This window comes from Larkinella bovis (assembly GCF_042655385.1).
GTDB classification, from domain to species: Bacteria; Bacteroidota; Bacteroidia; order Cytophagales; family Spirosomataceae; genus Larkinella; species Larkinella bovis.
This window is the reverse complement of record NZ_JBHSMA010000001.1, coordinates 346,029-1,268,774: the sequence shown is the minus strand read 5'-3', so window position 1 is coordinate 1,268,774 and position 922,746 is coordinate 346,029. Positions and strand designations below refer to the sequence as shown.

Genomic DNA, 922,746 nt, shown 5'->3' with positions numbered 1-922,746 from the left:
TGATTTTTCAAACGCCGATTGAAATTCTGGACGGTTTTTCGCCGGAATATGGTTTTTCGGTGGGCGATATGGTCGCTAATATTGCGGGCCCGGCGCTTTATACCGGTCAGTATTTGACCTGGGGTGAGTTGCGGATTCAGCCGAAATTCTCGTTTCATTACACGCATCTGGCCAAAGAACGCCCGGAATTGCTGGGCAAAAAGCGAACAGACCGCTGGCTGAAGGATTATAACGGCCAGGCCTACTGGCTGTCGGTCAACCCGGCGGCCTTTGCCGGTAGGGATTCTAAATTCCCGAAATGGTTGAATATTGCGGCCGGGTACGGCATTCAGGACATGGTAGCGGCTGAATTCGATAAAAGCGTCGAACGGGGATTTCGGCCTTACCGGCAGTACTATCTTTCCCTGGATGTTGATTTTACCCGGATAAAAACCCGGAACAAGATGCTGAAAACCGTGTTCTTTTTGTTAAATACGCTGAAAGTTCCCGCACCGACCCTCGAATACAACGGTCGGAACGGGCTTCGGTTTCATGCCTTGTATTTTTAAATTTTAGTGGGGCTGGGAAAACCGCTCTCGTAATTCAGAAAATAAAAGCTCTCACGGACGCTGGTCCGGGCTACTACTACTTACGTATGAACATTGGTGATAAAGTACGGATGCTTCGGGCAAAGGAGCAGGGGATTGTGACCCGGTTTCTGCCCGGCAATCAGGTTGAAATTGAAATTGAGGATGGGTTTCGGATTCCGGTGCTGCGTTCGGAAATTGTGGTCGTTTCGCCGATGGAAGCGCAACGCTTTCAAAGCGAACCCGGTCTGGAACCCCAGAAATCGACCCGGTCCGACATTCTTTCGAATACCGGCATTTATCTCGCCTTCGTGCCACAAAGCGAGGTCGGCGGTTCGAAAATACTGGCGATTTATCTGGCCAACAACACGGACTGGGATATGCCGTTTACCATCGGCGAAGAGCGGGAAAACCGCTATTCCGGCCTCCACGCCGACGTTTTAAAAGCCCGGTCGTTTACCCGGCTGGTGCAGCAATACTCCCTTTCCGGGTTCGAAAACTGGCCCACGTTTCTCGTTCAGGGCGTGTGGTTTCGGCGCGGTGCGGCCACCTTGCGGGAACCGCTGATCAAACGGATCAAGTGCCGGGCGCAGAGTTTTCAGGCCAGCAATAATACCGTTCCGGTGCTGAATCAAGCCGGGTATGTGTATCAGCTGGACCTGGACGAACCGGCGAAAGAAGCGGCTCCGAAGAAAAACGAGAAGGGGGTAAACGCTGCGGCTTTGCGCAACAGCCTGCTGGGCCAGTCGAACAAAAAAGAACCGTCCGTGGTGGAGCGCCCGTCGTCGCTGATCGACCTGCATATCGAGAAACTGCTGCCGGGCGGTTTTGGGGCGCGGACGAATGCGGAATTGCTGCAGGTCCAGTTAAAGGAATTTGAAAAAAAACTGGAGAATGCGATTGCAAGCGGGATGGACGACATAACGTTTATTCATGGCGTGGGCAATGGCGTTTTACGGGACGAATTGCACCGGCGACTGGGCAAAAATCCCGCAGTGGCCTATTTTGAAGATGCGCAGAAGGAAAAATTTGGATATGGGGCGACCCGGGTTAAGATTAAATAAAAATATTTTCGCTACCTTGACCCCATCCCGATATCTGGTGCTATTTTTTCTGGTTGTACAGGCGTGTCAACCAGGTACAACGACCAGCCCGAAAGCGCCAAAAGCTGCTTATTCGGTTACAAAAATGGAGGTACAGAACGACAAATTTCTATCCACTGTCAACATTCCCGTATCCATTGCGCTGGCCGATGTCGAGCGGCAAATCAATAGTCAGGTTACCGGCCTGATTTACGAAGATAATAGTCTGACTGATAACGATAACGATCAGTTCATGACGAAAGTCTGGAAACGGGCACCGATTCACGTGACGGCGCAGGATAGCCTGTTTTTCTTCCAGGTTCCGCTGAGAATCTGGGCCAAAGCCGGGTTGAAGGTGCTGGGATTTACGCAGTACCAGGAAACCGAATTTGAAATCAACCTGAAGTTTGCTACCCGGTTTTCCATCGATAAAGACTGGACGGCCCACACCCAGACCTCGGCGCAGGGCTACGAATGGGTGAAAAAACCGGCCCTGAAAATCGCCGGTTTTGAAATCCCGGTAACGAGTATCGTCGGGCGGATGATTGACAAAAACCTGGACAAGGTTACGAAAACACTGGATGATCAGGTACGCAAGGAAATCGATCTGCGGACACCGGTCCTGAAAGCCTGGAACACGGTTCGCCAGCCCTATCTGTTATCCGAAAAATACCGGACCTGGTTGCTGATCGTTCCCAAGCGCATTATAATGGTACCTTTCCGGTTCGAGAAAGGTGCTATTCGCTCCACCATTGGCATTGAAGGCTACACACTGACCCAGACCGGGGCCAAACCGGATGTTCACCCGGCCGTTACTATTCCCGAATTGAGCGTCTCAAAAGAAATTTCCAATCAGTTTCGGATTGGTTTACTGAGCGAAGCGACGTATGCGGAAGCGGCCCGGCTGGTTTCCGACGAATTTATCGGAAAAACGTACGAGTTTCGGGATGGGCGTTACAAGATAACGATCAGGCACCTTGACTTGTACGGACAGAACACGAATCTGATTATCAAAGCAACGCTGGAAGGGAGTATCAACGGCGCGATTTACCTGCGGGGGCAGCCCTTTTACGATGCCCAGACCCGAACCATTTCCCTGCGGGATCTGCAGTATGACCTGGATACAAAAAATATTCTGTATAAAACCGCCAGTTGGTTATTACAGGGTAGTTTTGCGCGGACGCTGGAGAAACAACTGACGATTCCGGTGGGAAACCAGATCGACGAAGTAAAAAAAACGCTTCAGGAACGACTTACGAACAATCAGGTAACAAAAGGAGTTGTTATCAACGGAAAACTTGAACAAGTAACGCCGGATCAAGTTTATTTGACACAGGAATCGATGCTGGCGGTCGTATATGCCTCCGGAAAGATCGATCTGAAGGTCGAAGGATTGTAGTTAAGCCCGGATGAACGCATTTTTTTAGACAATAGGCTCGAAAAATTTGCAGTTTTTTGATGCCAGGTTTTTAAAGAACTTAAGTATTTATAGATTTGCGGTATTCACGGAATGGCAACTGACGCGAAGTGAATTGTCTTATCGCTCCGGTCGTATCAACAAAACCGGGGAGGAAAGTCCGGACAGCGCAGAGTACCATACTTCCTAACGGGAAGGCAGGCCGTTGGGAACGGCGGCCTGACAGAAAGTGCCACAGAAAAAATACCGCCGTTGTCTGTTAATCAGGCTTCGGTAAGGGTGAAAAGGTAGGGTAAGAGCCTACCGCCCGGCTGGTGACAGGCGGGGCATGGTAAACCTTATGGGCTGAAAGATCAAATAGGCATCGGAATCGGGGCGACTCGTTCCAGTAGTTTCGGATTCGTCCGGAATGACGCCGATGCGGGTAGATCGATAGAGTTTCGGAGTGATCCGGAATCGAGATAAATGATAAGAGTCTAAAACCGCCGGTCGTGACTGGCGGTTCTGGAAACAGAATCCGGCTTATAGATTTACTTCGCGGAAAGTTGCCGATAAAATTAAATTTGTACCCAGTTAGTAACGGTCCGCCGTAGTGCCGGCTTGCCGGGCATTGTTCTACGTAAAAGGCTTATGAATTAAACCTGAGTTCTCATGAAGAAAATTTCCATTTTCGCTTCTCTGACGCTTCTGATTCTGACCCAGACCGTCGGGTATGCCCAAACTGACACCACTAACCGTTCCTCCGCCAGCCCATCCACACGAAGCCGGTCGTACGAAGGCGACTACAAGATGAATACCTGGTCAGTGACCGTCACACCCGCGTTCTCCCGTTTCTTTGGCGATCTGGATAATTACGGTTTCTTTAAGGCTTTTCCCGAAAAAGGACCCCGGCAGAAAATAACGGGCGCCGTCGGAGTGTCTATCAACAAACAATTGTCGCACCTCTTCGGCACGTCGGCGGAGTTTAACATCGGGTCCCTGCGGGGCTCAAAGGTTGCGCTCTACAACGCCTGGTTCCGCTCCAACTTCCTGCAGGGAACGCTGAACGCCAACATGAACCTGAAATCGTTGCTGTTTGGGACAAAGAAACTGAAGCGCTGGAAATGGGACATTCAGGCCGGTGCCGGTTTGATGTGGTTTGATACCCGGGTTTATGACCTGACGACCGATCAGATGATTCGTTACAGCAATGACCGGCGCGATTATAGCTCCGTTACCCAGGGCAAATGGGAGTCCGATGGATCGGTTTACACCCGCGAATTCGTCTTTCCGGTCGGAACGGCGCTGCATTACGAACTGACACCGCGTCTCGATATTGGCCTCGATGCTACGTTATACAATGTGAACACGGAAAAGCTTGACATGACCGTTGGGGGCGTCGATAACTCGAAAGCCAATAACGTGTATGGCTGGCGCCGGGGTGATTCCGGTCTGGATAAATGGGCACGTCTGGGGCTGTCGATTACGTACAAAATCGGTAAGGATGCCGTGAAAGTCGGAAAAGACGGGGTTTACGATCCGGCCAAAGGACGGTATCACCTGCGGTGGGCAGATCCGAAAGACCTCTTGAAGGATCCGTATAATCCGACTATGAACGATGCGGATTCGATTGCGAAAGCGAACATGCCCAAACCGGTTGACCCGCGTCTGTATACCGATTCGGATAATGACGGCGTAGCCGATTTATTTGACAAGGAACCCGCCACACCCGCCGGAAGCATCGTTTCGGGCGCTGGGGTAGCGATGAACCTCGATAGTATCATCAGCTCGATCCTGCGCGGCAAGTTTGCCCCGGAATGCGAAGCCCTGTTTAGCAACATCGAATTCGATACGGATAAAGCGACCATCCGACCAGCTTCACAGGATATCCTGAAAAAAGTAATCGAACTGCTGAACGTGAAAACGAACTGCGGTATCATTCTCGTCGGGCATGCCGATTACCGGGCGTCTTACGGGTATAACATTCAGTTGTCGAAACGCCGGGTAGATGCTACCAAGCGGTATCTGACCCGCGCCGGCCTGACGGATCCGAGTCGTGTAACCGTTGAATACTACGGGGAATACCGGCCGATCGCTCCCAATACAACGGGCGACAATCTCCAGCGAAACCGTCGGGTAGAAATCAAAATCGTACCGATGAACATGCTTCGGTCGAACTACCAGTCTGGGCAGCGGTTCGATTCGAGAGAACCTCGTTAACACCACCACAGTCTGACGCAAAATCCCGGCATCGGCCGGGATTTTGCGTTTTAGAAGGTGCGGGACCCGGATGGGGCGGTTTTTGCTAAAAAAACGGGTGGTCCATTCGGGATCGCTCGTACAAATTTCAACAAAAATACGTACCTTTGCCCCCTAATTCTATTGGCGGAGCATTGACTGCCTAACGGTCCGTTGCTCCGCTAAGTCATAAAAACCAATAAAATGGCAGTTAAAATCCGTTTATCGCGTCGGGGACGCAAAAAACTGGCTATTTACGATATCGTAATAGCCGATGCCAGAGCACCACGGGATGGTCGCTTTATTGAAAAAATCGGTTCGTACAATCCGAATACGGATCCGTCGACGGTCGTGCTGAAAAACGATCGGGCAATCGACTGGCTCCTGAAAGGGGCACAACCGACCGATACCGCTCGTTCGATTTTATCGCACGAAGGAATTATGTTAAAAAAACACCTCCAGGTGGGTGTAATCAAAGGTGCGATCTCGCAGGAGCAGGCTGATGCCAAATTCGAGGACTGGAAACAGGGTAAGGATAACCGCAAGCAGGGAGCCGCAGACACCAAGTCGCAGCAGAAAGCCGAAGCTAAACAGGCTCGTCTGGATGCGGAGAAGAAAGTGAACGAAACCCGCGCTCAGGCCATCGCGAAGAAAAACGTCGTGGAAGAACCGGTAGCCGAAGCCCCCGCTGAAGAAGCGGCATCCGAAGAAGCGCCGGCTACGGAAGAAGGCGAAGCGCAGGCTTAGTATGCCTACCCACGGATCGAACCTCCGTGTCAGCATGATGCACAATACGGATTTCAGTCCGTAGGTACGTTTTCCGACAACTGATGGAAGTCTGTTTCTTGAAATGGGTTTCTGTCAGTTGTTGTTTTATACAGACCTGTCCCGATTTTCGGGATGTAAAATGAATGATTTGTGACAAAGGAGGAATGTTTTCAATTAGGGAAAATTACCAAAACCCACGGCGTCCGGGGGGAGCTGGTGTTTTTTCTGGATGTTGATATGCCGGAAATCTATTCCGAAATGGATTCGGTACTGATTGAGATAAAAGGCGACCTGGTACCGTATTTCATTGAATCGATTTCGGTAAACCGAAACCGGGGTATCGTGGCGCTGGAAGGCGTGGAGACGATCGAAGAGGCTCAGAAGCTGGTCAATTGTGACTTGTTTTTACCACTCGATAACCTGGAGGAGCTGGAAGAAGGCCAGTTTTATTTCCACGAAATTGTCGGGTTCCGGGTTCGGGACGAGAAACTGGGCGATCTGGGAACGGTGCGGACGGTATACAACGTACCACCGCAGGACCTGATTGCGATGGATTATGAAGGGAAAGAGGTGCTGATTCCGGTGAACGATGCCCTGACGCCCTCGGCGGATAAGGAGCAGAAAATCCTGCACGTTCGGCTACCAGAGGGGTTGATTGATGTGTACCTGAACGAACCGTCGGCCAAAACCGGTAGCCGTTCGGGCGAAGCCGACGAAGAAGATTCACTCGATGAGGATTGATATTGTAACCTGTCTGCCTCGTTTGCTGGACAGTTTTTTTGCCCATTCCATTTTGCAACGCGCCCAGCAGGGCGGTTTTGTGGAAGTGGTGATCCACGACCTGCGGGATTATTCGCTGGATAAACACCGTCGGGTAGATGATTATGCGTTCGGCGGGGGTGCCGGTATGGTGATGGCAATCGAGCCGATTGCCCGCTGTATTCGTTCCCTGCAGGCCGAACGAACGTATGACGAAGTAATTTACGTGACGCCCGATGGCGAACGGTTTGACCAGCGAACGGCAAACCGGCTTTCGCTGGCCCAGAACCTGATCATTCTGTGTGGGCATTACAAAGGCGTCGATGAACGGGTTCGGGAACTGTTTGTGACGAAAGAAATCAGCGTGGGCGACTATGTGTTATCGGGTGGCGAATTGCCCGCTGCGGTTATTTCCGACGCCATTATCCGCCTGCTCCCCGGTGTTCTGAACGACGAAACCTCAGCCCTGACGGATTCCTTTCAGGATGATTTGCTGGCTCCGCCCGTCTATACCCGGCCGGCTGAATTTGAAGGCCACGCGGTTCCGGATATTCTCCTGTCGGGGCACGAAGCGAACATCAACGAATGGCGGTTTGAAAAGGCCCTCGAGCGCACCCGCCAGCGTCGCCCAGACCTCCTTCGCTGATTGACCAGGTGTGATTAGGATGAAGGCAATGAATCGCCTGATACCGAGTCAGCCGTAAAAATCACAGTCCTCATCCTGGTCAGTCACCAGCATCCTGGCCGCTCAGGGCGTACTATTCTGATCCTGCTGTTCTTTTTCCCGGCGTCGTTGCTCGCGTCGTTCCCGGCGCAATTGCCGGCGGGTTTTGGGGATCGAATCCGCCTGAACGGCGGTTCCATTCGCGGGCTCCTGTTGCGGGGTGATCACTTCGGGTTCCTCGCGATCGCGTCCGAAAACCCGCCGGAAGAAGTCATTAATGCCGTTGTTGCCCTCTTCGGTGTCTTCGTCCGGTAACATGAGCGAATCAATCTCGATGGAATCAGCCGGTGCAATTTCCTGCCGTAATCCTTCCCGTAAGCGGACCCCATAAAAACCGTACGCCGTTGTGTCGTAGGGTGTCAGTCCGCGGGAAGCCATAATCCGGCCAATAAGCCTGAAATAGCCACGAACGTAGGTTTTAACCGAACCGTCCGGATAAAACCGGCTCAGCGTTGCTTTGGGCGACGGGATGACGTAGGAGAGAAGAATGCTTTCGCCAATGTCGAGGTTTGCCGGACGTTTTGCGAAATAGTAGCGGGACGCTTCCCCAATTCCGTAAATGTTTTTGCCCCACTCAATGAAATTGAGGTAAATTTCAAACATCCGCTCTTTGCTGATAATCCGCTGATTCTCAATAAGCCAGACAATCAGAATTTCTTCCGCTTTTCGGGAAAGGGTCTTGTTCCGGTTCAGAAAAGCATTTTTGACAAACTGCATCGAAATGGTGCTGGCTCCCCGCTTGAATTTCTTGGTTTTGAAATTGGTGGCCAGCGAGACGCGAAACGCTTTTTCGTTAAAACCTTTGTGGGTGAAGAAGTTGTAGTCTTCCGCCGTCAAAACTGCATTCCGGAGGTTGGGCGAAATCTCGTTCAGGGGCGTAAAATCCGGGTTTGCCGGGCCGACGATGAATTTTCGGACCAGCTTGTCCTTTTCGTACACTTCGTGTTCGAAGGGCTGGTTGACCCGACTGAAATCAACTTTTCCGAATTGCAGGATTTTAAACTGATCCGGCGTCAAACCCGAATAAAATTGAACGGAATCGGGAAGCGAACTGTCCAGGTGCAGGATGGCATCGTACTTTAGTTTGCCGGACACTTTCATCCCTTCCAGCGATTCAAAAAGGCCCTGCGGAAAGGAATCGAAGACGTCCTGGGCTTCAAGCGCATCGGTATGAATCTGGGCGTCGTAAATTTTGACGGGCGAAATCGTATATTTAATGAACGGCCGGGCTTTGGCTTTTCCCAGGTAAATCGTCGAGGAACTGTCAATGCCGATGTAGTTCTCCCCGACAAACAGATGGGCATCCATGGCGGCATTTTCAATCACCACATCGCCGGGGGCCACCGCCGGGTGATGAATGCGCAGGTTGCGGACGGCACCCGCCCCTTGGATTTTAAATTCTCCGCCCGAACTGGCTACATCCCGAAGTTCGGCCCGGAGCGTGTCGATCTGTAATTTTAGTTTAAAGCGTTGTTCGAGGTACGGCAATTCGAGCGGTTTTCCGTCGGCGTATAGCGACACATTGGCTTCCTGGTCGTCGGCATTTACCATGCCCATCAGGTGCCAGACGGACTCATCGCCATTGACCCGAATCGTTGAGGTAAGTTCTTCGTCGTCGATGGTGGCGGTTTGGGTCAGAAACCGGAGTTTCCGGTCGTTGTCCGTCAGGCGAAGTTCCAGGTTCCTGATATCCATGTTGTCCGGAATTTTGGCCAGCAGGTTATCGACCAGGTTTTCGGCCACGATGGCCAGATCGATCCGGCGGTTCGTGTTTTCCGAACGATCCGTCAGCGAATCCTTTTTCTGGGATTTGGAAAGAAAATCGATATTGGTCGTGCTGTCACGCCGGACCACATGGGCCAGCCCGTTTTGCAAGGTCAGCGACGAAACCGCCACCCGCCCGAAAATCAGCGGCCAGATGCTGACGCCGACCTCGGTTTTTTCGACCCGCAACAAACTGTCGCGATCCTGCGGCACAACGGCAACGTTGGAGAAAGCAACCGTCGAGAAACCCGTAAACCGGGCATTGCCAATGGTAACATTCAGGTCGTAATCGCGTTTGGCTTTCCGGATGGCCCGTTCCAGCCCTTCTTTCAAGAGCGCTTCCCGTTTTGTGTAAGCGATACCGGCACCAAGGATGCCGAGTAGGAATAATCCCAGGAATACCCAGCCTGATAGGATCAGGATTCGTTTCTTGTTGACTTGCATTGTCTACTAATACAGTGAACCGTTGGCATACCGGCACTTTGATTGTATGGTGTGAATGTACGGCTATTTAGTAAAATCCAGGTGGCAATTCCACCATCCGGTGTCGAAACGGGTGCCGAACTGTTTGTAAAAATTGATGGCGGGTTCGTTCCAGTCCAGCACCTGCCACATCATTCCGGTACAACGGGTCTGGTGGGCTTCTGCGATCGTGGCTTCAAACAACGCTTTCCCAAGACCCTGCCCCCGAAAGGCCTCCTTGACGATGATATCTTCCAGATACAACCGTTTGCCTTTCCAGGTCGAATACCGGTAGTAATATAACGACATCGCCACAATCTTGTTTTCAATTTCGGCCACGAGCACGCCAAAAAGCGGGTTTTCGCCAAAACCGTCGATCAGCATTTGCTCCGGGGTGTTGGTCACTTCGTGGGGGGCTTTTTCGTACAACGCCAGTTCCTGGACCAGTTCAAACAACTGGGGAACATCGGTGGGAATGCCTTTGCGAATGGTCATTCGTAAGTAGTTTAGAGGTTGATGGTATACGGTTTTCAGTTTTCGGTTTTCGGGAGGCTACTGCCGGTGAACCAGCGGCTTTCGGAAGCCGAAAACCGGATCCGACGGTCTATTGCCGGTTTTCCAGGTAGTGTTCCCATTTATGCAAAACCGCCCGGAAATCGTCCGGCAGGTCGGAATCGAACTGAAGCCACTGGTGCGTGCGGGGATGTTCGAACCCGAGCGATTTGGCATGGAGGGCCTGGCGGGGGATCAGGGCAAAGCAATTCTGGACAAAGGCTTTGTACGAGCCGTTGATACTGCCCCGCAAAATACGGTCACCGCCATACGTAGGGTCATTGAAAAGGGGGTACCCCAGAAATTGCATATGCGCCCGGATCTGGTGCGTGCGGCCCGTTTCCAGTTTACATTCCACCAGCGAAACGTAATGCATCGGTTTTAATACCTTATAGTGCGTGACGGCGTGTTTGCCCTGGCTGCCGTCCGGAAAAACCGCCTGTACTTTCCGGTCTTTAAGGCTCCGGCCAATATTCCCGCGAATGGTTCCTTCGGCCTCCTTGGGTTCGCCCCAGACCAGCGCATTGTATGTCCGTTCGATGGTGTGTTCGAAAAACTGGCGGGCCAGGTGGGTCATGGCGTACTCGGTTTTTGCGATCACCATCAACCCCGAGGTGTCCTTATCAATACGGTGGACCAGGCCCGGCCGGATACTGCCGTTGCGGGCCGTTGGCAGATTCTGAAAGTGATACACCAGCGCATTGACCAGAGTACCGGTCCAGTTGCTGTAGGCCGGATGCACCACCATGCCGGCGGGTTTATTCAGCACCAGCACGTCCTCGTCTTCGTAAACGATGGAAAGCGGAATGTTTTCCGGTAAAATGTCGGTTTCGCGGGGGGGATGCGGCAGCGAAACCGTCACAAGGTCCCGCGGTTTTATTTTGTAACTCGCTTTGATCGCGTTTCCGTTCACTTTAACGGATGCGGTATCGATGGCGTTCTGGATTTTGGTCCGGGTTGCATTCGGCAGCCGTTCGGTCAAAAACCGGTCGAGACGCATCACATTCTGGCCGGGATCGACCACAATGCGGAAATGTTCATACAATTCTTCTTCGTCCGGATCGGCCAAAACCGGGTCTTCGTAAGGCCGATCGTTGGTGTCAGATGGTAACATCCTGCAAAAATACCAAGAAAGACACGTTTTAGCGAATGGTCAATGGTTTTTGTTATAACCGTACTATTTTTGTAAAGCCGTAACTAACAGCTGGCTAACAACCTGATATAATGAAACGTTTTATCTCGTCCGAACGGTGGTCATGGAGCGCCACGCAATTGAAGTTTATCCCCGTATTATCCGCTCTGTTCCTCACGCTGGCGAGTTGCGGAACGGAAGAAGTGCCGGCCAAAGAGAAGAATTTTGATGGGGTTTATACCGTTCAGGAAGTAAAAACCGCCGATAACTACCTGCTAACTGTTGCCAAAAAGGCGGATAAAGCCAATACGGTGACCATCGCGAACCTGGCTAATCTGATTAAAACTCCGCTGGAAGCCACGATTTCGGGCCATGATCTGATCATCCGGGAGCAGGGCTTTACCAATTACCTTGGCGATCAGTATACGGTCAGTGGCCAGGGCGAAATGGTCGAAAATACGCTGATTCTGCGCTACACGCTCAAAGGGCATAACGGCTATACGGGTTCGGTGTTTGCCCGGAAACAGGGGGGCGGCAACTAACCGGCCAAGAACTTGCTTTCAATTACGGCTCCCTCGCGATTACAATTTTTGCCGGACCCCTTTCCCGAACCGGTTCCGATTCGATTGTACCTGAAACGGGATGATGAACTGCATCCGTTTGTCTCAGGAAACAAATGGCGGAAGCTCAAGTATAACTTGGTCGAAGCCCGCCGACTGAATTACCAAACCCTGCTGACGTATGGCGGGGCGTACTCCAATCATATTTATGCCGTTGCGGCCGCCGGGCGTGAATTCGGTTTTTCGACCATCGGCATTATCCGGGGGGAAGATCACCGTGAGCGCGACACCCCAACCCTGGCCTTTGCCCGTGAACAGGGCATGCATCTCCACTTTATCACCCGGCACCAGTTCCGGAATGTAGCGGACCCGGTTTTTCGGGATCAAGTGCGGCAGCAATTCGGCTCCTTTTATGAATTACCGGAAGGCGGCACCAACGAACTGGCGATTCGGGGAACGGCCGAAATCATCCCCGAAATTCTGCAGCAAAGCCCCCATTTGCCAGACTATGTTTGTTGTCCGGTGGGTACGGGGGGAACCCTGGCCGGGTTGGAACGGTCGGCCCCCGACGGTCTACAGGTACTTGGCTTCTCCGCCTTGAAAGGGTTGGCTTTGGAAAAACAAAAAAAAATACAGGTATTTTCTAATTTTCACTTTGGTGGATATGCGAAAACCACGAGAAACTTGTTAATTTACATTCGAGCATTCGAAGAAAAGACCGGCGTACGGCTGGAGCAGGTCTATACCGGGAAAATGTTATACGGGATTTATGAGCTGGCACGGCAGGGATTTTTCCCACATGAGGCCGTGGTTGTCGCCATTCATACGGGTGGTTTGCAGGGCCGGAGCCCGGAGCTGGATGGGTAGAAATGATAAAATTGTTGTGATAATCAGACAACGATCTGCCTATGAGAATAATTTTTATTACCCAGGATGACCCCTTCTATTTAGCCAAAAATCTACAGTATTTACTGAGAAAACTACCCCCGTACGCACAGGTAGTCGGAACGATTGTGGCCGATGTGTCACCCTTCGGGAAACGGGAAACATTTACGGAAAAGGCCAAAAAAACGTACGATATTTTTGGCCTGCCCTTTTTCCTGCGGTACGGCCTGAAATACGTCTCGTCCAAACTCCGGAAAGAAAATAGGGTCAAATACGTCCTGGAACAGCATCGGATCCCGCTGATTCACCTGGAGGGCAACATTAACAAAAAGGAGAATCTCGCTAAAATTGCCGCCTATCAACCGGATTTGCTCATCTCGATTGCCGGAAACCAGCTTTTTAAACGTCCGTTGATCGATCTGGCACCGAAGGGGTGTTTGAACCTGCACACGGCCCTGTTGCCAAAATACCGGGGACTGATGCCTTCCTTCTGGGTCCTGAAAAACGGCGAGAAATACACCGGCGTCTCGGTTTTTTTTGTGGACGAAGGGATCGATAGCGGCCCGATTCTGGTGCAGAAGACGGTCGAAATCGGCAACCGCTCACAGGCCGAACTGATTGAATACACCAAGCAGCTTGGCATGGATTGCATTGTCGAATGCATCGAGAAAATCCAGGCCGGTAACTACCAGCTCATCGCGAATGACCCTGCCCGGATGACCTACTTTTCGTTTCCAACCCGCGCGGATGTGAAAGCATTTCGGGCGGCCGGAAAACGATTCTATTAAAGACAATACAGCCGCCTGTTACACCACATCCTAACCTTGCCTTCCGATGAACATCCTTACCTTTGACATTGAAGAGTGGTTTCACCTGCTCGACAATCCCTCCACCCGAACCGAACAGGACTGGGGCCGGTTTGAATGCCGGATTCACCAGAACATGGATCGCATTTTTCGCTTGCTGGACGAAACAAATTCGCGGGCCACTTTCTTTTGCCTGGGTTGGGTAGCGCGTAAATACCCCGATGTGGTCCGCCGGATCGACGAAGCGGGGTATGAAATTGGAACGCACTCGGACCTTCACCAACTGGTTTATGAACAATCGCCGGTCCAGTATCGCAACGATCTGGAGCGATCAATCAAGGCGTTGCAGGATGTTACCGGAAAAAACGTGCGGGCGTACCGAGCCCCCGGTTTTTCGGTGAAGGCCCAAAACCGCTGGGTGTTTCCGTTATTGACCGAACTGGGCATCGAAATTGATTGCTCAATGTTTCCGGCCCGACGCGCCCACGGGGGGGATGCCACCTTCGGCATCGCAGAACCGTGTTACATCGATGTCAACGGGACGTTACTGAAAGAGTTTCCGATTAATACGGTGGGGATGATGGGCAGTGATCTCATTTTTTCGGGGGGCGGTTATTTTCGGTTGTTCCCGTATTTGATGCTGCAGTATTTCATGCGGCAGTCGCCCTATGTCATGACGTATTTTCATCCCCGTGATTTCGATCCCGGGCAGCCGATGGTGCCGGGCCTGAGCCGGATGCGCCAGTTTAAGTCGTATTATGGCCTGAACGGCTGCTGGAGCAAATTAAAACAGTTGTTGCTGGAGTATGATTTTGTCGATCTGGCCGAAGCCGACCGGCGTATCAATTGGTCGAACGGCCCGATTCAACGTTTTAAAGTAAATGCCTAACTTTGCCGCCTAAATCTGTACATATGGAATATCGGAAATTAGGCGAGTCAGCTGTAACGGTTTCGGCAATTACTTTCGGGGCCTGGGCGGCCGGTGGCTGGATGTGGGGCGGAACGGAACGCAAAGACGCCGTGGAGGCCATCCGCGCGTCCTACGATCTGGGTGTTACCTCCATCGATACGGCACCGGTTTACGGGCAGGGAACCAGTGAAGGAATTGTCGGAGAAGCCCTCCGGGGCATTCCGCGCGATAAAGTTCAAATTCTGACCAAATATGGCATGCGCTGGGATCTGGTGAAAGGAACCCTGGCGTTTCATACGAAAGACAATGCCGGAACGCCCATTGACGTCTACAAATACGCGGGAAAGGAAAGTGTCATCAAGGAATGTGAAGATAGCCTGAAACGGTTGGGAACCGATTACATCGATCTGTTTCAAATTCACTGGCCCGACGTTACCACGCCGATTTCCGAAACCATGGAAGCCGTAAGCCGCCTGATCGAACAGGGGAAAATTCGGGCCGCCGGGGTTTCCAATTATAGCGTGGAGCAAATGAAGGAGGCTGAAAAAACCGTCAAACTGGCTTCCAATCAGGTTTCGTACAGCCTCGTAAAGCGCGACATCGAAGCCGAACTGGTGCCGTACTGTCTCGAAAATCACAAATCAATTCTGGCCTACAGTCCCTTGGAACGCGGCCTGCTGACGGGTAAAATCCGACCGGGCCATCAGTTTGCCGAGGGCGATCACCGGGCAAATTACAAATCGTTCAAGGATGGCAATATCGACCGGGTGTGGGCTTTTCTGGAAAAAATCAGACCGCTTGCCGAACAAAAGCAAGTCTCACTGAGTCAGCTGGTCATTCGATGGACCCTCGAACGCCCGGCCATTACGGCTGCCCTGGTGGGGGCCCGAAACGCCGAGCAGGCGGTGCAGAACGCCAGGGCGATCGCTATTTCATTAACGGCGGAAGAAACCGCCCTGATCAATCAACAACTCGATTCCGTTCAGTTGGTCTAACGGTCGGTCGGTGGCCGGGGTCTTTCCGTTCTGACCACCGGCCAACGCAACGGTTAGTCGATGTATTCCCGGTAATAGGGTTTGTAACCCAGCAGCCGTGCAACCGGCGTCAACAGCGCAAACACCACTTTCTGAACGAGAAAAGGCGGTTTGGCCAGCCGGAAGACGTGGTTATAATGTTGCATCATTAACGCAATCTGGAGGATGCCGGGAATGCCTTCTTCGTTGGTTTTTCCGGCATTGGCCAGCCCGGCGTTCAGTTCCAGCAAATATTCGGTATCCAGCGCCGGAACGGTTTTCCAGGTGACAACGGTTGGGTCATCCGTCGAATTCCACATCGAATGGGGCGTATTTCTGGCAATATGAATTCGCTCACCCGGCCGAAAAGTCCGCAGGGCTCCGTTTAATCGAACCGATAATTGCCCCTGGAGTACTTCAAAATATTCGTCCTGATGCGGATGGTAGTGCGGAACGGGTTCTTTCGAATGCGCTTCGTACGTTGAAATGAGCTCCAGAAACTGCCCGTTTGTGTCGGTCCGGGTCTGGACAAACTGAATCAGCTGCCCGGTTTTCGGGTTTCTGATCTCCTTTCCTTTGTGTGCCATTAAAGTAATCTGTTGTCGGCGGGAAGATAAAATCGACCGGAAACAGATTCCAAGACATTGTGAGGAAGCGGGCTATCCTTTTCGTAAAAGGCTACTTTTTGGTAGTTCCGAGCCACAATAAACCATCCAGAATGAGTTTGTTCTGCGTTTCGTTGGCAAACGTAAACGAAAGTTCGTTATGGGTTTTATGCTCGTAATCGATATCGTTATGCCCCATGTTTAGGTACAGCATCCGGTATTTTTTATGGGTCCAGACAACCGGATAATAACCGCTATGCCAGATCTCGTGCGGCTTGGGGCCGGTTCCGAGCGGAAAGCTGGACGGGTCGATGGATAACAGAATTTTCAGGTTCGGATTGGCCGTCAAATCGTTGCTCCACCGGTACCATTCGTTCGGGGCCGAAGTAAACGTTTCCGGCAGGTGTTTCGTCGCCGGGTGGCTGCGGTCTTCCACGCGCAAAACCGCCGGAGTAGGCCGCCAGGTATTGCTTTTATACGAACCGGCGCCCACAAATTCGTTATGATACCAGTCCCAGTTCTGGGGATAGGCTGAGGGCGTCAGCGCAAAAGCCGCAAAGTGAAACCCCATCCAGGCACCACCGGATTCCATGTAGTGCTGAAAGGCTTCTCGTTGTTCCGGGGTTTCGGGTCGCGTATCCAGGAAGATAACGACCTGATACTTAGCCAGAAATTCGGCATTCAGGTTGGACCAGTTCGCGGTTGAATCGTAGGAGAAACCGTGCTGAGCTGCCATTCTGGGAAACCAGCGGTTGGCTTCATGGACAAAACTAATGTGCGCTCTGTCATTCCTGGCCGTATAAAACGCAATGACGTTGAACCGGGGCACCCGGTTTTGGGCGTGACCGGAATCCACGAGAAGGAGCAGAAAAAAGACCGTAACAAGAGAATAGAGTTTCATGACGAAAAGCAGACTTCGTGGGCGGAATTGCCAGCCAAGGTACGGTTTTAAATCAATTTTGCGGCCCCGGCCTGAAAACCGTAAAGGCGCTCAGGTCGGCAAATAAACGGAGAAAGTGGCTCCCTGGTCCGGGGTACTTTCGGCCGCAATAAAACCCTGGTGGTTTTCAACAATCTTTTTGCACAAGGCCAGGCCAATACCAGTTCCACTGTACGATTTACGGCCATTCAGCCGGTGGAAAATGATGAAAATCTGCTCGGCGTAATTTTGATCAAAACCGATGCCGTTGTCTTTAAAAGTCAGCTTGATATAAGTTTTGTCCGGATTTAGCGGAGGAATGCTTTTTATTTCTTCCGAAGAAGGTCGGCTGGAGGAAATGTGAATGACGGGATTCTTTTCGGAGAATTTCAGGGAATTGCCGATCAGATTGGTAAACAGCTGCGTCAACTGCAGGGGAATTGCCGGGATGGTGGGCAGGGTATCCTGCGAAAGAATGGCCCCCTTCTGTTCAAGCAATAGTTCAAAATCGGTTTTGACGCTGGCCAGAATCTGGTTCAGATCCGTCGGAACAAACTGTTCATCGGTTTTGGATAGTCGGGAAAAATTCAGGACACCCCGGATCAGGGCCGACATCCGCTGGGCCGACGAACTGATTTTTTCCAAAAGCACCTGGGAAGAGGCTTCATCGTGCAGCGACTCTCGGAGCAATTCACTGAAAGTCTGAATTTTCCGGAGCGGCTCCTGCAGGTCGTGGCTGGCGATATAGGCAAACTGTTCCAGTTCGTGGTTGGTGCGCAGCAGTTCATGGTTGGAGTTTTGCAGCTCAAGCGTCCGTTGTTCCACCCGTTTTTCCAACACTTCGGCGGCCTCTTCCAGGCTCTTTCGGGCTTCCACCTGCTGGGTAATGTCGATGGCGGCCCCCAGTAACCGGACGGGTTGTTTTTGCTCGTTAAAGATAATACTTCCCACTACGCGCACCCAGGGGATTTGCCCCCCTGATTCCTTCAGTCGCACTTCGTATAATAACCGACCGGTTTTGAGGGCCTGCTCGTAGGCCCTGGCCCGCACGGGCAGATCGTCCGGATGAATCCGTTCTTCGAATGCAATTCGGGGAAAAGGCTGATGCCGCGCGAGGCCAAAAATGGCCGCCAGTCTTTCCGAATACAGAAAACCGCCGGTTTCGAGGTCCAGGTCATACGTTCCCATTTCAGCGGCCTCGATCGCCAGCCGGGACCGCTGCTCGGCTTCATTAATGGAAATCCGGGCCAGTACTTTTTCCGAAACGTCGTTGACGGTCACCATGATTCCCGCTACCCGGTTGTCGGTTCCGAATAAGGGCGCGTATTCGTAATCCAGGTAATATTTGCCCACGCCTGCTTTGGTCTTGATGTAGGTAAGGGCTTCCTTGTCGGTATGCGAAATGCCGGTTTGCAGGACGTTCGTCAGCAACTGCGGGTAGGGCTGATCCCGTAGTTCCGGGAAAATATCCAGTAACTTTTTCCCCTGTACTTCCCGCAAGGTTCGTTTCCAGAGGGTTTTCAGCATGGTTTCGTTCGCGATCTCAATGATGAATTCCGGCCCCCGGAAGATGGCCATCGCGATGGGGGACTGGATGACGAGATTCCGGAACTGTCGCTCGCTTTCCTGGAGCTTGTATTTGGAGGTAACCAGTTCTGTGACGTCATTGGCGACCACGATGATTCCGCTGACCGATTGATCGGCCCTGCGCAACGGCTGGTAAATGAAATTGAAATACACCAGTTCCGGTCGCCCGGCGCGGTTGAGGGTCACGGGAAACTCATTGCCGAAGTAGGGCTGGCCGGTTTTGACGACGTTCGCTAGCAATTCCGTAATGCCCTGACCGCGCAATTCGGGCAACGCGTCCAGCATGGGCTTACCCAGTATTTCGTCCGGATGTTTATCCACCAGGCTGCCGTAGGTTTCATTGGCGGCTTCAAAAACAAACTGGTCACCCATTAAAACCGCAATGCCCACCGGGGCCTGATGAATGATACTGCGAACGTGTTCATCGGCTTTTTGCCGGTTTTGGGCGATGGTTTCCTGCGCCACCCGATCGATCTCGGCAAGCTGTCGGGATCGTTGTAGTTCCATTTCGTGCGCTTCCAGCGTATCGATAACGGTAGCAATCTGGGCCCCAATCATTTCCAGAAAAATCCGGTATTCGGTATCGAATGCGCGGTGGGGGCTTAAGCCGAAAACCAGGACCCCAAACCGGTTTTCCGGGTTGCCTGGCTGGATCGGGAGCACGTACGCACGGTCGGGAAGCCGATCCGTTATGGCGTGTTGCAAGGCCGTGATTTTTTCAGAAACATTTTCGATCAGGGCTGGCTCCCCGGTTTGAGCAACGGCTTGCACGTTCCAGAAATCGCCGGCCAGGCCGGTTTGCAGGGGAACAGTTTGGGCAAAGACGGCGTCGTTGGCTAACACGCCCGAAGTGCCGGAGAGCCGGGCTTCCGTTTGCTGGGCATCCAGCAGGTAGAAGGCCGAAAAGGGAAGGTCTTTGTAATTTTTGGTCAGCACCTCGATGGCCGCCCGGCCGACGGAATCACGATCGGGCGCGGGCGTAATTCGGCTGCTCAGTTCGTTGAGGGTTTGCAACCGGCGCTGGCGCAACACCTTGTCGGTTTCTTCGTGGCAGGCGCAGAATAAACCGCCCACCTGACCGGTTTCGTCAATAATCGGACTATAGGAGAAATTGAAATACCCTTCTTCCGGAAATTCCTTTCGTTCCAGTAACAGCATCAACTCCTGACCGTAAACCGATTCCTGTTGGTCAAAAACCCGGTTTTTCATGGGAAGTAAACTTTCCTCCCAGATTTCGTACCAGATTTCGGGGGCCGGTTTTCCCAGAAACGCCGGATGCTTGTGGCCCATCAGCGGAATGTAGGCGTCGTTGTGAATATTGATCAGGTGCGGTCCCCACCAGATGAACATGGGATAGCCGGAGCGCAGCACAATACTGACGGCGGTTTTTAAACTTTGGGGCCATTGGTCCGGTTCGCCAAGTGGATTGCCCGACCAGTCGAAGCTACGCAATAAGTGGCCGACCTCACCACCACCGGTCAGAAATTGGGGCGGTGTTCGATCCGCTGTGTTCATAAAGAGGGGTTCGCGCTGAGGTTTTGTCCTGAATTGATAATAGAATTACAAACTGATCCGAATACGAATAGTTTATCGACTAGTTTATCGACGGACTTCCCGGAAGTCCAGTTGCTGAATCAGGGCCGGATTTTCGGGGGTCAGGGTGAAGAAAACGTCGATGCTGCCTTTCTCGCCTTCGATGATAAACCGTCCGCGCAACTGATTCTCGGGGATCAGATCGCCAACACGCACCATTTTTCCCGCTTTCGCAAAGAGTTCCTGCACGTTTTTTCGCCGGTTTTCGAGCGATTGATCCGGAAAGAAATTTTCGGCGAAAATGGGACTGTGTTCGGCGTTGGTCCAGTCCGGCAGCAGTTGAACCAGTTCGGTTTTGCGCTGCGCCAGGATGTTGGAAACCGGGATTGCCCGTGGCTTCAGGCCCGCCCCGGTAATCAGGGTATCGAGCACCGTCCAGTTGATGGGGGTCATTCCCGCATAGGTCAGGTTGCCGTAGGCCACCACGCCAATGCCGTAGTCGGGCATGATCCACCACTGGCTGCCAAAACCGGGTAAACCGCCCGTGTGTCCGACGTAGATGCGCCCTTCACAATCGCGGCTCCAGCGCAGGCCGTACCCGTAGCTGCTGACCATCGGGCAGGCCCGCCCGTTCGGGTACTTGAACGTGCTCGCCAGGTTGTTGAACGTCCAGGGCTGTTGCATTTCCCGGACCGAACTGCGTTTGACCGGCCCGCTTTCGGCCACACTGCGGGGTGGCCAGGCCGACTCGTGGAAGGCCATGTATTTGCTGAAATCGTCAATCGACGTAATCAAACCGCCCATCGCTCCGTATGAGCCATCGTGCAACAGCGGTTCTTCCACCCATTCGTTGTTCAGCCAGCGGTACCCGTGCGCCAATTGGTTGGCCGGCACTTTGGTGTATTCCCAGACGGTGTGGGTCATGCCGAGCGGCTTGAAAATCGCTTCGTCGATGTACTGCTGATACGGTTTCCCGGAAACTTTGGTAACAATGGCGCCCAGCATGGCAAAGCCCAGGTTGCTGTATTCGTAGGCGACACCCGGCGCGTTCGACAGCGACAGACCGCCGGCAATGAGTTTGGTCAGGTCCGCCGGGCTGTCGTCCAGTTGCCGGTCGCCCCAGGGGTTGTCTTCCGGAAAACCGGCGGAGTGCGTCATCAGATGACGGACGGTAATTAAGGGAGAATCCGCCGTGAGGTACGGGAGTTTTTTCAGTTCCGGGATATACAGGTAGGCCGGATCATCGAGCCGAAGCTTGCCTTCGTCGCGCAGTTTCAGAATAGCCATGACGGTTACGCTCTTGCTCATCGACGCAATCCGAAACAGCGATTGGGACGATACGGCCGTTTTTTTGGCCACATCCGTGTACCCAAAACCGCCGGAATGAATCAGTTGGCCATCGACAACCACGCCAAACGCCAGACCCGGAAAATGGTTTTTGGCGGCATAGTCGCGGTAAAGATTTTCCACGGCGGGCAAAACCGCCCGAATCTTTTCGAGCCGTTGCGGATCGTCAAAAACCGGGGCTTGGTAGCTGGTCGAGTAGGAGGCCGGTAAGCGATCGCCCGCAGCTGGTTTGGGTTGGCCACACACGGTTGACGACAGAAAGAGCGCAGCGAAAAGTAACGGGATTTTCATAAGTTGGATTCAGTACCGCTAAAATAGGATGCAATTGTCAAAAGAGCTATTCTGACGAACAAGAACTACCTTTGTCGGAAACGAAGCCCCGTCATCGCTTGGAACCGTCGATTCTTTTCATCACCCCGCCGTTCACGCAGCTCAATACGCCTTATCCGGCCACGGCCTACCTGAAGGGCTTCCTCAATACGAAGGGCTTCTCCTCATACCAGGCGGATTTGGGAATTGAGGTGATTCTGGAACTGTTTTCGGGGAAAGGGCTGCGGGCGTTGTTTGCCGAACTGGAAGCGTCTGACCGGGAATTATCGGAAAATAGTTTCCGGATTTTTTCCCTGCGCGACGATTACATCACGACCATCGACCCGGTTATCCGGTTTTTGCAGAACAAGAATCCTACCCTGGCGCACAGCATCTGTGACCGGTCGTATTTGCCCGAAGCGGCCCGGTTTTCGGACCTGGACGATCTGGAATGGGCCTTTGGTACGATGGGAATTCACGACAAAGCCCGGCATCTGGCGACCCTCTACCTCGAAGACCTGGGCGATCTGATTACCGAAGCGGTGGACCCGCATTTTGGGTTCAGCCGGTATGCCGAACGGTTAGGCCGCTCGGCGACCCATTTCGATGCCTTGCACGAAGCCTTGCAGGCACCCGAAACCCGGATTTCGGTAACGTTAACGAAGCGGCTGGAAGAACGACTCCAGGCCTGGAAACCTACCGTGGTCTGTCTGACGGTGCCATTCCCGGGAAATTTGTACGGGGCGCTGAAATGTGGTCAGTACCTCAAAAAACACCATCCGGACCTTTCCGTCATCATGGGGGGCGGGTATGCCAACACCGAGCTTCGGTCGCTGAAGGAACCCCGGATTTTTGACTATGTCGATTTCATCTGCCTCGACGACGGCGAAGCGCCCCTGCTTGCGCTGCTGGATTTTCTGGAGGGAAAACGCGGTCTGGACGGACTGAAACGGGTGTATAGCCGAATAAACGGTGCGGTGATGTACCACAACCAGAACCGGGAACGCGATGTGCCGCAGCGCGAAACCGGTACGCCCGACTACCGGGATTTGCGGCTGAACGACTATTTATCCGTCATTGAACTGGTGAATCCCATGCACCGGCTCTGGAGCGACGGCCGCTGGAACAAGCTGACTCTGGCGCACGGCTGTTACTGGGGGAAGTGTTCGTTTTGCGATGTGACGCTCGATTACATCAAACGCTACGAGCCGCTGACGGCGAGCCTGCTGTGCGACCGCATCGAGGAAATTATCGAACAGACCGGCCAGAACGGTTTTCACTTTGTGGACGAAGCAGCTCCGCCCGCCCTGATGCGCGATCTGGCGCTGGAAATCATCCGCCGGAAGCTGACGGTGGTGTGGTGGACAAACATTCGATTCGAAAAAAACTTTACGGCGGATCTTTGTCTGTTGCTGAAAGCCTCCGGCTGTATTGCGGTTTCGGGCGGCCTGGAGGTGGCATCGGATCGGCTGCTCGAACGGATGAAAAAGGGCGTTACGGTCGCGCAGGTGGCCAAAGTGGGCCATAGTTTTACGCAGGCCGGGATCATGGTGCATGCCTACCTGATGTATGGTTTTCCGACGCAGACGGCGCAGGAAACCATTGATTCGCTGGAAATGGTGCGGCAACTGTTCGAAATGGGCGTGGTGCAGTCCGGTTTCTGGCACCGGTTTGCCATGACGGCCCACAGTCCGGTGGGACTGCATCCGGCGGGTTTCGACGTCATGCGAACGGGGCCGGATGACGGGCTTTTTGCCGACAACGACCTCGACCATGCCGATCCGCTCGGGGGCGACCACGGGCGGTTTTCGGAGGGCCTTCGGAAGTCGCTCTTCAACTACATGCACGGGGTGGGGTTCGAGTTTCCGCTCCGAAGCTGGTTTGACTTCAAAACACCGGCTACCACCATTCCGCCGAATTATATCGCCCGCCAGATCGATCAGTTAGCAGACAGCGAGTTTCGTCCCAATGCCGTGGTCGTCTGGCTGGGAAGTCTGCCCGTGGTTTCGGTGCTGGAAGTAAAAAAAGGGAAGAAAACGACCGAATTGGCAGAGCTCGTTTTTTATGCGAGGAAAAACGAATGGGCGTTGGAAACCGCTCTGCCGGTGGGCGAATGGCTGGAAACCATCATGCCCAGATTACAAATTGGAAAGCAGGACCCGTACTCCCTCGGCGACCTGAAAGCGGACTTTGAAGCCGCCGGATTGGGGAGTTTCGGATCCTTTGTCCATTCGGTCACCTGGCGGAGCCTGCGGCAAAATGGACTGCTGATTATTTAAATCAATAATCTTTCTTGCTGTCACGTTTGGCCTGTTTGTCGGCCCGTTTCTCTTTCAGCGTCTTCGCTGCCTCTTTTTTAGCGCTTCCTTTTGTGGGGGCTTTCTGCTGGGCCATGGTATTTAGGGATCTGGTTAAGAAGAAAGGTAGCGTTAATTCGGCAGAAAAGGAACCGATTGAAAAATTAAAAGAAGCCGACCGCCCCAAAAGCTATTTACGAACTTCACGTATCTTTGCGTTTGACCCCAACCGACTCCTGACGATGACCCAGCCCAATAATCCGCTTCACGGCAAAACGCTCGAAACCATTCTGGTGGAACTGGTTGATCGCTACGGCTGGGAAAACCTCGGAAGTCGTATTCCGATCCGCTGTTTCACCCACGATCCGAGCATCAAATCCAGCCTGACGTTTCTGCGAAAAACGCCCTGGGCGCGGCAGAAAGTGGAGGAATTATACCTGAAAAGGCTGGGAAACCGCTGATCGTTGCGCAGGATTTGCCATCTTGCGACTTCCGTGGCCGGGTTGAAAACCGGACGGAGTTACCCGAACCCAACCCCATGAAAAAAACATCGTTCCTTCTTCTGCTCACGGCAGTTCTGGTGAGCGGAATCGCCCTGCGAAAACCGGCTTCCAATCCTGAGTTTCCGTCCGAACTGGTCCACTTTAAACCGTACGCCCATAACCCGGTTTTTGCCGGAACCGGGGCCGCTACCTGGGACCAGCAGATCCGGGAGCGGGGCTATATTCTGCGGGAAGGCCGCAATTGGTATCTCTGGTATACGGGGTATCAGAAGGGAGGAGACAAAACGAAGTACCTCGGTCTGGCGACGTCGACGGACGGTTTTACCTGGAAACGTTCTGAAAACAACCCGATTCACCAAACCGACTGGGTGGAGGATATGTCGGTCTGGAAAGATGGCAATACGTATTATATGTTTGCGGAAGGCCGGGATGACATTGCCCACCTGCTGACCTCGACCGACCGGATTCACTGGACGGAAAAAGGACCGATCGATATCCGGCTTAAAAATGGGACCCCGCTGAGCAAAGGCCCGTACGGAACGCCCGCCATCTGGAAAGAAAAGGGGGTCTGGTATTTGTTTTACGAACGGAACGATGCCGCCGTCTGGCTGGCGACCTCGAAGGATCTGAAAACCTGGACGAATGTGCAGGACGAACCGGTTTTGAACTGCGGGCCGGAAGCCTACGATCAGTTTGCCGTGGCGGCTAACCAGATTATCCACTACAAAGGTTTTTACTATATGTATTACCACGCGTCGGCGTTTAAAGACTGGCGGGAATGGTCGACCAACCTGGCGGTTTCCAGCGACCTGATTCACTGGAAGAAATACGATAAGAACCCGATTGTCAAAGACAACACCTCCAGCGGCATTCTGGTCAACGATGGCTCGCACTTCCGGTTGTATACCATGCACCCGGAAGTGAAGGTTTTTCTGCCAGCCGCTCAGACCACTAACTGATTAAAACCATCCGAAGAAAAAACTTAATGAAACAATGGCTTCTGCTGGCCGCGTTGCTGAGTGCAGCGCTAACGGCTTTTTCGCAAACGACCCCGACCTCGTCCAAAAAACCGGGGAAGAAAACGATGTCTGGCAACCCGGTTTTCCCGGGCTGGTACGCTGATCCGGAAGGCGTCATTTTTGGCAAGAACTACTGGATTTATCCCACCTATTCGGCCCCGTATAATCAGCAGGTTTTCATGGACGCGTTTTCGTCGCCTGACCTGGTCAACTGGACCAAGCACCCCCGGATCGTCGATACCACGGCCATCAAATGGGCCCGGCGCGCGATGTGGGCACCAGCCATTGTCGAAAAGGGGGGGAAGTATTACCTGTTTTTCGGGGCCAACGACATTCAGAAGGACAGCGAGTTGGGTGGCATTGGTGTCGCCGTGGCCGACAATCCGGCGGGGCCGTTCAGGGATCATCTGGGAAAACCGCTGGTCGATCGGTTTATCAACGGAGCGCAACCCATCGACCAGTTTGTGTTCAAGGACAAAGACGGTCAGTATTACCTGATTTACGGTGGCTGGCGGCACTGTAATATGGCCAGACTCAAAGACGATTTTACCGGTTTTGTGCCCTTCCCGGACGGAACCACGTTCAAGGAAATCACTCCGCAAGGGTATGTTGAAGGCCCGGTGATGTTCATGCGGAACGGAAAGTATTACTTCATGTGGTCGGAAGGCGGCTGGACCGGCCCCAATTATTCCGTGGCGTATGCGGTGGCTGACACGCCCTTTGGCCCCTTTCAGCGGGTCGATAAAATCCTGAAACAGGATCCTAACGTAGCGACGGGCGCGGGCCATCACTCCGTGATTCAGGTGCCGGGTAAGGATGAGTGGTACATCGTGTACCACCGGCGACCCTTGACGGAAACCGACGGAAACCACCGCGAAACCTGCATCGACAAGATGGAATTTGACGAAAAGGGACTGATCAAGCCCGTACAGATCACGTTTGAAGGCGTAAAACCGCGTCCGTTGCGGTAGCCCACCGGTTCAGGACGGATCGGGGACCCGGCTCACCAGCCAGATCATCATCACGCCCAGCAGCGACACCAGGGCGAACGACCAGCGCAGGTTGAACGACTCGGCCATAAAACCGACAATCGGAGGCACAATCAGGAAACCGAAGTAGGCAATGGTCGAGACGGCGGCAATGACGGAACCCGTTCCGGCCAGTTTGGACTGGCTGGCGAGACTCAGCACCAGCGGCACGACGCAGGATGAGCCCAATCCGACCATGATAAAACCGAGACTGGCGACTACCACGTTGGGGAAAAGGCAGGCCAGCAACAGTCCGGATGTCATCAGGGTTCCGCTGAAGAGCAGGACGGTTTTTTTACTGAATCGGTTGACCAGCCAGTCGCCGGAAAACCGCCCGATGGTCATGGCAACCATGAAAACCACAAAACCGGCCGCAATCAACGGCTGGGGCGCGTGGACAATTTTCTGGAAGTAAATTCCGCTCCAGTCGTACATGATGCCTTCGAACGCCATTGAGGTAAACGACATCATTCCGAACGTAAACAGCGATCGGTCCGGAAAAACAAAACCGGAGCGCACCGTTGGTGAGGTGGCCGGTTCGGGTAACGAATTGGGGAATAAGACAAGGGCCAGCAGCGTCAGGGCAATGCCAACGATGACAAAATGCCAGGCCGGCAGGATATTCGCCGAAATCATCAACGCACCCAGCGCGGCTCCCGCAAAACCCGCAACGCTCCAGATGCCGTGGAAGGAGGTCAGGATGGAGTGTTCGTAGAGCGCCTGAACCCCAATGGATTGCGCATTGACCGAGATGCTCAGTTGATTGCGGGCCGCCCCGAAGCAGAAGAGCACGGCGGCCAGTTGCCAGGACTGATGAACCTGCCCCAGTACCACCAGGATCACATTCAGCAAAACCGCCCCGACCAGCATCATGATCCGGCTGCTAAACCGGCCGATCAGTGCGCCGGTGAGGGGGAGCGTCAGGATTAACCCCATCGGCAGGGCAAACAAAACCGCCCCCAATTCGGCATCATTGAGCTTTAACTGGTGCTGGATGGATGGGATGCGGGACGCCCAGCTTGCAAAACCAAACCCGGAAATGAAGAAAAAGCCGGCAATGGACAGCCGGATTTTTCGGGGAGATGCCAATGGAGTCGGGCTGTTTGGGTTCACCATGACGGGAGAAGAAGGTAGGCCAGCGAGTTAGACCAGCGCCGAAAGACCAAAACCGGCGCGGCCCCTTTCCTCTACCATCGTAGCTCGCTGGTCTACCTTCATTTATCGGATTACCTGCTTGACGCGCGTTTCAGAATACCGCCCACAAAACTGCCTAAAAACGTCAGGAAAATGGAACCGTAGAGGCAAAAAAGCTCCAGTTCGCGGTCTCCTCCACTGGTGGGGGCAGGGGTAAAAAAGGTATAGCCGACCCAGAGAAAAGCCGCCTGAAGCAGGGCCAGTACCCAGCCTTTGCGCGGTTCCAGAAAGCCGATGACAGCCGCCGATGCCGCGGCCAGAAAATACGGCCAGTGAACCACGTCCGCCCATTTGATTACCACCAGTAACAAGGCGCTATTGGCCAGCGTGAGCAACGTATTGAGGGCCAGCCGACCGTTAAAAAACGACTCCGACGGGGAATGCGATGAATCGATCATACGGGACAAGGGTGACTATTTTTGCAAAATTAATCACAATTTCCGTCCGGTGTACAGGCCGGTCCATCCAGGGCAACGGCTTCATTGCCAGTGTTTACCTCGTTCCACTCGCCAAAGGCTTTGGTCAACGCGCCGAGGAAGGTTTCGGGTGCCTGCGCCCCGGAAACCGCGTATTTCTGGTTGAAAACAAAAAATGGAACCCCCGTAACCCCAACCTGCCGGGCCTCGAAAATATCCCGTTTTACCTGATCGGCGTATTGATTGCTCGCCAGCACCTGCTTCACTTCCGCGGCATCCAGGCCAATATCCGTGGCCAGTTGCTGTAAGGTAGCATGGTCGGCGGTGTTGAGTCCTTCCGTAAAATAGGCTTTGAACAGACGTTCCTCCATCGCATCGCCTTTCCCGTGCTGTTTGGCGAGTTGCACCAGACGGTGGGCGTCGAACGAGTTGGCTACCACCGCTTTATCAAAATCGTAGTGGAGCCCCACTTCCCGGGCCATATTCGTGACGTAATCGTTCATCTGCTTGGCGTACCCGAGCGTCCAGCCCTTTGCTTCGGCCAGATACTGGGTAATGTTCACATCCGGGTCGGTTTGCAGGGCCGGATTCAGCTGAAAGCTTTTCCAGACCACCTCGATCGACGCTTGATGCTCAAATTTTTCCAGGGCCGCTTCAAACTTTCGTTTCCCGATGTAGCAGAAGGGGCACATCACATCGGACCAGATTTCTACTTTCATTATTGTAAATGGTTTGAGATCAATGGATTGCTTTGGGTATTTATCAAACGGACGAAAGAGGCTCCGTTCAATAAATGTCGTTACATCAATAAGGATCTGGGATAAAAATTGGTTCAGTCTGCGTTACGGTTTTAGGGGCCGGACCAATGCCGGTACAATCAGTCGCCAGGGGAGTTGAAACCGGCTTCGAGACGGTTTTCGCCGAACCAGATGCGGCCCGGTTTGGCCGTTTTTTGTACATTTACCCGTAATTTTCCTTACGACCTGTAGACGACACCGCCTGATTTGCAATGACGTACGAAGCCTTGTCTCCGCTTTTCTGGGGGATGGTGGTGGCCATGTTTCTGGCTAACTCTATCCAGTGGCTGATGTACCGCGAACGGATTTATGGTTTGTATACCGTCTACACCCTGATCTGGGCGTTTTATTTTGTAATCAACCACTTCGGATTTCCATACCAGCTGGGGAATTTTTATAAGCTTTCGTCGTATCTGGGCTATATTGTCTACCTGGAGCTGGCGAAGCTGTTCCTGAACCTCCGCGAGCGCCCCCGGTTTTTGCGTTGGGTGGTCGTGGTGCAGTGGTTGCTGGTTTTCTACTGTGTGGTCAAAACCTACGTCTACCTGTTCACGGACTGGTGGCAGTCGCCGGTGCATCAGATTCTGTTGCAGCCAATCCGGATTTCCATGCTGGCCGTTGGGACTTACATCGTTTATTCCTTTTTCCGCTCGAAGGACGTCGTGGCCCGGTTTTTTGTGGCCGGTACGGCTTCGTTGCTGGTCAACCACGCCATTACGGCGGCCTTGCTGCTGCATTCGCCGGACCTGAGCCTGTCGCTGCCCTTCTGGCGCCATCCCGATATGTTTTTGCAGGCCGGGGTGGTGCTGGATCTGATTTTCTTCTCGCTCGGTATTTCGTACCGCCACCGGCGGGAAGCGGTGCGAAAAGCGGTGGTGGAAAAAGACCTGGAGCGGGAGCGGGAACAGCGTCACCGCGAAAATCTGGAAGCCGATCTGGCCCTGCAACGGATGCAGCAGGAAAAAACCGAGGTACAGATGCGGGCCCTGCAAAGCCAGGTCAATCCGCACTTTCTGTTCAACGGCCTGAATACCCTCTCGTCGCTCATCGACGAAAGTCCCCGGCAGGCGAGTGTATTTGTCGACGAGCTTTCCAATGTCTACCGGTATTTGCTGCGAAGCAACGAGAACGACCTTGTAACCCTTTTCGACGAACTCCGCTTTCTCCGCTCGTATTTTCACCTGTTGCAAACACGGTTTGGGAGCAGCATTGCCCTACAAGTTACGGTGGCCCCGGAAAGTCGGGAGGCCTTATTGCCCCCGCTGACGTTGCAACTGCTGGTCGAGAATGCGGTAAAACACAACATTATTCTGCCCGATCAGCCGCTCACGATCCGCATCCGAACCACCAGCCCGGATACATTGATTGTTGAAAATAACCTGCAGCGCAAGAACTTACGCATCGAATCGAACGGTGTTGGGCTGTCAAATATCGATCATAAATACCGTTTGCTGAACCAGCCCGCCCCGCTCGTGGGCGAAGCCGATGGCTGGTTTCAGGTGATTCTGACGCTGTTGCAACAGCCGCAAACGCAATTTATTAATCCGGTGGGGCCACGATGAGCAGACAGACGGATGCGTTGGCGGAGTTGAAGAAGGTGGTTTTTCAGGGATCTGAATGGCCGGAAGAGGTGTGGGAAGCCTTTTCGGTTTGCTGGCATCCGGTCGAATACAAGCGCAAAACCATCCTGACCTCCGCCGGCGAAGTCGAACGGTATTTGTATTTTGTCGTGGAGGGGGTCCAGCGGGCGTATTACCTGGGGGCTACAAAACGGGATGCCACGCTGATTTTTTCGTATGCCGGGTCGATGTCGGGCATTATCGACTCCTTTCAGCTTCAGCAGCCTTCCCGGTATTACCTGGAAACCTTGACTGCCAGCCGGTTACTCCGGCTTTCCTTTCCCGATTTCAACCGCTTGCTGGCCACCTACCCGGTGCTGGAACGCTGGGGACGGCTCGGAACGGCGGCTGCCATGTCGGGGTTGATGGAGCGTTACATTGAATTAATGACGTTCAGCGCCGAAGAAAAATTCCGGATTTTGCTCACCAGGAGTCCGCACGTGTTGCAGTTGATTCCGCACAAGTACCTCGCATCCTACCTGGGCCTGGATCCGACCACGTTCAGCAAATTGCTGGCTTCGGTGAAGTTATAGGCCGGTTTTGGCGCGGTACGAATCGGTTTTTAGGGCTGATCCATCGCGGGAATCGGGTATCTTGCCAGGTGGTCATTTGATGATGGTGAAAATCTTGGCCTGCACCAAGATTTTTTGGTGAAAACCGTCTTAGGTTTGTGAAACAAAACCGCCCTATCATGCCTGAGTTTCAGACCGAAAAGTTACTCGATCAATTAGCGGAAGACACCCGAAAGCTGGTGGAAGTGGTCCAGCAGGAGTTTCGCCCGTTGACTAACGATGCCTTGAACCAACAACCGGGGCCCGCTCGCTGGAGTGTTGCGCAGTGCCTGGCGCACCTGAACAGCTACGGACAGTATTACCTTCCCGCTCTGGAAATGGCGTTTGCGGATGAAAACCGCCGACAGATCCCGGCATCTCCCCGGTTTCGGAGCAGTTGGTTTGGCAATTATTTCGCCAATTCGATGCGTCCGAAAACCGATGGATCGATCGGTCTGAAAATGAAAGCCGTTCAGGCGCACCGTCCGGCGGACGTTTTGCCGTCCGAAACGGTTTTGCGGATGTTTCTGGAACAGCAGCAGGCCTTGCTTGACCTGCTGGAGCAGGCCCGGCAGGTCAATATTCAGCAACTGACCGTGCCCATCTCGATCGCACGCTGGCTTCGGCTATCGGTGGGCGATACGTTCCGGTTCCTGATTGCCCACCAGCAACGGCACGTGTTGCAGGCCCAGCGGGTGGTTGCGGCATTAAATCTTCAGCCGGTTATTGCGGTCCAATCGTAATATTTCCTATGTTTGGTGATGCTCCTGACCGTCACCTTCCTTGCCATTCTGGCCCTGATTGGCCTGATTTCCGTTGTTCGTCTCCACACTTTTCTGGCCTTCCTGGCTGTTTCACTCGGGGCTGGTCTGGCCCTTGGCATGAAACCATTGGTGATTCTGGATTCGATTCAGAAGGGCATCGGTGGTACGCTGGGTTCCATTACCGCAATTATTGCGCTCGGTGCCATGCTGGGCAAACTGGTGGCCCAGAGCGGGGCCGCCCAGCGGATTGCGGTGCAGTTGATGGCTCTGGTCGGTACCCGGCACGCGCGCTGGGCGTTTCTGGTCACCGGTTTTATCGTCGGACTGCCCCTGTTTTATTCCGTCGGTTTTCTGCTGCTGGCTCCACTAGTCATTACGGTTTCGTACCGGTATAAACTTCCGGCGCTGTACATCGGACTGCCCATGCTGGCATCGCTCTCCGTGACGCAGGGTTACCTGCCTCCGCACCCGGCTCCGCTGGCGATTCTGAAACAGTTCAACGCCGATATGGGGCTGACGCTTTTTTACGGGATCATCGTGTCCATTCCGGCCATTCTCATTTCCGGGGCCCTGTTTGGCTCGACTGTAAAACGCTACACGACCCCCGCGAATCCGGCCTTTGTGGCCCCCGACCTGTCCGAAGAGCAGATGCCGTCGTCGCTCACCAGTTTCCTGACGGTTTTGCTGCCGATTCTACTCATTGGCTTCAGCACGTTTCTGAGTCCCTTTTTACCCGAAAACTCCGTGGTTCAGCAGGTGGTTGTCTTCGCAGGTGAACCCGTGGTGAGCATGTTTCTGTCGGTGCTGGTCGCGTCGTATACGCTCGGGGTGGCCCGGGGAAAAACCATTCCCGACGTGACGGGGCTGTTCGGCGATGCGATCAAGGATGTGGCGATGCTGTTCCTGATTTTTGGCGGGGCCGGGGCCCTGAAGCAGGTGCTGACCGACGGGGGGGTAAGTCAGTCCATTGCCGGAATGATGGAAAATTCGACGCTGCATCCTTACGTCCTGGCCTGGGGCATGGCCGCGCTCATCCGGGTTTGTACGGGTTCCTCGACGGTGTCGGGCATTACGACCGCCGGTTTTGTCGCGCCGATGCTGGCGTCGACCGGCGTCGAACCGAATCTGATGGTGTTGAGCATCGGGGCCGGCAGCATGATGTTTTCCCACGTCAACGATACCGGTTTCTGGCTTTTCCGCGAATACTTCCAGCTCTCAATGGCCGATACCCTCAAAACCTGGTCGATCATGGAAACGCTGGTGTCGATTACGGGTTTGCTGGGCGTGATGGCGCTGAGTTGGGTGCTCGGTTGAGGTTCGGTATTCCCACACCGAAACGGTGTTGTTTCCTGCATTCCTGACCTGGTTCCGGAACCGGCACGGAGAACTCGTAGGCTCCCTGGCCAACGGGGCTCTTTCGGCCCGATAAACGGTTTTAAACGAAACGGAATTTGTGGTTTATTCTTGAACCAGTGTCGGCACATTTGCGTATATTCAGACAGAAATGTGCTTTTAATCGCAGACTCAAAAACCGGTAAACCTATGCATTCCAATCGACGCGACTTTATCAAGGGACTGACAGCGGCTTCGGCGCTGGTGGCCACCCAGAGTGTCGCCAAACCCTTTCATATCATCAGGGATCTGAAAAAGATCAGTCCCAACGACAAAATCCGCATTGCCACCATCGGGATGGGGATTCAGGGAAATTACGATACCCAGGCGGCTTTGCGAAACCCGGATGTGGAACTGGTGGCCGTGGCGGATCTGTATTCAGGGCGACTCGAACACGCCCGCACCGCTTTTGGGCAACAACTGTTTACCACCCGCGATTACCGCGAAATTCTGGCCCGGCCCGACGTCGATGCGGTTTTGGTGGTAACGCCCGACCACTGGCACGACCATATTACGATTGCCGCCCTGAAAGCCGGGAAGCACGTTTATTGCGAAAAACCGATGGTGCAGCACCTGAACGAAGGCAAAGCCGTAATCGATGCCTGGAAAAAATCCGGGAAAACCATGCAGGTAGGTAGCCAGCGCATCAGCAGTGCGTCTTTCAAGGAAGCCAAGCGCCTGATCGAAGCCGGAGAAATCGGGCAGATCAACTACATCGAGTCCAACAACGACCGGTTTAACGCCATTGGGGCCTGGAACTACTCCGTACCGCCGGATGCCAACCCGCAGACCGTCGACTGGGACCGTTTCCTGGGCGATGCCCCGAAACGACCGTTTGATCCGATCCGGTTTTTCCGCTGGCGGAATTTCAAGGATTACGGCACGGGCGTGGCCGGTGACCTGTTCATTCACCTGATCACGGGGGTTCACTACGTGACCAATACTCTGGGGCCCACCCGTATTTATTCGTCGGGCAACCTGGCCTATTGGAAAGAACACCGCGATGTGCCGGATGTAATGACGAGCATCATGGATTATCCGAAAACCGATCAGCACGAAGCCTTCCAGATGGTGTTGCGGGTAAACTTCGCCAATGCCGGGAAAATCAGCAACGTGACGCGGATCATCGGCAACGAAGGCACCGTCGAGTTTTCGGAAAATAACCTGATTCTGACCAAGAAAAAACTCCCGATTGCGCCCGGTTACGGCAATTACGACAGTTTCTTTACGTTCACGGAAGATGTGCAGAAGAAGTTTGTGGAGCAGTACGACGCCAAGTATCCGCCCGAAACCCGCACCGCCGAACCCGTGAAGGAAATCAAATTCGAAGCGCCGAAGGATGACGACGCCCACGCCAAGCACTTCGGGGATTTCTTCACCAATGTGCGGGCGGGGAGTCAGGGTACCGTCGAGGACCCGGTTTTTGGCTTCCGGGCAGCCGCCCCGGTGCTGGCCTGCAACGAAAGCTATTTTGAGAAAAAGGTCGTGCACTGGGACCCTGTGACCATGACGCAGAAGAACCCGGCAGCCACCACCGCCAAGAAACCCGCCACCGGCAAAAAAAGCCCGGCTCCGGGTAAAAAAGGGAACACGGTAGCGACAAAATCCTGAAATTCCTTTTTATTTGCTCTGGATCGATGGCCCGTATGTGAATGCGGGCCATCGAAGTTTATACCGGCTGGCCATCGGTTTATAGTTTTCCGTTTTCGGATACGGCGACCCAGAATGCGGCTGATTCCTATCCTCTAACGAACAGAAATTGTATTCTATAGTAGGCAGTTAGACAAAAGAGAAAAGATGAAAGAGTACTTTGTTGATTTTTACCTAATTAGTCGCTTGTCTATTCTCTTTCTTCTTTAATCTGCATATAGAAACCGTATACCGTAAACTGTAAACAGAAAACACGTGGAAAACTACAGTATCGTATTGATCATCATGGCGATCATGATCGTGTTATCGGCGGTCGCCAGTCGAATCCGGTTGCCGTATCCGATTCTGCTGGTGCTGGCGGGCATCACGATCGGTTATTTGCCGGGCATTCCGGCCATTACCCTGAATCCGGAGGTTATTTTTTTGATTTTTCTGCCGCCGTTGCTGTACGATGCGGCCTTTAATATCTCGTTTAAGGAACTGCGGAGCAATTGGGCGACCGTCAGCTCCCTGGCGATTTCGCTGGTTTTTCTAACCACTACAGCCATTGCCGTCACGGCGTACTACCTGATTCCGGGCCTGAACTGGCCGATGGCGTTTGCGTTGGGAGCCATTCTTTCGCCCCCCGATGCGGTGGCGGCCACCAACGTAACGAAGGGGCTGGGACTTTCACACCGTACCCTGACCATTCTGGAGGGGGAAAGCCTGGTGAACGATGCGTCCGGGTTGATTGCTTACCGGTTTGCCGTTGGGGCTATTGCCGGGGCCGGTTTTCAATTCTGGAATGCCTATCTGCAATTCATCATTGTCGTGGTGGGTGGTATTGGCATCGGCTTTCTGTACGGGAAGCTGCTGACCTATTTTCTGCGCCGGGTGTACGGAAATAGCCTGATTGCCATCAGTGCCATGGCGGTTTCTCCCTTTATCGTGTATTTGCTGGCCGAGGAAGTACACGTTTCGGGCGTTTTGGCCGTTGTGGTGCAGGGAATCACGATGTCGCAATACACCAATCGCCTGTTTCCGACTTCGGTCAAGAATCAAAACAAATCGTTTTGGGATGTCATCATTTTTCTGCTCAACGGTTTTGTTTTTATTCTGATCGGGCTTCAGTTTCCGCAGGTGGTCGAAAACATCGATTCCAATTCGATTTTGCCGCTCATCGGGATTGGCTTCCTGATCAGCTTGATCATGCTGATCATTCGCATGGGCTGGGTGTTCGGACATAACAACAACCTGGAAAAGTCCATTAACCGGCGTAATCAGATGCCGGAGCGCAAACGTCACTTCCAGTTTTATTCCGACGAAAAGATTGACTGGCGGGATGCCCTGATCATCGGCTGGGCCGGTATGCGGGGGATTATTTCGCTGGCCACGGCCCTGGCGCTGCCCCTGACGCTGGCAGGTGGACAGCCGTTCCCGGAACGGAATACACTGATCTTTTTATCCGTCGTGGTCGTGCTGATCACCCTCGTGTTGCAGGGCTTGAGTCTGCCGTTCTTAGTCCGACGGCTGAAAGTCGGGCAGCAACTGGAAAAAGCAACGTAGAAATGCGCATTTCAAGAACGCAAAACAGCCCACGACCTCAATCGTGGGCTGTTTTGCGTTCGGAGTTTCTTAATCCCGGGCGTGTTTGATGGGGATATTTTCGCCTTTCCAGAGTCGTTTGGTAGTCCAGTCTTTGTCGGCGCCGGTCCAGAAGGCATCGGTGGCCGGTAAACCCAGCATCAGAAACGCTTCCGAGCACAGGTACAGGCTCCCGGTAGAAATATAGGTTTCGCCGACCAGCGGCTGATGCCCGACCAAGCCGATTTGCAGCCAGCCATTTTTATCGAACGTGCCGGGGGCTTCGACCTGCCGTTTGATCACGGTGTACAGGGCGGCCCGCACCTGCTGCGGTTCCAGCCCTTCGGGCAGCGCTTTCAGCAAGGCAATCTGCGACAGGAGCTGAAACGCGCCAAACCGATATGCCAGTGACCGACCCAGGGGCGGATACGTACCTTCCGGCGAAATCAGACTTTCCTGCACCTCGGCGTAACGCTGCGCCCGGGCCAGGACGGTTTCGTATTCCTTTTTCAGGGACTGACTCGTTGGGGTTGCTTCCACCAGGGTTTTCAGCACGTCCAGCAACATCGGCTGGATGACAAAACTGTTGTAATAATCCCAGTGGAAATTCGGCCCGTCGCCGTACGCCCCATCGCCTTTATACCACAACTGGTGGGATTTCAGCGCGTAATCGATCCGCATCCGGTCGCAGGAGCCGTCGAATTTCAGCAGGGCGGCTTCCACTTCGGCGCTGAACAGCAGCCAGTTGTTGTAGCCGGGCGTAATCACGCGGGTGGCCTTCAGGGCGGCAATCACATTGGCTTTGGTCTTGGCATCCAGCCGGTTCCAGAGCTGGGTGGGGGCTCGCAACAACCCCTGCGCCAGAAAAGCCGCATCGACCACGGGCTGACCTCCTTTCGAAAAATTCATAAAATCCGGTGCGTTCGGGTCGGTGGCATTCCGCAAACCGGCCAGGGCAAGGTCGATGTATTTTTTACGCAGCTGACCTTCGGGGCTGGCATCCGGGCCGAGTTCGAGCCAGGGTGCCATGCCGGCCAGCAACCGCCCGAAAGCCTCCAGGTACGTATAGTCCTCCCGGTTTTTTCCGGATGATTCGATGGGCATTTTGGCCCGCAACTGGTTCTGGCTCAGTGATACCAAAACCGGGTCGGCGATGCGAACCAGGGTCTGCACCAGATAGGCGCGTTCGGCTTCCGGGGTTTCTTTCGGGGCGCGGGCGGAAAGTGGATTTGCCAGAACCACTAAAAAAAAGAACAGGACCGGCCAGCCGGACGGTCCTGCTCCTGCAATTGTCACGAAAAATAACCGGGTAAGGGCGGAAAGTGGTTTCGGATGGATCATGGGGCATAGGATAAAACGAACGGTTTAATAAGTCACAAACCCGGTTTTTCCTACTCTCAGACGAATCCTTTCTCTATTTTCAACCACAGCCACCCGGCAAGGGCCAACCCGAAAAGCCCGGCTTACTTACGTTTGTTCAGGTAGTTATCCCGATCCTTCGCGTAACTATCGACCTGTTCTTTTTTATACCGCGTTTCAAATTTATCGGGTGGCAGTAACGACTCCGGCCCGAGCGACGGACTGGCGGTAAATTTCAGGCGGCCTTTTTTGTCTTTCTCAATCGAAAAGGCATCGTATACATCACCCCGAACGGTTTTGGACGTGTACTGAATTCGGGTTGGCGTGATGTCAATGAGCTGGTAGAGTTGCAGCGACGAGCCTGCCCGCTCGATCCAGTCGGGAAAACGAATGGCATTCTGATACGGCCCCGAAACGCTCACCACGTACACGGGTAGCGTTCCATTCATCCGGCCGCGGGCGTACACGTGTTCATGACCGGTTAAAACCAGCGGCACCTGATACCGCTCGTAGAGGGCTTTGAATTCCGGGAAACGCACCCCGGCTTCCCGGTTGCGGGCCAGTTGCTCCATCGAATAGTGGTGCGTAATAATCACCCAGTCGCCTTTGAATTCTTTCAGGCGCTCTTCCAGCCAGACCAGCATTTTCTGGGTGCCGGGTTTGTCAATCGGATACCGGATAAGGTTCAGGGAAATAAGCCGGATGTTGTTGTAATCGACAAAGTAGGTTTCTTCTTCCTGACCCGCGGGACCGTTCTGGGGGAAGGTGAAATTCAGCCGCCAGTGTTTCGTCAGGTAGTCGGGCGATGCGGCATTGGCATACTCGTGATTGCCCGGCGTTGCCAGCATCGGATAACTTTGGTAGACCCAGCCGCCCGTCGGGAAAAATTCGTTCCAGTTGCCCAGGTTTTCGGCGCCCCGGTGAACCAGGTCGCCCCCGAAAAGCAGGAATTTGGCATCCGGTTTATCCATAATCGCTTTGCGGATCGTCCGGCTGCCCAGCGAGTAAATGTCGCGCTGGACATCGCCCAAATAGATAAAGGAAAAGGGCTCCCGGGTACCGGAAGCGGTGGTGAACTCCGCCCATTCCGACCAGTAGGTATGATTACCGACCCGGTAGCTATACGTCGTATTGGGCTTCAGTCCCTGAAGGTTCGCACTGTGGTGATTCCAGGTGCCATCGTCGGCCGTATGCCGCTCCGTCTTCGCCGGTAAGCGTTTCACCTGATCCTTGAAAAAGGGCGTTGCGGTCGTTTCGGTATATTCCACGTAACTGACCCGAACGGTATCATGCGTGCGCCAGGAAACACTCTGGCTCGAAACCGGCGCGGTTTCCCAGGAGATGGAAATGTGGTGCGGATACCGAAAGGAGAGTGAGGAAGGATCTTCCTCCTCAAAACGGCCCCGGGCCGACAAGGCCAAATACCCGGCTACGCCCAAGACTAACAACAACGCCTTATAGTTCATACTTCCTGATAATAAGTGAATAGAATCGTTCACCTAACCTTACGGTTAAACCGCCGGAAAAGACTAGTGGGAAGGGGCGTTGGATTGGCAAGTACACAAAAAATGCAGCAGCCCGGATCGTAACGACCCAGGCTGCTGCCTAAATATAAGTGAGTCTTACACGATTTCACCGCCCATCAGGGGGTCCGTGAAACTCGGTTTGCCGGTTTCCACCCGTCCGGCGTAGCGTTTTTCAAAAACCGTCTGGCCCGAAACTTTCACGCTGAAATCGTACCAGCCGAAGCTCTTGCTCAGGTCGAGTACCAGACTGCCCTGCGCTCCTTTGGCCACCACTTTCGACTTCGTGCCGGTTTTGTAGGCGTGGTCTTTTACCTCCACCGTTACGGCCTTGGCTTTATCCAGGTTCGTGATTTTAAGCTCAATATTGCCCGTCAGGGTTTTCGATTGGGGCGTTTTTCGCTGGTATTCACACTGAATGTCGAGCAGAGGGTCCTGACCATTACCGATGAGTTCGCGGAAAAAACCGTTCGGGCCGTACACCCGGAAATGATAGGTTTCCTGTTCAAAATTGCTCAGGGGCCAGCTATCCGCCAGACGGTCGCCGGCCGAAACCGCATAGTCGCGGACCTTGATATCCCGCTCCGGTTTATGGGCTGCGGAGGCATAATTGTCCAGTGCATACACCGTAAACGGCGAGCCAGCCGATTTGGCCCCGAAGATTTCATTTTTTGCCTGAAGCGTAATGCCGAACGATTTTTTGTCGGCACTCAGTTTGCCGTCGGCGTACAACTGATACGGCAGGGGGCAGGCCGCCCGAATCCCTTTTTCCTGGCGGGGAAGGAGGGAGGCCCCGGCCGCATTCCGACCGATCTGCTCAATTTCGGCCGGGCTTAATTTTTTGAAACCCGAGGGCAGTTCCTTGAATTTGGCTTTATGAATGCTTTCCACAAATTCGTTGCGGGCCACGAAGGTCGGCAGCGGAATCTTCTCCCCGTTGTACGGACGGAACACCGACGTCAAATCTCCGCAAACCGTCCGGCGCCAGGCGCTGATGTTGGATTCCTCAATTTTTTTGCCGGTTTTTTTGCTCAGGAACACTTCCAGGAATTGCAGAATGGAGGTGTGGTCAAACACTTCCGACGACACCATGCCGCCCCGGCTCCAGGGGGAAGCAATGACCAGCGGAACCCGGTAGCCGAGGCCGATGGAACTGGCGCGGGCTTCTTTCTGCGCATTGCTGCTCTTGCGTTGCAGTTCGTGCTCCAGGTACTGATGCTCCACGCTCGTGTCGATGCCTTTCGATACCCGTCCGGTTTCGGGTTTGTCGGGATGCGGGGCCACAAACGGCGGCACGTGGTCGAAATAACCGTCGTTCTCGTCGTAGCACAGGATGAAAACCGTCTTTTTCCAGACTTCCGGATTCTGCGTCAGAATGTCGAGCATTTCCGAGATGTACCAGGCGCCGTACCAGGCTGCTCCCGGGTGATCGGAGAAGTTTTCGGGAGCAACGACCCACGAAACCGTTGGTAAGGTGCGGTTTTTAACGTCGGTTCGGAATTGGTGCAGAACGTCGCCTTTCGGAATTTCCACCTCCCGTTCGGTGCTGCCATCGTGGTATTTCAGTTTGGTCAGCGAATGGTAATCGGGATCGTTTTTGTTGGTTGTGAAAGCTTTCTCGTGGAGGTTTCTGGACCGTTGCGACAATTGCGCGAATTTTTCCCGACTGTATTTCTCCCGGTGTTCCTTTCCGGTTTTCAGGTCGGCTTCTTTCCGGGCCAGTTCTTTTTTGAGTTTTTCGGTTTCCGCCCCGGTTTCGGGCAGTGCCTTGATTTTGGCGGTCAACGCCTGAATCTCGGCCGGAAGGGCAGCCAGCCGTTGGGCGAGGTGTTTCTGGTAGGCTTCGGAAAAGTAAACGTTGTATTGTTCGAACCATTCGATGGGATTGTCCGTAAAATTGGCCAGCCAGTCGGCCTGTTCCCCTTCGAAACCCACGGGAAGGCTCAGTTCGTTCTGGTAAATTTTCCAGGAAATACCGTGTTCTTCCAGCCGTTCGGGGAAGGTTGTCCAGCGGGCCGTATCGTCGTAATCGACATCTTCGTTGCGGACGTTGGCTTTCACGGAGCGGTCCGGTTTTTCGCGAATGGTGCCCGTCCAGAGGTAGAGCCGGTTGGGCGTGGTGCCGGTCAGGGACGAACAGAAATTCTGGTCGCAAACCGTAAAGGCATCGGCGAAAGCGTAATAAAACGGAATGTCCTCCCGATTATAGTAGCCCAGTGTCAGCGGCATTTTGGCGTATTCCTTGTTGCCGGATTGTTTGGATTGCAGCCATTTGTCGTACTTTCCGTCGTTGCGGGCATCCACCTGATTCGTCCACGAGTGGGGCAGTGAACTCATCCAGGTGGCTTTGGTGTCTTTCAGGTTCAGGCGGAACGGCGCGTAGGTCTCACCCGCGCCGTTGGTCTGGAGCCAGACCGGGTTTTTATTGGGCAGGGTAATCGCCCGGGGGTCATTGAAACCCCGGACGCCCTGCAACGTCCCGAAGCTGTGGTCGAACGAGCGGTTTTCCTGCATCAGAATAACGACGTGTTCGGCATCCAGAAAGGTGCTGCCCGGTTGCGGGTCGATGGCGAGGGCTTTTTGAATTGAGTCGGGCAAAGCCTCGAAAAGACTGGTTCCGCTGGCTAAGAGGGCGGCTTTTTTGAGAAATTCTCTACGGGTATCTGTCATATTGGGCCGGATAGTGAGTACCCGGTAAAGGTACTCGTTTTTCAACCCACTGCTAAAAAAAGCCGCCCAATTTAATAGAATGGTAACTTTTTGAAGCCTTTGGCAACGAGTATCCCCGAAAGGAAAGGCGGTTTTAGAGTTCCACCACCAGTTTCCCCTTGACATGACCTGCTTCCATATGGGCGTGGGCCTGGGCGAGTTCGTCCAGCCGGTACGTTCGTTCGATAACCGGAAGCAGCCTGCCGTCGGCAACCTGTTTGAGCAGCCAGTTCATGTCCTCGGGTTTAAACGAAAAAACCAGCGATTCGGCTTTTTGCCGGGTAAAAATGGTCAGGACCTGCTCCACAAGCTGTTTCGCGGAAGGAATAGTGGTCACGTAACTGCCGTCATCGGTCAGAATTTCCCGGCACTCGTCGAACGAGCTTTTACCAATGGCGTCGAAAACCAGGTTGTATTCCTCCAGCCCTTTGGTAAAGTCGGCGCGGTTGTAATCAACGATGACGTCGGCCCCGAGTTGCCGGGCCAGGGGAGCCCCTTCCGCGCTGCAAACCGCCGTGACATGGGCCCCCAGTATTTTGGCAAGCTGGATGGCAAACGTACCCACACCGCCCGTTGCTCCATTGATCAGCACCCGGTCGCCCGCCTTCAGATGGCCTTTGCCGAGCAGGGCTTGCAGGGCGGTTCCGGCCGCGATGGGCATGGCGGCTCCCGATACAAAAATCACCGGATCGGGCAGCCGGGCAATGTGGGTGTCTTTGGCCACCGCATATTCGGCATAACCGCCCCCTTCCGGCCCGAGCGAGGCCACCACCCGGTCGCCGGGTTGAAAATCCTTGACCATCAGCCCCACGGCTTCGATAATACCGGCGCATTCGCCCCCCAGAATCTTGGGAAAATGGCCCGACAGCAGGAGCTTCATGTCGCCTTTCCGCACTTTTGTATCCATCGGATTGATGCCAGCCGCCTGAACCCGAATCAGCACCTTGTGCGGATCGTTGATGCGATCGACGGTGGGCGTCGGGACTTCCCGAACGTGCAGTTCGTAACTTTCTCCGTATTGGTCAATAATGGCCGCTTTCATAGCATTGGATTGATTGTTCGTATGGCTGTAGGATTGCTGCGGGAATCTAACGGCTTTCCCTATCCCTAAACCGGTTTGCCGGACGGTGGTTTACTCGTTTTAGGCTACGGGACGATTTGCTCCTCAGCAAACCACCGGAAAGCGGTTTTGCCCCTGCGAAAGGGAGAGTGCCAGACCGTTTGCCGGGAAGTCCTGGAGTGGTAGGGGGGTGATGAAAACGCACGAATGCCCTTTTTCTGTAAGTTTGTCATGAATCTATTCCAACCCCGTATGCAACGTCGCACATTTCTTCAACATTCCGGTGTATTGGCTGCGGCTGTCAGCACGTCCGGACCGGCGGTTTTAGCATCGTCCGCTGGGTCCGTGACGAAAAACAAACTGCCAAAGTGGAAGGGCTTTAACCTGCTGGATTTCTTTTCGCCCAATCCGGCCCAGAGCCGTCCGGCGACTTCGGAAGAGTACCTGAAATGGATGCGCGACTGGGGGTTCGATTTTGTCCGGCTTCCGATGGCCTATCCGGCCTATCTCAAGTTTGACCGCAGCCGAAATATAACGCCCGAGGAGGTGTATCAGATTGATGAACAGGCCGTGGAAAGGATCGATACGCTGGTGGCGTCGGCCCATAAATACGGTTTGCACGTGAGCCTGAATCTGCACCGGGCACCCGGTTACTGCGTCAATGCGGGGTTTAATGAACCGTATAACCTCTGGCGCGACCAGCAGGCGCAGGATGCCTTCAATTTTCACTGGAACTACTGGGCCAAAAAATACAAAACCGTCGCCCCGCAGAAAATCAGCTTCGATCTGGTAAACGAACCCAGTATGCGGGAGGACATGAACGATCAGCATTCCAAACGCAGCTCGGTGCCGGGGCAGGTGTACCGGAAAGTGGCCCAAGCGGCTTCGGAAGCCATCCGGAAGGAAAATCCGAACCACCTGGTGATTGCCGACGGCAACGATGTAGGTTCGTCCGTCATTCCCGAAATTACCGATCTGGACATTGCCCAAAGCTGCCGGGGGTATTTTCCGGGTCTCATTTCGCATTACAAAGCCCCCTGGGCGAACAAAGATCCAGACAACCTGCCGGTGCCGAAATGGCCGGGGCAGGTGGGCGACAAATACTACGGCCGTGCTATGCTCGAAACCTTTTACAAACCGTGGATTGGTCTGGTAAATCAGGGCGTTGGCGTGCATTGTGGCGAATGTGGCTGCTGGAACAAAACCCCGCACGATGTTTTTCTGGCCTGGTTCGGCGATGTACTCGATATCCTGACCAGCCACGGCATTGGGTTTGCGCTCTGGGAATTCAGCGGGGATTTTGGGGTACTCAACTCCCGGCGAGCCGACGTAGCCTATGAGGACTTCCACGGCCAGAAACTGGACCGGAAGCTCCTGAATCTGTTAAGCAAGTATTGATGGGAGAGGAGTCAATCGAACGAGCCGACATTCCGGCCGAACGTGAACTTCCGGTTCTGTACCGGGACGAGGAGCTGGTAGCGATTAATAAACCGCACGGGTTGCTGGTGCACCGGTCGATGATTGCCAGTGATGCCAGCGAATTTGCCGTTCAGTTGCTGCGCGACCAGTTGGGCCAGCGGGTTTATCCGGTTCACCGGCTGGACCGAAAAACCGGCGGGGTGCTGCTGTTTGCGCTGAACGAACGAATGAATTCGCTGATGCAGCAACAGTTTGCCGAAGGAAAGGTGCAGAAAACCTACCGGGCGATCGTCCGCGGCTACACGCCGGATGACCTGGAAATCGATTATCCGCTCCGGCGCGAAGATGGCGTTGTCCAGGAAGCCTTTACCCGGTTGAAAACCCTCCGGCGCACGGAAGTGAACCTGCCGTTTGGCAAACACCCCACCTCCCGGTATTCGCTGGTGGAATTGCAGCCGACCACCGGGCGGCTGCACCAGTTGCGCAAACACATGGCCCATGTTTTTCACCCGATCATTGGTGATCGACCGCACGGCTGCAACAAACAGAATAAGCTGTTCAAGGAGCAGTTCGGGATGGATACCATGCTGCTGCATGCACAACGGATCCAGTTTCAGCATCCGGTAACGGGCCACGAAATCCGCGTTTCGGCGCCCTGTCAGGCTGAATTTGAGCGGATGCTGGCGGTTTTGTTTGCCGATTAGCCGTATCTTGCCGGGGAGTTGAAGCTGGGGCCTGGTAAGGAGCTGCAACCCGGGTGAGGTGAGCGCCATCTTTAGAACCGTACCGATTGTAAAACAACAAAATGAATCTTGCAGTAGTGGGCGCAACGGGCCTGATCGGTCGGCCGGTTACCGAACAATTGATTGCGGCCGGTTATGTGGTCACCATTCTGGCGCGCGATACCGAAAAAGCCCGGGCGATGTTTCCGGGCGTCCGGGTGGTGGCCGCCGATTTGCGGAATCCGGATAGCCTGCGGGCCGGGCTGGCCAACCAGCAGGCGGTTTATCTCAATTTGTCCATCAAACCGGACGAAAAACCGGACGATTTTCATACCGAAACCGATGGGTTGAAAACCCTGCTGGCGGAAGCCAGGCAAGCCGGTATTCAGCGAATTGGCTACCTGTCGTCGCTGGTAATGCGCTACCAGGGCATGAACGGTTTTCGCTGGTGGGCTTTCGAGGTCAAGCAGGAAGCGGTGCGGTTACTGAAAGAGTCCGGTATTCCCGCATCCATCTTTTATGCCTCCACCTTTATGGAAACCTTATCCATGCAGGTGCAGGGTTCGTGGTTGCCGCTGGCGGGTCATTCCGAGGTTGCCATGTGGTTTATTGCGGGTCGGGATTACGGGCGGCAGGTGGCCCGGGCGTTTAGCTTACCGGGCCACGAAAACCGGGAGTACGTCATTCAGGGGCCGGAACCACTGACGTATGCGGCCGCTGCGAAGGTATTTGCGAAACACTATCCCAGACAAAAACTGAAGATCGTCACCGCCCCGCTGGGTGTTCTCAAATTACTGGGCCGGTTTAACCGTTCCATCGACTACGGGGCTCATATCCTCGAAGCCCTGAACGGTTATCCTGAACAGTTTGAAGCCGCCCAGGACTGGATCGAGTTGGGACAGCCGACCCTGACCTTGGCGGATTACGCCCGGCAGGCACCCTGACGTTGATCGGACTGCGTGAATGCAGGGAAGGCGTTACGCAAAGATCTTAAACCGTTCGTGGGCCTGGCGCTCCAGCGATTCGCGGTGGTCGGGGTGGGCGATGTTGATCAGGGCCTTGGCGCGTTGGCGAAGGTTTTTGCCGTACAGATAAGCTACCCCGTATTCCGTCACGATATAGTGCACGTGCGCCCGCGTCGTGGTGACGCCCGCTCCTTCCTTCAGAAACGAAACGATTTTGCTGCTGCCGGTTTTCGTCACGGACGGGAGCGCAATGATCGGTTTGCCGCCTTCCGAGAGTGAAGCGCCCCGCACAAAATCAAGCTGGCCACCGACGCCCGAGTACTGGTAGGTCCCGATGGTGTCGGCACAGACCTGGCCCGTAATATCGACTTCGATGGCGCTGTTGATGGCGGTTACTTTCGGATTTCGCCGGATAACGGTGGTATCGTTGGTATACGTGACTTCCTTCATGACAATGCCCGGATTGTCGTGGATGAAATCGTAGAGCCGCCGGGTACCCATGGCAAAGCAGGAAACCAGTTTATACGGAATCACCTTTTTTAGTTCATTGGTAATGACGCCCCGTTCCACCAGATCGATGACGCCGTCGGAAAACATCTCGGTATGAATGCCCAGTTTCTGATGGTGGGTCAGTTCGGCCAGCACCGCATTGGGAATACCCCCAATGCCCATTTGCAGCGTGGCCCCGTCTTCCACCAGTTCGGCGACGTAGCGGCCAATTTTTTGCTCGGTTTCGGACGCGGTTTTCAGCGGCATTTCGTACAGCGGATCGTCGCACTCGATGGCGGCATGCAGGTTCCGGACGTGGATAATCCCGTCGCCGTGGGTGCGCGGCACGTTCGGATTGATTTGCGCAATCACGTATTTGGCGGTTTTGACGGCACTTAGCGAAATATCCACGGAAGGGCCCAACGAACAAAAACCGTGTACGTCGGGGGGCGAAACCTGGATCAGCGCTACGTCGAGCGGCAGAATATTCCGCTGGAACAGCAATGGAATTTCACTCAGAAAAATCGGTACATAATCCGCCAGTCCCTCGTTCAGTTGTTTGCGCATATTGGCCCCGATGAAAAACGCATTCGGTTTGAAAAGGCCCGCATACTGTTCTTCGCAGTAGGGCAGGTAGCCTTCGGTATGCATGTGGCAGACCTCAATGTCGCGCAAGGGGGCGGTTTTGGCCCGTTCGACCATGGCCGCAATTAAGCGGTGTGGAGTCTGGGCGACACTATGGACAAAAACGCGGTTGCCGGACTGAATGACCTGTACAGCCTGCTCGGGACTTACGATTGGAACCAGATTGCTCATGAGGAGAGAACCATTCGACACACGGTCGGTTTGAAGTTTGGACAAAAATAAGGGGCGGAATGGTTGGCAAAACTGAGAAAAATCAGGCAGAATTCGAACGGTACTCAAGCGAAAACCGGAAGAAAACCGTACAGAATCACTCCCTGAAACAATCTTCCGGGAATGCGGTTTGAAAAGAACAGCATTCGCCGCTTGATTAGGCCGGAAAAATCATACGGTATGCCACCGGCCCTTTTTCACGTCGCTATTTTATTCGCCAACCCGGGGCGGTTTCGGTTATACGACCCGGTTTTGTAACCTGACAGGGTGTGGACACGAAAAACAGACGACCTGTATTCTGACGAAGAAAAAACGAACACAGACGTTCAGCCAATTCTGGTCCCGGGCCCAGGAGCCTGATGGTTAGAAGGAAGCCGTTTCCGCGGCCAATTGGCATATTAATAAAGCCTGCATCGTACGGCATTCATCATATAACATGTAACTTGCTCCGGTAAATGCGGGATATGGGGGAAAATCTACTTTTGGTTAGTGGCGAAATGACGGATCTGGTGGTGATTGGATCACTTGGCGTTCTCGTTCTGGTCTTGCTGGTGGTGCTGCTGAGGACCAGGGTCCGAAAAAACCGGGTTCTGTACGATCACCAGATGCGTTTATCCGAACAACACGAACAAATCGCCCGGCAATCCCGTCAGCTGGACGAACAGGCCGAAAAGCTGGCAGCACTGTCAGCCATGCATACCCGGTTTTGGGCGACAACTTCCCATGAACTCCGGACTCCGCTAACGGTGATCCTTGGTGTTTTGACCGAGAAACTGCGGACCATGACTGATGATTCGGATGCGGTTTTTCGCTGGGACGAAGTCGCCATCATGCACCGGAATGCACAGCGACTGTTGCAGGTAACCAATCAACTGCTTGGTATGACGGGTTCCGAATCAAAACCGTTGGGGCCGACGGTTTTAACGCCCGCCAGGAAGGCCCTGCCGAGGGATGGGGTTTGGGGAGGGAACGGACCCGACAACCGTCCGACGGTCTTGCTGGTGGAGGATAATGACGATTTACGGATGTTTATCCGGAGCCATCTGCAACGGATATACCGGGTGCTGGAAAGCACCAACGGAATGCAGGGCCTGCAAACCGCCCTCGAAAAAGCACCCGATCTCATCATCAGCGACCGAATGATGCCGGAAATGGACGGCGATGAGCTTTGCCGGCGCATCAAATCCGACGAACGGATCCGGCATATTCCGGTGATGATCCTCAGCGCCTTAGCCACACCGGAGCAAAAAGAAGCGAGTCTGAAATCCGGGGCCGACGACTACCTGGCCAAACCCTTTGACTCCCGCGAATTACTGGCACGGATTCAGACTCTGTTGGAGACCCGCCGGAATGCGGACGGGGCCAGCGCGCCGGTATTTCGGGTCGGCACCGACCCGGCGGTTCCGTTCAGCGAATAAGTTTCGTATCTTACGTTTCTTAGCGCTGAAGCAATGAAAACCGCCTGGTGTTTTTTGTTTTTTATCTCTGTAACCGTAGCGCATGCCCAGACCCAGGAAGCGCGTCGTTTTGTGCGGTACAACCTCCGAAATTTTGACCGGTTCTTCGTTGCGCCAATGGCGGAAGATCGTATTCGTGATGTCAAAACCGCTTTGAATCGCGATACGATTCGATCGGAAGAAAAACATTATCAGGAGCCCATTCGAACGCTGGTGTTATCCGGGGAGGAGCGCGCCTATATCCTGAGCGAACTGGATAAATCCTCCCAATTGGACGAGTATCGCCAGTTGTTCGAACCCGGAACGGTCATCCCGGTGGCCGATCAGAAGGTTCTTTTCTACGATAAAAGCCAAAAAGGGTTGAATGCAACCGAAAAAGGCGATTCGAACTGGGTGGATTTTTCACTGCCCCTTTTTATTCGGGACCACTCGCTGTGCATTTTCTATTACTGGGCGGGAAGCCAGGGAAGGCTGGCCGTATATCGCCGAACCACTGACGACGCCTGGCTTCCCTGGCTCACGGTATTCTCCGGGATTCGATAGGGATCAAAACTCCCAGCGGTAACTCGCAATCGGAATCAGGCCCAACTGGTATTTCTGCACCACCTTTCCCTGAAAAGCGTCGAAGTAACTATAAGCCGCATTCTGGGCACCGGTCAGGTTTTGCAGATCGAGGGCCAGGGTTCGGCTGTAGCGGGTTTTGCTTTTTTTCCAGTAAATCCGCAGGTCGGTTCGGAAATAGGCCGGAAGCTGCACGTTGAAGTCGTCGCTGCTATAAACCGTGGTGCCTTGTTGTCGGGAAGCCGCCAGGTCGATCGTCCGATCCCGGAAACCGCCCGCGTAGGTCAGCCGCCCGTTGACGCCCCAGATGCGGCTACGGTTGTCCCGGTTTTTCGTCCACTCCTTGCCGCCGGTCAGGTTGCTGGTAAACTTGCCGTTAAACCGCGTACTGCGCCAGATGCCATCGGCCACCTGGTATTGGGAATCGTAGAGGGACCCGGAAGCCAGCAGGTAATAGGTTTTCGAGAGGTACTTCTGGAGGGTCAGCTCAAGGCCCCGGTTGCGGCCTTTTCCGGCATTCACCAGGCGCTCGGTTACGTAGGATTCAATCAGGTTCAGGACCGAAAACGGGCTGCCCGGTACCTGGCTGATGGGTACATCGAACTGCATCTGGGAGTAGGCTTCAATTTTTCCGTAACTGTCGGGGCCAAACTGATGCGTGTAACTGGCAGCTACGTGATGCGCTTTGGTAAAGCCCAGATTTTTATTCGTAAAGGTCGGATCGTTCGGCAGACGGAACGGCATATAGGCCTGGGGTAATTGTAACTGGCTGTGTAAACCGTAGGCAACGGTGAACGCTTTTCCCGGCTGGAATTCGTAGCGAACCGAGGCCCTTGGCTCCAGCGAATGGCTTTGGTTATAGGTGAAGCTATTGTAGAACAAGCCGGCGTTAACCGTCAGTTTGTCAGTCGGTAACCATTGGTAGTTGATATACGGCTGAATCAGCCAGCCACCCAGTGAACCCGTAAACAACGGAGCGATGGACGAACTGCTAATCGCGGGAACTTTAGCCCGCCAGAGGCCAATGGAATGGTCGGCCCGGGTGAGGTAGACACCGGCTTTAAAACTGTTCCGGTCGTTGAAGCGGTAATTCAGGGAGGAGGTCAGCGTATAGCGTGAGCCGTCCTGACTGTCATCTTCGTAATTCGACGGGAAGCGGTCATCGCCCGGAAAGCTCTGATTCCGGCGGCTGTTGTTGGCCGATAGCACCAGGGCGGTTTTCCACAACAGCCGGTTGCCGAGGGGCTGTGTTAAGGTGACGCCACCGGCGGCCATCGCCGTGGTGAACGAAATGGTGTTCCGGTCTTTGTCCTCGGTTTGTTCCTCGGCGGCTTTGGCCACAAAATCATTCGAACTGTTTCCGGCAACACCAAAAACCGTAAACCGCCCACCCTTGCGATTCGGGAACGTGAGATTGAACGAAAGGTCTTGAAAACGAATATCTTCCCCGCCAAAGGTAACGCCCATCGCTCCCAGCAAACCGGTAAATGAATACCGGTAATTGACCAGGTAAGACGAGCCTTTTTGCTTGGAGAGGGGGCCTTCGGCGGCCAGATCCAGACCGATCAAACCGGCCTGCGCGATAAATTCATGCCGTTCATTGTTGCCCGGGCGCAGGCTCATGTCCATAATGCCCCCGACGGTATTGCCGTATTCGGGCGTGAAGGCACCGGTCAGAAACCGGGTGGTACCGAGGAGTTGCGCACTCAGCATGTTGACCCCACCGCCCCCCGCCGTCGGGCGGTCGCCAATGGTTCCGGCGTTGCTCTGGTGGTTCGGATTCACAATTTCGACGCCTTCCAGCCGCCAGATCAGGCTGTTGGGCGAGTTGCCCCGGACGGAAATGTTATTGGTGCCGTCGTAGGCATTGACCACGCCGGCGTAGGCCGTGGCCAGCCGGGCCGGATCGAGGTAGGTCGCCGGAAACCGCAGTACCTGCTCGGTGGTGATGTATTCGGCGCTGATTGTCCGGTCGGTCCGGGTGCCGAGGGCCGTCGCTTCGCCCAATTCCTGCACCCCGGGTTGCAACTGAATTTCAAGCACCTGTTCCTTGCCGGATTCCACAAGCACTTCGTTGATAATCTTCGGTTCGTAACCCACAAATGAAACCGACAACTGCTGCCGACCCACCGGCACGTTGGTCAGTCGAAACCGGCCCTGTTCGTCCGTAATTCCCCCAATCGCGGGGGATATATTTTGGAGCTGAACCGAGGCTCCGACGAGCGGGCGGCCCTGGCTGGCGTCCATCACCGTTCCGCGAATGGTCTGGGTAATGGGTTGGCTCTTAGCGGCTACCGTGAAAAATATCAGCAGGAAGAGGGCAGGGAAGGTCTTGTTAAATAAAAGTGTTTTCATGTGATCGGTCAGGAATGAAACCATAAAAGTACAACGCCAACTAACCAAGTGTATCAGAAATCAGTTGTTCTGACAAAAATCATGATGGGATGATAATACCGGATGCGGAGCAAAAGACACGAGTGGTTCATGAGATCCTCAACCAGCAGTACGGCGTTCAGGAAATTTACGCCCGCCAGGACCCCATGCACGAATTGATTGCAACGGTTTTGTCGCACCGGACCACACACGCCAATGAGGTGCTTGCCTATCGGACCCTGTGGGAACGATTTGGTTCGTGGGAAAACATTCGGGAGGCTCCGCTGGAGGAGCTGATCCAGGCTATTCAGTCGGCGAATTATCCCGAGGTGAAAGCGCCGTGGATCAAGGCGATTTTAAGCCGGATTATGGCCGAACGCGGGGAAGCCGCTATCGATTTCCTGCGGGAAATGACCACCGACGAAGCGATGGCGTGGCTGACGGCCCTGCCCGGTGTCGGACTGAAAACCGCCACCTTGTTGCTGCTTTTCAATTTTCAGAAACCGGTTTTGCCGGTGGATACCCACGTTCACCGCGTCACCCAGCGCTTGGGCATCCTGGGGCCCAAGGTCAGTGCAGAAAAAGCCCACGCCCTGCTACTGGCCTATTTGCCGCCAGACCCGGCGGTTTTGTTTAATTTTCATAAACACTTTTATTGGCACGGGCAGCGAATCTGTACGTGGAGTTTTCCAAAATGTTCCCAATGTGTCTTGAAAAACCACTGTGATTACTATGCGAAGGCGAGGCCGCTTCCTATGAATGCGAAATGAAATTTAACCCTAACTTGCCACTGATCTAATTTTGCCCCTGCTACCCAAACCCCGCAATGAGCCACGTTGAGAATTTTCTGATTGGATACGCCGTTCTGATTACATTTATTTCGTTCATACACCTGCTTCGGGTCGATGCCTGGTGGATTCGGATCTGGGATTTTCCGCATTTGCAACTGACCGTACTGGCGGCTGCCGGGCTGCTGCTCTGGGCGGTTCTGAGCCGGAGTACGGACTGGCCGGTTTTGCTGGCTTTGCTGGGATTGCTGGCCGCACTGGGGTATGAAGCCTGGCTGATCTTTCCGTTCACGCCCCTCCACCGGAAACAGGTCCCGTATTACCGAAAACGACAGGACGGCGCCAAAGAGCCCAATCTTATTCGAATTCTGAATGCCAACGTCTTTATGGACAATACGAACTGTCCGGATGTGCTGCACCTGGTGGCGAAATATGAACCGGATGTGGTGCTGATTCTGGAGGCAAATGAACGCTGGCAGACGGAATTAAAACCGCTGGAAGCTTCTTTCCCTTACCGGATTCTGCATCCGCTGGAAAATACGTACGGGATGTTGTTCTATTCGCGTCTTCCGATTCTTCGGCACGAAGTGCGGTTTCTGATCGAGCCAGATATTCCGTCAATTTATGCCCAACTGAAACTGGACTCGGGACAGCTTCTGCATTTTTACGGCATTCACCCGATGCCTCCCAGTCCGACAGAGCATTACCGTTCGACGGAGCGCGATGCCGAACTGGTGGTGGTGGGCAAGGAAGTTCGGAATCAAACCGAGCCGGTGATTGTGTCGGGCGATCTGAACGACGTGGCCTGGTCGCATACCACGCGCTTGTTTCAGCGCATCAGTGGCTTGCTGGACCCGCGCATTGGCCGGGGGCTCTACAATACATTTCATGCCCGGTATTTCTTTCTGCGCTGGCCGCTGGATCACGTTTTTGTTTCCCATCATTTCAAATTGCGGAACATACGCCGGTTGCCCAATTGCGGTTCCGATCATTTTCCTATCCTGATTTCGCTGGCATATGCCCCCGATGCTGTACCGGATGAGATTCCGCAGCCGGAGAAAGGTGACCTGAAGGAAGCCCAAGAAACCGTTGAACGCGCCACGGAATGAGGCCGGTTGAAGGGTTGCTCTCCGGAGCGATGAAAACAAAAGACCTCCCGAAGCCAGATGCGTTCGGGAGGAAACGGCTGAACAGCCCGGTTTTACCGGCGGTTTGTGTAGCCGATGCCCATCGTGTTGGCACGATACGCTGATTCGGTTCCCAGAAAATCGAGCGTCACCGATTCTTTATAGAGGAGATCGTCGCCCCACGCATCGGTCACCCGCAGTTTTTCGCCCGTCGGTTTATAAACCGCCGTAACCGTGTAGCGGCCCAGGGGAATGTCTTTCAAAGACGTATTGTAGCGCTTTTTGGCCCGCAGCTTCAGGGTTTTTCCGGTTGATCCGTCGATCAGGGGGCCAACGGGGGTGAAGGTGAATTCCACATTTTCGTTGTCCACGAGTCCGTCGGCATTCGGGTCGAGGAACATTTCGGCGGTTCCGCCATAATACTGGTCAAGGCTTACATCCGGAATATGACCGGTCAGTTTCCACTGAAAATGGCGGACCGGTTTTTCATTTTCCGAAAAGCTATCGGGGTTTTCGGGATCGAGCAGGATCTTGTACACCCGGTCGTTGTATTCCTTCAAAATATACCCCCGGACAACCCACTGGCCCATATCTTTCATCAGCTGGATTTTGTACGATCCATCCGTTGCCGATTTTACTTCGGCTCCCCGGCCCTTGATAACCGTATTTTCGGTATAAATCGTGGCGCGGGCGAGCGGTTTTCCCTGTGGATCCGTCACTTTGCCCACCAGATAACCGGATTGCCCTTTCGTACTATTACCGGGATTTTCGGGCTCGGGTTCGGTTCCGTTCGATTTGCAGGCGGTGATGGTGGTAAGGCTCCCAACCAGCAGGAGGGTTGCCCAGGTGAAGCGGTTTAATGTGTTCATCGTCGTTGTTGTTTGTGTTGGTAACAAAGCTAGGTATTCCTCCCGCCCGCTTTCAACGAGGACCGGTATGGTTCGCTGGAACCGCTGCCCCAATTGCGAAAATGCAGCACTGATCTGCGGGGTGGAAAAAAATGAGGACGAAGGCAGACCGGTATCAAATCCGCCGTTTTTCTCCGTACTTTAGAGATCTCTTAAACGGATGAGCGATATGGTACAGAAAGGACTATTGATTCTGGCTATCCTGGGCCTGGGGTTGGGCATGAATTCGTGCAGCAAGGATAAGAATGAAACCCCCGATCCGATTGATCCGGTGGATCTGGGACGTTATGTCGTGGTGGTGCGCGAGGATGCGGGCGGTGGCCAGACGACGGATTACCTGGTGCAAACCACCAGCCTGACGAGCGGAACCCTAGCATCGGCCAATCAGGGCGTAAAGCAAACTGGAAAACGGATGTACGCGCAGGCTGGCAAAACGATCTTCAGCGTGGGGGGGAGCGACGCCGGCCAGGGGTCGCCAACGGCGGTCGGTTATGGCCTGGATGCGGCCAATAAACTGAGTCAGAAGGGTAGTTTTACGTTTGAAAAGTACTTCGACGTTCTGACGGTAATCGACGACAATACGCTGGCCGGGATTCAGATTCCCCGGGCCACGGCAGATAACCGAACGGCTACGTTCTACACGGCCAACGTCAACAATGTTACCCTGACCGGGCAGGTAAAAAGCTCATTGGCACCCCTGTTCAAAGAAGATCAGGTCTGGCCGTCGGGGTTACGGATTCGCGATAATAAAGCGTATGTTTCGTATTACCTTCAGAGCCGAACCGACCTTTCCACTTCGTTTACCGACACGGCCTATGTGGCTATTTATAGCTATCCGGCTTTTACGCTGGAAAAAGTGATCAAAGACACCCGGACGGGACCGGCCGGTTCGTCCAACAGCAGCAGCGGCCTGATTAAAACCGAGAACGGGGATATCTATACGGTTTCTTCACTGGGATATACCTTTTCCCAACGGACGAAACCGGCTGGTTTTCTGCGGATTAAAAACGGCGAGACGGTTTTTGATCCCACGTATTTTTTCGGACTGGATGATATTTCAAACAACCGCCGGATTTACTTCAGCCAATATTTGGGCAACGGTCTTGTGCTGGCCGAAATGGGGCGGTTTCCGTTTTCGGGGGGACAGTGGGCCTACGAGGATGTTAACCTGAGTCCGGTGATCATTGACCTGAATGCGAAAACGATCAAGGAGATAACCGGTGACATTCCGGCTCATGCCGGGCAGGGGGGCCTTACCTTGTCGCTGCTGGTGGAAAATGGCAAGGTGTATCTTCCGGTTACCAGTTATACCGAAGGAACCTACATCTGGGAAATCGATATAGCCACCGCCGTTGCCAAAAAAGGGGCCAGGGTGGAAGGCAAATACGTGGCTGGCATCTTTAAACTGTAAACCACCGGTTGGGGGGCGGTTTTCGGATTTTACCCTGCTGAGGCCGAATTATTTTCGGGGTAACGAGGCACTACGGACCGGATGCCGGTTTCCACTATACGCTTTTACCCCAGGGTTTTATAGATGCGGTCAATGGCCCGTTCGATGTGTTCCCACCCCTCGTCGGACTGGAGGTCAACGCCCATGAAGTGCCGTTGATTCGGGCTCAGTAAGTGGAGCATGGCAAGGCCCGCAATCACCAGGGCCGAGGTGGATTTCAGGTCACCGGTTTCGTCCGTGAAAAGCTGATCGATCACTTTTTGCAGAGATTCGTTCCGGGAGGCCGCCAGTTGTTGACTGATCTGCGAACCCGGATTGCTAATTTCCCATTTCAGCATATCCTGGGCTGCTTTTCGATTTTTCAGCTCCCGTAGGAGGCCCACCAGGTAGAGGACCCGATTGTGGTGATTCCCTTCGGGTGAGGTCGCCAGAAACGCCTGGTTATAATCACTGAGAAAACTGCCCTGGTGCAGAAACTCCTTCATGAGTCCATCCCAACCGCCAAAATACCGGTAAATGAGGACTTTGTTAACGCCGGCTTTTTCGGCAACTGCGTTGATGCCAATCCGATTGGCTCCACGTTCCGTAATGACATCGCCAACCGCCTGAAGAATACGGGCCTTGGTTTGGGTACGGCTTCGTTTTCGAATTTCTCGCATCCGTAGTCTAACTATTTATCAGACAAAAAAATAATACTTTTTTGTCGGTATTAAAAAATACACGCTTCTGCTTATCGCTATAAAACTAGACAGTTCCTGGCAAAAAAGAGTTGCTTTTCCCAAAATTCGGGAATAGAAGGCCCGAACGCGTACGGCTATCTTTCCGGGAAAAGCGCCAATTGACTGACAAGGTCACGGATGGCTTCGCGCAACTGATAACGGGTCAGGGTAATGTCCAGCAAGACCGGAAATTCCGGATACGGATGCCAGTCTGGCATCAGAGTGTGGTCGAGCTGGATTTGCAGCAAGTAAAGTTCATTGGGCAATGACGAGGCTTCGACGTTCAGCCCCGGTTCGGAAAACGATACGGTCAGGTGCGGGATCGCCCGGTTCCAGAGGAGCTTCAGGCCATTGATCAGTCGCTTGATTTCCCAGGTCTGTAGAGGAGCCGATTGAGTATAGATTTCTTTCTGCCACTCGGTCGACAATTCACAAAGCAAACTGTTCCGATCGCGCCAGCTGGTCCCTTTTACGCCGTATCCTTTGATCGATAATTCGAACGAGCCGGTAGAGCTTTTGAGTTTCATACACATACGAGTGATTAGGCCTGAAAATTATCTCTCCTACTAATTAAATATAGTAGGTAGACCGTTCGGTACAAATGTAAACCTGGAATCTTTTTTAATGTTTTGGTAACAATCTTTTTGTTTTTTTCTGTCCAGAACGTGGTTGGTCTGGCTATCTTTGCGCGAATTTGTTCAACCGTTCGGTCCGTTCCGGTGTCCTGGCCGGCAGATCGTAAACTCTAAACAATCCGAGATAGAATGGCTAAAGTGCTGATTATTGGTGCCGGGGGAGTTGGCAGTGTTGTCGCCCACAAGTGCGCGATGAACGCAGGTGTTTTCACCGATATTATGCTGGCCAGCCGAACCAAGGCCAAATGCGATAAAATTGCCGCCGAAATCCGGGAGATGCACGGCGTTGAAATCAAAACCGCCCAGGTCGATGCCGACATTGTGGCCGAAATGGTTATGCTGATCAAGCAGTTCCAGCCGGTTTTGGTCATCAATGTGGCGCTGCCCTACCAGGATCTGCCGATTATGGATGCCTGTCTGGAAACGAAGGTACACTACCTGGACACGGCCAATTACGAACCGAAAGACGTTGCCAAGTTTGAATACAGCTGGCAGTGGGCCTACCAGGAGCGGTTTAAGGAAGCCGGTATCATGGCCCTGCTCGGCTGCGGCTTCGACCCCGGTGCCACGCAGGTTTTTACGGCCTACGCGGCCAAGCACCAGTTCGATGAAATGCACTACCTGGACATCATCGACTGCAACGCGGGGAACCACGGCAAGGCGTTTGCCACCAATTTTAACCCGGAAATCAACATTCGGGAAATTACGCAGCCGGGTCGCTACTGGGAAAACGGCGAGTGGATCGAAATCGAACCGATGTCGGTTCATAAACCGATCGAATACCCGGGCATTGGGCCGAAAGAATCGTACGTGCTGTACCACGAAGAACTCGAGTCACTGGTGAAAAACTTCCCGACGCTGAAGCGGGCACGGTTCTGGATGACGTTCGGGCAGCAGTATATCACCCACTTGCAGGTGCTCGAAAACGTGGGGATGACCAGCATCAAGCCCATCAAGTTTCAGGGTCTGGACATCGTTCCGCTCGAATTCCTGAAGGCGGTTTTGCCTGCACCCGACACGCTCGGCGAGAATTACACCGGCCAGACCTCCATCGGTTGCCAGATCCGGGGCGTGAAAGACGGTCAGGAGAAAACCTACTTTATCTGGAACAACTGCGACCATGCCGAAACCTATAAAGAGGTTCGGGGTCAGGCGGTTAGCTATACCACCGGCGTTCCGGCCATGATCGGCGCCATGTTGATGCTGAAAGGTGTCTGGATGAAACCCGGTGTCTGGAACTGCGAAGAAATGGACCCCGATCCGTTCATTGAACAAATGAACCGCCAGGGCCTTCCCGTCCAGGATCAGGTCAACCAAACGCTCAGCGTAGAACAATAAGTAATTAAAAATTAAAAGTGAAAAATTAAAAATAGGCTCTGCGCTACTTTTAATTTTTCACTTTTAATTTTTAATTCTTACTTCCTCAGCCAGCCTCCGCGGAAACCGGCGCGCAACAGGCCGCGCCGAATGGTCGGGTTGTGCATCATGAGGTTCCAGATCAGGTTGGTGCGGTAATTTTCGGCCATCAACAGAATCGGGCCGCTGTCGATTCCGAGGTAATCCGGGTCGAACCAGGCGCCCGGATACGTCAGATTGAACGCATCCTTAAAACCGTAGGGACCGTAAATTTTCGGGCCGTAGCGGTATTTCATCAATTGCAGCGCCCGAAGGCTTTCTTCCGGCGTAAATGGCATCGAACCACCGGCTGCGGTGGGGGCAATGGTACCATCATCCACGATTTGGGTGGCGGCTGCTCCCCGGGCCCGGTAGGAGAAAAAGACTTTCCCGTGAACCGTCGTATCTTTCGGGCCGTCGCAGGCGGTTAAGCCCCAGAGATCGGCTTCGTAGCCCTTGAAACCCTTTGGGTTAGCGATGCAATAGGCGCGGTTGGCCAGTGTGGCCCGGCGGCTGTTCTCGAAATAATCAATGCCCCGTTGCCGCATATAAGCGTCTTTAATGCTGCGAAAATCGATCCAGATATGCGAATACTGGTGGCCAAACAGCGGGTCAAAATTGACGTGGGCGTATCCCTGAAACTCCTTCCAGTCGTAGGTTGAGGTCCAGGCCGTCCAGGCTTCAGGCCCGACCGAATGGGTGGCCGACGCCAGCGCCAGCACGTACAGTAACATCGCTTCGTTATAGCCCTTCCAGTCGGACCCGATGAAACCGGTTTCCGGGTGCCAGCCCATCGACACCAGCGGTTTTCGGACCTGCATCCATTCCCAATCCACGCGCCGGTAGATCCGATCAACCAGCATCCGGATTTCTTTTTCCGCAGCGGTATTCCGGGTGAAATACGACTGACTGCTCAGCATACCCGCCAGCAGCAACGCCGTGTCGATGGTCGAAAGCTCTACCTGTTTATACCGCTTTCCGGTTTTCATATCCAGAAAATGATAGAAAAAACCGCGGTAGCCCGTGGCGTTTTTTTCGTCGGCCGATTGCGGAGCCTGGTGGAAAAACCGCAGTGTTTTCAGGGTTCGCTCGGCGGCTTGCTGACGGCTGACGTAGCCGCGTTCTGCGCCCAGCACATAAGCAGTTAGCCCAAAACCGGTGGCGGCAATACTGGCAAACGATGGAGTCGGATACCGGTCCGGAATCAGGCCGTGCGGGTTATCGCCCAATTCCCAGAAATAATGAAACGTATCACGCTGGAGCGAATCCAGAAACCGCTTCGAGTTGGCAATGCCCCGTGGCTGGGCGTTGAGCGGCTGATCAACCGAAGGAAGGATGAGGAGTCCTGCAAAAAGGCAAAAGAGATAGAAACGGGCCTGCGCGTGATAAAGCCGGTATGAAAGACCTGCGACTGACATCATCGGGTGAACGGACGGATGGTGAGGAAAGATAAGCGAAAGAAAACAAAATAGATAGTTGTATACTTGTATATATAGTTTTCTTATATATATTTGTTGTGTTCATAAACTTCTACGTTGCCATGACACCCGAACAACTTCAGATCGCATCCCTGGATGACATCGTCTTTGAAAACCGCAATAAATTGTACGGGGCCTACGATTTACGCCGGTTTTATAACCGCAGTGCCAACCGCGCACTCTGGCTGGGTATTGCCCTTTTTGGGGCCGCGCTTGCTACGCCCACGTTATACAACCGGTTGAAACCGGCGGCCGAACCGGAGCGGTATATGACGGATGTGACCCTGGAAAACATCAAAATGCTGCCGCCGGAGGAGCCCCCCGTGGTGGTGCCGCCCCCGAAGGTGGAATTGCCCAAAGTGCCGACCATCCGGAACCTGCCGGTGGAAGTGGTGACCGAAGCCCCGGAGGATGTGACGGTGCCGACCGTTGAGGACCTGGAAGATAGGGTCTCGAGTGACAAAACGCAGGACGGGGACCCGAATGCCCTGGATGTGATCGAAGCACCGACCGAAACCGCCGGGCCGCCGGCGGTGGAGAAAGCCCTGGATGTCGAACGAAAACCGGATGATATTTTTGTGGGCGTTGAACAGAATCCGCAGTTTCCCGGTGGGCCGAAGCAAATGGCGGAATTTTTAGAAAAAAACCTACGGTACCCCCCTGCGGCTTCCCGCGCCAACATTTCCGGTCGGGTGTACCTCCAGTTTGTGGTCAATACCGACGGCAGTATTGTGGATGTGACCGTGGTGAAAGGCATCGGTTTTGGCTGCGACGAAGAGGCCATGCGGGTGGCCAAGAAAATGCCCCTCTGGCAACCCGGTAAGCAGTCGGGCCGGCCGGTTCGGGTCCGGTTTACGCTGCCCGTCGTTTTTGCACTTGAGTAGCGCCCGTTGCTCACGGCCCACGCCCTGCCTGCCCCGCTGTTTCGGAACTGGCGGGGCTTTTTTGTGGTTCCCCAATTGCGGTTTTCGCTATTTTTGTGCCTTGAAAAACCATTTCCCGACGTTACACTGCCCACATGATCGATTTCACCCAAGTGCCCTCGCCCTGTTTTGTGCTGGAAGAAGCCAAACTCCGCGCCAATTTAACGCTGATTGATTCGGTGCAGCAACAGGCTGGCATCCAGATTATTCTTGCGCTCAAAGGGTTTTCGATGTACAGTGCCTTCCCGTTGGTAAAGCAGTATTTGTCCGGTGCGACGGCCAGTTCGCTGAATGAAATCAAGCTGGTCAACGAATACATGGGCGTGAAGGCGCACACCTACATTCCGGCCATTCGCGACGATGAGTTTGCGGAAATTCTGGAGCGTAGCAGCCACCTTACGTTCAATTCGCTGAGTCAGTGGGAGCGGTTTAAAAACCGGGTGGCCGGATCGGGCGTTTCCTGCGGCATTCGGGTCAATCCGCAGTATTCGGAAGTGGCTACGGATATGTACAACCCCTGCGTACCGGGTTCACGACTGGGCGTCACGCGGGATTTGATCGGAGACCGGCTGCCGGATGGCATCGAAGGCATTCATTTTCATACGCTTTGTGAAAATGACTCGTATACACTCGAACGGACCCTGGAAGCGCTCGAAAGCCGGTTCTCGGATTTGTTGCACCAGGCGAAATGGGTGAACATGGGAGGGGGACACCTGATGACCCGCGAAGGGTATAATACCGACCACCTGATTCAGTTGTTGATTGCTTTTCGGAAAAAATACGATGTGCAGGTGATTCTGGAACCGGGCTCGGCCATCGGCTGGCAAACCGGCGTCCTGGTTTCAACGGTACTGGATATGGTTGATAGCCAGGGGATTGAGGTGGCTATCCTCGACACTTCCTTTGCCGCCCACATGCCGGATACGCTGGAAATGCCCTACAAACCGCGTATTCTCGATGCCTACCACGAGCCCGTCGCCGGAAAACCGACCTACCGGTTCGGGGGCATGACGTGTCTGGCGGGCGATTTCATGGGCGATTACAGCTTTGATACACCTCTGCAGGTGGGCGATCCGATTATTTTCGACGATATGATCCATTACACCATGGTGAAGACAACCACGTTTAACGGTGTTAACCTGCCTTCCATCGGTATCTGGAAGGAAAACGGTTCGTTTCAATTGGTGAAAACCTTCGGCTACGAGAGTTTCAAAGACCGGTTAAGCTAATCGATTATCAGACGGATGCGCTTAGGTTTCCGATCGAAATGTGCTTCTATAGCAGGTAATTAGGCGGTAAAAGGCCGGTTTAGAAAGGAATTAGGAGTTGTCGGATAAATACTTCCGGCTTTTTGGGAAGGTCCGTATAATCAGTTGTATATTTCCGTAAAAAAGCAAATGAACACTCCTAAATTCCTGAATCTTACCGTTTTCCTTTTTATCCTTTCCTTTTTTCTGGGTTGTACGCTGAAGGATCACGTACAACCGGTGTCCATTCCAATTGGCGGTCTGGCTTCCTTGACCGGCAACTGGTCATCCCTGGGCTTGACTACCAAAGCCGCAATGGAGATTGCGGAGGAGGATATCAACGCGTATTTCAGCGGGAAACACAGCCCGTACCGGGTGAGTGTCCAGGCCTTTGACACCCGGTTGGAGGCTGATAAAGCCGTCGATTCGTTTACCTCCGCGGCTGGCACCGGAACCCGGTTTTTCATTGGTCCGCAGTCCAGCGCTGAACTGGCGACTATTTTGCCCTTAACGGCAGGCCGAACGGCGTTGGTGATTAGCCAGGGCAGCACGGCGGGGAGTCTGGCCATTGCCGACGACCCGGTTTTCCGGTTTTGTCCGGCTGATAAAATCGAAGGGGCCGCCATCGCCAAAACCATTTACGGGCTGGGCATTCGGGGCCTGGTGACCCTGGCGCGCAACGATGCCGGTAACGTCGGCCTGCAAAATGCGACGGGGAATTCCTTTGCGTCAGCGGGTGGTGAAACCCAGGCTTTGACGCCGTATGGAACGGCCGTATCCGATTTTTCGACCCAGCTTGCCGATTTGAAAGCCCGAATTTTGGCCCTGACGACCACCCACGGTGCCGGCAAAGTCGGCGTTTATCTGGCATCGTTCGACGAATGTGTCAGCCTGTTTACCCAAGCCGCTTCGGACCCCGTCTTGCGCTCTGTACGCTGGTTTGGTGGAGATGGTGTGGCGTTGAGTGCGGCTTTGCTGGCGGACGCGGATGCGGCCGATTTTGCCATTGCGACCCAGTTTATGGCCCCAACCTTTGGGTTGCCGGACGCCTACAAAACCAGTTGGGAGCCGTTAATGGTCCGCATCAAAGCCAAAACCGGCATTGATGCCGATGCGTTCGGAATCGCGGTTTACGACGCCATGTGGGTGATTGCCAAAACGATCGAAGCGGGCCATGGGGTTCCGGCCGATCTCACTACGCTGGCCTCCCTGTTTACGACCCAGGCCAATGCGTACACGGGGGCGACGGGTTCCACGCAACTCGACAGTTTTGGCGACCGTGCCAGCGGATCGTTTGATTATTTTGGTCTTGAAAAAGTGGGCAGTGTTTACCAGTGGAAACTAGCCGGTAAATCCGAGTGATTTTTGTCGAGGACTTTCCGTTTCCGGTCGTCCAGGCGGCTTTTGCCACCAAACGAAGGAGTAACCAATCGCCCGGATTTCATCGCATCCCGCGTTAACGGTCAATTCGGAGTAAAGGCCAGCAACGGAAGCGTGAACAAACCGATTGGCGCGTCGTCCGGCAAAATTTCGGCGGTAAAACCGGAATCCTCCAAAATGGCAATCACCAGTTCGGCATCGACCAGACCGGTTTTGGATTGAACGCGCAGGATTTTATCGCAGTCCTCCAGATCGAAACTGACCGTATAGTCACTGAAAAGCCGGTTAATCTGACCGATAAGCCGGTTGGCCTGTCGCCGTTCCTGTACATCGGTTTTGAATACTTCAACCATAGGGCCTGCTGATTTTTAGTTCGACGGGGTGCGTATTGTATAAGTCGAAGCAAAGGGATTTTTATTTTATTCAGATTGGTAACAAAGGATCGTGATGCCGACGCTGCTGGTGGTGGTTTTCACCAGTTTCAGGGCGGTGGGATTCGTGATCTCCTGCCAGATTGGCATACCCTTTCCCAGAATAACCGGGTTGACAAATAGGTGAAATTCATCGATCAGACCGTGACGGATGAAGGAGGAGACCAGGCGGGTGCCGCCGTAGATCACCAGGTTTTTACCGGGTTGTTGCTTCAGTGCTGCGACCTCTTCTTCAACGGGCCGGTTTGCCAGCCGGGAATTTTGCCAGTTGACCGGGAGGAGCGTCCGGGAAAAAACAATTTTCTCCAGGGCATTCATTTTCTGTGCGAAGGCGATTTCGTCCGGGCTGGCTTCCGGGTTTGTAGCCGCTGAGGGCCAGTAGTTTGCCATGCCTTCGTAGGTAATCCGGCCGATGAACATTGTGTCGGCGGACGCGGCAATATCGTCTGCGTATTGTTTCAGCACCTTATCCCAGTTCCACACCATCCAGTCCTGCTCTCCCCGAAGTCCGGCGGCAAAACCGTCGAGCGATAGCTGCATTTGCAGGATCACTTTTCTCATACCATTTTATTGGTTGTTTAAGGCGGCCAAACCCTCACGGCGAAGGTTTGGCCGGTTATAATGGGGTGTTCTTCATTCCGTGATTTGTTGTTACTGCCAAGAAAGCCGTCGATTGTTAGTTGGGATTCACGTAGTTCTCATCGTAGCTGATCATCCACTGAATGCCGAACTTGTCCGTCACCATCCCGAAATACGCGCCCCAGAACGTTTTGCTCATGGGCATGGTCGGAAGGCCGCCTTCCGATAAACCGCCGAAAAGGTGATCGGCTTCTTCGGGGCTGTCGGTGCTGATGGACAGAGAGAAATTATTGCCAACGACCAGCGTATGCCCCCTCGATTCCAGGGCGTCCGTGGCCATTAAAACCGTATCCGGGCCAATCGGCAAGGCAATGTGCATGATTTTGTGGCCGTCTTCGGGAGGAACATTCGCGGCTTCCGGGGTATCGTTAAACCGTTGCAGCCCAACGAGCTCTCCGCCGAATACGGACTGGTAAAAGGTAAACGCTTCTTCCGTGTTGCCCGGGAAATTCAGATAGGGGTTAAATCGTGCCATTATCGGGGGTTGTTTTAAGAGTTCTGTCACTGGTTTCAAAAACTTTGGAAGGACGACAATGCCCGGGAAAGGAAACCAAAATTCAACCTTACCGGTATCGGTGTTCTCTTTTACGCGGTCTGTTCCCGTAACAATTGGCGCTCTATACGTTTTCGAGCTGGCTGATTCGCGTCAGTTTCATGATCTGAACCACCAGGTCGGGGCAGCCTTCGGTGAAAAGATGGCCCAGGTCGTCCAGTTCGCACAGGCGGGCATTGGGAATAGCTTCGGCGTAATAGGTTAAATGGGAAAAGGGGACGACTTCATCATCCCGGCTATGAAAAAGGATCAGGTGCGGAAGGCGGTGTAAGCGTGAAAGGTTCTTCCGCAGCGCAAAATCACGACTTTTCCACCCCCGTTCCCCCCAGAAAGGTGCGGCAATAATACAAACCCCGACCAGAAGCTGACAAGGCGGTTCTTCCGACAGGTATTTCAACAAAACGGAGCCGCCCAGCGAATGGCCCACCAGAATAATCTCGCCTTCTATTTTTGATAGCTCACTGATTATCTGGGTTTTCCAGTGTTCATAACGCGGGTTTTCCGGGTCGGGCATGGTTGGCTGAATGAGCGGATATCGCGGCCCCAGCCGGTCCTGCAAGTAAGCGACCAGGTCGCCACTGCCGGCATGGGGCCCCTGCGGCCCGGCGCTGTGTATGAACAGGACGTGTTTTTTCATGGCATACAATCATCGGTTTGCTGCGATTTTTCGGCGGCTACTACCCGGCAGTAAACCGCTTTTGTCGCAGCCGGAACCGATACAAACTTACCGGAATAAATGGATAGAAAGAGGGGGCAAACGCGGCAATCAAAGGGGTTGATTACGACAATCTATTCCTTTATTTTTGGGCTATGAAGCATATATCGATCTTAGTGCCCAATGGTGCTATTTTAGGTAGTCTGGAAGGGACCCGCCAGCTGTTTACACAGGTGAATCAGTTTTTTGCGGCAAAGGGCGCTCCTCCGATGTTTCAGGTCCAGTTGGTAGGGCTTTCCAAAGCGACTCCGCTGTGTGGCGGACGGTTTACGGCGAATACGGATGCGTTGATTGACGAAATTCAGAAAACCGATCTGATTGTAATTCCCGCCCTCGACGGCGATTTGCGGGTGGCCGTGGAGAAAAACCGGGACTTTCTGCCCTGGATTACCCGGCATTATCAGAATGGTGCCGAAGTAGCCAGCCTGTGCGTGGGGGCGTTTCTGCTGGCTTCGACCGGTTTACTCAACGGCCGGAGCTGTGCAACGCACTGGATGGCCGCCAACGAGTTCCGGCAACTATTTCCCGAGGTGAATCTGGTGACGGAAAAAATCATCACCGACGAACTGGGCATCTACTCCAGCGGGGGTGCTTTTTCGTACCTGAATCTGATTCTGTATTTAATTGAAAAATACGCCGGCCGGGAAATAGCGGTTTTATCGGCCAAGGTGTTTGCCATTGAAATCGATCGCGAAAGCCAGTCGCCGTTCACCATTTTTCAGGGGCAGAAAGAACACGAGGACGAGCCGGTGAAGAAAGCACAGGAGTTTATCGAGAATAATTTTCAGGACCGGATCACGATTGATCAACTGGCCGAAATGAACGCGCTGGGTCGGCGGAACCTGGAACGGCGGTTTAAGAAAGCCACGTCGAATACCGTGGCCGAATACATCCAGCGCGTGAAGATCGAAGCGGCCAAGAAAAACCTGGAAATCACCCAGAAAAACATCAACGAAATTATGTACGACGTGGGCTACTCGGACACCAAAGCCTTCCGGACCATATTTAAAAAAATTACCGGCTTGTCGCCGATCGAATACCGGAACAAATACAACAAAGTCGGAGCAATTGCCTGATTTTTCGGAGGCTGACCCTCAACTGTTTACCTTCTATTTGCAACTTTTTCGAGTGAGCAGCCCCGCTTTTCTCCAAAAGTTTTCGTACTTTTATATCCCGTAACAACCACATTCTGTTTTCAGACATGGCTTCATCCGGTCAGAAAACCGCTAAGTACATTTTCGTTACGGGCGGTGTAACTTCTTCGTTGGGCAAAGGCATTATTGCTTCTTCGCTCGCAAAATTGCTTCAGTCTCGCGGCCTTTCGGTCACGATTCAAAAGTTTGATCCCTATATTAATATTGATCCCGGTACGCTCAATCCTTACGAGCATGGCGAATGCTATGTGACCGACGACGGCGCAGAAACCGATCTTGATCTGGGCCATTACGAACGGTTTTTAAATATTCGTACTTCCCAGGCGAACAACGTTACCACCGGCCGGATTTATAACAACGTAATTACCCGCGAACGCAAGGGTGATTTTCTCGGACGTACCGTTCAGGTGGTTCCGCACATTACCGACGAAATCAAACGCAATATTCGTCTGCTGTGTGAAACCGGTGAATACGATATTGTGATAACCGAGATTGGGGGTTGTGTGGGGGACATCGAATCGCTGCCGTTTGTGGAGGCTGTCCGTCAGTTGAAATTCGAACTGGGCGAGAAGGATACGCTGGTGGTTCACCTGACACTGGTACCCTACCTTGCGTCGGCGGGCGAACTGAAAACCAAGCCTACGCAACACTCCGTCCGGATGTTGCTCGAAAACGGCGTGCAGCCCGATATCATTGTCTGCCGGACCGAACATCCGCTTCCCCCCGATATCCGTCGGAAAATTGCGCTTTTCTGTAATGTACAGGTCAATTCCGTGATCGAAGCCATCGATGCGGAAACCATCTACGATGTTCCGCTGCTGATGAGGAAAGAAAAACTGGATCAGCGGGCACTTTACATGCTGGATTTGTACAATGATCAGGATGCCGACCTGGATAGCTGGAAGGAATTTCTGGGGCATCTGAAAAATCCGACGGATAGTGTAACCATTGGCCTGATTGGGAAATACGTTGAACTCCGGGATGCCTACAAATCGATTGCCGAAGCCTTCATTCATGCCGGGGCCAAGAACGAGTGTAAAGTCAATATCGAGTGGATCCAGTCCGAAACCCTGGGCGACTATGAGCAGGTGGCCGAGCGGTTGCGCGACCTCGACGGCATTCTGGTGGCACCCGGTTTTGGCGAACGGGGTATCGAAGGAAAAATCAACGCCATCCGCTATGCCCGCGAAAATAGCGTGCCGTTTTTCGGGATCTGTCTCGGTATGCAGTGCGCCTGTATCGAATTCGCCCGCAACGTGTTAGGCTGGGGAGAAGCCCATTCGTCGGAAATGAACCCAAATGCATCCCACCGAGTTATCGACATGATGGAGAGCCAGAAGAAGGTGACCAACATGGGCGGTACGATGCGGCTGGGGGCGTATCCCTGCAAAATCAAGAAAGATTCGCTGGCGGCTGAGGTATACGGCAAAACGCAAATCAGTGAGCGTCACCGGCATCGGTACGAGTTTAACAACGAGTTTCTGAAAGAGTTTGAGAAAGCCGGAATGGCCGCTACGGGGATTAACCCCGAAACCGGGCTGGTCGAAATTGTGGAGCTGAAAAATCACCCCTGGTTCGTTGGCGTTCAGTTTCACCCCGAACTTCGCAGCACTGTTATGGACCCGCACCCCTTGTTTGTTCAGTTTGTACGGGCCTCGCAGGTGCATTCGCAGGATAAGCGGCTGGTGGACACTACGGCCAATGTTGGTTAAGCCTTCGCTTCTCCGTACCTTTGCGGACTAAATGATTGGTTTAAGGAGTAAGGTTTACGCGGGATACGTCGTCGTCGATGGTAAACCTTATTCCTTAGACATTAAACAAAAAAAATGGATCGTAATCAAATTATTGGTATTGTCTTAATCCTGGGAATGTTACTGGGGTATCAACTGCTGATGCCGAAACCAGCGCCGGAAAAGCAACCTGAACAGGAAAAAGTGACTTCGGCGGCTTCTCCTGCTGCTGTCAAACAACCCGAACAAGCACTCGATTCGGCGGCTACCCGAAAACTTTACGGCGATTTTGCGGCCGCTGCGACGGGCCAAAGCCAGGATATCGTTGTTGAAAATCCCGATCTTCGCATCACGTTTAGTACGCAGGGGGGACGCGTCAAGGAAGTTCTGCTGAAAAATTACAAAACGTTTGACCAGAAACCGCTGGTGCTTATCAACGAGCAAAGCAGCGAAATGGTCCTGGAATTACCCACCAATCGCGGGAAGGTCAATATAGAGAAGCTGTTTTTTGAAACCACGGCTTCGCCCCAGTCGTCGGTGCAGGGAAATGCACAGACCGTAACGTTCAAACTGGCCTTATCCCCAACCGAATCCATTGAACAAACCTACACGATTCCGGCGAAAGGCTACATTGTCGATTATGACCTGAAGCTGAATGGTCTGGATAATCAGCTGACCAACAATGATATCCGGTTTTTGTGGCAGGATAAAATGCGGCAGTTTGAAAATGACATGGATGAAAACCGCAAGTCGGCTACCATCAACTACCTGTCGGCGGATGAGAATTTCGACGGTCTGACGGAAGGGGCCAGCGATCAGGAAGCGACTCTGGAAGAACCGGTGAAGTGGTTTACCATCAAGCATAAATATTTTCTGGCCGGTTTTATTTCCGAAAGCGGTCCGTTTAAGAAGGCGGTTTTCAAAACCGTGGTGAATCCGAACGACACGCAGACGGTGAAAACGGCCATTGCTGATGTGTTGATTCCGATGGCGGATGTGAAAAGTGGCAAAGGCAATTACCGGTTTTATTTCGGACCGAACGATTACCAGTTGCTCGACGAAGTGGCTCCGGAATTCGACCGGAACGTTTACCTCGGATATGCCTTCCTCAAACCCGTCAATAAGTACTTCTTTGTGCCGGTTTTCAACCTGCTGGAGAAATTTATCTCCAACTACGGTTTGCTGATTATCGCGCTGGTGGTGTTTGTAAAACTGCTGCTGACGCCCCTGACGTACCGCTCCTACGTGAGCATGGCGAAAATGCGGGTGTTGGGCCCCGAAGTCAATGCCATTCGCGAGAAAGTGGGCGACGACATGGCCAAGCAACAGCAGGAAACGATGAAGCTCTACCAGCAGGTAGGTGTCAGTCCGTTGAGCGGCTGTATTCCGGTCCTGGCGACGATGCCGGTTCTGATGGCGTTGTTTTTCCTCTTTCCGAATCTGATCGAGCTGCGGCAGAAAGAATTCCTGTGGTCAACCGACCTTTCGACCTACGATTCCATCATCCGGTTTCCGTTCGCAATTCCGTTCCTGGGGTCACACCTGAGTCTGTTTACGGTGATCATGACGCTTTCGAGTTTGGGCTACGCGTATTACAACAACCAGATGACCCCCGCCCAACCGAACAGCCCGATCAACATGAAGGCCATGAGCTACGTGTTTCCGGTTATGTTCATGTTTGTGATGAACTCTTTCCCGGCGGGTCTGGCGTTTTACTACTTCGTGTCCAACGTGGTGACCATCGCCCAGCAATTGCTGATTCGAAAGTTTGTGGATGAAGACAAGATCAAGGCGGTGCTGGAAGAAAACCGGAAGAAATTCGCGAAAGGTGACGTGAAAAAATCGAAGTTTCAGGACCTGCTTCAGCGCTCGCTCCAGCAGGCTGAGGAGGCCAAGAAACAGGCCGAAGAAGCGAAAAAACGGGCCAAAAAACAGTAATAAGGCCGTTTTGCGAAAAAATATAGCGGGTAACTCCGATCCGTCCGGAACAAAACCAACGCAGATGCGTTGGTTTTGTTAGTTTTGTGCCAGGCTTCTTAATCCGAACAAATGAATATCCATCCTGTCCCTTTTGCTGGTTTACGATCATTCGGTCTGACGGTATTCCTCTGGGCAACCGTTCAGGCAGTGCTGGCCCAGACCGACAATGCCGAACGGCGGCTGAAGATGGCGATGCAGTATATCCAGCAGCAGGATTACCCAAAAGCCAAAGCCGAATTACGCCCGCTGACCGACAGCCGGACCGGCGGAATTGCCCCTTACGCCCATTATTACCACGCGCTGGCCGATTTTAACCAGAAGCGGTTTTCCGAGTCGCGAGCCATGCTCCGGCAGTTGCTCGAGCGGTATCCGGATTGGAAAAAGCGGGATGATGCCTATTACCTGCTGGGGGCGGCTCATTTTGAAAATGGGCAGTACGAAGAAGGAATCGAGGAGTTGAGCCGGATTGGCGATCAGACGCTTCGGGCGGATATCAACTCATTGGAATCGTATTATTTTAGTCAGATCACCGACTTGAATCGGTTGAAAGTGATGCAGAAGGAGTTTCCGAACAACCGGAATCTGGCGCTGGCCCTGATTGACATGATTCAGCGGACGTCGACCTCCACGGCAGATCTGGAGTTATCGGACCGGCTGACCAACCGGTTTGGGGTGCCCAACACCCCCCGCCCGGCTTCGACGGCAACCCCTTCGACGGCGACCACGGTTATCAAACCGGAGAAAAACCGGAACAAAGGGTACTATAATGTGGCCGTGATGTTCCCGTTTCGAATCGGCGAAATCAATCCGAACGAACCGGCCCGGTCAAACCAGTACGCGCTCGATTTGTACAACGGCATGAAACTCGCCAAAGCGAAGTTGCAGTCGGAAGGCATCACGGTAAATTTATTTGCCTATGATGTCGACAACGATCTTTCAAAGATGACGGCTCTGATGGAAAATCCGGGTTTCCTGCAGAATGACCTGCTGATTGGCCCGCTGTATGCCGAACCCAACCGGCTGGCCACCGAATTTGCCCATCAGAACAATATTGTGTTGGTGAATCCGATCTCAACCAGCAGCGAGCTGGTGGCGAATCAACCCCTGGCCTTTCTGGCGGCTCCCTCGCTGAATCAGCAGGCGGTGAAAACCGTGGCGTTTGCCCGGACGCTCTCGACGCTTAAAAAAGCGGCCATCTATTACGGCAATTCCCGGAAAGATTCCACGCTGGCGACGTTGTACCAGAATGAATTGAAACGCATTGGGTTTACGATGGTGGAATTCCGCAAAGTTGGCAACGATCTGGAATCCATCCGGATGACGGAAATGAACAAACCCGGTCATATTTTCCTGGTGACCAGTGACGAAAACACGGGGCCGAAATTGCTGCGGCTGCTGGCGCAGCGGAAAGTAGATTCGCCCGTGATTACCACCGCCACGGCTTTCAATTTCGATAAAAACCCCTTATCGGTTTTTACCCGGAATGACCTGTATCTGGTCTATCCCGAATATGTGGATACGCAACGCCCCGAAACCCGGGCGTTTGAGGAGCAGTATCTGGAACAACGCAATATAATTCCGTCGACATACGCCTATCAGGGGTATGATATGCTGTTGTTTTTTGGCCGGGCGCTGGCCCGCAGCCGGGGCCAGTTGACCAACCGATCACAGCTTAAAACCAGTCCGGAAAACGGCTACCTGCTGTCGGGCTATGACTATTCGGCCGGTAACGAAAACCAGGTTGTCCCCATCGTTAAATTCGACGGAAACCGATTTGTATTAGCTAATAATTAATTGGGAATGATTGAATGAGAGAATGAGTGAATAGCGCTGCGAAAAGCAGGTAACTGGCGGAGCTATTCACTCATTCTCTCATTCAATCATTCACTCATTACCTATGACTACGAGCGAACAACTTTTTGAGAAAGCAAAGACATTGATTCCCGGCGGGGTCAACTCGCCGGTGCGGGCGTTTCGGGCGGTTGGCGGCCATCCGCTGTTCATCAAATCGGCCAAAGGTCCTTTTCTGTTTGATGAAGACGGAAACCGATATATCGAACTGATCAATTCCTGGGGGCCGATGATTCTGGGCCACGCCTTCGAGCCGGTGGAAGAAGCCGTTCGGGACGCGATTCAGCACTCGTTTTCCTTCGGAGCACCCACCCGCAAGGAAGTCGAAATGGCCGAATTGATTGTCGAAATGGTTCCTTCCGTTGAAAAAGTCCGGATGGTCAATTCCGGCACCGAAGCAACCATGGCGGCCATTCGGGTGGCCCGCGGGTTTACCGGGCGGGATAAATTGATCAAGTTTGAAGGATGTTACCACGGGCACGGCGACTCCTTCCTGATTGCTGCGGGCAGCGGAGCCATTACGATGGGGACGCCCGATAGTCCCGGTGTTACCAAAGCAACGGCGCTGGATACGCTGACGGCCCCCTTCAACGATTTGTTCGCCGTTGAACGCCTGATTGATGCCAACGCCAATCAGATTGCCGCCGTGATTCTGGAGCCGGTTGTCGGCAACATGGGCTGCGTACTGCCCGAACCCGGTTTTCTGCAGGGATTGCGTGATTTATGCGATCGGCACGATATTCTGCTGATTTTCGACGAGGTGATGACCGGTTTCCGGCTGGCGAAAGGGGGCGCTCAGGAGCATTTCGGCATCCGGCCTGACCTGACGACGATGGGGAAAATCATTGGCGGGGGGATGCCGGTCGGTGCCTACGGCGGTCGCCGGGAAATTATGGATATGGTTTCACCCGCCGGCCCGGTTTATCAGGCTGGCACCTTGTCCGGGAATCCAATTGCGATGTCGGCTGGGCTGGCGATGCTGCGGCATCTGAACGAACACCCGGAAGTCTATACGCGTCTGACTGAAATTGGCGACAAACTGGTAGCCGGTTTCCGAAGCAGCTTGGCCAGCCTGGGGCTCAACTTCACGATCAATCACCTCGGTTCGATGTACACGCTGTTCATGACCGAGCGCCCGGTTTCGAATTTTGTCGATGCAAAGTCTTCGGATCTGGCCCTTTTTGGCCGGTATTTTCAGGCGATGCTGAAGCGTGGCGTTTACCTGGCGCCCTCGCAGTTCGAGAGTCTGTTCCTGTCGGTTGCGCTGACCGATGAACTGGTCGACGAGATTATCTGGGCCAATGAGGAGTCGTTGAAAGAGGTCATTTGATTCGGATGCGTTTTTCCGTCATTATCCCCGTCTATAACCGGCCCGACGAACTCCGCGAACTGCTCGAAAGCCTGTGCCAGCAAACCCGGATTCCCGACGAAGTTGTGGTCGTGGAAGACGGGTCGGTCAACCCGGCCAATCAGGTGGTGGAAGAGTTTCACCAACGGCTGAACCTGCGGTACTTTTCCAAACCGAACAGCGGGCAGGGATTTACGCGTAACTACGGTTTTGAACGGGCGACCGGTGATTATTTTGTGATTTTCGACTCCGACGCGCTGGTGCCACCCTCTTATTTCGAAACCGTTGAACGGCGGCTGAATACCGACTGGCTTGATGCGTATGGTGGGCCGGATGCGGCTCATCCGAATTTTACGCCCACTCAAAAAGCCATCAGTTATTCGATGACCTCGCCGTTTACGACGGGGGGCATTCGCGGCAGCAAGAAAAATCTGGGCGGAAAATACCATCCGCGCAGTTTCAATATGGGTTTTTCGCGAAAGGTGTATGAGGCCATCGGCGGCTACAAAATCAGTCGGATGGGGGAGGATATCGAGTTTGCGATTCGGATTATTACCCACAACTTCAAAACCGGCCTGATCCCCGAAGCCTTCATTTACCACAAGCGCCGGACCAACCTGAAACAGTTTTACCGGCAGACCCGGTTTTTTGGCCGGGCCCGGATTAACATCGCCCGGTTTTTTCCGTCGGAACTGCGATTGGTGCACACCTTTCCGGCGGTTTTTACACTTTTCGTCTTTTCGGTTCCGCTCTGGTATTTCGTTCACCCGGTTTTGTTTGGGCTGGCAGTTTCGGCGCTGGTGCTGTTTTCGGTGCTGATTTTTGTTGATGCGGTTCGGAAGGAGAAAAGCCTGGAGGTCGGTTTTCTGAGCGTGGGAGCCGCCTTTGTTCAGCTTCTGGGGTATGGAATTGGTTTTCTGAGTGAAGGCTGGAAACGCCTTCGCGAACCGAAAGGTCACCAGGAAACCGGTGCCAATCTGGAGTATCCGTCGTAACCTGCTGTCGAATTTTTGTATTTTACGGCATGAAAATTTTGGTAACGGGTAGTGCCGGGCATCTGGGCGAAGCGCTCGCCCTCACGCTAACATTGCGTAACGAGGAGGTGGTCGGCCTGGATATTCTTCCCTCACCGTATACGACCCAACTCGGGTCCATCACGGATCGGGACGTTGTAAAATCGTGCCTGGTGGGGGTCGATACGGTTTTTCATACCGCCACGCTCCACAAACCGCACGTGGGAACGCACAGCATGCAGGCGTTTATTGACACGAACGTGACTGGAACGCTCAATCTGTTGCAGGAATCGGTTGCTGCGGGGGTGAAGCGGTTTATTTTTACCAGCACAACCAGTGTTTTTGGTGATGCGCTCGTACCGCCTGCGGGCCAGCCCGCTGCCTGGATTACCGAGGACGTCACGCCGGTTCCGAAAAATATTTACGGCGTCACCAAGGCAGCCGCGGAAAATCTGTGCCGGTTGTTTTACCGCAAACAGGGTTTGCCCTGTATTATCCTGCGAACCTCCCGGTTTTTCCCGGAAGACGACGACAGCAAAACCGCCCGGTCCGGTTACGCCAATGATAACCTGAAGGCAAACGAATACCTGTTCCGCCGGGTGGACATTGAAGACGCGGTGAGTGCACACTGGGCCGCAGCGGAACGGGCGGAGGAGATCGGGTACGGAATGTATATCATCAGTGCCACCACGCCCTTCCGGTTTGACGACCGGGCTGCCTTGCGCCAGGATGCTCCGCAGGTGGTGGCGAGACGGGTGCCGGCGTTTGGGGCCGAATACGAGCGTCGCGGGTGGCAGATGTTTCCGGAAATTGACCGGGTTTACGTCAACGAACGGGCCCGGATGGAGCTGGGCTGGCAACCCCGGCACGATTTCAAAACCGTTCTTGAACGGCTGAAGGCGGGCGATACGGTGCAAAGCCCGCTGGCCAGACAAATCGGGGTGAAAGGCTACCACACCCGTTCATTTTCGGAGGGGCCGTATCCCGTCGACGGCGCGTAGGCTATTTCCTGCAGAGGTAAATGATTTCACCGGCGGGCAGCGAAAACCGCTTTACTTCCTCGCGGGGCAATTCAAAAACGAACCGATCTTCGATTACCGTAAAACCGCCTTTGGCCAGTCGCTGGGCGTAATCCTGACCGAAAAGCCGGACGTGATCGCTCTGCCAGAAAAGCCGCTCACGTTCTTTCGGGTCCGTAATGGTGGGATCTTCAAAGGTCGTCGGGCGGTTATAGTCGATGGGCGACTGAATGATGGCCCAGCCACCCGGTTTCAGGACGCGGTGGAGTTCGCTGCTGGCTTTGGCATCGTCCTCGACATGTTCCATCACGTGGTTGCAAAACGCAACGTCGAACGTATTGTCGGGAAATGGAATCTGGTGGATATCCATTTTAATTTTCGCTAGGGGCGACTCAATGTCGGCGGTGATGTAATCGAGGTTCGGCAGTTTTTCGAAGCGATCGATGAAGCAGTGCTCCGGGGCAACGTGCAGAACTTTCAGGTTGTCGCGGTAAAAGTTGGTTTTCCGTTTCAGGTACAGATTCATCAGCCGGTGCCGTTCGAGGGCTAAACAGTTCGGACACAGGGCGTTCGGGCGCGGAATGTTCCGGCCGTACGGCATAAACTCCCGAAAATGCTTGCCACAAACGGTGCATTCGACGTTGTTACCCCGGTAGAAAACCATCATCGCTTTCATGGCGTAATGGCTGATGCGCTGCAAAACCGGACGCGGTACGGTTCGTAAAATAAAGCTAATGAGGTGTTTCATACCACAGTTAAAGGCCTGCGAAACCCGGCTGATGGCGGTTTTTAGCCATGACCGCCGGGGCCCAATGCGCATAAAGTAACAGATTTAAAGACAAAATGTAATTTAGTCTGTTAAATTAGAGCTTTGATTACTAGTAGTTATTACGGAATCGATGGCAGTTGCTCCTTCCAAACCGCCCGGTCGGCGACTCATCAAACGGATGAGTACCCGTACCAAATGGCTTTTACTGGCTCCGTTCAGCCTGGCGCTGATCGGCTATGGCCTCTGTGTTTTCAGCGAAGCGGCACACCTGAAACATACCGGGGAGCCCTTCAACCGCTGGTTTCTGCTCGGCACGTATAGCCTGATCGTCATCAATGCCGGGATTTCGTTGTTTGGCCAAGCCGTCATTTTCCGGATGCAGGTTGAAAACCGCCGGATCATTCGCCGATACCTGAAAAAAATGCTGCGGAACCGCCTGAAAAAAGAAAACCCCGTCCGTCGAGCGTAACGAGGCAATCACTGGTTAGGATCATTCGTTGGGAAGCCATCGGGTAACCACCCAGCCGGAAAGGACTGCCCTTGCTTAGGCAGCCGCTTCGCTTTTCTTTTCGGCGAATGAGGCTTTGATCGCATCCACGTCTACATTTTTGATGTCCGGACGACGCAGCAATTGCTTGATGCGGGCAATTTTATTATTGGCTCTTGCTTTATTTTTCTGGTCTTTGCGTTTCAGTGCAGTTACTCCCATGATCGTATAAATGAATAAGTTGATTCCAAATTGTCCGCAAAATTAACGGAAATCCTGCACAAAACCAATAATCAATCCGTCGGGCTTACTATTTTTGCGGCATGCAAAAACCGAGTGTACCCCGCGGAACCCGCGACTTTGGGCCGGAACAAATGAGCAAACGCCTTTTTCTGCTGGACACCATCCGGCAGACGTTCCGGCGATACGGCTTTCAACCGCTTGAAACCCCCGCTCTCGAAAACCTGTCGGTGCTGATGGGGAAATACGGCGAGGAAGGCGACCAGTTGCTGTTTAAAATCCTCAATTCCGGTGATTTTTCCCAGGGCTTAACCGAAGCCGACTGGCAGGAGAATGCCCGGAAATTAACCCCGAAAATAGCAGAAAAGGGCTTGCGGTATGATCTGACGGTCCCGTTTGCCCGCTACGTGGTGATGAACCGCCACGCGTTGGCGATGCCCTTCAAGCGGTACCAGATCCAGCCGGTCTGGCGCGCCGATCGTCCGCAGAAAGGCCGTTACCGGGAGTTTGTGCAGTGCGATGCGGATGTGGTCGGGACGGATTCGCTGCTGTGTGAAGCCGAAATTGTGCTGATGCTGCACGAGAGCCTGCGGAATCTGGGCATTCAGGATTTTACGGTGAAAATCAATAACCGCAAGATTCTGACCGGGCTGGCCGAAGTGGTGGGGGCGGCAGGGCAGGAAGCCGCCCTGGCGGTTGCGATTGATAAACTCGATAAAATCGGGAAAGAAAAGGTGGTCGAAGAGTTGAAGCAACGCGGTTTTTCGGATGAATCGATCGAAAAACTGGACCCCATGTTTCAGTTCCCGGACGAGGCCCAGGCGGCTTTTGCCCAGTTGAAAAACTGGCTGGCCGCGTCCGAAGTAGGCTTGAAAGGCGTGACGGAACTGGAGGAAGTTTGGGCGTTGGTAGCCCAGTACGGCCTGACGGACGCCCGGATTCAGCTGGATGTGACGTTGGCACGCGGTTTATCGTATTATACGGGAGCGATTTTCGAAGTCAAGGCCAATGGGGTGCAAATTGGCAGCATCAGCGGGGGAGGGCGTTACGACAACCTGACGGGGGCGTTCGGAATGCCGGGTTTGTCGGGGGTCGGCATATCGCTGGGCGTCGATCGGATTTACGATGTCATGGAAGAACTGAAGCTGTTTCCGGAAACCGGTTTGCAATCGACCCGGGTGCTGGTGGTGCATCTCGATGCCGAAGCCCGGTCTGTTGGTTTACCGTTGTTGAGCCAGTTGCGGGCTCGTAACATTGCCGCCGAAGCCTATCCGGATACGGCCAAAGTGAAAAAGCAACTGGATTATGCCAACGCCAAGCAGATTCCCTACGTCGTTTTAATTGGTTCCGAAGAATTGCAAACCGGATTACTGGCGCTTAAAAACATGGTGACGGGTGAGCAGGAAAAATTGACGGCCAGCCAGCTTGTGGAAAAGGTATCGATCTAACGGAATGGGTATAAAAAAACGGTGCCGCGAACTTGAGCCACGGCACCGTTGCACTTGAAAACAGCACGCTACTCTAAAATTTAAAGCCTACATTAACACCCAGCGCCCGGCGTTGCGAGTTGTTGAAGCCTTCGATGGCGTCGGAGAAACCGTGGTGATACACGAGATCAATCAGGACCGGACCAATGTCGAAGCCCAGATTAACCAGCCCCAGGAAGGTACCGCTCTTGATTTCATTGTTGTCGATGTTGATGGTGTTGCTGCTGCTCAGCCGGTTGGCGTACTCAGCACCCACTGCCAGTCGGACGGCCGAAATACCGCGTTCCGACTGCGCCAGTTTTACCCCGATATAGGCCGGAATCTGCAACCATTTGGTGTTAATCCGCCCGGAAATATCCTGGAGACTTGAGCCGTCGCCGGGGCTGAAATAATTGGAACTGGACGCAAAGTATTCAACGCCCAACTGGCCGTACAGGCGGCCACCGCCCCGCACAAACGCCCCAATCTGGTAGCCTAAACGGCCGGAGGGATTGTCTCCATCAATATCCTCTCCCCGGTAGCGGGTCGAGTTGGCTCCGACGTAAAAACCACCAGTGAAGGCTTTATAAGGACGTTCGGTTCTTGGTCGGCTTTCCCGGCTGGCGTATTCCGTGCTGGTGCTGGTGCTACTCGATGAGTACGTGCTGGATGCTGGGGCTGTTGAATACGATGAGTTGCTGTTTCCCGAGGTGCTTGTATTGGTCGTCGGGGTATCCATCGTTGTGCGGTTCGTGTTGGAACGGTATGTGGTATCGGTTCCGGTCTCCGTAACGGTCGTTGTCGTCGTCGTTGATTGTACTCTGGTCGTATCCGACGAAATCTGAGCATAGGCGCTCCACGTTCCCAAAAGGCAAAGCGCAAGCATTGTACTGTTGCGTTTCATGATTTTAGTGTTGTTGAAGTTGTATAAAAAAAGGTGCATGCTCTGCATACACCTCAAATAACTTGGTACGTCTTGGATTGTTTAAGCTTTCCTCAACTCTTTATAGTAATTGATCAGCCCGTTGGTCGAACTATCGTGCGACGACACCGGCTTGTTGTCGGCCAGTTCGGGAAGGATGCGGTTGGCGAGTTGTTTCCCCAGTTCAACGCCCCACTGGTCAAAACTGAAAATATTCCAGATGACGCCCTGGGTGAAGATTTTATGTTCGTACATCGCAATCAGGCTGCCGAGTGTGCGGGGAGTAATCTGCCTGACCAGGATGGAGTTGGTCGGGCGGTTTCCTGAGAAAACCTTGAACGGCATCAGTAGCGCCACTTCCTCTTCGGTCTTGCCGGCTTTTTTCAGTTCGGCTACCACTTCCTCACCGGATTTGCCGTTCATTAAGGCTTCCGTTTGCGCGAAGAAGTTGGAAAGCAGCATCGTATGGTGATCGCCCAGGGGCCGGTGGCTAATGGCCGGGGCAATGAAATCGCAGGGGATCAGCTTGGTGCCCTGGTGAATTAGCTGGTAAAACGCGTGCTGGCCGTTGGTGCCCGGTTCTCCCCAGATCACCGGCCCGGTTTGGTAGGCTGCCGGCTGACCGTTGCGGTCGACCGATTTGCCGTTGCTCTCCATATCACCCTGCTGGAAGTAGGCCGCAAACCGGTGCATGTACTGGTCATAGGGTAAAATGGCGTGCGATTCAGCGCCGAAAAAATTGTTATACCAGATGCCAATCAGGGCCAGCGTAGCCGGAATGTTCGCTTCAAGAGGGGTATTCCGGAAGTGCAGATCCATGGCGTGGCCGCCTTCCAGCAGTTCGGCAAAATTATCGAAACCGATGTAGCAGGCAATCGAGAGCCCGATGGCCGACCAGAGCGAATACCGGCCACCGACCCAATCCCAGAAACCGAACATGTTTTCCGGGTCGATCCCGAACTTTTCAACTTCTGTTTTATTGGTGGAAATGGCCACAAAATGTTTCGCAACGGCCGATTCATCCTGCGCATGGTCGAGAAACCAGTCGCGGGCGGAATGCGCGTTGGCCATCGTTTCCTGCGTCGTGAAGGTTTTCGACGCAATCATGAACAAAGTTGTTTCCGGATCGAGTTTTTGCAGCGTTTCGTAAATGTGAACGCCATCGACATTCGATACAAAGTAAACCTGCAACTGCGGTTTTCCGTCCTTCTGGACCGCATACGGTTTGAGGGCTTCCGTCACCATCACCGGGCCGAGGTCCGAACCGCCGATGCCAATGTTGACCAGTTGCGTAATCGGCTTGCCGGTATAGCCTTTCCAGTCGCCGGAGGCAATGCGCTCCGAAAAGCCTTTCATTTTATTCAAAACCGCATTGATCTCGGGCATGACATCCTGGCCATCCACGATCACTGGTTCGTTGGACCGGTTCCGCAGGGCCACGTGCAAAACCGCCCGGTCTTCGGTAACATTGATAGGGTCGCCGGTAAACATTCGTTCGATGGCGTCGTATAAGCCCGCTTCTCCGGCCAGCTGGCGCAGCAGTTGCAGGGTTTCGGCATCGATCCGGTTTTTGGAAAAATCGACCAGCATATCGTCAAACCGCAGGGAGAACTCGTCAAACCGCTGGGGGTTTTCGGCAAATAAATCGCGCAGGTGCCGTTCTTTAAGTTGCTCGAAATGCGTTTTTAGCTTTTGATAAGCAGGGAGTTGCAGAAAAGAATGAGTCGGTAGCATCGGGATATTGGGTCAAAGACAAATTTCGTTCATTCGCTCGGGTTCGCAGACAAAGACATTGAAATCGACGTTGCCACGAATGCCGTCGACCGAGCCTTTTTCATTGTGCTGCCAAATGTACAACCGTTCGGCGTTAAATTCCTTCGGATGATTGGACGAATAATCAGCAATCCAGAGGGGATAATCATCAAAATTTCCGTCAATGTACAGTTTGTAGAAGTGCCGGTTGACGTAGATGATCGGTTTCCTGCCGTAATGGTCTTCTACCCGTTGCAGCCAGGTGCGGACATCGGCGATTAATTTTTCGGCCGGAACCCGTCCCCGGTCGTTGCGTTCCAGGTCGAGTACGGGCGCAAAATCACCCGGTTTCAACGGGACGGCTTGGATGAAATTCTGAGCCTGTTTGACCGGATCACGTTTGGGGTGATAAAAATGATAGGCTCCCCGTTTCAAACCGGCTTTTCGGGCTTCAGCCCAGTTGTGTTTAAACCGCCGGTCCACGAGCGTTGCACCTTCGGTGGCTTTCACAAAGACAAACTGGAGCGTTACCCCGTCGGCCTGGGCCTGGCGGACGCGCTTCCAGTTGATGTGGCTGTTATGGTGAGAGACGTCGATGCCGTGAATCGTGTATTTCAGGGGCATCCGTATCCCGTAACCATTGACGAATTGCCACTGTAATTCATTGATTTCCTTCTGCGAGCGTTTCCACCAGAGACCCACCAGCACGAGGCAAAAAGCCAGAAAAGGCCAGAACAGGTAGTGACGCTTCCGGTATATAAACAGCACGAGATCGCTCATACCGGACAAAAGTAAGGAGAAAAAAACAAGAGCGGACGACCGGAGAAAGGAAATTAACCCTGCTTCTTCGGTCGTCCGCTCTTGTTTTCCTTGAGGAAGGACTTAGTCGTGGCCTTCCAGCTTCACAATTTTATTATAAAGCCCCAGCAGCAAAAACGGCGCTGCCCATTGTCCCACAAATAACGCTTTGTCATTTTCGTTCTGGAACTTGTAAAACAGGGAAACGCCCATCGATGCCAGCGCAGCCCACAGGAATACGTCCGAAGGTACTTTGGCGGTTTGTTCCTCGATGGCTTCCGCAACGGGTCCTTCTTTGTGCATTGGATTCGGGTTTTTTACCGATCCTTTTACCGGATTTTGCTCAAGTACGTTCATGCCTTGTTTAATTATGGTTACACAGAACGAACTGATCGCGGAACGAATTGTTCCCAAATAATGAGGTAAAGGGGCGTATCCAAACCGTGTCATGCCTACACGCATACCCAGTTGCCCAACCGTCTTGCGGCCTTAAAAAACAAAAGCGGGCGCTGTGTAGCACGGCCCGCCTTTGCTTTTTTGGGGTATCAACTTTTATTTATTCGGTTGCGGGGTGGTCCGCAGGTACGGTTTTACGATGTTGACGCCTTTCGGGAATTTCTTGATGGCATCTTCCGTGCTGACGGCCGGAACGACGATGACATCCTGGCCTTCCTGCCAATCGGCAGGGGTGGCTACCTGGTAGTTGGCCGTCAGTTGGAGCGAATCGATGACCCGTAGAATTTCGAAGAAATTCCGCCCTGTAGAGGCCGGATAGGTTAGGGTCAGCTTGATTTTTTTGTCCGGGCCAATGATGAATACCGAGCGGACCGTTGCTTTTTCGGACGCATTCGGGTGAATCATGTCGTAGAGTTCGGCTACTTTCCGGTCGTTGTCGGCAATAAGGGGGAAATTAACCGTCGTGTTCTGGGTTTCGTTAATATCCTTTACCCAGGCCGTATGCGAGTCAAGCGGATCGACGCTCACGGCAATGACTTTCACCCCGCGTTTTTCAAATTCATCCTTTAATTGCGCGGTCCGGCCGAGTTCGGTCGTGCAAACGGGTGTAAAATCAGCCGGGTGAGAAAAAATCATTCCCCAGGAGTTACCCAGCCATTCGTGGAAATGAATCGTGCCCTCGGTGGTTTCAGCCGTGAAATCCGGAGCAATGTCGCCTAATCGGAGTGCCATAAATCGGGAGTGTTTACGTAACCTATAGTATTTCTATAGGATTTCTTCCTTAAAAAATTTACAATTAAGTAAAGTTGTCGCCATTCGTTCGAATAGGAACAACTTTACTATATGCTGTAAGCGGTTTTAGATTAATTTTTCTTCGACGGCCATCTTCACCAATTCGGCGGCATTCTTCACCTGAAGGCGACGCATCATATTGGCGCGGTGGTTATCGACGGTCCGGACCGAAAGCTGTAGTTTTTCGGCGATTTCGCGGCTACTCATGCCATCGACCAAAAACTGCAGAATTTCCTTTTCCTTCTTTGAAAGTTTAGAACGCCGAACTTTGCTGGTTCGTTCCGTTTTTTTCATTTGCTGCATGTAGCCATTCAGGATGATGGTGGCTACCGGCGAGCTGAAGTACTTTTCACCGCTGGCGATGGTCCGCAAGGCTTTCATCATCTCGTCGCTGGACGAATCTTTCAGAATGTACCCAAAGGCCCCGGCTTCGACCGAACGAAGAATATAATCTTCGTTATTGTGCATCGACAACATCAGGGTTTTGATGTTTTTGTAGAGACGGGAGATAATCTGGGTCGTCTGGATACCCGACATACCGGGCAACGAAATGTCCATCAGGACGACATCCGGTTGGTGCGTCTTTAATTTTTCGAGGGCTTCTTCACCGTCCCCGGCTTCATCGACGATGACAAATTCATCGTTTTGTTCCAGCAGTGAACGTATTCCGTTACGGACAATCGAGTGGTCATCAACCAGCATCAACTTGAGTGTACTCATATTCCTGGTGTGCGAGTTTAAAGGGTATACTAACCTGAACTTTGGTGCCTTTATCGGGGGCGGACGAAATCTTGAACTTTCCGTTGATCAGCGCAGCCCGCTCGTGCATGTTGTGAATACCCTGTGAAGGGCGCTTCGTGTCTTCTTTCCGACTGCGGTGAATCCGGAAACCTTTTCCGTCATCGTTGACAATCAGATGCAAGTAATTATCTTTTTCGAACAAGTCAATGGTAATCTGGTGCGGTTTTGCGTGCCGGAGGGCATTGCTAACCGCTTCCTGCGCAATCCGGTAAACCCCGATTTCTACGCTTTTATCCAGCCGCGTGTTCGACAGATTGGTGTGAAAAATAATATCAATATCGCTTTCCTTGTCGTGCGTGTCCGCCAGCATTTTAACGGCGGGGACCAGGCCAAAGTCACTTAAAACCGTCGGCATCAGGTTGTTCGACACGTTCCGGGTTTCCTGAATGGTCTGGGCAATCAGGTTTTTCAGGACAACGAAACTTTTGATTTCTTTCTCGCGGCCGCTCAGACTTTTCTCAAAGCTTTCGACCTGCAATTTAATCGCCGTCAGCATCTGACCAATTCCGTCGTGCAGTTCGCGGGACAGGCGTTTGCGTTCTTCTTCCTGTCCGGCCACCAGGTACGAGGTCCGAAGCTTCTGCTCGTCCATCTTCTGTTCATACTGTTGACGGGTGGCATCGAACAGTTGCTGACGGGTTTCCTTCAGCGCCCGGTTTAGTGACAACAATTTGCGATTGGTCGTGGCGGTTCGCGTTTCCGCTTCCACCAACTGAACGATGATCCCTTCAAATTTATTGACCGCCGGCCGAAGAATAAACCAACCGGCAAAGACCAGCGCCAGCAAAGTAAACAGATAAATTACAAATTCAAGCCAGCGCGTATTTTCCACATTGGATACCGTTTCGCGCATGTATTGCTTGACCACCTCATCCATTTTGTCCAGAAAGGGGCCTTCGTTAGCCAGCAGGGAGGTCAGATCAAGTTCTGCGTTAAATTCCGCCGGTGTTTTGGCTTGTTCGGCCAGTTCAATAATGCGTTGCATGCTCGTCCGAAATCCGAAATAAGAGGGCCGCAGATCCCGGTAGTACATTTTAACACTATCGCTGTTCTGGAGCATAACCGGATAACCGGGGATCGTGCCTTGCTCAATGTGCAGCTGGTTCTTCTCAAACTGAGCAAACAGCTTTTTGATTTCGGTCAGATGGGTTTGAAACCGGGCCTCTTCGCTGGGGCGGCTGAGCAGAAGGACCTTGCTAACCAGGCGTTGACTCTGGTGACGCTGGGCGGAGGCCATCCGGATTACCATCACCCGTTCGGCTTCGCGTCGGATTTGAAATTGGGTGAAAATCTCCGCTACCGTCAGCAGCACGGCAATAAAGACCAGCGTTGTTAGAAACAGCCGGTTAAAGTGACTCGCCGAAGGCTGATTGTTCTGGGGTGTAACGTTTAGTACTTCCGACACGGATTTATTGGCAGCCATGTTGATTAGGGTAAAGGTAGCAAAATTTATGATAATAGCAGGGAAGGACCGGGAACTTAGTAAGTAAGGGCATTAAAATGCCGAACCAAACCCCCAATAGACTTGTTTTTAATGCTTAAAACGATGAGATTTGTAATTATCTGAACGCGACCTGTTATGAAAAGAAATAGCTTCTTCATCGCCCTGCTGGGACTGCTGGGTTTGGCTGCCTTTACGCCCGCAAACCGGGTCCATCCGGCGACCGGTTTTTCAGTGGCTGAACCGGTCAAGCTGTCGTGGGAAACCCTGCGCGATGTGACTTTTAAGAAGAAATGGTACCCCGAGGAATCGGTCTACATGCTTTATCCGACCTTCGGACCCGGTATTCAGAAGCTGAGCGGCAAGCCCGTCGAACTGACCGGTTACGTGCTACCGGTTGATATTGAGTCCAATACGTATGTTCTTTCGGCGTTCCCCTACAGCGCCTGTTTCTTCTGTGGGGGAGCCGGTCCCGAATCGGTCGTATCGCTGAAGTTCAAGAAAAGCGGGTTGAAGTTTAAAACCGACGAGCGCCGGACCTTCCGGGGCACGCTCAAATTAAACGCTGACAATATCTACGAACTGAACTACATCATCGCGGATGCTGAAATGGTGGAGCAATAATTACTGAATTATTTTTTAAAGCCACATTGCTTTTCCTCCAGAAATTCGCATCTTTGCACCACAAAAAAACGGGGGTATAGCTCAGTTGGCTAGAGCGCTACAATGGCATTGTAGAGGCCGTCGGTTCGAATCCGACTATCTCCACTCAACGCTGTTTCTGATATCAGGAACAGCGTTTTTCGTTTCGGGACAGTGGACTTCTTATCTATGGCTTGGCGCGGTTAGCAAAGTGGCATAATCGGATCGCCGATGCCGACGAAGCTAAACCTATTTTAACGACCGTAGCACCAACGCATCGGCGGCATCCTTTGCCAGGATCAAAGCCTTTCGGCTCACTTCAGAGGGATACGAAATAGCAAATTCATTCTTTATCGATTAACGAAGGGATCTGCCTCGTCCAAGGGGTGGAACAACGTGTGGGACTGATCCTGCTAAACCGGCCCATACCTGTCCCGGATAAATGAAAAAGGTGTTTCCTAGTACTAGGCAATTCTACTCTTCTCACGCATCGGATTATTTTGGAAAATAATATTTATTTTCTTTCGGAAAGCCTTGCCTGTTAAGTTATTATAAGTACATTTGTCGTCATATTTGCCTGTTTTAGTCGCCCTCCCCAGTTTTGATTAATACCCTGTAAGCGTAAGCAATACTACTTTATTCATTGATAGTACATTCAGTTTATATAGATAGTGCATTAGCCAATTAAGAATAGAAACGTATACTCAGCGTAACTTGCCGCTTTTAGGCGGAAACTTAACCATGAATGGAACTCTTCGAATCCTCGTCGCAGATGATGACGTCTTGTGCCGAAAATTACTAACCTCCCAACTTACCAAAGCCGGATATCAGGTGCTGATTGCAAGTGATGGTCAGGAAGCACTCAACTGGATTTTTTCACCCCACCACCGTCCCGATCTTGTTCTGCTGGATTTGTTAATGCCTCGTTTCAGTGGACTGGAAGTGCTGGAACGGTTGAAGACGGTTTCCTGGAAGTTACCGGTTATTCTGATGTCGGGGGCCGAACGTCCGATTGCCCGCGAGGGTGTATCGCAGTCATCTCCCGATGCTTTTATCAAAAAACCGTTTCTGATGAACGATTTGCTGCTGAAAATAGACAACCTGCTGTAGGTCAATCGCGCCCTGCACGCAAGACTCGGACGGTTACCAAAAGCTGTCCAAGGTGTCGTTGCGTGTGTTCGGCCGCATGAAACAGCAAACCAAGAACCGTGGAAGGTAGCTGAGCGCGGCCTACCCCCCGAAAGTCCGTCAGACTGGCTTCATCGGTCGTCCTTAACTGGTGGATGGCCCGGTCAATCTGCGTGTTAAATCGTTCCACCAGATCCCGAACGGGATCGTCGGCGGCAGACGGGTTTCCCTCGGCCGCCAGCCATTCCCGCTGTTCGGAGGAAAGCGCTTCCCCTCGGGCGTACGTAAAAAGGCGGTCTAAAACCCCACTGAGATGCTGTAAATGAAAACCGGGGGATGCTACCCGGGCCGGTTTCTGCCAGAGCAATTCTTTGGGAAAATCCTGCATCAAATCGGTAATTTCCTCCTGCGCCTGCAAAAGGGCGTGGGCGACTGGCTGCAGCAAAGGAGGGAGGCCGGGAAAGGGACCGCGTTGCCAGACCTCAGGTTTGGATGGTGTCATAAGAAAGGATCAGATTGGATACCCGGCAACTCGCCGACTTGGGCGCGAAAACTCTGGTCGGTTTCCTGCTGGATGTAAAGTTCTTCGGTCGAAACTTCCGAAGAAACGTCGTCAAACCGAGCCTTCAGATTAACCCGGCTTGGCGTTGTTTTCAGGGCGCGAAACAGCTGATTACGAAACGCTTTGAGCAGGTAAAAATGCACCGACGGCGTATTGTTCAGGTTGCCCTGATGCAGCCAGAGGTGAACCAGCATATCCTGCAACGCATCTTCGACCAGCTGAACATCGGGCGTAAATTTTTGTCCGTAATGGATCAGTTTCCGGTAGTACCGCCGGGCCAGGTGTGTATAGCCGTCTTCACCGCCCGCCCGAAAGTGGTGCCACAGGACGGAATCGTCTGTATGTGAGGAGAAATGCGCCAAAAATGTGCCGCTTTTAGTGCGCTCAAAGATGCAAAAAAAATCATGGAATGGGATAAATAAAACGATCCCTTCTGCTGGATTGTGTCCCTGGAGGAACTAACATTTAATCGTAATAAATGTTTTTTTTACATTTTAAATAAAATTGAAACCATTTTTACGAGCTCACCGTCGCTAAGGCACGCTCTGTTCGGAAATCGACTATTCGGAAGACCGGGCAGGCTGTTCGCTAATACAATTTGCTTTAATGATCGGAATAGTGTTATATTGACCAAAATCTTAACATAACCTACAGTTATAACGCTTGAAATTTGCAGACTTTGGTTTCGATGACCGCCTGATGGAAGGCATCGATGCCATGAATTACGATACACCCACACTTGTACAGGAACAAGTTATTCCGCTTATTTTAGCTGGTAGAGATTTGATTGTCTCCGCCCAAACCGGAACCGGGAAAACAGCCTCCTATTTATTGCCGATTCTCCATAAGATTACGTCAGCAGGCCCCGACGATCATATCAAGGCGCTGGTCATCGTCCCCACCCGGGAACTGGCCATCCAGATCGCCCAAAATCTGGAAGGCTTTTCGTATTTCACCTCGGTGAGTTCGATTGCGGTATACGGCGGAGGAGATGGCGCTTCTTACAGCACGGAGCGTCAGGCGCTTTCGGTGGGGGCGGATATTGTTATTTGTACCCCGGGTCGCATGATCAGCCACCTCAACATGGGGTATGCCAAAATCGACCAGCTGCAGTACCTGGTACTCGACGAAGCCGACCGGATGCTCGACATGGGTTTTTATGGGGATATCGTCAAGATTATTTCCTTCCTGCCGACGAAGCGTCAAAGCCTGTTGTTGTCGGCCACAATGCCGCCCAAGATTCGGGAACTGGCCCGGAAAATCCTGACTAATCCCGAGGAGATAACCCTTTCGTTGTCAAAACCGCCCGCCAAGATTGTTCAGGAAGCCTTTGTTCTGTACCAGAAGCAGAAAATTGCGCTGGTCAAGTACTTGTTGAAAGAACATAATTTCCCGTCCGTTTTAATTTTCTGTTCGCGGAAAGAGAATGTCAAACAGCTAACCCGCGAACTGAAGCAGGCCGGTTTTTCCGCCGAAGCAATTCACTCCGACCTCGAACAGGCAGAACGGGAGCAGGTGCTGCTGGATTACCGGAGCCGGAAATTGAAAATTCTGGTAGCCACCGATATTCTTTCCCGCGGCATCGATATCGACAACATCGATCTGGTGATCAATTACGATGTGCCGCACGACGGAGAAGATTATGTCCACCGGATTGGCCGGACGGCCCGCGCCGAAACCACCGGCATTGCCTACACCTTTATCAGCGAAACCGAGCAGCGGAAGTTTGCCGCTATCGAACGGCTGTTGGGTACCACGGTTACTAAAGTTTCGTTGCCCGCTCATCTGGGCGAAACCCTCGAATACAATCCCGGCAAAGGCGGACCTCATCCGCAGAACAAACGGCGGATCAATTCCAAACGGCGATCGAAAAGCCGCCCGAAAGGGAGCGGAAAAGCGGATCGTCCGGCGTAATCATACGCCGGTTTTGCCTGTCTGTGCTGGTCGTTGTTCCCTAATCCCGTTGCCATAGCTCCGGGATTAGGGGTCGTAAAATTTTTGTGTTTTTATAAACGTATAAAATACATTTATTTTATATTTGCTTCCTAACGCCCAACCACACCGGAAGGCGAATCCAACGCAAACCCTGAAATGATTTCGATTGACCACCTTGAAGCCTGGTTTGTAACGGGCAGCCAGCATTTATACGGAGATGAAACCCTGAAGCAGGTAGCGGAGCATTCCCGCCTACTGGTTAATGCCCTGAACCAGGGCGGCCGGATTCCCGTCAAGGTTGTCTTCAAAACCGTCCTGACTGGCCCCGACGAAGTTTACAAGTTGTGTCTGGAGGCCAATAATGCGCCCAATTGCATCGGGCTGATTACGTGGATGCACACGTTTTCGCCCGCCAAAATGTGGATTAACGGATTGAAAATTCTGCATAAACCGCTGCTGCACCTGCATACGCAGTTTAATCAGGATATTCCGTGGGAAACCATTGACATGGATTTTATGAACCTCAACCAGTCGGCCCACGGCGACCGTGAATTTGGGTTCATCAATTCCCGCTTGCGGCTGGATCGCAAAGTAGTTGTCGGACACTGGAAAGATCCGGAAGTCCACGAACGGCTGAGTGTCTGGGCGCGGGTGGCAGCCGCCTGGCATGACCTGCAGGGAGCACGGTTTGCGCGGTTTGGCGACAACATGCGGGAAGTGGCCGTTACGGAAGGCGATAAGGTAGAAGCCCAGATTAAGTTCGGTTATGCCGTACACGGCTATGGCATTGGCGATCTGGTCGCGTATGTCAATCAGGTAACCGATCAGGAAATCAATCAATTGGTGAAGGAATATGAACAGCGATACCAACTCGTTGCCGAATTGCAGCAAACCGGTTTACGACACGCAGCCTTGCGCGATGCCGCCAAAATTGAAATTGGCTTACGCGGTTTTCTGGACGATCACCAGATCAAAGGATTCACGGATACCTTCGAAGATCTGCACGGCCTGAACCAATTGCCGGGAATTGCCGTACAACGACTCATGGCCGACGGCTACGGTTTCGGGGGCGAAGGCGATTGGAAAACCGCAGCGTTGGGCCGGGCGGTTAAGGTAATGGGAACAGGGTTGCCGGGGGGGAGTTCGTTCATGGAGGATTATACGTATCACCTGTCACCCGGCGGTCAGCGGGTGCTGGGCGCGCACATGCTCGAAATCGACGAGTCGATTGCCGACGGCAAACCGTCCTGCGAAATTCATCCCTTGTCGATTGGTGGCAAGGCCGATCCGGTGCGTCTGGTGTTCAACGTGGCTCCGGGCGCGGCTCTCAACGCGTCGGTGGTCGATATGGGAAACCGGTTTCGGCTGTTGGTCAATGAGGTAGAGGTGGTTCCGACGGAACAGCCGTTGCCGAAGTTGCCGGTTGCGCGGGTGCTCTGGGATGCCAAACCAAACCTGAAAGTCGCAGCCACGGCCTGGATTCTGGCCGGAGGAGCGCACCATACGGTTTTCAGCAAGGCGATCACGGCGGAATACATGGAGGATTTTGCCGAAATCGCGGGCATCGAATACGTCCTGATCAACGAAGAAACCAGAATTCATAGCTTCAAACAGGCATTGCGCTGGAACGAAGTATACTATAGGAGTTAAGAGTGATGAGTGAAGAGTTAATGCGTCCGCCAACCACCGCCGGGCGGCCCCGTCTTCACTCATCACTCATTACTCATCACTCAAAATTCCTAACCCATGGCTTTTGTAATAGGTGTAGACTTTGGCACGGATTCGGTGCGGGCGGTTTTGGTCGATACGGAAACGGGGCATGAACTGGCTTCCGGCGTGCACGAATACACCCGCTGGAAAACCGGGGCGTTTTGCAATCCGGCGCAGTCGCAATTCCGACAGCACCCGCTCGATTACCTGGAAGGGCTGGAGCAGTCGATCCGGAATGCCCTGCAGCGGGTTTCACCGGATGTCATTGCCGGGATCAAAGGGATTTCGGTCGACACCACCGGCTCTACCCCCGGGCCGGTCGATGCCAACGGGACGCCACTGGCGCTCCTGCCCGAATTTGCGGAAAATCCGAACGGGATGTTTATTCTCTGGAAAGACCATACCGCCAATCGGGAAGCGGAAGAGATCAATCAATTGGCCCACCGCTGGGATACGGATTTTACCAAATACGTGGGCGGTATTTATTCGTCCGAATGGTTTTGGGCGAAATTACTATACACCCTGCGGGTGGATCCGGCGGTTCGAAAAGCCGCTTTTTCGTGGGTCGAACACTGCGACTGGATTTCGGCCGAATTGACCGGGAACACCAACCCCCTGACACTCCGGCGAAGCCGCACGGCCGCTGGCCACAAAGCCCTCTGGCACGAGGAATTTCAGGGCCTCCCGTCCGACGAATTTCTGACTACCCTCGATCCGCTCCTGGCGGGCCTGCGCGATCGGTTATTCAGCCAGACTTACACCTCCGACCAACCCATGGGAACTATTTCGGCGGAATGGGCCGGGAAACTGGGCGTTCCGACGGATGTGATCATTGGCGTGGGAAGTTTCGATGCGCATATGGGGGCTGTGGGAGCCAACATCGAACCGTATGCCCTGGTCAAAGTGATTGGAACCTCCACCTGCGATATGTTGATGGCTCCGTCCGACGATGTGGGCCATCTGCTGATTCGTGGAATTTGCGGCCAGGTCGATGGCTCGATCGTCCCCGGAATGCTGGGCATGGAAGCGGGGCAGTCAGCCTTTGGGGACCTCTATGCCTGGTTTAGCCGCCTGATTCTGGAACCGGTAGCTGGTTTGTTGACGCAACAGGGGAGGGCGGATGAAGCGGCTTCGCTGCAAACCGCCCTGATTCCGTATCTGGCCGAACAGGCCAGCCAATTGCCGGTTCTTGAAACCGACATCGTCGCCATCGACTGGCTGAATGGCCGCCGGACGCCCGATGCAAACCATACGCTGAAAGGTGCCATTTCCGGTTTGAATCTCGGCAGCAGTGCCGCCCATGTTTTTAAAGCCCTGGTGGAAGCCACCGCCTACGGAGCCCGGCGAATTGCCGAACGATTCGTGGAAGAGGGCATACCGATTCGGCAGGTAATTGCGATCGGCGGAGTGGCCCGCAAATCGGCGTTTGTGATGCAGACGCTGGCCGATGTGATGAATGTGCCAATCAACGTTGCTGAGTCCGACCAGTGCTGCGCCCGGGGAGCCGCCGTTTGTGCCGCCGTGGCGGCCGGGATTTACCCAACGTTCGCCGAGGCCCAGCGAGCCATGGCGTCGGCCTTCGATGCCGTTTATGAACCGCGTCCCCAGCAGGCGCGCGTTTATGATGCCCTTTATCAGCGGTATGTAAGCCTGGGCGGTTTTATCGAACACAATCACTGATTTACCCCTTTATGATGAGCCAATACCAAGCACTGAAAGAAGAAGTTTACGAAGCCAATATGGAAATCCCGCGCCAGAAACTGGCGATTTATACCTTTGGCAACGTGAGCGGCATCGACCGGAGGGCCGGCGTGGTGGCGATAAAGCCCAGCGGAATTCCGTACGACGAGCTGACGGCGCAGGACATCGTGCTGGTCGATCTGGACAACCGGCTGGTTGAGGGGAAAATGCGTCCGTCGTCGGACACCAAAACGCATACGCTGCTGTATCGCCATTTCGGGCATATCGGCGGTATTTGCCACACGCATTCTACCTACGCCGTGGCCTGGGCCCAGGCCATGCGCGAAATTCCGAACCTGGGCACCACCCATGCCGATCACCTGGTGGTGTCGATTCCGGTGACGGAAGTTATGTCCGACGACATGATTCGGGGGGATTATGAACACGAAACCGGTAATCAGATTCTGAATGTGTTCAGGGAGCAGAACCTATCCGCCGAAGACGTTGAAATGGTGCTGGTGGCTTGCCACGGCCCGTTTGCCTGGGGGAAAAATCCGGCCAAAGCCGTTTATAACGCAACGGTGCTGGAAGAGCTTGCCAAAATGGCGTACCTGACGCTGACCATCAACCCCGATACGCCCCGGATCAAACAAAGCCTGATCGATAAACACTACTTCCGGAAACACGGCAAAGACGCCTATTACGGACAAGGGTGTTGACCCTCCCGCACGACCGACCTTTCCTAAACCTTCCTGACTTCTTATGACCCTCGGACTTGAAACGGCTGACTATGTCATCTTTCTGATCTACTTCGTTATTGTGGCCGTTTACGGTTATTGGGTGTATACGCACAAGGGCAAACAAACCGCCGATTCCAAAGACTTTTTTCTGGCCGAAGGCTCGCTGACGTGGTGGGCCATTGGGGCTTCCATTATTGCGTCGAACATTTCGGCGGAACAGTTTATCGGCATGAGCGGGCAGGCGTTTCAACTGGGCCTGGCGATCTCCGTGTATGAACTGGTGGGCGGTTTTTCGCTGATTATCATTGCGGTTTATTTCTTGCCGATGTACATCCGCAATAAAATCTACACCATGCCGCAGTTTCTACAAACCCGTTACGACGGACGGCTGGCGACCATCATGGCGGTTTTCTGGCTGTTTCTGTACATCCTCGTCAACCTGACTTCGATCATCTACCTGGGCGCGCTGAGTCTGGAAAAAATGACCGGTTTCGGTTTCATGTCCTGTGCGGTTTTTCTGACGGTTTTTGCGGTTTTTATCACGCTGGGCGGGATGAAAGTCATCGGCTACACGGATGTGATTCAGGTGATTTGCCTGGTGGTTGGCGGACTGGCCACGACCTATCTGGCGCTCGATTTGCTATCGGATCGGGTGGGCACGGGCGCGGGCGTTCTGGAAGGACTGGGCTTGATCCGCGACAGGGCCGACAGCCATCTGCACATGATTTTCAGCGAAGGACAATACCAGGTTCACGACGGAAAAGGCGGTTTTACGGATGCTTACAACCAGCTGCCGGGGCTGATGATGTTTGTAATCGGTGGCCAGTGGATCGTTAATTTTAACTATTTTGGCTGTAACCAATACATCACCCAACGGGCGTTGGGCGCTGATCTGAATACGGCCCGCAACGGCTTGCTGTTCGCGTCGTTTCTGAAAATTCTGATGCCTTTTATTGTGGTGTTACCCGGTTTGGCGGCTTACGTCCTATTTCAGGAAAACGCTGATCCGGCGATTGTTGCGGGCATTACCGAAGGGGGAATCGTCAAACCGGATAACTCGTACCCGGTTTTGCTCAATCTGCTGCCCGTGGGCCTGAAAGGGCTGGCGTTTGCGGCCCTGACGGCGGCTATCGTTGCCTCCCTGGCCGGGAAAGCCAACAGTATTTCAACGATTTACATGCTCGACATTCACCGGAAATTTTTCAATACCTCACTGACCGAAAAGCAGACCGTCTGGCGGGGGCGCGTGGCGATTGTGGTTTCGTTTCTGATTGCGCTGGCCATCAGTCCGTTTCTGAAGAATTTCGGCCAGGGATTTGAATATATTCAGGAATATACCGGTTTTATTTCGCCGGGGATTCTGGCTATTTTCCTGCTCGGTTTTTTCTGGAAAAAAGCCACGGCCAACGGGGCGCTGGCGGCTGCCCTGTTGAGCATTCCACTGTCGGCCTACCTGAAATTCAATGCGCCGGGAATTCCGTTTCTGAATCGAATGGGGCTGGTATTCTGGGCCTGCGTCATGTTGCAGGTTGTCATTAGCCTGCTCGAATCCAGGGGCCGGGATTCGCCCAAAGCGTTTGCCGTGGATTCCAGCTGGTTTCGGGTACAAAGGCCTTTCCTGCTGGGGGCCGTTGTCGTTTCCGGACTTGTTTTATTGGTATTTTTGGTGTTTTATTGACGTACCCCGGACGTTAGGCCGTGTTTTATCCAGTAGCTTACACGAACAGAACGGGATCGCCCGGCGCTCCGTGGGTACGTAAAACCGCCGATTACCCTTGACAACCGACATCGTATACGACCAGCACGAGAAACACTTCGTTGCGTTAGACTGCATCATTTTTGGATTCGATCAGCAGGAACTTCAGCTGCTACTGATCAAACGCGGCTTTGAACCCGAAAAAGGGAACTGGTCACTGATGGGCGGTTTTTTGAAATCCGATGAAAGCGTGGACGAAGGGGCCGAACGGATTCTGGAAACGTTAACGGGCCTGACGGGCGTGTATATGGAACAACTGTATGCCTACGGTGAAGTCCGGCGTGACCCGGTGGCCCGGACGATCTCGATTGCGTATTATGCCCTGATTCGCACCGACCAATACAACAAGGAACTGGCCGATTCGCACAATGCCCAGTGGTTTCCGGTTTCCCGAAAACCGGCGTTGATTTTCGACCATAACGTCATGGTGGAAAAAGCACTGGCCCGGCTTCGTCGCCGGGCCCGGATTCAACCGATTGGTTTTGAGCTGCTTCCTGAAAAATTTACCATCCCGCAGTTGCGCAGCTTATACGAAGCGATCAACAACCAGCCCCTCGACCACCGCAATTTCAGCAAACGACTCAATTCGATGGAATGGCTGGTGAAACTAAACGAAAAAGATAAAACCTCGTCCCGCAAAGGTGCTTTTTACTACCAGTTCGATGAGGATCTCTACCAGAAACTGGTGCAGGAGGGGAGCAGCTTTGCTTTGAAGTAGGATACGGTTTGCCAGTACGGAATGCGGTTTTTGTTGCCCTATTGTAAATAAAAACCGGAACATGTCAGCCACCGGAAACCGTAAATCGAAGAACCGCAAACAATTTCGTACCTTTCCATCTAAACCTTTGACTCATGGATCAGCGCATCATCAACCTTTTCGACGAGTACACTCACAAACCGCTGAAGCGGGAGGATTTTCTGCAACGGCTGGCCAAACTCACCGGCGGCATGACGGCGGCCCTGACCGTCTTGTCAACCCTGGAAGTCAATTACGCACACGCGCAAACCGTTTCGGGGCAGGACGACCGGATTCTGACCGAACGCGTTACGTACCCGGGGAGCGATACCACCATGAAAGGCTATCTGGCGCGCCCGAAAGCGAACGGAAAGTACGGTTCGGTGGTGGTTATTCACGAAAACCGGGGGCTGAATCCGCACATTGAGGACGTAACACGCCGGCTGGCCCTGGCCGGTTTTCTGGCGATGGCTCCTGATGCCCTGTCCGCAGCCGGTGGAACCCCGACGGACGAAACCCAGATGCGGGAATTGTTCGGCAAACTGGATGCCGACAAAACCCGGCAGAATTTCCTGAAAGGACTTGATTACCTGAAAAACCGCCCCGACAGCAACGGCAAGCTGGGCTGCGTCGGTTTTTGCTGGGGTGGGGCCATGGCCAATCAACTGGCGGTGCATTACCCGGATCTCAAAGCGGCCGTGCCGTTTTACGGTCGCCAGCCCGATGCGGCCGATGTGCCCAAAATCAAGGCAACGGTGCAACTGCACTATGGCGGGTTGGATGAACGGATCAATGCGGGTATTCCGGCCTACGAGGAAGCGTTGAAAAAAGCCAACGTGCCGTACCAACTGTATGTGTACGAAGGGACGCAGCACGCGTTCCATAACGATACCGCCGGCCCACGGTACAACGAGGCCGCTGCCAAACTGGCCTGGGAGCGGACGATTTCCCTCTTCAGGGAAAAACTCGCTTAGCTCTTTTAGGTTACAAAAAGTTTCCGATATGCCCCTGATGGTTTCAAAACCGTCAGGGGCGTTTGTTATGGAGGCATTTCCTTTAAAAAAAGCTGGCTACGTGAGTATCTGACAGGTGCTAAAAGGAAGAGCCCGGCTGCTGTTACGGCGTGAATCTTTTTGGGAACCTTGTTTTGTGGCCGGTTGAAGTAGGCCGAATCACTGCCAGTGGGCGTGACTACAGTGAATTCATCCAGGCCTTAAACTGATTGACTTTGCTCTTGCTGATCAGTATTTTTTCCAAAGGAGCCGGTTCAACGTGCAGGTATAAACGGCCATTGAAATAGTATCGAATCTCCCGAACGGCTTCCCGGTTAATTAAGAACTGCCGGTTGGCCCGGAAAAATTGAGCCGGATGTAAGACCTTACTCAGTTCGTCCAGGCTTTTTTCTTCCATTATCAGCGGCACCCGGTCAAATTTCATACCCCGCACCACTTCACTATTGACGTCAAACCAGGCAAATTCGTCGGCCGTTACCGGAATCAGGCGGTCTTTATACGGGAGCAGAAAGGTGCGTTTGTAGCTTTTTTCACCCTGAATGAGCTGGCGTAAATCGGCCAGTAACTGGCTGTTCGGAGCCATTTGCTGCCGATCGGTTAGGCGGGCATACTTTTCGAGAGCGTGCTGCAATTGTTCCAACCGAATGGGTTTGAGCAGGTAGTCAATACTGTTAACTTCGAAAGCCTGAATGGCATATTGATCGTAAGCGGTCGTAAAGATGACAGGAACGTCGGTCTGCACCTGTTTGAAAATATTGAAAGAGATGCCATCGGCCAGATAGATGTCCAGAAAGATGAGATCTAAGGCGGGTTTGCTGACCAAAAAATCAACCGCTTCTTCCGTATTATCAATCACACCCACAAACTCAAAGGAGTAGGGCAAGCTTTGCAGCATTGTCATGAGTTGGGCGGCTGCGTGCGCTTCATCTTCAATAATTAACACGTTCATCAGTTAGGGCAGTAAAGGAATGGTCACCGAAAAGGTTTCGGCGGTTTTCTGAATATGGATTTCCCGACCCGACAGGTACAGACACCGCTGGTTCAGATTAGCCAGTCCCAACCCGGTAGCTAGTTCCGGGTCTTTTTTGACCTGAAGGCCATTGCTTACCGTCAAGGTGTGGTTGGCGTTGGTCGTAATCGCCACCCAAAGCGGCTGCCGGGCAGAGGCAACGTTGTGCTTGATGGCGTTCTCCACCAGCACCTGCAGGGCCATGGGTGGTAGCCGACTGCGATGAAAAGCTGAACTTACCTCGACCTGAAAACGGACTTTCTCGCCGTAACGGCCAGTCAGCATGGCCAGGTAGGCTTCCATAAACCGCATCTCCTCTTCCAGCGTAACCAGGTCTACCGTGCGGCTGGTCAGCGTATACCGGAACACATCCGAAAGATTGCTGACGAATTCAGCCGCGGCCACCGGATCGTGCCGGATCAGCGCGTTAACGGTATTCAGCGAATTAAACAAAAAATGCGGGTTTAATTGATTTTTCAACAGTTCGTACTGCGTTTCCGCATTGGCTTTCAGAAGCTGCTCGTTGGCAATCCGAACCTGCTGATTACCGAAGATCAGTCGAAAAATAGCCGCAGTCAACACCACCAGAAGGACTTCCAGTACCATGGAAATCCGGAAAAGGAAGCGGAAGAGACGCTCGTTGAAGGGCGGTTCAAACCAGTAAAGGTGTAGCTGAATCAGTATAAAGTCCAGCCCAGCCAGTAAGCCTATGTTCAATAACCCCAGCACCAGATGTCGGTTGATGCCTTTGGGTAACCAGGATGAATCGGACCAGACGGCACTCAAATTGACCAGCAGAAACAGAACGGCGATCAGAAATGAGTAGAGCGACCGGATGCCAAATTCCAGCCAGGGAAAATCAGCGGGTGTTCCCCGGCCGGAAAAATAAAGCACCGCCAGCCGGGGCAGGGCAAACAGAATGGTCACTGCCAGCGAACTAAGCAGGATTAACCAGCCTCGGGAAGGAATCGAATAACGGTATGCAGCCTGCATAACTTAACGAAATAAATCGACCGGATCGGCACGCATGCCAGCCTCCGGAAGAACCTGTTTGTTCACTCAGGGTAACTGATAACGGCTGAAAAAATCCCAGATGATATCCGTTGCTTTAATCGCCTTCGAGGGGACGTCGGCCTGTTGACGAGCCAGCAGCCCGCCCGGCCAGGCGTGTCCGCCATCGCTGGTAAGATAAGCCTGAACGGCGGTTTTAGGAACACAACCACTCCACTCCTGCAAGGTATACCCGGTTCGGTCCACCGTCGTGGGCGCTTGCTGGCAGCCGTTGAGGGACGCCCATACGTTTAAAACCGAATCGACCGGCGGAAAATAATAACCGCCCAGCCCTGTCCCTCCCCGGTAAGGCACCTTAGAATCCGGCAACGAATGTATATGCAGAATAGGAACCGCCCGACCGGGCTGACACGGTTTGGCAACAATCATGGTGCTGCTTACGGCGGCAATGGCCGCTACTTTGTCCGACAATTCGCACGCTAACCGGTACGCCATCATCCCGCCGTTTGACATTCCGGTAACGAACACGCGTTTAGGATCAATCCGGTAATTAGCAATCAATCGGTCAATTAGGCTGCGGATGAATTGAACATCATCGACCTGCGTTTCCTGTGCGTACCCGCAGCAACCGCCGGCGTTCCAGGAACGTAACCCCAAGGGGCCGCCACTCGCTACCCCTTCCGGATACACGACCAGAAAGGAGGCTTGATTGGCTTTCTGCGTGAACTGGTAATCCTCTTCAAATTGGGAAGCACTACCGCCAAACCCGTGCAATCCGATGACCAGCGGGTAGGAAGCGCTTTTTTCATAGTAGTCTGGTGGTAGATTCAGCACAAAGGATCGATTCCGGCCATTGACCGACAGGGTTTCGGTAAAGCGATACGTGTGTTCTCCGGACGGTTCGTTAGGCTCCTGGCAGGCCCCCATCCCGCATAACGCAACGAAGAGGCCCCATTTTATGATATGGATCATTGAATAAAAGTCGAAGAAATAAGTGAAAGAAGTGAATTGAAGAAGGTTACGGCCCCAGTGGTGGGTGCTCAAGGCCGGGAGGAACGTCGGTTTTTCAACGTCTGCGCGCGTTCTTCCTGCTGTTGCTGGTAAATCGTGTATTGCTCCCGGGTTAGCACCTCTTTCAACTGCCGGTCGTGGCGGTCTTTTAAGTCTTTGTAGGTACGGTACCGGCTGAGCCGGGAACTGTTCGACGATTTCAGTTCGGCCAGACCCGCCCAGTAGGTCTGGTCGATAGCCTCGACCTTGGGTTTTTGCTCCTGGCTGAGATGAAGAGCAGCCCAGTTGGCTTCCTGTCGGGCTTTTAGCTGCGTTTTTTGTTCGTCGGAAAGGACGCTTTGGGCACGCAAACCGGCCGAAAGCATAAACAGGATGGTTGCGGAAAACAAAATGCGAAACATACGAATCTCGTTGGAATGGTTAACAGTCCAAAACAAGTTGCTGTCCCGTCAATTTGCCAGCAAAAGAAGGCTGAGGGTGCTTATTTTCCGGTTGAAACAGTTGGTTCGAGGGGGGAATTATTTGTCCTACGTTGGGCTGAAATACCTGCCTAAGCCTGAAATGGTTCAATGGTGACTGCCCAATCGGGCCAATACACGGAGTATCAGCCGGTTTTCCTGATCGGGAAACGTCTAGCGTTCCCTTAGTATGGTACCGTTCGGTGAACCTGCGGGCCGTGGCCGAGGGTCTTTTTTATAGCGATTTCGGATAGTTTAAGGCATCAAAATGGCCCGAATTGACTACCTGTTCACTGTCCAGTTTTTATGGCTAAGGGCAAATCACTTGACTACAACGCAACCGGCATAGGTCTTCAATTGAGAGGCAGCCATTGGGTGCTTTTGCGGGGCCAAACCCCGTATTCGCCGGTAGTGGGATTCCGTGCCGGCAAGGAGCAAAGTTCCAGGTAGGCCTGCACTTGCCGCAATACCTCTTCGTCGTCCAGACGATGGCCCCTCTGGCTTACGGTCGCTATTAGGATGGGGTCGGCTTTGAGTTGAATACAAACTTCGGACAGCGCGTTTATCAATTGATTTTTCACCGTTTTCCGGTGGCACTGATAACTGTCCAGGATCATGAAAATCGTGATGGTTGGTAGGGCAAGCAAGAAAAGGACGGTGTAAAGCATGACGAACGGCTGTTTAGGTGCAGGGTTCTCATTAGACGAAGGACCAGCCTGAAAGTCACCAAACCGGTTCAATACGCCGACAAATCCGGCAAGAAAACTGATTTCACGAAGGGGTGGGCGGTAGGAGGGGAAGTGCAACGGTAAAATAAGTACGGTCGGAGGTAACAATCGGATCGGTCTGGGCAAGCAGGCGATATTTGGCTACAATGTTGGTGAGGCCAACCTGATTGGATGCCATGCGGTTGTTTTTTTGCTGCAAATTGTTCCGGACGACCAGGCGGCCCACCTGCGTTGTTTTTATCTCGATAAGGAGCGGTTTACTGGCATGGATAACATTGTGTTTGACGGCATTTTCAACCAGGATCTGTAACGTTAAGGGCGGGAGAAGGTAAGCGGGAAAAGGCTCATCAATTTTCACATCCAGTTGAATGCCGGTGCCGTATCGGGTTTTGAGTAAATGGAAGTACGATTGAATAAAGGCCATTTCTGTGCCCAGGGTGGTGAGTTCGCCTTCGTTGGTCTGGAGCAAATACCGGTAGACTTTCGACATTTCATCGACGAACAGTTCGGCCCGATCGGGTTCGTCGGCAATCAGCGAGGAGAGAGAATTGAGGCTGTTAAACAAAAAGTGGGGATTCACCTGGCTTTTCAAACTTTCGTACTGGCTTTGCAGGCTGACTTTTTTTAATTGCTCTTTTTCAAGGGTGTTTTCGCGCCAGCGGTTTAACGAATAAACGCTCTCATCGATTCCGACCGACACCAGATTGGCCGCCAGATTAAGCAGCAAAACCTGACCGGTCGACTCCGGATTGTGCTGATAGCCAAACAAATGGAAGGTGTCATAGAGCAGGATGCCGCCGAGAATAAAAAAGGGGGTGACCAGCACAAAGACCAGCAATAACCGCCAGACCCGTTGCCAGGTTTGGCCGAGGTTTGGATACCGACGCACAACCAGTTGGGTCAACTGGTCGAGCGTGAGCAGACAGACGCTGGCGATGGCTAGGTTCAGGAAGGTAACCGAAAAGAAGGTGCCGGGATCCGCAAGATACCGGTCCTCGACTATCCAGTAGGAAATGAGCGGAATGAACCACGGAAATAGCAGCAGAAAATGCCACTGACTCTGTTTCCGAAGCCGGGGTAAACGGTAATATAAGGTTAGTAAAAACGATTTCATGAACGGTTTGTATCTCCTGAATCTACCGGACAGGAAGTGAAAGTACACGGACTTCGGGTTTAAATTGCAACAAACTCTTGCTGAAGTGCCAAAAGCTGATGTTGAAACGAGCTACTTTTGCGACGGGGTGACGTTCTGCACCCAACCGGCCGTTTAGCTCACCCGGAAAAGCGGCAGGGAAACCTCAAAATGGGTTTCGGTTTCAAGAACGTGAACTTCATCCTGCTTCAGTTGCCGGTATTTATCGAGTAGATTGGCAAGTCTTGACTGTGAAAGATCCATTCTGACCTGCTTGCGCTGGAGGGTATTCCGAACCACAAGCCGGCCTTCCGGGGTGGTCTGAATCTCAATCGTCAAGGGTCGGGAGGCACTCATCGAATTGTGTTTAAGGGCATTGTCAAGTAAGGTTTGAATGGTCAGGGGGGGCAACCGGCAGTCCAGAAAAACCGCATCGGCTGCCTGAACGATCCGGAGGTTAGTACCATAGCGGGTTTGCAGCAGATCGGCGTAATTGGCGATAAATTCCAGTTCGGTTTGCAGGCTTACAACCTCGCGGGTATTGGCTTGCAGCAAATACCGATAAACCTTGGAAAGCTGATCGACAAACGTCTCGGCCCGTTTCTGGTCTTCACCGATCAGGGACGACAGCGAAGTCAGGCTATTGAACAGAAAATGCGGATTGATCTTCATCTTGAGCGTATCGAGCTGGTGCTGGAACGCGGCCTGCCGAAGCTGTTCGTTTTCCTTTTGATCGATATGCCACTGATTATACGTATAAAAAACGTTGAGCGCCACGCAGAAGCAGAGGTCGAAAATAAGCCCGAGCGTCAGAATGGGGCGGACCGCGCCCAGGCTGAATTCGACGCCGGTTGCCGGGAAAATACTATACGTAAACACGTCTAAAAACGCCAGCCCAACGGTAAATAATCCGACCACGGTCAGCATCACCAGCGTTCGCACGGTGGCCTGTTCGGCATCCGGAAACCGGCGGATAACCCAGCGAACGGCTAGGGTGAGGGTGATGACCGAGAACCAGTACAGGAAAAAAATAACCGATGTGCCAAGTGCAAACAGCGCCCAGTCGCGAAAGTAGGGTTCCCCAATGAAGTAATAATTCCCGATCGGGAATAAAACCGGCATCATCAGCAAATGATACGCAAGCTCCCAGCGGGAAAAAAAAGTCGCAATTCGTCGGTAAAAGGGTTGAATCATGCACAAAAGCCGCCGGAGGCTCCCGAAAGTTCAAATTTTTCTACGAAGGTACTCTTTTTAGAGGATGCTTCAATCCTGAATGGAAACTCGTGGGCGGTTGAATAAGACCGGGAGGTGCAAGGATCGCAAGGGGCGTAAACGGAAAGTCTTTCCAGTGTGATTCCTGACCATCGCTTACTCCTGCTGTTCGATTCGGCTTTTCGCCCTCCTGGCCCTTGAATCACCGAAATCGTTCCGGATTTGGCCAATCCGTTGTCATTTGTATGAATTTTGGGCCATCTTTGCATCGACCTTTTGCCCCAGCAATCTTGTCATGAATTTTCAAACCCAGACCGCAATTGTTACTGGCGCAGGCATTGGTATCGGTTTTGCCATTGCCCGTGATCTGGCCCGCCAGGGCGCTTCTGTTTTACTGAATGATCTCGATCCAACCGTTGCCCAGCAAGCTGCTGCTGCCATTCAGCAGGAGGGTGGGCGCTGTCTGGCTTACCCGGGCGATGCGTCGGACGTGTCGTTTATTCAGCAGATGGTCGATACGGCCGTCGCTGCATTCGGCAACCTCTCCATCGTGGTTGCAAACGCGGGTATTACCATTTTCGGGGACTTTCTGGAGTACCAGCCAGCGGCTTTTCAGAAGGTGGTTGATTTGAATCTCCGGGGGAGCTTTTTTCTGACCCAGCTCGCAGCCCGCCAGATGAAAGCCCAAAACCAGGGCGGCAGCATCCTGCTGATGTCGTCGGTCGTGGGGCATCAGGCCCATCCCGGGTTGGCCGCCTATAGCATGACCAAAGCCGCGCTCGAGATGTTGGCCCGGAACCTCGTGCTGGAACTTTCACCCTACGGAATCAACATCAACGCGGTGGCCCCGGGGGCAACGCAGACCGAACGGACGCTGGATGATCCGACGTATGTGCCCATCTGGTCGCGGATTACGCCCATGGGCCGCCCGGCTACGGTCGATGATATCGCCAACGCAGCCCTGTTTCTGGTGGCGCCCCAGTCCCGCCATATTACGGGCCAAAGCCTGGTGGTGGATGGTGGCTGGACCTCCGTGAGCCCTCCGCCGGTCGGCGAAAATTAGTCGGATTATTTCTTGCCCAGCGAAATCAGGACGACTCCCGATAGAATGACGAGGGCGGCCAGAATGGAGGAAACCGTCAGGGCTTCATCCGCAAAGGCCCAGCCCAGGAGCATCGCAACGACGGGGTTCACATACGCGTAGGTGGACACCAGTTGCGGAGGAGCGTTGCGGGCCAGCCAAGCGAAGGACGAAAAACCGATAATTGAGCCAAAAACAATGAGATAGGCCAGCGCACCGAGGGCTTTAACGGGCGCTTCGCCAATGCTGGTCAGGGTGACGTTTTCCGTGACCATGCTGAACAGCAGTAGCACCAAACCGCCTACCAGCATCTGGATGGCACTGGAAATCAACTGGGAAGGCAGCGATAATTTGCCGGAAAGCAGGGTGCCGATTGCCCAGGAAACGTTTGCCACCATGATGAGTGTGATCCCCACCCAGACATTACCCTTCGCCGGAAAAACCGTTCCCGTTGGTTGCATGAGGAGCGAAACCCCGACCAGTCCGATGGCCAGCCCTGTCAGGGCCAGTTTAGAAGGACGGATCCGCCCAAAGCTGACCCAGTTGAACAGGATGATAAACAGGGGAACCGTCGCGGCCAGCAAAGCCGCAATGCTGGTAGGAACATACTGGAGCGCAACGGACATCGATCCATTGGCAATGGTGAGCAGGAGTATTCCGATAAGACCCGCCGAGGCCCATTGCTTCCGGCGGGGTATGGGCGTCCCCGTAAAGCGGGCGTACAGGTACAAAATCAGGCCGGCGGTACTAAGTCGTAAAGAGGCCATGTAAAGGGGCGGCATCTTTTCGGTCATAAAATGAATAAAGAGGTACGTAGACCCCCACAAAATATACACTGACGTCAACGCTAGCCAGAGCGTCAAACGGGGCGACTGCACTTTTTTACTAATGACCGGATTCATCACGCTTACGCTTCTCTGTTTCCTCTTTCAACAGCAAAGAAATAGAAATATTTCCAGCGGTGAGCCTTAAATTTTTTTAATGGTCGTGATGAATTTTAATAATAGATAGATTGCGGTTCCCGGAAGACGGTTTGTCAGTTGGGATGAACAGGGCCCGAAAGCGTGGGCGGGACTTTTTCGATCAGGGTGAAGGTGAGCGTGTTTTCGAATACCTGCCGGTACCGGTAAATGTACATGGTAAACAGCGTGTCGAAAAGGGAAGGATCGTTTGTGGCGGCTAACCGCCGGATCAGTTCTTTGACGTAAATCGTGTCGTTCATGGTGAGATTCCAGAGGTAAATGGACAGAGAAAAACGGTAGACCCCTTAATCAAAATCGACGGATTCGACCCAGGCTTTCAGCGTTGGATACATTTGGAACAAGGTCGCCAGGGTTTCTTCGGTTTGCCGATTGATGATTTTCAAGGTATCGGTATGGGCATTAAAACGGTTGATCGATTCCCCATTTTCGTTGGAGATGCGATGCGAGGCCGGGGGTAAATTCTGGATTAACTCAACAATGGTGCGAACCAAGGTGGTTCGCAGCTGAAGGAGTTCCTGCAGAGCCGCGTCGGAAACGACTCGGCGATTGGCCTGGCTTATGACCTGGTGGATGAAATGATAATTCTGATAAAGTTGGTCAGCAGCTTGACCCCATTCCGGCAACAGTTGGCTAAAAAGGGAAATAGGATCAGGACTTTGGTGATTACACATTCACAGGGATGAGTTTAGACACATAAGTTGAGTTGCTGAACAGAAGATCGCGTTGATGACGGGCTTCCTGTTTCATTTAGATGAAACAGGCTGGAAAAAGTAACAGCCCAATTTAGCTTCCGGGCAAAATAGTTTGCCAAAATTACCAGGGCTGGGAAATGTATTTGATCAACTGGCGGAGTGTCAGCGCGTTACTTTGCCAGACAAATAGTTCGGGGAGTTTAGTAAAGAAGTTTTTCTGGGCGGAGTGGAGCGGATCGTGTTGAAGAAAAATGTTGTCAAACTGAAAACCGCCCGATGCGAGGCTGAAAATACGACTGTCGTTGTCTGAAAAAGGCTTCATGCGTCCTTAAAACCGGGGGGCATAAAAAAACCGCCCGAAGCGCAAAGCTTCGGGCGGTACTACTGAGCGTTCGATCAATTGACGTATAATTTACAAATCGGCAATGGCCTTATTGATTTCATCTTTGGTCTTGCCGGTTTTTTGCTGGATGCGTCCCCACATTTCATCTTCCTGGCCTTCGGCGTACGTTAGATCATCGTCGGTCAGGTCGCCGTAGGCTTGTTTGATTTTACCTTTCAATTCGTTCCAGTTACCTTTCAGGGTTGTCTCATTCATGACTGAAAATCGTTTAGTGTGAATACTTAGTCTATTGCGAAGAATCGCACTACTAAAACCCACTACCTCCCAAATTGTTTGAAAACGAAGCCGGACGAAACGCCCATTTGCTGAAAAACCTCGTCAATTGATGCGGGTCCAGATCTGTGATTTACCGATAAGCGAAATGCCAATATAGCCCCGCACATCGAGGGTATTCGGGTCTTTCAGCGTCAGTTTGCAGCTGTATTCCTTGCCGTCTTCGGGGTTGTAAATATTGCCGTCGGCCCAGACTTTGCCCCCATCGTAGATAAAGCCCTGCATGACATCCAGCCCGACCAGGGGCCTTGTGCGGAGACTGCTCTGGCTATTCTTAACATCAGTGCGCGGTTTTCCGGTAACCGGGTCATTGGGTTCTTTCAGCCAGACCAGTTTTCCGAAATACTGATCTCCCTTTTTGTAGATTTGGATGTGACCGCGTTTGGTTCCGTTCAGCCAGGTGCCCAGCACGGCGTCGGGATTTGTGGCAGGAGTAAAAGCAGGTAGTGTGCTGGCAATGAACAAAAAGACAATGAGCAGTGGAAACGATTTCATTAGTTTTTACGATGTTGATGGAACTCACAAATAGCCTACGGTATTAAACGTAAAAATACGAACCATATGATAAAACTTGATCCGGCAAAAACCTATCCACACGAAACGGAATCGCGCACGATTGTTCGTTTTCAGGACTGCGACCCCCTTCAGCACCTTAACAATGCCAAATACCTGGATTACTACTTCAATGCGCGCGAAGATCAGGTTGCCACGCAATATAACTTCAGCCCGCTTCAGTTGTTTCGCGAATACAAGACGAGTTGGGTCGTTTATCAGCACCAGATTGCCTACATCCGGCCCGCCATGGTTAGTGAATGGGTTCGGATTGTTTCCCGGATTATTTACTACAACGAGGACACGATGGTGACGGAGTATTTTATGACCGACGATTCGGGCAAACAGCTGAAAAATGTCTTGTGGATGACGTCAAAATACGTCAGTGTGCTGACCGGAAAACGGAGCACGCACGGGCCGGACGTGATGGCCTTTCTCGAAGCCATCAGCATGAAAGATATTGATTTTCACAACCTGAACTTCAACGAACGAATCAAGCAAATCAAAGATGAGCTGTTGCAGGCAGACAGCGAAGGCGTCAATGATTGAAGCAGGAGAGGAAGCGGTACCGGTCTTCCTCCGTCAATAAAATACCTCCGTTTTGTTTTCTTCCAGTTGGTTGATCAGAACCGAGGAGACGGTTTTGGATTCGCTGACCGGATTGCCCCGAACGTACAGTTTTTTGAGGGTCTTGAGGTGCGTCAGCGTGGCGGGCAAGTCGGTCAGGCGGTTATGGCTCAGTTCCAGTTCTTCCAGGTACGGAAGAGTCAGAATAGGGTCGGGGACGGCAAAAAAACCGTTATGACTGATATCCAGAATCCGCAGATAGTACAATTTTGATAGACTGGCGGGTAAACTTGTCAGCAGGTTATGATGGGTATATAACACCTGAAGTTTCCGCAGGCGGCCCAGATTTTTCGGCAGGGTATTCAGTTTGTTATTCGAAACGGCCAGTTGCTGCAAGCGGGGCAGGCGGCAAAGTGGCTCGGGCAATTCGGTCAGGTTATTGTAATACAGATCCAGTATTTCCAGCCGTTTCAGACGACGAATACCGACCGGAAGGGTATTCAGCCTGGCGCGGTAGAGATTCAGGTCTTTCAGGCGACGCAACCGACGCAGCGGGCGGGTGCTGAGTCCGTCCGAAAAATTGTTGAGGCCCAGCCAAAGGCTTTCCAGTCGCCGGTTTTTCGAAACCCCTTTCGGAAGGTCCGTGATTTTGGTCGACTGAAGATTCAGCAGTTTCAAATGCCGGTTGCGCGCGACGTGCAGCCCCTCGTTGCCCAGGGGGTTAAACGATACGTTCAACTGTTTCAGGGTCGGGATCGTAAACACTTTTTCGGGAATGGCCGTGAGCGCGTTCGCACTCAAATCCAGAATTTCCAGGTTGGGAAACCGGTAAATGACCTCCGGCACTTCCGTTAGCTCCAGGGTATTGAAAACCAGGTTTTTCACGGTATCAGGCCGAGTGGTTTTTTCGGCGTCTTCCAGCGTGACCAGAATGCCCGGGCCTTTCCGAAGCTTCCGCCGGGAAGGGAGTTTGCCAATGGGCAGGGAAGTCGAAAACCGGTACGGTTTATCACCCGTTACCGGAAAATGATACGTGGAAAACCACGCACACAAAACCGGACGCAGCTTTTCGGTTAACCGCATGACGGCCAGGCTGTCATTTTTTTGCATGAAATTGCGGCCGAATTCGAAAAACACCCGCTGGACCGACCCGTCCGGGCGGGCGTACAGACTTACCATCAGCAAGCAGGTCGTATCCTGCAGCAGATTGGCCTTGCGGAGCATTTGATTGAGATCCGTCCCAAACTGCGCGTTCAGCTCAAAAAACTTCTTTTCACCCGGAGTCATTTCATTTTCTTCCCGGTAGCCGGGCGGGCGGTTTTGGAAACCGGGATCAAGAACCGACCGCACCGGAATGTACTCCTGATCCAGTTTCCGGCTTAGGGCTTTATGTTCAGCCGGTGTCAGGCAAACCGGTTGGGCCAGCCCTATACCAGACAACAGAAGGCAAAAACTGGTGAAAAGAGCTCGGGTCATATCAGGATGCGCTTGAACGCAGAATTCAGGGGTATAACGGTAAATATAGTTGAATAATTGAAGAAGCCGAAATGCTATCCGGAAAAGCGCGAAAATCAGCTTTTAACTTTTATTACGAAACTTTTCGTATCAAATCCTTGACTTCTACGAAACGATTCGTATATCTTTGTTACGAAATTTTTCGTAAGTGATTGAAAAGCGCCTGAACGGCATCCAACGCGTAAACGCACTACCAATGAAACCAACCGAATCGGAACTCGAAATTTTGCAGGTCTTGTGGGCGAAGGGCCCCAGTACGGTGCGCCAGGTGAATGAACACCTGAGCCAGACGAAGGACGTTGGCTATACGACCACGCTGAAACTCATGCAAATCATGCACGACAAGGGGCTGCTCAGCCGCACGGAGGAAGGGCGCTACCACGTGTACCAGGCCCGGGTCGATGAGAAAGAAACGCAACAACATCTGCTCGACCGGTTTGTGGATACGGCCTTCCGGGGTTCAGCCATGAAACTGGTCATGCAGGCGTTGGGGAACAGCAAGGCCACTCCGCAGGAACTGGCCGACTTGCAACGGCTTATTGATGAAATGAATCCGAACAGCAACCATTAATCTGATGAACACCTTTCAACTGTTTTCTGAACCCCTGACAACCGCTTTGGGCTGGGCACTTGTGCATACTCTCTGGCAGGGAGTCTTACTTACTGCCCTGGCCGCGCTGGCCCTGCGCTGGACCGCCAGGATGTCGTCCGACGTGCGGTACGGCCTTGGAATCGGTGCCCTGGCTTTGCAAGTGCTGGTTTTTCTGGGAACCGTGTGGATCTGTTATGAACCGGTGATCCCGTCGGTTTCCTTCGGAAGTGAGCAACCATCCACCATGGCGCAACCTGTGTTGATTACCAGGGATGCTTCCGGTCACGGCTGGTCCGGTAGCCTGACGGAATGGCTCCACCAGCATTTGTCGTTGCTGGTCATGATCTGGCAACTTGGTTCGGCCCTGCTGCTGATCCGACTGGCGGGGGGCTGGCTGCTGGTGCAGCGGTTGACGCTCCGCAATGTTCGTTCGGCTCCCGAAGCCTGGCAAGCCTATACGCACCAGCTGGCCTGCCGGCTTGGCATGGTGCAGGCGGTTCGGCTGGTCGAATCGGCCGACATTTCCGTACCCATGACGATCGGCTGGCTGAAACCGGTGATCCTGCTGCCCATCGGGTTACTGACAGGATTGTCTCCGAAACAGGTGGAAGCCGTGCTGGTGCATGAACTGGCGCACATCCGCCGGTATGATTATCTGGTGAATCTGATTCAGTCGGTCGTTGAGATCGTTCTGTTTTTTCACCCGGCCATCTGGTGGTTGTCCGCCCGGATTCGGCAGGAACGTGAACATTGCTGCGATGATAGGGCCATTCGGGTCTGCGGAGAGCGAACAAGCCTGGCGCAAGCACTGGTTCACATCGAAGGACGCCGGCAAACCGCCTGGCCTGCTCCCGAGTTGGCCATGGCATTTGGTGCCCGGAAACAGTCGCTTTTGCAACGGGTCAAGCGGGTTATTGGCGTCAGTGAACCCCAATCGTCCGTAACGCCGAACGGACTGGTCGTGGCCGGATGTCTGTTGTTGCTGACCGGACTGGTAACTGCCCAACACCTATATCAACCCGTCCATCCGGGCCGTCGGGAAGGCGATTCGGTTTCTAGTACTGCCGGGAAGGCAGGCCCGGCCGGGCCGGAAGGCAAGGAAGCGGGTAAGCCCGGGTTGGAAGCAGTCGTCCGCGATACCATCGATCCGGTGAAACGGGCAACGCTGGAAAACACGTTGAACGAGCACGAGCGGGAGCTCGAACGGTTGAATGAGGAGATAGAGCAATGGCATAAGCCGATGGAACAAGTTGACCGACAGATGGAAAGGGAAAGTCAATCGCTGGCGTTGTTTGACAGCGAAATGGAGCTGCTGGACCGGAAGCTGGAGGGAGTTCAGAAGGAGCTGGAACAGAATCTGGAAAAATCGCTTGACCTGGAATTGAAAAAGAACCGGTTAAACGGAAAACTGAGCCAGGCCGAAAGTCGGTTGCTCGCCAAAATGAAGCAGGACGAAGTGCAGATCAGGAAGAAAATGGAGGCCCTTCACCACGATAATATGGCGAAAATCCAGGCTAACCGGCAGGCATTGGAGGAAGGCCAACAGAAACTGCTGAATGATTCGATGGAAATTTTTGTAGCCAAAATGGCCCAAATTGCCGAAAAATCAAGTTTCCATGCCACCGAAATGATGCGGCTCCAGGCCATACTGGGCCGGTTGGATACGCTTCCCGATCCGGTACCGGCCGTTGCGCCCAAAGCCCCGATCGGGCCCGCCAGGGCTGGAAAACCGGCTGGTGCGAAAGGGGGGTACTGGTATAACGGGAAGCGCTATGAGCGCCCGGAAGATATGCCTGCTGCACCGACAGCGCCCACACCACCCCCGGCGGTTATGCCTGCTGCGCCGACGCCCCCCACACCGCCCGTTGTGGCTCCCGCTGCCCCGGCACCGCCCGATGCACCAGCGGCTCCCCAGGCCCCAAAAAGTGGTAAAAAAGGGAAGTCCGTGCAAAACTAGGAGGGGAGGAAGTACGGAAGTGACTGCACTTTCGTGCTTCCTTCTGTTTTTTCCTTTCGATCATTTGAACGCTGCCCGGCGCAAACGGTCGTTGATGGCCCGGCCCAGTCCCGTTTCTGGCACCAGCTCGGTGATGATTACATCGATATCGAGGGTATCGAGCGCCCGCAGGGCCGCAAACAGGTTTTTGGCAGCTTCGGAAATGTCGCCGGTTACCGATAGAATCTGCTGGTTTTCAGCGGGAATTAAATGGGTTAGTTCTTCAAACGAAAGGACGCCAATTCGCTCCGGTTTATACGTTGCCAGGATTTCCGCCGGTTTCTTCAGCAACAGCGGTTTTCGGGGGGCATAATGACTGCTCAGCATTCCCGGTGCCTTCGGATTCGAGGTTGAATGACTCCGCACGGCCACCTTGCCCACCACGGCTTCCAGTTTTTCGAGCGCCATACCACCCAGCCGGTACACAATCGGCCCCCCGTCCGTAAAACCGATGATGGTCGATTCGATGCCCACCTGCGCCGAACCGCCATCCAGTACGTACGGAATCTGATGGCCCAGCTGGTCGGCAACGTGCCGGGCGGTGGTAGGGCTGATATAACCGAACGGATTGGCACTCGGAGCAGCCAGCGGGAAATCCAGCACCGACAGCAGTTGCAACGCCAGCGGATGATTTGGAATCCGGATGGCGACGGTTTCCAGCCCCGACGAAACCAGGTCGGGAATGATCGTTTTTTTGGGTAACAAAATGGTCAGCGGGCCGGGCCAGAACCGTTCGCCTAACTGCCGGGCTTTCTCCGGAATGTGCTTAACAAAAGTTTCCGCTTTCGCGATCGAGTCGGTATGAACAATGAGCGGATCGAACGACGGGCGGTTTTTTACCCGGAAAATTTTCAAAACGGCCTCCGGATTCAAGGCATTCCCAGCCAGACCATAGACGGTTTCGGTTGGCAAACCAATCACCTCACCCTGTTCCAGAAATTCTTTTGCTTTATGAACGTCGGTTCCTACGTGTGCCATACCGCAAAGGTACGGTTTTCTGCTTTATGGTTTTTGGGTGCCTGAAATGGGAAGGGTGATAGAAGCTACTATTTGGTAAAAAACTGGATCACCACCCGCCGGTTTTTAGCTTTGTTAACTTCTGTATCATTGGGAGCGACCGGAGAATCAGGGCCGTTCCAGGAGGACGAAAGCTGGTTGGCTGGAACACCTTTCCGGTGTAGATAGGTTGATACCACCCGTGTCCGGTATTCTGACAACAGCCTGTTTAGATTCCGTTGGCCCACATTGTCGGTATGGCCCGTCAGTTGGGCCTTTACATGCCGGAGTTTGATGAGTTGCCACGAAATGGAATCGAGTTTATCCCGGGCTTCTTTCCGTAACGAATAGTCGCTTTGATCGAAGTACAAAACCGTACTGTCGAAGAAAGCTGGCGTTTCAGAGCCGTTCGGGGCCATTTCGGCTGATTTCGGCAGGATTCGATGAAATGCTTTTAACGTAAGACCGGGATTCATCCGGAAGGTTTCATCGGCCACGACATTACCCTCCGTCGATTTCGCTACAAATCGGTAGACCTCACCCGGTTTAAAGCTGTTCTCCCTAAAGTGGGTAGGAATTTTTTTCGGGCCCCAATACAGCTTTGTTTTATTGGTTGTCCCTCGAAATTCATATTCACTCAGTACCAGGTTAGGCGGTAAGGCGAAAGATACGGACAGTATATTGTTGAGCATCAATAATTTGATTTGGTAAAATGTATCAGCCGTATCCGGTAGATTAGCGGGGATTTCTCCATGGTATGTCTGATAACCTTCGGCCCGAACGTCGAACGTAATCTTCTGACGGGCGTCCAGTTGAATGAATGATGGGACTTTTGTTGAATCAATCGCTACACATTGGGTGCGGCCTGATGAGGCATACGTGAAGCAGATGGTTGCCGGTATTCTTTTGAGCGTTTGGGCATTCTGTACTTGAAAATACCTATTTCGATTCCTTCTATCCGATCTGGCAGGGGAGTCTGATGGCCGACGAGCTGCCTGGTAAGCCTTGATGACTTGTTGCGAATCTTTCGAAATCATGGGCAGGTCAAACCAGAACCGGGCACTCGTATCCATTGCCCCAGTCTTATTGATCGGTAAGGAGGTAACGGGATATCCATCAACCTCAAAGGATAGTATTTGCGTTGAATCGGCAATCCAGAGCTTGAATAGTCCATCTGCGTCACTTTGCCCGACCTTAATTTTTCGACCATCAACCAGCGCCGAAATAGTGGCTTTTAAATTCCTTCCGGTGGTAACATCCCAGCATAATCCGTGGACGGTAATGGTGTCCGATGCCGCAATGGAGCTGGCTGGATAGACACTTGCCGACGATAAGCAAAGGAGCCAGGAAAATACCACCGAAAGCATGTTAATGCCGATTTAAGGGTTTAACGATAGAGCAAATACTTCTTCCGCATCTTCTTGTAGGCGGTTAGGCCGGGTTCCCAGCTTGCCCGGATTTCCTGCTCCGAGCGCCCTTCCATGATTTGTTTCCGGAACTGGGCATGCCCCACCAGTCGTTCAATAACGCCCATTTCTTTGCTTAGCTTTGAATCGAAAAACTTCTCCTTGTGGGGATGTGCCTTGTACAGTTCCATGAGCCACTGGAGGTTGATTTGCCGGCTTTTGCGAAGCTGGTTGACATCATACGTGCGCAGGTCCAGCCCGTAGCAGACCTGATCCATAAAAAGGGGCGTTTCCGCCATGCCCTTGATGCTCGTAGGCGTGTAGGAAAACGCATAGCGGCCCTTCAGTTCCGGACTGCCGATCACCGTAAATGGAAATTGGGTTCCGCGCCCATGGTTCAGGTAAACACCCTCAAACAGGCAGGTAGATGGGTACAGCAAAATGCTCTGTTGCGTGTTCAGGTTGGGAGAGGGTGGTACCGGCAGCGTGTACGGCATATCGTGCTCATAGTTGGCTACCTTGACAATCTTGAGCTTGCATTTCACCTTATTCGTGAGCCAGCCTTCACCATTGGCCATCTGCGCGAATTCCGCAACCGTCAAACCGTGAGCCATCGGGATCGGAAACATACCGATGCCTGACTTAAACTGCATGTCCAGCACCGGGCCGTCGATGAGATATCCATTGGGGTTCGGCCGGTCGAGGATCATCAGCTCCTTATCGTTTTCCTGACAGGCTTCCATGACCCGAACCAGGGCGTTGATGTTGGTGTAAAAGCGGCAGCCCACATCCTGAAGGTCGTACAGCAGAATGTCTACATTGGCGAGATCCCCGCGGGAAGGTTTGTTTTTCTTGCCGTAGAGCGAAATAACGGGTATGCCGGTGGCGCTATCGGTTTCATCGGCCACATGAATACCGGCACTGGCTTTTCCGCGAAAACCGTGCTCCGGGCCGAATATTTTTACAATATTGACACCAAGGCTCTTCAGGCTATCGACCAGGTGCTTTTTGCCGATAATTGAGGTTGGATTGGCCAGCATGGCAACCCGCTTGCCTTTTAAATACGGTATATATTGGTCCGGCTGATCAGCACCGGTCACGATCGATTTTTTAGCAGTACGAACATTTTCAGCGCTTTGTTGGCGAATGCTTATAGTACTTATCAAAACGAAAGCAGTAATGATTAACGCACTAACGGTAGAAAACCTGTTATTCATAATGTCATTCAAAGGATGGGGTGCCGTAAGTTAGCATCTTATTGGATTTGTTCCCTGTGGAGGTTTGGATTAAAACAGAATAAGGGTTTTCATTACGGACTCGGCACCAGGCCAACTGGCGCGAATGCGTAGGCAACCCGTGGCGCCTGAACTGGAAAATAGCCCCGAAATCTCGCCTTTCGGTATGAGTAAGTTGGTACCATAGATTTGTATTCAGCGGAGATGATTCGTAACTTTAGCCCAGGTCACAAATTTGACGATTCCAAGCTAAAAATGGACTGGCCGCCCCGCAATGCCTGAAAACTGGTTACGCCTGATTCTGAGGTTAAAACCGTTGGCTGCTTAAACTTTTGGATTAGCTGTTTAACGGAACCCCGAAAAGGCCCGGTTTCAACGATAAAGGCTTTTTTTTTAAAACGTTGAATCTTTATCGCATTCAGTATTACTTTTAACAGTTAAATTCTATATTTTTTTATCGGTGACCTACTCACTAAACCAAAATTCAATGGATGTTCCACAAATAAAAAAGGCAGCGAAGGTATACGACGTTGTCATTGTTGGCTCGGGAGCCGGGGGCGGTATGGCGGCTTACCAACTTTCCAAAGCTGGTGCCACCGTTGCATTGCTCGAAGCCGGAGGATATTTTGACCCGGCTGATCCTAAGTACATTAACCAGTTAAAGTGGTCATACGAATCACCCCGTCGGGGAGCCGGAACGACCCGGGCGTTTGGCGATTTCGATGCGGCCTGGGGCGGATGGGATATTGAAGGAGAACCGTATTCGGCGGTAAAAGGAACGGAGTTTTACTGGTTTCGTTCGCGGATGCTCGGTGGCCGGACGAACCACTGGGGCCGGATTTCCCTGCGGATGGGACCGGATGATTTCAAACGGAAAAGTTTGACCGGGATTGGCGAAGACTGGCCCCTCAGCTATGAAGACTTCGCTCCCTATTACGACAAAGTAGATGATTTGATCGGGGTGTTTGGGTCGAAAGAAGGCTTGCGGGATGCCCCCGATGGCCGGTTTCTGCCCCCGCCGAAACCGCGTCTGCACGAACTGATGATCAAGAAAGGGGCGAAAAGTGTCGGGGTGCCAGTTATTCCGTCCCGGCTGTCGATCCTGACCAAGCCCATTCACGACCGTGGGGGATGTTTCTACTGTGCCCAGTGTGGCCGGGCCTGTCAGGCCTATGCCGACTTCTCCTCGTCGTCGGTTTTGTGTATTCCGGCCGTTAAAACCGGGAAAGTGACGCTGATCAACAATGCCATGGCCCGCGAAGTGCTGACCGACGCCAAAACCGGTCTGGCCAATGGCGTGTCCTACGTCGATACATTAACCCTGACCGAACAGTCGGTGATGGGAAAAGTGGTGGTTCTGGCGGCCAGTACCTGCGAAACCGCCCGGTTGTTGCTGAATTCGAAATCACCCCGTTTCCAAACCGGTCTGGCCAACTCCAGCGGTGTCGTGGGAAAATACCTCAATGACTCGACCGGAGCTTCGCGCGGTGCTTTCATTCCCGCGTTGATGGACCGCAAGCGCTACAACGAAGACGGTGTGGGCGGTGCACACATCTATTCGCCCTGGTGGCTGGATAACAAGAAGTTAGACTTTCCGCGTGGATACCATATCGAGTACGGCGGTGGAATGGGGATGCCCATGTACGGTTTCGGTTTCGGGATGGAAGGACGTAATAGCATGGTGCCCGGTCGGGACGGCAAACCCAAGGAAGCGGGCGGCTACGGCGCCAGCCTGAAAGACGATTTCCGCCGGTTCTACGGTGCGAACATCGGCATGGCGGGTCGGGGCGAACCGGTTCCGCTGGAAAGCAATTACTGCGAAATCGATCCCAATACGGTAGATAAGTACGGAATTCCGACCCTGCGGTTCAATTACAAATGGTCGGATGCCGAGATCAAGCAGGCCAAGCACATGCAGGATACATTCGAAGAGATTATCCACGCCATGGGCGGAATTCCCCTCGGTAAAAAACCGGGTCCGGAAAACAATTACGGTCTGGAAGCTCCCGGAAAAATCATCCACGAAATCGGTACTGCCCGGATGGGGAACGACCCGAAAAACTCGGTGTTGAACAAATATTCGCAGGCCCACGACGTCAAGAACCTGTTCATCGTTGATGCTGCGGCTTTTCCGTCGCAGGGGGACAAAAACGTGACCTGGACGATCCTGGCCAATTCGTGGCGGACTTCCGACTACATCATCGATCAAGTTAAACAGAAGAACATCTAAATCTTTGCTTCGCTCCGAGGTTCTCGGATTGCCTCTACTAACCGTTTGGTACACGGGGTTGATCAGAGAACATCGGAGCGTAGCAGGGAAAAATCTCACACTATGAAACGTAGAGATTCTCTCAAAGCCATTACCCTGAGCAGTCTGGGATTTGCCGGGATGAACCCGCAGATTGCCGCTGCGGAGTCGATCCTGCCGCCCGATGTCAAACCGGTGAAAGTGCCGGGTGGTCGGCAGAAATTCGAAGCCGAACGTGACGCCAAACTGAACGCGGAAAAATTCTTCACCCCCCACGAACTGAAAACGGTAACCGTGCTGGGTGATATCATTATTCCCGCCGATGCCAAGTCCGGCAGTGCTTCCCAGGCCGGAACACCGGCGTTCATTGAGTTCATGATGAAGGATCAGCCCCAATGGCAAACGCCGATGCGGGGGGGAATCCGCTGGCTCGATAACGTCTGCGTGAAACGGTTCGGTAAGAAATTTGCCGATTGCCTGAAGGCGCAGCAAATTGAAATCGTTGACGAAATTGCTTATCCGGCCAAAGCCAAACCGGAAATGTCGCAGGGCGTTTCGTTCTTCAACATGATGCGCGGCCTGGTGGCCACCGGTTTTTTTACCAGCCAGATGGGAATCAAAGACCTCGGCTACGTCGGTAACACGCCCAACCAGTGGGAAGGCGTCCCGGCTGATGTCTTGAAACAGTACGGCTTAAGTTACGACGATTAATTTAGTTAAGAGTTAAGAGTGATGAGTTAAGAGTTTTCGGATGTATTCATCACTCTTAACTCATCACTCTTAACTCTTAATTCATAACTGATCACTCTGCATGGCTTCCCGACGAACCTTTCTTCAGCAAACCGGACTGCTGGCATCTTCGCTGGCTTTTTCGCCCCTCAGCATTGCATCTGCGCAGAAAAAAGACAGGCTTGGCGTGGCCCTGGTGGGGTTGGGCTATTATAGCACCGATCTGATTGCTCCGGCCTTGCAGTTGACCAAACATTGTTACCTGGCCGGGATCGTGACGGGAACACCCGCGAAAGCCGAAACCTGGGTGAAGAAGTACAACATTCCCGAAAAGAATGTGTACAACTACGACAACTTTGACAAGATCGCCAACAATCCGGATATCGATGTTGTGTACGTAATTCTTCCCCCCTCGATGCACCGCGACTACGTAATCCGGGCGGCTAAGGCCGGGAAGCACGTCTGGGTGGAAAAGCCGATGGCGATTACGGAGAAAGAATGCCAGGACATGATCGATGCCTGTAAGCAGAACAAGCGGCTGCTGGCCGTTGGGTACCGATTGCAGCACGAACCCAACACGCAGGAATACATCAAGTTTCTGCGCGACGGAAAAATCGGCAAGATCAAGATGGTGAGTTGCTCGGCGGGGTATTTCGACGGGCGGACCAATCACTGGAAGCAGAAGAAGGAAATGGGCGGGGGCGTCATGTACGACATGGGCGTTTACGTGCTACAGGGCGCGCGGCTGGCCACGGGTGAGGAACCCATTTCGGTGACGGCCCAGCAGTATACTACCCGGCCTGAAATCTACAGGAACGGTTTGGACGAAACCACCATGGCCCAGCTCGTTTTTCCGAGCGGTGCCCGGGCCGCCGTGCAGACCAGCTTTGGCATAAACATGAACTTCCTGCACGTGACGGGCGAAAAAGGATTCCTGAAAATGGAACCGTATTCGGCTTATAACGGCCAGAAAGGCGAGGCCACCGGCGGGGTGCGCATCCAGCATCCCTACGAGGTTCCGCGGCAGCAGGCTATGCAGATGGACGACGATAGTCTGGCCATCATGAACAATAAACCATTGATTGCGCCGGGCGAAGAGGGAATGCGGGATATCCGGATTGTGGAAGCGATTTACCGGGCCGCCCAATCCGGTCAGTCGGTGAAGTTGACTTAACCAAACAGATCATGACAAACGGTGTACGGGGTGCTGCGTTTTTCTGGAGCACACTCTGCACCGTTTTTTCAGTTATTTGCTCACCCAAATGTCAGGCCCAGTCCGACCAGTGCATTTCTGGCCCCGGACAGTTTACCGGCTCCCTCCAGATTCGGCCCGGTATTGGCTGTTTACCGTTGACCGTTACGGCTTCCAGCGGCCTGAAAGATGTTACCAATATTCGATACGTTTTTGATTATCAGGGCGGGACTCCCAGGGCCTCGGATTTGACAGCCGATTCGGTTTTTACCTACCATAAGGCGGGTTTATACCGGGTCCTTCAATATTCGGAACAGAACGGCCGGCCGCTTCGCGTCTGTGCCATTGTGCAGGTGTACGACACACTGGCCCCCGAACTGCTCGTATCGGGTTGCCTGAACCGGGTGATGATTTCCATTCCTAAATCGGCTGAATACCAGTATGACTGGTACGTTGTGAATTGGGGCGATGGCACGAACGAACAGCTTGACGGGGTTGGGCCGGTGGGCGTTCATACGTATGCCGATGGGAGTCCGCGATCGATTTCGGTCCGGGGTGTTCACCTCTACGGCAATTGTGGCGGCACAACACGGGTGACGTTTCGACCTTCTACTCCTTCCGCTGGTCCGGTCATCGATCGGGTTCGGGCCGTGAGTGCCGATAGGCTGGAAATAACGGTCCGTAATCCGGGCGGCAACCCGTTCCGGGTCGAGCAACGATCACCGGGCGGAATTTTTGAACAAACCGCAACTGCTTCCGAAGCTGAACATCCGGTAATTCAGATGGAAGCTGATACGACCCAACCGGTTTGTTTTCGGCTGGTGCTGGCTGATACCTGCTTACGGGCCGGACCATCACCGGAAGTCTGCTATGTGCCACCAAAACCCCCGGAACCGCCCAAAATGGCTGACTCAACGGTTTTTATGCCCGACGCGTTCAGCCCTAACCAGGACGGCATTAACGACCGGTTTTTGCCGCAGGGCTTGCTGGGTGGATCGTTGCAATTGACGGTTTACAATCGCTGGGGAGAGGTGGTTTTTCGGACCGGGGACGCCCGGGAGGGCTGGGATGGTTATCTGGACAATCAACCGGTACCGACGGGCACCTATTCGTATCGTCTGGACATTGAAAAACCGGATGGAAAACGATGGCAGCAACGGGGAACGGTGGTCTTAACCAAATGAAGGCCACTACTTTCTTAACCCCAGATCCGTTGGTAGACCGTCAAGACTGACTAAATTTTTTTCCTGAACATACTCCTGAAGACCTTCCTCTCCCTTTTTCTCGGCCCAATCAAAGTGAATGTCGCGTTCGCCAACGTATTCGTATAGCGGAACGCCAAAACCGCAGGAAGTCTGCACCAGACTGATATCGGCCACAATAAGTTGTCGGGTGCTGGGGTAAAGGGTAAAATGCGGAGCATAAACCGCCCAGTCTTCCGAACCTGGTAAAACCGCGCGGCCTTTGCCGTACAGCCTCAAAATTAAGGGAGCGCCCGCGAACGAACAGAACATCAGCGTAATACGACCGTTTTCCCGAGTATGCGCCGAGGTTTCGTTGCCACTGCTGATGAGATCCATATAGCCGACCGTGTTGTCTGATAAAAACCGGAAGCAGTCGAGCCCTTTGGGCGACAGATTGACGTGTCCTTCGGCGCTGAGCGGGGCCGTGCTTACGAAAAAAATATGCTGTTTTTCGATGAATGCCCGGTGCGCGGGTTGGATGGAATCGTAAAACTTGCCCATGATCTGGAATGAAAACCAATGAACAGACCCCAAAATGCTGTTCATGGCTAGTGCTGACCGGTAAATATACGAAAATACGGGTTTGGTGCGGGTCATGGCCCGGCCTGCTCCAGTTGCTTCAGGTTATTTCGGGCTTCTTCATAATCCGGTTTTAGGGCCACAGCCCGTCGGATGTCGGCCAGGGCGCCGGCCCGATCGCCCAGGTAAAACCGGCTGACGCCCCGGTTGTGCAGCGCCGTTGGATCGTTGGGTTTGTACCGGAGAAACTGGTTGTAGTCGGTCAGGGAGGCCCGGTACTGCTTCAGCTGGAGATACGAAAAACCACGGGCTGTCAACACAATGGTGTCTTTTTCCGGAACCAGGGCCAGGGCCTTGTTAAAGTCGCGCAGGGCGTCCTGAAACCGGTTTAGTTTGTTGAACGTCAGACCCCGGTTGTAGTACACATCACTCTTTGCCGAGTCCATCCGAATCGCCTGATCGTACATCTCAAGGGCCTTGAGTGGTTCATTTTTTAGCCCGTAGGCGTTTCCCAAGCCTTCGTAGCAATGATACCGGCTGCTTCCGTTCTGAACGGCGGCCTGGAACTGCTGCATGGCTTCGTCAATGCGGTTGTTTTTGCCGTAATGATCGCCCAGCCCCTCACGAATCTGATCGTTTTCGGGATAAAACCGCAGGGCATTGAGCCACAGCGTCTCCGTATTTTTCCAGACCTGAACCTGCCGGATGGTGAGGTAAAAACACCAGGCTGAAAACGCCACCAGACCGGCCGTTACGATTTGAAACCGGGACGATGAGCTGCTGAATTTGGCCTGTAAGCCGTAGACAATCAGGAAAATAAGGCCAAAGTAGGAAAGGTAGCTGTAGCGATCGGCCATAATAGCCGCCCCAACCGTCATGAATTGCAACACCAGCAGAATCGTGATCAGGAAAAAACCGATGCCAAAAACAACCAGCCGCTGGCGTTCATGTCGGGCGGTGAACAGCAGCCAGATGGCATAGCCCACGACCAGCAGAAAAACCGGCGGTCCCAGCCAGTGCTGCGGTTCGATGTTTCTGACGTTTTCGGGGTAGGGGTAAAAAGCCGATAATCGGATGGGAACAACCAGTTTCAGCAGGTATTGCAAAAAACCGTAACTGCCGTAAACAAACCACCGGGCCGCAAACGGTTCCTGCCCGACGGCGTCTTTTTTCTCCGCAATCCGGATCAGCCAGCCGTGAAAGTCACCACCAGCCTGCACGTTGGTGGCCATCAGGCCCACCAAAACCGCCACCAGGAAAAACGGCGCTTTTTCCAGCCAGAGGGCTGAAATTCCCCGTTTCTTTACCCCGTCATCACCCGCTTGCCAGTAGTCAATCAGCCATAAAACGAGGGGAAGAACAACCGCCATCGCCTTCGATAAACAGGATAAAACGAACAGGCCGAACGTAAGCACCAGCCAGACCATTGCGCCGGAACGCCGGAAGCGAAGATAGGTCAGGCAGGCCGAGAGAAAGAAAAATGTATAGAGAACATCTTTGCGTTCGGATACCCAGATTACCGATTCAACGTGCATCGGGTGGAGCCCCCAGAGGACGGCCACAAAGAGTCCGACCCAACGGTTTTTGTGACTTAACGCAAACGCCAGTGCAAAAACCAGGAGGGTGTTCAGCAGGTGAAAAACCGTATTGGCAATGATAAAAGAAGTGGGCGACGGACCGAACAGGGCCGAATTGGCCGCCAGCGACAGCATCGTTAGGGGGTGAAAATTCAGGGCAACCACCGCTTTCAGCAAGGTACGAACGTGTTCACCGGTTGGCTCCAGCACATACGGATTGCCGAAGACATACTCCGAATCGTCCCAGTCTACAAACCCGTTTCGGAAGCCAACGGAATAGGCAATAAAAATCGCGAGCAAGACCAGCGGAAGCCACAACCAGAGATTCGGGCCGGAATTGGCACGCACCTTTGTCGAGGGGGGTGGAAGCGGAGTTTCGGAAACGGGTGCGGGCCGGAACGCGCTGTTGGTACGACTCGGATGCGGTTTAAGGTGGTTGCCGGGCGGTTTTTGTTTAGCCATAATCAAGGACAGAGTATAGCGAAATGCCCGCAAAAGCTGTACCATCCGGGGGCTTTCGAACAAAAAAAGCCCCGCTCTGAACGGGGCTTCTTGGCTGAAAGGTGACGGTTTATTCGTTGGCCGGGTTGGCCGGTTTTCTATGTTGATTCGTCAGCTTGGGGCGTTTGACACCGTATGAACCCCGCCAGATTTTGCCACGTTTGGTTTTGACATCTCCTTTTCCCATGTTCAAAAAGTTTAAAATGACCGATTGAAAGGACTTGATTAACGGATCTACCTCAATAAGAAATCATAGTTAATCATTTAATCACAATAATCAAAAGGTCCATACCGGAATCGATCGACGGAACGAACCAATTCTCGGCACCGCTTCACCCGTTTCGTCGGGAGCTATTGATTTCTAAACAACTAACCCGGGTTTCGGTTAAGGTGTATGAAATCAACTTTAAAGCGTAAGCAGCATGACAAATACAGAAAAACCGCTACTGGCAAAACTGGAAGCCAGTGGTTCTAGTCTGGTAAATGTGGGTGAGGAAGAGCGCGTTTGGTCAACGGTTGGCGGTGGCCTGTTGTTAACGTATGGCCTGAAGCGCGGTACGTTTGGCGGGTTGTTACTGGCTGCGGTCGGCGGTTATTTGACCTACCGGGGCATGTCGGGCCATTGTCCGATGCGCGAAGCCATGGGCGGGTCCATGGCGGACGCGGACGTGACCCCCCTGAAACCAATCCAGATTTCGGTGAGTCAGACGATTTATAAACCGCGCAAGGACGTCTACCAATTCTGGCGCAAACTCGAAAACCTGCCCCGGTTTATGTCGCACCTGAAAGAAGTCCGGCAACTGGATTCGACGCACTCGCACTGGGTGGCGCAGTTGGGCGAGGGGAAAGTGGCCGAAACCGTCGGATCAGTGGAATGGGATGCCCAGCTGATTCACGAAAAACCGAATGAACGGCTGGTCTGGAAATCGGTGGAAGGCGCTACGATCGATAACGCGGGGGAAGTCCGGTTTACGGATTCGGCCGACGGTTTTGGCACCGAAATTCAGGCGACGATCCAATACCGCCCGCCCGTCGGACACCTCGGCAATGCGGTGATGAAGCTTTTCAATTCAACCTTTGCGCAATTGATTGAAAAGGATTTGCATCGTTTCAAGGAAGTTATGGAAAAGGACCAACTCCCGTCGGCACCGGAGTCTACCCCCGAACTGGCTACCGGGACGGCCCAGCTTTGATTGAATGAATAGTGAATTCTGAAGGATAAACTGAGAATTTGAAAAGGTATACCCTGTTGATAGTCAACAGGGTATGCTCATGTTTTATTGTTCAGTCTTATTTTTTTGCCTTTCCGGATAGGGGGGAGCATTTCGTGGGCTGTCATTAGGGCGAACAGTAAACAACGCACTAATGGATTTGCAGCAACTGGAGCGCGAATTGCTCCCCCTGACGGCCTATGCCGCGCCGGTTATTTTCGGCTCGGTGCTTCTCGAGTTCTGGCTGACCCGGCACGACGAGGACCATCGGTACCAGCGCCATGATTTCTGGTCATCGGTTGGGATTGGGGCCGGGAGCCTGCTCATCAACGGCCTGCTGAAAACCAGTGTTTTCGGCATGGCGATTTTCTTCAGCGACCTCATTCCCTGGCGTATCGAAACGCACTGGTGGACCTGGGTGCTGGCGTACGCGGTCATCGATATCTGCAATTATTTCGCGCATTTTACGGCGCACAAACAGCGCGTCTGGTGGGCCACGCACGTCACGCACCATTCCTCCGAACACCTCAATTTTTCGACGGCTTTCCGGAATTCGTGGACGCAGCACCTGAAACTGATTTTCTTCATTCCGGCCTGGTTATCCGGCCTCAATCTCGTTGTCCTGCTGACCTGTTACCAGATTAATCTGCTGTACCAATTCTGGATTCATACCGAGATGATCGGCAAATTGCCGCGCTGGTTTGAATTTTTCTTCGTAACGCCTTCGCACCACCGGGTTCACCACGGGAGCAACGAACGGTATATCGACAAGAATTTTGGCTCTTCGCTGATTATCTGGGACCGTCTGTTCGGAACCTTTCAGGAGGAGGACGAAAAACCGGTATACGGCCTGACCAAACCGGTAGAATCGTTCAACCCGGTTTACCTGAACTTTCACGTCTGGGCTGATATCTGGCGGGATTTGCGGCAGGCCCGGTCGCTGCGGTCGGCCTGGACGGTGCTGTTTGGTCCGCCCTGAATCGTTATGATGCTGAACCATTCCTCGCCTACTCATTCGATTCCACCAACCAGAACGTCATGAATAAGTTTGTGCTCATAACCGGTGCCAGTGCCGGTCTTGGAAAGGCCTTTGCCCTGCAACTCGCCCGGCAGGGCCACAACCTGATTTTGGTTTCATTACCCCACGAACAGTTGCCGGAACTGGCGGCCCAGATCCGCCGGACCTGCAACGTCAGGGTGGCGTATTTCGAAACCGACTTGTGCGCCCGGCCGAATATCGAGAGCCTGATTACCTGGCTGCAAACGTCTCGCTTCGAGATATTTTACCTGATCAACAACGCTGGCATGGGTGGTTCGCAGGCTTTCGACCAGGCCGACACGGAACGAATCGAGCGGATTCTGCAACTGAACATCATTGGGACCTCGCTTCTGACCCGCCTGGTGTTGCCGTTTCTCCTGAAATTTCCGCAATCGTACATCCTGAACGTGTCGAGCATGGCGGCTTTTTCACCCATTCCCTACAAAACCGTCTATCCGGCGTCGAAGGCGTTTATCTACTCGTTTTCACTCGGACTTCGGGCGGAGTTGGAGCGAAAGGGCGTCCAGGTCAGTGTGCTGCATCCTGGCCCCATGCCGCATTCACCCGAAAATCAGGCCCGCTTGCGGAAACACGGTCGTTTGGGGCGGATGGCGACGGTTCCACTTGAGCTGATTGTGCAAACCGCCCTGCAGCAGGTGGCGCAGGGGCAATCGGTGATCATTCCGGGCTGGACCAACAAAGTCGGCTATTGGATGACGCGCTGGATTCCGTGGTCGTGGCGCCAGCCGCTCCTGGTATCGATGCTTCGCAAGGAACTGACACCGGCGGCATGAAGGTATTGCTAACGGGCGCAACGGGTTTACTCGGGGTCCATCTTGCCGGAGAATTAGTACAGCAGGGGTACGAAGTAAAGGCCCTTTACCGCTCTCTCCCCGAGCGGATTCACACCTTGCCGTGGTTTGGGGAGGTTGAATGGGTGAAGGTGGCCATCACAAGCCCGGTGGATATCGAAAAAGCGGTTCGGGGTTGTCAGGCGGTTATTCACGCAGCCGCACGCACCGATCCGTATCCGACTCCGCTGGCGGCTTATTATGACGCCAACGTGGCCAGTACGGAGCATATTCTGGCGGCCGTCAAAAAAGGGAGTGGAGCCCGGTTGGTGCTGGTCAGCACGGCCTCGGTGTTTCGGCCGGGTAGTCTGGAAAATCCGGCCACGGAAGAGAGTCCGTATGCCTTCCATCAGATGGCGTCGGGCTACATTGCCAGCAAATACGAAGCGCAACAGCGGGTGCTGATGGCCGTTCAGCAGGGCGTCGATGCCGTCATTGTCAATCCGACGTTTATGCTGGGACCGTATGATTTCAAGCCGAGTTCGGGGGCGGTGATTCGGTATGTTTTGCAAAACCGGGCGGTTTTTTACCCGAAGGAGGGCGGCAAAAGTTTCGTCGATGTGCGGGATGCCGCCCGGGCCACGGTGAACGCCCTGCGCTGGGGAACGACTGGGGAAAGCTATCTGCTGGCCAATGAAAACCTGCCCTACGAGCAGTTTTTTCCGCTGGTGGCGCAGCTGTCTGGGAGGAAAAAGAAGCTGTTGCCGATACCGGTTTCGCTGATTCGGGCGGCTGGTCGGTTAGGCGCCGTGGGCGAGCGGCTTGTCCGGAACGGTTTGCCGATCAATCGCATCAATGCACAGCTCATAACCCAGCCAAATTACTATTCGGGCGCAAAAGCCCGGTGGGTATTAAACCTGCCGCAGACGCCGGTTCGCCAGTCGATTGAAGATGCCATCCGGTGGTTTGAAACGGGCGAATAGGCCCAGCGCTTTCAAAAAAGCGTCGCGGTAATGGGTACCCATCGGGATTTCGATTGTATCGCTAACGATCCGGTTTCCTTCAAGCGGGGTAATTCTTGCTTTATTGACAAGGAAAGAGCGGTGAACCCGAACCGTCCTGACGGGGGAGGTCATGCTGATTAACGGGTTTCGGTATACGGTTTTCCGTTATCGGTGGCTGGCGATTTTATCAGGAACCACCGAACCGAAAACCGTATACCGACGCCCTATTTATACAGGGTAGCCCGTTGTTCTTTGACACGGTCGTCCGTCAGGTACTCGTCGTAGGTCATCAGTTTGTCGAGGTGACCATTCGGAGCGATTTCGATGATGCGGTTGGCAATGGTTTCGCCGAACTGGTGGTCATGCGAAGTGAACAGAACCGGGCCTTTGAAATCGATCAGCCCGTTGTTGAGTGCCGTGATGGATTCGAGGTCGAGGTGGTTGGTCGGTTCGTCCAGCACCAGCAGGTTGGCACCCGAAAGCATGACTTTGGACAACATACAACGCACTTTCTCCCCCCCGGACAAAACCGTGGATTTCTTCAGGGATTCTTCGCCTGAAAACAGCATCCGGCCCAGAAAACCGCGAATAAAGCTTTCATCTTTTTCGGCGGAAAACTGCCGCAGCCAGTCCACCAGGTTCAGGTCGTTCTGAAAAAACTTGTCGCGACCCGTATCATTGGGGAAATAGGAGGGTGTGATGGTGACGCCCCATTTGTAGTCGCCCGAATCGGCTTTGCGTTCGCCCGCCAGAATGTCGAACAGGGCCGTGACCGCCAGGCCGTCGCGGCTGAAGAAGAAAATCTTGTCGCCCTTGCGCATCGAAAACGACAGATTGGTAAACAGCCGCGTTCCGTCTTCGGCGGTATAGGTCAGATTTTCAACGTTCAAAATCTGATCGCCCGGTTCGCGCTCCGGCTTGAAATTGATGTACGGGTATTTGCGGGACGAAGGCGCAATGTCGTCGAGCGTCAGTTTTTCCAGCAATTTGGCCCGGCTGGTGGCCTGCTTGGATTTGGACGCGTTGGCCGAAAACCGCCGGATGAATTCTTCGAGTTCCTTGCGTTTGTCTTCCGTCCGTTTATTCTGATCCTGCCGTTGTTTCAACGCCAGCTGGCTCGATTCGTACCAAAACGAATAGTTGCCGGTGAACAGACGCACCTTGGAAAAGTCGATATCCACGATTTGCGTACAAACCTGATCGAGGAAGTGCCGGTCGTGCGACACTACGATCACGGTGTTCTTGAAATTGGCCAGAAAGTTTTCCAGCCAGAGGCTCGATTCTACGTCGAGGTTGTTGGTCGGTTCGTCGAGCAGCAGAATATCCGGGTTGCCAAACAACGCCTGGGCGAGCAACACCCGCACCTTTTCCGAACCGTTCAGGTCGGCCATCTGGCTGTAGTGCAGGTCCTCCTTGATGCCCAGGCCGCTCAGCAGCGAAGCCGCGTCCGACTCGGCATCCCAGCCGTTCATCTCCGCAAATTCGGCTTCTAGGTTAGCCGCCCGTTCGCCATCGGCATCCGTAAAATCGGCCTTGGCGTAGAGCGCGTCTTTCTCCTGCATGATCTCGTACAACCGCTGGTTTCCCATAATGACGGTTTGCAAAACCGGGAATTCATCGTACGCGAACTGGTTCTGTTTCAGGACCGAAAGCCGTTCGCCGGGCGTAATGACCACCGAGCCGGTTTGCGGTTCGATTTCGCCCGAGAGGATTTTCAAAAACGTTGACTTCCCCGCCCCGTTCGCACCGATGACGCCGTAGCAGTTGCCGGCCGTAAATTTTATATTGACGTCGTCAAACAAAACCCGCTTCCCGTAGCGGAGTGAGACGTTCTGAACTGAAATCATTGATGGTTCCTTTGTGAAATGAAGGGGCAAAGGTACGGAAATCCGGCTTCTTTTACCAGTAAAAAACAAAAACCCTGACGGCGGAAATGCAATCCGGTCAGGGTTTTGTCGGTTCTGGTGTGGATGGGTAAATGGGTTCGCAGTAAGCGGTTTTAGTCGATGGGTAGAATCAATCGCGTTCGATTTTGCTGCCCCCGCTGGCATTCTGGTTAACATTCGCGGGGTTGCCCCGGTACCGGATTTTGCTGGCTCCGCTAGCTTCGGCGGTCAGCGAGCGCGAAACCGTGATTTCGGCCTGGCTGGCACCGGTAGCTTTCACCGTGATTTCGTTGGCTGGATAGGCAAACGCGTAGAGGTGCGAACCGCCGGACGCGTCGATCGTAAACTGGTTGGCCGCGCCGGTAACGGTATCGTCGCCCGTAGTAACTTCCGGTTTTTTCAGTTCCAGTTTTGAACCACCCGACACGACGACGTTGGTACGACCCGCCAGTACGTCCATCGTACCGTGGGAACCGCCGGAGAGTTCAATGTCCAGGGTAGCTGCGTTGGCAAATCCCTTGATGGTCGAATGCACTCCGCCGGAGAAATTGACAGCCCGCAGCGTGGGCATCGTAATCGTGAACTCGGTGGTATATTTCCGGTTTTTGTGGGTCCGGTATTCCGCCGTCAGGGCCCCGTTCCGGATTTTTACATCCAGGTCATCCAGGTTCCGCTGATCGCCTTTGGCTACGATCTGGAAGGACGAACCGGGCTGTACATTCACGTCAAAACCACCTCCCATTTCTACTTTGTCGAAACCGCTCAGCGAAAATGTCTTTTCACCCTCCTGCAGCGGTCCGACATCTTCCTGGTTACAGCTCGTCAGGAAGGCGAGGAAAACCGTGAAGACACTCGAAAAAATCAAAACTCGTTTCATTAGTTGTGTTGTTTAGTCGGGTACAAAGGTGGGTTCTTTTGGGTTTGTATTCAAAAGAGTTTTGTCCGAACTGGCAATTTTCGGCGCTGAAGTGTCCGGATTTGCCATTTTTAGCATAATTTCTGTTAAGTTGGGGTGGAAAACCGCGTTACGTATTTCTGTCAGTTCCCTAAACTCCGCTCCATGCTTCGTCGTATTTTTTCTTCCCTGGTTGTTTTATTTTTCTGGACTACCCTCCACGCCCAATCGCCGTACAAACCGTGGATGCTTGGCGAGTTTGTCAAACAGAACAAAGCCAACCCGGTGCTCGATGCCCGAAAGACCACCACCTTTGCGTGCCCCGTCCGGGGCGAAACCGTGCGCTGGGAAGAGAAGGACGTATTCAATCCGGCCGTGGTAGTGCGCAACGGGAAAATCTGCCTGATCTACCGGGCCGAAGATACGGTCGGTAAACATGCCGGAACCTCCCGGCTGGGCCTGGCGGTCAGTACGGACGGGATTCATTTCAAACGGCGGCCTCAACCGGTTTTTTACCCGAACAACGATGCCATGAAGTCGTATGAATGGGAGGGCGGCTGCGAAGATCCGCGGATTGTGGAAAGCCCGAACCGGGTGTATGTGATGACCTACACCGCCTACGACGGCGATAAAGCCCGGCTTTGCGTGGCGACCTCCAGGGATCTGGTGAACTGGACCAAACAGGGTCTGGCGTTCGATGACCTGAAATACCGCAACGAATGGTCGAAGTCGGGGTCGATTGTGTGCAAGCGCATCGGAAGCCGGATGGTGGCGCAGAAAATCGGGGGCAAATACTGGATGTACTGGGGCGATCAGCCGCAACTGTATTGCGCGTCGTCGCCGGATTTGATTCACTGGACGCCCGTTGAAACACCGAATGGCAAGCTGTTCGCCGTAGCCGAGCGACGGGAAGGCAAGCACGATTACCGGTTATTGGAACCGGGGCCGCCCGCGTTGCTGACCAAAGATGGCATTGTTCTGCTGTATAACGGGATGAACAACAGTAAGGACGGCGACCGCAATTTACCCGATGGAACCTATGCCGCCGGCCAATTGCTGTTCGACGCCAACGAACCTACCCAGTTGCTCGATCGCTCGGAAACGTATTTTATGAAACCGGATCAGCCGTATGAGATTGAAGGGCAGGTAAATCACGTCTGTTTTATTGAAGGCCTGGTGCCCTACAAAGGGCGCTGGTTTCTGTACTACGGAACCGCCGACTCGAAAATTGCAGTCGCCACCGCCCCGGCTCCCTGACGTCTTATTGCTGAACGAAAATTACAAAACCACTGGCGGGGAGCGTGACCGTTACCTGGCCATTCGAAGCCGGGACAACCGCCCCGCCATTGCCAACGTTCGAGCCGCCGTACTGGTCCGCATCGCTGTTGAAAATCTCTTTCCAGCCGCCCGATGGGAGCCGGTACGCATCGCTGTAAATCGTGTAGCGGTGGAACGGCTGGTTGTTCAAACTGGCGATGATCAGGACCTGTTCGTTGCCGAGCCACCGTTTGAATGCCAGAACGCGGGTGTCGTCCTGAACGTGCAGAATGTCGATATTCTTGCTCCGAATCGCGTTGAGTCGCTTGCTGACAGCGATCAAATCCTGGTAGAACCGGTACATAGGGGCACCCGCGCCCGCGCGTTCACCCCACAAATCTTCGCGCTGCTGAATGAAGGTGTCGTACTTATAGCGTCGTTGGGCTCCAATTTCTTCGCCCATAAAAAACATGGATGTGCCGGCCGACAGCAGCGAGAGTCCAAAAACCGTTCGCGACCGCCGTTCGGCCCAAAACCGGGTGAGGCCGGTTATGGGGGCGTCGTTAACGGCCACCACCATCGTGCGCGCCGTGCTGAAAGAGAGCGGGCCGTCGTGGTTCCCGGCTTCGTCGTGCGACTCGTGGAAAACCACCCGGTTATACTGGCTTTGGTAAAGCGCTCCGGCAAACTGACGCATCGGCAGGGGATCGTTGAAACCCAAACCGGCCTGTTTCAGGAGTCGGGCTTTGCCGTCCTGACCTTTAGCGTCACCGATCAGGTTATGGTAAAAGTCGACGTACCAGGCTGCGTCAAAACCGAGTCCGCCGGCGGCTGCCGGTTTGGTCACGGCCTCCCAGCCCGTATGGTCTTCGGCGATCAGCATGACGTTAGGCCGGATCATTTTCAGCGTTCGACTCCATTCCCGCAAAAGTTTCTGGCCGAACTGGTTGGCCCGGCCGACCGTATGACCAGTGGCATGCAGACAGTTGTCGCGGTGAATGGCCTGGGTCAGATCGACCCGCAACCCATCGATATGCATTTCGTCGATCAGAAAAGCGGCACTGCTGATGAACTGCTGCCGGACCACTTCTTCGGAAAACCGGGGTGACCAGCCGCTCGAACCGTTGTCGAGGTAACCACCATCGGGGAATTCATAGTCGGCGGACCGGCCCTCGTACCAGTAATAGCTATTGTCCTCGGGAGCTGTGGAGTCATACTGCCACTGCGACCGGCTGGCGGCATAATTGTAGTGATTGTAGACCACATCCTGGATGACCGCAATACCGCGCTGGTGGCATTCGCGCACAAAATGCCGGTATTGATCGCGCCCACCGGCGCTGGATTCGATGACAAAGTGGTGGGTACCCCCGTAGCCCCAGGCAATGCTGCCCGTAAACTCCGCCATCGGCAAGAGTTCAATGGTATTGATGCCGAGCGTCGTCAGGTAATCCAGTAAGGCAATGGCATCGGTTAAATCACCCGGGCGATCTTTGCCGAAGCCGAGCGCTCCGATGTGTAATTCATAGATTACCAGATCGTCTACCTGGGTGGGAACGGGTAAGGTGGGGGTAAACTCATTGGCCCAGAATTCATTCGCAGGAATGAGGACCGTGTCGTGGTCGGTAGGCGGCTCGAAATCCCGGCTGATGGTGTCGGGGTCGATGATCATACTGCAACTAATGGCCCCGTCGAGCGTCTCGATGGTGCCCGGCCAGTTCGGACTGTTTTCGGGATTGATGCTGCCGCAACCGATCTGGCTGCGGGAAAAAATATCCGTCCGGTACACCGTATCGCCCTGCGCATTGAGCAGTTTGTACATATAAGGCAACCGTTCGAAGGCCCGGAAGTCGGGCAAAACCGGACTTTGCCAGAGGGTCGGGTCACTGGATCGTTTCAGCGGAACAGGAGCGCGGTGGGGATCAATGCCGATGCCATCGTTCGTAATGTACCCGTTGTCTGGCAGGCCGAAAACGACCTCGATGGCCTGCGCATTGGGGGCCCAGACCGAAAATTGCAAGCCCGGTTTTTCGTCCGGCTGATGAAATACTTTATTGGCACCCAGTCGGCGGCTGAACGTCAGGTAAAACGTCTCGATTTGGTGAGCATCGCCGGGTTGCAAGCGAAACGACCGAAACCGCTCCACGGAAGCCGGGTCGGGCACCTCCGTCGGAATTCCCCAGAGGTTTGGCCGCTCCGGCCCATCGAGAATAACCCCCCAGTGAAACACGGTTTTTTCCGGATCATCCCGGAGCTGAAGCCGGGTTTCAAACGCCGGACAACCATCCGGTCCGACGATTTCTCGCATCGGATGTTCGGTCCAGTCGTCGGAATAGTCTCCATCAACAGTCCAGCTGCCCCGCAATCGGGCGTTCGAAAACAACGGATGTGGGATACCGGTCAGGTACCGAAAGGTAATGGTTTGGCTTGCCATGATCGTCAGCGGGTACAGAAGTAGAAAAATACGTGCCGAAGGCCAGGAAAGACAGACTTATTGAGTATTCGGTGCGGGAATTTACCACGACTCTATTTCCCCTTTTCCGGCATCCAGGTGCAGCACCCGCGTAACGCAGGCCGGAATTTCTTCGGCGTAATGCGACACGTACAGCAGAGTCCGGTCGGCCGACTGGCACAGTTCATCCACCAGATCCCGAAACCGGGTAATGTGGGCCGGATCAAGATTCTGACAGGGTTCGTCCAGCACGAGCAGGGGCGGATTTTTGGCCAGCGCGCGGGCCAGCAAGACCCAGCGTTGTTCGCCCGTCGAAAGCTGCGAAAGGCGTTTGTCGCGCAGATGCTGAATGCGGAGCAAATCCAGCATAAAACCGACCTGCCCGGTTTGGTCCTCGGTCAGCCTGCGAAACAGGCCCGCCGTATCGAAAAGGCCCGAAGCGACCACTTTCCAGACCGGTTGTTCGCGGGGAAAATAGAGGTGAAGTTCGGGCGATACAAAACCGATGTTGCGTTTGATGTCCCAGATGCTTTCTCCCGTGCCACGTTTCCGGTCAAATAGTTCATAATCATTGCGGTAGCTCTGCGGGTTGTCGGCGGTAATCAGGCTGAGCAGCGTGGATTTTCCCGAGCCATTCGGACCCAGAACCGCCCATTTTTCACCCCGTCGCACTTCCCAGTTGATGGCATGCAATACTGTTTTTTCACCGTAACTCACGGTCACATTCCGCATTCGGATGGCCCTTTCAAACGGTTTGGCCGTCGTGTTGAGCCAGCGGGGCAACAGGGTCGGGTCGGTCAGGGTTTCGGGCGCCGATTCGGGCAGGGCGGGCATCCCGGCTTTAGGTCCCTGCCAGCGGATTTGGCCGTCGGCCAGTTCGGCCACGTGCGTAATGGCGGCCGGTATTTCGCGGGGAGTGGTTGCCAGAACGAGGGTAGTTCCTTCCGCGGCAATCCGGTTCAGAATCCCGTGCAGACGTTCCCGGCTGGCTACATCCAGCCCCCCAAACGGATTGTCCAGCAGCAGAATTCTCGGGCGACGGAGCAGCGACCGGGCCAGCAACGTCCGGCGGGTTTCACCGTTGGAAAGCGAGGTGAGCCGACGGTCCAGCAGATGGGTGATGTGCACCCAGCCCGCTACCTCGGCCAGCCATTCGTCGGAATAGGCCGGGGGCGGCAGCGAAATGGACTGGTCGTCGACCGTTCCGACGGGTTTCACACGGTTTTGCAGCACTTCCCAGACGGTTGGCGCTTCTTCCGCAGCATCCGCGTTGAAACGTTGCTGGTAAAACTGCGCGGCTGCGGCCACCTGCCGGTCAAACTGGTAGTCGTTGGCGACCTGTTCCACCACTTCCCGCAGCGGTCCGACCGGGTGGTGATACGTTCCTGCCGAAACCGGCAAACGTCCGCTCAGGGCATCCAGCAGCGAACTTTTTCCAGAACCGGTCAATCCCAGAATGGCCCAGTGTTCGCCGGCTTGGAGGGTCCAGTTCAGGTGTTCAAGGACCAGGCCGGTGGGTCGGCGGACCGTAGTATTCTGGAGCGAAAGGAGCGGTGTTTCGGGCATCTCGGGTTATTTGAAGCCCCAAACTTAACAAGACCGGGTTAAAATGCCGTGGAAAAGGCTGGGAAGTTTAACGGTTTTCGGTATACGGTTTTCGGTTTATGGAGTCGTTGTGCAAAAACTGGAATGAAGCGAATAAATCGCCGTCTGTGCCCACGGAGAACTGTAGACCGTAAACCGAAAACCGTAAGAGGCTATCTGAAAATAGTTATTTGAGTCTTTTAAGCATCATTGGCAGCAAGACAATTCAAATACCGATGCCTTCTTCCTTTGTTACCTATTTTCAGACAGTTTCTTAGCGGAATTGTTTCATAACCTTTATCGTACATATGATATACGAGGATGCTCCGGCTTCAACAAAGCGCGTGATCTGAATGATGCCTTTACGGCCATCCTGAGTTTGAAATAGAATTAGACGCGGTACTTTCTTGTTGGAAAAACCAACGGTTTCCTCCTGCTCCGGGATCGTCAGTGTTTTCAGCCAGGAGTCGTCGGCGACCTGGGCAAACTGATCGTCTGTAACAGGGGAACAGGTCTCACAGTTTTCTATTACGTTCACAAACCGCACGGGTTGCGCACCGGGAATATCGTCAAAAATTAAGCTTCCGGCCTCGGCTGGTGAAACGAATCGGTTATAGGTAAATGACGGATTCAGACCGAAAAAAACAACATCGATCGCAGCACCTTCTTTGGCGGTTAATACATCGCTGGATTTGAAAACCCGATTTTGTGAGGTTGACAGGAAACAACCTACATCTTTTTGGGCTGAGTTGATACCCAGTTTCACGTCGGTAAGAACGTACAGGTTGCGGTTGGGCTTGACCACAATCGTGCGGGTTACCGACCGGTTCGTTTTGGAGTTGCTGGCGTCAAGTTTAATGGTGTACGTCCCTTCTTTCTGGAATGTAATGGCGGTTTCCTTGCTGGTGGGAGTTGTTAAGCTGCCGCCCTCGGCCGACCATGTGTACGAAACACCGCCTACCGTCTGGTTTTGAGTGGTCAGGGTCAGAGGGGCTTCTTCATCATAATCCTCTGGCGACAGTTGGTAGTCAAATGCAGGAGCCAGTGCTTTATCAACCACGATAGTCGTGTCTTTCTGCTGAGCGAAGGTACCGTAGAACAGCTTGAGCGATATTTTATGGGTGCCAGGCGTCGCAAATACTACGCTTGGATTGGCATCGGTCGAGGTGGCAGGTGATCCACCTTCAAACGTCCACTCCAGCCGGTCGCCCCCAGCCGACAGGTTTTTCATTTTTACCGTAACGGGAGGGTAAAGATTGTCAATAACCTCGAACTGAAACGCAGGTGCCAGTTTTTCGCCAATCTTGACGGTAACCTCCTTGGTGTCCTGTTCGCCATCAACATTAGACGCAACCAGTTTAATAGTGTATGAACCGCTGGTAGCGTATTTGATAGCAACTGGCGTCTTATCTGTAGACGAGGCTGGCGCTGCTCCCTGAAAGGTCCACTGATACGTATCGGCACCCGTCGATAGATTGGTAATCTCCAGGGTTGCTGGAGGGGTAAAATTACCGTTCACCGCTTTTACCGAAAAATCAGTTTTAACGGGAATACTTACCTCCCGGTAGCAGGCACTACCGGCGAAACTGGCCAGGCCCAGGAGCCAAAAACCTATAAGTGATTTCATAATGTCTAGAATCTAGCGGGTAACGATAATGCGTTTTGTAAGTTGCTGGGTGTTCGTGGCGATCTGCACGATATAGATTCCAGGCTCTACGTCGGGTAAGTCGACCAGATGCTCATAACTTGACTGGCCGTTGAGCTGAGTCGTATACATGAACTGCCCCGATCGGATATTTATGATTGATAACCTGGATTTTGTAGGAATGCCAAAATCGACCTGGACTTTAAATTGCCCGGATGTAGGGTTGGGATACACCACGATAGCGGTAGCCGTTGGTTCCACAACGGTCGCCCGACGTCCCGATGAAGCCTTTATCGTGATGGTCTTGGAGATTTCGGCTTCACAGGTCCCATTAGAGCCTCGAAGCCCAACTGTATAGGTACCAGCCTGTGGGCAGACAAACGTCAGCCGTGAAGACGTTTTGCTAAGCACACGGGCTGAGGCAGGTACTAACCACTCAAATTGAGTATCACCTGAGCTGACGTTAACCACGACAATTGTATCGTTGACAATCCCCTGACTAGCGATTAGAAAGAGTAGTTGGGAATTCAATGGGGCAGTTCGGATGGTAAAGGTATTCTGGGCAGAACAACCTAAACTATCGGTAACCGTAACGGCATACTGACCGGCCTGGGCAATAGTTTGCTGAGGCTTGTCGGACGTGGTACCAGCGGGCAATGTCCAGTTATAGGTATTCTTACCGGGCTGCGTAGCATCGAGTTGTAGCGTTTGCCCTTCGCAGATTGTGCGATCGGACGACACCGTCAACGTTTTAGAAGCAGGTTTGATAAGTTCAACGGCCGGAGCAGTTACCTGACAACCGTTGGCATCCCGAACACTCAGCGTGTATGATCCTCCACAAAGGTTTGCCAGCGACGTACCAGTCTGGCCGTTATTCCAGCTAAACGAATACGGAGATAGGCCCCCTTTTGTCGCTGTCTGAATACTGCCATCGCATTGGGTATCGCAAGTCGGATTCTGTTTTTTTAGGACCGATACTTCTACCGCCGTTGGCTCCTGAATCCGGACCGACACTTCGGCCGAACAACCATTCTGATCGCTAACAATAGCCAGGTATCGACCCGCTTTCAGGTTGTTGAGTGATGCCCCTGATGCGCCATTGCTCCAGTCGACACGATAGGGCAATGTTCCTCCCTGCATCTGAACAACGGCTGTTCCTTTCTGGTCGTTATAGCACAAGTTATTGGTAACCCCCGACGCATTGGCAACTAGTTTGGTCGGTTCCGTAATCCGTAGTTCGGTTTGCTGGGTGATGTCGTTCTTGTCCGTTACGATACAGAGGTAATTACCGGCGGGTAAATTCTGAATGGTCGGTCCAACATGGGTAAGTGTCGAATACGTACCGCCAATTTGTTGCTGCCATGTAAAACTATATTTATCCGTTGTGCTCATTGGTACGCCACCATCGGCTGTTGCCTGAATTTGGGCATCTTTACGCCCGAAGCAGGAAACAGGCTGGGTAGTTTTCAGCACAAGCGTAAGCTTAGGTGGTTGTGTGAGTTTTTGCGTAAGCGTTGCCATACAACCTTCTTTCTGCGTCGCCAGACTATAATTGGCATCCTGAATGGTGATCGTATAGGTTTCGTCGCCAAGCTGAGTCAGTTCATTCGCGGCTCCGCCGTTTGTCGATTGTCCTGCACCGATGATTGTTCCTACGCCGTTTTTCCAACTGGTTTGGTATTGAGGAGTACCTCCTGCAATCTCTACACTAATCGATCCATCGGTCAGACCAAAACCACGTGGATCAGAAGCTTTGGCAAGAGTTACAGCAACTGCTTGTTTAGGCTGTTCGATCAGGGCCGTCTGCGCTGTTGCCTGACAGGCATTGGCATCAGCAACAATCAGTTGGTAAGAGGCTGGTGGCAGACCCGTTACTACATGTTGCCCACCACCTGTAAACGCGGTTGTAGTACCATTGGAAATAACCTGATAGCCGCCAACACCACCGGTTGCCGAGAGGATAATTTTACCATCACTACCTCCAAAGCACTTTACGTTCTCTTTTTCCAGACTAAACACTAGTTGGGTAGGTTGCTTTACCTCAACACTGGCCAGCTGTTGACAATTGTTCCTATCGGTCACACTTACCTGGTAATTACCAACCGTCAGACTGGTAATGGCAGACGTCGTGGCGCCTGTATTCCAACGATATGTATAATCGCCTACACTTCCACTGGCCAAAACAGTGGCCGTGCCGGTATTGCCACCAAAGCATTTAACAGTGGTGCTGCTCATGGCAAGCATTAGTTGCGTAGGCTGGTTAATGTCGACACTGGCGGTTCTGACACAGCTATTTGCGTCGGTAACCGCAACCTGATACGTTCCCGCATTGATGCCGGAAATATCAGGTGTTGTTGCTCCTGTACTCCAGCGATACGTATAAGTGCCTACACCGCCGGTAGCTGCTACAGATGCGCTGCCGTCGCTACTCTGGAAACATGTAGCGGCTGTATTTTTGGTGGTGAGCACAATCGCCACCGGTTGGGTAACTTCAACACTGGTAGTTTTGGTACATCCATTGGCATCCGCAACATCGACGGAATATGTACCGGCGGTAATATTGTTCGCAATGGCGTTAGTAGCTCCGTTACTCCAGCGATACGTATAGTTGCCTACCCCACCGGCAACTGTAACCGATGCCGCCCCGTCGGCACTCTGGAAACATTTGGCGGCTGTGCTGCTGATGCTAAGTACGACCATAGTTGGCTGATCGATCTGAATACTAGCCGTTTGCTGACAACTGTTGCCATCGGCGACAGTCAGTTGATACGTTCCCGTTACCAACCCAGTCAATGTGGGCATGGTAGCACCCGTACTCCAACGATACGTGTAATCGCCCACTCCGCCCGTTGGGGTGGATATCACTTTACCATCGTTACCACCAAAACATTTCACATCATCTTTCTGCAACGTCAGCAGCACTCGGGTAGGCTGGGTAACCTCAACCACACTGCTTTGTCGACAGCCATTGGCATCGGTTACCTGTACCGAATAACTTCCCGCCGTCAGGCTTGAGATGGAAGTAGTTGTTCCTCCGGTGTTCCAGACATAGGTGTAATTGCCCACACTGCCGCTGGCCGACACAGCAGCACTACCGTCGTTATTACCAAAACATTTGACCGCCGTACTGGAAGTAGTCAGCGATAACAGAGTAGGTTGCGAAATATCAACACTGGTCGATTTTACACACCCCTTGTTGTCAGTTACCTGGACGGAGTATATCCCTGCTGCCAATCCAGAAATGGATGGTGTGTTGGCACCGGTACTCCATTGGTAATGGTAGGCTGTTCCACCGCCAGATGCCGTAACCGAAGCTAAGCCATCACGGTTGTTGAAACAACGGGCTGGTGTAGTAGATGTGGTGAGCGTCAACAGGGTAGCTGGCTGGTCAACCTGAACGCTGGCCGTCTGCTGACAACTGTTAGCGTCGGTAATGGTCAATTGATAAGTCCCCGTTACCAGTCCTGTTATTGTGGATGTAGTGGCACCTGTATTCCATTGGTAGACGTAATTGCCAACCCCACCGGTAACTGAGGAAGTTACCTGACCATCGTTTCCACTAAAGCATTTGATATCACTTTTCTGAAGCGATAGCAACAGGCGAGTTGGCTGGGTAACCTCAACAGACCCGGTTTGCTGACAGCCGTTTGCATCACTCACCTGCACGGAATAACTACCCGCCGTTAGGCTGTTGATCGTGGACGTAGTAGCTCCGGTATTCCAGGTGTAGGTGTAGTTGCCCACACTACCACTGGCGATGACGTTGGCACTACCGTCGTTATTACCAAAACATTTGACCGCCGTACTAGAAGTCGTCAGCGATAACAGAGTAGGTTGCGAAATATCGACACTGGCCGATCGGATACAGCCGTTGTTGTCGGTTACCTGTACAGAGTAAGCCCCAGGTGCCAAGCCAGAAATAGATGGCGTGTTGGCACCGGTACTCCATTGATAATTGTAGGCTGTTCCACCACCAGATGCGAGCGCAGAAGCAACCCCATCGCGGGTATTAAAACATTTGACTGCCGTGACAGATGTAGTGAGGGTTAGTAACGTAGTAGGCTGATTCACTTGTGCGGTGGCCGTTTGTTGACAACCATTGGCATCGGTAACGGTTACCTGATAGGTTCCGGCCGTAATGCCAGTCAAGACAGACGATGTCGCTCCGGTATTCCAGCTAAAACGATAAGAGCCAGTACCACCTGATACGTTCGTAATTACCTGACCGTCATTACCGCCAAAACACTTAACCGCTGTAGAAGTAGTCGTCACGACCAACTGCGTGGGCTGGTTAATGGTTACTGTTTTGCTCTGTTGACAACCATTGGCGTCGGTAACCGTCACCGAATATGTCCCGGCAGTAATTCCTGTCAAGGTAGACGTAGTAGCACCGGTATTCCAGCGATAGTTGTAAGGACTCGTTCCTCCTGTAGCCGATGCCGTAGCACTACCATCGTTACCACCAAAACAGTTAACGGCCGTAGGCGTAGCGGTTAATACCAGTTCCGTAGGCTGATTGACCGTTACGTTAGCACTGTTCGAACAGCCTGCTCCGTCGGTTACCACTACCGAATACGTACCAGCGGCAAGATTGTTTATGGTCGCCGTGGTTGCTCCGGTATTCCAGCGATATGTATAATTGCCTGTGCCTCCGCTGACGGCTACACTTGCCTGTCCGGTGTTTCCCTGAAAACAGGAAACAGGCGTCGCCGACACGGATAATTGAAGCGGTGTGGCAACGATTAAGACAGTTTTGTTACTGGTCGTAACGCCACAGACATTACTTACCAATATCTCATATTCGCCAGCGTCGTTGCTGGTAACATTGGACAGAGGGAAGGAGGGATTGGTAGCACCGGGTATTGCTATACCGTTTTTGCGCCACTGATAACCCGTTAGGTCGCTCCCCGCCACGGCCACCCCAAATGTTGCAGCTCCCCCTGTACAGACTGTCTGTGACGAAGGGGTTGCGAGCACCATGAGTCGTGACACAAACACCAACGTAGCGGGGTTACTGGTGATGAGGCCACAGGAAGTGTTAACCTGTACGTCATACTCCCCTCTGTCGGCTGTGGAAGCGCTGGAAACCGTATAAGTTGCATTGGTGGCTCCCGGAATATCGCTCCCGTCTTTTCGCCATTGATAGCCAGTCACACTACCCGAAACAGCTACTGAAAAAGTAGCCGAATTGCCTGCGCAAACAGTTTGCCCGGCAGGATGGCTGGTAATTGTTGCCGACGACCGAACCGTTAACGTAGCTTTATTGCTGGTTACTGAGCCGCTGGCATTAGTTAACACGGCATCATATTCGCCCTCATCGGCACTGCTGAGCGGGGCTATCGTATACGCTGCTCCACTGGCCAGACCTGGTATTATCGTTCCGTTCTTACGCCACCGAATGCTGGTTATATTATCGCCCGTTGCCATAACCCGAAACGTAGCCGAACCACCAGCACAGGCAGTTTGTGACGTAGGATGTTCGGTAATCGTAATTGGCGAGGAAGACGTTCCGTTGACAACCAGATTGACCGGCATGGCGGTTTGAGCACCACAAGGTGCGAATACACGTATTGTGTATAATCCTGCGTCGGCAGTTGTGACGCTGGGAATCGTAAAGATGGTACTGGTAGCACTGGGAATAGCTACATCGTTTTTGAGCCATTGGTAGCCGGTAATATCGCCCGTTGCTACCGCTGAAAAGGTAACGGGGCTGCCCACATTGGCGGTTTGTGCGACAGGTGGCGTTGGAATCAGTGTATAGGGGCGAACAGTCAGCACGGCCGGATTACTGGTTGCCGGGCCGGTAGAACTGCCTACGACTACGTCGTAACTGCCAGCATCTTCCGGCAGTACGTTGGCAATTGTGTAGGTGGCAGCCGTGGCCCCCACCAGGTTCGTGTTGTTTTTACGCCACTGATACGTCAGGGCGGTACCCGTTGCCGTTACGCTCAGTGTAGTGGGCTGGCCTGGGCAAACGGTCGCACTTAAAGGATGGCCAGTAATCGTAGCAGCCGCTTTCAGCGGGGAAGAGGTAGCAGCATCCGTTTTTCCGGTTGCCACTATTTCCCGACCATACGTTGCCGACGCCAGTTGCATCAGACCGACGATCATCAGTAAGCAGCGAAAAAGAGTGTGTATAGTTTTCATCAAAGTGGTAAAATCAGTCGATAGAACTTATTCCCGGACAATTGCCAGCGATTTAACCCGTTTGCTCTCGCGGTTGGCCGCTTCGATAGACGTAACAGAATAAACGTATTTGGTGCCGGACTCCACCTGAGGGTCCAGAAACTGGGTTTCCTGGCTACTGGCTTCACCGATTTTGGTGAACGTATCGGAGGTAGCTTCCCGGCGGTAAATTCCGTACTTCTCCCGCTTACCATCGTTAATACGGGGCCAGCTTACTTCAATACCCTGCGAAATGTTACGGACATAGAACGTGAAAACCGGATCAGGGTCGGGTCTGGGCAAGCTGAGTTCGGCATCGTTCGAAAAAGCGGTCGTATCGCCAAAAGCCGTAACAGCCGCCACACGATACCAGACGGTTTGCCCTTCCCGAAGGGTTGTGTCGGTAAAGGAAGGCTGGTCTAGTACGGTCTGGCTCAAAGGCCGGAACATTCCATTCGGTTCGCTTTTTCGCTGAATAATGAAACCCGTCAGAATGTTGTCTTCGGTACGTACATCGTTCCAGCTAAGCCAAACTTCCTTGTTGATCAAGGCGGCCTCTACGGTTTTGGGATACGTTGTTTCGATGGAGCGGAGCGGGCGGATGGCGACGGGCGGAGCCAGTTCACTGGTATCCTGCGTCAGATTCATCGTTAGTATGCTGTAGAAATATTCCGACCGCCCACTTAATACGTCTGAACTGTCTAGAAACGTCGTCGTTTTTCGTAGCGTGCCACTTACCCGCGACAGATTATCTTTTGACGTTCCCCTGTATACGTAATAACTAAACACACTCGGGCTGTCGGTTCCGGTCCAGTTCAGACGGATGTTACGTCCTTCATGCTGGACCTGTAAATCCGAAACGGGTAGTGGCCGGGAAAACTTTGTCCCGGTACCAATGGCTTCAGCCGCAATCGATTGAACCAGTCCTTGTAATGGAATAAACAAAGGCCGCACCCGATAGGTGTATGAAACGCCGGGACGGATATAGTAGTCGTAAAAACTACTGTCTGAAGGTGTCAATTGTGCTATTACGGAGAACGTACTGTCGGCCCCATTATCGCGGGCAATCTCAATGCCCGTATAATACGGCTTCGCTGGTAATTGGGCCCAGCTCACCCGAATGGCATCGGTAGTGTCCTGCGCTTTGGCCCCGTAAATCAGCTTTATTTTGTTGTTGCCGATAGCGACTGCTGTAGCCGTATCCGAAGGTGTACCCGGATTCTCGACCAAATCCTGAGGAAGCAGAAATACGCGGACCACTTCTTCAGGAACGCAGGGTTTCGACCAGTAAAAGGTCAGCGTATCGCCCGCATCATTCATGGTCGGAATCAGTGTGGACTCTTTCTTCCAGCTGTTGTCATTGAATAGCCAGACGGAGGCCCGTATCGTTCGGGGTTCTGTGGGGTAGAACGAAACGTTCCGCCGAGATGCCTGGTCCTGAGGGTCAACCTGATAGAGAATCGGGAATTTTGGGGTCGAATTAAGTGGGTTGATGGGTATGTGCCACTTCACCGTTACCAAACTGTCATCCCCTGCTACTCCACTTAACTGGGTGTTAAGCTGACCCAGGGTTTCGTTTTCCGCACCCGCTACGGTAATTCCCTGCGCCCAAAATGTCTTTTTATTCGATTTATCCACCCGTATTACCTGATACAGATACATCATGCCCGGTTTGACATCGGTATCGAGATACACGTTGCCTAGTACTAACTGGAGCGCTACTTCACTGCCCAGGACACCATAATCGGCAGGGTTGGAATGTGTGTTTAAAAAGGACAGGAACTGCTCATCGGTCGACTGCTCTGTTGCTTTCTTTAGATAACCAATAAACTCTTCCGGTACGACTTTCCGCACATCCGCCATCGTTTTGGGCCGTCGGAGCTGACCGACCTCCGCCAGCTTGAGATCCTCAGGAGGTTTCCCGTTTTCGAGCTGCTCCAGATAGCGCAGACTGGTTTTTTTGACCAACGCCAGCCGCTTAATCTGATAATAAGCGGTATTCAGCTGTTGGATGAAGTCACTGGTCTCAGGCGCTACTGGCTGAACAAACAGATAGTTGCCTTTGGGCGAAGGCATGATCAATAAATTTGGATCAACCTGACTTTGGGCTACACCCGTTGTCAGACCAGCCGACAGAAAAACGAACGGGATCAAAAGTTTATGAATGACTTTCACGTGAATGAGTACGTTTGACTATTTTGACGTAAACCGAAATGATTTTTTGAAGTCTAAACAGAATTTATATTCGAGCCCAAGGCTTTTACTTGTACCCGTTACATAACAGTGGGGGCGCGTTTTGAACGTTTTAGTACCTACCACGGTAAAATTGGGATAATCGCCTTCAAGTATAGCATTAACCATGTTCGGTACCTCATCTCTTTTTTTCAGTAACCCCTCAAACGACGGAGGCATTGCCCTGATTTTATTATCTAAGTCTCTGATCGCTTTCTCTTCATATACATCGACTTCAAATTCAGATTTCCCTTCGTCCATAGCGTTTTGTTCTGAAATCAATGCCAGGCTAGAAATAATTGACGCTACCTGAGGCATATTTCCAATGTACCCACCCAAATTGCCAGGTTCCCATCGTCTGTTTAAATCCTGCCCATATATTTCCGGTAGGACAGGATAATAAGTTTGTTTTCTCTGGTACACCAAATCCTCATTGCACGAATAGTGAAATTGATTCCAATATCTATACGACTTACGTATGTAACCCAAACCAACCGTATTACACTTGCGTGTGCCATCATTTTGAATGTATGCGCTTACGGAAGCATCCCCTTTCAAATTCCATCCCTCTGATTCATTATAACCTCCCTCAAGACTCACGTCTGCCCGAATACCGCCCTCAATTCGTAAACCCAGTCCTTTAAGGTTCGCACTCCCCCCCACAGATCCCTCGGCTCGAATCAGGAAATCAGGTTTAGCGAAATGGGTGTAGGCAGTAAGGTTTGCCTTGGCGTAATACGAATACTTGAAGGAAAATACTTTTATATCGAAACCACCATTACCAGATGCCAGCGTAGCTTCCTGATTCAGATTGATACCATGGAGCCGCTGTCCACCCTCATCGAGCGCTGCGGGTGTAATATTCTGCCAGATTGCTTCGCTCTCTGGCATTTCCGACCGTTTTGCGTTAATTCCTAATGCAAAAAAGGCGTTAGCTTTTACGAGCTTCAATACGCTTGCTTCCACATTGCAGCCGACAAATAGCATGTCAGGTTTGACGTAGAGAAGGCCATTAACTTTTATGGTTGCTAACCCTTTCAGTGGATCAATATTGGAATTGACACCGACCACCAACCGGGCTCCGCAAAAGTCAACCGTAGCCTCCACCGTACCCAGGTCTAATTTAAGCATTTTCAACCCGGCTGAGCCTTTGATAACGGGCAGAACACCGCATTCATCAATATCGAAAAGCACGCTCAATTTTACTCGATCAAATACAACGAGGTGATTTTCTTCTGCTTTACTACTCTGTTCCTTAATATCGCTAATATCGCTGATTTTCGCCCTGGTCTTGTCAGCTATTTGGGCCACCTTCCCTGAGATAAATCTTGGGGCCAGTTTTTCGAGGTTATTAGTAAGTGATAATGCAGCATCTAAAGTTTTATTCTTGATAGTTGATATAGGAGCTGATTCGATGATCTTATCTTTATGAGCAGACACCACATTATTCAGGTTCGAGTTGAGGCCAGTCGGTACTAGTTCTCCCATTAATGCGACATAATATTTCCTTTCTTTTATGTTGAAGTCGACTTCTCCTCCTAACCGGATCCAGCTAACCGGCCCCATTGGAATCGGAGCCCCGGTGCCAACTACCAGTTTTAATCCTAGTTCGATGTCAGATTTGGCTGGCCCTAGCTTGTAGAATTTAAAACTGCAATCAATTTGTGTCTCAATTACTTTGGGTATTTTAAATACGCCTGAACCTTCGAATCCCTGCCGATCATCAGAGAATTCGCCCCTGGCGCTGAGCGCGGCAATAAAGCCTGGACCATCAATGAGGAAATCAAGAGAATCGACCTTCATTTGTACCTTGCCCTGGTTATTGACAACTAGCAAGGACGCCTGCGCTTTGGCATCAATAAACGGGATGTCGACTTCCACTTTCCCAGCTATGCCAATCCCCCAGGACATACTCGACTCCGTATAGGGTACTTCGTTCGGGTTTTCCTGTTCGTCGATTGTAGCCTCACCCGTAGTTGAATTAGCGTCTATAAGGCTGAACCCTTCGTTGGTGTTACTAGCCATATAGTCTCTCATGCTCTCAAACGTAATGTCGAAGCCCCGGTAGAAAACAAATTTCTGAAGAATGACATTTATCGGGCCCACCTCTGCCGTGGAGTTTGCCTTCGTCGTGACAAACATATCGTGGTTACTGCGATAGATGAACCGTTGTACTTCTATCGGGAAAAGACGTTGTATTACCTTATTATCGGAGGTGCCGTTGTAGGCCATCGACGATGCGCCATCTATTTCATACGCTCTCTTCTGAGCTATGTAGGCTAATTCAAAGCCATCAGGCTTTTTTAGGCTTAAAGAATGGAATTTATAGCCATCCTCCGGAAGCAGAATCTTACCCGCAATCCTGAGACCATCGGCCTGTTTCACGTAAGCCAGCTTGTCGATGGAAAAGTCATTGCTGGCGTTATCGGTCGAACTAATCCGTCCAGCAAAACCCACACTGCTGAAATTACTGGAGATGATCAGACCGGTAAGTGATGCCCGCCAGCTACCCATTCTGGCTTTAAGCGGTGTTGTTTCGCTAATTTTAAAGGTTGGTGTTGCCAGCTCCAGATTTCGGTCAATCGTGAAATTGTCAAGCTCTACGTCGTCGGTGCTCAGGATGAATCTGGGGGCATTGGGCAGGTGAACTTTCCCGGCAAACTTGATACCCTGTTCGTTCAGAACACAGTTATTTTTGTCGAACAGAAAGGTAAGAAACGAGACCTGAAATGGAACGTAGCGATCGGCCTGCCCCTTGATTCGATTAATTTCGGAGAGCGTCAGGTCTTTTAATGGCATCGTGCTCTCGCCAAATTCAAGCTGATACTGGGCCGTGTTTTGCGTTGCGGGATACGTATTGAGACTCGAGAATGCTACTTTAAACGCATCTTTCGTACCCAATGGATCGATGAAACTGAGCGTGGTACGGGGCAGATCACTCAGATTAAGACGCGCTGTCTGCGGAGCACGGTCGGAATTCAGTCGAAGCCGTTCCCCACCGATTAGTCCGGTCGTCTGGCTCGTTGCTAGCTTTTTCAACACCAGCCCCACCTTACTTTCGAGCATAACCGGTGCAAACTTGTAGCCCTTCAAATCGAGTTCAACCTCCTTAAAAACAACGTCTCGGGTCGGAATACCATTACCGTCTTCGTCTACCTCCATCTCCACGTTGGTGAAATCCAGCGACTTGGCCGATGTTGCTTCGAAAATGCCAGTAGCCGGCAGTATTACTCGGCCCGACACCTTAACGGTTTTATCGCTGACCATGTCAACTTTGTCGGCGTCGACGCTGTAACCCAGCAGCGTTTTAAGTTCGGGCATGTCAGCCGGGAGTTCCTTCAGTGAAAAATTTTCGGTGCGGCTCTTGCTTACCGTCATCGCAACCGAAGCTGTACTGAATTTTCGGGCACTGGCCTTTACTTTAATTTCTTTTCCTACGGGTACATAAAGCGTATACTTTCCCTTGTCGTCGGTCTGCGCGGTATAAGGCAAATCCTGAACCTGAAGCGTTGCCTGTTTAATGGCCCCCTTTGTGCCTTTGTTTGATACCTTACCCGTCAGGGCAATACCTGGTTCCAGCGTCAGCGAAACCGATTTTGCCTCTCCCGCCTTCAGCGTTAGCTCACCCGCAACGGGTAGCAGCCCAAGCCCACCATCCAGCGGTGTTGCTTTATACGTAACGACTTCGGCCGTACCTTTATAATACCAGCCTGTAGTGCCCGTAGTCCCTGATTTTCCGTTACCCAGTTCAATTTTAACCGAAACCGGACTGTCGTTGGCGCTGGCAATGAAGCGGATGCTACCCTCCAGATTTTGAATGACCACGGTTCCCGCACTGGCGACACTCTTTACTTTGTCGCCGGGAAGAACGCGTTTGGTAAACGCAGCAATATTCGACTTCGACAATACCGACTGGCCTAACCCTTTCAATAAGCTATAGAGGCCCGTGATATTGCCTACTAAATTATTCCACTTATTTCCCTGGCTATTAACGGGATAACTCAGTAACTTCTGTTCAAAGCCAGGGGCCACATACTGAAGCGATACCGAATTAGAACCATACGCTTTAGCCACAAAAAAGCCAGATTCATTGGCACGTATGATCTGACCTGTCGACAGCACTTTAACAAAAGCACCACTTACCGGCTTGCCAAACTGATCCTTCACAACACCCGCTATCAACGAAACAGAGTTGTCGATGGTGAGGTCTTTAGCGATCTGACCATTACCCGTATACGTTACGGATTCGTTGAGCGGAATGGGCGACAGTCGGTTATCGACCGCCGTCAGTTTTAACTGCGCATTTTTCTTGAGCAAGGGCAGTTCGGCCAGCGTATACTGACCCGAGATGTCGGACGTAACGGTTTTGGTGAAATCGGCTCCATTGGCTGGGGGCGACACCAGATCATTTTTGGCGATTGTTACTGTAACCTGTACACCTTCACGGGGTGTGAAAGTCGGGTTACTTATCCCGACTTTACCCGCCACGGTCACTGTGCTTTTGTAGGCGAGAAGCTTTTGAAAAAGCTGTACGGCTTTGTTGCCCAGTTGATCCGCCTTTTCATTGATTTTACTGAGCGGATAATACATGGGCGATTTCCCCTGTATAGTGACCTCTGCCACAAAATGGTCGCCTGCGGTTGTATTGTAGAAAATACGCCGGGCTGCCTGAATCGATTTAATGGTAGCAATGCTCACATACGACTTGCCGTTGTAGGTGATCTCTTCGCGTTTACCGTTTCCTTCTTTGAGCAGATAGGGTAATCGGTTGATAATATCCTTGCTGCGGAGGATGCGGAGAACGAGTCCTTCTTTGGGTAAATTAGGAGCGACAAGCTGGGAGGAGAATCGGAAGGTTTGCGCAACCAATGTCGTCTGACCAAGGTCATATTCAGGCTGTCCCCGTTTAATGGGTACCGTATACGTCATGGTTGTGAAGTCCTCGGTCGATGTAGCTTTTACCGTCAGGTCTGTCACTCCCTTTAGTACGTCGGGATTGAAACCTTTTATTTCATACTTACCTTCGTTATCCGTTTTGGCCGTACCGATCAACTTGCCGTCGGCCAGTATGCTCACCTGTGCATTTTCGAGCGGATTGGCTACATGGCTCTTCTCGACAGAATTCGTTGCCTGTGGAGTCGCTTTAACGGCTGCCTGATCCGGAGTATCTACAACCCAATCACCCTGTTCGGTATCGGTTTCAAGTTCTGATTTCTTGAACGACCAGATCACCTGCCCTTTGATCGTTTTGAGGATGTTGTCGGGTGGCGTGGGGGGAGCCAGTTTTTTCTGGAGACTCCGTACGAGTGCCAATGCATCCTGACTCGCGCCATAGCCATACGAAAAGAAGCCAACCGGCGAGTAGCCATCATTCGCAAATGAAGTCCGACCTTCCTGCCCCGGTTTAGGAACGGCCTGTACGCGGTAACCATAAAGCCGGCCGGGCGTTAGCGGAGGCTGAGAAGGGCCATAAAGAAAGCTGCTTCCCGAAGTGCGGGTAACAAAATAAGGCGGCTGGGAAAAAAACAGGTTTTGAGGGTTCCCGTTGAACCCTTGTGGAACAATAATTTCGGTGAGGGTTATCTCATACTCAACTGCGCTCACCTGGCTGTGGCGAGGTATCCACTGGAACACGATCTGCTGAGCTGACTGAACCGGAACGGGTTGGGTACTACTTGGCAGCACAACCAGAGGGGGCTCGCTACGTTGCAGCCAGGCATAATTGGAACATACCGTTGGCGATAACTGCTGGTTGGTCTGGTAATCGAACACCGTAAAGCAGAACCGGTACATTCCTTCTGGTAACGGACGGCCGTACTGGGCGGGTGGAACCTGAAGGTTTTCGGGCCGGAAGTAAACGGCCAGATCGCTGCCCTTTAGTTGAATCATCGAACCCGGCAGCAGATTAACCGGTGGGGCCGGTACGTTGTCCATGCCCATGATCCGTGTTCCCGGACCTTCAATGGATGTCTTTAGCCGAACCTGCCGATTGGATAGTTGCATATCCTTCAGGAGCAACGTAACGTAAAGCTGCTCACTGGCTGGGCTGGACAAATCGGCCAGATAAGTCGTGTACGGTGGTTTGGCTATTGCCTGTACCTGAACCGGGTAGTTGTTTTGCCCCCAGCTAGTCAGCCAGGAAAGCAGAAACAGGACAAGAAATAGATAAGGGGGTAGTATACGTCTCATAAAATGGGATCGTGGAGACACATCCGGTCTGGCCGGTTGAGTGGAAAAACCGTTAAAAGCGAGTAGTATAGCCGAGAGTTGCTGTGGTGAAATTACCGGTAGAGGCCGACGAACCGAGATCAGGTGATGTACTGCTGCCCGACTGTAATACGTTGGCTAGCATGAACGTAAAATTGTGTCGTTCCTGAGCGATATAACTCACTGTCAGTCGGGTATTGGTTATATGATTTTTCGAAAGCTGGGCGGTAGCAAACAGGTACGAGGCCGTCAATGCACCGGTTAGGGTATTTTTAAAGAATCCCTTGTTGAGTCCCACCGTTGGCCCGATCGACCTGAATGTGTTACGGCTTATGTAGCTATCCATTACGTTCAGCCCCGTTGACATGGTCAGAAATTGGCGGGGAAGTCCGTAAGAATAGGTTACTGTGCCATTGTACACTTGTGACAACTGCCCCCGACGTATCAGATCGCCCTGCTTGTTTACCGCCCCCATTACCGAACCGTTTACCATAATATTCTGCATGACGGTTTCTGTATTTTTTAGTTGATAAATGGCATTGAGTCCTACGTTCTGCGTAATTTGGGTGAAATTCAATGTATCGAGCTGCTCGAGTGGCGATAGGCGGGTTATATTCTGAATGGAGTTTCGAATAAAGGTATAGGCTTGAAAGCTGGAATAGTTGAAGCTCAGATTCAGACGTGGTATAGGCGTAGCTATTACGTTCAGGTTGCCTACCAGTCGGCGCTGTGCACTAGATTTGACGTTTTTGAGGTCGTCCCACTGAACACCGATCGACCCGCTCGTACTTATTTTTCCGGCCCAGAAAGGCTGGGTAAAATTCAGCGTTACGTTCTCAAAGTCATTGGTAAAGAAATAGCCCCCCAATGTCAGGTAGTTTGGATCAACACGCTCGTAGCCCACACCAATAATTGTATTCGTACGTTTCAAATTCGCGTTCAGCGTGCTTTTGACAGCGTGGTACGACTCGGCGGTGGCATTCGGACGCCACAGAAAAGCCGCTGGTGAATTAGCTGTACCTTTCTCGGAAATTGTTCGGTTACGTTCCAGAACACTATTCGTGTACTCCACATCGAACTGTAAAAAGTTGAACAGATTTGTCCCGAAATTGGCACCAATAACCATGTTCGATAGCGGAGTTGGCTGTTCAAAAGGCGCGGTGGAATCTGGGCGCACTGGTATCGAAACGGAGTTTGGATTGTCGCTGGCGTAGAACGTAGTAACTCCAGCCCGAAATTTTTCATTCTGCCAGCTTGCCTGTAAACCCATTCCAGTACGTTGAAAGGCTGCGGGCGTGGCATTGGCGGCTTTCTGCGCTTTGATGAGTCGCCCATACATCGTACTAATTTTCCATTTGCCAGGAACCAGATCGAAGCCTACTCCACTGAACTGATGGCCGTTTAGCGAATAAGGCGAAAATGTCATGTTCGACATGCCCAAATGCGCCGTTGCCCACTTATAAGTGGGATGGATACCGATCTGATTGTACGAAAATGGCTGACTGTAGGTGAACTTTCGGCTGGAATACGTGAGGGTAACGGGTATGACAGTACCCAGCGCCTGAAGGCTCAGATTGCCGGATACGAAATAGCTTAACGGAGCGGCTCCTGTCGGATTGTAGGAGTTATAAAGCGTATTGACAGAAAGGCCGCCGGATAGCTTTACTTTTTTTAGATCGGCAAGATCGACACTTTGGCTCCAACCTGCTCCGCTCAGGAGCAGGCACAGCATCAGCCGCACGCACCTTGATAAGTACCTGTACATCATATGGTTAAAGAAGGGGAAGGTGAATCGAATTGGGAGTGCCGACCGAATCTTTACTATGTGAAAGTTCCGGTCGTTGCTCTGGTAAATCGGATTACATCGGTGATTACTTTAAGAATTACTGGTAAATGATGCCGGGAAATTCGGATTGACTGGCCTTGCTTCGGGTAGCGTGTTCCAGGCAGTAACTCAACTCCCGATAGAGTAAAGGCGTGAATAAACGCACAGATGGTATTCTTACTGGTAAAAAAGAGAGCATAGGCATTCTTGAGTTTGTAAAAAACGGAAACAAAATGTCAGCTGTGAGCAGCCCAAAATCCTTTTGCCTTTATTGGTCTGTCTTAGCTTGCGCTGTGATCTCCAGCACAGATAGGCCAAACAATATGATTCGGACGACCCACTCATTGACTGGTCCAAAACTCCGGTTTTATTTACCATTCGACTCTACCGAATCGGACAAAAACTCTACTCAAATGACCATTTCTCTTTTTTTTGTGTAGCAAACGGACTTTTTTGGCTGTTTTAGCAAAAAAGTCCGTGCTTTACCATCACCTTTCCAGCCCACTTGTATTGTGATCTATACGCCTGCATTAAACAGAAAACACAGGCCAAACGCTGACATCCTGTAGCAAAAGTTCCGATATAACCCCCGCTCCACTCACTAGTGCCGTCACAGTCGACCTGACCAGCACGTCAATGTCATGCTAAAAACGGTCGGGGGTTACATTGTCACCAGGAACGTTGGGGTCGCCAACACCACCAACGGGTAGGTTGCCGTCACGGTCTGTGCAGCCACGAAGGGCAAAAGAAAGTGCCGCTCCGCAGTGGTGAATTCGATTGCCCGGGACACAGTGCCCGCCATTAACGCTACCTACGCCCGAGCGGCCTGCGCTGATGATGGTGCCAACTGACGAGTCGTTTCTCGTTAAATTTTCATTGGCCTACCAAAAATCCTTCCCGGTAAATCAATAAGCTGAACTAGTTAAACAGGTTGCTTATCAGCTTTATTTGTAGCTGGTATTAGATTACTTCCAAATTGCAGCAAATGGCTTCACGGAAGAAACTTTTGTCCGTCAGCTTTGTTGTTCGGGCATCAGGAGATCGATCATGAAACCATTTGTTGCCTTTGTGCTGGCGTGCTGGATGTTAGTAGGAAGTCTACTCCCCGGCTTCAGCCTCGACCAGTCGTCTCACTGGGGCGACCTGATGCAACACTACCAGCAACACCGGAAAGCGGAAACCGGTCTGAGTTTCATCGACTTCATCAAGATGCATTATGGGGCCGATTCTGAACACCAGAAACACCCCAACCACAGTCACCAGAATTTGCCATCCGTCGGCCATTCTGTCCCGGTTTTTACTCCCAACACCATCTGGCTGTCGGCTCCTGCGTTCTGTCAGGTGCTGATTAAGGCCACGGCGGTTTTCTTCCGCAAGGCCGATTTGTATTCTTTTCTGGCGGTTTTCGCCCTGATCAACCCGCCCCGAGCTTAATTGCCTTCGCCCCCGGGCGGAGTGTGCCCTTATAAAACGCGCTGGTCCACCAGTCCTTCCGTTCATGCGCTTCATGCTCATTCGTCATCGCCAGGAAGCACGAGCGAGGGCGTATAGCTCCTGTGCATCTCCGGGTTACGTTCGACCCAATCGGTTTCGTGATTTTTCCAATCAACCACCTATCTCTGAAGGCACTATGCTCAATGCCATCATTCATTTTTCCATTCACAACAAGCTCGTTATCGGCCTGTTCACCCTGGCCCTGGTGGGGTGGGGAGCCTGGTCGGTAACCCAACTGCCGATCGATGCGGTACCGGACATTACCAACAATCAGGTGCAGGTCATCACCAGTAGCCCGTCACTGGCCGCCGAAGACATTGAGCGGCTGGTGACGTTTCCGATCGAGGTCAGTTTGTCCAATATTCCGGGAATCACCGAATTGCGGTCTTTCTCGCGTTTCGGTTTATCGATTGTTACCGTCGTTTTTACCGACGCCACCGACGTCTACTGGGCCCGCCAGCAGATTGCCGAACGCTTGCAAAATGTAACCGGTGAAATACCGCCCGGTGTGGGCATGCCCGTCATGGCTCCGGTCACCACGGGCCTGGGCGAAATTTTCCAGTACACGGTTTTAGCCAGAAAAGGGTACGAAAACCGCTACTCACTCACCGACCTGCGTACGATTCAGGATTGGACCATCCGGCGTGGACTGCTGGGAACTCCCGGCGTGGCCGACATCAGCGGTTTTGGGGGCTTGCTGAAGCAGTACGAAATCGAAATCGATCCGGATCGACTTCGCAGCATGGGCATCACCATCACCGATGTTTTCACGGCGCTGGAAAAGAATAACCAGAATACGGGCGGAGCTTACATCGACAAAAAACCGAATGCGTATTTCATCCGTTCCGACGGCCTGATTCGCTCGACCAACGACATTGCGGAAATCATTGTCCGGCAGAATGCGGAGAACTTACCCGTCCGGATTCGGGATGTAGCGCAGGTGAACATCGGGTCGGCGGTGCGGTATGGCGCGGTGACCCGCAACGGCGAAGGCGAAACCGTGGGGGCGGTCGTGATGATGATTAAAGGCGAAAACTCGTCGGCGGTAATTAAACGGGTGAAAGAAAAGATCGCCGACATTCAGAAAACCCTGCCCGAAGGGGTGCAGATCGTGCCGTTTCTGGATCGCACCAAAATGGTCAACAGTGCCATTGGAACGGTCGAACGCAACCTGCTCGAAGGAGCTACCATCGTTATTTTTGTGCTGGTATTGATGCTGGGCAACTTCCGGGCGGGTTTCGTCGTGGCATCGGTCATTCCGCTCGCGCTGCTGTTTGCCATTGCCATGATGAACCTCTTTGGTGTTTCGGGCAACCTGATGAGCCTGGGGGCCATCGATTTCGGGCTGATTGTGGACGGTGCCGTTATTATTGTGGAAGCAACGTTGCACCACATTACGCTTCGAAACAAAGACAAAACGCTGACCCAGACCGAAATGGACGAGGAAGTTTTCCAGTCAGCGGGGCGCATCCGTTCGTCGGCAGCTTTTGGCGAAATCATTATTCTGATCGTCTACCTGCCGATTCTGGCCCTGTCGGGCATCGAAGGCAAGATGTTCCGACCAATGGCCCTGACGGTGGCCTTTGCCATTCTGGGGGCTTTCATTCTGTCGCTGACGTATGTTCCGATGATTTCGGCGCTGGTACTGGACAAGAAAATTGTTCACCGGAAAACGTTTTCGGACAAGATCATGAACCGGATTCAGCGGTTTTATGAACCGATTCTGCTGACGGCCCTGAAACACCGGCTGGTGATTCTGGTTGGAGCCGTTTCCGTGCTGGGCGTGGCGCTTTTTCTTTTTAGCCGGATGGGGGGTGAATTTATTCCGCAACTCGACGAAGGTGATTTTGCCGTCGATACCAGGACCTTGACGGGAAGTTCGCTGTCCGAAACCGTCGAGGCCACGCTGAAAGCCGAACGGATTCTGCTCAGGCAGTTCCCTGAAGTCGAGCAGGTGGTGGCCAAGATTGGTTCCGGCGAAATTCCGACCGACCCGATGGCGATCGAAGCCGCCGATCAGATGGTGATTCTCAAACCGCGTGACCAGTGGACGTCGGCCACCACCCGCGACGAACTGGCCGAAAAAATGGCCAAAGCCCTGTCGGTCATTCCGGGCGTCACCTTCGGCTTTCAGCAACCGGTTCAGATGCGGTTTAACGAACTGATGACCGGGGCGCGCCAGGATGTGGCCCTGAAAATTTACGGAGAAGATCTGGGGCAGTTGACCAGACTCGCCCATGAGGTCATTGGGTTGATTGGCACCATCGATGGCGCAAAAGACCTGTACGTGGAGCAGGTGGGTGGTTTGTCCCAGATTCTGATCCAGCTTGACCGGGCGCAGATCGCCAAATTCGGTCTGAGCGTAAGTGATGTCAACCGGGTGATCAACACCGCTTTTGCCGGACAGTCGGCTGGTTTGGTTTTTGAAGGTGAACAACGGTTCGATCTGGTGGTCCGGCTGGCGGCCGATAAGCGGCAAAGTGTGGATGATGTGCGGAATGTATATGTAACTACGCCCACCGGGCAGCAAATACCGCTTAGCCAGATTGCGCAGGTGAGCATAGAACAGGCACCCAATCAGATCCAGCGCGACAACACCCGCCGGCGGATCACGCTGGGTTTCAACGTTCGGGGGCGCGATGTGGAAAGTATCGTCACGGAATTGCAGCAAAAAATCGGGCAACGGATCAAATTTCCACCCGGTTATTCCATCACGTATGGCGGGCAGTTTCAGAACCTGGTCGATGCCAAACAGCGCCTGCTCATTGCCGTTCCGATTGCGCTCGGGCTGATTTTCGCCCTGCTGTTTTTTACGTTCGGCTCCGTTCGGCAAAGTTTACTGATATTTATGGCGATTCCAATGGCGGCTATCGGGGGCGTGTTTGCCTTGTTGCTGCGCGGCATGCCATTCAGTATTTCGGCGGGTGTGGGTTTCATTGCGCTGTTCGGGGTGGCCGTGCTCAACGGGATTGTCCTGATTGCGGAATTCAACCGGCTGCGTCACGAAGACGGGCTGACCGATCTAACCGAAATTATCCGGAAGGGCGCGGAAGTCCGGCTGCGTCCGGTAATCATGACGGCGCTGGTGGCTTCGTTCGGTTTCATTCCAATGGCGATTTCCAACTCCGCCGGAGCCGAGGTCCAGAAACCGCTGGCCACCGTCGTCATCGGCGGCTTGTTGACGGCCACCCTGCTGACGCTGATTATTTTACCCATTCTCTATTCCCTGTCGGAAAAGAAAGCCGTAGCGAAAGAAGCGGCTCAGAAACCGGGTAATCCTAAAACCGCTGTCGCCACTATCACCAGTATTCTGTTTCTGTTGGCATCGACCGGCTGGGCGCAACCGAAACCGGCGATCAGAATGACTCTGGAGCAGGCGTTGCAACTGGCCAACAGCAGCAACGCCCAGGTGCAGATTGCCGGATTAAATGTCACTCAGCAACAGGCGCTGCGACGAACAGCTTACGATGCCGGACGGTTTTCGGCGACGGCGCTGTTGGGCCAGTACAACAGCCGCCGGTTCGATAACAACCTGACCGTGACGCAGTCTATTCCAAATCCGGTGCTGATGAGCCGCCTGGCCGAACTCAATGACCAAACTGTCCGGATGCGGGAAGCAGGGGTAACGGTGACTCGCCACGAAGTGACCTATCAGGTTAAATCGACTTATTATGAGGTTAATTACCTGTATCAGAAAAGCCGGTTATTTCAACAGCAGGACACGGTTCTGGCGGAATTTGTGAAAGCCGTCAGTCTTCGGTTCAAAACCGGCGAGACGGGCAGCCTGGAAAAAGCGACCGCCGAAAGCCAGCGGGCCGACCAGCAGGTTCGGCTGGCCCAGAACGAAGCCAGCCTGATGGCCAGCCGAACCCGGCTGCAAATCTTGCTGTATCGCTCACAACCGTTCGACGTTAGCCCGGAGCCGTTGCCGAAACTCATGCTGACGGTGGTGTCGGATAGCCTGGCGTTGGCGCGAAATCCGCTTTTGAGGCAGCTTCAGCAACAGATTCGGGTGGCCGAACAAATGCGTCGCGTCGAACAAGCGCGGCTCAAACCGGAGTTTCAGGTGGGGCTGTTTAGCCAGACGCTCGTCGGAAATCAGTTGATCAACGGACAGGAGTTGTATTTTGGGGCTGGTCACCGGTTTTACGGCGGACAAATTGGCGTATCACTTCCCTTGCTGGGTCAGGCACAAAAAGCCCGGATCAATGCCGCCCGGATCGGAGAACAACTCGCTCAGGCCGACCTGCAAAATCAGCGGTTTTCCCTCGATCAGCAAATCCGGCAGGCAGTGCAGTTATACGAACAATACCGGGCTACATTGTCCTATTACGAAGAAAACGGACTGCCACAGGCCGAACGGATTCAGGCCAACGCCCGGCGGGCCTTCAGTGGCGGTGACATTGGCTACCTGGAGTTTTCGCTGGCACTCCAGCAGGCACTCACTATCCGCTCCAACTACCTCGATCTGCTCCATCTGTACAATCAATCGGTTTTATCCATCAACTACCTGCTCGGTAATCCCTGATCATGCAAACAATATTTAAATCAAACAAAACACAATCAACTACTAATCATTGTGTTCCATTTTTTCTTCTGGCTATCCTGGTCGCTTTCTCGGGTTGCGGGTCGGGCGGGAGCCAAGACGAAACTGCCCCTGTTGAGCAGCGCTTAACGTCTTCGTTAACCGAAACGGTGGGAGATTCGGGCCAGACCGGGCCAGTCCGGGTGTCGCTGACGCAGGATCAATATGAGGTGGCAGGCATCAAACTCGGACAACCCGTTCTCCGAACGCTCAGTGCCACGCTGAAAGTAAACGGGACAATCGACGTTCCGGCCCAGAACGTGGTGTCCGTGTCGATACCATTTGGCGGGTACATCCGGCAGATCAACCTGGAACCGGGTATGCGCGTTCGGAAAGGCCAGACATTGGTGGTGCTGGAAAATCCCGACTATATTCAGCTTCAGCAGGACTTTCTGGATACCAGAGCCAAACTGGAGTACGCCGATCTGGAATATACCCGGCAGCAGGAACTGAGCCGCGATAACGTCAATGCGCTGAAGGTTTTCCAGCAAATCCGGTCGAACCGTCAAAGCCTGCAGGCTCAACTGGCGGGAATGGGCCAGCGGCTGGCGATGCTGCGGATCGATCCGGCGAAAATCAATCCTGAACACCTTACCCGGACGGTGGCTATTCCCTCACCGATTTCTGGTTTTGTTACCAATATTCCGGTCAACAACGGACGCTTTATTAACCCGGCTGACGAAGTGGTTGAAATTACAAATGTCGATCACCTGCACATTCAATTGCATATTTTTGAGAAAGACCTTAACCGGATTCATACTGGTCAAACCGTCCGTTTCGGGGTTGGGGGGAATGCTTCACTGGTCCACCGGGGTTCCATTTTCTTAATTGGTAAATCCCTTTCGGCAGATCGTACGGTTTCCGTGCTGGCTCATCCGGATAAGTACTCATCCGATTTTATTCCCGGAGGCTATATATCGGCCCTTATAGATATCCAAACCCAGCCCTTACCGGCGCTACCCGAATCGGCGGTAGTCAGTTTAGGCGGGCATTCTTACGTATACGTGCTTGAAAAAAACCGGAGGGATTCGGTGACTTATCAGTTTCGCCAGGTTGAAGTAAAAACGGGTGTGCGGGAAAAGGGGTTTGTAGCCATTACTATGCCTTCGGATGTCCATCCAACGCAAACCCCGGTGGTTTTGGCGGGTGCCTATAGTTTACTCGCAAAACTAAATAACAACGAAGATGATTGACCAGATTGATTCGGATCATGCAACCACCCGGAAGAACACCTGCACAGTTCAGATTTCATTTCCGACATCGTCATTGGGATGGCTGATGGGCTCACCGTTCGTTTGCTCTGGCCGCTGGTTTAAGTGGGATGGTAATTAGTTCGTCACGCATCATTACCGCCGGTATTGCCGAAATTATTAACCGAAGCCGATCATTACGAATCCGAGCTACGTCGCGAGCTCCGTGAAGTGGAAACTGTGCCAGAACGGGACATAAAGGCTATCTAATCGTCTTTTTATCGATGCCCTCTTATAGATTAAAAAAGGCAAGGCAAATGAAAACCACAGCTAATAAGGTAGTTAAGTCTTCCATTATGTAGTAATTTATTTATAAAAATGGTTTGTAATGCTAGGCCGTGTTGACAATTAGATAACGTTAGGTTGTTTTCGCAATTTTGTTGGATGCGACACTATGAAATTACCGATCAGGAGTGGGATCGCATTGTCCCCCTATTACCTGGAAAGTTGGGCGAGGTTGGCCGTATTGCTACGGATAACCACCTGTTTGTAAACGCCGTTCTTTGGAGATAGCCCGGAGCGGTGCTCCCTGACGAGATTTGCCGATGCGTTTTGGCCCTTGGAAACGCACCGGCAGCCCGGTTCGTAGTTGAAAGCCTGCCTAGGTGTAAGATTGTGAGGTCACATACCACAAAATCGCGCCATTTGTCAGGCTTTCCCTATTTTTGCGGTATCCTAAACCTTCCTGGAATCTGATGCACCTACGACTTCCCCTTTTTATTACGGCTTTAGCCGAAATCGTCACCCTAAGCGCCCCGGCCCAGATTCCGGTCCGGCGGTTTGAACCCGTCAGTTTTGCGCAGGTCGATATCACCGATCATTTCTGGCGACCGAAACTCGATAAAGTAGCCACGGCGACGTTACAGGCCTGCATCCGGCAAACGGAAGAAAAAACCGGCCGGATCCGCAATTTTGAGAAAGTGGGCCGCGGTCGGAACGAGAAACACGAGGGAATTTATTACGACGATAGCGATGTCTATAAAGCCCTCGAAGCCATTGCGTATTCGCTGAAAAACCGCCCCGATGCGGAGCTGGAAAAGAAAGCCGACGAATGGATCGACAAGATTGCGGCCGCCCAGCAACCGGATGGGTACCTGAACACGTATTACACGCTCGTCGGCCTGGACAAACGCTGGACCGACATGGAAAAGCACGAAGACTATTGCGCCGGTCACCTGATCGAAGCGGCCGTGGCCTATTACAACACGACGGGTAAGCGGAAACTGCTGGAGGTGGCCATCCGGTTTGCCGACCACATCGACGCGACCTTCCGGCAGGCTAACCGCCACTGGGTCAGCGGACACCAGGAGATCGAACTGGCGTTGATGAAACTTTATCATCTAACCCGGAACGACCGGTATCTGAAGCTCGCCGACTGGTTTCTGGACCAGCGCGGACGCGGTTTTGGCAAAGGCGTAATCTGGGATCAATGGAAAAACCCGGCCTATTGTCAGGACAGTGAACCGGTCAAAGAGCAGAAAGAAATTACCGGACACGCCGTGCGGGCGATGTACCTCTATACCGGAGCCGCCGATGTGGCCGCGACCACCAACGATGCGGGTTATATGAACGCGATGAAAACCGTCTGGGAGGATGTGGTCTACCGGAATATGTACATCACCGGCGGTATCGGGTCGTCGGGTAGGAACGAAGGCTTTTCGGTGGATTACGATTTGCCGAACGAAACCGCCTATTGCGAAACCTGCGCGTCGGTCGGAATGGTTTTCTGGAACCAGCGGATGAACCTGCTCACCGGCGAAGCCAAATACATGGATGTGCTGGAACGCAGCCTGTACAACGGCGCGCTGGACGGTCTGAGTTTGAGCGGAGACCGGTTTTTTTACGGAAACCCGCTGGCGTCGAGCGGTAATAACGCGCGGAGCGAATGGTTTGGAACGGCCTGTTGTCCTTCGAATATCGCCCGTCTGGTGGCTTCGCTGGGGGATTACATTTACGGCAAAAACGATTCGGGCCTGTGGGTGAATCTGTACATTGGCAGTAACACGAAGGTGAAAATCGGTAAAACCGAAGTGCCGGTTTCGATGGAAACCAATTATCCCTGGGAGGGCCGCGTTCGATTGACGGTGAGTCCGGCGAAAAAAACACCCTACGCCCTGCATCTGCGGATCCCAGGCTGGGTGAGCAATGTTCCCGTTCCGGGGGATTTGTACCGGTTTGCCGAAGAAAGTAAAACCGCCATTTCGGTGCTGTTGAATGGAAAACCGGTGGATTATCAACAGGAAAATGGCTATGTCGTGATTAACCGGACCTGGCAGAAAGGTGATATGGTAGAACTGAATCTGCCGATGGAGGTGAAGCGCGTGGTGGCGAAAAAAGAACTTGTTGCTGCCAACGATCGGGTGGCTATTCAGCGTGGACCGCTGGTGTACTGCGTCGAAGGAGCGGATAACAACGGTCAGGCCTGGAATCTGCTGGTGCCGGACCAAACCCGGTTTACCACCCAATCCTATCAGGTACTGACCGAACCGGTGGTGGCGATTCAGGCCAGTGTGCCGGTGGTGGGGCCGTCGGCGGATGGTTCCAGCGTCGTGACCGAGAACAAAACCGTCACGGCCATTCCGTATTATGTCTGGGCTAACCGGGGAAAAAGCCCGATGCAGGTCTGGCTGCCGACCAAAGCGAAACAGGTGAAACTGCTGGACTGAGCCGCCCTGAATCGAGTTGCCAGACAAAAGCAGCCCCCGGAAACTGCTTTTGTCTGGTAAGAACACGCCTAAAAATCGTCATCGATCAGCTCTTTCTGGATGCTGGCTGCGGCCCGGAGTCCGCTGGCGGCTGCAACCGCCACCTGCCGCATCATCGAGTGGGTATCTCCGGCCGCATAAACGCCCTCGACGGTGGTTTTTCCCATTTCTTTTACGATAACCAGGCCGTTTTCGTCCAGCCGACAGCCTAATTGTTCGGCCAGGTTGGACGCCTGCCGGAGCGCCGGGCGGGCGTACAGCGCATCGAGTGGAACCGTTGAGCCATCGGCCAGCCGGAGCGCCTGTAACCTGCCGTTTTGGTGCTGGAGGGCAATAACCGGCGTTTCCTGGATCGAAAGGCCATGGCGTTGCAGTTCTGCGGTTTGGAATGCCGAGAGGGTCGAAGGCCCGTTGGTATACAGGCAAAGGCCGGGGTTCCAGTGGCGGATCAGTTTCGCCATTTCAAAACCGGTATCCCCGTTGGCCAGCACCCCAACGGTTTTGTCCTTCACCTCGAAGCCGTGGCAGAACGGACAGTGGAGCACCGAAATGCCCCAGCAGTCGGCAAAACCGGGTAGGGGAGGCAGGAGATCTTTTAAACCGGTGGCCAGCACCAGTCGGCGGGCGTTGAAAATTTCGCCGGTTTCAATGGTAACCGAAAAACCGCCTTCGGTGCGTTGGGCGGTAGTGGCCGTTGCCTCCCGAAGCTGAACGCTGGGGTAGGCAAGGGCCTGCTGGCGGGCTATGGCCGATAGCGTTGCGGGGGTTTCGCCGTCGCGGGTCAGAAAACTATGGGAATGGGGTGTTTGCTGGTTGGCCGGCTGGCCGTTGTCGAGAACCAAAACCGTGCGGAGCGAGCGGCCCAGCACCAGGGCGGCACTGAGTCCGGCGTAACTCCCGCCAATGACAATGACATCGAAGGAGGTAGGTGAAGCCATAGGATCTATGATTTGTAAAAGGGAAGGCCGAACAGCGACGTTGGAAAAACTTCCGGTTGCCAAAGGCCATCGCAAAACTAATCAAAAAACCATAAATGCAACAATGTTGCAAAAATCTTGCTGGCTTAAAAGAAGTGGTTTAAGGAGGATCGTTCGGGCAATGGCGAGAGTACCGGAAGGTTAAATCGATATTTTTTAAGTTATTGGGGCTTATTTGAACGAACAACTGCGAATTGATTCATACCCATGATTAACACTATCATTTTTGATCTGGGGGCCGTCCTGATCGACTGGAACCCGAATTATTTGTATTCAACGATTTTTACGGAAGACGAAAGGCATCATTTTCTGACGACGGTTTGCACCCCGGCCTGGAATGAGGAACAGGATGGCGGGCGATCGCTGGCGGAAGGCACCCAACTCCTGATCGAGCAATTTCCGGAACACGAAGAAAACATCCGGCATTTTTACGGGCGCTGGGCGGAAATGCTCGGCGGTGAGATTTCGGGCACCGTCGCATTGCTGACCCAGCTCAAGGAAAGCGGAAACTATAAATTGTACGCCCTGACCAACTGGTCGGCCGAAACGTTTCCGATTGCCGAGGAGCGGTATGCGTTTCTGTCGTGGTTCGACGGCATTGTGGTTTCGGGGGCCGAAAAAGACCGCAAACCATTTCCTTCGTTTTACAAAACCCTGCTGAACCGGTACGCGGTAAAACCGGAGGAAGCCCTGTTCATCGACGATAACCTTCGAAACATCAAAGCCGCCGAAGAATTGGGGATCCGTGGGATTCATTTTCAAAATCCCGACCAGTTGAAGGCGGAATTAATTGCGTACGGACTGATTTCCTAAAACCGCCCTGTGCCAGCCATGAAAAAATATTACTTCCTGACCCTTAGTCTTTTCTTGACGTTCGTTGCCACCAGCCGGGCGCAACTGCCGCCGATTTTTGAAAGCAGCCGCGCCCGCGAAGCCCAGTCGGAAGCCACGGTTCGGCGGTTTTTGTCGCCCGTCAAAATTCTCTGGCAAACCGGCACCATCCGCAACGCCGACCGGCTGTTGAAAGTTGGCAACGGCCAGGCCGATCTGTCCGGTAAAGATATGTGTTCGCTGAAAAGCGACGCGAACGGAAAACCGGCTTTGTTGCTCGATTTCGGGCGCGAACTTCACGGCGGTTTACAAATCGTGACGGGCCAGTGGAAGGAGAGCAAACCGATTACGGTGCGGATTCGGTTCGGCGAGTCGGCCAGCGAAGCGATGGCGGATATTGAACCCAAACAGAATGCGACCAACGACCACGCGATCCGCGACCTGACCGTGCAGGTACCCTGGCTGGGTAAACTCGAAATCGGCAACACCGGTTTTCGCTTCGTCCGCATCGATCTGGTCGATGGCGATACGGAACTGCTGCTGAAGGAGTTGAGGGCTATCTTTGTTTTTCGGGATATTCCGTACGTCGGTTCGTTCCGGAGTAGCGATGAACGGCTGAACAAAATCTGGGCGACCGGCGCGTATACGGTCCACCTCAACATGCAGGATTACCTCTGGGACGGTATCAAGCGCGACCGGCTGGTGTGGGTGGGTGACATGCACCCCGAAGTGGCGACCATCAATGCGGTTTTTGGGTATAATGAAGTCGTGCCGAAAAGCCTCGATCTGGCCCGCGACATTACTCCGCTGCCCGGCTGGATGAATGGCATCAGCACCTACTCGATGTGGTGGATTCTGATTCAGAAAGACTGGTACCGGAACCACGGTCAGCTGGATTATCTGAAACAGCAACAACCGTATCTGGTCAAACTGGTGGATTTACTGATTCAGAAAATTGACGATAAAAACAGCGAAAAGCTGGACGGTACCCGGTTTCTGGACTGGCCTTCGAGTGAGAATCCGAAGGGCATTCACGCCGGGTTGCAGTCGATGCTGGTGTGGTCGCTGGAGGCTGCGGGAGAACTGAGCGGGATTTTGAAAGACCCGGCTACGGCCCGGAAATGCGACGAAGCCGTGGCCCGGCTAAAAAAGTATGTGCCCGATCCGAATCACTCCAAACAGGGGGCGGCTTTGCTGGCGCTCAGCGGTTTGATGCCCGCCGAAAAAGCCAACCGGGATGTGCTGGCCGTGAACGGGGCCGCAAATTTCTCCACGTTTTACGGCTATTACATGCTCCAGGCGCAGGCCAAAGCGGGCGATTACAAGGGGGCGCTGGCTAATATCCGGCAATTCTGGGGCGGGATGCTCGACCTGGGGGCTACCACCTTCTGGGAAGACTTCAACCTCGACTGGGTTAAAAACGCCGGACGAATCGATGAACTGGTGCCGGATGGCAAAAAAGACATTCACGGCGATTGCGGAGCGTATTGCTATGTCGGTTTCCGGCACAGCCTGGCGCACGGCTGGGCATCCGGCCCGACCCCCTGGCTGACCGAGCATGTTTTAGGAATCAAAGTGGTGGAACCGGGCTGTCGGGCGATCAAAATTGAACCCCACCTCGAGGATCTGAGCTTTGCCGAAGGAACCTTCCCGACTCCCTACGGTGTCGTGAAAGTCAAACACACCAGACTTGCGAACGGCACCATTCAGTCGGCGGTATCGGGGCCGAAAGAGGTGCGTATTATTCGGTAAAGCGCAGGAATTTAGTATTTTGCGCGGGCGGATGGAAAACCGGGGGATGGGGTAAAGCAGGTTTCTATGTGGGAGAAAATCAGTGGTATCAAATACATTGTGCTGGCAGGGGGCTTGCTGCTGGCCGGTTTTGTCTGGGCCTCCATGACCGGCACCCGACTGCTGGGCGACGATCTGGAAAGTGTCGATAAACTCGAAACGTACAAGCAAGGTTCGGGCGGGCGGCATTACGGCCGTTCCAGCCGGTTTTTCCACAAATAAATTCAATTTACATGGACCTGTCTACCCTGAAGTACCTTGTGCCTTCCGTCGTGTATTCGCTGGTGGGAATACTGATTCTGGTGATCAGCTTTGTCATTATTGAGAAGGTTGCCCCCGAAAACCTCTGGAAAAAGATCGTCGATGAAGAAAATGTGGCGCTGGCCATTCTGGCGGCCGCGTTCATGATTGCGGTCGCGATCATCATCAGTTCGGCAATTCATGAGTGACCGGCCCAACCGACACCATCATTTGCTTTTGCTGCTGTCGGTGTTTGTAATTGCGACCTGCGGACTGATTTACGAACTCGTGGCGGGAACCCTGGCCAGTTACCTCCTGGGCGATTCCGTAACCCAGTTTTCAACCATCATCGGGGTTTACCTTTTCTCGATGGGCATTGGGTCGTGGTTGTCCAAATACCTGGACGGCGACCTGTTGCGGTGGTTTATTCGCATCGAGATTCTGGTGGGTATGGTCGGTGGTGCCAGTGCCCCGGTACTGTTTGTACTCTTCGAATACGCGGCCTCCTTCCGGTTGATGCTGTACACCTTCGTGAGCCTGACCGGCCTGCTGGTCGGCCTTGAAATTCCGCTGCTGATGCGGATTCTGGAAAACCAGCTCAGCTTCAAAGACCTGGTTTCCCGTGTTTTTACGTTTGATTACATCGGTGCGCTGCTGGCGTCGCTGATTTTTCCGCTGGTGCTGGTACCGTACCTCGGACTGATCCGGACGTCGTTGTTTTTTGGGTTACTCAATACCGGAGTCGCCGGTTTTCTGCTGCATCAGTTTGCCGAAACCAGACCGTACCGGCGGTCGCTCCTGACGGCCATTTTACTTTCTTCCCTGCTGCTGCTGGGCGGGTTTGTGTATGCCGAACAGATTATGAGCTACACCGAAAATCTGGCGTTTCAGGACAAGGTTATTTACAGCAAAAGCACTGCCTACCAGCGCATCGTGCTGACGGCCAACAACCGGGAGTTGCGGCTCTACCTGAACGGTAACCTTCAGTTTAGCTCGGCGGATGAATACCGGTACCACGAAGCGCTGGTGCATCCGGCTTTGCAGGCACTCCCGCGGGCATACCGGGTGCTCGTGCTAGGTGGGGGCGACGGCATGGCGGTTCGGGAGATTTTGAAATATCCACAGATTCAGACCATTACGCTGGTCGATCTGGATCCGGGAATGACGGACCTGTTTCGTCAGGATGAAAGGCTGATTACCTTGAACGATCGGGCGCTGTTGTCGCCCAAAGTCCGGATTATCAATACCGATGCCTACCAGTTTGTTCGGCAGGATACAACGCGTTACGATCTGGTTGTGGTCGATTTTCCGGACCCGTCGAATTATTCCATCGGCAAATTGTACAGTACGGCTTTTTACCAGCAACTGCATCACCTGCTCCAGCCGGGCGGTATGGCGGTGATTCAATCCACCTCGCCCTATATCGCCCGCCAATCATTCTGGTGCGTTCGCCATACGCTGCAGGCGAGCGGTTTTCAGACCATTCCGTACCACGCCTATGTGCCGTCGTTTGGGGAATGGGGCTTCGTGCTCGCCCTGAAAAACAGCCATTGGCGGGGCGATGGGGCCTTACCGGCCGGTTTGCGGTTTACCAGCGCCCGGACCATTCGCGACATGCTGCATTTTCCGCCCGACATGGCCGAAGTGCCGACCGGCATCAACAAGTTGAACAATCAGGTTTTGGTCCAATATTTTGAAGATGACTGGACACCCTACACTCACTGACGAACCCGACTCACCGGGTCGGCGGCAGTTTCTCGAACAGGCTGCCGGATTGGGCATGGCGGTTTTACTGACGGGGACGGCCGGTTTGCTGGGCTGCCAGCCCAAACCGGCCGTTTCGCACATCAAGGGCGGGATGCTGGGAGCCAGTCACCAGATCGGTCATTTGCTGCGGCATCCGGAGCAGTTGCCACCGCCGACCCAAACGCTCGAAACCGGGGTACTGATCGTCGGGGGAGGAGTGGCCGGTTTATCGGCCCGGCGGTGGCTCTGGCAAAACGGCCTGCGGGATGTGCTGCTGGTCGAAATGGAGGATCAGCTGGGCGGGAACGCGGTCAGTGGCCAGAATGCCGTATCGGCTTTTCCCTGGGGTGCCCATTACCTGCCTATTCCCGATCGGCGGAACTGGGAACTGCTTGATTTTCTGCAGGAATGCCAGGCCATTACCGGTTTTGACGAAGCCGGTTTACCCATCTACAACGAGTATTACCTGTGCCATGACCCCGAAGAACGTCTGTTTATTCACGGCCATTGGCAGGAAGGGCTGGTGCCGCGCGTTGGGGTGCCGGAAGCCGACGAAGCACAGATTACCCGGTTTTTTAAATGGATCGAGGAACTGAAAGCAGCCAGGGGGGCGGATGGCCGGGATGCGTTTGCGATTCCGCTCGATGGGTCATCGAACGACGAAACGTTCCGGCGGTGGGATGCGGTTTCGTTTGATGCGTTCCTGACCGAGCACCAGTTTACGTCGCCCTATCTGCGCTGGTACCTCGAATACGCCTGTAAAGATGATTACGGCACGACCCTTGCGAACACCTCGGCCTGGGCGGGCCTGCACTATTTTGCCGCCCGGAAAGGCGTGGCGTCCAATGCCGAACCGAATTCGGTGCTGACCTGGCCGGAAGGGAACGGGTTTCTCATCAATCAGTTGAAACAACAGGCGGAATCGCCGGTTCGGTCGAATGGGCTGATTTTCAGGTGTGAAGAAACTGAAGCCGGGGTACGGGTTTTGGCCTATGATTCCCGGAAAAAGGAAACCATTGCGATTCAGGCCCGGCAGGTATTGCTGGCAACCCCGCAGTTTGTGACGCGTCGGCTGCTCAAAACCGTACCCGACCGAAACGGTGCGGAGTTTCAGTATGCGCCCTGGCTCGTGGCGAACCTGACGGTGAGCGGACTGCCCCAAAACCGGGGGCTGCCCCTTTGCTGGGATAATGTCATGTACGGGGCGAGGTCGGTCGGTTATGTGACGGCAACGCACCAGCGCCTGGAAGCGACTGATCCGAAGGTCATTACCCTGTATTGGCCGCTGGTGCAGGACCCGCCCGACCTCGCCCGTCGGAAAGCCTACCAGACATCCTACGATGAATGGCTGGCGCAAATTCTGGCGGAACTGGAGCCGGTTCATCCGGGTATTGCGGCCTATATTTCAGACGTGAGCTGCTGGGTCTGGGGACACGGAATGATTGCCCCGACCCCCGGTTTTATCGGGAGTGAATCGCGCCGGAAAGCGGCCCTTCCCTTCCACAATAAACTATTTTTTGCGCATTCCGACCTGAGCGGCATTTCGATTTTTGAGGAAGCTTTTTACCAGGGCATTCGGGCGGCCAAAGAAATTCTGGTCAAAAACCGGCCGACTGACAATGAAGCTTCATCCTGAGCGTTCCACCAGATAAAACCCACCGCGTTCCGTGAAAAAATTTGTACTGACAACCCTCTTTCTTGTTGGCGTTTTAATTCGTTCATCGGCGCAGTCGGCAAACCATAAACCGATCGGTCGGGCGGAGTTTATGCGGTTGATGCAAACCGTAGCCGCCGGTTTGAACGAAAACAACGGCCGAAAAGCCGCCGATTGTTTTGCCCTGGATGCCATTTATTCCGAACCGCCCAACAAACAGATTTACCGGGGGCGCGACCGGATTTTTGAATTTTTCGGTGGCTGGAAAGGCCGACCCAACGTCATGCAGATGGTCTGGCATCACCTGACGTTCGACGAACAGACCCAGATTGGCTCCGGTGAGTTTTCGCTCACCAACGGCACGACGGTGCACGGCATGGTGAGCGTTCGCATCCGCGACGGTCTCATCGGCAACTGGCGTGAATATTTTTACCAATCCACCCTCGACTGGAACGGTTTTGTGCTGCAAAATCCGTTTTGATGATTTCCAGACCGGTTTTTACGAATCGCGCCTTGTTCGACAACGGGCGGGAGAAGGCTTCGGTTTACAACCGGCTTATTTCGAGGCTACCCGTCCGGCCGGTCGGACATGCTGGCCTTTCCGCTTCTGGAGGTCATCCCCCAGGTCGTTGCGGGCTTCCTCGGCCAGTTTTTCCAGGGCTGCCACGATGTCCGGATTCTGTTCCCGCACATCATACCGCTCCCCCGGATCACGACGGAGGTTGTACAGCGCCGTTGGAAATTCGTGGGTTTCGGTATTCGGACCCGGTTGGCCGCCTTTTCCGGGCAGAAACCCTTCGTAGGTCCGACCCGGGTGCGCAAAAACCAGCTTCCAGTCACCTTTCCGAACCGCTTCCAGGCTGTTCTGCCGGTAATAATAATAGAAATGGTCGCGGGGGTTGGCGGTTTCGTCCCCTTTCAGCAGGGACATCATATCGACACCGTCGATGGTATTTTTTGGCAACCGGGCACCGCACAGGGTGGCCACCGTCGGCAAAATTTCCATCGTAGTCAGCAGTTTGTTGCAAACCCGTCCGGCCGGAATCACGCCCGGCCAGCGCATGATGCAGGGAACGCGGTGTCCGCCCTCAAAGGAAGTTCCTTTACCTTCCCGAAAACCGCCCGCCGATCCGGCATGATCGCCGTAATTCAGCCAGGGGCCGTTATCGCTCGTGAAAATGACCAGGGTGTTTTTGTCGAGTCTCTGCTGTTTCAGTTCCTGGAGAATCTGACCCACCGACCAGTCAAGTTCCAGCATCACATCGCCGAGCAAACCGGCCCCGCTTTTCCCCCGAAACCGGCCGGAAGCGGCCAGTGGAACGTGGGGCAGGGGATGGGGAACATACAGGAAGAACGGTTGCTTTTTGTGCTTGCGAATAAAACCGACGGCCTTTTCCGTAATACTCGTCGTCAGGTCACTGGCGTCTTCCAGGGTTTTCACTTCCTTTCCTGGAGTATTCCCTTCCATCAGGTGCAGCGGAGGGTAATTGGCCCGGGCCTGATTGGGATGCAGCGGCCACATGTCGTGCGAATAAGGGACTCCGTAGTATTCGTCAAACCCCTGTTGCAGGGGCAGAAACTCCTTCTGGCTTCCCAAATGCCATTTCCCGAAAATGCCCGTGGCATATCCTTTTTCCTTCAGTAATTCCGCAATCGTTTCTTCTTCGGGATTCAAACCAACCGGCGAGCCAGGCCCCAGTGCACCGGAAATCCCGATTCGGTTGGGATAACAGCCCGTCAGCAAAGCCGCCCGCGAGGCACTGCAAACCGCCTGAGCGGCCAGGAAACTCGTAAACCGCGTGCCCTCGGCCGCCATCCGGTCGAGGTTGGGGGTGGTGTAGCCCGACGCGCCGTAGCACGATAAATCGCCATAGCCCAGATCGTCGATAAAGAACACCACCACGTTGGGCGAACCGGCTTTCGGCGGATTGACCCAGCTACTGAGTGGTAGCCAGAGACCGGCGATGAGGAAAAAGAAAAGGGAAAGATGGATTAGGTTGGGTTTGAGACGGATCATTGACTTCGAAAAGGTTAGGAGTCAGGCGGTAGCCCCTGATCGATTTCGTTTTGCATTTCAACTGCGAATGTATACAATCCTGGAGTTTTTACAGGGATTTCTGTCCGGACCATCCAAATCAACCCTTCGGGTCGAAAACCGGTCAAAATGGGCGCAATCGTCTTACTGCAACTGGTGAAGCTCGACGGTTTTGGCGTTTCGGGTCAGCAGGTGAATGATGACCCAGACGGTCAGGTACGTAAACCCGCAAATGGTGAACAGCAGGTTGTAGCCACCCGCTAAATTCCCGGCGGCTTTGTAGGAATCCAGTAAATACCCGACGAGCATCGGGAAAAAAATACCCCCAACGGCTCCGGCCATGCCCGCAATACCCACCACCGAACTGACCACCTGTTTCGGAAACAAGTCCGACGCAATCGTAAAAACGTTCGTTGCCCACGCCTGGTGGACGGCCACGGCCAGACTGATGAGCGCCACCACCATCCAGACATTCGTGGCAAACTGCGCCAGAATGATCGAAATTTCCAGCACGGCGAAGACGATCAACACGGTTTTTCGGGCTTTCAGGGTCGGCCAGCCGCGTTTGATCAGCAGCGAGGAGAGGTAGCCGCCCCCGATGCTGCCGACGGTCGTGGCCGTGTAAATAATCATCAGTTCCGGGCTGAATCGTTTTAAATCGAGCGCGTAGGTCGTTGAAAAATAAGAGGGGAGCCAGAATAGAAAAAACCAGAAAATCGGGTCGATAAACGCTTTGCCGGTGATGCAGGCCCAGGTTTGGGGCAGGGTAAAGAGCTTGAACCAGTTGACGGAAATTCGTTCGGATTCGTGCTCGGTCGTATCCTGCCCGCTCGTAATCAGCGCAAATTCTTTGGCCGAAAGCCGCTTTTGTTTGGCCGGAATGTCGTAAAAAATCAACCAGAAAATCAGCCAGACAAATCCCAGCGCCCCGGTAATCCAGAAGACTTCCTGCCAGCCGTAGTGCGACAGAATCCAGGGCACCAGGATCAGCGCCACCACCACGCCCACGCTGGTGCCGGCATTGAAGATGCCGGTGGCCAGGGCCCGTTCTTTTTTCGGGAACCATTCGGCCACGGTTTTGACGGCTGCCGGGAAGTTACCGGCTTCGCCCAGCCCCAATCCCAGGCGGGCCAGTGCGAAACCGAAGGCCGAGCGGGCCACGGCGTGCAACATCCCGGCCACGCTCCAGAACACGATGGTGAGGGCATAGCCCACTTTGGTGCCGGTTTTGTCGATCACCCAACCGGCGAGTCCCAGTCCGATGGCGTAGGCGGCCGTAAAGGCCATGACAATCCGGGCGTAATCGGTTTCCGACCAGTTGAACTCCTTTTCCAGGATGGGTTTCAGCAGGCCAATGATCTGACGATCCAGGTAATTAATGGTCGTGGCAATGAAGACCAGCGCGACAATAATCCAGCGGTAATACGGAAATTTAACGGTTGACACAAGGCTAAGGTTAAGGTACAGGTCAAATGAAACGGATCACACCCTTTCGGAGCGGGCCGCGCGATACTGGTCCGCAAAGGCCCGAAAATGCTGCTGTAAACCGCTCCAGTTCTGGGTTTGAATCAGGGTTTTATCGAATAACTGGCCGCCAATGCCCAAACCGTCGGCCCCCGCTTTCAGGAAGTCCGGCAGGTTGGCCAGGGTGATGCCGCCCGTTGGCACCAGTTTGATCTCATTCAGCGGCCCTTTCACTTCTTTCAGGTAGTGAGGGCCGAGCGATGCCGCCGGGAATACCTTGACCATCGAAGCCCCCAGCGTCCAGGCTTTGTAAATTTCGGAGGGCGTAAACGCGCCGGGAAAAACCGGAATGCCGCGTTCGACGCAGGTGCGAATGACGGTTTCGTCGAGGATCGGAGTGACGATGAACTGCGCCCCGGCCGCCAGCGCCCGTTCCAGCTCAGCGAGCGTGCAAACCGTACCGGCCCCGATGTTCAGGCCCGCCGGTTCGCGGGTGACGGCATGCTGGATCAGTTCTTCGGCGCCCGGCGTGTTCATCGTGATTTCAACCGTCGTCAGGCCGCTTTGCCGGTAAACCGGCAGAAGGGTAACGACACTGGCAACGGGCAACCCCCGGATGATGCCAATGATGGGAACCGTATTGAAGAGATCCCAGGAAAACGTAAATGAACTCATGCGCTATGCCGTTACACGTTTAAATTCTGATTCTGAAACAGGATAACCTGCCCCACAATCGTCGCCTTGTCAATCAGTTCGGCCGGAATCGTGGTCGTGCGTCCGGCCAGGTTTAACGCTTCAAGGGCCTGCTGATAAAAGGGGAATAAATTGCTGCCGCTGCACAAAACGAGTTGCCAGTTTTCTTTTTTGAGCAACGGTTTTAATTCGGCACCAATCAATAATCCGCTTAGATAAAACGCATTTTCCGTTTTAGAAAATTTATCGAATAACTGATTGGTCCGAACGGTAAATAAACGGTTCAATAAGGACGAATTGGACGCCATAACGCCAGCCTGGAAGGCGTCGAGATTGCTTCCCGAAAAATCGCTGAAGTGGCCCGGATCGATGGAGTCTTTTAAAATACTGTGGGACGCCATAAGGTTAAAAACCTCACCGGTCATGTACGTTTCGAAATTCAGCAATTGGCCGCTGTGAACGTACATGTGTTTGGAATGCGTCCCTGGAAAGATGAAAATGGCGTCGTCAGGGCGGTTTTCTTCCTGGTCGAGCAAAGCGGCCAGACCGATTAATTGCGTTTCCTCCCCCCGCATGACATCCTCCGCGCTTTTGACGCCGGCGATTAAAATAAGCTCATGCGGAAACGGTTCCGTGGCCTCAATGTGCCGAATGCTGGCCTGGCTTCCGTCCATTGAGAACGGCAAAACCGCGTACGGAACTTCCTCCATCCCGATCGAGGAAGAAGCCATACCAGAAACCGCAACCGGAATAGTTTCCAGCGGAACAGAAACGTTCCTGCCGATTAATTCGATCTGTTTTTTTAAGTGTTCCCGAAAAAAATCAGCACGGGCGATTCCGTTCGATTCTCCGGTTTTTTTCCAGGCGTTGAATACGCTGGCAATTCCTTCCTGGGAAATACGTTCTTCGAGTATCTCGTAATGAACTGCATTAACCAATCGCAATCGAAAAGAAGACGTGCCCCAGTCACAACACAATAAATACTGAATCATTAAAATATAGGTTTTAGTTGGCGGTTATGCCGTATTCGGTTTACGGTTTTCAGGAGTAAGTTTACGGTCTGAAGCATTCATTCTAAGCTTGGGTCAATTCCGGCGGGGAACCGCACCGAAAACCGTAACCTGAAAACCGTATACCATAAACTGAATTCACCAGTCCACCACGGAACCATCCAGGGCGTTGTACGATTCCGGATTTTTCCAATCGTGGCCGATTTTGTCTTTTAGTTGAGCCTCATCCAGTTCGATGCCAAGCCCTGGCCCGGTCGGGATTAAAACCGTGCCATCCTTTTCGAGTTTGAACGGTTTCTTGAGGTAGCCTTCGCCGAGCGAAACCTGTTCCTGTACCAGAAAATTGGGAACACTGGCGGCCAGATGAAGCCCGACCGCGAGCGAAATCGGTCCCATCGGGTTGTGCGGGGCAATCGGCACGTAATAGGCTTCGGCCATACCGGCAATGATCCGGCCTTCCGTGATCCCGCCGGCATGGCACAAATCCGGCTGAATGATGCTGGCGGCCCGTTTTTCCAGAATTTCGCGGAAGCCCCATTTCGTAAAAATCCGTTCGCCGGTGGCGATGGGCAGGTGAGTGCCCCGGGCAATGTCGGCCAGCACATCCACGTTCTGGGCCTGCACCGGTTCTTCCACAAACATCGGTTTGTAGGGTTCCAGCTCCTTGATCAGCAATTTAGACGTTTGCGGAGAAATGGCCCCGTGAAAATCGATGGCAATGTCCATCTCCGGACCACCGGCTTCGCGCAGCGAGGCAAAGTTATCAATCGCGTACTGAATGAACTTCGGATTCTCGACAATATTGGCCGGATTCTTTTTGGCAACCCCGGTTTTAATCACGGTATACCCTTCCGCCTTGCGTTTCTTCATATCGTCGGCGTTGCTGGCCCGTCCGTAAATCCGCACCCGGTCGCGGGTGGGACCGCCGAGCAGCTCATAAACCGGTACGTTCAGCAATTTGCCTTTGATATCCCACAAGGCGTGGTCGATGCCGCTCAGGGCGCTGGTCAGAATGGGGCCACCGCGGTAAAACGCGTGCCGGTAAATGGCCTGCCAGTGGTGCACCACGGCGCGCGGGTCTTTGCCAATCAGATACGGTTCCACTTCCTTGATGGCGGTCTGGATGGTCAGCGCCCGGCCTTCCAGCAGCGGTTCGCCCAGCCCAACAATGCCCACATCCGTGTGAATCTTCAGGAAAATCCAGCGCGGTTTGACCAGAAAGGTTTCCAGTTTGGTAATTTTTACTTTGCCATAATCACGGAATCGACCGGGATTCTGGGCGTACGACGATTCCGGCAGCGCCATGAGGCTGGCTCCGGCGACGCCCAAAACCGACTGAAGGGCTGAACGGCGGGAAAGTCTTGAGGAGGTCATTGTACTTGATAAGGGTTTAGGAGTACGTGAATTATTACACAGAGTTTATCAGAGGATACCAGAGTTTATCCGAGTAACCCTGATTACCTCTGATAAACTCTGTGTAACAACATAAACTTAAATTATTTCTTATCCCACCAGACGCGGGTACTCAAGGTATTAGGCCCCTGGCGGGCAATGGCTTCGTTCACATTCTGCAGGTTTACCACTTTTTCACTGTCCGGATACGGCATTCGGCGAATGAAATCCTCGGTGATTTCGGAGGCTGGATAGGGGTTTTTGGATAGAGTCGGAAAGCCGCTTCGGCGGAAATTGGCAAACAGTTCGGGGCCATTCAGGAACGAAGCAACCCAGTACTGGGTATTAATCTGCTCCAGCGCCTTGGCGGTTTCGAAGGGGTGAGCCGTCAGGTAGGCCTGAATGGCGGTTTCGGGGATGGCGGCAGACGGGTCGTAGGCGGCCATTTGCTCCATATTGGCCCGTACGCCTTTGGTGAAATAATCCGCCGGATTGCCCGTCACCCAGCCGCGTACGGCCGCTTCGGCCAGCAGCAACTGCGTTTGGGCGTGCGTGACATGGTATTCGGGCGCATCGAGCTTCAGGACGGTTTTCAGGTTAACCTGCGAGAAATCCCACAAACTGGCGACCCCGTTTTGGGCCAAAACCGCCGGGGTTGAAATCGTCACGTTGTCGTACCCCATCGGCATCCCCACCTGCACTTTCGGATCGCTCGACACCCGGGAATCAACCTGCTCCGGACCGCCTTTGGCACCCACATACCGGACCGCAATTGACCCCAGGCGCGGGTCGTTGTTGGTTTTCAGGTAATTGACGAAGGGGGCCGCCAAGTAGAAATTGGTTTTTTCGCGGGCCTGCAGGTGGTTGGCAATCCAGTTGTTATACAGGGCGGTATGCCGCATGACCGCGTTGTCGTCGTTGGATTGCATGAGGCCGCCCGCTACGGCTTTGGTGACGTAGTTTTTCGCCGTCGTGGGGTCTACTTTTGTCAGGCGCATGGCGGCCCGTAACATGAGAGAATAGCCAAAGCGTTTCCACTTGACGACACTGCCGCCGTACAGAATGTCGGTTGTTTCAACCGCTTTGGTGGCATCCAGAGCCGCGGAGGCTTCGTCGAGTTCCTTCAGAATGTCTTTGTAAATGGTCTCCTGGCTATCGTACTTGGGCGAGGTGATTTCGCTGATGTATCCTTTGGCCGCTTCCGTATACGGAATATCGCCGTAGGTATCCGTCAAAATCATGAACGAATACGCCTTCCAGATGCGGGCCGAATGGTAGAGATTCGTTCGGGTCGCATCATCTTTGGTCTTTTCCGTCACATCGACAATCTGTTTCAGCACGTTGCGGTAAAAGTTTTGCCAGACCAGCGGGGTATTGCTCACGTTGTTCTGGTTGTAATTGGCGCCGGCCAGCGAACTGCCGTAGGGCGTGATGATTTGCTGGACAATACCGAATTCGTAACACAGCATCTGGAGGGTGCCGAAACCGTCGAGGTACGTCGCATCGATGATCGCTTTGTTCATCACAAAGGACGGCGCCAGGGTCGTTGGGTCAACTTTGTTGGTATTGATTTCGTCAAACTTATCGTCGCAGCCGGAGACCAGACAGAGCGTGGTCAACAGCCCGAACAGGAAGTGGAATTTCGTTTTCATGACGGATATCTTTTCGGAAGGATTCGATCGCTTAAAACTTGATATTCAGGTTGAAGCCCATGCTGCGGGTGGGCGGCAGACTGGGCCAGAAATCCAGACCGGTGGCGTTGTCCGACGCGTTGTTGACCATTTCGGGGTCCATGTTTTCGGTCCACTTTTTCAAAACCGCCACGTTGTTGGCGACCGCGTTCAGCCGCAATCCCTTGATGAAAAATTTCTGGGGCAGCAGTTTGGTGAAATCGTAGCCCAGCGTAATCTGCCGCAGTTTCCAGAAACCGGCATTGTAAATGAAATCCTCGTAAATCCCGAGTACGTTCGGGGTTTCGTAGAACGGCTGAATCGGGGAGCGGGTCGTGTTGAGTTCCCCGTCGGGGTTGACGCCTTCGCCAATGACATACCCCTGTTCCCGACCTACCAGCGTCTTTTTGTGCAAACCGTGCCGCAGGTAGTTCATATTCTGTCCGCCAATCATCTTGTGACCCAGTTTGAAGTCAATCAGCGTCGACAAGGTGATGCCTTTGAATGTGAACGTATTGGTAATTCCACCAAAGTATTTCGGCAAGGCATTCCCTACATTGACCGGCGTATCGTTGCGCAGGGGGCGACCGCTGCCTTTATCGAACACCTGCCGGCCCTGGGCATCGCGGAGGTAGTTGAAGGTGAACAACTGGCCGATCGGTTTACCGACAACCTGCCGGAGGGTGCTTCCGCCCGAACCGCCTACGGTAATCATCGTGTCGGCTACGCCCAGCCCCAGCGTCAGCACTTCCGAGGTGTTATAGGCCAGGTTGGCGCTGACATCCCATTGGAAAGCCCCGGTCTGAACCGGAGTGCCGGTCAGCAAAATCTCCACGCCTTTGTTCATGCTCTTGCCGACGTTGATCAGCTTGTTGGTATACGAGGATGCGTCCGAAATCTGGGTCGCCAGAATCTGGTCTTTCGTGATTTTCCGGTAATACGTAAAATCCAGCCCCAGGCGGTTGTTGAAGAATTTCAGTTCCACTCCGGCTTCGGCTTCCGACACCCGCAAAGGGCGCAGATTCCGGTTGGGGACCGACGAGGCATTGATTCCGCCAACCGGCACCAGTTGACCGGAGGGCGTCGGGAAGTTGTTGTTATTGACCGCGTAAAACAGCGCGTTTGAATACGGACTGACGTTGTCGTCACCCACTTCCGCGTAAGCTGCCCGGATTTTGCCGAAAGTCAGCCAGGTGGGCAGGTCGTTGAAAGCCTGCGAGAAGACGAAACTTCCGGTAACGGAGGGGTACAGAATGCTGCGGTTCTCGGGCGAAAGCGTGGAGAACCAGTCGTTGCGGGCCGTGGCATTCAGGTACAGAAATTCTTTGTACGAGAGAGTCGCAGCCGCGTACAGCGAGTTGATTTTTCGTTCCGATAAACTGTAGAGCGGGTTTTTTACGCGGCCATTCATGACGGTGTATAAACCGGGTTGAACGAAATCCTGCACGGTCACGCTGTTATAATCCATCCGAACAAACCGCTGGTTTCCACCGAGGGTTACATCAACGCCGAAGTCGCCGAATGAATGATTGCCGCCCAGAATGAAATCATAATTTCGCTCCACGAACTTCCGGACATCCTGCGTATACGATCCGTTGACGTAACCGGCGGGTGCCTTGGCGATCGGTGCGTAGCCGTTCGGAATGTTGTAATCCTGATTCCGGGTGTAAAGATCCTGCGCGAGCCGGGCCTGCAGATAGAGCCATTTTGTAAACTGGTAGCGCAGCGCCACGTTGCCAAAAAGCCGGTCGCGCTTGATGTTTTCGAAGTGGTAGTTAACGGAATAATACGGATTGTTCCGCACCAGAAACCGAGAGAACACGAACTCGTCGCCGTTGGGCATCACCTGGTGTTCTTTCAGCGCTTCGAACGGCATGGAGTTGGCCAGGGTCATGATTACCGTCGGCGTGGCAAAATCCTGGGTGTTGAGCTGGGTCGGATTGCGGTTGTACTCGTTGGAGTAGTTGATGTTTCCGCTGGCCACCAGGTTCTTGTTGATATTCTGCGAAAAACCGAGGTTGATCGTTTTGCGGTTAAAGTCCGAATTGGGCGTGATGGCTTTGTTGTCCGTGTTGGCAAAGGACAGGCTAAAACCGCCGTTTTCGCCGGAGTTCGAAACCGTCAGTGTGTTGGTAAAATTCTTGCCAATGTTGTAGAACTTCCGAACACGGTTGTAAACCGGCTCGTACGGATAGGTATCTCCGTCGAACAATACCTGCGTCATGCCCGGCTGAAACTTCTCGCCGAAACTCCAGACCCCGGAGGTGGGGTAGGGCGTGGTGGGCCGGATACCGCCTTCGCCCTGCCCGTATTCGTACTGAAAATCGGTGAAATCCAGGGGTGTTTCGGTCGTGAAGTTTGAATTGAATTCCACCCCAAACCCCTTTCCGGCGCCCCGGTTTTTGGTCGTGATCATGACCACCCCGTCTTTGGCCCGCGAGCCGTAGAGCGCGGCCGCCGTGGCGCCTTTCAGCACCGTCATCGTTTCGATATCGTCCGGGTTGATGCTCGACAGGCCGTCGCCCCCGTCGGAGTTGTTGGCCGACCGGTTTCCGAAGTTGCCGCCGATGGCGTAGTTCGAGTTATCGACCGGCACACCGTTGATCACGATCAGCGGATTGTTCTGCCCGCTGAACGACGACTGCCCCCGAATCCGGATTTTGGAGCTGCCCCCCGGCCCGGTCGACATGGTCGAGATGTTGACCCCGGCCATTTTTCCCTGCAAACTCGTCATCAGGTTCGGGCTCCGGTTGGTGGAAATCTGGTCGGCGTTCACCGTGGCGGTGGCGTAACCGAGCGTTTTGGCTTCCCGTTTGATGCCGAGAGCTGTCACCACCACTTCGTTCAGGTTCTTGGTATCTTCCACCAGTTGGACGTTAATGACCGCCCGCCCGTTCACCGGAATGGTCTGGCTGATGTAACTGATGTACGAGAAAACCAGGGAGGCATTGGCAGGCGCATTCATCGCATAATTTCCATCGGCATCGGCCACCGTTCCGGTGCTGGTGCCGCTCAGCAACACGTTAACACCGGGCAGCGGTTTGCCGTCGGATCCGGTTACTTTGCCGGAAACGCGGTTATTCTGGGCAAAACCGGCGCTCTGGCCCAGCAGCCAGAGCAGAATGATCACTTTTAGCGGTTTTTTCATGGCAACGAACAGGAGAAAGAGTTAAGGGAGGAATGGTCGGAAAAATCGTGGGTCTTACCAGTTGTGGATCGAACCGTCGGGTGCTTTTAGAATGGGGTGCGGAAACTTCGTGTTGGAAGTAACTTCCATGACAAACGTGGCCTTTTTCGGGTCGAATCTGACTCCCAGACCCGGCTCCGGATTGAGGTAGAGCTTGCCGTTCTGAAACCGTACAAAGTCGTCGTTGAAATAGGGCGGTCGTTCGGGTTCGCCCCCGCCCAGTTCCATCATGGCGCGCATCGGGCTGCTGGAACCCAGCAGGTGCACCAGCGTGGCCGTGGCCAGCGGGCCGGTGAAGTGCGGAATCATTCCCACGTAATGCGTTTCGCACATGGACGCCAGTTTCCGGAATTCGGAAATACCGCCCGTGTTCGGCACCGTAAACCGGGTGTAGTCGATCAGGTGTTGCTCGATGAACGTGTTGCTGTCCCAGCGGTCGCCGAATTGTTCACCCACCGCAATCGGCACGTTGGTCATTTGCCGGACGGTTTTGTAAACATCAGGGTTTTCGGAGCGAATAATGTCTTCCACAAAATACGGTTCCAGCGCTTCCAGCGCCTTGCAGATTTTGACGCCCTCGGTCAGGTCGAAGCGGGTGTGCAGGTCGATGGCCCAGTTGCCACTGCCCCCCACGGCGGCATCGATCCGCTTGCAGAATTCGATGGTTTTCTTCGCGTTTTGGTAAAAGTCAAAGGGCTGGTCGCCGTTGCCCCCGGTGGGGCCGATCCGGTAACAGCGCAAACCGGCTTTGAGGCAGTCCTGGGCGCGCTCTTCTTCGGTTTTGGCTTTGGATGCGCGAAAACCGGTGGCGTAGCATTCGATATAATCACGGGTGGCGCCACCGAGCAGTTCGTACACCGGCACGCCGAGGGCCTTGCCCTTGATGTCCCAGAGCGCCATGTCGAGCGCCCCCTGCGCGTGCAGCTTTTCGCGGCCCGGCGGGTAAAACATGCCCCGGTACAGGTTCTGCCAGATGTGCTCGATGCGGAACGGGTTTTCACCGATCATCATCTGGGCCAGCTGTTCGATCATGTCTTTGGAACCGCCTTCCCCAATCCCGACGATACCGCCGTCGGTTTCGATTTCGACAATCTCCCGGGCCTGGTTAAACAGCGGCTTGTTGTAACCCGGGGCGGCATAATACCGGATTTTAGTGATCTTCAGTTTGGGTACGGCGGCTTCGCTGAGGAGCGGCAAACCGGTCAGAACGGCTCCCGTACCCAGCATCGCAGACTTTAGAAACTTTCGTCGTAACATAAAAAATAATCAGATTAAGGAGAATTAAGGAATAGTTTAAACGATTAAGCAACCGGGCAAAAAGACGAGTATTAGGATATTTTCAGTTTTAAACGGGATGAATCCCGCTCCATCAGTTGGGCTTGCATCAAAATATGCTTGCGGTCCGGGTCTGGTTTTTTCAGTTTCTGAACCAGGATTTCTATGGCGGTTTTGCCCAGCGCTTCCATCGGCTGGAGGACGTAGGTAATCGGACAGTAATACAGATCAAAGGCTTCGGCCTGGCCAAAACTGACGATCGCCAGGTCATCGGGAACCTTTAATCCCAGTGAATTGATGTATTTCAGACCGGCGATTGCAAGCCGGTAGGTGGCAAAAATCAGGGCGTCGATGGCAGAATCGGATGCCAGCATCTCGTCGATTCCGACCTTGATTTCCCGTTCCACAGCGTCGAACTCGACTTCTTTCAACCATTCCGGGTGAAACGAAATACTGTGTTGTTCCAGCGATTCCCGGTAGCCGCGAATGCGTTCGTGCATGTGAAACAACCGGGACTTGTAGGCGATCAACCCGATGTTTCGGTAACCCTGACGAATCAGGTGTGAACCCGCGTCGAACGAAGCCTTGTAACTATCCAGTGAGACAAAATCCGTTGGCAGATTCGGAAAATGCCGGTCCAGTAACACGAACGGCACGTTTTTGTCCAGCAGGTACTGGATCTGTTCCTCGGAGTCCTCCGATGAAACGATGATAAAACCGTCTACCTGCCGGTTCAGAAACACATTGATCAGATCCCAGGACTTGTCGGCCTTTTCGTCGGAACTGCCGATAATGACCGTATACCCGTATTTTTTTGCTTCGTCCTCCACAATCCGGGCGATGTTGGCAAAAAACGGATTCGAAATATCCGCGATGATCAGCCCGATCGTCTGGGTTTTGCCGCTGCGTAAACTTTTCGCCAGGTAATTGGGCTCATAGTTTAGTTCCTTGGCGATCTGTTTGATTTTGACCGCAATCTCGTGCCCGACCCGGCTTTCCTTTTCTTTCCCGTTCAGCACGTAGGAAACGAGCGCGGTGGAAACCTGCGCTTTTTCAGCAATATCCTTCAGGGAAACTTTCTTCTTGTTCATGCGTAACGGTCGGGTCAGCCAAAAGTATGTTTAATCGTTTAAACAACCAATAAAATTGAATATTTTTTTTAATTAATTAGGTTATTTGAATTTGCAAAAAGAAGTGGGAACACGGAGTGAACGGATGAAGGCCGGTGGGAATCCGTTTTCGTCCCTGTTCCTGTCAAAAACCTTTTTCCAACGTACTTTTCTACTTGTCCGGTTAAGCCTAACTTTGACGGGCTTACCTATTCCTAAACCTGAGCTTTCATGAAGGACGAACTGCCATCGGACGTGCCCCCCCCGGGCGGGGACCATCAGGAAAACCGCCGGTTTTTTTTGAAACAGTCGCTGGCACTGGCCGGTCTGACGTTCACGCCCGTTTCCCTGCTCCAGGCTGCCGAATCGGAGGAAGTAGAACCGCCCGTCGGCAAGACCGCAAAACTAAAACTATCGCTTTCCATTAACGGCAAGAAACAGCGGCTGGCGGTCGATCCGCGCACTACCTTGCTGGATTTGCTGCGGGAGAACCTCGGGCTGACCGGGACCAAAAAGGGCTGCGATTTCGGCCAGTGTGGGGCCTGTACCGTACTGGTGGATGGCCAGCGGGTTCTTGCCTGCCTGAGTTTTGCCATCATGCAGCAGGGCAAAAAAATAACCACCGTGGAAGGGTTAGCTACCGGCGACCGCCTGCACCCAATGCAGGAAGCATTCATTCGACACGACGGTTTTCAGTGCGGTTATTGTACGCCCGGCCAGCTCCTGTCGGCAGTGGCCTGTATTCGCGAAGGGCAGGCCCATTCGGAAGCGGAAATTCGGGAATACATGAGTGGAAACCTCTGCCGATGCGGGGCCTATCCCAACATTGTGAAAGCGATTCAGGACGTGAAAAACAGCGGAGTGGCGGTATGAAAACCTTCCAGTACGTTCGCCCTACACGCCTGAAAGACGCGATCGCTGCCGTTTCGGCGGACCCCGATGCCCGGTTTATTGCCGGGGGAACCAATCTGATCGATTTGATGAAACGCGGGCTGGCTGCGCCCGAAAAACTGGTCGATATCACCGGATTGCCGCTGAAAAAGATTGAACAAAAAGACGGTTTTATCCGCATCGGTGCCCTGGCGCTGAACAGTGAGGTGGCGAAACACCGGCTCATTCTGGAAAAAATACCCCTGCTCGCGCAGGCCCTGAATGCCGGGGCATCCGGGCAGTTGCGCAACATGGCCACGGTGGGCGGAAACCTTCTGCAGCGAACCCGCTGTCCCTACTTCTACGACCCGGTTTTTCCCTGCAACAAACGCCAGCCATCCAGCGGCTGCGCGGCCCGGGAAGGGATTAACCGCACCCACGCCATTTTGGGGCAGAACGACGCGAACCCGAGTTGCCTTGCCGTCCATCCGAGCGATATGTGCGTGGCGCTGGCGGCTCTCGACGCCACGATTCTGGTCATGGGGCCAACGGGGGAGCGCCGGATTCCGATGGGAGATTTTCACCGCCTGCCGGGCGATCGACCCGATCGGGATACGATCCTGGAACACGGTGAACTGATTCTGGCCGTGGAGATTCCGGATTTGCCGTTCACCCAAACCGTTCATTATCTGAAAATCCGGGACCGGGCTTCGTATGCCTTCGCCCTGGTTTCGGTCGCGGTGGCGCTGGAGGTGGCGGATCATCGAATCAAAACCGCCCGGCTGGCGATGGGGGGCGTGGCGCACAAACCCTGGCGATTTCCGGAAGCCGAAAAAGCCCTGGAGAATCAGCCGGTTTCCGAAGACGTATTTCGGCAGGTAGCCGGGGGCGCGATGCGGGATGCTAAGGCCTTGGAACATAATGCGTTTAAATTGACAATGGCTCCGAATGCAATTCTGCAAGCGTTAAAAACGGCGGCCGGTATTTTGTGACATCCGATGGAAAAACCCTTTTTTGAATCGCCAACACCGGATCTTTCGCTGGACCGCGTGGATGGCCGGGTCAAAGTGACCGGAGCAGCTACCTATTCCGCCGAATACCGGTTTGATAATCTGGTCCATGCGGTTCTGATCACCAGCGAAATCGCCAAAGGACGGATCTCTTCCATCGACGCGAAAACCGCCGGGGCCGCCCCCGGTGTCCGGGCTGTACTCAGCCATTTGAACAGCCCCGGTGTACCCGGTTACGGCCCGGCAAAACAACCGGCCGAACGAGCCCCCCTTGGGACGGCGTTTCGCGTGTTTTACGACAACCTGATTTATTTCAGTGGACAACCGGTGGCCGTGGTGGTGGCGGACACCCTGGAACAGGCCCGGTACGCGGCTGCGCTGGTTCGGGTGCAGTATGAGCAGGAACCGCACCGGACGGACTTTGAAGCCAATCAGGCGAAGGCGGTTTTACCGCTGGGCGTTCAACGGAACAAAACGTCTCCTTTTCAGGACTATCAACGGGGAAACCCGGATGCTGTTCAAACCGCCGAGGTCCGGCTGGAAGCTACCTATACCATCCCCACGCAGCACCACCAGCCACTCGAGCCCCACGCCGTCATTGCGGTTTGGGAGGCCCCGGATAAATTGACGGTGTACGATAAAAACCAGGGCGTGAAGTCGGCGCAGGGAAATCTGGCGCAGGCGTTTCAACTGCCGCGTGAAAAGGTCAGCGTAAAGTCGCCGTTTATCGGAGGGGCTTTTGGTTCAGGCATCCGGGTCTGGCCGCATACGGTGGCGGCTGTGCTGGCGGCCAAACACGTAAACCGACCCGTCAAACTGGTTTTAAGCCGTGAGCAGATGTTTACCTCGGTCGGCTATCGGCCGTATACCGGCCAGAAAATTGCCATCGGGGCGAGCAAGAACGGCCAATTGACCGCGATCACACACGAAGGCATTGGGCAGACGTCTGCCTATGAGGATCATCTCGAACGAACCATTCTGGCCACGCGGGCGCTCTATGCGTGTCCGAACGTGTCGACCGGGTACCGATTGTTGAACCTGGACGTTAATACGCCGACCTGGATGCGCGGACCCGGCGACGCAACGGGTATGTTTGCGCTGGAGTCGGCGCTGGACGAACTGGCGTTTGCCCTGAATAGGGACCCGCTGGAAATCCGGCTGAAGAACCACGCGGATTCGGACCCGGAGCGAAACCTGCCGTGGTCGGCCAAAGCACTGAAGGAATGTTACCGGCTGGGAGCCGATCAGTTTGGCTGGAAAAACCGGGGGCTGGAACCGCGTTCGATGCAGCAGAATGGGATGCTGGTTGGCTACGGCATGGCGTCGAGTTTATACGGTTTTCACCGCCATCCTTCCAAAGCAAAGGCGATTCTGCGGGCGGATGGGTCCGTGATCGTGCAGAGTGCGACGATGGATATCGGTCCGGGAACCGGAACCGCCATGACCCGGATTGCGGCCAATGTGCTGGGTGTCAGTCCGAAGAAAATCCGGTTTGACTGGGGCGATTCGGCCCTGCCCGATGCACCCGGTCAGAATGGCTCGGCGACGATTACCAGCGTAGGGTCGGCGGTTCACGTGGCTTGTGAGTCCTTGAAAAAGAAATTGTCAGAACTGGCGGCCGCGATGCCGGGTTCGGGCTTCACCCCGGCCGGAGCGGATGGGGTGACGGCCAAAAATGGGAAGCTATTTTCCAATGGCGACCTGGGGGGTGGTATTGCGTACACCGATATTTTGGCGTTTCACCGCTTGCCGCAGGTGGAAGTGACGGAGGAAGCCCGATCGGGACCGGAGCGGGATCAGTATTCCATGTATTCGTTCGGCTGTCATTTTGTGGAAGTTCAGGTGCATCCACTGACCGGCGAAGTGCGTGTTTCCCGGGTGACAACCTGCGCCGATGTAGGGCGAATCATCAATTACAAAACCGCCCGCAGCCAGTCCATCGGCGGCATTGTCGGCGGTATCGGAATGGCCTTGATGGAAGAGTCGGTGATGGACCACCGCTATGGGCGCTACGTGACGCAGGATTTTGCCACGTACCATATCCCCACCCAGGCCGATGTGCCGCAGATGGAGGTGTTATACGTCGATCAGCCGGATGAGCGGGTGAACCCGATCGGAGCCAAGGGCCTGGGCGAAATTGCGATCGTGGGGGTGGCGGCTGCCATCGCCAATGCGGTTTTTCACGCTACCGGAAAACGGATTCGGAAGCTGCCCATTACCCCGGATAAACTGGTGTAGCCTCTTTAACGGAGCCGATTTCCTGGAAATACGGGCCGACGATTCCGGTGATGGATTGGCACTACGTTACGGGCCAAAATCGCTCTCGGCCCAGCGTTTATGCTCGAAAGATTTGTCCTGAATGTATAAAATGATCGGGTAAATGGCGATCAGCAGCAGCAGAACAAAAAAGTTGGAATACAGAATCGGATTCTGAATCACCTTCACCTGAAAGCTGACCCGGTTTTTTCCTTCCGACGACGGATAAAAATTGAGGTGGTAATTCCCGGCCGGAATCCGGGAAAGGATGGCTTTGTCGTCCTGCGCACCTTCCGACCAGTTTTCTCCACCTTCGTAACCGTGGTAATATTCGACGATCCGGGTGAAGTCAAACGTCTGCCCGGACTGCTCATTGACCAGGCTGACGGGGAGTTCGAACCAGTTATTGTCGACCGAAACCTTCAGCTCAATGGCCACGGCGCCCGGGTTGTCAAGGGTGAATGAAGCCGAAACGATGGGTTCCGACCGGGTTTGCCGGGTGGAGTCGGGGTCCCAGAAATACGGGTTGGCGAATACGGTTTTGGGCGGTTTTAGAATAAAAAACAGCACCTGGACCACTACCACCGCCAGGGCCAGCCGGGTGGCAAACCAGCCAACGGTTTTTCGTTTCAGGCCCGCGGGTGAGGGCTGAAGGGCACCTACGCCCAAGGGTTGCGGCAGGGCGGTTTCCGGCAAGCCAAAGGCCGCCGTAATTTCTTTCGGTGTTTTATAGGTGGCTTTATACCATTCGGTTTGGGATTCGCCGGTTTCACGGCTTACCAGGTGGGGTGGAGCGATAAATTCCGAGATGGTCAGTTTGGCGTCGTCCAGAATATTCCAGGAAAACTCGCCGACGGCGTTTAAAATCAGGCAGTTGTACTGGTTGTAAAGGGCATATTCCCGGTCGCCTTCCCGCACGGTCTGGGACTTTTCTTCCTTGTACACAGCCTCGGCGGGCCGAATGATCATCCAGTGGCCTCTGAATTCCGACAGCATCAACGGCTCGCTTTGCTTTGTCATCAGGACGTATTCCAGCCAACTGTCTTCGTACTGGATTTCCCGCTTGCGTAGGATTCCGATGATTCGAATCCATTCTCCGTCCAGGTAGCCCTCCTGACCCAGTGTAAGGGCCGGTGGGGTGGGCAGGGGCGGAAAAGCCGTAATAATTTCCATTGGCCCGGTATCGCCATAGTGGAAATACGTCTGGCAGCGGGCGCAGGCAAAATAGCTGCTCTCCGCCAGGTTGTATCCCGGAATGGGTGCCTGGCAGTGCGGACAATCAAACGACGGATCGGGAGTGGGTTGATCGGTGGGCATGGCGGCAAAATCAGCGGATAATTTCCTGGTGGTTTAAAACCGTAGTAGCCGCCAAAAGACGCAGCGAGTCTTCATAAAACCGCCGAACTTTGGCCGTATTATCGTTTTGAAAGTTAGACAGGAAGACATCGAAGGTGGCCAGCCCGCTTTCCGGCCAGGTATGGATGGAGACGTGCGATTCGGTCAGGCACAAAACCGCGGTAAAACCGCCATTGGGAAAGCCATGATAGACTTCCCCCACCTTGACAAGCTCCAATTCCTGAACCAACCGCTCAAAAACCGTACGGCAGCCATCCGCATCCGTCAGCGTTGAAAACGGAGCCTCAAAGGTTGCCAGAATGTGCAGGCCAGGGCGGTAGGGTGTCATCGCCTGCAAGATAGGATTTTGCTACTTGTTTTTGGGAAAGTTCTGGGCCAAAAATACCGCATCCGCTTTCGACCAGCCTTGCCGGGCCAGTTGGCGTTCGCGTTCGGCGGTGGGTTTGTCGCCTTTCAGTTCGGCGATCCGGGCGAGGGCGAAATGCGTACCGGGATAATACGGATCGTGGGCCGCCAGCACTTTGGTTGCTTCTTCGGCAAAGTCGTTCAGCTTCAGTTGATAGGCCACCTGTGCAATCATTTCCAGCTGGAACAGGGCTTCGATCCAGGGGTCGGGGCCGGTTTGGTCGCGGGCGCTGGCCTGAAACTTGCGAATGTCGGCCAGTCCTTTTTCGCGGGAGGCCGGATCGTGCAGCCCAATCAGGGCGGCCAGAAACTTGGGATGGGGGTCGAGCCAGGCATTGAGCCAGTCGGTCTGGGCAATCTTCTTGGCTTCCACCAGTTCCGTCTGGGCAGCTTTGAGCGATGCTTTGGCGGATTCGAGCTGATTCTTTTTCAGGGCGATCATCCCGAGCAGATAATGTCCGATGACGCGTTCACCGGGCGTTTTGCCCCGGGTCATTTCATCGGCAATCGGCAGGGCTTCGGCATCCCGGTTTTGCTGAATGAGCAGGGTCGGATAGCCCATTTTGTTGTAAAAGGTACGTTCCAGGTTGATCGGGCGCTGGATCGCAAACCGTTCTTTCACCAGTTGCTCCGCTTCCTGAATCCGGCCCTGGTACTGGTAACTGAGCGCCAGCAGGGAAATATTGTGGATGTGGTGCCAGTCGTACATGGCGTCGTAGTTCTCACTCGCGTACAGATTTCGTTCGATGGCGTCCGTCCGCTTCATTTCCGCAATGGCCTGATCCACATTACCGGTTTTCATCAGATCATGGGCGTACATGTGGAGGGCGTGGGCCAGATTGGGTGCCAGCCGGGCGTAGGCTTTGCCGTGTTCCAGGGCTTTTACGTAATCCGTCATGCCTTCATACGCATGAATCAGGTAGTGGTGAGCCGCCGGATGGTTGGGCGCAAACTGGAGAATTTTCTCATAAATGGCGATGCTGCCGGTTGTCGAACCCTGTCCGCGGCCGGTGGCAAATTTTTCGTAGGAGTTGCCCGACAACAGCCAGAGTTCGGGATCGGTCGGAAACTTACGAACGGCGGTGTAGACCTTGTTGCGGTAATCGTTCAGCAGCTTCTGGTTGCTGAGTGAATCGACCGCTTTCAGTTGGGCAAACCGGAGTTCAACGTGCGCTTTTTCGCGTTCGGAGGCATAGTCCGATAACGCTTTGGCCTTTTCCGCTGCCTTCAGGGCCGCCGGATGATCTTCCAGTTGCAGATACACGCGGCTCAGGCCGACGTGGGCCATCACCAGCGTTGAATCGTGTTTGAGAGCTTCGTGAAACGAGCGGGCGGCTTCCACCAGGGAGTACCCGTGTAAATACGCCATTCCCTGCTCGAAATACGCCTGTGCCTTCGGGTTTTTGGTGGACGTAGGCGTCGGGAATTGTCCGACATTCGCCCGCAGGGCAACGGGCTGGGCCAGCAACTGGCTGGGAACGCCCCCCACATGCGTAAATCCGCAGATGGGAGCTGCGGGCAATTCCGGCCCCACCAGCACCGCTTCGGTAGCAGGCTGCTTGTCCGACGACGAATATTCACCAACTAGCAGGGCGATCAGCAGGGCTGGGAGGAGGGAGTGAACGTGAAGTCGTTTCATGCAGGTCATGCCCACGGTATGGATTCCGTGCGTTTTAGTTTGAAGATGGCGATCCGGCGGTCGGTTCAATCGGCGAGTGCGTCAACTGCTCCGGCTGCTTTGTGAGTACGTAAAGATAACACTTTGTTTCAAAACCGGTCTACCGTTCACGAAGTGTCCACCGGGATTAAGAATTGATTAACCAGCAACTTTTGTGGTCCGGCCTGGTTAATAAGAAAAAACCACTACTTGTATGGAACGGATGTTTGTAGTACGCGCCGTTGGTGTCGATGACCTGGGGATTGAAACACCCACCACAATCCCAATGAAACTTACGGGTGAACCGGAGATTGAACGTATTGAACAGGAACTGAATACCCAATATCCACACCTGAAACACCGGGTGGTGGAGGTTGAAGAGCTGAAAAAGCCCAGTCAGGTGGAAGACTGGCAGCATTCCTATTTAGGCGCGGTTTTCGGCTCCGAGCATTCCGAAAAGGAATACACCGAGAAAAATTCAGATATCACGCCGTAATACGAGACGATTTCCGTACGGTTTTCAGGAGACGGTTTACCGGTTTCAGTAGACGTTTAAACGGGCGGACGCCACCGTACACTGAAACCGGTAAACCGTCTCCTTGCTCTTATTTTTCCAGCAACTCCCGGCCTTTGGCCAGGGCGCGGTCGAGGCCACTGGCATCGGAACCGCCTGCGGTGGCAAAGAACGGTTGACCACCGCCACCACCCCGGATTTCCTTGGCCAGTTCTTTGACCAGGGTTCCCGCGTGCAGGTTTCTGTCTTTAATCAGCGCTTCCGGCAGCATCACGGCCAGTTGCGGTTTTCCGCCAATGTCGGAGCCGAGGACCAGGGCGAGGTTATCGACCCTGGCTTTCAGGTCGTAGGCGAGTTGTTTCAACGCATCGGCCGAGGGAACAACCACGCGCTCCACAATGACGAAATGGCCGTTGCTGGCGTGAACCTTCGTCAGGAGGTCCGATTTGACCTTCTGCAATTTCTCCGCTTCGAGCACTTCGATTTTCTTCTGCAGCTGATTGCGTTCGTCGATCAGCCCCTGAACCGCTTTCAGGACATCTTTCGGGGCCTTCAGCAATTCTTTTAATTGGTCGATGGTGGCCTGCTGTTCGTTCAGGAGGGCCAGCGCCTTTTCGGCGGTGACGGCCTCAATCCGGCGAACCCCGGTCGAAACCGAGCCTTCCGAGGTGAATTTGAACAGCCCGATCTGCCCGGTGGCCGGTACGTGTGTTCCCCCGCAGAGTTCGACCGAATAGTTCGGATCGAAGGTAATGACGCGGACAAAATCACCGTACTTTTCGCCGAATAAGGCCATCGCGCCGAGTCCTTTGGCTTCCTCGATCGGAACGTTCCGGCGTTCGAGCAGCGGAATATTCTCCCGGATTTTTTCGTTGACGATGCGCTCCACTTCCGCCAGTTCCTCATCGGTCACTTTGCTAAAATGCGAAAAGTCGAACCGCAGGGCATCCGGCCCGACGTACGATCCTTTCTGCGCCACGTGTTTGCCCAGCACATCCCGTAAAGCCGCATGCAGCAGGTGCGTGGCCGAGTGGTTATCGCAAATAGCCGTGCGCCGGTCGGCGTCGATTTTGGCCAGCACGGACGTGTGATTATCCAGCACCGTTTCCAGGTCCCTGTCGTTGGAAATATGGATGATCAGGTCGTTTTCTTTCCGGGTATCCGCAATCCGAACCAGCACTTTATCGTCGCCAACCCGTACTTCCAGGCTACCAGTATCCCCGATCTGCCCACCGGATTCGGCGTAGAACGGTGTCCGGTCGAGCACAATCTGGTATTGCGTGCCCTGTTTGTTCTGGACCTTGCGGTATCTGGCAATGCGGGCTTCGGCTTCGGTCTGGTCGTAGCCGAGAAACTCGACGCTGTCGATATCGTTCAGTTCGGTCCAGTCGCCGGTGGAAGACGAGGCATCTTTCCGCGACCGTTCTTTCTGTTGTTGCAGGGCTTTCTGAAAACCGGCTTCGTCGATCGAAAACCCATTTTCCCGCGCGATCAACGCCGTTAGATCGACCGGGAAACCGAAGGTGTCGTTCAGTTCAAAAACCGTCTCGCCGTCGATTACTTTCTGCCCGTTGGCCGTGAGTTCGGCAGTAATTTTATCGAGCAGTTTCAGGCCGTTTTCCAGCGTCCGCAGAAAAGCCGCTTCTTCTTCCCGAATCACGGTAGCCACAAAATCCCGCTGGGCATTCAGTTCGGGGAACACATCGGCAAACTGCAAGGCCAGCGTCGGCACGAGCTTGGTTAGGAACGGTTCGGTAAATCCGAGGTACGAATACCCGTAGCGAACGGCCCGGCGCAGAATCCGGCGGATCACGTAGCCCGCCCGCGCGTTCGACGGAATCAGGCCGTCGGCAATGGCGAACGAAACCGCCCGGATATGGTCGGCAATCACGCGCATGGCTACGTCCGGATAGTCGCGCTGCGAACCGGTATAGGTTTTGCCCGAAATCTCTTCAATCACCCGGATCGTGTTGGTGAATACGTCGGTATCGTAGTTCGACAGTTTGCCCTGAATCGCCATGCAAAGCCGCTCGAAGCCCATGCCGGTATCGACGTGCCGGGCGGGCAGCGGTTCCAGCGACCCGTCGGCCTTGCGGTTAAACTGCATGAAAACCAGGTTCCAGATTTCGACCACCTGCGGGTGATCGGCGTTCACGAGTTCCTTACCCGGTTTCTGATCGACCTCCGACTGGGGCCGCAGATCCACGTGAATTTCGGAGCAGGGGCCGCATGGGCCCGTATCGCCCATTTCCCAGAAGTTATCTTTTTTATTCCCGAGGATGATGCGGTCTTCCCCGACGATCGGTTTCCATAAATCCCAGGCTTCCTGGTCGAAAGGCACGCCATCTTTTTCATCCCCCTGGAAAACCGAGACGTAGAGCCGGTCTTTTGGCAGCTTGTAAACCTCCGTCAGTAACTCCCATGCCCAGCTAATGGCTTCTTTTTTGAAATAATCGCCGAACGACCAGTTGCCGAGCATTTCGAACATCGTGTGGTGGTAGGTGTCGAAACCGACATCCTCAAGGTCGTTGTGTTTGCCCGAAACCCGCAGGCATTTCTGGGTATCCGCGACGCGTTTGGCGGGCGGTGTTCCGTTGCCCAGAAAAAAATCTTTAAATTGAGCCATTCCTGAATTGTTGAACATCAGCGTCGGGTCGTTTTTGGCAACCAGAGGAGCGGAGGGCACAATCAGGTGGTCTTTGCTGCGAAAGAAGTCTAAAAAATGCTGGCGTATTTCGGACGAAGTCATGCTACGGGTTGGTGTGTCACCGGCAATTGAAGGATGACAGATTAAAAAGTTTCGCAAATTTACGGAAAACTTGTGTTTCTTCCGGGCAGAATGGAAGTTTGTTGTATGGAGGAGTTAACCAAACGGTATTACGGCATTCGGGAAGTGGCCGACATGCTCGGCGTGAATATTTCGAAACTGCGGTTTTACGAAAAGGAATTCCCGTCGCTCAAACCCCGGAAAAACCGGGCGGGCGACCGAATTTATACGAAAGATGATATTGAACACCTGCGCGAGATTCTGGAGCTGGTCGAAGAACGCAAACTAACCCTGGAAGGAGCCCGCCAACACCTGAAAGCCCGCTCCTCGCGGCAGTCCGAAATCAAACAGATGGTCACCCGCCTGCAGGAAATCCGCCAATTTCTGGTCGATACCCGAAACCAGCTGGGGGAGAATTAGAAATTAAAAGTTAAGAGTTAAAAGTTAAAAGTTAGCTCCGCCGGTTTATTGGCTGTTGGGCGGAGCCAACTCATACCTCTTAATTCATAACTCCTCTCCCGGCAAGCCGGTATTTGTAGTAATCCCAGGTTTTGCGGATGCCGGCGTAAAGACCGTTGCTGTTGGGTAACAGCCCGCCCTGGTCGGAAGCCGCCGAGACGGTGACGAGTAAGCCGTTCTGATTCAGGGGAATCCCGAGCTGCAGGTACGAGGAAAGTTGCTCGGTAGTCGTTGGGAACGGCATGTCGTAGGTGCCGTAATTCTGGCTGTAGGAAACCTTGAGGGCAAAAACCGCACTTCGGGCAAAAGCGCCCTGCACCCCCGCGTGATAGACCCGAACCCGGTTGTTATTCGAAAAACCGTAGCGCGGTAAATTCGGCCGGGTTTCGATCATGGGGGTGATAAAGGGCGTACCGATGGTTTGGCCGAAGTAGGACCAGCCATTGCGGTACTGACTGTGATTAAAGTAGTTATCCCTTCCGCGCAGTTTGTCGAGGTCCTCAAAAACCCCACCTCCCTGGCTTTTGGTGTACAACAGTTCCGCCACGGCACCCGTGATGCGGAAATGGCGCGGTCTCGTATTCAGGTTCCGAAACCGGATGCCGTGCAGACCATCTTCCAGATTCGTGCCGTAAAACAGCGATCCGTCCTCGTAAATGCTTTGCCGGTACAGCAGAATGGAAAAGGCTCTGGTACTCACCTCCAACCCAAGATCGATCGAACCCAGGTGGTTGCCAATCCGGTGCTCCCGGTCGAACTGGCTGTAATAGGAGGTATCGACGCTGGTTTTGGCGCCGAGACTTTTCCCGATGGTCATGTAGTAATACGATTCAACGTTGGCGGGCAATCGGCCGTTTTTCGCCAGGCCCTCGGAAAGTTCGCTGGTGGTACCGCCCCATTGCACCTGATGATTGAACCCGGCATACAGTTTGACCGGCCAGGTCGGTTTTCCTAACCGGCCATACAACGCTTTTTGATGCAGGTAGGAGTTTCTGACAAATCCGTTATCGAACCAGCCGTGGGCAAAAAGGCCGCGAATGGCGATCACGTCGCGGGTAAACGGTATCGAGGTGTACTGCGCCAGCGAAATCTGAATTTTAGGCAATGGCAGGGTATTGCCCGACCAGCTGTACGATCCTGAACTGAGCGTCGAATCGACTAAGCCCACAACTTCACGCCGGCGTCCAGCCACCAGATCAAAGGCTCCGATATGCATTTTGGCGTACAGCTCCGGAATCAGCAAGGCGGTTTTGGCACCTGCCGCCGTATTGCCGACCAGTTCGACGCCGTAGCCAAACCCGATGAAATTGCATTTTTTAGGAGTTTTACTGTCGTTCACCGGGTGGTAACGATCATCCTGCCAAACCCCGGCGCGCAGGGTTGCGTAGGGGAGCTGGAGCGGAACAATGCCGTATTGGTTGGCGCGCAGCCAGAACGGGGTTTGGGCAGAAGTGGCGTAAAAACCGCCGGTTTCGACAAATTGCCGAATGGGTTTCACCTCAATCGCGGTTTGGGCCAGACTGGTTAGGGGGCTCAGCAAGAGCAGTAAACTTTTTTTCATAGTCAACTAGGCTTGAAAACGACAATCCCCGTCCGGGCATACGGGGATACCGGAAGACGGTCTTCCGGAGAATTATTCTGCAGGGAATCCAGTCCGGTTTGCCGGTCAGGATTGGGGGGCGTTACGGGGTACTAAAAAGGGCGGCAGCACCAGGATGTGGGCCGATCGTTGCTTAACGGGCCCGCCGGATTCCGGACTGCCATTCAGCGAATGGTGGTACGGGAGTTACGGTTTTACCGCCCGTATTTAACATGAAGGATCGAAATTTGTTTGGGAATCAAGTCCCGCTCTTAAGTAATTTAGAATCAGTATACGTGTAAAAGTTACTGACGAATTCAGATGGATGTCTTATAAACCAGGAGGTTGCTAATCGTATCTTGTTAGCTGTTAATAGTATATTTACTCAAAACCGCCCAATGGGCGATTTCTTTCAGTCGATTATTACGCTGAAGAAGTAAACCGGGGGGTGTCCAATTTGTTAGTAAACGGTTTTGGACGGAGAGGTTGAAAATTACGGTTCCGGTTGGTCTGTCAGGGACTTCATGAAAGCGATCAGGGCGGCTTTTTCTTTTGCTGTCAGGTTCAGCTTTTCGGCGGGTAACGTTTGGTGATCGAGCGGAATGCCCAGCCCTTTGCCACCCCCCTGGTCGTAAAAATCAACGACTTCCTCCAGCGTTTTGAAGGCTCCGTTATGCATGTACGGGCCGGTCAGGGCGATGTTTCGGATGGTGGGCGTTTTGAACGCGTAGCGGAGTGGTGCGAGCGGAACGCGGGCGTAACGACCCGGATCGGGATCGATTTGCCGGGTGTTGGGCCGGACCGGCACGCCGATCACTTCCGATTCGGTTTGCGTAAACCGGGGCGGTACCGTCCCGTTGAAAAGGGGAAGAAAATGGCAGGTGCCACACTTTGCTTTGCCCATGAAGAGGTTAAAACCGGCCCGCTCCTCCGCCGACAAAACCGGCTTTCCGTTTCGCTCCCGAACCCCGCGCATGTAGTGGTCGAACCGGGAATTTAGACTAATCAACGATCGTTCGTAGGCAGCCAGGGCATTCTGAATGTGAATCGGTTGAATCGAATCAGTCATCGCCGGAAAGGCGCGTTTAAAATCATTCCGATACGGCTGGTCCTGCTGAAAAAGGCGGGCAGCCACTTCCAGAGAACCGTGCATTTCGTCCGGACTATGAATGACATCGAACGTCTGATTTTCGAGTGTGGTGGAACGCAGGTCGTAAAACTGGCCGTTTTGCAGGGCGGCATTGAGCAAGGTTGGCGTGTTGCGCCGGATACTACCGGTTACCGACACGCTGCCATTTTTGGGCAAGCCGTCGGTAAAAGCGCGGTCGGGTTGGTGGCAGCTGGCGCAGGACCGTTTTCCGGGAAGGGACTCGCTGCTGGTGGAAAGAATCGGGTCCGAAAAGAGTTTTTTTCCGAGCAGCACTTTTTGCGGATTGCTTCGAAGCATTACGCCGGGGGCATAAAAATCCGGATCGAAAGCGTGGGCATCGAACAGCGTTGCGGCATCAGGCCGGAGCGCCCGGAGCTCTTTAAACGGGTAGATGGCAAGCTCTTTTTGCCAGGCCAGGATTTGCGTTGATAGGGGATTGGCGAACGCCGTAATGAACGTGGCCCGGTCGAACGTGTCGAAATTCGGGTGTTGTCGGCAGTACTGTTCCGCGGTGAGCAGCAGGGTACGCAGGTCGGAGAATTCGGCGGTTCGGTGGTTTGCGTAGAACCCCAGATAGGTTCGCAGGCTTCCAAGTGAAATGGCGGCTTCCGAAATACCCGTCTGATAGCCGGGCGTGTCAAAACCGCTGATTCCGAGGGTGATGATGCGGAAAATTTCCAGTCGGATTCCGTCAAAAACGTGGGCGTCAGTCAGTTCGGTATCGTTCCAGAGGTTTCGGAAACGCCCTAGTTCGCGGTATAGTTTTCGGATTTCACGAACCAGTGGCCGTCGTTGGGTGGGGTTGACCGGGGGGGTAAGCAACTCCTCGATGACCTGAAAACCGCCGGCTTCGAAAAGCTTCTGGTCTTCGGCTTCAATCTCGGCCAAAGCGGGGCCGTTAACGAGTCGGGCCGTAGCCGGGAAGTAGTATTCGGTAAAAAGCGCCAGTTTTTTATACACCCGGCGGCACTGGAGAAAGGCGGTTTTCAGGGAATCGGACGGATTTTCCTTTTCGGCTAACGGCAAAAACCGGTCGTGCACCAGACGGTCGAGTTCGGCTAAATCCCGCAGAAACTGCTGTTTGACTAACTGGACGGGCCGGGCGGGGTGGGACGTTTTACGATCCAGGACCCCATAAACAGACACCGCCAGAAAGCCGGTTCCGAAGAGTAGGAGGATGAGCGGGCCGGTTTTGGACTTATTTCGGAACACCGCGCACAATGACTATTTGCCCCCCTTCGCCCATGTTCCCGATGGCATTGTCATAAATGTTGACGTCTTTCGTGATGGCGCTTCCGTCGGCATTGACGAACCGGGTATCGCGCCAGGTGTGCGGTTGCAGATTGACCAGAAAGGTGTTGGGCACACCGATGAGGTCCGAAATGTCGTGCATGGCCCCGTATTCCCAGGTGCTGATGCCCTGATGGCCAATCGGATTGTATTTTTTCTGGAAGTCCCCTTCGCTCCGGCGGTGGTTCATTTCCAGCATCGGCTTCAACTGTTTGGTGCTGATGGAATACTGCCAGATCCGGCCGTCATGGTCGGGCGTCGAGATTGGCGCGTCGCCATCTTCCTGGATGTAAACGTAGTTCTCCGTCACGCAAATGTTATCCGGGTTGACCAGGCTTTTCCCCGGGTTCGAATACCCTTCGGCCACAAACGACAGACTGCCTTTCAAGGGACTGGCAGGGTCGAGCACCAGCCGGTAAATGCGGCCCCACTGGACCCGCTGCGGATCAAACGAGCCCGTGACGGCGAAGTAGAGTTCCCGCCCGTTGGCGGCATTTCCCTTCCGGTAATCGATATCTTCCACCCGGGCAAACTGGATGGCGTTTTTTTCCAGTTGCTGGGCTGCAATCTGGGCGCCCGTAGCGGTTTTGGCGTTGACGATTTCCACAAATTCCACTTCATACTGCTGGCCGGCCTGCATATTCTTCTCCGCCGGATCCTGGTTGGTTCGGCGGAGGGTGTACAGTTTTCCGTTTTGCAGATCCCCGACCGAATTGGAAACATACATCGTAACCTGTCCGTTGCCTTCGTCCTCCGTCAGCAGGATAACGGTTTGGTTGGGATAAGAATCTTTCGGCAGGGGCAGGGCATTTTCAAACGACGCTTTGCCCAGTGCCGGAAGCGTCCGATTGCCGTTTTTCTTGTCGGCCACCCCCAACGGATCGATGGCGTGTACGCGACCTTCGGAATCGCTCTCACCGGCCGTCAGGAAAAGAGGGCCAAAACCGTGTTCGGCCGGGGTTGCCAGCGTCCCGGAACAGAGACGCCAGAGGCCTCCCTCGGCATCCACGACGTACTCGCCTTTGACCGGTTTGAAGGTTTTATCGAGGTAGATCCGGGAAACCGACCGGATGATTTCGTGATTGGTCAGCAGGACGTACCCATCGCCGGAGGGATTTTTTAAAATGGCGGCCCCGTCGGGCTGCGGTCCGAAAACAAAGCTGGGCGATTGGTCCAGTTTGTCATCGCTGCTGACGAGGGGCAGGATTTCCAGGTTCTCGAAACCCGGCAACGCCTTTACCAACGGAGGGGTAACGGAATGAGCCTTCAGGACAACTGCCGGATTGGGTGGCGTGGAAGGATCTTCTTTTTTTTCTTTCCCGCAACCGGCCAGAATCAGTGCGGAAAAGAGGACGAATGGCGAACAGGAGCGGAATGGGAGGGTCACGCGCAGGATTGGGTAGTTTTTACCAAAAGTAACGATTTTTATTTTTATACCGACCGTTACTCGGGCGTCGGTGCACCGTCTTGATAAAAACCGTTTCCCAATGCTGCAAAAACCGGAATTGTTTTATCAGTCGGCCCTGACCGCGGTCCCCGGGGTGGGCGATATTCTCATTCGTCAGCTAATAAGTTATTGCGGGTCGGCTTCGGAGGTCTTTCGCTCCCCGCTGTCGAAATTAATGAAGACGCCGGGCATCGGCGAAGTGACCGCCCGCGCCATTTTGCACCCTGAAGTCTTGCCGCAAGCCGAACAAACCCAGCAACGGTGCGAGAAGTTGGGCGTTCACCAGTTGTTCTATACCGATAACCGCTATCCGGCTCGTCTGAAATCGTTATACGACTCACCCGCCATGCTGTATTTACAGGGGCGGGCCGATCTGAACGCAGCCCGGACCGTGGGCATTGTCGGAACGCGGCAGGCCACCGATTACGGCCGCCGGGTGACGGAGGAAATTATTGACGCCCTGCGACCGTATCAGCCGTTAATTATCAGCGGATTAGCCTACGGGATTGATATTGCCGCCCACCGCGCCAGTCTGGCCCACGGGTTGCCCACGGTGGCGGTGATGGCGAGCGGAATTGATATTGTGTATCCGTATGTCCATCAGAAAACGGCGCAGGAAATGCAGGTGGCAGGCGGTTTGCTGACGGAAAACCGGCCCGGCGTCAAGCCCGATGCGCGCTTGTTTCCGGCCCGAAACCGGATTATTGCGGGCCTCAGCGACGTGGTGGTCGTGGTGGAAGCGGCCGCCAAAGGGGGCGCGTTGATTACGGCGGAATATGCCAATAACTACCACCGCGATGTGTTTGCCGTACCCGGCCACCTGAACCAAACGTTTTCGCAGGGCTGCAACAAGCTCATTCGGGAGAACAAAGCCCAGATTTATACCCGTCCGGAGGACTTGATCGAAGCGTTGAACTGGGACCAGACGACGGTATCAAAAAAAATGGTGGAAAAACCGGCCTTGGAATTTACGGAAGAAGAAAGCCAGATTCTGGCGCTGTTTCGGCAGCAGCCCGTCTGGCAAATTGATGAACTTGGCTGGCGAACCCAGATGCCCCTTGGCAAGCTGGCCTCGCTGCTCCTGAACCTGGAATTCAAAGGAATTGTCCGGCCGTTGCCGGGGAAGAAATTTCAGGTCAGTTAACGGGTTCTGTTTTCGCAGCCGGGCAACGAAACGGAAGGGTTCCGACTTCACCAGTTTTTTTTAACCGACAGAAAGGCACCGGTTTGCCGGGACAATAGGCCGCCCCGGTCGAGGGCCACGGAAACCCCGATCTGGGTGTTGGCAAGCCGGGGAAGTGAGTGATGAGCAGTCAATAGGGCAGAAAATTGCTCAAACGGGAGGGCGTAGGGCCTGGTGAAATTACCAAAATTCCGGCTGTACGATGCCCGCGCCTGCACCTGAAAACCGTATACGGAACCGTCCAGGCCCAGATACCAGGCATTGACCCGGTTATTGGGAAAAAAACCGCCCCCGGTAGACTGCCGAACGGTTTCTGATAAATCGGCCCTGGGCATAATGAACGGTGTCCCGATCGTTCGGCCAAAGTAGGACCAGCCTTCGCGGTACTGCCCGTGGTTGTAATAATTGTCGGCACCCTGATACTGAGCGGTTTGGTCGAAAATCGGCCCGCTTTGGTTCTTGGTCGGAAGCCATTCCACCAGGGCGGTATGGAGCCGCAAACGCGGGTTGCTCTGACGGGGCCGATTCCGGTACCGGAGTCCCCACAAACCGTCGGGAAAATTGAGCAGGACAACCCCGCTGGCGTCTTCGTACAGATGCTGATAATAGAGCAGAAAACGGGCTCGGTTACCGGTCCATTCCAGGGCGTAGTCGATGGAACCAATGTGGTTGCCGATCCGGTTTTCCCCGTCGAATGAACTTTGCTGGTTGTTGACCCGATCCTTCGGGTAACGGGCCAGAATCAGCGTCAGATAATCCTGAAACGACGAGGGCAACCGGCCGTTCACTGCGTAGATGGTTCCAATCAGGTAGTCGGCATGGCCACCCCACTGAACCTGGTGATTCAGCCCGGTATACAATTTGAATTTCCAGTGCGGTTTTCCGAACCGGCCGTAAATGTACTTCTGATGCAGGTAAGCACCCTGAATGTAGGGGGCGTTGAACCAGCCGTGGGCGTAACCGATCCGAAACGCTACGAGTTTTTTGACAAAACCGCCAATCGGAATATAGTCGGGCGTGTGAAGCTGAACTTTCGGAACGGGGAGCGAATTGCCCGACCAGACGACAAAACCGGAGGAAAAGGTCGTATCGCCAATCCCAACCACCTCGCGCCGACGGCCCGCATAAACCTCAAACTTGCCGTAGCGCACTTTCGCGAATGCTTCAGGCAGGACGAACGAATTCGTTTTTCCCGTATTTACGGCCCCGTAAACGCCCGCGCCCCACTGAAGGCGGTTTTTACGGGTAGCCGTCGTATCGGTCCGGTACTCACGCTGGAGGCTTCCCCGCAGTGTAGCAAATGGCCCTTCCAGCGGAACCATACCGAATTGATTGGTCCGGAGCCAGAACGGGATTTGCCGCGTGGAGGAAACCATACCGCCTAGTTCCAGTTCGGCCCGAACCGGGTGCGAAACCGGTTTCGAAACCAACGATTGCGCCAGGGCAGGGGATGCCAGTAGCCAACCGGTTGCGAACAGGAAAAGACATCTCATGGCCCATCAGGCTAAGGGTTCCATTCGGAAGGGTTTTGCCGCCAGGCCGCCAGCGAATCCAGGGCATCGGCGGCAATGTAATCCAGTTTGCGGGCTTCTTCAACCAGGGTTTCGTAATTGCTCAGGCAAATCAGCTTTACATCCTTATCGGCGAAATTCCGGGCAGCTACCGGAAAACCGTACGTAAAAATCGCAGCCATGCCGAGCACCTCGGCCCCGGACTGACGCAGCACATCGACCACTTTCAGCGAACTGCCACCGGTCGAAATCAGGTCTTCGATCACCACAATGCGTTGCCCCGCTTCCAGTCGCCCTTCGATCTGATTGCCCATCCCGTGTTTTTTCGGTTCCGGGCGGACGTACAGGTACGGCAGGTTCAAGGCATCGGCCACCAGTGCACCCTGCGGAATTCCGGCAGTGGCGACGCCGGCAATTGCCTGAACCGCCGGGAATTCCTGCCGGATGGCATTGGCTAATTCATTCCGGATATAGGAACGGGCTTCGGGGTAGGAGAGCGTAATCCGGTTATCGCAGTAAATGGGTGATTTCCAGCCCGAACTCCAGGTAAACGGTTCATCGGGGCGTAAACGCACCGCTTTTACTTCCAGTAATACTCGCGCAATCTGTTCTGCAACCATGTAATTTTGAACAATGTAAATAATGAATGCGGGGTGATGACGGACTGGCGGATTACCCCGTCCATCGTTCATTCGCCCCCATTTCGCTAAAAGTTATTCTTCTACGCGCTTGGTAACCAGGATTTTGTCGATACGGCTTTTGTCCATATCGACAATTTCAAACTGGTAATCCTGCCAGGTAAAGGTCTCGCCGGTTTTCGGAATGTCCTGGATAATCTGCAAAGCAAAACCGCCCAGCGTATCGAAACCGGTCAGGTCCCGCCGGTTTTGAATTATGATGTCGAAATAATCCAGAAAGTCGTCGAATGGAATCTGGGCGTCGACCAGGTAGCTGCCGTCGCCCCGGTCCGTGATCTCGAACTCAAATTCGTTCGTATCGGAAATGTCGCCGACCAGCGCGTCCACAATGTCGTTGAGCGTTACCATGCCGAGCACCCCGCCGTATTCGTCAACGATAATGCCCACGTACTGCCGACGTTCCCGAAACCGCTCCAGCACCTGGTAGGCCATGTTGCTTTCCGGAATATAGAGAATGTCGCGTTTCAGCTCCTCCAGGCGGGTCAATTGGTCGTTCAGGTCTTTCCCCAGAAAATCCTTGCTGTGAATGAGACCGATCATTTCATCGACGCCCCCTTTGCAAAGCGGGTAGTGGGCGTGACGGTGTTCGATGATGTGCTGGCGGTTTTCTTCGACCGTCGCTTCCAGGTCCAGAAAAACCATTTCCTGCCGGTTGGTCATCAGGGATGTAATCCGGCGGTCGCCAAGCTGGAACACGTTCTGGACAATTTCCTGCTCGATTTCCTCAATGACCCCGCCCGAGGTGCCTTCCTGAATCAGGCTTTTAATTTCTTCTTCCGTTACGGCGCTGGCATTTGGTTTGATGTTCAATATCTTGATAATCAAATCACTGGAAAAGGCCAGCAGACTGATAAACGGGGAGGTTAACCGGGAAAGCATGTTCATGGGCCCGGCAATGAACTTGGCGATACCTTCCGGGTTCGACAGGCCGATCCGTTTGGGGACAAGTTCTCCCAATACCAGAGAAAGATACGTAATCAGAATAACGGTTAACGTAACGGCGACGCTGTTGGCGTAGGGTTGCAAAAACGAAAACCGCGAGACAAAGGTCGAAATCTGGGCGGTCAGGGTGTCACCGCTGAAAATACCAGTCAAAATCCCGATGAGCGTAATGCCGATTTGAACGGTAGCCAGAAAGCGGTTGGGTGATTCGGCCAGTTTGAGGGCTTCTTCGGCCCGGCGGTCGCCGTTGCGGGCATCGGTTTCGAGTCGGGCTTTGCGGGAGGATACGAGTGCAATCTCCGAAAGCGAGAAAACACCGTTTAAAATGACTAGGAAAAGGATTATTGCAAGTTCCACACGGGGAAAAGTTGGCGTTTTGCAAAAATAGTAGTTTTAGTTTCTCTTCAAAGATGAATGGTTTATCTAAATTTGTTTAGTAATTCAAACGTTCCGGTCCGTCGACGAAGCGACGGGTTTATTTCCCATCCGTTTTTTACCTCATGACCATTTTTATTGACGACCGACCGATTCATATCAAAGGGTCTAAAAAGGCAGCGCAATTGCAGGACGTAACCCAGGCAAGCCATGTCGATTATGATCGGATAATCGACGCCCGACTGGACGGGTTGAAGCTGATCACGTTGAAGGGTCATTTGCTGGTGCTGAACGTAACACCGGTTACCGTGGAGAAACTGGTCAATTTGCTGAACAATTACAACGTGAGCGAACTGAATTCCGTGACGCTGGTGGCTGTCGATAAGAAAGCCGTGGAGGAGAAGTTCAAGAGTTTATACCGGATTGTCAAAGCGGCCGGGGGCGTGGTGTTCAAGCAGGATAAAATGCTGCTGATGTTTCGGCGGGGAAAATGGGATCTGCCTAAAGGAAAACTGGATGATGGCGAGTCGTCACGGGTGGCGGCCCTGCGCGAAGTGGAGGAAGAAACCGGGGTGGTGGCTACGCTCGAAAACCGCATTTGTACGACCTGGCACACCTATACGTTAAACGGAAGTCGCATCCTGAAAAAAACGAAATGGTACCGGATGATTTGCCAGAATGATACCAATATGAAACCGCAGTTCGACGAAGACATCCAGCAACTCGAATGGATGGACCAAAAGAAAACCGCGCTGGCACTCACCAATTCCTTCAGTTCCATCCGGTACGTCATTGAAGCCGTCAACGAGACCGCTTTAAAAAACGATGAGTGAGCAGGATGGACTGGATGCTAGATGCTTGATACTGGATGCTTGATACTGGATATCGGATACTAGATATTGGTTACTAAACGAGGGTTGAAATGATAAATTCACTGCCCCATAACACCTCCTGTATCCAGTATCAAGCATCCAGTATCAAGCATCTAGTAGCCAGTCCAGCTTCTACTCCGAAAGGCGGTACGGAAGGAACTCATCCACGTTTTTGTGGTAGCGGTGCAAGTCCCGGATGATGCTTGAACTGATGGGGGCCAGATGCGGTGAGGTAATCAGAAAGACGGTTTCCACGTCGGGGTAAATCGAGCGGTTGACCTGCGAAATCCCATTTTCATACTCGAAATCGGTGGTGTTGCGTAACCCACGCAGTAAAAACCGGGCACCCCGGTCCCGGGCGACGATGGCCGTCAGTCCGTCGTAGGTTTCAACCCGAACCGCCGGGTAGGCCAGAAACGTTTTTTCGATCAGGGTTTTCATGACCTCCAGTGGGAAATACCGCTGTTTATTGGCATTGTGGCCGATGCCGATGATAATTTCATCGAATAGTTTCAACCCACGCAGGACAATATCTTCATGCCCCTTCGTGAATGGGTCGAAGGAGCCGGGGAAAAGCGCAATTCGTTTCATAGATTTCGGGAAGGAAGAAGGATGGCGTAACAAGGAAGCGAAAGAAGGCTGGCTCACCGTCCGTCTCCCTGCCTTCTGGTCGGCGTCGGTCTTTAGTCAATCAGGGTATTGCCGAATAAACTGAAATACCGGTGTTCGGGAACCTCATCGAAAGCCGCTGTCAGTTTCAGGTTCGGTGGCGTCGAGCCAAAGCGAATGTTGGGAAGAAACTGTTCCAGCGAGGTGAAAATATCGGCAAATGGGGTAATCTCCCCCGATAATATGACCTTTAATTCTTTCGGCTCGGTCTTCAGTTCGTTGATGACGTACAGAATGTAGTATACCAGGTCGGTGGCATTCTTATAGGCAAACCGGTTGCAATACATAAACCGCCCGGCCTTCCGAAACACCAGGGTTACGGATTCATCCTCAAAATTCAGGGACAGTTTCTGGGACGAATCCAGCACCAGATCCGATGCCGCCGTTGCCTGAATCAGGGCGCTGGACTGGTGAACAATCGTGAGTTGCTGCAGCGGATAGGTCGCGGCCAGCCAGTCGGTCAGGGCGTTGTCGATGCTGAAAACCGCCTGAAAATCTTCCTTCTGGTGGGTATACGTCAGCGCGTGTTCGGAAAGGGAAAGCGGATTTCCCCGCATTAATTGCAGGTATTGTGCGCGGTATTCTTTCCGGTATAAGCTGGTCGGAATGAGCGTAAACGAGGGCGAATTAACCGACACCTGAATCTTTTTCCAGTAGGAGGATTGCAGGAGCGGATGATTCTGGTAAATGCTGCGTAAGGACGGTAATAACGGATTTTCGGTCAATAAAGTCGGAAACGTATAGTCTTCCAGCCAGAAACATTGACGCTGCTCGGGTTCAACGACACAAAACCGGAAACGCTCGTGACTCATTTCCAGACAAAGCTGATACGAGTCAGTCATTGAAACATCAAAGGAATCTTCCTGAATAGCGACGGTTGGGGACACAGCAGCAAGGGTCTCGATACGCACAGTAAACAAATTAATAGGGTGTACAGTGGGAATGGGTCCGGGTGGAAACCGAATCTTCCAGCTAAAAGTACAAAAATACGCGAATGACTGCTGTTATTGCCTCAAATATCCTTTTAAGCGGAAAACATCATCCATGGACCGACAGAGCCGAAACAGGCGATGAACCTCGTTTTCGGGATAACTTTTAATTTCGTCGAACGACATCAGCCGCACTTCGGTGATAATCTGCTGGTCGGCGCTCATTTCCGGATCAAAACCGTGCCGGAGCTCTCCCCCCACGATCCGGACGTCGAAAAACAGTTCCATCGCGTGCAGGGGCGTTTGCATGAATTCGTTAACGAACTGCAATTCACCGACTTCGATGGCCAGGCCGGTTTCTTCGTGGAATTCCCGGATCAGGGCCTGGTAGGCGGTTTCGCCAAACTGCGGGCCACCGCCCGGCGGGCACCAGAACGTATCGGTTGGTCCGATGCCCCGATGCCGGACCATCAGGAGTTTATTTTCCCAAAGGCATAAGCCACACACCCGCAATCGCAACCGATTGCCGTACAGCCGCTTTACTTCTTCGCGTGCAAGATCCAATTTCAGTTGTTGGTAATTTTAGCAGCGCAAATATACGGAAGAGTGAAGAGTTATGACGTACGCGTGATGAGTTATGAGTTGGCTGAGGCACACTATTTCGTTTAACTCATCACGCGTAACGCTCCAACTCATTTCTCAATACGGGCTTCCTGAGATGTAACTTTCGAGCGAGTTGATGCGGGCTTTCTGGTCGTGGATAATGGCGGATACAACGTCGTTGATGGAAATGATACCGATCAATTCTTCCTCATCGACCACCGGCAGGTGCCGAATGTGTTTGTCGGACATGATCACCATGGCGTCTTCCAGCGGTTGTTCCGGGCTGACGGTGATGAGGTTGGCCGTCATCACTTCCCGAATGAGGGTGTCTTTGGAGGCCCGGCCTTTCAGAATCCCCTTCCGTGCATAATCACGTTCAGAGAAGATTCCGGAGAGCTTTCCATCATCGATAACCAGCACGGCACCGATGTTTCTGTTCGCCATCGCTTCCAGCGCTTCGTAAACCGTTGAGTCGGAGGTGACGGAATAGATGGTGTTGATGGTTTTGCCTTGCAAAATCTGACGGATATTCATGGGCGAGGGGTTTGATTGAACGGATCCGTTCAAAATAGATAATCTATATGACAAAAGCAACTCGTCATTGTGTTTATTGGTAATGTTGTACTTTATTTCTTTGAAAAGTTAAAAATAATATCTCATATCACGGCCAGCCATGTACATTATTGCGGCTGAACACAGGGGATCTACCGGCTCTGTTCATCGGGCGTTAGGGAGCGAATGACCCGACAGGGATTGCCGGCAGCAAAAACGTCCGGCGGAATATCCCGCGTCACAACACTGCCGGCTCCGATGATGGTGCGGTCGCCAATGCTGACCCCGGGGCAAATAATCGCGCTGCCGCCAACCCAAACGTCTTCGCCGATTACGATGGGTTTGGCGGATTCGAGTCCGGATGCGCGGACTTTCCAGTCCGTTGGGTGGGTGGCGGTATAAAGCTGTACATTCGGACCAAAGAGAGTCCGGCGGCCAATGGTCACGGTTGTAACATCGAGAACCACGCAGTTGAAATTAAAAAAAACGTTCTCGCCCGTCACAATATGACTGCCGTAATCGCAATAAAACGGCGGTTGCAGCCACAGACCGGCCCCGGCCCGGGGCATCAACGCCTGCAGAATACGCATCCGGTTTTCCGGCTGATCTTCGCGCGAATCATTCAACTCCTTGATGAGCAAACGGGTGCGGATTCGTTCCTGGGTCAACTGGGGATCCAGAGCGTCGTACAGCTCACCCGCGAGCATTTTCTCCTTTTCGGTTTTCATACACAGAAAATTGGTTTACGAATCAACGCCGAAGGGACAACCCTTGTTGCGGAAAGAAGGGGACTATTTCCGGATCTCTTTCGTACCAGCGTTCCCCAGCCGCGAATTTTGATGAGGGAATGTTTCCGAAATCCGGAAACATTTTGCGGTTTTTACCCGTAGTTTGTAACACCAATTCAACTCATTCCCAACATCTGTATGAAGCCAGGCTTTTGCGCTGTCCTTGTGAACCGATTGACCGGACTGGTTTTCGCCAGCATCCTGCTGGTGGCTTGCCACCGGCCGCCGGTTCGCACCGAACAAAACGAGACGAATGCGTTGGTCGGGGCCTGGCAGAAAGTCAGTCCGATGGAGTGCAGCCGCAGTTACCCGGATGTGATCGAATTCAGTTCCAGCGGTATTTACCAGACCCAGTCGGAAGCCAGCGCGGTGCCGTTGGTATGGGATTCGGGTCCCTATACTGTGGACCGGCAGATTGTAAAAATTTCCAATGCCCGAGACGTTGCGAAGGAATACCGGTTTGTAATCAAAAACGGAATCGTTACGTTTGAGGACGATCAGGGCTGCCGGTTTCCGTATCGTCGGATGTAAGGAAATTCGTTGAAAAACCGGCCATTTTTCCGTATTTTCGTCCAATGAATGAAACTCTCACGCCCGCCCAGTTGCTGGCGAAACGCTTCCCTTTCAAGCCCACATCCGGACAGCAGCAATTCTTTGAACAGATGAATCAGTTCATGAGCCGGCCGGAACATGCCAATTACCGGGACTGCTTTTTGTTGAAAGGGTATGCCGGTACGGGAAAAACAACCCTCATCAGCACGCTGATCAAGGTATTGCCTAAATTTGGGTACAAAGCCGTTTTGCTCGCGCCGACGGGTCGGGCGGCCAAGGTCATGGCGAATTATTCGAAGCGCATGGCCCAGACGATTCACCGGAAAATTTACCGGCAGATTGCCGACGCCAATTCGGGCAACCTGGTTTTTCAGCGGCAGAAAAATTACCACGAGGATACGGTTTTTATCATCGACGAAGCCTCGATGATCAGCGACGATGCGGAAATCGGCATGAACGGTTTGCTGTCGGATCTGGTCGATTTCGTGTTCGAGAATTCCGGAAACCGCCTGATGCTGGTGGGCGACGAAGCCCAGCTGCCGCCGGTAGGGAAGGAGATTAGCCCGGCCCTCGACAAAGGCTACCTGGAACGCCATTTCGACATGGTGGTGACCGAGCAGGAACTGCTTGAAGTCATGCGTCAGGATGAACATTCGGGGATTCTCCTGAATGCGACGGCCTTACGAGACGTTTTGGGAGAGCGCGAACCCCGGATCACTCTGGACGTGCGGAAGTATCGCGATATTTATAAAATGACCGCCGACCGGCTGGAAGACGGTATTCGGTATTGCTACGATAAGTTCGGGCGCGAAAACACGATCATCATCACCCGGTCGAACAAAATGGCGGTTCAGTATAACCAGTACATTCGCCGGGTTATTAACCAGTGCGAGGAAGAACTCGATGCTGGGGATATGCTGATGATTGTCAAAAACAATTATTCGGTGCTGGACGACGATTCACCGGCCGGTTTTCTGGCGAACGGTGATTTTGTGGAGGTGATGAAAATCCGAAAACGGGAAGAGGTCCACGGGCTGAAATTTGCGACCGTAACCCTGCGGTTAGTCGATCTGGACGAACAGCCGGAGTTCGAAAGCAAGATTATTCTCGATACGCTGTATTCCCCGCAGCCCAACCTGGGGCGGGACGAAAACCGTAATTTGTACGAGAGCGTTCAGAAGGACTATTTTTATATTCGAACGAAAAAAGAACGAAACGAAGCCATCCGCCGGGATCCTTACCTGAACGCTCTGCAGGTGAAATTTGCCTATGCGCTGACCTGCCACAAAGCCCAGGGCGGGCAGTGGCCGGCGGTTTTTATCGACCAGGGTTATCTGCCGGATGGGCAGGTGAATCAGGACTTTGTCCGCTGGCTCTATACGGCCATTACGCGAACAACCGACGAGGCTTTTCTGATGAATTTTATGCCGCAATTTTTTCAGTAATATCCTCATGCAACTGAATGAATTTACTGCCAGTCTGGCCAACGCCAAACCGCCCTTTGGCTTACATCCGATAGCCGAAGCCCTCTGGTACGATGCCAAAGGCAATTGGGAACAGGCCCACAACATCGCCCAAAACCGGGAGGGAACCCGCGATTACGACCGGCTGCATGCGTACCTGCACCGCAAGGAAGGCGACGAATGGAACGCCGGTTACTGGTACCGCCGGGCGGGAGCTTCGGTTTACACCGGGCCCCTGGAAGACGAATGGCAGACGCTGGTCGAAACGTTTTTGCAGCGGTAAACCCGTTTTGGGGGCCACTCGCGGAGATCCTGCCGGATACGGCATACGTTGCGAAATACAATCAGAACCGTCCGTTTCCGGGGAGGATTGACGTTTTCCAGCGCCTTCCTGGGCGGGGTGATTTTGGGCGGAATGCTCCGCCAACGGCATGAGAAGGCCATAAAAAAGACACGGCTCAAACTGGCCGTGTCTTAGTCGTTTTTATTCCTAAACCCTTAAAGAAAATTGTTGATGAAGCTCTTAAATTTACTGGTTGATGAAGTGTACTCTTAACTATAAAGGCAAAACAGTCGATAACAGTTATAAATTCATTTCTTCTTCCTGCTGCAATAATTCATTGACATTGCCGAGCGGTAAGCCAAACGCTTCAGCAACGCCATTGTAAACCACCTGGCCGTTTACCACGTTCAAACCGCGTTTCAACTCCTCACTTTCCTGACACGCTTTCTGCCAGCCCTTGTTTGCTAACTGCAACGCATACGTTAAGGTTGCATTCGTCAGCGCCACGGTCGAGGTATAGGGCACGGCCCCCGGCATGTTGGCTACGCAGTAATGAACCACATTATCAATGATATACGTCGGATGCTCGTGCGTGGTGGGCGTACAGGTTTCGATACAACCGCCCTGATCCACCGCAACATCGACCAAAACCGTACCCGGGCGCATCAGCTTCAACATGTCACGGGTGATGAGGTGGGGGGCTTTGGCACCCGGAATCAGTACCGCGCCGATGATCAGATCCGATTGTTTTACGGCTTCCCGAATGTTGTACTCGTTCGACATCATCGTATCGACATTTTCGGGCATGATATCCGACAGGTAGCGCAACCGCGGCAGGCTGATATCCATAATGGTGACGTGGGCGCCCAGACCGGCCGCCATTTTAGCCGCCTGCGTTCCGACAATGCCACCGCCCAGAATCAGAACGTGCGCTGGTTTTACACCCGGAACCCCGCCCAGCAGAATCCCACGACCCTTTTGCGGTTTTTCCAGGTATTTGGCTCCTTCCTGCACCGCCATCCGCCCCGCTACTTCCGACATCGGAATCAGGAGCGGCAGGCTCCGATCGGCTTTTTCAACCGTTTCGTACGCCAGACAAACCGCTTTCCGCTCGATCATGGCGTGGGTCAGTTCCTCCGACGAAGCAAAGTGGAAATAGGTGAACAATAACTGGTTCTCCTTGATCAACTCGTATTCCGAAGCAATTGGCTCCTTCACTTTGATAATCATCTCCGCAATGCCGTATATTTCCTCAATAGTCGGCAACATGACAGCACCCGCATCGATGTATTCTTCATCTTCAAAGCCACTTTCAACACCCGCATTCACCTGAACATACACCGTGTGTCCATGCTTACGGAACTCGGCAACTCCGGCCGGCGTCAGTGCCACCCGGTTTTCGTTGTTTTTGATTTCTTTCGGAACACCGATTACCATAAGAACCTGCGTTTTGTAGAGAGAATAAGAAGGCTACAAAGGTATTATGCCCCAAACTTATTTCTAATATCCTAACTCATTTCAGGAAATACTGTTTAAATTAGCCGGTGCAGAAGGGAAAAAATTTGGTATTCGGGTTTTGTTACTACCTTGTAAAGAAAAAATTCCGTCCGACCTATGGTAGACAAAATTGACCGTCAGATTTTGTCACTCCTCCAGGAGAACGCACAACTGACGATTCAGGAAATTGGGCAACGCATCAATCTCTCGAAATCACCCATTCACGAACGCATCAAACGGCTGGAACGCGACGGAATTATAGAGCGGTATGTGACCTTGCTGAATAAGAAAAAACTGGGCAATCAACTGATGGTTTTCTGCCATGTCACGCTGGATAAACAAACCCGCGAAACCTTCAAAGTGTTTGATCAAACGATTGCCCAGCTAGCCGAGGTGATGGAATGTAACCTGGTGTCGGGCACCTTCGATTACCTGCTGAAGATTGTCGTTCACGATATGGAATCCTACAACCGGTTTTACCAGGAACGGCTTTCGGTCATCCCCGGTATTCTGAACATCAGTAGTTTTTTCGTCATGGCGGAAGTTAAAAATACGACCGTTATTCCCGTGTAGTTTTGAGGAGTTGCCGAAGGGCTGCTCCCCAACCGGATTTTCACCGGCAGGCAAAAAAGAAACCCGGATGCACGCATCCGGGTTCGCAGAGGGATAGTGAGTAGGGAAATGATTCGGAAATAGGACGGTTTTGCCTTATTCCGGACTGCCGCCATCGTACGTAATCTTGGGAATGGCTTTGTCAATCATGTACCGACCAACCCCTTCTTCGCCAATTACGTCGAATAATTCAAGCGCCCGGCGGGCCACATATTCCTCTTCTACCTGCTCTTTGACAAACCATTGCATGAACTGGTCGGTGGCGAAATCATTCAGTTGACGCGCGGTTCCGACAATGCGGTTGATGGAATTTGAGACGGCAATTTCCTGTTGCAGGGCCAGTTCAAACACATCCCGGAAACTGTCGAACTCCTGCGGAACGTTGGTGATTTCGGGCGAGATGGCGTGGCCACCCATATCGGAAACGTATTTGAAAATCTTCAGCATGTGGTTGCGCTCTTCGCCCGACTGCTTGTAAAAGTGTTCGGAGCTAAAGTCAAAACCGTTGCGGTCGCACCAGGCTGCCATGGCCAGGTAAATGGCCGAAGAGTGCGCTTCCATTTTTATCTGTTCGTTGAGAATCCGCTCGATTTCTTCTTTCAGCGAGGTTCTCATTCTAACTAAATCTTTCATCGGTATGTCAGTTTGTTCGTTCTTGTTCGTGTGGGCAGGTTGTGCCGTTTTCTCTTACAAGAATACTGAATTGAACCGGAAAAAGTTTTGAAGTCAGGAAATTTGGAAACAGTCTAATTGCAGTGTTTGAACCGGTTACGGGCGGTTTATCGGAAGATTCGCCCCAAACGATCAGTAGACCAGCGCGCTGTAAATTCGCTCGTTCAGGAGGGTGTTGAGGTCGAGCATAAACCGGGTTCCGGCCAGTAGTTCGCGCAAGGCAATCAAATCGCAGAGATTCAAAACGAAAAGGTGATTCGTGCGTGGAGCGTCGATCACTTCCACGTCGTAGGCATCGTCGGTATTGAAGATCATCGTGTGAATGTCTACCGAATCGACCCGCTTTTTGAAGGTCAGAAAATCAGAAATACGCAACGAAACGCGGGTTTCACCGAACTGAATGATGATACGATTGGTTGTATCGCATTGAAAGGTGGCTCCCTTGGCGTTGGCAAACAATTCGGTTACTTGGTGGGTATTCGACACGGAATTACAAAATAGAAACGGGGTGAAATCGACTTAACTGCTTTTGACTCCGTAAAATTACAATTGGAATTCTGATGTGTCAAGAGTAATTTGAAACTATTCTAAATTAATTTAGATTCCAGCCGAAAAATGAACGGAAAACTGTCCGGACGGTTTTTTGAAAAGACAACCGGCCTTGTTTCCGGTAATTTTCGCGGCTGAAAGGGCCCGATTCGATCACGATTCCTTTACTTTTGTTCGTATTCTGACTGATCCACATGAACCGTAATATTACCGACGGACTGAATTTTTTCTCGAAAGTAACCCCGAAACGCGCCTGGAATGCGTTAAAAGTTTTGTCGAGTTATTACGAATCGAAATGGACCGGAAAAGCCGTTCACCGGGGTTCACCGATTGCCATTTCCTTTGAACCCACCACTTCCTGCAATTTACGCTGTCCCGAATGCCCGAGTGGTTTGCGGTCTTTTACCCGGCCAACCGGCATGTTACCTGCCGACCTGTTCAAGCGGACCATCGACGAAATTGCGGATACGCTCCTGTATCTTACCTTTTATTTTCAGGGTGAACCGTATTTACACCCCGATTTTCTGACGCTGGTGGGGTACGCGTCTAAAAAAGGAATTTATACCGGTACGTCAACCAACGCCCATTACCTGACCGACGCCAACGCCCGGAAAACCGTGGAGTCGGGGCTGGATCGGCTGATTATTTCCATTGATGGCACCACGCAGGAGGTGTACCAGCAATACCGCGTGGGCGGGAAGCTGCATAAGGTGCTGGAAGGCACGAAGAACATCATCAAGTGGAAAAAAGAGCTGAAATCAAAAACGCCCCACGTTATTTTTCAGTTTCTGGTGGTCAAGCCGAATCAGCACCAGATCGACGAGGTGTATAAAATTGCTAGGGAGTTGGGCGTGGACGAGGTGGCGCTGAAAACCGCCCAGATTTACGACTTTGAGCACGGTTCGGACCTGATGCCGACCATCGATAAATACTCGCGCTACGAGAAAACCGCCCACGGGACCTACGCCATCAAGAACGCGCTGGACGGCCATTGCTGGAAAATGTGGCACTCCTGCGTCATCACCTGGGATGGCCTGGTGGTGCCCTGCTGCTTCGACAAAGACGCTCATTACCGGCTGGGCGACCTCAAAGAACAAACCTTCGGACAATTGTGGGCGAGCGAACCCTACCGGCAGTTTCGCCAGACCCTGATCCATTCCCGCTCCGGAATTGAAATGTGTAAAAACTGCACCGAAGGCACCCAGGTCTGGGCCTGAGACAGTTAAAAGTTAAAAGTTAAAAGTTAAAAGTTAAGTGCTCCTCCTATTTTTAATTTTTAACTTTTAACTTTTAACTCCCCGCTGTGGAACATTGAAAAAAAACCGTGAAACGTTCCTTGCATTAGACGAACCATCTGCTGATATTTGGGGCTGCAACGAACAAACCCATGGGTAAAGTTATCGCTATTGCCAACCAAAAGGGGGGCGTCGGAAAGACTACGACAACGATCAATCTGGCAGCCAGCCTGGCGGCCCTCGAATTTCGAACATTGATTGTCGATGCCGACCCGCAAGCCAATTCCACCTCGGGCCTTGGTTATAATCCGAAAGAGATTGAAAACAGCATTTACGAGTGCATGATCGAAGACATCCGGACCCGGGATGCCATTATTCAGACCGATTTTCCGAATCTGGACCTGCTGCCGTCGCATATCGATCTGGTGGGGGCCGAGATTGAAATGATCAATCTCAAAAACCGGGAGGAAAAGATGAAGGAAGCCCTGTACGATGTGAAAGAAGATTATGATTTTGTCATTATCGACTGCTCGCCATCGTTGGGCCTGATTACCATCAACAGCCTGACAGCGGCCGATTCGGTGATCATCCCGGTACAGTGTGAATACTTCGCCCTCGAAGGACTCGGTAAATTACTGAACACGGTCAAGATTATTCAGTCGCGGCTGAACACCTCCCTGGCTATTGAAGGCATTCTGCTCACGATGTATGACCTGCGCGTTCGCTTGTCGAACCAGGTTGTCGGCGAAGTGACAGCGCATTTTCAGCAAATGGTGTTTAACACGATTATTCCCCGCAACATACGGCTGAGCGAGTCGCCAAGTTTTGGGTTGCCGGTTTTGGCACAGGATGCCGACAGCAAAGGGGCGATCAGCTACCTGAATCTCGCCCGGGAAATTCTGGCCAAAAATGGCCGGTTACCCCAGGATCAGACCGTATAAAGACACCAAGAATTTAGTCAGTCATGGATAATACGAACGCAAAAAGTAATCCAAAAAAAATGATAGGGCTGGGCCGAGGATTAGGAGCCTTATTGCACGACAGCGACCAGGTGAACCGGACGTCCAAGCCGTCGCCGTATGAGTCGATTTCGACGATGACTGAAATCAGCGTGAACCATATCGAAACCAATCCGTTCCAGCCTCGGACCCGGTTCGATGAAGATGCTTTGATGGAACTGGCCGAGTCGATTCGGGTGCAGGGAATTATCCAGCCCATCACGGTGCGGCAGCTGGGGCGTGACCAATACCAGTTGATCGCCGGTGAACGTCGTTTGCAGGCTTCGAAACTGATTGGTTTGGTGAACGTGCCGGCCTATGTCCGCCAGGCCAACGACCAGCAGATGCTGGAAATGGCCCTGATCGAAAACATTCAGCGCGAAAATCTCAACTCCATAGAAATTGCCCTGAGTTACCAGCGGCTTATTTCGGAATGCAGTTTGAAGCAGGAAGAACTGGGCGCCCGCGTGGGGAAAAACCGCACGACGGTGAACAACTACATCCGGTTGCTGAAACTTCCGCCCGTGATTCAGGCCGCTTTGCGGGATACCAAAATTTCGATGGGCCACGCCCGGGCCATTATCAACGTCGATAATCCGGAGATCCAGATCAAGCTTTTCAACAAAATTATTGAGGAAGACTGGTCGGTCCGGCGCGTGGAAGAAGCCGTCCGAAACCTCTCCACCGTACCGGAGGCTGAACCGGAACGCCGTTCGACGCCGTTTAAGCAGGAAATCCGGGGGTTGCAGTTTAAGCTCTCGTCCATGTTCGGAACGAAGGTTTCCATTAAAGCCGACGACAAGAACAAGGGGGAGATAAAAATTCCGTTTGGGTCACAGGATGAAATGAACCGCATTCTGGATGTCCTGAATTATAAGGCTTAAAAAATGTTAATTTTTCGGAATGCGGTTTTTTCGGAGGCCTTTGTTCGTTGATAAAGAATGAAGAACCGATGACGCTATGAAAACCGGAGACCGGAAAGGAAAACAAATGGAGTGGCAGCACTACGTATGGATGGGCCTTCTGATGCTGTTGGGCACCGGGGCCTTCGGTCAAAATCCGGCCGCTTCTGTACGGGATACCCTGCCGTATGCAACGTCGACACGGCTTGTTGCCGATTCATTGGGGAAACCGGTTGCCGACACGGTGCTGCTAACGGCCAAACAAAATGCGAAGATCCGCAAAATTGTCCCCAAAAAAGCAACCCGGCTTTCGGCGATTTTGCCCGGTCTGGGCCAGATTCACAACGGTCACTGGTGGAAAGTCCCGATTATCTACGCCGGTTTCGGCACGTTGATTTACTTTTCGAGCTATTACCGGGATCAATACAAAATGTACCGGGAATATGGCATCAAGGCGAATTATAGCCCAAATCAGACGGCCGAGGTCCCGGGGTTTAAAGAACCCATTACGGTGTCCCAACTGGAACGGGCCGCCCGGTTTTCGGCCCGGTACCGGGATTACAATTACCTGGGAATGGCGCTGTTATGGGGGGTGAATGTCATTGAAGCCAACGTGACGGCGCACCTTAAAACCTTTGATGTTTCGGAGGACCTGACGATGCAGGTAAAACCCGATTTGCTGCTGCCGGCTACCGGTGGGCTGCCGGTGCCGGGCGTGCGGGTGGCGTTTCAATTTAAATAAACCGCTCCATAAAGGAGAGGGCAGACCGGGATCAAACGACCAATCGGTGCCGGACCATGCCCCAGAAACGATAAACAAAAAAAGAATGAAAGTACTCTTACTCGGTTACGGGAAGATGGGGAAAACCATCGAGAAAATTGCGCAGGAACGGGGGCACGAAATTGTGGGCCGGATCGATGTGCATAACCGGGCCGATTTGGAAACGCTTGGCCAAACCGATGTCGATGCCGCCATCGAATTTAGCTCGCCGGAATCGGCCGAAGAAAACCTGCGGTATTGCCTGAAACGGGGGTGGCCGGTCGTGTGCGGAACAACGGGCTGGCTCGATCATCGGGCGGAAATCGAAACGATGTGCCGCGAAACGGCCGGCGCGTTTTTCTACGCGTCGAATTACAGCATTGGTGTCAACCTGTTCTTTCGGCTGAATAAAATTCTGGCCCGGTTTATGAAAAGTTATCCGTCATACCATGTTTCCATGACGGAAATTCACCATACGGAAAAGAAGGACGCCCCGAGCGGAACCGCCATTACCCTGGCCGAAGGAATCATTGACCAGCTGCCCGCGAAAAAACGCTGGATTAACGAGGTTGAACCACAGGAGGATGCGGTGCCCATCGAGTCGCTGCGGGAAGGGACGGTTCCCGGAACGCACGTTGTCCGGTACGAATCCGACGTAGACGATATTGAAATTAAACATACCGCTCACAGTCGCCAGGGTTTTGCCCTGGGGGCCGTTGTGGCGGCAGAGTGGCTGGTCGGCAAACAGGGGGTTTTCGGCATGGAAGATTTACTGGGAGAAACCGCAACGGTATAAGTCAAAAACGATCAAAAACCGAATTTTGAAGCGAGAATAGCGACGCTAATGATTATTCCTTGTTCATGATTCATTATTTCTCAAAGTATGTCAATTGTTAAAAATCAGGAATCGACTGCCCCGAAAACCGTAAAGAAAAAATCGCCGTTTCGCGAGTGGGTTGATTCGATTGTGTTTGCGGTGGTGGCGGCAACGCTGATCCGCTGGCTGTTCATGGAAGCCTTTACCATTCCGACACCTTCCATGGAAAAAAGCCTGTTAGTGGGTGATTTTCTGTTTGTTAGCAAACTTCATTACGGCACCCGGACTCCCAAGACTCCGCTCCAGGTACCGCTGACCCACCAGAAAATCTGGGGCACCGACATTCCGTCGTACCTCGATTGGATTCAGCTGCCCCAGTACCGTTTACCCGGTTTTTCGTCGGTCAAGCAGGGGGACGTGGTGGTCTTCAATTACCCGCCCGAAGAGTATCCGACGGACTTGAAAACCAACTACATCAAACGGTGCATCGGTACGCCCGGCGATGTGGTAGAGGTGCGGGATCGCCAGGTGTTCGTGAATGGCAGCGCCTTCCCGGACCCGGTTAAATCAGAAACGGAATACTTCCTCAAAACCAATTCCGTGGTCAGCGCCAAGGTATTTAAACGCTACGATATCACGGATTATGAGCAAAGTACGGAAACCTATAATGACACGATTGCGGCCAATGATGTGTCCGGATACCGTATTCATACCACTCCGGAAACCGCGGCCCTGCTGAAGCAACAGGATTTTGTGCAGGGCATTGAAGCGCTGAATACCCCCAAAGGCTCGGTGAATCCGTTCCAGCCGGTTTATCCGCAATCCTCGCTGTTTCCCTGGAACGTGGACAATTACGGCCCGATCACCATTCCGAAAGAAGGCGTTACGATTCAGCTGGATGAGAAAAATATCGCGCTCTACGGGCCGGTTATTCAGAAATACGAAGACAATGAAAAGGTGGAACTGGCCGAAAAAACCGTTAAAATTGACGGGAAAGCCATTACCTCGTATACGTTTAAACAGGATTATTACTTCATGATGGGGGACAACCGCCATAATTCCGCCGATTCGCGGTACTGGGGTTTTGTACCGGCAGACCATATTGTCGGCAAGGCGGTGTTCATCTGGATGTCCATTGATCCGAATCCGGAAAGTGTCCTCAACAAAATTCGTTGGAACCGCCTGTTCCGGATTATCGAATAAGCGAGCAAACCAGGATTGAACAAAAAGGGAGGCCGGAAAAGCGTACATGATTTTTCCGGCCTCCCTTTTCCGTTCCCCGCCTTACCACTCGATCTCTTTCAGCCCCTTGCTTTTCAGATAAGCGTTGGTCTGGCTGAAATGCCGCGTGCCAAACCAGCCTCCCCACTGGGCGGCCATGGGTGAGGGGTGCTTGGCTTTCAATACCAGGTGTTTTTGCGCATCGATAACCGCTCCTTTCTTTTGGGCGTAAGCGCCCCAAAGGAGAAAAACCAGATTTTCTTTTTCATCCGACAGCCGTCGAATAACCGCATCGGTAAAGGTTTCCCAGCCCTTGTTCTGGTGCGAACCGGCCTGATTGGCCCGAACGGTCAGCGTTGCGTTGAGGAGCAGGACGCCCTGCACCGCCCAGCGTTCCAGATTGCCGGACTTGGGGATTGGCGTTCCCAGGTCTGCTTCAATTTCTTTGAAAATGTTTACCAGCGAAGGCGGTTTGGTCACCCCGTCATTGACCGAAAATGACAGGCCATTGGCCTGCCCTTCGCCATGATAGGGGTCCTGGCCCAGAATAACGACTTTTGTCTGATCGAACGGACATTTGTCAAAGGCATTGAAAATCAATTTGCCCGGCGGGTAACAACGGTAGGCCGCATACTCGGACCGGACAAACTCGGTTAGTTGGGTAAAATACGGTTTTTCAAATTCATCGTGCAGCCGTTGCTGCCAGGAGGGTTCAATAGCAACCTTCATAGGATTGGATGATCAGGTCAAAGCAACCGGTCGATTTCGGGCGACGGCTGCTTATGATTTCGGAACAAAAGTAGAGCATTCGCAAAATAATTGATGGCGGTTTTTGGATTTATAAACTCTTGAATTTAATTTTCGTTTTAAGGTAGTTAAATAATGGCTTTTTAACATGATATCGGCAGTTACCGACGGCGTCAAGGTCAGCGTTATGGCCGAATACCAACCCGAATACTCCAGTCCGATGCAGGCGCATTTTGTATTTACCTATCGGATTGCCATCACGAATGAGGGAAATTCAACGGTTCAGCTTTTGCGTCGCCACTGGATCATTTATGATGCCAATGGGTCGGCCCGTGAAGTGGAAGGCGAGGGCGTGGTGGGCCAGCAACCCATCCTGGAACCGGGCGAAACCCACGAATACGTGTCGGGCTGCAACCTGCGCTCGAGTCTGGGCAAAATGGGCGGAACCTATCTGATGGAACGGATTATTGACGGGAAGCAATTCCGGGTCAATATCCCGGAATTCACGATGGTCGTTCCCTACCGATTGAATTAGTTTTGACCTGTTAACGATCCGCCGTAGCGGTTTTGATTACTTGATTCGTGCTTATTTGAATTTCCTCCTGAAGGCCCGCGGAGCCCATTCCCTGCATTCGCCCTTCATTTTCGATCTCTATTCCCACATCATTCGCGCTGATAATCCGGATGAACCCGCTTTTGGCCCCATCCGTGCCTTGCAGCGGGAGTTGCTGAAAGATACCCGCACCATCCAGATTACGGACTTCGGCGCCGGGTCGCGGATCAACGCATCGCGCGAACGGTCAATCCGGGATATCGCTAAAAATTCGCAGAAACCGGCCCGGTTTGGCCGGTTAATGTATCGGTTGATCCGGCGATTCGGTTCGCATACCATTATCGATCTGGGAACGTCGCTCGGCATCACCACCCTGTATGAATCCGTTGCAGCCCCAACGGCCCGGATTCTGACGTTTGAAGGCTGTCCGCAAACCGCCGAGGTAGCCGCCCGCAACTTTCGAAAACTGAATCGTTCGAATATCGAAATCATTCCGGGCAATCTGGACGAAACGCTGAAGGAGCGGCTGCGAACCGTCGACGCGATCGATTTTGCTTTTTTTGATGCCAATCATCGCTACGAGCCTACCCTGCGATATTTTGAAACCAGTCTGGCGAAAGCCCATAACGATTCCTGTTTTATTTTTGACGATATTCACTGGTCGAAAGAAATGGAACAGGCCTGGAACGCGATCAAGGCTTATCCGGCCGTAACCGTTTCGATCGATCTGTTTTTCATTGGCATGGTCTTTTTTCGAAAGCAGCAACCCCGGCAGGATTTTATCCTGAAATTTTAAATTCGGCGCAGAATAAGCCGGAACCGGGTCGTTAGCCCTGGATTGACAAGCCTATTTTAGTCACCCACTACTGCCTTTCTACTGCATGAAGTATACGTTTTCGATCTTTCAATGGAGCCTTCTGGCCGCCCTGGGTCTTGGCATCGGGGTTTCTTCCTGCCAGAAATCCGATGACGGCCCCGATGCTGAACCGACGCCCGTGGTCAGTACACTCGATCAGTTACAACGCCGGATTCTGACCCCCACCTGTGCGGTTTCGGGCTGTCATTCGTCCGAGAGCGATGGCACGTTCAACCAGCATCGATTGGTGCTGGCTGCTGGTTTGGCGTATAAAAACCTGGTTGGGGTGGCACCCACCAACACCACCGCCAAAGCCAATGGCCTGCTGCGGGTCAAACCGTTTGCGGCCCTGGAAAGTCTGCTGTACCACAAATTGAACGCAGCGGCCAGCCACCATAGCGGGGCTAATTACGGCAATCCGATGCCGCTCGGAAAAGAGCTGCTGACGGTTGGGCAAATCGAATTCGTCCGGCGGTGGATTGAAGCCGGTGCGCCGGAAACGGGCAACGTGGCTGATTCGACCTTGCTGGATGATCAAACACCGAGCACCCTTCCCGACAGTTTTGAAGCGTTGCAACCGCCAGCGGCCAGCCAGGGCCTTCAGATGCGGCTGGAACCGTTTTCGATTAATGGTAATTTTGAACGGGAACTGTTTATCCGCAAATCGGTTGGCAATTCGCAGGATATGTATATCAACCGGTTTGAGGTTAAAATGCGGCCCAACAGTCACCATTTTGTGATCTATAATTTCCGGAACAACCAGAACCTACCGGCCGTGAATCAGATTCGGGATTTACGTAATCCGGATAATTCGTACAATATCCAGACGGCGCTGTCGATGCAGAATCACGTCTATTTTATCGGCGTACAGGCCCCCTATATCGACTACGTTTTTCCGGAAGGAACGGCGCTGATGCTTCCGGCTAACGCAACCGTCGACATGAATTCGCACTATGTCAATAAAACCGCCAGTCCTATTACGGGCGAAGTGTATATAAATCTGTATACGACGGATAAATCCAAGGTGAAAACGGTTGTCAAAACGATGGATTTCAACAATACGGATTTGGACATTCCGGCGAATAAGCGAGTGACACTGACGAAAACGTTTACCATGTCTAAGCCGGTGAAAGTGCTGGTTTTAACGTCGCACACGCACAAGCTGGGGGAAAAGTTTGTGATCCGAATCAAAGGGGGAGCGCGTGACGGGGAGATAATTTATACGTCAACGGATTGGGAACATCCCGAAATTAAAACCTTCACAACACCAATTCAATTAGCCAAAGGAGACGCGTTGGTTTCGGAGATAACCTACAATAATACAACCAATAAAAACGTGAATTTCGGGCTCTCCAGCGAGGACGAAATGGGAATTATCTTCGGTTATTATATCGAAGAATAAGGGTGATAAAACCGGTCATAAAACAATTGCCGGAACCCGGTCAGTGCCTGATAAACAGGAGTTGTCCCAAAGTTTGATGCCTCTATTTTAACGGCGAAAACCTTCCGAAAGTAGGAGTGCGAACAACTAACCGGAAGGTTTTCTTATGGCCAGGGACTCCGTAAATTCGGCGTCTGTGCCGACGCAATCAAGTCACAAACTCATTATTTTACCGACCAACTGGATGATGAGTTTGTTCACCCCCTCGCTCAGCAGCTTGATGGCCTGTTAGCTCGGCGAGAAGTCTCCACCTTTTACGGCCGCACGCACCTTGCACTAACAGCGGCAGGTTGGCGTCCTGTTGTGGGAGGAGAGTGTGGTCGAAAAGCCCGAGAGTATCCGCAGCCCGGGCCTACGCATCCCGATTCTCCTCAACAAGCTTTATGGGTAGTCGTATCTGGTCTGGGTCGAGGGAAGGAACCTTGGTATTTGCTCACCAATCAAACCTGTCAACCCGCCGATCAACGTTGGGCCGTCGTTTAGGGCAAATTGAGTCTTGTTGGCGGTTGAACACCTGGATCGGCGACAGGCTCTGCTGGGCCGATGGTGCCATTGAACCGGAAAGCGGTGCCAACTTAACGGGCGGTTTTAAACCAATCGTGAAGAAGCGGTTTCGGAAAAATCGACGAGCGGAGACGGTTTTCACGTTGAAACTGGCTGAAAAAACGGGATGAAAACCCTGGGGTTGTTTTACTTTATTCCCCGGGAGTACCTGACGGAGAAGCCCCCAATTGAGTTATTCGGTGAAGCAGCGGTGGCCCGACCGGATTTGAAAAAGCGGTTTTTTGTGCAGGATGGCCTGATCGGGTACGATCATTTTCCGCTGGAACTCCCGGTTTCGTTTGCCGAAGACCGCATCCGGTTCCGGGCAACGGTTCCCGGCACGTTCCTCGTCTTTTTGAATTGAGGGCTGAATGGCTACCCTGAGAAAGACGATGCCGGCCTCTCTGACAACTCCGCTGCTGCGGTTGACACTAATTCTGCCGGCGGAACGCGTACGTACTTTCATGCCGGGCGTGCTTGGTAGAATAGAAAATTACCGGTAACAGATAGATGGCCGCTCCACGGGGATGCAATAAAATCTGCATCCCCGTGGAACGGGTCCGAACGCCATCATTATACGACCAGTGCTTTGCGCAATACCGCCATCGTTTCCCGTTGCCGCTGGTTGACGAACTTTTTGCCTTTCTGGGCCCTGGCTTTAGCGGCTTTGGGATCTTTGGCCATCGCCAAAACGGCGGGGACAATACCGGCCAGATCCTGTTCCTTATCCACATCGAACAGCCAGTCCCCGAGACCAATATCGCGCCACATAAAGCCCTTACTGGTTTGTTCGGCAAACCGGCAGACGATGGCCGGAATGCCGTTGCCAATGCACATGATGGGCGAGTGCATTTCGAGTCCAAACAAACCCGCCGAACGGAGGTAGGTGCTGACGGCTTCGTCGGTGAGCCAGTAGCGATCCCGCCAGACGACTTTTTTCTTTACATCGTCGGGTAACTTGTTGTAGAGAATTTCCTTGCCGGTTTTTACCTGCGTTTCGTCTTCGGGAACGATCAGAATTTTCATCGATGTCTGCCGGACCACGGCGATGATTGCTTCCCGGAGCGGAGCATTGTCATGCTCGATCATGGCTTGATTCCGGGCCTGGCGCTTCCCGTCGAAGGGTGTTTTTTTGCTCGGGATTTCCCAGTAGGGCGTAAACCGTTGCCGGGGAATGACGCATAGAAACTGGCCTTCTTCCAGGTCGTTCTCCTTCAAAAAAGTGGTGGCCGCTGCGTCGTTTCGCAAATCCACTGCAAAGGCCCCATCGGGTGCAAACTCCATCACCGGGCAGGAAACGCCGTTGGCTTTGGCCAGCTCCAGCGAAACCGAGTCTCTGAAAAAGACAAACCGGGCGTTGGTAAGCAGTTCCACGTCCAGCGGAGACGCTTTGGCCGCAGCTTTCGGATCATCGCTGTAGACGCCCGGAAACGTGATGCCGTAAATGCCGTACGGTTTGCCGGTTTCATTCCGCCAGCGTTCTACATCCTTGCGCGCCACCAGCGACGGCCCGGAGCCATGCAGCAAAAAGCTGCATTCCTTGAAAGCGGTGGCGATTTCGTCCGGCGATGTAATGATGGGAACTTTGGGGAACCGGCGTTTTAGCAAGGCTTCGACGCCATTATCGACGCTGGACGGCCATAACCGAACGCTCACGTCGGGCAGGTATTTTTCCAGTAACGTCAGCACACCGGGGGTGTGGCCAATGTCACCGATGTTAACGGTTTGCCACGAGGAGCGGAGAATGATGGATTTTGGAGCGACGCTGTTGCTTTGCGCCAGGGATGGGATGCTCATCAATAAGCCAACCAGCGAGGGCGCCTGTTTCAGAAAATCTCTTCGGTTTTGCATGGAAGTAGGAAAGGTCAATAAGGTGCTGCGTCAAAGTTGGATTTGCCTCCCGACCGGTTGGCGAAACCTGCATAACAAATCCACCCCAGCCGAAACGGATCTACCGGGGTTCATACGAAAGAAGTCCGGATGGAAAACCGCCGGACTTCTTCTAAATATCAGGAATCTCAATTCCTACTCTACCAACTTGGACGTTCAGGCATATTTGTTGCTGAGCGTACCTCAGCGGAGGTAATCCGGCAGTGGCAACGAAACGCTCGATTCGTCGGGAATGGCCGCCCGACGGACGGTTTCGAGGGGGATGACGCCCGACCAGATCGGCAAAGTCTGATCTTCGGGTTCGTCGAGGGGGCCGCCAGTTCGGATTTTGGCGGAGGCTTCTTCCAGCGAAAACGATAAAACCGTCGTTTTGCGAACCTCGCTGGCGGTTTCCGGACGCAGGTCCGCCCAGCGATTCGGAATCAACTGATTCGTAATCAAGGCCAGCGCGTGAACTTTCTGATCATAATCCTCCACTTTTTCGCCCCTGGCAAAAACAATAACGGAACGGTAGTTGACGGAATGGCTGAAACCGGATTTGGCCAGCACCAGGCCGTCGAGCAACGTCACGGAAATGCAAACCGGAATGCCTTTTTCCATTTCCCTGATAAAATGGCTACCGACGGAGCCATGAATCAGCAACCGATTGCCATCGCGGGCGAAAGCCGTGGGCAATGACCAGGGCTGACCGTCGACGGCGTAACTGATCGTGCAAAACAGGGCTGCATCCAGAATGGAATAGATGGTTGCGGGATCGTACTGCATGCGCTTTGATTTGCGGCTGGGGGTAGTTCTGGGGGTCTGCATGTTCGTGCGGTGGTTCGGTTTACGGTATTCGGTTTTTAGTTTACGGTTTTCAGTTTGCGGTTTGCGATCATTTTAACTTGTGAATGAGTTCATCAGGTGTTGTTTCTGTTGACAGGATTCCAAAACTTTTATGGTTGCCGGCCAAACGGAATACCGAATACCGTAAACCGAATCACCGCAAACCCGTCGCTGGTTGCTTTTTCCATTACAAAAGTGCTCCTTTGCCGGACTCTATAAATCATCCGGTTTTTGAAAAAATAGTAGTCCGGTATGCCGCCATTCAAATCGTTAATTACCCTCGATAAAACCGCCGACGTTTCGGTTTTTCTGCAACTGGCCGAACAGATTCGGGGATTGATCGGCGAGAATGCGCTGAAGCCCGGCCAGAAATTGCCCGGCACCCGGCAGTTGGCCGCCTTGCTCGGGGTTCATCGGAAAACCGTCATTGCGGCTTTTGACGAGTTGCTGGCCGAAGGCTGGCTGGAGTCGCGGGCGGGCAGTGGCACCTTTGTCGCCAATCCGTTGCCGCTGGTCCGGCCGGAAGCCTTCGCACAACCGGCCGACTCGCAGTGGTTAAGGAAGGAGCCGGGTTTTGTGTTTGTCTCCAAACCGCACCGGCAGCGCCCATTGCTGCTCATGAACGACGGTTTACGGCTGGACGATGGTTTCCCGGATATTCGTCTGGCACCGATGGACGAACTGGCGCGGGCCTACCGGTCGTATTTCCGATGGGGCAACCCGCAGCAGCATTTTGGCTACGGTGATCCGAGAGGAAACCGCCTGCTGCGGGAAGAACTGTCGGCTCACCTCAACGAAACCCGGGCGCTGCGGACGACGGCCGACAACATCCTGATTGTGCGGGGCAGCATTATGGGGATACATCTGGTGAGTCAGTTGCTGCTGGAGCGGGGCCAGCTGGCGGTGGTGGGCGAAACCAACTGGTCGGGGGCCAACATGAATTTTCTGGAAACCGGCGCGGACTTACAAACCGTCCCGGTCGATCCGTACGGAATCGATGTGGACGCCCTGGCGGATCTGTGTGCGCGTCGCCCGGTTCGGCTGGTGTATGTAACCCCGCATCATCATTACCCCACGACCGTGACAATGCCGTCCGACCGTCGGTTGCGGTTGCTGGAATTGAGTCAGCAGTACGGTTTTGCCATCCTGGAAGATGATTACGACTATGAGTTCCACTACTTTCGCCGACCCATTGTGCCGCTGGCCAGCGCCGACCAGCATGGCATGGTGATCTATATCGGCTCGTTGTCGAAATCGGTAGCGCCGGCGTTTCGGATTGGCTACCTGGTGGCGCCCGAAACCGTGATCGACGAACTCGGCCGTTTACGGCGGATTATCGACCGGCAGGGGGATCCCATGCTGGAGTTTGCGGTGGGGCAGCTTTTCCGAAACGGCGCCATGCGACGGCACCTCAAAAAAGCCCATCAGGTGTATGCCGCCCGGTGTAAATACTTCTGTTCGCTGGTAGACAGTGCGTTAGAGGGCGCGGTTCGCTTTAAGCAGCCGGAGGGTGGTCTGGCCGTCTGGGCTACCTTTGCGGACGGAATCGATCCGAAGACCCTGGCACAGAAAGCGGCCAATCACGGTTTGCTGCTGTCCGACGGACTGGCGCACAATCCGCCCGGTAAACAACTGAACAGCACCCGGTTGGGGTTTGCGTCCAGCACCGAAACCGAACTGGAACAAAGCGTCGGGATTTTGCGGAAACTGATTTTTAACCGCTAACCCTATTCGAACTGGAAGGCGAAGTAGGTACAGGACCCTTTGCCCGAATTAAGAATCCCGTGGGGAACGTTGGATTCCAGAAAAATAATGTCACCGACCTCGGCCGCCAGCATTCGGCCGTCGATGCTCTCCTGGGCGCGGTTTTCGATCAGCAGCAGGATTTCGGCCGCCCGGTGCGTGTGGGGCGGGTGGCTCCAGATGCCTTCGTTCAGCGTGGTTACGTGCATTTCGAAGCGTTTACACATCACCGTCGCCTGGTCGAACAGTTTCCGAATACCGCCTTTGTCGTGCGCTTTAAACGGAACGTCTTTCCAGTCGATCCAGAACGAATGACCGGCCATGCGGGTCAGGTCCAGATCCGGCACTTCCTTGGAGGCATATCGCATGAGATAATACGTTACCGGTTGGGCACTTTTGTTTTCAAACCGGTGCGCATCACCCGGCATCACCAGCACCACGCTGCCCGGCCCCAGGGTTTTCGTCTTTTCGCCCAGCGTGACGGTGAGCTCGCCTTCCTTCACGATGAGCATGATCTCGTCGTCCAGTTTTTGGGATGGGCCGACCGGGTAATTAACGGGCAACGTTATGCCGCGTACACTGAAATCATTAAAATCCCGGGTTGTGCCTTCCAGCAACGTCCGTTCTTCGTACCCGTCTTTGCTGACCACTGCGGCTTTTTGCCAGGAATAAACGCCGGATGGAATCGTTTGGGCGACAGCCGTTTGAAGGATAAAGCCGATCAGAAAAAGCAGGAGAAGCGGTTTCATGGACATAAAGCGTTGAAAAACGATGGGTATTCAGGCTATCCTTAAAAGTCGAAATGTAAACTTTCATACTAATTGCGGGGTTATTCCAGCAACTTTCCCACGTGTCGAAAGGGGTATTTTTTCAGAATTATGGCAGAAACAATCAAAACCGCCCTCATAACCGGCGGATCGAAAGGAATTGGGTACGGCATCGCCGAAGTATTGATCAAGGACGGAATCCGGGTGGCCATCACCAGCCGTTCGCAGGAAAACGCCGAAGAAGCCGCAGCCGCGCTCAATCAAATCAAGAGCGGTTTTGCACTGGGCATTGCCGCCGACGTCCGCGATCTGGTGTCGCAGCAGCGGGCCGTCGATGCCATTTTGCAACAATGGGGTCGGCTGGATTATGTCATCGCCAACGCCGGCGTCGGCCATTTTGCGCCCATTCAGGAACTGACGCCCGAGCAGTGGTCGGAAACCATCGACATCAACCTGACCGGCGTGTTTTATTCCATCAAAGCAACCCTGGATGCGCTGAAGGAAACCGAAGGCTATTTCATTACCATTGCGAGTCTGGCCGGAACGAATTTCTTCGAGAATGGAACCGCCTACAACGCCAGCAAGTTTGGGCTGGTCGGTTTTACCCAGGCCTTGATGCTCGACCTGCGGAGTCTGGGGATTAAAGTATCGACGATCATGCCCGGTTCGGTGGCCTCGTATTTCAACAACCACGAACCCAGCGAAAAAGACGCCTGGAAAATCCAGCCGGAGGACATCGGTCAGCTCGTTGCCGACCTCATCCACATGCCCGCCCGGACGTTGCCCAGTAAAATCGAGGTGCGGCCCACCCGCCCCGGTGGCAAGTAAGGCATATAGTAACAGGGACTAAAAGCAGGGAGCCGGTTTTAAGGAGTATAAAGCCATCAAAACCGCTCCCTGTTCAAGACGGTGGGGATGGTTAGTTCACGGCGACGAAACGTTCCCGTTCAACGGTTGGCGTAGTCGTTTGTATTTTCACGTCTTTGCTCTGTTTGGTGGTGCCGTCGGACACTTCGACCGTGTAGACGCCATCCTTCAACCCGCTTAGGTCAAACCGGATCGCCGACGAGGCATGGCCTTTCCCGACTTGTTCGGAAGCCAGCGTTTCGCCCGCTTCGTTTTTCAGGCTGACGTGTACCCTGGCGGTTTTTTCTTTGGCAATATTCACCCGGATTTTGGTGCTGTTGATCACCGGGTAAACCACGGATTGGTAGGTTGGCCTGGTTTCGGCAATGTCGTTTTGATCAGCTGCCGGACAGATTGTAGCGGTTCCTAGCGTCAAGCCGAGGAAAGCGGAAGCAATGAGAGTTTTCATCGTATTTGTTGTTTGTGTGTGAATAGAATCGGTCAAAGCAGGCAACGAGGGCCGTTTTTGTCCCATTGGCCGTTTGGTGGGTTCAAAGGAAAAACAGAAACGGAAGCCGTGCTATGGATCCTGCGTCGGCGGTTTTTTTGCTCGATGAATGGTTCGTTGGCGGGATGGATAAAAATTGCCGCTGAGTTTTTATCTTTAGACGGTAATCAACCCGTCGGCCATGCAATCACCCCTACGCTTCATCGTTTTTCTGCTCATTCAAACGCTTCTTTTCCGACCGGTTTTTGCCCAGGTCATCACTTCTCCGCAAATCGATCAGTTGGTCGAGCAGACCCTGAAAACCTTTCAGGTGCCGGGGATTGCCGTGGCCGTGGTAAAAGATGGAAAGGTCATTCACGCGAAGGGCTACGGAGTTCGGTCGTTGAATGCACCGCAGAAAGTAGACGGCAATACCTTATTCGGCATTGCCTCCAACACCAAGGCGTTCACGGCGGCCACCCTGGGAATACTGATCGACGAGGGCAAACTGAGCTGGGATTCAAAAGTTATCGATTTCATTCCCGAATTCCGGCTGTACAATCCGTACGTCACCGAGGAGTTTACCGTCCGCGATTTGCTGACGCACCGCAGCGGGCTGGGCCTGGGGGCGGGTGATCTGATGTTTTTCCCCGATTCGAGCGATTTTACGCTGAAGGATGTCATCCACAACCTGCGTTACCTGAAACAGGTTTCCGGTTTCCGGACCAAATACGATTACGACAATTTGCTGTACATGGTGGCCGGGGAGGTGGTCAAACGGGTGTCGGGCCAAAGCTGGGAGGAGTTTGTGGAAACCCGCATCATGCAGCCGCTCCAGATGACCGACAGCCGGGCATCGTTTACGCGATTGCCGAAAAATCAGACCAACCTCATCGACGCCCATGCCGTGCTGGATGGCAAACTGCAACGCATCAAACGGGGGCGGCTCGACGTGGGAAATTCGGCCGGAGGGATTTACAGCAGCCTCAACGACCTGAGTAAGTGGGTGATCATGCAACTCAACGGGGGTACCTACGGCGCGGGCCAAACGCTCTTTAGCCGAACCGTTCAGGATGAGATGTGGACCCCGCAGACGATCATTCCGGTGCGGAATCCGGGGCCGTATAACACCCACTTCAGCGCCTACGGTCTGGGCTGGGGGCTGAGCGACGTGAAGGGTTACAAACAGGTGACGCATACGGGCGGTTTGCCGGGCATGGTGACGCAGGTGACCCTGTTGCCGGAACTGAAACTGGGAATCATCGTGCTGACCAATCAGCAGGCCGGGGCGGCTTTTACGGCGATTACGAACCAGATCAAGGACAGTTATTTCGGCCTGACCGGCACCGATCGGGTCAGGGAATACGCCGACCGGATGCGGGCCAATACCGCAAATGCCGACAAGGTGACCGCCGAGGTCTGGAAAACCGTCGAAGCCGAAAAGCAGAATACCGCCCCCAAACCACCGATCTATTTCTACGCGGGTACTTACCGCGACAACTGGCTGGGCGACGTGTCCATTGTGGCCGACGACCTGAAACTCCGCTTCGTCTCGAAACGCTCCCCGCGTCTGACGGGCGAATTGTTCCACTACAAAGGCAATACGTTCGTCGTTAAATGGAAGGACCGCAGTCTGGAAGCCGACGCCTTCGTAATGTTCGGGCTGGATTACGAAGGAAAACCGGTTTCGATGAAAATGAAGGCCATTTCACCCCTGACCGATTTCAGCTACGATTTCCATGACCTGGATTTTACGAAACAGCCATGAGACCGGGGCGACGATTGATCGTAGTAATGGATGAAAGTCAATCAGCCCTGCCTTCTCCTACCGTGCCAGCTCGATTTTGTACTTTTTCCCTTTCATTTTCTGGTCTTTAACCGATGCCAGCAAAGCGTTGACTTTGGCGGTTCGCACGGCGGCAAAGGAACTGAAATCCCGGACTTCAATTAATCCCAGATCCCCTTTTTCGAGACCACCTTTTTGCGAGAAAAAACCGACAATATCCATCTTACTGAGTTTGTTTTTCTTGCCGCCACTGATATAAATCGTCTGAAATTCAGGCGGTTCTGGTAGGGAATGCGTATCCGGTAAGGTGAGTTCTTCCAGCGCATCCGGGAGGTAGGCCGGTAGGGCTTCTTCCCGGGAAATCAGGATGTATGCCGTCCCGGAAGCGTGCATCCGGGCGGTGCGACCGTTGCGGTGGAGGAATTCGTGTTCGTGCAGCGGTAACTGAAAATGAATGACGTGTTTCATTTCGGGAATATCGAGTCCACGTGCGGCCAGATCCGTCGTAATCAGGTAGCGGACGCTGCCGTTGCGAAACCGGATCAGGGCGCGTTCGCGCTCGTCCTGCTCCAGCCTGCCGTGGTAGAACGCCGTCAGAATCCCGCGTCGGTTCAGGGATTCGCTGAGTTGTTCGGCGGTGTCACGCAGGTTGCAGAAGATCAGTGCGGCTTCGGAATCCAGCGCACCGATCAGCCGGACTAGGGAATCCGTTTTGTCGGGCTTGTCGGAGGGAACCAGTCGGGTGGTTAGGCGGTTCGCCTGATCAGTCTCCGGGATGAAATTGAGCCGGACAGGAGCCTTGACTCCCGTAAATTCCGGAATGGCAATTCCGGCCGTGGCCGACACCAGTACCCGTTTGTCGAGCCCGCGAAGGTGTCCGATAATAAACGCCATCTGCTCGTGAAAACCGAGTTCCAGCGATTTGTCGAATTCATCCAGCACCAGGGTCCGAATCCCGGCCGGATCAACCGTTCCGCGGTCGAGGTGGTCGGCAATGCGGCCCGGGGTACCGATCAGCAGGGCGGGCGGGTTGCTCAGATTCTGGATTTCGGTTTGCATCGGATGCCCGCCGTAACAGACGTTGACTTTATAACCGGTTCCCATTTTTTTCCAGACCTGCTCGATCTGCAGGGCCAGTTCGCGGGTCGGGGCCAGAATCAGGCACTGAACGGTTTTGAGGGCGGGCTGGAGCTGTTGCAAAACCGGGAGCAGGAAGCCGAGGGTTTTGCCGGAACCGGTCGGAGCCAGCAACAAAACCGCCTTTTCGCGTCCGATGGTCGTCAGGGCGGCCTCCTGCATGGGGTTTAAGGATGAAATTCCCAGGTTCGAGAGAAAGGGAGCGAGGTGTTGAGCGGTTTCCATTCACAAAAGTAACGTAATTTCGTCGCCGACTGCCCAAACCGCCAACTCCTAACGAAAGGACTGTGAAGACAAGCTCCCTGCGCTACTACCTCCAGAACTGTTTTCTGCTGACCATCCCGATCCTGATCTGGAATCTGGCGCTGACCGATGACCTGCCGGAACCGTTTCAGCCGGAACGTTTCGGGGCCCGCATTCCGCCGGTTCTGGCGTATGGCGAAACTATTTTCCGAATGGGGGTTTTTGTTCTCGCGTTCCTGATGCCGTTACGCCTGACCACGAATACCCAGAAGAACGGTTTTTACCTGTACCTGTTTGGATTGGCGGTTTATTTTGCCTCCTGGCTGGCCCTGCTCGTCTGGCCTGACTGTCGCTGGAGCAGGAGTTTGGCCGGTTTTGCGGCACCGGCCTACACGCCCGTGTTGTGGCTAGCGGGGATTGCTCTTATGGGCCATTCATTTTATTTCGGTCTGCCATTCCGGCGCTGGGTTTTCGGGCTGGTGTCCCTGCTTTTTCTGGGTTTTCACGTTTCGCACGCGGTTCTGGTGTACAGCCGGTTACCGGAATAAAACCGGAGTTTTCGGTTTTTACCGGACAATCCGGTTACTTCGCGAATCATTCTCCGTAACGAATCCCTTTATGAAAGACCAATCACGCCGGAAATTTGTCAAAAGCAGCCTTGGAGCGAGCCTGGGACTTGGTTTATCGGCCCCTGCTGCGAAAGAATTATTCGTCCATCACGTTTATTTCTACCTGAAAAATCCGGACAGCGCGGCCGACAAGGCAAAACTGATCGAAGGGCTCAATAAACTGGCCAAAGTGCCCACCATCAAATTTGTACACATCGGCGAACCGGCCGCCACCACGCGTTCGGTCATCGAGCGTTCGTACGCGGTTTCGTGGTTGTGCTTCTTCAATAATTTGATGGAAGAAGAGATTTACCAGACACACCCGATTCACCTGAAATTTGTGGAAGACTACTCCGCCTTGTGGGAGAAAGTGGTCGTTTACGATTCGACCGGCCCGAAGCGGTGAAGTTGGGTCATCCGCTGAACCAAACTTAATTCCTAAACCAGATCCGTTTAATTAAGATGAAATGTTACGCAAAGGCCCTACGGGCCAATTGGTTGCTTTATGCACTGACAGTCAGTAGCTTATTCGTGCAGGCTTGTACCTCGCGGCAAACCGGAGCCGCCGACGGGGTGCCATCCGCCAAGTCGGATTTTATGTACCAGTATTCGATCATCGACGCCCTGCTGGGCGGGGTTTTCGACGGCAATCTGACACTCGGGCAACTAAAAACCAAGGGCGATTTCGGGATCGGGACCTTCAATCGGGTCGATGGCGAACTGATTGTAGATCAGGGAAAAGTGTATAAAGTCCGTTACGACGGCAGCATTCAGGAAGTGCCCGACCACGACAGCACGTCGATTGCCTTTGTGAAGTTTTTCAAAGCCGACAGCAGTTTCACCCTTCGGGATTCGACGATTACGCTCGACCAACTGGAGCAGCAACTGATGGCAACCCTGCCCGCCAATGAACTCTACGCGATTCGGATGAAAGGGCGGTTTTCGAAACTGACCGCCCGCGCCCCGGGTGCGGCCCGAAAACCGTATCCGAGTTTGAAAGACCACCTGGCCAAGCATCAATACCTGTTCAATCTCAGCAACACGAGCGGAGTAGTGATCGGGTTTCTGCTGCCGGGCTATCTGGCGAAGGTCAACGTACCCGGTTTTCACTTTCATTACCTGGCGGATGACCATAAATCCGGGGGGCATATTTTCGATTTTACGACGAATGAACTGACGGTCGAGATTGATAAAATCCAGGGGTACACGGTTGAACTAAACACCGTCGCGGATTTCGACAAAGTCGGACTGGACAAAGACCGGCAGGAAGAACTCCGGAAGATCGAATAGCCGTTTTCTGTCAACTTCTTTACAATTTGGGTTTTAAATCTACAATTCGCCATAAAATATATGGCTTTGGTTATAAATTGTAAAATTATATTTTGTGAGGGGTTCGGAGTAATCAGAAAAATAGTTTATTTCGTCTTATTCAACGAACTAAGCCTCTTTCTATGAGAAAACATTTTTTACCTGGGGTACTCTTCTTGTTGTTGATCAGCCTGACCACCGTTCGGGCACAGTCGATTCCGTCGCCAAAGGAGCATTTTGGTTTCAATATCGGCGATGATTACCAGCTCGCTACCTACACCCAAACCGAAGCGTATTTCAAAAAACTGGCGGCTTCGGACCGGACCAAATTGGTCGATATCGGAATGACCGAGGAAGGTCGGCACCAGTACATGATCATCGTTTCCTCGCCCGAGAACCTCAAAAAACTCGATCGCTACAAGGAAATTTCGACCAAAATGGCCCGCGCCGAAGGACTGACGGACGAGCAGGCCCGGGCGTTGGCCGCCGAGGGGAAAGCCGTGGTCTGGATCGACGGCGGTTTGCACGCGACCGAAACCGTCGGGACCATGCAGCTCATCGAAACGGCCTGGCAACTCGTCAGCCGCAAAGACCCCGAAACGCTGCGTATTCTGGATAAGGTCGTCATTCTGCTGACGCACGCCAACCCCGACGGGCAGGAACTGGTTAGTAGCTGGTATATGCGCGAGCCAAAACCGGAGAAGCGCCTGCTCGAAAACCTGCCCCGGCTGTACCAGAAATACGCCGGTCACGACAACAACCGCGACTTTTTTATTATGAATATGAAAGAGTCGCAAAATATTGGACGTCAGTTGTTTGTTGAGTGGATTCCGCAGATTATGTACAACCACCATCAGCGCGGACCGGCGGGTTCGGTGCTGGCAGGGCCGCCCTACCGCGATCCGTTCAACTACGTGTTCGAGCCGCTGATGATTACCGGAATCGACGCCCTGGGGGCGGCCATGGTCAACCGGCTGAATTCGGAAAACAAACCCGGTTTTACACGCCTGGGCGGGTCGGTGTTCTCGACCTGGTACAACGGCGGGTTGCGGACCACGACGCACTTCCACAACATGATCGGTCTGTTGACCGAAATTATCGGAAACCCGACGCCGGAAGACGTGCCGCTGGTACCGAACCGGCTGATTCCGAACGGCAATACACCCTTCCCGGTGACGCCCCAGAAGTGGTATTTCAAGCAGTCGATCGACTATTCGATATCGCTGAACTACGCAACGCTCGACTACGCGGCCCGGCACAGCGACCAGTTGCTGTACAACATTTACCGGATGGGCAAAAACGCCATCGAACACGGCAGCAGCGATTACTGGACTTTATCCCCGAAACGGGTCGATGCGATCAACCAGTTGCACCAGGACGATTTGAAGAAAAATACGCCGGGAACGGCCCGGGCCGCTACGCCGGATCAGTACGGATTGCTGACGCGCGGGGGTGGTATTCCGGTGAAGTATTTCGATGCGGTCTTGAAAGATCCGGCCCTGCGCGATCCGCGCGGCTACATCGTTTCGGCCCATCAGCCGGATTTTGCGACGGCCGTGAAATTTTTGAATGCGCTGATTAAAACCGGTATTCAGGTGCAGGAAGCAACGGCGGATTTTACGGTGGCGGGAAAAAAATACCCGGCGGGTTCGTACATCGTGAAAACCGACCAGGCCTTCCGGCCGCACGTGCTGGACATGTTTGAGCCGCAGGATCATCCCAATGATTTTCAGTATCCCGGTGGTCCGCCGGTGCGGCCCTACGATGCGGCTGGCTGGACGCTGGCCTACCAGATGGGGGTGAAAGTGGATCGGGTGCTCGACGGGTTTGACGGGCCGTTCAGGAAGTTGCCGTACGGCGAATTGCTAACGCCGAAAGGCCGGCTGGAAACCGGCACGGTAGCGGGCTACACGCTGAGTTCGCGGGCGAACAATACGTTCATTGCGGTCAATGATTTGCTGAAAGCCGGCGTGGAGGTGTATCGTATACCGACAGGCGTTAGCGGAAAACCGGAGCTGGCCGCGGGTTCGTTTTTCGTGCCGGCCTCGGCCAAAGCCAAGACCTTGCTGGAAAAATCGGCCCGGGAGCTAAGTCTGGACGTGACCGGTTTGGCCAAACGGCCGACGGGTGCGCTGGTCAAAGTGTCGCCGATGCGGATTGCCCTCTGGGATACCTACGGCGGTTCGATGCCGTCGGGCTGGGTGCGCTGGCTGATGGAGCAGTACCATTTTCCGATGCAGGTGATTTACGCCCAGGACATCGACGCCGGTGATCTGCGGAAAAAATACGATGTCATTGTGTTCGTGACGCGGGCCATTCCGGCGGCAGGAGCCAGTGGTACGGGTGGGGGCGAAGGCGGTTTTGCCAGCCGGGAGCCCAAAACCGAAGAAATTCCATCCGAATTCCGCCCGTGGCTCGGCAAGATCACGGCCGACAAGTCGATCCCGCAACTGAAGAAATTCCTGGAAGCGGGTGGCAACATCGTGACGATCGGCAGCAGCACGAACCTGGCCTATCATTTGGGTCTGCCGGTGAAAAATGCGCTGGTGGAAATGACCAGTGCGGGGAGCGAGCGCCCGTTGCCGAACGAAAAGTACTACATTCCGGGCAGCATTTTGCAGGTCAGCCTGGATTCGACGCAGCAGGCCACCTGGGGGATGCCGCAGCAAACCGATGTGTATTTCGACGCCAGCCCGGTGTTCAAAATTGCACCGGATGCCGTGGCGAAGGGCCTGGTGAAACCGCTGGCCTGGTTCCCCAACCCCAAACCGCTGCGTAGCGGCTGGGCCTGGGGACAGGCGTATTTGCAGGATGGCGTGGCGGCTTTTATGGCCCCGGTTGGTGCTGGTAAACTCTACGCGTTCGGACCCGAAATTACCTTCCGGGCCCAGGCGCATGGTACCTTTAAATTGCTGTTCAATCAGTTGTATTCGACTTCGATGCCGTAAGGGATTTCTGAGATATGCTTCCGCTGGCCGGGGTGAACACGGAGACGTGTTGGTTCCGGCCAGTTTTGTTAAGATGGATACCGGTTACGTTGATGAAGTGAGTTAGCCCCAACTGGCGAAGAGTATTTTGTATCTCGTCGAATGTCCTTTGCATCGTGAATTGGGATAAACCGAACCCTTCGTGCTGACCAAATACGCCTGTTAATCGGCAATATCAGAAGGGTTACTTTCCAACGGTTTTTGCTGAAAAATCTCCTCCAGCCTGGCAAACAGCTCCGGGTGTTTCTCCTGCAATAAATCCGGGCGTTTGAAGAAGTACTCGGAAACTACGGCGAAGAACTCGGCTTCGTTGGTCATGGCGTAGGGGTCGATGTCCGAGCGGTTGGCCTGGATGTCGCGGATGCTGGCGTGGATCAGTTGCAGCCAGGGTTTGAGGTGGCTGTTGTTCAGCAGGTATTCCGGTGCGCCATCGGTGGCGCCGTCGGCTTTGTCGAGCAGGTGGACAAACTCATGAATGCCGGTGTTTTCTTTGCTGCTCTCGTTGGCAAACCCTTCGTGCAGCGCCGGTTTTGACAGCGCCATCGTGCTTTGCAGCGCCCCGCCTTCGCCCACCATGCCCAGAATGTTCCGGTTTTTGCCCGTGGTTTCGAAGTTGGCATTGAAATGGTTGTCGTACAGCAAAACCGTCGTCAGCCGAAAGAACGACCAGGCTTTAAACCCAAAAAGGGTAATCACCGCGCTGCTGGCGACCAGCACCCGGTCGAGGTCGTCAACGGTGGTCCCCACGCCTTCGATGCGGGTGTGGCTTAAAAACTGATGGACCCGGGCTTCAAAAACCGCTTTGTTTTCTGGACTGAGCGACCGGTAATACGCCACGTGCTGTTCCAGTAAGGGACGGTAATCGGCGGTGGAGGGTGGGGTAGCCAGCGGGCGGCTTTGTTTCCGGTACTGCCAGATTAAACCGCCCAGCAGCAAAACCGCCAGACTGAAAACAAGGTAAATCATGTGTCGTGGGTTATTGGCAGAAAACCGCTGCCGGACCAGATTGGTTTCCAGCTTTTTTATCAGGCTTCAACAGCATTCTGTATCGCGTGCAGCACCGGCCCGAAAGCCCGAAGGAAACCAGACGGTTATTATCAGCCACTGTTTTCAGTGAAATTTATAATCGTTCCACCTTGACGGCCACCTTCGACTGGACCCGGATCAGAGCCTGAATGCCGTCCGGCCGGATGGCAATTTTCTGGGGTGTAAACCGGAAATCGTTGATGCCGAGGTCCGTCTTTTTACCCGATTTTCCCTTTTCGAACGATTCGGTAATTTTCTGCGGAATCTGTTCAATTTCCTCCCCCAGCGAAATTGTCAGGAAACTTTCGAGGGCTTTGGATAATCCCTTTTGCACCACCGAATTGGAGATTTTGGATAATTCCCTGACCGTTCCCGGATCAAAGGCTAGATTCCTGACATGCAGGGTGTTGGTGGTGGTATCGAAAGTGGGTCGCCCGCGCAGGTAAACCGTTCCGTTCAATAAGCCGCTCACTTCGGTTTTGACCAGGAGCGCCCGCTGCCCGCCGTATACCGACGCTTTTTCGATGGTTAGCGAACCCAGCAACACCTTCTTTTTTTTCTGACTCAACACCCGGGTGAGCATCCGGTTAATGTCGGCGTACGGAATGAAACTGAGAAGCGAAAGGTCCGAGGTGTGCTGGACGGAATCCCTTTTCTGTAAAAGTGGCAGCGGAACGTTCGACGGCAACGGTTTTTGCGGTTGTAGTTTAGTTTGCGTTGCGAAGGCAATGCGCAGGTGCGTGGTAATCTGTTCCGCGTTTCCACGGATGGGACTGGCTTCCACCGCAATGGGTTGGGGAATGAGCCACAGCCCGTAATTCCGGTCGATGAGCAGCGGTTTTTGAATGTCCCGCCAGATCGGCATCACCAGCTGGTCGAGCCGCAGTTCCTTGTAGACCGCCGAATCGATGGCGGTTTCAATGGCGGCCTGGTGTTTGTCGAGCAGATTCTGCGCAAAGTTGGTCAGCGAAATCTCCCGGCCGAGCAGCCGGATTTCGGGCTCTTCGATCCATTGGTAGTCCATAAACTGCACGTTGCTGCCCAGCCGCCAGTTTGAAGTGACCGTCAGGGGGCTTTGAAAATTGACGTGCAGGGAGCAGAACGGTTTGTTGTCGGGGATTTTCCGGGACCCGAACGGCATTGTCACAAACAGTTGCAAGGGGGCCGAGACCCGAACCTGCTGGTTGGCATATTGGACCTGCACCGGCCCCGACCGAATCACCCGAAACGGAAACAGGCTTCCTTTCTGGCGATTGGAAGCTCCTTTTCCGACCAGAACCGGGTCTAGTTCCTGATTGATTTTCTTCTGTAATTCTTTTAGTCTGAACGAGATCGGGCCCGCCAGATAGGACGTGTCGCGGGGGATTTCCGGATCGAAGTCCGCGGCTTCGGGCGGCTGCGGATTGGTTTTCTGGCATTGAATGAAAAGAAAAACCAGGGCCAGACTAAGGCTAATTCGGAATAAATGCGTTTTGATCATTCAAGGAGGAAGCTGGCTGGAAATGGCCTTCCCTTTAATAACCATTGTGCTATTTCGGTTGTTTGGCCCGGGTTTCAATTTGACAGAACGACTGATCCGACAGAGCCGTCGCAGTGGCTAATTACGCGCCACTGCGATGCCTGAAATTGCCGTTTTATAACGTCACTTTCCCAATATCGGCATTGGTGTTCATTTCGACGTAATAACCCGGAGCGCGATCAATTTCCACCGTAAGTTGCGTGGCCGTGAAATCGTAAACGTGTCCTCCCGATTTGAGATCGTCCGAAACATAATGGAAATGAAAACCGGGGGCGTTCACTTTGTCCATATACGTTGGCACCAGAAAACCGACGGCAACCCCGGTGGTCTGGGTCAGGTTGAAGACCACCTGCGTCCGGGTGAGCTGGTCGTTCAGGGTCGGATACGGTTTTTGGGCCGCTCCGGGCGCGCGGCTCGTCAGTTTCGAAAACTGCCCTTTAAGCCGGATGGCGTAGAGATCGTTGGCCGGCAGGAGGGAAGTCAGTTGGCGCTGCAGCTGGTCCATGCTCAGACCCGCCGACTGGATGGTAAAACTCGTGTCAGCCTTGAAAAATTTCACCATAGCGTATGACGTGCTGTCACGGTCGGCCACTTCGGTAACACTGCCGTTGGCACGGATTCGGTACCGTTTTCCCTGATTGATCACCAGTTCGCCATCCACGCGGTTGAAGGTGCCAACGCCAAAATCGCCCTTTGCTTTCAGTTGCCCAAACGGGAGGTTGCCGTCGAATACCCCGGCCTGTAAAGCGCTGAGAATGGAATACTGGTAGACAAAGTCCGAGTGGACGCTTTCGTCGGACGGTGGATTTTCTTTAAGGGAACACCCTTGCCAGGCCAAGGGCAATACCGTTATAAGGAGATAAAAACGCAGCCATTTCACCCCGCCGTTGGTTCGGCTGGGAGTCGAATAAATAGACATAATCGGGTTAAGAGAGGAAGGATAAACTATGAAACCGTTACGGGCCGACCGGGGTGCCAATCAGGGCAACTTCCGATCCGCCCGTAACGGTTTTAAAACTACGAAACGCCTTTGAAGACTTCCGTTTGAACGAATGGCTGGTTGTATAACCGCTTGCCGGTCGCTTTGAAAATGGCGTTGGCAACGGCAGCCCCGGCGGGTGGGAGCGACGGTTCCCCCAAACCGGTCGGTTCGATTTCGTTCTGGACGAAGTAAACGTCAATTTCCGGAACTTCATTCATGCGAATCAGGTGGTAGTTGTTGAAGTTTTTCTGATCAGGAATGCCGTCTTTGAACGTCAGATTGCCGTACATGGCGTGGCCGATGCCATCGACGATGCAGCCCCGTACCTGTTGCTGCGCCCCGCTCTGGTTGATAACGATCCCACAGTCGGCGGCTGAATACACTTTCTTGAGCACCGGTTTTCCTTTTTCCATCACCACTTCGCCGACCTGCGCGACGTACGATCGGTGCGAGAAATAGACACTGAAACCCAGGGCGACGTTTTTCTTCTTGCCCCAGCCCGATTTTTCGGCCGCCAGCTGGATCACGCCCTTCATCCGGTCGATGTCGTAGGTGATTTTGCCGACCGGTTTTTGCTTGGCTTTATCGAGCAGTTCGAGCCGGAACTGCACGGGGTCTTTCCCCGCAGCCATCGCTACCTCGTCCAGAAACGCTTGCTCGGCAAACGCCAGAAAGTTGGTAATCGGGGCCCGCCAGGGCCCGGTTGTGATCGGCGATTTGTGATCGATGCTGTCGATCAGTAGGTTATCCACGGCGCCGGACGGAAAATTGTCTTCACGGGTGGCATTTCCGGCGTTGATGCTGGCGCCCCGAAGTTTGTATCCGATCAGATTGCCCTGTGCATCCAGCGCGGCTTCAAACCGGTAGCGAACCGCCGGGCGGTAAATGCCGCCGGTCATGTCGTCCTCGCGGGTCCACATGACTTTGACGGGGGCCTTGACGGCCCTGGAAACCTGCGCGGCTTCAATGGCGAAATCGGTATTCAATCGCCGACCAAAACCGCCCCCCATCCGGGTCAATTGGACCGTCACTTTTTCGGGGGGCAAATTCAGTAGTTTGGCGACCTGGTTCCGGGCCGCTTCGGGCGTCTGGCTGGGGCCGACCAGTTCCGCGCTATCTTCCTTGACGTGGGCAAAGAAGTTCATCGGCTCCAGCGGGTTGTGGGGCAGGAACGGGCACTGGTATTCGGCCTTCACCACCTTGGCGGCATTCTTGAAGGCTGTTTCTACATCGCCATCTTTCCGGCGAACGGTGGTGCTGGTGCTGTCGAGCATTTCCCTGAACAAGCGGTTGTGATCTTCCGTACTTTCCAGGTTGTCCGCTTTTTCCCACTCAATCTTGAGTGCATCCTTGGCTTTTTTTACCTGCCAGGTCGATTTGCCAACCACCGCCACGCTGTTGTTGATTGTCACTACATTGACAATGCCCGGAATCGCTTTGGCGGCTGAGGCATCCACCGACTTGAGTTTATAACCAAATGCCGGGCGTTGCAGCATCCCGATCAGCATGCCTTCGCGCTGAAAATCAAGACCAAACAACGGTTTTCCGGTAAGGATACCCGGGTTGTCCACGTTCCGGATCGTCTGGCCGATTAGTTTAAAGTCCTTGATTTCCTTGAGTTTAACGTCGGACGGAACCGGGATTTTGGCGGCATCATTGGCCAGTTCACCATAACTGAGCTTGCGGTTACTCCCCGCGTGCAAGACAAACCCTTTGCTGGTTGAACAGTCGGAAACCGGGACGCTCCAGCGTTTGGCAGCGGCCTCCATCAACATGTTTCGGGCGGTTGCTCCGGCCACGCGCAGCCGTTTCCAGGAGTGCGGAATGGAACCGCTTCCGCCCGCGACTTGGCGCTCAAATTTTACGGTATCGAGTGGAGCCTGTTCGACCACCACGTTTTTCCAGTCGGCATCGAGTTCTTCGGCTACGATGATCGGGAAGGCGGTTTTGATGCCCTGACCCACTTCCGGGTTGGGCGACAAAATCGTGATGATGCCCTGGGGATTGATGGATAAATAACTGTTGAAATCCACGCCGGGGGCGGCTACCCCCTTCAAGGGTATTCCGGCAACGGCGGCTTCGGATTCAGACCAGTTGAAGCCCAGCATCAGGCCCCCGCCGGTTGCTGCGGCAATTTTCAGGAAATTCCGACGGCTATGATTGGGAAGAGAAGTCATAGTAGGGTTGGTTTAACGTTAAAGGTTTAAAGGTCAGCGTGTAAGACCCGTTATCGACTGGTAACGTGAGCCCTTTAAACGTTAGACCTTAGACTTTAAACGACTATTTTTTGGTGGCGGCTACTTTTACGGCTTCACGGATGCGGTGGTACGTGCCGCAGCGGCAAAGGTTGCCCGACATGGTAGCTTCAATTTCTTCGTCCGTCGGTTTGGGTTTCTTCTTCAACAGGGCGGCTGCGGTCATGATCTGACCCGCCTGGCAATAGCCGCACTGGGCGACATCGACTTCATCCCAGGCTTTCTGCACCGGATGGTCGCCGTTTTTCGACAAGCCTTCGATGGTAGTAACTTTGGAGGTGCCGACCGCCGAAACCGGCAGGACGCAGGAACGGGTCGCTTCGCCGTTCAGGTGAACGGTGCAGGCACCACATTGGGCAATACCGCAACCGTATTTGGTGCCGACCAGTCCGAGATTATCGCGAAGTACCCATAACAGCGGGGTATCCGCTTCGGCCTCGGTCTGGTAGCTTTTGCCATTGATTTGCAGTTTGTACAAGGCCATAGTGAAGAAGTGAGTTTGGAATAGGAGCTAAATTATAAAAAAATAACCATTAATAGCGGGAGAGTTCGATACGTTTTCGGCCAACCAGGCCCTGTTTATCTATTGGGTTGAGTATCAGTACCAACCCGGCGAAGGCCGCTTGCGTATTCGGCCAGGCTTTTTAACCCGTAAACCGGCTCGTTTTGCCCGAAATGGACTACTACGAGCCGGTTTTGAGGATGGCGAAACGGGGAGTCCCCTTCAAGACAAGGGGCTACTTACTTTTCAAACGCCTTGTTCTTCTTTTTCAATGTGATTAACGATCCAGGTCACGCTTTCCTCGAACGTTTTAAAATTCTGTTCTTCCGGGATGAGCAACGGAATAATTTCAATTTTTCGGAGGAGGTATTCCGGTTGTTGCTGCAATCCAGTAATTACAATTTCGATGTCATTGTTCTTTAAATCACCAAAGATGTCCTCCAGCGCGTAAAGACCACTTTGATCAATGTAGGGCACTTTTTCCATGCGGATAATAATAAACTTTGAACTACGCGGAACCTCAGAGGCCATGAGTTGCAGTTCATTCGTGTAGCCGAAGAAGATAGGGCCGACCAGGTGTTTGATGAATACATCCTGCTTAAATTCGGCGGGTAAACGTTCCTCGTCCAGCCAGGGCAGATCCTGGGTCGGATCAATCCGGTTGACTGCCGATCGATCCGCGGAGATTTCGCCCATTTTCTTCATGAAGATGAGGGAGGAAATCACCAGGCCAATGCCCACCGCAATCACCAAATCCCAGAAGATGGTAATCAGCATGACGATGAGCATCACCGCAACGTCTCCAATTGGCATTTTGCCGATGGCTTTCAGGCCCCGGTAATCCAAAATGCCAATTCCCACGGTAATCAATACGCCCGCCAGGACGGCAGACGGAATCAGGGAGGCAACGGGAGCTAATGCCAACAGGATGAGCAGCAGTAAACCGGCGGCAAAAATGCCGGATAGCCGGGTCGTACCGCCCGATCGCATATTCACCATGGTCCGGATCGTTGCGCTGGCCCCCGGAATGCCCCCGAATAATGCCGACATACTGTTTCCGACACCCTGCGAAATGAGCTCCTGGCTGCTGTTGTGCCTGGTCTTGGTCATATTGTCAACGATGACCGAAGTCAGCAGGGAGTCGATCGAACCCAGCAAGGCCAGGGAAAAGATAGCCATCAGAAAAGGCCGTATCGCACTAAAGCTAAATTCAGTAAAAATTGACAGGTGAAATGAGGGAAACCCTTGGGGGATCTGTTCAATCGACCGCAGCTTAAGACCCAAAGCCACGGCAACCGCCGACACCAGGATCAGGGCGACCAGGGTACTGGGAATGGAAGAGGTAATTTTCTTTAACCCGCCGATAATGGAATTTCGTGTGGGGATGATGGCAATTAGTTTTTGAAACCCATAGATGACCACGATGGTGGATACGACAATCAGGAATTCCAGAACGTTGAATTGTTTGATGGCGCGGCCAATATTCTGAAGGGCTCCCAGTGGACTTTTTACCTGACTTTTACTGATGGCAACCGCTTCCTGCAATACGTCCTCTTGGGTTATTTCTTTGGCCAGCAGTAAGCGGGTTTCCAGGCTGTCGAGGGTACTCAACGAGATGGCCCGGTTTTCGTCTTTCTGGAAAATTTTACTGATTAAATTAGCCTCGGCTTTCGGAATATTTTTCTCGATCAGAGCCGTGTCATTGGCTGGGTCATAGCCCAAGAGCGGAAGAAGCTGACCAATGATGATAATGATTCCGATGCCCGACATGAATCCCGAAATAACGGGATAAGGAACGTACTTGATGTATTTGCCAATGCCGATCAGCCCGAGCGCAACCTGTGTCAAACCGGCCAGAAAAAAAACCATCAGAATCGAGGGCAGTGCTTTTTCAAGCTGTCCGTCAAACGCCTGGACGATGTTGGAGATGACGACCATACTAACGGCTGTCATGGGAGCGGTAGGGCCGCTAATCTGCGGCTGGGTAGAACATAGCAGGGATGCGAAAAAACCAATTGCAATCGCCCCGAATAAACCGGCCGCAGCCCCCATGCCGGATTGTTCACCAAAAGCCATTGCCAGTGGCAACGCAACGATGCCCGAGGTTATGCCACCAAATAAATCCCCTTTTATGTTGTTAAATGTGAAATAATCGCCAAATTTTCTTTGCATGATAAATGATTTACTGTTCAAATCTGGCTATAATACAAATTTTTGTCGTCTATTCCAAAAAAAATGCATCGGAATGATAGAAAAGTAGGATCTTTCAAAGATTTACTGCCCGCCAGTTGCGTAAGACGTGGGACCAGCGCGTTAGCTTAACGTACGGTAAAAATGGGCGGTATTGCGGAGAAACGATTAGGGGTGTTCGGTATGGCTACGTAGCTTTGGGGCGGTTCGAAACGGTAACTACAAAAACAAAAGAGGGTAGGTGAGCTCAAAAAAGTAGCTAAATGATACTTCATTTACTTGTAAGAATTGGAGGGTATTCTCATTTGGACAAGTCTATTAATGACCGATATGACGCCGAAGGTTTATTCCAAAATAGCGGGTCTGTTTCGCAACCCGGCGGTTCGGGGCGAGTTGCAACAGCTTGATCCCGAGCGTGATTATCAGCGCATGGTGCAGCTGCTGGTGGGCTACGAATTTCCGTTCGACGTCACCCGGGCGCTCGAACTGGCGCTGTTTCATACCTATGCTAACCCCCGCACTTCGGCCCTGCTGGTCCGCACCGGCGAGTTTGAACGGCACGGGCAGAAACGCTACGACGATACGGCCATTCTGATTGCCTGGTTCATGCAGTACGGTTTGAATACCGAAACCGGGTTGCGGGCCATCACGCAGATGAACCGGATTCACGGTTTTTACCAGATTCGAAACGATGACTTTCTGATTGTACTGTCTACGTTTATTTTTTATCCGATCAACTGGATTAACCGCTACGGCTGGCGAAAACTCAGTCCGGCGGAAGAACGGGCTTTTTTTCTGTTTTTCCGGGAAGTGGGCCAGCGCATGAACCTGACCGACATTCCGCAGAGTCTGGCCGAATTGCGCAGCTTTACGGACGCCTATGAAGCCGCGCATTTTCGGTACGACGAGGTGAACCGCCGACTGGCCGACGCCACCGTTCGGATTGTGGAAGGCTGGCTGCCGAAACCGCTGCGGTTTGCCGTAAAGCCGGTTTTTGCCGCGCTGATCAACGACAAACTGCGGGAAGCGTTCGGTTACCAGCGGCCACCGGGCTGGTTCTGCGGTTTGCTGGAGGGGGCGTTCTGGCTGCGGAAATGGCCGTTGCGCTGGATCACCTTCAAACCGTATCCGACGCTGGTGGAGAATACATACCACCGTTCGTACCAAACCGGAGTTCCAGCTGTGGAAGAACTGGGGCCTGCCAAACTCCTTCATCGGACGCGTGAGTAGACGCGGGGCGGTTTATTCTTATGCCGGCAGTCAACGTACCACGTCTAGATCTATCAACTATGTTACACAGGGTTTATCAGAGGATATCAGAGGGTATCAGAGAAACTTCGCTTCGCTCTTGTTTTCTCTGCTTAACCGCCGGGCGGAACCGTCCGCGAAACAACCTGTTTCTTCTGCTTTCTTTTCTACTCTTCCACCCGGTTTTCGCCCAGAAGAACAATCCGAAAAAAGAAGAATGGATCAACTTGTTTAATGGCAGGGACCTGAGCGGGTGGGATATCAAGATTGCTGGTAACGACCTGAACGACAACTATAAAAACACGTTCCGGGCGGAAAACGGCATGCTGCGGATCATGTACGACCAGTACCAGACGTTCGACAATAAATACGGTCATATTTACTACAAGGAACCGTTTTCGTATTACATCCTGAAGTTCGACTACCGGTTTCAGGGCGATCAGGTGCCGGGCGGGGCGTCGTGGAATGTGCGGAATAGCGGGGTGATGATTCATTCGCAGTCGGCACAGAGCCTGACCAAGGACCAGGATTTTCCGATCTCGCTGGAAATTCAGACGCTGGGTGGTTTGGGCAAGGGCGTCCGGCACACCGCCAACCTCTGCACACCCGGCACCATCGTGGAGATGAACGGCAAGGTGGTGGACGCCCACTGCATCGACTCGCAATCCAAAACCTACGACGGCGATCAGTGGGTGAGCGTAACGGCGGTCGTACTGGGCGACTCGATCATTCACCACATCATTGAAGGGGATACGGTATTGACCTATGAAAAACCGAAAATTGGTGGCGGTTATATCAGCAAACAAAATGATTTCGCGTCCGGCCACGTCGGCAACCCGGATTACTGGCTGAAGCTGGACAACACGCCCTTGAAAGAAGGGTACATTGCTCTGCAAAGCGAGAGTCACGCGATTGATTTCCGCAACATCGAACTGCTCAACCTGAAAGGCTGCATGGTGAAGAGCGCCCTGAATTACAAATCCTATTACCGCGTGCCGGACAATTCGAAGTGTACGTATAAGAAATAAGGGTTATTACACAGAGTTTATCAGAGCTTACCGGGGACTCCTCTGATAAACCCTGATAACCTCTGATCAACTCTGTGTAACAACTTCACTCACTTTTCAACACCTTCGCCGGGTTGCTCCTCGCGGCTTTCAGCGTCTGCGAACCGATCAGCAGGAACGCCAGCGTCATGACCACCAGCACACTCATCACCAGTTCACTCACCCCGATCGGCTGGTGGTATTCAAATTTGGTCAGAATCACCCGGTCGAAGAATAGATACGTAATCGGCAGGGCAATCAACGTAGCGATGAGAAGGAGCAGCAAAAAGCCTTTGCTTAACTGGAAGATCAGCCCGCTTTCGGAAGCGCCCATCACTTTGCGGATGCTGATTTCCTTGAGCCGGGTTTCGGTCGTAAAAACTACCATGCCGAACAAACCCATCGACGCAATGCAGATGGCGAGGAAGGTAATGAAACCGATCACTTTCACCATGACCTCAAATTGCCTGTAAGCCGCTTCTAGCTGGTCGTCGTAGAATACGGCGTTCAGCGGATGCACTTTGTCGATTTTCCGCCAGGCACTTTCAATGCTGGCCAAAGCCGCCGGATAATCATCCGATTTGATTCCTACGTTCAGATAACCGCCCGGTTCGTCGGCCGAATAACGGAAAACCGTCGGCTCAATTTTTTGCTCCATCGTTCCGTAGTGAAAATCTTTTAAAACGCCCACAATGGTCAGCGGCTTGTTGTCCATAATCACCTGTTTACCGATCGCTTCGATCGGGTGACGGTCAGCCATTCGGAAGCGTTTCAACACCTGTTGGTTCACGATCACCTCCGTTTCATTCCCGTCGGTCGGGCGGTTTTTGAAATTGCTGCCGGCCAGTAATTGATAGTGGTGGAGGGGTAAATAGTGCTCATCGACAAAATTGAGCCATACCATCGCCGAATCCGGCGTATTCTTATCCGTGTATTTCAGCGAATTGCCGTACAGGCTGCCCAGGCTGGGAACCATCCGGGAGGTCGCAAGCTGGCTGACCGCCGGAATTTCGGACAGCTCCTTTTTCAACAGCGTACTTTTGTTTCCCTGCATCCGGATGTTCAGGATGTTTTCGGTGCTAAAACCCAGGTCATACGAGAGAAATCCCCGGTATTGTTTGTGACCAATCAGGGTCGCCGTGATAAACATCAACGAAAATGTGTACTGGATGACAATCAGGGTTTTACGCAGGCTGACGTGCCGGAATACCTTCAGGGTAGAAGCATTTTTCAGTACCTGAATGGCCTGAATCCGGGAGAAAAACAAGGCGGGTAGAAAACCGGCCACAAAGCCGACCACAACGGCCAGCAGCAGGAAATAAAGAATCAGCAGGGGCGACAATTCAAGGGAGGCCATGTCGGCCACCTGGGGGGCCAGGGCCAGAAACTGGCTGCGGAGAAGCAGAAACAGCAGAAACGAAAAGACCAGGGCCATAATCGAAATAATGACCGATTCGGCTAGAAACTGACCCAGGACGTGGTTCTTCAGGGCGCCAACAATTTTCCGGATTCCGACCTCGCGCGACCGGCGCATGGAACGGGCAATCGAAAGGTTGGTATAATTGAAACAGGCCGACACCATGACAACGGTCGCCAGGCCAATCAGAATCCAGACCACCAGTTGGGGAATATGGATACCAATTTCGTTCGACAGCCTTCTTCCTAAAACAATGTCGTCCATTGGCTGGAGCGAGAGGGTGATTTTCTGGCGGTCGAGTTGCCGGTTTTCGGCAATACTCAACTTATCAAGGCCCGTCTGGATGGTTTGGAGGTTGGCGTTTTCGGGAAGCGTGAAATACACATAGTTTTGATAAATATTGTTCCAGTCCATGATCCCCCCGTCGGAATCGGCCTTTTGCCCGAGCATCGACGACAGAGAAACGAGGGCCTCAAACCGGATGTGCGATAACTTGGGAATGTCCTTGAGAACGCCGGTGACGGTGTAGTTCAGCGTATCGAACCGGACGGTTTGACCCATTGCTTCCGCTTCGCCGAATAACTTACGGGCGGTTTTTTCGGTGAGAACCAGCGAATACGGTTCTTTCAGCGCGGTCGCCGGATTGCCTTTGAGCAACGGAAACGTAAACACCTTCAAAAAGGACGGATCCGCCCAGGTAGCTTCGAGCGGGAGGATGGTTTCGTCGCTCACTTTCGCATCGCTGTAAAATCCCCGGCGGAGCAGGGTCACGTCTTCAACGCCCGGAATCGTTTCCCGGAGCTTAAAACCGGCTTTCAGCGAGGTAGACGCAAAATCCATAACGCGTTTGTCGGCCGACTCATGGTGGGTTAGCAGGCGGTAGATGCGCGGCTTTTTTTCATGAAATTGATCGTAGGAAAACAGATCGGTCAGGAACGCGATCACGAGCAGACCGACGGACATGCTGACGGCCAGCCCAATAATATTGATGGACGAGAACAGTTTGTTGCGTACCAGACTGCGCCGGGACGTTTTGACGTAGCTGCCGATCATAAGCCAATGGATGAGAAGGTTGAGGAATTTGGGTTTGCGGACGGTATAGGGCCTGAAAAATTTGAGCGCGTCGAGGATGTAAATCCAACGGGCTCGCCCAAGGCCTTTGGTTTTCAGGTTGCGTTCGAAATACTCATGCAGGTCGCCTTCCAGGTCTTCGAGCAGATCGGGGCGGCAATACCAGCGGAGTAGATTCCGGGCCCAGCGAGGTGGCTGGGGCGGTTTTTGGGGAGCGGTTTTCATACGGACCCTTCCAGATTAAAACCGGGAATGGTGCGCCAGAGCGCTTCCCGGACCTCACGGGCGCGGGTCAGGGCCACTTTCCCGGCCTGCGTGACTTCATAATACCGTTTCCGTTTGCCACCCCGGGCGTTGGTGGCTTCGCCCATCCGGCTTTTTACCAACCCTTTCTCTTCCAGCCGGTTCAAAACCGCATGAACCACGCCGAGCTTGGCGGCCCGTCCGGTATAGTTGGTTAGTTCGTCGCAAATCGCTACACTGTAGGCGTCGCTCACGAGGGCTGCAATGGTCAGTAGCACTAGTTCTTCAAATTCGCCCAGATTGGTTCCTTTCATCCGGTTATTTGCAATGGTTTTTTAATTTACTCATTAAATGTATGTAAAATGATTTTATTAATTCTGTATATGTATGTAAAATATATGATGATCGGAAGCCGAATTCGATGAACGGTTTAGTTCCGTCTGTTCCGCTGTGGTGGATAGGCCGGATGGTTGCGTATGTTCAGCAGCAAAAAACTCCCGATTCTGTCGGGAGTTTTCGGGAAAAGCCGTCAAACCCGTACGAAGTGGCTTAGTTGCTTTCCGTAATTTCCAACACCACGCTGGTCCGGCGGGCATCGACCTGTGGATTAAAACCGACCGTCATCAGGTAGTCTCCTGAATACACCGTCTGGTTTCGGTTGATGGGCGAGTTATTGCCCGGATAAATATTCAGTTCCTGGATGCGGTATTTTTTCGCCGGATTCAGGCCCTTCAGTTGGATTGGAGCCTGGCTGCCTTCGCGGTAGCGGTTTCCGACCAGATAGTTGAACCAGATTGCCTTATCCTGCTTTTCGCTGACATAGACCAGCGACGCCAGATCGTTGGTTTGGGGTGAAACGAGCCGAAACAGATCGCCCTGCCAGATTACATCTTTCACCCGGCTGTACGTTTTAAGGGCTTCCTGACTGAATTGTAGTTCTTCTTCGTCCAGTTTACTCACCACAATATCGTACCCCATCTTGCCCATCATGGCCACGTCCGTCCGGAATTTGATCGGTTGCTTGCCCCAGTCGGTAATGTGGTTGCAGGTAGCAATAGCCGGGAAGAAGTACGAGTAATTCCATTGGATGAAAATCCGTTCCAGGCCATCGGTATTGTCGCTGGGCCAGAACTCGGTAAAGTATTTCAGTGCACCGTAGTCGACCCGGCCACCCCCGCCCGAACAGAGCATCAGCGGCAAGGTCGGGTATTTAGCCCGCAACCGGTCCAGCACTTTATACAGTCCCTGCACATACTCGACAAACAGGTGCGACGGGTTTGGATTGGTGGCCGAAAATGCGTTGTAAATAACGGCGTTGCAATCCCACTTGATGTAACCGAGCGTCGGGTTCTTGGTTAGAATACCGTCGACGACCCCGTAGACAAAATCCTGAACGTTCGGATTGGACAAATCCAGGACGAGTTGATTCCGGAAATAATACTCGGAACGGTTGGGTAATTTGATAACCCAGTCGGGGTGTTTCTCGTACAGCTCGCTTTTCGGGCTAACCATTTCCGGTTCCAGCCAGATACCGAACTTGATGCCTGCGCTTTCGGCCTCCTTCACCAGATAGCCTAAACCGTGCGGCAATTTCTGTTTGTTTTCCTGCCAGTCGCCGAGGCCCGTATGATCGTTGTTGCGGGGGTATTTGTTCGCAAACCAGCCGTCGTCGAGCAGAAACAGATCGACCCCCAGCTTTTTACCGTCTTTGAACAACGTCGTCAATTTCTCCTCATTAAAGTCAAAGTACGTGGCCTCCCAGTTGTTTAACAGTGTTAACCGGTTTCCTTCGCCCTGCGGAATGCGGTGTTTACGGGCCCAGCGGTGGAGGTTCCGGCTGGCCTGGCCTTTGCCGTTAGAGGAATAGGTATACAGAAAAGCGGGCGTGACAAACTCCTTGCCGGGGGCCAGCGTGTATTCCGAAGCATACGGATTAATCCCGGCAATCAGCCGCAGATTTCGCAGCGGATCGACCTCAAACTCGATCTTATAATTTCCCGACCAGGCCAGTGTTCCGGCCAGCACCTCACCGGTTTCTTCCTGGGCGGGTTGGTTGAGCGACAGAAGGAAGGAGGGAGGCTGGAACAGGTCGGCTCGGGTTCCGAGCTTGGTGTCGAGCACCTTCAAACCGGCGGATAATTGGATTTCTTCCGGATTCATTTCCTTCGCCCAGTCGCCATGAAAATGAGTCAGATAATACCGCTGCGCCGGAATGTAGAGGTTGGCCGATGCGTATTTCTGCAACCGGACATTTTTTTTCTCGGTATGCCGAATGCTCGACCATTGTTCAATGACATCCTCTTGCTGGTACGCTTTGTAAAAAAGGCTGACCTCAAACGGGTATTGTGGGTCCTTCAGAAAAACCGTCGTCAGCACGACCCCATCGGCGCCGTTCTGGGTTTGGTGCCGAACATACTTCAAATCGGACGACGGATTGCCATCGGCATGGGCGATCTGAAGGGCGGGTTCCAGCAGATTGCGGCCACCGGCGGGCGTATAGGCAGAATTGTAAAGTTTGGTATAATCTTCCCCGCGCTTGCTATTATCGGGCAACAGTTCGTAGTCGGCCGGACTTTGCAGCCGCCTTCCGAGGTAAACGATGGTCGGATCACCCTCCTGACTGATCCGAATCACCAGCGCCGTCCGCTGGGTTTCAACGGCAATATGTTTGTCGCCGGGGGCAGCGCTGGCCCCGCTCAAAATCGGAAACCAGAAAGCGAACAGGTAGAATAAGCGTTTCATAGACGGGCTCGATTAACCGGACAAAGCTACTAAAAGAAGCCATACCCCGGTTGACCCGAACCTTGTCGAAACCGGATCAGGAGACCGGCGTAACTGCTGTTTCCTCAAAGTGAACCGTTTCAAGTGAGGTGAATACGGTTTTTCCGAACTGCCGGGCCTGGGTAACCATTTCATCGGCACCCGGCGAAGGACCGCCAATGCGCAGAACCGCATCACAATGGGCCAGCAAATCGATAGCAATCGGGTGGAAAAGCTGATTGAAAACCGCATCGCCAATCTCCCGGGAACCGGCGGCTTCAAGGAGCGGTAAAGCAACCCATTCGCCCAGCATGGGCAGGTAGCCTTTTTTCAGCAAGGCAAGCGCTGTATCGGTCATATCCTGTACATTTTGCGCAATTTTGACCGGATCGTCGTTGGTGCCGGATCGGTAAGGACCGGCCACCAGAATCATTTTTTTCATACGCGTTGCCCGGAAAGGCTGTTTGATTCGGGCACAAAAATAAGGAAGAAAATGATCAAATATGATCAATAGTGATCTATTTTGATTGAGTGGTATATTCTTGTCGCATTATGAAACAAAAACCGGTTGGAGTGACCATTCCAACCGGTTTTGAGCTTTACGAGAAAGACCGACCTACTCGATTTCCACAATCATCTCCACTTCGACGGCATAATCGGAGGGTAAGGCGGCAACCCCCACCGCCGACCGGGCGTGTTTTCCTTTATCCCCGAAAATCTTTACCAGCAGGTCGGAACAGCCGTTGACCACTTTGGGATGGTCGATAAAATCGGGCGCGGAATTGACCATGCCCAGCACCTTGACGACGCGTTTCACCTTGTTCAGATTGCCAATCTCGGCCTTCAGCGACGAGAGAAGACCGATGGCGCACAATTTTGCGGCTTCGTATCCCTGTTCCGGCGACAGATCCTTGCCAACCTTCCCTTTAATCCCGGTTCCGTCGGCGCGGTTCGAGACATGGCCGGATAAAAAGATCAGATTCCCAGTGCGGACGGCTTTCACGTAATTGGCTAAGGAAGGCGTGGGCGGAGCGAGTTCAATTCCCTGTTCTTTTAACCTGGCGTCGATGGATTGCCCGAACGCAAAACCGGAAAATACTGAAAAACCAAGGAGTAGCAGGGTGCAGATTTTCTTCACAAAAGTAGAGTTTTAATGTAGTAAATAGATTGTAATTGATTAGTAATTAACGTCTTGCTGTCTCGTTAACCCGATGAATCAGCCGGTGGAGCAGGTGCTACGCCTATGGTTGACGGATCTACTTCAGCAACGCCATGACGGCATCGTCGCCCACGACCGCATTGGTGGGTCGCGGATGGGCTTCCGTAAAAACCTGCAGGTCGGCGGGGGGCAGAACCACGTTGGAACTTTCGTCGATCTGGCCGTTTTTCAGGACCCGATTGAGGTTCAGTTTCAGGTGTTTGGCCAGAAACCGGTAAGCCGCATCCCGTTTGGAAGGGCCATAATCATGTTTTTCGTTAGCCAGGTGAACGGCTTCCAGTTTGTCCTGAGCACCATAAAAACCGTAAATCCGCTGAACATGCGGGTATTCCACATTCGGGGTGTTTTTGGTCCAGTCGCCCCCGTCCGAAATCATGATCATCGGGCGCGGAGCCGCCAGGGCCGCAATCTCGACATTATTCGTTTCGTGGGCCGGCCGTTTGTGGATGGGCATACCGCTTTCACAGACACATCCGCCGAAAAAGTGCGCCGACACCATCACGACCGGTACCGAAACTTTCACGCGTGAATCCAGCGCCGTCAGCAAAAAGGTTTGCGTTCCTCCCCCGGACTCGCCCGTAACCGCCACCCGCTGCGGATCGACCTGGGGCAGGCCGGTCAGGAAATCAAGCGCGCGGATGCTGTTGAGCGTCTGGAGTTTAGCGGCTTCGGGGAGTTTGTGGTCGCACTGTTTCGAGTCGCCGTAACCAAGCATGTCGTAGACAAAAACAACCGCGCCCATTTTGGCCAGCGTGATGCAGCGTTGCTGGGTGTACTCCTTCAGCCGGGCATCCATCGAAGCCATATGGCCGTGCGGACACAAAACCGCAGCGGTTTTCCCGGAAAGACCGGTGGGGGTATACAAGTTGCCAGTGACGTAAAAACCGGGTAAGCTTTCGAAAGCCACGTTTTCAACCGTATAGCCGTCCAGTTTTCGCAGGCTGTGCCGAATTGGTTTCAGGGGGGCAAAAGCGGGTTTGGCGGGCAGTTTCAGTCCGTCGCGAATGCCCTGCCGAATCAGGGCCGCCCGTTTTTCCCACGAAGCCTTATCGGTATACAACGCTCCGCACTGTAGCAGGGCTTTTGCGCCATCGGGTTCACTGAAATACGCCCCCTGGCGCAGATCCGGCCGGTCGGGTTTGGGTTGAGCAAGCCCGGCAAACGGCAGGAGGGACCATAGGCAGGCGGAAAGAAACAAAAGGCGCATTGGAAGAGCGGTTTAGGGATGCGCTAAAGTAACAAAAAAACAGGCTTATTCGCCGGGATCCCGTTTATTTGGAAGGGACAACCCAAATTTCGGAGGCAGAAATCGCAACGGAATTCCGTTGCCTCCGCTCATTTCTGCCGGGCTGCTGTTGCGGGATTCGCCGGTTGAAACCAGCCTGGATTTCCGGTTTTTGGCTTTCCTGACTCATCCAAAACCCATCAAAAAATCGTCTTCACCTATTTCGCATTTCGCAAGGTAAAGCAGTAGGTAATCACCGGAAGACCATTTAAACAAAACCGCTTCGTTCCGGCTTTTACCCATAGTCCTTAAAACCGCATACCCCATGCACTACGGCGATACAGTAAAACACAAGGACGAAACCGTCAACCACGGTCACCCGATGACGGTTTCGAGCATGAGCGAAGACGAAACCCAGGCCCTTTGCCGACTGGACAACGATGCTGAAGCGTGGTTCGAGGTTGCGGATCTAACCGTGATCGAGGATTTCGACCAGAGTTTCATCTAAGCGGTAAAACCGCCTTTACAGGTACGTAAATGGGTTTTTGGAGTCGATGTACGTGATTTTCAGGCCGGGTACTTTGGGTTGCAGCCAGGGAACCAGCCACTGCATACCCGGCGCTTCGCTCATGATGTGCCCCAGAATCCCGAGCGAAAGGGGTTGTCCTTGCTGACGGGCGTCGCGGACGTATTCGGCCGTTTCCCACTCGCTGATTTCCCCGCAGAGAATCAGGTCCGGTTTTTCCTCCTGGATGCCCTGAATGTGGCTGCGGCCGCCCGACGCGCCCGGCATGAGCAGGATTCGCCGGCACGGTTGGGCCGGATCGCCCACAATCCGCATCGTGGCAATTCCCAGCTTTTCCTTCGCGTGGGAAACGATTTGTTTCAGGGAGCTTGGTGCGGGGAGCGTAAGGATCCGCGGGTTTTTCTCATCCATGAATTTCTCCCAGCCGAGCGCCGTCACCACGCCCATTCGAATGCCGTCGGGTCGGTGGGAATGCCAGTAGTCGTGAAACCGCCAGACTGCAATCCCGTGTTTTTCGAGCAGGGCAAATTTCTTCCGAAACACCTCGTCGTTTTTCAGCCAGTCGGTTTCGTCGGCGTGGTTGTAAAAAGTTGGCTCGTGGACGATGATGAAATTGGCCCCCAGTTGGGCTGCTTTTTCAATCACCTCCATCGTGGCAAACATGGTCGACACAATACCGGTCACCTTTTGATCGGCGGTCCCGGATTTGAGCGTATCGACGGTTTTGGGAAAAGGTGCATTCGGAATGGTTTTGAGAATCAGGTCCATCACCTGGCCGACCGTCACCGGCTGAGCGACGGGCGGGCGGTTTTTCTGCGGCTGGAGACCGGGAACCGTTACCAAAAGGGACGCCTTCGTGAGCGTACCGACAAATTCTCTTCTTCCGGTTTTTTCGGGCGTTATCATGGCTTCTGTCGTTTGCTACGGGGACCCGGCAGCCCGCGCCACTCTCCTGGTCATTCTCTGTTCGAGGGTACCTTGTTGCGCCCACCCGAACGGGCTGAGCAGGAAGGCGATGCCAGGAGGAGCAGGGGTTTCATACGGGTTGGGATTCGAAAGAACAAGCTTAACCAATTTTAGGGACATTTGCAGCCAAAACGCCCCAGAGCGCAAAGCCATAAAAAAAGCCCCGCTAAGGAAGCGAGGCATTTCCGATTTTACATGTTAATAAACGTTACTTTACGATGGGCACGAGGGTCATTTGCCAGTCCTGTTCGTCGGCGTTCCTTTTGCAACGGCTTTCATGACCCGAAAGAAATTTTTACTCCCGATTTTTTATAGCTCTTTTGAATGGTCCCGTCGGATGCATTCGATGGTAAAATTGTGTCCTGACTGAAAACAAAACCGCCCTGCCGCGCCCAACCGTTATCGAAATCCGCGACCTTTCCAATGTCGGTTTTGCCCGCCCTGAGCCAACCGGGCAAGCCGCAACGCGCATCAGTTCAATGCGCTTCATGACGGAATAGAAATTGATGAAGTTAACTAAGGTTGTATTATTCTACTATTTTGGCTGCTATATAGCTAAAAAGTTGATCGGATAGACCTATAGTTTAATTGATAAAAAGGGGTAAATGCAAAATTATTATTTTTAGTATTGAAAAATTGCCAAATGATGTATTTAGCAGGTGTGAAAATCGAATTTAAAATATTCAAAGAAGACTTTCAAAATAAAATACCGTGTTATTGAAAAAGTTACAATTATTGTTCTTAAAATTTTAAATTTACTGAAGTAAGGTCGTGCGAAGGGAAAAACCGCCCGCTGGCTAAGCGCTCTGGTAAGCAAGATCCGGTTTGGAAAAGGCTTAATATAATTTTTCGTGGTTTCTGCTTCGAAAAGGGTAAGGCCGCTGGCTGATCCGTCTATTTAGTCGCTTGGCTTGATCGCTGGAGGTACATACGGGTAGATCGGCGCTCTGACGACCTTTCGTTCCTGTTCGGGTACCGGAGATCAGAACGATCGATATGGAAAGAAAAAAGATGCCCGTGGTTGTTTGCAGCCTGATGCTGGCCGTTCGCGGCCTTGCCCAACCGCCCCGGCTGATCGTGCGGGGAGACTGGGGTATGCGCATTCGGGCAATGAAGCCCTCGTCAACGTTTATAGCGGTGGTATCCTATAATAATATTTAGGAACACACGCAACGGGCCGCAGCGTTTTCACGTAACCGGAGTGGAAGATAGATTAACTTATTGGATACACTATTGATGCTCAGTGTATTTTTTGATTTGCAGTATTGAAAAAATAGTAACTTTAAAATGATTTGATTACGCATTAACCCGACTGTTTCTATAGCCAAATTCTACTGTCTGACCCATGCAACCGTTTGTTAACCGAGCACTGCTTTGGCTGATTATGCTGGGCTTTGCCTTTCCGGCTCTGGCCACACACCAAGTCGGCGGACAAATTGAAATGCGCGCTATAGGCGACCTTCCGGGCCATTTTGAAATCCTCGTCACGAACTACCTCGAAGACAACTACCGCGCGGCCCAGACCTTTGGGGGCCCGGTCGGAATTTTCCGCAAACGCGACAACGTCCGGATGCTGGTGTTTACGGTTTCCGAAACCGGCCAGCGGCAGCGCGTCGTTTTTACCAACGAAGCCTGTGCTACCTCGAAAAACCAGCGGATGATCGTGGCCACCTTCAGCGCCGACATCCAGCTTGATCCGTATCTCTACAACGATGTCGGAGGCTACTACATGGCGTACCAGACCCAAAACCGCAACGACGGCATCAACAACATCAACAACCCGGTGCAAACCGGTTTTACGTTTTACCTGGAGTTTCCGGCCCTGCAGAAAAACGGCCAGAACTTTACCAATTCGTCGCCCCGGTTTACGTCGGTCAATGGAGAGTATCTCTGTATCAATGAGGCTTTTACGTTTCCCTATGGCGGAGCCGATCCCGACGGCGACGAACTGCGGTATTCGATGGTGACGCCCCTCAACCGGAGCGGTACCGGACGGAACATGGAAACCACCCCGGGACCGTATCCGGACGTGCAATGGCTGAGCGGGTTCGGAGCGAACAACGCCATTCCCGGCAGCCCGTCGCTGTCGATTGATCCCCAAAGTGGTCAGCTTTCGGTGACGCCGAACCAACTGGGTTTGTACGTTTTTGCGGTGAAAGTAGAAGAGTTTCGGGCGGGCGTCAAAATCGGGGAGGTTCGGCGGGATTTTCAATTTCTGGTGATCGATTGTCCTCCGCTGGCAACGCCAGATCCGCCCATCTGGGCCACCAGCCTGCCCGTGGGCACAGAGTTTACCATTTGTAAGGGTAAATCGCTGGAATTGCAAACGACCTTGAACAAGGACTGGAATTACCAGTGGCGAAAAGACGGCATTAACCTGCCCGACGCCACCGGTACGAAACTGACCGTGCATGAACCCGGTCAGTATTCTGTCTTTGTCTCGCTGAAGACGCTCTGCGGCAAAGCCAGCGGATCGCAGAATGTGCAGGTCAATGTGGTGGATCTCACCTCCGACATTACGTCTGCTGGTCAGTTATGCGCCACCGATGGGTCGGTTACCTTAACGGTTCTGGCCGGCAACGGGATCAGTTACCAGTGGTACCATAACGAAAAAGCCCTGACCGGCAACGCCAACCTCTACCAGGCTACTCAACCGGGGCAATACCGCGCCGTTCTGACCCAGCCGCAGTACGGGTGTTCATACCAGACAGCGGACGTGGCGCTCACTCGCGCGGCTCCGGTAATGGCCGCCATTCAGTCGGCGCAGAACAAATTATGCCCCGGTGGTTCGCTTTCGCTGGAGGGGGCTGGTGGGGTTAGTTTTGCGTGGAGCCGCGATGGGCAAGCCGTCGCCACGGTTTCGGAACCTGCCTTTTCGGTTCAGACCGCCGGAAGTTACGTAGTGGAGGTGACGGCTGCGAACGGTTGCAAGGCGGTTTCGGCCCCTTTTGTCGTGGTCCAGATTCCCGGCGTCGATGTTAAACTGGATGCAGTTCCGTCCGTGTGCGGACCCGATGGGCCGGTTTTTCAGTTAACCGGCTCACCCGCGGGCGGGACATTTGCCGGGCCGGGCGTGAACGGTGCGCAGTACGATGCCAAAGCCGCCGGGATCGGCAATCATGTGTTGACGTATACCGTCAATTTTGCGCCGGAATGTCCGGGGGCGGTGGCCCAGCAAACGGCGGTGGTGGCACCGATTCCGACCCTGCTGTTTCCCGAAGAAATTATTACTTCGCCCGGGAAGTCGTTGACGCTGAACGCAGAAATGACGGGTGATCCGGTGAAATTTGCCTGGAGTCCGCCCACTTACCTGGCCGACCCGACCGAAGCCGGGGCCCGCGTGGAAGGCATTGAAGACGATATGGTGTATACCCTGAGCGTCGAAAACGCGACCGGCTGCCAGGCTGATGCGTCGGTGGTGGTGACGGTTTACGAGCGAATCTGGATCCCTACCGCCTTTTCACCCAATGGCGACGGGCAGAATGACGTCTGGGAACTACGCAGTATTGAAGCGTTTCCGGAAGCGGAGGTGACGGTTTTCAATCGCTGGGGCGAAGTGATTTACCATTCCAAAGACGGTTATGCTCATCCGTTCGACGGGACGCTGAAAGGCGAGCCCGTACCACCGGGTATGTATACGTACCTGATTCGGTACGAGCCCAAAAAACCGGTTTTGCGCGGAACGCTGATGGTGTTGCGGTAAAAAACTCAGTGTCCGATCAGGGCCTTCAGGCCGTCCAGATCGATGTTCTGGCGGAATTGCTCCATCAGGTCCCGTTTGGCCACCAGGTTGGCGGAGGTTTCGTATTTCATCAGCAACTGAATCGACTGAATGGCGTGCCGGGGCAAGGTCGGGTCGTGGTACTGAAGATCGTGCGTCACCAGCGGCCGACCCTTCACGGCCTGGGCTTCAAAGGTTCCTTTGCCGCGATATTGGGTCATCAGGTCGTACGGATTTTCGATGATGGCCTGCGAGGCCCGTTCCTGCGGGCTCATGGCCGCGAGCAGAGCTTCCAGCCGGTCGTAATTTTGCCGGAACTCCTGGGCGGTTTTATCGCGCTTGATCCGGCCGTTCCCGATGCTTCGGCGGTTGTCTTCCTTGTATTTTTCGCGTTCGGCTTCGGTTTTGAATGAACCGGGTTGGTCGGCATAGGCCAGCGTTTCCTTCAACCCGGCTTCGAGCACACGCGTCGTTTCATCGTTTTCTTTGAGGAAGTGCCGGATATGCCGCTGAAGCGACCGCACCAACTCCTCCCGGCTGACGGGCCGCACGGGCAGGCGGTTTCCCGGCACCAGCAGAATCGACTCCTGCCGGTTCTCCCGCCGGGTCGGATGCGGGCTGTAAACGGCATAGCCTTTTAGGTCGCCCACCCGTTCGGGCATGTAAAAAATCGACTGGCCGTTCGGTAACAGATATTCCCGTTCACTGATCGATTCCATGAATTGCCAGAGCGAATTCACGTAGCACTCGATCCAGGTGCCGGTTTCGGCCGACCGTTCCGGTTTTCCCCGGAAACACCAGTAATGCAGATAATAGGTGGTGACGGAATACCGCAAGGGCGCATTCGGCGGCAGGTGTTTATAGTCGTTGGCGGGATCGCTCTTGATGATTCGGTAGGCCCGGGCTTCCAGTCCGCGCGGATTCGGGTAGGCTTTTTGCAGGAGGTTGAGGATTTTTTCCTGCCGTTCGAACACCAGTGGCAGGCTCTTTCGCGGGAAATCCGGCCCGATGGCCCCCAGGGCGTCCGGCTTACGGACCCAGGATGTCTGAATAGCCTGAGCATCTTCGGGTCGGCACCCGGTCGATTGCGCCAGCCCGTTTACCCCCAAAAGAATAGCCAACAGACCCGGCAGAAGGGGCCGGATGTTGATCAATGCGTCCATGCGGATTGGTTGTTCGTTCACCGCAAAGATGGCAGAACGTCCTCTTTTCCGGGACCTGCTTCCTGCTCAATTGAGGATTCGGATTCCTGAACCTCAGAAAAACGCGGGTCAAACGGCAGGGGCCAAACTAAAACCGCACCGGAGCCAGCGGCTCCGGTGCGGTTTGAAAAAAAATCAGCGTTGGCTATTTTACGGGAATTGTCTTGATTACGATTTTTACCCCGTTGGCGGAAGAAAGGTTCAGGGCTTTGCCGTACGTATCGATCAGGTTTTTCCAGTAAACATCGCCGGGAGCGGTCGAATTGCCCGCAATATCCCGACTAATATCCAGATTTTGCTCGGTGATGTTGTCCGCTTTCCACACGTCCGGGGCCGGGAGCGCGGCTGTTGTCAACGTTAGTTTTGTGTCATTATCGGTCAGTGTCCACTTGCCGGTAACTTGTGTCCCATCAATACCGGTTTGCACAAAATCACCGTTGCTTTTGAATTCAAACCGGAACTTACTCATGTCGAGCACCGGGCCGGGATTACCTTTGATATAACCGGTTACAGGAGGTAAGGTGCCGAGGGTAACAATGGCAGTTTGTACCTCCCAGGTACGGACAAGGATTTCAGATTTTGTTTTTACCGCTGGTTGATCGTCATCATCTTTACCACAGCTTACGAACAGAGTAACGCCCACTAAAAGGAGCAGCAATGCTTTTTTCATGAGATAAGGTTTTTCAGGCTAATAAATGTAAGGCCGCAAGTTATTGAATTATTTTCAGATCGCGGGTGAGAAACGCTGTTTTACTCAACGGACGGCCATCCTAATATATTATACGGTTTTCAGTTTATGGTTTACCGTTGGCTGACGCTGCCTGCGTTTTGAGGCCATCAGCCAACGGTAAACCATCCCCTTCGCGCCATCCCCGGAAACAACACCGGATAGCGTGTTTAGCGTAACCAATTGTTGATCACGGAAAAATAGTGTTCCGGTTTTACGTTCTGCTGGAGGTTCAGCGACGCACGTGCCGCTGGCGTTCGCAGGGCATCCGAATAGGCGGTTTTGGCCCTTTCGGTCGTCATTTCCCGGTTGGTGGCATCCACAGGGTTAATAATCAGAAGCTTTTGCGCCGTCAGTGATGCGGCCAAAACCGGGAGGTCATAGAACGGTAAGGCTCCGGCCACGGCGGACAGGATAAAGGCCGGGTTGTAATGCATTTCATCGATGATGGCCTGGTAAGACACCAGCGAATTCAGCAGGATGCAGTGGCTGAAGGCATTGCTCAGGACCGCAGCGTGGAGCAGATCCGGCCCCATCGTTCCCCGTGCGGCCACCGCCAGGGGCTGTGGGGTGCCCAGACTTTTCCGGATAAAACCGGCCAGGATTTCAATTTCCTCCGCCCGAACCGCCACCAGATTTTTGTGCGTCAGCAGGCCCGTAAACCACAAATTCAGGGGCACCCCCCCGATGATGGAATCCCCGTCTTTGGGGTAGCCGGTCCCTAATTCGCCCGTGCCGCTCAGGTCGGGAATGATTATGTCGTGACCTTCCCTGGCGAGTTGATCGGCCCATTCGCCTTTTTGAGCAGCAACGGCTTTTCCCCGGTCATCCAGTAACAGGACGGTTTTTCCGGTTTTTCGGGTCGGTTTTAACCACAAAACCGGTATCGCATACTTGCCCGGCCCCGTGACAAGGTATTTCTCAATCGCGTAGGTATCGCGCTGGAAGCGGCCCGAAAAAACGACCTCGCCACCGGAAGCCGGTTTTTCGTAGCCCGTTATCGATCGGACCGTTTCGCGCAGCCTGGCCGCATCCCCCGGCGGTTCCGACCGGTTTTTCCGGAGGTGCGTTTGCGTCAGCGAAAACAGGGTTTCCCCCTTCAGCGTGGCATACACCTGGCCCCTTGGCGTTACATACAACTCCTCATCTTTGAAAAGCGTCACCTCCAGATCGGCGGAGCTACCGGGATTGGTGAGGTATTGCTGAAAAAACGCGTAGGAGGCTTCCCGGTTTTTGCGCGTAGACATATGCTCGGCGTCGTCTTCCACCATCAGCAACTGGTCCGGTTTTCCCAGGGCCGCATAGGCTTTTTTCGTTTCCTGAAAAAGATCCCGGGTCCCCTGAATGCTGAAAATATCCCGCGTGGTACTGACGATCAGGGCGGGTTTGGGAGCCCGGACTTCGAGATAATCGGCCAGATCAAGGCCATTTTCCAGTCCGTAGAGCAGGTTTTGCTCGGCGTCCTGCGGCCCTCTGGAACGCAGTTGCTTGTCGAACGTGGTGAGATAACATTCCGGGGCAGCGGCCAGAATCCGGTCGTCCATGGCGGCAATGTAGGCACTTTGCGTTCCGCCCCCCGACCGGCCGGCAATTCCGATCCGACCGGCATCAATCTCGGTTCGGCTGAGTAAGTAGTCGACTGCGCGGATACCATCCCAGACAAAATAATTCGCCGGTGAAAGCCCCGCCATGAACGACTGGGCACCGGGGTAGGAATGCTCGTTGACGGCGGATTTTCTGACAACGGATTCGTCGGCATATTGCCGTCGCTCCCCCTGGCCGATCGGGTCAAAAGCCAGCACCGCAAAGCCTTTTTTGACGTAATTCAGGATGATTCGCTGGTAGGCCTCCGACCGAAAACCGTTGATACTGTGGCCGCTGCAGTACAGAATGGCGGGTAGTTTTCCGGGCCGGTTTTTGGGCAGAAACAGAGCCGCCGTTACAAAATAACCCGGCCGTGATTCGAAATAGAGTTTTTCGACCGTAAAATCGTCCCGTTGAATGGTCCCCGTTATAACCGGATTCAGGGGCGTTTTTTCCGGGAAGGGTCCCATCACTTTGCGGAGTTTCGCCCGAACGTCTGCCTGCCGTTTCTGCCAGTCGGCCGGTGTTTTCAGCTTTTCGATGGCCCGCTGCCGTTGCTCCAGCTGATGGAACGCCCGCTGGCACAAATGCCGGTACAGACTGGTTGACGGAGAGCCTTCGTCGTAATGCCAGTAATTAAAAACGTCCAGATTTTCCTGGCCAACAGCAATACGGGCCAGCAACAGGAAGACAAGAATTGCCGAAACCGGTTTGGTCACGGAGGAGATCAATGCGCACATGAATTCTTCGAACGGTGAATATTTTGGGATTTTGCACCCGGGCGGGTGTCGGTCAACTTGGAACCGGAGAAGCGGAAAGAACCTGCTTCTACCTCACGTAAAAGCAGAAAACGCAAAAAAATCTACTTGATAGGCGGGGAACGGACCCGATGCACCGACGGGAGAAGACACGAAAAACCAGGCCATGCCGCAGCGGTAGGGCCATCTTGTTGACCGATCAGGAGAGCGCAGGACCGACGCTTTTGATTACGGTTGAACGGAGCGACTCGCCTGCAGGGTGTCGCGCCCGGGCATTGCGGGCCGACTGGCAGTAGTCGGGCGGATTTTTGTGGTTCCGGCGACCGGTGTTTTGCTGACTGTGAGGTCGTGGCTGGCACCGCCGTTGACAATGATCCAGCAAAGGCCCAGGGCCAGCCCGAGGGCCGAGGGAATGATTTTCAAGTCCTTGTTCATCAGTGTAGTAGTGTTGTCGGATTCGGGCGCGAAAGTAGGGCCGTAGACGGTTTGGAACGAATTAAAATCGGTTAAATGGAAAAAACCGGCCGTCGAGCGGTTGATGGTCCCCTCCAACCCGTAAAATCGCTTCACCGGGCGACGCTGGCACCGGAGTTTCTAAAAAAGGAGTAGTAAAAATGGTCCGGTTTCTTCTTATAGATACCGACAGAAGTGTTTTCATCGAAAAACTTCGTAAACCCCAACCAATCTTATGGAACCGGAAAAAAAATCAGTTCTTTCCCGGAAAAGCGTTACCCGGCGAAAATTTCTTGACCTGACCACGAAAGGAACGCTGGCCACGACGGCGCTGATAAGCGGTTTTCCTGCCATTGTACCAGCTTCGGTATTTGGGAAAAATGCGCCCAGTAACCGCATCAATATCGGCGCGCTGGGGGTTGGACGCATTTCTCGCACCCACGATATGCCGAGTGTGTTGCAGTACGATAATGCCCTGATTATGGCGGTTTGCGATGTGGATAGCAAACGGGCGGAGGATGGAAAACAACTCGTGAACCGTTATTACACGAAAAAAAACGGCAAGGACTACGACGGGGTAAAGGTCTATACCGATTACCGCGAATTGCTGACGAATAAAGATATTGACGCGGTCATTATCAGTACGCCCGACCACTGGCACGCACCGATGGTGGTGCATTCGGTCGAAGCAGGCAAGGATGTTTACATGCAGAAACCGGCTTCGCTGACGATTTCGGAAGGCCGCCTGATGGCTGATGCCGTCAAACGGACGGGCCGGATCATGCAGGTGGGCAGCCAGCAGCGGTCGTCGCACCAGTTCCGGTATGCGGCCGAGCTGGTACGCAACGGGCGCATTGGCCAGCTAAAAACCGTCTATGTCGGGTTGCCGGGCGACCCGTCGGGCGACGAAGAACCGCAGATGCCCGTTCCGAAAAACCTGAATTACGACATGTGGCTCGGCACAACGCCCGAGGTGTATTATACCGAAAAACGCGTCCATCCGCAGGTGGGCTACGATCGGCCGGGCTGGTTGCGCTGCGAACAGTTCGGTGCCGGAATGATCACCGGCTGGGGGTCGCACCATATCGACTGCGCGCACTGGGCCATGAATACCGAATACACCGGACCTGTTGAAATCTGGGGCAAGGCCGATTTCCCGAAAAGCGGGTTGTGGGATGTGCACGGCATTTTCCGGACCGAAGCCCGGTACGAAAACGGCGTCCACATGATCGTAAGCAACGAGCTGCCCAACGGCATCAGATTCGAAGGTACCGAAGGCTGGATTTTTGTGTCGCGGGGGGACGCGTCGGTGACGGCGAGCGATCCGGTCGACAAACAACGGGCGGCAAAGGCCCTCGACGCCAGCGATCCGAAAATTCTTTCGTCTGTCATTGGCCCGAACGAGATCCATTTGACCGTCAGCAAGGAACACCACGGCAACTGGCTTGAGAGCATCGTGAGCCGCAAGGAGCCGATTGCGCCCGCCGAGGTCGGACACCGGTCGTGCTCGGCCTGTCTGCTGCACCATGCCGCCATGAAACTGAACCGGAAGCTGTACTGGGATCCCCAAAAAGAACAATTCAAGAACGACGCCGACGCCAACAAACTGCTGTCGCGTACCCAACGGTCGCCCTACGCCATCAAGGCCGTGGCTTCGACCAAATCCCGTTAATTTGCGCTGTAACTAACCTCATTCGAATGAACGTATCCACCGTTGCCGGCGGCTTGTTGCTGGCGGCTCTATTTATCTCGTGTCAGTCTTCTGATCAAACAAAGGATGAAATGATTCATCTGATTACGCTCGATCCCGGCCACTTTCATGCGGCTCTGGTGCAGAAAAGCATGCTGGAGGGCGTCGATTCTACCGTTCATGTGTATGCACCCGATGGACCGGACGTGCAATTGCACCTGGATAAAATCAAAGGCTACAATACCCGGGCCGATGAGCCAACCCACTGGTACGAGGATGTATACCTCAACGCCGATTTTTTTGACAAAATGCTGGCCGACCGGGCGGCTACCAAATCGAGCAATGTGGTGGTGATGGCCGGCAATAACCGCCTGAAAACCGATTACATCCAGAAAACCGTAGCCGCTGGCTTTAATGTGCTGGCCGACAAACCAATGGCGATCAGTGCGGCCAATTTCGACCAGTTGAAAGAGGCTTTTTCGACCGCCGAAAAAAACAAGGTCTTGCTGTATGATATCATGACCGAGCGGTACGAAATCACGACGATGCTGCAACGGGCGTTTTCGCAACAGGCCGAGGTATTCGGAACGCTCGAAAAAGGAACCCCGGACAACCCGGCGGTGACGAAGGAAAGCGTTCACCATTTTTACAAGAATGTGTCGGGCAGTATTCTGACGCGTCCGGCCTGGTTCATGGATGTCGCGCAGCAGGGCGAAGGCATTGTCGACGTGACGACGCACCTGGTCGATCTGGTTCAGTGGGAGTGTTTTCCCGAACAAACGCTGGATTATCAGAAAGACGTCCGGCTGACGTCGGCCCGGCGGTGGACGACCGATATGACCCTGAGCCAGTTTACCGCCATCACGAAACAGACCGCTTTTCCGGACTACCTGAAGAAAGATGTGGTGAAAGACAGCGTTTTGCGGGTATACAGCAACGGTGAGATCAATTACGAACTGAAGGGCGTTCACGCCAAAGTATCGGTGATCTGGGCGTATAAGGCGCCGGAGGGAACCGGTGACACGCACTATTCGATCATGCGGGGCACGAAGGCGAACCTGATCATCCGGCAGGGGGCCGAGCAACAGTACAAACCGACGCTGTACATCGAATCGGCAGACGGCAAAACGGATTTGACGGCCGCTCTGCAGACGGTTTTACCGGCCATTCAGCAGGAGTTTCCCGGGCTTGAGGTGAAGAAAATCGCCAAAGGCTGGGAGGTGGTCATTCCCGAAAAATTCAAGGAAGGGCACGAAGCGCATTTTGGACGGGTTGCCCGGAAGTATCTGGAGTATCTGAAAACCGGTACGCTACCGGCCTGGGAGGTGCCGAACATGATTACTAAATATTACACAACTACGCAGGCCCTTGAACTGGCGAAAAAATCCGGCGTGAAATAGCGAACGAGTGAACGAGCGGTGGCATCCGCTTATCCTCCTGCTTTTCGCTGGTACGCCGGCCTGGTCTTTCACGCATTTACTCTTTATAGTATGAACGATTCTCAAGCCAATCGACGGCGGTTTCTGAAAGAATCCGTTGTCACGGCCGCCGGTTTAGCCGGTTTGTCAGCGATGCCCGGCGATCTGCTGGCCGCTGCGGACGCGCGGCCTACTGTCCATATTCTGGGAAGCAAAGCGGCCAAAGCAGCCCCGCGCATCCGGTTTTCGGCCATCGGCCTGAACCACGGCCATATTTACGGGCAGGTGGAAGCCGTGATCCGGGGGGGCGGTCAACTGGTGTCCTTTTTCGCCAGGGAGCCTGATCTGGCGGCTGCGTTTGCCAAACGTTATCCCGAAGCGAAACTCGCCAAAAGCGAAAAGGAAATTCTCGACGATCGTTCGATTCAACTGGTCGTCAGCGCCGGAATTCCCGACGAGCGGGCTCCGCTCGGTATCCGTGTGATGAAAGCCGGGAAGGACTACATGGCCGACAAACCGGGAATTACCACGCTGGAGCAACTGGCCGACGTTCGCAAGGTGCAGAAAGAAACGAAGCGGATTTACTCGATCATGTACAGTGAACGCTTTGAAAACAAGGCGACGGTAAAAGCCGGGGAACTGGTCAAGGCCGGTGCCATTGGCAAGGTGATTCAGACGATCGGGCTGGGGCCGCACCGCGTCAATCCCAAAACCAGACCCGAGTGGTTCTGGGACAAACAACGGTTTGGCGGCATTATCTGCGACATTGCGTCCCACCAGTTCGACCAGTTCCTGTTTTTTACGAATTCCACCTCGGCAGAAGTAGTGGCCTCGCAGGTGGGCAACACCAATCACCCGCAGTATCCCAAATTCGAGGATTTTGGCGATGCCATGGTGCGCGGCAACGGCGGCACTGGCTACATCCGGGTGGACTGGTTTACACCCGATGGCCTGAAATCCTGGGGCGATGGCCGACTGACGGTTCTGGGTACGGAAGGCTTTATCGAACTGCGGAAAAACGTGGACATTGGGGGCCGCAACGGTGGCAATCACCTGTTTCTGGTCGATAACAAGGAAACGAAATACATCGATTGCAGCCAGGAAGTGACTCCCTACGGCACCCAGCTCGTCGATGACATTCTGAACCGGACCGAAACCGCCATGACCCAGGCTCACTGTTTTCTGGCCACTGAACTGGCCCTGAAAGCCCAGAAAAATGCCCAGAATGTTAAGTTGCGGGCTTGAGTTGAGAAATTCCAGTGGGTCAAAAACCGCTCACCCGAGCGGTTTTTGACCGTTTTAGTAGATTGTTTTCGTTCGTTACCTCAAAACTATGAATCGCATTACTACTGTTTTTCTGGCCGGGTTATTGAGTTGGTTGCTGAGCGCCGTTACCGTCTCGGGTCAAAATGGCCCTTCCGTCAACTGGAAGAAAGTCAAGGTGCTGGTGTATACCAAAAATGGCAAAGGGTATGTTCATGAAAACATTCCGTATGCGGCCAAAAGTATTCAGAAACTGGGAGAAGAACACGGTTTTAAGGTGGATGTGACGGACCAGCCCGCGGTTTTTACGGAAGACAATCTCAAGCAGTACACCCTGCTCGTTTTTCCCAGTACGAACAACGACGTGTTCGATACGGATGACCAGCGGCTGGCGTTCCGGCGTTACATCGAAGCCGGGGGCGGTTTTGTGGGCGTTCATTCGGTGACCGGAACCGAGCGGAACTGGACGTGGTTCAAACGGATGATCGGTGGCACCTTTGCCTGGCACCCCAAGTTTCAGAAGTTCAAAACCGTCGTGATCGACACCAAACACCCGTCGATGCAGGGCATTCCGAAGGTGTGGGAGAAGGAGGATGAGTTTTATTTCACCAAGGAAATGTCGCCCGGCCCGACGGTGATCATGGCCCACGACCTGACCTCGCTTACGAGCGACGAGCCGGAAAAAGTGAAGATGTTCGGCGGCACGTTCACGCACTTGTACCCGGCTACCTGGTACTACAACTTCGACGGCGGTTATACGTGGTGTACGACGCTCGGACACGACAAGAAGGATTATTCCGAGCCGCTGTTCATGAAACACATCTTCCAGGGCATCCGACACGTGGCCAGTCAGGTGAAAAAAATCGACTTCTCGAAAGCCTATGCCGATTCGCGGGATACCCCCCTGCGGGATAATTAAAACCGCTCAGTCGTCCAGCAGCTTGAGGATATCCTGATAAATCGCATCGGCGGAACTGGGCCGTTTGGCGTTGAGATCCGCCATGTTGCCTTTCTTGTCGATCAGGATATACCGCGGAATGCTGTTGAGGCCAAAATACTGAACAATGCGCGAACGCCAGCCGCCCGGCGACCAACCCTGGTCGCCGGGTAGCTGGTGTTTTTGCAGGGCATTCTTCCAGTTCGTTTCCGAATCGTCGATCGACACGTAGAGGAAAACGACTTTTTCCCGTTGTTTCTTCGAAAACCGCTCGTGAAGTTGTTTCGAATGCGGGATTTCGCCGATGCAGGGGCCGCACCAGCTGGCCCAGATGTCGAGGTAAACCACTTTACCTTTATACTCCTCCAGCGTAACCGCTTCTCCATTTGGGTTGACAAAAGAGAAGATATTCGGATCAATTGGTTTCTTTTTTGCCGAAGCTTCCGGTTTGGGGTCGTCCTTTCGGGCCATCACGGCTCCGCACCGTTCGTTGACCCGCTCCGCATAAGCCGCCGAACCGGGCGTGGCCGTCAGGGTGGCAAACACCTCCCGAACCGAAGAGGGGGCGGATTTGTCGCATTGATCCAGTAAAAGCCGGGCGAGCGCATACTGGTACGGTTTTCCGCTCAGGTGCTGCCGGGTAAAACCGGCCTTTTCCGGCAGAATTTTGTGCGCTTCAGTAGCCGTGTACTTAGCAAAATTCCGGGCTTTGGAATTGAAATAGGTGACGTAGTAAAACAGGAAATTCCGGTAGGGTTCGGCGAGCATCGCGTTCTCGTCGTTGACGTTCAAGGCGTCAAACCCTTCCAGCATGACGGTCGGGAGCGCCGGGACGGTTTGCTGCGTGGCCTGCGCGTTAGTTCGGACGATGGGCCACGCCAGCAGCAGATGCCAGTAATTCCAGCGGATACAGTTTTCAATGTATTGGCGGAAGTTTCCGGAAAACCGGGTGGTTTGCGGGTGATCCCTGTAAAACGCCAGTTGCGCTTGCCGGGCCGTGAACAGACTCATTTCCCACCCATCGACCCCAAGGTTTTTTGCTTTTTCGTATTGCGTCGGTACGTCAAAATCTGCCTGGAACTTGTTGGTGAATTCGGTCAGAAAACCGTGTTCGGTCGTCGTCGTAAACACGGTTTCGGGACGGGGGCCCGGATAAATATCCTGCGCCCGGACAATAGCGCACTGGATTATAAAAAGGAGCAGCGGTACAATCGGTTTCATAGTTCTTTATTGGATTGCCAAGCAAATAGCAGTCCAAAGTAAACCTGAAAGGGGTTGCCTCTCCGGTTTATTTTGTGACAAAATCGTAAATCAGACGCGAAACCGTCGCCATGGCGGAGGTGGCGGTTTTGTCATCTTTCAGGTCTTTTCCCAGCAGCACCAGCACGTATCGGCGACCGTCGGGCAGCATCACAATACCCGAATCGTGGTGTACGCCCACAATTGAGCCGGTTTTGTGGGCGACTTTCACCGTTTGGGGGAGTTGGGCGGGAATGACCGAGTTGAATTGCTGATCGAGCAGAATCCCGATCATGGCCTCGGACGCTTCGGGGCTAACAGCTTTTCCGGTGGCAATCCGGTCAAAAATCAGCATCAGGTCGTAGGCCGTTGTGGTGTTGTTCAGACCCTGCTGAAAGGCCTTTGTATCTTCGACACCTCGCTGGATCTGGATGTTTTTGGCGCCGTAGCCGCGCATGGTCTGCGTCACGTTTCGGGCGTCTACCCGGTCGATGACGAGGTTGGTGGCCAGGTTGCTGCTGACGATAATCATATCGTAAACCAGTGCCGCCAGGGTTCGTTTGGTGCCGATTTTTGTGTAAATCAGTGTATCACTGTCATCGGTTGCTTTCAGGCTGAACGGGCTGCCATCGACGATACTCTTGAACTCGTTTTTGATGAGAATGGAGTCGGAGAGGGAAAGCCGCTTTTCGGCCGCCTGCTTGTACACCTCGATCATGACCGGCGTTTTCATGGTGCTGGCCGCGTGAAAATCTTCGTGTTCGTGAATCAAAAGCTCCCGTCCGGTGGTTAAATCCCGGAAGGCGACCGCAAACCGCCCCGGCTGTTGGCCCAATTCATGCTCAATCTGGTGCCGAAGCTGATCCAGGGAGGGCTTCGTTTGCGCAAAAACGGAAGACGCCAGAATCAATAGAAGAAAGTAGGGAGCGGTGATTTTAGAGTGAAGAAAAACCATAGTGTGATGAAGTATCAATTGTATCCGTGTTGAATCATCCGTTGACAAAATACGCATTTTCCGAAAACCGTTGACCTCTTTTCGATGACCAATCTTGAAATTGTCTTGTTGCTGATGGCCGTGCTGGCCGCTCTGGCTTCGATAACCCAAAAACTGAAAATTCCGTATCCAATTTTGCTGGTGTGTGCGGGGCTGGTGCTGGGCTTCATTCCGAGCCTTCCGGACATTCGCCTGGAATCTGATGTGGTCTTCCTGATCTTTCTCCCGCCCTTACTTTACGAAGCGGCCGGTAACATTTCGTGGCACGAATTCAAGGCCTACCGGCGGCCCATCGGTTTGCTGGCGGTGTGGCTGGTTTTTTTTACGACGGTGGCCGTTGCGGTGGTGGCTCATTACGCCATTCCCGGTTTTACGTGGCCCCTGGCGTTCGTGCTCGGGGCCATCATTTCGCCCCCGGATGCCGTGGCGGCCACCAGCGCCACGCGGGGGCTGGGATTGCCTAACCGGCTGATTACCATTCTGGAAGGCGAGAGTCTCGTTAACGATGCTTCGGCCCTGATTGCCTACCGCTATGCCGTTGCGGCCGTGACCAGTGGTGGTTTTGTCCTCTGGCAGGCCGGTTTGCAGTTTCTGGTCGTGGCCGGAGGGGGCATTGCGCTGGGCATCGCGCTCGGCTACATTTTCAGCCGCATTCACCACCGGCTCGAAAACCCCACCGTGGCTACCACGATAACCTTGTTGTTACCGTTTGTGACCTTCCTGCTGGCCGAACACCTCGCCCTGTCGGGCGTCCTGTCGGTCGTCTCCATGGGGTTATACCTGGCCTGGCATTCCTACGAAATCTACTCGTCGCAAACCCGGATCCAGATCAACGGATTCTGGAATATTCTGATTTTTCTGCTGAATGGGTTTGTCTTTATCCTGATCGGTTCGCAGTTGCCCATTATTCTGAAAACCCTCGGTCGTGAGTCGGTTCCGGTTTTGGTCGGCTACGGTTTTCTGATCAGTTTTGTGGCGATTGCGGCCCGGATCGTCTGGATTTTTCCGCTGGCGTATTTATACACGCTTTGGGGCCGGAAACGCAGCCGAGCCCCCCGGTTTAAACCCAATGAATTGTTTATCACATCGTGGGCGGGTATGCGGGGCGTGGTTTCGCTGGCCACGGCCCTGGCGCTGCCGTTGACGCTGCGCAGCGGAGAAGCGTTCCCACTCCGCAATGAAATTCTGTTTCTGTCGTTCATGGTGATCTTCGTCACGCTGGTGTTGCAGGGCTTGACGCTGCCCTTTTTTGTTCGCTGGCTGAACGTACAGGAACCAATGGAAAAAGCCGTGGCCGAAGAACAGAAAATCCGGCTTGCCATTACGGTCAGTTCAATTACGTACATCGAAGGGGAATTATCGCTGAACCTGCGCGACGAAGTGCTGAGCGAATTAAAAAGCCGGTTTGAACAGCAGACGAACTACCTCAACGGCATGATCCGGATGGACGAAAAAACCAAAAAAGGCGACCCGCTCACGGCGCCGATTTACTTCAAGGAATACGTGGAAAGTGAACTGGCGGTGATCAACCACCAGCGCGAGCTGATCATTCAATGGCATAAGCACGGCACCTACAGCGAAGAAGCCATTCGCCGGATTGAGCAGGAACTGGACATTCGCAGCCTGAGTCTGCAAACTCAATTGCGCCGTCTGAAGCCGGTTGAATACAACGAGCAGCAGGAGCGTGGCTGAAATGCTGGACTGAACCGCAGCAATCAGACGTTGGTCTGTAGCTTCCTGAACGTGCGGGTGCTGGAGTAAACGGCGATCCCCCGAAAAGCACGATCCCCGGCATTCGTCAGAAAACCGGGGATCGTGCATCTAAAAACCGGGAGCTTACGACAGGTATTTCCGGAGCATCCAGGCCATTTTCTCGTGGGCTTCCATGAGCGCGGTCAGGAAGTCGGCCGTTCCCGCGTCGCCCAGTTCTTCACACTTTTCGACGTCCTCGCGCAACTCCCGAATCGACTGCTCATGGTCGTCCAGTAACCGCTTGAACATGTCATCGGTCTTCACTTCGGCGCTTTTGTCTTCCTTCAGGCTGGTCAGTTTAATAAAATCTTCCATGGTCGAAACCGGCCGGCCACCCAGCGTCCGGATTCGCTCGGCTACTTCGTCAATGGCCGCTTCGAGTTGCTTGTACTGTTTTTCAAAGAATTCGTGGTATTCCAGAAAATTCGGCCCGGCTACGTTCCAGTGGTATTTACGGGTTTTGATGTATAACACGTGCTGATCGGCCAGCAGGGCGTTTAGGAGTTCATTCACTTGTTTGAGGGTGTCCTGATCCAGACCAATGTTAACTTTCATGTTGTGTGCTGTCTTAGTGTTTAGACTTTTTTTAGACTTTTTTCAATGCCATATCTCCCATAAAACCAACCAGCCGCAGGTTTGTTTACCTCAAAAAGCCAAACAACGGCCTGTCATTGTAGTTTAGGTCTTATCTAATTCCAAATAAGCGAGGAGGGTTTTCATCAACAAGAATATGGCACAATCCAAACTAAAACGATTCTTTGCCGATGGCTGGACGATGCTAGTGGGGGCTTATAACGGGTTTTCCAACGATCGCGGGCTCAAACTCAGTGCTGCACTGGCTTATTATACGGTTTTTTCACTGGCTCCGTTGCTGGTTTTGCTCATTTCCATTTCCAGCATCTTCTTCGGCGAGGAGGCCATTCGCGGACAGGTGTTTTCGCAGATTAACGGACTGGTGGGCAATCAGGCCGCCAAGCAGGTGCAGGATATGATCAAAAGCGTCGAACTTTCGGGGAAAACGAACATTGCACTCATTTCCGGAATTGTAACCCTGATCATCGGGGCTACCAGTATATTCATTGAAATTCAGGATTCAATCAACCTGATCTGGCGCGTGAAAGCCAAGCCGAAACGCGGCTGGGTTAAGCTGTTGAAAGACCGCCTGTTATCGTCTTCGCTGATTGTCAGTCTGGGTTTTCTCCTGGTGGTGTCGCTGGTCGTCAATGGCTTGGTACTGGCGTTGAGTGATACGCTGAAGCGGTATTTTCCCGATATCGCTGTCATTTTTGCCGAAATTTTCAATTTCATCGTCAGCTTCGGCGTCATCACGGTGTTATTCGGCGTCATTTTCAAGGTGTTGCCCGACGCCAAAATTGCCTGGAAGGATATTCGCTGGGGAGCCATTTTTACGGCCCTGCTGTTTATGCTCGGTCGTTATCTGATCGGACTGTACATCGAAACCACCAGCACGGGATCCACCTACGGAGCCGCCGGGTCGCTGATTGTCATTCTGGTCTGGATTTATTATACGGCCGCCATTCTCTACTTCGGCGCGGAATTTACGCAGGTATACGCCGAACATTACGGGATCAAGATTGAGCCGGCCGATTATGCGGTTTATGTGGAGCAGCAGGAAAAGGAGAAAAATGTGAAGAATTTACCTCCCCAGAAAAATCTCGAAACCGCAAAATAGGGGAGCTATTCCGGCCAGAATTCGGGGGGGGCGGCCTTATTTCAACCCGTGGTACCCATATTCTTTCCGAAGAATCTCCTTGACGACTTCCTGTTCTTCGTCGTTAAGGCCATCGATGGTCAGGCTCTGATGGTCCGGGCTTACCGATACCGTCAGCCGTTCCTTATGCGAAATCGGAAGGCGTTTGTCGATCACTTCGGCAGCGTCTTTCAGTAAAGAATCCGGTTGAAAGGCCATGGCAGGGAGGGGTAGAAGGTATTCGGTTTACGGTAGTCGGTTTTCGGGGCAGCCGCCGACATGCTACGTCCGGCAAGGTACTGAAAACCGACTACCGTAAACCGGTTTTATGATTTTTTTTGCTCTTTTGCCCAGGTATCTTTCAGCGTGACCGTACGATTGAACACCAGCTGGCTGTCCGTCGAATCCGGGTCGATGCAGAAATACCCTTTGCGAATGAACTGAAAACGCTCTCCGGCCCGGGCGGATTTTAAACCGGGTTCGACGTACGCGCGGACGATTTCCAGCGAGTTCGGATTGATAAACTCCTTGAAGTCACGGTCTTCGGCAGCCGGGTCTTCGCTGGTCAGCAAACGGTCGTATAACCGAACTTCGGCTTCGAGGGCATGGGCCACCGACACCCAGTGGATGGTTCCTTTTACATTGATTCCTGACGTATCCGAACCGCTCCGGCTTTCGGGAATGTACGTACACCGGAGTTCGACCACCTCACCCGCATCGTTTTTAACCACTTCTTCGCAGCGGATAATGTACGCACCTTTCAGCCGAACCAGGCCGCCGGGTGATAAGCGGAAGTATTTTTTCGGCGGATTTTCCAGGAAATCATCCCGCTCGATATACAGTTCCCGCGAAAACGGTACCTCACGGTGGCCGCTGCCCGGATCTTCCGGGTTATTTTCGATCGAAACCGTATCGACCTGGTCTTCCGGGTAATTCGTCAGCACCACTTTGATCGGTTTTTCATCGACTACGGCCATCACCCGGGTGGTGGTTTTATTCAGTTCCTCGCGGATGCAGAATTCCAGCAGACCCACATCGATCAGGTTGTCGCGCTTGGCAATTCCGATCCGGTCGGCAAACTCGCGGATGCTCGCCGGAGTGTAACCGCGCCGACGAATGCCGGCGATGGTCGGCATCCGGGGGTCATCCCAACCGCGCACGTGGCCTTCATTGACCAGTTGCAGTAGTTTCCGTTTGCTCATGACGGTATACGTCAGGTTCAGCCGGGCGAATTCAATTTGACGCGACGGGAAAATGTCCAGTTGTTCGATATACCAGTCGTATACGGGCCGGTGTACCTCAAACTCCAGCGTACAGAGCGAGTGCGTAATCTGCTCGATGGAATCCGATTGGCCATGCGCAAAGTCGTACATCGGATAGATGCACCATTTATCACCCGTGCGGTGGTGGTGCGCGTGTTTGATCCGGTACATGATCGGGTCGCGGAAGTGCATGTTCGGCGACGCCATATCAATTTTGGCCCGCAGCACCTTCGCGCCATCCGGAAATTCGCCCGCTTTCATGCGCCGGAAGAGGTCGAGGTTTTCTTCCACCGACCGCGCGCGGTACGGACTTTCTTTGCCGGGTTCGGTAGGCGTCCCTTTCTGAGCGGCAATCTCTTCCGCCGTCGAATCATCGACATAGGCCAGGCCTTTCCGGATCAGCTTTTCGGCAAATTCGTACAGTTGATCGAAGTAGTCCGACGCATAAAATTCATTCTCCCACTCAAAACCCAGCCAGCGGACGTCGGCCTTGATCGAATCCACGTACTCAGTATCTTCCGTCACCGGGTTGGTATCGTCGAAGCGCAGGTTGGTTTTTCCGCCGTATTTGTCGGCCAGGCCGAAATTCAGGCAGATCGACTTGGCATGACCGATGTGCAGGTATCCGTTGGGTTCGGGCGGAAAGCGCGTGTGGACGCGTCCGCCGTTTTTACCGTTGGCCAGATCTTCCTCAACAATTTGCTCAATAAAATTCAGCGAACGTTCCGCCGGGGCATCGTTCCGGCGTTCCGAACTGTCAGGAATATGCATATCAGTGTCTTTAGGTACTCCGGTCATACCGCAGTAACGAATGGTGAAACTACTAACTTACGGCCTTTGACCGGCCTTGGCAAAAGGGGAGCCTAGTTACGACGACTCATTTCGTCCCGGATTTTGGCGGCTTTTTCGTATTCCTCCTTTTTCAGGGCTTCATCCAGCGATTGCTGGAGTTCGTCGTACGTCATGTCTTTCAACTGCTCACTCAACGAACGCGTCGAACGGGAGGTGGTCTGGGGCACGAGTTCTTCCTGCTCCTCGGGTTCGTCGGTGATGCTGGTGGTAATACCGGCTTCGGAAAGAATGGTTTCGTACGTGTAAATCTGCACGTTAAACCGGATACCGATGGCAATGGCATCGGACGGGCGGGCATCGATCACGGTTTCGCGGGTGCCGTCGGTACACACGATCCGGGCAAAGAAAATACCTTCACGCAGGTCCGAAATCACAATTTCACGAACGGTAAAGCCGAATTTATCGGCAAAGGATTTGAAGAGGTCGTGGGTCATCGGGCGGTTGGGCACAATCTTCTCGATCTCGATGGCGATGGCCTGTGCTTCGAACATACCAATGATGATTGGCAACCGGCGGTTACCATATTCTTCCCCCAGTACCAAGGCAAAGGAACCTGACTGCGATTGGCTGGGCGATAATCCTAAGATTTCAAGTCTAATCTTCTCCACGGCGCAAAGTTAATAGAGTTTGGGAGTTTACCGGATTGGGGATTGGTGAGTTTTTTCGCCAGAAACTAAAAAACTCACCAATTTCCGATTCGCAAACGTTTTATTGGCCCAAATTACAACTCCTGCACCGCCTTCGTAAGCCGGGGGAGCACGTCGAACACGTCGCCGACGATGCCGTAATCCGCCGATTTGAAAAACGGTGCTTCGGGGTCTTTGTTGATAACTACAATGACCTTCGATGAGTTCACGCCCGCCAGATGTTGAATAGCGCCCGAGATGCCGCACGCAATGTATAGATTCGGGCTGATCTTGATGCCGGTTTGTCCGACGTGCTCGTGGTGGGGACGCCAGTCGAGGTCCGACACCGGTTTGGAACAGGCCGTGGCCGCGTGGAGCGCTTTGGCCAGGTCTTCCACGATCCCCCAGTTTTCGGGACCTTTCAGGCCGCGACCCGCCGATACCACCCGATCGGCTTCGGGCAACAGGATATCGCCGGAGGCTTTTTCGGTGTTTGTGACTTTCACCGCAAAATCGCTCGCGTTCAACGCCGGGTTGAAGGTTTCCACCGTCGCCGATGCGTCGGTTTCTTCGGGGGTAATCGTGTTTTTCTTGATGGTCAGGATTTTTTGGTCGGCGGTCAATTCCGTGACGGCAAACGCCTTGCCGGTAAAAATGCTCCGCTTGACCCGAAAACCGCTGCTCAGATCCGGTAGTTCGATGACATTGGCCGCCAGACCAGCTTTCAGTTTTCCGGCCAGCCGGGCCGCCAGCGAATCGGCCAGCGACGATTTGGCCAGGACAATGACATCGGCCTTTTCCTGGCTGGCGGCTTCGGCCACCACACTGGCGTAGGCCAGGGCGTTGCCCTCGTTCAGTTGGGCATCGCTGGCGTGCAGCACCCTGGTGGCCCCGAACCGGCCCGCTTTGGCGAGTTCGTCGGCGTTGGCTTCGCCCAGCACCAGAGCGGTGGCCGTGGTACCGGTTTGTTCGGCTACTTTTGAGCCGTAATATATGGCTTCGAGCGACGATTTCTTGATCGCGCCTTCTTCGAGTTCAGCAAAAATTAAAACGGACATTTTATGTTGGGTTTAATGGCACATAAAAGGGTTGTTACTCAGAGATAGAGGGTATCAGAGCGCTCTGATCAACCCTGATATTCTCTGATCATCTCTGTGGGATAATTTTATATCACTTTGGCTTCAGTCCGCAATAACGTAATGAGCGTTTCAGCCTGATCGGCGGGGATCATTTTGCAGGCACCGCGGGCGGGCGGCAGTTCGTAGCTTGCAACCTGCGTGAGTGTGTTGTTGCCCGTCGGTTCCACGACCTTGAGCGGCTTGGTCCGGGCGGTCATGATGCCGCGCATATTCGGGATTTTCCACTCGGCAATCGGTTCCTGACAGCCCAGGACGAGTGGCAGACTGGCTTCCAGATCCTCGTGGCCGCCCTCGATTTCCCGGGTAATTTTGGCGGTAGTGCCTTCGATGGCGAGTTTCATGACCGGCGAAATGGACGGCAGACCGAGCATTTCCCCGACGATGCCGTGGACTTGGCCGCCGTTGTAATCGATGGATTCGCGGCCCATCAGAATCAGGTCATAGGTATTTTCTTTGGCGATGGCGGCAATCTGTTCCGCTACGAAATAAGCGTCGGTGGGTTCGGCATTGACCCGGATGGCATCGTCGGCCCCGATGGCCAGGCATTTGCGGATGACCGGCTCGGCGTCGGCTTCGCCCACATTAAGTACCGTTACCGTACCGCCCAGTTGTTCCTTCAGCTCGACCGCCCGAGACAGCGCGTAGTCGTCGTAGGGGCCGGTGATGAACTGAACCCCCGCTTTATTGAGTTTGGTATTGTTGTCCGTGAGCGTAATTTTGGTGATCGTGTCCGGTACACTCGTGACACACACTAAAATCTTCATGTTGTCTGTGGTTTAGATGTGATACTGGCAAAAATACACATTTGTTTTCAATAACGTATGCGTGCATACTACTATTTGGTAATGTCCCATTTCCGGTTGGTATACGGTTTTTGGTATGCGGTTTTCAGTTTTCGGAAAGGAAACCGGATTTGGACCGGGAAAGATACCGATTATGATGAATCAACTGCCAAAAACCGTACTTTCATGAATCAAAACCGTATCCAGTTGCTGAAGCAATATATAGAGGAACAACCGGACGATCCGTTTAATGTTTACGCCCTGGCGATGGAATACCGGGAGGAACAGCCCGCGTTGGCATTGCAATACCTGGAAACGCTGCTCGATCAGCATCCCGGCTACCTGGCGAGTTATTACCACGCAGCTGCGCTCTACGCCGAGCAGGGAAACCGGGAAGCAGCCGAGCGGATCTACGAGCGGGGCATTGCCCTGGCCAACGCCCAGAAGAACGAAAAGACGCTGCAGGAATTGAAGCGGGCGTACCGCACGTTTCAGGATGACGACGACTGGTGAAATCGCTCCCCGAACAGTAGGCCGCGCCCCTTCCATCCTTATGGAGTAAAACTTTCCCTTTCTATTATGAAACGATTTTTTCTGCTGACTACGGTGGCATTCCTTCTCGCCGAAATGAGCTTTGGTCAACGGTTTAGTAAGAGCCTGAAAGATACGCCGGGCATGGTGTCGTATACCATGCGCAATGAATTTGCGAAAGACATGCCCGGTACCCTCGACAAAATCAAATCAATGGACATTACGAATATCGAATTTTCGAGTCTGTTCGGGAAAACTGCCGCCGAAATCCGGGCTGAACTCGACAAACGCGGTATGCGCTGCACCAGTCACGGGGTGGGATATGATGACCTGATGAAGAAAATGGATAAAGTGGTGGAAAATGCCAAAACGCTGGGGGCCAAATACGTCCGGCTGGCCTGGATTCCGCACGAAGGAACGTTTACGCTCGATGCTGCGAAAAAAACCGTCAGTGAATTCAATCAGATTGGGAAGCAGTTGAAAGACAAAGGGCTGGAGTTTGTGTATCACAACCACGGTTTTGAGTTCGAACCCTACGAAAACGGTACGCTGTTCGACTACATCGTTCAAAACACGGACCCCGAAGCGGTTAGCTTTGAAATGGATGTTTTGTGGGTTTATTTTCCTGGCCAGGACCCGGCGAAGCTGCTCGCCAAATACCCGAAACGGTTCAAACTGATGCACATGAAAGATTTGAAAAAAGGCGTGCAGGGAAACATGTCCGGGGGCACTCCACCGGAGAACGACGTGGCTTTGGGAACGGGACAGATCAACTTGCCGGCGGTTTTGAAAGCCGCCCGGAAATCGTCGATCGAATATTTTTACATCGAGGACGAAAGTCCGGCGGCTCAGCAACAGGTGCCGCAGAGTCTGGCGTATCTGAAAACCATTTAAGAGCTTTACCTATTTCGATTAGCCCCCGTCAGTGCTTACATCGCCTGGCTGGGGCTTTCTTTTTTTCAAGGTAGTTCCGGGTATTGGCCAGGGAAACGGAGGGTTGAATCATCCCTTTTTCGAACGGAACCAGCGCGTCCCCCCGCCTGACTTTAGCCGGAAAATCCGGATTGGCAATGGCGTACCGGCCAATGGCGAACAGGTCGCCCTGGCCTTCCCGTAGCAGGGATTGTGTCAGGGTCAGATTGTGCAGGCCACCGTTGGCAATGATCGGACAATCCAGTAGCTGGCGGGCCATGCCGGTCGAGGATTGACCATCAGGGTATTGGCATTCACGTTGCCAGCCACCCCATTCGGCCGCGATGTGCAGGTAGTCCGGCGCGGCTTTTTTAACTTCCCGAAAAACCGCCCGGGCCATGTCCGGCCCTTCTTCCCAGCGGTAGGCCAGGTTATTGACTTTTCCTTCCGATAACCGCAACCCCACGATAAAACCGGCGGGCACCGCTTCCCGAACCGCCTTGATCAGTTCGGCGATGAACCGGAAGCGGTTTTCGACGGAACCGCCGTAGGCATCGGTTCGCTGGTTGGTATACGCCGTCAAAAACTGATCGGGCAAATACCCGTTGGCACCGTGGATTTCAACGCCGTCGAACCCGGCAGCCACGGCGTTGCGGGCAGCCTGAATGTAACCGGCAATGGTGAGTTGAATATCCGCCAGGGTCATGGCGGCAGGAATTGAAAATTCGGGTTGGCCGCCCGAGGATGTCTACGGTTTGCCAAGCGGCTGAAGGGCGGAAGGAGCCAGGGTGTTGGCAAGGACTTGCGACAACGCCCCGGCGTGCATGAGCTGACAGAGAAAAACCGACGGGTATTTTTTCACCCGTCGCGTGATCGTTTGCCACCCGGCGACCTGTTGCGCGGTCACAATGCCGGGCTGGTTGGGGTTGCAGATCGAAGCGATGGCATCGGTATAAACCCCTTCGGAAATGATGGCGGCAAAACCGCCTTTGGCGAAGGCTTCGTAATAATCGCCCATGGCCGCCGTGGGAATCCCGTCGGCGGTGGCGCTGACGCGGGTCATGGGAGCCACAATAAACCGGTTGGAAAGCCGGTGACCGGCAAGGGGAAGGGAGTCGAAAAACGAAAGCATAGCGTTGGGAGTTTGTGAGCACAAAGCTCCGGTGCCCGGCGCGTTTTTCGCTTAAACCAGGATAAGAAATTGGCTAAAACCAGCTTTAGGGCCGGGCCATTTCCCGGCGTAATTTGCTCAGAAAAACCGGGGTGATGCCCAGGTACGAAGCGATGTCTTTCAGCGGAATGCGGTGAACCAGGTGGGGGTAAGACGCCAGAAACCGCTCGTACCGCTCCCGGGCCGGAATGCTGAGGGTGTTGATGACCCGCTGCGAGGTGGCAATCAGCGCGTTTTCGTTCAGGATGCGGAAGAACGTCTCCATTTTGGGTACGTGCTCGTAGAGTTGCTGGAGCGTCGGTTTGTCGATGACCAGAACCGTAACCGGTTCGATGGCTTCGATGCTGAAGGTGGAAGGGGTAAGGTGCAGAAAACTGGCCAGATCGCCCGCCCACCAGCCTTCAACCGAAAACCGCAGCACATGATCGAAGCCTTTCTCGTCCGTATGGTAGGACTTCAGGCAACCCTTCAGGACGAAACTTTCGTACCGGCAGACATCGCCCTGCTGGTGCAGAAACTGCCGTTTTTTAAGCTGCCGAACCGCGAAAAAGCCGACGGTCTGCGCAAACTCCTCGTCGGTCAGCGGGACTATCCGGGCAATGTGATCGCGCAGGGGTTCAAACATGATGGGAAGAAAGGGAGTTACCCTGAGGGCTGAACGACCAATGGGCGCGGAATGGTTCCGGCGGTTTTTCAACTTTATTTTTCGCCATGAAGGCAAGGCGGCTATGGTTATCTTGCGGCCGTTTCACCCATTCGTTACCTGTACTGACAGTATGACAAAATCGACCTTACCCCAGGCGTATCGCCATCCGTACGAGTTGAATCCCCGCTTTAAAAAATCCGTCGCCTATTTTTCGATGGAATTCGCCATCGACCAGGCCCTGAAAATTTATTCCGGCGGACTGGGTTTTCTGGCCGGCTCCCACATGCGGAGTGCCTACGAACTCAAGCAGAATGTAATCGGCATCGGCATTCTCTGGAAATACGGGTATTATGACCAGACGCGCAAAACCGATAATGCGATGGACGTGCAGTTTCGGGAGAAAATCTACAGTTTTCTGGAAGATACCGGTATTCAATTTAGCATTGACGTGCACCACAAGCCGGTTGGGGTCAAGGCCTATTATCTCAATCCCCGCCACTTTAATACGGTCCCGATGTTTTTTCTGACCACCGACATCGACGGCAACGACTGGCTGGCCCGGTCCATTTCGTTTCGGCTGTACGACAGCATTACATCGGCCAAAATCGCCCAATGCATGCTGCTCGGGCTGGGCGGAGCGCGGCTGCTCGACGAACTGGGTTACGAGCCCGAGGTGTATCACCTCAACGAAGCGCATGCGGTGTCGGCGGCTTTTCATCTCTTTCAGAAGTCTGGAACCGCGGAGGATGTTCGGAAACGACTGGTTTTTACCACCCACACGCCCGAAGAAGCCGGGAACGAGAAACACGATATCAACCAGTTGCAGGTCATGAGTTTCTTTGGGAAAGTGCCGCTGGAAACCGTGCGGGCAATAACTGGAATCGAAGACAATGTGTTCAACCATTCGCTGGCGGCCCTGCGGTTGAGCCACCAGGCCAATGCGGTTTCGAAATTGCACGGCGAAGTGTCGCGGCACATGTGGGGTTCATACCGGGGCATTCCAGAAATTACCCATGTTACCAATGCCCAGAACCACCGTTACTGGGCCGATGCCGAACTGGACGATGCTCGTCAAAAAAGCGATGGAAAAGCGGTTGCCGCCCGCAAAAAAGAACTGAAGCAGGCCTTATTTAAGGTAGTCGCCGATCAGTGCGGCAAACTGTTCGATCCGAATGTACTGACGATTGTCTGGGCGCGCCGGTTTGCCGCCTACAAACGACCGGATTTGCTGGTGCAGGATGCCGAGCGGTTTGACCGGCTCATGAACCAGACCGACTACCCGATTCAGTTTATCTGGGCCGGAAAACCGTATCCGTCCGACGAAGGGGCCACGCACATTTTCAATTCGTTGGTGTACCGGAGTCATCTTTACAAAAACATGGCGGTTTTGACGGGGTACGAACTGGCCTTGTCGAAACGGCTGAAAGACGGCACGGATCTGTGGCTGAACACGCCGATTGTCACCCGCGAGGCTTCCGGGACCAGCGGCATGACGGCGGCTATGAACGCCGGAATTAATTTCTCGACCTTCGACGGCTGGGTTTGTGAGTTCGCCGAACACGGAAAAAATGCGTTCATCGTGCCGATGGCGCCCCCCGGTCTGGCGTCCGCCGAGCGCGACGACCAGGATCGGCATCACTTCTTTACCCAACTGGAAAATGACATTTTGCCCCTGTATTACGACCGGCCGGACGACTGGAATCGATTGACCCTGCAAAGCATGAACGACGTCAACGGTTTTTTCAACTCGAACCGGATGGCGACCGAATACTACGAAAAAGTCTATTGAGCGCTACGCCAGCAGGCTGGGCGGGGTGTAGGCGTGGTATACGTTGGTCAGCCCGCCCAGCCGGGCGCGGCCGTGTCGGTCGTACGCCAGTTGGTCGAGTCCCAGCATGGCAACGTCATCCAGCGTAACCGCCCGTTTATCCGGTTTGAGGGTGCCGCCGAATTCGCCGGGCCGGGCCGATGGATTCCACTGGTACGGGGGATCGACCAGCGTACCCCGCGGATACATAATACCCGGTTGTCCTTTGCCGATCAGGTTGAGGTCCAGCGGGTGGCCGTCGGGCGTGCCGGGAACCAGCCCCCAGCCGTGACCAACTTCGTGGGCTTCGGTGGTCGAACCGTCAAAACCGACGTTGTCGAGCCGGAAAAAACCGGTATTGCTGTTCAGGCCATCCATGTAGGAAATACCGCCGAGAGCATTATCGGTCTGGGTTTCGATGCGGAAAAACATCTTTTTATAATCCCGGTTTTGGCTCAACAGCGGGCGCGGGTCTTCCGCGAGGAAGCCGGTAATGCGAAACCGAATCAGAAACTCGATCTCGTCCAGCGTCAGAATAATTTCGGGGCCGTTCCAGACCCGTTCGATGTTGGCGGCAATCCGGGTTGCCAAATCATCGGTGGCCACCGAACCGTATAGGTAAATCTCCTGAAAAACCGTAATGATTTGCCCGGCTTCGCTTTTGAAAACATTGTGGTTTTCCAGAAAATCCGGAAGGGGTGGCGTTGGCATGATGTTCGAATTTTACAGTCGCGCCACCAGTTCCTTCATCAGTGCGGTCAGCTTCGGTTCGGCCTGAGCGGCCGCGGCCAGAATCTTCGGCAGGCTGGCTTTTTCGAGCGTTTCCGGAATACATAAATCGGTAACTACCGAGCAGGCGAATACCCGAAGCCCCATCTGGTGAGCAACGATCACCTCCGGAACCGTAGACATACCGACCACATCGGCTCCCCATTGCCGCAGCATCCGGTACTCGGCTTTGGTTTCCAGTTGCGGACCGGTCACGCCTACATAAACCCCTTTTTGAAGCGGAAACCCCAGTTCCCGCGCAATCGACTCTGCCTGCCGGATGAGTTCGGGGTGGTAGGGTTCGCTCATGTCGGGAAAACGATCCCCGAAAGCGGTTACGTGCGGGCCGGTCAGCGGATTCTGGGGCAGAAGCAGACTAATGTGGTCCTCGATAATCATCAGGTCGCTAACCCGAAAAGTGGGATTCAGGCCACCGGCGGCATTCGAAATCAGCAGTGTTTCGACGCCCAGCGACTGCATGACCCGCACCGGAAACGTGACCTGCTGCATCGAGTAGCCTTCGTAAAAATGAAACCGCCCCTGCATGACCACCACCGGTTTGCCCGCCAGGGTTCCCAATAACAGCTTGCCCGAATGCGATTCGACCGTGGAAAGCGGGAAATCCGGGATGGTTTGGTACGGAATTTCGACCTCGATGGCCACTTCACTGGCCAGGGCACCCAGTCCGGTGCCGAGAATAATGCCGACGGTGGGCCGGGCGGTATGGAAAGCGCGGATAAAATCGGCGGCTTTTTGGATGGTTTCGAGCATAAAGTAGCCACGGACGCCAGTCTGTGATCCGTAGAATGGTTTCAAAAATAAAAAATACGGACTCAAGTCTGTGGGGAAACACCAATGTTTTTTCCGGCGATAAAACCGGTGGTCCAGGCGTTCTGGAAATTAAAACCACCCGTGATGCCATCGACGTCCAGCACCTCACCGGCGAAAAACAGGCCCGGGTAGGAGCGGCTTTCGAGCGTTTCGGGATGAACGGCCTCCGTCGAAATCCCCCCGCAGGTCACAAATTCTTCCTTGAAGGTACTTTTTCCGGAAACCGCAAAGGTGCTGTTCGACAGCAGGTTGATCAGGCGGTTTTGGGCTTTCGCCGGCAGTTCGGCCCAGCGCTCCGTCGGCGAAATACCGGCTTCGGTGGCTAAGGCGGCCCATAAACGAGTCGGCAAACCGAAAAGCGATTGCGTCACGACCTGCTTTTTGGGATGCTGCTGACGAAACGCCTGAAATTGCTCCCGAATCTGATTTTCGTTGAGAGCGGCCAGCCAGTTGATGCGGATTTCGTGGCGGTAGTCTGCTTCGGCCAGTTCGCGGGCGGCCCAGGCCGAAAGCCGCAAAACCGCCGGACCGCTGAATCCCCAGTGCGTGATCAACACCGGCCCGCGTTGCTCCTGTTTGCTGCCTACAACGCGGATAAGGGCATCGGGCACCGAAACGCCCGCCAGCGACAAGAGCGGGTTGGCGGGCGTATTGAAGGTAAATAAGGAGGGAACCGGTTCCACCAGAACGGTTTGCGAGGAGCCCGATGGGGCAAGCCCCGGAATCCAGCCGTAGGAGGGTGCCTGCGGATAACCGCCTACGGCCAGCAAAACCCGATCGGCCGTGTGTACTTCCCCGGAAAGTGATTCGAGTTGCCAGCGACCGTCGGGTTGGGTCAGGGATTTGACGCCCCAGCTGGTTTTGATGTCAATATTCAACCGGCGGGCTTCCTGGAGTAAACACGTAATAATGGTTTCGGACGAATCCGTAACCGGAAACATACGACCATCCGCTTCGGTTTTCAGGCGAACCCCCCGGTTTTCGAACCAGCGAACCGTTGAAGCGGCATCAAAATGTTTCAGGAGCGGACGCAGAAACGAAGCGCCACGGGGGTAGTTTTTGACCAGAAGCCGGTTGTCGAAACAGGAATGTGTGACATTGCAGCGGCCACCGCCCGAAATCCGGACTTTACTCAGAACGGTTTTGCTTTTTTCAAGCAGGGTAATTTCGGCATCCGGAAAGGTTTCGGCGGCTGTGATGGCCCCAAAAAAACCGGCAGCTCCGCCACCGACAACAACAATTTTCAAGAATGGCATGCGTACCCGGCGATTTGTGGCCTCAAAAAAATAAAATAAATACCAAAATTGGGTATCTGGTAACAAACTTCATCGTTCAACTTTCGATTGTATTCGTAACTTCGCTGCATGTTTTTTCGTTCGCCTTTTCGTGCCAGACGCTATTTCCGGAGTGGTTTTCGGTTGCGTAACAATACGCTGATTCTGCTGTTGATTTTTTTTCTGATCGGTCTTTTTCTGCATTACGGGGGCCGGACCGAGCCCGTTGTGGCCTTCTGGAACGACCTGAAAAGCCTCGTCGGACTCAAATCCGACCGGCGGGCCAGCGAGTCCGCCAATCCGTACCGGGCACCCGAACCCAAACAGGAAGTCGAAGTGGATCATACGGACACGGAAGCGTCGGACGATCGTTCGATGCTGGAAAAAGCCAAATCGAACGGGAAAGCCAACCGGGCGGAACTGCGCGTGGGCGAGGAGAAAAAATTGTTCGATTTTGAAAAACTGGTCGATTTTACGCTCCCGGCTTTCGGGCCAACGGATGCCATTATCCGGCACGATGGCTATACGCTGCGGTACCGGGAGGAATACGAGCAGGCCGACTGGGTATCGTATCCGCTGTTGGAAAACGAGATTTTGGGGGATGCCGAGCGGAAAAACGAACAATTCCAGCCCGACCCGATGATCGAAACCGGTTCTGCCATCTCGTCGGACTATTCCCGCTCGGGCTACGACCGGGGGCACCTGGCGCCGGCGGGTGATTTCAAATTCTCGCAGCAGATGATGCGGCAGACCTTTTACATGAGCAATATCAGTCCGCAAAAACCGGAGTTTAACCGGGGCGTCTGGAAGTCGCTCGAAGAGCAGGTGCGGACCTGGGCCCTGCGCGATAAAGGGCTGTATGTTGTAACCGGCCCGGTTTTGCGTCCCGGTTTGCCGACCATTGGCAAAAAGAACCGGATTGCGGTGCCCGAATACTACTACAAGGTGATTCTGTACTGTAATAACCCGGATATTCGGATGATTGCATTTTTGCTGAAAAATGAAGAATCGACCCGTTCGCTGAAGCAGTTTGTGGTGACGGTCGACGAGGTGGAAAAACGAACCGGAATCGACTTCTTTCCGAAACTTCCGGATCAGTTGGAGCAGCAACTGGAAAGTACCCGACCGTCGATCATGATCGAGAACTGGTTCCGTTTGTAATGACGGTTGAGGAAGTCAAAATAACATTTCAACACGCCATTCCTGCATTCTATAACCCCGACTGTTTCCATCGGCGGCAAAGTTGAATTACTTGTCAGCGATTTCAGTAATTCACTTGTTTTCGCTAATGAACATGTACGCCAAACCGACTCCTTTTTTCTCGTTAAAGAACATTCTGAACGTTGCCCTCAACGGTAACAAAGAGCATGTCGATGCCATTTGCCAGCGGATGGGAATTAATCCCAACGATCTGTACGACTATATGTGTCAGGCGATGGAATACGGAACGGTTTATGAGCAAACGCAACCGCTGGCCGAACAGGCACGAACGATCCTGCTGCGTCGGCTCGACAGCCAGCAGACGGCCCAGATTGAGGAGGTTGCCGACGAGATGGGGTTGTCGGTTCGGTCGCTCCAGCGCCGGTTACAGGCCGAAAATGTGACCTTCCGGGAGATTGTTGACGAGGCTCGCCGGGACATTGCCCTGCGTCTGATTCGCACCAATCAGCATAATATCAACGAAATTGCCTGCGTGATGGGCTACGACGAACCGAGTTCGTTCCGCCGAGCTTTCAAAAAGTGGACCGGCCACAATCCCAAAGCGTATCAACTGGCGACCTGTTAAGGCGGGTGCGGGATTGGTTTTCAGGATACAATTTGAAGCGCACTGAAAAAGGACACCAACCGGAACAAAACACGCTATACGGCGTTTGTACGGCATAACCGAAAACCGTTCTCACCGGAACGGTTTTTACGTTTTAGGTAATTTCCAAAAGAGAAAATTCTGCCTGATAACCGGCAGAATTTTCTGGTTCATAACCTAACGTAATCAATGAAAGCACAAGTCTTTATCGTTTCTTTTCCAGGTCATTCACCCAGTTCTGGGCGAACGCACGAGCCGCCTGCACCGGTTCTTTCCCCATCCGAAACAACAGTTTCCAGTTGCTGGGTTTGTTGCGGTATTCCGGGTTGGCAAACTCCAGTTTAGACCCCCGTTGCATCAGCTGGGCGTTGAAATCCACACTTCCGGCCAGGGCAATAAAAGCGTTGAGACGTTGTTTCAAAACTGTGTTCAGATCCGATGCGGCTTTGTAGTCGGCGAGCCGTTTCTGGTAATCAGCGGCTTCCTGTTTGGAGCGTTCGAGGTCTTCTTCCATCTTACCCATGCTTTGCGCTTTCTGCTGATTGAGCATGCGGTCGAGGCTGGCGATGTACTGTTTTTTGAATTCCTCCGGTTTCGTTTTGGAGAGCGCCTGCAATCGTTTCAACTCCCCCAGTTCTTTGGCTTTGGCCGCTTTTTCGTTGCCTTCGGCTTCGGGAATCTCCTGCTGCAGGGTCTGCATCTGGGTTTGGAGCATCATCACCAGTGTGGCGGGCGGCATCTGACTGTACATATTCTGCATCATGGCCGCCTGTTGATCGTAGGCCGCCTTCAGGTCGTCCATGGTCGTAGCCTGCGTTTGGGTGGTTCCCTGGCTTTGCTCGTCAATGACGCCGTATTTGCTTTTCAGCCACATCTGGTAGCGGTTTTTAAAATCGTCCGAACTGACAAAGGAGCGAATGACGCCACCCATTGACTGAACAGCTGCGGCCCGCGAACCCTCCGGAATGTTTTTGGCCAGTTGCCGGACTCGCGACGAATACGGGGCGACGAGCTCACCGGACGTGAGGTTGTTGAGGGCGGTTTGTTTCACCTGCTCAGGGGTCAGGCCGAGGTCGGTCACAATGTCGCCGGATCGGGCGGCAATCCACCCGCCGGCGACCACTATGAACGCTACTACAAAAAAGTTCTTTTTCATCAGACCCATCGTCTTAGTTGAATCGAGCCGTCAAACCGACGCGGAGCACCGCTACGCCGTAGCCGATTTCACCAAAACCGCCGAATTTTTCCGAAAACATATACCGCGAACCCAGATGGAGTCCCAGAAACAAAGAGTTACCATAAGGACTGTAATAGTCACGCGAAGAACCGTATGAATCGCTGTACGAGGACGTCCGCAGGCCGAGGGAAATCCCCGCGTACGGATCAAATTTGCTGTCACTGACATTCAGGAGCTCACCGAAATGGTAGGTACCCCGGGCCGTGAAAAACAGGAACGTATAGTTCCACCGGTAGCCGCCACTGTTGTAGCCATACCGGGCAAAATCGAACGAACCGCCGACGGATATGTTGTCTTTTACCGTGTATTCGAAGGAGGCTCCAATGGGCAGACCCCGGTAGGTGTAGGTTCCCAGCCCCACTCCGGCATTCAGAAATTTTTCGCCTTTTTCGATGGTTTGTGCCTTGGCAGAAGGCATGAGGGCAATGGCAACCAGCCACGCCAGCAGCGTCAGGAGTGTTAACTTTTTCATGTTTTTGTAGTAGTTGTTGTTTAAACGGATCGGTTTGAAGGCCGATCACGGATACAAAGGTACCGGCAAAAACCGGTCGGGCGTCTGTCATTTTACGCAGAAAACCGGCATTTAACGACAGTTCCCAACCGGTTACTCAGTAAAAAATCCGGAGGGCCGGATCCGGTTACCAGCTCGTGGTTTTAAAGGAGCTTCCTCCGATCATCAGCCACCTGCCGTCTTCCGTGAATTGGTAGGAATAGGTTTTCTGCTGCTGCTTCAGTTCCTCCTGGGTGGCTTTCCGGTTGAAGTTGCGATTGGAAGCGCAGGAGTAAAAACCGCGGTAGGTCCCTTCGGCGGGCGTGATGGTGAAGGTGCTGGCGGCTTCGTCGAAATCCACTTTTCCCTTCAAATACGTCAACGATTCGGTCCGGCAGCCGTAGTCATTGGCAACCCCGATGTAAAACATCTCGAAGTGGCCGCTGGTCATGAAGTTAAAGGCAACGGACTGTTCGAAGGGATTGCCCTGGTAGCTGCCGTCGTAACCCCAGAAGTTGGCCATCGCAAAATTTCCGTGGAGCCATTTACCCGCCAAATCGCCCGGGACAAAACCGCCGGGGCCGGGTTCGGACTCTTTCTTGCAACTGATGGAGCAGATACTCAGGACGAAAAGGGCCAGCAACGGCCAGATCATTTTTTTCATGATGTGTTGGTTGGTCAAAAAGAAACTTAACAGGTAAGAAGGGTCCGTCGCTGACTGGCAATTCGTTGCCCGGCAGCGTGTTGCCCGGTCTGGCGAACCGGTGGCCGCAGGGGTTCGCCCAGCACGTCGGCAATGTATTTTTCGCAGAGTTCGTTCGGGTTATACGTCATGAATTCGTTCCGGAGTTTTACCACGTTCCGGCGGTAGACGGGGTTGTTCAGCAGGTTTTCGACCTGTTTCCGGATTTGGGCGGGCGAGGGGTTTTCCGTTTTCAGATTGACCCCCAACTTAAAGTAACCGATCCGGGCGGTAATCTCGTTTTTGCCCTCGTTAACGCCCGCTGCTACCATTGGCAACCCATGCTGAATGCCCAGCATCACCCCGCCATAGCCCCCATTGGTGACATAGACGTCGCAGTGCGGCATGATTTCGTTAAAGTCGACGAAATCCTCGATAATCAGATTTTCCTGCGGAAAACGGGCGCGTAACGCATCGGTCTGCGAACCGCCCGTAGTCGCAATGACGAGATAAGGAGACTCCTTGAACGCTTCGAGCGTGGGGACAATGATTTTTTCGGTATCACGTTCTACAGTGCCCTGCGTAACCAGAATGACTTTGCGGTATTGTTTTAGGTGAGGATACCGCGTGAATGATCGCCGGATGCCCTGGCTGTAGGGCAGGAGCGGGCCAACAAACCGCACATTGGGGCTCATGTCTTTGCGCGCGTATTCAAAACCGGGTGCCCCACTTTGAAGATACAGATCGGCACTCCGGATGAACGCATCGAAAACAAAATCGGATGTGGGCACCAAACCATGCTGTCGCAGATACCGGTTGTACAGATCGGTGCAGGGTTTAAAAAAAAGATGCTTCGTGAGGTAACGCAGGGCAGCCTGCACGTGTTTCCCCCAAAAACCGCTGGCCGGTTCAAGACCCAGACCAGCCGGTGGCAGGTCGCACGAGCTTTCGGAAAGCGGGACAATGCCAATGGTGACGACCGGTATTTCCAGGACCTGTTTGACGATGGGAGCCGCAGAAAACAGCGTGTCACAAAGGAGCAGTTCAAACGGAAACTCCTGGTAAATAGCAATCAGATCGGCCACAAATTCGGGGGCGCGGTTCAGAAAAACTTCCTCAAAATCAAACCGCAGCCGGGCCAGTTTCCCCTTAATGTACTTCCGTTGCGGATACAAATCCTCAAACGTATCCTGATTAACTACTTTTGCCCTCCGGAAGGGGTAAGTCGGAAAACCGAGTTTTTCAGCCTTGGTCCGGTAGCGCCCGCCCGTATACCAGCGGACATCGTGCCCCAGTTCCTGAAGGTGTTTGGCAATTCCGGTCAGCGGATTGAAATGGCCGTCGGCGGGAATGCAGGCAACTAAAATTTTCTTAGCGTTCATGTGTTGTTGTTTGAAAAGGTAAGGCAATAGGGGATCGCCACCCGGTAAAACCGGGGGTAGGAGAAGGAGGAAGCCGGCCGGTTCAGAAGCCTGCCGGGCCGGTAAAACCGTTAAATCACCGTGGAATAGGTGGGCGTAATGCAGTAGTAATACAGACAGGAGTGCCCCGACTGGTTGCGCAGGGTATGGCGCGTTCCGGCCGGCACCGTCAGGGACTGGCCGGTCGTCAGCCGGATCCAGCGGTCGCCGACAAAAATTTCGAGTTCACCGTATTCAACCGAGAAATATTCCTCTTCTTCGGAATGCGTGTGCAGGGCTGTTCCGGCGGCTCCGGCGGCCAGCCAGACCACGCCGGAATCGATCGTGGAATGTGGAAGCGTGGGAAGAAACCAGTACTTGACCCCGCAGGTGGCTTCCAGATCGATGTCTGCTTCCCGAATGGCGACGTGCGACAGGTTGAGGGTGGCTTGTTGCGTGGCGAAATTGTTCATGGGTGTCTTTAGCGTATGTTGTTTACAAATAGGTCGAAGGTGTTTACCTCACGCTACAAAGGTGACAACGTATCGCTTATTCCTCAAGACCGTCTTCGGTGAACAAGTAACTTTCGGCGGTGAACTGTAAACTTTGTGGGGTGAAATAGGGGAAGGGAGCCTATACGGTTTACGGGGAATGGTTTACGGGATTCGGTTTTTCGCAGGAGCGAAAAAAGCGGTGTTGCGTAACCCAAAACTATACACGGCATACTGAAAACCGTATCCCGAATCCCGTACACCCGTCTTACGTTTTCTGCTTTTTCTTTTTCGCGGCCGGGAAGAGGATGTTGTTGAGAATCAGGCGGTAGCCGGCAGAGTTGGGGTGGAGGTTCAGGTCGGTGGGTTCTTCGTTGATTTCGTGCCGGTAGTCCTCCGGATCGTGTCCCCCGTAGAAGGTAAAGAAGCCTTTGCCGTACGGAGCGTGGATGTAGCGTGCTTCGTTGGCGGCCCGGTTTTCGGCCAGCACCACCACTTCCGGTTTGATCAAGCCTTTCTTAAAAGCCGTGGTCTGCCCCATGAACCCTTTGATGATATTCAGGTGGTTCTGAGTCAGCATGGTCGGAATAGGATCCCATTTGGCCGAAAACTGAAAGAGCGTGAAGTAATCATTCTGTTCGATCAGGCCGCGCTCTTCGGGCTGGTTGTCGATGTTGGAAAACTCGATCTGGTACGGATTGATGTAGACCTGAAAATTGCGGAAAGCCATCGTCTGGCTGTAGTCCAGTTTGCTATTGGCCGCCGGATCAGCCGCGTCGCCGTCGTAGATCGACTCGGCGATGTCGGTATTGTGGGTGGCCAGCGCAATGTCGTAGGTGTCCGTGGCGTTGCACATGGCGAACATATAACCGCCCCCCAGGCAGTAATCCCGGATTTTTTGGGCAACATGGCGTTTCAGGTCGGACACTTTGTTCATGCCGTACTTTTTGGCGATCAGTTCGGCTTCGCGCTTCTGCGCCTGGTACCAGGGCTGGTCGCGAAACTGAAAAAATTTACCATATTGTCCCGTAAAATCTTCGTGGTGAAGGTGCAGCCAGTCGTACTGGGCCAGTTTACCATCCATCACTTCTTCGTCGAAAACCGTTTCGTAAGGAATTTCGGCGTAGGTCATCACCAGCGTAACGGCATCGTCCCAGGGCTGCTTGGTTTTGGGCGAATAGACGGCTACTTTGGGGGCTTTCTGCAATTTAACCGCGTCCATATTGGCATCCGGTGACGATACTTCGGCCAGAATCTGGTTGCTCTGTGCGTCGGAAATCACCTCGTAGCTGACCCCGCGAATCACCATTTCATTGACAAATTTCTGGGTGTGGGGCATCATAAAACTGCCGCCCCGGTAGTTCAGAAGCCAATCGATCTCGGTATCATACTGCCGCAAAACCCAGTAGGCAATGCCGTACGCTTTCAAATGATTCTTTTGACTTTCATCCATTGGAATCAGGATTTTCGACGCCCAGGCCGGGGTCGTTAATGCCAAAATCAGGATGAGCGGTAATAGCAGCCTTTTCATCGGTAATCGTTTATTTGCCGTTTTCAGTAGCTTTGTAACTATACGTATTCAACGAAGATAAGCAATATTTATGCTAATTGTTACAAGAAGTGCGGGATTGAAACCGGCCCATGGACACAATCTGACCGATAGCGATCTATGAATTTAATCGAAAATATCCGTGAAGGGCTGCGGTCGATCATTTCCAATCGGCTGCGCACCATTCTAACGTCGCTGATCATTGCCATTGGCATTACCTCGCTGGTCGGTATTCTGACGGCCATCGACGGCTTGCAAAGCTCGGTGGATAACAGTTTTGCCGGTTTGGGCGCCAACACCTTCGACATACGCGGGCCGCAGATGTTCCGCCGGTTTGGGGGGCGGACGGAAAAGCGCGTGCCGCCGATCGATTATCACCAGGCCATGACGTTCAAACGCCGGTTTCAGAAAGGAGAGAACATTGCCGTATACGCTTCGGTGACGGGGGCGGCCCAGGTAAAATATGCTTCCAAGAAAACCAATCCGAATATTCAGCTTATTGGTGTAGATGATAATTATTTGGGTATCAAGGCCATGAAGCTGCAATCGGGTCGAAACTTTTCCGCTACCGACCTGGATAACTCCCTGAATGTAACCCTGATTGGCAGTGAGGTAGCCAAAACGCTGTTCGAGCAAAACCAGAATCCGCTCAACAAGGAAATCAATATTCTGGGCGGAAAATACAAGGTGATTGGGGTTCTGGATAAAAAAGGCGGTTTTTCGGGTGGGGGTGAAGACCGGGTCGTGCTGGTTCCGCTGGAGAATGCCCGGGCGATGGCCGCCAACCGAACGCTGACATTCGACATCACGGGTTCGGTGCCGAATATGGCCGATGCCGAAACGGCGGTGGGCGAAGCCCGCGGCCTCATGCGCCTGATTCGTCGGGACAAACTGGGGCGGCCGGATTCGTTCGAAATCCAGCGCGCCGATGAGCTGGCGAAAGACTTTGAGAATATTTCCGGTTACCTTCGAATCGGTGGGTTTGGGATCGGTTTTATCACCTTGCTGGGGGCTTCCATTGCGCTGATGAACATTATGCTGGTGTCGGTTACCGAACGGACGCGGGAGATTGGCATTCGGAAGTCGTTGGGCGCGACCCCGAAACGCATCCGGGAGCAATTTCTGATTGAAGCGATTGTGATCTGTATTCTGGGCGGGTTGGGCGGTATTGTTCTGGGAATCGGGATCGGAAACATCATTTCGTCCATTGTGAGTCAGGGAAACGGCAGCTTTGTTGTTCCGTGGCTTTGGATGGGCGTTGGAATTCTGGTGTGTGTGTCAGTTGGTTTATTTTCAGGGATTTATCCGGCCTTCAAGGCGTCCCGGCTTGACCCGATTGAAGCTCTGCGGTATGAGTAATACCGTCCGGCAGGGCGCTAAAACCGCTGTTGTTGAATGGAATCCGGCCTTACCGGGTCTTATGGTCCAAAAAAATATTCCGGATTCATTGTTCAATATTCCGTAAAAAAACTACTTTTGCACCCACGTTCGCTGAGCGGCGCGCCGTGAGTATGCCGGGATGGCGGAATCGGTAGACGCGTTGGTCTCAAACACCAATGTCTGCAAGGGCATGCCGGTTCGAGTCCGGCTCCCGGTACAAGTAACATCTTACAAAGATCTGATTTTCAGTGATTTGTAAGGTGTTTTTGGTTTGTGCCCTCCCGATTTTCCGACTTGATCCGGATCAAGTCGGAAAATCGGGAGGGCGTTGTATTTTTTGGATCAAATCCAAAAATTGTGGAGTGCATTAACAGTCGTTCCAGTATCCGCTTGGCGTAGGCCAAACACAATTTGGGCCTCCGTGAATTTGGTTTTCTTCATGACGATTTGTTTGATTTAAGTTAATCCAAATCGCCCGATTTCTCTACTTTTAAACGGCTCAGTTTTCTGGGAGGACCTCACTATCAAGAAGGATTCCCTTTTTGATAGAACAAATAACCCCTCCTAGCTTCCTGTTTAGTAACCTATTGAGTACAGATGTCTGGTGAAGGACAGTAGATATAAAAAAGAATTTAACGGAAGCGTACCAACAAGCCAATGGAGACGCAGCCCAGCGCAATGCCGACCCATTCGCGCAGGGTAATCTTTTCCTGGAAAACAAACAGACTTAGCACTAAAGTCAGAGCAATGACCCCGAACGAATGAAGCAGTCCAATGGTAAACAACTTGAATGAGCGCATCATGTAAAACCAGCCAATGGCCGTCGTACCATACATCAGACCGCCTGTTAGCAGCCAGGGCCACCCATCCATACCGGCCTGCAAGGAGGCTTTTTTAATTAGGTAATCGGCCAGCAGGGAAAACACTTCCAGACTCACCAGGATCAGCACCCATTTCGTTAGTTCGTTCATAAAGCAGGGGCATACTGGTGGAGCAACTGAAAAAAGGCGTCATTCTCTGCTGATTTAATGCCAAGCAGGTGCTGAGGCTGATTGAGCAGAATAGGTCGAATGTCGGCTAGCCGTAGCCGTAAATCGGCCTGATAGGAGTTTACTTGTGAGATAACCCCCCGACACTTGGGGGCGCCACAACGGCAATCGAACGACTCAAAATGGCCAAAGTAACCGTAGTAATCCTCCACAATCTCTTCGTCGGCTTCAATCGTTCGGTAGGCGATGCTGATGTTGTCGAACTCCAGAATGCCCGTTGAGTTAGGCGCGCAGGAGTGGTTGACATACTTTCCTTCGTCCCAGGGAATGATGACCCGGTTTTGGTAATCGAGATAACTGTAGACGTTTAGCTTCTGCTGCTGAATGGCATCAAGGGCGAGGTAGTCGGAAAGCGGAATCTTGGCGTCGATATCGTCGGCGATCCACAGGATGGCCCCCCGCTCAAAGCGTCGTTTAGCAAATAAGCCCAGTCCTTTGGGTGTAACATTGATGTAGGTATCGGGGTGAATCATGTGAATGATAACTGGTTGGTGATCGATAAAACGTTACTTAAAATCCTTTATAAGCTTAACGTAGTCTACTGAGTAAGCAAGTCCGTTGCCTACTTACCAGACTATGAGTCGGCGTAATTACGTTGTTTTAGGGGAGCACGATTTTGACAACGGTCGCCTGCGGGTCAGCAGTGGGCAACAAACCGCTACGCTGAAGGTGCTCAAGCCCTGAGATGATCAAACGACTTCTGACTGAACTTGTGTAAACGTTCGTGAACCGATAGTCCAGCAAAGTCTTACCGGGCTGTCGGTTTTCTTTTGTCGAAAAGGGAGACAAACGTATAAGGCCCGATTTGCAACCTGTACCTTTCCGAACCTCTCCTTAGTCCATCCCACCATCGCTACCCAGTTGCCAAAAATAGGGTTTAGAAAGTAAGTTCTAAAATAAATAGGTATTTATCTTAGTGATAATGACTTCCTGAACCCATGAACAAAATTTTTGGCTATGCCCGCGTCTTAACGCTCGATCAGAATCTGGATACCCAACTCGATGCCTTACAGAAAGCAGGCTGTGACGAAATTTTCCAGGACAAGATCACAGGCATCAGCACGAGCCGACCGGCTCTGGACACGATGCTGGCCCAACTGCGTTCGGGTGATACGGTAATGGTCGCCCGCTTTTTTCGTTTAGGTCGTAGTCGGGATCACCTAATCAGCATACTGGGAGAGTTCGCCAAAAAGGACATTCACTTCAAGGCACTGGACTTGGGGGTGACAGTAGCACGCCGGCTGGCAAGTTGGGCTTGCAAATCTTTACCGCTCTAGCTGAGTATGATCGGGAGAGAATTCTGGAGAAGACGCGAGCAGGGCAACTACTAACCTAAGTTGTATGATACAAGTTTATTTCGTAACGAAGACTTCACCTACCGCGAATTAATCGAGCAGGGCAAAACATTGCAGAAAAAAGAGCAGCCTAAAAAAACGGACTTCCACGGCATGGTTGAAAACAAAAATGCCCGGTAGCAGCGCTTCCGGACATTCCCACCATCGTAAAGTAAAGATTTTTCCTATAGCCTATTAGAATTTATTCCCCCAAAGATGGCTCCTGAACGGGGTTCCCCCAGCCCTTGGTTTCCTGAACCAATCGGTTTCAGTCTGATAGACCAGAATTGCAGGCAAAGGGTTGCAAACCAGCGGGTGGCATTTAGCTATTGAGAAGACGGCGCCGGTTTGGGCGGTTGCGAAGCGAAAAGCCCCGGTTTGGCCGGGGCTCTCATTTTTAGGACAGAGAAAAAAAAGTACGGTAGGTACGGTAAAAAAAGCGAAAATGGAAAATCAGACGTAAAGCCACCCCATCAGGATAAACGTAGATCAATCAACTCCTGGTCAATCTGCTGTTTCAACTGAACCAGAACCTGACTGTGGTGATGTTTTTTTTGCAATCGCTCCCAGAACTTGGATGGGGCCACGGGCTCGCCATCCACATTCGATTCTGCCAGCAGAAATGTTAATGTATCCAGTACGTGTTGTTGCAAACGGGTGAGTTTATATACCGTTTGCGGATTTGATGAAGGAATTTGTTCCAACTTTTCAATAAGATCAAGCAAATCGTCATGCTGGTGCTGGATCTGGTTTACCATCGTCAACCAGCGGGTTTCAATCACTGTCTGACTGGGTAGGTTGGTATTCATATTTTTAAACATAAAAACAGCGCCGTATTATCAAGTCAAAATAAATTTCGCTGAAATACTGCGTAAAAATACTCATGTATTTTTGTAAACCAAATTTCCCGTGGAGATTTTTTGGATTTTATTTTGAGGGTATCCAATTTGTAATGAGTCGATTGGAAATGGCTAGACGTAGATCATTTTTCGGGAAATTCCACCGTCGACAACGAAGTTCTGACCGGTAATAAATGAGTTGGAATCGTTGATTAGAAAGAGAATCATCCGGGCGATGTCGTCGGCCTGCCCAACGCGTCCGGCGGGATGCTGGCTGTGATCTTCGGGCCGCAGGGTTTCGTTGCGTGCCTTGCCTTTTTTCTTCAACGCCGATACATCGATCCAGCCCGGACTGATGCAGTTGACCCGGACGGCGGGGCCCAGGCTAACCGCCAGGGAGTGCGTCAGCGCAAGAATACCGCCTTTCGATGCGGAATAGGCGAATGTATCCGGTTCGGACTGGAACGCCCGGGTGGAACACAGGTTCACGATGCTGCCCAGTTGCTCGGTCAGGTGAGGGGCGGTATATTTGGAACAGAGAAAGGTGCCGGTCAAATTGGTTCCGATGACGCGATTCCATTCTTCCAGGGTGAAACGATCCAGGGGTTTATCAACCATGATCGCAGCATTATTGATGAGATGGTTAATCTGGCCGAACCGATCCAGGGTGGCCCGAACGGCATTTTTTACCGCCGTTTCGGAGGAAATGTCGCAGTTGATGACGAGCGCTTTGGAATTGGCCGCTTTCATGGCTTCACTAAATTCTTCGAGCGCTTCGGCATCATTCTCCCAGACCGCCACCCGGTAGCCATGGGTCAACAGATACTGTGTCGTTACGCGTCCGATTCCCTGCGCTCCTCCAGTCACAATTACAGTTTGCATAAGCGGATAATAACAGTTTGTTGTCCGCTAACTTACCGACGGATGTTGAAAATTGCTTATAATCCTATCTACCGACACCCGCTGCCCGAAGGCCACCGGTTTCCGATGGCGAAATACGAACTGATTCACGATCAACTCGTATACGAGGGTACCTGCCGACCGGAGAACTTCTTTTCCCCCGCTGAGGTGGACGATCGATGGGTGCTGATGGCGCATACCGCAGCCTATGTTCGTCAGTTAAAAACGCTGACGGTTCCGGCGGTTATGCAGCGCCGAATCGGTTTTCCGGTAACGTCGGGTCTGGTCCGTCGGGAATGGACCATTACGCAGGGCACCATCGATTGCTGTCACTTTGCCCTGACCGATGGGGTCGCTCTGAACATTGCGGGGGGAACGCATCACGCCTTTCCGGATCGGGGAGAAGGTTTTTGCCTGCTAAACGATGTGGCCGTTGCGGCCTTTTATTTACTCGACCGCAAACTCGCCCGAAAAATCCTCATTATTGATCTCGATGTTCACCAGGGAAACGGAACGGCGGTTATTTTCCGGCATGAGCCCCGCGTCTTTACATTCAGCATGCACGGGAAAGAAAATTACCCGTTGCAAAAAGAGTTGTCTGATCGGGATGTTGAAGTACCGACCGGAATCGATGATGGGGCGTATCTAAATCTGCTGTCTTCGACCTTGCCGCAGCTATTAAAAGAACAAAAGCCCGATTTTCTGTTTTATATTTCCGGTGTCGATATACTGAAATCAGACCGGCTTGGCAAACTGAATGTTTCGCGAGAAGGGTGCAGGCTTCGGGATGAATTCGTTTTCAGTCAGGCACTTAACGCCGGTTTGCCCATGGCGGTCTCGATGGGAGGAGGCTATTCGCCCCGCCTGGCCGATATTGTGGAAGCGCATTGTAATACGTTCAGGGTGGCAGAAAAACTTTACTTTTAAGGCCAGAATCTCATTTTTAGTGGTGTACTGGAAAGAATAACCTACAGATCCATGAAAAAACCGTATTTAATGCTCCTAGTCGGAGGGGCGCTGTCCACGTCGGTTTTTGCCCAGCAAACCGCCCCTCCGTCGGAAGAAACGCAACGACGTCTGCGCAAAACGGAAACCCGGACGACCACGACGGCACTCTACCCCGACCGGGATTCGATCCTGGTCCTGCTCAAACGCCGAATGGGTGGTTTGCACCCCGGTGCCGGGGCAGCAGAGAGCCTGAATGCCTGGTTTGTTGACGATGCGAAAATAACCGCTGCCGATGGAAGTACGCAGGCACCGGCCGCCTACCAGGCATCCGCTGGAAAAATCAGGTACCAGAATTACCGGGTTCGGAAGCTGGAGATCAATGAAAAGACCGCGCAAGCCGTTGAAGTATACACGTTTTCTCCTGTTGAGGCTACAACGACAGCTCCCCAAACCGCATCTGTTACCAGCCAACTGCGAAAAGACCCAGACGGCCGGTGGCGGATTACGGCAATGAAAATCACGACGAAGTAAATTAGTACCTGCCTATTCACGGACCATGATGAGTCGTTATCGTTTTAGCATTGATTTGGGGGAAACCTTTACGGATTTTGTAATACTTGACGAAGCCGGACGACTTTCTATTAAAAAGATTCCAACGACCCTTTACGATTCAGTCGGAAATCTCGTCCAGGAGATTGGTCATTTTCTGGCGGAAAAGCAAATTGGGGTAGCGGAAGTGGAAGCGCTGGTGGTGGGAATGAGCGTCCATATGCAGCCGGCAATGGCTATCAACTGCCTGCGTGAGCTGGAATCCTTGCTGCAGGCTGCGGGCTGGCGGACGCCGATGAAACTCGTTACTGGTCACGGAAAAGTGGTAACTATTGATGAGGCCGCTGATGACCCGGAATCCATTCTGTCGCCCCGAATTGGTGGCTTGATGACCGGGCGGTATTTTGGAGAACAACTGGAGCAAAAAAATCTGATTGTGCTGCGAATCGGGGGTTCATCGGCTTTTGTCTCGCTGCAAACCGATTTTTCGCCCCGCTCGCCGAGTTCGCTGGATCAATCGCTTGATTACCAGGTTAAAAGCTTCGATATTGGCGGGAATAGTTACCTTGGGATCGGTGAAAATGGCAACCTGGAATTGTTGCCTGAACACGCCACCCCCGGCCCGGGTCCGGCCTGTTTCGATCGCGGGGGGGAATACCCGACCCTGACGGATGCGGATTTGGTTTTGGGATTTCTGAACAAGAATTATTTTCTCTACGGGGCAATTCCATTAAAGCTGGAGCTGGCTAAAAATGCCATTTTTAAACACCTGGCAGAACCGCTTGGCATTTCGGTCGAAGAAGCAGCCATGCGGGCATCCAACGAAATCGAGGCCACGATTGCAACCCGGATTCGTGCCTTAACCCATAGTACACCGGCCAGGCTGGAAACGTACAGTCTGCTGGCATTTGGGGGCGCGGGGCCGGTGCATGCGTGCGAAATTGCCCGTTTGCTGGGGATAACGCAGGTGGTGGTGCCGGTGGGAGCCGGGGTTTCGTCGGCGCTGGGTTATCTGCTCGTTCTGGCCGAAAACGACCCGGACTGGGCAATTCCGGCTACCTTGCAACGAGCCGGTTATTATAACCCGTCAAACCGGTCCGGTGATTTCCACGCTTTGAAAGGCTACCGCTCAGTCTACTACGAGAAAGACCTGACTCCGTGTGGTTGTCCGATTTATGATCGGGCCGGTATTCGGGCTGATGACACCCTTTCAGGCCCGGCCATTATCGAAGGCCCGGAATCGACCGTCGTGATGCGGGAAAAAAGTTACGCCCGTATGGATCAGTTCCGGAATCTGCGAATTTACCTTCGGTAGAAGGCCGCGAAACGAATAAAGCGCAACCACAGGGCGTTCCTCCCGGGCTGGGCGGGCTTTTTTCTTAGGAATTATAAATCGAAAACGAGGCAATACAATCGAATTTACGGACCCGGGCATTCGTGCGGGAGCGGGCAAAGACATGCAGCGTCGACCAGCCTTTTACCGGGACTTTAAACAGAAGATGATCCTGGTTGCCAAAGCGGGAAACCGCCACGGGCATCTCCACGCCTTTGGATTGCCCAAACCGGCTGACCGTGCAGAGGTATTCCACGGGTTGTTCATTTAGGAGCCGTAGTTCCGCCAGGCCCGACGTTCTAATCTGGCCATTTCGCGGGAAGTCCGGCCCAAAACCCAGTTGAAAATACGGATCGTATAGTTTCGGAAACCGGTCGAATTCCGATTTGCTGAGGGGTTGATTGAGAAGTTGCCAGGCGGTTTCGGCCGGAAAGTGTTGCGATACAAAGAGTTCGGGGGGCGTCAGGAAATAAAAGTCGTTACTGATTTCGCCATCGGCCGCCGTCGTGACCGCCCACGCCAGATCGAGCAAGTACCAGTCATCATCAATTTTGACGGCATTCCATTCGTGATCCACCACGCGCACGGGATGACCGGCTTCCTTATCGTCGGTTCGGGCATATCCCCGGATGGAAACCGACGGTACATTCGCTCGCTTTAGTAAATACTTGAAAAGCAGGGCATAACCAGTACATAAGCCTTTACGCTGCCGGAGAACCCGGTTGGCATACTCCAGTTCTGAATAATATTTCTGGGAACTTCGATTGGCTACGGCCGCCAGATCATACCGGATATGGGACACCATCCAGGCATAAATCACCCGAACTTTGTCCATATCGGTCCGGGCCGGTGCTGTCAGGTAATCCGACAGGCTGGCAATACTCCGGGTATACGACTCGGGGGTATTCCGGGCATAGTAATCAATCCGACTATAATTTTCGGCAGCCGGTGCGACGGACGCGGGGCGGAGTCCGAGGCAAAAAACCAGTACGAGTACGATGGGCAGGAATCGACGACACATATTCTTTCACACTTCGTCGATAAAACAGAAATGCGGGCCGGTTTATTGTTGTCCGTTTCATGATTCATGCCGTGCGTAACAGACCATCGACGGGTGCCGGGTTTCAGTAGCCTCAGTTGCAGGCAAGTAGCCCATAAAACCGCATAAAAAAACCTGAGGACGATGAAACGTCCTCAGGTTTTTTTAGGGTATTGAACGACAATAAGTTAGGAGCGTGCCAGCTTCAGAACCGGGAATTGGCGTTGCAGTAAATAATAGCCACCGAACAAAATCGTGCTGAATGTCAGGTCGCCCAGCACGCCGTTCAGGAAAAAGGATTGACCGTTGTAAAAAGCCAGACCGGCCAGGTAACTGGCCATCAATCCCTGGGGAGTTTGCGGGTAGAACGTGTTGTCGAACCAGTACACGAAGTTCGTCGTCAGGAAAAATAAAACGGAAGCCAGGAAGGAGGCTGTTGCCACCCGACCGACGGTAATTTTCCGGAGCAGCACCAGGCCGAGGCCCCAGATGAGTGTAAAGGACCCGTAGACAACCCACATGCCATCATGGAAACCCAGAAACGGATCGCTCAGGAGCATGGCTGCCAGTGGAACCACCAGGCCCAGCCATTTGCGATCGAACGTTGCCGCTCCAAAAAGGGCCAGAGCCGCAACCGGTGCGAAATTTGGCGGATGAGGAAACAGCCGACTCAGGACGGTCAGTAAGACAATGGTGGCCAAAGACACCGTACGAATGTGAATATGCTTCATGGCGTGAAGTTACACGGAAAATTAAAAACTGTCAAAGCATGAATGCATCGGGATATTCAAACCCCGGTTTTTACCTTATATTTTCCGGGCGTTCCTCCCCTTTGAGGATCCGTAAGCGAAGTGATCACCATGGAAAAAGTTTTTAGTGTAAACTGGCATTCTGTTTTTATTCCGGACACGTCGGTGCTGGAAATGATCGTTCGGGGAACCCTGACGTACTGGTTCGTTTTCCTGTATCTCCGGTTTTTCCGCCGGGGCACCGGTCAGCTCAACCTCAGCGATTTACTGCTGATCACCATGATCTCGGATGCCGCCCAGAATTCAATGGCCGGGCCGTACGAATCGGTTACCGAGGGCCTGGTGCTGGTCGGTACGCTGGTGTTCTGGGATTATCTGCTCGACTGGCTGGGGTACCGTTCGCTATTCTTCAAAAAAATCGCGGAACCCGATCCCATTCTGCTGGTGAAGAACGGGCAGCTGATGCGCCAGAATATGAAACGCGAAATGATTTCCGAGGACGAACTGATGGGTATTTTACGCGAAAACGGAGTGGAGGATTACCGAACCGTCCGGATGTGTTACCTGGAGGGGAGTGGTAACATCAGCGTTATCGGAAAAAAGCATGGGAAATGAGGCCGCAATGCAGTCCTGCTTTGCGGCCCTACCCGGAACTCCATCAGTTGTCAGTAGAACAGCGTAAAGGTTTCGGCCATCAGCGGAGTTGATAAACGATGAGAATATCTTTCACTTTGTCCCGAACGCGTTTTAAACGCATCTTGACCGCACTGTCTTTTACCTGGAGCGTTAAGGCCATTTCGCGGATGTTCATGTTGTCCTGGTACTTCATTCGGAGGTACATCGACTCGCAGGGGGCAATTTTCTCCAGAATCAGATCGATTAGTTGGTACCGTTCCTCCAGATGGATATAATCATTGGTTTCAGCCAGCGTTCGGGCGATTTCATGATCCAGCTCCACCCAGTCGCTGCGCCGGCGATTGAGTTTCATCCGGTCCATGCAGTAGTTGGTTGAAACGGTATAGAGCCAGGTAGAAAAAGTTGATTTTTCCTTAAAGTTGTGCAAGCCAGATAAAACCCTCACGAAGATGTCCTGCATGAAATCCTCCGCATCGACCGGATCTTTCGTGATGGTCAAACAACGGCGGTAGACCTTGTTTGAATAGCGTTTGTAAAGTTGACCAAAATAGTCACTTTTTTGGGTAGCAAGGTAATACCGTACCAGCTCCTCGTCGGTATGACGGCAAGTGTTCATAAGTTGATAGCTACAGAGGATTAATTACTTTGTAGAATTGGTAACTTTTTACTGAACACAAAGAGGAGGCTGACCCTTTGAGTAGTTAAGTCGATCGAATACTCGATGAATCAAAACTATTGATTGTCTATACAAATGTCAAGACTTTTGTCATATTTGTAGAATAATCAATAAAACCATTTTGTCGTCAAAAAAAGCGGAGAGTTGGATTGTTTGGGGTAGGAAGGCGGTTTTTTACCCAAAGGGTAGGATTTTGGCCATTCGTCTGCCGGTTTTAATAAAATGAAAGTTCTTTAATAATTTATAACGTCGCCACAGGTAACCGTCCGTGAAGTAACATGATGAAAAATGATCAAACCCTTTTACCTTTGCCGAACTAATAGAAAGCAGGTATATTCCCTCTCGAAAATTGACAATACGTTAAAATGGTACAAAACGACGAGCTAATTCGAATTATTGATTTACTCAATACAACCTACGAAGGAGAGGAAGCATGGCATGGACCGTCGCTGGTGGAGGTATTGAGCGGAGTCTCGCCCGAAATGGCCGGCCATCGGTTGACGCCCAATACGCATTCGATTGCGGAACTGGTTTTTCACATGACCAGCTGGCGGATTTTCTGCGTAAAAAAAATGCAGGGCGATAAGGATTTCGATATCAAAACACCCGAAAAAAACTTCGGTTCCCTGCAGGTAATCGACGATTTCGAGTGGGAAGCCCTGCAAATGGAGCTGAGTCTGAGTCAGGAGGAACTGATCAATGAACTCGATAAACGGGATGATGACGAGTTTCTGGAAGACATCGTGCCCGGTCGCGACTATACCTATTACGACCTTCTGCACGGCGTGATCAATCATGATACCTACCACTCGGGCCAAATTTCACTCATCAAAAAAGGGCTGAAATTCAAAGGACTGGATGAGGATCATTCCCGTGATGAGTACGGTTCCGGCTATGGGGATGATTTTGATGACTATTGACACCCGGTTTTCGTCCATGGATTCATTTCGCCACCTTTAGCTTTCCATCCCTTGAATTACTGGCTTGTCAAATCCGAACCGGATGCCTATTCGTGGAACGACTTTGTGAAGCAGGGTAAAGCCGTCTGGGACGGTGTCCGGAATTACCAGGCACGCAACAACCTGGCTTCCATGCGCCTGGGCGACCAGGTGCTGTTTTACCACAGTGTAACCGGCAAAGAAATTGTCGGTCTGGCGAAGGTCAGCCGGGAGTCGTATCCCGATCCGACGATTCCTGAAGATCCCCGGTGGGTAGCGGTCGAGCTTGAGCCGGTTTCCGAATTTCCGAAAACCGTTACCTTGCAGCAAATGAAAGCTGACCCATCCTTGCAGAACCTGCCGCTGTTCCGACTTTCGCGGCTTTCGGTGGTGCCAATTACCCCCGTTGATTTTGCGTATATTTTAAAACTTTCGAATGCATCCGAATAATCTGGACCTGCTTTCTCCCGAAAACTGGCCTTCCTACGAACTGATCGATTCCGGCGGTTTTGAGAAACTGGAGCGGTTTGGTCCCTTTACCCTCAGTCGCCCGGAGCCCCAGGCCATCTGGCCCAAATCACTGCCCGAATCGGAATGGCAACAGCTGGCCACGGCGGTTTTCAAACGGGATAAAGGTTCGCAGGAAAAAGGAGAATGGTTGCTGCGTCCTAAAATGGTGGAAAAATGGTTCATTCCCTACCAGCAATCGTCGCTGAACCTGACCTTTAAATTGTCGTTATCGTCGTTTAAGCACGTCGGTATCTTTCCCGAACAGGCCGTCAACTGGACGTATATTCAGCAGAAAGTTTCGGCTTTGCCGGTTGAAAAACCGCGGGTTCTGAATCTGTTCGCCTATACCGGAGCCGCTTCGCTGGCGGCCCGGCAGGCCGGGGCCGACGTGACGCATGTGGATGCCGTCCGGCAGGTGATTTCGTGGTCGCGGGAGAACATGGAAGCGAGCGGTCTGGATAACATCCGCTGGGTCGTGGAAGATGTCCTGAAATTTGTCCGGCGGGAAGTGCGTCGGGGAAATACCTATCATGGGTTGATCCTGGATCCACCCGCCTACGGTCGGGGACCGGAAGGCGAGAAGTGGCTCCTGGAAGAGCACCTGCCGGAATTGCTACACGCCTGTTCGGACCTGCTGGATCGCGAAAACTACTTTTTGATTAGTAATCTGTACTCCCTCGGTTTTTCAGCCCTCATTCTTGATAATCTGATGACGGCCTATTTCAAAAACCGCCCGAACGCCGAACTCGGGGAACTTTATTTGACCGACCGCTTTGCCAAGCGTTTGCCACTCGGCGTTTTTTATCGGTTTTCCTCTCATTAATCGGCTATATTTGCAACAGAAAATACGGTATTGATCTTGATTGGCGGTTTCTGATCGGAAAGAATGGGCAAGTTCTGGAGCCTTTGTTGGTTGATTGGGTTGAGTTTGTTGGTGGCTTGTACGGAGGATGACCAGCAGCAGACCCGCATTCCGGCAGTGCCCGAAAATTCGGCGGATACCCGGAATCAGGCCGCCCTGGAAGCACTGACCCGGGCGATCAACCAGAGCAGTCCGGCTTCCGCCTACGCCAAGCGGGCTGCGGTTTACCGCGATCTGGGAAAAAGCGAAGAAGCCCTGGCCGACATCAATGAAGCGCTGGAAAAGGAAAATAATGAAGGCCGGTACCACCTGATTAAGGCCCAGATTTTACGCCAGCGGGACCAATATGCCGATGGCCTGGAAAGTGCCCTGCGAGCGGAAGGGCTGGGCGTAAACACCCCCGAATTATACATCGTTATCGGGGATTTGCTGCAGCAGGAAAAGCAACTTGATCGCGCCCGGTTTTACCTGCTGAAAGCCCTGCAAATGGCGCCGTTCGAAGGAGAAGCCTTTTATTTCAACGGCCTGGTTGCGGCCAAATCCGGCGACACGGCCCGGGCCATTACCTATTATAACCGGGCCCTGAGTCTGAAACCCCGGTTTTTAAAACCGTATGTGCAGCTCTCCATTATTTATTCGGTGCGGGGCGATTTTGCATCGGCTATTGCCTTTAACAAACGCGGAACGGCCTATTTCCCGAATGATCCGGGGTTGCTGTATGCGCTGGGCCATATTTTCCAGCAAACGTCGGTGGAAGACAGCGCCTATTTTTTTTACCAGAAAGCCCTGCGGCTGGACCCGTCAATGATTCAGGCCCAGGTGCAATCCGGTCTGGTGATGATGAAACGGCGTAACCTGGAACGCGCCCTCTGGCATTTCGACCAGGTGCTGAAACTGGACCCGAAATACCCCCGAATTACCTATTTTCGGGCCCTATGTTACGAACAAATGCGGCAGTGGGAACAAGCGGTTAGTCTTTACGCGTTAGCCATGCAGGACAATCCGGCCGACCAGCAGGCTTACTATGGCTACTGGCGGGTTCAAAAGCGAAAAACCGGTGGTGAAGAAACGGATCTGTCGTACGACGACCACGCAAACGTATCTCCCCGTTCGGGTCCGGTACTGGACACGACGCGGGTTCGCATCATGATGATCCAGCCCCGAACGCGGTTTCCGCGCGATTCATCGAGAAATTAAATCCAATCTGTTGCTTTCCCTGTTCTTTTGTGGAAACTTGCCACTTGAAAAATACGGCTTAAACTTGATAATATATGAGTGACCAAATTCGCATTACGCTGCCCGACGGCAGTGTCCGGGAGTATCCCAATGGAGTAACCAGTCTGGAAATTGCAGCGAGCATCAGCGAAGGACTGGCTCGCAATGTTTTGGCGGCCAAAGTTAACGGTACGGTTCAGGATGCCACCCGCCCCATCACGACAGATGCCACGGTTACACTGTTGACATGGAACGATACCGAAGGCAAGGCGACATTCTGGCACTCATCCGCTCACTTGCTGGCGGAAGCGCTTGAGGAATTATATCCGGGCATTCAGTTTGGCATCGGACCGCCCATTGAGAAAGGCTTCTATTACGATGTCGATTTAAACGGGCACCACTTTTCGCAGGAAGACTTTAAAAAAGTAGAGGACAAAATGCTCGAACTGGCGCGCCAGAAACAGGCGTTTGTCCGCCAGCCGATCAGCAAAGCGGAAGCCATTGCCTACTTCGAGAAAAAAGGCGACCCGTATAAGCTCGATTTGCTTGAAAAACTCGACGATGGTACCATTACCTTTTATACGCAGGGCCATTTTACGGACCTGTGCCGCGGGCCACACATTCCGAATACCGGTTTTATCAAAGCCGCCAAAATCATGAGTGTGGCCGGTGCCTACTGGCGCGGTGACGAAAAAAACAAGATGCTGACCCGCGTGTATGCCGTTACGTTCCCCAAACAGAAAGAACTGGACGATTACCTGCACGTGCTGGAGGAAGCCAAAAAACGCGATCACCGCAAATTGGGCAAGGAACTGGAACTGTTTGCGTTCTCGGAAAAAGTCGGTGCCGGCCTGCCGCTCTGGTTGCCGAAAGGAACCATGCTGCGGGAGCGGCTGGAAAACTTCCTGCGCAAAGCCCAGGTCCGGGCGGGGTATTCACCGGTCGTGACTCCGCACATTGGAGCCAAACAACTGTACGTAACGTCGGGCCATTGGGATAAGTACGGTGAGGATTCGTTCAAGCCGATTCTGACACCGGAAGCGGGCGAGGAGTTTTTGCTCAAACCCATGAACTGCCCGCACCACTGCGAAATTTACAAAACCAAGCCCCGTTCGTACCGGGATTTGCCGTTGCGACTCGCCGAATTCGGTACGGTTTACCGGTATGAGCAGAGTGGCGAATTACACGGTTTAACCCGCGTTCGCGGTTTTACGCAGGACGATGCGCATATTTTCTGCCGGCCGGATCAGGTAAAAGACGAGTTCATGAAAGTGATTGATCTGGTGCTGTATGTTTTCCGGTCGCTCGGATTCGATGACTATATGGCGCAGGTTTCGCTCCGTGATCCGGAGAATAAACAAAAGTACATCGGTTCGGATGAAAACTGGGAAAAAGCCGAAGCCGCCATTGTGGAAGCGGCCGCCGAAAAAGGGCTTCGCACGGTAACCGAACTGGGTGAAGCGGCCTTCTACGGTCCGAAACTCGATTTTATGGTGAAAGATGCGCTGGGCCGGAAATGGCAGCTTGGTACGGTGCAGGTTGATTATAATTTGCCGGAACGCTTTGAACTGGAATATACCGGTTCTGACAATCAGAAATACCGGCCGGTGATGATTCACCGGGCACCGTTCGGGTCGATGGAGCGGTTTATTGCCATCCTGATCGAGAATACGGCGGGGCATTTCCCGCTCTGGCTTTCACCCGACCAGATTGCGGTTTTGCCGATTTCGGAGAAATACGAAGACTACGCCAATGACGTTTTTCTGGCGTTGCAGGAACACGATATTCGGGGCTATGTCGATCACCGCGACGAAAAAATTGGCCGTAAAATCCGTGATTCCGAACTTAATAAAGTACCTTTCATGCTAATTCTGGGCGAAAAGGAACAAGCCGAGGGCCGCGTTTCGGTTCGTCGGAAAGGCGAAGGCGACATCGGATCAATGGCAATTTCCGAATTCGTGGCGTTTTTCCAGAACGAAATCAAACCAGTCAGTGTACCGGCGGTTTCCTGATCAACCAGGAATCAGTAACCCTGATTTGGGGACGCAGAAACGGGTTTCTGGTGGTGTATCCCGTCATTGCGGGGCGCCGGAACCGTTCCTTTGGCAGGGTTACTGATTCATTCTTGTCAAAAATTTGTTCCGAATAAGCAAAATCCTTATTTTACCGGAAACTTTATAAATCACATTACGTTATAGGCACGTAAAGACTGCACCAGCAGCTTATTTTTCAACTCTAAACACACTCTATGGCATTACAGCGCAGACCCATGCGCCCCCCGCGTGTGGTCGAAGAACCTTATCGGATCAACGGCCGTATTTTAGCCCGCCAGGTTCGGGTAGTTGGTGAAAATGTCGAACAGGGCGTTTATGACATTCAGCAGGCGCTGGCTTTGGCCCAGGCGCAAAATTTAGACCTTGTCGAGATTTCTCCGAATGCTGTACCGCCCGTTTGCCGCATTGTCGACTATTCGAAGTTCAAATACGAACAGAAGAAGAAACAAAAGGAAATCAAGGCGAAGGCACAGAAAGTCGTAATTAAGGAGATCCGGTTCGGCCCTAATACCGACGACCACGATTTCGAATTTAAACTAAAACACGCCATTAACTTTCTGAAAGAAGGCTCCAAAGTGAAAGCCTACGTTCAGTTTGTCGGGCGTTCCATTGTCTTCAAAGAACGCGGAGTGGAATTGCTTCAGCGGTTTGCCAAAGGGCTGGAGGAATTCGGGAAAGTTGAAGCCGAACCCAAGCTCGAAGGTAAGCGTATGAGTATGTTCCTGGCTCCAAAAGTCGTTCAGGTGAAAAAATAAGCCGGTTAGCCGGGTCTCCGGTGCGGTATAAAGGTAAGGGTTTAACGAGCTGATTCGGGTAACGTTAAACCTTTAACTTTATACCTTAAACTTTTTTCACTATCTTTGCGGCCTGTTTCACAATCAGCAACATTTTCTGTTTACAACAATGCCAAAAGTTAAAACCAATTCGGGCGCCAAGAAGCGGTTCAAGCTGACGGGTACCGGTAAAATCAAACGGAAGCACGCCTTCCACAGCCACATCCTGACTAAAAAGTCGACCAAACGCAAGCGTAATCTCGTTCATGATGCGCTGGTGTTCAAAGGCGACGAGCGTCGGATTCAGGTTATGCTCGGTCTGGCGTAAGCCACACCAGCCCCCTTGCGGATTTTCCGCCCGGTTTCATGTTCCACCCGATTACAGGCCCCTTTAAAGAATAGTTAAAAGTTAAAAGTTGAAAATTAAAAGCAAAGACGGTGTTGGCGTAAGCCAGAAATCATTTTTAACTTTTAATTCTTAATTTTTAATTGATTTCTGTCGCCTGTCGTCAAAAACAAACAATTAAAAAATGCCACGTTCAGTGAACCACGTTGCCTCAAGGGCACGTCGCAAAAAAGTTTTAAAGCTGGCTAAAGGATACTTTGGCCGTCGTAAGAATGTTTGGACGGTAGCGAAAAATGCGGTCGAAAAAGGCCTCGTTTATTCGTTCCGCGACCGTCGCCAGAAGAAGCGGGATTTCCGCGCCCTCTGGATTCAGCGGATTAATGCCGGAGCCCGGCTTAACGGCCTTTCCTACTCGGTGTTGATGGGTAAAATCAATGCCGCCGGTATTGAATTAAACAGAAAGGTACTGGCTGATCTGGCCATGAACCACCCAGAGGCTTTCAAAGCCGTTGTTGAAACTGTGAAATAAAGTCCGCAGGCAGTTCGAAAGAGCTGCCTGCTTTTTTTACGTCTCCACCACCCGCGTTTTCAGGCCCGCCCAGTGGCCGTCTTTTTTCCGCCCGAGCAGATAGACATCCACTTCGGTTTCGCCCACCCGAAAGACCTGGCGGTTTTTCACTAGTTTCCGGAGCAGGTGGCGGACTTGCCTAAAGCGCTTCGTTCGCTGTTTTTCTTCATCTTCGTACCAGTCCTGGTCGACGACGACCGGTTTCCAGAATTCGGCTTCCGGAATCTCTTCAACGTAAACGTCCGGTTTGATCCCTAATAAATCCCGAAGCTGGCTGGGGGTTAACGGCGAATCCAGGGCGATGGGATACGCCACACTTTCAAGGGGTTCGTCGGACTCGCTGGGATACAACAAATCCCGCAGCAATTCGGTGAGCGCGGCTTCCGGTTGCGATTCTTCGGTAGGCATGGGTTACAAACCGTAAATTATTGCGTCTTAATGTAAACTCATTCGGTTGTGGTGAGTTATTCACAAAGAAACAGTATGTTGGGTTGTAAAGCCTAAAATTTGTCGTTTTTCTCAGGCCTTTTTTCAAATCAAACTACGTTCAATCATGATGGAAACCCTTATGACGCTCATTCGCCAACAGTCTGGCGAAGCGATCAATAACAACCCCGCAATCCCTAATCACCAAAACGATGAAGCCCTTCAGGCGATTTCAAGCGGTATTCTGGGCGGTTTACAACAGCAGGCCCAGGGCGGGAATTTAATGGATCTGCTCAGTATGGTAACCGGTCAGGGCAGCGGTACTTCTATTCAGACCAGCCCGGTTACACAGGGTGTGCAGCAAAATGTGCAGCAAAGCCTGATGGAACGTCTGGGGATTTCGCCCCAAATCGCCATGTCGATTGCCACGGTGGTGGTACCGATGGTGCTGAGCAAACTCATGAATAAAGCCCGGGACACGAACGATCCGAGCGTGGATGGCAATGAAATTCTGTCATCGGTAACCGGAAAACAGGGTGTTGACTGGATGGGAATGGCCAACTCGGCGATGGCCGACGGCAAGCTCGATATGAGTGACCTGATGCGGGTAGCGGGCGGTTTTATGGGAGGAGGCAATGCCTCGAAAGAGAAACCGTCGGATAGTGGCGGGCTGGGCGGTATGCTCGGCGGACTGTTCGGCAATTGATGAAAAGGCGGATTGAAAAATCCGCCTTCTTTTTTCAAACCTGACGAAAAGGATTTCAGCGTTACCCACAGCTGCTTTGGCAACGTGCCGGTTTACATAGTGGCAGAAATCGCCGGTTCGAGCGGACCGGGAGAGGCCATTCAGTCAGCTTAAACTGTCAATCTGTCACATTCTGGCGCGTTTTCAGGCGCTGGCACCGAACTTGTTCACTAGGCATTTGAAGTTTGTCAAACGACTAAAAGCAAGACATTCGTAATTAGTATCATGGGAAAGATTATAGGAATTGACTTAGGAACAACCAACTCGTGTGTGGCCGTTATGGAAGGCAATGAACCGGTGGTCATTGCCAACAGCGAAGGCCGTCGGACCACACCCTCCGTTGTGGCCTTCATGGACAACGGCAACGGCGAACGTAAGGTCGGTGATCCGGCCAAGCGCCAGGCCATCACGAATCCCAAGAACACGATCTCTTCGATCAAGCGGTTCATGGGAAAACGGTTTAACGAAGTTCAGAATGAAATTAAAACGGTTGCCTACTCCGTAGAACGGGGGCCAAATGATACCCCTCGTGTGCGGATTGGTGATCGGCAATATACTCCCCAGGAGATTTCGGCGCTGATTTTGCAAAAGATGAAGCAAACCGCCGAAGATTATCTGGGACAAACCATTACGGAAGCCGTGATCACCGTTCCGGCTTATTTTAACGATGCCGAGCGGCAGGCGACGAAAGAAGCCGGACAAATTGCCGGGCTGGACGTGAAGCGGATTATCAACGAGCCAACGGCAGCGGCCCTGGCCTACGGTCTGGATAAGAAGCACCATGACATGAAAATCGCCGTATTTGACCTTGGTGGCGGTACGTTCGATATTTCTATTCTGGAATTGGGTGATGGCGTGTTCGAAGTAAAATCAACCGATGGAGATACGCACCTGGGGGGAGATGACTTCGATCAGGTGATCATCGACTGGCTGGCGCAGGAATTCAAGAACGATGAAAACATTGACCTGCGGCAGGACCCGATGGCTCTGCAACGGTTGAAAGAAGCCGCTGAAAAAGCCAAAGTGGAACTCTCCAGCTCCAGTTCAACGGAAATCAACCTGCCGTATATCATGCCGGTAAACGGGATTCCGAAGCACCTGGTTCGGTCGCTGAGCCGGGCAAAATTTGAACAACTGGCCGACTCGCTGATTCAACGGAGTCTGGAACCCTGCCGCCGGGCGTTGAAAAATGCCGGTCTGTCGGCGAGCCAGATCGACGAAGTGATTCTGGTCGGGGGCTCAACCCGGATTCCGAAAGTGCAGGAAGAAGTGGAGAAGCTGTTTGGCAAAAAACCGTCCAAGAGCGTGAACCCCGACGAAGCGGTTGCGGTTGGGGCGGCCATTCAGGGTGGGGTCTTGACGGGTGAAGTGAAAGACGTCTTGCTGCTCGATGTGATCCCGCTTTCGCTGGGTATCGAAACGATGGGGGGCGTATTGACCCGCCTGATCGACGCCAACACGACGATTCCGACCAAGAAATCCGAAACCTTCTCGACGGCATCGGACAACCAGCCGAGTGTGGAAATCCACATTTTGCAGGGCGAACGGCCGATGGCGGCCCAAAACCGGTCACTCGGACGTTTCCACCTCGATGGGATTCCGCCCGCACCGCGTGGGATTCCGCAAATTGAAGTGACCTTCGATATCGATGCCAACGGTATTCTGCACGTTACGGCCCGCGATAAGGGAACCGGTAAAGAGCAAAAAATCCGGATTGAAGCCTCCAGCGGTCTGAGCGACGAAGAAATCAACCGGATGCGCGAAGAAGCGAAAGCCAACGAAGCGGCCGACAAAGCCGAACGGGAAACGATTGAGAAGGTCAATCAGGCCGATTCGCTGATTTTCCAAACCGAAAAACAGTTGAAAGAATACGGCGAAAAACTTTCTGAAGGCAACAAGTCTTCTATCGAAGGGGCGCTGAGTGAACTCCGGTCGGCTCATGCCAGCCGCGATATCACCGCCATCGACGCGGGTGTTGAAAAACTGAATGCCGCCTGGGCTGCCGCTTCGCAGGAATTATACAATGCAACGGGTGGTCAGCAAGGCCCGAATCCGGCCGACGGTTTTGCCGGTGGTCCGACCAATGGCCAAAATGGCGGCCAAACGAGCGGTCAGCAGGATAACGTTTCGGATGTGCCGTTTGAAGAAGTGAAGTAATTGAATGATAGAAAGTTTGAAAGCCAGCGCCATCATCCGCGCTGGCTTTTTTGTTTTATGACGGACTCGTTGGAATCTCTTCAGCGCCCTTCTTCTGCCAGTAACCACTGCCGATCATTCCCCCGTAAAAACGGGCCAATGGCCCCGGCTGAAGGGAAGAGAAGCCGGTAAGGAGCGAAACCCAATCGGGCAAGCGGGTCGCTTCAATGCCGCTCAGGAACCCGAAAAACCGGTACTGACTCCAGAGCAGGGCGTGTTGCCACCACTGAACCGGTTCCAGAAAATCGCTGCCAAACCAGATCCCATCCGGTCGGAGACAGCGGACCAAAACCGGCAGGAGGTGCTTTTCAAGCCGTTCGTTCGAAAACAAGTCCAGAATGAAGGGCGTAAAAACCGCATCAACCCGCTCGTTGGGCCGGATGGATTGCTCGGTTCCAATCCGGAAATCGACCCGCTCATCGCGGTTTACTTTCTGTTGCGCAAGTGCAATCATTTTCGGTGATGCGTCGATATAAATCACGTTGCGGGGTTGACAAACTGTCAGAATCCGGGACAACAGCCAGCCGGAACCACCCCCCAGGACCAACACATCGGCATTGGGAGGAACCATAGGAAGCCAGTGAACCTGTGCCTTCCGCAAGGAGTTCCCAAACACCAGTCGGGAAAGAAAATCGTAAACCGGGGCTATGAAATCAAAGCCGTTGTCCGTAGCTGGTTTTTCCGGTTTTTGCATCAGGGGATAAGGGTCAAAAGTGGGGCGGAGTGACTTTTTACCGGGCGCTTCGTCTAAGGGTAAATCGCCCCCACCGCTCATGAAAAGAACGTTACGCCTGGCCATTGCATTCCTTTTCATCACTCTTCTTCCTGTACGGGTGTTGGCTCAACAGCCTAAAACAATGGCGGGCCGCGCGGATTCACACCCTGCGAGTTTTGCCATCCGCTTAGGCTTTACGCAACTGTATGGCGATCTGAAAGAACAATCCTTTTCGCCCTTTGGAGGAGTAACCCTGATGGTGCCAGTCACGAACACCATTTCGGTCGAAATACCGGCTGATTTTGGATTGCTCCGCGCTCAGCAGGAAGAGTTTTATCATTCATCGGCCAAAACCCGGTTTAAACAGGTGGCGGCCGCGGCTTCGGTCAATGTCCTTGAATGGTTTAAACAGGATCAAAAAAGGTATGAGCTGCGGCCGTATGCAGGGGCCGGTTTACTCTTTTTCCAGGCCGAAGCCTTTGATCTGATCACCGGCAAGTTGCAGCGTCAGACCAACAACCAAAACAGCCACCGCTCGCGCGACGGCATCGAAGCGCGCGGCAAACCGGGCATTAAAAATACCCACGAACTGGTCTGGGTCACCGGTCTGCGTGGCTCAACGGCCCTGTCGCGCCGGATGAGCGTTTTTGCGGATGTCCGGTTTAACCTGGTCCGAACGGATAAACTGGACGCCACACTCGATAACAACAACCAGGTCATGCAGGCCAGCGGCCCGGCTTTTACCGAAGGAAATCATTACCGAACCAATAATCACGATAAATGGGGCTATGTGGCCGGCGGCATCAATTTTTACTTTGGCGAACGCTTTAAAAAATGAGAACCCCCAAACCGTTCTATTTTCCGGCCACGAAATCCGCATAGGTGGCACATTCCCGAACGGCCTCCGCGTGGAAGCGCGTTTGAGCATATTGATTCGATAGTCTGGTCATATTTTCGCTAAACGCCCTGCGCCGGAGGGTATTCATTTCCGCCGTAAACCGGTTCAAGTCGGTGGTGTAGTTTCGCTGGAACCATTCCATCTCCTGTCGGGTACGGAACGCGTTCTGCTCACAGCGGGCGGCCATAAATGTAGATCTGGCGGCCAGTTCCGGATTTTTGGCTGCGTCCCGGGCTTTCTCAAAATAGCTTTTAGCCACCGAAGTGGTGTAATAATCGAGCTTGCCGACCTGTTCGATATCCCGGTTTTTGTCCGGGTTCTGGACGTGGCGGTACGTAAACGGATTAAAAACCGGTTCGGCTCCGCTCCACCGCGCTCTTGCCAGAATCCAGGCGTTGCCAAACCACGTCAGGTTATAGGTGCCGCAACCCAGTTGATAATACAGTTCCGCAGCCTGGTCCCCCGATGCGGTTTTGGCCTGCATTTCCAGGTCAACCAGCTTTTTCAGATAAGTGACGGGTGTATACGGATTGGTTGTTTTGGTTCCCCGCTGTTTCCCCATTAGGTTGACGGCAAAGGGATCTTCGGTGAGAAATTGGTTAAATGGCTCTGTCTGCCAGGTTTTTGCCGAAACGTTGGCATAGGCGTCGGCGGCTTCGGCGTAGCGGTTTTCGGCCAGAAGCCGCCGGCCCAGGAGAATATGAAGATCGTCGTTCGTAAAACCGGTCAGCTTGATCAGTCGTTTATCGAACTCGGTGGCCGCCGGATTGGTGGCAAACGCCACCACTTGCTGGATGGTAGCCGCTGAGGTCGTATCCTCAATGGCGTACAAGTCCGAGTGGCTGTTAAAATAGGCTTCACCGTTCAGTTCCCCCGAGGTTAAGGCCGCAAACAGAAAGGCTTTTGCCGTATTCGGATCGGTTTGATTTTTTGTCGAGCGAAAACAGCCGCCAAGCCAGCTTCCGGTTTTTTTTTCGGCGGATTCGCCATACCCATATTTGGCCGCCCACAGTTTACACGTTTCCACCAAGGCGTTGGTCATGTAAAAATTGAGCGAATGCCCGAATTGTTCAAGGTAGCCGATCAACTGATTTTCGGCTTCCGGGGTAACGGTTTCGGTCTGGGCGGTTAACAAAAGCATGTGTTGCAGTGCAATCTGTTTTTTCAGAACCGGATTCGAGGTTGTCTGCTGACCGGCCAATTCTAAATGGGATTTAGCCTCGGGATAGTCTTTGGCCAAATAATCGAGGTAAGCCGTTGCCGCATACCAGAAGGCCGGATTGCCCAGTGCCTTGTTTTCCGCCGATTGCCGGGCGAAGGTCCGGAGTTGCTGAAAATAATCGGGGGCTTCGGCCTGGCGAGCCACAAACCGGGTTGAATCGGCCCGGCTTTTCGCGTCGTAGGCGTAGATCGGTGAGCGGTCCTGAAAGAAAAAATATTCGTTCCGGTTGATTTCCCGCGCCATCACCAGTTCGATCAGCGGATTTTTAGGACTGAGCTTAACCATTTCTTGCAGGAATGGCAGGGCATCCTGTTTCGGCTGAATGGCACACAGAGCGTATACAGCGGCTTTTTCGTGGTCGTTTACACAGTAATCCAGCGCTTTTTTCCGAAAGCGGATGCCATAAATCCGCAGACTCGTTTCGGCCTCCCGCCGTCGCGACTGACACCGGTCGAACACCTGTGCAAACTCATACATCGCGCGGGCCGTGTCGCCCAGGGCCATGGTTGCGCCGGCATGACGGCAAAGGGCCCAGTCGCTCATAAACGTCTTGCGCGCCAAAGGACGAATGAGGTCCTCATACAGCTTCCGGCTCTGTTCGTACCGTTTTGCCATTGCAGCCAGCTTCACGGCCTGAAAACCGTATCGTTCTTTCAAAAAAGGATCGGAGGTGTTGGCATAACCGGACCGGGCTTCGTCCAGGAGCATGACCACGGCGGTGGTGGAGGTGTCCAGCCGGGCGGAATCGACTTCCCAGGTATTGACCGGACGAGGGGCGACTGCTTCGGCGCGCCAGGCCAGTTGCAGGTAGGACAAGGCCGCCGGATTGGACGCCGATGCCCAGCGCACCAGACCGTTGCTGGCCGAACTCTCCCGATTATACAGGGCCCCACCGATATCCTCCCGCTTCACGTTTCGTTTGGTGTAGGCGAGCCAGGCCAGGACATTCTCATCGGTTTCTACCGTGTCTTCGTCGGTATCGTAATACTCGTCGTAACGGTACAACTGGGGCGTAAAATGATAAATCTGATCCCGTAGCGACGCATTACTGCTCTCCGGCATGAAGAAACTCATAAACTCGTTGATGTCGTACGAACTGGGGCCGCAGGCAAAACCGATGAAAATGGCCAGCGAAAGCAACAGGCTACGGAGCCGTCTGGAAAAGGGAGTGGAGAAACGCATCGGAATAAAACGATGTTACGGTAGAGTCGAGATGATAGAGCGCAAATGTAAGTTTTTGATTTTGAATTTTTAACAATAGCTCCTCTTTGCCAGCCATCAACTCCTCAGGCCGACATTCCTCCGCCCGAAACACATCGCCCCGGCGGATGGAGAAGCCCAGGGCCGTCGTGTCCAGCTGGGCCACGAACCGGTTTTCGCCCTGCGGTTTTAGAAAGGCCAAAGCCCGAAGCTGACTCCGATCGACGGCGTTAAGGAGGGTTAAAAACCGCTTATTCCGGTAAACCACTGTCCACCGAAACAACGGAAGAACCACGTCCAGCGGCAGTGAATAGCGCTCCAGATAATGGGTGTATTGGCGGGCCACCCCCAGGTCATAAATCGAGTTGTGGGTGTCCGGGCGTTTCCAGTCGGCCATGTTGTAAAACATCAGCATCCCGCGATCGACGGGCGGGACGCCGGTTTGTTCGGGATATTTGATCTGGTGCAGACGGATGGTGGCCGATAGGGGGACCTGACTCCGGTTTTTCACTTCCTGCAACAACTGGAAGTAGGTGGCCCGGCTTGAAGCACTCCAGTCGCAATCCAGTTGAATTTCCCGAAAAGCAATCCCGTGTTGTTGGCTAATCTGCCGGATTTTCCCCACCAGCTTTTCGGCTAAACCCGGAATTGCTGAAACCGGGCAGCGGATGAGCGTCTGATTCGTGATGAAAACCACCGGAATGATGGCGAGCCCGCTGGGTTTCTTCGCAAACCGGATCACGGCTTTGGGCTGGGGCGATTGCGTGGCGGGGTCCCAGTCGATGTCGAAATACCGGACGTAAAGTTTTTGAACGTGGAGCTGCTCCAGCAACTGCCGGTCAGCAGCCGTCGGCTCAAACGTCGTTTGCCAGTAATAAAACGCCGGGAGGAGCTGTTTTTCATCCGGTTTTTCACAGGCAAAAAGCAGGAGCATGACGAGCGGCCCGTAGTGGATAAAAAACTTACAACTTTTTGGCGCCGAAAGGGTCATTATCAATAAATGATACAAGCCATGAAGACCTTTGTGAGTTGCGTCAGTCTGGCGGTCATTCTCGGCTGCCAGGAAAAGGAGCCGGCGCCGGTTGCCATTCCGGACTGCATTCAGAACGTGATGGCCGCGATCCGGAAGGAACCGCCGTTTAACCCACCGGCCAAAGTCTATCGCTACGAATTCAGGGGGGAGCCGGTCTATTATATTCCGGCCCGGTGCTGCGACATTCCCAGTGTTGTCATTGCCCGGTGCGACACCGTATGCGCGCCCGATGGCGGGTTCAGTGGGAAGGGCGATGGCCGTTGTCCGGAATTCGCCAAAGAAGCGAAGAACCCGGTTCTCGTTTGGGAAGATACCCGCTCGAAGTAAGACCCCCGCATCCGGCAAAGTCGGTCCCGTTTTAGGCCGGATCGGGGGCCACGGAATCGGTTTTTCGATTCACGGTTTTTCGCGACTTTCCGGCCAGTGTCAACGGTTGGCCAAACAGCACAATGGGGGCGCTTTGGTCCGAGAAATTCTGAAGGGTGACTTCCGATTGCGTCACTTTTACTTCCAGCAGGGCGTTCCGGAATCGAATCTTGAAGGCCAGCGACGCCCAGTTTTTGGGGCAGCTCGGGTTCAAAATCACCTGGTCGTCCCTGATCCGAAAACCGCCAAAGCCCTTGACTACCGCCAGCCAGGTGCCGGCCATCGATGTAATATGGCACCCGTCTTCCGTATCGTTGTTGTAATCATCAAGGTCTAGTCGGGCCGTCCGCAGATACATTTCGTAGGCCTTTTCCTCCAGGCCCAGTTTCGACGCCAGCACGGCGTGAACGCAGGGCGAGAGGGACGATTCGTGGACGGTCATGGGTTCGTAGAAATCGAAATTCCGGCGGATGGTGTCCTGATCGAAATCGTCCTCAAAAAAGTAAATGCCCTGCAAGACATCGGCCTGCTTGATGAAACACGACCGCAGAATCCGGTCCCACGACCAGTGCTGATTCAGCGGACGCTGCCCTTTCGGAATCTCGCTTGCGGGCATCAGTTCCTTGTCGAGGAACGATTCCTGCTGCAGAAACACCCGCCGGTTTTCGTCGTAGGGGAGGTAAATGTGTTCCACAATGTGCCGGGCCGTGGCGATTTCTTTTTCCTCCCGGAAATGAATCCGGTCACATAATTCATTGAATTTGTCCGGGTTAAGCTGTTTGACCCTGCCTACGGCTTCGACCGTATAGCGCAAGGTCCAGGCGGCCAGGTAGCTCGTATACCAGTTGTTGTTGACGTTGTTTTCGTACTCATTGGGTCCGGTCACACCCAGCATCACGTATTGTTGCCGGGCTTCCGACCAGTTGACGCGCTGGCTCCAGAACCGGCTGATGGCAATCAGGACCTCCAAACCGTAATCGACCAGGTAGCTTTCGTCGCCCGTGTACCGCACGTAGTCGTAAATGGCGTAGGCGATAGCGCCGTTCCGGTGAATTTCCTCAAAGGTGATTTCCCACTCGTTATGACATTCCTCGCCGTTCATGGTCACCATCGGGTAGAGCGCAGCTCCGGCTTTAAAGCCGAGTTTCCGGGCGTTTTCGATGGCTTTTTCGAGGTGTCGGTAGCGATACAGCAACAAATTCCGGCTGACTTTCGGATCGGCGGTAGCCAGGTAAAAGGGGAGGCAATAGGCTTCGGTATCCCAATACGTAGAGCCGCCGTACTTCTCGCCGGTAAAACCTTTCGGGCCGATGTTCAGTCGTTCGTCCTCGCCGGAGTAGGTCTGGTTTAGCTGAAAAATACAAAACCGGATGCCCTGTTGGGCGGCTGCATCCCCTTCAATCGTAATATCGTTTGTTTTCCACTGATCCGCCCAGGCCTGCCGTTGCTCCATCAGCATCCGGTCAAAACCTTTTCCGGTAATTCGCTGGATGTATTTACGCGCTTCCGCCATGAGATGATCCCGGTCGTAATTGAGCGACGACAGGTTGACCGCGTATTTATACAGCACCGTTTCCTGTCCTTCCCGGCAATCGAGCGTCATGCGGTTGGCGACGTATTTTTCTTGCCGGATGGGTTGCGACTGAAAATCGATCCGAATGCCATCCTGTTCGATCTCGACGCCCATGCCGGTGCAAACATGAAAGCCGGTTTTGCGGGTGCGAAGTTCGATGTAGGCTTCGCCGTAGGCGGTTTCTTTCCGCACCTCGTCCCAGAAGGTTTCGTCGTAATTGGAGTCGCGGTTGCGGATCGTTCCGTCGATGTACGGTTCCAGCGTGATTTTAGCGTCGAAATTAAGCGGAGTAAGGCTATACCGAATGGCCCCGGCTTCGTCGTCGACAAGAGAGCAAAACCGTTTGGCATTGACCCGGAGCTGCTTGCCGCTTTTCAGGATGGCCACAAACGAGCGTTCGAGATACCCTTCCTGCATGTTGAGCACGCGCCGAAAATCCCGCACTTCGCAGGTTTGAAGGTCGAGCGTTTCGTACTCGATGAAGACCTGGATGCCGATCCAGTTGGCCGCATTCAGCACCTTGGCAAAGTATTCGGGATAACCATTTTTCCACCAGCCAACGCGGGTTTTGTCGGGGTAATAGACCCCGGCAACGTAGTTCCCCTGCAGGGTTTTGCCCGAAAAGTTTTCTTCAAAATTGCCGCGCTGGCCCATGCGTCCGTTGCCCAGACTCATGACGCTTTCGGTAATTTCGTTGTAATTCCGGTGGAAATCTTCTTCAATAATCAGCCAGGGGTCGTGCTTCAAATACTGTTTCATCGGGGTTGCGGTTACGCCGATTCCGGAATCGGATCCAGAATTCCGGGGGTGATTATGGGATAATTTTTCTTATTTCGCAAGAAAACCGTTCGCTTCCTGTTTAACGCGCAGTGCCTGCTGGATATGCCGTTCGGTATGCGCCACCAGCATCAGGAACGCGTCGCCTACGTTGATTTTCATCCAGTTGCCAAACAAAGTCATGAGTTGGGTCTGGTTCCAGTCGAGGTAGGGAGCTTTGTTGAGAATTTCGTCCAGGAGTTGCTGTAATTCAACGAACTGCTGCAGGACGTCCCGGGCGTTCAGGTCGTTGCGGGGCTTCATGAAGGAAACCGTCGGCATTTTTAGCGTTGTATTCGGATCGATGAGGTACCGCAGCGTACGGCCCACCAAACCGGATTTTAGCGTTTGGTCGGTCGGGTGGGTCTGCATCAGGCCCAGGTCGTCCACTTTCTTTTGCAGGTTCCGGATGTAAAACCGTTCGGCCAGATTGAGGTGTTGCAAACACTGCGTAATGCTCCACCGACGGGTGTCTGGTTTCCAGGTCAATTGTTCGTCGGATAACGGCCGAAATTCCCGTTCCACCGTTTCCAGAACCGTCCGGATTCGTTGTTGTAACTGCTGAGCCGTTTCGAGTTTCTGCATACATTGTAAACGTTAGTAAAGTCAAAGTAACGCCGGCTGGCAGCGGTCAAAAGATTAGCACTTCGTCCAGGGAAAGTTCGGCCAGCGACGCGACCACCCGGTCGGCTTTGGTCAACACTGCGGGATCGCCGATGCCCACCACCCGCATACCGCCCCGTTTCGCAGCTTCGATACCAGCTACCGCGTCTTCAAAAACCACGCTTTCGGCGGGTTGTACACCGAGTTCGGCGGCTCCTTTCAGAAAGACTTCCGGGTCGGGTTTGCCGCGTGCGATTTTTGTGCCGTCGATAATGGCATCAAAATCGTCGAGCATGCCGATCCGTTCCAGAATCAGCCGGGCATTTTTGCTGACCGATCCGAGGGCGGTTTTTAGCCTGGCAGCTTTCACCTGCCCGAAAAAATCGGTGACGCCGGGCAGGATGTCGGCGGGCGTCATTTGCGACACCAGTTCCAGGTACCAGCCATTTTTCCGGGCCGCCAGGTCGGCTTTTTGCTCGTCGGACAGTGTAAGGCCGCCCTGGGCCAGAATAAGATCCAGCGATTCGGTGCGGCTGATGCCTTTCAATTGTTCGTTGAATTCTTCCGAAATGTCAAATCCGAGCGAGTTGGCCATGCGTCGCCAGGCCTGGTAGTGAAAAATCGCCGTATCGACAATGACGCCATCGAGGTCAAACAGCAAGGCTTTTATGGGCATTTCTCAGTCAATTACGCAGGTTGTAAGCTGCAAGAACGTGATAAATAAACACTTTTAGGAGCGTTTCGTTTGTTTTATCGCAATCGGATCAGCGGACTAATTCGAGGACAACCGCCGTTTTGGCTGGCAGTTTGACAGCCTGGAGGCCGGAGATCGCTTCGTCCGTCAGCACATTGCGGGCTTTGCTGAAACCGTGGGTTCGTTCCGAAAACCGGCTCATATCCAGTTCAATTTCGTTCTCCGTTGAATTGGTGGCGACCATGACGGTTTTGGAGGCATCATACCGAAAATAGACATAGGTCCCCAGTTCAGGAACGTATTGCATCAATTTGCCGGATTGCAGAACCGGGTTGTTTTTGCGGTAATTGGCCAGTTTCTTCACAAAATTAAAGGCGTCATTTTCTCGGCTACTGCGGCCTTGGGCGGTAAATTTATTCTCCCGGTCACCGGGGAAACCGCCCGGAAAATCCCGGCGGACTTCCGCATCCGACGGATTCTTGGTGTTTTTCATGAGCACCTCCGTGCCGTAATACCAGGACGGAATGCCCCGCGTCGTCAGCAGCCAGGTTACGCCCATTTTAAACTTCGCCAGATCCTCCCCAATGACCGACAAAAAGCGGTCGGTGTCGTGATTATCCAGAAACGTCACCAGCTTTTGCGGATCGGTATACAAACCGTCGGCGGTAAGGGATTGGTACAGCCGGTTGACGCCCGTATCCCAGCCGAAATCCTCCCGCAGGGAAGCATTCATGGCGTCGTATAACACAAAATCCAGTCCCCCCGGCTGGTTGGATTTGAACGGTTGATCGATTTTGTTTTTAACGAAAAAGGCCTGCGCCACCGGATTTCCGACCCAGGACTCGCCGAAAATATGGATGTTCGGAAATTCCGTTAGCAAAGCCTGGTTGCAGCGATTCAGAAAGCTCAGGTCGTTGTATTTGTAGGTATCGACCCGCCAGGCATCCAGGGCAAACAGTTCGGTGCACCAGATTGCGTGCTGAATCAGGTAGGTGGCCAGAAACGGATTGAGGAGGTTCAAATCGGGCAGAAACGGCGTGAACCAGCCGTCGAGCAGCCGTTTCCGATCCGCGGCCGACGCGTACGGATCATACAGCGGCTGCTCCTTATGCGAACTGCCCGTGTAGGTCGGCCATTGGTTGAACCAATCCTTAAACGGCTGATTTTTATACAGCCAGTGATCGTCACTAACGTGATTGTACACCGCATCCTGCACCAGTTTCAGCCCTCTTTGGTGAAGAAGCCGGGCGAAGGTCCGGTACCCGTCGTTGCCGCCAAACCGCCGGTCGACCTGGTAATGATCCGTAAAATGATAGCCGTGGTACCCCGCCTGCAGCCGGTCCGGGGCTTCCTGCTTCCGGGTTTCGTCGTTGACCAGAACCGGGGTCATCCAGAGGGCCGTTACGCCGAGTTCCTGCAGGTAGTCGAGGTGGTTGGCAATGCCCTGTAAATCGCCCCCGTGTCGTAAAAATGGAACCGAACGGTCGGCTTTCGGATCGAGCAGGTCGGGAAAGGCGTCATTGCCCGGATCGCCGTTGGCAAACCGGTCGGGCATCAGCAGGTAGATGAAGTCGGCGGACGAAACGCCCTGCGCTTTCGGCCCACGGGTTCGGGCTTTCAGTTCGTACGGATGGCTGACAGTTTGGCGGCCAGTCCGGCCCGTGATGGTAAACCGGCCGGGTTTGGTCGTTGCCGAAATCGTCAGGTCCAGAAAGACAAAATCGGGGTTCTCGGCTTTTTGTGTTCTGACTAGTTTAACCCCGGGGTAATGGATCGAATAGGTCATCGAACCGGCCTGAGGACCATACACCAGCAATTGTAGGTTCGGGTTTTTCATCCCAACCCACCAGTTCGTCGGATCGACGCGCTGGATGGATGCGGTTTGGGCCCAAACACTGGAAACGGCAAAAAGAGAAAGCAGGAGAGCGTAGAAAACCGGCCGGTTTTTCATGGTCAGCGTCGATTTGAAAGCAAGGGTTATTGTTTCAAAATAAAGAAAATGTTTTCATTTTGCCAGTAGTTTCGGAATTTGCACCCGAAACCGGACGGATGGGGCGGACGGACGCAGGCAAATTTGTATCTTGGACATGACGATCAACCGGATGACGTCCGAATCGGCTGCGATGAACCGCCGAACTTTTACCGGCGGGCTGGTGGCGGCCGGTTTGCTGAAAACCGTTGCGGCCCGGGCTCACGAACCCTTTTCATTATTCATGAATACAGCAGTACCCCACGAAGAAAAATCGGACAAATTAGTCGTTTATCAAATCTTTACCCGGCTCTTTGGCAACCAGCGGACGACCAACAAGCCTTGGGGAAGCCGGGACGAAAACGGCGTCGGAAAATTCAACGACATTACGGCCAAAGCATTACAGGAGTTGAAGAAGTTCGGTGTTTCGCATGTCTGGTATACGGGCATTGTCGAGCACGCGCTGATGACGGATTATTCGGCGTTTGGGATTCGGAAAGATCACCCGGCCGTGGTGAAAGGGCGGGCGGGTTCGCCGTATGCCATCAAGGATTATTACGACGTCAACCCCGATCTGGCCGTGGATGTCCAAAACCGGATGCAGGAATTTGAAGACCTGCTGAAACGAACCCACGCCAACCAGTTGAAAGTCCTGATCGATTTCATTCCCAACCACGTAGCCCGGCAGTATTTTTCCGATGCCAAACCGGCCGGAGTTCGGGATTTGGGCGAGGATGATGATCAGACCAGAGCCTTCGATCCGCAGAACAATTTTTATTACCTGCCAGGCCAGGCGTTTCAGGTGCCGCCGGGCGTCTTTGTACCCGAAAAAACCGACGCGCCGTATACCGAATTCCCGGCCAAAGCGACGGGCAACGACGTGTTTAAAGCCCAGCCGGATGGCAACGACTGGTTCGAAACGATCAAACTGAATTACGGCGTCGATTACCAGCATAACCGGCAATCGCATTTCGATCCCATCCCCTCCACCTGGACCAAAATGCGGGATATCCTGCTGTTCTGGGCGGCCAAAGGCGTCGACGGTTTTCGCTGCGATATGGCCGAAATGGTGCCAGTCGAGTTCTGGGGGTGGGCCATTCCGCAGGTTAAGGCGGCTCATCCGGGCACTATTTTTATCGCCGAGATCTACAATCCGCAGCAATACCACAATTACATTTTTACCGGCCAATTCGATTATTTGTACGATAAAGTCGGTCTGTACGACGCGCTTCGGCGGCTGATGGAAGGCCAAGGCTCCACGGAAGATATTACACGCGTCTGGCAACAGGAGTCGGGCGATTTTGCCAACCACATGCTCCGGTTTCTGGAAAACCACGACGAGCAGCGCATTGCTTCCCGGTTTTTTGCGCAGAATCCGTGGACGGCGGTGCCGGCCATGACGGTTTCGGCCACGCTGCATACGGGACCGCTGATGATTTACTTCGGGCAGGAAGTGGGCGTAAACCCGACGCAGGCCGAAGGCTTTCAGGGGGAGGACGGTCGAACCACTATTTTCGATTACTGGGGCGTCCCCGAATTTCAGGCCTGGACCAACGGGGCCGTTGGGGAGCCGGGAGCATTCGATGGCGGGAAACTAACGGCGGACCAAAAGAACCTCCGGCAATTTTACCAGCAGTTGAATCACTTGGTGAATTCGAGCAGCGCCATCCGAACGGGCGGTTTTTACGATTTGCAGTACGTCAATAACAACGGCCAGAGTGCGGGGTACGATCAGCACCGGTTGTATAGTTATCTGCGTCATTCGGATCGTCAGAAGTTATTGATTATCTGCAATTTCGACCGGGAGAAAACCGCCCGTACGACCGTCCGGATTCCGGCCGAAGCCTGGAAGGCGATGAATCTGGACCCGACTCAAACCTATTCGTTGGCGGATATTTTCCGGACCAAAACCCGGCTGAAAGCGGCCGGGCAGGCGGGTGTTCCGGTCGAAGTACCGCCCCTTGGGGTGTTGGTCCTGGAAATTAAATAATCGCGGTTTTTACTGGCGCTATGGCCGGATTTTTGCTATTTTCACGCTAAACCGTACCGTGTTTTCTTAGCCATCGTAATTGAATGAAGAAATTGTTTACCGTTTTGGTAGCTTTTCTACCTCATGTTTATTCATTTGCTCAGGAAATAACTTCTCCGGCAGCCCTTCGGGAAGTTGCCGTAACGCCTGGGCCAACGCCAGCAGAAACGGTCGTTGCCATTAGTAAGTCGTTTCAGGGGCGGCCATACGTGGCCCACACCCTGGATGGTAACGAAACCGAAAAGCTGGTGGTCAATTTCCGGGCGTTCGACTGCACCACTTTTTTAGAAACCACCCTGGCCCTGTCGCTGGCTCGCCATCAACTGCTGAACCTTCGGGATTCGGTACAATTCGAGCGGCTTTTCCGCACCACGCTGACCAGAATCCGGTACCGGCACGGAGCGATCAACGGGTATGCCAGCCGGCTGCATTACTTCTCGGAATGGCTGTTTGATAACGAGCAGAAAGGGATTCTGCAGGATGTTACGCGGCAAATCGGGGGTATGCAGGTTTCCAAACCGGTTTCGTACATGACGAAAGCAACCTGGAAATACCCGCAGCTCGCCGACCCCAAAAACCGGCAGCAAATTGCGCAGATTGAATCAGCGATTAGCCAGCAGAGTTTCTGGTTCATACCCAAAAAGCAGATCAGAGACATCGAAGGCAGTCTGAAAGAGGGCGATATCATCATGCTGACGGCCTCGCGGCCCGGGCTGGACATGAAACACGTCGGTTATGTTGTCTGGCAAAACGATGCCGATGGCAAACCGCGCCCGCATCTGCTGCATGCGTCCTCACAATACGGCCAGGTGGTTATTTCGGAGGAACCGCTGGCCGAGTACGTGCAATGGAACCGGCAGTTTTCGGGCATTCGGGTGGCTCGCCTGAACGAAACCGCTCCGCAGAGCCTCTCTTACAAAGAAGCCCGGCGGATCAACTGAAACGGATTTTTTACCTTTTCCTGCCGTTTTTCCAAAATTAAACGGGCTGCGGTTTCGCCCATTTTTTCGTGATCGGTCGAAATGACCGCAATGCCGTCGGCCAGCACTTCTTTCAGGGGTGTTTCGTTAAACGCCAGCACCCCAATGTCCTGACCCAATCGCAACCCGCGTTGTTTGGCCTGCCGTACCAATTCCACCAGATCGCCGTCTTCCAGCACGATGTAGGCGGTTCCCGGCTGGAGTTCACGACCCGTAAGCGTGTCGAGCAATTCAAATTCCTTGTGATAATGCACGCAGAAATTCCGGAATCCCCGGACAATTTCACGGGGGTAGTACACTTCCCTGGGAAACACCAGTGTCAGTTGGCGGTATTTCGCCAGAACATCCAGGCCCGATTCCAGTGCTTCGTAAATATCCCGATCGAACAGTTGGTAAATCGCTGAGTGCGAGCTGTGTAGTTCCGGAATGTCCCGGTCTAGAATGATCAGTTCGTTGGCCGGAATCTGTTCCAGCAATTTCACCACGTTGACCTGTTCCGTTTCCTCGTAAAAGTGGGGCATGACCACGTAGTAATGGTATTGCCCGAGATTCTCTTCCAGCAGTTTCTTGAATCGCTGGGCGCTGTGGTGATGAATGCGTAAATCGACCACGGCATTGTGGCCCAGCGCGTTCACAAGCGAATAATAAATGATTTTTTTATAAGCGCTGAACTTGTTGATCAACAGCAATACCCGCAGTTGGCCCGGTCCTTCCCGCCGAATGAAAAACCCTTTGCCCTGGACGGCCTGGATAATGCCCTCTTTCTTCAAATAGTTGTAGGCTTTCTCGACGGTATCGCGCGCCAGATAATATTCTTCACTCAACTCGTTGATCGATGGCAACTGCTGGTCCTTTTTGAGGGTGCCAATCTCGATGCCATTGATCACCGCGTTGACGATCTGACGGTATTTGGGTACGCTCGACTGCGTTTCAATATGCAGGTCAATCATGGGAAAAGGTTAGGGAAATTTAGGAAACTTGCTGAAATCGGGCGTGCGTTTTTCCATAAACGCATTTTTGCCTTCTTTCGCTTCATCCGATAAATAATAAAGCAGGGTAGCATCCCCGGCCAGTTGCTGAATACCAGCCTGACCATCCAGCTCCGCGTTGAAAGCCGCCTTCAGCATCCGCAGGGCAATCGGGCTTTTCTCCAGCATTTTACGACACCATTCCAGCGTCGTTTCTTCCAGTTGTTCCAGCGGAACAACCTTGTTGACCAACCCCATTTGCAGGGCTTCCTGCGCATCGTACTGGTCGCACAAATACCAGATTTCACGGGCCTTTTTCTGTCCGACAATCCGGGCCAGATACGACGCCCCGAAACCGCCGTCAAAACTGCCGACTTTCGGACCGGTTTGCCCGAAGCGGGCGTTTTCGGCCGCAATCGTCAGATCACAAATGACATGCAGCACGTGCCCTCCGCCAATGGCCCAGCCGGCCACCATGGCAACCACCGGTTTCGGAATGCGCCTGATCTGCATCTGCAAATCGAGTACATTCAGGCGCGGAACCTGATCCTCACCCACGTAACCACCGTGTCCCCGGATGGATTGATCGCCCCCGCTGCAGAAGGCCTTGCCGCCTTCGCCGGTCAGAATAACGACCCCAACCCGTTCATCCTGGCGGGCCAGTTCCATCGCTTCGCTCATTTCCCGGACGGTCAGGGGCGTAAATGCATTGTGTTTCTCCGGTCGATTGATGCTGATTTTGGCAACCCCGTTATAGAACTGAAATAAAATCTCGCGGTATTCTTTGATGGTTTCCCAGGGATATTGGCTCTGCATTGCTAAACGGTTAATGGTTAAAGTAGGCAGCCAAACCGGTCGGATCGTAAAACCGGCCGGTTTTATTCTGCTGAAAATTCGCTATCATGGTAAAAAACGTCCCAGGTGTGGTCGGCCATCATTTTGACGGTGGCTACGCACCGCCGGAACGGAAAAACCCGGCCCCATTCCGTGGGAGCGATCATCGACAGAACATCCGTCCCGTCCTTTCGCTCATAAAAGAAATATGTGTGTCCGACAATCGGCTCAAAGCCCATCTGGGCACGGTAAATTCGTTCCGATACTTCGACCCGGTTTCGAATCGCCGTCGCCTGCTCGGCCAGCAACTGCATCTGGCGGTACAACTGCGCCAACTGGAGGTCGGTTTGTTCGCGCATGGCCGACACCGCCCGGCCTTTTATTTTGCCCTTGTCCTCGGGCTTGATCAGGGCGCCACCAACCGAATGGGCGTATTCGAGTAAACCGGGCCGGTCGGTTGTTTTGTCAACGGAAATCGGATTTTCAAAGGGTTCATTTGTCATGGGTATGGTGTGTTTCGGTCCAGCCTAAGACCACTTCCGGGCGAACTCGGGTACTCCCTGTTGCTTAAATCTTACTCCGGACGTATTGTTCGGTTTTCTCGGCCCTCCCATTTGATGGGAAGAACAAAATTTGGGGCAAAAGTAGCGTATTTTTGCGATTCATTCCGTACAAGCCATGCGAATCACCCCCGGTTATTTACCCGACCCCCAAACCGATTATGAGGCAAAAGCCGTTGCGTTTTGTAAAGCGTGGCTTTTGGGTCAGGAATTCTTTACCTTACAGACGTCCGGTTCGACCGGAACGCCCAAGCCCATTGTGCTGAGTCGTCGTCAGATGGCCGCCAGCGCCCATCTAACGGGGCAAACGTTTCATTTACGGCCGGGTGACCGGGCCCTGGCCTGCCTGTCTGTGGATTACATTGCCGGTGTCATGATGCTGGTTCGCGGGCTGGAACTGGGACTGGACCTGACAGTAGTGGAGCCGGTTTCCAATCCGTTGCGGTCGTTTGATTCGCAAACCGACTCGTTCGCCTTGGCGGCTTTTGTGCCCTTGCAGGTACACACACTACTCGATCATCCGGAGCATTCCCTTCCGCTTCTGAATACGATGCGAACCATTCTGGTGGGCGGGGCGGCCGTTGATCCGCTGCTGGCAAGCCGGTTACAAATCCTTCAAGCGCCGGTTTTCAGTACGTACGGCATGACCGAAACCGTTTCTCATGTTGCCATTCGGCGCATCAATGGACCGGAGCAAACGGAGGTTTTTCGGACGCTGGCTGGTGTCGAGATAGGCGTCGATGACCGGAGTTGTCTGCACATCCGGGCGGCCGCCACCGATTTTGCCAGAGTCCAGACCAATGACGTGGTCGATTTAGTTGATGCGTCCCACTTCCGGCTGCTCGGTCGGGCCGATTCGATGATCAACACGGGCGGTGTGAAAATTCAGCCCGAACGGGTGGAAACCATCATCGCGGAACTGGTGGCCCGCGAAATGCCGCCCGCTCGGTTTTTTATTGCTGGCCTGCCCGACGAGCGGCTCGGTCAGCAAGTAGTTCTGTTCGTTGAACAAGCGACGTGGCCGACCTCATTCATCGAAATCATAAAGCAAACGATTCCCGAAAAACTGGGTACGTATGCGTCCCCGAAAAAAATAATTACGGTTCCGGTTTTCCGGGAAACGCCCACCGGAAAAATCGACCGGAAGGCCACGGTGCACGAATTTCTGGTCCAACCCATCTAGCATTACATTTGTGTGTTTTTCGGCAATTATTTATTGAAAAATAATAAATAATAATTGTTTATTAGAGCTTCGGTCTTTATGTTTGCTCCCGAATTTTAGAGCCAGTCGTATGAAACCGAACGTCATTTTTTCATTTCTCAGAATTGCAACCAGCATTCTGTACTACCTCATGATTGTGCTGACCGTCATGTTGATTGGCAAAGGGATTATGAGCATTTCCGGCAACCTGAAAGGACGGACTGATGCGCAATTCAGCCACGAAGTGATGGCGTTCAGCAGGGATCAGAAGAAGCCCGATTCCTTCACATTTGACGGAAATGGACCGCTGGATTTTGAAATTGGCCCCAATGGCCGCCCGGCTGGTACCAAGGCCTCAACAGATAGTCTGATTCGGTATATCCCCATTGTAAACCGGTACCGGCTGGAGGTGAGGGCGGATTCGGTTCTGGGCTATTATTCCTTTTCGGTTGCGGTATTAAATTTCCTGCTGGTGATTGCCATTATGGGGCTTTTCAGACGTATTTTTAGTGAAGTCAGCGTAGCTGAGCCCTTTAAACCCAGCATTTTTAAGCACCTGATCCGGCTGGCCATTCTGTTTGTGGTATCGGATGTGCTGAAAATTGGACACTATCTGATCTTCAATCAATTGATTAACCGGAACATTCCACAGGCTGATTTCGATCTGGTCATTCAGATTGGCAACGGTTTCATCACCGGTCTGATCATTTACGCCATTGCCGTCATTTACCAGCGTGGACTTTCCATTCAGGAGGAGAACACTTTAACCGTTTAGGTATGCCCTTCTTATGAATCGGATGTGATGCTGGCGCGTTGTAAATGGCATTATCCGAACTGCCGAGTTCTGGCTTGCCAACCCGTCTACCGGCTGGAATAGCGTAACGAGTGATGGGGGGCGGTTTTACGACCCGCTCTGAGAACTGTCGGCGGGTGAAGAACGGGTCCGGTCGCCCGGCTTGTTTCGCCTGATTCTGAAAAACGTTTTCGGTTGCGTTACGCATTCGCCCTTATCTTTGTCGGATTGTTCGTTTTCCTGACAACTCGATATTCGATGGCTGAGTATAGCTTTAAAAACCTGGAAATCCGGTACCAGACGGCCTTGGTCGTTCCTCCTCCGTTTGCGCATTTTTTTACAATAGAACTGCGAATCGACCCCGAAAACCGGCTTGGCATCCGGGTGGCGATCACCTATGCCGAGCGGGATGAACTGGAGGAGGATGAAATCATTGCCGAGGGGTTTACGATTCACGACGACTACCAGTGGTCCGGGGTGTTGCCGGCGGTCTGGCTGCAAACCGTGGATTCGCTGGTTCGAAAAACGCAGCTGAAACCTTTTGATGAGGAAAAATTAACCGACAATCAGGAGTATTTTCAGGTACGGATTGAAAAGGACAGTTTACGAACGGGCATGCCATCGCAACGTGTCGAGTGGCAATTTATCAGTCAGGAACTGATTCAGGCCGTTTATGAGGTCTCGGGAAAGGAAAAGCCGTTCGAAATTACGTACCTGGAAATCGAAGGCGGAAACCGGATCGAAGCCCAGCTAACCGCATCGTTCGGTCGGCGGGAGGCAAAGCTGGAAAACCGACGGAACACTCAGAATCGGACTACGGTTCTTCCGTGGAAAGAAGTCAAAGCCATGATGGAAATCGTGTACGGCGTTGATTACGACCCGGAAACCGCCCTTTCGGCCCTGCCCCGGAAGCCCGGACGCTACCTCAACCTGGGTACTTCGGAGTGGTTTGACCTGACCACCGCCGTGGTTGGTGAAAACGACGCGATCAGTAAACTGAATCGGTTGCTGGCGCGCCTGGTTCAAGCCTGAGTTAAGGGGTGGCGATCGAAACGGTCTGGTCGGTCATGACCAGCTCCATCGACTGATCCGCGCGGGTAAGCAGACTGCCTAGCCGATACGTCCCGGCTTTAACGGCCTGTAACGGAACGGTCGTTGAAAAGCCGTTGCCAAAATACGTGGCCGTTTTCAGGAACTGACGCCAGCCCGCTACTTTCGGTAGGGTGCCTGCCAGATAGGTAACCTTCTGATCTTCGTCATGAAGGACGATAAAAAGATTATCCCGGAGTTTTTGCCGCCGAAGCTCACCGTCTTCCATTTCCACAACGAGCTGCGGTAAATTACCGGAGTCCTGCAAAAAGCGATGGGAGAGGGACGGAGCCGGCCGGAAGGCCTTTTGTTGCACCAGGGTAGTCAGCCGATGCTCAAAGCCCCCGAAGGTACGCGGTACCTGCCAGTATCCTTCCCGGTAAGCAGGTAGCAGAAAATCGAGACTACTGGCAATGGAACTTGTGTTGCACAATTCGGTTTGCTGATTCGGCCAGTTATAGGTGTCCGCCGTCAGACGGCTGTGTTTGTTGGCAACTTCCGGGGTATAGATATAATAAGAATTGATATAAACCAATCCGGCAAAAATTGTAAAGCCGGTTAAAAACAGATTCCGCCATCTGGGAAACAAAGAGATCAGAGCCAGATAGAAAAAAACCGCGCTAAATGCAGCGTAAATTTTAAAGCGGTTTTCAAGGACGATTTCGGAAGCCGAACGAAAAATCGTAATCAGACCGACGGTTAAAAAAATAAAGCAAAAATAAGCCAGTAATGCATGACTTATTCGGGCGGGGGTGGCAGCTGGTTTGAAGGAGTTAAAGACCGAAAGAACTAAAAAAGGAAAGACGGTTAAACAGATAATAGCCCCCCAAAGGATGGAGCCAGGGATCGAAATGGACGGCCAGACCGAGATAAGGGCACCAATTTTACCCGCATAGGTAGCGGGTAAATATAGCCAGTTGATCTGGCTTTTAACCCCACTGCCGGGGGTATAGCCTGACAGGTAAAAGCCCAGCCCCAGGAGCATAAACAAAATCCAGATGGCCAGAAGTTTATATTCCTTTTCCAGGAGGAGCAGAAAGCCTCCGGTGGCGAAAACCAGAATGCCGTTTCCGTGGGTGAACGTAGCCAGAAGGGCTAAAACAACACCTACGGCTAGTTTTGCCGGGGACGGTTTTTGGAGTAACACGATACAGATACTCAGCATAAGCATCAAACTGATATGCTGTAGGCCGGTTAATGCCCAGAGACTTACTTCGTGGTATTGTGGTTGAAAAATAAAGAGCGGAATCGGCAGAAAATAAACAAAGGGGAGTCGGCTGTGTCGAAATAAACGGTAGATAAATCCGAGCACAAGTACCAGATTAAAAAAACTAATCAGAATATAACTTTTAAAATTCAAGGAACCCGACAGGAGATAATTGATATAGCCAACGAGTCGTGGAAAAAAAATACGGTGGTCGTTTTCGGCCCGAAACAAGGTATGTAAATTGTGCTGCCAGCCCAGATCTTTGTTTAACTGATAAATAGTAAGGAGAAAACTATTGTCGTCCTGGAAGGGGAAGTTTACCGAAAAGATGGTGATATAATATCCAAAAAACAGGATAACCAAACCGCATACAAAAGCGGAAATCCAGTTTAAAATAGGCTTCAGTGACGGTATTTTCCTAAGAGATGGGTTAATAACCAACGTATTCACAACGGGGAAAGGATTGTGGTATGGACGTGTATTTGTTGTTCTAAAAAGCCAAAAGCCGGTCTTGTTCGATTACTTTTTCTGAATCCGGTCCAGTTCATACCGTAGATCTTCGACCAGCGTTCGGATGCCATCGAGCGATGGCGTGGCTTCGGGCATTTGCTGACTGATAAAGGCGGCCACTTCCCAAACCTCCAGCACGTCACGGATCGGTACCTCCCGGGTGCTGATTGATGCGATGTCCGACGATAGGAGTAGCGTACCTTTCAGTTTAACCTGATTGAAAACACGCCGGCAAATAATGCCCTGTCCATGCACCAGCAGGACGAACAGTTTTCCATCGGCGATTTCGTACCAGTTCCGAATGAATTTTCCAATGAGCAATGCCCCCGGAAACGTGAACTCATCGCCCGAGTCAAATGCCCGATAATGGTCGGGTGGTAACAAAGGTAATTGTAAAACCGCTAACCGGTTGAGAAAATCGGGTTGCTGGTACCGCTGCTGGTATTCAGGGAATTGCCGCTTGCGAACCCAGGGAATCTGATGGGTTGATTCCTGAACGGTCGCGGAGCGGTTTTCGGGCGTTGCGGTCGTCCGGACATTTTCGTGCACATTATTGAACGACAACGGCTGCGGTTTTGGCGGGGCGGTCGGTACCGGAAAGGGCGAAAAACCGTCCCGTTGGGAAACTGGGCGAGGAACAATACGCTGCGCCACCAGCTTGATGGATGGCGGGGCCGGAATCGGTTTGGGAAAAACCGCTGGCTGCGTTACAACCGGTTGCTGGTAATATTTTTCGAGAACCGTTGCCAGGGGTTTCGGGGCAACCGTATGATCCGGTTCCGACAAGTCTTTCGGAAGGGGAGAAGGCGGAAAGCTTGCGGAGGAATGGGTGTGGGCCAGCGGCAGCGAAAGGTCGGGTGTTTCCCGGATTTTTCGCAAATCACTCTTTAACAGATTGTCGACGGTCGTATTAAAAGCCCGGGCGATGGACATCAGGTTGTCCAGATTGGGGTTGGCACGGGCTTCTTCGTATGCACCCAATAGCGATCGTTTGATGCCAATCCGGCGGGCAAATTGCTCCTGGGTCAACCCATTCAGTCGGCGGAGGTACTTAATATTGTTGCTGACGATACTCATGGGGTCATGTTTTGACAAAAATATTAGTATTTCTGTATTATTACTTGTTTTTTCATGAAAATGTAATCATTCAAAGACGATGGCCGCTTCAGAACTCGAAAATACGGTACGAATTCGGGATGTATTCGATGCACAACGGGCGTTTGCTTCGATTACCGCGCTGACATCTGCCGGGGAGCGCATTGAAAAACTAAAAAAAATCCAGCACTATCTGCTGAAAAACCGGGATCGACTGGCTGCGGCCTTACAGACTGATTTTCGAAAACCGGTTGCTGAAACGGCATTAACCGAAATTTTTTCCACCCATAACGAACTAAAGACCGCCCTTTCGAACCTGAAGCACTGGATGAAACCCCATCCGGTAGCGACACCCTTGCCGTTGCTGGGCACCAGCAGTTATGTTCGGTATGAACCCAAAGGGGTTACCTTGATTATTTCGCCCTGGAATTATCCTTTTTATCTGACCATCAAGCCCCTAATTTCCGCCCTTGCGGCCGGAAATACCGCTATTCTGAAACCCTCGGAGCTTTCACCTGCTTCCTCGGCTTTTCTTCGGGAAATGGTGAAAACGTTGTTTGCCGAAGAAGAAGTAGCCCTTTTTGAAGGGAATGCAACGGTTGCTCAAAAGCTCTTGGAACTCCCGTTCGACCATATTTTCTTTACCGGCAGTTCGGTGGTGGGCAAAGAAGTGATGATGGCGGCTGCCCGAAATTTAAGCTCCGTTACGCTGGAGCTAGGAGGGAAATCGCCCTGTCTGGTCGACGAAACGGCCGACATCGACGCTGCGGCCCGCCGGATTGCCTGGGGGAAATGGGTGAACAATGGCCAGACCTGCGTCGCCCCGGACTTTGTGATGGTCCAGCGATCGGTGAAAGACCGCCTGAAAAAGGCCATTCAGGAAGCCGTTCGGGGTATGTACGATCCGGAAGGGAAGGGCATTGCGGTTTCGGAAAGTTACGCCCGGATCATCAATGATCATCACTTCGGTCGCGTCAAAGCGTTGTTGGACGATGCCCTCGAAAAAGGCGCAACCGTCACCATGGGTGGCCAGACCGTGGCTGGCGATCGGTTCATCGAACCGACGCTGCTGGAAAATGTGACGAGTAAAATGAAGCTGATGCAGGACGAAATCTTTGGACCGTTGCTGCCCCTGATTCCCTACGATACCCGTGAGGAAGTAATCCGGTTTCTGGCTTCCCGGTCCAAACCGCTGGCGCTCTATATTTTCAGCCGCAACGACTCGGCTACGCAATACTGGCTGGACCGGACGACGGCGGGTAATACGGTGATCAACGACACGATGATTCATTTCGCCCATACCGAATTACCGGTTGGTGGCGTCAATCAGAGTGGGATCGGGAAATCCAATGGGTTTTACGGTTTTCAGGAGTTTTCCAATGCGCGCGGGGTGGTCAAGCGGCAGTTTGGCATTACGGAATATCTTTATCCGCCTTATTCAGACAAGGTAAAGCGAATAATTCAATTCCTTTTAAAGTACGTTTAAACCTTTTAGGAAATTATTGGATCAAGTAATTACAATAGTTATCTTAGGGCCTTCTCATACCACACTACTCAACAATTGATATGGTTACAATGTCGCCAAAAGCCTCAGAATCTGTAAGGACTGTTTCCGCCACTATTGACAGCCAACAGATAGACGCCGGGAATCATTCTGGTATTCCCATCGTTTTTATTCATAAAAATTACAGTCCATACCTGGAATTTACCCTTCGTCAGGCGGCTTTTTCCAATCCAAACAGTCCGATTTATCTCCTTGGAGACGACCAGAATAACCGCTTCCCGTTCTTGATTCATCGCCAAATCGATGCGTATGAAAATCCGGATTCCGACTATTTTAAAAAGGTGTATGAGCACTATTCGCCAAATCATTATGACTATGAATTATTCTGCTTTATTCGGTGGTATCTGGTCAGGGAATTGATGAAACGGGAAGGTTTTTCCGAAGTTTTCGTGGCCGATTCCGACGTTATGATTTATGCGAATATAACGGAATATATCAGTCAGACCGGTTTGAGGAATACCATCGCGGCCTTTAACATAGGTTCTGATTATCAGTGGGTTAGGTCAGCGTCTGGACACTCTTCCTACTGGACGTGGGAAGGGATTGAGTTGTTCTGCAAGCTGGCTGCTGATTTGTATACCGAACCACGCTTACGGACCTTCATGGAACAGATCCGTTCGGAAAAAATCATTAAGAATGACCGCGCCGGGATTTCAGATATGACGGCACTTTACGTGTTTTACGAACAGGAAAAGGCACGGATTCGTAATTTATCGGAGTGTCGGGATGATACGGCTTTTGACCATAACATTTGTATGGCTACCAATTTTAACCTCGATGAGTATGAATTTGGTTTAGGCCAGAAAAAGGTTGTTATAAAAAAGGGATATCCGGTTGCCTATAACCGCCTGTTAAAGAAAGAAATCCGCCTGCATACCCTGCATTTTCAGGGCAATAGCAAGAAGCTTATTCATCGCTATTTCACGGCGAATGGCCTGTTGGCCCGTAAATTATTCCGGGAATTTCGATTTCTGGCTTCCGTACTGTATCACATGGTTCGATCGTGATCAATACTCATTATAAGGAAGATTGACGGTATCCCGCCAGTAGGTTGTAACGTCACCGACCATCTGAATCAATTTCGTAAATTGAATGGGCTTTACCAGATAGGAATTGGCTCCCATTCGGTAGGCTTTTTCCACTTCCTGCCGCGACGAAGTCATGATCAGCACCGGAATGTTTTTCAACTGGTTGTCGGACCGAATGGCGTGCAGCGTTTCCAGGCCGTTGCGTAACGGCATATTAATGTCCATGATAATCAGGGAGGGCAATGGATTGGCGGGATTGGAGCCGAGGCAGTTTTGCAGGTATTCAATCACTTGGTCACCGTCTTCGACAAATCGGCCGCAATCGAACAATCCATTCTGCGTAAGCGCTTCGTCGAGCAATAAGCGGTCTTCTTCGTCGTCTTCGGCAACTAATATCGTAAAGGGGCGGCTAGGCAACATAAAGGAATCAAGGGTGCTGGACAGATGACCCAGTATTGATGATTGAAGGTAGGAGTTTTCCGGTTTATTGACAACTTGTTCCGGTATTTTTTGGACAAAACCGATTGTTTCCCGCGTTTACGGTCCTTACCTTACCGCGATTTTGCCCGTTTTTTCTGACTTATGCGTTACTGGTTGCCGTTTTTCTGGTTGGCCTCCCTGTCTGCTTTCGGGCAGACCTTGCCCATCCTCGATCAAAATCCGCCTTCATTACGCTGGTATCAACTCCAAACCCCTCACTTTCGGGTGCTGTTCCCGGAAGGGCTTGACCAAACCGCCCAGCAAACCGCCCGGCGCCTGGAACAGGTCTATGAACCCGTGAGTGCCACGCTTCAAAAACCGCCCCGCCGGTTATCGGTTGTTATGCAGAACCAGACGATGGTTAGCAACGGATTTGTGACGATGGTGCCGCGTCGATCCGAATTTTTTGCCGTGCCCCCGCAGGACCCGTTCCTGGCCGGAACGCTGGGCTGGCTGGATTTGCTGGCGGTGCACGAGTTCCGGCATGTCGTTCAATATGATAAAGCCCTGCAGGGATTTACGCGGGCGGCCTATACGCTTTTTGGCAATAATGCATTGTCTGCTCTGACCCTGGGTGTTCCGGACTGGTTTTTTGAGGGTGATGCCGTCGGGACCGAATCAGCCTTGACAGCGTTCGGGCGGGGCCGAATTCCGAATTTCGATCTGGGGCTGCGGGCTAATTTGCTGGCGGGTCGTCGGTTCAATTATCCGAAGGCCGTTGGCGGATCGTACCGTGACAATGTTCCCAATCATTACGTTCTGGGCTACTTTATGTCTACTTACCTAAAACGGACGTACGATGCCGACGCCTGGAGCGATGTATTGAATCGGTATTATCGGTTTCCCCTGTATCCGTTTTCCTTCTCCCATGGTGTCAGGAAAACGACAAACTTCCGCATCGAGGAATTGTATCGGAAGACAATGGCTGATATCGAAGATACCTGGCGAGCTGAGCAGAGCAAACTGCGGCTGACGAATGCCAGCGTCTTTCCGGTAAAAGCACCGAAAACCGTGTTTACCAATTACCAGTATCCGCAATATCTCTCTGACAATGAAGTTATTGCTCTGAAATCCGGCTTGGGCGATATCGCCCGGTTTGTGCGTCTGAATCGGACGGGGCAGGAGACAAACGTGGTTGTGCCGGGGCTATTTAATAATCCGGAGATGCTGTCGGTTGCCGCCGGGAAAATTTGCTGGACTGAATACCGGTACGATATCCGGTATGGTCAGCGAATTTATTCGGAAATCAAGGTGTTTGACCTGAAAACCAGGCAACTGCGTCGCCTGAGTACGAAAAGCCGCTATGCCGTAGCCGCCCTGTCGCCGGATGGAGCAAAGCTGGTGGCGGTTCGGAACGATGAAACCTACCAGACCCGTCTGGTCGTCCTGGATGCCGAAACCGGGCGTGAACTGCGGGTGCTGGATAATCCGGATGCGGATTTTTATGTTCAACCGCGCTGGCAGGATGATAACCGAACGCTAATCAGTGTGGTTCGCAGGCGAAACGGAACGAAGACGATCCAGTCGATTGATTCGGAAACGGAGAAGCGGGTGGATTTGTTGCCGGTTTCGGACCAGAACCTCAGCCACGCCCAGCCCTGGAGAAAGTATATTCTCTACAATTCGCCCCAGTCGGGAATCGATAATATTTACGCACTTCAGATCGAAACCGGTCAGCGTTATCAGGTGACCTCGCGGCCGCTGGGGGCTTATCACGCCACGATTTCTCCCGATGGTACCCGGATGAGTTTTCATGATTTTCAGGCAAACGGGTATCGCGTGGCCGAAATGCCGCTCAATCCGGAAAGCTGGACGCCGGTGGATGAGGTTCGGGATGGTTCGGTCCGGTATTTTGGTCCGCTGGTCAGTCAGGAGCCAGGCAGTCGGACCGTATTGGCAGCACTGGCCGACACGGTGCCCCCCCAGGCCGGTTTTCCCAAAACCCGGTTCAACCGGTTAACCCACGCGCTCAATATTTATAGCTGGGGACCGGTGGTTAGTTCAGACGGGCAGGGCGGAACCGTTGGCCTGCAATCGCAGGATTTACTCAGCACGACCCAACTCGAAGCCGGAATTGGCTACGACCAGACCGAACGAACGGTTCATTATTACGGAAACCTCAGTTATCAGGGCTGGTTTCCGATTCTTGATGTCGGTTTTGAGCGGGGAAAACGGTCAACGTCGCTGTACGTCGATCAGCGCGCGCCCCTGGATTCGCTCCGGAAAGACAGCTGGAATTACAATCAGCTAACGGCCGGTTTGCGGATTCCGCTCCAGCTTACCACCTCGAAATATCTGCAAAGTGCCTTTTTGTCAGCGTATTATGGCCTCCTGCAGGTGAGCGGATATGATCTGCCGGTACGCCCCGTTACGGAAGTCGGGTTTAGTAAACTATTGCAAACGGTTTCGTATTCGGCTTCCTATTCCCGCACGTTAAAGCAGAGCAAACGCGATGTGGCCCCCCGCTGGGGGCAGAGCGTTTCGGCGGTTTGGCGCACGACTCCCTTTGGCGGGCGGTTGAGCGCCGAAATCTGGGGGGTAACGGGAAATCTCTATGTTCCCGGTTTGGGAAAACACCACTCGATTCGGCTGCGGGCGGGGTATCAACAGCAAATGCAGGGTTCATACCGGTTTGCCGCAGCGGTTTTCTACCCCCGCGGGCAATCCTATGTGAGCTATAATCAGCTAAAAGTGGGGAGTGCCGAGTACCGGTTTCCGCTCTTAAACCCGCACTGGACCATCGGCCGCTGGCTCTACATTCAGCGGGTGAAAGCCAGCGGTTTTTACGATGTCGCCCAGGGAGAAAGCCAGATTCGGATCAATGGCCAGCCGCGAACGATCTCCGATTCATACGCGACCACGGGCCTTGACGTATCGTTCGTTTTTAATTTCATGCGGCTTCGAACCCCCTTTGAAGCGGGTGTCCGCACGATTTATAACGTCAAATCCGGGCAGTACCTCGTCCAGCCGCTGGTGATCGGACTGGGGTTTTAGGAAGGCATAAGGGCATCGGATAGATACCCTTACGCAACGTCATTTATGGATAAATCTCTTTTCGGGCGGCTTTCAGCGTGTTCTGCATCAGCGAACAAATGGTCATCAGTCCGACCCCCCCCGGTACGGGTGTTATAAAGCTGGTTTTGGGAGCAACCTCGTCGAATTTTACGTCGCCTTTGAGCGAAAAACCGCTTTTCTTGGTGGCATCGGGAACGCGTTCGAGTCCAACGTCAATCACCACCGCGCCTTCTTTTACCATGTCGGCGGTGATGAATTCCGGACGGCCGAGGGCGGCAATCAGGATATCGGCGGACCGGCAGATTTCGGGTAGATTTTGGGTCCGGCTGTGCGTTAGGGTTACGGTGCAATTCCCCGGATCGGTATTGCGCTGCATCAGGATACTCATCGGCAAACCGACGATCTGACTACGGCCAACCACCACACAATGTTTCCCCGCCGTTTCGATGTCATAGCGTTTCAGCATTTCCAGAATGCCCTGCGGTGTGGCCGAAATATACGCCGGTAAGCCTTTCGCCATGCGACCAATGTTGATCGGGTGAAAACCGTCGACGTCCTTGGCGGGGTCGATGGTCTCCATCACTTTGTCGGCGGAGATATGCGCCGGTAGGGGCAGTTGAACAATCAGGCCGTCCATATCCGGATTGTGGTTCACCCGCCGAACGGCGTCGATCAGTTCGTCCTCCGAAACCGACTCATCAAATCGAATCAGCGTGGAAACCATGCCGATTTCTTCGCAGCTTTTCATTTTACTGGCCACATAGGTTTCGCTCCGGCCGGCCGTACCGACCAGAATGGCGACCAGGTGCGGAATTTTGCCACCCGTTGATTTGATGGCAGCGACTTCGGCCGCCAGTTCCTGTTTAATTTGCTGGGAGAGGAGTTTCCCGTCGAGGAGTTGCATGCGTCAATGTTGATAAAATGCAAAGGTAGTGGTTTTGATTGGACGAAAAATTGGTTTTCACGGGCTTTATTTGAAACGACGCTGGTTTTTGCGCCCAAAAATTACTAAACTTGTAAAAACCGGATTGTTGCCTGTCTGCCCAGGTGCGTCAAACCGTCTCGTTGATGAAGTTTTATCGATTGATCCTGCAACTGATTTGTCTCCTCCTGCTGGGTGGGGCGATCGGGCTTTGGGCCCGGTCGTTCGACACCCCGACGACGGGACAGCAGTTGAAAGTGGTAACGATCAAAGCTTCGTCGGAGCGGGAAATGACCGATCATTTGACCGACGGCCTGGTCCGTATTACCGTTCATGAGGCCACGGTAGCGCCGACGCTTTCCCACCAGACTCCGCTGCCGTTTTTCGCCATCATTCCGATCGGCTGGGTGTTAATCAACGCGAAGCGGCTGGTGCTTCAACCCGGTATTCCGTACTACTATTTTGCCTATTTTCGGCGGCTTTTCGGAAATCTGATCGCGATTAACGCTCCTTAATCAGCGCGCCAATAAAACCTTTCCTTTGTTTACCGGTCCAGTCCGGTACGGATCCGAATGGACCTTTTCCACCATTTTGTGAGTTACTGAAAAGAACCGCTAGCGGTGAATAGCCCGTTTTGACGGGTAAAGACATTTTTTAATAAATTGATAACCAACTATTTATCCACAAACCAGCCTAATCATATGGTCAAGAAACGTCTGCAACGAGCCACCAGCACGGCCCTATTTCGTGAAATAAAAGAAGCTGCCTTTATCGTCCTCGGTGTTCTGAGCGCCGGCATGGGCTTAAAAGGGTTTTTGCTCCCCAATGATTTTCTCGACGGGGGTGTTATCGGTATTTCCCTGCTTCTGCAAATCAAAACCGGCATCGATTTAGCCATTTTGGTCGTAGTGGTTAATATTCCATTCATCTGGATGGGCTTCCGGCAAGTCTCCTGGACGTTTGCGCTCAAAACGGCCGTTGGTATTAGCCTGCTGGCCTTGTGTCTGGCCTTTATCCCGTATCCGATTGTCACGACGGATAAATTGCTGATTGCCGTCTTTGGCGGGTTTTTCCTTGGTGCGGGCATTGGTCTGGCCATGCGGGGTGGGGGCGTTCTGGACGGTACGGAAGTGCTCGCGATTTATATCAGCCGCCGATCGTTTATGTCGGTCGGGGATGTGATCATGGTGATCAACGTCCTGATTTTCGGGTCCGCTGCGGTTTTTATTAATGTAGAAACCGCCCTGTACGCCATGTTAACGTACCTGTCAGCGTCTAAAACCGTGGATTTCATCATTCACGGTATTGAAGAATACATCGCCGTCATGATTGTCTCGGACCGGCACGAGGAGGTTCGTCAATTGATTACCGAAGAACTGGAACGGGGGGTTACGATTTTGAAGGGCGAAAAGGGATTCGGAAAACGCGGTTTTCGGGAAAATGATATCAATATTCTTTACGCGGTTGTTACCCGTCTGGAAATCACCCGCTTAAAGGATAAAATTAGTGAGGTCGATGAAAAAGCTTTCCTGATTGAACACAGTATTGCCGACGTTAAAGGCGGCATGATCAAACCTCGTCCGCTGCATTAGCCACTAATTGTTCCGCCAGCCGCGCCAACCCGGTCGTGGCTGGTTCCGGAATAAACGTCGTGTTTTTACGCCGACGGATAGCAGGCAGATTCGGATCAACGACGTAAACGGGGACGCCCGGTCGGACAGAATCAATCAAACCGGCAGCCGGATACACCACCATCGAGGTGCCGACGATGATCAGAATATCGGCGGCATTGACCCGTTCAACGGCCACGTCCATCAGCGGAACGGGTTCGCCAAACCAGACAATATGGGGTCGCAGTTGCGACCCTTTTTCGCAGCAGTCTCCCCGCTTCAACTCCCAGCCCGGAACATCATAAACAAGGGTTTCGTCCCGGGTACTCCGGGATTTAAAGAGTTCCCCGTGCAAATGAATGACGGTGGACGAACCGGCTTTTTCGTGAAGATTATCGACATTTTGGGTGATGATCATTACCTCAAAATGTTGTTCCAGTCTTTTCAGGGCCAGGTGGCCGGCGTTGGGCCGGGCATCGAGCGCCTGTTTGCGTCGCTGGTTGTAGAATTCAAGCACCAGATCCGGATCCCGGTCCCAGGCCTGGGGCGTTGCAACGTCTTCCACCCGGTGATTTTCCCACAGTCCGTTGGCGTCACGAAACGTCCGTAAACCGCTTTCGGCGCTGATTCCGGCACCGGAAAGCACCACAATTTTTTTCCGTTCAGGCATGATGGTAAGCTGTCAATAGCGGGATATTGCTGAAACGAAAAAGCGACGACTCCCGGGAGTCATCGCTTTTTCGGACTGTTGAATCCACCCGGTTCAGGGGCAGACCCGGTCAGGAAGCGTTACTTTTTCCGGGCAACGGTTTTCTTCGCTGTTGTCGTCGCGGCCGCAGCCGGTTTGGCCGGTGCTTTGGCCGCTTTTTTAGCCTTTGGCTTTTCCTCCGTGCCGGTATCTCCGGCCAGTTTCAGACAGTCTTCCAGGGTCAGCGAAGCCGGTTCGACATCCTTTGGAATTTTAACATTCCGCTTTCCGATGGAAATATAAGGGCCGTACATACCATTGACGACTTTAACCGCCGGATTTTCCGGAAATTCCTTAATGTATTTATTGCTTTCGGTTTGCCGCTTTTGCAGGATGAGTTCAATCGCCCGTTCCAGCGTTAAACCGGCGGGGGACTCGCCCCGGGGCAGCGATATGTATTTATCGTCATGCTTGACGTAGGGTCCGAAGCGCCCTTTGCCGGTAGTGATCAGCTTACCCTCGAATTCGCCGATTGATTCACTGATGTTTTCGGCCCGTTTCTGCTGAATAAGTTCGATGGCGCGATCGGCGGTTATGGTGTACGGATCATCATCCTTCGCCAGCGAAACGTATTTGTCGTCGTGCTTGACATACGGTCCAAACTTTCCAATGCCGATAATCATCGGTTTATCCTCGAAGAAACCCACTTCGCGGGGCAGGGAAAACAGCCCCAGTGCATCCTCCAGCGAAATGGTTTCGATCAACTGGTCTTTTTTCAGGTTGGCAAACACGGGTTTGTCGTCGTCCGTCGCTTCACCAATCTGAACGTACGCTCCGTATTTGCCGAGCCGGGCCGAAACTTTTTTGCCGGTTTGCGGGTCGATGCCCAGTTCGCGGCTTCCCGGTTTGGCGCCGGTCGGGGCGGCTCCCTGTACCGTTTCGACCGTTTGGTGAAAACCACCGTAGAAATTCTGAATCATCTGCTGCCAGCTCATTTTGCCACTGGCAATTTCATCGAATTCCTTTTCAACGTTGGCCGTAAACTTGAAATCGACAATTTCCTCGAAATACTCGACCAGAAAATCATTAACGACCAGGCCCATGTTGGTGGGAAACAGCTTGGCTTTCTCCGTGCCGTAATTTTCCTTGCCGGTTTTTTCCTGGATCTGTTGCTGGCGCAGAATCAACTCCTTGAACTCGCGTTCCTTGCCGGGCCGGTCTTCCTTGACCACATATTGCCGCTTGATGATGGTCGATATGGTGGGTGCGTACGTCGATGGGCGGCCGATGCCCATTTCTTCCAGTTTCTTAACCAGACTGGCTTCCGTATAGCGCGGGGCCGGGCGGCTGAATTTCTGGGTGGCTTTCATCTGGTCCAGGTTCAGCGTCTGACCGATCGATAAAGGAGGCAGCATTCCCTTGCTTTCCTCATCTTCGTCGTCCGACGATTCCATGTATACTTTCAGAAAACCGTCGAATTTGATGACTTCCCCCTGGGCAATCAGTTCTTCCGGGGTGGTCGAAATTCCAATGGTCGCGGTGGTCCGTTCCAGCTGAGCGTCGGCCATTTGCGAGGCAATCGACCGTTTCCAGATCAGATCGTAGAGCCGTTGCTCGTTGCGGTCCGACCCGGCGGTTTTCACCGAGAAGTCGGTCGGGCGGATGGCTTCGTGAGCTTCCTGCGCCGATTCGGACTTGGTTTTATACTGACGCGTATGCACGTATTTTTCGCCAAACTCGGTTGTGATGGCCTGTTTCGCCTTGTCAATGGCTTCCTGGGACAAATTGGTCGAGTCGGTCCGCATGTACGAAATCTTACCACTTTCGTACAGCTTTTGCGCCAGCGTCATGGTTTGCAAGACCGAAAACGACAATTTCCGCGAGGCTTCCTGTTGAAGCGTTGACGTCGTAAACGGGGGGGCGGGGGATTTCTTGGCCGGTTTGGTTTCCAGATTTTTAATCGTGAAAATGGCCTCCCGGCATTTTTCCAGAAACGCCCGGGCTTCTTCCAGCGTGGCAAAGTTCCTGGGTAGTTCGGCGTTCAATACTTTGCCGCCGTCGACGATAAACTGCGCCGTAACCTTGTAATTGGATTTGGTATTGTGGCTGTCGATTTCGCGTTCCCGCTCCACAATCAGCCGAACCGCCACCGACTGCACGCGCCCGGCCGAAAGCGCCATTGAACTTCCGGATTTGATTTTTTTCCATAAAACCGGTGACAGCTCAAAACCGACCAGCCGATCGAGCACGCGCCGGGCCTGCTGGGCATTCACCAGATCAATATCGATCCGCCGGGGCGACGAAATGGCGTTTTGAATCGCCTTTTTCGTGATTTCGTGGAATACAATTCGTTTGGTATCGTCCCGTAACCCCAGGGCTTCTTTCAGGTGCCAGGAAATGGCTTCGCCCTCGCGGTCGTCGTCCGTTGCCAGCCAAACTTCATCCGCTTCCTTGGCCAGTTTTTTTAATTCGCTGATAACCTGCCTTTTATCTGGAGAAACTTCGTAGATTGGTCGAAAGCCATTCGGGATGTCAATAGCCATATCATCCTTGGGCAAATCGCGAACGTGACCAAAACTGGATTTCACTACGAAATCTTTACCCAGATACCCTTCAATGGTCCTCGCCTTCGCGGGTGATTCCACGATAACCAGGTTTTTTGACATATGAATTCAGGTTGAAAGTTTATGTTGTGCCGACAATCAATTCCCACGTCTCGTGCCAAATATAGAAGCAAAAGACGTAATACTTACAAATCGCGGGATGGGAAAGACGGCCGGGCGGGTAATAATGGTGTTTTGATAACGATTTTTCAGGGCTAATCGTTCAGAAAAAATAGGTAATAATGATCAGACCATAATCTCTTGATTCCGAGTTTCCAACCGGTTTCCTGGCCCGCCCAACTCCGGGCCAGGAAACCGGTTGCTGGGGGCCGAAATTAAAATCAACTATTTTTATTCGTAAACCACCGTGACAAAATCATAATATTGAAGGCCGAAAACCGGAAACCTTGGGGGCGACGGTTTCTGCCGCACGATTGATTACTATTAATGGTCACATGATTCTTCTGGTACTGTGGGCGGTTTTAGCGTCCGGTTGTGTAGGATATGGGTTCGTTTTCTACTCCTTTTTCCGCCGATGGGGATTGATTGATCCCGCCGACCCGGTCCGGGGCACGGATCTGATGTTACTGGGGCTGTGCAGCCTGGTCGTATGGGTTCAGCTAGCCTCCATTTTTTGGCCCGCCAATCAGTACCTGGCATTGCTCTGGGTGGGCGGGGCGGCCCTGATCGCCATCCGGTTTTCGGAATCGATTCGGCCGTATATCCGGCGGTTTGTCCGGCAGCAAAAGCAGATTTCGGTTTTCTGGCTGATCGTTGCGGTTGTGCTGCTTTATTCGACGCTGGAACCCACTAATGCCGACAGCGGGATGTATCACCTGCCGTCCATTCGCTGGTACGAGCGGTTTCGGGTGATTCCCGGACTGGGCAACCTGCACGGACGGCTGGCGTTCAATTCGAGCTTTTTCGTAACGTCGGCCGCTTTTGGGTTCACCGACTGGGCCGGGCAAACGCTGTTTCCGCTCAACGGTTTTTTGTTTCTGCTGGTCTGCTGGCGGTTGTTGGGCCTGATCCGGTCCGCGCATTCGATCCGGTTTCTGGCGCTGATCATTCTGGTATTGCTGTTGTTTTACCTGATCCGGCAGGTTTTTTCTCCCACCCCGGATGTGTGGGCGACGCTGCTGCCCATCACCATTTTCCTGATCTGGCTGGAACTGCGGCCCGGGCTCACGGTCTCGCACCTGCTGGTAGGGGTGCTGGTTTGCCTTTGCGTTACGGTCAAACTGGCTACGCTTCCGGTGGCCTTCTGCCTGCTGCCGATCGGCTGGTCGGTTCGGCGGCAGCTATCGGTCCGGCACATAGGCGTATTCCTTGCCCTGGGCTTGTTTATGGTGGTGCCCTGGCTGATTCGAACGACCATTCTGTCGGGCTATCTGTTTTATCCCTATCCGGATCTGGACCTGTTTTCGTTCGACTGGAAGATTCCGGCCAAACGGGTTCGTTTCGAGAAAGAGTTCGTGACCTTCTGGGCCCGGTTCCGGATTCTGGAGCCGTATTTTGATCGAAGTCTGTTAAAAGTTCCGGCCGACCAGTGGATTCCGGGTTGGTGGAATCACCGGGAATATTATTTCCTGAACAAGCCGACCTGGGTCCTGGCCGTCGTTTCGCCGTTGATTGCCATCAGCCACTTTTTTTTCCGCGATCGCTGGCTGCGGTTTCGTCCGTTGGTCTTGCCGTACGGGGTGGCCTTCGGCGGATTTCTGTTCTGGTTTATATCGGCCCCGGAATTTCGGTTCGGTTATCCGTATATCTGGCTGACCGCCTTGCTGCCGTGGCTGCCCTTTATCCCGAAGTCCCTCCGTTTCTGGAACCTGGTTCCGTGGAGCAACGCCATCCTGGCGACCGTATTGATTGCGTTAGGAGGGTATTTCATTTTCCACTATCTTGTGAAAGCACAGTTTCCGGTTCATCGCTATGCGATTTTGCCACAACCGCTTACCTACCGGAACCGGGGGGCGGAAGCTGCGTATTTCCTGCCACACCAAACCGATAGCGGCCTGGAAGTGCTGACGCCAAGGCACGGCCCCTTGCAACAAAGTTGCTACGATCAGGAAAAGCCGTGCTCGCCGTACTTCTATCCGGACCTTGAATTACGGGGACAGTCCGTGGTTGAGGGTTTCCGCAGTCGGCTGAACGATGAAAAAAATATCTACGGCACCCCTTTTTAAATCGTATGAATACCGGTTTATTTCGAAAAAAAAGTTTAGACGGTTTGTCTATATGACATTATCAATCCTTATTCCTGCATACAATGAATCAAAGACCATTGGAATTGTCCTGGAGCGCGTTAATGAAGTAGCCCTTCCAATGCCGTTGAGCCGCGAAATTGTGGTCATCGATGATGGTTCTACGGACTCGACGGAAGAGATCGTACGCCAGTTTATGGCCGAAAACCCGACCGCCCGTATTCAATATATCAGACATGAGGTCAATCAGGGGAAAGGGGCTGCGCTGCATACCGGAATCCGCCAGGCGCACGGGCAGTTTATCCTCATTCAGGACGCAGATCTGGAATATGATCCGGAAGAATACAGCCGGCTGCTGCAACCGTTGCTCGCCGGTCGGGCGGATGTCGTGTACGGTTCCCGGTTTATGAGTGGAGGACCGCGCCAGGTCCTGTATTTTTGGCATACAGTCGGGAATCGGTTTTTGACCCTATTCTCCAACATGATGACCAATCTGAACCTGACCGATATGGAAACCTGCTTTAAGGTGTTTCGGACGGAGGTCATCAAAAATGTAACGCTGAAAGAAAGGCGGTTTGGGTTTGAACCCGAGGTGACGGCTCAAATTGCCCGGATTCCGGGAATCCGGATTTTTGAGGTAGGTATTTCGTATGCCGGTCGAACCTACCGGGAGGGAAAGAAAATCGGTTGGAAAGACGGTTTTCGCGCTATATTTTGCATTCTCAAATACAATCTCTGGGTTTCGAAAGAGAATATCGTTTCACGCCCGACGCAGGAAATGCCTTCAGCCTGGCCCAGCAGGAGCCGGGTGTGATTTGGGGATTCGGGTCAAACCCGTACAAAATCTTTTCCAATGTGTTGATAACGTTTCCAAATTATCGGGAAAATACCGGTTGGTTTTATTTTAGCATGAAAATCATCTAATTTTGGCACGCTCAATCGGAAACTCATTTTCCGCTCGTTGGTGTTGTCTAATTAGATACATTTCTGTTAACTGCTTAAATTCCTCCTTCTATGGCTTTTGATTTTGACATGATTCAGCGCGTGTACGACGGTTTCGGCGAACGGGTCGAAGCTGCCCGGCAAGTGGTGGGTCATCCCCTCACGTTGTCGGAAAAAATACTATACGCCCACCTCAGCAATGGAATTGCCCAGAAGGCATTCAATCGGGGCAAGGACTACGTTGATTTTGCGCCCGACCGCGTGGCCATGCAGGATGCAACGGCTCAGATGGCCCTGTTGCAGTTCATGCAGGCGGGTCGGCCCAAAGTGGCTGTTCCGTCGACCGTTCATTGCGATCACCTGATTCAGGCCGAGGTTGGTGCTACGCAGGATCTGGAAAATGCCAACAATAAAAACCGGGAAGTCTACGCTTTCCTGGCGTCTATCTCCGATAAATACGGCATTGGTTTCTGGAAACCGGGTGCCGGGATCATTCACCAGGTCGTGCTCGAAAACTACGCGTTTCCGGGTGGCTTGATGATCGGTACGGACTCGCACACTCCGAACGCGGGTGGGTTGGGCATGATCGCCATCGGGGTCGGTGGAGCCGATGCCTGCGACGTGATGGCCGGACTGCCCTGGGAGCTGAAAATGCCCAAACTGATCGGTATCAAACTGACCGGCAAACTGTCGGGCTGGGCTTCCGCCAAAGACATTATTCTGCGGGTGGCCGGTATCCTGACCGTAAAAGGGGGAACGGGTTGTATTGTCGAATACTTCGGTGAAGGAGCCGATAGCCTATCGGCAACGGGTAAGGCGACCATCTGTAACATGGGGGCCGAAATCGGAGCCACGACTTCGATTTTTGCCTACGACGAAAAAATGGCAGACTATCTGCGTTCTACCGAGCGGGCGGATGTAGCCGATGCGGCTAATGCCGTTCGTCAGCATCTGCGCTCGGACGACGAAGTATACGCTGATCCGGCTACGTATTACGATCAGGTGATCGAAATCAACCTGTCGGAGCTGGAACCGCACATCAACGGTCCTTACACGCCGGATCTGGCGTGGCCGCTGTCGAAGTTTGCGCAGGCCGTCAAAGAAAACGGCTGGCCCGAAAAACTGGATGTGGGTCTGATCGGTTCCTGTACGAACTCCTCGTATGAAGACCTGACCCGGGCCGCTTCCGTAGCGCAACAGGCAATTTCTAAGAATCTGAAAACCCATTCGGAATATACCGTAACGCCCGGTTCGGAACTGGTGCGGTTTACGACCGAACGCGACGGGTTGCTGGATACGTTCGAAAAAATCGGTGGAGTCGTGCTGGCGAATGCCTGCGGGCCCTGTATCGGTCAGTGGGCGCGGCATATCGACGATCCGAACCGCAAAAACTCCATCATTACCTCGTTCAACCGGAACTTTGCGAAACGCAACGACGGTCTGGCCACCACGCACGCTTTTGTGGCTTCACCGGAACTGGTGACCGCCATGGCCATTGCGGGAAGTCTGACGTTTAACCCGATGACGGATAAACTGACCAGCGAAACAGGCGAAGAAGTGATGCTGGACGAACCGGCCGGAATCGAGCTGCCCATCAACGGGTTTGCCGTGGAAGACGCCGGGTATCAGGCACCCGCCGAAGACGGCAGCGGTGTTCAGGTGGTGGTTAGCCCCACCTCGGATCGTTTGCAACTGCTCGAGTCGTTCCCGGCCTGGGAAGGTACGGATTTGACGGGGCTGAAGCTGCTGATCAAGGCGAAAGGCAAGTGTACGACCGACCACATCTCGATGGCCGGACCGTGGTTGAAATACCGGGGCCACCTGGATAATATTTCCAACAACATGCTGATCGGGGCGGTCAACTACTTCAATGAGAAGACCAATACCGTGAAAAACCAGCTGACGGGTGAGTTTGGCGAAGTGCCAGCCACGCAACGGGCCTACAAAGCCGCCGGCATCGGTTCGGTTGTGGTGGGTGACGAAAACTACGGTGAAGGCTCCTCCCGCGAACACGCGGCCATGGAACCCCGCTTCCTGGGTGTTCGGGCTATCCTGGTGAAATCGTTCGCCCGGATTCACGAAACGAACCTGAAAAAGCAGGGGATGCTGGCGCTGACGTTTGCGGACCCGGACGATTACGAAGACATCCGCGAGGACGATACCATCGACATTCTGGGCCTGACGGAATTCAGCCCGAACGGCCAACTGACCGTTCGTCTGAACCACAGCGACGGAACAAGCGAGGAATTCCAGGTGAATCATACCTACAACGAAACGCAGATCGAGTGGTTCAAAGCCGGTTCGGCCCTGAACCTGATCAAGCAGCGGCAAAACGCGTAACGAAGATTTTTCGTTGCCAGCCCCCGGAACTTCGAGTTTCGGGGGCTTTTTTGTTTCCTCAACCTGGGCGTTATCGCGGCCCTATTCCGGTGAAAACCGGATGGATAACCTACTGTCCAATTCTGCCTTTTCATGGATCATTTCTTCCGGTTCATCCGAATCGGGATTGCCGGATCTGTGGATTGCTTCAATCTTTAAAGGCCTGCGGAGCGCCGGTTTTTCATTTGGATTCGGCTCCGTACCTTTAGGGCATCAATCCCGGCCTATCCAATCCTATGACTTTTGCAGTCTGGCAACCAATGTTCACCGGAATGGTGATTTCCATTCTGCTGCTGAATGTCGTCCAGTGGGTGATCTACCGGGAGCGGATTTATGGATTATACACGCTGTATATGCTGGCCTGGCTCGTCTATTTCGGGATTCGGGTGCGGGAAGTGCGGGAGTTGATTTCAATTTCGGGAAGTACCTGGTATTTTATAAAGGCCGGGATGCCCCTGATCGCCTACTACATTTACACCAGTTTCGCCGACGCGTTTATCGGCCTGCCCAAACGGCTTCCGGACCTGTCCCGGTTATTTCAGTATGCGAAAGCCTGTATTCTTCTGTATCTGGCGTTTCAGTTCACTCTTTGTTATCTGATAAACGACTGGTATCCTGCTGTTTACAATAGCGTGCATACTGCCATACGGCTCGCCATGGTGGTTTTTGCCTCCTATAGCGTGTATCGGATTCTGAAGCTGAAGGATGTGGTGGCCCGGTATTTTATCGTGGGTTCCGCACTCCTGATGATCGGAGCGGTAACCTCGATGATTTTATCCTTTACCCAGGAAAAAACCGTCCCATCGACGTATTTCTGGCAGGCACCCCTCACGGCCATCCAGGTTGGTATTATTCTCGAATTAATCTGTTTTTCGCTGGGTCTGGGCTATCGCCAGCGCCAGGCCGCCATTCGGTCGGCGGTATTGGAACAGCGTTTTGAACGGCAGCAGGAAAAACACCAGCGAAAACAACTCGAAGCCGAGCTTTCGATGCAACAGCTTCGGCAGGAAATGTCGGAAGTGCAGATGCGGGCCTTGCAGTCGCAGCTCAATCCGCATTTTCTCTTCAATTCGCTCAATTCACTCTCCTCCCTGATTACCGACGAACCGGTCAAAGCCGAGCAGTTTGTCGACGAAATGGCCAGTGTGTACCGGTATATTTTGCAAAACAACGATTATGAATTAACCACCCTTAGCCGCGAATTGCAGTTTATTCATTCGTATTTCCATTTGCTGGAAACCCGCTACGGTCGCGGGATTCACCTGGAAATTGCGGTCGAGGAGGCATATCTGTCCTGGCAACTGCCACCGTTAACGCTGCAATTGTTGATTGAAAATGCCGTAAAACACAACATTGTTTCCGCCGATCAACCGCTGGCAATTCGGCTTTCGACGGGGAACGGTCACTGGCTCTCGATTTGCAACAACCTCCAGCGGAAACCGGTCGATCGGGTGAAATCAACCAAGAAAGGCTTGCTGAATATCCTGACCAAATACCAGATGCTGGGACAGGCAACACCGACCGTTGAAGAAACCGACACGGAGTTCGTCGTCCGGCTTCCCTTGATCCCCTAAGAAAATCGGTTCAAAGGGGGCTTTTTCCGTTTCAATGAACATCCCATAGTGTAGAAAAGCGGGTCGGCCCACCTTTGGGGAAAAAACAACATCTACTATGCTATCACGAACCTGTTCAATGGCCAGTGCGCTTATGCTCGGTCTGCTCCTGACCGACTGCCCATTACTTCGCCGGACCCACAAAGGACAAAAATGAAAAATCGACACCGTTTTACCATCATTGGCGGAGGCATTGCCGGACTCACGACGGCCATCGCCCTGCGGAAAGCCGGCATCCGGGCCACCCTGTTTGAAGGAGCCCCCGCCCTTAAAACCGCGGGGGCCGGTTTGGCCCTGGCGGCCAATGCCGTCAAGGCCTTTCAGAAACTCGGAATCGCTGATCAAATTCTGTCCGCTGGCCGCGTCCTCGACGCATTTGTAATTCGGGATGAGAAAGGGCGCGAAATTACCCGCACCGATAGCCGAGCGGTCAGCCGGAAATATGGCCTGGATAATTTCACGATTCACCGGGCGGCTTTGCACCAGGCGCTGCTCGACCAGCTCATTGGCACCCCGATTTTGCTGGGCAAACGCGCCATCTCCATCGATCAGGGGGCTGATGGCACCGTTGTGCGGTTTGATGATGGCAGCCTCCACCAGACCGATTACCTGATCGTGGCGGATGGCATTCACTCGGCCATTCGCCGGCAATTGCTTCCCGATTCGAAACCGCGATACGCCGGTTACACGGCCTGGCGTTCCGTGGTGGATAGTAACGGACTGGATGGGCAGGAAGCCACCGAAACCTGGGGAAGGCGGGGGCGGTTTGGCATTGTACCGCTGGCAGACCGTAAAATTTATTGGTTTGCCACCGTTAATGCTCCCGCCAACGACCCGAAGTTTCGGTCGATGACGGTTCAGGATTTGATGGACCACTTTGGCAATTATCACCAGCCCATTCCGGAAATTCTGGCCCGAACCCGGAACGAACAGCTCCTCTGGAACGATATTATTGACCTGAAACCGTTGCCCCGGTTTGCCTTTGAAAAGGTCGTTCTGCTGGGCGATGCGGCCCATGCAACCACCCCGAACCTGGGGCAGGGGGCCTGTCAGGCCATTGAAGATGCCGTTGTGCTGGCCGATGAACTGGTGGCGACCGACGATGTTTCTCTGGCGTTCCGCCGGTTTGAACAACGCCGACTCAAACGAACCCGGTACATTGTGGATACCTCCCGTCGGATCGGCGAATTGGCGCAAACGCAAAATACGCTGCTGGCCTGGCTGCGAAACGGGCTCTTCCGGATGCTGCCCTCGAGCCTAAACGAGCGGCAGCTGGAAACCTTGTATAACGTGGATTTTTAGGTATATTACTGCCCAATTCCCTTTCAATATGCAGCGAGTCCTCTTCAACATTGAACGCATTGTTCGACCTACCAGCGAAGAAAAAACCGCTTTTGAGCACATCATTCACCCCCGGGTTCTGGCCGCCAACGAACGGTACGTGCAGGCTGGGGATCGTTGCACCACCATTGCTTTTATTGAAAAGGGCTGTGGCCGGTTGTTTTACGAAATCGATGGCTGGGAAGTTTCGAAGGAGTTTGTGTTTGAAAACTCGCTGCTGGGTTCGTTTGTGGGATTTTTTACGCAAAAACCGTCGAATGTGAACGTGGCGACGCTGGAAGAAACCCACATTCTGGAGCTGAATTACGAGGACGTGATGCAGTTGTGCCGAACCTATCCGACCTGGCAGCGGTTTGCCACGCTGCTGTTGCAGGACCAGCTGATGCGGGTGGAACGACGGGAAGCGTCATTACTCAAAGACTCGCCGGAAGACCGGTATCGCCGGTTGCTGGAAGAACATCCGAAAGTGCTCAACCGGATTCCGGCGGATTTTGTCGCCAGTTATTTGGGAATTACCCCCGAAACCCTGAGCCGATACCGGTCGGGAATCGGGGTTTGAAGTATATTTGCATGGAAAAATGGTCACATGGATGGGTAAAGCGTTTATTTGTCCTGGTGAATTTCCGATACCTAAGGAAGATCTGCCGTGAATGAAATAACCAGCATCAAGAACGAGAGCGGGGACGTATACGCCATTTTGAGTTACGAACCCCTGCTGAATTACCTGTTAATGAAATGGATTGGCTTTTGTTCGGATGATGAACTGATGCGCGCTACCCTGTCTATGCTGGAATGGCAGCGGGCCACAGGACAGGAAAACAACTGCCGGTTTCATGTCCATGACACTAAGGAACTGAACGTAGCCTGGGTCGGCGCGGTCGACTGGATTGTGAACGACTACTTTCCCAAAGCGTACGCCATGGGCGTCCGGTACAATATCAGTATTTTGTCACCGGATTTGTTTTCCAAACTGTCGTCGGAAGCGCTGTTTGAAAAAAGCAACCCGGTTTTGCCGACGTTTCTGTTCGAAACGTTGCCGGAGGCCGAGCGATTTATCGCCGGGGAAAGCACCGTCGCCGAAAAGGTCTAAAGGCGAACGTGCTGATCGTTTATCCTGCTTCCCGGCCCCCATCTTCCTGTTCTCCTTTAACTGAATCCGATTCATGATCACCGTTCGACATTCCGAACTCATTCGATTGCCGGTAACGGATGTCTACGGATTATTGGGATGTTACGAATACGATCTGCTCTGGCGCAGCAACCTCTTTCGGCTGAAACAGAATGCACCCGGTTTGGCCCGGACGGGCATGAAACTCGAGCAGGTTGTTCGGCTATTTGATCAGGAAATGACCATTTTTGCGGAAGTTACTGCGGCCGCGCCCAACCGCCGGCTGGCCCACGAAACCGTTGACAGCCCGGTTGAACTCTGGGAGCAGCGGTTATTTGAACGGGTCGAGAAGGAAACCCGGGTCACCTACGAAATGAGCCTGGAATTGAAAGGCTGGCAGCGGTTGATGGCGCCCCTGCTGATTCACCAGCTACAACGGCAGTTTCGAACCGACTTGCAGCGGGCAAAGCAACTCCTGGAGGAAACCCCCAACCCGCTGATGGAACTGCCCAGACGGTTAGGGTGAAGCGCGGGCCTATTTTCCCATCCACTTTTTAAATTCCGTGGCCCGTTCGCGGCTCACCAGTACTTCTTCCTCAGGCGACGGTTTTAGCGTTAGTTTCAGCTTGTTATTGAAATAGGGGTGAATCTGCTGAACACTGTTGATGTCCACAATAAACTGCCGGTTGGCCCGGAAAAACTGCACCGGATCGAGCATGGCTTCGAGTTCGTCCAGCGTATAATCGACTGAAAACTTCTGGTTACTGCGCGTCCGGAACAGACTGACCCCTTCTTCGGAATAGAAATAAGCGATATCGGCCACTTCGATGGGCATCCATTGCGAGAGGTGTTTCACTAAAAACCGCTTCCGGTATTCGGTCGGTTGAATCTGCTGCCGAAGTTGCTGAACGAGGGCATCGATGGCCATTTTGCCGCCCGTTTCGTTTTCGGCCGGGTTGCGGAGCTTCCGGTGTTTTTCCAGACTGGCTTCCAGTTCGTGGCGTTTGATGGGCTTCAGCAGATAATCAATGCTATTGACCTTGAACGCCCGCAGGGCATATTCGTCGTAGGACGTCGTGAAGATCACCGGCGATTCCACCGGCGTTTGTTCAAAGATTTCAAAACTCTGGCCATCGGCCAGCTCAATGTCCATCAAAATCAGATCCGGCGTCGCGTTGGATTTTAACCACTGGACCGACGCGCGAACGCTGGCTGCCGTTCCCACAATGCGTATGGTATTGTCGACGTCCTGTAACAACTTGGTTAATTTTCGGACAGCCAGTTCTTCATCTTCTATGACCAGTACATCCATACGATGAGTGTCGGTTGCGGGGTGATTGGGTTTTCGTTTGCTGATTTTAATCGCTTTACAAGTAGCAGCGAAGCGGGGTTTTTTCCAAATTTTGTGTCCTTGAAACCGCAAATAAAACCGCCGAACCGGAATAGCGTGGGGGTGAACCGTGCAAGGGCGTCCGGATGCCGACCGGGGTCTGAAGGAGCAGTCCTTGAACCCCGAAAAACCGCCTTTTTATCCTGAATGGGGAATGGTTAAACGCGTTCATCCGTTCCGGTCTACTCCGTGGGTTAACCGGCATGACCCATCAAAGGCAGTGTGACCCGGAAACTGGTTTCGGTGTTCTGGATTTCTAGGCCATCGCGTCCTAATAACTGGTATTTTGTGGCAATATTTGCCAGCCCGACCCCGTTTGAAGCGGCCCGGACATTCTTCAACTGAACGTTATTCGACACCACCAACTGGCCAGCCGGTGTGGTTTCAATCCGAATCTGAAGGGGTTGGTCGGCCATGATAATGTTGTGCTTCACGGCATTTTCGACCAGCATCTGGAGCGTTAGGGGAGGGAGCTGCGCTTCCCGGTGCTGGTCGGCCACCTGGACTTGCAGGGTAATGCCGGTGCCGTACCGGGTTTTCAACAGATGAAAGTAGGAATCGATAAACCGTAACTCGTCCCGCAGGCTTGTTAACGCGTTTTCGTTGGTCTGGAGCAAATACCGGTAAACGCTGGACAATTCATCAATAAAGGTTTCCGCCTTTTCGGTATCCTCGTCAATCAGCGAGGAGAGGGTGTTGAGGCTATTAAACAGAAAGTGCGGATTGACCTGCTGTTTCAGGCTATCCAGCTGACTTTGCAGGTTCGCTTTCTTGAGTTTCTCGGTTTCCCGAATGGTTTGTGACCATTTCTCAAATGTGTAGACACTTTCATGAACGATATTGGCGACCACATTTCCCATATAGCCGAGAAGAAGGGCCATGCCAAGCCGGCTGGATTCGAAGGTATAGGACGGAAAATCGATCCAGTGGTAGAAATAAAACAAAAAGGTGATCACCACCGTTGACATGGCCATGTGGGTCACCAAAGCGAGCGTCATTCGCGTCCAGGTTTGACGGATGTGGGGAAAGCGCTTGCGGAAATAGACGGCCGGCAAAGCGTGGAGAAAAAAAGCAGGGGTCCAGATCAGGAAAATAATCAGCGAGCCCAGCAAAAAGACATCCCACCGCTGCACGTAGGCTTTTCCGAGCATGAGGTAATTCAGCAGGAAATAGTAAAAGGGCAAGAGGCCCAGGGCAATCCAGGTGTCTCGTTGGGTATAGCGGTTTAGATTCAGGCCCACATCGGTACGGATAATCAGGGTAAATTTACCAAAAAATCGGCACCTTTGACGACCAGCGGCACCCGAACACTAAAATGCTGGCCGTCGTCGGTGATGATGGGACGCGGTAGCCGTAGCAGGAGAAAGCGTTCCGTCAGGCTTCGTAAACCGCCCGGTAACTTATTGATTTGCAGACTTTTTCGCTGGATATTATTGGTGACGTACAGGCATACGGCTTCTTCACCGGGTTCCAGAGCCGCCCGGATCGAAATGATCAGGGGGCGGTCGGCAAGAATGACATTGTGCCGAATGGCATTTTCAATCAGGATTTGCAGGCTAAACGGGGGCAGGTAGCAATCCTGCAGGCAGGCATCGATCTGGGAATGCAATTCGATGGCCCGGCCGTAGCGGGCTTTTAGTAAATAAAAAAAGGAACGGATAAACTCAATTTCGGTCTGCAAGGTCACCAGTTTTCGCTCGTTGGACTGGAGCAGGTAGCGGTAGACACTTGATAATTCTTCCAGGAATTTGTTGGCCTGCTGCCGGTCCTCCGAAATCAGGGCCGACAGGGAGTTGAGGCTATTGAACAGAAAATGCGGATTTACCTGGCTTTTCAGGCTATCGAACTGCCCCTGAATCCGGGCTTTTTGAACGGCTTCCGCTTCCGCAACGGCCTGCCGGTATTGCTGGAGGTAATAGATGATTTCATAGGTTGTGCCCAGCACCAGCGAATTGAAAATGCCAATTCCGATATACGCCTGATAAACCTGGCGGTTAATGGGAATAATTGCCATTTCGCTGAGGTCGGTCAGGAAAACGAAGAGCGACTGGCAAACAATCGCTAGTAAAAAATAACCGGTAAAAGTCGTGACAATTCGCCGGAACGTGTGGCGGGCATCGGGGAAATGGCGACGAACATACTGGACCCAGATAACGGAACCTTCCCAGGCCAGGGTCACGTAGGCCATACTGATAAAGACCCATCCGAAATACAAAACCGGGTGATACGGATAATCCCGCAAATAAATCAGATTGGCCAACAGCACAATCAGCGGAATTCCCAGCCAGCGGAGCCATCGGTCGTTCGGTCTTTCCAACGTAGTAACTAACTTTAGGAGTCGTATTGAATTTTTTGTAAAAATAAGGCGTCAAAAACCGGGAGCTCAATACCGATATGCTTGAAACGCCCACTTTCCGGGTTGAATTGATGTTAGTCGGTGCTAAAGAGGATAATATCCTTTTGTCCGATTAGCTTTACGAAAAATTGCAGAAACAGCCTGATAAATCATGATGAAATACGGTTACGTCCTTTCCCTGCTTTCGGTTTCGGTATTCGCCCAACAACCCGAATCCGGCCGTCTGGAAAAAGATACCATCCAGCTGAACGAGGTGACAGTGCGCGGTTACGAAACGAATCGGCCGCTGGTCGAAACGGCGGCCTCGGTCAATGTGTTGTCTGGTAAAGAATTAACCCAACGGTTCGGTACGCCGGCGCTGGTGCCCGCGCTCAACACCCTGCCGGGCGTCCGGATGGATGAGCGTTCGCCGGGGAGTTACCGGCTTTCGATTCGCGGAAGCCTGATTCGCTCGCCGTTTGGGGTCCGCAATGTCAAAATATACTGGAACGAACTGCCCCTCACCGATGCCGGGGGAACGACCTACCTGAACGCCCTGGATGTCCGGGCGATTGGCCGGGTCGAAGTAATCAAGGGACCGGCCGGCAGTTTGTACGGGGCCGGAACCGGCGGAACGGTTTTGCTGAGCGGGCCGGGTTCGGGAACAACGGCAAGAGAGTACTCCAATCAGGCCGAAATCAGCGCGCTGGTTGGTTCGTACGGTTTGCAGGGTCAGAACTATTCGATCCAAACCGGGAAAAATAATGCCGCCCTGTCGCTGAATTACGGCCATTTGCAGTCCGATGGCTACCGCCAGCAAAGCCGGATGTACCGGGATAACCTGAGCCTGAACGGTACGTTTGCGGTCAATTCGAAACAAACGATTTCGGTGATGGGGCTGTATTCCGACCTGGCCTACCAAACGCCCGGAGGCTTGAACGCGACGCAGTTTCGGGCGAATCCCCGGCAGGCCCGCCCGTCAACGCCCGCCGTTCCGGGAAGTGTAGCCCAGGGAGCCGCCATTTACCAGCGAACCGGTTATCTGGGATTCTCCCACCAATACCGCTGGAACGACCGGATTCAGAATACGACGGTAGTTTATACTTCCCTGACCGATTTTGCGAATCCGTTTATCACCAATTACGAAAAACGAACCGATCAGGGCGTAGGAGGGCGGACGGTTACGCGCTGGCAGGTGGTGGAAGAAGGCGTTCCGACGCAACTGGTTTTCGGGGGCGAATGGCAACAGAATTTTACGGTGGACCGCAATTATGGAAACCGGGCCGGTCAGCCCGATACGTTGCAGGCCGATGACGAACTGCGGGCGTCGCAATCGGTACTGTTTGCGCAACTGGAAGCTACGCTGCCACTGGGCATCATTGCCACGGCTGGCCTGAGCCGCAATGAAGTCGCCTATCGGTTTACCCGGTTTTCGGTACAGCCTGTCATTGGGCAACTGCGTGGTTTCGAGCCGGTTTGGTTGCCCCGTGTGGCGTTGTTGAAAAAGCTGGGGGAATTCATTTCGGTGTTTGCCAGCGTGAGCACCGGATATTCGGCCCCGACCATTCAGGAAGTTCGACCGTCAGAAGGTACGTTTAATCCGGCGCTGGAGCCGGAGCGGGGTACCAACCTGGAAGCCGCCGTGCGTGGCCAGTTGAGCCGGTTTCAGTTTGATGTAGCCGTCTACCAGTTCAAATTGCGGCAAACGATTGTCCGCCGGTCGGTGGAAAGCGGGGCCGAATACTTTATTAACGCCGGTGCCACGGACCAAAAAGGGGTGGAAACCCAACTGGCTTATCGGCTGGTGGTACCGAAAGCGTCCAATTTCTGGCAGACCGTCCGTCTGTGGAACAGCACCACCGTGACGAATTACCGGTTTCGGAATTACCAGCAGGGAACCGCTGATGTGTCGGGCAACCGGGTGACCGGTGTGCCCCCCCTGGTGACGGTGAGCGGGCTGGATGCTGAAACCCGGGTGGGTTTGTACGCGCACCTGACGCATCAATTTATTGACAAGTTTCCACTCGATGACGCCAATACCGTCAAGTCCGACATAATCCGCTTGCTGAACGCGACCGTCGGATACCGGAAAACCTTTGCAAAACGCTGGGTGGTTGAGGCCTATGTGAGCGGAGATAATTTGTTGGATCAAACTTATAGCCTCGGGTACGACCTGAATGCCTTTGGGGGGCGTTATTACAATGCCGCCCCTCGCCGGAACTTCACCGGGGGGCTGAAATTGGGCGTGAGATGGTGAGTCCGCCGGTGGGAGTCTGACGGCCGGAAACCGTAAACAGAATACCGTAAACGTGATGAATATGGCGCGAGGAAGTTTTAACCGCAGTACGAATTCACTGGCTTTGCTGGTTTTGCGGGTGGGATTAGGAGTCGATCTGGGAATGCACGGTTTGGTACGGATTCCGAAACTGGTCAAGTTTGCCGACAAAATGGTCAGCGATTTTTCGGCAACCTTTCTCCCGGATTTTCTGGTACGGGGTTTTGCGTTTGCGCTTCCGTTTGTTGAACTGGTCATCGGGGTGATGCTTTTACTGGGTGGGCGGTTTTTGGTATGGGGTGGGTTGGTGGGGGGCTTCACCATGGCGGTGCTGATCTTTGGCACCGGTTTGCGTGAGGAATGGAGTACCGTGAGCATCCAGCTCATCCATTTGCTGGCCTTCTACTTTCTGCTCCGCGAAACGGAAAAAAGGGCCTGATTTTATTTTTTCGACGTTACCTTTTGGGAAGAAATCGTCTCAATACTAAACAGTCTGCTCCTACCCAAACGGGTTGGAAAGGCTTTTGTCAACGAGTTTACTATTCCTAAAAACGAACGGAAAAATGAGCTTACCCATTCAGGAATTAAAAGGAATTACGAGTACGGTGGTCGAAGCCTTAAAAGCACAAGGGGTTACCAACAGTGAAGCCCTGCTGTATGCCGCAAAAACCGCATCGGCCCGTAAACAACTGGCGGCACAAGCGGGCGTTGAAACCAGCGTCATTCTGGATCTGGCCAATCGGGCGGATCTGAACCGTATTTCGGGCATTGGGGGTGTTTACAGCGATCTGCTGGAAGAAGCCGGCGTCGATACGGTCCGGGAACTGGCACACCGCAACCCGGAAAACCTGCACGTCAAAATCATCGAAATCAATCAGGTTCGCAACCTGACACAACGCCCACCGACCCTTGAGCAACTTACGGATTTTATCAACCAGGCGAAAAGCCTTCCGGCGGGTCTGGAATATTAAGAAGCGAAGCCCCGCCATCGGCCGATGGCGGGGCGCTCATTGCAGGCCTTATAAGGCGACCGTTTCGTCCTGTTCTTCGTAGAAGAGGTAATTCAGGTAATCACAGTACGGTTTTATCAACTGACAGCCTTTCACCAGTTCGTCCGCAAAATCCGGTTTCACTACTTCCTGATCCGAATACCGGTGAATGAAAAATAACTCTTTCCGGCGGAGCAGCGCGATTTCAGGATGGTCGGCCGAATAGCCTTTCGGCGAGGTCTTCATACTTTCCCCCGAAATTTCCGGAAAATACGCCTTGAATTCCGGCGCTTCAATGATTCCTCTTAGTTCATCGACATTGTAATCGATTTCCTGCCGGAATTTAGCCAGGTGCGCCGGCGTCGGCTGCCACATGCCGGCACCGAGGAACGTTTCGCCATCGGGCTGTACATGAAAATAATAATCGACGCGCCCCGAATGCCGCCCGCCCGGTCCCACCGCTGCGGCAAAATGTTTCTTGTAGGGGGCTTTATCCTTTGAAAACCGGATATCCCGGTTGATCCGGAAAATACAGTCTTTTACGTTGGTGTTTGGTAAGGGCTGAAACCGCTCAATTCCGTTGAGGAGCCGACCCACCAATCCTTCGAATTCGGATTTGGCGGCCTCGTAGCGGCTCCGGTTCGCGTGAAACCACTCCCGGTTGTTGTTTTGGCCCAAATCCCGCAGAAAGTCGAGTGTTTGAACGGTTAGTTGCGAATTTGCCGTGTTTTTCGTCTTCATACAGTTCCAAAGCTAATCAGAAATAGCGAAGTTTGCACGAAGATTAATTGCGAAAGAATGAAAGCGTGAAAGCGTGGATACCTTCGCCAATTCGCTAACTTCCGCGGAGCGATTCGCTTTTCACCCGTTCATACGTTCACTCATTTACCACAATCGATGTCACGCATTCTTACCGGTATTCAAAGCAGCGGACGGCCACATTTGGGAAATATTCTCGGGGCCATCAAGCCCGCCATCCACCTTTCCGAGCAACCTGATAATGAGTCCTTTCTGTTTATTGCCGATCTGCACTCGCTCACCACCATCAAGGATGGGGAGCGACGCCGGGAATACATCCGGGCGGTGGCCTCGGCCTGGCTGGCATTCGGACTCGACACGAACAAGAATACCTTCTGGCGCCAGTCGCACGTGCCCGAACATACCGAACTGGCGTGGTACCTCAACTGCTTCACGCCCTATCCGATGCTGGCCAATGCGCACTCGTTCAAGGATAAGGCCGAACGGCTATCGGATGTCAATGCCGGGTTGTTTACCTATCCGTGTCTGATGGCAGCCGACATCTTGCTGTACGATGCCGATATTGTGCCGGTGGGAAAAGACCAGAAACAGCACGTGGAAATGACGCGCGATATGGCCAGTGCGGTGAATACGCAGGTGGGGGAGGCCGTTTTTGTCCTGCCGGAATCACGGATTGACGAACGAATCATGACGATTCCGGGAATCGACGGGCAGAAAATGAGTAAGTCCTACAACAATTACATCGATATTTTTCTCCCGGCCAACGAGCTCTATAAGGTAATCAAGAAAATTGTATCGGATTCAACGCCCTTGGAGGAACCCAAAAATCCGGACAGTGACATTACCTTCAGGCTTTATTCGCTGCTGGCGGACGACAACCAGGTAGCGACCATGCGTCAGAATTACGAGAAGGGCGGTTATGGGTATGGTCATGCAAAAAAGGAATTGTATGAACTGATTATTGACCAGTTTGCCGACGCCCGCGAACGGTTTACGTATTACATGGAAAATAATGATGCGCTTGAAAAAGAGCTGCGGGCGGGCGAAGAAAAAGCCCGCGCCGTGGCATCGAAAACCCTGGAGCGCGTTCGGAGAAAATTAGGCTATACTTAAATGCGAAAGCGTGAAGAGCTTTGCCAATCCGTTCGATACGCGGTTAGGCAAGCCTTCACGTTTTCACGCTTTCAAAATTGGAGACCCTTAAGCAACTCGATACGGACTTATTTCTCTGGCTCAACGGCATGTATGCCTCGTGGCTTGACCCGGTGATGGTGGCGGTGACGCTGCGTAATACGTGGTTCCCGTTCTACATCGTGTTATTGGGCTGGCTGGGCTTTCAGTACCAGAAACGGGCGGTCGGCATGGTGTTGACCTTGATTCTGACCGTGGTCTTGAGCGACCAACTGGCTTCTTCGGTGCTGAAACCGCTCACCTTACGGTTGCGCCCCTGCCACGAACCCAGCTTGCAGCCGCTGATCCACCCGGTTTTGGAATGCGGAGGGGCCTACGGCTTTGCCTCTTCCCACGCGGCAAACACGTTTGCGCTGGCGATGGTCTTGTGGCTGCTGATTGGGAAACAGTTTCCCGTGGTTAAATGGCTGTTTGTGTGGGCGGGGGTGATCTCCTACAGCCGGATTTACGTCGGTGCCCATTATCCACTGGATGTGCTGACGGGGGCCGGCATTGGGGTGCTGATGGCGTTCCTTTGCACGTCCCTTTACCGGCGCATCACGGAACGGTATTTTCCGGTTAGCGAGTAGGTTTGTTTGGGGGCAGTGTTCAATAAAATATGGCAATAGTCTTATTGCCAGTTCGATAGAAGAAATCTTTTAGGTTCTTCTCCGAAGCATCCAACATTATTCGTATTTTTGCGGAAATTTTCGGCACTGAATGGCATCCCTTAATACGGTTAAAATTTTTTCAGGTAGTCAATCGAACTACTTAGCGGAGAAGATTGCCCGTCAATACGGCAAAGATTTGGGCGGTTATACCCTGCGTCGATTCAGTGATGGCGAATTGTCGCCCAGTTACGAGGAATCGATTCGGGGATGTGACGTTTTTTTGATTCATTCGACGAATCCGCCCGCCGATAACCTGATGGAGCTGTTGCTGATGGTCGATGCAGCCCGTCGTGCTTCGGCGCACTACGTAACGGTGGTAATTCCGTATTTTGGCTACGCTCGCCAGGACCGGAAGGATAAACCGCGTGTGGCGATTGCGGCTAAACTGGTGGCCAACATGCTGGCTGCGGCTGGTGCGGATCGTCTGATGACGATTGACCTGCACGCCGGCCAGATTCAGGGGTTCTTCGATTTTCCGGTCGACCATCTGGAAGGGGCATCGGTTTTTGTGCCGTATATCCGGAGTCTGAATCTGGACAATCTGCTGATTGCCTCGCCCGATGTAGGCGGAGCCGCCCGGGCGCGGGCGTTTGCGAAACATTTCAATGCCGATATCGTCCTGTGTGATAAACACCGCAAGCGGGCCAACGAAATTGCTTCCATGCAGGTCATTGGGGATGTGGAAGGGGCCAATGTCGTGTTGATCGATGACCTGGTCGATACGGGCGGAACCTTGTGCAAGGCGGCCGAAATCATTCTGGAGAAAGGCGCGAAATCGGTTCGGGCAATTTGTACGCACCCGGTCATGTCGGGCAACGCCTTCGAGAATATCTCGAATTCCGTCCTGGAAGAACTGGTGGTATCCGATACGCTGCCGTTGAAAGGACATAGCCCGAAAGTACGGATCCTGACGGTGGCGGATTTATTCGCCAAAGCCATCGGCCGCATCCGTGATCATGAATCTATTAGTTCACTGTTTATAAATTATTGAGCAAGAGCCACGAGAAGCGACAATCGAACACCGATCGGTGGGTCCCTTGTTCCCTTCTGGTCTCTCTTGTCTAACTTCTAAAATCTAAAAAAATGAAAAAACACGAGATTGTAGGGTATAACAGAGCGAATCTCGGTAAGACAGAGTCGAAGGCTCTTCGTGCCGAAGGCTATGTACCCGGAGTCATTTACGGCGGTAAAAAACAAGTTCATTTTTACGCCCCGGCGATTTTGTTCCGTCAACTGCTGACCTCCCCCGAAGCGTACGAAGTGACGCTGAACATCGAAGGGGATGAGTATGTTGCCATTTTGCAGGATACGCAATTTCACCCGGTTAATGACCAGTTGATCCACGCGGATTTCCTGGAAATTATCGAAGGAAAAGATATCAAAGTGGAAGTGCCCATCCGGTTTGTTGGTACGGCTCCCGGTGTACAAAAAGGGGGGAAACTGATTCAGAAACTCCGTAAACTGAAACTGCGGGGTGCGGCTGATCGCATTCCGGATTACGTGGATGTGGACGTAAAAGAACTGGATCTGGGCAAAACCATCAAAGTAGGTGCCGTTCAGCTGGAAGGCGTCGAGATTCTGGATGGTCCGCTGCTGCCGATCGCGAGCATCGAAATCCCGCGCGCTATGCGGGGTAAAACCGCTGCCTAACCCCAGCGAACGACTAATAGATATTACAAAGCCAACCCGAATTCGGGTTGGCTTTGTGTTTTTACTACGAATATTTTCAAGCAGACCATCAGTGAGCGACCCGTGAAACGCCCGAATTTGGCGTGAAGGCCATCGTCGCGTCAGCAGTGGCTTTTTCCGATTTAACCGGTTCGGCCACCGTGGTAGACCGGACGTTGCCCGCTGTTCCGTGGGAGTTTACGGCAATGTATGGAGCAATTACCAGCGAAACGATGGACATGAGTTTGATCAGAATGTTCATCGATGGCCCGGACGTATCTTTGAACGGATCCCCGACGGTATCACCCGTAACCGACGCCTTGTGGGGTTCGGATTTTTTGTAATAAATCTGCCCGTTGATTTCGACGCCTTTCTCGAACGATTTTTTCGCGTTGTCCCAGGCTCCTCCGGCATTGCTCTGGAAAATTCCCATCAAAACCCCGGAAACGGTCACACCCGCCAGAAAACCGCCCAATACCTCCGGGCCAAAGCCAAAACCAACGAGAACCGGAGAAATCAACGCAATGGCACCCGGCAAAAGCATTTCCCGAATGGAAGCCTGCGTCGAAATGGCGACGCATTTTTCGTATTCCGGTTTGCCGGTGCCTTCCAGAATTCCCGGAATTTCCCGGAACTGACGCCGAACTTCTTCCACCATTTTCATGGCCGCCCGCCCGACGGCCGCAATGGCGAGTGAGGAGAAAATGAACGGAATCATTCCCCCAACGAATAAACCGGACAGGACATCCGCTTTGTAAATGTCGATGCCCGTAATGCCCGAAACACCGACGAAAGCCGCCAGCAGCGCCAGCGAGGTCAGGGCGGCTGAAGCAATGGCGAAGCCTTTCCCGGTAGCCGCCGTAGTGTTCCCAACGGCATCCAGAATGTCCGTCCGACCGCGTACTTCTTCGGGCAAATCGCTCATTTCGGCAATTCCACCGGCATTATCGGCAATCGGACCGAAAGCATCGATCGCCAGCTGCATGGCCGTCGTCGCCATCATCCCGGCGGCAGAGATGGCCACCCCGTAGAGTCCGGCAAACTTGTAGGAAATGAAAATCCCGGCGGCCAGCGTCAGAATCGGTAAAACCGTTGACTCCATTCCGACCGACAAACCGCCAATGATGTTGGTGGCATGACCGGTTGACGACTGCCGGACAATGGTCATCACCGGCCGGCGACCCATAGCCGTGTAGTATTCGGTAATGATCGACATCAGGGCACCGACGATTAAACCGGTGAATATGGCGTAGAAGACATCCAGTCGTGTGAATTCAACCCCCCGGATTTCCAGGGTTCCGCTGGGAAGAACGGCATTGACGAGGAAGTACGAAGCAATAACCGTCAGAATAATGGAAGCCCAGTTACCAAGGTTCAGTGCGTTCTGCACGTTTCCATTGTCATTTTTCACGCGCACGAAAAAGGTGGAAATTATCGAAAAGATCAGGCCCAGGCCGGCAATCAGCATCGGTAAAACGATGGGCGCGTGTCCCAGGATGTTGCTGGCCTCCGGGATGCGGATTTCGCGGCCCAGAACCATGGTGGCCAGAATCGTCGCCACGTACGAACCAAAGAGGTCGGCGCCCATCCCGGCGACGTCACCGACGTTATCACCGACGTTATCGGCAATTGTGGCCGGGTTGCGCGGGTCATCTTCCGGAATACCGGCTTCCACTTTCCCCACCAGGTCGGCCCCCACGTCGGCCGCTTTGGTGTAAATACCGCCCCCAACGCGGGCGAATAAGGCAATCGATTCGGCACCCAATGAAAAACCGGCCAGGACCTCCAGGGTTTTTTCCATCGGAATGCCGTTCACATCACCGGTTGCCCCCACATAAATGGTATGAAACAGAATAAAAAGTAAACTCAGGCCAATAACGGCGAGACTGGCTACCCCGATGCCCATGACCGACCCCCCCGTAAACGAAACATCCAGGGCGCGGGTGAGGCTGGTCCGGGCAGCCTGGGCGGTCCGGACGTTGGCTTTCGTGGCGATTTTCATGCCAATGTAACCCGCCAGGGCCGACGTGAAGGCACCAATGGCAAACGCAATACCGATGGGCCAGTCGGAATTTTCAACCAGCGTTCCCGCAAAACTGAGCAGGATCGCAACCACAATACCAAAAACAATCAGAATTTTCCACTCAGCTTTGAGAAAAGCGATGGCCCCGTCGGCGATGTAGGATGCAATCTCCTGCATCCGGTCGTTGCCAGCGTCCTGGCGCGAAACCCACATAAATTTGGTGTACATCACCACCAGGCCGATGAGGCCTAATATGGGAACTAGGTAAATACTTGAATTCATGAAGATTAATAAGGGTTAAATATGGAAAGGCGCAAATATAATTGGATTGCCAGCATTCCAAAATCTGCGCACTAGTTTTACTAGATTTTTAAAGGAAAAACTGTGGCTTTTTCGATGGGGGAGAAAAACTTGGGATTTAATTCAAAATGCAGTTGTTTACGTAGCAATTGGTTAGTCTGACCTGACTATTTTTGTGTTACCCTCGAACTCTTCCCGTTGATGAATAACCGATTTCTGTTCCGAATCCTTTTGAGTATGATTGTAGGAGCCAGCCTGTTGCCTGCCTTCGGGCAAGGTAAACCCGCGGCTTCCGGTACGATTCTACAAGGCCTGAAAAAGCTGAATGTTGTCGGAACCGTGCTGTATATCGCGGCTCACCCCGACGACGAAAATACCCAGTTGCTAACCTACCTCGCCAATGAGCGATTGCTGCGGACGGGCTACCTGGCGCTGACCCGGGGCGACGGTGGGCAGAATCTGATCGGGTCGGAGCAGGGCGAATACATTGGCATCATTCGCACGCAGGAACTGCTGGCGGCCCGGCGCATCGATGGTCCGGAACAGTTTTTCAGCCGCGCGTACGACTTTGGCTTTTCCAAAACGACGGATGAGGCCGTGAAAACCTGGGGCAAGGAACAGGTGTTGGGCGATGTGGTCTGGATGATTCGGAAATACCGGCCCGACGTGATCATCACCCGGTTTCCGCCGGATAGCCGGGCGGGGCATGGCCATCACAGTGCGTCGGCTTATCTGGCGGAAGAAGCCTTCCGGATTGCCAATGATCCGGCTCACTATCCCGAACAGCTCAAGTGGGTAAAACCGTGGCGACCCAAACGAATTTTCTGGAATGTGTTCATTCCCGGGGCCTTTCTGAGCAACAAAAAACCGGATGAACCGGGTGTCATTACCGTAGAAACCGGTCTGTATAATCCACTGCTGGGGAAATCGTACGGCGAAATTGCCGCCGAAAGCCGTAGCCAGCACAAAAGCCAGGGTTTTGGTGTTCCGGCCAGCCGGGGTGTCAAGCTGGATTACCTGGCGTTGACAGGCGGAGAGGCCGCGCCGAATGACCCGTTTGATGGAATCGACCTGAGCTGGAAGCGAATCGCCGGGAGTGGTAAAGTGCAACAGTTGATCAATCAGTTACTGATAAATTTCAAACCGGAAAACCCCTCGGCGTCGGTACCGGTTTTAGTGCAGACCTATCAGGCACTGGCGCAGCTCGATACGTCCAATGTTTACGTCAAAGCGAAACGGCAGGAAGTCGAGACGCTCATTCAGCAATGCCTCGGCCTGTGGTTTGAAACCAACCCCGATGCGTATGCGGCCGCGCCCGGCGAGCCGATTCGGGTGACGAGCAATGTCGTCAATCGTACGGGTTTGTCGGTTAGGCTGGTCAGGGTCCAGATGCCTGCCGTTGGGAAAGATTCGACCCTTAATCTGCCGTTGAAATCCAACGATGTAGCCGCTTTTCCAACAACGGTAACGATTCCGGCTAGCCAACCAATTTCGCAACCATACTGGCTGGAAAAACCGGTCAACAAAGGTCTTTTTCAGGTCACGGATCAGCGCCTGATCGGGTTGCCCGAAAATCCGCCCGCTTTCGTGACGCGCTTTACCTTTGATGTGGAGGGGCAGTCGTTTACGTTTAGCAGTCCGTGGAGTTATAAATTTACGGATCCCGTGGAGGGAGAAATCTACCGTCCGTTTGTTATCCAGCCGGCAGTAACGGCCAATCTGGCCGAACGCGTTTATGTGTTTGCCGACAATACGCCCAAGACCGTGGAGGTGGTGCTCAGATCCGGGCGCACCGGAGTCGCCGGTTCGCTGCAACTGGAGGTGCCTGCCGGCTGGCGTGTAGAACCGGCGCAATTGCCGTTTGACCTGAAGGAGAAAGCGCAGGAAGTCCGGGTTTCCTTTCGGGTGTTTCCGACCGCTGCGAACAGCGAAGCCCGGCTGCGGGCGGTGGTGACTACTCAATCGTCGGTGAAACCTGCCTTTGCCAGCAGCCTGCGGATCGTAGCCTACAAACACATTCCTACCCAAACCGTATTTCCGGCGGCAGAGGCCAAACTGGTGAAACTGGACATCAAGGTTAAGAGCAAAAACATTGGCTATATTGCCGGGGCGGGTGATGAAGTTCCGGCAGCCTTGCGGCAGATCGGTTGTCTGGTAATACCGCTGACGGCCCGTGAGTTAAATGGAGACTTAAGCGGATTCGATGCCGTTGTCGTGGGGGTTCGGGCTTATAATACGGAGGAGTGGTTGAGGTATTTCCAGCCGAAATTGATGGATTACGTTAAAACCGGCGGCACCCTGGTTGTGCAGTACGTTACGCCGGGTGGTTCGTTTATCCAGAATGGGTTGAAAGTGAACCAGATTGGACCCTATCCGTTTACCGTTGGTCGGGACCGGGTGACGGAAGAAGATGCCAAAATGACGTTTTTAAAGCCGCAGCACCCGTTGCTGAATACGCCCAATAAAATTACCGACCAGGATTTCACGGGCTGGATTCAGGAACGGGGGCTCTATTTTGCGCAGGATTGGGATAAGGCGTATTACCCTATTTTCTCGGCCCACGACACCAACGAAGCGGCCAAAGACGGAAGCCTGATTTATTGCCAGCACGGAAAAGGTCACTTTATGTATACCGGACTGGCGTTTTTCCGGGAATTGCCCGCGGGCGTACCGGGGGCGTACCGGTTATTTGCCAACCTGATTTCTGTCGGTAAGTAAGCCGTGTTCGGTTTTTGGCCTGCGCACGTTCAGGCCCAGATTTTCAGGAATACGATGCCATAAAATGAAATTTAAAATCATATTGGACGACTAACGACTTTTGGGAGTTAATGTGGCAAATCTGGATTGATACGGGTGGAACGTTTACGGACGGTATGGCGATTGATCCGGACGGTAAGCTGCATCGAACCAAAGTGCTCAGCAGCAGTTGTCTTCGGGGTATAATTCGGTCTGGTAATGGGCTTTATCTGGAAGCCAAATGGCTCACGGCTCCTATTTTTAACGGCTATCGGTTAAAGGTTCTCGAAACTGGAGAGTATGCAACGGTTTTAGAGCTGGGCGTTGACGGTAAATTGCTTACCGACAGTCCGATAAACGTCGAAACTCAAGCAACGGTCGAGCTGTCAGCGGGCGAAGAAGCGCCGGTTTTGGCGGCCCGCTTGCTTACCCTAACACCGTTAGATGGCTCCTTTCCGACCCTGGAAATGCGACTGGGCACGACGCGGGGTACCAATGCGCTGCTGGAGCGGAAAGGGGGCCGGGTTGCGCTGGTTGTTACCAAAGGATTTAAGGATTTACTCCGGATTGGAACCCAGCAGCGACCCCATCTCTTTCAGGTAGCGATTCCCCCCGCCGAGGTTGTTTACGATTCGGTGTGGGAACTAGACGAGCGGCTCGCTGCCGATGGAAAAACCGTACTCCCCCTAACGCCGGACTCCGTCGGGCAACTCATCGACCACCTGACAAAGACGCAGCCGCAGACGGTGGCGGTTTCGCTGCTCAATGCCTATCGGAATCCGGCGCATGAACAGCAACTCGGCAAAGCGATTCGGGAAGCCGGTTTTGCCGTCACGTTATCAACCGATATTTCTTCCGGCATTCACTACCTGCCCCGGACGCAGACAACCCTGGTGGATGCCTACCTGAAGCCGGTTTTACAATCCTATCTGGCTAATCTCACGCGGCAACTGGGCGGAAATCCCATTCGGGTGATGACCAGTGGCGGAGGCCTGGTGCAATCCCATTTATTCCAGCCGAAAGACAGCCTGTTGAGCGGCCCGGCCGGTGGCGTAATCGGGGCAGGCAAAATTACGCAGGGCGTGGGCGTTCCTCGCACGTTGACACTGGATATGGGCGGGACCAGCACCGACGTGGCCCGGTTTGAGGACCGGGTTGATTACCAGTTTATGACCAAAGTGGGTACCTTCGAATTGCAATCGCCTTCCCTGGCGGTCGAAACCGTTGCCGCCGGTGGCGGGTCGGTTTGCTGGTTCGACGGCCACCAGTTGCGGGTTGGACCGCAAAGCGCCGGGGCCTCACCCGGCCCGGCTTGTTACGGAGCGGGCGGCCCATTGACCATTACGGACGTAAATTTTCTGTTAGGCAGGCTGCATCCGGCTTTGTTTGGCCTTCCGGTCGATGCTGAAAAAGCGAAACAGGCATTGCAGGTTGTGGGGGCGCAAATTGAAAAACAAACCGGACAACCGGTTGAAGCCGAAGAACTGCTGCTCGGTTTTGAGCGAATCGCCAACGAAACAATGTCGGGTGCCATTCGCAAAATTTCGGTGGCGCGGGGCTTCGATCCCAGGGATTACGCCCTGCTGGTGTTTGGTGGGGCCGGCGGTTTGCACGGTTGCGCCGTGGCCGGACTCTTGGGAATCCGGACGCTGTTGCTGCCGTTTGATGGCGGATTACTTAGCGCGTACGGCATCGGCAGGGCCCGCATCGAGCGAATGTCCACCCGACAGGTGCTGCAATCCTTATCCGATTTTGCGCCGTTTCTGCGGGAAACGATGGCGTCCGCCGTTGTCAGCGCCCTGGAAAGTTTGCAGCTCGAGATCGGAAAAACCGCTGCGATCGAAGTGCGAAACCGACTGATTTTCATGCGCCTGAATGGGCAGGAAAGTACGCTGGAAATTCCCGTTTCGCTGCCGGACGCTCCAACGGGTCCGGCAGCGACGGATTCGAAAGCCGTTGAAACCCGGCTGGAAACCCTGTTCCGCGAACGGTATGGGCAGCTTTATGGCCATTTTCCGAGCAACCGGCGCATCGAGGTGGAAAGCATTCGGGTTTTTGTGAGCCAGAAAGAACCGGAGCGTCCGGTCCATTCGGAAACGCCTTCTCCCCAACGGGCGCGTCCCGCTTTTTATAGCGACTCGATTCCGGTATACGAATGGATGAATTTGCAGGAAGGGGATTTTTTCGCCGGCCCGGCCTTGCTCCTGAACACGACTTCTTCCGCCTATCTGGAAGCCGGTTGGGCGGTTTCGATCGCATCCAACCACGATGCGATTGCTCGTTTCGTGGGAAAAACCGAAACGGAGGAGGCCCCTTTGCTGGAAGCGGCCCAAACGGAGTTGTTTGCCCGGCGGTTTGTGGCCATTGCGGAAGAAATGGGGGCTCAATTACAGCGGACGGCTTTCTCCGTCAACGTGAAAGAACGGCTGGATTTTTCCTGTGCGCTCCTCAATGAAAAGGCCGAACTGCTGGTCAATGCTCCGCACATCCCGGTGCACCTCGGGAGTTTGGGCATTTGTGCCCGCCTGATCCTCGAAAAACTGCCGCTGAAGCCGGGGGATGTCATCATTACGAATCATCCCAAATATGGTGGGTCGCATTTGCCCGACGTCACCCTGTTAGCCGGAGTTTTCAGCGATGACAACGCATTGATCGGTTACGTCATCAACCGGGCGCACCATGCTGAAATCGGGGGCAGTGTGCCCGGTTCGATGCCACCGGACGCTACCCGTCTGATCGAGGAAGGCGTGGTGCTGGAACCGCAGTATATCGTCAAAGAGGGGCAGTTTTTGTGGGAAACGGTGCAGCAGCGGTTTACCAGGGCGCCGTACCCTACGCGGGCTTTGGCCGAAAACCGGGCCGATATTGAAGCTGCTCTGGCGTCTCTGCGGGCGGGCGAAACCGCTTTGCAGGCCTTGGTCCGGCAACACGGTTTGCCGACCGTCCGGGGCTATATGCAGCGCCTTCAGCAATCGGCCAGCGAAGCGTTGCAGGCGGTTTTAACGGCGCACGACGGACAGACTTTTTCGGCGCAGGAGTCCCTCGATGATGGCTTCCAGATCTGTGTGGCTATTTTTATTGAAAACCAGGGTATTACTTTTGATTTAAGCGGTACGTCACCCGTTCATCCGAATAACCTGAACGCTAACATCTCGATTCTGTACAGTGCGGTTTTATACGTTTTGCGGCTCTGGTGCCAGCAGGATATTCCGCTGAACGAAGGGCTGATGAAACCGGTTGCTCTCCGGTTGCCCGAATGCTTCCTGAATCCGGTTTTTTCCGATGATCCGGCAGAATGCCCGGCGGTGGTTGGCGGCAATACGGAGGTGAGCCAGCGGCTGGTCGATACGCTCTTGAAAGCGTTGGGGTTAGCGGCCTGCAGCCAGGGAACCATGAACAATTTTTTGTTTGGAAAACCGGCGGAATCTGACAAACCTTTTGGCTATTACGAAACGATCGGCGGAGGAGCGGGTGCTGGCCCCGGTTTCGATGGCCGTTCGGCGGTTCATCAGCACATGACCAACACCAAATTGACGGACCCGGAAGAACTAGAACGGCGGTATCCGGTTCGGTTGCACCGGTTTGCGATTCGGGAGGGTTCGGGGGGAGCGGGTCAATGGCGGGGTGGCGATGGCATCATTCGGGAAATGGAGTTCCTGGAACCGGTTCAGGCGACCCTGCTCAGTCAGCACCGGGTGGCAGCACCGTATGGGCTTGCGGGTGGCGAACCCGGAAAAACCGGCACCCAATTCCTGATTCTCCCGGATGGTTCCGAAATGATTTTACCCGGAATCTTCACGCGTCAAATGCGGGCGGGTGAGCGCATTCGGCTGGAAACGCCGGGCGGGGGCGGTTTTGGAAAACCGGTCCCAGAACCGGATGTCTGAGTGTTTTTGGGTTGATTGTGAGGAAGTTGTCGTCAGTTTGGGATTAAAATTCGTTGGTACGGTTTTATGAAACTAATCGATCTCAGTCATCCGATCGAGAACGGCATGATTACCTATAAGGGCTTGCCGGTACCCATCATCTGTGATTTTTTGAGTCGTGAAGACTCCCGGTGCACTCGGTTTTATTGAAAAATGACATCCTGATCGTCGAACATCTGTGCAATCTGGCCCAACTGCCGGCCGACGGTTTTTTATTTACAGCGGCTCCGCCCAAGTTCAAAGGCGTGGGGACGTTTCCGGTTCGGGCCTACGCAAAACTCCCGGTTCAGGACTGACTTTATGCAATTTTTGACAGAAACAGGACCGGGCGGACAGGCTACCTCATCACTCTTAACTCTTAACTCATCACTCAAAACTCCCTTCCCTGTGCCCAAATCGCTCTCGCTTCGTTCCGGTCTCGGCAGTATTCTGTTCTGGTCGGTTATTTCAGCGGCTTTCATCGGCCCCGGTTCCGTAACGGCCTGCACAATGGCCGGGGCTCAATACGGTTTACATCTGCTCTGGGTGTTGACATTCGCCACCTTCGGCACGGTCTGGTTGCAGGAAGCGGCTTCGCGGATCACCATTGCCACCGGGCGGGATCTGGGGCAGACGATTGCGCTGGCAAACCGGCAACGCGGAAAAACCGTCCCGGTGCTCTTGTTTCTGGCGGTTTGGCTGGGCTGCGCAGCGTATCAGGCGGGTAACATCCTGGGGGCGGTTTCGGGACTGGTTCTGTTAACCGGCTGGTCGGCCAAGTGGTTAACGCTGCTTGTTGGGCTGATTTGTTTGATACTGCTGGCCATAGGCTCAACCCAGTGGATTGCGAACTTTCTCGGCATCATCGTGTTTGCGATGGGTGGCGCTTTCGCTTACGTGGCTTTTGGCGCTTCGCCCCCGGCCGGTGAGGTGCTAAAAGCCCTGGTCGTTCCCGCCGTTCCGGCTGGTTCGTTGTTGCTCATCAACAGCCTGATCGGGACCACCATTGTGCCCTACAATCTGTTTTTTGGCTCCGGCATCACGCAGGGGCAAACCCTGTCCGAAATGCGGTTGGGCATCTGGATCGCGGTGTTGCTGGGCGGTTTTATTTCGGTGGTTCTGCTGATCGCGGGCTTGCTGGTGACGGGCGGTTTTTCGTTTGTCAACATGGCCACTGTGCTGAACGACCGGCTTGGGGAGTGGGGCGGTTTTCTTTTCGCGTTCGGCCTGTTTGCGGCTGGTTTTGCGTCCTCGCTGACCGCTCCGCTGGCGGCTGCCGTAACGGCCCGGAGCTTGCTGGGCTGGTCGGCCCATTCCTGGCAATACCGGCTGGTGCTGGTGGGGGTGATTGCCGTGGGCCTGGCTTTCGGGCTGTCGGAGTATAACCCGGTGACCATCATTGTGGTCGTTCAGGCCATTAACGGCATTCTGCTGCCGGCGGTGACCCTCTTTCTGTTTCTGGCCGTCAATGATCGAAACCTGATTCCGGCAGAATACCGCAACTCCTGGGCGCAAAATGTGGCGATGGTATCGGTGGTCGTCATTTCGCTGCTTTTGGGCGGGTGGAACGTCTGGCTGGCCATTCAAAAACTGCTGATTTAAACGGTTCGTACCGGCTTGGGGTCGTTGATCACAAACCCATTGACTTTGGGGGTGAAGTAGCGTATCTTTCCTTCAACAAGCAAATACGGTATGAAAACGAGCGGAATTCTACGGATCGGGTGGCTTTGTCTGGTGGTGCTGACGGGCTTGAGCAGTTGTGCCCCTAAAATATACCAGTTAAACCCGGTTTCGGGCGATATGGCCCGGATTGAGGGCCGACCCACCACCAAGGCAGAAAAAGACGGCATCACGGTTGTCGCTTCCTTCGAGCGGCTGGACTTGCAATATGTGGCCCTCGATATCGAGGTGAAAAATAAAACGGAGCATCCGTTCGAGGTAAATCCGGCCCGGTTTGAATACACGGCGCTGGACGAAGAACAACGAACGGTTTTCCTGAACAATCAGGCTTCGCAGAAACCGCTGATGTTTTCGGCCGCCGACCCGATTCGGGAAGCCGACGAAACGGAGTACAAACAGGATCGCGAAGTAAAACGGTTAAAAACCGCGAAAGTCATCAATACGGTTTTGCTGGCGGCTGCTATCGTCGGCGATGTAGCCAGCACCTCCAGCCGCAACAACCAGCGCCCCGAACGCTGGGTGCAAAACCGCATGACGTACAACAATATTTATACGGCGATTCAGGCCAAACGCATGATTGATCACGGTCTGTTTGCCGACCGGATGCAGCGCTATGAGTACGAAGTCTACCGCTGGAAAGAACTTTCGATGAAACCAACGACCCTGCAACCCGGCGAATCGGTGCGGGGGCTGGTCTACCTGCCGATGAGTCGTGACGCCAAACACATGCTCGTCAATTTCCCGGTTTCGGAGTATGAATCGGTGATGATTACGTTTCGGCAGGAGTGGGAAAAAGCGAAGAAGCGTAAATAGTGCGCACGGACTTTTCCGGCCAGCGGATGATATGGCACCCGGTACGGTGGGTGAGGTTTTTTGCTTGGAATGAGCAGGCGCGTAAGCCCCTGACGCTCAATTTTTGGGTGTTTTTTTGCTGCAACTTCCTGTTTTGCTCGTCGGAAAGCCGTATTTTTAGCTTGGTAATTCTTTCCGAAAATAAAGACTAATGCAATTTTCCCACCTCCATTGCCATACCCAGTACTCCCTGCTCGACGGGCAGGCTGAGATCAAGAAGCTGATTAAGAAGGCCAAAGCCGATAATATGCCCGCCGTGGCCATTACCGACCACGGTAATATGTTCGGCGTGTTTGAGTTTGTGGCCGAAGCCGCCAAGCAGGGCATCAAACCGGTCGTCGGCTGCGAGTTTTACGTGGTGGAAGATCACACCAAAAAGCAGTTTACCAAGGAACAAAAGGATATCCGCTACCACCAGTTGCTGCTGGCGAAGAACCCGCAGGGCTACAAGAACCTGATCAAGCTCTGCTCGCTGGGCTACATGGAGGGGTTGTACGGGAAATACCCCCGCATTACGAAAGCACTGATTGATCAGTACAAGGAAGGCTTGATTGCTTCGACCTGCTGCATCGGGGCGTCGGTACCGAAAACCATTCTGAAGAAAGGGGAGGAAGCCGGGGAGAAAGAGTTTCAGTGGTGGCTGGAGCGGTTTGGCGAAGACTATTACGTTGAGTTACAGCGTCACGACATCCCCGACCAGATCAAGGTCAACGAGGTGCTGGTGCGGCTGGCCCGGAAATACAATGTGAAGATTATTGCGTCCAACGATTCGCATTACGTGGATCGGGAAGACTGGGTGGCCCACGATATTCTGCTGTGTGTCAACACGAACGAAAAACTCAGTACGCCTTCCGAAAAGGAATTTAACGATGAGGAAGGGTTTAAGAAAGGCACCCGGTTTGCGTTTTTTAACGACCAGTTTTATTTCAAGAACACCCAGGAAATGTCGACGCTTTTCAGCGATTTGCCGGAAGCGATCGACAATACCAATGAGATTGTCGATAAGGTCGAGACACTGAAGCTCAAGCGCGATATTCTGCTGCCGAACTTCGTGATTCCCGACGGTTTTGCCTCGCAGGACGATTACCTTGAATTTCTGACCTTTGAAGGTGCCAAACAGCGTTACAAGATTCTGACGCCGGAAGCCGATGAACGCTTGCGGTTTGAACTGGGGGTCATTCGGCAAATGGGTTTTGCGGGGTACTTCCTGATCGTTTCGGATTTCATCAAAGCCGGGCGCGATCTGGGCGTGATGGTGGGCCCGGGCCGGGGCTCGGCGGCTGGCTCGGCGGTGGCCTACTGCATCGGGATCACCAACATCGATCCCATCAAATACAACCTGCTGTTCGAGCGGTTTCTGAACCCCGACCGGAAGTCGATGCCCGATATTGATACGGACTTTGACGACGAAGGCCGTCAGAAGGTGATCGATTACGTGGTGAAAAAATACGGCAAGCAGCAGGTGGCCCAGATTGTGACCTACGGTACGATGGCGGCCAAATCGGCCATCAAGGACGTCGCCCGGGTGATGGAATTGCCGCTGCCCGACTCGAACGCGCTGGCGAAACTCGTGCCCGATAAGCCGACCTACAACATGACCCTCAAAAAGATTTTTGAGGAGCCGATTGATTCGCTGGGCCAGCTGATTCAGCCCGAAGAGGTCGAAAACGTGAAGCGGATGCGGGCCATCGAATCGGGGAACGATCTACAGGCCAAGGTGCTGAAGCAGGCCCGAAAACTCGAAGGAAACATTCGGAATACCGGGATTCACGCAGCCGGGATCATTATTGCGCCGGAAGACCTCTCGAACATCGTGCCGGTTTCGACCTCGAAAGAATCGGATCTGATTATCACCCAGTACGAAGGGCGGGTCATTGAGGACGCGGGTGTAATCAAGATGGACTTTCTGGGGTTGCGAAACCTGACCATCATCAAAGAATGTCTGCGGCTGATTCGGCAGAATTACGGCGGTTTTTACATCAATGGCGTTGAAACCGATATCGACGACATTCCGCTGGACGACAAAGCGACGTACGAACTCTTTCAGCGCGGGGAAACGAACGCGATTTTCCAGTTCGAATCCGACGGGATGAAGAAGTACATGAAGGACCTCAAACCCGACCGCTTTGAGGACCTGATTGCCATGAATGCTCTCTACCGCCCCGGCCCAATTGCTTATATTCCGACGTTTATCAACCGGAAACACGGCCGCGAGGAGGTGAAGTATGACCTGCCCGAAATGGAGGAGTACCTGGCCGACACCTACGGGATTAACGTCTACCAGGAGCAGATCATGCTCTTGTCGCAGAAGCTGGCCGGTTTTACCAAAGGGGATGCCGACGTTTTGCGGAAGGCGATGGGGAAAAAAGACCGCGCCACGCTCGACAAGATGAAGGGCAAGTTTATGGACGGATGCGCGGCCAATAACCTGAACCTGAAAACCTGCGAGAAAGTCTGGACCGACTGGGAAGCCTTTGCGTCCTACGCCTTCAACAAATCGCACTCGACCTGTTACGCGTTTGTGGCCTACCAGACGGCTTTCCTCAAAACGCATTACAAAGCCGAATACATGGCGGCCGTTTTGACGAGCTGTTTGGGGAACATTGAAAAGATTACCTTCTTTCTGGAAGAATGTAAGGCCATCGGCATTCCGGTTTTGGGGCCGGATGTGAATGAATCGGAGCGGTTTTTTGGGGTGAACAAGAAAGGTGAAATCCGGTTTGGACTGGGCGCCATCAAGGGAACCGGTGATGCCGCCGTGGAATCCATCATCGAGGAGCGCAAAAAAGGGGGGCCGTTCAAGGATATTTTTGATTTTGTGATCCGGGTTAACCTGCGGACGGTGAACAAGAAAACGCTCGAATCGCTGGCCTACGCCGGGTCATTCGACAACCTGGGGGACATGCACCGGGCACAATATTTCGACATTCCGGCGGGCGAAACGGCGACATTCATCGAGAAACTGACCCGGTACGCCAACAACTACCACGCCGAGAAATCGGCGGCGCAGCAGTCGCTGTTCGGCGGAATTGGGGGCGAACCCGACATTCCGCTGCCGAAAGCGCCCAATGTGCAACCCTGGGGTGAAATCGAGCGCCTGAAATTTGAAAAAGAGGTAGTCGGTTTCTACATTTCCGGTCACCCGCTGGATGAATTTCGGGTGGAGCTGGAAAGCTTCTGTACCTGTACGCTGGATCATCTGTTCGACGAAGAAAACCAGGGCCGGGAGATTACGGTCGGTGGAATTGTGACGAGCAAGCAACTCCGGCAATCGAAAAACGGCAACCCGTTCGTAATCTTTAAACTGGAAGATTACAATGGTTCGGTCGAAATGAGTCTGTTTGGGGAGGACTTTGTGCGGATGGGCAACTACATTGAAGAAGGCTTGTTTCTGCACGTTAAGGGCAAAATGCAGAACCGCTGGAACTCCGATACGTTCGAGTTTCGCCCGAATTTTATTCAGCTCTTAACCGAAGTCCGGGCCAAGTACAGCAAGGAATTGTGCGTTCAATTGAATTTGCGGCAGATCAACAACGAATTCGTGGCGAAAATTACCGATCTGGTGAAGGCCTATCCGGGTTCCTGTAACCTGGTTTTGCAGGTGACCGACGAGGAAGATCGTGTGAATGTCAGTATGTTATCCCGACCCTTCAAAATTTCGCCCGTGAATGAATTGCTGAAAGCACTCAAAGCCATGGAGGGGGTCGATTGCCGATTGAATTAAGGTGAACTTTTTTTTGCTGCAAAACATTGTACGTACAGACGAGTTAAAACGTACAAAAATCGAGATATAATATCATGGCAAAAGCAATCGAAATAACCGACGCCAACTTCGCAGAAGTTATTAATTCAGATAAACCGGTTTTAGTGGATTTCTGGGCCGAATGGTGTGGCCCCTGTAAAATGATCGGCCCGGTTGTTGAACAACTGGCCGGCGAATACGAAGGCAAAGCAGTGGTCGCTAAAATGGATGTGGATATGAACGCGCAGGTTCCGGCCCAGTTTGGTATCCGCAGCATCCCAACCCTGATGGTCTTCAAGAACGGGAAAATGGTTGATAAAGTGATTGGCGCTGTTCCGAAAGCTATTCTGGAGCAAAAGTTAGTGGCGCAATTGTAAGATAAGTGGCGGATTTGATGGGGTATGGTTTACCGTTTCGGTCCTTTCGACGAAACGGGCTTTAAGCCGTGACATGAACCGCACAAGAAGTGAAAACCGGGCGATTACGTCCGGTTTTTTGTTTTTGAAACCGTGGCATGCGCCGGTTTTCAGTTGCCCCGTATTGCCTTTTCGGTTATCTTTCCGAATCCGGATACGGCCTCGCCAATGAAACATCTTTCCTTCCTGCTTGCTTTTTTTTGTGCCCTTTCGGCCGTGGGCCAGACGTTTTCGCCGGATGAAAGGGCCCGGTGGCAGAAACGCGCCCAAAACATTACGATTACGCGAGACACCTGGGACATTCCGCATATTTACGGAAAAACCGATGCCGATGTGGTTTTTGGCCTGTTGTATACCCAGTGTGAAGACGATTTTGCGCGTGTCGAAGCGAATTACCTGGACGCCATTGGTCGGCTGGCGGAAGTGGAAGGTGAATCGGCTCTGTACCACGATCTGCGCGCCCGGCTTTTTATGGACAGTACGCAGGCCATCGCACTGTATAAAAAATGCCCGGCCTGGATGAAGGATTTACTGAACGCCTTTGCCGACGGAGCCAACTATTTCCTGCATACGCACCCCACCGTCAAACCCCGGTTGCTGACCCGGTTTCAGCCCTGGATGCCGCTGATGTTCAGCGAAGGAAGCATCGGAGGCAATATTAGCGTGGTAAATACCGAGCGGATTAAAGCGTTTTACACCCATACGAAATGGTCGTCGCTTCAACTCGAAATCGATAAACTTGAGCGGGAACCTACCGGGTCAAACGGTTTTGCTATTGCCCCGTCGAAAAGCGCCACCCAAAATGCCCTGTTACTGATCAATCCGCATACCTCCTTTTATTTTCGCTCGGAAGTGCACCTGGTCAGTCAGAAAGGATTGAACGCCTACGGGGCCGTAACCTGGGGTCAATTCTTTGTTTACCAGGGTTTTAATGAGAATTGTGGCTGGATGCACACCTCCGGTGATGCCGACTCGGTGGACGAATATCTGGAAACCGTCGAGAAACGAAACGGCACGTATTACTACCAATACGGGAACGAATGGAAACCGGTGCAGACGCAGCGGGTTTCGTTGCCTTACAAAACCGCCAGCGGGATTCAGTACCGGGAATTTACGATTTACCGGACGCACCACGGCCCCGTAGCCGGTCAGCAGGGCGATCAATGGATAACGATCCGGATGATGAATGATCCCATAAACGCCCTGGCTCAGTCATATCTGCGAACGAAGGCGACGGACTACCAGAGTTACAAAAAGGTCATGAAGCTGAACGGGAACGCGACCAACAATACGGTTTATGCCGATCGGAAGGGGACCATTGCCTACTGGCACGGAAATTTTATTCCCAAACGAAATCCAAAATTTGACTGGAATCGTCCGGTGGACGGCAGCAATCCGGAAACCGATTGGCAGGGATTACACGGCATCGACGAAATTGTCCACATCAAGAATCCGACGACCGGCTGGATTCAGAATTGCAATTCGACGCCGTTTACGGTTTCCGGTGATGACAGTCCCCGGCAGGACCAGTTTCCGGCTTACATGGCTCCCGATGGCGAAAATTACCGGGGGATCAATGCGGTTCGTACCCTTACCCGGAAGACCCTGTTTACACTGGATACCCTGATTGCCGCGGCCAATGACCCGCATTTACCCGGTTTTGATGACCTTATCCCCGCTTTGGTGAAGGCCTACGAAACCGTCGGTCCGCAAAAAGGCAACCAACCCCTGGCGGAAGCGATTGGCGTTTTGCGGACCTGGGATAAAACCTACGGCATTCATTCCGTCGCCACCACGCTGGCCGTTCATTGGGGGGAGAAAATTCAGCGCCTGGCGCGTAGCCGGTTTCCCGATGACCAGCGATTCGATTATTTAACTTTCACCACGTTTGTCATTGAGAAGACCAGTCCGAAAGAAAAAGTTACGGCTCTGGCGGAAGTCCTGGAGGAACTGACCCAAAATTTCGGCACCTGGAAAACCGCCTGGGGCGACATCAACCGGTTTCAGCGCCTGACCGGCAAAATCCAGGAAACATACGACGATGGCAAGCCGAGCTTTCCGGTCGGATTCACCCCGTCGGCCTGGGGCTCACTGGCCGCGTTCGGGGCGCGGACGTATCCCAATAGGAAAAAACGGTATGGTTATGTGGGAAATAGTTTCGTGGCGGTGGTGGAATTTGGCGACCGGGTAAAAGCCCGAACGGTGGTCAATGGGGGGCATAGCAGCAACCCGGCTTCTCCGCATTTCAACGACCAGTCGGCGCTGTTCACAACCGGACAATTCAAGGAGATCTGGTTTTATCCCGAAGACGTGAAGCAGCATGCCGCGAAATCGTACCATCCGGGTGAAAAGTAGAGTTAATCATCCGTATTTCCGGATCAGTCCAAGAATTTCTTCCCCAACCTGCCGGACTTTGGTTTTGTTGAACCCTTTGATTTTCAGGAGTTCTTCCGGACTTGACGGCTTGACCGCGATTAATTCAGCCAGTGTTTTGCGGGATAAAACGGCCGGTGCTACCGTGTCGTGCGTGGTAGCCATTTCGTGCCGCCATTTGACCAGCGCATCGTAAAGCGTTTGCGGTTTTCCGATTTCCGGCCCTGACCGGTTTTCCTGGTGATCTTTTGCCACCCGCGAACTGGGCTGATAGGCCAGTTCGGCCTGATGGCGGTTTTTCAAATAGGAGAGGGCTTCAAAACCGCCCTGGCTGCTTTCAAAGCAACGGAGTTTAATAAATAATTCCAGCCCTAATTCATCGATGGTTTCCCGCAGGAGTGCCTGGACTTGCTGGTTCCGGCTTTTTCGGGGCGTGTTCTCCAGCAGGGGGATCAACTCCTGGCTGATTACCTCCTTGAAATAGGAGCTCGCTTTCTGAATCCGGTCCTGCAACAAGGGGTTTTCTTCGGGTAACTGGATCTCCGAAAAATAGGATTGCAACTGGCGCTGAAACCGGACGGCAACGCCCCGGACTTTGTCTGAAAACAAGCTTGCGAACGAATTGAAGCCTGATTCAAAGGCGTCTTCCAGAGCCCCTTTATGCTCACCAATAACCTTTTGGCACTTGGTGGTCAGGAAGTCGGAGCGGTCAAACGAAAACAGATCGAGCAGCAACTGCTCCTGATGCATTCTTCTGGATTGCCATAATTCATGCTCGTCCGGCGTTTGTGTCTGAACCTGTTCGTGAAACTCATCCAGCAGCAGTTCGCTTTTAATGCTGTGCGACGGAATGGGTTCCCGCAACACCAGACCATCCAGTGTTTTGCACCGACTCAGCGCCACGTAAACCTGTCCGTGGGCAAATGCCGAAGCCGCGTCGATAATCGCCTTATCAAAGGTCAGGCCCTGGCTTTTATGAATCGTAATCGCCCAGGCGAGTTTCAGGGGGTGCTGCACGAAACGGCCAATGGGTTCTTCGCGGATTTCGTGCGTTTCGGGATCCATCGAATACCGGATATTGAGCCATTCCAGGGGGCTGACTGCCAGCGGTGCGGGGTCGGTCGGACATTTTACATAAACGATCTCCGCGTCCATGTCGGTGATCTGTCCGATCTTGCCATTATAGAATTGTTTTTCTCGCGACAAATCATTTTTGACAAACATGACCTGAGCGCCCACTTTCAGTTCCAGATTGGCGTCGGTCGGAAAGGCATTTTCCGGAAATTCGCCTTCGATTGTTGCCGAAAGGATGTGGGAGGGAGTGGGCAACGACAGAAGTTTGGCGGAGTTGATTTGATGCGCACTCCTGGTGTGGGTCGTCAGCGTAATGAATCCTTCGTGATCGGGTGGCGAAAAAGTAGCCACGTAACGTTGATTCAGTTCGGCGAGTTGCGATGCGGTAATTCGTTTTTCACGGATGCTATTCAGAATGTCAATAAACCGCTGGTCGGCTTGCCGGTAAATATGCTCCAGTTCAATCGAAACATAGGGTGTTTTCTGCAAGGCCAGGCTCCCAAAAAAGTAGGCGGTTTCGTAATACGGTTTTAACAGGGTCCAATCGGCCTCTCTGACAACCGGAGGCAATTGCTGCATATCGCCAATTAACAGAAGCTGAACCCCACCGAAAGGCTCCGACCGGTGCCGGAATCGCCGGAGAATCGCATCGATTCCATCGAGTACATCCGCCCGGACCATGCTGATTTCGTCGATGACCAGCAAATCGAGCGTGCGAAACAGCCGGATTTTCTCCCGGGTGAATTTCCGGGTTTCCGGCCTGAGCGCCCCGGGCGGCAGGGCGCCGAAGGGCAGCTGGAACAGGGAGTGAATGGTGACGCCACCCGCATTGATGGCCGCCACGCCCGTCGGGGCCACAACCACCAGGCGCTTGGATGTCAGCTGTCGAAGCTGCCGCAGGAACGTCGTTTTACCCGTTCCGGCCTTGCCCGTCAGAAAAACATTCCGGTGGGTATGAAGGACAAAATTACGGGCAAGCTCAAGCTTTTCATTCAACAGGGTGGACATAGTGGCATAACAATTTCTGGCAAACCGGTGGGGAGGGCAGGAGTGACTCCGGAACTCACCCCTCAAATTTAATAGTTAGAGTTGAACTCTTCGCAGGGAAGGGATACTAGTTCTTTCAGGCACTGGTTTTAGGCAACAGAACGGGGACGTTCGTTTGCTAGTTTTAGCATCGTAGCCTGATAAAATACAACTTTTTCCTCCGCAAATTCCCAGTGAATCGAATTGAAGTTAAAAAAAGTTTAAAATTTTCGGCTGCTTTCCAAATGCCGGGAATGTGTTGTACTTTTACTCATCAGATGATATGATGACTACAGAACCGATTCCCATAAAACGTGAAAGTCTGGCGGAAGCAGTGGTCAATAAACTGCAGCAGCAGATCACATCGGGCCAGTACAAAATTGGCGAAAAACTTCCCTCTGAACCCGAATTCATGCAGCAATTTGGAGTCGGCCGGTCGACAATTCGGGAAGCAATTCGCATTCTGGCGAACAAAGGGCTGATCCGCGTTCAACAGGGGCTTGGTACCTTCGTAGAATTGCGGCAAAACAACGTCGATCCCTTTCAGCAAAGTTTGCAACGGGCCGAAGGCGCGGAGGTCAACGAAGTCCGTCAGTTGCTCGAATTGAAAATTGCCGAAAAAGCCGCCCTGAACCGGACCCAGGAAGACATCGAACTCATGGCAATTTGTTTGCAGAAACGCCATGAAGCCGCCTTGCAAAATTTGCCCGAGGTATGTATCGAGGCCGATATCCAGTTTCATATCCGGCTGGCCATTGCTTCCAAAAATGAAGTGCTGTCGGATTTGTACAAGATTATTGCCGAGAAAATGAAGAAATCCTTCATGGAGGTTTTCATCACCACGGAGGTGCTGTTGAGCAAACAGGCGATGCATACGTCGCTGCTGCAAAGTGTCGCCGATCGAGATCCTAAAAAAGCCTGGTATTGGGCGGCAAAAATTACAGGGCAGATCCAGTAAATTACTGAAAAACAGCCTTTTACTAACCCACTTAAACCGGAATGACGTTATGGATTTAATCCGCTCAGCCCTACGAAAACCGATTACCGTACTGGTTCTGGTGGCCGGGCTTTTTTATTTTGGTGTCGGTGCCGTTCGCACGATCAAAATCGATATTTTTCCGAACCTGGACTTGCCGGTTATTTACATCTCGCACCCCTATGGCGGTTTTACCCCGAACCAGATGGAGTCGTTTTTTGGCAAGCAGTACGTCAACCTGTTGCTGTATGTATCCGGGGTGAAGAGTATTGAAACGCGTAACATTCAGGGGCTTACGTTGATTAAATTGTCCTTTTACGAAGGGACTAACATGGCCCAGGCGGCCGCCGAGGTGTCGTCCTATACCAACCGGGCGCAGGCCATCTTCCCGCCCGGTTCCCAACCTCCCTTCATTCTGCGCTTCGATGCGTCCACCCTGCCGGTCGGGCAACTGGTGTTGAGCAGCCCGATTCGGACCAACAATGAGTTGCAGGACATGGCGAACGTTTACGTTCGGGCCGGTTTTAGCTCGATCCCGGGGTTGGTCGCGCCCGCGCCGTTTGGCGGGAACTCCCGGACCATTGTGATCAAGGCCGATCCCGAATTGCTGCGTTCGCACAATCTGACGCCCGATCAGTTGGTGGCTGCTCTTCGCATCAATAACCAGGCGACGCCGGCCGGAAACGTGCGGGTGGGCGATCTGAATTATTTTACACCGGCCAATACCACGATTCGGAATGTCAAGGATTTTGAAAACATTCCGATTTTCACCGGATCGGTGCAGAATATCTACCTGAAAGATGTCGCGAAAGTGGAAGATGGGGCCGATATTACGTCCGGTTATGTGCTGGTCAATGGCCGTCGTTCCGTTTATCTGCCGATCACCAAATCCGCGGATGCCTCCACCTGGGAAGTGGTCCAAAATTTGAAAAAAGAACTGCCCCGGTTTCAGTCGTTACTGCCCGAAGATGTCAAATTATCCTACGAGTTTGACCAGTCCGTTTACGTCATCAATTCGGTCGAAAGTTTGATCGAAGAAGGGATTATCGGCGCAATCCTGACCGGTTTAATGGTTCTGCTCTTTTTAGGGGATCCGCGTGGCGCCTTAATTGTCATCATTACGATTCCGATCTGTATCATTTCGGGGGTTTTATTCCTGTCGTTATTCGGGCAAACGATCAACATTATGACGTTGAGCGGTTTGTCGCTGGCTATCGGGATTCTGGTCGATGAGTCGACGGTGACCATCGAAAATATTCACCAGCATTTTGATATGGGGAAGCCCAAGGCCCTGGCGATCTGGGATGCCTGTAAAGAAATTGCCTTCTCCAAACTGCTCATTCTCTTCTGTATTCTGGCGGTTTTTGCGCCGGCTTTTACGATGAAAGGGATCCCCGGGGCCTTGTTTCTGCCGCTTTCACTGGCCATTGCGTTTTCCATGGTAACGTCGTACGTGATGGCCCAGACGCTGGTGCCGGTTCTGGCCAACTGGTTGATGAAAGGGCATGAACATAAAACTAACGGAAAAGCCCAAAAACCGGATGTTTCTGTTGCCAGGGAGTTGATTCCCAGTGAAAATGGGGTGCTGGTGGAGGGGCAGCCGCTGAACGGGAAGCAGCAGCTTGCGCACCGGGCCGACCTGAACAGGGACGGCAAAATCTCGCTGTTTGAACGGCTGCGTCTCTATTTTATCCGGTTTATTGAGTGGACCATTCCGTATAAACGGGCAATTACGCTGGGCTATTTTGTCGTAGCGCTGGGATGTACGGCCCTGTTTTTGTCGATGATCGGGCGGGATGTGTTACCCCGGGTCAATGCGGGCCAGTTCCAGGTTCGATTGCGGGCACCGGACGGAACCCGGCTGGAAAAAACCGAGACCACCATGCTAAAAGCCGTCGACGTTTTACACGGCATGGTGGGAAAAGAAAACGTAGAAATTACGTCGGCCATGGTGGGGATGCACGGTTCTCAATTCTCGACCAGCCCGATTTATCTCTTCATGGCCGGACCGCAGGAAGGGGTCTTGCAGGTGAGTTTAAAACACGGTTTTGATGCCGATCTCGATCAGTTAAAAGATGAGTTTCGGGCTAAAATGAAAGCGGCCTTGCCGGATATTAGGCTCTCGTTCGAACCGATTGAATTAACGGATAAAATCTTGAGCCAGGGGTCACCGACACCGATTGAAGTCAAGGTGATGGGGAAAAATAAACCGCAGAACGAAGAGTACGCCAACAAGGTGATTGCCGAGTTGAAAAAGATTCCGTATCTCCGGGATGTGCAGATTGGCCAGGCCATCAAATACCCGGCTATTTCGATCGATATCGACCGGACACGGGCCGCGCAGCTGGGAACGGATATTTCTTCCATCTCCCGTTCGCTGATTGCTTCCACCTCGTCCTCGCGGATGACGGAAAAAAGCGTCTGGATCGATCCGAAAAGCAGCCAGATGTACAGTGTACAGGTTCAGGTGCCGGAAAATCAGATGACCAGTATCGATGATATCGGCGAAATTCCGGTGCTGCCGAACGCCAACCGGCCGGTTTTGAGCGATGTGGCAACGATCAAAAAAGAGGTGACCTACGGCGAGAACGACAACATCGGGGCCATTCCGGTGTTGTCTGTGACGGCGAATTTGAACGATATGGACCTGGGAACAGCCACCACTGACGTCAAAAAGGCGATTGCGAACCTGGGGGAATTGCCCCGCGGCCTGTCCATTGAATTGCGGGGTCTTTCGCAGGTGCTGACCGAGACGCTGGATAGCCTGGAAACCGGTTTGTTAACCGCCATTATTGTCATTTTTCTGATGCTGGCGGCTAATTTTCAATCGTTCAAGGTATCGCTGGTTGTTCTGTGTACGGTTCCGGCCGTGTTGGCGGGTTCGCTGGCCCTGCTGCTGCTGACCGGTTCGACGCTGAATCTGCAATCGTATATGGGCATGATCATGTCGGTCGGCGTATCCATCTCCAATGCGGTTTTACTCGTAACGAACGCCGAGCAACTGCGGCTGAAAAATAACAATGCGTTGCTGGCGGCCAAAGAAGCGGCTGCTTTGCGGATGCGGCCCATCATCATGACCAGTGTGGCGATGGTGGTCGGAATGCTGCCGATGGCCACCGGTTTGGGCGAAGGAGGCTCGCAGACGGCGCCCCTGGGCCGCGCGGTCATTGGCGGTCTGATTGCGTCCACGTTTGCGGCTCTGCATATCCTGCCGATGGTGTTTGCATGGGTACAGGGCAAGTCGTCCATTCAGTCGGTATCCCTCGATCCTGAAGATAAAGAAAGTAAACATTATATTCCCGGCGTTTATGAATCGACTCATTAGTAGTGTAGCGTACCCATTGGTAACGGTTTTCGGTGGTTTGCTGGTGGTTAGTTTCCTGAATAGCTGTCACTCCTCGGAGAGCAAGGCCGATAAGGTGGCGGTGGCAGAGGAACCCGAGCCTACCGAAGTGTTTGCCCTCCAGAAGGGTAAACTGTCGTCGAATCTGCGAATTCCGGGCGAATTGATGGCTTTTCGGGATGTAGACTTATACGCCCGCGTTACCGGTTTTATCAAATCCATCCATGCGGATGTGGGCACTGAAGTGAAGGAAGGGCAATTGCTCGCGCTGGTGGAAGCACCGGAACTGAATGCCCAACTGGCCGCGGCTGAATCGCGGCTGAAGTCCCAGGAAGCCTTGTACATCGCCAGCAAGTCGAATTATGACCGGTATGTGGATGCCGCGAAAACCCCGGGAACCGTGGCGCAATCGATGCTTGAACAGACGCTGGCAAAAAAAGAATCGGATTACGCCCAGCTGGAAGCGGCCAAAGCGGCCTACCGCGAAGTGGCCGACATGCGGAAATACCTGGAAATCCGGGCCCCGTTTAGCGGCATTATCAGCCTGCGGAATACGAATACCGGCGCGTATGTGGGGCCGGCGGGGAAAGGCTCCGATCTGCCCCTGTTTGTGCTGACAGAGCAAAAGCGACTGCGTCTGGTGGTCTCGGTTCCGGAAGCCTATACCGGTTATATCGATCAGGAAGATGAGGTGAGTTTCACGGTGAAAGCGTTCCCGGATAAGAAGTTTAACGGTAAGGTAAAACGCCTGGCGGGTGCGCTGGACAAGAAGTTGCGTTCCGAACGAACCGAGGTGGACGTGATCAATAACGACCGGAAACTGCTTCCGGGGATGATTGCCGAAGTAACCATTCCGCTCCCGACCAAAAACACCACGTTTATCGTACCGAAATCGGCGATTATCAATTCGTCAACGGGGGTATTTATCGTTAAAGTAACCAATCAGAAAGCGGAATGGGTACCGGTTCAGAAAGGGCTGGACGATGGCGACCAGGTTGAGATTTTCGGGGAAGTCCGGGAAGGCGATCAGATTATGACCACCGCAACCGAGGAAATCAGGAACGGTTCGACAGTTCGCTCGGTGAAACAAAAGTCGTAACCACCGGCCGGTCCGCTAACGTTAGCGGACCGGCCGGTGCGGAACTTTATATCAGATGGCCGCCAAAATCGATGTGCAGGCTTCCCGAATCTGATCGTCCGTAATGATCAATGGCGGAGCAATGCGCATGGCGTTATCGCAGAACAGAAACCAGTCGGTGATGACGCCATGACCGTCTGGTGTTAAAATGGCCCTGTCGATCACCGGTTTTAAAGCATCGAAGGATTCGAATTCAGCCGCCAGCATCAGGCCTTTTCCGCGGATTTCCCGGATGGCCGGATGCTTCAGCAATTGCCGGAAAAGCTGCCCTTTTGCTTCGGCCTGCTCAACTAGGCGTTCCTCCCGGATCGTGTGGAGGGTGGCCAGAGACGCTGCGGCACAAACCGGGTGTCCGCCAAACGTGGTGATATGGCCCAAAATGGGATTGGTTTTAAAGACGCCCATGATTTCAGCCGAGCTGATGAAAGCCCCGATGGGCATCCCGCCCCCCATGCCTTTTGCGCATACCACCACATCCGGTACGACCCCAAAATCTTCGAAAGCCCAGAACGTGCCGGTTCGGCCAAAACCGGTCTGGATCTCGTCGAACACCAGCAGAGCGCCCACCTGCGAACAGCGCTCCCGCACGGCTTTCAGGTACGCCTTTTCCGCCACCCGCACCCCGGCTTCTCCCTGAACTACCTCGATAATCACCGCGGCCGTCCGTTGGCTAATCTTTTCCAGATCGTTCCAGTTACCGTGCTGAATGTGCCGGATGCCCGGTAGCAGAGGGCGGAAACTGCGTTTGAACGATTCACTGCCGGCCAGGGAGAGCGCCCCCTGGGTAGCGCCGTGGTAGGCGTTGAAACACGAAATAATTTCGCGCCGTCCGGTATACCGTTTGGCGAGTTTCATGCTTCCTTCGATCGCTTCGGTGCCCGAATTGGTAAAGTAGACATTGTCCAGCGGTTCCGGTACCGTCTGAACAAGCGCGTGCGCCAGTTCCACCTGAGGAGATTGCACGTATTCGCCGTACACCATCAAATGAAGGTATTTGTCCAGTTGTTCCTGAATGGCGGTCAGCACGCGCGGGTGCCGGTGTCCGACATTGCTCACGCCAATTCCCGAAATCAGGTCGATATACCGGTTTTGGGCGTCATAGAGATAAATGCCTTCCGCGCGCTCGATTTCGAGTGCCAGCGGGAAGTCGGAAGTCTGGGCAACGTGCTGGAAAAAGAGTTGCCGTTGCGTAAGTGAGTTGGTCGTCAAGTAAATAGTTATTAGCCGGCACAAAAATACACGGTTTAAACGCTTGGGCGAAACACTTCTGTTTATTAACTTTCGTAGCTACTCAACTCCGGGGCCTATGAAGCTATTCTACCTGTCTGTCATTCTGGGAATTCTGATAGTTTCAAGAGCAAGGGCGCAGGAGGTATACTACGAACCGGGCCAGACGCACATTCCCGGAACCTACGATTTTGTGCTGAAAGATGGCACCCTCATCCGTGGGCAATTTGTCCGCCGGGATAGTCTGTCCTACCTGATCCGGACCCAAAAAGAAGGCGACCGGTTATTAAAAGCCAGTGAGATCGTCCGGGCGGATCTGGTGGGCGGAACCCTCCGAAGTGGGCCCGACTACCCGAACGGTTTTCCATTTCGGCTGTTTTTCATGCCAACGGCCTATATGCCGGAAAAACGGAGTCTTTATTTTCAGAACAGCTACGTGTTGTTCAGTCGCCTGGAGGTGGGGATTACGAAAAACTGGAGTGTAGGAACCACCTTTCAAACCTTGAATCCCGGTAATTTTCACACGGTTTCGACTAAATACGGCACCCGGCTCTCGTCGCGGATGCAGGTTGCCCTGCACGTTCAGTATATCGGCATCCAGCTGAACGAACATTTGCTGACCAGAATCGGTCTGGCACAGGGGATTGTAACGGTTGGGGATGCTGAACGCAACATTACGGTGGGGGCCGGAACGACCTTTTCGCGGCAGGGACTGGCGTCTTCGGGAGTCGTTACCATCGGTTTTGTTCGAAAAATGACACCGGACCTAACCTTTATCAGTCAGAATAATATTCTGGTCGGGGAAGCCATCGAACCGGCGTATACCTACCTGACGGGCCTGTCTTCCTTTGGTTTTCGTTTCAACCGCCGTCGCCATGCGTTCGATACGGCGCTGTTACTGCCTGTTTTTAGCCATAACGGACTGGTCCGGACCAGCCCGCTACCGTATTTAAGCTACCAGATTCGGATCGGGAAATAGGGGAGAGTGGCCGATTGACACGCTGCCGATCGGCCTTTACCCTTCCTCAAAAAAACATATCGTTCCGCCGACCCAGTCGAAATCCTTGTTGAAGCGGACGCCGATCATTTCGCCCCGGCTTAGCCGCGCCAGGTTGGTCAGGAGCGTTGGGCGCGGGTCTTTGTCGTGCCAGATATACAGCATCCGGATTTCGCACTTGACCAGACCATCGGGCGACTGAATAACCGGCACATAGTGTACCTTCCGTTGCAGCAGATAATTCTCCTTATCCGGGATCGCATCGAGGGCGGCTTTCGAGACCGAGAGCTTTACGCCACTGCCCGCGAAGGAAAAAAGGGGTTTCAGGACGTAATTTTCGAGGTCGTCGGGGTACGTCTCCAGCGTGTTCAGGTAATGACTTTCCGGCACATACGGACTCTTCAGCAACGGGAGCGTGTGTTTGCTAATCCGGAAAAACCAGTTGGGGTGGCCGATCCATTCCACCTCCACGTCATCCGTCAGCGAAAAGGCGGTTTTTAAGTCCGGCAAATTCTCCAGTTCGTCGAAAATCAGCCGGTTATAGATCCGCTTGATGTGATACCGCTGCCCTGCTTTCTCGTAAAACAGCGTACGGCCTTCCTTCTGAATTTTCGTCAGGCAAACGGCCTCGATGCCCAGCATCTTCTCCGTAATGGCAAAGTCGATGCGGGTTTTTTGCTTTTCGGGATAAATCTCCAGCAGGATCACCTGCTCGGGCGGCTCCAGTCCGACAATCAGCCGGTGTAAATGCTGGCGGTAGGTTTCGTCCGAATCCACATCGAATAAATGACTGAAGCCCTCGGGGATCGGAAAGTGCTTGCGGAAATTGGCCGACAGGTAGGACTGGAATCCATAGAGGGAAGGAAAGCCCTGTAACTCAATCAGCTGGGGCGACAGTTCGTCCTTTTCGTCTTGACAGATCGCAAAATCAATGGCCAGAAAGGACGTATGCTCATTTTCGTTCGGAACGCGCTGGCCGGGCGGGATAGCGGCTTCGGAAAGCCGCTTGAAATCTTCGCGCGTCAGGGTATCAATGATCGAATCGCAGGCTTCCAGCAGGCGGTTTTTCAAGGCTTTCGGCACAAAAACCGGCGTTTCGGCCACCCGGAAATCCAGCTGCCCGGGGTAGTCGCGGTGAATCTGATCCAGAAATGCCTGGTATCGTTCCGGGCTAAAAGCCTGGTTGTAAGCCTGACGAATGGAATGAATCATAGGCGGTTGGTAACGAGCCAGTCTGCGAAAAACCGGCCGGTTAGGGTTAATAGTTTACCAAACTGCTCTGGTGCAGAAATTCGGGAATCACCACCGATTCGGTCAGCGTGATTTTTTGCGGGTCCTGCAACGAGGCTACCATTTCGGAGTATTTGGCCTCGCCGTAATTGTCGAGAATCTGCTGTTTCTTTTCCTCCTTCATGAAATACCGCAGCATACCTTCACCATCGGCTTCGGGATGAAACTGGGTTCCGAACACCTCGTCCGTAAATCGCACGGCCATCATGGCCCGCTCGAGGGGCACGTGCGGCCGTTCTTTTTCCAGGCATACTACTTTGGCATTCAATTCATTGATCCGTTCCCAGTTGGGTTCGGTGAGCTGATAATCCCGGGAATCGACCGCGTAAAACGGATCCGGCAGGTGCTGAAACAGGGGTTCCTGCCGGCCGTCCTCGGTTTTGTGCATTGGAAAAATGCCAAATGAGGTCGATTTCCGTTTGCTGATTGTGCCAATACCGAGGTGCCGCGAAACCAGCTGAAAGGAGTGACAAATCAGAAACAGGTATTTTTTCTGTTCGCTGGTTCGATTGTGCGCAAAAATCGCGTCGATCAGCTGAAAATAAGCCGCTTCCCAGGGCTCCTCGCTGGGCATCGGACTCCCGGGCCCCCCGCTCGAAATGTACATGTCAAACTCCAGGCCCGGCAGTTCGTTTTTACCCCGCACATTAAAAACCGCGTGGGTAAATTCTACCTGGTCCTGATTACTTGAATTGCGAATCAGTTGCAAAATACACCGCATTCCTTCGTTCGGAACATTGTTATTCATGTCCAGAACGGCCACTTTCATTGAATCCATTCGGTTAATTTCAAAGCTACAGTTCGGGTCAGCCGGGCTGCGAAGAACCTTTCAACGCCTGCGTATTCTTACGACAAGCCGGGCTGCCTATTTAATGTAACTACAACAATCCGTGAGAAGTTTCCTCCACAATGTAATCCACAACCCGCTTTAAGTCATTGGTTTGTCGAAAAACCGCCAGTTGCCGATCCGCACCGGTACCCATTTCCAGGATGGTTTTGACGTATTCGATTTCTTTCCGGCTACCGAGTTCGTCCACCACATCGTCAATAAAATCAAGCAATTCCTGGGCCAGGGTGTGGTACGGAACTTCCTGTTGTTTGCCAAAATCGATGAGCTTGCCCTCGATGCCGTAGCGGGCCGCCCGCCATTTGTTTTCGTTGATCAAAATCCGCCGGTAGGGTCGGAAATTCAGGTTCTGGCTGTGCAGCTTGTGAATTTTGGCTACCAGCGCCTGCATCACCGCGGCCAGGCAAATGGTTTCATCGACGCGCATCGGAACGTCACAAATCCGGAACTCAATGGTATTGAAAAACGGATGCAGCCGAATGTCCCACCAGATCTTCTTGCCGTTGTCGATGCAGTTGGTCTTGACGAGCAGGTTAATGTAATCGTCGTATTCGGCCGCCGACGAAAAGTAGTCGGGAATGCCGGTGCGCGGAAACTTGTCGAATACCTTGGAGCGGTACGACTTAAAACCGGTATTGCGGCCACACCAGAACGGCGAATTGGTCGAAAGCGCGTAAATATGGGGCAGGAAATACCGCACCGCATTCATGATTTGCAGGCCGTCGTTCCGGTTTTCGATGCCCACGTGGACATGAAGCCCAAAGATCAGGTTCGAGCGGGCCACGTCGCGCATCTCGTCGATCAGCTTGTCGTAGCGTTCGTTGTCGGTTATGAGCTGATCCTGCCAGTCGGAAATCGGGTGGGTTCCGGCAGCCGCAATTTTCAGATTCTGTTTGTCGGCCAGATCCAGCACCATCTTTCGCAGGTAGGTCACCTCCTCGCGGGCTTCGTGAATGTTGGTACAGATGTTGGTACCCACTTCCACAACCGCCTGGTGCATCTCGGCTTTCACCCGTTCCTGCAGTGTAATCTGGCCGCCCTCCACAATTTTCGACATGTGCGACCGCAATTCCCGGGTCACGGGGTCGATCGTCTGAAACTCTTCTTCGATTCCTAACGTGAATACTGGCATGAAACAGAGGAACTTTAAGGCTCGAATTACTTGCTTTTTTTGTCTTTTTTGGCGCTTTTCTTGTCATCCTCCGCCTTTTTCTTGGGCTTGTCGGCCGCTTTGGCTGCGGTTTTCTTCGCCTTTTTCGTTTCGACGGGTGCTTCAACGCGTTCGTCCGGCGTCGTTTCCGGAACAAAAAGCCGGCCGCGCGACGAGCTTTGGATGTAGGAACCCCAGGTCAGGTTGTCGCCACCCGGTTTTTGGGCTTTGGCGCGGGCGATGGCCATGTTGGCGGCCGCTTCGACAACCCATTCAAAATTGTCCTGGCCGACCGAATAAATATCGGCATCGGGAGCCGGGTTGCAGAAGTCGATGGCGTAGGGAATCCCGTCGCGGACGGCAAATTCCACGGTATTGAAATCGTAGCCCAGTGCCCGGTTGAGGGCAATGACGTAATTTTTTACCGTCGTCATCAGTTTTTGGTAAGCCTCACCGGTGGTTTTGGGTTCGGCGGCATAGCGCAGGTGGTGCGGATTGCGCGGCTCGTACGGCATGATCCGGACATCGGTGCCCCCGATGCAGTAGCAGCGGAAATAATCGTCGAAAACGATTTCTTCCTGCAACATCATCACCAGCTGGCCGGTTTCGCCAAATTTCTCCCACAGATCATCCGGGTTATACACTTTGTAAACGCTTTTCCAGCCGCCACCCGAATGCGGTTTCATGTAGGCCGGAAAACCGATGTACTGGAAAATATACTCCCAGTCCATCATTTTCAGGTTGCGAAAGGAGTTTTCGTTGGTATCGTCCGGCCGTTCTTTGGACGGTAGCAGGACGGTTTTCGGAACCGGAACATTCAGCTGGGTAGCCAGGCAGTTGTTGAAAAACTTCTCGTCGGCGCTCCACCAGAACGGGTTGTTGATGACGGCCGTACCGGTCAGCGCGGCATTTTTCAGGTAGGCGCGGTAGAACGGCACATCCTGGGAAATCCGGTCAATAATGACGGCGTATTCGGTGGGTTCGCCCTGCACCACCTTGTCGATCGTGACAAACTCGGCCATGATGCCGGTTTCTTTTTTGCTGTTGACCCGGTCGACAAAAGCCTGGGGAAATGAATTTTCCTGTCCGAAAAGAATGCCAATTTTCTTCATATAAGTCACAAAAGATTACCGCCAGTAGGGTCGTTTGATGGATGAAATTACTCGATTATTTAAACTCAAATTGGTTGAAATGATGGGCCATATGGGCCACATAGTCAATAATTAACCACGATAAGGGCACTGTTTCGGCAGCGTCCGGCGGCAAAACCGGCATTTGTAAAACCGCCTTTGGGATATTCTCGGTAACATAAACGATCTGCCGGTTTAACACCTGCCAGTAACTTACCAAGTGATCGATGGGTAACTCCTGATACCGGTTGTACACGACGGATTGATTCTGGCTGTAGCGCTGCACCAGGTAGGGCGACGGCATAAACTGGGCGTCCGTAAACCGCTTGAGGTTATTCAGGCCCGAATCGATCAGGTGCCCCAGAATTTCCTTGCGCGACCAGCCACCCGGGTTTCGGGCGGTCAATTCTTCTTCCGAAAACAACCGCAACCGCTCCGGCAATTCGTCAAGATACGCCCGAAGCTGTTGAATGGATGCCTCGTAGGGCTGATGCAAATCCTCGTAGCCGTATTTCAAAGCGGTTCGTTGGTTAGGGGTTTACGGTATACGGTTTTCAGTATTCGGTATACGGTTTTCACGAGTTGGTATCTGGTTTACGGTATTCCGGTTAGGGTTTATCCTGAAGGTTTGAGCCTATCATACGACCTTCAGTGAAAACCGCATACTGAAAACCGAAAACCGTATACCGTCACACCATGGAAAGGTAATGCGGAAACATCTCGCGCCAGACGGGCCAGTCGTGGGAACCCCAGGGCCGCACGTCGAGCCAGTGGTGGATGCCCTTTTGGTTGAGAATCTCCGACATCCGGTAGTTGTCCGGTTTGCAGAAATCGTGTTCCGACGTGCCCAGGACGATTTTCATCTGGTAAAAATGGTCGTTATGCGCGTTCGGCAGGTAATCCGGCGGGTTGTTGAAATACACGTTGTCGTCGTAATACCCGTCCAGAAAAGACCGGATATCAAATTTGGCGCCCATCGACCAGAGGTACGCAACGCGTTCCGGGTGACGAAAGGCGAAGTTGAGAGCCTGAAAACCGCCAAAACTACAGCCACCGACCGCAATCTTATCGACGCTGCACTCCCGCTGAATCGAAGGAACAAGTTCTTCGTTGATCATCCGGTCGTACCAGTTGTGATTCTGAACCCGGACCGACGGATGAAGGTGTTTGGCATACCAGCTATCGCGGTCGATGCTATCGATGCAGTAGATCTTGATTTTCCGGTTTTCGATGAACCAGCGCACCGATTCGATCAGCTGGAAGTCTTTCGCTTCGTAATACCGCCCCATCGTGGTCGGAAACAGCAAAACCGGGTATCCCCAATCCCCAAACACAAGCATTTCGATGTCGCGGCCCAGGTGGTGCGAATACCATTTTCTGTACTCTTCGTGCAAAATTATGTTTGTTTTTTTGTTGATGATTCGGCAGGAAAGATAACCATATTTACGAATTTACCAGAAAACTGTGCGTAATTTTGGGCCCGCCATTCAGTAAAATTCTGGCATTATTTTTTCTCTATTAACCGCTGAGTGTTTTGTAACGATTAAGTCCTGCGTATTTTGAGTGTAACTTCTTCCTCCCATGCCGGTGTTTTGCGCCGGACCGATACGGGCCTGTTCTCGGTTTACCTGAACCGCACGGTTCGGCTGGAACTACTTTTTCCGAGCGAGTATGCCGTTTCCAGCGAGCGGTTTCCGGTTTTATACCTCAACGATGGCCAGGATCTGGAAAAACTCCGGATGTCGGCTGTTTTGGATGCAGTTTTTGCCCGGGAGGCTGTTCCGCCGTTTGTGCTGGTTGCCATCCACGCGGGGGATCGGATTCAGGAATACGGCGTGGCGGCCCAGGCCGATTACCTGCATCGCGGAGCCAAAGCCGGCGCCTACGCCGATTTTGTAATTCACGAATTGCTGCCCTATGTGCACAAACACTATAAAGTTGCGAACGATCCGTCGCAGGCGGTTTTTGCCGGTTTTTCGCTCGGTGGTCTGTCGGCGTTCGATCTGGTCTGGAACCATCCGGCGCATTTCCGGAAAGCGGGTGTTTTCTCCGGGTCGTTCTGGTGGCGGCAACGGGGGTTGAACGACGGCTATTCCGATGCCGACCGGATCATGCACGCCCAGGTTCGCAAAACCGAGGCTCCCGGGCGGACCCAATTCTGGCTGCAAACCGGAACGCTGGACGAAACTGACGACCGCGACCACGATGGCGTTATTGATGCCATCGACGATACGCTCGACCTGATTGCCGAACTGGAGCGCAAAGGATTTCGCTGGGGAAAAGACGTCCGGTACGTGGAAGTGGCCGGCGGGCGACACGATCAGGAAACCTGGAGCCAGGTGATGCCGCAGTTTTTACACTGGGCGTTTCGTCAATAAAACGCCCGCCGTTTAGTCCGGGACCCTGATGCGATTAAAAGACTTACTTCGGATTCTGCTGATTAACAGCCTGTTTGCCAATGGTGTCAATTTGCTTTTTCTGACAGACTGGACCCAGCGAATCTGGCAAACCTGGCAGTACGGCATTGGGTTGGGACTCGTTGTGTATGGCCTCCAGGCCGTGATGCTCTATTTCCTTTGCAAACCGTATCAAAAAAATCTTCCGTTTCGCAAAGGCCTTTCGCTCCCATCGTTCGCCATGGGGTTTTCGGTGGCGGTGGCCATTTGGGTGGTTGCCCAGGCGGCTGCGGTTATCCTGAACGGGGCTCCCGTCGTGTATCCCACCTCCGAAAAACTGCTGCGTTTTCTGGCGGTTTTTGGCCTCAATACGATCATTGGTGCTTTTCTGGAAGAACTGGTTTTTCGCTTTCTGCCGGTTGAGTACGGAAGACAGGCCGGTTTACGGAAGGTTCAGCTGGGGGTACTGGATCTGGGCACGACCGGTTTGTTTGCGATCACGCACCTCTCGGCGTATCTGTTTCGGCTCCAGGTTCAGTGGGATCATCTTTTGGGCTCCTTGCTGAATCCCTTTGTTACGGGTCTGGTGATGGTGTTGATGTACCGGGCGACCCGAAATCTGTATTTCATCGCTTTTTTGCACGCTTTTACCAATAACGATCTGTACCTTGTAGAAACGCCGTATTCATTCTTGACATGTCTTACGGTGGTTGCGCTCTGGTTCGCCGTCCGATACATGAAAAACCGTACTACTCGTCGTCTCACCACATGACCCGTTACCGAAGATGAACTTCATTCTAATCCTTTCCGGCCTGGCCCTGGCGCTCTCGGGCCGGTTTGCAGCCCCCGAAAAACCGTCGGCCGACCGAAAACTGGTTTGGGCCGACGAATTTGACAAAACCGGTTTGCCCGATCCCGCCAAATGGAAATACGATGTGGGCGGACACGGTTTTGGGAATAACGAGCTGCAGTATTACCTCGGACCCCGTCGGGAAAATGCCCGCGTGGAAAATGGGTTGCTGATCATCGAAGCCCGGAAAGAAAAACACGAAAACCGGGACTATACCTCGGCCAAACTCATTACCAAAGGGTTGGGGGAATGGAAATATGGCCGGATCGACGTGCGGGCGAAGTTGCCGAAAGGGCGCGGAACCTGGCCGGCAATCTGGATGCTGAGTGCAAAAACACCCCTGAAATGGCCGCTCGACGGCGAAATCGACATCATGGAGCATGTCGGTTTTAACGAAGACCAGATTCACGGGACCATTCATACCCAGGCGTATAACCATACGAAGCATACCGAAAAAACCGGGATCAGAAAAGTGCCGGGTGCGACGCAGGGTTTTCACGTCTATTCCATCGACTGGAACGCCGAAAAGATTGATTTCCTGATCGATAACGAAACATATTTTACCATTACGAAGCAGGAAACCGGCAGCCGCTACGAACAGTGGCCGCTCGACCAGCCCTTTTACCTGATCCTGAACGTGGCCGTGGGCGGGAACTGGGGCGGTCAGAAAGGCATCGATGACGCCATCTGGCCGCAGCGCCTGGAGGTGGATTACGTCCGGGTTTTTGAATAAATCCGGTTCTGGCCCGCTTTCCGGCGCAGGAGCCACCAACCCAGAAAACCGCCCAGCAAGAGTGCTAAACCACCCGCCCAAAGGGGCGTGTTCGAACGGAAAGCCGGGAGCGGATCCGGATTGCCCACCAGAATCAGGCCCGCCCAGCGGTACGGAAGCTGGGCGGTGCGGGAAGCGGAATGCAGCCCGTCCAGCTTCGCTTTTTGAAGCGCGATGTCTTTCGGCAGGCCGGTACTCAGGTGGTGATAGAAACGCCCGGTTAATTGGTACGTCGCCTGATCTTCCACGCTCCAGAGCGTCGTCAGGACGCTGGGAATGCCGAGGGACGCAAAGCCCCGCGCCAGGCTTAAAATGCCTTCTCCCTGCTGATTGACCCCGATCCCCGTTTTACAGGCCGATAGCACAATCATTTGCGTTTGATACGACAACTCGTCGTTTAGCTCCGACAAGTGCAGGGTGGAATCCGCAAAATAGAGGAGCGGTTCGCGGCCCAGGCTATCGGCGTCGGCATGGGTGAACAACTGAACAATCTGATAGTCATACGCCTTAGATTGGAAAGCCTGCCGGGTAGCGGCCTGTTCCGTTAACAGCGTCGGTTGGGAAAATAGGTTTCCAATGTCCGACAAAACCTGATCGGAACCCGGTAAGACGGCCTGCCGGAGCCGGGGGTTGAATCGGACCGGTGCCATTCCCAGAAAATCGGACGTGCCCGCGGCTGAAGGGGCCTTTTCTTTTAGTAAAACCGTGGCCGAATAGCCGTAACTAAAGGCGTGGTAATGAATCAGGAAATCCGGTTTTGTAGCCGACCGACTCAGCGTTTCAACGGGAATAAAATGCAAATCCGGGGAAACGATCACGCTTTCCGTGGAAAGGTTAAGCGGCTGAATGAGTTGCCGATACAGCGCATGACTCAGGGTAAGAAAACGTCCAAACTGCCGGTTTTGCTGATGACTGGCACAGAGGGGCAGAAAGGCCTGCACGGTTTCGCGGTAGGGTTCGACCGCCCGTTGCAGCAGGTGGGAGCGGGTTCCGTCGGCCGAAAAAATGTACAGCGCCCGGTCGCCGACAAAAAATGAAACCAGCGAAGCCCTCCGCCGGTTGAGCCATTGGTGCAACGTGGCCAGCGACGGAATGGAAGTATCGTACTTGTACCGAAAATACGAAGGGTTTTCCTGTTCGGTTTTCGTCAGAAAAGCATCCAGTTTTTCCTGCTCCATCAGCAACCGGGTGTTGGTCGAATCGTAGGCACGACTGCCCGGTTTGTGATCGGCCAGCATAAGTTGCAGGCTCTGGATGGCCTGCCGAATGACCTGCTCCTGCCGGGCTTTCCGGGGAGGAAGCTGCTGGCGGGCACCCAGTTCGTTGAGTTTGTCACTGAGCAAAACCGCCCGGCTTTTTTCAAAAAAGTGAAAGCCCGCATCGTGGTCTTTCAATAAATAGGCGGTTTCGATGGCGTGTTCATACAGGCTATGGGTTTTTTCCCGCCAGTAGAGCTTGGATTGCAGGCCCGTTTGCTCAAACCGCATAATATCGACGGTCTGGTCGGCCAGCTGGTAGGCGTTCAGGGCCTCCTGAAGCGGTTTCTGATTCTGTTTTGCCAGACTTTTGGCATAATCGAGCCAGGTGTCCGCCAGGTTTTGAACCACACTCAGGAGATACTCTTTGTACGGGGTTTGCCGGATCGTCCGGGTGAGCGAAGCCGGTTTTTGCCCGGCATCGATTCGAAGGCTGTCGAGCGCCCGCCGAAAATAGCGCAGGGCCGTTGGGAAGTCCTGTTTTTGCCAGAAGATTTCGCCAATATTGCTGATGATTCGGATTTGACCGTACCGGTCATCCGTCTTGATGGCCAGGGCTTTCTGGTACTGTCCCAGCGCCCGGTCGGCCTGATGCAGGAAATTGTCGTACAAAAAACCGATGTTGGAGATCACTTCTGCCTGCCCCGGCGGATTCCCGATCTGGGTATGCACCAGGTAGGCCCGGTCGTAGGTGTTGCGTGCTTCCGAAAACCGGTGTAAACGCAGCAGCACACTCGCCCGGGAGGAATACGCATTGGCCAGCTCAATCGACGGTTCCGGCGTCTTTCCAAACAAACGAATGAGTTGATTGACCAGGGATAGCGCCCGTTCGTAGTCGCCAAGTTCTTTCAAACTGTTCGCTTTCTCCGTCAGGTTGGCGGCCAGCAGGTTGGTGTGATTGATCCGTTCGGCAAAGGCGATTCCCAGGTCGGCCTGACGAATCGCTTTCTGGTAGTCGGATTCCTTGAAAAACAGATTGGCCAGATGCCAGTAGGCCATCGCCACCTGCTCGTAGCGTTCCGGAAACTGGCTGCCGAAGTCGACAAACTGCTGAAAGACCTGCCGAGCCCGTCGTTCGTCCTGGAGGTCCAGGTATATTTTTGCCAGATTGAAATAACTTTTCGCCAGGAAGGAGGGACTGCTGGCCGGTTGTTGCCGGGCGTTGATGGCAATGGCTTTTTCCGTGTAGTGCAACGCCCTGGAAAAGTCTTTTTGAAAATAGGACAGAGCGCCCAGGCGGTGCCAGATTTTGGCGTAGGACGAATCCCGGTTTTGGCCGCAGCGGTCGCAGAGCCGCAGGAGCTGCCAGAAACCGGTTGCCTGCTGCTCGTTCGGGAGCCGCATTAAGCTATCGTACCGAAACGGAATAACCGCTGCCGGAGGGCATTGGGCCGACACGAAAACCGTCGGCCCAATGACGCTTATCAACAGCGCCATCCATACCGTTATTCGCCCGCCCGCCGATCGGGTGCGCAGGTGAGCCAGGGAGCCGGTTTGAGGTGGGATTCCCATGCGTTAGGGTTCAACGCGTTTGATGTAACGGCCCGCATTAATTTGACTGGTCAGGGTCGGGTGACTTCGCAGCGTTGGAAGTTGGGGCGTTCCGGCCGGTATTGTGGCCGACTGGTTTTCCAGCCTCGCAAACAACACGTCCCGTTTCCCCGTAGTCCAGGTCTCGCCCAGCCGGGCTGCCAGCCTGCCGGTGACGACCGGCGCGGCAAATGAACTGCCGGACGCCATCGCTCCCTGGTTCGGGGCCGTGATATTCAGGACGCTACAGTAGGGGTTCGGGCGGTTTCGGTTATTGTACACCCCGACGTTGACGAATGGGTCGGAATAATTCTGGTCGGCGCATACCGAATAGGCCAGGAAGTCATCGCTGGTGTGTTTGCTAGCCAGGGCCTTGGTGGTTGGATGGATCGTGGTAGCGGTAATGACATGTTGGTAGGCACCGCTGTAGCGGGCCGGCCAGAACGGGTTGGTTTCCAAATTGCGGTAATAGGAGGATGGGACCAGGCCGAACGGGGACCTTTCGAGATCCCCGTTCGCATTGCCAGCCGCTACAACCAATACCCTGTTTGTTGCACTCAGTTCCTTAATAAAATAACCCAGCAGCAGGCTTTCCTTCGGACTGTAAAAGCCCCAACTGGCGTTGATGAGTTGGGCTCCCTTCTGCCGGGCGTACGATAACGCACAAAGGTTGTTGAACAAGGTGCCTTTTCCGTTCAGACTGTAGGTTTTGAGGTACATAAACCGAACGTTTTTGGAAGCCCATTCATTGGTTCTCAATTGCTCATGAATCAACGAGGTGACCAGCGTGCCGTGCCCGTTGCTGTCGTAGGGCAGGTTGGTATTGGTTACAAAATCCCAGCCGGTCATGTCGCCCACCAGACCGTTTTGGTCCCGATCGGAAGTGGTTGATTCGCCGGGATTTACCCAGAATTGGCCGTTTGCGGCCGGATACAAACCGGGTTGGAAACCGGTATCGGTGATGGCGATAATAAACGGTTTTGTGGTCGAATCGGTGGGGAGGATAAACGGTCGGAGCGGGACTTTGACGATGGCATCCTTGGGCTGGTGATAAAAAGGCAGGGAGAGTATATAATTTAATGAACCCTCTCCGACGAGTTCCGGCCATTTCAATTCGTTCGCGGTGGGGTTGTAGGTAATATCGGCAAACGGCGGATTTCCGCTCACGCCCCCGCTGGGCCGGGTACTGGAGGCCATTTCTCGTCCGTTGATCAGCAAATCGTCGAGTTGGTGGCCTTCCAGCAACACGAGCGAGCTATCGCAGGGGCACCAGCGGCTAATGCGCAACGTGTCTTTTCCGGCATTTTTAAGCGATTCATTGGCCGCCTGCACCATGGCGTGTTGCATCGCGATCGGCATGGGTTGCGAACCGGTGGCCGTCAGTTGCGGCCGGAACAGGATGATGTTCTGATCCGGAAGATGTGGGGCCTGCGGATGGCTTCTGAGGAGAGGAATGAGCCAGTCGCAGGATTGGAGTCCTAAAGCCAGCAGGCCGAGCAGAAAAACGGTCGTAACGATACGCATAATGGATGGCGTTAATGAGGTATATCGATTTGTTTTACCAATTGCTCTGCCGCGTACTTCCCTTCCAAATTGTCCTGAATAACAGTGCGTAACAACTTTTTAGCCCGGATTTTATCCATCGGTTGTCCCCGCTTCAAATAGCTGAGAGCTTCCAGGAAAAAACCGGGGTTGCCGTAGAGGGCAGTCTGCCGGCCGAGCCGGTGAAAATGCGTAATGGCTTGGTCGTATTTCTTTGCGTGCAGGGCAACAACCCCGGCATATTCCAGAAGTTGGAGCTGGGTCGGTTCCCGCTGAAGAAGTGTTTCAAAAACCGCCCCGGCCTCGGCCCAGCGTCCCTGGTTATAAGCGTCTATGCCGATTGTCAGGCTATCGGCGGGGCCTCCCATCTGGACGGGGAGCCGGTCGTAGTGTTCCGTCAGATAAAGGTCCGCGAGTTCGCTTCCCGACGGATGGCCAGGCCAGAACCGGAAAGCCAGACTGATGCCCAGCACAAGCAGGCAGACCGCTGCCGCGCGGAACACCCAGACGCGCCAACTTTGCCCCGTCGGTAACGGCTGAATCCGGCTTTGCGCTTCCCGGTGAGCCGCTTCCCGCACCAGCAGGTAGAACGCCACCGTTTCGGCAAACCGGCGATTGTTTTGAAGTTCGATTTCAAAACGCACGCGATCACGGGCCGAAAGTAAGCCGCTAAAATAGTTGTCGATGAATTTCAGCTCCTGCATAACCATTCCCTTTCCTACGAAATGAGGGATGCTCCGAATCAATGGAGCCATCCGTTTTTCTCTTAGTCGTCGGATTGGGGACGGGCACCAACATCAGTCTGAAAATTGTGAGTGAACGGGGGCAACTCCTTTGTTTCCGCCGGGCGTTTTTTTTCGACTAACCACCGACCACCCCAGGCAATGGCAAAATGGATGTTCGTATTCTGGTTTATGAAAAGGAGGCCCGGTTTCGGCAGGCGCTCACGACTCAGCTGGCGTCAACGGCCGGGTATGCGGTTTTGGGAGCCTATGAGTCTACCAAGGAACTGGAGGCCCAGGTACAAGGGCTTCAGCCCCATCTGGTTCTACTGGATATCGAATTGCTGACCGAACGGGCGGCAGCCCGACCCCGTCCATTTTTATGGAAGGACCTGCCGCTCGAACGATTCATAGTGCTAAGCGACGATCTGGATGAACGGGTGATAGACGCTATCGGCGCGGGTATGTCCGGGTATCTACTGAAGAAAATGCCACCCCCGCGGATTCTGGGGGCGATTCGGGAAATTTATGGCGGAGCGGATGAGTGGTGAGAAACGGTCGGTTACCAAAGACGGTTAGAAAGCCTCGATGAGTTTTTCCGCTTCGGCCTTGCCCTGGAGGTTCTGAGCAACGACGGTTTTGAGCAACGTCTTGGCCTGCTCCCGGTCGCCGGTCTGATTTCGTTTCAAGCGCGCGAGGGCTTCCAGGAAAAGACCGGGATTTGCATACAGGTCGGTGCGTTTGCCCAGTTCTTGAAACCGTTCGATCGCCCGGTCGTAATTCCCCGTCCGAAGCGCCGAGAGGCCGGCGTATTCCTGGATGCGATCGTTATGCGGTTGGGCCATCAGAAGTTCGTCAAAAACCGCCCCCGCTTCGGCAAATTTCCCCTGATTGTAATAGCCAATTCCGGTTTGCAGACGATCCCCCGGCCCCCCCATTGTACTGGATAACTGCCGGTAATGGGCCTGAACATACTGATCGGCCAGTTCCACCGGCGATGCGGTTTTTTGCTGAAACAGCCAATAGCCCCCTAAGCCCAGCAGCAAGACCACCGAGGCCGCCATGGCCAGGGCAAAGCCGGTCGGGAAAGCACGAACCGGCACCGCTGATTGTCGCAAGGCGTCAAATTCCGCCTTGCGCCGGTCGTGGGCCGCCCGTTTGGCCGCTTCCCGGGTCGACAAATAAAACGCAACCGATTCGGCCAGGCGGTTGTCGGCTTCCAGTGACGTTTCGAACCGCATCCGTTCCGCCGGCGATAGACGGCCGGAAAAATAATCGTCGATGAATTCCAGTTCGTTCATTTGTAAAGATTCTTCAAGCGTTCCATGCACCGTAACCGGCTGGTTTTGGCGACAGCCGCCGAATTATACTGCATTTGCCGGGCGATTTCCTCATCCGAATAGCCTTCGCCCATCGCCAGCAGTATATCGCGGCATTTGTCACCCAGCGTGTTGAGCAGACTGCGCAATCGAACAATTTCACTTTCATCGGTCAGCTGTTGAATAATCGACCGGGCCGAATCCGGTAATTGTAATAACAAATCATCGAGCGAAAGGGCTTGGTGCACCTGCCCCCGCTGGCTTGATTTTTTCCGGATCAGGTCAATACACTTGTTCGAAAAAATCTGATAAATATACGTGGACAGCCCGGACTTCCCTTCAAACCGTCCACCCCGGATATTCTCGATGACCGAAATGACTGTGTCAGAATAGGCACTGGCGCAATCGTCTTCATCCAGCCGGTGCTTTCGCTGCCCATCGGCAATCAGATACTGGTACTTCAGATACAGTTCATCCTCGGCTTTCCGGCGTTGCAAACCGTCGGCCTTTAGTCCGGCAATGAGGTCGGAATCGGCAGGGGAACGAGAAAAAAAACGCATTGGGGCAGAGTTACGCTTCCATCAAATATGCCGAAAAATCATTGGTTTTCAATTTTTTAGAAACAATCTGTTACCAATATTTTCGATTCATGCGACTAAAAGTTCATACTAAACTTTCTGTCACACCATGAAAACTTGCATTCGTATTTCGGCACTTTGCCTGCTTTGGGCATCATCCGTTCAGGCACAAACCACTGCGTATTTGGACCGTACAAAAACCAGTAGCCAGCCTTACTGGCAGATGAACACGGATTACAAAACGAACGGTACGACGATTCGGTATTATAATGCCGACCAGCACCTGATGCATCAGGAAGTTTTACCCAATCGCCTGGTAAAACTGACCAGAGGCAACGTCCGCCGGTTGAACGAAACCCTGCTTAGAATTGCTCAGAATCAACCAAAAGGGTCGTCCGTACAATCGGTAACGCTGCCACCCAATGCCGAAAACGCCCGAATGGTTCGCGCCCGAAACCGGAATCTGAGGAACGAACGGTTAGCCTCCCAGGTTGATGTGTTTGCTCGTATTGTTCCCTCTGCCAACGAGAACGGAGCGGGGGTGAAGGTGTACTTCTACAATCCGCACGAAGAAAATTTGCGGATTGACATTCTGAATCAGCAGGGCCGCGTGGTTTGTACCCAGTATGAATCACGCTTTCAGGGGGGCTACCGCTTCAACATGGCGATGATGCCGGAAGGGGATTACCGGGTTCAGATCGTTAAAATCCGGCAACAGACCCCCTGCGCCAGTAGCCTGTTCACCCTGAGCCGGAAACCATCCCAAACGCTGATCACCAGCAAATCGGAGGCTACGCCGGATTCCAGTGCGCTGGTTGCGAAATGAGACGGATTATCCACACCATCGTGCTTCATACAATAGGTGAAGTTGTTGAGCTTCCGGGAGGTCTTCTTGGCCTCCCGGAACTTTTTGTGGGCATTAAAGCCCCTGCAGGAAGGCCATGGTATCAATCCCATCGGCGTAGTCGGTCAAACCGGGGCGCTGGGTATGGCCGAAACGAACACTGTTCGGATAAAAACCGTCTTTGGACGCAAGGCACTGAATCGTTTCAGAAAGGGCCCCGATTTTACGTTCCAACTCGTTCAGGTCGGTGTAGTATTGGAGATAAAGCACGGAAATCGGGGAAACCAGCCCTTCGTTTTCGGTCAGCAATAAAAAACCGTTGTCGTAGTGCGGCACGCCGTTGACGAGGTAAATCGATTTGTTGTAGTCGTAGTTGTTGTTGTACTTGTGGTGACTGGTAAATTCAAACGCCCGGGGTTCAAGCGTGTGCAGCAACGGAACCACGTCATAATACGCCGGAACAAAAACGGTGGACACGTTCCGGCACCCCAGCCCGAAGTAATCCAGGACATCATTGCCCAGGGCCTGAAGCTCGCCTGCGGTTTCGCGACCGGTCAGAATGGCAGCCGACGAGCGGTTTCGGCGGATGATGTTTGGTTTTTTCGAAAAGTAGTACTCAAAATACCGGGCGGAGTTTGAACTGCCGGTGGCAATAAAGGCATCGGCCTGGTTCAGGCGCTCACTAATTTGAATGAAATCCGAAAAACCGGGGTTAAATTCAATGATTTTTTGTATTAAATATTTAATTAATACAAAATCTGGGGTGCTGAGCTTGGCCAGTAAGCGGTGACCGCTGATCAGGACACATAATAAATCGTGAAAACCGACGGCCGGAATATTGCCCGCCATAACAACGCCCACATTTTTAGCCGCTTTGCCGGTGACGTTATAACCTTTTATCCATGCCGATAACTTTTCTTCATCAAGGTACTCATGGGCAATGGCCGCCAGGGATTTTGCGACGTTTTCGGGCGTAAACCAAGGGTTGGAGGAATAGGCTTTCTGGGCAATTTCCTCCAATTCTGCTGCGTTTTCGGGGTTTTTGAGATAATTTCCCAGTTCGACAAAAGCCGCAGCTCGTTCCGTTATAGACATAAAAATAAGGAAGACATTTATTACTATTGAACCGGCAAAAATAAATTATAGTTTGCTGTCAACCTTTAAATAATTATATTTGTTGTTCAATTAGCGTTTAAAACTAACAAGCAACTGTTTCGTGGGTGGACGATGCTCACGAACCATTAAAATTCTACCTGCAAATGGCAATCATAATCACAGACGAGTGCATCAATTGCGGTGCCTGCGAACCAGAATGCCCGAACACGGCCATTTATGAAGGCGGTGTGGAATGGACCTGGGGGGGAGGAACCGAGTTGGATGTTGTCGATTTTGGTGATGGTACGGTAGTCAACGGTAAAGATCCGCAAACCCCGGTATCCGACGAGTTTTATTACATTGTTTCTGATAAATGTACGGAATGCGTTGGTTTTCATGAAGAACCGCAATGTGCCGCCGTTTGTCCGGTCGACTGTTGTGTGCCTGATCCGGATGTCGTGGAAGATGAAGAAACACTGCTGGCTAAAAAAGCCTGGCTCCACGCTGAGGCTGTCTAATTGACGTTCCAACATACATCAAAAAAAATCCCGGACCGACCGTCCGGGATTTTTTTTGCCCTGTGAAAATTCAGTCACCCATGAAAATGGTATTATTCCAGTAAATAATTGACAATAGTTAGAAGGCTGGACTTGTATAATATTTTAAAAAAAATCAATATAGCAGAATTTGATTGTGATAGTCAAAAAGTGTAAAAACATGAAAAATTGGTTTTGTTTATAGGTAAATGCTGAGACAAAGGCACAATTTTGGTGTAAACTGCATTAAATTTTGTCAAATACTTGCAAATATTATATACACTACTCATATTTGTGTCGAAGTTATATTCTTTCCTTATTCCTCGAGCAAACCAAAGAAAATTATGAAGAAAACATTTTTACTTGTATGTTGTTCGTTTTCGTTTTTATTGTCTAAAGCACAGGATAGTACTGAGACAATACCAGAAAACAAAGGCAAATTCAGTTTCTCCGGGTATATCGACACATACTATAGCGGTAACTTCAACAATCCCCTGTCAAGAAAGAATTTAGGAGCCGCCGGCACGGCCCGCGTATTCGACCAGCGTTCGGGTCAGATTTCGTTAGGGCTTGTCCAAACGAAAATTGGATACAGTACGGATAAGGTTGATGCCGTTTTCGATCTGACGTTTGGTCCCAATGCCGATCTTGGTAACTACGCCAACGCCATTGGTCCGCTGGGAACCGCGTCTTCGGCTTTAGCCATCAAACAAGCATACATCAACTGGCGAACCTCGGATAAATTCTCCATCATGGCGGGGCAGTTTGGTACCCACATCGGTTATGAAGTTATCGATGCGCCGGTTAACTATAACTACTCCCTCTCGAATCTCTTCAACAACGGGCCGTTCTACCATACGGGGGTTAAAGGAACCTACGCATTCAGTGACAAGGCTTCGTTGATGCTCGGGATTGTCAACAACGTCGATGGCTGGCAGGATAATAACAAAGCAAAAGGGATTATCGGGCAACTCTTCTTCGCTCCGGCTTCCGGCTGGAACGTCTACCTGAATGGGATTGTGAGCAACGAAGCGAATCCGGATTCGACCGGAAAAGCCGTGAAGGGGATGTATTCCGTGTTCGATCTGGCGACAACCTACCAGATTACCGAGAAGTTTTTCATGGGTCTGAACGCGGCCATCGGTTCGCAGAAAGAAGATTTCCAGGGCTATGCCCCGGTGAAAGCCGGAACTTCGAAATGGAGTGGTGTGGCGCTGTATACGAACTATGCGTTCACCGGCAAGTTTGGTCTGGGTGCCCGCTATGAGTATTTCGAAAACAAAGATGGCGCCCGCGCCCTGCGCAACTTCAATCAGATTGGCACGAGTGTAAACTCAATTACCGTTACGGCTAATATTACAGCGGCTGATGGCAATCTGCTGATCAAACCGGAATTCCGGCTCGATAGCTACGCGAAACCGGGCGGTGCCAATACGGCTGAACAACAGCAGTTTGAAGATAGCGATGGCAAGTTCACCAAATCATCGCAGGCCACGCTTGGACTCGCCCTTATTTACAAATTTTAATACGCAACCCCACACTGGTCGTCTGTGACCTTTCTCACCCTAATGTACAACTAAACCGTTTTTCGTATCATGCAAAAACCGTCTTACTTGCCGATTGCAATCCTGCTAATTCTCAGCGTACTAGGCGTCGTTATGCCGGCTGTTCCAACCACGATTGTGACAGAAGGGCTCGACACGGGCGACACCGCCTGGATGCTTGTATCGGCTGCCCTCGTTCTGTTGATGACGCCCGGCCTGGCTTATTTTTACGGCGGGATGGTCAACAACAAAAACGTCATCTCCACGATGTTGCAGAGCTTCATCGCCATGGGAGTGATCAGTATTCTTTGGGTTGTTATGGGCTTCAGCCTGGCGTTCGGAGAGAGCATCGGCGGTTTTATCGGAAACCCCTCGACGTTCTTCATGTTCAATGGGGTGTTGGATGGCAAACCCTGGGCGGCTGCGGCTACGGTTCCGCTGGTTGTTTTTGCCTTCTTCCAGTTGAAATTCGCCATGATTACGCCGGCGCTCGTTACGGGTTCCATGGCCGAGCGGATCAATTTCAAGTCCTACGTGCTGTTCATGATCCTGTTTAGCCTGTTCGTATACAGCCCGCTGGCGCATATGACCTGGCACCCGGATGGTTTCCTGGCCAAGTTAGGCGTACTCGATTTTGCGGGTGGAACGGTTGTTCACATGTCGGCGGGCTGGGCTGCCCTGGCCGGTGCCCTTTATCTGAAACGTCGGAAATCACAAGTCGAATCGAATTATTTCCCACCGGCCAACATTCCGTTCGTTCTTCTGGGAACCGGTTTGCTGTGGTTTGGCTGGTTCGGTTTCAACGCCGGTTCGGCGGTTGGAGCTTCTCCGCTGGCGGCTTCCGCTTTTGCAACGACCAACACGGCGGCTGCAGCGGCCGGTTTGAGCTGGGTGCTGTTTGATGCCGCTAAAGGCAAGAAAGTCTCGGCACTGGGTTTTGCGATTGGTGCAGTAGTAGGTCTGGTTGCCATTACCCCGGCTGCCGGTTTCGTAACGGTTCCGTCGTCCATCTTCATCGGTACGGTTTCGGCCATGATCTCCAACATAGTAGCGCACCTGCGTACCAAATCAACCTTGGATGATACGCTGGACGTGTTCCCCTGCCACGGCGTAGGTGGGATGGTCGGTATGGTGATGACCGGTATTTTCGCTTCAAAAGGCATTAACTCTGCGGTGGGTTCTGAAGGACTGGCCTTCGGTGAGACCAAACTGTTCTTTACCCATATAATGGCCCTGGTGGTTGTATCGGTTTTCGCCTTCGGTATGTCATACCTGATGCTGATCGTAACCAATGCCATTCTGCCGCTGCGCGTTAGCGAGGAAGACGAAAAAGTGGGTCTGGACGTAAGCCAGCACGACGAATTCCTGGTAGACGCTTAGTCAAGATATTATGACAGAGCCACAGGGGTTGCCTGTGGTTTTGTTGTACTCGATGAAGGTATCTGTCTTTGACGGATACCTTCTTTTTTTTCGGAAAAAACAACACCCCGACAAGGGTTTGCCGGGGTGTTTCAGGGTCAGTCAAAACCGTCTTCATGCGGTCGAACCGGCGCTGGTTCGAACGATAGCATTAATGGAAATGGACGGGTTGTAAGTCGCTTTCGGTCACTTCCATCAGACCCGCAGCATTGAGGCCGGTCATTGCAACCCGCTTGGTTTCGTTGATCAGCAGGGGGTCGTAAACCGCCGTTACCCGCACGTAATTCTCCGTAAAACCGAGCATCTGGCCATTTTCCACATCTTCTTCGAACAAAACCGTGGCCTCCCGGCCAACCTGCTGTTCGTAGAAAAACCGCTTTTTCTTGTCCGAGAGGATGTGCAGCATTTTTGATCGTTCGGCCCGTTTGGACGACGCGACCACCGGTTTGATGGCGAGGGCGTGGGTGTTGGGCCGTTCCGAGTACGTAAAAACGTGCAGGTACGAAACCGGCAGTTCGTTCAGAAACTGGTAGGTTTCCAGAAAAGCATCATCCGTTTCGCCGGGATGCCCCACAATGACATCGACGCCAATGCAGGCATGCGGCATCAATTCCTTGATTTTGGCAACACGCTCGGCGTAGAGTTCGCGCTTGTACCGCCGGCGCATCAAGCCTAAAACCGTATTGGAACCAGACTGCAACGGAACGTGAAAATGGGGCGCAAAGCGTTTCGACCGTGCGACAAAGGCAATGATCTCATCGGTCAGTAAATTCGGTTCGATGGATGAAATCCGGAACCGCTCAATGCCATCCTCCTCATCCAGAGCCTGGATCAGTTGATAGAACGTTTCCTGCCGCGACCCCGCCGGTCCGGTATGGGGATGCAGACCAAAATCGCCGATATTGACCCCCGTCAACACGATTTCTTTCACGCCCCGTTCGGCAATTTCGCGGGCCGCCCGGACCACGTTGGCGATGGTATCACTCCGGCTGCTGCCCCGTGCGAGCGGAATGGTACAGTAGGCACAGGGGTAATCGCAGCCATCCTGAACTTTCAGAAACGTCCGGGTGCGGTCATTGAGCGAGTAGGATGCGTGGTAATCAACGGCTTCCTGAATCGGGGAGTTATAAACGACCGCTTTTCCGTGGGGCGCTTTTACAAAACCGTCCAGTAATTCGGCCAGCCGGAATTTCTCGGCCGCTCCCAAAACCGCATCGACCCCCGGAATGGTGGCAATCTCCTCGGGTTTGAGCTGGGCGTAGCAGCCCAGAATGGCCACGTAGCCATCGGCGTTGATGTGCTGCGCTTCCCGGACAATCTTCCGGCATTTCTTGTCGGCATTGTCCGTCACGGAACAGGTATTGATAATAAAAACGTCCGGTTTCTGATTAAATTCCACCCGTTCATACCCCTTTTGCTCCAGCATTCGGGCCAGCGTGGAAGTTTCGGAGAAGTTCAGTTTACAACCGAGTGTATAAAAGGCAATTTTTTTCATTGCTGCAAAAATACAACGTACCAGCGGACTTTAGTCCGTAATTTTCAGGAATGTAGCGTCAAGGTATTTAAAGGTACGATTTCGGGGCCGGGAAAGTTCAGAAACGCAGCCCAACCTCCCGGCATTCCTTATTTATCCAGAAAATCCTGGTACGATTCTTCTTCATAGGCTTCACCGAGTTCAAGGTCCTTTTGGTCGATCGTTCCGCTCGAAGAAATTAGCTGGCGGCTGATGTTATCGAAAATCAGGTGGCGATTGGGCTGGACAACGCCAAAACCGTTGTTGAAGGCGAAGTAGGCAAACGGGCGGTTGTGGGGATGGAGCAAATCGCGACTCCATCGGAATTCGGAAGCGTTCAGTTTCAACTGGTTCAGAAGCGTTGCGGCCAGGTCGGTCTGCGAGCCGATCCGGTCGATCAATTGCGGTTTGGCTTTCAGGGCACCCCCGGTCCAGAGCATCGGAATGTGAAAATCCTGCTTTCGATCCGCGGACAATTTGGGGAGCCGGTGCCCGTGATCGGCCGTGATGATAATCAGGGTGTTCGACCACCAGGGCTGTTTTTTGGCCTGCGCCACGAATTCTCCCAGGCTCCGGTCGGCATAATATAAGGAATTCAGAAACAGTGATTCTTCGTCATCGCCGGGAAAGACCGCTGGCATGGGCACCTCAAACGGTTCGTGGCTGCTCAGGGTAAAGAAGGTCACGAAGAAGGGTTGCGACGACGATCCCAGATCCGACAGGATCCGGTTGTAGACCACATGGTCGTGAGCCCCCCATTTCGAATTCCACTGATTCCGCGGAAAGTCGGTTTTGGAAATAATCCGGTCGAACCGATTGTGATACAAATACGATTTGATATTGGCGAATTCGGTTTCTCCGCCGTAATAGAACGAGGTCTGGTAACCCGCAGTTTTTAGTTTCTGGCCCAGCGTAGGCAGTTTTGCGGCTTTCGTTGGCAAGGTCATGATCGACGCGGTGGCCTGCGCCGGAAAACCGCTCAGCAGGGCAATCAGCCCTTTTTCACTCCGGTCGCCACTCGCATAGAGCTGGCTGAAAAACAAGCCTTCCTGCGACAGCTTTTCAAAGTGAGGAGTAATGCCTGACCGTCCCCCCAGTGCGGCTACGGATTTGGCGGTAAAACTTTCCCAAACGATGAAAAGGATGTTGGGCGTATCGGTGGTAAGCAGGGATGCCGAGTTGCCGGCCGGTTGGTAAAGGGCCTGCAACGTACGGTTGGCTTCGCCCTTCGGAAAGAAAATGTACGGATTGGTGCCGTATTTATTCTGCTCCAGACAGGAGTGAATAAAATTCCACTGGGGCGTGACGGCTGCGTAATTCGCAAAGGCAACCGGCGAAAAGTATACTGTGCTGACATTCATGGGGGCCAGCTGACTGCCCCCTCGGATGGGGATAATAAGGGCTGCGGTGGCTACCAGCAGAACCGGACTTGCAATCCACCACCGGACCGGTTTGAACTGCTTGAGAAAGCCAACCAGCAGTTGATTGAACACGGAATACCCCCCCACCATCAGACTAATAAAAACCGTACCTAACAAAAGCAGGGGCGAGGACGCCACGGATGCGGCTGCTTCGCGCGGGGATTTCAAAAAATGCAGGGGGGTACTATCCAGGTGAAACCCCCAGGTTCGGAAAACCTCCAGATCGGCCACCGCAATAAACGAAACGAGAAATAGCTCCGCACTGAGCAGGGACCGCAGAAGAAGGGCCAGCTTCGTTGGTAACAGGTTCGGCATAACCGTCAGCACCAGGGCAGGCAGGAGAGTCAGGTAGCCGGCTGTGGAAAGATCCATGCGAAATCCGTGGACAAAAACGCCCAGTAACGTAGAAGAGTCCAACAGTTCGGTCTGTGGCTGATAGCTCAGAAATAGCACGCGATTGATTGATAGCCAGCAGGTCCAGGCGGCCAGTAACGTGAGTATAAGAAGTAATCGACCCTTCATTTAATCCAGTTAATTTCGATCTTTGGACAACAAAGATATTCCGCTTTTTATCCCAAAAGGGTAGAAATTATATGAACGGTTTTACGTGCAGCCAGGTCTTCATCTTGGGCAGGTGCAATTTGATCTAGTGTAGGTGCAATAATGTTCGAAAATAGTTATTTTTCTAGAAAGTGTTACCGAAAGAGGGTGAAGCCAGTTTTTGTGATTTCTGATAAAATTTCATGAAAAATGGGTTAAATAGGAGGTTATTTTTTGGAAATAATAATAAAATGTCAGTATTTTTGAGCGTTTTTAATCCAAAAACCACCTCGAACCTAATATGTCTAACTTTCGGTTTAAAGCCCTCGAAATTGCACAAAGTCGGCAAGCACTGTCTGTAGCTCCTCCCGCCGAGAAGGTGTCGGAATTCTATGGTTCCTACACTTTTAATAATGAAGTGATGCGTTCCCTGCTGTCGCCGGAAGCGTATCTCAAAATTACCCAGGCGATTGAAACCGGCGGTAAAATCGACCGCGATATTGCCGACGAAGTGGCCAATGCCATGAAGTCGTGGGCGCTGGCCAAAGGAGCTACCCACTACACGCACTGGTTTCAGCCGCTGACGGGTGATACGGCCGAAAAACACGATGCATTCTTTGACGTAACGATGGAAGGCAAAGCCATCGAGAAGTTTAAAGGAAGCGCCCTGGTTCAACAGGAGCCCGATGCGTCCTCATTCCCCAACGGAGGGCTGCGGAATACATTTGAAGCCCGCGGCTATACGGGCTGGGACCCCAGTTCGCCGGCGTTTTTGATGGACAACGGTGCGGGTGGTAAAACGCTTTGTATTCCTTCGGTATTCATTTCCTATACCGGTGAAGCCCTTGACTACAAGACCCCGTTGCTGAAAGCCCTGTCGGCAGTTGATAAGGCTGCTACGGCGGTTTGCCAATATTTTGACCGGAATGTCACGAAAGTAACCCCGACGCTCGGGCCCGAGCAGGAGTACTTCGTGGTCGACAAAGCCCTGTTCTACGCCCGCCCGGATCTGGTTATGGCCGGACGCACGGTATTCGGTCACTCACCGGCCCGTGGGCAGCAATTGGAAGATCACTACTTTGGCTCGATTCCCCCGCGCGTCAATGCATTCATGGTGGATTTCGAATTCGAAGCCATGAAACTGGGTATGCCGGTTCGGACCCGTCACAATGAGGTGGCTCCGGGCCAGTTTGAAGTGGCCCCGACGTTTGAAGAAGTGAACCTGGCCATTGACCACAACGCCCTGTTGATGGACTTGATGGAAAAAGTGGCCGAGCGTCATAACTTCAAAGTATTGTTCCACGAAAAACCGTTCGCCGGCATTAACGGTAGCGGGAAACACAACAACTGGTCGCTGGGTACGAATACCGGCGTTAACCTGCTGGCTCCCAGCTCAAAACCGAAAGAAAGCCTGCGCTTCCTGACGTTCCTGGTAAACGTAATCAAGGCCGTTCACGATCATGCTGATCTGCTGCGCGCCAGCATTGCCTCCGCCGGTAACGAATACCGTCTGGGTGCTAATGAAGCGCCCCCGGCGATCGTGTCTGTCTTCCTGGGTGAGTCGCTGACGAAAGCACTGGAAGACCTCGAAACGAAGTCGGAAGTGATTGTCAACAAAGGCGATAACGTTTATTACAAACTGGGCATCAACCGGATTCCGTCGCTGTTGCGTGACAATACCGACCGGAACCGTACTTCACCGTTTGCATTTACGGGTAACAAATTCGAATTCCGGGCCGTTGGGGGTGGCGCGAACTCCGCGTCGACCATGACGGTTCTGAATGCGATCGTGGCGGATCAGCTGACTAAATTCAAAGCGGATCTGGATGCCCGTCTGGCCGCCGGCGAAAAGAAAGAACTCGCGATTGTCGATATTCTGAAAGCCTACTATGCCGACTCCAAACGTATTCTGTTCGAAGGCAACGGTTATTCCGACGAGTGGGTGGAAGAAGCTGCTCAACGCGGTTTGTCGAACATCAAATCGTCGCCGGAAGCCCTGGGTGTCTACCTGAGACCTGAATCGCTGGAACTGTTCGAGCGGACGGGTGTTCTGAATCACTCCGAAGTCGAATCCCGGTACGAAATCGAACTGGAAAAATACATCAAGAAAGTACAGATCGAGTCGCGCGTGATCGGAGATCTGGCCATGAACCACGTGGTGTCAACGGCCTTGAAATACCTGAACAAGCTGGCTGAAACCGCCAAGGCGCTGGTGGATCTGGGCATGACTTCGGAAGCTGAACCCATCAAAGGCATTATTGCCGAGGTATCAGCCCGCGTACTGGCCATTAAGAAAGGCGTGGAGGCAATGACCGAAACCCGGAAGAAAGCCAATGCGCTGTCGGATACCGCCGAAATGGCAAAACTCTACGCAACGGAAGTGAAGGATTTCTTCGATGTGATCCGGTACGAAGTCGATAAGCTCGAATTGATTATCGATGATGAAGATTGGCCGCTGGTTAAATACCGGGAACTGCTGTTCGTAAAATAAGTTATTTTTTTCCAACCATATCGTTACATAAAGCTTGCGCCGGCTGGTGCAGGCTTTTGTTTTTGGGCTTGATTTCTTAAGTTTCCGACCGCTGTTGTATCTTTACTTACCGATTAGAAAGATACGCTAGTTGGTACACGGCATCATCAATTCGTCCCTAACTCAAAGAAAGAATGCCCTTTTCCATTGAATCGTTGATGCGCGATTTGTGCCGTTTTCCGCACCGCGGAGCGGCAACCGACCAGGAAGCGGCCGTCATCCAGTTACTCACCGGCACCTTACGCGAGCTTCAGGCGATGGTGACCGTGGAGCCTTTTCGCACCCCGCGCACGTATGTGTCGATTATTTACTGGCTCGTCGGAGGAATTTGCGTTGGGTTGTTAACGTGGCCCTGGCTGGGTTGGCTGGCCATTTTCTGGACCTGGGGATGGATCGTTCTTTCCTGGTTGTTCTTTAACTGGCGGTTTTCGCCCGTAATCCGCCTGCCCCCCTTAGTCACCTCCCATAACGTCATCGGTCGGTGGCGCGAAGAGACCTTTGCCTATGCTGGCGATCAGGAGTCGCCGGTTATGAAGGTTATTCTCATGGCGCATTACGATTCGGCACCCATTTCATTGCTGTACCGGACCACCCGGGTCCGAACGTTTCATGCCTCTCTGGTTGTAACCCTGATCCTGACGCTGGTGGCGGGCCTGTTGGTCGTGATTGAGCAGCTCGGGTTCGGCAATCCGTGGTTTCCCTGGATTCGCTACGGACTCATTGCGTACCTGGTTCTGCAGGCCCTGCTGAGTACCCTGGGCTATTGGCTTTATGGCTATTCAAACGGTGCCAGCGACAATGCAACGGGCGTGGTCACGGCGGTTGCGACCGCCGATCGGTTGCGTCAGCTGTATTTGCCCGGTCTGGAAATCGAACTGGTGCTGACTGGGGCGAAAGAAACCGGCCTGGTGGGCTCGCGGGCCTACCTTGAAAAACATTACCCGGAATGGCCGAAAGGGCGAACCATAGCGGTCAATTTTGATACCCTGGGGAATGGTTCGCCCCGGTTGATCAAACATACGGGAACGGTTGAAGTTATAGAATATACGAATGCCTTGATGAAGGCCGCGGAATACCTGCTGAATGAAAAACCGTTCCGGGGCGTGGTTCGACCGGCGCGGTGGCATACGGCCGATTTTGATAGTGTCTGGTTCGTGCGCCGGAACGTGCCGGTGATGGCCTTGACGGCAATGGATAAGCAGGGGCAGATGCCGAATATTCACCGGCCGGAAGACCAGTTGCTGGTGACGGGTTTATCGGCGATTCCGACGACGGTTGATTTTGCGATTCAAACCATTGTTCGGTATTACCAGACCTTTGAACTGTCGGCCGAACGGTTTTGATAAAAAATGCCGTCGGGTCGGAGGTGTTAAAAATCGCCGGGTATTCATAGCTTTGCTGGAAAATATCGCACAACTTAACGAATATTGAAATGGCAGCGTACAAAAACGAGGGCTACGATCCGGCAGTAATTCAGGCCTTGAAAGAAGAGTGCCAAAAGGAGGGTAGCTCGTTCGTCTATGTGGAGGATGATGACGATGATCTGGAAGTCCTGAACTCCGGAGAATGTGTTCACATTCAGTTTGTTGGTAAACATAATGAAAAGGAGGTCATCTACGACGCCATTATTTACACCCTGCGTTTACACCACAGTAGCCTGGTGTATGAGATGGCGATTGAAAAAGTAAAAAAATCGTTTCCGGAGTACGTGCCGGTGGAAGATCGCAAACCCAATTACCGCATCGAACCGGAACTGGAGGAAGAGATTGAACTGTTTCTGACGGAACTGATTGAGGAAATTGAAGAAACCGAAGCGGTTAAAGTAAAGGAGCACCTGGATGTCGACGCTGATTTTGAGTATGGCATCAGCCTGGATGTTTGCCTGAATGTCGAGGAAATCACCGAAGACGTCATCGAGGATTTTATTCGGAAGTTCAACGGCAATTCCCTGAAACTGGATACGACGTTGTATTCCTTCACGAATGACGAGCCCGAAGCGTAAGGTCCTGTAAGATAGGTTATTGAAGTTTACAGGTTCATGCATTTATTTTATCAGCCCGACGCAGAAATTCATCCATTTCTGAGTGAAGACGAGTCCCGGCACTGTGTTAAAACCCTGCGGTTGGCAAAAGGAGCCGGCATCGATGTGACCGATGGGCGTGGCAAGCGTCATCATTGCCTCATCGAAACCGCTGATGCGCGCCGGTGCACGTTTCGAATTGTGGAGACGGATGCGGAGCCGGCCCGCCCGTTTCGGATTCACCTGGCCGTTGCCCCTACCAAAAATACGGACCGGATAGAGTGGCTGGTCGAAAAGGCGGTTGAACTGGGAGTTGATCGGTTTTCTTTTTTTGTTAGCAACCATTCGGAGCGACGATCCCTGAAAACCGACCGGCTGGAGAAAATTGCCGTTGCTGCCATGAAGCAGTCGCTGCAGTTGTTTCTGCCGGAAATCGAGGCCCTAACAGATTTTAAACGCCTGCTCACCACGGCCGCCGATCAGCGGTATATTGCTCATTTGCCAGACAACCAACCAGTTCTTGATCTGTTCCATACCGCCCGTCCGGGGGGTACCGTTCTGGTCCTGGTTGGCCCGGAGGGCGACTTTTCGGCAGCCGAACTCGATCAGGCGCTGGAAAATGGCTTTAAAATGGTTACCTTAGGCAAAACGCGACTCCGGACCGAAACAGCCGCCCTGATGGCCTGTCATACCATTCATCTGGTAAATGCGGCAAGGTAGTTGCTCTTTTTTCGTTAGTCTTATATATTGTTGGTAAATAAACGCATTGCACCCAACCTGAATGAGAAGCGGTTTCAGATTCTTACTGGCGATAGTTGTTTTCACGGTTTGCGGCAGTTCGGCGGTTTGGGCCCAATATTCCTACAAAGTAGCCAAGCTGAAGTACAATGGCGGGGGCGACTGGTATGCCAATAAAACATCGCTCCCGAACCTGATCAAGTTTTGCAATTCGAATCTTCGGATGAATATTTTCCCGGAGGAGGATATTGTGGAGGTGGGAAGCCCAGAATTGTTTTCGTACCCGTTCGTGCACATGACCGGCCACGGTAATGTGGTTTTTTCGGACGCGGAGGCCCAGAACTTGCGCCGGTATCTGATGTCGGGCGGTTTTCTGCACGTGGACGATAATTACGGCCTGGATAAGTTCATTCGCCGGGAGATGAAAAAAGTGTTTCCCGAACTATCGTTCATCGAATTGCCCTATAATCACCCGGTTTATCACCAGAAATTTAATTTTACAAATGGCCTGCCGAAAGTGCATGAACACGATGGGAAGGCACCGCAGGGATTTGGATTAATCTGGGAAGGCCGGTTGGTGTGTTTTTACAGTTACGAGTGCGATTTGGGGAACGGTTGGGAGGACCAATCTGTTTATAATGACCCGGAAGAGTCGCGTCAGCAGGCTTTACGCATGGGTGCCAACCTGCTGCAATATGCCACAACGGCATTTTAGATTTAAATAAATAATTTGACTTATTCGGTTAACTATTGGCTTTATTGTTGTAGATTTGTAGAATCCAATTGTACTGAAGTTGGTTGTTAGCCATTCACCTTTAACAAAATTACGCCTGTGGTTATAGTCCTTGTTGCCTTTGTAGCGCACTGGTATGTATCTCTCTTCTGCCAGACCTTCTTTCTGCACCGGTATTCGGCTCACAAGATGTTCACAATGAGCAAAGTTTGGGAACGCTTTTTCTATTTACTGACCTACGTCTCTCAAGGATCGTCTTACCTGAGCCCGCGGGCCTATGCGATCCTGCACCGGATGCACCACGCGTTCAGTGATACGCCCAAAGATCCGCACTCTCCACATAACTCCAAGAACGTCTTCACGATGATGTGGAAAACGAAAGACATATACAACGCGGTTCTGAACCGCGTTCGTCCGATTGAAGCCAAATTTGACCGGAATTACCCGGTTTGGGAAACCATCGAAAAAATCGGCGATTCCTGGATTTCGCGGGTTGGCTGGGGAACGGCTTATTCGCTGTTCTACATTTTCGCCTACGTTTACCTGGATATGCACTGGGCGTTCTTCTTCCTGCTGCCGATCCACTTCCTGATGGGGCCGATTCACGGTGCCATCGTAAACTGGAGTGGCCACAAATACGGGTACGCCAACTTCGATAACCACGATAAGTCAAAGAATTCGCTGTTTTTTGATTGGTTGATGATGGGCGAGCTGTTCCAGAACAATCACCACAAACGCCCGAATGCGGCCAATTTTGGTGCTAAATGGTGGGAAATCGATCCGACCTATCCGGTGATTAAACTGTTGTCGGTACTTGGCATTATCAAGATGCGCCCCGCGAAAGCAACGGCGGAATTCGAGGTAGGCCACGATCGCCTGGTTGAGAAAAACGATAAAATCTCGGTTTAACAAACCGTTAGCCGTCCGTTTAACAGAAAAGTCCCAGCCGCCAACGGCTGGGACTTTTCTGTTAAACGGACTTGATTTCGCGGTCGCTGGTTAAATCGCCGGTTTTTTGCTTACAGCAAAATCGTTGCAATCTGCTCCCACGAATGAACCCGTTGAAACAAGGTGTTATCGCGGTTGTGCGGGGCATCGAACAGCAGCCCTTTCCCCTGAAAACTGACCAGGTTGTACGGCATGTCGTCGATCATGATGTCGGCCCGAATGATGCTTTTGTCACCGCAGAAAACCCGGTTTTGCCAGGGAATGTGCGGGAAATACCGGTCGAGCCAGTCGTATTTCTCCGCCAGTGAATTCCGGAACTCCATGGCGGCAGAGGTAACAAAAAGATCGTATTTTTTGGATAATTCGCGGGTGATTTCGGGAGCACCGGGCATGACAGCAATGTCGGCGAAAAAACCGGGTTCATGAACGTAGTCCGACAGGCGTTGCGAGATGTCTTTTTCCAGCAATTCGTGAAAGGAATTTTCCCGAAAAACGTCGGGGAGGGCCGTCGTGTCGAAGTCACGCCGGTAAATGTCGATGAACGTGCCGACGGTGTCCGCCAGCACATCATCCATGTCAATGGCAATACGAGGTTTCATCCTTTAAATTTTACGCCAATCGCCCGTTTTCCGCTGGAGTATACCACCGCATCAATGGACTTTTTGGCTTCCTGTGCTTCTTTTTTTACGCGTCGAACGAATTGTTCGATATCTTCTTCAATGGAATTGTTGACGATTCCGCCCGTAAAGTACGATTTGGCTTTAACGCCCCCCGACGCATCGACTACCGTTTCGTAGTCTTTTACGGGTTCGTTCATGACATATACCGCCAGGCCGTCAATTTTCCGGACTTTCGCCAGCCCTTTCTCCGACCCGCCGTTTCCCGTAAACTTAATGGCAACGGCGGTTTTCGAGCCTGAGATCAAGACCGCATCGAATGCTTTATTCTCTTTTTTGCCGTCTTTCACCGCCCGACGCACAAACTGCGACGCTTTGTCGGACACGCCTTCGTTGACCACCCCACCGGTCAGCAGCGAAGCCGCTTTGGCTCCCGTTTCAATTTCGAAAACGGTTTCGTACGGTCGCAATGGCTCGCACATGATGTACGTTTCAACGCCCTGAATTTTGTCTACCCGGGCATTCGATTGGGCCAATGCACCGGAGAGCGACAGAATACCGGCCAAAATACTGGAAAGAATTAAGCTGAATTTCATGGTTTTCGAGGTTGTTTACGTAAAACGAACCCAAACTACGCGACAAAAAACGCACTCTACAGCGTATTTCGTGCCGACTGATTTTTTGAATCGTTGAAGTGGCGAAAAACCGGACTGAATTGTCCGCCCGTTCGGCTAAACCAGGTTTCGTTCCGGATCAAATTGTTCCAGGTAATCGGAGACCCGTTTGACAAACTGTCCCCCCAGCGAACCATCGACCACCCGGTGATCGTAGCTGTGCGAAATGAACATTTTCTGCCGGATTCCAATCAGATCGCCCTGGGGCGTTTCGATGACCGCCGGTTTTTTCTCAATCACCCCAAACGCCATGATAGCCACCTGCGGTTGCACAATGATGGGCGTTCCCATGACATTGCCGAACATTCCGATGTTCGAAACCGTGTAGGTGCCGTTGGCCAGGTCATCGGCCGTGAGTTTGTTTTCGCGGGCCCGCCGGCTCAGATCGTTCACTTTCTTGGTCAAACCGACCAGGTTATACTGATCGGCCTGGTGAATCACCGGCACAATGAGGTTGCCGTTGGGCAATGCCACCGCCATGCCGACATTAATGGCTTTCTTGACAATGATGGTATCGCCCTCGACGGAGACGTTAATCATCGGAAAATCCCGAATCGCCTTGACAACGGCTTCGATCAAAATCGGGGTATAGGTGATGTTTTCGCCGTATTGCTGCTGAAAGGCTTTTTTGTTCCGCTCCCGCCATTGAGCCACCACGGTCATATCGGTTTCGACAAAGGAGGAAACGTGGGGCGCAATCCGTTTCGATTCCACCATTCGTTCGGCAATCAGTTTCCGCATCCGGTCCATCTGAACGATGTCGTTCTGGCCATTGATCGATGTGGCTTTCGGGAAGGCCGGCGCTGGCGTGGTGACGGCCGCCGGTTTTGCCCGGCGTTTTTCCAGATAGGCCAGAATGTCGTTTTTGGTAACCCGATGCTCCGCCCCGGTACCCGGAATGGCGGCCAATTCCGCTTCCGAGATGTTTTCGGCTTTCACCATGCTCAGAACCAGGGGCGAGTAAAACCGGTTGGAGGGGGCGGCAACCGGGGGCGAGGGGGCCGGAAAGTCCGGATTCCGGTTTGATAGTTTGGACATGTCGGCTTCCAGTTGGGCCGCAACGCTGGCCACATCCTGCTCCGGCGTTTCGGCCAGCGGCTGCGGATCGGTATCCGGGACGGTTTCCGGGACCTCCTGCTCGGTTTCAATGCGGGCCACGGGACTGCCAATGGCCACCACATCGCCGTCGCTGACCAGCAATTCTTTCAAAATCCCGCCATGCGACGCGGGCACTTCCGTATCCACTTTATCCGTGGCGACTTCCAGAATCGAGTCGTCGGCTTCAATGCGGTCGCCGGGTTTTTTGAGCCAGGTGATAACCGTACATTCGATAATACTTTCGCCCATTTTGGGCATGACCATGTCAACGAGTGCCATTGAGAGGTGATTTTATTGTTCGTCCAGCAATACTTGCCGGAGTAAGTTTAAGACATGAACGGCAGTATGCTGAATGTTCTGTTCGCGATAGGGGCCCAGTTTCAGCAAACGCGCCACCGTTTGTTTTTCCGTCGAACAGGCAATCCAGATGGTCCCGACCGGTTTTTCGGGTGTTCCGCCATCCGGGCCGGCAATACCGCTGGTGGCAATGCCGACATTTGCGCCCAGTTTTAGGCGAACGCCTTCCGCCATTTGCCGCACGGTTTCTTCACTGACAGCGCCAACCTGGCCCAGGGTTTCCGGTTTTACACCCAATTGATTGACCTTCACAGTATTGCTGTAGCTAACCACGCCACCGACAAAATACTGCGACGAGCCCGCATACTTCGTAATCTGACTGGCTACAAAACCGCCCGTACAACTTTCGGCCGTGGCCAGCATCCAGCTTTTTTCGGAAAGCAGTCGAGCGACCACCATTTCAATTTCATCCTCGTCAAAACCGTATACGTACGGTTGAATCAGGGGGAGAACGGCGGCTACCTGTTCATCAATTTCCGCGCGGAGTTGTAAAAGGTCGGTGCCGGTGCCGGTCAGTCGCAACCGAACCTGGCTAAATTGGGGCAGATACGCCAGTTTAAGGTGTTCCGGCAGATTGTCTTCCCAATTCGCAATGGTTTCGGCCAGAAAGGACTCGCCGATGCCCACCGTCCGAATGATTTTATGAACGATAACAGGCGTTTCAAAATGTTGCTGCAATTTCGGGATGATCCGGTATTGCATGAGGTTCTTCATTTCAAAAGGCACCCCCGGAAGCGAAATGTACACCGTCTCGTTTTCGTGAAACCACATGCCCGGTGCGGTGCCCCAATCGTTCGGAATGTAGGTGCAATTCTGCGGCAGATCGGCCTGTCGGGCATTGATTTCGGTGAGCTGGCGCCCCCGGCTTTCAAAGAACTTCGTCACGAACCCCAGCGCTTCGGGGTTCCGTTCGAGTTGCGTGTTGAAAAATTCGCAAAGCGTAACTTTGGTAATATCGTCTTTCGTGGGACCCAGACCCCCGGTAAGGATCACGACATCAGCCCGTTGGGTGGCTTCGTTCAATACGTCAAGAATGGATTGCCGCTGGTCGCCGACCGACGATTTGCGGATGGTACGGATGCCGAGTTTGGTTAATTCGGCCCCAATCCACTGCGTATTGGTGTCGGTAATTTGTCCGAACAGAATTTCGTCGCCAATCGTGATAACTTCGGTCAGAATGGGTTTCATGAAAAAGAATCTACAATTTTTAAGGCCAGGTCTAATACTTTTGACCAGATTTTTTGTCTTAATGGTACGAACGCAGTCCAGTCTACCAACAAACAACCCATCGCATTTGCGCCAAAAGTACGTAAAAAAACGCGTTTTCGTTTGTTCATAGTGGGCTTGCCAACGTTTCACCATTGATATCAACCTGAAATTATCATGAAAAAAACTGTAATGCTGGGTTTAGTGATGACGGTAACCGCCGGCGCGGCAATGGCCCAGGCCGACTCGACCCAGCCTAAAAAGAAAACCGTTTTCGGTCAGATTCTGGAAAAGGTCGGCGGAGTAGCCACGGGCGGTTCGTTATCGAACGATGAAATTGCCAGTGGCCTAAAAGAAGCGTTGCGCATTGGGATCAGCAAGGGGTCGGACCAGGCGTCGGCCACCGACGGTTATTTCAAGAACGCCCTCATCAAGATTCTGATGCCGCCGGAAGCGCAGAAAGTAGAATCCGCCCTGCGGAAAGTCGGGCTGGGCAAGCAGGTTGATCAGTTTATTCTGTCGCTCAATCGCTCGGCGGAAGACGCGGCCAAAAAGGCCAAGCCGATTTTTTTAAACGCCCTGACCTCCATGACCATTCAGGACGCGGTTGGCATTCTGAAAGGAGAGAAGAATGCGGCAACCCAATACCTGAAACGGACGACATCGGACCAGCTCATGACTGCGTTTACCCCGGTGATTGACAGTACCCTGAAGAAAAACAACGCCACGCGGTATTACGGCGATCTGGTTAAAACCTACAACAAGCTCCCCATTGCGACGCAGAAAGTGGACCCGGATCTCACGCGCTATGCCGCAACCAAAGCCGTTGACGGGATTTTTGTGCTGGTCGAACAGGAAGAAAAACGGATTCGGGAAAACCCGGCGGCCCGGGTGAATGATTTGTTGAAAAAAGTTTTTAGTCAGCAATAAGTAAAAAAGACACCCGGTTTTTGCCGGCGATCGAAGGGCGAAAATTGCAATTCGGTTGCCCTTAATTACCTTTGGGGACGTAAAACTCCGCGCCTGTTGAGCCGTCTTTCCGGCGGTTTCGATTTTCATGGGCGGAGTTTTGAATGAGCAGGTAGAAAAACGATGAAAAAATCAGAGATCAATTTTACGGTTGAGTTAGATAACCAGAATATCCCGGAAAAAATTTTCTGGAACGCAACCGACAATCCCAACGAAGGGTTAAGTGACACGAAAGCCGTCGTTGTTTCCGTTTGGGATCATTATAATCAGGGTACGCTTCGGTTAAATTTATGGACCAAAGATATGGCCGTAACCGATATGAAGCGGTTTTGCATTGAAGTTCTGGGGAGTCTGGCCGATACAATTGTTACGGCGACGGGCGACCAACCCATGGCTGATCAAATCGATAACCTTTGCCGCGCACTCAGTAAAAAAGTCGAGGAAGAATATCGCGAACAGCAGCAGTCCTAATGGTTGATTCAGCACGGTTCCGGGTTTACCATTTACGGTAGCTTACGCGGTAAACCCGGAACCGTATACCTCAAGCCTTCCTTTTGATCATGAGAGTTTTCAGCACGCTAGCTATTGTTGTTTGGCTGACGATCGGTTCGGCGTTGGGCCAGGGAGTTCAATTCCGACCGGGGGCTCTATCGACCCTTTTCGCCACGGCGAAGAAGGCCAAAAAGCCGGTTTTTATCGAAGTGTATTCGGCCACCTGCCATGTGTGCCAGAGTTTTATCCCAACCCTGGCTCAACCCAAAGTCGGCAAGTTCTATAACAGCAAGTTCGTCAGCGCGAAAGTGGACATCGGTTCGAAGGAAACCGTCGCCTTTCTGGATAAAAACCACCTGTTTGTGCCTTCTTTGCCGCTGTTTCTGTATTTTAATGCGCAGGGGGAGTTGATCCACATGGCTATGAGCAACAATTCCGCCGACGAAGTAATCCGGCACGGGGCCACGGCGCTGAACCCGGGCACTCGCACTTCGGCCATGCGGGAGCGGTACGAAGCGGGCGAGCGGTCAGCGAACTTCCTGATCGATTACGGTATGTACGCCCGGGTGACGCGGGATACCGTCACGAATATCCGCGTCATGAACGAGTATGCCGCGCTCCAGGCCGCCGGAACCTACGCTAATCAGACCAACTGGCTCGTGCTGCAGAAGCTGATTCTGGATGTCGATAACCCGCTGTTTCAGTACATGATCAGTCATCTGGACCAGTACATCAAACCGTATACGGCGGAGCAGGTCAAGACCGTGGCCGAAAACATTCTGATGTCATCGCTGTACAGTAGTCGGGGTAATCAATATCCCGCTCCGAAAATCATTAGCATCCGAAACCAGCTCCAACAGATCGGGATCGAGGGGCGGGTGGCGAATAACCGGACACTTCTACCCGAAGTCAATGCCTATTTCCGCGCCGGGCAGGCAACCCGGGCCGCATCCCGGATGGATGATCACATCAATCAGAACCAGTTTTCAACGCCGGAATACCTCTACGTAATTCGGTTGTTCAACCGGAAAAGTCCCGATGCCAGTGATGCGCCAACGGTTGCCCGGTGGGCCAACAAAGCCCTTTCTCACGCGAAAAATACGACCGAGCAGGCGGATTTATATTACGAACTGGCGGAGGTGTACCGGCGGGGTGGCAAAACCGCCGAGGGCTTAAAAGCCGCTCAGAAATCGCTGGAACTGGCTAAAGCCGCTAAATTGGATACCAAACGAAATACGGACCAGTTGGGAAAAATGAAATAGAATCCCGGTTTCAGGAATAAATGACATTCGAGAAGGGCGGTTGCTTCAGCAAATACGCCGAATTTTCGTCGCCCAGTTCAAGGGCCCGGATCAAATCCTGCTCGGCCATTTTGAATTGCTCCAGTTGCATGCGGCTCAAGGCTCGCCAGCGGATGGCGTCGGCTTGCTGTCCCCGAAAATACCAGACGGCTTTATCGAATTCCTTGAACGCTTCGGCGTAGTCCTTTAATTGATACAGCGCAATTCCCCGGTCGAGATACGAGTCCGGAATCGTATTGTCCAGACTCAGGGCCTGCGTTAAATCGTACAGGGCGGAGTGAATATTCTGGTTGCGAAGATGGCATTTTCCCCGGTACGCAAACGCCAGGGACGATTTGGGAAACTGAGCGACGGCCTGATCGAAAAAGCGGAATGCCTCGTCGTAGCGATGGAACTGAATAAGCCGAATTCCTTCCGAAAACCGCAGACGATCTTTGTCGGCCGCCGTGTCGTGGTCAATCAGGAAATACCGGATGAACAGGTATAAAATAAAGAAGAGTCCGATCAGCGCAACTTCCATAACCTGAAACGTTCACAAAACAGTGTAAAATAGCGCAAAAAACCGGGTTGTGCAATCGAAATCTTATTTTTCGAGTGCTGGCCGGGCGGCTTTCGGTAACCTGTTTACAATCAATTCATACGAATGATCGATCCAGCTTTTGAGGTCACTTTCCCGGATCGAGCCATTGATCAGAACCGTGTTCCAATGGGTTTTATTCATGTGGTAGCCCGGGCGCACGGCATCGTACTGTTCCCGCAGGTCAACGGCTTTTTCCGGATCGCACTTTAAATTGATGCTCAGCGGATTAGAGTCCAGGGAGGTAAGTGCAAAGATTTTTCCGCCGACTTTAAAAACCAGCGTTTCCTCCCCAAACGGAAACGATTCCGTCGCGCCGGGTTTGCCCAGGCAATACGTCCGGAGGGATTCGATATTCATCGGGTTAACGCTCGGACAATCATGACAATAAGACAGATCACGAACATGATGATCGAAATCCGGTTGATGCCGTGCATCATGCGGATGTTGGCGTTGGTGGGCCGGCTGGGATCGGGTTTCTGAAAGACCCGGTAAAAATACCGGAATACTTCCCCCAACTTGAAATAATCGCTAATTCGGGACATGACGGAGGTAAGAGTTATGAGTTATGAATGAAGGGTTAAGAGTGATGAGTTAAGTGAATCGATTCACCTTTTAACTCTAATTCTTAACTCTTCACTCATAACTCTGATTCGGGTTCATTCCAGCGGCCATCTTCTTTGATGAGTTCGATGAGTTCATCGACGGCCTGGTCGGCATGAACGGATTTTTTAATGACTTGCTGACCCCGGTACAACGAAATTTTGTCCTTCCCGATGCCAACGTAACCGTAATCGGCATCGGCCATTTCGCCGGGGCCGTTGACGATACAACCCATGATCCCAATCTTGACGCCTTTCAAATGATCGGTTCGTTTGCGAATCATGGCGGTTGTCTCCTGTAAATCGAAGAGTGTCCGACCGCATGACGGGCAGGAAATATATTCCGTTTTGGACATGCGGGTGCGGGCCGCCTGCAGAATTCCGAAGGCAATGGAATTATACCGGTTGGCAGTTTGCAGCCGGTCTGCCAACGGCAATTCCGGCAACTGATCGGTGGCCAGCCAAACGCCGTCGCCCAGGCCATCTACCAGCAAACCGCCTATATCGGTAGCCGCATACAATTGCAGAGAATCGCCTTCCTGGTCGGGAAAACTTCGCAGGGTAATCACCGGGCAGGTGAGGTGCCGGTTAATCAATTCCACGTACAGGCGACGCAGGTCGGCCATCGCGTGCTCATTGGTCGTCCGAGCCACCAGAACCACCGTCCGGTCATCGGCTAAAGCGCTGGCTAATTCCGCCGACCAGTCGTTCAGCGTTACCGCCACGAAATTTAAAACCGCATGCACCCCATCCGGTTTTTGCCGGTTTTGTAAATAATGGGCCACGGACAGAAGCGGAAATTTATGCAGCGGGTCGCCGGCCGAAAGCCAGGCCGAATAATCCAGAATTTCCTTCAATCCGTTCGGCAGCATAAACGAAGCGGGTTGCGAACCGGTATAGAGATAGTCCGCGCCGAGATCGTTCATCCGCCATTTATCCGGAACCGGCAGGTAGAAATGGCCAATCGGGCGCAGTTGTTCGTGCTCCGTAACCGGGATCTGCGAATAATCGGCAATCACGCGGGGGACATTAATCCCGCCCAGATTGGCAACCTCGTGCGTTTGCCGGCGGCTGTATTGAAAAGGATCGAGGGGGTAGTGTTTTACCGGAGGAATGGGCGCATGGCCCGGACGTTTTGTGTACCGGTCGATTAACGCCCGCGCCACCGGCGCTTCCCGTTCGGGATCTTCCGTCAACGAAACGCGAACCGTATCGCCCAGGCCATCTTCCAGCAAGGTGCCAATTCCGACCGCCGATTTGATCCGGCCATCTTCGGCTTCCCCGGCTTCGGTCACGCCCAGGTGCAGCGGATACGGTTTTAAGCCTTCCGCATCCAGCCGGTGGACGAGCAGCCGATAGGCTTCGACCATGACCTGCGGGTTGCTGGACTTCATCGACAGGACGATGCGGTAGTACTTTTCGTCTTCGCAAATGCGGAGAAATTCCAGGGCCGACTCCACCATGCCGAGGGGCGTATCCCCGTACCGGCTCAAAATCCGGTCGGACAGCGAACCGTGGTTGGTGCCGATCCGCATGGCCGTACCGTATTCCTTACAGATTTTCACCAGCGGCAGAAACTTGGCCCGAATCCGCTCCAGTTCGGCGGCATAGGAGGCCTCCGTATAATCGATGACCTCGAACCGTTTCCGATCGGCGTAATTTCCGGGATTGATCCGGACCTTTTCGACAATCCGGGCCGCTAACTCAGCCGCATTGGGCGTGAAGTGAATATCGGCAACCAGGGGGGTATGATAGCCCCGCGCCCGTAATTCCTTGCGGATATTTTCGAGGTTCTGGGCTTCCTTGACGCTGGGTGCGGTAATCCGAACGTATTCGCAACCGGCTTCAATCATGCGGATCGATTGCTCGACCGAACCCAGGGTGTCGAGGGTATCAATCGTGGTCATTGATTGAACCCGAATCGGGAAATCCGATCCGAGCGGAACCTCGCCGATGGGAACCGTGATGGTTTTACGACGGGCGTATTCGGTCAGCGAATTACAGTAGAGCGCCGGTTCTGCGGCTGTGGGTGCGGGTAACGGGGTTGCGAAATCAAGCATAGCTAAACAGCGAGTGCGGAAGAGTTTACAAAGGTACAAAACCGCCTTGTTTTCCCCGCAAAAGCTATTCATAGAACCCGCAATTCAGCAAAATTGTTCATTTTGCTGAATGCGGAATCTTGTATTTATATAACTGAAAATCAGTGAATTAGTATTATTCCTCTACCTTGGTTCCCTCATCGACCCGAATGATATATGCCGTTCCGCCTTCGCGCTCGATGGCTTCGGCCACGGCGCCTGCGTGGCCCGGGGCATAGGCAAACATGCAGCCCCCCCCGCCGGAGCCGTTGATTTTGCCGCCCAGCGCCCCGGCGTTCAAAGCCGCTTCGAGCATGCGATCGATTTTGGGCGTGGAAATTCGTTGGGCGTCGCGCAGATTCGTGTGGTGCCGGTTCAGCAGATTACCGAGGTGAATATGGTCCAGATCGGCGGCTTCCAGAACCTGCCGGGCTTCCCGCAGAATATCCCGGTTGGAAAGGGTGCCTTCCAGGAGCGTGTTTTCGCCACCGGACAAATAGGAACGATAATCGGCCAGTTCGAGCCGGTCGGCGGTATGCAGCGAAAATTCCGGGTTGTATTCCTGGATTTTTTTTACAATACCGTTGACCCCGCTGCGTAAGCGTCCCAAAATCGTAAGGGTGTCTTTGGCTTCGAGCGAGTCGCCAAGTACAAACGCCCCGAGTTTGGGCCGAAGTTCTTCAATTTCAATTTCCGGTTCCGACTCCAGGTAAATAACGTCACCAATGGCCGTGGAGTAATGATCCATCATGCCACCCGGTTCGCCGAACTCCCGGGTTTCGGCTTCGTTGGCCAGATTCCCGATTTCCTGCCGGCTCAGCAAACGTGGTCGGTCGCTCATGCGCATCAGAAAATGGAGCCAGGAAGCTACCAGCGCCGACGAACTCGAAGTGCCGGAGTTGATCGGAATCGTACCGTGAACCTCGCATTCGACGCCCCGTGAAAACCGGTAACCGTGCCGCACCAATACATTGTAGCTGCTGCGGAAATAATCGCGCTCTTTGGTATAGGGCAAATGCGATCCTGAAAGCTCGAACTCTTCCCGTTCGTTGATGTCGGGGAGGTTGATCATCACCTTGCGGTCAGGCCGGTGCGTACCGGTAATTCGGATGCGCCGGTTGATGGCGGCAGCAATAACCGGCAGTCCCAGATAATCGAGGTGTTCGCCAAACAGACAGATTCGGCCGGGGGTGGAAACGCTTAGTGGAATCATTACCAGTTCGTTTTATTGCTTCCGATGGCTGCGTAATACAGGATATAACTCAACAACGGCAGAATTAATGCATACGCCATTTTGGGACTCACCATGTCGGTCAGGTAGCCGTGCAGCAGCGGCAGCAGCGCCCCCCCCGAAATTCCCATAATCAGCAGGGCGGAACCCAGTTTGGTGAACCGGCCCAGGCGGTTGAGCGCCAGCGGCCACATGGCAGGCCAGATGGGGGCAATGGCAAAACCCAGCAGGGCAATGCAGAGCACCGACGTAAAACCGTCTGTCACCAGGGAACCAACCGTTAACACGAGGCCCAGGATGGTACCATACAGCAGAGACTTTTGCTGCGACAGAAAACGGGGGATCAGGACGATGCCCAGAATGTAACCGGCCAGCATGCCGTAGAGTGTGTAGGCCGTAAAATACTTGGCTTCATCGTTGGAGAAACCCAGGGCCGTTCCGTAGTTGATGATCGTATCGCCCGAAATAACTTCGACGCCCACGTAGCAGAAAATGGCAATGACGCCCAGAACCAGGTTGGCGTGCTGCCAGATGCTATCGGTATGGCCGGTTTTCGGGGCTGCGGTTTGGTCCTCTTCCTGTTCTTCTGAAACCTCCGGCAGCGTCGAAAACCGCACCAGCATAGCCAGCACGACGAGGACGCCGGTAAGAATTAAATAGGGCGTTACCACTTTCTCCAGTGAAGCGGCCCCGGAAATGGCGTTGCCACCAGTCAGCAGCAGGCCGCCAAAAATAAACTGGCTGATGATCCCGGCCAGTTTGTTGGCCACACCCATGAAGCTAATCCGCTGGGCGGCACTTTCGCGGGGGCCCAGGATGGTCACATACGGGTTCGACGCGGTTTGGAGCACCGTCAGACCGATCCCGATCAGGAACAACCCCACGAGAAATAACGGATACGAAACGGCATTGGCCGCCGGCACGAAGATGACCGTACCAATGGCCATGACGATCAGGCCGACGGACATCCCGTTCTTAAACCCGGTTTTTTTCAGGAGCCACGACGACGGGATGGCCATCACTGTATAGGAAATAAAGAAGGCAAAAGCGACCAGGTTGGACCCGACCGTACTGAGTTGAAACGCTTGTTTGAAGAACGCAATTAGCACCCCGTTGACCCAGGTCACAAAGCCAAAGATGAAAAATAACATGCCGACAATCAGGAGCGGCCCGAGGTAACTTCTAGTTGAATTCTGCGTTGCAGTTGGGGTCATTGTTTTGGGTGTTGAAAGCGTGAAAGGAGGTAGCCGACTTGCTAACCAATGTCCAATATATTTTAAATTTTTTTATTAAGTGGGTATTTTATTTCGGCTTCTGAAAACTTTTCCCGCTAATAATCGTCATTCAGGGCAAAAATCGGTTGGTTGGTTTTCCATTTGCCGCGCGTAAAATCCGGGATTTCAACCGGTTTGCTGCCTTTGGCAATGGATTCTTCCGACAGCGGGCTAATGGCGCTCCAGACGGCGGCATCGTACACATCGATCGGCGGGGCCACCTTTCGTTTCACCGATTCAATGAAGGCGCGGAGGACGAAAAAGTCAATGCCACCGTGGCCCGCATTTTCGGCGGTCTGGGCGTGGCGTTTCCAGATCGGATGGTCGTATTTTTCCTGGTATTCCTTAAAGGGTTCCCACTGGTGGGGTTTGGCGCTTACGCCTTCCAGGTAAATCATTTTTCCGTCGTCCATCCAGATGCCTCTGGTTCCCTGGGCCCGGAAACCCAGTGAATAGGGGCGGGGCAAATTCGTATCGTGCATAATGACGATGTTTTCGCCGTTGGCACACTGAATCACCGTCGTCACCACATCGCCCAGCTTGAAATTGACCTTGGCATTCGGATGGTTGGCCCCCCCTTTATCAACCACGTAATTGTGTAAGCCGCGGGATTTGGTGGCCGTGGAGGTCAGGTGCAGAAACCGGTTGCCGCGATTGATGTTGAGCCAGTGGGCCACCGGGCCTAAACCGTGCGTCGGGTACAGATCGCCGTTGCGGTCCACGGAATGCTGCGTTCGCCAGCGGGCTTCGGAATAGCCTTTCGCCCCAAATTCGGCCCCAACACCCTGTTTGACCGTTCCGTCGTTGAACTTAACGTTTCGCAGATCGTGCTGATACCCACAGTGCGCATACAGCATTTCGCCGAACATACCCTGGCGGATCATGTTCAGAACCGCCATCACGTCCCGCCGGTAGCACACGTTTTCCAGAATCATGCAGGGCATGCCACTCTTTTCCGAGGCTTCAATCAAATCCCAGGATTCTTTCAGGGTTACGGTGGCCGAAACCTCCACGCCTGCGTATTTGCCGGATTTCATGGTAGCGACCGCCATCGGCACGTGCCATTCCCAGGGCGTGGCAATCACGACGCCGTCGATGTCGTCGCGTTTGAGCATGTTCAGAAAATCCTCGTCGTTTTTGCCAAAAACCGCCGGCTCCCCCCGCCCGGCTTTGCGAATCATCGCTTTGGTTAGGTTAATCGCTTCGGGATCGATATCGCAAAGGGCCGTGATGGTCACGTCGGGCCGGTAAAGTGCCTGCTCTACGTGGCTGCGTCCCCGGCCGCCGACGCCGATAAAAGCCAGGCGAACGATGGGGGTCTGCTCCGGAGCGCCGGTTAACAGAGTCGGAAACAGGTGGGCGGAAGAAACCGTTGCAGCTGCCGAACGCAGAAAATAGCGTCGATTCGTTTTCAAAGGCGTTGGTGTCTGGGTTTATAAACGACTATCCTGTAAAAAAAAAAGAAAATATCGGCAGGGCCAAAAAAAGGCCGGATTATTAGCGGTTTATCCGCGTACCTTGCGTTAATCATATACTGATTTTAGCCAATTCAGGCTATTGGAACGCGGGGGTTGAACCAAAACCGGGAACGCCCTGTTATGCAATCGATACTCACTGAAATTTCTCCTGAAGGCGGATCATCCCACCGCTTGACGGCTTAAATGTGTTGCAGACAACCTTTCTGACGACATTTTGGTCGAGATTTTTTTCAATCGTAATAACCGGGTTGACCGGTTTTGACAGATGGATAAAAAACGGGTAGCGGTGTTCCGCAAAGAACACTTCAACGCGGCTCATCGTCTCCATAATCCAGCATGGTCCGATGAAGAGAACCAGCGGGTTTTTGGCAAGTGTAATAATCCATCCTTTCACGGCCACAACTACGAGTTGTTTGTTCAGGTAACCGGAGAAGTCGATCCGGTTACGGGTTATGTGATGGATATGAAAGTGCTCAGCGACCTGATTAAAAACCGGGTGACGGATCGATTTGATCATAAAAATCTGAATCTGGACACCGAAGAGTTCCGGACGCTGAACCCCACGGCCGAACACATTGCCATTGTTATTTACGATTCGCTGCGCAGCCAGCTGGATGCTTCTTTGGATTTGAAAATCAGACTCTATGAAACCGAACGGAACTTCGTTGAATACCCCGTCTAATGGCCAATCGCTTGATTTTGACCTGCTGAATGATTTGACAGTTGATGAAATGGGCGATGAGCACGTAGCCACTTCAATGGAAACGCCGTTGCGGGACGATGCTTTTGAGCTGAATGATGACACGAAAACCGCCCTTATTGAGGAGCATTTTCGGGAAATCATGAACATCCTCGGGCTGGATCTGACCGACGATAGCCTGAAAGGAACACCACGTCGTGTCGCCAAAATGTACGTGAAGGAAATTTTCAGCGGCTTAAATCCGGCTAAAAAACCGAAGGTGGCGCTTTTTGAGAATAAATACCACTACAACGAGATGTTGGTGGAAAAGAATATCACCGTCCAGTCCCACTGCGAACACCATTTTGTGCCCATCCTTGGGCGGGCTCACGTGGCCTATATTTCCAGCGGGAAAGTGATTGGCTTATCGAAATTGAACCGGATTGTCCAGTATTTCGCCAAACGCCCGCAAGTGCAGGAACGATTGACGGTGCAGATCGCCAGCGAGTTAAAGAAGGTCCTGCAGACCGACGATGTCGCCGTGGTGATCGACGCCCGCCACCTGTGTGTGTCGATGCGCGGGGTGCAGGATGTGAACAGTTCGACCGTTACCGTTCATTATAGTGGCAAATTCAAGGAGGATGATGCCACCCGCCAGGAATTCCTGCGCCACGTCAGCGAACCCACCGCAGCACTTTGAGTGAAGAGTAAAGAGTTATGAATTAAGAGTGAAGAGTTATGAGTTAATGCGTTAGCCAACTCATAACTCTTCACTCTTAATTCATAACTCTTCCTTCTAAACCAGTGTTCCTACGCGGTCGAGGAGGGCTTTGGTTTTTTTGATGCCTTCGAATTCGCTCAGCGTAGCGCCTTCGTATTCGATACCGACAATACCTTTGAAGCCGCTATCTTTCACGATTTTCATCATTCGCATGTAGTCCGTATCGGTGCAATTGCCGTTGGCATCGAAGTCGTGTGATTTGGCGCTAACCCCTTTGGCAAACGGCATCATTTCGGCAACGCCCTTGTAGCGGTCGTACTCTTCGACGCATTGGCCGCCCCATTCCGTACCGTCGCTTCGCTTGATACAGAAATTGCCGAAATCAGGCAGAATACCGACATTTTTCATGTTGACCTGCTTCATCACCCCCGTGAGCCACTGACCATTGGACGAATAACTGCCGTGGTTTTCCACGATGACGTTGATGTTCATGGTTTTGGCAAACTCGCCGAGTTTGCCCAGCCCGTCGACGGCGGCTTTGGCAACTTCCTCCGCGGTGCCTTTCCCGAACGCATTGACCCGGATGGTCTTACAACCCAGCGTTTTGGCGCACTCCACCCATTTTTTGTGTTTCTCAACGGCTTCGTTCCGTTTGGCGGCATCGGTTTCACCCAGAAAACCCTCGCCATCGATCATGATCAGGTGGTTCCGGACACCATTATCCTTGCACCGCATCATCAATTCTTTCAGATACGTGGCATCCTGCGCTTTGTCTTTGAAAAACTGGTTGACGTATTCGACAATGTCGATGCCAAATTCCTTTTTAGCCAGGGCGGGAAAATCGAGGTTCGTAATTTTTTTCTCGTTAAAGAGTGCTTTGTGCAACGACCATTCGGCCAGCGAAATTTCGAAGAACGGTTTTTTTGCTGCGGTTTCGGCCAAAACCGGCAGGGAGGCCGAAACGGCCGTTAGGGCACCCAATTGTTTTAAAAATGTCCGACGTGAAGTCATAGTGATACGGATTCAGTTCATGAGTTGTAGAAACGGGATCTGGAGGCAAGATAATGAAAAAGGTTGGCTTGACGAGTTTACGCTCTACCCAAGAGCGCCCCACCCGTCCGCCAACGATCAGAAGCGACAACCGCGAAAGAAAAATGGAAGCCTTGAAGGGTGCAGGAAGAAACTCCAGCGTGAGCGGCCGCCCGGTTTTGGCCGCCGGTCCGTGTTGGGGTGCGGAAATACGGTTTTGTTAGACCCGAAAAGCAATAGCCGGAATCAACTGTTTCCGGCTATTGCACAAACCACTCGTGCCATTCTATTGCACACCCTAATCAACGGCCAGCCGTTGTGCCGGTTGAAAGAAGTGAGGTTTCGGACCGGGCGGCCGGTCCCGCACAAAAGCGACCGGCAAGGCCGCCATTCGTTCGTAAATCTGAATGGCGGGACCAAAATTTTCGGTTCTGATGAATTGATAAGGGGTATGCGTCGAAATGCGACTCCTGCCCGAATCTTCTTTTGGGGAAGTGTGGTAGCCCAATACCGCATTCGCCGGGCGGCAACCGGAGCCGAGGGGGTAAAACTGGCCCGGAAAAAATGCCCAAACGGCTCACTTTCGACGTGCTGATGCCGGTGATGGAAGGTTAGGCAAAAAACAAACCCGGCCGGAAACCAGCCGGGTTGTGACTTTTCTCTGTCCTTTTGCTAAACATCTCTGCTTAGAAAAAGCGAATTTCCGCAAATCGCAGCAGGCGGCTTTTTATTTGCAATTAGAAATTTATTAGATTTCGTTCACCCACGTCTTTAAAAACAAAACCCGGCAGATTCTGCCGGGAATGTCCCTTATTCGTTTTGTTTTAAGCCGCAAAAGAACATTCCTTTTTTCCTGAAAGGAAATCAAAGTGGCTGATTAGGGGTATTTACGGGTTGAATGGACAAATTTTGACCCTAAATACCATTTTGGGATCACCCAGCCTGGTCCTAAAACGGCTGCTATCATGCCAAACCCACGGTCGGCATCCGTTCCGGCTGAGTATTTTTCGGCTATTTACCCCGCATTGCAACGAGCTCCCTCCGGCACGTAACGGGTCTGCCTGGCAACCGTTGCCTGATAGACCGAATCCTCACTATTTCATTAAATCCCGGGCCATTTGGTGTGAAGACCTGTTAAATGGTACGTTTAAACCAGCTCGTATTATGATTTTAAAGATGGATCGGCTGCCGATTGAGCTGCCAACCCCCAAAAACCCCTCACCCAATAGTGCCGCTGCCGTGCAGGAACTGCTCGGGGGCAAGTTCGGGGAAATGTCAACCCTGATGAATTACACCTACCAGTCGTTTAACTTCCGGGGGCGTAAAAAACTCCGGCCGTTCTATGACCTGATTTGCAGCATCGCCGGGGAGGAGTATGGGCATATTGAAGTGGTTTCCTATACCGTCAACCTGCTGCTGACCGGGGTGAGCAAACGCGGTTTCGATCCTACTACCACGCCGTTGGCGAATGGCGTCGATGCCCGCAATACGCACCATTTTATCGCCAGCGGTCAGTCGGCATTGGCGATGGATTCGATGGGCCATTTCTGGTCGGGCGACAACGTGTTCAGCAGCGGAAACCTGAAACTGGATTTGCTGCACAATTTCTTCCTGGAATGCGGAGCACGGGCCAACAAAATGCGGGTCTATGAAATGGTTGACGATCCCACAGCCCGCGAAATGGTGGGGTACCTGCTGGTGCGCGGGGGATTGCACGTGGTGGCCTATGCCAAGGCGCTGGAAAAACTGACAGGGGTAGCGGTGACCAAACTCCTGCCAATTCCGGACCTGAGCAATGACGCGTTTCCGGAAACGAAGAAATTTATGGCGAATAAGGAGCACCTGAAATTATACACCTTCAGCCAGGAAGACTACCGGCAGGCCGGACTGATCTGGAACGGTCCGCATCCCGAAGACGGGCAGGAAGTGGAAGTCGTCTTTGGTCATCCGGAAGGTTTCCCGGCGCCCGATCTGGACGAAGAACCGCAACTGAATGCGCCGGGTGCCGACGATATCGACCCCGAAATGTTCGCCGATATCGCCAAAAAGTTGGGTATCAAGTTATAAATCAGTGTCTTTACTGAAAGATCAGGCCCGGTTTTTCGCTAAAACCGGGCCTGATCGCTTGGTAGGGAATCCAATCCCCGGATTCGGCGGCAACGGGGCGTTGGTGTTGATTCCAGTTTTCGGAAACGGATTCGCAGGTAGGCTACGGCACCGAAAACCGGGTTGTCTGGAGAGAATTCTGAACGGCGGACACGTGTTGCTGGGCGATGCGTAATGCGTCGGCATAGGGTTGGTACAATATCCGGCGGGGCGGAAAGCCGGTGGGAGCCCCGTTGGCTCCCAGCTCGACATCCCATAAGCCGGCCCGGTGCCAGGGTGTCAGGTGATCCCAGTCGGGTCGGTCGATGATGGGGTAGAGGCAAATTCCGAAAAGGGAAATGCCCTGTTGCAGCGCTTCCGCAGCTTCGTCGGCTATAAATCGAATCCAGTGGGGGCGGTCCTCACCGGGATGGCTGGTTTCAGACAGAACGATGGGGCGCTGGTAACGCCGGTAAACCTGCCCCAGTAAGGTTCGAAGGGGCTTCCAGCGCTGATCGTTCTCCTCATTCAGCCAGGGGAGAAACGCGCCGGAGCCGCAGATCCACTGGTTATTATAATAAAAATTAAGGCCAACCAGATCGAGGAAGTCAGGCTGACCGCCCAGTTCCGGGCACAGGCGACCACAGAGTATGTCCGTCGCCTGAAACTGATGCTCGTGGGCCAGTGCAGCCCCGGCCAATTGTTCGTCGGTGGCATGCAGGGGAGGAACCATATTGACCAGCGGTTCGGTCGTAAGAATGCGAATGCTCGGGTCGACTTCGCGCAGGGCGGCAATGCCTTCAATATAGGCCCGCATCAGACTGTACTTGACCTCCCAGCCCTGCCCGGTGCAATACGGCGAGGTTCCCCGGACCTCACCCCCGAGCCACGACAGGAAACTGACTTCATTGATTGGGGTAACAATTAGCAGACTGTCGGGATCGATCGACCGGTAAAAGGTGGCAAAATGGCGGCATAAGGCCGCAAAACGGCGGGCAAACATCGGATGCAGTGGTGTCAGGTCGTCCGGAAAACCGAAATGACACAGATCCCAACACTGTTGCACCCCGGCCGCCCGGCCCCGTTCGATGCAATACGCCAGCGTCTGAAAGTCGTAGTGGTAAGGACGGGTTTCGACCTGGCTCCACCGAATTCCTTCCCGGACCGTGCGGATACCGAACGGTTCCAGGGCGTGGTAGTCTTCGTCAAGGCGTTCCAGATGCCCCGTGAGCCGGAGAAAATCGACCCGGTTGCCCCAGGCGTTGAGCTTATCGGTGCATTCGTAGCCGGCCATCCAGAACGACCGAAAGGGATTGGAAACCGGGTGTGCCGGCGATGGTTTGTCCGGCAGCGGCAATGGATTCATCGGATGAGTGCTAGGTTTCGGGGCGGAAAACGTTCAGCGTTGCGTATCGTTGCCATCATCCCGATTGTCGTCCTCGTTTTCACCCTTCCCAATGTTATCCTGGGCGTTATTTTCGTGGGTATTTTTCTCCATGCGGTGCTGTTGCTCCCGACAGAATTCGAGGGTTAAGGCGATAACAATGACCAGCAGGACACCGGCCGCGATGGTTGCCCAGCGCCGGGTGGTTGCCCGGGGACCCTTAAAATCGTCGGCCTGGAGCCGACGCCGACCCTTGAAGGCCACCCGGTAGATCAGGTACGCTCCGACCACCAGCAGTCCCAGAAAAAATATCATTTCAAGACCTACTCCCATAACGTTCTCCGTTTGCTTACCTCTTCAACTGATTCGGTCAAAAGAGGGGCTGAACAACCGGCCCCTAATGAGCATTCGGCCCTGCGGGGTCAACTGGCAATTGGTAAACAGGTGCCAATCTACGAGCACTAAGGAGGCTGATCTGGTGCCGATCTACTCGCGGTGCGTCTTATGATTGGTTTGGAGAAATCGCTAATGAGGTTTCAGCTTTCCGTTTTTAGTTCGACTTCTTTCATATCGTTCAGGGCGGGGCCATTGATTACCTGCCCCGTTCCGGTAAACCGGGATCCGTGGCACGGGCAATCGAACGATTTTTCATCGGCGTTCCAGTGGACGACGCAGCCCAGGTGCGGGCAAATGGCCGAATGCGCGTGGAGGTGGCCCTGCTCATCCCGGTAAGCCGCTATTTTCCGCAATCCAACGGCCAAAATCGCCCCCTGCCCGTTGCTCAGTTGACGCGCTTCGGTGCCATCGCTCCCGGTAAAATAGTCGGCCAGCTGGGCCGCAAAGTTGCCGGTTTCCTTCAAATAGTCGCCCGCGACCCGCAGGGTGATGCGGGCCGGATCGTATAACCCTGCCCAGTTGTTTTCCCGGCCCAGGATCAAATCCGTGAGCAGTGGGCCGGCAATCGTGCCGTGTGTCATGCCGTTGCCCGAATCGCCGGTGACGATGTACACGTGCTCATTGCCCGGATTTTTGCCGATATAGGCCATCGCGTCGAGCGGTTCCATCACCTGACCAGACCAGCGGTAGACTACCTCCGTGGCCACCGGGAAATGCCGCTTCACCCAATCAATCAGGGCCTGGTACCGGTTTTCCTCGTCGATGCCTTCCTCCGCGGCCTGTCCGGTTTTGTGGTCATGTCCGCCAGCCAGCACCAGATCATGCTGCTCATCCAGGGATTGTAAACGGACGTAGGTATAGGGCTGGCTCACCCACCTGGACTTTAGGTCGCCCGTGTCCCACCACAAAGCAGCCCGCACGCTGCCTTTCGGAATTTTCAGGCCCACCACGTAGCTCCGGTAGGGCCACTGTTTGGTATGTATGGTAAATAGATCATTGATGGGGGTATTGGTCGCCACGACCACATCCGTCGCCCTGACGGTATAGGCGGCAGTTTTTACGGACCCTTCCTGAACGGTAGTAACCCGGGTTTCCGTGTAGATTTCACCCCCAAGCCGCAGGACCGCTTCCGCCAGCCCTTTCAGGTATTTCAGGGGATGGAACTGCGCCTGGTTGGGAAACTGGAGGCACTGGCCCACATTGACGGCCAGGCCGGGGACCTGCGCCAGCCGATGGAGGGTCAAACCGGCTTTTCGACAGGCGGCAAACTCCTGGTTCAGGGTTTCCGGCTGATCGGTCGGATGCAGAAACAAATAGCCATCCAGCCGCTCAAAATCGCAGGCAATGCCTTCTTTCCGAATCGTTCGTTCGATAAAGTCAATGGCGGCCGTGTGGCTTTCGGCGGCTATTCGGGCCCCCTCGGCGCCGTGATAGCGTTCAATCTCGGAATAGCGGTCGTCCAGCGCGTTGGACAAATGGGCCGTTGTCCGCCCGGTTTCTCCGCTTCCCACCCAGCCGTCTTCCAGCACTACCACCTTCTTGCCGGCTTTGAGGAGGGTATAGGCGACGGTCAAACCGGCAATACCGGCTCCCACAATGACGACATCCGTTTGCCGATCCCCATCCAGCGGAGTATAGACAATGGGTGCTACGGAATCGCTCCAAAAACTGAGGTGATATCCGGATGTCTGGTTACCCGGATGATGCGTTGTGTTCATAATTGCTTGTCGGGATCGATTGAAATGTTTTCTGGAACAGCCGGAGTGCGTTGAATCAGGCGATGGGTCGGCCACCCGTTGCTCCGTAAATCATCCCCGTAATGTAGCTGGCCTCCTGCGAAGCCAGTAGCACATAAATGGGCGCGAGTTCAACCGGTTGAGCCGCTCTCCCCAGCAGTGAATCCGCCCCGAATTCCTGCGTTTTTTCGGGAGGCAGGGTCGAGGGGATCAGGGGTGTCCAGACGGGACCGGGGGCGACGGCATTGACCCGGATCCCCTTTTCGATGGCTTCTTTCGCCAGGGCTTTGGTGAAGTTGGCAATGGCGGCCTTGGTGGCAGCATACGCCAGCAGGGAGGGGTCGGGCATGTAGGCCTGAATCGACGTCGTATTGATAATTGATCCGCCCGGTTTCATCACCGGCAAAGCAGCTTTACAGAGGTAAAAAAGCGCGTAAACATTGGTGCGAAACGTCTGGTCGAACTCGGCCGAAGAAAGCTCCTGAATGGACGAATGGTTCATTTGAAAAGCCGCGTTATTCACGAGAATATCCAGCTGGCCCCATTCGTCGACGGCGCGCCGGACCAGGGCCTGGCAGTGCGCTTCCTCCTGGACATCGCCCCGCACGGCAATGGCCTGGCGACCCGCGTCCTCCACCAGGCGAACGGTTTCGCGGGCGTCCTGATCTTCACTCAGGTAGGCAATCAGAACGTCGGCTCCTTCGCGGGCAAACGCCAGCGCGACGGCCCGCCCAATGCCGCTGTCGGCTCCGGTAATCAGGGCCTTTCGGCCGGTCAGACGACCGCTTCCCCGGTACGACTGTTCTCCGTGGTCGGCCGTCGGGTTCATGCGTTGTTCCTGACCGGGATGATCCTGGGGTTGCTGTGGATAGGGGGGAGCTGGGTATTGTTGGCGAGGGTCCTGTAACGTCTGCATGGGAACGGATCTGTTGGTTACCAGGGCAACTACCCGGTTTTGTGTTTGTTTGCAACCCGGCCCGCCCAGTGAGGCAATGGCACGGGGCCAGTGGCTTCGAGGGCCGTTCGCTTATTTAAACCGGCTAATCGAAACCATCGTCCGTCTTCCCTTTTATCCAGACAGCGTTGGGGCGTCATTGAAAAATCGACAAGCCTGCCCGGTGGAATGTCCGGCGTCGGTCGCCCTCGACCACTTTTACACCTGAATTGGGAATCGTTAGGGGCTAAACTCACTCCGAAAAATGTTTAAACGACCAAAAATTTCCGTTCTTGGGGGCATCGCCCTGTTGCTGGTTTCGAGCTGCGGGGGCAAAAATACCTCGTCGAATGTTGAATCGCCGGGTGGGGATAAAACCGCCAAGACCAAGGTACTTGAAACTGGGGCGGAGGTGTTGCAAAGCAAGGCTCCGCTGCGCGCCATGAGCATGTATCTGGACGGTTTTCATTTTTACAACGGGAACCTGAACGGCCAGATGGAAGCGCATCATTACTGTACCCAGTTGAACGAAGACCTGGTGCAGTGCATGATTTTCGACGGCAATGGCCCGGATGCCAAAATAATGGGAGTGGAATACATTGTTTCGGAACGCCTGTTCAAGACCCTGCCCGACGAAGAGAGAAAGCTCTGGCACAGTCACCACCACGAGGTTAAAGCCGGTAGCCTGATTGCGCCGGGTCTGCCGCTGGTAGCCGAGCACGAACTGATGGAAAAACTGGTGTCAACCTACGGCAAGACGTTTCATACCTGGCATACCGACCGGGATCTGAAGCTGCCACTGGGGCACCCGATGATCATGATGGGCTTCACCAAAGACGGCCAGCTGGCCGATAGTCTGGTGGCCCGGCGGGACCAGCGGTTTCGGACTTCCACGGCCGAGAAACGCAAAAACCGGGCCGACATTCCGGTGCCGGCCATCCAACCCGGTGCCAATGCCTGGGAGCAGGGCGAGATTCGCCAGCTAACCATCACGGACGACAAACAGCCCATTCCGGGCCATAGCCACTGAGCCTACGACAGGCCGAAGGCGGTTTTGGGAATATGCGTGATCCGGCACGCCAGGTCATCCTCGCCCGAGGCCACAATGTAGTGATCGCCAGCATCGACAATCCCGGTGGTGAAAACTACTTCCGACAGGTAGAGTTGATCCTTGATCGGTTCAACCAGGGTAGGCGACGCTTCCAGCAGGGGTCTCGTGTCCTCCAGTTTCAGGATTTTTGCGGGATCGTTTGCGTCCAGCAGCGCCCAGAAGGTGCGGTAAATGCCGACCAGCCCGCGTAATTCGACGCCGTGGTAGAGCAGCAGCCACCCCTGATCAGTCAGGATGGGCTGGGTTCCACCGCCAATTTTCATGGTTGACGCCGATCCTTTGCGGGCGCGGATCAACGGGGTGTCCGCCGGTTTCCAGTGCCGGGCATCGGGCGAGGAGGCCAGGTTAATGGACGGGCCGGGAAAATGGTCACTACCGGGTCGGGCGGCAAAATACAGATCACCGAGTGGGCGGGTCAGGGCGTAAAACTGACCGTCGATTTTGCCTTCAAACAACACCATGTCCTTGTTCTGGTGATCCAGAATGATGCCCTGCAAGGTGTAATTCAGCCCATCGGTGGACGTATACAGGGTGGTCGAATGGCGCTCCGAACTGACCGAGCAGGTGGTCATGTAATACGTATCCTCAATTTTCGTAATCCGGGCATCTTCCACCCCGTATTCCTGGTAACTCCGCTGGGGCGCAATGAGTTTATCGTAGTGAATCGTGACGACCTGGGTGCCATCCGGCGTCAGTTCGACCGGCAGCAACCAGGAGAGCGACGTCAGCGCCATTACCTTATACGGATACCCCAACACCTGAAACTTGCGCGGATCGGCCGCGTTGACACCCGATAACGGGTAGGCATCCAGCACATACCCCTGGTTTTCATCCCAGCGGATGGTGTGGATCTGTTCGCCGATAATGGGTTGGTTAAGCGCTTCCGCTACCCGGATCATGAGCAGCAGGTTGCCGTTGGGTAAACGCGTCAGACCGGGATTGAAAGCCCCCAGGACGTACGTTTCAGCCTGAATCGAGGTCCGGAGGGGGGAATGCGAAAGATCGAGGTCGTTGGGTGAAAAAATGAGCAAATCCGTTGGAAAGGCCATACGTCCGGTTAGATGAGTTGCAAATGGGGACGAATCTGAACCGATACCACGTCGCAGCGCAGCGGCTGGGTCAGAATATAATGAACGCAGACGGCGATGTCCTCCGCCCGCAGCATTTCACCCGTTTCCTGTTTCTGGCGTTCCTCCTCCGGGGTGGTTGGCTGCATGTCCGAGCCCACGGCTCCGGGTTCGACCAGGCTCACTTTGATCCCCTGCGGATTGACTTCCTTGCGCAGGCTTTCGGCCAGTCCCTGAATGGCGGCTTTGGTGGCTACGTATACCGAACTGCCTTCCTCCCGGACGTCGGCGCTCATGGACCCTATCAGGACAATGTGGCCCCTTTTCTGCGACTGCATCCGGCTAAGGGCCTCTTTGGTAGCCGCCAGGTACCCGTTCAGGTTGGTTTCGATGACATACCGCCAATCAGCATCGTCCATTTCGCCGAGCGAACCCGCCCCCAATGCTGCGCAGTTGATGAGGATGTCGAGGCCCCCCAGTTTGTCGTCCGCTGCCTGAAAAACCCGCCGGATGTCGTCCGCTTTGGAACTGTCGGCCCTGATGCCGTCGGCCTGCCCTCCGGCGGCCCGAATAACGGCCAGGGTGTCGGCCAGGGGTTCCTGTTCCCGCCCGAAGAGGAAAATCCGGGCGCCATACGACGCCAGCAGGCGGGCGATGGCCCGGCCAATACCGGTGGTGCCGCCGGTTACGACGATCCGTTTGCCATCAAGTGACTCGAAAGGGGTGTGCAGGTTGTTTGTTTCCATAACGTTGCGATTCGGTTTAAATGGGAAAAAGTTCAGGTTTTCGAAGCGGAGTTCCATTCGGCCCGCAGCCGCTGGTTGCCCCGCACCCGGAATTCGAGAAAGCTTTTCGTTTGCTCGACCGGTTTTAGGGGAGGACTGCCGGGTTCATCTTCATCGTACAGCTGAACCGCCGGGAGCGTGCGGTTTTTGGCCATTAACCGCACCCGGCAAACGGAATCGGACGTGCCGGCCAGTCGGATAACCAGGTATCCCTGTCGCTGGTTGATCAACTCGTATTCGGAATGATAGATTGGGTATTCGCTAAACAGCATGACCGGAATCTTCTCGAATCGTTTGTAGGCGTAGGTCGTCAGGATGGCCGCCAGAGCCCCCCCGTATACTTCCTGACCCACTTCCCCGGCCTGCGTCCAGCCCGTCGGAATGTCTTCCAGCGGGATTGGCAACTCGCGGATGATCCGGCCTTCCCGGGGCTGCTCACAGATCGTATCGGTCGGCAGTTCCTCCGGGAAATAGTATTTAGCCCGGTGCAATAGGTATTTCATGTATTCGGCAAACAGCAACCGAATCGGGGCCGGCACATCGGGCCCGACTTCTTTCAGGTAATTCAGCTGGGTGGCAACAATTTCGGCTTCTTCGTAGGCCGCCAGATACGGGGCGTTTTTCAGTGGAGCCATTCCCAGAAATGTACTTCGGGTCGCTCCCGCGCCGAAACGGCATTCCCATATCCACATTTTCGCCAGCACATTGGCAATGCTGAGCCGGCTCTGGTCGAAATACAGCCGGTTTCCGGTTATTTTCCAGAGTTTGGCCAGCGTCAGGGCGCTCATGATGGTAATATTGCTCTGGTAGAGCAGTTCGAAGCCCTTCCCCCGCAGCCGTTCGGCCGACGCAACGGCTTCTTTCAGATAACGCGGTTCTTTGGTCAGGTCATAGGCCTGCACCATGACGTGGGTGTACAGACCGGCTACGTCCAGTTCACCACCTTTTCCCTGTTCGGTTTCGGCTTTCACCACCGCCAGTGTTCGCACATCGTAGAAGACCGGCCAGTCGTAGTTGAATTCGTGGGCCGCTTTGATGACAAATTCCAGCGAACGGAACAGCAGCTCTTTGGCTTCCGTATCGCCCTTATCGGCCAGCCGCCCCAGGTTCATGAGCGTATGCAACAGGTACCAGGAGTCGATTTTGTTCGGGTCCTGTTCTTCGTTGCGGTCTTCCTTTTTCTCTTTAAATGTACCCCCTGGTAACCACCGCATGATGGTTTCGTAGGTGTCGTCGTAAAAGGAGGAGAGGTTTTTATGCATCTGACCCACCAGGTCCAGCGGTTTTGCGAGCCATTCCTGATACTCCCAGAGCGGTACCAGAATGGCCAGCTGCACCATGCTTTCGGGCGGTTTCTGGGACGCATCGACATACGCATTCAGGTAATATTTCCGGTTCAGGGTCCGGCCACAGTGCGTCGAGGTGCTTAAGGCTTCAACCGTGCGTTCGGCCATTTTCGGCCAATCGAAATAGGCGGTTTGGGGTTTTGGCAGGTTTTGGTACACGCAGGCCAGTGCTTCCAGGAACTGATCGGCCGCTTCAAACTCAGTCCGGGGGACCTGATCGCTTAGGTACAGATAGGCGTCCGACAACACAATGGCCTTGCCCGCCGGCAGGGCCTGCTCCGAGGGCGGGAGCGCAAAACCGGCTTCCGGCCACTGGACGCCAACCGTATCGGCCAGATCGGTCTGGGTAGCCTCGCAATAGTCATTGAGGGCCGTAAGATTCTGAAAATAAAACAGCGTTCCCGGCTGCGGCTGGTTGACGGAAAGGTACAGCAACCCGGCGGTGGGCCCACTTTGGGTAACGTAAACCATGCCTTTAGGCGTTTCCGGATTGTGATGTTTATCCAGCAGATACACATCCCTCGGAAACGCCTGGACGCTGAACGGTTTTTCCGGTTTCAGCGAGGTGGTATAATGCAGCAGAGAATCCGTTCCCTGGGGGCGTTCAATCCGGACCTGGTACAAGCCCAGCGCTCCCTGGATCTCGTATTCGACGGCGTTTTTTTGTTTCCGGACCAGCCAGACTTTTTCGATAAACTGGGGGTCAAAACAGGTGCGTATCGCCAGTTTACAACCGGTATCGAATTGGTAAATAAGCCAGAAAGAGTTTGCGGTCCGGTTGCTTTGCAACGTGCCGTGCGAAAGTTGCAGGGGAGCTTCAGCACGCTCAGTGGTCTGTTTAAGTTGCTCATCGAGGCCCGTCACCCATTGTGAAATTTCTTTAAGCTGGGTGGAATCCTGCCAGTACGTAGGGCTATTATAGGAGGTGTCTGACATAATCAACTATTTTTCGAACTGACAATACAACCTCGGGTGCCGGTCTGCGGACCGGTTTTGGGCGCAAAAGTAAGGCAACGGCACCGACGCGTTCACACCGTCCTCAGTCCGGCGAATAGGTCAGTTGCAACACCAGAGCCTGCTCACCGTCCTGGTTGGACCGGCGCCAGCCCAAGGCAAGCGGCAGGTGTTTGCCCAGGTAGACTTCTGCCCCCACCATCAACTGACCGTAATCGTGCGTGCCGGATGCCCAGTCGGCCAGGACGTGCACCTTCTCATACCAGATACCCGCATCGATGCCCAGGTGAATGCCTACCGTAGGACCATCGGCGAGGTACCGGTGATTCCCGCCATACACACCCGCGACGGTTTTATAGTGTTTGTCTGCAACGTCATACGCCAGGTTACCGTAGGCCCAGCCTACCCAGGCGGTTTTGTGCTGAGCCGGCACGTTGATCCCGGTTTGGCCGCCCAGCCCCAGATGCAGGTTTTCGGTCAGGTCAAAGGCTTTCTGGGCGTTCAGGAGCAGTTGGGGGGCATAGGGAATTTGGGTGGTCGTATCATTGCGCAGCCAGTGGTGTTCCGCGGGCTGGTAACCGAAGTGGTAGAGATTCAGACCGATTTCCCACTGGTGGTTTAATCCGTAATCCAGCGTAGACATGGACCGCACCTGCTCCCGGTTGAAATCGACCTGGACCTGGGCCATGATGCGGTTCGCGGGTGTGATGTCCGATGACGGAACGTTGAAAATCGTCTGCTGGGCCTCAACCGTGAGGCTAATGGCCAGACAAGCTGCCAGAATTGAAAAGTTCTTCATCGGAGAAACAGGATAGAGCGGGGGCGCTATTCCCCGGTTTGCGAGTCGGGCGCATCGACCGGTTTGGACTCGGGCGAACCTTTTTGACGCAGAAAAATGGACAACACCACAATGGACAAAACCGACAGAAATTCGCTTTGCCAGTTTTGCAGCGACTGAAACCAGAACTCACTGGTTCCCATAAACTCCCCCAGGGTCAATGGGTTGCGTTCTCCTTTGAGCAGTTGTTCGGTATTATATTGCTTTACGCCACCGATGGCGTGCAGCAAAAATGAAATGCCAAACAGAAGAAAAAAGCCGAGGCTGAGCGAGTTCTGGTAGATCCGGAGCCACCAGCCACCCCGTCGGACCGGCCAGGGAGCACCGGGGCGGCTGGGCGATGGTTCCCGGTCCACCTCTTCTTCCTGCTCGGGATCTTTGGATTCGGACGAACCTTTCTGGTAGAGAAAAACCGTAAAAAGTACGTACAGAGCCATTTGCAGAAACTCGCTTTCCCAGTTTTCGAAAACCGACTCGATGCAATGACCGCTCGTCAGGTACGGACCGAAACCGATAGCCGCATGGTGGTATTCTTCCAATTCCTTGTTGAAATCGTGCCAGCCTGTCCATAAGTTGCCCGCCAGGGTCAGGAGGGTAATCAGGAGCAGCGTGATCGATAAACCGTTGTTTCGCCAAATTTTTTTCATGACAGACGTCCTCCCGATCGATTGCGTGGGATAAAAGTTAAGACTCTACCACCACGCGGCACAGATCCTGGAGGTTCAGCTGTTCCGAAGGGGTGGTGTCGGCACTTAAAACGCGCCGGACGTAGGCCAGGGCCGTTTGGGTGTGTGTCGGCGTATCCGTAGCGACACAGTCGGCCGGCACGTGAAGATCGTATTCGCGCATGTAGGCGTCGCTGGCCGATAACAGCACACAGACATCGGCACTGATGCCGGTCAGGATGAGTCGCCGGGCTTTCAGGTGTTCCAGCAGCGTATCGAGCGTTGTCATGTAAAACGCGGAATGCTTGGGTTTGAGCACGAAATAATCGTCCGGATCGGGGCGCAGCAACTCGGCCAGCGGTTGGCCCCGGACGCCATCGTGAAGGCAGTGGTCAACCACTTCGTTGAAGTCCGATCGCCAGCGGCCAAAGTTATCGTTGACGTAAACCACCGGGATGTTGAGTTGGCGGGCCTGTTGTTTGAGGGTGGCAATGTTTTGGGCCGCCGTCAGGGCCGCCGGCAGCAGCTTATCCCCATCGGGGAACTCCAGGTCATTAATCATGTCGATGATTAACAGGGCCACCGGAAACGTGTCGGGGACGTTTCCATGCAGATTTTCACTCATTGTTGTATCGTTTCGGTCAGTGTCAGGATGTTATTCACCCGGTTCAGATAAACCCCGGCGGATACCACGCGCCAGACGGCTGGCTTCCGGCGATGGCTTGTAGGAGGCCGCCGGGAACGAACCTGACAGGAGAGTAAACTAAAAAAAAGGAAAGTGGTTGGATTTTCGATCGGGGAATTAGCACCAGGCAGCATTCTCAGGTGCCCCTGTTCTCCAGCTGGTTTTCAATCAGAAATGAGGAGACGGTTTTGCGGTTGCTGAATCCGAAATGGATCGCTTCGCAGGATGTTCACCTGTGAAGGATTGAGATAGTTTACCATATTGAGAGTCAGATTCTTACATCGGGTTACATTCTTCGCTACTGCTTCCGTAACCCACTCGATTTATGGGGCTCCTGCCAGAATTCAAGTTCTGTCAGGGATAAATATTTATTGAAAAGCAATAAATATTTATTTATATTTGCTACATGGTTTTAACTTTTAGGAATTATGTCAAAAACAAACAACTTCATTTTTAACGGCTTACATATTGTGGCTTGGGTCATCTTCGTTGGCTTGTGTATTGAAGCCGGAGGTTTTATTTTAAGTCTATACAAACCTGAATTTATTCAAAATCTTTACAATAAACTGGACTTAAACGAGATGTATAACCGTAATAAATGGGCTTTTTTCAGTATGTACAGTTTTATGCTTGTCATAGCGGTTTTGAAAGCTGTCCTGTTTTATGTAGTCATCAGACTCGTGAGCAATATTGATTTGGGAAAACCGTTCAACCGCTTTGTTTCGCGGCAATTTTTACAAATCAGTTACTATACTTTTGCCATTGTACTTTTAAGTTACATCGCTAGACAGTCAGCTAAATTTTTAGTGCATCGTGGCTTTGTGGCCGACAGCTTAAATCAGTTTTGGGCAGACAGTCAAGCCTTTATTTTGATGGCAGCGGTACTCTATGTTATTGCCGTTATCTTCAAAAAAGGAATCGAAATTCAGAACGAAAACGATTTAACGGTTTAAGCTATGCCAATCATTGTAAACCTGGACGTGATGATGGCAAAGCGGAAAATTTCCCTGAATGAACTTTCTGAACGAGTTGATTTGACCTTATCGAATCTGTCCATCTTAAAGACGGGAAAGGCCAAAGCAATCCGCTTTAGCACGTTAGAGGCAATTTGTAAGGCCCTGGATTGTCAGCCGGGGGATCTTCTGGAATACGTAGGGGATGAAAAAAGAACAACGAATCGCTAAGATCCGATGTGGAAAAGCGACGTGAAGACCTATTTGTATATCTGTGTCAGGAATCTGAAAAGTACAACTCAAATTGGTAGGATGAGCCAGAAGTTTCCGTTCCATCTCAAACCCTACGAAACCAGCCTGTTGGAATGGTATTCAGCCAGCCAGCAGGACCCTGAGTTCGGACGATTGGAAGGTATTCAGTCCTACATTCAGGAGCGATGCCTGGAGCTGGCTGCCTAGTGACAAACAACCCCGGGTCGTTCACCCGGCCCGGGGAGTCTAGCAATCCCGGTACAACAACACCCGATTGTTAGCCTTTGATTGTTGTACCGGGTTTCTTTCCGACTATGCTTCGGATCCTGGGTTTTCAAGTTGTTGATCTTTTAAACCCTCGATTTAAGGACACTTTGCGAATATTCTGCAAAAATGAAAAAGCCCAATGTAAGCTTCCCGATAATTAGGACAGTGTAGGATTAGACTCGAAAAGGTCTAATTTTAACTGTCACATGAAAAAGAAAAACTTCACCGAGACCCAGCGGGGTGGCCCGTGCCATTGTAGCCATCCTCAAGCAGTACGAAGGAGGCCGAGAAGCCATGGATGTTTGCCGTGAGTACAGCATTTCCAAAGCCACATTGTATAATTGGCGCAAGAAGTACAGTGGAATGGAATCAACTCACTTAAAGGAGCTTAAAGCCGTTCAGGATGAAAATCGACGCTTAAAGAAAATGTATGCTGAGTTAAGTCTGGATTCCAAATTGGCGAAGGAGATCATTGAAAAAAAGCTATAGAGCCCTGTCAACAGAAAGAGTTAGTGGAGTGGGCGGTGGAAAAAAATATATCTGTAGATAGGGCTTTTCGTGTGGTAGGCATGCTCGTTCAAAGTGGTACTACCAAAGTAAAAAAGATGATCAGTCAGTCATTGATAAACTGCGTGCGTATGCTGAGGCTTATCCCACTCTCGGGTTCGACGATTACTACGGTAAGATTCGCAATGAAGGGCTGAAGTGGAATCATAAGCGGGTCTTATGGGTGTATCGGTTGCTAAATTTAAAGCATCGAAGACGGCATAAACGAAGACTGCCTGCTCGCGTGAAACAGCCTTTACAGGTTCCTGTGCAAGTTAATCACTGCTGGAACGGTCCGCCGTAGCGGTATGGACTTTGTCTCGGATGCACTGGTGAGTAAACGCAAGATTCGAGTTTTGACAATCATAGACGACTGTAGTCGAGAAGTTTTGGCTGCTCACGCTGATTTCTCGTTATCGGCCCTGAAAGTGTTTGATATTTTAAAGACGATTTCCTTGGAGCGTCCTTTACCCAAGCAGATCCGGCCGGGCCGCCGGTGAGGTAGACAATGGATCCGAATTTATTGCGGGTAAATTCCAGGAATGGTGTCAAGATAACCACATTACAATTCAATACATTCAACCGGGCAAACCAATGCAAAAAGGCTATATTGAACGCCTTAACCGCACGTATCGGGAGGACGTATTGGATGCTAATCTATTCGAGTCGTTGGAACAAGTTTGGATTCTATCAGATGAGTGGGTTGAACAATACAATCGTTTTCATCCACATCAGTCACTGGGTGGCCTGGCTCCAGTAACCTATGCTAAGCAAGTGAAAAGCACAGAGCTCTAAAAATGCAATGTCCTAATTTGGGTAAGGCTACAAACAGACCTCTGTTTTCCATATGAGGGCTAGCAACGTCCATACGGAAAAGTATAAAGCCTGTTACCCGCCAAATTAGACCCGCATGCGTATTAGAATAAAGCGTTTGCAAAAAAGGTTTTAGTTTAATGTCTGATAAATGATACATTAGGCGCATAGTTTTTAATCTAACTACTCAACGTTTATGCATTATCCAACTACTTTGGGAGTGCTCGCTGAACTGTGTCAGCAGGATTTTACTCGAAGCGGTGGAATTGAATACGCTCCTCAAAGATAATGCTGAACTGATTAATGATCTCTTTCCAGTTATAAGTCGTCGTCTCCCACTTAATCTGCAAATTCTGGATAACCAGATAAACCAACTTTTGTAAAGCGATATCCGACGAAAAAGCTCCTTTTGTTTTTGTCACTTTGCGCAGCTGGCGGTGATAGCCTTCGACTGTATTGGTCGTATACATTACCTTGCGGATGGCAGGTGGATAGTCGAAGAAGGGAGATAGCAGCTCCCATTTTTCCATCCAGGGTTGGATTGCTTTGGGATAGGCTGAACCCCATTTTTCTTGCACTGTCAACAAATTTTCTAAGCCTTGCTCGCGGTTAGAAGCCTGATAAACCGTCTTCAGATCGTTAGCCAAGCCTTTCAAGTACTTCTCAGGAACGAACCGAAAACTGTTGCGGAGTTGGTGCACAATACAAAGCTGAACAGTGGTGGCCGGAAAAACACTGGCAATAGCCGTATCAAACCCTTTCAAGCCATCCACACAGGTAATCAGCAAGTCTTCGACTCCGCGTTGTTTTAGATCGGTGAGTACGCTCAACCAGAACTTAGCCGATTCACTCTCAGCCGTGTAAATGCCAAGTACCTGCTTTTTACCGGATAGGCTCAATCCGATCACACTATAAAGCACACGAGTCAGTACTTTACCATCCTGACGCACTTTGTAGTAGATACCATCCAGCCAAACCAAGGTGTATAGACTTTCCAATGGCCGGTTCTGCCATTCTCTCATAGCCGGAATAACTTTGTCCGTAATAGCCGTTAACTCGCTGTCTGATAGGCTATAGCCATACATCTCAGACAGATGCTGGCTAATGTCAGCGTAACTATTGCCCATGCTGTAGAGTGACAACACTTTCTGTTCGAGTTGGGGCGTAAGGACAACCTGTCTCTTGGGGACAATCTGGGGCTGGTAGCTGCCGGTACGATCACGCGGAGTCTGTAGCTCCAGCGGACCAGCGCTGCTCTTAACCTGCTTGGTGGTTTTGCCGTTTCGACGGTTCTGCTCAATGAGCCGGGTCTGGTTAAGGTGGTCATCCATCTCCCCTTCCAAAGCGGACTCTAAAAAGTGTTTAAGTAAAGGGGCGAACAGGCCGTTTTCGCCCGTTAGGGGTTTGCCTTCGTAAAGGCCTTTAATAGCCGCTTGTTTGAAGGCTTCAAAGTCGAACTCGTTCTCGTTGGTCATAATGGTGAAAGTTAGAGGTTTTATTCCCTTTATTCACCTGTGACACAGTTTAGCGAGCAGTCTCACTACTTTCCGGAAGGCTATAATTGCCATGTTTACTTTCGTAAATATTTGCCTGCTTATTCATGGTACAGGTATTACAAATGTAGCTCAAGCCCAATTTCTGTATGTAGTCAATGTGGCTCCTAATGTCTCTGTAGTCGATGTTGCTACCAATCAAATAGTTGCTACCCTTCCTGTTGGCATCACCCCTCTCGATGTGGCAATTTCTCCAGACGGAAAAAAAATTTATGTAGGTAATCTCAGGCCAAATGTCATTTCGGTTATCAATGCCCAAACCAATCAGATTGAAGCCCTTCTTCCAACCTATGAAAGTCCCCGAAAGGTCTTGGTTAACCCCAATGGAAAATACTTATACACAGTCAATGCTCTTTCGAATAATGTTCTTGTATTTAATACCGCTACGAATCTTCCAGTTGCGACAATTACGATAGGTGAGAATGCGCGAAGTTTATCAAGTGCTCATGATGGTAGCTATATTTACATAGGTGTAGGAGAAGGATCACCACGGGTCCACATTATTAATACGATAAATAATACCATTGAAACAACAATCCCAATGGGAGGGAAAATTTCTGACTTAGTTTTAAGTCCAGATGGTAGGAGCCTCTATGTTACTCACGATGACTCACGCTTTACTAATGTTTCAGTAATAAATTTAGCTACCAACAAGCCTGAAAAAATTATCCCGATTAACGATTTATCAACCAGTGCAACTCCTAGTTTGGACGGTAGTCGTTTGTACTTACTAATGTCAAATTCCAAACAAGTTGGAATTATGAACACAAATACTTTCCAAATAGAGAAGACAATACCTGTAGGAAACGATCCAGTAGCTATTTCTCTTACTTCAGATGGTAGCCGTTTATATGTTGCTAACAAACTTTCTGATAACATTTCTGTAATTAACACTTTGACTGAGGCAGTTGAAACAACCATAACAACAGGACGACCTGTTGCTATGGATCTGCTTAAAGGTTCTAGTCCTAGCCAACCCAGCTATGAAGGCTTTTTAGATAAAGTTGAATGTGGTTCAATCCGAGGCTGGGTCTGGGATAAGAAACGGCCAAACACGCCCTTGACAGTAGAATTTACGGCTGATGGCAAGGTGATCGGAACTGCTTTGGCCAATATTTATCGTCAGGATATTAAAGAAGCCGGTAAAGGCAATGGGGAACACGTTTATAACTTTACAACCCCTGATGTTATTAAGGATGGCAAGCCACATTCGATTAGTGCCCGGGTGCAAGGAACAAATTATACGCTAAAATGGACGCCCAAGCCATTAACTTGTCCTGCCCCTAACCGGTTAGCAACCTATAACTCTCCATCAAGCGCAGCCTGGAGTGCAGTGCTGCTCGGTAACCCGGTAGAAACTGGCGTAGTAGAGGTAGAGGTAAAAGGGGCACAGGGTCAACCCATAACACTTTCGTTAGTTGACTCAAAGGGGCAAATACTGAAACAAGTTCAGGTTAAAATCACCGACAGGGTCGAGCGCCACCATTTATCGATCGGATCAAAGGCGTCAGATCTTTTATTGCTACAGGTGAGTTCCCCTACTTATTCTAGAACCTTAAAGGTAGTAAGTGAAAATTGAAACTCATTTGGATGTCAAACAGACCTCCATTTGCCGGAAGAAGGATACCCGAATTCCTGGTGGGCTCCGGTGCTGGCCGTCGGCCTGGATCAACTCCAGCTCCCGGTCGAGGAAGGAGAAGGCACCCGCTTTCTGCAGCAATTGGTCAAGGCCGGTGGACACTGCTTGGCCGAAGCTTTCTTCGACGAGGAGCTGGGGATATCCGAGGGTCTGTTCATCGATGCCTCTAAACCGGTTGTTATCTCACTCAACCCCCATCCTGATTCCCCATGTCTACTCTACAAGTCAACCTCCCCCAGGAGCTGATCGATGCCCTGCTGCGGGTCCCCGAAGAAATTGCCGGACTCAAAAAACATCTCAACGAGGTCCTGGAGGAAAACCAAAATCTGAAGTTAGGCCTGCAGCATTATACCGTTGAGGAAACCGGAAAGTTATCGAAGGTTTCTAAAACCACCCTGGAAAACTGGGAGCAACGGGAGATGTTTGTACCTATCCGAATTGGAGGTAAAAAACTTTATTCAGACAGAGCAATTTTAGATCTCAGTCGCTACCAGAGTTTACAAATTTCAACCCCAGAGGAAGATTGGAGACCAAGTTTGGTAAGAAAATTACATCGGGAGAATCAAGATCAAATTGCCGCTTGATAACATTCCTTTTTTTATAGCAATTTTCCCCATAAAGGAAAAAGGCCCTCTCCGTTGGTAGGAAGGGCCTTTTTAACCGGGATATGAATACAACCTGAATTAAGTATCTCATTTGAGCACTAAATTCTCTCCGAAAATTACAAAAAAGTTAATAAATGCCAACTTTCCCAATGGAATTTTATATTTTTTTTTGCGAATTCGGAAGGGATTTGGCTAGGAATCGATGCTGACAAAATGTTTCTGGTTGGTCGAAATGTTGGCGATGGTCCATTCAACATCACCCGTGAACGGATGGGCCCGAACCGGGCAATCATCGATCCGGCAATAATGACAGCATTCGGGCAGGCAGGGATCGGCATGGATAAAAATTTCAACTTCATTGCTGATTTCCCGTTTCAGAGCTTCCTCAAACTCGTGTACTTCCTGATGAACCTGCGCCAGTTTCCAGTAATACGGCAACGTCAGGTGGCAGTCAATGTGGAGATCGGCGCCATAGCGCTGCACCCGCAGGTTGTGAATGTCGATCCAGTTGTTGCTTTTATGCTGATTCAGGATGTTCAGAATCCGCTGGAGCAATACCAGATCCGTTTCATCCATCAGGCCGGCAATCGACTGGCGAACCAGCCCCATGCCGTTCCAGATGATGACCCCCGACAGGATGAGCGAGAGGACACCATCAAACCAGGTTAAACCGGTTACCATGATGACAAAAATACCGGCAACGACCAGGAGACTGCTTAAACTATCGGTCAATAAATGGCGACCGTCGGCCATAAGGGTGATTGAATTGGTCAATCGCCCGTTCCGAATTAATAACCAGCCAACCAGCGTGTTAGCGACGGTCGTCAGGGCGATCAGCAAAACACCCCAGCCCAGGTGCGTGTACGGTTGGGGGTCGATAAACGACTGGATGGCCTGGAAAATGACAAAAATTCCGGCAGACAGGATCAACGCCCCTTCAAAACCGGACGAGAAAAACTCGATTTTACCGTGGCCGTACGGGTGGTTTCGGTCGCGGGGCAGACCGGAAAGATAAATACTGTACAGGGCAAAACCACTGGCAATCACATTGATGATGGATTCCAACGCGTCTGTCAGAATAGCCGTGGAAGACGTTAACCACCAGGCCGTAAACTTCAGAAACATCAGAACCACACTCAATCCCAGTGAGATCGACATCCATTTGTATTTAATTCGCTGACTCGATTGCATGAAGCCATGGGTGGGTTGTGGCCCCCAAAGGTAGCAAACTGTTAAGGATTTCTCTTTACCTTTGCGGGTATGGAGTTTACCGAAAATCCCTGGAAGACGCTTACTTCGACCATTGCTTATGAAAATAATTGGTTGAAAATCAGGCATGAGGAGGTGATAACCCCCTCGAGTACGCCCGGCATCTACGGTGTCGTGAGTTTCAAGAACAAAGCCGTTGTTGTGGTTCCCATCGACGAGGAAGGATACACGTATCTCGTGGGGCAATACCGCTATCCGCTCGACGAATATTCCTGGGAAGTGCCGGAGGGCGGGGCTCCGTTGGGGACCGACCTGCTGGTGTCCGCGCAGCGGGAACTGAAGGAAGAAACCGGTCTTGAAGCCGCGAAATGGACCAAGATCGGGCGGATTCATACCTCCAATTCGGCGACCGACGAAGAAGGATTTCTCTATATAGCGGAAGACCTGTCGCAGGGGGAACACGCCCCGGAAGAAACTGAACAATTGCAGGTCCGGCGGGTTTTACTGAGTGATGCTGTTCAAATGGTGATGGAGAGCCAGATTACCGATGCTCTCAGTGTCTGCGCCCTGTTAAAAGTGGCGCGGTTGAAACAGATATAATTGCGCATGATTGAAGCTATTCTCTACGGTTTAATTGCCGGTATTCTGCTTTGCCTGACTTTTGGAACTGTTTTCTTTTCGCTGTTGCAAAACAGTGTCGACAATGGGTATCGTTCCGGCATCAAAATCGCCTTCGGCGTGGTAGTTTGCGATGCCATATTTGTGGTTTGCGCCCTGTTTGGTACCGCGTTTCTGCCCGAAATCAATCACTTTGAATTTTACCTGACCCTGTTCGGCGTTTTGCTTTTGCTGACGATGGGGGTGGCCAATCTCTTCAAAGGAACCCCCCGGCTGGCCTATCCCAAAACCCGGTTTGGTAATTTCCTCTACTATTTTTCGACCGGTTTTGTCCTCAACGCGATTAACCCGATCAATTTCATCACCTGGGTTACCCTGGCAGCCTATTTAACCAATTCGCTGCATTACAGCAATCAGGAGCGTATTGTGTTCATGATCATGAGTTTAATCGGCATTTTCGGGACGGAATCGGCGCTGGCAATTTTTGCCCACAAACTGAAGCGGTTTTTTACGCCGAAAGTTGTCCTGGCTTTCAACCGGACCACGGGCGTCGTTTTCATATTCATTGCCCTCCAACTGGCGTGGACCCGGCTTTACGACCCCCTGTTAGCCATGCTGAAATAAAAAATAACCCGCACCGGGCAGGAGCCCGGGCGGGTTATCTGACAGGTTTTCTTGATGCGAACCCCCGAGGGATCAGCTGCGAAGGCCGCTGACCGGATCGCGAATCGTCGCTACGTCAAATCCCTGCGTCTTGAGAAACCCGTCCCAGTCGGCGATCAGATTTTTCTTCAGAACCCGGGGGAATTTATGCTGCCCGCCGAGTTTTCCTTTGGCCTCCATCCACCGGTAGAACGTCGCTGTGGGTAAAACCGTAACGAAAATCTCCTTGAGGGCATGCCGGCGTTCGACGGCATAGTCATCATTCAGTTCATTGAGCCTGCTGTCGATCAGATTTTTTAAAACCGTCTCGTCCACTTTATCGTCCGTACCAATGAACCAGTGGTGGGCGAAAAGCGTATCGTGTGAAATCCCGGCAACGGTAAATTCGCGGATATTGATTTTTAGTTCGTTGGAGGCCAGCTCGACGGCTTTGTTCATGTTATCGACCGAGAGGTGCTCACCGCAAAGACTCAGGAAGTGTTTCGTCCGGCCGGTAATTACAATTTCCGCCCGTTTTTTGGAAACAAACCGGATCGTATCCCCGATCAAATACCGCCAGGCACCCGCACAGGTGGAAATCAGCAAGGCATATTCCTTGCCTTCTTCCACGTCGTCGATCATCAGGGTGTGCGGTTTTTCCACCACGTCCCCGTCGGCGTTGAAATTTTCGTCGTTGAACGGGATGAATTCGAAGAAAATCCCGTTGTCGAGCACCAGTTGCATACCCACCGCATCGGGATGGGTCTGGTAGGCAATGAACCCTTCGGAGGCCAGGTAGGTTTCAATGTAGGTGATGGGATGCGCCAGCAGGTGCTCAAAGCCCTGGCGGTAGGGTTCAAACGAAACGCCACCGTGGCAAAAAACCATCAGGTTCGGCCAGATGTCGTGAATGGTTTTGACCTTGTAGTGGGCGATGATTTTTTCCATCAACAACTGGATCCAGGCCGGAACGCCCACCACAAAACCGATATCCCACTGGTCGGCCTGTTCGGTAATTTCGTCCAGTTTCAGCGCCCAATCCTGTTCCTGGGCAATCTCTTTTCCCGGTTTATAAAACTTCTGAAACCAGTACGGAATCTGTTTGGCCTGAATACCGCTCAGATCCCCTTCAAAATGATTGCCCCGGTAATTGAGCCGGGTGCTGCCCCCCAGCATGAGCATACCTTTTTCGTAGAGTTGCGAGGGAAGGTGCTGGTATCGACTCAGGCTCAGAATTTGCCGGATGCTGGTTTTCTGAATGGCCTTCGTCATGGTTTTAGTCACCGGAATGTATTTGGTGGAGGCATCGGAGGTGCCCGAACTCAGGGCGAAATATTTGACCCGGCCCGGCCAGCAAACGTTTTTTTCACCATTGACCGAACGGTGCCACCATTCCTTATACAATTTATTGTAGTCGTAAATCGGGACTAACTCTTTAAACTTCTGGTAAAACTCTTTCTCATCTTCGAAGAAAGCCGCATTTTCGATTTCTTCAAACTGGTAAGCCTGTCCGAACTGCGTATAGCGGGCCTTGCCGATTAACTTGACAAAGGTTTTCTTCTGCAATTTGAGCGCATTCAACTTCTTCCGCCGGACCACACTGGTCAGCGAAATGCCACGTTTCAATAGACTTCCCAATAAAGCCATGGTGCAATGGTTTTGAGTTAGTGTCTAACTGTTTTCAATCGGAGGACGAGCGGGAACCGGCGCTGAAACCGCGGGAATCGTACCGGTTCGTTCATTGATCTTCCAGGTTTTCATGTCGGCCAGAATGGCGTAATCCGTCAGATCGAGCTGACACGGAACCACCGACGTACAATTTTGCTGCAAAGCGTACTCATCCGTGTCCTCGCCCGTGTCGTCGTTGACAAATTTTCCCGACATCCAGAAATACCGGCGGCCGTAGGGATCTTTGCGTTCGTCAAATTCTTCCTGCCAGCGGGCATCCGCCTGCCGGCAAATCCGGATTTCCCGCAGGGGCTGGTCCGATTTGGCCGGAAAGTTCACATTCAGGGTAACGCCTTTCGGAATGCCGTGTTCCAGCACGTGTCCGGCAATTTTTAAAAGATGATCGTAGGTGTGGGAAAAATCGGCCTCGTGTGCGAAATCGCAGAGGGAAAAACCGATCGCCGGAATGCCCTCGATGGCCGCTTCAATGGCGGCCGACATGGTCCCCGAATACAACACACTGATCGAGGTATTGCTGCCGTGGTTAATGCCGCTGACGACCAGATCCGGGTTCCGGTCTTTTAAAACGTAATGTTTCGCCAGTTTGACACAGTCGGCGGGGGTTCCGGAGCATTCGTAGGCGGGAATTCCCGGAAAAATATCGACTTCATGCAACCGAAGGGGCGATGCAATCGTGATCGCGTGGCCCATGCCCGACTGCGGACTGCTGGGCGCAACCACCACAACCTCACCCAATTGTTTCATTAATACTACCAAATTCCGAATGCCGGGCGCATTAATGCCATCGTCATTCGTGACCAAAATCAACGGTTTTTGTTCCGACATCGTAATTCCGTTTACGTTATTACTGCTTGTCAAAGGTAAAAAATTATGCTAAGGGAAGGAGACCTCCTCCAAAGATTACGGTTTTAGAAGGGCGGAAAAACGGTATCTTAGCCCCTGATTTTGGATTTTTAACCCGGTGCCCTATGCCCATAGAATTTAAAACCGCCCACCCGTCGGATATCGATTCCATTATTACGTTGCAGGAGAAAATTTGGGAACCTACCTACCGGGCCATCCTGGACCAGGACCAGATCAACTACATGTTTCAGACCATCTATTCCAAAGAAGCCCTGGCCGACCAGATGATTCGGGAGCAGCACGTGTTTGTTCTGGCATATGTGAATCAGACCTTATGCGGTTTTGCGTCCTATTCCCGGAATGAATCGGAACCCGATCGGTTCAAATTGCATAAAATTTATGTGCTACCCGATGAACAGGGGAAAGGAACCGGCCGACAACTGCTGGACGAAGTCATCCGGCGGTGCGTAGCCGAAGGCGGTAACCGGCTCTATCTCAATGTCAACCGATACAACAAAGCCCGGCAATTCTACGAACGGCTGGGCTTTGCGCTGGTGCGGGAAGAAGATATTCCGATCGGACCGTACTGGATGAATGATTTTGTGCTGGAAAAATCGCTAGTGAGTCACTGAACTCCGCTGACTCCGGTAGCCGAGTAACGGCGAATACCCCCGGGTTTCCTTGGCGTAATACCCCGTTCCGTCGTACGGACGCAGGGCCGGGTCCTGCTTGCACTCGTTGCGGCAGGTGCCCTGGTGCTCGTTGCCGCAATTTTCGCATAAGGTTACGTGGTTGTTGCAGGCCGGACTGGCGCAGTTGATCATCCGGTCGGTCGGCGAGCCGCAGCGGTAGCAGCTGGAAATCACGACCGGGTTCACCTGATTGACATCGACGGCCACCCGGTTATCGAAAACGTAGCATTTGCCCTCAAAGTCTTCCCCGCCGGCTTCGATTCCGTATTTGATGATCCCGCCATGAAGCTGGTAAACATTCTCGAATCCCTGATCCAGCAGGTAGGCGCTGGCTTTTTCGCACTTGATTCCACCCGTACAATAGGTGATGACTTTCTTGTTTTTCAAATGCCTGATTTCGTCCAGATGCTGCGGCAGTTCCCGCAAATTCTCCATATCGAACGTAATCGCCCCTTTGAATTTTCCGACGGAATGCTCGTAATTGGACCGCATGTCGATCAGCACCACATCCTCGTCGTTCTTCATCCTTTTAAATTCTTCCGGTTCGAGGTAAATGCCCGTGCGTTCGAGCGGATTGACGGGCAGGTCGGAATGGACGATTTCGGATTTCAGCCGCACGTTCAGTTTCTGAAAAGCATGCTCGTCGGACTGGTCAACCTTGAACTCCAGGCTGGCGAAGCGGGGATCCGCTTTGACCGTTCGCATGTAGGTTTCGCAGTCGGCGGGCGAACCCGAAACCGTACCGTTCAGCCCTTCGGCCGATACGATAATACGCCCCAGCAAATTTAACCGAAGACACAGTTGGTGGTGTTCATCGCGAAACTGCTCCGGATTTTCAAGGGTTGTATAACAATAGTATAATAAAACGTGATAGGGCTTCATAACAAAACAATACCTTTCAACGGTTAACACACAAAGATACAAAATGTATCCCTGTTGATCACGTCGGGCTTAAAACGGACTATTATGCATCTGGCAATAACCGGAAATATTGGCGCTGGTAAAACCACGCTGGCCACGCTGCTGGCGGCTCATTATGGCTGGGAGATTCTGAAAGAAGCCGTTGATAACAATCCGTACCTGGCTGATTTTTACGCCGATATGCCGCGCTGGTCGTTTAATCTGCAAATCTTTTTTCTGAACAGCCGCTTCGAGCAGATGCTCCGGATCAATCTGGGGAGGGACTCGGTGGTGCAGGATCGGACGATCTACGAAGATGCCTATATTTTCGCCCGAAACCTGCACGAAAGTGGTTTGATGAGCCAGCGGGATTACCAGACCTACCGCCGGGTTTTTGAAAATATGCTCACGCTGGTGCGGCCACCGGACCTGATGATCTACCTCCGGGCCGGGCTTCCGAAGCTGCAGGAACGCATCCGGTTGCGCGGGCGCGATTACGAAAAATCAATCAGTGCCCAGTACCTGGAAAACCTCAACCAGTATTACGAAGCCTTCGTGGGCGAGTATACCGCCAGCAAGCTGTTGGTCATCGATGTCAACGACCTGGATTATGTGCACAATCCGGCGGATCTGAAGGCCGTGATGGCGGAGGTGGACCGGGTCTTGATGTGAGACTCAGGCCACCACGTCGGCTTTCATTTCGCTTTCGTCCAGCGGCTGCATCAACTGCCTGATGGCGGGTTTTGTCAGTTCGGGGTCGATCCAGCGCCGTTCTTCCTCCCGGGTGAGAATCAGGGGCATCCGTTTTTTGGTGTTGTGAATGAAGGCCATCAGGGGATTGGCTTCCGTGGTGACAATCGAAAAAGTAGGTTGTCCCTTCCAGACGGCGTAAATGGCGCCCAGCGAAAACGGCTGTTCGGTTTTCAGCCGGATGAAATACGGGATTTTCTGTTTGCCCTCGTGGCGCCATTCATAAAAACCGTCAACCAGCAAAAGACACCGCTGCGACAGAATGCTGTCCCGGAAGGATGGTTTTTCAAAAATGGTATCTTCCCGGGCGTTCAGGGTCATTTTGGCCAGCTCGGCCGCCTTGTCTTCTTTCACCCAGGCCGGAACCAACCCCCATTTAAAGAGCTGGATGTCAGCCGGATTTTCCTGGGTCACCACCGGGAGCCAGGGATGCGAATACCCCGAGATTTTCGGGCCCGGTTGATACGCTTCCGGTTCCACGGGTACGTTTGCTTTTATTTTTTCGGCCAGCTCTTTTAATTCAGAGATTGCCTTAACGGAATAACACATGAAAGGAGTTGGGTTGTTGAACGTCTAATATACAAAATTATTCGGACATTTCCCTGCGGGATTCGGGCGCGGTCCTTGCCATTATTTTGAGGAATTATTACTACCTGACGCATCAATAATCCAAAAAAATGGTTTAAAATTAGGTTCAGTTTTTGTGAGTTATACTCAATTACCGGACATTTACCTAAATTATTCTGTTCTATTAATAATAGCTATACCGTAGGCCATTCATGAAACCAACTATTGCCGCGTTACTGGCCTTTTTATTCTCGATCCATCTAGCCGAAGCGCAACCGGTTTCCGTCCGGTTTAAGCATATAACTACTCAGGAAGGTCTTTCGCAAAGTAATGTTACCAGTATCCTCCAGGACAAACAGGGCTTTATGTGGTTCGGAACCCAGGACGGGCTGAATTTATACGATGGCTATTCCTTTACGGTGTTTCGGAATGACCCCCATGTGCCGGCGAGTCTGAGTGATAATTACGTCCGGGTGTTGTACGAAGACCGGCAGGGAAAACTCTGGGTCGGCACCGACGACGGGGGGCTCTGTTCGATGGATCGGAAAACCGGTGTTTTTAAAAATTATCAGTATTCGAAAACCAAAGCTAAGAGCCTCAGTAATAACCGGGTGACGTCCATTGCGGAAGATCAGCGGGGTAACCTCTGGATTGGTACCGAAGGCGGACTGAACCGATTTGATCCCGTTAAACAAACCTTTTTTCGCTATACCCATAAACCCGGTATAGCGTCCAGCCTGAGCAGCGATTTGGTTCGGGATGTGCTGATCGACCGCAGCGGAACGATCTGGGTCGCCACTTTCGGGGGCGGTTTGAATCGGCTGGATCCGGCCACCGACACGTTTCACCATTTTGCCCATAATCCGGCGGATAAAACCTCGTTGAGCCACAACGCCCTCAAACGGCTCCTGCAGGATGCGCAGGGACGCATCTGGGTGGCCACCGAAGGGGGAGGGTTAAATTTGCTGAATACGGACCAGAAAACGTTCACCCGGTTTTTGCACCATCCCGCCGTTCCAACCTCCATCGGGCATAATGACCTGAATTCACTGGAGGAAGATGGGGAAGGCAATCTGTGGGTCGGGACCGAAAACGGCGGAGTCAGTATTCTGAATAAAAACCGGACCGCTTTCACCCGGTATCTGTACGACGAAAACAACACCAGCGGCCTCAACAGCGCATCCGTCGATGCGATTTACCGGGACCGTAGCGGAAATATGTGGCTGGGGACCTATAGCGGGGGTATTAACTTTTATGACCATCAGCCCGTCAAGTTTCGGCTTTACCGGAAAGAACCGTATGTCGCCAATACCCTGAATAACAATAATGTATCCTCGATTTTACAGGATCATCTCGGAAATCTCTGGATCGGGACCGACGGCGGGGGCCTGAATGTGCTGAAGAAGGCAACCGGGCAATTCACGCACTTTAAAAACAAACCGGGGGATCCCGCCAGCGTGGGGAGTAACTACATCATGAGCCTTTTCCAGGACAGCGATCAGGATATCTGGGTGGGGAGTTACAAGGGCGGCCTGAGTTTGTGGAAAAAGGGGGCCGGCGGTTTTGTCAATTTTAAACCAGGCAGGAGCACAACCGAACTGAGTCACGAAACCGTCTGTGCGATTACGGAAGGGAAAAAAGGCGAAATCTGGCTTGGTACGCTCGGCGCAGGCATCAGTCGATACGATAAAAAAACGGGAACCTTTACGCACTTCCGGCCCGATCCCGCCAAACCGGGAACCATTACCCAGGGGTACATCAGCGCGCTGGTTTTCGATCATAACGGTATTCTCTGGGTTGGAACCGAAGGTGGTGGCCTGAACCGCTTCAATGAGCAAACCGGCACCTTTACGGCCTACCAGCATAACCGGGCGGTTTCGGGCAGCCTAAGCCATAATTTCATCAACAGCCTGTACGAAACCCCGAAGGGCGACTTATGGATCGGGACCAAAGGGGGGCTGAATTACTTTAATCCGAAAAACCAGTCCTTTCTGGCCTTTCGACAGAAACAGGGGTTGCCCAATGAGGTCATCCAGGCCATCAACAGCGATCGGTCGGGCAATCTCTGGGTCAGTACGAACAAAGGGCTGTCGAAAGTGAATCCGCGCACCCGGGTCATTCAGAATTTCAATACGGTGGATGGCTTGCAGAAAAGCTCGTTCAACCGGATGGCGGTTTTTAAAAGCCCGGAAGGAGAATTATTCTTCGGCGGTATTTCGGGCATGAACTCGTTTTTCCCGGACAGTCTTCGGAATAATCCGTTTGTTCCGCCGGTGTTCATTACCAATTTTCTGGTGTATGACAAACCCGTGCAGACGGAGGAAAACCGGGTGACCTTATCCTACGAAGAGTCGTCGATTACCTTTGAGTTTGCCGCCTTGAATTATTCGCTGCCCGAAAAAAATCAGTATGCGTACATGCTGGAGGGCTTTGATAAGGATTGGAAAATCAGCAACACCAAACGCGTAGTCAGCTACACCAACCTGGACCCCGGTTTGTATACGTTCCGGGTGATGGCCTCTAACAACGATGGCGTCTGGAACCGGCACGGTGATTCGTTTCGGGTGATTATAAAACCGCCTTTCTGGCAAACCTGGTGGTTTGGGGCGTTGCTGGCCATTGCCTTTCTTGCCAGTCCGAACGTGATCTACCGCTGGCGAACGCGTGCCCTGAAAGCCCAGAACGAAAAACTGGAGAAACTGGTCAACGAACGGACGGCGCAGGTGAAATACCAGAAGGAGGAGTTGCAAACGCAGTCGGAACATTTGCAGACCCTCGTCGATGAAATTCACGCGCAACGGTTGCAGGAACAGCAGGCCCGGGAAGAAGCCGAAAAAGCCAATCAGGCCAAAAGCGTGTTTCTGGCCACGATGAGCCACGAAATCCGGACGCCGATGAATGGGGTCCTGGGCATGACGTATCTGTTGCAGGAAACCGAACTGTCGGAAGAGCAGCAGGAATACGTCGATACCATCTACCAGTGCGGCACCAATCTACTCGGCGTCATCAACGACATTCTGGACTTCTCAAAGATCGAGTCGGGGAGTCTGGAACTGGAAATGGGCGACATCGATTTGCTCCATTGTGTGGAGGACGTCCTGGATCTGTTTGCCGGTAAAGCCGCCGAAAGTGGCCTTGATCTGGTGTATCAGTTTGAACATCAGGTTCCGTTGCACATTATTAGCGACGGGTTGCGGTTGCGGCAGATTCTGATCAACCTCGTGGGAAACGCCGTTAAGTTTACCCATAAAGGGGAAGTGTTTGTGCAGGTGGACGTCCATCGGCTGGAAAACGATCCGGAGCTGGAACTCGAGTTTCAGGTACGGGACACGGGAATTGGCATTTCAGAAGATAAATTACAGCGGCTTTTCAGAGCTTTTTCGCAGGGCGATTCGTCGATGACCCGGCGGTATGGCGGAACGGGGCTGGGATTGGCGATCAGTGAGCGGCTGGTCAAACTGCTGGGCGGCACGATTTGGGTCGAAAGTGTGGAAGGGCAGGGCACTACGTTTACGTTTACGATTCGCTGTCGGGTGAGCCAACAGGCCAAACGGCACTATGTTTTATTCAATACGAGCGAAAACGCCGGGAAACGGATTCTGGTGGTCGATGACAACCAGACCAATCTGACCATTTTGCGGACGCAGTTCGAACAATGGAAACTGGTTCCGTTTACGGCCTTATCGGGGAGTCAGGCCCTGGCAACCCTGAGCGAAAATATGCCCATCCATCTGGTGGTTACCGACATGCAGATGCCCGGAATGAATGGCGTGGAACTGGCCCGGCAGATCCGGCTGCAATACCCCCGGCTGCCCATTATCCTGTTGAGTTCAGTTGGTGAAGAAACCCGGAAAACCTACCCGGAGCTTTTTTCGGCCATCCTGACCAAACCCATCCGGCAGCAACAGTTGTTTGATCTGGTTCAGCGGCAACTGAAACAGATCGACGAAATGCCCATTCCGGTGACCCGCCCCACGCAGCAGGCTCTGTCGGACGCGTTTGCCAAAGAACACCCGCTCGAGATTTTAATTGCGGAGGACTACATTGCCAATCAGAAACTGATTTTAAATATTCTCCAGAAACTGGGGTATCAGCCCGAACTGGCCCAGAACGGGATCGAGGTGTTAGCGATGATGCACAATCGGGCGTTTGATGCGATTCTGATGGATGTGCAGATGCCCGAAATGAATGGCCTGGAAGCGACCCGCCTGATTCGGCGGCAGCCGGGCCCGCAGCCGATCATCATTGCGATGACGGCCAATGCGATGAAAGAAGACCAGGAAGAGTGTCTGGCCGCGGGCATGGATGATTACATTTCCAAGCCCATTCTGCTGGATGTGTTGAAAAATGCCCTCGTGCGGGCCTCGACGCAACGCCAGCGGCAGGTTTCCGGAGGATCCCTGAATGGATAGCCAAGGGGCTCCCAAACCGTTGACCTCCATTCGTTTTTTTTCGCTGCATCCGGCAACCGAAAGGATTTTCTCAAAATTTCAGGAAAACCCGGGCGCCTTAAACGGAAAATGGGCAAGAAATTTTCTACAGTATCCCGGTGTATGCTTTTTAGCCAACCCGGACGATGCGTCTTCGATCCCTAAATTTTGCAAATATGCCTGGAGCGGATCGGGAATGAACGCCAATAAAAAAGTGCTGTAAGGTTTTAATTTACAGCACTTTGCAGGTATTTTGAAGTGTCCACGGAGGGATTCGAACCCTCACACCATAACGGCACCACCCCCTCAAGATGGCGTGTCTACCAATTCCACCACATGGACAGACACCTCGATTTTGTGGATGCAAAAGTAGAGATTGGGCCTTTAAAAACCAAGAGCCGTTTCAATATCCCTAAAAAATCATCCGTCGGTGAGTATGTCCCGAAACCGCTTCCCTTTAGTAGAATAGAACGTATATAGGGAATCGGCCCGGCAACGCAGTCCGGCAGGACTTCATGGGCGGACTATTTCGTTCATCATAGGTTAGCACTGAACCTGGCTCTTCTCCCGACAGAGGAGCCAGTGTTTTTTGGAACCCCAGGCCCGCCCGGTTTACGCGTTTTCCTCCCGTAACAGGTCCACCAGCGCATCGATCGCGGCCCGAATGTTTTCCCGCACGTCCAGAATGGAGGCCTCCATCATGTAACAGGGAGCGGTAATGATCCGGTTTTCCCGATCGACGGCGATTTCCCGGACCGTTTTCATTTCGACCTGCTGCCCCAGGGACTGGATTCCGGCGGCAATGCCACTGATTTCGTACGGGCTGTCTTCCTGGTCGCTGCCCACCGTCAGGTGAGCCGAAACGCCACTGCCTTCCAACGCCTTGGCGATGGTCGTTGGACTCATGCACAAACCGACGATCGGTTTTTTCTGGGACACCAGATCGACAATGAGTTTCCTGACGGGTTCCAGAATGGCCCCCTGCGGGCCCTCGAAGGCCCATTTGGTAATGTTCTTAGCCGTCCCAAAACCGCCCGGCATAACGAGTGCATCCAGCTCATCGGCGGTCAGCGACGCCAGATTCCGGATGTTGCCGCGCGCAATCCGTGCCGACTCGACCAGCACATTGCGGTTTTCGGGCATTTCTTCGCCAGTCAGGTGATTGACAACGTGGTACTGCGGTACATCCGGTGCCAGGCAAATGGTTTCAGCTCCCACCTCGGCCAGGGCCAGCAACGTCAGTACGGCTTCGTGAATTTCAGTGCCATCATAAACACCGTTTCCGTGCAACAAAACGCCAATTTTCATGGATCAGAAGATCGTAGTAATGGATTTTTTTCGGGGAAATTAACCCAAAAAGTTGTAACTTCAACGTTTCATTTCAACCTTCACCGGGCGAAACACGATTCTTTATTTTACGTAAACTAACAGACATTAATCAAGCAAGTATGGCACTGGAATTAACGGGCAAGCTGGTCAAAGTGTTACCCGAGCAGTCGGGACAGGGACGCAACGGAACCTGGACGAAACAACAATTTGTGATTGAAACGATCGACCAGTTTCCCAAACAAGTCTGCCTGATGGCCTGGGGAGACAAAACCGGGGATCTGGCCCAGTTTGCCCCGGGGGATACGATGCGGGTCGCCATCAGCATCGAATCCCGGGAGTACAACGATCGCTGGTATACGGACGTACGGGCCTGGCGGATCGAACCGGCCGATGGGGCTGAACAACAACCCGTGGCGGCAGCCGCTCCGCGCCGGCAGGAGTCGCGCCCGGCTGCGGATCGCCCGCTGACGACCTTTGAAGACGAAGATAACGCACTGCCCTTTTAAGGCCTGACAACCGGTAATCGGGTGAGTGATCCGGCCTGGGCCAATCATCCGATTACAGGGTTGCAAATAGTTTCTCCATACTTTCGTCAATCTGCTTCTGAAGCCGGGCCGGTTTTTTCGGCACAATTCCTTCCACCATTCCCCGCCAGACCATCTCATTTTTCTTCGGATCGATCAGGTGAATATCGATGGTGCCCTGCCGGTAGGTCCCCACCGGAATTTCCTGACTACGCCAGGTGTAGCGCCGTTGGCCGATATAATACGGCGGATCGGTGCGAAAGTTGGTTTGCCGGGTTTGCGTTTTTTCATCCACGGCGATGCCGATATTCATCAGCAGATCGGGGGAAGCCGGCACCCGGCTTAGTCCCCTGGCCAGTAATTGCCTTTCGATGGCGTTTTTGAGCGCTTCAACCTGAGAACGATAAAAACCGCTCTGCGGAATATCCCCCGTCGATTCAATGTCTGAGAAGGCAAAGGTGCGGTAATGGGATAAAGCAAAGTTGTCGGCGGGTTCGGTTTTTACCACCCGGATTGAGCTACAGGCAACAAAAACCGTTGGCAGAAGAACCAGGATGACAAATGGTTTGATTTTCATGGGTGGATAGAGTATTTCGGGGCAAAGCCGCCTGAGGGGTCTGTTTTTCTAGAAACGAGCAGGAGGGCAGATTGTTAACCGAAAACGGGATAAAATGAGAATCCCGCTTCGGACTGCAAAGCGGGATTTCAGGAGGATCGTTGAACGATCGAAGGGAAGTGATCCGGCTGGGATTCGAACCCAGGACCCATACATTAAAAGTGTATTGCTCTACCAGCTGAGCTACCAGATCGGGATATGAAATGAACCACGCGGGTGACCCCAATCAACAGCGATGTACTAATTTTCTGTTACTATTCATGATTCACTGAGGCTTTTGGTGATCCGGCTGGGATTCGAACCCAGGACCCATACATTAAAAGTGTATTGCTCTACCAGCTGAGCTACCAGATCGAAAAAGGAGAAGAGGAAAAGAAATGATATGAACCGTAACCTTTCTACTTTTACCTTTTGTAATTTTGAGTGGCTTCCCAAAATTGCGATGCAAAAGTACCTTTTTTGAGATGAAAATGCAAGGTCCCCGTTTGAAATTGGTTTATTTTTTTTCGCTGCTATGGGCCGTATGGCCCGGAAATGCCCCCGCCAGCAAGGTCTCGGCGTCCCTCTATCAGGCTGATTCTCTGTTTGCTGCCGGTGCCTATCCGGCGGCAAATGAAGCCTATGAACACCACTTAAATTTAGGCTTCCGTCCCACGGATCCGATGCTCTTAAAACTCGCTTTTGGCTGGGAAAAACAGGGTGACGTGGCTAAAATGCTCTACTACCTGCAAGTTTATTTTGACCGCCGGCCCGACGAAGCGGTGTTGAAAAAGATGAACGATGTCGCCAATCAGTATAACCTGCGGGGCTACGAGACCGACGACCTGAACTACTTTTATCTGTTCTATAAGCAGTACGGTTTGTACATCATCCTGGCGCTCGTTCTACTCGGCACGTATGCCTTCGGAATTTTCTGGATGAAATACCGCCAGCGGGAACCGTCGCGCCGTCGGCATAAACTGATTGTGCTGGCGTATCTGACCGGTTTGCTGTTGCTGGTCAACCTGCCGGAACGCTACCAGTCCGGGATCATCAACCGGGACCAGGTTTTGCTCCGGCGGGATCCGTCGGCTGCTTCGCCGGTTGAGGACGTTATCAACCGGGGCCACAAAGTCAATATTCTGGGCAGCCAGGATGTCTGGCTCCACGTCTTCTGGAACGATGGCCTGTATTACGTCCGAAAAGATAATGTCTGGCTGATTTAAGGAGTTGGGGGCGGGGTTACGAGGGCTGACGCCTTCACAACCCGCCCGAATCCTGACCTGCGAACGGAAAACCGGCAACGCCTACCCCTTTTTCAGGGGCGAATCTTTCTCCCTGGCGAGCGTGTTGTAAACCATGCGGTCCATTAGTCCGGGGATAAATTTGTTGAGAAAGATCGTCAGCTTGCCCTGCGTCGTCAGAATCAGGTCGCGTTTTCGACGTTTCACGGCCTTCAGAATGTGGTTGGCGACCTCTTCGGAACTCATCATTTTGCTTTCGTCCCGCACGGTTTCTCCCGCCACCTCGCCCGCCTGATTCAGGGCGGAGTAGCGAATATTGGAGGACGTAAAACCGGGGCAGGCGACCAGCACATGGACCCCCGTGTCCAGCAATTCCGTTCGGAGGGCTTCCAGAAAACCGTTCATCGCAAACTTGGAGGCCGAATACCCGCTGCGAACCGGCAGGCCACGGTAGCCGGCGATGGACGAAATACCGACAATTGACCCTTTGCTTTCCAGCAGATAGGGCAGGGCATAGCGGGTGGCATACACCGTTCCCATGAAGTTAATGTCCATGACTTTACGGATCACGTTCGGATCCATGCCCAGCAGCATCGACCGCATCGTAATGCCGGCGTTGTTGATCAGAATATCGATCCGGCCGAATTCCTGGACGGTTTTTTCGATCAGGTTCCGGACGTCCGCTTCGCGGCTGACATCGGCCTGAATCCAGCGGTTTTGAATAGCCTGCTGATCTAGTTCGGCACTGACAGTTTCGAGAGCCTCCGCCTTTCGGCCACAAATGACGATGATGGCCTGTTCACGGCCAAAGGCAAACGCCAAGGCTTTTCCGATTCCGGAAGAAGCCCCTGTAATGACAACCACTTTGTCTTTCATGAAAGTCTGGAAATTCGGGAACGTATGGGGTGAACAAACGATTATTTTCAACTTTTTAATAAGAAACTTCCCTAAATAAAAAGTTATATGGGTATTGCCCGCCCCTGTTTGTAGAGAATTACGGCAAAGTTAGTATTATTGCGGTGCAATCTGGACCATTCAATATTCACGATCTATGAAAAGAACATTTGCGTATTTGATGACTGCCTTTGTGGCAACTGCCCTTACGGTATCATCCTGCTCACCGATTAAAGACGCTCCTGACAAGAAAGATACGGTTGATTTTGAGGGAACATTGAACGGAAGCCAGGAAGTGCCGGGAAACTCGTCAGCCGCCACCGGCACCATGACCGCCACGTACAATAAAACAACCAAGGAGCTGAGTTATACGGTTAATTATACCGGTATTACCCCGAATGCGGGTCACATTCACCTGGCACCGGGTGGCCCGGGTACGAACGGGGGCGTTATCATTCCCTTCGCTTCCCTGACCTCGCCCATTAGCGGAAAAAGTACGCTGAAGCAGGATCAGGAAAATGCGTTGATGGAAGGTCGCCTTTACGTGAATCTTCATACGACCCAGTATCCCGGGGGCGAAATTCGCGCCAATATTATGCGGGTGAAATTCGATAACTAACCCGTTTCAACCTGCTCGGGCCGTTATAGCCGATGGCTCTGCAAGAAAAAAGCTACCGCGTCGCGGTAGCTTTTTTCTTGCTTATCGAAGTAAGGTGACATTTCCCTTGTACGACCGGTTCGTGTACTGAATGAGGTAGTAATACAAACCGGGGGGCAGATCGTCGCCGGTCCACTGGAAATGGCGATTGGTGGATGAGAAAACCGCCTTTCCCCAGCGATTCGTAATATCGACCCGGCGGAACTGGTCGGAGCAATTGTCCTGCGGCAAATCCGGAACGCTGAACACATCATTTTTCCCGTCGGCATTGGGCGTAATGACGTTCGTGATCGTGATGTTGTAATCGACCGGCACATCTTTGACCCGGAACGTTACGCGGGTCGTGTCGTAATTATTCGGGCAACTGTTATCCTGTGAAATAAAATCCAGCTCGTACGTGGCTTCGCTCTTTCCCTGCAAAACCGGGCAACCGGGCTGCCAGACGAACGGAGAAACCAGGGGACTCGGGCCGGTCTTGCTTTCGAATTGCATCCCCAGGCTTTTATAATCGAAATTGTGGCCAACGGCCGTTAATTTCAACGGATCGGGGTCCGGGTCTTCGGCAATGACGTCGAACCGAATGGCGGCCGGTATCGAATCGCTATGGGTGACGGTTAAGTCTACCACCGGATTCGCGAGCGTCGTCCGGACCGTGGGCGGGCGACTGGTTTCGGGCGTGGCTTTCAGCCGAACCGTCACCGTATCGCGCTGGTTTCGGTTGCAGCGGGTATCGGTCACAATGAAATCAATGACATACTCCGCCGTTCGAACCTGGGCGCATTGGGGCGTCCAGTTGAATTGCTGGCTGACCGTTCCCGGCCCCGAAACGGCGGCAAAACTCATCCCCACCTGCGCCAGATTGAAGCCCCGGCCTACGGCGGTGAGGGTGATCATGTCCTGATCGGCATCCGTTCCGGTTACTTTGAACGTTAGCGTTTTCCCGGCCTGTACGGTGGTCGTGTTGCCGGGCAATGTTGTTTCGACCACCGGTTTTCGGTTCAGTTCCGGGGCCAGTTCCAGCGTCACCACGAGCGTGTCTTTCAGGCCCTGTGGACAGCCTTCATCCGTCGCCAGCAGGGCCAGCCGAAGCGGTTTTCCCTCGGCCAGACAGCGATCGAAACAGACCTGCGTTTTAACCGTATCGCCCGGAAACCGGATCAGCACTTCATTCGGCGAAAAGGAAATTCCCTGTGCCGGGCCATCCAGAACCGACATCTGGACGCGCTGATTGGGGTCGAGGTCGGTAATGAACAAGTCGAGGCAGTTGGATTCTTTGTCCGTAATTTTCAGCACCGTTCCTTCTTTGTAAAAGGCCGATTGGCCCGCCGGGCGCATCGCCACCGAAGGGGGATTATTTTTCTGACAATCAATCACTTTCAACTGAAAATCGCGCCGGACCAGCCCGATTTGCTGCCAGGCGCCGGAAGCATTTTTGCGGTATTCCGTCACCTGCACACAAAAGACAAACAAACCGACCTGGCCCGCTGTCACGGTTAGCAGACCGGTTTGGGCATTGACCCGGAGCGGAGCCGGTCCCGGAATGGCCCGATCCTGGTTGAGACCGCTGCTCCAGCGGACTTCGGGATAGGCCGAACTGGGCTGGGCGACCTGTGGGCGGGGGTTGGCGGCCGTACTAAACCCATTGTAGGGCGTTACCAGTTTGTAGGCCAGACTGTCGCCGTCGGAATCGGTTGCACCAAAATCAAACGAAAAGGGCTGATTGATACAGATATAATCGCCCCGAACCGGCCGGAACGTGGGGGAGGAGTTGATAACGCTGGTGCCATTACTGGTCCGCTGCGCCGGAAATTCCAGGTAAAACGTCGATCCGGCTGCGCCCGGGTTCTGGATGTTGTTGATCGAATTATTGCGGCAACACCGTTCCCAGATCATGTAATAGCCGCGCGGATCATTGAATGCATTTAAATTAAAAACCACATTGCCGCTGTAGCGCAACAACCGGGTGCGAAGGCTCGGCAGGGCGCACTGCGGTTTGGTATAATCGACGAGTTGCGAGCTGACCTGTGGCAGGTCAACGGCACCGATAAAAGCATTATCGCCTTTGCGGTAAATAAAAATGCTGACGGTGGGGTCTTCGGCCTGCGGGTTACCGTTCAGCTCATCGAAGTACAGGTTCAGGTTAATTTGGTGGGTATACTGACTTTGATTCGTCACGCGTTTTAACTCCAGTTCGCCCCCGACGATATGCGTCGCCGAGGCCGTTAACGTCAGCCCCAGCCAACTCCCGATCAACCAATACCACCAGGCAGTAATCCGATAAAACTGTTTCATTCCAATACAGAAGGGTTGTCGAAACCAAAATACGGTGCTTAATTTACAGAATTTATCACAGTAAATGATGTCAGGAAAGACCCAAAAGATGGCGAATCGGTTGCAAGCCGTTCGGATAGATGATGTGGCCGCGGAAGGAAAATGCCTGATCCGGACCGAAGAAGGGGTGATCTTTGTGGAAAGCCGGTCGGGCGGCCCCGTTGCTGCGCCCGGCGATGTGGTGGATATCCGGATTGTGAACCGGAAAAAGCAATACCGGGAAGCCGTTGTCGAAAAGATTCATTCCTTCGGCCCCAGCCGGGCCGAACCGTTCTGTCCGCATTTTGGTACCTGTGGAGGCTGCAAATGGCAGCACATTCGGTATGACGAACAGCTCCGCTTCAAAGGCCAGCAGGCCGTCGATCACCTCACCCGGATCGGTAAAGTCCAGCTGCCGACGGTCTTGCCAACGCTGCCCTCACAGCAAACCACCTATTACCGGAATAAACTCGAATTTACGACGGCGGAAGGTCGCTGGATGACGGATGAAGAGGTCCGTTCGGGCATTAAAATGGACAAACGGGCCGTAGGGTTTCATATTCCGAAGCGGTTTGATAAAATTCTGCCGATTGCCCATTGTTACCTGCAACCCGATCCTTCCAACGCCATTCGGCTGGCCGTGGGCGAGTATGCGTTCCGGAACGGCTTGACGATGTACAACCTGAATACGCACGTCGGTTTTTTGCGAACCATCATCATCCGCACGGCTTCGACTGGGCAGGTCATGGTGACGGTTCAGGTCGCTGAAGACCGTCCGGCGGAACTCGCAGGGCTGCTGGACATGCTGAAAGCTTCGTTTCCGCAGATCACCTCGCTGAATTACATTCTGAATAGAAAACTAAACGATTCGTATCAGGATCAGGACGTCATTTCGTATTGGGGAAAACCGTATATCGAGGAGCAGATGGATGACGAAAGTGGTCAGCCGCTGACGTTTCGGGTGGGTCCCAAATCGTTTTACCAGACCAATGCCGGGCAGGCCTTCGAGTTGTACAAGATCACCCGGGACTGGGCCGGGCTGACCGGTTCCGAGCGCGTGTATGATCTATACACCGGAACCGGAACCATTGCCCTCTTTGTGGCGCGCCGGGCCAAGCAGGTAATCGGCATTGAATACGTGGTATCGGCGGTCGAGGACGCAAAGATGAACGCGGCTGTCAACGGGATTCAGAACACGGAATTTCTGGCGGGTGATATGGCGGCCCTCCTGACCCCGGACCTGTTCCAGAAATACGGAAAACCGGATGTGGTCATTACGGACCCACCGCGCGCCGGCATGGACGAAGCCGTTACCCGAAACCTGTTGCTGGCGGCTCCCCGGCGAATAGTATACGTTAGTTGCAATACCGCCACCCAGGCCCGCGATCTGGCGATTCTGGATGAACTGTACGAGGTAAAAGCCGTCCAGCCGGTCGATATGTTTCCGCACACCCACCACGTGGAGAACGTCGTGAAGCTGGAAAAAAGGAGTTAGGAGGGAAGAGTTAAGAGGTAAGAATGAAGAGTTAGGAGTTAGCTCCGCAGGAATAGCATGCGTCAGCCAACTCATAACTCATACCTCTTCATTCTTACCTCAAAACGGTGTTTCCTGTTGATTGGGGTCGACGTGGCCGAAGTTGGAGAAGCCGGTATTCGGCGAATTCAGATTGTTGGCTTTGCTTTTGACAATACCGCCCTGGCTTTCAAAGGAAGATGCGCCCGACAGCTTGGGGTCGAAGCCCGCCGATGGGCCGCTAAACGGCGCCGGGGTCTGCGGCATGAAGAACGCATCCAGGTCGGAGAATTTGGTGTACTTGCCGACGAACCGCAGTTGGACGGTATCCAGGGAACCACTCCGGTTTTTGGCAATGATGACTTCTCCGACTCCCGAAACCGAATTGCCGTTTTCGTCGGTGGTAATGCCGTAGTATTCAGGCCGGTAGAGGAAGATGACCATATCGGCATCCTGCTCAATGGAACCGGATTCACGAAGGTCGGAGAGTTGCGGTTTTTTGTCGCCCCCCCGGGTTTCCACGGCCCGGCTCAACTGCGACAGGGCAATGACCGGCACGTTGAGTTCTTTGGCGAGGTTTTTCAGGGCGCGGGAAATCGAGGCAATTTCCTGCTCCCGGTTGCCGCCCGCTTTGCCCGACGTATCGCCCGACATCAACTGCAAATAGTCAATGACGACCATCTGAATATCGTGCTGGGCCTTTAACCGGCGACATTTCGCCCGCAGTTCGAGAATGGAAAGGGCGGGGGTATCGTCGATGAAAATGGGCGCTTCGGTCAGGCGCTGAATTTTATGGTGAAGCTGTGCCCATTCGTGCGGGGCCAGATTTCCTTTCTTGATTTTTTCGCTGTCAATTTCGGCTTCCGCCGAAATCAGCCGGTTGACCAGCTGAACGGACGACATTTCCAGGGAGAAAATGGCCACCGCCTGCCCAAAATCAACCGCGGCATTGCGGAGCGAACTGACGACGAAGGCGGTTTTTCCCATACCGGGCCGGGCCGCCAGAATGATCAGTTCAGAGCGTTGCCAGCCGGACGTTAGCCGGTCGAGGGCACTGAACCCCGACGGAACACCCGTCAGGCCGTCTTTCATATTTTTCTTCTGCTCGAGTTCGTCCAGCGCCTGCCGCATGATGGTGCTCATATCGGCGTAATTTTTCCGGATATTCGATTCCGAAATCCGGAACATCGACTGTTCGATGCGGTCGAGGAGGTTGAAAACGTCGGTGGTATCTTCGTAGGCATCCCGCTGGATTTCGTTGGAAACCGTAATCAGGGCGCGCTTGATGGCGGCCTCGGCAATGACGCGGGAGTGGTATTCGATATTGGCTGCGGACGTAACGCGGGTGGTTAATTCGGTAATATAACCGCCCCCGCCAACGACTTCAATTTCGCCGGTTTTCCGCAATTGCTGCGTGACGGTCAGCATGTCCACCGGTTCGGCATTTCCGAACAGGGTAACGATGGCGTTGTAAATCCGCTGGTTGGCTTCTTTATAAAAGCTTTCCGGTTTCAGGATATCGACCACCGCCGACAGGGCGTCCTTTTCGATCATCAAAGCACCCAGTACGGCTTCTTCCAGGTCGATGGCCTGCGGAGGTAATTTGCCCAGCCCGGTCGGTGTCAACATGTGATTAACCCCGTCGGACATACTGCGCCGACCACCCATATAGGGAGTCTTCCGAAAGTTTGAGTTGGTGGTTCGATCGTTTTCCATTGCTATGCAAGTATAGCCAATCGTTGGAAGATTGAAAAGCTTTCGGATGGCTGCCGGGCCAGGCGGCCAACCGGAACGGCGGCACTAAGTTCTTGTCTCTAAAGTACATATTCTACGGTACCCGGCTGAAAAAAAAAGTAAAAAAAATAACCAATTTACCTTACGGTAGAGGAGCCGGATGGACGCGGAATGATCCCTTGTTTGCGCATAAACAGCCGCCGGTCGGTTCAAAACCGCAACTGATTAATCGTGAAGGAATTGCGTAAAATCCGTACGGTAGTGGGATAATAATTGCCTATTTTTGTTGTTTAGTACGTACGAACTTCTATATTTAGAAGGGAAATTGAATGGTCACACTGAAACTATGAATCCAGATTTGGTAGAAAAAGTAATCACCCTTGACAATGTATCGCTCATCGACTTTCTGGGTGTTGAAAACAACAACATCAAAGAGGTCGCAGCGGCCTTCCCGATGAGCAAAATTATTTCGCGTGGCAACGAAATCCGGATTAAAGGAACCACGCCGGAAATTTCCCGCATTACCGACATTCTGGATTCGCTCCTTGAGCATTATCAGCGGTACGGTAAACTCACCCACGAAAATGTTCGGAGTTTCCTGCAAAATAATGAAAGAGACACCTTGACAGCTTTGCAGCCGGATGATAACGTGCTGGTTTACGGGACCAAAGGCGTGATCGTGCGGGCCCGGACGGCCAATCAGCAACGGCTGGTCGATGTGTCGGAAAAGTTTGATCTGGTGTTTGCGGTCGGTCCGGCCGGTACCGGAAAAACCTATACGGCGGTCGCCATTGCGGTGCGGGCGCTGAAAAACAAGGAAGTAAAAAAAATCATCATCACGCGCCCGGCCGTGGAAGCTGGCGAAAACCTCGGTTTTCTGCCCGGGGATCTGAAAGAAAAAATTGATCCTTATCTCCGGCCGATTTACGATGCGCTGGACGATATGATTCCGGCCGAAAAGCTAAAGACCTACATCGAAAACCGGACGATTGAAATCGCCCCGCTGGCGTATATGCGGGGCCGGACGCTCAATAACGCGTTTATTCTGCTCGATGAAGCCCAGAATACGACGCCCATGCAGATGAAAATGTTCCTGACCCGGATGGGACCCAATTCCAAAGCGATTATTACGGGCGACCGGTCTCAGATCGATTTACCGAAAAATCAGCGTTCCGGCCTGATCGAAGCGGTTGATCTGCTGAAAAACATCAAGGGCATTGCGTTCGTTGAACTGGATGGGAGTGACGTGGTACGGCACCGGCTGGTTAAGGAAATTATTACCGCATATGAACGGGCTGAAAAATAGACGGATACTGGCCGTTTGGTTGGGTTTACTCTGCCCTGGGCTTGCGCAAGCCCAGGGCGTTTCGGTCCCCCAGCGGTGCGGCATCGAATTCCGGGAGCAGGTTTTGCAAAAACGCGATCCCGGGCGACTGGCGAAGCGGTTGCAGTTGAACGATAAAATTGAACAACTCGTCCGCCAACATGCGACGGAACGGAGCCCGTCGCGGATCGGGGAAGTCGTTTATCGCATTCCGGTGGTGGTGCATGTGGTCCACAACAACGCGTCGGGTTTTGTCGGGGGAGCCAACAACTCCAATATATCCGACGAGCAGATTGCATCCCAGCTTCAGGTGCTGAACGAGGATTACCGGCGTTTGCCCAACACGCGCGGTTTTAATACAAACCCGATCGGGGCCGATACGGGCATCGAATTTTTTCTGGCCCGTACCGATCCCGACGGCAAGGCGACCAGCGGTATTACCCGTCACTATTCCTCGAAAACAAGTTTTGATGTGTACGATGGGTCCAGTGGCGATGACGTTCAATTGTCGCAACTGGCCTACTGGCCCAGCGACCAATACCTGAATATCTGGGTAACGACCTTACGAAATGATTACCTGGGGTATGCCCAATTCCCGGAAGCGGAGGGCATCCCCGGTTTGTCTTCGCTGGAAAATGAAAAAACAGATGGGGTGATCATCGATTACCGTTATTTTGGCAGTGATATAGGGGCCGTGACCAGTTCGACCTACCGGTACGGTCGGACCACGACCCACGAAGTTGGCCACTGGCTGGGCTTGATTCATACCTGGGGGGATGCGGTTTGCGGGGACGATTTCTGCAACGATACCCCGCCGACCGAAAGCGCCAACCAGACAACGGCCTGCGCGGATCGGTTTTCAACCTGCAGCGGGGTTCGGACGCGCAACCAGATTGAGAACTACCTGGATTATACGCCGGATGCCTGTATGAACCTCTTTACGCAGGACCAGCGGGCGCGGATGAGGGCCGTTATCGAAGCCAGTCCCCGGCGGAAGCGGGTGGTGCGGTCTGCCGATCCACTACCACAGACGGAGACGCTAACGGTGAATGTCTATCCGAATCCGACCCAGAAACAATCCACCCTGGAAGTCCTGTTTACCGGTTTTCAATCGTTTCAGGTTGATTTGATTGATCTGACGGGCCGCGTCATCCGGTCGCAGCAATTTAAGGATTACCCCAGTTCATCGATTACGTTACCGCTGGATGCGCTGAGACCCGGCCCGTATTTTGTGAAGGTACATACTGATAAAGAATCGGCTTCCCAGCGTCTGCTGATTCATTGAATGGTAATGGACAGTTTTTGGTAAACAGAGCGCGGTCGTTGGCTGCCTGTAAACTATGGGTATACCAGTAGCGCATTGGCAACCGTATATTGTAACCCGAAAACTGTAACCCGAAAACGCCCCGTCGTATGATAGAAGTGGTTCAGGTAAACCGTCCGGACGAAATGAAAAAAGTCTTTGCGATTCGCGAAGAAGTTTTCGTGAAAGAACAACACGTTCCAAAGGAGGATGAATATGATGAATTTGAAACGCTCAGCCGCCATTTTCTGGCCAAGTGGGATGGCATTCCGTGCGGAACCGCTCGCTGGCGCCGGACCTCGAACGGGATCAAACTGGAGCGGTTTGCGGTTTTGGCTCGTTATCGGGGAAAAGGCGTTGGGCAGGCCCTGGTCCGGACCGTTCTGGAGGATGTGTTTAGTCAGCAACCGGAGCCAATCGAATCCGTTTACCTGAATGCGCAGCTCTCCGCCATGCCGTTGTATGCCAAATTCGGTTTTGTGGCAGTAGGCCCCCAGTTCGAGGAATGCGGGATTCAGCACTATAAGATGGTTTTACCGGCCTCTTCGTTTCCGGCCTGATGGTACGCTGGAATGCTTTTCCGTTTGTGCGGTATACGCTCGCGCTGATGGGTGGAATTGTGGCGTATCTGTTTTTGCCAAACCATCCCTTTTTTGTAGTTTTATTATTGCTTGTCAGTGCAATTGTTGGACTCCTGACGTTGGGAGTAGCCCGCAAAGCGTATCCCATCCGGCAGGGAATTTGTGGTTTACTGACGTTGGGTTGCCTAGGCTGGGGGATTAGCTGGCTTAACACTTCGTCAAACGATCCGTTTCATGTTGTGCACCTTCCGCAACCCATTCGCGCTTATCGGGCCGTGGTCAGTTCACAGGCAGAAAACCGGACCAAAACCTACCGAGTTGAGCTGGACATCAACCGGGTTTTAACGCAGGATCGCTGGCAGGCCGCTACGGGGCGTCTGATTGTCTACCTCGATAAAGCCGATGCCGAAAAACCACGCTACGGCGATGTCTGGCTCGTCGCGGGCGGACCCCGACCGATTGACCCGCCCTTGAATCCAGGAGAGTTTAATTATAAGCGGTTTTTAGCCAACCGGGGCATTTATCACCAGCAGTATGTAAAACCGGCGAACCGACACATCCTGGGCCATGCGCCCCCAAACGGGTTTCGGGCCGTGGCCTATTCCCTGAATGAGTGGGCCGATAGCGTTTATACGGATCACCTTGGTCAGACTCAGGAGTTTGCCATCGTGAAAGCCATGATTCTGGGCATCCGGGACGAGATAGATCCCGATTTGCAGCAGGCCTATTCGGCCGCCGGGGCCGTTCATATCCTGTCGGTTTCGGGCCTTCATGTCGGGGTTTTGTTTGGCGCAGTCAGTTTGTTACTGGGCTTTTTGAAACGGCTGAAAGGCGGCCGCTACCTATTTGCCGTCCTTATGCTGGCGCTTCTCTGGTTCTATGCCCTGATGACCGGTTTTTCGGCCCCGGTTTTACGATCGGCTTTCATGTTTTCCCTCATGCTGATCGGCCAGACCATCAACCGCGCCCATAATCCCCTCAATACCTTGGCCGCTTCGGCTTTCCTGATCCTCCTCATTGATCCATACGCGCTGACCTCCGCCGGTTTTCAGTTATCCTATCTGGCTGTCGGCGGGTTGATTCTCTTGTATCAGCCTTTGTACCAGTCTATTACGTTTCGGACCTGGATGGGGGATCAGGTCTGGAAACTGACGGTTCTGGCGCTGGTGGCCCAACTGGCCACGTTTCCACTGGCGGTTTTCTATTTTCACCAGTTCCCGACGTATTTCTGGCTGGCCAATCCGCTGGTGGTTCCCTTATCGTCTTTGGTGCTGGTTCTGGCCATGGGGTTGCTGGTGGTGGGCTGGATTCCGTTTCTTGGCTTTTGGGCCGGCAAAATCCTCTTTGGGGTGATGTGGCTGGTAAACCAATGCATCCTATGGACGGAACAGCTTCCGGCCTCCATTTTAAAACCACTTGTTTTAACCCCCTGGGAACTGGTATGGACGTATGGCATTATCGTTTCGGCGCTGGCAATGTGGATGAACCGCAACCGGCACCTGGTCTGGGTGCTGACTGGCTGTGCGTTTTGGGTATCGGTTTCGGTCGGATGGACAACGTTGCACCGAAAAAAACAACGGTTATTGATCGTCCATTTTGTGCCGCACCAGTCGGCCATCAGTTTGGTGGCCGGGACTGCCTCGACTTTTCTGACCCGGACGGCCATGACGGAGCGGAGCCGGGAGGTGACGTTCTACGTTCGAAATACCTGGGATAGCCTGGGCGTGAAGCGGGTAACATTTGGGCAAACCGATCGGGCCCAGCAAGCCATATCCCAGTACCAGGATCGTTTTGTAACGCTGTTGTGCTGGCAGGGAAAACGGATTTTGCTGGTCGATCGACTGCCCCGGCAACCCGGCTGGCAGTTTCCGATTCCGGTCGACTATGCCATCTTTCGTCGCAATTCGGTACCGTCGTGGACGGCGCTGAAAGGTCGGGTGGCCGCGCGTTTCCTGATTTTCGATGATTCCAATCGTACCCCATTGACCGACCGGTTACTGACAGAGGCCCGTCAGCAGGGAATCCGGTGCCATTCGGTTCGGCAGCAGGGGGCTTATGTGGCGCGATGGTGAGACGGTCGGCTGCTGCGCGCGATCTTTATCCCGTATGAGCGTCTACTTTTGGGGTCAGTTATTCTTTTTAATCGAAGTAATCCGAATGGGCCCTCCCGGTGCGGGCAAGACCAATTCAGGATGAGGACCCAGGCACCGCTTTTTTACATCACCCGAAAGGGTGTAATTCCAGTTTTTTTCATCGTAACTTACTTCCCAGGCAGGATCCACCGCACAAGCCGATACGCTAAAAAAGCCGCCATTGGTATCGGCAATCATAAAAGCCCCGTCGCCCGCATACCGGGCTGGCAGGTTTTCAATAGTACGGTTGGTCGAACCGTCACACCCACAGTCTTCCTCCCGCCTGGTGCAGGACGTTGACAAAAGGAGCAGAATACCAACGTAAAACGGAGTCCTGATGAAGAAACGCATGGGGAAAATGGTCTGGCGGTTTTCACTAAAGACTCCGTACGATGGAAAAGGTTGGAAACCGGGAATAGATAAACAAAAAAAGTTACCGGCTTGTCCGCCTTCATTAAGGTGAATCAGTTGTGTTTTGCGATTTTGCGGATATAGTACTGATTGCCCAGTCGAATGGTAAGCAGGTATTCACCGGTTGGCAGTTGCCGCATCGAGAGCGTCCGGGCAAAGCTTTTTTCGATTTTTAAATCGCTCTGACTCAACCAATGTTTTCCATTCATATCCAGGAGTTCGAGATCGATAATGCCGGTTTCGGCGGTTTCCAGACTTATCCCCAAATGGTCGATCACCGGATTTGGATACAGCTTCAAAACCAGATCCGCGTTGTTCAGGTGGATCCCAATTACCTTTGAATACGTAACCTGTCCATCGGTGTCGATCTGTTTCAGCCGGTAGTAGTAGACGTCCGCCGGTACAGTTCGATCCAGGAACTGGTACGTTTTATTCCCGTTTTTCACCCTGAACGGATCGATCACGGGGCCGCTGATGGGAAGAAATGCCGTAACGTCTTCGGAGCGTTCTACGACGAAATGGCTGTGCCTAAGGTCGTTGCTGGTTTGCCATTCCAGAGCCACTCCTTTTTCGTGTGGCTGCGCCCGAAAATAGGTGTAAGTCACCGGCAGGGCGCTTGAACAGCCGACACAGTTTGTGGAAACGGTGGCTGATCCCAGATTCGATGGCGTGAACGTTCCGGGCAGGCAAACCAGAACGTTGGCGGAGGAGGTCAGGGAATTGTTCAGAAAGGTTTGTCCATTCTGGGGCTGGGCAACCGAGATACAACCCTTTGTCGATTGGGCGGTTGTACCATTGGAGGCATTGTTTTGCAAGGATTGCGTATGGATCATCCCCATGTTCGCCATACAGACGCTGCCACCCCCGTTTATGCTGAACAGATTGGTGACGTTAATCGTGCCGCCATCCACGACCAGGCTTCCGTTAACCGTCAGATTGGTCATGTTCAGAATTCCACCATTTTCTACGATGAGCCGGGCACCATTGAAGCTGGTATTCACTGGATTGGAGAGAGCGCCGTGAACCCGGAAATCACCGGAGTTCGCGTTAAAATTGGTCACCGTGCCGCCGTTGTAAATCAGGGTGCCGCCGTTCAGGTTGGCGTTGGCCAGCGAACCCGGTGCACTGATGCAAACAACGGCACCGGGCTGAATAGTAAGGTTACTGATTGCCGTGGTGATACACCAGGTACCGGCTGAGAGATTCTGGTTGCTGCTGGTCAGGGCGGAGCAACCGGAACAGGAGGGAGAGGCTGGTACACACTGGCTCCAGGCCGGTTGGGAAACTAGTGTCAGCAGGAAAAATAACAGGTAGATCGTTTGTTTCATAAATCGGAAGACAGAGTACAGAACAAAACTATTTGAATGTATGCACAAATTACAATTATTCTTGAAATTTGTTTTAGGATCGATAAAACCGGTGATTTGCGGCAATGCGTCCGGGAATCCTTGTGGTCTGCATGCTTCCGTTTACTTTTGCAGCTGCATCTTGACGCACTACACTAAATCGCTAGACTCGCATGGCCTCATTCGATATTGTCAGTAAGGTAGACCTCCAGACGCTGGACAATGCCATCAATGTGGCAATCAAGGAGATTGCCAACCGCTACGATTTGCGCAACAGCAAAACGAAGGTGGAACTGAACAAAAAAGCCCTGACGGTTCAGATCGATACCGATAACGACATGAGCCTGAAGTCGGTGGAAGATATTCTCCTGAGCCGCCTGGTGAAGCAGGGAGTGGATGGCCGGAGTCTGGACTTTTCGGCCGAACCGCAGCAATCGGGAAACCGGTTGAAACACGAACTGAAAGTCCGGCAGGGGCTGGACAAGGACCAGCAGCGCAAAATGCTGAAATTGATTAAAGACCATCATCCCAAAGTAACCGCCCAGGCCATGGATGATCAGGTTCGGGTGACCAGTAAAAAAATTGACGAATTGCAGGCCGTTATTGCCCTGTTGCGCCGGGCGGAGCTGGAGGTTTCGCTGCAATTTGTAAACATGAAAAGCTAAACTTTTTTGTCGACGGCTTCGTTTGCGAGGTATGGAAAAACAGGAAAAAATCCGGAAAGCCTACACCGACTATGTGCTGGAAAACGGAACCCCACCCCCGAGCGTTTTTCAATTCGCTAAAAAACTGAAACTGACCGAAGCGGATTTTTATCAGGAATATACAGCCTTCGAGTCGATCGAAGCTGATATCTGGCTCGCATTTTTTACCCAAACGGTCCTGTCGATCGAGGCCGACCCGGTTTACCAGACCTATTCCGTCCGGGAAAAACTGCTGGCATTTTATTATACCTGGATCGAAGCCCTGAAAGCCCAGCGTAGTTTTGTGATCTACAGTTACCGCCGGATAAGCGACGCTCCCGTGGCGGCAATGCCCATCGCAAAGGTTCGCCCATCGCAAACGTCCTCCCGGATTTTGCAACCTTTCAAAGAGGCCTTTCTCGATTACGTCCGGGAGTTGCTGGCCGAAGGGCGCGAAAGCAAAGAGGTGGAGCCACGGCCCTTCCTGTCCGATCGCTACGCCAGCGGTTTATGGACGCAGACCCTTTTTATTCTCCATTTCTGGGTGCATGACATCAGCCGGAATTTTGAAAAAACCGATACGGCCATCGAAAAATCCGTCAACACGGCCTTCGACCTCCTGGGGCGTTCTCCGCTGGATTCGCTGTTCGACCTGGCTAAATTCCTCTACCAAAATAAATAACGACTGATACCGGAGAAACGACGAAGACCCCCGCCAGTCCCTTCATCGTTTCTCCGGTATCGGGCTTTAGGCCGCGTTTCATGAAGACACAAAACCATATTCCAACGTCGAAAGTCGCCCGGGCGAGTCAATTTGTGAAAGCCGGGGTGAAGGTGGGCGGGAATTATTTAAAGCATTACGGAAAAAAACTCCTGGACCCGGAGCTGACGAAAGAAGAACTTCATCAGGATAATGCCACCGATATTTACAAGGCCCTCAGTGAGTTGAAGGGCAGCGCGCTGAAAATGGCCCAGATGCTGAGCATGGACCGAACGATATTGCCCCGGGCGTATGTCGATCAGTTTGCCATGTCCCAGTATTCGGCGCCCCCCTTGTCGGGGCCACTGGTCGTCAAGCTATTCCGGACGTATTTCGGGAAAACACCGCAGCAGATTTACGACCGGTTTGACATGAATGCGGTCAATGCCGCGTCGATTGGTCAGGTGCATCTGGCCTGGAAGGACGACAAAAAACTGGCCGTTAAGGTGCAGTATCCGGGCGTGGCTGATAGCGTCAGTTCCGACTTGAAGATTGCTAAACCGCTGGCGATCCGGTTGTTGAACCTGAACGAAAAGGAAATAAACCGGTATATGGGCGAAGTAGAGTCGAAGCTGCTCGAAGAAACCGACTACGAACTGGAACTGAAACGGTCCATCTATATATCCGAACAGTGCGCCCACATTCCGAATCTGGTTTTTCCGACGTATTACCCGGAATTTTCGAGCCAGCGGATTCTGACGATGGACTGGCTCGACGGGCTTCACCTGAAAGATTTTCTGAAAACGAATCCGTCGCAGGCCATCCGGAACCAGATCGGGCAGGCCTTATGGGATTTTTATAATTTCCAGATTCACGACCTCAAGCAGGTGCATGCCGATCCGCATCCCGGTAACTTCCTGATGCGCACCGATGGTACGATGGGGGTCATCGATTTTGGCTGTGTGAAAGTCATACCGGAATTTTTTTACGAAAACTATTTCCGCCTGATCAACTTCGATACGCTGGATGACGACCGGACAACTATGGAAATTTTCCGGAATCTGGAGTTCATCGTTCCCGAAGATGCGCCGAAAGAACAACGCTTTTTTGCCGATCTGTTCAAGAAAATGATTGTGCTGCTCGGAAAACCGTTTGCCACCCGGACGTTTGATTTTGGCGATAACGACTATTTCGATACGGTTTACGCCTTTGCCGAAGAACTGGGCAAGGTGCAGGAATTGAAAGACTCCAAAGTGGCGCGCGGATCGCAGCACGGGTTGTATATCAACCGGACGTATTTCGGCCTGTATTCCATGCTGAACGAACTGAAAGCCAGCGTGATCACCCATAAACCGGACTGGCTGATCTCGAAACGATTGCGCCGGGAAATGCAGGATGCCGCTTGAGAAGCCATTAAATAGTTTTAAGTTTACGGCACATGGCATACGGTTTTTGGTGTTCGGTATACGGTTTTTCACGGCCCGGAAACCAGGCACGGTATGCCGGAAACCATACACTGAAATCCGATTTTAATGAGCAAGCCGCGTTTTGACGATATCTTTATGGAACTGGCCGTTAACCTTTCGAAGCGGTCGCACTGCATTAAGGCGCAGGTTGGGGCGGTTTTGGCGAAAGAGACCCGGATTATTTCAATCGGGTATAACGGCCCCCCTTCGGGCACGCACAATTGCGACGAAGAGTTTCCGGCGGTGGGTTGTCCCCGGGATTCGAAAGGGAGCTGTTCGCTGGCCTTGCACGCTGAGCAGAACGCCATTTTGTACGCAGCGAAAAACGGAGCCAGCATCGAAGGCGCCACCATTTATGTGACCCTTTCGCCCTGTATCGCCTGCGCCCGGATTATTTTTAGTATGAAAGTAGCCAAGGTGGTCTTTCTGCATTCCTACGCGAAATACAAAGGCATTCCGAGTGACGAAGGCGTCGAATTTTTGCGTAAATTCGGTGTAGAAACCGTCCAGTACCAGCCGACGGAAGGTTTCGAATCGACTTTCGTGCAGGGGGATCCGCATCTGTAGGCGGTTTTTTTTGAATGAATATATTAGCGCACGCTTTCCTGTCGGGCAATGACGAGGGGTTGATCATCGGAAATTTTATCGCGGATTTCATCAAAGGAAACCCCGGACACCCCCGGCATGGCCTGTCGGCCCGCGTGCAGCGCGGGATCTGGCTGCATCGGCAAATTGATTCCTTTACCGATCAGCATCCGCTGGTTGAGGCCATGCGCGTGATGGTTCGACCGCGCTGCCACAAGTATGCGGGGGCGGCTATCGATATTTTCCTGGATCATTTTCTGGCCCGGCATTTTACCGAGATTGCCCACCAGCCGCTGGCTGATTTCGTTACCCGGTTTTACCGTTTTTTGCAACACCACCGTTCCGAGCTCCCGGAAGAAGCCCGCCGAATGAGTGGGTACATGATCCAGCACGACTGGCTGACGAATTATCAGTTTCTGGACGGCATCGACCGGAGCCTGAAGGGGGTGGCGCGTCGCACGGCTTTTCCGTCGCATCTGGACACGGTAATCGAGGATTTAAAAAGCGATTACCGTAGTTTTGAGGAGTACTTCCGGCGGTTCTTCCCCGACTTACAGGCCCACGTTCGCTCCTTCCTGGACGCCAATCCGTTGACCCAATGATTGTTACTTAATCCCATCTACGTATATTCTTAAGCGTTATGTCTCCTGCGATCGATCAGTTGTTAAAAGATATTCGGAAGAAAAACGTTGCTCCGGTTTATTTTTTACACGGGGAAGAAACTTATTTCGTTGACCTGATTGCGGATGAAATTGAAAAAACCGTGGTTCCGGAGCACGAGAAGGGCTTTAATCAATTCGTCGTTTTCGGAAAGGATGCCCAGGTCGGGACCATTTTGAATATGGCCCGGCGGTATCCGTTTATGGCCGACCGGCAGCTGGTGCTGGTTCGGGAAGCCCAGCAACTAAACGGTCTGGGCGAAAAAGCCAATCAGGCGTTACTCGAAGACTATGCCAAAGCGCCGTTATCGTCCACGGTGCTGGTCTTGTGTCATACCGGCGCATTTGACGAACGAAAGGCACTGGCCAAAGCCTTCGCTCAAAAAGGCGTTTTGCTCAATTCCAAAAAGCTGTACGACAACAAAGTGCCCGACTGGATCGGTGATTATTGCCGGCAACAGGGGGTGAAAATCAGCCTGAAGGCGATTCAGATGCTGTTTGACTACATCGGAAATGATTTAAAGCGACTGGCTGGGGAAATTGATAAAATTACGATCAACCTGAAAGCCGGGGAGGAGATCAGCGCCGAAACCGTGGAGCGCCTGGTGGGCATTAGCAAAGAATACAATGTGTTCGAATTGCAGAAAGCGCTCACGTTGCGGGATGTGGTGAAAGCCAACCGCATCGTCGATTATTTCAGCCGGAATCCAAAGGATAATCCTTTGCCCCCCATGTTAATCATTCTGTATCAGTTCTTTACCAAAGTTCTGATGGTGCAGGCCTCCCGCGATCAGTCGGAAAAGAGTCTGGCTACGCTGCTGGGAGTTCACACCTTTTTTGTCAAGGATTACCTCCAGACCGCCCGGGCGTATCCGGTCTGGAAAGTGGCCGGCATTCTTCACGCCATTCGGCAGGCCGACGCGCATTCGAAAGGCGTCGATGCGCCTTCGCTCACCGAAGGCGACATTCTCAAGCAACTGGTTTTCGCCATTCTCCACTAGGTTAGGCGGTCAAAAACCGCCCCCGCCCGGTGCCGGGGAAGGGGGCGGTTTTAAATGCAAAAAACCGTCGGGAGAGACGGTTTCGCGGTTGGCCTGCCTGTTGCAGCCTTTAAAGTAGCGGGGACGAGAGTTGAACTCGTGACCTCAGGGTTATGAATCCTGTGCTCTAACCAACTGAGCTACCCCGCCAGATTTCGTGCCACAAAAGTAATAAAAAAAACTAAGACTCCAAATCACCTTTTTGATCACCGTGTTAAAATTCTGCTAACTTTGCCACGTTACCCATTAAAATTCACTGATATGGAAAAATATAAATTTATTGCAGAATACGAGCTACGGGCCTCTCCCAAGGTCCTTTTTCCCTATATCAGCACCGCTTCCGGTCTTTCACAGTGGTTCGCCAATAAGGTAAATATTCGCCCCGACCATCAGTTCGATTTTTACTGGGATAACGAAAGTCACCTGGCGCGGCAGGTGTCCATCCGGCAGAATAAAAGCGTGCGGTTCGAGTTTCTGAACGGAAATGGTACCGTGTCCGACGAACATAACTACATTGATTTCCGCGTCGACGTCAGTGAGTTAACCCAGTCCACGTTTTTGCGCATTACCGATTACTCGTCCAACTCGGATGTCGACGAACTTAAATCGCTCTGGAACAGTTTAATCGATAAGTTGAAAGAAATTGTGGGTAGTTGATTGCCAATGAAAAGAATTGACAAGCTCGTACTGAAGTCGTTTTGGGGACCATTCGTATTGACGCTTTGTGTAGTCGTGTTTATCTTTCTGATGCGGCTGATGATGTTTTACATCGATCAGTTTGTCTCGAAAGATATTGAGTTAGCGGTTTTTGGTAAAATCCTCATTTATTTTAGCCTGATTACCATTCCGATTGCCCTGCCGCTGGCGGTTTTGCTGTCTTCCCTGATGACCTACGGCAACCTTGGCGAATTCTTCGAACTGACCGCGATGAAAAGCGCCGGGATTTCGCTGACCCGTGCCATGCGTCCGTTGCTGATCGTGGCGACGGGGATTGCTATTTTCTCATTCTGGTTTAATAATAAGGTAGCGCCCTGGGCCAACCTGAAGGGCTACAGCCTGTTGTGGGATATAAAATCCTCGAAAGCCACCCTGAGTATAAAAGAAGGTATTTTTTACAACGACTTGCCCGGTTACAGCATCAAAGCCGACCGCAAGGAAGGTGATTTGCTGCGGGGCATGGTGATCTACAAGCACCAGGAAAACGGCGTTGAAACCGGAAACCGCGAAATCATTCTGGCGGATTCGGGCCGGATGTTTACGACCCCCGACAAGCAATACCTGATTTTTGAGCTGTACAACGGCAACGACTATACCGAATACTCCGATAATTCCAGTATGTCGTATGCGAGTAGTGGCCCACAAAACCAGTTGGCCAAATTCCTGCGCAACGGGTTTCAGCATTACAAATTGCGGATCAGCCTGGATTCGTACGGCCTGAAACGGACCGATGAGCAGCAGTTCGAGTACCACGAGTACATGAAAAACCTGAAGGAACTGGCCACGTTGACCGATTCGCTGAAAAAGGACCTGAAGTCGACCCTGGCGAGCACCTCCACGACCTCCCGGCAGTATTACAGTTACCAGTTTAAGCAGCCCCAGCCGCCGATTCTGACGAATCCGACGGTGAGTACGACGGCCGTTGCCGGGCCACCCGCCATTCGGGAAGGGAAGTGGATCGATTCGCTGCTGCGGAAGCCGGTCGACAGCCGCCTGCGGGGCGAAACCACCGAATTGGCCCTGTCGCAGGCCCGTAACATGCTGTCCTACGCGGAATCCAACCAGACCTATCTGAAAGAAAAGGCCAAAACGGTGAACCGGTATGAGCTGGAGAGTCACCACAAATTCACGCAGGCGATTTCGTGTTTCATCATGTTTTTGATCGGGGCACCCCTGGGAGCGATTATTAAAAAAGGCGGTTTTGGAATTCCGGTGCTGGTTTCGATTATATTCTTTATTCTGTTGTATGTGCTGACACTGACCGGCGACAAATACGCGAAAGACGGTTTGGTCTGGGTTCCGGCGGGGGCCTGGATGGCCAACGTGGTGCTGCTGCCGGTTGGGCTTTACCTGATGAAACAGGCCCGGAATGATTCGCGCCTGTTCGATAAGGACGTATACACGATCTGGTGGGAACGGTTGAAAAAACGCTATACGGCCTGGCGGGCGGGGCGGTTGCAAACCAAGGTTGCCTGAAATATTCTGGGGCGGTTCGTCATTTTTTATTCAAAAAAACCGTACCTTCGCGTTTCATTCACTTTATTCATTAGTATTAGCTGTCTGACGATGTATTTAAACACCGAAAAAAAGCAAGAAATTTTTGCTGCCCAGGGGTTCAAAAGAACCACGGAAGATTCTGGGTCGGCTGAATCTCAGATCGCTCTGTTTACGTTCCGGATTAACCACCTGACAGAGCATCTGAAAAAACACAAGCATGATTACGGTACCCGGCTGGGCCTGTTAAAGCTGGTCGGAAAGCGCCGTCGGTTGCTCGATTATCTGTATAAGAAAGACATTAGCCGTTACCGGGCCATTATTGCCGAGTTAGGGCTTCGGAAGTAAAAACTTCAAACCGGATCAGGGAATCTTTCAAACAGGTTCCCTGATTTCATGTTTACGATATAAGTAGATTTTATTTTAAGAATTCTTTCCGTTCGGATGGTCCGAACGAGCGGTCGGTAAGTAGTATTATACATTGCGGTCTTTCAAGAGGAAGCAATCGGTTCAAAAAGCGGCTGTCGCGGGTATTACTCTCTAGTTTATGTCACAAATCATCACACAATCCATTAACCTTCCTGACGGACGTACGATCACCATCGAGACGGGCAAGCTGGCCCGCCAGGCCGATGGGGCTGTTGTCGTGCGCCTGGGCGATACGATGCTGCTGGCTACGGTCGTATCGAACAAAGAAGGAAAAGAAGGAGCGGACTTTTTGCCGCTGTCTGTCGATTATCAGGAAAAATTTGCCTCCGCCGGTCGGATCCCGGGTAGCTTCCAGCGCCGGGAAGGTCGATTGAGCGATCACGAAGTATTGATCAGCCGGTTGGTTGACCGCGCGCTGCGGCCCATTTTTCCGGAGGACTACCATGCCGATACGCAGGTCATGATTACCCTGATTTCGGCGGATACGGAAGTCTTGCCCGACGCGCTGGCGGCCCTGGCGGCCTCGTCGGCGCTGGCGGTTTCCGATATTCCGTTCAATGGCCCTATCTCCGAAGTTCGGGTGGCGAAAATTGACGGTGAATACCAGATTAACCCCAAAACCTCGGATCTGGAACGGGCAACGCTCGATCTGATTGTGGCGGCAACGGCCAAGGACATCTGTATGGTGGAAGGCCATATGAATGAATGCTCGGAAGAGGAAGTGGTCGAAGCGCTGAAAGCCGCGCACGAAGTGATCAAACTGCAGTGTGCAGCCCAGAAAGAACTGGAAGCTGCCGTTGGGAAGCAGGAAAAGCGGATCTACAGCCACGAAACGCACGACGAAGAGTTGCGGCAACTGGTCAAACAGCAGTGCTACGATAAAGTATATGCCGTTGCCTTGCAGGCCAATAAAAACAAGAAAGTTCGCAGCGAATCGTTCAAGGCGGTTTTTGAGGAATTCAAAACGCAACTGTTCCCGGACGGGGAGGTTGATCCGCTGAAACTGACGCTGGCTAAACAATATTTCCACGATGTGCAGTGGGAAGCCTCCCGGCGGCTGGTTCTCGACGAACGCTACCGGCTGGACGGCCGGAAACTGGACGAGATCCGTCAGATCACCACGGACGTCGACTATTTGCCGTCGGCGCATGGTTCGGCGGTTTTCACCCGGGGCGAAACCCAGTCGCTGACGACGGTGACGCTCGGTACGAAAATGGACGAGCAGATTGTCGACCAGGCGATGTACCAGGGCTATGCCAAATTCCTGCTGCACTACAACTTCCCCGGTTTTTCAACGGGTGAAGTAAAGCCCAACCGCGGGGCGGGTCGCCGGGAAATCGGCCACGGAAACCTCGCTCACCGGGCGCTGAAGAAAGTGATGCCGCCGGATGCCGACAACCCGTATACAATCCGGGTCGTTTCCGACATTCTGGAATCGAACGGCTCGTCGTCGATGGCTACCGTTTGCGCCGGAACCCTGGCGCTGATGGATGCCGGCGTGAAAATCAAAGCGCCGGTGGCCGGGATTGCCATGGGATTGATTACGGACGAAAACGGTAAATATGCCGTTCTGTCCGATATCCTGGGGGATGAAGATCACCTGGGCGACATGGACTTTAAAGTAACCGGAACCGAAGCGGGCATCACGGCCTGCCAGATGGACATTAAAGTCGATGGCCTGTCGTACGATGTGTTGACGGAAGCCCTGCAACAAGCCCGGGCGGGCCGGCTGCACATTCTGGGCGAAATGAACAAGTCGCTGTCGGCACCGCGGCCGGACCTGAAACCCCACGCTCCGCGCGCCGTGACGATCAAAATCGACCGCGAATTCATCGGGGCCGTTATTGGACCAGGTGGAAAAGTGGTTCAGGAAATCCAGAAAGAATCGGGTACGACGATTGTCATTGAAGAAAAAGACAATGCCGGATTCGTCAATATTTTTGCCACGAACCAGATCAGCATGGATAAAGCGGTTTCGCGGATCAAAGGCATCGCAACGGTACCGGAAGTGGGCGAAATCTACGACGGAAAAGTGAAGACGATCATGCCGTTCGGAGCCTTTGTCGAGTTCCTGCCGGGCAAAGATGGTTTATTGCACATTTCCGAGATCAAGTGGGACCGCCTGGAAACTATGGATGGGGTTCTGGAAGTCGGGGAGGAAGTCCGCGTGAAGCTGATCGATATCGACAAGAAAACCGGGAAATACCGTCTTTCACGGAAAGTTTTACTGCCCAAGCCCGTGAACAAAAATCCGGCCTGATTTGTTACTTTTTAGTGTATCGAATCAGTCAACGATTTCGTTAATAATTGGACTTGCATTGGCATACAGCCTGATGAAGTAGTAATAAAACCGGACTGCCGGAAGGCAGTATTCCGTACATGAGACAGCTAAAGATTTCCAAACAGATTACCAACCGCGAGAGCCAGTCTCTTGACAAGTACTTGCAGGAGATTGGTAAAGTGGACCTGCTTACCCCCGACGAAGAAGTTCAGTTGGCCCAGAAAATCCGGGAAGGCGACCAGTTGTCGCTGGAACGTCTTACCAAGGCAAACTTGCGGTTTGTCGTTTCCGTAGCAAAACAGTACCAGAACCAGGGGTTATCGCTGGGAGACCTGATCAACGAGGGAAACCTCGGTCTGATCAAGGCCGCCCAACGGTTTGACGAAACCCGGGGGTTTAAATTTATTTCCTATGCCGTTTGGTGGATTCGCCAATCGATTCTGCAGGCACTGGCCGAACAGTCACGGATTGTTCGTCTGCCGCTCAACCGGGTGGGTTCTCTGAACAAGATTTCCAAAACGTTCTCCGACCTGGAGCAAAAGTTCGAACGCGAGCCATCGCCGGAAGAACTGGCGGCCGTGCTGGAGATTTCGGCCGCCGAGGTGGTCGATACCCTGAAAATTTCGGGTCGGCACGTTTCAATGGACGCTCCGTTTGTGCAGGGTGAAGAAAACAGCCTGCTCGACGTTCTCGAAAACGATGGGGAAGATAAACCGGATTCGGGCCTGATTAACGATTCGCTCCGGAAGGAAGTACAACGTGCTTTGTCGACGCTCACCCAGCGGGAAGCCGATGTGATCACGTTATACTTCGGACTGAACGGCGAACACGCAATGACACTGGAAGAAATCGGGGAGAAATTCAACCTTACCCGTGAACGCGTTCGGCAGATCAAAGAAAAAGCGATCCGCCGGTTGCGCCATACCTCCCGGTCCAAAGCGTTAAAGACGTATTTGGGTTAGTGGTTTATGGGGATACGTTGTTTCAACGGTACCGCGTGAACAAAAAACCATAAACGGTATCCCTACCGATAGCGTAACGAAAAAGCCGGGCATGCAAACCTATTTTGCAGACTCGGCTTTTTTATTGCAGTCCGATCACTCTACTACCGAATTTTTGTGGCGATTCATCAGCAGGTTCTCAATTTAGTGGAAGTATGTGTCCGGAAAGGAATTCGGGAGGCCGTGATTTCTCCTGGCTCACGAAGCGCTCCCATTACCCTGGCCCTTGCCCGGCATCCGGGCCTCACCACCCGGGTCGTGGCCGACGAGCGATCCGCCGGTTTCATAGCGATGGGTCTTGCGCAGCAGATCGGCCAGCCCGTCATCGTCGTCTGTACATCGGGTAGTGCGGTATACAACCTGGCACCCGCCGTGGCCGAAGCGTATTTTCAGGAAATTCCGTTGCTGATTCTGACCGCCGACCGCCCCAAGGACTGGACCCACCAGCAGGACGGGCAGACCATTTACCAGACCGAAATTTTTGGGAAACACGTGAAGCGGTCGTTCGAGTTTCCCGCCGACGTTGTCCATCCCGACGCGCGCTGGTTTGCCGACCGCGTGGCGAACGAAGCCGTTGAGCTGACCCGCGCCGAACCGTGCGGACCCGTTCACATCAACCTTCCGCTCCGGGAACCGCTGTATCCCACCGCCGACGAAACGTTTCAGTATGGACCGGTGAAACTAATCGAGCCATTGAAACCGGTTCTGGGGCTGTCGGCGGAAACCTGGCATCGATTGCAGGAGGAGTGGGATTCGGCGGAGCGGAAACTCATTGCCGTGGGACAAGGCCCGCACGATCCGGCCCTGCTGGCGATTCTGAAAAAACTCAGCGAAGAATGGCACATTCCGATCGTCGGCGATGTGATCGCCAACATCGGCCGGAATGACGAGTTCATTTCGCGGCAGGATGTCTTTCTGCAAACCCCCGACACGGAATTTAAAAACCGCCTTCGGCCGGATTTGTTGATTACGTGTGGTCAATCGTTTCTTTCGAAGCCATTCAAACTGTTTTTGCGGTCGAACCCACCCGCCCGGCACTGGCAGATTCAACCGCACGACCGGCTGGCCGATCCCTTTCAGTCGCTGACACGGCTGATTCCGTACGAACCGGCGGCCTTTTTTGAGAAACTCTTCTCGGATATTGATTATCAACGGTTTGTAAGCAACGATGAGGATGACGAAGCCGATGACCAATTTCAGGCCACCTGGCAAACCGTCGATCGGAAGGCGGCCCGGATGGTGAACCAGTTTCTGAAAGACGAAGCGGTTTTTCACGAATGGGCGGTCGTTCAGCGAGTTCTGGAGGCCTTACCGGTTGATAGTCAGTTGCATGTGGCCAACAGCATGCCCGTTCGCTACGTAAACCTGTGCGGCCTGGACGAAAAACAGCAGGTGGCGGTTTTTGCGAATCGCGGTACCAGCGGCATCGACGGTTGCCTGAGTACGGCGGTGGGGGCAGCCTTGACAACTCCCAAAACCGTAACGGCCCTGATTGGCGACGTGGCGTTTTTTTACGACCGCAATGCGCTCTGGAACAACCTCGTGCCCCCGAATCTGCGGATTATTGTGCTCAACAACCACGGGGGAAATATTTTCCGCATCATCGACGGCCCCGCGAAACAGCCGGAACTGGAACCCTATTTTGAAACCAGTCAACCGCTTACGGCGGCCAATACAGCCAGGGATGCCGGATTGCAGTATACTCAGGTCAGCTCGTATGCCGCGCTGAAAACCGCCCTGGCTGATTTTTTCGCGCCAGGTGATGGCGGGAAACTGCTCGAGATCGAAACCAGCCGCCCAACAAACGCGGACCAGTTCCAGCGGTACAGGCAGTTGGTGCAGGAAACCTTTGGCGGGCGTTAACGGCAAAAGCGAATCCGGTTTTCCTTCGCCAGTTCGTCGCCGATCTGTTCGCCTTTTTTCCAGACCTGACACGCCTGCGCGGGGTCACCGCTTTGCTGGTACGCCTGACCCAGATACGCGTAGACGTTTTCGATCGACGGATCGAGCCGTTCCGCTTCCTGCAACGAGGCAATGGCCTGATCGGGTTGCTGTTTGGTTAGAAAGTACAGGCCCAGGTTGCGGTGCGCCCAGCCATTCTGCTCGTCGAGTTTGAGCGATTGCTGAATCAAAGGCAGGGCTTCGTCGGGGCGGTTGGACTGGAGCAGCAGGTAGCCTTTGTTGTTGAGGTAATACGGTTGGGCCGGTTGCAGCGCCAGCGCTTTGTCGGTCAGTTGCAGCGCTTCGGCGTATTTTTTCTCCCGACCCAGAATCAGGCCGAGGTTATTGAAGGCAAAATGCTGTTTGGGGTTGAATTCGGTCGCCCGCTGAAAATCCGTTTTCGCCCGATCGAACTGCTTCTGATTGAAATAGAGGACACCCCGATTCGTCAGCGCTTCGGCATTTTTCGAATCAAGCGCCAGCGCCTTTTCGTATGACGCCTGGGCGGCCGAAACCGCATCCTGCCGAACCTGAAGGTTGCCAAGTCGGACGTAATAATACGAGGAATCTTTGTAAACCGGCTGGATTTTGGAGAGATCGTCGGCACTGCCTTTCAAATCGTTCAGTTCCGCCCGCACGTCGGCCCGGTTGAAATAAGCTTCCCAGAATTCCCCGTCTTTTTCGATGGCCCGGTTGTAATCCTCCAGCGCTTCGGGTAAATCCCCAATCCGGTATTTCGCCAGGCCCCGGTTGTTATAGGCATCGGCGAAGTCCGGTTTTTTTTCAATCGCTTCGTTGTAAAACTTGATGGCCTGCCGGTATTCCCCGGTTTTGAACGCTACATTTGCCCGTTGAAAAAACACGATCGCTTCGCTGTTGTTCGAGTCGGAACAGGCCGACAGGAACAGACCGATTACTATGAACAGGGAAAAAAAAGGACACGTTCGCGGGGGAAAGAAGTTCATTGTATTGCTGAATTAGTAAAATAATTGTAACCTAACACTGTTAAATGGTAACAAAATGCGCTATCTAAAAGAAATTTCGCATCCGGCTTTCCGCATTGGCTTGTATGTCTGGAACAACAAATACCTGATCAAGATTGAAGCGGGCTCCTATGAGCAGACCTATAAAATCAGTGAAATGGATGTTAGCTCGGAGGAAGACGTCATCGGGCTGGTCGACGAACTGTTCCTGCAACGGGTGAACGAACGCTTCGGACAGATGCACGAAGATTTCATGAACGCCCTCGAACGGCACGGGCTGTAATCAGCTCTTTTCGATGCCGAGCCATTTCCTGTACAGGGCCCGTTGCTCCGTGGTCGGACTAGCGAGGGGCTGGATTCGAAAAGCCGCCAGCGGATTTCCGGTGAGCGAAACCGCCAGCGTTTTCAACTGGCCCGTCCGATTCACCAGGACCGAAATCGTGGCGCCCGGCTGGTACGCTTCCAGCACCCTTTCCAGATCATTGCCGACGCGCACGTTATCGATGGCCAGAATTTCATCGTTGACATTCAGGCCGTTGATCCAGGCGGGTGAGTCGCGCCGGACCGACGAAACCGTCAATTTGCCGTCGGCGAATTTGGTCAGGGTCCCGAGGTACGCATCCTGCTTGCTGGCGCTGGCATCCACCAGTTGCAGACCGACCGGATTCAGGAAGGAGTTATAATCGATTTTTTCAGTTCCAAAAACGTATTTCTGAAAGAAGTCATCGAGTTTCCGGCCGGCGATTTTTTCCACCGCTTCCTGAAACTCGGTATCCGTAAAACCGCGTTTCTCTTTCTTATAATACGTCGTATATAACAGCCGCAGCACATCGTCGAGGTTTTTCTGGCCGTTGGTGCTGTTGACAATCGCCAGATTCAGCAAACCGCCGAGTACGCTTCCCTTGCTGTAATACGAAACCGTGCTGTTCACCGAGTTTTCGTTCGGGCGGTAGTACTTGATCCAGGCATCCAGGCTCGATTCGGCGACGGATTGCACCGCGTTGCCGGGCAAATTCTCGATCCCCGAAATTTCGCCGGCGAAGGAGCGCAGGTAGGCTTCCGACGATAGGATGCCGCAGCGTTGCAGAATGGCGGTTTGGTAAAAACTGGTAATTCCTTCGGCCACCCAGAGCAGGTGCGTGTAGTTTTCGTTTTCGTAGTCGAACGGCCCGAGAGCTTTCGGCCGGATCCGTTTCACGTTCCAGAGGTGAAAATATTCGTGGGCCACCAGACTCAGAAAATCCTGGTACAACTTGCTGTTAACGAACGCGTTGCGGGTGACTTGCAGCGTCGTGGAGTTGGCGTGTTCCAGGCCGCCCCCGCCCGTGGGGGTCTGGTGAATAATGAAGGTGTAGTCCTGGCAGGGGTGTTCGCCGATGACGCGGAACGTTTCCTCGCAAACCCGCTGCATATCGTTGGCCAGTTTGGCATCGTCGTAGTGTTTCTCGCCGTACATCGCCACCGTATGCGGAACGCCGGCGGCCGTAAACGTAAACGTATGATGGTTGCCGATTTCGACGGGACTGTCCACCAGCACGTCATAGTCGGCGGCCTGGTAGGTATTGACTTGTCCGGGAACCGCCGGCAAGCCGGTCGAGATTTTTTTCCAGTCGGCATAGGGCTGAATGATCAGGCGATGGGGCTGGCTGCGGAGGTGATCAACGTAGAGAAACAGGCTGGCTCCGTTGAAATACCCGTGCGAAGCATCGATAAAACTGGTCCGTACGCTAAGTTCGTAGGCGTATACTTTATACCGGATGGTCAGTGGTGTGGCTGTGGAATAAACCCGCCAGGTATTTTTTCGGATTTTCTCCGACCGGACGGGCTGATTTCCCGCCGACGCCCGGAATCCTTCCACGTTACGGGCATACTCCCGAATCAGGTACGAACCGGGTGTCCAGACCGGCATTTTGACGTCCAGATAGCCATTAGTGGCGGTTTTGGAACCGGCAGCCGCGCCCGCTATTCGCATTTCCACTTCGAAATAATGGGTTTGCGGTTCGGGCATCGAAACCGTATAGGTAATGGGAGGAAGCGCGCCCTCGGTCCCGGAAAGCGCGGGAATTGTTCCGGCGATCCAGAGGGGGAGACTGAGTAAAAAGAAAAGCCAATGATTTTTTTTCATACGGAAAATGCGTGTACTTTCGTTTTCAGATGGTGAAAACCCCGTTCTTACGACTCACAAAAGTAATAACGTAACTCCGTTAAAGAAAAATCTGTTTAACCCCAACGTATGCGTCCGACCCTGTTTGGAAAGGCATTTACCTTATCGGTTTTCGTAAGTTGTTCGGTGCTGTCGACCACGGTATCCGCCCAGCGAACCCTCAGTTACACCGAGCCCGACGTACTGTTCCGCAATGGCCTGGAATGGTTCGAGAAAAATAACTACGCGGCTGCGCGCCAGGAGTTTCTGCAATACCTCGATCGCAAAAAGCCGATCACCAACATCAGTGATCAGAATGCGGTTTCGGCGGAATACTACATCGCGCTGACCGGTTTGTACCTCGATATTCCGGAAGCGGAAGTGCAGGTGGATCGGTTCGTGAAAACCCACCGCGAACACCCGAAAGCCGGTTTATTATACGGCGATCTCGGGAAATACTATTTCGACAAAGGCGATTACGACCGGGCCATCACGTTTCTGGAGAAAGCCATCCGGCAAAACCAGAACGCCTACGGGCAGGCCGAAAGCAAATATTTGCTGGCAATGGCCTATTATTCGAAGCAGGATTTGCGTAACGCCCTGCCGCTGCTGAACCAGATCAAGTCCGATCCGGGTCTGGCGCAGGCACCGTCGGCCTCGTACTATGCCGGGGTGATCAATTTCCGGCAGGGCAATTACCGGGAAGCCGTCGCCGATTTCAAACGAATCGAGCAGAATCCGACTTACCAGAATGAGGTACCCAACTGGATTGTGCAATCGATGTATAAAGCCGGCCAGTATGACCAGTTGCTGGCGTACGCGCAGCCGCTGTTGCAGCGAAACCGGGGAAATGCCGCCCAGCTCGCCGACGTAGCCCTCTTTACCGCCGAGGTTTTGTATAAAAAAGGCGATTACGGCAAGGCAATTCCTTTCTATAAACAATATAGTAATGTCAAAGGACGCGGAGTGGCGCCGGCGGTGCAGTTCCGGTACGGCGATGCCCTGTTCAAAACCGGTGATTACCAGGGGGCCATTGCTGCCTTGAAGAACGTATCCGCCGGTAAAGACACCATTGCGCAGTATTCGGCCTATCGCCTTGGCATCAGCTACCTGCAGACGGCGAACCCCAGCTTTGCCCTGAATGCGTTTGATCAGTCGGCGAGGCTGAATTTTAACCGGGAAATCCAGGAAGAGTCGGTGTTTAATCACGCCAAGCTGCAACTGGATCTGAATAATGGTGGCGAGGCCGTGAAGGAGTTTACGGATTTTCTGAAACGCTACCCGAACAGTAAATTCGAAAACGAATCGAACGAACTGCTCAGCGAAGCATATTTTTCGTCCAACAATTACACGACGGCGATCGCGTACATTGAAGGCCTGAAACGCCGGACGCCCCGTATCAATGCCTCCTACCAGCGGATTACGTACAACCAGGCGGTTAACGATTTCAATGCGGAGCGGTATGATCAGGCCATTGCGAATTTTGACAAATCCCTGAAAAATCCGGTGGATACCGAGTTGCGGAACAGCGCGCTGTTCTGGAAAGCCGAAACCTATTCCGCCCAGCGCAAATACGACGAGGCCATTCCGCTGTACCAGCAGGCGCTCCGTGGGAGCAATGTCAGTGCCGAGTTGCAGGGCAAAAGCTTGTATGCCCTCGGTTACGCAGCGTATAACAAGAAAAATTATTCGCAGGCCGTTACCTACTTCCGGGATTTCATCGCCAAGTCCGGGTCGTCGGATAAGCAGGCGCTGGAAGATGCAACGGTTCGCGTGGCCGATAGCTACTTTGCCACCAAGAATTACAACGAAGCCATGCGGTATTACGACAATGCCATTGCGCAGGGTCGGATCGACCGGGATTATGCGGCTTACCAGAAAGGGGTCATTCTGGCGTTCATGGAGCGCGATACGGAAGCGAAGGCGCAGTTTGAAGCCGTGCTGAAGCAGTTTCCGAATTCTCGATACAGCGATGATGCCCTGTTTCAGATGGCGAACGTCGATTTTGAAAAAGGGGCCTACCAGGCTTCAATTCGTGGTTTTAGCCGGTTAATCAACGATAAACCGAAAAGTTACCTGATTCCGGCGGCTTTGCTGAAGCGGGCCACGGCCAGCACAAACCTCCAGTTGTACGAACCGGCTATTCAGGATTACCGGCGGATTCTGGATCAGTACGGGGGCAGCCCATCGGCTTCGGGGGCGTTGCTGGGCCTGCAGAATGCCCTGAGTGATGCCGGTCGTTCCGAGGAGTTCAGCAGTACGTTATCGACATACAAGAGAAATAATCCGGGAAATACGGATCTACAAAAGGTTGAGTTTGAGAACGCTAAAGGCTTATATTTCAATGAGAAGTACACGCAGGCTGTTCCAACTTTACAGGCCTTTATTGATGATAATCCCAACAGCCCGCTGGCGTACGAAGCCCGGTATTACCTGGCTGATTCGTACTACCGTTCGGGGGATTTACCGAATGCCCTGAAAAATTATTACGCCGTTATGGCCGAGAATAAGTCCGATTTTGTGACCCGCGCAGCGGCCCGGGCCGCCGATGTCGAACGGCAGCAGAAGAATTATCCGCGCGCCATCCGCAATTACCGGACGGTGCTGGCGCAGTCGAAAAGCAAGAACGAGCAGTCGCAGGCGGTGCTGGGGCTGATGGAGACCTATTACGCAACGGGAAACAATGATTCGACGCAGGTGCTGGCGCGGGAAGTGTTGTTGATGGGCAATGTGGTGCCAGGGGCGCAAAACCGGGCGCAGCTGATGCTGGGCAAAGTGGCCTATGCCAAAGGCGATTACAAACAGGCCACCACCGAGTTCGAGAAAACGATTGCGCTGGCCAAAGACGAGCAGGGGGCCGAGGCCAATTTCTGGCTGGCGGATATGCTCTACCGAACCAAAAAATACAAGGAGTCGATTGATGTGCTGCTGCGGTTTAACTCCGATTTTGCGCAGTACGACTATTGGAAAGGCAAAGGCTTTATTCTGGTCGCCGAAAATAACGTTGCGCAGAACGAAATCGCCCAGGCCAAGGCCGTGCTGAATTCGATTATCGAAAATGCGGAGAACCAGGAGATTATTGCCGAGGCAAAACAGAAACTGGTCGCCATCGAATCGAAAAACTGATCCCGAACCGGCTTCAGAAGCCGATTTTGCCATCCCATTCTAACCATTTAGCCGAACCAGCTGGTTCAAACCGTATCAATTCATGTCGTCACCCAAATCTTCCTTCGATCACCTGGCCCTGCTTTTGATTGTTTCGGGCAGCTTGCTGCTCACGACGGTTGATGCCTGGGCGCAACAGCCCCAGCGACCAACCCCCCCGCCCGTGCGGGAGGGTGAGGTGGATGATCAGGAAATTACCATCGAGAAAAACCGGAAAATAGAAATGCCGCCCGCCAACCGGCTTTTCAACAAAATACCGTCCATCAAACCGTCGACCGAGCAGCGCAAACTGACCTACGAGTTCAACGACCGTGCGTTGTCGGTGGGTGATCCCAGGCTGTCGCCCAATGCACTGCCGATTCCGGCGGCCCAGGCCGAGCAGCAGGACCTGTTTAATAATTACGTCAAAGCGGGGGCCGGGAATTATGGTTCGTTTTACGGGGAAGCGTTCGGCAGCGGACAGGTGATGGAAAACATCAGTGTCGACGGATCATTCAAACATCTGTCATCGTCGATGGGGCCGGTGGATGGCAAGAATTCCGCGACGAGCGAAAACCGGATCAAACTGAATGGTTATTACCAGACCGATGCGATCAAACTGACGGCCAACCTGGGGTACGACCGGGAAGCGTTTTATTTTTACGGCTATCGTCGTCCGCAGGAAATCGACCGGCAAACGATCCGACAGGTCCTGAAAACGTCACAGTTCAGTATCGGCATTGAGAATGTAGATCCGGACAAAAATATTGACTACTCGCTGAAAACCGGTATTACCAACCTTTCGGATCACTACGAAGCCACCGAACTGGACTGGGGAACCAACCTGAAGGGCTCGGTAGGCATCTCCGATAACTTTGTGGCGCTCTTTGCCGCCGATGCTTTCATCACGCAGCGGACGGATGGCCCGGTCGATAACCGGAATTTGTTCCGGGTGAAGCCCACCTTTAAATATTCTAATTCCCTGCTGACGGCAACCTTCGGGGTTAACGCTGTTAACGAATCCGATAAGCGGCTGTCCATCAACCGGACGCGGGCTTTTCCGGTTATTGACATTGATGTGGTTCCGGCTGGGAATATTCACTTTTTTACGGGCGTAGATGGCGACATTAACCGGAATACCCTGCGGAGTTTACTGAGCGAAAACCGCTGGCTGGCGCCGAAAGTGGTGTTGGCCAATACCGAAAAAACCTGGGATATCTACGGCGGAAGCAAGGGCGAACTCGGTGGGGGTATTTCCTACGAAGGCAAGGTGTCGTACGCCCGTTACCGGAACTTCTACGGCTTTAACAATACCTGGCCGGATACGGCGCAGTTCTTCGCCGTCTACGACGGAAACCGGACGCACGTGCTAACGGTTTCGGGGCAGGTGGGCTATACGTACAAAGAAATTTTCCGCTCGACCCTGCGGGCCGACTTTTACGACTACACCCTGAGCCGGATGGAAGAAGCCTGGCACCGGCCAACCGTGTCGGGTTCGTGGTCCAACTCGTTTATCGTTGATAAAAAATTATTTATCACGATGGATTTGTACCATTATCAGGGCATGAAGGGCAAAAACTTTGTTACCAATCAGATTGTCACCCTGAAACCGATCTGGGATTTGAACCTGAAAATTGACTATTTCTTAGGAAAACAGGTTTCAGCTTTTGTTTCGTTAAATAACATTATAGGCGGTAATTATCAGCGGTATTTGTATTATCCGCAACAAGGGCTTAACTTTCTCGGAGGATTGTCGTACAGCTTCTGATACGCCTAAACCACAAAGCCCATGGTTCTTGTCCCGGATTACCTGAAAAAACTGCTGTTCCAGTACGATTGCATCGTTGTTCCCGAGTTGGGAGGGTTCATTTTACATTACATTCCGGCCACGTTTGTGGAAAGTACCGGGCTGTATATGCCGCCCCGCAAGAAAATTGCGTTCAACGAGGCCCTCAAACTGGACGACGGTTTGCTGATCAATTACCTGATGCTGCACGAAAGCTGTACGCGGGACGAAGCGTACCAGGCCATCCGGCAGTTTGTGGAAGGATTGAAGCAGGACATGCGGCAACAGCGAATCGTTACGATAGAAGGCCTGGGGTTATTCTCGGAAAATGAGGAAGGTAAGCTTCAGTTCGATCCCGAAATCCGGCACAACTTTCAGGGCGAATCGTACGGTTTTCAGCCCGTCGAAGCCCGGTTGCTCCAGGCAGTATCGGAAGAAGACGTAAAACCGGCACCGGTTGTCAAACTCCCGAACGAATCGCCGATTGCGGTGGAAGCGGAGGAAATTCCGGCCAAAATCCTGCCCATTCCGACGGAAACTTCGTACGGCCGGCGGCAGTATCTGGCCTGGGCCGCGGCCGTTCTGCTGATTTGCTCCCTCGGTTTTCTGACCGTGGGCCAATCGCCTTCGCTATCCCTGAGCAGCCTGAATCCGTTCCAGTCGTTTATGCCGGAAAAATCGGATCGGCTACCGGAAGCGGTAAAAACGGAAACAGTAACATCCGTCGAGCCGGTGGCTATTCCGGAATCGAAACCCGAGGTGGTAACGGAGCCTATGCCGGTGATTGATCCGGTCGTTACAACGGAAGCCGAAACGGTAAAACCGCCCGTAGTTGAAGCGGTAGCGGTTGATGCCAAAAAAGCCGAGGTTTATTACGTGGCGATTGCGGGGAGTTTTTCGAATAAAACCAATGCCCGCCGGCTGATGCGGAAGTTGCGGAAAAACGGTTTTGAAACCGCTTATGTGCTCCCGCAGTCGAAAACGAACGAACTGGTTAAAGTGGCGGCCGTTGGGTCGCCGGATAAACACGAAATTCTGGCGTCACTCGAAGTCGTTAGTAAATTGTCGGGTGCCCGGGCCTGGGTTCATAAAATCGGACAATGAGGGTGGTGATGTGAGTGATTTGCGGATAGAACTGTTGAAAAGGCAGCCTTTGGGTTGCCTTTTTGCGTTGATGAACCGAAGTATTCCGGAAATCGTTTTATTTTTGCCCGTGTTGGACAATACCGTCCACCGGTTATTCCGTTAATGGGCTAAACACTGTTTCCATGAATCGCCTTACGCTGGACAATGAGAATGAATACCGGGTAACGGCTTTTGCCGGGTCGTTCGCTATTTGTGCCCTCTTGTTTTTTCTGCTGCTGTACATTCGGCTCTGGCAGTCGGTGCCTGATCCTCCGCCGATTCAGCTGGTGGAAGTGAACTTTGGAACGGATTTGATCGGCAGCGGTTCGATACAGACGTATAACAAAGCCAGTGATTCGAAGAATACGGAGGACGTGAAAAAGGAGGAGGAGAAGCCGAATCCGAAAATCACGACCACGCCCCGGGTGGAAAAAACGCCCACGGCACCCGTTCCGAAAATTGAAAATGCCAAGCCGAGTAAGGTGATTACCGAAAAACCGGATATCGCCAGCAAGATTGAAAGCCCGGTGACGGTGCCGGAAAAGGCAGAACCCAAAAAAGTGGAAGCCACCACGCCAAAACCGACGCCCGCTCCGCCCAAAGCCGAGCCGGTTGCTGAGCCCAAAAAGGTGGATGCCAATGCATTATACAAGAAATCGAACTCAGGTGGATCGAACGGAACCGTCGGCAAAGCTTCGGGCGTAGGAGGGAACAACAACGGAGATGATGCGTCGGGCGTTGGCGATAAAGGAAATCCCGATGGCAATATCAATGCGAAACAATTCTACGGGACTCCCGGCGGCACCGGTTCGGGCGTTTCCCTGAACATGGCGGGCTGGCGACTGTCGAGTACCCGCATTGCGCAGGATAATTCGGGGGAAAGCGGCAAAATCGTTTTCGAAATCAAGGTGGATGACAAGGGGGATGTTACCTTCGTGCGGGTCAAAGAAACGCGCCTGAGCCCGACGGTTACGGAATTCTACAAACAACAGGTGTATAAATTGCAACTGGTTCCCAAAGGCTCGTCGGCTCCGCCGATTTCAACCGGTACGTACACCATCAATATTCGATCAAATTAGTACCGAATGACGTATTCGGAAGCGATTGCTTATTTATACGCGCAATTACCGGTTTTTCACCGCGTAGGAGCGAAGGCCCTCAAACCGGGTCTGGATAATATTCTTCAACTCTGTGCGTATCTCGGAAATCCGCACGAAAAATTCCGGAGCATTCACGTTGGCGGCACCAACGGTAAAGGCAGCTCGTCGCATCTGCTGGCGGCTGTCCTGCAGTCGGCCGGTTTTAAAACCGGGTTGTATACATCACCCCATCTGAAAAACTTTACCGAGCGAATCCGGATCGACGGCCTGCCGATGCCCGAAGCGGAGGTGGCCGCGTTCGTGTTCCAGCACCGGGCGTTTATCGAGGATTTAAAGCCTTCTTTCTTTGAAGTGACCGTTGGGATGGCTTTTGACTATTTCGCGCGTCAGAACGTCGATATGGCCGTTATCGAGGTTGGTTTGGGGGGGCGTCTGGATTCGACGAACATCATTACCCCGCTGGTCTCCCTAATTACGAACATTGGCTGGGATCATAGCGATATTCTGGGCGACAGTCTTCAAAAAATTGCAGCCGAAAAAGCCGGCATTATCAAACCCGGTGTGCCGGTGGTGATCAGCGAATACGATCCGGAAACGTATCCTGTTTTTGAAAACCGCGCCCGGGCATGCGGAAGTGCCCTGCTGGTGGGCGCGGAGCGGTATGCCATTACCGACCTTGGCATCGATGCCGAGGGGCGTCATTTCGTTCTGGAGCCCCGGCTTGGCGGTGAGGGTCCCCTGTCGTTGGAATTGCTGGGAACCTATCAATTGAAAAATGTAGCCGGTGTGGCCACTGTTCTGGAGGTACTGGCTACCCCGAATTTTGGTCTGGACCCGGTTTTTGCGGCAGAGGTTAAGGAAAAACTCGCCGATTCGGTGGTTCGGACCGGTTTTGCCCAGGTGGTTAAATTGACGGGGTTGAAAGGCCGCTGGCAGATTCTGCAGCGAAATCCGACGGTTATCTGCGATACGGGGCATAATGAACCCGGTATTCGGAGCGTATTTGAATCGCTGCAAACGGTTTCGTACCGGACGCTGCACCTGGTGATCGGGTTTGTGAAAGACAAGGACCTGTCGCACGTCCTCGGGTTGTTTCCTAAGGATGCGCAGTATTATTTTTGTGAGCCGGATATTCCGAGGGCACTCGATGCCCAATCGCTGGCGGAGGAATGTAAAGCCTACGGTTTGGTGGGAGAGGTCTTCCGGGATGTCAATCAGGCGTTGAAAACAGCCCTGGATCGGGCCGATCCGGGGGATTGTATTTTAGTGACCGGCAGTACCTACGTGGTTGCCGAATTAAATCAGTTGTAAAAGTGAGCAGAAATAAATTGGCTCGTTTTGAGCACAATCGACTCAGTTCAAATGTGTTAGAGCCGGGTAAAGAAATTTTCGATACCATTAAAGGCAATTGGCGCGGGCACTATTTCCAGAATGAAAACCCGATTGTGATTGAGGTCGGATGCGGGCGGGGTGAATATACCGTTGGGTTGGCCGAGCACTATCCCCATCTGAACTTTATCGGAATTGACCGGAAAGGCGACCGGATCGCGCAGGGGAGTCAGCGGGCGCTGGCGGCTGGTCTCACGAATGTGGCCTTTTTGCGGACGGATGTGTTTCGGCTGCTGGATTTCTTCGGGAAGAAGGAAGTCAATGAACTCTGGATCACCTTCCCGGACCCCCAACCGCGGATTAGCCAGAGCAAAAACCGCCTGACGGATCCGCGCTTTCTGGAATTGTACCGGGAAATTCTGGTTGAGGACGGGGTGCTACACCTCAAAACCGACCATGACGATTTCTTCGATTTTAGTTTGAAGACGTTACCCGCTAACGGTTTTCAGGATTTAGTGGCTACGCGGGATTTATACGCGTCGGCCATGAACAACCTTCACCTGGGTATAAAGACAAAATACGAAGAAATCTTCTACAGGAAAGGCTTTTCCATAAAATACTTAAAATGCAAAAAGGCGGGATGATTTCCCGCCTTTTTTTGCGCCTTATCCTGTAATATTACAATTTTGCAATCAGGTCAGCGATGCGGCTGGAGTAGCCAAACTCATTATCGTACCAGCCGACGATTTTCGCCAGGGTGCCATTGGCGGAAGTCAGCTTCGAGTCAAAAATGCAGGAGCTGGTGTTCCCGACGATATCGGTTGAAACGATTTCATCCTCGCAGTATTCCAGAATGCCTTTCAGCGGACCTTCGGCCGCGGCTTTCATGGCTGCGTTGATTTCATCCTTCGTGGCTTCGCGCTTGAGAATGACCGTCAAATCCGTTACCGACCCATCCGGAATGGGGACGCGAAGCGCATAACCGTCGAGCTTGCCTTTTAGTTGTGGCAACACCAAACCAACAGCTTTAGCAGCACCCGTCGACGTCGGAACGATTGACAAAGCCGCAGCCCGGGCCCGACGCAGGTCGGAGTGGGGGGCATCCTGCAGGTTTTGGTCGGCGGTATAAGCGTGTACGGTTGTCATATACCCTTTTTCAATCCCAAATACATCGTCGAGAACCTTTGCCATCGGAGCAAGGCAGTTCGTCGTACAGGAGGCATTGGAGAGAATGGTTTCGGTGCCCGTCAGGGTATCTTCGTTTACGCCCAGCACAACCGTCGGAATGTTGCCTTTAGCAGGAGCCGAGATAACCACTTTTTTCGCTCCGGCGGTCAGGTGCTGGCCAGCGCCCGCTTCGTCAACGAACCGGCCCGTCGATTCCAGGACAATATCAACGCCCAGGGCAGCCCAGGGCAACGCTTTGGGATCGCGTTCGGCGTATGCGTGGATACGAACACCGTTGATGGTTAAACTTTCGCTGTCAGAGGTGATATCGCCCTGGAATTTACCATGAACGGAGTCATATTTCAATAAATGCGCGAGCGTTGCATTATCTGTTAAGTCATTAATGGCAACGATTTCAACATTTTCTTTTTCAAGGAGTCTTCGGAAAGACAGGCGGCCAATCCGGCCAAACCCATTGATAGCGACTTTAATTTTGCTCATTTTATGTTTTTATTAGTTAGCATGAACGCTGCAAAGATAGTATTCCAAATCGAAACGTATTCGGGAATGGGGAAATTGTTGACAAGCCAGGGTAGGAGAAGGCAATAAAGCCGGTGAATACGGGAGTGCTCAGTAAGCCTGGCGAACCGCTATCACTACCATTAGTATTTAGCTAACATGATGGGGGGGGTACTAAAATACATAGATAGATTTAGTTAATTTAATTAGTAAAATACTAAATTATGGGTAGTAAATTACTAATTTCAATAGTATATCATTTACGTTTTATTAGCTGCTTTTAGTATTTGTTCATTAAGTCGCTCCCTACCATTTCGTATTCTTCCAGGAAATCAGTATTTTTATCAGTGTATTCTATTACCAACCCAGCGGCTCACAAAAGCTCTTCCAAACACTTGAAATTTATCCATCATCGCAATCTTTGTAAACTCACTCATATCTTATCCGTTAAAGCTGACAGCGATGGGCCGAATACGCGACGATATGCGTTTTATAATCGTTTCCTGATGGTTTGTACCGTAGCCATTTTTCCAAGCATCCGATCGGCATCAGGGTTAAAGTTTGTCCCTTCCGGAACGACCCCCAACCCCAGTTACCAAATTTTCTTTTCAGCAACAATGTCCTATACCAAATCATTTTTTTTCGACACTACCTGTATGCACTGGCGGAAAGCGCTGATGCACCTGGTTTCTGGAATAATTATTTCTACCAGACGTAATTTATGAACACCCTCAGGATCCGAAACGATATATTTTATTTATATTATATTTATGAGATTATATACCGCTCTTTGTCCCTACAGCCACTGCTGATTAGCGGCATCGACGTCAAAAAGGCCAGCTATTTTTTGGGCAGTTCCATTAGAGAGAATTAGGTCAATTAATAGTGATAATCAAATAAGAATTTTTTTTATAAAACTATATAAATTCCTATCAATGAGATATTTATATAAAGTAAAATAAATAAATAGTACCGTTAATTTCTTGTATTATGGAGTGTCAAACAATTATTGAGAATTGCTGGTCAGATCGAAGCTTGCTAAGTGATCCGACCGTTATCCAGGCCATCAAATCAATCATCGATGACTTGGATGGCGGCCGGATCCGGGTCGCCGAGCCAGCCGCTGCAGGGGAGAAGTGGACAGTCAATGAATGGGTCAAAAAAGCCATTCTGCTGTACTTTGTTTCGCAGTCGATGCAAACCGAGGAAGTCGGGATTTTTGAATACCACGACAAAATTCCGCTGAAGAAAAATTACAAAAGCAGGGGAGTGCGGGTAGTACCACCGGCAGTTGCACGCTACGGCTCTTTCATTGCACCGGGTGTTATCCTGATGCCTTCCTATGTCAACGTGGGTGCGTATGTAGATGAGCGTACCATGGTCGATACCTGGGCCACGGTTGGCAGCTGCGCACAGATCGGAAAGGACGTTCACCTGAGTGGGGGAGTAGGCATTGGCGGGGTGCTGGAACCGCCCCAGGCTTCCCCGGTTATTGTCGAAGATGGTGCGTTTATTGGTTCACGGTGTATCGTGGTGGAAGGGGCTCATATCGGAAAACGAGCAGTGCTGGGTGCTGGTGTTACCATTACCGGAAGTTCAAAAGTAATCGATGTAACGGGTTCTTCGCCCGTCGAGCACCGGGGGTTTGTCCCTGCTAATTCCGTGGTAATTCCCGGCAGCATTGCTAAAGAGTTTGCGGCCGGTACGTTTCAGGTTCCCTGCGCCCTCATCATTGGCCAGCGAAAAGAATCAACGGATTTGAAGACGTCTCTTAATGATGCATTACGCGAGAATAATGTAACCGTTTAACGTTTCCGTCTAATCCACAATTTACAAAGGCCAATTTTACATCTGTAATCTTGGCCTTTTCTTTTGTTCACATAAGTTAATTTATACAATTTACAAATCGCAATTAATTAGTTTGTTTATTCTTGTAAACTATTTAATTTTGTAAAAAATTATTGATTATGAATGTAAATGACAAAATTAAACAGTTTCTGAAGGACCGTAATTTAACCCCTTCATACTTCGCGGACGAAATTGGCGTTCAGCGCTCTAGCATTTCCCACATTCTCTCGGGGCGTAACCGGCCCAGCTTCGACATTATTCAGAAAATCATTCGGCGTTTCCCCGAGTTGGGGTATGACTGGATTCTGGAGGATGAATCTCAACCGTTTACAACGGTGAATCCCCGTACACCAGAAACCGCCCAGCCAATCACCCGGAAACCGGCCCAGCAACCCGAAATCCTGGCCGAAAAACCACTCCAGGGTTCGGCCGTACAATCGGCTGTAGCAAAAAATAAAGAAGAAAAAACCATAGAGCGAATTCTCATCTTCTATACCGATGGTACGTTCCGGGAGTATTCTCCGGCCTGAAAGCCGGTATCTTTCTACGCCACCGACCTTCTTACGGTTTCTGAAACGGAACGCATCCGCGTACCAAATTGATCGCTCACAGCTTATTTCCTTTCCGGGCAGCCACTACCGCTGGCGGTTGTCCGGAAAAGACGGCTCGCCCGAAAAAGGTTCTATAAAATAGAAATACGAGTTTTCGATATACCAATTCTACGTCACACGCCCCAAAATCGTCGGCCGGAAATCCAATGTGTCTCTTCCCGTTGGACAATCCGGGAGAACCTATTACCTTTACACCCGGAAGGTGCCGCCTGAGTCTCTGACTCGGTGATGGCTTAATAGGGAAACCGGTGCAAAACCGGTGCTGTCCCCGCAACTGTAAATCCGTAGCAACCAATTTCCTCTTCATGCCACTGTCCTCAAATACCAGGACGGGAAGGCCGAAATCGGTGGATGAGCCAGGAGACCTGCCTTACCAATTTCCTGATCGCTGCATTTCTTTCGGGTGAAAAGAAACCGGTGAATAGTCTCACTACGAAATACGAGTGGGCCAACCTTTTTTCTGATCTGATCGATGATACGGTGTAAAGACGGGATTTTCCTGTCCTTCCTGATTGGTTCGTTTTCAATGGGGTATGGACAAACCAGCGGTCCTGACCAGACGTTGCCAGCGGTAACGGTCCGGGGCACTACGCCCGAACGGTTTTCGGCCGGCCTGAAAATCCAGCCGGTCGATTCACTGACCCTGCAACAATTCCGGTTTCAGACCCTAACTGACGTTCTGACGTACACCACACCCATTGCATTTAAAGTCTACGGGGCCGGTCAGGCGACCAGCGCATCGTTTCGGGGCACCTCGGCGAATCATACTGCGGTCCTCTGGAACGGCATCAACATCAACCAGCCCTCCCTCGGCCAGACTGATTTCTCCACCTTGCCCGTCGCCGGTTTTGACCGTTTGGCCGTTCAGTACGGCTCCTCCGCAAGTGCCGTTGGCTCCGACGCCGTCGGAGGCAGTATCCTCCTGGTGGGAAATCCCCAGTGGCAACAACCCGGACTGACGGTTTCGGTTGGGCAACAGCTCGGCAGTTTCCGGAATTTTGGCACCCAGACCGGACTCCGGTATGTAACGCCCCTCCGAAACAACTGGCAACTCGCTGGCAAAACCTTTTTGTATGTCACCCCGCTCAACAACGACTATCCCTACCGCGAACGGGGTCATTATTTTGTCGAGCAGTCGACTACCAGGCAGAAAGGATTCATTCAGGATCTGTATTTCAAAAACCGGAAAAACCAGCAAATTTCGGCCAATATCTGGCTATCAGACAACGATCTGATCATTACACCACTTGATACGGTGGTTCGGGAGCAAACCCGAACCCAGGCGTACCGGTTTTTGAGCACTTACGAATCCGACCAACTAACGATTCGGCTCGGGTTCTTCCGGGATAAACTGGATTATGCCCGGGGCAATTTCAGGAATCCCAGTCGTTCTGAAACCGATCGACTAATCAGTCGAATTGAGAAAGAATGGGATTTTGGGGTGCGCACCGGCACGCTGAGTTTTCGGGTGGGGGCAGAGTGGTCGCACTACTGGATGCGGGTCGATGGGTATACCCGGCCGCTCATGGAGGAAAACCGGGCGGACTTTTACGCCCTGCTGCGCCTTCAACTCGCCCGCTGGTTACTCTCCGCCAACCTTCGGCAGGCGTTTGTCAGTCGCTTCGATCCGCCCATAACGCCCTCGGTGGGTGCCGAGTATACGGTCACTCAAACGACAAAAAGCAAACTAACGGCCAAAGGATCCGTTGGGCGCAGCTACCGCGTCCCGACACTGAACGAGCGGTACTGGAAAGACCTGGGAAATCCGAACCTGCGACCCGAAGACGGTTTTAATCTGGAAGCGGGTGTTTCGGGGCGCTGGGAACCCGACCCCGCCATTCGGCTAACCTCCGAAGCAACGGTTTTCCGAAACCGGATCGACAACTGGTCTTACTGGAATCCGGAGTATGGATACCGCGTTGAAAACCTTCAGCTCGTGATTGCCCGCGGACTCGAATGGGCCGGAACCCTGCAGTATACAACCTCCGGCTGGCAAACGGGCCTCACCCTTGGTTACGCCCTCACGCGCTCGAGCCAGCAAAAAGCCTATAATGTATACGCCCAGGATATAATCGGTAAGCAACTTGTTTACGTTCCCGTACATACGGGGCGCCTTTCGGCTTACCTCGCCCGGGGCAAAAGCCGGTTGACGGTTCTGTCGCAGATCAACTCCCGGCGCTATATAACATTTGATAATAGTCAGTATCTGCGGGGATTCGTCGTCACGACTATACTGCTCGAAACCCAGGTCAAATTCGGTCCGGTCGAATCCCGTTTGCAGGGGCAGGTTAACAACCTGTTTGATACGGTCTACTTAAACGTCAAGCGAAACGCCATGCCGGGACGCCATTTTGCTCTTCAATTAATCTGTAATCTGAATACCCCAAAACAATGAAAAAAACAAAAACCGCATCAGGGGTTCGCCTGAAACTGGCCCTGGGACTTCTGGTAGCGCTGAACTGGTCCTGTGATTCCGAAAAAAATGAGCCTTCGCCCGTTGTTCCTTTCGGCACATCGGGGGTTCTTGTTCTCAATTCCGGGAATTTCTCCGATAATAACGGGACAATCACGTATTATCCCTCAACGGGTTCGCCATTTTCCTACGATTTCTTCAACCGGGTCAACCAGCGTTCGCTGACCGGTAGCGTGCAGGGCTACACCGAATCCGACGGCAAGGGCATCATCCTGGTCGATAATACGACGGGCGGACAGGATAAGGTTGAAATTGTAGATGCGAACACGTTTAAGTCACTGGCGACCCTTAAATCACCGGACATCGAAAATCCACGCTCGGCAGTGCGGGTCGGAGCCAACAAAGTCTACGTAAGCTGCTGGGATGTATCCGGTGACTTTTCCAATGGAACGTTTTACAAAGATCCGGGCTACGTGGCGGTTGTCGATTTAACCACAAATAAAGTCACCAAAAAAATCCCGGCGGTGAAAGGAGTGGAGACCCTGCTGCTGGTTGGCACCGAGGTATTCGCCGGTTCGAGCGGAGACGCAACCCGGCTGACCGTCATCGACACGGCTACGGATCAGGTAAAAACCGGCATCGAAGTAGGGGCCAACCCGAATCCGGTAGCTTTCGATGCGAACGGGAAGCTCTGGGTACTTTCGGGCCATGAGCTGGTGCGCATCAATCCCCAAAGTAAAACGGTTGAAAACCGCCTGACGATTGGCACGGACAAATCCCGATCTCTTTCTCACTTTGTGCTCAGCGCCGACAAACAGTCCATTTATTTTATCAGCAGTTTCTACGATGCCGCCGATAATTACCGGGAGAAAGGCGAATTACATCGTTTCGCCCTGACCGATACCAGCATTCCGGCTACCACACCCTTTATTAGTAAACTCTTCAGCGGTTTAGCCGTCGACCCCCAATCTGGCATTTTATACGGTGGTTTCACGCCCTCGTACAAACAGGCCGGTTATGTGTTCCGCTACCAGCCCAACGGCACCCTGATCGATTCCGTCAAGGCAGAAATCGCCCCGACCGGTTTTTTCTTTAAGTAGGCTTCTGACGATCGACCATGGTCCACTGGCGATGGTCGATCGTCAATGGTCAGCCAACCTTTAATCCATCTCATGAAAAAAGCCATTATCAGCTGGAGCGGGGGCAAGGATTCGGCTCTCGCTCTCTTTTTTTGTCGCCAGGCCGGCGAATACGATGTCGTGGGCTTACTCACGAATGTCAACACCGAATGGAATCGGGTCAGTATGCATGGCGTCCGGGCGGAACTCATCGAAGCCCAGGCCTGGGCCATCGGGCTTCCATTGTTCAGGCTGAACCTGCCGGGTGACGTTTCCATGGATGCATACAATTCCTTAACCAAAAACCGGTTGTCCGAACTGAAAGCCCACGGAATCACGCACGTTATTTACGGCGACATTTTTCTGGAAGACTTACGGCGCTACCGGGAGCAGCAGCTCCGCGAAATCGGCCTGGAGGCTGTCTTTCCGTTATGGCACCAACCTACAAACGACGTACTGCAAACGTTTACGGCTGCCGGTTTCAAGGCCGTGATCGTATGTGTGAACGAAAACCGCCTGCCAGCTGCCTGGGCGGGGCGTGAACTGGACGCAACAATTGTATTGGAACTGCCGCCGACGGTCGATGCCTGCGGAGAAAACGGCGAGTATCATTCGTTTGTTTACGACGGGCCGATTTTCAAAAAACCGGTTGCCTTCCGGAAAGGCGACCATGTTTCGCGTTCGTATGATTCATCGGAACACTGGGACACCCGGTTTATCTTTCAGGATTTATGGTCTCCGGCATAACGACTAATCGCCGGAACAAGCCCCCAGAGCGCTAATACACCCTGGATTGTTCCACGTGAATCCATAAATCATTGATCTACCCACTCTTACATAATCCATTAGCTATCAAACCCTTATATATGGTTTTTCAGTCCATTTCTCCTACAATAAATTTGTTGTATAATTTATATTATGTTAACTAGAGTTTCACAAAAAGAGAGCGATCGTTACCAACCGCTCTCTTTTTGTTATTTACTTTCGATACAAGGCACTTTCTTCTCTTCGAACTGCTTCAGGATATTCTGCAGGTTCGTCAGGTTGTCGTTCAGATCCTGATCGGAATCTTTCACTGATTTTGCTTTCTCGAAATACGGCAACGCCTGTTTGAACTTCCCACAAACCTGGCCTTCGATTTCTTTCCCGCGAGCCTGGTATTCCTTCATGTCCATGGTCTCGAGCCGCTCCCGAATCTGGATGGCTTCGTTGAAGTAAACCGCACCCAGGTTAAAGTTGGCATCGAAGTTATTCGGATCCACCTGCAGGGCTTTGCTGTAATATTCTTTCACGCTGGCCCGATCGGTCTCCACGGTCTTGGTCAGGTCGGCCAGTTTCTGCTCCTGATTGCCGGCGGCCTGGCTAGCCTGCGCCTGTTCCGCCACCTCTTTCTCCAGGGTCGTGATCTTTGTTTTCGACTCCGTAATCATCTGGTTAACCCGCGTGATCTGATTTTTGATGTCGGCGGTTTTGGGCCGGGCCGACAGTCGCTTCAATTCCGCCTGGGATTCTTTCAGAATGGCTTTTTCGTCTTCCAGTTGCTTGCTCGCATTCGGCCCTTTTTTGGCACTCGACTTCAGTTTTTTCAGTTCTTCCGAGCTATCCCGCAATTTGCCGTCATAAATGTTGGCCAGCGTCAGCAGGTTGTTGACATTATTGGGGTCTTTCGCCAGTTGCTCCTTAATGTTGGCAATCGCGTCATCCATTTTCCCGGACGTTACCAGAATACTGACTTTCTGGGTCGCCAGGTCCTTGCTGTTCGGCAGGTTCGCAATCCCCTTGTCGATCGTGGCCAGCGCCTTCTCAATTTCCTTGTCCTGGTAGTACAGACTCACCAGCGTGGTATACACCGACTGATCTTTTCCGCCATTCGCAATATACCGCTCAAAATGCGCTTTGGCATCGCTCGGCTTTGCCGTATTCTGGGTAAAGATTCCGGCATACAGCGCGGCTGTCGTGTCTTTCGGATTGATTTCACCCGCTTTTGACATCAGTGAGGCCGCATCCGTAAAGTTTTTGGCCTGGTACTTGTAGATGCCCGAGTTCATGAACGCCTGGAACAGCGTCTGCCCTTTCAGGGCTTCTTCCGCTTCCTTGGCCATTTTACCCGGACCACCGGTTTTCTTATCCTTGTCTAATTCGATTACTTTCTTGTAAGCATCGTAAGCAACATTGGCCGCATTTGAATCCAGTTTAATCGCCTGGGTTGCAATGTTTTCGTACGTCTTGGCACGATCAAGCCAGGTTTTAGGCTTTACGGATGATTTTTCGTCGGTAATGGCCTTGTCGCTTTTTTCTTTCTCGCTCTGGAAAGCTTTTTCGGTAAGAGCATCAAGGCCTTGTTGGGCGTAGGCTCCTACGGATAAAAATCCCGCCAGCAGAAGAAACGAGAATCGTTTCATATGAAAAAAATTTGGGGTTGAACGTTGGTTTCTGAATTAATGATGGAAAGTACTGAATAAAATATGGGAATATCAAGCCATTGGCTCAGAGGATGCCTCTTCCGGCCCGTTTGACGGCCCTTCCAGGTCACCGCTGTTCCCCTCCTCTACCTCTTCATCTTCCTCGCGCGGAATGCGGGTCACCGATGAGATTTCGTCGCCGTCGCGCAGGTTAATCAACCGGACCCCCTGCGTGTTCCGACCAATCACCCGCACCTGATCCACGTGCATCCGAATCGCCGTTCCCGACCGGGTAATGATCATCAGATCCTCCGAATCGGTCACTTCCAGAATGCCCACCAGGTAGCCGACCTTATCCGTTACTTTCAAGGTACCGACCCCTTTGGCTCCCCGGTTCGTAACCCGGTATTCGTCCAGCGGAGACCGCTTCCCGAACCCTTTTTCCGACACCACCAGCAACTGGGCATCGTCGCGACCAATACACACCATCCCGACCGCTTTTACGCCCGGTTCCAGGTCAATCCCGCGTACTCCGGCAGCCGTCCGGCCCATAGGACGCACGCGGCTTTCGTTAAAACGGACCGCTTTCCCTTCACTCGACGCAATCACAATGTCGTTCTGACCATTGGTCATACACACATTCAACAACCGGTCTCCCTCCTCTTCATTGATCGTGATCGCAATGATCCCGTTCTGACGCGGCCGCGAGTACGCTTCCAGCAGGGTTTTCTTGATCGTCCCCTGCTCGGTACACATCACTATATAGTTATTATTGATATAGTCGGTATTTTTCAGATCCTTCACATTGATCACCGCCCGCACCTTATCGTCCGTCTCGATGTTGATGAAGTTGGCCAGCGGACGTCCTTTCGAATCGCGTCCCCCTTCGGGCAGTTCATAAACCGGCAGCCAGTACAACCTTCCTTTCTGGGTAAAGATCAGCAGCGTATTGTGCATGGTGGCCATGAACAGGTGTTCCGTGAAATCGTCCTCCTTGGTCTTGGCCGCCCGCGAGCCCACTCCGCCCCGACTCTGCGCCCGGTATTCGGTCAGCGGAGTCCGTTTGATGTAGCTTTCGTGCGAAATCGTGATCAGCATTTCCTCGTCGGCAATCAACGACAGATCGCTGATATTACCGTCACCCAGCCGGTTGATTTCCGTCCGGCGCACATCGCCAAAACGGGCTTTCAGTTCCAGCAGTTCTTCCTTAATAATCTCGAGTTTCCGTTCTTCGCTGGCCAGAATGGCTTTCAGGTCCGCAATCAAGCGGGAAAGTTCCTCGTATTCGGCGATGATCTTGTCGCGCTCGAGGCCGGTCAGTCGTTGCAACCGCAGTTCCAGAATCGCCTTGGCCTGCACTTCCGACAACTGGAAGCGTTCGATCAAGCCGGTTTTGGCAATTTCGGGATCGCGCGAACTCCGGATCAGTTCGATCACCGCATCCAGGTTGTCCAGGGCAATCAGCAACCCTTCCAGGATATGCGCCCGTTTTTCGGCTTCCCGCAGTTCGTACTGCGTCCGGCGGGTGATCACCTCCTGGCGGTGTTCTACGTAATACCGGATCATGTCTTTCAGATTCAGCAACACCGGCCGGCCTTTCACCAGGGCGACGTTATTGATATTGAAAGCCGACTGCAATTGCGTATGCTTGTACAGGTTATTCAGGACGACATTCGGCACCGCGTCGCGTTTCAGATCAAACACCACCCGCAAACCGTCCCGGTCCGATTCATCCCGGAAAGCCGAAATACCTTCTATCTTCTTGTCATTGATGAGCTCGGCGGTTTTTTCAAGCATCACCGCCTTATTAACCATATAAGGAACATCGGTCACAATGATCTGGGTCTTGCCGCGGTTCTCTTCAATGGTCGCATGGGCGCGCAGCACCACCCGGCCCTGGCCGGTCCGGAACGCATTGCGAACCCCTTCCATGCCGTAGATGGTGGCGCCGGTCGGAAAATCCGGTGCCGTAATATGCTCCATCAACTCATCGATGGTGATATCGTGGTTGTCAATGTAAGCGACAATCCCGTTGACCACTTCCGTCAGGTTGTGGGGCGCCATGTTGGTGGCCATACCAACCGCAATGCCCGACGAACCGTTCAGCAACAGGTTCGGCAGTTTGGCCGGCATGACGCTTGGTTCTTCCAGCGAATCGTCGAAGTTGGGCTGGAAATCAACGGTTTCCTTGTAAATATCCGTTAACAATTCTTCGGCAATCCGCTTCAACCGGGCTTCGGTATACCGCATAGCCGCCGGGGCATCGCCGTCGATGGAACCAAAATTCCCCTGTCCGTCGACCAGAGGATACCGCAGCGACCAGTCCTGAGCCATCCGCACCATCGTGCTGTAGACCGACGAGTCACCGTGTGGGTGATATTTCCCCAACACCTCCCCGACAATCCGGGCCGATTTCTTAAACGGTTTATTGTAATTCACACCCAGTTCAGCCATTCCGAACAGCACCCGGCGGTGGACGGGCTTCAGACCGTCGCGAACATCGGGCAGCGCGCGCGAGATAATAACCGACATCGAATAATCGATGTACGCTCCGCGCATTTCGTCTTCAATGTTGATGGGGATAATGTTGGTGGAATTGTTTTTTTCTTCCGTTTCTTCTGCCATAAGAAGTCAATTCTCTGTCCGATAATCCGAACAAAGTGATGGTTAAAAAGTGGAACCGCCCTCAGGAAATCTCTCCGGCGGCTGATGGCCCCATTTGCCAGGTGCCAATCATACAAATATGCAAAAAAACCGCCACAAATAAAAGTATTTACCGCATGAAGTGCAATTTCCGGCCACCCCCCAAATCAAATCCCGCCGATTCTTCCAAACCGGCCTTTTTCGAGAAAAACCGGAACTCGCTGATTGGCACCGCTGGCGAATGATAAAACCACCTTTCAAAAGCAAGGTGGCCTCAAAACACGGTGCCCGGCCAACCCTCCAAATCTTACCAAAACGTAGGTTATTACCCCCCTAAAAGGCCCGTTGCGAGGTTAAACCGCATGATGATGACCGGCAGAATGGCCACGATTTACCCGCCCCGATTTTTTATGCCCCGGATGGCCGGTTTTACGCCCCTCTCTGCACTGCGCGCCCGACCCGCCTTTCGTGCCCTTCCGATCATTATTTTCACGACCTCCCCCTACCCGACCCCATCAAGCGCTGCTACGAACCCGGCACAAACTCCTGCCTGGCCAAACCGGCAGAGTATCAAAAATTTACCCAGCCCATTGATCTAGTCCGGTCGTTCGGACTGAACATCGCCCACATCCTGACGAATCCCTAACCCGTCGGCCAGGTTTGCTCGTCTCCCCTTTCGGCCGGTAGGGAGTACCTATACCATTCGTCACTATATTTGCACATATTTACACCACTATTTTTCAAAACTCTCGGTAAACCTTCCTACGTTTGGAGTAAAATTTGTTAAGTATTAATTACCGGAAAAAAAGCCGTGCGCTTGTCTGGTAATTTTAGATTCTTTTACTCAACGCAGGGAGACGTTTATTTTTCATGAAAAGTCATTTTCCTTCGGGCAGCACCAATCGACAACTTTTCCGCGGCTTCCTCGGTCTGATGGCATTTCTTTTGGTAGTCTGTTCGAACAGCCAGGGCCAATCGCTCCCTGCATCGCCGTTGGCGGTGCAGGGAGTCATCGACCTCCGTACGATTGATTTCGAACACCAGACCATTAACCTGGACGGAACCTGGAAATGGTACTGGCAATCCTTGCGAAAACCCGGTGATCCGGAAAGCCGCTTCGAATACACGCCATTACCCGGCCTCTGGAGCAAACAGACCTGGAACGGAAAACCGCTTCCGACCCATGGCTACGCAACCTACGCCCTGACGGTTTTACTGCCGCCGAATGCCCCCCCGCTCGCGCTGAAAATACGTGATGCCTATACGTCCTACCGCGTCTACCTGAACGGGCAGGAACTGGCCCATAGCGGTATTCCCGGCACGTCGGCGGAAACCACGACTCCCTTCTGGCTGACCCAGGTGAAGCAGATTCCTAAAACCGACACGCTGCAACTGCTCATTCAGGTGGCTAATTTTCACCATTCCAAAGGCGGGATTTATAAACAGCTTACCCTGGGCAAAGCCGATCATCTGCGGTTCCAGTTCAATCGGATCAACGCGCTCGATTTTTTTCTGACCGGTTGCCTGTTCATGGGCGGACTGTTTTTTCTCGGACTGTTTCTGTTTGGGCGACACGATGTTTCTATTCTGTATTTTTCCCTGTTTTGCCTGCTGTATAGTTACCGAATCGTGGGAAGCGATCATTACTCGCTGCATTCGGCGCTGCCAACCAGCACCAGCTGGTCGTTGCTGATTCACCTCGAATACCTGACGCTGTTCCTGGGCGTAACGGTTTTCGTCCTTTATACCTATTCGCTGTATCCACAAGACGTTAGCAAGTGGTTTGTCACCGGGCTCGGCTCCATCAGCCTGGCTTTTGCCTTGACGACGGTTTTCTTTCCGCCCACCATTTTTTCGCAGCTCATTACCCCGTTTCTCGGGCTGATGTTCGTCTACATCGGCTATGCTTTTTACATCTACTGGCTGGCAGCCCGGCGCGGTCGGCCCGGTGCTCCCTATTCGCTGATGAGCACGGCCGTGCTCCTGCTGGTCTTTTTGATCATTATTCTCAAATATTTCCAGATTGCCTTCCCCGAGGATTTGATTTTGTTCTTCGGCTATATCGGTTTCTTCTTTCTGCAATCGCTCGTTCTCTCCTTCCGGTTTGCGTTCATGCTCCGGCAGGCCAAGGAGCAGGCCGAAGAAGGACTGCGGGCCAAGAGCGAATTCCTCAGCACGATGAGCCACGAGATCCGGACTCCACTGAATGCGGTCATCGGTATGACGCATCTGTTGTTGCAGGACAATCCCCGCTCCGACCAGAAAGAGCACCTCGACGTCATGCTTTTCTCGGCCCGCAACCTGCTGCATATCGTCAACGATATCCTGGATTTCAACCGGATCGAAGCCGGAAAAATTACCTTCGAAAACCTTCCCATGGACCCGGTGGATATCCTGCAAAACGTTGTTTCGGCCTTCCAGACTTCCGCCCGGGAGAAAACGCTCGATTTACGCCTGTCGATCGACCCCACTTTTCGGACGCGGGTTTCCGGCGATCCCACCCGGCTGGCGCAGGTCATTTCCAATCTGGTGCATAACGCCATCAAGTTTACGGAAAAAGGCCGCGTACTGGTCAGCCTGAAGGTCGTGAGCCAGACCGAACAGGAGATTACGGTTACGATCGCCATTGACGATACCGGGATTGGCATTGCGCCCGACAAACAGGAGCTTATCTTTAACCGCTTCACGCAGGCCGACTCGTCGCTGACGCGCAGTTACGGTGGCACCGGTTTGGGGCTGAGTATCTGTCGGCGCATTCTGGAGTTGCAAAATGTGGAATTATGCATGGAAAGTCAACCCGGAACAGGTTCCCGGTTTTTCTTTACGCAGACCTTCCCGAAGGCCGCTCCGCTGCCCGAAAAACCGCCGGTTGACGAGCTTGTCGTTGAAAACCGGCCGGTTTCCAACGACAAGCCCCTGCAGGGCATTTCGATCCTGCTGGTGGACGACAACGTCATGAACGTGCTGCTGGCCCGGAGTGTTCTCGACCGGCTGGGGGCAACCGTCGATGTGGCCACCAACGGCCAGGAAGCGGTGGACATGCTCGATTCGTCGAAACACCGGATCGTGCTGATGGACCTGCAAATGCCCGTCATGGACGGGTACGAAGCTACCCGCATCATGCGCGAACGCCACGAAACCCTGCCCATTATCGCCATTACGGCCAGCCTGGCGCAGGAAGTCGGGGATCGGGCGCAACTCGCAGGCCTGGACGAAATCCTGGTCAAGCCGTATAACCCCGGCCGCCTGACGCAGATCATACTCAAACACCTGAACCTTCCGACCTAGGGCACCGGCATTTTGCCGGTGCCATGCTGCGCGCTTGCCGTTTAATAAGTCGCCCTCCGTTGCTTCTGAGCAATTCTTTATCTTACTTTCCAGTCTACCGTTTGCTCAGCAAGGTACCATGGAAAAGCCGGTTGTTTTTATTGCCAGTGCCAATCCGTCATCGGTGATCGATGCGCCTTATCTGAGCGAGGTAAAGGACGAAATCAGGTACATCGATGAGTTGTTCTCGGAACTGGAGTTCGCCAACAAGATCATGTATCCCAGCCCGTCGCTGGAGACCGACGCCGATACCATCCACAAGGCGTTTGTCAAGTTCAGCCAGGAACTGGCCATTTTTCACTACAGCGGGCACGCCAGTCAGTCCAATTTTACGCTGACCGACGGCCAGTACAACCGGGACCAACTCCTGAAACTTCTCAGCGGGAAAAAGCCAAAGCTGGTTTTTCTGAACGGTTGCTCCACCTATGGGTACGTCAACGCCCTGCTCGAACACGGGGTCGAAGCGGTAATTGCCACCTCGACGGCCGTGAACGACGGTCGGGCGAGTGAATTTGCCAAAAAGTTTTACTTCTCCTTCACCCGGTCGCGGAAAACCCTGCGGCAGGCGTTCGACGAAGCGGTTTCGTCCTCCAGTACCTTATCGGCCAAACAATCGCTTTTTCTGCGGGGCGGTTTTTCGACCCAGATTCCCGACCAGCCCTGCGCCTGGGGTCTCTACTACGCCAACCCCGACATTCTCAACTGGGATTTGCTCAACGAGTTGGCAACAGCTGTCCGACCGTCGGCCATCGACCGGCAAAAGGCCTATTTATGCGACCGCGACGGTTACCTCAGCCGGTTTTACCCGAGTTTTGATCTGGATTACCGCCCCGACAACCTGCGTCGGTCCGTACAGCACTTTCTGCTGGTGGGCGAAGACAGCCAGTCGCCCCTGGGGCTGGCCCGGAAACTGGTGTACGAGAAAATCACGAAAGCGCCGGAACGTCGATATACCTACCCGTTCAACCCCAACAACCGCCAGCGGGTGACCGACGACATGATTGCCAAGCTGAACCGGGTGCATTGCGAACCCCTCCGCATCGCCCGCGAGGTTTACAAAGTGGTGAAAGGCGAAAATGCCGACACGGATCTTTCGTTCGATAGTTTTCTGGCTCTGCCGGACGTTCGGCGGAGCGACTACACGATTGTCGCCCTGCAAATCCATTCCGACGATCTGGACGAAAAAGTCGTTCGGTCGATCAAGCAGTTTATCAGCACGTTTCGCCCGGCCCAAACCGCCCCCCCCGCCGAGCCGCCGTACCTGCTCTTTTTCTGGAACATTATTTATGCGCCGAAGAAAGCGCGGCTCTGGGATTTCTTCGGCGGCAACCCCGTTCGGAAACTGCTGGAACCGTTCAAAGCCCCCGGTTTTTTCGATCCCGACGACCTCGAAAACAGCCCGCTTGTGATTCTCAACCGGGGCGATGAGTTGCTAACCGTTCCGGATGGCGAAAAAGATATCCGCAACTGGTTTCAGAACTACCTGAGTGTCAACAGCTACTCGGACAACGATTTCCAGGACGTAAAACAGGTGGTTCCGGTCGACAAAAACGAAAAACTGGATGTCCCGACGCTGGAAACCCGCCTGCTGCGCCTGATTGAACGCATTAATAATCAACCCGACTGACGCTATGTCGATGATCGAAAAGTTTACGTTTGATAAGCCGACCGAACTGGATGCCCCCCGGCTGGAAAAGAATCCGTCCGACTACATCCTCGACTCGGCGCTTTACAATGCCGTCCGGGTGGCGATTCTGCTGAAACAACCCCTGCTGTTAACGGGCGAACCCGGAACCGGCAAAACGCGGCTGGCCGAAAAGCTGGCGGCTGATCTCTACCAGGAGTTTCCCGACGAGTACCTCAGCAAACCGCTGGTCTTTAACACCAAGACCGTTTCAACATCGACGGACCTTTTCTACTTATACGATGCGCTGGGACACTTTCACGCGACCCATTTTGACGCGGCCAAACCGGCGGAAGAAAAATCCGGAACCGCCCCCGCGACCGTGCTGGCGGTTCCGGAAAAACCGCCGGTTCCGGAAGTTGCCAGACACATCCGGCTCCAGGCGCTGGGGCAGGCCATCGTTCTGAGCAACCCGGAGATGCTCGAAAAATGCCCGTATCTCCCCATGCTCGACACCGACGTGTCCCAACCGCGCAGTTCGGTGGTGCTGATCGACGAAGTGGACAAGGCACCCCGCGATTTCACGAACGACCTCCTCAACGAACTCGACCGGTTCCGGTTTCAGGTTCGGGAAGACGGAAACGCCGAATACCGCATCGGCTCCCGGAATATCTTCGTCATCCTGACCAGTAATTCGGAGAAAAACCTGCCGGATGCGTTTCTGCGTCGCTGCATCTTTTACCATATCGAGTTTCCCGGGGAAGAACAACTGAAGAAAATCGTGCTCAGCCAGCTCTTCGGCAAGCTCCCCGACAACGGCTTAAAACCGGCCGAACTCGAAAACCTGATTGAGAAATACATTACCTTTTTCGTCAATTTCAAGAACGAGAACCTGAAGAAAAAACCGGCCACCGCCGAGCTGATCAGCTGGATGTATTTTCTGCGAAACGATATTCTGCGCGGCAAATCCCTGGCCGACGTGGAAGAAACGAAGCGACTGGCCAGCTACAGCATTCTGGCCAAACATGCCGAAGACCTGGCGTTTGCCAGTTCCCGAAACGTCTGATTTGTCCGCCTGACGGCCTATGACACCCGCCCCGGTTTACCGCCCCTTGCCCCTGGGCGAACTGCTCGAGCAGCTTCGGCTGGAGGGTTTTGCCGTAACGCCGGAGGTCTACGCCCGCTGTTTTACCATCGCCAGTGTCTATTTTCTCAACGGTTTAGCCCGGCCGTCGGAGTCCGGTCGATCGCTTCAGGCCCTGAAGGAAATGCTGGGGCCGGTGGTGTCGCGTTCCGATCTGGAACAGGAAAAATTCGGGGCGGTTTTCGACCGGGTGATGCTCGATTCGGCGGTAAACGCCCCGTCCGCTGGCGATCCTGCTGCTCCCCCCAAAAAACCGATACATCCGGCGTTTCTCCGCTGGGGCATCGTGGCCGCAGCCATCCTCCTGCTGGGTATCGTACTTCTTTATTATTCGAAACCAGACTCTCTCCCACCCCCACCACCCGATCGTACCATAACCCAACCGGCCCGGCTGGCCGACCCACGATGCGTCCTGACGATTAAAGTCCAGTCGATAGAAGGCAGCACGATTACCTTCCTGAACGCGAGTCCGGGCCGCAACCAATCCATCCGGTACCGGTGGCAGTTCAGCGACGGTCGGACGTTGACTACGCAGACGGATTCGAGCGTCGTCCATACGTTTCAATCCCTGGATTCTCCGTCCAGCGTGACCATTACGGCTTCCGGCGGAACGTGCAATCAATCCGTTCGCCTGAGTAATTTCTACCGGAATGATAGCCCAAAGACCCCCGATTTTCCGCTGATCGAAGCACCAGCGGTTTTTCAGGCGGTGAACAGCCTGAACCCCTGGGCGCTGGCCCTGGTAGTTTTCCTAAGTATCGGGCTGATCGGCCTGGTAGTGTTCCGGTATTTTTTTACCCGGCGAACCCTTCCGCCCGCCGACGGCCCGCCGTATTTTCTGACCTTCCCCGACCAGGAAAAAGGCATCAAAGTCGCGGATTCGATGGATGTCTGGGCCCGGCAACTGAACCAGCGCGACGAAAGCCAGCGCCTGATGATTCACCTGAGCCGGAGCATCCGGGCCACGGTCCGGGCGGGCGGTTACCCGGTTCTTTTTTACCACGCCATCAAAAGCCGCCCCCGCTACCTGGTCCTGATTGACAACCGTTCGACCTTTCACCAGCAGGCCCGGCTGTATGCCTACCTCAGCAATATCCTGACAGACAGTGATGTGGAACTGGAAACCCTGTTTTTTAACGCTGATCCGCGCACCTGCTGGGGCGAAAAATACCCCCGGGGAATTGCCATCGAAGAGTTGTACCGGCGGCACCGCAGTTCGTACCTCGTTCTGATCACGGAAGGAATCCGGCTGATCGATCACGACCGGAACACGGTTGCCGCCTGGGCAATCAAGCTGTTCGAGGATTGGGAAAAGCGCGCGCTGCTGACGCCGGTTTATCCCGAAAACTGGACCTACGTCGAGAAACTGCTCAGCCGGTTTTTCATTGTCCTGCCCGCCACACCCGACGGGCAGTTGCTGCTGCGCGCGTATTTTCAGGCCGACGAGCGGCCCACCTTTCAGGAACTGCGCCGACGGTTTTCGGTCCCGCCCGGTCAAAAACCGGATCGCGGTTTCTTCGACATTCCGCCCGATGCCCTGACGATCCGCGACATCGATGCCTTTCTGGAGACTGCTTTTGAAAACGAAAACCCGGAGGAATCAACCAAAACGCTCCTGAAACAATGGGCCTACGCAACGGCGGTGTATCCCACCCCTACCTGGGAAATGACGCTGGCCATCGGCAAGGCGATTGAGTCGTCTTACAAAACCGCAACGCTCGTCACGACAACGAACCTGCTGAAACTAACCGCCTTGCCCTGGCTCCAGCAACGCACCCTGCCGGGCCGGTTGCGCCAGGATTTACTGGAACAGTTTGCGCAGTTTCCGCCCCAGCTAAAGTCCCGGATTCAGACCGCTGTGCTGAGCCTGCTGGATGCCACCCGAACCCGCCCCGGCAGTCTGGCCGACGAAGAACGGGAAATGCACACCTACGAAGTCTGGCTGACCGACGAAAACCGAAAACCGGAAGCGCTGCGAAAACTGGCTCCCTATCAGCAGGCGGGTTTGCTAACCGACCCGGCCCTGACGCAGGAAATTCGGCGGACCCGGGTTCAGAAGCAACGGATTACGGTTTTGACTCTGGCCGTCCTGGCGATTTTGCTGTTTTTGGCCGGTTCCTGGGGATTGCCGCAGCAAACCGGGCGTGCCCTGCCCAGGCCGGTTTCGCTGCTGTATACAACCCGCCCGACCCTCGACAGTGCCGCGCGGTTTAATAATGTGGCGGCTACCGCCACCCTTAAAAATCTGGACGATTCTTCGTTTAGGGCGGAAACCGAACGGCTGGCCCGGGCGATTGGCTATTTTCCCGGCACGATTCCGTATCTGGACTATAAAGAAACCGCCAGTTCGACTGGGAAAACGGATTTGGCCAACCGGGAAAAAGAGCGGTACGTTCTCCGGCTAGCGTTTCTAATGGCCTCGCTTCGGCACCGGGTCACGTTCGAAGCCCTGTATAACCTGCACGCCCTGCGGTATGAGTACGGAAAACACCTTCAATTCATAGCCTCGCGCGATCCACTCGATCTGCACGTGTTAAGTCCACGCGGGGAAGTACCCCGGATGGTCACCCCTGTCTCCTGGTTTAACTTCCTGGACGACATCCCTGATGATTCGGTACTGGTTCGTTACATCAAACTACTTAACCAGCCCATACCGGCGGATTCGTCCATCCGGCAAGTGCGTCTGCTGGATAAAAAAACTAATGCGACGGGGGTACGCCTAACACGGCAGACGATTCAAGCCGCCCAACTGGCTGGACAATTCAACCGCGTGAATTTGTATTTGCCCCACGTGCCAGGTCCGAAAAACATCCTCCGGGTCCGGGTTCCCAGCGTCACGCTTTCGCCAGACCGCCAGGACGCTCTGGCCCGAATCGAGGCTGCCCGCATCAAAATGTACTATAGCTTTCTTCCGACGGCCCAAGCCACGCCCGACCCAGCCGTTACTACGCCGAAAAAGCAACCACCAACCGCGGTCAAACCACCAGCGGGTAAACAGCCCATTCGCCGGACACCGCCCAAAAACCGGCCCAGTTCCGCGCCCACTCAGACGCCGGTGCAATCAAAACCGGATTATCCGGATACGGCAGCAAAATCAGCGCAACCGTCACAGAGTTTGCCTTCCACCACCTACCCGGCTACCAGGGAGCAAGCCGCCCAAACGCAGCCGCAAACCCAGGCTCCCGTCGAAAAACGCGGCATTCCGGGTGAATACGGGGTTTTGGTCGGGACACTGGCCCAATCGCGGGTGGTCAATGGTGACCTTTACCTGCTGATCCGGGCCAACAAGGAGGAATACCGGGTCCGTATTGATCATCAGCCGACGAATGCCCCCTCCGATCAGGCGGTCATTGCCATTGCAGAAGGGAGTCTGGTGCAGAAAATTCCCGGTTTTCAACAGTTCCGAACGGCGAACGAAGGCTTTTACCCGCTCGCGAAAAACCGGGCCGCCGGCGCCCTCGATTACCTGCGGACGGACGACTCGTACAAAGACTTTAAGGTTGTCAACAAAATGACGGTTTCGGAACTGACGAAACTGATGCTGTTGGTCGGGCCGCTCAACCTGACCGAAACCCGGCTCGTTGCGGCAATCAAAGAGCTCATTGCCGGCATCTGGAACTCGGCCCGCAGTTATTTCGCGGTTCCGGCTCCGCACGAAACCCGTCCGATCTCCCCCGAAAATTTAATGCAGCAGCTTCGGATACCCGAAAAATCGCAGCCCCGGGTCTATGTCTGGGGATCCCGCTGGCAACCCGGAACCGACGATACGGTTTTTAGACTCCGAAACGGTTTCAACGAAATTCGCTACGTTCACATGAACCAGGGCTCGTCTCCACCCAACCAATCGTACAATGCCCCCTGGCAGGACGGCGGTTTTATTGTTGACGGCAGTACGCCTAAAGCCGTGGCCATCCGGTTTTCTTCCCAATCGACCACCGTGGACGAGAACGGCGATCCGGTCCGGCCCGCCACCGCCAAGTAGGAATTTACGGCCATCGGATCTTACCTTTGTGACCAATTTTCCGGTTTTACCCAACATTTCTCTATGCGAAAGCTTTTCCGCCTGCTTCTTTTCGGGCTGCTCCTTGCCGAACCCCTCCGCGCCCAGACCGTCGGCCAGATTACCGATCCGGTCGAGTATGTGAACGTGCTGATGGGAACGGATTCGAAACCGAGTCTGTCGAACGGCAACACGTATCCGGCCATTGCGCTCCCCTGGGGCATGAATTTCTGGATGCCACAAACCGGAAAAATGGGCGACGGCTGGGCCTATACCTACGCAGCCGACAAAATCCGGGGCTTCAAACAGACGCATCAGCCCTCCCCCTGGATGAACGACTACGGCCAGTTTGCCATCATGCCCGTGACCGGAAAAACCCGTTTCGACGAGAACGAACGGGCGAGCTGGTTTTCGCACAAAGCCGAAATTGCCAAACCGTATTACTACAAGGTGTATCTGGCCGATCATAACGTCACCACCGAAATTGCACCCACCGAGCGGGCCGCCCGCTTCCGGTTTACCTTCCCGCAGACCGACAGTGCCTCGGTGGTGATCGACGCACTGGACAAGGGTTCCTTCATCAAAATCGTTCCCGGCGAAAACAAGATCGTCGGATACACGACCAAAAACAGCGGGGGCGTTCCCAAAAATTTCAAAAACTACTTCGTCCTGATTTTCGACAAGCCGTTTGCGCACCGCACAGTTTTTCGCGGCAAACGACCGGAAAACCAGCTTCTTGAATTGCAGGCCGATCATGTCGGCGCGGTAGTGGGTTTTAAAACCCGCAAAGGCGAGGTGGTCAACGTCCGGGTGGCGTCCTCGTTCATCAGCCCCGAACAGGCCGAATTAAACCTGAACGAAATCGGTTCGGACTCGTTCGAAACGGTGGCCCAGAAAGCCAAAGCCACCTGGAACAAGGAACTGGGTCGGATCAGGGTCGAGGGCGGCACGGTCGACCAGACCCGAACGTTTTATTCCTGTCTGTACCGCTCGCTGCTGTTTCCGCGTAAATTCTACGAAATCGACGCCAGCAAAAAAGTGGTCCATTACAGCCCGTACAACGGCCAGGTGTTACCCGGTTATCTGTTTACGGATACCGGTTTCTGGGATACTTTCCGCTCGCTCTTTCCGTTTCTGAACCTGATGTACCCCACGCTCAACGCCCAGATGCAGGAAGGGCTGGTCAACGCCTACAAGGAAGGTGGCTGGCTACCCGAGTGGGCGAGTCCGGGGCTGCGGAACACGATGATCGGTTCCAACTCGGCTTCGATTGTGGCCGATGCATACCTGAAAGGGCTGCGCGGCTACGACATCAACACGCTGTACGAAGCGGTTTTGAAAAATTCCGAAAATGAAGGACCGCTGGATGCCGTAGGCCGGCGCGGGGTGAAGTACTACAACGAACTGGGTTACGTGCCGTACGACGTGAAGATCAACGAAAATGCCGCCCGGACGCTCGAATATGCCTACGCCGACTTCACAATTTATCAACTGGCCAAAGCCCTGAAACGTCCGCAGGCCGAAATTGACCGGTTTGCCAAACGGAGCCAGAATTACCGCAACCTGTTCGACCCGGCCACGGGTCTGATGCGCGGGAAAAACCGGGACGGTTCGTTTCAGAAACCGTTCAACCCGTTCAAATGGGGCGATGCGTTTACGGAAGGCAACAGCTGGCATTACACCTGGTCGGTTTTTCACGACGTGGAAGGCCTGATCGGGCTGATGGGCGGACGGCAGAAGTTTATCGCCAAGCTCGACTCGGTGTTTACCCTGCCGCCGGTTTTCGACGAAAGTTATTACGGCAGCGTGATCCACGAAATCCGGGAAATGCAGATTGCCGACATGGGCAATTACGCCCACGGCAACCAGCCGATCCAGCACATGATTTACCTGTATAATTACGCTGGAGCGCCCTGGAAAACCCAGTACTGGGTCCGCGAAACCATGAACCGGCTGTACCTGCCCACGCCCGACGGCTACTGTGGCGACGAAGACAACGGCCAGACCTCGGCCTGGTACGTCTTCTCGGCGCTCGGTTTTTACCCGGTTTGCCCCGGAACGGATCAATATGTGCTGGGTGCTCCCCTGTTTAAAAAAGCCACGCTGCAACTCGAAAACGGCAAACAACTGGTGATCAATTCGCCAACCAACAGTGAGAAAAATCGCTACGTCGATGCCGTCAAGGTGAACGGAAAACCGTACGCCAACAACTGGCTGAGTCACCAGGCATTGCTACAGGGCGGAACCATTGATTTCACGATGCGCCCCACGCCCAACCCGCAGCGCGGCACCCAGCCCTCGGCGTTTCCGTATTCCTTCTCGAACGAGAAACGTTGACCGATCACCTTTTTAAACCGCCTGTAGTTCCTGCGCTAGACGCCTGGTCCGCAGGCGGTTTACGATTTGATCTATCAATCGAATTTCATATATTGGTCCGCAGTTTCCTGCGCTTTCACCCACCGATTCGATTGTTTCGTTCTGTCAACCGCTAATGCCCTTTCGCCGGTTTTTCCACCATCCCCTGCTACGCTTTTCCAGGCGACGCGTCTGGATTTTTGTGGCCCTGGTCTCCTGGTCGGTTCCCCTTGGCCTGTACAACTGGTTCGGTTCGCGTTTCTGGTCCGACTGGCGGATCTGGCTTCCGACCATGCTTTTTGTGTACGGGCTTTGCATCCTCCTGCTGATCATCCAGGACACGGTAATTTTTCGTATTCTGAAACGGTTTCCGGACATCCGGCAGACGTTCATTCGCATCGGGCTGGAATTTCTGGTTTTCCTGAGCACAATTGCCGCGTCGTTGCTGGTTCCGTATTACACGTTCCAGCTGATTCCCTACCTGAATTTTCAGCCAGCGGGTCTTGACGTCACCAACCTCTGGCTGGCTACCTGCACCGTCATTCTGTATATCGGATTATACGAGGGATTGTATTCGCTGACCAAGTGGAAGGAAAATAGTCTGCAGGCCGAAGCTTACAAGCGGGAGGTACTGCTCAACCAGCTGGATGTCCTGAAGAATCAGATTAATCCGCATTTTTTATTCAATAGCCTGAATGCACTTTCGTCGCTGATCAGTGAAGCGCCCGAGCAGGCCGAACAGTATGTGGATGAGATGGCCCGGGTCTACCGGTATCTGCTTCAGACCAACGAAAACACGCTGACGACCCTCGACAAAGAACTGGATTTTATTCGATCGTATTACCACCTGCTGAAAATGCGGTATCAGGCCGGGGTTTCCCTCTCGATTGCCGTCTCCGAGACCTACCAGACGCATCAGTTACCACCCCTCACCCTGCAACTGCTGGTTGAAAATACGGTGAAGCACAACCGGGTGCAGAGCGGAAAACCGCTACGGATTCAGATTGAAACGACCCCGGACGGCTGGCTGCGGGTTCGCAACAACCTCCAGCGCAAAACCATCCGGGTGGCGTCCAATCGGGTAGGCTTAACCAACATCACGGCGAAATACCGCCTGCTGGGTGCCGCCGAACCGGTTATTGAGGAAACTGACGGTTATTTTACCGTCACGCTTCCGCTGTTGACCCAACTGCCGGTTCAATCGGTTTCGACGTAATTCAAATCTTTTTTGAAGGTTTCTTCCATGAAATACAGCGCAATAAACGCCAGGGCCGCCGTCAGCAGGCCCACACCGAGGGCGCTGTTCAGGGTACCGAACTGGGCTTTGCCGTAAACGAACAGGGACGTCAGCGGAATGACCGCGCCCCGCACAAAATTCGGCACCGTCGTGGCCACGGTGGCCCGCAGGTTGGTACCGAACAATTCGGCCGCGATTGTGACGAACAGCGCCCAGTAACCGTTGGCGACGCCCAGAAGAATACAAACCAGGTAGAAGGCATTCAGGTCTTTCAGCCCGGCGAGCAGGTAGATCAGCACAAAAACCAGCGAGATGGCAATGAAACTGCCGATGACTTTCTTCCGGCTTTTGAAATACTGACTCAGCAAACCGCTGGCAATGTCGCCAAACACCTGCCCCGTGAACGCCAGCATGACGGCTTTTCCGGCCACCACCGGTTCCGACAACCCCATGGCCTGGCCAAATTCCGGCGAAAACGTAATCAGAATTCCGACCACAAACCAGATGGGCAGCCCCACCAGAATACACTGCATGTACTTCCAGAACCGCCGGCGATTGGTAAAGAGCATAATCAGATCGCCCCGTTTCACCTGCCGCTCCTTCACGGCTTCAAACACCTTCGACTCGAAAATATTGACCCGCAGCACCAGCAGCAGCAAGCCCAAACCGCCCCCGACGAAATACGATACCCGCCATTCGAACAGGTCGGCGACAAAATACGCCATGATAGCTCCGAGTACACCCATCGTGGCGACGATGGTGGTGCCGTACCCGCGAATCTGCTTCGGCAATACCTCGGTCACCAGCGTCACCCCGGCGCCCAGCTCACCGGCCAAACCGACGCCCGCCACAAACCGCAGGGCTGCATACATGGGCAAGCTCGTCACCAGGCCGTTGGCCAGGTTAGCCAGCGAATAAATCAGAATGGAACCGAACAAAACCGACAACCGTCCCCGTTTGTCACCCATGATGCCCCAGAAAATGCCCCCAAGCAGCATCCCGGCCATTTGCCAGTTCAGCAGCATGATGCCGTCGGGCAGCAGCCGGTCCGACCCCACCCCAATGGCTTTCAGGCTCGGAACGCGCACGACACTGAACAGAAATAAATCGTACATATCCACCAAATAGCCCAGCGCGGCCACAATGACCGGCAACTGAAGCAATTGGCTACTCACGCTCTTCTCGGTTTTCGGTTGCTCAATCATTTTATCGTTTAAGGTTTATAGATTTACGGTTTACTGGATTCGGTTTACGGTTATCGCCGGGCCATCGCTATGGTGGCTAAGGCATTTTTATTAGCATCAAACAACTGTCGTTAAATTTAACATCTTATGCGTCAGCACCTGAAAACCGAAAACTGTAAACCGCAAATCCAATACAGGTTCTATACTTGCTTGGGCAGCGCGTAGGGCGCGCGGTATTGGCGCGTCAGCTGGGCGTTGGCTTCGGAGTCGCTGATGAACTCTTCTTTCTTCGGATCAAATTTCAACTGGCGACCCAATCGGTAGGCGATATTCCCCAGGTGGGCCAGCCCCGACGCCAAATGGGCGGTTTCCACCGGTCCGTTCTGTTTCGATTTGTCGCGCGACCGCACCGCTTCGATAAAGTTCAGGTAGTGATCACCGCCCGCGTGCCCGGCTGGTCCCGGGGTGCGTTCCTTACCCAGAAATGTCTTGTAATCGTTGTAGCCGTTGATGACCATATACCCTTTGTCGCCGTAAAACAGGTTGCCGACTTCCACCCCATCTTCCTTGTTGGTCATCCAGGGTCGCACCTCAAACTGAATCACCTTGCCTTCCCTGGGGTAATTGTAGGTAGAGGTCAGCACTTCCGGCGTTTCCTTGCAGTCTTTCCAGAGGTATTTGCCCCCCGCCGAACTGATTTCTTCCGGGAAGCCAACATCCAGCCCCCACATCGCCAGGTCGGTTTCGTGAATGCCCTGGTTGCCGATGTCACCGTTGCCGTAATCCCAGAACCAGTGCCAGTTGTAGTGAACGTAGTTTTTGCTGAACGCCCGCGCTTTGGCCGGTCCCTGCCAGAGATCCCAGTTCAGGCCCTCCGGAACGGCGCTATTTCCCTGATTGCCGATATCGGGCCGCCATTTATAAACCAGCCCCCGGGCCATATAGACCTTCCCGATCAGCCCGTCGCGCAGGTGCTTGATGGCTTCCTGAATGGCCGTCGAACTCCGCAATTGCACCCCGTGCTGCACGATCCGGTTGTATTTCGAAGCCGCTTCGATCAGCTTCCGGCCTTCTTTCAGGTTGTGCGTACCCGGTTTTTCGACGTACACATCCTTCCCGGCCTGACACGCCCAGATGGCCGCTAGCGCGTGCCAGTGGTTGGGCGTCGCAATGCTCACGGCGTCAATATTTTTATCGTCGTAGACCTTGCGCAGGTCCTGCTCGGTTTTCACCTTGCGGCTGTACTTCTGCTCAAATTCGGCAGCCCGCTGGGCCGAAACAACGTTATCGACATCGCAGAGAGTGGCCACCTCGACGTTTGGCAGTTTGGCGAAATTGGCGATGTGATCTTTCCCCCGCCCGTTAACGCCGATGACGGCCACGCGGATACGGTCGTTGGCGCCAAAAGCATGCGCCGGAATGATGGTGGGCAACCCCAGCACCGCCAGGGAACCGGTAGCTGCGGTTTTCAGGAAGGTTCTTCGGGAATCGTTTTGCATAAGTTATAAGAGGTTTAGGAAGTTTAAAGGGGTTGTTTCGCGGAGGTAAGCGGAGCCTCTGATAAACTCTGCTCTCCTCCGCTTAACTCTGCGAAACAACTATCTCATAATCTTGGAATCGTCATCCCGCCGTCGACCATAATGACTTGCCCCGTCGAGTACGGGAAGTCGCCCCGCGCCAGGGCGGCCACCGCCCGGCCTACATCGTCGGGAAAGCCCCAGCGTTTCTGGACGGTCAGCCCCTCCCCGATCAGTTTATCGTATTTCCCGACCACCCCCGCCGTCATGTCGGTGCGGATGATACCGGGACGCACTTCAAAAACCGGGATATCAAACTCCCCCAGCCGAGCCGCAAACAACTGCGTTGCCATGCTCAATCCGGCTTTGGCGATACAGTATTCCCCACGGTTTACCGACGCTACCGTCGCCGAAATGGAGGAAACGTTGATGATACTACCCGTAAAACCGGCATTTTCAGCCTGTTGCTGAATCATCCAGTTGGCCACGGTCTGCGTCAGAAAGTACGCTCCCTGCAAGTTCGTCGAGACAACATACTCAAAGCTCTCTTCGGTTGCCTCCAGAATATCCCGACGCTCTTTTGGCGCAACGCCTGCGTTGTTTACCAACACGTGCAACCGGCCAAAATGATTTTTCAGCTGGTCGATCATTCTCGCTCGATCTTCCCGGGAGGCAATATTGCCCTGGCAATAGATCACGTCAGCGCCCAATTCCCGCAAACCGGCCAGAGCCTCCCCGACCGATTCTTCGGCGCGAACACCATTGATGGCCAGATCAAAACCCGCTTTCGCGAGGTGTTCCGCAATTCCGTATCCAATTCCCCGGCTTCCGCCCGTAACAAATGCTACTCTTTTCATCGAGATGGATTAATCTACTTCCGGAATATCGACCCAACAGCGTTTTTCCCAGCTTTCAATGCCCTTTTCGGCCAGCTGCACCCCTTTGGCCCCTTCGCGCAAATCCCAGGGAAACGGCTCGTCCTTCACAACGTGTTTCAGGAACAATTCCCACTGCACCTTGAAGGCGTTGTCGTACGGTTCCTGCTCGGGCACCTTCGACCAGCCTTCAAAAAACTTGATCGGCTGCTCGATGTCGGGGTTCCAGACCGGTTTCGGGGTGTTGCCGTAGTGCTGGATATAACACTCCCGCAAGCCAGCCACCGCCGATCCTTTGGTGCCGTCCACGTGCAGCGTCAGCAGATCGTCGCGCCGGACGCGCGTGGTCCAGGAGGAGTTGAACTGCGCAATAACGCCCCCTTCCAGTTCAAACGTCGCATAGGCCGCATCGTCGGCCGTGGCCACATACGGTTTTCCCTGCTCGTCGATCCGTTCGGGAATGTGCGTGGCCCCCAGACAAGACACTGATTTTACTTTACCAAACACATTATCAAGCACATACCGCCAGTGACACAGCATATCCACGATAATCCCGCCATCGTCTTCCTTGCGGTAATTCCACGAAGGACGCTGGGCCGGAATGGAGTGTCCTTCAAATACCCAGTAGCCAAATTCACCCCGAACGGACAGGATTTCTCCAAAGAAACCGTTCTGAATCAGGCGCTTGAGCTTCAGCAAACCGGGCAGCCAGAGTTTATCCTGAACCACCCCATTTTTAAGTCCGGCTTCTTTGCAAAGATTATACAACTCCAGGGCCACCTCCGTGCTTACGGCCGTCGGTTTTTCGCAGTACACGTGCTTGCCCGCTTCAACGGCTTTCCGAACGCCTTCGGCCCGGCGGCCCGTGGTCTGGGCGTCGAAATAGATGATATTGTTCGGATCGGCGAGGGCTTCGTCAAGGTTGGTGGTCATTTTCTGCACCCCCGACTGCTGGCACAATTTTTCGAGTTTATTCACATTGCGGCCTACCAGAATCGGGTCGGGCATAATGACCTCGTCCGCGCCGACTTTTACACCACCTTGTTGCATAATAGCGGCAATGGAACGCAGCAGGTGTTGATTGGTACCCATGCGGCCCGTGACGCCGTTCATGATAATTCCGACTTTGTGTTCTTTCACGTTTACTAAATAGTTAGATGGTTTTAGTGTAAAAAAGGCTGGCTGTTTTTATGAATGGTAGCGATAACCGTGTTTGATCTTCTCCAGGAATTCGGTTTGGTCTTCTGCCCAATAGCGATTTGAGAAAATCTCGACTTCGTTGAAGCCCTTAAAACCGGCGGCTTCGACCCAGGAGCGAATCTGGCGAATGTTGATGCAGCCTTCGCCCATCAGCCCGCGGTCGTTGAGCAAATCCAGTGTCGGGGTTTTCCAGTCACAAATGTGAAAAGCGAACAGATGGCCGTTTTGACCACACCGGGCGATTTCCTGCTCCAGCGTCGGGTCCCACCAGAGGTGATACACATCGACGGCCACGCCGACATAGGGCGAGTTCAACTCCTCGGCCATATCGTTGGCCTGCCCTAACGTATTGATAGCCGAGCGGTTATCGGCGTACATCGGGTGCAATGGTTCGATGGCCAGTTTAACCCCACACGCTTCGGCATGGGGCAACAGGGCGGCAATACCGTCCCGAATCTGTTGGCGGGATTCGGTCAGCGGCTGCCCCGGTACGGCCCCGCAGACAAGCACCACGTGGGGGGCGCCCAGTTCGGCGGCTTCGTCGATGGCCCGGCGGTTGTCGTCGATGGCAGCTTGCCGACTACTGGCTTCGGTATGCGGAAAAAAACCGCCCCGGCAGAGCGAAACGATGGTCAGGTTATGATCGCGCAGCAACTGACCGGTTTGCTGAATCGAGCGATTGGCGAGCGCATCGCGCCAAACGGTTATACCGCCGATGCCGTTCCGGGCAAACTGCTCGGCGGCTTCTTCCACCGACCACGGTTTGGTCGTAATGGTGTGAACACACAATTTTGAAAAGTCCCGGAATGGAGATTCCGTGAACGATGGTTCCCGGCTTTCAGCTTGCGGATTTTCGTTCATGACAGAGCCCCGTAGAACGTGTAATATTTTTCGTTGTTCAGCATACGCTGCAGGTACAGCGCCACCTCGCGGGCGTGGTAATCGCCCCACATGCTCGACTCGCCGTACGGAATTTTGCTGCCTTCCGGTACATAATCCCAGCCGTTGGGCCGGTGATAAATCGAATGCAGAATCAGGCCCTGGTGGTTCGGGTCGGTGCTCAGGTACGGTTCAGAAAACAGCGAATCTAACACCGTTAAACCCGCCTGCCAGTAACGTACGCCATTTTCCACGTCTCCTTTTTCGGACAGATACTTACCCAACCGAAGTAGCCCCTGCGCCCCGATAGCGGCCGCCGAACTGTCAACCGGCTCGTAATCGTTGTACGGATCGGCCTCCCGGCTGAGGTAATCGCCCATTCTGGCCAGACCCGGTGCGCCCGTATCCCAGTACGGAATGCCGTTGACGGGCGTATGTTCAATGTAAAAATCGCAGGTAGCCCGGGCGGCTTTCAGCAGATACGGTTCAATGACATCCCAGCCGCCGAACGGTTCCAGGTCGGCTTTATCGAAGGTATCCAGGTATTCAAGTTGTTCGGCAAAACCGCACATGGCCCACGCCAGGCCGCGCGTCCAGGTGGTAAAACCGGTATACCCCTGCTGCGAGTTGGGGCAGCGAAAATTACCGTCTTTGGTGTTGAACACGCTTTCGTGCGCCGTGCGACCCCACAAATCATACGTATCGCGGCCTTCGCCGTAAAATACCGAATACTCGGCGGTAGCTTTCATGTGTTGCAGCGCCCGGTCGAGCAGATTGATCACCACATCCCCTTCGCCCTGAAAAACGTGGCCGAGACTATGGCTCAACACCACGGCCCGGCACGACCGGATCGTATCGACAAACAGCGAGTGCGGACCGTTGAAGGAGTGAATAAACCCTCCGGTTTTCATGGTCGTCCAGCGGCTAGCCTGCACCGCACCCGAAATTTTGAGCGCCAGTTCGTAGAAGTTCTTTTCCCACTCGTTGAATTCAATCCGGCCTTCCCGCATGAGCCGCAGGAGATTACCGTAGGTACTCACGTTGTTAAACCCGTGGTCGTGAACGCCAATGTGGCTGATGTGCGGAGCCATGACCGTGAGCGTCTTCTGCCGACCGGCTTCCAGGAAATGCGAATCGCCCGTGGCATCGAATTGCAGAATGGACGACCCGAACTGAAAACCCTGGGTCCACTCGGTCCAGCCGCGAGTCGTATACTGGCCCTGCACCGTAAAGACCGGGGAACCTTTGGCGGCATCGTACTGAGTATCAATTAGATTAATTTTTTGGGCGGATAAATCCCAGAACTGCTGGAGACGGGTAGCAAAGTCAGCTGGTTGAAGGCCGTTGTTGATTTGAATCATTGGTCAGGAAATCGGGAAACGAAAGAAAATCCAGTTAATTTCCAGCAAAAGACAAAACCGGCCCTGACTTACCGGTTTTGCGGAAAAATAAGTTGAAGCCCGTGGAATGAGGTCCTCCGCCCGCTTCTACTCGCTTCCCCCCGGGGTGGATGCCCCCCGGGGGTCGGGCTTTACGGGCAGCTTTTCCAGGCACCGGGCTTCGAGGCTGGGAAAACCGAACTCTACCACCACTTTCCCTTCGATCCGGTACATCCCCGGTCCCCGGAAAGGATATTGTTCAAACACGGCGGGAAAATGCGTCGTATCGAAATAGTGCCCTTCCACATCCATGAAATACCCAAACGCCATCGGTTTGCCATTCCGGGCGGTAATGCGTTTGTACGTAATCAGATAGCCCGTGAGGCAAACGGTGCGGCCCTCGTACTGAAACAGCTCACGGGCCCGGATGCCCCGCACTTCACCGGCTAGTAATTCGAAGGGGGAACGCAGCGGAAAACCGAGCAGTTCGATTTCATCGTACGCATCTTCCAGTTCGTCCTGCCAGAGCGCAGGCAGCGTCCAGCGCACGTCGGGCCATTCGAAGAGATCCATCACCGCTTCGTGCTGCCCGTACCGATTGACCAGCGCGTGCGCCATCCATAATAACTCCTTCTTCGTCGCCCCAAACGACCGGAACGCCCCCACCCGAATCAGGATAATCAGTTGCTCCAGCCCAGCCGGAACCCGGCGCGTAAAATCCTCCAGATCGGTAAACGGCTGCTGGCTGCGCTGCCGGAGTAACTCCTGCGCTACGTTTTTTTCCAGCCCTTTCACGTGCACCAGTCCGAGCCAGATGGTTGTTCCCTCGATCCGCGTCCGATACCGGCTGTGGTGAATATCGGGGGCTTCGATGCGGGCACCCCACCGGCGGGCTTCGTGGACGTAAAACTCCGTCCGGTAAAAACCGCCGAAATTGTTGATGACCGCCACGGCAAACTCCAGGGGGAAATACGTTTTGAGAAACAGACTCTGGTAACTTTCCACGGCGTACGAAGCCGAATGGGCTTTGGAAAACGAATAACCGGCGAAACTCACCATCTGCCGCCAGACCTCATCCGTTACGTTCTGGGCGTATCCCAACGCTTTGCAATTCCGAAAAAAAGACTCGACAATCCGTGCAAACTCATCCTTCGAACGGGATTTCCCGGACATGGCCCGGCGGAGCAAATCCGCATCGGCCATGGGCAGGCCCGCAAACTGGTGGGCTACTTTCAGCACATCTTCCTGATAAATCATCAACCCATAAGTATCCTGCATCAATTCCTGCATCTTCGGGTGAACCGGCACGTAGTTGTCCGGATTGTGATGCCGCCGGATGTATTCCGACATCATGCCCGAGGACGCCACGCCCGGCCGGATGATCGACGAAGCGGCCACCAGCGTCGGGTAATCCGCACAACCCAGTTTCCAGATCAGTTGCCGCATGGCCGGTGATTCGATGTAAAAACAGCCCATCGTTTCGTGCGACTGCAATTGCCGCCGGATCTTTTCGTCCTGCTTGAACGCCTGAATGCAGTGAATATCGATGGTCATCTGCCGGTTTTCGCGCACCAGTTCAACGGCCTCCTTGATATGGCCCAGCCCCCGCTGCGACAGAATATCCCATTTGGCAAATCCAATATCCTCGGCCACGTACATGTCGAACTGGCCTAACGGAAAGCCTTTGGGCGGCATTTGCAGCGCGGTATAGTAGTAAAGGGGTTGTTCCGAAATCAAAATACCGCCCGCGTGAATCGACAGGTAATTAGGAAACTCCTCCAGTTCGGGTGCGTACCGGACAATGTACTGGGTATACGTCCCCTCCGCAAAGGCCGCCGGATTGGCCACCAGCGCGTCGATCTCCGGCTTGGGCAGACCAAACACCTTCCCCAATTCCCGGTAAGCGGCTTTCTCCTGAAACGTTACGTAATTGGCCATCAGGCACACGTGGTGACGACCCCATTTTTTGAAAATATAATCGATGATTTCGCTGCGTTCATCCCAACTGAAATCGATGTCGAAGTCGGGCGGAGACTTCCGGCTCGGGTTGATAAACCGCTCAAAATACAGATCCAGCTCCACCGGATCGACATCACTGATGCCCAGACAGTAAGCCACCACGGAATTGGCACCGGAACCCCGCCCGACGTGATGGTACCCGCGCGAATGGGCGTGAATAATGATATCCCTCGTAATCAGGAAATAGGCACTAAAATCCAACTGCGCGATAATCGTCAGTTCGGTTTCGACCCGCTGACGGGCCCGGACGAGATCACCTTTCGCATAGCGGTCGCGCAGCCCATCGTCGGCCAGCTTCCGCAGCAACGCCATGTCATCTTCCTTGCTGGGGGTGTACAGTTTCCGGTTTTTAAACGTGGTAAAATCAAACTCAAATGAGCAGGTAGCCAGCAGATTCCGGGTGTTGCGGATCAGGTCCGGCCAGTCTCGAAAAACGGTTTCAAGCTGGTCGGGCGTCAGCCAGTACGCCTTTTCCCGCACGGTTTCGTGTTCGCCCAGCTTCGAGAGCAGGCAGTTATGAGCAATGGCCCGGAGTAATTTGTGGTAGTTAAATTCCCTTTTGGTCGCATACGTCATGGGCTGGAGAATCACCACCTGCTGCGGTTTCAGTTTCCGGCGGTATCGCCACAACTGGCTGATTTCGCTGCTACTGACGCCCACCCGTTCGTGCTCGGCCAGTTCGCCCAGCTGGTTCAGCCGGTGGAGCGGGTAAATCACGTAGGCATGCTGAAAAACCGGTGCCCGCCACGGAAACGCCCGGCCCGTCAGCAAGCCACCGGAAAGGTGCTGATTGATCTCGGCAAAACCGTCCGGATTCCGCGCCAGGCAGACGTAAACTACCTCAAGGTGATTCCGAAACTCCACCCCTACCACGGGACGAATCTCCGCCTTTCGACACGCCTTCACGAATTCGAAGACGCCCGAAACCGTATTGATATCGGTCAGTGCCAGGGCCGTTACGCCCGAAGCAACCGCCAGTTCCGCCAGCCGCTTCGGGGGCAACGCGCCGTACCGCATGCTGTAATAACTGTGGACGTTGAGGTACATCGTCGACCCGGTTTAGGCAGCCTGGCAAAACGTTTCCAGCAGCAAATCCGGGTTTTCCAGGCAGTTCCCGATCACCGTCAGCGAACGGGCCAGCGACCGATCCAGAAAAACCGACGGTGCCAGCCCGATGGCGTAGGTCAGAAAAAGGCTGTAGCCGCAGCGTTCGGCATCCAGCCGCACCACCCACCGCCGGCCTTCGCATTCGACAATATCCCGGTCATACATGGTGGTCCCGTGCCGGTCGGTCTGACCAACGGCGTGCATCAGTTGCCAGGGAGATGTCGGCTCAAACCGGCGCCGGTTCCGCCGGGAATCAAACCGGCTGATCAGCACCGCAGCATCGTCTAACCAGACGCCCACATACTCGTCCAGTTCAAATTGTACGTCATTCAGGTAATGCATCCGGAAACCGTCCCAGATGCGGCAGGGTGTCTTCATAGCCATTTACAGATGAATTGATAGCTGCTGCAGGTTGGCCCGAACGGGGCCGATTTTCTTGTCTTTCCGGAGCAGATAAGGGTTATTGCCCCGGGCGATCTTGTCTTCTCCGTGTTTGTTCCGAATCCGGTCCGTCTGCTGATAAAGCCCTGTCAATCGGTCCGAAACGACGTCACCAACCGCATCGAAAAGGGAAAGCTGCTCGGTTCCCCGCACCAGACCGGCGAAGGAAACGCCCACCAGCCGGATCAAGAGCCGTCGGTTGTACAGCCGGTCGAAAAGGGTTAATGCCGCCAGGGTCAAGGCGTGATCGGAACTGGTAAACGGCAGCGTGATCTGGCGGGTCAGTGTCTGAAAATCGCTGTATCGTATTTTCACCGTTACCTTGCCCGTACAGAAACCGCCCTGTCGCAGGTCGTAGGCGAGTGTTTCCACCATCCGGCCCAGGATCCCGTGTAGAAAGTGCACATCCGTCGTATCTTCCTGAAACGTTATTTCCTTCGACATTGACTTTTGTCGGTCGTGCGGCCAGACCGGTGTCGGATCGATGCCGTTGGCCCGGTCCCAGAGCATCAACCCGGTTTTTCCGAAGGTGCGCTCCAGCAGTCGCCGGGGAATCTGGGCCAATGTACCGAGTCTTGTCACCCCCATGCACCGCAGCGTGTGCGCCAGCGAAGGGCCAATACCGGGCAGTTTCGCCACGTCGAGTTCAGCCAGAAACGGCTGCACCCGCGACGGGCCAACCTGCAACTGGCCATTGGGTTTCGCTTCGTTGGCGGCTACTTTGGAAACCGTCTTGTTCGTCGACAATCCCCAGCTCACCGACAGACCCGTTTCCTGTACAATGGTTTTTTTCAACTCCGCCGACCACTTTAAGCAACCGACAAATTTTTCCATCCCGGTCATATCGACGTAGAACTCGTCGATGCTGCTTTTTTCGACCACCGGCGCCCGCTCAGTAATGATGTCGGTCACCATTTTAGAGTAGTAACTATACGACTGATGATCCCCTTTAATAACGAGGGCGTCGGGACAGAGTCGCCGGGCCAGACGCATCGGCATCGCCGACCGAACACCGAACACCCGGGCTTCGTAGGAACAGGCCGCGACCACCCCCCGATCGCTCAATCCGCCTACGATGACGGGCTTGTTAACCAACTGGGGCTGACGCAACCGCTCGACCGAGACAAAAAAGGCGTCCAGATCCAGGTGCAGCACCTGCCGATGGTCCATAAACTGGGTCGTATTCATAACGAAAACAGGATTTTCTGCAACGTAACGAATTTTAACATCTTCATGCAACTATTTTTAACCCAAAGAAGTAACTTTTTTTAACATTTGAGTTACGACCTTGCCTATCTGCCCCAATCCAACCCCTTTTCGTCCGTGGAGCATGTAAAATATTGTAGCATAGTACCCACAAACTAATAGGCGATTTTGCTATCTTTGTTTAAATCATCCCCGGCGAATGCATTTACCCGAAAACCTCTCTGCGCTCCGTAGCTATTACCGGTTGAATCTGGAAGATGTGGCGGGTTTGGTGGATATTTCCCGCCAGACACTGGCTAAGTACGAGAAAGGACAGGCTACGCCCCCGGTCGATGTGGCGGCCCGGCTGGCGGTGATTTACAAGGTGTCGCTCGATACGCTGACGTACCAGAACCTGTCCAAATTATCCGACCGGCAACTCCTGCAACTGATGGCTGCCCCCGATCCGGGCCTGCGTGGCCAAACCCTGCGCATCCGGGATCTGGTCCGGACAGTGGGCGAAGACAACGAAGAGAACATCGAACTGGTGTCGGCCAAGGCGATGATGGGGTATTGCCAGGGCGGTTACAGCGACGAGACGTTTATTTCGGAACTGCCGTGGTTCCGGCTTCCGCTACCGTTCATTTCCAAAAACCGCAAATACCGCCTTTTCCCGGCCGGGGGCGAATCCATGCTGCCGATCCCGTCCAATTCGTTCGTGCTGGGCGAATACGTAGAAGACTGGTACAGCGTCAAAGATGGCACGGGCTGTATCGTGGTCAGTCACGAAGGCATCGTGGTCAAGAAAGTCTACAACGAACTGGTCAGCCACCGCCAGTTGATGCTACACTCCCTGAATCCGACCTATGAATCGTATGCTCTGGCGGTCGATCAGGTGCGGGAGCTCTGGAAATACGTGCTGTACCTCACCACCGATTTCCCGGACCCCGAACCAACCCTGGGCATGATTCTGGGAGAAATCCGTCGGCTCCGCCAGGATGTAACCCACTAGCTCATCCTTCCACCGCTCCTATTCTTGAGCAACTGACTTGTAATCAGTTGATTGTTCAGCTACCGGTTTTTCGTAAACGGTATGCGGATCTTGCGGTAAAGGTGGCAATTTGCACGCTAATCCAGCGGAACCCGGCTTTTGGGGACATTCCTTCTCAACCAAACCGTGTCTTCCATCAGCCTGATGCCCTTTATTTATGTATACCTCTTTTGCCCTGTCCCTGCTGCTGGTGGTCGCGTACAGTTCGGCGTATTCCCAGCGAAACCCGCCCCCGCAGGCACTCAACCAGTACGTTGCTTTTCTGAACCAGTCGGCGGATGTGGTCTTCGACCGGATGCAGATGCTGCAATCGTATCAGCAAAGTACCCGCCCGTTCCGGGCGAATCCGAATACCCTGCTGCGGCTTCCGTCGTCGGGGCCCCTTGAAGAATACGATTACCGCAAGGCGCTCGCCCAGTCCGGGCTGACGGCCCGGGAAAGCCAGCAACTGAACGACGAAACCGAAGCGCTCTGGACGTTGCTGACCACCTTCGACCAGTCGGCCAAAGCGCTGGAAGTGTACGTCCGGCTGAAGGACTACCAGCGTGATAACCTACAAAAATCCGATGCGCTGCTCGCCGATCTCCAGAAACAGGCCGAGCAGATCAGCCGCAAACAAGACGCGTTTTACCGCCAGATTCAGCGCATTTACCGGCTGCACCAGCCCTTTCAGGCCAGCGATCCCTACCTGGCCATCGAACGCGAAATGGTGCAGATTCTGACGCGGGAGAAACAGACGCTGGCGTCCTGGCCCTATTACCTGAATGACGAAAAACCGGCCGACTGGCCAGTGGACACCCTGCGGGAAAGCATGCTAAAGGATGTCGATCTGCTGGCCGGTTTGGGCAAGAGCGAAGCCCAGATTGCCTACCCGGCTTCCAGCATGATCGGCTCGTTCAAAACCGCCTTACAATCCATTCAGGACCTGAAACAGGACGCCATCAACAACTACACGTTTACCGCCCGCCAATCGGCCCGGCACGCCAATGCCGTATACCTCAGCCTGATCAACCATTACAACAACGACCTGCTGGCGTTTTATCACTCTTTCGTACAGTATAGCGCATCGGCCCGGCACCTGCTCGATTTCCCCAAATTCTCGCCGGTTTTTGCGCTGGAACCCAGCGGTTCGGGACCAGAAAAAATCGGCCGCACGGCCCCCTTCCAGGATCTGCCGCTGATTCCGTTCAGGACCACCCCGTCGGCGACGCCAGCCAGCGCGGCTACCTTCCACGCCCTGAATGCCTATATCGATTTTATCAATGAGTCGTTGCGGCAGATGAATCGCCTGCAGGTGCTGGTGCGCAACTACCAGCAATCGGCCGAGTCCCACCGCTTCCCGGACCCCAGCCGTCGGCGCGGCTCCCTGTTTTTCAACCATGACGACTATAAGGTTCCGGCCGCCGATTATCAACTGCTCATTACCAACAGCAAACCAATTCCATCGGACTACCGCAACGCGATCAATACCCAGGCCCAGATGTTGCTCAATATCCTGAACGAAATGGACGGGTTGAGCCTCGAACTGATTGCGTATACGCAGGGCAAAGAATACGAACAGGACCGACTGAAACGCTCCGATTTCATTCTGGATCGCTACGCGGTTTTGTTTGATACCTTCGACCGGAAAAAGGAACAACTGTATGCCGACGTCCGGCGGATTCACGAGAGCTATAAACCCGCCAATCCGGCCAGTTCGTGGCACATAGCCGGTCAGGCGCTGTTGAAAATAATGGATCAGGACCACGCGGCCCTCTTCGGCGTCCGGGATTTCTGGAAGGGCGAAAACCGCCAATTGCCCGCCACCGAGGAAATTCAGGCCGAAATGCGCCGTTTGCTAACGGACGAATACAAAAACCTGAAAGGACTGACGCGCTACGGTCGCAGCAATGGCCTGTGCCCGTATTCGCCGTACGAAGATCTGGCCGAAAACTCCGGGCGGTTTGCCGAAAAGGTGACTGCCGTCAAACCGGTTTCGCCGACCGCGCCATCGTTTGCCACGCATCCGTATGAGTCGTTCTATTATTTTTACAACAACGAACTGGTTTATCAGTACAACAAATTCAGCGAACTGGCCAAAACCGGGGTATTGAAAATGATTAACCAGCCGAACGGGTTTCTCGTCCGGCGACCCGCCCAATCCCGGCCGGTCAGCGAACCGACGGCCCCGACCACCCAGACACCCCCGCCCGCTGTGGCCCCTGCCCCGCCCGTTTCCGCCAGTCCAGCCCCCATTCCGGCTGAGGTTGCCCCTTCGTTAGACGGTTTTGCGCCCAACAACATGGTGTTGTTGCTGGACGTATCGGCGTCGATGGAATCGCCGTACAAAATGCCGCTGCTGAAAAAATCCATCAAGTCGCTGCTGCCGCTGCTGCGCCCTGAGGATCAGGTATCGGTGGTAGTGTATTCAGGAAAAGCCCGGGTGGTGTTGCCGCCCACGTCCGGTGCCCGGTCGGCGGAAATTGCCCGGGCGATTGACGACCTGCAATCCACCGGCGAAACCGACGGCAACGACGGCATCCGAACCGCTTACAAAGTGGCCGACAAGCACTTCATTCCTTTGGGCAACAACCGTATCATTCTGGCCACCGACGGTGAGTTTCCCATCAGCGAATCGGTGTACGAATCTGCCTGGAAATTTGCCCGCAAAAACATCAACCTTACTGTGTTAACTTTTGGCAAAACCGTCCTGAACTCGGCCAATTTAAAGAAGCTAGCCACCTTAGGACAAGGCCGTTATGAACACGTAACGGAAGAAAAGGCTCAGTTGCAGCTCATTCTGGAGGCTCAGGCTCAAAAAAAACCGTAAACCGGTACCCTCACCGGGCCACAACCCACCTTTTTCGACGTCTTCATTCCTTATTCCTAACCTCTTCTTTTTATGGCAAAAGCCCCCAAAACGCCCAAACGCGTCTACAACGTGCGGCCCGACTCGCTCGATTTCCGCGATAAGATTTATGTGCCCAACCTGTACGAGGTTCCGGTTTCCATCCATCTTGATGAATATACCGTCTGGGAAGTGCCCATTCTCGACCAGGGTCAGGAAGGGGCCTGTACCGGTTTTGGCCTGGCGACGGTAGCCAATTATCTGTTACGAAAACGGAAAGTCATACCCGACAAAAACCCCGTCAGCCCGCGGATGCTGTACGAAATGGCCCGGCGGTACGACGAGTGGCCCGGAGAAGATTACGATGGTTCGAGTGCGCGCGGGGCCATGAAAGGCTGGCACAAACACGGTATTTGCGGGGACGAATGCTGGCCGTATCAGGTGGACGTAAGAAATGAGCGATTAACCGATGACCGCACCAAAGATGCCCTGAAACGACCGCTGGGCGCGTATTACCGCGTCAACCACAAGGATCTGGTGGCCATGCACACGGCGATGGCCGAAGTCGGAATTCTGTATGCAACGGCGACGGTCCACGAGGGCTGGCAACAGGTGCAGGCCGACGGTCTGATTCACTACTCGGAACAGGTGCTGGGCGGACACGCATTCGCCATTGTGGCCTACGATCAGAACGGTTTCTGGATTCAGAACTCCTGGGGCGAAAGCTGGGGAAAAGGCGGTTTTGCCCAGATTTCGTACGACGACTGGCTCGCCAACGGCACCGATGTCTGGGTGGCCCGGCTGGGCGCGCCGGTTTTGCTGTATACCCCCCAATCGACCGCCATCAGCAACGCGGCCGCGTCCGGCAAATCGAATGCCTACGCTTTTTCGGACCTGCGCCCCCACATCATCAGCATCGGCAACGACGGTAAACTGAACGGGGGCGGCAGCTTCGGCACCTCCGCCGATGAAGTCAAAACAATTTTCCAGCATGATTTTATGCGGGAAACCCAAACCTGGGCCAAAAAACGGTTGCTGCTCTACGCCCACGGCGGTCTGGTCGGCGAAGATGCCGCCGTACAGCGGCTGGCCGATGTCCGCCCGGCCCTGCTGAAAGCCGAAGTATACCCCGTATCGTTCATCTGGCATACCGACTTCTGGACCACGACCACCAATATTCTCCAGGACGCCCTGAAACGGCGCCGGCCCGAGGGCTTTCTGGACGCCAGCAAAGACTTCATGCTCGACCGGCTCGACGATGCTCTGGAGCCCGTGGCCCGAACCCTGATGGGAAAAAGTCAATGGGATGAAATGAAGGAAAACGCCCTGATGGCAACCTCCCACAAGAACGGTGGTGCCCGCCTTGCCCTTCAGGAAATCGCCGAACTCGCCCAAAAAACGGACCTGGAAATTCACGTGGTGAGCCATAGCGCCGGGAGCATTTTTCACGGCCCGATCGTCGAAAGGCTGACCAAAGACCTGAACCTGCCGATCGAATCCTGCACGCTCTGGGCACCGGCCTGCACCGTCAGGTTTTTTAAGGAGAACTATCTTCCCGCGATTCAGTCCGGCAAGATCGGCCGGTTTGCGCTCTATACGCTGACCGACGAAGCCGAACAGGACGACCATTGCGCCCGTATTTATAACAAATCGCTGCTGTATCTGGTGTCGAACGCGTTCGAAGCCTACCCCCGGATTCCGCTCTTCCGGCCCAATGGTGAACCCCTGCTGGGCATGGCCAAATTCATCCAGGAAGCGCTCACCAAACCGACGAAAAACCGCGAAAACAAAAACTTTGACCCGGTCTTGTTCAAGCTGTTTCAATCGGAAAATGTCGAATGGGTGCAATCGCCGAACAACGAACCGCCCCACTCGCGCAACCGGTCGACCTCCCGCCACCACGGCGATTTTGACGACGACGCCCCAACGGTAGAATCCACCCTCGCCCGGATGCTCGATTCGGCCAAACCCCGCATCGAAACGGAATTGGTTTTCACCCGCTCGGCCTCCTCCAATCTGGAGAAACGGAAGCAGCTGATGGATTAACGGGGCTCCAAAACCGCCGGCAGCCGGCGGTTTGTTTCGACTTAGCACCGGTTTTTGTACCTTCATCTCCTGCGGCTTCTCAGGTCGGAGAAACCGGCTTGCCGCCCATCGATGAAATACCTGCTTCCGTTTCTTTTTCTTTGCTGGAGTCGGCTGCCCGCCCAACCAACCGGCACCGGCCTGGGTCCGTTTGTGCTGGGGCTGACCACGCCCGATTCGCTCCGGCGTTTCCCCGGTTTTCAGGAACAGGAACTGGTCGTAGTGAAAGGCACCCTGGCGCTGCCGTGTACGGCTATCCGCGTTTTCAAAGCCGACACCGTCCAGATAACGGGGCTTTTGCTGAGCAACCTCTTTCTGGTTTTTTACGAAAACCGGCTCTTTCGCATCACCGTCGACTACTCCGAATCCCTGCAACAGAATTTCGTTCGACAACGGGGCAACGGGAAGGCCAAACCGCCTGAACGGTTTTCTGCTTGCGATGACGCAGGAAACAAACCCCTGATGCTGAGCAGCGAACGCTGGCAGGACGGTGACACGATAGCGCTGGCCGTTTATGCAGCCGGTTTCAATGCGCATTGCCGGCCGGAGAAAACCGCCCGCTTCACGCTGGCCAGGCAGCCGGTTTTGGCCATTACGTCGGAATGTGATCTGGATCACCTGGACCCGTATTTCGACGCCCTCCGCTAAACCGGGGATCGGACGAACAAGCAGCGGAATCGGATGTGGAAGTGGCGTATTCGTTTACGGGAAAACCGCTTAGGCTGCAATCTGCGACAAAAACCGCTGTTCCAGCAGATGCGGCTGTTCGTACCGGTTGCCCAAGACCCGCAACTGCCGCGCGTGCAGCGCACTGAGCGAAAAAGCCGGGAATTCGCCGGTGCCCAGCGGTTGAAACAAGGCGTAGCCACAACGCTGACTGGACCACCCAATCTCAAAAATCCGCCCGTCCCACTCCACCAGATCACATTCGTACAGCAGAATTCCCTGCCGGTCGGCCTGCCCGATGGTGCGCATCAACCGCCACGAAAAACTTGTCTGGTGCTCCTCCTGTTCGGTGGCGGGAACCTGGCTGATGAGGGCAATGGCTTCCTGCAGCCAGATCGTCAGGTAAGGTTCCGGGGTCATGGGTAGCCCCACCAGGTAATGCATTTTCTGGCCGTCCCAGATTCGAGATTGAATGGGTTGCATTGTCCTATCTATAATTGAGTTATTATATACTTGCGAACAAATATATAATACAAAAGTGAGATTTGGAAAACCAAAAAGCCTTTATTTATATCAATATGGACACTTTTAGTTAACGGCATGCCCCGATCAGAGTACAGAAACGGAAAAGTAGAACCTGCTTTTCTAAAACCAATAGGTTTCATTTTCCAACGGTACATCAAGAAGAGGATGGGGCAGGAAACCCGCTGGAGAGTACCTAAAACCGGATCCGTTGCCGGGGATGGGGAAGACGGCGCAACCGTTTTAAGGGTATACCGGGCGCCCGGTATACCCTTTTGCCATCAGATCTGCGAAAAAGCGGTCGGAATCAGGAAGGTCCGGGTGATGTTGGAGACGATACGGGCATTCGCGTAGTCGGGAATGGCGCTGATTTTTTTCCATTCCGGATCACTCCCAAACACCTTCCAGTTCTGATCGTGTTCGGCCATATCGTCGAACGTAAGCATATAGGTCAGATTCGGGCGCTGGGCACCGATCAGGGTTTCACCGAAGAAAACCGGGGTTAAACCAACCCGCTTGAAAATCGCAATTTCACCGCCCTCATTGAACATTTCGATTTTCTTTTTACCGGCCACCTCGCTATGGCTCTCGTAGCGACGCAGTTCAAAAAGCCGGGGCTTTTTTGCGGGCGCTTCCAGTTTCGGCATGTACGCAAAGGCCTTCAGCAACGAATTTTCGATGCGTTCGTAAGCCGGTTCGGTAGCTGGAGCATTCAGATAGTCGGCCCCTGCCTGCTGATAAGCCGCATCGTTGGCCAGCTTTCCGGGCGCATTCAGATAGTCTTCCAGGGAAGTAAACGGAATAACGACCACCAGTTTGGTCGTTGCCTGCGGAAGGTATTCGGTAAACACGCCGATCGTTTTACTCCCCAACCGGTTCAGCGCCGGAATAGCGGCCTGCTGGAAATAGTTTTCGACGACTTTCTGCTGCCGTCCATTTTTTAAGGTGTATATCCGCAGTTCATAAAACTCCGGACTTGGGCTCGATTGCTGCGTTTCGGAAAATACCGGCGGAAAAACGCCGGCGGCTACCCCTGTCAATAGTGATTTTTGAACGAACTTCCGTCTTTTCATGCGGCTCTAAAAGGTTACTGTAAGGCAATAAAAGAAAACGAACGGTAGAACTACTACTTTTTGCGGAGATTTCGAGCAACGGCCGTCAAGCGGTATGGTTTTCGTAACGGGGTCCGGTAGCCTGACCGGTTTCACCCGCGAACGGTTATAGCGATCTTACCAGTCGCGGCTTCAATCAAATGCCACTATAATCCGGTACCTGTCAGGTCCTAAAAACCGGCTCAGGCGGTCATTTGTTCGAGCTTGCTAAACTGTTTGATGGCATCATTGGCGTTCTCGAAGGCTTTCCGGTTTTTGTATTCAAACCACGGTTTGGTAAAGTATTTTTTCATGAAGTTGTCGATCCGCATTTCACCAAACAGGTTCCAGGCGCCTTCGATCCGCTTCAGCCACGACTCGTTCAAAACGCGCAAAGCCAGGGCGTAACCGCCGTCGATGTATTCAATATAGTGCCAGTAACCCGCTGGTATGTAGAGCGTTTCGCCGTAATCCAGGACACATTCGTAGCCTTTGACGTGCTGTAAGGCCGGGTATTTTTCGTAATCCGGATTGTTCACATTGGTATAGGTAATCACCGAATAGGGCAGCCGGTAGAGCAACGGCGTGTATTCCGGGGCAAACAGAACCACCCGCTTCCGGCCCACAAACTGGGTCAGAAAAACGTGCGACAGGTCTATATCGTAGTGCATGTGAACCACGGAGCCGGCCCCACCGTAGAACATAAACGGCAGACTCATGGCAAATCCATCGACCAGATCCGGTTTCAGAATATCCTTCCTGAGCGAGGGAATGTGTTTGAAAATATTGAAGAGAAAAATCCGGAGTTCCACCGGCTCGTTAGACGCAATCTTGTCCAGATACGCCCCGAAATTCATCCGCTCATCGACAAACATGGTGCTTTTATCGGGAGCCGCCGGCTTGTTATTGTACAAATCGACGGTCAGATGACCGGCTCGTTCTTTCAGTTTTTCAAACGACCAGTTGGTATACGCCGGCCAGTCGTGGCAAAAATCCTGAATGATGGCGGGTTGGTGGTTCTTAAAGTAGGTTTCTTGAAAAAGAGTCTTATCCGCCTTCCTAAGGCGGTTGATTGGTACTAATTCAATAGCCATACGGAGATGAAGTTTGTCGTTCACAACCAAAACTCATTGGTGTAAACACGATATAATCATCCCTGGGTTCAAAAACAGGCGGAAAATAAGCCCGGTGGAAATTAAAATCGGATTAATATTATCCAAAAAAACGGTATTCGGTTTAGAATTTACGGTCTGCCGCCACCATTAGCGAACTCCCCTCTCCCTGAACCGAAAACTGTACACCGAATACCGTATACCGTAAATTAAAACACAAACTTCGTGGACAGGAATTCCGACTGGTGCTGCTCGACGATGCCGTTCAGAATAGTCTTGTTCGACTCGGTATCTTTGGTGGCCACCACGGTCCGGATTGAAAACGAGCGCAGGGCATCCTCGACCGAGAGCGTACCTTCCGCCGAATCCTTGCGGCCCGTGAACGGAAACGTATCCGGTCCCCGCTGGCACTGGGCGTTGATATTCACCCGGCTCACCTGATTCACGAGTTGATCGACCAGTTCGGCAATCTGCCCGGTTTCGGTCCCAAAAATGCTGACCTGCTGCCCGTGGTCGGAGTTGATGACGTAGTGGATCGGTTCTTCCAGATCATCGAACGGCACCACCGGCACCACCGGCCCGAATTGCTCCTCCCGGTAGAGTTTCATGCCGTTTTTAACCGGATAAACCAGTGCCGGAAACACAAACGATTCGACCGTGGTACCGCCCCCTTCGTTCAGAATGCGGGCTCCCTGCGCTTCGGCATCCCGCAGGCATTCGTCCAGGTAGGCCGGTTTTCCCGGTTCCGGCAAGGGCGTCACCTGCGCCCCCGCGCTCCAGGGCATCCCCGGTTTCAGTTTGTTCAGTTCTTCGCCCATCCGTTGCAGGAAGGCGTCGGCAATGGAGCGGTGAACCCACAAAATCTTCAGGGCCGTACACCGCTGGCCGTTGAACGACATCGTTCCCAGCATACACTCCCTGACGGTCAGTTCGATATCGGCATCGGGCAGAATTACGGCGGCATTCTTGGCATCCAGGCTCAAAACCGCCCGCAGCCGGTTGCTTTTGGGGTGCATTTTTTTCAGGCTATCGGCCACCCGGCTCGATCCGATCAACGCCAGCACGTTGATCCTGCCGGATTTCATCAGCGTCGGCACCACCGTGGCCCCCCGCCCGTAAACCGTATTGACCACGCCCTTCGGAAACGAAGTCCGGAAGGCTTCCAGCAACGGATGGTGCAGCAGCGTGCCGTGTTTCGGCGGTTTAAACAAAACCGTATTGCCCATCAGAATGGCCGGAATCAGCGTGGTGTAGGTTTCGTTGAGCGGGTAGTTGAACGGTCCCATGCACAGCACTACCCCCAGCGGAGAACGCCGGATCTGTCCGATAATCCCTTCCTCGATCCGAAACCGCGACCCCGCCCGGTCAATGTCCTTGAAGGCATCGATCGTATCGTAGATGTATTGCACCGTCCGGTCAAACTCCTTGGTGGAATCGGCCAGGGTTTTGCCAATTTCCCACATCAGCAGGTTGACAACCTCTTTTTTCCGCTCCATCATTTTCCCGACAAACCGCTCCATGCACGCAATCCGGTTGGAAACCGACATCGTCGGCCATTCGCCCCGCCCGTTGTTGAAGGCGCGGACGGCGGCATCCAGCGCATCCAGCGCTTCATTGTCGTCCATCGGAAGCGGGTAACTACCGATCACCTGACGAACCAGACCTTCGTCGGTGCGAACATACACCGGTGACCATACTTCCTGGGTTGGTCCCTCCCACGACCGGATTTCACCATCGACAAGGTACTCCCGCTGGTGCAACGGTTCGATCCGGTATTCGTCCGGAATCTGGTTTTCTGCCGGAAACAGGCTTTCCAGCTGCTGCGATAAATGATTCATACTGCGCGTTAGAAATGGTAATTGCGGCTGATTGATACAAAAAAACCGTCCCCAAAACTGGTGGCCGGTCAACAAAGGAAGAAGTCGATGAAGAGGAATGTGTCCTGATGTTTCATGCAGGCCTGCAAAAGTAGAGAAAGTGGCCGGAATACCGGCCGGTTCTCGGTAAGAAAAAATTTCGACCCACCCGGCTCCTCAACTCTATTTTACCTCTTTTGTGATCAACACAGGCAGAACAGGGCAAAAAAAGAACCCAAATGCACCATTTGGGTTCTTTTTTTGCCCTGTTCTTTAGCGCTTCAGCACTTTCACCGTCGTGAACTGGATGCCGCTGGCCACCCGCAACAGGAACATACCGGGTTGTTCCTGGCTGACGTTGAACTGCTGCGCTTCGGTTCCCCGGGCGGACTCGATCCGCTGTTCGGCCACGATCCGGCCCCGGATGTCGACGAGTTGAAAAAGAACCGGTTTTCCGGCAGCTCCCCGAACTTCTACCGCGATCTGATCACTCACCGGGTTCCCCAACACGGTCACCTCCAGCCCCCGTTCAGTCGGCTCCGCCGACAAGCGGGCGGGCGACGGGCAGTTCAGGTTTTGCGGTGCCCATTTCAGGGTGTAGCTCGAATGAAGCACTTTCGCACTGATGACGTGGGTTTTGCCATCTTTCAGGCTCGAGGGCGTCGTGAAACTGTAAGCGTGGGCTCCGTTGCCTTTGCCCGCCTTTTGCAGATCGTCCCGGTAAATCGACGCTTCGGTCGTCCCAACCGCTTTGCCATCGGCGTAGAATTCAACGATAACCGGTGCATTGGGTGCCTTGCGATCCCAGACCCAACCCCGGATCGACCCGCACTCCACCTTGTCCAGATACCCCTCGTAACTGCCCGTGGCCGGGTTCGACGGCTGCGGAACAGGCTCGGGCTCCGGGGCCGGTTTTTCCGGCGTGGAAGCCGCCTTCACCAGGAGTTGGAAGCTGGTGGTGACACTGGCCCCTTCGTTGTCCGTCGCTTTGACCGTAACGGTGGCCGTGGTGACCGTCGTGGGCGTTCCCGAAATCAGGCTGGCGCTGGCGTTGTAGCTCAGACCGGCGGGCAACCCCGAAACCTCCACCCTGGCGATAGTCCCATCCGGGTCCATAAAGTTACTTTTACCAACCGACAGGCTCAGGGCGGTCCCCACCGTCGCTTCGAAATTGGCCAGGGCCTTGCTCACTTGCGGAGACTGGTTCGTCACGGGTTGGCCCGACGGCTCGCAGGTCAGGTTTTTGGGTGCCCAACTCAGGGTGTAGCTCGAATGAAGCACTTTCGCACTGATGACGTGGGTTTTGCCATCTTTCAGGTTCGAAGGTGTCGTGAAACTGTAAGCGTGGGCTCCGTTGCCTTTGCCCGCCTTTTGCAGATCGTCCCGGTAAATCGACGCTTCGGTCGTCCCAACCGCTTTGCCATCGGCGTAGAATTCAACGATAACCGGTGCATTGGGTGCCTTGCGATCCCAGACCCAACCCCGGATCGACTCACATTCCACCTTGTCCAGATACCCCTCGTAACTGCCCGTGGCCGGGTTCGACGGCTGCGGAACAGGCTCGGGCTCCGGGGCCGGTTTTTCCGGCGTGGAAGCCGCCTTCACCAGGAGTTGGAAGCTGGTGGTGACACTGGCCCCTTCGTTGTCCGTCGCTTTGACCGTAACGGTGGCCGTGGTGACCGTCGTGGGCGTTCCCGAAATCAGGCTGGCGCTGGCGTTGTAGCTCAGACCGGCGGGCAACCCCGAAACCTCCACCCTGGCGATAGTCCCATCCGGGTCCATAAAGTTACTTTTACCAACCGACAGGCTCAGGGCGGTCCCCACCGTCGCTTCGGAATTGGCCAGGGCCTTGCTCACTTGCGGAGACTGGTTCCTGACGGGTTCAGCCGGTGTTTCGTTATCGTCCATCAGGTCTTCGATCAAATTCACCTGCACCGCTTTTTTCCCGGAATTGTTGTACTGCGTCGTCCAGCGGGCAGCAATCGGCCCATACGAATCCTTAAGAATTTCTGACAGTTTGTAACTGATCGATCCAGCGGTTTGCACCTGCGTAACAGGTTGGTCAAGCAGACCCGCCTTGATCACGCGGGCAATGAGCGTCCGGAGCGTGGGCTGCGCATCCCTCCCGCTAAAATTGGCCAGCGTCAGCATCGAGGCCCCGTGCTCAAAACACTCGGTCACCTGTCTGAAATAGGTGTCAATCGACACGGTTTGCCAGAACATCCCGTCGACCGCATTGATCATGAACGCACCGGGCTGGAGATTGCTGCGCACCAGGTCCATCGAAAACCGGTGATTGTACGTCGGGCCGTCGTTGAATTTCATCCCGTCGGCATTCTGATTCAGGCTTTTAAACGCGTACGTTGCGCGCAAACCACTCAACCGGTCCCAAACGGCTCCGTGCTGGTTGACCACCCGGATGGAGCTATTGACGGATTTGATGGTATTAATCATATCGCCCATAAACCGCTGGAGCAGGCGGTGCCGGAACACGTACCAGTCCTTACCGGTCTGGTTGTTGAATAACGAATACGGATCGCTCAACCGGCCGATCGGCGGATTAACGGCGCTCCAGTCGGTATAATTCGCCCCCCAGCGGCTGTTCAGGGTCGACAGTGAAAACCGGCTCTGTAACCACTGCCGGAAAGCCTGTTTCATCTGGTCACCGTAATCGAAGGCTACCACGTATTTGGTACCGTCGGCCTTGTGGTGCACGGGTGAATATTCCGATTCCAGGGCCGGAGACGCCACCACCGAAACAAACAGCAACTTGTTCTGGTCCTGCAGATAACGGTAGCGCGATACGGTTTCGCGGACGAAATTCCTGGCCATGTCGACGGTCGGCTGGTGGGCAAAACTGAACTGGGTGATACTTCCTCCGTCCATACGGGAGCCATCGGCCGATTTCATGGTTTCATCCGTCCCCCAAAAGCCGCCGAGTTTGGAGATACTCCGTCCGACAAAAACGCGCAGGGCAATTTTGAGCCCCAGCCGCTCGGCGGTTTTTACGTGAGAATCCACCACGGACCAGTTGGCCGTGCTTAGGGTAGTGGGGTATATTTTATCCCAGTTGATCGTAATTTCAACGGCATTGCAACCGGCAGCGGCCGAATTCTCAATATGCGCATCATCCACACGGGGATCAGATTCAAAGTTAAAAATGGTTAGGCCAATGTACCGCTGCTGGTTAATGGGAACCGGTGCGGAGCGCAAAGCGCCGGTGCGGAGTGAAACAGGTTCGGCGGATGCGTCGTCGGGTAAAGCGGCTGCTTTACCCCAGAACGACAGTAAGTTTAGTCCACAAAAAACGGTGAGGTAAACGACTGGTAAAAAACGGTTTTTCATTCAGTTGAGTTGATTAGTAAAATTGGGAATTATCATAAACTTGCTTGGCAAAGCACAAAACTTCCCCAAACCCATCGAAATGAATGGGGCCGGTTACTATTCGATAAAGCCGCATTAATCAGACAACATCCTGCTGCCTGTCATGCACTTGCTAAGAAGATGAACACATTGGAATCCTTCCAGAACGCCACTTCCTTACACGCACGAATAGAATTTTACTTGAAGATGAGGGACAGAACTCGTTATAATAACAATGTTATCAGACAGGTCTATATCCAAATACCGTGCAAAACTACCCGCCCCGGCAGTTCATTGAAAAGACAAATCTGATTTTTTGTGGTACAAATCAGCGTTTCACTCTGAGGTGTTGCCGAAACGTAACCGGTGTCTGGCCGGTGTTTTTTCGGAAAAACCGTACAAAGTAGGACGGGTCCTGAAAGCCTAACTGGAAGCTGATTTCCTTCACCGACTGGAAGGTATGTTTCAGTAAGAACCTGGCTTCCAGGATCAAACGCTCCTGAATAAGCTGGCTGGCGGTTTTGCCAATGACCTTCTTGCAGATCTGATTGAGGTAATGGGGTGTCAGGCTCATCTGGGCCGCGTAGTCGCTGACCTCCCGCACCGTCATAAACTGGTGTTCGATCAACTCTTCGTACTGGCGAATCCGTTCGTACAGGTACGAACTGTCGCCGTGCCAGCTCTGGTGGTACAGCCGGTCGGCCAGTTCGAGAATGATGTGCAGCGCCGACAGAATGACCTGATAGCGATTGGGGTGTTCGCTGCGGTATTCCTGGTAAATAAAATCGAGGATGTCGTCAAATAAGGCGTCCGGATCCGTCACCTCTACCAGCGGGGTGGATTTCTGGTCATGAAAAAACGGGTAGCGGTACAGCAAATGCCCCGAACGGTCCCGGCAAAAATCGGAATCAAAAAACAGGTTGTACCCCCGGGTGTCGGCCGAAAACTCCCAGCTGTGAATCTTACCGGGTGGAAGAAAATACAATTGATTGGGGGCTACTGAATACGGTTTTGAATCAATCGTGTGGATACCACTCCCCGCTTCGAACCACATGATCAGGTAATAATTGTGCGCGTGCGGTTGTTTTACGCCTTCCATTTCCTTCACCACATCCTCGAGCCGCGTCATGTGAAAGAGCGTATCGGGATCGGATCGCGAAAACGTTTGTAGCTGATAAACAGGCACCGTCGATGACATGGCAGAGAACCGGGATTGTAGAGCGTCGAACGAGGACTCCCGGTTGCGTTCATGCCGGTTTTTTCGGCAGGCTTCACTAAAACCGCATTTCCAGGAAACTACCCACCAGGTCTAACCTGCTGATCTGACGCCCTATACAAACAAATATATAGCTATAACGTTGGTTTTCCTATCAGATTGTCATTGACGGAAAAGGCCCCAATTATCCACGGCAATGGCGGCCCCAAAGCGCCGTTATTGCGCAAAACCGACCTGATTCCGCCGGAACCGGCAAAACGCAATACCTATACGTTACTATGTTCATACCTGACAGAACTCCGCTTTGACAGCGGTTTGTCCCCGGAACCAGGCCCCGGAACCCTGCGGAGAACGGGCGGTTTTTGCCGGGGCTGACCGGATGGCCTCCCCATTTACTTAACCGCCGGAATCCCGGCCTGCTCCGCCAGCTTGCTGACTTCCTGCTGAATCCGGTCAAAAATGCCGGGTGCCCAGACACTGGGCAAACCGTATACCATCTGGGAGGTTGCGCCTTCATAACCGCCTTCCTGCAAAATGACCGGCGACGGAATGTATCCCATGACATCGTTGGAATATCCCAGTACGAAGACATCGGGTCCAAACTGCTTTTTGCAGGCAATGGCGTAGTCGATTACCAATTCACCCCCGAAACTGAAAACCGCCTGATTGCCCAGTTGCCAGACCTGCAAGGGGTACGGATACGAGCTGCGCACCGGCTGGCCCTGCTCTTTTTCGGCCAGCATCCGGCTCGCCCACCGTTTCGGATATCCCTCCGCACCCTGGCTCATTTTGATCAGTTCGGACTGGGCGGGCGGAGGAGCCAGCGGCAGCTCGATCTCGGAATAGGCCGTGCGCAGTTGCGCGGGCAGGGGCCGCATCGGTTCATCCAGGACCCGATCCACCGCTGCGGCCAGTTCGCGGCCGTATTGCCGGGCCAGGGGAATGGTCCGGCGCGGGATGGGGTTCTGATCTCCGGCGGCTCCCTGGAAAAACAGGGCCGTGACCCCCGGATGAGCCTTTTCCAGTTCCAGTTGGGCAAAACCGACATAATCGCCCGACCACTGGTACTGGTCGAGCACCGTCGGGTGGCAGGCATATCCGAACGCCAGGGCTTTCAGTTTCCCGGCGGCATTCACCACTTTGATCACCGGAACGGCATAATCGTTAGGGCCGTTCAGATCGGTTTGCTCCCGCAGGTTGCCTTCGCTATTGTTCCGACGATTCACCTGAAACCGGGTGACGCCGTTCTGGGCAAAGAGCTGAACGGGCTCCATTTTCTGCAACGCCTGACTGACCAGCGCCACAATCTGGTCTTCCAGTTGCCGGGTATACCGGTCAATTTTGGCCCGTTCGTCCACATCCAGCGGATAAATATCGTATAAGGCCGACGCCAGAACGGGGCCGGAATGCGTGTGCGAACTATTGAGCAGAATCTGCGCTTTCGTCAGCCCGGCCTGCTGGTTGAGCCGGGTCCGGATGCGGTCGGAAAGGGCTTTCGGAAAACCGAGCAGATCGGTCGTAACCAGAACGGCTTTCTGGCCGCGTTCATCCTCCAGCGCCAGTGCCTTGGCCCACAAGTCGTGGAGGGTGCCCTCGGATGCGTGCGTCCGGGCCGCATACCCCGCCATCCACTGCGGTTCTTTCGGGGTGATCACCATGCGGGCCACGCCCGCTTTCCAGCTTTGGGAAAAACCGGAACTCGCTACCAGAACCGTCAGCAGCAGCCAAATCGCCCGACACCGTGTTTTCATCTAGAAATCAAATTGTAAGGGTTGTAACCATCGTCGCCCAGTTTTTTACGGACCAAGGAGTCAGGATCGCCAAAGCGCTCCGTAGCAGGGTAAGGCCGCAGTTCGGCACTTTTACCGTTTCTCAAACCAGATATTTTTCACCCGTCCGCCCGACAGCCGAAAACCGGTCACTTTCTTCTGCTCGTTTTTCACGAATCGAAGGCTGCCAGGTCGGCCCGTGAACTGATCGACGCCAGTGGGATCGGCATCCAGTTCGGTTTCACCAAGGCGCATATGCTGCATTTTCAGTTTTCCGTTCACGAGTTCAATCTTGTATTCGGTGGCGAGTTCCGGGCAGTAATAGGTTCCGGCAAACAACGGCAGCTCGGTCGGATCCGGCGCCCAGGGCGTGATCCGCTTCGCCAGAATAGCCTTGTATTTCAAGCGATTGACCTCACCGTTCGGATCCGGCACAAACGTCATGGCAGCCCCGTAGGCATCGATCCAGATCACCGAGTCCGACTTGGCTTCGGTCGGAAATTTGGCCTCGCCATTGGCCTGCGTCATGAGTCGCCCGTTCTCCACCGTCAGCGTCACCGCCCAACCCGTCCCCAACTGATACACGCCCGCGTATTTCTTCGCCAAAGCCGGTTTGAGCGGAATGGTCGGACGGTCTTTCAGCCCGGCGTTCGGATTGGCGACAGCGGCCGATTTGAATTTCGGTTTCAGAAAAACGTCGGCCACCGCGGCCGCGAAACCGCCCACATTAAAATCGCCCGAATTGCTAAGCAGGATGATCGACAGTTTTTCGTCCGGGTAGTTCGTCAGGATGGTCCGGTAGCCCGCCCAGCTGTCGCTATGGTTGACAACCTTGAGTCCCCGGTCGTTGCCGGTGGCCAGGCCGTAGCCGTAAGCGACGGTTTCGCCGTTGTTCAGCTGCCCCAGGGTTAGCATGCGCGTATAGACCGGATTGTTCGCGGCCACTTCCCGGTCGAAATGCTGCACCCATCTGGCCAGATCATCCACCGTCGTAAACAGCGAACTGGACCCGTAGGCGGTCAGAGCACCGGGCGTTTTGACAAATTCGCCCGGGCGGGGCTCGTATGAATACGCCAGATTTTTAATCAGTTTGGTGTAATCGTTCTGAAACCGGGAGGAGTTCATGTGCAACGGTTTGAAAATACGCGCGTCCATCCATTGATGGAACGGCTGCCCACTTACTTTTTCCACCAGTGCCGCCAGCAGGTTATAGCCGGTATTTGAGTACGAATACCGCTCCCCCGAATCAAAATCGAGGTCTTTCTGGTTGCGCACCATCCGCATGATGTCGTCAAACGAAAACACTTCGTCCCAGCGCCAGCCCGCGAGATGCAGCGTCTGCGGCCAGTCCCGCAACCCGCTGGTGTGGTGAACAAGGTGGCGAATCGTGATGGTTTTGGCGAATATGGGCAGATCGGGCAGGTATTTCCGGATATCGTCGTCCAGGTTCACTTTGCCTTCCTGAATCAGCGTCGAAACCGCCAGTCCGGCAAACTGCTTGGATACCGAGGCAATGTCAAAAACCGTCGCGGTAGTAATGGGAATGTCATATTCCAGATTGGCCATGCCGTAGCCTTTGCCGAAAATGAGAGCGCCGTTCTGAAGGACGCCTACCGCGCAGCCGGGGCCGTTCGGGCGGTTGTACGCGGCAAAGATGGCGTCCATTTTCGTGCGAACCGAATCGGCCGGAAGCTGCGCCCAGGCGTTTCCGGTCAGCAGAAGGAAGGACAGAACGAGCCGTAAAAAACCGGGAGCAGAGACGTTTTTCATGAGCATTTACGAGTTATAGGATCGGATACTGGCTGCGTAAACCGTTCAGAACAAGCCGGTTTTGAGCGAACTAACAAACTTATTGCAAAGACGTTACAAAAACGTTAAATTTTCAAAAATTGACTAGCCTGATCCGGAAACAAACCCGTAAGATCCCTACCCTTTCAGCCCGTAACAACCATGAAACTCCCCGGCGGTGATTTGTTTACTCTCCTGTTCTTTTTCATCGGCGTAACCCTGGTGGGTATCGGATACGGCCTTTACCACAGCCGCCAGCAACTGATCCGGAAGGGCATTGCAACCCAGGGCCTTGTCATTGACCTCCACCGCGTCAAACCGCACGAATACCCGCTGGCCCCGTCGATCCGCTACCGAACCGCCGACGGCCAGGAACGGGTATTTCACAGCTCGTTGGGACGCAACCCGCCCGCCTACCAGATTGGCGAAGAAGTAACGCTGTACTACGATCCCAAACAGCCCGACCGGGTACAACTCCAGGGCGATTACCTCCTGGTGTACGTGCTGGGCGGCATCGGTTCCATTTTTCTGCTGCTGTCGGTCTGGAGTGTTCCCGAAGCCCTCCGGGCCGTCTGGCAATGGGCGCTGGGCTGACCCTGAAACCATCTTACCACTACAATTTCCCCACTCCATGAAAGAAAACTACTCCTCCCCCAACGGGACGTACACGGTTCTGTTTGACGTTTTTGAAGTCCGGATGAGCCATTGGCTCGAAGTCCCGCGCGTTGTACGGGTGGCCGATCAACAGCCCCTGTTCGATTTGCAGGGCGACGTCTGGAGCACCAGCCAGGTGACCTGGCTGACGGATTCACAGCTGGAATTGCAACTTCGCAAATACCCGGGCCTGGTTTCCTGCGCACTATTGCTCGATTTCCACAACGGAACCGGGCAAGCCAGCTGCGGCCCGGCCCGGTTCGAAGGCACCCTGAATGCCGTTCAAAGCTGGGTGCTCTCGCACTGACCACCGCTTCGAACCGGTAAAAATGAACGCGGGGCCCTTACTCGAGGCCCCGCGTCGTTCGAATCCCTCCGGTTTCTTTCCGGCTGGTTATCCAAAAAATCAGCCTTTAGGGATTCGCCTTAATAAAGGTATACGTTCCCAAAATGTAGTAGGGCAGACTGGTCTGGTGATTGCCGGTCGGGATCGGAACCAGTTGAACGGTCGATCCGGCCCCTCTGGCTTGCATGGCCATATACGCATTCTGCGAATTGAGGAAAAACACCTGCGGGTCATCCGTGCCGTGGTACAGTTGCAGGGGCTTCAGCGGTTTCCAGTCAAACACATCATTGTCCGCCAGCGCATTCAGAAAGTTGGTATCCGTTCCATTGGCAACGCCGGCTTTGAAGGAGGTGGTAAAGATCTGATCGAAACTGACGGTCAGATTGACGGCCAGACTCTGGCTCACAATCTGCCCCAGATAGGGATCGACAAAGTAACTACCCGGCGAACGGTTCAGTCCATACAGTTTGTCGTAGGTCATTAGCACCCACAGGTAAGTCCGGTTATAATTGGCGATCCCGTGCGAGGGAGTGCTCAGGAGGCTTTTGGTAAAGGCGGTTTTATCATACGCTCCGGCTCCGGCGGTGACCGCTTTCAAATTGAATTCGGCCGGGACTTCATCCTGCATTTTCTTATAGAGGGCCATCGTGGCGTACCCCCCTTCCGAATACCCCGTCAGGTACAGGCGGGTATCCCAATTGATGCTGTTGTTTTGAATAAATTCCTTCGCAGCCCGAAGCATGTCCAGACTGGCCTGCGCGAGTCCTTCCCGGTGTTCGTACGTATGCAGCAGCAGATTCAACGGATTGGATGGATCCCCGGATTCGCCGAACCCAATGTAATCGGGACAGGCCATGATATACCCATTGGAGGCAAATACCGAAGCCGCCACGTACGCTTCACTGGTCATGGCGTAGTTGGACGGCGCGTCATTATTGGTAAAAATAGTACCGTGTTGCTGGCTGATCATCGGCAGGCCAACCGACGGAGGGGCCTGGGGCACAATCAAGGCACCGGACGCCCGAATGGGCTGCCCGTTGGGTGCTTTGGTGTTGTACACCAGTTTATACACCTTAATGTTGTAGAGTAAGAATGTCTGGGCCGGAATTTGAGCCGGTAAATTTAACGCGGCCAGCCGGGGCGCCAACTGATCGACAGGCACCTCGGCCACCAGCGAGCTACTCACCAGGTACGAGGGGGCTGGCTGGTGATCGACCAGGGTACAACTGGCTAAATAAACGGTGAGAAAAAGGGCAACCAGGGCGGTTTTGAGGGGTACGAACGACGATCGAAAGCGGGATCGAGACGGAATAGGCTGCATTATATAGAACGTTTAAGTGAAAATAAATTCGGCCACTATCGTACTAAACTACCCAGGGTCCCCTCCTACTATTCCGTCCTCACGCCGGTGTCTTGCGCATCCAAATCCCCCTTATCTGCCGGCAAATTACCGCCCCTTTGCACCCAATGACTATCAATTTTGTACCAATCTCTATCAATTCTGAAACAGGAGAGAAAAAACCGCCCGAATGGGGCGGTTTTACAGGAAGTCTACCCGCCCGGAAAGTATCCGGGCCTTTTCCCCATCACCCGGTTTTGGCAGGACGCCTACGGGCGGGATTTACTGGCCCGGTTTTTGAAAGATGGCGTCGTCAACCGGCGCGTTAATGGTGACTTTGTTGGTTGTAAAAATCAGCGTTCCGGCCTGGTCGTTGGCCATTTCCATCTTATTCGCAAATTTGATGCCTTCCACGTCCCTGTAATCCGCAAAAAACATTTCACCGGGTTGCCCGTTAAACGTCATTCTGACTTTGCGGATCAAGTTCGAACCGGCATCGATAAATTCGTCCACCACCTGCCCTTCTTTTGTCGTGATCCGGAGGTGGTAAACATCCTTTCCGTCTATTTTTTCCTGGCCCACCAGGTCAACCTTGTGGCCTTTTTCCCTGTAATTCACCAGGGGGCCAAACGGATCGAGCTGGCTGATCTGTTGCTTGACCATGTCCGCGGGCATGTCTTCCGGTTTACCCGAACCACCCATCATCGACGGCCGAATCATCCAGCCCGTTGCTCCCGTCAGTACCTGAACCATCGGACTTTCCATGATCACTGATTCGCTCCGGATCGCTTTTCCCACAACGACCGTGGTTTTATTCGGAATTTCCATTCCCTGCACCGAGAGGGTGCGTTCCGTGTAGAGGGATTTTACGCCGTTTAATTTATCCAGACCGCCCAGAGCGGTAACGTGTTTGTCGATGATCTCATCCACGGTTTGGGCAGACGCGCAGAACGAGAGAAAAAAGGCGATGGCCAAAGCCCCGAATGGAGTAGTTTTCATGGCAGCTGGTTTATGGATTGACTGGACAACGGAAAAAGCGGCTTTCGGTAAACGTAAGCCCAAACCGCCAGTAAAGCAAGCGACTCCGCAATAACTTACTAAGCAGCGGTTCAGGGCTTTCCTTTTTGATTTTGTGTCCGTCAACCGAGGTTCCGCGGTCCATTCATTACCTTAACAAATACAGCTTCAACGGTTACTTCAGGCCGGTAACCGGTTTTATGCCTAACCGGTCGCACCAGCCCAGAAACGTTTGGTAGGTATCGTCCAGTACGCTCAGCTGCTCCGCGGGAATTGTTTTGACGTTCGACCGGCACACCAGCTCGATGGGCAAACCGCGCTTTTTCAGAAAGTATTTGGAACTCAGTGGGTAGAACTTCGAGATAACCGGTTCGGTCCGGGTAATTTCGGCCTGGATCCATTGCACATCGGCAGCTTTCGACGGGTCATTGGCGTACTGACACAACCAGCTGTGAATTTCGGGGTAAAAATTCCCGGAGATGGGTGACATGCCGGCGGCCCCCTTTTGCAGGGATTCGGCGGCTGTGGCGGTATGAGCGTTGTAGAATTCCAGTTGCGTACCGCGGGCAATCGCCAGCTTCGTTTCGATGTTTTTAATATCCTCCGAGGTATCCTTGTGGTAAATCAACCGCTTGTCGGAAACGAGGGATTTAAAAACATCCGGCGAGAGCAGGCGCTTGTAGGGGTTCGGGCATTCGTAGGTGCCCAGCTTGATGCTACCGGTTTGCGCCAGAAACGCTTCGAAATTCTTCATCAACACGGCATCGCTCTCGCTGGCCTGCGCAAAGTGGCTGGAGATGAGAATAACGCCATTGACGCCCGTGTCGTATATTTTTTTGGCAAACGCGACCTTGTCGTCCAGCGAATCGCCGAAGGAACCCGTTGAAACTACCCCGGTTTTACGACCGGCCCGCTTCACCACATGCCGGGTCAGCTCAAGGCGCTCCTGGTCGTTCAAAAAATACATTTCACTGCTGAGGCAATTGGCAAAAAAGCCTTTGGCACCCGCCTGCCCGTAAAAATCGATGAGCCGCGAAAGCGTATCGTAGTCAATCTTCAGGCTGGCGTCGAACGGCGTGATCATGACCGGGACAAACTTTTTTACACCCGGTTTTACGGACTCTCCGGATTTCGGAAGCCAAGGAGACGGTTTGATATTGGCCAAAACAGGCTGAGTATGAATGACTTCTACACCGGCCATAAGGCCGAGGGCCGCCCGGGCCAGGCGTTCAAAGGAAGCCCGGCGGGATAAAAGTGGCTTTGGTTCCATTATCAGATCAGGAGCGTAGGAATGGTTTCTTTTCCGTAAGTACTCCGAATACGCCCGTTCATACGCTTCCATCCATGAAATTTTATAAAAACAGGTGGTGATCGGTTTCTTTTACTCCGGCTTTTGTTCAACGCAGACCAACCCGAAAGCCGGACAACGGGCGGTTTGGTAAAATTTGTTTAAATAATAGAAATTATCATAGTACACTCTTCCCCTTTTGCTGTATGCTACTTGGCAAGTTGCCATGCATGATCACCAGCGAGTACCTGTACTCTCATTCCAACCCTTTTACTTTCATGAACAAAAAGACTCTACCCGAGGATGCCCATCTTCATCGGTGCAAATGGCCTGCCCTCCTGACTGCCCTTGCCGTTCTGGCGGTTGCTTCTCATCCGGCAGTAGCCCGAACGCCGGAAACCGCAGGATACCAGACCGTAAAACCGGGCATCCGGCAGCCACCGGTTGCTGACATCATTCGCGGAAAAATAACCGATGAAAAAGGCGATGCGCTCCCGGGCGTCAGCATCGTCATCAAAGGCACCCAGCAGGGAACCACCTCCGACGCAGCCGGTAATTTCTCCATCAATGTCCCGTCTCCCAATTCGGTACTCGTTTTTTCATTCGTGGGCTATACCGCCCAGGAAGTAACCGTGGGCAGCAACACGTCCCTGACCATCAGACTACTGGCCGAAAGCAAAGCCCTGGATGAGGTCGTCGTCACCGCCCTGGGTATCCGGCGGGAAACCAAGTCGCTGGGGTATTCGGTAACGAAGATCGACGGTGACAATTTTACCAAAACCCGGGAAACCAACTTTGCCAACTCCCTGAACGGGAAAGTGGCCGGGGTCAACATCAGTCCGGCCGCCACCGGTCCGGCGGGTTCCAGCCGCGTGACCATCCGCGGCAACACCTCTATTTCGGGCAATAACCAGCCACTGTACATCATCAACGGTCTTCCGATGGACAACACCCAGTTTGGCGGCCCCAAAAACGACAATCCGGACTATGGCGACAATATTTCCAGCCTCAACCCGGATGATATCGAGGACATTACCGTTCTGAAGGGTGCCACGGCGGCCGCGTTGTACGGTTCCCGGGCTAAAAACGGGGCTATCGTCATCACCACCAAATCCGGCAAAGGCAATAAAGGGCTGGGCGTTGAATTCAATACCAACAACACCTTCGAAGTCCCTTTTTTCCTCTGGGAACTGCAAAAAGAGTACGGGCAGGGCTACGGCGGAGTCAAACCGGCCAGCCAGCAGGACGCGGCCAACCACGGCCAGAACCACTGGGGATCGTTGTATGACGGTTCGGAGACGGTGCAGCTGGACGGAGTTAAACGACCGTATTCGTACGTGAAAGACCAGGTTCTGGACGATTTTTACGGCGTCGGACACACCAGCACCAACAGCCTGTCCTTCTCGGGCGGGGGCGACAAGGGCAGTTTCCGGCTGGGTATTACGGATATGCGCAACAAAGGCATCATCCCGAATGCCACCATGCGCCGGAACAACATCAGCCTGGGTCTGAACCAGAACATCACCAAAAACCTGACGCTCTCGGCCAACGTGGATTACATCAACGAGCGTGTCGATAACCGGTATGTGTTTACGGGCAATTCCGGGAACAGCGCGGGAACCATCCTGTACGTCAACAGCAACATGCCAACCAGCGCGCTCTCGCCGGGTTACGACGAAAACTTCAAGGAGAAGGTGCTGGGAACGGACTTAAACGCGACAAACCCTTACTACACCCTCAACCGGATCAAAAACCGGACGGACAAGGACCGGTTTATTACCACCCTGAACCTGCGGTATAATATTTTCGACTGGCTTTTTGTGCAGGGGAAAGTCGGCCAGGATTACTACGGTTTCATGGCCAACAAGATTGTTCCCGAAGGAACCGGTTACCGGCCCGCGGGCCAGATCGATCAGGCACAGCAGACTTTCTGGGAACGGAATTTTGAAGGAATGATCGGGTTGAACAAAAACCTGACCAACGATTTTGACCTGGCGGTCAACCTGGGGGGCAACCTCATGTCGCAGCACCGGTATACGACCACCATTCTGGGCTCCGGTTTTGTGGTTCCTCAGTTGCACGTGATCAACAACACGGCCAACCGCAACACCACCACCGCCACGTACGACAAGAAAATCAATTCGGTTTTTGCAACCGCCGAACTCAGCTTCCGGAACTATCTGTACCTGAACCTGACCGGGCGAAACGACTGGTTTTCAACGCTAAACCCCAAGTCCAACAATTTCTTCTATCCGTCGGCCGGGGTGAGTTTTGTGTTCTCGCAGGCGATGGACCTGCCGAAAGCCATCAGCTTTGGCAAACTTCGGGTGGCCTATGCCGCCGTGGGGGGCGATACCGACCCGTACCTGCTGAACCTGACCTACGGGTTGCTGCCGTACAATTACGGCGGAATTTCGCTCGGAACGATCAATCAGTTTACCGTGCCCAACAGCAGCCTGCGACCGCTCAGTGTGAACGAGTTTGAAGCCGGTCTGGATCTGCGGTTATTCAACAACCGGCTCGGTTTCGACATTGCAGCCTATAATAAACTGACCACCAATGACATTGCCGTCGAGAGCATTTCGTCTACGACCGGTTATTCGGGGGTTTCGGTGAACGTGGGCGAAATCCGAAACCGGGGAATTGAATTCCTGGCGACGGTTAAACCGGTCACGAATTCGAACTTCACCTGGGATCTGTCGCTAAACCTGGCCTACAACAAAAGTAAAGTTCTGAAAATATCGAACACCTCCAAGGAACTGATCCTGGCGACGTCCACCAAGGCGTTCATCAAACACGTCGAAGGCGAAGAATACTCGCAGATTGTCGGTCGAACCATTCTGCGGAACGAGCAGGGACAGGATATCATCGATGCGACCGGGCTGCCGATCGTGCCGACCAATGTGGTTTCGTTCGGTTCCGGGATTCATAAATACACCACCGGTCTGATCAACAATTTCTCGTACAAAGGGCTGACCCTGTCAGCGCAGGTGGACGGAAAATTCGGGGGCAAGATTTACTCGGAAACCAACTACAGCCTCGACCACCGGGGTATGTCCCCTAGCTCGTTACTGGGCCGGGCGGCTGGGGCCATTCTTCCCGGGGTGACCGAAAAGGGCGAAGTCAACAACGTGCTGGTATCGGCCGACCGGGTCAACAACCGGGCCATTGTGGTCCGTAGACGGGATGCGCTGGACGACTACATCTACAATGCCAGTTTTATCAAACTCCGGTATGTGTCGCTGACGTACAATTTACCAAAACCGGTTTTTGAAAAGCTGGGCTTTGTGAAGGGAGCCAGTGTTTCGGCCGTGGGCCGGAACCTGCTGATTCTGATGAAACACACGCCCGGTCTGGACCCCGAAACCAACCTGTCGGCGGGCAACGACCAGGGGATCGAATCAACCCCGCTCCCACCCACCCGCAGCTACGGATTCAACGTAAACTTGAAATTCTAATCAGGCCAATTCCAATGGAGATGAAAACCTTATTTTCGATAATCGTGACCGGCAGCGTTTTACTGCTTTCTGCCTGTGACAGTGGTTTTGAAGAACTCAATAAAGACCCCAACGCCGTCACCGCCGACCGGTTTAACCCGGTTTACCTGTTTACGACCGGGCAGTATAACACGGCCAAGGGCGACGAAAGCAACACCCTGAATTATGCCGAACCGTTCGTGCAGCACATGGCTTCCCTGAGCAATGTCGGAATCTTTGATTTTCAGGGTGATAAGTACGTTTATCATAAGGGAAACAACGAGAATTTGTGGAAAGCGACGTACAATGCCGTGGCCGGTTCGTCCAAATTGATCGAGGACGTGATCGCCCTGTCCAAGGATAAACCGCAGTACCACAACCTGTACCACATGGCCCGAATCTGGAAAACCGTGATTTATCACCGGCTTACGGATATGTACGGCGACGTTCCGTATTCGGAAGCCAACCAGGGCTATTACAAGCAGATTTACAAGCCCAAATACGACGCCCAGAAGGATATTTATGCTCACATGCTGGCCGAACTGGAAGATGCTACCGCCAAACTGGATGCCAAGCAAACGCTCGTCGGCACGGCGGACATTATCTACCAGGGCGACATTCTCAAATGGAAACGCTTCGGCTATTCGATGATGCTCCGGCTCGGGATGCGGCTGTCTAAAGTGGATCCGGCAGCGGCCGAGTCCTGGGTCAAAAAAGCGGTGGCGGGGGGCGTGTTTACCTCCATCAGCGATAACGTGTTTATCAAGGGAACCGACAAAGCCGGAACCCAGGAGATTCTGACCAACGGGCAGAGCTGGATTCTGAGCGTGTCGGGACGAAGCCCCGGCAAGATCTCCAAAACGTTTTTCGACTACATGAAGAGCCATAACGATCCCCGGCTGAAACATACCGTTGCGGTTTATACGGACCCCACCAACGTAGCGACCAAAAACACCGATCCGGCCGTTCAGAAAGGAATGCCCAACGGCCTGGACCGGATTACCCTCCCCGGCAACCCCAGCTACGATCCGAAGGCCCCGGGCCAGGAGCACCAGTTTTCGGGCGTAAACCGGGATGTTTTTGCCAAACTGGATGGACCGAGGATGTTCATTACCTACGCCGAGGTGCAACTGATGCTGGCGGAAGCCGCCGTTCGCGGCTGGGTGACGGGAGATGCCGCTCAGTTCTACCAGAATGGCGTAACGGGCGCCATGAAGATGCTTCAGCAGTACGACGCATCGGCGACGATCTCCGATGCTGAAATTGCGGCCTATCTGGCAGCCAATCCGTTTGCGGGGGCGGCCAACCGGGAAAAAGCCCTGGAACAGATCAATTCCGAGTATTGGGTTGCGACGTTCCTGAATGGGTATGAGGCCTACGCCAATGTACGCCGGTCCGGTTACCCCAAATTAGTTCCGGTCAATTATCCGGATAATGAAACCGGCGGCACGTATCCCCGCCGTCTGCGCTATCCGGACGACGAACCGGTCTTAAACGCGGATAATTACAACGCATCGGTCGCCCGGCAGGGACCCGACAATTACAAAACCCGCGTCTGGTGGGATAAACCGTAAGCAAATCCGTCTGTACCGTATTGAAGAAGTCTCCCCATCCGGGGAGACTTCTTCTGTTTATGGCAGTTTCGTTCAATTCCGGGCCGGTTTGGCCCCTTTATCCCACCGTAAAACCACTTTCGGCGTTACAAGCGTTGCCAGCTTTTGGCTACAAATTCCCTCATTTCGGCTACAAGCGCCACCGGCCAAGGGCTGACCTTTGTCCTCTCATTCAATGTAACGTTAGAAAGTATGGTACCTCACATTCAATCATCCGGGGCTGGCACCGCTCCCAAAGTCTGGTTTATTACGGGCACCTCCCGTGGATTTGGCCGCATTTGGGCCGAGGCCGCGCTGAAGCGTGGCGACAAAGTGGCCGCAACCGCCCGCCGGCTGGCAAGCATCGCCGATCTGAACGAAAAATACGGTGAAAACGTCCTAACCCTGGAACTCGACGTGACCCATTCCGACCAGGTAAAGGCGGTTGTCGAACAGGCTCACGCTCATTTCGGACGACTCGATATCGTGCTCAACAATGCCGGGTATTCGCTGGTGGGCACCATCGAGGAAGGCAGGGCGGCTGATGTCCGTGCGCTCTATGAAACCAATATTTTCGGCCCGCTGGCGGTCATTCAGGCCGCCTTACCGCTGCTGCGCAAACAGGGGGGCGGCCACATCCTGGGCGTATCCAGCAACCTGGGGCAGGTGACGTTGCCGGTAATTGGCTATTACTGCTCGTCGAAATGGGCGTTTGAAGCCATTCACGAAAGCCTGGCTGCGGAGGTTAAACAATTTGGCATCGACGTAACCATCATCGAACCGGGTGCCTACGCCACCGAGTTCGGAAGTCCGGAGTCGTTGAAATTTGCCGCGGGGCTCGACATCTACACCGATTTTAAAACCCAGTTTATGGGCGGTTTAAAAAACCTGGAACGGGGAGATCCCACCGCAACGCCGGAAGCCCTTTTCAAGGTAGTGGACGCCGAAAAACCGCCGTTACGGTTTTTTCTGGGGAGTCATAACCTGCCGGACGTTCGGGCCACTTACGAGGAGCGGCTGGCCACCTGGGAAGCGTGGGCGTCCGTCTCCAACGCAGCGCAGGGGCCATCGAAGTAAGCTACCAGGAAACTTTTTGGTAACGATAACCGCTATGGTAAAGCATGGCGGTTATCGTTGTAATCCGGTCAGAAAGATGAAAAAAGAAGAAAACAGCCCTCAGAAATTTAATTCCATATCGGATGCCCACCGGGCGTTTGGCCTCCCGAAGCCCCTGCATCCGTTGATCAGTCTGGTCGGGAGTGTGGCGGTCCAGGGCGAAATCCATATGCCGCCGGGCTCGCATGTCCTGAACTTTTATAAAATATCGTATACGCCCAGCCTCAACGGAAAGCTCCGGTACGGCCAGCATTATTACGATTTTGATGAAGGCGGCTTGTTATTTGCCGCGCCCAATCAAATCATTGGCGACCGGGAGACTGACAGTAGCCGCAAGAAAGAATGTTCGCTGTATACGTTACTGATCCACCCGGACTTCTTTCTGGGGTATCCGTTAGCCCGAAAAATAAAGCAGTACGGTTTCTTTTCGTATGCTGCAAATGAAACGCTGCACCTTTCGGACGAGGAAAAAACAACGATCCTGTCCATTTTCGGAATGATTCAACAAGAACTCACCAGCCGAATTGATGATTTCAGTCAGGATGTCGTTATCGCTCAGATTGAACTGCTGCTGAATTATGCCAACCGGTTTTATAAACGCCAGTTCCTGACCCGCAAAGCCGTCAACAATGACCTGCTGCAAAAGGTGGACGACCTCCTGGACGATTATTTTAACAACGAAACGTCCCTCAACCAGGGAGTACCGACCGTTCACTACCTGGCGGAACAGGTCAACCTTTCCCCCAGTTATTTAAGTGACATGCTGCGGTCGCTGATCGGGCAGAATGCGCAGCAATATGTCCACGGCAAACTGATAGAAAAAGCAAAAGAGAAACTATCCACCACGAATTTATCGGTCAGTGAAGTAGCTTACACCCTGGGATTTGAGCACTCACAATCGTTTAGCAAATTATTCAAAACAAAAACCAACCTCTCTCCCCTGGAATTCAGACGGTCGTTTAACTAACTAGGTCACAATTTCGTGAATCCTTGCAGAAAGCAGACGCAGGGCGGCACGTGTAGTTTCTGATCGACTATGGTTTTGCCAGGAGTGCGGCCCTGGGGCCGCACTCCTGGCAAAACGCACGGTATGGAGACCAGGGGACTAGGATCACCCTGGGTTAAGTCATTTCTGAACCGCTTTGGAGTTTACCTGACTCGTGGCAATGGTAGTCAGTTTCTCATCCGTGGCTTTCTCTTCCTTCAGCGTCTGCTGGAGCAGATCGGCGACCTGTTCCTGGCCGGCCTGCTGGGCCAGCGTACGGGCCGTGCCATAAGCCGCAATTTCGTAATGTTCCATTTTTTGGGCGGCTCCTATAATGGCCGCATCCGCCAGTTGGTCATCCTCCAATTGCGACAGCAAATCCTGGGCTTCTTCCACCAGTCCCTGCATGGCCATACAGGTTTCGCCGTCGGGGTCGATCCCCATTTGTTGAGCAATCTGCTCCAGGCGTTGTACCTGCCGCTCGGTTTCCCGCATGTGGACCTGAAACGCCTGCCGCAATGGGTCGCTGGTAGCGCGCTCGGCCAATTCGGTCATGGCGTCCAGCGCCTGGGTTTCGGCGGAATACAGATCCTGAATCGTGTGCTCCATTAATTCCTGCATTGTTTTCATAGAAACTGATTTTTAGTTGAATTGGATACTGGGTTAAGCTGGCTTTGAGAATCGGCATACCGGCCGGTTGGTTCAATAGATGGTTCGTTCGCCCTGGTCGGCTTCTTCGTCAACCTGCCGGATCAGCAGGGAGGCCAGTTTTGTGGCCCGCATGCTGTCGGTTTCGGCCGACGAACTCTGGTTGACCATAATGTGAAAAACGTGTTGCAGGTTCAGCACGTGCAGGGTCCGGGTTCGGGCATCCCAGACGGCTTTTTCACCAACGCCCCGAATCGACGGGCTCGTGGTCTTTCTTTCCTCGTTATCCTTTAGCTGAGCGATTACCCCGCCCGGTTCGGCATGCGCCTGAAGAGAGTCTGTCGGCGCACCGGCCACGGCGTCATTCGATGCCGGCGATCCGTCGCCTACACCTTCCGTGGGTCCTTCGGCCCCCACCCCTTCGGGCTCCGGTCCGGTATACGGCAGCCGTTTCCCGCGTGATTCCAGCGCTTCCGGCTGATAGAGCCGGTTAAAATAATAGTCGGCATGAAAAACGGACTCGAACGGCCGGCGATTGGTTAACGAAAGGCTCACTATTTTTTTGTTATCGAGGAATACCTCACAGGCATGGTCCGATTCGTTCCAGGTCAATGCCGTGCCTTCCTGCAGGCCAACCATAGACGCTAATGACCCTTCGGGAATATAGGCACACGGAGAGGCATACAGGTACTGTTCACTCATCAGCCGGGTGCCGCTTACCTGCCGGCCTAAGCCTTCAACCCGGCGTTCCCCCTCGACTCCGCCGGTATTGCCGGAACACGAGAAGAGCGCAAAAAGAGACAGGATAATCCAGTAGGTTTTCATTTTGATTTCAACTTGATTCAGGAAACAGATGTAAGGGATAGAGGCCCAAAACCGGCCGGATTTGAGGACCGGCCGGTTGGCACCCTGACGTTAGCTGCTATGGCCCCCTTTGGTACCCCCGCTGTGGCTACCTTTGCTACTGTTCGTTTTGGAGGTTCCTCGCCGTCCTCCGGTTGCACCATGCTGCGGGCCATTGTTTTGTTTCGCTCCTTTCTGGCCGCCGTTCAGCAGGTCTTCATACTCTTTCAAATCTTTGTCTGCCATTGCCGTTGAATGGGTAAAGCATCCGGCAGGAACCAGTTCCTGCTTCACCAGCCGAATGCAGGATGAGATAACTACTTTTCTTCTGATGTTGGATGTCCGCCCGTTCTTCGGTGGATCTACCCTTGATCATACCCTTTTAACCAATGGCTCCCCAAAGCGGATTTGAGAAGTAAGGAAACGGTCCGTAAGGCCCCAAGGCTATTCTACCGTATTCCGGGCTACTTCAGCCATTGCCATCCTTCCCTCCAGCGCCACCGACGCCCACAAAAAAAGCCCCGCAACCGAACAGTGCGGGGCTATGATCCACGGAAAAATGGACGTTTATTTATGTTTTCGCTTTAGCAGCAGGTAGAGCGTCGCACCGGCTGCGATCCCCACCAGAATTTTTCGGGACAGGCCCTTCGGAGCATGTTTCCATTCGGCCTTCCAGCCCTTTTCGGCAAAGATGTTGGGAATATGGCCCCGCTTGAGGTCGTCCAGAATTCCTTCCACCACATTCACCCGGTCGGCCAGGATGAGTGGTAGCCAGTGGCCGTATTCCGACTCACTGAATTTAAACGCATACCGCCGGATGGCTCCGCTGAGGCCGGAAGGCGGGGTCGAGGTGCCAAAAACCGCACTCACGCTGGGCCTTTCGATCGACCGCAATACTTCCACATTGACCGGCTGTTGGGTCGGTCGCGGCCAAGAATACCCCCGTTGTTCGTTCGGCCCGTCGGTGTCTTCCGATCGGTGCCGGATGGGATAAGTCGGATCGTTTTTAGGGTCCGCGTCGATTCCCCAGCCCTTGATCTGGGACAGGGCTTTGGTATTCTTCGTTTCCTTTTCAACTGTATTTTCCATAAGAACTGTTATTTATGATCTGGCAGACGGGGGAATGAGCACGGTTTTAATGCAGTTATCCAGCTTACTGGAAAAAATCCGATAGGCATCGGACACCTCTTCCAGAGGCACGCGGTGCGTAATTATCGCCTTGGGATCCAGAACTCCATTCTGGATGTGTTCGATCAGCCGGGGCAGCAGTCGTTTAACCGACGCCTGATTGGCCCGCAGGGTTATGCCTTTATTGACCACATTTCCGATCGGAACAAGGTTATCGGTTGGGCCATAGACGCCCACGACAGATACAATCCCGCCTTTTTTCACCGAGTTAATGGCCCAGTGCAGCGCCGTGGCCGAACCCGCCTGCAACAGGGTTTTTCTTCCCGTAATGGTTTGCAGGGCACTGCCAGCCGCTTCGGCCCCCACCGCATCAATACAGACGTCGGCTCCTAACCAGTCGGTGGCTTTCTTGAGAAACACTACGGGATCGCTCATTTCTTTAAAATTATAGGCTTCGCACCGGGCGTAGTTGCGCACGAATTCGAGCCGATAATCGACGTGATCGATGACAATGACGCGGCCAGCCCCAAACAGCCAGGCACAGCGCGCGGCCATAATCCCGATTGGACCGGCCCCAAAAACGACCACCGTATCGCCGGGCTGAATTCCGCCCATTTCTGCGGCCTGGTAGCCAGTAGGGACCACATCCGTCAGCAGCACGGCATCGTCCGGATCCATGCCTGGCGGAATGACGGTCGGCCCCACATTGGCATAGGGCACCCGGACAAATTCAGCCTGTCCGCCCTCGTAGCCCCCGGCGGTATGCGAGTAGCCGAAAATACCGCCTACGGCCGTGGCCTGGGGGTTCGACTCGTGGCAGTTTCCGAATAATCCCTGCTTGCAAAAGTGGCACCTCCCACAGGCAATATTGAAGGGAACGATTACCGAATCACCGACTTTTACTTTTTGTACGTCCGGACCGATTTCTTCTACCACCCCAATAAATTCATGTCCGAAGGTCATTCCCACCCGGGTGTCGGGCACATTTCCATTGTATAAATGGAGATCCGATCCACAAATACAGGAGCGTGTCACCCGAACGATGGCATCCTCGGGATGCTGGATCTCAGGCATGGGTTTGTGGTCAATACGAACCCGCTGGGGTCCCCGATAATTCATGGCTAGCATACAATGTTGCTTTCGTTTAAAGGATCAAAAACTTCAATGAAGGATCAACGTTAAAAACCGGGACTTGTTTGCATTTAGTAAGGCTCCGGCCCTCCGCTTTCTTCATCGGGCCGGTCGGGTTCGCGCCGAATTCCGGCCCGAAAAACCGGGTTACACTTTTCCTTTATGATCCCAGTGGTCTTTGATGATGGCACCGGTTGCATCCCGGAGCAGGCGTCGCGTGAATTGATCGCCCCGGATCAGGCCCCGGTCGTTGGCCTTGCCGATGTACATTACAATCGGATTGCCGTCCTCATCGGTTTTCAGGGCTACATCGTAGCGGCTGAATTTAAAGGTAATCAGCTGCGAGGGCGCATATTTCTTGTTGAGCTGCTTCATCAGGCTCTCACCAATTTTCATAAGTCGCATCGATTTATTACGCGTTGACTACGGGAGTTTCGGGAAAGAAACTTTCACTCCATAAGAATAAATGGGGGGGCATGGTTTGGCAACGGCCGCCAAAATGAGCCAGCGGCCGCAGACCGAATCCTCCTTCCTGCCGCCGGATCGATGAGGGGCAAAGGGCGGATCCGGTTTTTCAACCCGGACGTTGTCCGGCACCTTTTTGTCGTGATAAAACGTACCTGTTTTTAATTTAACTGGAAAATCCGATTTTCCTCAGGCCGATTTCAACAGCGAGGGCAGCACTTTTTCGCCGAAATCGTCGATAAACCGCGGTTGTTCCCGGTTTACGTTGTGCAGAAAAAGCCGCTCGAAACCTAGTTCGATATCCTCCGCCAGCCAGGCAATCTGCTGATTGACGTCGGCTGAAATACGAACCATTTTATCGATTTCCGACCGGTCAACCAGCGCGCCCGCCATTTCAAATTGCGCGGGGGTTCGAAGTTCGGTCAGCATCGCATTCGGAAAGATATTGGCCCGCCATTGCTCATACGCGCCCTGCCGGGCGGCTTCCCGGTTTTGGGCGTACGAAAGCTGCACTTTCAGGGACATGGGTTTGCCTTCTCCGCCCCCGCGCCGAAACGCGTCGACCACGTCCCGCAGCTGCTCTTTGGGCTGGGAAATCGTCAGCAGGCCATCGGCCCAGCTACCAACCCATTCGGCGGTTTGGCTCGTTACGGCGGCTCCAAAAAGCAACGGTTTGACGGCAGGTCGGGTATATAGCGTAGCTTCTTCCACGGTCACCAGGCCCTTGTGCGAAACGGTTTCGCCGTTCCATAACGCCCGGATAATATCGACACATTCTTTCAGCCGGGTATTTCGATCGGCTTTGGCGGGCCACCTGTCGCCGGTAATGTGTTCATTGAGCGCCTGACCGGTGCCGACGGCGATCCAGAACCGTTCGGGAAACAGTTCGGCCAGCGTGGCTGCCGCCTGGGCGATAATGGCCGGATGATACCGTTGTCCGGGGGCATTGACCACGCCAAAAGGCAGGTTGGTAGCTTGCAGGGCAGCCCCCAGCCAAGACCAGGCAAAACCGCTTTCGCCCTGCTGGCTGCTCCAGGGATGAAAATGATCCGAGCAGGAAACCGCCGTAAAACCGGCCTGCTCGGCGCGTTGGGCATACGCAAGGAGCGTACTGGGTTTAAACTGTTCATGCGAGGCATGATAACCGATTCGGAGCATAGGGGTAAGGTTAGCGGTCGGTGAGCGGAGTTCCATAGATGACCAGTGATTCGGGCTGAATGACCAGAATTTCGGTTGGGGATGAAGCCGTTGCCTTATCGCCGGATGCATCTGATGTGGCTTGCAGTTGCCATTGCGGGTCAGCCGAGTCGAACAGCTTTTCACCGTGCTCCCCGGCCAGCAGCGGCAGGCTTTGCGGTTCTTTCGCGAAATTCAGGACACACAGGACGTGGTGTTCTCCGTGCCAGCGGTATAGCTGGATGGTTTGCCGCTTCTCGTCGGCCACCACCTGAAGCTGCTGACGATTTAGATGGTGCAACGCCGGATGCGCTTTTCGCAGGGCAATGAGCGCCTGGTAGTAACGCAACAGAGTTTGGTGGAGCTGGCCGGCGATCAGGTCCCATTGCAATTTCGATTGCTGAAACGTCTCTTCGGCTACCGGGTCCGGCACGTCGCCCTGAGCATGAAAGTCCCCAAACTCCTGCCGGCGTCCCTGGCGGACGGCTTCAGCCAGCGCGGGATCGGTATGACTGACAAAGTACAGGAAGGGATGCGGGGCGCTCCACTCTTCGCCCATAAACAACAGCGGCAGGTACGGACTTACCAAAACCGCCCCCGCCAGGAGTTTCTGCATCTCAACGCTTACCAACTGGCTGGTTCGTTCGCCGAGCATCCGGTTACCAACCTGATCGTGGTTTTGGGAAAAGACGATAAACTGACGACCGGGCTGGGTCGAAGCTTTGCGGCCAAAAAACCGGTTGCGATGCGCCGAAAACTGGCCATCAAAGACGTAGGCGTCCTGGTAGGATTTGGTCAGGTGATCAATCCCGTTAAAATCCGAATAATAGCCTTTGCGTTTTTCGCCCGCCGACACCCGCAGGGCATGGTGGAACTCATCGGTCCATTGGGCATCCATGCCGTAGCCCCGCTGGGTCAGTGGGTCAAGAAACCGGGGATCGTTGAGGTCATTTTCAATAATCAGGTAGTGCCGCCGTCCGGTGGTCGCCATCAGCTGGTCGAGTTGCTCCCGGATATCCTGCAAAATATGCGTCGGGCTAAAATCCTTAATGGCGTGAACCGCATCCAGGCGCAGGGCGTCGATGTGAAAATCCCGGAACCACATGAGCGCATTTTCCAGAAAATACCGCCGGACCCCATCACACCAGGCATCATCGAAATTGACGGCATCGCCCCAGGGTGTGCAGTACTTGCTGGTCAGGTAAGGTCCGAAATCGGGGAAGTAGTTTCCCTCGGGGCCAAAGTGATTATAAACCACATCGAGCACCACCGCCAGCCCTTTCTGGTGGCAGGCATCCACCAGTTGCTGGAGGCCCCGAGGACCGCCGTAGGAGTTTTGGACGGCAAAGGGATAAACGCCATCGTACCCCCAGTTGCGGGAACCGGGAAACTGCGCGACCGGCATGATTTCGATGACACTGATACCCAGCCCTTTGAGGTAATCCAGTTTCTGGATAATGCCCGCAAAGGTGCCTTCGGGCGTAAAGGTGCCGGTATGCAGTTCGTAGAGGATATACTGCTCCAGATTGTGGTTGGTCCAGTGCTGATCCGTCCATTGAAAGTGGGTGGTATCGACGGCTTCCGATGGCCCGTGTACGCCTTCGGGCTGGGAGAGCGAAGCCGGATCAGGCCGCATCATCGTACCGTTCAGTCTGAACCGGTACCGATCGCCCGGTTTTAGTTGGGGGGTTGTGGTCTCCCAATAGCCAAAAGGTTGCTTTTCCAGGCGAATACCGCCGGACTGGTCACACAAAACCAGGTCTACCGTATCGGCTAACGGCGCCCAGACGACGACCCGGGCCGTTCCGTTTTCCTGAAAAGTAAGTCCCAGGGAGCGTTGACTTACAGGTGATTCATGCATACTAAGAAAATATATATAAACATGTTAATATCATAATTTATAACGTCTGATTTTTCCCTGCCACCAGCGGTTCAGGATGGTTCTTGACGTAAGCCACAAGAAAACCGGGCGAAAAACTTCGAGTACGGGTTCCATCCCGCCCTCGGGATCGGTAGCCAGTTGGTAGTGGTGATCGGAAGCGTTATCGTGGAAAAAACCCGTTCCGGCCGCTTTTGTCCGCGCCCGGCCGGAACAAGTGAGGATGTGGCCCACCCGGACGGAGCGGACCAATAGCCGCCTTCGGTAGGCGGTGACTGTGAAGGATAGAGGGCCAGCAAACCAAGCTGGGGAGGCTTCATCCGATGCAAAAGCGCCGTTCAGGGGGCGGATAAGCCATAAAATAGGCTGGCTCGAAAGAACAAACCTGAAAAACGTACCCGCAGGCGCTGTTTTTGGATCAAGTTCAAAGGTTGTGGAGCCGCCTGGGTTAAAGAGCTAACCACGTTACTCGGTAAAGAAAGAATTCAACGCTTCCTGCCCCCCGGAATTAGGCTCGGAAAGCTTTGATCCTGGCCATTGACCAAAACCGTTTTGGAGCGTACATTCTTCTTTTTAGGGTCCGAATCTTCTGCATTCTTTTCTTGAGGTGAACGTGGAAAGCTTCGCCCAGCTTGGCGATGGCAGTAAGCAAGAGACTTTCTACAATGAACTTCGGTAGCCACAACGAAAGGATCGGTAAGAAATTTTTCCCCAACCGGCAGGTTTGATGAAACGCACAGCCCTAAAAAAGTCCTCCCTTCCCAACTTTTCGACTTGATCGCAAATTTCCCGACTGATTCTCCACTTTTTGAATTGATCCCTGATCCCTTCGATCCCGATTCAGCAGCAATAAAAAAAGCGCTGTAAGAAGCTATCTTACAGCGCTTTATGCGAATTTGGCCGTGACCGATACGGGAATCGAACCCGTGTTTCAGCCGTGAAAGGGCCGCGTCCTAACCGCTAGACGAATCGGCCAAATTCAGTTCAATTTCGGGAGCCATTTGTTTTGGCCTACCCTCTCTCTGAAATTGTGGTGCAAAGATACGGACAATATTGATTGATGCAAATCTGAACTTAAAAAAAAATTGAAATTTCTTCAATTGAGCGGGTTTTCACCCTTTCCGGTTACTTTTGTGGATTGCCCGATTTATTCATTATTTTCCTTCATGAAAAGACTTTTTTTGCTCGGTCTTTGTCTGACTTCAGCACTGACTCTCCTCGCACAGAACACCTTACAACATCCTGACCAGTTTCTGGGCTATGCCGTCGGCAAGCGGTTTACCCCCCAACACCGGGTACTGGCCTACGCTGAACACATTGCCCGGCAAAATTCCTCCCGCGTTAAATTATTGCCCTACGGCACCACCCACGAAGGTCGCCAGTTGATGGCAGTGGTGGTAGCGTCGGAAAAAAATCTTGCCCGGCTCGAAGAAATCCGGATCAACCACCTTAAACAGATTGGCCTCGCGCCCGCCGGAGCCGCCCTCACCAAAACCGCCGATTCGTCCCAACCGCCGATTGCCTGGCTGAGCTACAATGTTCACGGCAACGAAGCCATCAGTTCGGAGGCCTTCATGCTCGTGCTGCACGACCTGCTCGATACGGCTAACCCGGTTTCGCAAAAAATCCTGTCCACCACAATCGTTATTCTTGACCCTTGTCTAAACCCCGATGGGCACGATCGATACGTCAACTGGTTCAACCAGATGGCCGGGGTCCATCCCGACCCTACGCCCTTCGCCCGCGAGCATTCCGAGCCCTGGCCCGGTGGTCGTTACACCCACTATCTGTTCGACCCAAATCGCGACTGGGCCTGGCAAACCCAGGAAATTACGCAGCAACGCATGGCACTCTATCAACGATGGATGCCGCAGCTTCACGGTGATTTCCATGAAATGGGGCCCGAAAGTCCCTACTATTTTGCGCCATCGGCCCGACCCTATCACGAGGATATTACCCCCTGGCAACGGAATTTTCAACAAATTATCGGACAATACAACACCCGGTATTTCGATAAAAATGGCTGGCTATATTTCACCCGGGAAAACTTTGATCTTTTTTATCCCAGTTATGGCGATACCTGGCCGACCTACAACGGTGCCATTGGTATGACCTTCGAACAGGGGGGCGGTGGCCGGGCCGGATTGGCCTATCGCAAGAATGATGGCGATACATTGATCCTCCGGGAACGCATCGATCACCACTATGCAGCCAGCTTTGCCACCCTAGAGTCGGTTGCCGACCGCCCTGAGGAAGTGGTCAAGAACTTTACTGCTTTTTTTGAAAAATCGCAGACTAACCCGGTTGGCGAGTTCAAGAGCTATCTTATCAAAACCGGTAACGACGAAGGCCGGGTGAAAGCCCTGCGAAAACTACTCGACGGAAATCAGATCCGCTACGGTGTGGCCGGAAAGACCCAAAAACTTTCAGGATTCAGTTACCAGACACAGAAAACCGAAACGGTCACGACAGAAAGCCAGGATTTGGTCATCAGCGCCTACCAGCCCAAATCGACACTCTTGAAAATTCTTTTTGAGCCTAAATCAACGCTGGAAGACTCGGTCACCTACGACATTACGTCCTGGTGTATTCCGTATGCGTACGGGTTAAAAGCCTACGGTTTGAAGGAAAAACTCAGCCCGGCGCCGATGCCGGTTCTACCCGCGAATTCCGCACAGCCAGCGAATCAGACTGGCCCCCAACCGTATGCCTATCTGGTTCGCTGGCAATCCGCACAAGATGTGCAATTTCTGGCGGGCCTGCTGAAAAACAAAGTTCGGGTTCGGGTCGCCGAGCGGGTCTTTAAACAGGATAACGAACGCTTCGAGCCCGGAACGCTCATCATAACCCGGGCAGGAAATGAACGGCTGGGCGATCGGTTTCACCAGCTTATTAACCAGGAAGCGGCTAAACGCGGAATTTCCCTGATTCCGGCCAAAACCGGTTTTGTTACCGAAGGAGCCGACTTTGGCTCCGGCAGCGTTTTTTCCCTGAAAAATCCACGGGTCGCCGTCATTGCGGGAGATGTAACCACCCCAACTTCAATGGGCGAAGTCTGGCATTATTTTGACCAGGACCTTGACTATCCCCTCACGCTGATTGACGCCAATGCCTTTCCGAACACATCACTCAGTGGGATCGACGTGCTGATTCTGCCGCAGGGCTATGGCTACGGAAAAATCCTAACTGATCGAACGCTCACCAAATTGAAAGACTGGGTGCAGGCGGGCGGCAAACTCATTGTGATGGAACGGGCAACCACGTTTTTTGCCGACAAACCGGAATTTGGCCTTAAACGCAAAGAAGAAAAGGCCGATGCCAAAAAGGAGAAAAATGATAAAAAACCGGACCTTGATGAACTCCTTCGCCAATACGGTGAGCGGGAACGTGAAGCAGTTTCGGAGGAAACCCCAGGCAGTGTTTACCGCGTCGATCTGGACCTGACTCACCCGCTGGCGTTTGGTTACCCCAATGGGTACAATGCCCTGGTTCAGAACGTTTATGACTACGACTTCCTGAAAGATGGCTGGAATGTCGGTTACCTCAAGAAAGACAATTACGTGGCCGGTTTTGTCGGCAAGAACGCCAAGTCAAAACTCCATAACACGCTGCTCTACGGGGTCCAGGAACTGGGGCGGGGAAGCATCGTGTACATGATGGATAATCCGCTGTTCCGTGGTTTCTGGTACAACGGCAAATTGTTGTTTGGCAATGCGGTTTTTATGGTCGGCCATTGAGTCGGTACTGTAGAAAAAAGGGTAGACCCGAGAAAAAAGAACTCCTCTTTTCGCTCGGGTCTAACCGCTTCCTTCACTCGTCTATCCTTACAGCTTCAGCAGTTTCAGCGTACGGTTTTGTACGGCTGTACTCACTTTCAGGAACAGCAGACCGGCGGGTTGGCCAGCGATAGTAAAACTCTGTTTTTGAACGGATTCTGCTTTTTCAATCCGGTGCTGTCCAAGGATTCGGCCCTGGGCGTCCGTCAGCGCAAACTGCAACGACTGCCCTTCGGCACCCCGAACCTCCACATGGACTAGCTCTTTCACCGGGTTACCCAACACGTTCACCTGCAAGTCCTGAACACCTTCGGCCGAAAGGCGACCCGCACCGTAGCAGGTCAAGGCTTTTCCGGACCATTTCAGGTCATAGGTAGATCCCTGAACCCGCGCATAGATCAATCGCTCCGTGCCGTCCTTCAACCCATCAGGGACTGTAAAACTATAGGCGTGGGCTCCATTCCCTTTCCCGGCATCTTTCAGATCCTGCCGGAAAATATTGGCCGAGGTGCTGCCCCAGACAGTCCCACCGGTATAAAACTCCACCGTTACCGGCGTATTAGGCTTGTTCCGGTCCCACACCCAGCCCCGAATGGTGCCGCACTCGACCTTGTCAAGATACCCCTCGAAACTGCCCGTAACAACCGGCGGAGTAACCGGAAGAACCGTCAGATTGAAACTAACGCTGTTGCTGGCGCCCCCTTCGTCAGTGGCCGTGTAGGTGAGGATAAATGTCCCGTCTACGGTTGGCGTTCCGCTGATAACCCGCGTCCCCGAATTAATCGTCAAGCCATCGGGCAAACCGGTCAACCCGTACGTTAATGACGTCCCTTCCGGGTCCGTAAACGCTACCAGTGTGGCCGAAAAAGGAACATGGATCTGAGCGGCAATCGGCGCAATCATCACCGTCGGTGAGGGCGGTTTTGGCAGCTTGTTTCCCGGATTAGCATCACTTCCCTGGCAAATCAACGCCTTCGGTGAGTCTTTCAGAATAAAACTGCTGCTGGCAACCCGGGCCGACAACAGATGTTGTTTATTGTCTTTCAGCGACTCCGGAATCGGGAAAATGAAGGCATGATTTCCGTTGCCTTTGCCGGCGTTTTTCAAATCCTGGCGAAATACGTCCGCCTGCAGGGTTGCGACCACCTCCGAGCCGTCCAGAATCTCGACGGAAACCGCCGTATTGATTTTGTTGCGATCCCAGGCCCAGCCCCGGAACGTGCTGCAATCGGCTCCGTAAATGTAGCCATCAAAGCTACCCACCGCCGTTCCGGGCGCAACGACCACCGTCGCACTGCCAGCCGGACTGACACAACTGCCCACTGTGCAGGTAGCAGAATAGACCAGCGTTGCGGTTGCCGAAGTGGGCACCGAAATACTGGTATTGGTTCCACTACTGCCCCCCGGACCGGACCAGGCTACCGATCCCCCACTACAGCCCGTAATCGTTAGGGAAACATACGGCGTATTCTGGAAAACCGTAATATTACTTTGTCCCGAGGAGGTGATGGATGGGGCATCAGGCAGCGGATTAACGCTCAGGGTAAATACTTCCGACCAGGCTACGCCACCCAGGCCGCTTACCTGGCAATAGTACGAACCCACATCGCTGGTCTGAACGCCCGTCAGGGACAAGGTAGCCGACGTTTGTCCGTCCAGTTTCGTGCCCGACGTACTGGCCTCTCCTTTGTACCACTGATACGTTAATTCATCCCCCAGGGCCGTTATCGTGGTACTGACATTTTCTCCCTGACAAACCGTCGAAGACGAAGGAGTTGGTTGCTGATTAACGGCCGTTGCGGTGTAAATGTCAACCCAAAGGCTAGAGCCACCACCCGAGATAACGCCGACCAAACCACCAGCGAATAACGCTTTGTTGCCGACAGCCGCCGATGCGAGGTCTTTCCGGGGCTTTTCCAGGCTTGCCACCGACCACTCTCCGGTTGTCAGGTCGTAGATATCGACTTTCTTCGAGTTATCATCAAGCCCGGTATCACCACCCGCAAAAAAAACTTTGTCACCCACGGTGGTAGCGGTCAGGTCGGAACGCTTCTCGGATAAAGTGGCTGTTGACCAGTCTCCCGTGGCCGTATCATAAATATCAACCTTGTCCGAAAAGACGCCTACCCCTTTACGACCACCGGCAAAAAATACCTTCCCCCCCGCAGCCACAGCCGCCAGTCCACTCCGGGCTTCAGATAACTCGGCCGTTGGCAACCACGTTCCCGTGGCCGTATCATAAATGTCAACCTTTTTGGAATAACCAAACACGGCGCCTTTGTATCCCCCCGCAAAGAAAATTTTCCCGGCGGCCCCAACCCCGGCCAATGCGGAACGAGCTTCCGACAAGCTGATGGTTGATTTCCAGCTATTATCGGTCAGATCATACACATCAACGGTAGTAACGATAGCTGGAATGCCCAGACGGGCACCACCCGCAAAGAGAACCTTCGTACCGGCGGAAGCCGATGCCAGTGAAGACCGGGCCTGCGAAAGTTCGGTCGAGGTCCACGAATTCGTTGAGGCCGTATAAATATCGACCTTCTTGGAATAGCCGGAAACCGCCCCGATAAAACCACCGGCAAAAAACACGCGATCATCGGTAGAAACTGCGGTCATATCCCCCCGCGCCTGGCTTAGTGAAGCCGTTGTCCAGTTATTGGTCGCCAGGGTATAAATATCGACCCGGTCGGATGGCAACAAGCCCTCATAACCACCCGCAAAAAGAGCTTTTCCGCCGGCGCTGCCACCGGCCAGTTTATTTCGGCTTTGGGAGAGCCCGGCACTGGACCATTGACCAAAGGCATGGGGAGCCCAAAGCACCCAGGCCAATAGCAAACACACTGTTGAGGGAAAAAGGAAAGTTTTTTTCATAGTAAGACATGAATTTGAAAAGGGTTTGAAAAAAGTGAAACTACAATCACCGACTGGGTATAACCCAATCAGTAATTATCGGAACATAGGCCTATTGAGGTCACAGGCTCTGTTGCACAAAAAATAGTGTAATGATACTGAGTAGAAGGATTTAACCGGTTCCAGAGATATGCAGGGGCCATTTGGGGGATAATTAACAGACAGAGACTTTGAGACTTCGCAAAATAGTATCAAATACTTGAATAATACTAACTTCTTGTTTATTCATATGAAAAAAAAGTTAAATGATACTTTTTTTGGGAAGAAAACCGGGCAGAACGCTGCCGGGAGACGCCTTCACCTTCTCAAATTACAAAGCGTGTTTTACCCAATCCGTCGCGACATCCCCTATCTTTGTTTTTCCAGTGTCGCTACCCACTAAACGTTTGGCTAGTTGTGAAACTTTTCCGACTCCTTTTCGGCTTTCTGTTCCTTTGCTCTTCACTCTTCGCCCAAAAGAAAAACGAAGGCTATCAGTACCATATCCGTCAGACCATTCCCACTGATCGGACTCCTCACATTAAAATCGATGGCGTTATGGATGAACAAGCCTGGCTGGAAGCCGAAACTGCCACCGATTTTTTCATGGTGTTACCGATGGATACCAGCTTTGCCCAGCTGCGGACGGACGTTAAAATGACGTACGACCAGCAGAATCTGTACATCATCGCGGTTTGCTACTACGCCCAGAAACCGGATGGCTCCTGGGCCAGTCGTCCGTTCGTCCAATCGCTCCGCCGGGATTGGGAATTCGGCAAAAACGATAATTTTATTTTTTTCATGGACCCCTTCGACGACCAGACCAACGGTTTTACCTTCGGAGCCAATGCCGTTGGGGCGCAGTGGGATGGGTTGCTGTACGAAGGTGGAAAAGCGAATCTGAGCTGGGATAATAAGTGGTATTCGGTCGTCAAAACGTATGAGGATCGGTACGTGTTCGAAGCAGCCATTCCGTTCAAAACCATTCGCTACAAGAAAGGCATTACGCGCTGGGGCATCAATTTTAGTCGGCAGGATCTGCAAACCACCGAAAAATCAAGTTGGGCGCCCGTTCCGCGGCAATTTCCGACCGCATCACTGGCCTACACCGGTTCCATCATCTGGGACCAGCCGCCCCCGCAGGTTGGTTCGAACATTTCGGTGATTCCGTACGTGCTGGGTGGTCTCAACCGGGATTACCAGAACAAAAAACCGACCGATTTCCGGGGCGATGCCGGGCTCGATGCCAAAGTAGCCGTAACCTCCTCGCTCAATCTTGACCTGACGGTCAATCCGGATTTTTCGCAGGTCGATGTCGATCAGCAGGTGACCAACCTCGACCGTTTTGAACTGTTTTTTCCGGAACGACGCCAGTTTTTTCTCGAAAACGGCGATCAGCTTTCGAACTTCGGTTACGCCAACATTCGCCCGTTTTTCTCCCGACGGATCGGCCTGGGTGTTCCCATCCGGTTTGGAGCCCGGCTCAGTGGCAAGCTCAACAAAGACTGGCGCATCGGGTTAATGGACATGCAAACCGGCAAGGTAGACGAAACCGGGCTTCCCGCCCAGAACTTTGCGGTTCTGGCCCTGCAACGCCGGGTTTTCTCCCGTTCCAACATTGGCGCCATTTTCATCAACAAGGAATCGCTGAACTACGAACCGAATACCACGGAAACCGGAAAACCGACATATACCAAATTCAACCGGAATTTCGGTTTTGAATACAACCTGGCATCGTCCAACAACGTCTGGACCGGCAAGGCCATTGTCCTAAAATCGTTCGATCCCCAGAATTCCAGCCGGAGTATGGTCCACGCGGCTAACCTCCTTTACAGCACCCGGAAGTGGATCGTCGGCTGGCAACACGAGTACGTCGGCCAAAACTATTCGGCGGAAGTGGGCTACGTGCCGCGCCGGGGGTATATCAAGGTCAATCCGATGGCCAGTTACCTGATGTTTCCGAAAAGTGGTTCGGTGTTAAGTCACGGCCCGCAAGTGACCTCGTTTTACATTTTCGACGAGTCGTTTCGGCAAACCGATAACGAAACTGTGGCGATGTATACGACGACCTTCCGGACCAAAAGCGTTTTTTCGGTCTGGGCGGGTCATGATTACATTCGGCTTTTGCAGCCGTTCGACCCCACCAACACCGGCCGCGATACGTTGGCCCGCGGCACCGAGCACCGCTGGAACGCCGTGGGAATGGATTACATTTCTAAGCCACAAAGCCTGTTTACCTATTCATTCTCCGGGCGCTACGGCGGCTATTATGCCAACGGAACCCGATTGAACCTGATTACGGCACTGGGCTACCGGTTTCAGCCCTATGTAAGCCTGGCCGTTAGTGCCAATTACAATGACATTCGAATTCCGGAAACCAACGCTGTGGCAAAATTCTGGCTCGTTGGTCCGCGCGTCGATCTGACGATGACGAATAAACTGTTTTTTACCACCTTCGTACAGTACAACGAACAAGCCCGGAATGTCAACCTGAATACCCGGTTTCAGTGGCGTTATGCGCCCGCTTCCGATTTATTCATCGTTTACACGGACAATTACCTGCCCGGATCGCTGACGGTTAAAAACCGGGCCCTGGTCCTGAAATTAACGTATTGGTGGAATGTGTAACTAAACCGTTAAAAAACAAAGTGGCGCGGCTGGTAGTTTGAAAGGGAAACATCAACAACCACTACCATGCGTAATTTCACTCAATACCTCTATTCCCTGGCAATCGCGCTTTTTTTGCTGGTCGGTATGACCAGTTGCGAATTGATTGGAGGCATCTTTAAAGCGGGTGCCTGGACGGGTGCCCTTCTGGTCATTGGCGTCATCGTTCTGGTCATATGGGGCTTTGCCCGGTTATTTGGCGGAGGAAAAAGCAGCTAACGTCTGTATGAAATCATAAAATAAAGAGCCGAATCCTGTGGGACACGGCTCTTTCATTGCTGGGCTTTCTCCTCTCAGGCGACCAGTTCCACCAGTTTATCGCGTTGCAGAACCGCTTTCATGCGCTCGCCCAACTCATCGGCGGCCGGGTAAAGCGGCAACCGGACGTTGGATGAAATCAGCCCCAGAATTTCCAGAATCTTTTTGATACCCACCGGGTTCCCTTCTTCGTACAGCAGCGGATCGATGCGCAGAAAATGGCCTAATTCTTTCTGAGCAAAGGCAAAATCTCCGCGCAAAGCCGCGTGAATCATGCCCGAAAACTTCGCCGGAAAGGCGTTGGCAATAACCGACATCACACCGACGCCCCCAATGCTGATGATCGGCACGCCCTGCACGTCGTCACCCGAAATCAGCAGAAAGTCCTCCGGTTTATCGCGGGCGATTTCCATGCATTGTTCGATGATGCAGGATGCTTCTTTCACCCCAATGATATTGGGGTGTTCCGCCAGCGTACAGATCGTTTCTGCACTCATATTGATTCCCGTCCGCGGGGGAATGTTGTAGAGAATAACCGGCACCGGACTAGCATCCGCAATCTGCCTAAAATGCTCAATTACACCCCGTTTGCCCGGTTTGTTATAATACGGACAAACCGACAGAATGGCATCAATGCCCTCAAAATCCGTATCGTTGATCGTGGCCAGAACCTCCGGCGTAACGTTTCCGCCAATGCCGTAGACAATCGGTAATTTCTTCGGGTTATTTTCCTTCAAATACTGTAGCAGCTGTTTCTTTTCCGATTTGGTCACCGTGGGCGATTCGCCCGTTGTACCCTGAAGCACAATGTAATCGACACCACCGTCGCTAATGTGCTGAATGACACGACCAAACCCATCAAAATCAACGGTCAGGTCGTCGTTGAACGGGGTTACAATGGCGACCCCAACGCCGTGGAAACGAGCATTCATCTACTTATTTTCTGGATTAGAAGGAATATGCAAATCGAAAAGTGGACCAAAGGTACGGTTTTTCTACCGATCTAAACACTAACCATCGCCAGAAACTCGTCTTCACTGATCCTGTTAACGCCCATCTTCTGCGCTTTTTCCACCTTCGACGGGCCGGGGTTTTCGCCCACGATCAGATAATTCAGTTTTTTGGAAACGCCACTCAATAGTTTTCCACCGTGGGCCTCGATCTCGCTTTCGAGTTCTTCGCGCGAAAAATGGGAAAACGTTCCCGTATACAGAAACGTTTTCCCGACCAGCGATTCGCCTTTTTTCTCCACCGTCACCCGGTCGCTTTCCATCTGCAAACCGGCCAGCCGTAAGCGTTCGACAAACACCTGATTTTCGGAATCGGCAAACCAGGCCGCCACACTGTGGGCGATCCGCTCCCCCACCTCCGGAACGCTGAGCAGGGCCTCGGGCGTTGCCGTTTGAAGGGCCGTCATGCTGCCGAAATAATCCGCCAGTTTTTCGGCGGTCGTGTTGCCCACATACCGGATTCCGATCGCAAACAGCACACTCGCAAACGGTTGCGCTTTCGACCGTTCGATGGCGTTCAGAATATTTTCGACGGATTTTTCCCGCAAACTGACCACCCGTGTTTTGCCGGTTTCGGGGTCCGTATACGTTTTCTCGAGGCCCAGCAACATCTCATACGTCAGGTCGTACAAATCCGCCGGACTGCGCACCAGTCCCCGCTCAATCAGCAGTTCGATTTTCCCCTCCCCCAGGCTTTCGATGTTCATCGCCCGCCGTTGGATGAAATGCTCAAACCGGGCCTGTTGCTGGGGCGGGCACTCCTTTTCGTTCGGGCAGTAAAAATGGGCTTCTCCCTCCTTCCGCACCAACGGCGTCTGGCAGGCCGGGCAAACCGTCGGATACACGATCGGCTGGCTGGCTTCCGTCCGCTGCGCCAAATCGACGCCGGTTATTTTCGGGATAATTTCCCCGCCCTTTTCCACAAAAACCGTATCGTTCAGCATTACACCGAGCCGCTGAATCTCGTTGGAATTGTGCAGCGAAGCCCGACGAACCACGGTTCCGGCGAGCAAAACCGGTTTCAGGTTGGCAACCGGCGTCACGGCGCCCGTCCGTCCGACCTGGTAGGAAACACTGTTCAGAATCGTGCTGGCGGCCAACGCCTTGTATTTAAAGGCAATCGCCCAGCGGGGGCTTTTGGCCGTAAACCCAAGTTCGCGCTGCTGATCATACCGATTCACTTTAATAACGATGCCGTCGGTCGCCAGCGGCAAACCATACCGCCTGGATTCCCATTCGTTGATGAAATCAAAGACCTCCTGCATGGTGCTGCATTTCCGCCAGGTGGGTGACACGTTCAGCCCCCATTTTTTCATGGCCAGCAAACTCTCTTCGTGGGTCTGAAACGGTTCCGGTTCGGAAAGAAACGAGTAAACGTAACAGTCCAGCCGGCGTTTGGCCACCGCAGCCGAGTCCTGCTGTTTGAACGTACCGGACGCGGCATTGCGCGGATTCGCCAACAACGTTTCGCCGATATCCTCCCGCTCCCGGTTGATTCGTTCAAATTCGGCCAGCGGCAGAAATCCCTCGCCCCGCACTTCAAACAAAGAGGGCAGACCGGAGGCCTGAATTTTCAGGGGTAATGTCCGGATTGTCCGGACGTTGGGCGTAATATCATCCCCCCGTACTCCGTCACCCCGGGTTACCCCGCGCGTCAGAATGCCGTTTTCGTAGGTCAGGCTGAGGGCCACTCCATCAAATTTCAGTTCGCAGATATACTCGTAGGTGGCCCCGTTCAATCCTTTCTGAACCCGGTTATCAAACTCGGTCAACTCGGCTTCGGAGTAGGTATTGCCCAGCGACAACATCGGAAACCGGTGGTAAACCGTCGCAAACTCCTTGCTGATGGTCCCGCCCACCCGGTGAGTCGGGGAGTCCGGGCGGCTGAATTCGGGGTATTGCTGTTCGAGCAAACTGAGCTCTTCCAGAAGTTTATCGAACGTAAAATCATCAACCTCCGAAACACTATTCTGATAGTATTGAAAGTTATAATAATGGAGCCGGTCAGTCAGCTCGGCAATTCGTTCCTGCGGATTCATTCTATTTTAAACGGACCTTGGACCGGGATTAGCGATTAGAAAAAAAAACAAATTCGATTGCAATCATAAATAAATTCCTGCACTGAGTTGGTCACGAGTTCAAAAATGTTCCGACAAAAGAATTAATTTTGGTGTCACCTTAATCGATTTGGATACATAATTTCAATTGAACATACGTTCGCATGACCCCACCTTTGATTGCTCCTTCCATCTTAGCTGCCGATTTTGCCAACCTTCAGCGTGACATCGAACTGATCAACCGCAGCGAGGCTGACTGGATTCACGTGGACGTCATGGACGGTGTTTTTGTGCCCAATATTTCCTTCGGAATCCCGGTCTGCGAAGCCGTTAATAAACACGCCCTCAAGCCGTTGGATGTGCATTTGATGATTGTTCAACCGGAACGTTACATCGATGCCTTTGCCAGGGCCGGAGCCGCCCACCCCGATCGCCCGGGCACCATCCTGGTTCACTACGAAGCCTGTACGCACCTGCACCGGACGCTGACACAGATCCGGGAAACCGGCTGCCGGACGGGGGTGGCGCTAAATCCGCATACGCCGGTCGAGCTTCTGGCCGACAGTCTGGACGAAATTGATCAGGTTTTATTGATGTCGGTTAACCCCGGCTTTGGTGGACAATCCTTTATTCCGCATACCTTGCAGAAAATTCGGAAGCTGCGCCATCTCCTGGCCAGTGCGGGAAAAACCGCCCTGATCGAAATCGATGGTGGGGTTGGAACCGAGAATATTGCCGAATTAGTAGAAGCCGGAGCCGATGTGCTGGTGGCCGGCAGCTCGGTTTTTCGGGCCAGTGATCCGACGGAAGCCATTCATACGTTGAAATTTTTCAACCAGACAGCTCCGCAGAATGTTCGGCTGGCCTAAACTGAAGATTATCCATTATTTCGAGTTGACCAATTTGGCATGCATACGAAGTTAACGTGTAACCTCCTGGCAGGAAGTCTGTTGTTTTTTTCGGTCCTTTCCTGCAAGCAATCGCCTTCAACAGGTAATGATCCAAGCTATTCCAACGATTCAACCGTTGCTCAGGCCCGGCTTCCGACGGTCGATTGGGCCAAAAATGCCACGATTTACGAGATCAATGTGCGTCAATTCTCGGCGGAAGGAACCTTCAAAGCCGTTGAACAACAATTACCCCGGCTAAAAGAACTGGGGGCCGACATCCTCTGGTTCATGCCGATTCATCCGATCAGTAAAGAAAATCAGCAGGGATCAGCCGGGAACCCGTATGCCGTGGAAGATTACAAAGCGGTCAATCCGGAATACGGCACGCTGGCCGACTTCAAGGCGCTCGTGAAACAGGCCCACGACCTGGGGTTACACGTGATCATCGACTGGGTGCCGAATCATACGGGCCGGAATCACACCTGGGCGCAGCTCCACCCCGACTGGTACACCAAAATCAACGGAAAATTTACGGCTCCGATCGATCACGAAGGCAAAGTAACCGATCGTCCGGATGTGGTAGACCTGAATTACCAGAATCCGGAATTGCGCGCGGCCATGATCGACGCCATGCAGTTCTGGGTGCGCGAGTGTGACATTGACGGCTACCGGTGTGAAGTAGCCGGTTTTGTGCCGGATGATTTCTGGGCCGAGGTCCGACCGAAGCTCGACAGCATCAAAACCGTGTTCATGCTGGCCGAGTGGGAAGACAAAGCCGAGCATTTCAAAGATTGCTTCAACATGAATTACGGCTGGAGCATGCACCAGCTTATGAAACTGATTGCCAAAGGCAAACGCCCGGCCAACGCCATTGATTCGCTGCTGGCGCACAATCAGCAGCGGTTTCCGCCCTGGTATTATCAAATGCAGTTTGTGCAGAACCACGACGAAAATGCCTGGAACGGAACCGGTACGGAACTGTTTGGAAACGGGGCCGATGCGTTCACCGTTTTAGCCTTTACGTTCGACGGCATGCCGCTGGTTTATAACGGCATGGAATCCAACCTCAACAAACGGCTGAAATTCTACGAGAAAGATCCGATTTACTGGGGAAACTACGCGAAAACCGACTTTTATAAAACACTGCTCACCCTCAAACACCGCAACCGCGCCCTCTGGAATGGCAAGGCGGGTGGGCCGCTCATTAAAATACCGACGGAAAAAGACGACAAAGTGTATGCCTTTTACCGTCAGCAGGAAAATGACCGGGTGGTGGTGATCATCAACCTGAGTCCAACCCCGCAGACGATCCGGTTGAATGGCGACGGTTTTGAAGGCGTCTACATGGAAGTGTTCAGCCGGGAGTCCAGTGAGTTGCGCAACTCGCTCACCTTTGCCCTAAAACCCTGGGAATATAAGGTGTATACGAATTAAAATGATGCATCCGAACGGGTAAACGATCCCTTCGTTTTCGTTTTCTTTGTAACTTATCCCCACGCGGGCCGAACCGCCAGCGATCATCGTTGATCATCCATCATTCAAATAAAGCCTTGTTGGCATGAACCGGAGGTTATTCGTTGCGTTTGGATTTCTTCTGTTGAGTAATCAGTCGGTTTGGGGACAGTCTGTCCTGTGGGCCAGCGCGGTGGTCGGTTTTTCGTCGGAAGGACGCGGGGAAGCTTATTCCCAGCAATATCGCGCCAATCAGATTCTGGGAAAACCCAACCGGATGCCCCAGGTTGGTGACAATCCCTGCGCCTGGTCACCACTTTATCCCGATGGCCCCAACGAGGAATGGATTACGGTCCGGTTTTCCGAAACGATCCCGATTCGCCAGATTGCAATTTTTCAGAGTGGAAACCCCGGTGCAATTACCCAGGTGTTAATCGTCGACGGGTCGGGTCGGGAAATTCCGGTTTTTTCGACAGCCAAAACCGCAGCATCGGTTTCTACGTCCGAAACATCGCCCCCGTTGCTGCATATTTTCCCGACCGAAACCGCCCTGTCCACCAATACCGTCAAAGTCATTTTAAGTCCGGGGAAAGTGAAAGGCCCCAACCAGATCGATGCCATCGGCATTTCGGGCGATAGCCAGCCGATCACGACTTCTATCAATGTTTATAAAGACATTCCCAAAGACCTCGTCAAGGAGAACATTGGCGCAAGGGTCAACTCAAGGGGGCAGGAAGTGGCGCCCGTGATCTCGCCCGATGGCAAAACCCTTTATTTTACCCGCGGGCAACACGAACGAAACATGGGCGATCCGCGCAATCAGGATGTCTGGTATTCCACGCTGCAACCCAATGGCGAATGGGGCAATGCCGTCAACATCGGTCCGCCCATCAACACCCCCGCCGACAATGCCATCAGCGGCATGTCGCCGGATGGTCGAACCCTTTACCTGATTAACGTTTACAAACCGGACGGAAGCGTAACCTACGGTTTATCCAAATCGACCCTCGGTAAAAATGGCTGGTCATTCCCGACGGAAGTGGTCATCAACAACAACCACAACCTGCACAAAAACGCCTATACCGAATACGCCATCGTACCGGACGGAAAAACGATCATTCTGTCGGTTCAGCGCCGAAACTCCATTGGCGACAAAGATCTGTACGTATCCTTCCTGCAACCCAACCAGACCTGGAGCGAGCCCGTCAGCCTGGGTCCGGTGATCAACACGGCGGAATACGAAGGCGCTCCCTTCATCGCTTCCGACTCCCGGACGCTTTACTTCACCTCGGCGGGTCATCCCGAATACGGCAATGGGGATATTTTCGTGAGTCGTCGGCTCGATGATACCTGGACCAACTGGTCGGAACCGGAGAATCTCGGCCCTACCATCAACACCCCGGAATGGGACGGTTATTTTACGATTCCGGCGACGGGGGATTACGCCTACTTCAGTTCGATTCAGAACTCGATGGGGGGCGAAGACATTTTCCGGCTTAAATTGTATCCGGCCATCAAACCCGATCCCGTAGCCATCGTCTCCGGGCAGGTTATCGACGCAACGACCCGAAAACCGGTGGCCGCCGAAGTCATATCGGCACTCGCTCCGGACAACAAAGAACACAGCCACATCAACTACGATCCCGACACGGGTGATTTCAAGCTGTTGCTCCCCACCGAAAAAAGTTACAACCTGACGGCCAAACGGGAAGGTTATTTCCCCACCACCGAATTGCTGGACCTCAGCAAAGACAAGCGTTTTCGGGAAATTCGTAAAAATCTGGTCCTGAATCCGATCAAAACCGGGCAGCGGGTGGTCCTGCACGACGTCCTGTTTGAACAGAGCAAAGCCGTGTTGCTGGCGGGCTCCAGCGCCGAGCTGGACCGGGTGGCGTCCATGCTGAACGCCTACCCCACAATGGTGATTCAGGTAGATGGACATACTGATAACCAGGGCGTTTGGGATCTTAACATGAAACTCTCGCAGGACCGGGTGCGGGTTGTAAAGGAATACCTGCTGGAAAAAGGCATCGCGGATAACCGGATTCAAACCAAAGCCTGGGGGCCCAGCAAACCCATTGCCAGCAACGAGACGGAAGAAAAGCGACGGCTTAACCGAAGAGTAGAATTTACCATCCTGAAAATGTAAAGTTCCTTTTTCGGTTTAGTTTTGTGCGCAGAAAACGCAATTCCACCAGTTAATGTCCTTATCGTCCCACCGTCGAACGTACCTTTTTATCCTTGCCGGAATCATGCTTCTGGCTTTTTTCCTGCGCGTTTACCGCCTGGACGCGTACGGTATCTGGTTCGATGAAAAATCCACCCTGCTGGTCAGTCAGGGAGTTGTGCTGGAAGGCGCCAACCAGAAAGATGTTTTCGATAAAGCCACTACCTCCTATTTCACCCCCCAGGAATTCTGGAAACCCAAAACGATCAACGATTTTATTGAAGCCAATATCCGGGGGGATATCGGAAACAGCCCGTCCTATTACGGTTTATTATGGATCTGGCTCAAGGTTTTTGGGCTGAGTGATTTTTCGATGCGTTTTTTTTCCGTCATTTTCGGCATCCTCACCCTGCCACTCCTCTACCGTTTCGTCACCCGGCACTTCAAACTGGAAGCCGATCAGGCTTCCCGCCTGGCCCTGATAACCTGTTTTCTGGCGGCCGTTGAACCGTATTTTGTAGCGCAAAGCCACATTGCCCGGAACTACACGATGACGTTCTTTTTGACGTTACTGGCAACGCATGTTTTTCTGCTCCTGCTGGAAAAGGAAGCTCCGAACAACCGGAAAGCCCCCTACCGCTCCTTCGCGCTCTACGGCCTGCTGGTTGCCCTATCCCTTCTTTCTCACTACCTGGCGGTGACGGTTTTTCTGGGACACGGCCTATTCGCCTTAATCTATGTCCGCAAGTTTGGAACCTGGTACCGGCTGGCCCTGACGGCCGTTCTGGCCCTTGGCCTGGTGTCCCTATGGTTTATTTACGGGGGAGGAGCCTACACGTTTTTCAGCCTCGACAACCAGGCCAAACTGTACCGCAGCATTGCGTTGACCAATCCGGTCAACAACGGCTTTGGCCTGATTTTGCCCGCGACGGTTGCCAACGTTTTCTGGCGCTCCTTACCGGTTTTCAGCGATCTGGTTATTTTTACCAACGGATTGGCTGCTGCGGTAGTCGGTTATCGAAACTTCACCCTCGCCCTGTTGCTGGGGTTGGTGGCAGCGGGGCTGCTGATGCGATACCGCAGGCAACGCCAGACACCGGCCTGGGTTAAATTCGCTTTCCCGGCGGTCTTAGCCATCGGTTTACCCTTCTACAGTATTAATCCCGCGCAGCATCTGGTGCTCTCAGCGGCCGTCCCGTTCTTCTGCCTGATGATCGCGGCCATGCGGGAAGATGTTTCTGCGAAAAACCGCCCGCTGCTGGTTTTTCTGGTGATTCTTGCCCTTGTTCCTACCCTCTTTTTATTGGTGATGGCGTTCCGCTCGGGCCATACCTACGGCATTACGCAACGCTATTCGGGTTTTTCGTTTCCCTACGTATTTATTCTGGTTGCCCTGATGCTGATGAAAATCACATCGCTGCGGTTTTGGTTTAGTCTGCCCCTGGCGCTGGTGCTGGGTGTGCAGGCGGTTTTACTGACCCTGTTACTGCAACGTATTTTCAACGATTCGGAACCCAAGTATTCCTCGTCGCCGTTAGCCCGTAAACCCAATCCGTTCTGGGAGTCGGCCCAGAAAATCAAGGCGATGTACGCCGAAGGCGATACGGTTCTGTATCCCTCCCTGCGCCGGCATGAATACACGGAAATCGATAAAATTGGCCGAAACTTTTCCGTCATCGACGCGCAACTGGTGAATGTTTATTTACCCAAAGACGCCACGTATTACCAGCGCATCGATCCCAACGAACCGGATAAGATTGTACTGATCAAAGGCAGGACAGGCCAGAAAATCACTATCTTTGACCTCGAAGGTATGAAATACCGGTATTAAAATGACATCAACAGTATCAAACACCGATAGTAAGACCCTCAGCGGCCAGTTGCGGCTGAAGCTCCTGGAATTGTACAATATGGCCCATGCCGGTCATATTGGCTGTTCGCTGAGTTGCCTCGACCTGATGATTGCCACCCTTATTCTGCGCAAACAACCGGCCGATACGTTCCTCCTGTCGAAAGGCCACGCGGCCGCTGCGTTGTATGTCAGTCTCAATCACCTAGGTGAGATTTCGGACGAGCAATTGCAGACATTCTACAAAAACGGAACGACCCTACCCGCCCACCCGGCCCCTAACAAACATGCAGGCATTCCCTTTGCCACCGGATCGTTGGGCCACGGTTTTCCCATTGCCGCCGGAATTGCCCACGCCAATAAATTGCAGGGCAATCAGCATGCCGTGTATGTGCTGATGTCCGACGGAGAGACCAACGAAGGAACAACCTGGGAAGCCGCCCATTATGCGCTGCAGCACGGGCTCGACAACCTGACGGTGCTGATCGACAAAAACGGGTTGCAGGGTTTCGGCCCGACCGCCGACGTTTTTGGCGATACCGCCGATGTTGCCAAGTGGAAAGCCATTGGTTTTGATGTCTTTGAAGCCGACGGGCACGACGTGGACGCGCTCCTGGCCACCCTGGACCTGACCCGTTTACGCGCCAACGGCAAACCCAATGTGATCATTGCGCATACCGTCAAAGGCAAAGGCGTTTCGTACATGGAAAACCGGCTCGAATGGCATTACCTGCCGATGACCGCCGACCTGTACGATCAGGCCCGAACCGACATTCACGACCGGTATTTTAGCTCGTAGCCCTTCCGATCGCCCCGCAGGCCGATGCGGTTTTCGACAACCGGATGGGTGTAGCCAAACCGTACCGGTCTGAATCCGATTCATACTATTCAACCACGAATGTCCAGCCAGATCCTACCCTATCGGGATAAAATCCTACAACTTAAAGGCCCCATTTTCGTTTTCGGAGCCAGCGGCTTCATCGGCGCCAATTTATTCGATCAGATTTTTCAGCTCCGGAAAGATTGCTACGCGTTAACGCACGATGCCACCAAAGCCTGGCGGTTAAAGCTGCTGAACGTGCCCGCCGAAAATATCGTCCACTGCGATATTCTGTCGCATAAGTCCGTTCAGGAAATTTTTGAGCGGTATAAGCCCCAAACCATTTTCAACCTGGCGGCTTACGGGGCCTATAGCAAACAGAAAAATGTCAACCTGACCTACGAAACAAACGTCAACGGTACGGTAAACATCCTCGAAAACTGTACGCCGGAAACCGTTTATATTCACGCGGGCAGTAGTTCGGAATACGGTTTTAACTGCGCGGCCCCGAAAGAGACCGACCGCGTCGAACCCAACAGCCATTATGCGGTTTCGAAGGTTTCGGCGGCCTACATGCTGGAATATTACGCCCGGGTCAACGGCCTCAAAACCCTGAACCTGAGGCTTTATTCGATTTATGGCGGCTGGGAAGAACCCGATCGGCTGATTCCGCGCCTGGTGGAAGAAGCCCGGCAGAAAAACCTGCCCCCGCTGGTTTCGCCCGACATCAGCCGCGACTTCGTCTACATCGACGACTGCGTGGAGGCCTTCGTGCAGGCCGCTTTGCAAGTCGATAAATCCATCAGTGGCCGTTCGTATAACATTGCCACCGGACAAAAAACCACCATGCGGGAGCTGGTGGAAGCGACCCGTACCGTGTTTGGCATTTCGGCCGAACCGGTCTGGGGCAGCATGGGGAACCGGAAATGGGACCTCAGCGACTGGTACGGCGATCCGGCAGCGGCCCATACGGACCTCCACTGGAAAGCCCGCACCCCCCTGGCCGAGGGCCTGCGGAAAACCGCCGACTGGCAGCAGCAGCAGGCGTATGCCGATCGTGTCCTCCCGGCCTTTGCCAATCCGACCCTCAATCCGGTCATTACGGCGATTGTCGCGTGTTATAAAGACGCGCAGGCCATTCCGTTCATGTACGAACGACTGGTCAAGACCTTCAATGAAATGAAGGTTCGGTACGAAATCATTTTCGTAAACGACAACTCACCCGATAATCAGGAGGAGGTCATCGACGGAATCTGCGCCAAAGACCCCAACGTGATTGGCATCACCCACTCCCGGAATTTCGGCTCGCAATCGGCCTTTCTGAGCGGCATGGAAATTTCGTCGGGCGATGCGGTGGTGCTGATGGATGGCGATTTGCAGGATCCGCCCGAAATCATTCCGAAGTTTTACGAGAAATGGCAACAGGGCTTTGACGTGACGTACGGGGTGCGGGTTCAGCGCGAGATGCCGGCACACGTTCATTTCTTTTACAAGACCTTCTACCGGTTGTTCAAGAAAATGTCGTACATCAACATTCCGGTGGATGCGGGTGATTTTTCGATGATCGACCAAAAAGTGGTGCGCGAACTCGTCGCCCTGCCCGAAACCGAGCAGTTCTTGCGCGGCCTGCGGGCCTGGGTCGGTTTCAAACAGACCGGCGTGGATTACGTACGACCGGAACGCATGTTCGGCGTTTCGACCAACAACTGGACCAAGAATATCTGGTGGGCCAAAAAGGCGATCTTTTCCTTCAGTTTTGCGCCCCTCGAACTGATGTCGTATGCCGGTTTCCTCTTAACGGGCTTATCGCTCCTGGGGATTCTCTGGCAGATATTAGCCAAATTTGTATTTTTCCCGAATACACCGGCGGGTTTATCGACGGTCATCATTCTGGTCATGCTGTTCGGTGGTATCAATCTGCTGGGCGTTTCGTTCCTGGGAGAATACATCAGCAAGATTTTCGAAGAAACCAAGAAGCGACCGAAGTTCATCCGGACGAAAGTCCGCAAAGGAGAACAATTGTACAAAACCGCGTCCGAAATCCGGGCGCTGGTGGAAGCACGAAAGACAAAATAAGGTTCGAAGTTATTTCGCAGAGTTTAACGGAGTTCTTTGGAGGTAAGCGGAGCCTCTGCTAAACTCCATAAATTTCGCTTAACTCCGCGAAACAGCTCCTTAACATACCAAAATTCATGCGGAAAGAATTTTCAGCGGCCATTGAGCGGATTGTCACGCACGATGAGCAAATCATCTTCATCACCGGCGATCTGGGCTATAACGCCCTCGAAGGCGTCGCAGCAGCCATGGGGCCGCGTTTTATCAATGCCGGGGTAGCCGAGCAGAACATGGTCGGGGTGGCCGCCGGGATGGCTTACAAAGGGTATAAGGTGTTCTGTTACAGCATTGCTCCCTTTGCGGTTTATCGTTGTCTGGAACAATTCCGCAACGATGTATGCCTGCATAATCTGCCGGTTTTTATGGTCGGCAACGGCGGTGGTTACGGATACGGCATTATGGGATCAACGCACCACGCCATCGAAGACCTGGCCTGCCTGAGCGGTTTACAGAACGTGAAAACCTGGATTCCGGCCTTCGCCGACGAAATTGACCCGATCGTCGATGCCATTGTGGCTGAAGGTCGTCCGGCTTACCTGCGCCTGGGCGCGGGGCCGAAAACCCCGGAGGGCAGCGAAGTAACCGGCTCGTTCAAGAAAATTGTCAGCAGCGAAAACCCCAAAGGAACCGTTGTTGCGCTCGGTCCGGTGGCCGCGAACGTCTTGAAAGCCCTGCAAACCGCCGACACGCCCGGCAATCCGTTTGACGTATACACCGCGTTGAACCTGCCCCTGGATTTACCGGCCGAATTAGGAAAACAATGGTCAGAAAATCAAAACCTGCTCATTGTGGAAGAACACGTTAGTATTGGAGGGCTGGCGCAGCAACTTTCCGTTAAATTGCTCGAAAATGGCCTCCATTTTCGCCAGTTTGTCAGCCTGTCGGCCCAGGGATACCCCGATGGGTTGTACGGTGATCAGAGCTACCATCAGCAGCAGTCCGGCCTGGATGCCCTGAGCATTCAGGCTAAACTAGCGGCCTTTTTATAAAAACCGGGTGGTCGAGCGCGGTATGGAGCGGAGCATACCGACTTACACCCCGGCCATTGATCCAGCGTCGTATGGACTCGAACATGCAAACCATCGTACAGAAAGAGAGCCCGGAGCCGCCATCCTTCCCCCTGGCGCGGTTTTGGGGAGGGCTGCTGTGGCTGTTGCCCATGCTGGTGTATGGCTGGTTTTTCGACCAGTACGCCATCAACATTCCCAAATACGATGATCATGCGCTCCGGGTCTTTTTGGTCAATCTGGAAAAAGCCGGTTCGCTCCACGATAAAATTTACGAATTATTCCGGCAGCATAACGAACACCGCATCGTTCTCGATCGCTTTTTCAGCTGGCTCGATTTCCGCCTGACGGGTAAACTCAACTACGTCCACCTGATGGTGCTCGGCAATCTGAGTCTGGTGCTGTTATTCCTGGTTTTTCTCCGGGCGTTGCGCAAAGCCGGTGCCGCCGTCTGGATGGCCCTCCCGGTTTCCCTGTTGCTGTTTAATCTTTCGCAGTGGGAAAATATGCTGTGGGGCATGGCGGCCCTCCAAAACTTTACGGTAATGGCGCTCGCCATTGCCACCTTCTACGAGCTGGCGTTCAAAAACCGGGTTGGCTGGCTGGCGATTTTACTGCCTGTCCTGGCCACCATCACCAGCGGCAATGGGTTGTTAATCTGGCCGGTGGGGCTTTTGATGCTGTTTTTCCGGCAGGATTATGCCGGGGTGCTTCGGTGGCTGGCGGCTTTGGCCATTACATTTCGCCTGTATTTTCTGGGGTATGAAAAACCGGCGGGTAACCCGGTCGATCAGGGCTCCGTTCTGGATCAGCTGCACGGCTGGATCTTATTTAACGGCGCGGCCGGCGAGGCCCTTCCCCTTGCCAACGGCCTGATTTCCAGCCTGCTCATTGGCCTGGTCGTCATCGGACTGACGGCCACCATCGCCCTGCCCGCGCTTTGGCGTTTTTTTCGGGGCCACAAGCTGACCGACTGGCAGCTGTTTTTTTGGGGTGGGGCGGTTTTCATTGCCGGAACCGGGCTGGTCGTTGCGATAAACCGGGTCGGCTTCGGGTTGGAAACACTCATTACCAGTCGGTATAAAATTTACTCGCTGACCCTGCTGGCGTTCGTGATTAGCTACTGGATTGCCACTAGCCCGCCCCACAGGCGGTGGCGGGCGGCACTGGCGGGGACGGTTTTCAGTTTTTTCATCTGCTTTTTTTCGTACGGAACCTACCTGGATCGGGTGTATTACCTGCGCCAGTTCCTGACAACGTACCAATTTAACTATACCTACACCCAGCCCCGACCGGTTTCCACGATCGATCCCGAAACCCGGCGAATGATCGATACGGCCCCGGCTTTTTACGATTCCCATTTACCGGCGCTGTTCGAACGTTCCAAAACCGCATCGGCCCTGCGCCTTGATACGTTATACAAAAGCAACGATGTATACACCATCCGGGTCGATTCATTTCCCGTTTTGGGTCTTCGGGAGGAAGGGGCCTATGTGATTGCGCGTTCTCCGCACCGCGTTTACCTGTTTTCAACCCAGCAATCGCTGTCGGGAAGTCGGCGCCGGTGGCTGCAACTCCGCCAGACGTTCCGCCCCGGATTTACGGCTCACATTCCGGAAACCGACCTGGACCGCGGCACCTACGACCTACAGATTCTAGCCGTTGGGCCGAACAGCCAATGGCGCTTTTTCAATACGGATCGGCAAATCACCTCATCCGGCAAGCCATCCGTTCAGATCCAAAAAAACTGGTAGCATGCCGATCTTTCGAAGAACAATCACCCTTGTTTTACTGCTCATACCCGTTGTTTTCGTTGGCCTGGTCGTCTTAAAATATGCCATTGATTTGCCGTATTGGGATGATTATATCGTACAGAATCATTTAATTTCGTTGAAGAGTGATACCGGTATTTTTCGAAAAGTCGGCCGGCTTTTCGATCAGCACTGGGAGCACCGGATTGTCTGGACCCGCATCGTTTTTTTTCTGTTTTACAAACTGAACGGTGAACTCAACTATTACGGCCTGACCTTAATCGGAGTGAGTGGCTTGTTTTTGCTGCTGGGGCTCCTCTTCGCGGTTTTTAGGAAAAGTGCCCTTCCCCTGCATTATTTTTTGCCGGTTCCGTTCTGGTTAATCACGCTGCAATCGCACGAAAACCTGATCTGGGCGATGGCTTCCATCCAGAATTTTTACATCCTGCTGTTTGCCCTGGGGGCGTTTTACCTGCTGGCCTACCCGTCGCGACAGGCCTATGCGTTGGCGCTGGTGCTGGCGGCAATGGCCTGTTTCACCAGCGGAAACGGCTTTCTGGTCTTTTTAATCGGAACGTTCCTGCTGGTTTGGCAAAAGTTGTTCCGCCGGGCTCTGGGCTGGCTCGTCGTTGGGCTGGGCTGTTTGCTGGCCTTCTTCCTGACCTATAACCGGGTCACGTTCTTTCCCTCGCCCTACTTATACGGTTTCGGGGAATGGTTCAAGGCGTTTTTTGTTTTCGTGGGGGCTTTTGTCGATACGTATCCCTATACAAAACCCCTGTCCATCGGGTACGAAAACCCGGTCTGGTTAACGATTCTGGTCGGCGCGGGGGTCGTTGGCTTTGCCGTCTGGCACCTGGTGGTTTTGTTGCTGCAAAATTTTCCTTTCTCCCGGCGGCCCCAGTTTTCCCCCATCTGGTTCTGGCCGGTTTTTTTTGCGGGCAGTCTGCTTTTTTTGCTGGCAACCGATGCCATGACGGTGTATTCCCGGGTCGGTTTTGGGGGAGCGGGTTATTTGCTTCAGGGCCGTTACAAGGTGTATTCCGGCTTATTCTTCAGTATTACTTACCTGTATGCACTCCGGCTCTATTCGGGAAAAAAGGCGTTGCGGTATAGCTGGCTGGTACTTTTTCTGACGGCCGCCCCCCTTAGTCTGTATGCCGATTATCAATGCCTGGAAGGAATTATTAACCAACGTCGGAAAACCGTTGCCGCCTATTTAACCTGGCGACTGCAAACCCCGGAAAAAGACCGAAACCATTTCGAATCGGTCTACCATCCGACGCCGTTTCTGGACAGTTACATCCGGGTTCTGACCACGCCCCCCGGCGATACGGCGGTTCGCTTCGATTCCCTGACCGAAGAACCGTTTTTCCTGAACGTCATCAAAACCGACGCCATTAACCCCTCCCTACAACGTCCGGAAGAGGGTTCTTATATTGTGCTGGTGGGGGCCGATAGTAATTACGTTTACGCAGCCCGCCCCCTGCGGCCCTATTCGCTGCCGGATTCAGGAGCAAAATCCGGCAAAAACGACTATTTTAGTTCTGCGTTTCAGGCGCAGGTTTCCAAAGAATTGACCCGGTCGGGTACCTACCGGCTGGGCGTATTGGTCAATCGAAACGATTCACTCCGGTTTCAAATGAGTCCGGTGGTATTTCAGCATACAACACCCTATTAACAACGATGCACAAGGCGCCATGAGAAACTAAAGACAACCCACTACTAACCAACCATTTGTAACTCATTCTTATTTCGATACTGACCCATGTCCGTCCTGACTTCTACGACCGAAACCGTTCACAAAGACAAACAATACCTCGTTCAGCTGGATGGGCTGCGGTTTATTGCGGTAACGCTGGTCATGATTGATCACTGGCTGGGGGAACAGAACCAGCTTCCGCTGGGCTATTTTGGGGTCAATCTCTTTTTTGTCTTAAGCGGTTTTCTGATCACTCGGATTCTGATCCAGAGTAAACAGGCCGATGATCGGCTCCAGCGCTCACACGGGCATTCACTGCGGCAGTTTTACATCCGGCGGAGTATCCGGATTTTTCCCATTTATTACCTCACCCTGGTCGTACTGGCGATTGTCGGGTTTCAGGCGGCCCGGGAAAATCTGGTCTGGTTTCTGACCTATACGCAAAATTTCTGGATCATCATTCACCAGACCTGGTTCGGCGCTCTCGATCACCTCTGGTCGCTGGCGGTGGAAGAGCAGTACTATATCTTTTTCCCTTTTCTGGTCCTTTTCATCCCCCTGCGTCACCTGCCCCGGCTCCTGATCGGCCTTATTGGGATTGCCTTCCTGCTTCGGATCTACCTTTTCGCCACCCAGGCCCCCTGGATGGTGCAGTTTGTCTTCATGCCAACGTGTCTGGATGCGTTTGGGTTCGGCGGGGTGCTGGCCTATCTGCTGGTTTTTCGGCGGGATCAATTCGCCAGGATCGTTGGCAACACCGGTTTTCTGCTGGCCGGACTGGCGCTGTACGCGCTGAATATTTACCTGATGTCAACCACAACGCCCGCGCGCAATGTCTTCACGGATGTGTTCGACCGGTTTTTTACGTCCCTGTTCTGCTTTTTTATCATTGGAAAAAGCGTCATCGGCTTTGGTGGTCCCCTGAAGTTTATCCTTGAAAATCCGATCAGCAATTACCTCGGCCGGGTCAGTTACGGATTGTACTTATTTCATAACATCGTTTTCAACTATTACCACACCCCACCGGATTTCATCACGGTGCGTGCGTGGAACCGAATCCTGCGCGAGCTGCCTTTTCTGGTTACCAGCGGAGCCGAGACAACGGTAAAATTCCTGTTTTTTTACGTATTGACGGTAGTTGTTGCCACCGTTTCGTGGTTCGTCATCGAAAAACCGATCAATCAGTTGAAGGACCGGTTTGCCTATTGATGCGCGGCCATCCTTCCCGTAGGATAAATGTAATTCCCGGATTGTATAAAACATAGTTTCTATTTATCTATCTTTGTCACAAAATGTTTTTATAAAACCGGCAATTCGACGCATCCACAGCATTCTGATCACGTTGCCATTTATCCATCTGCTACCAGCTAATGAGTCTACTCTTATCCATTGTAATGCCGGCCTACAACGAGGAGGAATGTATCCATGAGGTTGTAGAAAATTGGGTTGATCTGTTAACCCGCCAGTTCCCCACCGAAAATACCCGACTGATTGTGATCAACGACGGTTCAAAAGACCGCACGGGAGCCATTCTGGATTCGCTTAAACCCAACTATCCCAACAAGCTGGAAGTGGTTCATACCCCAAACGGTGGACACGGCAATGCCGTCGTCCGCGGATACCGCCATGCCGTGGAACTGGGGTCGGAATACGTTTTCCAGACCGATAGCGATGATCAGTTTATTACCGATGATTTTGCCAAATTATGGGCCAAACGCCACGAGTCGCACTTTATCCTGGGATACCGCCAGATCCGGTTCGACGCGCCCGCCCGGCTGGTCATCACCCGGATTTTGAAATACAGCCTTTTTTTGATTTACGGTACTTATATCAAGGATAGTAATATTCCGTTCCGGCTGATCAATGGGGCCTACCTGAAAAAGCTGCTGGAGCAATTACCGAATCCCGCGCCGTTTGCTCCCAATATCTTTCTGGCCGTGATGGCCCGCAAAGCCGGTCAGAAAACGTTTGACATCCCGATTGTTCATAAAGAGCGGCAAACCGGCACCGTCTCCATTCTGAAATGGAAACTGCTGAAAGTCTGCCTCCAGAGTTTCCAGGAACTGGCCGCGTTCCGGATGGAACTGGGCTCAAAAGTGAAGGCCCTCAGGGCCTTCGATGTGAAACAGCCCGTGAAAATGTAAGAAACCGGCCGTTAACCAAGCGTACGATGACGCAGATTGGACCGATCTTTCCAGATTTTATCTGCGAAAATCCGTCCGGTTTGCGTCATCGGCATTTTATTTTTACGGATATTACGGCTTCGATTTCAAGTACATGACCAAAAAGCAACTCTGGATTGGCATCGGTATTTTAGCGTTGGTTCTCGGCGGTTTTTTTGCGTACCGCTGGTGGAAAGCGCCCGCCCGCTCGGCCTGGATGTTGATTCCCTCGGATGCGTTGCTGGTCCTGGAAAGTTCGTCGCTGCAGGATACGGTGTCGAAACAGGCGCAGCTGAACGAAATGACCCTGCGAACGACGCCCATCTTTCAGGAAGCCGTCCGGAGTCTTGAAAAATTGGTCTGGGCACCCCTCGATACGGCCAGTGCGCTCCAGTTTCTGAACGAGAAACCGGTTTGGTACTCACTGCACCCCACTTCCAAGGAGCGGATTGACTTTATTTTTTACATTCCCATTAGCTCGCTTCAGGATCAGCCCTTCATCAACCGGATTCTGAACCCGAATGCCGACCGCTTTCGCGTCCTGAGTCATCCGTACGAAGACACCCGGATTCACGAATTGCTTACGGTGCGCAACGAATCGCTGGGATCTTTTCTGGTGCTGGACGATTATCTGGTGGGCAGTTCGTCGACCATCCTGATGGAAAGCGTGGTTCGGCGCATGAACCAGCCTTTTTCGGAAACACCCCTGCAACGCGCCGACGTTTCGCTCGTCCGTCCGGGAACGCTGGCCGGTATCTACGTTCGCAGCTCGGTCCTTTCGGCCATTTTATCGCCGAATGAAGCCACTACAGACTATCAGTCCAAATACATTAAAGCTCTGTTGCCGACCGAGTTACTGACCCGGTTTCGGCAATCCCCCACGCGTTCCCACCTGATCGGCCTATCGACCGACGACATCGGGTCCAAAGGCGCCCTTGCGAATCTGTTTGACCGGCAAACGCCCTTTCGGATCAATTGTGGCAACCTGATTCCCGACCAGACAACGACGCTTTTTCATTTCAGCCTCAGCGACGGCCCCCGGTTCGGGAAGGCACTCACCGCGTTCATCAACTCCGAGGAGGAGGAGGATACGCGCGAAGGTCGTCGAAAACTGCGGCCCTTGCTTCAGAACCACGAAAACGGCATTTACAAATACCTCGGAAACGAGCTGGCGCTGCTCCGGCTGGATGCGCCCTCGGCCGACCGCCGGCTGGTGCTGCTTATTCACTCGCCGAACATCGAGCGGTTGTGGGACCGGTATCAACTGGCGGCTTTGCTGGCGTCGGGTACCGATCGTTTGTCCACTTCCAAGCCGTTTCTGAAATACCGCATTTCGGCCCTTCAGGCCCCCAATCTACCCGCTTTTTTGTTTGGTGGTTTGTTTCGCGGTTTTGAACAGAACTGGATTACCCAGGTCGGGGATTATCTGGTGGTTGCCAATGGACAGGGCGTCTTACAGGAATACCTGCAAGCCATTGACCAACGGACGGTCTGGTCTGAATCGTTCCGGCAGCGCGACTTGTTGAATCAGACCTTACGGCCGGCCAATTTTACGGCCTATACCCGGTTTTCACGCGCGGGCGAATCCCTCACGGCCAACTGGCCCCAGGCGTGGCAATACCTGCTCAACCACGGCGAAACCGCCCTCGATAATGTCGAAAACCTGATCTACCAGAGCACCTACGGTCGCGAACGGATTTATTCGTCCCTGATCCTGGGCCATACGACCCGTCGCGCCAGCGAAGCCGTCCTGAATCGGACCTTTCTCCAGCGAAAAATTGCGCTCAATGCGCCCCTGGTCAGCCAGCCGATGGTACTCGGGGACTTTGTGGGTAGTTCCGGCGTTATCTGGGCCGTCGACAATACCCGCCAATTTCTCCTGATTACCCCGGAAGGTGAAAAACATTCGTTAGGCACCGTCAGTGGCCCGGTCCTGAGCCCGCTGGTGCCGGTAGATTTCCTCAGTAATGGCCGGTTGCAGTATGCCTTCACGACCAGCCAGACCCTTTACATTGCCGATCCGGTGAACGGCCTGGCCAAACTGCAGTCGATTCCGCTCCCGGAAGGGGTTGACCCCGGAACCCTGGTGGCTCCCCGCCGGGACCAAAACCGGAACCCCGTTCTGTTGGTTCTGCACCGCAATGGCAGTGTCTTCGGTTATGACCGGGCTCAGAAGAAATTTGTGCGCCAGTTTGCGGTCAATTTTCCGGAGGGGTCGGGCGTTTCCGCCTTTCACGCGCCGGTTCGTAACCAGTCCCTAAGCGTTTTATCGGTACAAAAAGAGGGAAAGGTGTTTCTCTGGAACGAAAACGGCGGTTTTTCACCCGGTTTTCCGCTTGATCTGAAAACCGAACTGACGGGTCCGGCCTGGCTGGAAGCCACCAACCCTGCCACCCTTACGACCCTTACGAAGCAAGGCGAGCTGTTGCACATTGGGGCAGACGGCCAGCTTGTTGACCGGAACCAATTGTATCGCCCCATCCGTCGCGGGTCGTTCCGCTTATTACCCGAAGCCAATCAGAATGGGTATTTACTGTTGCGAACAACTGATACGGAAGCCGCCATTCTGGATCGGAAGGGCAATCCGTTATTCGAAGTGCGGGGGTTACGACCCGGACAGACCCTGATTCGTTACCATGTTTTAGGGGCTGGCGTGAATCTGATTAGTGTCAAATCCGGTAATTTTACCACCCTGTACAATCTGGCCGGCAAACCGGTGGGTGACCGACCGATTCCCGGCAGTTATCCGGTTGGCTTACAATTTTCGCCCACCCGGAATAAATTGTTTATCTACAGTTCCGACAACAAAGCCGTCCAGATCTGGTCGGTCAAGCTGCGTTAATTGAATCCGTATGAGAATTGGTATTTTAGTCCGGTATGTGGTTTTACTTTTTTCAATTCTGGTGTATATCGGCAGCTGTTCGTCGGAGGTCCGGAATACGGCCGTTCGGGAAGGCCTTATTGACGACGAATACCGGTTTGGGGATTTGTACCGACTAGCCACCCTATCGCAGTTTAAATCCCGGCAAACGCCTTGCCCCCCCGCTTATCCGGCGGATGGCCCCCGGAAACCGGTTCATCTGTATTTTATTGGGGATAGTTTTACGGAGCCGCAGCGACTCGGGCTGCAGGACCTGCCGGTCGAATATTTTCACCGGACCAAATGGGATACGTACGACCGCATCCAACTGGACACGTCCAAAACCAATGTGCTGGTGATCGAAACCGTTGAACGGCATTTTCGCGATCAATTCGGAAAATACATCCATGAACTGACGGTGGTTTCGGATACCACCCAGCCCGTTCCGAAACCGAAAAAAACCTGGACCTGGCAAAGTGCGACCCACGAACTGGAAAGCCTGTTTTCGCGGGATGCCGTGGAAGGACGACTGGAGAGCATTCTTTTTTTCTCCGATTGGGCGCTCTGGTTCAAAGAGATGAAGGCACGGCTGACCCTGGACTGGTTCGATCGGGTGAACCCCAAAACCTCGTTATCACCCGATAAACAGCATTTACTGTATTACTTCGATACGGACACCTCCCTGCACAACTCCTCCTTCAAACCGCTTCCCGATTCGCTGTTAAACCGTTATATTGACACGATCAACGTCGTCGCGAACCGGTATCGTAACCTCGGGTTCGATCAGGTGTATGTATCGATCATTCCCAACAAAACAAGCATTTACGCCCCGGATATGGGTCCGTTACCCTATAATCACCTCATCGAACGCGTACAGCAGAGTCCGCGGCTGGCAGTTCCCACGATTGACATTTACACGCCATACAAGGCCAGTAAAATCCCGCTGTACGAAAGCAGCGATGCACACTGGAACTGCGACGGGCGACTGATCTGGATGCGGGAGGTGGCGAAAAAGCTGGAAACCCTTCCCGACCCGCCGAAACCGGCGGCCAGCCAGCCGGTTTCGGCGGAGTAAAACCCGTCCCAACAAAAAAGCTTATCACGGATTGTGATAAGCTTCGGTTTGTAGGATGTAGCGGGCTCGAACCGCTGACCTCCGCCCTGTCAAGACGGCGCTCTGAACCAACTGAGCTAACATCCTGCGTCGTTTCAGGGTCACAAAATTAGGAGATTTCTTCGGTTTCCAAACGCACCCGGTAAACTTTTTGTGAAGGAATGCGCCATAAAAGCAGCAAGCCAATGATAAACAGCACCAAAAGCGCGAGAACGCTGTTCCGCATACTGCCGGTAACCTGTTCAATCAAACCGTACATCAGGGTTCCAATCACGATGGAAAGTTTCTCGGTCACGTCGTAAAAGCTGAAAAAGGAAGCCGTATCGTGTGTGCCATCCGGAATCAGTTTGGAGTACGTTGCCCGTGAAAGCGCCTGAATACCACCCATGACCAGCCCGACCAGAACGGCCAGCCCGTAAAACTGATTCTCGGTCTGCACGTAATACGCCCCGATGCAAATGCCAACCCAAACCGTTACGGCCATCATTAAAGCGTAAATGTTTCCAAACCGCCCCGACAGCCTTGCAAACAGAATTGCGCCCGGAATCGCAATCAACTGAATGAGCAAAATGGTAATGATCAGACTCTGGGCGGGCAATTTCAGTTCGTCGCTCCCAAAAATGGTAGCGATATACATGACGGTTTGCACCGCCATGTTGTAGACGAAAAACGCCAGCAGAAATTTCTTCAGCAGTTGCTGGTGCTGCACCTGCGCAAAGACTTTCTGCAATTCCCGAAAACCGTTAAAAATCCAGCTATCCGAATTTTCGGCCCGGGCCGGCCGTTTGGCCGGGGGCAAAAACCGGAAGGACAATAAGGCAAACCCAATCCACCAGATGCCGACCGTCAGAAACGAAATGCGGGAAGCCATAGCGCTGGACAGGCCACCATACCATTGCGGAAACAAAATCATTGTCAGGTTGAACACCATCAGGAGGACACTGCCGATGTAACCCATCGTAAAACCGCGCGCACTGACCCGGTCGATCTGGTCTTCGGTCACAATTTCGGGCAGGTAGGAGTTGTAGAAAACAATGCTGCCTCCCCACCCCACCAGGCTCAGGATGAAGCAGAAAACCGCAAAGGTGGTGGTTTCCTGCGTAAAGAAATACAAGAGTGAACAACTGATGGCGCCCAGAAAACAGAAGAACTTCATGAAATTCTTTTTCTGACCGCTGTAGTCGGCCAGGGCCGACGAAAATGGGCTCAGGAGGGCAATCAGCAGGAAGGAAGCCGAAACGGCATACGAAAAAAGAACGGAGTTCTTGACCGAAAAGCCCAGAAAATCGATGACGTTACCGCCCGCATCATTCAGGGCCGTAGCGCTGAAGTAAACCGGAAAAATACTGGACACAATGACCAGCGAATGCACGGAATTGGCCCAGTCGTAGAGGCACCAGGCGTTAATGACACGGCGGTTATTTTTCATGGGAGGAAGGATTCCGGAAATTTCAGGGTGAATATAAGGATGTTCCGGCAAGCCTTCAATCCTTCATTCTTTTTTATAATACCGCACATAATCGATCGTATACACAAACGGAAATTTGGATTCGTCGATGGTGCCCCCACTCGTTCCGCCCATTGCCAGATTGAGCAGCAGATAATGCGGTTTTTTGAACTGTTCCCATTCAGCGGGCGTCATATCGCTGGCCTTGTAAATGGCGTAATTATACTCATCAATGAACATCCGGATCTGGGTTTCGTCCCATTCGAGGGTATACGTATGGAAGGTATCCGACAGATCGGCCATGGCGGGCGAAATACTGATTAAGGCCGCATCCTTTCCGCTGGCATCCGCTTTGTGTAAACTTCCAAAAACGTACTCGGGCAACAACCCCAACCATTCCATGATGTCGATTTCTCCGCAGGCCGGCCAGCCAACCTGATCAAAATTGGTTCCTTTGGTCCAGATAGCCGGCCAGGCCCCTTTGCCCACCGGCATTTTGGCCCGAACCTCAATTTTTCCGTACAAAAAATCCGCCAGCCCCTTGGTAACCACACTGGCCGAACTGATCGGCTTCACCTGAAAACTGTCTTTCAGCGCCGTAATAATCAGATGTCCGTTTTCGACGCGGCTGTTGGCGAGTCGTTTCGCCACGTAATGCTGGGCTTCCTGATTCCGGGGGGTTCCGGTTTCGTAGGTCCAGCGGGTCGAATCGGGCAAACCGGTATAGTCAAATTCGTCCGACCAGACCAATTTATAGGCCGGTTCGGGATCGGGCGTATGCTTACAGGCACAGAACAGGGCACCGAGAATACCAATTAGTGGCAACAACTTGATTCGTACTATCATTACTTCAGCAGGTTCAACAACAATTCGGGCTCATCGGTTGTAATGAAATCAACCCGTTGATCCAGAAACCATCTCATACTCAGTTCGTTATTCACCGTCCAGACGCCGACGGTCAGCTTTTTCTGTCGGGCTTCTGCGATCCAGGCGGGTTTTAGGGTTAAAACGCCATAATAATAATCCAGTCCCGTGAGTTTATCCAGCGCCAGCTGATCCGGTGACTCATCACCATTCAGGTAGACAACCCGGGCGGCCGGGGCGAGCGCCCGAATTTTTTTGCAAACATCGTAATCAAAACTGCAATAATCGACAAGCGGACCGATATGAAGCGATTCTACCAGCTCGACCGTTTTGGCGGCCGCTGCCAGCGAGCGGGTTTTGCTAATCCGTGAACCTTTGATTTCCAGCACGATCCGGGTTTGGGCCTGTTTGATGACCTCGGCCAAATAAGCCTGCAGCGTGGGCAGCGGTTCTCCGTTGCTTAATTTTAAGGCTGACAACTGGTCACTGGAAGCCAACTCGACATTAACGCCCTGAAAAACAGAATCGTGAGAAATAAACAACACCGAGTCTGCTGCCATTTGTACGTCCGTTTCACTGGCGTAACAGCCGAGCCGGATAGCCTGCTGCAAGGCTGCGATCGAATTTTCAGGAACACCAGCGGTTTTCCAGGCACCCCGGTGAGCCACCACTTTCGTCAGATAGGCCGGCGAAGAACCCGGATCTTTTTTGCAACTGCCAATAACCACTAACCCCAAGACGGAGAAATAACCGATCCAGTGCTTCATTTAATGAATATACCTTCATAAGAAAGGCTTTATGTATTTCTAATTACTCATAATCCCGGTCAGAACCTGAAAGAACGATCAAAAATACGCAGAAGGCCAAACTTCTGAACATTATTCCCGGTTAGACAGTAAGTTTGCTTTGCTTTGACCCCAAAACGATGAACCGACTCGCCCAGGAAACCAGCCCCTACTTATTGCAGCACGCACACAATCCGGTCGACTGGTTTCCGTGGGGGGCCGAAGCGCTGCAAAAGGCGGCTCAGGAAAATAAACCCATTTTGGTCAGCATTGGTTATTCGGCCTGCCACTGGTGCCACGTCATGGAGCGCGAATCATTTGAAAATGAGCAGGTTGCTCAGGTAATGAATGCGCATTTTGTGTGTATCAAAGTGGACCGGGAAGAACGCCCCGATGTCGATGCCATTTACATGGATGCCGTCCAGGCAATGGGTGTCCAGGGCGGCTGGCCGCTGAACGTTTTTCTGATGCCCGACGCCAAACCCTTTTACGGACTAACCTATCTTCCGGCCCGTCAGTGGATCAACCTGCTTTCCAGCGTTCGATCGGCTTTTGATGAACACCGGGATCAACTGGCCGACTCGGCAGAAGGATTTGCCAAACAGCTCAGTATGAGCGTTTCGGAACAGTATTATCTCACGGACACCGAGCCGGTTTTTACGCGGGACTTGCTGAAAGCCATGTATCAGAAACTGGCCCAGTCTTTCGATCCGGTAAAAGGTGGCCCCCGCCGGGCTCCTAAATTTCCGATGCCTAGCATTTATAGTTTTTTGCTGCGGTATTACCACGTGACGCAAACTGAAGAAGCCCTGAATCACCTTCGCCGAACGCTGGACTTTATGGCGCTCGGGGGAATTTACGACCAGATCGGGGGCGGTTTTGCCCGGTATTCAGTCGATGATCAATGGTTTGCTCCGCATTTTGAAAAAATGCTGTACGACAATGGCCAGTTGCTCACGCTGTATTCGGAAGCCTACAGTCTGACCCAAAGTCCGCTGTACCGGAAGACGGTTTTTCAAACAATTGCCTTTATTGAACGCGAATTAACCAGCCCGGAAGGCGGTTTTTATTCGGCCCTGGACGCAGACAGTGAAGGCGTGGAGGGCAAGTTTTACACCTGGACAACGGCTGAATTAAAGACAATTTTGGGGAATGACTTCGACTGGTTCAGTACCTTGTACCACATTTCGCCGGATGGCAACTGGGAGGAACACGAGGGAGAAGGCCGCAATATTCTGCACCGGGTGGTCACCGATGAGGATTTTGCCACCCGGTTAGGCATCCCCGATCCGGAGTTTACCGATAAACTCCGGTCCGCGCATCGCAAACTGATGGCGGTTCGGGACCAACGGATTCGTCCCGGTTTGGATGACAAAATCCTGTGTTCCTGGAACGGGCTCATGCTGAAAGGACTGGTAACCGCCTACCGGGTTTTCGGCGAAGCGTCATTTCTGGAACTGGCCGAACGGAACGCCCGTTTTCTTCGGGAGAAACTAACCCATCCCGAAACCGGCCAGCTCTGGCATAGTTACAAAACCGGCGCTTCTGGTTCGGCGGGAAAAGCAACCCTCACGGCTTATCTGGAAGACTATGCTGCGGTAATTGATGGCTACCTGGCTCTTTATCAGGCCACTTTTCAGGAATCGTATCTACGCGAAGCCGATCGGCTGACGCGGTATGCGCTCGATCATTTCTGGGATGAAGAAGATCATCTGTTCTACTTTACCGATCTGGCCGGTGAGTCACTGATTGCGCGCAAGAAAGAAGTGTTCGACAACGTCATACCGGCTTCCAACTCGATGATGGCGCATAACCTGTATACCTTAAGTCTGTTGCTGGAACGTCAGATCGACGGAGAACCCGCCTATACGGATCTGCTCAATGCCATGATGGGGCGGGCGCAACCGCTTCTTGAGCAAAATGCCGAATACCTGACGAATTGGGCGGCCTTATACGCGCTGCGGGTCCAGCCCACGGCGGAAATCGCTCTTATCGGCCCCCAGGCACTCACTTTTCGCAGCAGGATTGACGAGCGGTTTTACCCCAATAAAGTGCTGTCTGGTACGGAAACCAGGAGTGATTTACCCCTGCTGGAAAACCGGACCACCATCGGCGGACAGACGGCGATCTACGTCTGTTACAACCGGGCCTGCCAATTACCGGTCACGACCGTGGAGGAAGCGTTTACCAGTTTACAGCCCTAGCGTTGTACTGCTTGGTCACCACAACCGGTGGCAACCCCCATACGGACGGCGGGTTATGCCCTTTTAGTTTGAAAACACCAGTCTGCTGACATCCTGTGCCATCAGATTCCGGAATGCCGATATAATTTCCTGTTTCAGGGTAGTCTTTCCGGGTTTATTCATCGCCTTCGTGCCTTCCTGTGAACGGCCTACCGCTGACAATAGAATGCCGATAAACAGATAAACGCCCACTAATAACAACCGGTGACCTAAAACCTTTTTCATAGCCTCTCATTTTATTCATATGCGGACCAAAACCGCACCGATAAATTGACGCTCAAAAGTAGACGATAATTCTGGATTCCTTATGCGTAGTTTCCCCTGTTTTTGGTTACGTACTTAGCCGTTTTATTCGCCGGTCGTACCATCAGATTTTAGTCCGTAATAGGGCAATAATCCAAAAACCGCCGGGTAATCCATTACCAGTTCCGAAGGCATCAGGAAAGCCGGGTGGGGTTCTCTTCAACGAAGGCCGACCAGGCGCCCTTTTTTGTTTTTTTACCGGATGATTTGGTCCCGGGTATAGCCCCTTTATGAAAATGATGGCAGATGGCAATAGCGAGGGCATCGGTCGCATCGAAAAATTCAGGGTCGAGGTCGGCCTGCAACAAGTGCCCCACCATCTGGGCAACCTGTTCTTTGGCGGCATTTCCATTTCCCGTTACGGACTGCTTCACGCGTCGGGGAGCATACTCCACAATGGGAATGCTCCGCGACAGGGCCGCTGCCATTACGACCCCCTGCGCCCGGCCTAATTTCAACATAGCCTGTACGTTTTTTCCGAAAAACGGGTCCTCAATGGCCATTTCATCGGGCAGGTGTTCCTCGATGAGCTGGAGCATCCGCTCAAAGAGTTTCTTCAATTTCAATTCGTGGGTACTATATTTGCTCAGGTGAATGACGCCATATTGCAACATCCGCATCTGATCTTTCCGGACACCGATCACCCCATACCCGGCAATCTGGGTACCGGGATCGACTCCGAGAATAATTTTGTCGTACGTTACAGGTTCAGAAGCAGAGTTGGAAATGGGCATGGAATCGTTCGTGATTTAGCTGTGAACTTATGCAAAGTAACGGGTTCGTCCCTCAAAGAACGTATTCCAGGACCAAAAAAATCGTTTTCTGGTTAAAGGCTGGGCTGCTGGCCCTCATTATCAGCTATATCATTTATACCTTAAACCGCCAGCAACACGACTTTCGTTCGGTCTGGACCTATTGGCAAACGGCAAACTGGTTCAGCGTTCCCGCTTTTTTACTACTCCTGCTGACTCCGGTCAACTGGCTCCTGGAAGCATTAAAATGGCAGATTCTGGTCCGACGCGTTGAGCCCATTTCGCTGAAAGAATCCACGCAGGGGGTTTTAGCCGGTTTGGCCATGGGGTTTGCCCTACCCGCCCAGCTCGGTGATACGGCTGGCCGGTTGCTCTCCCTCCGCTCCGACCAGCGTTGGCAGGGCATCGGAGCGGCCCTCGTTTCAGGAGGGATGCAGTTTTTTGCGGCCATCTTTTTCGGCACCATTGCCCTGTTTTTGCAAATTCAGCGGGAAACCAATGGGGTACCCCTGGCCCAGTGGGTGTTGTTTCTTGCGCTCGTTCTGACCCTGCTGGCTGGTTTGGTAGCCGGCTGGCAACGCCATTGGTTTGCGAATTCCCGGTTTCGCTGGATGCGTCGGTGGGAAAAATACTGGTCGGTCGCGTCGTATTACACCCCCACCGAATTATGGTGGGCCTTTGGGGTAGCATCCCTTCGTTACCTGACCTTTTCCCTGCAATTTTATATTGCCCTGGCGCTTTTCGGAATTCGGTTACCATTCCGGGAAAGCCTGACCGGCATCGGTCTCGTCTACCTTGGCAAAACCATTATTCCGGCTTTTAATTTGCTGAGTGACCTGGGCGTTCGGGAAGCCACCTCGCTTTGGGTGTTTGGGCAATGGCAGGTTCCTGCTCCGCAAATTCTGTCCGCAACACTCTCGCTCTGGCTGTTCAATATCCTGACTCCGGTTTTGGCCGGCCTGTTCTGGGTCTGGAAACTAAAACTATCAAACAACTGATAATTAATGTTTTATAGTATTGTAAGTATAGCAATAGTTTATGCCGCCTTCACCCTTCTGCTCACCCTAGTCTGGTGGAGAATGAAACGGTTTTCCGTCCCAGCCTCCTTCACGGACGCTAAAAAACCACGGATCAGTGTCATTATCCCGGTGCGAAATGAGGAACGAACGTTGCCGCATTTGCTAAATGACCTCCGGCAGCAGACCTATCCTTTCGACTGTTTTGAAGTGATCGTTGCCGACGACGCTTCGACCGATAATACCCTGACAGTCATACAGGAACTGGTTTCGCAACTCCCTTACTCCCTCTATCCGCTGGCCCTGCGCAACGAACCCACTTTCTCCCCCAAAAAACGGGCGATCCGCCAGAGTATTTCCCTCGCCACGGGAACCCTGATTGTGACCACCGACGGCGACTGCCGCGTTGGTCCCCGGTGGCTGGAAACAATTGCGGCCTTTTACCACCAGACCGGTGCCCGGTTGATCAGTGGTCCCATCAGCTTTGACCCGGTCGATTCGGTATTTGGAAGGCTGCAAACCGTTGAAAGCAGCAGTTTGATTGGCGCGGGGGCCAGCACGATGAAAATGGGATTTCCAACGATGTGTAACGGCGCGAATCTCACCTATGAAAAGGCGGTTTTTGAGGAAGTGGGCGGTTTTGACGGCATTGATCATGTCGCTTCCGGGGATGACGAATTACTGATGCATAAAATTGCCAACCGTTATCCTAACGGTGTTAGATTCCTAAAAAGTCCGGATGCCATTGTGCAGACGCCCCCTCAGGCCAGTCTGAAAGCCTTCTTTCATCAGCGGAAGCGATGGGCCAGCAAATGGCGGGCTTATCAAAGTATCGGTCCTTCGGTGCTGGCGGTTTTTATCTTCGCCAGCAATCTGGCCCTGCCGCTGGCGGTCATCGGTTTTTGGGGGTTCACCTGGTCGGCTCCCCAACTTATCCTGGTGTTGGCCTTGAAAGCTGTGCCGGAGTGGTTATTTTTGGGCTCGATACTCGCATTTCTGAAAAAGAAACACCTGATAGGCTGGATTCCGGCCACCCAACTGGTTTATCCGCTGTACGTCGTATTTTTTGGCCTGGTGGCGCAGCAAAAGGGCTTTCAATGGAAAGGTCGAAGCCTGCGTTAATCGATTGAAAACCGCTCAAGCAACGCGTTTCTATGTTTTTGCATAAGACCAATTTTCTGCTGCGCACGTTATTTCCCCGATACCAATGGCGGGTTTCAACGCCGGAAAAAGTGATTTACCTCACATTCGACGACGGCCCGATCCCGGAGGTAACGGAGTTTGTCATCGATACGCTAAAGCAATTTCAGGCCCGCGCTACCTTTTTCTGCATTGGCGATAATGTCAGAAAACATCCCGGCATTTTTCAACGCGTCCAACAGGAAGGGCATTCCATCGGTAATCACACCTTTAATCATCTGAATGGCTGGAAAACCGACGACGCATCCTACCTGGCTAATTTCCGCCAGTGTCAACAGCAATTAGGCATTCCGACCCGCCTTTTCCGCCCCCCCTATGGACGAATGAAACGCAGCCAGGGTACCGAAATTCTGAAATCGCATGACGTCATTATGTGGGATGTGCTGACGGGTGATTTTTCGCAGTCGCTCAAACCGGACGTTATCCTGCAAAAAACGCTCAATTACACAGAACCGGGTTCTATCGTACTTTTTCACGATAGCATCAAAGCCTGGCCACGAATGAGTTATACCCTCCCCAGAACATTGGCGCATTTTTCGGAAAAGGGCTACCGGTTCGAAAGCCTGCCGCAAACACCCTTGCATTCGTGAGTCTCGACGCCAGCATTCTGATAGCCGCCAGGAACGAAGAAGCCAACATTCTACGCTGTCTTCGGGCCATCGAACAACTGGTTTACCCGCCAAACCGCTACGAAGTCCTGATTGGAAACGATCAGTCGGAGGACCAGACCGGCACGATCGTCGCCGAATTTATCCGAAACAAACCCCATTACCACCTGATTCCGATCACGGAACGGGTTGGCAAACAGGCCGGCAAATCGAATGTCCTGGCCCAGCTAGCCCGAAAAGCCCAGGGGCGAATTCTTTTATTTACCGATGCCGACTGTGAGGTTCCGGCCACCTGGCTGGCGGGTATGGTAAAACCCTTCGAGTCGGCAACCCTGGGGATCCTGACGGGCTGTACCCAGATCGTGGGGCAAACCGGTTTTGAGAAACTTCAGGCCATTGACTGGTTCTACGGACAGTTCCTGATCAAACAGTGCGCCGATTTAAAAATTCCGGTTACGGCCATGGGCAACAACATGGCCGTCCGTAAAACCGCCTACGATGCCGTTGGGGGGTATGAACAGCTCCCCTTTTCAATTGTTGAAGATTATCAACTATTTACGGAAATTATCGGTCGTAACTTTGACTTCAGCCACCGCTTCGATGCAGAGGTTCTGGCGACGACCCAACCAATTCCAAATTGGAAAATTTGGTTACAGCAACGGAAACGCTGGCTGGTCGGTGCGCTGCAATTACCGGTTTACTTTGTCTTTCTGTTTAGCTGTCAATTACTTTTTTACCCGTTCCTGCTTACCCTTGCCCACTGGTATCCGTTCGCAGCGGTCAGCATCTGGGCCCTGAAATTTGGTCTCCAGTCCGGGCAACTCCTTTGGATATTTTATCGTTTCCGGCGGTGGGATCTATTACCGTATTTAATCGGTTATGAATTGTATCTCCACATCGGTTATTTGATTTCATTGCTTTACTATCTGTTACCCACTCAAGTGGTCTGGAAAGGCCGAACGTATAAATGATTGACACCCACGCCCATATTTACGATTCGCAGTTTGACGACAAACCGGCGATGCTGGCGACCGCTGAAGAACACGGCATTTCGCAAATCTGGATGCCCAACTGTGCCGCTGAAACCATCGACGCCATGATGGCACTGGCCGACCGGTACCCAGCCTCTTGCCTGCCCATGATGGGACTTCATCCGTGCTACGTCGGCGAAACCGTTGAAACCGAACTGGCAACCGTTGAAAGCTGGCTAAACCGCTACCCATTTCCGTTCATCGGCGAGATCGGGCTGGACTTTTACTGGGATCTGACCCATATCGACCGCCAGTTCGAAGCCTTTACGGTTCAGCTGCAATGGGCTTCGCAGCGAAATTTACCAATTTCCATTCATAGCCGGTCCGCCAAAGACGGCAGCCGGAATGCCTTCGCCGAAGCCGCCGACCTGATTGAAAAACTGGCTTTGCCGAATCTAACCGGTATTTTTCATTGCTTTGTCGGTACGCTTGATGAAGCCCACCGGGCAATCCAGCTCGGTTTCAAACTGGGAATTGGTGGCGTTTCGACGTTTAAAAACGGCGGTTTGGATAGCGTCATTCCCCAGATTGGTCTGGAACACCTGGTGCTCGAAACCGACGCGCCGTACCTGGCTCCTGTCCCCTTCCGGGGAAAACGCAACGAGCCCGCTTATCTCAAGCTCATTGCGCAACGGGTTGCTGACTTAAAACAAATCCCGTTGGAGCAGATCACCGGGCAAACCACCCAAAACGCCCGGCAGCTTCTCGCCCGTTGACTATGTATCGCACCATTCCGATCAACCCGGTTTTGCCCGGAAAAGCCCGCTCATCGGTTCTGGTCATCTACACCGGGGGAACGCTCGGCATGGTATATGACCGGCAGCATGACCAGCTTGTTCCGTTTGATTTTGAGCAGGTTCTGGATCGGGTTCCCGAAATCCACCGACTGGATTTTGAAATCACCGTGGCGGTTTTAAACGAGATCCTGGATTCATCGAACATGAAACCGGCTACCTGGATCAACCTGGCCCGGATCATTCGTGACAACTACCGTTCGTACGATAGCTTCGTGATTTTGCACGGAACCGATACGATGGCCTACACGGCTTCCGCCCTCAGCTTTCTGCTGGAAGGGTTGAACAAGCCGGTTATTTTGACGGGGGCCCAGTTGCCCATTGGCGTGGCCCGCTCCGACGCCCGGGAGAATTTCATTACGGCCCTGGAAATTGCCGCGGCCCAGGAACAGGGGCACCCAATTGTTCCCGAAGTATGTATTTATTTTAACTCATTGTTACTACGCGGAAACCGAGCCAAGAAAAAGGAAAGCGTGCATTTTAATGCTTTTCATTCCGAAAATTACCCGCATCTGGCGATGGCGGGGGTCAATATTGAATACAATACGCCTTTTATTCGGGCGTATGTTCCGGAATCCCCGCTGATCGTACACGAGGACATGGCGACGCAGGTGATCGTTATGCCGTTGTTTCCGGGCATCAGCCCGCCGATTGTCCGCGCCATTCTGGGTATTCCGGGGCTGCGGGGGTTGGTTCTCGAAAGTTACGGCGCGGGCAATGCGCCCACGGAAACCTGGTTTCTGAACGCCCTGGAAAGCGCCATTGGCCGCGGACTGGTGATTCTCAACGTCTCCCAGTGTGATGGCGGGCGGGTAACGCAGGGCCGGTACCAAACCAGCAAACAACTGGATGCGATTGGCGTACTGAGCGGCAGCGACATGACCGTCGAAGCCGCCATCACCAAACTCATGTTTCTGCTCGCCAACGAATCCGATCCGGAACGATTAAAAAAACGGCTGACGGAGCCTATTTGTGGTGAAATGAGTGCGTGAAATCCGAAAACCGATTGTATATGTCACGAATAACCGTCATCTTTGCATCCCGTTTCCACCCAGAGAGGTGTCCGAGTGGTTGAAGGAGCACGCCTGGAAAGTGTGTATACGTCTCAAGCGTATCGAGGGTTCGAATCCCTTCCTCTCTGCGATATTTTCCAATAACCCACTCAAAATGAGTGGGTTATTTTACTTTTGGGTGATTAGGTCTCAACTAAATTACCCTGACCCGCCCGGGCGGGTTTCTCTTTTTAGCCCACAAAAATGCCCGACGGTACCAGCGTCGGGCATTTCAATTTTGAACCATCACAGGAAAGTCCGGCCATAGGGTTTTAAAACGGTCCAAAGCCAGCCAGGTGCAGAAATTCGCCTACTCGTGCTCCACCGCTCACCGGCTCATGTTCCAGATTGAATCGTTTGAACGCTTCTTTCGTAATCATCCTGCAATTTTCGGCCAGTTCATCCAGCGTACAATTGATCCGGCCGAGATACGGCCCGCGCTGGTTTCGGGCTTCCCGTAATTCCATTCGAATCCAGCCGTTGTTCCCGGGTTGCCCCTTCAAACGCCTGAAGGTAGCATTCGCCTGCTCCGGATCCTCCCCCAGGTAAAACCGGCCCAATTCCCGCCACTCGCCGTGTACCCGCATGGTGAGCAGCACTTCATACGTTCGTTCCATTGCTGTGAACATTCCCCGATTTATCCAAAATACGTTAACCTAACTTAAAAAGCCTGTCCTCCTTGGGGAGAACAGGCTGGGTTATGCGGTTTGGGTTTTACCCTATTTCGATACGACGGGGCGCTTTTTGTTTGGCTTCTTCCCGTTTAGGAATCGTCAGGAGCAGGAGGCCATTTTCGTATTTAGCCTCAATCCGGTCTTCATCGACCACATCCTTGGGCAGCGTAAAGCTACGCTGGAAAGATTGATAGCTGAATTCCCGGTGCGTATAGCCCCCTTCCTGTTTTTCCTCCTGATTTTCCTTGCTGGAGGAAATCGTGAGCTGATTCCCATTCAGTTCCACCCGGAAATCCTGTTTCTCCATTCCGGGAGCGGCCATTTCAACCTCAAACGCATCGGCCGTCTCTTTGATGTTGACCGACGGAAGACTCGTTTGCGTGGTGGAAAAATTACGGTTGTTCCAGTTAAAAAGGTCCCGGCTAAAGAAGTCATCGAACAACGCCGGAAAAGCAGAGGACATCGCCCCGTTTCTTTTGATGAGTGACATGATTAACCTAGCTTTTTAAAGTTAAACAAATAGTAACAAAAGGATAAACCTGCAGGTTTTAGCCTTTAAAAACCGCATTTACAAATGATATGCCAAACGAAATCCGGGTAGTAAATCGTCCGAATTCTGTCAGTTTTTCGGCCTGCCCAGAGCCCAACAAACTGACAAATTTTCAGTTTCTGTTGCAGAAATGGCATAATCTCCTTTTTCAAGTGGGCGATACTCGTGGAAAGACGGACTGAATGATGCGTTTTCTTTGCCAACCGAACGGCCTTTTTTCTGTATTTTAAGCCCAAAGCCCGCTAAACAACAATTCCGATGGAATACCCGGAAAGCCAATCCTCCGGAATTGCCCCACCTGGCCTGCGCCACCCATACGGAAGCCTGGTCATCACAAAATCTAACCATTTAATTCCGAAACCCTTATGCAGTCCCATTTGACCAACGCCCTCCTGAAAACCATTCTTCCACTGGTTTGTCAAACCGCAGCGTCTCAACAGGTTATACTGTCTAATCAGGTGCGTCTGCTTTCGCTGCTGACAAACACTGATTACAACGCGATCATGCAGGAACAACAGGAACTTATTGAAAAACACGGCCAGAACCTGATGGAAATGGCCCTGAGGGAAGTTCACAAATTAACGGAGGAAATTTAACAAAGACGCGGGCCATTAGCATCTATCTATTTGTGGCTTAATTGCTGATTTATACTGGCAACCGATTGCTTTTGGAAAAGCTTTGCCAACCACTCTTTTCCCTTAATCTCTACATGATGGTACGTAAAATCGGATAGCGCCAAAATGAAAACGATATAAGGAATCAGCATGAGGTCGTAAACCAGACCGTTCTGCACTTTTAGAATATTGATTAAGCCAATCTTGAACACAAACATGAGCAAATAATGCGTCATATAAATGGAGTAAGAAAGTGTTCCCAATGTTCGAAACACTTCACTATTTAAAAGGGAAGATACGTAGCCGCTCTCAAACGAAAACACACTAATCGTAGCAAGAAATACAATCGGTATTAAATACGTCATACTGGCCGGAACATACATAATCGCCAGCACGGATGTTGCCAAAAACAGACCCTCAAGTACTGAGAAAACAACCCGGTTTGGCGTTTGCCTGATACGGTCGTGCAGAACACAGGCCATACACCCCAGAAAGAAACTATAGGCACATCGTAGAAACCCGAACTGCTCGGTTTTAATATTCAGATTTCCCTGTATCGAAAATAAGGCCCAAAGTGCCAGGCCGGAGAAAATAAGATAAAAGCTTATTTTGGAATAATAAGCCAGTTTCCGGACAAAAATAATCGTGAAGCAAAAAACGAAATAACTAAAAAACTCAGCACTGATGGACCAGCTCGGTGCATTCCAGCACCCCCAGTAAGTTGGCATTCCGTACGACTGAACTAAAAACAGATGGCTTATAAATGCCATTAAATCATTCCGGTCAAAAGGCGGATTTTCAAACGGAATCAGGTCATACAGGACCATCTTACCGAGTTCGACGAGCAGAAAGACGAGCAACATAAAAATATGAAGCGGGTATAAGCGTAAAAACCGCTTTACTAAAAACACTTTGATGCCCGTAAACTTTAATTCATTGTAATTATAGTAAATAACAAATCCACTTAATACAAAAAAAAAGTCGGTAAAATAAGAGGCATGAGAAATAAATAGGGTGTGACCAATATAGCCAGGTCCGGGAGCAAAATGATAAATCGCGACAAGCAAGGCAAATAAACCCCGAAACCCATCCAGTATATGAAACCTTTTCTTCATAATTCGGCAATACAACAACAATCCTAAACCATCAAGGCCATTACCCGCTATCGACACGACAGCAACAGCCGTATACTCCGTTTTAAAAACCTCCAGCTAGCAATTCATTAGGCCCTATTCCACTAATCCAGCGTGAAGGATTAATATTGGATTAAAATGCTTAGGATTTTCGACCTCTCCGCTTGCGTTTGACTCCGCTTTCTTTCCTATTTTCCGACGATCTACTAACCTACGCAGGGGATGTTACATTTAATAGGCCAAACCGCATTGATTTTACCAAAAGTTAGAGTATGGTATGGTCCCTTTCCCAGCTTCCCAAGGCTTGCTAACTACCGCCAGAGCTACTTTTGAGGGCGACTTAGAAAGAAAGTGGAACCGAAAAAAACAGTCTGGCGGTTCACCGGTTAAAAAAGAAGTCTATTCATTTTTCCACCTGAAAAATCTGACCCCTATGGCTGAGAAGAGCAAAGAGGAAATAGAAGCCAAACTGGCAATCGGTCCGGCTGGCCTGGCAAATCAGTCGGCTGGCGGAACCAGCGGCCCCGGCAGCCAGCTCCCCGACGAAGAGATCCAGGACATTGCGCCGACGGAGATTGAAGACAAATACCTGGACGGCGACGAAGATGCACCCGGTGCAAACGTTCGCGAAACCCATCCCAATCGAAACCGGGATGGCAAACCGCAACTCGATAAGCCTTCCTATGGTGGAGGTCACTAACCCAGGAAAAAAAGGAGCGCTTGCAGCGCTCCTTTTTTTCATTTGAATCCCTTCATTCCATTTTAATCGTGCTGCCTCACCTGTTTATTTCAGGGATTCAATCCGTTTAACGCCAGAATGCCTTTCCCCATACCGTTACCTAAAAAAATTGCTCCTCCAGTCCAAAAGTTTTGTAGGTTGTTTTCCAGTACCAGTCTCCACTCCTTCGTTTTAACCCGCTCTTATTGAATCCATTGCGGATCCGATTCAAGGCTATCCGTTCGGCAGGTGCCGATGGAATAAAGTAGCTTAAAACCGGGTTAACTTTTATCGGTCACACATCTTTCTTCGTCCTAAACCTTCTCTTTATCATCATGGAAACATTCGTGGATATTCATTGCCATCCGCATTCAAAACCGTTCGGACGCAGCCTTCCGGCCATCAAACAAAGTGCCAGTCGGAACGATAAAACCAGCCTTTGGCACCATGATCCCCCAACCTTAATCGACAAATTGGTCAATTTCGCGTTGACGCTTACCCGGTTTCGCCAAACTGATTTGACGGCGTCAAGCCGTGGCAACGTTCGGGTGCTGGTTAACGCTCTGTATCCACTCGAACGCGGTTTTTGCCGGAATCGGCTTGGGAAAAGCATCGTTGCCGACTTGCCGATCGATTTTGTAACCGGTTTTGGCAAAAAATACATCGACAGGGTACAGGCCATTACCTCTTCCGAGGCCTATTGTGTAGAACTGAATGAACAGTACGAGTTTCTGAAGCAGATAAACGGTACGGTCATTAAGTTGTCCGGCGGGCAACCGGTTCGGTATGTACTGACGAAGAATTACGCGGATATTGAATCACTTGTTCTGAAGTCGAAAGAGAGCGACCCGCTGACGATTGCCCTCATGCTTTCCATCGAAGGTGCCCACGTTCTGGGGTGCGGGATCGAACAGGGAGCCGTTGAGGAAACCGTCCTCAGGAATATAGCCGCCCTGAAAAGCTGGGAACACCGTCCGCTCTTCATGACGTTTGCGCACCATTTTTACAATGAGCTCTGCGGGCATGCCGAAAGCCTTACGGGCATTCTGCAACAGTTGCTGGATCAGCAGGAAGGCCTGGATGCGGGTTTCACGCCATTGGGTGAGAAGGCCGTCCGGGCGTTGCTGGAGACAACCACCGGCCCCCGGATTCTGATTGACATCAAGCACATGAGCGTGGCCTCCCGGAAACGCTATTTTGACATTCTGGATACCGAATTCAGCACGCAAGACATACCGATTATCGTCAGCCACGGTTGTGTGCGCGGGAATGACCTCGACCGAAACCGATTTCACGACCATCCCATCAACTTTTCGGACGACGAAATCCTGCGGGTAGCCCGTTCCGGCGGCCTGTTCGGGATTCAGCTCGACGAGCGACGGATTGGCAGCGAAAGCGTTTTACGGCACGCGCGTGGTCATCTCAATCGCCGGGAAATTCTGTTTTCCTGGGCGGAACTGGTTTGGCAGCAGATTAAACACATTGCCGAACTGCTCGATCAGCAAAATCTGTTTGCGTGGGGAAACGTATGTTTAGGGACCGATTACGACGGCCTTGTGAATCCAATCAATGGCTACTGGACCCACCGGGAAATGACGGATCTGGATGCTTATTTACTCATGCACGCCCACAATTACATGCGCAATAATCCTCCCCTCCGGAACAGCGAAAACCGCATTCATGAAGAAGAAATCGTGACCCGTTTTATGGGCTCCAATGCCATCGATTTTTTCAAGAAATACTACCGATAACACCAGGTAATCGCCATAAATTATAAAAAGTAATCACCGTATTTCTTTTGTACTGCATGACGCATACTGATACGAAACAAACCATTAAGAAATCCCTTCGGCTTCCTGAAATTCTGGAAGAAGAGTATGCCTATTTATACCACGTTAAACCCGACCGAAAGGCCAACGAGCAATTTATCGCCACGATTCAACTCCGAAATACGGATGAATTAATGGCCGGTATTAAGCCCTGGCTGCGCCCCGAAAATGCAACGACAATTCCAACCCCCAACGAGCTTCGCTACAAAGAACTGGCCCGGTGGCTGGTAGCCGAGCACCCCACCGCCGGAACGCTCGAAGCGTCCGAATTGACGAAACTGATTGAGCGGGTTCTTCAGCAAAAATTAGGGGGAAACCTGGTCAAAGAGGAAGCCTGGATGCACCACGAGGAAATGCCCTTGCGCCCCTACACGCGGGGAATGCTTCAATATTACCGGCAAAAACGTCCTTTTGAACAGAAAAAAGCCGAAGACGTGCAAACCACCAGCGTGTTGAGGTCCTTCCTCAAAATGGCCAAGGCCCCGGAGGCAACCCGGCCCGAGGAGCAGTTCCTGAACCGCTTGCTTTTAGAAGATACCTTCGTTGGCTACCTGGTTCGGGTAGATGACCAGCGTCTGGAAGCTATTTTCAATCAAATGTATAGCCGGAACCAGACGGCTCTCTGTCTTTCTGGCGGTGGCATCCGGAGTGCCACGTTTGCCCTGGGCATCATCCAGGGTTTAGTCAAAATCGACCTGCTGGACAAATTCACGTACCTCTCAACGGTTTCCGGAGGAGGGTATCTGGGGGGCTGGTTAAGTGCCTGGATTCACCACGAAGGATTTCCGGAAGTGATCCGAAAACTCAAGGATCCGTTCAACACGCCCCTCGAACCGGAGGCTGTTCCGGTTCGTCACTTACGCCAGTACAGTAATTACCTGAGTCCGGTTTTGGGTCTGTTTTCGGCTGACTCCTGGACCCTGGCCGCTATCTACCTTCGAAACCTGCTGCTGGTCTGGCTGGTTATTGTTCCCCTCCTGGCCGCCTTTGCCGGACTCCCCTGGTTTTTTCTGAACCTGATTGAGCTGGATATGGATGTATATCCGCATAGCGTTACGTTTGCGCTCGCGCTTTCGGCCATTTTTACAACAATTGGAGCGTTTTTTATTCACTCAAACCGGCCTCAGGCCCGGAATCGGCCCGCAAGGGAGCGAGCCCCCGCTTCAAAACGGAACCAGGGTGCTTTCTTAGTCAAATGTCTCTTGCCGGTTATTTTGGCCGGTTTTTGCATGGCGCTGGCCTGGCACTGGTTTGAGCGATCGAATCAGTTACCCGCCTTTTATCAGAAAATCCGGGATTCGCTGCAACTCAACCAGGATTCCGGATTGCGGATCAAATCATACGGGACCGTCTGGATTATTCTGGGCACCACGGCCGTGCACCTCGCGGGCTGGCTTTTGTCGCTGTGGTTTCGGCCGGCCAACGTAAGCCCGGACAGTAGAGGTCTGAAAAAAAAGCCCCCGACTCCATTCTCCCTGCCGGTTTTTATGATTAGTGTTTTCAAAAATCCCCAAATAATCATTGGATTGCTTCCGCTTGTGGTCTGGGAATTTCTGGCGGTTATTCTGACGGGGATGGTCGCAGGCTTTCTCCTGGAACTTACGGCCCTGTTTTTGCAACTGATCGATTACGACTGGTCGACCTACCGCATTGCACTTTATACCTGCCTGGCGGTTCCCGGTTTTCTCCTATCCATCTTACTCGCGGGCTATTTTTTCGAAGGGTTGGTCAGCGTTTTCACGGATGATGCCGAGCGTGAATGGAGCGCCCGCTACAGCGCCTGGTTGTTGATCACCTCCGTTGGCTGGCTGGCCGTTTGCAGTTTGATCCTGTTTAGTCCGATCCTCACCGGAGTTGTCGTCGAATCCCTGGGTGCCTCCCTAACCGCGGGCCTGGGGATTGGTTCCTGGGTTTTAACGGCCCTGCTCGGTCAAAGTTCAAAAACGGCAAGCGACGGAGCGGGTACTGCTGCCCGCAAAGGAAGTAACGAAAACCGGAGTCTCAGCCGCCTGTTGCCTTTTCTGACCCTGCCGGTAGTCGCCATCATGGCGGTCATTGCCCTCTTTGTGGCCTTGTCCATGCTCGATCTGGTTTTGATTCGGACCCTGTATTCCTGGTTCGATCTGGATCATCTGCATCTGTCAAAACTCACTACCGCCCGATTCGCAGCGGTTAATCCCTGGCTTACTCTGCTGGTGATAACCGGCTTGTTTGTTCTGGGCTTACTCGTTGGCGGCCTGGTCAATACCAATGATTTTTCCCTCCACGCCTTGTACCGCATGCGCCTGATCCGGGCCTATCTGGGAGCCTCCCGCCCACCCGGCGAACGGCAGTCCGACCCCTTTACCGGGTTCGATCCGACGGATAACATTCATATGGGGCGCTTGCTCTTTAAAAATAAACCCATCCAGGGGCCAAGGAAACAGGTCAAACAAAAACCGCCTTTTCACATCATCAATATTGCACTGAATCTGGTTGCCGGACGCAATCTGGCCTGGCAGGAGCGGAAAGCCGAGTCCTTTACCGTTTCGCCCCTGCACGCGGGTGCCCTGTTTTTGGGATACCGGCGAACTTATCTTAACGATACCGGGGGCTTTCCCTATCCGGACGACGATCCCCGGTATTATGGCGGCAAGCGGGGCATCACGCTGGGAACTGCCCTGACAATTTCCGGGGCGGCCGCCAGTCCCAACCAGGGTTATCATTCCTCACCCGTAATCGGTTTTCTGATGACGCTATTCAATGTCCGACTGGGCTGGTGGCTCGGAAATCCGGGACCCGCCGGCGACAAAACGTTCAATAAATCGTCTCCGGGTCTGGCCATCCGGCCCATTCTACTGGAAATGATCGGAAAAACCGATGACATAAGCGAGTACGTTTATTTATCGGACGGTGGCCATTTTGAAAATCTGGGCCTATACGAAATGGTCCTCCGCCGAAACCGGGTCATCCTCGTCAGTGATGCCAGCTGTGACGAAACCTGCACCCTGGAAGACCTGGGAAATGCCATCCGCAAAGTTCGGATCGACCACGGAATTACGATCGATTTCCCGCTTGGGTTCAACATCCGGTCCCGCCTATCCGAATCCACCTCGCCCGGCAAATACCTGGCCATTGGCCGCATCCGTTATTCCGAAGTTACGACCCACCGGTCGGATGCGGCTCAGCCCTGCCAGAACCCCGCTCCTATTGCGGAAAATGCCCCGTTTAATGAACGGGCCAACTATTTCTCGGCCTGCGACGGCATATTATTATACATCAAACCGGCTTTTTACGGCAATGAACCCCGGGATATTTTCAACTATGCTTCGGCGAAAAAGGCTTTTCCGCACGAATCAACCAGCGATCAGTTTTTCAGTGAAAGCCAGTTTGAAAGTTACCGTGCATTGGGTGCGCACAGTATAGAAAACATCAATGCGGATCTGAAATCGGACCTGAACCTATCCTTACAAGACTTTTTCGTCCGGAATACCGAGGGATGGACCAAATGCATTACGGCCCTGAACAAAAAAATCTTTGCCCTTCACCAGAAAGAAACGAACTACCAGCCGGCTAAACGTTAAAAACCGGCCTGTAAAACGGATTGCGCCTAGTCCGGGACGGTTTCTAGCCGTCCCTCCGCATACTGCCACCTCGGGTCCCAACGGAGAAGTCGGCCTCCATTTGGTCCCTATCGCCATTGCATCAGGGCCGAATTGAGGGCATCTTCGACCCGTCGGCGGGGCTTGTAAAAATAAATCATCCCGTGCCCGGGCAACATGAGGTCCGTATCTACCGTGGCAAATCGGCGGAGCGAGCGGGTGTAGATTTTCTTGTCGAAATCGATCGAGCCGCTCCAGCCAAAATCACCGCTCAGCAACGTGCCGATGACATCGCCACTCACGACGACCCGCTTCCGGTCCCAGGTAAAGAAATAGGCTGTGCAGCCCATGCTATGGCCTGGCAGGTGCATCACCTCCAGCTCAAGGCCCAGAACGGTCACTCGTTCGCCGTCCGAAACTGTCCGGTCGACCGTCACCGGCTGAAACGTTTTGTGGTACAAATAGCCGCAACAGCGCTCGTCACCTTTCGCCACCGCATCGGCGGTTTCGCCAATGGCAATGAGTTCAACGCCCCGCTCTTTCAGCCGGTGGGCGGCTCCGGCATGGTCGAAATGGGCATGCGTCAGGAAACAATACCGAATGTCGTCGGGCGACAGGTCCCAGTACCGCATATTGGCAAAAATCTGTTCCAACGTATCGCCACAGCCACAGTCGAAGAGAATCAGGCCATCGGCGGTTTTGAGCACGTACGAATTGGCGTCATTCCATAAAGCCCCGGGCTGATCGAAGGTGATGCCGTTCAAATCCCCGCCCACCTGAAATAAATTTTTAAGAATCTGCATGTTCGAATGTTCTTTCAATAAAGATCTGTACGTAATACGATCATCCGGCCGCGACCGGCCATCTACAAGGCCAAAACTCTTGCCGGCGGATCAACACCCCACCGCCGGCGCGGAACCATTCTATTATTTTTGTGCCAAACCGGAAGAAAATTAACAAGGCTCTGGTCAACATTTCTTACTTTGCCACTTTTCAACATCACATCACTCCGAATCTTTATGGAAATCAAACGCAATGCCTCCGCACACTGGGTAGGATCAGGAAAAGACGGAAAAGGGACCCTGAGCACGGCCAGCACCGTGCTGAAAGATACCCAGTATTCGTTCAATACGCGCTTTGCCGATGGCGTCGGCACGAATCCCGAAGAACTGGTGGCAGCCGCCCATGCCGGGTGCTTTTCGATGAAACTGGCCTTTAACCTTCAGGAAGCCGGTTTTACGGCCACTTCGCTCGACACCAAAGCGGTTATTACGTTTAACACCGACTCCGGCAGCATCAGCAGTTCAAAACTGATCTTGACGGCCAGCGTGCCGGATATCACCCAGGAAAAGTTTGATGAACTGGTGGCCGATGCGGAAAAAAACTGCCCGATTTCTAAATTATTGAATACAGCCATCAGCGTCGAAGCTTCGCTGTCCTAGTGTCAATAAGGTCCTCAATTCCCGGCCGGGATGCGGTTTCTGTCCCGAAACCCGTAAAAAAACCTCCGGAAATTGAGGACCTCTGTCCCCGAATATTCCCATTTCTGGCCTTACATTTGCGGTTGATATATAATATAAGGTACCGATTTCGTTGTAATGCGAAAGTCCTGTATGTTAACTCAACTTTTGATAACCCCCTAATGGCCCAATGAGAATCATCGTCACCCTTTTTATCCTCTTGTTAAGCGTATCGGCGTGTAAAAAAGGCGGTAGCGCTGCGGAAGATGTTGACCCCCGGGAACAATACCTGGGAACGTATGACATTGACTACACCTCCAAAACCAGTGTGACGCCCGGATGGCCTACGTACAGCGAAGACAGTGGCAAAGGAAGCCTGACGTTTGCGAAAGGCGATGCCGCCAACGAGTTACGCATGACCGTCGAATTTCCCGGTTTTAGTACCGAAACGGATATTGTCAAATTAAGCGGCTCACAATTTACAATGAGCAAAAATCGGGGTTCGATTTTATTCGGCAATAAAAAATACGATGGTGAATTTGTGGGAACGGGCCTCTTTGAAGGCAAAAACGTGACGTTGACCACCGTAACCAAAGTATCACAGGATGGCTCGCTGCTCCAGTGGACCCAGTCCTATAAAGGTCTCAAACGATAACTTTACGTTTGAGCATTCAACGTCCACCCGGTTCGCACTGAAACCGGGTGGACGTTTTGTTTACCATCGTTTTAGCGGTATTTTTACCTTCATCACTTCATAATCCTTCTTAACCAGTGGCTGTTTACACCGATCACATTCGACTGCTTTTTGGCCTGAAATTAAAACAGATCCGGTTGGATAAAGGATTGTCGATCAGTGAACTGGCCCAGCGTTCGGGACTCTCCGTTTCGTATCTGACCGAGATCGAAAAAGGGCGTAAATACCCAAAAACCGATAAAATTGCGGCCCTGGCGAAAGCCATGGAGGTGGATTACGACACGCTGGTTTCGCTGAAATTAAGCAAGAAATTAGAGCCGATCTCCGATTTGTTGCGGTCCCGGTTTTTAACCGAAATCCCGCTCGAATTACTGGGCATCGACCCCGCCGACCTGCTCGAACTGCTGGCCGAAGCCCCCGCCAAAGTCAGCGCCATGATTTCGACCGTCATGAACATCGGCCGGAGTTACCACGTCAGCGTCGAGCGCCTGTACATGGCGGTTTTGCGGTCGTACCAGGAAATGCACGACAACTATTTCGACGATATCGAACAGGATGGCGACCGGTTTTTGACCGAGTTTGCGTCGGGTGGCGCGGAGGTCGACGAAGTGCTCTTAAGCAACGTGCTTCGAACCCGGTTTGGCTATTCGATTCACCCCTTCGAACAGGAAGCGAATCCGGAACTGGCCGGCTTGCGTTCGGTTTTTCGACCCGAATCCGGGACACTATACCTGAACAGCCAGCTGTCGGCCGAACAGCGGACGTTTATTCTGGCCCGGGAGGTTGGATTTCAATACCTTACCCTGAAGATTCGTCCGTATACGTATTCGTACGTGGAAGTCGAATCGTTTGAGCAAATCCTTAATAATTACAAAGCGTCGTACTTCGCGGGGGCCATTCTGATTCGTCGGACGGAGTTGATTCCGCGGCTACAGGCCCTTTTCGATCAACCGACCTGGAGCAACGATTCTTTTCTGGCGTTGATTCATTCCTTCAAGGCCACGCCAGAACGTTTTTTTTACCGACTTAGTAACCTGCTTCCCAAGCATTTCGGCATCGATCAGCTGTTTTTCTACCGGTTTAACAATACCGCCGGGCAGACCAATTTCCGGTTGACGAAAGAAATGCACCTGACTCGCCAGCACGGGCCTAAAAGCATGATGGACGAGCACTATTGCCGACGCTGGGTAGCCCTGACCATTTTGCAGGAACTGGCCTCCCTCCAGAAAAACCACCAGTTTGCCGGGGCCTTGTGCCAGTCACAGTTATCCACCTACGCCGACTCGGGCAATACCTTCTTTATCGTCTCGGTAGCCCAGTCCTACCAGCCGCATCTCCAGCAGAACATGAGCGTGTCGATGTGTTTTAAATTGACCGACACCCTTCGGAGCAAGATGCGGTTTTTAAATCCCTTCACCCCCGGTATTCCGCAACGCATTGTCAATGAAGCCTGCGAACGCTGTGGCATTTTTGATTGCCGCGAGCGCGTGGCCGCCCCCACCAGTTTGCAGAAAAAACGCCAGATCGACGCGATGAAGAAAGCCCTGGAAGAACTGAAATGAGTTAAGAGTGATGAGTTAAAAGTTAAGAGTTTTTCAGCTTGCGTCAGCCAACTCATCACTCTTAACTCATCACTCATCACTCATTAATTATCCTTTTTTCACTTAAAAGCCGGTATGCCTGTGATTTCGTTGCCCAGAATCAGGAGGTGAATGTCGTGGGTGCCTTCGTAGGTGACGACCGATTCCAGGTTCATCAGGTGGCGCATGATGGGAAACTCGCCGGTAATTCCCATTGCTCCGTGCATCTGCCGGGCTTCCCGGGCGACAGTCAGCGCCATCTCGACATTATTCCGTTTCGCCAGCGAAATCTGGGCCGTAGTTGCTTTCCCTTCGTTTTTCAGGACGCCCAACCGCCAGCAGAGAAGCTGCGCTTTCGTGATTTCGGTGAGCATTTCGGCCAGTTTTTTCTGAACCAGTTGAAAGGATGCCAGCGGTTTTCCGAATTGCTGCCGTTCCAGGACGTACTGCCGGGCAGAATGGTAACAGTCCATAGCCGCTCCGACAACGCCCCAGGCAATCCCGTACCGCGCCTGATCCAGGCAACTCAGCGGAGCTTTCAGGCCATCCGCTTCGGGCAGCAGGTTTTCCCGGGGCACTTTCACATCCCGAAAAACCAACTCACCCGTGGCACTGGCCCGCAGCGACCACTTCCGGTGAATCTCCGGTGTCGAAAAACCGGCCATGCCACGCTCCACCAGCAGGCCGCGAATCCGGCCCTGCTCGTTTTTGGCCCAAACCACCGCCAGATCGGCCAGGGGTGAATTCGTAATCCAGAGCTTGCTGCCGTTCAACACATAATGGTCGTCACGTTCAACGAACGAGGTCTGCATCCCCGCCGGATTGGAGCCATGATCCGGTTCGGTCAGGCCGAAACAGCCCAAAAGCGCACCGCTGGCTAATCGGGGCAGGTATTTCCGTTTTTGCGCTTCGGAGCCGTAGGTATAAATCGGCCACATGACCAGCGAGCTTTGCACGGAGACGCACGACCGCAGGGCCGAATCCCCCCGCTCGATTTCCTGCATCATCAGGCCGTACGAAATATAATCCAGCCCCCCGCCACCAAACGCGGTGGGGAGGGTTGGACCAAAGGCCCCCATGTCGCCAAACTTTCGGACGAGCGAAACCGGAAACTCGGCTTTCTGGGCACATTCTTCAATAATGGGACTGATCTCCCGAGCCACAAAATCGCGCAGGGCCGACCGGACCAGCCGCTGCTCGTCGCTCAACAAATCGTCGATTCCGTAAAAATCCGGGGCGTCGAAATCCGGGGCCGTATGCTTCATGGGCATAAGAAGTTAATGGACCATCACCCCAACTTCCGCAGCCGAGGCCCAGTGTTCCTTTTCGTTCACCGACGAAAGCGCCACCAGTTTGATAAACCGGGCTTGCTGGGGGCTGGCAAAAGCCACCTCCTGTTTCACCGGATTGTTCCTGATGTTCGCAAACGCCTGATTTTCAAGAACCGGCTTCCAGTCGATTCCGTTTTCGCTTACGTAAAAACTGTACTGGTAAATCGTTCCGCCGGTTTGTCCGTCCTGCCGGGGCGTGTACGTAAACCCTTTCAGAGACAGGCTTTCGCCGAGGTTGATCACCAGTTCGTGCGGGTGTTTGCTACTTCCCTCCTGCCGGGCAGTCTGCCAGAGCGTCCGGGGATTCGAGTCAATGGCCCGATTGGCCGCGCTGCGGCTTGCGTTGTCCGTTGTCACCACCGACCAGTTGGCGGGCGCCACATCGAAAGACGCTGGAATGGTTTCCGACGATTCGGCTCCATTCTTAATGAAAGCTTTGGCTTTGATAACGCCCCCCTTCGCATAGTCGAACGGTGCCGTATACCGGGTCGATGCCATCGTCGGCTCGGTGCCGTCGGTGGTGTAGCGAATGACCGGATCGGCCACATCGGACGAAATGGTTACCACGCCTTGCCGGGTCCGGGAAATTTCGGGGTTCGAGAGCAATTCAGGTGCTTTATAAATCCCCACTTCCGACAAAACCGGACAGGCATTGGCGTCGAGAATCGTTACGCGCACTTTGGCGGTTTTCAGGGTCGGAAAAACCAGAATCCGCTTGTAACCGATGGTGGTCTGCTGATCAATCTGGACATACTTGCTACCATCCCAGGCTTCCACCCGGAACGACTTCACGCGCTGTCCGAGCGGGATGTATTCCTGCAGGACCACCCGGTTTATTGCCGTTGGCCTGCCCAGATCGACGACCAGCGAAGCCTGCCGAACCGCGTCATCGGTTGTCCAGTACGACTCGTAGTTACCGTCCACTAAGTTGCTGGCAGCGAAACGTTTGTCTTTGCCCCGAACCGCCGAAGCGGTGGCGGCTTTTCCCCTGGCCAGATTGGTTTTGAAGGACGCATCGAGGGTTTTGCGGAATTCCATCAACCGGGTCGAATCATTGGGATGAATCAGCCCTTCGCGCGAAACCGGCACATTCAGCAACAGGTTACTGTTCCGGCCAACGGATGAATAATAGATTTTCATCAGGTGCGTCAGGGTTTTCACCCGATCGTCGGTATCCGGACTATAGAACCAGCCCGGCCGGATCGACACATCGACTTCCGCCGGAATCCAGTACTTTCCGTTTTCGTTCCCGGTATTGAGCACGCTGGTCGACGGAGCCGCGGCCCCCATGCCAAAACCGTCGGTGTTCAGGGTAGACCAGTTGGTTTCGCCGGCAATACCGGCTTCGTTGCCCATCCAGCGACAGCCGGGACCAATGTCACTGAAAATGATCGTCTTCGGCTGGTGTTTGAACACTACGCTATGAAACAGTTTCCAGTCGTATTCCTGCCGCTTGCCGTTCGGGCCTTCGCCGTTCGCGCCGTCGAACCATTGTTCGAATACCTCGCCGTAACTGCTTAACACTTCGTCGAGCGTATTGGCAAATATCTGGTTATATTCGGGCGTACCATAGGCCGGGTGGTTGCGGTCCCAGGGCGAAAGATAAACGCCAAATTTCAAACCGTATTCCTTGCAGGCGTTGGACAATTCGCGCAGGACGTCGCCCTGGCCGTTCTTCCAGGCACTTTCCCGCACGGTATGGTTACTGAACTTGCTCGGCCACAGGCAAAAACCGTCGTGGTGTTTTGCCGTAATGATAATGGCTTTCATGCCGGCGGCTTTGGCCGTTCGGGCCCACTGGCGGGCGTCCAGCCGCGTGGGATTGAACACCTTCGGATCTTCGTCACCGTGGCCCCACTCCTGGTTGGTAAAGGTGTTCGGACCAAAGTGAATAAACATGTAATATTCCATTTGCTGCCATTGCACCTGCTGCGGACTCGGCAGGGCACCGTAGGGCGCGGGGGGATTCACCTTCTGAGCCGCTAGTGGAAAAGAACTGAGTACTAAATAGAAAAGTAATTTTTTCATTGAAATTTGGGTTAAATCGCCGGCCCTTCGGACCACCCGGACCGCATTTTCTGGCAAACCGGGTTTCGGGGTCAAATATATTGTTCCGGCATCGGGAATACGAACACATGAATTCTTTCTCCCAAGTTATCGGCCAGAATGACTAATTTTACCAAAAAAATAACCAAATATTATAAAAAATAAACGGCGAACCTGAAGCCGACTCCGGTTGTTGCATGGAAAGGAAATTTCGTCTATGATTCATACGCTTTCATTAACCCTCGAGCCCGATACCGCGTTTGATGACGCAGCTTTTGAGCGGGAAGTTTACAACCGATTGCAACTGCCGACCGACCTGCTGACGGATGCGGAGTCGGATCGGCCGATTATCCGGAAACTTCGCCAATCGATCGATGCACGTTCCCGGCAAGTCAAAGTACATATCGATGCGGAAGTTTACGAAGGAGAAGAACCCCGTCCGTTACTTTCCTATCAGCGAACGTACCCGAACGTCAGTCAGGCCCGGCCGGTGGTGGTCGTTGGGGCCGGACCAGCCGGTTTGTTCGCAGCCTTGCGGTTGGTCGAGCTGGGGTTAAAACCGATCGTGCTGGAGCGGGGCAGCGATGTGCGCGCCCGGCGTCGTGATCTGGCGGCTATCAACAAAGAGCACCTTGTCAATCCGGAATCGAACTACTGCTTCGGCGAAGGCGGAGCGGGTACGTATTCGGACGGTAAACTCTATACGCGGTCCAAAAAGCGGGGCGATGTCCGCCGGGTTCTCGAAATTTTTGTCGCGCACGGAGCCACTGAACAAATTCTGGTGGATGCGCATCCCCACATCGGAACCAACAAGTTACCCGACGTGGTCATGGCCCTTCGGCAAAGCATCGTCGAAGCGGGGGGCGACGTTCGTTTCAATACCCGGATGGTCGATTTGATCCTCGAACAAAACGAAATCAAAGGGGTCATTACCGACAAAGGGGACGAAATTACCGGACTGGGTGTCATTCTGGCGACCGGGCATTCAGCCCGCGACGTCTTTGCGTTGCTGCACGAAAAAGGCATCACGATTGAAAACAAGCCGTTTGCGATGGGCGTCCGGATCGAGCACCAGCAGTCGTTCATCGATCAGGTGCAATACCACCGCCCTAATCGCGGGAATTACCTGCCCGCAGCCTCGTATAGCCTGGTCACCCAAACCCGGCACAAGGGGATTGAACGGGGCGTATTTTCCTTTTGTATGTGTCCGGGCGGTTTTATCGTCCCGGCGGCTACGGCCCCCGGCGAACTGGTTGTGAACGGCATGTCCCCGTCGCGCCGGGATTCGAAATTTGCTAATTCGGGCCTGGTAGTAGCTATTCACGAAAATGATTTAAAAAATTACCGGGCCTACGGTCCACTGGCCGGTTTGCAATTCCAGAAAGAACTGGAGCAACGCGCCTGCCAACTGGCGGGGGGCGATCAAACCGCGCCGGCCCAGCGGATTTCTGACTACGTAAATGGCCGGGTTTCCAACCGGTTACTCGAAACCTCCTACCAGCCGGGTCTGAAACCGGTCGATATGCAGGCGGTTTTGCCGGAAACGATTGCCGCACCGCTGAAAGCCGGTTTGCAGCAGTTTGGCCGGTCGATGCGCGGCTACGTGACCAACGAAGCCCAGATGATCGGGGTTGAAAGCCGCACCTCGTCGCCCGTCCGGATTCCGCGCCAGCCGGATACGCTCGAACACGTGCAGATCCAGCGTCTGTTTCCGTGCAGCGAAGGTGCCGGTTATGCCGGTGGAATCGTTTCGGCGGCCATGGACGGAGAAAAATGTGCTGAACAACTCGTTAAACGCTATGCCTAATTCGTCGTTTCATAGCTTTGCCAACACCCTCCGGGAACGATTGGCCGAACCGCTGCCCGGTCCGGAAGCCCACCTGAAAATGGCCTCCCGATCGCGGTTACGCATGGCTATGCAACCGAACGAACGGACCCGGCGTAGCGCCGTCCTGATTGTGTTTTATCCGTACCAGGGATCCATTTTTCTGCCGCTGATTTTACGCCCGCAGTACGATGGCGTTCACGCAGGCCAGATGGCGTTTCCTGGTGGGCGCATGGAACGAACCGACGAAAGCCTCATCCGGACGGCCTTGCGGGAAGCCCAGGAAGAAGTCGGAATTCGGGTGACGGATGTGAAAGTGCTGGGCAAATTGACCGAAATCTACATTCCCCCGAGTAATTTCTACGTCCAGCCGGTGGTCGGCATTCTCCCCTACCGACCGGATTTTTACCCCGATCCGCGCGAAGTTGAGCACGTGGTGGAAGTTGGTCTGGATGAGTTGCTGGACGAAACCATCATCGGCGAAAATGGCATCGAGGTTCGCGGGACTCTCATCGACGCGCCGTTTTACCAGATTCAGGGCTTTAAAGTTTGGGGCGCAACGGCCATGATGATCAGCGAATTGCTCACGGTGATCCAGTCGGTTCCGAAGTGAAATGGACAAAAAATGCGGATTTCTGTTTATATATTATTATATTTGTAATACAAGTATAATATATTGTAACCTGAAGTCAAACCGGGCAACCCTCTAGGGATGCTTCGTACGTACCGGACAGGCGTTCCTGAAAACCGGCACCGGTTTTGCGGGTTGTACTCTGGCAACATAAAGTACTCCATTAAACGGCCCAAATCCTGCTTTTTAACCCTTTCTGGGCCGTTTTCTTAAAAAATTCGTATCTTTATGTAGCTATCGACGGATCAATTGTGCCCGCCGACCCATTCAAGACGATAGCATTTATCATCGATTTTTATCCGTAACCATCCGAATGAGCGAAATTCTGGACCCAACTGATTTACCGGAAGATCAAAATGAAGATACCCTCCACCAACAAACCGTGGTGTCGGGATTATATGAAAACTGGTTTTTAGAGTATGCCTCGTACGTTATTCTGGAACGGGCGGTTCCGGCCGTGGAAGACGGCCTGAAGCCGGTGCAACGCCGGATTCTCCACGCCCTGAAAGAAATGGACGATGGACGTTTCAATAAAGTGGCCAACGTCATCGGCCAAACCATGCAGTACCACCCCCACGGTGATGCGTCTATCGGCGACGCCCTGACCACCATTGGGCAGAAAAACCTGGTCTTTGATACGCAGGGAAATTGGGGCGATATCCGCACCGGCGATGGCGCGGCTGCCCCGCGCTACATTGAAGTTCGGCTGTCGAAATTCGGAAACGACGTCATCTTCAATCCGCAAACCACCGAATGGCAGCTGTCGTACGATGGGCGGAAAAAAGAACCGATTACGCTGCCGGTTAAATTTCCGCTGCTGCTGGCGATGGGGGTTGAAGGCATTGCGGTGGGCTTATCGACTAAAATTCTTCCCCATAACTTTCTCGAACTGATCGAGGCCTCGATCAGCATTCTGAAGGATAAACCGTTTACCCTCTACCCGGATTTTCTGACCGGCGGGTACATCGACGTCAGCAATTATAACGATGGCAGCCGGGGTGGTAAGGCCCGGATTCGGGCCAAAATTGAGGAGTTTGACAAGAAAACCCTGATTATCCGCGAAATACCGTTTGGCACCACCACCACCTCGATCAAGGATTCGATCATCAAGGCCAACGACGACGGAAAAATTAAGATCAAGAAGGTAGAAGACCTGACCTCGAAAGATGTCGAAATCCACGTCCACCTGGCCCCCGGCGTTTCTCCCGATATTACCATTGACGCCCTGTATGCCTTCACGGAATGCGAGGTGTCGGTGTCGCCCAATGCCTGCGTGATTATTGGGGATAAACCGCATTTTGTTTCCGTCTCGGATATTCTCAAAATCAATACGCACCAGACGGTTCGGCTGCTCGAACGGGAGCTGGAGATTCGGCGGGCCGAATTGATGGAGAAATTGCTTTACAGCTCACTCGAAAAGATTTTTATCGAAAACCGGATTTACCGGAAAATTGAGGAATGCGAAACCTTCCAGGCCGTGCTGGAAACGATCGACAAAGGGCTGAAACCGTACAAAAAGCAGTTTTACCGCGAAATTACGGAGGATGATCTGATTCGGCTGACCGAAATCCGGATCAAGCGAATCTCGAAATATGACGGTTTTAAAGCCGAGGAACTGATGCGCCGGCTGGAGCAGGAACTGGCCGAAACCGAGGACAACCTGGCCAATCTGACGCGTTTTGCCATCAATTATTTCAAGGAACTGGCGAAAAAATACGGCAAAGGCCGGGAACGGAAAACCGAAATCCGCGCCTTCAACACCATCGCGGCCAACGTGGTGGCGGCTGCCAATGCCAAACTGTACGTCGATCGCGAAGGCGGTTTTGTCGGTACCGGGTTGAAAAAGGACGAATTTGTGTCGGACTGCTCCGACATCGACGACATCATTGTTTTCCGACGCGATGGCAAGTGCCTGGTCACCAAAATTCAGGATAAAACCTTCGTCGGCAAGGATATTATCTACTGTTCCGTCTTTAAGAAAAACGACGAACGGCGGGTCTACAACATGCTGTACCTGGACGGAAAATCCGGGATTACAATGGCCAAGCGCTTTTCGGTGACGGCCGTCACCCGCGACCGGGAATACGACCTGACGATGGGCAATCCGAAATCGAAGGTGCTGTGGTTTACCGCCAATGATAATGGTGAAGCCGAGGTCGTTACGATTAACCTGACGGCGCAGAGTACGGCCAAAATCAAACAGTTTGACTATAACTTTGCGGAAGTACTGATTAAAAACCGGTCGGCGCAGGGCAATATTCTCACGAAATACCCGATTCGGAAAGTTAGCCTCAAATCGGGTGGCGTTTCGACGCTGGGTGGGGTTGATATCTGGTACGACGAACACCTGGGTCGGCTGAACCGCGACGAGCGCGGAAAATATTTAGGCAATTTTGACAACGGCGCGAGCATTTTGGTCGTCTATAAAGATGGCGAGTATGAACTGACCAACTATAACCTAACCAATCGTTACGAACCCGCCGACATTGCGGTTTTGGAGAAGTTTGATCCCGAGCGCATCGTTTCGTCGATTTACTACGAGGCCAATCAAAAGTCGCACTATGTCAAGCGCTTTAAAGTCGAGACCAGCACGCAGGACAAGAAGTTCAGTTTTATCGGGGATGCGAAAAACTCGAAGCTACTGGCGGTAACGACCGATCGCTTTCCGCGTTTTGAAATTACCCACCAGATGAAAGAGAAAGGTCCTCTGGAGAAAATGGTGCTCGAGCCCGAGGGCTTTATTGATATTCGCGGCTGGAAAGCTTTAGGGGCAAAATTGCCCTTTGCCAAAGTGAAGGAAGTAAAATTATTGACCCCTCGCCGGAATAATGACCGGGATATGGCGGAAAATCGAACGATAACGCCTACCTTAATCGTCGTTGAACCGGAACCTGACGAACAAACGGACGAAACGCCGGATACGGATGATACCAGTTCGGAACAAACGGTAAAACAATTAGGCCTGTTCTCATGACATGAATCTAATGTCGTACCCGACGCGCCGGCAAAGCGGCCATTACAAAGGAGTAAAACCTCACCTGAGGGTGATACGGATGAAACGGCTCATCAAATTAGGCGTTTTTCTGGCTTTCGTGGGAATAACCACGATACTCCTTTGTAATTTCTGGGTCGTGTACAGTACCCGGAGCCAGGTCTATTTTGATCTGGAATCCTTGCCAACCAACGAAGTGGGGTTGGTGCTCGGAACCAGCAAATCCGTCAAAAGCGGCAATGAAAATCTGTTTTTTCGCTACCGGATGGAAGCGACGGCCCGGCTTTGGAAAGTGGGCAAGATCAAGCACATTATCCTCAGCGGCAACAATGATTCCGAATATTACAACGAGCCGTCCGACATGAAGAAGGCTCTGCTTCGGTTGGGCGTCCCGGAGGCTGACATGACGCTGGATTATGCCGGTTACCGAACCTTTGACTCCGTTGTCCGGTGTAAACAGGTGTTCAATCAGGAAAAAATCACGATCATCTCCCAGAATTTCCACAATGCCCGCGCGCTCTACATTGGCAATCATCAGGGCATGTCGGCCGTGGCCTTTGCCGCTCAGGACATTCCGGGCGGCTATTCTTTCCGTACGCTGATCCGCGAATACCTGGCCCGTCCGCTGGCGGTGCTGGATGTGTATGTTGTGCATCCGAAACCGGTGATGGAAAACAAGGAGATTAAGTAACCCTCGAAGCCCTCCCATCGAATCCACTTTCTTTATTCCGGAAGAAAGCCCCTTGCCGGTTTTCGGGTCATTTTCTTCGATTCAATCGACCAGCTATTCAGTCAACTCAACCAGCTGTTGATTCGATCTGGTGCCCGGTCCGACGTTCTGTTAGTTTTGAAAAACCACCGTTTCGGAATCTTCGGAGCGAGCATTCAAACAACTCATACTACGGAACAACACCATGAAACTTACGCGTTTGCTCCTGTCCATTCTGGGGCTCAGCAGTCTCTTTTCCTGTAAAAAACCGGCCTACGAAACGAAAGATGGTGCGGTATTTTTCAAAGGACAACGGGTTCAGGTCCAGGACATTGACTCCTTCGAACTCCTAAACAATGTGTTTGCCAGGGATGCCCTAACGGCCTACTACCGGGGAGCGGCCATCGACATTGCGGAAGCTGCGAGTTTTGTGGCTCTCGACGAGCACTACGCCAAGGACCGCACTTCCGTATTCTATTGTGATAATTTTCGGGAAGGGCAGACGTATTTCACGACCCGAAAAAATAGTGTCCGGCGGATTTACAAAGCCGATGCCGCTTCGTTCGAAGTCATGACGAACGGGTATGCGAAAGATAAATTCCACTGCTACTTCGACGGTGTTTTGTTCCCGGTGAACGATGTGGTTTCGTTTCAGCCACTTGATTACGGTTTTGGAAAAGACAAACTGGCTGGCTATTACGAATTTACGATCATTCCGGATAGCGATGGCTGCTCGTTCACGCCCATCAGTGCTCACTTTTCGAAAGATAAAAATCACGTCTATTATTGCCGGATCAAGGATACGGACGCCAAAAATCCGCATACTCCGGAAACGCTCCGAATCGAAGGGGCCGATCCATTGACCTTTGCGGTTTTAGATCCGGATTACGCCAAAGATAAAAACCGGGTTTATTTCCGGAACCGCCCGGTTAACGGAGCGAATCCGGCTACGATAAAAATGGTAAAACCCAACCAGGCCTTTTATGTATCGGATTCATCCCGCGTCTATTTCGGCGATCAACCCATCGTTTCGGCCGATCTCGACTCCTTTGAGCTGCTGAGTGATTTCTACGCCTGGGATCAATCGGTGGTTTATTACCAGGAAAAACCGCTTATCGGTTGTGATGCAGCTTCCTTTACCGTGTTAAGCGCCGGTTACGCCAAAGATTACAAGCAGGTTTACTTCAACGGGAAACGCATTAATGGAGCCGATCCCTTTACCTTTAAAATCGTTGAAAACACTCACCAGGTGGATGCTGCCGACGCCCACCACCGTTACTTGAACGGCCAGCCCATGGTCGGAGAACTCAGCTCGTTGTAAGACTTTTCCTCAGCTTCAACGTTGTCGTTTCGTCCGGTTAACGGCCCTGTTTGGGCCTCGAAACACCCAATTGAGCAACCGCTGGCGTTTCTTCCTACCGGAACCACGAGATCGTATTTCAGACCTCTCGGGTTGCGGTAAGACTGGCCATGAAAGGGATCTCACGGTGCTACTTTGACGGTTCACTCCCACAAATTGCTGGTTGGGCTTCAGCCGTTAGGCGGATTCGTGCAAATAGAATTTATTTGTCGGGAAAATTGTCTAGTAAGCAATACGTTTCATCGTGACACTATGACATTTATTTACCACCGGCGTGATAAAGAGGAAATTAGCCCCTATTTCAACCTGACATTTTCGCAGGAGAACCTACGGCGTGAGCAGCAGCGGGCCGGTCTACTGGCGGGTGTTTTCATCGCTGGCCTTATTCTGACTTCTTTTTTCTACCTCTATCTACCCGTTACGATTTATCCAAAGCAGGCCAAGGATGAACTGATGCGGACCGTCCTGACCTTTCTGGGCTTCATGTCCGTATACGAGCTGAACATGTGGAATATGCTGCGTATCTGGTCAAAAAAGGGCTTGGTGATGCCGCAACTTGCCAAATACCTGAACGCTACGTTCGAAATAACCGCCCTGACGCTGCTGATGTATCTGCTTTCGGATAAATTCGACCATCCGATTCTGGTCATGCTCTCGCCCTTTGCGACTATTTATTACTTTTTTATCATCCTCTCCACCCTTCGGCTTAACTTCTGGATTTCGTTTTATACCGGCCTGATTGCGGGCATCGAGTTTTTACTGCTCAGTCTGTACCTGCTCGAAGAACCCTCGACGGTGATGGGGTCGTTTAGCTTATTCCTGACCACTTCGTTTGCTTACGCCGTCAAATCGATCATTTTCCTCTTATGCGGAATTTGCGCGGGTTACGTTTCCCGCCAGATCCAGAAAAGCGTCCAGAGTTCCATTGAGCGGAGTGAGATTCAAAACCAGCTCATTACGTTCTTTGGCCAACAGGTTTCGCCCGAAATTGCGGAGCTGATAATCAAGGAAAAAGGCATGTTGAAAAGCCAGCACATGAAGGTCAGTGTGCTGTTTCTGGACATTCGGAACTTTACGAAATACGCCGACAAACACACCGCCGACGAGGTGGTCGCCTACCAGAATTCCTTTTTCAAGATCATCGTGGAGGTGGTCAACCGGCACGGTGGTATCATCAACCAGTTTCTGGGCGATGGCTGCATGATCACGTTCGGCGCCCCGATTCCGCTCGCCAATCCCGCCGAAAATGCCGTCAAAGCCGGTCTGGAAATCATCGACGAAATCGACCAGGCCGTCCGGGAAGAACGCATCATCCCCACCAGTGTCGGCATCGGCGTTCACGTCGGCGATGCGGTGATCGGCAACATCGGTACCGAAACCCGGCAGCAGTTTTCGATCACGGGCAATGTCGTGATTCTGGCCGCCCGGATCGAACAACTCAACAAACAGTATGGCACCAACATGCTGGTTTCGCAGGAAGTAATCCACGAACTTTCTGAACACCCGGCCCTGACCGAACTTCTGGGGGTGGTCGACGTCAAAGGAATGGAAATGGGCGTCGAATTGTATAAGCTCTCCTGAGTTAAAACAGAAAACCGACCCGTACCATCGGAAGCTTTTCCTCTTCCGACATGGCATACAAAAATGAAATCACTGCCTGTTTATAGGGAGCAAACCAGACCCCGCCCCCGTAGCCGTGGTGCCAGTTCCGGGCGTTTTCGCCTTTCAGCCAAACCCGGCCAACGTCGTTAAATGCCAGTAAGCCGAGGTAGGCCGGAAACAGGTAGGTCCGGATCGTGGCGACGTTGAGCCGCAGTTCGGTATTGTTATACAGCATACTACGCCCCGCAAACCGGGTCCGCCGGTAGCCGCGCAGGTTGGAAAGGCCGCCGAGCGTGTTGGCCTGAAAAAATTCAAAATCGGTAAAATTGACACCGCCACCAAAGCGCGTGGCAATCGTCAGGGTGGTTGGCAGCCGCAGACTCGCGTAGAATGCCAGGTCAGACTGCAAGCGGGCCAGGTTTTTCGCGTAGGTCGTTATCCCGTCATAAAGCAGCAATTCCGTGCGCCAGACCGTTCCGCGCGACGGCAGTACCTTATCATCCCGGTTATCGATGAGGAAACCGGCTTTCAGCCCGGCATACCAGCGCCGTTTGGAAATCGCCTGTCCATCCGGCAAACTTTTGATGTACTCGCCGATAAACCGCTGCTGATTTTCTTCCACCTCAATGCTTTCCACCGCCGGACCAATCGAAAGCAGGGCACTCCCGAATTGCCGCTGAAACAGGGCGCTCAGGGCGATATTTTCAAAGCGCGTCCGGTAATACCGAATGCCTTTCGACTTATCAAAAACCGTGTTGTTGCCCAGGCCAAAAAAGTTGGAGACATAGTTGGGTGCCTGCACCTCGGCATCCAGCCGCAGGTCGGTTTTTCCGATGACATCCGTAAAAATGCCATCGTAACTGAAATTATAAGCGCGGGTGGCAAACGCATGATTGACCACAAACCGGTGCTGCTGCGCAAAGGGTTCTTTCCGAAAACCGTGTTTGGTAAACCGAAAACCGCCCCCCAGAAACAGGCCGTCGTCCGGGTTGTACTGGACCGAAACCTGCGGAAACAGTACGTCATAATTGAACGCCTTGCGATCGTAGGCATTGATCGACGAGTTGTCGGAGAGATGCAACCGCGTTTCGGGCCCAGCCTGCGTTACGGTTTTGCGGGAATCGTATACCATAGTTTTCCGGCGCCATCCCGAAACGGCCGAACTGTCAACTACCCGATCCTGGCCGGTTCCCCCGATGATACGCAGCAGCATGCCTGCATGGGTCTTTCCGCGAACAATGAATTCATCGTCATCGCCAAAACCGTATAACCGCACTTCTTTCGTTTCGGCCGGGTCAAAAACCCGGTGGTAAAGCTGGGCACCATTTTCACCGTCTTTCTTTAGTTTATAAACCGAAACCGTCATCCGGCCGTCGGCTTCCCGATCGACCTCGAACCGCTCTTTTTTATCGCTGCCCGTGACCGAGACCGAACGGGCCAGAAACCCGTACAATTCGCTCGCATACCGCGACAAATCGGCCCGCCGGTTTTGTAGTTTGGCTTTGATCGTACCCGCTGTTTCCTGATAAGCTGCTTCCGGCAGATCCTTCAAGGCTTCATCGATCACCGAATCCGTCAGCTGGCGGGCCAGCGTATCGGCGGTTTTGAGCCAAGCGTCCAGCGAGGGTTCGGTCAGGAAACTGCGGTCGAAATAGCGGGCGTTGAAGGCCAGGCCGGGCACATCGCGGATCGTGTTGCTGAAGCCCTGAAACTTTGGCATCGCCCATTTCCGACTGGCAATTTTGGGAATAATTCCGCCATTTACGAAAAAAACCTGATCCCGGTCTCGCGGAATGGGTTTAAAAACCAAGCCTTTACCCTCTTTAAAACTAGCCCAGCGCCATTGGTCATCGTGTCGATCCCAGTCCCCAAGCCAGAGGTCGAACAGCCGGGCTTTCAAAACCGCCTGCTGATCGACCCGGTTGTCGTTGTCCTGGTTCAGTTTTTCAAGCAACTTATCGGTGCTGTAAATTTTCTTCGTACCGCCGAATTGCGGGCTGCCCTCGTAATTGCCATCGACACGCTCTTCAAACAGCGCCAGGGTGTGCGCAAACGTCCGGCGATACGGCCCGAGCAGTGAATCGTCCGGCACCACCACAATTTTAGGATTGGTATGAAAAACCCCGGCTGCGTCGGCCAGCCGGGGCACCGCCAGCGCAGCGTACGGATGCGATGCCGAAATCTGGTCCTGCACCAGATCGGTGACAAAACCGCTCCGCAGCGTTGCCGGAATAGCATTTTCGGCATACTTTTCAACCGACCGGAGCACGTATTCCCGGCCGTCATTTCCGGCCATCCGCAACGATAAGGTCTGCATACCCCCCCCGCGTTGCAACGGTTTCAGGCCGCCCGCTTCCTGCCGCAAATTCAGAACCGGCACCGTCACGGGAGCCTCCCAGACGTTCCGGTAATTATCGCCAAGCAGCATTCGATGCAGGGGCGTTGCGCGGTACTGCCCGCTGGCCATGGTCGTTTGCGTGACCGGTTCCACGGGCCGCCCCGTATCGGCAACCCGTTGTATGGGCAGCGTGAAGACGGTTTCGAACAATACTTTTCCGGTCTCACTCGCGGCCTCCGGGGCAAAAAACCGGATGCGCGTGCCCCCTTTTTCGTCGAAATCCACCCGGGCAAAGCCCTTCTCAGGTGACGCGAATAAACTATGGCGGCCTTTCTTGACGGCAACCGACTTGGAACCGCTGCCACTGGTGAGGTAGTACGTCGAATCGCGGAGAATCAGTTGTTCGTTATGATCATGACCATTGACATACAACACGTTTCGGTATTTTTTCAGCAACGACACGATCCCGTTGCGCATCATCTTGTATTTCGGATGCTGAATGTCCTGAATGTTTCCGATCAGCGACCGGTAAAGCGGATAAATCGAGCCAATACCCGGTAACGGCAGGTAGAGATTGGGCTTCAGGTTGGTGAGCGGAAACAGGTGATCCTTTACGGTAAAATAGCCGCCATGTTCGCCGTGGCTGTACATCGGATGGTGCCCCGCCAGGACCACTTTCCGGTGCTGGTTACGCGCCAGCACGTCATCGAGCAACAACAGAAAAGACGGCAAATCCTTGGCGTCACAGTCCGAGTCCTCCCCCGGTTTTTCCCAGGGATGCAGCCACCATTGCGTATCGATCAAAACCAGCGCTATATCCTCATTCAGCGCGATTTCTACCGGACCCGGACAACCGTCTTTCGGAAAAAAAACATCCTCACGGCCCAATTCGGCGGTTACAAATGCGGCCTGATTCCGAATCCGGTCCCAGCCGTCGCGCCGTCCCTGCTGCCAGTCGTGATTGCCCGGAATGGCGAATGCCCGGCCCTTAAAACCGGTCAGAATAGCCAGCTGGTCGCGCATCCGGCGTTCCGCGTCGGCCCGGTCGGCCTGACTGGAATCGGGCATGCCGCGCGGGTAAATATTATCGCCGAGGTAGATGATACTGCTGTTCGCGCCGGTGGCCTGCATCTGGTGCCGGACGGTTTTCAAAACCGCATCTTTACTGTCCGGTTGCGGTTCTCCGGCATCGCCCAGGAGAAAAATCGTATACGGTTTTGATTGAGCCCAAAGCCCTTCAGAAACAAGAAAAAGAAGGAAAAAGGCCGTGTAAAGATGTTTCATACGCCTATTACAAATCCGGCTTAGGGCTGGTTCGCAAACTCCAGAATATAACCCGGTTTTCCGGCCTCTTCGCTCGCGATGTAGAGCGTGCCGTCCGGCGCAAAACAGATGCCTTCGGGCTGGCGGAACAGCTTGGGGTCCAGCGCCTGGCTGGCAATCACCCGGCCCTTCCGGTTCAGGACCACCACCGCTTTTCCGATCGAGGTCAGGAAATAAAGATCGCCGGTTTTCGGGTGAACCGCCAGGCCCGAGGGTTTAAATTTTTTGGCATCGACACCGGCTTCTTCCAGCACCTCCTCCCGGATAGTCAACCCTTTGAAAACCACCTTCGTTTTTAGGTCATACATGTAAACCACTTTCTCGCCCTTTTTGCCCCCGTCCTTTACCGCCAGCATCAGCCGGTCGCTTTCGGGATCGTAGGCCAGTCCTTCGACTTCGGTCTTGCCCGGCAGGTCCGTCGGAATGCGACGAATCTCCTTCGAAAAGGGTTTAAAACGGTACAAATCCCCGTTGCTTTTCAGCGTATAAATTTCGTCTTTCACCCACTCAATCCCTTCAAAATCGCCGTAATTACCAAAAACCGAGGAGTCGGTGATCTGCTTTTTTTTCAAATCAAAGAAATAGGCCACCGCTACCTCGTCCTGTACGCAAAGAAGCTGGTTATTGGGGTAATACGATAAACCCGAGATTTCTTCCAATTCGGCGGGCAGGTCAAACCGCCGGGTCGGAGCATTCAACGTATAGGCAAACGGCTGAAGGGTGGTGGATTCGGACTCCGCTTTCGCGTCCTGATTTTTTTTGGAGGAACAGGCACTGATCAGGCCCAATAACGCAAGGATGTGGATAAACGTACCTTTCATGCTACCTGTTGATGAAACAAAAACCGGGTCTAAACCGGGGTTCGATTTGGGAAATGATTAACGGGTCGGGAAATAATAAGCCGCAATTCCGAACGCCAGCACGGAGGCCGCAAAACCAAACATGAAGATGGTGTAGGCAAACCGCAGCAGCTTGTATTTTTTTCCGAGGACTTTGCCGAGGAAATAAATGTCGCGAGTCATGCTGCTGTACAGAAAATCGCTATCGTTCATCATTTCGCGCATACCCCACTCGTAATCAGCCAAATCCATTTTGTGAAAATTGCCAAAGAACAGCAGATTCGCCTGTTTCTGGTGAATATCTTCTTTCGAAAACCGCCCGCTGGTGATGTTGGGCCGGGTAGCCAGAATGGCGAAAATGGTCGCTACCAGGCAACTGACGGTCAGCATGATCGTCGGAATGATCAGTTGCGGCCATTCTTCCAGTTTTCGGATCAGGATACTGACAATGAGGGATACGATAATGGTATTGACCGAGATCATGATGTTCGCCTTGTTATCGGCCATCGCACTCAGCTGGAAGTGGTTCTGGGAAGTGACCCGGAACATGGTTTCGATGCCCCGGTCGGGGCGTTTCGTTTTTTTAGGCTCTCCTTCCGCCGTTGGCGGCCCCGGCTTGTCCGCTTTTTCGGCTTCTTCCGCTTCCAGTTCCGCCAATTTCTGGTGGGCGATTCGCAGGTTATTCTCTTTCAGGGGCGTCAGCACCTCCCGGCCATAATCCGTAAAATAGTGGTGGCTTTCCATCAGTTTCACCGTGCCCTGCATCCACTTTTTCTTGCTGATTTTTCCGCTGACGTTTTTCACTTCCTGCCGCATCAATTCGCTCCGTTCGAAAAACTGCTCCGAACTCAGGTGAAACAAATCGGCATCGCACACCACTTCGGCCACGTTCGTGTGCGGGGTCTGGGGAAGTTGAGTCGCTAATACACAGTCCGATATCGTTTTAATTCGTTCGGCGCTCAACCCGGCTTCCTCCAGAAAAGGCAGGGCCATCCCCACCCCGGCTTCTTCGTGCTGCTGGCATTTCCGGGCGTACCCGATGTCGTGGATCCAGGCGGCAATTATGGCGTCCTCCAGCTCTTCCGGCGGCAGTCCGGCCTTTTTACCCAGGAATTCAGCGGCCTCAACCACCATTTGGGTGTGTTTCAGATTATGGTAAACCAGATTTTCGGGCAGGGCGCGCAGTAACGTTTCGGCGAATTCCCGCGTACGGTCAACAAGCGAATGATCGGTGGGCATTACAGAGGTCATATCAAAACGGAAAAAAGCCCTGAACTGGAACAAAAATAGAATATTCAGTCTACTCAATACGCCATAGAAAGGCTACCTGGACAATTTATAGGATTATTTCGGCAACTCGTCTATACATTTCGGCGATTCGTCTTTTAATCGTCCCAAACCGTTTACTTGGTAAACCCTGTTGACTACATTTGTGTTAACCCACTATAAATATTCTCTCAGCGACTTACGAATGAAGTTTACTTTACGGGGACGTTTCGGGTTACTTTTCTTTTTTCTGAACGTTTTATTTTTCCCGGCCATTGCACAACCCGCTTACAAAATAAGTGGACGCATTACTGACGCCGTTACGGGTGACGCAATTCCGTTCGCCAATGTCGCCATCAAAGGAAAAACCGCCGGAACCACTTCCGACGAAAACGGCAACTATTCGTTCGCAACGACTCAGTTTGGCGATTCCCTGCTGGTTTCCAGTTTAGGTTATCAGACCCGCTCCTATCCGCTACGCCGGACGCCCCAACAGACCATTGATGCTGCACTGACGGGCACCGCCACAAAGTTACAGGAAGTTAAAGTCTATGCGAAAGGTGGTGATCCGGCCTACCGCATCATCCGGGAGGCCATTCGACGGCGCGATCAATTTGACCCCGACCAGTTAACCGCTTTTCAGTACGAAAGTTATTCCAAAGTAGAAGCCTACGTCAACAATTTTGCCAATCCACGCAGGAAAGGACGCGGTATGGGGCCCGTTGGCCGCCTTCTTTCCAGACTCCCGGCTATTTATGATCGGGAAGGCAAACCGGCCGTTCCGGTTTACGTCTCGGAAACGCTTTCTGACTATTATCAACGTGCCGATCCCCACAAAACCAAGGAGCGGATTCGGAAAAGCCGCGCGTCGGGCGTAGGAATCAGCGATGGCGGGGTGGCCGCGCAGCTTACCGGTTCTTCGTTTCAGCAGTATAATTTTTACCGGAACTACATCAATCTTCTGCGCAAGGACCTTCCCTCTCCGCTGGGTCAGTCCTGGCAAACCGTTTATAAATTTCATCTCATCGACACGGTGACGGTGGGTGGAACAGTCTGTTTTCAGATTGATTTCGAGCCCAAACGACCAACCGATCTGGCGTTTGTCGGTACGGCCTGGATCGATACCACCCGCCTGGGGCTTTCGCAGATCGACGCCCGGATCGACCAGCGCGCCAACATCAATTTTGTGGACGAAATCCGGATTGAACAGGAATGGGAAGATGTCGAGGACAGCCTGACGAACGGCGTGCGTCTGCCGGTTTTAACGCAACTGCTGATCGATACCGACGAACCAACGCCCAACGCACCGGGTGCGCTGGTCCGGATTTACGTGGCGGCCCGTAAGGTGGTTGTGAACAAACCGCAGGCGTTGAAATTCTATGAACCACCCCTGGAGTTATCGGAAAATTACAGCGAAAAATCCCCCTCGTTCTGGCAAAGCCACCGACCGGAAGGCTTGTCGCCCGACGAACTCCGCGCGTTTGAAGTGGTCGATTCGGTGCGGAATGTGCCCTTTATGAAAGTGCTCGGGGAAATTGCCAACCTGACGATGGTCGGCTATTATCCGCTCGGGCCGGTTCACCTCGACGTTGGTCCGCTGCTGAACAGCTATGCGTTCAATAGTGTGGAAGGGCACCGCTTCCGGCTGGGGCTGCGGACGAATGCCGGTTTTAGCCGTCGCTGGATTTTGGGCGGTTATCTGGCCTACGGAACCCGTGACCAGCAGTTTAAGTACGGCATGAACCTCGATTACGTGATTCGGAAAAAACCGTATACCATTGCCGGCCTTTCAAAAAGCTACGACCTCGAGCAGTTAGGCACCTCCGCCGAAAACCTGAACGGCAACACGATTTTTGCGGCTTACACCCGATTCGGTACGCTTCGCCGGCCCTATCTGCAGGAGTCACACACCACGTATATCAAAAGCGAATTGGGAAAAGGATTCACCCAGACGGTCAGTCTGCGAAACCGGCTGTTCGAACCGCTCTTTCCGTTTGCCTATTCCGTGAACAAAGCCGACCGGACTACCGCCAGCCAGTTTCGGGCCACGGAAGTAACCTTCGAAACCCGGTTTTCGCCCGGCACCTTGATGATTCAAAGTGATAACGACCGGTTTAGTGTCGAGGGCAGTAACAACCCCGTGGTCACTTTCCGGTACCAGTTAGGCCTGAAGAACGTCCTGCACGGTGATTTTACGTACCACCGCTTTAGCCTGAACCTGCGGCATTCGTTCCGGATGGGCGTTCTGGGCCGGACCCGTTACCAGATCAATGCCGGTTATACCCCTTCGACTATTCCGTACCCGTTGCTGTACATTCCTTTGGGCAACGAAACCTTCTTCCGGGTCGAAAACGCCTATAACCTGATGAATTTCTTTGAGTTTGTGACCGATCGCTACGTCGGCTTCTTCGGTGAGCACAATTTTGAAGGCTTATTTTTCAACCGCATCCCCGCAATTCGGCGGCTGAAATGGCGGTTTCTGGCGACCGGAGCGGTTTTGGCCGGTGGGGTCAGCACGGCGAATACGGCCTTGATTCCTCCGACCAACGAAACGGGGCAAACCGTTCTGGGTTTTCAATCTCTGAATCGGACTCCGTACGTTGAGGTGGGCTACGGCATCGACAATATTTTCAAAGTGCTGCGTATCGATGCCGTTCACCGGCTGACGTACCGCAACAACCCCAATGTTTCAACCTTTGGGCTCAAGTTTTCGGCCTGGGTAAACCTCTAATACGAAACGGTCTAAAGTCCGTGACCCACCCCTTGGTTGGGAGCGAAAATCGCACAGACTTCAGACCGTTGGTACGTCTTGCCGTTTTATTTTCCTGGATTTATTCCGACCAGTTCAATATCAAAAATGAGGTCTTCGCCCGCCAGCGGGTGATTGGCATCCAGCGTCACGGAAGTGGCCGTCACGTTCCGAACCACAACCGGCAAATCCTGCGGATTACCATCCTGGTGCATGTGAAGGGTAAGCCCAACCTCCAGTTCAATATCGTCGGGAATCATCGACCGGTCGAACTCAAAAATCATGTCCTGATTCGAGGGGCCGTAGGCGTCTTCGACCGGAATGTGGACCGTCCGGGCTTCTCCAATCGCCATGCCTTTTACGCCTTCATCAAACCCCCGGATCACCATTCCGCTGCCTACCTTAAATTGCAGGGGTGAGCGGCCACTCGACGAATCGAACACCGTTCCATCGGTTTTTCTGCCGGTGTAGTGCACCTGCACCGTATCCCCAGCTTTTGCTTGTGCCATAATTAAAGTTGAATTGTGTGCTCAAAACTACCCAAGCCTTTCGAATATCAAGCACAATCCGCTAATTATTTGAGCCAATGCGCTCCCTTGCGGGAGTGAAGAGTTAAGAGTGATGAGTGATGAGTTGTTCATCATTCCTAACTCTTAACTCTTCACTCTTAACTCTTCACCCCTTTAGTACGCTCTGGCGAACACTACGCGTTGTTTCGAGGGTTTTCCGCTATAGATACATATTCCTTCTTCGGCATCCGAATCAAAGGGGATGCAGCGGATCGTTGCTTTAGTTTCCTCCTTGATGGCCTCTTCGGTTTCGGACGTACCGTCCCAGTGGGCCATCAAAAAACCGCCTTTCTCAATCTGCTCTTTGAATTGCTCGTACGTATCAACCCGGAATGTATTGTCCTGCCGGAACTGGGAGGCTTTCCGGTAAATATTCTGTTGAATTTCGTCCAGCAACTGCTGAATATGTGCTACCAGTCCGTCGGCGGAAATGGTTTCTTTCGTTTTCAGATCCCGGCGGGCAATTTCAACGGTATTGTTTTCCAAATCCCGCATGCCCATGGCCAGCCGGACCGGCACCCCACGGAGTTCGTATTCGGCAAATTTCCAGCCCGGTTTGTTGGCATCGCTGGTATCGTATTTCACCGAAATGCCCGCTTTCCGCAATTCCTTGATCAGCGGATTGATCTTTTCCGACAATTGCGCCAACTGTTCATCGTTGCGGAAAATAGGCACAATCACCACCTGAATCGGGGCCAGTTTCGGGGGCAGCACCAAGCCGTCGTCGTCCGAATGGGCCATGATCAGCGCTCCCATCAGTCGGGTGCTGACGCCCCAGGACGTTCCCCAGACAAAATCCTGCTGGTTGTCTTTGGTCAAAAACTTCACGTCAAAGGCTTTCGCAAAATTCTGACCCAGGAAATGGGACGTTCCGGCCTGTAAGGCCTTGCCGTCCTGCATCATGGCCTCAATGCAAAGCGTATCCTCGGCTCCCGCAAACCGTTCGTTGGCGGTTTTGGCACCACGGATAACCGGCATAGCCATCCATTCCTCGGCGAAGGTTGCATACACATCCAGCATCTGACGCGTTTCCTCCTGGGCTTCCTGCGCGGAGGCATGGGCCGTATGGCCTTCCTGCCAGAGGAATTCGGCGGTTCGCAGAAAAATCCGCGTCCGCATTTCCCATCGCACCACGTTCGCCCATTGATTGATCAGCAAGGGCAGATCGCGATACGATTGAATCCAGTTTTTATACGTACTCCAGATAACCGTTTCGGAGGTCGGCCGGACAATCAGTTCTTCCTCCAGCCTGGCTTCCGGATCCACGATCACGCCGGAACCATCTTCCGCATTTTTCAGCCGGTAGTGCGTCACCACGGCACATTCTTTGGCAAAACCTTCGACGTGCGACGCTTCTTTGCTGAGGAACGATTTGGGGATGAACAACGGAAAGTAGGCATTCGTATGGCCGGTTTCCTTGAACATATCGTCCAGGGCTCGCTGCATTTTTTCCCAAATCGAAAAACCGTACGGTTTGATCACCATACAGCCCCGAACCGCCGAATTCTCAGCCAGATCGGCTCTTTTAATCAACTCGTTATACCACTCGGAATAATTCTCGGAACGCGAAGGAATTGCTTTTGCCATGACGGACTAAAAATATATTTTGGTTACGCTTAAACCCTCACCTATAAATGTGGGTCTAATGTTATGAGAAGCTTGCAAAGATAGGTTTTTCTCCTATATTTGTAATCAAACGCCCTATTTGTAATCTTTTTGACGATTTCTGTGTTTTTGAATAGGACGCTCCCAACAACCTTTTATACCACAACACCATGAAAGGGATACATACCTGGAAATACCTCACGCTACTGGCGGCTACCGGCTTTTGGGGCTGTAGTTCCAGTCTGCAAACGGCCAAGAACGGCGGTGAGTTCGATGACCTATACGGGTCGTCGTCCGATGCGCCGGTCTATGCGTCGGCCAAATCCGAGCGATTGCCCGAACGCACCGCATCGCAACGGTACGAAGACAGTAAACTGAACGCCAATCCGGATTACTATAACGAGCAAACGGCTTCCCAATACAAGGACGATGACTATTACAGCGAAGTAACGGCCCGCAAGGTTACCCGTGGTATTTCGCCTGATCCGGGCTGGGATTCCAACAATGCCTATACGACCGGTTTTGCCAATGGCTACAATTCGGCCCTATTCAACTCATCCTGGAACCGCTGGGGCTGGAACAGTCCTTTTTACGGCGGTCTGAGCGTGGGCATTGGCCTGGGTATGTCGTCCTGGGGGTATAATAACTGGGGCTGGAACAGCTGGCGATATAGTCCGTTCTACGATCCGTTCTGGGGTGGCGGTTATGCCTATAGTCCGTTCGGATACGGTTACGGCGGTGGCTTTTACGACTCGTTCTACTCACCCTTCGGCTACGGTTATAACAGCTTCTATAACCCCTACTATTACGGTGGCCGGTCGGTGGTGGTTGTCAACAATTACAACAACATCGGTGCAAACCGGAATGCCATTTACGGCGCGCGCCGGGGTGCTACCCGTGACCGCTACAATGGTGATTTCGTAAACACGCCCCGCAGTTACAATAACAACAGCGGAGGACGTCGGTCAGGCGAGTTGAACTCATCGAATAATTCGTCCAATAACACGTATTACAGCCGCCCGAACAATTCGGGAAGCAACAATGGTACGTACGGAACCGGCCGTCAGAATAGCCGGGGCGCTGATTATTACTACGGTGGTTCCGGCAGCGGTGGCCGCGCCAGCGCCAATAATCCGTCGACCCCGACCTACAGTGCGCCGAGCAACGCCGATTATTACGCAGCACCGCGCCAGAATAGCCGGGGTAGTTACACCCCGCCTTCATCGAACAGCGGTTCGCGGTACAGTGCTCCCCAGCCGTCGTATCAGGCCCCAACACGGACCTATGAAGCGCCGGCTCAGCGGACGTACAGCCCTCCCTCTCAACCGAGCTACAGTTCGCCATCCTACGGTGGAAGCCGGGGTGGTGGTTCATCGGGCGGAAGCAGCGGGGGTGGTGGATACTCCGGCGGTGGCGGTTCACGTGGCCCGCGTTAATGTGAAATACTAGTGCTGAAAATAAAAAAGCCCTTCGGTCATATAATCGAAGGGCTTTTTCGTTTTATATCGGAGGGCGATTTCCCTAAATTTGCTAACGAAATGATGTTTTTAGGCGTTATCTTAAACCAAACGCACCTGAATTGCATCTATAGTTCACACACTGGACGATAGGCCTTTTGATCCTATGGTTTTCACTTTTAGCACACAATCTGTATGAAAAATAGCATCTTCCTTGTGGGGCTGCTCCTGTACGCAGGCAATGCCCTTGGCCAGGCCGACATTTACGCCGGTGATGCCTTTCGGTATTCGGAAATTACGCAAACCGGTACGGCCCGAATGCGGGCGTTGGGCGGGAATCACGCCAGCCTTGGGGGCGATGCCAGTTCGGTGTTTGGCAACCCGGCCGGTTTGGGATTTTATAACCGCTCCGAAATTAGCCTGAGTCCCTCCATTAACATCACCAGTGCCCAGGCTACCTACATTGGAAACCAGCGTTCCAACAGCATCACCAAACCGGGTATCAGCCAATTTGGGCTGATTCTGGCGGGTAACAAGCAGAACGAAAACCGGCGCTGGCGGAGAACTGCCCTCGGCATTACGTATAGCCGGCAGGTCAATCTGGCGAATAACTTCCAGTTTCAGGCCCGCAACAACCGCAGTTCGATTGTCGATACCTACATCGTCGATGCCAATGACCGTAACCTGACGGGTGCCCAGATCGATGCGGATTACAATACCTCTACGAACGAAGCCAGATACCTGGCCGCAGCCGCCTACCAGCTCTTTCTGATTAACGGCACTGCTTCTTCCACCAATCCCAATCAAACCGGGCCACCGTATTTCCGATATGATGCTTCCGCACCGACGGATCAGCTCAACACCTTTGAATCATCAGGTGGCCATTCGCAATGGACCATTGCCTATGCCGGAAATCTGGACGACAAATTGTACCTCGGGGCGTCGCTGGGCATCAGTCGACTCCGGTATGATTTTGAAAATGTCTTTCGTGAAACCGTCGTGGGGGGTGCGGTTTTTAACAATTATAGCCAGATTGATAACCTGACGGTGACGGGTAACGGAATCAACTTTTCTTTCGGGTTGATTTATAAACCGGATCGCAACCTGCAAATCGGTGCCTCCCTGGCAACACCAAACTTCACCAGCATTAAAGAATCGTTTGAGCAGTCGATCCGGGTCGATGCCAAAGATCCCAGCTTGCCCATCAATCGGAATGAAGTTTTTGTCGAGCCAATTAACTTTGAATACAACCTGACAACTCCTTTCCGGGCTTCCGGTGGGTTGACGTATTTTCTGGGTTCCGGAAAAATCGGATTCATTACGGCCACGGCGGATTACGTGGGTTACGGCGGTATGCGGGCAACCACCAAGGTTTACGACACGCAGGATAATACGGCTTTCAAGAACGACGTAAAAACCGAGGTCATGAACACGTATAAAAATGTGGTAAACCTCCGGGCCGGGGCCGAAATCCGGGCCGGGTTGCTCCGGGTTCGGGGCGGTGTAGCCTATTTACCGGATGCTTATAAACAACAACTTAACAATATTGACCGGAGCCGCGTGCTCGTTTCGGGCGGTTTAGGAATCCGGACGGATCGGTTCTTCGTGGACGCCAGTGGAACCTATACCACCGCCAAATCCGCCTATACACCGTACACATTGCCCAACACGGCCGATTATGCCTCCGCGCAAATCGATTCAAAAATGACCAACATCACCTTGACGCTGGGTGCCTTTTTTTAAGAAATAAGACGAAAAACCGAAGGGCTTCCTGTAGATACCAGGAAGCCCTTTTTTGTTGTGAGTCCGGCGACTTACCAGTTCTGCTTGCCACCCGATCCGGATGGCAATACCGTCAAAGTACCCAGCGATTCAGTAATAAAATAAACGAAGACGGGGCCGAGAAACTGAAATAGTCCCTCGACCCCGTCATGGTCCCGGACGGTACTGCACCAACCCGGTTTTTGTTTCGATACGCTTACAGCGCTACGCCATCATTTTCCTGGAGCTGTGGTTCCGGTCTTTGGGCCTGTTCCTTCAATTCTGCCAGTTTCTTCTTGCCATACGCCAACCGGGTAATCACCACAAACAGGACAGGAACGATAAAGATAGCAAGGGAGGTTGCCGCCAGCATCCCGCCAAAAACCGTCCAGCCAATCGTTTTCCGGGCTACGGCTCCCGCCCCACTGGCAAACACCAGAGGCAATACCCCCAGAATAAACGCCAGCGATGTCATGATGATCGGGCGCAGCCGGAGCCGGACGGCCTCCAGCGTGGACTCGATCAGATCAACGCCCCGATCGACCCGCTCTTTGGCAAACTCCACAATCAGGATCGCGTTCTTGGCCGCCAGACCAATCAATGTAATCAACCCGATCTGGGCGTAGACGTTGTTGCTCAGATACGGAATCAGGGTCAGGGTCAGAATGGCCCCAAAGGCGCCGATCGGAACCGACAACAAAACCGCAAACGGGACCGACCAGCTTTCGTACAGTGCCGCCAGGAACAGGAACACAAACAGGATCGATAAGCCGAAAATATACACCGAACTGGAGCCGGAACTAATTTCTTCGCGGCTAAGTCCCGAAAAGTCGTACCCATAACCCGCCGGCAGGACCTTATCCGCCACCTCACGCAGGGCGTCGATGGCCTGGCCGCTACTGTAACCCGGTTTCGGGCTTCCGTTAATCTCCACTGACCGGAACAGGTTATAGTGCGAAATCAAGGGTGCATTTTCAATAACCTGGGTTTTGATGACCGTACTCAGCGGCACCATACCGCCAGCTCTGTTGCGGACAAAATACCGATTCAGTTGTTGAATATCCGCCCGATAGGCCGTATCCGCCTGCGCCACCACCCGGAATTTCCGTCCGTAAACAATGAAGTCGTTGACGTAAATACTGCCCAGGTACGTCTGCATGGTCGTATATACCTCATTGACGTTAATGCCCAGTTTCTTGCATTTTTCCCGGTCGACATCAACCCGGAAGGCGGGCGTTTTCGAGGTAAAGTAGGTAAATGCCCGGGCGATTTCCGGACGCTTGTTGGCTTCGGCGACGAAATTCTGCACCACCCGGTCGAACGCTTTGACGTCGTCCGTGGATTCGCGCTGTTCGATTTCGAAGGTAAAACCGGCTGTTTGCCCCAAGCCCGGAATAGCCGGCGGTGGAATAACGACCACATTGGCTTCTTTGATGGTAGACAGCGCCCGTTGCAGCTTTACCACCACGGAATCAATCTGCACCGACTTGTCCGTCCGTTCGCTCCACGGTTTTAGCTGCGTAAAAACCGTTCCACTGTTCGATTTGCTGGAAAACGTCACGGCGTTCAAACCGCCCAGGGCGGAGAAGTGGGCCACGTACGGTTGTTCTTTCAGAATTTCCATGACGCGATTCAAAACCGCCAGACTCCGGGTCGTCGAAGACGCTTCCGGAATTTCGTAGGTAATAATGACCCGTCCTTCATCCTCGGTCGGAATAAAACCGGTTGGTTTCGTTTTAAACAGATAACCGGTTCCCACAAACAAACAGGCCAGCAAAACCAGCACCAACGGCGCGCCTTTGATCATCCGGTTGACGCTGTGGCTGTAGGAACTACTCGTCCGATCGAACCACTTGTTAAACCGGAAGAAAAACCAGTTCAGGCCCCGCGACTTCTCGTTTATTTCGGTCGGTTTCAGCATCAGGGCGCAGAGAGCCGGCGTCAGCGACAACGCGACAAAGGCCGAAAGCAATACCGAAACCGCAATGGTGATGGCAAACTGCTGGTACAGCCGTCCCACGATTCCGGGAATAAACCCAACCGGCACGAACACCGCAGCCAGAATCAAGGCAATGGCCACTACCGGCCCGGAAATATCCCGCATGGCTTTTCGGGTGGCTTCCCGGGCCGATATTCGATCGTGATCAATGTAATGCTGGACAGCCTCCACCACCACGATGGCATCATCCACCACGATCCCGATGGCTAGCACAAACCCAAAGAGGGTCAGGGTATTAATAGTGAAGCCAAGGGGAATAAAAAAGGCAAACGTACCCAGAATCGAAACCGGAATCGCCAAAACCGGAATCAGTGTCGCCCGCCAGTTCTGGAGGAACAGGAACACCACAATAATTACCAAGCCCAGGGCTTCGAGCAGCGTCTTTACCACCTCATCAACCGAAACCTGAACGACCGAAACCGACTCAAACGGCACGACGTAGTCGATGTCTTTAGGGAAGGATTTCTTCAGTTCCTCCATAGCCGCGTAGACGCCTTTAGCCGTAGAAAGCGCGTTGCTGCCCGGCAATTGGTACAGCAGCAGGTAAGCCGCCCGGTTTCCGTCCACGAACGAGTTGCTGACGTAGCTAAACTTTCCTAACTGAACGCGGGCGACGTCCTTAAGGTATACAATCGAACCGGCTTCGGGTTTGCTCCGAACAATGATGTTCCGAAAATCATCTTCCTTGCTCAGTCGGCTGTTGGTAAAAACCGTGTATTCAAACGCCTGCGATTCCTGCTGTGGGGGTGCTCCCACCGAACCGGCCGCCACCTGGAGGTTTTGTTCCTGCAAGGCCGCAACCACATCGGCGGGCGTCATGCCCAATTGCGCAATTTTATCCGGTTGCAGCCAGATTCGCATACTGAAGTCGTCGGCGCGGGAAAAGATATCCCCGACCCCTTCGACCCGCAGCAAGGCATCGCGGATGAAAATATTGGCGTAGTTGTCCAGAAACGAAACACCGTGGGTTTTATTCGGTGAGTAAATGGCCACCAGCATGAACAGGCTCGGGTTCCGCTTCCGAACCGTTAGCCCCAGGCGGGTCACTTCGGAAGGCAACTGGGGTTGGGCAATCCCGACCCGGTTCTGGACATCGAGGGCGGCAATGTTGACGTCGGTGCCGACATCAAACGTCACGTTCATCGTCATCCGGCCGTCGCTGGTACTGTTGCTTTGCAGGTACAACATGTTGGGGGTTCCGTTGACCTGCGTTTCGATGGGCGTTGCCACGGTTTGCTCCACCGTCTGCGCATCCGCACCCGTGTAGGTACCCGTGACCTGCACCACCGGGGGCGTAATATCCGGATACTGTCCAACCGGCAGGTTGAAAATGGCGAGAATACCCACCAGAACGATGACGATAGAAATCACAATGGCCGTTACGGGCCGGTTGATGAACGTATTCGCAAACATTTCTTAAGTGCTGATTAGCGGGTTTGACTGGTAGCGGTCGGAGCCGAGGTAGCCGCCTTCACGACGGCCGCCGAATCGGACACAACTTTCACCACCGCACCTTCCCGGAGTTTCTGGATACCTTCTGTCACAATTTTATCGCCTTCCTGAATACCGTCGCGCACGATGATGTTAGCGCCAATGCGATTGCCAAGCGAGATTTTCCGTTGCGATACTTTACTACTGTCGCCAACAACATAAACGAAGTATTCACTCATTTGCTCCGTTACCGCTTTATACGGGATCAGCAGCCGTTGGCCGGACTCACTGTTGAGAACCCGAACATTCCCGTTCATGCCCGATTTTAGCATTTTGTCGCGGTTGGCGAAGAACAGGCGTACCTTCAGGGTTCCGGTTTGCGGATCAATGGCCCGATCGATAATGCCGATCCGGCCCGCAGCCTTGTAGGGCGTCCCGTTGGGCAGGACGAACACAAAGGTGGAATCGCTCACCTTCCGGTTTTGAAACCGGACGAATCGCGGAATATCCGTTTCGTCCACGGCGATATCGATCGCAATGGGGTCATCCGACGAAATCGTGTTCAGCAACGTCTGCCCCGGTGAGACGGCAGCTCCCAGCTTTACCTGCGAAATCCCGATCGTACCGGTTAAAGGGGCTTTAATGGTCGAATAATTCAGGCTGGTGGCCACCCGCGATACATTGGCTTTGGCGGCTGCTACCTGCATCTTGGCCGATTCCAGGGCCGCTTCTGCATTGTCGACCACCTGCCGTGCGATGGCATCCTCTTTCGCCAGAGTCTGGTAACGATCGGCATCTTTCTGCGCCCGGCTCAGGTTCGCCAGCGCGACATTTACATTCGCTACGGCTTCATCGTAATTCGCCTGGTATTGCTGCCTGTCAATTTCGTAGAGTTTTTGTCCTTTGCTGACCACCTGACCTTCCGTGAAAAAGATTCCGGTTATGTAACCCGAAACCTGCGGGTAAATTTCGACCTGGTTGAGGGGCGTTACCGTGGCGGGGTATTCGTCGTAGTAAACCGCCGTTCCGTGGCTCGCCACGGCGACGGCAACCGGAGTTGGCGGTGGTGGCCCCTGTTGAGCTTGTTTTTTATCACCCCCGCAAGCGGTCAGCAGAACCAGCAATACGAGTGGTATAGGCAATGAGGGAAGGAACCTGTTCATTCGAAGTGATGGGGTAAGAGGAAATTTCATAGTTCATTTTCAGTATGTCGGCACGGTTCCCAGCGCCCGCTGCACATCCAGTTTGCTAACCAAAACCTGATACAGCGCATTGAAATAGGTCAACTGGGTAGTCCGCAAATCATTCTGGGCGATGATTACATCCAGGTAGGTCCGAATGCCGGAACGATATTGCAACTGGATCACCCGGTATACATCCGTCGCCAGATCGAGGTTTTCCTGCAACGCCCGGTAGGTCGCCAGGTTGCCTTTGTAATTGGCCAGCGCCTGCTGATATTCCGCATTGACGGCATTGGAAAGATTGGTCAGATCCCATTCCGAACGCTGCAACCGGAGTTCGGCGATTCGGGATTCCTGGACGCGCTTTCCGCCCTGATAAATCGGCAGCGCAATGGTCAGGCCAATCAGGGAATTGGGGAAATTCCGGCTATACAGCTTGGCAAATTCGCTGTTCTGGAACACAAAATTATAACTTCCCGAAGCGGAAACCGAAGGCAGATACGCCCAGCGATTGTACTGTAAATTGGCTTTCAGTAAATCCTGCTGGGTTCTAAGCAACTGAAATTCAATCCGGTTTTCCGGTTTTATGAATTGGGTGGTGTCAATAACTACTTCATTGACGAGTTGGAGCGTGTCGTAGGCTACCTGCAGTTCTGCTTTGGATGGATAGCCCATCAACTGTTTCAGGAGTTGCGCTTTGCTCCCGATCTGCTCGATGGCCTGCTTCCGCTGCGCCCGCGAATTATTCAGGGCAATTGCCGCCCGTTTGTAATCGGTCCGATCCACAATTCCGCTTTTGTATTGATTGGTCGCGTCCTGCAGGCTTCGCTCCAGCCGGATGATATCGCCGTCCAGAATCTCAACCTGTTTCTGGGTCAGTATCAGATCATAAAATGCTTTACTTACGTTGACAGTAATATCAATCCGATTATTGGTCAGATTCTGGCGGGCCTGCTGGCGGTAGGTATCGGCGGTGCGACTAGCGAGCAAAACGTCGCGATTGAAGAGGTTCTGGCTGAGGGTTAATTGAATATTTGACAGGTTTGCCACGCCCGTTGTAACCGGAACCCGCTCGGGCGAAGTCGGATTGTTGAAATTCGGAAAAAGCGAAACCGGCATTTTGAGGTAATGCTGCAAGTTATACGCACCCGAAATCTGGGGAAGCCAGCTGGACAGGGCCGAGCGAATGGTCCGTTCGGCGATCAGCTGATCAATTTCCGACTGCTTAATAACCGGCTGGTGCTGGAGTGCATAACGAATGCAGCTTTCCAGCGATGCCTGTTGTAGTGTGGTGTCGGCTGCTTGTTGCGAATAGGAAAAATAGGGCCAAACTAAAACCAGGCAAGCAATCAAGTACTTTTTCACTACGATCATAGAAGTTTCCGGCGCAATTCTCCATTTAAAGTAAGCGTTTGCAACTACAAACTGTCCTGAATACACAATGACTCTTTTAAATGGTTCCGAAACCACAAAAAGATTATTGAATACCACGAATTAATCCACTTTCACAAATAGGCTTCCAGTTGCTTGCTGAGCGTTTCCACGTCGGTTTCGCCCGAAATGGTAAAATCAGCCTGGGTGTAAAAAAACCGGCGGTCGGTATATTTCTGACGAAGATTTTGGAGTAAGGTGGGGTCCTGGCGGTTAAAAAGTGGTCGTTCGTTGAGTTTATGCCGCAGCATCCGATCGAGCAATTGTTCCGGGGTTATATCCAGAAAAATACTGAGTCCGTTGGCTTTGATATACGCCATATTATCGTGAAAACAGGGCATTCCGCCCCCGGTTGCCACCACAAACTGGCTATTGGGCTCAATGGTGTGCAAAACCCGGCGCTCGACTTCGCGGAAGTAGGCTTCGCCATCGGTCTGAAAAATATCGTTGATGCTGCGCCCTCCTTCCTCCTGAATGATCAGTTTGTCCGTATCCACAAAATAATACCCCAACTCGCGGGCCAACCGGCGTCCCAACGTACTTTTTCCCGACGATGGCATGCCGATCAAAAAGATATTCTTCATCAAACGAACCTGAAAAATAAGAACTTACTTCTTCGCTAACAGCGCGTTAACTTCTTCGGGCGCGGGAGTATCGGTATGGTGCCACTTGCCCTGCACAACGCCATCACGAATTAGCCATAAACCGGGATTGGAACGGACAATGGTTTTTAAAACCGTGGCATCCGCTTTGTAAACCGGGATCGACAACTGGTATTCATGCCGAAAATCGTTGATTTCCTGATCACTGACCGAGGTCAGAATCAGGGGTATAACCTCTTTCCCATCCACGCCTTTCATCAATTTCCGGATAGCGGGCATGTCACCGATGCTCAAATCGTGAATATCGCGGATGATAAGCATGAGCTTGGTGCCTTTAAACGTCTCCTGGGTGAAATCGCCCTCGTCGTTCCAAACCCGGTAATCCGTAATTTTCGGTTTGGCGGATTCGTTCAGCAACACCATTTCCTTGAATTTGTAGGTTGTATCCGCCGGGTATTTTTCAAACTCATACTCTTTGCCATCTTTCTCCAGCTTGTACGAAAACCGCAGGGGTTCAGAAGGCTGCATCTGGTTCGGAACACTTTTCCCTACGGCATACGGTAATAAATCCAGGGGGGGCAGGTGCTGAATTGCGTACACCCCAATGCCAATGGACAAAACCGTGGCCAATCCGACCCAAAAACCGGACCGGATCCGTCGGAAGATTTTCCGCTGCCAGATGATAACCAGAATCAATACCAGCAGAAAAACATCCTTGCTGAACGAGGTCCACGGTTTTAGTTTGATTGCATCGCCGAAGCACCCGCAGTCGGTTACTTTGTTGAAGTACGCCGAATAGAAAGTTAAAAACGTAAAAAAGACAATCAGGGCCAGCAGAATCCAGGAGGTGAGCTTGATCCGGTACGAAAGTAACAAGGCTACGCCCAGAACCACTTCAGCGGCACAGAAAAACACCGATAAAACCAGCGTGAACGGGATCAGGCCGTGAAAAAAGCCCGCCATAGCCGGCACATCTTCCGCAAAGACTTCGAAATATTCCGTCAGCTTAATCTGGGTCCCAACCGGGTCGTTGATTTTGATCAATCCTGAAAAAATAAAAATAACACCCACGATCAGGCGGGCCATTTGGGCAATCACGCGTTGCCAGAGGGGTGACGTACGAACGGTTACGGGCCGGGATTTACTCACATTCATGCAGGTACAGAGGTTTCAGCTTCAGCTATGCCTAATTTGATCAAACAGAACACGGCATAATTAATCATGTCCATATAATTTGCATCGACGCCTTCCGAAATCAGGGTTTTTCCCTGGTTATCTTCAATTTGCTTCGTCCGAAGCAGTTTCATCAGAATAATATCGGTCATCGAACTGACCCGCATATCTCGCCAGGCTTCCCCATAATCGTGGTTTTTGGCAAAAAGCAACGCCATGACACTGGTCACCTGCCGGTCGTAGAGGTCCGTCAATTGCGACGCCGGAATCTCCATCTGGTCACTCCCGGCCAGCTCGAGCTGAATCAGCGCCATAACGCAATAGTTTATGATTCCCATGAATTCGGGCACAACCCCTTCGTCCACGCGTTGGGTCCCCCGCTCCTGCAGGGTCCGAATCCGTTGCGCCTTGATAAAAATCTGGTCAGTAATGGAAGGCAGTCTCAGAATGCGCCAGGCCGTACCGTAGTCTTTATTCTTTTTCAGGAAAACCTCTTTGCAGAGTTGAATCACTTGCCGATATTGAGCTTCGGTTTGCAACATACGATGGAAACTTCAGTTTATCCGTCTACCGCAGCCTTTCGTTTTCTGTCGCATTCGGACGAATGACTGACGAGAGGCAACCAAAGACTACCCACTATTTCATGCCGAAAGTTACGAAAAAAACGCTCAATCTCCGGGGAAATGTTCTCGATCTGAGTACCCCGGTGGTAATGGGAATCCTGAACATTACGGACGATTCGTTCTACGCCGGCAGCCGTGTTCCTTCTGTCGATCAAGCCGTTGAGCGTGCCCGGACCATGTATACCGAGGGGGCGGTTTTTATCGATATTGGCGGGTATTCGACCCGACCGGGCGCTGCGGATATTAGTCCGAACCAGGAAGCCGACCGGATTTTGCCCGTGATTGAAGCCATTGTAAAAGCCGTTCCGGACGTCTGGATTTCGGTGGATACCTTTCGGGCGGCCGTTGCCCGGCAAGCCGTCGAAGCCGGGGCGGTTTTGGTGAACGATGTAGCCGGCGGCACCCTCGACCCCGCCATGTTCGAAACCGTTGCGGGCTTACAGGTTCCGTACGTTCTGATGCACATGCGTGGCACCCCCCAAACCATGACCGGGCAGACAACCTACCCGGATTTAGTGCCCGATGTTCTGTTTGAAATTCAAATACAATTGCAGACCTTGCGGAATCTGGGGCAAATGGATGTCATCATCGATCCCGGTTTTGGTTTCGCAAAAACCCCGCGGCAAAATTTTCAGTTGCTGAATCGGCTGGATGCCTTTCAGGCTTTCGATGCGCCGGTTTTAGCCGGTTTATCGCGCAAGTCAACCATCTGGCGAACGCTTAACATCCGGCCCGAAGACGCGCTGAATGGGACAACCGTCCTCAACACCATCGCCCTAACCAAGGGGGCCGATATGTTACGGGTCCACGATGTGTTGGAAGCCGTGGAAACCGTTAAATTAATTTCCAGTTGTCAACAAATCCTTTAAAACCAGACAACTAAACCTAGTCTGACTGTATGAAAATTGGTTTTCTCGATATTGAATGGGTGGATGTGCTGGATGTCTTATTGCTGGCATTCCTGCTTTACCAGATCTATTTCCTGGTAAAAGGGACCATTGCCAGCCGGATTTTTCTGGGCTATTTGCTGGTCTATCTGCTCTACTTAGTGGCCAAAGCCGTCGGCTTAGAATTGCTGACAACGATTCTGGGTTATTTCATCAGCGTTGGTGCGCTGGCGTTGATCATTATTTTCCAGCAGGAAATCCGGCGGTTTCTGCTCATTATCGGTAAATCGACCAACATCGCCAATAGCCGGTTGTTTACGCGCTGGTTTCGACAGCCCACGTCCGCCGACCCGCTTACCCCCCTCAAACCGATTATTGATGCCTGCAAATCCATGTCCTCGGAATTTACGGGCGGGTTGATTGTCATCGCCAAAAACGACGATCTGGACAAATTCATTCAAACGGGTGATTTGCTGGATGCCATTGTTGCCAAACGGCTGTTACTGTCCATCGTTAGTCAATATAGTCCCTTGCGCGATGGAGCCGTTATCATCTCGGAAGACCGGATTCGGGCGGCACGCTGTATTCTGCCGATTTCGGAAAACGATGAGATTCTGACCTCGACCGGTTTTCGGCACCGGGCTGCCATCGGGATCAGTGAAGTAACGGATGCCGCTGCCATTGCCATTTCCGAAGAAACCGGTCGTATTTCGTTGGCTATCGATGGCGACCTGTACCCTAATATTTCGTCGGCAGAACTGGAAGAAAAGCTCGGGCAATACCTGGCAGAAATCAACCGGATCCGAAAACGGGAAAACGGGAAGGATGCTTCGTTGTAAGAAACTATATGTTTCCCTATTCTGATACCAATTACCTTTTTGTTATCAGACTACCGGTTTTGATAACATTAAAAAACCGCTAGCTAATTTTGGAACTATAATTGGGGCCGTGTGTATGCTTTTATCCCGCTAGCTGTGTAAAATACATCGTTTTTAGGCAGCTAGCCTGTCTTCCCAATCACGTGCGGACCATGTTAACCCAACTCGAATACAATCAACTTCCTCTCGCCCAAAAAGCCGATTTGCTCTGGCGCTTTGGCCAACATCTGATGAATCGGCCCTCTCCGCCCTTTACGGTTGGGCTTTACGCCGTTGGCGACTTTTTTGTGGAAGCCTATTTCTCCGAAAGCAAATACTTTGAAGGAAACCACGAACTGCAACACCTTTTTTCGCTTCAATTCCAAAACCGCAGCCGCCTGAGGAACCCGTACCCGTTGGAGCCCTACCTGGCCCAGATTGACCTCAGAGACCTGTTTCAGCTTTGAATTCAAATCGACATCCAGTCTTTCCGTAAACTCAGGTGGAAGCCCGTATTTCGGGGATAGAGGCCCCCAAAATCCGAAGCCATAGCCACGGTTGCCTGCACACCACCCAACCAGTTAACCGGAAAACGCAGGGTCAGCAGCGACGAAAATTGCCGGATTTTTTCCCCGAACGGTTTGCTGTACGTTCCCAAACTCTCACTGAGTGACCCTTTTAGTTGAAAAACAAAGCGCTGATCGAATGTTCCCTCCATCCCCCAATGGAACACCCGAACCCGGTTATTATTCGTAAAAACCGGTAACTGTTCCGAATACAAGCGGGGCAGGTCCGGGTTGGTATCACCCGCGGGCGGAATGAAGGGGGTTCCTATAGTCCGCCCCCTATAGGACCATCCCTCAAGGTATTGGCTGTGATTGAAGTAGTTATCGGCACCCCGTTTTTTGTTAACGGTACTAAAAACAGAGCCACCCTGACTTTTGGTCACTAACAGCTCGAATAGAATCGTCTGAAAGTGCCAGTGGGCACCGGCTGGATTTTTATTTTTAAACCGGATGCCGTTTAAGCCATCGGCTATATTGGTCAGGTAATACAACGATCCGTCCTCGTAAATATTCTGGCGATAAACCAGGATGGAAAAGGTCGTTTTATGAATCTCCAGGCCGATATCGACCGTTCCCAGATGATTGCCAACCCGGTTGCCACGGTCGCTTTTGCTATATTCCGTCGTATCGATCGCTTCGCCCCGGGCCGCCAGCGAAGTACCAAACATGACATTGAGGTAGTTTCTAAAACCGGTTGGAAAGCGGCCATTTTTAATCAACCTGTCGTCCGTTATCCCGTCGCTCCGGCCCGCCCACTGGACCTGATGATTGAACCCTGCGTACAGCTTTACGGGCCACCCAGCCTTTCCCAACCGGCCGTAGAGGGCTTTCTGGTGCAGATAAGAATGGGTCACCACACCGTTGTTACCAAACCAGCCATGAGCAAATAGACCGCGAAAGGCGACCAGGCCTTTCGTAAAACCGATCGGTGCATAGTCAGCCAGTGAGAGCTGGATTTTCGGCATGGGCAGTGCATTTCCCGACCAGCTGTATGAGCCGGTTCCCAGGGTTGAATCGGCCAAACCAATGACCTCCCGGTGACGGCCTATCCGCAATTCCAGCTTTTGATAACGGCCTTTCAGGTAGGCTTCCGGCACCAGCAAGGCGGCTTTTGCGGCTCCATTTCCAACGACCTCAAGGCCGTATCCCCAGGCAACCCGCTTTCGCTTTCCGTCGCTCCGGCCCGGCGAATTACCCAGACTGTACTGGTATTCAGCGGAAACACCCACTCTGGCGCTGATAAAGGGCGAGGTAGTGGGGACTATTCCAAACCGATTGGCCCGGAGCCAGAAGGGCGTTTGGCGGGCGGTGCTGGCCGACACACTCACTTCGGCAAAGAGTTGGAAAGGCGGTTTGGGCGGAACGGTAAGCGCAGGGATTGAATCCTGACCAAAAACAGTAAGTTCCCCCAGAAAGATAGCAAAAAGTGTAAGGAAAGTTTTCCCCATACGGACAGCAGTACGAATCATAAACCCATTGGTTTACTTTAGACGCTGTCCGGTCCAATAAGTAATTCTCCAGGGAGAAAATCAACCAAAAAGAACAGCCATTTCCTGAAAACCGGGACACGGTAAAACCGGAAATGGCTGTTCGATAAACACGGGGCGATTATTTAGCCGGATTTTTTCCCAGAGCCACCTCCGCCAGGGAATCGGCACCAACCAGTTTTTTGTACAGGGTCAAGGCTTGAGCAACCACCTGGTCCATGTTATAATACCGGTAGGTCCCCAAACGGCCGACAAAATGTACGTTTTCCTGTTGATCGGCCAATTGTTTGTATTTCCGGTAGAGTTCGGCGTTTTCAGGCATGGGAACCGGGTAATACGGATCGCCCTCCGACTGCGGGTATTCGAAGGTAATGCTGGTTTTGGTCGGATGCTCCTGCCCGGTCAGGTGCTTGTATTCCGTCACCCGCGTATAGGCGTGATCATTCGGGTAATTGACGACTGCCACCGGCTGGTGCCATTCTTCGTTCAGCGTCTGGTGCTCGAACCGGAGGGAGCGGTACGGCAATTTTCCGAAACAGTGGTCGAAATATTCGTCCACCGGGCCGGTATAAATCAACTGGTCGTAAGACAAACTATCTTTTACGTCCCTAAAATCGGTGCTCAGCATCAGCGTGATATTCGGCTGATCGACCATTTTTTCGAACATTTTCGTAAAACCGTGCAACGGCATCGACTGAAACTCGTCCGAGAAATACCGATCGTCCTGGTTGGTCCGCGTTGGAATCCGGGAGGTAACGGACTTATCCAGTTCGGACGGATAGACGCCCCATTGTTTCTTGGTGTAGTTCTTGAAAAACTTCTCGTACAGGTCGCGCCCGACCTGACTGACTACCACATCCTCCGAGGTTCTAATATCCTCGACCGGTTCACCCACCGTTTTGAAATACTCGCTGAGTTCTTCGGAGGTGAAGTTTTTGCCATAAAGCTTATTGACCGTATCCAGATTAATGGGAATCGGTAACAGTTGCCCTTCCACCGACGCCAGCACCCGGTGTTCGTAGGGACGCCACTCGGTGAAATTGGATAGATAGCCGAAAACCTCCGGAGAATTGGTGTGGAAAATGTGCGGACCGTATAAATGGATCAGGATGCCGTCCTCATTGTAATAATCATACGCATTTCCGCCGATATGGGGGCGTTTATCAATTAATAGAACTTTCTTTCCGGACTGGCTGGCCAGCCGCTCGGCCAACACACTACCGGCGTATCCGGCTCCTACAATTGCAAAGTCGTAATGCTGCATAAACAGACAAAAATGGGGTTATCAAAGTTTTAAAAGTAATGATTTTTCATCAAACGTCCGTTTGACCCATCATAACGTTATCTACCGCACCTGGTATTTCCGGCGAACCTCATTGATCAGGAATTTCTTTTGGGTCGTAAAACTTTCCGGATGAAGCTGTTCGAACTCCGCTTTCCAGGAATGGTAGCGGATGGGTTCGTTTTGTCTGAACTGATTTTCGTCAATTTTTTTTCCTGCCAAAAATTCTTCAAACGTCATTTTAATCGAGTGGAGCTAGTTGAGGTAGACCGATAAAACAAGATAATCCTGCCAAATTGGCGGGCTCCGGTAAGCCACTGGAGCTGGTACGCGATTTAAAAGTTGTATTTACAACTAAACAAGCTTCCGGTATGGAATTACAATTTGTAACCGATAGCGGACTGGAGTCGGTGCCCGGAAAAACCGGAGACCCGGATGCGCCCTTGCTCGACTCCTACTCCAATACCGTCGTAAATGTAGCGAAAAAAGTGAGCCAGTCGGTGGTCCAGATTAAAGTGAGTGGCCGGCAGAAAGAGGGCCAATCGCCCGCCCGCGGACGCCCTCAGCCCGAAGGCGGAACGGGTTCTGGATTTATCATTTCGTCCGATGGCTATATTATTACCAATAATCACGTCGTGGCCGGAGCTTCCCGGATCGAGGTGGCCCTGCCCGATGGCCGGGATTTTGTCGCCACCCTGATTGGCCGTGATCCGGCAACGGATATCGCCGTCATCAAGATCTATGGGGATAACCTGAAGGCCATCCGGTTTGCGGATTCCAAACAGGTCCAGGTGGGCCAGATCGCAATCGCCGTGGGAAATCCATACGGTTTTCAGTATTCCGTAACCGCGGGCGTAGTCAGTGCCCTGGGCCGGACCCTGCGCTCGGAATCCGGTCGTTTGATTGACGACGTCATTCAAACCGATGCGTCCCTGAACCCCGGCAACTCGGGCGGCCCGCTCGTCAACTCGCAGGGCGATGTGATTGGTGTCAATACCGCAGTGATTCTACCCGCCCAGGGTATCTGTTTTGCGGTTTCGTCGAATCTGACCGCGCTGGTAGCCGGTAAGCTGATCATGCACGGACGGGTTCGCCGGGGCTACCTGGGCATTGCGGGACAGCTCATCAACCTGACCGAACGCATCAAGCAGTATAACCACCTCAACGCCAAAACCGGGGTGATCGTGGCCAGTACTGAAGCCGACGGGGTATCCTACAACAGTGAACTCCAGCAGGGCGATATTATCGTCGGCTTTAACAACCAGGCCGTTACGACAGTGGATGATCTTCATCGGCTCCTGACCGAAGAAACCATTGGGCAACAGATTCCCATGGCGGTTTTACGGGAGAACTTCCGACGGGAGATCGTAGTGATCCCGGGCGAAATCCGGTAATGTGTTTTTCTGAATCAGGGGGCTGGCAACATGGATTCGGACGGATGGGCGCTTTACTCATCCGCCGAATCTGGTCGCCGGCCCTATTTTTCGTTGAAAAAGACTTCCAGCCCATCTTTCCCGGCTACGATGATATCGAGTCGGCCCGTGCCGCGCAGATCAGCCAGGGCGAAGTAGATACCGGTTCCTTTGCCTTTGCCCGGTTGCCCGTACGAGATGGTGTGTTTCACGAAGACCTTTCCGTCCCAGGTGAAATAATACAAACCCACATCGTCATAGGCCCCCGGATCGCCGTCATTGTGAGCCCGATACCGTTTGCCCGTGATCAGTTCGGGTTTCTTGTCACCATCCAGATCCGCCCACTCCAGCACATGATATTGGGAGGCTTTTTCGTCGATCATGTGTTTTTTCCAGCCCCGTTTCCCCCCTTCCATCGTTTGCTCGTACCAATGCAGGCCATAGCCGTGCGCCTGCCCGACAATCAGGTCGTTGCGTTTATCGCCATTGACATCGACCACCAGAATCGGAACGCTGGCGTGACTACCCAGGTCAAATTCTTTGTGCAGCGTCCACGGCCCGTTTTCCCGGTCAACCGGGGCTTCGAGCCAGCCCTGGCTGACAATAAAATCGCTGCGCCCATCGCCGTTCACGTCGCCCACGCCCAGTCCGTGATCCTGCGTAGGGGCAACATTGACCTGCTTAAACGTTCCGCCTTTTTCGAGCTTGAAATATTTCAGCGGATGTTTGGGGTTGTTCGGCACAATTTCGATGACCCCGTCGCCGTCTACATCCCAGGCCCGGGTGGTTTCCACATTGCCAACCTTGGCAATTTCGTGAACCGGCCAAAGGCCTTTTTTTCCGACACCGGGGTTTTCCAGCCATTTCAGATCCTGCCCAAACCAGCCACCCGTAACGATATCCAGATTTCCGTCGCCGTTGACATCCAGGGGAATGGTTGAAAAATCGTCGTAATACTGGTCAAACCGCTTCTGATTTCCGATCAGGTAGCGCTTCCGAAACATCGCCTTGGGGTCGCTCGAATTTTCGTACCAGAAATCCCCCGAAACCAGATCCGGTCGTCCGTCTTTATTGACATCAACCACCCCGACGGTTTCATAACTTTCGGCCGCCACGAAATAGCGGCTAAACTGGATATCGCTGGAATCGGCCGCCACGGAAACCAAACCGGCCAGCCCAATACAAAATAGTCCTATCTTCATACCTGCAAGTTTATAAATATTCCCGATTTGTTACTCAACCCACAAGACAAGTCCTTTCAAATAACCGCCTTCGGGGTGAAATAAATTAACCGGATGATCGGCGGGCTGGCTCAGGTGATGCAGAACCCGCACCTGGCGCCCGGCCTCGATGGCGGCCGCTACGATCGTATTATAAAACAACTCCCGGTCAATGACCTGGGAGCAGGAAAAGGTGAACAGGATTCCCCCTTTGGCCAATCGGCGTAATCCTTCGGCATTCAGGCGTTTGTAGCCCTGAACGGCCCGGTGCCGCGCCGAAAGACTTTTAGCAAACGCGGGGGGATCCAGAACCATGACCTCATACTGATCGTCATGCGCGTGAAGGTATTTCATCACATCATCCGCAAAGGCTTCGTGCCGCCCAGCGATTTCGGTTCCGTCAAAATTCAGGGCGACATTCCGGTTCGTCAGGTCGATGGCTTTCTGGGATGCGTCTACCGAGTGGACCAGCGTGGCACCGGCCTTCAGCGCGTAAATGGAAAAACCGCCGGAATAACAGAACGCATTGAGGACTTTCTTACCGGCCGAATAATAGGCCAGTAACTTCCGGTTATCGCGCTGATCGAGGAAAAACCCGGTTTTCTGACCACTGATCCAGTCGACCAGAAAACGATGACCGTTTTCGTTAACTTCGTGTGGGACCGTGGCCAACCCGTACCGATACGCGTTCTGTATGGTAGCCGCGTATTCATCGGGCAGCGTTTCGGCACTTTTATCGTAAACGGCCTTCAGTTCGTCACCGAAGACATTTTTCAGGGCTTCCGTAATCAGGTGACGCTCGCGGTGCATCCCGATGGAATGAGCCTGCAAAACCGCTACCCCGTTGTACATATCGACCACCAGACCCGTACAGCCGTCGCCCTCGCCGTGAATCAGGCGGTAACAATTGGTATCCGGGGGCAGAAGCGTCTTCCGGATGGTTCGGATCGTTGTCAGTTTCTGTGTCCAGTAGGCCACATCCGGAATAACCCGCTGGAAGGAAAAAATCCGGACCTGGATACTGCCGTTGTGAAAATGCCCCGTCGCGAGGTAATTTCCTTTTTTATCGACCACTTCGACCACATCACCATCCTGCGGATCGCCCTCCGACCGGGCCACGGCACCGGAAAAAACCCAGGGATGAAACCGCCGGATAGCCTCCTCCCGGCCTGAACGTAATTGTATTTTGGGTAAACTCATCGTCAATTTGCAACTTTTGCGGACGAAACTACGAAATTCGGAACACATGGTTCGTTCTAATCTTCGCTGCGCACCTTCAGCCACCGCCTGAGCCAGTTTGTTTGCTCGTCCTTTTCGCTCTTCTGATCCTGTTCCGTCGGTTTATAATCAACGAGGCCAGCCAGGTCGGGTTGCCCGGCATCTACCCAGCAGGTGTACCAGAAATCGCCTACCATTTTGATGGACGCCCGCATCTGACGCTCCACCTGCCCCCGCAACTGGTCGTGGTATTTCCGGGAAAATGATTCAGCATACACCTTGGTGGTCTGGTTGTTCCGGTCTTCAAAACCGTATTTCCGGGCTTCTCCTTCCTGTTCTGTCAATTCTTTTTCCCGGCGCAAAACCGTATCCAGCGCGGCATGGGCGTCGAAAACCGCCCGCCAGGCCCGCTTTTGGGGCGAATCGATATAACTGGCTGGTCCGGCAAAAAAGTCGTATTCATCACTGAACAGTTCGGGCAGCCTGGATTCCCAGAAACCATGAATGCCCTGCTGACCGCTGAATTGTCCGTTGTAGTTGCGGGTCGTGTGCAGGGGGACATGGGCATCGGCGATATAATGCCCCAAATCGGCCGAAATTCGCAGAATCCGTCGGGCATCACGGGCCTTGAAGGCTTCGGTCAGCTGGAATTTGGTCAATTGAATGTGCCAGGGGACAATCCCGTGCAAAGCCAGGGTATCCTCACCAAACCGGTCTACCGCCGGTTTCCAGCTCCGTGGTAGGGCGGTTTTCGAGGTATCGCCATACGCATCCAGGTCAATAAAGTGCCGGGGCGCTTCCCCGACCACCGCATACCGCCGTTTATCCGGATTCACGGCATTCTCCGTCAGGAAGTCGATATGCTTTTTATAGAAGACCATCATAGGAGGAGGTAACGTAAACACAGCCAGTCGATTGATCTTTTTATGGGCGTAAAATCCCCACAGCGGTCCGGTGCCCGCGCAGACCGGAAAAACCGCATTCAAAAAAATCAGGCAAAAAACTTGCTTCCAAACAGATTGATGGTACCTTTGCCTAAACATAGTATTTTAATAAGAAAAGTTTATACTTTATTAATAAACAACTATGTTATTCAGAATAATATTTCGAATAACATGAATTTCACAATCGACATGAAACGTAAATCACTTGGCTACAGCCTGATTCTTTTATTCTTTGGTATTTTCGGCCTGATAATCTACGGTGCCTATGTACCCTCCAGAAAAGCCCAAAAGCAGCAAATCGTGTGCTTCAAATTCAAAGAAGGCACTAAAAATGAAGCGGTTGAACAACATATGCGTGAGTTTGCCGCTTTAAAGCATGAAATTCCGCAGATCATTTCGTATACCTCCGGCAAGGCTTTACCGGGTGCAGGCGGTTCTTCGGCAGAATATGATGTCGTCCACTACCTTACCTTCCAGAGCGAAGCCGATATTGAGACGTACAACAAGAATGAAAAGCAACGGGCATTTGTGAAAAATAATGCGGGAAGCTGGGACAAGGTATTTATTATCAGTTCTGATATCCGTCAGTAAAAACCGCTTTTTGAAGCCCAATTGAAGAATAATTTGCATTGTTTCTCGTAAATTCCTACTTTTGCGGACATTTGTGAGAAAACTGTATACTGTACCAATAAGCAATGGCAAATCATAAGTCGGCCTTGAAGCGGGTCCGGGCAAACGAAAAGAAGCGTTTGTTGAACCGTTTCCAACACAAAACGACCCGTACGATGATCAAGAAATTGCGGCTAACCACTGATAAAGTAGCTGCAACGGAATTGTATAAAACGGTGTCGTCGCTGCTGGATAAACTGGCAAAGCGTAACATCATTCACAAAAACAAAGCCTCTAACAACAAATCGAAATTGGCGAAACTCGTCAACGGTTTGGCGGTTGCGGCTTAATCCAGTATTGGCGGACATTTGTCCGCGTTTTTGATAGGCGGATTGTCCGGCTGATCGGCTTTCTGGTCCGCCGAATGCCTTCAAACACAACGTTACGGAAACCTTATCTGAGTTAGTCAGGTGAGGTTTTTTTATTGCCCCACCCCGATGGCCTACGATAATCCCCGCAAAATTCTCAGTTGGGCGGAAGAAGACCGCCCCCGCGAAAAGCTGCTGCTTAAAGGGCGGGCGGCCCTCTCCGACGCCGAACTCATCGCGATATTGATTGGGTCCGGCACCCGGGATTTATCCGCCGTCGATGTTTCCAAAATCATCCTGCAAAGTATCCAGAATGATCTCAGCACCCTGGCCAAACTCAGTGTCCGGGATTTATCGAAATTTAAAGGAATCGGCGAAGCCAAAGCCATCAGCATCGTCGCGGCTCTCGAACTGGGACGGCGGAGGAAGGAACAGGAACGCCCGCAGCGGCTGCGGATTACGAGTTCCCGTGACGCGTACGACGAAATAAAACCGCATCTGCTTGACAAACAGCACGAAGAGTTCTGGATCTTACTGCTGAATCGCGCGAACGAAGTCATTCGACCGGTTCAGATTAGTTCAGGGGGTGTTTCGGGAACCGTGGCTGATCCGAAATTGATTTTCAAACACGCGCTCGAACAACTGGCCAGCGCCCTGATTCTGGTTCATAACCACCCCTCCGGCCACCTGAGCGCTTCACAGCCGGATCGCGATCTGACCCGCAAGCTGAAAGAAGCGGGGCTCCTGCTCGACATTCCCGTACTCGATCATTTAATCTTTACGGATCAGGGCTATTTAAGCTTCGCGGACGAAGGGATGCTATAAAAAAGCGTACCCGGTTTCCGAAACCGGGTACGCTTTTAGGCGCTGAATCCGCTTTTTACTTCTGGTTCACCGTAATGATAGCCTCTTTGGGCGTACCATCCGGTTTAGAACCCGGGAAAGGCTGGACATCAGACAGGGTCACTTCGTAACGCTCCGTGCCCAATTGCAGGGTGACGGTGTCGCGGTTTTTCAGTTGCTGACCGCACTGGCCCAGACACAATTCGCCCGACTGACTCTGGGTCTCGTTTTTCAGCGTGAATTTCACCTGAGCATTTCCGTACCAGACACAAACCGCATTCATGGGGCAGCGGCTGTCTGAAATCGTGTCCACGTTCAGGGTAACATTCTGTTTTACCCGCGCCGACTGGTTGATTTTCACCGTTACGGGTTGATTTTGCTCCGAAGGAGCCACTTTGTTGTCTTTCTCGCAGCCAACTGCCAATAGTCCGATGACCAGCAGTCCATACAAGCTTTTAAATGGTGTTGTCATGTACGGTAGTTATTGTTGTTTTCCGAAATGACCCTTATTCATTTGGTTCGGTTGGAACCTCCTCCCAATTTTTTAAAGTTTCTTAACCCCATTTTACGCCAAAAGGACCGAATTCGGTCCTTTTGGCGTAAAATGGTATATGACCCCGACGACAATCGGCCCCGAACCATCGCTCGTGCGCCAATATTCCGTTTCTTTTTCTCAATAATTCCGCTCCTTGCCTTCCAGCCAACGTCCGGTAATAAAGGCTGCGGTTAACAAAACAATATAAAAAACGATGGTTACGATAGTCATGAACATAAGGATACCGGTTTTTTGGTTACAAACACAAAAGTAAAAAAATCTGCTATTGGAGCGTACAAACCCCTCGATAAATCTGGGGTTACAATACCCCTTTGGTACTAGGCAGCGAATCCATTGCTTTGAGGTCACGCTTCACGGCCATTTTAATCGCCTTGGCAAAAGCCTTGAAAACCGCTTCAATTTTATGATGCTCGTTTTGCCCTTCTACCTTGATATTCAAATTACAGAGGGCTGCGTCGGAGAACGATTTGAAAAAATGGTAGAACATCTCCGTCGGCATTTCCCCGATTTTTTCCCGCCGGAATTCGGCCTCCCAGACCAGCCAGGGTCGTCCCGAGAAATCGATGCCGACCTGGGCCAGGGCTTCGTCCATCGGGAGCAGAAAACCGTACCGGCTGATACCGCGTTTATCGCCCAGCGCCTTGCGGAAAGCTTCGCCCAGGGCAAGCCCGGTATCTTCAATGGTGTGGTGTTCATCAATGTGTAAATCGCCCTGCACCCGGATAACCAGATCGGCTCCCGAATGTTTTGCCACCTGATCGAGCATGTGGTCAAAAAAACCGATACCGGTTTCGATGGACGACTGCCCGCGACCATCCAGATTGAGTTCAACGTGAATCCGGGTTTCGTTCGTATTGCGGTCCACCGTTGTGGTTCGCGGAGGCAATTTCAGCAGTTCATAAATCCGGTCCCAGTCGTCGGTGGATAGCGCGAGCGCTTGCTGCATTTCATCGGTCATGCCTTCGGTCGGTTCTTCTGGTGCAATCAAAATGGCCTTTGCGCCCAGGTTAACCGCCATTTGAATATCCGTCAGCCGGTCACCAATTACGTAGCTTTCCGGCAAGTTATACGCGTCGTTGAGGAAGTCCGTCAACATGCCGATCCCCGGTTTACGGGTAGCGGCTCCTTCATGCGGGTACGTCCGATCGATGAACACGGATGAAAAATGGATATTTTCACCCTCCAGCGTTTTCATCATTTTATTGTGAGCCGGCCAGAACGTTTCTTCCGGAAAAGCTGCTGTTCCCAACCCATCCTGATTGGTTACCATAACGAGTTCATAGTCGGTTTCTTCGGCAATTTTGCGGAGATTGGAAAGAACTTTGGGGATATACTCCAGTTTTTCGAGGGAGTCGACTTGCTGATCAGGCTGGGGTTCGAAAACGATTGTGCCGTCGCGATCGATAAATAGAACTTTTCTCATAAAATAGACATGTTGCTTACAAAGGTAGCATATAGAGGCTCCCGATCGGCATTTCCGTATTTTTTTCGTACTTTGCCCCCCAATTCCCTCTCCTATCTACGTACGACTGGCAAAAGACCATTTAACTGCCACATAATCAGAGAAATAATAAAATAGCTTATTCTATATGGCTGGAGGTTAATCCTTCGTTTTGATTCAAATAGCGTTGAAGTGTTAAATTTTTCTACATTGGTTTATAAAATGCAAGCAAAAAAATCCACCCAATTAACCCGGATTGCGGTAATCTATGATGGCAACTATTTTCTACATGTAAGTAATTATTATAATTATTCCCACGAAAGACGAAGCCGCATCAGCATTTCGGGATTACACGAATTTATCCGTTCGCAGATTGCACAGGAAGAGAACACGGAGGTGCGTTTGTGTCAAATCGTTGACGCCCACTATTTCAGGGGCCGGCTGAACGCCCACGAAGCCAGTCAGCGCGGCAACCAGTTGTTTTACGATCGCCTGTTTGATGATATATTAATGTCGGAAGGGGTAGTGACGCACTACCTGCCCGTCAAAACGTTTCAGGGATCCCGCCAGGAAAAAGGAATTGATGTCTGGCTCGCCCTCGAAACCTTTGAGTTAACAATTTCCAAAAAATTTGATGTCGTTGTTTTGATCACCGCCGATGGGGATTACGTGCCCCTGATTCGAAAACTCAATACCCTGGGAACGCGGGTTATGGTATTAAGCTGGGATTTCGAGTTCTATAATGACGAGGGCGAAAAGATGGTTACCCGGACGTCGCAGGATTTACTGAAGGAAGTATCGTATCCGGTGGCCATGCACGAAATGATCGATACCAGACTTCGGAAGGGCGATCCGCTGATTCAGAACCTCTTTGTGAAGCAGTCGACGCGCACACTCCTGGGCACTGACAATACCCTCAATTACGAAAGTTATTCGGGGCAGGTAAATGACGATTCCGATCCGTCCGATTTCAAGTTCAGCACCATCCGAAGTTTGAAAAACGGCTACGGTTTTATCAATTATCCGCCCAACAACCTGTTTTTCCACTACACCAGCCTGAATGATATTGATTTTAATGAATTACAGGTGGACGATGAGGTAAAATTCCGGATTGGAAAGAACGCCGAGAGTAAAGACATTGCCATCGACGTGCACCTGGAACACAGCTAATGTCTGTCGACTTTCGTCAGGAGTTCAGGCTATCGCTCGAGTCGACGGAAGCTTGTCACCCCATTGATTTCTGGCAAAAAAAAGCCCTGAAATGGGCCTTGGATCAGTACGACCATGTGGTATTGTTCAACAATAACCAGCGCCAGCTCCCGGGCTTCCAGCTTCCGTATTCGGCCTTCCCCAACCGTTTAGCGGCCGGCCTCTATCAACGGGTTGACTTTCCGCCCGAAACCGACCCGTTCGATCAACTCTTCCACCACCACCAGCAGCAGCCGGATTTTCTGGTGGGGTATTTTAGTTATGACCTGAAAAACCGGATTGAAGCCCTGCGCAGTCGCCATCCAAACTGGCTCGAATTTCCGGCGATTTATTTCTTCCAGCCACTCCATATCCTTGATTTCGAGGAGAACTCGATCCTCATTCGTTCCTGGAGCGACCCGCAGCACGTGGCCCAATCCATCCTGGCGTCTTCGATCGATCCGGCGGAACTGGAAACGCCGGCAGTAGGTAACACCCTTCAGGCTCATGTTTCACCGGCTGAATACCGCCAGATCGTGCAGCAAATCCGGGAGGATATCATCGATGGAACGGTGTACGAATTGAATTACTGTCTTGCGTTTTTTGCCGAGGCTGCCAGACTGAATCCATTCGCTGTTTACGAGGCCTTGAATAGGCAGTCGCCAATGCCATTTTCTCACTTTCAGCGCATCGGAAACCACTACGTCCTGGGGGCCTCCCCGGAGCGGTTTCTTAAAAAAGAAGGCGATCGACTCATTTCTCAGCCCATCAAAGGAACCATCCGGCGAGGGGCCAATCCGGTCGAAGATGAACACCTGAAACGGCGGCTCAGCAGCAGCGAAAAAGAACAGGCCGAAAATCTGATGATCGTGGACCTGGTCCGGAACGATCTGGCTCGCAGTGCCAAAACCGGAACGGTTCGGGTCGACGAACTTTTTGGGGTATACGCCTTTCGCCAGCTCTTTCAAATGATTTCGACGGTTTCGGCTACGATCCAGGACGATCTGCCCTTTACGGACGCGATCAGAAATGCGTTTCCGATGGGCAGCATGACCGGGGCCCCCAAGGTCCGCGCCATGGAGTTGATTGATCAGTACGAAGCCAGCCGCCGGGGTCTGTATTCCGGCGCGGCCGGCTATATTACCCCGGACGGTGATTTTGATTTTAATGTCATGATCCGCAGTATTTTTTATAATCAGGCGTTGGGCCGGGTGTCTTTTTCGGTGGGCAGCGCCATTACTTACGATGCTGATCCCGAGCAGGAGTACGAGGAATGTTTGCTGAAAGCCAGAGCCATGCGGTCGGTTTTCTAAAAACCGCATTCGTCAAAAAATACAATAATAATAGAGGTGGACTTGCTATTTTCAGAAAATCCTCTTATTTTTGCAACAGTTTTCAAGCGGACATCCGTCCGATCTCTGTAACAGATACTCTTCATGAGATTTTTTCTTTTACCGCAGAGCAGCACGGATGTCAACCGGAAAGGGGTTTAACATTCGTTGGGCGCATCTGTTGGGGCAATTGCATTGGTGATCATTCACTTTGGGCTAAGCTGGGCATTTCGGGGGTTCCTTCACGACTGTATCTCAAATTTTAGACGTATCGTTTGCCGATTTTTTGCAATCGGATCTGCATGGCCGCGCAGAACGAGCACTCCTGCCGATTAAACGCTTGTATCAGTTTCATTTTAAAAACTTTTACAAGGTATGAATCCTGAAATCATTGAACAGGAAATTGTAGTAAAACCGGGTATTCCGCAACGTACGTTCGCGGATCTGAACCTATCCGACGAAATTTTACAGGCCGTTACCGAAATGGGCTTTGAGCATCCCTCGCCCATTCAGGCCGAAGCGATCCCGCCGATTTTACTGGGTCGCGATGTCATTGGTCAGGCTCAGACGGGCACTGGCAAAACCGCAGCCTTTGGAATTCCGGCCATTGATCTGGTCGATGTAACCGAACGCCATCCGCAGGTATTGGTGTTGTGCCCCACCCGCGAGCTGGCCCTCCAGGTTGCCGATGAAGTACGGAAACTTTCGAAATTCAAACGCGGTATTCGGGTCGAAGCCATCTACGGTGGCGACTCCATCGAACGGCAAATCAAGTCGTTGAAAACCGGCGTTCATATCGTTATCGGTACGCCGGGACGGGTTATGGATCACATGGAACGCCGGACGCTGAAGCTGGATAACGTTAAAATGATGATTCTCGACGAAGCCGACGAAATGCTCGATATGGGCTTCCGGGAAGATATCGAAAGCATTCTGGAAGATATGCCCGAAGAGCGGCAGACGATTCTTTTCTCAGCAACCATGTCGAAACCGATCATGGGCATTACGCAACGCTTCCAGAAAGACCCGGTTCTGGTGAAAGTCGTCAAAAACGAGTTGACCAACACGAACATCGAACAGGTGTATTTCGAGGTTAAACCGAAGGCGAAAGTGGAAGTAATGTGCCGGTTGATCGACACGTATGATCTGAAACTGCTGCTGGTTTTCTGTAACCAGAAAAAGCGGGTTGAAGAAATCGTTGAAGATTTGCAGGTGCGTGGTTACCAGGCCGAAGGGCTGCACGGTGATTTGCGTCAGGCGCAACGGAATAACGTAATGTCGAAGTTCCGCTCCGGTGTGACCAATATCCTGGTTGCGACCGACGTAGCCGCCCGGGGTATCGACGTTGACAATGTGGATGCCGTAATTAACTACGACATTCCGCTCGACGAAGAATATTACGTCCACCGGATTGGTCGGACGGGTCGTGCCGGCAAATCCGGCAAAGCGTTCTCGCTGGTTGGCCGCGATGAAAAATACCGGTTCCGCGAAATTCAGAATTATACGAAGGTCCGGGTTGAAAAAGGCGTCATTCCGTCGTTTGAAGATATCGTTGGCCTGCGCAAAGCCCGTTTTATCGAACAGGTTAAACAATCCATCGAAACCAGCCAGGACCTGAATCTGTATGATGACATGCTGACGGCCCTGCATCATTCCGGTTTTAGTACCGAACAAATTGTATCGGCACTGGTGAAACGGGGCATGGGTATCGAGAAGAACGAATTCTCTGATCAGAACCTGGGCCATGACGACGACCGTCGGGAACGCCGGGAAGGAAGCCGGTTTGGTGACCGTGATCGCGGTGGACGTTTCGGCGACCGGGGTGGCCGGGGTGAAAGCTTCGGACGGTTTGGCGACCGTGAACGCCGGGGTGAAGGCCGGTTTGGTGATCGGGAACGGGGTCCTCGTTTCGGAAACCGGGAGGATCGGGGCGAAAGCCGCCGGCCCGAACGGGATGACCGCGAACGCGCACCGCGTGAACGGGAAGCCAACATGACCCGCCTGTTCGTTAGCGTAGGTCGTCGGGATTTTATCCGTCCGGGTGATATCGTCGGCGCCATCGCCGGTGAAGCCAACATTCCGGGAAGCACCATTGGACACATTGACATCTTTGACAAGCACACCTACGTGGATGTTCCCCGCGATTTTGCCAACCGGGTGGTAGACGTCATGGAAGGCAATACCATTAAAGGAAAGCGGGTGCAGGTCGAAATTGCACGATAAGTCTCTTTCGTATCGACACATGAGTCATCCCGACGTTTGCAAGATGATTTGGTAGGTCTTTAATAATGCGGCTAAAGCCGCCCGATAAAGCGGTGTCAGCGCAAGTTGGCACCGCTTTCCGTTTCAATGGCACCATCGGCCCAGCAGAGCCTGTCGCCGATCCAGGTGTTCAACCACCAACAAGCCTCAATTTGCCCTAAACGACGACCCAACGTTGATCGGCGGTTTGACAGGATTGATTGGTGAGCAAATACCAAGGTTCCTTCCCACAACCCAGACCAGATACGACTACCTATAAAGCTTGTTGAGGAGAATCGGGATGCGTAGGCCCGGGCTGCGGATACTCTCGGGCTTTTCGACCACACCAACAGGACGCCAACCTGCCGCTGTTAGTGCAAGGTGCGTGCGGCCCTAAAGGTGGAGACTCCTCGCCGAGCTAACAGGCCATCAAGCTGCTGAGCGAGGGGGTGAACAAACTCATCCAGTTGGTCGGTAAAATAATGAGCTTGTGACTTGATTGCGTCGGCACAGACGCCGATTTTTACGGAGTCCCGACATAAGAAAACCTTCCGGTTAGTAGTTCGCACCACTAAACTCGGAAGGTTTTCGCATTTAAAATAGAGGCATCAAACTTCGGGACAACTCATGTCTGAAGCATTACCCGTTGATGCCAGCGAGGTTACCTTGATAGCGCCGAAGCCGCCGGTTCGTCCAGGAACCAGTGCACCTCCCCAACCGCCTTTCGAAGGAGTTGAGCGGGGTGGTTTTCAATGTCTTCGGGGCCGTTCAGCACCGCTTCGACCGCTTCGGCCTTGCCTTTTCCGTACACCAGAAACGCCAGCCGGTGGGCCAGATTGATCAACGGCGCGGTCATCGTAATCCGGTAAACGTTCTGGTCCGCCAGAAAAACCGCCTTCACCGACACCGACGGATCGTGCAACACCGGCGTGTGTGGGAACAACGAAGCCGTGTGCGAATTGTCGCCCAGTCCCAGCAGCATCAGATCAAACCGGACCTGCACGGCCTGATACCGTTTCTGAATGGCTTCCGTGTACTGCCGGGCGGCTTCGTCGGGCGGCAGACTGGTATCGACGGTGAAAATGTTCGCAGCCGGAATGCGCAACGGATCAAACAAGGCCTTCTTGACCATCAACGCATTGCTATCGGGATGATCGGCGGGGACGTAGCGTTCGTCACCGAAGAAAAAATCAACTTTATCCCAATCGAGCTGTCGGCTGAAATCGGGCGTTGCAAGCAACTCATACAATTTTTTCGGCGAACTGCCGCCCGATAACGCGACCGAAAACCGTCCATTTTCGGCAATGGCTCGTTTAGCCGTTTCGACGAAAAAATCCGCCAGCGCCACCACCGTCTGGTCGGCGGTGTCAGAAATATGGAAAATGGGCTGACTCATCCGTGTTTCCCGTTAAGTGGAAGTGTAAACCAGTGAAAACCGTCCTGCGCAATCAGCGCTTCGGCGTTTTCGGGGCCCCAGGAGCCCGCCGGATAATTCGGGAAGCTCAGGCTCTTCTTGTTTTCCCAGGCGTGTAGAATCGGCATGATCAGATCCCAGGCCGCTTCGACCTGATCGCTGCGCATGAACAGAGTCTGATCGCCCAGCATGGTGTCGAGCAGGAGGGTTTCGTAGGCTTCGGGCGGTTTGCCGGGATACGTGCCGCTGTAATCGAAGACCAGATCAACCGGGTTCAGCGTCATGTCCAGCCCGGGTCGTTTGGCCTGCATCTGCAACCGAATGCTCATTTCGGGCTGAATACTGAAAACCAGGCGGTTTTGCTGCCAGTTTTCGGCCGCTTCCGGCGGAAAAATCGAATGCGGTATGTTCTTGAACTGAATCGAAATGACCGAAGCCGACTGGCTCAGGTGCTTGCCGGTGCGCAGGTAAAACGGCACGCCCTGCCAGCGCCAGTTATCGACAAAAAACTTCAGGGCCGCAAACGTTTCCGTGTTGGAAGTTGGGTCAACTTCCGGTTCATCGCGATACCCCGGCACTTCCTTGCCTTCGATCCAGCCGTGACCATATTGCCCGCGAACGGCCGAAAACCGGATATCATCCGGCGAAAACCGGCGCATCGACCGCAACACATCGACCCGGCGGTTGCGGACTTCGTCGGCATCCAGGTTCACGGGCGGTTCCATCGCAATCAGGCATAGCAGTTGCAACAGGTGGTTCTGGATCATATCGCGCAACGCCCCGGCCCCGTCGTAATAACCACCCCGGTCCTCGACGCCCAGTTGTTCGGTTACCGAAATCTGTACGTGATCGATGTAATTGCGATTCCAGATCGGCTCGAGCAGCGAGTTGGCAAACCGGAACGCCATGATATTCTGCACGGTTTCCTTGCCCAGATAATGATCGATCCGGTAAATCTGCTTCTCGTCGAAAATCCCCTGCAACTGCGCATTCAGTGCCCGGGCCGAGTCCAGGTCGTGTCCGAACGGTTTTTCAATCACGATCCGGGTCCGATCCAATCCTTCTTTCGGGCAGTTTTTAGCGATGTTTTCGGCAATAATCGGGAAGAAGTTCGGCGAAACCGCCAGGTAGTAAATCAGGTCGGCTTTCTGGTCCCAGGCCGTCTCGTAGGTTTTAATCCGTGACCCCAGCTCCCGGTAAGTGGCGGCATTCTTCAGGTCCGACACCTGGTAATAAATGTTCTGGCTGAAGGTTTCCCACTGCTCTTTTTCCGCTTTGCCGCTGCGCGAAAACAGGTTAATGCCTTCGAGCAGTTTTTCGCGAAATTCTTCATCGGTCAGTTTTGTCCGCCCGGTACCGACAATCGAAAAATGGTCGGGCATCCAGCCGTCCAGGTACAGATTATACAGGGCCGGCGCGAGTTTGCGCCAGGCCAGATCACCGGTTCCTCCGAAAATAATGAATACGGTAGGGTTCGGCTTAAGCATTGATTTCATGGTTTTCCAGGTAGTGGCGTCCAGTGGGTGTGGAAAACGCCCTCTTTGCCAATAAGTTCGTAAGTATGCGCCCCGAAGTAATCGCGTTGCGCCTGAATGAGATTGGACGGCATATTCTCGCTCCGGAACGAATCAAAGTACGTTAATGAAGCCGCGTAAGCCGGCACCGCAATCCCCGCCGTAATGGCCGAGGTAAGCACGTAGCGCATACCGCCCACGCTGCGGGCCACCAGTTCCCGAATGGAGTCGTCGAGCAGGAGATGCTCCAGACTGGGCGCTTTTTCGTAGGCATTGAAAATGTCGTTAAGCAAAGCCGCCCGGATGATGCAGCCCCCGCGCCAGATTTTGGCAATACCGGCCAGGTCAAGGTTATAGCCGTACGAAATCGAGGATCGGTACAGCAGATCGAGCCCCTGGGCGTAGGTCATGATGGTACAGAAATACAGGGCCTCTTCAATCGATTTCAGAAATTCTTCCTTGTCGACATCCAGAGCCGCCGGCTCGTCGCCGTAGACGGCGGCCGCCCTGACCCGCAACGTTTTGTATTTGGACAGGTCCCGCATCGCCACCGCCGTATCGATGGTCGGAATGGGAACCTCCAGCTCCATCGCAACCTGCGAGGTCCATTTACCGGTCCCTTTCGATTTCGCCTGATCCTTAATCAGATCGACCAGATACTGCTCGGAACCGTTTTCCCGGAAACCAAAAATATCCCGGGTCACTTCCACCAGAAACGACTGCAACCGGCCTTCGTTCCAGGTTTTGAAGAGTTGATGCAGTTCCTGATTATCCAGTTGAAGGCCCTTCCGCAGAATTTCGTAGGTCTCGGCGATGAGTTGCATCAGGCCGTACTCGATCCCGTTATGGACCATTTTCACAAAATGACCCGAGGCCCCCGGACCGATGTAGGTCACGCAGGGAACCCCGTCTACCTGCGCGGCAATGGCGTCGAAAATGGGCTTCAGCGTCAGATACGCCTGTTTGTCGCCACCCGGCATCAGGCTCGGGCCTTTGCGGGCCCCTTCTTCTCCGCCCGAAATCCCCATCCCGAAGAAGTGAAACCCTTTCTCGTCCAGGTATTTATCCCGAATGATGGTATCGGTATAATGCGAATTTCCGCCGTCGATGATGATGTCGCCGGGTTCGAGCAGCGGCAGCAGTTTTTCGATGACGTTATCGACCGGTTTTCCGGCGGGAACCAGCATCATCAGGGCGCGGGGCGTCGACAGGTGCTCGATCATGGTCGCCAGATCCGTAAAGCCTTTGACCGGTTTTCCTTCGCCTTCCTTTTCAAAACCGGCCACCTGATCGGGGTTGATGTCGTAACCGGCCACCGGAAAACCGTGGTCGGCCATATTGAGGAGCAAGTTTCGGCCCATAGTCCCGAGGCCAATCATGCCAAAGTTATATTTCGTTTCTGCCATTGAGTCGTTTGAGTTAAAAGAGTTGCGGTTGACAGATGTCGGTGTTCGGTAGTCAGTTTTCGGTTTTCAGCGGCTGACGCATTCAATCTAAACTTGCGTCAGTCCCGGCAGAAAACCGCCCCGAAGCGTCGGCCCGGCGTAAACCGAAAACGGAATACCGACCACCGACTGCCGTTACACAGCTTCCAGCGCTTTTTTCTGGGCGTTAATGGCCGCGAGGAGTTTGTCGTACGGCTTGTTGAATTTGTCGATGCCTTCGTCTTCCAGCTTCTGGGTGATGGCGTCGAGGTCGATGCCACCGGTTTTGAGTTTTTCCAGAATGGCCGTCGCCTGGTCCAGATTTGTTTCCAGCCGGTTTTCGGCCACGCCGTGATCCCGGAAGGCTTCCAGTGTTTCCATCGGGACGGTATCGACGGTTTCGGGACCGATCAGTTCCTCCACGTATTTGGTGTCGGGAATCGCCGGATTTTTGCTGCTGGTGCTGGCCCAGAGCAGGCGTTGCGGTTTGGCTCCTTTTTCTTTCAGCTTCGCAAACCGTTCGCTGCCAAACACGCGTTTGTAAATTTCGTAGGCTTTGCGAGCCGAAGCAATGGCCACTTCGCCTTTCAGGTCACCGAGTCCCTTTTCGTCCAGCAGCGGGTCCACCATGACGTCGATCCGGCTCAGGAAGAAACTCGCAACCGACGCAATGCCGTCGATGGGCTGGCCAGCCGCCAGGCGGGCTTCCAGGCCCGAAATGTAGGCATCCGTTACGGCTTCGTACCGATCGAGCCCGAACAGCAGGGTTACGTTAACGTTGATGCCTTCGCTGATGGCGGTCTGGATGGCGGCCAAACCGGGTTCAGTTCCCGGAATTTTGATCATCACATTGTCGCGATCCACGGCTTTCCAGAGTTCGCGGGCCTGGTTGATGGTGCCCTCCGTATCCAGCGCCAGGTGCGGTGATACTTCCAGACTAACGTAGCCATCGGCACCCCGAATTTCTTCTTCGTAGACGGGTTTAAACAAATCAGCCGCCCGCTGTATATCGCTGACGGCCAGTCCGTAAAATATTTCCTCGTCGGTTTTATCTTCTTTTGCCAGTTTTTTGATGTCCTCATCGTAATCAGAACTGCTGCTGATGGCTTTTTCGAAAATCGCCGGGTTCGACGTAATGCCCCGAACACCGTCTTCATCGATCAGTTTTTGCAGTTCGCCGGAATCCATAATTTTCCGGTCAATAAAGTCCAGCCAGATGCTCTGGCCAAAGTTGTGAATCTGTTTTACGCGGTTTGCCATATTTCGTTTAACGTTTAAGAGGTAAGGTTTAAGGGTAACGATCCGGTTTTCAGCAAAAAAGCCTAAACCGTTAGCCTTAAACGGGAAGAGTTATTTTTCTAATTCAAGCACTTTATGCAATCGCCGGAGGTGTCGTTCGGCACCGCTGAACCGGGCTTCCAGAAAGGCTTTCACGAACTCTTCGGCGACCCGATTTCCTGTAATACGTCCGCCGAGGCAAATTAAGTTCATATCATCGTCTTCTACACCCTGATGCGCCGAAAAATGGTCGTTAATCAAGGCCGCCCGTACGCCCGGGATCTTATTGGCAACAATGGCCGCTCCGACACCGCTCCCGCAAACCGCCACGCCCCGCTCAACCTCACGGCCGGAAACCGCCCGCGCCAGCGGAATGATTTTATCGGGGTAGTCGTCCGTGCTTTCGTAGTCGTGCGCTCCAAAATCGACCACCTCGTAGCCCAGGCCGGTCAGAAACGACTTGAGCGTTTCCTTGAGTTCAAACCCGCCATGATCGGCGGCAATGCCTATTTTCATACGGTTTTCAGTTTATGGTATACGCTTTTCGGTATACGGTTTTCAGTTTACGCCGGGCCGACGCTTCGGGGCGGTTCCCCGCCGGAACTGACGCATACCTGGGAAAGAACGCGTTAGCCACCGAATACTGTAAACTGAAAACCGTTTCCTATCGGACCAACGCCTTTGCCCGGTTCACGATGTTTTCCACCGTGAAGCCGAACTTTTTGAACAGGTCGCCCGCCGGGGCCGATTCACCAAAGGACGTCATGCCCAGAATATCGCCTTCGTCGCCGACGTATTTATACCAGCCCAACACCGCACCGGCTTCCACCGCCAGCCGTTTTTTCACCACTTTCGGGAAAACCGTCTCCTTGTAAGACGCATCCTGCCGGTCGAACAGTTCCCAGGAAGGCATACTAACCACCCGGGCGGCAATCGACTCGTTTCGGAGCTGCTCCTGTGCCTGCAACAACAACGAAACTTCCGATCCGGTGCCCATTAGAATTACCTCCGGTTTTTTTTCGGAATCCGACAGAATATAGGCGCCCTTTTCGAGGTCCGTCGCCGGGGCATATTTTTCCTGATCGATGACCGGCAAGCCCTGCCGGGTCAGGATGAGGGCCACCGGTCCGCCCGGGTGTTCGATGGCCACCCGCCAGGCCTGGGCGGTTTCGTTGGCATCCGCCGGACGAATCACCACCAGATTCGGAATGGCCCGCAACGCCATCAGATGCTCAATCGGCTGGTGGGTCGTACCGTCTTCGCCCAAACCGATGCTGTCGTGGGTAAAAATAAAAACCGGTCGGATTTTCATGATAGCGGCCAGCCGGATCGTGGGACGCAGGTAATCGGAAAAAACCAGGAAGGTCGCCCCGTACGGGATAATGCCTTTCGTCACCGCCAGGCCGTTCAGAATCGCGCCCATGGCGTGTTCCCGAATCCCGAAATGAAAAATCCGGCCCGCCCGGTTTTCGGGAGAAAACGACTGGTACTTCTTCAAATCCGTATCCGTCGACGGCGACAAATCCGCCGACCCGCCGATCAGGTGCGGCAGGTCATCGGCAATGGTGTTCAGGACTTTACCGGACGCTTTCCGGGTCGCGATCTTTTCGTCGGTGGCCGCGAAAACCGGGATCTTTTTCGCCCAGCCTTTGGGCAGTTTTCCGTTGCTGACCCACTCGTACTCTTCCGCCAGTTCAGGATACTTCGCTTTGTAGGCTTTGTACAGATCGTTCCACGTTTCTTCTTTCTTCGCCCGCTCCTTCCCGATTTCGCGGTAATAGTGCAACACACCGGCGGGTACAACAAACGATTTGTCGGGGTCAAACCCGAATCGCTCCTTCACAAGCCGAACTTCCGCTTCACCCAGGGGCGACCCGTGCGCGTCGGCAGTGTCGGCCTTGTTCGGACTGCCGTAGCCGATATGCGTCCGAACCTTGATGAGCGAGGGGCGGGTGGTTTCTTCCTGTGCGGCTTTCACGGCCTGGTACAGGGCTTCCAGATCGTTGCCGTCGGGGACTACCTGCACGTGCCAGCCGTACGACTGAAACCGCTGGGCGACATCTTCCGTGAACGTCAGATCGGTGCTGCCTTCGATGGAAATATGGTTATCGTCGTAGAAATAAATCAGGTTGCCCAGCTTCAGATGCCCCGCCAGCGACGCGGCTTCGGACGTAATGCCTTCCATCATGTCGCCGTCGCTGCACAGGGCGTAAATTTTATAATCGAACAGCGGAAAATCCGGCTGGTTGTAGCGAGCTGCCAGATGGTATTGCCCAATCGCAAAACCGACGCCATTGGCAAAACCCTGCCCCAGCGGCCCCGTCGTAATCTCGATTCCTTTCGACAAACCGTATTCCGGATGGCCGGGCGTCTGGCTGTCCAGTTGTCGAAATTGCTTCAGATCATCCAGGCTGAGGTCATACCCCGTCAGGTAGAGGTAGCAATATTGCAGCATGCAACCGTGTCCCGCCGACAGAATAAACCGGTCGCGATTGGGCCAGTCCGGGTTTTTCGGACTGTAATGCATGGCCTCGGTCCAGAGCAGATGCCCGATCGGAGCCGCGCCCATTGGTAAACCGGGATGGCCCGAATTGGCTTTTTGCACGGCGTCGGCCGCCAATACCCGTACGGTATTGATGCTCAATTGCTCAATGGATTGGGTTGTGGTTTTCATGAGTAATGAAGCTCAGAAGTAAACTTGGTTAACCGTGTCTGGAAAGGTTTGTTCGACATCAAAAAGTTATTTCGCAGAGTGCAGCGGAGTTAATCAGAGCTTATCAGCGAAATTTTTGCTCCGCTAAACTTGAATTTACTCCGCCGAGCTCTGCGAAACAGTTCTGATTTCGTATTTTCAAGCAAATGAATACAACTTCTCATGAAAAAACTTCTCCTCGTTTACCTGATTACAGGCCTCTTTTTGCTCAATCGCCACCCCAGCCCGGCGCAATCGTTCCCGCTGGAAGCCGTACGGAGTTACCCTTTCCCTTCCGATTTAACCGCTTCCGCTCAGGGGTCGAAGATTGCCTGGGTAGTCAACGACCAGGGCAGGCGCAACATCTATATCGCTGAAGGACCGGAATTTACGCCCCGAAAACTAACGAATTACACCAGCGACGATGGGCAGGAAATTTCCAGCCTTTCGATTTCGGCGGATGGCAGGTGGGTGGTTTACGTGCGCGGGGGCGACCACGGTTCCAACTGGGACGATGCCCTGCCGGTCAACACCTCCTCCTCCCCCGTTCCGATCAAGGTGCAGGTCTGGCGTGTACCCTTCGTGGGTGGTGAACCCAAAGCGTTATCGGAAGGGGATGAACCTGTGATTTCGCCCAGCAACGATCGGGTCGCCTTCGTGAAAAACCATCAGATCTGGTCAGCACCGATCGACGGTTCTGCCGCAGCCCAAAACCTGTTCACGGCCCGGGGCGAAAATGGCTCGCTGCAATGGTCGCCCGACGGTTCCCGACTCGCCTTTGTTTCCAGCCGGGGCGATCATGCCTTTGTCGGCATTTTCACCCATGCCGAAACGCCCATTCAATGGCTGGCTCCGTCCTTTTCGCGGGATCGCTCCCCGCGCTGGTCGCCCGATGGCACGAAAATCGTCTTCGTCCGCACCCCCGGTTCCGGGGGTGCCCCGGATTCGCTCCTGAGTCGCAGACACCAGCCCTGGTCGATCTGGACGGCGGATATCGCCACCGGAAAAGCCAGCCCAATCTGGCAGGCTCCCAAAACCCTGGCCGGGTCGGTACCAACGACACATGGCGGTTTTAACCTCCACTGGGCGGCTGGCGACCGCATTGTTTTTCTGTCGTATCAGGACGGCTGGCCGCATTTGTATTCGATGCCTTCGACCGGCGGGAACCCATTGTTGCTGACCCCCGGTTCGTTCATGGCTGAGCACATCCAACTGAGTACCGACCGCAAATGGCTGGTTTTTAGCGGCAATACCGGCCCCGACCAATTCGATATTGACCGTCGGCATGTCGTCCGCGTGGCGGTGGATAAAGCCGGAGCTGAAGTGCTGACACCGGGCGTTGGCCTGGAATGGACGCCGGTGATCACGGGCGATGGGGCGAACATTGCCTTCCTGAGTGCCACCGCCCAGCGTCCGCCCCTCCCCGCCCTGATGCCGTTTGCAAAGGGAGCAGCAAAGCTCCTGGGCCAAAACCTGATTCCTGCCAATTTTCCAACCAGCCAACTGGTGACGCCCAGACCGGTCACTTTCAAAGCCGCCGATGGGGTGACGGTGTATGGACAACTCTTTGAACCGGCCAACGGAACGGGTAAAAAACCCGCCATTATTTACATTCACGGTGGCCCGTCGCGGCAGATGCAGCTGGGCTGGAATTATTCGGATTATTATTCCAATGCCTACGCCTACAATCAGTACCTGGTGAGTCAGGGGTTTGCGGTTTTGTCGGTCAACTACCGGCTGGGCATCGGCTACGGGTATGCGTTTCACCAACCGGCCAACGGCGGACCCGCCGGAGGAGCTGAGTATCAGGATATCAAGGCTGCGGGCGAATGGCTGGCCAAACAGCCGCAGATCGACGCCAGCCGGATCGGGGTTTACGGGGGATCCTACGGTGGCTACCTGACCGCCATGGCCCTGGCCCGCGATTCCAGATTGTTTGCTGCGGGGGTGGACATTCATGGCGTTCACAACTGGACCACCAGCCGAACTGCGCCCGCATCCAACCCGGCCGAACCTATTCCGGATGCCGAGCGGGCGGCCAACGTGGCCTGGGCGTCATCGCCGGTTTCGTCCATCCAGACCTGGACTTCCCCGGTGCTGATCATCCACGGCGACGATGACCGCAACGTCCGGTTCAATCAAAGTACGGATCTGGTCAGGCGCCTGGAAGCCCGGGGCGTCCCGCTGGAAACACTGGTCATTCCCGACGATACGCACCACTGGATGAGCCACGCCAACGCCCTGAAAGTCGGACAGGCCACGGCGGATTTTTTCAAACGAAAACTCCTGAAACGGGAGCCGTAAATTTCTGGCGGTTTTCAGGCCGTCCGTTGCAACGAATTTGATTTAAAACAGGTCTGTATAGTTTCAACCTTTGGCCTTATTCATGAAATCATCTCTTCGTTACGGCACCTTATTGTTGCTTTTGCTCTTCGGGGCTTGCGACAAATGGCAGGTTAAGCCGGATTTAATTACCATGCAGATTGCGGATCATCAGGAAGATTGCATGGGGGTGTTCCAGCAGCGGTGCCTGTTGGTCAAGATCGATGAAGAGACCAACTGGGGTTACTTTTACAGCGGGATCGACGGTTTTACGTACGAGGAAGGGTACGAATACCGGCTCATCGTACGCCGGGAACCGGTTAAAAATCCACCCCAGGATGCGTCTTCCATCCGGTATATTCTGGTAAACATCGTCGAAAAAAGAAAAATCTGATATGCAATTTCGTTTACTCTTTCTGTTCCTAATGACAGCCACGAGTCAGGTATTCGCCCAGAACTGGCAGGGTCAAATCGGCACCAACCTGGCGACCTTACCCGGTCGCTCCCTGGAAATTACGTCGGCCTGGAGCCCCAGGCTGGATCGCTGGGCGATTACGGTAAATGCCGGTTATACCCATCAGAATTCGTTCGGCGGTTTCCGCAGCGGGTTTGCCTGTGACTGCGGAGTCGACGACCTGAAAACGTCGGGCGCTTTCGTCAAAGTGGGGTACAAACGCGATCTGATTCGCAGCAACGATCGCCTGACCAAACTTGGCTTACCCATCGGACTTAGTCTGATTGGTTCACAATACCGTCAGGAAGGCACCATTGAATCCTTCGGTACGGGTGAATCGGTGTATCGCCCACATTCGGCAGACGGTTTTCTGGGGGGCTTGGGGATCACGGCGGCCCTGAACATCCGGTTTTCGTCGCGCTGGAACCTCGACTTGGGCGTACAGAAATTCGTTGGTTTTCAGAAACGGACGGATTATTTCCTCTTCGATTCCTATATATCGCACCAGCCCGGTGTGGGCCTGACCGACTGGAAAAATTTCTGGCCTGGTTTGCAGGGAATCGTCGGTTTGAACTACCGACTGGGACGCCGGTAATTTTTTTTATTCCGTTTCCTGTCCCAACTTGCCGTCTTTAACGTAAATTTTCCATGTCAACACTTCATTCTACGGTGCGGGTGCTCGTTGTCGGTTGCGGCAACATGGGCGCTTCGCACGCTATAGCGTACGCCAATACCGATGGTTTTGAAATCTGCGGTATTGTATCCACCGGCAAAAGCAAGGAAGTCCTGAACGAAAAACTCGGGGGTGGTTACCCGCTTTTCAACGACCTTACCACCGCCCTGCAGGAAACCAAACCGGACGCGGTCTGTATTTCGACCTATCCCGACACCCACGAAGCCTTTGCCATTCAGTCGCTCGAAAGCGGTTGTCACGTCTTTATTGAAAAACCGCTGGCCGATACCGTCGAAGGAGCGCAGCGCGTCGTGGCGGCCTCCGAGAAAGCCGGAAAAAAAGTGGTGGTTGGGTACATTCTGCGCCACCATCCGTCCTGGGAAAAATTTGTGGAAGTGGCGCAGGGACTGGGTCGCCCGCTGGTGATGCGGATGAACCTGAACCAGCAAAGCCACGGTTATATGTGGACGGTTCACCGGAATCTGATGAAGAGCCTCAGCCCGATCGTCGATTGCGGGGTGCATTACATTGATGTGATGTGCCAGATGACGCGTTCAAAACCGGTACAGGTCAACGCCATCGGGGCCCGGCTGACGGAAGAGATTCCGGCGGGGAATTATAACTACGGCCAGTTGCAAATCCGGTTTGAAGACGGTTCGGTCGGCTGGTACGAAGCGGGCTGGGGGCCGATGATGAGCGAAACCGCCTTTTTTGTGAAGGACGTGATCGGGCCGAAAGGCTGCGTTTCCATTGTCGCCAAGAACGCGGGCGGAGCCGGCAAATCCGACAATGTGGATGCGCACACCAAGACCGAATCGCTCCGGGTGCACTACGCCCAGCTGGACGAAAACGATCAGTTTACACAGGAAGACACCTGGATCGATATGCAGGACGAACCGGACCACCAGGAGTTGTGCAACCGCGAACAACGGTATTTCCTGAAAGCCATCCGCGAAAACGTCGATTTGACCGACCATTTGCAGGATGCCGTCAACAGCCTTCGCATTGCGTTTGCCTGCGATGAGTCCGTCAAAACCGGGCAGCCGGTGATGCTGTAAAAAGCCATCCTCAACGTGGCGTAAAATGCCGGTGGGATCAATAATTCCACCGGCGTTTTTTTCCCGCCACATCAAAATGGACCATTTGTGGCGCGGACCTAAAATACGTTCCAATCCCGCCCGCCAGGGCAGGATTCCGGCGGTCCATTTTCTCTAACGTCTGAACAATGAGTTCAACATCTTCTCGATTGCTTTTCCCATCTCCATTGACATCGAACACATCGATATCGATTGCCTGTCCAACCTGATGGACACTCTTTTTGGCCGCGAGCGGGGTTAATTGATTGAGCCAGTGTGGACGATAGCCGGAAATGATCATATAATTCGGTTTCAATCCTTTTCCCGTCAGTTCGTTTGCCAAAAGCCGTTCTTTTTCTTTCACAAACGGCGAGAGGGAATGGTACATAATCCCGAAATAAGATGCGAGAATAAAAAGGACAATTCCCAGGACAATAGCTATCCGCTTCATCAAATACCCTTTCAGGAGGTATACACGCTTCGTATCGTTCCATTTTAGAACAGGCCAACCCGCGACTCCTTGCGCTGTTTAAATCAATGGCATCGCCCAATTCAGAAGTCTGACCGGGCAATGCCATAAAAATCATAACCGTCTACAGTATCTTTAGTACAAGGTGATCAATAAAAAGAATCTTCTACAGAAATCTTTAAGTATCGCACGGTTACGGTAATCTTACTAGTAGAAACAAATAACGATATAGGACAGAATTATAAGAAATAGGACAGAGTTACAAGAAATGGATGATTGCATAAACGCTTACCAGACTTTTTTGCCAACCATTCCGGTTGAAGGCTAACTTCACCGCTTCGCTGGATCCGGATGCAGTTACAAAGACTTCGGTTGAACTGCGCCCATTCACGGTATACCTTACCTTGTAGTTGTACATAGAACAAAATAAAAACCTTTCATCATCTATACGCTTTGACACTGTAAACATTCGGAAAATGTACCTTCTACCCAATTAAAAATCTGTGATTTACGTTCCTCACACAGTATCCACCAATTTTCGCCTTGTTTAGAAAATGGTTAAGTTTGTGACTTTCAAGTAATCCTGTTCTAATGTATTCTGGCAACAGCTGGTTGTTGATGGCTCCGAAACCGATCGTATTCTGGCTTTGCCTTCTGCTGGCAAACCCCCTCCTGATGACAAAAAACTATGCGGTTTCACTCGTATGGTCGGACGAACGTACGGGGCAGCTGTACCGGATTGATACCGAACGAAAAATTCTGGAGGTGGAAACGCCTGCCGGGGCCTGGCAATGGATGGGCGAAGTTACCCTGAAGGGGGTCGACAGCCGGGATTTTCCGCCTACCACACGGGTAATGGGCTTCGGCAAAAGCCCGCAGCAGCGGTATTTAACGATTGACTGTACGGGCCAGGTGTATCAGTTCGACTTCCGAAACCGGACGCTCGAACGCCTGGATCACACCTTTTTCCGGGGATTCAACTGCCATTCGACCACCTTCATGCGGAACGATACCCTGTATAGTTTCGGCGGGTACGGTTTCTGGCACACCAATAACCTGATCACTTATTACCGCGCCGGAAAAAGCGAGTGGGAAAGCATTCCGCCCCAAACCGACGGGCCGCGCTCGCTGTATGCAGGCTTAAATGGCTACCTCCCCGAAACCGACTCGTATTTCTCAACGCTCAACTTTTGCCACAATGACGCGGAGCAGGCCGGTGCCACGACGTATGATTTTGACGTGTATGCGTTTTCGTTCCCGAACAAACAGTGGCGAAAACTGGGCCGGGTGACGGAAGCGGTTCGGGAGCGGCTGCCCCAACAGCTGGATAATGGGGTGGCATTTTTCTTTTCGGGCCGGTATTTTATCGTGAGCCATCACGCCAGTCCCGCCACGAAACTCTTTCTGATCGACCCGGTTCTGAACCAGTGTCGGGTTTGGGAAGATACCCACCGGCGGTTTTTGCGCCAGCCTGCCAATACCGATTCCGATCGCTACCAGTACTACATCCGAAACGACACGTTACACCATTACCTTTTTAACGGGAATGAGGCCACCCCCAAAGGATTGCCGCAGCGCGTAGCGGTTGCGCAGCTCTGGCAGGAAGCCTCCCCTATTGGGGCCTTTTATACGGAAAACGCAACGGATTATACGACGCTATCCCTGTTGGTGCTGGCATTAACCGCAACGGGTCTGGCGGTTTTCTACCTCTATCACCGCAAAAATAGCCGGGTTGCCTCCGCCGAAGCCGAATTACCGGACTTATCCGACCTGACGCAACTGGAACAGGACTTGCTGGACGGTTTGATGCGGGCTACCCATTCGGGCGGTTTATCCGCGGAACAAGTGAATGAACTGCTGCAAATTTCGGACAAATCCCTCGATAACCAGCGCCGGATTCGTGCCGACACAATCCAGAAACTAAATTTGAAACTCAAATACGCCTTAAACCTGGACAACGGGATCGAAAAAACGCCCTCAGCCGTCGACCGTCGCATGGCTCTCTACGTGCTGAAAGAAGAGGCCGCCCGAAAATATACCCTTTCATCAACGCCCAAAACCAACTAATCCCGTATGAAAACGACCCTTTTCGCCTTTTTGCTGCTCCTCGGCGGCTTTTCTGCGGCACTTGCCCAGGAGCCCCCAAAACCGGCCGCTCCGAAAATCTACAACCCGCAAGCCAATGCGCAGCAGGACATCAAAAACGCGGTGACCAAAGCGGCCAGGGAAGGCAAGCATGTGTTGGTGCAAATCGGCGGCAACTGGTGTTCGTGGTGCATCAGGTTTCATCAGCTGGTTCATTCGGACACGACTCTAAACCGGCTGCTTCACGACAACTACGAGATGCTGCTGGTCAACTACAGCCCGGAGAACAAGAATGAGGAAACGCTGGCCCAATTGGGGTACCCGCAACGGTTTGGCTTCCCGGTATTTGTGGTACTCGATGGCCAAGGAAACCGGCTCCACACCCAGAATTCGGCGTACCTGGAGGAAGGCAAAGGCCACAGTCCAAAGCAGGTTGCCGAGTTTTTTCAGCAGTGGTCGCCCAAAGCGCTCGACCCCAAATCCTATCTCCCGAAAAAAAACCAGTAATTCGCTCATGCGGCAAGGTGCCTTTTTCCTGGTGACGGTTTTTCTAACCATTCATGCGGTTTTTGCGCAGCAGGCGCATGAAATCCGGCGGTTTCAGTTGAAGGAAGTAAAACAGGGCGTTGCCGTCGACGCCAGCCATTTTTACGTCATTAACAACACCTCGCTGACGAAACACACGAAAACCGATGGCAAACCAGTCGCCGTCTGGCGCGACACCACCGGCTTGCTGAAACACCTGAACAGTGGCGTGGTGCTCGATGGCAAGCTGTATTGCGTGCATTCCAATTACCCGGAAGTGCCGATGCTGAGTTCGATCGAAATTTTCGATACGCGGACGCTGCACCCTATCGGGACCCACAGTTTGGGGATGTTGCCGGGCTCGGCCACCTGGGCCGATTTCTACCAGGGCTATTGGTGGGTCGCTTTTGCCAACTATTCCAACAAATCGTCCGCTGAGGGGCGGGACAATCGCTGGACAATGCTGGTCAAATTTTCCAAAAACTGGGAACGTCTCGAATCCTGGGCGTTTCCGCCGACGGTCCTGCAGGCTTTCGCTCCCATGAGCACCTCCGGCGGCACCTGGGGCAAAGACGGTTTGATCTATTGCACTGGCCACGACAAACCGGAATTGTACGTCCTGAAGCTTCCGGATCGCGGTTCGACCCTGCAATACCTCAAAACCATCCCGACCGTCAGCGAAGGCCAGGCCTTTGCCATCGACCGCAGTGTGAAGGACAAAACCGTCCTCTACGGCATTACGCGGAATGACAATTTCGTGATTGTTTCGGAAGTGAAATAGTGTCGTTTAAGGTTTGAAGTTTAACGTTTAAAGTATTTAGCTGACAGCTGATCGAGATTACCACGTTAAACTTCAAACCTTAAACGATCAGCTATTCATCAACTCCTCGATTTCCTCGATTTCCAGCGGGATGGAGTCCATAAGGTCAATGTTGCCGGTTTCGGTGATCAGGATGTTGTTTTCGAGCCGGATGCCCAGCCCTTCCTCGCGAATGTAAATACCCGGTTCGCAGGTGAACACCATACCGGGTTCAAATTTGCGATACTTATTGCCGACATCGTGTACGTCCAGCCCCAGAAAGTGCGAGGTGCCGTGCATGAAATATTTCCGGTACAACGGATTATCCGGGTCCTGTTTCGCGACATCGTTCTTGTCGAGCAGCCCCAGCCCGATCAGCTGCGACTCCATGATTTTCCCGACTTCCTTGTGGTAATCGTCCCACACATTGCCCGGTACGAGCAGCTTTTTCGCTTCCTTCATCACGTGCAAAACCGCCTGGTAAACCGCCTTTTGCCGGTCCGAAAACCGCCCGTTCACCGGGATGCTCCGGGTGAGGTCGGCATTGTAATTGCCGTATTCGGCCGCCACATCCAGCAGAATGATATCCCCGTCCCGGCATTGCCGGTTATTCTCGACGTAATGCAGCACGCAGGCATTTGCGCCGGACGCGATAATCGGGGTGTACGCAAACCCCTGGGAACGCTGACGGACAAACTCGTGCAGCAGTTCCGCTTCGATTTCGTACTCCCAAACGCCCGGTTTCACAAACTTCAGCAAGCGCCGGAAACCGTCTTCCGTAATCCGGACGGCTTCTTTCAGTAAATCCACTTCAACCGGCTGTTTGATGGCCCGCAGGTGGTGCATGAGGGGCGCCAGACGCTGGTACTGATGCAGCGGATACTTTTCCCTGAACTGACGGATCATCCGCACATCACGGGTTTCCACTTCGGACGAATTGCGGGTATGTTCGTTGGTATTCAGGTAGATATGCTCCGCTTCGAAAACCATCTGGATAAACACCCGCTCGAATTCGTGCGTCCAGAAGATCGACTTTTTCGAAATTCCTGACGTTTGTTCCGCTTCCTCTTTGGTCAGTTTATGGCCTTCCCAGATCTCGATCATTTCGCTGGTTTCCCGCAGGAACAGAACCTCCCGAAACCGCTCGTCCGGATGGTCGGGGAACAGCACCAGCATCGTTTCTTCCTGATCGACACCGGAGAGGTAAAACAGATCACTGCTCTGGCGAAACCCCATCGTCCCGTCGGCGTTGGTCGGCATGATGTCGTTGGCGTTCAGCACCACCACCGACCGGGGTTTCAATAAAACCGACAGACGGCGCCGGTTGGTCACAAACAATTCATTGGCAATGGCGGTATACTTCATACTGTAGAGGGGTCAAAAGGACAACCATTCGGTAATGTCATGATCATTTTGTACTTTAATGCCTAAAATTGATGCTTTCGTTTCAATGAAAAAAATTGTTCCGCTTCTTTTTGGGATAATGGTCTTCTGGGCCGGTATCGCAACGGCTCAATCCAAGTACTGGATCACCCTGAAGGATAAGCCATCTACCCAAAAACCGTCTCTTTCTCCTTCCACCCTCTCCAACCGGCAGTCGATGGGGCTTTCCGTCGACGAAACCGATTTTCCGCTCAATCCGACCTATTTGCGGGAATTAACCAACAAAGGGATTCAGCCCCTTTTTCAGTCGCGCTGGCTCAATGCGGTTTCGGCCGAGCTGACGCCCACTCAGGTTGACCGGGTCAAGGCAATGCCTTTCGTGAAAGAACTGGTTCCGATTGATCAGCGGATCGTGATCAATAGCCTCAATCACGAGGTTACAAAAGTATTGATGGCCCCGGTCATGTCACAAATTCAGGCGGATGTTTTCGGACGGGCGGGATTGTCGGCTAAAAATGTCACAATTGGTGTCATCGATGCCGGTTATTTCGGCGCCGATTCCGCCAGTGCCCTGAAGCATATCTTTCACCGCAACGGCATCAAGGCCGTTCGCGATTATGTCAATCCGGCGCGGTCGCGCGATGCTTTTTTTGGGTCGCTCGAAACCCTTTCCGATTTTCACGGTACGGAAGTGATGGCCGCCATTGCAGGCCACGATCCAAACGAAAATATTCAGTACGGGCTGGCGACCGACGCCACGTTTTACCTCGCCCGGACCGACCACGGTGCCCGCGAATTCCGGGGGGAAGAAGACAACTGGATTGCCGCCATGGAATGGATGGATAGCCTGGGCGTTCGGATTATTAATACGTCCCTGGGGTACGCCAAGGGCTTCACCAACCCGAAAGAAAACTACCAGCCCAGTCAGATGGATGGTCACACGAGCCTCATCAGCAAAGCGGCCCAACTGGCGGCCGATAAAAAAGGAATTCTGATTATCGTATCGGCGGGCAACGAGGGCGATGATCGTTCCTGGCGGATCATCTCCACCCCCGCCGATGCGGAGGGCGTTCTGGCCGTGGGGGCCACCAACAGCAAAATCTGGAACCGTATTGGCTACAGCAGTATTGGGCCCGAGTTCCTGTCTTACCTCAAACCGAATGTATCCTGTTTTTCGTTGTACGGCACTTCGCTTTCAGCCCCGGTTATTACCGGTTTTGCGGCTTGCCTGATGCAGGCCAATCCAAAACTGACCAACAAGGAACTGATTCATATCATCGAAAAATCGTCACACCTGTACCCCTACGGCAATAATTACATCGGGTATGGCGTCCCGCAGGCGTCGCGGGCGTTGGCGCTGGCCAAAGGCCAAACCGGCGTATCGACGGCGCGTTCCCTTAAAGCGACCGGCAAAACGTATTCCCTGCCGTTGCCCGACTACACGGAAGCCTCCGTTTCGGTCTTTCACAAGAAGGATGATTTCCGGGTATTGCAACAGGAATCCGTGCGGGTTCAGAACGGAACCCTCGTGCTCCGCCGGAATCACGATGAAAAGCGTACGACGGTCGATTTGAAGAAGGAAGTCGTCGAAATTATCTGGCAATAAGGCATGCCCACGGCTCAGGCCGTGGGTCCTTACAGATGTTTGCCGGGCATCAGGTAGTTCTGCACGTAGTCCTGAATGCCTTCTTCCAGCGTCTGAAAGTGCTGATCGTACCCGATGGATCGCAGTTTGCTCATCGACGCCTGGGTGTAATACTGGTATTTATCGCGAATGTCTTCGGGCGTATCCACAAATTCAATCTCAGCCATCACCCCCATCGCCCGAAACGTATTGTTGGCCAGGTCGAGAAAGGTGCGGGCCTTACCGCTGCCGAGGTTATAGATTCCCGAATTCCGGCGATGGTGCATGAGAAACACACATACATCGATCACATCCTTCACGTAGATGAAATCGCGCATCTGCTCGCCGTCGGCAAAATTGGGGTTGTGCGACCGGAAGAGCTTCATGGAACCCTTCTGTTTGATCTGGCAGAAAGCGTGGTAAATCACGGACGCCATCCGGTCTTTGTGGTATTCGTTAGGTCCGTAAACGTTGAAAAATTTTAAACCGGCCCAGAAAAAAGGGTGTTTTTCCTGCTCCAGAACCCATTTATCAAACTCATTTTTGGATTCACCGTAGGGGTTGAGCGGTTTTAACTGCGGAATGAGCGATTCGTTATCATCGTAACCCAGTTCACCCAGCCCGTAGGTAGCCGCCGAGGACGCATAGACCAGCGGAATCTGGTATTCAATGCATTTCGCCCAGATTTTTTTTGAGTACTCGACGTTGAGGTGCTCGAAAATACTCCGGTCAAACTCGGTTGTATCGGTCCGGGCTCCAATGTGGAACAGAAACTCAATTTCGTGGTAATTTCCGTCAAGCCATTCGAAAAACTGCTCCCGGTCGATGCGTTCCAGAATGCGCTTTCCTTCCAGATTGGCTAGTTTATCAGCCCTCGAAAAATCATCGACGGCAATAATGGCATTGAAATTTTCCTGATTCAGTCTTGAGATCAGACAGCTTCCGATGAAGCCCGTTGCGCCCGTAACAATGATCATACTCGGTAGAAATTGAGCAACGATTGTTTTAGGTTAGATTAAAATCTCGATTTCTCGCTATAAAACAGGGTGTAAAGTTACACCAATTCGCTACACCAACCTATCCACGTTTTAATGAAAAAATATAATTATTTTACGACAAGGCGCATAAATAAAACCCAAAAATAGGATTCGCAGGATGATCGCAACTTGCTTCATTTCCATTTTTAATAACGACCCGAAGACCGTAATTTTGCAGCGAGCAGCGGGTGACACCCAATCGCTGCCGTACTTGACACATCGCCCCGGCGATGGTAACGAATGGTTTACGTTAGCAGAAAAGAACATTTTAATGCCGCCCACCGGTTGTTCAACCCAACCTGGTCGGACGAAAAAAATAGCGAAGTATTTGGGGCCTGTGCGAACGTCAACGGCCACGGTCATAACTTTGAATTAATTGTAACCGTGAAGGGAGAGCCGCACCCCGATACCGGTTTTGTCATCGATTTAAAAGTGCTGGCAGATCTGGTCAAGACCGAAATCATCGATAAAGTGGATCACCGGAACCTCAATGTCGATGTGGATTTTATGCGGGGAAAAATGGCCAGTTGCGAGGTATTTGTGGTTGAAATCTGGAAAATTCTGGACCAGGCCCTGGCCCAAATTACCGAAGCCCGGCTGCACCGTATCCGGCTGTATGAAACCCCGAGAAACTACGTCGATTACTACGGGGAATAACGTATGACTTACTACCTGATTGCCGGGGAACGTTCCGGCGACCTCCACGGCGGCAACCTGATCAACGCCATTCGGAAGCGCGATCCCCAGGCCCGGTTCCGGGCCTGGGGGGGCGACCAAATGGAAGAAGCCGGGGCCACACTGGTACGGCATTACCGTACGATGGCCTTCATGGGCTTTCTGGAGGTGATCCAGAATTTAGGGACCATTCGCAAAAACCTCCGCGACTGCCAGCGGGATTTGCTCCGAACGCAGCCCGATGTTTTAATTCTGATCGATTATGCCGGTTTTAACCTGCGGATGGCGCGTTTTGCCAAAAAACACGCCATCCGGGTCTTCTACTATATTTCGCCCAAAGTCTGGGCCTGGAACCAGAAGCGCGCCCTGAAAATCAAGGCAGCGGTTGACCGGATGTTCGTCATTTTTCCCTTCGAAGTCGATTTTTACCGAACGTATGACTACCCGGTCGACTACGTGGGCAATCCGCTGATGGATGCCATTGCGGGGTTCCGGCCGGACCCGGATTTCAGGCAAAAGCACCGACTCGGTTCCAGGCCCATCATCGCGCTCCTGCCCGGCAGCCGATACCAGGAAGTGACTTTGCTGTTACCGGAAATGCTAAAAACCATCGCTCATTTTCCGGATTATCAGTTTGTCCTGTCGGGGGTCAGCAACCTGCCCGCATCGTTGTATACCAGTCTGACCAAAGAGATAACGGGGCTTCCGATCGTGATGGACGACGCCTATAACCTGCTAACTGTAGCCGATGCGGCCCTGGTCACATCCGGAACCGCAACCCTGGAAACCGCCCTGCTCAATGTGCCGGAAGTTGTCTGTTACAGCATGTCCTGGGTTTCGTACCAGATCGCCAGCCGGGTCGTTGCCGTCCCGTTCATTTCGCTGGTCAACCTGATTTTGAACCGGGAAGCAGTCACCGAACTCAAGCAGTACCGGTTAACGACCGAAAACCTCATCCTGGAATTGACAAAAATTCTGCCCGGTGGCTCCGATCACGAGCGCCAGCTGGCGGATTATGCCGAATTGCGGGAGAAAGTGGGCGGCCCCGGAGCCTCCGAACGCGCCGGTGATCTGATGGTTCGTGATCTTGTCCAAACCCGTCCTAATACGGTCTGATTTTCAACGCCGTTTCGACCTGCTGTTTTTCTTCATCGTACCGATCCGGTCGTCCGAGAAACCGCCTTCATTCCAGCCGAAAGCCCGCACGGGCCACTTGTTGAGAAAAACCGGTTCAGCTTACAATCCGAGCGATCTGGTTTTAAAAAGGTTGGCGGGGCTAAGTAGCAATAATGCCCGTTTCCTCGTAGCGCTTCAGCCAGGTTTTCCGCTGGCCCTGAATCCTGCTGAAGAATTCGTAAACCGGTCGAACGTCGTTCTCGAAATCACCGGTCATCCACAGGGGTTCACTCAGGAAAATGGTTTTGCGGGGGTAATCGAACCCCGTCAGAATGATCGGCACATCCGCTTTCAGGGCAATGTAGTAAAAACCGGTTTTAAGGCGTTCCACATCGGAGCGGGTTCCTTCGGGCAAGATGCAAATGTGAAGGTGTTCACTCTGAACCAGCACATCCACCATCGCATCGACAAGGTTATGCGACCGGCTGCGATCGACCGGCTTGCCCCCTAACAACCGGAACAGCCAGCCCGCATACCAGGTAAACAGCTCTTTCTTGGCCAGATACCGAATCCAGATTCGGGTGGTGGCCCGACCGCCCAGCCCGACCAGAAAATCCCAGTTGGTGTTATGCGGAGCCAGTACCCAAATGGCTTTCGGTAAGTCGGGAACCGGGCCTGAGAGTTTCCAACCGGCCAGTTTATACAACCACCGGGCCAATGCGCTAAACATATTGATCAGGAACAGATGCTATCTGTTGACAACAAGTTTATGAAAAAATGAACGGTTTTGGGCTAAAACACAGCACAAAGATGACGAGCGCCAGCCAACCCAGCACGGTTCGCCCGGTTCCTAACGGCTGATCATCTTCGGTTTCCGGATGATAAACGCCCAGAAAACGGCCCAGAATCAGAATGAATAACAGAAAACCGGGGTAGCCGGTTATGGTCGGGAAGAAAAAAGAAATCAGGAACTGGCCCGCCACCACACTCAGGGCAATCAGCCAGGCCGTCGTCCGGGTTTCGCACATTCCCTGAAAACTGATGAACAGCGCCAGAATGTACAGACCCAGATACCCCAGTTCGTTCAGAAAATCAAGGTCGTTGGCAATCATAAAATCCGACGGTCGGATGTAACCCAAACCGGCGTAGAACGCAAAACCGACGAACAAAACCGGTGCCACCGCCCGGAACGCCCGGCGGCCAATCAGGCTGTACAACACATGCCCCCCATCGAGTTGACCGATGGGGATGAGGTTGAGGGACGTAAAAAACAAGGCAAAATACCCGGCCATCAGGTACGGGTAATGAATCATTTCGTAGGGGTGCGGCAGCCGCGCCGGATCGGCAACGTAGGTTTTGAAAAACCAGAACAGCAGGTTGTCGCCGAGTTGCATCGCACTGTCTTTGGGCAGGTTTTTATACACATGTTGCCCGAAAGCCAGCCCGTATTGCCGGTATTCGGGGTGAATCGAAAAAATATGCTCCGGCGGTGGCAAATGGGTAAAACCGTACCACAGAACCCCCAGTGCGACGACAAAACCGGCCAGCGGTCCGGCAATTCCGATGTCGAAAAACTTCTTGCGGCTGTTGATGAAATCCTTGATCCGGATGAAAGCGCCCAGCGTACCGAGGGTCTGGCCAAGACCAAACCAGAGCGGAATGTAGTAAGGCAGCGTAACGCGGACGTGGTGGTAGCGGGCGGTAAAAAAATGGCCGAACTCATGAACGGTCAGAATGGCCAGAAACGGGATCGAATAATGCAGCCCATCCCAGAATTCCGGCCAGCCAATTCCATGCTCGACGTCCAGAAAAGAACGGCCATACATCCATTCTGCCCCGGCTGCCGTGGTCGATAAAACCGTTAGAACAAAAAGGCTAGCTTGAATGAGGTATGTCCTCGTTTGTGGATTCATCGCGAAGATAATCAAGAATCGTCAGGGGCGGCTGCACCTGTACGGCATGGATACCTAACTCCCCAGCCGATCGAATGTTATGCGGATTGTCGTCTAAAAACAGGGTTTCCTCGGCCTTTAACCCGGACGTATTGAGCACGTACTGGTAAATTTCCGGCGTCGGTTTGGCCAGTTTCACTTCGTAGGAATAATAAACCTTTTCGAACAACTCCTCCAGCGGAGCCAGCCCGTGGGCAGCAAAGATTTTGTTAACGCCGGCAATGTGAATCGGGCTGGTGTTGCTCAACAGGAACAACCGGTAGTGGCCCTGAAGCTCCTGAATCCGCCGGACGCGTTCGACGGGCAGGTCCAGCAAAACCGTATTCCAGGCCGTATCGATCACTTCGTCGGCCCAGGCGTCCGGTCCGTCGCCACGGTTCCGGAGTAACCGCCGGACGTGCTGGCGAAAGCCATCGTCGTCGATCAAGCCGGTTTCATACTGTAACGTCAGCCCATGTTCCCGCCAGAGCGATTCGACCTCCTCTTCCGTCAGGCCGGAAAGGGTCGCAAAATTGCGAATGGGTGCCCGCAGATCAATGGGAATAATGACGTCTCCAAGGTCGAAAATAATGTTTTTGATACCGGGTTTTAAAACTCCTGCCATCGATTTCAATATTATTCAAGGACGACTCCCATCGAACAGAATTTTTCGATTCGCTGATCGATGCGTTCTTCGGGCGTCAGGTTAGTTAGTTCTTCGATGGTGTCCAGAATGACTTTTTTAATGCGCGCAGCCATCGCAGCAGGGTCCGTATGCGCTCCGCCCTGCGGTTCTTCGATGATGCCGTCGACCAACCGGTTTTTCTCCATATCGCGGGCCGTCAGCTTCATGGCTTCGGCGGCCTGTTCCTTATAGTCCCAGCTCCGCCAGAGAATGGTCGAGCAGTTCTCGGGAGAAATTACCGAATACCAGGTATTTTCGAGCATCAGCACCCGGTCGCCGATGGCAATGCCCAGTGCTCCGCCCGAGGCTCCTTCGCCAATCACGATGCAGATAACCGGCACCTGCAACGTGAACATTTCTTTCAGGTTCCGGGCAATAGCTTCGCCCTGACCGCGTTCCTCGGCTTCCAGCCCCGGAAAAGCCCCCGGCGTGTCGATCATCGTCACGATGGGCTTGTTGAATTTCTCGGCCAGTTTCATCAACCGGAGCGCTTTCCGGTATCCTTCCGGGTTGGGCATCCCAAAATTGCGGTGCTGCCGCTGTTTGGTATTCCGGCCCTTCTGCTGACCAATCAGCATCACCGTCTGTCCATCGATTTCGACAAAACCGCCTACCATGGCCGGATCATCGCGCACCGTCCGATCGCCGTGCAGTTCGATAAACTGATCGCCGATCAGGCTAATGTAATCGAGCGTGTACGGCCGGTCCGGATGGCGGGAAAGCTGAACGCGCTGCCAGCGGGTAAGGTTCTCAAAAATCTCCTTCCGGAGTTTTTCAATGCTGACTTCCAGCGACGCCACGGCTTCAGTAACATCCACGTTACTGTTTTCGGCCAGTTTTTTCATTTCGACCAGTCGTACTTCTAAATCGGCAATCGGTTTTTCGAAATCCAAATACGTCCTCATTCAAGAATTGGTTAACGTTGCCCCAGGATACAGATAATCAGCTACCTTGTTAAAAGCAATAGCCCTAAAACCACCCGGTGGCAACATTTTTCGCTTGGCAAAGTTAGCGGAAAATCCGGTTCAGCAACTTTCCCGGCTTTATAAGTCAAATTGTTGCCCCTTTTCCGGTATCACTACCTGGGCAAAACCTTCTTCCTGCAAGGTCTGCTGAAAGGCCACCATGCTGGTGTATTCTCCGTGCACCAGAAACACTTTTTTCAGTTTTTCGGACGATTGATGCTTGACAAACCGGACCAGATCGTCGCGGTCGCCGTGCCCGCTGAACACATCCGTCCGCTCAACTTTCGCCAAAACCGGCTCCTCCTTGTCTTTAATCGAAATGGTCGGCTGGCCGTTGAGCAATCGCCAGCCAAGGGTTCCTTCGGCGCAATACCCGATGATCAGGATGGTACAATACGGATTGCTGATGTTGGCCGCCACGTGTTGTTCGACCCGACCGCCCTGCACCATCCCCGACGACGAAATGATGATGCACGGTTCGCGGTAGTTCGATACCTCCCGGCTGGCCTTCGAGGATTCTAGGTATTCAAAATTGGCAAAATCAAACAATGACTCGTTTTCCTCGTAGTATTCTTTCGCTTCCCGGTTTAATAACCGCAGGTTTTTCTGGTATACTTTGGTGCTTTCCAAGGCTAACGGGCTGTCGGAAAACACTTTAATGGCCGAAAAGCCCTGTTCGGTGTACAAGCGGTTGAGGGTATACAGCAGCGCCTGGGTTCGACCGACCGAAAAAGAAGGAATGATAAGCCGCCCCGGAATATCGATGCAGGTTCGCTTGATTACGTCAGCCAGCATCGCTTCGGGCGTTTGCGAATCCAGGTGCAGGCGGTTTCCGTAGGTCGATTCACAAATCAGGTAATCCACCTGCGGAACGGGTTCAGGATCGGTCAGCAGCGGATAGTGTTGACGACCGATGTCGCCCGAGAAACAAATGGTTTTCCGCTGCCCATTTTCGTAAACCCCGATCACAATATGAGCCGCTCCCAGCAGGTGGCCCGCCGGAATGAAGGTCACGTCGATATCATCGGCCAGGCGAAATTTGCGGTTAAACTGAATCGGCACGACGTTGTCCATCGATTCGCGGACCTGCTTTTCCAGAAACAGATCTTTCTGGAGCGCCACCAGTTTTTTCCGAACCTTCTGCTTTTTGCTTTTGCCGAGTTCGTTCAGTCGTCGGTGGTTGAGCGAAGCCGCGTCCTGAAGCAGCAAATTGGTTAATGAATAGGTGGGCTCGGTACACAAAATCTGCCCCTCGTACCCTTCCCGGTATAAATTCGGAATATTTCCACTGTGATCGATGTGTGCGTGGGTCAGCAGCACCACATTGATCATGGACGGTTCGAACGGGAAAAAACCGGTAGCACCGCTCGGTGATTCTTCGGCCAAACCATTCGAGCCCGTTTTTTTATCCATGTCGGCCCCGCAATCAATCAGAATCCGGTAATGATCATCCGTTTCCAGCAGAAACATACTCCCGGTCACCTGACGCGTCGCCCCCCAAAATGTCAACTTCATTCGTTTAGATTAATACCTTTGCGGTCGATTGTCGCACAGTGACCGGAAAAGGAAGCTAGATACTCTTTAATTTTGGTGTAACAGCGAAAAAGGGCGTAAAATTCTGGCTATATTTTGCAAAAATACAAAAACCGCTTTCATAAACTACCCGACTTTTTACACTTCCATGTACCGGTACCTGGCCTTTTTTTATTGTCTTTTTGGCGGTGTGGAAATCTATTCGTCCCCGTTGTCGGCGGATTCGCTGGCAATTGAACGACTGAAGGCCACCATGTACCACCTTCAAAACAGCGCCTTTGTCCGACACGGAACGGCGGCTTTGTCGGTTCGGCGGGTGCGCGACGGAGCGGTTCTGGTCGATTTTAATGCCCAGTTGAGCCTGCCCTCCGCATCGACCCTGAAGCTGGCAACAACGGCGACGGCCCTGGCGGTTTTGGGCGAAAACCACACCCTTCAGACCGTCCTGGAATACGACGGAGCGATCCGGGACAGCGTTTTGCAGGGGAATCTGTACATCCGGGGTTCCGGCGACCCCACCCTTGGCAGCAACCGGTTTGCGGAGTTTGCCGACGCCCCCACCCTGCTGCGGACCTGGAAAGAAGTTGTTCAAACTGCCGGAATCAAACAGATTCGGGGTTCGGTCGTGGGTGATGCGTCGGTTATTCAGAGTCTTCCGGTGCCAAACACCTGGGTCTGGGGCGATATCGGGAATTACTACGGGGCCGGTCTTTCGGGCCTGAATTTTAACGAAAATCTCTACCGGGCGGTTTTCAAACCGGCCAAAACCGTCGGTCAACCCGCCCCAATCCTGCGAACCGAACCGGCCATCCCCTTCCTGCAACTGCAAAACAACGTCCGGACCGGACCGGCTGGCTCTGGCGATGAAGTGATCATCTACAATGCTCCACCTTCCACGCAGGTTTTTCTGGAAGGCACCGTTCCGGCCGGGGTCAGCGAATTCGGCGTGAAAGGTTCGCTGCCCGATCCGGCGTTTTTTACGGCGTTTGCTTTACACGAGCAGTTGCTGAAAGCCGGCATTTCGGTTCAGAATGCGCCCCGCTCGCTCGGCCCCGCTCGCCAGCCGGAAACCGGCAACCTGCCCCTGGCACCGGGTGGCAAACGGACGCAGCTTCACCTGCACACCTCCGTTCCGCTGGCCGAAATGGCACGGCTGACCAACCACCAGAGTATCAACCTGTACGCCGAATCGCTGTTGATGCTGGCGGGCAATGCCTTAGCCAAAGCCCCCGTGACCACCGACCTGGCGGTTCAGCAGATGACCCGGTTCTGGCAAAGCAAAGGCGTTGATCTCAGCGGTTTTCGCCCCAGAGACGGCAGCGGTCTGTCACCGGTCGGTGCCCTGACAGCGGCCAGTCTGACCGGCATTTTGGCCGGCATGTCGAAAGAAAAAAGCTTTCTGCCCTTCTACGACAGCATTCCGGTCGTGGGAGAATCCGGCACGGTCAAAAGTCTCGGGCGGGGTACAGCCGCTGCGGGTAACGTCCGGGCGAAAAGCGGAACGATCGAGGGCGTGCGGGCGTATGCCGGCTATGCGACCTCGGCGGACGGCGAGCTTCTGAGCTTTGCGGTTTTGGTCAACAAATACCAGCCCGGTTCCCTGAAAGGCGTGATGAGCTTTCTTGAACAGCTTCTCGCCCAGCTTACCGCCGTAAAAGTGAACGAATGAGCCCGGCGCGGTTATTCCCGGCCGCTGACCTTGACGACATTGAACCAGTACTCCCCGATCGTCTGGGTAATGTCCATCAGTTTTTTGAAGGATGCTGGTTTGGTAATGAAGCTATTGGCCCCCCACAAATACGAATTATCGATGTCGATATGCGCATCGGAGGTCGTCAAGACCACCACCGGAATATGCCGCAGCTCGCGGTCCGATTTGATTTCCTGCAAAGCCTCCCGTCCATCCTTGCGGGGCATGTTCAGGTCCAGTAAGATTAATTCGGGCAACGGGTGTGCGGCACTGGCATACCGACCGGTCCGGCGCAGAAATTCCATCAGCTCTTCGCCATCTTCAACGACATTCATTTCGGTCACCGGAAACTGCTGACGGAACGCTTCGCGCGTCAGGAAGCGATCGTCTTCATCGTCATCCGCCAATAGAATATGGACTGGTCTCGTGGGTTGTTGCATTATCATGAACAGACTGAGTCTGCTTTTCGGGTAAAATAATAATAAAGGTGGTTCCAACACCGGGTTGGCTCTGGGCCGTAATCAACCCTTTATGGTTGTTGACAATGCGTTTGCAAATGGCCAGTCCGATACCGGTTCCCTCGTAAGCGCTTTTGCCGTGAAGCCGTTGGAAAATCTTAAAAATATGATCAATGTATTTCTCATTAAACCCGATTCCGTTATCGGAAACCGTTAGTTTATAATACGTTCTGCCCGGGGTCAGCTCGTCGATCTCGTCGGGTTCCGCCAGTTCCCCGCGAATGCTAATCACCGGCGGCTGATCCGGTTTGGTAAACTTCAGGGCATTCGAAATCAGGTTTGAAAACAGATGGTCCATCTGGCTCTGCACCGCTTCGAGAACCGGTAGCTTATCAATTTCAAACCGGGCACCGGCGGCTTTGATCTTCAATTCCTGATCGTTCAGAATGCCCTGCACCACGTCGTTCAGCCGGACGGTTCGAAAGGGTTCTTTCTTGTTCGAAATCCGCGAGAAATTGAGCAGATCCTTGATCATTTTCGACATTCGCTCGGCCGATTGCAGAATTTTGTTCAGGTAGGTCAGCCCATCTTCCGAAAGCCCTTCCTGGTGCCGGTCGCGGAGCAGATAGCCAAACGACTGAATTTTCCGCAGGGGTTCCTGCATATCGTGCGAGGCCACAAACGCAAACCGCTCGAGTTCTTCGTTCGAAATTTCCAGCAACTGAATTTTATCCTGCAGTTCGTCTTCGTAGGCCCGCAGTTGATCTTCGGTTTTCTGCCGGGTATTCAATTCATTTTCAAGCAGGTTATACGAAACAATCAGCGTTACGAACGTCAGCAGCGATAACGTAAAGATACTAATCAGCGTATTCCGGAAATACTCGGCTGCGAGCCTTGACTGTGTATTGAACAAGCCCTGCTCGATTTCATTCATTTCTTTGAGCAGTTCCCGAACCCGGTCCATCCGGGCCTTCCCCAGCATCATATACGTACGGGCGATGGAAATCGGCAACCGGTTTTTGACCGCATCGACCTGCTGACTGGCCATTTGAATTTTGGCATCAATCCGTTTCGTCAGCGAATCAAGATTCCGGAGCTGTTCTGGATTATCGGCCACTAACTCCCGAATCTGAGCCAGTTCCCGGGGAAACTGGGGTAAGGCCGTATCGAAGGCTTCGAGGTAGATTCCATCGCCCGAGGAAGCCAGAAAACCCCGCTCGCCGGACTCTACATCCGTAATCAGCGACAGAATCCGGCCCAGTCGGTTGATAACCTGCTGGCTGTGTTCGATGCGACTACTGGCTTTGCGGTATTGGTTATAACTGAAAAACGTCAGGCCAAAGCCGAGCACAATCAGCAACAAAGCCGTTCCGAACCCGAACATAATTCGTTTTCGGACCGCTTTTGGCAAAACCGCTCGCAGACCTTTCATAGACCAGGTGATTTGTCCGTTTAGTACGGATACGGTTTGGGCATGGGGTTACGATTTCCGCTTTCGAATGGCGGTTTTGCGGTGGTAGCGCGTGAGCCCCCACACCGATCAAGGATGGCCATTACCATACGCCAAAGTTCAAAAACCGTAAACCCAAAAACTACCGAATGGTTTCAACAACCAGATTATGATTCGTATAAATGCAAATATCGGCGGCAATATGCAAACTTTCCCGAACCATTTCTTCGGCAGATAGCTGGGGAGCATGCTTTTTTAAGGCAATAGCTGCCGATTGGGCATACATACTGCCCGAGCCAATAGCCGCAATCTGGTGGTCGGGTTCGAGCACATCCCCGGTACCCGAAATCACGAGTAAGTCTTCCTTGGAGGCAACGATCAGCATGGCTTCCAGCCGCCGTAAATACCGGTCGGTTCGCCAGTCTTTTGCCAGTTCAATAGCCGCCCGTTTCAGGTTGCCGCCGTAGGCATTGAGTTTTTCTTCAAACCGTTCGATCAGCGTAAAGGCATCGGCGGTCGATCCGGCAAACCCGGCCATTACTTTGCCATTCATCAGGCTTCTTACTTTCCGAACGTTGCTTTTCGCAATTGTATTGCCCATCGTGGCCTGTCCGTCGGCCCCCAGGGCGATTTCGCCGTTGTGGAGAATCCCGACAACGGTCGTAGCGTGAATTTTCTGCATTCGTTTCGAATCAATCTATCGTTTAACGTGTAAAGGTTTAACGCTTAACCGGGAGAAACCGTGCCAGTTTCCTCCACCCGTTAAACATTAAACCTTAAACGTTACACCTATTCTTTACACAAGCATCCCGAACGGATTTTCCAGCAATCCTTTAAAGGTTTGCAGGAAGGAGGCTCCCGTTGCGCCATCCACCGACCGGTGATCACACGAAAGGGTTACTTTCATGACGTTGGTGGGTTTGGCGACCTCTCCTTCAAACTTGACGGTTTGCTTGATCGACCCGATGGCCAGAATACACGAATCCGGGGGATTAATGATGGCCGTAAATTCATCGATACCAAACATCCCGAGGTTTGAAATCGAGAAGGTGCTGCCCTCCCAGTCTTTCGGCTGGAGTTTTTTATCCTTCGCTTTTCCGGCCAGGTCTTTCACTTCGGCGGCAATGGCCGAAATGGTTTTCTGATCGGCATTGCGGACCACCGGCACCAGCAGGCCTTCATCGACGGCCACAGCCACGCCAATGTTGACGTAGTTATACCGCCGGATTTTGTCACCCAGCCAGGACGAATTGACCGCCGGGTGTTTCTTCAGGGCCAGTGCCGCGGCTTTCAACACGAAATCGTTGAAGGACACTTTCACCGGACTTACTTCGTTGACTTTGCCGCGCAGTTCCATGGCCTTGTCCATGTTGATTTCCATGGTCAGGTAGAAATGCGGAGCCGTAAACAGGCTTTCCGACAACCGGCGGGCAATCGTTTTCCGCATTTGCGTCACCGGAATATCCTCGTAGCTACCCTGTGCCACCGGAGCCGGTTGGGCGGCTGGTGCGGGCTGCGGAGCGGCCGGTTTGGCGGGGGCGGCTGCGGGTGCCGACTGGGCTGCGGGTTGAGCGCTTGGCTGGAAGCTTTCCACATCCCGTTTTACAATGCGTCCGTCCGGACCGGAGCCCTGAACCTGCGACAGATTCACGCCTTTTTCTTTGGCGATCTGTTTGGCAAGCGGAGAAGCGAATACCCGGCCATTCTGTCCGTTGCTGGCTGCGGGTTCGGCGGGGGCCGCGGGCTGCGCTTCGGCGGCTTTCGGCGCTTCAGCCGGGGCGGCAGCCGCCGGTTGATCGCCTTGCAGGAGGGCTTTGTAATCGGCTCCTTTTTCGCCGACTACGGCAATCACCTCATCGACGGCCACCGAACTGCCTTCTTTGACGCCAATGTACAACAGTGTCCCTTCCTCGTAGGCTTCCAGGTCCATCGTTGCCTTATCGGTTTCCACCTCGGCCAGTACGTCGCCCGATTTCACCGTATCGCCTTCTTTCTTATGCCAGGCGACAATGGTTCCCTCGGTCATCGTGTCACTCATCTTCGGCATCCGAATGATCGACGCGTTGATGTTGGCAGCCGGTGCGGCCGGTGCTTTCGGAGCGGGCTGGTCTTTTTCGGCCCCGTTGGAAACCGGAGCCGGTTTTTCGGCCGGAGCCTCAGCCGGCGGAGCCGACGAGCCATTCGATGCGCCGGAACCGTCGAGTAATGCTTTATAATCTTCCCCGGCTTTACCAACGACAGCGATCACGCCATCAATGGGAACAGCCTGGCCTTTTTCAACACCGATGTATAACAACGTCCCTTCGTCGTACGCTTCCAGGTCCATTGTCGCCTTATCGGTCTCGACCTCGGCCAGCACGTCACCCGACTTGACGGTGTCGCCTACTTTCTTATGCCATTCAGCGATGACACCTTCGGTCATGGTGTCGCTCATCTTGGGCATTCGGATTAATTCTGCCATATGCGGTTTTGTGCAAGTATATCAGTAGTTCTACTTCGAGTGTCCAAAATTAGAAGAAACCGGGGAAAGTTGGTTAACCTGGCGCGAAGTTTCCACATATCAGCTTTGATTTGCAAATTGCCGCCGAATCGTCAGACATTCCGTCTTTTCCCCGTTCCCTCTTCATGAAGCGAAGAAATTTCATTGAAACTGTTATGCTTAGCAGCGCCTTTACGGCCTCTGCGACTTCTTTTTTTACCTTCTCCCCCACCCAGGCCGCCCCGAAAGGATTCGGGTTCCCTGAAAACAGAAACGAATTTTCGGCGGATGTAGTTGTCGCCGGCGGAGGCTTAGGCGGTTTTGCGGCCGCCCTGGCCGCGCTCCGCTCCAATCTGCGCGTTATTCTGACGGAAGAAACCGACTGGATTGGCGGGCAGCTTTCGCAACAGGGCGTCCCCCCCGACGAACACCCCTGGATTGAAACCCACGGTGCCACGGCGTTATACCGGTCGTTTCGCAGCCAGGTCCGTGCGTATTACCGGCAACACTATCCGTTAACCGACGACGCTAAAAACCGGCCCCACCTGAACCCGGGCGACGGGGCGGTTTCGCGACTATGCCACGAACCCCGCGTGGCGGTGGCGGTTTTGCAGAATATGCTGGCCCCCTACCTGAGTTCGCAGCAATTGACGCTGCTCCTCGACCATAAGGTTATCGGGGCCGACACGACGGGCGATCGGGTTCGGGCCTTGAAAGTCCGAAACCGGCGCAGCGGCAAAGACAGTGTTCTAACGGCCCCGTATTTCGTGGATGCTACCGAACTGGGCGATTTGTTACCGTTAACCGGTACGGAGTTTGTGACGGGCACGGAATCCAAAAAGGAAACCGGTGAATTGCACGCACCGGAAAAAGCCGATCCGGCCAATCAGCAGGCGTTTACGGTTTGTTTCGCCATGGATTACGTACCGCAGATCAGGGGCAAATCCGTCACGCACCTGATCGACAAACCAAAGGAGTACGATTTCTGGCGCAATTTCATGCCCAAACTCACACCGGCCTGGTCGGGCAAACTGCTGGATCTGACCTATTCCAGCCCCGCAACGCTGGAGCCCAAAACGCTTGGCTTTCATCCCGAGGGCGTCGCCACGGGATCGGCGCTCAACCTCTGGAATTACCGCCGGCTAATCCATAAAAATAACTTCAAAGCCGGTTTTTATCCGAGTGATATTACGGTCGTCAACTGGCCGCAGAACGATTATTTCCTGGGTAACCTGGTCGGCGTCAGCGAGAAGGAGTTTCAAAAGCACGTAGACCGTGCCAAGCAGTTGAATCTGTCTCTTTTCTACTGGCTCCAAACGGAGGCTCCGCGCCCCGACGGCGGACAGGGCTGGCCCGGTTTGCGACTGCGCCCCGACATCATGGGTACGGAAGATGGCATGGCCAAATATCCGTATGTTCGGGAGTCACGCCGGATTAAAGCGGTTTTCACGGTGTTGGAAGAACATGTCGGCGCGGCCAACCGGGCCCTGATTACCGGTCAAAAAACCGGCAACAAAGCGGCTGATTTTTACGATAGTGTCGGCATTGGCTACTACCACATTGATTTACACCCCAGTAGCCGGGGGAATAATTACATCGACTTTCCGTCGCTGCCGTTCCAGATACCGCTGGGCGCTTTGTTACCGCAACGGATGGAGAACCTGCTGCCCGCCAACAAAAACATTGGGACGACCCATATTACGAACGGTTGTTACCGGCTGCACCCGGTCGAGTGGAGCATTGGCGAAGCCGTCGGCCAGCTGGTTGCGTTTGCACTCGGCAAAAATGTGATTCCCCGCGCCGTTCGGGAGCAAAAACCGTTGCTGGACGAATTTCAAAACCGGCTCCGGAACCAGGGTATTGAAACGCACTGGCCGGCGTAAAAAGCCCGTTCGGATCACGAAATGTGGACGCTTTTTCGGCTATTCCTTAACCACCTGCAATCTTTTGAAGGCTATGATTTCAAGACGTCAATTACTGCAATCCGGCTTGGTGTTAACAACGCTCAATCCGGGATCAGCCCAACCATCGGAGAATCTCCTGCAATCGTTTTCCGTTGACCAGCAACGGGTTCGGCTGTATAGCAAATCGGTCAGTCAAGCGCTAAAACTGCTGTTTGTTTCCGACACCCACCTCTGGCGCGATGACGCGCGCGGGGCATCTTTTTCGGCGTATAGCGGGCGCATGGCAAAAGCTTACAACGCGACCAAACATTTTTTAACCCAGGAAACGACCAACCCGGAAAAAGAATTTCAGGCGGCACTGACCTTAGCCCAAAAAGAAAACGTCGACCTGCTGGCCCTGATTGGCGACCTGGTCAGCTTTCCGTCGGAGGCCGCCATCGACTGGGTGCAGCAGCAACTGAAAGGTTTTCCCATTCCCTATGCCTACACGGCGGGGAATCACGACTGGCATTATGAGGGAATGGAAGGCAGTCTGCGGAGCTTGCGCGCAACCTGGATTGAAAACCGGCTCAAACCGCTCTATCAGGGCCGGAATCCGCTCGTGGATGTGCAGACGGTGAAGGGGGTCCAGGTGATCACCCTGGATAATTCCACGTACGAAATTGAAGAAGAACAGCTGGCCCGGGTAGAAAAAGCCCTGGCTACGGGCAAACCCAGCGTGCTGATGATGCACATCCCGCTGTATGCGCCAGGCCGCAGCCTGGGATACGGTTGCGGCCATCCGCAGTGGGGCTGGGAAGCCGATAAGAGTTATTCCCTGGAACGTCGGGAACGCTGGCCTAAAACCGGCCATTCAACGGTAACAAACCGCTTCTACCAAACGGTAATCGGTGCGCCCAACCTGCTGGGAATTTTTGCCGGTCACGTTCACCGGCAGGGGGTGGATGCCATCCGGGGAAAACCGCAGATCGTGAGCGAAGCCAATGCCACCGGTGGCCATTTAGTGATCGAGGTATTACCGGCCGTATAAGGGCCAACGGCTTCGCACGACCTATTCAGGAATAGAGCGGTTTTCGGCGGTCATCGCAGGGCTTTATCCAGTTCCCGTATCTGCTGGAGATAGGCCGCGGGCAGTAGAATCCGTTGGGTAATGGCGCGTAACCGGAACTTTTCCAGCACTTTATAAAGCCACATCATCGACGCCAAAACCGGGCGTTCGGGTAAGGGCAATAAGTTCCGGACCGTATCCGGCACCAGCAACGATTGCGACTGGAGAAGCAACCCATACCGCCAGTTTCCCAGTTCTTGGCGGTAGCGTTCAAACAGTTGATCGGTAAAGTGACTATGAACGAGATCCCGCGATAAATGAATTTGCCGGTCGACCTGCCAGGTGGCATAGGTTTGCGGAATACCGGGAACGCCCATTCCCTCGCCCACGCGCCGGAACGTATCGTACAGTTCATCCCGTTCCGGCGCGGTCAGCGGCCGGTGCAGAAGTTCGAAAGCGCGCTCGGAATAATCGATCAGCATGTAGAGCACATCGCGGTAGGCCCAGTCGGGAATCGAATAGCCCCGGCTTTTTTCAACGCCACCGTGGATCGCCCGCATACGGTGGATAGCGGCCATCGCTTTTTCGTAGGGCATAAACACGATTTCCTGCGCGTATCTGACCGTTGAAAACAACCGGCCAATCGGATCGGCGGGTAATTTTCCCGTGTAAAAAAGCCAGTCAACCGCGCGGTTCACGGCGAATTCGGCCGCTCCGCCCGCAAAAATCAGCAAAATAACGTCGGCATCGCCCCAGATTTTTCGAACAATCGAATCGCTCTGAACAAAATAGTGCATCCCACAAGTGAATGGTGTTTACCACGTAACGCTGTTTTTTCCAAAAAAATGCGTGAGCAATGGCAACGGTCGTCTTAAGCTGTCGAGCTTACAGCTTTAGCACCGTAAATTCGACGCGCCGGTTTTTCTTTTTGTTGGCTTCGTTGTCGTTAGGCGCAGCCGGGCGGGTGTCGCCGTAGCCCTGAAACTGCAGGCGGTTTTCGGCAATACCCCGCTGGACGAGGTAATTGGTAATAACCCGCGCCCGGTTTTCAGACAGAGATTGATTCAGGCGCCGGTCGCCCACATTGTCGGTATGCCCGGCGATTTCGATCACCAGCCTGGGGTAACTCCGGAGCGTGTTCAGCAGCCGGTCAAGCTGGGGATAGGATTCTTTGCGCAGGATATAACTGCTTTGATCGAAATAGACGTTGTCGAGCCGAATTTTATCATTTACTTTCAAATCCCGGAAAATACTGTCCGGTTTTTCCGGGAGCTCTTTTTCGACCCTCGCCTTTTCCAGGAGCGCAATGTGCTCATACTGGGCGCAGGTGTCGCAGGGCACGAACAGTACCTCCTCCATGGCATAATACCCGATTGCCGTCGTATGAATTACCACGGTATCGCTCTGCCCCAGTGTAAAGGCAAACGCCCGCCCGCCCCCGCTCCGGCCCTGAAAATGCTTCTTCGACAAAACCGCCTTCACCTGAAACACCGCCGGAACTTCCGCCCTGGTCTGTTCATCCACGGCTTTCAGCACAAAATCAGTGGTATGGCGCGTCACCAGTCTGGCCGGCGATTGGGCAGAACCGGTTGGAATTGATAAAATGGTTAGCCAAACAATAATTATCAGGTATCGCATCATGACTTTGAGGGTACGGTATTCGCTATCCGGTTTTCAGTGCATGCGCCCAACCGGGCGAATACCTACCAAAACCGGAAACCGAATACCGTCAACCTGTTGCCAAAACTATGCCAATTAGTTGATCTTGAGAACCGCCATGAACGCTTCCTGCGGGATTTCGACATTACCCACCTGGCGCATCCGCTTCTTTCCTTTTTTCTGCTTTTCGAGCAGTTTCCGCTTTCGGCTGATATCCCCTCCGTAACACTTCGCCAAGACGTCTTTGCGCAGGGCCTTAACGGTTTCGCGGGCAATGATTTTCTGGCCGATGGCGGCCTGAATGGCAATTTCAAACTGCTGGCGGGGTAATAATTCACGCAGTTTTTCGCAGAGCTTTTTACCCCATTCGTAGGCCTTGTCGCGGTGAACAATGGCCGACAGCGCGTCGACGCCCTCGCCGTTGAGCATGATATCGAGCTTCACCATGGTCGACTCCCGGTTGCCCAGAAACTCGTAATCAAGCGACGCATACCCGCGCGAAATGGTTTTCAGTTTATCGAAAAAGTCGAACACAACTTCCGCCAGCGGCATTTCAAACTGGAGTTCAACACGATCGGCCGTCAGGTAAACCTGGTTTTTGAATACCGATCGTTTGTCCATGCACAAGCCAATGATGGCGCCCACGTATTCGGCCTTGGAAATAATCTGCGCTTTGATAAACGGTTCTTCAATCCAGTCGATGTTACTGGGGTCCGGCATTTCGGCCGGGGCACTCACCTGAAGCGTCGCCCCTTTCGTGGTGATAACTTCAAACCGCACCGACGGCACGGTGGTGATAACGGTCATATCGAACTCCCGTTCCAGCCGCTCCTGCACAATTTCCATGTGCAGCATGCCGAGAAAACCGCACCGAAACCCGAAACCCAACGCGGCCGACGTCTCGGGCTCCCACACCAGGGACGCATCATTGAGCTGCAGCTTTTCCATCGCTTCGCGCAGTTCTTCAAACTCGCTGGTATCCACCGGATAAATCCCGGCAAACACCATCGGTTTTACTTCTTCAAAGCCCTGAATCGCCGACGCTGCGGGATTGGCCAGGTGGGTAATCGTGTCACCTACCTTGACCTCCTTCGCCACTTTAATGCCGGAAATCAGGTAACCTACGTCACCGCATTCGATTACCTCTTTGGGTTCCTGCGTCAGTCGAAGTGTTCCAATTTCGTCGGCGAAGTACTCCTTTCCCGTTGCCATGAACTTGACCTTGTCGCCCTTCCGAATGCGGCCGTTCTTGACCCGGAAAATAACTTCAATTCCCCGGTACGAGTTGAATTGGGAATCGAAAATCAAGGCCTGTAACTCGCCCTCGGGATCCCCCTTCGGGGGCGGAATCCGCTCAACAATGGCGTTCAGGATGGCTTCGATCCCGATGCCTTCCTTGCCGCTGGCCGGAATGATGTCGTCGCGCTCACAGCCAATCAGGTCCACCATTTCGTCCTTCACCTCCTCCGGCATGGCACCGGGCAGGTCGATTTTATTCAAAACCGGGATGATCACCAGATCGTTGTTCATCGCCAGGTACAGGTTCGAAATAGTTTGGGCTTCCGTTCCCTGCGAGGCATCGACGAGCAGCAGTGCGCCTTCGCAGGCGGCAATGGAGCGCGACACTTCGTAGGAAAAGTCAACGTGGCCCGGCGTATCGATCAGGTTGAGCGTGTAGCGTTCGCCTTTATACAGATAATTCATCTGGATGGCGTGGCTCTTGATGGTAATACCACGCTCGCGTTCCAGATCCATGTCATCCAGCAGCTGCGCCTGCATGTCGCGCTCCCCAACGGTTTTGGTAAACTCCAGCAATCGGTCGGCCAGGGTGCTTTTGCCGTGGTCGATGTGGGCAATAATGCAAAAATTACGAATATGTTTCACGCGGTGAAAACGGTTTCTAACTCGGTGTAACTGCAAAAATACGGAAAAAAGCCCAGATTGTCGTTGACTCCTGCTAGTCCGTCCGGAATAGCGGCAAGCCTTTCAGGATGAACGGTTAAGGGGAAGCCACTTGCATTAAAACCCCGCAGATATACCCCATATAGGTACCGACGGCATACCCCAGAATGGCCATCAGCACGCCGACGGGGGCCAAAACCGGGTGGAAAGCAGCCGCAATGATCGGGGCCGTCGCCGGGCCGCCAATACAGGCCTGGCTGCCAACGGCCAGAAAAAAATACGGAGCCCGAATCAGACGGCTGAAGGCTACCATCAACAAAACATGAAAAAGCATCCAGACCACCCCCACCAGGATCAGCCCGGGATGATCGGCGATGGCCAGAATATTCATTTTCAGACCGATGGTGGCAATCATTAAATACAGAAAAACCGTGGCGACTTTCGACGCCCCCGCCCCTTCCAGCTTCCGGGCCCGGGTAAATGAGAGGCCAATGCCGACGGCCGTCGCCAGCCCGACAATCCAGAAAAAGGGCGCATTCAGGCTAAACCGGCTTAGCAGGGGAGAATGCGTATCAATGTACGGCGCAATCACCTCGGCCAGGGCGTGGGCAACCGCCGTAGCCCCAAAACCGACGGCCAGAATCACGACCAGATCCGTTGCGGTTGGTATTCGCCGAATGGCTTCCACCTGGTGCTGAACGCGTTCTTTTACTTCCTCAACGGCACTGGCGTCGGCCCGCAGCCAGCGGTCAATGGTTTCGGCCTGTCCGGCACCGTATAACAAGACCCCCAACCACAAATTCGAAACAAACACGTCGACGGTCACAATAGCCGAAAACAGATTGCTACTGGGTTGAAATACTTCCTTCAGGGCGGTTTGGTTGGCTCCGCCCCCAATCCAGGTTCCGGCCAGGGTGGCCAGCCCGCGCCAGACAGCATCCGGCCCCTGCCCCCCCACCAGTTCCGGGACAAACCGGCCAATAAGCCAAACCGCCAGCGGCCCGCCCAGCATGATGCTGACGGCCGAAGCCCCGAACATCAGCACCGACTTCCGACCCAGCCGCCGAAAGGCGTTGAAATCCACGCTCAGGGTAAACAGGACCAGCGATGCGGGCAACAAAACGCGCGACACGATGGGGTACAAAGCCGTATTCTCAGCATCGACCAGCCCGAATGTGTTTAATAAGGAAGGAAGAAAGTAACAAAGCAGCGTTGGCGGGACGTAGTGATAAAATTTCTGCCAGAACGGGTGCCTACGATCCGCGGTAGTCAAAACCGCAGCTAAAATCAGGAAAAGAACACCGAGGGTAATGGTATCCGTCATTCGACCAGGGGGTACGGGATGGTGATGATAGCGATAATTTTACTGAACCGTAAAAATAAGACCCATCCTGACAATCCATCATTCCGAGCAAGGAATTCGGTGTAAAACAAACAACGCCGGCCTCAACCTGAGCCGGCGTGTTAAGATTACACTTCATCAACAAACTAAAAACCAATCGGAATGCAGCTCCTACTAACGAGCTGCCGAAGCCATTCATTTTGTTGCGGCTGATGCTGGATCAAGCCATCTGCTGTAGGAGGGGGACTCGAACCACCCACGGTGCGGTTAGCTACAGTACAACGTCTGGTGGTCAACCCCAGTCGCTTTTGCAAGCGGCATTATGCTGCGTTTATCCCGAACTCACCACCCCCGAGACAGGAGGGCACGTCTGCCAATTTCGACACCCTACAGTGTAAGAAAGAACCGGTTCAATTCATCGCGTTGACCTGCCAGATCAATTGAACGATACAAAGGTAGTCGGTTTTCCTTTTTGTTTCAAATTTTTTAGTAAATTTTTAAAAAAATTTCTGTTTTATCAAAATTTCACTTGTTTTGTTAAGGATTTCAAAAATTTTTCAATCCAAATGGAAAAAAATTTAGAGATTGATAATGTCGATCTGAAGATCTTGACGCTGCTGATGGAAGATGCCAACATGCCCTATACCGAAATCGGGAAACGAATTTTTGTTTCGGGCGGTACGGTTCACGTCCGGATGAAAAAAATGGAACAGATGGGCATTGTGCGCGGGTCACAGCTGGTCATCGATCACACCAAGCTCGGCTGGGACATCAGCGGTTTTATCGGCATCTACCTCGACAAAAGTTCGCTCTACGAGGACGTGGCCGTGCAACTGCTGAAAATTCCGGAAGTCGTCAACCTGCATTACACCACCGGCATTTACAGCATTTTCGCCAAAATCGTTTGCCGCGACACCCAGCACCTGCGCGAAGTGCTCCACGACAAAATCCAGAAAGTAAGCGGCATTCAACGGACTGAAACCTTCATTTCGCTGGAGGAACGCATTTCAAGACCCATTCCGTTCGGCGTCAACGTGCCGGTCGATAAAGAGTAACCTGTTACCCGATCGGTTACGAATCACGGTCTTTGTTCAGGCGCTTCTACCAAATCCAACGAAACTTTCCGATATTTGCCTAATCCGAACGGAACAGTCCTCCTTACCGTTTTGTTATCCTATAGACTTTTGCGTGTATTAGTTCGCAACCCATCATGAGCAAAGACGTTGAAATATTAGAAAGTATTACCAATTCCGAATACAAATACGGTTTCGAAACCTTGATTGAAGCGGACGAGGCTCCTATGGGCCTCAGCGAGGACATTGTCCGTTTCATCTCTGCGAAAAAAAATGAACCGGATTGGTTGCTGGAATGGCGGCTTAAAGCCTATCGGTACTGGATCACCCAGACCGAACCGCACTGGCCGAATCTGAAATACCCTGCCATTGACTATCAAGCTCTTAAATATTATTCCGCCCCCAAACAGAAGAAAACTGTCAACAGTCTGGACGAAATCGATCCGGAACTGCGGGCAACGTTTGAACGGCTGGGCATTTCATTAAAGGAGCAGGAACGCCTGTCGGGTGTTGCAGTCGATGCGGTTATTGACTCGGTTTCGATTGCCACCACGTTCAAGGATAAACTGAAAGACCTGGGAATTATCTTCTGTTCGATGACCGAAGCCGTTCAGGAGCATCCCGAACTGGTCCGGAAATACCTCGGCTCGGTTGTTCCGCCCCGTGACAATTATTTTGCCGCGCTGAACTCGGCGGTTTTCTCCGACGGCTCGTTCTGTTACATTCCGAAAGGGGTTCGCTGCCCCATGGAGTTGTCGACCTATTTCCGGATCAATGCCGCCGGAACCGGGCAGTTCGAACGGACGCTGATCATCGCCGACGAAGGTTCGTATGTGAGTTATCTGGAAGGCTGTACGGCCCCGATGCGCGACGAAAACCAGCTGCACGCGGCTGTGGTGGAATTGGTGGCGGCCAAAGAGGCTGAAATCAAGTACTCGACGGTGCAAAACTGGTATCCGGGCGACAAAGAAGGCCGGGGCGGTATTTACAACTTCGTCACCAAACGCGGAATTTGCGAAGGTGCTCACGCCAAAATTTCGTGGACACAGGTCGAAACCGGTTCGGCGATTACCTGGAAATATCCGTCGGTGATTCTGAAAGGCGATTACTCGATCGGCGAGTTTTATTCCGTCGCCGTTACGAACAATTTCCAGCAGGCCGATACCGGCACCAAAATGATTCACGTCGGTAAAAATACCAAAAGCCGGATTGTCTCGAAAGGGATCTCGGCGGGCCGGAGCCAGAACTCCTACCGCGGCCTGGTGCAGGTGTTCAAACGGGCCGAAAACGCCCGGAACCACTCGCAATGTGATTCCCTCCTGCTCGGCGATCGCTGCGGGGCGCATACGTTCCCGTATATTGAGGTAAACAACCAGTCGGCCACGGTAGAACACGAAGCCACGACCTCCAAAATTGGAGAAGATCAACTGTTTTACTGCAACCAGCGCGGTATTCCGACCGAACAGGCCGTTGCGCTGATCATCAACGGATACGCCAAAGAAGTTCTGAATCAACTGCCGATGGAATTTGCCGTTGAAGCTCAGAAACTACTGGAAATCAGCCTGGAAGGCAGCGTCGGCTAAGCGGTTTTGCCAACCCTACGAAAGGCAGGCTTCGGCTTGCCTTTTTTTGTTTTCGTGCAACCATAAAACCGAACCATCTTTCTCTGAATTTACAGATTTTTGGTCAGCCAAAAGGTGGCCCCAATGCCGTTTCGCTTTTGCGCCGGAAATACGAGAAGCGAAAAGCCTGGCGTCTGCTGCCCTAGAATGTCCGCTGGATTCCGATCCCGATGGTCTGCCGTAAACCGATAACCGGGCGGGGTGGCTCGAATCGGAAGTACTGAAACTGGTAGAACACATTCACCTGAAACCGATTGCCCGGTTGGTACCCATACCGAACCTGCCCATCGAATACGACATTCTGGTTCACCCAGCTGGCAGTAACCTGATCGCGACCCGCGTACAGATAGTTCGGACGGTAAAAGGTACTGATCAATGGCGCAAACAACTGCGCCTGAATTCGTTGCTTTGTACCAATCCGGTAGTCAGCCTTCACGGAGCCGCCCACGGCTATGGCCGCCGTGGCGACCACCGTACTGACATCAATATCGGGGGAATAGTTGGTCGATGTGCCAAACAGCCGCAAACCCGGACCAGCGAAATACTGAAACCGCCGTTGGGGTCTGCTGACCGCCGACAACCGCCATAAATAAGTGAAACCGACATCCATAAAACGCGTGGTGGCCTTTCGGGAAACGATCGATTGCGGGTTGGCGAGCGAGTAGGCCGCATCCAGTTGCCACTCGGTTTTGCGCCGTTCCTGCTGATAGAAGGCCTGCAAACGCAAACCGGCGCCCCGGTACGTATAATCGGAATGAAAATAATCCTTGAATTGCAGCGGGGAAAAACCGCCCCCTACACCAAGAACCCGGTTTTGAAGCTGGGCAACGGCCCGCTGCTCAATGATCAGTAGCAAACCGCCCAGCAGGATAAATCGGAATATAGTCATAGCAGAGCGGGAAGAACGTAGAAACGAATCATGCCAAAAAGCTGGGCGGTCAGTCCCGAATTCAGGTTTCCGGCCGTTGAAACCACCACGATATTTTCATTCGGCAGAACCAGCATAAACTGGCCGCCGTTGCCCGAAGCATAATAGGCGGGATAGGTTTTGTTGTTAACGCTAAAAGACCGGCGCCACCACAAATAGCCGTATTCCTGATCGCGAAGCGTCACCTGGTTGCGGGTTGACTCCTCCACCCAGCTGGCAGAAAGGATCTGCTTTCCCGCCCACTGGCCTTTGTTGAGAAACAATTGACCGATTTTAGCCATGTCCCGCGGACGGATAAACAGTCGACCACTGCTATTCACCTGTCCGGTCGGCATCCGATCCCAGCGAACCGGCCGAATGCCCAGCGGTTCCCATACATACTGCTGCGAAAACTCATCCACGGTTTTTCCGGTTGCCCGCTGCAGAATGCCGCCCAAAACCGCCACGCCCCCGGTGCAATAGTACGCCTGCGTTCCGGGATTATTTTCCATTGGCAAACCCAGTGTATAGCGAACCCAGTCTGACGACGTATACATTTGGGCTTCATTCCCCGGCGACTGCGGATCATCATCCCGGCACGCCAGACCGGAACTCATCGTCAGCAAGTCCCGGATGCGGATCGCCTTTTTGGCGGGCGTCAGGTTTGGCAAATCCGCATACTGCGGAAAATAATCGAGAACCCGATCGTCCAGACTCTTTATAGCCCCCTGGTCCACGGCAATCCCGACCAGAGCGGAGGTAATACTTTTGGTGGCCGAAAAGATGTTTTCAGGAACCGCACGGGTGTAACCGCTGAAGTACTTTTCGTAGACCAGTTTACCGTTTCGGCAAATCAGCAGACTATGAATATTCCGGTACTGCTCGGTTTGCACCTCGTCGGTCAATTGTTCAATCAATTTGGCGTCCATTTGCTGACTTTGGAGCGACGCCACCGGCCAGCCATCATCGATCGCATCCGGTTGCTGGTAAATGTAGGCCCCGGGCGGATCGGTGTTCAATTGATCACAGGCGGTTAAACCGCTCAGAAGAATCACCCGCACAATCAAATTACTGTATCGCATAGCTTCCCGATAAACACACCCAAAGGTGGGTGGATCGGGGAAGAAAAAAAACGACGCTGGGTTCGCTTAACAAAATTTAACAGCCCTCACCGCGACGGTTTTCCGAAAAGCCTCCTTCCTGGTTCTGGGTCTGTTTCCTTTCAGCGCCTGATACTCAAACAAAACCGGATGGATGGATTCAATTCATCCGTACCTTTGTGAATCGGTTGCGAATAAACCGGTTTTTATATCTCAATTTTGTCAGATGAATTTTTCGCTTAAAACATCCCTCGGTCGCTTCCGGCTGGTGGGCCTGCTGGAAGGAATTTCCTACCTGGTTCTGCTCGGTATCGCCATGCCGTTGAAATATCTTGCCAATCTGCCGATGGCCGTTAAAATGGTGGGCTGGGCGCACGGTATGTTGTTCCTTGCCTATATACTGGCCCTGATCGCGGTCACCTTCGACCGGCGGTGGTCCTTCAGCCGCGTCGTGGTGGCCTTCATTGCGTCGCTGCTGCCATTTGGTACCTTCTGGCTGGATGGCCGGCTGAAAAAGGAAGAAGAGGCTACGGCCTAGCCAACCGGCGCTGATTATAGTTGCGTTTGTGCCAGCGGAAGTGGTCTGGAAACCACTTCCGAATGGCCTCCGTCCGCTGCTCCCGAAATCCTTTTTCTTCCATCTGACCTGGTTGTCAAGGCCTAACGAACAGTCTGGTTGTGATCAGGTAATTTTGCTGATTGGTCGGCATGTACCAACGATTCCTTTTGTGTATATTGGCCGGAAGACAAACCAGTATTCACAAACATTCGTGTCGCCCGGAAGAAGATGAGTTTCCTCAAAAGTAGCGCAGTCCCCCTTGCCATCTCCGTATTAACAGCTGTAACCGTTCTAAGCTGTTCGCAAACCAACGAAACGACGCAAACCTCCGCCGTCACAACCGGAAGTGAGGCCCCTTCGGCCACCGCCAAACCGGCTTCCACGACGGCCAGTTTGCCCGAAGCCACCGTCGATCCGGCGTCTATTCCCGCCCATAAAATCGCCGATGCGGCCACCATTCTGAGCCGGAAACAGGTGCCGATTCTGTGCTACCACCAGGTTCGGGAATGGCGACCGAAAGATTCGGAAAACGCCCGCTCCTACATCATGCCGGTACAGGTGTTCAAAGACCAGATTAAAATGCTGGCCGACAGCGGCTACCACTCCATTTCGCCCGATCAGTTGTATGCTTACCTGACCACCGGCGCTCCCCTGCCCGAAAAACCGGTCATGATTACCTTCGACGACGGAGATCTGGAACAGTATGAACTGGCCGCTCCCGAGCTGGAAAAACACGGTTTTAAAGCGGCCTTCTTCATCATGACGGCTTCCATCGGTCGCCGGGGTTACCAGCACTATATGGACAAACAGCAGATCAAGGACCTGGCCGACCGCGGCCACACGATCGGCTGCCACACCTGGGATCACCACAATGTCAAGAAATACCAGGGCCAGGACTGGGTGACACAGATCGAAGAGCCGACGAAAAAACTGGAAGCCATTACCGGAAAACCGGTGCGGCATTTTGCCTATCCCTTTGGCCTCTGGAACCACGAAGCGACGGTCGAACTGAAGAAGCGCGGGTACCTTAGTGCTTACCAGCTGGCCGAAAAGAAACGCGACGAAGAAAATCCGCTGCTGAGTGTGCGCCGGATCATCGCCAGCGGTTACTGGAGTCCGAAGACCCTGCACAACAGCATCAAGAATAGTTTTAAATAGGGTTGATGGCCGGATTTAAAAGCTGACCCGCCACCTGGTCCCTCGGCCCACGGGTTAACCCGTGGGCTATTTTAATTCCATCACATATTTCGAATACGGAATAGCACATTTGTAAAAAACTGCCCCCTCCGGTTTCATCCCGAAGCGCTGGTAAAACGCAGCCGCCGACAGCCGGGCGTCGCACCAGAGCGTCTGTGCCCCCAACCGCCGGGCCTCCTCGATAACGTACCTCAGCAAGCGCGAACCGATGCCCTGCCGCTGGCAGTCGGGCCGGGTGGCAAACTTCCGGAAACGGGCGCTTCCCTCCTGCACGAAGAGTGAAATGACCGCCAGCAGGTCTGTGTCACGAAAAGCGCCGAAATGCAGCCCCGTAACATCCTCCGCCAGAATCACATAGGTGATCGGTTGGTCGGGCCATAGCACCTCATGGCGTAATTGGTAGGTTTCCTCCGGTTTTATTTGTCGAATAATCATCCAAGAACAACGGGTAAATTGCTAAGTTAGGGCCTCCTTACCAAAACCCACAAACTTCATGGCACAGAAAAAATTTGTTCTGACCGAATCCGACATCCCCGAAAAATGGTACAACATCGTGGCCGATATGCCCAACAAGCCCTTGCCACCGTTGCACCCCGGCACCAAAGAACCGATCGGCCCCGACATGCTGGCCCCCCTGTTTCCGATGGAGTTAATCAAACAGGAAGTTACTACCGACAAATGGGTGGACATTCCGGACGAAGTGCGCGAGATATACAAAATCTGGCGGCCCACCCCGCTGTTTCGGGCCTATGGACTGGAAAAATTGCTGGACACGCCGGCTAAAATCTATTACAAATACGAAGGGGTCAGTCCGGCGGGCTCCCACAAACCCAACACGGCAGTCCCGCAGGCTTATTACAACAAACAGGCTGGCGTCAAACGGATTACGACCGAAACCGGGGCCGGGCAATGGGGCAGCGCCCTGAGTTTTGCCTGCCAGTTGTTCGGGATCGAGTGCGAGGTATACATGGTCCGGGCGAGTTACGACGGAAAACCGTACCGCAAACTGATGATGAATACCTGGGGCGCCAGCGTCTACCCCTCGCCCTCAAACCGCACCGAAGCCGGGAAGAAAATTCTGGCGGGTGATCCCAACTCGCCGGGGAGCCTGGGCATCGCCATCTCGGAAGCCGTCGAGCTGGCCTTTCAGGACGAAAATACCAAATACGCCCTGGGTTCGGTGTTGAACCACGTGCTGATGCACCAGACCGTCATTGGCCTGGAAGCCATCAAGCAACTCGAACAGGCGGGTGATTTTCCGGACATCATCGTGGCTCCCTTTGGCGGTGGGTCCAATTTCGCCGGGATTACGTTTCCGTTCCTTCGGTACAATCTCGAAGAAGGTAAAAAAATCCGCTGCATTGCCGCCGAACCGGCTTCCTGTCCCAAACTGACGCGCGGGGTTTTTCGCTACGACCTGGGCGATACGGTCGGTATGACGCCCCTGATTCCAATGTATACCCTCGGGCATAATTTCATTCCGGCCCCGATCCACGCGGGCGGACTGCGCTACCACGGCGCGGGGGCCATCGTCAGCCAGTTACTGAAAGACAGCCTGATTGAAGCCCAGGCACTGAAGCAACTGGAGTGTTTCGATGCCGGAATCAAGTTTGCCCGCACGGAAGGCATCATTCCGGCCCCGGAAGCCACCCACGCCATTGCCACCGCCATTCGGGAAGCCGAACGCGCCAAAGAGGAAGGAACGGCCAAAACCATTCTGTTCAATCTTTGCGGCCACGGCCATTTCGACATGAGTGCGTACGAACAGTATTTGTCCGGCAAACTGGTCGAACACGAAGTAACCCAGGAAGAAATCATGCAATCGCTGGCCGAACTGGATACGCCCGAGATTGCGTAATCGGTTTTGGGTATACGGTTTTCAGTTTACGGTGGCTCCGTCCACTCATTACGGTAATTACCGTAAATTGAAAACCGTATCCCAAAACCATCCACTGTAACTGTAAACTCGCTTCATGCTGACGATAAACTTTACCCCTTTCCCGGTTTTGGAAACAGAGCGGTTGGTGTTGCGCCAACTGGAACCGGCGGATCAGCAAGACCTGTTTGTGCTGCGGTCCAGTCCGGCCCTGATGCAGTTTATTCCCCGACCGCTCGCGAAGTCGGCAACCGACGCGGCTTCGCTGATCGAAGATTTCCGGATGTCCGCCATCGCCAACGAACGGATTACGTGGGGCATTACCGAGAAAACCGCATCCACGGTCATTGGCACCATCGGTTATGTCAGAATCCTGAAAGAACACGCCCGGGCCGAACTCGGCTACCTGCTCCACGCGGATCATCAGGGAAAAGGCCTCATGCTGGAAGCGGTTCGGGCAGTAATCGACTACGGTTTTCGGGTGATGAACCTGCATGCCATCGAAGCGATTATCGATCCGGAGAATACGGCTTCGGGCCGGGTGCTGGAGCGGAGCGGTTTTCGGAAAGAAGGCCACTTGCGGGACAACATCTGGTTCAACGGCCAGTTTCGGGACTCGGTGATTTACGCGCGACTGGTGACGGATACGAGTTTGGCCGGCCCGCCCTGAAACCCGGTTTTTGAATGCTATTTCAGGTGCTTAAAACGGCAGTTTATCCCGTACATTCTACCGTTCAATCCGGCACTTGAGGTGGTTCGTGGGGGTAAAGGCTTCTTTTGTGGTCTTAGCAGCAAGCTAAAACAGGAACAACACCACAAATGAACGTACGATTGAACCACCGGACTGGCCAACGCCGATTCTTCAGACCGCTCCACCTCCTCCTTTTAGGACTTTTCCTGACCCACGGCCCCACCCTGGCACAGTCCGCAGCCGGACCGCTGACAATTTCCGGACGCGTTGCGGAAAGCGCCACCGGAACCGCCATTCCGTTTGCCTCGGTGGCCGTCAAAGGAAAACCGCTTGGCACTCAAGCCGATGACAACGGCCTATTCCGGTTTACGATCCCCCACCGGCCCGACTCCCTGCTGGTTTCGGCGATGGGTTACCAAACCACAGCCCTTGCGATTGATCCGGTTAAATCCGAACAAGTCCTTGACGTATTCCTGAAACCGACGGCAACAACCTTACAGGAAGTGGTCATCCGCCCGGGCGAAAATCCGGCCTACCGCATCCTGCGGCAAGTGGCCGCCCACCGATCAAGGAATGATTTCCGGCAGCTCAACGGCTACGAATACGAAGCATACAGCCAACTGGCGATCACGATCACTGAACTCTCTGAACGGTTCCGGCAGCGAAAACCGGTGCAGGCCGTCCTGCGATCGCTGGAGAAAAAACTGGGCGGAAAACCGCTCTCCTGCGTGCCCGTCTTTTTCTCCGAAACCGTCTCGACGGTCTATGCCCGCCGGCAACCCGAGCACCAGAAAGAGGTGATTCGAAAAACCAACGTCAGCAGTGCCGGACTGACCGACGACAGTTTTATCGCTCAATTTACCGGAGCCGGTTTTAATACCCTCAACTTTTACCGGCCCACGGTCAGCCTGTTCAAGAAGGAATTTATATCTCCCCTGGCCGACGGCGCCCGGGCGGCCTACTCGTACTTTCTGGCCGACACTGCGCAAATTGGCCTTCATCCATGCTACGTCATTGATTTTGACCCCAAAAACGAGTACGATCTGGTTTTTAAGGGAAAACTATGGATCGATACGCTCACGTACGCGCTGGTTCAGCTTGATGCGGCCGTGGGACCGACCGCCAATCTCAATTTCATTCAACGGGTTGCCATCGAACAGACCTACGAAACCGCCAGCGACTCCAGCCAGGCCTGGCTGCCGGAGGTTACCCGCCTACACGTCCAGGTTGGTGAAGTGGTTAAAAACACGTTTGGCGCCACGGTTGATTACCTTACCACTGTTCGCCAGCCCGTTGTTGGTCAACCCCGGCCAGTCGCTTTTTTTGACAGCGCCCTCCAGATGGCCGAAAACCGGACGGAAGCCACTCCCGAATTCTGGCAGACGCAACGCCAACAGGTTCCGCAAACCGTGGCTACCGCGCAGACCCACGCGCTGCTGGACACGGTGCGCAACCTGCCGCTGTTTAAATTCATCCAGAAATCGGGGCAATTTGTCCTCAATGGCGGTTATCTGCCGCTTACCAAAGGACTGGAGGTCGGATCCCTGTTTTCGCTCTGGGCGTTCAACCCGGTTGAAGGGCACCGCCTGCGCCTGGGGATACAAACCAACAATTCCTTCAGCCGATCCTGGCAACTGGCGGCCTATGGTGCCTACGGCACACGCGATGAGGTCTGGAAAATGGGCGGTGAAATTCACTACATCCCGACCCGCCAGCCCCTGACCCTCATCACGCTTAAAAGCAGTTACGATCTCGAACAACTCGGATTTCGGCCTGAAGAGATCGGCAACAGTCCGTTTCTGCGCACCACCAGCCGCTTCGGGCGGTTCCGGCACGGTTTTTACCAAAACGAAACAGCCTTAACGGTTCAGCGTGAGGTAGGAAGTGACTTTATTCAGACGGTTGGCATCCGGTATCGGCACCTGGACCCGGTCTTTCCGCTGGGTTTCCGGTCGCCCGCATCGGATACGCAGCAAACCAGCACGAACGCCAGTTTCTGGGGAACGGAAGCGTTTCTGGAAATGCGCTACGTGCCGGGCCGGATTCCGACCCGCCGGGTCACCAAAGGGCGAATCCAGCGCCGGGCGACCGAAACCGCCCCGCTCATCAGCCTCCGCTACACGTACGGTACCGTCGCCTTCGACGGCGGTTCGTTTGGTGGGTATCACAAGCTGCAATTCCAGGTGGACCATACGCTGCGGTGGGGCCTGTTTGGCCGGACCCTCTACACGGTTCAGGCCGGTTATACCCCGTCAACACTCCCCTACCCACTCCTGCAGGTTCATACCGGGAACCAAACGCCGTTTTATAACCGGAATGCGTTTAATACGATGAACTACGCCGAGTTTGTCAGCGACCGGTATGCGTCCGTTTCGCTGGAACACAAGTTTGAGGGGCTGCTCACCAATCGGCTACCGCTGGTTCGTCGCTGGGGCTGGCGCAGTTTTGTAACCAGCAAAGTGTTGTGGGGACATTTAAGCGACGGAAACCGCCACCTGATGGCGACGCACGACGCCAACGGCCAACCACTGGCCCCCATTTTCTCGCTCCGGCGCGACCCGTACGCGGAAGCGGGGTATGGTTTTGAGAACATTTTCAAACTGGTTCGGGTGGAAGCCATCCACCGGCTGACCTATCGGCATCACCCGAACGTGACGCCGTTTGCCGTGAAAGTATCGTTTCAGGTGGGTTTGTAAACCCGTAAAAAACCGGTATTTTGCCTTCGGCGACAAAACCGCCGAAGGCTTTTCCATGAATTCCGATTCCAACAACCTGGTCCGCTTTGAAGCCGTACTGGAACGCTTTGAACAGCGCGACCGGACGCATTACATCGACGTGCCCGATGCGGTGGCCCGGCAGTTTACCCAGACCAAACCGGTTCGGATCATGTGCCTGCTAAATGACAGCGTAGAATTTCACTGTGCGCTCCGTCCGAAGGGTGACGGTTCGTTTTTCATCAGCATCGGCACGCCGATCCGGCAGCAGGGCAAATTGAAAATTGGCGACCCCATTCGGGTAGCCATCCGGAAAGATGAAAGCGAATACGGCCGTAACATGCCTGAAGAATTGAAGGAACTGTTCGCCATCGATGAAGTCGGAAACCGGCTGTTCCACGCCCTGACGCCCAATCAGCAGCGGGGTATCATTTATTACGTAGACAGCGCCAAAAGTCCGCAGGTCCGGGTCGACCGCGCCATTCTGATGATCGACCGGCTGAAAACCAACCCCAGCGGCCGCCATGAGTGACATCAAGCTGTATGACACCCGGGCGTTTACCGGCAAATTCATGCCCTCGGAAGAAATGAAGCGGCACTTTCAGGGAACCCGTGATACGTTTTTCATCATGCCCGTGGAGGACATGTACCGGTTTGTGAAACGGGCGGTTCCCGCTTCGCGCTCCACCATTACCTCCTGCCTGTACCTTACCGGAGGGGAAGCCCGCATGAAAATTGGCAGCACGTCGTATACCGTTCGCGTCGATGAAATGCTGTTTGTGCCCGCCGGGCAAGTCTTTTCGTTTCGGGAAGATGATATCAACCAGGGGTATATCTGCGGGTTTCATGCCGATTTTCTGATCGGAAAATTCTTCCGGAACAACGTACTCCACGAATTTGACTTCCTGCGGGTCTGGGGCAATCCGACGATCCAACCCAACCCGGAAGCAGCCGGTTTTATCCGGGCCTTACTCGACCGCATGCTGGTTGATTACTCGCAGCACGGTTTACAGCATTCCGATCTTCTCCAGTCGTATCTGATCGCGCTCCTGACTGAGGTCAACCAGGTTTACAAACCCCTTTCGGAAACAGCGCCGGTTTCCATCGTTACCCTCGCCAACCGGTTTCGGGAGCTCCTGTTTTCCCATGTTCGTACCCACCAGCGGGTCACCGATTATGCCTCTCTCCTGAACATCTCCCCCAATCACCTGAACAAAACCGTTCGCCGGGCAACGGGCAAATCGCCCACGCAGTGGATCGACGAAGCCATCCTGCTGGAAGCCAAGGTACTGCTTTGCCAAACCGCTATGCCGGTGGCCGAAGTTTCATCGGCCGTGGGCCTCGACGACCCCTCCTATTTTACCCGGCTTTTCAAGAAATACGAAGGGCAAACGCCGACAGCTTACCGCCAAATGATTGAAAAGTCCTGAAAACCGCCTTATCCATCCTACCCCCTTTCCGCTCGCCCTGGCGACCTTTGTGCCAGTACGAAAAGGTTTCAAATCCGCATGTATTCGACGCTGTTAGTTTCGCATTCCGCCTTCCGATGGCTCGTTCTTGGAAGTCTTTTATTCGCCCTTTATCGCGGATTGAACGGCTGGCTGGGCCAAAAACCGTTTGCCCGATTGGACAATACCATCCGGCACAGCACCGCTACGATAACCCACATTCAGTTGATGATTGGCTACACCCTGTATTTCTACAGCCCCCTTGTCAGCTATTTCCGCGCCCATTTCAGCGAGGTTGGCAACCAGCCCGAATTCCGGTTTTTCGGCTGGATTCACATCGTACTGATGACGCTGTCGGTGCTGCTCATCACCATCGGTTCGGCTGCTGCCAAACGCCAGGAAACCGATTCGGCGAAGTTTAAAACCATGACCATCTGGTATGCCATCGGTCTGCTGATCATTCTGGCCGCCATTCCCTGGCCCTTTTCGCCCCTGGCCAGCCGCCCCTATTTTCGTTCGTTTTAACCATGCAAAAGTTCATTCTAACCAAAGTCGGTCGATTGCGGCTCATCGGTTTTCTGGAAGGCATCTCGCTGCTCGTTCTCATCGGCATTGCCGTTCCGTTGAAATACCTAGGCGGCAATCCGTCGCTCGTCAAAACGATGGGGCCGGTTCATGGCCTGTTGTTTCTGCTGTTTGTGTTCCATACGCTGAGTGTAGGCATTGAACAACGCTGGCAATTCCTGAAAACCACCTGGAAAGTCATCGTGGCCTGTCTGATTCCGTTCGGCACGTTTTACATTGATTACACGCTTCTGTCCCGGATGAAGTAACCAAAAAACCGGTGGGTCCGGGCAGAAAATTGCTGCCCGGACCCACCGGTTTCAAGCTTGTCTGTTGGTTACTGAGGCCCCCGACGACCACCGCCAAACCCCCGATTGGATGAGTTTTGCCGTTCCTGGTATTGACGGGGTGCCTGCTCCGCCGATCGTTGCTGAACCGGTTCCCGGCTCCGCTCCACCCGCTGCGGACTCCCTTCAAAGCCCCGGTTGCCGAACCGGCTTTCCCGCTGGCCGGACTGACCCGGTTGGGGAAACGAGCGGTTTTCCGACCGGCGCTCGAAATTCGGGCGGTTTACGTCGGGATCGAAGCTGCGGCTGCCCCGGTTTTCGGACGGGTTTTCCAGCCGGTTGGGCCGGTTGCGGTTCCAGTCACTGCGATCCAGCCGTTCTGCATTGCCGGTTGCATTGTTGTCGAAATTGGGCCGACCTCCAACATCCGGCCGATTGACGGGGTTATCGTTGGGTCGGTTGTTAAAATCCGGGCGGTTTCCGTTCTCGGAATTCGAACGATTGTTCCCGTCGCGCGGATTTTCGCTCCGATTCCCCGGATTGTAGGTCCGGTTTTCGCGGGCATTATTCCGGGCGTTCTCGGCCAGTTCACCCCGACGCTCTCCATTGTAGGTTCCGCGGTTGCCGGAGCGATCCGAGGAATAGGTTGAACCGTTCGTACCCCGCGCGCCGACCGTTCCGCGACGAACCACTTCATTGGCCCGGTAAACGGGAACACTTCGGCGGGTATAGCGCTCGATTTCCTCCCGGCGCGGACCGTAGCCGTACGAGCGGTTATTGTACCGATACACGTTATTGATAATCGTCGTGTTATGGTACACATTCACGACCCGGGTGCGGGGTAGGCAGTAATTGTAAACACTCGGACTGGTGAAGTACATCTGCGGAACAAAACACCAGTAATTGAACGGCAGATTGATGTTGATATTTACGTTGATGCCCATACCCGGCCCCAGCGGTGCCCATCCGTAGTAACCCCCACCCGACCGCCAGCTGACCCAGGCCGGTCCCCACTCCCTGTCGGGAACCCAGATCCAGCGGCCATAATAATCGTCAAATAGCCAGCGGCCGTAGTGAAACGGTGCCCAGCCCCAGTCATAGTCCGAAACCCAGGTGTTGCCGTATTCGGTGATGGCCCAGTGGCCGTTGGTCGCATACGGCTGAAAGTCGGCTTCCACCCGTGGCATCCAGACCCGGCCATAGTCCGCGTTCTGCACCCAGTCTCCGTACGGTTCCAGTTCGTCGTAAAAAGACTCAACGGGCATATCGACGCCGGGTTGCGCCATCGTTTTTTGCGGTCCCAGCAAGGCGATCCATACGCCCAAAAGAAACCCCAAAGCCGGTAAGATTCGTCGTGTTTTCATGACCAGTCGGGCATTAGAAGTAGTAATACTTCGCTTAGATTCAAGAACCGGCGTATGGTTTAATCTCGTTTACAATAATTTATCCAGGGTTATGGGAAAATCCCGGACGCGCCGGCCGGTCGCGTGAAAAACCGCATTGGCAACGGCCGCCGGCATGCCCACAATTCCGATTTCCCCCAGCCCTTTGACGCCCAGCGGATTCACAATCGTATCGTTTTCTTCGACAAAAATCACGTCCAGGTCCGGGATATCGGCGTTTACCGCCACGTGGTATTCCGCCAGATTAGGGTTCATAAACCGCCCGAACTGGTGATCCAGCACGCTTTCTTCTTCCAGCGCCTTGCTGATGCCCCAGACCATGCCACCGACAATCTGGCTCCGGGCGGTTTTGGGATTCAGAATCCGGCCCCCCGCCACCGCCGTCACCGCCCGCGTGACGCGAACCGTACCGAAATCTTCGTCTATCTCCACCTCCACAAAGGTCGCCGAATGAACCGCCCGGGCGTAGTTACGCTGCTCCAGCGTATCCGGCAGGGAGGTGGACGTTTCGCTCACCGCCCGACCGCCGTTCAGCCCGACGATGTCCCGCAGCGAAACCGCCGTGTCCGGATTGGATTTCAGCCGGATATGCGCATCGGCGAACACCACGTCTTCGAAGTTGGCCCGCGCCAGGGGCGAGTTTTCCATTTTCTGTGCCAGTTTGAAAAGCCTTTTGCCGAGCGCTTCGCAAGCCACCTTCACCGCCGACCCCACCGTTGCCGCCGTCCAGGAACCGCCTTCGATCGGAGCCAGCGGCATATCGGAATCACCCAGCCGGAAGATTACGTCTTCGATGGGCATTCCGAGTGTATCGGCAGCAATCTGGGTCATGATGGTATACGTTCCGGTTCCAATATCGGCCGTCGCGCTGGTTACGCGGAGTTTTCCGTTCACGGTCAGCACGGCTTCGGCCCGGGCGGGGCCCTGGGTGGCCTCCCAAATGCCGGTGGCCATGCCCCAGCCGATCAGCGTATGTCCGTTCCGCATCGAACGCGGTTCCGGATTCCGGTTGGCCCAGCCAAACCGCCCGGCCCCCTGCCGGAAACATTCGTGAAGTTCCTTGCTCGAATACGGCAGATCCTGGTTCATATCCCGGTCTGTATAATTTTTCCGGCGCAGCTCAACGGGGTCCATGCCTAGTTTATGGGCCAGTTCATCCACCTCGATTTCAAGCGCCGGTACGCCGGTTGCCCCTCCGGGCGCCCGCATATCCAGCGGAGTAAACGTATCGAGGGGCACCAGCTGATAGGTAAACTTCACATTCGGAGCCGGATACAGCATGCCTGCCCAGTTGACCACGATTTCAAAATAATCCTCAAACCGGGAGGTTTGCCCAATGGCATCGTGCCGAATGGCGTCAATGGTGCCGTCGGCGGTGGCTCCCAGCGCCACCTGCTGCACCGTCGCCGGCCGGTGACCGAACGTAAACATTTGCTGGCGGGTCAGCGAAACCCGGACCGAACGTTTCAGTTCGCGGGCCGCCAAAACCGCCAGAAACAACTGATACTGCGGACGAAGCCCCGAGCCAAACGCGCCCCCGACATAGGGCGAAATCACCCGGACATCCTTGAAGGGCAGCCTGAACACCTGAGCAACGTACAACTGGCTGTTGGGAGCCCCCTGCGTTTTATCGTAGATGGTCAGCTTGCCGTTTTTTTCGTAGACAACCGTACTCGCAAACAGCTCGATCGGATTGTGGTGCTCGACGGAATGATGATGCTCGCCCACGGTCCGGAATGGAGCGGCCTGAAACGCCCGTTCAAAATCTCCGCGCGGTTTGGGTGGGGGCGACTTCAGCAAACTGGCCACGCCCGATTTCGGCCCCCGCGCCCGGTGCAGGTTGTCTTCCAAAGCCGTATCGTGCTCTTCCTCCTCGTAATCGACCCGAATGAGGGAAGACGCATACCGGGCCAGTTCGAGCGTTTCCGCCACCACCAGGGCAATGGGTTGGCCGCTGAAGGTGATCGTCGCATCCCGCAACGGCCGGAACGGCGAGCCCGGGGGCGCATCCTGGTCCTTGTACTGGATATCAAAGCAGGCCAGATTCGGGCGGTTTTCGTGCGTAAAGACCTGAACGACACCCGGCAGTTGCAGGGCTTCTCCGGTATGGATACGGGTAATTTTCCCTTTGGCAATGCCACTCGAAATCACCCAGCCGTACAACAAATCGGGGGCAAAATAGTCAGCCGCATACTTCGCCTTGCCCGTCACTTTCGCCACGCCATCGACGCGATTGATGGATTTTCCGATATAGGGTGTCATCCTTGCGGTTCAAGTTTAGCAGCCCGTTGCAGGGCCCGTACAATGGCGCGGTGCGCCAGTTCTATTTTGAAGGAATTGTGCCCATAGCCGACGGCACCCGCCAGCAACGTTTCGGCCACCGCCTGAAAATCGGCATCCGGAACAACTTGCCCGACCAGTAGGGCTTCGGCTTCGGACCTGCGCCAGGGTTTGTGCGCCACGCCACCGAGGGCAATCCGGGCGTCAGTGATCCGGTTGCCGTCCATTTCCAGGCCCACCGCCACCGACACCAGCGCAAAGGCGTAGGACTGCCGGTCGCGGAGTTTGAGGTACGTATGGTATTCGGAAAATCCTTTGGCGGGCAGATCAATGGCCGTCACCAGTTCGCCGGGCTGAAGGGTAGTGTCCCGCCAGGGCTCGTCGCCGGGCAGTCGGTGGAAGTCCGCAATCGGAATTGTGCGTTCGCCCAGCGGCCCCGTCACCCGAATAACCGCATCGAGAGCCGCCAGCGCCACACACAGGTCCGACGGGTGGGTGGCAATACAGCGCAATTCGGCGGGTTGCCCACTGGTTCCCAGAATGGCGTGAATGCGGTTAAAACCGTTGAGCGCCCCGCAGCCCGAACCGGGTTCGCGCTTGTTGCAGGGCGTTTGGGTATCGTAAAAGTAGTAGCAGCGGGTTCGCTGGAGGAGATTGCCGCCATTGGTTGCCATGTTGCGTAACTGCGCCGATGCGCCCGCCAGAATAGCCTGCGACAGCAGCGGATACCGGTTTTCCACCTTCTCGTTATACGCCGTATCGGCGTTGGTTACCAAAGCACCCAGCCGCAGCCCGCCGTCTCCGGTCTCTTCAATAGTCTTCAGCGCCAGATGATTGATATCCACCAGGCGGTTGGGCCGCTCGACGTTTTCTTTCATCAAATCGAGCAGGTTGGTGCCGCCCGCAATGAATTTGGCGCCTTCGTGCGTCGCCAGTTCGCCCACAGCGGTACCGATATCGCCGGGTCGGAAATACGAAAAATGGTTCATAACGTCAGGCTTTAGGAGGAATTTGCATCACCTCCTGAATGGCATCGACAATGTTCGGATAGGCCCCGCAGCGGCAGATGTTGCCGCTCATCAGTTCGCGAATGTCGTCTACGGTTTTGACCCGACCTTCGTTCATCAGGCCCACCGCCGAGCAGATTTGGCCCGGTGTGCAATAACCGCACTGAAAGGCATCGTGCTCAATAAAAGCGGTTTGCAGCGGATGCAGACCGTTCTCAGCGGTCAACCCTTCAATGGTCGTGATTTCCGCCCCGTCTTTCATCACCGCCAGCGTCAGGCAGGCGTTAATGCGTTTGCCATCGACCAGGACCGTACAGGCTCCGCACTGGCCGTGGTCGCAGCCTTTTTTGGTGCCCGTCAGGTGCAGGTATTCGCGCAGGGCATCCAGCAACGATGTCCAGGGAGCCAGCTCAAGCCGGTGTTGGACGCCGTTGATGGTCAGGGTAATCGTATGCTTTTCCGCCACCTCAGGCGCCAGCGAGGCACCGGTTTCGGGAACCAGGATTGTTTGCATAGTGAGCCCGATCTACTTTTCGGATACTATGCAAAAGCCGAATCAGGAAAAGAATGTTGGCGAATGGAGGCAATACTTAGGCTCCGGCCTGAACCGGTTCGCCCATCGACGGCAGTTTCCCGGCCAGCCAGCAAAATAAGCCGTATTCGAACAGGAGCGTAAACGGAATGACGGTGAGGTTTTTTAGAAAGAAAAAAAGCGGCAGTCGGGTGGCATCGCCGTGGATGAGTCCAAAGTCCTTCAGCCCGTAGTAAACCGGTCGCTGGTCCACGATCAGGCTATTGAGTTTATTGAAGCCAAACGCCAGCAGACTAAAAAACAACAGATTAGTGACCAGAACCGGCCATTGGCTTCGGATGGTCGCTCCCACTGTACCCCGAATGTCCCGCCACTGGCTTTTCGTCCATCGAAAAAACCGGGCCAGCTGCCGGTAGCCCTGCCTTAAACTGCCATGCCCGACAATAGCCAGGATGGTTACGATTCTCGCCAGTTCGACCAGTACTTCCAGCCCGTAGAAAACCGGTGGGGAAACCGGTCCGAAAACCCGCATCTGGATGGCGCGTCCCAACGCGGCAAAGAGCATCCAGAACGAAACCGGCCCGACGCAAGCCCGCCAGAAGCGGAAGGTCCAGGCCACCAACCCAGCAGAAGAAATTTGTGGTGCATTCATTCGTATTCGCTGTTTATTTTTCGTTTCACAAACCGCCGGTCGGCCCATTGAACCAGGACGAACAGCAACAGGATAAGCAAGGCCAGTCTTCGACCCGGAAAACCGCCTGCCAAATCAAGGCCCCCAGCGGCAGCAGCCGCATACAGCCCCCAACCACCCGATAGGCCCACCGCTCCCGCCGTTTCATGGCGTCCGGTTGAACGCGCCGAACGACCCGGGCCGAAAAACCGTAGCGCAACTCCACCGGCGGCCCCATTACCAGTTCCTCATAACCAGTTCCTCATAACCAGTTCCTCATAACCAGTTTTTCCGCTTGAAAATGAACAGCGTGACCAACGACGACAGGACAATGGCCGCCAACGCCATCGGATAGCCCAATTGCCAGCGCAACTCCGGCATCGTCGCGAAGTTCATCCCCCAGATGCTCGCCAAAAGGGTCGGTGGCAGAAAGACCAGCGAAACGACGGTGAAGATTTTCACAATGCGGTTTTGTTCGAGGTCAATCAAACCGAGGTACGTATTCTGCAAAAACTCCAGTCGTTCAAAGATAAAATTGGTATGGTCAATCAGCGAGTTGATGTCTTTGATCAATGTCCGAAGCCGTTGCTGTTCGTCGTTGGTAAACCAGCCGTCGCTGCGGATCATCGAGGTAATCACGCGCTGTTTATCGACCACATTCTCCCGAATCGACATCGTCAGTTCCTGGTAATCATTGATTCTCAGCAGGGTTTCGCGGTCGAGTTTGGCATCGAGGTCGAGCCGGCGGTTGATGGTTTTGATTTCCTGCGAAACCGACTCGATCAGGTCGGCGTCGTAATCGATCCGGGATTCGAAAATCGTGATCAGAATCTGCGCCCCGTCGTTGAAAACCGTCCGGCGCGACTTGATCCGCTTGACCGTGTCGGCAAACGATTTCAAATCTGCGTTCCGGTACGTAAACAAGGTGTCGTCTTTCAGCATGAAACTGACCGGCACCGTGACGTACATCTGTTCCTTGTCGGGAACCATGAAGTTCGAGTTGGCAATCAGAAAATCGTCTTCCTCGATGTAGCGCGAACTGCTCTCGATCTCGGCCTGCTCCTGCTGGGTCTGAAAATTAACATCAAATTTTTCTTCTACGCTCTTGGTTTCATCCCGCGAAGGGTTCTGTAAATCAACCCACAAGGTGCGTTCGGTATCCGAAAACGAGTCAATATCCCGAACCTTCCGTACGGCGGTTTCGTCCTGTTGAAATATGCGAATCATGAATCAGTGGTAGCTGATGAATCGAGACTCCCTCCTCAGGAGCCTCGCCAGGTCTGCAAAGTTGGAAAAAAAAGCGAAGTTGACCACCAGCCCCTCAACTCTCTTAATTTTACGGTATCAACGCTGGCCTTCCTTCCCGACGTATGCTGACACTTGACAGTTTTGACACCCAACTCGACAAAAACACCGTGCAGAAAGGTCGCGGTTATTTCACCAAAAAGGCGGTTTTGTACCTGGAACAACCCGGCGAGGCCCAATGGAACGCCGAAGTGGAAGGCACCGAAGTCTACTCCGTCGAAATCCAGCTGGAAGGTCGGACCGTGACGGATTCCTTCTGCGATTGCCCGGTCGAAAGCCCGGTCTGCAAGCACATTGCAGCGGTTTTGTTCGCCCTGCGTGAAAAACTGAAGCAGCCCCAACCGAAGCCCAGAAAAGCCTCGAAAAAACTGACGATAGAGGATCTGCTCCAGAAAGTAACCACCGACGAACTCCGCCGGTTTGTGGCGACCCAGGCCGCTGCCGATCCGGCTTTTGCCAGTAAAGTCCAGCTGTACTTCGCCGACAAGGACGAGCGGATCGACGTGGCCAAACACTACCGCGAACTGGTTCGGAAAGCCATTAAAACGCATTCCAGCCGGGGGTTCGTCGAATACCGTTCGTCGGGCAAGCTCGCCCGCGAAATGACCCGGCTTCTGGCGGAGGGCCGACGGCTCTTCGGGCAGCAAAATTACCGGGATGCCCTGACTGTCGGGCGGGTCGTCCTGACGGAAATGATGGCGGTTCTGGCGCAAAGCGACGATTCGGCGGGCTACCTGGGCGACACGGTTTCGTCCGCATTCGAGTTACTGAAACACCTGGCCGAATCCGACGAAGTGGCCCAGCCGCTTCGTCGGCAACTCTTTGATTTTCTAACCCATGAACTTCAGAACAAGGCCTATTTCGGGTACGGCGATTACGGTTCGCAACTGCTCTACACAGCCTTTGGGCTGGCAATCAACCTCAACGAACCAGACCCGTTTCTGGAACGGATCGACCACCTCATTCCGCTCTACCAGAACGCATATGGCGGCTACACCCTGGATTTGCTGCGGACGACCCAGATCCGGTTTTTAAAAGCCATTGGTCGAACGGCGGAAGCCCGGGAACGGGCCAACGCCAGCCTGGATGTGGTGGCCGTCCGACAGGATGCCGTGTCGGAAGCCATTCAGGCCCTGCAATTTCAGGAGGCAAAAGCGTTGATCCAGGAAGGGATTCAGCGGGCGGAAGAAAAACGGCATCCCGGCACCGTTCGCCAGTGGAACGAGCAACTCCTGAAAATTGCGTACCTGGAACACGACATCCCCGGCATCCGGCGGCTCACCAAAGCGTTTGCGTTTGACCAGGGCAGCGTTTCCATCCCGTATTATCGCCAGTGGAAACAGACGTTTTCGGACGCAGAATGGCGCATCGAATACGAAACCCTCATTCGGTCCATCGTTGAAGCCGCCGAAAAAGAATCCCGGCAGCATAAAGCCTACTGGTTTTATACGACCCACACCCTGTTCTACCAGCTGGAACCACTTTATGTGGAAGAAAAACAGTGGCTCGCCCTGCTCGATCTGGTGCAGAAAGGCCCCCGACTGGATCAGCTGGAACGGGTTTATCCGCATCTGGTGACCCGGTTTCCGGCGGAGGTGCTGGCGTTGTACCTGCCGCTGCTGGAGGAGTTCGGAAAAACCGCCCAGGACCGTTCGGATTACCGACAGGTTGCGCAACTGATTCAGAAACTGAAACACGATCTGCCGGAAAGTATCCCGGTCATGAACGCGCTGGTTCAGCAATTGAAAGACCGGAATCCGCGCCGACCGGCTTTTCTGGAGGAGCTGAATCGGATTCCGTAAGGCCCCACTATCTAGTCAGACAAAAGAAGAAAGAAGAAAGAAAACAGGCAACCTGGTACTAATCAACGGCATACCTATTCCACATTTCTTTTTTCAAACGGTCTGATGCCAATGCTGCGTAACCGGACCCAGTGGGCGAATGCGGTGATTAGTCGGCGTTACGGCTTCCGTTTGCTCGATTTGGCCCGGCCGTTGTAGGCCAGCGCAAGGTCAATCCAGTAGTCGAATTCTTTGGGCGATCGCATCCCGGTTTCATCCACCAGCACATACCCCAGCATCGGACGCGTAGTGGGTCGATTGGGAAAATCCATCGTCCGGCAACCGGTTTTCTCCACACTTTCCTCGTGTAAAGCCGGATCGATGCGGCACATCAGGTCATCCTTCATGATCCCAACGCACATCTTGTCGTTGTACATAAACACCAGACCGCCCATCATTTTCTTTTCTTCGATGTTGGGCAATGCCGCCAGTCGGTGACGGATTCGCTCGGCGACATTTTCGTTGTAAGGCATTTTCAGGGATGTTTAAAAACCGGCATCAGGCCGTTAAGGGAGCTATATTTCCTCCTTCAACCCACCCTATTTTAGTCATACCGGACTCCATAAGCACTTCTTTTCCGGTTTTATTCCCGACCTGACCGCACCTATTCGGCCGGTGGAAAAGCGCGTCCGGGGCACTCGCCGATGCATCCGGTTTTCGGGCGCGGCCATGGCATACGGCGTATTCAGGTTGAGTCACCGGTTTTTGAGCTTGCCGCCCGCACAACACCTTGATTATAGTGCTACGGAACCGGGGTCAAGGTTTGGCCCAACTGCTGGTACATGCTCAGGAAATCATAACTATTCCAGGCCTGAGCGATTTTCCCATCCTGTATATACGCCATACTGATCCCCGGAAAGATGACTTGCTTGCCGGTTTCGGTATGCGTCGCCGTAACCGTCATGCGGGCAGATTCAACCCCATCCTGACTGATCACATCCTCCACTTCGACATGGATGCCGTGAAACTGGCTTCTGAATTCCCGGAAAAAGCCCTTGAACCCTTCCGGCCCCCGGGGCTGATCTTCCCGCAAAATACCGTACGCCCGGGCGTCGGCGGCCAATAAACGGTCAATGGCGTTTTCGTCATCCTGGTTCCAAACGTCGTTGAACCAGCGGTAAAGAACGGTTGATTGGATGTGTCTCATGGTAACCGGTTTTAGGAATGACTACCCGAAATGCGATTCAAAAACGGCAGCTGAGCGCTACCCGCAAACCTCACCACAAGCTACTGATTATCAACGTCCCTATCCAAGAAAAAACCACTTTTTTGTACCAACGGTTCTGGGCACTACAGTACAGGCCGTATGATTTGCCTTTCTGCTAAAAACCTTGTAAATCGGCCAAGAACTCCACCGCTTTCGGGAAGCACTATGAATCGGTTTGTACAAGTCGATACGGTTTCGGGCGATTATTACGGCGTGGTTTATAAAGGCCCGTTTTTCCCCATCCTGCTGTTGGTGCTATCCGTGGTCGCCGTAACCGTTTGGTGGTTTTTAAGAAAACGTGCCGCGAAAAAGTAACGTAAAACCGGCACAATTGGCCGTCCTATCCATCAAATTTTTTAAGTGCCTCCTGGGTAACTGGCGCGAAGAAATTCACCAGATTACCATCTGGATCCCGGAACAGCAATGAACGGTTGCCCCAAGGCATGGTAGTCGGTTTCTGAATGACCTTATCGCCAAGGATTTCGGCTAACGTTTGGTACGCAATGTCCACATCAGGAACCCGGAATTCAATAATGGCGGAGAAATTACTGGCCGCCCGGGCTATGTCGTCACCTCCGAACAACTGCAAGGTGCGGGTGCTGCCGATGGCTAACGTGGCCGACGGGGTATGTAATTCGGCGAAATCATCCGTATACTGCGTCACGGGCAGGCCCGTAATCTGCTCGTAGAAGCGAACGAGGGGTTTGATATCCTTCGTAATAATCCGAATTGAGGCAATAGTCATGGAGAATGGGCGTTTGTGTTGAATTACACAAAGTAACGCACGGTTACTGACAGCGGTATGTCAGCAGCAATTGCCTTTTTCTCGGATCGGATCGTCTTTATTCCAACCTAATTCACGGATCTAAAACAAAAAAAGGGAGCCCAATTCCTCGGGTTCCCCAATTCCAGAACGATTTTTTCTTACTTCCCAATATCCGGCTGACCGTACTTTTCACGGTACATGTGGAACAGCCGCTTGTGTTTGTCATCCAGATTGATGTGACGCCCCTGGATAAACGCGTGTTCGATCACATTGGTCCGCATGTCCAGCAAATCGCCTTTCGAGACCACCAGCGTCGCGTGTTTACCTTTTTCGAGGGTGCCCACCACGTTGTCGATGCCCATGATTTTGGCGGTGTTCGACGTAATCATTTTCAGAGCTTCTTCCTTGTCGATCCCGCTGAAACCGGCCGCCGTTCCGGCCTGAAACGGCAGGTTGCGGGTGCGCCACCATTCGCCGTCGTAGCTCAGACTCACCAGCACCCCGGCTTTTTGCAGCTTGCCCGGCAGTTTGTAAGGCAAATAAACATCCTCATCCTGCAAATTCGGCAAGCGGTGCATCGGCCCCAGAATCACCGGTACGCTGTTTTCCTTCAGAAAATCGACCACCCGACCGGCGTCTTCGGCCCCGACAATCACCGGTTTTCGCACGCCAAGTTGTTTCGCAAACTTGACGGCTTCGATGATATCCTTGCCGTAGTTAGCCCGGATGTAGAGGCATTTCGAACCATCAAACAGGCCTTTCATGGCTTCAAATTTGAGGTTTTTCGGGGCCGGATTTTTCAGGTCAGCATACGCCCGCGCATCCGAGAAGGTTGCCGTCAGGGCATTGATGCCATCCTGACGCTGCTCGTTCTTTTTCAGACTCACCGAAAAGGTTTCAAAATCAAAACTGCGGGCAAAATAGCCCGGCCAGTTCAGCCACAACCCATCGTCGGCTTTCAGGACCGCATCTTCCCAGTTCCAGCCGTCGGTATGCATGATCGACGAACTGCCCGCCAGAACGCCCCCGTCGGGCATGGCCTGCGTCATCAGCAACCCGTTGTTCCGAATGGTCGGAATCACCTCCGAATCCGTGTTATAGGCAATCAGCGCCCGCACGTTGGGGTTGAGCGACCCGGTTTCCTGAAAATCGAGCGTGGCCCGTACCGAAGCAAATTCCTGCAAACCGACCGTGGCCGCCGGGGAAATCAAACCGGGATAAATGTGCTTGCCGGCGACATCGATCCGCTCCGCTCCGTTGATCGGCGTGTCGCCATTGCCCACAGCGGTAATGACGCCCTTGTCGAACACGATGGTGCCGTTGGTGATGACCTGCCCGTTGCCGACGTGAATCGTCGCGCCCGTCAGCGCCACCGCCCGGACCTGCGGACCCGCCGGCGCCGGGTTCTGCGCCACGCTCTTCAGCGCAGCCAGTAATAGTATGGAGAGTGTTAGTTTTTTCATGTTTCAGATTTTAGAAGAGAGACCTGAGACAAAAGATATTTTCATTGGCTTTTGCGCCTTTACTCTCTTGTCTATTCTCTCGTGTCCATTCTCCTCTTACTTTTTTTCTTCCTGTTCTTCGCCTTCCGCCATCACGCCTTCTACGTCTTCGCAGTGCCACATCCGTTGCCGCCGGAAGGTCGGGCGCTGGGTAGAGGCCCCACCGGCTTTGGCCGTCAGCATCTTCTGAATCAGCCGGGCGCGTTCTTTCTGGAGGTCGTCGTGTTTGCGATCTTCATCCTGGGCGTCGAAATAGATCGTGCCGTCGATGATGGTTTTTTCGGGCCGGGCATAAATCGCCAGTGGGTTGTTGTTCCAGAGCACCAGGTCGGCGTCCTTACCCGCCCGAATACTGCCCAGTTTGTTGTCAAGGTGCAGCAGTTTGGCCGGATTCAGCGTCACCATTTTCCAGGCGTCCTCCTCCGAAATACCGCCATACTCCACGGCTTTGGCGGCTTCCTGATTCAGTCGGCGGGCCATTTCGGCATCGTCGGAGTTGATCGAAACCACCACCCCCGCCCGCGTCATCAGGGCGGCATTGTACGGAATGGCGTCTTTCACTTCCATTTTGTAGGCCCACCAGTCGGCGAAAGTCGACCCCCCCACGCCATGTTTGGCCATCTTGTCGGCCACTTTGTAGCCTTCCAGAATGTGCGTAAACGTATTCACTTTGAAACCCAGCGAATCGGCCACCTTCATCAGCATATTAATTTCCGACTGCACGTAGCTGTGGCAGGTGATAAACCGTTTTTTGTTCAGGATTTCGGCCAGCGCATCCAGTTCAATATCCCGGCGCGGTGGCACGGCTTTGGCTTTTTCCTTTGCACTCATCGAGTTGTACGCTTTCCAGGCGTTGTCGTACTCCCGGGCGCGGGTGAAATGGTCGAAGTAGACCTGCTCTACTCCCATCCGGGTTTGCGGGAACCGAATCCGAACCGCGTCGCCCCAATTGGCCTGTTTGACATTCTCGCCAAGGGCAAACTTGATAAAACCGTCGGCCCCTTTCACCATCATGTCCTGCGGAGACTCGCCCCATTTCAGCTTCACAATGGCCGATTGCCCCCCGATGGAGTTGGCCGAACCGTGCAGCAGTTGCGAGGTCGTAACGCCCCCGGCCAGTTGCCGATAAATATTGATGTCTTCCGAATTGACCACATCGCTCATCCGCACCTCCGCCGAACTGGTCTGCCCGCCCTCGTTGATCGAATAGAGCGCAATGTGCGAGTGCTCGTCGATGATGCCGTTGGTCAGATGTTTGCCGGTTCCGTCGATAACCTGCGCCCCCGCCGGGGCCGTCAGACTTTTGCCGACCTGCGCAATTTTGCCATTCTGCACCAGCACGTCGGCATTTTGTAACACGCCGTCTTTCTCGTTGGTCCAGACCGTCGCGTTGCGAATCAGCAGCGTCTGGGCTTTCGGTTTTTCCAGATTCCCCATCCCCACGAACGGATACAGCAATTTGCCGTAGGCCGGGGCGGTTTTCTTCGCGCTATCCGGTTTGGCTGCCGAAGCCACAAACGGCTGGGCCAGAGTCGCCGACCATTTGACGGTTTTCCCGTCCGGCAGTTCGCCCTCCCCTTTGAAGGTCGTCCCGTCGGTCCGGTAACCGGTCAGACGCGTGGTGCCCGGCTGTTTCTTGTCCAGTTGAAGCTGGATCGACAGCAGGTCGTTGGTGATTGAAACTTTCGGCGTTACTTTCGCCGTATCGACCTGCACCTGGTACTCTGGTTTGCCCGGTTTTCCGCTGATGATCAATTTCAGATTGCTGCGGTCGCCGATGGTCAGGTTGTAGGTGCCGCGCAGGTCAGGGGCATTTTTATCGCCGTAAACATACTGTTTGCCCCGAATCCAGTTTTCCAGAATCACATTATCCGCGCTGAACAGATTGTCGGAGGTAATGATGAAATTCGCCAGCAAACCCGGTTTGAGGCTCCCGACTTCGTTGTCGATTTTGAGGAGCTGGGCGGGCGTCGTCGTCAACGCCGTCAGCGCCTGCTGTTCCGGCAAACCGTAGTCGATGGCTTTGCGCAGGTTCGCCCAGAAGTCGGTTTTGTTGCGGAGGTTGGCCGTCGTCAGGGCAAACGGAATCCCGGCTTTGGCCAGCATCCCCGGATTGGCCGGGGCCATTTCCCAGTGCTTCATTTCGGCCAGCGTCACGTTGTCGGCATCCCAGGCATCTTCCACGTCGTAGGCCTGCGGGAAATTGAGCGGCACGATCAGCGAGGCACCCGTGGCTTTCACCTCGTCAAGCCGCTGGTACTCGTCCCCGGCACTTTTTATAATATACTGAATCCCAAACTCTTCACCGATTTTATCGGCCCGCAGCACCCCCAGCTTATCGGGTACTTCAAAAACCGACGGGAGGGTTTGTAACTGATTGAAGGCTTCGAGCGAAAGGTTGGCTTCGGCGGTTTTACCGGCTTTTTTGTACCAGTCGGCATCGTAGTACGTCTGCCGCAAGAGGGCCACCGCCCCCATCGGCGAGTTCGGATAGGTTTGCGTCGAGGTGCCCTTGCTGAACGAATAATGCCCGGCCACCCGCTCCCTGATGACAACCAGGTTTTCGCGGTCGTCGGCCAGGGTTACCAGCGCCGAGTTGCCCCGGGCAATGCCGTCGTGGGGGTGCGTGACCACCGCGCCAAAGCCGAGCTTCCGGAGTTCCAGCGCCTGCGGAACGTTGGCTTTAAAGATGGCACTGGCGTCGGTTTCCGGCTGAATGGCCTGATTCCAGTTGTAGGCCCCTTTTTTGTTGGAATCGTACTGTGGTACCCCGCGCCCACCTCCGGGGGCCGTCCGCTGGAGGGCGGGCATCCCGTAGTCCGACTCGATATCGACCAGTCCCGGATAAATCCGCTTGCCTTTCAGGTCGGCCACCACCGTCCCGGCGGGAATGCTGACGGTTTTGCCCACGGCTTCGATCCGGCCGTTGCGGATCAGGAGGGTTGCCCCTTCCAGGGTGGTTTTAGGGTCAACAACGATCGTGGCGTTGGTGAAGGCATAGAGCCCCGGCCGTTCGTCGTAAACGCCATTCCGGGGAAAAGTAACCTGCGACCAGCCAACGTGGGCCAGCCCCCAGGCCAGCATGCCGGTCAGGAGAAGTTTTCGCATGAAGGAAATTAGTTAGGTGATGATTAGGGAGACCATTTTACAAAGCTACAAAACGAGAAACTTTGTTGTCCTACCAACCAAATTCTATTTTTTACATTCCCTCTTTTTCCTACAAAAAATTCGGAGAACCGTCCAAAACCGGCAATTATTTCTACCAATTATTTACAGCCAGCCAAACCGTTGCAACAACCGGTCTTTTTGCTGGCGGGCCACCGGAATGCTCACCCCGTTCGACAATTGCAGGTAGACGCCCTCCCCTTTGACGAGTTTCTGGATGTGTTCCAGGTTGATGATGTATTGCCGGTGGACCCGCAGAAAACCGCGTTCTTCCAACACTTCCTGAACTTCGCGCAGGGTGCGGGTCAGCAGATACTGGCGGTTTTGTGTAGCATGGAGTTTGGTGTAGTTGCTATCGGATTCAGCGTAAATCACTTCATTCACCGGCAGAAAAATGATCCCCTGTTGGTACGGAACCGCAATTTTTTCGGCCAGGTGGTGGCTATGCAACTGGGTTTTTAGTAACTCGAGTTGCCGACCGTCAATTCGGTGCTGACGTTCGGCCTTCCGAACCGCTTCCTGAAGATCCACCACATCAATCGGTTTCAACAGATAATCCAACGCACTAAACCGAAACGCCTTGACCGCAAATTCGTTGTAGGCGGTGACAAAAATCAGGCTAAACGGCAGCGTATCCAACTTTTCCAGCAATTGAAACCCGTTCATCCGGGGCATTTCAATATCCAGAAAAACCAGATCGGGCTGAAGGACCTGAATCAGCCGAAAGCCCTCTTCGCTGCTGGTGGTTCGGCCCACCACCTGGACCTGCGGGCAGTTTCGCGCCAATTCGCGGACCATTAACTCTACGCAGTCGTGTTCGTCATCGATTAGAATGGCCTTGAGCATAATTTAATTGGGAATGAGTGAGAATCATACTGCTATTCAATCATTCAGTCATTCTATCATTGAAAATTAAAACGGTATCGTCACGACCACTTCGGTTCCGGCGGGCTGGCCCAGCGAATCCACCCGATCGCGAACCTGAACCCGGGTTTGGGTTCGGTACAACTGATTGATGAGGGCAATCCGCTCATCGGTTACTTTCATCCCAAACGATTTGGCGGCCGTGGCCGATTTGCTTTTAAATTCGGCGGCTTTCGCCCGACCAATACCGTCGTCGGCGATGGTAATCCGCAATTGGTCTTCAGCGGGCTGTTCCACCCGGACCCAAACCGTACCACCCTCCAGCTTGTGCATTAATCCGTGCCAGATGGCATTTTCAACGTACGGCTGGAGCAGCAACGGCGGTATTTCAACAAACTCGGCATCAATCTGCTCCTCCACGTCGATCTGAAACCGGAGTTTATTTTTGAACCGCATGGCTTCCATCTGCAAATACAGTTCCAGCGCCCCAAGCTCGTTCTGCAGGGTAACGCGTTCGGAGCGGGAGTTTTCGAGCACCAACCGAATCAACCGGCTGAATTTGGTCAGGTAGTCCGACGCCTTGCCCGCTTCGTTATCTGTTGCGTACAATTTAATCGAATTCAGGCAATTAAAAATAAAATGCGGGTTCATCTGGGCCCGCAGCGCCGTCAGCTCTGTTTCGGCCAGCTTCTGCTCAAACTTCAGTTCGAGCTGCCGGATGCGTTGTTCTTCCAACTCGTTTTGCTGCGCCCGAATTTCGGACGTTCGCTTCACCAACTCCTGTTCCAGTTTTTGCGTATACTGTGCCTGCAAGGATTTATTCTCCAGCTCGGCCAGCCGGTTTCGGTAGGCCAGCGCCAGGGCAAAACAAACAAGTTCGATAACCAGCCCGGTAGCCATAAAAAAAGGCGGGTAGTTGATGATGACGCCCATTTCAGCCGGTAAGGAATCAAACCATAAAAAACCGTGCAACGGTGAAATGGCAATGCAGAACAACCCGATTTCACCCGCCAGCAGGTACGGTTTCATCGGGCTTTTACTCCGAATCGTCGCCACGATCAACAGCAAACCGGTGAGCAAGCCGGATAGGTCACTGAACAGATAGTAGGTATTGTTGGTAAACCAGGGGCCAGTAAAGGCCTCACTCAGGGCCATCATTTGCTGGATAACCAGAACCGCCATGAGCAGCCGGATGATTCGCCAGATAATCGGTTGCTCGCGGGGGAGATTCAGCAGATGGACCAGAAAAAGAGCATAGCAGAAACTGACGGCATACGAAATCGAAATCCAGGTAGGATGCAGCAATTGCGGCATCGATTCCGGTGCTAACCCGAGGGCCAGCCGCCCATCCGCGAATTTTACAATCCAGCAAAAACCCGCTCCCGCGTAGAGCGCATAATACAGAAAGGTTTTATCGCGGTTCAGGAAATAGTGAAATACCGTAAACAGCCCCATCAACAGCAAACATCCGATCATGACCGACATGACCACGGCAAGCCATCTGACCTGAACGTGTCCTTGCACGAGTGCCCGGGCAAACCCTTCGGGCGTGAAAAGCCGGTCCGACGGCATGGGAAAAACCCGAATGTAATCGACCAGCCGGACGAAATAGGTCTGACCGGTTCGGGGCGGAATCGTAATCGGCAATCCCTGGTGACTCGCCCCCTCCCGGGCCAACAAACCTACTTTCCCGATCAACCGACCGGACTCGCTATATAAGGTACTGAGTGCGTGCGTTCCCGGATCGTACCACAAACGCAACGTATCCAGTCCGTGCGCATTGACGATTCGAAATTGTAGCCAGACAATCCGGGTCGCTTTAAGGAAAGCGCCATGGCTCTGCACCGACGGTACCGACGACTCCGTAACAAACGTCCGGGTCCGGACCGACGCCAGGGCTTGCAGGGTGTCACGCGCCGGGTCTTCATAATACAGCGTTTGCCGACGAATGTCAATCCCCTGATTTGTCGTGGGTTGGCCGTTGAAAACAACCGCTTCCGGCGTCTGGGCAACGGCCAGCCGACTCACAACAACTGCTAGCAGCAGGATGGTAAACAGTTTCATGCTCCAACGCCAATGATTGACTACCGAATATAGAAAACGAACCCCGCCAAGCCTACTAACTGCCGGTGAATGGTCCCAATTGCGGTGTCAACAGTCGATTTAGTGAGTGGCAACGCTCACGCAGAATCCACGCTGCTGACGAACTCCTGCCAACCATTCGCCCGACACGAGTGGCAACGGGTTACGGCCACCGATACTTTCGGTTCAGTTTTTATGTCAAACCTTTCAAACTACAATGCCATGAAATCCTTGATGCTTTCGTTTCTGCTTTCTGCTGCTACGGTTGCGGCCCTGTTCAGCCCGTCCTACGCCCAAAAAACCGGCGACGAGGCCGCCATTCTCAGCGTGCTGAACAATTCCCGCCTAGCCTTCGACAAACGGGATCTGAACGGTTTTACCAGCTATTTCATCCAATCTCCCAACCTGTATTATCAGGTCTATTCCGGGAATGAGCATATGCTACTTGCCTACGGCTGGGAAGCGATGAAACGCATGGTAGGCGATCACCTCAAAAAAGAACCGGCTTCCCTGGCCGGCAAACACACGGCTTCCGATTTCCGCACGCATATCAACGGAAATATGGCCTGGGTCACTTCGATGGGCCACCTGGATTTGGGTGGCGAAAAAAAGGAAAGCCGTGACCTGTTCATTCTCCAAAAGCAAAACGGCCAGTGGAAAATTGCCGCGCTGACCACCCAGGAATACACTCGCGAAAAACTTGCGCTCATCAAATGAGGCTATTCCGGCGCTGGTCAGGACGTGTACAACACCGACCCATCACGGGTCGGTGTTGTTATCTATTTATGTATCTTTGACCATATTGAACACATCCTGCCCCGTATGAGAACAACTTCATCCCCAGCTTTCCACCTATTACTTGCGCTACCGTTGCTGATCGGGTCAGTTGCCTACGCCCAGATTCCAAACGTGACCCGCGATATGCTGAATCAGAACCAGAATTTCACGGCTTCCAATTTTGATGTCATGCCCCTTTATACCATGACGGGGGTGGAAGGGCAACTCCTGGGCTATCCCTATCTCGATACGGCTTTTGCCAAAACCACCGTTTCGTTCTACCAAAACATGGCAAAACCCGGCCACCAGCCGCTGCTGGAAATCCTCGATGCGCCGGTGCGGTTTAATTTGCAGACCAATTCGCTGGAATTTCGGATCGATCCGAAAACTGTAAAGGCCGTCAGTGGGGAGCGCGTGCGGCAGTTCCGAATGGAGCAGAAAGGCCAGACGATGCAGTTTGTCAACGCCACCGAAGTGGGTGCCCCCGTCGACGTACGCGGTTTTTTTGAACAGGTGAACGACGGAAAACTCAAACTGCTGCTCCGGCACCAGATTTACGTCAAGAAACCAACGTACAACGTCGCCTTAAGTACAGGCTCGAAAGATACGGAACTGATCCGGGAAGCCATCTGGTACACCAGCGATGGGAAAAATCTGACGAAATTTTCGGCCAGCCGGAAAGGGTTGCTGAGCGTCATGCAGGACAAGGAAGCGCAAATCAGTGCGTATTTGAAGGAGAAAAAACCGGATTTGAAAAACCGGACGGGGCTCATGGACGTGTTTGCGTATTACAATTCGTTGTAATCGAGGGGTAGGTTTTAATTAAACTTTGCCCGTAAATTGCACCCTGTTTTGGATTCATTACCCATCATCAACCGATCTATGAAGAGTCGCCGTTCGTTCCTGCGTTTAAGTACAATCTCCCTTCCGTTTCTCAGTTTCAACCGCCTGCCCGGTTTTTCCGGAAAAGCGGTGGCCGGTCAGCCCATTGTGGTTTCGACCTGGGATAGCGGTACGATTGCCAACGGGAGTGCCTGGCCGGTATTACAAAGCGGAGGCAAAGCCATCGATGCGGTCGAACAGGCCGGTATTGCCATTGAAAACGATATCAACTGCTGCGTCGGACTGGGCGGCAATCCCGACCGCGACGGGCGCGTGACGCTCGACTCCTGCATCATGGACGACCGGTTCAACTGCGGCTCCGTGGCTTTTCTGGAACGGATCAAACACCCGGTTTCGGTTGCGCGGAAGATCATGGAAATCACGCCCCACGTCATGCTGGTGGGCGAAGGGGCGCAGCAGTTTGCGGTGGCCAACGGTTTCCCGCTCGAATCCGGCAAGTTGTCGGCAGATGCCGACAGCGCGTATAAAAAATGGCTGATCAAGTCGGAATACAAACCGGTTATCAACGTTGAATTGAACCAGAAAAAACCGACGAATCCCAACAACAAAAAGACGTTTGCCCCCAACAAGCTGGAAAACGGCGCTCCCAACCACGATACGATGGGAACGGTGGCACTCGATGCGAGCGGTAACCTGTCGGGGATGTGTACCACCAGCGGCATGGGTTTCAAGATGCGGGGCCGGGTCGGCGATTCGCCCATCATCGGAGCGGGTTTATACGTTGATAACGAAGTGGGGGCCGTTACGTGTTCGGGCCAGGGCGAAGAAGTCATCCGGATGTGCGGTTCGCACCTGGTGGTCGAGTTTATGCGGCAGGGCCTGTCACCGAAGGAAGCCTGCCGCCGGGCCATCGAGCGGATTGTCAAACGCGATCCGGTTCGGGCGCGGGATTTTCAGGTGGGCTTCATTGCGCTCAACAAGCAGGGCGAAGTCGGGGCCTTTTCGGTCCAGAAGGGGTTCAATTATACCGTCACTTCGGCTACCATCCCGCAGCAGATTTTCAACGCCGATTATTACCTGTAACGGTTTTCGGCAACATTACCAAACCGGCTCGCGGGCTTTCCGTCGGGCCGGTTTTCGGTGATTCGACGGGTCTGATCGGAAAAGCCGCGACTTCCGTATGTTTTTTTCCTACCTTTGCGCTTTCAAAATCAGACCCGCTTTACAGTGTCTTCTATTCTCCGTATTGCCTTGCAAAAGTCCGGTCGGCTCAGCGAGGATTCGTACCAGTTGTTCAAAGAGTGCGGCATCCGTTTCGATTACGGTACCGGCAAACTGAAATCCGTTTCGTCGAATTTCCCCGCCGAGTTTCTTTTTCTGCGCGATGATGACATTCCGGGTTATGTCGAAGACGGCGTGGCGGATCTGGGCATCGTCGGTGAGAACGTGGCCGTTGAGTCCACGCATCGGATTGAAACCGTTCATCGGCTGGGTTTTTCCAAATGCCGCCTTTCGCTGGCCATTCCGCGCGCCACCGAGTGGCACGGCATTCAGGATCTGGCCGGTAAAAGCATTGCTACGTCGTATCCGCGCATTCTGGGCAATTACCTGCATGAGCAGAACGTGTCGGCGGAGATTCACGAAATCAGTGGTTCGGTCGAAATTGCGCCGGGCATCGGGCTGGCCGAAGCCATTTGCGACATTGTCAGTTCCGGCAGTACGCTGCTCAGCAACGGACTGAAGGAAGTGGAAGTTATTTTCCGCTCCGAAGCCATCCTGATCGCCCGGCCCACGCTGGAGGATGAAAAACAGAACCTGCTCGAGAAACTGCTGTTCCGGATCAAAGCCGTCCAGGCCGCCAAAAACAATAAATACATTGTGCTGAACGCGCCCAACACGGCGCTGGAGCAGATCATGTCGCTGTTGCCGGGCATGAAAAGCCCCACCGTGACACCCCTAGCCTCCGAAGGCTGGAGCTCCGTCCATTCGGTGATCAACGAAAACGATTTCTGGGAAAACATCGAAGCCATCCGCTCCGCCGGTGCCCAGGGTATTCTGGTGATTCCGATCGAAAAAATGATTTATTGAATTTAGGTAGACAAGAGAGAATAGACAATAGAGGAAAGAGGTATCATCCCTTTTCGGTTTCGTCTCTTGTCTCTTGTCTCTTGTCTCTTGTCTCTTGTCTCTTGTCTAAGCAATGCAAATTCTTTCGTTCCCTTCCCGCGCCGACTGGCCGACCTTGATGGCCCGACCGGTTCAATCCACCGAAGCGATTGAAAAAGCCGTTGCTCCCATTCTGGAACAGGTCCGGACGAGGGGCGATGCGGCTTTGGCGGAGTTGTCGGAGAAGTTTGATCAAATAGCCTATACAGGTTTTCCAGTTCAGGAAGCCGACCTGGCTGCCGCCGAACGCCAGCTTTCCGATGAATTGAAAACCGCCATTCAGCGGGCCTACCAAAATATTCGGACGTTTCACGAAGCCCAGCGGCAACCGGTCGAAAAAATCGAAACCATGCCGGGGGTTACGTGCTGGCGCCGGAGCGTGGGCATCGAAAAAGTCGGGCTGTATATTCCGGGCGGAACGGCCCCGTTGTTCAGTACGGTTTTGATGCTGGGGATTCCGGCCCAGCTCGCGGGATGCAAAGAAATCATTCTCTGTACCCCCAGCCACCACCCGGCCATTCTGTATGCGGCTCAACTCGTGGGCGTGACGAATGTATTCCGGGTGGGCGGTGCACAGGCCATTGCGGCCCTGGCCTACGGAACCGAGTCGATCCCGCAGGTGTACAAAATATTCGGGCCGGGCAACCAATACGTGACGGCCGCCAAAATGCTGGTGGCCAAAGAAGGCATGGCCATCGATATGCCCGCCGGACCGTCGGAGGTCGCGATTTACGCGGACGAAACCGCCGTTCCGGCTTTCGTAGCGGCCGATCTGCTTTCGCAGGCTGAACACGGCGCGGATAGTCAGGTCCTGCTGGTTTCGACCCATAAAAACGTGGTAACCACGGTGAATATCGCCCTGATGACCCAACTGGAACGCCTGCCCCGGCGCGACCTGGCCGCCCAGGCCATCGCCAACAGCAAGGCCATTCTGGTCGAAACGCAAGACGATGCCATCGACCTGCTGAATGCGTATGCCGCCGAACACCTGATTCTGAGTGTCGAAAATCCCGAAGCCGTGGCGGAGCGAATCACCAACGCGGGTTCCATCTTCCTGGGCAATTACACGCCCGAGTCGGCCGGTGATTACGCGTCGGGCACCAACCACACGCTCCCGACCAACGGGTTTGCGCGGGCCTATAGCGGTGTTTCGCTGGATAGTTTCGTGAAGAAAATTACCGTCCAGTCCATTTCGCAGGACGGCATTAAAGCCCTGGGGCCGACCATCGAAGCCATGGCCGAAGCCGAATCGCTGCTGGCCCACAAGCAGGCCGTGAGCCTGCGGCTGGCGAGTTTGCAATGATGTTGCGGGCAGATTTGTTATCTTGCTAAAAACCGCCGACGAAACCGCGTGTCTATGAAAAATCCGCCCTGGGCCCGCCGGGACGATAATCGTTAGTTTTCCGTATATGTTTGACCTTACTTCCATTCTCCGCCCCCACATCCTGACGCTGACGCCCTATTCGTCCGCCCGCGACGAGTATACCGGCAAAGAAGGTGTTTTCCTGGATGCCAACGAAAACCCATACGGTTCGACGCTCGACGGTTCGACGCTCGACGGTTTTGGTTCGGAGGATCATTTCAACCGGTATCCCGACCCGCATCAACTGGCCATAAAGGAACGGCTGGCCCCGATTAAAGGCGTTCGGCCCACCCAGATTTTTATCGGCAACGGTTCCGACGAACCAATCGACCTGCTGGTTCGGGCAACCTGCGTACCGGGTCAGGATTCGATCCTGATCATGCCCCCGACCTACGGCATGTACGAAGTCAGTGCCGCCATCAACGATGTGGCGCTGATCAAAGTCCTGCTGACCCCGGATTTCCAGTTGGATGTTCCGGCGGTTTTGGCAGCCATCCAGCCCCGAACCAAACTCCTGTTCGTTTGCTCACCCAACAACCCGACGGGCAATCTGATCGACCGAAAGAGCATTCTAACGCTGTTAGAAAACTTCAGCGGGCTGGTGGTCGTCGATGAAGCCTATATTGACTTTGCTCGTTCTCAGTCGTTTACGGAACTTCTCGACCAATACCCCAACCTGGTGGTACTGCAAACGTTTTCAAAAGCCTGGGGACTGGCCGCTTTGCGGTCGGGCATGTGTTTTGCGTCGGAAGCCATTATTGAGGTACTCAACAAAATCAAACCGCCATACAACGTCAGTGGTCCGACCCAGTCGCTGTTGCTGAAGGCCTTGAACCATCTCGACGCCAAAGACGCCATGGTGGCCCGGATTCTGGCGCAACGGGAAGAATTAGTTGCCAATCTGCTCAATTTACCGCTGGTACGCCACGTTTATCCGTCAGATGCCAATTTCCTGTTGGTTAAATTTGATGATCCAAAGGCGGTTTTCGACTCCCTCATCGACCAGCAAATCATTGTCCGCGACCGACACCGGGTCAAACGCTGCGACGGATGCCTGCGCATCACGGTCGGAACGGAAGCGGAAAATGATCAATTGCTGTCGGCGCTGAAAGTCTACGCCGATCGCGTTCCCACAACCGTTTAAGCTTTTAAAACCGCATGAAACCGTTTTTTTTCATTTCCATTTTATTGTTGATTGGCTTGACAACGACGCGGCAGGCCAGCGCACAAACCAACAACTGGGCCGTCGGGTTTCGGATCGGTGAACCGTCCGGTGTCAATATCCGCAAGTATTTTGGCAATAACCACGCTTTCGATCTGAACATCGGCAGTTTCGGCGGGATTTACGGCACCCGACGCAGTTACCGGAAAGGGGTCTACAAAAACGTCGGGCTGAGTGCTCAGGGGCACTACCTCTGGCACGGGGGCATTGCGAAATCCCAGTCCTTCCGTTATTATTACGGTTTTGGGGGCCAGTTGAACAGCCGGCGGTATTATCCGGATCGATTCAGCGCCGTCAATGCCTTCGATAATACCATTTCGGTCGGCGGATCGGGTGTTGGCGGTCTGGAGTATTTCTCCCCCAACAAACCGTTCTCGGTTTTTCTGGAAACGGGGCTGTACGTTGAAGTGATTCCGGCCCCCTTCTTTCTCGGTTTGCAATCGGGTCTGGGTGTTCGGCTGAATTTATAATGGAAGGGATACGGGCGGAAGGGACGAAAGCCGCAACAAAGCTCCTTGATTCCCTTCCGCCTTCCGGTTTTCTTTCCCTCCTCGTTTCGTTCCCATGTTCAAAATCTTCAGTTCATCCGCCGGATCAGGAAAGACCTACACCCTGACGAAAGAGTACCTGAAACTGGCCCTGCGCGACCGGACCGAACTGGGCAAATCGTTTGAAGCCCACCAGTTTAAGCATATTCTGGCCGTAACGTTCACCAACGCGGCCGCCCGGGACATGAAAGACCGGATTCTGGAACAACTTCAGAAAATCGCCAGCGGTAACCTCAACTCCCAGCTGAGCGAGCTGGCCGCCGAATTAGCGCTCGAACCGGCTGACCTGCAAAACCGGGCGCGGCAGACCTTCCATTCCATTCTGCACGATTATTCCGCTTTTTCCGTCCTGACCATCGACAGTTTCGTGCAGCGCGTGGTCACGGCGTTTACCGACGACCTGGAATTACCGTACAGTTTCGAGGTGGAAATGGACACCGACGCGGTCCTGCAAACGGCCATCGACCGGTTGCTGGAAAAAGTCGGGCAGGAAGACCATCCGTATCTGTCAGAAGCGCTGGAGGAATTTTACCGCGAAAATGCCTCCGGCGGCAAAAGCTGGTACGGTCTGGCCGAGACGCTGGTCGACTTTTCGAAAGGCCAGCTGGGCGACCGCAACTACGAGTTTGTACAAAAGCTGAAGGAACTCAATCCTGCTCATTTCCGAACGATTCGCCGAAACCTGCGGGAGAAAAACCGGGAAACCGAGGAGTTGATCACCCAACTCGCGGGCGAAGGTCACCGGATTATTCAGCAAACCGGCTTGTCCGACAATGCCTTCTACCAGGGCCGTAGCGGAGTGGCGGTTTATTTCCGAAAACGCGCAACCGATCTGGATTTTAAAGATGACCCCAATTCGTACGTCCGCAAAGCCATCGATGACGATGTCTGGTATACGGGCGGCAAAAAGCGCCTTCCCGAACACGATACCATCGATGCCATTAAGGACCAGCTGCGGGAACTCATGCTGCAAATCGAGGAAATCCGGGCCCGGAACCGGCAGCGCTACCGGACCTTCGAAGCCATCGAACAACATCTCCAGAAGGTGGCCCTGTTGAAACAGATCAAGCAGGAATGCGACGATTTGCTCCGCGAACAGAACCGCATCCATATTTCGGAATTTAACCGCCTGATTCTGAAAGTCGTGACCAGTGAGCCGGTTCCGTTTATTTACGAACGGCTCGGCGAGAAGTTTCACCACATTCTGATCGACGAATTTCAGGATACATCAAAGCTTCAGTTTACCAACCTTTTACCCTTAATAGACAACAACTTAGCCTACCAACGGTTTAACCTCGCGGTGGGCGATGCCAAACAGGCCATCTACCGGTTTCGCGGGGGCGACATGGACCAGATTGTTGCCCTCCATAGCGGGAAACTCGCCCCCCTGCTGTCGGCGCATGAAGCCAGCGAAATGACGCTCGAACGCTTAGCGGGCCTGCAGTTTCACCTCCAGCCCGACCGGCTGACCACCAACTGGCGCAGCGCAGAATCCATCGTGGAATTCAACAACAGCTTTTTCCGGTTCATGGCCGATTTCTACGCCAACACCGAATTTGAGAAAGTAACGGAAGTATTTGACGAACAATTCAGGCAGGCATCCGCCAAAGCCGGTCTGAAAGGACACGTGCAGCTTGATTTCATCGAAAAACCGGATCGGTTTGCCGCTAAATCGGAAGAAGATGGCCCGGATTTTAACGCCCAGATGGTGGTGCGAACGCTGGAACTGATCCGGAAAGCGGTGGCCGACGGCTATCAATACCGGGATATTGCGGTTTTGTGCCGGTTTAAGAAAAACGCCCGGCGGATCGCCGACTTTCTCGAAACCAACAACGTTCCGCTGACGTCGGAGGATTCGCTGACCCTGCAATCGTCCGAGCGGGTGCGGTTTCTGGTATCACTGCTGCAATTGCTCCACCAGCCCGAAAACCGGATGGTGCGGTACGACATGCTGTTTCTCTACCAGCGGCTCATCAACCCGAAGCTGCCGGATGCGGACTGGATGGAGTTTATGGACGAAATGGCCAAGGCCGAAGATAACGAACGCATCTTCAGCCTGATTTCGAAGATCGACAAAGCCCCGCTCGATGCCGAAGTCCTGCAACAGCTCAGTATTTACGAACTGGCAGAAAAACTGGCGGATTATTTCGACCTCTATGAAAATGAACGCGATAGCGCGTACCTGTTCCGGTTTATGGACGAAATTCTGACCTACAGCAGCCGCTACAGCAATCACCTTTCGGACTTTCTGCATTACTGGGAAACCGCCCAGGAAAAAGTGTCGGTCAGCGCCCCGCCCGATCAGGATGCGGTCACCATCCAGACCATTCACAAATCGAAAGGGCTGGAATATCCGGTGGTGATCATTCCGTATGCCGACTGGTCGTACAAACCGCGGAATAACGAGACGATGTGGGCCGAACTGGCGCCCCTCGGCGAACTGGACGAGCTCACCATTCATAGCCCAAACCAGCAGGAAGTCAGGCGATTACGAACGACCTCGATTACGATTAGAAAGGATCTGGACGATACTCCGCTGGCCGGTCAGTACCAGGACGAACTGTACCGCACCTTCGTGGAGTGTATGAACCTCGTCTACGTGGCCTTTACCCGCCCGACCGACCGCCTTTACATCATTGCGGCCAAACAGGATTTTTCAGTGGGGAAAGACGGTGGTTTCAAAAATGCCAATGGGATTGATTTCTGGCTGTATACCTACCTGACGGATTTGCGGGGGAACCCCAGTTGGCAGGATGGCCAGCTGAGCTACCCGCTTCACGATTTTGTGACCCAACCGGCCAGCCGGTTGTCGGTTTCCAGCGAGCCGCTCCCGGTTTTCGGAAGCAACCGTGAAGGAGCGCAACCGCTCCGGCTCCGGCGTATCGAGCGGGCCATCGACCCCACCGCGTTTGAACAAAGCCGGGCCTGGTGGCAGAAAGTCTGCACCGCCCTCACCCTGCTGCACAGTCCGCAGGATGCCGAAAAAGTCGTTCGCCGGATGGTCGCCGAAGGACTGCTGCGAACCTCGGAACAGGATGCCTTGTGGACCGCCTTACAGACGGTTCTGAACCATGCGGCCATTCGGCCCCTTTTCTCAACCAGCCAGCGGAGCGAAAAAAACCGCCAGATTCTGGTCAACAAGGGCCCGGATGGTAAACCGCAGCGTAACGGTCCCAACCGCGTCGTATATTTTCCCGAAAAAGTCGTGCTGGTCAACTACCTGACCGAAGCGCCCGACGAAGCGCAGCAAGCCCGAATGCGGGCATTTTTGAAACTGTACCAGCAAATGGGATATTCAGCCGTTGAAGGCTGGCTGGTGGTTGTCGATGGCCCCCAAATTCAGTACTGCTGATGACCGGTTTTTCGGCGTAAAACGCCCGGTTCGGTGGGATTGATTGGTGCCCAATCCAACATTTCGCCCCACTTCACGTTCTCCTTACGGACGATTTGCTGATTTCAGATCTGTATGAATTTCCCCAATATGCTTCGTTTTCGCTATTTTTTTAGCCTTTTCGGGTTGTCCCTATCTGGCTTTGCCCAGGACTATCCGATCATACCAGTCCCGCTGGCCAGCGTTAAAACCCAGCAGGGATTCTGGCACGATCGGGTGGAGATGGCCCGTACCGTTACCATTCCGCACGCCTTCCAGAAACTGGAGGAAAACCATAAATTCGACAATTTTGCCGTAGCGGGTGGCCTGAAAAAAGGGACGTTTACCGGCATCCGGTTCGACGAATCGGATGTGTACAAAGTGATGGAAGGCGCGGCCTACTCGCTCCAGATCCGCTACGACCCGAAACTCGACCGCTACCTCGACAGTCTGATTACCCTCATCGCGGCTGCCCAGGAACCCGATGGGTATTTGTATACGATTCGTACCATTTTCAAAGACAGCACCGGTTTGAAGGACTGGATTGCCGGACCCACCCGGTACAGCTTTGAGAACGGAAGCCACGAATTATACAATGTCGGCCATCTGTACGAAGCTGCCATCGCCCATTTCCAGGCCACCGGCAAACGGAATTTTCTGGATATCGCCCTCAAAAACGCCAACCATCTCGTGAAAGCCATCGGCCCCAAACCGGGGCAGCTGATCGTGGTGCCGGGGCACGAAGAGACGGAAATTGCCCTCGTCAAACTATACCGCCTGACGGGCGATAAACGTTACCTCGATCTCGCCCGGTTTTTGGTGGACATGCGCGGCCGGGGCGACAAACGGGCCTTGTTTCAGGATGCGCACAACCTCGGACCCGCTTATTTTCAGGATCATAAACCGGTGATTCAGCAAACCGAGGCCGTAGGCCATGCCGTACGGGCGCAGTATCTGTATGCGGGGATGACCGATCTGGCGGCTCTCCAACACGATCCGGCGATCCGGGATGCGGTTTTGAAAATCTGGGAAGATGCCACCACCCGCAAGCAGTACGTTACCGGCGGGGTGGGTGCCCGCGAAAACGGCGAAGCTTTCGATGAGCCGTATGTGTTGCCCAACGATGCCGCCTACGCCGAAACCTGTGCCGCCGTTGCCAACCTGCTCTGGAATCACCGGCTGTTTTTACTGACGGGTGATGCCAAATACATGGACGTGTTCGAACGGGTTTTGTACAACGGTTTTCTGGGGGGCGTTTCGCTGGAAGGCAACACATTTTTTTACGTGAACCCCATGTCGTCCAACGGGAAAAAGGATTTCGGAAACGGCGAACCGGCCCGGCGCTCCCCCTGGTTCGGCATCAACTGCTGCCCGAGCAATGTGGCCCGGTTTTTACCCCAACTGCCGGGGTATATTTACGCCCTGCGCAACCACGAACTGTTCATCAACCTGTTTGTCGATAGTCAAACCGATGTTACCCTGAACCAAACCGCGGTCCGCATCCGGCAGCAAACCAATTATCCGTGGGACGGTGCCATCAAATTAACCCTTTCCCCCAAAAAAGCGGTCGCTTTTCCGATGCTGATCCGGGTGCCGGGCTGGGCGCGGAACCAACCCATGCCGGGCGATTTATATCACTATTCCTCGACGCTCCCAAGCACGGTCAAGCTCACCATCAACGGACAACCGACTCCTGTTGCGGTCGAAAATGGCTATGTGAAGTTGTTTCGGACCTGGCAACCGGGGGATGTCATCACGCTGACGCTCGACATGCCGGTGCGGGAGGTAGTGGCCCATGCCAAGGTCAAGGCCGATCAGGGAAAAGTAGCGATCGAACGCGGTCCGCTTGTGTATTGCGCGGAAGGCGTCGATAATGACGGCCAGGCGCTGACCATTATGCACCAACCGAATCAAACCTATTCCCCGGAATTTCGGAAAAACGTTCTTGGTGGTCTCGTCGTCCTGAACGCAGCCGGGCCAAAACCCACAACGCTTATTCCCTATTATGCCTGGAATAACCGGGGCGCCACGGAAATGGCAGTCTGGTTTGGGAGAATTGAAAAATAACAAGATTTGAAAAATTGTTCAATTATTTTCCGTCACCGCGAATAACAAGGCCCTTAGACGGAGGAAGTCACAAAAAGTAACGGTTTGTGCGTTACTTTTTTTTCTTCTCCAACGAAATTCAGGCTAAAAGCCGCCCGTATGCCTTTTCAGACTCTTCTGCGCATTTTCTGTTAGACCGATCGCTTCGCTTTCTGTTCCAGTTTCTCCTGCTCCCTCTCACCTTCCAGCCTCAGTTTGCGGTTTTGCCGCTCAAATACCTGAAACAGCACCATAAAATACGACAGCAACAGCGGCCCGATGACCAGCCCTAAAATCCCAAAAACCGGCACTCCCAATACTATGCCAGTCAGGGTAACAAACGGATGAACGTCGCCCATGCGCTTGGCCAGCATCACCCGCAGCAGGTTGTCGACGTTGATAATGACCACTGCCCCCACGGCCAGAATGCCAATTCCGCTGCCAATTTCGCCCTGCGAAAGCATAATAATACCTGCCGGAGCCCACACAATCGGGGTCCCCAGAATCGGAATAAACGCAAAAAAGAAAGCAACCGTACCCCAGAAAGCCGCATCCGGAACGCCAAAAATCCAGAGTGTTGCCCCCGTTAAAACCGCCTGCACCAAAGACACCAGCGCCTGCCCTAAAATATTGGCATTCACCATATTTTTCAGATCCTCTCCCAACTGATTCAGCGTATCGTTCTCAAAAGGCAGGTATTTACGCAGTCCCTTCAGAAACTTTTCTTCTTCCATGAAGATGAAATACAGCCCCACATACAGCAGCCCCAGCGAGATAACCACATCGAGCGTACCACTCAGAATCGACGGAAATTGCCGGCTCGCAAAACCGGCCCCCTGCTGCACCAGATTCTTGATATTGGCCTGATTGGTCAGCTGGATGCCGGTGGCCTTTTCGAGTTTATCGATCAGTTGCAGAATCTGTTCCGTATGCTGGCTATAATACTGTATTCGATTGATTAACAACAAGCTAAGCGCCAGAAACGGCATAATGATCACCACGACCGAAAAGAGAATCAACAGAATGGTCACCAGCAGGCGGTTCCATTTCCGCTTGTGAACCAGGGCCGTAAACCAGGGTCGAAAGATGACGTAGATGATGCCGGAGCCCAGCAGAGCGACCGTATACTGCCGCAAACCAACCAGGATAAAACCGGCAATCACAATCAGGCTGACAATTAAGAGAACACGTTGCTGTTTGGGGGTGTAGATAGTGGCCATAGTACGGTAATACATCAATCTGCTTACTTAACACGCCAGCTCGGGGCTTTTGTTTAGTTAATTTTGCCGTTCGATCCGGGTTCAGCGGCTTTGGGGATAGCAGGACAAAAAAAAGAGTTATGAGTCGAAAAACCCATAACTCCTTACACACAACGCTTCAGTCCCTTACGCCAGCCGATTGATACAGTTCAGATCTTCGAAGGCGGTTTTCAGACGTTGCACCACGCTTTCTTCGGCTTTCCGCAGCCAGACGCGCGGGTCGTAGTATTTTTTGTTCGGCGCATCGGCTCCCGAGGGGTTGCCCAACTGGCCTTGCAGGTAGTCTTTATTTGACTCGTAGTAGTTTTTGATACCGTCCCAGGTCGCCCATTGAATGTCGGTATCGATGTTCATTTTGATGGCACCGTACTTGATCGCTTCCCGGATTTCGTCGCGGCTGGAGCCCGAACCACCGTGGAACACAAAATTAACGGGCAGCGGGCCGGTTCCGAATTTCTCCTGGATGTAATCCTGCGAATTTTTCAGAATGATTGGCGACAGCTTCACGTTCCCTGGTTTGTATACACCGTGTACGTTGCCAAATGCTGCGGCAATCGTAAAGTTCGGCGATATTTTGGAAAGTTCTTCGTAGGCAAACGCTACCTCCGACGGCTGGGTGTACAGTTTCGAATCATCGACGTCCGAGTTGTCAACGCCGTCTTCTTCCCCACCGGTAACGCCCAGCTCGATTTCAAGCGTCATGCCGATTTTGGCCATCCGCTCAAAGTATTTAACGCAGATTTCGATGTTTTCCTCGATCGGCTCTTCCGACAGATCCAGCATGTGGGAGCTGAACAGCGGTTTGCCGGTTTTATCGAAATGTTTTTCACCGGCTTCCAGCAGGCCGTCTACCCAGGGCAACAGCTTTTTGGCACAGTGGTCGGTATGTAAAATGACGGGAACACCGTACAGTTCGGCAACCGTCTGAATGTGCAGGGCACCCGAGATCGAACCGGCAATGGCCGCCTGCTGATTGGCGTTCGACAGGCTTTTGCCCGCATAGAAAATACCACCCCCGTTCGAGAATTGAATAATGACCGGCGAATTAACGGCTTTAGCGGTTTCCAGGACGGCATTGACGGAATTGGTCCCGACCACATTCACCGCCGGAAGGGCGTAATCGTTTTCGTTGGCGTGACGGAAAATTTCGGTGACGCCCTCGCCCGTTACGACGCCGGGCTTGAATCGGGAGGCTACTTCGCTCATAAGAAAAAATAGATTAGCTCAAGAAAAAATTGGCTGATTCCTAGATCATTAGATCATTTCGAATGCAGTCGGCAAATTACGATTAATTTTCCAAAGAGACGCTGTTTCGCGGAGTTAAGCGGAGGTCGGAGGAGGTGAGCGGAGCGTTTGATGAATACCTTACCCGGCGGATCGCTACCTTGAAGGCGTAAACTGAAGATAACGATGGTTCTCCCAATCCGGCCGGTTAGCATGGCCTTCTTTCTGGTTCTGAGTAGTCTTTTTCGGATAAATGCTCAGGGCTGCCTCTGCCGGCAACTGGCGCAGCAAACGTTTCCGAACACCACCATTACCACGGCCGAATGCGTGGCTGCGGACTCATTTCGACTACCGGGAACCACCGCAGCAACGCCCGGTTTACCGGCGTTTTGCCGGATAGCCGCCACCCTGAAACCGGTTCCGGAGTCTACCATTCGCATTGAAGTGTGGCTGCCGCAAACCGGCTGGAATGGGCGGTTTCTGGGAACCGGAAACGGCGGAGGAGCCGGAAATATCAACTATTCGGCCTTAATCAATGGCTTGAAACGCGGTTTTGCCACGGCCAATACGGACATGGGTACCTCGCCTAGTGCCAATGACGCCGTGGGCCATCCGGAGCGCTGGATCGATTTCGGCCACCGGGCTACCCACGAAATGACCGTTACCGCCCAGGCCATTACGCAGGCGTATTACCAAAAACCGGCTCACCACGCCTATTTTGCGGGCTGTTCGACGGGTGGCCAACAGGCGTTGATGGAAGCCCAGCGGTACCCCGACGATTACAACGGCATTCTGGCCGGCGCACCCGCCAACAACCGCACACACCTGCATACCGGTTTTGTCTGGAACTACAGAGCGACCAATCCGGGGCCGGGCAGTGCGTTGCTGCCAAAAGAAAAAATTGCCCTCCTTACCAGCGCGGTGCTCCGGGCCTGCGCCGGGAAGGATGGCGGGGCCCCAAACGACGACTTTCTGACCGATCCCCGGGCCTGCCGGTTCGACCCGGAAACACTGCCCAAATGCCCCGACGGAACCGACGACCCCACCTGTCTGACAGCCGATCAGGTAACCGCACTGAAAAAAATTTACGCCGGGCCAACGAACCCGCGAACGGGCGAACGGATCTACACGCCGATGCCGCTCGGCAGCGAAAGCATTTCGACCGGCATTGAATTCCAGCAAAACCCCAGGCAGGCCCCCAACGCTCTTTTCTACCAATATTTGTGGGTTTTCGGCCGCGATTTCGACTACACGAAATTCGATTTTGACCACGACCTGGATCGAATGGATTCGGTACTGGCTCCGATTCTCAATGCCAACAACCCGGACTTAACGCCCCTGAAAAAGCAAGGCAGCAAACTGCTGATGTACGCCGGAACGGCCGATCCGCTCGTGCCGTATCAGGACGCCGAAGCCTATTATGAACGCGTGGTGAAAGCACAGGGGGGCCTGAAACAGACCCAGGAATTCTTCCGGTTTTTCCTGATTCCCGGTATGGCGCATTGCGGAGGGGGACCCGGTTTGAACGATTGCGGTCAAAGCCTGGCCCTGACCGTCCCGCAGGACAGTGAACACGATCTGTTAACGGCCTTAGTGCGTTGGGTTGAAGAAGGCCGGACACCCGATCAATTGATCGCAACGGCTTACCAGGGCGGGGTTCCCGCCAACGGCATCCGGTTCCAGCGGCCCATTTATCCATTTCCCAAACTGCCGAAATACCTCCGGGGCGACCCCAAACTCCCGGGCAGTTACCGCGGTGTCGTCTACCCCCTTCGAACGGTGCTGAAACCGGCAGAAAGGTATTTGAAATGAGTCATTTGAGGTTAAACGAAACTGCCGCATACCCTGTCAATCACCTTAAACGTTAAACCTCATACCTTAAACGATTTCCATTCACTTCCGATAATCCAGCGCCGGTTTGCGGTTTCCGAGCAACGCTTCGTAATTGAAATTGGCCCCACCCCGGGCCTGCTCCCAGTCGGCGCGGGCTTTCTGGATCAGGGCCGGGTCTTTGAACAAGTCAATGGCCGTCAGCGACAGGGATTTGGCCGCCACCATCATGCCCTTGGTCCCAATGCTGGTACCACTCGAGGCCACGGCCTGCCAGCTGTGGGCCGCCGTTCCGGGTACCCAAGTAGCCGCCGAAAGCCCGACCGTCGGCACAACCCAGCTTACATCGCCCACGTCCGTGGACGCGCTGCCGAGCAGATCGTTGCTGGAAAAGGGCGACACGGTGGCGGCTTCCCCCGGTTTTCGGATGGAGCCAAACGAAGCCCCGAACGATTCGCTCAGTTTTTCGGCAAACCGGGTTTCTTCCGCCGAATACGTGACCCCACCCACCAGACTGAGGTTTTTGTGCATCAGTTTTGCCAGCGATTCCACGGGCAGCAGATTATACACCCCGCCGATGATCTCGTACTCCATTTTGGTTTCGGTCCCCAAACCGGCTCCTTCGGCGGCTTTGACCATGCGCTTCCAGACGTCCTGCAAAATTGTCCGGTTTCGGTGCCGGACGTAATAATACACCTCCGCAAAATCCGGCACGACATTCGGTGCTTCGCCCCCTTTCGTAATTACGTAGTGAATCCGGGTATCCGACGGAATATGCTCGCGCATCATGTTAATCATGTAATTCATCGATTCTACCCCATCGAGCGCCGACCGTCCGCGATCGGGGGCCGCAGCCGCGTGGGCCGAAATGCCCCGGAACCGGAATTTAGCCGTAATATTCGCCAGTGAGGTTGACGGATCCGCGCCGTTCCGATCGGCAGGATGCCAGTGCAGCACCACATCCGTATCGTTGAACAAACCCTCCCGCACCATGTACACCTTGCCGGAACCACCCTCCTCGGCGGGCGTGCCGTACAACCGGACGGTACCGCTTTTGCCGGTTTTCTGCAACCAGTTCTTCACCGCTACCGCAGCCGCCACCGAACCGGGTCCGAACAGGTTGTGCCCGCAGGCATGACCGGCCTTCTTCGCTTCGAGTGGTTTTCGTTCCGGAACCGCATCCTGCGTAATGCCCGGCAGGGCGTCGTATTCGGCCAGAATCCCGATGACCGGTTTTCCGCTGCCGAACGTGGCCACAAACGCCGTCGGAATACCAGCTACCCCGGCTTTTACCGAGAAACCTTCTTTGGTTAGTTCGTCCTGCAACAAGGCCGAGCTTTTCTGTTCCTGATAACCGACTTCAGCCCAATCCCAGAGTTGTTTGGAAAGTGTGCCGTAGTGGGCGGTTTTGCTTTCCAGCCCGGCCAGCACCTCCTGTTGTTCTTTCGTCAGGGCGGATTGGGCGTGGAGCGCGGGCATTCCCCAGCTCAAGGCGATGATACTGAATCCGAAGAGCGATTTTTTGTTCATGCTTCTGGTTAAAAATAGACCATAGACGCCGTACCGGTTTGTCCGGTACGACGCTACGTTTTCGCTGATGAAGTTAGCAATCTATTTTAAAGGTTGGTACAAGGCTTTTTTCGTATCGACCCGAATCACCAGCCGGCAATCGCCAACCTGCCCCCGGGTTTCATCGCAGATGCCGTCGTGGAAGGCATCGAAACGCCGACCGTCGTTGGTCTGGACAACAAATTTCAACTGGAACGTATCGTTCACCAACAGGCTCGCCGGCTGAACGCCCACGGCGGCTGCGGCTTCGGTGGCTTTGATGGAAACCGTTGCTGGCAGGCTCGAAAACGTTTTCCACAACTTGTCGGATGCTGCCAGACGGCTGGGCAGCGGGGCCAGCGCTCCGCTCGGGTACAGGCAACCGACGCCATTGCCGCAGGCCGTCATGGAAGCCGCCAGGGCAATTTTCGGGTTATTGAGCCCCACCCAGACCTCGATGGCCTTCACCCCAACGCCCTGACCAAAGTCTTCCCCCTTCAATTCAAATTCAAAATCCGTGGTCGCCAGGCTGTTGATATCGAAGTAGGCTTTGTTCGCGTTGACTTTGGCAACTGCCACCGCCCCCGCCGGAGCCAGCGGAATCGGGTCCTTCGTCTGGCAGGCATCCGAAATGACGAGACCCACCATGAATAAAGCAATGTAAGTAATTGATTTCATGCCGTTTGAATGGTTTATGGTTTTCGGTATTCGGTTTTCAGTTTTTGGTGGCTCCACCACCTTGAACCTAATGGACCTTTAAAGCCCCGTCAACTGTAAACTGAATACCGTAAACCGGTTTCTTACAAATCCCAGAAAACCGGGGTTATAAAATTGTTCTGCGCCGGAGCGTTGGTGTTGGTGTTCAGTTCACGCTGGGAATACGTAAACCGCAGCGGGAACGGATTCAGGGGCGAAATGGGAGCCATCAGCGACGGGATGCCCGTCCGGCGGTAATCGTTGAAGGATTCAATTCCATTTCCGTACAGTGAAATGTATTTTTCCGTCATCACCACCCCCAGCTTGCCGGCCGCCGGGGCCGTATCGAACTGCGCCAGCCGCGTGTTGACAAAATTGGTGATCGTTGTGGCCGACATTACCGTACCCGAATTACCCGGTGCCTGCACAAAGCTGTTGATACTGTTTAGGTTCAGCGAGATGGCGTTTCTCAGGTATTCCTTCGCGTCACCGGTCGTCCCGAGCGTCAGGGCAGCTTCGGCCAGAATAAAGTTCACCATCGAGGCCGTTATCATCGGAAAAATACCGGCCCCGGTCCCGTCGGAGGTCGTCACGACCCGAAAGTTGGTTGGGTTGTTTACCCCGGTATTGGTCAGAAAAACGTTGGTCGCGGGCAGGCCGGTGATCGGGTTATTGTCGTACAAACCGCCGTACGGATAGATGCCGAACGTAGCCCGAACGGCGTTGTCTGCCGGAGCGCCGGTGGGGTCGCCGGTGAAACGCCCGCCGTAGCCGTTGCTGGTGCGGGTGAAATTCACCCCGGCATTGTTGGTCTGGCGGTAAACATAATAGCGCAGTCGCGGATCATCGGTATTGTACAGACGCTCCATAAAGCCCTGATCCATCCAGAAATCCTTGGTAGCCCGGTAGTCGCTGATGTGAATCGGGTGGCGGTTCTGGGGCGTTTCCGTCGCGCCAAATTTGAAGGTAAAATCCTGGGCATTGGTCAGGATCAACTGACCGCCCGCAATCAGCGCGTTGATCTCCTGCTTCACCCGCGCCTGCTCCGCCGGAATCAGCCGGATTTGATTCAGGAGTTTCAGTTTCAGACTATTGGCCGCCCGCACCCAGCTGGCGCGATCGCCCCGATAGAACAAATCCGCCGTTCCCGGCGATACGTAGGGCGTTTTGTTCAGATCGGCAATGGCTTCATCGATCAGCGTAAAAACCGCCTTGTAGACCTCTTCGCCCTTATCGAATTTCGGACTCAGGTTGCCATCGCCCTGCGAAGCCTGCGTAAACGGCACATCGCCCCACAGATCGACCAGAATGCTGTAGACGTAGGCTTTTTCCAGTTTTGCCATCCCGACGTACGCCCACTGGCTTTTGGCGGTTCCTTCCCGGATGATGATCTCCAGATCGGTAAGTGCTTCCGAATAAATGCCGTTCCAGGGCGTCTGGAAGGTCGAACCGGTGAGTTCAAACCGGCTGGGGCCGTTCTGGGTGGCATGCTGCATGATGACCGTCGCAATCCGGTTGGTAGCGCCCCCGCCGATGTGAACACCGATGGAAACCTGCGTGGCCGGGAGCAGCAGATCCAGAACCGGCTGAGACGGTGTGTTCGGATCCACATTGATGTCCAGAAAGCTGTCGCAACTGCCGAACGTCAGCACGAAAAAAACGCCAATGAACAGTTTTAGTATGGTTTTCATATTGAATTTCTTTCGACAAATAATTGAAAATGAACCAGTCCGCTGTTCTGGATTTGAAATCCAGAACCATACTGATGCAGATTTTAAATCCGCATCAGCCGCCTTGTATCAGCGTCAGAACGTGAAGCGTAAGTTGACGCCGAAGCGTTTGGTCGTCGGAACCGCCACCAGTTCGAAACCCTGGGCGTTGCCTGCTCCCAGCGAATTGACTTCCGGATCGAAGTTCATGTACTTCGGAAAATTGGGCGCTTTGTACCAGAGGTTGCGGCCACTGAACGAGATGGTAGCCGAACCGAACGGCGTTTTGGCCAGCCAGTTCGCCGGAATCTGGTAGCCCAGCGAGACCTCCCGCAACCGGAAAACCGTCGCGTCGAACACCCGGAACTCGTCGGCCGTTCCCTGGCTACCGCTGAAGGCGCCCGTACCGAAGTAGTATTCGTTCACCGAAATCGGAATGTTGTTCGGCTGTTTCTGACCGTCGGCGGTCAGGATAGGCTGTTTGGTGTTCGGATCACCCAGCACGCCCACCGGCACCAGCACCTTGTCGCGGTCCTCGTTGTCGCGCGTAATCCCCCGGCTTAGCATCTCGGAAACGGAAATCGACAGAACATCGCCCCCCTGTTTCCAGTCAAACAAAGCGCCCAGCGTGATGCCTTTGTAGGTGAAGGTGTTGGTCACGCCCAGCGTAAACTTCGGATTCGGATTCCCCACCGGCCCCTGGCGGTCGGCCAGAATTGCTTTGCCGGTCGCCGGGTTGATCAGCAGATTGCCCTCCTCGTCGCGCAGGTAATAGCTTCCGCGAATCAAGCCGTACGGCTGACCAACGATGTGCATACTGCCGATGGTATTCGTCGCATTGGCCTGGCTATAAAAGAGTTCCGTAGCCCCGCCCAGGTCGAGCACCAGGTTGCGGTTGCGGGTAAACGCCGAATAGATATTCCACTTAAACCCGTTGTTGAGCTGAACCGGCGTGATGTCGAGCCCGACCTCAATGCCCTCGTTCTTCACTTTACCGAGGTTTACCACCCGGGTCAGGTAGCCGGACGAAGGCGCCACATCGACCGTAAAAATCTGCGACGTACTGATTTTCCGGTAGTACGTCAGGTCAATGCCGATACGGTCTTTCAGAAAACGAAGTTCAGTTCCGGCTTCAAATTCCCGGATAAACTCCGGTTTCAGCATAGCACTGCCCAGCCGGTTGCTGTAGGTCATCAGGTTGATGCCGTTGAACGGCGACAGAATGTCCACCGGTCCGGGATGGGTAAACGAAGGGTTGATGTTGTATACCGTCTGGGTCTGGTAGGGGCTGGCTTCGTTCCCGACAACCGCGTAGCCCAGCCGGATTTTTCCAAACGACAACACCGCCGGATTTGTCTTGAGCAATTCCGTAAACACCAGCGAACCGTTAACCCCCGGGTAAAAGTAACTGCGGTTTCCTTTCGGCAGGGTCGATGAAATATCGTTGCGGGCCACAACGTTCAGGAAGGCGTAGTTGCGGTACGACAACTGAAAATCGCCAAAGAAAGCCACAAACCGCTGTTTGATCAGGTTCCCTCCGAACGTCTGCTGAATCCGGGTATTGTCGAGGTCGTTGATACCCGGCACGATGATGCCGTCGCCAAATACCACCTGCCGGTCCGTCAGTCGCTGGTTGATGTTGTTGCCGACGATGGCGCGCAGGCTGAAATCCGGGCCAAAATCGCGCGATGCCGTGATGAGCAGGTTCCCATCGAGTTCCTGCCGGTAAATGTTGTCGTCGGTCACGTTGCCGTTCGGGTAAATTTCGCCGTTCTTCCCGTTGACACTCCGGCGCCGGTCGGTATAGGCGTTAAAACCGGCCGTATACTGAATGTTCAGCCACGGTAGCGCATCCACCCCAATCGTGAATTTCCCGAAATACCGGTCTACTTTGCTCGTGAACGGACTGTTCGCCACCGACCAGTACGGGTTGTCGATGCCCACACGGTCATAAATACTGCCGCCGGTTTGCGGATTGGTCGTGGGGTAATTGGTCAGGTCGTAGCTGGTGGGCGTCCACGGGAGAATTTCGATGGCCGACGGACCATTGCCGATGCTGGAGGTAAGCTGCGGGGAGTGCTGATCAATATTGACGTAGGTCAGCGAACCGTTCAGGTAAAAACCGTTGTCAAGCTGTGCATTCCCGCCGATGTTGAAGCTGGTCCGGTTGATTTTGTTATTGGGGACGATGCCTTTGTTGGCCGTTCGCGAAAAACCGGCGGTCAGGCTGGCTTTTTCACTGCCGCCCGACACGCTGAAGGCATTTTCGTAGACGAAACCGGGTTCGTAAAAATTCTCGTAATTCTGCTGGCCAAAGGGTTCGTACTTAACCTTCCTATTGGCGAGTTCGGGAAAAACCGTCGGCAGGCGCACGCCAATCGGGTGAAAAATCGAGTCGATCTGCGTATAAGGTGCTCCCCACGAACCATACACACCGTAGCGCGTATCCCATTCGGTGCCCTGCCCGTAGGTCGTCTGGTATTCGGGTGCTTTGGCAAGTTTCTCGTAGGAATACGAGGTGTTGTAGGTGATTTCCAGGCCCTTTTTCGACTTCTTCCGGTTGTTTTTGGTCGTAATAATAATCGCGCCATTGGCCGCCCGCGAACCATACAGAGCTGCCGCAGCCGCCCCTTTCAAAACCGTCATCGACTCGATGTTATTCGGATCGAGGTCGAACGCCCGGTTCGTAAAGCTGGCGCCCCCCTGCTGCCCGCCATCGGTCAGAAACGATGAGTTGTCGAACGGCACGCCATCCACAACGAACAGCGGCTGGTTGTTGTTCGACAGCGAGGAGTTCCCCCGGATCGTGATGTTGGTGGAACCACCGGCGGCTCCGCCCGAGCCCTGCACGTTTACCCCGGCCACTTTTCCCGATAACGACCGGAGCGGGTCCGGTTCCGAAATCTGGGCAATTTTGCTGCTGTTGATCGTGCTGACCGAATACCCCAGCGCTTTCTTTTCCCGCGCGATCCCGACCGCCGTGACCACCACTTCGGTCAGTTGCTTGGTGTCCGCTGGCAGGGAAACATCGATGGTCGTTTGCGACCCAATCGCGACTTCGGTGGTCTGGAAACCGATGGACGAAAAAACCAGTGTGGTCCCTCCTGCCGGAACGTTTAGCTGGTACTCGCCCTGCGCGCCGGTTACGGTACCAATCTGGTTGTTGCCTTTGACTGTCACCGTCACGCCCGGCAAAATCGTACGCTCTTCGGCGGTGATGACCTTTCCCCGAATAACTCGTTGCTGAGCCTGGCTCAGGAAGGATAAGAAGAGGAAGCAAAGAATGAAGTGTAATTGTTTAATCATAATAGAGATAGGGCGTAAAATAGGTTAGGTAAATATGAAACTCATTTTCCGGAAATAAATAATTATTTTCCAAATATTCCATGTTCAATTAACCATATTTCCGAACATTCTTTCATTATTATAAAAAACTCCTTAAATATTTAAAGCATTTTACAGAAAATGTAAAATTTTAGAAACCCAAGGAATCACCTGTCAAACCAGCCGTTTGGCCCGCAGGCTGGTTGTCCAGATGCCGGAGCCCGAAAAAATCGTACAACGGTTTCTTTCATGGCCTGGCCTGAATGCGTACTTTCAACCGGAATCAACGTATGAATGTGGTGGACAATCAGTTGCGAAGTCTATTTGAAAACTTTCCCCGTCTAGGCCGGGTGGAGTGGATTGGGATACGGCCCATAAAGCGGGAAGCCCCCGAAGCGGTTTCGGAGGTGGTGGTTTCGGAGCGCGAGGGGCTGATCGGCGATCACTACAGCGGGCGCAGCGGCAACCGCCATGTGACGCTGATTCAGGCGGAACATTTGCCGGTTATTGCGGCCCTGACGGGGCATGATGGCGTTGATCCCGGTTTATTGCGGAGAAATCTGGTGGTTTCCGATCTGAACCTGCTGGCCCTGAAAGACCACCAGATTCAGATCGGATCGGAAGTTGTCCTGGAGATTACCGGCCTGTGCCACCCCTGCTCGCGCATGGAGGCCAATCTGGGTCCGGGCGGCTACAATGCCATGCGGGGCCACGGGGGGCTAACGGCACGGGTTATACGTGGCGGTATTATCCGTTTGCAGGATGCCGTAACGGTTCTGCCGGTTGATCAAACCGAAACGGGCCGGCTGAATAAGGACTGAAACCGTTCGGGCGTCAGTTCCGTAAAGTCCCGGATCACCTCATCGGCGCCGACTTCCTGCAAAGCCTCGGGGGTATCGGTCGTTGCCAGGCCAATGACGTAGGCTCCGGCTGCTTTGGCGGCCCGAATTCCCGTGGTCGAATCTTCAAAAATGACGCTCTCCGAGGGCTCAACCCCCAGCAGTTCCATCGCCTTCCGGTAAATTTCCGGATCGGGTTTGGGCCGACTCACCTTGCTCTCGTCCAGCAGCACATCGAAATACGGACGCAGTTGCAGGGCATCCATCACAAAGTCGAGGTTCTCGACCGGCGCGGAGGTGCCGACTGCGGTTCGAACCCCGGTGTTCCGAAGCAATTGCAGAAAGGCGGGCAATCCGGCGACGGGCGCAATATCCGGCTGGTACAGTTCCCGAAACAGGCCTTCCTTTTCGGCGGCCAGTTGCCGGGATTCCGTCAGCGACAGCGTCCGATCCGGAAAGAGATGACGCAGGATCTGATCGTTATGTTTTCCCGACACGTACCGAATAAAATCGTCGTCGGTCAGCGGTTTTCCGTAGCGTTCAAAATAGGTTCGCCAGGCCAGGCGGTGGTGGGGATTCGTATCGACGATCACCCCATCCATATCAAAAATAGCAGCTTTCATAGTTTTTAGATTTGGGAAGAAATCAGCCGGATGAAAGAGCGCCGGGCCGGCGCTCTTTCATTTTCCGTTCTCCCCCTTTGTTTAAATACTCAGACCATAGAAGACTGCGAACAGACAAGCGCAACCCATAAAAAACAATGCGTTACGCCCTTGTCTTTTGTCTTTCCTCTTTTTTCTAACAGTCTACTAAAGTTTAATTTTTCGGGAAATAGCAGCCGAGAACAGGAGCATGACAATGACCAGACCCAGACCATAGGCCAGACCGTAGGCTTCCGCCACGAATCCAATCACGGGCGGACCGGCCAGAAAACCCACAAAGCTAAAGGTCGCGAAGGTTGCCAGACCGGTTGCCGCCGGGATGCCCGGCACCCGCAACGAAGCCGTGTACAGAATGGGCGCTCCCAGCGAACAGCCCGCTCCGAGCAAGGCAAAACCCGCCAGCGCAACCACGGGAACCGGAACGGCAATGGCCAGCGACAGCCCCAGAGCCGCTACCAGACTCCCTCCCACCAGAATCCGCCGGGCCCCGAAACGCGGAATCATGGCATCACCGATAAACCGCCCCAGGGTCATGGTGAGGGAAAAACAGCCGAAGCCCAGCGCAGCCAGCTGACTCGTAGCCCCCGTGGCATCACGCAGGTAAACCGCACTCCAGTCGAGGGCCGCCCCTTCGCCCATCGCAACCGCCAGCCCAACGAGAATCATCAGGAGTAACATCAGGTTCGGTTTTATGAATGTCGCCGACGATTCGGCGGGTGGCTCGGCCGGAATGGTGGCCAGAATGGGACGCAGGCTGACCGTCAGGATCAAGAGGGCGATGGTCATTCCCAGCATATGGAGCGAGGGCGATACGTTCAGCGCAATGAGCAGCCCCGCCAGCATGGAACCGATCATACCCCCCAGACTCCACATCCCGTGGCACGCCGACATGATCAAAATACCGTGTTCCCGCTCGACGTCGGCAACGCAGGTATTCATCGCCACGTTCAGCAACGATGCACTCAAACCAACCAGAAACAAGCCCAGGGCCATGATGGCGACATTGGGGGCATTAATGGGCAATAAGGTACTGAGGCATAACGACAAAGCACTCAGGAAGCAGGTTTGGGCCGCCCCCAGCCGCGCAATGATCCATCCGGAGACCGGATTCATCAGCAGCAGGCCCGCGGGCATCGAAAAAAGCACCATGCCCAGCCCGGCATCCGTCAGGTGCAGGCGGTCTTTCACGTGCGGAATATGGGCCACCCAGCCCCCCAGCAGCAGGCTTTCGGTCGTAAAAACCAGCCCCACGGCGCGAGCCTGAGGGTTGGTGAAAAAGGTTTGCAGACTTCGGAGCGGTGATGCGGTGGATAGCGGTTTTTCGTCGATGCTTACATTCATGGTTTTTCAAATCTTACCGTTGCAAAAATAAGGCTCTTTTCCGAGTTGCTCTTTCGTTTTATTACCCTATTTTGGTGCTGTATTAACGCAACTGACCCGGTTTTAGAACTTACTATATCAATGGTGCATTTATTCCCCTAAAAATGAAACCGCAATTTGAAAAAATCGAGCCCGAATTTGGCAGTTCCTTTCGCCTGGTCCACCATACGGAACCCGACAGTTGCTGGGTTTACTGGCATTACCACCCTGAATACGAGATTGTCTACATTCCGCGGGGCAATGGTAAACGGCATATCGGTCATCATGTGTCCACGTATCGAGACGGCGAACTGGTGTTTCTGGGTCCGAATCTACCCCACCTCAACTTCAGCCACGGCGTTATCGGGGATTTTGAGGAGATTGTGGTGCAACTGCGTGAGGACTTCCTGGGCCGGGATTTTCTGGAAAAACCGGAACTGACCGCCATCCGGCGGCTATTTGACCGCGCCCACCTGGGGATTTCCTTCTTCGGGGAAACCAAGGAAAAAATCGGCCAACAGGTGGCTTCGCTGGTCAGCCTGCCGCCGTTCGAACGGATGATGCAGCTACTTTCTATCTTTCAGCAACTGGCGGTTTCGACGGAATACCACATTCTGAATGCGGGCACTCATGATCTCGACCTAAACGGTCGTGAGCAGGACCGGATCAACCGAATTTACGGATTCGTGGAGAGTCACTACGCCCAGCCGATTGATATGCAGCAGGTTGCCTCGCTGGCCAACATGACGGTGCCGGCGTTCTGCCGGTATTTCAAGAAAATGACGCAAATGACGTTCACGGATTTCGTTAACGAGTTCCGGATTACCCAGGCCCGCAAACTCCTGACCGGCGACCGCCCCATCGGTGACGTCTGTTTCGAAAGCGGTTTTAACAACCTGTCGCATTTCAACAAGGTTTTCAGACAACGAACGGGCCAGACGCCCGGCGCGTATCGCCGGGCGCTGGCGCTTTAGAAATTGAACCTGATGATCCGGTTTAATACCGGATCATGGGTAAAACAAGAACGTATCGAAGCGGATTAACCGAAAAATCGTCCCTGCTGTCCGGCGAATTCTTTACGGGGTTACGGCAAGGCAAAGGCCACGTAGCTATCCCCCTTCTTCGTGCCCAGTTTCGTACCACCACAGGCGATGACGATGTATTGCTTGCCATTGACTTCGTAGGTACTCGGCGTTGCAAAACCAGCGGCCGGGAGTTCGGTTTGCCAGATGACGTTCCCGGTTTTCTTGTCGATGACCCGAAACATGCCGTCTTTGCTGGCGGCAATGAACAGCAAACCGCTGGCCGTCACCACCGGCCCTCCGTAGCTCTCGGCCCCGGTGGGCGGAATGCCTTTTGCCGTCAGTTCTTTCAGTTCGCCGAACGGTTTTTGCCAGAGGTGCTCGCCCGTATTGAGGTTGATGGCGGTCAGCGTTCCCCAGGGCGGCCGGATGCCCGGATACCCTTTGCTGTCGAGAAACCGGGTATACCCATTGAACTTATATGGAACGTAGGGCATTTTGGAGCCCGGTTTTGCGGAACTCGCTTCTACCTTTTCATCACCGAACAAGAAGGCAACCAGCGCCTGTTTCTCGGCCTCTGAAAACCGGGAAAAACCGGGCATCATTCCTTTCCCACTGGTGATAATCGTGTGGACAAAATCACGTTCACGGCGTTGCCCGATGTTGACCAGCGACGGATACCCGCTCGCCGGATTGCCTTTGCGATCCGGCCGGTGGCACACCTCGCAATTGATCGCATAGAGCCGTTCACCGGGACTGAGATGGGCCAGTTCTTCTGCTTTCGGCGTATCGCGCAGGCTCAGAAGCCACGCCATTTCGTTGGCATTTACGTACATAATCCCGTCAGGATCGACCGCAGCTCCGCCCCATTCGGCTCCACCGTCCAGCCCCGGATACACCAGCGTCGGCGTTTTGCCCAGTGGCTGAAAGGGCCCTAATTTGGAACGCCGGTAAATCGCCAGCAGCGAATCCCGGTTTTCGGCGTACGGACTCAGATCCGATTCAGCAATGGTCTGCCGAACAAAGGGGGCCGGTTTGGTAGGAACGGGCTGCGTCGGCCAGGCGGGTTCGTCGGGCAAATCAGAGTTCGGATAGGGCACCTCTTTGATGGGAAAAAGCGGTTTTCCGGTCACCCGGTCGAACACGAACACATGCCCGGTTTTGGTGACCTGTGCCACGGCATCGACGGTTTTGCCGTTTATTTTCAACGTCACCAGATTCGGCGGAGCGGGCAGGTCGCGGTCCCAGATGTCATGGTGAACAAACTGAAAATGCCAGATCCGCCTGCCGGTTTTGGCATCCAGTGCCAGCAGGCAATTGGCAAACAGGTTCTGGCCTTTGCGGTTGCCGCCGTAAAAATCAAAGGCCGCCGAACCGGTGGGCACGTAAACAATGCCGCGTTTCCGGTCAATCGACATCCCCGACCAGTTGTTGGCACCGCCCACGTTCGTATTTTTATAGGTATTCTTCGGCCAGGTTTCATACCCAAACTCCCCGGGGTTGGGTATGGTCCGGAACACCCAGGCTAATTTACCCGTCCGGATGTTGAAAGCCTGCACGTAGCCCAATGCCGCATCGGCGCCTTCGGACAGCCGGAGGGGCATGATTATCAGATCCCCGAAAACCGTGCCGGGCGTGTTGGAAATAACATATTTATCGGTGGCCGTTGGCCCTAACCCGGCTTTCAGACTAGTTTTGCCGTCGGTACCAAAGCTGGAAATGAGCACTCCGGTTCGGGCATCAACGGCACAGAGCGACGCTCCGGAAGTAAAGAGAATGCGTTTGTCGTCGTTGCTACTCCAGTAGGTAACGCCCCGGGGCGTATTGAGGATCGCTTTGCTCGGATCCGTGTACCGCCATTTTTCCTGCCCGGTAGCCGCATCCAGCGCAAAAACCTGACTCCTGGCCGTAATGCCATACAAGGTACCATCGACAATGACGGCATTGCACTGCACCTGACCCGAATCTTTCGAATGATACTCCCACGCAATTTGTAACTTACTGGCGTTGGACGCGTTGATTTGATCGAGTGGCGAGTAATGGTTGCGGTCAGGGCCGCCGAGGTATTCGGGCCATTCGCGGGACGGCTGGTCCTGGTTGGGTGCCTCGGTAGTCCACCGGGCGGCAGTAAACAAAGCCGCCGACAAAACCAGCGCAGGCCATAATAAACGTTTCATTTGGTTTAGGAAAAGGGTAAAAGGGGATTCAGTAGTTTTGTCATGACAGCATCATGATCAACTAAACGTGCAGAAATATACAACTTCATCAACACTGATTACTAGTCTTCATGAATAATTCACCCATTGCGACCTCGATTTTTGATCTGTTCAAAATCGGCCCGGGCCCGTCCAGTTCGCATACCATCGGACCGATGAAGGCGGCTTTTGACTTTCTGGAACGCCTGTCGGTCCTTTCCGAAGAAATCCTTAAAACCGCCCAGTCGATTCACATTCATTTGTATGGTTCCTTAAGTGCAACCGGAAAAGGCCACGGCACCGACCGGGCGATTGTGGCCGGACTGCTGGGCTGGCAACCCGAATCGGCCGATCCGGTTGCGTTGATGGATTTACTGAAAGAGCCAACGGTGACCTACCCCGTCCGGGTGGGTGAATGCGTGGTTGAACTGGCTCCCGAACACATTCATTTCGAACGAAAAAAATACGATTCGCCGTACGCCAATACGGTTGTTTTCCAATTACGGTCCGCCACCGGCCCGCTTTTTGAAGAAGAATATTATTCCATCGGCGGTGGTTTTATTCTCCGGAAAGGCGATGAGACCGTGGACCAGCCGGTAGCCCCCATTCCGTATCCGTACCGGACGATGAAGGAACTCAAGGCCCGTTTGTACGATCATCAACTGAGTCTCGAGCAATTGATGCTGGCGAACGAAACCGCCCTGACCGGCCGAAGTTCGAAAGAAATCAATCAGCGGATCGACCTGATTCTGGAGGTCATGCACAAAGCGGTCCGGCGGGGGTTGCGGCAAACCGGAATCCTGCCGGGCTCCATCAAACTACGCCGAAAAGCCCCGGTGCTGTTTCAGCAGGCCCGCGGACTGGCGCAATCGTCGGATAGCTTTCTGATTTTTCTGAATGCCTATTGCCTGGCGGCCTCGGAAGAAAATGCGGCCGGTGGCATTGTCGTTACGGCCCCCACCTCCGGCGCGTCGGGGGTCATTCCGGGTTTGACCTACCTGGCGCGGCACCATTTTCATTACAATAAACCCACCTTGCGAAAAGGCATGTGGGCGGCTGCCGCCATCGGTTTTCTGGTCAAACACAACGCCAGCATTTCGGGCGCCGAGATGGGGTGCATGGGCGAGATCGGTACGGCATCGGCCATGGGCGCGGCTTTTCTAACCCATTGCGCGGGAAAATCGATCGATGCTGTCGAAGCAGCCGCCGAAATTGGCATCGAGCACCACCTTGGCATGACCTGCGATCCGATTGGCGGTTACGTCCAGATCCCGTGCATCGAGCGTAATGCGATGGGTGCGGTGAAAGCCTATAACGCCTTTCTGCTGGCCACCGCCGGAACGCCCGCCAACCAGAAAATCTCACTGGATGCCGTCATCAAAGTCATGAAAGCCACCGGCCGCGACATGTCCACCAAATACAAAGAAACCTCCGAAGCCGGTTTGGCGCTGAGCGCAACGGAATGCTAACCTTTACCGTCCGGTGACCACTCTCCCTGCTTGAAAAAGCATAAAACCGGGTATTGCTTCTATGCGGCCTTCCGCTACCCTTTTGTTGGATGATCCCGTAACGCTGGGCCTTACTTTTCAATTAACACAGGTAGTTTGTCTGGAAAATGACCGATGGGCATCCCAGGAGCGCAGGCAAGAAATTCTGAAAAACAAAATGAGTAATTCTACTTTATTATTGAACGGATTCAGGAAAGTGTAAAAACTAACCAAGAATAATTCTTTTATGTGATTACATCCGTAGTCTTTTAATGTACGCTTTTCGTATCTTAATCGATATAATTTGAAGCGTGTTATGAAAAATTTACCAATCTTATCCTTAACGTTGAATGTTGTGTCCCTTTCCCGGCGGTTCACGACTTCAAAAACCTGCCCCTACTGCGGCCGAGATCAATCGGCGGCCGAGCGAATCCCCCGAAATTTACTTACCCGAATCAGCTTATTTTTCGTCACTAACCGTTCCTACCGCTGTCAGGGATGCCGTAAAAAATTCATTAAAATCGGCGAAAATTAAGTACATACATCCCCGGCCTGCTGCTAAGGCCCAATCGGAGCACCAGCCATATTTTGCAACGGAAAATATGGCTGGTGCTCCGTCCATAACCAGTTGGCGTAGTTCTTTACAACGTTGGCAGGAAGAAGCGATAAGGTTGACTTTTGGTTTCCGGGCTCTCGTCACTAAACCCGTCTGTTAATCCGGTATAGATAAAACCGTCTCCCTCCTATTTGACGTACGATAACTTTCGTGGGATTGTAAATATCTCGGTCTGGCGACCGTCGATGTAGCGGAAGCTTTTCCCATCAAAGAAACCGTCCTCTTCGAGCATGATGCGGACGGTTTTCTTCCATTCCGGCACTTCAACGGCCGCATTCAGTTCAATCGAATAGGCGGTGTTGGCAAACAAGGGGTAATCACCCGGCCCCGGCACCCCTTTCTGCTGGTCCCACAACCCGATCGTCGGGCCAGCCGCGTGGCCGTGAACGCCAATCGGATGGGTGTAGATCGTCCCCACAATGCCTTCCTTTTTTGCCTGTTCCAACGATTCCAGCAACAACTGGTTACCGGTTCTTCCGGCCTGGAAACGTTCCGTCAGAATGTCCTGCAACCGATTGCCCTGCTGAAAGGCTTTCCGAAGCGCTTCCGGCACCTCGGTTTCGCCGGGGCGCAGGATGTAAGCGTGTTGCTGCTGATCGGTATTAAGTCGTAAATAGGTGATCCCGAAATCGACATGCAGCAGATCGCCCGGCATAATCACCTGGCCCGACGAGCGTTTGGAAAACGTTCGCAGGTGCTCGAACTCCTGCGCATCGGCCCGCTGAATGTCCACGGTTGGGTGAAACCAGGTCTCCAGGCCAAGCTCGGTAATGCGCTGGCGAAACCACCAGACCACATCGTCGGTGGTCGTGACGCCGGGCTGAATCACCTGCTCCGAAAACCCTTCCTGAATGATCTGATGCGACAGGCGACAGATGAGCGGGTAAATGGCCATCTCCTTTGCCGTCCGTGTTTCGAGCCAGCCGACGGCCAGCCGCTCCGCCGGAACAATCCGTTTCTGGTATTCCGCCGGGAGCCTGGCCATCAACTCCCCGTGCTCCGTCATCGTCAGCCCGTCGGCATGGCCGTAGTTTGGGGAAAAATTCAGGCCGATCTTCTTCGGTTTTCGGTCCTGAATGATTTTCACCAGTGCATCCCACTGATTCGGTCGCACGTCGATGTCCCAGGCCCCCTTGAGCAGATTGCCGACGTCGTAGCGGGCAATCGCCAGTTTTTCCAGTTCTTTTCCTTCGCCCGACGTGGCGACGCCCGACGTAACGACGCCCGGATCGTAAAAAACGATGATCGTCCGGCGCCGGGCGGAGAGCCAGGTGCTGGGCAGCATGGTTTTCAAAACCGGGTCTTCGTTGTATTCCCGCGAAATCAGCACCCACATATCGATACCTTCCCGGCGCATCAGCTGGGGTAGCAGGTTCGTAAACCGGTCTTCCAGGATTTCGTCGACCACCCGGGCGCGCTCCCGTTCACTCAGAATAGCGGAGGGCGAAACCGTTTGCGCCCGCAAACCGGAACCAAAAAAAAGAAGCAGAAGCAGCGAGAGGAAACGGTGATTCATGCGCAGCAAACGTTATAGTTTGTTAAAAATACGGTATTTTCTAACGGAACAGGCAACTTTACGGCGGTTTTGCTCATCCGGGTATAAACTGGACCGGATCGGAACCGACCGTTCATCCGTTATGAAATTGTTCCAGTCGCCCAAAATTGGTAGTTTACCTCCCGAATACACAACCTGAACGCATGAAATATTTCCTTACGCTCTTCATCACGCTTTTTCTGCTTCAGTTCGGGTCGGCTCAGGGCATCCGTGGAACGATTAAAACCACCCAGGGCGAGGCTCTCCCCTACGCGGCAATCCTGGTCAAAGGAACGTCCACTGGTGCCGTCACCAATGCGGAAGGTCATTACGAAGTGCCGCTCAAACCGGGCAAATACACCATCGTCTTTCAATTTTTAGGCTTTCAGGCGCAGGAAAAATCCGTCGAAATCGGCAACGACTGGCAAACTATCGACGTCACGATGCAGGAACAGGCGTTTCGGTTGCAGGAGGTGCAGGCCCGCGAAGGCAAGGAAGACCCCGCCTACAGCATCATGCGCCGGGCCATCGCCAAGGCTAAATACCACGAGTTGCAGGTGGTGAGCTACACGGCCCGGGCCTATACCAAAACGTCGTTTACAGTTACCGACCTGCCCATGCAGTTCATGTACCGCAAGCAATTGAAAGAAGCGGAAAAAGAGGGGTTCAAAATCGGCGTCCCGATGCTTTACGAGTCGGTTTCGGAAGTGACGTTCAAACAACCCAATACCTACCGGCACCGGTTGCTGGCCACGCGGAATTCGCTGGGCGATAACGTCTCGGTGAGCGATTATTTCCTGACCAGCTTCTACCGCCCGGAAGTCAACAACGCGGTTTCGCCCCTGTCGCCCAAAGCGTTCGCCTATTATAAATTCGAATACCAGGGCACGTTCAGCGAGCGCGGCATCGACGTCAGCAAGATCAAAGTAACGCCGAGGGCCTACGGCGAAGGCGTTTTTCGGGGCACAATATTCATCATCGAAAACAGCTGGGCCATTCACAGCCTCCAACTCGAAACCCGGAATCCGCTCGGTTTTAACATCAAAATCCGGCAGGTGTACAGCCCCGTACAGACTGTCTGGCTGCCCGTCAATCAGCGGTATGACCTCGAAGGACGCATTATGGGAGCCGCCGGAAACGCCCAATTAATTATCAATCAAACCTTTAGTAAACTACAAGTCAATCCAGCCTTCGTTGAGGACGTACGCATCATTGACGAAAAGATCGAAAAACCGGCCGTCAGCCTGTCGAACAAGGAGATTAAGGGGCAGAAACTCGAAGATAAGATTGCGAAACAGAAGGAATATTCGGCCAAGGATTTCAAAAAACTGCTCAAAGAATACGAGAAACAGGAATATCAGGCCAAAAAAGAGCGGAAGGAAACGGTGGATGTGTCGCGGAACGACTCCACGATTGTCGATTCGCTGGCCCGCAAACGGAGCAACGCCTTCTGGGATTCGCTGCGTACGGTTCCCCTGACTTCCGCCGAAATCAAAAGTTACGTCAAACGGGATAGTTTGCAGATTGTCCGGAAAATTGAGGTGCAGAAAGACAGTACCAAAGCCGCCAAGGATTCGACCCGCAAAAACCGGTCGAGCAAAACCTTCAAACCGGGCCAACTGATTTCGGGCAACACCTGGAATTTCAGCAAGCGAACCGCCCTGACCTGGGACAGCCCGCTGCAAAAAATTTATTACAATACCGTCGAAGGTTACACGTTCGATGTGGGCCTGCGAATGCGGTATTTCCTCCGCAAACCGCAAAACGACTCCACGCGCCGTCGGGTCGTAACGAAGCCAACGCCCGATCTGACCCTCGGCGGAGCGGGGCGTTACGAGTTCGGAATGAAGCGGTTGATCGGGACCGGCGGGCTTACTTATAATTACAAAAGCACGCATATCGACCTGACGGGCGGCCGCTGGGTCAATCAGTTCAATGCGAACGAACCCATCAGCCCGTTCCTCAACTCGCTGACCTCGTTGCTTTTCGAAAAGAATTACGCGAAGTTCTACCAGCGCGATTTCCTGCGCCTGGGCGCGTCGGCCCGGCCGTTCCAAAACCGGGTGACCATCAACGGAAGTCTGGAATACGCCGAGCGCACCGAATTGGCCAACTACAGGGAAAACCTGAAACCGTGGATCGACTGGAACCAGTTTGCCTTCACGCCCAACCGCCCGACCAATGCGGAATTAGGCCCGGCGGCCTTTCCGGTCAATCAGGCTTTTACGTTGAATCTGGCGGTTTCGGGCAAACTGGGGGCCAATCGCTACCGGGTCCGGAACGGGCGCCGGGTACCGACGCGCAACAACAGCCCGGAACTCACGCTGAATTACCGCAAGGGAATTCCGGTCAACCTCGGGTCGGTGGGCACCAGCGATGTGGATTACGATTTCCTGCAGGCGGGTCTGAGCCATTCGTTCGAAACCGGGATTCGGAGCCGGTTAAGTTATAACGTCACGGCGGGCGGTTTTCTGAACGACAACGCCGTCTTTTTCCCGGATTTCAAGCATTTCCAGGGCAACGAATTTTTCCTCCAGCAGGGCGATCCCACCTCCATTTTCCGGATGCTACCGTATTACCAATACAGCACCGGCAAGCGGTTTTTCGAAGGGCACGTGCTGATGGAATACCGCAAATTCCTGATTACGCAACTGACACTGGTCCGTTTGACCGGCCTGAAAGAAAACCTGTTTGTCCATTACCTCGGCACACCGAGTTCCCGCCACTATACCGAAGTTGGCTATGCGCTCGACGGCCTGATTCCGGGTATATTTCCTTTTTTCCGGGTGGAGGTGATTTCGCAGTGGCAGGACTGGCAATACCAGAAACTCGGTTTCCGCATCGGGACAACGCTGAAGTTCCGGTAAACAAAACCAGGGGCGTTGTCGGTGTATTCCATTGCCAACGCGAAGGACGGCTGCGGTTTTTAACGCTCTTTTAACGAGGATTTTAAACGTTTTAAATGTGGCAGCGTTTTGTTTGCAGCAGGAAACAGGAACAAATGGGTTTCATTCGCAACATAACGCTAACGGTCGGCCTGATTTGGGCGGTGTTTTTCCGGGTTTACCCAGCGGTAACCGGTACAACACCACACCCCCATTTCGTCCCGCAAACCACCGTCAAGCAAGCGATCCACCTGGCCGGTCCGGCTTCCGATGCCGCGGTTTTTCTGCTCCAGGATGAGGACGAACGCGTAGCCCCAGCGCTCGACCGGGACTTGCTGCCCGCCTTGCCCCCTGACTGGCTCACGCTCTTGCTGCCCGCCTTTTTGGCCTTGCCTCCTGTGCTGGTTACGATCCGAAAACCGGCCATCCATCACCAGCCTTACTACCTCTTATACTGCGCGTTACGCATTCCGATTGCGTAACCTCCGGACCCACGGTCCTGCATTCTTTCCTTTTGCCAGCCGGCAAATTACCCTCTTAAAACAGACTTAAACATACACCATGAAAAGGATTTTTCTTTTCGTGTTTGGGTACCTATTGAGTAGCCCCCTGGTATCGTTTGCCCAGAGCGATACCCTGCGGCTTACGCTCGCCCAGGCCGAAGCTCAGTTTCGCCAGAACAACCTGCAGTTGATGGCAACGAAGCTGGGTGTCGATGAAAACAAAGCCTATGAGTTTCAGGCAAAACTCTGGAATAATCCGGGAATCTACATCGAGCAGATGCCCTACAATGCCCAGACGAAGGAAGTGATGCCCGTCCGGCAGCAGAATTCGGAACAGGTGATTCAGTTGCAGCAATTGCTGCTGCTGGCGGGAAAACGAAACAAGCAACTGGCGATTGCCCGCACCAATACCGAGCTGGCCAGCGACCGGTTTTTCGACCTGCTGCGGACACTGAATTACCAGTTGCGAAGCACGTTTTACGATTTGTATTATGCGCAACAGGCGCTGGGTGTCTACGAACAGGAAATTGGTACGCTCCGGCAAACCGTCACGCTGTTTCAGCAGCAGTTCGACAAGGGCAATGTGCCGCTGAAAGACCTGACGCGTCTGAAAGCATACCTGTTCAACCTGACCACCGAAAGCCAGCAGTTGCTGAAGAAATTGACCGACGACCAGGCCGATCTGGCTGTCTTCCTGAATGCCAGCCCCTCGATACCCCTCCAACCTGTGCTGGAAAATACGGACGCAGTTCAGCCTGCCGTCGGTCAACTCAACCTGGAAGATCTCTACAAACTGGCCTCCGAAAACCGCTACGACCTGAAAGCATTCCGCGATCTGGCCACGCAGGAAAAACAGAATCTGGCGCTCCAGAAAGCCCTGGCCGTACCGGACCTGACCGTTCAGGCCACCTACGACCGCAACGCCGGATACATCCCGAACTACGTGGGCGTGGGGGTTGGTATCAACCTGCCGGTTTTCAACAAGAATCAGGGCAACATCAAGGCCGCCACCATTCGCACGCAGAGCAGTCAGCAGGCCACCGAGGCCTACACGCTCCAGGTGGAAAACGACGTTCGGCGGGCTTACCAGAAGTTACTGCAAACCGATCAGATGTACCGCACCTTCGACCAGACCTTCAACGGCGACTTCGGACGGCTCATTCAGGGCGTTACGGCCAACTACCGCAAGCAAAACATCGACGTAGTTGAGTTCCTGGACTTTTTCGATTCCTACAAATCCAGCCAGATGCAATACAACCAGTTGCAAAACGACCGGATGCAGCGTCAGGAAGAACTCAATTTTGCCGTCGGCACCACCCTATTCACCCACTAAGTCATGAAAGCCAATCAACTCTTAAAACCGCTAATCGGGATTTGCAATCCCGATTTCAACGCCCGTGAATTTGTAATTCGCAAGCCCGATTTTAACGCCCGCCAGGTTGTAATTCGCAAGCCCGATCCCAACGTCCGCCAGGTTGCCATGCGCAAACGCCTGCCATCGCTGGTGGCTGCCCTCCTGCTGCTGGCTGGTTTATCCGGCTGCCAGTCGTCGGCGCCCCCCGAAGAAACCGGTGCCACGGAACCCAAAGTGAACCTGTTGGCCACGGCCCACATTGATACCGCCCGGTTGTTACCGGTGAACAACGAATTAAACCTGACCGGAAAAATTACCTTCAACCAGGATAAAGTCGTGAAGGTGTTTCCGTTGGTGGGCGGTCATATCGAAGAAGTAAAAACCGACCTGGGCGATTACGTAACGAAAGGGCAGACGCTGGCGGTGATCCGTTCCGGCGACATGGCCGACCTCGAACAACAGGCGATTGCGGCCAAAGGGCAACTGGCCGTTGCCCGGAAAAACCTGCAGGTCACGGAGGACATGTCGCAGGCCGGCCTGGCCGCCCAAAAAGATCTGATTGCGGCCCGCGAACAGATGCAGGCGGCTCAGGGTGAAGTAAACCGGGTGGCCGAACGGAAAAGCATCCTCGGCGGTTCGGGGTCGATCTACGTTATCAAGGCCCCCGTAGACGGTTTTGTGGTCGAAAAAAATGCCGCACAGGGGATGGAGCTGCGCTCCGACGATCCCGAAAACCTGTTCACGATCTCGAACCTCGATCAGGTTTGGGTTCTCGCCAATGTCTACGAATCGGACCTGGCCAACATCCGGGAAGGCTTCGACGCCAGCATCACAACCCTTTCGTATCCAGACCGGGTGTTCAAAGGCCGGATCGACAAAATTTTCAATGTGCTGGACCCGGAGAGCAAAACCATGAAGGTGCGGGTGACGCTCCTGAACGCCGATTTCACGCTCAAACCGGAAATGTTTGCCAACGTACGGGTCGAATATGCCGGGCATGATCAGCGCGTGGGCATCCCGGCCAAAGCCATCGTGTTCGACAAAAGCCGGAATTTCGTGGTGGCCGTCAATTCGCGCAACCAGCCGGTCGTCCGGGAGATCGATCTCTTCAAAACCGTCGGCGACATCACCTACCTCAACAGCGGTTTGAAACCCGGCGACCGGGTGGTAACGCAAAACCAGCTTCTGATTTACAGCGCACTTGGCAACTAAAGAGTGAAAGAGCGATTTTTCAACTCCCACTACTGGCATTCCCAGTTCATTTCACTCTTTCGCTCTTTCATTCTTTCAATCTTCGAACTTCCATGACTAAGTTCATCAAAAATATCATCTCGTTCTCGCTGAAAAACCGGTTTTTCATCTTCTTCCTGACGGCGCTGGCCATCGTGGTGGGTTTCATCAGCTACCAGAACACCCCGATCGAAGCCTTTCCGGACGTAACCAACACCCAGATCACGATCATTACGCAGTGGCCGGGCCGGAGCGCCGAAGAAATCGAAAAATTTGTCACTATTCCGATTGAAATCGGGCTGAACTCCGTCCAGAAAAAAACCGACATCCGGTCCACCACCCTGTTCGGCTTATCGGTCGTCAAAGTGATGTTCGACGACGGCGTTGACGACGCCTTTGCCCGCCAGCAGGTCAACAACCTGCTCGGGAATGTCGATCTGCCGGAAGGCCTCAAACCGGATGTGCAGCCGCCCTACGGGCCGACCGGTGAGATTTTCCGGTATACACTCAGGAGTTCCACCCGCACCACCCGCGAGCTGAAAACCTTGCAGGACTGGGTGATCGAGCGGCAGTTGAAAAGCGTACCGGGTGTGGCCGATGTGGTCAGTTTCGGCGGTGAGGTCAAGACCTACGAGATTTCGGTCGATCCGCGCCGGTTGCTCGATTACGGCATTACCCCGCTGCAATTGTACCAGGCCGTCGCCAATTCCAACGTCAACGTGGGGGGCGATGTGATCGAGAAAAATTCGGAAGCCTACGTCGTGCGCGGCATCGGTCTGCTCAAGAACAGCCAGGACATCGGGAACATCATCATCAAAAACGCCAACGGGACCCCCATCATGGTCCGTAACGTAGCGCAGGTGTCGGAATCGGCGCTGCCGCGACTGGGCCAGGCGGGCCGGGACAACCAGAACGATGTGGTAGAATGCATCGTCGTGATGCGGAAAGGCGAAAATCCGAGCGCCGTCATCGAGAACGTGAAAGCGAAAATCAATGAACTCAACACCAGCATTCTGCCGTCTGACGTACAGATCGACACGTTTTACAACCGGGAGACGCTGATTCATTTTGCGACGCATACGGTGACGCATAACCTGATCGAGGGCCTGGTTTTTGTAACGGTGATCGTCTTCCTGTTCATGGCCGACTGGCGCACGACGGTAACGGTTTCGATCATCATCCCGCTGGCCCTGCTGTTTGCCTTCATCTGCCTGCGACTCAAGGGCATGTCGGCCAATCTGCTCTCGATGGGAGCCATCGACTTCGGGATTATTGTGGACGGTGCCGTCGTGATGGTCGAAGGAATTTTTGTAACCCTCGACGACATGGCGATGCATACCGGGATGCCGAAATTCAACAAACTCGCCAAACTGGGCGTGCTGCGCAAAACCGGCACCGAAATGGGAAAGGCCATTTTCTTCTCGAAACTGATCATTATCACCTGTTTGATTCCTATTTTCTCCTTTCAGAAAGTCGAAGGAAAAATGTTTTCCCCGCTGGCCTGGACGCTCGGTTTTGCCTTGCTCGGCGCCCTGATTTTCACGCTGACGCTGGTGCCGGTTCTGGCGAGTTTCCTGCTGAAAAAAGATGTGCGCGAAAAACATAATCCGGTGGTCGAATTCATCACCCGCAACGCGACCAAAGCCTTCGGTTTTACGTTCGCGCACAAAAAACTGAGTTTGCTGGTGGCCGCCGGACTGGTGATGGTTGGTTTGTCTGGTTTTAAACTGCTCGGCACCGAATTTCTGCCCGAACTGGACGAAGGCTCGATTTACGTGCGGGCCAGCATGCCGATGAGCATTTCGCTGCCCGAATCCGTCAAGCTGACTACCCAGATGCGCCACGTTTTCGAACAGTTTCCGGAAGTGAAAGGCGTGATTTCGCAAACGGGTCGCCCGAACGACGGCACCGACCCCACCGGTTTTTACAATATCGAGTTTCTGGTCAGCATTTACCCGAAAGAAGAATGGGCCCAACGTCGGCCCGGCAGCAGCCTTACGAAAGAGCAGCTTATCCGCCGGATGCAGCAAAAACTGGCGGTTTTTCCGGGCGTCGATTTCGGCTTTTCGCAACCCATTATGGACAACGTGGCCGAAGCGGTTTCGGGTGTCAAAGGATCGATTGCGGTGAAAATCTACGGACCGGACCTGTACACGCTGGAACGGAAATCCACCGAAGTTCAGAAGCAACTGGCAACGGTTCAGGGCATTACCGATCTGGGTGTTATCCGAAACATTGGGCAGCCGGAATTACGGATCGAGCTGGATGAACGGAAACTAGCCCTGTACGGCGTTGATAAGGCCAATGCCCAAACCGTGGTCGAAATGGCCATTGGCGGAAAAGCCGCTACGCAGATTTACGAAGGCGAACGGAAGTTTGACCTGCGGATTCGGTACGACGAACCGTTCCGTTCCAACGAAGCCGAAATCGGGAACCTGATGGTGCCGACCAACAACGGTTCGCAGATTCCGATCAAGGAGATCGCCCGGATTTACACCCAAACCGGCCCGATTCTGATCTACCGCGAAGGCAACCAGCGCTACGGGGCCGTCAAATTCTCGGTTCGGGGCCGCGACATGGGGAGCGCGGTCGCCGAAGCGCAGCAGAAGGTAGCCGCCAACGTCAAACTGCCGCAGGGCTACACCATCAAATGGGCCGGGGATTTCGAAAACCAGCAACGCGCCACCGCCCGGCTGGAGCAGGTAGTTCCGATCAGTTTATTGGGAATTTTCTTCATCCTGTTTGTCCTGTTTGGCAACGTGAAAGATGCGGGACTGGTGTTGTTCAACGTGCCATTCGCCATCATCGGCGGGATCGCGGCCCTGCTCATCACCCACGTCAATTTCAGCATTTCGGCGGGCATTGGTTTCATCGCCCTGTTTGGAATCTGCATCCAGAACGGCGTGATTCTGATCTCGGTTTTTAAGAAAAACCTGCATAACCAACTCACCCTCAACGACTCCATCCGCCAGGGCGTGATTTCGCGGGTCCGTCCGGTGGTGATGACGGCGATGATGGCGGCCATTGGCCTCATCCCGGCGGCCATTTCCACGGGCATCGGGTCCGAAACGTCCAAACCGCTCGCGATTGTGGTAATTGGTGGGCTGATCACGGCGACTTTCCTGACGCTTTTCATCTTCCCGCTGATCTTTTATGTCTTTTACCGGCCCAAAACCCTGGCGTCCGTTTAAAAAATTTCTGACAATGTTTTAAGAGAATCGGTACAGACCCGCCAATTTTGGCGGGTTTTGTCTTGAAGGCATGAAAACGTTCCTGATTGTTGGGTGGCTTCTTCTGGTTAGCAGCACGACCGGTTTTTCGGAGGCTGCGCGGGCCGGTATGCCCCTGGATTCGGTGAAGCAGGAAAAAACCAAACCCATCCGCTGGGCGCTGAATCTCGATTTCCGCAATTCATTCGTCAACCGGCAGCCGGTCAACGTCTGGGGGGTTAACTCCGGCATTGTGCTGGGGCGCAACCGCCACCAGATTACGCTGGGCTATTACTGGCTGTCGTACAGCTCCTACCTCCGACTGATCAACTGGCACCGGAACGCGGCCCGGCGGCTTAATCTGGCGTATTATACCAAAACCGATATGGCTTACGGCAGCCTGATGTTCTGGCCCAACATCATCAACAACCGGCGGTGGATGTTCAGCCTTCCGGTCGAAATGGGGGCCGGTAAAGCCTCCGCCGTGACAACCGACACCCGGACTGATACGCTGAAAGGTCGTTCGCACTGGGATTTTTTCATGCCGCTGCAGGTGGGCGCCTACAGCCAGTGGAAAGCTTCCCGCTGGGTCGGATTAAATGCGCAGGTCGGATACCGGTATTCGCTCTTCCAGACCAATGTCGATCAGCACTACAACGGCATGTACTACAGCTTCGGGACCGTCATTTATACCGAATTTTTCAAGGATATCTGGGGGTATCTCCGACACCGGAAATGGCCCAAAGGCTCGTTGCTCGATCCGCCCGGTACGCTCTGAAACCGCCCTGAACCGGTTTTTCGCCCTGTTCCTCAGCGGCCCATCCATTCCTTGAAGGCCGTCACCCGGTCGATGCTTACGAACACTTCCTGCCGGGGTTCGGGCTGCAATTCCAGTTTGAGCCGACTCCCCGAGTAGGTGTAGACGGACAGAATCGCCGAATCCGCCACCAGAAACGAGCGGTTGACCCGAAAGAACTGGTGAGGGTCCAGCAATTGCCCTAATTTCTCCAGGCTATAGTCAATGTCAAAGTTATGGCCCTCGCGGGTAGTCAGAAAAGTACTCTTATTCTCATAGAAGAAATAGGCAATATCGTCGGTTTTCACCCGAAAAGCCCGCGGCCCCACCGTTACCATAAACCGGTCGCGGTAGGTATTGGGCCGGTAGTTGGCTTTCATCTGCTCCAGCACGTCCGAATTGACCGAGAGTTCGACCCGGTTTTGGCGTAGCGCCCTGAACTTGTCGATGGCTGCCGCCAGTTCGTCCGAATCGATGGGTTTCAGCAGGTAATCGATACTGTTGGTTTTAAAAGCCTGTAAGGCATACTCATCGTAGGCCGTCGTAAAAATGATCGGCGTGGTTAAATTGAGTTCGTCGATCAGCCGGAAACCCAGATCGTCTTCGAGGTGGATATCCAGAAAAATCAGGTCGGGCTGCTCGTCTTCCGCGTTTTCGAACCATTCGATCGACTTGGCCACCGAGGGTAACTGCGCCAGCACCCGGATCGTCGGGTCGTAGTCGCGCAGCAAATTGGTCAATCGGCGGGCGGTTAGTTCTTCGTCCTCAATAATCAGTACGTTCATGGCAATAGCGGGATTTTGACCACAAATTCGCGTTCATTCTGTTTAATTTCGACCGCCCGGTTTGTGAGCAGGTTATACCGGCTGATGATATTCTGCAACCCCAGGCCCGTCGAAGCCTCCGTCTTGGGCCGCAGCCGGATGCCGTTGCGCACGACCAGGTAGTCATCCTGTTGCTCAATCGTCACCACCAGCGGTTTTTCGTTCGACATCTGGTTGTGTTTCACGGCATTTTCAACCAGCAGTTGCAACGTCAGCGGGGCTATGCCGTAGCGTGCCCGGTCGCCCTCCGGGATGTTGATCAGCACGTTCAGCTTGTCGGCAAACCGGGTATGGAGCAGAAACAGGTACGAATCCATAAATTCCAGCTCCGATTTCAGGCTGATGCGTTCGTCGTTACGCTGTTCCAGAATATACCGGTACACCTTCGACAACCGGTTGATATACTGCACCGACAGTTTCGTGTTCGTTTCGACCAGCGACGAAAGGATGCTCAGACTATTGAACAGAAAATGCGGATTAACCTGGTTTTTCAACGCCGAAAACTGGGCCTGAACGGCCTCCTGTTTCAGTTGCTCCCCCTTGACGCGCAAATCTTCCAGCCGTTTGTAACCGCGCCGGTTGGCCGCCAGGTAAAACGCCGATACCATCGCCATCACCGTCAGGCCGTTGTTCATTTTCTGACGGCGCTGGAGGTCAACCGCCAGACAGTCGGCATCGATGAACTGAAGCCACATCGACATTGGTGAATAATTCAGCTGTCTTTCGAGAAAACCGTCGATCGAAATCCACAGGTTTCCAAAGCCGATATTAAACAAAATTGCCAGCGCGCCCGCGACCACGAGCGTCGCCAGTTGGGTCGGCAATTTAAATTCAACCAGAAACTCTTTTCCCAGTTGGTTAAAAAACCGCTGCTGAATCCATTCGGTAACGCTGAGCCAAAGTACAAAAAACAGGAGCGTGATGCCGATTTCCATCAACCATAACGGCCAGATGCGGTCGAGTATCGCCCAGAAAAAATTCGCCGGATACCGATCATACCAGATCGGCCAGTTAACATACACGCGGATGGGAAAGTAAATGGCAAAGACACTGGCGGCCAGTTGCCACTTCTGACGATTCGATAATCGGTTAGAGAGGGGTAATGCGTTCATGATGAACCAGCGTTAAGGATGAGATGGTGTCCGGTTTTCGGGATACGGTTTATCGGTTTCGGTACTCGGTTTTCGGTATACGGTTTTACAGGCCTGGCAAGAAATAGACAAAACCGTATCCTGTATCCCGAAAAGACAAATCCCCGACAAGGCCGGGGATTGTACGAAATAAAACCAATTATTACAAAACATAGGAAGCGCATCGCGCCTACTAGCGTCCAAGGTAGTACTGAAACCCCAAATCGGCTACTCAAAACCGCCGAATGCCGGATTTCTGCCGATGGATGCCCCATTGCGCCGGTTGAATCCGAATACCGGTTATGGGCCTGAATGATTGTAATAAATGGAGAAGGGTTACAAAACGTATAGGGGGTAAAACCAACGGTAAAGAATAGTTTTATTAATTTTTTGCCTTTTCACTGACAATCAGCTATTTATATTTTTTGCCCAAAATCATCCAAGCGTAAAAATTGAATCGAGCTTATAATTGGGTTGAATTTTCGGGGCAAAATCCAGGCAAACCAGGGGAGGGAATTGGATTTTCCTTGCAGAATTTGAGGGAATGGAGCCAGACTTAAACGGCGTTTAAAGTACCTTAGTGGCTCACAATGTACAAGTTACGGTGGGTACTGAATCCCTGCACCCTATTGAGTGCAGGGATTTTTAATAAGCGTTTAAGTTAGTTTAAAACGTGATTTGCCAGCACCCTTTGCAGGTCATAAACATTGACATCCTTGTTAAACTTCTTCGAAATGCTCGGAATGATCTCACTGGAAATCCAAATCTTCAGTTCAGCATCTAAATCGAAGTGTCCAGCGGTTTCAATACTGAATCGTGAAATGCTCTTGTATAAAATTGACCTATAGTCGATCTTCTTGCCGGTGAGTCCCTGTTTGTCGATCAATATCATCCGTTTGTTGGTGAATAGGAAAACATCCCTAATCAATTTGAATCCAACCTCGATATGCTCATTGTCGGCTAATAACTTACCATACTCGTTTTGTAATTCATCAGGTGAGGCAACGCCAGCGTTACCCATAAATGCGGAAAAAAGGCCCATAAACTAATGCTATAAGGATTTTGATACTTTTTGAATGGTAAATGGGTGATCGTTAAGATTTCTTTTCATCAGTTTTTTTAAATCCTTCAATACGCGGGTGTTTTCCTTAATGGCTTTGATCAACTCCTGGCTCTGCGGATCAATCTGCTCGTGCTGCTGATGTACATTCACATTAAGATGAATTGGTAATTGTTGATTCATGTGTCTCACATAAGTGTCGAATAAATAGACTAAACAAACCTAGTGAAAACACTTAGTCATATCCAAATATATGTATACCTATTTTTTACATTTGGCAATAGGTATACATTTAGGTATACAAAAAGGTATACATCCCGAATTAAGAAAATCCTATTTTTCTGCGAGCATTTTTTTGTAGAGGTTGATCGTCTCTTGCTGCGCTGCAATAATATCATCTTTTGCCTGTAATAATTTTTCGCATTCTGAGCTATTCATAGGATTTCCATAGCCGGTTACTACAGACGCCGTATGTTTTGCCCCCTTCCCTTTCTGCTTAATGTTGGAATTGACCCTGACATCCGGCTGACCTTCCCCATAATTAATGGAGAGATTCGTCAAAAGGAGTTCGTCAAGTGAGACTTCGAAATAATCTGCCAAAGTCACCAGATTTTCGACCGGAGGGTAGGAAATTCCGTTTTCATAACTCCCTATTGCAGAGTTCTTCTTGTCAATCAGTACAGCGATTTGTTCCTGACTGACTCCCTTCCTTTTTCGTAAAAATTTCAGATTGGCTGCAAAAAATGTGTCCATTTATTTTGGATTTCCCATAATTAATGGGATATTCGTCCTGTCATCATTCGGGGACAAGTTAAATGAAGACGGTAGAAGAAATCAAGAGCTGCTTATGCAACGGCGATTATGCCCGGATAGGGAAGATGGTTGGAGTGTCCAGAAACTACGCCAAAAAGCTAATGGACCGGCCTACTTCGGCAAGGTTTGAAGCGGTAATTAAGGCAGCAGAAAAAGTAGCTAAATCCAATATTGACCTCGGTCTTGTAACACCATGAAAAAAGTGGCGGATATATGGTATGTGGAGTTTGGGGAGCTTACCGAACGCTGTGGCATTCTTGACATTACGGTCAAAATGGGTATCAGCAGGGGGGCTAAAAACTGGCAATACATCCCTGATCCTGATGATCGTCGCCGTCGATTAATACGCTACGAAAGTCTGGCAGATAAATACAAATTGATCGTCCGTCAGGCGATTTGTAAAGGATTAGAACCTGAAGAATTTTACTCACAAAAAACGCAGGTGCTTTTGAGCGAACGGTACAGCTTAGAAGAGTTACTTGAACAGGCTTGTAAGAGTGAATACCTTCGATACACGGGGCTTTATAAGGTTACTTCTGGTTCTGATCGGCAAAGGAAAATGACGATTCAGAGCCTTGCCAGGGCTGCGGCAGTCATTGAGACAATTGGTGCCTATTATGAGGGTTTGGACTGGAGGGATTACGGCCCGATTGAGAAAGCGGTGGCGTGGCTTGATTCTGAGTATGATTTCTATTTTCCAAAAGGTTGTCAGTACCTACCGAAGTCTGGTATACGTCTGAAAGAGGCAGTCATGCAACGGTTTTTTGGTCGAAAAGAGACAGGAAAGCCGCGCGAGAATAACCCCCTTCCCATTACGGAAGTAATCAGACTCCCACGCCAGGGTAACGATAATCGGGATAAATTCTCAAATGACCGTGAATTGCTCTCCTGGGTGGTTCAAGCCCGGATGGATAACCGGAACTGGACGGCTCGTGACATCGCGCGGAAAATCGCCCAGGTGTGCCAGATTACCGGCAAAAAGGCTCCTTCGGAGAGTTGGGTTTCTCAGTTGCTCTGTGAACCCAAAATCCAGCAATTGACAACGGGTCGATGGGGTCACGAGGGCGGAAAAGCAGCCATATACCAGCATTATATTTCAGTAAATAGGGCCATGTACGCGGGTGACTGCTGGCAGATCGACGCAACAAGATTCAATTTCATCGAGCATAAAACACCCGATGGGAAAAGTACCCAATTCCTGTTCATTGTCGCAATTCGGGACGTTTATTCGGGCTATATCGTTGGGGTTGATTTTGGGGTAACGGAAAACCGATGGACCTACATCAACGCGCTCCGCATGGCCGCGCGTGTAACCGGCTACCTGCCGCATACGCTCGTTCATGACCGGTTTCCGGGCCATATGTCCGATGAAATGCAAATCGTTCTGGGCAAAATGGAGGCCAAGGGGGTGAAATTGGTTTGCACTCACAAAGCAACTGGTAAAGCAGCATTGGAACGGTGGTTCGATACGCTGCAAACCGTGTTTGAGTCTCAGAGTAAATACTATTACGGCCAGGGTATCCGCTCAACTCGTGATTACGCCCACCGCGCACCAGCGTATCTTGATAAACTGCGCAAAGAAGCGAGAGCGGAAGGGTTCGATTTTGACCAGGCATGGCAGGAAGCCTGGCAGTGTGTGGACTCTTACAACCAGACCCGCGTTGGCTACTACAGCAAAAAGCATCCTGATCTGAAACTATCACCGTCGCAACTCCACGAGCAATCAGAAAAGCCCCACGTATATGGGTTAGAGTTATGGGATGAAGCTGCCCTGTTCTGGCTTGAAAAAGTGGTCACTATTTCCCGGAATCAGATATTGATCACGGTCCATAAGCAAGACCATATCTATCAGATTTTCGACCACAAACTACTGTACAGTTACTCGAAAAAGAAGATTTCCGTCCGCTACGACGAAACCGATCTGAGTCAGATTATGCTTTTCGTGCCGGAATCGGATGTTTTCATTACCGAACTCAAGGAAACGAGCAAGGTAACGCTCTACGGCCCTGACGGTAATCATGATCATTTGGCTGCTAAACAGGCTCAGATCAAACGATTTGAGAAGGAAAAGCAGGCTGATTTAAGCGAGATACTGGAAGATACACGAGACATAACATTCCTATTGGCCGGACGCGCTTCCAAGGAAGAGCAGATCGAAGCAGAAAGCCAGGCTACCAAAATTCTATACACCCAGATGGGGGCAAAAACAGCCGGACCAAAGCCGAAAGCCTTAAAGACCGAGGAAATAGAAATTGACGCATCGAAATACGCTCAAAATCAGTACTAAAAACCAATTATAGTCATGAATGTAGAATACGGCTTTTCAATGGTCGATGTTATGACACGCCATTTTAATGGCTCTTTCCAGGAGGTTGACATCGACCGGCTCCGCGACTTTCAGGATTTAACCTTAATGTGGCTTGACCTCCTGAATGAGCGAATAGCAACGGAAAAACTGCCCAGTTCAGCAAGACTTTATCTGGGTGAAGATGTACGGCTTTTTTCTCGAATTGCCGATGAAATCGGGGCTATTCTGACGGCTGAATTCTTCACCCGGTAGCCATTTAAATGGCGTTTAAACGAGCATACTAACCAAAATAACCATATGATTACCGATTTACACCGCAAAAACATTGCCGACCTGCTACTACGGGAGTACGGCGTTCTTGGCACTTGGCAAAAAGTAGCAGCCAAAACCGGGGCTAACGTGGCTACGATCTCCAAAAACATGATGGAGCCGGGCCGATGGAACCTCGTTTCTGACACTATGTGGGCCAAGGTTGCCGGGAAATTGGCTTACAAAATTACTCAAACTGAATGGGTTTATGTGGAGACTACAAACAGCAAGATCGTTAAACAGGTACTATCAGATGCCCAAAACGATTGTCTGTTCATCGCAATCTCTGATAAAGCAGGTTCGGGCAAGTCTTCCAGTATTGCAGCCTATAAAGCCCAGGACGCCAACAACAGCGTGATTGTTTTCGAGTGTCGGGATTGGACGCGGCACAACTTTTTTGTAAAACTGGCCGAAGCTCTCGGTGTTCAAATGCCCAAGTTCGGCATGTACCACTTTCGGACGGATCAGCTTTTTGAAAAGATTGTCAGCTTCCTCAAAACGATGGTGGCAACGAAGCGCCCCCTATTGATCCTTGATGAAGCGGACAAATTACGGCCTGAAGCCCTGACATTCATTGTGCCCTTATACAACGAATTGAAAGGAGAAATAGGGCTTGTCATCGCCGGAACGGAAAATTTGGAACGGCAGATTAAGCGGGGTGTTCGGTACGCCAAAAAGGGCTATGATGAGGTAGATTCCCGCCTGGGCCGGTCGTTCGTTCACCTGGTTGGGACTACAAAAACCGATGTGGTTAATATCTGCTCTGCCAATGGGATCGACAAGGCAAAGGCGAATGAAATCTGGAACGAACTGGAAACTGAGCAGAAGCAAATTGGTGGCCGGTACATAGAGGTTGTGGTTGATTTGCGCCGTGTTGAGCGGATCGTAAAGCGGGTCCAAAAACAACAGTCTCGTGATATAATGATGCTGAACGGACTGGAGGCCGTTGCCGCATGAAAAAGCAAAACCAATACCCGGCAAATATTCTGGACAAAGTAGCGGAAATCTACTCGCTCTGTCTCCAGATCGACGCCCTGGGCAAGTTCGCAACCAGCTACAATTATGACGGCTCGGTAAAGAGCATTCATGTGCGGGTGATGCTATTTAAGGGTGTTTCAGATGAGTCCGATGCAGTTACAGTGTACGACTCCTATAACGACTCCGCAAACACTTTGTATCTGGACTGGCCTGACCGGGCCGCGAGGTTAAGCCGGTGCATTGCCCGACTGAAAGAGCTACGCAACCTGAGCATCCCGGAAGCCCAAATCAACCTGACCTATGATTACTGAGCAAGACATCCAAGAGGCTGGCTTCGTGCCTTACCAGTACGTCTGGATTGACGAAAAAATCAACCGCGAAACCGGCAAGTACGACCGCAAACGGATTACCAGGCATGACATTTTCGTCCATCCTGGCACCTCCCTGAATTCGAATAAATCCATGCCGGATGGCCCCTATATCCTGATGGATGTTTCCCGCCAGTATGGAATGCAGGACGGGAAAATGGTCGAGACCAGCAAGCAAATCCGGTATGAGGGCAAGCACGGAGCCTTGGGCTTCCAACTGAAAACGGTTCAGCAACTTATCAATTTCAAGTCATACATCGAAACCCCAACAATCATATGAAAACAACCCCAAAATTCAGCCGTAAGCTGACCGAAAACATCACTAACTACCTGTCGATCAAGAAACAAATTGCCCGATTGGCCGAACAGGCAGAGGCCCTCAAAGCGCAAATTGATACGGAATGCGACATGCTTGCCAAGGGTAATCGGTTCGACAATGGAACGTTGTTGGTACCAACTGCCGGACTGGTCAAGGTGGTAATGAATCCCCCCAAATTGATCTACGCGGCCAATCAAAAGCCCTTGGTGCCGGTCGAACGCGCGGCACTGGCAAAGCTCCTGGCGGCTGATTTCCGAATACTTGATGTGAATCTACCCAGGATTAAAAGCCACATCGAGCGCCAGGATGCGCTTATTCTGGCTGCTCTGGCCGGACAGGGTGTAAAGTGTGTGCAGGAAGCACGATTTGATGTCAAGCCCCTGACTCTTTGATGGTTTGACCGGGCAGGCGCGTAGCGGGGTCCGATTCCCCGCCCGGTCGCAATGGCAACAGTGCCAGTTTAAACGCTCATAAAATGGCAAAAAAAGAAGGCACTCCACCAGCCGCAAAGGTGGCTAAAACAGCGTCCCTGAAGGTGCGTTTCAATGTCTCGCATGTCTCGAATTATCCGGGTGGTCAGGTTGTTCGGCTCAACGCCATTGATGATCTGGATGGCGTAAACAAAGCGTGGACAAAAGGCTCCCCGGTTGGCCTTGTGGAATTGCACATCGACACGGACGAAGCTCAGGGCATTTTCCCTTCTGGTAAAACCTTCGAGGTCGTGTTTTCGGAGGTGCTGCCGGTCATTACCCCATTAACGTAACCGTGGCCGGGAAACCGGCCACACATCCTGCTCAACTATGCCCAGATACCTGCTCCAAGATGTGAAGTATTACAAAGTCATGGTGAACATTTTTCTCAAGTACGTCGCCTTTGATGGCAGGCCGATCATGACGGACGACGAAACGAAAGCCAAACGGTTTTCGACGCCTGACGAAGCCGAGGCATTCCGGGCAGCGCACTTAAAAAACCAATGGTACCGAACTTATGCAACGGACAGTCAATCAAAACAGTCGATTCCACACGCTGATTAGCCTGCGGAAAATCGAAAAAGAGGAAAAGCAGGAACTCGTTAAGGCGTTCACGGGTGGGCGCGAAACGTCCAGTTCGAAAATGACCATTGACGAAATGGCGGCTCTCATTGACCATCTGGAGGGCGAAAACCAAGCCAGCATCAAACGGATGCGGAGCAAGATCATCAACATCGCCAAGGACATTTTCGCCGTCCCGGATATGACTCAGCGTCATTGGGATGCCCTGAACAAGTTCCTGACCAGCAAATTCAAAGCGCCCCTGCACATGCTGAAATATGAGCAGCTACGGAATGCCGTCACGTCGCTGGAACGCTGGCGGGATTCAGAAACAAAAAAGATGCTTAACGAACTTTTAAACGGCTTTTAAACAACTAAAACATGGGACAAAGTATAGCTTTTTGTGTGGTGCTGGCCTTAATCTATGCGGCCTATTTTCTGGGATTCAGTGAGGGGTTCCAGAAACGGGAACGCATTATTGGGGAAGATGAAGAGTAAAGAAATGCCGGTCAATCAATACCCTTTTTACGCATATTTTTTTTATGGACAATCCGATTATAAAAGAGATTACCCCGCAAACTGATATTGTCCTGGCTGAAGTCCGGGGCGAAAGGGAGCGCCAAGAAGCCAAGTGGGGACAACAAAACCGACGCCCTCACATTTACTCAATCATTCTGAATGAAGAAGTTGGGGAAGTCAACAAGGCGATTTGTGAATGGTACTTCGGAGATGCAGACGCGACCCTGCAAAACCTGAAAGACATCCGATCTGAGCTAATTCAGGTTGCCGCCGTCGCCGTCGCAATGGTCGAATCAATGGATAGAAACGAGTTCAATTAAGATCCGAAACTGAACATGGGAAAAGCACACTCTTGGCCGGACTTGGTTAACCCTGAATTGACTCATTTAGTGGGCGAAGGAAACTATACCTGGCTGCATTATAAGAACGGCAAATCGGTCCTAAATGCCTATACGCTGAAAACGTGGCACAACCAGAGACTCCCCCACTTTATCCGTATCCACAAAGGGACGCTGGTTGACCCGAATCACGTAACCAAATGGCTTTGGGACAAGCATGAGATTCAAATTGGCGATTGTTTTTTGCGGGTTTCCCGGCGGCTTTTTCTCTCCGTATGGCTGGCATTTATGGCATGGAAGCAATCTACCAGGGACCAAATAGTATGGCACTCAAACTATCAAAAACCGAAGCTCTGATACTGGCTAGGGCATTGGATGATGCCAAATACTCATTCACTCGTGGCGCGGCTGGTAGAAGTAAAACAGCCAGTCTCCAAATGATGCGGAAGCTCAATGAGTTACAGGATCGTTTGGAAAAGCACTCAGAGGATGGCCGGTTGCACCACCGGATACATACCCGGCAGTTCTGGGATCGGCTCCGATGGTGGGTATTTGGCAAGTTTGATGAGTGGAAGTTGCCTCAAGACCCCAAACAGGAAACAGGTGACTTCCAATCAACACTGTTCGATTAAGGAACTAAAAACCCGTAGAATTACTTATGAACAAGCTGAAGCTCAAACTCAATAAAACGGCGTTTCAGACGTTAAATAATACATTGTACCTCGCTATTGAACAGCGAACAGCGGACCCCGAATTAAAGCGGAACATCGGGGAATACACGATCTCCAGTCTCCTGTACGAGTTGTACACCAAAGTCAACAAAAAAAATGATGATTTGAATTGGTTTGCTTATACGGCAGATCAGCAATTTCCTGTTGTCGTTTCCCGCTCCCAGGCGTTGGCCCTGTATTATGTGTTCACCTCTGAAACAGAAGGGCAATCGGTTGTTCTGTTTGCTCCGGCCAGCTACGAACGAGCCTTGGTAGAGAGCATTCTTACCCAAATTCACAAATCATTTCTTGTCTAATCTATGGCGCAACTCTCCGAAACGCTCACCGTATCAATGGAAAATGTATCTACCGCGCGGAAATCGCGTCAGGATGCCCGTAACGAGGCTATTCGTAGGGAATTTGTGCGCCTGCATGACAAGAAAAAGCTACGTCTTGATGTGGTGTACCAGCAGCTTGCCGACCAGTATTATCTATCCCAAAAAACCATCATGTCCATCACGTTTAAGTGGGGACGCTACCGCGAATAACCGTATGGAACAACTCTCTAATTTCATTTCATCTCCATACGGTCACGTGATCGTATGGCTGATTCTGGTCATCGTTTTGACCGCCTTCGGAAGCTTTGTTCTGGGCTTCGTTCTGGGAGACCGGGAACGCAAGGACCGAAACGCTTATCTCGACCGACCCGATGACTATTACCGCAAACATTATAAGCTCTAAGTTTATGACCCAACGCTATTCTATAACGTCTACCCGATTTGAGGGTGAATTGCTTTTTGAGTTCAACGAAGGCGTCGTGGCGGCCTTCTACAATAATGCGACGCTCAATGATGATCAATTGGCATTCCTGGTGAAGAACTTCCCGATGACCGTTCCCACGCTGGAGTACATCGCCGGAACCACCAAAACCATGTCGATCCGATTAGTGACCAGCGAGGTAACGTTCTCAGAATTCTATGACGCCTTCGGGCTGAAGGTGAACCGGAAGGAAGCTGAAAAAGCCTGGGAGAAACTGACACTGGAGCAGCGGCACCGGGCGTTTGAGTCGATCCCCAGTTACAACTATTTCCTGATGACCCGGCCAAACCAAAACCGGATGTACCCGGATACCTGGCTAAGAGGAAAATTTGAGAACGACTATAAAGCATTGGCAAAGGCCAAATAAGCGTTTCATTAGACAGAGAGCATAAAAAAGCCGCCCGGATATTCGGGGCGGCTTTTTCGTTTAAGTGGCGTTTAAACAACGACGTACATCAGGTAATTATAGATCGCGTATGCTTCTGCTTTCATGCCGCTGGCATTCGGGTGATGATCCGTTTGCACAACCCTGGCCGGGGCGCTATTCAGGTTGAATTGCATACGTTCTGCATTCGCAAAAGCGTAGCCATATTCCCGATTGAAAGACATGTGGACTGGCACTAAATAGATGCCTTCTGCTTCCCGGTTGCCGAACTTGGAAATGTAATTATCATTCTGGATAAGGCGACCGCCCTGCCGATTCACCGAGTCAAATCCCGCCCGGTTCTTTTCAGCCGGAGGCACCATGCAGACCAGGATCTTGCAGGCCGGAAGGTCGGCCTTAATCGATGCAATCATCTGGTTCATCTGTGTACCATCGCCCCCGTTGACGCCGAGGTGGAAACAGACGACATCGACCGCCCCGATGCCGTAGCTCGTCCGATACTGCGCGAAATCGAACACAGCGTTGGCGGGTGTGTCGTCCGTCGAAAACAAGAATGGACTGTGTAGGTTCGGATCGCTACCGGCGGCATTAACGTTCGCCCGGTTTGCTGTGGGAATGTACTTCGTAAGGAATGTCACCTCACTCCACCCGGCATAGCATTCGCCCCGGTAGCCATAACTAGTTCTAGTCCCCTTAAAATTGATGGTATTGCCATCTGCCAGGGCAAACTGATTCAGGTACGCCATCGCCCCATCACCCCATTGGGCGTCGAAAAACGAATCGGTGATCAACAGCAGGTTGATTGTCGCCCCGGTCGGTTTGGCTTTGGAAGCAACTTGAATCGTCTTTTGGTAGGCCGTGTACGGGTCACGGCCACCAGCGCTGTAGTCCTGCACCTTCACGGTCAGGTTGAAATTTTCGCCCCCTGTAATGACGCCCTGCCCCTGCATATACGAGAAAGGCGTAATTGCCGTGCCGTCGCTGATCCGCGTCGCCGACAGGTCGATTTTCAGGGGTTCCCGTTCGAAAACGTATGAATTTCGCACAATCGCATCGTCGTAGAACCAATATTGCGCCCCGTTGATTAAGTGCAATTTTGGCGGCAATACGACATCCATCGCAGCCGCTACCGGCTTGGCGGACCTTGAACACCGTGGACTTATCCCCGCCGAATTAAAGCTGGCCCCCGAAATATTCAATCCCTCCGTTACTTGTGTCCAGTCGATTGTAATTTCACACAGCTTTCCGGAACCGCTGATTGCGATCGTTTCAATATCCGCGCCTGGCACGTAATTTACCTTTGACCAGCTAAACGCCGTGGCACCTAACGAGGAACCATTCCATTCCTGAATGATAATTTGCCACGTCGCAGGGACCCCCGAAACGGTGACATTCCGGCGAAAGGTGGAAAGGGCGTAGAGCTTTCCAGAAGGCACATTGAAAAGCTTCACATCCAGAATCGACGCCCGAAGAACCGCACTTGGCGTGGCCGCGACCTGCCACGGGTAATTCTTCAACACCACGGCGGATTCGAGCTTGGGAATTGTCACGGCGGCATCGGGAATTTTGGTTGTGCTGGCCGCACCTGGTGCTAACGACGTTTCGGTAACACTTCCAGCGGTCAGTAGCCCTGCTACTGACGATTGATAGCACAGAGGGCTGATACCGGCGGTATTATACCCGATTCCGGTAGAATTGACTCCGGTTAATTGCGACCAATCAACAACGATCACCGCCACCAATCCGCCCCCGGTCGTAATCTTTATCGTATCAATCCCCGCCCCCGGTTCGGTATACCCGGTTTGCTGGAAATTGAACACCAGTGAACCCAACGCCGAGCCGGTCCACTCATAGATCGACAACTGCCAGACGTTGCTTGCATTCCGCTTCACGATGCCAAGGGTGTACATCTTCGACACATCGACGCCATACAACGAAATGTCCCGAATACCCGCCCTGATTTGGGCCGTGGGTGTGGCTGAAGGTACCCAGGGGAAATTGCGTAGAACTGTTTTGTTAATTAAACTGTAGGGGTCGGCCTGGTAGGTCTTCGGGTGGATGCCGGATGTGGGATACGTCATTCCGGTATTGTTTACCGTGCTGCTCATGGCTGACCATTTGACGCTCACTTCTGCCCGCAAGTTGCCGCTCCCATAGATCGTGATAGTTGTCGTGTCAGTTGTCTCGGTATAGTCGGTCTGTTGCCAATTGAAAACGACGGGCCCAAGTGCTGATCCTGTCCACTCTTGAATCGTGACCTGCCAATTTGCGCCTGAATTACGGCGCAAATTGCTAATCGTGTATAATTTGGAAGGATCGACCCCGTAGAGTTTTAAGTCTGGAATTCCGTTTCGTAATGAGCTAATTGGATTGGCGGTGGTTGCCCAAGGGTAATTTTTAAAAGCAACATCACCGCTGAGCTTGTCATTAGTGACCGTGCCATTGGCAACGGTGCCGCCCTGGGCCAGTAAATCCCAATCGGCCAAATTGAATACGGTATCCGTGCCGTCCGTTTTGCGTCGGTAGCTGTTACCCTCGTTTTCAACACCGTCTCCTGCCTCGTACGGAGTGTTTGCTTGCCAGGCCCCTTGCCAATTCACCCACTTGTCGCCCGTGTCACCCTTCTCTCCCTTCAAATTAACGCCGTCATCCAGCGTGCCATCGGCGTGCTGCACCTTCAATACCGTACCTACCCACTGGTGATCCGGGCGCGGGCCACGTTCTCCCCGGATGCTAACGGCCTGGGCGCTATCGGTTGTATAGCCGTCTTCGGATAAATAGACACCAATAGGCGGTTTTACTCCCGCGCCCCCAGCCCAATCCACAACCCGAAGCAAACGGCGCTCGCCATCTGATACGCCCCCTAAAACGGGAAGCCACCCGTTCGGCCCCTGAATATTGCCCAGGGCGCGCCATTTGCTATTGTCTTCGCCCTGGTATTTGTAGCGGATGGTCGTTACATCGATTGAGAATTCAACGGGTCGTCCATCCCGGCCCCGCTTGTAGGGTATTTTGATTACTTGTGTCATGATACGGTGGTTATGCCTGGTTTAATGATGAAGGGTCCTTTGGCCCGCCCTTCGACGGCTTCTAAAGGTGTGGTTTCAATCAGGTCGTAGTAATACACGCCGGGAGCAAAGACCATTTCGGAAGCGGGCTTTTCGAGGTGAATAGTCGTGTCGTCATCCGTCAGGGTAATCCCATTGCCGGTGGACAGGCCAAACAGCAAATCGCCGTTATCGCTGCGAACCTGCATGTTGAACGTAGAGTCAGGCCAGGCGTAGGGCTGGTTGTCGTCCGGGTTGACAAAGGAAAGTTCAAGATCCAAATCCCGGAATTGGGTACAGGAAATGGCTAGTTCAACCTCGTTATCATTCTCTAAAAAATCGGGGGTTGTAATCATACGTTAAGAAGGATGTTCATAGGGTTACGGTGATGGTTGCATTAATGGCCGGACTGGGCAACGGAGCGAGTGGGATATCCGGCTGATAGGTGTGGCGAAAATCGTAGGTCTGCTCAATGACAAAGTAGGTGCTGGCCCAATACGGTTTTGGGCTACCGGTCCGGCGAAGCACTCCGCTGACGGCCAGCATCGTTTCGTGAAGCTGCTCGGCCATGCGCTGCACTTTCAGGTTTTCGGGCAAGAGCGGATCAAGCGCGTGCGTCTGGGCCGGTAGTAGGGTAACCAGTTTGATGGTGATGGGTCCGTTGCCAAGCTGAAAGCCCTTACCAAGTTGTTCCCATTCGACGGCGGACGGATCGACCAGGATACCCGGCACCACAATGGCGTTGAACTTTTCGGGTTCGTCTAGCTGCCCTTTATCCCAGTCGATCCACTGCGCCCAGGGCAGGCTACGTTTAATTGCGTCGATGATAATTAAATAGGTTTCGATCATCGTTTAAATGCCGTTTAAATGGGATTAAAAAACTGTTTGAGTTGACGATCAATCTTGTCGATGATCTTCTTTTCGAGGGCTTTACTTGGTCCCATAAACTGACGTTTCGGGGTTCCTTTCTCTCCTTCATTGTGCCGTTTGGCATAGGGCACGTCGGAGCCAAACACAACCTGACCGGGTTCAATGTCCGCGTCGATGCTATCGCCCAGGTTGCCCGAATCGGTTAGGATCGGCGTCAGGCTTCCGTTTTTTCTCCGCTTCCGGTCCTTCGCCTTTTCCGATATATCCGGCCATTTGACTAGAATTTCATCGGTAAAGCCTTCGTCCCGGAATGACTGTTTAAAATGGTTTTTCCCTTCAACCTGGACGATTTTGGGTATATCGGTCTGGATGAAGGTTTGAACCTTTCGTGCCGCCTGCTCAAAACTTTTCGGGTCCACAATCTTTTGCTTTAAAAATTTGTTATACTTGTACCCAACTACTTCAAACTCATGGCTACGAAAAACCCCTATGCTGCTCCCGGTGGTGGCCCGAAACTGGGTCAGATGGCCGAGTTCTTCCAGTGGGAACAGGAGAAGGAAGCCAAACGCCGGGAAACATTGACGCCCGAACAGCGGGAAAAAGAGGACGCAGATCGTCGGGGCTTACAGCGCCGGATGGATGCAGAAGCCTCATTTCTTCTTTAATTCTTCCAGGCGGATGTACGTCACGCCACCAACATCGCTTACCTCCAGTACTTTAAACTGCGTTCCTGCATCAAATAGAATTTCCTGCTCCGACTCGAACTGACTCAGTTTTTCAATGCTTCGTCCATTGATCGACTCAATGACGTACTTCACATTTCCGTTGAACTCTTTACCGGACGTTCGGCTCGTTGAAGTAAATGCCAGGTGCGTTATTGGCTTACCATCTTTCAGGGCTTTCCGGTAATCAGCAATGACATCTGCCGGTAAATCGGTGCCCCGATACGCCGTTCCTTTATACCGCTTCATGTGTTTCAAGCCCGCCGATAAAACCCGTTTTAATGCGCCTAAAAACTCGTTTTCATCCTTGCTTCCATGCCGAAGCCAGCGGTTTAAGTCAAAATATTCTACCGAGGAATAAATGTTGATTGCGGCCAATTCTTCATTTTCGGCCTTTTTGTATTGCTTCAAATACTTTTGGGTTCTCAACATCGAATCTTTGAAGTCCTCATTAACCTTCAGCGTTTCGTAGTCGATCTGTTTTGCCAGGCGTTCGGCTTCTGCCTTTAGTTCCTTTTTCGTAGGGGCATCAATGCCGTCCGCGTAGGGGTGCGTTTCCGGGTTGAACAGTTCGCCCGAAATAGCCGGGTTATTGTCCAGGCCGGGGGCTGGTTTCGGTCCTTTCTCTGGTATTGGCGTTACCGGTTCGTCGGTCTGTTCGACCCCACACATACAGTTATAGGCGGACGGCGGCAAGTGCTTCACCCAGAAATCGTCATCAATGGGCCGGACAACGCCGTAGTAGGGTTTGTGTTCCTCTCTGGGCGTTGCGGCACGACTAGGCAAATACTTCAGGTTTGGGTACAGATCGGAATTGGCTTGCCATTCGGACCACTGGCTGACGGTTCGGGCCGAACGAATGGCCGTGTTGTACTCCGTCTTCAGCCACCGTTCATTATAGTTCTGGACAATACCCTGAGCGGCTTTTTCGAATTCCTTCCAGGGGCGCTTAGTTTTACCATCCGAACTTACCAGAAGAGCCGCCAGGTCTTGCCTTTGCTGGTAAGACTTCTGGGCAGCAAACCACGCTCCTGATTGTTTCAATTGCTCAATGAACGCCTGGTTGGGCTTGCCGTAGGCCAGCTTGCCAAAACCCACATCCACCGCATTACTTAGCGTCAGGTAGGTGATTGAAAACAGGTTGGTTTCGACCAGTCCCTGAAAGCCATCGTAGACATTTTTCAGCGCCTTTTTCGTCAGGGCATTGATGTTTACGATCTTGGTAGGCAAAGGCAATAGGTCGTCTTCCCCATCCGCCAAATGCAAATGAAAAGGATCACCACACCCACAATCAGTATAAAGAGTTCGGACGCTGGCCCCGACAGCGGATAGTTTTATAGGGCTTACTCGAAAAAACCTTGCTCTTTCAGAACTTGAGCAAACTGCATGAACCGGCCAAATTCATCAACAGCGGATTGCTTTACCTTTTTCGGCTTTTCTGGTTTTTCTTCGTCCTCCGGCTCTTCCTCCGTAGTTTGCAGAGCTTGCTGCTGACGATTGCTTAAGGCTTCTTCATCTATCGGCACGTTGTATTCCTGGGCGAAATAGTCCACTTTGATTGGTGCAACTTCCTTATGGATTTTGATATCCATTTCGAGCCGATCCTTTTTGGATAGCCGTTCTTCTTCTTCCACGAAGCTGAACGCCTCCCCTTCCCCAACCGGGTAGCCCTGGGCAATCAGAGCCGGTTTAATCCGGCTGTTCAGAATGCGGAGCGCAAAGCGCCGGTCGGACTGGGCAATCTTACCAGCCGTGCGTTCATGTACCTCACTCTGGCTCCGGCTGCTGCCGTCTTCCGTGGTCATGGTCTGGCCCACAATCAGCTTGGAAATCGCCTTATCCATCCGGTTGGCAAACCGCTCATAGGTGTCTGCCGCTGCCGTTTGGTAGGTCGTGGGGAATTCAACCTTTGCGCCGTCGGGCAGGATCATATACGCCATTGATCCCATTTCGGCCATGCCTTTTTCCAGGAGCGGTTTTTGAGTGGGGTCCATCGGGTTGTAATAGGCCACCCGGAGCGGTTGCCCGAATACCTCGTTGAACGTCGCCCAGTCGCTGACATCACCCCGTTTCAGCAGCACCAGCGGAGCGGCCGCTAACAGTAACCCAAGGTCGTCGGCCCGACCTGCCGGGGTGTACAAGGTGTCATAAGGAGGTTGGGTATAATCGATGCCGGTCATGTCGCCCGGATTGCCAACGACAATACCAAAGCCAGGTTTCACATGGGCGCGGGGCACCAGCTTGATTTGTGGTTGCTCGTTGATAATCGTGGCAAAATCGTTTTGGATCAAACTGAACCCAAAAAACCGGCTGTCGAGAATATGTTCGAGTAGTTGCTCGAATGCCTCCGTATCGATGAGTTTGCCGATAGCCTCGTTTTCCTTGCCATCCTTCCCGAACATCAGCGTGACGCCCGTGACGTTTAACCGGCGCTGATCCGTCACGCTGATCAGGTGCTCATCGAGCATGATGTCCGCGTAGAGGTTGTACAAAAGCTGGCGGTTCGGATTCAAAAGAGACTCCGCCGACTGCATGGCGGTTTTCCAATTGTCGAGCGTTTTCCGGCTCCGGTCAAGTGTCCGAATCTGGATAGTATTATCGACAATATTGACGTTTGCGTTTTTTGCCTGTTTTTTCGCCATTTTATTTACGGTGGTAATACGGATCGGTTTTTTGGTGCGGGGCGATTCTCGAAGAACTTAAATCACATTTAAACGGGTGTTACGCCAGCGTCGCCCTTCTGGGGTTATAGCCAAAGCCAATTTGACCCGTAACAGGTCCGTCTTCTGGTACTGGAGCCAGGGGAACACCGATTAGTTTCATTTTGCCAGCGGCCAACCATTCCAGCATCCGAATGGCCTGGTCATAGCGGTCTTTTCGTTTGGCGGGCATCGTTTCCAGGGGGGTGTACAGGTGGTACACGGCCAGGTCGCGGCCCAGACTAACCAGAAAGTCATTGCGGTTTACGCCCGTTTTAGTCAGTTCCGGGTCGATGTCGTAACGGCTACCCAGATACGTTTGCAATTGCGCTTCAGCCGTTACCAGGTGAGCGTTTAAGGCGGTGTCAGCATAGCGGGTCATCAAGTCCCGCATTTCGGGGTACAGATCACCTAAAAGGTCGGCTTTGTTTAAAAACATGATTCAATAGCGGTTATTACGGCGGTGGCCTCCGGTCATTGCTGGCACGGAAGTTTTTACTTTTTGATTGGCAATAAAGACGGCCCCTTCTGTGGCATCGGGCGCGTCATCGTGCCCGGTTGGAAAGGCTAGAAGCTGGTCTTTCCAGTTGGTAAAATCCCGGTTTCCCTTCAGGGCTTCATTGATCCGGAAAAAACCGTGTTCAATCGGAGATTGAAGATTTGTTTCTATTCGTCCGGCTTTGTCTGGTTTGTCCCTGGTATCGGCTCGGATCGGCAAAGCAGCACTACGGTTTTCGGCTTCTTTCCAGTAATGCTCCAAATGTTCATCCTGCATCAATCCACCCTCAATGAAGTGGTAAATGACTCCGGCACCCATTTCCCGTAGCTTTTCATCCATGTTGTAGTGAGCGATGACCATTGAGCTTTTCGAGCCCTGGCGAACCCAGCAATCCAATAAGTCTCTGTACTTCCCGATTACCCCAATGGCAACTAATGCCTTGTAATCATTCTTTTTGCTGTCCTTCCAGGAGGGGTCAACATAACAGACGATAAATTGATAGTGGGCAAGTGGTCGGGCGGTTTGAGGCAATTGGAAATAGGTCAGCCATTCCGATTTGAAGACTTTGCCCGATACGATAAACCGGTGGAAATATTCCCGCTGTACCATCGCATAACGGATTTTACTCCACTTCTCCAGCAGCATTTGCCGGGTGTAGCGTTCTTTCCAGGCAGGTACGCCGGTTTCGCTCTGGTCCTCTTTGTGGGTTTTGGGGTTCTCTAAAGCGAAAACCTTGCAATGGAAAATCGACGCTTTAACCGGGTCGCCGTCTTCGACATCCCCCACCAGGTGAGCCAATACCGCTTTGCGACCAATCCTGTTTCCGGCAACCACGAACCGGGCACCCAGAATGGAGAAACAGGGGTACAACGCCCCTTCTACCCAGGTGACGGTTTTTTCAACCCGTTCTTCATTTTGGATTAGTTCGTCGTCATCGATGTCATCGACTACCCCGTAATTGGGCCGCTTCTCCGCTTTCCGAAGGCCGCGCGGGGATTGCCCACGGCCCAACGCCCAGAACCCTACGCCGTCCTGTGTACTGAAATTCCCTTCTTCCCAATCCCCAAATGAAAACTGCTCGCCAAAATCATTGATGTACCGCTGGTTGAACTGTAATTCAACCTGCACATCCAAAAGCAAGCCGATGGCTTTGGACTGATTGGCCGACACGATCACCATGCCGGTTAATTCGTCCTTCGCTTTCAGATGCAAGGGAATCAACACGTCCGCGAAAACCGACTTCGCGTGTTCGCGCGGCCACTCCAGCACCGCAAAGATATTCTGATCGGCAATGATGGCTTTGGCCGCTTTCTTGTGGAACCAGCCAAACGGAGCTGAAGCATAGTGCGGAAAGTAGTATTCGCAGAATGCAACGAAATCACCTTTCAACCGGTCGATCCGGTCGGCTTTAACGGCGGCTGGTTCGTTCAGGGGTATGTCCGACGTTTTAGCCGAAACAATCTCTTTCCGACTGTCTAAATATTCCTGAAACGCCTTTTTATCTTTTGCAGTCAGGCCCATTTAAATAGTCATTGATTCACGCTTAAACAATAAGAAATCATCCATGAACGGTACAAGGGCCTTGGCAAAATCGGGGTCTTTCCGATTGACGGCTTCGCCAAATTCCCGGATGACATCGACCACGTTCGACCACTGCAATTCCTTCCCTTTGATGACGGCAAACATCTTACTGAGCGCGTCGATCTCGCCTTTGTCCAGGAGTGGCAATTCGTCCATCTCCTCCCGGTTTTTGCGCACCTTTTCCGATAGGGCTTCTAATTGGTAGTCGATCAGAAAAAGTAGGCTATCCTGAATCGTTTTCTTCTGGGAGAGCTTGGAGGCCCGTTCTTCCCGCCATCCTTCTTTCGTGGTCCAATTGGAAACCGTAGTCGTCGAAACGTCCAGCATTCGGGCTATTTCCTGGGCAGGCTTGCCCAGCATATATAGCTCCTTGCCGATCTGTTTGGTCTTGTCGCGTGAATTCATGGGTACGGTGGGCGTTGGTTGCCTTGTCAAAGTTGGCTAACCCGCCATTCTGACCCAAAGTGTTTAGTTACCGAGTAGCTGAATTTGCTACGCGGTAGCTGCTACAGCTACGCGGTAGCTAAACATTTTGCTTCCCTTCAACCGGCTCCCCAATTTCATCCCAACAAAAGGCGAGAGCCGCCACCGTACCCTTGTAATTGTAGCCTATGCCAAAGCCAAAAACCTTCCGCGTTTCGGACCAGACCATTACCTGTTTTAACGTCCGTATTCTTAGCTCAGGCTTAAAGATCGACGCCTTCCTAGCGAACCCGGTAATGCTCTACATGCACGTTCGCGGAAGGGTTATTGGCAAATGGAACAATCTTCGACTGGAGAATAATGAGTGGCTGGCCGAATCCGAATTTGATACCGAAATTGAGCTAGGGGCTGAAATCGGCGGTCAGGTTGACCGTGGCTTTCTCAATGCGGCCAGCATTGTGGCCGAAGTTCACGAGGTGGTCTGGAATGAAGACCTCAAGTGTTACGACGCTACCAGTAGTACGCTTCAGGAAATCAGCATCGTGGATGTTGGCGGGAATCGAAACGCCCTGAAACTATGCGATTCACGCGGTGAAGTGCTGACCGAAGACCAGGCCAAAGGCTACCTGCTCCAGCTTTCCAATCAATCAAAACCTTTCACAAAACCCCAAGAGCAAATGGATTACAAAGCCATTGCCCTGGCATGTGGCCTTGCAGAAACGGCCACCCAGGAACAGATCGTCGCTGAGGTGATCAAACTGAAAGCCCCTGTAACTCCGGCAGATGGTACCAACTACAAGGAGAAGTACGAAGCCCTGGTCAAAAAGCAGAAGGACGAGCAAGATACCAAAGCCATTAAGCTGGTTGATGCCGCTATTGCAGAGAAGCGGATTTCGGCGGATCAGAAGGATACGTACATCAAATTGTTTGCGACTGATTTCAGCCTGGCTGAAACCGTCCTGAACAGCATGAAAGCCCCGGTTGATTTGGTTGCTCTTGCTGCTGCCGGTGGTCAGCCGCCATTGACGCTGACTGATGAGGAAGCCGCCAAAAAATACGATGAGCTGGACCGCAACGGTAAGCTGGTCAAACTGATGGCTGACAACCGCCCGGAATTCGACCGTATCTACAACGCCAAATGGGGTAAAACCTATTCGGGCAAATAACATAACCCAGAACAGCGCCCGCCCGGAAGTGTAAACCGAAGGGCGGGCCAACCGATTTTACCCGTACCCACGTAACTATCTTTCAACCAAATGGCCTTAGAAAAAGAAATTTGGCAAACCGACATCGTTGGCGGCTTGTACAAAGGCAACGATTTTTTGCTGAAATCAATTAATGCCGATCAATATGTATTGGCCGGTAAAGTAGTCCACATCCCGAACGCCGGAACTGGTTCTGGTGCCACGCGTAACCGGTCGGAATTGCCTGCCACTGTTACCAAGCGGTCAGATACGGACATCACGTATGCGTTGGATGAGTTCACATCCAACCCGATCCTGATCCCCAATATCGACGCAATCCAGTTGTCCTATGACAAACGGCAGTCGGTCATTGCCGAGGATATGGCGACGATCCGGCAACTCGTGGCTGAATGGGTCCTTCGCAACTGGGCACCGACGACGGCGGCCCAATACCTGCGGACAACTGGCGCGGCCATCGCTGCGGCCTCGCCTTCCGCAACAGGCAACCGGAAAGGGTTAACGAAAGCCGATCTGAAAAAGGCCCGTCTGGCGATGAACAAACAGAACATTCCAGAAGAAGGCCGGGTGGCGCTGATCCCATCTGACCAAATGGATTTCCTGTTGGACGATTCGGATTTGATGAAGCGTGACAAGTCGCTGGAACTGGACGTAAAAGGGGGTGTCATTGCGAAATTGTACGGTTTCGAGTTGATGGAGCGTTCCACGACTCTGACCTACACAAACGCCAGTACGCCGGTCGTAAAAGATCCTGGTGCGGCTGGTGCCACAACGGACAATATGGCAACCATTTGCTGGCATCCAACCGTGGTTGAACGGGCAATGGGTACAGTGGAGATGTTTGAAAAGTTGGGTGATCCGACCTACTACGGAGACATCTATTCTTTCCTGCTGATGATGGGTGGCCGTCAGCGTCGCGCTGATGGCAAGGGCATTTTTGCCATCATTGAGGACGCTGCTGCTTAATTGTGAGTGGCCGGGCTACAAACCCGGCCCATGATTTCTTCACTCTTAAATCTCACAATTGTGGCACAACCAAAAGTTGACATACAAATTCAAAACGGTGGTCTGGGCCGAACGGCCACCGTGCGCGATGGCGTTGCCGGGCTGGTGGTGACTGGTATTGCTGCCAGTGGCCTGGCTCTGGGGGTTCCCAAGCGGTTCTACTCGCTGGCGGAAGCGGAAGCGGTTGGGATTCTGAAAAGCGTTTCCGGTCTGCTTCATGCCTGGACGCAAATCAGCGACTTCTTTGCGACGGCTGGCGATGGCGCTGAACTCTGGGTCATCCTGATTGCCAACACCACCACCCAGGCCACGGCGGTAGCCCTGACGGGTGACGATAGTTCTCCGCTGGAAAAATTATTGGTTGGTGCTTTGGGACGTATAACGGTAGTCGGTACCTCACTGGGCCGGGCCGGTGGTTATACCCCTTCGTACTCGCAAGGCTTCGATGGCGGCTTAACGGCTGCTGCCGGTGCTGCCCAATCGGTTGCGGGCAAGTTCTATGGCCGCTACACGCCGGTTCACGTCATTCTCGACGGTGCCTTTATGGACCCTGCCCTGAATTACACGAATTACCGCTCCGGTGGCAGCAATAACCACGTTTCATGTTTCGTCGGAACCGACGTTGCCGGTTCGCGGGTGGCCTGCATGGGCAAGCTGTTGGGGCGAATTGCGAGCAATCCTGTTCAGCGCAACGTTGGCCGCGTAAAGGATGGGCCGTTTATGGCTGAAGGGCACCTTACCACAGGGTTGCCCGTGGTATCGATGGCAAAAGCCGCCCTGGACGCTATTCACGATGCCGGGTTTATCCTGCCCCGCATTCACCTGGGCATTCCAGGTGTGTTCCTGTCTGATGATCCCACGTTGGTTGATGCGGCTGATGATTTTACGTCGATTAGTCGCAACCTGGTCATCGGCAAGGCGGTTCGTCTGACCTATGCAACCTACGTTCAGGAGCTATTGGACGAAGTGGAAATCACGGAAGAAGGCCGGATTTCGCCGTCCAAGGTGGCCTACTACGAAGGCCGCATTGAGCAGACCTTGATTCAGCAGATGGTCACGAATGGTAACTGTTCGTCGGTTTCCTGTTCGATCAATCCCCGCCAAAACATCCTGTCAACGGATCGTCTGGAGATTGATCTGAAGATCGTTCCGGTGGGTCAGTTGAAGGAAATCGTTGTCAAACTGGGATTCTCCAATCCCGCATTAACTGAATCGTAATGGCACAATTTGCAATGGATACCCGGCTGTATAGCTGGTCACAAACCGAGATTCGAATCGGTGGGTTGCTGGCAATTGGGATCATCGGGGCGCAGTGGGACGCCAAACAGGAGAAGGAATTCATCTATGGCAAGGGCAATGAGCCGCTGGCGATTAAGTCAGGCAACAAGTCCTATGAAGGCACGTTGACGCTTTTGCAAAACGACCTGGAACGCATTTTTGATGCGAACCCGCTGGCGGAAGGGGATATTAATCGGATTTCGCCCTTTGAGGTTCAGATTACCTTCCGCAATGAATATGACCAGATGGTGAACTATACCCTGTTCGGCTGTCAGTTCAATTCAAGCCCCATGAATGCCCAACAGAACATGAAGCGCATGGAGATTGCCTTGCCCATCATGTATCTGGGTCAGAAGCGCGTCGCTATATGACCGAATTAGCCCTAATCTTCAGGAGCTATCCAACCGTCAGGACGCTATACCAAACGACTGACGGTTGGGTACACCTGAAGAAAGAGGACGCCCAGGCGCAGGCCCGGCACCTCCATGACCAATCCATTACTCCATTTCGCCGTTCCGATGTTCTCGCTGCTACCCCTTCTGACCCAAATCAATAGTGCAACTGAAATCCGCTTAAGCATGGCGGAGGTTTGGGGAATTGCAACGGCCATTGGGGTAGGCATCCCTTCTCTGATTGCTATCGTTCGACAGTTCGAACGAACCCGCATTCGGTTCGTTGCCCAGGAGGAAAAAATCATTCAGTTGACCGCCCTGGTTGAAAAGCAGGCTCAGGACATCGCGGTACTGACGAAACAGGTTGAAACACTGGTCCGAACGTTCCGGCAGGTAACGAGTCGCAAACGTCGGGCGAAAAACCCCCAAGACAATGCCTAGTACCCGTAACATTTCGGATGCCGTTGTTCAGCTTCAACCGGCATGGTTATACCTGCAAAAACAGTGGTCGATCCGTTACCCCAATCTGCCCAAAGTCATCCTGACGGAAGTATTCAGGCCGTCAGCCGTGCAACGGGCTTATTACGCTCAGGGGCGGGAAAAGATAGCTATCGTCAATTCGTTGCGCCGGGGTGCGGGTATGGGTCCGATCTCAGAAGAGGCCAACCGTCAGATTGTTACCAAGGCCAAGCCCGGCCAATCGAAGCATGAGCGGTATCCCTCCCAGGCGTTTGACATCGCGTTTGTTGTGCCTGGTACAACGAAGCTGGACTACACGCCCAGGTTGTTTGAGTTGGCAGCAGCCATCATTCACGAAAAATTCCCCAATGTCATCTGGGGTGGCGATTTCAACCATAATGGCAAGGCCGATGATGGTTTTGTTGACCGGCCTCATTTCGAGGTATAGTTTAACCATAAACCCATTTAAATACCACTTAAACGCCGTTTAACGATGAATACGAAAGAAGTCCAAACTACCAAAGAAGTCCAAACTACCGTCGCTGCTATCGATCTGAATGCTTTAAAAGAAAAGCATGGCGAAATTTTCAGGGTGGTTGTTGCTGATGAAGTGGTCAAGCATGACCCCTACATGGTGCCAACTACCAATGAGGAAGAGATTGAAAACGGAGTCGTGGCCTATATCCGCAAACCGACCAGCAAGGAAATCAATTACGCGATGTCGAAGATGCCGCAAATGATTGAAGCTGGCAAAGTAATCCTGAAAAGCTGCTTTGTGGCCGGGGATCGACGCGTGATCGATGAGCCTGGTATGTTCACGGCGGGTGCCCTTCAGTGTATTGAATTGCTGGAAATTCGTCAGGCACAGCTAAAAAAAGTTTAGAGGAGGACTTCCCGGAAATTGAGGATTCTGACAGTTTCCGGGTAATGTCCTCCTGGATTCGCTACTTCTTCCCTTCCATTGAGCCGTATGATCTGGAACCAGGCGATTTCGCCCGTATCTGGCGGGAAGCTCAATACCTGATGCTGAAGACCAAACCCCAAAAAACAGACTCGTGAACTACGATTTTATCATACGCCTGCAAGACCTGATGTCACCTGCTTTACTGCGTTTATCGCAGCAATACAGTGGCACTATGTCCACCATGCAGCGGCTGACCCAGCGGTTTCAATCGGGTTTTAGCCGGGTGGCTCAAACGGTCGATCAACTAAAACGGAAGCTCAACTTTACTAAAGAAGGACAGTCCATTGACTCGCTCCGGGGGAAGCTGGACGAACTCACCAAAAGGCGTGATCTGATGGTGGGTACGGGTGAAATCCGCAAGGCCAACCGGGAAATTGAATCTCTGGAACGGCGCATGGACAAAATGCAGCAGTTGGGCCGAAGCAGCGCCGGTAGTGGCGGTTCGGGTGGCTTACTGGGCGGGCTAAAGGGGTTGATTTTAGGCGGGGCAATGGTGGCCGGTGTTGGCAGTGTATTGGGGCAGGGTATGAAAGCCGAAAGCACCAAACTCGCTTATGAGCAGTTTGCCGGTGCCCAAGCCGAACCGCTCTATGCAAGCCTGAATCAATTCGCTAATGTGACCCCCTTCACGAACTCCGAAATTATGGAGGGTGGCCGCACGATGCTGGCCGCTGGTTTCGATGTCAATAAGATTGTGCCCCTTATGACCGACATCGGGAATGTTTCGGCGGGTTCCGGTAAAAATTACGGCGAATTAATTGCTGCCGTCAGCAAAATCAAGCAAAAGGGTTTTGTCGATGGTGGAGAGCTTCACCAGGAGTTTGGCGGAACGCCCTTAATGGACGTGCTTAAAAAGCAAATGGGTGTCAATGGTGAAGAGCTATTCAAGAAGGCCGAAAAGCACCAAATCAAGTACGCTGATCTGGAAAAGGCTCTCCATACAATGTCCAGCGGGGACGGCATTTTTGCCGGGATGCTGGATAAGATTTCCAAAACAGCGGAAGGGAAATGGTCCACGTTCACGGGTTCCTTTGAATATAAGTTACAGCAATGGGGCGAAAAGCTCAATCCGATGCTGGGCAAATTGTTCGATTTTGGAACTAAGATTCTGGACAACTTCGGGCCGGTAGAAGAGGCATTCGGGAAACTCCTTTCCGCCTTCAGGCCGCTCTGGGATACCGGAAAGATGATTCTATCCCTGCTCAGTGGCATTGGCGGCGAGGGCGATACAGCCACTAAGATTATCAATATTCTGGCAGGTGCAATCAACGCCCTGGCTTATGTGGTATCCGCATTCACAACGCCTTTAGGTCAGCTTTATTTAGCGGGTATAGCTGTCTTCAAAATGCTTGGCTACCTAAAAGTTGCCATGAATGCCCTGACCATCTTCATGACTTCAAATCCGCTTACGGTTTGGATCGTCGCTCTGGGTGCATTGGTGGTTGGGTTAAAATGGGCTTACGATAATGTGGACTGGTTTCGCCATAGCCTGATTCATCTTTGGGAGGTCGGAAAGTCGGTTTTCGGCAATCTGGGGAAAGCCTGGGATGCGCTGAAAAAAGGTGACTTTTCGGGTGTTGGTCAGGCGCTGGCAAATGGATGGAATGAAGGATTAGCCAATGCCGAAAAGAAAATCAACGCCGAGAAGCTGGCAAAAACATTGGCCGCTCAACAGGCGAAAGCGAACAAGAAGACAGGCGCACCGGGCCTCTCTGCTAACGGAACGGCTCCCGGCGCGTCCGGCGCAGATGGGAAAGACCTGGACAAAGCGGCTGGCCTTTCTTCGACCGTTGGCGGGTCCAAATCCAGCACCATCAACATCACCATCAACAAGCTGATTGAAAAGTCAGAAATCCACGTCAATCATTTCCAGGAGGGCGTAGAAGAGTTGGAGGAAACCATGAAGGACATGCTTCTCCGAGTATTGAATAGTGCCAATTCTGTTGCAATTCCGTAATGGCGAAAATTCGAACTGATTTGCCCTTTGTCATTCCGACTACGAACCAGTTGCCCGATAAGGCAACGGTTCAAAATACGGGGGTGACGATGCAAATGCCTCTCAGGTTAGGGTTAAAACGTGATGGCTCCGACCTTTGGACTCTTCCCATTGAGCCGCTGATAAGTATGCGAGGACGGAATATCATCGTTCGACGCAATATCAGCAAAAAGAAAGGGATAGGATCGGTCAAAGAGATATGGAGCCAGGACGATTATACTATCCGAATCCGTGGCATATTCATGTCGTCTGTGGAGGGCGAAATGCCCGAGTCCAACCTATCAACCTTAAAGCAACTACTTGAGGCCAAACAAAGCCTGACCATTTCCTGCAAGCTGACTGACATCATGGGCGTAACTCTTTTTGCTCCCGAAGAGTGGGAGTTACCGGAAACGTCGGGGCTGAAAAATCAATACTTCCAGATTTCGGGCTATTCCGATCAAGACTTTGAATTGATTTAGTTTCACCATAACCCCCGTACAAACCATGAAAACGCTTCAATCCATTGGGCTGTTGTTGGCCCTAACTATTAGCTCAATTACCACAGTCATTGCAAAACCAGACCGCGAAATGTTCCGAATGGATTATGAAATCGAAATCGGGAATGTGACCCTGAAAGGCATTGAATCCGTCACTGTCGAATCATCCGTTGATGCCCTGGTCGATACCTGCACGATTACCCTGCCCGGTATGATCCGCAATAAGGCGTACCAGATCGAAGACAAAATCAAGCGAGGTGATAAAGTGGCGGTAAAGCTGGGTTATGATGGCAATTTAAGTACCGAGTTTGTGGGCTACCTCCGGGCGATTTACCCCAACACGCCGATGAAGCTGGAGTTTGAAGATGCTATTTTCCTGACCCGAAAGGATATAAAGGATAAGACTTTTGCCAAAACAAACGTGGTCGAAATTCTTCAGTACGTGGTCGATGAGTTGAATAAGCAACTATCACCCAATCAGCAATTCAAGGTCGTAACGGACATGAAAGGGTTGCAATTCGACAAGTTTACCATTCTCCGGGCGAACGGGTTTCAGGTTCTGGACAAACTCAAGCAGGAAACCGGTTTAGCCATTTACGCAAAAGAGAATGAGTTGCATTGTCATTTAAAGTATACCGAAAAAACCGGTTCAGTTACCTATGATTTTACCCGCAATTTAGAAGAATCTTCTGACCTGCAATACGTCAAAAAGGAGGATACGAAGGTATTGGTGAAGGTTATTGGTCGAACGAAGAAAGGGGCAAACATCGAGGTCGAGGTAGGCGAAAAGGGCGGTGATGTTCGGACGTTCCAGCGTCCAACGATTTCGGATAAAGCCAGTCTGGAGACAATTGCTAAAGAAGAACTGAAACACCTGAGTTATGACGGCTACAAAGGGTCAGTCAAAGGGTGGCTCCTGCCGATCTGCGCAACCGGTTACACTGCCAAAGTCATCGACCCGGATTATAAAGAGCGGGAAGGGAGCTACTACGTAAACGCCGTTAAAACCGAATTCTCCGCCAGCGGGGGCCGTCGAACGGTCACTCTGGGTGTGAAGGTTTCATAAAATTTCGTCCGGATGACCAAAACGAGCTGACGACCGGAACGGATCTCCAAATTTTCTATGGGAAAGAACGCCGAAATTCTTCAGGCATTGCGGGGGCTAAACGGCACGCCAATTGTTCAGGTATGGCCTGCCGTGGTAAAAGCGGTAGGTGGTACCACCTGCACGGTGGACATTATCGGCACAGACCTGGTGGATTTGGAGGGCGTGAAGCTCCGGGCGGATGACGAAGCCAGCGAAGGAATTCTACTCACACCCCGTGTCGGCTCTTTCGTTTACGTCGGCTGCATTGAAAATGAAATCAGCAACCTCTTTGTCTGTCAGTTCTCAGAAGTCGATGCAATAGCGGTCGTCATCGAGGGCGTAACGCTCCAGATCGACCAGGCCGGAGCCACCCTGAAAACCGACGACATCGAGGTGACGCTGACGGATAAGGCAGTGCTGAAGAAAGGGGATGTCGAACTAACCTTGGATGATGGGGCAACCATCAAGCAGGATCAAACCGAATTGTCCCTTAAGTCGGGCAAGGTGACGGTTAAGAATGCCGGGGTCAATCTGAAAGACCTGTTCACTGGGCTGACTACGCTCCTCAAATCTTTTCAGGTGGTTTGCGGCCCGGCTGGTAGCCCTTCTGCCGCCGTCTTCCCCGCTACTCTCACCAGCATTACCCAGGTTGAAACCAAAGTTAACCAGCTACTCCAGTAATCATGTTTGAAAAAATAGCCACAGACGAAGCTCCGGTTATTTCTGCCGAATACATCGGCAACCGTAAACAGCCTTATTTGTGGAAGCTGACCCGAAGCATAAGGATTCTGTTACCGGCCCCGTGGAACCGTTGGCTACGCATTCCAAAAGGCTATACCACCAATTTCGCGTCTGTGCCTGGCATCGCTCAACCGATCATTCCGACGCAAGGGCCAGCCACATCCATAGCCGCTACCGTGCATGACTGGCTTTATGATAATCAGGACATGGCCGATACCCTGGGGCACAAAGCGGCTAGAAAACGGGCTGACGATATTTTCCTTGCGTTGCTGGATCGGTATGAACCAGATCGAAAGTTCCGCAACCGGATCATGTACCGGGCGGTGCGCTGGTTCGGCAAGCGGCAGTGGGACCTTGTTGAAGCGCCCAATCTGGACCGGAATCAGGATAACCCCATCACCTATGAATGATTTTCTGCACGATCCCGAAACCGGGGATTTGCTCCTTCGAAATGGTGATCTGGTGGTAGGTGACGCCACCGACAAGCATCACGAGGATATTGTGATTTTCCATAAGGCGTGGAACCATTTTGATCCGCTGATCGGGGTTGGGCTGTCCAAATACCTGCTGGACGAAGGTGGTGCGCCGGGCTTAACCCGTTCAATCCGGGTAGAACTGGAGCGCGACGGCAACCGCGTGGAAAACGTATTGCTGGAGCCTGACACTATTACCATTGTGGCCCGCTATGAATAACTATGTGGTGAAAGCCGGTCAGTCCCTCCTGGACATTGCGGTGGAAGTATACGGCGATGTCGAAGGCGTTCACTGGCTCATTGAAGACAATCCAATGGTTTACGGGGCTACGGATCGGCTCCGTGCCGGGCAAGTCCTTGTGGTCCGACCCGAAACCGTGAATTTCCGGTATCAAGCCTATCTACAGGAATTTGCCCCCTTTGCCACCATTACGAAAGACGATCAGCCGGAAGGCGTCGGGTACTGGTGGTTTGATGAGTACACAATTCAATAACCCAACATGAGAACAACAGAAGAAATCATGGCGGAAATCGATGCAACTCAGGCATCGATCCCGGAACTGGCAACACTGGATTCATCCAGCCAGGTAGCCTTTTACCGACTGCTTAAACGCATGTGGGCACTACTGGTGCAACTGGTTGAGAAAACGGTCGATGATTACAAGGCGAAGGTTGAAGCCCTGTTGGCAGAAAAAACCATTGGCGATTTGACCTGGTATCAGCGGCAGGTCTTCGCCTTTCAATTCGGGGATGCGGTGATTGTGCGCGGTGCCCAGGTAACGTATGCCACCATCGACCCGGCCAAGCAAATCATCAAGCAAGCCGCCGTAACAGAAGATCCGGTTTCGGGGCGCTTGGCCGTGAAAGCCGTCAAGCAAGGGCCGGGCAACACGTTAACCGCTCTATACCCCGCCGAACTGGCCGCGTTGAAACAGTACATGCGGGAAGTGAAATTTGCCGGGGTTGCGCTGGACGTGGTTTCGCTGGATGCCGACGAGTTGAAGCTGGTCTGTGTCGCCAAGGTCGATCCACAGGTCATGAAACCAAACGGCGAATCGCTGACCGCTCCCGGAACCTATCCGGTAGCCGATGCGATTGCGGCCTATTTACGGGCGCTGCCGTTCGATGCAGTATTTTCCTGGACGGCCTTAACGGATTACATGCAGGCCCAGAAGGGGGTCAAGGACTTCGTTGTGAAGCAATCCTTCCAACGTCCTTCCGAAACCGGCTCCTGGACGGCCTTCGAACGTCAATTCCTGACTCGTGCCGGCCACATGGTCTTGAAAGATTCAACCATCACCTATGCTTGATTTGATTTCCTACATCCGTCAGGCGTTACCGCCGAGCAGCCGAACGCCGTTGAAAATTGCGTTGACCCGGATGCTGTTTACGCCGATCCTGACCGTCTGGGCCTATTTGGACGCCTTGCAGGAATCGTTTTTGCCCAGGGCAACCGCTAGCGGCCAAACAGCCATTTTGCGTCACCTGCTGAATCAGGCTATCGGACTGAGCAATGAAATCTACATCGTTGATGGGAACTTCAGCACGGTCGATTTTCAGGTCGTGATTCCAGACGGTTCTACTCCTGATTTGGCTACGACAGGCAAGCTCATTGAAGTTCTGGAACGCCATCACCTGACCAGCAAACGGTATAAAATTGTAGCGGCTTCCGAGGTGAGCTGGAAGGTGGATATTACAATTGTCGAAACGACCAACCGGCCTGACTGGTTCTATGGGTTGGGTATTGGTCGAACCAGCAACCACCAGTCCAGCCTGTATTTCCATGTTAAGGATCAAATCAAGTGGTGGATTGAACGGCCTACCAACCCGCAACCCACCGGGGGCGATGACTGGGAGGCTAAGACCTGGGCAATGGCGCTGCCGGAAACCTATACCGATCCGTGGAACTACGTAGCCCGGTTAAACCCGGAAGAGCTTGGCGTCGATGGCATCTTGTCAGGCGTATCCTACACCGTCAAGGTGTGCCGCCGTGCGAACGAAGCAGAAGTGTACCGCATTGAAAATGTCGTGTTTCCTGAGTCAACGGGCGGCATTACCGCCATTGATTTGCGGAACGCTCCAGCGGTCGTAGAAACCAACGTGAAGCCTGCCCACCTGGTTGGATTGGCGTTCTCCCGTCTGGAACTAACGCATGAGCATAGTGCTTACGTCAACTCGCCGGAGCGCCCTTATTACCGGATCACGAAGTTGAACGATCCTACTGCACCTACGGGCGGCAACGGGTGGAAGCCGAATGCGTTCTATGCCGCCAAATCCAACCCGTACAATCCGCCGTATGGGTGGGTGATCCGGTTGAATCCGGGCGTTTTAGGGACGGCAGGCATCCTGAAGGACACGGCCTACCAACTGGCTTTGTGGTGGCCCAGTCATCCGACCTCTGTATTCACCTACAATTTTACGCCGACTGGCGACGCCGGAATTACGCCGGTGAATTTTGACCCGGTAATTCCCGATCCCGGTCCCGGTCCCGATCCTGATCCCGATCCGGGCAGTGGCGGGGAATCCGAGGAAGGGGATGGTCCGGGCATGGGTGGAGCCGTCGAAACCACCATCATGGCATCGAATCGAAACGTGATGAACCTGGCGGTGAGTTGGGTTACGGTTGAAGGCGTCCAACGGGCGAAAATCACGGATAGTGCAACGTATTCGACGCCGGGCGGCCAGAAGCGCGGCGTGCATATAGATGGCGGGGATTGGTACATCGATGACAACTCCTGGCAAAATCTGACGTATCCGCCCAGAACCCGCGTCTCGGTCATTTGTGTGGTTTCGCCCAATCCGAAGGATTCGTATACCACCATTACCGCCCTGGCTCAAGCGCATATTTCCATTGGCGACGCTCCTTAATTAATCTATGGCACGACTTCAAATTCCATCCTATATCATCCCTTCCCGGCGCGAAGTCCGGGGGATGAAATACGCTCCCCCCTTTACGCTGGGAGAAAATAAAATCGTAGGCACCTACAACAAGCGAACCGACCTGTCGCCCCCCGATTTGGTCGGCAAAGGCGGCCTGACCCATTACGGCGACGCCTATAGCGGAACCGGGGTTGACTATTCAAAACGGTTTGCTTTGCCCGGTGCTGGCTTGTTCGACGGTCTGGCGTCACCGGGTACCGCTTACGGTGGTCAAAATTTAACAGAAGAGAATGTAAAGAGTCGCGTAACCAACATGCCGCCCGACATCCTTTTGTACGGTGATCAGTTTTACGAAGACCCGCTTTATTTTCCGCCGAATTCCCAACAGGCCATCTGGTGGTATCAACGGGTGAAAGAACGCGGCCAGCAATTGGGCAAACCCTACCGGGCGTTCGGGCAATACGGCGATACGACAACGTACACCGTGAAAAGTTGGGAATCGGGCGTATTGCCGACCGATAACCGCTACCGGAAGTATTACGCTTCCTCAGCGATGGCGCGGACCTCCTGTAGCTATTTTAACCAGATGTGGAACCTTCGGGGGACGAATGTCAACGCGTATGCCTACAACTGGAGTTACGCCCAGGAATACTACATGAAAAAGCATTGCATGGAAGTCGTGCGACTCGGTCAAACCGACCAAACAGACCCGCTACTGAACTTCTGCATCCTGTTCATGTGGGCGCTGATTGAGGGCACGAGTGGGCGCGGGTACATGCACAACCTCAATCTCTGGGAAAAGGACATTGCCGGTGGGATTTACAAACAACGGCGGCATATGAATTGGGATTTTGATTTTTGCGTCGCTCTCATTTTTGCCGTGGGTTTTTGCGTGGGCAATGGGGTCATATACTGGGAGTCCGCTACCGAGGGGGTCGATGACACGAAAATGCCGCCCGTTAACGCCGATAACATTTGGGTTGGCGAAGGTTCTGCACCGTCAGCCACCAATGGTGCCCCGGCCAAACCGGTTTCGATTCTGGATTCGCTGTACGTGGCAACCGCCTGGTATAAGGCATGTGAACGCACCAACGGGCTACCGTGGGTGTACCTGGAGTATAAAATTGATGATGGGCCGTGGATCACTCCGGCCCCCGACGGAGCGACCATTCTGGAACATGCGGCGGCTGGTGCGACCGGTAGCGGCAGCACTCTCAAGCTGAAAGGCCGTGGGGACTGCATGGGTCGATTCTCCGGAACCGCCTATGACTTTTACTATTTCAATCCTGCCTTGGGCAAGCACCTGAGTGAAACTGTGACGGTTCGTTTCAGCAACGGCAAAACCTTCACCAATCGCATTCAGGGCAAGACAATGGGCGTATTCACCGAAACTGCATCTTAACTATGGCCCAATTAAGCCGAGCCGACCTCAAGGCAAAATTCGCCCCAGGCAAAAAGCCCACCGCTCAGGATTTCGCGGACCTGATTGACTCTTTTCTGTTGTTTTCAGAACAGACTGCTGCCAACTCAGCCATTTTCAATGAAGCCCTTGCCAACTACGATAACGACCTGAAGTCAGAAGCCCCGAATGGGGCAGTCGATACGTTGGGCGATGTGTTCAAGATTTTACAGGGGTGGTCCGATGGGGAGACACTGCTTGAAAGAATTGAAGACCTGGTGTCGAACGTCTATTGGCGCGACATCAAGGAGAAGCCGTATACCTTCTACATCACCTGGAGTGAACAGATCATTTCAACCGTGGTTTACGCGCCTGAAACCCCCAATTTCAAGTGGATCATTTCGGAGATTTCCGGGTTGCCCAACAGCAATAAATACCTCATAATGGACATGCAAATTAAACGTTCGTATGTTCCGCAACAGTCTTTCCCTGGCGCGTATGATAAGGCTGATTATATCCAGGCAATCCGGGTCGCCATTAATCCTTACTTCTATTACGACATATGAAAATCTGCATTTTAATCGTGAACCGGGTGGATTGCCAGTTGAGCGCCATGCCACCCGCCGACGAATTTATTAGGGCGTCAGCAGCCGGAAGCCCATTTTTGACCGACCCCCGGCAATTCGCCATGTACACCGTCAGCGTTTCGGATGAAGTGTACCAGGATGTTTTCGATCACCGTGGGAATGCCTACATTCTGGCTCCTGATCTGGCTCTGAAAGATGTCTCACAGATTGTCAATCCATCTCCTGCTTATTTCCAACTGAAAGACCAGACGCTGGAGCGCGTCATCGTCCCGGAAGAAACCCGTTTTAATTTTAAAAAGCTGGAGAAGTTGGGGATTTTGGAATGGAAGTTCTCCCAGGCTAAAAAAGGGCGTTTTGAGAGTTCCGCAACCGGCCAACAACGGTATTATGATGGTGGGGATTTTCTGACAGATTCGCTTATGTTCCGACAGGCTCAGGAAGATGGCCTTTTCCGGTGTGCAGTCTCGGAAACCGCTCAACTGTTGCCCGTGATGCACTCCAACCAGGATATAGTTGATGTGTCTGTAGACTTCAATACCTGGTACCAGGCACTGTATACGAAGTTCTACGCTTGCCAGCAAGCCGTGATGGAAGCGGAAACAATCGAGGCCGTGGATAGTGTGACCTGGTAAAATTTAAGCTGCGTTTAAATCTGGTTTAAAAAGACCGGCCGATGGCCGGTCTTTTTTTTGTTATTCAAACGGGTTCGCGACTTCAGTACAATGAACAGAAATCTCATTGATCTCTGGATCATAATACCTCATAGTTACTTTCCAGTATCCTGTTCCCGAATGCTTCATCTCAACTTTGAAAGCAGTTGATTCAATAGGAATGATGATTGTTTCCCCAATTGCGGGAATTAGATTGTTTTTGTTGAACCATTCAGTAAGCTCTTTCATGTACATGGGCTTACCGCGCTGCATTTTCCAAATGGAAACATTAGGCATAATGTGATGAGTTTGATTTCATGCAATTTAAGCTAATAACCCTATTTCGCTTGTTTAGCCAGTCAAAAAAAAGATCGTTGAATGTCGCGGAGTTTAAACGGGCTGGTGGTCAAAAATTGAAAAACGGAGCACTTTTGAGGGTTCCATTTTCGGGCTTGATAGGTCATGGCATTGGTCAAATTTGGGTGGTTGGTGGGGATGAGGAAGGGGGAAAGAGAGGGGTCAAATCTTCGATTTAAGACTACTTAATGGGTTTGGCCTGCTTTAGAAAGTCAAAAAAAGATCGTTGAGCAGGTAAAAACTTAAATGGGCCGATGGGCAAAAGTTGAAAAATGGGGCATTTTTGGGGCCACTTTTTTTCTGATGGGCAGATGTTGGGAGATTGCAAGTTTGGGGCAAAAATCGGGTTTAAGTGCAATTAGGGGTATACCTGAATTTTTACGGTTGGAATTGTTAAAATTTACATTTCGTTTTGTGCCTTATAAACGCTTGACAATTTCAAAACAAATCAGCTCCTTTACAGTGTATTAGATAAATAGTACACTAAAACTATGATCTCAATCAAAAACCTGACCTTTGGCTACTCACCGAAGAAAATCATGTTCCGGGATTTGAACCTGTCCCTCCAACCCGGCAACATTTACGGGTTGCTCGGAAAAAACGGGGCGGGAAAATCAAGTCTGCTGCGGCTGATGGGCGGTCTGCTCTACCCAACTGCTGGTACTGTCAGCGTGGCCGGTCATACCCCCGCCCGACGCGAACCGGCTTTTTTGCAGGAAATTGCGTTCATTCCCGAAGAGATTTACCTGCCCACGATTTCCCTCAACCGATTCATCGACACGATGGGACCCTTTTACCCGAAATTCGATGAATCCCAATTCCGGAAATACCTGGACGAATTCGACGTGCCGACGGATCAGAAGCTGACGGCCCTGTCGTACGGCCAGAAAAAGAAGATCACGATCTGTTTCGGACTGGCGACCAACACCCGGGTGCTGATTATGGACGAACCCACCAACGGGCTCGATATTCCGTCGAAAAGTCAATTTCGGAAAGTGGTTTCATCGGCCCTGGCACCCGACCGTTTGATCCTGATTTCGACCCACCAGGTCCGCGATCTCGATCACCTCATCGACGGCATCATCATCATCGATGAAAGCGAAATCCTGCTGAACCACTCCCTGGTCGATATCGGTGACCGGCTGATGTTCAGCACATTGAGCACCGTTACCGAAGCCGACCGGGTGCTCTACGCCGAACCCTCCCTGCGCGGTTATTCGGTCGTGATGGAAAACCTCGACCAGGAAGACAGCAAAGTCGATCTGGAGCGGCTGTTTAACGCCGTGGTCACCAACCGGGCCGGCATCAAGAACCTTTTTCGGTAAACCCATGAACTTTTTAGCCATCCTGCTCCAGCTACTGCCGGCCTTCCTGACGGATCTGCCTGCCCCACTCTTGTCCTTTGTCTCCTCCCTCCCCTCCCCGATCTGACCATGAATCAAACGTTCAGTTTTCACCGCTTCGGACTCGTTCTGAAACTTCACCTGTCCGAACACCTCAAATCGTATCTGCTGGGTATGGGCGTTCTGCTCGGTATCTGGATGGTATTGCTCCTGCCGAGTGTCGAGAATATCAACGCTTTTGGCGAATCGGTTTACAGAAGCCATAGCTTTATGTTCGGCTTCCTTTTCTGCGGAACCGGGGCCTGGTTCGCCAGCGAAGCCTTCAAGGTGGTCAGTACGCCGTTGCGGGGAATTCCGCACCTGATGCTCCCAGCCTCCCGGCTGGAAAAATTTCTGGTAGCGCTGTTGTTGCTGCTGGTCTTCATCCCGGTTTTTCTGGGGATCTTTTACGCCGTCGAGGGGCTTTGTTTTTCCCTGATCAACGCCAAACTTCCGGCATCCTCCCCCAAATACGAGCTTCTGAACCCGTTGGGACGCTACATGGATTCGTTTATGCGAAACCTGATGTTCATTACGCCCTCCTTTTTCCTGTTGGGTTCCATCTATTTCCCCAAACTACCGTTCGTCAAAACCGGGGTAATTGCTTTTACGCTGCTCCTGTTTACGACCATCTATTTAAACAGTTTCATCATCCGGCAACTCTTCCCCGCCCGCGACCGGTACGGTTCGACGCTGTTTCAGGAGGTGAGTTTTACGGAAGACGGACGCACCTATTTTGTGGAATTACAGGGCACTCCGCAACTAATCATTAATGGAATTTTACTGCTGATGATTCCTTCCCTGTGGTTTATCAGCTACGTACGTTTCAAAGAGAAACAACTCTGAGTATGGATTTTCTGGATAAAAAAGCCATTTACCTGCAAATCGCCGATTACGTCTGCGAAAAAATACTGCTCAGCCAATGGCCCCCGGGCGAACGGATTCCGTCGGTCCGCGATCTGGGCGTCGAACTGGAAGTAAACCCCAATACCGTCATGCGTACCTACGATTTTTTGCAGCAGAAAGACATCATTTACAACAAACGGGGCATCGGCTATTTTGCCGCCGACGAAGCGCCCGCACGCATTAAATCGTTCCGCCGGGAGCAATTCCTGGAAACCGAGTTGCCCCGCTTTTTCCGCAATCTCTACCTGCTCGACCTCCGTCTGGAAGACATTGAGGAACGCTATAAATCGTTCATCGAAACCGAGTTCAACGCCAACAAAGCCTGACCGGTTTTCAGGTTACGGTTTACAGGTGCTGGCGCGAATTGATCGGCCAGATCAAGGGTCTATACACAGGGCCTAATGCCATTAACCAACGATTGAAAACCGTAACCAGAAAACCCAAAACCGTATTGCCATGAAAACAAGCAATAAACTCCTCATCACGCTCTTTGTCGTTGGCCTGCTGACGCTGGTCGGAGCCAATGTAGCCCTGCGGGCCGAATACGACCAAATCGATTTCAAGAATCCATTTTATGGACTTTCCACGCAGAAAATCCAGCCGTTCCGGGTGCTGAAACTGGAAGGCGACAAAACCGGGGTTGGCCTGCTGAGCGTTCAGACGGGGAATACGTTTGAAATTCACCTGCCCGATAAATCGAAACACCAGTTCACGTATCAATCGAACGGCGACACCCTGACCATCCGCTACCGGCCCGAAAATGGAGCCGGGAAATCGCGCCCCAGTTACTCGTTTACTTCCAGTCCGGCCGCGGTCATCGTCGCTCCGGCGCTCGAAGCCCTCTATACCACGCAGATCAGTTGCAGCCTGAATAAGGTGGAAACGGGCAACCTGGTCCTTGTCCAGAAAAATGCGGGCGTTCTGCTGAGCAACAGCACGATCGGAAACCTGACGGTTTCGAATACGGAGGGGAGCGACCTGCACACCCGGGCAATCAACCAAATCAAAACCGCCCAAATCACCGCGTCGGACAGCTCCACCGTCCTCGTCGAGCGCGACATTTTTGGTTCACTGACCCTCGAAACCGATAGCCTGACCACCGTCAAACTTCCGGGTGGGCTGTTGAAAAAGCTGAGACAGTGATTTGTTGGTTTACGGTTTTCGGTTTACGGTTTCAGTACACGGTTTTCAGTTCTGGCACGAACTGGTCAGACAGGGCACAGCGCCATCCACAATGCCATAACCAAAGACGGTAAACCAAATACCAAATACTGAAAACTGAAAACCGTAAACCCTCCCTATTCCGGCTCGAGAACCGTCCGTTTTTCCGTGACGGTTTTTATTTTTTCGGGGGAGAAATAAACCGGGAAATAATCGTCTTTGGCCCAGATCGGGAACAGGTCGCGGTAATGCGGGCTGGCCGGATCGCCCGACTGGCCGGGGTTATTGATGCCCAGCGTTTTATCCCAATCCTGCGTATCGACCAGAATCCGAAAACTGGCTCCAAACTCCTGATTCAGACCATTTCCCGTGCTGTTGACGGTTTCCCCGTAGCCTCCGCGCGGCAGCGGCCCGATGGCCAGTTCCGACGCCTGCTGCTTCGTCATTCGATGGCTCAGCGGATGGGTCAGGTAGATGTGTTTGTTGTTCGTTTGGCCATACCACCAATGCGTTCGGTCGTACCCCAACCGCTCGGTGAGGTCGGTCATGGCGTTTTCCAGACTAACCAGCAGCAATTCCGGGCGGTCCACGTTTTTCATAAGGCCGCCCGAATCCGTCAGCAGCAGCTCCAGAAACCGCTCCGTTGGTAGCGACGGCAGGTAGTTCCAGGCTTTTTCGGACACCGTCAGGTCGTAAACCGCACGCTGTAACTGGGTTTCCCAGGCCACATACACGGTTGCCGGAATGGAACCAGGCTCCAGTTTCAGGTCCCAGTTGACGAGCTGCTGCCGCGCCCACTCCACCGGCTCGTCCGGACTCGACAACGCCCTCAGCAACGGAACCAGTTTGCGGGCCGGCACCGACAGGTAATCGGTTTGCAGGGTTTTGAAATCAGCGACCGAATGCTTCGGTTTACTCCGCAATACTTCCGTAATCCGGCTGGCCCGCGAGGGCGAAGACCACTCCCAGCCGATGGCATTTCGGAATTGAAAACCTTTTGGAATCAGGTTGTTATTGGCCGTCACGATAAAGCCTTCCGTCGGGTTTACGTTGCTGGGCAACTGGGCCACGGGCAGAAAACCGTCCCACTCAAACCGCCCATCGCCCGGAACCGGGACCAGCCCCGACCAGTTCCGGCGCACCGGCGAAATCCCGCTGGCCTGCCAGCCAATATCTCCTTTTTGGCCCCCCGAAGGCCGCCCCGCCCACACCATATTTTCACCAGGAATGCGGTTTTTCGTACACGCCTGCCGAAATTCCGCCCAGTTGGTCGCCTGATTCATTCGCAAGCTCGCCAGGTAGGGCGCACAGCCCGGTTCGAGCCACGCAGCCCGAACCGCGTACAGCTTCCGGTGTTTCCCGTCCTCAAAAACTACCGGCCCGTGCCGGGTGTATTTCAGCGAAACAACCACCGGTTTCCCGCCTTTGACGGGTATCGTATCACTGATGATCCGACAGTTTTCCCACTGTCCCCGGTATTTATACTGATTCGGTTGGGACGGATTGGTTTCGTACACGTACAGGTCCTCCACATCGGTCTCAAAAATGGTCAGGCCCCAGGCACCAAACGCGTTATGCCCCACCGAAACCCCCGGCAGGGCCGGTTCGCCCGCCCCCACCACATTCCAGCCCGGCGCGTTCAGGTGGACCCAATAACGTAGCGAGGGCACCGACTGCGCCCGGTGCGGGTCGTTGGCCAGCATCGGGAAACCGCTCGCCGACCGCGCCCCGCCCACCACCCAGTTGTTGGACCCGACGTATTTTCTCTGTTGATCAAACCAGACCGCTGCCCCTTCTTCCGTCGCGCCAAAACCCGTATCCTGATCGGAAAACCGAATGGGCAACCGAAAGGCTTCGTAGAGGTCGAGAATGGGTTGAAAAAGCTCCTCACCGTTCAGGTGCAGCGTCAGGTCCGGTTCTCCGGTTTTCGAAACCGGCTCAAACCACGCCAATTGCCGGACTTTTTCCGGTCCCAGCAGGTGAACCAGCCGCCCGTAATCCAGTTCGGTACGAATATTTTCGAGCAACCCCTGGTGACGGCTGACGACGACTTCCGGGGTCCAGAAACCGGGTTGGGTTTTCAGGATTTTAAATTCGACGGGCAATTGTTCGGGCGTCTGGTTGATGTGCCGGACATAGGCATTGATCCCTTCGACAAAAGCCGCCACGATTTGCGGACCGCGCGGGTGATAGTGTTTCAGTTCCTGCGCCAGATTGCCCCGGAATTTGAACAACCGCGCTCCCTGATCCCGTTTGAGTTCCTGCGGCCCCAGCAGTTCGGCCAGGGTTCCGGTGGCCTGCCGTCGCCAGATTTCGAGCTGAAACAGCCGATCCGAAGCCGCCGAATACCCCTGGGCAAAAAATAGATCATGCTCGTTTTGGGCGTAAATGTGCGAAACGCCCCAGCGGTCCCGCCGGATTTCGACCGGCTGGCGCAGGCCCGACCGTTTCAGGGTCTCGGTGGATTGCGTACAGGCAAATGGACTGCTGAACAAAAGCCAGCCAAGGAAGAGCAAAACCGTTAGACGCATACAAACTTCAAGAGCAGGTTTTCATCGCTTCAGAAACGCCAGCACTTCCCGCGCAAAACCTTCCGAACCCGAGGTGTTGCCGTGGTTGCCGGGTACGGTTTTCAACGTTGAATTGGGGAGGAGTTTGGCCAGATCGGCCGCGCGGCCGTTGTCCTCATCCTGATCGCCGGAAATGATCAAAACCGGAATGTTGACCTTTCTCAAGTCTGCCGGGCTAGTGGAGGGCTGCGCCTGTTGCTGAAAACCGAGTGCTAATGTGTCGAGTCCGCGGGTTTTGGCGGCATTCAACGCGCCCTGAAATTCGGGATGCAGGTGCGCTTTCCCACTGAACAGTTCGGCAAATGCCATCCGGCGCGACCAGTTTGGATCGGTAAAGTCGGCACCCATACCGCCCAAAACCGCCGAGCGCAGGTTTTTATCCAGCACCAGTAACCGGGCCGTAATGATCGAACCGCGCGAATACCCGACGGCATCGTAGCGGGTCAGCTTCAGGTGTTTCATCAGGGCCATGATGTCGCGGGCTTCGGCATCGTTGCGGTAGGCTGCCACCGTATGCGGTTTATCGGACAGGCCATTCCCCCTCAAATCAAGCTGCACCACTTGATAGCCCGCATCGAGCAGCGCCTGCCGCAGTACGGCTTTTTGCCAGGAACTGCCACTGCCCATAAAACCGTGTACCAGCACGACCGGTTTTCCCGCGCCGGTGACTTCATAATGAATTTTCGTTCCGTCAAACGACGTAAACAGCGGCTCGCGCGATGCCTGGGCCAACACGGCCGTCGGCAACACCAGCCAAAAAAGAGTAAGCAGGGTTTTCACAGGGTCAGGACATTTAGCAAGTAAGATACTAAAAACCTTTCAGGTGCCGCATGGTTAAGTATGGAAATACGGACCGGGCCGCGTAGGCCGTCCATAAACCCAGGAAGTTATGAAAGATCCGGAACTCATTGGGTCGCGGGCGTTTCGCCTGCAACCCGGGCTGTTCACCAACCAGAGCGGTGCGGCCATCGAAGACGACGATGAGGGCGAATTCGACGAAGTGGAAGAGGAAACCGATCTCTATGACGAACCGGTCGATGAGGACGGTGATCCGACCGGCGAACACGACCATCATCAGGACGATAATTACGCGCTCGGGGGCAAAGTTACCCGCAGCGGCACCTAACCTTTCACGTATGGAAACTTATAACCCAGCCGAAGACGAAAATCAGGGCGTAGCCACAACATTCGCCCGCAACAATGCCGACACGGGCAAAGAACAGGAACCCGAAATCAGTCCTTCGGGCAACTTACCCGGCCCCGAACCCGATTTATCGGACACAACCTTATACGAAGAAGAAAGCCACGAAACCGGGCTTACGAGTGAAGAGTGAAGAGTGATGAGTTGGCTGACGCACACTATTTATTTCAACTCTTAACTCATCACTCTTAACTCATCACTCTTTTTATTCCCACTCGATGGTAGCGGGCGGTTTGGAGGAGATATCGTAGACGACGCGGTTGACGCCTTTGACGCGGTTGATGATTTCGTTGGAAATATCGGCCAGAAATTCGTACGGCAGATGCGCCCAGTCGGCGGTCATCCCATCCACACTGGTGACGGCCCGCAGGGCAACGACGCGTTCGTACGTCCGCTCATCCCCCATTACCCCAACCGACTGGATGGGCAGCAGAATGGCCCCCGCCTGCCAGACCTGGTCGTAGAGGCCGTATTTTTTCAGGCCGTTGATATACAGGGCATCGACTTCCTGCAAAATCTGCACTTTTTCGGGGGTGATATCGCCCAGAATCCGAATCGCCAGACCAGGCCCCGGGAAAGGATGCCGTTTCAGGATGGCATCGGGCAAGCCAAGCGTCCGGCCCACGTTGCGGACTTCGTCCTTGAACAGCGTGTTCAGGGGTTCGACGATTTTCAATTTCATGAAATCGGGCAAACCGCCCACATTATGGTGCGATTTGATGGTAGCCGATGGGCCTTTCACCGAAACCGACTCGATAACGTCGGGATAAATCGTCCCCTGCCCCAGCCAGTCAACGTTTTCGACCAGATGCGCTTCGTGATCGAACACATCGATGAAGGTCTTCCCGATGGCTTTGCGTTTGGCTTCCGGATCGGTCAGTCCGGCGAGGGCTTTGTAAAACTGATCTTTGGCATCGATCCCTTTGATATTCAGGCCGAGATGCCGGTAGGATTCGAGAACATCCTCAAATTCATTTTTCCGCAGCAGGCCGTTGTCGACAAAAATACAGTAGAGGTTCTGGCCGATCGCCCGGTGAACGAGCGTGGCCGCTACCGACGAATCGACGCCCCCGGAGAGAGCCATCACGACTTTATCGTTGCCTAATTTCGCTTTCAGATCGGCAATCGTCGATTCCACAAACGACTCGGCGGTCCAGTCCTGCGAGCACCCACAGATATCAACCACAAAGTTTTTCAACAGCGTTTTTCCCTGCGTCGAGTGCGTCACTTCGGGGTGAAACTGAATGCCGTAGGTAGGTTCGTTTTCCACCTGAAAAGCCGCCACCCGCACACTTTCGGTCGAAGCGATAAGCTGGAAATTATCCGGAACCGAGGTAATGGTATCCGCGTGCGACATCCAGACCTGGGTGTTGGCTTCCAGTCCTTTCAGCAGCGTATTTTCCGTGTTCAGGGTACTGAGTTTGGCGCGACCGTATTCGCGAATGGACGACGGTTTCACTTCTCCGCCACTCGTATGGGCCAAAAGCTGCGCCCCGTAGCACACGCCCAGGATCGGCATCTTATGCCGGAAAGCGGCCAGATGGACCATGGGAGCATCCTCATCCCGCACCGAGCAGGGGCTGCCGGACAGAATAACGCCTTTAACATCGTGACTAATCGGTGGAATGTGGTTGTACGGATGGATCTCGCAGTAGACGTTGAGTTCGCGCACCCGGCGGGCGATCAATTGGGTGTATTGCGAACCGAAATCGAGGATCAGTATTTGTTCGGTTGTCATGGTACGTTTCTAAAACGCAAAATTAGGGTCTTTTTAGGAACCTGCCAACTTAATCAACCGAATACACGTTTTCCGGGTAAAATTCCGGAGTCACAGCCCGTTCCGGCGCTGTGACTCCGGAAAAATTTACCGGGTAAGGATTATTTTCCTAACAACCTTCTGACCGCTCATTTGCACGGCCACCAGAATCGTATGAGTAACTGGGGTGGGCACGTCCACCACTTCCTCGTGTATCCTGCCCGCGCCCGTAACGGTTTTCTGCCAGACCGAACGACCGGAAACATCGAAAATATGCAGGAAAGCAGGCTGTTGGTCGGGGACAAAAAACCGGATGGTAAGCTGTCCGTTGGATGGATTCGGATACACACTAACGGTTAACTGCACATCAATACTTTCGGCCGACAGGCGGGCCGCCTGGGTGCAGGTCACGTTCTTGGCACCACCGGGCAGGAAATAGGTCGTACCGACCACGCGTGCTTTAATGGCCTGGTTCTGCCCGGTTTTAAGCGAGGCTGGTGGGGCAAAATTAAACCCGTGTTCGCCGTTGCCCTTTCCGGCACTCTTCAGATCCTGCCGGAAATTAGACGCCACGATAGAACCCACCACCACGTTATTAGCCAGAAACTCGACTGTAATGGGGGCATTGGGATAGTCTTTGTTGTACACCCAGCCCCAGATGTTGTCGCAATGGGCCCCGTCCAGGCTCCCACCGTAATTGCTTCCCGGCGGGTTGGTCGAGGACGTGGGCGGAGTGTCAACGGGCGGGTTTTGGGTGGGCGGGTTCTCCGTCGGTGGGTTTTCAATGGGCGGTGTTCCGGTCGGCGCATTCTCGATGGTCACCTTATGGAAGGTAAGCGCCCGCATGCCCCGGGTATTTTTCAGGAAAGGGCCACTGAAGGGCGTTTTATAGGAATTCGGCAAATAAGTGATGGTTGACGCCGAAATCGGCTTTGTCAGCGTCAAGGTGATCCGGTTTCCCTCCGCTACCCCGCTGGCAATGACCCTTTCCTGCTGGACATTGGCATAATCGAAATAAATAAAATCCCGAATGTCCATTAGTGAGCCCTCAACGACCGTGTCCTGCTTCCAGACCATTTTTGCACCGGGTTCAAATTCGAGAACCACTTCTTTCATTTCGGCGGTCTTGTAATAGGCTTTCTGAATAGCCGGTGACGAGATTCCATTCACGTCGGTTGATTGGTACGCATCCCGTGCAATAAGCCGAAAAACTTCTTTAGCGAACTGATACTGCCCCTCCGGACCGTAATGAACTCCGGCGTAGGCCGGGAGTCCCACCGTCGCCAAGGGTTCTGTTCGCAGAAAGAGCTGTGAGGTTCGGCGCTGGAAATCCCGTAACTGAGCAGCTCCTTTGTTATTATCCGGCAGCAGATTCACCTGCGCCACGTAATACTTCCCGACATTGGGATAATCTTTCTGCCAGTTCCCAAAAAGGGTTTGAATGTCAGCTTCATACCCAACGGCCGAGCCGCCACCGGCTTCGTTTTCACCCTGCCGCCAGATGAAAGCTTTTACCCGATCCGCCACGCCCGCTTTCTGAGCCCAGTATAGAAGTCGACCGTACAAGGTGGTATAATCCGCCGGGTTGGCCGGGTTGCGATACATATGGCTCTTGATCGATGTGCCACCAACAGACGCGTTAATTAGCAACGTTGGCATATTGAAGTTTTCCAGAATCAACCGCTGAATCTCCATCCCAATTAACCCAACCTGCCCATCCTGCACATTGGACAACCGCCAGAGCGTATCCGGATTCGATCCGGTCGTGTTTCCGAACGTCCGGGTGAAATTGTTCCGGTAGCTGTAATTATTGGGAAAATAACCTGTCAGGTTGGACTGGCCATTACACAAAATAACATCCCCACACACAATATTATCACGGCTATCCACCAGAACCGAATCCTTTCCGTTGACCGCATAAACCATGAATTTATACTGATTCAGTCCGGCTTCGATTGTTGGGGAAAACTGTATTTGGGACTGTCTGCCATTTTTTAAAACCGCTATCCGCTGGTACTGCCACCGAACGCCATTTTTAAACACAACCACCGACGCGTGGCTGTAGGAACTGGTCTGAAGTTGCCCGACAATGGGAACGCTGGCTTTGTTCTGATTATCCCGGGGATATAACTGAAGATTTGCGGGCCATTTCTGCCATTTAACTTCAACTTGCGCAACAGACAAAAATGGAAACAAAAGTGGTATCAACCACCAGAAAGAGGTAGATTTTTTTTCATCAAGACGATTAAAGGATTGCCCTAAATAATCTGATTATGAGCATACCGACTAATCGTTCCCCGAAAAAGATACCACTATTTATTTTTCGGTAACAAGAACCGTAATAAGAAAGAAATTCACACGAAGTTTATGGATAAATCAAGTACTTCATCCGCATCTTTTTAAATTCTTCCAAACCAGGTTCCCAGGTTTTACGAATGGCACTTTCGGTTAAACCCGCTTTCAACTGCAACGGTAACTGATCGTTTCCGTATAATTTATAGATGTAATTGGTAGCCAGAAAAAACTTGTCCTTGTCGATGGCTTTCTCGTAAAAATCGATCAGGTATTTCAGTGTCAACCCCTGCTTCGTCGCATCGATGCCGGACAAATCCAGGCCATAACAGAGCTTGCCTTCCTGGGGAGGGTTGACGGCCCCCGGTTTATCGACCGGCGTAAACTGGTAGGAACCGAATTTCGGATTGTTGGGCCCGCCGATCACCTGAAACTGCTTATCCGTTCCGCGGCCCACGCTCACGATGGTCCCTTCAAACAGGCAGAGCGTCGGGTACAGCAGAATCGCCTGCTGATTCGGCAGATTCGGTGAGGGGGCCACCGGCAAGGTATACGGAAGCTGGTGGGTATAGTTTTTTACCGGCACCACGGTCAACGGGCACATCAGTTCGGCGCTCCCTTTCAACGGCTTCAGCCATTTTTGGCCGTTGATCATGCGGGCCAGTTCGCCCACCGTCAACCCGTGCAGAATCGGAATGGGGTGCATCCCGACAAACGATTTAAACTGCGGATTCAGAACCGGACCGTCGACGTAGCGACCATTGGGATTCGGTCGATCGAGGATAAGCAGCGGTTTGTTATATTCCGCACAGGCTTCCATCGCGTAGTGCATCGTACTGATGTACGTGTAAAACCGGGTGCCAACATCCTGAATATCAAACACAATCACATCCAGCGAATCGAGCTGTGCCTGCGTCGGCCGACGATTGGCCCCGTAGAGGGAAATGATGGGCAGTCCGCTCCGGGGATCGCGGCCATTGGCAATCAGCTCGCCATCGGTTGCCTGTCCGCGAAAACCGTGTTCAGGCGCAAAAATGGTTTTGATGGTCACCCCTTTCGCCAGCAGGGTATCGACCAGGTGCGTTTTTCCGATCACGGAGGTATGGTTCACAATCATTCCGACCCGTTTGCCGAGCAGGGCGGGCAGATACAGATTCAGTTGTTCGGCCCCGGTCTGAATTCCTTCCGAACCGCTGGTTACGGCTGGCTTCTGTTTGGTCTGGGCCTGGCAACCAAGGGAAAGTCCGAGGATACTGATAAAACAGGCGGTAAGAAGAAATTTTCCGAAGGAAGTCATAGGTACGGATCGTTGATTATTGCAAATTGTTATTTTTTTTGCGGTTTTTATCAAAAACCGGTTCCCGGTTGTCAGTTTTTCCGTTTATTTATCAAATTCGAATTCCTGATCCGGCTCACTACCGGCTAAACGCATTTCTACTTGAACGTTCCGTTTTTTATTGCCCAACGCATTCGCCACACGCCCACTGCGAGTTTTTCGGCCACCGTCACCAAAGTCGGAATTGCCAGCATTGCCATTGGGCTGGCGAGCATTATTGTGGCGTTTGCGGTATTGTTCGGGTACAAGGCCGGTATTCAGCAAAAGATTTTCGTGTTTGGCTCCCACATTACGGTTACTAAATTTTCGCTGAATAATTCGTACGAAGAAACCCCGCTGGCGGTCCAGACTCCGCTCTACAACCAGGCGAAGAACATCGGCGGAATCCGGCACATTCAGGGCGTGGCGACCAAAGCTGGCATGCTCAAAACCGCCGATGAACTATCGGGCGCTATTCTGAAAGGAGTTGGCCGTGAATACGACTGGAGCCTGTTTCGGAGCTCACTCGTTGCGGGCCGTTTGCCCGATTTTTTTAAGGACAGTGCCCAGTGTAATCCCAATTATTCCTGCCAGATTCTGATCAGCAAACGGATTTCCGACCGGATGCAGCTCGGTGTCGGCCAGGACGTTATCATGTATTTTATTGGCAACACGCTACGCCCCCGGAAGTTGCAGGTAACCGGCATTTACGATACGGGGCTGGAAGAAGGCGATAACGTCATGGTCATTGGCGACTTACGACTGATCCAGCAACTGAACAACTGGGGGGCCGATTCGGTGGGCAGTTACGAAATTTTTGTCAAGGATTTCAACCAGCTGGACGAAACCTACCGGGCCGTTCGCGAGGCCGCATCCCCGGACATGCGCCCCATGCGTGTCACCGACAGTTACAAACCCCTGTTCGACTGGATGATGCTGCTCGATCAGAACACCAGCATCTTTCTGATCCTGATCCTGTTTGTAGCCGGTTTCAACATGGTAGCCATTCTGCTGGTTCTGATGATGGAGCGAACCCCCATGATCGGTTTACTGAAAGCATTCGGCAGCCCCAACACCCTGATCCGGCGCGTCTTTTTATACGTGGGGCTCAACATGGTATTCAAAGGGCTGGTTATTGGCAACCTGGTCGGAATCGGTTTTTGTGCTCTTCAGTATTATTTTAAACTGATTCCGCTCGATCCCAAAAACTATTACATGGACACCGTACCCATTGCCTGGGACTTTGGCATCATCGCGCTGGTCAATGTGGTCACGATTGTTCTGATTGCCCTGGTTCTCTGGCTCCCGACACTGGTAGCCACCCGCATTCAGCCCATCAAGGCCCTGGTGTTTAAAAAATAAACCGGTGCTGAAAACCGCCCTAGCAATTTAACAGGCGGTTTTCAGCACCGGTTTATCCAATGCAGCCCTTACGGAGTCAGCAGGATCTTCTTACTCTGAACGGATTTGCCCTGGCGCAGTTGAATGAAAAATCCCCCCCGCGTTCCGGTCAGGTCGATGGTCTGCCGCTGCGTCCCGCCACCGGAAACCTCCTGGCGATACCACGACCGCCCCGACCCATCCACCACCGACAACGTCCCCGGCCTTCCCGCCGACAACCGGTATTCCACCTCAAAACGACCCGTCGACGGATTGGGCCAGATCTGTAAACCCGCCACAGTCTCCGCATCGCCCGACTCCCCACTCAACCGACTGCCCGAAGGACAAGTCAGGTCTTTCGGCGACCAGTTCAGTGTATAGCTGCTGTTCTGCACTTTCGCACTGATCTTGTAAGTTTGGCCCGTCTTCACACTGCCCGGCGTCACAAACGTGTATACGTGCGCCCCGTTGCCCTTGCCTGCATCCTTCAGATCCTGACGAAACTGATCCGCCATCGCCGTGCCGATCGACACCCCATTGGCAAAAAACTCCACCGACAGAGCCGCGTTGGGCTTGTTGCGATCCCACACCCACCCCCGAATACTGCTACACTCCACCTTATCCAGGTACCCCTCGAAATTCCCGGTCACCGTCACGGGGGTACTACCCGACCCCAACGGACTGATGCTTAAGCCCACCAATACGAACGCGCTGGCTCCCTGCGGATCGGTCGCCGTATAGGTCAGACTAAATGAACCGCTCACCGTTGGTGTGCCCGTGATCTGGCGGTTGCTGAACTGCAAACCGGCGGGCAAACCGCTCAACGTATACGTCAACGGATCCGCATCGGTAAAGGCCGGTAAACTGGCGGAAAAACCCACATTCACCGTGGCCGACAAGGGGCTCACCGCCGGGGCCACCGGCGCCACATTCGACGGGGTGCCCTCGCTGGGACAGTTCAGGGCTTTGGGCGACCCCTTCAAAAGGTAGTCCGAGTCTTTCACCTTCGCACTGAGTTGAATCGACACGCCGGTCTTGACACTTGATGGTGTCATGAAGCTGTAGGCATGGGCCCCATTGCCCTTGCCCGCATCCTTCAGATCCTGCCGGTAAATATCGGCCAGGGTGGTGCCAATCGACACGCCGTTGGCAAAAAATTCCAGCAACAGGGGCGTATTGGGTTTGTTGCGATCCCAGGCCCAGCCCCGAATCGTGCCACATTCGACCTTATCGAGGTAGCCCTCGAAGTTGCCCGTCACCGTCACGGGGGGCGAGACCGACTGCACCGTTAGCGCCAGGACAAGGGAAGTGCTGGCAGCCTGGGTATCGGTAGCCGTGTAGGTCAGGCTGAAGGAGCCGCTGACGGTGGGGGTTCCGGTGATCTGCCGGTTGCCGAACTGCAACCCATTGGGTAAGCCTGTCAGTGTATACGTCAACGGATCGGTATCGGTAAAGGCCGGTAAAGTGGCGGAAAAACCGGTATTGACGGTTGCCGACAGCGGTGTTACGACCGGAGCGATTGGAGGCTGGTTGCCCGGCGGGGGCGTTTGAGCGTCCGCGACGGTCAGAGCGATTAAAACCGGGGTAGTGGCCTGACCGTCGCTGGCCGTATAGGTCAGGCTGAAGGAGCCGCTCTCCGTTGGCGAGCCACTGATCTGGCGGTTGCTGAACTGCAAACCGGCGGGCAAGCCCTTCAACTCATAGGTCAGCGGGTCGGTATCGGTAAAGGCGGGTAAGCTGGCCGAAAAACCGGCATTCACCGTGGCTGATAGCGGTGTTACGACCGGAGCTACCGGCGGCTGATTGGTGGACTGGGGAGTGTTGCTTCCAACCACCAGCGTCACCGGCGTTGAAACACTCGACTGGCCGTCATTCGCGGTATAAACCAGATTGTAGGTGCCCGTCGCCGTTGGTATGCCCGAAATTTCACGGCCAATCAGATTAAAGGACAATCCATCGGGCAGGCCGGTCAAGCCGTAAAACAAGGTACCGAAATCTTCATCGTAGAACATGGGGAGTGCCCAGTTAAATTCGGTATTGACGGTTGCTGCCAAAGGACCGATTGGGGGCGCTTTCGGTAAATTCTGAACGGGTGGACACGTAAGACTGCGGGAAGATTGCTTCAAAATAAAAGAACTGCCCTGCACTCTGGCCGAAATGATATGCGCTTTATTGTCCTGTAACGATTTGGGCGTTGAAAAGGCGTAAGCATGGAAACCATTTCCTTTTCCGGCGGTTTTTAGTTCAGGCCGGTAAATGGTGGCCGGAACCATGGCCACCACTTTTTGCCCGTCCAGAATCTCCACCATAAGGGAGGTATTTGGTTTTTTGCCATCCCAGGCCCACCCCGAGATCGTACCACAACTGACGGTATTCAGATACCCATCGTATGCGGTTTGCTGATTGACCTGAATGGTCAGGGAATTGGAAAATGCGCTTTCGCAACCGGCGCCCTGACGGCAAAGGGCCTGATAACTGGTCGTCACGGCAGGCGTCACCGTGATCTGGCTGCCCACCTGCCCGGTATTCCAGACAACGGTATGAGCACAGCCCGTCGCCTTCAGGAGCTGGCTTTGCCCGGCATTGATGGCCGTAACACTGGCCGAAACCGTCGGGATGGCGGGCGGTCCCGGACAGGCGCCCACCAAGACGGTCGGCCCATAGTTGGCTAGCTCGTCATTGTTAAAAATTTTCAACCGGTAATAGGCGACCGCAGCAGCGTTGGCGTGCGTAAACTGATAGGATGTTTCCGTGGAGCTATTCCCGGTGGCGGTAACCTGCCCAACCTTGGAAAAGGCAACCCCGTCGGCGCTGTATTCAATCTCAAAACGATTGGCATTCTTCTCGAAACGGGTTGTCCATTGCAGTAGTTTTTCACTGCCCGATACCTGCGCCGTAAAATTCAGCAGACTGATTTCCACGGCCGAAGGATCCTCAGCCGGAAATTCGCTAAAATACTGATCCAGAAACGCCAGCCGCTTTTCTATCCAGGTTAAAACCGGATTAAGCTCATTGGTATTAAAGGATCCGGCCCAGCGGAGCCCTTCGCGCTTGTAGGCACCATCATTCGTTAAAGCGGTGACATTGTCGGTTAGATTTTTCCTGAAATTAGCGGTTGTCCAGTCGCTCTGCCGGAGGGCGAACCACCGCTTCCGCATCCGGCTTTTAAAACCGTTCGGATTGGTGGTCAACAACCGGTAAAACAACCCGTTGGTCCCAATTCGCTCCACGATATTATCCGTGGTTCCTTCCTGGTTGCCCATGGTTACATCCAAATCCCAGGGCACATAAATATACGGTTCATTTTCCTTGTACCGGACTACAAATTGATTATTGCCAAAATTATCATCAACTCCCCCAATGGCATTCAGAAACAGAAAATAATCAATCAGGTTATCGAGTCGAAACTTGCTACCAATCTGGCTCTTAAAGTCCGCATCCGACGATTTAACGACAAAGCTGGTCAGGTCAAAAAGCCGGTTCCAGTACGGTTCTTTCGGATAATCCATTTCGTAACCCGCCCATACTTCGGAGTTATTGTTAAAAGGAAGCAGCTCATTTTGGTTGAACACACTCGAATACGCCGACGCATCAGAACCGTAGCCCGACTTGTAGAGTTCACCCCGGATTTCGCCGTTATCTTTGGTTTTTTTAAGCTTGAGCTGTTTGCGATCCAAATCTTCGGTCAGCATATGAACGCCATTATAGGCGTTGTTGATAAACACGTCACAATAGCGATTTCGAATGCCCGGCAATGCGTCGGGTTCCTGCGACTTATAATACAACTGGTGCATTTTTATCCAGATTTTCCAGGCCGTCATATTATTGGCCCGAAGCGGCTCATTATACATGGCTTTAAAAAACCACTTGCTGTCTTCCCGCATGCCCAGCAATGACGTTTCAAGCTCTTCCTTGCCCTCTGTATCTTTCCAAAGCTCCATATTGTACGACTTTTTCGGGTGCATACGGGAGGTATTGCCCCGGATGCGAATACCCATGCTGGCCGTAAAGAGGGGGGCTGCCGGATCGGCAACAGTCACTGTGCCTTTCGTCCGGTTTTCGTCATCGCTAATCGCTACACTATTGGTGTTCAGTGCGATGATGGAAAAATTCGTAAAGTAGAGCTTATAATTTCCGTTACTGCTACCGAGCGCATACTCTTTCCCTACCTGCAACGCTTCGCCCGTTCCGGCCAGCGTATAATTCTTATCAAAAACCAGGGTAACCGACTGGGGCGTCGAGGGGACGCCGGGAATTCTATTGCAAATGATCAGTTTCAGTGCATTGTCAACCTGATAATACCCCGGCGTTATCGTAATGGGCTGTGCATAGAGCGGGCTGAATGAAGCTAGAAGCAAGCCGACTAAAGAGAATACGGTTACGTTACGTGTGTAGAGACGTTTCATATAAAATAGGACAATTTGGATTACTGGACACTCCGACACCAGGTACAGAAAATAAATGCCGAGGTCTTTTCAAGGATAAGTAGTATTACAGCAATAATGTCGATATCCCCTAGCGTAAATCGGAAAACGCGAAAAGACATTTTAGCATTTTAAAACAGGCATTAAGTACTTATAAACAATACATAGTAACCATCACTTCCTCAAAGATGAGTACCGTAAATTACTGGCAGATATTTTTACGTACAAATATAATCTTTTTAACAAAAGCTCCTGCAAGCTTCCACTTTTATTAAAAACTAAAAATACAGGAGTCAATTCTATTGAAAAATCGCCCGGGAGACAAGAAAAACACGATGCAATTATCAAACGGCAGCAAATTTATTTTCCTATTTTATAACCGTTTATTCGATTTATTATACTTTCAACTACTACTCAAAAGTGATATAAGTATATACCCCCTATGTAATGAACGGAGTAGTATAAACGAAAAGCATATTCAGTTTAAAAAGTAAATATCTGAGAATACTATCTGCCTATTACTTAACTACTATTACCTGAGCGTCAGAGAACGGTTTTGACTTCATATGACTTTTTTTTGCCATAGTTAAAGACAAAAAAAAAGTCTGATAAAACCTCGGTTCTTACCAGATGTTCCGGTTTAGACGTATGCGAACTGCGCCAATGCTATTTCCCAATCATACATCTTTCACAAAGGTGTTGTTTTGCCGGTCTTAGAGGAATGATAAAAAAGCCTGGTACTCCGGCCGGGTTTCCGGTAGCGGGCCGTCTTTTGCTTTTTACCTTGATAGTACAGAACTAGGCCTTCCCTATAACCAATTTCAAAGTTGCTGGCACAAACACATTGCCCGGCAAAAAAATAAGCCAAATCGCTTTGGCTTATTAAATATCTCTGACGATCAAGGCAGTGGCCTAATAGCGCTCGACTTCGAATTTAGAAACTCCGCCTTCGTACCGAATGGTTATTTTCTTGGTTGTACTTCCGTATCCCGGCGTCTGGTAAATCCCGCCCCCGAGGTTCTCAAACCCATCGAGTTTCTTCAGCGTCAACGCCCCCTGCGTCTCGACCTGACAGCCTACGGTTTTCGGCACTTTCAGCCTGACGGCGGTTACCCCGGATTCAATCTTGATATCGGTCTGCGGAGTCCGATCGCCCAGTTTCAATTCCACATCGGCGGCCCCGGCCCCCAGTTTCACCGACCGGACCGCGTAGGCACTGAGGTCGAAATTGGCCTGCCCCGCCCCGATCCCGAAATCGAACGACCAGGTGGGTTTCGGATTCAGCCGCAAATCCACCAGATTAACCAGTTCGCCCGATTTCAGACTCACTTCATCATCGTCCAGCTTCAGTTCAATTTCCGCCGAACGGGATTCGTCACTCCGGTTAACTGACATGCTGTATTTGCTGACGCTCATCCGGGTATCGGCCGAAATCAAACTATCGGACGATGAACCAATGTAAAACCGCCCGGCCCCACTCTCAAACTTCAGCGTCGCCTGCTGAATGACCGAATCCATCGGTTCGGCAATGTGGCTGGTCTGAACCCGGGGCCGATCGTGGTCGTCCCTATCGTTAGCATCGTCATCATCATCCGACTCGTGGTTATCGTCGTAAGAATCATACCGGTCGTGATTCCAGTGATTGCCCCGAAACGCCCCGACAATCGCCAGCGGAACCGAAACGGCCAGTAAAACAGTGGTGACCAGAGCCGCACTGGCGTTCTTTCGCGCAAACATCAGATTCAAGCCGGCCAGAATGATCAGGACGGGCCAGAAGCGGGAAAAGAAGCTCCAGTCAATGTCAAACCAGCCGTAATTCTGCCCCAGGAAGACCACGCCCAGCGTGATCAGTAAAATGCCCCAGAATAAGCCTGTTCGATTCATGGTGGGTCAAAGCGGTTGCTGTGGAGGATTGTTGGATGTATACGGGTCGCTGGTGCCGTACGGATCTGACCCGCTGGTGTAGCGATCGTTCGGGGGCGGAGTATTGTCGTCACGACGGTTCCGGTCCTTGGCAATCAGCCAGGCCCCAATACCAATCAGAATCAGCGGCCACATGTCTCCAAAGTGGATGTCGAACCAGCGATCGAGTAAAAACAGGAAACCGATCCCTACCAGAATGGCCCCGCCAACGAGGTTACCATTGCGTTCATTCGTATTCATAGTTGTGTACAGATTAGTTAAAGGTTGAGATTGAAGCGTCGAATAATAGCCGGAAACCCGTTCCGGTAAGACAATCCACAAGATAGCATAAATTATCAGCGACGGCACATGCGGCAGGAAAAACCCGGCGACAAACAGGCACCGGATTAACGTCCGGTCGATATTGAAGTAATGAGCCAGGCCGGCGGCAACTCCACCCAGCATAGCCTCGTTTCGAATGCGTTCTAAGCGTTTAGTCATGAGCGTATTAGTTAAAATACGCTGTAAACGTAGAGCGGTTTTCGGTAGCTTGAAAGAAAAGAAAGGAAGAATGGACGCGGATTCGGATGAAAGTACGGATTACATGATAATAGGTAATACATACTACCGGGTAAAACCTAATAATTCAATCGTCAGTTTCGAGGACTTCCAGGATGTCCATCAGCTCGCCGAACTCGCGTGACCCGGGCCGGTCTTCTTCCCCACCGGTCAGCGCAATTCCCTGAACGGGCAGTTCGGCCAGTAAATCATGGATCGATTCCGTCGAAAAACCGATGCCGAGCAATATCGGATACTGAGCGGCCAGTTTTTTCAGGACGGTTTTCAGCTCGTCATCCAAATTAATCTGGCTTTTGCTTTCGAGCAGGTAATAGTCAACCTGGTCGGACTGAATGGACGAAAAATACGTTTCCAGCTGATCGAGCGTCAGCAGCGACAGGTCGGCTTTCAGAATAATCCGGCAATCGAAGATCGACAAATAGGGCAACAACGCCGGTTCTTCGATTTGTAAGACATCGGGTTCGTACAAGGCCAGCAACCGTTCAATTTCGAGGGCGTCGATCGATACGGTTTCGCCCACGATATGCAGTCCGGCCACCCACGACCGGATTTCTTTAAACTTCTCCGGCGCAACGTATTGCTGCGACTGTTCGTCCATGGAAAAACCCAGCAAATCGACACCCATGCCCGCGCAGTAACGAGCATCGCTGAGGTTGGTAACATTACTAATTTTGACGATTGTCTGAAGAGCCATACGAAAAATAAGGACCGGAAACGGTCCGAAGCAAAGTCCAAGTATTCGGCAAAAGTAAAACCGGTTTCTCCTTTCAACGCATTCAGGCCCGAAATATTCCTGAAAAGCCGGCCCGACTCCGCCCGGTTTTCGGCTTTAGTTTGAAAAAAAGCCCCTGGTTCAGCCTGTTTCCAGCGGAAATCAGGCCGAACCAGGGGCTCGTCATCCGGTTTTAGCCGGTCTTAATACTTCATTTTTTGCGCATCCGGCAAGCTCGATACGTGATTCATTTTACCCCGCCGGAATTCCGTGTACAGGCGTCGGATATCATCTTCCGAATCTGCAATAAAGGGCCCATGCGAAACGATCGGATCGCCCTGCGGCTGGCCGGCATACAGGATGATCCGCCCCCCCGACGCGCCGGCGGTCAGTTTCAGCTCGCTCAACACCGGTTCAGCGAATCGATTGAGCCAGCCCACCTGATCCGGGTGCAGCGTTTGGTCGTCGCCCACCTGGATACTGCCTTCTATCGCGTACAGAAAGGCGGTGTAGGACGCCGGTAGGTGCTGCACGGTGGTCACACCCGGTTGCAACCGGATATCCGCGATGATGACGGGGGCATAATTCTGGACGGGCGACGAAATCCCCGCCAGTGACCCGCTGTACAGATGGATCGCCAAACCGTCTTCCACGACTTTCGGAACCCGTTCCGCCGATAGATCCTGAAGCCGGGGGGACGCCCAGCGGTCCTTTTTCGGCAGATTCAGCCACAACTGCAAAAGCCGCATCCGGGTATCGCGGTCGATCGTTTCGGTATGCACGATCCCGCTTCCGGCCGTCATCATCTGAAAATCCCCGGCTTTAAGCTGATGTTCGCCGTCACCCATTGTCCCTTCGAGCAGCAGCGTAACAGTTTCAAAACCGGCATGCGGATGTGGCCCGCCGACGGGTTGCCCTCCTTTTTTATCAAGCCTATCATCCATCAGGAGGATAAACGGATCGCTTTCGGAAAAACCGGTTTGAATAACGGCCCGGGCGGTGTGATCGGGACCCAGAAAGCCCGGTCGGGCGGGCGGTGTATGAATCGTGACGAGTTTACGTTCGATGATCCGTGTAGGGGATGGTGTTGATTGCATTTCCATAGCGGTAGTCCATTAAGAGCATCGCGCTTTTAGTGCATTGGCGCCAGCTCATTGTCTCATTGTCTACAAATTTATGTATATTTGCTATCATTTTGTAAGTACTATACAAATGGATAGCTCTATACTTCAGGATAGTCAATCAAACGCACCGGCAAAACCGGTGCAGCGGGAACATTCCGAATGCATGGGAATTCTGCGTCCGATCCGCGACGCGCTGGACGTGCTGAATGGCAAATGGAAGCTCCCGATCATTGTCGCCCTGACATTCGGGGAGAAACGGTTTGGGGAGATTTCCCGGGAGGTGCACGGCATCACGGATCGGGTCCTGTCCAAGGAGTTGCAGGATCTGGTGATGAACGGGCTGGTCAAACGGACGGTCACCGACACCTTTCCCGTCAAGGTAACCTACGCATTGACACCCCACAGCGAGTCCCTCCAAGAGGTCATCGACTCGCTACGCAAATGGGGCGTGCTGCACCGGACCTACCTGCAAAACGAAGATCGAAAAGCTTCGTAAAATCGGCTACAGCATCCCTATGCCGATTAGAAACCACTTTTAATCCAATTTTTGACCTGAACTTCGTACCTTTGTCGTTCTTATTTTTCAGTTAATTTTTATCCATTATCGCAAGGCTTTGAACCTTGTCAGATAAGTTATGAGCAAACACGGACGCATTTTGGTCGCCATGAGTGGCGGCATCGATTCCTCCCTGGCAGCGGTTCTGCTGCACGAAGAAGGCTACGAAGTCATCGGCATGACCATGAAAACCTGGGATTATGCCTCCTCCGGCGGGACGAAAAAAGAAACCGGCTGTTGCAGCCTCGACTCCATCAACGACGCCCGTAACATCGCCGTCAACCTCGGTTTTCCGCATTACATCCTCGACATTCGCTCCGAATTCGGCGACTCGGTCATCGACCACTTTACGGGGGAATACCTGGAAGGCCGGACACCCAATCCCTGCGTTTTGTGCAATACGCACATCAAATGGGATGCACTGCTGCGCCGGGCCGACCGGCTGGATTGTGAGTCGATTGCGACGGGCCATTACGCCCACATCCGGCAGGTGAACGACAACAGCGCGGCCAACGGGCGGTATGTTATTTCCAAAGGCGTCGATACGCTGAAAGATCAATCCTACGTCCTCTGGGGCGTTTCGCAGGAAAGCCTGAGCCGGACTAAACTGCCCTTGGGGCACCTCCGGAAATCCGAAATCTACGCGATGGCCACCGAACGCGGTTTTACGGAACTGGTCACCAAGTCGGAATCGTACGAAATCTGTTTCGTGCCCGACAACGATTACCGGGGCTTTCTGAAACGGCGCGTTCCGGGGCTGGAACAGTCCGTGGCCGGGGGGAACTTTATTCTGGAAGACCCACTGACCGGCACCCGGAAAGTGGTCGGCAAACACGAAGGCTACCCGTTTTACACCATTGGACAACGCAAAGGGCTGGGTATTGCCTTCGGCTACCCGGTTTTTGTAACCGATATTCGGAAAGATACCAACGAAGTCGTACTCGGCATCGACAAAGACCTGTACCGCGACGGGATGGTGGTCAGTCGGCTGAATCTTCAAAAATACGCATCGATTGAAAAACCGCTCGAAACCGTGACGAAAGTGCGGTACAAAGATCCCGGTACACCCGCCCGGATTTCGCAAACCGGTGACCAAATCGAAGTCCTGTTCGAACAGGGCGTTTCGGCCATTGCACCCGGACAGGCTGCGGTTTTTTACGAAGGCGAGGACGTTATCGGGGGCGGCTGGATCATGAAAAGTTTCCGCCAGGCCGACGGTGGCGCCGAAGCGGATCCGTTTTCGATGCCCGCCATCCGCCCGGCAACGCGATAAGCCAGGCATGGAGCCAGCCATTCCGAACGGTGAATGGCTGGCTCCATGCCTGTTTTCCACCTGCGGCTGAAAGTCCGCGGTGGCCGCGCTTCTGTTTGCCTGCTTTGGGAATGTACGGCCAACTGTTTATTTTCGTTTTTCACCAACCCGGTCTTATGCGCTCCCTCTTCCCTCCTTTCTCAGTTCGTCACGCTCTTTTTTTATTGCTTGCCCTAGCAACAATATTTCTAAATTCCTGCCAGAAAACAGCGGAGCCTTTGCGGATCGGGCGCGAGTATTTCCCGCTGGAAACCGGCCTTTTCCGGATTTATGACGTAACCGAACAACGGTTTTCCCTCAACGGGCCGCCCACCACCCACACCTACCAGTTGCGGGAACTCATCTCCCAGTCGTACGACGATCCGTCGATCGGGACAAGCTTCCGCGTTGAACGCACCCGACGGGCGAACGATCTGGACAACTGGCAGCCGGATTCCGCCCGCACCGTCCGGCTCTGGGAAGACCAGCTCATCCAAACCGAGAACAACATTCCGTACGTCAAACTTATTTTTCCGGTGATGCCGCAAAAATGGGACGGAAATGCATATAATGCGTTGGGAGAAGATGAGTACCAGCTACGCCATACCGGGCAACCGCTAACCGTTCTGAATCAGTCTTTTGCCGAAACAGCCACGGTTGTCCAACAAAATGATTCGACGCTGGTTAACCAGGATAAACGGCTGGAAGTGTACGCCCGAAACGTGGGCCTGATTTACAAGGAAACCGTTCAATTGCAATTCTGTTCTGCTTCGCCCGCCTGTGTTGGCAAAGCGCAGATCGACTACGGTTTCCGCCAGTATCTCCGGCTGCGTTCGTACGGAAAGTTATGAACGGATGCGTAGATTTAAAGATGCTCTACTCTCAACCCCATGCTACACCTCTGCTGGACCTTATTGAATAGTGGACTCTTTGTTTTCTTTCTGGTCATTTGCTTTCGGGCTACCAAGCTGATTCGAAAAAAATGGGATTTTTTGCAGCCGTTGTTTTTGTGGCAGGACTTTTTTCGGCAAACTCGTACCGCAACGGTACTTTTCCGGAAAATAAGCCAATGAAAACAGTCGGTGTTATCCCGGATAGTAACCTGGTACCGGGCTTACATCGTATTAGCTACCGCATCATCGACAAAAACCGGGTAAACCGAATTGAGCTGACGGTTGAAACCGGCCTCAATTCGACTTCCGGGAAAATCTCTGTCGTAGCGGCCAGTGCCTACCTGTTTGGTTCGACAAGCGGCTTCCGCTGGGAGCCGATACTTCTAGCCGCTGAAGCAACGAAAGACCAGGAAATAACGTACCGTGTATCAGGAACACTCAACTGGAAATTATTCGGGGTGACTGTTTATAATGAGCCTAAACACATAATTGGCACTCTGGAAATTAAGGCCATATGAAACAACGTTTGCTATTCCTGCTCCTTCTGGCGACTGGAAGTTTGTCGGTCGAGGCCCAAAACCGCAAATACCTGGTGCTTTTGAAAGACAAAGCCAACACCCCCTACTCCATCAGCCGCCCGCAGCAGTTCCTGTCACCGAGGGCCATTCTGCGCCGGGATCGTCAGGGTCTTGCGGTACAGGAAAAGGACTTGCCGGTCAATCCGGCCTACGTAACGGCCCTCCAGCAAACCGGGGCCAGAATCTGGTTTACCTCCCGCTGGGCCAATGCGGTGCTGGTGGAGACGACCGAAACCAATCTGGCTGCGATTCGGGCACTGCCTTTTGTTGCCGGGATCGAATCCAACCGTTCCATCGGGAACGCCCGGATCGGTTACTCGCAATTCGCGTCCGATCCGCGGAGTAACAAACTCGAACAGGCGGACCCCAGTCTCTACGGCAACGCCAGCGAGCAGTTGCTGCAAATCGGGGTCGATAAAATGCACGCCCGGGGTTACCACGGCGAAGGCATGCTGGTGGCGATTCTGGATGCCGGTTTTCGGAACGCCAATCAGGTACCGTTTCTGAGTTATCTGTTTCAGGAAAACCGGGTGATCGGAACGTATGATTTTGTCCGGAAAGAAACCAGTGTGTACGAAGACGACGCCCACGGCCTGCAAGTCCTTTCCATCATGGCGGGCTATCAGGAAAATAAGCTGGTGGGCCCGGCATACAAAGCGTCTTACCTCCTGCTCCGGACCGAGGACGCGGCAACGGAAACGCCCCTTGAGGAAGTTAACTGGCTTCTGGGGGCCGAATATGCCGACAGCACCGGGGTTGATGTGATCAATTCGTCGCTGGGTTACACCACGTTCGACGACCCCACCCAAAACCATACCTACAACGACCTCAACGGCCAGACCACCCTGGTCAGCCGGGCCGCCCGCTGGGCTTCCGAAGCCGGTATGCTGGTGGTGGTTTCGGCGGGCAATGAAGGCAATGACCCCTGGCGGTATATGGGTGCTCCGGCCGACGTAGCCACGGTTTTAGCCATTGGCGCCGTAGACCGGAACGGGAACAAGGCCGCGTTCAGTTCGTATGGCCCGACGCCCGACGGCCGGATTAAACCAGATCTGGTCGCCCAGGGGGCGGGTACAACCCTTGGCTCAGCCACCGGCTCGATTTCAACCGGAAACGGCACTTCCTATTCGTCTCCCCTGGTGGCAGCTTTAGCCACCGGATTCTGGCAGGCCAACCCCCGGCTGACGGTTGCTCAGGTCATTGAATGTCTGCGAAAATCGGGCAGTCAGTTCGCCACGCCCGATAATGAACGGGGCTACGGGATTCCAAATTTTGAGCGGGCCTCAGCCATTGCCGCCGAGTCTTATTCCCTATTGATTTACCCGAATCCGTTCACCGGTGCCGACCGGCTAACGGTTCAGTGGAACGAAATTCCGCTGAATCAGGTCATCGATGCGACCCTTACCAATTCGGCGGGTCAGGTGGTCTGGCGGCAAAACTATTCGTCAGATCGGGCGATTCATGTTTCCCTGCAACCCTTGAGTCTCTCGCCGGGGCTGTATTTTCTGACGCTTTCGAGCCCTACTACGAAGCGGACCGTGAAATTGATGAAGAACTAACCTATCAAAAAATGAAGCTGACCGTAAGTCAGGGTGATATTACAAAATGCAAGGTTGATGCCATTGTCAACGCGGCCAATTCGAGTCTGCTGGGTGGTGGCGGTGTCGACGGGGCCATTCACCGCGCGGCTGGCCCCGAATTAGTGACCGAATGCCGGACCCTGAACGGCTGCCAGACCGGTGATGCCAAACTAACCGGCGGGTATCGGCTGCCCGCTCCATACGTCATTCATACGGTTGGGCCGGTCTGGAACGGCGGAAAAAACCGGGAGCCCGAACTGCTGGCTAGTTGTTACCGCCGGGTGCTGGAAATTGCTTCCGAGCGTGCGTTAAAATCGGTGGCATTCCCCAACATCAGCACCGGCATTTACGGTTTTCCGAAGGAGAAAGCCTGCACCATTGCGCTGGAAACCGTCCGGAATTTTGGGAAACAGCAGCAGACCTCCGTCGAACACGTGCAGTTTGTCTGCTTCGATGACGAAAACTACCGGCTTTATCAGCAGCAGCTCGCCTGATTCGCGTTACCGGCCAAACCGGTACCAATACAGTTCGCTGGCCTTTTTCCCCACTAACACGTCCCGAATCAGTTCGGCCGCCGTCACGCTGAACGTAATGCCGTTGCCGCCAAACCCCAGGGCAAAGTAACTATGCGGAAAAGCCGGGTGTTCGCCGATATACGGCAACCCGTCTTTGGTTTCGCCGAAAGTGCCCGCCCACACCTGGTCCGGCACCAACCCCAGGTCAGGGTACAGCTCCCGGATCTGGCTCATTAGCATTTCCTGTTTTACCCCAATCAATTTGTCGCGAAGGGCTGCATTTTTAAAGGGTTCATCACCGCCCCCGACCAGTACCCGCTGATCATCGGTGGTACGTAAATAAAGGTACGGACGTTGTGTATCCCACAAAAGAATCGATTGTAAGCCGTCGGGAAGCTTCGGCAACGGTTCACTCACCAACGCAAAGGTGCTTTTCAGCGTAACCACTTTTTCCGGTAGCATTTCCTGCGCTTCATAGCCGGTGCAATACACCACTTTCCCGGTTTTAATCAGCGCCAGGTCCGTCGTCAGCAGCCGAACGCCGTTGGGTTCATAATCCGTCGATTGAATTTCAACGTGATCGAAAACGCGTAAACCCTTCGCGACCGCAGCCCGGAACAGATCGTGCGTAAACCGGTACGCATCCATTTCGGCGGCATCCGCCGAACAGATAGCCGCCACCGACGCCAGCCCAAAGCGTTTCCGCAGCCGCGCCCGATCGAGCCATTCGACCTTAAAACCGTGTTTCCGCCGGACGTCAAATTCGTTTCGCAGAAACTCCTCATCTTCCTGAACGGCCGCCAGGTATAGACTTTTCTTGCGCTTAAAACCGGCTTTGCTTTTCAGCGTGCGCACCAGCGCTCCCACTTTGCCAATGGCATCGCGGCACGACTCGTAGGCGCGAACGGCGCCCTCCTCGCCAATCATCGGAATCAGCTGGTGCAAAGCCGTGTCAATTTCGTATTGCAGCATGGCCGTACTGGCCGCCGTGCTGCCCGTACCGACGTCCCGCTTGTCAATCACGACCGTATCAAAACCGGCCTGAACCAGCGAATACGCCATGAGGGCCCCGGTAATACCGCCCCCCACAATGAGGACCTCGCAGGATATGGAATGAGTTAATGAAGGGTAAGGTTGTAACAAGCCGTTTTTTAACAGCCAGAAAGGTTCGTGAGAGCGTACGTTCATAGGGGTGGTTTGAGAAAAAAGCCGGGAGCCAGTCAGGACCGGAACGGGTCTTCCGATACGATTATGTCCCTCTGCTGCCTATAACTACCGAAATCCAGCCAGAGTTTGCCGCAACAAAAAACCACCCCATTACTGAGGTGGTTTTTCCGGTTGGTTTTCTTAATTCCCAACGCTTTCGTCTGCTTCGATTCGGGTGGCGACTTCCGGTTTATTCGCAGCGGGCTGCGGGTTGACCATCCGGTTCTGCTGTTTATAATTCCGGCTGGCCAGCGAAGCGGGGGTAGCCGGAACGGTAATGGCCGGGTCACCAATGCCGCCCCGGCGCTGTTGCTCGCGGTAACTGGCAATGTTCTGCGGTTTTTGTTTCCGACGCCGGAATTCAATGCCGTTTTCAGGTTCCCACTGCCGGGCAGCGGCTGCTTTGTTAGGATGTTTATAATTCGCGGTGGAATACGTCGGATCGCTTTTCAATTTCTCCTGCGCCGTCGCCGGAATAGCCATAGCTACCGCTAGCAGACCGAGGCAGGTCTTCGTTATCGATTTCATAATTGCCTGTGGTTTTGTTGTATTTTGAAAACCGCCGGGCAGTTTTCGCAGGCAATATAACACGCTACAGTATAACTATTCTTTTAGTTTTTATCTTTTTTCTTAAAATTCATGCGTAATATTGATTTTTCGGTCGTCAATTCGGCAATTCTATCACAATCGACCCAGCGAATCGCTTTGGTTTCGCGGGTTTGCCTAAACGGCTGATCAGGGGGCGCTTCCAGCAAAAACCGGATGTCGTAGTGCAGGTGTTCAGGTTCCGTTCCGCGGGCCGGAATCCGGTGAATGTCTACGTCGAAAATGTCCGGACCGACGGCTTGCAGGGAAGAAAGCCCGGTTTCCTCCTGCGCTTCCCGCAGCGCCACCCGCAGGAGATCCGGATCGCCATCGGCATGCCCGCCGGGCTGAAGCCACCGATCAAGTTTGGCATGATGGATCAAAACGACCCGCTGCCGATCCGGGCTAACCACCCAGGCCGAACCAGTTACGTGGCCAATAGCCAGGTGGCGTTCGAAACAATCGGGGTGTTGCGTCACAAATTCGATGGTCTGGTCCCGCATCCGACGCTCCTGTTCGTCGGTGGGCTGATGCTTATCCAGGAGGGAAAGCAACGGTTGTCGGTGCATATGATGAAAAGAAACTTGATTTATACCGCAAAAAAACCGCAAATTCGTCCTAAGTTTACTACGACGTACAATTAAATTAACATCATGAAACACGCTTCTATCCTGTCCATACTGCTTTTTGTTACCCAGATCGGTATGGCTCAAATCAAATTGCCGCAGCCCAGTCCGGGTGCAACGATCATGCAAACGGTTGGCACCACCGATTTTACCGTAGTCTATTCACGGCCCAGTCTGAAAGGCCGGGCGGCCTTGGGCAATCAGACTCCCCTGGCTCCGCTGGGCCAGCTCTGGCGAACCGGGGCAAATGCCGCCACTACGTTTAAAACGACCACCGATGTACGGGTGCAGGGCCAGAAACTTCCCGCCGGAACCTATTCGGTGTTGACCATTCCCAACCAGACAGAATGGACGCTCATTTTCAACAAAAACCTGACGGCTACTGCCGAAGAAGGAGCACCGAATGGCTACAAGAAAGAAGAAGATGCCCTGCGGGTACAGATCAAACCCGAAAAAGTAACCCGGCCGTATCAGACCTTTACAATCGGTTTCAGTGACCTGACCGACAGCACGGCTAACCTGAGTTTTTACTGGGCAGATACCCGGGCGACGGCCAGTCTCTGGGTGGATGTGAATGCCAATGCCCAGGCTAACATTCTGAAAGCGGTGGCCGAAAAACCGGAAGATGCCGGGGTTCTGCAGGCGGCAGCGAACTGGAATCTGGCCAAAAACCGGAATCTGGATCAGGCACTGGCCTGGGTCGATAAATCAATCGGCCTGAAAGAAACCTATTCGAATCTCTGGACCAAGGCGCAGATTCTGTCCAAAATGGGAAAAGTGGCCGAAGCCTTGCCCCTGGCGCAGAAAGCCCTGGTCGTGGGCGAAGCGTCAAACGATCCGATTTTCCGCTTCTTCAAAGAGGGCATCCAGAAAGGCGTTTCTGAGTATCAGTCACTCATTCCCGCGGCACCGGCCAAAGCCATCAAAGGAAAAAAGAAGACCTCATAAGTCCGGCGTACGGCCACAAAAACCGCCTTTGGATCTTTCCGAAGGCGGTTTTTGTTTGCCCTAAACTCACTCCTTCGCACCAGCTATTTCCCGCGCGGGCAACAGCCTTTCGAGCAGCCAGGCAATGGCAATCAGGAGCACGCAGCCAATGACGTTGAGCCACAGGAAGGCGGTCAATTCTTCGAGCCAGCACCAAACAACCAGCCCTTCGGTAATAATGGCGGCCCAGAAGGTTGCCCTCCCGCGGATGGTTTTGAAATAAAAAGCCACCAGAAAAATCCCCAGAATGACGCCGTAAAACAGGGATCCCAGAATATTCACGGCCTCGATCATGCTCCCCAATTTGCTGGCAAACTGGGCGACAATGATGCAGAAAATCCCCCAGATTACCGTGGCAACCTGCGACGCTTTCAGGTAATGACCGTCGGAATAATCCCTGCAAAACAGGCGTTTGTAAATATCCACGATCGTCGTCGAGGCCAGCGAGCTGTAGGCAGCCGCAATCGATCCCATTGACGCGCTGAAAATGACGGCAATCAGCAACCCGATCAACCCGTGGGGCAGCACATCGAGGACAAACCGCAGAAAAATATAGTTGACATCGCTCGTATCGCCGACCGGATTGTTTTTCTTGATCAAAGCTACCACCTGGCTTTTAACCCCCTTCGCCTGCTCGTCGGTTTGGGTAATGATCGCTTTACTTTGCGCAACGGATGCCGAATTCTGGTCCGAAATGGCTTTGTTCAGCGTCAAAACCGCCTGCTGCCGCCGGGCCGCAATCTGCTCGTGTTCTGCTTCCAGCTGGCGGTACTGGCTAGCATACGGGCTTTTCAGCAGTTGGTCGGTTTCTACCTTATTGAAAAAAACCGGTGCCGGGTTGAACTGATAAAATACAAATACCAGAACGCCCACCAGCAGAATCAGAAACTGCATGGGCACCTTTAACATGCCATTGGCCAGCAACCCCAACCGGCTTTGGCCAACCGACTGCCCCGTCAGATACCGCCCCACCTGTGACTGATCCGTTCCGAAGTACGATAATTGCAGAAAAAAACCGCCAATGAGGCCCGACCACAGGTTATACCGGCTATCGGGATCAAATTTGAGATCGATTGTATTGAGTCGTCCGGCTTTTCCGGCGACCTGCAGGGCATCGATGAAGCCCACATCCGGCGGCAGCAGATGAACCGTCATCCAGCCCGCAATAAACATCGCCCCGGTGACAATCACCATTTGTTGCAAATGCGTATACGAGATCGCTTTGGTGCCGCCCGTTACCGTATAAACCAGGACGATTCCTCCCATAATGATGTTCGTCCAGAAGATATTCCAGCCCAGAATGGTCGAGAGAATAATCGAGGGGGCATAGATGGAAAGCCCGGTAGACAGACCGCGTTGCAGGAGAAACAGCAAGGCCGTAAAAACCCGTACCCGGGCGTCGAACCGGGATTCGAGGTATTCGTAGGCGGTAAAAACCTTCAGCTTGTGAAAAATCGGCACAAAAGTGACGGCCAGCACCACCATCGCCAGGGGCAGCCCGAAATAAAATTGAACAAACCGCATGCCGTCCGTAAAACCCTGCCCCGGTGCCGACAGAAACGTAATGGCGCTGGCCTGCGTGGCCATCACCGACAGGCAAACGTGGTACCACGGTAACGATTGATCGGCCAGCAGGTAATCGTCCATGTTACGGCTCCCCCGGCTGCGGATGACCCCATACACGACGATGGCGGCTAACGTACCAACCAAAATCAGCCAGTCAAGACTACTCATGAAAAATACCGCATAAGCCCGTAAAACAAGATAATTTCAAGCAGCAGGCTGCCAATGACAATCGCGTATAACTGGCGCCAGGATCGGACAAATGGCGGCAAATCGGAGGGCGGCAGGGACATCGGAAGCGGTTGGTTAGGCATCTTATTTTTTTACGGCAACGAAAAAAAGGGAACTCTGGTATGTTATTTCCGCAATCTGCTCCGGCCGGTTTTTGAAATCTTCGGACTAAAGCATAGTTTGCAAAATCACTTCTACGCATACGCGCCAAGATACGGTCAAATATGGAAATCTCATCCTTAAAAGATACGGAGCAATCCGTTTTTGGGTTGAACGGCAAGGTAGCCCTGATTACCGGAGCCAGCAAAGGCATCGGCGAAGGCATCGCCCGTCTTTTTGCCCGGTTCGGTGCCAGGGTAGTTCTTAGCAGCCGCCGGCAAAGCAGCCTTGACGCGGTGGCCGACGATATCCGAAAAACCGGCGGAGAAGCCACTGCTATTGCCGCCCACACGGGCGATCCGGATCAATGCCGCGCTCTGGTGGAAAAAACCGTCGCGCGCTACGGCGGGATTGATATTCTGGTCAATAATGCGGCTACGAACCCGGTTTTTGGCCCTGCACTCGACTGCGATCCCGGCGCATTCGACAAAATCATGCAAATCAACCTCAAAGCGCCGTTTGAACTCAGTAAACGGGTGTATCCGGTTATGAAAAACCGGGGGGGCGGCAGCAGCATCATGCTGAGCAGTATTGCCGGCGAAACCCCCGATCCCGGTTTGGGTATCTATAGCGTGAGCAAAGCGGGCCTGAACATGCTGACCAAAGTACTGGCCAAAGAATGGGGCCCCGACGGTATTCGCGTGAACGCCATCTGCCCGGGTTTGATCAAAACCAAGTTCAGCCAGGCCCTCTGGCAGGACGACGCTACGCTCGCCCACTTCACCCAGCGTCTCCCCATTGCCCGCATGGGGACAACCGACGAAATCAGCCCCCTGGCCCTGTTTCTGGCATCCGACGCATCGACCTATTGCACGGGCAGCCTTTTTCATGCCGACGGAGGAACCTTGATTTAAGGCGCATTCCTTTTCCATTTCGGCGAATTTCCCAGGGGTTTACTTGGCCCCGAATCCGGGAAGACGCCCGATACTCTCCCTATACATACTTGGACGTAGACTTCTTCCCTGATCCGGCTTTTACTATATGCTTTTTTCCCATTTATATTTTATTCTCTGGCTTATAGGGATCGGATTATTAACGGCTGGTTTATTTCTTCCCCCCGTTTCGCTGTTCAAACGGGATTCGGTATTTTTCGGGTTATGCGTTCTCTTTCTGGTTGTGCTCCGCCTGCCCAGCATGGTTTACAACCAGCAATTGAATCCCGATGAATCCCAGATGATTACCCAGGCAATTACCTTACTCCAAAATCCGGTTTACTGGGATTCGGTGGATGGGACGACGATCGGTCCAATCAATAGTTATCTGTTGGTCTGGCCCGGGTTATTCGGTTGGCCCATCACCTATTTTACCACTCGTTTAACCGGCACCGTTCTGATCGGTTTTATTCTGTTGTTTTTGTTTGCGGGCCTTCGGCGAGTAGTAGCCCCCCAATCCGCCCGGATTGCCTTAGTAGTGCTGGTTTTATTTTTCTCGTATGTCATTCATTTCGACTTTTTGCACTACAGCAGCGAGTTGGCCTCGCTGGTTCTGCTCACACTCGGATGGTATTATTTTATTCGGCTTCAGGCGCCTTCCGGCTTCTCCAACCAGCGCCTTGACGGGCTATGGGCCGGTTTCGCCCTCGGCTGTGTCCCTTTTGCAAAACTGCAAAGTATGCCCTCAGCGGCTTTAATCGCCGTCGCCATCCTGGCCAGTCTGTTTTTCCTTCGACCTTGTCAACACCGGGGTATCAATCCGCCGGTTTGGTTCATCCTGGGCTTAGCACTGCCTACGGGTTTTGTTGTTGGCTGCTGCTACTACTTCGGAGTGCTGAACCGCTTTTACACGTTTTACATCCAATCCAATCTGTTCAATTACGGCGAATACAACCAATATTTATATCCCGCCACTCGGCTCTCCTTCTGGTCCAAAACCCTTCGCCTACCCGTTTTTTTTCAATCGGAAACTACCTTTCTGCCCTTTTTCCTTTTCGTCCTCCTTCTTTCGGCAGCCACTGTTTGGATTATCCTGATTAAACGGCAGCCCCTTTTACCCGGTAAGCGATGGATTGGCTGCTGGTCGGTTGCCTGGCTGGGAGCGTCTCTCTATTCGGTCGTCAAACCTGGCACCGAATTTACGCACCACCTGCTGCTGCTGGTCCCTTCGCTTGGGTGGTTGGGCAATCTGGTTATCGACCAGTTTTTATCCCTGCAAACCGCCCGGTATCCTGTAATTTTTCCCCGGTTGTTTCTCCTTGGCAACCTCTTCTTTTTCGGAAAAACCGCCATACAGTTTCGGCAGAATCCGGTTGCCACCAATTATTATCTTTACGCTACCAGAAATCCGGCTCACTTCCCAAACAGCCGGGTTTCCGATGTACTATTGCACTATGCCCGGCCCAATGACCGGTTAGTCGTCTGGGGCTGGAACATGACCTACCATGTCGAAGCTCAACTCCCTCAGGGCACGAGCGAAAACCATAGCTTTCGAAGCATTGTGCCACACTCACTGCGCCGGGCCTACCAGGAAAAATACATGGAAGACATCACGAGCACGCAACCGACGCTCTTTGTGGATGCCACCGGTCCCAACAGCCTGTGGATGACCGATACGACGGTTTACCGTCACGAGAACTTTCCCGCCCTGGCTTCCTACATTTCAAAACAATACCACCAGGTGGCCGTTGTCGATCAGGTCCGGATCTACCTGCGGAATGACCGCGCAATGCGGCTTCAAACTTTCCTTCCCCCCAATTTGATGCACTGACGCTCCCCGTGGTTACTGAACGGCCACGATCCGGAACTCTGTCCGCCGGTTTTGCTGGTGTTTGTTTTCCGGGCAGGCTACCTCGTCCGTGCAGCCGTTCAGAATTTCGGTTTCGCCGTACCCCTGAGCACTTAGCCGGGATGGATCGATTCCGCGATTGGCCAGGTAATCGACAGCCGCGCGCGCCCGGTAGGTCGACAATTGCAGGTTATAGGCATCGCTGGCCCGGCTATCGGTATGCGACCGAAGCTCAATTTTCATTGCCGGGTATTTCTGTAGCAAGGTAACGACGTGATTCAGTTCACGGGCCGCATCGGGCCGGATGAAGAATTTGTTGTAGTCGTAATAAATATTCTTTAGTTCGAAAACGTCGCCTTCACCGTAAATTCCCTGTTGTTTTTCAATCAGTTTCGGATTTTTTCCCGCCTTCATTTTCGGGATCTGTTCCTGGTTGGCCGTATACCGGTTTTTCTGCGTGGTAAGTGTATACGGTGCGCCCGGTTTTACCTCAAACTCGTACTTCCCGTCCGCACCGGTCACCACTTTCTGCTCCGAATTGTCTTTATCATTCCGCAGGGTCACCGTCACGCCCGGCGCTGGTTGCTGGTTCACTTCCGTCTTGACGGTTCCTTTCACGAGGGTATTGTCGCTCTTTTCGAGATAGATAGAAAGCGTCATAATCGGCCGTTCTGACTGGGTCATGGTTGAAAACCGGAGGCTGTTGGCCGAATACCCTTCCTTGAACGCCTTAAATTCGTAATCGATGTTGGCATCTACGCAAAAACTGGTTTTCCCATCGACACCGGTAAACCGCAAATCCTGATTGACGCCCGCCTTCACGACCCGGACATCGGCCACCGCCAGCGGTTCACTGGTTTTGGCGTCGTACACGAAAATGTTCAGCTGCTTGCAGGTTCGCCGGAAACTGTAGATATTGTCGTCGCTGGCGCCCCGTTTTCGGTTGCTGCTAAAGTACCCGGACGTACGGTTCCGGGTCGTTATCAGGCCAAAATCATCCTTCTCGGAATTGATCGGATACCCCAGATTCTGCACGCCTTTAAACGCAATGCCTTCCCGCAATTCAGCATAAAACACATCCAGCCCGCCGAGTCCCTCGTGTCCGTCGGAGGAGAAATACAGGTTCTGGTTTTCGTCTATAAACGGAAACATCTCATTGCCCTCCGTATTCACTTCTTTGCCCATGTTGACCGGAGTGGACCACTGACCATCCTTGTACTCGACCACGTAAATGTCCGTTCCGCCAAAACCGCCCGGCATATCGGACACAAAATACAATCTGGTATCATCGGGCGACAATGCCGGATGGCCGACCGAATAGTCACTGCTGCAAAAGGGCAGTTCCTCCACTTTCTGCCAGTTTCCGTTGGCGTTTTCGGCGATGTACAATTTTAATTTACGAATGCCCTCGGTGCTTTTCCCGTTTTTCCCTTTGGACATATTGTTCCGGGTAAAGATGACGCGTTTCTGATCCTTGAAAAACGTCATGGGGCCTTCGTGGTATTTGGTGTTAAGAGTCCGGCTGAATGCCTCCGTTTTAGAAAGCGTTTGTACTTCCTGCGGAGCAGCCTCTACCGATTCGGAGGTCGTTCCACTCCCCCCCAGCGAAGCCGCCTGAGCCGCCAGGTCAACGGTTTTATGAAGTTCGGCCGTATCCGGAAAAAAATACAGGTCCAGAAATGGCGTTTGGTTCCAGCCAAAAACCCGCTTTACCGGGCCGGTTTCATCCCGTGCCGACACAAAGGCCAGTCCATTCTGGTAATACATGGGACTAAAATCGGCCTGTCTGGAATTGATGGGCAGATAGTCTACGCGATACGAGGAAGAATCCTGATAAAACCGGGCCATGTCCATGTAGGAAACCGTAAACTTCTGGCCCCGCAAATCCTCTTTTTGCTTCTCGCCGTATTTGCTGTACATCCGTTGTGAATCCCGGTATTTGCCGTTAGCAGCCAGACACTGGGCATAATACAGGTAATTCCGGGAGTCGGTTTCGGGAAACTCTTTTAGTAACTCCGCATAAATACGCTCTGCATTTTTGGTATCCTGCAATGCCCGGTAACTATAGGCCAGTTTCGTGAAGGCCTCCTGCACCTCGGTGGCCTCTCTGGCTTTATCCAGCTTCAAAAATTCCTCATAAGCCCGAACGGCATTCACATACGCCAGGTTTTCAAACTGTTTATTGGCCGCTTTCAGACGGGCACTCTGGGCCTGAACCGCCACTGTCGCAGTAACCAAAACCGCACTTAGCAGGATCCGTCGTAAATAGTTCATGGTAAAATGAAAGGGTTACTTCCAGAAGACCACAAAATAAATGCCAACATTGCTTGTACAACAGCAAGCCAGCAAGAGGTTTCGCAAAAACCTGAACCCGTTAACCGATCAGGAATGGAACTTCAGGGGTAATCCATGTCCCCTCATTCCACAAAATGCTGTTCAATTTTCAGAATTTGCCGGGTTTGGTCGGTTATCCGAAACCGATCATCCGGTCGGTACCCAATCAACCACACGATCTGATGATTGGACATCAACACGATGGCTGCCCGCCTTTCGGCCACGGACACCTTTCGATTCGTCAGAAAATCACCCACCGACTGGCTCCCCTTCAACCCAAGGGGGCGAAAGCGATCGCCCTCCCGCCAGGGGCGGATGCGCAAGGGCCAGGTCAATTGCTCCGCATCGAAACAGCCGATATGCGGATCCGAAGGAATCCGAAAACCCGGTGTGTGCTCCAATTGCTCAATGCGTAAAACATACTGCGTTCCCACTTTGATTTCGGACCGGGTCAACTCGTTCAGAACCAGCTCCGGAAGCACAGTTGGGTGCCGCGATTCGATCACCAGAAAGCCCCGGTCCCGAACCACCGTGTGGGTATCGGAGTAGAACACCTGCCCAAACCCCGCCGACCGAACCGCTTCCACGATGGGGCCCATCCGGGCGTATTGAAAACCGTACGGTTTTAGCCATTCCGACAAGCGAAACGCCCATTCCGGCAACTGAGTGAGGGGTTGAATCGGCAGGGCAACCCCATCCGGGCGGTTTTCAGCCAGCGCTTGCCAGGAACTGGCCAGTTCCTGATCAACCAGCTTGTCCGCCGATTGCAGGCGTTCAACCGTAGTCTGTAAGGTTTGTAACAAACTGGGATTCAGATTTTTGAAAATTGGAACTACCTGATGACGAAGCTGGTTCCGGCGGTAATAGTCCGATGCGTTGGAACTGTCTTCGCGCCAGGAAAGCTGATGCTGTCGGGCGTATTGTTCGATCGACAACCGATCCGCAAACCACAAGGGCCGGATAACGCGTCCCTGCCGAACCGGAATGCCCCGCAAGCCCGTAAGACCGGTTCCACGCACGAGGTTCAGCAGCACCGTTTCAAGAACGTCGTCCTGATGATGGGCAGTAGCAATATACTGATAATCAAACGAAACGGCCACTTCTTCAAACCATTCATACCGCAATCGACGGGCGGCCATCTGGATGGAAACTCCTGTCCTGTCAACCTCCGCTTGGGCTTCGAGTGGCCGGGTATGAAACGGAACCTGATGGCGCTCCGCCAGCGATTGCACGAAAACTGCATCCCTTTCGGACTCATCTCCTCGCAATCGGAAATTTGCGTGGGCAATCCCGTATTGAAAACCGGCTAACCGAAACAGTTCCGCGAGCACCACCGAATCCAGCCCACCGCTGACTGTCAACAGGACGCGCTCCGCCGGATCAAAAAGCTGCTGTTCGCGAATAAACCGGACGAATTGCTCACGCAGCCGCTCCTGTTTCCCGGATTTTGATTCATTTGTAGCCATTGCCCTCCGATCGGCCGTTATGACGATCCGAACCCGAACAAAAGTACAGAAAATTCTCCATGTGCCTTGTTACCGCCCGTCTGGCAACAAAATCAACGATCAGGCTGCGACGATAACGTTCCGAATAGCAAAAAATCCCGGTTTACAAAACCGGGATCAGGAACAAGTCATTAGTGGATTATGCGGTTAAAGCGGCTGCACGACGCCGAAAAAGCGAACGTTAGCTAAGCGACCTTTTACGAATATGAGGAACGATTTCAATGGATTTTCGGTCGAAATGGCTGGATACTTGACCCGCCAGCCATTCGTCCAGCTGCATTTGGGCACCGTATTCGTTATAGGCCGTGTAGATTTTTTTAGCAAAAACAGTGCCTTTCTTCGTATAAACTGTGCATTTAAATTTTTTCCGGTCTTTGGGATTAGGTAGTGTGACGGGTTTCAAGGTTTCCATGAGCAAAAAGAAAGAAGGTCAGAGAAAAGGTTGCTAGTTCCTGGTCAGGAGATCATACCGCGGGGTATTCCACGGGGATTTACCCAATGAATTGGTAAAATTGTTAACAATTGTTCCTAATCGGTAACAACTTTAATGCAAAAATTGAACCAGAAATCTAAGTAATAATGACATTTTTTCCTGCCAGGATCCATTTTTTTTCGAACAAAGCCCGAATCAATTTTCGGATAACTACCCATGTATGCCAGCTTTTCTTTCGGTCGGATACCGTAGGCACCGCGCCCGGATGATTTGGTCCAGACGGATGGCGGATAGTCGTTCTTTTTTAAAGAAAGCCCCGAAATGTAATCAGTTATCCCGAAATGTTGTTCTGTTAAGAAAGGTTAAATAACCGCAACGTATAGCCGGTTTTACCTGAAAGGTCTAATTTTGTGTCTTGGATTTCCTGAGCCTGCATTAGAATCCTTCCGGGTCGGCAAAACAGAACCGCATCGGAAACCGGCTCAGAAAGATTTTTTATCATGCATCGCAACCCTTTGTATAAAACGTGCGTCTTTGGTAACAGAATGGTAGACCGACTCCTGGTTTTACTGCTGGTTTTGTGGGCCGGTCTGGCAACCGCCCAGGTCAACAATTCCCCGGCGGGCGGCACGGAAGAACTCGTCATTCTGAAGCATTCCGACCAATTGGAAGGGTTACAGTCGGGAACGGAAGAGATTCGAAAGCTGACCGGTAATGTGCGGCTGCAGCACAAGAACATGCAGATGTACTGCGACCGGGCGGTCCAGAACCTGAGCACCAACGTTATCGAAGCCTACGGGAATGTGCGGATGGTGCAGGGAGATACGCTGAGCGTCAGAGGAGATACGGTTTTTTATTTCGGAGCCAGCCGGCAGGCGAATGTCTCCGGTCGAACGGTGATTCTGAAAGACCGGAAAATGACGCTAACGACACGAAAGCTGGAATACGACATGGTGAACGGAATCGCGCATTATCCGGTGAAGGGTCGCATCGTCGATCGCGAAAATATTCTGACCAGCCGGGAAGGATATTACAACACGCGGACGAAGCTCTTTACGTTCATTGAGGACGTAAAACTGGTCAATCCGAAATATACCCTGACCGCTGATTCGTTGCTTTATAACTCATTCAGTAAGATTGCGACGTTTCAGGGCCCCACCAAAATTGTGAGTAAGGAGGGCACGCTGATTGCCAAAGACGGTGATTACAATACGGTATCGCGCTTGTCGAACTTTCAGCGCCGGGCCACCATCGAGACGGAAAAATATACGCTGACCGGCGACACGCTATATGGAAATAATGCCAATGATTTTTACACCGCCCGGGGCAACGTTATTCTGTTTGCAAAGGGCGACAAAACCATTCTGACGGGCGATTTTGGTCGATACAACCGAAAAGCCGGCGTCGCCCGAATGACGGGTCACGCGCTCGTCAAGAGCATATCCAGTTCCGACACGCTGTTCATGCGGGCCGATACGCTCTGGTCCTTTGAGTTACCGAATCCGAAGCGTATCCAGGGCAGCAAAACCGCTGACTCGACGTATCGGAGGCTGATCGGGCACAAAAATGCGCTGGTGTTTAAAAACGATATGCAGAGTAAATGTGATTCCATTGTGTACGAAACCGCCGACTCCACGATCTTTTTTTACCGGGATCCGATCGTCTGGAGTACCAATTACCAGATGGAAGGCGATTCGATCACGGCTTTGATGAAAAATAACCGAATCAACAAAATGTTACTTCGGGGTCATTCTTTCGTCATATCACAGGATACCCTGCAAAATTTCAACCAGGTGAAAGGCCGGACATTAACCGCCTATTTCGCCTACGACCGGCAAAAAGATCGATCCGACATTGACCATGTCGTGGTGGAAGGCAACGGAGAGAGTCTTTATTTCGCGGTCGATGATCACAATAAAATGGTCGGCATGAACCGGGTTTTGTGCAGTAAAATGACCATTCGGTTTGTCGATCGAAAGGTGAAGAAAATTAGTTTTTACGGCCAGCCGGACTCAAAGCTTGTGCCGCCGAAAGAACTGAAAGAGAGCGACAAACGGCTGGATGGTTTTAACTGGCGGATTGCGGAAAAACCGACAAAAGCCCGCGTAACCGGCCAACCGGAAGCAACCGGACAGCCCGTGGTTTCGGACACAAAACCGGGGAATAAACCGACAACGGCAGCCCCCGCCGACGCATCAGCTACGATCAGAAACGAAGTGCCAGCAAGCAGGTCCACTCTGAAAAACCTGATGCGGCCGAAACCGGATCAGGCCGCCGTCGAGACGATGTCGGCCACGAAAAAGAACGAACCCGGGCCGGTGGCTGACGAAAAAAAAACAACCGTTGGTGGAGCAAAACCGGCTCAGCCCGGCCCGACGAAACCGCCTGCGGCACCGGAAGCAAGCCAGCCGGAAAAGGTGTTGATTAAGAAGCCCGTCCGGAAAGCCGGGAACTGAACCGTTAGTGGAAATTTTTAATAAAAATTCTGTTTTCCGTTAAACCTTTGAATACAAATCAGGTTCTAACTGACAAAAAAGGGAATTAATGACAATTTTTTGAGGAAGCGGACGTTGACTTTCTCGTTTTTTTAAATATGTTTGTGATGGGGTATTATATCCACCCAACTACTGAATGAATAGTTATGAAACAACCTGTACGTTTATATGCCTGGTTAGTCGGCCTGGCACTTCTGGTATCGCAGAGTCTCCTGGCTCAAACCGATAGCAGCAAACCCCAAAGCCGGCTGGAGCTGGGAAAAAAACCAGCGACACCAAATCATGCCATTCCCTCGAAGTCTTTCTCCTTTTTAAAACAACATTCCGTTACCAGCCTGGATCGCGGAGATGCCATTCATAAGAATACGGCGATTAACCAATTTTACCGCAATCAATTCCTGAATGCCGCAGCCAGCCGGACTCCGGCCCGGACTGCCACCGCCGAAACCGGCACCCTGACCGTTGCCGAAGCCCGGCAATCGGCCGAAGAAGCCCGGAAAGCGGACGACCGGATGTATGCCAACGAAAAAATAATCGTATCCAACATCTACCCCAACCCGGCGAACGAAAGCGCCGAAATCGACTATCAGATTTCGGGCAATGTCAAAGATGCCAAACTTGTCTTTTATAACGTCTTGGGTGCTCAGGTCGGAGAATATATACTGGACAAAAACGAACGAAAAATCCGGATTGCCACCAGTGAAATGAATTCCGGCATGTATTTTTATCAATTGTCGCTGGACGGTAAAAAGATTGCCACTAAAAAATTAATGGTTAGTCATCAATGATCCGATTGGCTATCCCGTAAGCAGTAGGCAGATTCCTGTTTACTGCTTATTTTTTGCCCCCCATCCCCTTGGCTCCGCACTATTTACGAAACGTAATCGTTAGTCTTACAGAGATTTTTATTAATTTTGCAGCCTTATGCAGCATTGTTGGAAAGCAGGTACGTTAGCGCTTTTAATTCTTTTGTTTTTTGCCTCCTGCAGCCCCTTCCAGAAATTACAGAAGAAGGGCACGGATGAAGAGAAATATAAAGCCGCCGTTTCGTACTTCAAGAAAGGAGAGTTTTATAAGGCCGGACTGTTGTTCGAAGAGTTGATTCCGATCCTGAAAGGAAGTACGGAATCGGAAATGGCTCAGTTTTACCGGGCTCACTGCGAATACCAGCAACAGAACTACCAGTTGTCGGCATTTCACTTCAAACAGTTTTATGAAACCTTCGCGCGAAGTGATTACGCCCACGAAGCGATGTATTTCTACGCGCTTTCCCTCTTCAAGGATTCGCCCAATTACAATCTCGATCAATCCAACACGCTGACGGCCATGGCCGCCTTGCAGGACTTTATCAATGCGAATCCGCAAAGTCCGTTTCGGCAGGAATGTACGGACTATATTCAGGTTCTGCGGGATAAACTCGAACGGAAGGCCTATGACAAGGCCAAACAGTATTACAAAACCAGTGCGGCCAACATTGCCAACTACCGCTCGTCGGTGGTTTCCATTACCAACTTCCTGCGGGAATATCCAGACTCCAAATACAACCAGGAACTGGCGTACCTGCGCGTTGACGCCCAATACCACCTGGCCAAAAACAGCTTTGCCGATAAGCTGAAGGAACGGCATCAGGATGTTGTTACCTATTACCTGGCCCTGGTTGACAAGTTTCCGCAAAGTCCGGACCTGAAAAAAGCGGAACGGATGTATTCGGACAGCCAGAAAGAGCTGGAAACGATCGCCAATCTGGAAAAAGAAAAGTTAAATCAACAACAAAAACCGGCCAAAGTAACGGCGACAACGGCGAATTAATCCATCGGTTTTCAGGACCTGCGGGCCCCAAACCAGTATCTGAAACTTTATAACTATGGCAAATAATCCTTCTATCATCACCCGCGACACCGACAAGATTGCGGCAGCAACGGGCAACCTGTACGAATCCGTATCGATTATTTCAAAACGGGCCCGGCAGATTTCGAGCAAAATGAAAGAAGAACTGAGCAACAAGCTCTCCGAATTTGCATCGGCCGTCGATAACCTCGAAGAAGTGTTCGAAAACCGGGAGCAAATCGAAATTTCCAAATATTACGAACGTCTTCCCAAACCGACGACCGTGGCGACGGATGAATTCCTGGAAGGCAAACTGCAATGGCGCACCGTCGACGAAGAAACGACCAGTTCCTTGTAAGCAAGCGATCCGACCAGTAACCGACCGGGGAAATACGGCGGACACCAAGAAAATCGCAGCAGCGAACGTTCTTTGTGTTCCCTGGATTTCCCCGGTTTCTTTTGGGTTTGTATTTTTGTTATTATGGCCATTTTGAGGGGTAAAAAGATCGTTTTAGGGGTAACGGGCAGCATTGCTGCGTATAAATCGGCCTTGCTGATCCGGTTACTGGTGAAAGCCGGGGCCGAGGTGCAGGTAATTATGACCACGGCCGCGAAGGACTTTATTACCCCGCTGACGCTGGCAACCTTATCGAAACGGCCCGTCCTCTCGGAGTTTATAAACCAGTTGGCCGGCGACGGCCAGTGGAATAATCACGTCGATCTGGCCCTGTGGGCGGATCTGATCGTTATTGCGCCGGTTTCGGCCCATACGCTGGCCAAACTGGCCCACGGTTTTTGCGATGACCTGTTATCGGCGGTTTACCTGTCGGCCAAGTGCCCGGTTTTTCTGGCACCGGCCATGGATCTGGATATGTACCGCCATCCGGCAACCCTGGACAATCTCCGCAAGCTGGAGTCGTTTGGAAATTTCCTGATTCGGGCAGAACACGGCGAACTGGCGAGTGGCCTGGTTGGCGAAGGGCGGCTGGCAGAACCGGAACACATCCTGTCGGATCTGGAACGGCATTTCATGCACCGCCCGGTTTTCCGCCATAAGAAAGTACTGATTACCGCCGGCCCGACGCAGGAACCCATCGATCCGGTTCGGTTCATTAGCAATCATTCGAGCGGCAAAATGGGGTACGCCATCGCCCGCGCGTTTGCGCAGGCGGGGGCGGAGGTAACACTGGTCAGCGGGCCGACGGTTCTGCCTCTCCCCGATCCGACGATCCGGCGCATTTCGGTGCGGTCGGCCCGGCAGATGTACGAAGCTACGGCGACCGAATTTTCCGGCGCGCATATCGTGGTGCTGGCGGCTGCCGTAGCGGATTATACGCCCCTGAATCCGGCCGACCAGAAAATCAAGAAGAAAGAAGCGGTTTTTGCGTTGGAAATGACCAAAACCGTCGATATTGCGGCAACGCTCGGCCAGGAGAAAAGGCCGGATCAGATTGTTGTGGGGTTTGCCCTGGAAACGAATGATGAACTGGCCAATGCGAAGGCCAAACTCCGGGCCAAAAATTTCGACTTGATCGTCCTGAATTCCCTGCGCGATTCGGGAGCCGGTTTTGGGCACGATACCAACAAAATTACCGTTATTGACAAAGAGGAACGGGTCTATCACTACGAGTTAAAATCGAAGGACGAAGTGGCCGAAGATTTGCTCCACCTCGTTCAGGAACAGCTTTCGATGGTATGAAGATTCAATCCTTGCTTTTGATCATGGCGGTGAGCGTCGGTTTATCGGTCCAGGCAGCGCTGGCGCAGGAGCTCAACTGCCAGGTGACGGTGAACTTTAATCAGGCCCAGTCGTCTCAGGTAACCGATCGCTCCATTTTCCCGCAGCTTCAGGGATTTATAACCGACTTCCTCAATAACCGCCGTTGGACCAGCGATGCCTTCAATCCGGAAGAACGGATCAATTGCAAACTGATCATCGACATTCTGAAGGTTCCGGCCCAGAATTATTACGAAGGCCGGGCCCAGGTGATTGTGATGCGCCCGGTTTACGGCAGTAACTACGAGACGGTGACCCTGCGGTATATCGATAATGCCTTTAATTTTCCGTACCGGCTGAACGACCCGATGTATTATAACGAAAATGCGTATTCCAGTGAACTGACGTCCCTGCTGGCTTTTCACGCGTTGATCATCCTCGGAATGGATTACGATACCTTTGGCAAACAGGGGGGGAAACAGTTTTTCCAGCGGGCCTACAACGTGATGACGCTGGCCAATCAAAGTGTGGGGGGCGGTGCGTGGGGGGCGCAGGGCGACATCCGAAACCGGTATTGGCTGATCGAAAACCTGCAAAGCCAGCAATTCATTCCGTACCACGAAGCACTGTATACGTATTACCGGCAGGCGCTGGATACCTTTACCGCCAATCCGGCCGGTGCCCGGCAGCAGGTGCTGGACGTGTTGACCACGATTCGGCAGGTTAGCCAGCAACGCCCCAATTCGGTGGTCATCAATACCTTTTTCGATGCCAAAGGAGAAGAACTCCTCAACATCATGAATGAAGGATCACGGGATGAACGGCAGAAGGCATTTACCCTTTTGTCGACGCTCGATCCGGCCAAAACAGAAGTTTACCGAAAGTTACTCAGATAATTCATGGGTAAGCGTTTAATTCGCATTCGGACTACGGACCTTTTCAACAACAGGATAACCGATCCCGACCACCGTCTGATCAACTCGGAACTGAACGTGGTTTTTCGGGACGGACGCACCCTGCATGGCCGGCTGACGGGCGTTCAGGGTACGGAATTGTCGGTACGCGATAACCGGGGCCACAGCCATACCGTTCCGCTCCACACTGTTGACGAAATCATCCTGGACGAAAAGGCGCCTTTTTAGAATTTTGTTATGCTCTCGCATCTGCTGATAAAAAATTACGCCCTGATCGAACATCTGGAAATGGACCCCGCTGCCGCCCTGAACATCATTACGGGTGAAACAGGCGCGGGCAAATCCATCATGCTTGGCGCGATTGGCCTGCTGATGGGAAACCGGGCGGATGTGAAAGCCCTCTACAACCCGGATGAAAAGTGCGTGATCGAAGGGGTTTTCAGTGTGGCGGGTTACCTCATCGAGCATTTATTCGAGGAAGCGGATCTCGATTACGACAGCACCTGCGTGGTCCGCCGGGAAATCAGCCCGAGTGGCAAGTCGCGGGCGTTCGTGAACGATACGCCGGTTAACCTCGAATTGCTCCGCCGGGTAACCAGTCATTTGATGGACATTCACTCCCAGCACGATTCCATCCTGCTGGGCTCGAACGAATACCAGCTCGAAATTGTCGATACCTACGCGCAGAACGATGTCCTGCTGCGGCAATACCGGGCTGATTACCAGACTTACCGGCGTAAACTGGAAGCCTACGAACAGCTCCTTGCCGAGACGGCGCAGATGAAAAAAGAGTTTGATTACAATCATTTTCTGTACGAAGAATTACAGAAGATGGGATTGCAAGCCGACGAGCAGGAATTGCTGGAGCAGGAATTAACCATTCTGGAAAACGCGGAAGATATCAAGGAACGGCTTCAGTTGTCGTCGGATTATCTGGACAATGCGGAACAATCGATCGTCGTCTATCTGAAAAATGTTGTCAATAACCTCAATTACGTCACCCGGTTAACGGAGCGGTTTAGCCAGCTTCGGGACCGGGCCCAAAGCGCCCTGATTGAACTGCGCGACCTGGCCAGCGAAATCAGTACGGAAGAAGATCATATCGAAACCAATGATGTCCGGGCGGAAGCCATCCGGGAACGCCTGAATCTGATTTATCTGTTACAAACCAAGCACAGTGTCAAAACCATTGCCGAGTTACTAACGATTCAGGCTGATCTGGAACAGAAAGTCAGTAAAATTCTGAACTCTGACGAAGAACTTAGTCTGGCCAAAACCGAAAGCGAAGCCGCTTTGCAGCAACTGATGGCCAGCGCCGAACGGTTGTCGGTTTCCCGCCGGGAAGTTAGGCCGCAGATTGAGCAGCAGGTCGGCACGCTCTTGGCAGACCTTGGGATGCCGAATGCCTCGCTGAAAATCAGTGCCGAAACCGGTAAGCCGACCA

General features: G+C 53.1%; 769 protein-coding genes, 9 tRNA genes, 1 other RNA gene, 4 pseudogenes and 1 riboswitch (2 of these 784 running past the window's edge). Of the genes and pseudogenes, 415 read left to right on the top strand and 368 right to left on the bottom strand.

Annotation, left to right across the window (positions count from 1 at the left end; all coding sequences use genetic code 11):
* The 8 genes from ACFPMF_RS05345 to trmD form a co-directional block, all read left to right on the top strand.
* A protein-coding gene (locus ACFPMF_RS05345; protein ID WP_379841870.1) for a DUF2279 domain-containing protein crosses the window boundary here: on the top strand, positions 1–548 show its 3' portion. Its footprint begins 337 nt before the window's first position; 548 of the gene's 885 nt are visible here — the last part of the coding sequence; its start codon lies beyond the left edge, outside the window; the stop codon is at positions 546–548.
* Between the two features lie 86 nt (positions 549–634).
* A complete protein-coding gene (locus ACFPMF_RS05340; protein ID WP_379841868.1) occupies positions 635–1,630 on the top strand; it encodes a Smr/MutS family protein in 996 nt (331 codons plus the stop codon).
* 124 nt (positions 1,631–1,754) lie between these two features.
* The gene (locus ACFPMF_RS05335) at positions 1,755–3,047 is read left to right on the top strand and encodes a DUF4403 family protein (RefSeq protein WP_379841866.1); all 1,293 of its coding nucleotides are present in this window, start codon (positions 1,755–1,757) and stop codon (positions 3,045–3,047) included.
* A gap of 125 nt (positions 3,048–3,172) precedes the next feature.
* An RNA gene (gene rnpB, locus ACFPMF_RS05330) (RNase P RNA component class A) lies at positions 3,173–3,606 on the top strand.
* A 110-nt stretch (positions 3,607–3,716) separates the two neighbouring features.
* A complete protein-coding gene (locus ACFPMF_RS05325; RefSeq protein ID WP_379841864.1) occupies positions 3,717–5,264 on the top strand; it encodes an OmpA family protein in 1,548 nt (515 codons plus the stop codon).
* 222 nt (positions 5,265–5,486) lie between these two features.
* Positions 5,487–6,029, top strand: a complete 543-nt coding sequence (locus ACFPMF_RS05320) for a 30S ribosomal protein S16 (RefSeq protein WP_379841862.1) — start codon at positions 5,487–5,489, stop codon at positions 6,027–6,029.
* Positions 6,030–6,200: 171 nt separating this feature from the next.
* Entirely contained in the window at positions 6,201–6,791 is a 591-nt protein-coding gene (rimM, locus tag ACFPMF_RS05315; protein ID WP_379841860.1) for a ribosome maturation factor RimM, read from the top strand.
* Positions 6,781–7,455, top strand: coding sequence for a tRNA (guanosine(37)-N1)-methyltransferase TrmD (gene trmD / locus ACFPMF_RS05310; RefSeq protein WP_379841858.1), 675 nt, complete (start codon positions 6,781–6,783; stop codon positions 7,453–7,455). The genes rimM and trmD overlap by 11 nt, the downstream gene beginning before the upstream one ends.
* A gap of 102 nt (positions 7,456–7,557) precedes the next feature.
* Here trmD and ACFPMF_RS05305 read toward each other — a convergent pair whose 3' ends face one another.
* From ACFPMF_RS05305 to ACFPMF_RS05295, 3 genes are all read right to left on the bottom strand, one after another.
* Positions 7,558–9,741, bottom strand: a complete 2,184-nt coding sequence (locus ACFPMF_RS05305; protein WP_379841856.1) for a transglycosylase domain-containing protein — start codon at positions 9,739–9,741, stop codon at positions 7,558–7,560.
* 63 nt (positions 9,742–9,804) lie between these two features.
* Complete coding sequence (locus ACFPMF_RS05300) at positions 9,805–10,254, bottom strand: GNAT family N-acetyltransferase (RefSeq protein ID WP_379841854.1); 450 nt, start codon at positions 10,252–10,254, stop codon at positions 9,805–9,807.
* A gap of 109 nt (positions 10,255–10,363) precedes the next feature.
* Positions 10,364–11,425, bottom strand: coding sequence for an RluA family pseudouridine synthase (locus ACFPMF_RS05295; protein ID WP_379841852.1), 1,062 nt, complete (start codon positions 11,423–11,425; stop codon positions 10,364–10,366).
* Between the two features lie 110 nt (positions 11,426–11,535).
* On the opposite strand from ACFPMF_RS05295, the gene ACFPMF_RS05290 reads away from it, so the two are divergent.
* The 5 genes from ACFPMF_RS05290 to ACFPMF_RS05270 are packed head-to-tail and all read left to right on the top strand — an operon-like array spanning position 11,536 to position 15,599.
* On the top strand, positions 11,536–11,985 hold the full coding sequence (locus ACFPMF_RS05290; RefSeq protein ID WP_379841850.1) for a cyclin family protein: 450 nt from the start codon (positions 11,536–11,538) through the stop codon (positions 11,983–11,985).
* A 48-nt stretch (positions 11,986–12,033) separates the two neighbouring features.
* Complete coding sequence (locus ACFPMF_RS05285; protein ID WP_379841848.1) at positions 12,034–12,870, top strand: 1-aminocyclopropane-1-carboxylate deaminase/D-cysteine desulfhydrase; 837 nt, start codon at positions 12,034–12,036, stop codon at positions 12,868–12,870.
* A 41-nt stretch (positions 12,871–12,911) separates the two neighbouring features.
* Positions 12,912–13,676 carry a methionyl-tRNA formyltransferase gene (locus tag ACFPMF_RS05280; RefSeq protein WP_379841846.1) on the top strand — a complete coding sequence of 255 codons (765 nt, stop codon included), beginning with the start codon at positions 12,912–12,914 and terminating at the stop codon, positions 13,674–13,676.
* Positions 13,677–13,722: 46 nt separating this feature from the next.
* Positions 13,723–14,583 carry a polysaccharide deacetylase family protein gene (locus tag ACFPMF_RS05275; protein WP_379841844.1) on the top strand — a complete coding sequence of 287 codons (861 nt, stop codon included), beginning with the start codon at positions 13,723–13,725 and terminating at the stop codon, positions 14,581–14,583.
* A 23-nt stretch (positions 14,584–14,606) separates the two neighbouring features.
* Complete coding sequence (locus ACFPMF_RS05270) at positions 14,607–15,599, top strand: aldo/keto reductase (RefSeq protein WP_379841842.1); 993 nt, start codon at positions 14,607–14,609, stop codon at positions 15,597–15,599.
* A 53-nt stretch (positions 15,600–15,652) separates the two neighbouring features.
* Here the strand turns inward: ACFPMF_RS05270 and ACFPMF_RS05265 are convergent, their stop codons facing one another.
* The 4 genes from ACFPMF_RS05265 to ACFPMF_RS05250 form a co-directional block, all read right to left on the bottom strand.
* Entirely contained in the window at positions 15,653–16,204 is a 552-nt protein-coding gene (locus ACFPMF_RS05265; protein ID WP_379841840.1) for a cupin domain-containing protein, read from the bottom strand.
* A 91-nt stretch (positions 16,205–16,295) separates the two neighbouring features.
* Entirely contained in the window at positions 16,296–17,123 is an 828-nt protein-coding gene (locus ACFPMF_RS05260) for a ThuA domain-containing protein (RefSeq protein ID WP_379841838.1), read from the bottom strand.
* Positions 17,124–17,213: 90 nt separating this feature from the next.
* Positions 17,214–20,243, bottom strand: coding sequence for a PAS domain-containing protein (locus tag ACFPMF_RS05255; RefSeq protein ID WP_379841836.1), 3,030 nt, complete (start codon positions 20,241–20,243; stop codon positions 17,214–17,216).
* An 84-nt stretch (positions 20,244–20,327) separates the two neighbouring features.
* Complete coding sequence (locus tag ACFPMF_RS05250; protein ID WP_379841834.1) at positions 20,328–21,899, bottom strand: serine hydrolase domain-containing protein; 1,572 nt, start codon at positions 21,897–21,899, stop codon at positions 20,328–20,330.
* Positions 21,900–21,997: 98 nt separating this feature from the next.
* Between ACFPMF_RS05250 and ACFPMF_RS05245 the strand changes: the two genes are divergently transcribed.
* From ACFPMF_RS05245 to ACFPMF_RS05230, 4 genes are all read left to right on the top strand, one after another.
* A complete protein-coding gene (locus tag ACFPMF_RS05245; protein WP_379841832.1) occupies positions 21,998–24,196 on the top strand; it encodes a B12-binding domain-containing radical SAM protein in 2,199 nt (732 codons plus the stop codon).
* 260 nt (positions 24,197–24,456) lie between these two features.
* Entirely contained in the window at positions 24,457–24,675 is a 219-nt protein-coding gene (locus tag ACFPMF_RS05240) for a VF530 family protein (RefSeq protein ID WP_379841830.1), read from the top strand.
* Positions 24,676–24,752: 77 nt separating this feature from the next.
* Positions 24,753–25,676: a glycoside hydrolase family protein gene (locus tag ACFPMF_RS05235; RefSeq protein ID WP_379841828.1), complete on the top strand. Its 924-nt coding sequence runs from the start codon at positions 24,753–24,755 to the stop codon at positions 25,674–25,676.
* 26 nt (positions 25,677–25,702) lie between these two features.
* On the top strand, positions 25,703–26,707 hold the full coding sequence (locus tag ACFPMF_RS05230; RefSeq protein WP_379841826.1) for a glycoside hydrolase family 43 protein: 1,005 nt from the start codon (positions 25,703–25,705) through the stop codon (positions 26,705–26,707).
* Between the two features lie 9 nt (positions 26,708–26,716).
* On the opposite strand, the gene ACFPMF_RS05225 is transcribed toward ACFPMF_RS05230, so the two are convergent.
* The 3 genes from ACFPMF_RS05225 to ACFPMF_RS05215 form a co-directional block, all read right to left on the bottom strand.
* Positions 26,717–27,880, bottom strand: a complete 1,164-nt coding sequence (locus ACFPMF_RS05225; protein ID WP_379841824.1) for an MFS transporter — start codon at positions 27,878–27,880, stop codon at positions 26,717–26,719.
* Between the two features lie 110 nt (positions 27,881–27,990).
* On the bottom strand, positions 27,991–28,356 hold the full coding sequence (locus ACFPMF_RS05220) for a hypothetical protein (RefSeq protein WP_379841822.1): 366 nt from the start codon (positions 28,354–28,356) through the stop codon (positions 27,991–27,993).
* A 29-nt stretch (positions 28,357–28,385) separates the two neighbouring features.
* Complete coding sequence (locus tag ACFPMF_RS05215; protein WP_379841820.1) at positions 28,386–29,093, bottom strand: DsbA family oxidoreductase; 708 nt, start codon at positions 29,091–29,093, stop codon at positions 28,386–28,388.
* A gap of 290 nt (positions 29,094–29,383) precedes the next feature.
* Between ACFPMF_RS05215 and ACFPMF_RS05210 the strand changes: the two genes are divergently transcribed.
* The 6 genes from ACFPMF_RS05210 (at position 29,384) to ACFPMF_RS05185 (ending at position 36,692) form a co-directional block, all read left to right on the top strand.
* Positions 29,384–30,733 (top strand): sensor histidine kinase, encoded by a 1,350-nt coding sequence (locus ACFPMF_RS05210; protein ID WP_379841818.1) that lies wholly within the window; start codon positions 29,384–29,386, stop codon positions 30,731–30,733.
* Complete coding sequence (locus tag ACFPMF_RS05205) at positions 30,730–31,323, top strand: Crp/Fnr family transcriptional regulator (protein ID WP_379841816.1); 594 nt, start codon at positions 30,730–30,732, stop codon at positions 31,321–31,323. Before ACFPMF_RS05210 ends, ACFPMF_RS05205 begins: the two co-directional genes overlap by 4 nt.
* A 158-nt stretch (positions 31,324–31,481) precedes the next feature.
* Entirely contained in the window at positions 31,482–32,084 is a 603-nt protein-coding gene (locus ACFPMF_RS05200; protein WP_379841814.1) for a DinB family protein, read from the top strand.
* 18 nt (positions 32,085–32,102) lie between these two features.
* Positions 32,103–33,419, top strand: coding sequence for a gluconate:H+ symporter (locus ACFPMF_RS05195; protein ID WP_379842747.1), 1,317 nt, complete (start codon positions 32,103–32,105; stop codon positions 33,417–33,419).
* 228 nt (positions 33,420–33,647) lie between these two features.
* Positions 33,648–35,108: a Gfo/Idh/MocA family protein gene (locus ACFPMF_RS05190; RefSeq protein WP_379841812.1), complete on the top strand. Its 1,461-nt coding sequence runs from the start codon at positions 33,648–33,650 to the stop codon at positions 35,106–35,108.
* Between the two features lie 294 nt (positions 35,109–35,402).
* Positions 35,403–36,692 (top strand): Na+/H+ antiporter, encoded by a 1,290-nt coding sequence (locus ACFPMF_RS05185; RefSeq protein WP_379841810.1) that lies wholly within the window; start codon positions 35,403–35,405, stop codon positions 36,690–36,692.
* 69 nt (positions 36,693–36,761) lie between these two features.
* Here the strand turns inward: ACFPMF_RS05185 and ACFPMF_RS05180 are convergent, their stop codons facing one another.
* From ACFPMF_RS05180 to ACFPMF_RS05165, 4 genes are all read right to left on the bottom strand, one after another.
* Positions 36,762–38,006, bottom strand: coding sequence for a DUF2264 domain-containing protein (locus ACFPMF_RS05180; protein ID WP_379841808.1), 1,245 nt, complete (start codon positions 38,004–38,006; stop codon positions 36,762–36,764).
* A gap of 167 nt (positions 38,007–38,173) precedes the next feature.
* Positions 38,174–39,535, bottom strand: coding sequence for a purple acid phosphatase family protein (locus tag ACFPMF_RS05175; RefSeq protein WP_379841806.1), 1,362 nt, complete (start codon positions 39,533–39,535; stop codon positions 38,174–38,176).
* Positions 39,536–39,691: 156 nt separating this feature from the next.
* Positions 39,692–42,262 (bottom strand): phosphocholine-specific phospholipase C, encoded by a 2,571-nt coding sequence (locus tag ACFPMF_RS05170; RefSeq protein WP_379841804.1) that lies wholly within the window; start codon positions 42,260–42,262, stop codon positions 39,692–39,694.
* 133 nt (positions 42,263–42,395) lie between these two features.
* A complete protein-coding gene (locus tag ACFPMF_RS05165) occupies positions 42,396–43,343 on the bottom strand; it encodes an NAD(P)-dependent alcohol dehydrogenase (RefSeq protein ID WP_379841802.1) in 948 nt (315 codons plus the stop codon).
* A gap of 270 nt (positions 43,344–43,613) precedes the next feature.
* On the opposite strand from ACFPMF_RS05165, the gene ACFPMF_RS05160 reads away from it, so the two are divergent.
* The 3 genes from ACFPMF_RS05160 (at position 43,614) to ACFPMF_RS05150 (ending at position 46,446) form a co-directional block, all read left to right on the top strand.
* A complete protein-coding gene (locus ACFPMF_RS05160) occupies positions 43,614–44,759 on the top strand; it encodes a cellulase family glycosylhydrolase (RefSeq protein WP_379841800.1) in 1,146 nt (381 codons plus the stop codon).
* Positions 44,759–45,484, top strand: coding sequence for a pseudouridine synthase (locus ACFPMF_RS05155; protein ID WP_379841798.1), 726 nt, complete (start codon positions 44,759–44,761; stop codon positions 45,482–45,484). The genes ACFPMF_RS05160 and ACFPMF_RS05155 overlap by 1 nt, the downstream gene beginning before the upstream one ends.
* Before the next feature lie 101 nt (positions 45,485–45,585).
* Complete coding sequence (locus ACFPMF_RS05150; RefSeq protein ID WP_379841796.1) at positions 45,586–46,446, top strand: SDR family oxidoreductase; 861 nt, start codon at positions 45,586–45,588, stop codon at positions 46,444–46,446.
* A 33-nt stretch (positions 46,447–46,479) separates the two neighbouring features.
* On the opposite strand, the gene ACFPMF_RS05145 is transcribed toward ACFPMF_RS05150, so the two are convergent.
* Positions 46,480–47,772, bottom strand: coding sequence for an acetyl-CoA hydrolase/transferase family protein (locus ACFPMF_RS05145; protein WP_379842746.1), 1,293 nt, complete (start codon positions 47,770–47,772; stop codon positions 46,480–46,482).
* Between the two features lie 503 nt (positions 47,773–48,275).
* Here ACFPMF_RS05145 and ACFPMF_RS05140 point away from each other — a divergent pair.
* Together ACFPMF_RS05140 and ACFPMF_RS05135 are read left to right on the top strand one after the other, a co-directional pair.
* Positions 48,276–49,229 carry an ATP-binding response regulator gene (locus ACFPMF_RS05140; protein WP_379841794.1) on the top strand — a complete coding sequence of 318 codons (954 nt, stop codon included), beginning with the start codon at positions 48,276–48,278 and terminating at the stop codon, positions 49,227–49,229.
* A gap of 33 nt (positions 49,230–49,262) precedes the next feature.
* Entirely contained in the window at positions 49,263–49,811 is a 549-nt protein-coding gene (locus tag ACFPMF_RS05135; RefSeq protein WP_379841792.1) for a hypothetical protein, read from the top strand.
* A 3-nt stretch (positions 49,812–49,814) separates the two neighbouring features.
* Here the strand turns inward: ACFPMF_RS05135 and ACFPMF_RS05130 are convergent, their stop codons facing one another.
* On the bottom strand, positions 49,815–52,184 hold the full coding sequence (locus ACFPMF_RS05130; protein ID WP_379841790.1) for a carboxypeptidase regulatory-like domain-containing protein: 2,370 nt from the start codon (positions 52,182–52,184) through the stop codon (positions 49,815–49,817).
* 89 nt (positions 52,185–52,273) lie between these two features.
* On the opposite strand from ACFPMF_RS05130, the gene ACFPMF_RS05125 reads away from it, so the two are divergent.
* Together ACFPMF_RS05125 and ACFPMF_RS05120 are read left to right on the top strand one after the other, a co-directional pair.
* Positions 52,274–52,972 (top strand): endonuclease III domain-containing protein, encoded by a 699-nt coding sequence (locus ACFPMF_RS05125; protein ID WP_379841788.1) that lies wholly within the window; start codon positions 52,274–52,276, stop codon positions 52,970–52,972.
* A 56-nt stretch (positions 52,973–53,028) separates the two neighbouring features.
* Positions 53,029–54,099 (top strand): endonuclease/exonuclease/phosphatase family protein, encoded by a 1,071-nt coding sequence (locus ACFPMF_RS05120; RefSeq protein WP_379841786.1) that lies wholly within the window; start codon positions 53,029–53,031, stop codon positions 54,097–54,099.
* Between the two features lie 92 nt (positions 54,100–54,191).
* On the opposite strand, the gene ACFPMF_RS05115 is transcribed toward ACFPMF_RS05120, so the two are convergent.
* Complete coding sequence (locus ACFPMF_RS05115; protein ID WP_379841784.1) at positions 54,192–54,986, bottom strand: carboxypeptidase-like regulatory domain-containing protein; 795 nt, start codon at positions 54,984–54,986, stop codon at positions 54,192–54,194.
* A gap of 199 nt (positions 54,987–55,185) precedes the next feature.
* Between ACFPMF_RS05115 and ACFPMF_RS05110 the strand changes: the two genes are divergently transcribed.
* Complete coding sequence (locus ACFPMF_RS05110; protein ID WP_379841782.1) at positions 55,186–56,436, top strand: DUF4374 domain-containing protein; 1,251 nt, start codon at positions 55,186–55,188, stop codon at positions 56,434–56,436.
* A gap of 104 nt (positions 56,437–56,540) precedes the next feature.
* Here ACFPMF_RS05110 and ACFPMF_RS05105 read toward each other — a convergent pair whose 3' ends face one another.
* Together ACFPMF_RS05105 and ACFPMF_RS05100 are read right to left on the bottom strand one after the other, a co-directional pair.
* Positions 56,541–57,134: a TetR/AcrR family transcriptional regulator gene (locus ACFPMF_RS05105; RefSeq protein WP_379841780.1), complete on the bottom strand. Its 594-nt coding sequence runs from the start codon at positions 57,132–57,134 to the stop codon at positions 56,541–56,543.
* Between the two features lie 155 nt (positions 57,135–57,289).
* A complete protein-coding gene (locus ACFPMF_RS05100) occupies positions 57,290–57,721 on the bottom strand; it encodes a WapI family immunity protein (protein WP_379841778.1) in 432 nt (143 codons plus the stop codon).
* A gap of 237 nt (positions 57,722–57,958) precedes the next feature.
* Between ACFPMF_RS05100 and ACFPMF_RS05095 the strand changes: the two genes are divergently transcribed.
* Entirely contained in the window at positions 57,959–59,167 is a 1,209-nt protein-coding gene (locus ACFPMF_RS05095; RefSeq protein ID WP_379841776.1) for a saccharopine dehydrogenase family protein, read from the top strand.
* A gap of 77 nt (positions 59,168–59,244) precedes the next feature.
* Here ACFPMF_RS05095 and ACFPMF_RS05090 read toward each other — a convergent pair whose 3' ends face one another.
* A complete protein-coding gene (locus ACFPMF_RS05090; RefSeq protein ID WP_379841774.1) occupies positions 59,245–60,645 on the bottom strand; it encodes a glucoamylase family protein in 1,401 nt (466 codons plus the stop codon).
* Positions 60,646–60,764: 119 nt separating this feature from the next.
* On the opposite strand from ACFPMF_RS05090, the gene ACFPMF_RS05085 reads away from it, so the two are divergent.
* The 3 genes from ACFPMF_RS05085 (at position 60,765) to ACFPMF_RS05075 (ending at position 64,234) form a co-directional block, all read left to right on the top strand.
* Positions 60,765–61,586: an energy transducer TonB gene (locus ACFPMF_RS05085; RefSeq protein WP_379841772.1), complete on the top strand. Its 822-nt coding sequence runs from the start codon at positions 60,765–60,767 to the stop codon at positions 61,584–61,586.
* Between the two features lie 134 nt (positions 61,587–61,720).
* Positions 61,721–62,854 carry a carboxynorspermidine decarboxylase gene (gene nspC / locus ACFPMF_RS05080; RefSeq protein ID WP_379841770.1) on the top strand — a complete coding sequence of 378 codons (1,134 nt, stop codon included), beginning with the start codon at positions 61,721–61,723 and terminating at the stop codon, positions 62,852–62,854.
* A 168-nt stretch (positions 62,855–63,022) separates the two neighbouring features.
* On the top strand, positions 63,023–64,234 hold the full coding sequence (locus tag ACFPMF_RS05075) for an ABC transporter substrate-binding protein (RefSeq protein ID WP_379841768.1): 1,212 nt from the start codon (positions 63,023–63,025) through the stop codon (positions 64,232–64,234).
* A gap of 101 nt (positions 64,235–64,335) precedes the next feature.
* Here the strand turns inward: ACFPMF_RS05075 and ACFPMF_RS05070 are convergent, their stop codons facing one another.
* The 4 genes from ACFPMF_RS05070 to ACFPMF_RS05055 form a co-directional block, all read right to left on the bottom strand.
* Positions 64,336–64,605: a hypothetical protein gene (locus tag ACFPMF_RS05070; RefSeq protein ID WP_379841766.1), complete on the bottom strand. Its 270-nt coding sequence runs from the start codon at positions 64,603–64,605 to the stop codon at positions 64,336–64,338.
* Positions 64,606–64,671: 66 nt separating this feature from the next.
* Positions 64,672–65,244 (bottom strand): dihydrofolate reductase family protein, encoded by a 573-nt coding sequence (locus ACFPMF_RS05065; protein ID WP_379841764.1) that lies wholly within the window; start codon positions 65,242–65,244, stop codon positions 64,672–64,674.
* A gap of 115 nt (positions 65,245–65,359) precedes the next feature.
* Positions 65,360–65,797: a VOC family protein gene (locus ACFPMF_RS05060; RefSeq protein WP_379841762.1), complete on the bottom strand. Its 438-nt coding sequence runs from the start codon at positions 65,795–65,797 to the stop codon at positions 65,360–65,362.
* A 142-nt stretch (positions 65,798–65,939) separates the two neighbouring features.
* Entirely contained in the window at positions 65,940–66,512 is a 573-nt protein-coding gene (locus ACFPMF_RS05055) for an alpha/beta fold hydrolase (protein WP_379841760.1), read from the bottom strand.
* A 173-nt stretch (positions 66,513–66,685) separates the two neighbouring features.
* Between ACFPMF_RS05055 and ACFPMF_RS05050 the strand changes: the two genes are divergently transcribed.
* From ACFPMF_RS05050 to ACFPMF_RS05020, 7 genes are all read left to right on the top strand, one after another.
* A complete protein-coding gene (locus ACFPMF_RS05050; protein ID WP_379841758.1) occupies positions 66,686–67,666 on the top strand; it encodes a GlxA family transcriptional regulator in 981 nt (326 codons plus the stop codon).
* Positions 67,667–67,791: 125 nt separating this feature from the next.
* Positions 67,792–69,456: a CTP synthase gene (locus tag ACFPMF_RS05045; RefSeq protein WP_379841756.1), complete on the top strand. Its 1,665-nt coding sequence runs from the start codon at positions 67,792–67,794 to the stop codon at positions 69,454–69,456.
* 114 nt (positions 69,457–69,570) lie between these two features.
* Positions 69,571–71,412, top strand: a complete 1,842-nt coding sequence (yidC, locus tag ACFPMF_RS05040; protein ID WP_379841754.1) for a membrane protein insertase YidC — start codon at positions 69,571–69,573, stop codon at positions 71,410–71,412.
* Between the two features lie 111 nt (positions 71,413–71,523).
* Complete coding sequence (locus tag ACFPMF_RS05035; RefSeq protein ID WP_379841752.1) at positions 71,524–73,248, top strand: ABC transporter substrate-binding protein; 1,725 nt, start codon at positions 71,524–71,526, stop codon at positions 73,246–73,248.
* Between the two features lie 103 nt (positions 73,249–73,351).
* The gene (gene hemL, locus ACFPMF_RS05030) at positions 73,352–74,635 is read left to right on the top strand and encodes a glutamate-1-semialdehyde 2,1-aminomutase (protein ID WP_379841750.1); all 1,284 of its coding nucleotides are present in this window, start codon (positions 73,352–73,354) and stop codon (positions 74,633–74,635) included.
* Positions 74,636–74,640: 5 nt separating this feature from the next.
* Positions 74,641–75,648 carry a glycosyltransferase family 2 protein gene (locus ACFPMF_RS05025; protein WP_379841748.1) on the top strand — a complete coding sequence of 336 codons (1,008 nt, stop codon included), beginning with the start codon at positions 74,641–74,643 and terminating at the stop codon, positions 75,646–75,648.
* Between the two features lie 29 nt (positions 75,649–75,677).
* Positions 75,678–76,667, top strand: coding sequence for an NAD-dependent epimerase/dehydratase family protein (locus tag ACFPMF_RS05020; RefSeq protein WP_379841746.1), 990 nt, complete (start codon positions 75,678–75,680; stop codon positions 76,665–76,667).
* Between the two features lies 1 nt (position 76,668).
* Here the strand turns inward: ACFPMF_RS05020 and ACFPMF_RS05015 are convergent, their stop codons facing one another.
* Positions 76,669–77,433, bottom strand: a complete 765-nt coding sequence (locus ACFPMF_RS05015) for a methyltransferase domain-containing protein (RefSeq protein WP_379842745.1) — start codon at positions 77,431–77,433, stop codon at positions 76,669–76,671.
* Between the two features lie 151 nt (positions 77,434–77,584).
* On the opposite strand from ACFPMF_RS05015, the gene ACFPMF_RS05010 reads away from it, so the two are divergent.
* Positions 77,585–77,923 carry a hypothetical protein gene (locus ACFPMF_RS05010; RefSeq protein ID WP_379841744.1) on the top strand — a complete coding sequence of 113 codons (339 nt, stop codon included), beginning with the start codon at positions 77,585–77,587 and terminating at the stop codon, positions 77,921–77,923.
* A 75-nt stretch (positions 77,924–77,998) separates the two neighbouring features.
* Here the strand turns inward: ACFPMF_RS05010 and ACFPMF_RS05005 are convergent, their stop codons facing one another.
* Positions 77,999–78,163 carry a hypothetical protein gene (locus tag ACFPMF_RS05005; protein WP_379841742.1) on the bottom strand — a complete coding sequence of 55 codons (165 nt, stop codon included), beginning with the start codon at positions 78,161–78,163 and terminating at the stop codon, positions 77,999–78,001.
* Positions 78,164–78,264: 101 nt separating this feature from the next.
* Here ACFPMF_RS05005 and hisS point away from each other — a divergent pair, with 101 nt between their 5' ends.
* Positions 78,265–79,629 carry a histidine--tRNA ligase gene (hisS, locus tag ACFPMF_RS05000; protein ID WP_379841740.1) on the top strand — a complete coding sequence of 455 codons (1,365 nt, stop codon included), beginning with the start codon at positions 78,265–78,267 and terminating at the stop codon, positions 79,627–79,629.
* A gap of 73 nt (positions 79,630–79,702) precedes the next feature.
* Here the strand turns inward: hisS and ACFPMF_RS04995 are convergent, their stop codons facing one another.
* From ACFPMF_RS04995 to ACFPMF_RS04965, 7 genes are all read right to left on the bottom strand, one after another.
* Positions 79,703–80,551 carry a PorT family protein gene (locus ACFPMF_RS04995; RefSeq protein ID WP_379841738.1) on the bottom strand — a complete coding sequence of 283 codons (849 nt, stop codon included), beginning with the start codon at positions 80,549–80,551 and terminating at the stop codon, positions 79,703–79,705.
* A gap of 81 nt (positions 80,552–80,632) precedes the next feature.
* Positions 80,633–82,303, bottom strand: a complete 1,671-nt coding sequence (gene pgi, locus ACFPMF_RS04990; protein WP_379841736.1) for a glucose-6-phosphate isomerase — start codon at positions 82,301–82,303, stop codon at positions 80,633–80,635.
* A gap of 12 nt (positions 82,304–82,315) precedes the next feature.
* Positions 82,316–83,101, bottom strand: a complete 786-nt coding sequence (locus tag ACFPMF_RS04985; protein ID WP_379841734.1) for a glycoside hydrolase family 25 protein — start codon at positions 83,099–83,101, stop codon at positions 82,316–82,318.
* A 102-nt stretch (positions 83,102–83,203) separates the two neighbouring features.
* Complete coding sequence (locus ACFPMF_RS04980; protein ID WP_379841732.1) at positions 83,204–83,476, bottom strand: hypothetical protein; 273 nt, start codon at positions 83,474–83,476, stop codon at positions 83,204–83,206.
* A 195-nt stretch (positions 83,477–83,671) separates the two neighbouring features.
* On the bottom strand, positions 83,672–84,307 hold the full coding sequence (locus ACFPMF_RS04975) for a peroxiredoxin (protein WP_379841730.1): 636 nt from the start codon (positions 84,305–84,307) through the stop codon (positions 83,672–83,674).
* 126 nt (positions 84,308–84,433) lie between these two features.
* Positions 84,434–85,087 carry a response regulator transcription factor gene (locus ACFPMF_RS04970; protein ID WP_465262182.1) on the bottom strand — a complete coding sequence of 218 codons (654 nt, stop codon included), beginning with the start codon at positions 85,085–85,087 and terminating at the stop codon, positions 84,434–84,436.
* Positions 85,059–86,591 carry a sensor histidine kinase gene (locus ACFPMF_RS04965; RefSeq protein WP_379841728.1) on the bottom strand — a complete coding sequence of 511 codons (1,533 nt, stop codon included), beginning with the start codon at positions 86,589–86,591 and terminating at the stop codon, positions 85,059–85,061. Before ACFPMF_RS04965 ends, ACFPMF_RS04970 begins: the two co-directional genes overlap by 29 nt.
* 156 nt (positions 86,592–86,747) lie before the next feature.
* On the opposite strand from ACFPMF_RS04965, the gene ACFPMF_RS04960 reads away from it, so the two are divergent.
* From ACFPMF_RS04960 to ACFPMF_RS04950, 3 genes are all read left to right on the top strand, one after another.
* Positions 86,748–87,233, top strand: coding sequence for a DUF3299 domain-containing protein (locus ACFPMF_RS04960; RefSeq protein WP_379841726.1), 486 nt, complete (start codon positions 86,748–86,750; stop codon positions 87,231–87,233).
* 70 nt (positions 87,234–87,303) lie between these two features.
* Positions 87,304–87,377 (top strand) — tRNA-Ala (locus ACFPMF_RS04955).
* A gap of 615 nt (positions 87,378–87,992) precedes the next feature.
* A complete protein-coding gene (locus tag ACFPMF_RS04950) occupies positions 87,993–88,361 on the top strand; it encodes a response regulator (protein WP_379841724.1) in 369 nt (122 codons plus the stop codon).
* 1 nt (position 88,362) lies between these two features.
* Here ACFPMF_RS04950 and ACFPMF_RS04945 read toward each other — a convergent pair whose 3' ends face one another.
* A complete protein-coding gene (locus ACFPMF_RS04945; protein WP_379841722.1) occupies positions 88,363–88,881 on the bottom strand; it encodes a DinB family protein in 519 nt (172 codons plus the stop codon).
* Positions 88,878–89,303, bottom strand: coding sequence for an RNA polymerase sigma factor (locus tag ACFPMF_RS04940; RefSeq protein ID WP_379841720.1), 426 nt, complete (start codon positions 89,301–89,303; stop codon positions 88,878–88,880). The genes ACFPMF_RS04945 and ACFPMF_RS04940 overlap by 4 nt, the downstream gene beginning before the upstream one ends.
* Before the next feature lie 301 nt (positions 89,304–89,604).
* Between ACFPMF_RS04940 and ACFPMF_RS04935 the strand changes: the two genes are divergently transcribed.
* From ACFPMF_RS04935 to ACFPMF_RS04905, 7 genes are all read left to right on the top strand, one after another.
* The gene (locus ACFPMF_RS04935; protein WP_379841718.1) at positions 89,605–90,855 is read left to right on the top strand and encodes a DEAD/DEAH box helicase; all 1,251 of its coding nucleotides are present in this window, start codon (positions 89,605–89,607) and stop codon (positions 90,853–90,855) included.
* Between the two features lie 177 nt (positions 90,856–91,032).
* Positions 91,033–92,526 carry an L-arabinose isomerase gene (araA, locus tag ACFPMF_RS04930; protein WP_379841716.1) on the top strand — a complete coding sequence of 498 codons (1,494 nt, stop codon included), beginning with the start codon at positions 91,033–91,035 and terminating at the stop codon, positions 92,524–92,526.
* 96 nt (positions 92,527–92,622) lie between these two features.
* Entirely contained in the window at positions 92,623–94,266 is a 1,644-nt protein-coding gene (locus tag ACFPMF_RS04925) for a ribulokinase (RefSeq protein ID WP_379841714.1), read from the top strand.
* A 14-nt stretch (positions 94,267–94,280) separates the two neighbouring features.
* Complete coding sequence (locus ACFPMF_RS04920) at positions 94,281–94,985, top strand: L-ribulose-5-phosphate 4-epimerase (RefSeq protein WP_379841712.1); 705 nt, start codon at positions 94,281–94,283, stop codon at positions 94,983–94,985.
* 43 nt (positions 94,986–95,028) lie between these two features.
* Entirely contained in the window at positions 95,029–96,684 is a 1,656-nt protein-coding gene (locus tag ACFPMF_RS04915) for a sodium/sugar symporter (protein WP_379841710.1), read from the top strand.
* A 97-nt stretch (positions 96,685–96,781) separates the two neighbouring features.
* A complete protein-coding gene (locus ACFPMF_RS04910) occupies positions 96,782–97,480 on the top strand; it encodes an NUDIX hydrolase (protein ID WP_379841708.1) in 699 nt (232 codons plus the stop codon).
* Positions 97,481–97,614: 134 nt separating this feature from the next.
* On the top strand, positions 97,615–98,472 hold the full coding sequence (locus tag ACFPMF_RS04905) for a dienelactone hydrolase family protein (protein ID WP_379841706.1): 858 nt from the start codon (positions 97,615–97,617) through the stop codon (positions 98,470–98,472).
* A 217-nt stretch (positions 98,473–98,689) separates the two neighbouring features.
* Here ACFPMF_RS04905 and ACFPMF_RS04900 read toward each other — a convergent pair whose 3' ends face one another.
* The 7 genes from ACFPMF_RS04900 to ACFPMF_RS04870 all read right to left on the bottom strand — a co-directional run bounded on the left by ACFPMF_RS04900 (position 98,690) and on the right by ACFPMF_RS04870 (position 105,054).
* Complete coding sequence (locus ACFPMF_RS04900; RefSeq protein WP_379841704.1) at positions 98,690–99,460, bottom strand: LytR/AlgR family response regulator transcription factor; 771 nt, start codon at positions 99,458–99,460, stop codon at positions 98,690–98,692.
* Positions 99,461–99,463: 3 nt separating this feature from the next.
* Positions 99,464–100,513, bottom strand: coding sequence for a sensor histidine kinase (locus tag ACFPMF_RS04895; RefSeq protein ID WP_379841702.1), 1,050 nt, complete (start codon positions 100,511–100,513; stop codon positions 99,464–99,466).
* Between the two features lie 66 nt (positions 100,514–100,579).
* Positions 100,580–101,503, bottom strand: coding sequence for an extracellular catalytic domain type 1 short-chain-length polyhydroxyalkanoate depolymerase (locus ACFPMF_RS04890; RefSeq protein WP_379841700.1), 924 nt, complete (start codon positions 101,501–101,503; stop codon positions 100,580–100,582).
* Positions 101,504–101,571: 68 nt separating this feature from the next.
* Complete coding sequence (locus ACFPMF_RS04885) at positions 101,572–101,943, bottom strand: hypothetical protein (protein WP_379841698.1); 372 nt, start codon at positions 101,941–101,943, stop codon at positions 101,572–101,574.
* A 410-nt stretch (positions 101,944–102,353) separates the two neighbouring features.
* Positions 102,354–102,806 (bottom strand): hypothetical protein, encoded by a 453-nt coding sequence (locus ACFPMF_RS04880; protein ID WP_379841696.1) that lies wholly within the window; start codon positions 102,804–102,806, stop codon positions 102,354–102,356.
* Positions 102,772–103,842: a sensor histidine kinase gene (locus ACFPMF_RS04875; RefSeq protein ID WP_379841694.1), complete on the bottom strand. Its 1,071-nt coding sequence runs from the start codon at positions 103,840–103,842 to the stop codon at positions 102,772–102,774. Before ACFPMF_RS04875 ends, ACFPMF_RS04880 begins: the two co-directional genes overlap by 35 nt.
* 153 nt (positions 103,843–103,995) lie before the next feature.
* A complete protein-coding gene (locus tag ACFPMF_RS04870) occupies positions 103,996–105,054 on the bottom strand; it encodes a sensor histidine kinase (protein WP_379841692.1) in 1,059 nt (352 codons plus the stop codon).
* A 313-nt stretch (positions 105,055–105,367) separates the two neighbouring features.
* Here ACFPMF_RS04870 and ACFPMF_RS04865 point away from each other — a divergent pair, with 313 nt between their 5' ends.
* Positions 105,368–106,135, top strand: coding sequence for an SDR family NAD(P)-dependent oxidoreductase (locus ACFPMF_RS04865; RefSeq protein ID WP_379841690.1), 768 nt, complete (start codon positions 105,368–105,370; stop codon positions 106,133–106,135).
* Between the two features lie 5 nt (positions 106,136–106,140).
* On the opposite strand, the gene ACFPMF_RS04860 is transcribed toward ACFPMF_RS04865, so the two are convergent.
* The 6 genes from ACFPMF_RS04860 to ACFPMF_RS04835 form a co-directional block, all read right to left on the bottom strand.
* Positions 106,141–107,055, bottom strand: coding sequence for an EamA family transporter (locus tag ACFPMF_RS04860; protein WP_379841688.1), 915 nt, complete (start codon positions 107,053–107,055; stop codon positions 106,141–106,143).
* Positions 107,056–107,189: 134 nt separating this feature from the next.
* Complete coding sequence (locus ACFPMF_RS04855; RefSeq protein ID WP_379841686.1) at positions 107,190–107,375, bottom strand: hypothetical protein; 186 nt, start codon at positions 107,373–107,375, stop codon at positions 107,190–107,192.
* 45 nt (positions 107,376–107,420) lie between these two features.
* Positions 107,421–107,807, bottom strand: a complete 387-nt coding sequence (locus ACFPMF_RS04850) for a hypothetical protein (RefSeq protein WP_379841684.1) — start codon at positions 107,805–107,807, stop codon at positions 107,421–107,423.
* A gap of 142 nt (positions 107,808–107,949) precedes the next feature.
* On the bottom strand, positions 107,950–108,150 hold the full coding sequence (locus ACFPMF_RS04845; protein WP_379841682.1) for a hypothetical protein: 201 nt from the start codon (positions 108,148–108,150) through the stop codon (positions 107,950–107,952).
* Positions 108,151–108,240: 90 nt separating this feature from the next.
* On the bottom strand, positions 108,241–108,426 hold the full coding sequence (locus tag ACFPMF_RS04840) for a CsbD family protein (protein WP_379841680.1): 186 nt from the start codon (positions 108,424–108,426) through the stop codon (positions 108,241–108,243).
* A 123-nt stretch (positions 108,427–108,549) separates the two neighbouring features.
* Entirely contained in the window at positions 108,550–108,999 is a 450-nt protein-coding gene (locus tag ACFPMF_RS04835; RefSeq protein ID WP_379841678.1) for a DUF2147 domain-containing protein, read from the bottom strand.
* A 66-nt stretch (positions 109,000–109,065) separates the two neighbouring features.
* On the opposite strand from ACFPMF_RS04835, the gene ACFPMF_RS04830 reads away from it, so the two are divergent.
* Positions 109,066–109,605 (top strand): acyl-CoA thioesterase, encoded by a 540-nt coding sequence (locus tag ACFPMF_RS04830; protein WP_379841676.1) that lies wholly within the window; start codon positions 109,066–109,068, stop codon positions 109,603–109,605.
* 33 nt (positions 109,606–109,638) lie between these two features.
* Here ACFPMF_RS04830 and ACFPMF_RS04825 read toward each other — a convergent pair whose 3' ends face one another.
* Positions 109,639–111,099, bottom strand: a complete 1,461-nt coding sequence (locus ACFPMF_RS04825; RefSeq protein WP_379841674.1) for a leucine-rich repeat domain-containing protein — start codon at positions 111,097–111,099, stop codon at positions 109,639–109,641.
* Positions 111,100–111,334: 235 nt separating this feature from the next.
* Between ACFPMF_RS04825 and ACFPMF_RS04820 the strand changes: the two genes are divergently transcribed.
* Positions 111,335–111,709, top strand: coding sequence for a BlaI/MecI/CopY family transcriptional regulator (locus ACFPMF_RS04820; protein WP_379841672.1), 375 nt, complete (start codon positions 111,335–111,337; stop codon positions 111,707–111,709).
* Positions 111,710–111,713: 4 nt separating this feature from the next.
* The gene (locus ACFPMF_RS04815; protein ID WP_379841670.1) at positions 111,714–113,687 is read left to right on the top strand and encodes a M56 family metallopeptidase; all 1,974 of its coding nucleotides are present in this window, start codon (positions 111,714–111,716) and stop codon (positions 113,685–113,687) included.
* Between the two features lie 60 nt (positions 113,688–113,747).
* Here ACFPMF_RS04815 and ACFPMF_RS04810 read toward each other — a convergent pair whose 3' ends face one another.
* The 3 genes from ACFPMF_RS04810 to ACFPMF_RS04800 all read right to left on the bottom strand — a co-directional run bounded on the left by ACFPMF_RS04810 (position 113,748) and on the right by ACFPMF_RS04800 (position 117,345).
* Complete coding sequence (locus ACFPMF_RS04810; RefSeq protein WP_379841668.1) at positions 113,748–114,704, bottom strand: L-threonylcarbamoyladenylate synthase; 957 nt, start codon at positions 114,702–114,704, stop codon at positions 113,748–113,750.
* A gap of 68 nt (positions 114,705–114,772) precedes the next feature.
* Positions 114,773–116,089, bottom strand: a complete 1,317-nt coding sequence (locus ACFPMF_RS04805) for an OmpA family protein (protein WP_379841666.1) — start codon at positions 116,087–116,089, stop codon at positions 114,773–114,775.
* A gap of 20 nt (positions 116,090–116,109) precedes the next feature.
* Positions 116,110–117,345, bottom strand: coding sequence for an exo-beta-N-acetylmuramidase NamZ family protein (locus tag ACFPMF_RS04800; protein ID WP_379841664.1), 1,236 nt, complete (start codon positions 117,343–117,345; stop codon positions 116,110–116,112).
* Between the two features lie 505 nt (positions 117,346–117,850).
* Here ACFPMF_RS04800 and ACFPMF_RS04795 point away from each other — a divergent pair.
* From ACFPMF_RS04795 to ACFPMF_RS04780, 4 genes are all read left to right on the top strand, one after another.
* Positions 117,851–119,593: a GMC oxidoreductase gene (locus ACFPMF_RS04795; protein ID WP_379841662.1), complete on the top strand. Its 1,743-nt coding sequence runs from the start codon at positions 117,851–117,853 to the stop codon at positions 119,591–119,593.
* Positions 119,594–119,695: 102 nt separating this feature from the next.
* Positions 119,696–120,322 carry a gluconate 2-dehydrogenase subunit 3 family protein gene (locus tag ACFPMF_RS04790; RefSeq protein WP_379841660.1) on the top strand — a complete coding sequence of 209 codons (627 nt, stop codon included), beginning with the start codon at positions 119,696–119,698 and terminating at the stop codon, positions 120,320–120,322.
* A gap of 100 nt (positions 120,323–120,422) precedes the next feature.
* The gene (locus ACFPMF_RS04785) at positions 120,423–121,514 is read left to right on the top strand and encodes a Gfo/Idh/MocA family protein (protein WP_379841658.1); all 1,092 of its coding nucleotides are present in this window, start codon (positions 120,423–120,425) and stop codon (positions 121,512–121,514) included.
* An 11-nt stretch (positions 121,515–121,525) separates the two neighbouring features.
* Positions 121,526–122,716 (top strand): gliding motility-associated C-terminal domain-containing protein, encoded by a 1,191-nt coding sequence (locus ACFPMF_RS04780; protein WP_379841656.1) that lies wholly within the window; start codon positions 121,526–121,528, stop codon positions 122,714–122,716.
* 6 nt (positions 122,717–122,722) lie between these two features.
* Here ACFPMF_RS04780 and ACFPMF_RS04775 read toward each other — a convergent pair whose 3' ends face one another.
* The 3 genes from ACFPMF_RS04775 to ACFPMF_RS04765 all read right to left on the bottom strand — a co-directional run bounded on the left by ACFPMF_RS04775 (position 122,723) and on the right by ACFPMF_RS04765 (position 125,560).
* Positions 122,723–123,322: a pyridoxamine 5'-phosphate oxidase family protein gene (locus ACFPMF_RS04775; protein WP_379841654.1), complete on the bottom strand. Its 600-nt coding sequence runs from the start codon at positions 123,320–123,322 to the stop codon at positions 122,723–122,725.
* A 47-nt stretch (positions 123,323–123,369) separates the two neighbouring features.
* Entirely contained in the window at positions 123,370–125,334 is a 1,965-nt protein-coding gene (locus ACFPMF_RS04770) for a tetratricopeptide repeat protein (protein WP_379841652.1), read from the bottom strand.
* A gap of 109 nt (positions 125,335–125,443) precedes the next feature.
* The gene (locus ACFPMF_RS04765; protein ID WP_379841650.1) at positions 125,444–125,560 is read right to left on the bottom strand and encodes a 30S ribosomal protein THX; all 117 of its coding nucleotides are present in this window, start codon (positions 125,558–125,560) and stop codon (positions 125,444–125,446) included.
* Positions 125,561–125,795: 235 nt separating this feature from the next.
* On the opposite strand from ACFPMF_RS04765, the gene ACFPMF_RS04760 reads away from it, so the two are divergent.
* The 4 genes from ACFPMF_RS04760 (at position 125,796) to ACFPMF_RS04745 (ending at position 129,397) form a co-directional block, all read left to right on the top strand.
* Positions 125,796–126,566 carry an SRPBCC family protein gene (locus ACFPMF_RS04760; protein ID WP_379841648.1) on the top strand — a complete coding sequence of 257 codons (771 nt, stop codon included), beginning with the start codon at positions 125,796–125,798 and terminating at the stop codon, positions 126,564–126,566.
* A 172-nt stretch (positions 126,567–126,738) separates the two neighbouring features.
* A complete protein-coding gene (locus ACFPMF_RS04755; protein ID WP_379841646.1) occupies positions 126,739–127,563 on the top strand; it encodes a sterol desaturase family protein in 825 nt (274 codons plus the stop codon).
* Between the two features lie 59 nt (positions 127,564–127,622).
* Positions 127,623–128,417: an SDR family NAD(P)-dependent oxidoreductase gene (locus ACFPMF_RS04750; RefSeq protein ID WP_379841644.1), complete on the top strand. Its 795-nt coding sequence runs from the start codon at positions 127,623–127,625 to the stop codon at positions 128,415–128,417.
* Positions 128,414–129,397: an NAD-dependent epimerase/dehydratase family protein gene (locus ACFPMF_RS04745; RefSeq protein ID WP_379841642.1), complete on the top strand. Its 984-nt coding sequence runs from the start codon at positions 128,414–128,416 to the stop codon at positions 129,395–129,397. The genes ACFPMF_RS04750 and ACFPMF_RS04745 overlap by 4 nt, the downstream gene beginning before the upstream one ends.
* 245 nt (positions 129,398–129,642) lie before the next feature.
* On the opposite strand, the gene ACFPMF_RS04740 is transcribed toward ACFPMF_RS04745, so the two are convergent.
* Together ACFPMF_RS04740 and ACFPMF_RS04735 are read right to left on the bottom strand one after the other, a co-directional pair.
* Entirely contained in the window at positions 129,643–131,265 is a 1,623-nt protein-coding gene (locus ACFPMF_RS04740) for an ABC-F family ATP-binding cassette domain-containing protein (RefSeq protein ID WP_379841640.1), read from the bottom strand.
* A gap of 169 nt (positions 131,266–131,434) precedes the next feature.
* On the bottom strand, positions 131,435–132,181 hold the full coding sequence (locus tag ACFPMF_RS04735) for a head GIN domain-containing protein (protein WP_379841638.1): 747 nt from the start codon (positions 132,179–132,181) through the stop codon (positions 131,435–131,437).
* A gap of 183 nt (positions 132,182–132,364) precedes the next feature.
* On the opposite strand from ACFPMF_RS04735, the gene ACFPMF_RS04730 reads away from it, so the two are divergent.
* On the top strand, positions 132,365–133,456 hold the full coding sequence (locus ACFPMF_RS04730) for a glycoside hydrolase family 130 protein (protein WP_379841636.1): 1,092 nt from the start codon (positions 132,365–132,367) through the stop codon (positions 133,454–133,456).
* A gap of 4 nt (positions 133,457–133,460) precedes the next feature.
* On the opposite strand, the gene ACFPMF_RS04725 is transcribed toward ACFPMF_RS04730, so the two are convergent.
* The 7 genes from ACFPMF_RS04725 to ACFPMF_RS04695 form a co-directional block, all read right to left on the bottom strand.
* Complete coding sequence (locus tag ACFPMF_RS04725; RefSeq protein WP_379841634.1) at positions 133,461–135,887, bottom strand: alpha-amylase family glycosyl hydrolase; 2,427 nt, start codon at positions 135,885–135,887, stop codon at positions 133,461–133,463.
* A gap of 81 nt (positions 135,888–135,968) precedes the next feature.
* Complete coding sequence (locus tag ACFPMF_RS04720; protein ID WP_379841632.1) at positions 135,969–137,471, bottom strand: ATP-binding cassette domain-containing protein; 1,503 nt, start codon at positions 137,469–137,471, stop codon at positions 135,969–135,971.
* 292 nt (positions 137,472–137,763) lie between these two features.
* The gene (locus ACFPMF_RS04715; protein WP_379841630.1) at positions 137,764–139,116 is read right to left on the bottom strand and encodes a PKD domain-containing protein; all 1,353 of its coding nucleotides are present in this window, start codon (positions 139,114–139,116) and stop codon (positions 137,764–137,766) included.
* A 12-nt stretch (positions 139,117–139,128) separates the two neighbouring features.
* A complete protein-coding gene (locus tag ACFPMF_RS04710) occupies positions 139,129–145,281 on the bottom strand; it encodes a T9SS type A sorting domain-containing protein (RefSeq protein ID WP_379841628.1) in 6,153 nt (2,050 codons plus the stop codon).
* Positions 145,282–145,308: 27 nt separating this feature from the next.
* Positions 145,309–147,474 (bottom strand): fibronectin type III domain-containing protein, encoded by a 2,166-nt coding sequence (locus tag ACFPMF_RS04705; RefSeq protein ID WP_379841626.1) that lies wholly within the window; start codon positions 147,472–147,474, stop codon positions 145,309–145,311.
* Between the two features lie 18 nt (positions 147,475–147,492).
* Entirely contained in the window at positions 147,493–153,720 is a 6,228-nt protein-coding gene (locus ACFPMF_RS04700) for a hypothetical protein (protein ID WP_379841624.1), read from the bottom strand.
* A gap of 52 nt (positions 153,721–153,772) precedes the next feature.
* The gene (locus tag ACFPMF_RS04695) at positions 153,773–155,506 is read right to left on the bottom strand and encodes a hypothetical protein (RefSeq protein WP_379841622.1); all 1,734 of its coding nucleotides are present in this window, start codon (positions 155,504–155,506) and stop codon (positions 153,773–153,775) included.
* Positions 155,507–156,610: 1,104 nt separating this feature from the next.
* Between ACFPMF_RS04695 and ACFPMF_RS04690 the strand changes: the two genes are divergently transcribed.
* The 5 genes and pseudogenes from ACFPMF_RS04690 to ACFPMF_RS04670 all read left to right on the top strand — a co-directional run bounded on the left by ACFPMF_RS04690 (position 156,611) and on the right by ACFPMF_RS04670 (position 165,558).
* Complete coding sequence (locus tag ACFPMF_RS04690) at positions 156,611–156,997, top strand: hypothetical protein (RefSeq protein WP_379841620.1); 387 nt, start codon at positions 156,611–156,613, stop codon at positions 156,995–156,997.
* 196 nt (positions 156,998–157,193) lie between these two features.
* Complete coding sequence (locus tag ACFPMF_RS04685) at positions 157,194–161,585, top strand: CusA/CzcA family heavy metal efflux RND transporter (RefSeq protein WP_379841618.1); 4,392 nt, start codon at positions 157,194–157,196, stop codon at positions 161,583–161,585.
* Between the two features lie 167 nt (positions 161,586–161,752).
* Positions 161,753–162,835, top strand: coding sequence for an efflux RND transporter periplasmic adaptor subunit (locus tag ACFPMF_RS04680; RefSeq protein WP_379841616.1), 1,083 nt, complete (start codon positions 161,753–161,755; stop codon positions 162,833–162,835).
* Positions 162,836–162,874: 39 nt separating this feature from the next.
* Positions 162,875–163,087, top strand: a pseudogene (locus tag ACFPMF_RS04675) (VIT1/CCC1 transporter family protein); the annotation flags it as partial.
* 500 nt (positions 163,088–163,587) lie between these two features.
* On the top strand, positions 163,588–165,558 hold the full coding sequence (locus ACFPMF_RS04670) for a glycoside hydrolase family 127 protein (protein ID WP_379841614.1): 1,971 nt from the start codon (positions 163,588–163,590) through the stop codon (positions 165,556–165,558).
* Between the two features lie 68 nt (positions 165,559–165,626).
* On the opposite strand, the gene ACFPMF_RS04665 is transcribed toward ACFPMF_RS04670, so the two are convergent.
* Entirely contained in the window at positions 165,627–166,535 is a 909-nt protein-coding gene (locus tag ACFPMF_RS04665; RefSeq protein ID WP_379841612.1) for an NAD(P)/FAD-dependent oxidoreductase, read from the bottom strand.
* A 246-nt stretch (positions 166,536–166,781) separates the two neighbouring features.
* On the opposite strand from ACFPMF_RS04665, the gene ACFPMF_RS04660 reads away from it, so the two are divergent.
* From ACFPMF_RS04660 to ACFPMF_RS04630, 7 genes are all read left to right on the top strand, one after another.
* Positions 166,782–167,387 (top strand): HAD family hydrolase, encoded by a 606-nt coding sequence (locus ACFPMF_RS04660; protein ID WP_379841610.1) that lies wholly within the window; start codon positions 166,782–166,784, stop codon positions 167,385–167,387.
* A gap of 18 nt (positions 167,388–167,405) precedes the next feature.
* On the top strand, positions 167,406–169,157 hold the full coding sequence (locus ACFPMF_RS04655; protein WP_379841608.1) for an alpha-L-rhamnosidase-related protein: 1,752 nt from the start codon (positions 167,406–167,408) through the stop codon (positions 169,155–169,157).
* Positions 169,158–169,223: 66 nt separating this feature from the next.
* On the top strand, positions 169,224–169,418 hold the full coding sequence (locus tag ACFPMF_RS04650) for a hypothetical protein (RefSeq protein WP_379841606.1): 195 nt from the start codon (positions 169,224–169,226) through the stop codon (positions 169,416–169,418).
* An 11-nt stretch (positions 169,419–169,429) separates the two neighbouring features.
* Positions 169,430–169,645, top strand: coding sequence for a DUF350 domain-containing protein (locus tag ACFPMF_RS04645; RefSeq protein WP_379841604.1), 216 nt, complete (start codon positions 169,430–169,432; stop codon positions 169,643–169,645).
* Complete coding sequence (locus ACFPMF_RS04640) at positions 169,638–171,161, top strand: polyamine aminopropyltransferase (RefSeq protein WP_379841602.1); 1,524 nt, start codon at positions 169,638–169,640, stop codon at positions 171,159–171,161. The genes ACFPMF_RS04645 and ACFPMF_RS04640 overlap by 8 nt, the downstream gene beginning before the upstream one ends.
* Positions 171,136–172,818 (top strand): FAD-dependent oxidoreductase, encoded by a 1,683-nt coding sequence (locus ACFPMF_RS04635; protein WP_379841600.1) that lies wholly within the window; start codon positions 171,136–171,138, stop codon positions 172,816–172,818. The genes ACFPMF_RS04640 and ACFPMF_RS04635 overlap by 26 nt, the downstream gene beginning before the upstream one ends.
* A gap of 31 nt (positions 172,819–172,849) precedes the next feature.
* Entirely contained in the window at positions 172,850–173,317 is a 468-nt protein-coding gene (locus tag ACFPMF_RS04630; RefSeq protein WP_379841598.1) for a nuclear transport factor 2 family protein, read from the top strand.
* Between the two features lie 75 nt (positions 173,318–173,392).
* Here ACFPMF_RS04630 and ACFPMF_RS04625 read toward each other — a convergent pair whose 3' ends face one another.
* The 9 genes from ACFPMF_RS04625 to ACFPMF_RS04585 form a co-directional block, all read right to left on the bottom strand.
* Positions 173,393–174,853 carry a sulfatase family protein gene (locus ACFPMF_RS04625; RefSeq protein ID WP_379841596.1) on the bottom strand — a complete coding sequence of 487 codons (1,461 nt, stop codon included), beginning with the start codon at positions 174,851–174,853 and terminating at the stop codon, positions 173,393–173,395.
* Positions 174,854–175,015: 162 nt separating this feature from the next.
* Positions 175,016–176,317, bottom strand: coding sequence for an MFS transporter (locus tag ACFPMF_RS04620; RefSeq protein WP_379841594.1), 1,302 nt, complete (start codon positions 176,315–176,317; stop codon positions 175,016–175,018).
* A gap of 36 nt (positions 176,318–176,353) precedes the next feature.
* A complete protein-coding gene (locus ACFPMF_RS04615; RefSeq protein ID WP_379841592.1) occupies positions 176,354–177,010 on the bottom strand; it encodes a bifunctional 4-hydroxy-2-oxoglutarate aldolase/2-dehydro-3-deoxy-phosphogluconate aldolase in 657 nt (218 codons plus the stop codon).
* Between the two features lie 11 nt (positions 177,011–177,021).
* Positions 177,022–178,020: a 2-dehydro-3-deoxygalactonokinase gene (locus tag ACFPMF_RS04610; protein WP_379841590.1), complete on the bottom strand. Its 999-nt coding sequence runs from the start codon at positions 178,018–178,020 to the stop codon at positions 177,022–177,024.
* A 156-nt stretch (positions 178,021–178,176) separates the two neighbouring features.
* Positions 178,177–179,412: a galactonate dehydratase gene (gene dgoD, locus ACFPMF_RS04605; protein ID WP_379841588.1), complete on the bottom strand. Its 1,236-nt coding sequence runs from the start codon at positions 179,410–179,412 to the stop codon at positions 178,177–178,179.
* Between the two features lie 122 nt (positions 179,413–179,534).
* Positions 179,535–181,082: a SusD/RagB family nutrient-binding outer membrane lipoprotein gene (locus ACFPMF_RS04600; protein WP_379841586.1), complete on the bottom strand. Its 1,548-nt coding sequence runs from the start codon at positions 181,080–181,082 to the stop codon at positions 179,535–179,537.
* 31 nt (positions 181,083–181,113) lie between these two features.
* Entirely contained in the window at positions 181,114–184,248 is a 3,135-nt protein-coding gene (locus tag ACFPMF_RS04595) for a SusC/RagA family TonB-linked outer membrane protein (RefSeq protein ID WP_379841584.1), read from the bottom strand.
* Positions 184,249–184,302: 54 nt separating this feature from the next.
* Complete coding sequence (locus ACFPMF_RS04590; RefSeq protein ID WP_379841582.1) at positions 184,303–185,544, bottom strand: mandelate racemase/muconate lactonizing enzyme family protein; 1,242 nt, start codon at positions 185,542–185,544, stop codon at positions 184,303–184,305.
* 71 nt (positions 185,545–185,615) lie between these two features.
* Positions 185,616–186,653, bottom strand: a complete 1,038-nt coding sequence (locus tag ACFPMF_RS04585; protein WP_379841579.1) for a LacI family DNA-binding transcriptional regulator — start codon at positions 186,651–186,653, stop codon at positions 185,616–185,618.
* A gap of 249 nt (positions 186,654–186,902) precedes the next feature.
* Here ACFPMF_RS04585 and ACFPMF_RS04580 point away from each other — a divergent pair, with 249 nt between their 5' ends.
* From ACFPMF_RS04580 to ACFPMF_RS04570, 3 genes are read left to right on the top strand one after another with little or no spacing between them, the layout of a single operon-like run.
* Positions 186,903–187,544 carry a (2Fe-2S)-binding protein gene (locus ACFPMF_RS04580; RefSeq protein WP_379841577.1) on the top strand — a complete coding sequence of 214 codons (642 nt, stop codon included), beginning with the start codon at positions 186,903–186,905 and terminating at the stop codon, positions 187,542–187,544.
* Positions 187,541–188,533: an FAD binding domain-containing protein gene (locus ACFPMF_RS04575; protein WP_379841575.1), complete on the top strand. Its 993-nt coding sequence runs from the start codon at positions 187,541–187,543 to the stop codon at positions 188,531–188,533. The genes ACFPMF_RS04580 and ACFPMF_RS04575 overlap by 4 nt, the downstream gene beginning before the upstream one ends.
* Positions 188,534–188,539: 6 nt before the next feature.
* Complete coding sequence (locus tag ACFPMF_RS04570; RefSeq protein WP_379841573.1) at positions 188,540–190,789, top strand: xanthine dehydrogenase family protein molybdopterin-binding subunit; 2,250 nt, start codon at positions 188,540–188,542, stop codon at positions 190,787–190,789.
* A gap of 66 nt (positions 190,790–190,855) precedes the next feature.
* On the opposite strand, the gene ACFPMF_RS04565 is transcribed toward ACFPMF_RS04570, so the two are convergent.
* From ACFPMF_RS04565 to ACFPMF_RS04555, 3 genes are read right to left on the bottom strand one after another with little or no spacing between them, the layout of a single operon-like run.
* The gene (locus ACFPMF_RS04565) at positions 190,856–192,124 is read right to left on the bottom strand and encodes a DUF4178 domain-containing protein (RefSeq protein ID WP_379841571.1); all 1,269 of its coding nucleotides are present in this window, start codon (positions 192,122–192,124) and stop codon (positions 190,856–190,858) included.
* Between the two features lie 10 nt (positions 192,125–192,134).
* Positions 192,135–192,491 carry an S-adenosylmethionine decarboxylase family protein gene (locus ACFPMF_RS04560; protein ID WP_379841569.1) on the bottom strand — a complete coding sequence of 119 codons (357 nt, stop codon included), beginning with the start codon at positions 192,489–192,491 and terminating at the stop codon, positions 192,135–192,137.
* Between the two features lie 21 nt (positions 192,492–192,512).
* A complete protein-coding gene (locus ACFPMF_RS04555) occupies positions 192,513–194,207 on the bottom strand; it encodes a tetratricopeptide repeat protein (protein WP_379841567.1) in 1,695 nt (564 codons plus the stop codon).
* A 232-nt stretch (positions 194,208–194,439) separates the two neighbouring features.
* On the opposite strand from ACFPMF_RS04555, the gene ACFPMF_RS04550 reads away from it, so the two are divergent.
* Positions 194,440–194,721: a hypothetical protein gene (locus tag ACFPMF_RS04550; protein ID WP_379841565.1), complete on the top strand. Its 282-nt coding sequence runs from the start codon at positions 194,440–194,442 to the stop codon at positions 194,719–194,721.
* A 109-nt stretch (positions 194,722–194,830) separates the two neighbouring features.
* Here ACFPMF_RS04550 and alaS read toward each other — a convergent pair whose 3' ends face one another.
* On the bottom strand, positions 194,831–197,488 hold the full coding sequence (gene alaS, locus ACFPMF_RS04545) for an alanine--tRNA ligase (protein ID WP_379841563.1): 2,658 nt from the start codon (positions 197,486–197,488) through the stop codon (positions 194,831–194,833).
* A gap of 105 nt (positions 197,489–197,593) precedes the next feature.
* On the opposite strand from alaS, the gene ACFPMF_RS04540 reads away from it, so the two are divergent.
* Entirely contained in the window at positions 197,594–197,926 is a 333-nt protein-coding gene (locus ACFPMF_RS04540) for a MerR family transcriptional regulator (protein ID WP_379841561.1), read from the top strand.
* A 79-nt stretch (positions 197,927–198,005) separates the two neighbouring features.
* Here ACFPMF_RS04540 and ACFPMF_RS04535 read toward each other — a convergent pair whose 3' ends face one another.
* The 3 genes from ACFPMF_RS04535 to ACFPMF_RS04525 all read right to left on the bottom strand — a co-directional run bounded on the left by ACFPMF_RS04535 (position 198,006) and on the right by ACFPMF_RS04525 (position 203,371).
* The gene (locus ACFPMF_RS04535) at positions 198,006–199,526 is read right to left on the bottom strand and encodes a capsule assembly Wzi family protein (RefSeq protein WP_379841559.1); all 1,521 of its coding nucleotides are present in this window, start codon (positions 199,524–199,526) and stop codon (positions 198,006–198,008) included.
* Positions 199,527–200,037: 511 nt separating this feature from the next.
* Positions 200,038–201,906, bottom strand: a complete 1,869-nt coding sequence (locus ACFPMF_RS04530; protein WP_379841557.1) for a cytochrome-c peroxidase — start codon at positions 201,904–201,906, stop codon at positions 200,038–200,040.
* On the bottom strand, positions 201,893–203,371 hold the full coding sequence (locus ACFPMF_RS04525) for a PhoX family protein (protein WP_379841555.1): 1,479 nt from the start codon (positions 203,369–203,371) through the stop codon (positions 201,893–201,895). Before ACFPMF_RS04525 ends, ACFPMF_RS04530 begins: the two co-directional genes overlap by 14 nt.
* 100 nt (positions 203,372–203,471) lie before the next feature.
* On the opposite strand from ACFPMF_RS04525, the gene dprA reads away from it, so the two are divergent.
* Complete coding sequence (gene dprA, locus ACFPMF_RS04520) at positions 203,472–204,575, top strand: DNA-processing protein DprA (RefSeq protein WP_379841553.1); 1,104 nt, start codon at positions 203,472–203,474, stop codon at positions 204,573–204,575.
* A 47-nt stretch (positions 204,576–204,622) separates the two neighbouring features.
* Here the strand turns inward: dprA and ACFPMF_RS04515 are convergent, their stop codons facing one another.
* From ACFPMF_RS04515 to ACFPMF_RS04505, 3 genes are all read right to left on the bottom strand, one after another.
* Positions 204,623–206,107: a capsule assembly Wzi family protein gene (locus ACFPMF_RS04515; protein WP_379841551.1), complete on the bottom strand. Its 1,485-nt coding sequence runs from the start codon at positions 206,105–206,107 to the stop codon at positions 204,623–204,625.
* Between the two features lie 11 nt (positions 206,108–206,118).
* Positions 206,119–206,745 (bottom strand): orotate phosphoribosyltransferase, encoded by a 627-nt coding sequence (gene pyrE, locus ACFPMF_RS04510; RefSeq protein ID WP_379841549.1) that lies wholly within the window; start codon positions 206,743–206,745, stop codon positions 206,119–206,121.
* A gap of 93 nt (positions 206,746–206,838) precedes the next feature.
* The gene (locus tag ACFPMF_RS04505) at positions 206,839–208,122 is read right to left on the bottom strand and encodes a hemolysin family protein (protein ID WP_379841547.1); all 1,284 of its coding nucleotides are present in this window, start codon (positions 208,120–208,122) and stop codon (positions 206,839–206,841) included.
* Between the two features lie 143 nt (positions 208,123–208,265).
* On the opposite strand from ACFPMF_RS04505, the gene ACFPMF_RS04500 reads away from it, so the two are divergent.
* On the top strand, positions 208,266–208,973 hold the full coding sequence (locus ACFPMF_RS04500; protein ID WP_379841545.1) for an NUDIX hydrolase: 708 nt from the start codon (positions 208,266–208,268) through the stop codon (positions 208,971–208,973).
* Between the two features lie 171 nt (positions 208,974–209,144).
* On the opposite strand, the gene coaD is transcribed toward ACFPMF_RS04500, so the two are convergent.
* From coaD to ACFPMF_RS04475, 5 genes are all read right to left on the bottom strand, one after another.
* Entirely contained in the window at positions 209,145–209,603 is a 459-nt protein-coding gene (gene coaD, locus ACFPMF_RS04495; RefSeq protein ID WP_379841543.1) for a pantetheine-phosphate adenylyltransferase, read from the bottom strand.
* A 92-nt stretch (positions 209,604–209,695) separates the two neighbouring features.
* Positions 209,696–210,568 (bottom strand): DUF3822 family protein, encoded by an 873-nt coding sequence (locus tag ACFPMF_RS04490; protein ID WP_379841541.1) that lies wholly within the window; start codon positions 210,566–210,568, stop codon positions 209,696–209,698.
* A gap of 117 nt (positions 210,569–210,685) precedes the next feature.
* Entirely contained in the window at positions 210,686–211,174 is a 489-nt protein-coding gene (locus ACFPMF_RS04485; RefSeq protein WP_379841539.1) for an NUDIX domain-containing protein, read from the bottom strand.
* Positions 211,175–211,309: 135 nt separating this feature from the next.
* Positions 211,310–211,747: a CBS domain-containing protein gene (locus ACFPMF_RS04480; protein ID WP_379841537.1), complete on the bottom strand. Its 438-nt coding sequence runs from the start codon at positions 211,745–211,747 to the stop codon at positions 211,310–211,312.
* Positions 211,748–211,917: 170 nt separating this feature from the next.
* Positions 211,918–212,493: a sugar O-acetyltransferase gene (locus tag ACFPMF_RS04475; protein WP_379841535.1), complete on the bottom strand. Its 576-nt coding sequence runs from the start codon at positions 212,491–212,493 to the stop codon at positions 211,918–211,920.
* 198 nt (positions 212,494–212,691) lie between these two features.
* On the opposite strand from ACFPMF_RS04475, the gene ACFPMF_RS04470 reads away from it, so the two are divergent.
* The 3 genes from ACFPMF_RS04470 to ACFPMF_RS04460 are packed head-to-tail and all read left to right on the top strand — an operon-like array spanning position 212,692 to position 214,851.
* The gene (locus ACFPMF_RS04470) at positions 212,692–213,084 is read left to right on the top strand and encodes a hypothetical protein (RefSeq protein ID WP_379841533.1); all 393 of its coding nucleotides are present in this window, start codon (positions 212,692–212,694) and stop codon (positions 213,082–213,084) included.
* A 44-nt stretch (positions 213,085–213,128) separates the two neighbouring features.
* Positions 213,129–214,550, top strand: a complete 1,422-nt coding sequence (locus ACFPMF_RS04465; RefSeq protein ID WP_379841531.1) for an ATP-dependent DNA helicase — start codon at positions 213,129–213,131, stop codon at positions 214,548–214,550.
* Positions 214,551–214,557: 7 nt separating this feature from the next.
* Positions 214,558–214,851 (top strand): hypothetical protein, encoded by a 294-nt coding sequence (locus tag ACFPMF_RS04460; protein WP_379841529.1) that lies wholly within the window; start codon positions 214,558–214,560, stop codon positions 214,849–214,851.
* A 300-nt stretch (positions 214,852–215,151) separates the two neighbouring features.
* On the opposite strand, the gene ald is transcribed toward ACFPMF_RS04460, so the two are convergent.
* On the bottom strand, positions 215,152–216,288 hold the full coding sequence (ald, locus tag ACFPMF_RS04455; protein WP_379841527.1) for an alanine dehydrogenase: 1,137 nt from the start codon (positions 216,286–216,288) through the stop codon (positions 215,152–215,154).
* Between the two features lie 177 nt (positions 216,289–216,465).
* Between ald and ACFPMF_RS04450 the strand changes: the two genes are divergently transcribed.
* Entirely contained in the window at positions 216,466–216,921 is a 456-nt protein-coding gene (locus ACFPMF_RS04450) for an Lrp/AsnC family transcriptional regulator (protein ID WP_379841525.1), read from the top strand.
* Positions 216,922–217,056: 135 nt separating this feature from the next.
* Here the strand turns inward: ACFPMF_RS04450 and ACFPMF_RS04445 are convergent, their stop codons facing one another.
* Entirely contained in the window at positions 217,057–217,593 is a 537-nt protein-coding gene (locus tag ACFPMF_RS04445; protein ID WP_379841522.1) for a ferritin, read from the bottom strand.
* Between the two features lie 171 nt (positions 217,594–217,764).
* Positions 217,765–218,118, bottom strand: coding sequence for a hypothetical protein (locus ACFPMF_RS04440; RefSeq protein WP_379841520.1), 354 nt, complete (start codon positions 218,116–218,118; stop codon positions 217,765–217,767).
* Positions 218,119–218,375: 257 nt separating this feature from the next.
* Between ACFPMF_RS04440 and ACFPMF_RS04435 the strand changes: the two genes are divergently transcribed.
* From ACFPMF_RS04435 to lepB, 6 genes are all read left to right on the top strand, one after another.
* Entirely contained in the window at positions 218,376–219,398 is a 1,023-nt protein-coding gene (locus tag ACFPMF_RS04435) for an SPASM domain-containing protein (RefSeq protein ID WP_379841518.1), read from the top strand.
* A 170-nt stretch (positions 219,399–219,568) separates the two neighbouring features.
* Complete coding sequence (locus ACFPMF_RS04430) at positions 219,569–220,357, top strand: ParA family protein (protein ID WP_379841515.1); 789 nt, start codon at positions 219,569–219,571, stop codon at positions 220,355–220,357.
* A gap of 23 nt (positions 220,358–220,380) precedes the next feature.
* Positions 220,381–221,298, top strand: coding sequence for a ParB/RepB/Spo0J family partition protein (locus ACFPMF_RS04425; RefSeq protein WP_379841513.1), 918 nt, complete (start codon positions 220,381–220,383; stop codon positions 221,296–221,298).
* 76 nt (positions 221,299–221,374) lie between these two features.
* Complete coding sequence (locus ACFPMF_RS04420; RefSeq protein WP_379841511.1) at positions 221,375–222,058, top strand: DUF5683 domain-containing protein; 684 nt, start codon at positions 221,375–221,377, stop codon at positions 222,056–222,058.
* Positions 222,059–222,143: 85 nt separating this feature from the next.
* Positions 222,144–222,872 carry a 4-hydroxy-tetrahydrodipicolinate reductase gene (gene dapB / locus ACFPMF_RS04415; protein WP_379841509.1) on the top strand — a complete coding sequence of 243 codons (729 nt, stop codon included), beginning with the start codon at positions 222,144–222,146 and terminating at the stop codon, positions 222,870–222,872.
* A gap of 87 nt (positions 222,873–222,959) precedes the next feature.
* Positions 222,960–224,096 (top strand): signal peptidase I, encoded by a 1,137-nt coding sequence (gene lepB / locus ACFPMF_RS04410; RefSeq protein WP_379841507.1) that lies wholly within the window; start codon positions 222,960–222,962, stop codon positions 224,094–224,096.
* A gap of 81 nt (positions 224,097–224,177) precedes the next feature.
* Here the strand turns inward: lepB and ung are convergent, their stop codons facing one another.
* Positions 224,178–224,843 (bottom strand): uracil-DNA glycosylase, encoded by a 666-nt coding sequence (gene ung, locus ACFPMF_RS04405; RefSeq protein WP_379841505.1) that lies wholly within the window; start codon positions 224,841–224,843, stop codon positions 224,178–224,180.
* Positions 224,844–225,009: 166 nt separating this feature from the next.
* On the opposite strand from ung, the gene apaG reads away from it, so the two are divergent.
* The 4 genes from apaG to ACFPMF_RS04385 all read left to right on the top strand — a co-directional run bounded on the left by apaG (position 225,010) and on the right by ACFPMF_RS04385 (position 228,618).
* A complete protein-coding gene (apaG, locus tag ACFPMF_RS04400) occupies positions 225,010–225,396 on the top strand; it encodes a Co2+/Mg2+ efflux protein ApaG (RefSeq protein WP_379841503.1) in 387 nt (128 codons plus the stop codon).
* Between the two features lie 55 nt (positions 225,397–225,451).
* Complete coding sequence (locus tag ACFPMF_RS04395) at positions 225,452–226,210, top strand: O-methyltransferase (protein ID WP_379841501.1); 759 nt, start codon at positions 225,452–225,454, stop codon at positions 226,208–226,210.
* Between the two features lie 85 nt (positions 226,211–226,295).
* Positions 226,296–227,672: a monooxygenase gene (locus ACFPMF_RS04390; RefSeq protein WP_379841499.1), complete on the top strand. Its 1,377-nt coding sequence runs from the start codon at positions 226,296–226,298 to the stop codon at positions 227,670–227,672.
* A 709-nt stretch (positions 227,673–228,381) separates the two neighbouring features.
* Positions 228,382–228,618, top strand: a complete 237-nt coding sequence (locus tag ACFPMF_RS04385; RefSeq protein WP_379841497.1) for a hypothetical protein — start codon at positions 228,382–228,384, stop codon at positions 228,616–228,618.
* Positions 228,619–228,827: 209 nt separating this feature from the next.
* Here ACFPMF_RS04385 and ACFPMF_RS04380 read toward each other — a convergent pair whose 3' ends face one another.
* Together ACFPMF_RS04380 and ACFPMF_RS04375 are read right to left on the bottom strand one after the other, a co-directional pair.
* Positions 228,828–230,105, bottom strand: a complete 1,278-nt coding sequence (locus tag ACFPMF_RS04380) for a polysaccharide pyruvyl transferase family protein (protein ID WP_379841495.1) — start codon at positions 230,103–230,105, stop codon at positions 228,828–228,830.
* A gap of 222 nt (positions 230,106–230,327) precedes the next feature.
* Positions 230,328–230,951 carry a pyridoxamine 5'-phosphate oxidase family protein gene (locus ACFPMF_RS04375; protein ID WP_379841493.1) on the bottom strand — a complete coding sequence of 208 codons (624 nt, stop codon included), beginning with the start codon at positions 230,949–230,951 and terminating at the stop codon, positions 230,328–230,330.
* Between the two features lie 270 nt (positions 230,952–231,221).
* On the opposite strand from ACFPMF_RS04375, the gene pdxR reads away from it, so the two are divergent.
* On the top strand, positions 231,222–232,694 hold the full coding sequence (gene pdxR, locus ACFPMF_RS04370) for a MocR-like pyridoxine biosynthesis transcription factor PdxR (protein ID WP_379841490.1): 1,473 nt from the start codon (positions 231,222–231,224) through the stop codon (positions 232,692–232,694).
* A gap of 2 nt (positions 232,695–232,696) precedes the next feature.
* Here the strand turns inward: pdxR and ACFPMF_RS04365 are convergent, their stop codons facing one another.
* Positions 232,697–233,461, bottom strand: a complete 765-nt coding sequence (locus tag ACFPMF_RS04365) for a cupin domain-containing protein (RefSeq protein ID WP_379841488.1) — start codon at positions 233,459–233,461, stop codon at positions 232,697–232,699.
* Positions 233,462–233,590: 129 nt separating this feature from the next.
* Between ACFPMF_RS04365 and ACFPMF_RS04360 the strand changes: the two genes are divergently transcribed.
* The gene (locus tag ACFPMF_RS04360) at positions 233,591–234,307 is read left to right on the top strand and encodes an SDR family oxidoreductase (protein WP_379841486.1); all 717 of its coding nucleotides are present in this window, start codon (positions 233,591–233,593) and stop codon (positions 234,305–234,307) included.
* A 91-nt stretch (positions 234,308–234,398) separates the two neighbouring features.
* On the opposite strand, the gene ACFPMF_RS04355 is transcribed toward ACFPMF_RS04360, so the two are convergent.
* Positions 234,399–234,794: a hypothetical protein gene (locus ACFPMF_RS04355; RefSeq protein WP_379841484.1), complete on the bottom strand. Its 396-nt coding sequence runs from the start codon at positions 234,792–234,794 to the stop codon at positions 234,399–234,401.
* A 220-nt stretch (positions 234,795–235,014) separates the two neighbouring features.
* On the opposite strand from ACFPMF_RS04355, the gene ACFPMF_RS04350 reads away from it, so the two are divergent.
* On the top strand, positions 235,015–236,580 hold the full coding sequence (locus tag ACFPMF_RS04350; RefSeq protein WP_379841482.1) for a serine hydrolase: 1,566 nt from the start codon (positions 235,015–235,017) through the stop codon (positions 236,578–236,580).
* Positions 236,581–236,637: 57 nt separating this feature from the next.
* Here the strand turns inward: ACFPMF_RS04350 and ACFPMF_RS04345 are convergent, their stop codons facing one another.
* Entirely contained in the window at positions 236,638–237,960 is a 1,323-nt protein-coding gene (locus ACFPMF_RS04345) for a DEAD/DEAH box helicase (protein WP_379841480.1), read from the bottom strand.
* Positions 237,961–238,022: 62 nt separating this feature from the next.
* Between ACFPMF_RS04345 and ACFPMF_RS04340 the strand changes: the two genes are divergently transcribed.
* From ACFPMF_RS04340 to ACFPMF_RS04325, 4 genes are all read left to right on the top strand, one after another.
* A complete protein-coding gene (locus ACFPMF_RS04340) occupies positions 238,023–238,526 on the top strand; it encodes a hypothetical protein (RefSeq protein WP_379841478.1) in 504 nt (167 codons plus the stop codon).
* A gap of 70 nt (positions 238,527–238,596) precedes the next feature.
* On the top strand, positions 238,597–238,992 hold the full coding sequence (locus ACFPMF_RS04335) for a Dabb family protein (RefSeq protein ID WP_379841476.1): 396 nt from the start codon (positions 238,597–238,599) through the stop codon (positions 238,990–238,992).
* Positions 238,993–239,048: 56 nt separating this feature from the next.
* Positions 239,049–239,876 carry an acetolactate decarboxylase gene (budA, locus tag ACFPMF_RS04330; protein WP_379841474.1) on the top strand — a complete coding sequence of 276 codons (828 nt, stop codon included), beginning with the start codon at positions 239,049–239,051 and terminating at the stop codon, positions 239,874–239,876.
* A 161-nt stretch (positions 239,877–240,037) separates the two neighbouring features.
* Entirely contained in the window at positions 240,038–242,842 is a 2,805-nt protein-coding gene (locus ACFPMF_RS04325) for a M14 family metallopeptidase (protein ID WP_379841472.1), read from the top strand.
* 201 nt (positions 242,843–243,043) lie between these two features.
* Here ACFPMF_RS04325 and ACFPMF_RS04320 read toward each other — a convergent pair whose 3' ends face one another.
* From ACFPMF_RS04320 to ACFPMF_RS04295, 6 genes are all read right to left on the bottom strand, one after another.
* Positions 243,044–243,847, bottom strand: coding sequence for a M90 family metallopeptidase (locus ACFPMF_RS04320; protein ID WP_379841469.1), 804 nt, complete (start codon positions 243,845–243,847; stop codon positions 243,044–243,046).
* A gap of 154 nt (positions 243,848–244,001) precedes the next feature.
* Positions 244,002–245,387, bottom strand: coding sequence for a DUF4403 family protein (locus ACFPMF_RS04315; RefSeq protein WP_379841467.1), 1,386 nt, complete (start codon positions 245,385–245,387; stop codon positions 244,002–244,004).
* A 154-nt stretch (positions 245,388–245,541) separates the two neighbouring features.
* Positions 245,542–246,345 (bottom strand): acetolactate decarboxylase, encoded by an 804-nt coding sequence (gene budA, locus ACFPMF_RS04310; protein ID WP_379841465.1) that lies wholly within the window; start codon positions 246,343–246,345, stop codon positions 245,542–245,544.
* Positions 246,346–246,443: 98 nt separating this feature from the next.
* The gene (locus ACFPMF_RS04305; protein WP_379841463.1) at positions 246,444–248,585 is read right to left on the bottom strand and encodes a xanthine dehydrogenase family protein molybdopterin-binding subunit; all 2,142 of its coding nucleotides are present in this window, start codon (positions 248,583–248,585) and stop codon (positions 246,444–246,446) included.
* A gap of 103 nt (positions 248,586–248,688) precedes the next feature.
* Positions 248,689–249,147, bottom strand: a complete 459-nt coding sequence (locus ACFPMF_RS04300) for a (2Fe-2S)-binding protein (protein ID WP_379841461.1) — start codon at positions 249,145–249,147, stop codon at positions 248,689–248,691.
* A 264-nt stretch (positions 249,148–249,411) separates the two neighbouring features.
* Entirely contained in the window at positions 249,412–251,337 is a 1,926-nt protein-coding gene (locus tag ACFPMF_RS04295) for a SulP family inorganic anion transporter (protein ID WP_379841459.1), read from the bottom strand.
* Positions 251,338–251,685: 348 nt separating this feature from the next.
* On the opposite strand from ACFPMF_RS04295, the gene ACFPMF_RS04290 reads away from it, so the two are divergent.
* Together ACFPMF_RS04290 and ACFPMF_RS04285 are read left to right on the top strand one after the other, a co-directional pair.
* Positions 251,686–252,585: an oxygenase MpaB family protein gene (locus ACFPMF_RS04290; RefSeq protein ID WP_379841457.1), complete on the top strand. Its 900-nt coding sequence runs from the start codon at positions 251,686–251,688 to the stop codon at positions 252,583–252,585.
* Between the two features lie 164 nt (positions 252,586–252,749).
* Positions 252,750–253,631: a 3-keto-disaccharide hydrolase gene (locus tag ACFPMF_RS04285; RefSeq protein WP_379842743.1), complete on the top strand. Its 882-nt coding sequence runs from the start codon at positions 252,750–252,752 to the stop codon at positions 253,629–253,631.
* 85 nt (positions 253,632–253,716) lie between these two features.
* On the opposite strand, the gene ACFPMF_RS04280 is transcribed toward ACFPMF_RS04285, so the two are convergent.
* The 6 genes from ACFPMF_RS04280 to ACFPMF_RS04255 all read right to left on the bottom strand — a co-directional run bounded on the left by ACFPMF_RS04280 (position 253,717) and on the right by ACFPMF_RS04255 (position 261,566).
* Positions 253,717–256,362 (bottom strand): ABC transporter permease, encoded by a 2,646-nt coding sequence (locus ACFPMF_RS04280; protein ID WP_379841455.1) that lies wholly within the window; start codon positions 256,360–256,362, stop codon positions 253,717–253,719.
* Positions 256,359–256,694, bottom strand: a complete 336-nt coding sequence (locus ACFPMF_RS04275; RefSeq protein WP_379841453.1) for a PadR family transcriptional regulator — start codon at positions 256,692–256,694, stop codon at positions 256,359–256,361. Before ACFPMF_RS04275 ends, ACFPMF_RS04280 begins: the two co-directional genes overlap by 4 nt.
* Positions 256,695–256,929: 235 nt before the next feature.
* Positions 256,930–259,122 carry an alpha-galactosidase gene (locus ACFPMF_RS04270; protein ID WP_379841451.1) on the bottom strand — a complete coding sequence of 731 codons (2,193 nt, stop codon included), beginning with the start codon at positions 259,120–259,122 and terminating at the stop codon, positions 256,930–256,932.
* Positions 259,123–259,198: 76 nt separating this feature from the next.
* On the bottom strand, positions 259,199–259,582 hold the full coding sequence (locus ACFPMF_RS04265; protein WP_379841449.1) for a DUF4406 domain-containing protein: 384 nt from the start codon (positions 259,580–259,582) through the stop codon (positions 259,199–259,201).
* A 174-nt stretch (positions 259,583–259,756) separates the two neighbouring features.
* Positions 259,757–260,278, bottom strand: a complete 522-nt coding sequence (locus ACFPMF_RS04260) for a RidA family protein (RefSeq protein ID WP_379841447.1) — start codon at positions 260,276–260,278, stop codon at positions 259,757–259,759.
* Positions 260,279–260,396: 118 nt separating this feature from the next.
* The gene (locus ACFPMF_RS04255; protein ID WP_379841445.1) at positions 260,397–261,566 is read right to left on the bottom strand and encodes an alpha/beta hydrolase family protein; all 1,170 of its coding nucleotides are present in this window, start codon (positions 261,564–261,566) and stop codon (positions 260,397–260,399) included.
* A gap of 343 nt (positions 261,567–261,909) precedes the next feature.
* Here ACFPMF_RS04255 and ACFPMF_RS04250 point away from each other — a divergent pair, with 343 nt between their 5' ends.
* Entirely contained in the window at positions 261,910–262,092 is a 183-nt protein-coding gene (locus ACFPMF_RS04250) for a hypothetical protein (protein ID WP_379841443.1), read from the top strand.
* 15 nt (positions 262,093–262,107) lie between these two features.
* Here the strand turns inward: ACFPMF_RS04250 and ACFPMF_RS04245 are convergent, their stop codons facing one another.
* Positions 262,108–263,016 carry a Nif3-like dinuclear metal center hexameric protein gene (locus tag ACFPMF_RS04245; protein WP_379841441.1) on the bottom strand — a complete coding sequence of 303 codons (909 nt, stop codon included), beginning with the start codon at positions 263,014–263,016 and terminating at the stop codon, positions 262,108–262,110.
* A 1,056-nt stretch (positions 263,017–264,072) separates the two neighbouring features.
* Here ACFPMF_RS04245 and ACFPMF_RS04240 point away from each other — a divergent pair.
* A complete protein-coding gene (locus ACFPMF_RS04240; protein WP_379841439.1) occupies positions 264,073–264,237 on the top strand; it encodes a hypothetical protein in 165 nt (54 codons plus the stop codon).
* A gap of 184 nt (positions 264,238–264,421) precedes the next feature.
* Positions 264,422–266,779: a gliding motility-associated C-terminal domain-containing protein gene (locus ACFPMF_RS04235; RefSeq protein WP_379841437.1), complete on the top strand. Its 2,358-nt coding sequence runs from the start codon at positions 264,422–264,424 to the stop codon at positions 266,777–266,779.
* 5 nt (positions 266,780–266,784) lie between these two features.
* Here the strand turns inward: ACFPMF_RS04235 and ACFPMF_RS04230 are convergent, their stop codons facing one another.
* The 4 genes from ACFPMF_RS04230 to ACFPMF_RS04215 form a co-directional block, all read right to left on the bottom strand.
* Positions 266,785–267,960 carry a hypothetical protein gene (locus ACFPMF_RS04230; protein WP_379841434.1) on the bottom strand — a complete coding sequence of 392 codons (1,176 nt, stop codon included), beginning with the start codon at positions 267,958–267,960 and terminating at the stop codon, positions 266,785–266,787.
* Between the two features lie 184 nt (positions 267,961–268,144).
* Positions 268,145–268,669 (bottom strand): hypothetical protein, encoded by a 525-nt coding sequence (locus ACFPMF_RS04225; RefSeq protein WP_379841432.1) that lies wholly within the window; start codon positions 268,667–268,669, stop codon positions 268,145–268,147.
* Positions 268,670–268,896: 227 nt separating this feature from the next.
* On the bottom strand, positions 268,897–271,050 hold the full coding sequence (locus tag ACFPMF_RS04220) for an alpha/beta hydrolase (protein WP_379841430.1): 2,154 nt from the start codon (positions 271,048–271,050) through the stop codon (positions 268,897–268,899).
* A gap of 246 nt (positions 271,051–271,296) precedes the next feature.
* Positions 271,297–271,638, bottom strand: a complete 342-nt coding sequence (locus tag ACFPMF_RS04215; RefSeq protein WP_379841428.1) for a hypothetical protein — start codon at positions 271,636–271,638, stop codon at positions 271,297–271,299.
* Between the two features lie 118 nt (positions 271,639–271,756).
* Here ACFPMF_RS04215 and ACFPMF_RS04210 point away from each other — a divergent pair, with 118 nt between their 5' ends.
* The 4 genes from ACFPMF_RS04210 to ACFPMF_RS04195 all read left to right on the top strand — a co-directional run bounded on the left by ACFPMF_RS04210 (position 271,757) and on the right by ACFPMF_RS04195 (position 276,811).
* Entirely contained in the window at positions 271,757–273,193 is a 1,437-nt protein-coding gene (locus ACFPMF_RS04210) for a Gfo/Idh/MocA family protein (protein ID WP_379841426.1), read from the top strand.
* Between the two features lie 26 nt (positions 273,194–273,219).
* Positions 273,220–274,611, top strand: a complete 1,392-nt coding sequence (locus ACFPMF_RS04205; RefSeq protein ID WP_379841424.1) for a putative oxidoreductase C-terminal domain-containing protein — start codon at positions 273,220–273,222, stop codon at positions 274,609–274,611.
* Positions 274,612–274,701: 90 nt separating this feature from the next.
* Positions 274,702–275,874: a Gfo/Idh/MocA family protein gene (locus ACFPMF_RS04200; protein ID WP_379841422.1), complete on the top strand. Its 1,173-nt coding sequence runs from the start codon at positions 274,702–274,704 to the stop codon at positions 275,872–275,874.
* 88 nt (positions 275,875–275,962) lie between these two features.
* A complete protein-coding gene (locus ACFPMF_RS04195; protein WP_379841420.1) occupies positions 275,963–276,811 on the top strand; it encodes a ThuA domain-containing protein in 849 nt (282 codons plus the stop codon).
* Between the two features lie 6 nt (positions 276,812–276,817).
* On the opposite strand, the gene ACFPMF_RS04190 is transcribed toward ACFPMF_RS04195, so the two are convergent.
* Both ACFPMF_RS04190 and ACFPMF_RS04185 read right to left on the bottom strand, forming a co-directional pair.
* Positions 276,818–278,050: a TlpA family protein disulfide reductase gene (locus ACFPMF_RS04190; protein WP_379841418.1), complete on the bottom strand. Its 1,233-nt coding sequence runs from the start codon at positions 278,048–278,050 to the stop codon at positions 276,818–276,820.
* A 67-nt stretch (positions 278,051–278,117) separates the two neighbouring features.
* Positions 278,118–279,023, bottom strand: coding sequence for a serine hydrolase (locus ACFPMF_RS04185; RefSeq protein ID WP_379841416.1), 906 nt, complete (start codon positions 279,021–279,023; stop codon positions 278,118–278,120).
* 84 nt (positions 279,024–279,107) lie between these two features.
* Between ACFPMF_RS04185 and ACFPMF_RS04180 the strand changes: the two genes are divergently transcribed.
* Positions 279,108–280,754 carry a Na+/H+ antiporter gene (locus ACFPMF_RS04180; RefSeq protein WP_379841414.1) on the top strand — a complete coding sequence of 549 codons (1,647 nt, stop codon included), beginning with the start codon at positions 279,108–279,110 and terminating at the stop codon, positions 280,752–280,754.
* Between the two features lie 144 nt (positions 280,755–280,898).
* Here the strand turns inward: ACFPMF_RS04180 and ACFPMF_RS04175 are convergent, their stop codons facing one another.
* Positions 280,899–281,369: a Dps family protein gene (locus ACFPMF_RS04175; protein ID WP_379841412.1), complete on the bottom strand. Its 471-nt coding sequence runs from the start codon at positions 281,367–281,369 to the stop codon at positions 280,899–280,901.
* Positions 281,370–281,544: 175 nt separating this feature from the next.
* Here ACFPMF_RS04175 and ACFPMF_RS04170 point away from each other — a divergent pair, with 175 nt between their 5' ends.
* Positions 281,545–282,507, top strand: coding sequence for a YihY/virulence factor BrkB family protein (locus tag ACFPMF_RS04170; RefSeq protein ID WP_379841410.1), 963 nt, complete (start codon positions 281,545–281,547; stop codon positions 282,505–282,507).
* 36 nt (positions 282,508–282,543) lie between these two features.
* On the opposite strand, the gene ACFPMF_RS04165 is transcribed toward ACFPMF_RS04170, so the two are convergent.
* From ACFPMF_RS04165 to ACFPMF_RS04145, 5 genes are all read right to left on the bottom strand, one after another.
* Positions 282,544–282,744, bottom strand: coding sequence for a hypothetical protein (locus ACFPMF_RS04165; RefSeq protein WP_379841408.1), 201 nt, complete (start codon positions 282,742–282,744; stop codon positions 282,544–282,546).
* A 107-nt stretch (positions 282,745–282,851) separates the two neighbouring features.
* Positions 282,852–284,558: a glutamine--tRNA ligase/YqeY domain fusion protein gene (locus ACFPMF_RS04160; protein ID WP_379841406.1), complete on the bottom strand. Its 1,707-nt coding sequence runs from the start codon at positions 284,556–284,558 to the stop codon at positions 282,852–282,854.
* A 92-nt stretch (positions 284,559–284,650) separates the two neighbouring features.
* A complete protein-coding gene (locus ACFPMF_RS04155; protein WP_379841403.1) occupies positions 284,651–285,247 on the bottom strand; it encodes a bifunctional nuclease family protein in 597 nt (198 codons plus the stop codon).
* A 113-nt stretch (positions 285,248–285,360) separates the two neighbouring features.
* Entirely contained in the window at positions 285,361–286,323 is a 963-nt protein-coding gene (locus tag ACFPMF_RS04150; RefSeq protein WP_379841401.1) for an electron transfer flavoprotein subunit alpha/FixB family protein, read from the bottom strand.
* A 107-nt stretch (positions 286,324–286,430) separates the two neighbouring features.
* Complete coding sequence (locus tag ACFPMF_RS04145; RefSeq protein ID WP_379841399.1) at positions 286,431–287,168, bottom strand: electron transfer flavoprotein subunit beta/FixA family protein; 738 nt, start codon at positions 287,166–287,168, stop codon at positions 286,431–286,433.
* Between the two features lie 204 nt (positions 287,169–287,372).
* Here ACFPMF_RS04145 and ACFPMF_RS04140 point away from each other — a divergent pair, with 204 nt between their 5' ends.
* Both ACFPMF_RS04140 and ACFPMF_RS04135 read left to right on the top strand, forming a co-directional pair.
* Positions 287,373–287,699: a tetratricopeptide repeat protein gene (locus tag ACFPMF_RS04140; protein ID WP_379841397.1), complete on the top strand. Its 327-nt coding sequence runs from the start codon at positions 287,373–287,375 to the stop codon at positions 287,697–287,699.
* A 66-nt stretch (positions 287,700–287,765) separates the two neighbouring features.
* Positions 287,766–288,611, top strand: a complete 846-nt coding sequence (locus tag ACFPMF_RS04135; protein WP_379841395.1) for a sugar phosphate isomerase/epimerase family protein — start codon at positions 287,766–287,768, stop codon at positions 288,609–288,611.
* A gap of 28 nt (positions 288,612–288,639) precedes the next feature.
* On the opposite strand, the pseudogene ACFPMF_RS04130 reads toward ACFPMF_RS04135, so the two are convergent.
* Positions 288,640–289,761: pseudogene (locus tag ACFPMF_RS04130) on the bottom strand (oxidoreductase).
* Positions 289,762–289,846: 85 nt separating this feature from the next.
* Positions 289,847–290,425: a Crp/Fnr family transcriptional regulator gene (locus tag ACFPMF_RS04125; protein WP_379841393.1), complete on the bottom strand. Its 579-nt coding sequence runs from the start codon at positions 290,423–290,425 to the stop codon at positions 289,847–289,849.
* A 151-nt stretch (positions 290,426–290,576) separates the two neighbouring features.
* On the opposite strand from ACFPMF_RS04125, the gene glgP reads away from it, so the two are divergent.
* The gene (gene glgP, locus ACFPMF_RS04120; protein ID WP_379841391.1) at positions 290,577–292,235 is read left to right on the top strand and encodes an alpha-glucan family phosphorylase; all 1,659 of its coding nucleotides are present in this window, start codon (positions 290,577–290,579) and stop codon (positions 292,233–292,235) included.
* 3 nt (positions 292,236–292,238) lie between these two features.
* On the opposite strand, the gene ACFPMF_RS04115 is transcribed toward glgP, so the two are convergent.
* The 3 genes from ACFPMF_RS04115 to ACFPMF_RS04105 form a co-directional block, all read right to left on the bottom strand.
* Complete coding sequence (locus ACFPMF_RS04115) at positions 292,239–292,964, bottom strand: hypothetical protein (protein ID WP_379841389.1); 726 nt, start codon at positions 292,962–292,964, stop codon at positions 292,239–292,241.
* A 12-nt stretch (positions 292,965–292,976) separates the two neighbouring features.
* Positions 292,977–293,792, bottom strand: a complete 816-nt coding sequence (locus ACFPMF_RS04110) for a purine-nucleoside phosphorylase (protein WP_379842742.1) — start codon at positions 293,790–293,792, stop codon at positions 292,977–292,979.
* Between the two features lie 62 nt (positions 293,793–293,854).
* A complete protein-coding gene (locus ACFPMF_RS04105) occupies positions 293,855–295,108 on the bottom strand; it encodes a BaiN/RdsA family NAD(P)/FAD-dependent oxidoreductase (protein WP_379841387.1) in 1,254 nt (417 codons plus the stop codon).
* A 108-nt stretch (positions 295,109–295,216) separates the two neighbouring features.
* On the opposite strand from ACFPMF_RS04105, the gene ACFPMF_RS04100 reads away from it, so the two are divergent.
* Positions 295,217–296,287, top strand: coding sequence for a DNA/RNA non-specific endonuclease (locus ACFPMF_RS04100; protein WP_379841385.1), 1,071 nt, complete (start codon positions 295,217–295,219; stop codon positions 296,285–296,287).
* Positions 296,288–296,414: 127 nt separating this feature from the next.
* Positions 296,415–296,912 carry a helix-turn-helix domain-containing protein gene (locus tag ACFPMF_RS04095; protein ID WP_379841383.1) on the top strand — a complete coding sequence of 166 codons (498 nt, stop codon included), beginning with the start codon at positions 296,415–296,417 and terminating at the stop codon, positions 296,910–296,912.
* 223 nt (positions 296,913–297,135) lie between these two features.
* On the opposite strand, the gene ACFPMF_RS04090 is transcribed toward ACFPMF_RS04095, so the two are convergent.
* The 6 genes from ACFPMF_RS04090 to ACFPMF_RS04065 all read right to left on the bottom strand — a co-directional run bounded on the left by ACFPMF_RS04090 (position 297,136) and on the right by ACFPMF_RS04065 (position 302,761).
* Positions 297,136–298,086 carry a hypothetical protein gene (locus tag ACFPMF_RS04090; protein ID WP_379841381.1) on the bottom strand — a complete coding sequence of 317 codons (951 nt, stop codon included), beginning with the start codon at positions 298,084–298,086 and terminating at the stop codon, positions 297,136–297,138.
* A 13-nt stretch (positions 298,087–298,099) separates the two neighbouring features.
* Positions 298,100–298,639: a hypothetical protein gene (locus ACFPMF_RS04085; protein ID WP_379841379.1), complete on the bottom strand. Its 540-nt coding sequence runs from the start codon at positions 298,637–298,639 to the stop codon at positions 298,100–298,102.
* 166 nt (positions 298,640–298,805) lie between these two features.
* Entirely contained in the window at positions 298,806–299,321 is a 516-nt protein-coding gene (locus ACFPMF_RS04080; RefSeq protein ID WP_379841377.1) for a globin family protein, read from the bottom strand.
* A gap of 26 nt (positions 299,322–299,347) precedes the next feature.
* Positions 299,348–300,721 (bottom strand): glycosyltransferase, encoded by a 1,374-nt coding sequence (locus ACFPMF_RS04075; protein ID WP_379841375.1) that lies wholly within the window; start codon positions 300,719–300,721, stop codon positions 299,348–299,350.
* 110 nt (positions 300,722–300,831) lie between these two features.
* On the bottom strand, positions 300,832–301,212 hold the full coding sequence (locus tag ACFPMF_RS04070) for a cupin domain-containing protein (RefSeq protein WP_379841373.1): 381 nt from the start codon (positions 301,210–301,212) through the stop codon (positions 300,832–300,834).
* A 286-nt stretch (positions 301,213–301,498) separates the two neighbouring features.
* The gene (locus ACFPMF_RS04065) at positions 301,499–302,761 is read right to left on the bottom strand and encodes an asparagine synthetase B (RefSeq protein WP_379841371.1); all 1,263 of its coding nucleotides are present in this window, start codon (positions 302,759–302,761) and stop codon (positions 301,499–301,501) included.
* 138 nt (positions 302,762–302,899) lie between these two features.
* Between ACFPMF_RS04065 and ACFPMF_RS04060 the strand changes: the two genes are divergently transcribed.
* The gene (locus tag ACFPMF_RS04060) at positions 302,900–304,138 is read left to right on the top strand and encodes an ABC transporter permease (RefSeq protein ID WP_379841369.1); all 1,239 of its coding nucleotides are present in this window, start codon (positions 302,900–302,902) and stop codon (positions 304,136–304,138) included.
* A gap of 154 nt (positions 304,139–304,292) precedes the next feature.
* Positions 304,293–304,376 (top strand) — tRNA-Leu (locus ACFPMF_RS04055).
* Between the two features lie 415 nt (positions 304,377–304,791).
* Here the strand turns inward: ACFPMF_RS04055 and ACFPMF_RS04050 are convergent.
* Positions 304,792–305,130 carry a hypothetical protein gene (locus tag ACFPMF_RS04050; RefSeq protein ID WP_379841367.1) on the bottom strand — a complete coding sequence of 113 codons (339 nt, stop codon included), beginning with the start codon at positions 305,128–305,130 and terminating at the stop codon, positions 304,792–304,794.
* On the bottom strand, positions 305,127–305,681 hold the full coding sequence (locus tag ACFPMF_RS04045) for an SET domain-containing protein (protein ID WP_379841365.1): 555 nt from the start codon (positions 305,679–305,681) through the stop codon (positions 305,127–305,129). Before ACFPMF_RS04045 ends, ACFPMF_RS04050 begins: the two co-directional genes overlap by 4 nt.
* Before the next feature lie 465 nt (positions 305,682–306,146).
* On the opposite strand from ACFPMF_RS04045, the pseudogene ACFPMF_RS04040 reads away from it, so the two are divergent.
* A pseudogene (locus ACFPMF_RS04040) lies at positions 306,147–306,544 on the top strand (recombinase family protein).
* A gap of 471 nt (positions 306,545–307,015) precedes the next feature.
* Here ACFPMF_RS04040 and ACFPMF_RS04035 read toward each other — a convergent pair.
* Positions 307,016–307,351: a hypothetical protein gene (locus ACFPMF_RS04035; RefSeq protein WP_379841363.1), complete on the bottom strand. Its 336-nt coding sequence runs from the start codon at positions 307,349–307,351 to the stop codon at positions 307,016–307,018.
* Between the two features lie 162 nt (positions 307,352–307,513).
* Positions 307,514–308,263: an SDR family oxidoreductase gene (locus ACFPMF_RS04030; protein ID WP_379841361.1), complete on the bottom strand. Its 750-nt coding sequence runs from the start codon at positions 308,261–308,263 to the stop codon at positions 307,514–307,516.
* A 42-nt stretch (positions 308,264–308,305) separates the two neighbouring features.
* Between ACFPMF_RS04030 and ACFPMF_RS04025 the strand changes: the two genes are divergently transcribed.
* Genes ACFPMF_RS04025 through ACFPMF_RS04015 form a run of 3 tightly spaced genes read left to right on the top strand, consistent with a single transcriptional unit; the run spans position 308,306 to position 311,093 of the window.
* Positions 308,306–309,208, top strand: a complete 903-nt coding sequence (locus tag ACFPMF_RS04025) for a histone deacetylase family protein (RefSeq protein ID WP_379841359.1) — start codon at positions 308,306–308,308, stop codon at positions 309,206–309,208.
* A 51-nt stretch (positions 309,209–309,259) separates the two neighbouring features.
* On the top strand, positions 309,260–309,760 hold the full coding sequence (locus ACFPMF_RS04020) for a hypothetical protein (RefSeq protein WP_379841357.1): 501 nt from the start codon (positions 309,260–309,262) through the stop codon (positions 309,758–309,760).
* Positions 309,761–309,788: 28 nt separating this feature from the next.
* Complete coding sequence (locus tag ACFPMF_RS04015; RefSeq protein WP_379841355.1) at positions 309,789–311,093, top strand: hydantoinase/oxoprolinase family protein; 1,305 nt, start codon at positions 309,789–309,791, stop codon at positions 311,091–311,093.
* A 64-nt stretch (positions 311,094–311,157) separates the two neighbouring features.
* On the opposite strand, the gene ACFPMF_RS04010 is transcribed toward ACFPMF_RS04015, so the two are convergent.
* Positions 311,158–312,132, bottom strand: a complete 975-nt coding sequence (locus ACFPMF_RS04010) for a transglutaminase domain-containing protein (RefSeq protein ID WP_379841353.1) — start codon at positions 312,130–312,132, stop codon at positions 311,158–311,160.
* Between the two features lie 206 nt (positions 312,133–312,338).
* Positions 312,339–312,881: a DUF6580 family putative transport protein gene (locus tag ACFPMF_RS04005; protein ID WP_379841351.1), complete on the bottom strand. Its 543-nt coding sequence runs from the start codon at positions 312,879–312,881 to the stop codon at positions 312,339–312,341.
* A gap of 129 nt (positions 312,882–313,010) precedes the next feature.
* Between ACFPMF_RS04005 and ACFPMF_RS04000 the strand changes: the two genes are divergently transcribed.
* Positions 313,011–313,514, top strand: coding sequence for a DUF421 domain-containing protein (locus tag ACFPMF_RS04000; RefSeq protein ID WP_379841349.1), 504 nt, complete (start codon positions 313,011–313,013; stop codon positions 313,512–313,514).
* A gap of 79 nt (positions 313,515–313,593) precedes the next feature.
* On the opposite strand, the gene ACFPMF_RS03995 is transcribed toward ACFPMF_RS04000, so the two are convergent.
* Entirely contained in the window at positions 313,594–314,151 is a 558-nt protein-coding gene (locus ACFPMF_RS03995) for an RNA polymerase sigma factor (protein WP_379841347.1), read from the bottom strand.
* A 425-nt stretch (positions 314,152–314,576) separates the two neighbouring features.
* Here ACFPMF_RS03995 and ACFPMF_RS03990 point away from each other — a divergent pair, with 425 nt between their 5' ends.
* From ACFPMF_RS03990 to rplT, 8 genes are all read left to right on the top strand, one after another.
* Positions 314,577–315,131 carry a DinB family protein gene (locus ACFPMF_RS03990; protein WP_379841345.1) on the top strand — a complete coding sequence of 185 codons (555 nt, stop codon included), beginning with the start codon at positions 314,577–314,579 and terminating at the stop codon, positions 315,129–315,131.
* 51 nt (positions 315,132–315,182) lie between these two features.
* Positions 315,183–315,599, top strand: coding sequence for an EVE domain-containing protein (locus ACFPMF_RS03985; RefSeq protein WP_379841343.1), 417 nt, complete (start codon positions 315,183–315,185; stop codon positions 315,597–315,599).
* Positions 315,586–316,482 carry a class I SAM-dependent methyltransferase gene (locus tag ACFPMF_RS03980; RefSeq protein ID WP_379841341.1) on the top strand — a complete coding sequence of 299 codons (897 nt, stop codon included), beginning with the start codon at positions 315,586–315,588 and terminating at the stop codon, positions 316,480–316,482. The genes ACFPMF_RS03985 and ACFPMF_RS03980 overlap by 14 nt, the downstream gene beginning before the upstream one ends.
* 63 nt (positions 316,483–316,545) lie before the next feature.
* A complete protein-coding gene (locus tag ACFPMF_RS03975) occupies positions 316,546–317,718 on the top strand; it encodes a tetratricopeptide repeat protein (RefSeq protein WP_379841338.1) in 1,173 nt (390 codons plus the stop codon).
* Positions 317,719–317,792: 74 nt separating this feature from the next.
* Positions 317,793–319,748 carry a threonine--tRNA ligase gene (gene thrS / locus ACFPMF_RS03970; RefSeq protein ID WP_379841336.1) on the top strand — a complete coding sequence of 652 codons (1,956 nt, stop codon included), beginning with the start codon at positions 317,793–317,795 and terminating at the stop codon, positions 319,746–319,748.
* Positions 319,749–319,984: 236 nt separating this feature from the next.
* The gene (gene infC / locus ACFPMF_RS03965) at positions 319,985–320,545 is read left to right on the top strand and encodes a translation initiation factor IF-3 (protein WP_379841334.1); all 561 of its coding nucleotides are present in this window, start codon (positions 319,985–319,987) and stop codon (positions 320,543–320,545) included.
* 148 nt (positions 320,546–320,693) lie between these two features.
* Positions 320,694–320,891, top strand: a complete 198-nt coding sequence (rpmI, locus tag ACFPMF_RS03960) for a 50S ribosomal protein L35 (protein ID WP_379841332.1) — start codon at positions 320,694–320,696, stop codon at positions 320,889–320,891.
* 202 nt (positions 320,892–321,093) lie between these two features.
* Positions 321,094–321,438: a 50S ribosomal protein L20 gene (gene rplT, locus ACFPMF_RS03955; RefSeq protein ID WP_379841330.1), complete on the top strand. Its 345-nt coding sequence runs from the start codon at positions 321,094–321,096 to the stop codon at positions 321,436–321,438.
* Positions 321,439–321,474: 36 nt separating this feature from the next.
* Here rplT and ACFPMF_RS03950 read toward each other — a convergent pair whose 3' ends face one another.
* Positions 321,475–321,885 (bottom strand): nuclease A inhibitor family protein, encoded by a 411-nt coding sequence (locus ACFPMF_RS03950; protein WP_379841328.1) that lies wholly within the window; start codon positions 321,883–321,885, stop codon positions 321,475–321,477.
* 145 nt (positions 321,886–322,030) lie between these two features.
* Here ACFPMF_RS03950 and ACFPMF_RS03945 point away from each other — a divergent pair, with 145 nt between their 5' ends.
* Positions 322,031–322,609 (top strand): hypothetical protein, encoded by a 579-nt coding sequence (locus tag ACFPMF_RS03945; protein WP_379841326.1) that lies wholly within the window; start codon positions 322,031–322,033, stop codon positions 322,607–322,609.
* Positions 322,610–322,873: 264 nt separating this feature from the next.
* The gene (gene dnaK / locus ACFPMF_RS03940) at positions 322,874–324,805 is read left to right on the top strand and encodes a molecular chaperone DnaK (RefSeq protein ID WP_379841324.1); all 1,932 of its coding nucleotides are present in this window, start codon (positions 322,874–322,876) and stop codon (positions 324,803–324,805) included.
* Between the two features lie 55 nt (positions 324,806–324,860).
* Here the strand turns inward: dnaK and ACFPMF_RS03935 are convergent, their stop codons facing one another.
* On the bottom strand, positions 324,861–325,538 hold the full coding sequence (locus ACFPMF_RS03935) for a class I SAM-dependent methyltransferase (RefSeq protein ID WP_379841322.1): 678 nt from the start codon (positions 325,536–325,538) through the stop codon (positions 324,861–324,863).
* Between the two features lie 79 nt (positions 325,539–325,617).
* Here ACFPMF_RS03935 and ACFPMF_RS03930 point away from each other — a divergent pair, with 79 nt between their 5' ends.
* A complete protein-coding gene (locus tag ACFPMF_RS03930) occupies positions 325,618–326,397 on the top strand; it encodes a hypothetical protein (RefSeq protein WP_379841320.1) in 780 nt (259 codons plus the stop codon).
* A 16-nt stretch (positions 326,398–326,413) separates the two neighbouring features.
* Here ACFPMF_RS03930 and ACFPMF_RS03925 read toward each other — a convergent pair whose 3' ends face one another.
* Together ACFPMF_RS03925 and ACFPMF_RS03920 are read right to left on the bottom strand one after the other, a co-directional pair.
* Positions 326,414–328,861, bottom strand: a complete 2,448-nt coding sequence (locus ACFPMF_RS03925; protein WP_379841318.1) for a hypothetical protein — start codon at positions 328,859–328,861, stop codon at positions 326,414–326,416.
* Positions 328,824–329,813, bottom strand: coding sequence for a hypothetical protein (locus ACFPMF_RS03920; protein WP_379841316.1), 990 nt, complete (start codon positions 329,811–329,813; stop codon positions 328,824–328,826). Before ACFPMF_RS03920 ends, ACFPMF_RS03925 begins: the two co-directional genes overlap by 38 nt.
* A 78-nt stretch (positions 329,814–329,891) precedes the next feature.
* Here ACFPMF_RS03920 and ACFPMF_RS03915 point away from each other — a divergent pair, with 78 nt between their 5' ends.
* Positions 329,892–330,239 carry a DUF6970 domain-containing protein gene (locus tag ACFPMF_RS03915; RefSeq protein ID WP_379841314.1) on the top strand — a complete coding sequence of 116 codons (348 nt, stop codon included), beginning with the start codon at positions 329,892–329,894 and terminating at the stop codon, positions 330,237–330,239.
* A gap of 31 nt (positions 330,240–330,270) precedes the next feature.
* Here ACFPMF_RS03915 and ACFPMF_RS03910 read toward each other — a convergent pair whose 3' ends face one another.
* From ACFPMF_RS03910 to ACFPMF_RS03895, 4 genes are all read right to left on the bottom strand, one after another.
* Positions 330,271–332,610 (bottom strand): glycoside hydrolase family 65 protein, encoded by a 2,340-nt coding sequence (locus ACFPMF_RS03910; protein WP_379841312.1) that lies wholly within the window; start codon positions 332,608–332,610, stop codon positions 330,271–330,273.
* A 69-nt stretch (positions 332,611–332,679) separates the two neighbouring features.
* A complete protein-coding gene (locus ACFPMF_RS03905; protein WP_379841310.1) occupies positions 332,680–333,252 on the bottom strand; it encodes a DinB family protein in 573 nt (190 codons plus the stop codon).
* A 46-nt stretch (positions 333,253–333,298) separates the two neighbouring features.
* Complete coding sequence (pgmB, locus tag ACFPMF_RS03900; RefSeq protein ID WP_379841308.1) at positions 333,299–333,946, bottom strand: beta-phosphoglucomutase; 648 nt, start codon at positions 333,944–333,946, stop codon at positions 333,299–333,301.
* An 88-nt stretch (positions 333,947–334,034) separates the two neighbouring features.
* The gene (locus ACFPMF_RS03895) at positions 334,035–335,915 is read right to left on the bottom strand and encodes a glycoside hydrolase family 13 protein (protein WP_379841306.1); all 1,881 of its coding nucleotides are present in this window, start codon (positions 335,913–335,915) and stop codon (positions 334,035–334,037) included.
* Between the two features lie 262 nt (positions 335,916–336,177).
* Between ACFPMF_RS03895 and ACFPMF_RS03890 the strand changes: the two genes are divergently transcribed.
* Together ACFPMF_RS03890 and ACFPMF_RS03885 are read left to right on the top strand one after the other, a co-directional pair.
* Positions 336,178–337,923, top strand: a complete 1,746-nt coding sequence (locus ACFPMF_RS03890) for an alpha-amylase family protein (RefSeq protein ID WP_379842741.1) — start codon at positions 336,178–336,180, stop codon at positions 337,921–337,923.
* 83 nt (positions 337,924–338,006) lie between these two features.
* Entirely contained in the window at positions 338,007–338,903 is an 897-nt protein-coding gene (locus ACFPMF_RS03885; protein WP_379841304.1) for an N-acetylmuramoyl-L-alanine amidase-like domain-containing protein, read from the top strand.
* Here the strand turns inward: ACFPMF_RS03885 and ACFPMF_RS03880 are convergent.
* From ACFPMF_RS03880 to ACFPMF_RS03870, 3 genes are all read right to left on the bottom strand, one after another.
* Positions 338,876–339,892 (bottom strand): GntR family transcriptional regulator, encoded by a 1,017-nt coding sequence (locus tag ACFPMF_RS03880; protein WP_379841302.1) that lies wholly within the window; start codon positions 339,890–339,892, stop codon positions 338,876–338,878. The genes ACFPMF_RS03885 and ACFPMF_RS03880 overlap by 28 nt on opposite strands.
* Before the next feature lie 9 nt (positions 339,893–339,901).
* Positions 339,902–340,726 carry a 1,4-dihydroxy-2-naphthoyl-CoA synthase gene (gene menB / locus ACFPMF_RS03875; protein ID WP_379841300.1) on the bottom strand — a complete coding sequence of 275 codons (825 nt, stop codon included), beginning with the start codon at positions 340,724–340,726 and terminating at the stop codon, positions 339,902–339,904.
* A gap of 62 nt (positions 340,727–340,788) precedes the next feature.
* A complete protein-coding gene (locus ACFPMF_RS03870) occupies positions 340,789–341,247 on the bottom strand; it encodes a DUF2452 domain-containing protein (RefSeq protein ID WP_379841298.1) in 459 nt (152 codons plus the stop codon).
* Between the two features lie 175 nt (positions 341,248–341,422).
* Here ACFPMF_RS03870 and ACFPMF_RS03865 point away from each other — a divergent pair, with 175 nt between their 5' ends.
* From ACFPMF_RS03865 to ACFPMF_RS03855, 3 genes are all read left to right on the top strand, one after another.
* Positions 341,423–342,487 (top strand): AMP-binding protein, encoded by a 1,065-nt coding sequence (locus ACFPMF_RS03865; RefSeq protein ID WP_379841296.1) that lies wholly within the window; start codon positions 341,423–341,425, stop codon positions 342,485–342,487.
* 109 nt (positions 342,488–342,596) lie between these two features.
* On the top strand, positions 342,597–343,280 hold the full coding sequence (locus ACFPMF_RS03860) for a DUF2975 domain-containing protein (RefSeq protein WP_379841294.1): 684 nt from the start codon (positions 342,597–342,599) through the stop codon (positions 343,278–343,280).
* Positions 343,281–343,556: 276 nt separating this feature from the next.
* Positions 343,557–344,330, top strand: a complete 774-nt coding sequence (locus ACFPMF_RS03855; protein ID WP_379841292.1) for a hypothetical protein — start codon at positions 343,557–343,559, stop codon at positions 344,328–344,330.
* A gap of 1 nt (position 344,331) precedes the next feature.
* On the opposite strand, the gene ACFPMF_RS03850 is transcribed toward ACFPMF_RS03855, so the two are convergent.
* Positions 344,332–345,552, bottom strand: a complete 1,221-nt coding sequence (locus tag ACFPMF_RS03850) for a hypothetical protein (protein WP_379841290.1) — start codon at positions 345,550–345,552, stop codon at positions 344,332–344,334.
* Positions 345,553–346,113: 561 nt separating this feature from the next.
* Entirely contained in the window at positions 346,114–347,181 is a 1,068-nt protein-coding gene (locus ACFPMF_RS03845) for a helix-turn-helix domain-containing protein (protein WP_379841288.1), read from the bottom strand.
* Between the two features lie 79 nt (positions 347,182–347,260).
* Between ACFPMF_RS03845 and ACFPMF_RS03840 the strand changes: the two genes are divergently transcribed.
* Both ACFPMF_RS03840 and ACFPMF_RS03835 read left to right on the top strand, forming a co-directional pair.
* Positions 347,261–348,685: an aldehyde dehydrogenase family protein gene (locus ACFPMF_RS03840; protein WP_379841286.1), complete on the top strand. Its 1,425-nt coding sequence runs from the start codon at positions 347,261–347,263 to the stop codon at positions 348,683–348,685.
* Between the two features lie 80 nt (positions 348,686–348,765).
* On the top strand, positions 348,766–349,770 hold the full coding sequence (locus ACFPMF_RS03835; RefSeq protein WP_379841284.1) for a hypothetical protein: 1,005 nt from the start codon (positions 348,766–348,768) through the stop codon (positions 349,768–349,770).
* On the opposite strand, the gene ACFPMF_RS03830 is transcribed toward ACFPMF_RS03835, so the two are convergent.
* Positions 349,771–350,211: a response regulator gene (locus ACFPMF_RS03830; RefSeq protein ID WP_379841282.1), complete on the bottom strand. Its 441-nt coding sequence runs from the start codon at positions 350,209–350,211 to the stop codon at positions 349,771–349,773.
* Positions 350,212–350,373: 162 nt separating this feature from the next.
* On the opposite strand from ACFPMF_RS03830, the gene ACFPMF_RS03825 reads away from it, so the two are divergent.
* Complete coding sequence (locus tag ACFPMF_RS03825) at positions 350,374–353,265, top strand: hypothetical protein (RefSeq protein ID WP_379841280.1); 2,892 nt, start codon at positions 350,374–350,376, stop codon at positions 353,263–353,265.
* Between the two features lie 43 nt (positions 353,266–353,308).
* On the opposite strand, the gene ACFPMF_RS03820 is transcribed toward ACFPMF_RS03825, so the two are convergent.
* Entirely contained in the window at positions 353,309–354,190 is an 882-nt protein-coding gene (locus ACFPMF_RS03820) for a bifunctional 5,10-methylenetetrahydrofolate dehydrogenase/5,10-methenyltetrahydrofolate cyclohydrolase (protein WP_379841278.1), read from the bottom strand.
* Positions 354,191–354,354: 164 nt separating this feature from the next.
* On the opposite strand from ACFPMF_RS03820, the gene ACFPMF_RS03815 reads away from it, so the two are divergent.
* A complete protein-coding gene (locus ACFPMF_RS03815) occupies positions 354,355–354,723 on the top strand; it encodes a hypothetical protein (protein WP_379841276.1) in 369 nt (122 codons plus the stop codon).
* A gap of 186 nt (positions 354,724–354,909) precedes the next feature.
* The gene (locus tag ACFPMF_RS03810; protein WP_379841274.1) at positions 354,910–355,800 is read left to right on the top strand and encodes a YitT family protein; all 891 of its coding nucleotides are present in this window, start codon (positions 354,910–354,912) and stop codon (positions 355,798–355,800) included.
* Here the strand turns inward: ACFPMF_RS03810 and ACFPMF_RS03805 are convergent.
* Positions 355,778–356,488, bottom strand: coding sequence for an SIR2 family NAD-dependent protein deacylase (locus ACFPMF_RS03805; RefSeq protein ID WP_379841272.1), 711 nt, complete (start codon positions 356,486–356,488; stop codon positions 355,778–355,780). The two genes, ACFPMF_RS03810 and ACFPMF_RS03805, sit on opposite strands and share 23 nt — an antisense overlap.
* A 119-nt stretch (positions 356,489–356,607) precedes the next feature.
* Positions 356,608–359,172, bottom strand: a complete 2,565-nt coding sequence (topA, locus tag ACFPMF_RS03800) for a type I DNA topoisomerase (RefSeq protein WP_379841270.1) — start codon at positions 359,170–359,172, stop codon at positions 356,608–356,610.
* Between the two features lie 392 nt (positions 359,173–359,564).
* Here topA and ACFPMF_RS03795 point away from each other — a divergent pair, with 392 nt between their 5' ends.
* The 8 genes from ACFPMF_RS03795 to ACFPMF_RS03760 all read left to right on the top strand — a co-directional run bounded on the left by ACFPMF_RS03795 (position 359,565) and on the right by ACFPMF_RS03760 (position 369,222).
* Positions 359,565–361,295, top strand: a complete 1,731-nt coding sequence (locus tag ACFPMF_RS03795) for an LIC_10190 family membrane protein (protein ID WP_379841268.1) — start codon at positions 359,565–359,567, stop codon at positions 361,293–361,295.
* Between the two features lie 52 nt (positions 361,296–361,347).
* On the top strand, positions 361,348–362,127 hold the full coding sequence (locus ACFPMF_RS03790; RefSeq protein ID WP_379841266.1) for a glycosyltransferase family 2 protein: 780 nt from the start codon (positions 361,348–361,350) through the stop codon (positions 362,125–362,127).
* Between the two features lie 200 nt (positions 362,128–362,327).
* Positions 362,328–364,595, top strand: coding sequence for an aconitate hydratase (locus ACFPMF_RS03785; protein WP_379841264.1), 2,268 nt, complete (start codon positions 362,328–362,330; stop codon positions 364,593–364,595).
* Between the two features lie 275 nt (positions 364,596–364,870).
* Positions 364,871–366,208: a sensor histidine kinase gene (locus tag ACFPMF_RS03780; protein WP_379841262.1), complete on the top strand. Its 1,338-nt coding sequence runs from the start codon at positions 364,871–364,873 to the stop codon at positions 366,206–366,208.
* A 192-nt stretch (positions 366,209–366,400) separates the two neighbouring features.
* On the top strand, positions 366,401–367,549 hold the full coding sequence (locus ACFPMF_RS03775; RefSeq protein WP_379841260.1) for an FAD-dependent monooxygenase: 1,149 nt from the start codon (positions 366,401–366,403) through the stop codon (positions 367,547–367,549).
* A gap of 28 nt (positions 367,550–367,577) precedes the next feature.
* On the top strand, positions 367,578–368,147 hold the full coding sequence (locus ACFPMF_RS03770) for a Crp/Fnr family transcriptional regulator (protein ID WP_379841258.1): 570 nt from the start codon (positions 367,578–367,580) through the stop codon (positions 368,145–368,147).
* A gap of 87 nt (positions 368,148–368,234) precedes the next feature.
* Positions 368,235–368,678 carry a hypothetical protein gene (locus ACFPMF_RS03765; RefSeq protein ID WP_379841256.1) on the top strand — a complete coding sequence of 148 codons (444 nt, stop codon included), beginning with the start codon at positions 368,235–368,237 and terminating at the stop codon, positions 368,676–368,678.
* Positions 368,679–368,751: 73 nt separating this feature from the next.
* Entirely contained in the window at positions 368,752–369,222 is a 471-nt protein-coding gene (locus ACFPMF_RS03760; protein ID WP_379841254.1) for an SRPBCC family protein, read from the top strand.
* A gap of 9 nt (positions 369,223–369,231) precedes the next feature.
* Here the strand turns inward: ACFPMF_RS03760 and ACFPMF_RS03755 are convergent, their stop codons facing one another.
* The 3 genes from ACFPMF_RS03755 to ACFPMF_RS03745 all read right to left on the bottom strand — a co-directional run bounded on the left by ACFPMF_RS03755 (position 369,232) and on the right by ACFPMF_RS03745 (position 372,403).
* Positions 369,232–370,008 carry a LytR/AlgR family response regulator transcription factor gene (locus ACFPMF_RS03755; RefSeq protein ID WP_379841252.1) on the bottom strand — a complete coding sequence of 259 codons (777 nt, stop codon included), beginning with the start codon at positions 370,006–370,008 and terminating at the stop codon, positions 369,232–369,234.
* Positions 370,009–370,280: 272 nt separating this feature from the next.
* Positions 370,281–371,327: a sensor histidine kinase gene (locus ACFPMF_RS03750; protein WP_379841250.1), complete on the bottom strand. Its 1,047-nt coding sequence runs from the start codon at positions 371,325–371,327 to the stop codon at positions 370,281–370,283.
* Between the two features lie 14 nt (positions 371,328–371,341).
* On the bottom strand, positions 371,342–372,403 hold the full coding sequence (locus ACFPMF_RS03745) for a sensor histidine kinase (RefSeq protein WP_379841248.1): 1,062 nt from the start codon (positions 372,401–372,403) through the stop codon (positions 371,342–371,344).
* Positions 372,404–372,593: 190 nt separating this feature from the next.
* Here ACFPMF_RS03745 and ACFPMF_RS03740 point away from each other — a divergent pair, with 190 nt between their 5' ends.
* The 3 genes from ACFPMF_RS03740 to ACFPMF_RS03730 all read left to right on the top strand — a co-directional run bounded on the left by ACFPMF_RS03740 (position 372,594) and on the right by ACFPMF_RS03730 (position 375,667).
* Positions 372,594–374,678, top strand: coding sequence for a TonB-dependent receptor (locus ACFPMF_RS03740; RefSeq protein WP_379841246.1), 2,085 nt, complete (start codon positions 372,594–372,596; stop codon positions 374,676–374,678).
* Between the two features lie 61 nt (positions 374,679–374,739).
* Positions 374,740–375,135: a MauE/DoxX family redox-associated membrane protein gene (locus ACFPMF_RS03735; protein WP_379841244.1), complete on the top strand. Its 396-nt coding sequence runs from the start codon at positions 374,740–374,742 to the stop codon at positions 375,133–375,135.
* Between the two features lie 124 nt (positions 375,136–375,259).
* Positions 375,260–375,667, top strand: coding sequence for a DUF4332 domain-containing protein (locus tag ACFPMF_RS03730; RefSeq protein ID WP_379841242.1), 408 nt, complete (start codon positions 375,260–375,262; stop codon positions 375,665–375,667).
* A 48-nt stretch (positions 375,668–375,715) separates the two neighbouring features.
* On the opposite strand, the gene ACFPMF_RS03725 is transcribed toward ACFPMF_RS03730, so the two are convergent.
* Positions 375,716–376,426, bottom strand: coding sequence for a DUF2461 domain-containing protein (locus ACFPMF_RS03725; protein ID WP_379841240.1), 711 nt, complete (start codon positions 376,424–376,426; stop codon positions 375,716–375,718).
* Positions 376,427–376,582: 156 nt separating this feature from the next.
* Here ACFPMF_RS03725 and trpS point away from each other — a divergent pair, with 156 nt between their 5' ends.
* The 4 genes from trpS (at position 376,583) to ACFPMF_RS03705 (ending at position 379,935) form a co-directional block, all read left to right on the top strand.
* Positions 376,583–377,557 (top strand): tryptophan--tRNA ligase, encoded by a 975-nt coding sequence (trpS, locus tag ACFPMF_RS03720; protein ID WP_379841238.1) that lies wholly within the window; start codon positions 376,583–376,585, stop codon positions 377,555–377,557.
* A 128-nt stretch (positions 377,558–377,685) separates the two neighbouring features.
* Positions 377,686–378,204: a phosphatase PAP2 family protein gene (locus tag ACFPMF_RS03715; protein ID WP_379842740.1), complete on the top strand. Its 519-nt coding sequence runs from the start codon at positions 377,686–377,688 to the stop codon at positions 378,202–378,204.
* 130 nt (positions 378,205–378,334) lie between these two features.
* Positions 378,335–379,276: a ribose-phosphate pyrophosphokinase gene (locus tag ACFPMF_RS03710; RefSeq protein WP_379841236.1), complete on the top strand. Its 942-nt coding sequence runs from the start codon at positions 378,335–378,337 to the stop codon at positions 379,274–379,276.
* A gap of 92 nt (positions 379,277–379,368) precedes the next feature.
* Complete coding sequence (locus ACFPMF_RS03705) at positions 379,369–379,935, top strand: 50S ribosomal protein L25/general stress protein Ctc (protein WP_379841234.1); 567 nt, start codon at positions 379,369–379,371, stop codon at positions 379,933–379,935.
* A gap of 88 nt (positions 379,936–380,023) precedes the next feature.
* Here ACFPMF_RS03705 and ACFPMF_RS03700 read toward each other — a convergent pair whose 3' ends face one another.
* Positions 380,024–382,258: a sodium-translocating pyrophosphatase gene (locus tag ACFPMF_RS03700; protein WP_379841232.1), complete on the bottom strand. Its 2,235-nt coding sequence runs from the start codon at positions 382,256–382,258 to the stop codon at positions 380,024–380,026.
* 255 nt (positions 382,259–382,513) lie between these two features.
* Here ACFPMF_RS03700 and ACFPMF_RS03695 point away from each other — a divergent pair, with 255 nt between their 5' ends.
* The 8 genes and pseudogenes from ACFPMF_RS03695 (at position 382,514) to ACFPMF_RS03660 (ending at position 397,962) form a co-directional block, all read left to right on the top strand.
* Positions 382,514–384,994 (top strand): PIG-L family deacetylase, encoded by a 2,481-nt coding sequence (locus tag ACFPMF_RS03695; RefSeq protein ID WP_379841230.1) that lies wholly within the window; start codon positions 382,514–382,516, stop codon positions 384,992–384,994.
* 110 nt (positions 384,995–385,104) lie between these two features.
* A complete protein-coding gene (locus ACFPMF_RS03690; RefSeq protein WP_379841228.1) occupies positions 385,105–388,899 on the top strand; it encodes a hydantoinase B/oxoprolinase family protein in 3,795 nt (1,264 codons plus the stop codon).
* Positions 388,900–389,084: 185 nt separating this feature from the next.
* Entirely contained in the window at positions 389,085–389,234 is a 150-nt protein-coding gene (locus ACFPMF_RS03685) for a cyclase family protein (RefSeq protein ID WP_379841226.1), read from the top strand.
* Between the two features lie 91 nt (positions 389,235–389,325).
* Positions 389,326–390,519 (top strand): NRAMP family divalent metal transporter, encoded by a 1,194-nt coding sequence (locus ACFPMF_RS03680; protein ID WP_379841224.1) that lies wholly within the window; start codon positions 389,326–389,328, stop codon positions 390,517–390,519.
* Positions 390,520–390,609: 90 nt separating this feature from the next.
* A complete protein-coding gene (locus ACFPMF_RS03675; RefSeq protein ID WP_379841222.1) occupies positions 390,610–391,410 on the top strand; it encodes a hypothetical protein in 801 nt (266 codons plus the stop codon).
* 190 nt (positions 391,411–391,600) lie between these two features.
* A complete protein-coding gene (gene dnaE, locus ACFPMF_RS03670) occupies positions 391,601–395,173 on the top strand; it encodes a DNA polymerase III subunit alpha (RefSeq protein WP_379841220.1) in 3,573 nt (1,190 codons plus the stop codon).
* 65 nt (positions 395,174–395,238) lie between these two features.
* Positions 395,239–395,568 (top strand): annotated as a pseudogene (trxA, locus tag ACFPMF_RS03665) (thioredoxin); the annotation flags it as partial.
* Between the two features lie 207 nt (positions 395,569–395,775).
* Complete coding sequence (locus tag ACFPMF_RS03660; protein WP_379841218.1) at positions 395,776–397,962, top strand: penicillin acylase family protein; 2,187 nt, start codon at positions 395,776–395,778, stop codon at positions 397,960–397,962.
* Between the two features lie 6 nt (positions 397,963–397,968).
* Here the strand turns inward: ACFPMF_RS03660 and ACFPMF_RS03655 are convergent, their stop codons facing one another.
* Positions 397,969–400,062 (bottom strand): AAA family ATPase, encoded by a 2,094-nt coding sequence (locus ACFPMF_RS03655; RefSeq protein ID WP_379841216.1) that lies wholly within the window; start codon positions 400,060–400,062, stop codon positions 397,969–397,971.
* A 301-nt stretch (positions 400,063–400,363) separates the two neighbouring features.
* On the opposite strand from ACFPMF_RS03655, the gene ACFPMF_RS03650 reads away from it, so the two are divergent.
* From ACFPMF_RS03650 to ACFPMF_RS03640, 3 genes are read left to right on the top strand one after another with little or no spacing between them, the layout of a single operon-like run.
* A complete protein-coding gene (locus ACFPMF_RS03650; RefSeq protein ID WP_379841214.1) occupies positions 400,364–401,038 on the top strand; it encodes a FadR/GntR family transcriptional regulator in 675 nt (224 codons plus the stop codon).
* 49 nt (positions 401,039–401,087) lie between these two features.
* Positions 401,088–404,381, top strand: coding sequence for an efflux RND transporter permease subunit (locus ACFPMF_RS03645; protein ID WP_379841212.1), 3,294 nt, complete (start codon positions 401,088–401,090; stop codon positions 404,379–404,381).
* Positions 404,365–405,498 (top strand): efflux RND transporter periplasmic adaptor subunit, encoded by a 1,134-nt coding sequence (locus tag ACFPMF_RS03640; RefSeq protein ID WP_379841210.1) that lies wholly within the window; start codon positions 404,365–404,367, stop codon positions 405,496–405,498. Before ACFPMF_RS03645 ends, ACFPMF_RS03640 begins: the two co-directional genes overlap by 17 nt.
* A 51-nt stretch (positions 405,499–405,549) precedes the next feature.
* On the opposite strand, the gene ACFPMF_RS03635 is transcribed toward ACFPMF_RS03640, so the two are convergent.
* Positions 405,550–406,746 carry an aspartate aminotransferase family protein gene (locus ACFPMF_RS03635; RefSeq protein ID WP_379841208.1) on the bottom strand — a complete coding sequence of 399 codons (1,197 nt, stop codon included), beginning with the start codon at positions 406,744–406,746 and terminating at the stop codon, positions 405,550–405,552.
* 97 nt (positions 406,747–406,843) lie between these two features.
* Here ACFPMF_RS03635 and ACFPMF_RS03630 point away from each other — a divergent pair, with 97 nt between their 5' ends.
* Entirely contained in the window at positions 406,844–407,743 is a 900-nt protein-coding gene (locus ACFPMF_RS03630) for a hypothetical protein (RefSeq protein ID WP_379841206.1), read from the top strand.
* Positions 407,744–407,779: 36 nt separating this feature from the next.
* Here ACFPMF_RS03630 and ACFPMF_RS03625 read toward each other — a convergent pair whose 3' ends face one another.
* The 6 genes from ACFPMF_RS03625 to ACFPMF_RS03600 all read right to left on the bottom strand — a co-directional run bounded on the left by ACFPMF_RS03625 (position 407,780) and on the right by ACFPMF_RS03600 (position 413,572).
* Positions 407,780–408,973, bottom strand: coding sequence for a hypothetical protein (locus ACFPMF_RS03625; RefSeq protein WP_379841204.1), 1,194 nt, complete (start codon positions 408,971–408,973; stop codon positions 407,780–407,782).
* Positions 408,974–409,019: 46 nt separating this feature from the next.
* Positions 409,020–409,829: a type 1 glutamine amidotransferase gene (locus ACFPMF_RS03620; protein WP_379841202.1), complete on the bottom strand. Its 810-nt coding sequence runs from the start codon at positions 409,827–409,829 to the stop codon at positions 409,020–409,022.
* A gap of 100 nt (positions 409,830–409,929) precedes the next feature.
* A complete protein-coding gene (locus ACFPMF_RS03615; protein WP_379841200.1) occupies positions 409,930–411,030 on the bottom strand; it encodes a carboxylate-amine ligase in 1,101 nt (366 codons plus the stop codon).
* A gap of 26 nt (positions 411,031–411,056) precedes the next feature.
* Positions 411,057–412,160, bottom strand: a complete 1,104-nt coding sequence (locus ACFPMF_RS03610) for an ATP-grasp domain-containing protein (RefSeq protein ID WP_379841198.1) — start codon at positions 412,158–412,160, stop codon at positions 411,057–411,059.
* Between the two features lie 55 nt (positions 412,161–412,215).
* Positions 412,216–412,695, bottom strand: a complete 480-nt coding sequence (locus tag ACFPMF_RS03605; RefSeq protein ID WP_379841196.1) for a DinB family protein — start codon at positions 412,693–412,695, stop codon at positions 412,216–412,218.
* A gap of 172 nt (positions 412,696–412,867) precedes the next feature.
* A complete protein-coding gene (locus ACFPMF_RS03600) occupies positions 412,868–413,572 on the bottom strand; it encodes an esterase family protein (RefSeq protein WP_379841194.1) in 705 nt (234 codons plus the stop codon).
* A 165-nt stretch (positions 413,573–413,737) separates the two neighbouring features.
* On the opposite strand from ACFPMF_RS03600, the gene ACFPMF_RS03595 reads away from it, so the two are divergent.
* Genes ACFPMF_RS03595 through ACFPMF_RS03585 form a run of 3 tightly spaced genes read left to right on the top strand, consistent with a single transcriptional unit; the run spans position 413,738 to position 416,157 of the window.
* Positions 413,738–414,556: an alpha/beta hydrolase gene (locus ACFPMF_RS03595; RefSeq protein ID WP_379841192.1), complete on the top strand. Its 819-nt coding sequence runs from the start codon at positions 413,738–413,740 to the stop codon at positions 414,554–414,556.
* A gap of 28 nt (positions 414,557–414,584) precedes the next feature.
* Complete coding sequence (locus ACFPMF_RS03590) at positions 414,585–415,346, top strand: CPBP family glutamic-type intramembrane protease (protein WP_379841190.1); 762 nt, start codon at positions 414,585–414,587, stop codon at positions 415,344–415,346.
* A 13-nt stretch (positions 415,347–415,359) separates the two neighbouring features.
* Positions 415,360–416,157: a glycoside hydrolase family 16 protein gene (locus ACFPMF_RS03585; RefSeq protein ID WP_379841188.1), complete on the top strand. Its 798-nt coding sequence runs from the start codon at positions 415,360–415,362 to the stop codon at positions 416,155–416,157.
* On the opposite strand, the gene ACFPMF_RS03580 is transcribed toward ACFPMF_RS03585, so the two are convergent.
* The 3 genes from ACFPMF_RS03580 to ACFPMF_RS03570 are packed head-to-tail and all read right to left on the bottom strand — an operon-like array spanning position 416,136 to position 421,228.
* Positions 416,136–418,964 (bottom strand): CHAT domain-containing protein, encoded by a 2,829-nt coding sequence (locus ACFPMF_RS03580; RefSeq protein WP_379841186.1) that lies wholly within the window; start codon positions 418,962–418,964, stop codon positions 416,136–416,138. The two genes, ACFPMF_RS03585 and ACFPMF_RS03580, sit on opposite strands and share 22 nt — an antisense overlap.
* A 3-nt stretch (positions 418,965–418,967) precedes the next feature.
* Positions 418,968–420,506: a S8 family serine peptidase gene (locus ACFPMF_RS03575; RefSeq protein ID WP_379841184.1), complete on the bottom strand. Its 1,539-nt coding sequence runs from the start codon at positions 420,504–420,506 to the stop codon at positions 418,968–418,970.
* An 11-nt stretch (positions 420,507–420,517) separates the two neighbouring features.
* Entirely contained in the window at positions 420,518–421,228 is a 711-nt protein-coding gene (locus tag ACFPMF_RS03570) for a tetratricopeptide repeat protein (protein ID WP_379841182.1), read from the bottom strand.
* 188 nt (positions 421,229–421,416) lie between these two features.
* Between ACFPMF_RS03570 and ACFPMF_RS03565 the strand changes: the two genes are divergently transcribed.
* Positions 421,417–421,797 carry a response regulator gene (locus ACFPMF_RS03565; RefSeq protein WP_379841180.1) on the top strand — a complete coding sequence of 127 codons (381 nt, stop codon included), beginning with the start codon at positions 421,417–421,419 and terminating at the stop codon, positions 421,795–421,797.
* A 24-nt stretch (positions 421,798–421,821) separates the two neighbouring features.
* On the opposite strand, the gene ACFPMF_RS03560 is transcribed toward ACFPMF_RS03565, so the two are convergent.
* Together ACFPMF_RS03560 and ACFPMF_RS03555 are read right to left on the bottom strand one after the other, a co-directional pair.
* Positions 421,822–422,547: a hypothetical protein gene (locus ACFPMF_RS03560; RefSeq protein WP_379841178.1), complete on the bottom strand. Its 726-nt coding sequence runs from the start codon at positions 422,545–422,547 to the stop codon at positions 421,822–421,824.
* The gene (locus tag ACFPMF_RS03555) at positions 422,544–423,125 is read right to left on the bottom strand and encodes an RNA polymerase sigma factor (RefSeq protein WP_379841176.1); all 582 of its coding nucleotides are present in this window, start codon (positions 423,123–423,125) and stop codon (positions 422,544–422,546) included. Before ACFPMF_RS03555 ends, ACFPMF_RS03560 begins: the two co-directional genes overlap by 4 nt.
* A 202-nt stretch (positions 423,126–423,327) precedes the next feature.
* Here ACFPMF_RS03555 and ACFPMF_RS03550 point away from each other — a divergent pair, with 202 nt between their 5' ends.
* The gene (locus ACFPMF_RS03550; protein ID WP_379841174.1) at positions 423,328–423,969 is read left to right on the top strand and encodes a hypothetical protein; all 642 of its coding nucleotides are present in this window, start codon (positions 423,328–423,330) and stop codon (positions 423,967–423,969) included.
* A gap of 93 nt (positions 423,970–424,062) precedes the next feature.
* On the opposite strand, the gene ACFPMF_RS03545 is transcribed toward ACFPMF_RS03550, so the two are convergent.
* The gene (locus ACFPMF_RS03545) at positions 424,063–425,082 is read right to left on the bottom strand and encodes an aldehyde dehydrogenase family protein (protein ID WP_379841172.1); all 1,020 of its coding nucleotides are present in this window, start codon (positions 425,080–425,082) and stop codon (positions 424,063–424,065) included.
* Between the two features lie 164 nt (positions 425,083–425,246).
* On the opposite strand from ACFPMF_RS03545, the gene ACFPMF_RS03540 reads away from it, so the two are divergent.
* The 3 genes from ACFPMF_RS03540 to ACFPMF_RS03530 all read left to right on the top strand — a co-directional run bounded on the left by ACFPMF_RS03540 (position 425,247) and on the right by ACFPMF_RS03530 (position 428,542).
* On the top strand, positions 425,247–425,600 hold the full coding sequence (locus ACFPMF_RS03540; RefSeq protein ID WP_379841170.1) for a 4Fe-4S dicluster domain-containing protein: 354 nt from the start codon (positions 425,247–425,249) through the stop codon (positions 425,598–425,600).
* A gap of 362 nt (positions 425,601–425,962) precedes the next feature.
* The gene (locus tag ACFPMF_RS03535; protein WP_379841168.1) at positions 425,963–427,144 is read left to right on the top strand and encodes a porin; all 1,182 of its coding nucleotides are present in this window, start codon (positions 425,963–425,965) and stop codon (positions 427,142–427,144) included.
* A gap of 69 nt (positions 427,145–427,213) precedes the next feature.
* Positions 427,214–428,542, top strand: a complete 1,329-nt coding sequence (locus ACFPMF_RS03530) for an ammonium transporter (protein ID WP_379841166.1) — start codon at positions 427,214–427,216, stop codon at positions 428,540–428,542.
* Between the two features lie 190 nt (positions 428,543–428,732).
* On the opposite strand, the gene mtaB is transcribed toward ACFPMF_RS03530, so the two are convergent.
* Positions 428,733–430,076 carry a tRNA (N(6)-L-threonylcarbamoyladenosine(37)-C(2))-methylthiotransferase MtaB gene (gene mtaB / locus ACFPMF_RS03525; RefSeq protein WP_379841164.1) on the bottom strand — a complete coding sequence of 448 codons (1,344 nt, stop codon included), beginning with the start codon at positions 430,074–430,076 and terminating at the stop codon, positions 428,733–428,735.
* Positions 430,077–430,204: 128 nt separating this feature from the next.
* Entirely contained in the window at positions 430,205–431,887 is a 1,683-nt protein-coding gene (locus tag ACFPMF_RS03520) for an LTA synthase family protein (RefSeq protein ID WP_379841162.1), read from the bottom strand.
* 469 nt (positions 431,888–432,356) lie between these two features.
* Between ACFPMF_RS03520 and ACFPMF_RS03515 the strand changes: the two genes are divergently transcribed.
* From ACFPMF_RS03515 to ACFPMF_RS03490, 6 genes are all read left to right on the top strand, one after another.
* Positions 432,357–434,546 carry a glutamine synthetase III family protein gene (locus tag ACFPMF_RS03515; protein WP_379841160.1) on the top strand — a complete coding sequence of 730 codons (2,190 nt, stop codon included), beginning with the start codon at positions 432,357–432,359 and terminating at the stop codon, positions 434,544–434,546.
* A gap of 173 nt (positions 434,547–434,719) precedes the next feature.
* Positions 434,720–435,928, top strand: a complete 1,209-nt coding sequence (locus tag ACFPMF_RS03510) for a M28 family metallopeptidase (protein ID WP_379841158.1) — start codon at positions 434,720–434,722, stop codon at positions 435,926–435,928.
* A gap of 89 nt (positions 435,929–436,017) precedes the next feature.
* On the top strand, positions 436,018–436,587 hold the full coding sequence (locus ACFPMF_RS03505; RefSeq protein ID WP_379841156.1) for a hypothetical protein: 570 nt from the start codon (positions 436,018–436,020) through the stop codon (positions 436,585–436,587).
* 36 nt (positions 436,588–436,623) lie between these two features.
* Positions 436,624–437,325 (top strand): 16S rRNA (uracil(1498)-N(3))-methyltransferase, encoded by a 702-nt coding sequence (locus ACFPMF_RS03500; RefSeq protein WP_379841154.1) that lies wholly within the window; start codon positions 436,624–436,626, stop codon positions 437,323–437,325.
* A 61-nt stretch (positions 437,326–437,386) separates the two neighbouring features.
* Positions 437,387–438,058: a DUF4159 domain-containing protein gene (locus tag ACFPMF_RS03495; RefSeq protein WP_379841152.1), complete on the top strand. Its 672-nt coding sequence runs from the start codon at positions 437,387–437,389 to the stop codon at positions 438,056–438,058.
* A gap of 117 nt (positions 438,059–438,175) precedes the next feature.
* Complete coding sequence (locus ACFPMF_RS03490; protein WP_379841150.1) at positions 438,176–438,985, top strand: acyl-CoA desaturase; 810 nt, start codon at positions 438,176–438,178, stop codon at positions 438,983–438,985.
* Positions 438,986–439,095: 110 nt separating this feature from the next.
* Here the strand turns inward: ACFPMF_RS03490 and ACFPMF_RS03485 are convergent, their stop codons facing one another.
* The 4 genes from ACFPMF_RS03485 to ACFPMF_RS03470 form a co-directional block, all read right to left on the bottom strand.
* Entirely contained in the window at positions 439,096–439,623 is a 528-nt protein-coding gene (locus ACFPMF_RS03485) for a 5' nucleotidase, NT5C type (protein WP_379841148.1), read from the bottom strand.
* Entirely contained in the window at positions 439,620–440,237 is a 618-nt protein-coding gene (locus ACFPMF_RS03480; RefSeq protein ID WP_379841146.1) for a hypothetical protein, read from the bottom strand. The genes ACFPMF_RS03485 and ACFPMF_RS03480 overlap by 4 nt, the downstream gene beginning before the upstream one ends.
* A 135-nt stretch (positions 440,238–440,372) precedes the next feature.
* Positions 440,373–441,692: a dihydrolipoamide acetyltransferase family protein gene (locus ACFPMF_RS03475; protein WP_379841144.1), complete on the bottom strand. Its 1,320-nt coding sequence runs from the start codon at positions 441,690–441,692 to the stop codon at positions 440,373–440,375.
* A gap of 12 nt (positions 441,693–441,704) precedes the next feature.
* Positions 441,705–442,958 (bottom strand): competence/damage-inducible protein A, encoded by a 1,254-nt coding sequence (locus tag ACFPMF_RS03470; RefSeq protein WP_379841142.1) that lies wholly within the window; start codon positions 442,956–442,958, stop codon positions 441,705–441,707.
* Positions 442,959–443,153: 195 nt separating this feature from the next.
* Here ACFPMF_RS03470 and ACFPMF_RS03465 point away from each other — a divergent pair, with 195 nt between their 5' ends.
* The 3 genes from ACFPMF_RS03465 (at position 443,154) to ACFPMF_RS03455 (ending at position 445,699) form a co-directional block, all read left to right on the top strand.
* Positions 443,154–443,906 carry a DUF4197 domain-containing protein gene (locus tag ACFPMF_RS03465; protein ID WP_379841140.1) on the top strand — a complete coding sequence of 251 codons (753 nt, stop codon included), beginning with the start codon at positions 443,154–443,156 and terminating at the stop codon, positions 443,904–443,906.
* A gap of 162 nt (positions 443,907–444,068) precedes the next feature.
* Positions 444,069–444,416 carry a gliding motility protein GldC gene (gldC, locus tag ACFPMF_RS03460; RefSeq protein ID WP_379841138.1) on the top strand — a complete coding sequence of 116 codons (348 nt, stop codon included), beginning with the start codon at positions 444,069–444,071 and terminating at the stop codon, positions 444,414–444,416.
* An 89-nt stretch (positions 444,417–444,505) separates the two neighbouring features.
* Complete coding sequence (locus ACFPMF_RS03455) at positions 444,506–445,699, top strand: thioredoxin family protein (RefSeq protein ID WP_379841136.1); 1,194 nt, start codon at positions 444,506–444,508, stop codon at positions 445,697–445,699.
* A gap of 10 nt (positions 445,700–445,709) precedes the next feature.
* Here ACFPMF_RS03455 and ACFPMF_RS03450 read toward each other — a convergent pair whose 3' ends face one another.
* The 7 genes from ACFPMF_RS03450 to ACFPMF_RS03420 all read right to left on the bottom strand — a co-directional run bounded on the left by ACFPMF_RS03450 (position 445,710) and on the right by ACFPMF_RS03420 (position 452,915).
* The gene (locus ACFPMF_RS03450; protein WP_379841134.1) at positions 445,710–446,258 is read right to left on the bottom strand and encodes a tetratricopeptide repeat protein; all 549 of its coding nucleotides are present in this window, start codon (positions 446,256–446,258) and stop codon (positions 445,710–445,712) included.
* 63 nt (positions 446,259–446,321) lie between these two features.
* On the bottom strand, positions 446,322–446,675 hold the full coding sequence (locus ACFPMF_RS03445; RefSeq protein ID WP_379841132.1) for an MmcQ/YjbR family DNA-binding protein: 354 nt from the start codon (positions 446,673–446,675) through the stop codon (positions 446,322–446,324).
* Complete coding sequence (locus tag ACFPMF_RS03440) at positions 446,672–446,860, bottom strand: DUF6728 family protein (protein ID WP_379841130.1); 189 nt, start codon at positions 446,858–446,860, stop codon at positions 446,672–446,674. Before ACFPMF_RS03440 ends, ACFPMF_RS03445 begins: the two co-directional genes overlap by 4 nt.
* 95 nt (positions 446,861–446,955) lie before the next feature.
* Positions 446,956–448,977: a (E)-4-hydroxy-3-methylbut-2-enyl-diphosphate synthase gene (ispG, locus tag ACFPMF_RS03435; RefSeq protein ID WP_379841128.1), complete on the bottom strand. Its 2,022-nt coding sequence runs from the start codon at positions 448,975–448,977 to the stop codon at positions 446,956–446,958.
* 154 nt (positions 448,978–449,131) lie between these two features.
* Complete coding sequence (locus ACFPMF_RS03430) at positions 449,132–450,208, bottom strand: mevalonate kinase family protein (RefSeq protein ID WP_379841126.1); 1,077 nt, start codon at positions 450,206–450,208, stop codon at positions 449,132–449,134.
* On the bottom strand, positions 450,208–451,440 hold the full coding sequence (locus ACFPMF_RS03425) for a sugar MFS transporter (RefSeq protein ID WP_379841124.1): 1,233 nt from the start codon (positions 451,438–451,440) through the stop codon (positions 450,208–450,210). The genes ACFPMF_RS03430 and ACFPMF_RS03425 overlap by 1 nt, the downstream gene beginning before the upstream one ends.
* 116 nt (positions 451,441–451,556) lie before the next feature.
* Entirely contained in the window at positions 451,557–452,915 is a 1,359-nt protein-coding gene (locus ACFPMF_RS03420; RefSeq protein WP_379841122.1) for a Gfo/Idh/MocA family protein, read from the bottom strand.
* A gap of 328 nt (positions 452,916–453,243) precedes the next feature.
* Here ACFPMF_RS03420 and ACFPMF_RS03415 point away from each other — a divergent pair, with 328 nt between their 5' ends.
* Positions 453,244–453,660: a 6-carboxytetrahydropterin synthase gene (locus ACFPMF_RS03415; RefSeq protein ID WP_379841120.1), complete on the top strand. Its 417-nt coding sequence runs from the start codon at positions 453,244–453,246 to the stop codon at positions 453,658–453,660.
* Complete coding sequence (gene folE, locus ACFPMF_RS03410; RefSeq protein ID WP_379841118.1) at positions 453,623–454,357, top strand: GTP cyclohydrolase I FolE; 735 nt, start codon at positions 453,623–453,625, stop codon at positions 454,355–454,357. Before ACFPMF_RS03415 ends, folE begins: the two co-directional genes overlap by 38 nt.
* Before the next feature lie 96 nt (positions 454,358–454,453).
* Here folE and ACFPMF_RS03405 read toward each other — a convergent pair whose 3' ends face one another.
* Positions 454,454–455,389 carry a TIM barrel protein gene (locus ACFPMF_RS03405; RefSeq protein WP_379841116.1) on the bottom strand — a complete coding sequence of 312 codons (936 nt, stop codon included), beginning with the start codon at positions 455,387–455,389 and terminating at the stop codon, positions 454,454–454,456.
* Between the two features lie 1,182 nt (positions 455,390–456,571).
* Between ACFPMF_RS03405 and ACFPMF_RS03400 the strand changes: the two genes are divergently transcribed.
* Positions 456,572–457,474, top strand: coding sequence for a manganese catalase family protein (locus tag ACFPMF_RS03400; protein ID WP_379841114.1), 903 nt, complete (start codon positions 456,572–456,574; stop codon positions 457,472–457,474).
* A 142-nt stretch (positions 457,475–457,616) separates the two neighbouring features.
* Here the strand turns inward: ACFPMF_RS03400 and ACFPMF_RS03395 are convergent, their stop codons facing one another.
* The 4 genes from ACFPMF_RS03395 to ACFPMF_RS03380 form a co-directional block, all read right to left on the bottom strand.
* Entirely contained in the window at positions 457,617–458,858 is a 1,242-nt protein-coding gene (locus ACFPMF_RS03395) for an amine oxidase (RefSeq protein ID WP_379841112.1), read from the bottom strand.
* A 33-nt stretch (positions 458,859–458,891) separates the two neighbouring features.
* A complete protein-coding gene (locus tag ACFPMF_RS03390; RefSeq protein ID WP_379841110.1) occupies positions 458,892–459,209 on the bottom strand; it encodes a hypothetical protein in 318 nt (105 codons plus the stop codon).
* A gap of 203 nt (positions 459,210–459,412) precedes the next feature.
* Positions 459,413–460,990, bottom strand: a complete 1,578-nt coding sequence (locus ACFPMF_RS03385; protein WP_379841108.1) for an FAD-dependent oxidoreductase — start codon at positions 460,988–460,990, stop codon at positions 459,413–459,415.
* A gap of 55 nt (positions 460,991–461,045) precedes the next feature.
* On the bottom strand, positions 461,046–461,924 hold the full coding sequence (locus tag ACFPMF_RS03380) for an SDR family oxidoreductase (protein ID WP_379841106.1): 879 nt from the start codon (positions 461,922–461,924) through the stop codon (positions 461,046–461,048).
* Between the two features lie 283 nt (positions 461,925–462,207).
* On the opposite strand from ACFPMF_RS03380, the gene ACFPMF_RS03375 reads away from it, so the two are divergent.
* Positions 462,208–462,972: an OBAP family protein gene (locus ACFPMF_RS03375; protein WP_379841104.1), complete on the top strand. Its 765-nt coding sequence runs from the start codon at positions 462,208–462,210 to the stop codon at positions 462,970–462,972.
* 2 nt (positions 462,973–462,974) lie between these two features.
* Here the strand turns inward: ACFPMF_RS03375 and ACFPMF_RS03370 are convergent, their stop codons facing one another.
* The 6 genes from ACFPMF_RS03370 to ACFPMF_RS03345 form a co-directional block, all read right to left on the bottom strand.
* Complete coding sequence (locus ACFPMF_RS03370) at positions 462,975–464,102, bottom strand: glycoside hydrolase family 130 protein (protein ID WP_379841102.1); 1,128 nt, start codon at positions 464,100–464,102, stop codon at positions 462,975–462,977.
* Between the two features lie 8 nt (positions 464,103–464,110).
* Positions 464,111–464,866, bottom strand: a complete 756-nt coding sequence (locus tag ACFPMF_RS03365; protein ID WP_379841100.1) for an SDR family oxidoreductase — start codon at positions 464,864–464,866, stop codon at positions 464,111–464,113.
* Between the two features lie 32 nt (positions 464,867–464,898).
* Positions 464,899–467,187, bottom strand: coding sequence for a hypothetical protein (locus ACFPMF_RS03360; protein ID WP_379841098.1), 2,289 nt, complete (start codon positions 467,185–467,187; stop codon positions 464,899–464,901).
* Positions 467,188–467,290: 103 nt separating this feature from the next.
* A complete protein-coding gene (locus ACFPMF_RS03355) occupies positions 467,291–468,004 on the bottom strand; it encodes a hypothetical protein (protein ID WP_379841096.1) in 714 nt (237 codons plus the stop codon).
* Between the two features lie 26 nt (positions 468,005–468,030).
* The gene (locus ACFPMF_RS03350; RefSeq protein WP_379841094.1) at positions 468,031–468,690 is read right to left on the bottom strand and encodes a DUF6766 family protein; all 660 of its coding nucleotides are present in this window, start codon (positions 468,688–468,690) and stop codon (positions 468,031–468,033) included.
* Between the two features lie 37 nt (positions 468,691–468,727).
* Positions 468,728–469,333 (bottom strand): cysteine hydrolase family protein, encoded by a 606-nt coding sequence (locus tag ACFPMF_RS03345; RefSeq protein WP_379841092.1) that lies wholly within the window; start codon positions 469,331–469,333, stop codon positions 468,728–468,730.
* Positions 469,334–469,821: 488 nt separating this feature from the next.
* Between ACFPMF_RS03345 and ACFPMF_RS03340 the strand changes: the two genes are divergently transcribed.
* The 5 genes from ACFPMF_RS03340 (at position 469,822) to ACFPMF_RS03320 (ending at position 472,206) form a co-directional block, all read left to right on the top strand.
* Positions 469,822–470,346, top strand: a complete 525-nt coding sequence (locus ACFPMF_RS03340; protein WP_379841090.1) for a DUF2975 domain-containing protein — start codon at positions 469,822–469,824, stop codon at positions 470,344–470,346.
* A 3-nt stretch (positions 470,347–470,349) separates the two neighbouring features.
* Positions 470,350–470,577, top strand: coding sequence for a helix-turn-helix domain-containing protein (locus ACFPMF_RS03335; protein WP_379841088.1), 228 nt, complete (start codon positions 470,350–470,352; stop codon positions 470,575–470,577).
* A gap of 81 nt (positions 470,578–470,658) precedes the next feature.
* Entirely contained in the window at positions 470,659–470,805 is a 147-nt protein-coding gene (locus ACFPMF_RS03330; protein WP_379841086.1) for a hypothetical protein, read from the top strand.
* A gap of 300 nt (positions 470,806–471,105) precedes the next feature.
* Complete coding sequence (locus ACFPMF_RS03325) at positions 471,106–471,354, top strand: transposase (protein ID WP_379841084.1); 249 nt, start codon at positions 471,106–471,108, stop codon at positions 471,352–471,354.
* A gap of 579 nt (positions 471,355–471,933) precedes the next feature.
* The gene (locus tag ACFPMF_RS03320) at positions 471,934–472,206 is read left to right on the top strand and encodes an integrase core domain-containing protein (protein WP_379842739.1); all 273 of its coding nucleotides are present in this window, start codon (positions 471,934–471,936) and stop codon (positions 472,204–472,206) included.
* A gap of 266 nt (positions 472,207–472,472) precedes the next feature.
* Here the strand turns inward: ACFPMF_RS03320 and ACFPMF_RS03315 are convergent, their stop codons facing one another.
* Positions 472,473–473,699 (bottom strand): IS256 family transposase, encoded by a 1,227-nt coding sequence (locus ACFPMF_RS03315; RefSeq protein WP_379841082.1) that lies wholly within the window; start codon positions 473,697–473,699, stop codon positions 472,473–472,475.
* A 91-nt stretch (positions 473,700–473,790) separates the two neighbouring features.
* On the opposite strand from ACFPMF_RS03315, the gene ACFPMF_RS03310 reads away from it, so the two are divergent.
* Positions 473,791–475,356, top strand: a complete 1,566-nt coding sequence (locus ACFPMF_RS03310) for a beta-propeller fold lactonase family protein (protein WP_379841080.1) — start codon at positions 473,791–473,793, stop codon at positions 475,354–475,356.
* Between the two features lie 3 nt (positions 475,357–475,359).
* On the opposite strand, the gene ACFPMF_RS03305 is transcribed toward ACFPMF_RS03310, so the two are convergent.
* Positions 475,360–475,518, bottom strand: a complete 159-nt coding sequence (locus tag ACFPMF_RS03305; RefSeq protein WP_379841078.1) for a hypothetical protein — start codon at positions 475,516–475,518, stop codon at positions 475,360–475,362.
* Positions 475,519–475,625: 107 nt separating this feature from the next.
* On the opposite strand from ACFPMF_RS03305, the gene ACFPMF_RS03300 reads away from it, so the two are divergent.
* On the top strand, positions 475,626–476,000 hold the full coding sequence (locus ACFPMF_RS03300; RefSeq protein WP_379841076.1) for a MerR family transcriptional regulator: 375 nt from the start codon (positions 475,626–475,628) through the stop codon (positions 475,998–476,000).
* A gap of 213 nt (positions 476,001–476,213) precedes the next feature.
* Here ACFPMF_RS03300 and ACFPMF_RS03295 read toward each other — a convergent pair whose 3' ends face one another.
* Entirely contained in the window at positions 476,214–477,212 is a 999-nt protein-coding gene (locus ACFPMF_RS03295) for a cation diffusion facilitator family transporter (protein ID WP_379841074.1), read from the bottom strand.
* A 69-nt stretch (positions 477,213–477,281) separates the two neighbouring features.
* Here ACFPMF_RS03295 and ACFPMF_RS03290 point away from each other — a divergent pair, with 69 nt between their 5' ends.
* Entirely contained in the window at positions 477,282–477,830 is a 549-nt protein-coding gene (locus ACFPMF_RS03290) for an NUDIX domain-containing protein (RefSeq protein ID WP_379841072.1), read from the top strand.
* A gap of 6 nt (positions 477,831–477,836) precedes the next feature.
* On the top strand, positions 477,837–478,472 hold the full coding sequence (locus ACFPMF_RS03285) for a LysE family translocator (RefSeq protein ID WP_379841070.1): 636 nt from the start codon (positions 477,837–477,839) through the stop codon (positions 478,470–478,472).
* A 72-nt stretch (positions 478,473–478,544) separates the two neighbouring features.
* On the opposite strand, the gene ACFPMF_RS03280 is transcribed toward ACFPMF_RS03285, so the two are convergent.
* The gene (locus tag ACFPMF_RS03280) at positions 478,545–480,137 is read right to left on the bottom strand and encodes a GH3 family acyl-acid amido synthetase (RefSeq protein ID WP_379841068.1); all 1,593 of its coding nucleotides are present in this window, start codon (positions 480,135–480,137) and stop codon (positions 478,545–478,547) included.
* Positions 480,138–480,161: 24 nt separating this feature from the next.
* Complete coding sequence (gene surE / locus ACFPMF_RS03275; RefSeq protein ID WP_379841066.1) at positions 480,162–481,004, bottom strand: 5'/3'-nucleotidase SurE; 843 nt, start codon at positions 481,002–481,004, stop codon at positions 480,162–480,164.
* A gap of 143 nt (positions 481,005–481,147) precedes the next feature.
* Between surE and ACFPMF_RS03270 the strand changes: the two genes are divergently transcribed.
* Positions 481,148–481,654: a GNAT family N-acetyltransferase gene (locus tag ACFPMF_RS03270; RefSeq protein ID WP_379841064.1), complete on the top strand. Its 507-nt coding sequence runs from the start codon at positions 481,148–481,150 to the stop codon at positions 481,652–481,654.
* Here ACFPMF_RS03270 and trhO read toward each other — a convergent pair.
* Complete coding sequence (gene trhO, locus ACFPMF_RS03265; protein ID WP_379841062.1) at positions 481,640–482,596, bottom strand: oxygen-dependent tRNA uridine(34) hydroxylase TrhO; 957 nt, start codon at positions 482,594–482,596, stop codon at positions 481,640–481,642. The genes ACFPMF_RS03270 and trhO overlap by 15 nt on opposite strands.
* Before the next feature lie 84 nt (positions 482,597–482,680).
* Between trhO and ACFPMF_RS03260 the strand changes: the two genes are divergently transcribed.
* Entirely contained in the window at positions 482,681–483,286 is a 606-nt protein-coding gene (locus ACFPMF_RS03260; RefSeq protein WP_379841060.1) for a deoxynucleoside kinase, read from the top strand.
* Positions 483,287–483,289: 3 nt separating this feature from the next.
* Here ACFPMF_RS03260 and ACFPMF_RS03255 read toward each other — a convergent pair whose 3' ends face one another.
* The gene (locus ACFPMF_RS03255) at positions 483,290–483,913 is read right to left on the bottom strand and encodes an SOS response-associated peptidase (RefSeq protein WP_379841058.1); all 624 of its coding nucleotides are present in this window, start codon (positions 483,911–483,913) and stop codon (positions 483,290–483,292) included.
* Positions 483,914–484,143: 230 nt separating this feature from the next.
* Between ACFPMF_RS03255 and ACFPMF_RS03250 the strand changes: the two genes are divergently transcribed.
* Positions 484,144–488,343 (top strand): two-component regulator propeller domain-containing protein, encoded by a 4,200-nt coding sequence (locus ACFPMF_RS03250; RefSeq protein ID WP_379841056.1) that lies wholly within the window; start codon positions 484,144–484,146, stop codon positions 488,341–488,343.
* 277 nt (positions 488,344–488,620) lie between these two features.
* Here the strand turns inward: ACFPMF_RS03250 and ACFPMF_RS03245 are convergent.
* Positions 488,621–488,703 (bottom strand) — tRNA-Leu (locus ACFPMF_RS03245).
* 270 nt (positions 488,704–488,973) lie between these two features.
* The gene (gene elbB / locus ACFPMF_RS03240; protein WP_379841054.1) at positions 488,974–489,669 is read right to left on the bottom strand and encodes an isoprenoid biosynthesis glyoxalase ElbB; all 696 of its coding nucleotides are present in this window, start codon (positions 489,667–489,669) and stop codon (positions 488,974–488,976) included.
* Positions 489,670–489,809: 140 nt separating this feature from the next.
* Between elbB and ACFPMF_RS03235 the strand changes: the two genes are divergently transcribed.
* Complete coding sequence (locus tag ACFPMF_RS03235; protein ID WP_379841052.1) at positions 489,810–490,196, top strand: DUF3127 domain-containing protein; 387 nt, start codon at positions 489,810–489,812, stop codon at positions 490,194–490,196.
* A 52-nt stretch (positions 490,197–490,248) separates the two neighbouring features.
* On the opposite strand, the gene ACFPMF_RS03230 is transcribed toward ACFPMF_RS03235, so the two are convergent.
* The 3 genes from ACFPMF_RS03230 to ACFPMF_RS03220 form a co-directional block, all read right to left on the bottom strand.
* A complete protein-coding gene (locus tag ACFPMF_RS03230; RefSeq protein ID WP_379841050.1) occupies positions 490,249–490,791 on the bottom strand; it encodes a DUF4136 domain-containing protein in 543 nt (180 codons plus the stop codon).
* 159 nt (positions 490,792–490,950) lie between these two features.
* A tRNA-Lys gene (locus ACFPMF_RS03225) sits at positions 490,951–491,023 on the bottom strand.
* An 85-nt stretch (positions 491,024–491,108) separates the two neighbouring features.
* A tRNA-Lys gene (locus ACFPMF_RS03220) sits at positions 491,109–491,184 on the bottom strand.
* A 308-nt stretch (positions 491,185–491,492) separates the two neighbouring features.
* Here ACFPMF_RS03220 and ACFPMF_RS03215 point away from each other — a divergent pair.
* Entirely contained in the window at positions 491,493–492,035 is a 543-nt protein-coding gene (locus ACFPMF_RS03215) for an SH3 domain-containing protein (protein ID WP_379841048.1), read from the top strand.
* Between the two features lie 81 nt (positions 492,036–492,116).
* On the opposite strand, the gene ACFPMF_RS03210 is transcribed toward ACFPMF_RS03215, so the two are convergent.
* Positions 492,117–492,929: an SDR family oxidoreductase gene (locus ACFPMF_RS03210; protein ID WP_379841046.1), complete on the bottom strand. Its 813-nt coding sequence runs from the start codon at positions 492,927–492,929 to the stop codon at positions 492,117–492,119.
* A 175-nt stretch (positions 492,930–493,104) separates the two neighbouring features.
* On the opposite strand from ACFPMF_RS03210, the gene ACFPMF_RS03205 reads away from it, so the two are divergent.
* Positions 493,105–493,566, top strand: a complete 462-nt coding sequence (locus ACFPMF_RS03205; RefSeq protein WP_379841044.1) for a CHRD domain-containing protein — start codon at positions 493,105–493,107, stop codon at positions 493,564–493,566.
* Positions 493,567–493,647: 81 nt separating this feature from the next.
* Here ACFPMF_RS03205 and ACFPMF_RS03200 read toward each other — a convergent pair whose 3' ends face one another.
* Complete coding sequence (locus tag ACFPMF_RS03200; RefSeq protein ID WP_379841042.1) at positions 493,648–495,897, bottom strand: T9SS type B sorting domain-containing protein; 2,250 nt, start codon at positions 495,895–495,897, stop codon at positions 493,648–493,650.
* 88 nt (positions 495,898–495,985) lie between these two features.
* Here ACFPMF_RS03200 and rlmD point away from each other — a divergent pair, with 88 nt between their 5' ends.
* Positions 495,986–497,410 carry a 23S rRNA (uracil(1939)-C(5))-methyltransferase RlmD gene (gene rlmD, locus ACFPMF_RS03195; RefSeq protein WP_379841040.1) on the top strand — a complete coding sequence of 475 codons (1,425 nt, stop codon included), beginning with the start codon at positions 495,986–495,988 and terminating at the stop codon, positions 497,408–497,410.
* A 99-nt stretch (positions 497,411–497,509) separates the two neighbouring features.
* On the opposite strand, the gene dnaB is transcribed toward rlmD, so the two are convergent.
* Complete coding sequence (dnaB, locus tag ACFPMF_RS03190) at positions 497,510–499,144, bottom strand: replicative DNA helicase (RefSeq protein WP_379841038.1); 1,635 nt, start codon at positions 499,142–499,144, stop codon at positions 497,510–497,512.
* A gap of 376 nt (positions 499,145–499,520) precedes the next feature.
* On the opposite strand from dnaB, the gene ACFPMF_RS03185 reads away from it, so the two are divergent.
* The 4 genes from ACFPMF_RS03185 to ACFPMF_RS03170 all read left to right on the top strand — a co-directional run bounded on the left by ACFPMF_RS03185 (position 499,521) and on the right by ACFPMF_RS03170 (position 504,442).
* On the top strand, positions 499,521–500,468 hold the full coding sequence (locus tag ACFPMF_RS03185; RefSeq protein ID WP_379842738.1) for a PhoH family protein: 948 nt from the start codon (positions 499,521–499,523) through the stop codon (positions 500,466–500,468).
* Positions 500,469–500,571: 103 nt separating this feature from the next.
* A complete protein-coding gene (locus ACFPMF_RS03180; RefSeq protein WP_379841036.1) occupies positions 500,572–501,771 on the top strand; it encodes a M43 family zinc metalloprotease in 1,200 nt (399 codons plus the stop codon).
* 164 nt (positions 501,772–501,935) lie between these two features.
* Positions 501,936–502,349, top strand: a complete 414-nt coding sequence (locus ACFPMF_RS03175; protein WP_379841034.1) for a GNAT family N-acetyltransferase — start codon at positions 501,936–501,938, stop codon at positions 502,347–502,349.
* A complete protein-coding gene (locus tag ACFPMF_RS03170) occupies positions 502,349–504,442 on the top strand; it encodes a ComEC/Rec2 family competence protein (protein WP_379841032.1) in 2,094 nt (697 codons plus the stop codon). Before ACFPMF_RS03175 ends, ACFPMF_RS03170 begins: the two co-directional genes overlap by 1 nt.
* Before the next feature lie 54 nt (positions 504,443–504,496).
* On the opposite strand, the gene ACFPMF_RS03165 is transcribed toward ACFPMF_RS03170, so the two are convergent.
* A complete protein-coding gene (locus ACFPMF_RS03165) occupies positions 504,497–504,853 on the bottom strand; it encodes a hypothetical protein (protein ID WP_379841030.1) in 357 nt (118 codons plus the stop codon).
* Positions 504,854–504,966: 113 nt separating this feature from the next.
* Complete coding sequence (locus ACFPMF_RS03160) at positions 504,967–506,241, bottom strand: T9SS type A sorting domain-containing protein (protein WP_379841028.1); 1,275 nt, start codon at positions 506,239–506,241, stop codon at positions 504,967–504,969.
* Between the two features lie 191 nt (positions 506,242–506,432).
* On the opposite strand from ACFPMF_RS03160, the gene ACFPMF_RS03155 reads away from it, so the two are divergent.
* The 6 genes from ACFPMF_RS03155 to holA all read left to right on the top strand — a co-directional run bounded on the left by ACFPMF_RS03155 (position 506,433) and on the right by holA (position 511,353).
* On the top strand, positions 506,433–506,924 hold the full coding sequence (locus ACFPMF_RS03155; protein WP_379841026.1) for a YajQ family cyclic di-GMP-binding protein: 492 nt from the start codon (positions 506,433–506,435) through the stop codon (positions 506,922–506,924).
* 31 nt (positions 506,925–506,955) lie between these two features.
* Positions 506,956–507,624, top strand: a complete 669-nt coding sequence (locus ACFPMF_RS03150) for a TetR family transcriptional regulator C-terminal domain-containing protein (protein ID WP_379841024.1) — start codon at positions 506,956–506,958, stop codon at positions 507,622–507,624.
* An 80-nt stretch (positions 507,625–507,704) separates the two neighbouring features.
* Positions 507,705–509,048, top strand: a complete 1,344-nt coding sequence (locus tag ACFPMF_RS03145) for an ABC1 kinase family protein (RefSeq protein ID WP_379841022.1) — start codon at positions 507,705–507,707, stop codon at positions 509,046–509,048.
* A gap of 126 nt (positions 509,049–509,174) precedes the next feature.
* Positions 509,175–509,675, top strand: a complete 501-nt coding sequence (locus ACFPMF_RS03140; protein ID WP_379841020.1) for a deoxycytidylate deaminase — start codon at positions 509,175–509,177, stop codon at positions 509,673–509,675.
* 14 nt (positions 509,676–509,689) lie between these two features.
* Positions 509,690–510,295, top strand: a complete 606-nt coding sequence (locus ACFPMF_RS03135; protein ID WP_379841018.1) for an acyl carrier protein phosphodiesterase — start codon at positions 509,690–509,692, stop codon at positions 510,293–510,295.
* A gap of 38 nt (positions 510,296–510,333) precedes the next feature.
* On the top strand, positions 510,334–511,353 hold the full coding sequence (gene holA, locus ACFPMF_RS03130; RefSeq protein ID WP_379841016.1) for a DNA polymerase III subunit delta: 1,020 nt from the start codon (positions 510,334–510,336) through the stop codon (positions 511,351–511,353).
* Between the two features lie 115 nt (positions 511,354–511,468).
* Here holA and ACFPMF_RS03125 read toward each other — a convergent pair.
* Positions 511,469–511,542, bottom strand: a tRNA-Met gene (locus tag ACFPMF_RS03125).
* A 111-nt stretch (positions 511,543–511,653) separates the two neighbouring features.
* Here ACFPMF_RS03125 and ACFPMF_RS03120 point away from each other — a divergent pair.
* From ACFPMF_RS03120 to menD, 6 genes are all read left to right on the top strand, one after another.
* Positions 511,654–512,049: an START-like domain-containing protein gene (locus ACFPMF_RS03120; protein ID WP_379841014.1), complete on the top strand. Its 396-nt coding sequence runs from the start codon at positions 511,654–511,656 to the stop codon at positions 512,047–512,049.
* 6 nt (positions 512,050–512,055) lie between these two features.
* Complete coding sequence (locus ACFPMF_RS03115) at positions 512,056–513,585, top strand: LptF/LptG family permease (RefSeq protein ID WP_379841012.1); 1,530 nt, start codon at positions 512,056–512,058, stop codon at positions 513,583–513,585.
* 90 nt (positions 513,586–513,675) lie between these two features.
* Positions 513,676–513,951: a 30S ribosomal protein S15 gene (gene rpsO, locus ACFPMF_RS03110; protein WP_379841009.1), complete on the top strand. Its 276-nt coding sequence runs from the start codon at positions 513,676–513,678 to the stop codon at positions 513,949–513,951.
* 199 nt (positions 513,952–514,150) lie between these two features.
* On the top strand, positions 514,151–516,292 hold the full coding sequence (gene pnp, locus ACFPMF_RS03105; protein WP_379841007.1) for a polyribonucleotide nucleotidyltransferase: 2,142 nt from the start codon (positions 514,151–514,153) through the stop codon (positions 516,290–516,292).
* A gap of 119 nt (positions 516,293–516,411) precedes the next feature.
* Positions 516,412–517,275, top strand: coding sequence for a sigma-70 family RNA polymerase sigma factor (locus ACFPMF_RS03100; protein WP_038118528.1), 864 nt, complete (start codon positions 516,412–516,414; stop codon positions 517,273–517,275).
* 156 nt (positions 517,276–517,431) lie between these two features.
* Positions 517,432–519,177 carry a 2-succinyl-5-enolpyruvyl-6-hydroxy-3-cyclohexene-1-carboxylic-acid synthase gene (gene menD, locus ACFPMF_RS03095; protein ID WP_379841004.1) on the top strand — a complete coding sequence of 582 codons (1,746 nt, stop codon included), beginning with the start codon at positions 517,432–517,434 and terminating at the stop codon, positions 519,175–519,177.
* Here the strand turns inward: menD and ACFPMF_RS03090 are convergent.
* Entirely contained in the window at positions 519,174–520,220 is a 1,047-nt protein-coding gene (locus ACFPMF_RS03090; RefSeq protein ID WP_379841002.1) for a tetratricopeptide repeat protein, read from the bottom strand. The two genes, menD and ACFPMF_RS03090, sit on opposite strands and share 4 nt — an antisense overlap.
* Positions 520,221–520,275: 55 nt before the next feature.
* Between ACFPMF_RS03090 and ACFPMF_RS03085 the strand changes: the two genes are divergently transcribed.
* Positions 520,276–520,521: a hypothetical protein gene (locus ACFPMF_RS03085; protein ID WP_379841000.1), complete on the top strand. Its 246-nt coding sequence runs from the start codon at positions 520,276–520,278 to the stop codon at positions 520,519–520,521.
* Here ACFPMF_RS03085 and ACFPMF_RS03080 read toward each other — a convergent pair whose 3' ends face one another.
* The gene (locus tag ACFPMF_RS03080; protein WP_379840998.1) at positions 520,522–522,363 is read right to left on the bottom strand and encodes a M61 family metallopeptidase; all 1,842 of its coding nucleotides are present in this window, start codon (positions 522,361–522,363) and stop codon (positions 520,522–520,524) included.
* Between the two features lie 108 nt (positions 522,364–522,471).
* Between ACFPMF_RS03080 and ACFPMF_RS03075 the strand changes: the two genes are divergently transcribed.
* From ACFPMF_RS03075 to trmB, 6 genes are all read left to right on the top strand, one after another.
* Positions 522,472–525,507 carry a tetratricopeptide repeat protein gene (locus ACFPMF_RS03075; RefSeq protein ID WP_379840996.1) on the top strand — a complete coding sequence of 1,012 codons (3,036 nt, stop codon included), beginning with the start codon at positions 522,472–522,474 and terminating at the stop codon, positions 525,505–525,507.
* 82 nt (positions 525,508–525,589) lie between these two features.
* Entirely contained in the window at positions 525,590–527,293 is a 1,704-nt protein-coding gene (locus ACFPMF_RS03070; protein ID WP_379840994.1) for a TonB-dependent receptor, read from the top strand.
* A 21-nt stretch (positions 527,294–527,314) separates the two neighbouring features.
* Entirely contained in the window at positions 527,315–528,415 is a 1,101-nt protein-coding gene (locus ACFPMF_RS03065) for an HU domain-containing protein (RefSeq protein ID WP_379840992.1), read from the top strand.
* Positions 528,416–528,579: 164 nt separating this feature from the next.
* On the top strand, positions 528,580–529,515 hold the full coding sequence (locus tag ACFPMF_RS03060; protein ID WP_379840990.1) for a hypothetical protein: 936 nt from the start codon (positions 528,580–528,582) through the stop codon (positions 529,513–529,515).
* Positions 529,516–529,521: 6 nt separating this feature from the next.
* Positions 529,522–530,847, top strand: coding sequence for a bifunctional folylpolyglutamate synthase/dihydrofolate synthase (locus ACFPMF_RS03055; protein ID WP_379840988.1), 1,326 nt, complete (start codon positions 529,522–529,524; stop codon positions 530,845–530,847).
* Between the two features lie 17 nt (positions 530,848–530,864).
* Complete coding sequence (trmB, locus tag ACFPMF_RS03050; protein WP_379840986.1) at positions 530,865–531,509, top strand: tRNA (guanosine(46)-N7)-methyltransferase TrmB; 645 nt, start codon at positions 530,865–530,867, stop codon at positions 531,507–531,509.
* 34 nt (positions 531,510–531,543) lie between these two features.
* Here trmB and gap read toward each other — a convergent pair whose 3' ends face one another.
* Positions 531,544–532,533, bottom strand: a complete 990-nt coding sequence (gene gap / locus ACFPMF_RS03045; protein WP_379840984.1) for a type I glyceraldehyde-3-phosphate dehydrogenase — start codon at positions 532,531–532,533, stop codon at positions 531,544–531,546.
* A 1,008-nt stretch (positions 532,534–533,541) separates the two neighbouring features.
* Here gap and ACFPMF_RS03040 point away from each other — a divergent pair.
* The 5 genes from ACFPMF_RS03040 to ACFPMF_RS03020 all read left to right on the top strand — a co-directional run bounded on the left by ACFPMF_RS03040 (position 533,542) and on the right by ACFPMF_RS03020 (position 539,288).
* Positions 533,542–534,360: a 2,3,4,5-tetrahydropyridine-2,6-dicarboxylate N-succinyltransferase gene (locus tag ACFPMF_RS03040; RefSeq protein ID WP_379840982.1), complete on the top strand. Its 819-nt coding sequence runs from the start codon at positions 533,542–533,544 to the stop codon at positions 534,358–534,360.
* Between the two features lie 158 nt (positions 534,361–534,518).
* The gene (locus ACFPMF_RS03035) at positions 534,519–534,929 is read left to right on the top strand and encodes a helix-turn-helix transcriptional regulator (RefSeq protein WP_379840980.1); all 411 of its coding nucleotides are present in this window, start codon (positions 534,519–534,521) and stop codon (positions 534,927–534,929) included.
* Positions 534,930–535,193: 264 nt separating this feature from the next.
* Positions 535,194–535,397: riboswitch (cobalamin riboswitch) on the top strand.
* A gap of 85 nt (positions 535,398–535,482) precedes the next feature.
* Positions 535,483–537,405, top strand: coding sequence for a TonB-dependent receptor plug domain-containing protein (locus ACFPMF_RS03030; protein ID WP_379840978.1), 1,923 nt, complete (start codon positions 535,483–535,485; stop codon positions 537,403–537,405).
* The gene (locus tag ACFPMF_RS03025; RefSeq protein ID WP_379840976.1) at positions 537,402–538,523 is read left to right on the top strand and encodes a YncE family protein; all 1,122 of its coding nucleotides are present in this window, start codon (positions 537,402–537,404) and stop codon (positions 538,521–538,523) included. Before ACFPMF_RS03030 ends, ACFPMF_RS03025 begins: the two co-directional genes overlap by 4 nt.
* A 72-nt stretch (positions 538,524–538,595) precedes the next feature.
* On the top strand, positions 538,596–539,288 hold the full coding sequence (locus ACFPMF_RS03020) for a Dph6-related ATP pyrophosphatase (protein ID WP_379840974.1): 693 nt from the start codon (positions 538,596–538,598) through the stop codon (positions 539,286–539,288).
* Positions 539,289–539,515: 227 nt separating this feature from the next.
* Here the strand turns inward: ACFPMF_RS03020 and ACFPMF_RS03015 are convergent, their stop codons facing one another.
* Positions 539,516–540,943: a tetratricopeptide repeat protein gene (locus tag ACFPMF_RS03015; RefSeq protein ID WP_379840972.1), complete on the bottom strand. Its 1,428-nt coding sequence runs from the start codon at positions 540,941–540,943 to the stop codon at positions 539,516–539,518.
* A 72-nt stretch (positions 540,944–541,015) separates the two neighbouring features.
* Positions 541,016–543,568, bottom strand: coding sequence for a DNA gyrase subunit A (gene gyrA, locus ACFPMF_RS03010; protein WP_379840970.1), 2,553 nt, complete (start codon positions 543,566–543,568; stop codon positions 541,016–541,018).
* 951 nt (positions 543,569–544,519) lie between these two features.
* Between gyrA and ACFPMF_RS03005 the strand changes: the two genes are divergently transcribed.
* From ACFPMF_RS03005 to ACFPMF_RS02980, 6 genes are all read left to right on the top strand, one after another.
* Positions 544,520–546,874, top strand: coding sequence for an ATP-binding protein (locus ACFPMF_RS03005; RefSeq protein WP_379840968.1), 2,355 nt, complete (start codon positions 544,520–544,522; stop codon positions 546,872–546,874).
* Positions 546,875–546,908: 34 nt separating this feature from the next.
* Positions 546,909–548,540, top strand: a complete 1,632-nt coding sequence (locus ACFPMF_RS03000; protein ID WP_379840966.1) for a CHAT domain-containing protein — start codon at positions 546,909–546,911, stop codon at positions 548,538–548,540.
* 4 nt (positions 548,541–548,544) lie between these two features.
* Positions 548,545–549,603 (top strand): AAA family ATPase, encoded by a 1,059-nt coding sequence (locus ACFPMF_RS02995; RefSeq protein ID WP_379840964.1) that lies wholly within the window; start codon positions 548,545–548,547, stop codon positions 549,601–549,603.
* A gap of 19 nt (positions 549,604–549,622) precedes the next feature.
* Positions 549,623–553,663, top strand: a complete 4,041-nt coding sequence (locus ACFPMF_RS02990) for a DUF2278 family protein (protein ID WP_379840962.1) — start codon at positions 549,623–549,625, stop codon at positions 553,661–553,663.
* A gap of 63 nt (positions 553,664–553,726) precedes the next feature.
* Positions 553,727–556,018: a GH92 family glycosyl hydrolase gene (locus tag ACFPMF_RS02985; protein ID WP_379840960.1), complete on the top strand. Its 2,292-nt coding sequence runs from the start codon at positions 553,727–553,729 to the stop codon at positions 556,016–556,018.
* A 154-nt stretch (positions 556,019–556,172) separates the two neighbouring features.
* Positions 556,173–557,252 (top strand): sensor histidine kinase, encoded by a 1,080-nt coding sequence (locus ACFPMF_RS02980; protein WP_379840958.1) that lies wholly within the window; start codon positions 556,173–556,175, stop codon positions 557,250–557,252.
* Here the strand turns inward: ACFPMF_RS02980 and ACFPMF_RS02975 are convergent.
* From ACFPMF_RS02975 to dinB, 9 genes are all read right to left on the bottom strand, one after another.
* Positions 557,234–558,478 carry an MFS transporter gene (locus ACFPMF_RS02975; RefSeq protein ID WP_379840956.1) on the bottom strand — a complete coding sequence of 415 codons (1,245 nt, stop codon included), beginning with the start codon at positions 558,476–558,478 and terminating at the stop codon, positions 557,234–557,236. The genes ACFPMF_RS02980 and ACFPMF_RS02975 overlap by 19 nt on opposite strands.
* Positions 558,479–558,657: 179 nt before the next feature.
* Entirely contained in the window at positions 558,658–559,956 is a 1,299-nt protein-coding gene (locus tag ACFPMF_RS02970; protein ID WP_379840954.1) for a Gfo/Idh/MocA family oxidoreductase, read from the bottom strand.
* Between the two features lie 104 nt (positions 559,957–560,060).
* Positions 560,061–560,831 (bottom strand): 3-ketoacyl-ACP reductase, encoded by a 771-nt coding sequence (locus tag ACFPMF_RS02965; protein WP_379840952.1) that lies wholly within the window; start codon positions 560,829–560,831, stop codon positions 560,061–560,063.
* 9 nt (positions 560,832–560,840) lie between these two features.
* Positions 560,841–561,989, bottom strand: a complete 1,149-nt coding sequence (locus tag ACFPMF_RS02960; protein WP_379840950.1) for a Gfo/Idh/MocA family protein — start codon at positions 561,987–561,989, stop codon at positions 560,841–560,843.
* 48 nt (positions 561,990–562,037) lie between these two features.
* Positions 562,038–562,910 carry a sugar phosphate isomerase/epimerase family protein gene (locus tag ACFPMF_RS02955; RefSeq protein WP_379840948.1) on the bottom strand — a complete coding sequence of 291 codons (873 nt, stop codon included), beginning with the start codon at positions 562,908–562,910 and terminating at the stop codon, positions 562,038–562,040.
* On the bottom strand, positions 562,907–564,289 hold the full coding sequence (locus ACFPMF_RS02950; RefSeq protein WP_379840946.1) for a glycosyl hydrolase: 1,383 nt from the start codon (positions 564,287–564,289) through the stop codon (positions 562,907–562,909). The genes ACFPMF_RS02955 and ACFPMF_RS02950 overlap by 4 nt, the downstream gene beginning before the upstream one ends.
* A gap of 126 nt (positions 564,290–564,415) precedes the next feature.
* The gene (locus tag ACFPMF_RS02945) at positions 564,416–567,373 is read right to left on the bottom strand and encodes a DNA polymerase III subunit alpha (protein WP_379840944.1); all 2,958 of its coding nucleotides are present in this window, start codon (positions 567,371–567,373) and stop codon (positions 564,416–564,418) included.
* A gap of 12 nt (positions 567,374–567,385) precedes the next feature.
* Complete coding sequence (locus tag ACFPMF_RS02940) at positions 567,386–567,811, bottom strand: YopX family protein (protein WP_379840941.1); 426 nt, start codon at positions 567,809–567,811, stop codon at positions 567,386–567,388.
* Between the two features lie 6 nt (positions 567,812–567,817).
* Positions 567,818–569,062: a DNA polymerase IV gene (gene dinB / locus ACFPMF_RS02935; RefSeq protein WP_379840938.1), complete on the bottom strand. Its 1,245-nt coding sequence runs from the start codon at positions 569,060–569,062 to the stop codon at positions 567,818–567,820.
* A 217-nt stretch (positions 569,063–569,279) separates the two neighbouring features.
* Here dinB and ACFPMF_RS02930 point away from each other — a divergent pair, with 217 nt between their 5' ends.
* From ACFPMF_RS02930 to ACFPMF_RS02915, 4 genes are all read left to right on the top strand, one after another.
* Positions 569,280–570,071, top strand: a complete 792-nt coding sequence (locus ACFPMF_RS02930) for a helix-turn-helix domain-containing protein (RefSeq protein WP_379840936.1) — start codon at positions 569,280–569,282, stop codon at positions 570,069–570,071.
* A gap of 196 nt (positions 570,072–570,267) precedes the next feature.
* The gene (locus tag ACFPMF_RS02925) at positions 570,268–572,919 is read left to right on the top strand and encodes a vWA domain-containing protein (RefSeq protein WP_379840934.1); all 2,652 of its coding nucleotides are present in this window, start codon (positions 570,268–570,270) and stop codon (positions 572,917–572,919) included.
* A gap of 72 nt (positions 572,920–572,991) precedes the next feature.
* A complete protein-coding gene (locus ACFPMF_RS02920) occupies positions 572,992–574,983 on the top strand; it encodes a C1 family peptidase (protein ID WP_379840933.1) in 1,992 nt (663 codons plus the stop codon).
* Between the two features lie 111 nt (positions 574,984–575,094).
* Positions 575,095–575,670: a hypothetical protein gene (locus tag ACFPMF_RS02915; RefSeq protein ID WP_379840932.1), complete on the top strand. Its 576-nt coding sequence runs from the start codon at positions 575,095–575,097 to the stop codon at positions 575,668–575,670.
* Positions 575,671–575,739: 69 nt separating this feature from the next.
* On the opposite strand, the gene ACFPMF_RS02910 is transcribed toward ACFPMF_RS02915, so the two are convergent.
* From ACFPMF_RS02910 to ACFPMF_RS02875, 8 genes are all read right to left on the bottom strand, one after another.
* Positions 575,740–576,171 (bottom strand): YopX family protein, encoded by a 432-nt coding sequence (locus tag ACFPMF_RS02910; protein ID WP_379840931.1) that lies wholly within the window; start codon positions 576,169–576,171, stop codon positions 575,740–575,742.
* A gap of 320 nt (positions 576,172–576,491) precedes the next feature.
* A complete protein-coding gene (locus ACFPMF_RS02905; RefSeq protein WP_379840930.1) occupies positions 576,492–577,283 on the bottom strand; it encodes an NIPSNAP family protein in 792 nt (263 codons plus the stop codon).
* A gap of 221 nt (positions 577,284–577,504) precedes the next feature.
* The gene (locus tag ACFPMF_RS02900; RefSeq protein ID WP_379840929.1) at positions 577,505–578,395 is read right to left on the bottom strand and encodes a cupin-like domain-containing protein; all 891 of its coding nucleotides are present in this window, start codon (positions 578,393–578,395) and stop codon (positions 577,505–577,507) included.
* 227 nt (positions 578,396–578,622) lie between these two features.
* A complete protein-coding gene (locus ACFPMF_RS02895; RefSeq protein ID WP_379840928.1) occupies positions 578,623–580,251 on the bottom strand; it encodes an NADP-dependent glyceraldehyde-3-phosphate dehydrogenase in 1,629 nt (542 codons plus the stop codon).
* A 291-nt stretch (positions 580,252–580,542) separates the two neighbouring features.
* A complete protein-coding gene (locus tag ACFPMF_RS02890; RefSeq protein ID WP_379840927.1) occupies positions 580,543–583,614 on the bottom strand; it encodes a putative Ig domain-containing protein in 3,072 nt (1,023 codons plus the stop codon).
* 346 nt (positions 583,615–583,960) lie between these two features.
* Positions 583,961–584,830, bottom strand: coding sequence for a helix-turn-helix domain-containing protein (locus ACFPMF_RS02885; protein ID WP_379840926.1), 870 nt, complete (start codon positions 584,828–584,830; stop codon positions 583,961–583,963).
* A 410-nt stretch (positions 584,831–585,240) separates the two neighbouring features.
* Complete coding sequence (locus tag ACFPMF_RS02880; RefSeq protein ID WP_379840925.1) at positions 585,241–586,599, bottom strand: neutral/alkaline non-lysosomal ceramidase N-terminal domain-containing protein; 1,359 nt, start codon at positions 586,597–586,599, stop codon at positions 585,241–585,243.
* Between the two features lie 111 nt (positions 586,600–586,710).
* On the bottom strand, positions 586,711–588,387 hold the full coding sequence (locus ACFPMF_RS02875; protein ID WP_379840924.1) for a serine hydrolase domain-containing protein: 1,677 nt from the start codon (positions 588,385–588,387) through the stop codon (positions 586,711–586,713).
* 180 nt (positions 588,388–588,567) lie between these two features.
* Between ACFPMF_RS02875 and ACFPMF_RS02870 the strand changes: the two genes are divergently transcribed.
* Positions 588,568–588,999: a DUF3592 domain-containing protein gene (locus ACFPMF_RS02870; RefSeq protein WP_379840923.1), complete on the top strand. Its 432-nt coding sequence runs from the start codon at positions 588,568–588,570 to the stop codon at positions 588,997–588,999.
* Between the two features lie 37 nt (positions 589,000–589,036).
* On the top strand, positions 589,037–589,366 hold the full coding sequence (locus ACFPMF_RS02865; RefSeq protein ID WP_379840922.1) for a hypothetical protein: 330 nt from the start codon (positions 589,037–589,039) through the stop codon (positions 589,364–589,366).
* A gap of 106 nt (positions 589,367–589,472) precedes the next feature.
* On the opposite strand, the gene ACFPMF_RS02860 is transcribed toward ACFPMF_RS02865, so the two are convergent.
* The 3 genes from ACFPMF_RS02860 to ACFPMF_RS02850 all read right to left on the bottom strand — a co-directional run bounded on the left by ACFPMF_RS02860 (position 589,473) and on the right by ACFPMF_RS02850 (position 593,031).
* Positions 589,473–590,726, bottom strand: a complete 1,254-nt coding sequence (locus ACFPMF_RS02860; RefSeq protein ID WP_379840921.1) for an alpha/beta hydrolase family protein — start codon at positions 590,724–590,726, stop codon at positions 589,473–589,475.
* A 300-nt stretch (positions 590,727–591,026) separates the two neighbouring features.
* Positions 591,027–591,743, bottom strand: coding sequence for an outer membrane lipoprotein-sorting protein (locus tag ACFPMF_RS02855; RefSeq protein WP_379840920.1), 717 nt, complete (start codon positions 591,741–591,743; stop codon positions 591,027–591,029).
* Positions 591,744–591,936: 193 nt separating this feature from the next.
* Complete coding sequence (locus tag ACFPMF_RS02850; protein ID WP_379840919.1) at positions 591,937–593,031, bottom strand: dihydrodipicolinate synthase family protein; 1,095 nt, start codon at positions 593,029–593,031, stop codon at positions 591,937–591,939.
* A gap of 296 nt (positions 593,032–593,327) precedes the next feature.
* Between ACFPMF_RS02850 and ACFPMF_RS02845 the strand changes: the two genes are divergently transcribed.
* The 4 genes from ACFPMF_RS02845 to ACFPMF_RS02830 all read left to right on the top strand — a co-directional run bounded on the left by ACFPMF_RS02845 (position 593,328) and on the right by ACFPMF_RS02830 (position 600,200).
* Positions 593,328–596,507 carry a SusC/RagA family TonB-linked outer membrane protein gene (locus ACFPMF_RS02845; RefSeq protein ID WP_379840918.1) on the top strand — a complete coding sequence of 1,060 codons (3,180 nt, stop codon included), beginning with the start codon at positions 593,328–593,330 and terminating at the stop codon, positions 596,505–596,507.
* Between the two features lie 20 nt (positions 596,508–596,527).
* On the top strand, positions 596,528–598,099 hold the full coding sequence (locus ACFPMF_RS02840) for a SusD/RagB family nutrient-binding outer membrane lipoprotein (RefSeq protein WP_379840917.1): 1,572 nt from the start codon (positions 596,528–596,530) through the stop codon (positions 598,097–598,099).
* 231 nt (positions 598,100–598,330) lie between these two features.
* Positions 598,331–599,194: an SDR family NAD(P)-dependent oxidoreductase gene (locus tag ACFPMF_RS02835; RefSeq protein ID WP_379840916.1), complete on the top strand. Its 864-nt coding sequence runs from the start codon at positions 598,331–598,333 to the stop codon at positions 599,192–599,194.
* Between the two features lie 76 nt (positions 599,195–599,270).
* On the top strand, positions 599,271–600,200 hold the full coding sequence (locus tag ACFPMF_RS02830) for a helix-turn-helix domain-containing protein (protein WP_379840915.1): 930 nt from the start codon (positions 599,271–599,273) through the stop codon (positions 600,198–600,200).
* Between the two features lie 159 nt (positions 600,201–600,359).
* Here ACFPMF_RS02830 and ACFPMF_RS02825 read toward each other — a convergent pair whose 3' ends face one another.
* From ACFPMF_RS02825 to ACFPMF_RS02785, 9 genes are all read right to left on the bottom strand, one after another.
* Positions 600,360–600,848 (bottom strand): ferritin-like domain-containing protein, encoded by a 489-nt coding sequence (locus tag ACFPMF_RS02825; RefSeq protein ID WP_379840914.1) that lies wholly within the window; start codon positions 600,846–600,848, stop codon positions 600,360–600,362.
* Between the two features lie 72 nt (positions 600,849–600,920).
* Positions 600,921–601,691: a hypothetical protein gene (locus tag ACFPMF_RS02820; RefSeq protein WP_379840913.1), complete on the bottom strand. Its 771-nt coding sequence runs from the start codon at positions 601,689–601,691 to the stop codon at positions 600,921–600,923.
* A 90-nt stretch (positions 601,692–601,781) separates the two neighbouring features.
* A complete protein-coding gene (locus ACFPMF_RS02815; protein WP_379840912.1) occupies positions 601,782–601,955 on the bottom strand; it encodes a hypothetical protein in 174 nt (57 codons plus the stop codon).
* Between the two features lie 321 nt (positions 601,956–602,276).
* Positions 602,277–602,798, bottom strand: coding sequence for a hypothetical protein (locus ACFPMF_RS02810; protein WP_379840911.1), 522 nt, complete (start codon positions 602,796–602,798; stop codon positions 602,277–602,279).
* A gap of 12 nt (positions 602,799–602,810) precedes the next feature.
* Positions 602,811–603,965 carry a zinc-dependent alcohol dehydrogenase gene (locus tag ACFPMF_RS02805; protein WP_379840910.1) on the bottom strand — a complete coding sequence of 385 codons (1,155 nt, stop codon included), beginning with the start codon at positions 603,963–603,965 and terminating at the stop codon, positions 602,811–602,813.
* Between the two features lie 150 nt (positions 603,966–604,115).
* Complete coding sequence (locus tag ACFPMF_RS02800) at positions 604,116–604,364, bottom strand: hypothetical protein (protein ID WP_379840909.1); 249 nt, start codon at positions 604,362–604,364, stop codon at positions 604,116–604,118.
* A 258-nt stretch (positions 604,365–604,622) separates the two neighbouring features.
* A complete protein-coding gene (locus tag ACFPMF_RS02795) occupies positions 604,623–605,591 on the bottom strand; it encodes a TIGR03885 family FMN-dependent LLM class oxidoreductase (protein ID WP_379840908.1) in 969 nt (322 codons plus the stop codon).
* Between the two features lie 10 nt (positions 605,592–605,601).
* Complete coding sequence (treZ, locus tag ACFPMF_RS02790; protein WP_379840907.1) at positions 605,602–607,470, bottom strand: malto-oligosyltrehalose trehalohydrolase; 1,869 nt, start codon at positions 607,468–607,470, stop codon at positions 605,602–605,604.
* Between the two features lie 921 nt (positions 607,471–608,391).
* A tRNA-Glu gene (locus tag ACFPMF_RS02785) sits at positions 608,392–608,463 on the bottom strand.
* A 191-nt stretch (positions 608,464–608,654) separates the two neighbouring features.
* On the opposite strand from ACFPMF_RS02785, the gene ACFPMF_RS02780 reads away from it, so the two are divergent.
* Positions 608,655–611,225, top strand: coding sequence for a M14 family metallopeptidase (locus ACFPMF_RS02780; protein WP_379840906.1), 2,571 nt, complete (start codon positions 608,655–608,657; stop codon positions 611,223–611,225).
* An 87-nt stretch (positions 611,226–611,312) separates the two neighbouring features.
* Here ACFPMF_RS02780 and ACFPMF_RS02775 read toward each other — a convergent pair whose 3' ends face one another.
* On the bottom strand, positions 611,313–614,138 hold the full coding sequence (locus tag ACFPMF_RS02775) for a putative Ig domain-containing protein (RefSeq protein ID WP_379840905.1): 2,826 nt from the start codon (positions 614,136–614,138) through the stop codon (positions 611,313–611,315).
* Positions 614,139–614,573: 435 nt separating this feature from the next.
* Here ACFPMF_RS02775 and ACFPMF_RS02770 point away from each other — a divergent pair, with 435 nt between their 5' ends.
* Together ACFPMF_RS02770 and ACFPMF_RS02765 are read left to right on the top strand one after the other, a co-directional pair.
* On the top strand, positions 614,574–616,784 hold the full coding sequence (locus tag ACFPMF_RS02770; RefSeq protein ID WP_379840904.1) for a DUF5916 domain-containing protein: 2,211 nt from the start codon (positions 614,574–614,576) through the stop codon (positions 616,782–616,784).
* Positions 616,785–616,850: 66 nt separating this feature from the next.
* Positions 616,851–617,042: a hypothetical protein gene (locus tag ACFPMF_RS02765; RefSeq protein ID WP_379840903.1), complete on the top strand. Its 192-nt coding sequence runs from the start codon at positions 616,851–616,853 to the stop codon at positions 617,040–617,042.
* A gap of 74 nt (positions 617,043–617,116) precedes the next feature.
* Here the strand turns inward: ACFPMF_RS02765 and dapA are convergent, their stop codons facing one another.
* Both dapA and ligA read right to left on the bottom strand, forming a co-directional pair.
* A complete protein-coding gene (gene dapA / locus ACFPMF_RS02760; RefSeq protein ID WP_379840902.1) occupies positions 617,117–618,013 on the bottom strand; it encodes a 4-hydroxy-tetrahydrodipicolinate synthase in 897 nt (298 codons plus the stop codon).
* 71 nt (positions 618,014–618,084) lie between these two features.
* The gene (gene ligA / locus ACFPMF_RS02755) at positions 618,085–620,130 is read right to left on the bottom strand and encodes an NAD-dependent DNA ligase LigA (protein WP_379840901.1); all 2,046 of its coding nucleotides are present in this window, start codon (positions 620,128–620,130) and stop codon (positions 618,085–618,087) included.
* Between the two features lie 182 nt (positions 620,131–620,312).
* Here ligA and rpe point away from each other — a divergent pair, with 182 nt between their 5' ends.
* From rpe to ACFPMF_RS02690, 13 genes are all read left to right on the top strand, one after another.
* On the top strand, positions 620,313–621,017 hold the full coding sequence (gene rpe / locus ACFPMF_RS02750) for a ribulose-phosphate 3-epimerase (protein WP_379840900.1): 705 nt from the start codon (positions 620,313–620,315) through the stop codon (positions 621,015–621,017).
* Between the two features lie 39 nt (positions 621,018–621,056).
* The gene (locus tag ACFPMF_RS02745) at positions 621,057–622,472 is read left to right on the top strand and encodes an alpha-amylase family glycosyl hydrolase (protein ID WP_379840899.1); all 1,416 of its coding nucleotides are present in this window, start codon (positions 621,057–621,059) and stop codon (positions 622,470–622,472) included.
* Between the two features lie 124 nt (positions 622,473–622,596).
* Entirely contained in the window at positions 622,597–624,639 is a 2,043-nt protein-coding gene (locus ACFPMF_RS02740; RefSeq protein ID WP_379840898.1) for an OmpA family protein, read from the top strand.
* A gap of 52 nt (positions 624,640–624,691) precedes the next feature.
* Positions 624,692–626,488, top strand: a complete 1,797-nt coding sequence (locus ACFPMF_RS02735; RefSeq protein ID WP_379840897.1) for a glycosyltransferase family 39 protein — start codon at positions 624,692–624,694, stop codon at positions 626,486–626,488.
* Position 626,489: 1 nt separating this feature from the next.
* Complete coding sequence (locus tag ACFPMF_RS02730) at positions 626,490–627,305, top strand: transketolase (RefSeq protein WP_379840896.1); 816 nt, start codon at positions 626,490–626,492, stop codon at positions 627,303–627,305.
* A gap of 99 nt (positions 627,306–627,404) precedes the next feature.
* Entirely contained in the window at positions 627,405–629,402 is a 1,998-nt protein-coding gene (locus ACFPMF_RS02725; protein WP_379840895.1) for an NAD-dependent epimerase/dehydratase family protein, read from the top strand.
* Between the two features lie 116 nt (positions 629,403–629,518).
* Positions 629,519–630,430 (top strand): transketolase family protein, encoded by a 912-nt coding sequence (locus tag ACFPMF_RS02720; RefSeq protein ID WP_379840894.1) that lies wholly within the window; start codon positions 629,519–629,521, stop codon positions 630,428–630,430.
* Positions 630,431–630,513: 83 nt separating this feature from the next.
* A complete protein-coding gene (locus ACFPMF_RS02715) occupies positions 630,514–632,202 on the top strand; it encodes a hypothetical protein (RefSeq protein ID WP_379840893.1) in 1,689 nt (562 codons plus the stop codon).
* A gap of 1 nt (position 632,203) precedes the next feature.
* Positions 632,204–633,880, top strand: a complete 1,677-nt coding sequence (locus ACFPMF_RS02710; RefSeq protein WP_379840892.1) for a hypothetical protein — start codon at positions 632,204–632,206, stop codon at positions 633,878–633,880.
* Positions 633,881–633,967: 87 nt separating this feature from the next.
* Entirely contained in the window at positions 633,968–635,110 is a 1,143-nt protein-coding gene (locus ACFPMF_RS02705; protein ID WP_379840891.1) for an acyltransferase family protein, read from the top strand.
* A 161-nt stretch (positions 635,111–635,271) separates the two neighbouring features.
* The gene (locus ACFPMF_RS02700; RefSeq protein WP_379840890.1) at positions 635,272–636,045 is read left to right on the top strand and encodes a glycosyltransferase family 2 protein; all 774 of its coding nucleotides are present in this window, start codon (positions 635,272–635,274) and stop codon (positions 636,043–636,045) included.
* Positions 636,046–636,178: 133 nt separating this feature from the next.
* Complete coding sequence (locus tag ACFPMF_RS02695) at positions 636,179–638,905, top strand: hypothetical protein (protein ID WP_379840889.1); 2,727 nt, start codon at positions 636,179–636,181, stop codon at positions 638,903–638,905.
* A gap of 10 nt (positions 638,906–638,915) precedes the next feature.
* Positions 638,916–639,998 carry an alginate O-acetyltransferase AlgX-related protein gene (locus ACFPMF_RS02690; RefSeq protein WP_379840888.1) on the top strand — a complete coding sequence of 361 codons (1,083 nt, stop codon included), beginning with the start codon at positions 638,916–638,918 and terminating at the stop codon, positions 639,996–639,998.
* 51 nt (positions 639,999–640,049) lie between these two features.
* On the opposite strand, the gene ACFPMF_RS02685 is transcribed toward ACFPMF_RS02690, so the two are convergent.
* From ACFPMF_RS02685 to ACFPMF_RS02670, 4 genes are all read right to left on the bottom strand, one after another.
* Positions 640,050–640,124: transfer RNA gene (locus ACFPMF_RS02685), tRNA-Val, on the bottom strand.
* A 22-nt stretch (positions 640,125–640,146) separates the two neighbouring features.
* Positions 640,147–641,466 carry an MFS transporter gene (locus tag ACFPMF_RS02680; protein ID WP_379840887.1) on the bottom strand — a complete coding sequence of 440 codons (1,320 nt, stop codon included), beginning with the start codon at positions 641,464–641,466 and terminating at the stop codon, positions 640,147–640,149.
* A gap of 63 nt (positions 641,467–641,529) precedes the next feature.
* Positions 641,530–642,330, bottom strand: coding sequence for a glycoside hydrolase family 16 protein (locus ACFPMF_RS02675; RefSeq protein WP_379840886.1), 801 nt, complete (start codon positions 642,328–642,330; stop codon positions 641,530–641,532).
* Positions 642,330–643,115, bottom strand: a complete 786-nt coding sequence (locus tag ACFPMF_RS02670; RefSeq protein ID WP_379840885.1) for a glycerophosphodiester phosphodiesterase — start codon at positions 643,113–643,115, stop codon at positions 642,330–642,332. The genes ACFPMF_RS02675 and ACFPMF_RS02670 overlap by 1 nt, the downstream gene beginning before the upstream one ends.
* Positions 643,116–643,273: 158 nt before the next feature.
* On the opposite strand from ACFPMF_RS02670, the gene ACFPMF_RS02665 reads away from it, so the two are divergent.
* The gene (locus ACFPMF_RS02665) at positions 643,274–645,337 is read left to right on the top strand and encodes a thioredoxin domain-containing protein (protein WP_379840884.1); all 2,064 of its coding nucleotides are present in this window, start codon (positions 643,274–643,276) and stop codon (positions 645,335–645,337) included.
* A gap of 63 nt (positions 645,338–645,400) precedes the next feature.
* On the opposite strand, the gene ACFPMF_RS02660 is transcribed toward ACFPMF_RS02665, so the two are convergent.
* Both ACFPMF_RS02660 and ruvC read right to left on the bottom strand, forming a co-directional pair.
* Positions 645,401–645,601 carry a hypothetical protein gene (locus ACFPMF_RS02660; protein WP_379840883.1) on the bottom strand — a complete coding sequence of 67 codons (201 nt, stop codon included), beginning with the start codon at positions 645,599–645,601 and terminating at the stop codon, positions 645,401–645,403.
* 212 nt (positions 645,602–645,813) lie between these two features.
* Positions 645,814–646,413: a crossover junction endodeoxyribonuclease RuvC gene (gene ruvC / locus ACFPMF_RS02655; RefSeq protein WP_379840882.1), complete on the bottom strand. Its 600-nt coding sequence runs from the start codon at positions 646,411–646,413 to the stop codon at positions 645,814–645,816.
* 29 nt (positions 646,414–646,442) lie between these two features.
* On the opposite strand from ruvC, the gene ACFPMF_RS02650 reads away from it, so the two are divergent.
* The 7 genes from ACFPMF_RS02650 to ACFPMF_RS02620 all read left to right on the top strand — a co-directional run bounded on the left by ACFPMF_RS02650 (position 646,443) and on the right by ACFPMF_RS02620 (position 652,221).
* Positions 646,443–647,429, top strand: coding sequence for a lysylphosphatidylglycerol synthase transmembrane domain-containing protein (locus ACFPMF_RS02650; RefSeq protein WP_379840881.1), 987 nt, complete (start codon positions 646,443–646,445; stop codon positions 647,427–647,429).
* Between the two features lie 81 nt (positions 647,430–647,510).
* Positions 647,511–648,569 carry a glycosyltransferase gene (locus ACFPMF_RS02645; protein WP_379840880.1) on the top strand — a complete coding sequence of 353 codons (1,059 nt, stop codon included), beginning with the start codon at positions 647,511–647,513 and terminating at the stop codon, positions 648,567–648,569.
* Positions 648,570–648,601: 32 nt separating this feature from the next.
* On the top strand, positions 648,602–649,237 hold the full coding sequence (locus ACFPMF_RS02640) for a polysaccharide deacetylase family protein (protein WP_379840879.1): 636 nt from the start codon (positions 648,602–648,604) through the stop codon (positions 649,235–649,237).
* The gene (locus tag ACFPMF_RS02635; protein ID WP_379840878.1) at positions 649,234–650,226 is read left to right on the top strand and encodes a glycosyltransferase; all 993 of its coding nucleotides are present in this window, start codon (positions 649,234–649,236) and stop codon (positions 650,224–650,226) included. Before ACFPMF_RS02640 ends, ACFPMF_RS02635 begins: the two co-directional genes overlap by 4 nt.
* Entirely contained in the window at positions 650,223–651,002 is a 780-nt protein-coding gene (locus tag ACFPMF_RS02630; protein ID WP_379840877.1) for a TatD family hydrolase, read from the top strand. Before ACFPMF_RS02635 ends, ACFPMF_RS02630 begins: the two co-directional genes overlap by 4 nt.
* A gap of 2 nt (positions 651,003–651,004) precedes the next feature.
* On the top strand, positions 651,005–652,072 hold the full coding sequence (locus ACFPMF_RS02625) for an asparaginase (protein ID WP_379840876.1): 1,068 nt from the start codon (positions 651,005–651,007) through the stop codon (positions 652,070–652,072).
* Between the two features lie 61 nt (positions 652,073–652,133).
* A tRNA-Ser gene (locus ACFPMF_RS02620) sits at positions 652,134–652,221 on the top strand.
* 183 nt (positions 652,222–652,404) lie between these two features.
* Here the strand turns inward: ACFPMF_RS02620 and ACFPMF_RS02615 are convergent.
* Positions 652,405–652,749: a hypothetical protein gene (locus ACFPMF_RS02615; RefSeq protein ID WP_379840875.1), complete on the bottom strand. Its 345-nt coding sequence runs from the start codon at positions 652,747–652,749 to the stop codon at positions 652,405–652,407.
* A gap of 97 nt (positions 652,750–652,846) precedes the next feature.
* Positions 652,847–653,296: an Hsp20/alpha crystallin family protein gene (locus ACFPMF_RS02610; RefSeq protein WP_379840874.1), complete on the bottom strand. Its 450-nt coding sequence runs from the start codon at positions 653,294–653,296 to the stop codon at positions 652,847–652,849.
* Between the two features lie 425 nt (positions 653,297–653,721).
* On the opposite strand from ACFPMF_RS02610, the gene ACFPMF_RS02605 reads away from it, so the two are divergent.
* Positions 653,722–653,952 (top strand): hypothetical protein, encoded by a 231-nt coding sequence (locus tag ACFPMF_RS02605; protein WP_379840873.1) that lies wholly within the window; start codon positions 653,722–653,724, stop codon positions 653,950–653,952.
* A gap of 26 nt (positions 653,953–653,978) precedes the next feature.
* Here ACFPMF_RS02605 and ACFPMF_RS02600 read toward each other — a convergent pair whose 3' ends face one another.
* A complete protein-coding gene (locus ACFPMF_RS02600) occupies positions 653,979–655,085 on the bottom strand; it encodes an acyltransferase family protein (RefSeq protein ID WP_379840872.1) in 1,107 nt (368 codons plus the stop codon).
* Positions 655,086–655,536: 451 nt separating this feature from the next.
* Here ACFPMF_RS02600 and ACFPMF_RS02595 point away from each other — a divergent pair, with 451 nt between their 5' ends.
* The 3 genes from ACFPMF_RS02595 (at position 655,537) to ACFPMF_RS02585 (ending at position 661,213) form a co-directional block, all read left to right on the top strand.
* Positions 655,537–655,803, top strand: coding sequence for a hypothetical protein (locus ACFPMF_RS02595; protein WP_379840871.1), 267 nt, complete (start codon positions 655,537–655,539; stop codon positions 655,801–655,803).
* Between the two features lie 353 nt (positions 655,804–656,156).
* Positions 656,157–657,572 carry a membrane dipeptidase gene (locus ACFPMF_RS02590; protein ID WP_379840870.1) on the top strand — a complete coding sequence of 472 codons (1,416 nt, stop codon included), beginning with the start codon at positions 656,157–656,159 and terminating at the stop codon, positions 657,570–657,572.
* 56 nt (positions 657,573–657,628) lie between these two features.
* Positions 657,629–661,213: a patatin-like phospholipase family protein gene (locus ACFPMF_RS02585; protein ID WP_379840869.1), complete on the top strand. Its 3,585-nt coding sequence runs from the start codon at positions 657,629–657,631 to the stop codon at positions 661,211–661,213.
* A gap of 107 nt (positions 661,214–661,320) precedes the next feature.
* Here ACFPMF_RS02585 and ACFPMF_RS02580 read toward each other — a convergent pair whose 3' ends face one another.
* Positions 661,321–662,034, bottom strand: a complete 714-nt coding sequence (locus ACFPMF_RS02580; RefSeq protein ID WP_379840868.1) for an MBL fold metallo-hydrolase — start codon at positions 662,032–662,034, stop codon at positions 661,321–661,323.
* A gap of 216 nt (positions 662,035–662,250) precedes the next feature.
* On the opposite strand from ACFPMF_RS02580, the gene ACFPMF_RS02575 reads away from it, so the two are divergent.
* From ACFPMF_RS02575 to ACFPMF_RS02565, 3 genes are all read left to right on the top strand, one after another.
* Positions 662,251–662,673, top strand: coding sequence for an OsmC family protein (locus ACFPMF_RS02575; RefSeq protein WP_379840867.1), 423 nt, complete (start codon positions 662,251–662,253; stop codon positions 662,671–662,673).
* A gap of 208 nt (positions 662,674–662,881) precedes the next feature.
* Positions 662,882–663,346 carry a hypothetical protein gene (locus ACFPMF_RS02570; protein ID WP_379840866.1) on the top strand — a complete coding sequence of 155 codons (465 nt, stop codon included), beginning with the start codon at positions 662,882–662,884 and terminating at the stop codon, positions 663,344–663,346.
* A 116-nt stretch (positions 663,347–663,462) separates the two neighbouring features.
* Complete coding sequence (locus ACFPMF_RS02565) at positions 663,463–664,947, top strand: helix-turn-helix domain-containing protein (protein ID WP_379840865.1); 1,485 nt, start codon at positions 663,463–663,465, stop codon at positions 664,945–664,947.
* A gap of 98 nt (positions 664,948–665,045) precedes the next feature.
* On the opposite strand, the gene ACFPMF_RS02560 is transcribed toward ACFPMF_RS02565, so the two are convergent.
* Positions 665,046–666,230, bottom strand: coding sequence for an acyl-CoA dehydrogenase family protein (locus ACFPMF_RS02560; protein ID WP_379840864.1), 1,185 nt, complete (start codon positions 666,228–666,230; stop codon positions 665,046–665,048).
* Between the two features lie 12 nt (positions 666,231–666,242).
* Complete coding sequence (locus ACFPMF_RS02555) at positions 666,243–668,324, bottom strand: alpha-L-fucosidase (protein ID WP_379840863.1); 2,082 nt, start codon at positions 668,322–668,324, stop codon at positions 666,243–666,245.
* A gap of 235 nt (positions 668,325–668,559) precedes the next feature.
* Between ACFPMF_RS02555 and ACFPMF_RS02550 the strand changes: the two genes are divergently transcribed.
* The 6 genes from ACFPMF_RS02550 to ACFPMF_RS02525 all read left to right on the top strand — a co-directional run bounded on the left by ACFPMF_RS02550 (position 668,560) and on the right by ACFPMF_RS02525 (position 677,440).
* Entirely contained in the window at positions 668,560–670,149 is a 1,590-nt protein-coding gene (locus tag ACFPMF_RS02550) for an NAD(P)/FAD-dependent oxidoreductase (protein ID WP_379840862.1), read from the top strand.
* Positions 670,142–670,780 carry an NUDIX hydrolase gene (locus ACFPMF_RS02545; RefSeq protein ID WP_379840861.1) on the top strand — a complete coding sequence of 213 codons (639 nt, stop codon included), beginning with the start codon at positions 670,142–670,144 and terminating at the stop codon, positions 670,778–670,780. Before ACFPMF_RS02550 ends, ACFPMF_RS02545 begins: the two co-directional genes overlap by 8 nt.
* A 331-nt stretch (positions 670,781–671,111) precedes the next feature.
* Positions 671,112–673,772, top strand: coding sequence for a DNA gyrase/topoisomerase IV subunit A (locus ACFPMF_RS02540; protein WP_379840860.1), 2,661 nt, complete (start codon positions 671,112–671,114; stop codon positions 673,770–673,772).
* Positions 673,773–673,851: 79 nt separating this feature from the next.
* A complete protein-coding gene (locus ACFPMF_RS02535; RefSeq protein WP_379840859.1) occupies positions 673,852–674,481 on the top strand; it encodes a SanA/YdcF family protein in 630 nt (209 codons plus the stop codon).
* A 223-nt stretch (positions 674,482–674,704) separates the two neighbouring features.
* Entirely contained in the window at positions 674,705–675,820 is a 1,116-nt protein-coding gene (locus tag ACFPMF_RS02530) for a DKNYY domain-containing protein (protein ID WP_379840858.1), read from the top strand.
* Positions 675,821–676,111: 291 nt separating this feature from the next.
* Positions 676,112–677,440 (top strand): adenylate/guanylate cyclase domain-containing protein, encoded by a 1,329-nt coding sequence (locus ACFPMF_RS02525; protein ID WP_379840857.1) that lies wholly within the window; start codon positions 676,112–676,114, stop codon positions 677,438–677,440.
* A gap of 1 nt (position 677,441) precedes the next feature.
* Here the strand turns inward: ACFPMF_RS02525 and ACFPMF_RS02520 are convergent, their stop codons facing one another.
* Genes ACFPMF_RS02520 through ACFPMF_RS02510 form a run of 3 tightly spaced genes read right to left on the bottom strand, consistent with a single transcriptional unit; the run spans position 677,442 to position 683,212 of the window.
* Complete coding sequence (locus tag ACFPMF_RS02520; protein WP_379840856.1) at positions 677,442–681,083, bottom strand: BamA/TamA family outer membrane protein; 3,642 nt, start codon at positions 681,081–681,083, stop codon at positions 677,442–677,444.
* Positions 681,084–681,103: 20 nt separating this feature from the next.
* Positions 681,104–681,943, bottom strand: coding sequence for an SdiA-regulated domain-containing protein (locus tag ACFPMF_RS02515; RefSeq protein ID WP_379840855.1), 840 nt, complete (start codon positions 681,941–681,943; stop codon positions 681,104–681,106).
* Between the two features lie 57 nt (positions 681,944–682,000).
* Positions 682,001–683,212: a Pycsar system effector family protein gene (locus ACFPMF_RS02510; protein ID WP_379840854.1), complete on the bottom strand. Its 1,212-nt coding sequence runs from the start codon at positions 683,210–683,212 to the stop codon at positions 682,001–682,003.
* Between the two features lie 220 nt (positions 683,213–683,432).
* On the opposite strand from ACFPMF_RS02510, the gene ACFPMF_RS02505 reads away from it, so the two are divergent.
* Positions 683,433–685,958 (top strand): DUF5686 and carboxypeptidase-like regulatory domain-containing protein, encoded by a 2,526-nt coding sequence (locus ACFPMF_RS02505; RefSeq protein WP_379840853.1) that lies wholly within the window; start codon positions 683,433–683,435, stop codon positions 685,956–685,958.
* A gap of 86 nt (positions 685,959–686,044) precedes the next feature.
* Here ACFPMF_RS02505 and ACFPMF_RS02500 read toward each other — a convergent pair whose 3' ends face one another.
* Positions 686,045–686,485 carry an FKBP-type peptidyl-prolyl cis-trans isomerase gene (locus ACFPMF_RS02500; protein WP_379840852.1) on the bottom strand — a complete coding sequence of 147 codons (441 nt, stop codon included), beginning with the start codon at positions 686,483–686,485 and terminating at the stop codon, positions 686,045–686,047.
* Between the two features lie 174 nt (positions 686,486–686,659).
* Positions 686,660–688,132 (bottom strand): proline--tRNA ligase, encoded by a 1,473-nt coding sequence (gene proS, locus ACFPMF_RS02495; protein ID WP_379840851.1) that lies wholly within the window; start codon positions 688,130–688,132, stop codon positions 686,660–686,662.
* Between the two features lie 188 nt (positions 688,133–688,320).
* Here proS and ACFPMF_RS02490 point away from each other — a divergent pair, with 188 nt between their 5' ends.
* Together ACFPMF_RS02490 and ACFPMF_RS02485 are read left to right on the top strand one after the other, a co-directional pair.
* Entirely contained in the window at positions 688,321–689,586 is a 1,266-nt protein-coding gene (locus tag ACFPMF_RS02490; RefSeq protein WP_379840850.1) for a hypothetical protein, read from the top strand.
* A gap of 216 nt (positions 689,587–689,802) precedes the next feature.
* Positions 689,803–691,350 carry a hypothetical protein gene (locus tag ACFPMF_RS02485; protein WP_379840849.1) on the top strand — a complete coding sequence of 516 codons (1,548 nt, stop codon included), beginning with the start codon at positions 689,803–689,805 and terminating at the stop codon, positions 691,348–691,350.
* Between the two features lie 235 nt (positions 691,351–691,585).
* Here the strand turns inward: ACFPMF_RS02485 and ACFPMF_RS02480 are convergent, their stop codons facing one another.
* From ACFPMF_RS02480 to ACFPMF_RS02455, 6 genes are all read right to left on the bottom strand, one after another.
* Positions 691,586–694,780, bottom strand: coding sequence for an efflux RND transporter permease subunit (locus ACFPMF_RS02480; RefSeq protein WP_379840848.1), 3,195 nt, complete (start codon positions 694,778–694,780; stop codon positions 691,586–691,588).
* Positions 694,781–694,794: 14 nt separating this feature from the next.
* Positions 694,795–695,961, bottom strand: coding sequence for an efflux RND transporter periplasmic adaptor subunit (locus ACFPMF_RS02475; protein WP_379840847.1), 1,167 nt, complete (start codon positions 695,959–695,961; stop codon positions 694,795–694,797).
* A 39-nt stretch (positions 695,962–696,000) separates the two neighbouring features.
* Positions 696,001–697,344: a TolC family protein gene (locus ACFPMF_RS02470; RefSeq protein WP_379840846.1), complete on the bottom strand. Its 1,344-nt coding sequence runs from the start codon at positions 697,342–697,344 to the stop codon at positions 696,001–696,003.
* 140 nt (positions 697,345–697,484) lie between these two features.
* Positions 697,485–697,994 (bottom strand): shikimate kinase, encoded by a 510-nt coding sequence (locus tag ACFPMF_RS02465; protein ID WP_379840845.1) that lies wholly within the window; start codon positions 697,992–697,994, stop codon positions 697,485–697,487.
* Positions 697,995–698,018: 24 nt separating this feature from the next.
* Positions 698,019–699,167 (bottom strand): BT_3928 family protein, encoded by a 1,149-nt coding sequence (locus tag ACFPMF_RS02460; protein ID WP_379840844.1) that lies wholly within the window; start codon positions 699,165–699,167, stop codon positions 698,019–698,021.
* The gene (locus tag ACFPMF_RS02455; RefSeq protein WP_379840843.1) at positions 699,164–699,727 is read right to left on the bottom strand and encodes a DUF1599 domain-containing protein; all 564 of its coding nucleotides are present in this window, start codon (positions 699,725–699,727) and stop codon (positions 699,164–699,166) included. Before ACFPMF_RS02455 ends, ACFPMF_RS02460 begins: the two co-directional genes overlap by 4 nt.
* 101 nt (positions 699,728–699,828) lie before the next feature.
* Between ACFPMF_RS02455 and folP the strand changes: the two genes are divergently transcribed.
* The 3 genes from folP to ACFPMF_RS02440 all read left to right on the top strand — a co-directional run bounded on the left by folP (position 699,829) and on the right by ACFPMF_RS02440 (position 702,019).
* The gene (gene folP / locus ACFPMF_RS02450) at positions 699,829–700,677 is read left to right on the top strand and encodes a dihydropteroate synthase (protein WP_379840842.1); all 849 of its coding nucleotides are present in this window, start codon (positions 699,829–699,831) and stop codon (positions 700,675–700,677) included.
* Positions 700,678–700,706: 29 nt separating this feature from the next.
* Entirely contained in the window at positions 700,707–701,534 is an 828-nt protein-coding gene (gene cdaA, locus ACFPMF_RS02445) for a diadenylate cyclase CdaA (RefSeq protein WP_379840841.1), read from the top strand.
* Positions 701,535–701,725: 191 nt separating this feature from the next.
* Positions 701,726–702,019, top strand: coding sequence for a hypothetical protein (locus ACFPMF_RS02440; protein WP_379840840.1), 294 nt, complete (start codon positions 701,726–701,728; stop codon positions 702,017–702,019).
* Between the two features lie 2 nt (positions 702,020–702,021).
* On the opposite strand, the gene ACFPMF_RS02435 is transcribed toward ACFPMF_RS02440, so the two are convergent.
* The 3 genes from ACFPMF_RS02435 to ACFPMF_RS02425 all read right to left on the bottom strand — a co-directional run bounded on the left by ACFPMF_RS02435 (position 702,022) and on the right by ACFPMF_RS02425 (position 705,127).
* A complete protein-coding gene (locus ACFPMF_RS02435) occupies positions 702,022–703,566 on the bottom strand; it encodes a capsule assembly Wzi family protein (protein WP_379840839.1) in 1,545 nt (514 codons plus the stop codon).
* Positions 703,567–703,726: 160 nt separating this feature from the next.
* Positions 703,727–704,869: a UDP-galactopyranose mutase gene (gene glf, locus ACFPMF_RS02430; protein ID WP_379840838.1), complete on the bottom strand. Its 1,143-nt coding sequence runs from the start codon at positions 704,867–704,869 to the stop codon at positions 703,727–703,729.
* 81 nt (positions 704,870–704,950) lie between these two features.
* On the bottom strand, positions 704,951–705,127 hold the full coding sequence (locus tag ACFPMF_RS02425; protein WP_379840837.1) for a hypothetical protein: 177 nt from the start codon (positions 705,125–705,127) through the stop codon (positions 704,951–704,953).
* A gap of 131 nt (positions 705,128–705,258) precedes the next feature.
* On the opposite strand from ACFPMF_RS02425, the gene ACFPMF_RS02420 reads away from it, so the two are divergent.
* A complete protein-coding gene (locus tag ACFPMF_RS02420; RefSeq protein WP_379840836.1) occupies positions 705,259–706,281 on the top strand; it encodes a S1C family serine protease in 1,023 nt (340 codons plus the stop codon).
* Positions 706,282–706,364: 83 nt separating this feature from the next.
* On the opposite strand, the gene ACFPMF_RS02415 is transcribed toward ACFPMF_RS02420, so the two are convergent.
* The 3 genes from ACFPMF_RS02415 to ACFPMF_RS02405 are packed head-to-tail and all read right to left on the bottom strand — an operon-like array spanning position 706,365 to position 709,780.
* Entirely contained in the window at positions 706,365–707,501 is a 1,137-nt protein-coding gene (locus ACFPMF_RS02415; protein WP_379840835.1) for an FG-GAP repeat domain-containing protein, read from the bottom strand.
* 30 nt (positions 707,502–707,531) lie between these two features.
* Entirely contained in the window at positions 707,532–708,719 is a 1,188-nt protein-coding gene (locus ACFPMF_RS02410) for a class I SAM-dependent rRNA methyltransferase (protein WP_379840834.1), read from the bottom strand.
* 56 nt (positions 708,720–708,775) lie between these two features.
* The gene (locus ACFPMF_RS02405; protein WP_379840833.1) at positions 708,776–709,780 is read right to left on the bottom strand and encodes a zinc dependent phospholipase C family protein; all 1,005 of its coding nucleotides are present in this window, start codon (positions 709,778–709,780) and stop codon (positions 708,776–708,778) included.
* Between ACFPMF_RS02405 and ACFPMF_RS02400 the strand changes: the two genes are divergently transcribed.
* The 3 genes from ACFPMF_RS02400 to radC all read left to right on the top strand — a co-directional run bounded on the left by ACFPMF_RS02400 (position 709,664) and on the right by radC (position 711,483).
* Positions 709,664–710,272: a Dabb family protein gene (locus tag ACFPMF_RS02400; protein WP_379840832.1), complete on the top strand. Its 609-nt coding sequence runs from the start codon at positions 709,664–709,666 to the stop codon at positions 710,270–710,272. The genes ACFPMF_RS02405 and ACFPMF_RS02400 overlap by 117 nt on opposite strands.
* Before the next feature lie 104 nt (positions 710,273–710,376).
* A complete protein-coding gene (gene rpsT, locus ACFPMF_RS02395) occupies positions 710,377–710,640 on the top strand; it encodes a 30S ribosomal protein S20 (protein WP_379840831.1) in 264 nt (87 codons plus the stop codon).
* Between the two features lie 147 nt (positions 710,641–710,787).
* The gene (radC, locus tag ACFPMF_RS02390) at positions 710,788–711,483 is read left to right on the top strand and encodes a RadC family protein (RefSeq protein WP_379840830.1); all 696 of its coding nucleotides are present in this window, start codon (positions 710,788–710,790) and stop codon (positions 711,481–711,483) included.
* A 55-nt stretch (positions 711,484–711,538) separates the two neighbouring features.
* On the opposite strand, the gene ACFPMF_RS02385 is transcribed toward radC, so the two are convergent.
* The gene (locus ACFPMF_RS02385; RefSeq protein WP_379840829.1) at positions 711,539–711,973 is read right to left on the bottom strand and encodes a hypothetical protein; all 435 of its coding nucleotides are present in this window, start codon (positions 711,971–711,973) and stop codon (positions 711,539–711,541) included.
* A gap of 382 nt (positions 711,974–712,355) precedes the next feature.
* The gene (gene hisB, locus ACFPMF_RS02380) at positions 712,356–713,480 is read right to left on the bottom strand and encodes a bifunctional histidinol-phosphatase/imidazoleglycerol-phosphate dehydratase HisB (RefSeq protein ID WP_379840828.1); all 1,125 of its coding nucleotides are present in this window, start codon (positions 713,478–713,480) and stop codon (positions 712,356–712,358) included.
* A 240-nt stretch (positions 713,481–713,720) separates the two neighbouring features.
* Between hisB and ACFPMF_RS02375 the strand changes: the two genes are divergently transcribed.
* The 3 genes from ACFPMF_RS02375 to ACFPMF_RS02365 all read left to right on the top strand — a co-directional run bounded on the left by ACFPMF_RS02375 (position 713,721) and on the right by ACFPMF_RS02365 (position 718,240).
* A complete protein-coding gene (locus ACFPMF_RS02375) occupies positions 713,721–714,668 on the top strand; it encodes an NYN domain-containing protein (protein WP_379840827.1) in 948 nt (315 codons plus the stop codon).
* A complete protein-coding gene (locus tag ACFPMF_RS02370) occupies positions 714,668–715,999 on the top strand; it encodes an anthranilate synthase component I family protein (RefSeq protein ID WP_379840826.1) in 1,332 nt (443 codons plus the stop codon). Before ACFPMF_RS02375 ends, ACFPMF_RS02370 begins: the two co-directional genes overlap by 1 nt.
* A 393-nt stretch (positions 716,000–716,392) precedes the next feature.
* The gene (locus tag ACFPMF_RS02365; protein WP_379840825.1) at positions 716,393–718,240 is read left to right on the top strand and encodes a DEAD/DEAH box helicase; all 1,848 of its coding nucleotides are present in this window, start codon (positions 716,393–716,395) and stop codon (positions 718,238–718,240) included.
* A 679-nt stretch (positions 718,241–718,919) separates the two neighbouring features.
* On the opposite strand, the gene pgl is transcribed toward ACFPMF_RS02365, so the two are convergent.
* From pgl to tkt, 6 genes are all read right to left on the bottom strand, one after another.
* Positions 718,920–719,654, bottom strand: coding sequence for a 6-phosphogluconolactonase (pgl, locus tag ACFPMF_RS02360; RefSeq protein ID WP_379840824.1), 735 nt, complete (start codon positions 719,652–719,654; stop codon positions 718,920–718,922).
* A complete protein-coding gene (gene zwf, locus ACFPMF_RS02355) occupies positions 719,651–721,168 on the bottom strand; it encodes a glucose-6-phosphate dehydrogenase (protein WP_379840823.1) in 1,518 nt (505 codons plus the stop codon). Before zwf ends, pgl begins: the two co-directional genes overlap by 4 nt.
* Positions 721,165–722,592, bottom strand: a complete 1,428-nt coding sequence (gene gndA, locus ACFPMF_RS02350) for an NADP-dependent phosphogluconate dehydrogenase (RefSeq protein WP_379840822.1) — start codon at positions 722,590–722,592, stop codon at positions 721,165–721,167. The genes zwf and gndA overlap by 4 nt, the downstream gene beginning before the upstream one ends.
* Positions 722,593–722,766: 174 nt before the next feature.
* Positions 722,767–723,870 (bottom strand): transaldolase, encoded by a 1,104-nt coding sequence (tal, locus tag ACFPMF_RS02345; protein WP_379840821.1) that lies wholly within the window; start codon positions 723,868–723,870, stop codon positions 722,767–722,769.
* 90 nt (positions 723,871–723,960) lie between these two features.
* The gene (locus ACFPMF_RS02340) at positions 723,961–724,404 is read right to left on the bottom strand and encodes an RpiB/LacA/LacB family sugar-phosphate isomerase (RefSeq protein ID WP_379840820.1); all 444 of its coding nucleotides are present in this window, start codon (positions 724,402–724,404) and stop codon (positions 723,961–723,963) included.
* Positions 724,405–724,552: 148 nt separating this feature from the next.
* Positions 724,553–726,562, bottom strand: a complete 2,010-nt coding sequence (tkt, locus tag ACFPMF_RS02335) for a transketolase (RefSeq protein WP_379840819.1) — start codon at positions 726,560–726,562, stop codon at positions 724,553–724,555.
* A gap of 201 nt (positions 726,563–726,763) precedes the next feature.
* On the opposite strand from tkt, the gene ACFPMF_RS02330 reads away from it, so the two are divergent.
* The 4 genes from ACFPMF_RS02330 (at position 726,764) to ACFPMF_RS02315 (ending at position 731,087) form a co-directional block, all read left to right on the top strand.
* The gene (locus tag ACFPMF_RS02330; protein WP_379840818.1) at positions 726,764–728,884 is read left to right on the top strand and encodes a S9 family peptidase; all 2,121 of its coding nucleotides are present in this window, start codon (positions 726,764–726,766) and stop codon (positions 728,882–728,884) included.
* An 82-nt stretch (positions 728,885–728,966) separates the two neighbouring features.
* Positions 728,967–729,296: a DUF4377 domain-containing protein gene (locus ACFPMF_RS02325; protein ID WP_379840817.1), complete on the top strand. Its 330-nt coding sequence runs from the start codon at positions 728,967–728,969 to the stop codon at positions 729,294–729,296.
* Position 729,297: 1 nt separating this feature from the next.
* Positions 729,298–729,951, top strand: a complete 654-nt coding sequence (locus ACFPMF_RS02320) for a hypothetical protein (protein WP_379840816.1) — start codon at positions 729,298–729,300, stop codon at positions 729,949–729,951.
* Positions 729,952–730,004: 53 nt separating this feature from the next.
* A complete protein-coding gene (locus ACFPMF_RS02315) occupies positions 730,005–731,087 on the top strand; it encodes a Gfo/Idh/MocA family protein (protein WP_379840815.1) in 1,083 nt (360 codons plus the stop codon).
* 37 nt (positions 731,088–731,124) lie between these two features.
* Here the strand turns inward: ACFPMF_RS02315 and ACFPMF_RS02310 are convergent, their stop codons facing one another.
* Positions 731,125–731,469 (bottom strand): peptidoglycan L,D-endopeptidase MepK, encoded by a 345-nt coding sequence (locus tag ACFPMF_RS02310; protein WP_379840814.1) that lies wholly within the window; start codon positions 731,467–731,469, stop codon positions 731,125–731,127.
* 780 nt (positions 731,470–732,249) lie between these two features.
* Between ACFPMF_RS02310 and ACFPMF_RS02305 the strand changes: the two genes are divergently transcribed.
* From ACFPMF_RS02305 to ACFPMF_RS02295, 3 genes are read left to right on the top strand one after another with little or no spacing between them, the layout of a single operon-like run.
* On the top strand, positions 732,250–733,641 hold the full coding sequence (locus ACFPMF_RS02305; RefSeq protein ID WP_379840813.1) for a Kelch repeat-containing protein: 1,392 nt from the start codon (positions 732,250–732,252) through the stop codon (positions 733,639–733,641).
* Between the two features lie 6 nt (positions 733,642–733,647).
* Positions 733,648–734,166: a thioredoxin family protein gene (locus ACFPMF_RS02300; RefSeq protein ID WP_379840812.1), complete on the top strand. Its 519-nt coding sequence runs from the start codon at positions 733,648–733,650 to the stop codon at positions 734,164–734,166.
* 7 nt (positions 734,167–734,173) lie between these two features.
* Positions 734,174–734,965 carry a hypothetical protein gene (locus ACFPMF_RS02295; protein WP_379840811.1) on the top strand — a complete coding sequence of 264 codons (792 nt, stop codon included), beginning with the start codon at positions 734,174–734,176 and terminating at the stop codon, positions 734,963–734,965.
* An 87-nt stretch (positions 734,966–735,052) separates the two neighbouring features.
* Here ACFPMF_RS02295 and ACFPMF_RS02290 read toward each other — a convergent pair whose 3' ends face one another.
* Entirely contained in the window at positions 735,053–736,348 is a 1,296-nt protein-coding gene (locus ACFPMF_RS02290) for an aminopeptidase P family protein (protein ID WP_379840810.1), read from the bottom strand.
* A gap of 118 nt (positions 736,349–736,466) precedes the next feature.
* Between ACFPMF_RS02290 and ACFPMF_RS02285 the strand changes: the two genes are divergently transcribed.
* The gene (locus ACFPMF_RS02285; protein ID WP_379842737.1) at positions 736,467–737,972 is read left to right on the top strand and encodes a S8 family serine peptidase; all 1,506 of its coding nucleotides are present in this window, start codon (positions 736,467–736,469) and stop codon (positions 737,970–737,972) included.
* Between the two features lie 29 nt (positions 737,973–738,001).
* Here ACFPMF_RS02285 and rfaD read toward each other — a convergent pair whose 3' ends face one another.
* Entirely contained in the window at positions 738,002–738,967 is a 966-nt protein-coding gene (gene rfaD / locus ACFPMF_RS02280; protein ID WP_379840809.1) for an ADP-glyceromanno-heptose 6-epimerase, read from the bottom strand.
* A gap of 300 nt (positions 738,968–739,267) precedes the next feature.
* Between rfaD and ACFPMF_RS02275 the strand changes: the two genes are divergently transcribed.
* Complete coding sequence (locus tag ACFPMF_RS02275) at positions 739,268–739,684, top strand: 6-pyruvoyl trahydropterin synthase family protein (protein WP_379840808.1); 417 nt, start codon at positions 739,268–739,270, stop codon at positions 739,682–739,684.
* 3 nt (positions 739,685–739,687) lie between these two features.
* Positions 739,688–740,818, top strand: a complete 1,131-nt coding sequence (gene lpxB / locus ACFPMF_RS02270; protein ID WP_379840807.1) for a lipid-A-disaccharide synthase — start codon at positions 739,688–739,690, stop codon at positions 740,816–740,818.
* 160 nt (positions 740,819–740,978) lie between these two features.
* On the opposite strand, the gene ACFPMF_RS02265 is transcribed toward lpxB, so the two are convergent.
* The 5 genes from ACFPMF_RS02265 to ACFPMF_RS02245 all read right to left on the bottom strand — a co-directional run bounded on the left by ACFPMF_RS02265 (position 740,979) and on the right by ACFPMF_RS02245 (position 745,914).
* Entirely contained in the window at positions 740,979–741,548 is a 570-nt protein-coding gene (locus ACFPMF_RS02265; protein WP_379840806.1) for a 1-acyl-sn-glycerol-3-phosphate acyltransferase, read from the bottom strand.
* A 37-nt stretch (positions 741,549–741,585) separates the two neighbouring features.
* Entirely contained in the window at positions 741,586–742,731 is a 1,146-nt protein-coding gene (locus ACFPMF_RS02260) for a site-2 protease family protein (protein ID WP_379840805.1), read from the bottom strand.
* Positions 742,694–743,374: an HAD family hydrolase gene (locus ACFPMF_RS02255; RefSeq protein WP_379840804.1), complete on the bottom strand. Its 681-nt coding sequence runs from the start codon at positions 743,372–743,374 to the stop codon at positions 742,694–742,696. Before ACFPMF_RS02255 ends, ACFPMF_RS02260 begins: the two co-directional genes overlap by 38 nt.
* A gap of 11 nt (positions 743,375–743,385) precedes the next feature.
* Positions 743,386–744,339, bottom strand: coding sequence for an acetyl-CoA carboxylase carboxyltransferase subunit alpha (locus ACFPMF_RS02250; protein WP_379840803.1), 954 nt, complete (start codon positions 744,337–744,339; stop codon positions 743,386–743,388).
* 138 nt (positions 744,340–744,477) lie between these two features.
* Positions 744,478–745,914, bottom strand: a complete 1,437-nt coding sequence (locus ACFPMF_RS02245) for an MBL fold metallo-hydrolase RNA specificity domain-containing protein (protein ID WP_379840802.1) — start codon at positions 745,912–745,914, stop codon at positions 744,478–744,480.
* Positions 745,915–746,080: 166 nt separating this feature from the next.
* Between ACFPMF_RS02245 and dacB the strand changes: the two genes are divergently transcribed.
* Entirely contained in the window at positions 746,081–747,601 is a 1,521-nt protein-coding gene (gene dacB / locus ACFPMF_RS02240; RefSeq protein ID WP_379840801.1) for a D-alanyl-D-alanine carboxypeptidase/D-alanyl-D-alanine endopeptidase, read from the top strand.
* An 11-nt stretch (positions 747,602–747,612) separates the two neighbouring features.
* Here dacB and ACFPMF_RS02235 read toward each other — a convergent pair whose 3' ends face one another.
* The 4 genes from ACFPMF_RS02235 to ACFPMF_RS02220 all read right to left on the bottom strand — a co-directional run bounded on the left by ACFPMF_RS02235 (position 747,613) and on the right by ACFPMF_RS02220 (position 751,991).
* On the bottom strand, positions 747,613–748,029 hold the full coding sequence (locus ACFPMF_RS02235; RefSeq protein ID WP_379840800.1) for a response regulator: 417 nt from the start codon (positions 748,027–748,029) through the stop codon (positions 747,613–747,615).
* The gene (locus tag ACFPMF_RS02230) at positions 748,019–749,512 is read right to left on the bottom strand and encodes a sensor histidine kinase (protein ID WP_379840799.1); all 1,494 of its coding nucleotides are present in this window, start codon (positions 749,510–749,512) and stop codon (positions 748,019–748,021) included. Before ACFPMF_RS02230 ends, ACFPMF_RS02235 begins: the two co-directional genes overlap by 11 nt.
* Before the next feature lie 160 nt (positions 749,513–749,672).
* Positions 749,673–750,212 carry an ATP-dependent protease subunit HslV gene (gene hslV / locus ACFPMF_RS02225; RefSeq protein WP_379840798.1) on the bottom strand — a complete coding sequence of 180 codons (540 nt, stop codon included), beginning with the start codon at positions 750,210–750,212 and terminating at the stop codon, positions 749,673–749,675.
* 114 nt (positions 750,213–750,326) lie between these two features.
* Entirely contained in the window at positions 750,327–751,991 is a 1,665-nt protein-coding gene (locus tag ACFPMF_RS02220; RefSeq protein ID WP_379840797.1) for a pyruvate dehydrogenase complex dihydrolipoamide acetyltransferase, read from the bottom strand.
* 194 nt (positions 751,992–752,185) lie between these two features.
* Here ACFPMF_RS02220 and ACFPMF_RS02215 point away from each other — a divergent pair, with 194 nt between their 5' ends.
* Both ACFPMF_RS02215 and ACFPMF_RS02210 read left to right on the top strand, forming a co-directional pair.
* Complete coding sequence (locus ACFPMF_RS02215; RefSeq protein WP_379840796.1) at positions 752,186–753,892, top strand: FAD-dependent oxidoreductase; 1,707 nt, start codon at positions 752,186–752,188, stop codon at positions 753,890–753,892.
* Between the two features lie 73 nt (positions 753,893–753,965).
* Positions 753,966–754,943, top strand: coding sequence for a metallophosphoesterase family protein (locus ACFPMF_RS02210; RefSeq protein ID WP_379840795.1), 978 nt, complete (start codon positions 753,966–753,968; stop codon positions 754,941–754,943).
* 50 nt (positions 754,944–754,993) lie between these two features.
* Here the strand turns inward: ACFPMF_RS02210 and ACFPMF_RS02205 are convergent, their stop codons facing one another.
* The 4 genes from ACFPMF_RS02205 to ACFPMF_RS02190 all read right to left on the bottom strand — a co-directional run bounded on the left by ACFPMF_RS02205 (position 754,994) and on the right by ACFPMF_RS02190 (position 759,846).
* The gene (locus tag ACFPMF_RS02205) at positions 754,994–755,758 is read right to left on the bottom strand and encodes an oxygenase MpaB family protein (protein WP_379840794.1); all 765 of its coding nucleotides are present in this window, start codon (positions 755,756–755,758) and stop codon (positions 754,994–754,996) included.
* A gap of 88 nt (positions 755,759–755,846) precedes the next feature.
* The gene (locus ACFPMF_RS02200) at positions 755,847–756,602 is read right to left on the bottom strand and encodes an OmpA family protein (RefSeq protein ID WP_379840793.1); all 756 of its coding nucleotides are present in this window, start codon (positions 756,600–756,602) and stop codon (positions 755,847–755,849) included.
* A gap of 114 nt (positions 756,603–756,716) precedes the next feature.
* Positions 756,717–758,504, bottom strand: coding sequence for a translation elongation factor 4 (gene lepA / locus ACFPMF_RS02195; protein WP_379840792.1), 1,788 nt, complete (start codon positions 758,502–758,504; stop codon positions 756,717–756,719).
* A 115-nt stretch (positions 758,505–758,619) separates the two neighbouring features.
* Positions 758,620–759,846 (bottom strand): DUF819 family protein, encoded by a 1,227-nt coding sequence (locus ACFPMF_RS02190; protein WP_379840791.1) that lies wholly within the window; start codon positions 759,844–759,846, stop codon positions 758,620–758,622.
* A gap of 584 nt (positions 759,847–760,430) precedes the next feature.
* Between ACFPMF_RS02190 and ACFPMF_RS02185 the strand changes: the two genes are divergently transcribed.
* Together ACFPMF_RS02185 and sufB are read left to right on the top strand one after the other, a co-directional pair.
* Entirely contained in the window at positions 760,431–760,919 is a 489-nt protein-coding gene (locus ACFPMF_RS02185; RefSeq protein WP_379840790.1) for an Lrp/AsnC ligand binding domain-containing protein, read from the top strand.
* A gap of 155 nt (positions 760,920–761,074) precedes the next feature.
* Entirely contained in the window at positions 761,075–762,520 is a 1,446-nt protein-coding gene (sufB, locus tag ACFPMF_RS02180; RefSeq protein ID WP_379840789.1) for a Fe-S cluster assembly protein SufB, read from the top strand.
* 181 nt (positions 762,521–762,701) lie between these two features.
* Here the strand turns inward: sufB and ACFPMF_RS02175 are convergent, their stop codons facing one another.
* Positions 762,702–763,448: a hypothetical protein gene (locus tag ACFPMF_RS02175; RefSeq protein ID WP_379840788.1), complete on the bottom strand. Its 747-nt coding sequence runs from the start codon at positions 763,446–763,448 to the stop codon at positions 762,702–762,704.
* The gene (locus ACFPMF_RS02170) at positions 763,445–764,548 is read right to left on the bottom strand and encodes a serine hydrolase domain-containing protein (protein ID WP_379840787.1); all 1,104 of its coding nucleotides are present in this window, start codon (positions 764,546–764,548) and stop codon (positions 763,445–763,447) included. The genes ACFPMF_RS02175 and ACFPMF_RS02170 overlap by 4 nt, the downstream gene beginning before the upstream one ends.
* A gap of 244 nt (positions 764,549–764,792) precedes the next feature.
* On the opposite strand from ACFPMF_RS02170, the gene ACFPMF_RS02165 reads away from it, so the two are divergent.
* The gene (locus ACFPMF_RS02165) at positions 764,793–765,104 is read left to right on the top strand and encodes a DUF3817 domain-containing protein (protein WP_379840786.1); all 312 of its coding nucleotides are present in this window, start codon (positions 764,793–764,795) and stop codon (positions 765,102–765,104) included.
* Positions 765,105–765,353: 249 nt separating this feature from the next.
* On the top strand, positions 765,354–766,283 hold the full coding sequence (locus ACFPMF_RS02160; RefSeq protein WP_379840785.1) for a polysaccharide deacetylase family protein: 930 nt from the start codon (positions 765,354–765,356) through the stop codon (positions 766,281–766,283).
* Between the two features lie 66 nt (positions 766,284–766,349).
* Here the strand turns inward: ACFPMF_RS02160 and ACFPMF_RS02155 are convergent, their stop codons facing one another.
* Positions 766,350–766,757: a GNAT family N-acetyltransferase gene (locus tag ACFPMF_RS02155; RefSeq protein WP_379840784.1), complete on the bottom strand. Its 408-nt coding sequence runs from the start codon at positions 766,755–766,757 to the stop codon at positions 766,350–766,352.
* Between the two features lie 58 nt (positions 766,758–766,815).
* Between ACFPMF_RS02155 and ACFPMF_RS02150 the strand changes: the two genes are divergently transcribed.
* The 7 genes from ACFPMF_RS02150 to ACFPMF_RS02120 all read left to right on the top strand — a co-directional run bounded on the left by ACFPMF_RS02150 (position 766,816) and on the right by ACFPMF_RS02120 (position 773,884).
* Positions 766,816–768,180, top strand: a complete 1,365-nt coding sequence (locus tag ACFPMF_RS02150) for a TrpB-like pyridoxal phosphate-dependent enzyme (RefSeq protein WP_379840783.1) — start codon at positions 766,816–766,818, stop codon at positions 768,178–768,180.
* Between the two features lie 115 nt (positions 768,181–768,295).
* Positions 768,296–768,868, top strand: a complete 573-nt coding sequence (locus ACFPMF_RS02145; protein ID WP_379840782.1) for a GNAT family N-acetyltransferase — start codon at positions 768,296–768,298, stop codon at positions 768,866–768,868.
* Positions 768,869–769,017: 149 nt separating this feature from the next.
* Positions 769,018–771,585, top strand: a complete 2,568-nt coding sequence (locus ACFPMF_RS02140) for a DUF5686 and carboxypeptidase-like regulatory domain-containing protein (RefSeq protein ID WP_379840781.1) — start codon at positions 769,018–769,020, stop codon at positions 771,583–771,585.
* Positions 771,586–771,640: 55 nt separating this feature from the next.
* Entirely contained in the window at positions 771,641–772,135 is a 495-nt protein-coding gene (locus ACFPMF_RS02135) for a YdeI/OmpD-associated family protein (protein WP_379840780.1), read from the top strand.
* Positions 772,128–773,033, top strand: a complete 906-nt coding sequence (locus ACFPMF_RS02130; protein ID WP_379840779.1) for a helix-turn-helix domain-containing protein — start codon at positions 772,128–772,130, stop codon at positions 773,031–773,033. The genes ACFPMF_RS02135 and ACFPMF_RS02130 overlap by 8 nt, the downstream gene beginning before the upstream one ends.
* Positions 773,034–773,111: 78 nt before the next feature.
* A complete protein-coding gene (locus ACFPMF_RS02125) occupies positions 773,112–773,576 on the top strand; it encodes a hypothetical protein (protein ID WP_379840778.1) in 465 nt (154 codons plus the stop codon).
* A 2-nt stretch (positions 773,577–773,578) separates the two neighbouring features.
* Positions 773,579–773,884: a DUF3817 domain-containing protein gene (locus ACFPMF_RS02120; protein ID WP_379840777.1), complete on the top strand. Its 306-nt coding sequence runs from the start codon at positions 773,579–773,581 to the stop codon at positions 773,882–773,884.
* A 68-nt stretch (positions 773,885–773,952) separates the two neighbouring features.
* Here ACFPMF_RS02120 and ACFPMF_RS02115 read toward each other — a convergent pair whose 3' ends face one another.
* The 7 genes from ACFPMF_RS02115 to corA all read right to left on the bottom strand — a co-directional run bounded on the left by ACFPMF_RS02115 (position 773,953) and on the right by corA (position 781,021).
* Entirely contained in the window at positions 773,953–775,266 is a 1,314-nt protein-coding gene (locus ACFPMF_RS02115; RefSeq protein ID WP_379840776.1) for a DUF6600 domain-containing protein, read from the bottom strand.
* A gap of 69 nt (positions 775,267–775,335) precedes the next feature.
* The gene (locus tag ACFPMF_RS02110) at positions 775,336–777,567 is read right to left on the bottom strand and encodes a xanthine dehydrogenase family protein molybdopterin-binding subunit (protein ID WP_379840775.1); all 2,232 of its coding nucleotides are present in this window, start codon (positions 777,565–777,567) and stop codon (positions 775,336–775,338) included.
* Entirely contained in the window at positions 777,564–778,574 is a 1,011-nt protein-coding gene (locus tag ACFPMF_RS02105; RefSeq protein ID WP_379840774.1) for an FAD binding domain-containing protein, read from the bottom strand. Before ACFPMF_RS02105 ends, ACFPMF_RS02110 begins: the two co-directional genes overlap by 4 nt.
* Positions 778,575–778,578: 4 nt before the next feature.
* A complete protein-coding gene (locus ACFPMF_RS02100) occupies positions 778,579–779,106 on the bottom strand; it encodes a (2Fe-2S)-binding protein (RefSeq protein WP_379840773.1) in 528 nt (175 codons plus the stop codon).
* Between the two features lie 76 nt (positions 779,107–779,182).
* Positions 779,183–779,776, bottom strand: coding sequence for a hypothetical protein (locus ACFPMF_RS02095; protein ID WP_379840772.1), 594 nt, complete (start codon positions 779,774–779,776; stop codon positions 779,183–779,185).
* 25 nt (positions 779,777–779,801) lie between these two features.
* Positions 779,802–780,032 carry a hypothetical protein gene (locus tag ACFPMF_RS02090; protein WP_379840771.1) on the bottom strand — a complete coding sequence of 77 codons (231 nt, stop codon included), beginning with the start codon at positions 780,030–780,032 and terminating at the stop codon, positions 779,802–779,804.
* Between the two features lie 38 nt (positions 780,033–780,070).
* The gene (gene corA, locus ACFPMF_RS02085) at positions 780,071–781,021 is read right to left on the bottom strand and encodes a magnesium/cobalt transporter CorA (RefSeq protein WP_379840770.1); all 951 of its coding nucleotides are present in this window, start codon (positions 781,019–781,021) and stop codon (positions 780,071–780,073) included.
* 143 nt (positions 781,022–781,164) lie between these two features.
* Here corA and ACFPMF_RS02080 point away from each other — a divergent pair, with 143 nt between their 5' ends.
* Positions 781,165–782,901, top strand: a complete 1,737-nt coding sequence (locus ACFPMF_RS02080; protein WP_379840769.1) for an SWIM zinc finger family protein — start codon at positions 781,165–781,167, stop codon at positions 782,899–782,901.
* A gap of 158 nt (positions 782,902–783,059) precedes the next feature.
* Here the strand turns inward: ACFPMF_RS02080 and ACFPMF_RS02075 are convergent, their stop codons facing one another.
* Both ACFPMF_RS02075 and ACFPMF_RS02070 read right to left on the bottom strand, forming a co-directional pair.
* Positions 783,060–783,413, bottom strand: coding sequence for a TfoX/Sxy family protein (locus ACFPMF_RS02075; RefSeq protein WP_379840768.1), 354 nt, complete (start codon positions 783,411–783,413; stop codon positions 783,060–783,062).
* Positions 783,414–783,682: 269 nt separating this feature from the next.
* Complete coding sequence (locus ACFPMF_RS02070; RefSeq protein WP_379840767.1) at positions 783,683–784,087, bottom strand: ester cyclase; 405 nt, start codon at positions 784,085–784,087, stop codon at positions 783,683–783,685.
* 225 nt (positions 784,088–784,312) lie between these two features.
* Here ACFPMF_RS02070 and ACFPMF_RS02065 point away from each other — a divergent pair, with 225 nt between their 5' ends.
* The gene (locus ACFPMF_RS02065) at positions 784,313–784,462 is read left to right on the top strand and encodes a hypothetical protein (protein WP_379840766.1); all 150 of its coding nucleotides are present in this window, start codon (positions 784,313–784,315) and stop codon (positions 784,460–784,462) included.
* A 25-nt stretch (positions 784,463–784,487) separates the two neighbouring features.
* Here ACFPMF_RS02065 and ACFPMF_RS02060 read toward each other — a convergent pair whose 3' ends face one another.
* The 5 genes from ACFPMF_RS02060 to ACFPMF_RS02040 all read right to left on the bottom strand — a co-directional run bounded on the left by ACFPMF_RS02060 (position 784,488) and on the right by ACFPMF_RS02040 (position 792,508).
* On the bottom strand, positions 784,488–784,892 hold the full coding sequence (locus ACFPMF_RS02060) for a VOC family protein (protein ID WP_379840765.1): 405 nt from the start codon (positions 784,890–784,892) through the stop codon (positions 784,488–784,490).
* A 179-nt stretch (positions 784,893–785,071) separates the two neighbouring features.
* Positions 785,072–786,376: an amidohydrolase family protein gene (locus tag ACFPMF_RS02055; RefSeq protein ID WP_379840764.1), complete on the bottom strand. Its 1,305-nt coding sequence runs from the start codon at positions 786,374–786,376 to the stop codon at positions 785,072–785,074.
* 96 nt (positions 786,377–786,472) lie between these two features.
* Positions 786,473–789,523: an amidohydrolase family protein gene (locus tag ACFPMF_RS02050; RefSeq protein WP_379840763.1), complete on the bottom strand. Its 3,051-nt coding sequence runs from the start codon at positions 789,521–789,523 to the stop codon at positions 786,473–786,475.
* 162 nt (positions 789,524–789,685) lie between these two features.
* Complete coding sequence (locus ACFPMF_RS02045) at positions 789,686–790,426, bottom strand: LytR/AlgR family response regulator transcription factor (RefSeq protein ID WP_379840762.1); 741 nt, start codon at positions 790,424–790,426, stop codon at positions 789,686–789,688.
* Between the two features lie 66 nt (positions 790,427–790,492).
* Entirely contained in the window at positions 790,493–792,508 is a 2,016-nt protein-coding gene (locus ACFPMF_RS02040) for a sensor histidine kinase (protein ID WP_379840761.1), read from the bottom strand.
* Between the two features lie 240 nt (positions 792,509–792,748).
* On the opposite strand from ACFPMF_RS02040, the gene ACFPMF_RS02035 reads away from it, so the two are divergent.
* The 9 genes from ACFPMF_RS02035 (at position 792,749) to ACFPMF_RS01995 (ending at position 804,882) form a co-directional block, all read left to right on the top strand.
* The gene (locus ACFPMF_RS02035; RefSeq protein ID WP_379840760.1) at positions 792,749–793,243 is read left to right on the top strand and encodes a YybH family protein; all 495 of its coding nucleotides are present in this window, start codon (positions 792,749–792,751) and stop codon (positions 793,241–793,243) included.
* A gap of 105 nt (positions 793,244–793,348) precedes the next feature.
* The gene (locus ACFPMF_RS02030; RefSeq protein ID WP_379840759.1) at positions 793,349–794,107 is read left to right on the top strand and encodes a hypothetical protein; all 759 of its coding nucleotides are present in this window, start codon (positions 793,349–793,351) and stop codon (positions 794,105–794,107) included.
* A gap of 78 nt (positions 794,108–794,185) precedes the next feature.
* Complete coding sequence (locus ACFPMF_RS02025; protein WP_379840758.1) at positions 794,186–795,229, top strand: isoaspartyl peptidase/L-asparaginase family protein; 1,044 nt, start codon at positions 794,186–794,188, stop codon at positions 795,227–795,229.
* A gap of 144 nt (positions 795,230–795,373) precedes the next feature.
* Positions 795,374–796,234, top strand: a complete 861-nt coding sequence (gene hisG / locus ACFPMF_RS02020; protein WP_379840757.1) for an ATP phosphoribosyltransferase — start codon at positions 795,374–795,376, stop codon at positions 796,232–796,234.
* Positions 796,235–796,346: 112 nt separating this feature from the next.
* Positions 796,347–797,615, top strand: a complete 1,269-nt coding sequence (gene hisD / locus ACFPMF_RS02015) for a histidinol dehydrogenase (RefSeq protein WP_379840756.1) — start codon at positions 796,347–796,349, stop codon at positions 797,613–797,615.
* A 106-nt stretch (positions 797,616–797,721) separates the two neighbouring features.
* On the top strand, positions 797,722–798,819 hold the full coding sequence (gene hisC / locus ACFPMF_RS02010; protein ID WP_379840755.1) for a histidinol-phosphate transaminase: 1,098 nt from the start codon (positions 797,722–797,724) through the stop codon (positions 798,817–798,819).
* A 14-nt stretch (positions 798,820–798,833) separates the two neighbouring features.
* Positions 798,834–799,367, top strand: a complete 534-nt coding sequence (locus ACFPMF_RS02005; RefSeq protein ID WP_379840754.1) for a hypothetical protein — start codon at positions 798,834–798,836, stop codon at positions 799,365–799,367.
* Positions 799,368–799,461: 94 nt separating this feature from the next.
* Positions 799,462–802,797 (top strand): UvrD-helicase domain-containing protein, encoded by a 3,336-nt coding sequence (locus tag ACFPMF_RS02000; protein ID WP_379840753.1) that lies wholly within the window; start codon positions 799,462–799,464, stop codon positions 802,795–802,797.
* A gap of 114 nt (positions 802,798–802,911) precedes the next feature.
* Positions 802,912–804,882 (top strand): glycoside hydrolase family 127 protein, encoded by a 1,971-nt coding sequence (locus tag ACFPMF_RS01995; RefSeq protein ID WP_379840752.1) that lies wholly within the window; start codon positions 802,912–802,914, stop codon positions 804,880–804,882.
* Positions 804,883–805,052: 170 nt separating this feature from the next.
* On the opposite strand, the gene ACFPMF_RS01990 is transcribed toward ACFPMF_RS01995, so the two are convergent.
* Positions 805,053–806,120, bottom strand: coding sequence for an AI-2E family transporter (locus tag ACFPMF_RS01990; RefSeq protein ID WP_379840751.1), 1,068 nt, complete (start codon positions 806,118–806,120; stop codon positions 805,053–805,055).
* A 165-nt stretch (positions 806,121–806,285) separates the two neighbouring features.
* A complete protein-coding gene (fbaA, locus tag ACFPMF_RS01985; protein WP_379840750.1) occupies positions 806,286–807,365 on the bottom strand; it encodes a class II fructose-bisphosphate aldolase in 1,080 nt (359 codons plus the stop codon).
* A 204-nt stretch (positions 807,366–807,569) separates the two neighbouring features.
* Here fbaA and ACFPMF_RS01980 point away from each other — a divergent pair, with 204 nt between their 5' ends.
* Positions 807,570–809,195, top strand: coding sequence for a tannase/feruloyl esterase family alpha/beta hydrolase (locus ACFPMF_RS01980; protein ID WP_379840749.1), 1,626 nt, complete (start codon positions 807,570–807,572; stop codon positions 809,193–809,195).
* Positions 809,196–809,276: 81 nt separating this feature from the next.
* Here ACFPMF_RS01980 and ACFPMF_RS01975 read toward each other — a convergent pair whose 3' ends face one another.
* The 4 genes from ACFPMF_RS01975 to ACFPMF_RS01960 form a co-directional block, all read right to left on the bottom strand.
* Positions 809,277–810,692, bottom strand: a complete 1,416-nt coding sequence (locus tag ACFPMF_RS01975) for an amidohydrolase (protein WP_379842736.1) — start codon at positions 810,690–810,692, stop codon at positions 809,277–809,279.
* A 132-nt stretch (positions 810,693–810,824) separates the two neighbouring features.
* Positions 810,825–811,439 carry a hypothetical protein gene (locus ACFPMF_RS01970; RefSeq protein ID WP_379840748.1) on the bottom strand — a complete coding sequence of 205 codons (615 nt, stop codon included), beginning with the start codon at positions 811,437–811,439 and terminating at the stop codon, positions 810,825–810,827.
* 122 nt (positions 811,440–811,561) lie between these two features.
* On the bottom strand, positions 811,562–813,148 hold the full coding sequence (locus ACFPMF_RS01965; protein WP_379840747.1) for a SusD/RagB family nutrient-binding outer membrane lipoprotein: 1,587 nt from the start codon (positions 813,146–813,148) through the stop codon (positions 811,562–811,564).
* A 114-nt stretch (positions 813,149–813,262) separates the two neighbouring features.
* Positions 813,263–816,472, bottom strand: a complete 3,210-nt coding sequence (locus ACFPMF_RS01960; RefSeq protein WP_379840746.1) for a SusC/RagA family TonB-linked outer membrane protein — start codon at positions 816,470–816,472, stop codon at positions 813,263–813,265.
* Between the two features lie 308 nt (positions 816,473–816,780).
* Between ACFPMF_RS01960 and ACFPMF_RS01955 the strand changes: the two genes are divergently transcribed.
* Positions 816,781–817,311 (top strand): MOSC domain-containing protein, encoded by a 531-nt coding sequence (locus ACFPMF_RS01955; protein ID WP_379840745.1) that lies wholly within the window; start codon positions 816,781–816,783, stop codon positions 817,309–817,311.
* Here ACFPMF_RS01955 and ACFPMF_RS01950 read toward each other — a convergent pair.
* Together ACFPMF_RS01950 and ACFPMF_RS01945 are read right to left on the bottom strand one after the other, a co-directional pair.
* A complete protein-coding gene (locus tag ACFPMF_RS01950; RefSeq protein ID WP_379840744.1) occupies positions 817,278–817,952 on the bottom strand; it encodes an HAD family hydrolase in 675 nt (224 codons plus the stop codon). The two genes, ACFPMF_RS01955 and ACFPMF_RS01950, sit on opposite strands and share 34 nt — an antisense overlap.
* Positions 817,953–818,138: 186 nt before the next feature.
* A complete protein-coding gene (locus ACFPMF_RS01945; RefSeq protein ID WP_379840743.1) occupies positions 818,139–819,332 on the bottom strand; it encodes an MFS transporter in 1,194 nt (397 codons plus the stop codon).
* Between the two features lie 143 nt (positions 819,333–819,475).
* Here ACFPMF_RS01945 and ACFPMF_RS01940 point away from each other — a divergent pair, with 143 nt between their 5' ends.
* Positions 819,476–820,324, top strand: a complete 849-nt coding sequence (locus ACFPMF_RS01940) for an AraC family transcriptional regulator (RefSeq protein WP_379840742.1) — start codon at positions 819,476–819,478, stop codon at positions 820,322–820,324.
* Positions 820,325–820,434: 110 nt separating this feature from the next.
* Here the strand turns inward: ACFPMF_RS01940 and ACFPMF_RS01935 are convergent, their stop codons facing one another.
* Positions 820,435–822,549, bottom strand: coding sequence for an outer membrane protein assembly factor BamB family protein (locus ACFPMF_RS01935; protein ID WP_379840741.1), 2,115 nt, complete (start codon positions 822,547–822,549; stop codon positions 820,435–820,437).
* Between the two features lie 110 nt (positions 822,550–822,659).
* Between ACFPMF_RS01935 and ACFPMF_RS01930 the strand changes: the two genes are divergently transcribed.
* Positions 822,660–824,036, top strand: a complete 1,377-nt coding sequence (locus tag ACFPMF_RS01930; RefSeq protein WP_379840740.1) for an L-serine ammonia-lyase — start codon at positions 822,660–822,662, stop codon at positions 824,034–824,036.
* A 761-nt stretch (positions 824,037–824,797) separates the two neighbouring features.
* Here the strand turns inward: ACFPMF_RS01930 and ACFPMF_RS01925 are convergent.
* Positions 824,798–826,186: a M24 family metallopeptidase gene (locus ACFPMF_RS01925; protein ID WP_379840739.1), complete on the bottom strand. Its 1,389-nt coding sequence runs from the start codon at positions 826,184–826,186 to the stop codon at positions 824,798–824,800.
* Positions 826,187–826,368: 182 nt separating this feature from the next.
* Between ACFPMF_RS01925 and ACFPMF_RS01920 the strand changes: the two genes are divergently transcribed.
* From ACFPMF_RS01920 to ACFPMF_RS01895, 6 genes are all read left to right on the top strand, one after another.
* Complete coding sequence (locus tag ACFPMF_RS01920) at positions 826,369–829,071, top strand: DUF5686 and carboxypeptidase regulatory-like domain-containing protein (RefSeq protein WP_379840738.1); 2,703 nt, start codon at positions 826,369–826,371, stop codon at positions 829,069–829,071.
* Between the two features lie 134 nt (positions 829,072–829,205).
* Positions 829,206–829,571, top strand: a complete 366-nt coding sequence (locus tag ACFPMF_RS01915) for a hypothetical protein (protein WP_379840737.1) — start codon at positions 829,206–829,208, stop codon at positions 829,569–829,571.
* Positions 829,572–829,650: 79 nt separating this feature from the next.
* Complete coding sequence (locus tag ACFPMF_RS01910; protein ID WP_379840736.1) at positions 829,651–830,925, top strand: TolC family protein; 1,275 nt, start codon at positions 829,651–829,653, stop codon at positions 830,923–830,925.
* A 3-nt stretch (positions 830,926–830,928) separates the two neighbouring features.
* Complete coding sequence (locus ACFPMF_RS01905) at positions 830,929–832,158, top strand: efflux RND transporter periplasmic adaptor subunit (protein WP_379840735.1); 1,230 nt, start codon at positions 830,929–830,931, stop codon at positions 832,156–832,158.
* A gap of 92 nt (positions 832,159–832,250) precedes the next feature.
* Positions 832,251–835,367 carry an efflux RND transporter permease subunit gene (locus ACFPMF_RS01900; RefSeq protein ID WP_379840734.1) on the top strand — a complete coding sequence of 1,039 codons (3,117 nt, stop codon included), beginning with the start codon at positions 832,251–832,253 and terminating at the stop codon, positions 835,365–835,367.
* Positions 835,368–835,437: 70 nt separating this feature from the next.
* Positions 835,438–836,163, top strand: coding sequence for a hypothetical protein (locus ACFPMF_RS01895; protein WP_379840733.1), 726 nt, complete (start codon positions 835,438–835,440; stop codon positions 836,161–836,163).
* A 32-nt stretch (positions 836,164–836,195) separates the two neighbouring features.
* Here the strand turns inward: ACFPMF_RS01895 and ACFPMF_RS01890 are convergent, their stop codons facing one another.
* From ACFPMF_RS01890 to ACFPMF_RS01870, 5 genes are all read right to left on the bottom strand, one after another.
* Positions 836,196–836,966 (bottom strand): LytR/AlgR family response regulator transcription factor, encoded by a 771-nt coding sequence (locus ACFPMF_RS01890; RefSeq protein ID WP_379840732.1) that lies wholly within the window; start codon positions 836,964–836,966, stop codon positions 836,196–836,198.
* Positions 836,963–838,117, bottom strand: a complete 1,155-nt coding sequence (locus ACFPMF_RS01885) for a sensor histidine kinase (protein ID WP_379840731.1) — start codon at positions 838,115–838,117, stop codon at positions 836,963–836,965. The genes ACFPMF_RS01890 and ACFPMF_RS01885 overlap by 4 nt, the downstream gene beginning before the upstream one ends.
* 679 nt (positions 838,118–838,796) lie before the next feature.
* Complete coding sequence (locus ACFPMF_RS01880; RefSeq protein ID WP_379840730.1) at positions 838,797–839,177, bottom strand: PH domain-containing protein; 381 nt, start codon at positions 839,175–839,177, stop codon at positions 838,797–838,799.
* A gap of 9 nt (positions 839,178–839,186) precedes the next feature.
* On the bottom strand, positions 839,187–839,378 hold the full coding sequence (locus ACFPMF_RS01875) for a hypothetical protein (RefSeq protein WP_379840729.1): 192 nt from the start codon (positions 839,376–839,378) through the stop codon (positions 839,187–839,189).
* Between the two features lie 150 nt (positions 839,379–839,528).
* Positions 839,529–839,948, bottom strand: a complete 420-nt coding sequence (locus ACFPMF_RS01870) for a helix-turn-helix domain-containing protein (RefSeq protein WP_379840728.1) — start codon at positions 839,946–839,948, stop codon at positions 839,529–839,531.
* Between the two features lie 253 nt (positions 839,949–840,201).
* Between ACFPMF_RS01870 and ACFPMF_RS01865 the strand changes: the two genes are divergently transcribed.
* From ACFPMF_RS01865 to ACFPMF_RS01795, 15 genes are all read left to right on the top strand, one after another.
* Positions 840,202–842,295: a hypothetical protein gene (locus ACFPMF_RS01865; RefSeq protein WP_379840727.1), complete on the top strand. Its 2,094-nt coding sequence runs from the start codon at positions 840,202–840,204 to the stop codon at positions 842,293–842,295.
* A 15-nt stretch (positions 842,296–842,310) separates the two neighbouring features.
* Complete coding sequence (locus ACFPMF_RS01860; RefSeq protein ID WP_379840726.1) at positions 842,311–842,568, top strand: hypothetical protein; 258 nt, start codon at positions 842,311–842,313, stop codon at positions 842,566–842,568.
* A gap of 45 nt (positions 842,569–842,613) precedes the next feature.
* Entirely contained in the window at positions 842,614–843,582 is a 969-nt protein-coding gene (locus ACFPMF_RS01855) for an AAA family ATPase (protein WP_379840725.1), read from the top strand.
* Complete coding sequence (locus tag ACFPMF_RS01850; protein ID WP_379840724.1) at positions 843,579–843,914, top strand: hypothetical protein; 336 nt, start codon at positions 843,579–843,581, stop codon at positions 843,912–843,914. Before ACFPMF_RS01855 ends, ACFPMF_RS01850 begins: the two co-directional genes overlap by 4 nt.
* Positions 843,904–844,251 carry a hypothetical protein gene (locus tag ACFPMF_RS01845; protein ID WP_379840723.1) on the top strand — a complete coding sequence of 116 codons (348 nt, stop codon included), beginning with the start codon at positions 843,904–843,906 and terminating at the stop codon, positions 844,249–844,251. Before ACFPMF_RS01850 ends, ACFPMF_RS01845 begins: the two co-directional genes overlap by 11 nt.
* On the top strand, positions 844,248–844,682 hold the full coding sequence (locus ACFPMF_RS01840) for a hypothetical protein (RefSeq protein WP_379840722.1): 435 nt from the start codon (positions 844,248–844,250) through the stop codon (positions 844,680–844,682). Before ACFPMF_RS01845 ends, ACFPMF_RS01840 begins: the two co-directional genes overlap by 4 nt.
* Positions 844,683–844,765: 83 nt before the next feature.
* The gene (locus tag ACFPMF_RS01835) at positions 844,766–845,053 is read left to right on the top strand and encodes a hypothetical protein (protein ID WP_379840721.1); all 288 of its coding nucleotides are present in this window, start codon (positions 844,766–844,768) and stop codon (positions 845,051–845,053) included.
* 224 nt (positions 845,054–845,277) lie between these two features.
* A complete protein-coding gene (locus tag ACFPMF_RS01830) occupies positions 845,278–845,691 on the top strand; it encodes a hypothetical protein (protein ID WP_379840720.1) in 414 nt (137 codons plus the stop codon).
* A gap of 172 nt (positions 845,692–845,863) precedes the next feature.
* Positions 845,864–846,160 (top strand): nucleoside triphosphate pyrophosphohydrolase family protein, encoded by a 297-nt coding sequence (locus tag ACFPMF_RS01825; protein ID WP_379840719.1) that lies wholly within the window; start codon positions 845,864–845,866, stop codon positions 846,158–846,160.
* 15 nt (positions 846,161–846,175) lie between these two features.
* Positions 846,176–846,535, top strand: a complete 360-nt coding sequence (locus ACFPMF_RS01820) for a LytTR family DNA-binding domain-containing protein (protein WP_379840718.1) — start codon at positions 846,176–846,178, stop codon at positions 846,533–846,535.
* The gene (locus ACFPMF_RS01815; RefSeq protein WP_379842753.1) at positions 846,454–846,810 is read left to right on the top strand and encodes a hypothetical protein; all 357 of its coding nucleotides are present in this window, start codon (positions 846,454–846,456) and stop codon (positions 846,808–846,810) included. Before ACFPMF_RS01820 ends, ACFPMF_RS01815 begins: the two co-directional genes overlap by 82 nt.
* 26 nt (positions 846,811–846,836) lie before the next feature.
* Complete coding sequence (locus ACFPMF_RS01810; RefSeq protein ID WP_379840717.1) at positions 846,837–847,205, top strand: hypothetical protein; 369 nt, start codon at positions 846,837–846,839, stop codon at positions 847,203–847,205.
* 3 nt (positions 847,206–847,208) lie between these two features.
* A complete protein-coding gene (locus ACFPMF_RS01805) occupies positions 847,209–847,436 on the top strand; it encodes a hypothetical protein (protein ID WP_379840716.1) in 228 nt (75 codons plus the stop codon).
* Between the two features lie 4 nt (positions 847,437–847,440).
* On the top strand, positions 847,441–847,629 hold the full coding sequence (locus tag ACFPMF_RS01800) for a hypothetical protein (RefSeq protein WP_379840715.1): 189 nt from the start codon (positions 847,441–847,443) through the stop codon (positions 847,627–847,629).
* Positions 847,630–847,633: 4 nt separating this feature from the next.
* The gene (locus ACFPMF_RS01795) at positions 847,634–848,074 is read left to right on the top strand and encodes a hypothetical protein (RefSeq protein ID WP_379840714.1); all 441 of its coding nucleotides are present in this window, start codon (positions 847,634–847,636) and stop codon (positions 848,072–848,074) included.
* A 71-nt stretch (positions 848,075–848,145) separates the two neighbouring features.
* Here the strand turns inward: ACFPMF_RS01795 and ACFPMF_RS01790 are convergent, their stop codons facing one another.
* The 4 genes from ACFPMF_RS01790 to ACFPMF_RS01775 are packed head-to-tail and all read right to left on the bottom strand — an operon-like array spanning position 848,146 to position 852,428.
* Positions 848,146–851,121 (bottom strand): hypothetical protein, encoded by a 2,976-nt coding sequence (locus ACFPMF_RS01790; RefSeq protein ID WP_379840713.1) that lies wholly within the window; start codon positions 851,119–851,121, stop codon positions 848,146–848,148.
* Positions 851,118–851,495, bottom strand: a complete 378-nt coding sequence (locus tag ACFPMF_RS01785) for a hypothetical protein (protein WP_379840712.1) — start codon at positions 851,493–851,495, stop codon at positions 851,118–851,120. The genes ACFPMF_RS01790 and ACFPMF_RS01785 overlap by 4 nt, the downstream gene beginning before the upstream one ends.
* A 16-nt stretch (positions 851,496–851,511) precedes the next feature.
* Positions 851,512–851,988, bottom strand: coding sequence for a hypothetical protein (locus ACFPMF_RS01780; protein WP_379840711.1), 477 nt, complete (start codon positions 851,986–851,988; stop codon positions 851,512–851,514).
* Positions 851,989–852,002: 14 nt separating this feature from the next.
* Positions 852,003–852,428 carry a phage virion morphogenesis family protein gene (locus ACFPMF_RS01775; protein ID WP_379840710.1) on the bottom strand — a complete coding sequence of 142 codons (426 nt, stop codon included), beginning with the start codon at positions 852,426–852,428 and terminating at the stop codon, positions 852,003–852,005.
* Between the two features lie 51 nt (positions 852,429–852,479).
* On the opposite strand from ACFPMF_RS01775, the gene ACFPMF_RS01770 reads away from it, so the two are divergent.
* Entirely contained in the window at positions 852,480–852,674 is a 195-nt protein-coding gene (locus ACFPMF_RS01770; protein ID WP_379840709.1) for a hypothetical protein, read from the top strand.
* On the opposite strand, the gene ACFPMF_RS01765 is transcribed toward ACFPMF_RS01770, so the two are convergent.
* The 5 genes from ACFPMF_RS01765 to ACFPMF_RS01745 form a co-directional block, all read right to left on the bottom strand.
* Positions 852,660–853,193, bottom strand: coding sequence for an ADP-ribosyltransferase (locus ACFPMF_RS01765; RefSeq protein WP_379842735.1), 534 nt, complete (start codon positions 853,191–853,193; stop codon positions 852,660–852,662). The genes ACFPMF_RS01770 and ACFPMF_RS01765 overlap by 15 nt on opposite strands.
* Before the next feature lie 881 nt (positions 853,194–854,074).
* Positions 854,075–855,373, bottom strand: coding sequence for a phage portal protein family protein (locus ACFPMF_RS01760; RefSeq protein ID WP_379840708.1), 1,299 nt, complete (start codon positions 855,371–855,373; stop codon positions 854,075–854,077).
* Between the two features lie 79 nt (positions 855,374–855,452).
* A complete protein-coding gene (locus tag ACFPMF_RS01755) occupies positions 855,453–855,869 on the bottom strand; it encodes a phage protein Gp36 family protein (RefSeq protein WP_379840707.1) in 417 nt (138 codons plus the stop codon).
* 3 nt (positions 855,870–855,872) lie between these two features.
* Positions 855,873–857,450, bottom strand: coding sequence for a hypothetical protein (locus ACFPMF_RS01750; protein WP_379840706.1), 1,578 nt, complete (start codon positions 857,448–857,450; stop codon positions 855,873–855,875).
* A complete protein-coding gene (locus ACFPMF_RS01745; protein WP_379840705.1) occupies positions 857,451–857,915 on the bottom strand; it encodes a DUF1804 family protein in 465 nt (154 codons plus the stop codon). It abuts the gene before it with no gap.
* 206 nt (positions 857,916–858,121) lie between these two features.
* On the opposite strand from ACFPMF_RS01745, the gene ACFPMF_RS01740 reads away from it, so the two are divergent.
* The 20 genes from ACFPMF_RS01740 (at position 858,122) to ACFPMF_RS01645 (ending at position 873,507) form a co-directional block, all read left to right on the top strand.
* Positions 858,122–859,099: a hypothetical protein gene (locus ACFPMF_RS01740; RefSeq protein ID WP_379840704.1), complete on the top strand. Its 978-nt coding sequence runs from the start codon at positions 858,122–858,124 to the stop codon at positions 859,097–859,099.
* A 90-nt stretch (positions 859,100–859,189) separates the two neighbouring features.
* Positions 859,190–860,101, top strand: a complete 912-nt coding sequence (locus tag ACFPMF_RS01735; RefSeq protein ID WP_379840703.1) for a phage capsid protein — start codon at positions 859,190–859,192, stop codon at positions 860,099–860,101.
* A 60-nt stretch (positions 860,102–860,161) separates the two neighbouring features.
* Positions 860,162–861,358 carry a DUF2586 family protein gene (locus tag ACFPMF_RS01730; protein WP_379840702.1) on the top strand — a complete coding sequence of 399 codons (1,197 nt, stop codon included), beginning with the start codon at positions 860,162–860,164 and terminating at the stop codon, positions 861,356–861,358.
* Entirely contained in the window at positions 861,358–861,789 is a 432-nt protein-coding gene (locus ACFPMF_RS01725) for a hypothetical protein (RefSeq protein ID WP_379840701.1), read from the top strand. The genes ACFPMF_RS01730 and ACFPMF_RS01725 overlap by 1 nt, the downstream gene beginning before the upstream one ends.
* A gap of 114 nt (positions 861,790–861,903) precedes the next feature.
* A complete protein-coding gene (locus tag ACFPMF_RS01720; RefSeq protein ID WP_379840700.1) occupies positions 861,904–862,251 on the top strand; it encodes a hypothetical protein in 348 nt (115 codons plus the stop codon).
* A complete protein-coding gene (locus ACFPMF_RS01715; RefSeq protein ID WP_379840699.1) occupies positions 862,244–862,717 on the top strand; it encodes a M15 family metallopeptidase domain-containing protein in 474 nt (157 codons plus the stop codon). Before ACFPMF_RS01720 ends, ACFPMF_RS01715 begins: the two co-directional genes overlap by 8 nt.
* 45 nt (positions 862,718–862,762) lie before the next feature.
* A complete protein-coding gene (locus ACFPMF_RS01710) occupies positions 862,763–863,152 on the top strand; it encodes a hypothetical protein (protein WP_379840698.1) in 390 nt (129 codons plus the stop codon).
* Positions 863,153–863,196: 44 nt separating this feature from the next.
* Positions 863,197–863,328, top strand: a complete 132-nt coding sequence (locus ACFPMF_RS01705) for a hypothetical protein (RefSeq protein ID WP_379840697.1) — start codon at positions 863,197–863,199, stop codon at positions 863,326–863,328.
* Complete coding sequence (locus tag ACFPMF_RS01700; protein WP_379840696.1) at positions 863,325–865,190, top strand: tape measure protein; 1,866 nt, start codon at positions 863,325–863,327, stop codon at positions 865,188–865,190. The genes ACFPMF_RS01705 and ACFPMF_RS01700 overlap by 4 nt, the downstream gene beginning before the upstream one ends.
* Complete coding sequence (locus ACFPMF_RS01695) at positions 865,190–865,690, top strand: DUF6046 domain-containing protein (protein WP_379840695.1); 501 nt, start codon at positions 865,190–865,192, stop codon at positions 865,688–865,690. Before ACFPMF_RS01700 ends, ACFPMF_RS01695 begins: the two co-directional genes overlap by 1 nt.
* A gap of 25 nt (positions 865,691–865,715) precedes the next feature.
* Positions 865,716–866,774: a hypothetical protein gene (locus tag ACFPMF_RS01690; protein WP_379840694.1), complete on the top strand. Its 1,059-nt coding sequence runs from the start codon at positions 865,716–865,718 to the stop codon at positions 866,772–866,774.
* Positions 866,775–866,831: 57 nt separating this feature from the next.
* Positions 866,832–867,476, top strand: coding sequence for a hypothetical protein (locus tag ACFPMF_RS01685; protein ID WP_379840693.1), 645 nt, complete (start codon positions 866,832–866,834; stop codon positions 867,474–867,476).
* Between the two features lie 2 nt (positions 867,477–867,478).
* Positions 867,479–867,946 (top strand): DUF1353 domain-containing protein, encoded by a 468-nt coding sequence (locus ACFPMF_RS01680; protein WP_379840692.1) that lies wholly within the window; start codon positions 867,479–867,481, stop codon positions 867,944–867,946.
* A complete protein-coding gene (locus ACFPMF_RS01675) occupies positions 867,939–868,229 on the top strand; it encodes a hypothetical protein (protein WP_379840691.1) in 291 nt (96 codons plus the stop codon). The genes ACFPMF_RS01680 and ACFPMF_RS01675 overlap by 8 nt, the downstream gene beginning before the upstream one ends.
* Positions 868,222–868,503: a LysM peptidoglycan-binding domain-containing protein gene (locus tag ACFPMF_RS01670; protein WP_379840690.1), complete on the top strand. Its 282-nt coding sequence runs from the start codon at positions 868,222–868,224 to the stop codon at positions 868,501–868,503. The genes ACFPMF_RS01675 and ACFPMF_RS01670 overlap by 8 nt, the downstream gene beginning before the upstream one ends.
* Positions 868,504–868,509: 6 nt before the next feature.
* Positions 868,510–869,319, top strand: a complete 810-nt coding sequence (locus ACFPMF_RS01665; RefSeq protein ID WP_379840689.1) for a hypothetical protein — start codon at positions 868,510–868,512, stop codon at positions 869,317–869,319.
* Positions 869,312–870,877, top strand: coding sequence for a hypothetical protein (locus tag ACFPMF_RS01660; protein WP_379840688.1), 1,566 nt, complete (start codon positions 869,312–869,314; stop codon positions 870,875–870,877). Before ACFPMF_RS01665 ends, ACFPMF_RS01660 begins: the two co-directional genes overlap by 8 nt.
* Before the next feature lie 7 nt (positions 870,878–870,884).
* The gene (locus ACFPMF_RS01655; protein WP_379840687.1) at positions 870,885–872,291 is read left to right on the top strand and encodes a hypothetical protein; all 1,407 of its coding nucleotides are present in this window, start codon (positions 870,885–870,887) and stop codon (positions 872,289–872,291) included.
* A gap of 2 nt (positions 872,292–872,293) precedes the next feature.
* The gene (locus ACFPMF_RS01650; RefSeq protein ID WP_379840686.1) at positions 872,294–872,854 is read left to right on the top strand and encodes a hypothetical protein; all 561 of its coding nucleotides are present in this window, start codon (positions 872,294–872,296) and stop codon (positions 872,852–872,854) included.
* Entirely contained in the window at positions 872,851–873,507 is a 657-nt protein-coding gene (locus tag ACFPMF_RS01645; protein WP_379840685.1) for a hypothetical protein, read from the top strand. The genes ACFPMF_RS01650 and ACFPMF_RS01645 overlap by 4 nt, the downstream gene beginning before the upstream one ends.
* A gap of 60 nt (positions 873,508–873,567) precedes the next feature.
* On the opposite strand, the gene ACFPMF_RS01640 is transcribed toward ACFPMF_RS01645, so the two are convergent.
* Complete coding sequence (locus ACFPMF_RS01640; RefSeq protein ID WP_379840684.1) at positions 873,568–873,822, bottom strand: hypothetical protein; 255 nt, start codon at positions 873,820–873,822, stop codon at positions 873,568–873,570.
* 551 nt (positions 873,823–874,373) lie between these two features.
* Here ACFPMF_RS01640 and ACFPMF_RS01635 point away from each other — a divergent pair.
* The 4 genes from ACFPMF_RS01635 to ACFPMF_RS01620 all read left to right on the top strand — a co-directional run bounded on the left by ACFPMF_RS01635 (position 874,374) and on the right by ACFPMF_RS01620 (position 877,313).
* Positions 874,374–875,207, top strand: a complete 834-nt coding sequence (locus ACFPMF_RS01635; protein ID WP_379840683.1) for an ABC transporter ATP-binding protein — start codon at positions 874,374–874,376, stop codon at positions 875,205–875,207.
* A 108-nt stretch (positions 875,208–875,315) separates the two neighbouring features.
* On the top strand, positions 875,316–876,110 hold the full coding sequence (locus ACFPMF_RS01630; RefSeq protein ID WP_379840682.1) for a hypothetical protein: 795 nt from the start codon (positions 875,316–875,318) through the stop codon (positions 876,108–876,110).
* Between the two features lie 2 nt (positions 876,111–876,112).
* Positions 876,113–876,496 (top strand): GntR family transcriptional regulator, encoded by a 384-nt coding sequence (locus tag ACFPMF_RS01625; RefSeq protein WP_379840681.1) that lies wholly within the window; start codon positions 876,113–876,115, stop codon positions 876,494–876,496.
* Between the two features lie 130 nt (positions 876,497–876,626).
* On the top strand, positions 876,627–877,313 hold the full coding sequence (locus ACFPMF_RS01620; RefSeq protein WP_379840680.1) for a hypothetical protein: 687 nt from the start codon (positions 876,627–876,629) through the stop codon (positions 877,311–877,313).
* A 155-nt stretch (positions 877,314–877,468) separates the two neighbouring features.
* Here ACFPMF_RS01620 and ACFPMF_RS01615 read toward each other — a convergent pair whose 3' ends face one another.
* Together ACFPMF_RS01615 and ACFPMF_RS01610 are read right to left on the bottom strand one after the other, a co-directional pair.
* On the bottom strand, positions 877,469–879,862 hold the full coding sequence (locus tag ACFPMF_RS01615) for a penicillin acylase family protein (protein ID WP_379840679.1): 2,394 nt from the start codon (positions 879,860–879,862) through the stop codon (positions 877,469–877,471).
* Between the two features lie 21 nt (positions 879,863–879,883).
* Positions 879,884–880,681, bottom strand: a complete 798-nt coding sequence (locus ACFPMF_RS01610; RefSeq protein ID WP_379840678.1) for an alpha/beta fold hydrolase — start codon at positions 880,679–880,681, stop codon at positions 879,884–879,886.
* A 109-nt stretch (positions 880,682–880,790) separates the two neighbouring features.
* Here ACFPMF_RS01610 and ACFPMF_RS01605 point away from each other — a divergent pair, with 109 nt between their 5' ends.
* Complete coding sequence (locus tag ACFPMF_RS01605) at positions 880,791–881,027, top strand: hypothetical protein (protein WP_379840677.1); 237 nt, start codon at positions 880,791–880,793, stop codon at positions 881,025–881,027.
* Between the two features lie 10 nt (positions 881,028–881,037).
* Positions 881,038–881,235: a hypothetical protein gene (locus ACFPMF_RS01600; protein ID WP_379840676.1), complete on the top strand. Its 198-nt coding sequence runs from the start codon at positions 881,038–881,040 to the stop codon at positions 881,233–881,235.
* Between the two features lie 72 nt (positions 881,236–881,307).
* On the opposite strand, the gene guaA is transcribed toward ACFPMF_RS01600, so the two are convergent.
* From guaA to ACFPMF_RS01585, 3 genes are all read right to left on the bottom strand, one after another.
* Entirely contained in the window at positions 881,308–882,840 is a 1,533-nt protein-coding gene (guaA, locus tag ACFPMF_RS01595) for a glutamine-hydrolyzing GMP synthase (RefSeq protein ID WP_379840675.1), read from the bottom strand.
* A gap of 126 nt (positions 882,841–882,966) precedes the next feature.
* Positions 882,967–885,042 (bottom strand): sialate O-acetylesterase, encoded by a 2,076-nt coding sequence (locus ACFPMF_RS01590; RefSeq protein WP_379840674.1) that lies wholly within the window; start codon positions 885,040–885,042, stop codon positions 882,967–882,969.
* Between the two features lie 181 nt (positions 885,043–885,223).
* Complete coding sequence (locus ACFPMF_RS01585) at positions 885,224–886,447, bottom strand: exo-beta-N-acetylmuramidase NamZ family protein (protein WP_379840673.1); 1,224 nt, start codon at positions 886,445–886,447, stop codon at positions 885,224–885,226.
* Between the two features lie 141 nt (positions 886,448–886,588).
* On the opposite strand from ACFPMF_RS01585, the gene ACFPMF_RS01580 reads away from it, so the two are divergent.
* Positions 886,589–887,827: an ABC transporter permease gene (locus ACFPMF_RS01580; protein ID WP_379840672.1), complete on the top strand. Its 1,239-nt coding sequence runs from the start codon at positions 886,589–886,591 to the stop codon at positions 887,825–887,827.
* 68 nt (positions 887,828–887,895) lie between these two features.
* Here ACFPMF_RS01580 and ACFPMF_RS01575 read toward each other — a convergent pair whose 3' ends face one another.
* From ACFPMF_RS01575 to ACFPMF_RS01555, 5 genes are all read right to left on the bottom strand, one after another.
* Positions 887,896–892,203, bottom strand: coding sequence for a CotH kinase family protein (locus ACFPMF_RS01575; protein WP_379840671.1), 4,308 nt, complete (start codon positions 892,201–892,203; stop codon positions 887,896–887,898).
* 978 nt (positions 892,204–893,181) lie between these two features.
* Positions 893,182–894,153, bottom strand: coding sequence for a LiaI-LiaF-like domain-containing protein (locus ACFPMF_RS01570; protein WP_379840670.1), 972 nt, complete (start codon positions 894,151–894,153; stop codon positions 893,182–893,184).
* A 6-nt stretch (positions 894,154–894,159) separates the two neighbouring features.
* The gene (locus ACFPMF_RS01565) at positions 894,160–894,672 is read right to left on the bottom strand and encodes a PspC domain-containing protein (protein WP_379840669.1); all 513 of its coding nucleotides are present in this window, start codon (positions 894,670–894,672) and stop codon (positions 894,160–894,162) included.
* A 145-nt stretch (positions 894,673–894,817) separates the two neighbouring features.
* Positions 894,818–895,444 (bottom strand): beta/alpha barrel domain-containing protein, encoded by a 627-nt coding sequence (locus tag ACFPMF_RS01560; RefSeq protein WP_379840668.1) that lies wholly within the window; start codon positions 895,442–895,444, stop codon positions 894,818–894,820.
* A gap of 221 nt (positions 895,445–895,665) precedes the next feature.
* Positions 895,666–896,565 carry a pirin family protein gene (locus ACFPMF_RS01555; protein WP_379840667.1) on the bottom strand — a complete coding sequence of 300 codons (900 nt, stop codon included), beginning with the start codon at positions 896,563–896,565 and terminating at the stop codon, positions 895,666–895,668.
* Positions 896,566–896,674: 109 nt separating this feature from the next.
* Here ACFPMF_RS01555 and ACFPMF_RS01550 point away from each other — a divergent pair, with 109 nt between their 5' ends.
* The 6 genes from ACFPMF_RS01550 to ACFPMF_RS01525 all read left to right on the top strand — a co-directional run bounded on the left by ACFPMF_RS01550 (position 896,675) and on the right by ACFPMF_RS01525 (position 901,978).
* Positions 896,675–897,082, top strand: coding sequence for a winged helix-turn-helix transcriptional regulator (locus ACFPMF_RS01550; protein ID WP_379840666.1), 408 nt, complete (start codon positions 896,675–896,677; stop codon positions 897,080–897,082).
* A gap of 139 nt (positions 897,083–897,221) precedes the next feature.
* Positions 897,222–898,415: a tRNA 2-thiouridine(34) synthase MnmA gene (gene mnmA, locus ACFPMF_RS01545; protein WP_379840665.1), complete on the top strand. Its 1,194-nt coding sequence runs from the start codon at positions 897,222–897,224 to the stop codon at positions 898,413–898,415.
* Between the two features lie 257 nt (positions 898,416–898,672).
* Complete coding sequence (locus tag ACFPMF_RS01540) at positions 898,673–899,284, top strand: hypothetical protein (RefSeq protein ID WP_379840664.1); 612 nt, start codon at positions 898,673–898,675, stop codon at positions 899,282–899,284.
* A 131-nt stretch (positions 899,285–899,415) separates the two neighbouring features.
* Complete coding sequence (locus tag ACFPMF_RS01535) at positions 899,416–899,844, top strand: hypothetical protein (protein WP_379840663.1); 429 nt, start codon at positions 899,416–899,418, stop codon at positions 899,842–899,844.
* Positions 899,841–901,463 carry a S8 family serine peptidase gene (locus tag ACFPMF_RS01530; RefSeq protein WP_379840662.1) on the top strand — a complete coding sequence of 541 codons (1,623 nt, stop codon included), beginning with the start codon at positions 899,841–899,843 and terminating at the stop codon, positions 901,461–901,463. The genes ACFPMF_RS01535 and ACFPMF_RS01530 overlap by 4 nt, the downstream gene beginning before the upstream one ends.
* An 11-nt stretch (positions 901,464–901,474) precedes the next feature.
* Positions 901,475–901,978 (top strand): O-acetyl-ADP-ribose deacetylase, encoded by a 504-nt coding sequence (locus ACFPMF_RS01525; RefSeq protein WP_379840661.1) that lies wholly within the window; start codon positions 901,475–901,477, stop codon positions 901,976–901,978.
* A gap of 6 nt (positions 901,979–901,984) precedes the next feature.
* On the opposite strand, the gene ACFPMF_RS01520 is transcribed toward ACFPMF_RS01525, so the two are convergent.
* The 3 genes from ACFPMF_RS01520 to ACFPMF_RS01510 form a co-directional block, all read right to left on the bottom strand.
* Complete coding sequence (locus ACFPMF_RS01520) at positions 901,985–903,187, bottom strand: NAD(P)/FAD-dependent oxidoreductase (RefSeq protein ID WP_379840660.1); 1,203 nt, start codon at positions 903,185–903,187, stop codon at positions 901,985–901,987.
* Positions 903,188–903,346: 159 nt separating this feature from the next.
* Positions 903,347–903,733, bottom strand: coding sequence for a hypothetical protein (locus ACFPMF_RS01515; protein WP_379840659.1), 387 nt, complete (start codon positions 903,731–903,733; stop codon positions 903,347–903,349).
* 83 nt (positions 903,734–903,816) lie between these two features.
* Positions 903,817–904,359, bottom strand: a complete 543-nt coding sequence (locus ACFPMF_RS01510; RefSeq protein WP_379840658.1) for an NUDIX hydrolase — start codon at positions 904,357–904,359, stop codon at positions 903,817–903,819.
* Positions 904,360–904,443: 84 nt separating this feature from the next.
* Here ACFPMF_RS01510 and ACFPMF_RS01505 point away from each other — a divergent pair, with 84 nt between their 5' ends.
* Positions 904,444–905,364 carry a DUF2911 domain-containing protein gene (locus ACFPMF_RS01505; protein WP_379840657.1) on the top strand — a complete coding sequence of 307 codons (921 nt, stop codon included), beginning with the start codon at positions 904,444–904,446 and terminating at the stop codon, positions 905,362–905,364.
* Positions 905,365–905,430: 66 nt separating this feature from the next.
* Here ACFPMF_RS01505 and ACFPMF_RS01500 read toward each other — a convergent pair whose 3' ends face one another.
* Positions 905,431–907,137: a sodium:solute symporter family protein gene (locus ACFPMF_RS01500; protein WP_379840656.1), complete on the bottom strand. Its 1,707-nt coding sequence runs from the start codon at positions 907,135–907,137 to the stop codon at positions 905,431–905,433.
* A gap of 284 nt (positions 907,138–907,421) precedes the next feature.
* On the opposite strand from ACFPMF_RS01500, the gene ACFPMF_RS01495 reads away from it, so the two are divergent.
* Both ACFPMF_RS01495 and ACFPMF_RS01490 read left to right on the top strand, forming a co-directional pair.
* On the top strand, positions 907,422–908,210 hold the full coding sequence (locus tag ACFPMF_RS01495) for an SDR family NAD(P)-dependent oxidoreductase (protein WP_379840655.1): 789 nt from the start codon (positions 907,422–907,424) through the stop codon (positions 908,208–908,210).
* Between the two features lie 262 nt (positions 908,211–908,472).
* The gene (locus ACFPMF_RS01490) at positions 908,473–910,059 is read left to right on the top strand and encodes a hypothetical protein (protein ID WP_379840654.1); all 1,587 of its coding nucleotides are present in this window, start codon (positions 908,473–908,475) and stop codon (positions 910,057–910,059) included.
* 12 nt (positions 910,060–910,071) lie between these two features.
* On the opposite strand, the gene ACFPMF_RS01485 is transcribed toward ACFPMF_RS01490, so the two are convergent.
* The 3 genes from ACFPMF_RS01485 to ACFPMF_RS01475 form a co-directional block, all read right to left on the bottom strand.
* On the bottom strand, positions 910,072–912,351 hold the full coding sequence (locus ACFPMF_RS01485; RefSeq protein WP_379840653.1) for an OmpA family protein: 2,280 nt from the start codon (positions 912,349–912,351) through the stop codon (positions 910,072–910,074).
* A 143-nt stretch (positions 912,352–912,494) separates the two neighbouring features.
* Entirely contained in the window at positions 912,495–913,877 is a 1,383-nt protein-coding gene (tilS, locus tag ACFPMF_RS01480; RefSeq protein ID WP_379840652.1) for a tRNA lysidine(34) synthetase TilS, read from the bottom strand.
* Positions 913,878–914,097: 220 nt separating this feature from the next.
* Positions 914,098–914,328, bottom strand: coding sequence for a hypothetical protein (locus ACFPMF_RS01475; RefSeq protein WP_379840651.1), 231 nt, complete (start codon positions 914,326–914,328; stop codon positions 914,098–914,100).
* Between the two features lie 566 nt (positions 914,329–914,894).
* Here ACFPMF_RS01475 and ACFPMF_RS01470 point away from each other — a divergent pair.
* The 8 genes from ACFPMF_RS01470 to recN form a co-directional block, all read left to right on the top strand.
* The gene (locus ACFPMF_RS01470; protein WP_379840650.1) at positions 914,895–916,805 is read left to right on the top strand and encodes an OstA-like protein; all 1,911 of its coding nucleotides are present in this window, start codon (positions 914,895–914,897) and stop codon (positions 916,803–916,805) included.
* Positions 916,806–916,990: 185 nt separating this feature from the next.
* Positions 916,991–917,632 carry a T9SS type A sorting domain-containing protein gene (locus ACFPMF_RS01465; protein WP_379840649.1) on the top strand — a complete coding sequence of 214 codons (642 nt, stop codon included), beginning with the start codon at positions 916,991–916,993 and terminating at the stop codon, positions 917,630–917,632.
* A gap of 136 nt (positions 917,633–917,768) precedes the next feature.
* The gene (locus ACFPMF_RS01460; RefSeq protein WP_379840648.1) at positions 917,769–918,653 is read left to right on the top strand and encodes an outer membrane protein assembly factor BamD; all 885 of its coding nucleotides are present in this window, start codon (positions 917,769–917,771) and stop codon (positions 918,651–918,653) included.
* A 55-nt stretch (positions 918,654–918,708) separates the two neighbouring features.
* A complete protein-coding gene (locus tag ACFPMF_RS01455) occupies positions 918,709–919,029 on the top strand; it encodes a DNA-directed RNA polymerase subunit omega (RefSeq protein ID WP_379840647.1) in 321 nt (106 codons plus the stop codon).
* A 123-nt stretch (positions 919,030–919,152) separates the two neighbouring features.
* Positions 919,153–920,370, top strand: coding sequence for a bifunctional phosphopantothenoylcysteine decarboxylase/phosphopantothenate--cysteine ligase CoaBC (coaBC, locus tag ACFPMF_RS01450; RefSeq protein ID WP_379840646.1), 1,218 nt, complete (start codon positions 919,153–919,155; stop codon positions 920,368–920,370).
* Positions 920,367–921,284 (top strand): type IX secretion system protein PorD, encoded by a 918-nt coding sequence (porD, locus tag ACFPMF_RS01445; protein WP_379840645.1) that lies wholly within the window; start codon positions 920,367–920,369, stop codon positions 921,282–921,284. The genes coaBC and porD overlap by 4 nt, the downstream gene beginning before the upstream one ends.
* A 3-nt stretch (positions 921,285–921,287) precedes the next feature.
* Entirely contained in the window at positions 921,288–921,530 is a 243-nt protein-coding gene (locus tag ACFPMF_RS01440) for a hypothetical protein (protein ID WP_379840644.1), read from the top strand.
* 9 nt (positions 921,531–921,539) lie between these two features.
* Positions 921,540–922,746: the 5' portion of a DNA repair protein RecN gene (gene recN, locus ACFPMF_RS01435; RefSeq protein ID WP_379840643.1), read on the top strand. Its footprint extends 452 nt past the window's final position; only the first 1,207 of its 1,659 coding nucleotides appear in the window; it begins with the start codon at positions 921,540–921,542; its stop codon lies beyond the right edge, outside the window.

Coding starts and splice junctions, on each gene's coding strand:
- ACFPMF_RS03330 (WP_379841086.1), top strand. CDS start 470,659: ATGAGCCAGAAGTTTCCGTTCCATCTCAAACCCTACGAAACCAGCCTG.
- holA (WP_379841016.1), top strand. CDS start 510,334: ATGTCTCCTGCGATCGATCAGTTGTTAAAAGATATTCGGAAGAAAAAC.
- ACFPMF_RS02425 (WP_379840837.1), bottom strand. CDS start 705,127: ATGACGTTTGAAGAATTTTTGGCAGGAAAAAAAATTGACGAAAATCAG.
- surE (WP_379841066.1), bottom strand. CDS start 481,004: ATGTCGGAACAAAAACCGTTGATTTTGGTCACGAATGACGATGGCATT.
- ACFPMF_RS02185 (WP_379840790.1), top strand. CDS start 760,431: ATGGAAAAAAATTTAGAGATTGATAATGTCGATCTGAAGATCTTGACG.
- ACFPMF_RS03915 (WP_379841314.1), top strand. CDS start 329,892: ATGAAGACCTTTGTGAGTTGCGTCAGTCTGGCGGTCATTCTCGGCTGC.
- ACFPMF_RS03035 (WP_379840980.1), top strand. CDS start 534,519: ATGAATGTAAATGACAAAATTAAACAGTTTCTGAAGGACCGTAATTTA.
- ACFPMF_RS02475 (WP_379840847.1), bottom strand. CDS start 695,961: ATGAACAGGTTCCTTCCCTCATTGCCTATACCACTCGTATTGCTGGTT.
- ACFPMF_RS02765 (WP_379840903.1), top strand. CDS start 616,851: ATGCGTAATTTCACTCAATACCTCTATTCCCTGGCAATCGCGCTTTTT.
- ruvC (WP_379840882.1), bottom strand. CDS start 646,413: ATGCCCATTTCCAACTCTGCTTCTGAACCTGTAACGTACGACAAAATT.
- ACFPMF_RS04655 (WP_379841608.1), top strand. CDS start 167,406: ATGAAAAAATATTACTTCCTGACCCTTAGTCTTTTCTTGACGTTCGTT.
- ACFPMF_RS01660 (WP_379840688.1), top strand. CDS start 869,312: ATGCTTGATTTGATTTCCTACATCCGTCAGGCGTTACCGCCGAGCAGC.
- ACFPMF_RS02800 (WP_379840909.1), bottom strand. CDS start 604,364: ATGAAAATTGGTGAGAGCCTGATGAAGCAGCTCAACAAGAAATATGCG.
- ACFPMF_RS02580 (WP_379840868.1), bottom strand. CDS start 662,034: ATGCAGATTCTTAAAAATTTATTTCAGGTGGGCGGGGATTTGAACGGC.
- ACFPMF_RS03160 (WP_379841028.1), bottom strand. CDS start 506,241: ATGAAACAAACGATCTACCTGTTATTTTTCCTGCTGACACTAGTTTCC.
- hisB (WP_379840828.1), bottom strand. CDS start 713,480: ATGAGAAAAGTTCTATTTATCGATCGCGACGGCACAATCGTTTTCGAA.
- ACFPMF_RS01835 (WP_379840721.1), top strand. CDS start 844,766: ATGGCAAAAAAAGAAGGCACTCCACCAGCCGCAAAGGTGGCTAAAACA.
- ACFPMF_RS05095 (WP_379841776.1), top strand. CDS start 57,959: ATGGCTAAAGTGCTGATTATTGGTGCCGGGGGAGTTGGCAGTGTTGTC.
- ACFPMF_RS01525 (WP_379840661.1), top strand. CDS start 901,475: ATGAAGCTGACCGTAAGTCAGGGTGATATTACAAAATGCAAGGTTGAT.
- ACFPMF_RS01855 (WP_379840725.1), top strand. CDS start 842,614: ATGATTACCGATTTACACCGCAAAAACATTGCCGACCTGCTACTACGG.
- ACFPMF_RS04870 (WP_379841692.1), bottom strand. CDS start 105,054: ATGATTCAACCCTTTTACCGACGAATTGCGACTTTTTTTTCCCGCTGG.
- ACFPMF_RS04875 (WP_379841694.1), bottom strand. CDS start 103,842: ATGAAATCGTTTTTACTAACCTTATATTACCGTTTACCCCGGCTTCGG.
- corA (WP_379840770.1), bottom strand. CDS start 781,021: ATGATTCGCATATTTCAACAGGACGAAACCGCCGTACGGAAGGTTCGG.
- ACFPMF_RS01735 (WP_379840703.1), top strand. CDS start 859,190: ATGGCCTTAGAAAAAGAAATTTGGCAAACCGACATCGTTGGCGGCTTG.
- ACFPMF_RS02730 (WP_379840896.1), top strand. CDS start 626,490: ATGACATCAACAGTATCAAACACCGATAGTAAGACCCTCAGCGGCCAG.
- ACFPMF_RS03995 (WP_379841347.1), bottom strand. CDS start 314,151: ATGAACACTTGCCGTCATACCGACGAGGAGCTGGTACGGTATTACCTT.
- ACFPMF_RS02860 (WP_379840921.1), bottom strand. CDS start 590,726: ATGCAGCCTATTCCGTCTCGATCCCGCTTTCGATCGTCGTTCGTACCC.
- ACFPMF_RS03060 (WP_379840990.1), top strand. CDS start 528,580: ATGAATCGCCTTACGCTGGACAATGAGAATGAATACCGGGTAACGGCT.
- ACFPMF_RS04230 (WP_379841434.1), bottom strand. CDS start 267,960: ATGGACGCATTGATCAACATCCGGCCCCTTCTGCCGGGTCTGTTGGCT.
- ACFPMF_RS01460 (WP_379840648.1), top strand. CDS start 917,769: ATGCAGCATTGTTGGAAAGCAGGTACGTTAGCGCTTTTAATTCTTTTG.
- ACFPMF_RS01440 (WP_379840644.1), top strand. CDS start 921,288: ATGGGTAAGCGTTTAATTCGCATTCGGACTACGGACCTTTTCAACAAC.
- ACFPMF_RS04445 (WP_379841522.1), bottom strand. CDS start 217,593: ATGAAAGATTTAGTTAGAATGAGAACCTCGCTGAAAGAAGAAATCGAG.
- tilS (WP_379840652.1), bottom strand. CDS start 913,877: ATGGCTACAAATGAATCAAAATCCGGGAAACAGGAGCGGCTGCGTGAG.
- dnaB (WP_379841038.1), bottom strand. CDS start 499,144: ATGGAAAACGATCGAACCACCAACTCAAACTTTCGGAAGACTCCCTAT.
- ACFPMF_RS03580 (WP_379841186.1), bottom strand. CDS start 418,964: ATGGGAATCCCACCTCAAACCGGCTCCCTGGCTCACCTGCGCACCCGA.
- ACFPMF_RS03475 (WP_379841144.1), bottom strand. CDS start 441,692: ATGGCACTCGTTGACATGGTCATGCCCAAAATGGGCGAAAGTATTATC.
- ACFPMF_RS03540 (WP_379841170.1), top strand. CDS start 425,247: ATGGCAATCATAATCACAGACGAGTGCATCAATTGCGGTGCCTGCGAA.
- ACFPMF_RS04385 (WP_379841497.1), top strand. CDS start 228,382: ATGAAAACCCTGGGGTTGTTTTACTTTATTCCCCGGGAGTACCTGACG.
- ACFPMF_RS05240 (WP_379841830.1), top strand. CDS start 24,457: ATGACCCAGCCCAATAATCCGCTTCACGGCAAAACGCTCGAAACCATT.
- ACFPMF_RS04050 (WP_379841367.1), bottom strand. CDS start 305,130: ATGAACGAACTAACGAAATGGGTGCTGATCCTGGTGAGTCTGGAAGTG.
- ACFPMF_RS04210 (WP_379841426.1), top strand. CDS start 271,757: ATGGAACCGGAAAAAAAATCAGTTCTTTCCCGGAAAAGCGTTACCCGG.
- ACFPMF_RS01625 (WP_379840681.1), top strand. CDS start 876,113: ATGGATTTTCTGGATAAAAAAGCCATTTACCTGCAAATCGCCGATTAC.
- ACFPMF_RS05205 (WP_379841816.1), top strand. CDS start 30,730: ATGAGCAGACAGACGGATGCGTTGGCGGAGTTGAAGAAGGTGGTTTTT.
- ACFPMF_RS02710 (WP_379840892.1), top strand. CDS start 632,204: ATGCCGATCTTTCGAAGAACAATCACCCTTGTTTTACTGCTCATACCC.
- ACFPMF_RS05150 (WP_379841796.1), top strand. CDS start 45,586: ATGAATCTTGCAGTAGTGGGCGCAACGGGCCTGATCGGTCGGCCGGTT.
- ACFPMF_RS03785 (WP_379841264.1), top strand. CDS start 362,328: ATGGCTTTTGATTTTGACATGATTCAGCGCGTGTACGACGGTTTCGGC.
- ACFPMF_RS04150 (WP_379841401.1), bottom strand. CDS start 286,323: ATGTCCGTTTTAATTTTTGCTGAACTCGAAGAAGGCGCGATCAAGAAA.
- ACFPMF_RS02615 (WP_379840875.1), bottom strand. CDS start 652,749: ATGGAACGAACGTATGAAGTGCTGCTCACCATGCGGGTACACGGCGAG.
- ACFPMF_RS02115 (WP_379840776.1), bottom strand. CDS start 775,266: ATGAAAACACGACGAATCTTACCGGCTTTGGGGTTTCTTTTGGGCGTA.
- ACFPMF_RS04180 (WP_379841414.1), top strand. CDS start 279,108: ATGACCAATCTTGAAATTGTCTTGTTGCTGATGGCCGTGCTGGCCGCT.
- ACFPMF_RS03535 (WP_379841168.1), top strand. CDS start 425,963: ATGAAGAAAACATTTTTACTTGTATGTTGTTCGTTTTCGTTTTTATTG.
- tal (WP_379840821.1), bottom strand. CDS start 723,870: ATGGCAAACCGCGTAAAACAGATTCACAACTTTGGCCAGAGCATCTGG.
- ACFPMF_RS02385 (WP_379840829.1), bottom strand. CDS start 711,973: ATGACAACACCATTTAAAAGCTTGTATGGACTGCTGGTCATCGGACTA.
- ACFPMF_RS02700 (WP_379840890.1), top strand. CDS start 635,272: ATGAGTCTACTCTTATCCATTGTAATGCCGGCCTACAACGAGGAGGAA.
- ACFPMF_RS05295 (WP_379841852.1), bottom strand. CDS start 11,425: ATGTTACCATCTGACACCAACGATCGGCCTTACGAAGACCCGGTTTTG.
- ACFPMF_RS02250 (WP_379840803.1), bottom strand. CDS start 744,339: ATGAGGACGTATTTGGATTTCGAAAAACCGATTGCCGATTTAGAAGTA.
- dnaK (WP_379841324.1), top strand. CDS start 322,874: ATGGGAAAGATTATAGGAATTGACTTAGGAACAACCAACTCGTGTGTG.
- ACFPMF_RS03465 (WP_379841140.1), top strand. CDS start 443,154: ATGAAAAAAACTGTAATGCTGGGTTTAGTGATGACGGTAACCGCCGGC.
- ACFPMF_RS03070 (WP_379840994.1), top strand. CDS start 525,590: ATGTCGTCACCCAAATCTTCCTTCGATCACCTGGCCCTGCTTTTGATT.
- ACFPMF_RS01510 (WP_379840658.1), bottom strand. CDS start 904,359: ATGCACCGACAACCGTTGCTTTCCCTCCTGGATAAGCATCAGCCCACC.
- ACFPMF_RS04755 (WP_379841646.1), top strand. CDS start 126,739: ATGGATTTGCAGCAACTGGAGCGCGAATTGCTCCCCCTGACGGCCTAT.
- ACFPMF_RS04060 (WP_379841369.1), top strand. CDS start 302,900: ATGAATTTAATCGAAAATATCCGTGAAGGGCTGCGGTCGATCATTTCC.
- folE (WP_379841118.1), top strand. CDS start 453,623: ATGAAACCGAACGGAACTTCGTTGAATACCCCGTCTAATGGCCAATCG.
- ACFPMF_RS01920 (WP_379840738.1), top strand. CDS start 826,369: ATGAAATATTTCCTTACGCTCTTCATCACGCTTTTTCTGCTTCAGTTC.
- ACFPMF_RS03675 (WP_379841222.1), top strand. CDS start 390,610: ATGAAAACGAGCGGAATTCTACGGATCGGGTGGCTTTGTCTGGTGGTG.
- ACFPMF_RS03175 (WP_379841034.1), top strand. CDS start 501,936: ATGAAAAAAGTCTTTGCGATTCGCGAAGAAGTTTTCGTGAAAGAACAA.
- ACFPMF_RS04250 (WP_379841443.1), top strand. CDS start 261,910: ATGCACTACGGCGATACAGTAAAACACAAGGACGAAACCGTCAACCAC.
- ACFPMF_RS04465 (WP_379841531.1), top strand. CDS start 213,129: ATGAATGAAACTCTCACGCCCGCCCAGTTGCTGGCGAAACGCTTCCCT.
- ACFPMF_RS01515 (WP_379840659.1), bottom strand. CDS start 903,733: ATGAAATCGATAACGAAGACCTGCCTCGGTCTGCTAGCGGTAGCTATG.
- ACFPMF_RS03495 (WP_379841152.1), top strand. CDS start 437,387: ATGAGAAGCGGTTTCAGATTCTTACTGGCGATAGTTGTTTTCACGGTT.
- ACFPMF_RS05270 (WP_379841842.1), top strand. CDS start 14,607: ATGGAATATCGGAAATTAGGCGAGTCAGCTGTAACGGTTTCGGCAATT.
- ACFPMF_RS03795 (WP_379841268.1), top strand. CDS start 359,565: ATGATTCTTCTGGTACTGTGGGCGGTTTTAGCGTCCGGTTGTGTAGGA.
- ACFPMF_RS04745 (WP_379841642.1), top strand. CDS start 128,414: ATGAAGGTATTGCTAACGGGCGCAACGGGTTTACTCGGGGTCCATCTT.
- ACFPMF_RS02610 (WP_379840874.1), bottom strand. CDS start 653,296: ATGTCACTCATCAAAAGAAACGGGGCGATGTCCTCTGCTTTTCCGGCG.
- ACFPMF_RS03425 (WP_379841124.1), bottom strand. CDS start 451,440: ATGACCCCAACTGCAACGCAGAATTCAACTAGAAGTTACCTCGGGCCG.
- ACFPMF_RS04070 (WP_379841373.1), bottom strand. CDS start 301,212: ATGAACAATTTCGCCACGCAACAAGCCACCCTCAACCTGTCGCACGTC.
- ACFPMF_RS02365 (WP_379840825.1), top strand. CDS start 716,393: ATGAATCCTGAAATCATTGAACAGGAAATTGTAGTAAAACCGGGTATT.
- ACFPMF_RS04085 (WP_379841379.1), bottom strand. CDS start 298,639: ATGAAAAAGTTAACACTCCTGACGCTGCTGGCGTGGCTGGTTGCCATT.
- ACFPMF_RS03705 (WP_379841234.1), top strand. CDS start 379,369: ATGAAAAAACACGAGATTGTAGGGTATAACAGAGCGAATCTCGGTAAG.
- ACFPMF_RS03835 (WP_379841284.1), top strand. CDS start 348,766: ATGGTTACAATGTCGCCAAAAGCCTCAGAATCTGTAAGGACTGTTTCC.
- ACFPMF_RS04555 (WP_379841567.1), bottom strand. CDS start 194,207: ATGAAACGACTTCACGTTCACTCCCTCCTCCCAGCCCTGCTGATCGCC.
- ACFPMF_RS02835 (WP_379840916.1), top strand. CDS start 598,331: ATGGTACCTCACATTCAATCATCCGGGGCTGGCACCGCTCCCAAAGTC.
- ACFPMF_RS04095 (WP_379841383.1), top strand. CDS start 296,415: ATGAACATGTACGCCAAACCGACTCCTTTTTTCTCGTTAAAGAACATT.
- ACFPMF_RS05290 (WP_379841850.1), top strand. CDS start 11,536: ATGAAACGTTTTATCTCGTCCGAACGGTGGTCATGGAGCGCCACGCAA.
- ACFPMF_RS04820 (WP_379841672.1), top strand. CDS start 111,335: ATGAAACCAACCGAATCGGAACTCGAAATTTTGCAGGTCTTGTGGGCG.
- ACFPMF_RS02625 (WP_379840876.1), top strand. CDS start 651,005: ATGTATCGCACCATTCCGATCAACCCGGTTTTGCCCGGAAAAGCCCGC.
- ACFPMF_RS05005 (WP_379841742.1), bottom strand. CDS start 78,163: ATGGGAGTAACTGCACTGAAACGCAAAGACCAGAAAAATAAAGCAAGA.
- ACFPMF_RS04080 (WP_379841377.1), bottom strand. CDS start 299,321: ATGAAAAAAATGATCTGGCCGTTGCTGGCCCTTTTCGTCCTGAGTATC.
- ACFPMF_RS01680 (WP_379840692.1), top strand. CDS start 867,479: ATGTTTGAAAAAATAGCCACAGACGAAGCTCCGGTTATTTCTGCCGAA.
- ACFPMF_RS05215 (WP_379841820.1), bottom strand. CDS start 29,093: ATGAAAGTAGAAATCTGGTCCGATGTGATGTGCCCCTTCTGCTACATC.
- ACFPMF_RS01905 (WP_379840735.1), top strand. CDS start 830,929: ATGAAAGCCAATCAACTCTTAAAACCGCTAATCGGGATTTGCAATCCC.
- ACFPMF_RS02100 (WP_379840773.1), bottom strand. CDS start 779,106: ATGCAAACAATCCTGGTTCCCGAAACCGGTGCCTCGCTGGCGCCTGAG.
- ACFPMF_RS03645 (WP_379841212.1), top strand. CDS start 401,088: ATGGATTTAATCCGCTCAGCCCTACGAAAACCGATTACCGTACTGGTT.
- ACFPMF_RS03735 (WP_379841244.1), top strand. CDS start 374,740: ATGGCGCGAGGAAGTTTTAACCGCAGTACGAATTCACTGGCTTTGCTG.
- ACFPMF_RS04645 (WP_379841604.1), top strand. CDS start 169,430: ATGGACCTGTCTACCCTGAAGTACCTTGTGCCTTCCGTCGTGTATTCG.
- ACFPMF_RS02070 (WP_379840767.1), bottom strand. CDS start 784,087: ATGAGACACATCCAATCAACCGTTCTTTACCGCTGGTTCAACGACGTT.
- ACFPMF_RS03770 (WP_379841258.1), top strand. CDS start 367,578: ATGCAGCGAGTCCTCTTCAACATTGAACGCATTGTTCGACCTACCAGC.
- ACFPMF_RS04380 (WP_379841495.1), bottom strand. CDS start 230,105: ATGCAAAACCGAAGAGATTTTCTGAAACAGGCGCCCTCGCTGGTTGGC.
- ACFPMF_RS03450 (WP_379841134.1), bottom strand. CDS start 446,258: ATGGAAGTTGCGCTGATCGGACTCTTCTTTATTTTATACCTGTTCATC.
- ACFPMF_RS01975 (WP_379842736.1), bottom strand. CDS start 810,692: ATGCCCGCGCTCCACGCCCAATCCGCCCTGACGAAAGAACAACAGGAG.
- ACFPMF_RS04850 (WP_379841684.1), bottom strand. CDS start 107,807: ATGTGTAATCACCAAAGTCCTGATCCTATTTCCCTTTTTAGCCAACTG.
- ACFPMF_RS04980 (WP_379841732.1), bottom strand. CDS start 83,476: ATGAACGTACTTGAGCAAAATCCGGTAAAAGGATCGGTAAAAAACCCG.
- ACFPMF_RS02840 (WP_379840917.1), top strand. CDS start 596,528: ATGAAAACCTTATTTTCGATAATCGTGACCGGCAGCGTTTTACTGCTT.
- ACFPMF_RS02440 (WP_379840840.1), top strand. CDS start 701,726: ATGTTAACCCAACTCGAATACAATCAACTTCCTCTCGCCCAAAAAGCC.
- ACFPMF_RS04205 (WP_379841424.1), top strand. CDS start 273,220: ATGAACGTATCCACCGTTGCCGGCGGCTTGTTGCTGGCGGCTCTATTT.
- ACFPMF_RS02190 (WP_379840791.1), bottom strand. CDS start 759,846: ATGACGGATACCATTACCCTCGGTGTTCTTTTCCTGATTTTAGCTGCG.
- hisD (WP_379840756.1), top strand. CDS start 796,347: ATGCAAATTCTTTCGTTCCCTTCCCGCGCCGACTGGCCGACCTTGATG.
- ACFPMF_RS04700 (WP_379841624.1), bottom strand. CDS start 153,720: ATGAGACGTATACTACCCCCTTATCTATTTCTTGTCCTGTTTCTGCTT.
- ACFPMF_RS02320 (WP_379840816.1), top strand. CDS start 729,298: ATGCAATTTCGTTTACTCTTTCTGTTCCTAATGACAGCCACGAGTCAG.
- ACFPMF_RS03565 (WP_379841180.1), top strand. CDS start 421,417: ATGGATGTTCGTATTCTGGTTTATGAAAAGGAGGCCCGGTTTCGGCAG.
- ACFPMF_RS03355 (WP_379841096.1), bottom strand. CDS start 468,004: ATGAAGAACTTTTCAATTCTGGCAGCTTGTCTGGCCATTAGCCTCACG.
- ACFPMF_RS04200 (WP_379841422.1), top strand. CDS start 274,702: ATGAACGATTCTCAAGCCAATCGACGGCGGTTTCTGAAAGAATCCGTT.
- ACFPMF_RS04245 (WP_379841441.1), bottom strand. CDS start 263,016: ATGATAACGCCCGAAAAAACCGGAAGAAGAGAATTTGTCGGTACGCTC.
- ACFPMF_RS02845 (WP_379840918.1), top strand. CDS start 593,328: ATGAACAAAAAGACTCTACCCGAGGATGCCCATCTTCATCGGTGCAAA.
- ACFPMF_RS03370 (WP_379841102.1), bottom strand. CDS start 464,102: ATGGCCTTTCCAACGGATTTGCTCATTTTTTCACCCAACGACCTCGAT.
- ACFPMF_RS01485 (WP_379840653.1), bottom strand. CDS start 912,351: ATGAACTATTTACGACGGATCCTGCTAAGTGCGGTTTTGGTTACTGCG.
- coaBC (WP_379840646.1), top strand. CDS start 919,153: ATGGCCATTTTGAGGGGTAAAAAGATCGTTTTAGGGGTAACGGGCAGC.
- ACFPMF_RS02680 (WP_379840887.1), bottom strand. CDS start 641,466: ATGAAAAATAACCGCCGTGTCATTAACGCCTGGTGCCTCTACGACTGG.
- budA (WP_379841474.1), top strand. CDS start 239,049: ATGAAATGTTACGCAAAGGCCCTACGGGCCAATTGGTTGCTTTATGCA.
- ACFPMF_RS02500 (WP_379840852.1), bottom strand. CDS start 686,485: ATGGCACAAGCAAAAGCTGGGGATACGGTGCAGGTGCACTACACCGGC.
- ACFPMF_RS03820 (WP_379841278.1), bottom strand. CDS start 354,190: ATGCAACTCCTCGACGGGAAACTCCTCTCCCAGCAAATTAAACAGGAA.
- ACFPMF_RS02555 (WP_379840863.1), bottom strand. CDS start 668,324: ATGAAAAAATTACTTTTCTATTTAGTACTCAGTTCTTTTCCACTAGCG.
- ACFPMF_RS03150 (WP_379841024.1), top strand. CDS start 506,956: ATGGAAAAACAGGAAAAAATCCGGAAAGCCTACACCGACTATGTGCTG.
- ACFPMF_RS03065 (WP_379840992.1), top strand. CDS start 527,315: ATGGTTCTTGTCCCGGATTACCTGAAAAAACTGCTGTTCCAGTACGAT.
- ACFPMF_RS05265 (WP_379841840.1), bottom strand. CDS start 16,204: ATGGCACACAAAGGAAAGGAGATCAGAAACCCGAAAACCGGGCAGCTG.
- ACFPMF_RS02910 (WP_379840931.1), bottom strand. CDS start 576,171: ATGCAACCCATTCAATCTCGAATCTGGGACGGCCAGAAAATGCATTAC.
- ACFPMF_RS02090 (WP_379840771.1), bottom strand. CDS start 780,032: ATGGGGCCGCCGGTGGAGTTGCGCTACGGTTTTTCGGCCCGGGTCGTT.
- ACFPMF_RS05280 (WP_379841846.1), top strand. CDS start 12,912: ATGAGAATAATTTTTATTACCCAGGATGACCCCTTCTATTTAGCCAAA.
- ACFPMF_RS04110 (WP_379842742.1), bottom strand. CDS start 293,792: ATGCTCGAAACCATCCAAAAAGCCGCCGATTTTATCCGCGCTTTCCAT.
- ACFPMF_RS02410 (WP_379840834.1), bottom strand. CDS start 708,719: ATGAGTTTACCCAAAATACAATTACGTTCAGGCCGGGAGGAGGCTATC.
- ACFPMF_RS04825 (WP_379841674.1), bottom strand. CDS start 111,099: ATGACCCGAGCTCTTTTCACCAGTTTTTGCCTTCTGTTGTCTGGTATA.
- ACFPMF_RS01870 (WP_379840728.1), bottom strand. CDS start 839,948: ATGGACACATTTTTTGCAGCCAATCTGAAATTTTTACGAAAAAGGAAG.
- ACFPMF_RS03620 (WP_379841202.1), bottom strand. CDS start 409,829: ATGGATTCAATGAAAGTGGCCGTTCTGGACATGAATAACAATGTTCCG.
- ACFPMF_RS04350 (WP_379841482.1), top strand. CDS start 235,015: ATGCAATCACCCCTACGCTTCATCGTTTTTCTGCTCATTCAAACGCTT.
- ACFPMF_RS04275 (WP_379841453.1), bottom strand. CDS start 256,694: ATGAAAGGAACCAATCTGGGCGAATTTGAAGAACTAGTGCTACTGACC.
- ACFPMF_RS04135 (WP_379841395.1), top strand. CDS start 287,766: ATGAAACGATTTTTTCTGCTGACTACGGTGGCATTCCTTCTCGCCGAA.
- ACFPMF_RS02005 (WP_379840754.1), top strand. CDS start 798,834: ATGAAACCGTTTTTTTTCATTTCCATTTTATTGTTGATTGGCTTGACA.
- hisC (WP_379840755.1), top strand. CDS start 797,722: ATGTTTGACCTTACTTCCATTCTCCGCCCCCACATCCTGACGCTGACG.
- ACFPMF_RS02460 (WP_379840844.1), bottom strand. CDS start 699,167: ATGAATGTGAGTAAATCCCGGCCCGTAACCGTTCGTACGTCACCCCTC.
- ACFPMF_RS02570 (WP_379840866.1), top strand. CDS start 662,882: ATGAGAATCATCGTCACCCTTTTTATCCTCTTGTTAAGCGTATCGGCG.
- ACFPMF_RS01560 (WP_379840668.1), bottom strand. CDS start 895,444: ATGGCTCTTCAGACAATCGTCAAAATTAGTAATGTTACCAACCTCAGC.
- ACFPMF_RS04500 (WP_379841545.1), top strand. CDS start 208,266: ATGACCATTTTTATTGACGACCGACCGATTCATATCAAAGGGTCTAAA.
- ACFPMF_RS02315 (WP_379840815.1), top strand. CDS start 730,005: ATGTCAACACTTCATTCTACGGTGCGGGTGCTCGTTGTCGGTTGCGGC.
- ACFPMF_RS03695 (WP_379841230.1), top strand. CDS start 382,514: ATGATTGTAGGAGCCAGCCTGTTGCCTGCCTTCGGGCAAGGTAAACCC.
- ACFPMF_RS01670 (WP_379840690.1), top strand. CDS start 868,222: ATGAATAACTATGTGGTGAAAGCCGGTCAGTCCCTCCTGGACATTGCG.
- ACFPMF_RS03455 (WP_379841136.1), top strand. CDS start 444,506: ATGAGAGTTTTCAGCACGCTAGCTATTGTTGTTTGGCTGACGATCGGT.
- ACFPMF_RS01745 (WP_379840705.1), bottom strand. CDS start 857,915: ATGAATTCACGCGACAAGACCAAACAGATCGGCAAGGAGCTATATATG.
- ACFPMF_RS04610 (WP_379841590.1), bottom strand. CDS start 178,020: ATGATTCAGTATTTATTGTGTTGTGACTGGGGCACGTCTTCTTTTCGA.
- ACFPMF_RS01860 (WP_379840726.1), top strand. CDS start 842,311: ATGAATGTAGAATACGGCTTTTCAATGGTCGATGTTATGACACGCCAT.
- hemL (WP_379841750.1), top strand. CDS start 73,352: ATGACTACGAGCGAACAACTTTTTGAGAAAGCAAAGACATTGATTCCC.
- ACFPMF_RS05300 (WP_379841854.1), bottom strand. CDS start 10,254: ATGACCATTCGCAAAGGCATTCCCACCGATGTTCCCCAGTTGTTTGAA.
- ACFPMF_RS03660 (WP_379841218.1), top strand. CDS start 395,776: ATGAAACATCTTTCCTTCCTGCTTGCTTTTTTTTGTGCCCTTTCGGCC.
- trmD (WP_379841858.1), top strand. CDS start 6,781: ATGAGGATTGATATTGTAACCTGTCTGCCTCGTTTGCTGGACAGTTTT.
- ACFPMF_RS02990 (WP_379840962.1), top strand. CDS start 549,623: ATGACACCCGCCCCGGTTTACCGCCCCTTGCCCCTGGGCGAACTGCTC.
- ACFPMF_RS01770 (WP_379840709.1), top strand. CDS start 852,480: ATGGCTACGAAAAACCCCTATGCTGCTCCCGGTGGTGGCCCGAAACTG.
- ACFPMF_RS04800 (WP_379841664.1), bottom strand. CDS start 117,345: ATGAATAACAGGTTTTCTACCGTTAGTGCGTTAATCATTACTGCTTTC.
- ACFPMF_RS01635 (WP_379840683.1), top strand. CDS start 874,374: ATGATCTCAATCAAAAACCTGACCTTTGGCTACTCACCGAAGAAAATC.
- ACFPMF_RS05340 (WP_379841868.1), top strand. CDS start 635: ATGAACATTGGTGATAAAGTACGGATGCTTCGGGCAAAGGAGCAGGGG.
- ACFPMF_RS05190 (WP_379841812.1), top strand. CDS start 33,648: ATGCATTCCAATCGACGCGACTTTATCAAGGGACTGACAGCGGCTTCG.
- ACFPMF_RS01555 (WP_379840667.1), bottom strand. CDS start 896,565: ATGGAAATGCAATCAACACCATCCCCTACACGGATCATCGAACGTAAA.
- ACFPMF_RS04365 (WP_379841488.1), bottom strand. CDS start 233,461: ATGAAACCGCTTCTCCTGCTTTTTCTGATCGGCTTTATCCTTCAAACG.
- ACFPMF_RS03520 (WP_379841162.1), bottom strand. CDS start 431,887: ATGGATCTTTCCACAGCCGGCTACCTGACTCTCCTGCCTGCCCTGGTG.
- ACFPMF_RS01980 (WP_379840749.1), top strand. CDS start 807,570: ATGGTTCTCCCAATCCGGCCGGTTAGCATGGCCTTCTTTCTGGTTCTG.
- ACFPMF_RS04175 (WP_379841412.1), bottom strand. CDS start 281,369: ATGAAAGTTAACATTGGTCTGGATCAGGACACCCTCAAACAAGTGAAT.
- ACFPMF_RS04710 (WP_379841628.1), bottom strand. CDS start 145,281: ATGAAAACTATACACACTCTTTTTCGCTGCTTACTGATGATCGTCGGT.
- alaS (WP_379841563.1), bottom strand. CDS start 197,488: ATGACTTCGTCCGAAATACGCCAGCATTTTTTAGACTTCTTTCGCAGC.
- ACFPMF_RS04460 (WP_379841529.1), top strand. CDS start 214,558: ATGCAACTGAATGAATTTACTGCCAGTCTGGCCAACGCCAAACCGCCC.
- ACFPMF_RS02775 (WP_379840905.1), bottom strand. CDS start 614,138: ATGAAAAAAACTTTCCTTTTTCCCTCAACAGTGTGTTTGCTATTGGCC.
- ACFPMF_RS03200 (WP_379841042.1), bottom strand. CDS start 495,897: ATGAAACAGTTTTATCGGATTACTGCCTGGTGGTATTGGTTGATCGGG.
- ACFPMF_RS05195 (WP_379842747.1), top strand. CDS start 32,103: ATGCTCCTGACCGTCACCTTCCTTGCCATTCTGGCCCTGATTGGCCTG.
- ACFPMF_RS03315 (WP_379841082.1), bottom strand. CDS start 473,699: ATGACCAACGAGAACGAGTTCGACTTTGAAGCCTTCAAACAAGCGGCT.
- ACFPMF_RS04470 (WP_379841533.1), top strand. CDS start 212,692: ATGAAGCCAGGCTTTTGCGCTGTCCTTGTGAACCGATTGACCGGACTG.
- ACFPMF_RS03825 (WP_379841280.1), top strand. CDS start 350,374: ATGCGTTACTGGTTGCCGTTTTTCTGGTTGGCCTCCCTGTCTGCTTTC.
- ACFPMF_RS02435 (WP_379840839.1), bottom strand. CDS start 703,566: ATGGGGAAAACTTTCCTTACACTTTTTGCTATCTTTCTGGGGGAACTT.
- ACFPMF_RS02525 (WP_379840857.1), top strand. CDS start 676,112: ATGACATTTATTTACCACCGGCGTGATAAAGAGGAAATTAGCCCCTAT.
- ACFPMF_RS03375 (WP_379841104.1), top strand. CDS start 462,208: ATGTTTAAACGACCAAAAATTTCCGTTCTTGGGGGCATCGCCCTGTTG.
- ACFPMF_RS04235 (WP_379841437.1), top strand. CDS start 264,422: ATGCAACCGTTTGTTAACCGAGCACTGCTTTGGCTGATTATGCTGGGC.
- ACFPMF_RS05220 (WP_379841822.1), bottom strand. CDS start 28,356: ATGATCGATTCATCGCATTCCCCGTCGGAGTCGTTTTTTAACGGTCGG.
- ACFPMF_RS01710 (WP_379840698.1), top strand. CDS start 862,763: ATGAATACGAAAGAAGTCCAAACTACCAAAGAAGTCCAAACTACCGTC.
- ACFPMF_RS02000 (WP_379840753.1), top strand. CDS start 799,462: ATGTTCAAAATCTTCAGTTCATCCGCCGGATCAGGAAAGACCTACACC.
- ACFPMF_RS04565 (WP_379841571.1), bottom strand. CDS start 192,124: ATGCCCACCGATCAACCCACTCCCGATCCGTCGTTTGATTGTCCGCAC.
- pgmB (WP_379841308.1), bottom strand. CDS start 333,946: ATGCCCATAAAAGCCTTGCTGTTTGACCTCGATGGCGTCATTGTCGAT.
- ACFPMF_RS02205 (WP_379840794.1), bottom strand. CDS start 755,758: ATGCACTATTTTGTTCAGAGCGATTCGATTGTTCGAAAAATCTGGGGC.
- ACFPMF_RS02950 (WP_379840946.1), bottom strand. CDS start 564,289: ATGATTCAAATCAACAACGGCCTTCAACCAGCTGACTTTGCTACCCGT.
- ACFPMF_RS05170 (WP_379841804.1), bottom strand. CDS start 42,262: ATGACAGATACCCGTAGAGAATTTCTCAAAAAAGCCGCCCTCTTAGCC.
- ald (WP_379841527.1), bottom strand. CDS start 216,288: ATGGTAATCGGTGTTCCGAAAGAAATCAAAAACAACGAAAACCGGGTG.
- ACFPMF_RS02165 (WP_379840786.1), top strand. CDS start 764,793: ATGAATTTTTCGCTTAAAACATCCCTCGGTCGCTTCCGGCTGGTGGGC.
- ACFPMF_RS04670 (WP_379841614.1), top strand. CDS start 163,588: ATGCACCTACGACTTCCCCTTTTTATTACGGCTTTAGCCGAAATCGTC.
- ACFPMF_RS04375 (WP_379841493.1), bottom strand. CDS start 230,951: ATGCAGACCCCCAGAACTACCCCCAGCCGCAAATCAAAGCGCATGCAG.
- dgoD (WP_379841588.1), bottom strand. CDS start 179,412: ATGACCTCCTCAAGACTTTCCCGCCGTTCAGCCCTTCAGTCGGTTTTG.
- ACFPMF_RS02805 (WP_379840910.1), bottom strand. CDS start 603,965: ATGCTAGCCATGAATTATCGGGGACCCCAGCGGGTTCGTATTGACCAC.
- ACFPMF_RS03715 (WP_379842740.1), top strand. CDS start 377,686: ATGTATGCCTCGTGGCTTGACCCGGTGATGGTGGCGGTGACGCTGCGT.
- ACFPMF_RS04665 (WP_379841612.1), bottom strand. CDS start 166,535: ATGGCTTCACCTACCTCCTTCGATGTCATTGTCATTGGCGGGAGTTAC.
- ACFPMF_RS03235 (WP_379841052.1), top strand. CDS start 489,810: ATGGCACTGGAATTAACGGGCAAGCTGGTCAAAGTGTTACCCGAGCAG.
- ACFPMF_RS01720 (WP_379840700.1), top strand. CDS start 861,904: ATGACCAATCCATTACTCCATTTCGCCGTTCCGATGTTCTCGCTGCTA.
- treZ (WP_379840907.1), bottom strand. CDS start 607,470: ATGCATGAATCACCTGTAAGTCAACGCTCCCTGGGACTTACTTTTCAG.
- ACFPMF_RS05120 (WP_379841786.1), top strand. CDS start 53,029: ATGAGCCACGTTGAGAATTTTCTGATTGGATACGCCGTTCTGATTACA.
- ACFPMF_RS02305 (WP_379840813.1), top strand. CDS start 732,250: ATGACAAAAAACTATGCGGTTTCACTCGTATGGTCGGACGAACGTACG.
- ACFPMF_RS03100 (WP_038118528.1), top strand. CDS start 516,412: ATGAGACAGCTAAAGATTTCCAAACAGATTACCAACCGCGAGAGCCAG.
- ACFPMF_RS02150 (WP_379840783.1), top strand. CDS start 766,816: ATGGCACAGAAAAAATTTGTTCTGACCGAATCCGACATCCCCGAAAAA.
- tkt (WP_379840819.1), bottom strand. CDS start 726,562: ATGAAAACCACAACCCAATCCATTGAGCAATTGAGCATCAATACCGTA.
- ACFPMF_RS03505 (WP_379841156.1), top strand. CDS start 436,018: ATGGCAGCGTACAAAAACGAGGGCTACGATCCGGCAGTAATTCAGGCC.
- gldC (WP_379841138.1), top strand. CDS start 444,069: ATGAAAAAATCAGAGATCAATTTTACGGTTGAGTTAGATAACCAGAAT.
- ACFPMF_RS02505 (WP_379840853.1), top strand. CDS start 683,433: ATGAAGTTTACTTTACGGGGACGTTTCGGGTTACTTTTCTTTTTTCTG.
- ACFPMF_RS02400 (WP_379840832.1), top strand. CDS start 709,664: ATGGGCGTAAAATCCCCACAGCGGTCCGGTGCCCGCGCAGACCGGAAA.
- ACFPMF_RS02130 (WP_379840779.1), top strand. CDS start 772,128: ATGAGTGACATCAAGCTGTATGACACCCGGGCGTTTACCGGCAAATTC.
- ACFPMF_RS01880 (WP_379840730.1), bottom strand. CDS start 839,177: ATGGGCCTTTTTTCCGCATTTATGGGTAACGCTGGCGTTGCCTCACCT.
- ACFPMF_RS01850 (WP_379840724.1), top strand. CDS start 843,579: ATGAAAAAGCAAAACCAATACCCGGCAAATATTCTGGACAAAGTAGCG.
- ACFPMF_RS02045 (WP_379840762.1), bottom strand. CDS start 790,426: ATGCTCAAGGCCATTCTAATCGATGACGAACACGACTGCGTAGAGTTA.
- ACFPMF_RS02815 (WP_379840912.1), bottom strand. CDS start 601,955: ATGGCAGACAAAGATTTGAAAGAGTATGAAGACCTGCTGAACGGCGGC.
- ACFPMF_RS02515 (WP_379840855.1), bottom strand. CDS start 681,943: ATGAAAGGTACGTTTATCCACATCCTTGCGTTATTGGGCCTGATCAGT.
- ACFPMF_RS03360 (WP_379841098.1), bottom strand. CDS start 467,187: ATGTCAGACACCTCCTATAATAGCCCTACGTACTGGCAGGATTCCACC.
- ACFPMF_RS01600 (WP_379840676.1), top strand. CDS start 881,038: ATGGAAACTTATAACCCAGCCGAAGACGAAAATCAGGGCGTAGCCACA.
- ACFPMF_RS03925 (WP_379841318.1), bottom strand. CDS start 328,861: ATGCGTTTCTCCACTCCCTTTTCCAGACGGCTCCGTAGCCTGTTGCTT.
- ACFPMF_RS01755 (WP_379840707.1), bottom strand. CDS start 855,869: ATGTTTTTAAACAAAGCCGACCTTTTAGGTGATCTGTACCCCGAAATG.
- ACFPMF_RS05305 (WP_379841856.1), bottom strand. CDS start 9,741: ATGCAAGTCAACAAGAAACGAATCCTGATCCTATCAGGCTGGGTATTC.
- mtaB (WP_379841164.1), bottom strand. CDS start 430,076: ATGAAAAAAATTGCCTTTTATACACTCGGTTGTAAACTGAACTTCTCC.
- ACFPMF_RS01725 (WP_379840701.1), top strand. CDS start 861,358: ATGGCACAATTTGCAATGGATACCCGGCTGTATAGCTGGTCACAAACC.
- ACFPMF_RS03005 (WP_379840968.1), top strand. CDS start 544,520: ATGGCATTTCTTTTGGTAGTCTGTTCGAACAGCCAGGGCCAATCGCTC.
- ACFPMF_RS03950 (WP_379841328.1), bottom strand. CDS start 321,885: ATGCCTACCGAAGAATCGCAACCGGAAGCCGCGCTCACCGAATTGCTG.
- ACFPMF_RS01900 (WP_379840734.1), top strand. CDS start 832,251: ATGACTAAGTTCATCAAAAATATCATCTCGTTCTCGCTGAAAAACCGG.
- ACFPMF_RS01715 (WP_379840699.1), top strand. CDS start 862,244: ATGCCTAGTACCCGTAACATTTCGGATGCCGTTGTTCAGCTTCAACCG.
- ACFPMF_RS01465 (WP_379840649.1), top strand. CDS start 916,991: ATGAAACAACCTGTACGTTTATATGCCTGGTTAGTCGGCCTGGCACTT.
- ACFPMF_RS04660 (WP_379841610.1), top strand. CDS start 166,782: ATGATTAACACTATCATTTTTGATCTGGGGGCCGTCCTGATCGACTGG.
- cdaA (WP_379840841.1), top strand. CDS start 700,707: ATGAAAATTGGTTTTCTCGATATTGAATGGGTGGATGTGCTGGATGTC.
- ACFPMF_RS05165 (WP_379841802.1), bottom strand. CDS start 43,343: ATGAAAGCGGCCATTATTGACCAATACGGAGAAAGTTACGAACTGCAC.
- ACFPMF_RS04195 (WP_379841420.1), top strand. CDS start 275,963: ATGAATCGCATTACTACTGTTTTTCTGGCCGGGTTATTGAGTTGGTTG.
- ACFPMF_RS03585 (WP_379841188.1), top strand. CDS start 415,360: ATGAACTTCATTCTAATCCTTTCCGGCCTGGCCCTGGCGCTCTCGGGC.
- araA (WP_379841716.1), top strand. CDS start 91,033: ATGATTTCGATTGACCACCTTGAAGCCTGGTTTGTAACGGGCAGCCAG.
- pdxR (WP_379841490.1), top strand. CDS start 231,222: ATGCCGCCATTCAAATCGTTAATTACCCTCGATAAAACCGCCGACGTT.
- ACFPMF_RS01690 (WP_379840694.1), top strand. CDS start 865,716: ATGAAAACGCTTCAATCCATTGGGCTGTTGTTGGCCCTAACTATTAGC.
- rplT (WP_379841330.1), top strand. CDS start 321,094: ATGCCACGTTCAGTGAACCACGTTGCCTCAAGGGCACGTCGCAAAAAA.
- ACFPMF_RS04970 (WP_465262182.1), bottom strand. CDS start 85,087: ATGAGTACACTCAAGTTGATGCTGGTTGATGACCACTCGATTGTCCGT.
- ACFPMF_RS03710 (WP_379841236.1), top strand. CDS start 378,335: ATGGCATCCCTTAATACGGTTAAAATTTTTTCAGGTAGTCAATCGAAC.
- ACFPMF_RS02285 (WP_379842737.1), top strand. CDS start 736,467: ATGGTCTTCTGGGCCGGTATCGCAACGGCTCAATCCAAGTACTGGATC.
- ACFPMF_RS04430 (WP_379841515.1), top strand. CDS start 219,569: ATGGGTAAAGTTATCGCTATTGCCAACCAAAAGGGGGGCGTCGGAAAG.
- porD (WP_379840645.1), top strand. CDS start 920,367: ATGAAGATTCAATCCTTGCTTTTGATCATGGCGGTGAGCGTCGGTTTA.
- ACFPMF_RS01845 (WP_379840723.1), top strand. CDS start 843,904: ATGATTACTGAGCAAGACATCCAAGAGGCTGGCTTCGTGCCTTACCAG.
- ACFPMF_RS02850 (WP_379840919.1), bottom strand. CDS start 593,031: ATGGAACCAAAGCCACTTTTATCCCGCCGGGCTTCCTTTGAACGCCTG.
- ACFPMF_RS03405 (WP_379841116.1), bottom strand. CDS start 455,389: ATGACTTCACGTCGGACATTTTTAAAACAATTGGGTGCCCTAACGGCC.
- ACFPMF_RS04160 (WP_379841406.1), bottom strand. CDS start 284,558: ATGCATATTCCTGACAGTTCGGAACGCCGGAACGATGCCCCGGCGGAA.
- ACFPMF_RS02880 (WP_379840925.1), bottom strand. CDS start 586,599: ATGAAAACACGGTGTCGGGCGATTTGGCTGCTGCTGACGGTTCTGGTA.
- ACFPMF_RS01530 (WP_379840662.1), top strand. CDS start 899,841: ATGAAACAACGTTTGCTATTCCTGCTCCTTCTGGCGACTGGAAGTTTG.
- ACFPMF_RS03655 (WP_379841216.1), bottom strand. CDS start 400,062: ATGTCCACCCTGTTGAATGAAAAGCTTGAGCTTGCCCGTAATTTTGTC.
- pyrE (WP_379841549.1), bottom strand. CDS start 206,745: ATGGTTGCAGAACAGATTGCGCGAGTATTACTGGAAGTAAAAGCGGTG.
- ACFPMF_RS05260 (WP_379841838.1), bottom strand. CDS start 17,123: ATGAAACTCTATTCTCTTGTTACGGTCTTTTTTCTGCTCCTTCTCGTG.
- ACFPMF_RS03400 (WP_379841114.1), top strand. CDS start 456,572: ATGATTTTAAAGATGGATCGGCTGCCGATTGAGCTGCCAACCCCCAAA.
- ACFPMF_RS04515 (WP_379841551.1), bottom strand. CDS start 206,107: ATGAGATGTCTTTTCCTGTTCGCAACCGGTTGGCTACTGGCATCCCCT.
- ACFPMF_RS01895 (WP_379840733.1), top strand. CDS start 835,438: ATGAAAACGTTCCTGATTGTTGGGTGGCTTCTTCTGGTTAGCAGCACG.
- ACFPMF_RS01935 (WP_379840741.1), bottom strand. CDS start 822,549: ATGAAACGTTTATTATGGCCTGCGCTGGTTTTGTCGGCGGCTTTGTTT.
- ACFPMF_RS05090 (WP_379841774.1), bottom strand. CDS start 60,645: ATGATGTCAGTCGCAGGTCTTTCATACCGGCTTTATCACGCGCAGGCC.
- ACFPMF_RS04030 (WP_379841361.1), bottom strand. CDS start 308,263: ATGCAAACTGTAATTGTGACTGGAGGAGCGCAGGGAATCGGACGCGTA.
- pgi (WP_379841736.1), bottom strand. CDS start 82,303: ATGCTACCGACTCATTCTTTTCTGCAACTCCCTGCTTATCAAAAGCTA.
- ACFPMF_RS03120 (WP_379841014.1), top strand. CDS start 511,654: ATGGAAAAATATAAATTTATTGCAGAATACGAGCTACGGGCCTCTCCC.
- ACFPMF_RS02740 (WP_379840898.1), top strand. CDS start 622,597: ATGAACCGGAGGTTATTCGTTGCGTTTGGATTTCTTCTGTTGAGTAAT.
- elbB (WP_379841054.1), bottom strand. CDS start 489,669: ATGAAAATTGGCGTTTTGTTGCACGGAAACGGTGTTTATGATGGCACT.
- ACFPMF_RS04625 (WP_379841596.1), bottom strand. CDS start 174,853: ATGATCCGTCTCAAACCCAACCTAATCCATCTTTCCCTTTTCTTTTTC.
- ACFPMF_RS03025 (WP_379840976.1), top strand. CDS start 537,402: ATGAAAAAAACAAAAACCGCATCAGGGGTTCGCCTGAAACTGGCCCTG.
- ACFPMF_RS04435 (WP_379841518.1), top strand. CDS start 218,376: ATGAACCGTAATATTACCGACGGACTGAATTTTTTCTCGAAAGTAACC.
- ACFPMF_RS04225 (WP_379841432.1), bottom strand. CDS start 268,669: ATGAAAAAAGCATTGCTGCTCCTTTTAGTGGGCGTTACTCTGTTCGTA.
- ACFPMF_RS01675 (WP_379840691.1), top strand. CDS start 867,939: ATGAATGATTTTCTGCACGATCCCGAAACCGGGGATTTGCTCCTTCGA.
- ACFPMF_RS01830 (WP_379840720.1), top strand. CDS start 845,278: ATGCAACGGACAGTCAATCAAAACAGTCGATTCCACACGCTGATTAGC.
- ACFPMF_RS04835 (WP_379841678.1), bottom strand. CDS start 108,999: ATGAAATCGTTTCCACTGCTCATTGTCTTTTTGTTCATTGCCAGCACA.
- ACFPMF_RS02140 (WP_379840781.1), top strand. CDS start 769,018: ATGAACGTACGATTGAACCACCGGACTGGCCAACGCCGATTCTTCAGA.
- ACFPMF_RS03910 (WP_379841312.1), bottom strand. CDS start 332,610: ATGAAACAGTATTTGAAGCACGACCCCTGGCTGATTATTGAAGAAGAT.
- ACFPMF_RS02900 (WP_379840929.1), bottom strand. CDS start 578,395: ATGGCTATTGAATTAGTACCAATCAACCGCCTTAGGAAGGCGGATAAG.
- ACFPMF_RS04000 (WP_379841349.1), top strand. CDS start 313,011: ATGGAAAAAGTTTTTAGTGTAAACTGGCATTCTGTTTTTATTCCGGAC.
- ACFPMF_RS04295 (WP_379841459.1), bottom strand. CDS start 251,337: ATGCAAAGAAAATTTGGCGATTATTTCACATTTAACAACATAAAAGGG.
- ACFPMF_RS01885 (WP_379840731.1), bottom strand. CDS start 838,117: ATGAACGCATTACCCCTCTCTAACCGATTATCGAATCGTCAGAAGTGG.
- ACFPMF_RS03920 (WP_379841316.1), bottom strand. CDS start 329,813: ATGCTCCTGCTTTTTGCCTGTGAAAAACCGGATGAAAAACAGCTCCTC.
- ACFPMF_RS02825 (WP_379840914.1), bottom strand. CDS start 600,848: ATGAAAACAATGCAGGAATTAATGGAGCACACGATTCAGGATCTGTAT.
- ACFPMF_RS02455 (WP_379840843.1), bottom strand. CDS start 699,727: ATGTTGCAAACCGAAGCTCAATATCGGCAAGTGATTCAACTCTGCAAA.
- ACFPMF_RS01795 (WP_379840714.1), top strand. CDS start 847,634: ATGACCCAACGCTATTCTATAACGTCTACCCGATTTGAGGGTGAATTG.
- ACFPMF_RS04590 (WP_379841582.1), bottom strand. CDS start 185,544: ATGTTACGACGAAAGTTTCTAAAGTCTGCGATGCTGGGTACGGGAGCC.
- ACFPMF_RS05025 (WP_379841748.1), top strand. CDS start 74,641: ATGCGTTTTTCCGTCATTATCCCCGTCTATAACCGGCCCGACGAACTC.
- ACFPMF_RS02170 (WP_379840787.1), bottom strand. CDS start 764,548: ATGCGATACAGTAATTTGATTGTGCGGGTGATTCTTCTGAGCGGTTTA.
- ACFPMF_RS03135 (WP_379841018.1), top strand. CDS start 509,690: ATGAATATATTAGCGCACGCTTTCCTGTCGGGCAATGACGAGGGGTTG.
- ACFPMF_RS02975 (WP_379840956.1), bottom strand. CDS start 558,478: ATGATTGAGCAACCGAAAACCGAGAAGAGCGTGAGTAGCCAATTGCTT.
- ACFPMF_RS02925 (WP_379840934.1), top strand. CDS start 570,268: ATGTATACCTCTTTTGCCCTGTCCCTGCTGCTGGTGGTCGCGTACAGT.
- hisS (WP_379841740.1), top strand. CDS start 78,265: ATGCAAAAACCGAGTGTACCCCGCGGAACCCGCGACTTTGGGCCGGAA.
- ACFPMF_RS02075 (WP_379840768.1), bottom strand. CDS start 783,413: ATGCCTTACAACGAAAATGTCGCCGAGCGAATCCGTCACCGACTGGCG.
- ACFPMF_RS02905 (WP_379840930.1), bottom strand. CDS start 577,283: ATGAAAAGACGGAAGTTCGTTCAAAAATCACTATTGACAGGGGTAGCC.
- ACFPMF_RS04390 (WP_379841499.1), top strand. CDS start 226,296: ATGAAGTATACGTTTTCGATCTTTCAATGGAGCCTTCTGGCCGCCCTG.
- ACFPMF_RS03790 (WP_379841266.1), top strand. CDS start 361,348: ATGACATTATCAATCCTTATTCCTGCATACAATGAATCAAAGACCATT.
- ACFPMF_RS04190 (WP_379841418.1), bottom strand. CDS start 278,050: ATGAAACCGATTGTACCGCTGCTCCTTTTTATAATCCAGTGCGCTATT.
- ACFPMF_RS04900 (WP_379841704.1), bottom strand. CDS start 99,460: ATGAACGTGTTAATTATTGAAGATGAAGCGCACGCAGCCGCCCAACTC.
- ACFPMF_RS04550 (WP_379841565.1), top strand. CDS start 194,440: ATGGAACGGATGTTTGTAGTACGCGCCGTTGGTGTCGATGACCTGGGG.
- rpsO (WP_379841009.1), top strand. CDS start 513,676: ATGTATTTAAACACCGAAAAAAAGCAAGAAATTTTTGCTGCCCAGGGG.
- ACFPMF_RS04615 (WP_379841592.1), bottom strand. CDS start 177,010: ATGAGTTCATTTACGTTTTCCTGGGATCTCTTCAATACGGTTCCCATC.
- ACFPMF_RS03500 (WP_379841154.1), top strand. CDS start 436,624: ATGCATTTATTTTATCAGCCCGACGCAGAAATTCATCCATTTCTGAGT.
- ACFPMF_RS03090 (WP_379841002.1), bottom strand. CDS start 520,220: ATGAACTTCTTTCCCCCGCGAACGTGTCCTTTTTTTTCCCTGTTCATA.
- pgl (WP_379840824.1), bottom strand. CDS start 719,654: ATGAGTCAGCCCATTTTCCATATTTCTGACACCGCCGACCAGACGGTG.
- ACFPMF_RS03815 (WP_379841276.1), top strand. CDS start 354,355: ATGAAGTTTTATCGATTGATCCTGCAACTGATTTGTCTCCTCCTGCTG.
- ACFPMF_RS03575 (WP_379841184.1), bottom strand. CDS start 420,506: ATGCGTATCGTTACGACCGTTTTTCTGCTCGGCCTGCTGGCTTTAGGA.
- ACFPMF_RS02230 (WP_379840799.1), bottom strand. CDS start 749,512: ATGAAAGGTCTGCGAGCGGTTTTGCCAAAAGCGGTCCGAAAACGAATT.
- ACFPMF_RS04540 (WP_379841561.1), top strand. CDS start 197,594: ATGGAGGAGTTAACCAAACGGTATTACGGCATTCGGGAAGTGGCCGAC.
- ACFPMF_RS02065 (WP_379840766.1), top strand. CDS start 784,313: ATGAATCGGTTTGTACAAGTCGATACGGTTTCGGGCGATTATTACGGC.
- ACFPMF_RS01640 (WP_379840684.1), bottom strand. CDS start 873,822: ATGCCTAATGTTTCCATTTGGAAAATGCAGCGCGGTAAGCCCATGTAC.
- ACFPMF_RS05320 (WP_379841862.1), top strand. CDS start 5,487: ATGGCAGTTAAAATCCGTTTATCGCGTCGGGGACGCAAAAAACTGGCT.
- ACFPMF_RS02745 (WP_379840899.1), top strand. CDS start 621,057: ATGCATACGAAGTTAACGTGTAACCTCCTGGCAGGAAGTCTGTTGTTT.
- ACFPMF_RS05210 (WP_379841818.1), top strand. CDS start 29,384: ATGACGTACGAAGCCTTGTCTCCGCTTTTCTGGGGGATGGTGGTGGCC.
- ACFPMF_RS01840 (WP_379840722.1), top strand. CDS start 844,248: ATGAAAACAACCCCAAAATTCAGCCGTAAGCTGACCGAAAACATCACT.
- ACFPMF_RS02295 (WP_379840811.1), top strand. CDS start 734,174: ATGCGGCAAGGTGCCTTTTTCCTGGTGACGGTTTTTCTAACCATTCAT.
- ACFPMF_RS05115 (WP_379841784.1), bottom strand. CDS start 54,986: ATGAACACATTAAACCGCTTCACCTGGGCAACCCTCCTGCTGGTTGGG.
- ACFPMF_RS04960 (WP_379841726.1), top strand. CDS start 86,748: ATGAAAAGAAATAGCTTCTTCATCGCCCTGCTGGGACTGCTGGGTTTG.
- infC (WP_379841334.1), top strand. CDS start 319,985: ATGGCATTACAGCGCAGACCCATGCGCCCCCCGCGTGTGGTCGAAGAA.
- ACFPMF_RS02530 (WP_379840858.1), top strand. CDS start 674,705: ATGAAACTTACGCGTTTGCTCCTGTCCATTCTGGGGCTCAGCAGTCTC.
- ACFPMF_RS03630 (WP_379841206.1), top strand. CDS start 406,844: ATGAAGCTATTCTACCTGTCTGTCATTCTGGGAATTCTGATAGTTTCA.
- ACFPMF_RS02145 (WP_379840782.1), top strand. CDS start 768,296: ATGCTGACGATAAACTTTACCCCTTTCCCGGTTTTGGAAACAGAGCGG.
- ACFPMF_RS01605 (WP_379840677.1), top strand. CDS start 880,791: ATGAAAGATCCGGAACTCATTGGGTCGCGGGCGTTTCGCCTGCAACCC.
- ACFPMF_RS03515 (WP_379841160.1), top strand. CDS start 432,357: ATGTCTAACTTTCGGTTTAAAGCCCTCGAAATTGCACAAAGTCGGCAA.
- ACFPMF_RS04045 (WP_379841365.1), bottom strand. CDS start 305,681: ATGATTCACCCCGATACCTACATCAATGTTACACCCAAAGGACTGGGC.
- ACFPMF_RS04750 (WP_379841644.1), top strand. CDS start 127,623: ATGAATAAGTTTGTGCTCATAACCGGTGCCAGTGCCGGTCTTGGAAAG.
- ACFPMF_RS02600 (WP_379840872.1), bottom strand. CDS start 655,085: ATGAAGAAAAGGTTTCATATACTGGATGGGTTTCGGGGTTTATTTGCC.
- ACFPMF_RS04775 (WP_379841654.1), bottom strand. CDS start 123,322: ATGAACAGCATTTTGGGGTCTGTTCATTGGTTTTCATTCCAGATCATG.
- ACFPMF_RS04725 (WP_379841634.1), bottom strand. CDS start 135,887: ATGGCAAGCCAAACCATTACCTTTCGGTACCTGACCGGTATCCCACAT.
- ACFPMF_RS03430 (WP_379841126.1), bottom strand. CDS start 450,208: ATGATTCCACTAAGCGTTTCCACCCCCGGCCGAATCTGTCTGTTTGGC.
- ACFPMF_RS05010 (WP_379841744.1), top strand. CDS start 77,585: ATGGCAGTTGCTCCTTCCAAACCGCCCGGTCGGCGACTCATCAAACGG.
- ACFPMF_RS02725 (WP_379840895.1), top strand. CDS start 627,405: ATGTCCAGCCAGATCCTACCCTATCGGGATAAAATCCTACAACTTAAA.
- ACFPMF_RS02080 (WP_379840769.1), top strand. CDS start 781,165: ATGCTGACACTTGACAGTTTTGACACCCAACTCGACAAAAACACCGTG.
- ACFPMF_RS03390 (WP_379841110.1), bottom strand. CDS start 459,209: ATGGGAGTAGGTCTTGAAATGATATTTTTTCTGGGACTGCTGGTGGTC.
- ACFPMF_RS04100 (WP_379841385.1), top strand. CDS start 295,217: ATGTTTTTTCGTTCGCCTTTTCGTGCCAGACGCTATTTCCGGAGTGGT.
- ACFPMF_RS03295 (WP_379841074.1), bottom strand. CDS start 477,212: ATGCAATCGAGTCAGCGAATTAAATACAAATGGATGTCGATCTCACTG.
- ACFPMF_RS04885 (WP_379841698.1), bottom strand. CDS start 101,943: ATGTTTCGCATTTTGTTTTCCGCAACCATCCTGTTTATGCTTTCGGCC.
- ACFPMF_RS02520 (WP_379840856.1), bottom strand. CDS start 681,083: ATGAAACATCTTTACACGGCCTTTTTCCTTCTTTTTCTTGTTTCTGAA.
- nspC (WP_379841770.1), top strand. CDS start 61,721: ATGATCGATTTCACCCAAGTGCCCTCGCCCTGTTTTGTGCTGGAAGAA.
- ACFPMF_RS03115 (WP_379841012.1), top strand. CDS start 512,056: ATGAAAAGAATTGACAAGCTCGTACTGAAGTCGTTTTGGGGACCATTC.
- ACFPMF_RS02375 (WP_379840827.1), top strand. CDS start 713,721: ATGCAAGCAAAAAAATCCACCCAATTAACCCGGATTGCGGTAATCTAT.
- ACFPMF_RS02590 (WP_379840870.1), top strand. CDS start 656,157: ATGGAAACATTCGTGGATATTCATTGCCATCCGCATTCAAAACCGTTC.
- ACFPMF_RS02480 (WP_379840848.1), bottom strand. CDS start 694,780: ATGTTTGCGAATACGTTCATCAACCGGCCCGTAACGGCCATTGTGATT.
- ACFPMF_RS04740 (WP_379841640.1), bottom strand. CDS start 131,265: ATGATTTCAGTTCAGAACGTCTCACTCCGCTACGGGAAGCGGGTTTTG.
- ACFPMF_RS04425 (WP_379841513.1), top strand. CDS start 220,381: ATGGATAATACGAACGCAAAAAGTAATCCAAAAAAAATGATAGGGCTG.
- ACFPMF_RS01650 (WP_379840686.1), top strand. CDS start 872,294: ATGGCCCAATTAAGCCGAGCCGACCTCAAGGCAAAATTCGCCCCAGGC.
- ACFPMF_RS04715 (WP_379841630.1), bottom strand. CDS start 139,116: ATGAAATCACTTATAGGTTTTTGGCTCCTGGGCCTGGCCAGTTTCGCC.
- ACFPMF_RS05085 (WP_379841772.1), top strand. CDS start 60,765: ATGACACCCGAACAACTTCAGATCGCATCCCTGGATGACATCGTCTTT.
- ACFPMF_RS03485 (WP_379841148.1), bottom strand. CDS start 439,623: ATGAAACCTCGTATTGCCATTGACATGGATGATGTGCTGGCGGACACC.
- ACFPMF_RS03775 (WP_379841260.1), top strand. CDS start 366,401: ATGAAAAATCGACACCGTTTTACCATCATTGGCGGAGGCATTGCCGGA.
- ACFPMF_RS01990 (WP_379840751.1), bottom strand. CDS start 806,120: ATGGCCACTATCTACACCCCCAAACAGCAACGTGTTCTCTTAATTGTC.
- ACFPMF_RS01785 (WP_379840712.1), bottom strand. CDS start 851,495: ATGATTACAACCCCCGATTTTTTAGAGAATGATAACGAGGTTGAACTA.
- ACFPMF_RS03310 (WP_379841080.1), top strand. CDS start 473,791: ATGTTTACTTTCGTAAATATTTGCCTGCTTATTCATGGTACAGGTATT.
- ACFPMF_RS05250 (WP_379841834.1), bottom strand. CDS start 21,899: ATGAAAATCCCGTTACTTTTCGCTGCGCTCTTTCTGTCGTCAACCGTG.
- ACFPMF_RS04770 (WP_379841652.1), bottom strand. CDS start 125,334: ATGGCTAAACAAAAACCGCCCGGCAACCACCTTAAACCGCATCCGAGT.
- ACFPMF_RS03140 (WP_379841020.1), top strand. CDS start 509,175: ATGAGCAAGCCGCGTTTTGACGATATCTTTATGGAACTGGCCGTTAAC.
- ACFPMF_RS01615 (WP_379840679.1), bottom strand. CDS start 879,862: ATGCGTCTAACGGTTTTGCTCTTCCTTGGCTGGCTTTTGTTCAGCAGT.
- ACFPMF_RS02675 (WP_379840886.1), bottom strand. CDS start 642,330: ATGATAGTACGAATCAAGTTGTTGCCACTAATTGGTATTCTCGGTGCC.
- ACFPMF_RS01945 (WP_379840743.1), bottom strand. CDS start 819,332: ATGAATGTAAGCATCGACGAAAAACCGCTATCCACCGCATCACCGCTC.
- ACFPMF_RS02260 (WP_379840805.1), bottom strand. CDS start 742,731: ATGAATCCACAAACGAGGACATACCTCATTCAAGCTAGCCTTTTTGTT.
- ACFPMF_RS02040 (WP_379840761.1), bottom strand. CDS start 792,508: ATGAAACTGTTTACCATCCTGCTGCTAGCAGTTGTTGTGAGTCGGCTG.
- ACFPMF_RS04025 (WP_379841359.1), top strand. CDS start 308,306: ATGTTGAAAATTGCTTATAATCCTATCTACCGACACCCGCTGCCCGAA.
- ACFPMF_RS03930 (WP_379841320.1), top strand. CDS start 325,618: ATGAAAAGAACGTTACGCCTGGCCATTGCATTCCTTTTCATCACTCTT.
- ACFPMF_RS04810 (WP_379841668.1), bottom strand. CDS start 114,704: ATGGCACACGTAGGAACCGACGTTCATAAAGCAAAAGAATTTCTGGAA.
- ACFPMF_RS02920 (WP_379840933.1), top strand. CDS start 572,992: ATGGCAAAAGCCCCCAAAACGCCCAAACGCGTCTACAACGTGCGGCCC.
- ACFPMF_RS05045 (WP_379841756.1), top strand. CDS start 67,792: ATGGCTTCATCCGGTCAGAAAACCGCTAAGTACATTTTCGTTACGGGC.
- ACFPMF_RS02820 (WP_379840913.1), bottom strand. CDS start 601,691: ATGAAAACCTACTGGATTATCCTGTCTCTTTTTGCGCTCTTCTCGTGT.
- ACFPMF_RS02995 (WP_379840964.1), top strand. CDS start 548,545: ATGTCGATGATCGAAAAGTTTACGTTTGATAAGCCGACCGAACTGGAT.
- ACFPMF_RS04780 (WP_379841656.1), top strand. CDS start 121,526: ATGACAAACGGTGTACGGGGTGCTGCGTTTTTCTGGAGCACACTCTGC.
- ACFPMF_RS03335 (WP_379841088.1), top strand. CDS start 470,350: ATGCCAATCATTGTAAACCTGGACGTGATGATGGCAAAGCGGAAAATT.
- ACFPMF_RS03040 (WP_379840982.1), top strand. CDS start 533,542: ATGGAGTGTCAAACAATTATTGAGAATTGCTGGTCAGATCGAAGCTTG.
- ACFPMF_RS01790 (WP_379840713.1), bottom strand. CDS start 851,121: ATGACACAAGTAATCAAAATACCCTACAAGCGGGGCCGGGATGGACGA.
- ACFPMF_RS03285 (WP_379841070.1), top strand. CDS start 477,837: ATGATTGAAGCTATTCTCTACGGTTTAATTGCCGGTATTCTGCTTTGC.
- ACFPMF_RS04170 (WP_379841410.1), top strand. CDS start 281,545: ATGGCACAATCCAAACTAAAACGATTCTTTGCCGATGGCTGGACGATG.
- ACFPMF_RS03155 (WP_379841026.1), top strand. CDS start 506,433: ATGGCCTCATTCGATATTGTCAGTAAGGTAGACCTCCAGACGCTGGAC.
- ACFPMF_RS02630 (WP_379840877.1), top strand. CDS start 650,223: ATGATTGACACCCACGCCCATATTTACGATTCGCAGTTTGACGACAAA.
- ACFPMF_RS01825 (WP_379840719.1), top strand. CDS start 845,864: ATGGACAATCCGATTATAAAAGAGATTACCCCGCAAACTGATATTGTC.
- rpsT (WP_379840831.1), top strand. CDS start 710,377: ATGGCAAATCATAAGTCGGCCTTGAAGCGGGTCCGGGCAAACGAAAAG.
- ACFPMF_RS01550 (WP_379840666.1), top strand. CDS start 896,675: ATGGATAGCTCTATACTTCAGGATAGTCAATCAAACGCACCGGCAAAA.
- ACFPMF_RS03385 (WP_379841108.1), bottom strand. CDS start 460,990: ATGAACACAACGCATCATCCGGGTAACCAGACATCCGGATATCACCTC.
- ACFPMF_RS02050 (WP_379840763.1), bottom strand. CDS start 789,523: ATGCGAAAACTTCTCCTGACCGGCATGCTGGCCTGGGGGCTGGCCCAC.
- ACFPMF_RS02890 (WP_379840927.1), bottom strand. CDS start 583,614: ATGAAAAACCGTTTTTTACCAGTCGTTTACCTCACCGTTTTTTGTGGA.
- ACFPMF_RS04450 (WP_379841525.1), top strand. CDS start 216,466: ATGGTAGACAAAATTGACCGTCAGATTTTGTCACTCCTCCAGGAGAAC.
- ACFPMF_RS02855 (WP_379840920.1), bottom strand. CDS start 591,743: ATGAAAACTACTCCATTCGGGGCTTTGGCCATCGCCTTTTTTCTCTCG.
- ACFPMF_RS05275 (WP_379841844.1), top strand. CDS start 13,723: ATGAACATCCTTACCTTTGACATTGAAGAGTGGTTTCACCTGCTCGAC.
- ACFPMF_RS02125 (WP_379840778.1), top strand. CDS start 773,112: ATGTATTCGACGCTGTTAGTTTCGCATTCCGCCTTCCGATGGCTCGTT.
- ACFPMF_RS04965 (WP_379841728.1), bottom strand. CDS start 86,591: ATGGCTGCCAATAAATCCGTGTCGGAAGTACTAAACGTTACACCCCAG.
- ACFPMF_RS02645 (WP_379840880.1), top strand. CDS start 647,511: ATGAAACGGTTTTCCGTCCCAGCCTCCTTCACGGACGCTAAAAAACCA.
- ACFPMF_RS01780 (WP_379840711.1), bottom strand. CDS start 851,988: ATGATCGAAACCTATTTAATTATCATCGACGCAATTAAACGTAGCCTG.
- ACFPMF_RS05160 (WP_379841800.1), top strand. CDS start 43,614: ATGCAACGTCGCACATTTCTTCAACATTCCGGTGTATTGGCTGCGGCT.
- ACFPMF_RS01655 (WP_379840687.1), top strand. CDS start 870,885: ATGGCACGACTTCAAATTCCATCCTATATCATCCCTTCCCGGCGCGAA.
- ACFPMF_RS03625 (WP_379841204.1), bottom strand. CDS start 408,973: ATGATTCATTCCATTCGTCAGGCTTACAACCAGGCTTTTAGCCCGGAA.
- ACFPMF_RS04325 (WP_379841472.1), top strand. CDS start 240,038: ATGAGAAAACATTTTTTACCTGGGGTACTCTTCTTGTTGTTGATCAGC.
- ACFPMF_RS02420 (WP_379840836.1), top strand. CDS start 705,259: ATGGAATTACAATTTGTAACCGATAGCGGACTGGAGTCGGTGCCCGGA.
- ACFPMF_RS01815 (WP_379842753.1), top strand. CDS start 846,454: ATGGCTGGCATTTATGGCATGGAAGCAATCTACCAGGGACCAAATAGT.
- ACFPMF_RS02665 (WP_379840884.1), top strand. CDS start 643,274: ATGAACCGACTCGCCCAGGAAACCAGCCCCTACTTATTGCAGCACGCA.
- ACFPMF_RS03080 (WP_379840998.1), bottom strand. CDS start 522,363: ATGAAAAAAAATCATTGGCTTTTCTTTTTACTCAGTCTCCCCCTCTGG.
- ACFPMF_RS02705 (WP_379840891.1), top strand. CDS start 633,968: ATGTCCGTCCTGACTTCTACGACCGAAACCGTTCACAAAGACAAACAA.
- ACFPMF_RS03015 (WP_379840972.1), bottom strand. CDS start 540,943: ATGAAACGATTCTCGTTTCTTCTGCTGGCGGGATTTTTATCCGTAGGA.
- ACFPMF_RS03480 (WP_379841146.1), bottom strand. CDS start 440,237: ATGAAATTCAGCTTAATTCTTTCCAGTATTTTGGCCGGTATTCTGTCG.
- ACFPMF_RS02415 (WP_379840835.1), bottom strand. CDS start 707,501: ATGAAGATAGGACTATTTTGTATTGGGCTGGCCGGTTTGGTTTCCGTG.
- ACFPMF_RS04785 (WP_379841658.1), top strand. CDS start 120,423: ATGGCTTCCCGACGAACCTTTCTTCAGCAAACCGGACTGCTGGCATCT.
- ACFPMF_RS04690 (WP_379841620.1), top strand. CDS start 156,611: ATGAAACCATTTGTTGCCTTTGTGCTGGCGTGCTGGATGTTAGTAGGA.
- ACFPMF_RS01665 (WP_379840689.1), top strand. CDS start 868,510: ATGAGAACAACAGAAGAAATCATGGCGGAAATCGATGCAACTCAGGCA.
- ACFPMF_RS01685 (WP_379840693.1), top strand. CDS start 866,832: ATGGGAAAGAACGCCGAAATTCTTCAGGCATTGCGGGGGCTAAACGGC.
- ACFPMF_RS03885 (WP_379841304.1), top strand. CDS start 338,007: ATGAAGAAATTGTTTACCGTTTTGGTAGCTTTTCTACCTCATGTTTAT.
- ACFPMF_RS02160 (WP_379840785.1), top strand. CDS start 765,354: ATGAGTTTCCTCAAAAGTAGCGCAGTCCCCCTTGCCATCTCCGTATTA.
- ACFPMF_RS03990 (WP_379841345.1), top strand. CDS start 314,577: ATGGTACAAAACGACGAGCTAATTCGAATTATTGATTTACTCAATACA.
- ACFPMF_RS03365 (WP_379841100.1), bottom strand. CDS start 464,866: ATGGAAACAAACAACCTGCACACCCCTTTCGAGTCACTTGATGGCAAA.
- ACFPMF_RS04985 (WP_379841734.1), bottom strand. CDS start 83,101: ATGAGCGATCTCGTGCTGTTTATATACCGGAAGCGTCACTACCTGTTC.
- ACFPMF_RS02110 (WP_379840775.1), bottom strand. CDS start 777,567: ATGACACCCTATATCGGAAAATCCATCAATCGCGTCGATGGCGTGGCG.
- ACFPMF_RS03380 (WP_379841106.1), bottom strand. CDS start 461,924: ATGCAGACGTTACAGGACCCTCGCCAACAATACCCAGCTCCCCCCTAT.
- ACFPMF_RS03855 (WP_379841292.1), top strand. CDS start 343,557: ATGGCTGAGTATAGCTTTAAAAACCTGGAAATCCGGTACCAGACGGCC.
- ACFPMF_RS05015 (WP_379842745.1), bottom strand. CDS start 77,433: ATGAAACACCTCATTAGCTTTATTTTACGAACCGTACCGCGTCCGGTT.
- ACFPMF_RS01500 (WP_379840656.1), bottom strand. CDS start 907,137: ATGAGTAGTCTTGACTGGCTGATTTTGGTTGGTACGTTAGCCGCCATC.
- ACFPMF_RS02340 (WP_379840820.1), bottom strand. CDS start 724,404: ATGAAAATAGGCATTGCCGCCGATCATGGCGGGTTTGAACTCAAGGAA.
- pnp (WP_379841007.1), top strand. CDS start 514,151: ATGTCACAAATCATCACACAATCCATTAACCTTCCTGACGGACGTACG.
- ACFPMF_RS03945 (WP_379841326.1), top strand. CDS start 322,031: ATGATGGAAACCCTTATGACGCTCATTCGCCAACAGTCTGGCGAAGCG.
- ACFPMF_RS03880 (WP_379841302.1), bottom strand. CDS start 339,892: ATGATTGACCTGCATATTGAAACGCAGTCGAGCGTACCCAAATACCGT.
- ACFPMF_RS03055 (WP_379840988.1), top strand. CDS start 529,522: ATGACGTATTCGGAAGCGATTGCTTATTTATACGCGCAATTACCGGTT.
- ACFPMF_RS05155 (WP_379841798.1), top strand. CDS start 44,759: ATGGGAGAGGAGTCAATCGAACGAGCCGACATTCCGGCCGAACGTGAA.
- ACFPMF_RS04975 (WP_379841730.1), bottom strand. CDS start 84,307: ATGGCACTCCGATTAGGCGACATTGCTCCGGATTTCACGGCTGAAACC.
- ACFPMF_RS03270 (WP_379841064.1), top strand. CDS start 481,148: ATGCCCATAGAATTTAAAACCGCCCACCCGTCGGATATCGATTCCATT.
- ACFPMF_RS04075 (WP_379841375.1), bottom strand. CDS start 300,721: ATGAACGCTAAGAAAATTTTAGTTGCCTGCATTCCCGCCGACGGCCAT.
- ACFPMF_RS04560 (WP_379841569.1), bottom strand. CDS start 192,491: ATGACACCCTACCGCCCTGGCCTGCACATTCTGGCAACCTTTGAGGCT.
- ACFPMF_RS01930 (WP_379840740.1), top strand. CDS start 822,660: ATGAATAATTCACCCATTGCGACCTCGATTTTTGATCTGTTCAAAATC.
- ACFPMF_RS04720 (WP_379841632.1), bottom strand. CDS start 137,471: ATGCCCGAAACACCGCTCCTTTCGCTCCAGAATACTACGGTCCGCCGA.
- ACFPMF_RS02510 (WP_379840854.1), bottom strand. CDS start 683,212: ATGACCTCTGTAATGCCCACCGATCATTCGCTTGTTGACCGTACGCGG.
- ACFPMF_RS04005 (WP_379841351.1), bottom strand. CDS start 312,881: ATGAAGCATATTCACATTCGTACGGTGTCTTTGGCCACCATTGTCTTA.
- ACFPMF_RS04575 (WP_379841575.1), top strand. CDS start 187,541: ATGAAAACCTTCCAGTACGTTCGCCCTACACGCCTGAAAGACGCGATC.
- rlmD (WP_379841040.1), top strand. CDS start 495,986: ATGGCGAATCGGTTGCAAGCCGTTCGGATAGATGATGTGGCCGCGGAA.
- ACFPMF_RS02660 (WP_379840883.1), bottom strand. CDS start 645,601: ATGAAAAAGGTTTTAGGTCACCGGTTGTTATTAGTGGGCGTTTATCTG.
- ACFPMF_RS02175 (WP_379840788.1), bottom strand. CDS start 763,448: ATGACTATATTCCGATTTATCCTGCTGGGCGGTTTGCTACTGATCATT.
- ACFPMF_RS02810 (WP_379840911.1), bottom strand. CDS start 602,798: ATGGAAAATACAGTTGAAAAGGAAACGAAGAATACCAAAGCCCTGTCC.
- ACFPMF_RS01890 (WP_379840732.1), bottom strand. CDS start 836,966: ATGAACGTACTGATTATTGAGGACGAAGAACTAACCGCCCGCCGATTG.
- ACFPMF_RS04015 (WP_379841355.1), top strand. CDS start 309,789: ATGAGTCGTTATCGTTTTAGCATTGATTTGGGGGAAACCTTTACGGAT.
- ACFPMF_RS03470 (WP_379841142.1), bottom strand. CDS start 442,958: ATGAAACCCATTCTGACCGAAGTTATCACGATTGGCGACGAAATTCTG.
- ACFPMF_RS05065 (WP_379841764.1), bottom strand. CDS start 65,244: ATGAGAAAAGTGATCCTGCAAATGCAGCTATCGCTCGACGGTTTTGCC.
- ACFPMF_RS04320 (WP_379841469.1), bottom strand. CDS start 243,847: ATGATTTACCTTGTTTTCAGTCTGGCGGTTTTGCTGCTGGGCGGTTTA.
- ACFPMF_RS02985 (WP_379840960.1), top strand. CDS start 553,727: ATGCGAAAGCTTTTCCGCCTGCTTCTTTTCGGGCTGCTCCTTGCCGAA.
- ACFPMF_RS05050 (WP_379841758.1), top strand. CDS start 66,686: ATGAAGCATATATCGATCTTAGTGCCCAATGGTGCTATTTTAGGTAGT.
- ACFPMF_RS01810 (WP_379840717.1), top strand. CDS start 846,837: ATGAACAAGCTGAAGCTCAAACTCAATAAAACGGCGTTTCAGACGTTA.
- lpxB (WP_379840807.1), top strand. CDS start 739,688: ATGACTTACTACCTGATTGCCGGGGAACGTTCCGGCGACCTCCACGGC.
- trpS (WP_379841238.1), top strand. CDS start 376,583: ATGTCACGCATTCTTACCGGTATTCAAAGCAGCGGACGGCCACATTTG.
- ACFPMF_RS05230 (WP_379841826.1), top strand. CDS start 25,703: ATGAAACAATGGCTTCTGCTGGCCGCGTTGCTGAGTGCAGCGCTAACG.
- ACFPMF_RS03760 (WP_379841254.1), top strand. CDS start 368,752: ATGATCACCGTTCGACATTCCGAACTCATTCGATTGCCGGTAACGGAT.
- budA (WP_379841465.1), bottom strand. CDS start 246,345: ATGTCTATTTATTCGACTCCCAGCCGAACCAACGGCGGGGTGAAATGG.
- ACFPMF_RS01915 (WP_379840737.1), top strand. CDS start 829,206: ATGGGTTTCATTCGCAACATAACGCTAACGGTCGGCCTGATTTGGGCG.
- ACFPMF_RS04815 (WP_379841670.1), top strand. CDS start 111,714: ATGAACACCTTTCAACTGTTTTCTGAACCCCTGACAACCGCTTTGGGC.
- ACFPMF_RS01695 (WP_379840695.1), top strand. CDS start 865,190: ATGGCGAAAATTCGAACTGATTTGCCCTTTGTCATTCCGACTACGAAC.
- ACFPMF_RS01955 (WP_379840745.1), top strand. CDS start 816,781: ATGAATGTGGTGGACAATCAGTTGCGAAGTCTATTTGAAAACTTTCCC.
- thrS (WP_379841336.1), top strand. CDS start 317,793: ATGAGTGACCAAATTCGCATTACGCTGCCCGACGGCAGTGTCCGGGAG.
- ACFPMF_RS01925 (WP_379840739.1), bottom strand. CDS start 826,186: ATGAATCACCGTTTCCTCTCGCTGCTTCTGCTTCTTTTTTTTGGTTCC.
- ACFPMF_RS04695 (WP_379841622.1), bottom strand. CDS start 155,506: ATGATGTACAGGTACTTATCAAGGTGCGTGCGGCTGATGCTGTGCCTG.
- ACFPMF_RS01750 (WP_379840706.1), bottom strand. CDS start 857,450: ATGGGCCTGACTGCAAAAGATAAAAAGGCGTTTCAGGAATATTTAGAC.
- ACFPMF_RS03205 (WP_379841044.1), top strand. CDS start 493,105: ATGAAAAGAACATTTGCGTATTTGATGACTGCCTTTGTGGCAACTGCC.
- ACFPMF_RS05110 (WP_379841782.1), top strand. CDS start 55,186: ATGAGCGATATGGTACAGAAAGGACTATTGATTCTGGCTATCCTGGGC.
- ACFPMF_RS04635 (WP_379841600.1), top strand. CDS start 171,136: ATGACTGGACACCCTACACTCACTGACGAACCCGACTCACCGGGTCGG.
- sufB (WP_379840789.1), top strand. CDS start 761,075: ATGAGCAAAGACGTTGAAATATTAGAAAGTATTACCAATTCCGAATAC.
- ispG (WP_379841128.1), bottom strand. CDS start 448,977: ATGCTTGATTTCGCAACCCCGTTACCCGCACCCACAGCCGCAGAACCG.
- ACFPMF_RS04185 (WP_379841416.1), bottom strand. CDS start 279,023: ATGGTTTTTCTTCACTCTAAAATCACCGCTCCCTACTTTCTTCTATTG.
- ACFPMF_RS03230 (WP_379841050.1), bottom strand. CDS start 490,791: ATGAAAATCAAACCATTTGTCATCCTGGTTCTTCTGCCAACGGTTTTT.
- ACFPMF_RS01940 (WP_379840742.1), top strand. CDS start 819,476: ATGAAACCGCAATTTGAAAAAATCGAGCCCGAATTTGGCAGTTCCTTT.
- ACFPMF_RS04995 (WP_379841738.1), bottom strand. CDS start 80,551: ATGAAACGCAACAGTACAATGCTTGCGCTTTGCCTTTTGGGAACGTGG.
- ACFPMF_RS03145 (WP_379841022.1), top strand. CDS start 507,705: ATGAAGACACAAAACCATATTCCAACGTCGAAAGTCGCCCGGGCGAGT.
- ACFPMF_RS04360 (WP_379841486.1), top strand. CDS start 233,591: ATGGCAGAAACAATCAAAACCGCCCTCATAACCGGCGGATCGAAAGGA.
- ACFPMF_RS01585 (WP_379840673.1), bottom strand. CDS start 886,447: ATGACTTCCTTCGGAAAATTTCTTCTTACCGCCTGTTTTATCAGTATC.
- ACFPMF_RS02030 (WP_379840759.1), top strand. CDS start 793,349: ATGAGAACAACTTCATCCCCAGCTTTCCACCTATTACTTGCGCTACCG.
- glf (WP_379840838.1), bottom strand. CDS start 704,869: ATGCAGCATTACGACTTTGCAATTGTAGGAGCCGGATACGCCGGTAGT.
- ACFPMF_RS04685 (WP_379841618.1), top strand. CDS start 157,194: ATGCTCAATGCCATCATTCATTTTTCCATTCACAACAAGCTCGTTATC.
- glgP (WP_379841391.1), top strand. CDS start 290,577: ATGACAAAATCGACCTTACCCCAGGCGTATCGCCATCCGTACGAGTTG.
- trhO (WP_379841062.1), bottom strand. CDS start 482,596: ATGAAGCCCTATCACGTTTTATTATACTATTGTTATACAACCCTTGAA.
- ACFPMF_RS02595 (WP_379840871.1), top strand. CDS start 655,537: ATGGCTGAGAAGAGCAAAGAGGAAATAGAAGCCAAACTGGCAATCGGT.
- ACFPMF_RS01620 (WP_379840680.1), top strand. CDS start 876,627: ATGAAAACAAGCAATAAACTCCTCATCACGCTCTTTGTCGTTGGCCTG.
- ACFPMF_RS01505 (WP_379840657.1), top strand. CDS start 904,444: ATGAAACACGCTTCTATCCTGTCCATACTGCTTTTTGTTACCCAGATC.
- ACFPMF_RS02265 (WP_379840806.1), bottom strand. CDS start 741,548: ATGTTTAGCGCATTGGCCCGGTGGTTGTATAAACTGGCCGGTTGGAAA.
- ACFPMF_RS03845 (WP_379841288.1), bottom strand. CDS start 347,181: ATGAGTATCGTCAGCAACAATATTAAGTACCTCCGCCGACTGAATGGG.
- ACFPMF_RS03850 (WP_379841290.1), bottom strand. CDS start 345,552: ATGCTGAGTATCTGTATCGTGTTACTCCAAAAACCGTCCCCGGCAAAA.
- ACFPMF_RS02275 (WP_379840808.1), top strand. CDS start 739,268: ATGGTTTACGTTAGCAGAAAAGAACATTTTAATGCCGCCCACCGGTTG.
- ACFPMF_RS03260 (WP_379841060.1), top strand. CDS start 482,681: ATGCATCTGGCAATAACCGGAAATATTGGCGCTGGTAAAACCACGCTG.
- ACFPMF_RS02215 (WP_379840796.1), top strand. CDS start 752,186: ATGCTTAGCAGCGCCTTTACGGCCTCTGCGACTTCTTTTTTTACCTTC.
- ACFPMF_RS02690 (WP_379840888.1), top strand. CDS start 638,916: ATGAGAATTGGTATTTTAGTCCGGTATGTGGTTTTACTTTTTTCAATT.
- ACFPMF_RS02485 (WP_379840849.1), top strand. CDS start 689,803: ATGAAAAATAGCATCTTCCTTGTGGGGCTGCTCCTGTACGCAGGCAAT.
- ACFPMF_RS02220 (WP_379840797.1), bottom strand. CDS start 751,991: ATGGCAGAATTAATCCGAATGCCCAAGATGAGCGACACCATGACCGAA.
- ACFPMF_RS05255 (WP_379841836.1), bottom strand. CDS start 20,243: ATGAACACAGCGGATCGAACACCGCCCCAATTTCTGACCGGTGGTGGT.
- ACFPMF_RS03870 (WP_379841298.1), bottom strand. CDS start 341,247: ATGACAAATGAACCCTTTGAAAATCCGATTTCCGTTGACAAAACAACC.
- ACFPMF_RS03530 (WP_379841166.1), top strand. CDS start 427,214: ATGCAAAAACCGTCTTACTTGCCGATTGCAATCCTGCTAATTCTCAGC.
- ACFPMF_RS04300 (WP_379841461.1), bottom strand. CDS start 249,147: ATGGCCTTGTACAAACTGCAAATCAATGGCAAAAGCTACCAGACCGAG.
- folP (WP_379840842.1), top strand. CDS start 699,829: ATGCCGAAAGTTACGAAAAAAACGCTCAATCTCCGGGGAAATGTTCTC.
- ACFPMF_RS03830 (WP_379841282.1), bottom strand. CDS start 350,211: ATGTTGCCTAGCCGCCCCTTTACGATATTAGTTGCCGAAGACGACGAA.
- ACFPMF_RS02955 (WP_379840948.1), bottom strand. CDS start 562,910: ATGAACGAAAATCCGCAAGCTGAAAGCCGGGAACCATCGTTCACGGAA.
- ACFPMF_RS05200 (WP_379841814.1), top strand. CDS start 31,482: ATGCCTGAGTTTCAGACCGAAAAGTTACTCGATCAATTAGCGGAAGAC.
- ACFPMF_RS02025 (WP_379840758.1), top strand. CDS start 794,186: ATGAAGAGTCGCCGTTCGTTCCTGCGTTTAAGTACAATCTCCCTTCCG.
- ACFPMF_RS05060 (WP_379841762.1), bottom strand. CDS start 65,797: ATGGCACGATTTAACCCCTATCTGAATTTCCCGGGCAACACGGAAGAA.
- ACFPMF_RS05140 (WP_379841794.1), top strand. CDS start 48,276: ATGGGGGAAAATCTACTTTTGGTTAGTGGCGAAATGACGGATCTGGTG.
- ACFPMF_RS04420 (WP_379841511.1), top strand. CDS start 221,375: ATGAAAACCGGAGACCGGAAAGGAAAACAAATGGAGTGGCAGCACTAC.
- ACFPMF_RS04890 (WP_379841700.1), bottom strand. CDS start 101,503: ATGATCCATATCATAAAATGGGGCCTCTTCGTTGCGTTATGCGGGATG.
- ACFPMF_RS04845 (WP_379841682.1), bottom strand. CDS start 108,150: ATGAAGCCTTTTTCAGACAACGACAGTCGTATTTTCAGCCTCGCATCG.
- ACFPMF_RS04570 (WP_379841573.1), top strand. CDS start 188,540: ATGGAAAAACCCTTTTTTGAATCGCCAACACCGGATCTTTCGCTGGAC.
- ACFPMF_RS01950 (WP_379840744.1), bottom strand. CDS start 817,952: ATGAAAGCTGCTATTTTTGATATGGATGGGGTGATCGTCGATACGAAT.
- ACFPMF_RS05035 (WP_379841752.1), top strand. CDS start 71,524: ATGAATATCCATCCTGTCCCTTTTGCTGGTTTACGATCATTCGGTCTG.
- ACFPMF_RS04305 (WP_379841463.1), bottom strand. CDS start 248,585: ATGACTTCTCTTCCCAATCATAGCCGTCGGAATTTCCTGAAAATTGCC.
- ACFPMF_RS03610 (WP_379841198.1), bottom strand. CDS start 412,160: ATGAAGAAAATTGGCATTCTTTTCGGACAGGAAAATTCATTTCCCCAG.
- ACFPMF_RS03810 (WP_379841274.1), top strand. CDS start 354,910: ATGGTCAAGAAACGTCTGCAACGAGCCACCAGCACGGCCCTATTTCGT.
- ACFPMF_RS03590 (WP_379841190.1), top strand. CDS start 414,585: ATGCGATTAAAAGACTTACTTCGGATTCTGCTGATTAACAGCCTGTTT.
- ACFPMF_RS03740 (WP_379841246.1), top strand. CDS start 372,594: ATGATGAAATACGGTTACGTCCTTTCCCTGCTTTCGGTTTCGGTATTC.
- ACFPMF_RS02155 (WP_379840784.1), bottom strand. CDS start 766,757: ATGATTATTCGACAAATAAAACCGGAGGAAACCTACCAATTACGCCAT.
- ACFPMF_RS04035 (WP_379841363.1), bottom strand. CDS start 307,351: ATGAATACCAACCTACCCAGTCAGACAGTGATTGAAACCCGCTGGTTG.
- ACFPMF_RS04475 (WP_379841535.1), bottom strand. CDS start 212,493: ATGAAAACCGAAAAGGAGAAAATGCTCGCGGGTGAGCTGTACGACGCT.
- ACFPMF_RS03210 (WP_379841046.1), bottom strand. CDS start 492,929: ATGAAAGACAAAGTGGTTGTCATTACAGGGGCTTCTTCCGGAATCGGA.
- ACFPMF_RS03860 (WP_379841294.1), top strand. CDS start 342,597: ATGAAACCGAACGTCATTTTTTCATTTCTCAGAATTGCAACCAGCATT.
- ACFPMF_RS01645 (WP_379840685.1), top strand. CDS start 872,851: ATGAAAATCTGCATTTTAATCGTGAACCGGGTGGATTGCCAGTTGAGC.
- ACFPMF_RS03020 (WP_379840974.1), top strand. CDS start 538,596: ATGAAAAAAGCCATTATCAGCTGGAGCGGGGGCAAGGATTCGGCTCTC.
- ACFPMF_RS01535 (WP_379840663.1), top strand. CDS start 899,416: ATGGGATTTTTTGCAGCCGTTGTTTTTGTGGCAGGACTTTTTTCGGCA.
- ACFPMF_RS02535 (WP_379840859.1), top strand. CDS start 673,852: ATGAAACGGCTCATCAAATTAGGCGTTTTTCTGGCTTTCGTGGGAATA.
- ACFPMF_RS03250 (WP_379841056.1), top strand. CDS start 484,144: ATGAAACCAACTATTGCCGCGTTACTGGCCTTTTTATTCTCGATCCAT.
- ACFPMF_RS03725 (WP_379841240.1), bottom strand. CDS start 376,426: ATGAAGACGAAAAACACGGCAAATTCGCAACTAACCGTTCAAACACTC.
- rpmI (WP_379841332.1), top strand. CDS start 320,694: ATGCCAAAAGTTAAAACCAATTCGGGCGCCAAGAAGCGGTTCAAGCTG.
- ACFPMF_RS05335 (WP_379841866.1), top strand. CDS start 1,755: ATGGAGGTACAGAACGACAAATTTCTATCCACTGTCAACATTCCCGTA.
- ACFPMF_RS02060 (WP_379840765.1), bottom strand. CDS start 784,892: ATGACTATTGCCTCAATTCGGATTATTACGAAGGATATCAAACCCCTC.
- ACFPMF_RS01800 (WP_379840715.1), top strand. CDS start 847,441: ATGGAACAACTCTCTAATTTCATTTCATCTCCATACGGTCACGTGATC.
- gyrA (WP_379840970.1), bottom strand. CDS start 543,568: ATGGCAGAAGAAACGGAAGAAAAAAACAATTCCACCAACATTATCCCC.
- ACFPMF_RS04220 (WP_379841430.1), bottom strand. CDS start 271,050: ATGTGCGCATTGATCTCCTCCGTGACCAAACCGGTTTCGGCAATTCTT.
- ACFPMF_RS04165 (WP_379841408.1), bottom strand. CDS start 282,744: ATGGCCTTTCAACCGGATTCTTTACTGAAAGACGCTGCCGAAGTGATC.
- ACFPMF_RS02330 (WP_379840818.1), top strand. CDS start 726,764: ATGAAAAAACTTCTCCTCGTTTACCTGATTACAGGCCTCTTTTTGCTC.
- ACFPMF_RS03865 (WP_379841296.1), top strand. CDS start 341,423: ATGCGAATCACCCCCGGTTATTTACCCGACCCCCAAACCGATTATGAG.
- ACFPMF_RS02055 (WP_379840764.1), bottom strand. CDS start 786,376: ATGAAAAAACTAACACTCTCCATACTATTACTGGCTGCGCTGAAGAGC.
- ACFPMF_RS01455 (WP_379840647.1), top strand. CDS start 918,709: ATGGCAAATAATCCTTCTATCATCACCCGCGACACCGACAAGATTGCG.
- ACFPMF_RS05075 (WP_379841768.1), top strand. CDS start 63,023: ATGAACACTCCTAAATTCCTGAATCTTACCGTTTTCCTTTTTATCCTT.
- guaA (WP_379840675.1), bottom strand. CDS start 882,840: ATGACAACCGAACAAATACTGATCCTCGATTTCGGTTCGCAATACACC.
- ACFPMF_RS04345 (WP_379841480.1), bottom strand. CDS start 237,960: ATGGAAACCGCTCAACACCTCGCTCCCTTTCTCTCGAACCTGGGAATT.
- ACFPMF_RS04855 (WP_379841686.1), bottom strand. CDS start 107,375: ATGAACGACACGATTTACGTCAAAGAACTGATCCGGCGGTTAGCCGCC.
- ACFPMF_RS05235 (WP_379841828.1), top strand. CDS start 24,753: ATGAAAAAAACATCGTTCCTTCTTCTGCTCACGGCAGTTCTGGTGAGC.
- ACFPMF_RS02980 (WP_379840958.1), top strand. CDS start 556,173: ATGCCCTTTCGCCGGTTTTTCCACCATCCCCTGCTACGCTTTTCCAGG.
- ACFPMF_RS01875 (WP_379840729.1), bottom strand. CDS start 839,378: ATGAATCAACAATTACCAATTCATCTTAATGTGAATGTACATCAGCAG.
- ACFPMF_RS03440 (WP_379841130.1), bottom strand. CDS start 446,860: ATGTCCCGAATTAGCGATTATTTCAAGTTGGGGGAAGTATTCCGGTAT.
- ACFPMF_RS01960 (WP_379840746.1), bottom strand. CDS start 816,472: ATGATTAAACAATTACACTTCATTCTTTGCTTCCTCTTCTTATCCTTC.
- ACFPMF_RS02585 (WP_379840869.1), top strand. CDS start 657,629: ATGACGCATACTGATACGAAACAAACCATTAAGAAATCCCTTCGGCTT.
- yidC (WP_379841754.1), top strand. CDS start 69,571: ATGGATCGTAATCAAATTATTGGTATTGTCTTAATCCTGGGAATGTTA.
- ACFPMF_RS02715 (WP_379840893.1), top strand. CDS start 630,514: ATGCAAACCATCGTACAGAAAGAGAGCCCGGAGCCGCCATCCTTCCCC.
- ACFPMF_RS04335 (WP_379841476.1), top strand. CDS start 238,597: ATGAAAGACCAATCACGCCGGAAATTTGTCAAAAGCAGCCTTGGAGCG.
- ACFPMF_RS05125 (WP_379841788.1), top strand. CDS start 52,274: ATGATAATACCGGATGCGGAGCAAAAGACACGAGTGGTTCATGAGATC.
- ACFPMF_RS04240 (WP_379841439.1), top strand. CDS start 264,073: ATGGAAAGAAAAAAGATGCCCGTGGTTGTTTGCAGCCTGATGCTGGCC.
- ACFPMF_RS02575 (WP_379840867.1), top strand. CDS start 662,251: ATGGAAATCAAACGCAATGCCTCCGCACACTGGGTAGGATCAGGAAAA.
- ACFPMF_RS01630 (WP_379840682.1), top strand. CDS start 875,316: ATGAATCAAACGTTCAGTTTTCACCGCTTCGGACTCGTTCTGAAACTT.
- ACFPMF_RS02560 (WP_379840864.1), bottom strand. CDS start 666,230: ATGAAGCATACGGCCCCGGATTTCGACGCCCCGGATTTTTACGGAATC.
- ACFPMF_RS02210 (WP_379840795.1), top strand. CDS start 753,966: ATGATTTCAAGACGTCAATTACTGCAATCCGGCTTGGTGTTAACAACG.
- ACFPMF_RS03255 (WP_379841058.1), bottom strand. CDS start 483,913: ATGTGTTATTCCGTTAAGGCAATCTCTGAATTAAAAGAGCTGGCCGAA.
- ACFPMF_RS03165 (WP_379841030.1), bottom strand. CDS start 504,853: ATGCGTTTCTTCATCAGGACTCCGTTTTACGTTGGTATTCTGCTCCTT.
- ACFPMF_RS05175 (WP_379841806.1), bottom strand. CDS start 39,535: ATGAACTATAAGGCGTTGTTGTTAGTCTTGGGCGTAGCCGGGTATTTG.
- ACFPMF_RS01565 (WP_379840669.1), bottom strand. CDS start 894,672: ATGACTAAACGCTTAGAACGCATTCGAAACGAGGCTATGCTGGGTGGA.
- ACFPMF_RS05055 (WP_379841760.1), bottom strand. CDS start 66,512: ATGAAAAAACACGTCCTGTTCATACACAGCGCCGGGCCGCAGGGGCCC.
- ACFPMF_RS04915 (WP_379841710.1), top strand. CDS start 95,029: ATGACCCTCGGACTTGAAACGGCTGACTATGTCATCTTTCTGATCTAC.
- apaG (WP_379841503.1), top strand. CDS start 225,010: ATGATATCGGCAGTTACCGACGGCGTCAAGGTCAGCGTTATGGCCGAA.
- ACFPMF_RS02540 (WP_379840860.1), top strand. CDS start 671,112: ATGAGCGAAATTCTGGACCCAACTGATTTACCGGAAGATCAAAATGAA.
- ACFPMF_RS02865 (WP_379840922.1), top strand. CDS start 589,037: ATGAAAGAAAACTACTCCTCCCCCAACGGGACGTACACGGTTCTGTTT.
- ACFPMF_RS03340 (WP_379841090.1), top strand. CDS start 469,822: ATGTCAAAAACAAACAACTTCATTTTTAACGGCTTACATATTGTGGCT.
- ACFPMF_RS03840 (WP_379841286.1), top strand. CDS start 347,261: ATGGCCGCTTCAGAACTCGAAAATACGGTACGAATTCGGGATGTATTC.
- ACFPMF_RS04950 (WP_379841724.1), top strand. CDS start 87,993: ATGAATGGAACTCTTCGAATCCTCGTCGCAGATGATGACGTCTTGTGC.
- ACFPMF_RS03890 (WP_379842741.1), top strand. CDS start 336,178: ATGAATACAGCAGTACCCCACGAAGAAAAATCGGACAAATTAGTCGTT.
- ACFPMF_RS01910 (WP_379840736.1), top strand. CDS start 829,651: ATGAAAAGGATTTTTCTTTTCGTGTTTGGGTACCTATTGAGTAGCCCC.
- ACFPMF_RS03555 (WP_379841176.1), bottom strand. CDS start 423,125: ATGCGTTTTTTTTCTCGTTCCCCTGCCGATTCCGACCTCATTGCCGGA.
- rfaD (WP_379840809.1), bottom strand. CDS start 738,967: ATGATCATTGTTACGGGCGCAACGGGCTTCATCGGAAGCTGTCTGATC.
- ACFPMF_RS03075 (WP_379840996.1), top strand. CDS start 522,472: ATGCGTCCGACCCTGTTTGGAAAGGCATTTACCTTATCGGTTTTCGTA.
- rpe (WP_379840900.1), top strand. CDS start 620,313: ATGACCCCACCTTTGATTGCTCCTTCCATCTTAGCTGCCGATTTTGCC.
- zwf (WP_379840823.1), bottom strand. CDS start 721,168: ATGAAATCAATGCTTAAGCCGAACCCTACCGTATTCATTATTTTCGGA.
- ACFPMF_RS03085 (WP_379841000.1), top strand. CDS start 520,276: ATGCGCTATCTAAAAGAAATTTCGCATCCGGCTTTCCGCATTGGCTTG.
- ACFPMF_RS04580 (WP_379841577.1), top strand. CDS start 186,903: ATGAAGGACGAACTGCCATCGGACGTGCCCCCCCCGGGCGGGGACCAT.
- dinB (WP_379840938.1), bottom strand. CDS start 569,062: ATGAATACGACCCAGTTTATGGACCATCGGCAGGTGCTGCACCTGGAT.
- ACFPMF_RS02915 (WP_379840932.1), top strand. CDS start 575,095: ATGAAATACCTGCTTCCGTTTCTTTTTCTTTGCTGGAGTCGGCTGCCC.
- ACFPMF_RS02945 (WP_379840944.1), bottom strand. CDS start 567,373: ATGTACCTCAACGTCCACAGTTATTACAGCATGCGGTACGGCGCGTTG.
- ACFPMF_RS04355 (WP_379841484.1), bottom strand. CDS start 234,794: ATGAAAACTCTCATTGCTTCCGCTTTCCTCGGCTTGACGCTAGGAACC.
- ACFPMF_RS02795 (WP_379840908.1), bottom strand. CDS start 605,591: ATGCTCCGAATCGGTTATCATGCCTCGCATGAACAGTTTAAACCCAGT.
- ACFPMF_RS02300 (WP_379840812.1), top strand. CDS start 733,648: ATGAAAACGACCCTTTTCGCCTTTTTGCTGCTCCTCGGCGGCTTTTCT.
- ACFPMF_RS02605 (WP_379840873.1), top strand. CDS start 653,722: ATGCAGTCCCATTTGACCAACGCCCTCCTGAAAACCATTCTTCCACTG.
- ACFPMF_RS04795 (WP_379841662.1), top strand. CDS start 117,851: ATGGATGTTCCACAAATAAAAAAGGCAGCGAAGGTATACGACGTTGTC.
- ACFPMF_RS04895 (WP_379841702.1), bottom strand. CDS start 100,513: ATGCAGGCTGCATACCGTTATTCGATTCCTTCCCGAGGCTGGTTAATC.
- ACFPMF_RS03935 (WP_379841322.1), bottom strand. CDS start 325,538: ATGCAAAAACCGGAAAAACCAGCTACGGACAACGGCTTTGATTTCATA.
- ACFPMF_RS05135 (WP_379841792.1), top strand. CDS start 49,263: ATGAAAACCGCCTGGTGTTTTTTGTTTTTTATCTCTGTAACCGTAGCG.
- ACFPMF_RS03570 (WP_379841182.1), bottom strand. CDS start 421,228: ATGCAGGAGCTGAAATTCATCGACAACTATTTTAGCGGCTTACTTTCG.
- ACFPMF_RS02720 (WP_379840894.1), top strand. CDS start 629,519: ATGCGGAAAGAATTTTCAGCGGCCATTGAGCGGATTGTCACGCACGAT.
- dprA (WP_379841553.1), top strand. CDS start 203,472: ATGCTGCAAAAACCGGAATTGTTTTATCAGTCGGCCCTGACCGCGGTC.
- ACFPMF_RS03560 (WP_379841178.1), bottom strand. CDS start 422,547: ATGAACGAACTGGAATTCATCGACGATTATTTTTCCGGCCGTCTATCG.
- ACFPMF_RS02695 (WP_379840889.1), top strand. CDS start 636,179: ATGACCAAAAAGCAACTCTGGATTGGCATCGGTATTTTAGCGTTGGTT.
- ACFPMF_RS03445 (WP_379841132.1), bottom strand. CDS start 446,675: ATGAATATCGAATCCCTCCGGACGTATTGCCTGGGCAAACCCGGCGCG.
- ACFPMF_RS04090 (WP_379841381.1), bottom strand. CDS start 298,086: ATGAAAAAGAACTTTTTTGTAGTAGCGTTCATAGTGGTCGCCGGCGGG.
- ACFPMF_RS03700 (WP_379841232.1), bottom strand. CDS start 382,258: ATGAATTCAAGTATTTACCTAGTTCCCATATTAGGCCTCATCGGCCTG.
- ACFPMF_RS02930 (WP_379840936.1), top strand. CDS start 569,280: ATGCATTTACCCGAAAACCTCTCTGCGCTCCGTAGCTATTACCGGTTG.
- ACFPMF_RS02735 (WP_379840897.1), top strand. CDS start 624,692: ATGTCCTTATCGTCCCACCGTCGAACGTACCTTTTTATCCTTGCCGGA.
- fbaA (WP_379840750.1), bottom strand. CDS start 807,365: ATGAGCGAAGTAGCCTCCCGATTCAAGCCCGGCGTCGTAACGGGCGAG.
- ACFPMF_RS04270 (WP_379841451.1), bottom strand. CDS start 259,122: ATGAAACGCTTATTCTACCTGTTCGCTTTCTGGTTTCCGATTTTGAGC.
- ACFPMF_RS02245 (WP_379840802.1), bottom strand. CDS start 745,914: ATGAAGTTGACATTTTGGGGGGCGACGCGTCAGGTGACCGGGAGTATG.
- hslV (WP_379840798.1), bottom strand. CDS start 750,212: ATGCAGAAAATTCACGCTACGACCGTTGTCGGGATTCTCCACAACGGC.
- ACFPMF_RS04020 (WP_379841357.1), top strand. CDS start 309,260: ATGAAAAAACCGTATTTAATGCTCCTAGTCGGAGGGGCGCTGTCCACG.
- ACFPMF_RS02095 (WP_379840772.1), bottom strand. CDS start 779,776: ATGAATGCACCACAAATTTCTTCTGCTGGGTTGGTGGCCTGGACCTTC.
- ACFPMF_RS03350 (WP_379841094.1), bottom strand. CDS start 468,690: ATGAAAAAAATTTGGCGAAACAACGGTTTATCGATCACGCTGCTCCTG.
- lepB (WP_379841507.1), top strand. CDS start 222,960: ATGTCAATTGTTAAAAATCAGGAATCGACTGCCCCGAAAACCGTAAAG.
- ACFPMF_RS02640 (WP_379840879.1), top strand. CDS start 648,602: ATGTTTTTGCATAAGACCAATTTTCTGCTGCGCACGTTATTTCCCCGA.
- ACFPMF_RS04925 (WP_379841714.1), top strand. CDS start 92,623: ATGGCTTTTGTAATAGGTGTAGACTTTGGCACGGATTCGGTGCGGGCG.
- ACFPMF_RS01740 (WP_379840704.1), top strand. CDS start 858,122: ATGCCAAAGCCAAAAACCTTCCGCGTTTCGGACCAGACCATTACCTGT.
- ACFPMF_RS01520 (WP_379840660.1), bottom strand. CDS start 903,187: ATGAACGTACGCTCTCACGAACCTTTCTGGCTGTTAAAAAACGGCTTG.
- ACFPMF_RS05105 (WP_379841780.1), bottom strand. CDS start 57,134: ATGCGAGAAATTCGAAAACGAAGCCGTACCCAAACCAAGGCCCGTATT.
- proS (WP_379840851.1), bottom strand. CDS start 688,132: ATGGCAAAAGCAATTCCTTCGCGTTCCGAGAATTATTCCGAGTGGTAT.
- ACFPMF_RS03510 (WP_379841158.1), top strand. CDS start 434,720: ATGCCCTTTTCCATTGAATCGTTGATGCGCGATTTGTGCCGTTTTCCG.
- ACFPMF_RS02875 (WP_379840924.1), bottom strand. CDS start 588,387: ATGAAAAACGTCTCTGCTCCCGGTTTTTTACGGCTCGTTCTGTCCTTC.
- dapB (WP_379841509.1), top strand. CDS start 222,144: ATGAAAGTACTCTTACTCGGTTACGGGAAGATGGGGAAAACCATCGAG.
- ACFPMF_RS04480 (WP_379841537.1), bottom strand. CDS start 211,747: ATGAATATCCGTCAGATTTTGCAAGGCAAAACCATCAACACCATCTAT.
- mnmA (WP_379840665.1), top strand. CDS start 897,222: ATGAGCAAACACGGACGCATTTTGGTCGCCATGAGTGGCGGCATCGAT.
- ACFPMF_RS02780 (WP_379840906.1), top strand. CDS start 608,655: ATGAAAAGACTTTTTTTGCTCGGTCTTTGTCTGACTTCAGCACTGACT.
- ACFPMF_RS02035 (WP_379840760.1), top strand. CDS start 792,749: ATGAAATCCTTGATGCTTTCGTTTCTGCTTTCTGCTGCTACGGTTGCG.
- ACFPMF_RS04265 (WP_379841449.1), bottom strand. CDS start 259,582: ATGAAAAAAATGATTCTGGTGGCCGGTCCTTACCGATCCGGCACCAAC.
- ACFPMF_RS01965 (WP_379840747.1), bottom strand. CDS start 813,148: ATGAAAACCATACTAAAACTGTTCATTGGCGTTTTTTTCGTGCTGACG.
- ACFPMF_RS02405 (WP_379840833.1), bottom strand. CDS start 709,780: ATGTTTAGGCAAAGGTACCATCAATCTGTTTGGAAGCAAGTTTTTTGC.
- ACFPMF_RS02325 (WP_379840817.1), top strand. CDS start 728,967: ATGAAATCATCTCTTCGTTACGGCACCTTATTGTTGCTTTTGCTCTTC.
- ACFPMF_RS02255 (WP_379840804.1), bottom strand. CDS start 743,374: ATGGCAGGAGTTTTAAAACCCGGTATCAAAAACATTATTTTCGACCTT.
- ACFPMF_RS04945 (WP_379841722.1), bottom strand. CDS start 88,881: ATGACACCATCCAAACCTGAGGTCTGGCAACGCGGTCCCTTTCCCGGC.
- ACFPMF_RS04280 (WP_379841455.1), bottom strand. CDS start 256,362: ATGAAAACCGCTCCCCAAAAACCGCCCCAGCCACCTCGCTGGGCCCGG.
- ACFPMF_RS01820 (WP_379840718.1), top strand. CDS start 846,176: ATGGGAAAAGCACACTCTTGGCCGGACTTGGTTAACCCTGAATTGACT.
- ACFPMF_RS02105 (WP_379840774.1), bottom strand. CDS start 778,574: ATGAACCATTTTTCGTATTTCCGACCCGGCGATATCGGTACCGCTGTG.
- ACFPMF_RS04145 (WP_379841399.1), bottom strand. CDS start 287,168: ATGAAGATTTTAGTGTGTGTCACGAGTGTACCGGACACGATCACCAAA.
- ACFPMF_RS03280 (WP_379841068.1), bottom strand. CDS start 480,137: ATGGCTTTATTGGGAAGTCTATTGAAACGTGGCATTTCGCTGACCAGT.
- ACFPMF_RS04735 (WP_379841638.1), bottom strand. CDS start 132,181: ATGAAACGAGTTTTGATTTTTTCGAGTGTCTTCACGGTTTTCCTCGCC.
- menB (WP_379841300.1), bottom strand. CDS start 340,726: ATGCAGAGCCAATATCCCTGGGAAACCATCAAAGAATACCGCGAGATT.
- ACFPMF_RS04640 (WP_379841602.1), top strand. CDS start 169,638: ATGAGTGACCGGCCCAACCGACACCATCATTTGCTTTTGCTGCTGTCG.
- dapA (WP_379840902.1), bottom strand. CDS start 618,013: ATGAATGCTCGTTTCCACGGCGTTGGGGTCGCCATTGTAACCCCGTTC.
- ACFPMF_RS03780 (WP_379841262.1), top strand. CDS start 364,871: ATGACTTTTGCAGTCTGGCAACCAATGTTCACCGGAATGGTGATTTCC.
- coaD (WP_379841543.1), bottom strand. CDS start 209,603: ATGAAACGAATTGCGCTTTTCCCCGGCTCCTTCGACCCATTCACGAAG.
- ACFPMF_RS04105 (WP_379841387.1), bottom strand. CDS start 295,108: ATGCCATTCTTGAAAATTGTTGTTGTCGGTGGCGGAGCTGCCGGTTTT.
- ACFPMF_RS04255 (WP_379841445.1), bottom strand. CDS start 261,566: ATGCGCCTTTTGTTTCTTTCCGCCTGCCTATGGTCCCTCCTGCCGTTT.
- ACFPMF_RS01470 (WP_379840650.1), top strand. CDS start 914,895: ATGGTAGACCGACTCCTGGTTTTACTGCTGGTTTTGTGGGCCGGTCTG.
- ACFPMF_RS01865 (WP_379840727.1), top strand. CDS start 840,202: ATGAAAAAAGTGGCGGATATATGGTATGTGGAGTTTGGGGAGCTTACC.
- ACFPMF_RS03975 (WP_379841338.1), top strand. CDS start 316,546: ATGGGCAAGTTCTGGAGCCTTTGTTGGTTGATTGGGTTGAGTTTGTTG.
- ACFPMF_RS04140 (WP_379841397.1), top strand. CDS start 287,373: ATGAATCAAAACCGTATCCAGTTGCTGAAGCAATATATAGAGGAACAA.
- ACFPMF_RS04905 (WP_379841706.1), top strand. CDS start 97,615: ATGGATCAGCGCATCATCAACCTTTTCGACGAGTACACTCACAAACCG.
- ACFPMF_RS02670 (WP_379840885.1), bottom strand. CDS start 643,115: ATGAAGCACTGGATCGGTTATTTCTCCGTCTTGGGGTTAGTGGTTATT.
- ACFPMF_RS04595 (WP_379841584.1), bottom strand. CDS start 184,248: ATGAAAAAACCGCTAAAAGTGATCATTCTGCTCTGGCTGCTGGGCCAG.
- ACFPMF_RS04115 (WP_379841389.1), bottom strand. CDS start 292,964: ATGCCAACGCCACCCCTTCCGGATTTTCTGGAAAACCACAATGTTTTC.
- gndA (WP_379840822.1), bottom strand. CDS start 722,592: ATGGCAGAAACGAAATATAACTTTGGCATGATTGGCCTCGGGACTATG.
- ACFPMF_RS02965 (WP_379840952.1), bottom strand. CDS start 560,831: ATGAAAAGAGTAGCATTTGTTACGGGCGGAAGCCGGGGAATTGGATAC.
- ACFPMF_RS04840 (WP_379841680.1), bottom strand. CDS start 108,426: ATGAATGAGACAACCCTGAAAGGTAACTGGAACGAATTGAAAGGTAAA.
- ACFPMF_RS01805 (WP_379840716.1), top strand. CDS start 847,209: ATGGCGCAACTCTCCGAAACGCTCACCGTATCAATGGAAAATGTATCT.
- ACFPMF_RS05100 (WP_379841778.1), bottom strand. CDS start 57,721: ATGAAACTCAAAAGCTCTACCGGCTCGTTCGAATTATCGATCAAAGGA.
- ligA (WP_379840901.1), bottom strand. CDS start 620,130: ATGAATCCGCAGGAACGAATTGCCGAGCTGACTGACCGGCTCCATTAT.
- ACFPMF_RS02290 (WP_379840810.1), bottom strand. CDS start 736,348: ATGAAGTATACCGCCATTGCCAATGAATTGTTTGTGACCAACCGGCGC.
- topA (WP_379841270.1), bottom strand. CDS start 359,172: ATGTCAAAAAACCTGGTTATCGTGGAATCACCCGCGAAGGCGAGGACC.
- ACFPMF_RS03345 (WP_379841092.1), bottom strand. CDS start 469,333: ATGAGTGAAAATCTGCATGGAAACGTCCCCGACACGTTTCCGGTGGCC.
- ACFPMF_RS01995 (WP_379840752.1), top strand. CDS start 802,912: ATGAATTTCCCCAATATGCTTCGTTTTCGCTATTTTTTTAGCCTTTTC.
- ACFPMF_RS04730 (WP_379841636.1), top strand. CDS start 132,365: ATGCTTCGTCGTATTTTTTCTTCCCTGGTTGTTTTATTTTTCTGGACT.
- dnaE (WP_379841220.1), top strand. CDS start 391,601: ATGCAATTTTCCCACCTCCATTGCCATACCCAGTACTCCCTGCTCGAC.
- ACFPMF_RS04805 (WP_379841666.1), bottom strand. CDS start 116,089: ATGCTTTCGGTGGTATTTTCCTGGCTCCTTTGCTTATCGTCGGCAAGT.
- ACFPMF_RS02120 (WP_379840777.1), top strand. CDS start 773,579: ATGCAAAAGTTCATTCTAACCAAAGTCGGTCGATTGCGGCTCATCGGT.
- ACFPMF_RS03640 (WP_379841210.1), top strand. CDS start 404,365: ATGAATCGACTCATTAGTAGTGTAGCGTACCCATTGGTAACGGTTTTC.
- ACFPMF_RS01760 (WP_379840708.1), bottom strand. CDS start 855,373: ATGGCGAAAAAACAGGCAAAAAACGCAAACGTCAATATTGTCGATAAT.
- ACFPMF_RS03730 (WP_379841242.1), top strand. CDS start 375,260: ATGAGCTTACCCATTCAGGAATTAAAAGGAATTACGAGTACGGTGGTC.
- ACFPMF_RS04125 (WP_379841393.1), bottom strand. CDS start 290,425: ATGTTTGAACCCCTGCGCGATCACATTGCCCGGATAGTCCCGCTGACC.
- ACFPMF_RS04790 (WP_379841660.1), top strand. CDS start 119,696: ATGAAACGTAGAGATTCTCTCAAAGCCATTACCCTGAGCAGTCTGGGA.
- ACFPMF_RS05225 (WP_379841824.1), bottom strand. CDS start 27,880: ATGGTGAACCCAAACAGCCCGACTCCATTGGCATCTCCCCGAAAAATC.
- ACFPMF_RS03805 (WP_379841272.1), bottom strand. CDS start 356,488: ATGCCTGAACGGAAAAAAATTGTGGTGCTTTCCGGTGCCGGAATCAGC.
- ACFPMF_RS01570 (WP_379840670.1), bottom strand. CDS start 894,153: ATGAATCGAACAGGCTTATTCTGGGGCATTTTACTGATCACGCTGGGC.
- gap (WP_379840984.1), bottom strand. CDS start 532,533: ATGAGCAAAATTAAAGTCGCTATCAATGGGTTTGGCCGGATTGGCCGC.
- ACFPMF_RS05145 (WP_379842746.1), bottom strand. CDS start 47,772: ATGAGCAATCTGGTTCCAATCGTAAGTCCCGAGCAGGCTGTACAGGTC.
- ACFPMF_RS02970 (WP_379840954.1), bottom strand. CDS start 559,956: ATGCAAAACGATTCCCGAAGAACCTTCCTGAAAACCGCAGCTACCGGT.
- ACFPMF_RS03030 (WP_379840978.1), top strand. CDS start 535,483: ATGATACGGTGTAAAGACGGGATTTTCCTGTCCTTCCTGATTGGTTCG.
- ACFPMF_RS05070 (WP_379841766.1), bottom strand. CDS start 64,605: ATGGTTGAAGTATTCAAAACCGATGTACAGGAACGGCGACAGGCCAAC.
- ACFPMF_RS03545 (WP_379841172.1), bottom strand. CDS start 425,082: ATGTCTATAACGGAACGAGCTGCGGCTTTTGTCGAACTGGGAAATTAT.
- ACFPMF_RS02650 (WP_379840881.1), top strand. CDS start 646,443: ATGCAAAGTAACGGGTTCGTCCCTCAAAGAACGTATTCCAGGACCAAA.
- ACFPMF_RS02895 (WP_379840928.1), bottom strand. CDS start 580,251: ATGAATCATTTATCGCAGCAGCTGGAAAGCCTGTTTCCGGCAGAAAAC.
- ACFPMF_RS03895 (WP_379841306.1), bottom strand. CDS start 335,915: ATGAAAAACCGGCCGGTTTTCTACGCTCTCCTGCTTTCTCTTTTTGCC.
- ACFPMF_RS02370 (WP_379840826.1), top strand. CDS start 714,668: ATGTCTGTCGACTTTCGTCAGGAGTTCAGGCTATCGCTCGAGTCGACG.
- ACFPMF_RS04010 (WP_379841353.1), bottom strand. CDS start 312,132: ATGTGTCGTCGATTCCTGCCCATCGTACTCGTACTGGTTTTTTGCCTC.
- ACFPMF_RS04830 (WP_379841676.1), top strand. CDS start 109,066: ATGATAAAACTTGATCCGGCAAAAACCTATCCACACGAAACGGAATCG.
- ACFPMF_RS04315 (WP_379841467.1), bottom strand. CDS start 245,387: ATGATCAAAACGCATTTATTCCGAATTAGCCTTAGTCTGGCCCTGGTT.
- ACFPMF_RS01475 (WP_379840651.1), bottom strand. CDS start 914,328: ATGGAAACCTTGAAACCCGTCACACTACCTAATCCCAAAGACCGGAAA.
- ACFPMF_RS03300 (WP_379841076.1), top strand. CDS start 475,626: ATGTCTACTCTACAAGTCAACCTCCCCCAGGAGCTGATCGATGCCCTG.
- ACFPMF_RS02200 (WP_379840793.1), bottom strand. CDS start 756,602: ATGATGCGATACCTGATAATTATTGTTTGGCTAACCATTTTATCAATT.
- ACFPMF_RS05130 (WP_379841790.1), bottom strand. CDS start 52,184: ATGAAAACACTTTTATTTAACAAGACCTTCCCTGCCCTCTTCCTGCTG.
- ACFPMF_RS03755 (WP_379841252.1), bottom strand. CDS start 370,008: ATGGATGTACTGGTCATAGAAGATGAAGAACTGGCTGTCCGAAAATTA.
- ACFPMF_RS02870 (WP_379840923.1), top strand. CDS start 588,568: ATGAAACTCCCCGGCGGTGATTTGTTTACTCTCCTGTTCTTTTTCATC.
- dacB (WP_379840801.1), top strand. CDS start 746,081: ATGTACCGGTACCTGGCCTTTTTTTATTGTCTTTTTGGCGGTGTGGAA.
- ACFPMF_RS04585 (WP_379841579.1), bottom strand. CDS start 186,653: ATGAACAAGAAGAAAGTTTCCCTGAAGGATATTGCTGAAAAAGCGCAG.
- ACFPMF_RS04600 (WP_379841586.1), bottom strand. CDS start 181,082: ATGAAAACGAAATTCCACTTCCTGTTCGGGCTGTTGACCACGCTCTGT.
- ACFPMF_RS02830 (WP_379840915.1), top strand. CDS start 599,271: ATGAAAAAAGAAGAAAACAGCCCTCAGAAATTTAATTCCATATCGGAT.
- ACFPMF_RS04760 (WP_379841648.1), top strand. CDS start 125,796: ATGACAAATACAGAAAAACCGCTACTGGCAAAACTGGAAGCCAGTGGT.
- ACFPMF_RS03980 (WP_379841341.1), top strand. CDS start 315,586: ATGCATCCGAATAATCTGGACCTGCTTTCTCCCGAAAACTGGCCTTCC.
- radC (WP_379840830.1), top strand. CDS start 710,788: ATGGCCTACGATAATCCCCGCAAAATTCTCAGTTGGGCGGAAGAAGAC.
- ACFPMF_RS01495 (WP_379840655.1), top strand. CDS start 907,422: ATGGAAATCTCATCCTTAAAAGATACGGAGCAATCCGTTTTTGGGTTG.
- ACFPMF_RS03215 (WP_379841048.1), top strand. CDS start 491,493: ATGCTCTTAAAACTCGCTTTTGGCTGGGAAAAACAGGGTGACGTGGCT.
- ACFPMF_RS04065 (WP_379841371.1), bottom strand. CDS start 302,761: ATGAAAAGGCTGCTATTACCGCTCATCCTGATTTTGGCATTAACGACC.
- ACFPMF_RS03690 (WP_379841228.1), top strand. CDS start 385,105: ATGTGGCAAATCTGGATTGATACGGGTGGAACGTTTACGGACGGTATG.
- ACFPMF_RS02885 (WP_379840926.1), bottom strand. CDS start 584,830: ATGTCATCGACGGTGCCTGTTTATCAGCTACAAACGTTTTCGCGATCC.
- ACFPMF_RS04860 (WP_379841688.1), bottom strand. CDS start 107,055: ATGAATCCGGTCATTAGTAAAAAAGTGCAGTCGCCCCGTTTGACGCTC.
- ACFPMF_RS02545 (WP_379840861.1), top strand. CDS start 670,142: ATGCCTAATTCGTCGTTTCATAGCTTTGCCAACACCCTCCGGGAACGA.
- ACFPMF_RS03905 (WP_379841310.1), bottom strand. CDS start 333,252: ATGCAGAAACTCGAAACGGCTCAGCAGTTACAACAACGAATCCGGACG.
- ACFPMF_RS02490 (WP_379840850.1), top strand. CDS start 688,321: ATGAAAGGGATACATACCTGGAAATACCTCACGCTACTGGCGGCTACC.
- ACFPMF_RS03170 (WP_379841032.1), top strand. CDS start 502,349: ATGGTACGCTGGAATGCTTTTCCGTTTGTGCGGTATACGCTCGCGCTG.
- ACFPMF_RS03290 (WP_379841072.1), top strand. CDS start 477,282: ATGGAGTTTACCGAAAATCCCTGGAAGACGCTTACTTCGACCATTGCT.
- ACFPMF_RS05325 (WP_379841864.1), top strand. CDS start 3,717: ATGAAGAAAATTTCCATTTTCGCTTCTCTGACGCTTCTGATTCTGACC.
- ACFPMF_RS05020 (WP_379841746.1), top strand. CDS start 75,678: ATGAAAATTTTGGTAACGGGTAGTGCCGGGCATCTGGGCGAAGCGCTC.
- ACFPMF_RS01970 (WP_379840748.1), bottom strand. CDS start 811,439: ATGAAATCAATTACTTACATTGCTTTATTCATGGTGGGTCTCGTCATT.
- ACFPMF_RS02135 (WP_379840780.1), top strand. CDS start 771,641: ATGAATTCCGATTCCAACAACCTGGTCCGCTTTGAAGCCGTACTGGAA.
- ACFPMF_RS04290 (WP_379841457.1), top strand. CDS start 251,686: ATGACGCCGAAGGTTTATTCCAAAATAGCGGGTCTGTTTCGCAACCCG.
- ACFPMF_RS02465 (WP_379840845.1), bottom strand. CDS start 697,994: ATGAAGAATATCTTTTTGATCGGCATGCCATCGTCGGGAAAAAGTACG.
- ACFPMF_RS02550 (WP_379840862.1), top strand. CDS start 668,560: ATGATTCATACGCTTTCATTAACCCTCGAGCCCGATACCGCGTTTGAT.
- ung (WP_379841505.1), bottom strand. CDS start 224,843: ATGAAGGTTGCTATTGAACCCTCCTGGCAGCAACGGCTGCACGATGAA.
- ACFPMF_RS03650 (WP_379841214.1), top strand. CDS start 400,364: ATGATGACTACAGAACCGATTCCCATAAAACGTGAAAGTCTGGCGGAA.
- ACFPMF_RS04765 (WP_379841650.1), bottom strand. CDS start 125,560: ATGGGAAAAGGAGATGTCAAAACCAAACGTGGCAAAATCTGGCGGGGT.
- ACFPMF_RS04650 (WP_379841606.1), top strand. CDS start 169,224: ATGTGGGAGAAAATCAGTGGTATCAAATACATTGTGCTGGCAGGGGGC.
- ACFPMF_RS04535 (WP_379841559.1), bottom strand. CDS start 199,526: ATGAAAAAAAGTTTACTGCTCTTGCTGAGCCCCCTAACCAGTCTGGCC.
- ACFPMF_RS04920 (WP_379841712.1), top strand. CDS start 94,281: ATGAGCCAATACCAAGCACTGAAAGAAGAAGTTTACGAAGCCAATATG.
- ACFPMF_RS01705 (WP_379840697.1), top strand. CDS start 863,197: ATGTCCTCCTGGATTCGCTACTTCTTCCCTTCCATTGAGCCGTATGAT.
- ACFPMF_RS02940 (WP_379840941.1), bottom strand. CDS start 567,811: ATGAAGACACCCTGCCGCATCTGGGACGGTTTCCGGATGCATTACCTG.
- ACFPMF_RS03615 (WP_379841200.1), bottom strand. CDS start 411,030: ATGCCAGTATTCACGTTAGGAATCGAAGAAGAGTTTCAGACGATCGAC.
- ACFPMF_RS03395 (WP_379841112.1), bottom strand. CDS start 458,858: ATGAATCCATTGCCGCTGCCGGACAAACCATCGCCGGCACACCCGGTT.
- ACFPMF_RS03415 (WP_379841120.1), top strand. CDS start 453,244: ATGGATAAAAAACGGGTAGCGGTGTTCCGCAAAGAACACTTCAACGCG.
- ACFPMF_RS04865 (WP_379841690.1), top strand. CDS start 105,368: ATGAATTTTCAAACCCAGACCGCAATTGTTACTGGCGCAGGCATTGGT.